Annotated in this window: 892 protein-coding genes, 13 tRNA genes, 1 other RNA gene, 4 pseudogenes and 3 riboswitches (1 of these 913 cut by a window edge); of the genes and pseudogenes, 499 read left to right on the top strand and 411 right to left on the bottom strand. The window is 70.9% G+C overall.

What is annotated here, in order from left to right:
- Positions 1-99 precede the first annotated feature (99 nt).
- From QSK39_RS10175 to QSK39_RS10155, 5 genes are all read right to left on the bottom strand, one after another.
- Positions 100-411 carry a DUF1416 domain-containing protein gene (locus QSK39_RS10175; protein ID WP_285477359.1) on the bottom strand — a complete coding sequence of 104 codons (312 nt, stop codon included), beginning with the start codon at positions 409-411 and terminating at the stop codon, positions 100-102.
- Positions 411-1,247 (bottom strand): sulfurtransferase, encoded by an 837-nt coding sequence (locus QSK39_RS10170; RefSeq protein WP_285477358.1) that lies wholly within the window; start codon positions 1,245-1,247, stop codon positions 411-413. Before QSK39_RS10170 ends, QSK39_RS10175 begins: the two co-directional genes overlap by 1 nt.
- A gap of 86 nt (positions 1,248-1,333) precedes the next feature.
- Positions 1,334-1,768 carry a DUF4395 domain-containing protein gene (locus tag QSK39_RS10165; RefSeq protein WP_285477357.1) on the bottom strand — a complete coding sequence of 145 codons (435 nt, stop codon included), beginning with the start codon at positions 1,766-1,768 and terminating at the stop codon, positions 1,334-1,336.
- A gap of 264 nt (positions 1,769-2,032) precedes the next feature.
- Positions 2,033-2,485 (bottom strand): TlpA family protein disulfide reductase, encoded by a 453-nt coding sequence (locus QSK39_RS10160; protein ID WP_285477356.1) that lies wholly within the window; start codon positions 2,483-2,485, stop codon positions 2,033-2,035.
- 10 nt (positions 2,486-2,495) lie between these two features.
- Positions 2,496-3,395, bottom strand: coding sequence for an LmeA family phospholipid-binding protein (locus QSK39_RS10155; protein ID WP_285477355.1), 900 nt, complete (start codon positions 3,393-3,395; stop codon positions 2,496-2,498).
- A 152-nt stretch (positions 3,396-3,547) separates the two neighbouring features.
- Here QSK39_RS10155 and QSK39_RS10150 point away from each other — a divergent pair, with 152 nt between their 5' ends.
- The 6 genes from QSK39_RS10150 to pstB all read left to right on the top strand — a co-directional run bounded on the left by QSK39_RS10150 (position 3,548) and on the right by pstB (position 9,441).
- Complete coding sequence (locus QSK39_RS10150) at positions 3,548-4,297, top strand: winged helix-turn-helix transcriptional regulator (protein WP_285477354.1); 750 nt, start codon at positions 3,548-3,550, stop codon at positions 4,295-4,297.
- 63 nt (positions 4,298-4,360) lie between these two features.
- On the top strand, positions 4,361-5,266 hold the full coding sequence (gene mshD / locus QSK39_RS10145; protein ID WP_285477353.1) for a mycothiol synthase: 906 nt from the start codon (positions 4,361-4,363) through the stop codon (positions 5,264-5,266).
- Between the two features lie 225 nt (positions 5,267-5,491).
- Positions 5,492-6,622, top strand: a complete 1,131-nt coding sequence (pstS, locus tag QSK39_RS10140) for a phosphate ABC transporter substrate-binding protein PstS (protein ID WP_285477352.1) — start codon at positions 5,492-5,494, stop codon at positions 6,620-6,622.
- A gap of 50 nt (positions 6,623-6,672) precedes the next feature.
- Entirely contained in the window at positions 6,673-7,737 is a 1,065-nt protein-coding gene (gene pstC / locus QSK39_RS10135) for a phosphate ABC transporter permease subunit PstC (RefSeq protein WP_285477351.1), read from the top strand.
- Positions 7,738-7,739: 2 nt separating this feature from the next.
- The gene (pstA, locus tag QSK39_RS10130; protein ID WP_285477350.1) at positions 7,740-8,654 is read left to right on the top strand and encodes a phosphate ABC transporter permease PstA; all 915 of its coding nucleotides are present in this window, start codon (positions 7,740-7,742) and stop codon (positions 8,652-8,654) included.
- Positions 8,655-8,664: 10 nt separating this feature from the next.
- Positions 8,665-9,441 carry a phosphate ABC transporter ATP-binding protein PstB gene (gene pstB / locus QSK39_RS10125; protein WP_103337881.1) on the top strand — a complete coding sequence of 259 codons (777 nt, stop codon included), beginning with the start codon at positions 8,665-8,667 and terminating at the stop codon, positions 9,439-9,441.
- 82 nt (positions 9,442-9,523) lie between these two features.
- Here pstB and QSK39_RS10120 read toward each other — a convergent pair whose 3' ends face one another.
- The 11 genes from QSK39_RS10120 to QSK39_RS10070 form a co-directional block, all read right to left on the bottom strand.
- Positions 9,524-10,084: a dihydrofolate reductase family protein gene (locus QSK39_RS10120; protein ID WP_285477349.1), complete on the bottom strand. Its 561-nt coding sequence runs from the start codon at positions 10,082-10,084 to the stop codon at positions 9,524-9,526.
- A 117-nt stretch (positions 10,085-10,201) separates the two neighbouring features.
- Positions 10,202-10,867 carry a phosphate signaling complex protein PhoU gene (gene phoU / locus QSK39_RS10115; RefSeq protein ID WP_285477348.1) on the bottom strand — a complete coding sequence of 222 codons (666 nt, stop codon included), beginning with the start codon at positions 10,865-10,867 and terminating at the stop codon, positions 10,202-10,204.
- A gap of 83 nt (positions 10,868-10,950) precedes the next feature.
- Complete coding sequence (locus QSK39_RS10110) at positions 10,951-12,396, bottom strand: LCP family protein (protein WP_285477347.1); 1,446 nt, start codon at positions 12,394-12,396, stop codon at positions 10,951-10,953.
- Positions 12,397-13,841: 1,445 nt separating this feature from the next.
- On the bottom strand, positions 13,842-14,531 hold the full coding sequence (locus tag QSK39_RS10105; protein ID WP_285477346.1) for a GGDEF domain-containing protein: 690 nt from the start codon (positions 14,529-14,531) through the stop codon (positions 13,842-13,844).
- Positions 14,532-14,651: 120 nt separating this feature from the next.
- Positions 14,652-15,215, bottom strand: coding sequence for an isopentenyl-diphosphate Delta-isomerase (idi, locus tag QSK39_RS10100; RefSeq protein ID WP_285477345.1), 564 nt, complete (start codon positions 15,213-15,215; stop codon positions 14,652-14,654).
- An 87-nt stretch (positions 15,216-15,302) separates the two neighbouring features.
- Positions 15,303-16,136 (bottom strand): alpha/beta fold hydrolase, encoded by an 834-nt coding sequence (locus QSK39_RS10095; RefSeq protein WP_285477344.1) that lies wholly within the window; start codon positions 16,134-16,136, stop codon positions 15,303-15,305.
- Entirely contained in the window at positions 16,133-19,222 is a 3,090-nt protein-coding gene (locus tag QSK39_RS10090; RefSeq protein ID WP_285477343.1) for an NACHT domain-containing protein, read from the bottom strand. Before QSK39_RS10090 ends, QSK39_RS10095 begins: the two co-directional genes overlap by 4 nt.
- A 10-nt stretch (positions 19,223-19,232) precedes the next feature.
- Positions 19,233-19,760, bottom strand: a complete 528-nt coding sequence (locus QSK39_RS10085) for a cysteine hydrolase family protein (protein WP_285477342.1) — start codon at positions 19,758-19,760, stop codon at positions 19,233-19,235.
- The gene (locus tag QSK39_RS10080; protein WP_285477341.1) at positions 19,757-21,196 is read right to left on the bottom strand and encodes a purine-cytosine permease family protein; all 1,440 of its coding nucleotides are present in this window, start codon (positions 21,194-21,196) and stop codon (positions 19,757-19,759) included. The genes QSK39_RS10085 and QSK39_RS10080 overlap by 4 nt, the downstream gene beginning before the upstream one ends.
- A gap of 14 nt (positions 21,197-21,210) precedes the next feature.
- Positions 21,211-22,230 carry an ADP-ribosylglycohydrolase family protein gene (locus tag QSK39_RS10075; RefSeq protein WP_285477340.1) on the bottom strand — a complete coding sequence of 340 codons (1,020 nt, stop codon included), beginning with the start codon at positions 22,228-22,230 and terminating at the stop codon, positions 21,211-21,213.
- Positions 22,227-22,919 carry a GntR family transcriptional regulator gene (locus QSK39_RS10070; RefSeq protein WP_285477339.1) on the bottom strand — a complete coding sequence of 231 codons (693 nt, stop codon included), beginning with the start codon at positions 22,917-22,919 and terminating at the stop codon, positions 22,227-22,229. Before QSK39_RS10070 ends, QSK39_RS10075 begins: the two co-directional genes overlap by 4 nt.
- 92 nt (positions 22,920-23,011) lie before the next feature.
- On the opposite strand from QSK39_RS10070, the gene QSK39_RS10065 reads away from it, so the two are divergent.
- Positions 23,012-23,509 (top strand): DUF2199 domain-containing protein, encoded by a 498-nt coding sequence (locus QSK39_RS10065; protein ID WP_285477981.1) that lies wholly within the window; start codon positions 23,012-23,014, stop codon positions 23,507-23,509.
- A gap of 2 nt (positions 23,510-23,511) precedes the next feature.
- Here the strand turns inward: QSK39_RS10065 and QSK39_RS10060 are convergent, their stop codons facing one another.
- On the bottom strand, positions 23,512-24,165 hold the full coding sequence (locus QSK39_RS10060; RefSeq protein WP_285477338.1) for a VC0807 family protein: 654 nt from the start codon (positions 24,163-24,165) through the stop codon (positions 23,512-23,514).
- 109 nt (positions 24,166-24,274) lie between these two features.
- Between QSK39_RS10060 and QSK39_RS10055 the strand changes: the two genes are divergently transcribed.
- The gene (locus QSK39_RS10055; RefSeq protein ID WP_285477337.1) at positions 24,275-24,676 is read left to right on the top strand and encodes a hypothetical protein; all 402 of its coding nucleotides are present in this window, start codon (positions 24,275-24,277) and stop codon (positions 24,674-24,676) included.
- Here QSK39_RS10055 and dusB read toward each other — a convergent pair.
- From dusB to QSK39_RS10040, 3 genes are all read right to left on the bottom strand, one after another.
- Positions 24,597-25,736 carry a tRNA dihydrouridine synthase DusB gene (dusB, locus tag QSK39_RS10050; protein WP_285477336.1) on the bottom strand — a complete coding sequence of 380 codons (1,140 nt, stop codon included), beginning with the start codon at positions 25,734-25,736 and terminating at the stop codon, positions 24,597-24,599. The two genes, QSK39_RS10055 and dusB, sit on opposite strands and share 80 nt — an antisense overlap.
- Before the next feature lie 57 nt (positions 25,737-25,793).
- On the bottom strand, positions 25,794-26,357 hold the full coding sequence (locus QSK39_RS10045) for a hypothetical protein (protein ID WP_285477335.1): 564 nt from the start codon (positions 26,355-26,357) through the stop codon (positions 25,794-25,796).
- Between the two features lie 123 nt (positions 26,358-26,480).
- Positions 26,481-26,873 (bottom strand): hypothetical protein, encoded by a 393-nt coding sequence (locus tag QSK39_RS10040; RefSeq protein WP_285477334.1) that lies wholly within the window; start codon positions 26,871-26,873, stop codon positions 26,481-26,483.
- A 100-nt stretch (positions 26,874-26,973) separates the two neighbouring features.
- Between QSK39_RS10040 and QSK39_RS10035 the strand changes: the two genes are divergently transcribed.
- The 3 genes from QSK39_RS10035 to QSK39_RS10025 all read left to right on the top strand — a co-directional run bounded on the left by QSK39_RS10035 (position 26,974) and on the right by QSK39_RS10025 (position 30,307).
- Entirely contained in the window at positions 26,974-27,936 is a 963-nt protein-coding gene (locus QSK39_RS10035; RefSeq protein ID WP_285477333.1) for a Gfo/Idh/MocA family protein, read from the top strand.
- Between the two features lie 45 nt (positions 27,937-27,981).
- Complete coding sequence (locus tag QSK39_RS10030; RefSeq protein WP_285477332.1) at positions 27,982-29,847, top strand: DUF2339 domain-containing protein; 1,866 nt, start codon at positions 27,982-27,984, stop codon at positions 29,845-29,847.
- A gap of 67 nt (positions 29,848-29,914) precedes the next feature.
- Positions 29,915-30,307, top strand: coding sequence for a TIGR03667 family PPOX class F420-dependent oxidoreductase (locus QSK39_RS10025; protein WP_285477331.1), 393 nt, complete (start codon positions 29,915-29,917; stop codon positions 30,305-30,307).
- A 3-nt stretch (positions 30,308-30,310) separates the two neighbouring features.
- Here the strand turns inward: QSK39_RS10025 and QSK39_RS10020 are convergent, their stop codons facing one another.
- Positions 30,311-30,919, bottom strand: a complete 609-nt coding sequence (locus tag QSK39_RS10020; protein ID WP_285477330.1) for a GNAT family N-acetyltransferase — start codon at positions 30,917-30,919, stop codon at positions 30,311-30,313.
- Positions 30,916-31,200, bottom strand: a complete 285-nt coding sequence (locus QSK39_RS10015; RefSeq protein WP_285477329.1) for a mycothiol transferase — start codon at positions 31,198-31,200, stop codon at positions 30,916-30,918. Before QSK39_RS10015 ends, QSK39_RS10020 begins: the two co-directional genes overlap by 4 nt.
- A 56-nt stretch (positions 31,201-31,256) precedes the next feature.
- Here QSK39_RS10015 and QSK39_RS10010 point away from each other — a divergent pair, with 56 nt between their 5' ends.
- Complete coding sequence (locus tag QSK39_RS10010) at positions 31,257-32,216, top strand: helix-turn-helix transcriptional regulator (protein WP_285477328.1); 960 nt, start codon at positions 31,257-31,259, stop codon at positions 32,214-32,216.
- A 29-nt stretch (positions 32,217-32,245) separates the two neighbouring features.
- Positions 32,246-32,734, top strand: a complete 489-nt coding sequence (locus tag QSK39_RS10005) for a DUF6328 family protein (RefSeq protein WP_285477327.1) — start codon at positions 32,246-32,248, stop codon at positions 32,732-32,734.
- Here the strand turns inward: QSK39_RS10005 and QSK39_RS10000 are convergent.
- Positions 32,710-33,102: a VOC family protein gene (locus tag QSK39_RS10000; RefSeq protein ID WP_285477326.1), complete on the bottom strand. Its 393-nt coding sequence runs from the start codon at positions 33,100-33,102 to the stop codon at positions 32,710-32,712. The two genes, QSK39_RS10005 and QSK39_RS10000, sit on opposite strands and share 25 nt — an antisense overlap.
- A 138-nt stretch (positions 33,103-33,240) precedes the next feature.
- Here QSK39_RS10000 and helR point away from each other — a divergent pair, with 138 nt between their 5' ends.
- Positions 33,241-35,445 (top strand): RNA polymerase recycling motor ATPase HelR, encoded by a 2,205-nt coding sequence (helR, locus tag QSK39_RS09995; RefSeq protein ID WP_285477325.1) that lies wholly within the window; start codon positions 33,241-33,243, stop codon positions 35,443-35,445.
- Between the two features lie 40 nt (positions 35,446-35,485).
- Here helR and QSK39_RS09990 read toward each other — a convergent pair whose 3' ends face one another.
- The gene (locus QSK39_RS09990) at positions 35,486-35,962 is read right to left on the bottom strand and encodes an Lrp/AsnC family transcriptional regulator (protein WP_285477324.1); all 477 of its coding nucleotides are present in this window, start codon (positions 35,960-35,962) and stop codon (positions 35,486-35,488) included.
- Between the two features lie 192 nt (positions 35,963-36,154).
- Entirely contained in the window at positions 36,155-37,513 is a 1,359-nt protein-coding gene (locus QSK39_RS09985) for an FAD-dependent monooxygenase (RefSeq protein ID WP_285477323.1), read from the bottom strand.
- A gap of 63 nt (positions 37,514-37,576) precedes the next feature.
- Here QSK39_RS09985 and QSK39_RS09980 point away from each other — a divergent pair, with 63 nt between their 5' ends.
- A complete protein-coding gene (locus tag QSK39_RS09980; RefSeq protein ID WP_285477322.1) occupies positions 37,577-38,191 on the top strand; it encodes a TetR/AcrR family transcriptional regulator C-terminal domain-containing protein in 615 nt (204 codons plus the stop codon).
- Here QSK39_RS09980 and lysA read toward each other — a convergent pair.
- Positions 38,188-39,531 carry a diaminopimelate decarboxylase gene (lysA, locus tag QSK39_RS09975; protein WP_285477321.1) on the bottom strand — a complete coding sequence of 448 codons (1,344 nt, stop codon included), beginning with the start codon at positions 39,529-39,531 and terminating at the stop codon, positions 38,188-38,190. The two genes, QSK39_RS09980 and lysA, sit on opposite strands and share 4 nt — an antisense overlap.
- Positions 39,532-39,728: 197 nt before the next feature.
- Between lysA and QSK39_RS09970 the strand changes: the two genes are divergently transcribed.
- Complete coding sequence (locus tag QSK39_RS09970; RefSeq protein WP_285477320.1) at positions 39,729-40,706, top strand: RNA polymerase subunit sigma-70; 978 nt, start codon at positions 39,729-39,731, stop codon at positions 40,704-40,706.
- Here QSK39_RS09970 and QSK39_RS09965 read toward each other — a convergent pair.
- The 5 genes from QSK39_RS09965 to QSK39_RS09945 form a co-directional block, all read right to left on the bottom strand.
- Positions 40,703-40,861, bottom strand: a complete 159-nt coding sequence (locus tag QSK39_RS09965; protein ID WP_285477319.1) for a DUF6307 family protein — start codon at positions 40,859-40,861, stop codon at positions 40,703-40,705. The two genes, QSK39_RS09970 and QSK39_RS09965, sit on opposite strands and share 4 nt — an antisense overlap.
- Positions 40,858-41,106, bottom strand: coding sequence for an RGCVC family protein (locus tag QSK39_RS09960; RefSeq protein ID WP_285477318.1), 249 nt, complete (start codon positions 41,104-41,106; stop codon positions 40,858-40,860). The genes QSK39_RS09965 and QSK39_RS09960 overlap by 4 nt, the downstream gene beginning before the upstream one ends.
- On the bottom strand, positions 41,103-42,146 hold the full coding sequence (locus QSK39_RS09955) for a fatty acid desaturase family protein (RefSeq protein WP_285477317.1): 1,044 nt from the start codon (positions 42,144-42,146) through the stop codon (positions 41,103-41,105). The genes QSK39_RS09960 and QSK39_RS09955 overlap by 4 nt, the downstream gene beginning before the upstream one ends.
- A 472-nt stretch (positions 42,147-42,618) precedes the next feature.
- A complete protein-coding gene (locus tag QSK39_RS09950) occupies positions 42,619-43,524 on the bottom strand; it encodes a dihydrodipicolinate synthase family protein (RefSeq protein ID WP_285477316.1) in 906 nt (301 codons plus the stop codon).
- Positions 43,521-44,216 (bottom strand): GntR family transcriptional regulator, encoded by a 696-nt coding sequence (locus QSK39_RS09945; protein ID WP_285477980.1) that lies wholly within the window; start codon positions 44,214-44,216, stop codon positions 43,521-43,523. Before QSK39_RS09945 ends, QSK39_RS09950 begins: the two co-directional genes overlap by 4 nt.
- 62 nt (positions 44,217-44,278) lie before the next feature.
- Between QSK39_RS09945 and QSK39_RS09940 the strand changes: the two genes are divergently transcribed.
- The 5 genes from QSK39_RS09940 to QSK39_RS09920 all read left to right on the top strand — a co-directional run bounded on the left by QSK39_RS09940 (position 44,279) and on the right by QSK39_RS09920 (position 49,268).
- Positions 44,279-45,505: an extracellular solute-binding protein gene (locus tag QSK39_RS09940; protein WP_285477315.1), complete on the top strand. Its 1,227-nt coding sequence runs from the start codon at positions 44,279-44,281 to the stop codon at positions 45,503-45,505.
- The gene (locus QSK39_RS09935) at positions 45,502-46,545 is read left to right on the top strand and encodes an ABC transporter ATP-binding protein (RefSeq protein ID WP_285477314.1); all 1,044 of its coding nucleotides are present in this window, start codon (positions 45,502-45,504) and stop codon (positions 46,543-46,545) included. Before QSK39_RS09940 ends, QSK39_RS09935 begins: the two co-directional genes overlap by 4 nt.
- A gap of 49 nt (positions 46,546-46,594) precedes the next feature.
- The gene (locus QSK39_RS09930; protein ID WP_285477313.1) at positions 46,595-47,488 is read left to right on the top strand and encodes an ABC transporter permease; all 894 of its coding nucleotides are present in this window, start codon (positions 46,595-46,597) and stop codon (positions 47,486-47,488) included.
- Positions 47,485-48,312, top strand: a complete 828-nt coding sequence (locus QSK39_RS09925) for an ABC transporter permease (RefSeq protein ID WP_284747359.1) — start codon at positions 47,485-47,487, stop codon at positions 48,310-48,312. Before QSK39_RS09930 ends, QSK39_RS09925 begins: the two co-directional genes overlap by 4 nt.
- Positions 48,313-48,425: 113 nt before the next feature.
- Positions 48,426-49,268, top strand: coding sequence for a MerR family transcriptional regulator (locus QSK39_RS09920; protein ID WP_285477312.1), 843 nt, complete (start codon positions 48,426-48,428; stop codon positions 49,266-49,268).
- On the opposite strand, the gene thrS is transcribed toward QSK39_RS09920, so the two are convergent.
- The 4 genes from thrS to QSK39_RS09900 all read right to left on the bottom strand — a co-directional run bounded on the left by thrS (position 49,198) and on the right by QSK39_RS09900 (position 52,143).
- Complete coding sequence (thrS, locus tag QSK39_RS09915) at positions 49,198-50,463, bottom strand: threonine--tRNA ligase (protein WP_285477311.1); 1,266 nt, start codon at positions 50,461-50,463, stop codon at positions 49,198-49,200. The genes QSK39_RS09920 and thrS overlap by 71 nt on opposite strands.
- A 124-nt stretch (positions 50,464-50,587) precedes the next feature.
- Positions 50,588-51,211: a dihydrofolate reductase family protein gene (locus QSK39_RS09910; protein WP_285477310.1), complete on the bottom strand. Its 624-nt coding sequence runs from the start codon at positions 51,209-51,211 to the stop codon at positions 50,588-50,590.
- 61 nt (positions 51,212-51,272) lie between these two features.
- A complete protein-coding gene (locus QSK39_RS09905) occupies positions 51,273-51,740 on the bottom strand; it encodes a heme-degrading domain-containing protein (protein ID WP_285477309.1) in 468 nt (155 codons plus the stop codon).
- Positions 51,741-51,765: 25 nt separating this feature from the next.
- Positions 51,766-52,143 carry a VOC family protein gene (locus QSK39_RS09900; RefSeq protein WP_285477308.1) on the bottom strand — a complete coding sequence of 126 codons (378 nt, stop codon included), beginning with the start codon at positions 52,141-52,143 and terminating at the stop codon, positions 51,766-51,768.
- Positions 52,144-52,211: 68 nt separating this feature from the next.
- On the opposite strand from QSK39_RS09900, the gene QSK39_RS09895 reads away from it, so the two are divergent.
- Complete coding sequence (locus tag QSK39_RS09895) at positions 52,212-54,158, top strand: phosphocholine-specific phospholipase C (protein WP_285477307.1); 1,947 nt, start codon at positions 52,212-52,214, stop codon at positions 54,156-54,158.
- Here the strand turns inward: QSK39_RS09895 and QSK39_RS09890 are convergent.
- On the bottom strand, positions 54,155-55,384 hold the full coding sequence (locus QSK39_RS09890) for a M20 metallopeptidase family protein (protein ID WP_285477306.1): 1,230 nt from the start codon (positions 55,382-55,384) through the stop codon (positions 54,155-54,157). The genes QSK39_RS09895 and QSK39_RS09890 overlap by 4 nt on opposite strands.
- Before the next feature lie 77 nt (positions 55,385-55,461).
- Here QSK39_RS09890 and QSK39_RS09885 point away from each other — a divergent pair, with 77 nt between their 5' ends.
- The 4 genes from QSK39_RS09885 to QSK39_RS09870 all read left to right on the top strand — a co-directional run bounded on the left by QSK39_RS09885 (position 55,462) and on the right by QSK39_RS09870 (position 56,766).
- Positions 55,462-55,944 carry a tRNA adenosine deaminase-associated protein gene (locus QSK39_RS09885; RefSeq protein WP_284747372.1) on the top strand — a complete coding sequence of 161 codons (483 nt, stop codon included), beginning with the start codon at positions 55,462-55,464 and terminating at the stop codon, positions 55,942-55,944.
- A 23-nt stretch (positions 55,945-55,967) separates the two neighbouring features.
- Positions 55,968-56,396: a nucleoside deaminase gene (locus tag QSK39_RS09880; protein ID WP_285477305.1), complete on the top strand. Its 429-nt coding sequence runs from the start codon at positions 55,968-55,970 to the stop codon at positions 56,394-56,396.
- A gap of 33 nt (positions 56,397-56,429) precedes the next feature.
- Complete coding sequence (locus QSK39_RS09875) at positions 56,430-56,645, top strand: CsbD family protein (protein WP_285477304.1); 216 nt, start codon at positions 56,430-56,432, stop codon at positions 56,643-56,645.
- Positions 56,646-56,678: 33 nt separating this feature from the next.
- Positions 56,679-56,766 (top strand) — tRNA-Ser (locus QSK39_RS09870).
- Positions 56,767-56,791: 25 nt separating this feature from the next.
- Here QSK39_RS09870 and QSK39_RS09865 read toward each other — a convergent pair.
- Positions 56,792-57,313 (bottom strand): GNAT family N-acetyltransferase, encoded by a 522-nt coding sequence (locus QSK39_RS09865; protein ID WP_285477303.1) that lies wholly within the window; start codon positions 57,311-57,313, stop codon positions 56,792-56,794.
- 82 nt (positions 57,314-57,395) lie between these two features.
- On the opposite strand from QSK39_RS09865, the gene QSK39_RS09860 reads away from it, so the two are divergent.
- Complete coding sequence (locus QSK39_RS09860) at positions 57,396-58,163, top strand: SDR family oxidoreductase (protein WP_285477302.1); 768 nt, start codon at positions 57,396-57,398, stop codon at positions 58,161-58,163.
- Here QSK39_RS09860 and QSK39_RS09855 read toward each other — a convergent pair.
- A complete protein-coding gene (locus QSK39_RS09855; protein WP_285477301.1) occupies positions 58,156-58,728 on the bottom strand; it encodes a hypothetical protein in 573 nt (190 codons plus the stop codon). The two genes, QSK39_RS09860 and QSK39_RS09855, sit on opposite strands and share 8 nt — an antisense overlap.
- Positions 58,725-59,150 carry a hypothetical protein gene (locus QSK39_RS09850; protein WP_285477300.1) on the bottom strand — a complete coding sequence of 142 codons (426 nt, stop codon included), beginning with the start codon at positions 59,148-59,150 and terminating at the stop codon, positions 58,725-58,727. Before QSK39_RS09850 ends, QSK39_RS09855 begins: the two co-directional genes overlap by 4 nt.
- Positions 59,151-59,472: 322 nt before the next feature.
- Between QSK39_RS09850 and QSK39_RS09845 the strand changes: the two genes are divergently transcribed.
- The gene (locus QSK39_RS09845) at positions 59,473-60,417 is read left to right on the top strand and encodes a TauD/TfdA dioxygenase family protein (protein ID WP_285477299.1); all 945 of its coding nucleotides are present in this window, start codon (positions 59,473-59,475) and stop codon (positions 60,415-60,417) included.
- On the top strand, positions 60,414-60,860 hold the full coding sequence (locus QSK39_RS09840; RefSeq protein WP_285477298.1) for a limonene-1,2-epoxide hydrolase family protein: 447 nt from the start codon (positions 60,414-60,416) through the stop codon (positions 60,858-60,860). The genes QSK39_RS09845 and QSK39_RS09840 overlap by 4 nt, the downstream gene beginning before the upstream one ends.
- 293 nt (positions 60,861-61,153) lie before the next feature.
- On the opposite strand, the gene QSK39_RS09835 is transcribed toward QSK39_RS09840, so the two are convergent.
- A complete protein-coding gene (locus tag QSK39_RS09835) occupies positions 61,154-62,125 on the bottom strand; it encodes a CapA family protein (protein WP_285477297.1) in 972 nt (323 codons plus the stop codon).
- Between the two features lie 126 nt (positions 62,126-62,251).
- Between QSK39_RS09835 and QSK39_RS09830 the strand changes: the two genes are divergently transcribed.
- From QSK39_RS09830 to QSK39_RS09810, 5 genes are all read left to right on the top strand, one after another.
- Entirely contained in the window at positions 62,252-64,729 is a 2,478-nt protein-coding gene (locus QSK39_RS09830; protein WP_285477296.1) for a DUF8508 domain-containing protein, read from the top strand.
- Positions 64,730-64,862: 133 nt separating this feature from the next.
- A complete protein-coding gene (locus QSK39_RS09825; RefSeq protein ID WP_285477295.1) occupies positions 64,863-65,411 on the top strand; it encodes a hypothetical protein in 549 nt (182 codons plus the stop codon).
- Positions 65,408-66,601, top strand: coding sequence for a putative T7SS-secreted protein (locus QSK39_RS09820; RefSeq protein ID WP_285477294.1), 1,194 nt, complete (start codon positions 65,408-65,410; stop codon positions 66,599-66,601). The genes QSK39_RS09825 and QSK39_RS09820 overlap by 4 nt, the downstream gene beginning before the upstream one ends.
- Positions 66,601-67,170 (top strand): hypothetical protein, encoded by a 570-nt coding sequence (locus QSK39_RS09815; RefSeq protein ID WP_285477293.1) that lies wholly within the window; start codon positions 66,601-66,603, stop codon positions 67,168-67,170. Before QSK39_RS09820 ends, QSK39_RS09815 begins: the two co-directional genes overlap by 1 nt.
- On the top strand, positions 67,167-67,541 hold the full coding sequence (locus QSK39_RS09810) for a YbaB/EbfC family nucleoid-associated protein (protein WP_285477292.1): 375 nt from the start codon (positions 67,167-67,169) through the stop codon (positions 67,539-67,541). The genes QSK39_RS09815 and QSK39_RS09810 overlap by 4 nt, the downstream gene beginning before the upstream one ends.
- On the opposite strand, the gene QSK39_RS09805 is transcribed toward QSK39_RS09810, so the two are convergent.
- From QSK39_RS09805 to QSK39_RS09790, 4 genes are read right to left on the bottom strand one after another with little or no spacing between them, the layout of a single operon-like run.
- Positions 67,538-67,942 carry a hypothetical protein gene (locus tag QSK39_RS09805; RefSeq protein WP_285477291.1) on the bottom strand — a complete coding sequence of 135 codons (405 nt, stop codon included), beginning with the start codon at positions 67,940-67,942 and terminating at the stop codon, positions 67,538-67,540. The genes QSK39_RS09810 and QSK39_RS09805 overlap by 4 nt on opposite strands.
- A complete protein-coding gene (locus QSK39_RS09800) occupies positions 67,939-70,668 on the bottom strand; it encodes an FtsK/SpoIIIE domain-containing protein (protein ID WP_285477290.1) in 2,730 nt (909 codons plus the stop codon). The genes QSK39_RS09805 and QSK39_RS09800 overlap by 4 nt, the downstream gene beginning before the upstream one ends.
- A 33-nt stretch (positions 70,669-70,701) precedes the next feature.
- Positions 70,702-70,947 (bottom strand): hypothetical protein, encoded by a 246-nt coding sequence (locus QSK39_RS09795; protein WP_284747393.1) that lies wholly within the window; start codon positions 70,945-70,947, stop codon positions 70,702-70,704.
- A 4-nt stretch (positions 70,948-70,951) separates the two neighbouring features.
- A complete protein-coding gene (locus QSK39_RS09790; RefSeq protein WP_003056176.1) occupies positions 70,952-71,212 on the bottom strand; it encodes a hypothetical protein in 261 nt (86 codons plus the stop codon).
- 1,377 nt (positions 71,213-72,589) lie between these two features.
- Between QSK39_RS09790 and QSK39_RS09785 the strand changes: the two genes are divergently transcribed.
- Together QSK39_RS09785 and shbA are read left to right on the top strand one after the other, a co-directional pair.
- Positions 72,590-73,465 (top strand): hypothetical protein, encoded by an 876-nt coding sequence (locus tag QSK39_RS09785; RefSeq protein ID WP_285477289.1) that lies wholly within the window; start codon positions 72,590-72,592, stop codon positions 73,463-73,465.
- Complete coding sequence (shbA, locus tag QSK39_RS09780) at positions 73,458-74,246, top strand: RNA polymerase sigma factor ShbA (protein ID WP_285477288.1); 789 nt, start codon at positions 73,458-73,460, stop codon at positions 74,244-74,246. The genes QSK39_RS09785 and shbA overlap by 8 nt, the downstream gene beginning before the upstream one ends.
- Before the next feature lie 89 nt (positions 74,247-74,335).
- On the opposite strand, the gene QSK39_RS09775 is transcribed toward shbA, so the two are convergent.
- The gene (locus QSK39_RS09775; protein ID WP_285477287.1) at positions 74,336-74,605 is read right to left on the bottom strand and encodes a hypothetical protein; all 270 of its coding nucleotides are present in this window, start codon (positions 74,603-74,605) and stop codon (positions 74,336-74,338) included.
- Between the two features lie 505 nt (positions 74,606-75,110).
- Here QSK39_RS09775 and QSK39_RS09770 point away from each other — a divergent pair.
- Entirely contained in the window at positions 75,111-75,482 is a 372-nt protein-coding gene (locus tag QSK39_RS09770) for a hypothetical protein (RefSeq protein ID WP_285477286.1), read from the top strand.
- Positions 75,483-76,985: 1,503 nt separating this feature from the next.
- Here QSK39_RS09770 and QSK39_RS09765 read toward each other — a convergent pair.
- A tRNA-Ser gene (locus tag QSK39_RS09765) sits at positions 76,986-77,070 on the bottom strand.
- A gap of 44 nt (positions 77,071-77,114) precedes the next feature.
- Positions 77,115-77,870, bottom strand: a complete 756-nt coding sequence (locus QSK39_RS09760; protein ID WP_285477285.1) for a PP2C family protein-serine/threonine phosphatase — start codon at positions 77,868-77,870, stop codon at positions 77,115-77,117.
- Between the two features lie 77 nt (positions 77,871-77,947).
- Between QSK39_RS09760 and QSK39_RS09755 the strand changes: the two genes are divergently transcribed.
- Together QSK39_RS09755 and QSK39_RS09750 are read left to right on the top strand one after the other, a co-directional pair.
- The gene (locus QSK39_RS09755; RefSeq protein WP_285477284.1) at positions 77,948-79,639 is read left to right on the top strand and encodes an HsdM family class I SAM-dependent methyltransferase; all 1,692 of its coding nucleotides are present in this window, start codon (positions 77,948-77,950) and stop codon (positions 79,637-79,639) included.
- 8 nt (positions 79,640-79,647) lie between these two features.
- Positions 79,648-80,538, top strand: coding sequence for a serine/threonine-protein kinase (locus QSK39_RS09750; protein WP_285477283.1), 891 nt, complete (start codon positions 79,648-79,650; stop codon positions 80,536-80,538).
- On the opposite strand, the gene QSK39_RS09745 is transcribed toward QSK39_RS09750, so the two are convergent.
- Together QSK39_RS09745 and QSK39_RS09740 are read right to left on the bottom strand one after the other, a co-directional pair.
- Entirely contained in the window at positions 80,528-81,037 is a 510-nt protein-coding gene (locus tag QSK39_RS09745) for a hypothetical protein (RefSeq protein WP_285477282.1), read from the bottom strand. The two genes, QSK39_RS09750 and QSK39_RS09745, sit on opposite strands and share 11 nt — an antisense overlap.
- A gap of 114 nt (positions 81,038-81,151) precedes the next feature.
- Positions 81,152-81,673: a GrpB family protein gene (locus tag QSK39_RS09740; protein ID WP_285477281.1), complete on the bottom strand. Its 522-nt coding sequence runs from the start codon at positions 81,671-81,673 to the stop codon at positions 81,152-81,154.
- A gap of 108 nt (positions 81,674-81,781) precedes the next feature.
- On the opposite strand from QSK39_RS09740, the gene QSK39_RS09735 reads away from it, so the two are divergent.
- From QSK39_RS09735 to QSK39_RS09725, 3 genes are all read left to right on the top strand, one after another.
- Positions 81,782-82,438, top strand: a complete 657-nt coding sequence (locus QSK39_RS09735) for a L,D-transpeptidase (RefSeq protein WP_285477280.1) — start codon at positions 81,782-81,784, stop codon at positions 82,436-82,438.
- A 111-nt stretch (positions 82,439-82,549) separates the two neighbouring features.
- Complete coding sequence (locus tag QSK39_RS09730) at positions 82,550-85,378, top strand: PQQ-dependent sugar dehydrogenase (protein WP_285477279.1); 2,829 nt, start codon at positions 82,550-82,552, stop codon at positions 85,376-85,378.
- A gap of 144 nt (positions 85,379-85,522) precedes the next feature.
- Positions 85,523-86,050, top strand: coding sequence for a L,D-transpeptidase (locus QSK39_RS09725; protein WP_284747401.1), 528 nt, complete (start codon positions 85,523-85,525; stop codon positions 86,048-86,050).
- 4 nt (positions 86,051-86,054) lie between these two features.
- Here the strand turns inward: QSK39_RS09725 and QSK39_RS09720 are convergent, their stop codons facing one another.
- A complete protein-coding gene (locus QSK39_RS09720; protein WP_285477278.1) occupies positions 86,055-87,572 on the bottom strand; it encodes a 3-hydroxyacyl-CoA dehydrogenase in 1,518 nt (505 codons plus the stop codon).
- 51 nt (positions 87,573-87,623) lie between these two features.
- Between QSK39_RS09720 and QSK39_RS09715 the strand changes: the two genes are divergently transcribed.
- Positions 87,624-88,214 carry a TetR/AcrR family transcriptional regulator gene (locus tag QSK39_RS09715; protein WP_285477277.1) on the top strand — a complete coding sequence of 197 codons (591 nt, stop codon included), beginning with the start codon at positions 87,624-87,626 and terminating at the stop codon, positions 88,212-88,214.
- A gap of 13 nt (positions 88,215-88,227) precedes the next feature.
- Here the strand turns inward: QSK39_RS09715 and QSK39_RS09710 are convergent, their stop codons facing one another.
- Complete coding sequence (locus QSK39_RS09710) at positions 88,228-88,899, bottom strand: TetR/AcrR family transcriptional regulator (protein WP_285477276.1); 672 nt, start codon at positions 88,897-88,899, stop codon at positions 88,228-88,230.
- Between the two features lie 126 nt (positions 88,900-89,025).
- On the opposite strand from QSK39_RS09710, the gene QSK39_RS09705 reads away from it, so the two are divergent.
- Positions 89,026-89,472 (top strand): nitroreductase family deazaflavin-dependent oxidoreductase, encoded by a 447-nt coding sequence (locus QSK39_RS09705; RefSeq protein WP_285477275.1) that lies wholly within the window; start codon positions 89,026-89,028, stop codon positions 89,470-89,472.
- On the opposite strand, the gene QSK39_RS09700 is transcribed toward QSK39_RS09705, so the two are convergent.
- The 4 genes from QSK39_RS09700 to QSK39_RS09685 all read right to left on the bottom strand — a co-directional run bounded on the left by QSK39_RS09700 (position 89,462) and on the right by QSK39_RS09685 (position 92,324).
- Positions 89,462-89,662 (bottom strand): hypothetical protein, encoded by a 201-nt coding sequence (locus tag QSK39_RS09700; protein WP_285477274.1) that lies wholly within the window; start codon positions 89,660-89,662, stop codon positions 89,462-89,464. The two genes, QSK39_RS09705 and QSK39_RS09700, sit on opposite strands and share 11 nt — an antisense overlap.
- Before the next feature lie 4 nt (positions 89,663-89,666).
- Positions 89,667-90,338 carry a response regulator gene (locus QSK39_RS09695; RefSeq protein ID WP_284747407.1) on the bottom strand — a complete coding sequence of 224 codons (672 nt, stop codon included), beginning with the start codon at positions 90,336-90,338 and terminating at the stop codon, positions 89,667-89,669.
- Entirely contained in the window at positions 90,335-91,495 is a 1,161-nt protein-coding gene (locus QSK39_RS09690; protein ID WP_285477273.1) for a sensor histidine kinase, read from the bottom strand. Before QSK39_RS09690 ends, QSK39_RS09695 begins: the two co-directional genes overlap by 4 nt.
- Before the next feature lie 175 nt (positions 91,496-91,670).
- The gene (locus tag QSK39_RS09685) at positions 91,671-92,324 is read right to left on the bottom strand and encodes a hypothetical protein (protein ID WP_285477272.1); all 654 of its coding nucleotides are present in this window, start codon (positions 92,322-92,324) and stop codon (positions 91,671-91,673) included.
- A 175-nt stretch (positions 92,325-92,499) separates the two neighbouring features.
- On the opposite strand from QSK39_RS09685, the gene QSK39_RS09680 reads away from it, so the two are divergent.
- The 11 genes from QSK39_RS09680 (at position 92,500) to ffs (ending at position 104,195) form a co-directional block, all read left to right on the top strand.
- Positions 92,500-93,249 (top strand): response regulator transcription factor, encoded by a 750-nt coding sequence (locus QSK39_RS09680; protein WP_276585749.1) that lies wholly within the window; start codon positions 92,500-92,502, stop codon positions 93,247-93,249.
- Positions 93,227-94,738 (top strand): sensor histidine kinase, encoded by a 1,512-nt coding sequence (locus QSK39_RS09675; RefSeq protein WP_285477271.1) that lies wholly within the window; start codon positions 93,227-93,229, stop codon positions 94,736-94,738. The genes QSK39_RS09680 and QSK39_RS09675 overlap by 23 nt, the downstream gene beginning before the upstream one ends.
- Positions 94,739-94,827: 89 nt before the next feature.
- Positions 94,828-96,690 carry an ArnT family glycosyltransferase gene (locus QSK39_RS09670; RefSeq protein ID WP_285477270.1) on the top strand — a complete coding sequence of 621 codons (1,863 nt, stop codon included), beginning with the start codon at positions 94,828-94,830 and terminating at the stop codon, positions 96,688-96,690.
- 555 nt (positions 96,691-97,245) lie between these two features.
- Positions 97,246-98,253 carry an ABC transporter substrate-binding protein gene (locus tag QSK39_RS09665; protein ID WP_285477269.1) on the top strand — a complete coding sequence of 336 codons (1,008 nt, stop codon included), beginning with the start codon at positions 97,246-97,248 and terminating at the stop codon, positions 98,251-98,253.
- 213 nt (positions 98,254-98,466) lie between these two features.
- Positions 98,467-99,186 (top strand): ABC transporter permease, encoded by a 720-nt coding sequence (locus tag QSK39_RS09660; RefSeq protein ID WP_285477268.1) that lies wholly within the window; start codon positions 98,467-98,469, stop codon positions 99,184-99,186.
- Positions 99,183-99,971 (top strand): ABC transporter ATP-binding protein, encoded by a 789-nt coding sequence (locus tag QSK39_RS09655; RefSeq protein WP_285477267.1) that lies wholly within the window; start codon positions 99,183-99,185, stop codon positions 99,969-99,971. The genes QSK39_RS09660 and QSK39_RS09655 overlap by 4 nt, the downstream gene beginning before the upstream one ends.
- Positions 99,972-99,996: 25 nt before the next feature.
- Positions 99,997-102,702 (top strand): sensor histidine kinase, encoded by a 2,706-nt coding sequence (locus QSK39_RS09650; protein WP_285477266.1) that lies wholly within the window; start codon positions 99,997-99,999, stop codon positions 102,700-102,702.
- Positions 102,699-103,133 carry a roadblock/LC7 domain-containing protein gene (locus QSK39_RS09645; RefSeq protein ID WP_284747416.1) on the top strand — a complete coding sequence of 145 codons (435 nt, stop codon included), beginning with the start codon at positions 102,699-102,701 and terminating at the stop codon, positions 103,131-103,133. Before QSK39_RS09650 ends, QSK39_RS09645 begins: the two co-directional genes overlap by 4 nt.
- Positions 103,133-103,480 carry a DUF742 domain-containing protein gene (locus tag QSK39_RS09640; protein WP_285477265.1) on the top strand — a complete coding sequence of 116 codons (348 nt, stop codon included), beginning with the start codon at positions 103,133-103,135 and terminating at the stop codon, positions 103,478-103,480. Before QSK39_RS09645 ends, QSK39_RS09640 begins: the two co-directional genes overlap by 1 nt.
- Positions 103,458-104,057 (top strand): GTP-binding protein, encoded by a 600-nt coding sequence (locus tag QSK39_RS09635; RefSeq protein WP_285477264.1) that lies wholly within the window; start codon positions 103,458-103,460, stop codon positions 104,055-104,057. Before QSK39_RS09640 ends, QSK39_RS09635 begins: the two co-directional genes overlap by 23 nt.
- 43 nt (positions 104,058-104,100) lie before the next feature.
- An RNA gene (ffs, locus tag QSK39_RS09630) (signal recognition particle sRNA small type) lies at positions 104,101-104,195 on the top strand.
- A gap of 126 nt (positions 104,196-104,321) precedes the next feature.
- Here the strand turns inward: ffs and QSK39_RS09625 are convergent.
- Positions 104,322-105,197, bottom strand: coding sequence for a spermidine synthase (locus tag QSK39_RS09625; RefSeq protein WP_285477263.1), 876 nt, complete (start codon positions 105,195-105,197; stop codon positions 104,322-104,324).
- Positions 105,198-105,251: 54 nt separating this feature from the next.
- On the opposite strand from QSK39_RS09625, the gene QSK39_RS09620 reads away from it, so the two are divergent.
- Positions 105,252-106,805 carry an ALF repeat-containing protein gene (locus tag QSK39_RS09620; protein WP_285477262.1) on the top strand — a complete coding sequence of 518 codons (1,554 nt, stop codon included), beginning with the start codon at positions 105,252-105,254 and terminating at the stop codon, positions 106,803-106,805.
- A gap of 97 nt (positions 106,806-106,902) precedes the next feature.
- On the top strand, positions 106,903-109,086 hold the full coding sequence (locus QSK39_RS09615; RefSeq protein WP_285477261.1) for a DNA polymerase III subunit gamma and tau: 2,184 nt from the start codon (positions 106,903-106,905) through the stop codon (positions 109,084-109,086).
- Positions 109,087-109,213: 127 nt separating this feature from the next.
- Here QSK39_RS09615 and QSK39_RS09610 read toward each other — a convergent pair whose 3' ends face one another.
- A complete protein-coding gene (locus tag QSK39_RS09610) occupies positions 109,214-109,645 on the bottom strand; it encodes a TIGR03618 family F420-dependent PPOX class oxidoreductase (protein ID WP_285477260.1) in 432 nt (143 codons plus the stop codon).
- Between the two features lie 49 nt (positions 109,646-109,694).
- Between QSK39_RS09610 and QSK39_RS09605 the strand changes: the two genes are divergently transcribed.
- Positions 109,695-110,048 carry a winged helix-turn-helix transcriptional regulator gene (locus QSK39_RS09605; protein WP_285477259.1) on the top strand — a complete coding sequence of 118 codons (354 nt, stop codon included), beginning with the start codon at positions 109,695-109,697 and terminating at the stop codon, positions 110,046-110,048.
- Here the strand turns inward: QSK39_RS09605 and QSK39_RS09600 are convergent.
- Complete coding sequence (locus QSK39_RS09600; RefSeq protein WP_285477258.1) at positions 110,033-110,884, bottom strand: N-acetylmuramoyl-L-alanine amidase; 852 nt, start codon at positions 110,882-110,884, stop codon at positions 110,033-110,035. The genes QSK39_RS09605 and QSK39_RS09600 overlap by 16 nt on opposite strands.
- A gap of 78 nt (positions 110,885-110,962) precedes the next feature.
- On the opposite strand from QSK39_RS09600, the gene QSK39_RS09595 reads away from it, so the two are divergent.
- Genes QSK39_RS09595 through QSK39_RS09585 form a run of 3 tightly spaced genes read left to right on the top strand, consistent with a single transcriptional unit; the run spans position 110,963 to position 112,411 of the window.
- Complete coding sequence (locus tag QSK39_RS09595; protein WP_155549341.1) at positions 110,963-111,322, top strand: YbaB/EbfC family nucleoid-associated protein; 360 nt, start codon at positions 110,963-110,965, stop codon at positions 111,320-111,322.
- Between the two features lie 5 nt (positions 111,323-111,327).
- On the top strand, positions 111,328-111,924 hold the full coding sequence (gene recR / locus QSK39_RS09590; RefSeq protein WP_285477257.1) for a recombination mediator RecR: 597 nt from the start codon (positions 111,328-111,330) through the stop codon (positions 111,922-111,924).
- On the top strand, positions 111,914-112,411 hold the full coding sequence (locus QSK39_RS09585; RefSeq protein ID WP_285477256.1) for a hypothetical protein: 498 nt from the start codon (positions 111,914-111,916) through the stop codon (positions 112,409-112,411). The genes recR and QSK39_RS09585 overlap by 11 nt, the downstream gene beginning before the upstream one ends.
- Here QSK39_RS09585 and QSK39_RS09580 read toward each other — a convergent pair.
- Together QSK39_RS09580 and QSK39_RS09575 are read right to left on the bottom strand one after the other, a co-directional pair.
- Positions 112,368-112,886 (bottom strand): glucosaminidase domain-containing protein, encoded by a 519-nt coding sequence (locus QSK39_RS09580; RefSeq protein ID WP_285477255.1) that lies wholly within the window; start codon positions 112,884-112,886, stop codon positions 112,368-112,370. The genes QSK39_RS09585 and QSK39_RS09580 overlap by 44 nt on opposite strands.
- A gap of 58 nt (positions 112,887-112,944) precedes the next feature.
- Positions 112,945-114,042 carry a UDP-N-acetylglucosamine 2-epimerase gene (locus tag QSK39_RS09575; RefSeq protein WP_285477254.1) on the bottom strand — a complete coding sequence of 366 codons (1,098 nt, stop codon included), beginning with the start codon at positions 114,040-114,042 and terminating at the stop codon, positions 112,945-112,947.
- A gap of 84 nt (positions 114,043-114,126) precedes the next feature.
- Here QSK39_RS09575 and QSK39_RS09570 point away from each other — a divergent pair, with 84 nt between their 5' ends.
- The 11 genes from QSK39_RS09570 to QSK39_RS09520 all read left to right on the top strand — a co-directional run bounded on the left by QSK39_RS09570 (position 114,127) and on the right by QSK39_RS09520 (position 126,374).
- On the top strand, positions 114,127-115,149 hold the full coding sequence (locus tag QSK39_RS09570) for a glycosyltransferase family 2 protein (protein ID WP_285477253.1): 1,023 nt from the start codon (positions 114,127-114,129) through the stop codon (positions 115,147-115,149).
- Between the two features lie 8 nt (positions 115,150-115,157).
- A complete protein-coding gene (locus tag QSK39_RS09565) occupies positions 115,158-116,462 on the top strand; it encodes a polysaccharide biosynthesis protein (protein WP_285477252.1) in 1,305 nt (434 codons plus the stop codon).
- Positions 116,463-116,526: 64 nt separating this feature from the next.
- Positions 116,527-118,503 (top strand): DUF6541 family protein, encoded by a 1,977-nt coding sequence (locus tag QSK39_RS09560; protein ID WP_285477251.1) that lies wholly within the window; start codon positions 116,527-116,529, stop codon positions 118,501-118,503.
- Between the two features lie 62 nt (positions 118,504-118,565).
- Positions 118,566-119,267 carry a glycosyltransferase family 2 protein gene (locus tag QSK39_RS09555; RefSeq protein WP_465286280.1) on the top strand — a complete coding sequence of 234 codons (702 nt, stop codon included), beginning with the start codon at positions 118,566-118,568 and terminating at the stop codon, positions 119,265-119,267.
- Positions 119,268-119,279: 12 nt separating this feature from the next.
- Complete coding sequence (locus QSK39_RS09550; RefSeq protein WP_285477249.1) at positions 119,280-119,714, top strand: DUF2304 domain-containing protein; 435 nt, start codon at positions 119,280-119,282, stop codon at positions 119,712-119,714.
- Between the two features lie 4 nt (positions 119,715-119,718).
- A complete protein-coding gene (locus QSK39_RS09545; RefSeq protein ID WP_285477248.1) occupies positions 119,719-120,336 on the top strand; it encodes a uridine kinase family protein in 618 nt (205 codons plus the stop codon).
- A 247-nt stretch (positions 120,337-120,583) separates the two neighbouring features.
- Positions 120,584-122,254, top strand: a complete 1,671-nt coding sequence (locus QSK39_RS09540) for an ABC transporter substrate-binding protein (protein WP_285477247.1) — start codon at positions 120,584-120,586, stop codon at positions 122,252-122,254.
- An 87-nt stretch (positions 122,255-122,341) separates the two neighbouring features.
- Positions 122,342-123,343, top strand: a complete 1,002-nt coding sequence (locus tag QSK39_RS09535) for an ABC transporter permease (RefSeq protein WP_285477246.1) — start codon at positions 122,342-122,344, stop codon at positions 123,341-123,343.
- Positions 123,340-124,263: an ABC transporter permease gene (locus tag QSK39_RS09530; protein WP_285477245.1), complete on the top strand. Its 924-nt coding sequence runs from the start codon at positions 123,340-123,342 to the stop codon at positions 124,261-124,263. The genes QSK39_RS09535 and QSK39_RS09530 overlap by 4 nt, the downstream gene beginning before the upstream one ends.
- Positions 124,264-124,269: 6 nt before the next feature.
- Positions 124,270-125,265: an ABC transporter ATP-binding protein gene (locus tag QSK39_RS09525; RefSeq protein ID WP_285477244.1), complete on the top strand. Its 996-nt coding sequence runs from the start codon at positions 124,270-124,272 to the stop codon at positions 125,263-125,265.
- Positions 125,262-126,374, top strand: coding sequence for an ABC transporter ATP-binding protein (locus QSK39_RS09520; protein ID WP_285477243.1), 1,113 nt, complete (start codon positions 125,262-125,264; stop codon positions 126,372-126,374). Before QSK39_RS09525 ends, QSK39_RS09520 begins: the two co-directional genes overlap by 4 nt.
- Before the next feature lie 53 nt (positions 126,375-126,427).
- On the opposite strand, the gene QSK39_RS09515 is transcribed toward QSK39_RS09520, so the two are convergent.
- A complete protein-coding gene (locus QSK39_RS09515) occupies positions 126,428-126,859 on the bottom strand; it encodes a YybH family protein (RefSeq protein ID WP_285477242.1) in 432 nt (143 codons plus the stop codon).
- Between the two features lie 80 nt (positions 126,860-126,939).
- Here QSK39_RS09515 and QSK39_RS09510 point away from each other — a divergent pair, with 80 nt between their 5' ends.
- The 3 genes from QSK39_RS09510 (at position 126,940) to QSK39_RS09500 (ending at position 129,315) form a co-directional block, all read left to right on the top strand.
- On the top strand, positions 126,940-127,311 hold the full coding sequence (locus QSK39_RS09510; protein ID WP_285477241.1) for a YciI family protein: 372 nt from the start codon (positions 126,940-126,942) through the stop codon (positions 127,309-127,311).
- Entirely contained in the window at positions 127,308-128,486 is a 1,179-nt protein-coding gene (locus QSK39_RS09505; RefSeq protein WP_285477240.1) for an RNA polymerase sigma factor, read from the top strand. Before QSK39_RS09510 ends, QSK39_RS09505 begins: the two co-directional genes overlap by 4 nt.
- A gap of 184 nt (positions 128,487-128,670) precedes the next feature.
- A complete protein-coding gene (locus QSK39_RS09500) occupies positions 128,671-129,315 on the top strand; it encodes a DedA family protein (RefSeq protein WP_285477239.1) in 645 nt (214 codons plus the stop codon).
- Here the strand turns inward: QSK39_RS09500 and QSK39_RS09495 are convergent.
- The gene (locus tag QSK39_RS09495) at positions 129,312-130,211 is read right to left on the bottom strand and encodes an EamA family transporter (protein WP_285477238.1); all 900 of its coding nucleotides are present in this window, start codon (positions 130,209-130,211) and stop codon (positions 129,312-129,314) included. The genes QSK39_RS09500 and QSK39_RS09495 overlap by 4 nt on opposite strands.
- A gap of 227 nt (positions 130,212-130,438) precedes the next feature.
- Here QSK39_RS09495 and QSK39_RS09490 point away from each other — a divergent pair, with 227 nt between their 5' ends.
- Complete coding sequence (locus QSK39_RS09490) at positions 130,439-131,344, top strand: LysR family transcriptional regulator (RefSeq protein WP_285477237.1); 906 nt, start codon at positions 130,439-130,441, stop codon at positions 131,342-131,344.
- On the opposite strand, the gene QSK39_RS09485 is transcribed toward QSK39_RS09490, so the two are convergent.
- Positions 131,334-131,939 carry a TetR/AcrR family transcriptional regulator gene (locus QSK39_RS09485; RefSeq protein WP_285477236.1) on the bottom strand — a complete coding sequence of 202 codons (606 nt, stop codon included), beginning with the start codon at positions 131,937-131,939 and terminating at the stop codon, positions 131,334-131,336. The two genes, QSK39_RS09490 and QSK39_RS09485, sit on opposite strands and share 11 nt — an antisense overlap.
- A 59-nt stretch (positions 131,940-131,998) precedes the next feature.
- Here QSK39_RS09485 and QSK39_RS09480 point away from each other — a divergent pair, with 59 nt between their 5' ends.
- Positions 131,999-132,619, top strand: a complete 621-nt coding sequence (locus QSK39_RS09480; RefSeq protein ID WP_285477235.1) for a peroxiredoxin-like family protein — start codon at positions 131,999-132,001, stop codon at positions 132,617-132,619.
- On the opposite strand, the gene QSK39_RS09475 is transcribed toward QSK39_RS09480, so the two are convergent.
- Positions 132,606-133,157 carry a DedA family protein gene (locus tag QSK39_RS09475; protein WP_285477234.1) on the bottom strand — a complete coding sequence of 184 codons (552 nt, stop codon included), beginning with the start codon at positions 133,155-133,157 and terminating at the stop codon, positions 132,606-132,608. The genes QSK39_RS09480 and QSK39_RS09475 overlap by 14 nt on opposite strands.
- Positions 133,158-133,237: 80 nt before the next feature.
- A complete protein-coding gene (gene leuA, locus QSK39_RS09470; RefSeq protein ID WP_285477233.1) occupies positions 133,238-134,998 on the bottom strand; it encodes a 2-isopropylmalate synthase in 1,761 nt (586 codons plus the stop codon).
- Between the two features lie 218 nt (positions 134,999-135,216).
- On the opposite strand from leuA, the gene QSK39_RS09465 reads away from it, so the two are divergent.
- Complete coding sequence (locus QSK39_RS09465; RefSeq protein WP_285477232.1) at positions 135,217-135,606, top strand: hypothetical protein; 390 nt, start codon at positions 135,217-135,219, stop codon at positions 135,604-135,606.
- A 67-nt stretch (positions 135,607-135,673) separates the two neighbouring features.
- On the opposite strand, the gene QSK39_RS09460 is transcribed toward QSK39_RS09465, so the two are convergent.
- Positions 135,674-136,264 (bottom strand): nitroreductase family protein, encoded by a 591-nt coding sequence (locus tag QSK39_RS09460; protein ID WP_285477231.1) that lies wholly within the window; start codon positions 136,262-136,264, stop codon positions 135,674-135,676.
- 230 nt (positions 136,265-136,494) lie between these two features.
- Here QSK39_RS09460 and QSK39_RS09455 point away from each other — a divergent pair, with 230 nt between their 5' ends.
- The 4 genes from QSK39_RS09455 (at position 136,495) to QSK39_RS09440 (ending at position 140,463) form a co-directional block, all read left to right on the top strand.
- The gene (locus QSK39_RS09455) at positions 136,495-137,760 is read left to right on the top strand and encodes an aspartate kinase (RefSeq protein ID WP_285477230.1); all 1,266 of its coding nucleotides are present in this window, start codon (positions 136,495-136,497) and stop codon (positions 137,758-137,760) included.
- Positions 137,760-138,797, top strand: a complete 1,038-nt coding sequence (locus QSK39_RS09450; RefSeq protein WP_285477229.1) for an aspartate-semialdehyde dehydrogenase — start codon at positions 137,760-137,762, stop codon at positions 138,795-138,797. Before QSK39_RS09455 ends, QSK39_RS09450 begins: the two co-directional genes overlap by 1 nt.
- Positions 138,798-138,884: 87 nt before the next feature.
- Complete coding sequence (locus QSK39_RS09445; protein ID WP_285477228.1) at positions 138,885-140,063, top strand: RtcB family protein; 1,179 nt, start codon at positions 138,885-138,887, stop codon at positions 140,061-140,063.
- A gap of 16 nt (positions 140,064-140,079) precedes the next feature.
- The gene (locus tag QSK39_RS09440; protein WP_285477227.1) at positions 140,080-140,463 is read left to right on the top strand and encodes a DUF8711 family protein; all 384 of its coding nucleotides are present in this window, start codon (positions 140,080-140,082) and stop codon (positions 140,461-140,463) included.
- Here QSK39_RS09440 and QSK39_RS09435 read toward each other — a convergent pair.
- Positions 140,460-141,596, bottom strand: coding sequence for an MFS transporter (locus QSK39_RS09435; protein ID WP_285477979.1), 1,137 nt, complete (start codon positions 141,594-141,596; stop codon positions 140,460-140,462). The genes QSK39_RS09440 and QSK39_RS09435 overlap by 4 nt on opposite strands.
- A 182-nt stretch (positions 141,597-141,778) precedes the next feature.
- Here QSK39_RS09435 and QSK39_RS09430 point away from each other — a divergent pair, with 182 nt between their 5' ends.
- The 3 genes from QSK39_RS09430 to QSK39_RS09420 all read left to right on the top strand — a co-directional run bounded on the left by QSK39_RS09430 (position 141,779) and on the right by QSK39_RS09420 (position 144,918).
- Entirely contained in the window at positions 141,779-143,305 is a 1,527-nt protein-coding gene (locus QSK39_RS09430; RefSeq protein ID WP_285477226.1) for a DHA2 family efflux MFS transporter permease subunit, read from the top strand.
- Entirely contained in the window at positions 143,286-143,885 is a 600-nt protein-coding gene (locus QSK39_RS09425) for an acyl-CoA-like ligand-binding transcription factor (protein ID WP_285477225.1), read from the top strand. The genes QSK39_RS09430 and QSK39_RS09425 overlap by 20 nt, the downstream gene beginning before the upstream one ends.
- Positions 143,886-144,378: 493 nt before the next feature.
- Entirely contained in the window at positions 144,379-144,918 is a 540-nt protein-coding gene (locus tag QSK39_RS09420) for a hypothetical protein (RefSeq protein WP_285477224.1), read from the top strand.
- A 71-nt stretch (positions 144,919-144,989) separates the two neighbouring features.
- Here the strand turns inward: QSK39_RS09420 and QSK39_RS09415 are convergent, their stop codons facing one another.
- On the bottom strand, positions 144,990-146,042 hold the full coding sequence (locus QSK39_RS09415; RefSeq protein WP_285477223.1) for an alpha/beta hydrolase: 1,053 nt from the start codon (positions 146,040-146,042) through the stop codon (positions 144,990-144,992).
- 127 nt (positions 146,043-146,169) lie between these two features.
- On the opposite strand from QSK39_RS09415, the gene QSK39_RS09410 reads away from it, so the two are divergent.
- From QSK39_RS09410 to gad, 4 genes are all read left to right on the top strand, one after another.
- Positions 146,170-146,742, top strand: a complete 573-nt coding sequence (locus QSK39_RS09410; protein ID WP_285477222.1) for an NADPH-dependent FMN reductase — start codon at positions 146,170-146,172, stop codon at positions 146,740-146,742.
- A 135-nt stretch (positions 146,743-146,877) separates the two neighbouring features.
- Positions 146,878-147,300 carry an organic hydroperoxide resistance protein gene (locus tag QSK39_RS09405; RefSeq protein WP_155547859.1) on the top strand — a complete coding sequence of 141 codons (423 nt, stop codon included), beginning with the start codon at positions 146,878-146,880 and terminating at the stop codon, positions 147,298-147,300.
- A gap of 41 nt (positions 147,301-147,341) precedes the next feature.
- A complete protein-coding gene (locus QSK39_RS09400) occupies positions 147,342-147,818 on the top strand; it encodes a Dps family protein (protein ID WP_285477221.1) in 477 nt (158 codons plus the stop codon).
- Positions 147,819-147,901: 83 nt separating this feature from the next.
- A complete protein-coding gene (gene gad, locus QSK39_RS09395; RefSeq protein ID WP_285477220.1) occupies positions 147,902-149,290 on the top strand; it encodes a glutamate decarboxylase in 1,389 nt (462 codons plus the stop codon).
- On the opposite strand, the gene QSK39_RS09390 is transcribed toward gad, so the two are convergent.
- Positions 149,287-150,348 carry an NADH:flavin oxidoreductase/NADH oxidase gene (locus tag QSK39_RS09390; protein ID WP_285477219.1) on the bottom strand — a complete coding sequence of 354 codons (1,062 nt, stop codon included), beginning with the start codon at positions 150,346-150,348 and terminating at the stop codon, positions 149,287-149,289. The two genes, gad and QSK39_RS09390, sit on opposite strands and share 4 nt — an antisense overlap.
- Positions 150,349-150,422: 74 nt before the next feature.
- Here QSK39_RS09390 and QSK39_RS09385 point away from each other — a divergent pair, with 74 nt between their 5' ends.
- The gene (locus tag QSK39_RS09385) at positions 150,423-151,049 is read left to right on the top strand and encodes a TIGR03085 family metal-binding protein (RefSeq protein ID WP_285477218.1); all 627 of its coding nucleotides are present in this window, start codon (positions 150,423-150,425) and stop codon (positions 151,047-151,049) included.
- On the opposite strand, the gene QSK39_RS09380 is transcribed toward QSK39_RS09385, so the two are convergent.
- From QSK39_RS09380 to QSK39_RS09360, 5 genes are read right to left on the bottom strand one after another with little or no spacing between them, the layout of a single operon-like run.
- Positions 151,015-151,713, bottom strand: coding sequence for a hypothetical protein (locus tag QSK39_RS09380; protein ID WP_285477217.1), 699 nt, complete (start codon positions 151,711-151,713; stop codon positions 151,015-151,017). The two genes, QSK39_RS09385 and QSK39_RS09380, sit on opposite strands and share 35 nt — an antisense overlap.
- Positions 151,710-153,509: a carbamoyltransferase family protein gene (locus QSK39_RS09375; RefSeq protein ID WP_285477216.1), complete on the bottom strand. Its 1,800-nt coding sequence runs from the start codon at positions 153,507-153,509 to the stop codon at positions 151,710-151,712. The genes QSK39_RS09380 and QSK39_RS09375 overlap by 4 nt, the downstream gene beginning before the upstream one ends.
- 20 nt (positions 153,510-153,529) lie before the next feature.
- Positions 153,530-154,783, bottom strand: a complete 1,254-nt coding sequence (locus QSK39_RS09370) for a hypothetical protein (RefSeq protein WP_285477215.1) — start codon at positions 154,781-154,783, stop codon at positions 153,530-153,532.
- Positions 154,780-156,021: an ATP-grasp domain-containing protein gene (locus QSK39_RS09365; protein ID WP_285477214.1), complete on the bottom strand. Its 1,242-nt coding sequence runs from the start codon at positions 156,019-156,021 to the stop codon at positions 154,780-154,782. The genes QSK39_RS09370 and QSK39_RS09365 overlap by 4 nt, the downstream gene beginning before the upstream one ends.
- Positions 156,018-157,028, bottom strand: coding sequence for a glycosyltransferase family 2 protein (locus tag QSK39_RS09360; protein ID WP_285477213.1), 1,011 nt, complete (start codon positions 157,026-157,028; stop codon positions 156,018-156,020). The genes QSK39_RS09365 and QSK39_RS09360 overlap by 4 nt, the downstream gene beginning before the upstream one ends.
- A gap of 325 nt (positions 157,029-157,353) precedes the next feature.
- Here QSK39_RS09360 and QSK39_RS09355 point away from each other — a divergent pair, with 325 nt between their 5' ends.
- The 6 genes from QSK39_RS09355 to QSK39_RS09330 are packed head-to-tail and all read left to right on the top strand — an operon-like array spanning position 157,354 to position 162,427.
- The gene (locus QSK39_RS09355; RefSeq protein ID WP_285477978.1) at positions 157,354-158,061 is read left to right on the top strand and encodes a hypothetical protein; all 708 of its coding nucleotides are present in this window, start codon (positions 157,354-157,356) and stop codon (positions 158,059-158,061) included.
- Positions 158,058-159,089 carry a GNAT family N-acetyltransferase gene (locus QSK39_RS09350; RefSeq protein ID WP_285477212.1) on the top strand — a complete coding sequence of 344 codons (1,032 nt, stop codon included), beginning with the start codon at positions 158,058-158,060 and terminating at the stop codon, positions 159,087-159,089. The genes QSK39_RS09355 and QSK39_RS09350 overlap by 4 nt, the downstream gene beginning before the upstream one ends.
- A complete protein-coding gene (locus QSK39_RS09345) occupies positions 159,086-160,150 on the top strand; it encodes a hypothetical protein (protein ID WP_285477211.1) in 1,065 nt (354 codons plus the stop codon). Before QSK39_RS09350 ends, QSK39_RS09345 begins: the two co-directional genes overlap by 4 nt.
- Positions 160,147-161,190 (top strand): GNAT family N-acetyltransferase, encoded by a 1,044-nt coding sequence (locus QSK39_RS09340; protein WP_285477210.1) that lies wholly within the window; start codon positions 160,147-160,149, stop codon positions 161,188-161,190. The genes QSK39_RS09345 and QSK39_RS09340 overlap by 4 nt, the downstream gene beginning before the upstream one ends.
- On the top strand, positions 161,184-162,251 hold the full coding sequence (locus tag QSK39_RS09335; RefSeq protein ID WP_285477209.1) for a GNAT family N-acetyltransferase: 1,068 nt from the start codon (positions 161,184-161,186) through the stop codon (positions 162,249-162,251). Before QSK39_RS09340 ends, QSK39_RS09335 begins: the two co-directional genes overlap by 7 nt.
- The gene (locus QSK39_RS09330; protein ID WP_086859558.1) at positions 162,242-162,427 is read left to right on the top strand and encodes a tautomerase family protein; all 186 of its coding nucleotides are present in this window, start codon (positions 162,242-162,244) and stop codon (positions 162,425-162,427) included. Before QSK39_RS09335 ends, QSK39_RS09330 begins: the two co-directional genes overlap by 10 nt.
- Before the next feature lie 38 nt (positions 162,428-162,465).
- On the opposite strand, the gene QSK39_RS09325 is transcribed toward QSK39_RS09330, so the two are convergent.
- On the bottom strand, positions 162,466-164,316 hold the full coding sequence (locus tag QSK39_RS09325; protein WP_285477208.1) for a prolyl oligopeptidase family serine peptidase: 1,851 nt from the start codon (positions 164,314-164,316) through the stop codon (positions 162,466-162,468).
- A 39-nt stretch (positions 164,317-164,355) separates the two neighbouring features.
- On the opposite strand from QSK39_RS09325, the gene QSK39_RS09320 reads away from it, so the two are divergent.
- A complete protein-coding gene (locus QSK39_RS09320; RefSeq protein WP_285477207.1) occupies positions 164,356-165,120 on the top strand; it encodes a methyltransferase domain-containing protein in 765 nt (254 codons plus the stop codon).
- Positions 165,121-165,161: 41 nt separating this feature from the next.
- Here the strand turns inward: QSK39_RS09320 and QSK39_RS09315 are convergent.
- Positions 165,162-165,235, bottom strand: a tRNA-Pro gene (locus QSK39_RS09315).
- Positions 165,236-165,264: 29 nt separating this feature from the next.
- Positions 165,265-166,245 carry a metallophosphoesterase gene (locus QSK39_RS09310; RefSeq protein WP_285477206.1) on the bottom strand — a complete coding sequence of 327 codons (981 nt, stop codon included), beginning with the start codon at positions 166,243-166,245 and terminating at the stop codon, positions 165,265-165,267.
- Positions 166,246-166,362: 117 nt separating this feature from the next.
- Here QSK39_RS09310 and QSK39_RS09305 point away from each other — a divergent pair, with 117 nt between their 5' ends.
- The gene (locus tag QSK39_RS09305; protein WP_285477205.1) at positions 166,363-168,189 is read left to right on the top strand and encodes a serine/threonine-protein kinase; all 1,827 of its coding nucleotides are present in this window, start codon (positions 166,363-166,365) and stop codon (positions 168,187-168,189) included.
- 393 nt (positions 168,190-168,582) lie between these two features.
- Positions 168,583-169,002: a hypothetical protein gene (locus tag QSK39_RS09300; protein ID WP_285477204.1), complete on the top strand. Its 420-nt coding sequence runs from the start codon at positions 168,583-168,585 to the stop codon at positions 169,000-169,002.
- Positions 169,003-169,054: 52 nt separating this feature from the next.
- Here the strand turns inward: QSK39_RS09300 and QSK39_RS09295 are convergent, their stop codons facing one another.
- Positions 169,055-171,226, bottom strand: coding sequence for a transglycosylase domain-containing protein (locus QSK39_RS09295; protein WP_285477203.1), 2,172 nt, complete (start codon positions 171,224-171,226; stop codon positions 169,055-169,057).
- Between the two features lie 342 nt (positions 171,227-171,568).
- Between QSK39_RS09295 and QSK39_RS09290 the strand changes: the two genes are divergently transcribed.
- Positions 171,569-171,865: a WhiB family transcriptional regulator gene (locus QSK39_RS09290; RefSeq protein ID WP_284745155.1), complete on the top strand. Its 297-nt coding sequence runs from the start codon at positions 171,569-171,571 to the stop codon at positions 171,863-171,865.
- A 45-nt stretch (positions 171,866-171,910) separates the two neighbouring features.
- Here QSK39_RS09290 and bagB read toward each other — a convergent pair whose 3' ends face one another.
- From bagB to QSK39_RS09275, 3 genes are read right to left on the bottom strand one after another with little or no spacing between them, the layout of a single operon-like run.
- Positions 171,911-173,020, bottom strand: a complete 1,110-nt coding sequence (gene bagB, locus QSK39_RS09285; RefSeq protein WP_285477202.1) for an ATPase BagB — start codon at positions 173,018-173,020, stop codon at positions 171,911-171,913.
- The gene (gene bagA / locus QSK39_RS09280) at positions 173,017-174,024 is read right to left on the bottom strand and encodes an ATPase BagA (RefSeq protein WP_285477201.1); all 1,008 of its coding nucleotides are present in this window, start codon (positions 174,022-174,024) and stop codon (positions 173,017-173,019) included. The genes bagB and bagA overlap by 4 nt, the downstream gene beginning before the upstream one ends.
- Positions 174,025-174,045: 21 nt before the next feature.
- Positions 174,046-174,294, bottom strand: a complete 249-nt coding sequence (locus QSK39_RS09275; RefSeq protein ID WP_285477200.1) for a hypothetical protein — start codon at positions 174,292-174,294, stop codon at positions 174,046-174,048.
- Between the two features lie 127 nt (positions 174,295-174,421).
- Here QSK39_RS09275 and sp36 point away from each other — a divergent pair, with 127 nt between their 5' ends.
- From sp36 to QSK39_RS09240, 7 genes are all read left to right on the top strand, one after another.
- Positions 174,422-174,583: a Sp36 family protein gene (gene sp36, locus QSK39_RS09270; protein ID WP_020642049.1), complete on the top strand. Its 162-nt coding sequence runs from the start codon at positions 174,422-174,424 to the stop codon at positions 174,581-174,583.
- Positions 174,584-174,588: 5 nt separating this feature from the next.
- A complete protein-coding gene (locus QSK39_RS09265; protein ID WP_284745151.1) occupies positions 174,589-175,044 on the top strand; it encodes a RidA family protein in 456 nt (151 codons plus the stop codon).
- Positions 175,044-175,670 carry a hypothetical protein gene (locus QSK39_RS09260; RefSeq protein ID WP_284745150.1) on the top strand — a complete coding sequence of 209 codons (627 nt, stop codon included), beginning with the start codon at positions 175,044-175,046 and terminating at the stop codon, positions 175,668-175,670. The genes QSK39_RS09265 and QSK39_RS09260 overlap by 1 nt, the downstream gene beginning before the upstream one ends.
- Before the next feature lie 36 nt (positions 175,671-175,706).
- Positions 175,707-176,858: a hypothetical protein gene (locus QSK39_RS09255; protein ID WP_285477199.1), complete on the top strand. Its 1,152-nt coding sequence runs from the start codon at positions 175,707-175,709 to the stop codon at positions 176,856-176,858.
- A 109-nt stretch (positions 176,859-176,967) separates the two neighbouring features.
- Complete coding sequence (locus tag QSK39_RS09250) at positions 176,968-177,786, top strand: NUDIX hydrolase (protein ID WP_285477198.1); 819 nt, start codon at positions 176,968-176,970, stop codon at positions 177,784-177,786.
- A complete protein-coding gene (locus QSK39_RS09245; RefSeq protein ID WP_285477197.1) occupies positions 177,783-178,553 on the top strand; it encodes an MBL fold metallo-hydrolase in 771 nt (256 codons plus the stop codon). Before QSK39_RS09250 ends, QSK39_RS09245 begins: the two co-directional genes overlap by 4 nt.
- Complete coding sequence (locus tag QSK39_RS09240; protein ID WP_284745146.1) at positions 178,550-178,801, top strand: glutaredoxin family protein; 252 nt, start codon at positions 178,550-178,552, stop codon at positions 178,799-178,801. The genes QSK39_RS09245 and QSK39_RS09240 overlap by 4 nt, the downstream gene beginning before the upstream one ends.
- On the opposite strand, the gene QSK39_RS09235 is transcribed toward QSK39_RS09240, so the two are convergent.
- Together QSK39_RS09235 and QSK39_RS09230 are read right to left on the bottom strand one after the other, a co-directional pair.
- Positions 178,782-179,963 carry a carboxylesterase family protein gene (locus QSK39_RS09235; RefSeq protein ID WP_285477196.1) on the bottom strand — a complete coding sequence of 394 codons (1,182 nt, stop codon included), beginning with the start codon at positions 179,961-179,963 and terminating at the stop codon, positions 178,782-178,784. The genes QSK39_RS09240 and QSK39_RS09235 overlap by 20 nt on opposite strands.
- Positions 179,960-180,781, bottom strand: a complete 822-nt coding sequence (locus QSK39_RS09230; RefSeq protein WP_285477195.1) for a VOC family protein — start codon at positions 180,779-180,781, stop codon at positions 179,960-179,962. Before QSK39_RS09230 ends, QSK39_RS09235 begins: the two co-directional genes overlap by 4 nt.
- A gap of 83 nt (positions 180,782-180,864) precedes the next feature.
- On the opposite strand from QSK39_RS09230, the gene QSK39_RS09225 reads away from it, so the two are divergent.
- Positions 180,865-181,830 carry an Lrp/AsnC family transcriptional regulator gene (locus QSK39_RS09225; RefSeq protein ID WP_285477194.1) on the top strand — a complete coding sequence of 322 codons (966 nt, stop codon included), beginning with the start codon at positions 180,865-180,867 and terminating at the stop codon, positions 181,828-181,830.
- A 31-nt stretch (positions 181,831-181,861) separates the two neighbouring features.
- Positions 181,862-182,785 carry a hypothetical protein gene (locus tag QSK39_RS09220; RefSeq protein ID WP_285477193.1) on the top strand — a complete coding sequence of 308 codons (924 nt, stop codon included), beginning with the start codon at positions 181,862-181,864 and terminating at the stop codon, positions 182,783-182,785.
- Here the strand turns inward: QSK39_RS09220 and QSK39_RS09215 are convergent.
- The 4 genes and pseudogenes from QSK39_RS09215 to QSK39_RS09200 form a co-directional block, all read right to left on the bottom strand.
- Positions 182,775-183,837, bottom strand: a pseudogene (locus QSK39_RS09215) (DNA polymerase III subunit beta). The gene QSK39_RS09220 and the pseudogene QSK39_RS09215 overlap by 11 nt on opposite strands.
- A gap of 136 nt (positions 183,838-183,973) precedes the next feature.
- A complete protein-coding gene (locus QSK39_RS09210; protein WP_502873252.1) occupies positions 183,974-185,224 on the bottom strand; it encodes an MFS transporter in 1,251 nt (416 codons plus the stop codon).
- A gap of 414 nt (positions 185,225-185,638) precedes the next feature.
- On the bottom strand, positions 185,639-186,313 hold the full coding sequence (locus QSK39_RS09205; RefSeq protein ID WP_003081747.1) for a Crp/Fnr family transcriptional regulator: 675 nt from the start codon (positions 186,311-186,313) through the stop codon (positions 185,639-185,641).
- Positions 186,314-186,462: 149 nt separating this feature from the next.
- Positions 186,463-186,714 carry a hypothetical protein gene (locus tag QSK39_RS09200; RefSeq protein ID WP_013230551.1) on the bottom strand — a complete coding sequence of 84 codons (252 nt, stop codon included), beginning with the start codon at positions 186,712-186,714 and terminating at the stop codon, positions 186,463-186,465.
- A 226-nt stretch (positions 186,715-186,940) separates the two neighbouring features.
- On the opposite strand from QSK39_RS09200, the gene nth reads away from it, so the two are divergent.
- The 4 genes from nth to QSK39_RS09180 are packed head-to-tail and all read left to right on the top strand — an operon-like array spanning position 186,941 to position 190,113.
- Positions 186,941-187,624 (top strand): endonuclease III, encoded by a 684-nt coding sequence (nth, locus tag QSK39_RS09195; protein ID WP_285477976.1) that lies wholly within the window; start codon positions 186,941-186,943, stop codon positions 187,622-187,624.
- Complete coding sequence (locus QSK39_RS09190; protein ID WP_285477192.1) at positions 187,621-188,229, top strand: TlpA family protein disulfide reductase; 609 nt, start codon at positions 187,621-187,623, stop codon at positions 188,227-188,229. Before nth ends, QSK39_RS09190 begins: the two co-directional genes overlap by 4 nt.
- Positions 188,226-188,924, top strand: coding sequence for an NUDIX hydrolase (locus tag QSK39_RS09185; RefSeq protein ID WP_285477191.1), 699 nt, complete (start codon positions 188,226-188,228; stop codon positions 188,922-188,924). The genes QSK39_RS09190 and QSK39_RS09185 overlap by 4 nt, the downstream gene beginning before the upstream one ends.
- 4 nt (positions 188,925-188,928) lie before the next feature.
- Positions 188,929-190,113, top strand: a complete 1,185-nt coding sequence (locus tag QSK39_RS09180) for a MarP family serine protease (RefSeq protein WP_285477190.1) — start codon at positions 188,929-188,931, stop codon at positions 190,111-190,113.
- Here the strand turns inward: QSK39_RS09180 and QSK39_RS09175 are convergent.
- Positions 190,110-190,991 (bottom strand): GntR family transcriptional regulator, encoded by an 882-nt coding sequence (locus QSK39_RS09175; RefSeq protein WP_285477189.1) that lies wholly within the window; start codon positions 190,989-190,991, stop codon positions 190,110-190,112. The two genes, QSK39_RS09180 and QSK39_RS09175, sit on opposite strands and share 4 nt — an antisense overlap.
- 111 nt (positions 190,992-191,102) lie before the next feature.
- On the opposite strand from QSK39_RS09175, the gene QSK39_RS09170 reads away from it, so the two are divergent.
- Complete coding sequence (locus QSK39_RS09170; protein WP_285477188.1) at positions 191,103-192,191, top strand: FAD-dependent monooxygenase; 1,089 nt, start codon at positions 191,103-191,105, stop codon at positions 192,189-192,191.
- Here QSK39_RS09170 and QSK39_RS09165 read toward each other — a convergent pair.
- From QSK39_RS09165 to nhaA, 3 genes are read right to left on the bottom strand one after another with little or no spacing between them, the layout of a single operon-like run.
- On the bottom strand, positions 192,184-193,104 hold the full coding sequence (locus QSK39_RS09165; protein WP_285477187.1) for an alpha/beta fold hydrolase: 921 nt from the start codon (positions 193,102-193,104) through the stop codon (positions 192,184-192,186). The two genes, QSK39_RS09170 and QSK39_RS09165, sit on opposite strands and share 8 nt — an antisense overlap.
- Positions 193,105-193,108: 4 nt before the next feature.
- Positions 193,109-193,609: a phage holin family protein gene (locus QSK39_RS09160; RefSeq protein ID WP_285477186.1), complete on the bottom strand. Its 501-nt coding sequence runs from the start codon at positions 193,607-193,609 to the stop codon at positions 193,109-193,111.
- A gap of 59 nt (positions 193,610-193,668) precedes the next feature.
- Complete coding sequence (gene nhaA / locus QSK39_RS09155) at positions 193,669-194,847, bottom strand: Na+/H+ antiporter NhaA (protein WP_285477185.1); 1,179 nt, start codon at positions 194,845-194,847, stop codon at positions 193,669-193,671.
- A gap of 187 nt (positions 194,848-195,034) precedes the next feature.
- Here nhaA and QSK39_RS09150 point away from each other — a divergent pair, with 187 nt between their 5' ends.
- Positions 195,035-196,492: a peptide MFS transporter gene (locus QSK39_RS09150; protein ID WP_285477184.1), complete on the top strand. Its 1,458-nt coding sequence runs from the start codon at positions 195,035-195,037 to the stop codon at positions 196,490-196,492.
- Here the strand turns inward: QSK39_RS09150 and QSK39_RS09145 are convergent.
- The gene (locus tag QSK39_RS09145) at positions 196,489-197,220 is read right to left on the bottom strand and encodes a VIT1/CCC1 transporter family protein (RefSeq protein ID WP_285477183.1); all 732 of its coding nucleotides are present in this window, start codon (positions 197,218-197,220) and stop codon (positions 196,489-196,491) included. The genes QSK39_RS09150 and QSK39_RS09145 overlap by 4 nt on opposite strands.
- A 129-nt stretch (positions 197,221-197,349) precedes the next feature.
- Here QSK39_RS09145 and QSK39_RS09140 point away from each other — a divergent pair, with 129 nt between their 5' ends.
- Positions 197,350-197,691 carry a cupin domain-containing protein gene (locus tag QSK39_RS09140; RefSeq protein WP_285477182.1) on the top strand — a complete coding sequence of 114 codons (342 nt, stop codon included), beginning with the start codon at positions 197,350-197,352 and terminating at the stop codon, positions 197,689-197,691.
- 110 nt (positions 197,692-197,801) lie between these two features.
- On the opposite strand, the gene QSK39_RS09135 is transcribed toward QSK39_RS09140, so the two are convergent.
- The 3 genes from QSK39_RS09135 to QSK39_RS09125 form a co-directional block, all read right to left on the bottom strand.
- Positions 197,802-198,296: a DUF6319 family protein gene (locus tag QSK39_RS09135; RefSeq protein WP_285477181.1), complete on the bottom strand. Its 495-nt coding sequence runs from the start codon at positions 198,294-198,296 to the stop codon at positions 197,802-197,804.
- A gap of 143 nt (positions 198,297-198,439) precedes the next feature.
- Positions 198,440-200,422, bottom strand: coding sequence for an acetate--CoA ligase (gene acs, locus QSK39_RS09130; protein WP_285477180.1), 1,983 nt, complete (start codon positions 200,420-200,422; stop codon positions 198,440-198,442).
- Between the two features lie 100 nt (positions 200,423-200,522).
- Positions 200,523-201,125, bottom strand: a complete 603-nt coding sequence (locus QSK39_RS09125; protein ID WP_285477179.1) for a GNAT family N-acetyltransferase — start codon at positions 201,123-201,125, stop codon at positions 200,523-200,525.
- A 113-nt stretch (positions 201,126-201,238) separates the two neighbouring features.
- Between QSK39_RS09125 and QSK39_RS09120 the strand changes: the two genes are divergently transcribed.
- Positions 201,239-201,736, top strand: a complete 498-nt coding sequence (locus tag QSK39_RS09120; RefSeq protein ID WP_285477178.1) for a phosphoribosyltransferase — start codon at positions 201,239-201,241, stop codon at positions 201,734-201,736.
- A complete protein-coding gene (locus QSK39_RS09115) occupies positions 201,729-202,451 on the top strand; it encodes a Fic family protein (protein WP_285477177.1) in 723 nt (240 codons plus the stop codon). Before QSK39_RS09120 ends, QSK39_RS09115 begins: the two co-directional genes overlap by 8 nt.
- On the opposite strand, the gene QSK39_RS09110 is transcribed toward QSK39_RS09115, so the two are convergent.
- Complete coding sequence (locus QSK39_RS09110) at positions 202,448-202,753, bottom strand: ArsR/SmtB family transcription factor (protein WP_285477176.1); 306 nt, start codon at positions 202,751-202,753, stop codon at positions 202,448-202,450. The two genes, QSK39_RS09115 and QSK39_RS09110, sit on opposite strands and share 4 nt — an antisense overlap.
- A 61-nt stretch (positions 202,754-202,814) precedes the next feature.
- On the opposite strand from QSK39_RS09110, the gene QSK39_RS09105 reads away from it, so the two are divergent.
- Complete coding sequence (locus QSK39_RS09105) at positions 202,815-204,011, top strand: MFS transporter (protein ID WP_285477175.1); 1,197 nt, start codon at positions 202,815-202,817, stop codon at positions 204,009-204,011.
- On the opposite strand, the gene nicT is transcribed toward QSK39_RS09105, so the two are convergent.
- From nicT to QSK39_RS09070, 7 genes are all read right to left on the bottom strand, one after another.
- Positions 203,944-205,032 (bottom strand): Nickel transporter NicT, encoded by a 1,089-nt coding sequence (gene nicT / locus QSK39_RS09100; RefSeq protein ID WP_285477174.1) that lies wholly within the window; start codon positions 205,030-205,032, stop codon positions 203,944-203,946. The two genes, QSK39_RS09105 and nicT, sit on opposite strands and share 68 nt — an antisense overlap.
- A 52-nt stretch (positions 205,033-205,084) precedes the next feature.
- Positions 205,085-206,014: an N-acetylmuramic acid 6-phosphate etherase gene (locus QSK39_RS09095; RefSeq protein WP_285477173.1), complete on the bottom strand. Its 930-nt coding sequence runs from the start codon at positions 206,012-206,014 to the stop codon at positions 205,085-205,087.
- Positions 206,015-206,034: 20 nt separating this feature from the next.
- Entirely contained in the window at positions 206,035-207,036 is a 1,002-nt protein-coding gene (locus QSK39_RS09090) for a MurR/RpiR family transcriptional regulator (RefSeq protein WP_285477172.1), read from the bottom strand.
- 211 nt (positions 207,037-207,247) lie between these two features.
- Complete coding sequence (locus QSK39_RS09085) at positions 207,248-208,969, bottom strand: serine hydrolase domain-containing protein (RefSeq protein ID WP_285477974.1); 1,722 nt, start codon at positions 208,967-208,969, stop codon at positions 207,248-207,250.
- Positions 208,970-209,015: 46 nt separating this feature from the next.
- A complete protein-coding gene (locus QSK39_RS09080; RefSeq protein WP_285477171.1) occupies positions 209,016-210,299 on the bottom strand; it encodes an exo-beta-N-acetylmuramidase NamZ family protein in 1,284 nt (427 codons plus the stop codon).
- Positions 210,296-212,035 carry a glycoside hydrolase family 3 protein gene (locus tag QSK39_RS09075; RefSeq protein WP_285477972.1) on the bottom strand — a complete coding sequence of 580 codons (1,740 nt, stop codon included), beginning with the start codon at positions 212,033-212,035 and terminating at the stop codon, positions 210,296-210,298. The genes QSK39_RS09080 and QSK39_RS09075 overlap by 4 nt, the downstream gene beginning before the upstream one ends.
- 670 nt (positions 212,036-212,705) lie before the next feature.
- Positions 212,706-213,536, bottom strand: a complete 831-nt coding sequence (locus QSK39_RS09070) for an HAD family hydrolase (RefSeq protein WP_284745121.1) — start codon at positions 213,534-213,536, stop codon at positions 212,706-212,708.
- A gap of 600 nt (positions 213,537-214,136) precedes the next feature.
- On the opposite strand from QSK39_RS09070, the gene ssd reads away from it, so the two are divergent.
- From ssd to QSK39_RS09015, 11 genes are all read left to right on the top strand, one after another.
- The gene (gene ssd / locus QSK39_RS09065; RefSeq protein ID WP_285477170.1) at positions 214,137-215,210 is read left to right on the top strand and encodes a septum site-determining protein Ssd; all 1,074 of its coding nucleotides are present in this window, start codon (positions 214,137-214,139) and stop codon (positions 215,208-215,210) included.
- Positions 215,211-215,245: 35 nt separating this feature from the next.
- The gene (locus QSK39_RS09060) at positions 215,246-215,380 is read left to right on the top strand and encodes a hypothetical protein (protein WP_285477169.1); all 135 of its coding nucleotides are present in this window, start codon (positions 215,246-215,248) and stop codon (positions 215,378-215,380) included.
- Complete coding sequence (locus tag QSK39_RS09055) at positions 215,377-215,505, top strand: hypothetical protein (RefSeq protein ID WP_285477168.1); 129 nt, start codon at positions 215,377-215,379, stop codon at positions 215,503-215,505. The genes QSK39_RS09060 and QSK39_RS09055 overlap by 4 nt, the downstream gene beginning before the upstream one ends.
- Positions 215,506-215,704: 199 nt before the next feature.
- Positions 215,705-215,833 (top strand): hypothetical protein, encoded by a 129-nt coding sequence (locus QSK39_RS09050; protein WP_285477167.1) that lies wholly within the window; start codon positions 215,705-215,707, stop codon positions 215,831-215,833.
- Positions 215,830-216,981 carry a TadA family conjugal transfer-associated ATPase gene (locus QSK39_RS09045; protein ID WP_285477166.1) on the top strand — a complete coding sequence of 384 codons (1,152 nt, stop codon included), beginning with the start codon at positions 215,830-215,832 and terminating at the stop codon, positions 216,979-216,981. The genes QSK39_RS09050 and QSK39_RS09045 overlap by 4 nt, the downstream gene beginning before the upstream one ends.
- A 64-nt stretch (positions 216,982-217,045) precedes the next feature.
- The gene (locus tag QSK39_RS09040; RefSeq protein WP_285477165.1) at positions 217,046-217,804 is read left to right on the top strand and encodes a type II secretion system F family protein; all 759 of its coding nucleotides are present in this window, start codon (positions 217,046-217,048) and stop codon (positions 217,802-217,804) included.
- An 82-nt stretch (positions 217,805-217,886) separates the two neighbouring features.
- A complete protein-coding gene (locus QSK39_RS09035; protein WP_285477164.1) occupies positions 217,887-218,609 on the top strand; it encodes a type II secretion system F family protein in 723 nt (240 codons plus the stop codon).
- A 28-nt stretch (positions 218,610-218,637) separates the two neighbouring features.
- Positions 218,638-218,814 carry a DUF4244 domain-containing protein gene (locus QSK39_RS09030; RefSeq protein WP_285477163.1) on the top strand — a complete coding sequence of 59 codons (177 nt, stop codon included), beginning with the start codon at positions 218,638-218,640 and terminating at the stop codon, positions 218,812-218,814.
- Between the two features lie 20 nt (positions 218,815-218,834).
- Positions 218,835-219,170 (top strand): TadE family type IV pilus minor pilin, encoded by a 336-nt coding sequence (locus QSK39_RS09025; RefSeq protein WP_285477971.1) that lies wholly within the window; start codon positions 218,835-218,837, stop codon positions 219,168-219,170.
- Positions 219,157-219,621: an Rv3654c family TadE-like protein gene (locus tag QSK39_RS09020; RefSeq protein WP_285477162.1), complete on the top strand. Its 465-nt coding sequence runs from the start codon at positions 219,157-219,159 to the stop codon at positions 219,619-219,621. The genes QSK39_RS09025 and QSK39_RS09020 overlap by 14 nt, the downstream gene beginning before the upstream one ends.
- 672 nt (positions 219,622-220,293) lie before the next feature.
- Entirely contained in the window at positions 220,294-220,911 is a 618-nt protein-coding gene (locus QSK39_RS09015; RefSeq protein ID WP_285477161.1) for a bifunctional DNA primase/polymerase, read from the top strand.
- Between the two features lie 84 nt (positions 220,912-220,995).
- On the opposite strand, the gene QSK39_RS09010 is transcribed toward QSK39_RS09015, so the two are convergent.
- Entirely contained in the window at positions 220,996-223,413 is a 2,418-nt protein-coding gene (locus tag QSK39_RS09010) for a DEAD/DEAH box helicase (RefSeq protein ID WP_285477970.1), read from the bottom strand.
- Positions 223,414-223,770: 357 nt separating this feature from the next.
- Here QSK39_RS09010 and QSK39_RS09005 point away from each other — a divergent pair, with 357 nt between their 5' ends.
- From QSK39_RS09005 to QSK39_RS08995, 3 genes are all read left to right on the top strand, one after another.
- A complete protein-coding gene (locus tag QSK39_RS09005; protein ID WP_285477160.1) occupies positions 223,771-226,071 on the top strand; it encodes a sodium-translocating pyrophosphatase in 2,301 nt (766 codons plus the stop codon).
- A 148-nt stretch (positions 226,072-226,219) separates the two neighbouring features.
- Positions 226,220-226,807 (top strand): hypothetical protein, encoded by a 588-nt coding sequence (locus tag QSK39_RS09000; protein ID WP_285477159.1) that lies wholly within the window; start codon positions 226,220-226,222, stop codon positions 226,805-226,807.
- A 51-nt stretch (positions 226,808-226,858) separates the two neighbouring features.
- Complete coding sequence (locus tag QSK39_RS08995) at positions 226,859-227,512, top strand: hypothetical protein (RefSeq protein WP_284745110.1); 654 nt, start codon at positions 226,859-226,861, stop codon at positions 227,510-227,512.
- Between the two features lie 18 nt (positions 227,513-227,530).
- Here the strand turns inward: QSK39_RS08995 and QSK39_RS08990 are convergent, their stop codons facing one another.
- Entirely contained in the window at positions 227,531-228,337 is an 807-nt protein-coding gene (locus tag QSK39_RS08990; RefSeq protein ID WP_285477158.1) for a S1 family peptidase, read from the bottom strand.
- A 308-nt stretch (positions 228,338-228,645) separates the two neighbouring features.
- Between QSK39_RS08990 and topA the strand changes: the two genes are divergently transcribed.
- The 9 genes from topA to QSK39_RS08945 all read left to right on the top strand — a co-directional run bounded on the left by topA (position 228,646) and on the right by QSK39_RS08945 (position 239,119).
- Positions 228,646-231,525: a type I DNA topoisomerase gene (topA, locus tag QSK39_RS08985; protein WP_285477157.1), complete on the top strand. Its 2,880-nt coding sequence runs from the start codon at positions 228,646-228,648 to the stop codon at positions 231,523-231,525.
- Positions 231,526-231,643: 118 nt separating this feature from the next.
- The gene (locus tag QSK39_RS08980) at positions 231,644-232,252 is read left to right on the top strand and encodes a hypothetical protein (RefSeq protein WP_285477156.1); all 609 of its coding nucleotides are present in this window, start codon (positions 231,644-231,646) and stop codon (positions 232,250-232,252) included.
- 86 nt (positions 232,253-232,338) lie between these two features.
- Entirely contained in the window at positions 232,339-233,130 is a 792-nt protein-coding gene (locus tag QSK39_RS08975) for an ESX secretion-associated protein EspG (protein WP_285477155.1), read from the top strand.
- The gene (locus tag QSK39_RS08970) at positions 233,123-233,281 is read left to right on the top strand and encodes a hypothetical protein (RefSeq protein WP_285477154.1); all 159 of its coding nucleotides are present in this window, start codon (positions 233,123-233,125) and stop codon (positions 233,279-233,281) included. Before QSK39_RS08975 ends, QSK39_RS08970 begins: the two co-directional genes overlap by 8 nt.
- Positions 233,274-233,480, top strand: a complete 207-nt coding sequence (locus QSK39_RS08965) for a hypothetical protein (protein ID WP_285477153.1) — start codon at positions 233,274-233,276, stop codon at positions 233,478-233,480. Before QSK39_RS08970 ends, QSK39_RS08965 begins: the two co-directional genes overlap by 8 nt.
- Complete coding sequence (locus tag QSK39_RS08960; protein ID WP_285477152.1) at positions 233,473-234,264, top strand: hypothetical protein; 792 nt, start codon at positions 233,473-233,475, stop codon at positions 234,262-234,264. Before QSK39_RS08965 ends, QSK39_RS08960 begins: the two co-directional genes overlap by 8 nt.
- Positions 234,265-234,988: 724 nt before the next feature.
- The gene (locus QSK39_RS08955) at positions 234,989-235,597 is read left to right on the top strand and encodes a hypothetical protein (protein ID WP_285477151.1); all 609 of its coding nucleotides are present in this window, start codon (positions 234,989-234,991) and stop codon (positions 235,595-235,597) included.
- Between the two features lie 148 nt (positions 235,598-235,745).
- Positions 235,746-237,917 carry a bifunctional MFS transporter/dTMP kinase gene (locus QSK39_RS08950; protein ID WP_285477150.1) on the top strand — a complete coding sequence of 724 codons (2,172 nt, stop codon included), beginning with the start codon at positions 235,746-235,748 and terminating at the stop codon, positions 237,915-237,917.
- Positions 237,914-239,119 (top strand): DNA polymerase III subunit delta', encoded by a 1,206-nt coding sequence (locus QSK39_RS08945; RefSeq protein ID WP_285477149.1) that lies wholly within the window; start codon positions 237,914-237,916, stop codon positions 239,117-239,119. Before QSK39_RS08950 ends, QSK39_RS08945 begins: the two co-directional genes overlap by 4 nt.
- Before the next feature lie 69 nt (positions 239,120-239,188).
- Here the strand turns inward: QSK39_RS08945 and QSK39_RS08940 are convergent, their stop codons facing one another.
- Entirely contained in the window at positions 239,189-240,847 is a 1,659-nt protein-coding gene (locus QSK39_RS08940) for a hypothetical protein (protein WP_285477148.1), read from the bottom strand.
- Positions 240,848-240,980: 133 nt separating this feature from the next.
- Between QSK39_RS08940 and QSK39_RS08935 the strand changes: the two genes are divergently transcribed.
- Positions 240,981-241,054: transfer RNA gene (locus QSK39_RS08935), tRNA-Thr, on the top strand.
- Between the two features lie 174 nt (positions 241,055-241,228).
- Here the strand turns inward: QSK39_RS08935 and QSK39_RS08930 are convergent.
- From QSK39_RS08930 to QSK39_RS08860, 15 genes are all read right to left on the bottom strand, one after another.
- Complete coding sequence (locus QSK39_RS08930; protein ID WP_285477147.1) at positions 241,229-241,759, bottom strand: hypothetical protein; 531 nt, start codon at positions 241,757-241,759, stop codon at positions 241,229-241,231.
- 111 nt (positions 241,760-241,870) lie between these two features.
- Complete coding sequence (locus QSK39_RS08925) at positions 241,871-243,076, bottom strand: site-specific integrase (RefSeq protein WP_285477146.1); 1,206 nt, start codon at positions 243,074-243,076, stop codon at positions 241,871-241,873.
- Entirely contained in the window at positions 243,060-243,293 is a 234-nt protein-coding gene (locus QSK39_RS08920; RefSeq protein ID WP_285477145.1) for a helix-turn-helix domain-containing protein, read from the bottom strand. Before QSK39_RS08920 ends, QSK39_RS08925 begins: the two co-directional genes overlap by 17 nt.
- Before the next feature lie 208 nt (positions 243,294-243,501).
- On the bottom strand, positions 243,502-244,551 hold the full coding sequence (locus QSK39_RS08915) for an AAA family ATPase (RefSeq protein WP_285477144.1): 1,050 nt from the start codon (positions 244,549-244,551) through the stop codon (positions 243,502-243,504).
- Between the two features lie 469 nt (positions 244,552-245,020).
- On the bottom strand, positions 245,021-245,962 hold the full coding sequence (locus tag QSK39_RS08910; protein WP_285477143.1) for a bifunctional DNA primase/polymerase: 942 nt from the start codon (positions 245,960-245,962) through the stop codon (positions 245,021-245,023).
- Positions 245,959-246,426, bottom strand: a complete 468-nt coding sequence (locus QSK39_RS08905; protein WP_285477142.1) for an NUDIX domain-containing protein — start codon at positions 246,424-246,426, stop codon at positions 245,959-245,961. The genes QSK39_RS08910 and QSK39_RS08905 overlap by 4 nt, the downstream gene beginning before the upstream one ends.
- 236 nt (positions 246,427-246,662) lie before the next feature.
- Entirely contained in the window at positions 246,663-248,849 is a 2,187-nt protein-coding gene (locus tag QSK39_RS08900) for a zonular occludens toxin domain-containing protein (protein WP_285477141.1), read from the bottom strand.
- A gap of 13 nt (positions 248,850-248,862) precedes the next feature.
- Positions 248,863-249,966 carry a hypothetical protein gene (locus QSK39_RS08895; protein WP_285477140.1) on the bottom strand — a complete coding sequence of 368 codons (1,104 nt, stop codon included), beginning with the start codon at positions 249,964-249,966 and terminating at the stop codon, positions 248,863-248,865.
- Positions 249,963-250,253 (bottom strand): hypothetical protein, encoded by a 291-nt coding sequence (locus QSK39_RS08890; RefSeq protein WP_285477139.1) that lies wholly within the window; start codon positions 250,251-250,253, stop codon positions 249,963-249,965. Before QSK39_RS08890 ends, QSK39_RS08895 begins: the two co-directional genes overlap by 4 nt.
- Positions 250,250-250,495: a hypothetical protein gene (locus QSK39_RS08885; protein ID WP_285477138.1), complete on the bottom strand. Its 246-nt coding sequence runs from the start codon at positions 250,493-250,495 to the stop codon at positions 250,250-250,252. The genes QSK39_RS08890 and QSK39_RS08885 overlap by 4 nt, the downstream gene beginning before the upstream one ends.
- Positions 250,496-250,586: 91 nt before the next feature.
- A complete protein-coding gene (locus QSK39_RS08880) occupies positions 250,587-251,015 on the bottom strand; it encodes an RRQRL motif-containing zinc-binding protein (protein ID WP_285477137.1) in 429 nt (142 codons plus the stop codon).
- Complete coding sequence (locus QSK39_RS08875; protein WP_285477136.1) at positions 251,012-251,269, bottom strand: hypothetical protein; 258 nt, start codon at positions 251,267-251,269, stop codon at positions 251,012-251,014. The genes QSK39_RS08880 and QSK39_RS08875 overlap by 4 nt, the downstream gene beginning before the upstream one ends.
- The gene (locus QSK39_RS08870) at positions 251,266-251,529 is read right to left on the bottom strand and encodes a hypothetical protein (RefSeq protein WP_285477135.1); all 264 of its coding nucleotides are present in this window, start codon (positions 251,527-251,529) and stop codon (positions 251,266-251,268) included. The genes QSK39_RS08875 and QSK39_RS08870 overlap by 4 nt, the downstream gene beginning before the upstream one ends.
- Before the next feature lie 110 nt (positions 251,530-251,639).
- On the bottom strand, positions 251,640-251,921 hold the full coding sequence (locus QSK39_RS08865) for a hypothetical protein (RefSeq protein ID WP_285477134.1): 282 nt from the start codon (positions 251,919-251,921) through the stop codon (positions 251,640-251,642).
- A 41-nt stretch (positions 251,922-251,962) separates the two neighbouring features.
- Positions 251,963-252,157 carry a hypothetical protein gene (locus tag QSK39_RS08860; protein ID WP_285477133.1) on the bottom strand — a complete coding sequence of 65 codons (195 nt, stop codon included), beginning with the start codon at positions 252,155-252,157 and terminating at the stop codon, positions 251,963-251,965.
- Positions 252,158-252,373: 216 nt separating this feature from the next.
- On the opposite strand from QSK39_RS08860, the gene QSK39_RS08855 reads away from it, so the two are divergent.
- Together QSK39_RS08855 and QSK39_RS08850 are read left to right on the top strand one after the other, a co-directional pair.
- Positions 252,374-253,231, top strand: a complete 858-nt coding sequence (locus tag QSK39_RS08855) for a P-loop nucleotide/nucleoside kinase family protein (RefSeq protein ID WP_285477132.1) — start codon at positions 252,374-252,376, stop codon at positions 253,229-253,231.
- Positions 253,231-254,169 (top strand): NAD(P)-dependent oxidoreductase, encoded by a 939-nt coding sequence (locus tag QSK39_RS08850; protein WP_285477131.1) that lies wholly within the window; start codon positions 253,231-253,233, stop codon positions 254,167-254,169. The genes QSK39_RS08855 and QSK39_RS08850 overlap by 1 nt, the downstream gene beginning before the upstream one ends.
- 399 nt (positions 254,170-254,568) lie before the next feature.
- On the opposite strand, the gene QSK39_RS08845 is transcribed toward QSK39_RS08850, so the two are convergent.
- The 7 genes from QSK39_RS08845 to QSK39_RS08820 form a co-directional block, all read right to left on the bottom strand.
- Positions 254,569-255,105, bottom strand: coding sequence for a hypothetical protein (locus QSK39_RS08845; RefSeq protein ID WP_285477130.1), 537 nt, complete (start codon positions 255,103-255,105; stop codon positions 254,569-254,571).
- Complete coding sequence (locus tag QSK39_RS08840; RefSeq protein ID WP_285477129.1) at positions 255,102-255,596, bottom strand: helix-turn-helix domain-containing protein; 495 nt, start codon at positions 255,594-255,596, stop codon at positions 255,102-255,104. The genes QSK39_RS08845 and QSK39_RS08840 overlap by 4 nt, the downstream gene beginning before the upstream one ends.
- A 182-nt stretch (positions 255,597-255,778) precedes the next feature.
- Positions 255,779-256,201 carry a type II toxin-antitoxin system RelE/ParE family toxin gene (locus QSK39_RS52965; RefSeq protein ID WP_353051040.1) on the bottom strand — a complete coding sequence of 141 codons (423 nt, stop codon included), beginning with the start codon at positions 256,199-256,201 and terminating at the stop codon, positions 255,779-255,781.
- 86 nt (positions 256,202-256,287) lie between these two features.
- Positions 256,288-256,467: a hypothetical protein gene (locus tag QSK39_RS08835; protein WP_502873251.1), complete on the bottom strand. Its 180-nt coding sequence runs from the start codon at positions 256,465-256,467 to the stop codon at positions 256,288-256,290.
- Positions 256,468-257,467: 1,000 nt separating this feature from the next.
- The gene (locus QSK39_RS08830; protein WP_285477127.1) at positions 257,468-258,178 is read right to left on the bottom strand and encodes a hypothetical protein; all 711 of its coding nucleotides are present in this window, start codon (positions 258,176-258,178) and stop codon (positions 257,468-257,470) included.
- Positions 258,179-258,194: 16 nt separating this feature from the next.
- Positions 258,195-258,677, bottom strand: coding sequence for a hypothetical protein (locus tag QSK39_RS08825; RefSeq protein WP_285477126.1), 483 nt, complete (start codon positions 258,675-258,677; stop codon positions 258,195-258,197).
- 174 nt (positions 258,678-258,851) lie between these two features.
- Positions 258,852-259,307, bottom strand: coding sequence for a GreA/GreB family elongation factor (locus QSK39_RS08820; protein ID WP_284745075.1), 456 nt, complete (start codon positions 259,305-259,307; stop codon positions 258,852-258,854).
- Positions 259,308-259,429: 122 nt separating this feature from the next.
- Here QSK39_RS08820 and QSK39_RS08815 point away from each other — a divergent pair, with 122 nt between their 5' ends.
- The 3 genes from QSK39_RS08815 to QSK39_RS08805 all read left to right on the top strand — a co-directional run bounded on the left by QSK39_RS08815 (position 259,430) and on the right by QSK39_RS08805 (position 261,879).
- The gene (locus tag QSK39_RS08815; RefSeq protein ID WP_013230483.1) at positions 259,430-260,017 is read left to right on the top strand and encodes a TetR/AcrR family transcriptional regulator; all 588 of its coding nucleotides are present in this window, start codon (positions 259,430-259,432) and stop codon (positions 260,015-260,017) included.
- Between the two features lie 106 nt (positions 260,018-260,123).
- Positions 260,124-261,326 carry a M14 family metallopeptidase gene (locus tag QSK39_RS08810; RefSeq protein WP_285477969.1) on the top strand — a complete coding sequence of 401 codons (1,203 nt, stop codon included), beginning with the start codon at positions 260,124-260,126 and terminating at the stop codon, positions 261,324-261,326.
- 28 nt (positions 261,327-261,354) lie between these two features.
- Positions 261,355-261,879, top strand: coding sequence for a gamma carbonic anhydrase family protein (locus QSK39_RS08805; RefSeq protein WP_285477125.1), 525 nt, complete (start codon positions 261,355-261,357; stop codon positions 261,877-261,879).
- 28 nt (positions 261,880-261,907) lie between these two features.
- On the opposite strand, the gene QSK39_RS08800 is transcribed toward QSK39_RS08805, so the two are convergent.
- Positions 261,908-262,360 (bottom strand): hypothetical protein, encoded by a 453-nt coding sequence (locus QSK39_RS08800; RefSeq protein ID WP_285477124.1) that lies wholly within the window; start codon positions 262,358-262,360, stop codon positions 261,908-261,910.
- Between the two features lie 104 nt (positions 262,361-262,464).
- Between QSK39_RS08800 and QSK39_RS08795 the strand changes: the two genes are divergently transcribed.
- From QSK39_RS08795 to QSK39_RS08780, 4 genes are all read left to right on the top strand, one after another.
- Positions 262,465-262,887 carry an uL11 family ribosomal protein gene (locus QSK39_RS08795; RefSeq protein ID WP_285477123.1) on the top strand — a complete coding sequence of 141 codons (423 nt, stop codon included), beginning with the start codon at positions 262,465-262,467 and terminating at the stop codon, positions 262,885-262,887.
- A gap of 1 nt (position 262,888) precedes the next feature.
- Positions 262,889-263,293 carry a hypothetical protein gene (locus tag QSK39_RS08790; RefSeq protein ID WP_285477122.1) on the top strand — a complete coding sequence of 135 codons (405 nt, stop codon included), beginning with the start codon at positions 262,889-262,891 and terminating at the stop codon, positions 263,291-263,293.
- Between the two features lie 112 nt (positions 263,294-263,405).
- On the top strand, positions 263,406-264,674 hold the full coding sequence (gene glyA, locus QSK39_RS08785) for a serine hydroxymethyltransferase (protein ID WP_285477121.1): 1,269 nt from the start codon (positions 263,406-263,408) through the stop codon (positions 264,672-264,674).
- 181 nt (positions 264,675-264,855) lie between these two features.
- Positions 264,856-266,505 (top strand): MDR family MFS transporter, encoded by a 1,650-nt coding sequence (locus QSK39_RS08780; RefSeq protein ID WP_285477120.1) that lies wholly within the window; start codon positions 264,856-264,858, stop codon positions 266,503-266,505.
- A 55-nt stretch (positions 266,506-266,560) separates the two neighbouring features.
- On the opposite strand, the gene QSK39_RS08775 is transcribed toward QSK39_RS08780, so the two are convergent.
- Complete coding sequence (locus QSK39_RS08775; RefSeq protein WP_285477119.1) at positions 266,561-267,079, bottom strand: inorganic diphosphatase; 519 nt, start codon at positions 267,077-267,079, stop codon at positions 266,561-266,563.
- Positions 267,080-267,256: 177 nt separating this feature from the next.
- On the opposite strand from QSK39_RS08775, the gene dacB reads away from it, so the two are divergent.
- From dacB to folK, 13 genes are all read left to right on the top strand, one after another.
- On the top strand, positions 267,257-269,596 hold the full coding sequence (gene dacB, locus QSK39_RS08770) for a D-alanyl-D-alanine carboxypeptidase/D-alanyl-D-alanine endopeptidase (protein WP_285477118.1): 2,340 nt from the start codon (positions 267,257-267,259) through the stop codon (positions 269,594-269,596).
- A 272-nt stretch (positions 269,597-269,868) separates the two neighbouring features.
- Positions 269,869-270,879, top strand: coding sequence for an Rv3626c family coenzyme F420 biosynthesis-associated protein (locus QSK39_RS08765; protein ID WP_285477968.1), 1,011 nt, complete (start codon positions 269,869-269,871; stop codon positions 270,877-270,879).
- Entirely contained in the window at positions 270,876-271,835 is a 960-nt protein-coding gene (gene tilS, locus QSK39_RS08760; RefSeq protein ID WP_285477117.1) for a tRNA lysidine(34) synthetase TilS, read from the top strand. Before QSK39_RS08765 ends, tilS begins: the two co-directional genes overlap by 4 nt.
- 3 nt (positions 271,836-271,838) lie before the next feature.
- Positions 271,839-272,390 (top strand): hypoxanthine phosphoribosyltransferase, encoded by a 552-nt coding sequence (gene hpt / locus QSK39_RS08755; RefSeq protein WP_285477116.1) that lies wholly within the window; start codon positions 271,839-271,841, stop codon positions 272,388-272,390.
- A 144-nt stretch (positions 272,391-272,534) separates the two neighbouring features.
- Positions 272,535-272,900, top strand: coding sequence for a hypothetical protein (locus tag QSK39_RS08750; protein ID WP_285477115.1), 366 nt, complete (start codon positions 272,535-272,537; stop codon positions 272,898-272,900).
- Between the two features lie 22 nt (positions 272,901-272,922).
- Complete coding sequence (locus QSK39_RS08745; RefSeq protein ID WP_285477114.1) at positions 272,923-274,344, top strand: hypothetical protein; 1,422 nt, start codon at positions 272,923-272,925, stop codon at positions 274,342-274,344.
- A gap of 58 nt (positions 274,345-274,402) precedes the next feature.
- Positions 274,403-275,188 carry an ESX secretion-associated protein EspG gene (locus QSK39_RS08740; RefSeq protein WP_285477113.1) on the top strand — a complete coding sequence of 262 codons (786 nt, stop codon included), beginning with the start codon at positions 274,403-274,405 and terminating at the stop codon, positions 275,186-275,188.
- 123 nt (positions 275,189-275,311) lie between these two features.
- The gene (locus QSK39_RS08735; protein WP_285477112.1) at positions 275,312-276,127 is read left to right on the top strand and encodes an ESX secretion-associated protein EspG; all 816 of its coding nucleotides are present in this window, start codon (positions 275,312-275,314) and stop codon (positions 276,125-276,127) included.
- A gap of 202 nt (positions 276,128-276,329) precedes the next feature.
- Positions 276,330-278,744: an ATP-dependent zinc metalloprotease FtsH gene (ftsH, locus tag QSK39_RS08730; RefSeq protein WP_285477111.1), complete on the top strand. Its 2,415-nt coding sequence runs from the start codon at positions 276,330-276,332 to the stop codon at positions 278,742-278,744.
- Entirely contained in the window at positions 278,722-279,327 is a 606-nt protein-coding gene (gene folE / locus QSK39_RS08725; RefSeq protein WP_285477110.1) for a GTP cyclohydrolase I FolE, read from the top strand. Before ftsH ends, folE begins: the two co-directional genes overlap by 23 nt.
- Before the next feature lie 35 nt (positions 279,328-279,362).
- A complete protein-coding gene (gene folP / locus QSK39_RS08720) occupies positions 279,363-280,169 on the top strand; it encodes a dihydropteroate synthase (protein ID WP_285477967.1) in 807 nt (268 codons plus the stop codon).
- Positions 280,162-280,521 carry a dihydroneopterin aldolase gene (gene folB, locus QSK39_RS08715; protein ID WP_285477109.1) on the top strand — a complete coding sequence of 120 codons (360 nt, stop codon included), beginning with the start codon at positions 280,162-280,164 and terminating at the stop codon, positions 280,519-280,521. Before folP ends, folB begins: the two co-directional genes overlap by 8 nt.
- A complete protein-coding gene (gene folK / locus QSK39_RS08710; RefSeq protein ID WP_285477108.1) occupies positions 280,518-281,009 on the top strand; it encodes a 2-amino-4-hydroxy-6-hydroxymethyldihydropteridine diphosphokinase in 492 nt (163 codons plus the stop codon). Before folB ends, folK begins: the two co-directional genes overlap by 4 nt.
- Positions 281,010-281,074: 65 nt before the next feature.
- Here the strand turns inward: folK and QSK39_RS08705 are convergent, their stop codons facing one another.
- Positions 281,075-282,010, bottom strand: a complete 936-nt coding sequence (locus QSK39_RS08705; protein ID WP_285477107.1) for a helix-turn-helix domain-containing protein — start codon at positions 282,008-282,010, stop codon at positions 281,075-281,077.
- A gap of 61 nt (positions 282,011-282,071) precedes the next feature.
- Between QSK39_RS08705 and QSK39_RS08700 the strand changes: the two genes are divergently transcribed.
- The 7 genes from QSK39_RS08700 (at position 282,072) to QSK39_RS08670 (ending at position 289,484) form a co-directional block, all read left to right on the top strand.
- A complete protein-coding gene (locus QSK39_RS08700) occupies positions 282,072-282,533 on the top strand; it encodes a DUF3180 domain-containing protein (RefSeq protein WP_285477106.1) in 462 nt (153 codons plus the stop codon).
- Positions 282,534-282,602: 69 nt separating this feature from the next.
- A complete protein-coding gene (locus QSK39_RS08695; RefSeq protein ID WP_285477105.1) occupies positions 282,603-284,942 on the top strand; it encodes a DUF6779 domain-containing protein in 2,340 nt (779 codons plus the stop codon).
- A gap of 188 nt (positions 284,943-285,130) precedes the next feature.
- A complete protein-coding gene (locus tag QSK39_RS08690) occupies positions 285,131-286,234 on the top strand; it encodes a PrsW family intramembrane metalloprotease (RefSeq protein WP_285477966.1) in 1,104 nt (367 codons plus the stop codon).
- 90 nt (positions 286,235-286,324) lie between these two features.
- Positions 286,325-287,284 carry a Rossmann-like and DUF2520 domain-containing protein gene (locus QSK39_RS08685; RefSeq protein WP_502873270.1) on the top strand — a complete coding sequence of 320 codons (960 nt, stop codon included), beginning with the start codon at positions 286,325-286,327 and terminating at the stop codon, positions 287,282-287,284.
- Positions 287,281-288,195 carry a pantoate--beta-alanine ligase gene (gene panC / locus QSK39_RS08680; RefSeq protein WP_285477103.1) on the top strand — a complete coding sequence of 305 codons (915 nt, stop codon included), beginning with the start codon at positions 287,281-287,283 and terminating at the stop codon, positions 288,193-288,195. Before QSK39_RS08685 ends, panC begins: the two co-directional genes overlap by 4 nt.
- A 9-nt stretch (positions 288,196-288,204) precedes the next feature.
- Complete coding sequence (gene panD / locus QSK39_RS08675; RefSeq protein ID WP_284745053.1) at positions 288,205-288,702, top strand: aspartate 1-decarboxylase; 498 nt, start codon at positions 288,205-288,207, stop codon at positions 288,700-288,702.
- 5 nt (positions 288,703-288,707) lie between these two features.
- Positions 288,708-289,484 carry a type III pantothenate kinase gene (locus QSK39_RS08670; RefSeq protein ID WP_285477102.1) on the top strand — a complete coding sequence of 259 codons (777 nt, stop codon included), beginning with the start codon at positions 288,708-288,710 and terminating at the stop codon, positions 289,482-289,484.
- Positions 289,485-289,511: 27 nt separating this feature from the next.
- On the opposite strand, the gene QSK39_RS08665 is transcribed toward QSK39_RS08670, so the two are convergent.
- A complete protein-coding gene (locus QSK39_RS08665) occupies positions 289,512-289,913 on the bottom strand; it encodes a DUF6640 family protein (RefSeq protein ID WP_284745051.1) in 402 nt (133 codons plus the stop codon).
- Positions 289,914-289,946: 33 nt separating this feature from the next.
- Entirely contained in the window at positions 289,947-290,699 is a 753-nt protein-coding gene (locus tag QSK39_RS08660) for a class I SAM-dependent methyltransferase (protein ID WP_285477101.1), read from the bottom strand.
- Between the two features lie 76 nt (positions 290,700-290,775).
- On the opposite strand from QSK39_RS08660, the gene lysS reads away from it, so the two are divergent.
- Positions 290,776-292,287, top strand: a complete 1,512-nt coding sequence (lysS, locus tag QSK39_RS08655; protein ID WP_285477100.1) for a lysine--tRNA ligase — start codon at positions 290,776-290,778, stop codon at positions 292,285-292,287.
- A gap of 146 nt (positions 292,288-292,433) precedes the next feature.
- Complete coding sequence (locus QSK39_RS08650; protein ID WP_285477099.1) at positions 292,434-292,784, top strand: histone-like nucleoid-structuring protein Lsr2; 351 nt, start codon at positions 292,434-292,436, stop codon at positions 292,782-292,784.
- A gap of 108 nt (positions 292,785-292,892) precedes the next feature.
- Here the strand turns inward: QSK39_RS08650 and QSK39_RS08645 are convergent, their stop codons facing one another.
- On the bottom strand, positions 292,893-293,735 hold the full coding sequence (locus QSK39_RS08645; protein WP_353051039.1) for an AraC family transcriptional regulator: 843 nt from the start codon (positions 293,733-293,735) through the stop codon (positions 292,893-292,895).
- A 56-nt stretch (positions 293,736-293,791) separates the two neighbouring features.
- On the opposite strand from QSK39_RS08645, the gene QSK39_RS08640 reads away from it, so the two are divergent.
- A complete protein-coding gene (locus tag QSK39_RS08640) occupies positions 293,792-294,361 on the top strand; it encodes a TIGR03086 family metal-binding protein (protein ID WP_285477098.1) in 570 nt (189 codons plus the stop codon).
- 4 nt (positions 294,362-294,365) lie between these two features.
- Here the strand turns inward: QSK39_RS08640 and QSK39_RS08635 are convergent, their stop codons facing one another.
- The gene (locus tag QSK39_RS08635; RefSeq protein ID WP_285477097.1) at positions 294,366-295,127 is read right to left on the bottom strand and encodes a (2Fe-2S)-binding protein; all 762 of its coding nucleotides are present in this window, start codon (positions 295,125-295,127) and stop codon (positions 294,366-294,368) included.
- A 345-nt stretch (positions 295,128-295,472) separates the two neighbouring features.
- Here QSK39_RS08635 and QSK39_RS08630 point away from each other — a divergent pair, with 345 nt between their 5' ends.
- Both QSK39_RS08630 and QSK39_RS08625 read left to right on the top strand, forming a co-directional pair.
- On the top strand, positions 295,473-298,028 hold the full coding sequence (locus tag QSK39_RS08630) for an ATP-dependent Clp protease ATP-binding subunit (RefSeq protein ID WP_285477096.1): 2,556 nt from the start codon (positions 295,473-295,475) through the stop codon (positions 298,026-298,028).
- Between the two features lie 326 nt (positions 298,029-298,354).
- Positions 298,355-299,464, top strand: a pseudogene (locus QSK39_RS08625) (Hsp70 family protein); the annotation flags it as partial.
- Positions 299,465-299,476: 12 nt separating this feature from the next.
- On the opposite strand, the gene QSK39_RS08620 reads toward QSK39_RS08625, so the two are convergent.
- Positions 299,477-299,935 (bottom strand): YbaB/EbfC family nucleoid-associated protein, encoded by a 459-nt coding sequence (locus QSK39_RS08620; RefSeq protein WP_285477095.1) that lies wholly within the window; start codon positions 299,933-299,935, stop codon positions 299,477-299,479.
- A 217-nt stretch (positions 299,936-300,152) separates the two neighbouring features.
- On the opposite strand from QSK39_RS08620, the gene QSK39_RS08615 reads away from it, so the two are divergent.
- Positions 300,153-300,824, top strand: a complete 672-nt coding sequence (locus tag QSK39_RS08615) for an Ig-like domain-containing protein (RefSeq protein WP_285477094.1) — start codon at positions 300,153-300,155, stop codon at positions 300,822-300,824.
- On the opposite strand, the gene QSK39_RS08610 is transcribed toward QSK39_RS08615, so the two are convergent.
- From QSK39_RS08610 to QSK39_RS08600, 3 genes are all read right to left on the bottom strand, one after another.
- On the bottom strand, positions 300,821-301,225 hold the full coding sequence (locus QSK39_RS08610; protein ID WP_285477093.1) for a hypothetical protein: 405 nt from the start codon (positions 301,223-301,225) through the stop codon (positions 300,821-300,823). The genes QSK39_RS08615 and QSK39_RS08610 overlap by 4 nt on opposite strands.
- Entirely contained in the window at positions 301,222-301,860 is a 639-nt protein-coding gene (gene pcp / locus QSK39_RS08605; RefSeq protein WP_285477092.1) for a pyroglutamyl-peptidase I, read from the bottom strand. Before pcp ends, QSK39_RS08610 begins: the two co-directional genes overlap by 4 nt.
- A 67-nt stretch (positions 301,861-301,927) precedes the next feature.
- On the bottom strand, positions 301,928-303,361 hold the full coding sequence (locus QSK39_RS08600) for a M1 family metallopeptidase (protein WP_285477091.1): 1,434 nt from the start codon (positions 303,359-303,361) through the stop codon (positions 301,928-301,930).
- Between the two features lie 164 nt (positions 303,362-303,525).
- On the opposite strand from QSK39_RS08600, the gene QSK39_RS08595 reads away from it, so the two are divergent.
- Entirely contained in the window at positions 303,526-306,690 is a 3,165-nt protein-coding gene (locus tag QSK39_RS08595) for an AfsR/SARP family transcriptional regulator (protein ID WP_285477090.1), read from the top strand.
- Positions 306,691-306,759: 69 nt separating this feature from the next.
- Here the strand turns inward: QSK39_RS08595 and QSK39_RS08590 are convergent, their stop codons facing one another.
- A complete protein-coding gene (locus tag QSK39_RS08590; RefSeq protein ID WP_285477089.1) occupies positions 306,760-307,566 on the bottom strand; it encodes an ABC transporter permease in 807 nt (268 codons plus the stop codon).
- A complete protein-coding gene (locus QSK39_RS08585) occupies positions 307,563-308,546 on the bottom strand; it encodes an ATP-binding cassette domain-containing protein (RefSeq protein WP_285477088.1) in 984 nt (327 codons plus the stop codon). Before QSK39_RS08585 ends, QSK39_RS08590 begins: the two co-directional genes overlap by 4 nt.
- 163 nt (positions 308,547-308,709) lie before the next feature.
- Between QSK39_RS08585 and QSK39_RS08580 the strand changes: the two genes are divergently transcribed.
- Entirely contained in the window at positions 308,710-309,669 is a 960-nt protein-coding gene (locus tag QSK39_RS08580; RefSeq protein WP_285477087.1) for an endonuclease/exonuclease/phosphatase family protein, read from the top strand.
- Here QSK39_RS08580 and QSK39_RS08575 read toward each other — a convergent pair.
- Positions 309,666-310,472, bottom strand: a complete 807-nt coding sequence (locus QSK39_RS08575; RefSeq protein ID WP_285477086.1) for an SIR2 family NAD-dependent protein deacylase — start codon at positions 310,470-310,472, stop codon at positions 309,666-309,668. The genes QSK39_RS08580 and QSK39_RS08575 overlap by 4 nt on opposite strands.
- Positions 310,465-310,776, bottom strand: a complete 312-nt coding sequence (locus QSK39_RS08570; RefSeq protein WP_285477085.1) for an antibiotic biosynthesis monooxygenase family protein — start codon at positions 310,774-310,776, stop codon at positions 310,465-310,467. The genes QSK39_RS08575 and QSK39_RS08570 overlap by 8 nt, the downstream gene beginning before the upstream one ends.
- Before the next feature lie 51 nt (positions 310,777-310,827).
- Between QSK39_RS08570 and QSK39_RS08565 the strand changes: the two genes are divergently transcribed.
- Positions 310,828-311,757 carry an ATP-binding protein gene (locus tag QSK39_RS08565; protein ID WP_285477084.1) on the top strand — a complete coding sequence of 310 codons (930 nt, stop codon included), beginning with the start codon at positions 310,828-310,830 and terminating at the stop codon, positions 311,755-311,757.
- A complete protein-coding gene (locus QSK39_RS08560) occupies positions 311,730-312,215 on the top strand; it encodes an AAA family ATPase (RefSeq protein WP_285477083.1) in 486 nt (161 codons plus the stop codon). The genes QSK39_RS08565 and QSK39_RS08560 overlap by 28 nt, the downstream gene beginning before the upstream one ends.
- A gap of 694 nt (positions 312,216-312,909) precedes the next feature.
- Here QSK39_RS08560 and QSK39_RS08555 read toward each other — a convergent pair.
- On the bottom strand, positions 312,910-314,316 hold the full coding sequence (locus QSK39_RS08555; RefSeq protein ID WP_285477082.1) for a M1 family metallopeptidase: 1,407 nt from the start codon (positions 314,314-314,316) through the stop codon (positions 312,910-312,912).
- 75 nt (positions 314,317-314,391) lie between these two features.
- On the opposite strand from QSK39_RS08555, the gene QSK39_RS08550 reads away from it, so the two are divergent.
- A complete protein-coding gene (locus QSK39_RS08550) occupies positions 314,392-315,138 on the top strand; it encodes an alpha/beta fold hydrolase (RefSeq protein ID WP_285477081.1) in 747 nt (248 codons plus the stop codon).
- A 130-nt stretch (positions 315,139-315,268) separates the two neighbouring features.
- Here the strand turns inward: QSK39_RS08550 and QSK39_RS08545 are convergent, their stop codons facing one another.
- The 5 genes from QSK39_RS08545 to QSK39_RS08525 form a co-directional block, all read right to left on the bottom strand.
- A complete protein-coding gene (locus QSK39_RS08545) occupies positions 315,269-316,225 on the bottom strand; it encodes a peptidoglycan recognition protein family protein (protein ID WP_285477080.1) in 957 nt (318 codons plus the stop codon).
- A gap of 62 nt (positions 316,226-316,287) precedes the next feature.
- Entirely contained in the window at positions 316,288-317,163 is an 876-nt protein-coding gene (locus QSK39_RS08540; protein WP_285477079.1) for an iron-sulfur binding domain-containing protein, read from the bottom strand.
- A 9-nt stretch (positions 317,164-317,172) separates the two neighbouring features.
- Positions 317,173-318,114, bottom strand: a complete 942-nt coding sequence (locus tag QSK39_RS08535; RefSeq protein WP_285477078.1) for a glycosyltransferase — start codon at positions 318,112-318,114, stop codon at positions 317,173-317,175.
- Between the two features lie 3 nt (positions 318,115-318,117).
- Entirely contained in the window at positions 318,118-318,609 is a 492-nt protein-coding gene (locus QSK39_RS08530; protein WP_285477077.1) for a beta-class carbonic anhydrase, read from the bottom strand.
- 99 nt (positions 318,610-318,708) lie between these two features.
- Entirely contained in the window at positions 318,709-319,809 is a 1,101-nt protein-coding gene (locus QSK39_RS08525) for a LacI family DNA-binding transcriptional regulator (RefSeq protein WP_285477076.1), read from the bottom strand.
- A 188-nt stretch (positions 319,810-319,997) separates the two neighbouring features.
- Here QSK39_RS08525 and QSK39_RS08520 point away from each other — a divergent pair, with 188 nt between their 5' ends.
- Genes QSK39_RS08520 through QSK39_RS08510 form a run of 3 tightly spaced genes read left to right on the top strand, consistent with a single transcriptional unit; the run spans position 319,998 to position 322,648 of the window.
- Positions 319,998-320,909, top strand: coding sequence for a metal ABC transporter solute-binding protein, Zn/Mn family (locus QSK39_RS08520; RefSeq protein ID WP_285477075.1), 912 nt, complete (start codon positions 319,998-320,000; stop codon positions 320,907-320,909).
- Between the two features lie 2 nt (positions 320,910-320,911).
- Positions 320,912-321,763: a metal ABC transporter ATP-binding protein gene (locus QSK39_RS08515; protein WP_285477074.1), complete on the top strand. Its 852-nt coding sequence runs from the start codon at positions 320,912-320,914 to the stop codon at positions 321,761-321,763.
- Between the two features lie 3 nt (positions 321,764-321,766).
- Entirely contained in the window at positions 321,767-322,648 is an 882-nt protein-coding gene (locus tag QSK39_RS08510) for a metal ABC transporter permease (protein ID WP_285477073.1), read from the top strand.
- Here the strand turns inward: QSK39_RS08510 and QSK39_RS08505 are convergent.
- From QSK39_RS08505 to QSK39_RS08495, 3 genes are read right to left on the bottom strand one after another with little or no spacing between them, the layout of a single operon-like run.
- Positions 322,645-323,853, bottom strand: a complete 1,209-nt coding sequence (locus QSK39_RS08505; RefSeq protein WP_285477072.1) for a DUF445 domain-containing protein — start codon at positions 323,851-323,853, stop codon at positions 322,645-322,647. The genes QSK39_RS08510 and QSK39_RS08505 overlap by 4 nt on opposite strands.
- 36 nt (positions 323,854-323,889) lie before the next feature.
- Positions 323,890-325,065: a DUF445 domain-containing protein gene (locus QSK39_RS08500; RefSeq protein ID WP_285477964.1), complete on the bottom strand. Its 1,176-nt coding sequence runs from the start codon at positions 325,063-325,065 to the stop codon at positions 323,890-323,892.
- A gap of 59 nt (positions 325,066-325,124) precedes the next feature.
- Entirely contained in the window at positions 325,125-326,354 is a 1,230-nt protein-coding gene (locus tag QSK39_RS08495; RefSeq protein ID WP_285477071.1) for a DUF445 family protein, read from the bottom strand.
- A gap of 130 nt (positions 326,355-326,484) precedes the next feature.
- Here QSK39_RS08495 and QSK39_RS08490 point away from each other — a divergent pair, with 130 nt between their 5' ends.
- Both QSK39_RS08490 and QSK39_RS08485 read left to right on the top strand, forming a co-directional pair.
- The gene (locus tag QSK39_RS08490; protein WP_285477070.1) at positions 326,485-327,465 is read left to right on the top strand and encodes a hypothetical protein; all 981 of its coding nucleotides are present in this window, start codon (positions 326,485-326,487) and stop codon (positions 327,463-327,465) included.
- Between the two features lie 158 nt (positions 327,466-327,623).
- Positions 327,624-328,274: a class II aldolase/adducin family protein gene (locus QSK39_RS08485; RefSeq protein WP_285477069.1), complete on the top strand. Its 651-nt coding sequence runs from the start codon at positions 327,624-327,626 to the stop codon at positions 328,272-328,274.
- On the opposite strand, the gene QSK39_RS08480 is transcribed toward QSK39_RS08485, so the two are convergent.
- The 6 genes from QSK39_RS08480 to QSK39_RS08455 form a co-directional block, all read right to left on the bottom strand.
- Positions 328,271-328,942, bottom strand: a complete 672-nt coding sequence (locus tag QSK39_RS08480; RefSeq protein WP_285477068.1) for an HD domain-containing protein — start codon at positions 328,940-328,942, stop codon at positions 328,271-328,273. The two genes, QSK39_RS08485 and QSK39_RS08480, sit on opposite strands and share 4 nt — an antisense overlap.
- Positions 328,943-329,015: 73 nt before the next feature.
- Complete coding sequence (locus QSK39_RS08475) at positions 329,016-329,654, bottom strand: hypothetical protein (RefSeq protein ID WP_285477067.1); 639 nt, start codon at positions 329,652-329,654, stop codon at positions 329,016-329,018.
- 2 nt (positions 329,655-329,656) lie between these two features.
- The gene (locus tag QSK39_RS08470; protein ID WP_285477066.1) at positions 329,657-330,670 is read right to left on the bottom strand and encodes a hypothetical protein; all 1,014 of its coding nucleotides are present in this window, start codon (positions 330,668-330,670) and stop codon (positions 329,657-329,659) included.
- Positions 330,671-330,853: 183 nt separating this feature from the next.
- On the bottom strand, positions 330,854-331,435 hold the full coding sequence (locus tag QSK39_RS08465) for a transglutaminase-like domain-containing protein (RefSeq protein ID WP_285477065.1): 582 nt from the start codon (positions 331,433-331,435) through the stop codon (positions 330,854-330,856).
- Positions 331,436-331,508: 73 nt separating this feature from the next.
- A complete protein-coding gene (locus QSK39_RS08460; RefSeq protein WP_285477064.1) occupies positions 331,509-332,114 on the bottom strand; it encodes a histidine phosphatase family protein in 606 nt (201 codons plus the stop codon).
- Positions 332,114-332,467 (bottom strand): hypothetical protein, encoded by a 354-nt coding sequence (locus QSK39_RS08455; RefSeq protein WP_285477063.1) that lies wholly within the window; start codon positions 332,465-332,467, stop codon positions 332,114-332,116. The genes QSK39_RS08460 and QSK39_RS08455 overlap by 1 nt, the downstream gene beginning before the upstream one ends.
- A gap of 95 nt (positions 332,468-332,562) precedes the next feature.
- Between QSK39_RS08455 and QSK39_RS08450 the strand changes: the two genes are divergently transcribed.
- Positions 332,563-333,240, top strand: coding sequence for a GDSL-type esterase/lipase family protein (locus QSK39_RS08450; RefSeq protein WP_285477062.1), 678 nt, complete (start codon positions 332,563-332,565; stop codon positions 333,238-333,240).
- A 162-nt stretch (positions 333,241-333,402) separates the two neighbouring features.
- Here the strand turns inward: QSK39_RS08450 and QSK39_RS08445 are convergent, their stop codons facing one another.
- The 9 genes from QSK39_RS08445 to QSK39_RS08405 all read right to left on the bottom strand — a co-directional run bounded on the left by QSK39_RS08445 (position 333,403) and on the right by QSK39_RS08405 (position 340,554).
- Entirely contained in the window at positions 333,403-334,836 is a 1,434-nt protein-coding gene (locus QSK39_RS08445; protein WP_285477061.1) for an MBOAT family O-acyltransferase, read from the bottom strand.
- Between the two features lie 52 nt (positions 334,837-334,888).
- Complete coding sequence (rlmB, locus tag QSK39_RS08440; protein WP_284745006.1) at positions 334,889-335,845, bottom strand: 23S rRNA (guanosine(2251)-2'-O)-methyltransferase RlmB; 957 nt, start codon at positions 335,843-335,845, stop codon at positions 334,889-334,891.
- Between the two features lie 29 nt (positions 335,846-335,874).
- A complete protein-coding gene (gene cysS / locus QSK39_RS08435) occupies positions 335,875-337,263 on the bottom strand; it encodes a cysteine--tRNA ligase (protein ID WP_285477060.1) in 1,389 nt (462 codons plus the stop codon).
- Positions 337,264-337,305: 42 nt separating this feature from the next.
- Positions 337,306-337,992: an HAD family hydrolase gene (locus tag QSK39_RS08430; protein WP_285477059.1), complete on the bottom strand. Its 687-nt coding sequence runs from the start codon at positions 337,990-337,992 to the stop codon at positions 337,306-337,308.
- A gap of 22 nt (positions 337,993-338,014) precedes the next feature.
- Positions 338,015-338,404: a PPOX class F420-dependent oxidoreductase gene (locus tag QSK39_RS08425; protein WP_285477058.1), complete on the bottom strand. Its 390-nt coding sequence runs from the start codon at positions 338,402-338,404 to the stop codon at positions 338,015-338,017.
- A 10-nt stretch (positions 338,405-338,414) separates the two neighbouring features.
- Positions 338,415-338,810: a PPOX class F420-dependent oxidoreductase gene (locus QSK39_RS08420; protein ID WP_285477057.1), complete on the bottom strand. Its 396-nt coding sequence runs from the start codon at positions 338,808-338,810 to the stop codon at positions 338,415-338,417.
- Between the two features lie 28 nt (positions 338,811-338,838).
- The gene (gene ispF / locus QSK39_RS08415; protein WP_285477056.1) at positions 338,839-339,306 is read right to left on the bottom strand and encodes a 2-C-methyl-D-erythritol 2,4-cyclodiphosphate synthase; all 468 of its coding nucleotides are present in this window, start codon (positions 339,304-339,306) and stop codon (positions 338,839-338,841) included.
- Positions 339,303-339,917 carry an IspD/TarI family cytidylyltransferase gene (locus QSK39_RS08410; RefSeq protein WP_285477055.1) on the bottom strand — a complete coding sequence of 205 codons (615 nt, stop codon included), beginning with the start codon at positions 339,915-339,917 and terminating at the stop codon, positions 339,303-339,305. The genes ispF and QSK39_RS08410 overlap by 4 nt, the downstream gene beginning before the upstream one ends.
- Positions 339,918-340,062: 145 nt before the next feature.
- Positions 340,063-340,554, bottom strand: coding sequence for a CarD family transcriptional regulator (locus QSK39_RS08405; protein ID WP_004559016.1), 492 nt, complete (start codon positions 340,552-340,554; stop codon positions 340,063-340,065).
- Positions 340,555-340,829: 275 nt separating this feature from the next.
- On the opposite strand from QSK39_RS08405, the gene QSK39_RS08400 reads away from it, so the two are divergent.
- Positions 340,830-341,516 (top strand): copper chaperone PCu(A)C domain-containing protein, encoded by a 687-nt coding sequence (locus QSK39_RS08400; RefSeq protein ID WP_285477054.1) that lies wholly within the window; start codon positions 340,830-340,832, stop codon positions 341,514-341,516.
- A gap of 39 nt (positions 341,517-341,555) precedes the next feature.
- On the top strand, positions 341,556-342,914 hold the full coding sequence (gene radA, locus QSK39_RS08395; RefSeq protein WP_285477053.1) for a DNA repair protein RadA: 1,359 nt from the start codon (positions 341,556-341,558) through the stop codon (positions 342,912-342,914).
- Here the strand turns inward: radA and QSK39_RS08390 are convergent, their stop codons facing one another.
- Positions 342,915-344,027, bottom strand: a complete 1,113-nt coding sequence (locus tag QSK39_RS08390; RefSeq protein ID WP_285477052.1) for a hypothetical protein — start codon at positions 344,025-344,027, stop codon at positions 342,915-342,917.
- On the bottom strand, positions 344,020-344,613 hold the full coding sequence (locus tag QSK39_RS08385; protein WP_285477051.1) for an RNA polymerase sigma factor: 594 nt from the start codon (positions 344,611-344,613) through the stop codon (positions 344,020-344,022). The genes QSK39_RS08390 and QSK39_RS08385 overlap by 8 nt, the downstream gene beginning before the upstream one ends.
- Positions 344,614-344,915: 302 nt before the next feature.
- Between QSK39_RS08385 and QSK39_RS08380 the strand changes: the two genes are divergently transcribed.
- From QSK39_RS08380 to QSK39_RS08360, 5 genes are all read left to right on the top strand, one after another.
- Positions 344,916-345,974 carry a hypothetical protein gene (locus QSK39_RS08380; RefSeq protein ID WP_285477050.1) on the top strand — a complete coding sequence of 353 codons (1,059 nt, stop codon included), beginning with the start codon at positions 344,916-344,918 and terminating at the stop codon, positions 345,972-345,974.
- Between the two features lie 110 nt (positions 345,975-346,084).
- Positions 346,085-348,100 carry an AbfB domain-containing protein gene (locus QSK39_RS08375; protein ID WP_285477049.1) on the top strand — a complete coding sequence of 672 codons (2,016 nt, stop codon included), beginning with the start codon at positions 346,085-346,087 and terminating at the stop codon, positions 348,098-348,100.
- An 80-nt stretch (positions 348,101-348,180) separates the two neighbouring features.
- Positions 348,181-352,353, top strand: a complete 4,173-nt coding sequence (locus tag QSK39_RS08370; protein ID WP_285477048.1) for a polymorphic toxin-type HINT domain-containing protein — start codon at positions 348,181-348,183, stop codon at positions 352,351-352,353.
- Positions 352,354-352,419: 66 nt separating this feature from the next.
- On the top strand, positions 352,420-353,097 hold the full coding sequence (locus QSK39_RS08365) for a contact-dependent growth inhibition system immunity protein (protein ID WP_285477047.1): 678 nt from the start codon (positions 352,420-352,422) through the stop codon (positions 353,095-353,097).
- A 97-nt stretch (positions 353,098-353,194) separates the two neighbouring features.
- On the top strand, positions 353,195-353,788 hold the full coding sequence (locus tag QSK39_RS08360) for a C39 family peptidase (RefSeq protein ID WP_285477046.1): 594 nt from the start codon (positions 353,195-353,197) through the stop codon (positions 353,786-353,788).
- Here QSK39_RS08360 and QSK39_RS08355 read toward each other — a convergent pair.
- The 6 genes from QSK39_RS08355 to QSK39_RS08330 all read right to left on the bottom strand — a co-directional run bounded on the left by QSK39_RS08355 (position 353,785) and on the right by QSK39_RS08330 (position 361,987).
- A complete protein-coding gene (locus tag QSK39_RS08355; protein ID WP_285477045.1) occupies positions 353,785-355,086 on the bottom strand; it encodes an alpha/beta hydrolase family protein in 1,302 nt (433 codons plus the stop codon). The two genes, QSK39_RS08360 and QSK39_RS08355, sit on opposite strands and share 4 nt — an antisense overlap.
- Positions 355,087-355,105: 19 nt before the next feature.
- On the bottom strand, positions 355,106-355,672 hold the full coding sequence (locus QSK39_RS08350) for an ArsR/SmtB family transcription factor (protein WP_285477044.1): 567 nt from the start codon (positions 355,670-355,672) through the stop codon (positions 355,106-355,108).
- A gap of 111 nt (positions 355,673-355,783) precedes the next feature.
- Positions 355,784-356,311, bottom strand: a complete 528-nt coding sequence (locus tag QSK39_RS08345; protein ID WP_285477043.1) for a hypothetical protein — start codon at positions 356,309-356,311, stop codon at positions 355,784-355,786.
- A gap of 85 nt (positions 356,312-356,396) precedes the next feature.
- The gene (gene otsB, locus QSK39_RS08340; RefSeq protein ID WP_502873250.1) at positions 356,397-358,928 is read right to left on the bottom strand and encodes a trehalose-phosphatase; all 2,532 of its coding nucleotides are present in this window, start codon (positions 358,926-358,928) and stop codon (positions 356,397-356,399) included.
- 37 nt (positions 358,929-358,965) lie between these two features.
- A complete protein-coding gene (locus tag QSK39_RS08335; protein ID WP_285477041.1) occupies positions 358,966-360,405 on the bottom strand; it encodes an alpha,alpha-trehalose-phosphate synthase (UDP-forming) in 1,440 nt (479 codons plus the stop codon).
- A gap of 82 nt (positions 360,406-360,487) precedes the next feature.
- Positions 360,488-361,987 (bottom strand): threonine/serine exporter family protein, encoded by a 1,500-nt coding sequence (locus QSK39_RS08330; RefSeq protein WP_285477040.1) that lies wholly within the window; start codon positions 361,985-361,987, stop codon positions 360,488-360,490.
- A 169-nt stretch (positions 361,988-362,156) separates the two neighbouring features.
- On the opposite strand from QSK39_RS08330, the gene QSK39_RS08325 reads away from it, so the two are divergent.
- Positions 362,157-362,229, top strand: a tRNA-Thr gene (locus QSK39_RS08325).
- 413 nt (positions 362,230-362,642) lie between these two features.
- Entirely contained in the window at positions 362,643-363,650 is a 1,008-nt protein-coding gene (locus QSK39_RS08320; protein ID WP_285477039.1) for an ABC transporter substrate-binding protein, read from the top strand.
- An 80-nt stretch (positions 363,651-363,730) separates the two neighbouring features.
- Here QSK39_RS08320 and mdlC (QSK39_RS08315) read toward each other — a convergent pair whose 3' ends face one another.
- Together mdlC (QSK39_RS08315) and QSK39_RS08310 are read right to left on the bottom strand one after the other, a co-directional pair.
- Positions 363,731-365,317 carry a benzoylformate decarboxylase gene (gene mdlC, locus QSK39_RS08315; protein WP_285477038.1) on the bottom strand — a complete coding sequence of 529 codons (1,587 nt, stop codon included), beginning with the start codon at positions 365,315-365,317 and terminating at the stop codon, positions 363,731-363,733.
- 83 nt (positions 365,318-365,400) lie between these two features.
- Positions 365,401-366,141, bottom strand: coding sequence for a helix-turn-helix transcriptional regulator (locus tag QSK39_RS08310; RefSeq protein WP_285477037.1), 741 nt, complete (start codon positions 366,139-366,141; stop codon positions 365,401-365,403).
- A 256-nt stretch (positions 366,142-366,397) separates the two neighbouring features.
- On the opposite strand from QSK39_RS08310, the gene QSK39_RS08305 reads away from it, so the two are divergent.
- From QSK39_RS08305 to QSK39_RS08250, 12 genes are all read left to right on the top strand, one after another.
- On the top strand, positions 366,398-366,640 hold the full coding sequence (locus QSK39_RS08305; RefSeq protein ID WP_285477036.1) for a hypothetical protein: 243 nt from the start codon (positions 366,398-366,400) through the stop codon (positions 366,638-366,640).
- 29 nt (positions 366,641-366,669) lie between these two features.
- Entirely contained in the window at positions 366,670-367,551 is an 882-nt protein-coding gene (locus QSK39_RS08300; protein WP_285477035.1) for a hypothetical protein, read from the top strand.
- A gap of 136 nt (positions 367,552-367,687) precedes the next feature.
- Positions 367,688-368,509, top strand: a complete 822-nt coding sequence (locus QSK39_RS08295; RefSeq protein ID WP_285477034.1) for a CPBP family intramembrane glutamic endopeptidase — start codon at positions 367,688-367,690, stop codon at positions 368,507-368,509.
- Complete coding sequence (locus tag QSK39_RS08290) at positions 368,506-369,672, top strand: sensor histidine kinase (protein ID WP_285477033.1); 1,167 nt, start codon at positions 368,506-368,508, stop codon at positions 369,670-369,672. The genes QSK39_RS08295 and QSK39_RS08290 overlap by 4 nt, the downstream gene beginning before the upstream one ends.
- Positions 369,669-370,313, top strand: coding sequence for a response regulator (locus tag QSK39_RS08285; protein ID WP_285477032.1), 645 nt, complete (start codon positions 369,669-369,671; stop codon positions 370,311-370,313). The genes QSK39_RS08290 and QSK39_RS08285 overlap by 4 nt, the downstream gene beginning before the upstream one ends.
- A gap of 249 nt (positions 370,314-370,562) precedes the next feature.
- Positions 370,563-370,635: transfer RNA gene (locus tag QSK39_RS08280), tRNA-Gly, on the top strand.
- A gap of 4 nt (positions 370,636-370,639) precedes the next feature.
- Positions 370,640-370,713: transfer RNA gene (locus tag QSK39_RS08275), tRNA-Lys, on the top strand.
- A gap of 4 nt (positions 370,714-370,717) precedes the next feature.
- Positions 370,718-370,790: transfer RNA gene (locus tag QSK39_RS08270), tRNA-Asn, on the top strand.
- A 3-nt stretch (positions 370,791-370,793) separates the two neighbouring features.
- A tRNA-Val gene (locus QSK39_RS08265) sits at positions 370,794-370,865 on the top strand.
- 2 nt (positions 370,866-370,867) lie between these two features.
- Positions 370,868-370,944 (top strand) — tRNA-His (locus tag QSK39_RS08260).
- 143 nt (positions 370,945-371,087) lie between these two features.
- The gene (locus tag QSK39_RS08255; RefSeq protein ID WP_285477031.1) at positions 371,088-371,954 is read left to right on the top strand and encodes an alpha/beta fold hydrolase; all 867 of its coding nucleotides are present in this window, start codon (positions 371,088-371,090) and stop codon (positions 371,952-371,954) included.
- A gap of 129 nt (positions 371,955-372,083) precedes the next feature.
- On the top strand, positions 372,084-373,109 hold the full coding sequence (locus QSK39_RS08250) for an SEFIR domain-containing protein (RefSeq protein WP_285477030.1): 1,026 nt from the start codon (positions 372,084-372,086) through the stop codon (positions 373,107-373,109).
- Positions 373,110-373,124: 15 nt separating this feature from the next.
- On the opposite strand, the gene QSK39_RS08245 is transcribed toward QSK39_RS08250, so the two are convergent.
- Positions 373,125-373,289, bottom strand: coding sequence for a hypothetical protein (locus QSK39_RS08245; protein WP_285477029.1), 165 nt, complete (start codon positions 373,287-373,289; stop codon positions 373,125-373,127).
- Positions 373,290-373,530: 241 nt separating this feature from the next.
- On the opposite strand from QSK39_RS08245, the gene QSK39_RS08240 reads away from it, so the two are divergent.
- A complete protein-coding gene (locus QSK39_RS08240; protein WP_285477028.1) occupies positions 373,531-373,797 on the top strand; it encodes a hypothetical protein in 267 nt (88 codons plus the stop codon).
- Between the two features lie 4 nt (positions 373,798-373,801).
- Here QSK39_RS08240 and QSK39_RS08235 read toward each other — a convergent pair whose 3' ends face one another.
- Positions 373,802-376,006, bottom strand: a complete 2,205-nt coding sequence (locus QSK39_RS08235) for a helix-turn-helix domain-containing protein (protein WP_285477027.1) — start codon at positions 376,004-376,006, stop codon at positions 373,802-373,804.
- A gap of 371 nt (positions 376,007-376,377) precedes the next feature.
- Here QSK39_RS08235 and QSK39_RS08230 point away from each other — a divergent pair, with 371 nt between their 5' ends.
- The 12 genes from QSK39_RS08230 to QSK39_RS08175 all read left to right on the top strand — a co-directional run bounded on the left by QSK39_RS08230 (position 376,378) and on the right by QSK39_RS08175 (position 390,579).
- Positions 376,378-377,361 (top strand): hypothetical protein, encoded by a 984-nt coding sequence (locus tag QSK39_RS08230; RefSeq protein WP_285477026.1) that lies wholly within the window; start codon positions 376,378-376,380, stop codon positions 377,359-377,361.
- 362 nt (positions 377,362-377,723) lie between these two features.
- Positions 377,724-378,302, top strand: a complete 579-nt coding sequence (locus tag QSK39_RS08225) for a TerD family protein (RefSeq protein ID WP_285477025.1) — start codon at positions 377,724-377,726, stop codon at positions 378,300-378,302.
- Positions 378,303-378,326: 24 nt separating this feature from the next.
- Entirely contained in the window at positions 378,327-379,415 is a 1,089-nt protein-coding gene (locus QSK39_RS08220; RefSeq protein ID WP_285477024.1) for a DUF475 domain-containing protein, read from the top strand.
- A 28-nt stretch (positions 379,416-379,443) separates the two neighbouring features.
- The gene (locus QSK39_RS08215) at positions 379,444-380,019 is read left to right on the top strand and encodes a TerD family protein (protein ID WP_285477023.1); all 576 of its coding nucleotides are present in this window, start codon (positions 379,444-379,446) and stop codon (positions 380,017-380,019) included.
- A 47-nt stretch (positions 380,020-380,066) separates the two neighbouring features.
- Complete coding sequence (locus QSK39_RS08210; RefSeq protein WP_285477022.1) at positions 380,067-381,281, top strand: toxic anion resistance protein; 1,215 nt, start codon at positions 380,067-380,069, stop codon at positions 381,279-381,281.
- A gap of 4 nt (positions 381,282-381,285) precedes the next feature.
- Positions 381,286-381,720, top strand: a complete 435-nt coding sequence (locus QSK39_RS08205; protein WP_285477021.1) for a hypothetical protein — start codon at positions 381,286-381,288, stop codon at positions 381,718-381,720.
- Positions 381,720-382,271, top strand: a complete 552-nt coding sequence (locus QSK39_RS08200) for a TerD family protein (RefSeq protein WP_285477020.1) — start codon at positions 381,720-381,722, stop codon at positions 382,269-382,271. The genes QSK39_RS08205 and QSK39_RS08200 overlap by 1 nt, the downstream gene beginning before the upstream one ends.
- On the top strand, positions 382,268-383,293 hold the full coding sequence (locus QSK39_RS08195) for a hypothetical protein (RefSeq protein ID WP_285477019.1): 1,026 nt from the start codon (positions 382,268-382,270) through the stop codon (positions 383,291-383,293). Before QSK39_RS08200 ends, QSK39_RS08195 begins: the two co-directional genes overlap by 4 nt.
- A complete protein-coding gene (locus QSK39_RS08190) occupies positions 383,290-385,971 on the top strand; it encodes a tetratricopeptide repeat protein (RefSeq protein ID WP_285477018.1) in 2,682 nt (893 codons plus the stop codon). Before QSK39_RS08195 ends, QSK39_RS08190 begins: the two co-directional genes overlap by 4 nt.
- Positions 385,972-385,992: 21 nt before the next feature.
- Positions 385,993-387,789, top strand: coding sequence for a protein kinase domain-containing protein (locus tag QSK39_RS08185; protein WP_285477017.1), 1,797 nt, complete (start codon positions 385,993-385,995; stop codon positions 387,787-387,789).
- 5 nt (positions 387,790-387,794) lie between these two features.
- Complete coding sequence (locus tag QSK39_RS08180; protein WP_285477016.1) at positions 387,795-389,675, top strand: ATP-binding cassette domain-containing protein; 1,881 nt, start codon at positions 387,795-387,797, stop codon at positions 389,673-389,675.
- A 49-nt stretch (positions 389,676-389,724) separates the two neighbouring features.
- A complete protein-coding gene (locus QSK39_RS08175; RefSeq protein ID WP_285477015.1) occupies positions 389,725-390,579 on the top strand; it encodes an ion transporter in 855 nt (284 codons plus the stop codon).
- Here QSK39_RS08175 and QSK39_RS08170 read toward each other — a convergent pair.
- Entirely contained in the window at positions 390,568-391,254 is a 687-nt protein-coding gene (locus QSK39_RS08170; protein WP_285477014.1) for a TioE family transcriptional regulator, read from the bottom strand. The two genes, QSK39_RS08175 and QSK39_RS08170, sit on opposite strands and share 12 nt — an antisense overlap.
- A gap of 29 nt (positions 391,255-391,283) precedes the next feature.
- Here QSK39_RS08170 and QSK39_RS08165 point away from each other — a divergent pair, with 29 nt between their 5' ends.
- Entirely contained in the window at positions 391,284-392,252 is a 969-nt protein-coding gene (locus tag QSK39_RS08165) for an erythromycin esterase family protein (protein WP_285477013.1), read from the top strand.
- A gap of 58 nt (positions 392,253-392,310) precedes the next feature.
- Here QSK39_RS08165 and QSK39_RS08160 read toward each other — a convergent pair whose 3' ends face one another.
- Positions 392,311-394,635 (bottom strand): chitobiase/beta-hexosaminidase C-terminal domain-containing protein, encoded by a 2,325-nt coding sequence (locus QSK39_RS08160; protein ID WP_285477012.1) that lies wholly within the window; start codon positions 394,633-394,635, stop codon positions 392,311-392,313.
- Between the two features lie 267 nt (positions 394,636-394,902).
- Here QSK39_RS08160 and QSK39_RS08155 point away from each other — a divergent pair, with 267 nt between their 5' ends.
- Positions 394,903-396,135: a S53 family peptidase gene (locus QSK39_RS08155; RefSeq protein ID WP_285477011.1), complete on the top strand. Its 1,233-nt coding sequence runs from the start codon at positions 394,903-394,905 to the stop codon at positions 396,133-396,135.
- On the opposite strand, the gene QSK39_RS08150 is transcribed toward QSK39_RS08155, so the two are convergent.
- Positions 396,124-397,266, bottom strand: coding sequence for a DUF2716 domain-containing protein (locus QSK39_RS08150; protein WP_285477010.1), 1,143 nt, complete (start codon positions 397,264-397,266; stop codon positions 396,124-396,126). The two genes, QSK39_RS08155 and QSK39_RS08150, sit on opposite strands and share 12 nt — an antisense overlap.
- Positions 397,267-397,333: 67 nt before the next feature.
- Here QSK39_RS08150 and QSK39_RS08145 point away from each other — a divergent pair, with 67 nt between their 5' ends.
- Complete coding sequence (locus tag QSK39_RS08145; RefSeq protein WP_285477009.1) at positions 397,334-397,954, top strand: hypothetical protein; 621 nt, start codon at positions 397,334-397,336, stop codon at positions 397,952-397,954.
- Here the strand turns inward: QSK39_RS08145 and QSK39_RS08140 are convergent.
- Entirely contained in the window at positions 397,943-400,750 is a 2,808-nt protein-coding gene (locus QSK39_RS08140; RefSeq protein WP_285477008.1) for an alpha-L-fucosidase, read from the bottom strand. The genes QSK39_RS08145 and QSK39_RS08140 overlap by 12 nt on opposite strands.
- Before the next feature lie 151 nt (positions 400,751-400,901).
- Here QSK39_RS08140 and QSK39_RS08135 point away from each other — a divergent pair, with 151 nt between their 5' ends.
- Positions 400,902-401,783: a sigma-70 family RNA polymerase sigma factor gene (locus tag QSK39_RS08135; RefSeq protein WP_285477007.1), complete on the top strand. Its 882-nt coding sequence runs from the start codon at positions 400,902-400,904 to the stop codon at positions 401,781-401,783.
- An 80-nt stretch (positions 401,784-401,863) separates the two neighbouring features.
- A complete protein-coding gene (locus QSK39_RS08130; protein ID WP_285477006.1) occupies positions 401,864-402,232 on the top strand; it encodes a VOC family protein in 369 nt (122 codons plus the stop codon).
- Here QSK39_RS08130 and QSK39_RS08125 read toward each other — a convergent pair.
- The gene (locus QSK39_RS08125) at positions 402,210-405,356 is read right to left on the bottom strand and encodes a SpvB/TcaC N-terminal domain-containing protein (RefSeq protein ID WP_285477005.1); all 3,147 of its coding nucleotides are present in this window, start codon (positions 405,354-405,356) and stop codon (positions 402,210-402,212) included. The genes QSK39_RS08130 and QSK39_RS08125 overlap by 23 nt on opposite strands.
- A 183-nt stretch (positions 405,357-405,539) precedes the next feature.
- Here QSK39_RS08125 and QSK39_RS08120 point away from each other — a divergent pair, with 183 nt between their 5' ends.
- From QSK39_RS08120 to QSK39_RS08095, 6 genes are all read left to right on the top strand, one after another.
- Complete coding sequence (locus QSK39_RS08120) at positions 405,540-407,174, top strand: S8 family serine peptidase (RefSeq protein ID WP_285477004.1); 1,635 nt, start codon at positions 405,540-405,542, stop codon at positions 407,172-407,174.
- Entirely contained in the window at positions 407,171-407,746 is a 576-nt protein-coding gene (locus QSK39_RS08115; protein ID WP_350310734.1) for an RNA polymerase sigma factor, read from the top strand. Before QSK39_RS08120 ends, QSK39_RS08115 begins: the two co-directional genes overlap by 4 nt.
- Complete coding sequence (locus QSK39_RS08110) at positions 407,743-408,228, top strand: hypothetical protein (RefSeq protein WP_285477003.1); 486 nt, start codon at positions 407,743-407,745, stop codon at positions 408,226-408,228. Before QSK39_RS08115 ends, QSK39_RS08110 begins: the two co-directional genes overlap by 4 nt.
- Before the next feature lie 611 nt (positions 408,229-408,839).
- Positions 408,840-411,356 carry a CHAT domain-containing protein gene (locus QSK39_RS08105; RefSeq protein ID WP_285477002.1) on the top strand — a complete coding sequence of 839 codons (2,517 nt, stop codon included), beginning with the start codon at positions 408,840-408,842 and terminating at the stop codon, positions 411,354-411,356.
- Between the two features lie 131 nt (positions 411,357-411,487).
- Positions 411,488-411,976 carry a DUF4232 domain-containing protein gene (locus tag QSK39_RS08100; RefSeq protein ID WP_285477001.1) on the top strand — a complete coding sequence of 163 codons (489 nt, stop codon included), beginning with the start codon at positions 411,488-411,490 and terminating at the stop codon, positions 411,974-411,976.
- 26 nt (positions 411,977-412,002) lie between these two features.
- Positions 412,003-412,605: a DUF4232 domain-containing protein gene (locus QSK39_RS08095; protein ID WP_285477000.1), complete on the top strand. Its 603-nt coding sequence runs from the start codon at positions 412,003-412,005 to the stop codon at positions 412,603-412,605.
- A gap of 131 nt (positions 412,606-412,736) precedes the next feature.
- Here the strand turns inward: QSK39_RS08095 and QSK39_RS08090 are convergent, their stop codons facing one another.
- Together QSK39_RS08090 and QSK39_RS08085 are read right to left on the bottom strand one after the other, a co-directional pair.
- Positions 412,737-414,053 (bottom strand): DUF2079 domain-containing protein, encoded by a 1,317-nt coding sequence (locus tag QSK39_RS08090; protein WP_285476999.1) that lies wholly within the window; start codon positions 414,051-414,053, stop codon positions 412,737-412,739.
- Between the two features lie 56 nt (positions 414,054-414,109).
- Positions 414,110-415,432: a sensor histidine kinase gene (locus tag QSK39_RS08085; RefSeq protein ID WP_285476998.1), complete on the bottom strand. Its 1,323-nt coding sequence runs from the start codon at positions 415,430-415,432 to the stop codon at positions 414,110-414,112.
- 62 nt (positions 415,433-415,494) lie between these two features.
- Here QSK39_RS08085 and QSK39_RS08080 point away from each other — a divergent pair, with 62 nt between their 5' ends.
- Positions 415,495-416,331, top strand: coding sequence for a maleylpyruvate isomerase N-terminal domain-containing protein (locus tag QSK39_RS08080; protein ID WP_285476997.1), 837 nt, complete (start codon positions 415,495-415,497; stop codon positions 416,329-416,331).
- Positions 416,332-416,335: 4 nt separating this feature from the next.
- Here QSK39_RS08080 and QSK39_RS08075 read toward each other — a convergent pair whose 3' ends face one another.
- A complete protein-coding gene (locus QSK39_RS08075) occupies positions 416,336-417,316 on the bottom strand; it encodes a small ribosomal subunit Rsm22 family protein (protein ID WP_285476996.1) in 981 nt (326 codons plus the stop codon).
- A gap of 332 nt (positions 417,317-417,648) precedes the next feature.
- Between QSK39_RS08075 and QSK39_RS08070 the strand changes: the two genes are divergently transcribed.
- The 4 genes from QSK39_RS08070 to QSK39_RS08055 are packed head-to-tail and all read left to right on the top strand — an operon-like array spanning position 417,649 to position 420,501.
- Positions 417,649-418,074, top strand: a complete 426-nt coding sequence (locus QSK39_RS08070) for a YciI family protein (RefSeq protein WP_284746836.1) — start codon at positions 417,649-417,651, stop codon at positions 418,072-418,074.
- The gene (locus tag QSK39_RS08065) at positions 418,074-418,421 is read left to right on the top strand and encodes a YciI family protein (RefSeq protein WP_285476995.1); all 348 of its coding nucleotides are present in this window, start codon (positions 418,074-418,076) and stop codon (positions 418,419-418,421) included. The genes QSK39_RS08070 and QSK39_RS08065 overlap by 1 nt, the downstream gene beginning before the upstream one ends.
- Positions 418,422-418,460: 39 nt before the next feature.
- Complete coding sequence (locus QSK39_RS08060; RefSeq protein ID WP_285476994.1) at positions 418,461-419,726, top strand: RNA polymerase sigma factor; 1,266 nt, start codon at positions 418,461-418,463, stop codon at positions 419,724-419,726.
- Positions 419,727-419,730: 4 nt separating this feature from the next.
- The gene (locus QSK39_RS08055; protein WP_285476993.1) at positions 419,731-420,501 is read left to right on the top strand and encodes a hypothetical protein; all 771 of its coding nucleotides are present in this window, start codon (positions 419,731-419,733) and stop codon (positions 420,499-420,501) included.
- Here the strand turns inward: QSK39_RS08055 and QSK39_RS08050 are convergent.
- The 3 genes from QSK39_RS08050 to QSK39_RS08040 are packed head-to-tail and all read right to left on the bottom strand — an operon-like array spanning position 420,498 to position 423,524.
- A complete protein-coding gene (locus QSK39_RS08050; RefSeq protein ID WP_285476992.1) occupies positions 420,498-421,049 on the bottom strand; it encodes an HD domain-containing protein in 552 nt (183 codons plus the stop codon). The genes QSK39_RS08055 and QSK39_RS08050 overlap by 4 nt on opposite strands.
- A 10-nt stretch (positions 421,050-421,059) precedes the next feature.
- The gene (locus QSK39_RS08045; protein ID WP_285476991.1) at positions 421,060-422,745 is read right to left on the bottom strand and encodes an L-lactate permease; all 1,686 of its coding nucleotides are present in this window, start codon (positions 422,743-422,745) and stop codon (positions 421,060-421,062) included.
- The gene (locus QSK39_RS08040) at positions 422,742-423,524 is read right to left on the bottom strand and encodes an IclR family transcriptional regulator (RefSeq protein ID WP_285476990.1); all 783 of its coding nucleotides are present in this window, start codon (positions 423,522-423,524) and stop codon (positions 422,742-422,744) included. Before QSK39_RS08040 ends, QSK39_RS08045 begins: the two co-directional genes overlap by 4 nt.
- Before the next feature lie 621 nt (positions 423,525-424,145).
- On the opposite strand from QSK39_RS08040, the gene QSK39_RS08035 reads away from it, so the two are divergent.
- The 12 genes from QSK39_RS08035 to QSK39_RS07980 all read left to right on the top strand — a co-directional run bounded on the left by QSK39_RS08035 (position 424,146) and on the right by QSK39_RS07980 (position 431,537).
- Positions 424,146-425,342 carry a Mur ligase family protein gene (locus QSK39_RS08035; RefSeq protein ID WP_285476989.1) on the top strand — a complete coding sequence of 399 codons (1,197 nt, stop codon included), beginning with the start codon at positions 424,146-424,148 and terminating at the stop codon, positions 425,340-425,342.
- On the top strand, positions 425,335-426,042 hold the full coding sequence (locus tag QSK39_RS08030) for a type 1 glutamine amidotransferase (protein ID WP_285476988.1): 708 nt from the start codon (positions 425,335-425,337) through the stop codon (positions 426,040-426,042). Before QSK39_RS08035 ends, QSK39_RS08030 begins: the two co-directional genes overlap by 8 nt.
- 20 nt (positions 426,043-426,062) lie before the next feature.
- Entirely contained in the window at positions 426,063-427,451 is a 1,389-nt protein-coding gene (locus tag QSK39_RS08025) for a sensor histidine kinase (RefSeq protein WP_285476987.1), read from the top strand.
- A complete protein-coding gene (locus tag QSK39_RS08020) occupies positions 427,451-428,131 on the top strand; it encodes a response regulator transcription factor (RefSeq protein ID WP_284746845.1) in 681 nt (226 codons plus the stop codon). The genes QSK39_RS08025 and QSK39_RS08020 overlap by 1 nt, the downstream gene beginning before the upstream one ends.
- Positions 428,132-428,316: 185 nt before the next feature.
- On the top strand, positions 428,317-428,646 hold the full coding sequence (locus QSK39_RS08015) for a gas vesicle protein GvpO (protein WP_285476986.1): 330 nt from the start codon (positions 428,317-428,319) through the stop codon (positions 428,644-428,646).
- Positions 428,647-428,663: 17 nt separating this feature from the next.
- The gene (locus QSK39_RS08010; RefSeq protein ID WP_285476985.1) at positions 428,664-428,957 is read left to right on the top strand and encodes a gas vesicle protein; all 294 of its coding nucleotides are present in this window, start codon (positions 428,664-428,666) and stop codon (positions 428,955-428,957) included.
- A complete protein-coding gene (locus QSK39_RS08005) occupies positions 428,954-429,685 on the top strand; it encodes a GvpL/GvpF family gas vesicle protein (protein ID WP_285476984.1) in 732 nt (243 codons plus the stop codon). Before QSK39_RS08010 ends, QSK39_RS08005 begins: the two co-directional genes overlap by 4 nt.
- The gene (gene gvpJ / locus QSK39_RS08000; protein ID WP_285476983.1) at positions 429,678-429,836 is read left to right on the top strand and encodes a gas vesicle protein GvpJ; all 159 of its coding nucleotides are present in this window, start codon (positions 429,678-429,680) and stop codon (positions 429,834-429,836) included. Before QSK39_RS08005 ends, gvpJ (QSK39_RS08000) begins: the two co-directional genes overlap by 8 nt.
- Positions 429,833-430,054 carry a gas vesicle protein K gene (locus QSK39_RS07995; RefSeq protein WP_285476982.1) on the top strand — a complete coding sequence of 74 codons (222 nt, stop codon included), beginning with the start codon at positions 429,833-429,835 and terminating at the stop codon, positions 430,052-430,054. The genes gvpJ (QSK39_RS08000) and QSK39_RS07995 overlap by 4 nt, the downstream gene beginning before the upstream one ends.
- Positions 430,055-430,372, top strand: coding sequence for a gas vesicle protein GvpJ (gvpJ, locus tag QSK39_RS07990; protein WP_285476981.1), 318 nt, complete (start codon positions 430,055-430,057; stop codon positions 430,370-430,372).
- On the top strand, positions 430,369-430,929 hold the full coding sequence (locus QSK39_RS07985) for a GvpL/GvpF family gas vesicle protein (protein ID WP_285476980.1): 561 nt from the start codon (positions 430,369-430,371) through the stop codon (positions 430,927-430,929). Before gvpJ (QSK39_RS07990) ends, QSK39_RS07985 begins: the two co-directional genes overlap by 4 nt.
- A 74-nt stretch (positions 430,930-431,003) precedes the next feature.
- Positions 431,004-431,537, top strand: coding sequence for an NHL repeat-containing protein (locus QSK39_RS07980; RefSeq protein ID WP_285476979.1), 534 nt, complete (start codon positions 431,004-431,006; stop codon positions 431,535-431,537).
- Positions 431,538-431,612: 75 nt separating this feature from the next.
- Here QSK39_RS07980 and QSK39_RS07975 read toward each other — a convergent pair whose 3' ends face one another.
- The 3 genes from QSK39_RS07975 to QSK39_RS07965 are packed head-to-tail and all read right to left on the bottom strand — an operon-like array spanning position 431,613 to position 433,170.
- On the bottom strand, positions 431,613-432,014 hold the full coding sequence (locus QSK39_RS07975) for a CoA-binding protein (protein WP_285476978.1): 402 nt from the start codon (positions 432,012-432,014) through the stop codon (positions 431,613-431,615).
- A gap of 23 nt (positions 432,015-432,037) precedes the next feature.
- Complete coding sequence (locus QSK39_RS07970; protein ID WP_285476977.1) at positions 432,038-432,610, bottom strand: hypothetical protein; 573 nt, start codon at positions 432,608-432,610, stop codon at positions 432,038-432,040.
- A 56-nt stretch (positions 432,611-432,666) separates the two neighbouring features.
- Entirely contained in the window at positions 432,667-433,170 is a 504-nt protein-coding gene (locus tag QSK39_RS07965; protein ID WP_285476976.1) for a VOC family protein, read from the bottom strand.
- Positions 433,171-433,309: 139 nt separating this feature from the next.
- Here QSK39_RS07965 and QSK39_RS07960 point away from each other — a divergent pair, with 139 nt between their 5' ends.
- A complete protein-coding gene (locus tag QSK39_RS07960) occupies positions 433,310-434,110 on the top strand; it encodes a 2-keto-4-pentenoate hydratase (RefSeq protein WP_285476975.1) in 801 nt (266 codons plus the stop codon).
- On the top strand, positions 434,107-434,862 hold the full coding sequence (locus tag QSK39_RS07955) for a 2-keto-4-pentenoate hydratase (protein ID WP_285476974.1): 756 nt from the start codon (positions 434,107-434,109) through the stop codon (positions 434,860-434,862). The genes QSK39_RS07960 and QSK39_RS07955 overlap by 4 nt, the downstream gene beginning before the upstream one ends.
- Here the strand turns inward: QSK39_RS07955 and QSK39_RS07950 are convergent.
- The 4 genes from QSK39_RS07950 to QSK39_RS07935 form a co-directional block, all read right to left on the bottom strand.
- The gene (locus QSK39_RS07950; RefSeq protein WP_285476973.1) at positions 434,846-435,730 is read right to left on the bottom strand and encodes an alpha/beta fold hydrolase; all 885 of its coding nucleotides are present in this window, start codon (positions 435,728-435,730) and stop codon (positions 434,846-434,848) included. The genes QSK39_RS07955 and QSK39_RS07950 overlap by 17 nt on opposite strands.
- Entirely contained in the window at positions 435,730-437,205 is a 1,476-nt protein-coding gene (locus QSK39_RS07945; protein WP_285476972.1) for a WS/DGAT/MGAT family O-acyltransferase, read from the bottom strand. Before QSK39_RS07945 ends, QSK39_RS07950 begins: the two co-directional genes overlap by 1 nt.
- 409 nt (positions 437,206-437,614) lie before the next feature.
- The gene (locus QSK39_RS07940) at positions 437,615-439,528 is read right to left on the bottom strand and encodes an ABC transporter ATP-binding protein (RefSeq protein WP_353051053.1); all 1,914 of its coding nucleotides are present in this window, start codon (positions 439,526-439,528) and stop codon (positions 437,615-437,617) included.
- A gap of 374 nt (positions 439,529-439,902) precedes the next feature.
- Complete coding sequence (locus tag QSK39_RS07935) at positions 439,903-440,370, bottom strand: DUF1579 family protein (protein WP_285476970.1); 468 nt, start codon at positions 440,368-440,370, stop codon at positions 439,903-439,905.
- Between the two features lie 49 nt (positions 440,371-440,419).
- Here QSK39_RS07935 and QSK39_RS07930 point away from each other — a divergent pair, with 49 nt between their 5' ends.
- The gene (locus QSK39_RS07930; protein WP_285476969.1) at positions 440,420-440,866 is read left to right on the top strand and encodes a MarR family winged helix-turn-helix transcriptional regulator; all 447 of its coding nucleotides are present in this window, start codon (positions 440,420-440,422) and stop codon (positions 440,864-440,866) included.
- A gap of 3 nt (positions 440,867-440,869) precedes the next feature.
- On the opposite strand, the gene QSK39_RS07925 is transcribed toward QSK39_RS07930, so the two are convergent.
- Entirely contained in the window at positions 440,870-441,325 is a 456-nt protein-coding gene (locus tag QSK39_RS07925; RefSeq protein WP_285476968.1) for a winged helix-turn-helix transcriptional regulator, read from the bottom strand.
- A gap of 90 nt (positions 441,326-441,415) precedes the next feature.
- On the opposite strand from QSK39_RS07925, the gene QSK39_RS07920 reads away from it, so the two are divergent.
- Positions 441,416-442,003: a dihydrofolate reductase family protein gene (locus QSK39_RS07920; protein ID WP_285476967.1), complete on the top strand. Its 588-nt coding sequence runs from the start codon at positions 441,416-441,418 to the stop codon at positions 442,001-442,003.
- Positions 442,004-442,014: 11 nt separating this feature from the next.
- Positions 442,015-442,398: a PPOX class F420-dependent oxidoreductase gene (locus tag QSK39_RS07915; RefSeq protein ID WP_285476966.1), complete on the top strand. Its 384-nt coding sequence runs from the start codon at positions 442,015-442,017 to the stop codon at positions 442,396-442,398.
- Between the two features lie 25 nt (positions 442,399-442,423).
- Here the strand turns inward: QSK39_RS07915 and QSK39_RS07910 are convergent, their stop codons facing one another.
- Positions 442,424-443,005, bottom strand: coding sequence for a TetR/AcrR family transcriptional regulator (locus QSK39_RS07910; protein WP_285476965.1), 582 nt, complete (start codon positions 443,003-443,005; stop codon positions 442,424-442,426).
- A gap of 74 nt (positions 443,006-443,079) precedes the next feature.
- Here QSK39_RS07910 and QSK39_RS07905 point away from each other — a divergent pair, with 74 nt between their 5' ends.
- The 7 genes from QSK39_RS07905 to QSK39_RS07875 all read left to right on the top strand — a co-directional run bounded on the left by QSK39_RS07905 (position 443,080) and on the right by QSK39_RS07875 (position 452,573).
- Positions 443,080-445,506 (top strand): beta-glucosidase H, encoded by a 2,427-nt coding sequence (locus QSK39_RS07905; protein ID WP_285476964.1) that lies wholly within the window; start codon positions 443,080-443,082, stop codon positions 445,504-445,506.
- 153 nt (positions 445,507-445,659) lie between these two features.
- Positions 445,660-446,562, top strand: a complete 903-nt coding sequence (locus QSK39_RS07900; RefSeq protein WP_285476963.1) for a GNAT family N-acetyltransferase — start codon at positions 445,660-445,662, stop codon at positions 446,560-446,562.
- 90 nt (positions 446,563-446,652) lie between these two features.
- Positions 446,653-447,090, top strand: a complete 438-nt coding sequence (locus QSK39_RS07895) for a hypothetical protein (RefSeq protein ID WP_285476962.1) — start codon at positions 446,653-446,655, stop codon at positions 447,088-447,090.
- A gap of 32 nt (positions 447,091-447,122) precedes the next feature.
- Positions 447,123-448,742: a 2,3-epoxybenzoyl-CoA dihydrolase gene (gene boxC / locus QSK39_RS07890; protein WP_285476961.1), complete on the top strand. Its 1,620-nt coding sequence runs from the start codon at positions 447,123-447,125 to the stop codon at positions 448,740-448,742.
- A gap of 5 nt (positions 448,743-448,747) precedes the next feature.
- Positions 448,748-450,169: a benzoyl-CoA 2,3-epoxidase subunit BoxB gene (gene boxB, locus QSK39_RS07885; protein WP_285476960.1), complete on the top strand. Its 1,422-nt coding sequence runs from the start codon at positions 448,748-448,750 to the stop codon at positions 450,167-450,169.
- An 8-nt stretch (positions 450,170-450,177) separates the two neighbouring features.
- Positions 450,178-451,722, top strand: coding sequence for a benzoate-CoA ligase family protein (locus QSK39_RS07880; RefSeq protein ID WP_285476959.1), 1,545 nt, complete (start codon positions 450,178-450,180; stop codon positions 451,720-451,722).
- On the top strand, positions 451,719-452,573 hold the full coding sequence (locus QSK39_RS07875; protein ID WP_285476958.1) for an amidohydrolase family protein: 855 nt from the start codon (positions 451,719-451,721) through the stop codon (positions 452,571-452,573). The genes QSK39_RS07880 and QSK39_RS07875 overlap by 4 nt, the downstream gene beginning before the upstream one ends.
- A 577-nt stretch (positions 452,574-453,150) precedes the next feature.
- Here QSK39_RS07875 and QSK39_RS07870 read toward each other — a convergent pair.
- Together QSK39_RS07870 and QSK39_RS07865 are read right to left on the bottom strand one after the other, a co-directional pair.
- Entirely contained in the window at positions 453,151-453,531 is a 381-nt protein-coding gene (locus tag QSK39_RS07870; RefSeq protein WP_285476957.1) for a VOC family protein, read from the bottom strand.
- A gap of 53 nt (positions 453,532-453,584) precedes the next feature.
- Complete coding sequence (locus tag QSK39_RS07865; RefSeq protein WP_284746874.1) at positions 453,585-454,031, bottom strand: MarR family winged helix-turn-helix transcriptional regulator; 447 nt, start codon at positions 454,029-454,031, stop codon at positions 453,585-453,587.
- A gap of 83 nt (positions 454,032-454,114) precedes the next feature.
- Here QSK39_RS07865 and QSK39_RS07860 point away from each other — a divergent pair, with 83 nt between their 5' ends.
- The 5 genes from QSK39_RS07860 (at position 454,115) to QSK39_RS07840 (ending at position 457,771) form a co-directional block, all read left to right on the top strand.
- Positions 454,115-455,080 (top strand): ring-cleaving dioxygenase, encoded by a 966-nt coding sequence (locus tag QSK39_RS07860; protein WP_285476956.1) that lies wholly within the window; start codon positions 454,115-454,117, stop codon positions 455,078-455,080.
- Entirely contained in the window at positions 455,077-455,679 is a 603-nt protein-coding gene (locus QSK39_RS07855; RefSeq protein ID WP_285476955.1) for an alpha/beta hydrolase, read from the top strand. Before QSK39_RS07860 ends, QSK39_RS07855 begins: the two co-directional genes overlap by 4 nt.
- 42 nt (positions 455,680-455,721) lie before the next feature.
- Positions 455,722-456,861: a dipeptidase gene (locus QSK39_RS07850; RefSeq protein WP_285476954.1), complete on the top strand. Its 1,140-nt coding sequence runs from the start codon at positions 455,722-455,724 to the stop codon at positions 456,859-456,861.
- Positions 456,862-456,907: 46 nt separating this feature from the next.
- Entirely contained in the window at positions 456,908-457,342 is a 435-nt protein-coding gene (locus tag QSK39_RS07845) for a LapA family protein (RefSeq protein ID WP_285476953.1), read from the top strand.
- Positions 457,343-457,444: 102 nt separating this feature from the next.
- Positions 457,445-457,771: a hypothetical protein gene (locus tag QSK39_RS07840; RefSeq protein ID WP_285476952.1), complete on the top strand. Its 327-nt coding sequence runs from the start codon at positions 457,445-457,447 to the stop codon at positions 457,769-457,771.
- A 52-nt stretch (positions 457,772-457,823) separates the two neighbouring features.
- Here the strand turns inward: QSK39_RS07840 and QSK39_RS07835 are convergent, their stop codons facing one another.
- Positions 457,824-458,648, bottom strand: a complete 825-nt coding sequence (locus tag QSK39_RS07835) for a maleylpyruvate isomerase family mycothiol-dependent enzyme (RefSeq protein ID WP_285476951.1) — start codon at positions 458,646-458,648, stop codon at positions 457,824-457,826.
- A gap of 72 nt (positions 458,649-458,720) precedes the next feature.
- Between QSK39_RS07835 and QSK39_RS07830 the strand changes: the two genes are divergently transcribed.
- Positions 458,721-459,512, top strand: a complete 792-nt coding sequence (locus QSK39_RS07830; protein ID WP_285476950.1) for an Abi-alpha family protein — start codon at positions 458,721-458,723, stop codon at positions 459,510-459,512.
- Positions 459,513-459,515: 3 nt separating this feature from the next.
- Complete coding sequence (locus tag QSK39_RS07825; RefSeq protein WP_285476949.1) at positions 459,516-460,751, top strand: DUF445 domain-containing protein; 1,236 nt, start codon at positions 459,516-459,518, stop codon at positions 460,749-460,751.
- On the opposite strand, the gene QSK39_RS07820 is transcribed toward QSK39_RS07825, so the two are convergent.
- A complete protein-coding gene (locus tag QSK39_RS07820) occupies positions 460,748-461,104 on the bottom strand; it encodes a winged helix-turn-helix transcriptional regulator (RefSeq protein WP_285476948.1) in 357 nt (118 codons plus the stop codon). The genes QSK39_RS07825 and QSK39_RS07820 overlap by 4 nt on opposite strands.
- Positions 461,105-461,219: 115 nt before the next feature.
- On the opposite strand from QSK39_RS07820, the gene QSK39_RS07815 reads away from it, so the two are divergent.
- The 7 genes from QSK39_RS07815 to QSK39_RS07785 all read left to right on the top strand — a co-directional run bounded on the left by QSK39_RS07815 (position 461,220) and on the right by QSK39_RS07785 (position 471,836).
- Positions 461,220-462,206: a zinc-dependent alcohol dehydrogenase family protein gene (locus QSK39_RS07815; RefSeq protein ID WP_285476947.1), complete on the top strand. Its 987-nt coding sequence runs from the start codon at positions 461,220-461,222 to the stop codon at positions 462,204-462,206.
- Between the two features lie 103 nt (positions 462,207-462,309).
- Positions 462,310-465,264 carry a patatin-like protein gene (locus tag QSK39_RS07810; RefSeq protein ID WP_285476946.1) on the top strand — a complete coding sequence of 985 codons (2,955 nt, stop codon included), beginning with the start codon at positions 462,310-462,312 and terminating at the stop codon, positions 465,262-465,264.
- Between the two features lie 117 nt (positions 465,265-465,381).
- Positions 465,382-466,074 (top strand): diaminobutyrate acetyltransferase, encoded by a 693-nt coding sequence (gene ectA, locus QSK39_RS07805; protein WP_353051037.1) that lies wholly within the window; start codon positions 465,382-465,384, stop codon positions 466,072-466,074.
- Positions 466,075-466,089: 15 nt separating this feature from the next.
- Positions 466,090-467,343 carry a diaminobutyrate--2-oxoglutarate transaminase gene (gene ectB, locus QSK39_RS07800; protein ID WP_285476945.1) on the top strand — a complete coding sequence of 418 codons (1,254 nt, stop codon included), beginning with the start codon at positions 466,090-466,092 and terminating at the stop codon, positions 467,341-467,343.
- 11 nt (positions 467,344-467,354) lie between these two features.
- Positions 467,355-467,741, top strand: a complete 387-nt coding sequence (locus QSK39_RS07795; RefSeq protein ID WP_285476944.1) for an ectoine synthase — start codon at positions 467,355-467,357, stop codon at positions 467,739-467,741.
- A 39-nt stretch (positions 467,742-467,780) separates the two neighbouring features.
- On the top strand, positions 467,781-468,683 hold the full coding sequence (gene thpD / locus QSK39_RS07790; protein ID WP_285476943.1) for an ectoine hydroxylase: 903 nt from the start codon (positions 467,781-467,783) through the stop codon (positions 468,681-468,683).
- Between the two features lie 405 nt (positions 468,684-469,088).
- A complete protein-coding gene (locus tag QSK39_RS07785; protein ID WP_285476942.1) occupies positions 469,089-471,836 on the top strand; it encodes an AfsR/SARP family transcriptional regulator in 2,748 nt (915 codons plus the stop codon).
- A 494-nt stretch (positions 471,837-472,330) separates the two neighbouring features.
- On the opposite strand, the gene QSK39_RS07780 is transcribed toward QSK39_RS07785, so the two are convergent.
- From QSK39_RS07780 to QSK39_RS07755, 6 genes are all read right to left on the bottom strand, one after another.
- The gene (locus QSK39_RS07780) at positions 472,331-472,999 is read right to left on the bottom strand and encodes a DUF4190 domain-containing protein (RefSeq protein ID WP_285476941.1); all 669 of its coding nucleotides are present in this window, start codon (positions 472,997-472,999) and stop codon (positions 472,331-472,333) included.
- Positions 473,000-473,305: 306 nt separating this feature from the next.
- On the bottom strand, positions 473,306-474,190 hold the full coding sequence (locus QSK39_RS07775) for a hypothetical protein (RefSeq protein WP_285476940.1): 885 nt from the start codon (positions 474,188-474,190) through the stop codon (positions 473,306-473,308).
- Positions 474,187-474,663, bottom strand: a complete 477-nt coding sequence (locus QSK39_RS07770) for a DUF6932 family protein (protein WP_284746893.1) — start codon at positions 474,661-474,663, stop codon at positions 474,187-474,189. The genes QSK39_RS07775 and QSK39_RS07770 overlap by 4 nt, the downstream gene beginning before the upstream one ends.
- A gap of 56 nt (positions 474,664-474,719) precedes the next feature.
- Complete coding sequence (locus QSK39_RS07765) at positions 474,720-475,142, bottom strand: hypothetical protein (protein WP_285476939.1); 423 nt, start codon at positions 475,140-475,142, stop codon at positions 474,720-474,722.
- A 3-nt stretch (positions 475,143-475,145) separates the two neighbouring features.
- Positions 475,146-475,886, bottom strand: coding sequence for an OmpA family protein (locus QSK39_RS07760; RefSeq protein ID WP_285476938.1), 741 nt, complete (start codon positions 475,884-475,886; stop codon positions 475,146-475,148).
- Between the two features lie 170 nt (positions 475,887-476,056).
- Positions 476,057-476,875, bottom strand: a complete 819-nt coding sequence (locus QSK39_RS07755) for an SGNH/GDSL hydrolase family protein (protein WP_285476937.1) — start codon at positions 476,873-476,875, stop codon at positions 476,057-476,059.
- Positions 476,876-477,127: 252 nt separating this feature from the next.
- On the opposite strand from QSK39_RS07755, the gene QSK39_RS07750 reads away from it, so the two are divergent.
- Complete coding sequence (locus QSK39_RS07750) at positions 477,128-477,790, top strand: DUF3159 domain-containing protein (protein ID WP_285476936.1); 663 nt, start codon at positions 477,128-477,130, stop codon at positions 477,788-477,790.
- Between the two features lie 109 nt (positions 477,791-477,899).
- Here QSK39_RS07750 and QSK39_RS07745 read toward each other — a convergent pair whose 3' ends face one another.
- Positions 477,900-478,856, bottom strand: a complete 957-nt coding sequence (locus QSK39_RS07745; RefSeq protein ID WP_285476935.1) for an N-acetylglucosamine kinase — start codon at positions 478,854-478,856, stop codon at positions 477,900-477,902.
- Positions 478,853-479,899: an SIS domain-containing protein gene (locus tag QSK39_RS07740; protein WP_285476934.1), complete on the bottom strand. Its 1,047-nt coding sequence runs from the start codon at positions 479,897-479,899 to the stop codon at positions 478,853-478,855. The genes QSK39_RS07745 and QSK39_RS07740 overlap by 4 nt, the downstream gene beginning before the upstream one ends.
- Before the next feature lie 148 nt (positions 479,900-480,047).
- Between QSK39_RS07740 and QSK39_RS07735 the strand changes: the two genes are divergently transcribed.
- Positions 480,048-480,803, top strand: coding sequence for a GntR family transcriptional regulator (locus tag QSK39_RS07735; RefSeq protein ID WP_285476933.1), 756 nt, complete (start codon positions 480,048-480,050; stop codon positions 480,801-480,803).
- A gap of 42 nt (positions 480,804-480,845) precedes the next feature.
- Positions 480,846-482,372: an MFS transporter gene (locus QSK39_RS07730; protein ID WP_285476932.1), complete on the top strand. Its 1,527-nt coding sequence runs from the start codon at positions 480,846-480,848 to the stop codon at positions 482,370-482,372.
- On the opposite strand, the gene QSK39_RS07725 is transcribed toward QSK39_RS07730, so the two are convergent.
- Positions 482,369-483,319 (bottom strand): threonine ammonia-lyase, encoded by a 951-nt coding sequence (locus QSK39_RS07725; protein ID WP_285476931.1) that lies wholly within the window; start codon positions 483,317-483,319, stop codon positions 482,369-482,371. The two genes, QSK39_RS07730 and QSK39_RS07725, sit on opposite strands and share 4 nt — an antisense overlap.
- Positions 483,320-483,466: 147 nt before the next feature.
- Between QSK39_RS07725 and QSK39_RS07720 the strand changes: the two genes are divergently transcribed.
- Positions 483,467-484,204, top strand: coding sequence for a hypothetical protein (locus QSK39_RS07720; protein ID WP_285476930.1), 738 nt, complete (start codon positions 483,467-483,469; stop codon positions 484,202-484,204).
- A 3-nt stretch (positions 484,205-484,207) separates the two neighbouring features.
- Here the strand turns inward: QSK39_RS07720 and thiE are convergent, their stop codons facing one another.
- Positions 484,208-484,867 (bottom strand): thiamine phosphate synthase, encoded by a 660-nt coding sequence (gene thiE / locus QSK39_RS07715; protein WP_285476929.1) that lies wholly within the window; start codon positions 484,865-484,867, stop codon positions 484,208-484,210.
- A gap of 31 nt (positions 484,868-484,898) precedes the next feature.
- Positions 484,899-485,004: riboswitch (TPP riboswitch) on the top strand.
- On the opposite strand from thiE, the gene thiO reads away from it, so the two are divergent.
- From thiO to QSK39_RS07695, 4 genes are all read left to right on the top strand, one after another.
- On the top strand, positions 484,999-486,075 hold the full coding sequence (thiO, locus tag QSK39_RS07710; protein WP_285476928.1) for a glycine oxidase ThiO: 1,077 nt from the start codon (positions 484,999-485,001) through the stop codon (positions 486,073-486,075). (Overlaps the previous riboswitch by 6 nt.)
- Entirely contained in the window at positions 486,075-486,275 is a 201-nt protein-coding gene (thiS, locus tag QSK39_RS07705) for a sulfur carrier protein ThiS (RefSeq protein WP_285476927.1), read from the top strand. Before thiO ends, thiS begins: the two co-directional genes overlap by 1 nt.
- 1 nt (position 486,276) lies before the next feature.
- Positions 486,277-487,035: a thiazole synthase gene (locus tag QSK39_RS07700; protein WP_285476926.1), complete on the top strand. Its 759-nt coding sequence runs from the start codon at positions 486,277-486,279 to the stop codon at positions 487,033-487,035.
- A 97-nt stretch (positions 487,036-487,132) separates the two neighbouring features.
- Positions 487,133-487,567 carry a MarR family winged helix-turn-helix transcriptional regulator gene (locus QSK39_RS07695; protein WP_285476925.1) on the top strand — a complete coding sequence of 145 codons (435 nt, stop codon included), beginning with the start codon at positions 487,133-487,135 and terminating at the stop codon, positions 487,565-487,567.
- On the opposite strand, the gene QSK39_RS07690 is transcribed toward QSK39_RS07695, so the two are convergent.
- Complete coding sequence (locus QSK39_RS07690; RefSeq protein ID WP_285476924.1) at positions 487,564-487,929, bottom strand: winged helix-turn-helix transcriptional regulator; 366 nt, start codon at positions 487,927-487,929, stop codon at positions 487,564-487,566. The two genes, QSK39_RS07695 and QSK39_RS07690, sit on opposite strands and share 4 nt — an antisense overlap.
- Before the next feature lie 92 nt (positions 487,930-488,021).
- On the opposite strand from QSK39_RS07690, the gene QSK39_RS07685 reads away from it, so the two are divergent.
- Positions 488,022-488,861 (top strand): SDR family oxidoreductase, encoded by an 840-nt coding sequence (locus tag QSK39_RS07685; protein ID WP_285476923.1) that lies wholly within the window; start codon positions 488,022-488,024, stop codon positions 488,859-488,861.
- Here QSK39_RS07685 and QSK39_RS07680 read toward each other — a convergent pair.
- Together QSK39_RS07680 and thiD (QSK39_RS07675) are read right to left on the bottom strand one after the other, a co-directional pair.
- A complete protein-coding gene (locus tag QSK39_RS07680) occupies positions 488,858-489,664 on the bottom strand; it encodes an ion transporter (RefSeq protein ID WP_285476922.1) in 807 nt (268 codons plus the stop codon). The two genes, QSK39_RS07685 and QSK39_RS07680, sit on opposite strands and share 4 nt — an antisense overlap.
- 59 nt (positions 489,665-489,723) lie before the next feature.
- Complete coding sequence (gene thiD, locus QSK39_RS07675) at positions 489,724-490,551, bottom strand: bifunctional hydroxymethylpyrimidine kinase/phosphomethylpyrimidine kinase (protein ID WP_285476921.1); 828 nt, start codon at positions 490,549-490,551, stop codon at positions 489,724-489,726.
- Positions 490,552-490,656: 105 nt separating this feature from the next.
- Here thiD (QSK39_RS07675) and QSK39_RS07670 point away from each other — a divergent pair, with 105 nt between their 5' ends.
- The gene (locus QSK39_RS07670) at positions 490,657-491,667 is read left to right on the top strand and encodes a phosphatidylinositol-specific phospholipase C domain-containing protein (protein ID WP_285476920.1); all 1,011 of its coding nucleotides are present in this window, start codon (positions 490,657-490,659) and stop codon (positions 491,665-491,667) included.
- Here the strand turns inward: QSK39_RS07670 and QSK39_RS07665 are convergent.
- Positions 491,664-492,587: an NADP-dependent oxidoreductase gene (locus QSK39_RS07665; RefSeq protein ID WP_285476919.1), complete on the bottom strand. Its 924-nt coding sequence runs from the start codon at positions 492,585-492,587 to the stop codon at positions 491,664-491,666. The two genes, QSK39_RS07670 and QSK39_RS07665, sit on opposite strands and share 4 nt — an antisense overlap.
- Positions 492,588-492,679: 92 nt before the next feature.
- Here QSK39_RS07665 and QSK39_RS07660 point away from each other — a divergent pair, with 92 nt between their 5' ends.
- Positions 492,680-493,075 (top strand): winged helix-turn-helix transcriptional regulator, encoded by a 396-nt coding sequence (locus tag QSK39_RS07660; protein ID WP_285476918.1) that lies wholly within the window; start codon positions 492,680-492,682, stop codon positions 493,073-493,075.
- On the opposite strand, the gene thiD (QSK39_RS07655) is transcribed toward QSK39_RS07660, so the two are convergent.
- The 3 genes from thiD (QSK39_RS07655) to QSK39_RS07645 form a co-directional block, all read right to left on the bottom strand.
- Positions 493,072-493,866, bottom strand: a complete 795-nt coding sequence (gene thiD / locus QSK39_RS07655; RefSeq protein ID WP_285476917.1) for a bifunctional hydroxymethylpyrimidine kinase/phosphomethylpyrimidine kinase — start codon at positions 493,864-493,866, stop codon at positions 493,072-493,074. The genes QSK39_RS07660 and thiD (QSK39_RS07655) overlap by 4 nt on opposite strands.
- Positions 493,863-495,500 carry a phosphomethylpyrimidine synthase ThiC gene (gene thiC / locus QSK39_RS07650; RefSeq protein ID WP_285476916.1) on the bottom strand — a complete coding sequence of 546 codons (1,638 nt, stop codon included), beginning with the start codon at positions 495,498-495,500 and terminating at the stop codon, positions 493,863-493,865. The genes thiD (QSK39_RS07655) and thiC overlap by 4 nt, the downstream gene beginning before the upstream one ends.
- Positions 495,494-495,615, bottom strand: a riboswitch (TPP riboswitch). It overlaps the preceding gene by 7 nt.
- Before the next feature lie 48 nt (positions 495,616-495,663).
- Positions 495,664-496,575: a S1C family serine protease gene (locus QSK39_RS07645; RefSeq protein ID WP_285476915.1), complete on the bottom strand. Its 912-nt coding sequence runs from the start codon at positions 496,573-496,575 to the stop codon at positions 495,664-495,666.
- A gap of 205 nt (positions 496,576-496,780) precedes the next feature.
- Here QSK39_RS07645 and QSK39_RS07640 point away from each other — a divergent pair, with 205 nt between their 5' ends.
- Positions 496,781-498,946, top strand: coding sequence for a glycoside hydrolase family 15 protein (locus QSK39_RS07640; RefSeq protein ID WP_285476914.1), 2,166 nt, complete (start codon positions 496,781-496,783; stop codon positions 498,944-498,946).
- A 50-nt stretch (positions 498,947-498,996) separates the two neighbouring features.
- On the opposite strand, the gene QSK39_RS07635 is transcribed toward QSK39_RS07640, so the two are convergent.
- On the bottom strand, positions 498,997-499,575 hold the full coding sequence (locus QSK39_RS07635) for a peptide deformylase (RefSeq protein ID WP_285476913.1): 579 nt from the start codon (positions 499,573-499,575) through the stop codon (positions 498,997-498,999).
- 154 nt (positions 499,576-499,729) lie between these two features.
- Between QSK39_RS07635 and QSK39_RS07630 the strand changes: the two genes are divergently transcribed.
- Positions 499,730-500,038, top strand: a complete 309-nt coding sequence (locus QSK39_RS07630) for a DUF3263 domain-containing protein (RefSeq protein WP_284749601.1) — start codon at positions 499,730-499,732, stop codon at positions 500,036-500,038.
- Positions 500,035-500,649, top strand: a complete 615-nt coding sequence (locus tag QSK39_RS07625) for a LytR C-terminal domain-containing protein (protein WP_285476912.1) — start codon at positions 500,035-500,037, stop codon at positions 500,647-500,649. Before QSK39_RS07630 ends, QSK39_RS07625 begins: the two co-directional genes overlap by 4 nt.
- 48 nt (positions 500,650-500,697) lie before the next feature.
- On the opposite strand, the gene QSK39_RS07620 is transcribed toward QSK39_RS07625, so the two are convergent.
- From QSK39_RS07620 to QSK39_RS07610, 3 genes are all read right to left on the bottom strand, one after another.
- Positions 500,698-502,965 (bottom strand): AAA family ATPase, encoded by a 2,268-nt coding sequence (locus QSK39_RS07620; protein WP_285476911.1) that lies wholly within the window; start codon positions 502,963-502,965, stop codon positions 500,698-500,700.
- A gap of 245 nt (positions 502,966-503,210) precedes the next feature.
- A complete protein-coding gene (gene pssA, locus QSK39_RS07615) occupies positions 503,211-504,164 on the bottom strand; it encodes a CDP-diacylglycerol--serine O-phosphatidyltransferase (protein WP_285476910.1) in 954 nt (317 codons plus the stop codon).
- A gap of 3 nt (positions 504,165-504,167) precedes the next feature.
- On the bottom strand, positions 504,168-504,893 hold the full coding sequence (locus tag QSK39_RS07610; RefSeq protein WP_285476909.1) for a phosphatidylserine decarboxylase: 726 nt from the start codon (positions 504,891-504,893) through the stop codon (positions 504,168-504,170).
- A gap of 248 nt (positions 504,894-505,141) precedes the next feature.
- On the opposite strand from QSK39_RS07610, the gene QSK39_RS07605 reads away from it, so the two are divergent.
- Positions 505,142-505,354: a hypothetical protein gene (locus QSK39_RS07605; RefSeq protein WP_285476908.1), complete on the top strand. Its 213-nt coding sequence runs from the start codon at positions 505,142-505,144 to the stop codon at positions 505,352-505,354.
- Positions 505,355-505,393: 39 nt separating this feature from the next.
- Here the strand turns inward: QSK39_RS07605 and QSK39_RS07600 are convergent, their stop codons facing one another.
- Positions 505,394-505,678 carry a GlsB/YeaQ/YmgE family stress response membrane protein gene (locus tag QSK39_RS07600; RefSeq protein ID WP_285476907.1) on the bottom strand — a complete coding sequence of 95 codons (285 nt, stop codon included), beginning with the start codon at positions 505,676-505,678 and terminating at the stop codon, positions 505,394-505,396.
- A gap of 72 nt (positions 505,679-505,750) precedes the next feature.
- On the opposite strand from QSK39_RS07600, the gene QSK39_RS07595 reads away from it, so the two are divergent.
- Positions 505,751-506,311 (top strand): ArsR/SmtB family transcription factor, encoded by a 561-nt coding sequence (locus QSK39_RS07595; RefSeq protein WP_285476906.1) that lies wholly within the window; start codon positions 505,751-505,753, stop codon positions 506,309-506,311.
- Positions 506,308-507,561, top strand: coding sequence for an MFS transporter (locus QSK39_RS07590; protein WP_285476905.1), 1,254 nt, complete (start codon positions 506,308-506,310; stop codon positions 507,559-507,561). The genes QSK39_RS07595 and QSK39_RS07590 overlap by 4 nt, the downstream gene beginning before the upstream one ends.
- Here the strand turns inward: QSK39_RS07590 and moeA are convergent.
- On the bottom strand, positions 507,515-508,708 hold the full coding sequence (gene moeA / locus QSK39_RS07585; protein ID WP_285476904.1) for a molybdopterin molybdotransferase MoeA: 1,194 nt from the start codon (positions 508,706-508,708) through the stop codon (positions 507,515-507,517). The genes QSK39_RS07590 and moeA overlap by 47 nt on opposite strands.
- A 73-nt stretch (positions 508,709-508,781) precedes the next feature.
- On the opposite strand from moeA, the gene QSK39_RS07580 reads away from it, so the two are divergent.
- The 5 genes from QSK39_RS07580 (at position 508,782) to groL (ending at position 513,842) form a co-directional block, all read left to right on the top strand.
- On the top strand, positions 508,782-509,459 hold the full coding sequence (locus tag QSK39_RS07580) for a TIGR00266 family protein (RefSeq protein ID WP_285476903.1): 678 nt from the start codon (positions 508,782-508,784) through the stop codon (positions 509,457-509,459).
- Complete coding sequence (locus tag QSK39_RS07575; protein WP_285476902.1) at positions 509,459-510,082, top strand: AIM24 family protein; 624 nt, start codon at positions 509,459-509,461, stop codon at positions 510,080-510,082. The genes QSK39_RS07580 and QSK39_RS07575 overlap by 1 nt, the downstream gene beginning before the upstream one ends.
- A 112-nt stretch (positions 510,083-510,194) precedes the next feature.
- On the top strand, positions 510,195-510,401 hold the full coding sequence (locus QSK39_RS07570) for a cold-shock protein (RefSeq protein ID WP_284749612.1): 207 nt from the start codon (positions 510,195-510,197) through the stop codon (positions 510,399-510,401).
- 66 nt (positions 510,402-510,467) lie between these two features.
- Complete coding sequence (locus QSK39_RS07565; RefSeq protein ID WP_285476901.1) at positions 510,468-511,949, top strand: serine/threonine-protein kinase; 1,482 nt, start codon at positions 510,468-510,470, stop codon at positions 511,947-511,949.
- A 264-nt stretch (positions 511,950-512,213) separates the two neighbouring features.
- Positions 512,214-513,842, top strand: coding sequence for a chaperonin GroEL (gene groL / locus QSK39_RS07560; RefSeq protein WP_155540626.1), 1,629 nt, complete (start codon positions 512,214-512,216; stop codon positions 513,840-513,842).
- Between the two features lie 57 nt (positions 513,843-513,899).
- On the opposite strand, the gene QSK39_RS07555 is transcribed toward groL, so the two are convergent.
- Positions 513,900-514,223 (bottom strand): hypothetical protein, encoded by a 324-nt coding sequence (locus QSK39_RS07555; protein WP_285476900.1) that lies wholly within the window; start codon positions 514,221-514,223, stop codon positions 513,900-513,902.
- Between the two features lie 220 nt (positions 514,224-514,443).
- On the bottom strand, positions 514,444-514,662 hold the full coding sequence (locus tag QSK39_RS07550; protein WP_284749615.1) for a PspC domain-containing protein: 219 nt from the start codon (positions 514,660-514,662) through the stop codon (positions 514,444-514,446).
- A gap of 122 nt (positions 514,663-514,784) precedes the next feature.
- On the opposite strand from QSK39_RS07550, the gene QSK39_RS07545 reads away from it, so the two are divergent.
- A complete protein-coding gene (locus tag QSK39_RS07545) occupies positions 514,785-515,555 on the top strand; it encodes a nucleotidyltransferase domain-containing protein (protein ID WP_285476899.1) in 771 nt (256 codons plus the stop codon).
- 22 nt (positions 515,556-515,577) lie between these two features.
- On the opposite strand, the gene QSK39_RS07540 is transcribed toward QSK39_RS07545, so the two are convergent.
- On the bottom strand, positions 515,578-516,507 hold the full coding sequence (locus QSK39_RS07540) for an o-succinylbenzoate synthase (protein WP_285476898.1): 930 nt from the start codon (positions 516,505-516,507) through the stop codon (positions 515,578-515,580).
- A 72-nt stretch (positions 516,508-516,579) separates the two neighbouring features.
- Between QSK39_RS07540 and QSK39_RS07535 the strand changes: the two genes are divergently transcribed.
- Positions 516,580-519,366, top strand: coding sequence for an AfsR/SARP family transcriptional regulator (locus QSK39_RS07535; RefSeq protein WP_285476897.1), 2,787 nt, complete (start codon positions 516,580-516,582; stop codon positions 519,364-519,366).
- Between the two features lie 88 nt (positions 519,367-519,454).
- On the opposite strand, the gene QSK39_RS07530 is transcribed toward QSK39_RS07535, so the two are convergent.
- The 4 genes from QSK39_RS07530 to QSK39_RS07515 form a co-directional block, all read right to left on the bottom strand.
- The gene (locus QSK39_RS07530) at positions 519,455-520,312 is read right to left on the bottom strand and encodes a DUF72 domain-containing protein (protein ID WP_285476896.1); all 858 of its coding nucleotides are present in this window, start codon (positions 520,310-520,312) and stop codon (positions 519,455-519,457) included.
- A 540-nt stretch (positions 520,313-520,852) separates the two neighbouring features.
- On the bottom strand, positions 520,853-521,614 hold the full coding sequence (locus QSK39_RS07525) for a DUF4253 domain-containing protein (RefSeq protein ID WP_285476895.1): 762 nt from the start codon (positions 521,612-521,614) through the stop codon (positions 520,853-520,855).
- A gap of 189 nt (positions 521,615-521,803) precedes the next feature.
- Complete coding sequence (locus tag QSK39_RS07520) at positions 521,804-522,445, bottom strand: response regulator (protein ID WP_285476894.1); 642 nt, start codon at positions 522,443-522,445, stop codon at positions 521,804-521,806.
- Positions 522,442-523,614, bottom strand: coding sequence for a sensor histidine kinase (locus QSK39_RS07515; RefSeq protein WP_285476893.1), 1,173 nt, complete (start codon positions 523,612-523,614; stop codon positions 522,442-522,444). Before QSK39_RS07515 ends, QSK39_RS07520 begins: the two co-directional genes overlap by 4 nt.
- 197 nt (positions 523,615-523,811) lie before the next feature.
- Between QSK39_RS07515 and QSK39_RS07510 the strand changes: the two genes are divergently transcribed.
- A complete protein-coding gene (locus tag QSK39_RS07510) occupies positions 523,812-525,389 on the top strand; it encodes a carboxylesterase/lipase family protein (protein WP_285476892.1) in 1,578 nt (525 codons plus the stop codon).
- Between the two features lie 9 nt (positions 525,390-525,398).
- Here the strand turns inward: QSK39_RS07510 and QSK39_RS07505 are convergent, their stop codons facing one another.
- Positions 525,399-527,045, bottom strand: a complete 1,647-nt coding sequence (locus QSK39_RS07505; RefSeq protein WP_285476891.1) for a DNA repair helicase XPB — start codon at positions 527,043-527,045, stop codon at positions 525,399-525,401.
- An 88-nt stretch (positions 527,046-527,133) separates the two neighbouring features.
- Here QSK39_RS07505 and QSK39_RS07500 point away from each other — a divergent pair, with 88 nt between their 5' ends.
- A complete protein-coding gene (locus QSK39_RS07500) occupies positions 527,134-527,757 on the top strand; it encodes an LppU/SCO3897 family protein (RefSeq protein WP_285476890.1) in 624 nt (207 codons plus the stop codon).
- Here QSK39_RS07500 and QSK39_RS07495 read toward each other — a convergent pair.
- Together QSK39_RS07495 and QSK39_RS07490 are read right to left on the bottom strand one after the other, a co-directional pair.
- Positions 527,754-529,136 (bottom strand): FAD-dependent oxidoreductase, encoded by a 1,383-nt coding sequence (locus QSK39_RS07495; RefSeq protein ID WP_285476889.1) that lies wholly within the window; start codon positions 529,134-529,136, stop codon positions 527,754-527,756. The genes QSK39_RS07500 and QSK39_RS07495 overlap by 4 nt on opposite strands.
- A gap of 58 nt (positions 529,137-529,194) precedes the next feature.
- Positions 529,195-530,160 (bottom strand): ABC transporter substrate-binding protein, encoded by a 966-nt coding sequence (locus QSK39_RS07490; protein WP_285476888.1) that lies wholly within the window; start codon positions 530,158-530,160, stop codon positions 529,195-529,197.
- A 186-nt stretch (positions 530,161-530,346) separates the two neighbouring features.
- Between QSK39_RS07490 and QSK39_RS07485 the strand changes: the two genes are divergently transcribed.
- The 5 genes from QSK39_RS07485 (at position 530,347) to mdlC (QSK39_RS07460) (ending at position 538,890) form a co-directional block, all read left to right on the top strand.
- The gene (locus tag QSK39_RS07485; RefSeq protein ID WP_285476887.1) at positions 530,347-533,049 is read left to right on the top strand and encodes a sensor histidine kinase; all 2,703 of its coding nucleotides are present in this window, start codon (positions 530,347-530,349) and stop codon (positions 533,047-533,049) included.
- A 12-nt stretch (positions 533,050-533,061) separates the two neighbouring features.
- Positions 533,062-533,739, top strand: coding sequence for a copper homeostasis protein CutC (locus tag QSK39_RS07480; protein WP_284749628.1), 678 nt, complete (start codon positions 533,062-533,064; stop codon positions 533,737-533,739).
- A 420-nt stretch (positions 533,740-534,159) separates the two neighbouring features.
- Entirely contained in the window at positions 534,160-535,407 is a 1,248-nt protein-coding gene (locus tag QSK39_RS07470; protein WP_502873249.1) for an NsdA family TPR-like regulatory protein, read from the top strand.
- Between the two features lie 166 nt (positions 535,408-535,573).
- The gene (locus tag QSK39_RS07465; protein WP_285476884.1) at positions 535,574-537,220 is read left to right on the top strand and encodes a S53 family peptidase; all 1,647 of its coding nucleotides are present in this window, start codon (positions 535,574-535,576) and stop codon (positions 537,218-537,220) included.
- An 83-nt stretch (positions 537,221-537,303) separates the two neighbouring features.
- Positions 537,304-538,890: a benzoylformate decarboxylase gene (mdlC, locus tag QSK39_RS07460; protein WP_285476883.1), complete on the top strand. Its 1,587-nt coding sequence runs from the start codon at positions 537,304-537,306 to the stop codon at positions 538,888-538,890.
- Between the two features lie 65 nt (positions 538,891-538,955).
- Here the strand turns inward: mdlC (QSK39_RS07460) and QSK39_RS07455 are convergent, their stop codons facing one another.
- Genes QSK39_RS07455 through QSK39_RS07440 form a run of 4 tightly spaced genes read right to left on the bottom strand, consistent with a single transcriptional unit; the run spans position 538,956 to position 542,445 of the window.
- Positions 538,956-539,816 carry an ABC transporter ATP-binding protein gene (locus QSK39_RS07455; protein ID WP_285476882.1) on the bottom strand — a complete coding sequence of 287 codons (861 nt, stop codon included), beginning with the start codon at positions 539,814-539,816 and terminating at the stop codon, positions 538,956-538,958.
- Positions 539,817-539,835: 19 nt separating this feature from the next.
- On the bottom strand, positions 539,836-540,669 hold the full coding sequence (locus QSK39_RS07450) for an ABC transporter permease (RefSeq protein WP_285476881.1): 834 nt from the start codon (positions 540,667-540,669) through the stop codon (positions 539,836-539,838).
- A complete protein-coding gene (locus QSK39_RS07445) occupies positions 540,666-541,436 on the bottom strand; it encodes an ABC transporter permease (protein ID WP_285476880.1) in 771 nt (256 codons plus the stop codon). Before QSK39_RS07445 ends, QSK39_RS07450 begins: the two co-directional genes overlap by 4 nt.
- Position 541,437: 1 nt before the next feature.
- Entirely contained in the window at positions 541,438-542,445 is a 1,008-nt protein-coding gene (locus tag QSK39_RS07440) for an ABC transporter substrate-binding protein (protein ID WP_285477962.1), read from the bottom strand.
- A gap of 714 nt (positions 542,446-543,159) precedes the next feature.
- Here QSK39_RS07440 and QSK39_RS07435 point away from each other — a divergent pair.
- From QSK39_RS07435 to QSK39_RS07410, 6 genes are all read left to right on the top strand, one after another.
- Positions 543,160-546,354, top strand: coding sequence for a sensor histidine kinase (locus QSK39_RS07435; protein ID WP_285476879.1), 3,195 nt, complete (start codon positions 543,160-543,162; stop codon positions 546,352-546,354).
- Between the two features lie 20 nt (positions 546,355-546,374).
- Complete coding sequence (locus tag QSK39_RS07430) at positions 546,375-546,836, top strand: roadblock/LC7 domain-containing protein (RefSeq protein ID WP_013230256.1); 462 nt, start codon at positions 546,375-546,377, stop codon at positions 546,834-546,836.
- A 25-nt stretch (positions 546,837-546,861) separates the two neighbouring features.
- On the top strand, positions 546,862-547,644 hold the full coding sequence (locus QSK39_RS07425; RefSeq protein WP_284749638.1) for a DUF742 domain-containing protein: 783 nt from the start codon (positions 546,862-546,864) through the stop codon (positions 547,642-547,644).
- Entirely contained in the window at positions 547,625-548,233 is a 609-nt protein-coding gene (locus QSK39_RS07420; protein WP_086861435.1) for a GTP-binding protein, read from the top strand. The genes QSK39_RS07425 and QSK39_RS07420 overlap by 20 nt, the downstream gene beginning before the upstream one ends.
- Positions 548,234-548,612: 379 nt before the next feature.
- The gene (locus tag QSK39_RS07415; RefSeq protein WP_091390236.1) at positions 548,613-549,029 is read left to right on the top strand and encodes a roadblock/LC7 domain-containing protein; all 417 of its coding nucleotides are present in this window, start codon (positions 548,613-548,615) and stop codon (positions 549,027-549,029) included.
- Positions 549,030-549,035: 6 nt separating this feature from the next.
- Positions 549,036-549,953, top strand: coding sequence for a DUF742 domain-containing protein (locus QSK39_RS07410; protein WP_285476878.1), 918 nt, complete (start codon positions 549,036-549,038; stop codon positions 549,951-549,953).
- Here QSK39_RS07410 and QSK39_RS07405 read toward each other — a convergent pair.
- The 3 genes and pseudogenes from QSK39_RS07405 to QSK39_RS07395 all read right to left on the bottom strand — a co-directional run bounded on the left by QSK39_RS07405 (position 549,950) and on the right by QSK39_RS07395 (position 553,567).
- Positions 549,950-550,432, bottom strand: a pseudogene (locus tag QSK39_RS07405) (leucine zipper domain-containing protein). The gene QSK39_RS07410 and the pseudogene QSK39_RS07405 sit on opposite strands and share 4 nt — an antisense overlap.
- A gap of 219 nt (positions 550,433-550,651) precedes the next feature.
- On the bottom strand, positions 550,652-551,245 hold the full coding sequence (locus QSK39_RS07400) for a hypothetical protein (protein ID WP_285476877.1): 594 nt from the start codon (positions 551,243-551,245) through the stop codon (positions 550,652-550,654).
- Between the two features lie 84 nt (positions 551,246-551,329).
- Positions 551,330-553,567 (bottom strand): helicase-associated domain-containing protein, encoded by a 2,238-nt coding sequence (locus QSK39_RS07395; RefSeq protein WP_285476876.1) that lies wholly within the window; start codon positions 553,565-553,567, stop codon positions 551,330-551,332.
- A 90-nt stretch (positions 553,568-553,657) separates the two neighbouring features.
- Here QSK39_RS07395 and QSK39_RS07390 point away from each other — a divergent pair, with 90 nt between their 5' ends.
- The 4 genes from QSK39_RS07390 to QSK39_RS07375 all read left to right on the top strand — a co-directional run bounded on the left by QSK39_RS07390 (position 553,658) and on the right by QSK39_RS07375 (position 556,840).
- Positions 553,658-553,837, top strand: a complete 180-nt coding sequence (locus QSK39_RS07390; RefSeq protein WP_284750234.1) for a hypothetical protein — start codon at positions 553,658-553,660, stop codon at positions 553,835-553,837.
- Between the two features lie 105 nt (positions 553,838-553,942).
- A complete protein-coding gene (locus tag QSK39_RS07385) occupies positions 553,943-555,331 on the top strand; it encodes an NAD-dependent malic enzyme (protein WP_285476875.1) in 1,389 nt (462 codons plus the stop codon).
- A 121-nt stretch (positions 555,332-555,452) separates the two neighbouring features.
- Entirely contained in the window at positions 555,453-555,923 is a 471-nt protein-coding gene (gene moaC / locus QSK39_RS07380; RefSeq protein WP_285476874.1) for a cyclic pyranopterin monophosphate synthase MoaC, read from the top strand.
- Positions 555,920-556,840 carry a molybdenum cofactor biosynthesis protein MoaE gene (locus QSK39_RS07375; RefSeq protein ID WP_285476873.1) on the top strand — a complete coding sequence of 307 codons (921 nt, stop codon included), beginning with the start codon at positions 555,920-555,922 and terminating at the stop codon, positions 556,838-556,840. Before moaC ends, QSK39_RS07375 begins: the two co-directional genes overlap by 4 nt.
- On the opposite strand, the gene QSK39_RS07370 is transcribed toward QSK39_RS07375, so the two are convergent.
- Positions 556,827-557,273, bottom strand: a complete 447-nt coding sequence (locus QSK39_RS07370) for a nitroreductase/quinone reductase family protein (RefSeq protein WP_285476872.1) — start codon at positions 557,271-557,273, stop codon at positions 556,827-556,829. The two genes, QSK39_RS07375 and QSK39_RS07370, sit on opposite strands and share 14 nt — an antisense overlap.
- Positions 557,274-557,326: 53 nt before the next feature.
- Here QSK39_RS07370 and QSK39_RS07365 point away from each other — a divergent pair, with 53 nt between their 5' ends.
- Positions 557,327-557,782 (top strand): MarR family winged helix-turn-helix transcriptional regulator, encoded by a 456-nt coding sequence (locus QSK39_RS07365; protein ID WP_285476871.1) that lies wholly within the window; start codon positions 557,327-557,329, stop codon positions 557,780-557,782.
- A 574-nt stretch (positions 557,783-558,356) separates the two neighbouring features.
- Here the strand turns inward: QSK39_RS07365 and QSK39_RS07360 are convergent.
- From QSK39_RS07360 to moaA, 3 genes are all read right to left on the bottom strand, one after another.
- On the bottom strand, positions 558,357-558,989 hold the full coding sequence (locus QSK39_RS07360; protein ID WP_285476870.1) for a LysM peptidoglycan-binding domain-containing protein: 633 nt from the start codon (positions 558,987-558,989) through the stop codon (positions 558,357-558,359).
- 977 nt (positions 558,990-559,966) lie between these two features.
- Positions 559,967-560,227 (bottom strand): MoaD/ThiS family protein, encoded by a 261-nt coding sequence (locus QSK39_RS07355; protein ID WP_285476869.1) that lies wholly within the window; start codon positions 560,225-560,227, stop codon positions 559,967-559,969.
- A gap of 1 nt (position 560,228) precedes the next feature.
- Positions 560,229-561,236: a GTP 3',8-cyclase MoaA gene (moaA, locus tag QSK39_RS07350; RefSeq protein WP_285476868.1), complete on the bottom strand. Its 1,008-nt coding sequence runs from the start codon at positions 561,234-561,236 to the stop codon at positions 560,229-560,231.
- Between the two features lie 150 nt (positions 561,237-561,386).
- Between moaA and QSK39_RS07345 the strand changes: the two genes are divergently transcribed.
- From QSK39_RS07345 to QSK39_RS07325, 5 genes are read left to right on the top strand one after another with little or no spacing between them, the layout of a single operon-like run.
- Positions 561,387-561,866, top strand: coding sequence for a MarR family winged helix-turn-helix transcriptional regulator (locus tag QSK39_RS07345; RefSeq protein WP_285476867.1), 480 nt, complete (start codon positions 561,387-561,389; stop codon positions 561,864-561,866).
- Between the two features lie 33 nt (positions 561,867-561,899).
- Positions 561,900-562,304 carry a TOBE domain-containing protein gene (locus QSK39_RS07340; protein ID WP_285476866.1) on the top strand — a complete coding sequence of 135 codons (405 nt, stop codon included), beginning with the start codon at positions 561,900-561,902 and terminating at the stop codon, positions 562,302-562,304.
- A 59-nt stretch (positions 562,305-562,363) separates the two neighbouring features.
- On the top strand, positions 562,364-563,170 hold the full coding sequence (modA, locus tag QSK39_RS07335) for a molybdate ABC transporter substrate-binding protein (protein ID WP_285476865.1): 807 nt from the start codon (positions 562,364-562,366) through the stop codon (positions 563,168-563,170).
- Positions 563,171-563,228: 58 nt separating this feature from the next.
- A complete protein-coding gene (locus tag QSK39_RS07330; protein ID WP_285476864.1) occupies positions 563,229-563,996 on the top strand; it encodes an ABC transporter permease in 768 nt (255 codons plus the stop codon).
- Positions 563,993-565,060, top strand: coding sequence for a sulfate/molybdate ABC transporter ATP-binding protein (locus tag QSK39_RS07325; protein ID WP_285476863.1), 1,068 nt, complete (start codon positions 563,993-563,995; stop codon positions 565,058-565,060). The genes QSK39_RS07330 and QSK39_RS07325 overlap by 4 nt, the downstream gene beginning before the upstream one ends.
- 16 nt (positions 565,061-565,076) lie before the next feature.
- Here QSK39_RS07325 and QSK39_RS07320 read toward each other — a convergent pair whose 3' ends face one another.
- On the bottom strand, positions 565,077-566,846 hold the full coding sequence (locus tag QSK39_RS07320; protein WP_285476862.1) for a multicopper oxidase domain-containing protein: 1,770 nt from the start codon (positions 566,844-566,846) through the stop codon (positions 565,077-565,079).
- A gap of 193 nt (positions 566,847-567,039) precedes the next feature.
- On the opposite strand from QSK39_RS07320, the gene QSK39_RS07315 reads away from it, so the two are divergent.
- Both QSK39_RS07315 and QSK39_RS07310 read left to right on the top strand, forming a co-directional pair.
- Complete coding sequence (locus tag QSK39_RS07315) at positions 567,040-567,834, top strand: HAD-IIA family hydrolase (RefSeq protein WP_285476861.1); 795 nt, start codon at positions 567,040-567,042, stop codon at positions 567,832-567,834.
- Positions 567,835-567,871: 37 nt separating this feature from the next.
- On the top strand, positions 567,872-568,672 hold the full coding sequence (locus QSK39_RS07310) for a metallophosphoesterase family protein (RefSeq protein WP_285476860.1): 801 nt from the start codon (positions 567,872-567,874) through the stop codon (positions 568,670-568,672).
- Here the strand turns inward: QSK39_RS07310 and QSK39_RS07305 are convergent.
- From QSK39_RS07305 to QSK39_RS07255, 11 genes are all read right to left on the bottom strand, one after another.
- Positions 568,669-569,043 carry a YccF domain-containing protein gene (locus QSK39_RS07305; protein ID WP_285476859.1) on the bottom strand — a complete coding sequence of 125 codons (375 nt, stop codon included), beginning with the start codon at positions 569,041-569,043 and terminating at the stop codon, positions 568,669-568,671. The two genes, QSK39_RS07310 and QSK39_RS07305, sit on opposite strands and share 4 nt — an antisense overlap.
- Positions 569,043-569,792, bottom strand: a complete 750-nt coding sequence (locus tag QSK39_RS07300; protein WP_285476858.1) for a PhzF family phenazine biosynthesis protein — start codon at positions 569,790-569,792, stop codon at positions 569,043-569,045. Before QSK39_RS07300 ends, QSK39_RS07305 begins: the two co-directional genes overlap by 1 nt.
- Positions 569,793-569,857: 65 nt before the next feature.
- The gene (locus QSK39_RS07295; protein WP_285476857.1) at positions 569,858-571,258 is read right to left on the bottom strand and encodes a hypothetical protein; all 1,401 of its coding nucleotides are present in this window, start codon (positions 571,256-571,258) and stop codon (positions 569,858-569,860) included.
- Between the two features lie 14 nt (positions 571,259-571,272).
- Positions 571,273-571,833, bottom strand: a complete 561-nt coding sequence (locus tag QSK39_RS07290) for a DUF3558 family protein (RefSeq protein WP_285476856.1) — start codon at positions 571,831-571,833, stop codon at positions 571,273-571,275.
- Positions 571,830-572,327 (bottom strand): hypothetical protein, encoded by a 498-nt coding sequence (locus tag QSK39_RS07285; RefSeq protein WP_285476855.1) that lies wholly within the window; start codon positions 572,325-572,327, stop codon positions 571,830-571,832. Before QSK39_RS07285 ends, QSK39_RS07290 begins: the two co-directional genes overlap by 4 nt.
- A 70-nt stretch (positions 572,328-572,397) precedes the next feature.
- The gene (locus QSK39_RS07280; RefSeq protein ID WP_285476854.1) at positions 572,398-573,087 is read right to left on the bottom strand and encodes an ESX secretion-associated protein EspG; all 690 of its coding nucleotides are present in this window, start codon (positions 573,085-573,087) and stop codon (positions 572,398-572,400) included.
- Between the two features lie 33 nt (positions 573,088-573,120).
- Positions 573,121-574,326 (bottom strand): hypothetical protein, encoded by a 1,206-nt coding sequence (locus tag QSK39_RS07275; protein WP_285476853.1) that lies wholly within the window; start codon positions 574,324-574,326, stop codon positions 573,121-573,123.
- Positions 574,323-574,760 carry a hypothetical protein gene (locus QSK39_RS07270; RefSeq protein ID WP_285476852.1) on the bottom strand — a complete coding sequence of 146 codons (438 nt, stop codon included), beginning with the start codon at positions 574,758-574,760 and terminating at the stop codon, positions 574,323-574,325. The genes QSK39_RS07275 and QSK39_RS07270 overlap by 4 nt, the downstream gene beginning before the upstream one ends.
- Positions 574,757-575,332 (bottom strand): 4Fe-4S single cluster domain-containing protein, encoded by a 576-nt coding sequence (locus QSK39_RS07265; protein ID WP_285476851.1) that lies wholly within the window; start codon positions 575,330-575,332, stop codon positions 574,757-574,759. The genes QSK39_RS07270 and QSK39_RS07265 overlap by 4 nt, the downstream gene beginning before the upstream one ends.
- On the bottom strand, positions 575,320-575,535 hold the full coding sequence (locus QSK39_RS07260) for a DUF2997 domain-containing protein (RefSeq protein ID WP_285476850.1): 216 nt from the start codon (positions 575,533-575,535) through the stop codon (positions 575,320-575,322). The genes QSK39_RS07265 and QSK39_RS07260 overlap by 13 nt, the downstream gene beginning before the upstream one ends.
- Positions 575,532-577,154 (bottom strand): Ycf46 family AAA ATPase, encoded by a 1,623-nt coding sequence (locus tag QSK39_RS07255; RefSeq protein WP_285476849.1) that lies wholly within the window; start codon positions 577,152-577,154, stop codon positions 575,532-575,534. Before QSK39_RS07255 ends, QSK39_RS07260 begins: the two co-directional genes overlap by 4 nt.
- A gap of 299 nt (positions 577,155-577,453) precedes the next feature.
- Here QSK39_RS07255 and QSK39_RS07250 point away from each other — a divergent pair, with 299 nt between their 5' ends.
- On the top strand, positions 577,454-579,112 hold the full coding sequence (locus QSK39_RS07250; protein ID WP_285476848.1) for an AMP-binding protein: 1,659 nt from the start codon (positions 577,454-577,456) through the stop codon (positions 579,110-579,112).
- Positions 579,113-579,115: 3 nt separating this feature from the next.
- Here QSK39_RS07250 and QSK39_RS07245 read toward each other — a convergent pair whose 3' ends face one another.
- Positions 579,116-580,084, bottom strand: coding sequence for a R2-like ligand-binding oxidase (locus tag QSK39_RS07245; RefSeq protein ID WP_285476847.1), 969 nt, complete (start codon positions 580,082-580,084; stop codon positions 579,116-579,118).
- Positions 580,081-580,680, bottom strand: a complete 600-nt coding sequence (locus QSK39_RS07240) for a TetR/AcrR family transcriptional regulator (RefSeq protein WP_285476846.1) — start codon at positions 580,678-580,680, stop codon at positions 580,081-580,083. The genes QSK39_RS07245 and QSK39_RS07240 overlap by 4 nt, the downstream gene beginning before the upstream one ends.
- 94 nt (positions 580,681-580,774) lie before the next feature.
- Between QSK39_RS07240 and QSK39_RS07235 the strand changes: the two genes are divergently transcribed.
- On the top strand, positions 580,775-581,392 hold the full coding sequence (locus tag QSK39_RS07235; RefSeq protein ID WP_285476845.1) for an HAD family hydrolase: 618 nt from the start codon (positions 580,775-580,777) through the stop codon (positions 581,390-581,392).
- Here QSK39_RS07235 and QSK39_RS07230 read toward each other — a convergent pair.
- The gene (locus tag QSK39_RS07230) at positions 581,389-581,631 is read right to left on the bottom strand and encodes a hypothetical protein (RefSeq protein ID WP_284743010.1); all 243 of its coding nucleotides are present in this window, start codon (positions 581,629-581,631) and stop codon (positions 581,389-581,391) included. The genes QSK39_RS07235 and QSK39_RS07230 overlap by 4 nt on opposite strands.
- A gap of 132 nt (positions 581,632-581,763) precedes the next feature.
- On the opposite strand from QSK39_RS07230, the gene QSK39_RS07225 reads away from it, so the two are divergent.
- Positions 581,764-582,150: a cold-shock protein gene (locus QSK39_RS07225; protein ID WP_086861937.1), complete on the top strand. Its 387-nt coding sequence runs from the start codon at positions 581,764-581,766 to the stop codon at positions 582,148-582,150.
- On the opposite strand, the gene QSK39_RS07220 is transcribed toward QSK39_RS07225, so the two are convergent.
- The 3 genes from QSK39_RS07220 to QSK39_RS07210 are packed head-to-tail and all read right to left on the bottom strand — an operon-like array spanning position 582,147 to position 585,329.
- Positions 582,147-582,623, bottom strand: coding sequence for a DUF2771 family protein (locus tag QSK39_RS07220; protein ID WP_285476844.1), 477 nt, complete (start codon positions 582,621-582,623; stop codon positions 582,147-582,149). The genes QSK39_RS07225 and QSK39_RS07220 overlap by 4 nt on opposite strands.
- Before the next feature lie 11 nt (positions 582,624-582,634).
- Positions 582,635-584,512 (bottom strand): MFS transporter, encoded by a 1,878-nt coding sequence (locus QSK39_RS07215; protein WP_285476843.1) that lies wholly within the window; start codon positions 584,510-584,512, stop codon positions 582,635-582,637.
- A 49-nt stretch (positions 584,513-584,561) separates the two neighbouring features.
- Positions 584,562-585,329, bottom strand: a complete 768-nt coding sequence (locus QSK39_RS07210) for a glutaminyl-peptide cyclotransferase (RefSeq protein ID WP_285476842.1) — start codon at positions 585,327-585,329, stop codon at positions 584,562-584,564.
- Positions 585,330-585,379: 50 nt separating this feature from the next.
- On the opposite strand from QSK39_RS07210, the gene QSK39_RS53250 reads away from it, so the two are divergent.
- Positions 585,380-587,638, top strand: coding sequence for a DUF3027 domain-containing protein (locus tag QSK39_RS53250; protein ID WP_502873248.1), 2,259 nt, complete (start codon positions 585,380-585,382; stop codon positions 587,636-587,638).
- Positions 587,619-590,438, top strand: coding sequence for a sacsin N-terminal ATP-binding-like domain-containing protein (locus QSK39_RS07200; protein WP_285476841.1), 2,820 nt, complete (start codon positions 587,619-587,621; stop codon positions 590,436-590,438). Before QSK39_RS53250 ends, QSK39_RS07200 begins: the two co-directional genes overlap by 20 nt.
- Before the next feature lie 3 nt (positions 590,439-590,441).
- Here the strand turns inward: QSK39_RS07200 and QSK39_RS07195 are convergent, their stop codons facing one another.
- Complete coding sequence (locus tag QSK39_RS07195) at positions 590,442-590,669, bottom strand: DUF2530 domain-containing protein (RefSeq protein ID WP_285477961.1); 228 nt, start codon at positions 590,667-590,669, stop codon at positions 590,442-590,444.
- An 82-nt stretch (positions 590,670-590,751) separates the two neighbouring features.
- Between QSK39_RS07195 and QSK39_RS07190 the strand changes: the two genes are divergently transcribed.
- Positions 590,752-592,221: an NCS2 family permease gene (locus tag QSK39_RS07190; RefSeq protein WP_285477960.1), complete on the top strand. Its 1,470-nt coding sequence runs from the start codon at positions 590,752-590,754 to the stop codon at positions 592,219-592,221.
- On the opposite strand, the gene QSK39_RS07185 is transcribed toward QSK39_RS07190, so the two are convergent.
- The gene (locus QSK39_RS07185) at positions 592,222-592,803 is read right to left on the bottom strand and encodes a hypothetical protein (RefSeq protein WP_285476840.1); all 582 of its coding nucleotides are present in this window, start codon (positions 592,801-592,803) and stop codon (positions 592,222-592,224) included. It abuts the gene before it with no gap.
- A gap of 104 nt (positions 592,804-592,907) precedes the next feature.
- On the opposite strand from QSK39_RS07185, the gene QSK39_RS07180 reads away from it, so the two are divergent.
- On the top strand, positions 592,908-593,339 hold the full coding sequence (locus QSK39_RS07180; protein WP_284743003.1) for a MarR family winged helix-turn-helix transcriptional regulator: 432 nt from the start codon (positions 592,908-592,910) through the stop codon (positions 593,337-593,339).
- A 107-nt stretch (positions 593,340-593,446) separates the two neighbouring features.
- Entirely contained in the window at positions 593,447-594,703 is a 1,257-nt protein-coding gene (locus QSK39_RS07175; protein ID WP_285476839.1) for an MFS transporter, read from the top strand.
- Here QSK39_RS07175 and QSK39_RS07170 read toward each other — a convergent pair.
- From QSK39_RS07170 to QSK39_RS07145, 6 genes are all read right to left on the bottom strand, one after another.
- Complete coding sequence (locus tag QSK39_RS07170) at positions 594,700-595,722, bottom strand: hypothetical protein (protein ID WP_285476838.1); 1,023 nt, start codon at positions 595,720-595,722, stop codon at positions 594,700-594,702. The two genes, QSK39_RS07175 and QSK39_RS07170, sit on opposite strands and share 4 nt — an antisense overlap.
- 232 nt (positions 595,723-595,954) lie before the next feature.
- On the bottom strand, positions 595,955-596,758 hold the full coding sequence (locus tag QSK39_RS07165; protein ID WP_285476837.1) for an arylamine N-acetyltransferase family protein: 804 nt from the start codon (positions 596,756-596,758) through the stop codon (positions 595,955-595,957).
- A gap of 105 nt (positions 596,759-596,863) precedes the next feature.
- The gene (locus tag QSK39_RS07160) at positions 596,864-597,487 is read right to left on the bottom strand and encodes a superoxide dismutase (RefSeq protein ID WP_247017949.1); all 624 of its coding nucleotides are present in this window, start codon (positions 597,485-597,487) and stop codon (positions 596,864-596,866) included.
- A gap of 197 nt (positions 597,488-597,684) precedes the next feature.
- Positions 597,685-598,344: a biliverdin-producing heme oxygenase gene (locus tag QSK39_RS07155; protein ID WP_285476836.1), complete on the bottom strand. Its 660-nt coding sequence runs from the start codon at positions 598,342-598,344 to the stop codon at positions 597,685-597,687.
- 73 nt (positions 598,345-598,417) lie between these two features.
- Positions 598,418-599,014: a TetR/AcrR family transcriptional regulator gene (locus tag QSK39_RS07150; protein ID WP_284742998.1), complete on the bottom strand. Its 597-nt coding sequence runs from the start codon at positions 599,012-599,014 to the stop codon at positions 598,418-598,420.
- Positions 599,015-599,030: 16 nt separating this feature from the next.
- Complete coding sequence (locus QSK39_RS07145) at positions 599,031-600,530, bottom strand: glutamate-cysteine ligase family protein (RefSeq protein WP_285476835.1); 1,500 nt, start codon at positions 600,528-600,530, stop codon at positions 599,031-599,033.
- 212 nt (positions 600,531-600,742) lie between these two features.
- Here QSK39_RS07145 and QSK39_RS07140 point away from each other — a divergent pair, with 212 nt between their 5' ends.
- Positions 600,743-601,549: a TrmH family RNA methyltransferase gene (locus QSK39_RS07140; RefSeq protein WP_285476834.1), complete on the top strand. Its 807-nt coding sequence runs from the start codon at positions 600,743-600,745 to the stop codon at positions 601,547-601,549.
- A gap of 39 nt (positions 601,550-601,588) precedes the next feature.
- The gene (locus tag QSK39_RS07135; protein WP_285476833.1) at positions 601,589-602,200 is read left to right on the top strand and encodes a DUF2537 domain-containing protein; all 612 of its coding nucleotides are present in this window, start codon (positions 601,589-601,591) and stop codon (positions 602,198-602,200) included.
- On the opposite strand, the gene QSK39_RS07130 is transcribed toward QSK39_RS07135, so the two are convergent.
- Complete coding sequence (locus QSK39_RS07130) at positions 602,197-603,645, bottom strand: hypothetical protein (protein WP_285476832.1); 1,449 nt, start codon at positions 603,643-603,645, stop codon at positions 602,197-602,199. The genes QSK39_RS07135 and QSK39_RS07130 overlap by 4 nt on opposite strands.
- Positions 603,646-603,705: 60 nt before the next feature.
- On the opposite strand from QSK39_RS07130, the gene QSK39_RS07125 reads away from it, so the two are divergent.
- The gene (locus tag QSK39_RS07125) at positions 603,706-604,059 is read left to right on the top strand and encodes an MmcQ/YjbR family DNA-binding protein (protein WP_284742993.1); all 354 of its coding nucleotides are present in this window, start codon (positions 603,706-603,708) and stop codon (positions 604,057-604,059) included.
- A 3-nt stretch (positions 604,060-604,062) separates the two neighbouring features.
- Here the strand turns inward: QSK39_RS07125 and sepH are convergent, their stop codons facing one another.
- The 3 genes from sepH to QSK39_RS07110 form a co-directional block, all read right to left on the bottom strand.
- Positions 604,063-604,911 carry a septation protein SepH gene (gene sepH, locus QSK39_RS07120; RefSeq protein ID WP_285476831.1) on the bottom strand — a complete coding sequence of 283 codons (849 nt, stop codon included), beginning with the start codon at positions 604,909-604,911 and terminating at the stop codon, positions 604,063-604,065.
- Positions 604,912-605,100: 189 nt separating this feature from the next.
- A complete protein-coding gene (locus QSK39_RS07115; protein WP_285476830.1) occupies positions 605,101-606,249 on the bottom strand; it encodes a sensor histidine kinase in 1,149 nt (382 codons plus the stop codon).
- Positions 606,250-606,254: 5 nt separating this feature from the next.
- Entirely contained in the window at positions 606,255-606,917 is a 663-nt protein-coding gene (locus QSK39_RS07110; RefSeq protein WP_285476829.1) for a response regulator transcription factor, read from the bottom strand.
- Between the two features lie 113 nt (positions 606,918-607,030).
- Between QSK39_RS07110 and QSK39_RS07105 the strand changes: the two genes are divergently transcribed.
- From QSK39_RS07105 to QSK39_RS07080, 6 genes are all read left to right on the top strand, one after another.
- Positions 607,031-607,570, top strand: a complete 540-nt coding sequence (locus tag QSK39_RS07105) for a hypothetical protein (RefSeq protein ID WP_285476828.1) — start codon at positions 607,031-607,033, stop codon at positions 607,568-607,570.
- Positions 607,567-608,661: a peptidoglycan-binding protein gene (locus tag QSK39_RS07100; protein ID WP_285476827.1), complete on the top strand. Its 1,095-nt coding sequence runs from the start codon at positions 607,567-607,569 to the stop codon at positions 608,659-608,661. Before QSK39_RS07105 ends, QSK39_RS07100 begins: the two co-directional genes overlap by 4 nt.
- Complete coding sequence (locus QSK39_RS07095) at positions 608,658-609,344, top strand: ABC transporter ATP-binding protein (protein WP_285476826.1); 687 nt, start codon at positions 608,658-608,660, stop codon at positions 609,342-609,344. Before QSK39_RS07100 ends, QSK39_RS07095 begins: the two co-directional genes overlap by 4 nt.
- Positions 609,341-610,546 carry an ABC transporter permease gene (locus QSK39_RS07090; RefSeq protein ID WP_285476825.1) on the top strand — a complete coding sequence of 402 codons (1,206 nt, stop codon included), beginning with the start codon at positions 609,341-609,343 and terminating at the stop codon, positions 610,544-610,546. The genes QSK39_RS07095 and QSK39_RS07090 overlap by 4 nt, the downstream gene beginning before the upstream one ends.
- Before the next feature lie 817 nt (positions 610,547-611,363).
- The gene (locus QSK39_RS07085) at positions 611,364-612,884 is read left to right on the top strand and encodes an amidohydrolase family protein (protein ID WP_285476824.1); all 1,521 of its coding nucleotides are present in this window, start codon (positions 611,364-611,366) and stop codon (positions 612,882-612,884) included.
- Between the two features lie 125 nt (positions 612,885-613,009).
- On the top strand, positions 613,010-614,221 hold the full coding sequence (locus tag QSK39_RS07080) for a glycosyltransferase 87 family protein (RefSeq protein WP_285476823.1): 1,212 nt from the start codon (positions 613,010-613,012) through the stop codon (positions 614,219-614,221).
- A 1-nt stretch (position 614,222) separates the two neighbouring features.
- On the opposite strand, the gene serC is transcribed toward QSK39_RS07080, so the two are convergent.
- Entirely contained in the window at positions 614,223-615,347 is a 1,125-nt protein-coding gene (gene serC / locus QSK39_RS07075) for a phosphoserine transaminase (protein ID WP_285476822.1), read from the bottom strand.
- Between the two features lie 148 nt (positions 615,348-615,495).
- Here serC and QSK39_RS07070 point away from each other — a divergent pair, with 148 nt between their 5' ends.
- Complete coding sequence (locus QSK39_RS07070) at positions 615,496-616,371, top strand: hypothetical protein (protein WP_285476821.1); 876 nt, start codon at positions 615,496-615,498, stop codon at positions 616,369-616,371.
- Between the two features lie 70 nt (positions 616,372-616,441).
- Here the strand turns inward: QSK39_RS07070 and QSK39_RS07065 are convergent, their stop codons facing one another.
- The 5 genes from QSK39_RS07065 to QSK39_RS07045 all read right to left on the bottom strand — a co-directional run bounded on the left by QSK39_RS07065 (position 616,442) and on the right by QSK39_RS07045 (position 621,482).
- A complete protein-coding gene (locus tag QSK39_RS07065; RefSeq protein ID WP_285476820.1) occupies positions 616,442-617,782 on the bottom strand; it encodes a serine hydrolase domain-containing protein in 1,341 nt (446 codons plus the stop codon).
- A 220-nt stretch (positions 617,783-618,002) separates the two neighbouring features.
- Positions 618,003-618,623 (bottom strand): response regulator transcription factor, encoded by a 621-nt coding sequence (locus QSK39_RS07060; protein ID WP_284742981.1) that lies wholly within the window; start codon positions 618,621-618,623, stop codon positions 618,003-618,005.
- Positions 618,620-619,777: a sensor histidine kinase gene (locus tag QSK39_RS07055; RefSeq protein ID WP_285477959.1), complete on the bottom strand. Its 1,158-nt coding sequence runs from the start codon at positions 619,775-619,777 to the stop codon at positions 618,620-618,622. Before QSK39_RS07055 ends, QSK39_RS07060 begins: the two co-directional genes overlap by 4 nt.
- Complete coding sequence (locus tag QSK39_RS07050) at positions 619,774-620,646, bottom strand: ABC transporter permease (RefSeq protein WP_502873247.1); 873 nt, start codon at positions 620,644-620,646, stop codon at positions 619,774-619,776. Before QSK39_RS07050 ends, QSK39_RS07055 begins: the two co-directional genes overlap by 4 nt.
- Complete coding sequence (locus QSK39_RS07045) at positions 620,643-621,482, bottom strand: ABC transporter ATP-binding protein (RefSeq protein WP_285476819.1); 840 nt, start codon at positions 621,480-621,482, stop codon at positions 620,643-620,645. Before QSK39_RS07045 ends, QSK39_RS07050 begins: the two co-directional genes overlap by 4 nt.
- A 240-nt stretch (positions 621,483-621,722) precedes the next feature.
- Here QSK39_RS07045 and QSK39_RS07040 point away from each other — a divergent pair, with 240 nt between their 5' ends.
- Complete coding sequence (locus QSK39_RS07040; protein ID WP_285477956.1) at positions 621,723-623,417, top strand: SDR family oxidoreductase; 1,695 nt, start codon at positions 621,723-621,725, stop codon at positions 623,415-623,417.
- A 14-nt stretch (positions 623,418-623,431) separates the two neighbouring features.
- Complete coding sequence (locus QSK39_RS07035; RefSeq protein ID WP_285477955.1) at positions 623,432-624,034, top strand: TetR/AcrR family transcriptional regulator; 603 nt, start codon at positions 623,432-623,434, stop codon at positions 624,032-624,034.
- 6 nt (positions 624,035-624,040) lie between these two features.
- Here the strand turns inward: QSK39_RS07035 and QSK39_RS07030 are convergent, their stop codons facing one another.
- A complete protein-coding gene (locus QSK39_RS07030; protein WP_285476818.1) occupies positions 624,041-625,189 on the bottom strand; it encodes a citrate synthase 2 in 1,149 nt (382 codons plus the stop codon).
- 289 nt (positions 625,190-625,478) lie between these two features.
- Here QSK39_RS07030 and QSK39_RS07025 point away from each other — a divergent pair, with 289 nt between their 5' ends.
- Genes QSK39_RS07025 through QSK39_RS07000 form a run of 6 tightly spaced genes read left to right on the top strand, consistent with a single transcriptional unit; the run spans position 625,479 to position 629,874 of the window.
- Positions 625,479-625,781 carry an urease subunit gamma gene (locus tag QSK39_RS07025; RefSeq protein ID WP_086680249.1) on the top strand — a complete coding sequence of 101 codons (303 nt, stop codon included), beginning with the start codon at positions 625,479-625,481 and terminating at the stop codon, positions 625,779-625,781.
- A gap of 10 nt (positions 625,782-625,791) precedes the next feature.
- Positions 625,792-626,097, top strand: coding sequence for an urease subunit beta (locus QSK39_RS07020; protein WP_285476817.1), 306 nt, complete (start codon positions 625,792-625,794; stop codon positions 626,095-626,097).
- A gap of 1 nt (position 626,098) precedes the next feature.
- Positions 626,099-627,814 carry an urease subunit alpha gene (locus tag QSK39_RS07015; protein WP_285476816.1) on the top strand — a complete coding sequence of 572 codons (1,716 nt, stop codon included), beginning with the start codon at positions 626,099-626,101 and terminating at the stop codon, positions 627,812-627,814.
- Positions 627,814-628,494, top strand: coding sequence for an urease accessory protein UreF (locus tag QSK39_RS07010; RefSeq protein WP_285476815.1), 681 nt, complete (start codon positions 627,814-627,816; stop codon positions 628,492-628,494). The genes QSK39_RS07015 and QSK39_RS07010 overlap by 1 nt, the downstream gene beginning before the upstream one ends.
- Positions 628,484-629,173, top strand: a complete 690-nt coding sequence (gene ureG, locus QSK39_RS07005; RefSeq protein WP_285476814.1) for an urease accessory protein UreG — start codon at positions 628,484-628,486, stop codon at positions 629,171-629,173. The genes QSK39_RS07010 and ureG overlap by 11 nt, the downstream gene beginning before the upstream one ends.
- The gene (locus QSK39_RS07000) at positions 629,170-629,874 is read left to right on the top strand and encodes an urease accessory protein UreD (RefSeq protein WP_285476813.1); all 705 of its coding nucleotides are present in this window, start codon (positions 629,170-629,172) and stop codon (positions 629,872-629,874) included. Before ureG ends, QSK39_RS07000 begins: the two co-directional genes overlap by 4 nt.
- A 23-nt stretch (positions 629,875-629,897) precedes the next feature.
- On the opposite strand, the gene QSK39_RS06995 is transcribed toward QSK39_RS07000, so the two are convergent.
- Entirely contained in the window at positions 629,898-630,239 is a 342-nt protein-coding gene (locus QSK39_RS06995; RefSeq protein ID WP_285476812.1) for a hypothetical protein, read from the bottom strand.
- A 196-nt stretch (positions 630,240-630,435) separates the two neighbouring features.
- On the opposite strand from QSK39_RS06995, the gene QSK39_RS06990 reads away from it, so the two are divergent.
- The gene (locus QSK39_RS06990) at positions 630,436-631,146 is read left to right on the top strand and encodes a TetR/AcrR family transcriptional regulator (protein ID WP_285476811.1); all 711 of its coding nucleotides are present in this window, start codon (positions 630,436-630,438) and stop codon (positions 631,144-631,146) included.
- A gap of 47 nt (positions 631,147-631,193) precedes the next feature.
- On the opposite strand, the gene QSK39_RS06985 is transcribed toward QSK39_RS06990, so the two are convergent.
- Positions 631,194-632,867: a purine-cytosine permease family protein gene (locus QSK39_RS06985; protein WP_285476810.1), complete on the bottom strand. Its 1,674-nt coding sequence runs from the start codon at positions 632,865-632,867 to the stop codon at positions 631,194-631,196.
- Between the two features lie 217 nt (positions 632,868-633,084).
- On the opposite strand from QSK39_RS06985, the gene pdxH reads away from it, so the two are divergent.
- From pdxH to QSK39_RS06970, 3 genes are all read left to right on the top strand, one after another.
- Positions 633,085-633,762: a pyridoxamine 5'-phosphate oxidase gene (gene pdxH / locus QSK39_RS06980; RefSeq protein ID WP_284742971.1), complete on the top strand. Its 678-nt coding sequence runs from the start codon at positions 633,085-633,087 to the stop codon at positions 633,760-633,762.
- A gap of 346 nt (positions 633,763-634,108) precedes the next feature.
- Entirely contained in the window at positions 634,109-635,377 is a 1,269-nt protein-coding gene (locus QSK39_RS06975; RefSeq protein ID WP_285477954.1) for an MFS transporter, read from the top strand.
- 24 nt (positions 635,378-635,401) lie between these two features.
- Positions 635,402-635,956: a DUF3558 family protein gene (locus QSK39_RS06970; protein ID WP_285476809.1), complete on the top strand. Its 555-nt coding sequence runs from the start codon at positions 635,402-635,404 to the stop codon at positions 635,954-635,956.
- On the opposite strand, the gene QSK39_RS06965 is transcribed toward QSK39_RS06970, so the two are convergent.
- The 3 genes from QSK39_RS06965 to QSK39_RS06955 are packed head-to-tail and all read right to left on the bottom strand — an operon-like array spanning position 635,953 to position 638,182.
- Positions 635,953-636,777 (bottom strand): MBL fold metallo-hydrolase, encoded by an 825-nt coding sequence (locus QSK39_RS06965; RefSeq protein WP_285476808.1) that lies wholly within the window; start codon positions 636,775-636,777, stop codon positions 635,953-635,955. The two genes, QSK39_RS06970 and QSK39_RS06965, sit on opposite strands and share 4 nt — an antisense overlap.
- Positions 636,774-637,604: an MBL fold metallo-hydrolase gene (locus QSK39_RS06960; RefSeq protein ID WP_285476807.1), complete on the bottom strand. Its 831-nt coding sequence runs from the start codon at positions 637,602-637,604 to the stop codon at positions 636,774-636,776. The genes QSK39_RS06965 and QSK39_RS06960 overlap by 4 nt, the downstream gene beginning before the upstream one ends.
- Positions 637,604-638,182, bottom strand: a complete 579-nt coding sequence (locus QSK39_RS06955) for a TetR/AcrR family transcriptional regulator (RefSeq protein ID WP_285476806.1) — start codon at positions 638,180-638,182, stop codon at positions 637,604-637,606. The genes QSK39_RS06960 and QSK39_RS06955 overlap by 1 nt, the downstream gene beginning before the upstream one ends.
- Positions 638,183-638,248: 66 nt before the next feature.
- Here QSK39_RS06955 and QSK39_RS06950 point away from each other — a divergent pair, with 66 nt between their 5' ends.
- Genes QSK39_RS06950 through QSK39_RS06940 form a run of 3 tightly spaced genes read left to right on the top strand, consistent with a single transcriptional unit; the run spans position 638,249 to position 640,850 of the window.
- Entirely contained in the window at positions 638,249-639,154 is a 906-nt protein-coding gene (locus QSK39_RS06950; RefSeq protein ID WP_285476805.1) for an aldose 1-epimerase family protein, read from the top strand.
- Positions 639,121-639,612 carry a GNAT family N-acetyltransferase gene (locus QSK39_RS06945; RefSeq protein ID WP_285476804.1) on the top strand — a complete coding sequence of 164 codons (492 nt, stop codon included), beginning with the start codon at positions 639,121-639,123 and terminating at the stop codon, positions 639,610-639,612. The genes QSK39_RS06950 and QSK39_RS06945 overlap by 34 nt, the downstream gene beginning before the upstream one ends.
- A gap of 20 nt (positions 639,613-639,632) precedes the next feature.
- On the top strand, positions 639,633-640,850 hold the full coding sequence (locus QSK39_RS06940) for an amidohydrolase (protein ID WP_285476803.1): 1,218 nt from the start codon (positions 639,633-639,635) through the stop codon (positions 640,848-640,850).
- Positions 640,851-640,898: 48 nt separating this feature from the next.
- Here the strand turns inward: QSK39_RS06940 and QSK39_RS06935 are convergent, their stop codons facing one another.
- From QSK39_RS06935 to QSK39_RS06925, 3 genes are all read right to left on the bottom strand, one after another.
- Positions 640,899-641,429, bottom strand: a complete 531-nt coding sequence (locus QSK39_RS06935; protein ID WP_285476802.1) for a Uma2 family endonuclease — start codon at positions 641,427-641,429, stop codon at positions 640,899-640,901.
- Between the two features lie 54 nt (positions 641,430-641,483).
- Positions 641,484-641,915 (bottom strand): Uma2 family endonuclease, encoded by a 432-nt coding sequence (locus QSK39_RS06930; RefSeq protein WP_285476801.1) that lies wholly within the window; start codon positions 641,913-641,915, stop codon positions 641,484-641,486.
- 132 nt (positions 641,916-642,047) lie between these two features.
- Positions 642,048-643,184 carry an acyl-CoA dehydrogenase family protein gene (locus QSK39_RS06925; RefSeq protein ID WP_285476800.1) on the bottom strand — a complete coding sequence of 379 codons (1,137 nt, stop codon included), beginning with the start codon at positions 643,182-643,184 and terminating at the stop codon, positions 642,048-642,050.
- A 102-nt stretch (positions 643,185-643,286) separates the two neighbouring features.
- Here QSK39_RS06925 and QSK39_RS06920 point away from each other — a divergent pair, with 102 nt between their 5' ends.
- From QSK39_RS06920 to QSK39_RS06905, 4 genes are all read left to right on the top strand, one after another.
- Positions 643,287-643,868, top strand: a complete 582-nt coding sequence (locus tag QSK39_RS06920; RefSeq protein WP_285476799.1) for a TetR/AcrR family transcriptional regulator — start codon at positions 643,287-643,289, stop codon at positions 643,866-643,868.
- 41 nt (positions 643,869-643,909) lie between these two features.
- Positions 643,910-644,851: a carbohydrate kinase family protein gene (locus QSK39_RS06915; RefSeq protein WP_285476798.1), complete on the top strand. Its 942-nt coding sequence runs from the start codon at positions 643,910-643,912 to the stop codon at positions 644,849-644,851.
- A gap of 197 nt (positions 644,852-645,048) precedes the next feature.
- Positions 645,049-646,365, top strand: coding sequence for a citrate synthase (locus tag QSK39_RS06910; protein ID WP_285476797.1), 1,317 nt, complete (start codon positions 645,049-645,051; stop codon positions 646,363-646,365).
- Between the two features lie 63 nt (positions 646,366-646,428).
- Positions 646,429-647,775 carry a cryptochrome/photolyase family protein gene (locus QSK39_RS06905; protein ID WP_285476796.1) on the top strand — a complete coding sequence of 449 codons (1,347 nt, stop codon included), beginning with the start codon at positions 646,429-646,431 and terminating at the stop codon, positions 647,773-647,775.
- On the opposite strand, the gene QSK39_RS06900 is transcribed toward QSK39_RS06905, so the two are convergent.
- The 8 genes from QSK39_RS06900 to QSK39_RS06865 all read right to left on the bottom strand — a co-directional run bounded on the left by QSK39_RS06900 (position 647,765) and on the right by QSK39_RS06865 (position 654,347).
- Positions 647,765-648,955, bottom strand: a complete 1,191-nt coding sequence (locus QSK39_RS06900; protein WP_285476795.1) for a glycosyltransferase — start codon at positions 648,953-648,955, stop codon at positions 647,765-647,767. The genes QSK39_RS06905 and QSK39_RS06900 overlap by 11 nt on opposite strands.
- 17 nt (positions 648,956-648,972) lie before the next feature.
- Positions 648,973-650,163, bottom strand: a complete 1,191-nt coding sequence (locus tag QSK39_RS06895) for an ABC transporter permease (protein WP_285476794.1) — start codon at positions 650,161-650,163, stop codon at positions 648,973-648,975.
- Positions 650,160-651,074 (bottom strand): ABC transporter ATP-binding protein, encoded by a 915-nt coding sequence (locus QSK39_RS06890; RefSeq protein WP_285476793.1) that lies wholly within the window; start codon positions 651,072-651,074, stop codon positions 650,160-650,162. The genes QSK39_RS06895 and QSK39_RS06890 overlap by 4 nt, the downstream gene beginning before the upstream one ends.
- Positions 651,067-651,234 carry a hypothetical protein gene (locus QSK39_RS06885; protein ID WP_285476792.1) on the bottom strand — a complete coding sequence of 56 codons (168 nt, stop codon included), beginning with the start codon at positions 651,232-651,234 and terminating at the stop codon, positions 651,067-651,069. The genes QSK39_RS06890 and QSK39_RS06885 overlap by 8 nt, the downstream gene beginning before the upstream one ends.
- A gap of 11 nt (positions 651,235-651,245) precedes the next feature.
- Positions 651,246-651,614, bottom strand: coding sequence for a hypothetical protein (locus QSK39_RS06880; RefSeq protein WP_285476791.1), 369 nt, complete (start codon positions 651,612-651,614; stop codon positions 651,246-651,248).
- Positions 651,611-651,880, bottom strand: coding sequence for a helix-turn-helix transcriptional regulator (locus QSK39_RS06875; RefSeq protein ID WP_284742952.1), 270 nt, complete (start codon positions 651,878-651,880; stop codon positions 651,611-651,613). Before QSK39_RS06875 ends, QSK39_RS06880 begins: the two co-directional genes overlap by 4 nt.
- A 365-nt stretch (positions 651,881-652,245) precedes the next feature.
- On the bottom strand, positions 652,246-653,787 hold the full coding sequence (locus QSK39_RS06870; protein WP_285476790.1) for a glycerol-3-phosphate dehydrogenase/oxidase: 1,542 nt from the start codon (positions 653,785-653,787) through the stop codon (positions 652,246-652,248).
- Positions 653,784-654,347, bottom strand: coding sequence for a TetR/AcrR family transcriptional regulator (locus tag QSK39_RS06865; protein ID WP_285477953.1), 564 nt, complete (start codon positions 654,345-654,347; stop codon positions 653,784-653,786). Before QSK39_RS06865 ends, QSK39_RS06870 begins: the two co-directional genes overlap by 4 nt.
- Before the next feature lie 97 nt (positions 654,348-654,444).
- Here QSK39_RS06865 and QSK39_RS06860 point away from each other — a divergent pair, with 97 nt between their 5' ends.
- Positions 654,445-656,061: an FAD-binding oxidoreductase gene (locus tag QSK39_RS06860; RefSeq protein ID WP_502873246.1), complete on the top strand. Its 1,617-nt coding sequence runs from the start codon at positions 654,445-654,447 to the stop codon at positions 656,059-656,061.
- On the opposite strand, the gene QSK39_RS06855 is transcribed toward QSK39_RS06860, so the two are convergent.
- The gene (locus tag QSK39_RS06855) at positions 656,058-656,621 is read right to left on the bottom strand and encodes a gamma-glutamylcyclotransferase family protein (protein ID WP_285476789.1); all 564 of its coding nucleotides are present in this window, start codon (positions 656,619-656,621) and stop codon (positions 656,058-656,060) included. The genes QSK39_RS06860 and QSK39_RS06855 overlap by 4 nt on opposite strands.
- Positions 656,622-656,686: 65 nt before the next feature.
- Positions 656,687-657,784 (bottom strand): S-(hydroxymethyl)mycothiol dehydrogenase, encoded by a 1,098-nt coding sequence (locus QSK39_RS06850; protein ID WP_285476788.1) that lies wholly within the window; start codon positions 657,782-657,784, stop codon positions 656,687-656,689.
- A gap of 162 nt (positions 657,785-657,946) precedes the next feature.
- Between QSK39_RS06850 and fdxA the strand changes: the two are divergent.
- Positions 657,947-658,267, top strand: a pseudogene (gene fdxA, locus QSK39_RS06845) (ferredoxin); the annotation flags it as partial.
- A gap of 381 nt (positions 658,268-658,648) precedes the next feature.
- Here the strand turns inward: fdxA and QSK39_RS06840 are convergent.
- On the bottom strand, positions 658,649-659,509 hold the full coding sequence (locus tag QSK39_RS06840; RefSeq protein WP_285476787.1) for a sigma-70 family RNA polymerase sigma factor: 861 nt from the start codon (positions 659,507-659,509) through the stop codon (positions 658,649-658,651).
- Positions 659,510-659,585: 76 nt separating this feature from the next.
- Here QSK39_RS06840 and QSK39_RS06835 point away from each other — a divergent pair, with 76 nt between their 5' ends.
- A complete protein-coding gene (locus tag QSK39_RS06835) occupies positions 659,586-660,035 on the top strand; it encodes a carboxymuconolactone decarboxylase family protein (protein ID WP_285476786.1) in 450 nt (149 codons plus the stop codon).
- 39 nt (positions 660,036-660,074) lie between these two features.
- On the opposite strand, the gene QSK39_RS06830 is transcribed toward QSK39_RS06835, so the two are convergent.
- The 9 genes from QSK39_RS06830 to QSK39_RS06790 form a co-directional block, all read right to left on the bottom strand.
- Complete coding sequence (locus QSK39_RS06830) at positions 660,075-661,337, bottom strand: C39 family peptidase (protein ID WP_285476785.1); 1,263 nt, start codon at positions 661,335-661,337, stop codon at positions 660,075-660,077.
- Between the two features lie 71 nt (positions 661,338-661,408).
- Entirely contained in the window at positions 661,409-661,810 is a 402-nt protein-coding gene (locus tag QSK39_RS06825; RefSeq protein WP_285476784.1) for a PaaI family thioesterase, read from the bottom strand.
- A gap of 56 nt (positions 661,811-661,866) precedes the next feature.
- Positions 661,867-663,594: a TIGR03767 family metallophosphoesterase gene (locus tag QSK39_RS06820; RefSeq protein WP_285476783.1), complete on the bottom strand. Its 1,728-nt coding sequence runs from the start codon at positions 663,592-663,594 to the stop codon at positions 661,867-661,869.
- 166 nt (positions 663,595-663,760) lie between these two features.
- Positions 663,761-664,213 carry a DUF4190 domain-containing protein gene (locus QSK39_RS06815; protein WP_285476782.1) on the bottom strand — a complete coding sequence of 151 codons (453 nt, stop codon included), beginning with the start codon at positions 664,211-664,213 and terminating at the stop codon, positions 663,761-663,763.
- A 58-nt stretch (positions 664,214-664,271) separates the two neighbouring features.
- Positions 664,272-664,703 (bottom strand): DUF4190 domain-containing protein, encoded by a 432-nt coding sequence (locus QSK39_RS06810; protein ID WP_285476781.1) that lies wholly within the window; start codon positions 664,701-664,703, stop codon positions 664,272-664,274.
- A gap of 55 nt (positions 664,704-664,758) precedes the next feature.
- Positions 664,759-665,544: a carbohydrate ABC transporter permease gene (locus QSK39_RS06805; RefSeq protein WP_285477951.1), complete on the bottom strand. Its 786-nt coding sequence runs from the start codon at positions 665,542-665,544 to the stop codon at positions 664,759-664,761.
- 29 nt (positions 665,545-665,573) lie between these two features.
- On the bottom strand, positions 665,574-666,470 hold the full coding sequence (locus QSK39_RS06800) for a carbohydrate ABC transporter permease (RefSeq protein WP_285476780.1): 897 nt from the start codon (positions 666,468-666,470) through the stop codon (positions 665,574-665,576).
- Positions 666,467-667,765, bottom strand: coding sequence for an ABC transporter substrate-binding protein (locus QSK39_RS06795; RefSeq protein ID WP_285476779.1), 1,299 nt, complete (start codon positions 667,763-667,765; stop codon positions 666,467-666,469). The genes QSK39_RS06800 and QSK39_RS06795 overlap by 4 nt, the downstream gene beginning before the upstream one ends.
- A 102-nt stretch (positions 667,766-667,867) precedes the next feature.
- Positions 667,868-669,496, bottom strand: a complete 1,629-nt coding sequence (locus QSK39_RS06790; protein ID WP_285476778.1) for a long-chain fatty acid--CoA ligase — start codon at positions 669,494-669,496, stop codon at positions 667,868-667,870.
- A gap of 445 nt (positions 669,497-669,941) precedes the next feature.
- Between QSK39_RS06790 and mihF the strand changes: the two genes are divergently transcribed.
- Together mihF and QSK39_RS06780 are read left to right on the top strand one after the other, a co-directional pair.
- Positions 669,942-670,253: an integration host factor, actinobacterial type gene (gene mihF, locus QSK39_RS06785; protein WP_026468624.1), complete on the top strand. Its 312-nt coding sequence runs from the start codon at positions 669,942-669,944 to the stop codon at positions 670,251-670,253.
- An 82-nt stretch (positions 670,254-670,335) separates the two neighbouring features.
- Positions 670,336-671,490 (top strand): isochorismate synthase, encoded by a 1,155-nt coding sequence (locus tag QSK39_RS06780; RefSeq protein ID WP_285476777.1) that lies wholly within the window; start codon positions 670,336-670,338, stop codon positions 671,488-671,490.
- Here QSK39_RS06780 and QSK39_RS06775 read toward each other — a convergent pair.
- The 3 genes from QSK39_RS06775 to QSK39_RS06765 are packed head-to-tail and all read right to left on the bottom strand — an operon-like array spanning position 671,487 to position 672,769.
- Positions 671,487-671,726: a hypothetical protein gene (locus QSK39_RS06775; protein ID WP_285476776.1), complete on the bottom strand. Its 240-nt coding sequence runs from the start codon at positions 671,724-671,726 to the stop codon at positions 671,487-671,489. The genes QSK39_RS06780 and QSK39_RS06775 overlap by 4 nt on opposite strands.
- A 21-nt stretch (positions 671,727-671,747) precedes the next feature.
- Positions 671,748-672,068 (bottom strand): DUF6247 family protein, encoded by a 321-nt coding sequence (locus QSK39_RS06770; RefSeq protein ID WP_285476775.1) that lies wholly within the window; start codon positions 672,066-672,068, stop codon positions 671,748-671,750.
- An 8-nt stretch (positions 672,069-672,076) separates the two neighbouring features.
- Positions 672,077-672,769 carry a 4'-phosphopantetheinyl transferase family protein gene (locus tag QSK39_RS06765; RefSeq protein ID WP_285476774.1) on the bottom strand — a complete coding sequence of 231 codons (693 nt, stop codon included), beginning with the start codon at positions 672,767-672,769 and terminating at the stop codon, positions 672,077-672,079.
- Between the two features lie 130 nt (positions 672,770-672,899).
- On the opposite strand from QSK39_RS06765, the gene QSK39_RS06760 reads away from it, so the two are divergent.
- Positions 672,900-674,069: an acyl-CoA dehydrogenase family protein gene (locus QSK39_RS06760; protein ID WP_086680388.1), complete on the top strand. Its 1,170-nt coding sequence runs from the start codon at positions 672,900-672,902 to the stop codon at positions 674,067-674,069.
- Positions 674,070-674,135: 66 nt separating this feature from the next.
- Here the strand turns inward: QSK39_RS06760 and QSK39_RS06755 are convergent, their stop codons facing one another.
- Genes QSK39_RS06755 through QSK39_RS06740 form a run of 4 tightly spaced genes read right to left on the bottom strand, consistent with a single transcriptional unit; the run spans position 674,136 to position 677,404 of the window.
- Positions 674,136-674,456, bottom strand: coding sequence for a hypothetical protein (locus QSK39_RS06755; RefSeq protein ID WP_086680390.1), 321 nt, complete (start codon positions 674,454-674,456; stop codon positions 674,136-674,138).
- 58 nt (positions 674,457-674,514) lie between these two features.
- Complete coding sequence (locus QSK39_RS06750; protein ID WP_284742933.1) at positions 674,515-675,156, bottom strand: TetR/AcrR family transcriptional regulator; 642 nt, start codon at positions 675,154-675,156, stop codon at positions 674,515-674,517.
- Positions 675,147-676,670 carry an ATP-dependent acyl-CoA ligase gene (locus QSK39_RS06745; protein WP_285476773.1) on the bottom strand — a complete coding sequence of 508 codons (1,524 nt, stop codon included), beginning with the start codon at positions 676,668-676,670 and terminating at the stop codon, positions 675,147-675,149. Before QSK39_RS06745 ends, QSK39_RS06750 begins: the two co-directional genes overlap by 10 nt.
- Positions 676,667-677,404: an enoyl-CoA hydratase/isomerase family protein gene (locus QSK39_RS06740; RefSeq protein WP_285476772.1), complete on the bottom strand. Its 738-nt coding sequence runs from the start codon at positions 677,402-677,404 to the stop codon at positions 676,667-676,669. Before QSK39_RS06740 ends, QSK39_RS06745 begins: the two co-directional genes overlap by 4 nt.
- A gap of 47 nt (positions 677,405-677,451) precedes the next feature.
- Here QSK39_RS06740 and QSK39_RS06735 point away from each other — a divergent pair, with 47 nt between their 5' ends.
- The gene (locus QSK39_RS06735) at positions 677,452-679,053 is read left to right on the top strand and encodes an amidohydrolase (protein ID WP_285476771.1); all 1,602 of its coding nucleotides are present in this window, start codon (positions 677,452-677,454) and stop codon (positions 679,051-679,053) included.
- A 4-nt stretch (positions 679,054-679,057) separates the two neighbouring features.
- Here the strand turns inward: QSK39_RS06735 and QSK39_RS06730 are convergent, their stop codons facing one another.
- Positions 679,058-679,378, bottom strand: a complete 321-nt coding sequence (locus tag QSK39_RS06730; protein WP_285476770.1) for a hypothetical protein — start codon at positions 679,376-679,378, stop codon at positions 679,058-679,060.
- A 55-nt stretch (positions 679,379-679,433) separates the two neighbouring features.
- Between QSK39_RS06730 and QSK39_RS06725 the strand changes: the two genes are divergently transcribed.
- A complete protein-coding gene (locus QSK39_RS06725; protein WP_285476769.1) occupies positions 679,434-679,874 on the top strand; it encodes a GNAT family N-acetyltransferase in 441 nt (146 codons plus the stop codon).
- A gap of 40 nt (positions 679,875-679,914) precedes the next feature.
- Positions 679,915-680,598: a metal-dependent transcriptional regulator gene (locus tag QSK39_RS06720; RefSeq protein ID WP_285476768.1), complete on the top strand. Its 684-nt coding sequence runs from the start codon at positions 679,915-679,917 to the stop codon at positions 680,596-680,598.
- 16 nt (positions 680,599-680,614) lie between these two features.
- On the opposite strand, the gene QSK39_RS06715 is transcribed toward QSK39_RS06720, so the two are convergent.
- A complete protein-coding gene (locus tag QSK39_RS06715) occupies positions 680,615-680,827 on the bottom strand; it encodes a hypothetical protein (RefSeq protein ID WP_285476767.1) in 213 nt (70 codons plus the stop codon).
- A gap of 170 nt (positions 680,828-680,997) precedes the next feature.
- Between QSK39_RS06715 and QSK39_RS06710 the strand changes: the two genes are divergently transcribed.
- The 4 genes from QSK39_RS06710 (at position 680,998) to QSK39_RS06695 (ending at position 684,212) form a co-directional block, all read left to right on the top strand.
- Positions 680,998-681,816, top strand: coding sequence for an LLM class flavin-dependent oxidoreductase (locus QSK39_RS06710; RefSeq protein ID WP_285476766.1), 819 nt, complete (start codon positions 680,998-681,000; stop codon positions 681,814-681,816).
- Positions 681,817-681,887: 71 nt separating this feature from the next.
- A complete protein-coding gene (locus QSK39_RS06705; protein ID WP_285476765.1) occupies positions 681,888-682,232 on the top strand; it encodes a transcriptional regulator in 345 nt (114 codons plus the stop codon).
- Between the two features lie 46 nt (positions 682,233-682,278).
- Positions 682,279-683,337: an alcohol dehydrogenase catalytic domain-containing protein gene (locus QSK39_RS06700; RefSeq protein ID WP_285476764.1), complete on the top strand. Its 1,059-nt coding sequence runs from the start codon at positions 682,279-682,281 to the stop codon at positions 683,335-683,337.
- A 248-nt stretch (positions 683,338-683,585) separates the two neighbouring features.
- Positions 683,586-684,212 (top strand): alpha-ketoglutarate-dependent dioxygenase AlkB family protein, encoded by a 627-nt coding sequence (locus tag QSK39_RS06695; RefSeq protein ID WP_285476763.1) that lies wholly within the window; start codon positions 683,586-683,588, stop codon positions 684,210-684,212.
- Here the strand turns inward: QSK39_RS06695 and QSK39_RS06690 are convergent.
- Positions 684,209-684,787, bottom strand: a complete 579-nt coding sequence (locus tag QSK39_RS06690; RefSeq protein WP_285476762.1) for a winged helix-turn-helix domain-containing protein — start codon at positions 684,785-684,787, stop codon at positions 684,209-684,211. The two genes, QSK39_RS06695 and QSK39_RS06690, sit on opposite strands and share 4 nt — an antisense overlap.
- A gap of 75 nt (positions 684,788-684,862) precedes the next feature.
- Here QSK39_RS06690 and QSK39_RS06685 point away from each other — a divergent pair, with 75 nt between their 5' ends.
- The 3 genes from QSK39_RS06685 to QSK39_RS06675 all read left to right on the top strand — a co-directional run bounded on the left by QSK39_RS06685 (position 684,863) and on the right by QSK39_RS06675 (position 686,659).
- Positions 684,863-685,216, top strand: a complete 354-nt coding sequence (locus tag QSK39_RS06685; protein WP_285476761.1) for a hypothetical protein — start codon at positions 684,863-684,865, stop codon at positions 685,214-685,216.
- Complete coding sequence (locus QSK39_RS06680) at positions 685,209-685,379, top strand: hypothetical protein (protein ID WP_285476760.1); 171 nt, start codon at positions 685,209-685,211, stop codon at positions 685,377-685,379. The genes QSK39_RS06685 and QSK39_RS06680 overlap by 8 nt, the downstream gene beginning before the upstream one ends.
- Positions 685,380-685,450: 71 nt before the next feature.
- The gene (locus tag QSK39_RS06675; RefSeq protein ID WP_285476759.1) at positions 685,451-686,659 is read left to right on the top strand and encodes an FAD-dependent monooxygenase; all 1,209 of its coding nucleotides are present in this window, start codon (positions 685,451-685,453) and stop codon (positions 686,657-686,659) included.
- Here QSK39_RS06675 and QSK39_RS06670 read toward each other — a convergent pair.
- From QSK39_RS06670 to QSK39_RS06650, 5 genes are read right to left on the bottom strand one after another with little or no spacing between them, the layout of a single operon-like run.
- Complete coding sequence (locus QSK39_RS06670; protein ID WP_285476758.1) at positions 686,632-687,462, bottom strand: 5-oxoprolinase subunit C family protein; 831 nt, start codon at positions 687,460-687,462, stop codon at positions 686,632-686,634. The genes QSK39_RS06675 and QSK39_RS06670 overlap by 28 nt on opposite strands.
- Entirely contained in the window at positions 687,459-688,070 is a 612-nt protein-coding gene (locus tag QSK39_RS06665; protein WP_285476757.1) for a 5-oxoprolinase subunit B family protein, read from the bottom strand. The genes QSK39_RS06670 and QSK39_RS06665 overlap by 4 nt, the downstream gene beginning before the upstream one ends.
- Positions 688,067-688,816, bottom strand: a complete 750-nt coding sequence (locus QSK39_RS06660) for a LamB/YcsF family protein (protein ID WP_285476756.1) — start codon at positions 688,814-688,816, stop codon at positions 688,067-688,069. The genes QSK39_RS06665 and QSK39_RS06660 overlap by 4 nt, the downstream gene beginning before the upstream one ends.
- Before the next feature lies 1 nt (position 688,817).
- Positions 688,818-689,612: a putative hydro-lyase gene (locus QSK39_RS06655; protein WP_285476755.1), complete on the bottom strand. Its 795-nt coding sequence runs from the start codon at positions 689,610-689,612 to the stop codon at positions 688,818-688,820.
- 10 nt (positions 689,613-689,622) lie between these two features.
- Entirely contained in the window at positions 689,623-690,867 is a 1,245-nt protein-coding gene (locus QSK39_RS06650; RefSeq protein ID WP_285476754.1) for an MFS transporter, read from the bottom strand.
- A 114-nt stretch (positions 690,868-690,981) separates the two neighbouring features.
- Here QSK39_RS06650 and QSK39_RS06645 point away from each other — a divergent pair, with 114 nt between their 5' ends.
- Complete coding sequence (locus tag QSK39_RS06645) at positions 690,982-691,704, top strand: GntR family transcriptional regulator (protein WP_285477950.1); 723 nt, start codon at positions 690,982-690,984, stop codon at positions 691,702-691,704.
- On the opposite strand, the gene QSK39_RS06640 is transcribed toward QSK39_RS06645, so the two are convergent.
- The 6 genes from QSK39_RS06640 to QSK39_RS06615 all read right to left on the bottom strand — a co-directional run bounded on the left by QSK39_RS06640 (position 691,705) and on the right by QSK39_RS06615 (position 699,860).
- On the bottom strand, positions 691,705-692,364 hold the full coding sequence (locus QSK39_RS06640) for a DNA alkylation repair protein (protein ID WP_285476753.1): 660 nt from the start codon (positions 692,362-692,364) through the stop codon (positions 691,705-691,707).
- 223 nt (positions 692,365-692,587) lie between these two features.
- Positions 692,588-693,952, bottom strand: coding sequence for a ricin-type beta-trefoil lectin domain protein (locus QSK39_RS06635; RefSeq protein WP_285476752.1), 1,365 nt, complete (start codon positions 693,950-693,952; stop codon positions 692,588-692,590).
- Positions 693,949-695,811, bottom strand: a complete 1,863-nt coding sequence (locus tag QSK39_RS06630; RefSeq protein WP_285476751.1) for a ricin-type beta-trefoil lectin domain protein — start codon at positions 695,809-695,811, stop codon at positions 693,949-693,951. The genes QSK39_RS06635 and QSK39_RS06630 overlap by 4 nt, the downstream gene beginning before the upstream one ends.
- Positions 695,808-696,875: an RICIN domain-containing protein gene (locus QSK39_RS06625; protein WP_285476750.1), complete on the bottom strand. Its 1,068-nt coding sequence runs from the start codon at positions 696,873-696,875 to the stop codon at positions 695,808-695,810. Before QSK39_RS06625 ends, QSK39_RS06630 begins: the two co-directional genes overlap by 4 nt.
- A gap of 77 nt (positions 696,876-696,952) precedes the next feature.
- The gene (locus QSK39_RS06620) at positions 696,953-698,188 is read right to left on the bottom strand and encodes a family 16 glycosylhydrolase (RefSeq protein WP_285476749.1); all 1,236 of its coding nucleotides are present in this window, start codon (positions 698,186-698,188) and stop codon (positions 696,953-696,955) included.
- Between the two features lie 436 nt (positions 698,189-698,624).
- Positions 698,625-699,860 (bottom strand): ROK family transcriptional regulator, encoded by a 1,236-nt coding sequence (locus QSK39_RS06615; RefSeq protein WP_285476748.1) that lies wholly within the window; start codon positions 699,858-699,860, stop codon positions 698,625-698,627.
- A gap of 132 nt (positions 699,861-699,992) precedes the next feature.
- On the opposite strand from QSK39_RS06615, the gene QSK39_RS06610 reads away from it, so the two are divergent.
- The 9 genes from QSK39_RS06610 (at position 699,993) to QSK39_RS06570 (ending at position 710,172) form a co-directional block, all read left to right on the top strand.
- Positions 699,993-701,180 carry an ROK family transcriptional regulator gene (locus tag QSK39_RS06610; RefSeq protein ID WP_285476747.1) on the top strand — a complete coding sequence of 396 codons (1,188 nt, stop codon included), beginning with the start codon at positions 699,993-699,995 and terminating at the stop codon, positions 701,178-701,180.
- A 206-nt stretch (positions 701,181-701,386) separates the two neighbouring features.
- Positions 701,387-703,057, top strand: a complete 1,671-nt coding sequence (locus QSK39_RS06605) for an ABC transporter substrate-binding protein (RefSeq protein WP_285476746.1) — start codon at positions 701,387-701,389, stop codon at positions 703,055-703,057.
- Positions 703,058-703,200: 143 nt separating this feature from the next.
- Entirely contained in the window at positions 703,201-704,247 is a 1,047-nt protein-coding gene (locus tag QSK39_RS06600; RefSeq protein ID WP_353051052.1) for an ABC transporter ATP-binding protein, read from the top strand.
- The gene (locus QSK39_RS06595) at positions 704,244-705,224 is read left to right on the top strand and encodes an ABC transporter permease (RefSeq protein WP_285476744.1); all 981 of its coding nucleotides are present in this window, start codon (positions 704,244-704,246) and stop codon (positions 705,222-705,224) included. Before QSK39_RS06600 ends, QSK39_RS06595 begins: the two co-directional genes overlap by 4 nt.
- Position 705,225: 1 nt before the next feature.
- Complete coding sequence (locus QSK39_RS06590; RefSeq protein WP_285476743.1) at positions 705,226-706,218, top strand: ABC transporter permease; 993 nt, start codon at positions 705,226-705,228, stop codon at positions 706,216-706,218.
- Positions 706,215-707,210 (top strand): ABC transporter ATP-binding protein, encoded by a 996-nt coding sequence (locus tag QSK39_RS06585; protein WP_285476742.1) that lies wholly within the window; start codon positions 706,215-706,217, stop codon positions 707,208-707,210. The genes QSK39_RS06590 and QSK39_RS06585 overlap by 4 nt, the downstream gene beginning before the upstream one ends.
- 41 nt (positions 707,211-707,251) lie before the next feature.
- Complete coding sequence (locus QSK39_RS06580) at positions 707,252-708,655, top strand: GH1 family beta-glucosidase (protein WP_285476741.1); 1,404 nt, start codon at positions 707,252-707,254, stop codon at positions 708,653-708,655.
- A gap of 123 nt (positions 708,656-708,778) precedes the next feature.
- Complete coding sequence (locus QSK39_RS06575) at positions 708,779-709,498, top strand: DUF2306 domain-containing protein (protein WP_353051036.1); 720 nt, start codon at positions 708,779-708,781, stop codon at positions 709,496-709,498.
- Between the two features lie 53 nt (positions 709,499-709,551).
- The gene (locus QSK39_RS06570) at positions 709,552-710,172 is read left to right on the top strand and encodes a DUF2306 domain-containing protein (protein ID WP_285477948.1); all 621 of its coding nucleotides are present in this window, start codon (positions 709,552-709,554) and stop codon (positions 710,170-710,172) included.
- On the opposite strand, the gene QSK39_RS06565 is transcribed toward QSK39_RS06570, so the two are convergent.
- Positions 710,123-711,283, bottom strand: a complete 1,161-nt coding sequence (locus QSK39_RS06565; protein WP_285476740.1) for an acyl-CoA dehydrogenase family protein — start codon at positions 711,281-711,283, stop codon at positions 710,123-710,125. The genes QSK39_RS06570 and QSK39_RS06565 overlap by 50 nt on opposite strands.
- Positions 711,280-713,622, bottom strand: a complete 2,343-nt coding sequence (locus tag QSK39_RS06560; RefSeq protein WP_285476739.1) for a bifunctional salicylyl-CoA 5-hydroxylase/oxidoreductase — start codon at positions 713,620-713,622, stop codon at positions 711,280-711,282. The genes QSK39_RS06565 and QSK39_RS06560 overlap by 4 nt, the downstream gene beginning before the upstream one ends.
- 67 nt (positions 713,623-713,689) lie before the next feature.
- Between QSK39_RS06560 and QSK39_RS06555 the strand changes: the two genes are divergently transcribed.
- Positions 713,690-714,085, top strand: a complete 396-nt coding sequence (locus QSK39_RS06555; protein ID WP_285476738.1) for a RidA family protein — start codon at positions 713,690-713,692, stop codon at positions 714,083-714,085.
- Here QSK39_RS06555 and QSK39_RS06550 read toward each other — a convergent pair.
- Together QSK39_RS06550 and QSK39_RS06545 are read right to left on the bottom strand one after the other, a co-directional pair.
- Positions 714,072-714,914 (bottom strand): PaaX family transcriptional regulator, encoded by an 843-nt coding sequence (locus QSK39_RS06550; protein WP_285476737.1) that lies wholly within the window; start codon positions 714,912-714,914, stop codon positions 714,072-714,074. The genes QSK39_RS06555 and QSK39_RS06550 overlap by 14 nt on opposite strands.
- A 101-nt stretch (positions 714,915-715,015) precedes the next feature.
- Positions 715,016-715,291 (bottom strand): DUF2510 domain-containing protein, encoded by a 276-nt coding sequence (locus QSK39_RS06545; protein WP_285476736.1) that lies wholly within the window; start codon positions 715,289-715,291, stop codon positions 715,016-715,018.
- Positions 715,292-715,430: 139 nt separating this feature from the next.
- Between QSK39_RS06545 and QSK39_RS06540 the strand changes: the two genes are divergently transcribed.
- The 3 genes from QSK39_RS06540 to QSK39_RS06530 are packed head-to-tail and all read left to right on the top strand — an operon-like array spanning position 715,431 to position 717,217.
- On the top strand, positions 715,431-716,105 hold the full coding sequence (locus tag QSK39_RS06540; RefSeq protein ID WP_284742895.1) for a GNAT family N-acetyltransferase: 675 nt from the start codon (positions 715,431-715,433) through the stop codon (positions 716,103-716,105).
- A 44-nt stretch (positions 716,106-716,149) separates the two neighbouring features.
- A complete protein-coding gene (locus QSK39_RS06535; protein WP_285476735.1) occupies positions 716,150-716,797 on the top strand; it encodes a cytochrome P450 family protein in 648 nt (215 codons plus the stop codon).
- Between the two features lie 60 nt (positions 716,798-716,857).
- Complete coding sequence (locus QSK39_RS06530) at positions 716,858-717,217, top strand: PLDc N-terminal domain-containing protein (protein ID WP_285476734.1); 360 nt, start codon at positions 716,858-716,860, stop codon at positions 717,215-717,217.
- A 4-nt stretch (positions 717,218-717,221) separates the two neighbouring features.
- On the opposite strand, the gene QSK39_RS06525 is transcribed toward QSK39_RS06530, so the two are convergent.
- The gene (locus tag QSK39_RS06525) at positions 717,222-717,686 is read right to left on the bottom strand and encodes a MarR family winged helix-turn-helix transcriptional regulator (protein ID WP_284742892.1); all 465 of its coding nucleotides are present in this window, start codon (positions 717,684-717,686) and stop codon (positions 717,222-717,224) included.
- A 105-nt stretch (positions 717,687-717,791) separates the two neighbouring features.
- Between QSK39_RS06525 and QSK39_RS06520 the strand changes: the two genes are divergently transcribed.
- Positions 717,792-718,214, top strand: coding sequence for a nitroreductase family deazaflavin-dependent oxidoreductase (locus QSK39_RS06520; protein ID WP_285476733.1), 423 nt, complete (start codon positions 717,792-717,794; stop codon positions 718,212-718,214).
- A 4-nt stretch (positions 718,215-718,218) separates the two neighbouring features.
- On the opposite strand, the gene QSK39_RS06515 is transcribed toward QSK39_RS06520, so the two are convergent.
- Entirely contained in the window at positions 718,219-719,484 is a 1,266-nt protein-coding gene (locus tag QSK39_RS06515) for an FAD-binding oxidoreductase (protein ID WP_285476732.1), read from the bottom strand.
- Positions 719,485-719,554: 70 nt separating this feature from the next.
- Here QSK39_RS06515 and QSK39_RS06510 point away from each other — a divergent pair, with 70 nt between their 5' ends.
- From QSK39_RS06510 to QSK39_RS06495, 4 genes are all read left to right on the top strand, one after another.
- Complete coding sequence (locus QSK39_RS06510; protein WP_285476731.1) at positions 719,555-720,433, top strand: LysR family transcriptional regulator; 879 nt, start codon at positions 719,555-719,557, stop codon at positions 720,431-720,433.
- A 270-nt stretch (positions 720,434-720,703) separates the two neighbouring features.
- Positions 720,704-721,495 carry an oxygenase MpaB family protein gene (locus tag QSK39_RS06505; RefSeq protein ID WP_285476730.1) on the top strand — a complete coding sequence of 264 codons (792 nt, stop codon included), beginning with the start codon at positions 720,704-720,706 and terminating at the stop codon, positions 721,493-721,495.
- Between the two features lie 43 nt (positions 721,496-721,538).
- Positions 721,539-723,104: a DUF8728 domain-containing protein gene (locus tag QSK39_RS06500; RefSeq protein ID WP_285476729.1), complete on the top strand. Its 1,566-nt coding sequence runs from the start codon at positions 721,539-721,541 to the stop codon at positions 723,102-723,104.
- Between the two features lie 38 nt (positions 723,105-723,142).
- Positions 723,143-724,105 (top strand): DNA polymerase domain-containing protein, encoded by a 963-nt coding sequence (locus tag QSK39_RS06495; protein ID WP_285476728.1) that lies wholly within the window; start codon positions 723,143-723,145, stop codon positions 724,103-724,105.
- Between the two features lie 234 nt (positions 724,106-724,339).
- Here QSK39_RS06495 and QSK39_RS06490 read toward each other — a convergent pair whose 3' ends face one another.
- Positions 724,340-725,104: a CDP-alcohol phosphatidyltransferase family protein gene (locus tag QSK39_RS06490; RefSeq protein ID WP_285476727.1), complete on the bottom strand. Its 765-nt coding sequence runs from the start codon at positions 725,102-725,104 to the stop codon at positions 724,340-724,342.
- Positions 725,105-725,182: 78 nt separating this feature from the next.
- Between QSK39_RS06490 and QSK39_RS06485 the strand changes: the two genes are divergently transcribed.
- Genes QSK39_RS06485 through ribA form a run of 6 tightly spaced genes read left to right on the top strand, consistent with a single transcriptional unit; the run spans position 725,183 to position 730,126 of the window.
- Positions 725,183-726,145, top strand: coding sequence for a zinc-dependent alcohol dehydrogenase (locus tag QSK39_RS06485; RefSeq protein WP_285476726.1), 963 nt, complete (start codon positions 725,183-725,185; stop codon positions 726,143-726,145).
- 31 nt (positions 726,146-726,176) lie between these two features.
- Positions 726,177-726,575 carry a 6-pyruvoyl trahydropterin synthase family protein gene (locus QSK39_RS06480; protein WP_284742883.1) on the top strand — a complete coding sequence of 133 codons (399 nt, stop codon included), beginning with the start codon at positions 726,177-726,179 and terminating at the stop codon, positions 726,573-726,575.
- Positions 726,572-727,639 carry a glycosyltransferase family 4 protein gene (locus QSK39_RS06475; RefSeq protein ID WP_285476725.1) on the top strand — a complete coding sequence of 356 codons (1,068 nt, stop codon included), beginning with the start codon at positions 726,572-726,574 and terminating at the stop codon, positions 727,637-727,639. The genes QSK39_RS06480 and QSK39_RS06475 overlap by 4 nt, the downstream gene beginning before the upstream one ends.
- On the top strand, positions 727,636-728,463 hold the full coding sequence (locus QSK39_RS06470) for a methyltransferase domain-containing protein (RefSeq protein WP_285476724.1): 828 nt from the start codon (positions 727,636-727,638) through the stop codon (positions 728,461-728,463). The genes QSK39_RS06475 and QSK39_RS06470 overlap by 4 nt, the downstream gene beginning before the upstream one ends.
- A complete protein-coding gene (locus QSK39_RS06465) occupies positions 728,460-729,479 on the top strand; it encodes a lysylphosphatidylglycerol synthase transmembrane domain-containing protein (protein WP_285476723.1) in 1,020 nt (339 codons plus the stop codon). The genes QSK39_RS06470 and QSK39_RS06465 overlap by 4 nt, the downstream gene beginning before the upstream one ends.
- Positions 729,476-730,126, top strand: coding sequence for a GTP cyclohydrolase II (ribA, locus tag QSK39_RS06460; protein ID WP_285476722.1), 651 nt, complete (start codon positions 729,476-729,478; stop codon positions 730,124-730,126). The genes QSK39_RS06465 and ribA overlap by 4 nt, the downstream gene beginning before the upstream one ends.
- Here ribA and QSK39_RS06455 read toward each other — a convergent pair.
- Positions 730,115-730,813 carry a creatininase family protein gene (locus QSK39_RS06455; RefSeq protein WP_285476721.1) on the bottom strand — a complete coding sequence of 233 codons (699 nt, stop codon included), beginning with the start codon at positions 730,811-730,813 and terminating at the stop codon, positions 730,115-730,117. The two genes, ribA and QSK39_RS06455, sit on opposite strands and share 12 nt — an antisense overlap.
- A 28-nt stretch (positions 730,814-730,841) precedes the next feature.
- On the opposite strand from QSK39_RS06455, the gene QSK39_RS06450 reads away from it, so the two are divergent.
- The 5 genes from QSK39_RS06450 (at position 730,842) to QSK39_RS06430 (ending at position 735,978) form a co-directional block, all read left to right on the top strand.
- Positions 730,842-731,642 (top strand): inositol monophosphatase family protein, encoded by an 801-nt coding sequence (locus QSK39_RS06450; protein ID WP_285476720.1) that lies wholly within the window; start codon positions 730,842-730,844, stop codon positions 731,640-731,642.
- Between the two features lie 141 nt (positions 731,643-731,783).
- The gene (locus QSK39_RS06445) at positions 731,784-733,265 is read left to right on the top strand and encodes a serine/threonine-protein kinase (protein ID WP_285476719.1); all 1,482 of its coding nucleotides are present in this window, start codon (positions 731,784-731,786) and stop codon (positions 733,263-733,265) included.
- Between the two features lie 120 nt (positions 733,266-733,385).
- Entirely contained in the window at positions 733,386-734,444 is a 1,059-nt protein-coding gene (locus QSK39_RS06440) for a glycosyltransferase (RefSeq protein WP_285477947.1), read from the top strand.
- Between the two features lie 39 nt (positions 734,445-734,483).
- Positions 734,484-735,029, top strand: coding sequence for an SLATT domain-containing protein (locus QSK39_RS06435; protein WP_285476718.1), 546 nt, complete (start codon positions 734,484-734,486; stop codon positions 735,027-735,029).
- 43 nt (positions 735,030-735,072) lie between these two features.
- Positions 735,073-735,978 carry an RNA polymerase subunit sigma-70 gene (locus tag QSK39_RS06430; protein ID WP_285476717.1) on the top strand — a complete coding sequence of 302 codons (906 nt, stop codon included), beginning with the start codon at positions 735,073-735,075 and terminating at the stop codon, positions 735,976-735,978.
- A gap of 7 nt (positions 735,979-735,985) precedes the next feature.
- Here the strand turns inward: QSK39_RS06430 and QSK39_RS06425 are convergent, their stop codons facing one another.
- The 3 genes from QSK39_RS06425 to pdxR all read right to left on the bottom strand — a co-directional run bounded on the left by QSK39_RS06425 (position 735,986) and on the right by pdxR (position 742,550).
- On the bottom strand, positions 735,986-737,734 hold the full coding sequence (locus tag QSK39_RS06425) for an ATP-binding protein (RefSeq protein WP_285476716.1): 1,749 nt from the start codon (positions 737,732-737,734) through the stop codon (positions 735,986-735,988).
- A gap of 148 nt (positions 737,735-737,882) precedes the next feature.
- On the bottom strand, positions 737,883-741,128 hold the full coding sequence (locus tag QSK39_RS06420) for a GH92 family glycosyl hydrolase (RefSeq protein WP_285476715.1): 3,246 nt from the start codon (positions 741,126-741,128) through the stop codon (positions 737,883-737,885).
- Between the two features lie 102 nt (positions 741,129-741,230).
- Positions 741,231-742,550, bottom strand: a complete 1,320-nt coding sequence (gene pdxR / locus QSK39_RS06415; protein WP_285476714.1) for a MocR-like pyridoxine biosynthesis transcription factor PdxR — start codon at positions 742,548-742,550, stop codon at positions 741,231-741,233.
- A gap of 47 nt (positions 742,551-742,597) precedes the next feature.
- Between pdxR and QSK39_RS06410 the strand changes: the two genes are divergently transcribed.
- Positions 742,598-743,593 carry an aldo/keto reductase gene (locus QSK39_RS06410; RefSeq protein WP_285476713.1) on the top strand — a complete coding sequence of 332 codons (996 nt, stop codon included), beginning with the start codon at positions 742,598-742,600 and terminating at the stop codon, positions 743,591-743,593.
- On the opposite strand, the gene QSK39_RS06405 is transcribed toward QSK39_RS06410, so the two are convergent.
- Both QSK39_RS06405 and QSK39_RS06400 read right to left on the bottom strand, forming a co-directional pair.
- Positions 743,590-744,213 carry a response regulator gene (locus QSK39_RS06405; protein WP_285476712.1) on the bottom strand — a complete coding sequence of 208 codons (624 nt, stop codon included), beginning with the start codon at positions 744,211-744,213 and terminating at the stop codon, positions 743,590-743,592. The two genes, QSK39_RS06410 and QSK39_RS06405, sit on opposite strands and share 4 nt — an antisense overlap.
- Positions 744,210-745,307, bottom strand: coding sequence for a sensor histidine kinase (locus tag QSK39_RS06400; protein WP_285476711.1), 1,098 nt, complete (start codon positions 745,305-745,307; stop codon positions 744,210-744,212). Before QSK39_RS06400 ends, QSK39_RS06405 begins: the two co-directional genes overlap by 4 nt.
- A gap of 157 nt (positions 745,308-745,464) precedes the next feature.
- Here QSK39_RS06400 and QSK39_RS06395 point away from each other — a divergent pair, with 157 nt between their 5' ends.
- Both QSK39_RS06395 and QSK39_RS06390 read left to right on the top strand, forming a co-directional pair.
- Positions 745,465-745,980 carry a GlcG/HbpS family heme-binding protein gene (locus QSK39_RS06395; RefSeq protein WP_285476710.1) on the top strand — a complete coding sequence of 172 codons (516 nt, stop codon included), beginning with the start codon at positions 745,465-745,467 and terminating at the stop codon, positions 745,978-745,980.
- A 14-nt stretch (positions 745,981-745,994) separates the two neighbouring features.
- Positions 745,995-747,200: an amidohydrolase family protein gene (locus QSK39_RS06390; RefSeq protein ID WP_285476709.1), complete on the top strand. Its 1,206-nt coding sequence runs from the start codon at positions 745,995-745,997 to the stop codon at positions 747,198-747,200.
- On the opposite strand, the gene QSK39_RS06385 is transcribed toward QSK39_RS06390, so the two are convergent.
- Complete coding sequence (locus tag QSK39_RS06385; RefSeq protein WP_285476708.1) at positions 747,190-748,032, bottom strand: LysR family transcriptional regulator; 843 nt, start codon at positions 748,030-748,032, stop codon at positions 747,190-747,192. The two genes, QSK39_RS06390 and QSK39_RS06385, sit on opposite strands and share 11 nt — an antisense overlap.
- A gap of 82 nt (positions 748,033-748,114) precedes the next feature.
- Here QSK39_RS06385 and QSK39_RS06380 point away from each other — a divergent pair, with 82 nt between their 5' ends.
- The gene (locus tag QSK39_RS06380; protein ID WP_285476707.1) at positions 748,115-749,368 is read left to right on the top strand and encodes an MFS transporter; all 1,254 of its coding nucleotides are present in this window, start codon (positions 748,115-748,117) and stop codon (positions 749,366-749,368) included.
- An 86-nt stretch (positions 749,369-749,454) separates the two neighbouring features.
- Complete coding sequence (locus QSK39_RS06375; RefSeq protein WP_285476706.1) at positions 749,455-749,637, top strand: hypothetical protein; 183 nt, start codon at positions 749,455-749,457, stop codon at positions 749,635-749,637.
- A 41-nt stretch (positions 749,638-749,678) separates the two neighbouring features.
- Here the strand turns inward: QSK39_RS06375 and QSK39_RS06370 are convergent, their stop codons facing one another.
- Entirely contained in the window at positions 749,679-752,585 is a 2,907-nt protein-coding gene (locus QSK39_RS06370) for an AfsR/SARP family transcriptional regulator (protein WP_285476705.1), read from the bottom strand.
- Between the two features lie 159 nt (positions 752,586-752,744).
- Between QSK39_RS06370 and QSK39_RS06365 the strand changes: the two genes are divergently transcribed.
- The 5 genes from QSK39_RS06365 to QSK39_RS06345 all read left to right on the top strand — a co-directional run bounded on the left by QSK39_RS06365 (position 752,745) and on the right by QSK39_RS06345 (position 759,633).
- The gene (locus QSK39_RS06365; RefSeq protein WP_284742862.1) at positions 752,745-753,344 is read left to right on the top strand and encodes a vWA domain-containing protein; all 600 of its coding nucleotides are present in this window, start codon (positions 752,745-752,747) and stop codon (positions 753,342-753,344) included.
- Between the two features lie 41 nt (positions 753,345-753,385).
- Positions 753,386-754,291 (top strand): hypothetical protein, encoded by a 906-nt coding sequence (locus tag QSK39_RS06360; RefSeq protein WP_285476704.1) that lies wholly within the window; start codon positions 753,386-753,388, stop codon positions 754,289-754,291.
- A gap of 286 nt (positions 754,292-754,577) precedes the next feature.
- A complete protein-coding gene (locus QSK39_RS06355) occupies positions 754,578-757,883 on the top strand; it encodes a type ISP restriction/modification enzyme (protein ID WP_285476703.1) in 3,306 nt (1,101 codons plus the stop codon).
- Positions 757,884-758,806: 923 nt separating this feature from the next.
- Positions 758,807-759,205 (top strand): helix-turn-helix domain-containing protein, encoded by a 399-nt coding sequence (locus tag QSK39_RS06350; protein WP_285476702.1) that lies wholly within the window; start codon positions 758,807-758,809, stop codon positions 759,203-759,205.
- Entirely contained in the window at positions 759,202-759,633 is a 432-nt protein-coding gene (locus QSK39_RS06345; protein ID WP_285476701.1) for a hypothetical protein, read from the top strand. The genes QSK39_RS06350 and QSK39_RS06345 overlap by 4 nt, the downstream gene beginning before the upstream one ends.
- A 378-nt stretch (positions 759,634-760,011) precedes the next feature.
- Here the strand turns inward: QSK39_RS06345 and QSK39_RS06340 are convergent, their stop codons facing one another.
- Genes QSK39_RS06340 through QSK39_RS06330 form a run of 3 tightly spaced genes read right to left on the bottom strand, consistent with a single transcriptional unit; the run spans position 760,012 to position 761,716 of the window.
- Positions 760,012-760,251: a sigma factor-like helix-turn-helix DNA-binding protein gene (locus QSK39_RS06340; RefSeq protein ID WP_285476700.1), complete on the bottom strand. Its 240-nt coding sequence runs from the start codon at positions 760,249-760,251 to the stop codon at positions 760,012-760,014.
- Positions 760,252-760,263: 12 nt separating this feature from the next.
- Entirely contained in the window at positions 760,264-760,929 is a 666-nt protein-coding gene (locus QSK39_RS06335; RefSeq protein WP_285476699.1) for a YdcF family protein, read from the bottom strand.
- Positions 760,930-760,951: 22 nt separating this feature from the next.
- The gene (locus tag QSK39_RS06330) at positions 760,952-761,716 is read right to left on the bottom strand and encodes a GntR family transcriptional regulator (protein WP_285476698.1); all 765 of its coding nucleotides are present in this window, start codon (positions 761,714-761,716) and stop codon (positions 760,952-760,954) included.
- Between the two features lie 142 nt (positions 761,717-761,858).
- On the opposite strand from QSK39_RS06330, the gene QSK39_RS06325 reads away from it, so the two are divergent.
- The 14 genes from QSK39_RS06325 to QSK39_RS06260 all read left to right on the top strand — a co-directional run bounded on the left by QSK39_RS06325 (position 761,859) and on the right by QSK39_RS06260 (position 769,723).
- Positions 761,859-762,236, top strand: coding sequence for a YdcP family protein (locus tag QSK39_RS06325; RefSeq protein WP_247023093.1), 378 nt, complete (start codon positions 761,859-761,861; stop codon positions 762,234-762,236).
- A gap of 557 nt (positions 762,237-762,793) precedes the next feature.
- A complete protein-coding gene (locus tag QSK39_RS06320; RefSeq protein ID WP_285476697.1) occupies positions 762,794-762,958 on the top strand; it encodes a hypothetical protein in 165 nt (54 codons plus the stop codon).
- Position 762,959: 1 nt separating this feature from the next.
- Positions 762,960-763,127 (top strand): hypothetical protein, encoded by a 168-nt coding sequence (locus QSK39_RS06315; protein WP_247023095.1) that lies wholly within the window; start codon positions 762,960-762,962, stop codon positions 763,125-763,127.
- Between the two features lie 5 nt (positions 763,128-763,132).
- Complete coding sequence (locus tag QSK39_RS06310) at positions 763,133-763,396, top strand: hypothetical protein (RefSeq protein ID WP_285476696.1); 264 nt, start codon at positions 763,133-763,135, stop codon at positions 763,394-763,396.
- Between the two features lie 2 nt (positions 763,397-763,398).
- Complete coding sequence (locus tag QSK39_RS06305) at positions 763,399-763,581, top strand: hypothetical protein (protein WP_285476695.1); 183 nt, start codon at positions 763,399-763,401, stop codon at positions 763,579-763,581.
- Positions 763,582-763,679: 98 nt separating this feature from the next.
- Positions 763,680-765,047, top strand: coding sequence for an FtsK/SpoIIIE domain-containing protein (locus tag QSK39_RS06300; protein ID WP_285476694.1), 1,368 nt, complete (start codon positions 763,680-763,682; stop codon positions 765,045-765,047).
- Entirely contained in the window at positions 765,047-765,394 is a 348-nt protein-coding gene (locus QSK39_RS06295) for a hypothetical protein (RefSeq protein ID WP_285476693.1), read from the top strand. The genes QSK39_RS06300 and QSK39_RS06295 overlap by 1 nt, the downstream gene beginning before the upstream one ends.
- A gap of 2 nt (positions 765,395-765,396) precedes the next feature.
- On the top strand, positions 765,397-765,618 hold the full coding sequence (locus tag QSK39_RS06290; protein WP_285476692.1) for a hypothetical protein: 222 nt from the start codon (positions 765,397-765,399) through the stop codon (positions 765,616-765,618).
- On the top strand, positions 765,615-766,034 hold the full coding sequence (locus QSK39_RS06285; RefSeq protein ID WP_285476691.1) for a hypothetical protein: 420 nt from the start codon (positions 765,615-765,617) through the stop codon (positions 766,032-766,034). The genes QSK39_RS06290 and QSK39_RS06285 overlap by 4 nt, the downstream gene beginning before the upstream one ends.
- Before the next feature lie 15 nt (positions 766,035-766,049).
- Entirely contained in the window at positions 766,050-766,256 is a 207-nt protein-coding gene (locus QSK39_RS06280; RefSeq protein WP_285476690.1) for a hypothetical protein, read from the top strand.
- A gap of 18 nt (positions 766,257-766,274) precedes the next feature.
- Positions 766,275-766,943 carry a DUF2637 domain-containing protein gene (locus tag QSK39_RS06275; RefSeq protein ID WP_285476689.1) on the top strand — a complete coding sequence of 223 codons (669 nt, stop codon included), beginning with the start codon at positions 766,275-766,277 and terminating at the stop codon, positions 766,941-766,943.
- Between the two features lie 101 nt (positions 766,944-767,044).
- A complete protein-coding gene (locus QSK39_RS06270) occupies positions 767,045-768,394 on the top strand; it encodes a replication initiator (RefSeq protein WP_285476688.1) in 1,350 nt (449 codons plus the stop codon).
- Positions 768,387-768,563 carry a helix-turn-helix transcriptional regulator gene (locus QSK39_RS06265; protein WP_285476687.1) on the top strand — a complete coding sequence of 59 codons (177 nt, stop codon included), beginning with the start codon at positions 768,387-768,389 and terminating at the stop codon, positions 768,561-768,563. Before QSK39_RS06270 ends, QSK39_RS06265 begins: the two co-directional genes overlap by 8 nt.
- Entirely contained in the window at positions 768,563-769,723 is a 1,161-nt protein-coding gene (locus QSK39_RS06260; RefSeq protein ID WP_285476686.1) for a site-specific integrase, read from the top strand. The genes QSK39_RS06265 and QSK39_RS06260 overlap by 1 nt, the downstream gene beginning before the upstream one ends.
- A gap of 54 nt (positions 769,724-769,777) precedes the next feature.
- Here the strand turns inward: QSK39_RS06260 and QSK39_RS06255 are convergent.
- A tRNA-Arg gene (locus QSK39_RS06255) sits at positions 769,778-769,850 on the bottom strand.
- A gap of 274 nt (positions 769,851-770,124) precedes the next feature.
- On the opposite strand from QSK39_RS06255, the gene QSK39_RS06250 reads away from it, so the two are divergent.
- From QSK39_RS06250 to QSK39_RS06220, 7 genes are all read left to right on the top strand, one after another.
- Positions 770,125-770,778 carry a response regulator gene (locus tag QSK39_RS06250; protein ID WP_003087851.1) on the top strand — a complete coding sequence of 218 codons (654 nt, stop codon included), beginning with the start codon at positions 770,125-770,127 and terminating at the stop codon, positions 770,776-770,778.
- The gene (locus QSK39_RS06245) at positions 770,779-771,387 is read left to right on the top strand and encodes a trimeric intracellular cation channel family protein (protein WP_285476685.1); all 609 of its coding nucleotides are present in this window, start codon (positions 770,779-770,781) and stop codon (positions 771,385-771,387) included.
- 68 nt (positions 771,388-771,455) lie between these two features.
- Positions 771,456-772,148, top strand: coding sequence for a response regulator transcription factor (locus tag QSK39_RS06240; RefSeq protein ID WP_284742850.1), 693 nt, complete (start codon positions 771,456-771,458; stop codon positions 772,146-772,148).
- Positions 772,145-773,554: a sensor histidine kinase gene (locus QSK39_RS06235; protein WP_285476684.1), complete on the top strand. Its 1,410-nt coding sequence runs from the start codon at positions 772,145-772,147 to the stop codon at positions 773,552-773,554. The genes QSK39_RS06240 and QSK39_RS06235 overlap by 4 nt, the downstream gene beginning before the upstream one ends.
- A gap of 145 nt (positions 773,555-773,699) precedes the next feature.
- On the top strand, positions 773,700-774,500 hold the full coding sequence (locus tag QSK39_RS06230; RefSeq protein WP_285476683.1) for a DeoR/GlpR family DNA-binding transcription regulator: 801 nt from the start codon (positions 773,700-773,702) through the stop codon (positions 774,498-774,500).
- Positions 774,497-775,579 carry a galactose-1-phosphate uridylyltransferase gene (galT, locus tag QSK39_RS06225; protein ID WP_285476682.1) on the top strand — a complete coding sequence of 361 codons (1,083 nt, stop codon included), beginning with the start codon at positions 774,497-774,499 and terminating at the stop codon, positions 775,577-775,579. Before QSK39_RS06230 ends, galT begins: the two co-directional genes overlap by 4 nt.
- A gap of 72 nt (positions 775,580-775,651) precedes the next feature.
- Positions 775,652-777,085: a trypsin-like peptidase domain-containing protein gene (locus QSK39_RS06220; RefSeq protein ID WP_285476681.1), complete on the top strand. Its 1,434-nt coding sequence runs from the start codon at positions 775,652-775,654 to the stop codon at positions 777,083-777,085.
- Between the two features lie 139 nt (positions 777,086-777,224).
- Here the strand turns inward: QSK39_RS06220 and QSK39_RS06215 are convergent, their stop codons facing one another.
- From QSK39_RS06215 to QSK39_RS06195, 5 genes are read right to left on the bottom strand one after another with little or no spacing between them, the layout of a single operon-like run.
- On the bottom strand, positions 777,225-777,791 hold the full coding sequence (locus QSK39_RS06215; RefSeq protein ID WP_285476680.1) for a hypothetical protein: 567 nt from the start codon (positions 777,789-777,791) through the stop codon (positions 777,225-777,227).
- On the bottom strand, positions 777,788-778,906 hold the full coding sequence (locus tag QSK39_RS06210) for a molybdopterin-dependent oxidoreductase (protein WP_285476679.1): 1,119 nt from the start codon (positions 778,904-778,906) through the stop codon (positions 777,788-777,790). The genes QSK39_RS06215 and QSK39_RS06210 overlap by 4 nt, the downstream gene beginning before the upstream one ends.
- Entirely contained in the window at positions 778,903-779,532 is a 630-nt protein-coding gene (locus QSK39_RS06205) for a methyltransferase domain-containing protein (protein ID WP_285476678.1), read from the bottom strand. Before QSK39_RS06205 ends, QSK39_RS06210 begins: the two co-directional genes overlap by 4 nt.
- On the bottom strand, positions 779,529-780,212 hold the full coding sequence (locus tag QSK39_RS06200) for a TIGR04282 family arsenosugar biosynthesis glycosyltransferase (RefSeq protein WP_285476677.1): 684 nt from the start codon (positions 780,210-780,212) through the stop codon (positions 779,529-779,531). Before QSK39_RS06200 ends, QSK39_RS06205 begins: the two co-directional genes overlap by 4 nt.
- Positions 780,209-780,853: a glycosyltransferase family 2 protein gene (locus QSK39_RS06195; protein ID WP_285477946.1), complete on the bottom strand. Its 645-nt coding sequence runs from the start codon at positions 780,851-780,853 to the stop codon at positions 780,209-780,211. Before QSK39_RS06195 ends, QSK39_RS06200 begins: the two co-directional genes overlap by 4 nt.
- 159 nt (positions 780,854-781,012) lie before the next feature.
- Between QSK39_RS06195 and QSK39_RS06190 the strand changes: the two genes are divergently transcribed.
- From QSK39_RS06190 to QSK39_RS06180, 3 genes are read left to right on the top strand one after another with little or no spacing between them, the layout of a single operon-like run.
- Complete coding sequence (locus QSK39_RS06190) at positions 781,013-782,425, top strand: hypothetical protein (protein WP_285476676.1); 1,413 nt, start codon at positions 781,013-781,015, stop codon at positions 782,423-782,425.
- 10 nt (positions 782,426-782,435) lie between these two features.
- Entirely contained in the window at positions 782,436-783,137 is a 702-nt protein-coding gene (locus tag QSK39_RS06185) for a response regulator transcription factor (protein ID WP_285476675.1), read from the top strand.
- Positions 783,134-784,183 (top strand): sensor histidine kinase, encoded by a 1,050-nt coding sequence (locus QSK39_RS06180; RefSeq protein ID WP_284742838.1) that lies wholly within the window; start codon positions 783,134-783,136, stop codon positions 784,181-784,183. Before QSK39_RS06185 ends, QSK39_RS06180 begins: the two co-directional genes overlap by 4 nt.
- Before the next feature lie 102 nt (positions 784,184-784,285).
- On the opposite strand, the gene QSK39_RS06175 is transcribed toward QSK39_RS06180, so the two are convergent.
- Complete coding sequence (locus tag QSK39_RS06175) at positions 784,286-785,341, bottom strand: NAD-dependent epimerase/dehydratase family protein (RefSeq protein ID WP_285476674.1); 1,056 nt, start codon at positions 785,339-785,341, stop codon at positions 784,286-784,288.
- A 123-nt stretch (positions 785,342-785,464) separates the two neighbouring features.
- Here QSK39_RS06175 and QSK39_RS06170 point away from each other — a divergent pair, with 123 nt between their 5' ends.
- The 3 genes from QSK39_RS06170 to QSK39_RS06160 all read left to right on the top strand — a co-directional run bounded on the left by QSK39_RS06170 (position 785,465) and on the right by QSK39_RS06160 (position 787,099).
- Positions 785,465-785,965 (top strand): MogA/MoaB family molybdenum cofactor biosynthesis protein, encoded by a 501-nt coding sequence (locus QSK39_RS06170; protein ID WP_013230045.1) that lies wholly within the window; start codon positions 785,465-785,467, stop codon positions 785,963-785,965.
- A 35-nt stretch (positions 785,966-786,000) separates the two neighbouring features.
- The gene (locus QSK39_RS06165) at positions 786,001-786,789 is read left to right on the top strand and encodes an aldo/keto reductase (protein ID WP_353051035.1); all 789 of its coding nucleotides are present in this window, start codon (positions 786,001-786,003) and stop codon (positions 786,787-786,789) included.
- 136 nt (positions 786,790-786,925) lie between these two features.
- On the top strand, positions 786,926-787,099 hold the full coding sequence (locus QSK39_RS06160; protein ID WP_285476673.1) for a hypothetical protein: 174 nt from the start codon (positions 786,926-786,928) through the stop codon (positions 787,097-787,099).
- Between the two features lie 6 nt (positions 787,100-787,105).
- Here the strand turns inward: QSK39_RS06160 and mscL are convergent, their stop codons facing one another.
- The 4 genes from mscL to QSK39_RS06140 all read right to left on the bottom strand — a co-directional run bounded on the left by mscL (position 787,106) and on the right by QSK39_RS06140 (position 789,297).
- Positions 787,106-787,519, bottom strand: a complete 414-nt coding sequence (mscL, locus tag QSK39_RS06155; RefSeq protein ID WP_285476672.1) for a large-conductance mechanosensitive channel protein MscL — start codon at positions 787,517-787,519, stop codon at positions 787,106-787,108.
- A gap of 28 nt (positions 787,520-787,547) precedes the next feature.
- Complete coding sequence (locus tag QSK39_RS06150) at positions 787,548-788,177, bottom strand: SAF domain-containing protein (RefSeq protein WP_285476671.1); 630 nt, start codon at positions 788,175-788,177, stop codon at positions 787,548-787,550.
- A gap of 131 nt (positions 788,178-788,308) precedes the next feature.
- A complete protein-coding gene (locus QSK39_RS06145; protein ID WP_285476670.1) occupies positions 788,309-788,620 on the bottom strand; it encodes an FmdB family zinc ribbon protein in 312 nt (103 codons plus the stop codon).
- Positions 788,621-788,706: 86 nt separating this feature from the next.
- Complete coding sequence (locus QSK39_RS06140; protein WP_285476669.1) at positions 788,707-789,297, bottom strand: 5-formyltetrahydrofolate cyclo-ligase; 591 nt, start codon at positions 789,295-789,297, stop codon at positions 788,707-788,709.
- 24 nt (positions 789,298-789,321) lie between these two features.
- Between QSK39_RS06140 and QSK39_RS06135 the strand changes: the two genes are divergently transcribed.
- The 8 genes from QSK39_RS06135 (at position 789,322) to QSK39_RS06100 (ending at position 795,794) form a co-directional block, all read left to right on the top strand.
- The gene (locus QSK39_RS06135) at positions 789,322-790,227 is read left to right on the top strand and encodes a UTP--glucose-1-phosphate uridylyltransferase (RefSeq protein ID WP_285476668.1); all 906 of its coding nucleotides are present in this window, start codon (positions 789,322-789,324) and stop codon (positions 790,225-790,227) included.
- Positions 790,224-791,501: a molybdotransferase-like divisome protein Glp gene (gene glp, locus QSK39_RS06130; RefSeq protein WP_285476667.1), complete on the top strand. Its 1,278-nt coding sequence runs from the start codon at positions 790,224-790,226 to the stop codon at positions 791,499-791,501. Before QSK39_RS06135 ends, glp begins: the two co-directional genes overlap by 4 nt.
- The gene (locus tag QSK39_RS06125) at positions 791,501-792,169 is read left to right on the top strand and encodes a GNAT family N-acetyltransferase (protein ID WP_285476666.1); all 669 of its coding nucleotides are present in this window, start codon (positions 791,501-791,503) and stop codon (positions 792,167-792,169) included. Before glp ends, QSK39_RS06125 begins: the two co-directional genes overlap by 1 nt.
- Positions 792,170-792,331: 162 nt before the next feature.
- Positions 792,332-793,180 (top strand): divisome protein SepX/GlpR, encoded by an 849-nt coding sequence (gene sepX, locus QSK39_RS06120; RefSeq protein WP_285476665.1) that lies wholly within the window; start codon positions 792,332-792,334, stop codon positions 793,178-793,180.
- A gap of 53 nt (positions 793,181-793,233) precedes the next feature.
- Positions 793,234-793,306 (top strand) — tRNA-Ala (locus tag QSK39_RS06115).
- Between the two features lie 161 nt (positions 793,307-793,467).
- Positions 793,468-793,806: a HEAT repeat domain-containing protein gene (locus QSK39_RS06110; RefSeq protein ID WP_285476664.1), complete on the top strand. Its 339-nt coding sequence runs from the start codon at positions 793,468-793,470 to the stop codon at positions 793,804-793,806.
- A gap of 315 nt (positions 793,807-794,121) precedes the next feature.
- Entirely contained in the window at positions 794,122-795,057 is a 936-nt protein-coding gene (locus QSK39_RS06105) for an ATP-binding cassette domain-containing protein (RefSeq protein WP_285476663.1), read from the top strand.
- Positions 795,054-795,794, top strand: coding sequence for an ABC transporter permease (locus tag QSK39_RS06100; protein ID WP_285476662.1), 741 nt, complete (start codon positions 795,054-795,056; stop codon positions 795,792-795,794). The genes QSK39_RS06105 and QSK39_RS06100 overlap by 4 nt, the downstream gene beginning before the upstream one ends.
- Here QSK39_RS06100 and QSK39_RS06095 read toward each other — a convergent pair.
- A complete protein-coding gene (locus QSK39_RS06095; protein WP_285476661.1) occupies positions 795,778-798,894 on the bottom strand; it encodes an AfsR/SARP family transcriptional regulator in 3,117 nt (1,038 codons plus the stop codon). The two genes, QSK39_RS06100 and QSK39_RS06095, sit on opposite strands and share 17 nt — an antisense overlap.
- Positions 798,895-798,997: 103 nt before the next feature.
- Between QSK39_RS06095 and QSK39_RS06090 the strand changes: the two genes are divergently transcribed.
- Positions 798,998-800,197 carry a cytochrome P450 gene (locus QSK39_RS06090; RefSeq protein WP_285476660.1) on the top strand — a complete coding sequence of 400 codons (1,200 nt, stop codon included), beginning with the start codon at positions 798,998-799,000 and terminating at the stop codon, positions 800,195-800,197.
- Between the two features lie 47 nt (positions 800,198-800,244).
- Here QSK39_RS06090 and QSK39_RS06085 read toward each other — a convergent pair whose 3' ends face one another.
- Complete coding sequence (locus QSK39_RS06085) at positions 800,245-801,198, bottom strand: alpha/beta fold hydrolase (protein ID WP_285476659.1); 954 nt, start codon at positions 801,196-801,198, stop codon at positions 800,245-800,247.
- Positions 801,199-801,241: 43 nt separating this feature from the next.
- On the bottom strand, positions 801,242-802,543 hold the full coding sequence (locus QSK39_RS06080; RefSeq protein ID WP_285476658.1) for a cytochrome P450: 1,302 nt from the start codon (positions 802,541-802,543) through the stop codon (positions 801,242-801,244).
- Positions 802,544-802,723: 180 nt separating this feature from the next.
- Here QSK39_RS06080 and QSK39_RS06075 point away from each other — a divergent pair, with 180 nt between their 5' ends.
- Both QSK39_RS06075 and QSK39_RS06070 read left to right on the top strand, forming a co-directional pair.
- Entirely contained in the window at positions 802,724-803,542 is an 819-nt protein-coding gene (locus tag QSK39_RS06075; protein WP_285476657.1) for an SAM-dependent methyltransferase, read from the top strand.
- A gap of 19 nt (positions 803,543-803,561) precedes the next feature.
- A complete protein-coding gene (locus tag QSK39_RS06070; protein ID WP_285476656.1) occupies positions 803,562-805,673 on the top strand; it encodes a putative bifunctional diguanylate cyclase/phosphodiesterase in 2,112 nt (703 codons plus the stop codon).
- Here the strand turns inward: QSK39_RS06070 and QSK39_RS06065 are convergent.
- The 10 genes from QSK39_RS06065 to QSK39_RS06020 form a co-directional block, all read right to left on the bottom strand.
- Positions 805,622-806,524: a DMT family transporter gene (locus QSK39_RS06065; protein ID WP_285476655.1), complete on the bottom strand. Its 903-nt coding sequence runs from the start codon at positions 806,522-806,524 to the stop codon at positions 805,622-805,624. The genes QSK39_RS06070 and QSK39_RS06065 overlap by 52 nt on opposite strands.
- Positions 806,525-806,551: 27 nt before the next feature.
- A complete protein-coding gene (locus QSK39_RS06060; RefSeq protein WP_285476654.1) occupies positions 806,552-808,666 on the bottom strand; it encodes an MMPL family transporter in 2,115 nt (704 codons plus the stop codon).
- Positions 808,667-808,778: 112 nt separating this feature from the next.
- The gene (locus QSK39_RS06055; RefSeq protein WP_285476653.1) at positions 808,779-809,027 is read right to left on the bottom strand and encodes a hypothetical protein; all 249 of its coding nucleotides are present in this window, start codon (positions 809,025-809,027) and stop codon (positions 808,779-808,781) included.
- Complete coding sequence (locus QSK39_RS06050; RefSeq protein WP_285476652.1) at positions 809,024-809,371, bottom strand: ArsR/SmtB family transcription factor; 348 nt, start codon at positions 809,369-809,371, stop codon at positions 809,024-809,026. Before QSK39_RS06050 ends, QSK39_RS06055 begins: the two co-directional genes overlap by 4 nt.
- A gap of 55 nt (positions 809,372-809,426) precedes the next feature.
- Positions 809,427-810,161 (bottom strand): IolE/MocC family protein, encoded by a 735-nt coding sequence (locus tag QSK39_RS06045; RefSeq protein WP_285476651.1) that lies wholly within the window; start codon positions 810,159-810,161, stop codon positions 809,427-809,429.
- 53 nt (positions 810,162-810,214) lie between these two features.
- Positions 810,215-810,934: a DUF2786 domain-containing protein gene (locus tag QSK39_RS06040; RefSeq protein WP_285476650.1), complete on the bottom strand. Its 720-nt coding sequence runs from the start codon at positions 810,932-810,934 to the stop codon at positions 810,215-810,217.
- 18 nt (positions 810,935-810,952) lie between these two features.
- Positions 810,953-811,633, bottom strand: coding sequence for a response regulator (locus tag QSK39_RS06035; RefSeq protein WP_285476649.1), 681 nt, complete (start codon positions 811,631-811,633; stop codon positions 810,953-810,955).
- Positions 811,630-812,757, bottom strand: a complete 1,128-nt coding sequence (locus QSK39_RS06030) for a sensor histidine kinase (RefSeq protein ID WP_285476648.1) — start codon at positions 812,755-812,757, stop codon at positions 811,630-811,632. The genes QSK39_RS06035 and QSK39_RS06030 overlap by 4 nt, the downstream gene beginning before the upstream one ends.
- 193 nt (positions 812,758-812,950) lie before the next feature.
- On the bottom strand, positions 812,951-813,508 hold the full coding sequence (locus QSK39_RS06025; protein WP_285476647.1) for a TetR/AcrR family transcriptional regulator: 558 nt from the start codon (positions 813,506-813,508) through the stop codon (positions 812,951-812,953).
- Positions 813,487-814,284, bottom strand: coding sequence for an SGNH/GDSL hydrolase family protein (locus QSK39_RS06020; RefSeq protein ID WP_285476646.1), 798 nt, complete (start codon positions 814,282-814,284; stop codon positions 813,487-813,489). The genes QSK39_RS06025 and QSK39_RS06020 overlap by 22 nt, the downstream gene beginning before the upstream one ends.
- A 136-nt stretch (positions 814,285-814,420) precedes the next feature.
- On the opposite strand from QSK39_RS06020, the gene QSK39_RS06015 reads away from it, so the two are divergent.
- A complete protein-coding gene (locus tag QSK39_RS06015; protein WP_285476645.1) occupies positions 814,421-815,323 on the top strand; it encodes an NAD(P)H-dependent oxidoreductase in 903 nt (300 codons plus the stop codon).
- A 4-nt stretch (positions 815,324-815,327) separates the two neighbouring features.
- Here QSK39_RS06015 and QSK39_RS06010 read toward each other — a convergent pair whose 3' ends face one another.
- Positions 815,328-816,803 carry a helix-turn-helix domain-containing protein gene (locus QSK39_RS06010; RefSeq protein WP_502873245.1) on the bottom strand — a complete coding sequence of 492 codons (1,476 nt, stop codon included), beginning with the start codon at positions 816,801-816,803 and terminating at the stop codon, positions 815,328-815,330.
- A gap of 111 nt (positions 816,804-816,914) precedes the next feature.
- Here QSK39_RS06010 and exaC point away from each other — a divergent pair, with 111 nt between their 5' ends.
- Positions 816,915-818,438: an acetaldehyde dehydrogenase ExaC gene (gene exaC, locus QSK39_RS06005; RefSeq protein WP_285476643.1), complete on the top strand. Its 1,524-nt coding sequence runs from the start codon at positions 816,915-816,917 to the stop codon at positions 818,436-818,438.
- Positions 818,438-818,809 (top strand): DUF779 domain-containing protein, encoded by a 372-nt coding sequence (locus QSK39_RS06000; protein ID WP_285476642.1) that lies wholly within the window; start codon positions 818,438-818,440, stop codon positions 818,807-818,809. Before exaC ends, QSK39_RS06000 begins: the two co-directional genes overlap by 1 nt.
- Here the strand turns inward: QSK39_RS06000 and QSK39_RS05995 are convergent.
- Complete coding sequence (locus QSK39_RS05995; protein ID WP_285476641.1) at positions 818,778-820,136, bottom strand: M20 family metallopeptidase; 1,359 nt, start codon at positions 820,134-820,136, stop codon at positions 818,778-818,780. The two genes, QSK39_RS06000 and QSK39_RS05995, sit on opposite strands and share 32 nt — an antisense overlap.
- 54 nt (positions 820,137-820,190) lie before the next feature.
- Here QSK39_RS05995 and QSK39_RS05990 point away from each other — a divergent pair, with 54 nt between their 5' ends.
- Entirely contained in the window at positions 820,191-820,874 is a 684-nt protein-coding gene (locus QSK39_RS05990; RefSeq protein WP_285476640.1) for an MOSC domain-containing protein, read from the top strand.
- On the top strand, positions 820,864-821,457 hold the full coding sequence (locus tag QSK39_RS05985; RefSeq protein ID WP_285476639.1) for a TetR/AcrR family transcriptional regulator: 594 nt from the start codon (positions 820,864-820,866) through the stop codon (positions 821,455-821,457). The genes QSK39_RS05990 and QSK39_RS05985 overlap by 11 nt, the downstream gene beginning before the upstream one ends.
- A 2-nt stretch (positions 821,458-821,459) precedes the next feature.
- On the opposite strand, the gene QSK39_RS05980 is transcribed toward QSK39_RS05985, so the two are convergent.
- Both QSK39_RS05980 and QSK39_RS05975 read right to left on the bottom strand, forming a co-directional pair.
- On the bottom strand, positions 821,460-823,025 hold the full coding sequence (locus QSK39_RS05980; protein WP_285476638.1) for a beta-N-acetylhexosaminidase: 1,566 nt from the start codon (positions 823,023-823,025) through the stop codon (positions 821,460-821,462).
- Positions 823,026-823,091: 66 nt separating this feature from the next.
- Complete coding sequence (locus tag QSK39_RS05975) at positions 823,092-824,969, bottom strand: propionyl-CoA synthetase (RefSeq protein WP_285476637.1); 1,878 nt, start codon at positions 824,967-824,969, stop codon at positions 823,092-823,094.
- 185 nt (positions 824,970-825,154) lie between these two features.
- On the opposite strand from QSK39_RS05975, the gene QSK39_RS05970 reads away from it, so the two are divergent.
- Complete coding sequence (locus QSK39_RS05970) at positions 825,155-826,912, top strand: serine/threonine-protein kinase (RefSeq protein WP_285476636.1); 1,758 nt, start codon at positions 825,155-825,157, stop codon at positions 826,910-826,912.
- Here the strand turns inward: QSK39_RS05970 and QSK39_RS05965 are convergent.
- Positions 826,909-827,478, bottom strand: a complete 570-nt coding sequence (locus QSK39_RS05965; protein ID WP_285476635.1) for a class I SAM-dependent methyltransferase — start codon at positions 827,476-827,478, stop codon at positions 826,909-826,911. The genes QSK39_RS05970 and QSK39_RS05965 overlap by 4 nt on opposite strands.
- A gap of 82 nt (positions 827,479-827,560) precedes the next feature.
- Here QSK39_RS05965 and QSK39_RS05960 point away from each other — a divergent pair, with 82 nt between their 5' ends.
- Entirely contained in the window at positions 827,561-828,274 is a 714-nt protein-coding gene (locus tag QSK39_RS05960) for an AraC family transcriptional regulator (protein WP_285476634.1), read from the top strand.
- Positions 828,275-828,501: 227 nt separating this feature from the next.
- Here QSK39_RS05960 and QSK39_RS05955 read toward each other — a convergent pair whose 3' ends face one another.
- Positions 828,502-830,070: a dolichyl-phosphate-mannose--protein mannosyltransferase gene (locus QSK39_RS05955; protein WP_285476633.1), complete on the bottom strand. Its 1,569-nt coding sequence runs from the start codon at positions 830,068-830,070 to the stop codon at positions 828,502-828,504.
- Positions 830,071-830,138: 68 nt separating this feature from the next.
- Here QSK39_RS05955 and rsmI point away from each other — a divergent pair, with 68 nt between their 5' ends.
- The 4 genes from rsmI (at position 830,139) to QSK39_RS05935 (ending at position 842,680) form a co-directional block, all read left to right on the top strand.
- Positions 830,139-830,990, top strand: coding sequence for a 16S rRNA (cytidine(1402)-2'-O)-methyltransferase (gene rsmI / locus QSK39_RS05950; protein WP_285476632.1), 852 nt, complete (start codon positions 830,139-830,141; stop codon positions 830,988-830,990).
- A 255-nt stretch (positions 830,991-831,245) separates the two neighbouring features.
- On the top strand, positions 831,246-835,346 hold the full coding sequence (locus QSK39_RS05945) for a LamG-like jellyroll fold domain-containing protein (RefSeq protein WP_285476631.1): 4,101 nt from the start codon (positions 831,246-831,248) through the stop codon (positions 835,344-835,346).
- 116 nt (positions 835,347-835,462) lie between these two features.
- A complete protein-coding gene (locus QSK39_RS05940) occupies positions 835,463-842,152 on the top strand; it encodes an RHS repeat-associated core domain-containing protein (protein WP_285476630.1) in 6,690 nt (2,229 codons plus the stop codon).
- An 18-nt stretch (positions 842,153-842,170) separates the two neighbouring features.
- On the top strand, positions 842,171-842,680 hold the full coding sequence (locus tag QSK39_RS05935; RefSeq protein WP_285476629.1) for a DUF2247 family protein: 510 nt from the start codon (positions 842,171-842,173) through the stop codon (positions 842,678-842,680).
- A gap of 6 nt (positions 842,681-842,686) precedes the next feature.
- Here the strand turns inward: QSK39_RS05935 and QSK39_RS05930 are convergent, their stop codons facing one another.
- On the bottom strand, positions 842,687-843,163 hold the full coding sequence (locus QSK39_RS05930; protein ID WP_285476628.1) for a QsdR family transcriptional regulator: 477 nt from the start codon (positions 843,161-843,163) through the stop codon (positions 842,687-842,689).
- A gap of 105 nt (positions 843,164-843,268) precedes the next feature.
- Here QSK39_RS05930 and QSK39_RS05925 point away from each other — a divergent pair, with 105 nt between their 5' ends.
- Positions 843,269-844,228 carry a quinone oxidoreductase family protein gene (locus QSK39_RS05925; RefSeq protein ID WP_285476627.1) on the top strand — a complete coding sequence of 320 codons (960 nt, stop codon included), beginning with the start codon at positions 843,269-843,271 and terminating at the stop codon, positions 844,226-844,228.
- On the opposite strand, the gene QSK39_RS05920 is transcribed toward QSK39_RS05925, so the two are convergent.
- From QSK39_RS05920 to QSK39_RS05900, 5 genes are all read right to left on the bottom strand, one after another.
- A complete protein-coding gene (locus QSK39_RS05920; protein ID WP_285476626.1) occupies positions 844,205-845,452 on the bottom strand; it encodes an aminodeoxychorismate synthase component I in 1,248 nt (415 codons plus the stop codon). The genes QSK39_RS05925 and QSK39_RS05920 overlap by 24 nt on opposite strands.
- 19 nt (positions 845,453-845,471) lie before the next feature.
- Positions 845,472-846,086 carry a glycoside hydrolase family 25 protein gene (locus QSK39_RS05915; RefSeq protein ID WP_285476625.1) on the bottom strand — a complete coding sequence of 205 codons (615 nt, stop codon included), beginning with the start codon at positions 846,084-846,086 and terminating at the stop codon, positions 845,472-845,474.
- Between the two features lie 77 nt (positions 846,087-846,163).
- A complete protein-coding gene (locus QSK39_RS05910) occupies positions 846,164-846,928 on the bottom strand; it encodes an ABC transporter permease (protein ID WP_285476624.1) in 765 nt (254 codons plus the stop codon).
- Entirely contained in the window at positions 846,918-847,895 is a 978-nt protein-coding gene (locus QSK39_RS05905; protein WP_285476623.1) for an ATP-binding cassette domain-containing protein, read from the bottom strand. The genes QSK39_RS05910 and QSK39_RS05905 overlap by 11 nt, the downstream gene beginning before the upstream one ends.
- Positions 847,896-847,971: 76 nt before the next feature.
- On the bottom strand, positions 847,972-848,571 hold the full coding sequence (locus QSK39_RS05900; protein ID WP_285477944.1) for a PadR family transcriptional regulator: 600 nt from the start codon (positions 848,569-848,571) through the stop codon (positions 847,972-847,974).
- A gap of 52 nt (positions 848,572-848,623) precedes the next feature.
- Here QSK39_RS05900 and metG point away from each other — a divergent pair, with 52 nt between their 5' ends.
- The 8 genes from metG to QSK39_RS05860 all read left to right on the top strand — a co-directional run bounded on the left by metG (position 848,624) and on the right by QSK39_RS05860 (position 860,392).
- Positions 848,624-850,420, top strand: coding sequence for a methionine--tRNA ligase (gene metG, locus QSK39_RS05895; RefSeq protein ID WP_285476622.1), 1,797 nt, complete (start codon positions 848,624-848,626; stop codon positions 850,418-850,420).
- A 9-nt stretch (positions 850,421-850,429) separates the two neighbouring features.
- Positions 850,430-851,266 carry a TatD family hydrolase gene (locus tag QSK39_RS05890; RefSeq protein ID WP_285476621.1) on the top strand — a complete coding sequence of 279 codons (837 nt, stop codon included), beginning with the start codon at positions 850,430-850,432 and terminating at the stop codon, positions 851,264-851,266.
- Positions 851,267-851,554: 288 nt separating this feature from the next.
- Positions 851,555-852,979, top strand: a complete 1,425-nt coding sequence (locus QSK39_RS05885; protein ID WP_285476620.1) for a resuscitation-promoting factor — start codon at positions 851,555-851,557, stop codon at positions 852,977-852,979.
- 220 nt (positions 852,980-853,199) lie between these two features.
- Positions 853,200-854,036 (top strand): 16S rRNA (adenine(1518)-N(6)/adenine(1519)-N(6))-dimethyltransferase RsmA, encoded by an 837-nt coding sequence (rsmA, locus tag QSK39_RS05880; protein WP_285476619.1) that lies wholly within the window; start codon positions 853,200-853,202, stop codon positions 854,034-854,036.
- A 201-nt stretch (positions 854,037-854,237) separates the two neighbouring features.
- Positions 854,238-854,328: riboswitch (SAM riboswitch) on the top strand.
- Between the two features lie 209 nt (positions 854,329-854,537).
- On the top strand, positions 854,538-855,551 hold the full coding sequence (locus QSK39_RS05875; protein WP_285476618.1) for a methionine ABC transporter ATP-binding protein: 1,014 nt from the start codon (positions 854,538-854,540) through the stop codon (positions 855,549-855,551).
- A gap of 127 nt (positions 855,552-855,678) precedes the next feature.
- Positions 855,679-856,641 carry a 4-(cytidine 5'-diphospho)-2-C-methyl-D-erythritol kinase gene (locus QSK39_RS05870; protein ID WP_285476617.1) on the top strand — a complete coding sequence of 321 codons (963 nt, stop codon included), beginning with the start codon at positions 855,679-855,681 and terminating at the stop codon, positions 856,639-856,641.
- 58 nt (positions 856,642-856,699) lie between these two features.
- Complete coding sequence (locus tag QSK39_RS05865) at positions 856,700-858,466, top strand: ABC-F family ATP-binding cassette domain-containing protein (protein ID WP_285476616.1); 1,767 nt, start codon at positions 856,700-856,702, stop codon at positions 858,464-858,466.
- Between the two features lie 237 nt (positions 858,467-858,703).
- On the top strand, positions 858,704-860,392 hold the full coding sequence (locus tag QSK39_RS05860; protein ID WP_285476615.1) for a fatty acyl-AMP ligase: 1,689 nt from the start codon (positions 858,704-858,706) through the stop codon (positions 860,390-860,392).
- Positions 860,393-860,434: 42 nt separating this feature from the next.
- On the opposite strand, the gene QSK39_RS05855 is transcribed toward QSK39_RS05860, so the two are convergent.
- From QSK39_RS05855 to QSK39_RS05840, 4 genes are all read right to left on the bottom strand, one after another.
- A complete protein-coding gene (locus QSK39_RS05855) occupies positions 860,435-860,791 on the bottom strand; it encodes a DivIVA domain-containing protein (RefSeq protein ID WP_284748542.1) in 357 nt (118 codons plus the stop codon).
- A gap of 170 nt (positions 860,792-860,961) precedes the next feature.
- On the bottom strand, positions 860,962-861,276 hold the full coding sequence (locus QSK39_RS05850) for a DivIVA domain-containing protein (RefSeq protein WP_285476614.1): 315 nt from the start codon (positions 861,274-861,276) through the stop codon (positions 860,962-860,964).
- Between the two features lie 21 nt (positions 861,277-861,297).
- Complete coding sequence (gene pth, locus QSK39_RS05845) at positions 861,298-861,891, bottom strand: aminoacyl-tRNA hydrolase (protein WP_285476613.1); 594 nt, start codon at positions 861,889-861,891, stop codon at positions 861,298-861,300.
- Between the two features lie 9 nt (positions 861,892-861,900).
- A complete protein-coding gene (locus QSK39_RS05840) occupies positions 861,901-862,506 on the bottom strand; it encodes a 50S ribosomal protein L25/general stress protein Ctc (RefSeq protein WP_285476612.1) in 606 nt (201 codons plus the stop codon).
- A 352-nt stretch (positions 862,507-862,858) separates the two neighbouring features.
- Between QSK39_RS05840 and QSK39_RS05835 the strand changes: the two genes are divergently transcribed.
- A complete protein-coding gene (locus QSK39_RS05835) occupies positions 862,859-863,974 on the top strand; it encodes a hypothetical protein (protein ID WP_285476611.1) in 1,116 nt (371 codons plus the stop codon).
- 98 nt (positions 863,975-864,072) lie between these two features.
- Positions 864,073-864,714 carry an NAD(P)-dependent oxidoreductase gene (locus QSK39_RS05830; protein ID WP_285476610.1) on the top strand — a complete coding sequence of 214 codons (642 nt, stop codon included), beginning with the start codon at positions 864,073-864,075 and terminating at the stop codon, positions 864,712-864,714.
- On the opposite strand, the gene QSK39_RS05825 is transcribed toward QSK39_RS05830, so the two are convergent.
- The 5 genes from QSK39_RS05825 to QSK39_RS05805 form a co-directional block, all read right to left on the bottom strand.
- The gene (locus tag QSK39_RS05825) at positions 864,708-865,568 is read right to left on the bottom strand and encodes a TIGR03621 family F420-dependent LLM class oxidoreductase (protein ID WP_285476609.1); all 861 of its coding nucleotides are present in this window, start codon (positions 865,566-865,568) and stop codon (positions 864,708-864,710) included. The genes QSK39_RS05830 and QSK39_RS05825 overlap by 7 nt on opposite strands.
- 64 nt (positions 865,569-865,632) lie before the next feature.
- Positions 865,633-866,613 carry a ribose-phosphate diphosphokinase gene (locus QSK39_RS05820; RefSeq protein WP_285476608.1) on the bottom strand — a complete coding sequence of 327 codons (981 nt, stop codon included), beginning with the start codon at positions 866,611-866,613 and terminating at the stop codon, positions 865,633-865,635.
- The gene (gene glmU, locus QSK39_RS05815; protein WP_285476607.1) at positions 866,610-868,082 is read right to left on the bottom strand and encodes a bifunctional UDP-N-acetylglucosamine diphosphorylase/glucosamine-1-phosphate N-acetyltransferase GlmU; all 1,473 of its coding nucleotides are present in this window, start codon (positions 868,080-868,082) and stop codon (positions 866,610-866,612) included. Before glmU ends, QSK39_RS05820 begins: the two co-directional genes overlap by 4 nt.
- A 48-nt stretch (positions 868,083-868,130) precedes the next feature.
- Positions 868,131-869,885, bottom strand: a complete 1,755-nt coding sequence (locus tag QSK39_RS05810; RefSeq protein ID WP_285476606.1) for a GGDEF domain-containing protein — start codon at positions 869,883-869,885, stop codon at positions 868,131-868,133.
- 35 nt (positions 869,886-869,920) lie between these two features.
- Positions 869,921-869,992 (bottom strand) — tRNA-Gln (locus QSK39_RS05805).
- Between the two features lie 207 nt (positions 869,993-870,199).
- On the opposite strand from QSK39_RS05805, the gene QSK39_RS05800 reads away from it, so the two are divergent.
- Together QSK39_RS05800 and QSK39_RS05795 are read left to right on the top strand one after the other, a co-directional pair.
- Positions 870,200-871,165 (top strand): acyl-CoA desaturase, encoded by a 966-nt coding sequence (locus tag QSK39_RS05800; RefSeq protein ID WP_285476605.1) that lies wholly within the window; start codon positions 870,200-870,202, stop codon positions 871,163-871,165.
- Between the two features lie 96 nt (positions 871,166-871,261).
- Positions 871,262-871,855, top strand: a complete 594-nt coding sequence (locus QSK39_RS05795) for a TetR/AcrR family transcriptional regulator (RefSeq protein ID WP_284748553.1) — start codon at positions 871,262-871,264, stop codon at positions 871,853-871,855.
- Between the two features lie 236 nt (positions 871,856-872,091).
- On the opposite strand, the gene QSK39_RS05790 is transcribed toward QSK39_RS05795, so the two are convergent.
- Together QSK39_RS05790 and QSK39_RS05785 are read right to left on the bottom strand one after the other, a co-directional pair.
- A complete protein-coding gene (locus QSK39_RS05790) occupies positions 872,092-872,484 on the bottom strand; it encodes an NUDIX hydrolase (RefSeq protein ID WP_285476604.1) in 393 nt (130 codons plus the stop codon).
- On the bottom strand, positions 872,481-872,975 hold the full coding sequence (locus tag QSK39_RS05785) for an isochorismatase family protein (RefSeq protein WP_285476603.1): 495 nt from the start codon (positions 872,973-872,975) through the stop codon (positions 872,481-872,483). Before QSK39_RS05785 ends, QSK39_RS05790 begins: the two co-directional genes overlap by 4 nt.
- Positions 872,976-873,005: 30 nt before the next feature.
- Between QSK39_RS05785 and QSK39_RS05780 the strand changes: the two genes are divergently transcribed.
- Positions 873,006-873,737 carry an SDR family NAD(P)-dependent oxidoreductase gene (locus QSK39_RS05780; RefSeq protein ID WP_285476602.1) on the top strand — a complete coding sequence of 244 codons (732 nt, stop codon included), beginning with the start codon at positions 873,006-873,008 and terminating at the stop codon, positions 873,735-873,737.
- A gap of 209 nt (positions 873,738-873,946) precedes the next feature.
- Here QSK39_RS05780 and QSK39_RS05775 read toward each other — a convergent pair whose 3' ends face one another.
- Genes QSK39_RS05775 through QSK39_RS05760 form a run of 4 tightly spaced genes read right to left on the bottom strand, consistent with a single transcriptional unit; the run spans position 873,947 to position 877,814 of the window.
- On the bottom strand, positions 873,947-875,128 hold the full coding sequence (locus QSK39_RS05775; protein ID WP_285476601.1) for a PQQ-dependent sugar dehydrogenase: 1,182 nt from the start codon (positions 875,126-875,128) through the stop codon (positions 873,947-873,949).
- A gap of 16 nt (positions 875,129-875,144) precedes the next feature.
- Positions 875,145-875,990 (bottom strand): alpha/beta fold hydrolase, encoded by an 846-nt coding sequence (locus QSK39_RS05770; protein WP_285476600.1) that lies wholly within the window; start codon positions 875,988-875,990, stop codon positions 875,145-875,147.
- A gap of 46 nt (positions 875,991-876,036) precedes the next feature.
- Complete coding sequence (locus QSK39_RS05765; protein WP_285476599.1) at positions 876,037-876,693, bottom strand: response regulator; 657 nt, start codon at positions 876,691-876,693, stop codon at positions 876,037-876,039.
- A complete protein-coding gene (locus tag QSK39_RS05760; RefSeq protein WP_285476598.1) occupies positions 876,690-877,814 on the bottom strand; it encodes a sensor histidine kinase in 1,125 nt (374 codons plus the stop codon). Before QSK39_RS05760 ends, QSK39_RS05765 begins: the two co-directional genes overlap by 4 nt.
- Positions 877,815-877,946: 132 nt before the next feature.
- On the opposite strand from QSK39_RS05760, the gene QSK39_RS05755 reads away from it, so the two are divergent.
- A complete protein-coding gene (locus tag QSK39_RS05755; RefSeq protein WP_285476597.1) occupies positions 877,947-878,543 on the top strand; it encodes a class I SAM-dependent methyltransferase in 597 nt (198 codons plus the stop codon).
- On the top strand, positions 878,515-879,006 hold the full coding sequence (locus QSK39_RS05750; protein WP_285476596.1) for a DedA family protein: 492 nt from the start codon (positions 878,515-878,517) through the stop codon (positions 879,004-879,006). Before QSK39_RS05755 ends, QSK39_RS05750 begins: the two co-directional genes overlap by 29 nt.
- Here the strand turns inward: QSK39_RS05750 and QSK39_RS05745 are convergent.
- Positions 878,982-879,755, bottom strand: coding sequence for a helix-turn-helix transcriptional regulator (locus tag QSK39_RS05745; protein WP_285476595.1), 774 nt, complete (start codon positions 879,753-879,755; stop codon positions 878,982-878,984). The two genes, QSK39_RS05750 and QSK39_RS05745, sit on opposite strands and share 25 nt — an antisense overlap.
- Positions 879,756-879,830: 75 nt before the next feature.
- Between QSK39_RS05745 and QSK39_RS05740 the strand changes: the two genes are divergently transcribed.
- Both QSK39_RS05740 and mfd read left to right on the top strand, forming a co-directional pair.
- A complete protein-coding gene (locus QSK39_RS05740; protein WP_285476594.1) occupies positions 879,831-880,754 on the top strand; it encodes an LLM class flavin-dependent oxidoreductase in 924 nt (307 codons plus the stop codon).
- Positions 880,755-880,806: 52 nt separating this feature from the next.
- A complete protein-coding gene (mfd, locus tag QSK39_RS05735) occupies positions 880,807-884,361 on the top strand; it encodes a transcription-repair coupling factor (RefSeq protein ID WP_285477943.1) in 3,555 nt (1,184 codons plus the stop codon).
- Between the two features lie 81 nt (positions 884,362-884,442).
- On the opposite strand, the gene QSK39_RS05730 is transcribed toward mfd, so the two are convergent.
- Positions 884,443-884,850: a hypothetical protein gene (locus QSK39_RS05730; protein WP_285476593.1), complete on the bottom strand. Its 408-nt coding sequence runs from the start codon at positions 884,848-884,850 to the stop codon at positions 884,443-884,445.
- A gap of 77 nt (positions 884,851-884,927) precedes the next feature.
- On the opposite strand from QSK39_RS05730, the gene QSK39_RS05725 reads away from it, so the two are divergent.
- From QSK39_RS05725 to QSK39_RS05690, 8 genes are all read left to right on the top strand, one after another.
- Positions 884,928-885,992, top strand: a complete 1,065-nt coding sequence (locus tag QSK39_RS05725) for a SurA N-terminal domain-containing protein (protein ID WP_285476592.1) — start codon at positions 884,928-884,930, stop codon at positions 885,990-885,992.
- A complete protein-coding gene (locus QSK39_RS05720; protein WP_285476591.1) occupies positions 885,989-886,921 on the top strand; it encodes a nucleoside triphosphate pyrophosphohydrolase in 933 nt (310 codons plus the stop codon). The genes QSK39_RS05725 and QSK39_RS05720 overlap by 4 nt, the downstream gene beginning before the upstream one ends.
- 54 nt (positions 886,922-886,975) lie before the next feature.
- Positions 886,976-887,533, top strand: a complete 558-nt coding sequence (locus QSK39_RS05715) for an RNA polymerase sigma factor (protein ID WP_285476590.1) — start codon at positions 886,976-886,978, stop codon at positions 887,531-887,533.
- Positions 887,530-888,357 (top strand): zf-HC2 domain-containing protein, encoded by an 828-nt coding sequence (locus QSK39_RS05710; protein ID WP_285476589.1) that lies wholly within the window; start codon positions 887,530-887,532, stop codon positions 888,355-888,357. Before QSK39_RS05715 ends, QSK39_RS05710 begins: the two co-directional genes overlap by 4 nt.
- A gap of 10 nt (positions 888,358-888,367) precedes the next feature.
- A complete protein-coding gene (locus QSK39_RS05705) occupies positions 888,368-889,171 on the top strand; it encodes an ABC transporter ATP-binding protein (protein ID WP_285476588.1) in 804 nt (267 codons plus the stop codon).
- 106 nt (positions 889,172-889,277) lie between these two features.
- Positions 889,278-890,633, top strand: a complete 1,356-nt coding sequence (locus tag QSK39_RS05700) for a hypothetical protein (RefSeq protein WP_285476587.1) — start codon at positions 889,278-889,280, stop codon at positions 890,631-890,633.
- The gene (locus QSK39_RS05695) at positions 890,630-891,193 is read left to right on the top strand and encodes a hypothetical protein (RefSeq protein ID WP_285476586.1); all 564 of its coding nucleotides are present in this window, start codon (positions 890,630-890,632) and stop codon (positions 891,191-891,193) included. The genes QSK39_RS05700 and QSK39_RS05695 overlap by 4 nt, the downstream gene beginning before the upstream one ends.
- Before the next feature lie 36 nt (positions 891,194-891,229).
- The gene (locus QSK39_RS05690) at positions 891,230-892,048 is read left to right on the top strand and encodes a DUF4231 domain-containing protein (protein ID WP_285476585.1); all 819 of its coding nucleotides are present in this window, start codon (positions 891,230-891,232) and stop codon (positions 892,046-892,048) included.
- Positions 892,049-892,076: 28 nt separating this feature from the next.
- Here the strand turns inward: QSK39_RS05690 and QSK39_RS05685 are convergent, their stop codons facing one another.
- From QSK39_RS05685 to QSK39_RS05675, 3 genes are read right to left on the bottom strand one after another with little or no spacing between them, the layout of a single operon-like run.
- On the bottom strand, positions 892,077-892,487 hold the full coding sequence (locus QSK39_RS05685; protein ID WP_285476584.1) for a PPOX class F420-dependent oxidoreductase: 411 nt from the start codon (positions 892,485-892,487) through the stop codon (positions 892,077-892,079).
- 33 nt (positions 892,488-892,520) lie between these two features.
- On the bottom strand, positions 892,521-893,588 hold the full coding sequence (locus QSK39_RS05680) for a GDSL-type esterase/lipase family protein (protein WP_285477942.1): 1,068 nt from the start codon (positions 893,586-893,588) through the stop codon (positions 892,521-892,523).
- Positions 893,585-894,154 carry a TetR/AcrR family transcriptional regulator gene (locus tag QSK39_RS05675; protein ID WP_285477941.1) on the bottom strand — a complete coding sequence of 190 codons (570 nt, stop codon included), beginning with the start codon at positions 894,152-894,154 and terminating at the stop codon, positions 893,585-893,587. The genes QSK39_RS05680 and QSK39_RS05675 overlap by 4 nt, the downstream gene beginning before the upstream one ends.
- A gap of 74 nt (positions 894,155-894,228) precedes the next feature.
- On the opposite strand from QSK39_RS05675, the gene QSK39_RS05670 reads away from it, so the two are divergent.
- A complete protein-coding gene (locus tag QSK39_RS05670) occupies positions 894,229-894,441 on the top strand; it encodes a KTSC domain-containing protein (protein WP_285476583.1) in 213 nt (70 codons plus the stop codon).
- 39 nt (positions 894,442-894,480) lie between these two features.
- On the opposite strand, the gene efeB is transcribed toward QSK39_RS05670, so the two are convergent.
- The 3 genes from efeB to efeU are packed head-to-tail and all read right to left on the bottom strand — an operon-like array spanning position 894,481 to position 897,732.
- Positions 894,481-895,737 carry an iron uptake transporter deferrochelatase/peroxidase subunit gene (gene efeB, locus QSK39_RS05665; protein ID WP_285476582.1) on the bottom strand — a complete coding sequence of 419 codons (1,257 nt, stop codon included), beginning with the start codon at positions 895,735-895,737 and terminating at the stop codon, positions 894,481-894,483.
- A complete protein-coding gene (gene efeO / locus QSK39_RS05660) occupies positions 895,734-896,882 on the bottom strand; it encodes an iron uptake system protein EfeO (protein ID WP_285476581.1) in 1,149 nt (382 codons plus the stop codon). Before efeO ends, efeB begins: the two co-directional genes overlap by 4 nt.
- 4 nt (positions 896,883-896,886) lie before the next feature.
- The gene (gene efeU / locus QSK39_RS05655) at positions 896,887-897,732 is read right to left on the bottom strand and encodes an iron uptake transporter permease EfeU (protein ID WP_285476580.1); all 846 of its coding nucleotides are present in this window, start codon (positions 897,730-897,732) and stop codon (positions 896,887-896,889) included.
- Between the two features lie 369 nt (positions 897,733-898,101).
- On the opposite strand from efeU, the gene QSK39_RS05650 reads away from it, so the two are divergent.
- A complete protein-coding gene (locus tag QSK39_RS05650; RefSeq protein WP_285477940.1) occupies positions 898,102-898,848 on the top strand; it encodes a lytic murein transglycosylase in 747 nt (248 codons plus the stop codon).
- A gap of 219 nt (positions 898,849-899,067) precedes the next feature.
- Here the strand turns inward: QSK39_RS05650 and QSK39_RS05645 are convergent, their stop codons facing one another.
- Positions 899,068-899,472: a tetratricopeptide repeat protein gene (locus QSK39_RS05645; RefSeq protein WP_285477939.1), complete on the bottom strand. Its 405-nt coding sequence runs from the start codon at positions 899,470-899,472 to the stop codon at positions 899,068-899,070.
- A gap of 71 nt (positions 899,473-899,543) precedes the next feature.
- On the opposite strand from QSK39_RS05645, the gene QSK39_RS05640 reads away from it, so the two are divergent.
- The 3 genes from QSK39_RS05640 to QSK39_RS05630 form a co-directional block, all read left to right on the top strand.
- Positions 899,544-900,005 carry a VOC family protein gene (locus tag QSK39_RS05640; protein ID WP_285476579.1) on the top strand — a complete coding sequence of 154 codons (462 nt, stop codon included), beginning with the start codon at positions 899,544-899,546 and terminating at the stop codon, positions 900,003-900,005.
- 101 nt (positions 900,006-900,106) lie between these two features.
- The gene (gene eno, locus QSK39_RS05635) at positions 900,107-901,393 is read left to right on the top strand and encodes a phosphopyruvate hydratase (protein WP_155540934.1); all 1,287 of its coding nucleotides are present in this window, start codon (positions 900,107-900,109) and stop codon (positions 901,391-901,393) included.
- A 253-nt stretch (positions 901,394-901,646) separates the two neighbouring features.
- On the top strand, positions 901,647-901,854 hold the 5' portion of the coding sequence (locus QSK39_RS05630) for an FtsB family cell division protein (RefSeq protein ID WP_285477938.1). Its footprint extends 155 nt past the window's final position; only the first 208 of its 363 coding nucleotides appear in the window; the start codon lies at positions 901,647-901,649; its stop codon lies off the right edge, out of view.

Genomic DNA, 901,854 nt, shown 5'->3' with positions numbered 1-901,854 from the left:
GCAGGGTCGCTCGCGGTGAGCACAGTCACCACCAGGGGCCCTCGAACGCCGCGAAGGCCTCCCTGCCGGAGCAGGGAGGCCTTCGCGGGTGAAAGGAACTCAGGCGACCGAGATGGCCAGCTGGTGCAGGCCCGGGCCGTCCGCCGTCACCGACGCTTCGCCGTTGCCGGTGCGGTGCAGCGCGCGCACCGTCCAGTCGCCCGGGGCCGCGTAGAAGCGGAAGTCGCCGTCGGCCGAGGACACGACCTCGCCCGTGAAGTCGCCGCCGCCGTCGAGGAGCCGGACGAACGCGCCGCCGACCGGCCCGTCCGCGCCGGTCACCTTGCCGGCCAGGACGACCTGGCCCTTGGTGTCGTAGTCCGCCGGCGTGGCCTCCTGGACCGGTGCGCCGCAGCTGTCGTCAACCGCCATCACTTGGCTCCCAACTCGACCGGCACGCCGACCAGCGAGCCGTATTCCGTCCACGAACCGTCGTAGTTCTTCACGTCCTCGTGGCCGAGCAGCTCGTGCAGCGCGAACCACGCGATGGACGACCGCTCGCCGATCCGGCAGTAGGCGATGGTGCCCTTGCCGGCGTCGATGCCCTGCTCCTTGTAGAGCTCGTCGATCTCGCTCTCGGTCTTGAACGTGCCGTCCTCGTTGGCGACCTTCGCCCACGGCACGTTCAGCGCGCCCGGGATGTGGCCGGGGACCTGGGACTGCTCCTGCGGCAGGTGCGCGGGGGCGAGCAGCTTGCCGGAGAACTCGTCCGGCGACCGGACGTCGACGAAGTTCTTCGACCCGATGGACTGGACGACCTCGTCGCGGAACGCGCGCAGGGACAGGTCCTGGTCTTGGGCCTTGTAGTCGGTGGTGTCGCGCTTGACCTCGTCGGAGTTCAGCTCACGACCGTCGAGCTCCCACTTCTTGCGCCCGCCGTCGAGCAGCTGGACGTTCTGGTGGCCGTACAGCTTGAAGTACCAGTACGCGTAGGCGGCGAACCAGTTGTTGTTGCCGCCGTAGAGGATCACGCGGTCGTCGTTCGAGATGCCCTTCTCCGACAGGAGCTTCTCGAAGCCCTCCTTGGAGACGAAGTCGCGGCGCACCCCGTCCTGCAGGTCCTTCCGCCAGTCGAACTTCACCGCGCCCCGGATGTGGCCTCCGTCGTAGGCGGTGGTGTCCTCGTCGACCTCGGCGAACACGACGCCGGGGGTGTCCAGGTTCTCCTCGGCCCACTGGGTGGTGACCAGGACGTCTTCACGGCTCATGGAACGGACTCTCTTTCTGGGATCGGAACAACACAGCGGCGCGAAGCGCCTTCCGTTGAGGGCGGTGGCGGGGGCATGGATGGACTTCAGGACGACGCGCGGGCGGGGGTGAAGCGCTTGATCAGCAAGAACATTTCGCAGCCGAGGCAGAAGTCGAAGGCCGCGTTGAGGAAGGCCGCGAAGAGCGCGAACGCCGTCGCGACGATGCCGAGCGGGGTGACGCCGAGGGCAAAGCCGATCGTGCCGACGAGCGCGAACACGAACCCGACGGCCTGGGCGAACCGCAGCGGGGCCGCGTCCTCCCGCTCGTCGGTCGGGCCGAGGCGCGGGGCCACGAGCGTGCGGTACACGATCGAGTAGGGCGCCGGCTTCAGCCCGGCGAACGCGCCGATGGCGAACACGACGGTCTGGATCGCCAGCAACGGCCACCACTGGGTGACCAGGACGACCGCCAGCACGATCGTGGTCAGGATGGCGGCGAACCGCGGGCCTCGCGGGTCGACGGCCGGTCCGGCGGACATGGTTCCTCCAGCAGGAGCTCCAGGGGGTGCGTGCGAACGGCACGCGTCAGCGGCATCGAGGCTGGGGTGGGACCGGACGTGCTTCAGCGCCGGTCGGTGCGAGCGCGACACAGGCTGCTGCGGACGCGGCAGAGGTCGACTGCGCGTCGCTGCGTCAAGAAGGTGGTCAGCCCGGTCACGGGTGCGAGGGTACCCAGAGCTCCCTCAGAGTGGGAACCACGTTCATACCTTGGGACGATTCCCGGCACGTGGGACATGCCCTGGTCAGGGCGTCCGAGTCGTGAGATGCGGCCGCAGCGCGTCCAGCAGTTCGGGGCCCTTGGGGACGCCGCCGACGCGCAGCAGCTCCCGGCCGTCCGGGGTCAGCGCGATCGTGGTCGGCGTCCGCAGCACGGACAGCGACTGCGCGACCTCCGGCTGGTTCGTCACGTCGAGCTCGACGTGGTGCAGGCCGTCGGTGCGCTCGGCCAGGGGCTCGAGCACGGCCTTCGCGTGCCGGCACGGCGCGCAGAAGGTGGTGGAGATCTGGACCAGCGTCACGGCGGACGCCGGGTCGAGGGCGGCGGCGACGGGGCCGGGCAGCGCACGGGCGGGCTCCGCCGGGCGGCCGGGCTGCTCGGGCTTCGCCACGCGAACCCGGCCGTTGCGGGCCTTCAGCAGCAGGCCGGCGGCCACGCCGGCCACCAGCACCGCCACGAGCACCCACAGCCCCGTCACCGGCTGCCTCCTACTTGCTCAGCTCCGCGAACGACACGTTCGTCGCCTCGCCCTTGATCGTCACCGATCCGCTCTGCACCCGCACGCCGGTCGGGGTGACCGACAGCGGGAGGTCCTTCGTGTTGATCGAAGCGCTGAAGTTCGGCATCAGCGCCTTCTGCACAGCAGCCGGAACGACGGTGGTCTCCTGGTCATTCCCGAACTGCAGCCGCTTGGGGACGAAGTTGATCGTCCCGTCCTTCGCGTCGGCCTCGATCATCGCGAAGCAGAAGATTTCCAGATCCTTGCCCGCGAACGGAAGGTGTCCCGAAATGCGGACGCCGGTGCTCGACTCGTCCTGGGCGGCCTGGCCCTCGGTGGTCGTCGTCGGGGTCGGCGTCGGCTCGCTCTGCCCGCTGTCGCCGTTCTCGACGTAGTCGGCGGTCGACGGCTCGATCCGCAGGTCCTTGATCTTGTCCAGCGGGGCGACGCGGGCGAGGTCGGCGGCCTTGATGGTGACCGCGCCGGTCAGCTTGCCGATCGTGATCGCCTTCGTGTTGCCGTTGGTGAGGTCCGACAGCGGCGCCGTGACGTCCTCGAGCTCGGCGTTCAGCGCGACGTCCTGGAGCTTGTCGCCGACCGGAACGCCGGCGGCGGACACGCTGATGTGACTGTAGTCACCGCCCAGCGCCTGCGTGAGGAACGGGAAGCCGTGGATCGTCACCGAGGGGTCGTCGGTCAGCTGCAGCTGCGTCCGGGCCTTCTGCGAGATCATGTGCTCGGCGTACGCGGCGGCCCCGAAATCGGCACCGACCAGCAGCAGCACCAGAACGACGAGCGCGATCACCCAGCGCCGCGCGCGGCGGCCGCGGCGGCGCGCGTCCGGCCTCGGTGCGGGTCGGTCGTCCCGGGTCACGGGCCTGCTCACCATCGCGTCCGTACTCCTGTTCGTCGGGTCCACCGGGGTTTCTCCAGGTGTGATCGATCCAGCAAGGGTTAGGTGCCGGGCCGTCGAGCCGCTATTCTCACTTAGCACCGAACAACGCCACCGTGAGGCGACGATCTGTGAAGGCGGTGCGGCTCATGAGCCTGGACCTTCTGGTGCTGACTGCGGAAGCCGACGCCACTTCGGTGCTGCCCGCGCTGGACCTGCTGCCGCACACCGTACGCGTACGTCCCCCCGAGGTGACCGCCCTGCTCGACGCGGGCCACCGGGACGTCATCCTGCTGGACGCGCGCAGCGACCTGGCCTCGGCGAAGAGCCTCTGCCGCCTGCTCAAGGGCACCGGCGAAGACGAGGCGGCCACCCCGATCATCGCCGTCGTCGGCGAGGGCGGGCTGGTGGCGGTGAGCGCCGAGTGGCGCACCGACGACATCCTGCTGCCCACCGCGGGCCCGGCCGAGGTCGACGCGCGGCTGCGGCTGGTCACGACCCGCGACGGCGGCTCCGCGCAGGTCGACGCCGAGCTGCGGGTCGGCGAGCTCGTCATCGACGAGGCGACTTACACCGCCCGCCTGCGCAAGCGCACCCTCGAACTGACCTACAAGGAGTTCGAGCTGCTCAAGTACCTCGCCCAGCACGCCGGCCGGGTGTTCACCCGCGCCCAGCTGCTGCAGGAGGTTTGGGGCTACGACTTCTTCGGAGGCACCCGCACGGTCGACGTCCACGTGCGGCGGCTGCGCGCCAAGCTCGGCCCGGAGCACGAGCAGATGATCGGCACCGTGCGCAACGTCGGCTACAAGTTCGAGCGGCCCGCCAAGGGCGGCGCGGCGCGGGCGGCCGTGCCCGCGCAGGCCGAGGCGCCGGCCGAGACCCCCGAACTCGCGCGCTGACACCACACTCCCAGGACGCGCCGGCAACCGTCGCGTTGCTTCCGGCGCGGGTACGGTCACGGGGTGAGCGGAGACGGGGAGTGGCGCCAGGAGCTGGACGAGCAGCAGCTCGAGGACGTGCGCGGGCTGTTGCTGGCCGTGCGCGAGGCCGACGGGCGGCCCGAGGCCGAACCCGAGGGGCCGCTGCCCGGTGAGTTCGACGGCGGTGAGCACCTCGTCGCGTGCGTCGAGGGCGACGTCGTCGGCTACGCCCACCTCGACACCACGGGTGACTCCTTCGGGCACCAGGTCGCCGAGCTGTTCGTGCACCCGGCCCACCGCAACCGCGGCTACGGCGCGAAGCTCCTTCAGGCCGTCGACGAGCGCGCCGCGGTCGGGTTCCGCATCTGGGCGCACGGCGACCACCCGGCGGCGCGGCAGCTGGCCGTGCGGACCGGCCTGGAGCGCAAGCGCGAGCTGCTGATCCTGCACGCCGACGTCGAGGGCGCGGACTGGCCGGAGCCACGGCTGCGCGACGGCGTCTCGCTGCGGACGTTCGTGCCGGGGCAGGACGAGGACGCCGTCATCCGGGTCAACGCGCTGGCCTTCGACTGGCACCCCGAGCAGGGCGCTCTCACCGCCGACGACCTCCGCGGGGACGAGAGCCGGTCGTGGTTCGACGCGGACGGCTTCTTCCTCGCCGAGCAGGACGGCGAAGTGATCGGCTTCCACTGGACGAAGGTCCACGAGGCGACGCCGGGTCGCTTCGACGGCGAGCGCGTGGGCGAGGTCTACGTCGTCGGCGTCGCCCCGGCGGCCCAGGGCGGCGGGCTCGGCCGGGCGCTGACGCTCGCCGGGCTGCGGTACCTCGCGAGCCGCGGGCTGCGGCAGATCATCCTGTACGTCGAGGGCGACAACGCCCCGGCGCTCGCCGTCTACACGAAGCTCGGGTTTGCCCGTCACGAAACCGACGTCCAGTACGGTCGGTGACCACGATCGACGCCGCGCTAACGACTCGTCACGGTGTGCGAACGCGCAGGTCACGGCCGGGACACGGCACCCTATCGGAGTAGTAGCACTGCTCACATCCTGGGCCTTGTTCACTTCGCGTTCATTTGTTCACGGCCGACCGTCCACCAGGGCTGCCTAATGTCCGGATCCGGCGCGGCACCACGCCGCGACGACCCGGTCAAGCTCCTGATGGAGGAAACAGCAGTGAAGATCATGCGGCCCCTGAGCGCGGTGGGCATCGTCGCGAGCGCCGCCCTCGTGCTCGCCGCCTGTGGTTCCGACCCCGCGGCGTCCAACAGCAGCAGCTCGAACTCGGCTGCCGCCCCGGCCGCCACCGGCACGGCCGACGTGGCGTGCGGCGGCAAGAGCCCGCTGTCCGCGGAAGGTTCGTCGGCCCAGAAGAACGCCATCGACATCTTCACGCAGCAGTACAGCAAGAAGTGCTCGGGCCAGCAGGTGAACTACAACCCCAGCGGTTCGGGCGCCGGCGTCAAGCAGTTCAACGCCAACCAGATCGACTTCGGCGGCTCGGACTCGCCGATCACCGGCGCGGACCTCGACGCGGCCAAGAAGCGCTGCGCGAGTGACGCCTGGAACATCCCGATGGTCGTCGGCCCGGTCGCCGTCGCCTACAAGCTGTCGGGTGTCGACAAGCTGACGCTGACCCCGTCGGTCATCGCCAAGATCTTCAGCGGTGGCATCACCAAGTGGAACGACCCGGCCATCAAGGCGGTCAAGGGCAACGAGAGCGCGAACCTGCCGGACAAGGCCATCCAGGTCGTCTCCCGCTCCGACGAGTCGGGCACCACCGACAACTTCCAGAAGTACCTGGGTGCGGCGGCGAAGGCCGACTGGACCAAGGGTGCCGGCAAGAAGTTCAACGGTGGCGTCGGCAACGGTGCGCAGGGCTCCAACGGTGTCGCGACCGCGGTGAAGGCCGCCGACGGTGCCATCACCTACGTCGAGGGCGCGTTCGCCAAGGACGGCCTGACCCCGGCCCTCATCGACAGCGGCTCCGGCGGCGTCGAGCTCAGCGCGGCGAACGTGGCCAAGTCCCTCGACTCGGCCAAGTTCCTCAAGGACGGCACGAACGACCTCGCGCTCGACCTCAACGGCATCTACGCCAGCAACACCCCGGGTGCCTACCCGCTGCTGCTGACGACCTACGAGATCGTCTGCTCGAAGTACGCGAACCCGGACGTCTCGAAGGCCGTCAAGGCGTTCCTGACGGTGGCCGCCACCGACGGTCAGCAGCCGCTGTCCGCCAAGGGCTACGTGCCGATCCCGCAGTCGCTGCAGACCAAGGTCCTGGCCGCCGTCAAGGCGATCTCCTGACCCGGCGTTGCGACTGACCCACGAGTGATAGAGGCTGGTCAGAAGTCCTGATGAGCGAGTCATCCTCGACGCGAACGCCCACCGGCGACCCCGGTGGGCGTTCGTCGTCCGCCACGACGCCCCCGGAGGATCCGATTTCGGAGCAACCAGCCTCGACGGCGGCGCCCGAGCCGCCCGCGAGTGACAAACCGAAGAAGCGGCCCGGTGACCGCATCTTCCAGAACCTGACCACCGGGGCCGGGATCTTCGTCGTCGCCCTGATCGGCCTGATCGGGCTCTTCCTGCTGATCCAGGCGATCCCGGCGCTGCAGGCCGACAAGGCCAACTTCCTGACCAACCACGGCTGGTCGACCAACGACCCCGCGAACATGTCGTTCGGCATCCTCGACCTGCTCGAGGTCACGGTGGCGACGTCGCTCGTGGCGCTGATCATCGCGATGCCGGTCTCGCTGGGCATCGCGCTGTTCCTGACGCAGTACGCGCCGAGGAAGCTCGCGCGGCCCTTCGCCTACGTCATCGACCTGCTCGCCGCGGTGCCGTCGATCATCTTCGGCCTCTGGGGCATCCTCGTGTTCGCCCCGGCGATCGAGCCGTTCTCGCAGTGGATCAACGACACGTTCTCGTGGTTCCCGCTGCTGGCGCCCGGCAACGTCGCGCCGAGCGTGCGCGGCACGATCTTCACCGCGGGCATCGTGCTGGCGGTGATGATCCTGCCGATCATCACGTCGCTCTCCCGCGAGGTGTTCGAGCGCACGCCGACGCCGCACATCGAGGGTGCGCTGGCGCTCGGCGCGACCCGCTGGGAAGTCATCCGCACCACGGTGCTCCCGTTCGGCAAGGCCGGTTACGTCGGCGCGTCCATGCTCGGCCTCGGCCGCGCGCTGGGCGAGACGATCGCGCTGGCCGTCATCCTGCTCATCCCGCAGGGCCGGAACTTCGACTGGAGCCTCTTCGACGGCGGTTCGACGTTCGCCTCGAAGATCGCCGCGAACTACAGCGAGTTCAACAACGAGATCTCGGCCGGCGCGTACATCGCGGCCGGCCTGGTGCTGTTCGTGCTCACGTTCCTGGTCAACTTCGCGGCTCGGTCCGTCATCGGCAAGAAGGGAGACTGAGCATGACCACCACGCTCGAAGCCCCGGCCGCGACGCCCGCGTTCCAGCAGGTCAGCCTGGCCCGCAAGGTCAAGAACGGCTTCGCGACCACGCTGGTCTGGCTCTCGTTCCTGATCGCCGTCGTCCCCCTGGTGTGGGTGCTGTACACGGTTGTCGCGAACGGCATCAAGCGCATCCCGTACAGCAACTGGTGGTCGCAGGACCTGGGCAACTACCTGTCCGACGAGGTCGGCGGCGGCGTGCTGCACGCCATCATCGGCAGCCTGCTGCAGGGCCTGGTCTGCGCGATCATCGCGGTGCCGATCGGCATGCTCGTCGCGATCTACCTCGTCGAGTACGGCCGCGGCCGGCTCATGAAGGCCACCACCTTCATGGTCGACATCCTCTCCGGTGTCCCCTCGATCGTCGCCGCGCTGTTCATCTACGCGCTGTGGATCACCACGTTCGGCCTGCCGCGCAGCGGTTTCGCCGTGTCGCTGGCCCTGGTGCTGCTGATGATCCCGGTGGTCGTCCGCTCGTCGGAGGAGATGCTGCGGATCGTCCCGGACGACCTGCGCGAGGCGTCGTACGCGCTGGGCGTGCCGAAGTGGAAGACGATCGTGAAGATCGTGCTGCCGACGGCCCTGTCCGGCATCATCGGCGGCATCATGATGGCGCTGGCCCGCGTGATGGGGGAAACGGCGCCGCTGCTGGTCCTGGTCGGCTATTCCGCGTACACGAACTGGGACATCTTCAGCGGCGAGCAGGCGGCGCTCCCGCTGCTGATGAACAACGAGCGCGTCACCAACTCGATGGATCCCGGCTCGGTCGGCTTCGACCGGATCTGGGGCGCCGCACTGACCCTGGTGCTCATCATCGCGATCATCAACCTCCTCGCCACCGTGTTCGCGCGCCTTGTCGCCCCGAAGAAGAAGTGAGCTGTAAGCCATGGCAAAGCGAATCGACGTCAAGGACGTGGACATCTACTACGGCAAGTTCCATGCCGTCGACGGTGTCACCCTTTCCGTGCCGCCGCGCAACGTCACCGCGTTCATCGGCCCGTCGGGCTGTGGCAAGTCGACGGTGCTGCGCACGCTGAACCGGATGCACGAGGTCATCCCCGGCGCCCGCGTCGAGGGCGACGTCCTGCTGGACGGCGAGAACATCTACGCGTCGGCCGTGGACCCGGTGCAGGTGCGTCGCACGATCGGCATGGTGTTCCAGCGCCCCAACCCGTTCCCGACGATGTCCATCAAGGACAACGTCGTCGCGGGCCTGAAGCTGGGCGGCACCAAGGGCAAGAAGACGCTCGACGACATCGCCGAGCGTGCCCTGCGTGGCGCGAACCTGTGGAACGAGGTCAAGGACCGCCTCAACAAACCCGGTGGCGGGCTGTCCGGCGGCCAGCAGCAGCGCCTCTGCATCGCCCGGGCGATCGCCGTCCAGCCGGACGTCCTGCTGATGGACGAGCCGTGCTCGGCGCTGGACCCGATCTCGACGCTGGCGATCGAGGACCTGATCGGGGAGCTGAAGAAGGACTACACGATCGTCATCGTCACGCACAACATGCAGCAGGCGGCGCGGGTTTCCGACCAGACGGCGTTCTTCAACCTGGCGGGCGTGGGGCAGCCGGGCCGGCTGGTGGAGCTCAACGACACGGAGAAGATCTTCTCCAACCCGGACGAGAAGGCCACGGAAGACTACATTTCCGGGCGTTTCGGCTGAGTTGTCGTTGCGGTCGAAGGCCTTTCTCGCCGGCGCTCGGGGCCGGCGAGAAAGGCCTTCTTCTTTTGTCCTTTGTGGATAATCACGCCGGGAGGTAGCGAAGGGTGAGAATTCCCGATTCCCACGCTTTGCTTTCCGCGAGCCGCAATTCGGTCCGCCGTTCCGTGAACAGTGGCTGTCCCGCCCCGATCGCCGTCGGGTAGAGCTTGATCCAGTATTCGTCCACCAATCCCGCCCGGACGAACTGCTGCACGATCGACACCCCGCCGAAGAGCACCATGTCCTTGCCCGGCAACGCCTTCAGCCCGGCGACCTCGGCCGCGAGGTCCTCGCCCGCGATCCGGTGCGGTGCGGCGACTTCCCGGAGCGAGCGGGAGAACACCACCTGCGGCGTCGAAATCATCCACGTCGCGAAGTCGACCAGCTCGGCCGGGCTCGCCGGGTCGGCGGCCTGGGCGCGGAAGTTCTGCTCGATCCCGTGGTGGAAGTTCCGGCCCGTGATGATCGTGTCGCACCGGGACCGCATCTCGCCGGACAGCGCGATGTTCAGGTCGGGGTCGAACGACATCCAGTCCAGCTCACCCGCCGGGCCGGCCAGGTGGCCGTCGAGGGTGAGGTTGACGTAGGCGATGACGCTGCGCATGGCCGGCTCCTTCGTGAGTGTGCTGTCACCCGTTGAGAGACACCGGCGCCGCGAAACTCATCGGTCTCCACGAAAAAAGGCCCCTGACGCAGGTCAGGGGCCCTTTTCGGAGGTTGCTCAGATGTCGTCGTCGGAGCCGTAGCCCGGCATCTTGCCGGTCACCACGAAGATCATCCGCTTCGCGACCGACACCGCGTGGTCGGCGTAGCGCTCGTAGAAGCGGCCCAGCAGCGTGACGTCGACCGCCGCGGCCACGCCGTGCGGCCACTCGCGGTCCATCAGGACCGTGAACAGGTGGCGGTGGATGTCGTCCACCTGGTCGTCGTCGGACTCGAGCGTCTTCGCCGCTTCGACGTCCTTCGTCTTGATGACCTGCTCGGTGGACCGGGCCAGCTTCACCGCGACCTCGCCCATCTCGGCGAAGTACGGCCTCACCGCCTCGGGCAGCACCGGGTCGGGGTGACGGCGCCGGGCGGCCTTCGCCACGTGCAGCGCCAGATCACCCATCCGTTCCAGGCTTTCCGCGGCGTGGATCGCCGCCAGCACGGTGCGCAGATCGGTGGCCACGGGAGCCTGCAGGGCGAGCAGTGCGTACGCCTGCTCCTCGCAGTTGGCGCGGGCGTCGTCGACCTTGGCGTCGTCGCTGATCACCTGTTCGGCGAGACTGAGGTCGACGTCCAGCAGTGCCCGCGTGGCGCGCTCCATGGCGTCAGCGACCTGGACCGACATGGCGGCCAGGTTGACGGCGAGCTGTTCGAGTTCGACATGGTAAGCCTCACGCATGGCCCAACCCTACGGCCAACCGTGGCCAAACACCGCATCGCCGGGTGAACCGCACGTGAACCCGGACTAACGATCCTCGCGGATCAGCCCGTGGTGCTCGTCTTCTTGCTCGTCGTGGTCTTGGAAGTGGTCTTGGACGACGACTTCGACGTGCTGGTCGGCGCCGGCTGCTCGCTCGCGGGGACGGGCGCGTTCGGGTCCGGCAGCGGGGTGTTGTTGCGCAGCGCGTCGAAGAGCGCCTTCGTCTTGCTGCGGACGAGAACCTCGTTGCCCCGGCTGTTCGCCTCACCGGTCGTCGGCACGGTCAGGAACGAGATCTTCGACTGGTCCATGCCCTTCATCGACTGCGCCAGCGTCATCATCTGCTTGACGCCGAGGTTGTCGCCGAAGGTGGCCTTCGCGAAGGCGGTGATGAAGTCGCTGAGCTTGCCGGGGTCGAGCACGACGTCCGACGACATGACCTTCTTGAGCAGCGCGCCGATGAACTCCTGCTGCCGCTTGATCCGGCCGTAGTCCGACGTCGGGTCGCCCTTGACGTGCCGGGCGCGCACGAAGTTCAGCGCCTGGTCGCCGGAGATCGTGACGTCGCCGGTCTCCAGCAGCACCTTGCCGAGGATGCCGTCGTCGATCGGCTTCTCGTTGTGCACGGTGACGCCGTGGACGGCGTCGACCATCTCCTTGAAGCCGTTGAAGTCGATGCCGACGAAGTGGTTGATCCGCAGGCCGGTGATCTGCTGGATCACCTTGGTCACGCACGCCGGCCCGCCGACCGCGTACGCGGTGTTGAGCTTGGCGATCTTCTGGCCCGGGAAGACCTCGTCGGTGGTCTTGTTCTGCGCCGGGTCCCACTTCTGGCAGTCCGGCCGGTTGATCTCGAGGTCGCGCGGGAACGACGTGACGACGACCCGCTTCCGGTCGGCCGGGATGTGCGCCACCATCACGGTGTCGGAGCGGGCGCCCGGAGTGCTGTCCGCGGTGCCGACGCCTTCCTCGGCGGACGCGCCGTCGCGGGTGTCGGAGCCCACCATGAGGAAGTTCTCGTCGTTGGCCTGCGCGTCGGCGTCCTGGATGTCGGACGAGTTCTCGTCGAGGGCGGAGACCTGGGTGAACTTGGCGTCGAAGTAGGTCTGGGCGCCCCAGGCGCCGCCGATGCCGAGGAACACCAGCCCGGCGACGACGGCCGCGGCGATCCGGCCGAACCGGGCCGAACGCTCGAGGTTCCGCGCCCTCTTCTCCTGCAGCGGGGTCAGCGCGGCGTCGGCCTCTTCTTCGGGAGACGGCGCCGGCGTGACGACGCGCTGAAGCGCCGTCCGCGTGCTCTCGATCAGCGAAGCCGGCGAAAGGCGTTCACGACGTTCGCGTCGCTTCGCCTCTTCGGCGTTCATCTCGTCGTGGGCAGCCGAGAACCGGGCGAGGGTGTGGTCGATCTTGCGGCGGTACTGCGTCGCCTCGTCGATCACCTCCATCTCGTCGGTCATGGTCAGCGGGTCGAGCTCGGCGCGCGACGGCACCGCGCCCGGGCGGCGCATCGGGGCATCGCCCCTGCTCGCGGCTTCGCCGGTCGGCGCGGGGGCCTCGGCGTCCGGGTGCTGGGGTTGGGGCGAGTCCGGGGTGGGCCGCTTGCGCGCGGGAGCTTCGGCCGCCGAGGCAACGGCCGGCCGGCGAGCTGCGGCGCCGTCCGGGGAACGGCGGGAGGCGTCGGCGGCGGGGCCGTCGGTGGGGGCCGTGGGCCGCTGAGCGGCAACACCGTCGACGGGGGTCGCGGGTCGGCGGGGTGCGTCGGCGGCGGAGCGCTGAGGTGCGGGGCCGTCGGTCGCGGGTCGGCGGGGTGCGTCGGCTGCGGGCCGCTGAGGTGCAGAACTGTCGGTTGCGGACCGGCGGGGTGCGTCGGCTGCGGGCCGCTGAGGTGCGGGGCCGTCGGCGGGGGCCGCCGGTCGGCGGTCGGCCGCGGGGCGCTGGCGGGCGGCGGTGTCGGGGCGGCGAGGACCGTCTTCGGCCGTCGGGCGCTGGGGCATTGCCCCCTCGGCGCTGGGGCGCTGGCGGGTGGGACGGGGTGCGGCACCGCCGTCAGCCGGACGCTGGGCAGCGTCGGCCGCAGCGGCGGCGGCGCGCTGTCCGGGGCGGCGGAGTCCGGTGCTGTCCTCGGCCGCGGGGCGCTGGCGAGCGCTCTCCGGGCGGCGGGGCGCGGCGCCATCCTCCACTGCGGGGCGCTGACGTGCGCTTTCCGGCCTCCGGGATGCGACACCGTCGGCCTGGAGCGCGGCATCGTCGGCCGCCGGGCGCTGACGTGCGCCGTCGGGACCGGCCGCGGGACGGCGGGGGCGCCGGGGCGGCTGCGGGGCGGCCGACGTCTGCTGCGGGCCCGGGTTCGCGACCGGCGGGCGGCGCTGGAGCGGGGCCTCGGGCAGCGGGGCGGCCGCCGTCGTGCGGCGCGGCTGGCGCGGCCGCGGCGGGCGCGGTTGACGAGTGGCGTCCGTGGGTACTGGGTTCTCGGCGGGCGCCTGCGGTGCCCGCGAATGCGCACCTCGCGCCGGAGCCGGCGAGGCGGGTGGTCCGTCGACGCGGGCACGGCGTCCGGGCTGCTCGGGGTGGTCCTCGCGGGCCGGGACCGGGCGAACGCCGGTCGACTTGGCCACGACGTCCGAGACGCTGATCCCGCCCTGGTCCTCCATCGACCGGCGTCTGCCGGTGCGGGGCCGCGCGGGACCGTCCGAACGGCGACCGGTCCCCGGGCTGTCGTGCTCGTCCGGCACTCGGTCTCCTTTCGCGCGATCGAAGGCGGGTTCGTTACTTGGCCGTCTTCCCCCGCGAGAGGTGATCGTTCCCCCGGAGGTTTTCGTTATCGTACGGATACCCCCCGTTCGTGACGACACCCTCCCGGAATTTTCTTCACCTTGAGTCGACGAACGGCCGCTGGCCGTCGACTAACGGGTGAAGGGTGCCCGCAGCTTTCCGGGGTAATGCGGCGTTTACGTTACTCAGAGTGGGTTATTAACTGCGTACTTTGCGCGTCCTGATAGGCGACTTTGTTGCGCCCGGCCCGTTTCGCCGCGTAAAGGAGGTCGTCGGCGTCGCGCAGCTGGCGCTCGGGCAGCGTCGGGGCGTCCGGCCCCTCGTGGGCGAGCCCGGCGCTGATGGTCACGTGCAGCCCCGGCTGGAGTTCTGACCAGGGGTGACGGGCGACGCGCAGCCGGGCGGCGTCGACGATGCGGACCGCGTGCCCGGCATCGACGCCGGGCAGCCACAGCACGAACTCCTCGCCGCCGTAGCGGGCGCAGAAGCCCTCCGGCGGCAGCCCCTCCTGGAGCAGCGCGGCCACCCGGCGGAGGACGCGATCGCCGACGAGGTGACCGTACGTGTCGTTCACGCGCTTGAAGCGGTCCAGATCGACGAGTGCGATGCCCAGCGCCGGCCGCGGCCGGGCGGTCGGCCGATCGGTGAACGGTCCGTACAAGCGCTCGTCGAGATAGCGGCGGTTGTAACTCGACGTCAGCGCGTCGCGCAGGCTGCCGTCCCGGGCGATGTCCAGCGCGGAGCGGAGGTGCTGGTAGGCGCGGCGCCAGTCGCCCTGGGTCGCGAAGAGCGTGGCGACGGCCTCGTGGAGACGCAGCAGGTCCGGCGGCTGCGGGCTCCGGCGCAGCACGCCTTCGTCCCCGGCGACCATGCCCACCTCCACCACGCATTGGTTGTCGTCGCAGCGGAGGCCGCTCTTGAGGCACGGGTGCGGACGAAGGTGAATTTCCCTCAAACGGGACTACGACAGTGACGCTCCGGAGTTGCGCCCTCAGAGTCCGGAGAAGGGTTCGAGCCCCTTGAGCTGGGAGAACTGATCCTTGGCCCAGTAACTCACATTAGCCGTCTCGTCGTTCAGCAACTCCTGGTAGTCGGCCCAGCTGACCCACCGCCAGCCGCCGACCTCGGCCGGGTTCGGCTCGGGCTCGGCGTCGGCCCAGGCGGCGAAGACCGGACAGAACTCGTTCTCGACGATCCCCTGGAACGGCGGCGTCCGGTAGCGGTAGCTCGGCAGCACGCAGTGCAGCCCGGACAGCGACGGCAGCCCGATCTCGTAGGCCGCGCGCCGGCGGACGGCGTCCTCGAGGGACTCGCCGGGCGCCGGGTGACCGCAGACGCTGTTGGTCCAGACCCCGGGCCAGACCTTCTTGTGCAGCGCGCGCTGGGTGATCAGCAGGGCGTTGTCGCCGCGTCGCAGGACGTAGCAGGAGAAGGCCAGGTGCAACCGGGTGTGCTCGTGGTGACTGGCCAGCTTCGGGCCGGTCTCGCCGGTGGGTACGCCGTCCTCGGTGACGAAGACGACCTGCTCGGTCTCGGGTTCGATCGCGATGTCCACGCTGCCCAGTGAACACGACGAGCCGGAGTGGCTCGTACCGCGAGCCGGGTGGGTTACCGGCGGTCCGCCCGGCCGGGTGACGGGCGGTTACCGCGCGTCGAGGTGCTCGACGATGAGTGACGTGACGGCTTCCGGTGCCTCTTCCGGCACCCAGTGCGTGACGTCTTCGAGCATTTCGAACCGGAACGGCCCGGTGACCCAGTTCGCCGTGTCGAGCGCGGCGGCCGAGCCGAACGAAACGTCCTCGGTGCTCCAGATGTACAGCGTCGGCACGGAGATCTTGCCGATCTTCCCGCCCGGCCGGCCCGCGCGGTACCAGTTGAGGGCCGCGGTGAGCGCGCCCGGCTCGGACAGCCGCTGCACGTAGTCCTCGATCTTGTGCAGCGGGACCCGCCGCTCGAACATGTCCCGGAGCGCCCGGGCGTCGTTCTCCAGCATCCGCCGCTCGGTGACGCGGGTCTGCCGCCACTCGGTCATGTAGCGCGTCCGCAGGTGCTGGTCTTCGTCGGTCTTCATGGCCTCGGCGAGCGCGGCGGGGTGCGGCGTGGAGACGACGGCGAGGCTGCGCAGGCGATCGGGGTGCGCATCGGCGGTCCACCAGGCGACGGCCCCGCCCCAGTCGTGCCCGACGAGGTCGAACTCTTTCCAGCCCAGCTTGTCGGCGATCGCGACGACGTCCCCGACGAGGTGGTCGATCGAGTAGTCGGTCGCCTGCTCGGGCCGGACACCGGGCGAGTAGCCCCGTTGATCCGGCGCGACGGCCCGGTACCCGAGCACCCCGAGGGTGGCGACCTGGTGCTCCCACTCGACGGCGGCTTCGGGAAAGCCGTGCAGCAGCAGCACGGGCCGCCCGTCTTCGGGCCCGGCGGCGATGGCGTCGAAGGAACCGGCCTCGGTGGGGATGCTGATGTGGTCGATCACGCGCCCGAATCTACTAGTTCGCCGCCGCGCCCGAGCCGCTTGACTCGGCTCCCGGGCCCCAGCAGCTCCTCGCCGACGAGCTGGGCCTCGAAGTTGACGATCACGAGGAGGTCGGTCTGGCCAGCCAGTGGGGTCAGGTCGATCTCGCCGGGTGCCAGCAAAGCCAGTAACCGCAATGCCTTGAGACCCGACAGGAGCCGGAGGTCCGGCAACGATGAGGAGAGGAGTTGCAGGCGAAGCAACGAGGTCAGCGACGGAAGCACGGTGAGGTCGACCTCGGGACAGTTGACGAAACTGAGCTCGGTCAGGCTGCGGGACCAGCCGGCGAGGACCTGCACGTCCCGTAGAAGCGGGCAGTTTTCGAAGCGAAGGCTACGCGGATTGTGCAAAAAGGACAGACGGCTGAGGTCTTCGATGCCGAAGACCTGGTTCAAGGTCAGTTCGGGCACCAGGCGCAAGGGAGCGAGCTCGGCGAGCTGGTCGAGCTCGAGGTAGCTCAGCTTGAGTCTCTTCAGGTTCGGCAGTTCGGCCAGCCGCGACCACCCGTGCGTCTTCAGCACGACCTCGATCGTGCGCAGAGCGGGGATCCCGGCGAGTGGTCCGAGGTCCGTCGAGGTGGTGGACATGCTGCCCGTCAAGGTGATGTGTTCCAACGAGGTGCCGATGAGCGGCCGTAGGTCGAACTCGCCCGGGTCGGTGACGTCGAGGCTTTTCAGCCGAGGGAGATCCCGGACGAAGCTTAGATCGCCGTGAACTTCGTCGAAAAGGCAGTTGAGGTATTCGAGGTGGCTCAGGTGCTCGAGGCCGGCCAGGTCCGCCGGATCGTCGATCCACAGGTGCTCGATCGGCAAGCCGGCCAGCACGCGTTCGGCGAACTCGGCCGGATCGAACCTCTTCCGGGCTTTGACCAGCTCGTCCACCACCGCCTTCTCCTCGGACCGGTGGTAGCGGGTCAGCAGCTCCAGCGCGCCCGGGCCGCCGATCAACGCGATCGCGCGGACGGTCGTGGCCACCGCCGCGGGGGTCTCGGGTGCACTGTCGGCCAGGAGGTCGAGGACGAACTCGCCTGCCGCCGCCAGCGCCTCCGCCTCCTTGAAGGTCGACGGCGGGATCAGGGTGCTCGCCCGGTCCTCGATCTCGTTCCGCAGCCGCTCGCTCAACACCGGCGACGTCTCCAAGCACGCCAACGCCACCAGGTCGAGCTTCAGCCGCTCCTGCTCGTCCGCGTCCCAGCGGAGAATCCCGTCCAGCAGGCGTTCGCGCTGCGCCGGATGCGCGTGCCCCGCCGCCAGGACCACCACTTCGCGCCACTCGTCCAGGTGGGCGTTCGCCGTCAGGATGCCGATGTCGTCCTCTTCGACCGCCGCCTGAGCCGCCAGGTACTCCTGGAACGTCCGGTGCACGAAGTCGATCCGGCCCGGGACCGGTTCGCGCAGCACGCCGCCGCGGTCCACGAGGTGGCGGAACACCGTGTGCGGCGTGACATCGATCTGGCCCATCGAGCGCAGCTTCGCCGCGACGCGGGCTTCGGCGTCCGACACCGGGACGTCCGTGTGGCCGTTGCGGACCAGCCAGTAAGCCAGGCTTCGCAGCAGCACGAGCTTTTCGGTCAGCGAAAGCCGCACGGTGGCTTCGATCCGGCGCTCGACGTCCCGGCTGTCGAGCAGCATGCGCAGCGCGACGTCGTAGAGCTCCATGCGGTTGTCGGGCAGGCGTCCGTTGCCCTCCTGGTGCAGGGCGCAGAGCAACGCGCACATCAGCGGGTTCTCGGCGAGCCGCCGCAACGCGCTCCGGGCGCCGATGGCCGCGATCAACGCGTCCCCGCGGTCTTCGAGCGCCGGCACCGCCGCGTGCCAGCGCTTGACGAACGTGCGGACGTCGCGCGGGGTCATCGGCTGGAGGCGGACCTCGGTGAACCCTTCGCCGCGCAGCCAGCCGGGGGCCACTGCGGCCGGGCGGGTGGTGACGACGAACCGGGCCTTCGGGAACGCGCCGACGAGTTCCCGGAGCCAGCCGCGCACCTCGCGGCGGCGCTCGTCGGGCAGCTCGTCGATTCCGTCGACGAGGACGACAGCCCACCCCTTGCGCAGTCGCTTGTGCACCCAGCCGGCCGGCATCTCGTCGGCGATGTGCCTGCCGACCTCGTCGAGGAAGCGTTCCGGCGTGGGCAGCGGCGACCGGCTGAACCGCCGCAGCCGCACCAGGAACGGCTCCAGGTCGGCCCAGCCGTCGACGTCCTGCAGCTGCCGGCTCGCGCACTGCACGGCCAGCCACTGCAGCATCGTCGTCTTGCCGGAGCCCGCCTCGCCGCGCAGCAGGATCCGCCGGGTGCGGGGCAGCACGTGCTCGATCCGGTCGGCGGGCGGACCGTCGTCGTCGGCGCTGACGCTCAGGCTCAGGTACGCGACCGACAGCGGGTACAGCCGGGTCGCGTCGGTCAAGCCCGCGCCGAACAGCGCCATCCGGTCCAGCGCCGTCACGACCTGGCGGCGGAAGTCCGCCGCGAAGTCGTCCGGGTGGCGGCGTTCCGGGAGCGCCGCCAGGACGTTCCGGACCGTCTCCAGGATCTCCGTCTCCCGGCGGAGCACCTCGACCAGTGCGCCCGGCTGGAAGCGGGGCAATGTGCTCGTCACCTGCACCAGGTACGCGCAGCACTCCCGGAGCACCCGCCGGTACAGCTCCGTCGCGTCGGCCGACAGCAGGGACGTGGCGCCGGGGACCGTCCGGAGGAGGGAGCGGTACAGGAACGCCGCGTCGAGGTCGGTGGCGAACAGGTCGTCGTCGGTCAGGGCCGCCCGGTCGAACGTCTCGCGGGCCGCCTCCACCGCCGCGGTCCGCTCGTTCTCCGGCAGCGCGCGGAACTCGACGTCGAGGAACGGCAGCAGGCGGTCGGCGACGCGGGACTCGAGGTTCGTGAACAGCAGCCGGAGCTTGCGGCGGTCGTTGAGCCCCGTGACCTGCTTCTCCAGCAGGTCGAACACCTTGGCCGAGGCGTCGGCCGCGATCGGGCGGTCGCCGAGCCAGAGCTTCGCGGCGGCCTTGACCACCGCGGTCGTCAACGCGATGGCCGAGGCTTCGAGGCTCACCGAGGCGAGCCTAGCCCAGCACCTCGTCCGTCGTGGCCACCTTCACCAGCGGCCCGTACAGCCGCATGAGGTCCAGTGCCTTCGCGTGGCTCTCGTCGTCCACGCCCGCGCACGCGTCGGACACCACCGTCACCGACACGCCCGCGTCCGCCGCGGCCAGCGCCGTCGACAGCACGCAGCAGTCCGTCGACACCCCCGCCAGCACCAGCCGGGCGCCGCCCACGCGCGTCGCCAGCCGCGGGGTCCACTTGCCGAACGTCGTCGCGTCCACTGTGGACGGCGGGTCGAACTCGGGGATCACCCGGTACAGCTGGTCATCCGGCGGCCGCAGCGCGAACGGCCACTGCTCGTAGTACTGCTTCCACGCCCCTTCCGGGCGCGCCGGCGCGACGAACCGGGTGAAGACGACGTCGTTGCCGAACGCCGTCACCAGGCGGTGGATCGCCGGCAGCACCTCGGCGAAGCGCGGGGTGAACCACTCGCTCGCCGGGGTGGCGAACACGTTCTGCAGGTCGATGACCGCCAGGACCGACCTCACGCCGTCTCCTGCGCGCGGACGCGGTGCCGCGCAAGCAAAGTGACGACGAAGCCGAGGACCAGCGCCACCAGGACGCCGAGGTTCGCATACGCCCAGGAGCCGCCGCGCCCGCCGAGGCCGAACGGTTCGAGGAGGTAGCCCTGCCACTGCAGCCAGCCGGCCGCGGTGTTCGTGACCAGGCCCCAGCCGAGCGCCGTCGCCACCAGCACCAGTGCGATCGGCCCGAACCGGACGTCGCCGTAGCGGCCCGCCGGGTCGAACAGGTCCGGCTCGGCGTAGTCACACCGGCGCAGCAGGACGTCCGCGAGCATCACCCCGCACCACGCCGCCACCGGCACGCCCAGCGTCACCAGGAAACCCTGGAACTGGCCGAGGAACTCGCCGCCGAAGAACACGATGTAGATCGTGCCCGCCACCATGAGCACGCCGTCGACGAACGCCGCCACCGGCCGCCGCACGCGCAGCCCGGCCGACAGCAGCGCCAGCCCCGACGAGTAGATGTCCAGCACCGCGCCGCCGACCAGGCCGAGCACCGCGACCAGCGCGAACGGGACCAGGAACCACAGCGGCAGCAGCGTCGTGAGCGCGCCGATCGGATCCTTGGCGATGGCGCCGTTCAGCTCGGTCGACGAGCCGGCCAGCAGCAGCCCGAACACCAGCAGCACCAGCGGCGCCACCGACGCGCCGAACGTCGTCCAGCCGACCACCCCGCGGCTCGACGACGACCGCGGCAGGTAGCGCGAGTAGTCCGCGGCCGCGTTGACCCAGCCGAGGCCGAAGCCGGTCATCAGGAACACCAGCGCGCCGACCCACTGCTGCGCCGAGCCGGACGGCAGCGCGCTGACGGCGTCCCAGTGCACGTCCCCGGCGACCAGGATCACGTAGACGACCGTGAGCACGCCGGTGATCCAGGTGATCCACGTCTGCAGCTTCATGATCGCGTCGAAGCCGAGGACACCGGCGGCGACGGTCAGCGCGGCGACCACGACCAGCGCGATCACCTTCGTCGGGGTCCCGCCGCCCCAGCCGAGCCGTTCGAAGACGGTCGACGTCGCGAGCGTCGCCAGCGCCGTGAGCACGGTTTCCCAGCCGACCGTGAGCAGCCACGAGATCGCCGACGGCAGCCGGTTGCCCCGGACGCCGAAGGCCGCGCGCGAGAGCAGCATCGTCGGCGCCGACCCGCGCTTGCCCGCGATCGCGATGAACCCGCACAGCAGGAACGAGAACAGGATGCCGACGACGCCGGCGACCAGTGCCTGCCAGAACGAGATGCCGAAGCCGAGGGTGAACGAGCCGTAGCTGAGCCCCAGCACCGACACGTTCGCGCCGAACCACGGCCAGAACAGCTGGCGTGGCCTGCCGCGGCGTTCGGCGTCGTCGATGACGTCGAGGCCGTTGGTCTCCACCTGGAGCTTCCGCGTGCCCGCTTCGGTCATGGCCCGCCCCCTGGTCAGTAGGTGGTGTGACGCTTCCCGGTCCGCCGCCGGAGGGCGAGCAGCTCGTCGACGAGCGGCCCGAATTCGAGACGGTTCACCGAGAGCACAGTCTCGACGACATCGGGCCGGAACGCACCCACACCGTGCGCGGCGCCGAGCATCGCCCCGCAGATCGCCGCGACGGTGTCGGTGTCGCCGCCGAGCCCGGCGGCCAGGCGCAGCGCCGCCGGCGGGTCGTCGCCCATGGCCTCGGCCAGCGCGAACGCCGCCACGACGGACTCCTGCGACGCGACCGACGTGCCGATCACGCGGGCGACCGCGTCGGCGACGGCGGCCGGCGCCATGCCCCGCACCCAGCCGCGGGCCCAGCCGATCCGGGCGGCGATCTCCCCGCCGGCCGCCCAGTGCCCGCGTTCCCCGCCGACGACGGCCGCGCGCTCGCCGGCGTCGAGCGCTTCGGACAGGCTCGCGCCCTCGACCCCGGCGGACACGGTGGCCGCGACCGCGGCGGCGGACGCGATGCCGAGGCTGGTGTTGTGCGTGACGCGCGCGGTCGCGGCGACCGCGTCGACCAGCGCGTGGAGGTCTTCGGAGGGGGTCGCGATGCCGACCGGCGTGACGCGCATGGCGGCGCCGTTGGTCGTCCCGGTGCGGCCGGCCTCTTCGGCGGGAACGCCGTTCTGGAGCTGCGAGAGCGCGCGTTTCGTCGACGGCCCGAGGAGGTCCGCGGAGCCGCGGCGGATCATGTCCGCCTCCCAGATGAGCAGGGCGTCGGCGAAGACGTGCGGCTCGACGGTGCCGCGGCCGTCGATGAGGAGACGAGCGAGCAGGACGGCCTGCTCGGTGTCGTCGGTGACCGACCCGGCGGGCATCGACGGCGCGACCGGCTGCTCGGCGACGGCGCTGAGCAGGCCGGTGACCGGCCCGTAGGCCGCGGCGATGGCGGCGCGGGACATGGACTGCGTCGGCATGCCGAGCGCGTCGCCGACGGCGAGCCCGGTGAACGCGCCGAGCGCCCGGTCCCGCGCGTTCACCGGTGTCCGAAGGTGAGGTGGAACTGGAACCGGTCCGGGTCCAGCAGGCTGACCACCCGCTCGACGAGCCGGCCTTCGGCGTCGACCGAGGTGCGTTCGGCGCGGAGGAAGAGCTCGCCGACGCCGCGGCCGAGGAGCTCGGCGTCGCCGGCGTCGAGGCGCTGGGTGCTGATCCACTGGTCGCCGCCGACGGAGATCCGGCCGGCGGCCTCGAGGGTCTTCGTGAGGGAGCCGTCCCGCAGGCCGGTCTCGGGGAGGTCGGCGAGCACGCCGTCGGCGGAGACGGTGGCGGTCTCCAGCGAGACGCCGCGGTCGTGCTCCAGCCGCAGCCGCCGCACGGCGACGTAGGTCTTCTCGCCGAACTCTTCTTCGAGGGCCCGGTCTTCGACGGTCTCGATGCCGAGGAGCCGCGTGCTGACGGGCGCCCCGGCGTCGGCGAGGGCGCGGGCCCAGCCGAGCCGCTGGTCGAGCTGGACGCCGTCGAAGGTGACGAACGACCCGACCCCGGCCTGGGTGGAGATCAGTTCGAGCTGCTGGAGCTCGGAGAGGGCGCTGCGGACGGTCCCGCGGCTGACCTGGTACTGCTCGGCGAGCTGGTTCTCGCCCGGGAGACGCTCACCGTGGGCGAGGCGCCCCGACCGGATCAGGTCGGAGAGGTCGCCGACGAGCTGCTGCCGTTTGCTGTACATGTACACACCTGTACACGCTGTGTTCGTGCTGGTCAAGCGGCGAAACCCGGCTGTGGTCCGGTTCGCCGCCGGATAAGGTCCGCGGGGTGAGGATGCGTCCCCAGGCTGGCCCGACCTGCTCCTGCTGCGGTCAGCGGCTCGATCCCGGTCACCTGGCGTGGAACTACGTCTGGCCCGACCCGCTCGCCGAGCTCACCAAGCGCGAGCGCAGGAAGGCGCTGCGGTTCCACTCGGACTCGTTCCTCGTCGCCGACGGCTTCGGGGCGGCCATCCGGGTCATCCTGCCGATCCACCTGGACACGGACCAGACGTCGACCATCGGGGTCTGGGTGGGGCTCGACGGTGAGGACGCGAACCGGGTCAACAGCGCCGGTCGCGCCGGCGGTGCCGCCTGGGCCGGGTGCACGTTCAGCGGGACGTTGCTCAACGGCGTCCCGCCGTGGCCGGACACGTACGGCGTGCGGATCACCGCGGCGGTCCCGGACGAGCGGACGATGCCCCGGGTGACCGCCAGCGAGAACGAGGCGTTCAAGCGGATCCTCACCGGAACCTGGCCGCACGCCGAGTTCCTCCGCGCGCGGCCCTGCTGACGTCAGGCGGCGACGAGCTGCTTCGCGCCGGCTTCCCGCGCCACCATCTCGCCGGCTTCCTTCGCGGACGCCCCGGCGACCACCATGATCACCGCGAACGAGGCCACGAAGAGGACCGTGCTCAGCCACACCATGGTCGAGACGGGCAGGGTGAAGGCACCGATCACGCGGGCGGCGCTTTCGAGGATGAACCCGGCACCCCAGATGAAGCTGCCGCGGCGCAGGACGGTGCGGAACCGGTTGTTCGGCTGCAGGCGTTCCCACGCGGCTTCGTGGTCGGCCTTGCCGTGGGTGAGGAAGGGGCGCAGGGCCTTCGTCATGATCGGCTGCGCGGTGAACGCGGAGATCAGGATGACGACCCCGGTGATCCCGCTCCCGATCGAGTCCTTGGCGATCATCATGCGGGCGTCCCCGGAGACGAAGGTCAGCAGCATCCCGACGACGTTGGTCACGAGGACGACGAGCGCGAGCCCGTTGAGGGTGCGGTGCTTGGCGAACTGGAAGAGCGTCCGCGCCAGCGGGAAGACCCCGGAGAGGGCGAGCGCGGTGAAGTCGCTCGCACCGAGCGAGTGGAGTCCGTAGTAGACCCCGAGCGGGACGGCGATTTCGATGCCGAGGGTCCGGAGCAGCGAGGCGGGTGCGCTTTCGTTCGTCATGGGAAGAGCCTGTCGCGGCGAGGGGTCCGGCAAGGATGCGATCCGCCACGATCGGGGGGTTACAGATGTCACGACCTCACGTTCGGCGTGGCCGCGTCGTCGTACGGGTATGGCGACGTTCTTGCGTTTCACGATCGGCCTGCAGACCTTGGCCGTGTTCCTTTCGCCGGTCACCGCCGGCCTGATGCTGACCACGCCGTACGGGCATTCGCTGCACAGCGCGGCGGCGTACGCGGTGTTCGTCGTGGCGATGGTGCACGTGGCCGCGGCGGTCCTGGCGTGGCGCCCAGGCGGCGGCTCACCCGGGCCGATCGTCTCCGCGACCGGGTTCCTCGGGCTGGTGCTGGCGCAGGTGGTGCTGGGCATCGCGCACGTGACCGTCGTGCACGTCCCGCTGGGGGTGCTGCTGTTCGGGTTCAGCCTGCTGCAGCTCAGCCGCCGGAGTGCATGTCTTCCGCCTCCGGGACGCAGTCGTCGTCCGGATCGTCGAGCCAGCCATGCGGGAGTGTGACCTTGCCCGGGGACCCCTGACGGCCGCGCGGGCCGTCGGCGTTGGCGGGGAACGGGGCGTCGTGGTCGAGGCGGCCGATGAGGTCGTCGAGCTCGGTCAGGCTGGACACCATCGCGAAGCCGCGGCGCAGCTCGGAGCCGACCGGGAAGTTCATGAAGTACCAGGCCATGTGCTTGCGCAGGTCACGCAGGGCCTTGGTCTCGCCGTCGTGGGAGATGAGCAGCTCGGCGTGGCGGCGCAGGACGCGCGACACCTCGCCCAGGTTCGGCGGGATCGGCAGCGGGCGGCCCGCGAACGCGGCTTCGAGCTCGCCGAACAGCCACGGCCGGCCGAGGCAGCCGCGTCCGACGACGACGCCGTCGCAGCCGGTTTCGGCGACCATGCGCAGGGCGTCGGCGGCGCTGAAGATGTCGCCGTTGCCGAGCACCGGGATGCTGGTCACGGCTTCCTTGAGAGCAGCGATCTTGGTCCAGTCGGCCTGGCCGGAGTAGCGCTGCGCGGCGGTGCGCGCGTGCAGGCTGACGGCGGCGGCGCCCTCGGCCTCGGCGATGCGGCCCGCGTCGAGGTAGGTGCGGTGGTCGTCGTCGATGCCGATGCGGAACTTGACGGTGAACGGCACGTCACCGGCGGCCTTCGCCGACTCCCGGACGATCGCTTCGAACAGCTTCCGCTTGAACGGCAGCGCCGCCCCGCCACCCTTGCGCGTCACCTTCGCGACCGGGCAGCCGAAGTTGGAGTCGACGTGGTCGGCAAGCCCTTCACCGACGATGATCCGGACGGCTTCGGCCATGGTCTTCGGGTCGACGCCGTAGAGCTGCATGGACCGGGGCTTTTCGTCGGCCCCGAAGGTCATCATGTGCATGGTCCCGGGATGCCGTTCGACGACGGCCCGCGCGGTGATCATTTCGCAGACGTAGATGCCGGCGCCGTACTCGGCGCACAGCTGCCGGAAGGCGACGTTGGTGATGCCGGCCATCGGAGCGAGCACCACTGGGGGATCGACCTGGTAGGGGCCGATCTTCAGGGCGGGCTTGCTCAGGGTGGCGGTCACGTCCTCCATTGTCGCTTGTGGTGTCGATCACGCACAGTCGGCCTGGCTAAAGTCCCTGCCGGAGGCTCATTTGTTCCAGACGGTGACTTGAGTGCGGAGTGTGGTGCCGGCCGAAGTCGCGCTGAGGAGGAAGATCCGCCCTTCCGCGGTCTGCCCGCAGATCAGGTTGTCCTTCGCGACGTACGTCTGGTTCGAGCCGTCGGCGTCGATGGCCGACACGCAGTCGGCCTTGCCGGGCTGTCCGCCCTTCTTCCACGCGGTGACCCTGGCTTTGCCGTTGACGTACAGGAGTTCGCTGCCGAGGTACTGGATGTACTCGCCGTCGGTGTAGTTCGGGGGATTGATGTCGAAGTTGAACTTGCCCCACTCGAGTTCGCCCGACCAGTAGATCGCCGGGTCCGGACTCGCCGGTGTCGAACTCGATGTCGCATTGTCGGCCGGACGAACCCCCGGTGATGCCGTTACGGTCACTGTCGCCGGAGCGGATGGCTTCGCCTCTTGTGCGCTGTTCCGCCCGATGAAGAACCCGGCGCCGGCGAGCGCGGTGACCAGCGCCGCGATCGCCGTTATCCACTTGTGCCCGAGTTCGCCCCAGCCGGACTTCTTCGGCGACTGGATGTCGTCACTCATCGTGTCCCCCTCGACCTGAAGTGATCGGTCCAACACTGTACGGGGTGGGACTCCCCGGGAAGAAGCGCGTCTCGGCGATCACTTTCGCGTGGGCTTCGGCTGAGCTGCGGCGACCAGGGGCGGTCAACCGACGAGGTCGTCCCAGCGGACCAGGATCGCCGTGGCCAGGAGGCCGGCCGCGATGATCTTGAGCAGGATCGCTCCGGTGCTCAGCCCGGTCGACGAGCCGAAGTCCAGCAGCACGCTCGCCACGAACGCCGCCGCCAGCAGCTTTGCGCCCCAGCGGCGGCGGAAGCCCAGTGCGACCACCCCGATCAGCTGGATCGCCGTCGCGAACACCGACAGCACGAACCACGGCGACGGGTCCCCGCCGTGGTCGAGGTCGCTTGCCAGCACCCTGATCGCCGCGACCAGGAGCACCGCCGTGCCCAGGCCGAAGACGACCAGCATCACCGGCAGGAAGATCCGGCCGGCGCCGACGGGCGTGGCGCGCTCGGGAACACGGCGACGGGGCACGGCGAGCCTCCGCTCGGCTGGGGAACCTCCACCCTGCCCGACCGGGTGCGCGGACTTCCACCGTGCTTTTGCCGACAGCCGGAGACGTAGGGTTCGGACCATGACCGACAAGCCCCTGCGCTGGGGAATCATGGGGACCGGTGGCATCGCCACGTCCTTCGCGGAAGACCTGAAGCTGACCGACTCCGGCGTCGTCGCCGCGGTCGGGTCGCGCACGGCCGAGAGTGCCGAAGCCTTCGCCGACCAGCGGGGCATCCCCACCCGGCACAGCAGCTACGAAGCCCTCGCGAACGATCCGGACGTCGACATCGTCTACGTCGCCACGCCGCACCCCCTGCACCACGGCAACGCGCGGCTCGCGCTCGAGGCCGGCAAGCCCGTGCTGGTCGAGAAGCCCTTCACGATGAACGCCGAAGAGGCCCGTGACCTGGTCGCGCTCGCCCGGGAGCGCAACCTCTTCCTGATGGAAGCCATGTGGACGCGCTTCCTGCCGCACATCCGGCACATCCGCGAGCTGCTGCCGAGCCTCGGCGACGTCGTCACCGTCACCGCCGACCACGGGCAGTGGTTCGCCGAAGACCCCGCCTTCCGGCTGTTCGCCCCCGAACTCGGCGGTGGCGCCCTGCTCGACCTGGGGATCTACCCGGTCTCGTTCGCGTCGATGGTGCTCGGCACGCCCGACCGCGTCGCCGCGATGGTGACCCCCGCGTTCACCGGCGTCGACGGGCAGACGTCGATGCTGTTCGGCTACGCGAGCGGGGCGCAGGCCGTGCTGAGCTGCACGTTGAGCGCGGTTTCGCCGACCACGGCGGCGATCGTCGGCACGGACGCGCGCATCGAGATCGACGGGCCGTTCTATGCGCCCGCGTCCTTCACGCTCATCCCGCGCGAAGGCGAGGGAAGCCGCTTCGAGTACCTCGACGAGGGCCGTGGCCTGCGGCACCAGGCCGACGAAGTCGCGCGGCTGCTGGCCGCCGGCGAGACCGAGAGCGCGCTCATGCCGCTCGACGAGACCGTCTCGATCATGACGACCATGGACCGGGTACTCACCGCGGTTGAGTAGTGCTACGGATCCGCCGGAGGCCACTTGTGGGTGACTCTGTCCGGTATGACCACCGAAGATGTGCTCCGCCGGCTCGCCGGCGAGATCGACGACCTGGGGCGTCGTCTCGCCGTGGTGGGCTCCGAACTGCGCACCGTCCAGGCCGGGCAGGCTGGGCAGCCTCGACAGGCTGAGCAACCCGAGCCGCCGAAGCAGGCCCAGCAGCCCAAGCCAGCCGAGCAGCCGAAGCAGGCCGAACAACCGCGGCCGCACCAAGCGCCGCCTCAGCCGCAGCCGCAACCCCAGCCGCAACCTTGGCCCCAGCAGATGCCGTGGCCCCAGAACCCCTGGCAGCCGCCGCAGCAGCGCTACGTCCCGCCGCCCTCGCCCTACCTGCCCGCTCCGCCGCGCCAGACGCTGGGCGAAAAGCTCGGTAAGGAAGGCGCGGGCAGCCGGGTCCTGGCCTGGGTCGGCGGGGCCGTGACGCTGCTCGGTGTCGTCCTGCTGCTGGTGCTGGCCGTCCAGCGGGGCTGGCTCGGGCCGCTGCCGCGGGTGCTCGTCGGTGCCGCCTTCGGGCTCGCCCTGACCGGCACTGGTGTCTGGCTGCACCGCAAGCCCGCCGGCCGCACCGGGGCGTTCGCGCTCGCCTGGACCGGCATCGCGACGCTCTACCTGGACGCCGTCGCCGCGACGTCGCTGTACGACTTCCTGCCGGTGCTCGCCGGGCTCGCCGTGGGTCTCACGGTCGCCGTCGGCGGGCTGCTCGTGGCCCTGCGCTGGGAGTCACCGCTGCTGGCCTCCGTCGTCGTGGCCGGCTGCGCGGTGTGCGCGCCGATGATCACCCGCGGGTTCACCCCCGAGCTCGTCGCCTTCCTGCTGATGGTCCAGCTCGCGACGGCGCCGGTGCAGCTGCGCCGCGACTGGTCGTCGCTGACGCTCGCCGCCGGGGTGCCGCCGCTGCTCGCCTCCGTCATCAGCACCGCCGTGGGCCATGGCGGCTGGCCGAACACCTCCGCGGCGCTCGGCACGGGCGTCATCGGTGTCGCGCTCGCCCTGATCGTGCTGCGCCGCCGCGAAAACGACCCCGCCGCGTTGTCCGTGCTGGCGACGGCGGTCGTCCCGACGCTGATCGCGGCCCTGCTCCTGCCCAAGATCCAGGCCGTGCCCGTCGCGGCCGGGGCCGGCGTCGTCCTCTTGGCCGTCTGGGCGGCGCGCCGCTGGTGGCCGGGGCTCGCCGGGCAGCTGGCCGGGCTCGCCGGGCTGCTGGCGATCCTGCAGGCCACCGTCATGCAGTTCGACGGCCCGGCCCGTGCCGCGGTGCTGCTGAGCGAGGCGCTGCTGCTCGTCGTCGCCGCGGTGGGCGGGCGCACCAAGTTCGCGCTGGGGGCCGCGCTCGGCTTCGCGACGATCGGTGGCCTGGTCGGCGTGTTCTTCGACGTCACGCCCGCTTTGCTGATGGTGCACCGGATCCGGCCGGCCGGTGACGTCGCCGGCGCGCTCGCGGTCGCCTTGCTGATCCTCGCGGTTTCGGTCGCGCTGCCGTGGGCGGCGGTGCGGCTGGCGGTCTTCCGCGGGCCGGCCGACGACCTGCCGATCTGGCTCGTCGCCGGGGTTTCCGCGCTGTACGGCGCCGCCGGGGTCGTGCTGTGCGCGTCGCTGCTGGCCGTTCCCGGCCGCACCGGCTTCCTCCTCGGCCACGCGCTGATCACGGTGTCCTGGACGATCGCGGCGCTCGTCCTGCTGCTGCGCGGGATCGCCGTCGTCGGGCTGCGCGTGAGCGGGCTGGTCCTGGTCGGCGCGGCGGTGCTCAAGCTGGTGCTGTTCGACCTGTCCGCGCTGGACGGCCTGGCGCGGGTCGGCGCGTTCCTCGGCGCGGGGCTGGTCCTGCTCGCGGCCGGGACGCGGTACGCCCGGCTCGTCGCCTCGCGCTGACGCGGGAAGAATTGTCGGTGCCTCGTGGTTAGCTGGATCACAGCCCGACGACCAGGGGGTAGGACCGATGGCAGAACCGAAACTCGCCGACCGCGCCGCGGAGAAGATCGGCTGGCTGACCACCGTCACGCCGAAGGGGCGGCCCGCGCCGCGGCCGGTGTGGTTCGTGCTCGACGGCGACGACATCCTGGTGTTCAGCAAACCGGACACCGCGAAACTGCGGCACCTCGAGGCGAACCCCGAGGTGAGCTTCCACCTCAACGGCAACGAAGGCGGCGGCGCGATCCTCGTCGTCAACGGCAAAGCACAGGTCGACGAGGGCAAGGCGTCGGAAGCGCCCGGCTACGTCGACAAGTACGGCGCGTCCTACGACGCCATCGGGTTCGCGACGCCGGAGGCCTTCGACGCCGAGTACTCCGTCCGCATCCGCGTGGTGCCCGACCGCTCCTGGGGGTGGTGAGGGTCAGTCCACAGTAGACAACTCAATGCGCATGACCACGCGTCGCGGAGTCGGGTGACCGACCTCCTCGAAGCCGGCGTCGGCGAACACCTGGCGGGCGCCGACGTGCAGCTCGCCCCAGGTGATCTCCTTGCCCGGCTGGGTGATCATCGGGTACGCCTCGAGCGCGCGGGCTCCGCGCTCGCGGGCGAAGCCGATGGTCGCCTGGGCGAGCGGGTAGGTGAGGCCGCGGCCGCGGAAGCCCTTGCGGACGGCCAAGCACGTCACCGCCCAGACGCCGTCGTCGTCCTTGTCCTCATTGCGGCCGGTCCACGGGACGCGCGTGCCGCGCAGCTTGGGGTAAGCGGTGCGCGGCTCGACGGCGACCCAGCCGGCCGGTTCGCCGTCGAGGTAGGCGATGAGCCCGCTCGTGGCCGCGTCCGGTTCGCCGCACGCGGTCTGGGCTCGCAGCATCGCGGTGCGCTGCTCCTGCGTGGAGTCGCGCCAGATCCAGCCCGCGACCTTGAACCGCTGGCACTGGCAGCGGCCGGGGTAGTCGGCGGTCCCGAAGACGGCGGCGACGTCGTCCCACGACGCCTCGTTGGCGGGGACGATGGTGACGGCCGCCGTCACGCCGGCGCGTCCTCGCCCACCAGGCCGTCCACGGCTTCGCGGAGCAGGCCGGCGTGACCGGTGTGGCGCGCGTACTCCTCGATCATGTCCGCGATGATGCGCCGCCTGGCCGGCGTCTCCGCGCCCGGCTCGGCGGTGTCCCACGGGTCGCGGCGAGCACGATGACGCTGGGCGGCCTGCTCAAGCACCTCGCCCAGGGGCCGCCGGGTGCGGTCGAGCGTGCTCAGGAGCGTCGAGAGCCCGTCTCCATCCACTACGAGCGTCGTGTCCGTGTCGGTCATGGCCGGGGAGCTTAGGATCCATTCCGGACGATCCACTTCCGGAACCGGGAATTCCCATGGCAGACGACACGAGCCCTACAGCGCGGGCCCTGCGCACCCTCGAACTCCTCCAGGCCGGGCCGGGTATCACCGCGGACCGGCTCGCGAGCAAGCTCGGCGTCTCCGAACGCGCCGCCCGGCGCTACGTCGGCATCCTTCGGGAAGCCGGGATCCCGGTAGTCTCCGTCCGCGGGCCCTACGGCGGCTACCGGGTCGGGCGCGGCCTGCGGCTGCCGCCGCTGACGTTCAGCCCCGCCGAGGCCCTCGGCCTGGTCATGGCGGTGCTCGACGGCCACCACGACGCCGGCGATCCCGCCACCCTGGTCGGCGGCGCGCTCGGCAAGATCGTGCAGGCGCTCCCCGAGCCGGTCGCCGCGCAGGCCGAGGCCGTCCGGCGGACCGCCGCGCCCGCGCCGGACACCGCTGCCGCGCGGCCTGACCCCGACACCACCGCCGCCCTCGTGCACGCGTGCGCCGACCACCGGCGGGTCCGCCTCGGCTACCGCTCCGAGGCCGGCCGGGAATGGACCGGCGACGTCGAGCCGTGGGCCGTCGTCGTCCGCCACGGCCGCTGGTACCTGCTGTGCCGCAAGCACCCGGAGGGCGCGCGGCGGGCGTACCGGATCGACCGGGTCCGCAGCGTCGCCGTCTTGGACGACGCTTTCGAGCCACCCCGGGACCTCGACCCGGTCGCCGTGGTCGAGGACCACCTCGCCGCCGGCTGGGAGTACGACGCCGAAGTCGTCATTGAGGCGCCGCTCGACCTGGTGAGCCGGTGCCTGCCCCGCGTCCTCGGGCGGCTCGAGCGCCTCGACGACGAGACGACCCGCTTGACCGGCAGCACCAGCAATCCCGCCTGGTACGCCGAGCAGCTCGCCCGGAGCCCGGCGCCGTTCCGGATCGTGCGGTGCCCCGAACTCCGGCAGGCCGCGCGCGTCCTCGGGCAGCGCCTGCTGGCGGCCGCCGAAGACCGGTGAACACCGCCGGGTCCGCGTATCGTCTTCCCGTGGCGGAACACACCGGCGAAACCCGCAACGAGCAGCTGACGCGCAACATCGGCGAGCTGCTCCAGGAGCTGCGGGTCGCGCAGGCCGGCGTGCAGATCCTCTTCGGCTTCCTGCTTTCGGTCGTGTTCACCGACCGGTTCCACGACGCCAGCGGGTTCGAGAAGGCGCTGCACCTGTCCGCGGTGGCCCTCGCGGTGGCGGCGACGGCGTTGCTGACCGCGCCCGCGGCGTGGCACCGGCTGCTGTTCCGCACCGGCAGCCGGGAGCGGATCCTGACCGTCGGCAACCGGCTCGTGCTGGTCGGCCTGGTCTGCCTGGCGCTGGCGATCACGTCGACGGTCGCGCTGATCGCGAAGGTGGTCTACGGCGGGATCGCCATGGTCATCATGGCGGTGTTGTGCGTGCTGCTCTTCGGGCTGCTCTGGTTCGTGATGCCGTTCCGGATCCACCGCGCCCACGGCGCTCAGCCGACGGGACCGCCCAGGTAGAGCGTGTCCTCCTGGACGAAGCAGAGCGGGTTGCCGAACGGGTCGTCCGCGTAGAAGGACCGTTCGCCCCAGAACTGGGTCTCGATCGCGTCGTCGATCCAGCGCGGCCCGGCGGCACGCACCCGCCGGAAGGTCTCCTCGACGTCGTCGACCGCGACGTAGACGATCCGCGGGTCCCGCTGCGGCCGCGGTTCGCGGTGTTCGAGCGGCGCTTCGACGCAGGCGATCACGACGCCACCGCAGGTGAAGTAGTGCCGGTTGACCGCGATCCGTTCGCCCGGATCCCCGAAGACGGCGGCGTAGAAGGCGACCGCGATCTCGATGTCGTCGACCGGCTGGATCAGCCGGAACACCCGCGGGCCGCTCATGCGCGAACAGTACCGCTGGTCATTCCGGCTCGGATAGGGGTCTTGACACCGGGTGGACAATAAAAAATCGACGTGCCTTCCGAAATAAACAGGAAGACCCGCCGAATGTAGCGTCAGTCTAACCGCTGTGAGGGGAATTTGTCAAACCAGGGGTACGACGAGGAATTGCGGGCCGAACGCGCGTACGTCACCGGGCTGTACGCGCGCCTCGACCGCGAACGCGAACAGGCCCGGGCGCGCTACCACAACGCGCTCGGGGAACCGGGAACCACGCTGGTGGAGCGCGATGCCGACGTGCGCGTCCGGGCCCGTGAGACCGTCCGGCTGAACGTCGCCGACAACGGTCTCTGCTTCGGCAGGCTGGACGCCCTTTCGGGCGAAACGGAGTACATCGGCCGGATCGGGCTCTTCGACGGCGAAAACGGCTACGAACCCCTTCTGCTGGATTGGCGGGCGCCGGCGGCGCGGCCGTTCTACGTCGCCACCGCGGCGACGCCGGAAAACATGCGCCGCCGCCGTCAGTTCCACACGCTGGGGCGCACCGTCGTCGATTTCACCGACGAGGTCCTGGGCCGTCCCGGCGACGGCGAACGCGGGGACGCGGCGTTGCTCGCGGCCGTCAACGCGCCGCGCGGCGAGGGCATGCGGGACATCGTCGCGACCATCCAGGCCGAGCAGGACGAGATCATCCGCCTCGGGCACTCCGGGGTGCTGGTCGTCGAGGGCGGGCCTGGCACCGGCAAGACCGCCGTCGCGCTGCACCGCGTCGCGTACCTGCTCTACACCCAGCGCGAACGGATGTCGCGCAGCGGCGTGCTGGTGGTCGGGCCGAGCCCGCTGTTCCTCGACCACATCGGCCGGGTGCTGCCCTCGCTCGGCGAGTCCGACGTCGTCTTCCTGACCACCGGCGACCTCGTGCCGGGCCTGCGCGTCACGGCCGAAGACGAGCCGGCGGTGGCGGAACTCAAGGGATCGCTGAAGATCCTCGCCGTGCTGGCCGCGGCGGTCGCCGACCGGCAGAAGGTGCCCGACGAACCGGTGCCGGTCGAACTGGCCGACGTCAGCGTCGACCTCGACGACGGCATCGCCGGCGAGGCCCGGCTCGAAGCGCGCCGGTCCGGGCTGCCGCACAACGAGGCCCGCGCGGTCTTCCGCGAGCACGTCGTGACGACCCTGGCCGAGCGGGCCGTCGCGCGGATCGGCGAGGGCTGGCTGACCCGCGAGGACCGCGGGGCGTGGGCCGACCTGCGCGCCGACGTCCTCGACGAGCTGGCCGAGCACGAAGGCCTCGACGCCACGCTCGCCGCGCTCTGGCCGGAATTGACGCCGGAGACGCTGCTGGCGCCGCTGTACATGTCGCCGCGCCGGCTCGAAGCCGCCGGGGCCGATCCGGCGCTGTTCCGCGTGGACGGCGCGGCCTGGACGGTCTCGGACGTGCCGCTGCTCGACGAGCTGGCCGACCTGCTCGGCCGGGACGACTCCGCCGACCGCGCCGCCGCGCGCCGCCGGGCCGAGGACGACGCGGACTACGCCGAGGGCGTCATGGACCTCATCAAGCTGGACCGGGAGGAACTGGACGAAGACCTCGGCCTGGTCGCCACCGACCTGCTCTACGCCGAGGACCTGGCCGGCCGGTTCGCCGAGCGCGACACCCGCGACCTCGCCGAGCGCGCGGCCGCGGACCGCGACTGGACGTACGGGCACGTCGTCGTCGACGAAGCACAGGAACTGTCCGAAATGGACTGGCGGACGCTGATGCGGCGGTGCCCGAGCCGCTCGTTCACGATCGTCGGCGACCTCGCGCAACGCCGCAGCGCGGCCGGGGCGACGGCGTGGGGGCCGGTGCTGGCGCCCTACGTCGCCGACCGGTGGGCCTACCGGGAGCTGACCGTGAACTACCGGACGCCGGCGGAGATCATGACCGTCGCGGGCGCGCTGCTTGCGGAGTTCGCGCCGGCCGCGCGGCCGCCGGAATCCGTGCGGGCGAGCGGGGTCCGGCCGTGGGCCAGACGCGTCGCGGACGACGAGCTGCGAGCCGCGATCGACGATTTCGAAAGCGATGAAGCCGTGCGCGAAGGAACCAGCGTCGTCATCGGCCCGCCCGGCGTGCCGGGCACGGTCCCGCCGTCGGCGACCAAGGGCCTGGAGTTCGACGCGGTTCTCGTCGTCGAGCCCGCGCGGATCCTGGCCGGCGGCGCGCGCGGCGCGGCCGAGCTGTACGTCGCGCTCACCCGCGCCACGCAGCGCCTCGGGGTGCTGCACCGGGATCCGCTCCCGGCGGCGCTGGCCGGACTCGCCGAAGCGGGCGTGCCCGCGCGGGCCGGCCACCGCCGGTTCCAGTAGCGGCTCGTGAGGGGGAAACCCGGTTTCCCCCTCACCCCGGTCAGGCCGTCAGCCGGCCCCAGGCGTAGTTCTGCTTGGCCAGCTTCAGGTAGACGAACAGCTCGGTCCCGGACACGCCGTCGATCTTGCGGATCTCCTCGCCCAGCACTTCGAGCATGTGGTCGTCGTCCCGGCAGACGAGTTCGGCCAGCAGGTCGTAGCGCCCGGCGCACAACACGACGTAGTGCACGTTCGGCAGTTCGGAGAGCTTGTCGGCGACTGCGCGCGGATCAGCGCCGTCGACGCTGATCCCGACCATCGCCTGCCGCGTCAGATCGACGTTGGCCGGGTCGGTCACCGCGACGATCTGCATGAGGTCGTCGCGCAGGAGCCGTTGCACCCGTTGGCGGACGGCCCCCTCCGAAAGCCCGACCGCCTTCGCGAGCGCGGTGAACGAAGCCCGGCCGTCCTGCTGCAGCAGGGCGATCAGCGATCTGTCCGTGTTGTCCAGCCCGCGCGCACGTGAATCTTCACCCATGCCGTCCCTCCCTGTGTTTCGGCATGTGATTTGTCAAGTGCGCAGCGTATCGAGACCTGACCAGAAAGCGAGACCCCTGCGCCAGCTTCACGTGATCCGGCGCCAGGATCGTGATTTGCCGAGGAATCGGTGGCTGTGGAGGAAACTCACGAGTCATTCCGAGGCGGTTTCGCGGGGCCGCCCACGGCCGTTTCAGAACCAGGTGCCCAGTGCGACGTCGAGGGGGCCTTCGCCGGCCCAGGCGATGACGCCGTCGGGCCGCAGCAGCAGCGGTCCGGTGTTCGTCACCGGCACGACGTCGACGCGCGGATCGGCCGGGTGCTCGGTCAGCAGGAGGCCGCGGCCGGTGCGGGTGTGTTCGTGCAGCCGGGTCGTGCGGCCGGCACCGTCGACGAGCTCGAGGTCCGGGCAGTGCTCGCCGACCGGAGCCGGGGCGGGGTAAGGGAAGTCGTAGCGGTCGCGGACGCCGGACAGGAGGTCCGCGAAGTACCGGTTCGCCTCCGGCAGGTCCAGCACTTCGCCGACGATCTCGCGCAACGCGTCGACGTGCGGGCCGGGCGCCAGCAACGCCGACTGCGCGCGCGTGTTGCGTAGCACCGCTTCGCCGGCCGGGTGCCTTTCGCGCGTGTACGTGTCGAGGAACGCTTCGGGCTTGTCGCCGCGGAGGACGGCGCCGAGCTTCCAGCCGAGGTTGGCCGCGTCGGGAATGCCGAGGTTGAGGCCCTGGCCACCGCTCGGCGAGTGCACGTGCGCGGCGTCGCCGGCGAGGAAGACGCGGCCGCGGCGGTAGTCGGCGGCCTGCCGGGCCTGGTCGCCGAACCGCCGTTCCTCCCGGAACTCCTCGACGACGACGTCGGCACCGGTGATCCGCCGGATGCTCGCGGCGAAATCGGCCGCGGTGACCGGTTCCGGGTTCGCCGCGGGCTCGGTGAGCCCGACCATGCTGCCGCCGTGCAGGAAGGTGCCACCGGCGTGCCGCCCGCTCGGCGGGAGGTCACCGGCGAACCGCGCCTGGCCGGCGATCGTGCGCAGCAGCGCCGGCGTGCCGGGGAACTCGAACCCGGCCAGCTTGCGGACCGTGCTGCGGCCGCCGTCGCAGCCGACGACGTACCGCGCGCGCCAGGTCTTCCCGGCGGTCACCGTGACACCGTCTACATCGGACTCCAGCGCGGTGACCTCGTGGCCGCGCAGGATCCGGATGCCTTCGGCGTGCTTCGCGAGGACGCGTTCAAGCTCCGGCTGCCAGATGTTCGTCCGGGGGCGGTCCTCGCTGGGGACGATCTTGAAGATGTTCGCGAAGTGGCCGCGGGTGCTGCCGTGGTCGCGGGCGAGGTCCTTCGTGCCGGCGACGTCGGCCTCGGCGAGCTGGGGGCCGAGCCCGCGTCGCCGGAGCGCTTCGGTCGCCAGCGCGCCCAGGCCGCGTGACTTCGGTTCTTCGGAAGGTGCTTCGAGGCGTTCCAGGACCAGGGGTTCCGCGCCCGCCAGCTTGAGCTCGGCCGCGAGGAACAGGCCCACCGGTCCGGCGCCCACGACGATCACATCGGCGTCCATGCTTTCTCCTTAACTTGTTAAGGGCTAGGATGGCCTTAACAAGTTAAAGCGTCAAGGAGGAGCATGCCGCTGGAAGTCGGCGACGCGGTGCGCGTCGCGCTGGAACTGCTGGAAGACGAGGGGCTCGACAAGCTGACCGTGCGGCGGCTGGCGACCGAACTGGGCGTCAAGGCCCCCGCGTTGTACTGGCACTTCCGGAGCAAGCGCGCGCTGCTCGACCACATGACGGACGCGATCGTCGCGCCGGTAGTCGCCGGGCTGCCCGACGGCGGCCCGTGGCTGAAGTGGCTCGAAGACGCGGGCTTCGCGCTGCACGAGGCGTTGCTCGCGCACCGCGACGGCGCCCGCGTCGCGCTGGGCGCCGACCTCACCACGGCCCGCGCGCTCGGTGACCTCGCCGAGCGCGCGGTCGGGGTGCTGCACGACGCGGGCTTCCCGCTCGGTGAGGCCACCCGCGCCGCCGGCGTGCTGGTGCACTTCGTGCTCGGGCGGGCCGTCGAGGACCAGACGCGGCCGTCGCCCGCCGAGGAGGCCGAGGTGATCGCTTCGTCGTCGTTCCCGTTCCCGCTGATGGCCCGTGGCCTGCGCGAACGCGCCGGCTCGACGGTCGAGGACGACTTCCGGTACGCGCTCGGCGTGCTGCTCGCGGGGCTGGCGGCGGTCAGTGCCCAGGCCTAGCCCAAATCGCGACGGCTGAGGTCCTCCTCGGTTTCGCGGCGCACCAGCAGTGTCGCGACGCCGTCGCGGACGCCGACCAGCGGCGGCCGCCCGACCTGGTTGTAGTTCGACGCCAGCGAGTGGTGGTACGCGCCGGTGCACGGCACGGCCAGGAGGTCGCCGGCGTGCAGGTCACCGGGCAGGCTGATGCCGTCGGCGAGGACGTCGCCGGATTCGCAGTGCCGGCCGACGACGGTCATCGGAACGCGCTTTTCCGTGGAGCGCCGGCCGACCAGGCGCGTCGTGTAGCGCGCGCCGTAGAGCGACGGCCGCGCGTTGTCGCTCATGCCGCCGTCGACCGCGACGAACGTGCGGCTGCCGCGCTTGACCGCGCACACCCGGTAGACCGTGATCCCGGCCGGCCCGACGAGCGCCCGGCCCGGCTCGATCGTCAAGCGCGGCAACGGGAAGCCGTGCGCCGCGCACTCGTAGGCGAGCGCCACGCGCAGGCGCCGCGAGTACCCGCCGAGGTCGAACGCGGGCTCGCCGCCGACGTACGGCACCGCGTGGCCGCCGCCGAGGTCGAGCTCCCGCAGCGTGACACCGTGGGTGTCGCGGATCCGGACGAGCACCTCGGCCATCCGGCGCGCGGCGGCTTCGTAGCGGTCGACGCGGGAGACCTGCGAGCCGATGTGGCAGTGCAGGCCGACGAGCCGTAGCCCGGGTTGTGCTCCCACGGCCTTCACCGCCGCGTCGACGTTGTCGGGAACGCCGTCGAGCAGCGAGAAACCGAACTTCTGGCCTTCGGCGCCGGTGCTGATGGCCGCGTGCGCCCCGGCCGTGACACCCGGCGTCACGCGGATCATCACCTGCTGCGCGCCGGGGGCGAGCGCGCCGAGCTGCTCGATCTCGTCGAGCGAGTCGACCACGATCCGCCGGACGCCGTACGCGAGAGCGGCCTTCAGGTCTTCGGGCGTCTTCGCGTTGCCGTGCAACAGCATGCGCTCGGCGGGGAAGCCGACTGAGCGTGCGACGGCGATCTCGCCCGCGGAGCAGGTGTCGAGCGACAACCCCTCTTCGGCGACCCAACGCAGGACGGATCGCGTGCACAGCGCCTTGCTCGCGTACGCGACTTCGACGTCCGGCAACGCGCGGCGGTACTCGCGCGCGGCGTCGCGGACCTGCTGCTCGTCGATGAGGTAGGACGGCGTCCCGAAGCGGGCGGCGAGGTGGCTGACCTTCGCACCGGCGAAGAGGAGTTCGCCGTCTTCGCCGAGTCGGGTGCTTCGCGGCCAGACTCCTGGCTCGAGGTGATCGGCGGCTTCGCAACCGAGGCTGGGAAGAAGCTCGCTGAGCGTCACGGTGTGCCTCCGGGCATCACGGCGGATCGGACCCGGTCAGGACACCGCTGTCCCGTTCGCCGTGCTTCCCCCGTGAATGCCGTCCTGACGGGTTTCCGCCGGCCGCTTACTCGTTATTGACGCGCGAGTAACCTCGGCCACACCCCGCGTGACCTGCGCAGAGCTGAATCCGCGCGGCGGACGCCGTCACAAGGGGCATGGGTACCGACACGATGGACGAGACCGAGTTCGCCGAACTGACCGAGCGGCACCGCCGGGAGCTGCGGGTGCACTGCTATCGCTTCCTGGGGTCCCTCGACGAGGCCGAGGACCTGGTGCAGGAGACGTTCCTGCGCGCGTGGCGCGGGCGTGACCAGTACGCCGGGCGGGCGAGCGTGCGCGCCTGGCTGTACAAGATCGCCACGAACGCGTGCCTGGACTTCCTCGACCGGTTCGTGCGGGAGATCCCCGCGGTGGACCTGCCGGTCGCTTCGGGGTCGCACCTGGCACCCCGCCCCGCGGCCTCAGTGCCGTGGCTGCAGCCGGCCCCGGACGACGTCCTCGAGGCGGCTGTTTCGCGGGAGACGGTCGAGCTGGCGTTCCTCGCGGCCGTCCAGTACCTCTCGCCGCGGCAACGTGCCGTACTGATCCTCCGCGACGTCGTCGGCTGGTCGGCGAAGGAGACTGCGACGGCGTTGGAGACAACCCCGGCTTCGGTGAACAGCTCGCTTCAGCGGGCGCGGGCGGAGTTGCGGGAACAGCTGCCTTCGCGGCGTACGGAGTGGCGCGTCGAGTCGAGCGGCGAAGAGCGCGCGGTGGTCTCGCGCTACATCTCGGCGATCACCGAGGCGGACGACGCGGCCATCGCGGCCGTGCTGCGCGACGACGTCCGGTGCAGCCACCAGCCGGGCGCCGGCGGCCACGACGGACCGGCGCCCACCTGGTACAGCGGCCGGGCCACGGTCCTCGCAGGCTGGGCGCCGGTGCTGCACGGGCCGGCGTCGATGGAGCTGCGGATGCTGCCGGTCCGGGCGAACGGCGGCCCGGCCGTGGCGACCTACCTCTGCCACGACGGCCGGTTCCGCGCGTTCGGCCTCAACACCCTGTCGATCGCAGGCGGGCAGGTGGCCGAGGTGACCACCTTCGTCCCCGCGGTGTTCGGGGCGTTCGGCCTGCCGGAGGTGCTGGAGACCTAGCGGACCGGCTCCGGGACGGTGTCGAGCTCGTGCACCATGCGGACGGCCAGTGCGAGCGCCTTCGCGTCGCCGAGCTTGGTGTCCTCCATGACGATCTTCTTCACGCGGTCGACGCGCAGCTGGTAGCGGGTGGGGGAATCGGCGGAGGCGATCATCGTTCGGTCCTCTTCTGCTCTTCGAAGGCGGTGGACGTGTGGCTCTTGTGCCCTCGGGGACCTTCCGGGCTCTGATGGTCCTGCACCGAACCGCAGACGCAGCCGCGGTCGGCTCCGTGGCCGGCCGTGGTCGCGGCGCAGTAGCGGCGCGCTATCGCGTCGTGCGTGCCGAGCGGGTGCGGGCAGCTCGGGCACTCCGTGCCGGAGCGGGGCACCTCGGGCGCGTCCGGCACCGGGGCCGTCACGCGGGCACCTCGGCCGGGCGCCGCCGCAGGGGTTCGCCGGCCTCGTGCAGGTGCTGCAGCACGTACCCGTAGGAACGCGCCCAGCCGCACTGCGCGTAGGAAATGTCGTGCCGGGCACAGAAGTCCCGGACGATCACCTGCGCGTGCTTGAGGTTCGGCCGGGCCATGCTCGGGAACAGGTGGTGCTCGATCTGGTAGTTCAGCCCGCCGAGGGCGAAGTCGACGACCGGACCGCCACGCACGTTGCGCGAGGTCAGCACCTGCTTGCGCAGGAAGTCGAGCTTGTGCCCGGCCGTCAGCATCTCCATGCCCTTGTGGTTGGGCGCGAACGAGCAGCCCATGTACAGCCCCCACAGGAACTGGTGCACCAGGATGAAGATGATCCCGGTGAGCGGCGAGAGCACGATGAACACGGCGGCGAGGTAGGCGACGAGGTGCGCGATGAGGAGCGCGGACTCGAGCTTGCGCCGGCGGATGTCCTTCTGCAGCACTGCTTTCACGCTCGACACGTGCAGGTTGAGGCCTTCGAGCAGCAGCAGCGGGAAGAACAGGAACGCCTGGTACTTCGCCATCCAGCGCAGGAATCCGCGCTTCTGCGCGCTCTGCGCCTTGCTGAACGCGAGGGCGGCGATGTCGACGTCCGGGTCCTCGTCCTCGTGGTTCGGGTTGGCGTGGTGGCGCGAGTGCGTGCCCACCCACCAGCCGTAGCTCAACCCGGTCAGTCCACCGTGGACGAACCCGGTCGCGTCGTTCGCCTTGCGGCTGCTGAAGATCTGCTTGTGCCCGGCGTCGTGCCCGATGAACGAAAGCTGCGCGAACATCATCGCGAAGAACGCCGCGAGGAACAGTTGCCACCACGAGTCGCCGAGGAAGACGAACGCGACCCAGCCCCCGCCGAAGGCGGCGAGGTTGAGCCCGATCCGCACGGCGTAGTGGCGGCGCCGTCGCTGGAGGAGGCCGGCGGCCTTGATCAGCCGCGAGAGTTCGGCGAAGTCACTGCCTGCCGTGGAAGGGGTATCCGGAACTTGGGTGGACGTCATCGATGTCACCGCTCTGGGTAAGTCGTAAAGGCTTGTCCAGCAACGGTTTCCGTCCCCGACGGGGTCCGGGTCCGGTCCGGGAAAAGGGCACTGGGGCCTGGTCGCGGTGGTACCGCGTCCTGGCTCAAGCCTCTCACCCCACCGCCCTGATGGCAATTCCCCGCGGGTTGCCGAAGAGGTGTACAGTCAGCCACATCGGGATGAAGGTGATCTACCCCACACCCGTGACCTTCCGGCCGGATCGCTCCGACCGGGGACAGGAGCCGAATCCGGGCTCGAACCCGCTCGTACGCAGCCGTGTCGGCCGATCGGCCGACGAGCAGCCGCCCGTGGTCGCGCAGAGCGACGCCCGAGGCGCCCAGTTGGGTTGCTACAGCTCGTTCTTTCCGGCGTGGTTCCGGTCATCAGGTGGCTCGTCGGCGAGCCGGACTTCGGCGTCACCGCGCTCCAGCGCGCCGATGAGCCGCCACTTTCACGAAAGCCCCCAGGACGACAGCAGCCCGAAAAGCCGTTCGCGCTCGGCGCTCGTGAGCAGCCGGCTCGGCGGCCGGACGTCGGGGCGGCACAAGCCCAGCTGCCCGAGCGCGTCCTTGACGACGCTGACGTTGTTGGCGTTCCCGTTCGCGGCGCGCAGCTCCTCGAACGGCCGGATCCGCTCCCAGACCGCCATCGCGGCCGGATAGTCTCCTGTGGACAGTGCGTGGAACATCTCCAGCGAGATCGCCGGGTCGACGTTCACCAGTCCCGATGTGAACCCGGTCGCGCCGACGGCGAAGTACCCGGGCGCCGAAAGCTCGGCCAGGCCGGCGATCCACACGAACCGCGCGAAGCCCGCGTCCCGCGCGACCGAGCCGAACCGCACCGGATCCGGCACGGCGTACTTCACGCCGATGACGTTCGGCGCCGCCTCGCCGAGGGCGTGCAGCTGCTCGCCGGCGATGGCCGGGTTGCGGACGTAGAGCACGACGCCGAGTTCGGGCACCGACGCCGCGATCGCGGCGTGGTAGTCGACCCAGCCGTCGCCGGAGATGTACGGGTGCACGGGCTGGTGGATCATGATCATGTCGGCGCCCGCGTCCCGCGCGTGCGCGGCGGCCCGCGTCGCGGACGCGACGTCGTGACCGATCCCGGCGAGCACACTGCCCCGGCCGGCGACGGCCTCGACGGTGACCTCCAGGCACTGCCGCGCTTCGGCGGCGTCCAGCGCGTAGAACTCGCCGGTGTTCCCGTTCGGCGTCACGACCTCGATGCCGCCGGTGATCAGCCGGTCGACGAGCTTCGCGTACGTCTGGCCGTCGACGGCGCCCTTCGCGTCGAACGGCGTGACCGGGATGGCCACCACCCCGGACAGCCGCCGCCTCTGCTCCTCGAACGTCATCGGGCTCCCTTCGTCTCAGTGCTGTGTTCTTCCGGCAGCCCGCCGGCGACCCGGTCGATGAAGTCCGTGATGTGCTTGCGCAGCAAGTGTTCCGCCTGCCGGGCGTTCCCGCTCTCGGCGGCGGTCAGGATGGCCCGGTGCTCGGCCGCCTCGCCCCGCCACGTCGGGCTGATGCCCCAGCCGGTGACGGTGATCAGGGCGGCCTGGTCGCGCAGGCCGTCCAGGATCTCGACCAGCAACGGGTTCCCGCACCCGGAGTAGAGCGCGCGGTGGAACAGCCGGTTGGTCAGGCTGGCTTTGCCGCGGTCGGCGGCGTTCGCACCGGTCTCGACGTCCGCCAGTACTCGCCGCGCTTCGCCGAAGTCGGCACCGCTCTCGACGGCGCGCCGGACGGCTTCGGGCTCGAGGAGCGCACGCAGGTCGTACACCGCGTACGCGCTCTCGGCGTCCATGACCCGGACCGCGGCCCCCTTGTAGGTGCTCATCGTGACCAAACCGGAACCGGCCAGGATCCGCAGCGCTTCGCGCACCGGTGTCTTCGAAACGCCGAGCAGGGCGCCCACCTCGGCTTCGACGAGTGTTTCGCCCGGCCCGAACTCCCCGCTCAAGATCGAATCCTTGATCGCGTCCCGCACGAAATCCGTGCGCGAGACGGGCGGCGGCGGCCTCCGGGCCGAAGAAGTGCTCGCCACTGGCATGTCCGATCTGATATACGATGCGACATACAACATTATCACGGACCCAGGGAGCAGCCATGCAGCGTCGCACCGGCTTCCGATTCCGCCGAGTGCTCCTGGCGGCCGGCCTCGCCGCCGGGTTGGCGGCCTGTGGTGCGCCCGGCGGCGACGGCGGCCAGGCGGCGAACCCGTCGGCCGTGCCCGACAAGCCGAGCAAGCCCGTCGACCTCAACATCCTCGACATCGCGGGCAACCTGCAGCTCACCAAGCAGATGATCGAGAACTTCAAGGCCGCGCACCCGGAAGTGCTCGCGAAGGTCACCTATTCGACGGCGCCCGCACCGAGCATGGCGGGCAAGCTGAAGGCCGAGCAGGACGGCGGCGTCGCCCAGACCCACCTGGTCCTCAGCGGCACGGACGGCCTGTCCGCCGGCATCGCGAACGGCACGCTGGCGAAGGTCCTCCCGGACTTCTCGAGCCGGTTCCCGAACCTGATGCAGAACTACCTCGAACCCGCGGCCAAGATGCAGGAGCTGGCCAACGGCTACGGCGTCGAGGTCGTCTACTACCCGTCCGGCCCGCTGCTGGAGTTCAACCCGGGCGCGGTGCAGGCCGCACCGGCGTCCCCGCAGGAGCTGCTCGACTGGGCCAAGGCCCACCCGGAGAAGTTCCAGTACGCGCAGCCGTCGAACTCCGGCCCGGGCCGGACGTTCCTGATGGGCCTGCCGTACCTGCTCGGCGACAAGGACCCGAAGGACCCGGACAAGGGCTGGGACAAGACCTGGGCGTTCCTGCAGGAGCTGGGCAAGTACGTGAAGTACTACCCGTCGGGCACCACCGAGACGATGAAGAACCTCGCGTCCGGTGCGGTGGACATGGTCATGTCGACGACCGGCTGGGACATCAACCCGCGCAAGCTCGGCACGGTGCCCAACACGGTCAAGACCGCGATCATGCAGCCGATGCACTGGGTCACCGACGCCCAGTACGCCCTGATCCCCAAGGGCCTCTCGCCTGACCAGGAGTCGGCGATCCTGCAGCTGATCGCGTGGATGCTGAAGCCCGACCAGCAGGCGATCGCCTACGACGACGGCTACTTCTACCCCGGCCCGGCGGTCAAGGACGTCACCCTGCAGATGGCGCCGCAGAAGAGCCAGGACACGATCAAGCAGTTCGGGCGCCCGGAGTACGAGCAGTGGATCTCGCAGTACCCCAAGGAGACCTCGCTGCCGGCCGAGCAGCAGGTCAAGGCGTTCGACAAGTGGAACCAGCTGGTCGGCGGCTCGAAGGTCGGCAAGAAGTGACGTTCGAGCAGCTCCGGCTGGACGGGGTCGCCCGGAGCTTCGGCACCGCGAACGCCCTGAGCGGCCTCGACCTCGCCATCGCACGCGGCGAGTTCGTGGCCCTGCTCGGCCCGTCCGGCTGCGGCAAGTCGACGGCGCTGAACTGCCTGGCCGGCCTGCTGCCGCTGACCGGCGGCAGCATCTGGCTCGACGACGTCCGCATCGACGGGCAGCCCCCGGAGCAACGCGGGTTCGGGATGGTCTTCCAGAACTACGCGCTGTTCCCGCACATGTCGGTCCGCGCCAACATCGGCTTCGGCCTCAAGATGCGCAAGGTCGCCCGCGCCGACGCCCGCCGCCGCGTCGACGAGGCGCTGCGCCTGGTGCAGCTCACCGACCACGCGGCGAAGTTCCCCGCGCAGCTTTCCGGCGGGCAGCAGCAACGCGTCGCCATCGCCCGGGCCGTGGTGCTGGAGCCCCCGGTCGTCCTGATGGACGAGCCGCTGTCCAACCTCGACGCCAAGCTCCGCCTCGAGATGCGGATGGAGATCCGCCGCCTCCACCAGACGCTCGGCTTGACCACGGTGTACGTCACCCACGACCAGGAGGAGGCGCTGTCGCTGGCCGACCGCCTGGTCGTCCTGCGCGACGGCACGGTCCAGCAGATCGGCACCCCCGAGGAGGTCTACGCCCAGCCGGTGAACAGTTATGTCGCCTCCTTCATGGGGTATCGCAACCTCCTGGACGTGACGGTCACCGGCGCCACGGGCTCGTCGGTGACGGTCGAGGGTGCCGGAGCCCGGCTGACGGGCCACGGCTTGCTCACGGAGGGCCCGGCGCAGGTCGCGATCCGCCCCGAGGACTTCGTGGTCGGCGACGGCACGGAGAACGCCCTCGACGTGACGGTCGAGATCGTCGAGTACCACGGCCGCGAGCTGTCGGTCTCGGCCCGGCTGGCGAGCGGCGTGCCGGTCTACTTCCGGACCGACAAGCGCCTCGCCCCCGGCGACATCACCCGGATCGGCGTGCCGGCCGAGCGCGTCCTGGTGTTCGAGCCATGATCGCCGCGACGATCGGCGCCCCGGCCGAACCTGTTCCGGTGGTGGCGTCATGACCGCCGTCGCGGGCGCCCGCCCGGCGTTGCGTCACCGCCTGGCCGAACGCGGCATCGACCGCACCCTGCTTCTCCTCGTCCCCGGTCTGCTGGTCACTGCCTGCCTGTTCCTGTACCCCTTCCTCTACGGCCTCCAACTGTCCTTCGCCCCACGCCAGGGCGGGGTCTTCGCCAACTACGCGCGGTTCTTCGGCGACCCCTACCTGCGCGACACGATCTGGACGACGCTCGGCATCGCGCTGCCCGCGACGTTCATCAACGTGCTCGCCAGCATCCCGATCGCGTACGTGATGCGCGGCCGTGTCCGCGGCAAGCGCCTCCTGACGACGATCCTCGTCGTGCCCATCACGCTCGGCACGGTGCTCACCGCGCAGGGCCTGATCATGTACGGCGGGCCGGCGGGCTGGCTGAACAAGGTGCTCACCGTCCTCGGCATCACCGACGAGCCGCTCCCGCTGATCCACAACTACACCGGCGTGCTGCTGTCGCTCGTGATCACCGGCTTCCCGTTCTCCTTCCTGCTGACGTTGTCCTATCTCTCGGGCATCGACCCCTCCTTGGAGAAGGCGGCCGCGACCCTCGGCGCGAACTGGGCCCAGCGCTTCCGGCGCATCACGCTGCCCCTCCTGGCTCCCGGCCTGGCGATCACCTTCTGCCTTTCGTTCGTGATGGCGTTCTCGGTCTTCCCCTCGGCGCAGCTCGTCGGCGACCCCGCGAACGAGACCCGCGTCATCTCGATCGCGGCCTACCACGCCGCGTTCGAGGAGTACGACTACTCGATGGGCTCGGCCGTCGCGATGCTCATGGCGGTGGTCATGCTGATCGTGATCGGCCTGGTCATGGCGTGGCGCGGCACGCTGTACCGCGGAGCGACCGGAGGCAAGGGATGACCGGTTGGGTCGCGCGTCCCGGACGTTGGGTCGTCTGGGCCATCGTCGTGTTCTTCTTCGTCAACCTCGCCGGCGTCGTGCTCTCGGTGGTCGTCGACTCGTTCGGCAGGCAGTGGTTCGGCACCTGGCTCCCGGACGGCTTCACCACCCACTGGTACGCCGACGCCTGGCGCGAGTTCGGCCTGTCCGACGTCCTCCTCACCACGGCGATCGTCGCCCTGGTGGTGATCGCCGTGTCGGTGGCGGTCGGCGTCCCGGCCGCCTACGCCCTGGCCCGCCGCTCGTTCCCCGGCAAGCGCCTGGTGATGCTGCTGTTCGTGCTGCCGATCCTGATCCCTCCCATCACCTACGGCATCCCGCTGGCCACCGTGCTCTACAAGTTCCACCTGGCCGGCACCACCACCGGCGTGATCCTGGCGAACCTGGTGCCGTCGGTGCCGTTCGTCGTGCTGACCATGACGCCGTTCATCGAGCAGATCGACCCGAAGATCGAAGCCGCCGCGCGCATGTCCGGCGCCCGCACGGTCTCCGTGTTCACCCGGATCCTCGGCCCGCTGCTGCTGCCGGGGATCCTGGCCGCCTCGATCCTCGTGCTCGTCCGGACGGTCGGCATGTTCGAGCTGACGTTCCTCACCGCCGGCCCGGACTCGACGACCCTCGTCGTGGCGCTCTACAACTCCGTGTTCGCCGCGGGCATCCGGGCCAACCAGTCGGTCGACGCGATGGCGACCATCTACACCGCCTCCATGCTCGTGCTCCTTCTCGTCGCGTTGCGGTTCGTGAACCCGACCCAGCTGGTCACCCGGATCCGGGAGGAGACCTAGGCCGTTCGCTCATGTGATCGACTTTACCGCGAAACGTCGAACATATGATCGACACGATCGAGCGAACCCGCAGGTCTTGCGCCTCCCCCGAGGGGAGCTGCCACGCTGGCGGCATGCGGTATTCGATCGGCGAACTCGCCCACCGGACCAGGCTGACGGTCAAGGCCGTCCGGTTCTACTCGGATCGCGGCCTCGTGCCGCCGTCCGGGCGCAACACCGCGGGCCAGCGCCGTTACGACGACGCCGCGCTCGCCCGGCTCGACGTCATCCGGGTCCTCCGCGATCTCGGTGTCGACCTCGCCACGATCCGCCGGGTGGTCGACGGCGAGACCACCATCGCGGAGGTGGCGGTGGAGCACGCCGCGGCGGCGGAGGTGCAGATCGGCGTTCTGCGCCGGCGAAGGGAGGTGCTGAACGCAGTGGTGGATCGCGGCTCGTCCCCTGGCGAAACGAGTCTGTCGCACCAGCGGGCCCTGCTGTCCGAAGTGGAGCGGCAGTGCTTGATCGGTGACTTCCTCGCCGATGCCTTGGGCGATCGTCCCGAGCTGGCGGGGATCGCCCGGACCCTGACCCCGGACCTGCCCGAGGACCCCAGCCCCGAGCAGGCCGAGGCGTGGCTCGAGCTGGCTGCGCTGATGCGGGACACGGAGTTCCGCGCGAACCTGCGCCGGCTCGCGGACGGTCACGAAGCCGGGTTGCGTCGTGACCTGGCGGCCGAGGTGCGGGACGCCGTCACCCCGGCCGTCGCGGCCGGGATCGTGCCGAAGTCCCCGGCGGCGAAGGCGATCGTGGACGGGCTGGGGCGCGATCCCGGCGAGCTCCGGGAATGGCTCGGCGTGGTCAGCGATCCGCGCCGTGAGCGGTACCTGCAGCTATTGGGGGTGATCAACGGCTGGGCGGCACCGGAAAGCCTGGCTCCCGCCTTCGACTGGCTGGCCGAGGCCATGGCGGCCTGACTGCCTCCAGGATCGATGCCAGCGCGGCCTCCACCGGCTGCGCGTCGACCCGGCTCCCGTCGCGCAGCCGGAGGGAAAGCTGCCCCGCGGCGACCTCCTGCGGGCCGAGCACGGCCTGGTACGGCACCAGCCGCCCGTCCCGGATCCGGGCGCCGAGGCTGCCTTCCGGTGCGATCTCGGCGCGCAGGTCGTCGCACCGGTCGAGGATCGCCTGCGCGTACGGCAGTTCGGCGGCGGACAGCGGCAGCAGTCGCAGCTGAACCGGCGCCAGCCAGGCCGGGAACGCACCGCCGTGGACCTCGACGAGCTGCGCCACCGCGCGTTCGACGCTGCCGATGATGCTGCGGTGCACCATGACCGGCCGGTGTTTCGCGGCGTCCGCGCCGACGTACTCGAGGCCGAACTGGGCGGGCTGGTGGAAGTCGATCTGGACGGTGGACAGGGTCGATTCACGGCCAGCGCTGTCGACGACCTGGACGTCGATCTTCGGCCCGTAGAAGGCCGCTTCGCCCTCGACGGCGTCGTACGGAAGCCCGCCGAGGACCGAGCGCAGGATGTCCACGGCGCCGTCCCAGTCGCCGTCGACGTACTTCCCGCCGGGGCCGGGAAGCGAAAGCCGGTAGCGCGCCGGGCTGATGCCCAGCGCGTCGTAAGCCTGCCGGATCAGGGCCAGCGCGGCGGCCGCCTCGGCTTCGACCTGCTCGGGGGTGCAGAAGATGTGCGCGTCGTTGAGCTGGATCGCGCGCACGCGGCTCAGCCCGCCGAGCACGCCGGACAGTTCACTGCGGTACATCCCGCCGATTTCCGCGATGCGCAACGGAAGTTCGCGGTAGCTGCGGCCGCGCGAACGGTAGATCAGCGCGTGGTGCGGGCAGAGGCTCGGCCGCAGCACGAGCTGCTCGCCGCCGACGTCCATCGGCGGGTACATGTCGTCGCGGTAGTGCGCCCAGTGCCCGGAGATCTCGTACAGCTCGCGTTTGCCGAGCACCGGCGAATGGACGTGCCGGTACCCCGCGCGCCGTTCCAGGCCGCGGACGTACTCCTCGAGGCTGTGGCGGACGATCGCGCCGTCGGGCAGCCAGTAGGGCAGGCCCGCGCCGATGAGCGGGTCGGTGTCGAACAGGCCGAGCTCACGGCCGAGCTTGCGGTGATCGTGCATTGTGGACTCCTCGTGGACGGCGAGGCGATCGGCCACAAGACGAAGCCCGGGGCGATCGCCCCGGGCTTCGTGAGCATGGTTCAGCGCGCCGGGACACTTTCCGGCGTCGTCGTGTTCGCTGCGCGCTGCATGTTTTCGACGGTAGCAGGACCGTCCAGCGCTATTCCGCCACGAGCCGGAACGTGTCGTGGTCCGGCTTCCCGGCCGGCCGCAGCACGAGCACGGTGACACCCGCGGCGGTGCGCCGGCTTTCGACGTGCTCGAACTTCTTCGGCACCACCCCGGCCGGGAACAGCTGCCGCCCCTTGCCCAGCACGACCGGGAACAGCCACAGCCGGTACTCGTCGACGAGGTCGTGCGCGATCAGCGTCTGCAGCAGCTCGCCACTTCCGTGGACCTGGATCTCGTCGCCCGGCCGGGACTTGAGGTCCCGGACGGCCTCGACGACGTCGCCGTCCACTATCGACGTGCCCGACCAGGGAGAGTCCGTCAGCGTCCGCGAAACCACGTACTTCGGCAGGCCGTTGAGCCGGGAGGCCAGCGGGTCGGCGGGGTCGGTGACCTTCGGCCAGTGCGCGGCGAAGATGTCGTGCGTCCGGCGGCCGAGAAGGAACGCGCCCGCCCGGGCGATCCACTCCTCGGCGAGCTCCGCCATGCCCTCCTCGTAGAACGGCGTCACCCAGCCGCCCAGGTCGAAGCCGCCGGACGGGTCCTCTTCGGTGCCGCCAGGGCCTTGGTAGACGCCGTCCAGGCTCAGGAACGTCGTGGCGATCAGCTTGCTCATCGGTGCCTCCTCGGATGCCGTGTACCAGTACGTCACCCGGGGAGGCGCCGGATCGACAGCGTCAGGAAGCCAGGAACAGCTCCAGCTGCTCGACGACGAACGCGTGGTCGTCGGCCTGCGGAAGTCCCGAGACCCCCACCGTCCCCACCGGACCCACGCCGCGCACCAGCACCGGGAAGACGCCGCCGTGGGCCGCGTATTCGTCCGGGTTCAGGCGGGAGTCCTCCTCGAACGAGCTGCCCTTCGCGCGGAACTGCGTGCCGACCAGGAAGGAGCTGTGGCCGTAGCGGTCCACGACGCGGCTCTTGCGGTCGATCCACGCGTCGTTGTCGGCCGACGTCCCCGGCAGCGCCGCGTGGAAGAGGCGCTGGCCGTTGCGGCGGACCGAGATCGTCACCGGCAGCCCGCGCTCGCGCGCCACGGCCAGCAGCTGGGCGCCCAGCGCCAGCGCCGTCTCGTTGTCGAACTTCGTGAACTGGAGACGTTCTTCCTGGTCAGCGAGCTGGGCGAGGCGATCGGCGTCGGTCATCCGTCCATTAAATCAACACTGTTGTTTAATTGCCAGTGAACTCGGTCAGGGACAGCACGTTGCCGTCCGGGTCGCGGAACCAGGCGATCCGCCCGCCGGGCGTGGTCCAGATTTTGTCGGTGTCCTGTGGCAGCGTGTCGAACGTGAGGAACTCCACGCCCCGGCCGCGCAGCTCGGCCACCGCCACCCGGATGTCGGCGACCGCCCAGCCGAGCACCGTGAACGGCTGCGGCGTGAATTCGGCGACGGCGGTGACGCGCAGCATCGTCGCGCCACTGCGGAACACGCACGCGAAGGGGGTTTGCTCGATGAACTCGAGCCCGGCGACGTCCGTGTAGAAGGCACGTGAGCGCTCCAGGTCGGTCGACGGTGCGAAGGCGACCAGATCCGCTGAATCGAGCATGGGTACCACCTCTCTCGGCGGAGAACGTACCCCTCGCCAGGCCGCTGACGTGGGGATGAGGAGGCAGAATGGGCCGGATCCGCCGGCGCACGGTGCTCGGCGGCGCCGCCGCGGCCACGGTCGCCGGCTCGTTGACGGCCTCGTGCGCCGCACCGGCGCGGAAGGGGACGATCGACGACGTCCGCCACGTCGTGGTGCTGATGCAGGAGAACCGATCGTTCGACCACTACTACGGCACGATGGCCGGCGTGCGCGGCTTCGGCGACCGCGCGGCCCTTCGCGACGTCTTCCGCCAGCGCGGCAAGGGTGCGCCGGTGCTGCCGTTCCGGGTCGACACGTCCGTTGTGGACGGCCAGGACCTCGGCGAGCTGCCGCACGACTGGAACAGCACCCACCGCGCGTGGAACGGCGGCGCGTACGACGCCTGGGTCGCCGCGAAGAGCCCCATGACGATGGGGTACTTCACGCGCGACGACATCCCGTTCCAGCACGCGCTGGCGGGTGCGTTCACGCTGTGCGACCACTACTTCTGCTCGATCCAGGGCCCGACGCAGCCGAACCGGCTGTTCCACTGGACCGGCACGATCGACCCGGACGGCGTCGCCGGCGGCCCGGTCACGCACAACTTCCCCGACTACGAGCCGTCGTTCCGCTGGACGACGTACCCGGAACGGCTCGAGTCCGCCGGGATCACGTGGCGGATCTACGCGAACGACGAAGAGCGCGGCGTCCCTGAGCACTTCGCCGGTGACTACGGCGACAACCCGCTGTGGCTCTTCAAGAACTTCCACGACGCGCTGTACTCGATGGACCCGGTGAAGCAGCGGCTGGCCGAACGCGGGAACCTGCGCAAGAAGCTGCTGCCCGATTCCGGCAAGGGCAAGGACCTCGACCACGTCCTGGCCGAGTTCCTCGCCGACTGCGCGGCCGGGACGCTGCCCGCGGTGTCGTGGGTCGTGGCCCCGTACGGCTACTGCGAGCACCCCGCCGCCCGGCCGGTCGACGGTGCCTCCTACATCCAGCGGATGCTGAAAGCGTTGTGGGACAATCCGGAACTGTGGGAATCGACCGTCGTCTTCCTCAACTACGACGAAAACGACGGCTTCTTCGACCACGTCGTCCCGCCGACGCCACCACCCGGGACCCCGGGCGAGTACCTGCCGGGGAACCGTCCGGAGCGGGGCGGGGCGTCCGGCGCCCCGCTGCCGATCGGGCTGGGGCCGCGCGTGCCGATGACCGTCGTCTCGCCGTGGAGCCGCGGTGGCTGGGTGAACTCGCAGGTCTTCGACCACACGTCGGTGCTGCGCTTCCTCGAGACGTGGACCGGGGTGCGCGAGCCGAACATCTCGGCCTGGCGCCGCGCCATCTGCGGCGATCTGACCAGCTGTTTCGACTTCCGCGCGCACGACACGACGATCCCGCTGCTGCCGGACGCGGACGCGTTGCGCGCCGAAGCCGACCGGACGCAGTCCCGGCTCCCGAAGCCCGGGCTCGGGCCGGGTGCCCTCGTGCAGGACCCCGGCACGGCGAAGGCGCGCCCACTGCCGTACCAGCCGGTCGCCTGGGCCACAGCCGGGCCGGGCGCGCTGAAGCTGCACCTGGCCAACTACGGGACGCAGACCCTGCAGCTGGCCGCGTACGCCTACCACGCGGGCGGAGCGTCACAACGCTTCGACGTCGGCCCGAAGAGCGAGCTGACGGGGGAAGTCCCGTACACCGAGTCGTACGACATCGCGATCCACGGCCCGAACGGGTTCGTCGTCGAGGCCTCCGGAAAGGCGGGCCTCGACGCCGCCGTCACGTTCACGCCGGCGCCCGCGTTGCGCGTCACGGTGACCAACAGCGGCCCGGCGCCGGTCGTGCTGAACGACGTCACGATCGCACCGGAAACCTCGCACGACTTCCCGGTACCGGCGAAGAACGGCTGGTACGACGTCACTTTCGAGGCGCCCGGGTGGCGTCGCCGCTTCGCCGGGCACCTCGAGGACGGCCGCCCGTCGCGGACCGGGCCCTAACGCAGGGCGTCCAGCGCGAACGCGGCGAGCATCGCGACCCCGCTCGGCATCGCGTCCTCGTCGAAGAGCACGCGGTTGGAGTGGTTCGCGGCCGCCTCGGCCGGGTCGACGCCGGGCGGGCACGCGCCCAGGAACGCGTACGCGCCCTGAACGCGTTGCAGGACGTAGGAAAAGTCCTCGGCACCCATCAGCGGGTCCGCCATCAGCTCGACGTTCTCCTGGCCGAGCACGGCCTCCCCGAGCGTCAGGACTTCGGCGGCGACGCGGTCGTCGTTGACCGTCACCGGGTAGCCCGGCTCGACATCGGCGATGACGCGGCAGCCGTACGCCGCGCCGACCTGCTCGCACACCTTCGGCAGCTCGGCGCGGACCAGCGCGCGCGTCTGCTCGGACAGCGTGCGGATCGTGCCCTGCAGCTCGGCGGTCTCCGGGATGATGTTCGTCGTGGTGCCGGCCTGGATCCGCGTCACCGAGAGCACCGCCGGGTCGAACACGCTGACCCGGCGCGTGATCATCGTGTGCAGGGCGCCGACCATCGCCGCGGCCGCCGGCACCGGGTCGATCGTGTGCTGCGGCGCGGAGCCGTGGCCGCCCTTGCCGGTGACGAGCACCGAGAACGAGTCCGCCGACGCCATCTGCGGGCCCGGCCGGACCGACAGCAGCCCGCTGCGCAGGTTGGCGAGGATGTGCACGCCGAACGCGCGCTCGACCCGCGTCCCGGCGGCGTCGAGCACGCCCTCGTGGATCATGAACCGGGCGCCGTGGTGCCCCTCCTCGCCCGGCTGGAACATGAAGACGACCGAGCCGGCCAGCTGGTCCTTGCGCTCGGCGAGCAGCCGGGCGGCCGACGCCAGCATCGCGACGTGCGTGTCGTGCCCGCACGCGTGCATCGACTCCTCGTCCTCGGACGCGAAGTCCAGCCCGGTTTCCTCGGTCAGCGGCAGCGCGTCCATGTCGCCGCGCAGCAGCACCGCCGGGCCGGGCCGCGCGCCGCGCAGGACGGCCGTCAGCGACGTCGTGGCCTTGCCTTCGGTGATCTCCAGCGGCAGGCCGGCGAGGGCTTCGCGGATCGCCGCCTGGGTGCGCGGGAGGTGGAGCCCTTGTTCCGGGTGGCGGTGCACGGCACGCCGGAGGGCGACCGTGCGGTCTTGCAGCGCCCGCGCGTCGTCGAGGAGGCCGGCGAACGGCGTGCCGGGCAGCGTGGGCAGGTCAGTGGGGCCGGTCATGCTCCCGATAGTGCCCCATGCGGCGCTTCGGGTGCACCGTGCGTGCGTTCGGTCGACCGGCGGAATACGGTGTGCGCATGGCGGTGGATGAGCCGGTCACGGGCTTCGCGGTAGCCGTGGTCCGGGAAGACGGTCGGTGGCGGTGCAGCGCGCTCGACCCGGGGGCGTTGACCGAGCTCGACGCGGCGATCACAGAACTGGGCAAACTACGTTCCACCGGTGCATCCTTCGGGCTGCTGGCGGTCGACGACGAGTTCTTCGTCATCGTCCGGCCGAGTCCGCGCGGGCCGTCGTTGCTGCTCTCGGACGCGGCGGCGGCATTGGACTACGACATCGCGGCGGACGTCCTCGACGTCCTGCGCGTCGATCCACCGGACGAAGAGGACGACTCCGTCTGGCCCGAGGGCGACCTGTCGATTCTCGCGGACATCGGGCTGCCGGGGCCGGAGCTGGAGGTCATCGTCGGCGAGGTCGACCTGTACCCGGACGAACAGCTGCAGATGATCGCGCAGCGCGTCGGGTTCGGCAGCGAGTTCGCCAAGCTCCTGGACGAGCTCTGAGACGGCCGTCCGACACCGAAGCCGTGGAGGCGGCGCTGGAAGCGGCGCGCGCCCCCGGCTCGGACGTGCCGATCGGAGCCGTGGTCTTCGACCCCGACGGCAAGCCCCTGGCGGCGGCCCGCAACGCGCGGGTCGAGCTGGGCGACCCGACGGCCCACGCGGAGATCCTGGCGCTGCGCGCGGCGGCGGGCGTGGTCGGCGACGGCTGGCGCCTGGAGGGCTGCACGCTGGCGGTGACGCTGGAGCCGTGCACGATGTGCGCGGGCGCGCTGGTGCTGGCCCGGATCTCGCGGCTGGTGTTCGGGGCGTGGGAGCCCAAGACGGGCGCGGTGGGGTCCCTGTGGGACGTCGTGCGTGACCGCCGTCTCAACCACCGCCCGGAAGTCCACGGCGGCGTGCTGTCGGCGGAGTGTGCGTCCCTGCTCGAGACGTACTTCGCGACCCGTCGCTGATTCGGCTCGTCCGGGGTGGGTACCCCGATGGGCATGACTATGAAGGACAAGGTCCAGCAGACGGTGGGCGGCGCGCGCGAGAAGCTCGGTTCGGTGACGGGCAACCGGCGCCTCGAGGCATCCGGCCGGATGCAGCGCCGCCGCGCCCAGGTGGCCGAAGTGGCCCACGACCTGCGTTCGAAGGCATCGCGCTTGGTGCGAGACGTGCAGGTCAGGCGCCGGCCGGACCGGCCTGCCGACCCCTTGTGAGGCACGCGGGTGCGCTCCGGTATTGTTCTCGGCGGTGGCGTGTCCGAGCGGCCGAAGGAGCACGACTCGAAATCGTGTGACGGCTAATCCCCGTCCGTGGGTTCAAATCCCACCGCCACCGCTCTCGAATCGCCCGGCAGCCCCGATCAGGGTTGCCGGGCGTTTTGCTGTGACCACACGCCGAGCCACTGCTCGGCGCCGTACGCCTCGAACCGCTTCACTTCGGTGAACCCCAGCTTCGTCGCGAGGCGCATCGAGGGGGCGTTGGCGGTCTGGGTGCAGAGCGCCACCTTGTCGCCGGGGTTTGCGCCGGCGAACCAGTCGAGGGCCGCCGTGCACGCTTCGGACGCGTAGCCGTGGCCCCACGCCTCCGGCAGGAACAGGTAGCCGAGTTCGGTCTTGGCGGCATCTGTGTCGTGGGGATCGAGTGTGATCATGCCGATCAGCGCCCCGCCGAGATCGACGACGAACAGTCCGGGACGCCGCCCGGGCACTTCGGCCGTCGTGCGCTCCAGCTCGTCCCGTGGTTTCGGGCCGCCGATGTAGGTGCCCACGTCCGGCGAAGCGAACAGCTCGATGAACGCGGCGCGGTCGCGGGCTTCGGACTCGCGGAGGACGAGCCGGTCGGTCCTGATCGGGGCGGGTGGCCAGACTCCGGGCTCGGGCATGTGAGGCAAGCTATCGCACGCCTTGACTTGAAGGGCTCTTGAAGTGTGACGGTGGCGAGAACCGATCACCAAGGAGCCCACCATGAAGGTCCTCGTCACCGGGGCCACCGGCAACACCGGCCGGCACGTCGTCAGTGGATTGCTCGACCAAAACGTCGACGTCCGGGTCCTGGTCCGCGACCCGGCCAACGCGCCCGGAGGGGAAGTCGTCCGAGGCGACATCATTGATCCCGCCGAAGCCGCCGAGGGAGTCGACGCCGTCTACTTCGTCTGGCCTTTCTACTCCGCCGCAGGAATCGACAAAGCCGTAAAACCCTTCAAGGACAAGAAGATCGTCTACGTCTCATCGGCAGCAGCCGAAGACGGCGGGTTCTGGGCCGAGGTGGAGGAAGCCGTCAGGAACGTCACCGACGACTGGACCTTCCTCCGCATCACCGGCCTCGCCACCAACACCCTCGGCTGGGTACCGCAAGCGAAAACCGGCAAAGTGCGGGCGCCCTATGGTCAAGCCAAGCGTTCCCTCGTCCACGAAAAGGACGTCGCCGAAATGGCGATCAAAGCCTTCACCGGCGATCACCGCAAGCAGATCTACCTCGTGACCGGCCCCGAAGCGCTCACCCAAGCCGAGCAGGTCGAAATCATCGGCAAGGCGCTCGGAACACCCGTGAAATGGGAAGAACAGCCCGAACAGGAAGCCACCGAGCAACTGGGCGAGGAATTCGCGAAGAGTGCCCTGCCCTACTGGGCCTCCCTCGTCGACGATCCGGAGCCCGTCTCGCTGGACGTCGCCACCGTCACCGGGCATCCGGCGCGGAGCTTCGAAGACTGGGCCCGGGAACGCTTCAGCTGAGCTTGACCGCCGGCGCCGTCAACGGCTCCAGTTCCGCCAGCAGCGAAGACAGCGACGCGATCTTCACGGAAACCGTCCGGACCACCGCCGCGCACGTCGTGCTGACCGTGCTCACCACCTCGGGTGACCGGTCGTCCGCCAGCACCGCCGCTACGGCCGCCGCGGCCGCGTCCGCGAGTGCGCCCACCTCGGCCGACGCCGACGTTGCCAACGCGTCCAGCTCGGAAGCGATCCGGGCGCCCAGCTCCGCCGTGGCCGTGGCCGCCTGGGCCGCCGCGGCGTACTGACCGTCCACTGTGTCCGCCCAGATGCCGAACGTCTCGGCGCTGCCGCCGGTTTCGCCCTGCTCGACGCCGTTGCGGAACTCCGCGGAAGCCGACGTCACCAGCGCCGCGCCCGCCTCGACCGCCGAAGCGGACGAGCTGATCGACGACGGCGAACAGTCCAGGTGCCGCAGGGCCGCGACCGGGTCCGGGGCGCCGATGCGGCCCGCCGCCGTGCGCAGGGAGGCCAGCCGTTCCGCCGCCGACGTCAGCGCCGGGTGCTCGAACACCGGAGCGGTCACGGCGCCACCGCGATCCGGCCGCGGAAGCCGGTGCTCCGGGTGCTCTCCGCTGCCATGCGCAGCCGGCCGGCCAGGTCGGACGTCGCGTCGCCGAGGACGCGCGCGTCCGCTTCGCGAGCGGCGAGGGCGGCGGACCAGCGTGCCGCCAGCTCGCGGGCCTGCGCCGAGAGGCCGAACGGCGTCGAGTCGACGCGGGCCTCGGCGAACTGCCCCGCGGCCTTGTCGTCGGCGGCCGCGGCCTGGTCGAGCAGGTCCGCGGCCGTGCGGAGCCGGTCGGGCCGCTTCGGGGGGTTCCGGCTGACGAAGCCCGCGGGGCGGAGCTCCGGGACGTCAGCCAGGGGGTTCCGGGTGGCGAAGCCCCCGGCCTCGGAGCGGAGCTCCGAGATCTCACTGCCGATCCGCGAGCCTCTGCCTTCCGGCATGGGGACCTCCGTCGTCAAGGGCGCTCACCCGATCGTGGAAGATCTTGCCTCATGCTCCCGAGCCGCCCGCATCGCGGTGACCTGCGGCGTTGATCGCGTTCCACCAAGTGGACGTCTTGACCGCAGGGCGGGAGGAAGAACACCATAAGCGCATGCCCGCCACCTCGGAAAGCACGCCTGTCCGGTGGCACGGCCGCGCCTCCAAGCGGTCGGTCGGAGAAGGCACCGTGGAGCTCCTGCTGCGCCGCGGCCGCCTGGGCTCGCCCCCTGCCTGACGCGAGCCCGGCGTCCGAATCCTCCCGAAAACCCTTGGAGCACAACCATGTCCGTAGACCTGCCTGCCCGGATTCCGCTGCGCGAGGCCGTCACACCCGACGACGGCATCTTCGAAGGCCCCCGCGTCCTGCGCCGGAGCGGAAGCGGCGAGCCGTACGAGCGCTTCACCCTCCGCCCGCTGGGCCGGGTGATCGGCGCCGAGATCGACGGCGTCGACCTGGCCGAGCCGCTGACCCCCGAGCTGCGTGAAGACCTCAACCGCGCCCTGCTCGAGTGGAAGGTGATCTTCTTCCGCGACCAGGACATCACGTCGGCGCAGCAGCGCGCGTTCGCCGCGAACTGGGGCGAGCTGGAGACGAACCCGTTCATCCCGAAGGGCGACGACGACGCCGTCACGCGCTTCGAGCGCACTGCCGCCATGCCCGGTTACGAGAACATCTGGCACGTCGACGTCACCTGGCGGCCCAACCCGGCGCTCGGCTCGGTGCTGCGGCTGATCGAGGTGCCGCCCGTCGGTGGCGACACGATGTGGGCCGACATGGCCGCCGCCTACGACAACCTGCCCGAGGACGTCCGCGCCCGCATCGACGGGCTCACCGCGGTGCACGACTACCTCCCCGGCTTCGACCGGTTCGCCGATCCCGCGCTCCTCGCGCGGTGGCAGGACGAGTTCCCGCCGGTCGAGCACCCGGTGGTCCGGACGCACCCGGAGACCGGGCGGCGCACGCTGTTCGTCAACCAGGCGTTCACCACGCACGTCGTCGGCATGGACCGCGACGAGAGCGACCGGCTGCTGCGGTACCTGTTCCTGCAGGCCCACACGCCGGAGTTCCAGGTCCGGTTCGGCTGGCGGCCGAACTCCGTGGCCTTCTGGGACAACCGCGCCACGCAGCACTACGCGGTCAACGACTACCACCCGCACGTCCGGATCGCGGAGCGCGTCGCCATCGCGGGCGACCGGCCGCTGGCGACCCTTAGCCTGGGGACATGACCGATGAACCCCAGGCAGTGGTGACCGGTTTCCTCAAGGCCCTCGAAGACCTCGACATCGACCGCGCGCTGACGTTCGCGGCGAGCGACATCGTGTACCAGAACGTGCCGTTGCCGCCCGCCCGCGGCGTCGCCGCGGTCGAGAAACAACTGCGTTTCATGGCCAAGTACGGCTCCGGGTTCGAGGCGCGCACGCACCACATCGCCGCGGACGGCAACGTCGTGCTCACCGAACGCACCGACGTGCTGCGCCGTGGCGCGTGGGAAGCGGAGTTCTGGGTGTGCGGCACGTTCGAGGTCGAAGCCGGCCGGATCGTGCTGTGGCGCGACCACTTCGACTGGACGACGTTCCTGGCCGCGAGCGCGAAGGGCGCCGGGCGAGTCGCGCTGGCCGGCGCGCGCACGCTTATTGGCCGCTACAAGGCGAAGCAGACGGTGCGCTAGACCCCGGGTGCGCCGCGGTCGTGGTCCCGGAGGTCCACGACCGCGGCTATCCCCAGCACCAGCACGAACACGCAACTGAGAACAATCAGCCCCCACATGATGGTTCTCCCTCCCCCGCGTGTTCGTGCTGGTCGAGAGCTGTCCGAAAGTGGTCTGTGCCACTTTTCCGGCGGCTCACGCAGACCGTACCGCCGCTTCACGCGGGTTGTTCCGGGTCTTAGGGAGCATTTAAGGCAGATGCGCCGGATGGGTGACAGAGGTGCGAGGACCTGTCACAGTCCGCGCGCAATCGGTTACGCGCCAACGCCCAGACCGGCCACGGACGCGATTCCGTCCCGTACGGACAACGTCGTCGAGCGCAGCGCCGACACGTCCGCGAGGTACCGCAGCGCCTTGCCCGCTTCCTCCCCGGCGAGCGGTTCGCACTCGTTGTCCGCGTTGCGCCGTACCGGGATGAGCTCGAGCCGCGGCTCGGTACCGAACAGGCAGCCGGCCAGCAGCCCGTCGGTGTGCCGTCCGCGCATCGCCGGCCAGTCGAAGACGAGGTTGCCGAGGCTGTAGAGGATCGGGCGGCCGCGGTACACCTCGACGGCCTGGATCGTGTGCGGCCCGTGCCCGGCGACCAGGTCGGCGCCGGCGTCGATCGCCGCGCGTCCGTAGGTCACCTGGTACTCCGCGAGGTCCGCGCCGGGCAGGCCCCAGTGCATCGAGACGACGACGTGGTCGTGGGCGGATTTGGCCTGCTTCACGTCGGCGACGAGCCGTTCGAGGTGATCGGGCACGGGCGTCGTGCGGACCAGCGGCGGGCGGCCCGGGATCTCCGCGATGCGCGGATCGGGCTGGTAAGCCGTGGTCGCAAACGCTTGCGCGACGCCCGGGGAGCCCGACTGCGCGGCTTGGCCGTGGGCGCGGCGAAGTGAGGTGTACGCGAGGAATGCGACCTTTTCGCCGGAGCGCTCGAGCACCGCGGGTGCGTGCGCGGCGTCGAGGTTCGCGCCGGCGCCGCAGTGCGCGATCCCGGCTTGGTCGAGGACGGCGAGGCTCGCCATCGCCGCGGCCGGCGGGTGCGTCATGTCGTTGGCGCACGAGACGACGTCGATGCCGGCCGAGGTCAGCGCTTCGGCCGCCTTCGCGTCGAGCGGTCCTTCGAGGTTCACGAACCGGAGGTCGGCGCCCTTGAGCAGGGGATCCAGCTGCTGGAACGCCGTCGACGGCGTCGCGCGGCCCTGAACGTTGACGTCTCCGCCGAGTACCAGCGTGATCACAAAACCTGCTCTGCCGAAAGAGTGACGACGAAAGTAGTTGTTACGAATCGTTGCACCTTTGTCTTCCTCCTCCTCATCTGTTCGGGGGACTATGCCACGACTGTTCAAGCACAAAGGGGACTCAGGGTGATCAAGACCCACAGAGCCAAGACCGCGCTGACGGTGGCCGTCGCGTCGGGCCTGGTGCTCGGCGGAGTGGCCGCACCGGCCGCCTTCGCGGCACCCAGCGCCGACGCGGTCATCGCCGAGGTCTACGGCGGTGGCGGCAACTCCGGCGCCACGTTGACCAACGACTTCGTCGAGCTCGCGAACCACGGTACTGCCGCCACGAGCGTCGACGGCTTCAGCGTCCAGTACCTGCCCGGCTCGCCGAGCGCGTCCAGCACCTGGCAGGTGACGCAGCTGGCCGGCAGCGTCGCGCCGGGCGGGCGCTACCTCGTGGCCGAGGGCAAGGGCAGCGGCGGCACGGTCGCGCTGCCGACGCCGGACGCGACCGGCACGATCGCGATGTCGGCGACCGCGGGCACGATCGCCCTCGTCTCCGGTACCACCGCGCTGACCTGCAAGACCGCCGCGGACTGCGCTGCCGACCCCCGGATCAAGGACCTCGTCGGGTTCGGCGCGGCGACCGTGCGCGAAGGCGCTCCGACGGCCGCGCCGGCCAACGCGACGTCCGTCGCGCGAGGCGCGTCGCTGGCCGACACCGACGACAACGCGGCCGACTTCACCGTCGGCGACCCGACCCCGACGAACACCAAGGGCGAGACGACCGGCGGCGGTGGCCCCGGCGAACCGGGCACCCCGGCGAAGATCCACGAAATCCAGGGCACCACGCGCATTTCGCCGTTCAAGGACAAGAAGGTCAGCGACGTCACCGGCGTCGTCACCGCGACCCGGACGTTCGGCTCGGTGCGCGGCTTCTGGCTCACCGACCCGAACCCGGACAACGACCCGCGCACCAGCGAGGGCCTGTTCGTGTTCACCGGCTCGACGAGCCCGGCCGTCGCGGTCGGCGACGCGGTGACCGCGACCGGCACCGTCCGCGAGTTCTACCCGGACGCGCCGGCGACGTCGAACTACCAGTCGCTCACCGAGCTGAGCAGTGCACAGTGGACGGTCGGCTCGCACGGGAACGCCCTGCCGGCACCGACCGTGCTCAACCCCGACACCGTGCCGGTCTCCTACGCGCCCGCGCCCGGTGGGAACATCGAGGCGCTCCCGTTGGAGCCGGCGAAGTACGCGCTGGACTTCTGGGAGGCGCACGAGAGCGAGATCGTTTCGATCAGCGACGCCCGCGTCGTCGGCCCGTCGAACTCGTTCAACGAGCTGTACGTGACGTCCAAGCCGGACCAGCACAAGTCGGTCCGCGGCGGCAGTGTCTACCTGGGGTACGACCAGCTCAACAGCGGCGTGATGAAGGTGTCGTCGCTGATCCCGTTCGAGCAGCGGCCGTTCCCGAAGCTCAACGTCGGTGACGTGCTGACCGGCACCACGTCCGGCCCGGTCGAGTACAGCAACTTCGGTGGCTACACGCTGTTCGCCAGCGTGCTCGGGGCCGAGAAGGACAACGGGCTGCAGGCCGAGACCACGCGCAAGCAGCGGTCCGGCGAGCTCGCGGTCGCGACGTACAACGTCGAGAACCTGGCGCCGGGCGACCCGCAGGCGAAGTACGACCGGCTCGGCGAGGCGATCGTGACGCACCTGGCGACGCCGGACATCGTGAACCTGGAAGAGATCCAGGACAACACGGGCGCGACCGACGACGGCACCGTCGCGGCGGACCAGACGCTGCAGAAGTTCACCGACGCCATCGTCGCCAAGGGCGGCCCGCGCTACCAGTGGCGCTCGATCGACCCGGTGAACGACCAGGACGGCGGCCAGCCGGGTGGCAACATCCGCGTGGCGTTCCTGTTCAACCCGGCCAGAGTGTCCTTTGTGGACCGTCCGGGTGGGACGTCGACCTCCGCGGTGGGCGTCGTTCGCGACCACGGGAAGACGCACCTGACGGCGTCGCCCGGCCGCGTCGACCCGGCGAACGAGGCCTGGGAGGACAGCCGCAAGCCGCTCGCCGGCGAGTTCGTCTTCAAGGGCCGCACGGTGTTCGTCATCGCCAACCACTTCAACTCCAAGGGCGGCGACCAGCCGACGCACGGCCGCAACCAGCCGCCGGTGCGCAGTTCCGAGGTGCAGCGGGCGAAGCAGGCGACGGTGCTGCGCGGGTTCGTCGATTCGCTGCTGACGGCCGATCGCAACGCGAACATCGTCGTGGCGGGTGACCTGAACGACTACCCGTTCTCGCCCGCGGTCCAGACGCTCACCGCCGGTGGCGCGCTGAAGGACCTGATCGCGTCGGTGCCCGAGGCCGAGCGGTACAGCTACGTGTTCGAGGGGCAGTCGCAGGTGCTGGACCACATCCTGGCGTCGAAGGCGCCGCGCGGGGTGGACTACGACGTCGTCCACATCAACGCGGAGTTCGCCGACCAGGCGAGCGACCACGACCCGCAGGTGATCCGGTTCCGGCCGAGCACCGGCAACGCGATCCAGGACGCGCTCAACGACCTGCTCGACTACCTCGAGCAGCTGCTGGGCAAGTACTTCCCGTAAGCACGCAGTTCGGGGCCGCCACCGGGTTCGCCCGGTGGCGGCCCTTTTGCGTGTTCGCTCCTTTGGGTGACGATGAAACCGCGGAGCGTTGACGGCCGTCTTACGGTGGGAGTGGACCACAGGGGAGGGTGGCGTGGACGGGTATGCGGTGAAGGTCGACGAGCTGGGCAAGCTCATCGACGATCTCGGCACGGCGGCGGGTCGGATGGCCGACGCGAACACGAAGCTGGGCGGCGGTGGGGCTTTCGGGTCGTTGGGCACGGCTGACCTGGGCAAAGCGGGCGTCGAGTTCGAGGACGCGTGGGGCTACGGCATCAGCCGGCTCGGCGACGCGGCTGCGGACATCACGGAGCGGCTGAAGCAGGCGAAGCAGAAGTACGAGCGGATCGAAGCCGAGTTCGGCGGGCAGCTGTCGAAGTTCGGTTCGGCGGTGCTCGGTGACGAACCTGGTGACGGGGCCGGCACCGGAACCCGGGCGAACCTTCCGCGAGTGGGGCAGCCTTCCGGCGAAGCCCCGATGGGCGGCGACGGCGGCCTGGTCGGCGGCGGCGTGACCGGTGGTGTTCCCGGGATCGACGAGCTCGCCGAGCGCAAGGATCCCGGCGGGGTTCCCGACGGCGGAATGGTCGGCGGCGGCGCGACCGGCGGTATCACCGACATCCTGGACGGACTCGGCCGATGAGCACGCAGGACTTCCCGGCCCTGGGCTTCGACCCGGCGCCGGGCGATCTCGACGGTGTCACCGACCTGGCCGGCAAGTACCGCGCGGTGAGCAAGGACCTGACCGAGGCCGACGACGCGCTGCGCCGGATCGTCCGGAAGCAGGGCATTTGGCAGGGCGAGGCGAGCGATGCCTTCGCGCGGCGCATCGGCCCGCTGCCGCAGTACCTCGAGGGTGCGGCTCGTTCGATGGGCGACGCCGGCTCCGCGCTCGAAGCCTGGGCACAGCAGCTGGGGGACCTGCAGAAGCGCGCGGCCGACCTGGAGGCCCGCGCCGAGGCGGCGGCCCAGGCGGCCGAGCAGGCCCGCGCGAACCCGGACTTCGCGCTGGCGAACCGGACGTTCCCGGACCAGCCGTCGCTGCAGATCGCCCAGCGCCTGCTGGACAACGCGGGCCGGCAGCTCCAGACGGCGATCGACGGCTGCCAGAACGTCCAGGACGCGGCGAAGCAGCTCCAGCAGGAGCACACGGAGGCGGCGGCCCGGGTCGCGGAGGCGCTGCGGAAGGCGAAGGAGCTGGCCCCGGACGAGCCAGGCCTGCTCGACGAGCTGGGTGACGCGGTGGGCGGGGCCCTTGTCGACTTGGGCAACACCCTGGCCGACTCGGTGGACCAGGCGTGGGACTTCGTCCAAGACCACGCGGAGGTGATCGCCAAGGTCTCGGACGTGTCGGGTGACATCGGGAACGCCCTTGGCCTCCTTGGCGAGTTCCTTCCCGATCCCGCCAAGGAGATCGTGGGAGCGGTCGCCACCGGCTTCGGTGTGGCAGCGCTCGCCGGCCACGCCACAGCCAAACTGGCGGGTGCCGATGTCGCTGTGGAGACCCTGATCTTCGATGGGCTCGGTGCGGCGACTTCACTGGTCGGCACCTTCGCCTCACCGGGAGTCGAGGCCGCGATGAAGGGCATCGGCTACGGCGCGCTCGATACCCAGCTCAAGCTCGACGCAGGCGCGCGGGCGGCGGGGGTGAGCTTCGAGGGGCCGATAGGCGACCTCGTGAACTACTGGATACCGAAGGACGCGACCCAGGCCGCTGCTTCGTTCGTTTCGCCGGCGGGTGTGGCGTATTGGAATGCGGCTGAAGCCGGAGCACAGGCCGACAACGCGCCACAACGCCGTCGTGAGCGTGCGGAAGACGAGGTGTGGAACTGATGCCTCTCCAAATCGACCTCCCACCGGGGTTCGCCGGCATGCCGGTGGGCGCCGACGACAAGATGAACCGCGGCCACGCCTGGACCATCGCCGAAAACCTGGCGTCCGGGACGTCCGTCGAGGAGTTCGGCAGCTACCTGATGGCGCTGGTGCCGGCCATGCAGGCCAACGGCATCCGCGTCTTCGGCAAGTTCGCCGTGGGCCGGCGCAAGGGTGACATCGCGACCCTGACCCTCGGCGTCGCGCAGTGGCCGGAGACGTCGCCCGCCAACCAGGACGCCCTGGTCGCCGCGATGGCCGAGCTCTATCGAAGCCGGCACAAGCGCGCGGTGGTGAAGCCGGTGCGGCTCCCGATCGGCCCGGCGATCGTCGCAATCAGCGGCGGCGAGTTCCACCTGCCCGAACGCGACGTCCGCACCCAGATCAAGGCGGAGTACCAGATCCCCCTGCCGGACGGCCGGTCCGTGGTGATCCTGTCGGTGGTGGCGGAGTCCGAAGACGCTTGGCCGGCAGTCGCCGAGGCGACGGCGAAGGTCGCGTGGAGTCTTCGCAGCGGGGAGGCGCCGTGAACAACGCGCAGCTCATCGAGGAAATGCGCTGGCAGCTCAAGCAGATCGAGGAGCGCAAGGCCGAGAACCAGCGCCTCCTCGCCGGCATCGCGGGCAGCGAGCACACCACCGTCGTCTCGCCGGATCGAACCGTCACCGTGCTCGCCGGGCCCGGTGGAGTCGTCAGCGAAGTGCGGCTCGCTCCGGACGCCATGCGCTCCGACGCCGTCACGCTGGGCCGGACCATCACCGCCGCGATCCGGGAGGCCGTCGCGGCGACCGGAAAGCTCGCCGCGCCGCCGACCGTGGGAGCACCAAGGCCGGCACCACCACGCCACCGTCGGCAAGCTCCCACCGACGACGAGCCCTACGACACGGTGTTCGATGTCTAGGCCGGCGGCTGCTCGCCGCGTTTCGAAGCTGCTCGCTTGGCGCGCCACCCCAGGGCCAGCACCGCCTGGACCAGCTCCTGGTAACTGGGCTTGACCTCCTCGAGGTACCGCTCCAGGTACGCCGGGCGCGCGGTCAAGACCGGTCGGGGCTCGTCGCCCGGGTCCAGCCAGAGCAGGCCCTGGATGTTGTGCAGCGCCATCTTCCACCAGCGGGTCGCGCGCTCGGCCGCGCGGGCTTCGCGCTCCGACGCCACTTCGATCGCGGTCTGGGCTTCCTCGATCTCCCCGGTCAGCTCTTCTGCTCGGGCCAGCTCCCACGCGCGCAGGTTCTCCGCCGAGCCCCGGGAGAGGGCGATGATTTCCTTGTACCGCATGGCCGCGGTGGCACCGTCGTCGGTCATCGGTCGTTCTCCGGGCGCTGGAACGGGATGATCACTTCAGGGGCGCCGTGGGTCGTGCGGTCGAAGAACAACGCGCGGCCCGGACGCGGGGACCAGTGCACCACCTGGCCCGCCGCGAACGGCGACAGCTCGTTGCCCTGGACGTCGAGCGCCGCCCACGTGCCGATGTCGTCGGTGCCCGCGAAGCCCAGCGTGTCCTTGAGCCGGGCGATGCTGCGCCACCAGCCGATCGTGTGGATGCCGTGGCCCGGCCCGTGCTTGAGCAGCACGCGCAGGTGGTCGAGGCCGCTCTTCAGCTGCCCGACGGCTTTCGCTTCCAAGGCGGGCAACGCCGCGTCGACCCCGTACAGGAGCAGGATCTTCGCGCCGCCGGACATCGAGCCGGTCATCGACTCCAGCACTCCGGTCAGGTCGTCGACCAGCGTGGCCGCGTGGCCGTCGGCGCGCAGCCGCTCGGTCAGCTCAAGCGCCGCCGGGGCGCAGGCCTCGATCGGGCAGCTCAGCACGAACTCGACCTCGCCGGGCTCGTACTGCCGCGACAGCGAACGCGCCGCCGAGTCCATGATGGACAGTGCTTCCGCGGTGGCCGACCCGAGCACCGCGATGTTGCGGCCCGGCGCCCGCGGCAGCTCCACACTGCACGCGGCCTCGGCGACGTCGATCGACTGCCCGAGCAGGGCCCGCGGCCGCGAGTTCGGCTTGAGGTCCAGGTACGCCGAGAACTGTTCCAGCACCGGCGAATGCGCGCCGTCGAACAGGCGCGGCCGCGGGAACCGGCCCTGGTACTCCTCCCACAACCGGTGCTGCAGCCGGACGAACACGTTCTTGCTGCTCGCGTCCGGGATGTGGGCCAGCTGGTTGCCGTGCGCGACGCCGGAGTCGTGGTTGATCACCCCGTGCCACTTCGGGGCCGACACCGCCGCGTTGTTCGTCTCGGCCAGCACGCGCCGCGCCTTCGGCATCGCGATGCGCAGCGTGCACTGCTCGAACACCGCCGGCTTGCCCCAGAACGCCTCGATGCCGGCGACGTCCTGGCTGGCCAGCACCAGGTGGATGCCCTGCGACCGGCCGCGCCGCGCGATGTCCTCCAGCAGCTGCGTGGCTGTGGCCGTCACCTGGTCGCGGCCCGCGAACAGGTACTGGAACTCGTCGATCACCGCGACGATCCGCGGCCAGTGCCCGCCGGGGTCGGCTTCGCGGAGGTCGGCGAGGTTCGTGACCTCGTGCTCCTTCGCGGCCGCCGACCGGCGCCGCAGCTCGTCGGCCAGGAACCGCAGCAGCGCCAGGCCGAACTCGCGGTCGGTGTTGACGTTGACGCCGACGAGCCGCGCGTGCGGCAGCCAGCTCGCGTCCTTGCGCCCCGGCGCCAGCCCGGCGAACGAGACGCCTTCCTTGAAGTCCAGCAGGTACAGCGCCAGCTCGTTCGGGTTGTACCGGGCCGCGAGACTGCCGAGCAGCGCGTACAGGAAGTTCGTCTTGCCCGAACCGGACGGCCCGCCGATCAGGGCGTGCGGGCTCGCGTCGCCGATGACGACCTCGACCGGCTCGCCCTCGAAGAACCCGACCGGCGCGCGCAGCTCGCGCGCCGAGCTCTCGTGCCCGATCTCGGCCGGCAGCAGGTCGTCGAACGACCGCGGCCCGCCCTGCTTGGCGATCAGTGCCGCGGCGATCCGGTCGGCGGCGCGGATGACCTGCCCGGACGGCATCGGCGGATCGAGGTCGACGACCAGGTCGGTGCCGGTCATGCTGCTGATCGCGTGCCGGTCGTCGATCAGGCTCAGCGTCTCGACTGACGCGCTCACAGCGGTCGGCACGTCGATCATGATCAGGCAGATCCCGGCGGCCAGCGCCCCGCTCGCGACGCGCTTGAGGTCCCGCGCGCGTTCCGGCTCGAGCGTTTCGCCGTTGCCGTACAGGACGACGATGCGGAACGGTTCGATCCGCTCCTGCCGGTGGACGCGCAGCTCCCGCAAGGACGTTTTGCCGTCCTGCATCCCGGTCGCGTGGATGCGGCGGATGTGCCCGGCCAGCTCGTCGAGGAGGTCCTCGAGCCGGCCCGGGTCGTACAGCGAAAGCGCGCTCGTGCGGCTCAGCGGGTAGAGGTCGGGCAGGATCGCGGTCAGCTGCCCGATGTCCCAGAGGTGCACGCGCACGGCGCCCGGTTCGAACGTCGAGAGCACGCGGATCAGCAGGTTCTGCACGATGCCGTCGATGGTGGGCCGGGTCTTCGGCGCCGACGTGATCGCCAGGTGCGACTCGTCGAGCAGCGGGACGGCGACGTCGAACGTGCGGGTCGCGTCACCGCCGGCCGCCGTCGCGGAGCCGACGCGCCACAGACCGGGCGAGGTGATGCCGGCGTTGTGGCCGACGCGGCCGAGCCAGTCACCCGGGGGCAGCCCGGCCGGGCCGGGTGCGTTCTGCGAGACGAGCTCGCGCAGCGTAGAAGGCCCTTGACCCCAGTCGGTGTAGTAAGCGCTCCGCACGCTGCCGAGTGCGCCGAACACCTCGTGTGCGGCGGGGTGCCGGGACCACTCGTTCTGCTGCTCGGCGGTGGCGTGGTTCATGCCGACGCGGACGATGTCGCGCTCGAGCTCGAGTTTGGCGAGGTCGGCCTCGGCGGCTTGGCGCGCCCCGGCCGCCGCGCCCAGGACCAGGCCGATCTGGTGGCGGACCCGGTCGAGTGCGGTTTCGACGCGGTTGCGTTGCTCGGCTGACTTGTTGGCCATCGGCGTCCCCAAGAAAAGGTGTCCCCAAAAGGATTACAGGCGCGACCGGTATCCGCTCACCAGATCTTCGGCAGAGGACAGGCGGACGAGGAGCTGGTCCAGCCCCTCGCCTGCCTGCGCGTACTGCGAAGGCAGCCAGGGATCGGCCTTGGCCTGGGCGTCCACGAGAGCTTGCCGGGCTTCCCCGAGCAGGCTTGTGGCCCGCTCGGAGTGGGCGCGCGCGTCGGCGAGCCCGGCCACGACGGCGGTGAGCAGCTGGTGGAGTTCGGCGAGCGTCATCCGGCTAGAGACGCGCCGAGTAGGAGTCGGCGGAGGAAATGCTTGCTTGAACCGTGCTCTGCAAGCCGTTGATGCCTTGCAGTGCCTCCGCCAGCAACCCGTGCGCCTGGCTCACTTCGTGCTGGCTGCTGCCTTGCGTCGCTTGTGCGAGCGACTGCTGGGCTTCTTCGAGAGACTGCGCTGCCTGTTGCAGGGCGGCGATGCTCGCGGACGCCTTTTCATTGGCGAGCGCGATGCCAGCGCGGATCTCTTCGACTCCGGCCATCGGGCCTCTACTCCTCGAAATTTCGTCGGTCTTGCGGGGGCGAATCCATTGAAACAGATCCAACGACTCAGCGTGATCATCTGACTGTGCCGAGTGATCACGGCCCCGGAATCAGCAAGGCCCCGGACGTGGGACGTCCGGGGCCGGGCCGATCACGGTGCGTGCCGGGGTTGACCTGGCACGGCTGCCGCACACTGAAGTCGCTGGCCGGCGCAACCCCAGGTCAGAGCGGTTTTCGTGCCACTGCTGGCCTTTCTGGAAGCGTCGGGCTCGGGTTGGGGTGAGACTAGCGCGACCGGAGCAACGGGCTGCGTTCAGCCCTACTCGTAACTCCCTGTGGACGAACAGATTTGTCCCGCAATCGCTCGAAAGACATTTCACATTTCGGACACGGGACGAACCGGACGAGTGCCGCAACCGCATCCGCACGGGCACGTGCTCGTGCGGATGACCTGCATCTCGGCACGGTGGTAGCCGTGGTGAATGCCTTGCAGTACGGCTTCGGGGCTCTCCACACGGTGCCCTCGCGAAGACGGGCCTCTGCTCGCCCGACGACGATGTTGACCTGATCGTGACCGAGGTGCGGGCCACCATTCGCCACGCGACCGGCCGTCGGCCGAGCCGCGTACCGCAGTGGTCGGCCGGCTGAAGACCGCGCTCGTGCGTGAGCTGTCCGGGCCCCTCGAGGGGCCGGCCGGTAGAGATGCAGCGCGAAGGCCTGCCTCCAAGGCATTGCCGCAGGGCGCGGTCTACCGGCCCGGCGATCGCTCAAGCGATCTAACGCCCTGCCATGTCCGCGAATGGACCGGATTGGCGTCATCAACTGCCGCCGCAATGACGTCGACATCACCGTAGCGCCGTCCTCCGGGACGAAGCCCGCCGCGCCGCCGAAGCCGACGCTGACCACTGTATGCACGGCAGTTGGGCGAAGCGTGGGGAGGCGACATTCCTTTTCCGGCCGCCGGCTTTCGGCAATAGGGGAACAATTTGCGCGTGGAGGGTTCGACTCGTTCAAAGTTCTCCACGGGAGCAGGGTTAACGATCATCGGGTCGGTGTCGCGAAACTGTCTATTTTTTGGCCAAGCTCGTAGCTGGCTGTCCAGTTTGGTCATCACGGGCGTTGTTTGCACTGGGCCGTTGGAGTTACACAGCCATCCGCACGAGGTCGTGCTGCGTCCAAGACCATGTGACAGCGGACGATCGAGCGCGCGAACGACGACATGACGGCAGCGCACCTGGCCCGGTGCAGCCATCGGCGCGAACAATTTTCTGCACTTTTGGTTCAGGCCCACCTATAAGGCTGTGGTCCGGGTCGCCGAGGGTCTTGCCGTCTCCTCGGTGCCACCGCACTTGGCTCTCCGTGAAGGAACCTGTCAAATGACTGATGAGGAACCTGCGGCCTCCGCCACGCAGGGAAAGCCGGCACCGCCGGGCCTGCGGGAGGTCCTTGTCTCCGGCACGGGCGGGACCTCCGGGCGTCGACTCGCACTCCATGACCTGTTCGCATTGGTGCTGCCCGAAGGCGAGGTTCCCAGGGATGATTTGCGGCCGGCCGACGAGCATCCGCACCTGCGGCTGGTCCACGACATCGCGTTGCTGGACGCGCTGAAGCAGGAGGGGTTCGAGGGCATGATCTGGTCGGAGCTGTCCGACCGCCTGGCTCGCTATGGTCTCAGCGTCATGAACGCCTGGCTTGTCAGCGGTGAGATCTACGCGCGGGCTTCCGGGAAGGCGCGGCCAGCCAAGCCGCCGCAGCCGCCGTTCACCCGGGACGAGCGCAATGCCCTGGCGATCGACACCGTCGCCGACGGGGTCGAGCTCTTTCGCGAGAAGGGCGTGAAGGCCAACCACTGGGATCCCCGCCGAGGAGCTCGACTGTCGACCTACTTCATCGGTGCGTGCGTGCTGTGCTTCACCAACCTGTGTCGCAAGCAAATCGCCCTTCGCGGCAGGGCGGACCTTGACCTGTTCGTCTCCGACGACCGAGCCTGGGAAGCCGCCTCGACGTTCTCGGCGGAGCGGGTTGCGCTCGGCCGGATCGGTCTGGCCACGGTGCTCAAGGGCGATGCGGTGCCCCATGACGTCGTGGATCTGGTCATGACGTACTCGGTGCTCGGCTACAAGTCCCGTGAGATCGCCGACTTGATCAGCACTGAGGTCACCACCTATACGGCCAGCGCTGTACGGCTGATGATCAGCCAGTTCCGCAAGCAGATGACCAAGGAAGAGAGCGGAGGAGGACGACATGGCTGAAGCTGCGGCTGTGATCCCATCGATCAGTGCTGAGACGCTGGTGAATCGCTCTTCGGCCGGCACCAGGGGGGTGCGGCAGCTGGCCGGACGAGCGGACCCTGACGACGTGACCCGGGTTCTCGACCGCGCAGGGCGTACCCGGCCGTGCCCCGAGCCGTCCGCAGGCGACGTCCGTGACTATCGCACTCCGAAGTCGCTGACTCGGACATCCGGGCGTCTGACCAAAGAGGACCTGGACCCGCTGGTGAAGGACGCGAGTGAGGGCAACCCAGCCGCTACCCAGCGTCTGCTCCAGCTGATCGAACCGATCGTCGTCCGTTACTGCCGCGCGCGCATGGGTGGTCACGATCTGTCTTATGTGTCGGCGGATGACGTGGCGCAGGACGTCTGTCTCGCGGTGCTGAAGACGCTACCGAGCTACCACGACCGCGGCGGCTCGTTCCTCTACCTCATACACGCCATCGCGGCGAACAAGGTCGCCGAGGCCTACCGCGCCGTCGCGCGCGATCGCTGCGAGCCGGTTCCCGAGCTGCCGGAGCCGGCTGTCGACAACGAGCCGGAAACCCGTGCGCTGCACCTTGACCTTGGTGCTCGCCTCGGCCGGTTGCTCACGTCGTTGCCCAAGGTGCAGCAGGAGATCCTGACGCTGCGCATCGCGGTCGGCCTGTCAGCCAACGAAACCGCCGAAGCGCTCGGCATTTCGCCTGGCAACGTGCGTGTCACACAGCACCGTGCCCTGACCCGGCTACGCGGCATGATTCGGCGAGAGGAGGAGTTCTGATGTCCAGTCGAGGGTGTTTCTCATGCAGAATGCCCCGGCACCTGCCGGGCGCCGGGACATTCCTTGATTCCATCGTACGGTGGCGACAGTCAGAAGACCTTGAGAACCTTCAGTTCAGGGTCGTCAGCGGTCTTCACAAACACCGTCCCGTCAGCCTGCATGACCTCTTCGAGGTAGGCATAGAGCTGAAGGGCCCGGTTGATCGTGTCGGTCTTCGAGTCGCCGGTCAGGCTCACGGCCTGGTGCAGTGCCCGCACGGCTCGAGGTGTGAGGTTGACAGTGACGCGCTCCAGCGCGCCGTTGCCGCTGCCGGTACCGGTCTTCTGGTCGGCCAGGGGTCCAGAACTCTTGGACGCCATCATTACTACCTTCCCCTGATGATTCCCCACCACACCCACTTGGATTCCCGGATTTGCCCTTCCGGTCACCAAGCTCCAGACACAGAAAATCAGGCCTCGCCGCCTTCGCAGCTGACCAGTCGCCTCGTGGCTCGCGCACGCGAGCTACATATTCTGTTTGTCCGTCTGAACGGGTCGTGGGTTTGTTTACCCGCTTCCGAAACGACGACGGTACGCGAGGTGACACGACTTCACCTCGCGAAGCTGCATCTGATACTAGGTGATCACATTCGGCTCACCTGCCTGTCTGGTCTCTTCAGCAGTGCGTCTACTGTGCGCTCAACAGTACCACCTTGTCAATACGGGGTGCCCACTGATGCACATACGTGAGCTTTACATGAAGCGACTTTCAATCAGTCATGTCAGCACATTGCGTACAGCTTTCATTCATACGGGTATAGACTGGCCCGCGAGAGACCTGGCCTGCGCCGGCCAGTCAGCACGGGTGACCGAGAGGGGCTCCTCGATGAAGGAGAAGAAGAAGGCGGCAGCATCGGGGGAGCGGGTCGGCGACCTGACCCAGGAGGAGCCGGACTACCCCAGCGGCAACGCGAACGCGCTCATGGACCTGCAGCAGATGGAGCTGGAGTCGGCTTTCATGGTCGGCCCCAAGGGTGCGACGGTGAGGCTGTCCGCCAAGGGGTCGGACCGCAACGTCGGTCTTCTGATCCTCATCGTCGTGTTCGCCAGTTGTGTCGCAGGCCTCACTGGGGGCTGGTTGTGCCTGATGGCCGATGCGCCCGGATGGATGACGGGCACATTCGGTGGGCTTGCGATGGTGGGCACTGCGGGCCTGTCCTTGAGCTTGCTCCGCCGGCGTGGCGGAAAGCCGGGCTGAGGCTGTCCTGCTGCCACAAGGCCCTGGAGTTCTCCGTCCGGAGAACTCCAGGGCCTTCTTCGTGGCCCGCATGCGGCCGATCGGGTGTCCCACGCATCGGGATCTCGACACCGGATAGGACAAAAACCAGACAAGAATGAACACGTCCGCCCTTCCTCTTCCGGTACGCTCGTACCGGAAGAGGAAGGGCGACTTTCCGTGCGGTCGGCGCGTTCCGCGAGGTTGCGCCCGGATTCGGCCGACGCGGCAGGTCTCGCGGAATCGGTGGGACCTAGGTCCTGACCTGACTTCCGTTGCTTGGTTTCTCGACGACTTTCTGTCTACAGTGACCGCGCTCCTTCTTCACCCGGAGGGAGTAAAGGTGCGTGTAACAACGACGGTTAGGGCTGCGACTCTGCTAGGTCTAAGCCGAACGGCAGGGAGCCCGGTCCCAGGGGCAACTGGGAACCGGGCTCATGCCTGACGGCTGTCAGGGGAGCAACAGCAGTCGGGCATACCGTCCGAGACGCCGGCAGCGCTCGAACAGTCATGCATCGAGAGGTACCAAGGCCGGGCTCCAGCGGAGTCCGGCCTTCTCGATTTCGGGCTATGGCCCAGGGAGAGCCTAGCCCGTCACCGCCGTCGAGTGGCGGTGAACATTGCGGTCGGGGTGGACACCCGAACGAGGCCTCCCTCTCGATGCGAGTAGCGACGGTACGTAATGATCCTCGCTTCACCCTAACTCTAAGACTGTGATGTGCGCCACATTAACGCCAGGTAGTGGGTTTGCGGCTTCAAAAGCCGTGGTCGAGACGAGATAAATTGATCTTTCTCGGTGGGATTTCACTCAGGAGGGGCTAGTGAGCGAGATTTTTCCGTGTCGCCGCAGTCCAGGGCTCATCTGTCGTCTGACCCATTTAGCATATTTCTTGGCGAGAAGGAAGACTTACTCGGCAGTCGCTTCCCTGGTTGCCCTTCGTGGCGAATCCGCCCTCCTCGTCTTCTGTGTTGCGAGTGCATGTGCACATGCATCCTACTATCACTGCTGGTCAAGGACATCCAACGCAACCGTGAAGCTTCGGCATCGAACTGTCACTCGAAGTCATCTGCTTGCTGCTGGACGCCACGATCGGACCACTTGCGAATACGGCTGGTGATGCTTGCCTTACCTGCGAAGTGATCATAAAACCGCTCGCAATGCCCTTTTGTCGAAGGCCCAACACTGCTCGGCTCATACAACGCTTGGTTGCGTTCCAGCGTTCCCGATCTACTGTGCCGACCATCGGTTCCCGGGTGTGACTGCACGCCCCGAAATACTGCAGGCTTGCATGAACAAGGCATCGGCGCAGTTCACGCTGTGTCACATGTGGACACTCGGCCGGGCTATGTGGCGTCAAGCTCGGAGCTGAGTGGTGCTCCGCCGGGATGACGGCCTCATGTGGCAAATGAGACTGGAACTGAGACTAAGACGGAAACGCCGGGTGTCCCGAAGCGGGGCACCCGGCGTTTTGCCTGATCAAACGGCGGAGGATACAGGATTCGAACCTGCGAGGGCGTGAACCCAACACGCTTTCCAAGCGTGCGCCTTAGGCCGCTCGGCCAATCCTCCGCGGGAGACGATACCGGATGGGTGTCCCGGGACTCGAAGGTGGGTCAGCTGCCGGGGGCCGGCACGATGTCGGCCACCACGCACGTGATGTTGTCCGGGCCGCCGCCTTCGTTGGCCAGGCGGATCAGCTCCGGGATCACGTCGGCCGGCTCCTTGATCGCCGCCAGGACGTCGCGCATGGTCGCCTCGGTCACCGGGCCGCTCAGGCCGTCCGAGCAGAGCAGGTAGCGGTCGCCCGGCTTCGCCTTGAACGTCCAGATGTCGGGGTCGCTGGAGCCCGTCGTCTGCAGGGCCTTCATCAGCAGCGAACGCCGCGGGTGCGAGTCCGCGTCCTCGGCCGCGACCCGGCCGTCCTCGACCAGGGCCTGCACGAGCGTGTGGTCGCGGGTCAGCCGCCGCAGGCCGCCTTCGCGCAGCAGGTACCCGCGGGAGTCGCCGACGTGGGCCGCCGCGAACTCGACGCCGTCGAACATCAGTGCCGTCAGCGTCGTGCCCATGCCCACGGTCGCCGGCTCGTTCGAAGCGACCTCCGTCAGTCGCTGGTCGATCGACTTGACCACGCCGGCCAGGGTTGCCGCCAGATCGACGCCCGTGAGGTCCACCCGCCGGAGGTCGACGTCGAGCTCGCGCAGCACGTCGACCGCGGTCGCGCTGGCGACTTCGCCGTGCGGCTGGCCGCCGATGCCGTCGGCGACGGCGAGCAGGCGGGAACTCGCGTACAGCGAGTCCTCGTTGACCTGGCGTCGCTTGCCGACGTCCGACCCCGCGGCGTACCGCAGGACGTACCGATCGTGTGTCATGCCCCCATGAAAGCATTGGTTGACTGAGTTCACAAGCAACTCAGCTGAATGGAGCACTCTCCGATAGAGTGCCCGCCATGGACGACGACGCCACGGTCAGCGCGGCCGACATCGCGCGGCTCGCCGGGGTCGGCCGGGCCGCGGTGAGCAACTGGCGCCGTCGCTACCCGGACTTCCCGCCGCCCGTCGGCGGCACGGCGTCCAGCCCGTTGTTCGGCCTGTCCGCCGTCGCCGGCTGGTTCCGCGCCCGGGGCAAGAAGTTCGAGCTGTCCGCGGGCGAACGCGCGTGGCAGCGCCTGCGCGCCCTGGGCGACGACCTCGACCTCGCCGAGCGCGTGAGCCGCGCGGGTGTCTTCTTCGCCTTCCAGGCCGGGGTCCTCGACACCTTCGACAGCAAGCTCGACGACCCCGAGCTGCTCACCCTGCTCAGCGAGATGACGCACCGCGCCGGGCCGCTGGAGTCGTTCGAACTGTTGTGCCGCCGGTACTTCGAGGCGCATTCGCGGCGGCTGTCGGCCACGCCGGAGCCGGTCGCCGAGCTGATGGCCCGGCTCACCGGCCCGGTTTCGACGATCCTCGACCCCGCGTGCGGCTTCGGCGCGCTCGCGCTGGCGAGCGGCGCGAAAACCGTGCTGGGCCAGGACAGTGACCCGATGACGGCCTCGATCGCGACGTTGCGGCTGCGGCTGCGCGGCATCGAGGCCGAGGTCTACGCGGTCGACGCGCTGCGCGAAGACGCCTTCGCCGGCCGGGCTGCCGAAGCCGTGCTGTGCGACCCGCCGTTCAACGAACGGGCCTGGGGACACGATGAGCTCGTCGGCGACGCGCGCTGGGAGTACGGCCTGCCACCGCGCGGCGAGCCCGAGCTCGCGTGGGTGCAGCACTGCCTCGCCCACGTCGAACCCGGTGGTGCGGTGGCGATCCTGATGCCGGGCGCGGCGGCCGGGCGGCGCAGCGGGAAGCGCATCCGCGGCAACCTGCTGCGCGCGGGCGCGGTCCGCGCGGTCGTCACGCTGACGGCGGCCGGTCCCGACCTCTGGCTGCTGCGGCGGCCGGTGCCGGGGCAGCGGCCGCCGTCCACCGTGCTGCTGGCTGAGGCGGGCGAGGACTTGTCCACAGTGGACGAGATGTGGCAGGACTTCCGCGAGCACCCCGAATCCGGCGTCCGGATCATCGACCTGCTCGACGACGACGTCGACCTCACCCCGGCCCGGCGTCGCGGCCGGGACGAGGACCTCGGCCAGGCGTTCCAGGTCGTGCGGGGCCGGTTCGCCGAACTGGCGCCGCGGCTGCCGCCGCTGGAAGCCGCCGACACCGAAGCGGCGTTCACCACGATCGGCGAGCTGGTCAAGGCCGGGGTCGTCGAGGTCAAGCACGCGGCCCGCACCGACGCCGAGCACCCGAGCGCCGAAACGGGCGACGTCGTCGCGTCCGTCACCGGGATCGCGTACGTCCACAGTGGACCGTCGGAGCCGGTCGGGCCGGGGCTCACCGTGTACCGCGTCGACCCGGACCGGCTGGACGCGGACTTCCTGGCCGGCTGCCTGCGCGCGGCCGACCTGCCCGCCGCGTCCGCGTCGACGCGCATCGACGGACGGCGCGTGCGGATTCCGCGGTGCTCGATCACCGTTCAGCGGGAATACGGCCAGGTCTTCCGGCGGCTCGCCGAGTTCGACGCGGTCCTGCGCGAGACGGCGGAAACGGGCCGTGAGCTGGTCCGGCTAGGCTTCGCGGGACTTGTCGAAGGACGGCTCATCCCGGGCCGATAGGGGAACGGATGCTGATCGCCGACCGCTACGAGCTCGACGAGCTGCCGCTCGGGCGCGGGGGGATGGGCGCGGTGCACGGCGGGCACGACCGCCGGCTCGGCCGGCGCGTGGCGATCAAGCTGCTCAGGCTGCCGGGGCGCGACGAAGAGCTCGAGGCCCGCTTCGCGCGCGAAGCACGGATCCTGGCGACGCTCGACCACCCCGGCGTGCCGACGCTGTACGACTACGGCACCCACGACGACCGGTTGTTCCAGGTCATGCAGTTCGTCGACGGCGTGACGGTCGCCGACCTGCTCGCCGAGCACGGGCCGCTGCCGGTGCCGTGGGCCGCGGCGATCGCGGCGCAGGCGTGCGCGGTGCTGACCGCCGCCCACGCGCTCGCGGTGTGCCACCGCGACCTCAAGCCGTCCAACCTGATGCTCGGCCCGGACGGCGGCGTCAAGGTGATGGACTTCGGGCTCGCGGTGCTGCGCGAGGCCGACGCCGCGCAGTTCACGCGGGCCGGGCAGCTGCTGGGGACGCCGTCGTACATGGCGCCCGAGCAGATCCAGCGCGGCGGCGCCGAACCGCGAAGCGACCTGTACGCGCTGGGGTGCGTGCTGCACGAGATGCTCACCGGGCGGCGGCTCTTCGACGGGCCGACCGCCTACGCGGTGTTCGAGCGGCAGGTCAAGGAGCTGCCGCCGCCGGTCGTGGGGGTCCCGAAGCAGCTCAACGCGCTGCTCGCCGAGACGCTGGCGAAGGACCCCGAAGCGCGGCCGCCCGGAGCGGCCGCGCTGTACGACCGGCTCGGCGCGTTCGTCGGCGAGCTGCCGCCGCTGCCGGGGTTCCTGGTGCCGCCGTCGGTGCCCAGCCCGGGCCGGATGTACGCGCGGATGCTGGGGCGCGTCAGCGGCTGAGCGCGGCCGGCCGCCGGTCGGCGAGCGGCAGGCCGCGCCGCTGGATGCGGGAGTAGGTCGTCGCGTTCTGCACCGCGATGCTGACGCCGAGGGTGAGCGCGATCGACGCCGTGGTCAGCGGACCGGCGACGCCGAGCGCACTGCCCAGCGCGACGAGCCCCACCCGGACGGCGATGGTCAGCAGCCACAGCCCGACGGTGACGACCGAGCCCTTCTGGAAGGTGGTGCCGTCGCGCTCGGTGAGCGTCGTGGTGGTGCTGCGCAGCACGCCCAGGCCGGCGAGCACGACGAGGTCGGCACCGAGCAGCCCGAGCTCGGCGGGCGACGCGCCGGGCAGCGCCTTCGCGACGAGGTAAACGCCGACGGCGACCAGGATCAGCGGCAGCACGACCAGGGTCTTGCGGTCGAGCAGCGTGCCGCGGACCTGCTTGTAGACGACCTTGTAGAGGACGTAGGCGGCGATGACCGCGTAGAGCAGGACGTTCGCTGCGCTGGGCATTTCGGGGCTCCTTGGTTTTCGAGGTGCTCCCAGCTTCGGCGAACGGCGGGGCGGAATCGTCGGCGTGGGGACCGGGCCCGGGTGGAACCGGGGATCAACCCGGGGGTGGAGGCGCTATTCCTCCCAGACCGGCGCCGGCGGCAGGCCGCGTTCCGCGCGGGCCGCGTCGGACAGTTCTTGGATGAGGGCGGTCTTGGCCCGGGTGTAGGCGTCGCCGGTCATCCCGGACGCCGCGAGCCGCTGCTTCAGCTCGCCGTAGCGGCGCGCCTCTTCCGGGTACTTCCGCAGGTGGGCGGCCATGACCCGCTCCTTGTTGTGCGTCCAGTTGCCCGGCGGGAAGATGTGCAGGTGGTGGGTGCGGACGTCGCCGTCGCGCCGGACGAACAGCAGCCGGCCCGGCGCGCCGAAGTCCTCGGCGCGGTAGCCGAGGCCGTCGAACAACTCGGGTGGGACGGCGTCGAGGTCCGGCGCCAGCGCGGCGATGTCGATGATGGGTTTGGCCGCCAGGCCGGGCACGGACGTGCTGCCGATGTGCTCGATCTCGGTCAGCCGCCCGCCGGCGGCGGTGAGGATTTCGGTGCGGGCCGCGGCGAAGAGCGCGGGCCACGCCGGGTTGTACGGGGAAACGATCACCATGGGTTCATGTTCTACCCAAATCGTGACCTTCCCGGACGAACCTCGAACGGGTGACCGCCGTCTTTACGGGTGTCCACAAGCGATGATCGAACATGGGGGTAACGGATCGTGAAGAGGCTTCTGGCGGGAGCGGCCGCGCTGGCCACCGCGTTCGTGCTGGCCGCCTGCTCCGGGGGCGGGACGGCACCCGCGGCGCCGAACGCCGGCGGCGGGGGCGTCGCGGCCGCCGGTACCGGGGGCGGGGCGCCCACGACTTCGAGCACCACCGCGGCGCCGACCACCACGACCAGCGCCACGCCGACGCCGACGCCGACGCCGTCGACCACGAAGCCGGCGCCGACCAGCACCACGGCCAAGCCGAAGCCCAAGCCCAAGCCGGTCGCTCCGGCGGCCAACCCCGGCGTCCCGTGTGCCGCCGCGGCCGCCTCATCGGGCACCGCCGCCTGCGTCGACATCTCCGCGCACAAGGCGTGGATCCTGCAGGGCGGCAAGGTCGTCTACGGGCCGGTGCCGATGCTGCCGGGCCGCAAGGGCTACGCGACGCCGACCGGCACCTTCCACGTGCTGTCGAAGGAAAAGGTGCACCTGTCGAAGGAGTTCGACAACGCGCCGATGCCGAACTCGGTGTTCTTCTACCCGGGTGACGCCTTCCACACCGGCAGCCTCTCGGTGTACTCGCACGGCTGCATCCACCTGTCGGCGAGCGCGTCCCTGAAGTTCTTCAACACCTTGCACATCGGTGACGTCGTGCAGGTTGTCCCGTAACCACCGATAAGCCAACACGGACAGTAGGTTACAAACAGATAAAATCACTCGGCCGAGTGCAACTGGCCCCCCTGCTCAGGCGATAAGTGATCGCTTGGGAAGGGGGGCCAAATGGCCTTGGGAAAGCTCAGAGCACTACGTCACGCCTTCGTGGCGGCAGTGTTGACAGGGGCGCTGCTGCCCGTCGTGACCACGGGGGTGGCGGCAGCGGCGACGACACTCCCACCGGGGTTCGTCCTGCAGGACAGCAGCACCGGACTGGGGAACTACCAGCTCACCGACTTCGCGTACCTGCCGGACCAGTCCGTTCTCGCCACGGGGAAGAACGGCCGCGTCCAGTGGGTCCCGACCAGCGGGGCACCGCGGACCATCGCGACGCTGCCGACCCGCGAAATCAGCGACATCGGGCTGGTCGGGCTGGCCGTCGCACCGGATTACGCGACGTCGCACTCGATTTACCTCACGCGCTCGCTGAACGTCACCGGCGGCTTCGTCTTCCGGCTTTCGAAGTTCACCGTGGGCCTGGACGCGGCCGGCGCGCCCGCGTCGCTGAGCGGTGAGCAGACGCTGTTCGAGGTGCCGGGCATCTCCGAGGTCCACGCCATCAACGGCGTCATCCCCGCCGCCGACGGGACACTGTGGCTGTCCATCGGGGACAACGGCGACTTCACGAAGGTGGACCCGGGCGCGCTGCGCTCGCAGGACATCAACCAGCCGTACGGCAAGATCTTCCACCTGGCCGCCGACGGCAAGGGCGTGCCGGGCAACCCGTACTACGACGCCGCCAACCCGGCGTCGACCGCCAGCAAGGTCTTCGCCCGCGGGTTCCGCAACCCGTTCCGGATGACCATCGACCAGAACTCCGGCCTGCCGGTCGCGGGTGACGTCGGCTGGAACACCTGGGAAGAGGTCGACGTCGTCCAGCGCGGCTCCAACCAGGGCTGGCCCTGCTGGGAGGGCAACCACCCGACGCCGGGCTACAGCGCGCTCGCAGGCTGCGCCGGCGTGGCGAACCAGGCCCCGATCTTCGAGTACCAGCACGGCAGCGGCCCCATGCAGGGCAACAGCGTCACCGGCGGGATCGTCTACAACGGATCCAGCTACCCGGCGGCCTACCGCGGCTCGTACTTCTTCGGCGACTACGTCGGCCAGAAGATCTGGACGCTGCGCTACGACGACCAGGGCAAGCTCACGCAGGCTCCGGAGAACCCGCCGGTCTTCACCGGCATCGGCGGCCCGACGAAGTTCGCGGCGGCGCCGAACGGCGACATCGTCTACGCCGACATCCTGAGCGGCAACCTGCGCCGGCTGAGCTACTCGTCGGGCAACACCGCGCCGGAGGCGAGGGCCACCTCGACCACCGACCCGGACACCCGCACGGTGTCGTTCGACGGCTCCACGTCGGTCGACTACGACGGCGACCTGCTGAAGTACGACTGGGACTTCGGTGACGGGACCACGGCGGCCGACGCCGGTCCCACCACCACCCACCAGTACGCGGCGGGCACCGAGTCGTTCACCGCGAAGCTGACGGTCCGGGACCCGCTGGGGGCCACCGGTTCGGCCACCATCGCGGTCGCGCCCGGCAACCACACCCCGCAGCTGACCGTGACCACGCCCGGGGACACCGCGACGTTCGCGGTGAACCAGCAGGTCAGCCTGAGCGCCACCGCGACGGACGCCGAGGACGGCACGCTGCCGGTCACGTGGACCACCGCGGTCCGGCACTGCCCGAGCGAGGCGACCTGCCACTCGCACCCCGGCGCCGGCGGCACCGGGGCGAGCTTCGCGCAGCCGTTCACCGAGCACCCGGACTCCCGGATGGAGTTCACCGCGACGGTGACCGACAGCGCGGGCGTCACCACGTCCAAGACGTACACGGCGATGCCGCGCCAGCACCGGATCACCCTGCTCAGCACGCAGCCCGCGGCGCTGAGCATCCCGGTCGAGGGCGGCGTCAACACGGCGCTGGTGACCGAGGGCGCCAGCTTCGACGTCGAGGCCGCGCCGCTGGGCACCGACGGCGTCTCGAAGTTCACCGGCTGGCAGGGCGGTCCGACGGACACGACCTGGGTCGTCACGGTCGGCACGAGCGACCTGACGCTGACGGCGAACTACGACACCCCGATCGACCAGCGCTACAACGCCGACGCGGCGTTGCGGGCGAAGCTCGGGGCGCCGACGGGCACCGAGGTCACCGACGGCATCGTCCACTACCGGGCCTACGCCAACGGGCGCCTGTACTGGAGTGTCGTGGGCGGGACGAAGTTCCTCACCGGTCCGGTGCTGGACAAGTACCTCGCCGTCGGCGGTCTCACCAAGCTCGGCCCGCCGACGACCGACACCGCGTCCACAACGGACGGTGCGCAGTTCAACGACTTCGTCAACAACGGCAACGTGGGCTCGATCTACTACACCGCCGCGACGGGTGCGCACACGATCTACGGTGAGATCCGGAAGAAGTGGGCGGCGCTCGGCTACGGCGCGCTGCTGGGCTACCCGACGAACGACGAGGACGGGACGCCGGACGGTGTCGGCCGCTTCAACCACTTCCTCAAGGGCGCCAACGTCGGTTCGATCTACTACACGCCCACGACGGGCGCGCACGCGATCTACGGCGAGATCCGGAAGAAGTGGGCGGCGTACGGGTACGAGCGCGGTCTCGGCTACCCGACGAACGACGAGGACGGGACGCCGGACGGCGTCGGCCGGTTCAACCACTTCAGCCTCGGCCACTCGATCTACTTCACGAACGCGACGGGCGCGCACGTGATCAAGGGCGAGATCCGCAAGCGCTGGGCGGCACTCGGCTGGGAACGGTCGTACCTGAAGTACCCGACGACGGACGAGTACGTGACGAACGGGGTGTACCGCAGCGACTTCCAGGGCGGCTACATCACGTACACGCCGGCGACGGGGGCGGTCGACCGCCCCTGGTGACGGTGAACGTCAGGGAGTGAACTGAAAGGCGCGGGCCGCCTCCGGGATTCCGGAGGCGGCCCGCGTCGCGTTTCGGGGAACCTCGTCGTGGGTCGCGCGTCTTGACTGGCAGAGAAGGGGAACCACGGATTCTTGGGGGAACACATGCGATTCCGGCGCGCGCTGACCGGTCTGTCCACTTTGGTCGTGGCCGCGGTGCTGACGGCCTGTTCGGCGGGGCAGACCGCGGACGTTCGGCTGGCGGCCGGCACGCCTTCGCCGTCCACTTCGGAGACCAGTACGCCTTCCGAGACCAGCACGCCGAAACCCTCGGTGGCGCCCGGTGTTCCGTGCACGATCACCGCGAAGGCCTGTGTTTCCCTTTCGGAGAAGCAGGCCTGGCTGCTCGACGACGGCAAGATCGTCTACGGTCCGGTGAAGATCATGCCCGGCAAGAAGGGCAGCACCACGCCGGTGGGCACGTGGCACGTGCTCTACAAGGAGAAGATGCACCTGAGCCGCGAGTTCGACAACGCGCCGATGCCGAACTCCGTGTTCTTCTACAACGGTGTCGCGTTCCACCAGGGCAGCCTGAGCAAGTACTCGAACGGCTGCGTGCACCTCTCCGCCGGCGCGTCGCTGAAGTTCTTCTCCTCGCTGGACAAGGGGGACGAGGTCCAGGTCGTCCGCTGACCGGTCAGGAACGCAGGTCCGCCGGTGTCGTCCCGGTCGACGCCAGTGGCATGCCGAGCGCCACCCGCTCGGTCAGCCACGGGCTCGGCCGGTAGCGCGGATCCCCGGTGGAGGCCGCCAGGCCGCGCAGGATGCGCAGCACGATGTCGCCGCCCACCAGGTCTCCCCAGGCCAGTGGGCCGCGCGGGTAGCCCAGTCCCAGCCGGACCGCCGTGTCGATGTCGTCCGGGGACGCCAGGTTCTGGCCCGCGATGAAGCACGCCGTGTTGACGATGGACGCCAGGAGGCGCTGGGCGATCGGGGCCGGGCCGTCGCGGACCACCGTCACCGGCCTGCCCGTCGCCGCCAGGGCGCCCCAGGCCGCGCGGCCCGCCGCCGGGTCCAGGCCCGGGTGGACCGACATCGTCAGGCGCCGTTCGTAACCACCCAGGGGATCGACGCCGGCGACGCGGTCCAGCGGCAGGCCCGCGCGCGTGCCCGCGTCCACTGTGGACTCGCCGTAGAGCGGGACGAGCAGGACCGCGTCCGGGTACGCGTCCGACACCACCTGCACGCCGGCCGCCGACAGCACGCGGCCGAGGTGCTCGTCCGCCGCGAACACCGGGCTCGACGGCTTCGGCGGTGCCGCCGGCTCCTCGGGGACCTGCTGCTTCCCCTCGGTGTAGGAGTAGAAGCCTTCGCCGTTCTTGCGCCCGAACAGCCCGGCGGCGACACGCGGCCGCGTCAGCCACGACGGCCGCAGCCGCGGTTCGCCGTGGAAGCCGCTCCAGATGCTCTCCAGCACCGCGTGGGACACATCGAGGCCGGTCAGGTCGAGCAGCTCGAACGGCCCGAGCTTCAGGCCGAGCACGTCCCGCGCGACGCGGTCGACGTCGGCCGGCTCACCCAGCGCCTCGGCGAGGATCTGCAGCGCTTCGGTGTTCAGGCCGCGCCCGGCGTGGTTGACCAGGAAGCCCGGCGCGTCCTTCGCGAGCACCGGCTCGTGGCCCCAGCCCTTGACCAGTTCGAGCGCCTCGGCGGGCAGCCAGTCGTGCGTGCGCGCGCCCGGGACCACCTCGACCAGGCGCATCAGCGGCACCGGGTTGAAGAAGTGCAGGCCGATCAGCCGGCCGGGGTCGGCCAGCTCGGCGGCGATCTCGGTGACCGACAGCGAGCTGGTGTTCGTGGCGAAGATCGTCTCCTGTGGACAGACGCGCTCGAGGCCGGCGAACAGGGCCCGCTTCGTCGCGATGTCCTCGCGCACGGCCTCGACGACCAGGTCGACGCCGTCCGCGGGCGCGTCCGGGGCGTCCACCGCGACCAGCCGGTCCTTGACCGCCTGCGGGTCGTCGAGCTTGCCCTTGGCGGCCAGCTTGTCCGCCATCGCGCCGACGTAGTCGATCGCTTCGGTGACGGCCTCGCGCCGGACGTCGGCGAGCTCGACGGTCACCCCCGCGGTCGCGGCGAGCTGGACGATCCCGCGGCCCATCACCCCGGTCCCGATCACCCGGATCCTGCCGACCTTCCCGGCCCACCCCGTCACGTCGTGCCCGCCTTCCCGCCGATGCCGTTGGCCGACGGTACCGTCTCGGCCGTGACGGGGAAGCGGCTGACGCGGGCGGAAAGCCGCGAACGGACGAAGGACCGGCTGCTCGCGGCGGCCGCGGAGCTGTTCGCCGAGCGCGGGGTCAACGGCACGTCGGTCGAGCAGATCGCCGACCGCGCCGGCTACACGCGCGGGGCGTTCTACGGCAACTTCGAGGACAAGCACGAGCTGGTCGTGGCGCTGCTGGCCCAGCGCCGCTCGCAGGAGGCCGTGGAGGTGGCCGCGCTCGAGGGCGACGTCATGGCGCGGCTCAAGGAGTGGCACGCGGCGCGGGCCGAGCACCTGCCCGAGTGGTTCGCGCTGCGCACCGAGCTGACGTTGTACGCGCTGCGCAACCCCGAGGCCCGGCCGTCAGCCGGCGCGAACGAGCGGGCCGCGCGCGAGCTGATCGAGGCGAGCGTGCGTGCGACGTTCGCCGCCCGCGGTGTCGCGCCGCCGGCCGACCCGGCGTTCCTCGCGCTGATCGTCCACGCGCTGGAGGACGGCCTGCTCCGGCAGCGTTACCTGAGCCCGGAAGGCACGAGCGACACGGTGATCGCCGACGCCGTCGAGCTGCTGCTGCGGACCTGGCTGCGCTAGAGACCTGGCCGCGTCAGAGGCCGACGAACTCCGCCATCCGCTTCGCCGAGTGGGCGAAGAACTCGTCGGCCGGGTCGACGCTGCCGACGTACTGGCCGAACAGGTCGAAGTTGATCGCGCCGAACAGCTGGGTCCACGCCATGAGCAGCCGGGCCACGGTCTCGGGGCCGGCGACGATCCCGAGGACCTTCGTGAGGGTCTCGGCCTGGGCGCGCAGCTGGGGCGGGACGTCGCCGTCGATTTCCCGCAGCTCGGTGTGCGTGAGCACCTTGACCAGGGCCAGCGCGACGCGGGCCGCGGGCGCGACCGTGTCCTGCGGGGCCTGGTAGCCGGGGATCGGCGAGCCGTAGATCAGCGCGTACTCGTGCGGGTGCGCGCGGGCCCATTCGCGGGTCGCCTGCCAGATCGCGAGCCACCGGTCGCGGGGGGCGCCCTTGCCCGGGTCGGCCTGCTCGGCCGCCTCGCCGATCGCGTTGTAGGCGTCGACGATCAGGTCGGTCAGCAGCCGGTCGCGGCTGGGGAAGTACCGGTACAGCGCGGACGACACCATGCCCAGCTCCCGCGCCACCGCACGCAGCGAAAGCCCGTGCGCGCCGACTTCGGCGAGCTGACGGCGGGCCTCGTCCTTGATCTCCTGGGTGAGTTCGGCGCGGGCACGTTCGCGCGCGGTCCGGGTCGCGGTCATGGGGATCAGTGTGCCATGACGAGAGCGGCGCACAAAATAGAGAGCAGTGCTCTTGACAGCGTGCAGCGCTCTAGTGTTCACTGCTCTTAACCGAGAGCACTGCTCTCCCAAACTTCGGAGGACACCATGACCGCCGCCCGCTACATCGAGCCGAAGAAGGCCACCAACGTTTTCAACGAGGCCGTCGCGAAGCTGACCCGGATGGGCTTCAGCGTGTGGGGCAGCCGGGTGCTGACCGTCGTCGGGCGCAAGAGCGGCGAGCCGCGGTCGGTGCCGGTGAACCTGCTGACCGTCGACGGCGTGCGCTACCTCGTCGCCCCGCGCGGCGAGACGCAGTGGGTGCGCAACCTGCGCGCCGCCGGCCAGGGCACGCTGCGCGTCGGGCGCCGCGTCGAGGAGTTCACCTTCCGCGAGCTGGGCGACGACGAGAAGCCGGCCATCCTGCGCCCCTACCTCAAGCGCTGGAAGTTCGAGGTCGGCGTGTTCTTCGACGGCGTCGACGCGAAGGCCTCGGACGAGAAGCTGCGCGAGATCGCGCCCGGCTACCCGGTCTTCGAGATCTTCACGAAGTAGGTTTGCGTCGCTTGGTCACGTTCGCCGCGACCAGGACCACGCCCACCAGGAACGCGACCAGGCCGATCAGGAACCACAGCTTCTGCCCGGTCATGAAGCTGCCGGTGATCACGCCGACGCCTTGCAGCACCCAGACGGCGCCGACCAGCACGAGCACGACCCCGACCGCGAAGGTGATCCAGCGCCTCATCGGGTCAGTCTAGGGCGGGTCGCTCGTCCGGGACGAGTTTGTGCTTGTAGGCGTAGACGACGGCGTGCACGCGGTCGGGCAGCCCGAGCTTCGACAGCACCCGCGACACGTGCGTCTTGACCGTCTCCTCGCCGACGTGCAGCTGCCGCGCGATCTCGGCGTTGCTGCCGGCGTTGGCGATCAGCAGCAGGACCTCCCGCTCGCGGGAGGTGAGCCGGGCCAGCTCGGGTGGTTCGGCGGCCGCGGGTTCGAGCACCGACGTGAACTTCGCGACCAGCCGCCGGGTCACCGACGGGTCGATCAGCGCGTCGCCGCGCGCGGCCACCCGCATCGCCGCGACCAGCTCCTCCGGCGCCAGGCTCTTCAGCAGGAACCCGCTCGCCCCGGCACGCAGCGCGCGGTAGACGTACTCGTCGGCGTCGTAGGTCGTGAGCACGAGGACGCGGGTGTCGTTGCCCGGCGCGGCGAGGATCGCCTCGGTCGCGGCGAGGCCGTCGAGCCGGGGCATCCGGACGTCGAGGACCGCGACGTCCGGGCGCAGGCGGGCGGTCTCGGCGACGGCTTCGCGGCCGTCGGACGCCTCGCCGACGCAGGTGAAGTCGGGCTGGGTGTCGAGGAGCGCGCGCATCCCGGAGCGGAACATCGCGTGGTCGTCGGCCAGCAGGACGCGGATCATGTGCTCTCCACCGGGAAGGTCGTGCGCAGCTGCCAGTGCTCGCCGGTTTCGCCGTAGGAGACCTGGCCGCCGAACAGGGTGACGCGCTGGCGGATGCCGGCCAGGCCGCGGTGCGCGTGCTCCTTCTGCGTGGTGCGGTCGGGGCGCAGGCCGCTCGTCACCGTGAGCACGACCTCGGTGCGGCCGTGGGTCAGCTCCACTTCGACCGGGCCGGTGCCGTGGCGCAGCGCGTTGGTCAGGGCCTCCTGGGCGATGCGGTACAGGGCGACGTCGAGCGAGCCGGGGAGCTCGCGGGGTTCGCCGCGCAGGGTCAGCCGGGTCGGCAGGCCGGCCGCGCGGACGGTCTCGACGAGCTCGTCGAGGTTGTCCAGGCCGGGCTGTTCGGCGTTGGTTTCGGCGTGCAGGAGGTCGAGCAGGCGGCGCAGGTCGGCCATCGCCGAGCGGCTGGCGGACTCGACCGCGCCGAGCGACTTGCGCACCGGCGAGTCGCCGTCGGGCAGGCCGAGCCGGGCCGCGCCGGCGTGCACGCCGATGGCGCTGACGTGGTGGGAGATGACGTCGTGGAGGTCGCGCGCGATGGTCGTGCGCTCTTCGGTGACGGCCCTGCGGACGGCCTCTTCTTCGTGCTGACGGCGTTCGTCCGCCTCGCGCTCGAGATCGGCGATGTAGGCGCGCCGGGCGGTCGTGTACCGGCCGACCAGCCACGGCAGCAGCCCGCTGACGCTGACGCTGATGGCGATCAGCCGCCAGTCGGACGCGGTGCGCCCGCCGCCTTCGATGCACCCGGCGACGACGCCGGCGAGCAGGGCGAGGAGCGCGAGGACGGCGGGTTTCGGGCGCAGCCAGGCCCCGGCCCGGTAGCCGGCGATCAGGATGCCGGCGTTGTTCCCGACGACGTACCCCTGGCAGGTGCAGAGCAGCAGCGGCGAGCCGGCGAAGAGGAGGGCGTGCGCGAGGGCGACCCAGCCGGAGTACCGCGCGGGGCCGGCGAGGGCGGCGTTGACGGCGATCCCGCCGAGGAGGACGGCCCAGGCGCGCCAGCCGGTTTCGCCGAGCTGGGCCTGGGCGCGCAGGCCGAAGAGGGCGGCGTCGCAGACGATGCAGACCAGCGCGACCAGCAGCGACTGGCGCCGCAGGGATCCGCTGATGTCGGGCACACCCGCAACTGTGCCCTAGTCGAAGGGTGCGGTGGGCGGGAACGCCCCGATGCGGCGGGAGGGGGACGCGGCACCGGGACGCTCCCGGTCGGGAGGGTCAGTGGCCGGGTGAGGCCGAACGTCCCGATGCGGCCCTCGGCGCGTCAGCCGCACCGAAGGCCGCCGGGGCGCTCGGTCAGCTGGTCGGGCGGGCCGAGTAGTCGCCGCCGCGGCGCTGGCCCGGCTGGCGCTGGCCGGCGCCCTGCAGCGCCTGGCCCAGCGACGTCGCCGTCGCCGTCTGGCCGTCCACCTTCGCCACCACCGTCACGTTCGTGTCGCCCTGCTTCACGTCGCCCGTCTTCTGGGTCGACCCGTCGAGCGTGTACGTCTGCTTGTAGCCGTCCTTGCTCGTCAGCGTCACCGAGGTCGCGCTCAGCTCCGTCACGTCGCCCGTCTGGAGCCGCTCCGTCGTGTAGCCGCCGCTGCCGTTCGACACCACGAAATCGCCGTGGAGGGCCTCGCGCAGCGCTGCCATCCCGCCGCCGGGACCGCCGCCCGGGAAGCCCTGGCCCTGGCCGCCGCGGGGGAACTGGCCGCCACCCGGGCCGCCGAAGCCTCCCGGGCCCTGCTGGGCGGAGTTGTCCGCACTGCTGGTGCCCGCCCAGATCGCCGCGCCGCCGCCGGCCGCGATGACCACCGCGATGCCGGCCGCGATCGCCGTCTTCTTGCCGGACCAGCCCTTCTTCGGTGCGGCCGGGCCCGGGTCCCCCCAGTTGGCCGGGGCCGGGGTGCTCGCGGCGGGTGCCGGGCCGCCCTCGGGCGGCGTGTTCGGCGTCGGCTCGGTCGTCATCGTGTCCTCCGGTGGTACCCACACTGGTCCAGGCCAGATTCGCCGCCGAGGCTGTGTTTGAGCTGTGCGGGGCGTCAGCACGCGCTGTGGCTCCCTTACCCGAACGAAGGACTCTCACAGGAAACGCACAGCGCGGGCACAGTGACCACTGATGAGCCGCCGAGAAGATGGCACTATGACCGCTATGAACGCCACGTCACCCGGCCCCGGCAAGGCCGACCTGCGCCGCGCCGACGGGAGCCCGGTGCGGGTCCTCGTCGTCGACGACGAGGCGACGCTGGCCGAGCTCGTGTCGATGGCCCTGCGCATGGAGGGCTGGGAGGTGCGCAGCGCGGGTGACGGCACGGAAGCCGTCCGGATCGCGCGCGACTTCCGCCCCGACGCCGTCGTCCTCGACGTCATGCTCCCCGACTTCAGCGGCCTCGAAGTCCTGCGGAGAATGCGGTCCGAGGCACCACACCTGCCCGTGCTCTTCCTGACGGCGAAGGACGCGGTCGAGGACCGCATCGCCGGGCTCACCGCGGGCGGCGACGACTACGTCACCAAGCCGTTCAGCCTCGAAGAGGTCGCGCTGCGCCTGCGCGCGCTGCTGCGCCGGGCCGGCGGGGTGACCGGCGCGAGCGGGTCGCAGCTGGTCGTCGGCGACCTCACCCTCGACGAAGACAGCCGCGAGGTGCACCGCGGCGGCGACCTCGTGCCGCTGACCGCGACCGAGTTCGAGCTGCTGCGCTACCTCATGCGCAACCCGAAGCGGGTGCTGTCGAAGGCCCAGATCCTGGACCGCGTCTGGAGCTACGACTTCGGCGGTCAGGCCAACATCGTCGAGCTCTACATCTCCTACCTGCGCAAGAAGATCGACGCCGACCGCGAGCCGATGATCCACACCATGCGGGGCGCCGGGTATGTCCTCAAGCCAGCGGGCTGAGCGGCGGGGGTTCCGGGCGCAGCGGCCGTGGTCGTTGCGACGGCGGCTGATCGTCCAGCTCGCCGCGCTGCTCGCGCTGGTGTGCCTGGTCGTCGGCGTGGTCACGGAGTTCGCGCTGAGCGAGTTCCTCGTCGGCCAGCAGGACAAGCGGCTGGCCGCGGCGACCGACCGCGCCGCGCACGCGCCGGACCGGTCGACCTGGCCGTACGGCGACGCCCCGCCGCCGGACCCCCTGCGCGCGCTCGGCCAAGGCGACGGGACGCTCGCCGTCGTCCAAAAGGGCCCGCTCGCCCAGGGCAGCGTGCTCGACTCCAGCGTCGGCGCGCCGTCGAAGCGCAAGCCGCCGTTCCGATCCATCCCGGCGGAGCAGGTGCTGGCGCTGCTGGCGGTGCCGTCCGACGGGAAGCAGCGCAGCATCGACCTCGGCGGCAGCCTCGGCGACTACCGCGTCGTCTCGACGATGTCGCCCGGTGGCGAGAAGACCGTCATCGGCCTGCCGCTGAAGGACGTCAACGAGACGCTCTGGCGGCTCGGGTTCATCCTCGGCGGCGTCGCGCTCGCCGGGATCCTGGTGGCCGGCGCGGTCGGCGCGGCGACGATCCGGCGCACGATGAAACCACTCGACCGGCTGGCCGCGACCGCGACGCGCGTCTCCGAACTGCCGCTCGACCGCGGTGAAGTCGCGCTGTCGGAACGGGTCCCGGAGGCCGACACCGACCCGGGCACCGAGGTCGGCAAGGTCGGCTCGGCGCTGAACCGGATGCTCCAGCACGTCGCGAACGCGCTGAGCGCGCGGCACGCGAGTGAGAACCGCGTCCGCCAGTTCGTCGCGGACGCGAGCCACGAGCTGCGCACGCCGCTGGCGGCCATCCGCGGGTACGCCGAGCTGACCCGCCGCGGCGGTGAGCAGGTGCCGCCGGACGTCGCGTTCGCGATGAGCCGCGTCGAGTCCGAGTCGCGCCGGATGACGACGCTGGTGGAGGACCTGCTGCTGCTCGCGCGCCTCGACTCCGGCCGCCCGGTGGTGCACGAGTGGGTGGACCTGTGCCGGCTGGTGGCCGACGCGGTCGCGGACGCGCACGTCGCGGGCCCGGGCCACAAGTGGCTGATGGACGTCCCCGGCGAGCCGATCGGCGTCCTCGGCGACGCGGGCCAGCTGCACCAGGTGGTGATCAACGTGCTGGCCAACGCGCGCACGCACACCCCGGCGGGCACGACGGTGACCACCTCACTGTCCACTTCGGACGGAGTACTCCGCCTCCGCGTGACCGACGACGGCCCGGGCATCCCGCCGGACATCCTCCCGGACATCTTCGAGCGCTTCGCCCGCGGCGACAACTCGCGCTCGCGGGCGGCGGGGAGCACGGGTCTCGGGCTGGCGATCGTGGCCGCGGTGGTCGCGGCGCACGGCGGCCGGGTCGCGGTGCAGAGCCGGCCGGGGCGCACGGAGTTCGAGATCACCTTCCCGGAGGCGCCGGCCCCGGAGTGACGACGGTCGCACCCGATCGGGGCCGATGCACAGCGCACGCACAGCTTCGGCACAAGTTCACCACATGCGGTGCCGACACGGTGAGGATCATGACGACCACGCTGGCGGCGCCCGAACACGCCCAGCCCGCTCCCGAGGCCGCCCGGAAACCGCGGTGGGTCAAGCCTTCCGTCGCCGCGCTGCTGGCCGGCACCGGGCTGCTCTACCTCTGGGGCCTGGCGAAAACGGGCTGGGCCAACGACTTCTACGCGATGGCCGCCCAGGCCGGCACGTGGAGCTGGAAGGCACTGTTCTTCGGTTCACTCGACCCGGGCAACGTCGTCACCGTCGACAAACCGCCGTTCTCGCTGTGGGTCATGGGGCTGTCCGGCCGGCTCTTCGGCTTCTCGAGCTGGAGCCTGCTCGTGCCGAACGCGCTCGCCGGCGTCGCCTCGGTGGGCCTGCTCTACCTCGCCGTGCGACGGCTGTCCGGCCCGGGTGCGGGCCTGCTCGCCGGGGCCGGGCTCGCGCTGACGCCGGTCGCCGCGCTCATGTTCCGCTACGACAACCCCGACGCCTTCCTCGTGCTGCTGCTCGTCGCCGGCGCGTACTGCGTCGTGCGCGCCCTGGAGCACGCGAGCACGAAGTGGCTGCTGCTCGCCGGGGTCGCGGTCGGGTTCGGCTTCCTCGACAAGATGCTGCAGGCCTTCCTCGTCCTGCCGGCGTTCGTGCTGGCGTACGCGGTCGCGGCGCCGACGTCGCTCGGCCGCCGGATCGGCCAGCTGTTCGCCGCGGCCGGTGCGGTGCTCGTCTCGGCCGGCTGGTGGATCGCGGTCGTCGCGCTCTGGCCGGTGGCGGACCGGCCGTACATCAGCGGCTCGACCGACAACACCGTGCTGGAACTGGCGTTCGGCTACAACGGCCTCGGCCGGATCTTCGGCGAAGGCCGGGGCGGCACCGGGGCGCCGCCGGGAGGAGCCGGCGGCCGCGGCTTCGGGGGCTTCGGCGGGGAAACCGGCCTGACTCGGCTGTTCAGCGGCGAGTTCGGCGGCGAAGCCTCGTGGCTGCTGCCGGCCGCGGTGCTCGGCCTGGTGGCCGGGCTGTGGTTCACCCGGCGCGCGCCCCGCACCGACCGGACTCGCGCGGCACTGCTGCTCTGGGGCGGCTGGCTGGTCGTCACGACACTCGTGTTCAGCTACATGAGCGGCATCATCCACCCGTACTACACGGTCGCGCTGGCCCCGGGAATCGCGGCCACGCTGGGGATTTCCGCGCGTGAGCTGTGGCACGGCCGGGCGAACTTCGCGGCCCGCGCGGTGCTGGCCGTCCTGCTCGCGGTCACCGCGGTCTGGGGTTTCGTGCTGCTCGCGCGCACGCCGGACTGGCAGCCGTGGATCCGCTACGCGCTGCTCGTGCTCGGCGCGGCCGGGGTGCTGGCGCTGCTCTTCGGCGCCGACCGGCTCCGGCGCTTCGGCCCGGCGGTGGCCGTCGTCGGCCTCTGCGGCGCGTTGCTCGGGACGGCGTCCTTCACCCTGGCCACGGCGGCGACCGCGCACTCCGGCGGCACGCCGTCGTCCGGCCCGGCCGCCGCGAGCGGGCGCGGGTTCGGCGCGCGAGGCGGGTTCGGCGAGGGGCAGACCGACACGGCGGTGATCGACCTGCTGAAGAACACGACGACGAAGTGGGCCGCGGCGCAGAGCGGCGCGATGCAGTCGGCCGGGCTGGCGCTGTCGAGCGGACGTCCGGTGCTCGCGATCGGTGGCTTCAGCGGCAGTGACCCGGCGCCGACGCTCGCGCGGTTCCAGCAGTACGTCGCGGCCGGCGACATCCACTACTTCGTCGCCGGCGGGCGGGGCGGCTTCGGTGGCGGCCGCGGTACCTCGGGCGAAATCCAGGCGTGGGTCGAGCAGAACTTCGCGCCGGTGACCGTCGGCGGCACGACGACTTACGACCTCACGAAATCTGTCGGCTGATCGAAATTCGGCCGATTGTTTCAGGCGTGTTAACAGTCGAGGAATCATTCGCGGATTCGAGGCCGGTGCGATAACGGCGGAGGGCGCACACCTGTTCGAGTGTGATCTCGATGAGCGACGCATTCCGAACGATTGTTCGGTTCCGGTGAATAGCACTCAGTGATGATCACGCTGTCGGTAACGACGAGGGACTACAGCCCGTGCAGCTGCACGCGCCCGCGGCCGGGATCTTGGCCGGTCGGCCGACAGAAAGCCGGTCGGCGACCCCCGTCGAAAACGTCGATGGCGCTGGTTGGCCCAGGCGCGGATCACTCGTTCGGCGGCATCCTCGGGGCATTGTGGTGATCTTGTGCCTCTCGCTAGGCTCTCCGCCGGGTGAGGGACAAGGGGTAACTGATCCGGTGCGCTGAGGGACCGGATCTCACTGGGTGTGGGTGATCCTTGTCCGCGTTCTCTCATCCGTGACCCGATCAGGTGCGTCTGGAAGAGGGCAGCGATGACTGTGCGCTTTCGGCGCCGCAACACTCCACTTCCCCCGCCTTTTGGAGTTTCGCTGTGACTTCCCGCCCCCGTCGGCTGACGGTGCTCCTGACCCTGCTGACCCTCGCCGCGGTCACCGCCCTTTCGGGCTGCAGTGACAGTTCCGCGAGCGGCAGCGGCGACAAGATCACCCTCGGGTTCAGCGCCTGGCCGGGCTGGTTCCCCTGGCAGGTGGCGCAGGAGCAGGGCCTGTTCGCGAAGAACGGCGTGAACGTCGACCTGAAGTACTTCGACAACTACACCGACAGCATCAACGCGCTCTCCAGCGGGGCCATCGACGCGAACAGCCAGACCCTCAACGACACGCTCTCCTCGGCCTCCGGCGGCGCCAAGCTGTCGATCGTGCTGGTGAACGACAACTCCACCGGCAACGACAAGATCATCGCGCGGGACGGCATCAACGCCATCGCCGACCTCAAGGGCAAGAAGGTCGCGGTCGAGCAGGGCACGGTCGACCACTACCTGCTGCTGCTCGCGCTGCAGGAAGCGAAGCTGACCGAAAAGGACATCGAGCTGGTCAACCTGCCGACCGACGCCGCCGCGGCCGCGTTCGTCGGCGGCCAGGTCGACGCGGTGGGCGCGTTCGCGCCGTTCACCTCGAAGGCCCTCGAGCGCCCGGGCAGCCGCGCGATCTCGACGTCGGCGGAGTTCCCCGGCGCCATCCCGGACCACCTCGTCACGTCGCAGAAGCTGGTCAAGGACCACCCGAAGGACGTCCAGGCGCTGGTGAACACCTGGTTCGAGACGCTCACCTGGATCAAGAACAACAAGGACGCGGCCGTCGGGATCATGGCCAAGCGCGGCGGTGTCTCCGACGCGGACTACAAGTCCTACGACGCCGGCACCACGATCTTCACGCGCCAGCAGAACCTCGACGCGTTCACGCCCGGGGTCACCGCGCAGCACCTCGACTTCCAGGCGAACAAGATCGTCGACTTCATCGTGAACACCGGGCTCGCCCAGCAGCGGCCGTCGCTCGACGGGTTGTTCGACGACCAGTTCGTGAAGGCCACCCCGCAGTGACCGGTCCGACCCAGCGCACCAAGGCCGCGGACTCCCCGGCCGACGAACGGGCGGCCGAGGAGCTGGAGGCCGAGCGGCGGCTCGCCGAACGGCAGGAGTCCGGCCGCCCGGCCTGGGCCCCGCTGCCGCGCCGGACCGCCCCGAAGTCCGTGTCGCCGCTGTTTTCCTTGCGCACGCCGATTTCCGCGGCGGCGCGCTGGAAGCTGGCCGTGCTTGTCGTTCGCGATCCCGTTCCTCGCGTGGATCGTGCTCAGCGTCAGCGGGGTCGTCGACTCGACGTTCCTGCCGTCCCCGGTCGCGGTGGTCAAGGCCGGCGTCGACATGGCGAGCACCGGTGAGCTCTTCGACGACCTCTGGGCGACGACCCAGCGGGTGCTCGAAGGCTTCGGCCTCGCCGTGCTGGTGTCGGTGCCGCTCGGCGTCCTGATGGGCAGCTTCACCGCGGGACAGGCGTTCTTCGAGCCGCTGATCGGGATGCTGCGCTACCTGCCGGCGAGCGCCTTCATCCCGCTGCTGATTATCTGGCTCGGCATCGGCGAGCCGTCGAAGATCACCATGCTCTTCATCGGGACGGTCTTCTTCAACACGCTGATGACCGCCGACGTCGTCCGCGGCGTGCCGGCGTCGCTCATCGACGTCTCGTACACGTTGGGCGCGCGCCGGGGCGAGGTGCTGCGCAAGGTGATCGTGCCGCACTCGCTGCCGGGCATGATCGACGCGATCCGCGTCAACGCCGCCGCGGCGTGGAACTTCGTGGTCGTCGCCGAGCTGATCAACGCCTCGGCGGGCCTCGGCTACCGGATCGTGCGCGCGCAGCGGTTCCTGCGGACGGACCAGATCTTCGCCGTGCTCGTGGTCATCGGGATCGCCGGGCTGGTCATCGACGTCCTGCTGCGCCTGCTGCGCACGAAGGTCGGGAAGTGGGCGGCATGACGCTGGAACTGCGGAACGTCGCGAAGGACTACACCGTGCGGGGCAAGGTGACGCGCGCGCTCGACGGCGTCGACCTCGAGGTGTCGCGCGGCGAGTTCGTCTGCGTCGTCGGTGCGAGCGGCTCGGGCAAGTCGACGCTGCTGTCGCTGGTGGCCGGGCTCAGCCGGCCGACCGAGGGCGAGATCGTGCTCGACGGCGTCCCGGTGACCGGCCCCGGCCCGGACCGTGGGCTCGTCTTCCAGGCCGGCGCGCTGTACCCGTGGCGCACCGTCGAGAAGAACGTCGCGTTCGGGCTCGAGCTGCTGCCGGTCGACGCGGCCGAGCGCGCCAAGCGCGTGGACTGGTACCTCGCCGAGACCGGGCTCCACGGCGTGCGCAAGTCGCTGCCGAAACAGCTTTCGGGCGGCCAGAAGCAGCGCGTCGCGATCGCGCGGGCGCTCGCCTGCGAACCGGATGTCCTGCTGCTGGACGAACCCTTCGGCGCCTTGGACGTCCAGACCAAAGAGGACATGCAGGTGCTCATCCGCCAGGTGTGGGCCGACACCGGCACCACGGTGCTGATGGTCACCCACGACGTCGAGGAAGCGGTGTTCCTGGGCGGCCGGGTGGTGGTGCTCGCCTCCGACCCCGGCCGGATCGCCGCCGACGTCGAGGTGACGCTGCCCGCCGAGCGGGACCTGGCGGTGAAGCGCGAGCCGCGGTTCCTCGCGCTGCGCGCCCGGATCGAGGACCTCGTCCGGGAGCAGCACCGCGGCCACGTCGGCCGGGTGGCCGCGGACGGGTGAGAACGGAAGACGGGAAGGTGTGGGCATGAGGCACGGCGGGTCGACCGCGGACCGGGCCGGCGGCGGGGGATTCCTCGCCCGGCTCGGTATTCGCGGCAAGCTGAACCTGCTGCTCCTGCCCCCGCTGGTCGCGGTGGTCCTGGTGTCGGTGCCGTTCGTGCTGACCCAGGCGAACAGCGCCGTGGCCGCGACGCAGTCGGCGACGGTGGCGCGGCACACCCAGCAGCTCGGCGGCCTGGTCTGGCAGCTGCAGCGCGAGCGGCTGCTCACCGGCGCGTACGTCGCGACGCCGTCGATGCCGGCCGACCAGATGCTGCAGCAGCAGAAGACGGTGAACGCGGCGGTCGAGAACGTCCGGTCGTCGCTGGGTGCCGACGCGCCGGACGAGCTTTCCGCGGCGCTGACCCGGATCGGCTCGCTGAACGAGGTGCGGCAGAACGCCGAGCGGCGCGGGGTCGCGCTCGACAGCGTCGCCCGCACCTACCACGCCGTGATCGGCGCGGTAATCGATTCACTGCGGCTCGTCCCGCAGCTCACCAGTGACGCCGAGGGCACGCGGGAGCTGACCGCACTCGAGGCGCTGCTGCGCGCGAACGAGGAGAACTCGTTGCGCGGCATGGCGTTGATCGTGACGGCGGTGTCGCCCGAAGCCGGCCGGTCGATCCTCGACGACGCGACCCAGCAGGCGCCGATCTTCACCGACCGGTTCGTCCAGCAGGCCGACGACGAGACCGACCGCGACCAGTCCGCCCTGGTCGTCAACGTCGAGCAGAGCGACGCGGGCCGCCGGATCGACGAGCTCGCCGCCCAGATCGGCAACCCGCGGGACCCGGCCGCGACGTCCCGGTACGTCACCGACGTGCTCACCGCGTCGGAAAGCCAAGCGGGACAACGGAAGCTGGTCCAGGAAAAGGTCACCGGCGAGATCGCCGACGCGGCGACCGGCCGGGCCGACGCCGGCACGCGGCTGGCGTGGCTGGTCGGCGTCGGCGCGGGCCTGCTGTTCCTCCTGGTCGCCTTCCTCGCCGTCGCGGTGTCCCGCTCGATCGCCCGGCCGCTGCGGCAGCTGACCACCGCGGCGACGTCGGTCGCCGACCTCGCCGGCACCGAGCTCGTCCGCGTGACCGACACCGAGGAAGCCGAGGAGCAGGTCCCGCGGCTGGCCACCATCGACGTCGTCTCGAGCGACGAGCTGGGCAAGCTCGCCGCCGCGTTCAACCGGGTCCAGACCACCGCGGCCGAGCTGGTCGAACGGCAGGCGCTCACCCGGCGCAACACCAGCTTGATGTTCGCGAACGTCGCCAAGCGCACGCAGAACCTCGTCGGCCGCCAGCTCGCGCTGATCGACGAGGTCGAGCGCAACGAGCAGGACACCCGGCTGCTGGCCAGCCTCTACCGGCTCGACCACCTCTCCACCCGCCTGCGCCGCAACGCCGACAACCTGCTCGTGGTGTCCGGCACCCGCGACGAGACGCGCATCGCCGGCCCGATCGAGCTGTCCACGGCGCTGCGGTCCGCGCTCGCCGAGATCGAGGACTACCAGCGCGTCCAGCTCGGTGTCGTCGCGGAGATCCTGCTGTCCTCGGCACTGGGTGCCGACCTCGTGCTCGTGTTCGCCGAGCTGCTGGAGAACGCGACGTCGTTCTCGCCGCCGGGCTCCACGGTCGAGGTGGACACGATGTTCCTCGCCGACGGCTCCTGCCTGGTGAACATCGTCGACCACGGCATCGGCATGACCGCGCAGAAGTTCGCCGAGGAGAACCAGCGGCTCGTCGAGCGCGAACGGCTCGAGCTGGCGCCGACCAGCGTGCTCGGCCTGTTCGTGGTCGGCCGCCTGGCGCGGCGCCACGACCTGGGCGTCGAACTGCTCGCGACGCCGACCACCGGTGGCGTGACTGCGCGGCTGACGATCCCGTCGGCGCTGTTCAGCCACCGCGCGGGAGTGCGCGTGAAGCCGGCGCCGGTGATCCCGGCGCAGGCCGTGCCCGAGGCGCGTCCCGCGGAAGCGGTCGCCGTCGCCGCCGCGGTGTCCACTTCGGACGAATCGCGGCCCGCCCAGCTGCCCTCGCCGGCGATCCCGGCGCTCCTGGGCTCCCGCAACGGCTTCCGCTGGTTCAACCAGCTGGAACCGGTGTGGCCGGACGCCGAGCCGGACGTCGCGGCCGAGCGGGCCCCCGAAAGCCGGGGCGGGCTCAAGCGGCGCGTCCGCGGTGCCCAGCTGCCGAGCCCGGGCACGACCGCGCCGGCGTCGCCGGAGCCGCGGCACGACCCGGAAGCGACCAAGGCCGCGATGGACGGGTTCCAGGACGCCTTCGCGCGGGCCGCCGAGGTCTCCGCGGGCTCCGCGGGCGACGGCGCGTCGTTGCCGGTCCGCGTGCCCGGGGACTCGGCGATGGCCGCCGAAGCTCCGGTGTCCGCGCCGCGGACCGTCGTCATGGAACCCGTGTCGCCCCCGGCGGGTGTCCCCGCCGCCCCACCGTCCCGGGACGGCCTGGTCCGCCGGGTCCCCGGGGCTCAGCTCGCCCCCGGCCTGCGTCAGCAAGCCGCCGCGGGCAGGCCGGCCGCACGGGCCGCCGTGGACCGCGGCAAGCGGGACCCGGCGGCCGAGCGGGCGGCGTTCGACTCGTTCGCCGCCGGCCTCGCCAAGGCGGACGAGATGACGGCAGACAGCCCGCCGCGAGGCGTGGTCGCCGGTCGTGTGATGGAACGAGGAGAAGAGAGCAGGAAATGAGCATCCCCGCAGCCGGCGTCAGCGTCGAAGCCCAGAACTTCAACTGGCTGGTGAGCCGCTTCGCGCAACACACCGCGGGCGCGATCGCCGCCATCGCGGTCTCGGCCGACGGCTTGCTGATCGCGGTGTCCTCGGAGCTCGAGCGCTCCAACGCCGACCGCCTGGCCGCGATCTCGTCCGCCATGCTCGGCCTCGCCCACGGCGTCTCCGAAAGCCACCCGCTCGGCTCGCCCGACAAGGTGATCATCGAGCTGCAGCACGGGTACCTGCTGGTCTGCACCATCAGCATCGGCTGCTCGCTGGGCGTCCTGGCCAACAAGCAGGCCAGCCTGGGCACGATCGCCTACGAGATGGCCATGTTCGCCAACCGCGCCACCGAAGTCCTGACGCCGGGCCTGATCGAGGAGCTCAAGAACACCGTAGGTTCGTGATGACCGAAGAACCTTCGCTCCTGCGGCCGTACCTGATGACCTCGGGGCGGGCCCAGCCGGTCGACCAGAGCCTCGAGATCGAGGCGCAGGTGATGACGTCCCGGCTCGGGGCGGCGTCGCACCCGAAGCTCACGTTCGAACGGCAGGAGATCGTCTCGCTCTGCCGGAGCACGGTGTCGGTCGCCGAGGTGGCCGCCCTGCTCGGCCTGCACATCGGCGTCGCCCGGGTGCTGGTGGCCGACCTCGCCGAGCAGGGCTACGTCGTCGTCCGGCGGCCGGCGAACCACAACTCGCACGACCTCGGCATGATCGAAAGGGTCATTCGTGGACTCGAAGCCATTCACTGAACCGGCGGCCCGCCCGCCGGCCCCGGTCAAGATCGTCATCGCGGGCGGCTTCGGCGTGGGCAAGACGACGGCGGTGTCGTCCATCTCGGAGATCAAGCCGCTGACCACCGAGGCGGCGATCACGTCGGTGGCGGCCAACGTGGACCGCACGGGCCACGTCCCGGCCAAGACCACGACGACGGTGGCCCTGGACTTCGGCTGCATCACGATCGACGACGAGGTGAAGCTGTACCTGTTCGGCACGCCCGGCCAGGACCGCTTCGGCTTCATGTGGCAGGACCTGGTCCACGGCGCCCTGGGCGCGCTGGTGATCGTGGACACCCGCCGCATGGACGACTGCTACCCGGCGGTCGACTACTTCGAGAACGCGGGCCTGCCGTTCGTGGTGGCGGTGAACATGTTCGACGGGACACTCGGGCACAACCTGGAGGACATCCGCTGGGCGCTGGCGGTGAGCGAGGACGTCCCGTTGATCACGTTCGACGCGCGGCAGAAGCTTTCGGTCCGGGACGCCCTGCTGGCGGTGTTGCACAACACGTTCAAGAAGGCCCGAGCCCAGGCGGGCGCGGGGGCTTGAAGGCCCGCTGGCCCACCGAGACTTCTCGGCGGCTACACTGATCCACGGACCCCGCGCGGCGTCCACCCTGTGAACCTCCCCAGGGCCGGAAGGCAGCAAGGATAAGCAGGCTCTGACGGGTGCGCGGGGTCCCCTTCTTTTCGGCTCCGGCTCTCGGGGCTTCGCCCCTTCGCCGGGCCTTCACTTCGTCCTTTTGCCCGGGGGCCGAGCCCCCGGACCCCCACGGTGCCTCTGGCGCCGGTCGGGTGGTCTGCCGCGACTTTCTCAGAACAGGCCCAGCACGTCTTCCGGCGGCTGTGGCGACGGCGGGTGGTCCTCGTCCGTGATCGGGGTCGCTCGGCCTGCCAGCTTTCGCAGCTCTGCGTCGTGTACGCACCTCGCCGGGAACGCCGCCGAGGCCGTTCGCTGCGCCAGTTTCGCCGTCGGGAGCTCGGCCGCCGAGGCCGCGAACACCAGGTTGCCGAAACGGCGGCCCTTCAGCACCGCCGGGTCCGCCAGCAGCAGGACCTCCGGGAACACCGACCGCAGCGTCGCCAGGAAGCGGCGGGCGAACGGGAGGCCCGCGCCGTCCGTGATGTTGGCCAGGTACGTCCCCGCCGGGCGGAGGATCGCCGCGATCGCCCGCGTCGCCTCCAGCGTGGCCAGGCCGCCGGCCAGGGTCGCCCGCTCGAACGCGTCGACCACCACCAGGTCCGCCGTGTCGTCGCGTCTCGTCGCCAGCCCGGCGCGGCCGTCCGTCACGCGGACGCGCAGGCCCGGCACCCGCAGCCCCAGCTGGGCGCGGACCAGCTCGACCAGCTCGCCGTCGGCGTCGAACACCAGCTGCCGCGACCCCGGGCGCTTCGCCGCGACGTAGCGCGGCAGCGTGCACGCCGCCCCGCCGATGTGCAGCGCGTCCAGCGGGCCCGGCGGCAGCTCGTCCACGACGTCGCCGAACCGGCGGACGTAGTCGAACTCCAGGGCGGCCGGGTCGTCGAGGTCGACGTGCGACTGGGCGACGCCGTCCACCGACACCAGCCAGGCGTTGCCGCGGTCGGCGTCGCGCAGCAGCTCCGCCGTCCCGAACCTGACCGGGTAGCGCCCGGGCACCGGACCGGGCTTTCGCGTGCGGCTCACGAAATCCGAGGTTATCGGAAACATTCCGACCGGCCCGGCGATAAGGGAACGGAACGATCATCGATCGAGGGGGTTTCCTTGCGTGCAAACGCAGTAATCGTCGCCGCGGCACTCGCCGCCGGGGTCTTCGCGACGCCCGCGACAGCGGACGTCCTGCCCGACCGGGCCCAGGCCGTGGGGTACCTGGAGACCGGCGGGCCCGGCGTCGCCAGAGCCGCCGAAGCGGCCTTGCTCGGCACACCGGCCGACCTGCAGGCATTCCTGGCGACCGGCCGCCAGCAGGCCCGGGACGACGACGACGACCGGGTCCTGGTCACCCAGACCCTGACGACCGGCGGCCCGGTCACCAAGCGCGCCGCCCAGCAGGCGCTCGACGGCACCATCGCGGACGTCCGCGCGTTCCTGGCCACCGGCCTGGCCCAGGCCCGGGTCGCCGACGACCGGATCGCCGTCGGGCAGGCCATGAGCACCGGTGGCCCGACCGTGAACGCCCGGGCCCAGAAGGCACTCGACGGCACGCCCGCCGACGTCCGGGCGTTCCTCGAAACCGGCCTGCAGCAAGCGCGCGACACCGACGACCGGATCACCACCGACCAGGCGCTGGCCGCCGGCGGTCCGGAGGTCCAGGCCGCCGCGCAGACCGCGCTCGACGGCACCCCGGCCGACGTCCGGTACTTCCTTTCCCTCTGGCGCCAGGTCGCCGCGAACGGGGACACCGAGCTCGCCGCGGTCCAAGGGCAGCTCGACGGTGCCAAGGCGGGCGCCGCCGCCAACCACCCCCTGATCGTGCGGCTCGCCGAGGAGCGGGCCCGCAAGATCGCGTCGGACGCGCGTCAGGCGAACACCGACCGGCTCGCCGCCCAGCAGGCCAAGGGACGGCAGGACGCCCAGGTGGCCGCCGGTGCCGAGGCCGCCGCGCAGCAGCAGGCCCGGGACGAGGCGGCCCGCGCGGCGCAGGCCAAGGCGGACAACGACAAGCTGCTCACCGACGCGGCCGACCCGGCGCTGACCGTGCCGAACGGCCGTCGCGCGTCGGTCTACCTGCTGCGCACCGGCGGCGCCGCCGTCAAGAACGCCGCCCGCGCCGCGCTGAGCGGCTCGGACGACGACGTCGTCACGTTCGTGCGCAGCGGTCTGGCCGTGGCGCAGGAGTCCGACGACCGCGCGGCCGTCGCGGCGATCGCGGCCGACCCCGCGGCCCGTCCCGGCCTGCGGCAGGCGGCGCGTGACGCGCTCGCCGGGCCGTACGCCGGGGTCGCCGCGCTGCTGCGCACGGGCGACTACCCGGGCCGCGACACCGATGACCGCGTCCAGGTCGCCCAGATCATGGCGGCCGGTGGCCCGGCGACGAAGTCGTGGGCGCAGCAGGCGCTCGACGGCAGCGTCGCGGACATCCGGGAGTTCCTCGCCCACGGTCAGCACGAGGCGCACCTGGTCGACCTGGACATCTACGTGACCCGGACGCTGTCCGACGGCCCCGAGGTCAACGCCGTCGCGCAGGCGGTGCTCGACGGCCCGCGGTCGGGCCTGCAGCCGTACCTGGACGGCGAACTGGGCAAGGCGCGGGCGCGTGACGCCTTCACCGCTGCGCACGTCGCCAAGGTGAACGCGCTCCTCGCGCAGCTGCCCTGACCGCACGGCGAAGGTTGTCGGACGTCCCCGGTACTCCATCCATGCCCCCACCACCGCCCTCAACGGAGACGCTTCGCGTCACGGTAGATTCAGGGGCGTGGCTCTCGCGCTGTACCGCAAGTACCGTCCGGCAACCTTCGCCGAGGTCGTCGGGCAGGAGCATGTGACCGAACCCCTCCGCACGGCGTTGTCCGCCGGGCGGATCAACCACGCCTACCTCTTCTCCGGCCCCCGCGGCTGCGGCAAGACGTCGAGCGCGCGCATCATGGCGCGCTCGCTGAACTGCGCCAAGGGGCCGACGCCGGACCCGTGCGGCGAGTGCAACTCGTGCAAGGCGCTCGCGCCCGAGGGGTCGGGCAGTGTCGACGTCACGGAGCTCGACGCCGCCAGCCACGGTGGCGTCGACGACGCCCGCGAGCTGCGCGACAAGGCGTTCTACGCGCCGGCCGAGTCGCGCTACCGCGTGTTCATCATCGACGAGGCGCACATGGTCACCACGCAGGGCTTCAACGCCCTGCTGAAGATCGTGGAAGAGCCGCCCGAGCACGTCATCTTCATCTTCGCGACGACCGAGCCGGACAAGGTGCTGACCACCATCCGCTCGCGGACGCACCACTACCCGTTCCGGCTGATCCCGCCGGGCGCGATGCGCACGCTCCTGGAGGGCAACGTCGCGGCCGAGGGCGTCGAGGTCGAGCCGGCGGTGTACCCGCTGGTCATCCGGGCCGGCGGTGGTTCCGCGCGGGACACGCAGTCGGTGCTCGACCAGCTGCTCGCCGGCGCGGGCCCGGACGGCGTTTCGTATTCGCGCGCGGTGGCGCTGCTGGGCGTCACGGACGTCGCGCTGATCGACGACATGGTGGACGCGCTCTCGACCGAGGACGCCGCGACGGTGTTCGGCACGGTCGAGAAGGTCACGGAGGCCGGGCACGACCCGCGCCGGTTCGCGACCGACCTGCTCGACCGGCTGCGTGACCTGGTGCTGCTGCGCGCGGTGCCGGACTCCGCGGGCGGGCTGGTGTCCGCGCCGGAGGAAGAGCTGTCGCGGATGGTCGCGCAGGCGGAGCGGATCGGCCTGGCGACGCTTTCGCGGTACGCGGACATCGTCCACAATGGACTCCTGGAGATGCGCGGGGCGACGTCGCCCCGGCTGGTGCTGGAGCTGTTGTGCGCGCGGATGCTGCTGCCGTCGGTGACGGAGGCGGAGAACGCGCTGCTGGCCCGCCTCGAGCGGCTCGAACGCCGCGCGACACTGTCGGGAGGCGGTGGCGCGCCGGCCGAGGGTGGCGTGGAGCCCCCGGTGCGGGCGGCGCCGGAGCGGGAGTTTTCCCGACCCTCGCAGCGGCCGGCCTCGGCCGGCCCGGCGCCGGTCGCGGCTCCGGAGCCCGAAGCGGCGAAAGCCGAGCCCGCCCCACGACCCGCGCCTGCGCCCGAACCCGTTCGGGCGGCGGAACCCGCGCCGGCGGCCAAGCCCGCGGACAGCGGCTGGGGGACGCCGCGAACCCCCGGCGGCGGCACGCCCGCTCCGGCGGCCGCAGCTTCGACCACCAGCGCCCCGCCGGCGGCCCCGGCAGCTCAGTCTTCGGATGGTGGTTGGGGAACCCCGCGCACCCCGGGTGGCGGCACGCCCGCCCCGGCGGCGGCCTCCCCGGCGCCGGCGGCTGCCCCTGCCGAAGCGCCCGCCGCGTCCGGGAGCCTGGATGCCGCCGCGATCCGGAACGTCTGGCCGCAGCTCATGACCGCTCTGCGCAAGTTCACCGGCGGCCGGAGCCTCGAAGCGATGCTCACGCAGGCCACCGTCGCGACCGTCGAGGGGAACGCCCTCACCCTCACCCACAAGTCCGAACCCCTGGCCCGCCGCCTGTCCGACCAGGACAACGCCCAGAAGATCGCCGGCGCGCTGGCGGACGTCGTCGGCGGGGAGTGGCGGGTCCGCTGCATCCACGGCAACGCCCCGGTCGCGCCCGCCGCGCGTGCGCAGCAGGCCGCGCCCGCGCCGGAACGGTCGTTCACCCGGCAGTCGGCGGCCCCGGCCGCCGCGCCCGCCGAAGCACCCGCCCGGCCCGCGCCGGCGCCCGCCGCACCCGCGCGGCCCCGGGTGACCACGGCCGAGCCGGACATCCCGCTGCCCCCGGAACCCGCCGACGAGGACGACGAGGACCTCTACAACGAGGACGCCAGCCCGGCCCCGCCGCCTCCTCCGCCCCCGCCGGACAAGGACCCGGACGAGCTGGCCCGCAAGCTGATCTCCGACCACCTCGGCGCCCGCCCGCTGGACTGAACCCGGACGGTCGGCTCGCGTACCCAGGGAGTCGGTTCGCGTACCCGGACGGTCGGCTCACGAACCGACCCTCCAGGTACGCGAGCCGACCGCTCAGGTACGCGAGCCGACCCTCCGGGTACGGCTTTCAGGAGGCCCAGGGGCCGATGCCCGTCACCCGGTCCGCCGTGATCCGCACGATCACCGCCGTCGGCGAACCCTGGTTGCCCAGCAGGTACTTCGGCACGCCGAGGTACCGCTGAGCCTGCCGGTCCATCAGCGCCGTGAACTCGTCGGCGATGTCCGGGCCCACGATCCGGGCCGTCCCCCGGACCAGCAGGTACTGCGGCAGCCCGCGCGCGTCGTGGCCGTCGTGGTCCTCGATCAGCACCGTTACGCGCGGGTCGGTGCGGATGTTGCGGACCTTGGGGCGCCGCCCCTCCATGCCCATCACGATCTCGTCGCCCTCGCGGCTGGCCCAGACCATCGAGGTCTGCGGCGAGCCGTCCGGGTTGATCGTCGTCAGCACCGCGTTGAACGGCCGCTCGAACAGCCGGTGAGAGCTTTCGGGAAGTTCCATGCTCCCGAGCCTAGGAACCCGACGGGTACCGCTCGGTACCTTGGTTCCCATGGGTGACTTCCCCGGCGACGTCTTCCTGGCCGACTGCCCGGCCCGGCTGGCGATCGAGATCATCGCCGACAAGTGGGCCGTCGTCGTGGTGTTCGCGCTCAGCCGCGGCCCGCGGCGCCACGGCGAGCTCGTCGACCTCATCGGCGGCATCTCCCGCAAGGTCCTCACGCAGACGCTGCGCAAGCTCCAGGGCTACGGCCTCGTCGACCGCCGCGCGTACGCCGAAGCGCCGCCGCGCGTCGAGTACTGCCTGACCACCCTCGGGCAGACGCTCGTCGAGCCCATCGGTGTCCTCACGAAGTGGGCGACGAGCCACGGCGAGGCCGTCCTCGAGGCTCAGGAAGCCAGGTAGGCCTCGATCGCCGCCGCGATGGCGGACGCGTACTGCTGGCGCCCCTCCGCGCTGGTCATCCGGGCCGCCTCCGTCGCGTTGCGCATGTTCCCGCACTCGACGAGCACCGACGGCCGCGTCGAAAGGTTGAGCCCGCCGAGGTCCGCGCGCGCCGAAAGGCCGTTGCCGCCGATGTAGTTCGACGTGCTGAAGCCGCCCGAGCGCATCGTGTCGCGGACGACCTGCGCCAGCCGCGTCGACGGCTCGCCCTGCGCGGCGTTCAGCGGCGGCGACGAGTACGCGACGTGGAAGCCGTTCGCGCCGGCCGCGGTCGAGCCGTCGGCGTGGATGGAGACGACGGCGTCGGCGTTCGCGTCGTTGCCGATCGCGGCCCGCTTGTCGACGCAGGGGCCGACGCCGGTGTCGTCCGGTCGCGTGTAGACGACGCGGATTCCCTTGCCCGCCAGCGCTTTCCCGACGCGCTGGGCGACGTCCCAGGTGAACGCGTGCTCGGGGTAGCCGGCGTTGGTGGCGGTGCCGGTCGTGTTGCACGGCTTCTTCTGGCCGCGCCCGGCCGGGACCTGCCGGTTGATCTCCGCCGGGTGCGAGCCGTTCCCGCCGTTGTGGCCGGGGTCGAGCACGACGACCTTCCCGGACGCGACCGGCGGCGCGGCGGCCGAGGACGGCGGCGTGGACGATGGAGACGGATCCGGCGTCACGGTCGTCGGTGTCGGCGTGACCGTCCGGGTCGTCACGGGAGCCGGTGCCGGTGCTGCCGGGGTGTCTTCTTCACAGCCGGTGAGCAGCAGGGCACCGGCCAGCAGCAGGGGGGCAATCGCGCGTCGCACGGCGACCACGGTGCCACAACCCGGCACCACCCGTGGCGCGACTACCCTGGTGGCGACACAGGCGTGCAGAGAGGACCGAGTGCGATCATGGTGCAACCCGGCGGCGGCTTCGACATTTCCCAGCTGATGCAGCAGGCGCAGCAGATGCAGCAGAAGCTCGTCGAGGCCCAAGAGGAGCTCGCCAACACCGAGGTCACCGGCACGGCCGGTGGCGGGCTGGTCACCGCGACCGTCTCCGGTGACAGCCAGCTCAAGAGCCTGCAGATCGACCCGAAGGTCGTCGACCCGGACGACGTCGAAACGCTGTCCGACCTGATCGTGGCGGCGGTCCGCGACGCGTCGGCGAGCGCGCAGAAGCTCACCGAGCAGAAGCTCGGCCCGCTGGCCGGCGGTCTCGGCGGCGGTGGCGGCATGCCGGACCTCGGCGCCCTCGGCTTCGGCGGCTGACGAACTTGTACGAAGGTGTCGTCCAGGACCTGATCGACGAGCTCGGGCGCCTGCCCGGGGTCGGGCCGAAGAGCGCCCAGCGGATCGCGTTCCACCTGCTGGCCACCGACCCGGCCGACATCGCGCGGCTGCAGGACGTGCTCGGCAAGGTCAAGGAGGGCGTGCAGTTCTGCGAGGTGTGCGGCAACGTCTCCGAGCAGCAGAAGTGCCGCATCTGCCGCGACGAGCGCCGCGACCTCACGGTCATCTGCGTGGTCGAGGAGCCGAAGGACGTCCTGGCGGTCGAGCGCACGCGCGAGTTCAAGGGCCGCTACCACGTCTTGGGCGGCGCGCTGGACCCGTTGTCGGGCATCGGGCCGGAGCAGCTGCGCATGCGCGAGCTGCTCAAGCGCATCGGCGAAGCGGACATCAGCGAGATCATCATCGCGACGGACCCCAACACGGAGGGCGAAGCGACGGCGACGTACCTGGTGCGGATGCTGAGGGACTTCCCGGGGCTGAGCGTGACGAGGCTGGCGTCGGGGCTCCCGATGGGCGGTGACCTGGAGTTCGCGGACGAGCTGACTCTCGGCCGCGCCCTCTCGGGCCGCCGTGTCCTTTGACGGGCTGCCGGTCGCGCCGGTCCGGACGCTGCTGTCCTTCGAGCGAGGGCACGTCGACATCCGGGAGTGCACCGAGCTGCCGCGGGTCCGGCACGGCGACGACCTGACCGGCGTGATCGAGCTGACCATCGGCCAGGTCGCCCTCCTGGGCCCGAGCTGGGAGTCGGAGATCGAGGGGCTGTGGGGTTCCGTTGCCGACCTCGTGGCCGGCTACCGGGCGAGTGGCCGCGCCGAGGTGAGCTTCCCCGACCAGCCCGCGGACATCACGCTCGAACCCGTGCCGCCGGGGCTCATCCGGATCACCGTGGCCGGTGGGCAGTACCGCGAGACCGCGGTCACCGGTGAGGAACGGCTGCTGTCCGCGCTCACGGCGGGCGGCGTCGAGTTCTTCGAGAAGTTCGCCGACCTGACCGGCCGGAACTTCGTCCCGGCCGTCCGGAAGCTCACGCGTCGAAGCGGCGCAGGTCGTACAGGTCCATCAGCCTGATCACCTTGTTCGCGTACTCCGGGTCGGTGGCGTACTTGCGCGCCACCGCCCGGATGAACGCGTCCGGGTCGTTTCGCACCGGCAGTGCCGCCGCGTAGTTCGACGACGTCGCCAACAGCCTTCCGTAATCGCGGAATGAGTCGAAAACCGAGGCGTACGAACGGAAAAACGCATCCACCGGGTGGCACGGCGACGGAATGCATTCCGTGGTCGGATAGCGCGCACACCGCACCGCGATCGGCCCCGGGCTCGTCGGCGTCACGCACTTGAAGCCGAAATAATTGAGCTCCGCCGTCGACAGCTTGCTGCGGCCCCAGTTCGACTCCAGGACCGACTGCGCCACCGTCACCGACGCCGGGATGTCGTACGCCGCGTGGATCTCGCGGGCGATCGGACCCGCCGCGGCGAGGTACGCCGACTGGTAGTCGGCCAGCGGTGAGACGGCCAGCAGCGCGGCCAGTCCGATGTGGATCATGGCCGAACGCTGCCCGATCGCTCACGGAACAGCGACCGGGGTCACTCCAACGAGCGCCTCAGCAGTAGCCGAGCTGCGCCAGCGTGTCGACGACGATCTCGGACGGGTGGTACTTGTCCATCCAGGACTCGCCACGCCGGTTCTGGTACGTGTCGAGGAAGTTCTGCAGCTTGTCGCCGCGCATTTCCGTCAGCACGACCGTCTCGCCGAGGTGCTGCGGCGTCTCCGTGCGCTCGCGGTGCACCGCGCACGGCAGGCCGAGGTAGTAGCACTCGGCCGAAAGACCACCCGAGTCGGTGACGACGTACTCGGCGCGCGCCACCAGCGGGAGGAACTTCAGGTAGCGCATCTTCGGCTGGACGATGAACTGGTCGTCGAAGATGTTCCCGATGCCCAGCGCGCGGATCTTCTCGCGCTCCGGCGCCCCGGCCATGTACAGGATCGGCATCGTGCGGCTCTGCTCGCGCAGGATCTCCAGCACCTCGCGGTACTTGTCCGGGCGCGAGACCAGCTCGAAGCGGTGCAGCGTGGCCAGGCCGAACTTCTCCGGCAGGTTCGGCACGTCCAGCGGCCCGTTGATGGCCAGGCGCATCGCGTCGATCGCCGTGTTCGCCTCGGTGTCGACCACCACACCGCGGGCGTTGCGGAGGTTGTTCACCTCACGCGCGCTCGGCGCGAAGTGGATGTCGACGATCTTCGCCGCGATCTTGCGGTTGAGCTCCTCGGGCAGCGGCGACAGGATGCTGCCCGACCGCGCGCCCGCCTCGACGTGCCCGACGCGGGACTTGAGGATCCGCTTCCCGATCAGCGAGCCGTACGGCGTGGTGAACGTGTCGCCGTGCACCAGCACCAGCGGGGGACGGCCGTCCTCGGTCAGCGCGGCGCGCAGCTCGTGCCGGCGGCTCCACGCGGTGCGCATGACCTGCGCGGCCCAGCCCGGCACCTGCGCCGGCGACTCGAGGTTGTGGGCCTTCTCCTCCGGCACCAGCCAGACGTCGGGCGCCGGCATGTCCAGGTCCGCGAGGACGTCCGCGACCTCGTCGACGTGCTGCGCGGTGAACCAGATCTTCGGCCGCATCCCGCGCTCGCGGATCCCGTGGTAGACGGGCGCGATCTTGATCAGTTCCGCGGTGGTGCCGAGAATGAAGGAAATCACCGTGAAGGCCCATTTCTGGTCGGGTGCGGTGGCGCAAGGATACTGGCCGACCCGCCGCGGGGGCCGCCGGGTAGCCTCGGCCCGGTGAGTGCGAACCCGCTCCTCCCCTCGCTCAGCGTCGTGATCCCGGTCTACAACGAGCAGGACTGGATCGAACGCAGTGTCGGCGCACTGATGGTCTCCGCCGCGGAGGCCAGCTGGCCGATCGAGGTCGTCGTCGTCGACGACGGCAGCACGGACGCCACCCCCACGCGGCTCGACGAGCTGCGCGAACGCCACGGCATCACCGTGCTCAGCCAGGCCAACTCGGGCCGCTTCGAGGCCCGGCGGGCGGGCATCGCCAAGGCCGCCGGGAACCAGATCCTGCTGCTGGACAGCCGGGTGGTGGTGGACACCGGCGCGCTGACGTTCCTGCGCGACCAGCTGGTCGACCACCCCGAACGGACGGTCTGGAACGGCCACGTCAACGTCGCGTCCGAAGACAACCCGTACGCCGGTTTCATGGCCGGGCTGGTGAAGATCCCCTGGCGCCGCTACTGCGCGGATCCGCGCCTGATGTCCTTCGGCATCGAAGAGTTCGACCTGTTCCCGAAGGGCACCGGGTTCTTTTCCGCACCGCGCGCGGTTCTCGAGTCGGCGTCGGACGCTTTCGTTTCCCTGTTCGACGACGTCCGCTTCGCCAGTGACGACACCGGTGTCCTGCGGTGGATCGCCGAACGGCACCGCATCTTCCTGGCCCCGGAGTTCTCCGCGACCTACCACGGGCGCGAGAGCTTCAAGAAGTTCGCCGCCCAGGCGTACTTCCGCGGGACGACGTTCGTGGACTCCTACCTCGGCTCGCCGGGCCCGGCCCGCAACGGCCTGTTCGCCGCGTTCGGCGTCGGCCTGCTGGGCCTCGGCCTCGCGGCCAAACGCCCGAAGACGGCCGTGCTGCTCGCGGCCGCCGGGTCGGCCGCGGCCGGGGCGGCCGTGACGCGCTTCGGCGCGACGAACGCGGAGGCCAAGGCCGTCGCGAAGCTGGCCCCGGTCTTCGGCGCCGGCTTCGGTGCCGGCGCCGTCCGTGGTCTCGTCATGGCGCTGCGTGCCCGCCGGCGGCGGGGACGATGAGCTCACCGGTGACCCACGAGTCCGACGAGACGGACGGGCGCAGCCTGGCGAAGGAAACCGGGCGCTCGGCCGGGAAGATCGGCATCTCGCTGCTCGTCGCGATCGCGCTCGGCTACGTGCTGACGCTGGTCGCCACCCGCTGGCTCGGGCCGGAGAACAGCAAGGTCTACCTCTCGTTCTGGGGCATCCTGATGGGCCTCGGCAGCGCGCTGTCGCCGCTGGAGCAGGAGCTGTCCCGCCAGTCCGCGGTGGCCGCGCTCGACGGCGGCCGGGCGGGCAGGCCCGCGCTGCGCGCGCTGACCGTCGGCGCGGTGACCGTCGCCGTGGTCGCGGCGCTGACGATGGCCGTGCCGGTGCTCTCGGACCGGCTCTACGGCGGCAACACCGCGCTCGGCGTCATCGTGCTGTGCGGCGCGATCTCGTTCGCCTGCCAGTTCGCCGCCCGCGGCCTGCTGGTCGGCCAGCAGCGGATCAAGCCGTACTCGGGCCTGGTCGTCGCCGAAGCCGCGGTCCGCGTGGTCGTGCTGCTCGGGATCGCCGCGGCCGGGCTCACCGGCGTGACGTCGTTCGCGATCGCGGCCGCGACCGGCTCGTTCGCCTGGCTGCTGTTCGTCAAGCCGGTCTCCGGCCTGGTCGACCCGCACGCCGACGGCGAGGGCTGGGGGCCGGTGACCGGCCGGATCCTCGTCCTGCTGACCGGGGCCGCGCTGACCGCGAGCGTCATCACCGGCTACCCGGCGATGGTGAGCCTGCTCGCGCCCGGCGGCTCGGTGGCCGACGTCGGCGTCCTGTTCGCGACGCTCACCGTGTCCCGGGTGCCACTGCTGCTGCTTTCCCCGCTGCAGGCGCTCGCCGTGCCGACGGTCGTCCGGCTTTCGGGCACCGAGGAGGGCACGCACCGGCTCCGGCGGCTGCTCGCGCTCGGCGCGCTCGGCACGGTCGCCCTCGGCGTCGTCGGCGCCCTGGTCGGCTGGCTGATCGGGCCGTGGCTGGTGTCGCTGCTCTACGGCTCGGACTTCGTCGCCCAGGGCTGGTGGGTGGCGTGGATGGTGTGGGGTGCGGTGCTGCTCACGGCGCTGCAGCTGATGACGGCGGTGCTGGTGGCGCGCAAGGAGGCGAGCAAGGTGCTGGTCACCTGGGCCGTGGTCGCCGCCGCCACCGCGGTGACGCTGCTGCTCGTGCCGGGCGACCCGATCCTCAAGGCGGTCGCCGGGCTGGCCGGGGGGCCCACGCTGGGGCTCGTGGTCGTGTTGATGTTCGTCTTGCGACGTCCGGGCAACGTGCGGCCCGCTTCGGACGTCCCAGTAGGGTGACCCCGGCCGGACCGGGGACAGGAATCGGCGGGGTATCGCCGGTGAGGTTGGACAGCGGAAAACCATGAACGTACTTCTGGTCGTGCTCGCCTTCTGGCTGCCGGGCCTCGTCTTCGGGGCCGCGATCCGGCTGCGCGGCTGGCTGCTCGCCGCGGCCGCGCCGATCCTGACGTTCGGCATCGTCAGCCTGGGCGTGCCGGTGCTGGGCGGGCTCGGCATCCGCTGGTCGACGCTCGACGTCGCGCTCTGGACGCTCGTGCTTTCGGCCGTCGGCTTCGGGCTCGCGTTCCTCGTCCAGCGGTTCACCGCCCGGCGCCACCCCGACTGGGCGGAGCAGGACGCCGCCGCGGCGGCCCCCGCCCGGTCCCTGCGCGAACACCTGCTGATCGGGGCCGGTGTCCTGGCCGGCAGCCTCGTCGGCATCGTCACGTTCCTGCGCGGCGCCCGCGGCCTGAACCAGGTCCAGCAGGGCTGGGACGCGCCGTTCCACGCCAACCTGGTCCGCTGGATCGCCGAGCACGGCGACGCCCGGCCGTCGACCGTCGGCACCATCGCGAACCTGCCGGACCAGACGAACTACTTCTACCCGGACACCTACCACGCCCTGCTCGCGCTGGTCTTCGACAAGGCCGGCCTGGCGATGATGCCGACGCTGAACATGGGCGCGCTCACGGTGATCCTGTGCGTGCCGATCGGCGTCGCGGCGATGTGCCACGCGTGGCGGATGCCGGCGCTCGCGGTCGCCGCGGCCGCGGCGGTGTCGGCCTCGTTCACCAACTTCCCGTACGACTCGCTGTGGCGCGGCCCGCTCTGGCCGTACGTCGCCGGCGTCGCGCTGATCCCCGCGATGCTCGCGCTCGCCCGCCGGCTGCTGGAGCCGCGCGGGATCTCGGGCCCGGTCGCGATCGGTGTCGGCGTCGCCGGCCTGATCGGCCTGCACACCAGCGTCGCGTTCGTCGTCGTCGTGTACTTCCTGCTGATCCTGCTCGCCGTGCTGTTCAAGGCCGAGCGGATCGACTGGCGCCGGTCGGCGGCCTCGCTCGGGGCCACGGTCGCGCTCGCCGTCGTCTGCGGGCTGCCGCTGGCGTTGCCGTCGCTGTACAACGCCGGCGGCGTGACCAGCGCGTTCTGGAGCTCCGAAGCCACCGTCACCGGCGGCCTCGGCGAGACGCTCACGTTCTCGCCGATGGCGGCCTTCCCGCAGTGGTGGATCGGGGTGCCCGCCCTGATCGGCATCTTCCTGCTGGTGAAGCACCGGCGGATGCTGTGGATGGTCGCCGCCTACGTCGTGTTCGGCGGGCTGTTCGCCGCCACCGTGTCGCTGGAGACGCCGCTCATCCACACCCTGACCGGCATCTTCTACAACGACCACTGGCGGATCGGCGCGCTGGTCCCGCTGGCCGGGGCGGTCGCGTTCGGCGAGTTCACCGAGACCGCGGCCCGCTGGTTCGCGCGCAAGGCGGGCACCCGGCTGCCGAACGTCTCCCCGGCGACGCTCACCACGGTCGGCGTCGTGCTGCTCGTGGTCGTCGTGGGCGGCCTGAGCCGCGGCGGGTACATCGGCCGCAACGCCGCCCGCCTGCAGCTCAACTACAGCGGCGGCCCGACGGTCAGCAACGACGAGCGCGAGGCGTTCGACTGGCTCGCCGCGCACGTCCAGCCGGGCGAGCGGGTGATGAACGGCAAGGCCGACGGCTCGGTGTGGATGTACGCGCTCGACGGCGTCCAGCCGGTCGAATGGACCTTCTACGGCGCCGAGCTCGACACCCCGGCCGGCTACCTCAGCACCTACCTCGACGACATCGACCGGTTCCCGCGCGTGCGGGAACTGCTCACCGACCTCAAGGTGCGGTACGTCTTCGTCGGCAAGGGCAAGGTCACGTTGTCGACGAACAGCGGGCCCGGCCTGAGCCACCTCGACACCACGTCCGGTTTCAAGGTCGTGTTCCAGAACCCCGGCGCGTCCGTCTACGAGATCGAAGGCCAGCAGGGCGTTGTCGCAGCTGGTGCGGCTCCAGGGTCCGGGGCCGGTAACCGGTAGTGAAAGGCTAGAGTGATCGCGTGTCCAGCACCTCCGTGACCAGCCGCCGCGTGCTCATCGTGATGCCCGCGCTGAACGAGTCCGCGAGCGTCGCTTCGGTCATCGAGCAGGTGAAACGCGCCCTGCCGGGCGGCGACCTGCTGGTCGTCGACGACGGTTCGGTGGACGACACCGCCAAGCTCGCCCGCGCGGCCGGGGCCGAGGTGGCCCGGCTCGCGGTGAACCTGGGCGTCGGCGGCGCGATGCGCACCGGCTTCCGCTACGCCGCCGCCCGCGGGTACGACGTGGTCGTGCAGGTGGACGCGGACGGCCAGCACGACCCCGACGAGCTCGACGCGCTGCTGCGCGGCCTGGACGACGCCGACATCGTGATCGGCTCCCGGTTCGCCGGCAAGGGCTCGTACAAGGCAAGCGGGCCGCGCAAGTACGCGATGGTCGCGCTCTCGCTCGTGTTCTCGCGGCTGGCGAAGACCAAGCTCACCGACGTCACGTCGGGGTTCAAGGCGATGGGACCACGCGCGATCCGGCTGTTCGCCGGCTACTACCCGGCGGAGTACCTCGGTGACACCGTGGAATCGCTGGTGATGGCCATCCGGGCCAAGCTGACCATCAAGGAGATCCCGGTCGTCATGCGGGAGCGCGCGGGCGGCACGCCCAGCCACTCACCCGTCAAGTCGGCCGTCTACCTGAGCCGGGCCGGGCTCGCGCTGCTGCTGGCGCTGGTGCGCCGCCGGCCCGCGGTCGACTCCTCCGACTCGGCGTAAGGGGAAGCAGAAATGCAGGGTTGGCGGATCCTCAGCCTCGTTGTCGCCTGTGTCGTGCTGTTCGTCGTCCTCGAGATGATGCGGCGGCGGAAGCTGCGGGAGAAGTACGCGGGCGTGTGGCTCGTGGTCGCGGTCGGCGTCGTCGTCCTCGCGGTGCTGCCGCAGGCGGCCGATTTCCTCGCCAAGCACACCGGCGTGCAGACGCCGTCGAACTTCGTCTTCCTCCTCGCCGGCGTCGTGCTGGCGCTGGTGTCGCTGCACCTGTCGACCGAGGTCGGGCACCTGGAGGAAGAGGTGCGCACGTCGGTCGAGGAGACCGCGCTGCTGCGCTGCGAGCTCGAGGACGCCAAGCGCGAGCTGGCCGCCCGGATCACCGAGCTGGAGGCGCGCACCACCGCGCCTGACAACGTCAAAGGGCTGCCCGAGGTCGAGCGCGTCAGCAAGTGACCGGGTGATCGACGCCCTGCTCGCCGCGCCCGCGCGGCTCGGCGGGGTGCGCGTCCTGGCCGTCGACGGCCCGTCGGGCGCCGGGAAGTCCACACTGGCCGATCGGGTCGTCGCCGGGCTGCGGGCGCGCGGGTGCCGGACCGAGCTGGTGCGCACCGACGCCTTCGCGACGTGGGACGACCCGGTTTCGTGGTGGCCCCGGCTGGTCGAGGGCGTCCTGAACCCCCTCGCGAACGGCGTCGAAGGCGCTTACCGGCGGATGGACTGGACAAGTGGGGCACCCCGGCCGGGTGAGCTCGTCCGGGTGCCCGTGCCGGAAGTCCTGGTGCTGGAGGGCGTCTCGTGCGGCCGCAGTTCGGCAAGACCCCTGCTTTCGCACCTCTGCTGGCTCTCCGGCGGCTCCGAAGAGGACCGGCTGAGCCGGGCCGTCGCGCGCGACGGCGAGGCCGCCCGGGCCGAACTGGGCCGCTGGCAACGGTTCGAGCGCGGCTGGTTCGCCGTGGACGGCACCGCCGAGGCCGCCGGTACCCGACTTTCGTCGGAAACCGAGCCGTCACCGTGCGTGAGCGGGCCACTCCGGATCGATCAAGGGAAGTCTCTCGGGTCAACACGACCGGGCTAACGTTGGTACCGCCATCTGAGTTAGGGATCCGCCACCGGGTGGAGTGGTCGGCCACAAATGGTCACAGTCTGTCGTGATTTATGGACACATTGCGGTCAAATCGACGCCCACGTAGCGCGATCGTAACCTCACGTACTTAAGCCTGGGGCGAGTTCCCGCTAGTGTCGGCGGGCACACCGACCGTCCGTCGAGTTCCTGACCGACCGGACGGTGACTTTGAACCCGAACATCTCCCAAGGGGTGCCAGATGCAGCAATTGCGGCTGACCCGAACACGCCGCGTGGCCCTGATCGGGCTCGCCGGCGCGCTCGCGGTTTCGCTGTCCGCCTGTGCGGAATCCAAGCGTGAAGAGGGCGCCGGGGGTGGTACCGGAGGCACGATGATCTTCGGTGCGGCCGGTAACCCGAAGATGTTCGACCCCGCGTTCAACGACGAGGGCGAGACCTTCCGGATCACGCGGCAGATCTACGACACGCTGATCCAGAACAAGCCGGGCACCGCCGACCTCGAGCCCTCTCTCGCCGAGAAGTGGGAGTCGAGCAACGAGGGCAAGACCTGGACGTTCACCCTCAAGTCCGGCGTGAAGTTCTCCGACGGCACCCCGATGGACGCCACGGCGGTCTGCTTCAACTTCGACCGCTGGTACAACATGAAGGGCGCCGCCGCCCAGAGCCAGATGATCTACTACGGCGACGTCTTCGAGGGCTTCGCCAAGAACGAGGGCGACGCGAGCGGCGACCCGGTCTACAAGAGCTGCGAGGCGAAGGACCCGACGACCGCGGTCCTCAACCTCAACAAGGCCAAGGGTGCGTTCCCGTCGGCGTTCACGCTGCCGTCGTTCTCCATCGAGAGCCCGACCGCGCTCAAGGCGCACAACGCGGACCAGGTCACCCAGAGCGGCGACTCGTTCACCTACAGCGAGTACGCGAACAAGTTCCCGACCGGTACCGGTCCGTTCAAGTTCGAGAGCTGGGACCAGGCCAAGGGTGAGATCACCCTGGTGCGCAACGACACCAGCCCGTCGCCCGCGAAGCTCGACAAGCTGATCTTCAAGGTGATCCCGGACGAGAACGCCCGTAAGCAGGCGCTCAAGGCCGGCGACATCAACGGCTACGACTACCCGAGCCCGGCGGACTACGGCCTGCTGCGCAACGACGGCGAGCAGGTGCTCATCCGCCCGTCGTTCAACGTGCTGTACCTGGGCATCAACCAGGCCAACAACCCGAAGCTCAAGGACGTGCGCGTCCGCCAGGCGCTGGCCTACGGCATCAACCGCGAGCAGTTCGTGAAGTCGAAGCTGGCCGAGGGTTCCGAGGTCGCGACCGAGTTCGTCCCGAAGGTCATCTCGGGCTACACCGACGACGTCACGAAGTACCCGTACGACGTGAACAAGGCGAAGGACCTGCTGAAGCAGGCCGGTGCCGAGAACCTGACGCTGAAGTTCTACTATCCGACCGAGGTCAGCCGGCCGTACATGCCGAACCCGGCGGACACCTTCACGGCGATCTCCGAGGACCTCAAGAAGATCGGCGTCACGATCGAGGCCCACGCCGAGCCGTGGAACGGTGGCTACAAGGACGACGTGCAGAAGGCCGGCAAGCAGGACCTCCACCTGCTCGGCTGGACCGGTGACTACAACGACGCCGGCAACTTCGTCGGCACGTTCTTCGGCCGCGAGAAGAAGGAGTTCGGGTTCAACAACCCGGAGCTCTTCGCGGCGCTGAGCGCGGCGGACGCTTCGCCCGCCGGTGACGCTCACGCCAAGGCGTACCAGGAAGTCAACAAGAAGATCATGGACTTCCTCCCGGCGGTCCCGATCGCGTACCCGACCCCGGCGATCGTGGTCGGCCCGAAGGTCAAGGGTCTGGTGGCGAGCCCGCTCACCGACGAGCGTTTCAACACCGTGACCGTGAGCTGATTTCGGAATTCAGCCAAAGGCAGGGGGTGGGTGCTACCGCACCCACCCCCTGCGCCTGATTCCCGGGCTGGCAACAAAGGACTGCAAGTGCTCCGTTTCCTCGTGCGTCGGCTGCTACAAGCGATCCCGACGCTCTTCATCCTGTCCATCCTGGTCTTCGCCTGGCTCCGGTCCCTGCCCGGTGGTCCCGCCGCCGCCCTCCTGGGCGACAAGGCGACGCCGGAGAAGATCGCCAACCTCAACCACGTGCTCGGCCTCGACCAGCCGATCTTCGTGCAGTACTTCGGATTCCTCGGCCGGGCGCTCACCGGCGACTTCGGCAACTCCCTGGTGTCGACCCAGCCCGTGATGGGCGAGATCGTCACCTTCCTGCCGGCGACCATCGAGCTCGGTCTCTCCGCGATGATCATCGCGATCATCATCGGCATCCCCGCCGGCTACCTGTCCGCGCGGTACCGCGGTGGCCCGGTCGACAACGTGGTCATCGTGCTCAGCCTGATCGGCGTCGCGGTGCCGGTGTTCTTCCTCGGCTACATGATGCAGGACATCCTGGCCGCGCCCCTCGGTCTTCCGTCGCAGGGCAGGCAGGCCGCCGGCCTCGACGCCACGGCGATCACGAACTTCGCCATCCTCGACGGCATCATGACGAGCGAGTGGGACGCCGTCTGGGACGCGATCAAGCACCTGATCCTGCCCGCGTTCGCCCTCGCCACCATCCCGCTCGCGGTGATCACCCGGATCACCCGCGCGTCGGTGCTGGACGTCCTCAACGAGGACTTCATCCGCACGGCCAACTCCAAGGGCCTGACCCAGCAGGTGGTGCGCACCCGGCACGTCCTGCGCAACGGCCTGCTGCCGGTGGTCACGACCATCGGCCTGCAGACCGGCGCGCTGCTCGGCGGCGCCGTGCTGACCGAGCGGGTGTTCAACTTCCGCGGCCTCGGCTTCCTGCTGGCCGAAGGGATCGAACGGCGTGACTACCCCCGGCTGCAGGCGCTCCTGCTGTTCGGTGCCGTGGTCTACGTCCTGGTGAACATGCTGGTCGACATCTCGTACGGGATCATCGACCCGAGGGTGCGTGTGCGATGAACACTCTGCTCAACAAGAAGAAGGAACCGATCGACAAGCTCGCCGCGGCGAGCGGCCGCAGCCTCGGCGGGGAAGCGATCCGCCGGATGCTGCGCAGTCCGGTCGCGATCACCGGTGGCGTCATCACCGGTGTGTTCCTCATCGTCGCGATCTTCGCGCCGCTGCTGGAGCCGAAGGACCCCGACGTCCAGTACCTCGGCGACCAGATCCGGCCGAACTTCATCCCGGGCGCGCAGTCCGGGTTCCCGCTCGGCGTGGACGACTTCGGCCGCGACTTCCTGTCGCGGCTGATCGCCGGCGCCCAGCAGACGCTGATCGTCGGTGTGCTCGCCACGATCGTCGGCGTGCTCATCGGCGTGATCATCGGTGGCCTGGCGGGTGCCTTCGGCGGCTGGGTCGACACCGTCCTCATGCGGCTGGTCGACGTCATGCTGGCGTTCCCGTCGCTGCTGCTGGCCATCTCGATCGCGGCGCTGTTCGCGAAGCCGAGCCAGTGGACGGTCATCCTGGCCGTGTCGATGATCGGCGTGCCGATCTTCGCCCGGCTGCTGCGCGGTTCCATGCTGTCCCAGCGGGACGCCGACCACGTGCTGGCCGCGAGGTCGCTCGGCGTCAAGCGCTGGGCGATCGTGTTCCGGCACATGCTGCCGAACTCGCTCGGCCCGGTCATCGTGCAGGCGACGCTGACGCTGGCCACGTCGATCCTGGAGGCCGCGGCGCTGTCGTTCCTCGGTCTGGGCGACCCGGACCCGTCGCGGGCGGAGTGGGGACTGATGCTGGGCAAGGCCTCGCACCAGTTCCTCGACGTCCGCCCGGAGCTCGCGTACTACCCGGCGATCGCGATCATCATCGTGGCGCTCGGGTTCACGCTGCTCGGCGAGTCCCTCCGTGAAGCCCTCGACCCGAAGAACAGGCGGTGAACCACCGTGGCACTCCTTGAAGTACGTGACCTCACGGTCGACTTCGTCCGCCGCGGCGAGCGGTCGTTCACCGCGGTCGACGGCGTCAGTTTCGACGTCGAACCGGGCCAGACCGTCGGCCTGGTCGGCGAGTCCGGCTGCGGCAAGTCCGTGACGTCGCTGGCGATCATGCGGCTGCTGGCCCGGCGCGGCAACAAGGTCAGCGGTTCGGTGCGCTTCGAAGGCACCGACCTGCTCAAGCTGTCCGACAAGGACATGCGCGACCGCCGCGGCCGCGACCTCGGCATGGTGTTCCAGGACCCGCTGTCCTCGCTGAACCCGGTCATCCCGATCGGGCTGCAGATCACCGAGGTGCTGGAGCGCCACCGCGGGATGTCGCGCAAGGCGGCGTCCGTGGAAGCGACGGACCTGCTCGACAAGGTCGGCATCCCGGACCCGTCGCGCCGGCTTTCCGAGTACCCGCACCAGCTTTCCGGCGGGATGCGGCAGCGCGCGCTGATCGCGATCGCGCTGGCGTGCCGGCCGCGGCTGCTCATCGCCGACGAGCCGACCACCGCGCTGGACGTCACCATCCAGGCGCAGATCCTGGCGCTGCTGCGGGAACTGGTGCAGGACACCGGGACCGCGCTGATCATGATCACGCACGACCTCGGTGTGGTCGCCGGGCTGTGCGACGAGGTCAACGTGCTCTACGGCGGCAAGATCGTCGAACGCGCGCAGCGGCACCAGCTGTTCGCCGAGCCGCGGCACCCGTACACCCACGGGCTGCTCGCCTCGATCCCGCGCCTGGACGCGGGCCGCGGCGAGAAGCTGGTCCCCATCCGCGGTTCGGTGTCCGACAACATCCCGTGGGAGGGCGGCTGTGCGTTCGCGCCCCGCTGCCCGAACGCGCTGCCGGTCTGCCGTGAGGTTTCGCCGCAGCTGGTGCCCGACCAGGGCGGGCTGCTGCGCTGTCACAACCCCGTGCGGCCGGCGGTCGCGGCGGGAGGAGGAGCCCGATGACCCGTCCTGCTGGCGACGTGCTGCTGGAGGTCACCGACCTCAAGGTGCACTTCCCGATCAAGAGCGGCGTCGTGTTCGATCGGACGGTCGGCCACGTCTTCGCGGTCGACGGTGTCGACCTGTCCATCCGCCGCGGCGAGACCTACGGCCTGGTGGGCGAGTCCGGGTGCGGCAAGTCCACGCTGGGCCGGGCGATCCTGCGGCTCAGCGAGCCGACGGCGGGCTCGGTGGTCTTCGACGGCACCGACGTCGCCAAGCTGAAGGGTGAGGAACTGCGGAAGGCCCGGCGCCGGATGCAGATGATCTTCCAGGACCCGCTGTCCAGTTTGGACCCGCGGCAGTCGGTGGAGTCGATCCTCGTCGAGGGCATGCACGCGCACGGCCTCGACAAGGACAAGGAAGCCACCCAGCGGCGGCTGCGGCAGCTGCTGTCCGCGGTCGGCCTCCCGGAGACGGCGCTGCGGAAGTACCCGCACGAGTTCTCGGGCGGGCAGCGCCAGCGCATCGGCATCGCGCGGGCGCTGGCCGTGGAGCCGGACCTGATCGTCGCCGACGAGCCGGTGTCCGCCTTGGACGTTTCGGTGCAGGCCCAGGTGGTGAACCTGCTGGAGGACCTGCAGGAGCAGCTCGGCCTGACGTACGTGGTGATCGCGCACGACCTCGCGGTGGTGCGGCACATCTCCGACCGCATCGGCGTGATGTACCTGGGCGCGCTGGTCGAGGAGACCGACGCGGACTCGCTGTACCGGGAACCGCTGCACCCGTACACGCGGGCGCTGCTGTCGGCGATCCCGGTGCCGGACCCGCAGGTGGAGGACACCCGCGAGCAGATCCTGCTGGCGGGTGACCTGCCTTCGCCGGCGAACCCGCCGACGGGCTGCCGCTTCCACACGCGCTGCCCGTGGAAGCAGGCGAGCCTGTGTGACACCGACCGCCCGCAGCTGCGTGAGATCGGCGGCGGTCACCGGGTGGCGTGCCACTACGCGGAGGACATCCGCGACGGGCGCATCCAGCCGCACGAGGTGCAGGCGGAGCTGGTCGAGTTCAGCGGGGCGCTGAACCCCGACCTGGGCCCGCCGGACGTCGGGACGTCCGCCGAGATCCTCTGAGGTTCTCCTTCCGGGTGGCCGGCCGGGATTCGTCCCGGCCGGCCATTCGGCTTTCAGGGCTTGAGGTCCAGCGCGGCGCTCATCGTGGCGTCCATGTAGAACGGCGTCGAGTCGTGCACGTGGGTGATCCGCCACTCGCCGTCCTGCTTGCGGAAGCCGAGGGTGGAGCGGAACCACAGCTCGAACGGCTGCGGCATGCCCTTCGGCATCGTCGACAGCCGGTTGAGGGCGTGGCTGAAGGCGACGTCGCCGCCGATCGTGACTTCGAGGTCGCGGACCTCGTACTTGATCGGGCCGTCGAAGCCCGCGAACCAGGCCGTGCGGGCCTCGACGTCTTCGCCGTGGTGAACGAGCGGCGGGGCCAGGGTGAACGCCCGGAGGTCCTTCGCGCACTGCGCGGCGATCGCTTCGGCGTCACGTTCGGTCATCGCCGTCGCGCGGGCGGCCACCAGTGCGCGAATCCGCTTGTCGTCCTGCTCGGTCATGCCATCCTCCTGGGGTGTGGTGCCGGTCGGAAGGGACGTAGGCGCCGCCGCGCGGATTTCGACATCGACCGGAGGCTTTCGTGAAATACGTGGTCCTGATCTACGGCAACCCCGAGTCCCGCGCGGCCTGGGAGGGCATGAGCGCCGAGCAGCAGGCCGCCGGGCTGGCCCATTACCAGCAGCTCAGCGACGACCTCGACGCGTCCGGCGAGCGCATCATCTCCGAGCGGCTCGCCTTCCCCGAGCTCACCACGCGGGTCAGCGTGGGCGAGCACGGCACGACGACGACCGACGGGCCCTTCGCCGAGGCCAAGGAGTTCCTCGCCGGCTTCTACCTGCTCGACTGCGAGAGCCGCGAGCGCGCCGTCGAGATCGCGGCGCGGATCCCCGAAGCCGCGTTCGCGGTGGTCGAAGTGCGGCCGGTGATGGGGCTGCACGGGCCGGACCTGTGATTCCCGATCTGCTGCGCTCGCTCGCGCCCGAGGTCCTGGCGGCGCTGGTCCGGCGGTACGGCGATTTCGAGGCTTGTGAGGACGCCGTCCAGGAGGCCCTGCTGGCGGCGTCGCAGCAGTGGCCGTCGGCGGGGATCCCGGATCACCCGAAGGGGTGGCTGATCACGACGGCGTCCCGCCGGCGCATCGAGCAGTGGCGCAGCGAGACGGCCCGGCAGCGGCGTGAGGAAGCGGTGGCACTGGCTTCGCCGCCGGAGCCGGAGCCGGTCGCGGTGGATGACACGCTGACGTTGCTGCTGCTCTGCTGCCACCCGTCGCTGACCCAGCCGTCCCAGGTGGCGCTGACGCTGCGTGCGGTCGGCGGGCTGACGACGGCGGAGATCGCCCGCGCGTTCCTGGTCCCGGAGGCGACGATCGGCCAGCGGATCAGCCGTGCGAAGCAGAAGCTCCGCGGCTCACCCTTCACGCGAGACGGCGGCCCGGAACGGCTGGCGGCGGTGCTGCAGGTGCTGTACTTGATCTACACGGAGGGTCACACGGCGAGCTCGGGCGACGAGCTGAACCGCGTCGAGCTGACGACGGAGGCGATCCGCCTGGTCCGCAGGCTGAGCGCGGAACTCCCGGCCGACGGCGAGGTGACGGGCCTGCTGGCGTTGATGCTCCTGACCGACGCCCGCCGTCCGGCCCGCGTTTCTTCGTCGGGCGCGCTGGTCCCCTTGGCCGACCAGGACCGCACGCGCTGGAACCGCGCCTTCATCGACGAGGGGATTTCGCTGATCACGGGCGCGCTGTCGACGGCTCCGGTGGGGCCGTACCAGCTCCAGGCGGCGATCGCGGCGGTCCACGCCGAGGCCCCGACGGCCGCCGAGACGGACTGGGCGCAGATCCTCACGCTGTACGACCTGCTGCGGGTGGTGGCGCCGGGGCCGATGGTGACGTTGAACCGGGTGGTGGCGTTCGCGCAGGTCAACGGGCCCGAGGCGGGGTTGGCGGAGCTGGCGGGCACGGAGTTGACGGAGCACCACCGGGTGGACGCGGTCCGGGCGCACTTGCTGGAGCTGTCCGGTGACGTCGCGGGGGCACGGGAGGCGTACCTGGCCGCTGCCCGGCGGACGTTGAGCCTGCCGGAGCAGGCCTACCTGCAGTCGCGGGCCGCGGCTCTGAAGCCCGGCTGAGAGTTGTCCACATGGGGGTGAACCCTGTGGACAACTCCGGCACGGAAACGCGAGATCCGCCGTCGCCGCTCGGCTGACGCGACTTGAGTCGTACCCCCTGCAATACCTGAGTAGGCCGCCCCCGGCGCACTTCCCCCGGTACTCTGCGGAAAGCAGATTCGCCGGACAGCAGGGGGTACGAGCAGTGCACATCGACCAATGGCTGGAGGCGATCCCGCCGCTCTCGGTGTACCTGATCGTCGGCGCGGTGATCATGATCGAAAGCCTCGGCATTCCGCTGCCGGGTGAGATCGTGCTGGTCAGCGCCGCTTTGCTGGCTTCGCAGCACAGCAACCTGAGTCCGCTGTGGATCGGCATCCTGGCCAGCGCCGGTGCCATCATCGGCGACAGCATCGGGTACCTGATCGGAAAGACCGGTGGTCAACGGCTGTTCGCCTGGGCCGGCCGGAAATTCCCGAAGCATTTCGGGCCGACGCACCTCGCCAACGCCGAACGGATCTTCAACAAACGCGGCGTGTGGGCCGTCTTCCTCGGCCGGTTCATCGCGTTCCTGCGCATCCTCGCCGGCCCGCTCGCCGGGTCGCTCAAGATGCACTACCCGAAGTTCCTGCTGGCGAACGCGGCCGGCGGCATCGTCTGGGCGGGCGGCACGACCGCGGCCGTCTACTACCTCGGCGTGGTCGCCGAAGAGTGGCTCGGCCGGTTCTCCAAGTACGGCCTGGTCGCCGCGATCGTGATCGGCGTCATCGTGTTCTTCGTGATGAAGAAGCGGCTCGGCAAGAAGCACGAGGAAGAAGAGAAGCAGGAAGTCGGCGAGCCGACGGCCTAGACCGCGACGAGCTCCGGTTCGCGCTTCCGCACGGGCCGCAGCGACCCGAGCAGCACCCCGGCGATCACGACGGCGGCGGCGCCGACCTCCAGCCAGGTCGGCCGCTCGCCGAGCAGCACGAACGACGCCGTCAGCCCGACCACCGGCACCAGCAGCGAGAACGGCGAGACGACACCGGCCGGGTTGCGCCGCATCAGCGTCGTCCACAGGCCCGACCCCACGACCGTGCCGATCAGCACGACGTAGGCCAGCCCGCCCAGCGCGGTCAGCCCGGTCGGTGTCCCGAGCGTCGCCAGCGAGTGCCACTGGGCGGCCGGGCCCTCCATGACCAGCGAAAGCGCGAACATCGGCAGTGGCGGCACCACCGACATCCACAGCGTGAAGTGCAGCGGGTTGTCGGGCTCGGCCTTGCGCGTGCTGAGGTTGCCGAACGCCCAGCTCAGCGCGGCCAGCAGCGTCAGGATCATCGGCAGCAGGGCGATCGCGTGCCCGGACTGCTGCCACGCGATCGCGACCATCCCGGCGACGGCCAGCGCGATCCCGGCCAGCTGGTGCGGCGTGACGCGTTCGCGCAGGAAGACGGCGCCGAGCAGCACCGTGAACGGCGCCGACGCCTGCAGCACCAGCGACGCGAGCCCGGTCGGCATCCCGGTGTCCATCGCGATGAACAGGAACGCGAACTGCCCGGTGCCGAAGCCCAGGCCGTAGCCGAGCAGGTGCCGCACCTTCACCTTCGGCCACGGCACGAACAGGATCGTCGGCACGGCGATCACGGCGAACCGCAGCGCGCCCGCGAACACCGGCGGGAACTGGCCGAGGGTGGCGTGGATGGCGAGGAAGTTCAGGCCCCAGAGCACGGCGACGAGCACGGCGAGCAGGCGGTCACGGGTGGGCATGCCTCCACTGTGTCAACGGTGACCGTGAAGGACCAGCGATAATATCTGCACGGACCGTTTAGCTGTCCTTCAAGAAAATACCCCGTGACCTGGGCCTCTCCATGGCGATGACGGCCAGGACGCCGCTCGCCGGCGCCGAGACCTGCGCGCGGCTGCGCCACGACCGTGAAGTGGTGGCCGCCGAAAGCGTGGCAACCTTGTAGCCGGACTTCACATATGCTGGCCGCGTGGATCTGGGTCGCCTGCGCACGCTGCGCGAGTTCGCCGACCGCGGGAGCGTGACGGCGGCCGCGCGGGCGTTGCACTGCACGCCGTCCGCGGTTTCGCAGCAGCTGCGGGCCCTGCAAGGCGAGGTCGGCCTGCCGCTCACCGAGCCGGCCGGGCGGGGGCTGCGGCTGACCGATGCCGGCCGCGCGCTGGTCGCCCGGGCCGATGAGGTGCTGGCCGCGCTCGATCGTGCCGAGTCCGAACTGGACACCTACCGCAGCGCGCCGCGGGGGCGCGTGCGGATCGCGATCTTCCAGTCCGCCGGGCTGATGCTGCTGCCCGGCCTGCTGACCCGGGTCGCCGAGTACGAGGGCCTGGAGGTCGACGTCCGCGACGTCGACATGACGCCGCCCGAGGTGCCCGGCCTGGTGGCGGACTACGACATCGTCGTCGCGCACCGGGACGAGCACGCGCCGGAGTTCGACGCCGGCCGCCTCGACGTCGTGCCGCTGCTGCGCGAACCGCTCGACGTCGCGCTCCCCGCCGGGCACCGGCTGGCGAACCGGCGCCGCGTCGAGCTGGCGGAGCTGGCCGACGAACGCTGGATCAGCGTCGACTTCGGCTTCCCGGTGGACGACGTCCTGCGCTCGCTGACCATCCGCACCGGCGTGCGGCCGGTGGTGGTGCAGCGGATCAACGACTTCCGGATCACCGAGCGGCTGGTCGCGGCCGGGCACGGGATCGCGCTGCTGCCGCGGTACACGATGAACACCGGGCGCGGCCGCGGCCTGGTCGCACGGCCGCTGGCCGGCATCCGCGCGGCCCGGCTGGTGGAGGCGGTCTGCCGCACCGGCGCGCTGCAACGCCCGGCCGTGGCCAAGGTGATCGACGAACTGCGCGCGGAGATCGCCCAGCTCACCGCTTGAAGCCGCGCAGGTAGGTCAGCGCGATCCCCAGTGCGTCCTCCAGCGCCGTGAGGTCGTGCCGGATGTGGGCCAGCAGCAGTCCACCTTGGACGGACGTCATCGCCGCCTGGGCCAGGCGCGCCGGGTCGGCGTCGGGAGCGAGCTCTCCCTTGTCCCGCAACGTGGTCAGGCCGCGTTCCAGGTGCGACTCCCACGTCCGGTAGGCCTGGTCGACCAGTGGCGCGAGCTTCGGGTTGTCGCCGACCTCCCCGGCGAGGTTGCCCAGTGGGCAGGCGACCGGCGTGCCCGCGCGGCGGTGGATGTCCAGCAGCTGCTCGGTCCACGTCTCGAGGTCGGCCCAGGAAGCCAGCGTGAAGATCGCGGGCTGGTTGCCGAGGATCTGCTCGAGGTACCGGTCGATCACGGCCGCGACCAGCTGCTCCTTGTTCTTGAAGTAGTGGTACATCTGCGACTTCCCGGCCCCGCTCGCAGCGAGCACCTTGTCGACGCTCGTGCCCGCCACACCGTCGACGTACATCAGCCCCGCCGCCGCGTCGACGATCGCGTCCCGCGTCTTCTTGCCGCGCGGGGTCGAGGCCGCTGCTTGCGTCTCCATGTACTGAATAGTACAGTTCGCTTCACTGTACCGATCAGTACAACCAGTTTGGGGGATCCATGACGCTCGACAACGCTTTGACCGGAGTGAACGACCACCTCCGCGGCGCGCTGCCGCCGGAGATCTTCGACGTCCTCGAAGCGGACCGGCGCCGGGCCGCCGGGACGACGTTCGCCGAGGTGGGAGCCACGATCGAGGACTTCGAGCTGCCGGGGGCCGACGGCGTGCCGTCGAGCCTGGGCGATCTCGTCGCGGACGGGCCGGCGGTGCTCGTGTTCTACCGCGGCCAGTGGTGCCCGTACTGCAACCTGACCCTGCGCACCTACCAGCAGGAAGTCCTGCCTGAGCTGGGGAAGTTCGGCGCCACCCTGGTGGCGATCAGCCCGCAGCGGCCGGACGGCTCGCTGCCGGCGGCCGACCTGGAGTTCCCGGTGCTGTCGGACGCCGGCAGCACCGTCGCGCGGGGACTCGGGCTGAGCTATCCCGTTTCCGCCCCGGTGCGGGAGGCGATGGTGACCCTCGGCACGGACCTCGAGCAGGTCAACGGCACCTGGGAGCTGGTCCACCCGGCCGTCGTCGTGGTCGATCAGCACCGCGTGATCCGCTACCTCGACGTCCACCCGGACTTCGTCACGCGCACCGAGCCGGCGGACATCTTGGAAGCGGTCAAATCGCTTTAGCGCCGCGCTTCACGCCGTAGGTGATCACCGAACCCAGGATCAAGGCGACGCCGAGGGAGAGCAGCATGCTGATCCCGGGTTCGGTGATGATCTGGCCGCCCGCGTAACCCAGGAAGGCCACGTACGACGTCCAGAGCGTGACGCCGACGGCCGACGCGGTGAAGAACTCCGCCATCGGCCACCGGAGCGAGCCGGCGAGCAGGGCACCGATCGTCCCGCCCGACGGCAGCCAGCGGGCCGCCACCAGCACCGGCCGGGGGTGGCGCTGCAGGCGGCCGTCGAACCAGCCGATGCCGGCGGCGATCTTCTTCCGCCGGCTCAGCCGGTCCAGCGCCGCCCGGCCGCCGAACCGGCCGAGGGCGTAGAGCGCCTGGTCCGAGACCAGGCACCCGGCACTCGACACGGCGATCACCAGCGCCAGCGACGTCCCGCCCTGCGCCGCCGCGACACCCATGCCGAGAATCGTCACCTCGGTCGGCAGCAGGGGCACGAGCGAGACGACGAACAGCACCAGCAGTCCTGCCGTAGTCGCGTCCACACCTCCATTAACCGCCTGCCGGGGGCGGATGAATCCCGATCACCGGGGACTCACAGCAACCCGACAGGCGGCCCACAGGTTCAGCGATTGGCGCGGTTGACCGCCGAGACGACCGCGCGCAGCGACGCCGTGACGATCGACGGGTCGATGCCGATGCCCCAGAACACCCGGTCCGAGATCGCGCACTCGATGTACGACGCGGCGCGCGCGTCGTCACCCGGCGAGAGCGTGTGCTCGGAGTAGTCCAGCAGGCGCAGGTCGAAGCCGACGGTCGAGAGCGCGTCGAAGAACGCCGCGATCGGGCCGTTGCCGCGGCCGGTGACCTCGTGCTCGTCACCCTCGACGCGGACGGTCGCGGTGATGTCGTACTCGCCGTCCCCGTTGTCCTGGACGTGCTGGCGGACCAGCTCCAGCGGCGTCTTCAGCTCCAGGTACTCGGCCGCGAAGGCGTTGTACATCGTGGTCGGGTCGACCTCGCCGCCCTCGGTGTCGGTGTAGCGCTGGATGACCTTCGAGAACTCGATCTGCAGGCGCCGCGGCAGGTCGAGCTGGTGCTCGGCCTTCATGATGTAGGCGACGCCGCCCTTGCCGGACTGCGAGTTCACCCGGATCACGGCCTCGTACGTGCGGCCGACGTCCTTCGGGTCGATCGGCAGATACGGGACCTCCCACGGGTACTCGTCGATCGGCACGCCCTGCTTGTCGGCGGCGTCCTTCAGCGCGTCGAGGCCCTTGTTGATCGCGTCCTGGTGGCTGCCGGAGAAGGCGGTGAACACCAGGTCGCCACCCCACGGCGAGCGCTCGCCGACCGGCAGCTGGTTGCAGTACTCGACCGTCCGCTTGATCTCGTCCATGTCGGAGAAGTCGATCTGCGGGTCGATGCCCTGGCTGTAGAGGTTCATGCCCAGCGCGACCAGGTCGACGTTGCCGGTGCGCTCGCCGTTGCCGAACAGGCAGCCTTCGATCCGGTCGGCGCCGGCCTGGTAGCCCAGCTCGGCGGCGGCGATGCCGGTGCCGCGGTCGTTGTGCGGGTGCAGCGAGAGGATCACCGAGTCCCGGCGTTCCAGGTTCCGGGACATCCACTCGATCGAGTCGGCGTAGACGTTCGGCGTCGCCATCTCGACGGTCGCCGGCAGGTTCAGGATCACCGGCTTCTCCGGCGTCGGCTGCCAGATCTCGGTGACGGCGTTGCAGACCTCGAGCGCGTACGACAGCTCGGTGCCGGTGTAGGACTCCGGCGAGTACTGGAAGCGGAAGTCGGTGTCCGGTTGCTTCGCCGCCAGCTCGACGACCATTTCCGCGGCCTGCGTCGCGATCTTCTTGATGCCCTCGCGCTCCTCGCGGAAGACGACGCGGCGCTGCAGGATCGAGGTCGAGTTGTAGATGTGGACGATCGCGCGCGGCGCGCCTTCGAGGGACTTGAAGGTCCGCTCGATCAGCTCGGGACGGCACTGGGTCAGCACCTGGATGCTGACGTCGTCCGGGATGGCGTGCTCTTCGATGATCTCGCGGACGAAGTCGAAGTCGGTCTGGCTCGCGGCCGGGAAGCCGACCTCGATCTCCTTGTAGCCCATGCGTACGAGCAGGTCGAAGAACTTCCGCTTGCGCGCGGGCGACATCGGGTCGATCAGGGCCTGGTTGCCGTCCCGCAGGTCGACGGCGCACCACAGCGGCGCGCGCTCGATGCGCTTCTCGGGCCAGGTGCGGTCGGGCAGGTCGATGTTCTCGACGAGGTCGTACCAGGGGCGGTAGCGGTGCACCGGCATGGAAGTGCCGCGCTGGGTGTTCCAAGCGGGCTGGTCAGCGGGCGCGGGACGCGAAGGCTTGCGGATCTTGCTCATGGTTTCGAGGGTGTCTCCAGCTAGACGGGTGCGACCGGCACCACGAAGCCCCGCGACGGGGAGCCGGTCCGGTCAGGCCCCGTCGCGGCAGCGAAGCAGGAGAGCACGCGCCACGACTCCACCATAACCAGGGAACGCCGGGCGGGGGAAGCCGGGCGTCTCCTCCTGGGGGTTACCTGTGGGTAGCAATTGGCCGGTGCCCGTGCGAAACTTCGGGCATGGGTGAGCACGCGGAGTCAACGTCGTCTTCGTCGCCGTCGGCGCCGGAGGAGACCAAGGTTTCCCGCCGGGCCCCGGTCGACTGGCGCGCGACGGGCGGCCGGGTCGCCTCGATCGTGGCGTCGATCGTCCGCTGGGTGGGCTTGATCTTCGCGGCGCTGCTGGTGATCCACGTGATCTTCACGGTCGGCTCGGCCAACCCGGACAACGGGATCGTGTCGTTCGTGAAGTCCTGGGCGGACTCGCTGGCGCTGGGGTTCAGCGACCTGTTCACCCCGAGTGACGGGAAACTGCGGGTCCTGGTGAACTACGGCATCGCGGCGATCTTCTGGCTCGTGGTGTCGGGGATCCTGGCGAAGATCATCCGCCGGGTGGGCGGAGCTTCCTGAGTCACGACCGCGCCGGCGCTCGCGATGGGCGCGGTTTGCCGGGTCCGGGATCGTTTGCCCTGCCGAACTAGAGGGCCGGCTTGCCCCACCCGTCCGTGAACGCGAACTCCGCCAGCGGCACCCGCACCCGCTCGGCCTTCTCCCGCTCGATCCGCCACTCCTCCTCGAGGACGTCCGGATGTCCCGGCGCCCCCACCGCGATCGCCACCTTCGGTACCGCGTCCTCCGGCAGCGAGAACGCCGCGCTGACCTCGGCAGCCGAGAACCCCGCCATCTGGTGCGCCACCAACCCCAGCTCCACCGCCTGCAGCACGAGGTTCTCCGACGCCAGCCCCAGCCCGTACTCCGCGTACGGCACCGGGCCCTTCTCGTTCGTCGTCACCATCACGCCGATCAGCAGCAGGCCCGCGCGGTGGGCCCAGGCCCGGTTGCCCGAGTTCAGCGTCGCCAGGATCGCGTCGAACGACGGGGTCCCGCGCACGCCCACCAGGTAGCGGGCCGGCTGGGTGTTGCCGAACGACGGGGCCCAGCGGGCCGCCTCCAGGAGCGCCCGCACCTGGTCCGGGCTCACCGACGATGACGCGTCCAGGGCCCGCGGGCTCCACCGCTCGGCCAGCACCGAGGCGATCGGGATGCTCGTCACAGCTGGTTTCCGCATGATCGTCACCGTACCCACCTAGTGCGCTGCATCACTCGGAAGGAAGGGCTCCGCGCATTTCGTTGGTGTTACGGAAGATTTACTTCCGCGCCGCCCGTTCGCGGCACCCGCCCCACGTCAAGAGGGTGGCGGGCCGCTGGAGCCCCGGTAGGCTCCTTCTCAAATATGGGACGCGGGGGCTCCTCGGTGCCCACCAGGGAGCAGACCCGGCCCGTCTAGGAGGTTCGGGCGTGGCCCTCGTGGTCCAGAAGTACGGCGGATCGTCGCTGGAAAGTGCCGACCGGATCAAGCGCGTCGCGGAGCGGATCGTCGCCACCAAGAAGGCCGGCAACGACGTCGTCGTGGTCTGCTCGGCGATGGGTGACACCACCGACGAGCTGCTCGACCTGGCGCAGCAGGTCAACCCGGCGCCGCCGGAGCGGGAGATGGACATGCTGCTCACCGCCGGTGAGCGCATCTCGAACTCGCTCGTCGCCATGGCCATCGCGGCCCAGGGCGCGGAGGCGTGGTCGTTCACCGGGTCGCAGGCCGGCGTCGTGACGACGTCCGTGCACGGCAACGCGCGCATCATCGACGTCACGCCGAGCCGCGTCACCGAGGCCCTCGAGCAGGGCTACGTCGCGCTGGTCGCGGGCTTCCAGGGCGTCGCGCAGGACACCAAGGACATCACCACGCTGGGCCGCGGCGGCTCGGACACGACTGCCGTCGCGCTCGCCGCCGCGCTGAACGCCGACGTCTGCGAGATCTACTCCGATGTGGACGGTGTGTACACGGCCGACCCGCGGGTGGTCCCGGACGCGCGCAAGCTCGACACCGTCACGTACGAAGAGATGCTCGAGCTCGCCGCCAGCGGGTCGAAGATCCTGATGTTGCGTTGCGTGGAATACGCGCGCCGCTACGGCGTGCCGATCCGAGTCCGTTCTTCCTACAGTGACAAGCCGGGCACGACGGTGACCGGTTCTATCGAGGAGATCCCCGTGGAACAAGCCCTGATCACCGGTGTGGCGCACGACCGCTCCGAAGCCAAGATCACGGTCACCGGGGTGCCGGACCACGCCGGTGCCGCGGCCCGGATCTTCCGCGTGATCGCCGACGCCGAGATCGACATCGACATGGTGCTGCAGAACGTGTCCAGCACGGTGTCCGGCCGCACCGACATCACCTTCACGCTGTCGAAGGCCAACGGTGCCAAGGCGGTCAAGGAGCTGGAGAAGGTCAAGGCGGAGATCGGCTTCGAGTCGGTGCTCTACGACGACCACGTCGGCAAGGTCTCGCTGGTCGGCGCCGGGATGCGCTCGCACCCGGGTGTCACGGCGACGTTCTGCGAAGCGCTGGCCAACGCCGGCGTCAACATCGAAATCATCAACACCTCGGAAATCCGGATCTCGGTGCTGATCCGCGACGCGCAGCTGGACGACGCCGTGCGCGCGATCCACGACGCGTTCGAGCTCGGCGGCGACGAGGAAGCCGTGGTCTACGCGGGGAGTGGTCGCTGATGGCGGACGGGTTGCGGGTCGGGGTGGTCGGCGCGACCGGCCAGGTCGGCGCGGTGATGCGCAAGCTGCTGGCGGAGCGGGAGTTCCCGGTCGCCGAGCTCCGGTACTTCGCTTCGGCGCGCTCGGCGGGTTCGACGCTGCCGTGGCGTGACACCGAAATCACGATCGAAGACGCGTCGACGGCGGATCCGTCCGGTTTGGACATCGCGCTGTTCTCCGCGGGCGGGTCGACGTCGAAGGCGCAGGCGCCGCGGTTCGCCGCGGCCGGCGTCACGGTGATCGACAACTCCTCGGCGTTCCGGATGGACCCGGACGTGCCGCTGGTCGTCAGCGAGGTCAACCCCGAGGCCGTCAAGGAAGCGCGCAAGGGGATCGTCGCGAACCCCAACTGCACGACCATGGCCGCGATGCCGGTGCTCAAGCCGCTGCACGACGAGGCCGGGCTGGTCCGGCTGGTGGCGTCGACGTACCAGGCGGTGTCCGGCAGCGGGCTGGCCGGCGTCGACGAGCTGGCCGGTCAGGTGAAGGCGGGCGCGGAGCACGCGGCGCTGCTGACCCACGACGGCGCGGCGATCGAGTTCCCGGCACCGAACAAGTACGTCCGCCCGATCGCGTTCAACGTCCTGCCGATGGCCGGGTCCATTGTGGACGACGGTGAGCTCGAGACGGACGAAGAGAAGAAGTTCCGCAACGAAAGCCGCAAGATCCTGAGCATCCCGGGTCTCGGCGTTTCTTGCACGTGCGTGCGCGTGCCGGTGTTCTCGGGGCACTCGATCTCGGTGAACGCGGAGTTCTCGCAGCCGCTGACCGTCGAGCGCGCGACGGAGCTGCTGGCGCACGCGCCGGGCGTCGAGCTGTCGGAGGTCCCGACCCCGCTGCAGGCGGCGGGCAACGACCCGAGCTACGTCGGCCGCATCCGCGTCGACCAGGGCGTCGAGGGCGGCCGCGGGCTGGCGCTGTTCATCGCGAACGACAACCTGCGCAAGGGCGCGGCGCTCAACGCCGTGCAGATCGCGGAGCTGATCGCGCAGCAGTGACCACAGTGGACAACTAAAACGCCTTGTCGTTTACGCGGTGCCCGGGGATCCTGGGCACCGCGTAACCGTTTCAAGGGGAGGAAAACCATGCACACCGCTGTCGAAGGCGCCCGCGTCCCGATCCGGATGTGGGCGGATCCCGCGTCGGTCGAAGACCAGGCCATGCGGCAGCTGCACAACGTCGCCAACCTGCCGTGGGTGCACGGCGTCGCCGTGATGCCCGACGTGCACTACGGCAAGGGGGCGACCGTCGGCAGCGTCATCGCCATGCGCGACGCCGTTTCGCCCGCCGCCGTCGGCGTCGACATCGGGTGCGGCATGAGCGCCGTCCGGACGTCGCTCACCGCGAGCGACCTGCCGGACGACCTCGGGAAGCTGCGCCGCCGGATCGAAAGCGCCGTTCCGGTCGGGTTCGGGCTGCACAAGACGCCCGTGAACCCCGCGAAGGTGCACGGCGTCGGCGGCTGGGACACCTTCTGGCAGGGCTTCGGCGAGCTGCACACCGGCGTCCAGGAGCTGCACGACCGGGCCGCGCGCCAGATCGGGAGCCTCGGCGGCGGGAACCACTTCATCGAGGTCTGCCTCGACGACGAAGGCCGCGTCTGGCTCATGCTGCACTCGGGTTCGCGCAACATCGGCAAGGAGCTCGCGGAACGTCACATGGCCGTCGCGCGCAAGCTGCCGCACAACGCGGACCTGCCGGACCGGGACCTCGCGGTGTTCGTCGCGGGCACGCCGGAGATGCAGGCGTACCGGCGTGACCTGTTCTGGGCGCAGGACTACGCGGCGCGCAACCGAGCGACGATGGTCGCGCTCGTGAAGCAGGCGCTGAAGGACGTCGTCCCGCAGACGACCTTCGACGACGCGATCTCGTGCCACCACAACTACGTCGCCGAGGAGACGTACGACGGTGTCGAGCTGCTCGTCACCCGCAAGGGCGCGATCCGCGCCGGATCGGGTGACCTCGGGATCATCCCGGGCAGCATGGGGACCGGTTCGTACATCGTCCGCGGGCTCGGGAACGAGTCGTCCTTCCAGTCGGCGTCGCACGGTGCCGGCCGCCGGATGTCGCGGACCAAGGCCAAGAAGATGTTCACGGCCGACGACCTCGCGGCGCAGACGGCCGGCGTCGAGTGCCGCAAGGACTCGGGCGTCGTCGACGAGATCCCGGCGGCGTACAAGGACATCGATTCGGTGATCCGCGCCCAGACGGACCTGGTCGAGGTCGTGGCGCACCTCAAGCAGGTGGTCTGCGTCAAGGGCTGAGCGGTACCTTGGCGCCATGACGAGGGGTGGAACGACGGCCGCGCTGCTGGCCGGGGCCGCACTGCTGCTGAGCGGATGCGACCAGGTCAGCGACGCGGTCGACCAGGGGTCGAAGACCGCCGACAAGGTGGGCGCGTGCACCGAGGCGCTCGGGCTGGCGGACCTGAACCCGCTGGTCGACCCGGACAAGCTCAAGGCCCGCGCCGCGGACAAGGAGAAGCGGCTGCGGGAGCTGGCGGGCAACGTCCAGGACCAGGACGTCAAGAACGCGCTGCTGGGCATGGCCGGCTCGTACGTCGAGGTGCAGAAGGAACGCATCGAAGACGCCGGCGTGGTGGCCCAGTGGGTGCAGCGCAACGTCAAGAAGCTCGACGCCCTCCGCGTGGCCTGCGGCGGCTAGTTCTCGGCGAGCGCCGGGACCGGCTCCGCCGCGGGGTCCGGCGTGCGGCGGTGCAGCAGGCCGGCCGCCGCGATGACCAGGCCGCCCAGGCCCGCCGCGGCGAAGCCCCACGCCGGGCTCGAGTGGTCGATCGCGAAGCCGACCACCGGGCTGCCCAGCGCCAGGCCGAGGCGCGTCGACGCGTCCTGCAGCCCCATCGCCTCGCCGCGGACCCGCGGCGGGGCGATCCGGCTGACCGTCTCGGTGGTCGCCGCGAGCGTCGGCGCGCAGAGCAGGTTCGTCGGGATCAGCACCAGCATCAGCAGCCACCACGGCTGGTCCGCGAGCCCGACCGGCACCACGAGCAGCGCGAGCAGCAGCATCAGCAGGCCCTGCGGCAGCGACTTCTTCACCGCGCCGTGCACGACGCCGCCGATCATCGACGCCGCGCACATCACCGCGATCACCACCCCGGTGACCCCGATGTCGCCGTTCGCGCGCAGGGCCGCGAGGGTCGCCAGCTCGGTGCCGACGAGCACGAACAGCGTGCCGGCGGCGATCAGCAGCGTCGCCACGAGCCGGCCGGTGAGCCAGCTCCGCAGCGGCGGCCGGGTCGTCGCCGCGCCGGGCTCGACCGATTCGCGGATGGGCGGGTCGACCAGCCAGATCAGGAACGCCGTGCCGCCGAACAGCACGCCGAGCGCGGTGAGCGTGAAGGTCGGGGAGAGCGTCGTGATCGCCGCGATGCCCAGCGCGGGGCCGATCATGAACGTCGCTTCGACCGAAATCGTGTCGAGCGAGTACGCCGCGCGGCGCTCCTCGGCCGGGACGAGCGCGGCCAGCACCTGCCGCGCGAGCGAGCCCGCCGGCACCGAGAGCATCCCGGCCGGGACCGCGACGACGGCGAGCGCCGCGTAGGGCAGGTGTGGCGCGGCGACCCAGAACACCGTCGTGCCGATCCCGCAGACGGCGACGATCGGGCGCAGGCCGTAGCGGTCGAAGCAGCGTCCCAGCAGCGGCGCGCCGAGCGCCATGCCGAGGGTGACGCCGGCGCCGACCAGCCCGGCGGCGCCGTAGCCGCGGCCGAGCCCGGTGACGATGTACAGCGTCATCAGCACGCCGTTCATGGTCATCGGCAGCCGGGCCAGGAACATCAGGGCCATCGTCGAGGGGACGCGGGGGACGGAGAGCACCCGGCGGTAGGGCTGCAGAGGCACGTCCCGATGAGAACCCAAGGTGGTACGCGCGTGCAACTTATTTCCCGTCACCCCCGTGCTGGCGCCCGGAGATTTTGAGAGTTACTATCATTTGGTAGTGACTATCAATGGGGGTTACTGTGACACAGCTCTACCCGCGCAGGTGGTGGGCGCTCGGCGCGCTCGCGGTGAGCCTGCTGACCGTCGGCCTCGACCTGACGGTGCTGAACGTCGCCGTGCCGACGCTGGCCGTCGACCTCGGCGCCACGACCACGCAGCTGCAGTGGTTCGGCAACGCCTACACGCTGGCGCTGGCCGCGCTGCTGCTGCCGGCGGGCCTGCTGGGCGACCGGTTCGGCCCGAAGAAGCTGCTGCTCGGCGCGCTCGCGCTGTTCGGGCTGGCCTCGCTGGGGTGCGCCTACGCGGATTCGCCCGGCCAGCTGATCGCGGCCCGCGTCGTGCTCGGTGTCGGCGCCGCGTTCCTCATCCCGCTCTCGCTCTCGCTGCTGAACATCCTGTTCCCGCCGGAAGAGCGGGCGAAGGCGCTGACGACGTGGGTGATGGCGACGTTCGTCGGCATCCCGCTCGGCCCGCTGCTCGGCGGCTGGCTGCTCGACCACTTCGCGTGGGGCTCGGTGTTCCTGATCAACGTCCCGCTGACCGTGGTCGGCCTGGTCGCGGTGCTGTTCCTGGTGCCGCTGACCCCCGGATCGGGCCGGGGCGCGATCGACTTCACGGGCATCGCGCTCTCGGCGGCCGGGCTGGTCGCGCTGACCTACGGCTTCGTCTACGCCGGCGAGCACGGCTGGGCCGACCCGGCGACGTACGGCCTGCTCGCGCTCGGCGCGGCGGTGCTCACGGTGTTCTGCCGGGCGCAGACGCGGACGGCGACGCCGTTGACCGACCTCGGGCTGCTGCGCGAGCCGCGGTTCGTCTGGGGCGCGGTGCTCGCGACGATGGCGTCGTTCGCGCTGATGGGCCTGCTGTTCGTGCTGCCGCAGCTGTTCCAGGCGGTGCAGGGAGCCGACGCGCTGGAGACCGGCGTGCGGCTGCTGCCGCTGATCGGCGGGATGCTGGTGTCGGCGAAGATCGCCGAGAAGCTGGTCGCCGTGGTGGGCGTGCGCGTGGTCGTGACGGCCGGGTTCGCACTGCTCGCGGCCGGGCTGGCCTGGGGTTCGACGACGTCGCCGTCGGACGGCTACGGCGTCACCGTGGCCTGGGAGAGCGTGATCGGCCTGGGCACCGGGTGCACGCTGACGCCGCTGATGACGATGGCGATGGGTGCGCTCACCGAGGGCCGCTCGGGCGCAGGCTCGGCGCTGATCCAGGTGTTGCGCCAGGTCGGCGGCACGATCGGCGTCGCGGTGCTGGGCACGGTGCTCAACGGCGTCTACCGCGCGGGCGTCGCCGTCGACGGCCTGCCCGCGCCGGTCGCGGACGCGGTGCGCGGCAGCGCGTCGGGCGCGGTCGCCGTGGCGGCGAAGCTGCACCTGCCCGCGCTCGCCGACTCCGCCCGGCTCGCGTTCACCGACGGCATGGCCGCGACGCTCTGGGTGTGCGCCGGGCTCGCCGTGGCCGGCGCGCTGCTGGCAGTGCTGTTCCTGCCCGGGCGGGCGGCGGCCGGAGCGCCGCGGCGAGAATCGGAGCATGACGTCGTCGCGATCTGAGTCCATGGGGCTGCGGGAACGGAAGAAGGCCAAGACGCGCGCCGCGATCCAGCGGCACGCGTTGCGGCTGTTCCGGGAGCAGGGCTACGGCGCGACGACGGTCGACCAGATCGCGGCCGCCGCGGAGATCTCGCCCAGCACCTTCTTCCGGTACTTCCCGACGAAGGAAGCGACGGCCCTCTACGACCCCATCGACCCGGTCTTCATCGAAGCCGCGATCGGGCAGCCTGCCGAGCTGAGCCCGATCGGGGCGCTGCGGGGGGCCGTGCGCGTCATCCTCGGGCAGCTGTCCGAGGACGAGATGGACGACGTGCGCCAGCGGCAGCTGCTGGTGTTCCGCGAGCCCGAGCTGCGCGGCGCGATCATGGACCAGTTCGCCGAGGGGATCGACCTGATCGCCGGCGTGGCGGCCCGGCGCACGGGCCGGTCACCGGACGACTTCGAGGTGCGCAACTGGGCCGGGGCGGTGGTGGGCGTGCTGCTGGCTTCGTTCGCCAAGGCGGCGAGCGACCCCGAGTCCGACTACCTGGAGGCGCTCGACAACGCGCTGGTCCACCTGGATGCGGGCCTGCCGCTTTGACGACCGGCCCGGCAGCGGACTTTGCGGGCGGGTTCGGCTTGGCCGGCGATCGCGGTCCCGCCGCGGCACCCCGAAACAGCGTCCCGGCCTCCGCGCCTCGCCCATTTCCGGAATTGATTTCGCATTCGTGCCCCGACCAGGCGAGAACCTTGTGGGTGGCGGTGCGAGCGTGGGGGACACCCCGACTGGAGCAGTTCCGACACGCGGTCCGACGGAGTGATGAGGCTAAAAGATCACCGTTTACGCCCGGGTGAGTGACCAAACCGCTCTACAGTGGACACCAACTACCAGCAGTTACGAAGAGGATCGATCAGGATGATCTTCAGGGGGACGGGCAAGGTTTTGCCGTTAATCAATTGCGGGCGAATCCGCCTCTTCCGCATCCGGCACGTAAGGGTTAGAAAACGTCCCTAACCGGTGATCGGGTGGCTTATCTCCGATACGGCGGGTATCGATTTAACCCGTCAGGTCTCCCGAGGCCAGGAGGTAGGAAATGAAAGGCAAGTTCGGGCGGTCCATCGCCCTGGTAGCCGCGAGCAGTCTGCTGGCGGTCGGAATGGCGGGGATCGCCTCGGCGAGCCCGGTGAGCCCGGACGGGGGCAAGGGTTCCTCCAGCACCCAGGCTCTCGCCGCACAGGTGCTCCAGGTGCGTGACGACCTGACCAAGGTGGCCTACGCGGGCAACGTCGGTGCCACGCGTGCCGACCTGGGCCAGATGAGCCCGGTCCTCGCGGACATCGCCGCCGGGAAGCGCTACACCGTCCAGACCGACACCGAGCAGCTCGCCGGCCTGGCCAAGGGCCGGGCGGACGAGACCAACCGGCTCTTGGCCGACCCGACGGCCAAGGCCCGCCAGCTGCCGCCGCTGCCACTGCCGATCCCGTCGCTGCCGGACCTGCCGGGCCCGCTGAAGATCGTCAGTGACCTGGTGAAGGCCCTGCTCGCGGCCGTCACCGGCATTCTCGGCGGGTTGCTCGGCGGCTTGCCCGTGCCGCCGCTTCCGGTGCCGCCGCTGCCCGCGCCGGCGGGCTGAGCGCACCACGGGAAACAGGGGGGCCCGGAGCCCGGCCGCGGACATTTCTCCGCGCCGGGCTCCGGGTTCGTTCAGTCCCGCTTGGACAGACCCTGCCGCAGCGCGCCCGCCATCTCGGCCAGTGCCTCGCGGAACCGGGTGCCGACGCCGGTGAAGTTGATGAACCCGTGGATCAGGTCGTCGTGCCGGCGCACCGCCACCTCGACGCCCGCCTCGCGCAGCTTCTCCGCGTACGCCTCCCCCTCGTCGCGCAGCGGGTCGAAGCCCGCCGTGACGACCAGCGCCGGCGGCAGGCCGCTCAGGTCGTCCGCGCGCAGCGGGGACAGCCGCGGGTCGGTCAGGTCCGTGCCCTCCGGCACGTAGTGGCCCTCGAACCACTTCATGTGCACGTCGGTCAGGAACAGGTCCTCGGCGAACAGGTCCTGCGAGCGGTAGCGCCGCGCGAAGTCCGTCGCCGGGTAGATCAGCAGCTGGAACGCCGGCACCGGGCCACCGCGGCGCACCGCCTGCTGGGCGGTCACCGCGGCCAGGTTGCCGCCCGCGCTGTCGCCGCCGACGGCGATCCGCGCCGGGTCGGCGCCGAGGTCGCCCGCCTTCGCCACCGCGTACTCGAACGCCGCGAGCGCGTCCTCGGTCGCCGCCGGGAACGGGAACTCGGGTGCCAGCCGGTACTCGATCGACAGCACCCGCACCCCGGCGTGCCTGGCCAGGAAGCGGACGGCGTTGTCGTGGCTCGCGCGCGTGCCGATCACCCAGCCGCCGCCGTGGAAGAACACCAGCAGCGGCGACTTCTCGGGCAGCCCGACCGGTGTGTAGAGCGTCGCCGGCAAGTCGCCATCGGGTGTCGGCACGGCGATCTCCCGCACCGAGACCGGTTCGATCGGCTTGCCGCTGACCAGGTGCCGCCCGACGTCGAGCAAGGCGCGCGACTGCTCCACCGAGCCCTGCACCAGCTCGGCGCCGGCGAGCTTCTGCAGCCGGAGCAGCAGCTGGGCGTCGAGCGCGAGGTCCTGGCCGTCGAGGCGCACCGGGCGGCCCGCGATCGCCCGCCGCAGCGGCGTGGGCAGCCAGAAGACGAGCTGGGAGGCCGCGGCCTGGATGCGGACCGGGAGCGGGATCGCCATCTTTGCCTCCTGAGCGTCGGTGCCACCGGGGATGTTACTCGTCAGTAAGTAACCGGTCCAGCTGTGACGCGGGCCTCGGTCCCAAAGTCTGGATATCCACTTAAGTAGAGGGGTTAGCCTGGAAAGCGTGACTTCAGCCAGGACGGTCAACGTGCTCGGGATCGGCGGCTCTCTGCGTGAGGGCTCGCAGTCCGAACGCGCTCTGCAGATCGCGCTCGCCGGTGCGGCCGAAGTCGGGGTCCGGATCCGGATGCTCACCGGTCCGGAGCTGGTGCTGCCGTTCTACGACGCCGGCGAGCCGGATCGCGACGAACGAGCCGCCACGCTCATCGAAGCCGTGCGGGAGGCGGACGGGCTCATCGTCGTGTCGCCGGGCTACCACGGCGCGCTGTCCGGCCTGGTCAAGAACGCCCTGGACTACGTCGAGGACCTGCGCGACGACCAGCGGCCCTACCTCGACGGCCGCGCGGTCGGCCTGGCCGCCGTCGCCTACGGCTGGCAGGCCGCGGTGACGACGCTGGAGCAGCTGCGCACGATCACGCACGCGCTGCGCGGCTGGGCCACCCCACTGGGTGGTTCCATCAACTCGGCCGAGACCAAGTTCGACGAAGGCGGCGGCGCGTCGGACGAGAAGAGCGTCCGCACCCTTCGCCTGATCGGGCGCCAGGTCGCCGAATTCGCGGTGTCGCGCACCGCGTGACGTTTCGCCCGGAGGCCGCCGGGTAACCGATCCACGTGATGCCTGCCATGTGGGGGCACTGTTCCGCGGGTGCGGGATGTTGTGCCCAGTGAGACGCTCGCTGAGGAGCGTCCGGCGACAGAAGGCAGGCTGAGCATGGGTCAGGCGATCTACACCGCGGTGGCGACGGCACGCGGCGACGGCCGCAACGGCGAGGTGACCTCGTCCGACGGCGTCATCGACGAGTCCCTGGCCATCCCGAAGGAGATGGGCGGCCCCGGCGGGGACAAGACCAACCCCGAGCAGCTCTTCGCCGCCGGCTATTCGGCCTGCTTCCACAGCGCCCTGCAGCTGGTCGCCCGCCAGGCCAAGGTGGCGCTGCACGACTCGACGGTGACCGCCGAGGTGAGCGTGCTCAAGCAGGACGTCGGGTTCGGTCTCGGCGTCGCGCTGAACGTCTCCCTGCCCGGCCTCGAGCAGGCCCAGGCCGACCAGCTGGTCGAGCAGGCCCACCAGGTCTGCCCCTACTCGAACGCGACCCGCGGCAACATCGAGGTCGCTCTTTCCGCCACCGTCTGACCCCGCGCTTCCGAACGAGTCCGAGGAAAGGAACACCAGAGATGAGCAAGTCTCCGATCAAGAGCCCGCTTTCCGAGGCCGACAAGGAGATCACCGGCAACGCCCTGCAGGCGACGCTGGTCGACCTGGTCGACCTGTCCCTCATCGCCAAGCAGGCGCACTGGAACGTCGTCGGCTCGAACTTCCGCAGCGCGCACCTGCAGCTCGACGAGCTCGTCGCCACCGCGCGGCAGTACGTCGACGAGGTGGCCGAGCGGGCCAACGCCATCGGCATCTCGCCGAACGGCAAGGCCAAGACGGTCGTCGAGAGCTCGGGCGTGCCCGAGTACCCCGACAACTGGCAGTCCGTGGAGTCCACGGTCGCCGCGATCGTCGACATCCTCGCGTCGCTCATCGAGCGGCTGCGGGCCCGCATCGACGAGACCGACAAGAGCGACCTCGTGACGCAGGACCTGCTGATCGAGATCACCCGCGCGCTCGAAGAGGCGCACTGGATGTGGCAGGCCCAGCAGGCCTGATTTTCCGCACAAAGGGGCCGTTCCGGGTGGAACGGCCCCTTTCGCGTCTGCCGGCGGCCGTGATTCGCAGTACGTTCGGCGGCATGGTGCTGCATCAGGGGAAAACGGACCGCCCGGACCGCGTGGGCGGCACGAATCCGATGTACGCCGGGGCGAACCCGGCGCTCGCGGCGGGCTTCGTCATGCCGCACGACAAGCTGCTCGACAGCCCGCTGCCACCGGACACGGCGCTGCAGCTCGTGCGCGACGAGCTGATGCTCGACGGCAACGCGCGGCTCAACCTCGCCACGTTCGTCACGACGTGGATGGAGCCGCAGGCGCGGGAGCTGATGGCCGAGTGCGTCGACAAGAACATGATCGACAAGGACGAGTACCCGCAGACGGCCGAGCTGGAGCGCCGCTGCGTGAACATCCTGGCCGACCTGTGGCACGCGCCCGACGTCACCGACGTCATGGGCTGCTCGACGACCGGTTCGTCCGAAGCGTGCATGCTCGCCGGGATGGCGTTGAAGCGCCGGTGGTCCAAGCTGGGCCGCACCGGCAAGCCGAACCTGGTGATGGGCGTCAACGTCCAGGTCTGCTGGGAGAAGTTCTGCGAGTACTGGGAGGTCGAGCCGCGGCTGGTGCCGATGGACGGCGACCGGTACCACCTCAGCGCCGAAGAGGCCGTCGCGCGCTGCGACGAGAACACGATCGGCGTGGTGGCGATCCTGGGCTCGACGTTCGACGGCAGCTACGAGCCGGTCGCGGAGATCGCCGCGGCGCTGGACGCGCTCCAGGAGCGCACCGGCTGGAACATCCCGGTCCACGTCGACGGCGCTTCGGGGGCGATGGTCGCGCCGTTCCTCGACCCGGACCTGGAGTGGGACTTCCGGCTGCCGCGCGTGGCGTCGATCAACACGTCGGGCCACAAGTACGGCCTCGTGTACCCGGGCGTCGGCTGGGTGGTCTGGCGCGACCAGGCCGCGCTGCCGTCCGAGCTGGTCTTCAACGTGAACTACCTGGGCGGCGACATGCCGACGTTCGCGCTGAACTTCTCCCGGCCGGGTGCCGAGGTCGCGGCGCAGTACTACACGTTCGTGCGGCTCGGCCGCGAAGGATTCCGCGCGGTGCAGCAGTCTTCGCGTGACGTCGCCACGCACCTGTCGTCGGGGATTTCGGACCTGGGACCGTTCGAGTTGCTGACGCGCGGCGACCAGCTGCCGGTGTTCGCGTTCACGACCCGCGCGGACGCGGGGTTCGACGTGTTCGACGTGTCACGACGGCTGCGCGAGCGGGGCTGGCTGGTGCCGGCGTACACGTTCCCGGAGAACCGGACGGACCTGGCGGTGCTGCGGATCGTCGTCCGCAACGGCTTCACGCACGACCTCGCCGACCTGCTGCTGGCCGACCTGAAGCGGTTCTTGCCGGAGCTGGAGAAGGAAGGCGGCCGCCCGAAGGACCCGTCGAAGGCGACCGCCTTCCACCACTAGTGCCAGGACTTGGCGCGGGCGTACTGGTCCGGCCAGCGCACGTCCGCGCCGAGGGTGTTCGCCGCCCGGAGCGGCCAGTGCGGGTCGCGGAGCAGGGCCCGGGCCAGGAAGACGGCGTCCGCTTCGCCGTCGGCGATGATGTCCTCCGCCTGCTGCGGGTTGGTGATCATGCCGACCGCGCCGGTCGGGAGGCCGGTTTCGGTGCGGATCCGCTCGGCGAACGGGACCTGGTAGCCCGGGCCGACCGGGATGTCCGGGTTCGGGACGTTGCCGCCGCTCGAGGTGTCGATCAGGTCGATCCCGCGCTCGGCGAGCAGCTTCGCGAGCCGGACGGACTCGTCGAGCGTCCAGCCGTCGTCGGTCCAGTCGGTGGCCGACAGCCGGGCGAACAGCGGGACGTCGGTCGTGGCGCGGACGGCGTCGGCGATCTCCAGCGCCAGGCGGGTGCGGCCGTCGAAGTCACCGCCGTAGCGGTCGGTGCGGGTGTTCGACAGCGGCGAGAGGAACTGGTGCACGAGGTAGCCGTGCGCGAAGTGCAGTTCGAGCAGGTCGAACCCGGCACCGACGGCGCGGCGGGCGGCCTCGGCGAACGCCTCGGGAAGGGCGCTGACCTCGTCGGTGGTCAGCGGCCGGGCGGGGGCGTAGGCGCCGAAGGGCTGCGCGTCGGCCCCGACGCTCTGCCAGCCGCCTTCGGACGCGGGCACGCTGCCGCTGCCTTCCCACGGCCGCTGCGCCGAGCCCTTGCGGCCGGCGTGGCCCAGCTGCATGCCGATGGCGGTGCCCTGGCGGCGCACGAAGGCGGCGATCCGCCGCCACGCCTCGGCCTGGGTGTCGTTCCAGATGCCGGTGTCCTGCGGGCTGATCCGCCCTTCGGGGACGGCGGCGGTCGCTTCGGTCATGACGAGACCCGCGCCGCCGGTGGCGAACTGGCCCAGGTGGACGAGGTGCCAGTCGTCCGGGACGCCGTCGGTCGCGGAGTACTGGCACATCGGCGACACCCACGCGCGGTTGGGCAGGGTCAGGCCGCGGACGGTGATCGGGCTGAAGAGTCGGCTCACCTCCGGATCAACGACACGTGCCCGGCGTCTCTTCCCGTCGCCAGGAGCGGGTACCGGCGAGTAACGTCGACCACATGGGTGTCGCTGCTGACGAACGCCGGGCGTTGAGCTCGCTCTTCCAGGACCTCGGGCCCGACGCGGCCACACTGTGCGACGGCTGGACGACGCGGGACCTCGCCGCGCACCTCGTCGTGCGGGAGCACCGGCCGGACGCCGCGCCCGGGATCATGGTGCCCGCGCTCGCCGGGTACACGAAGAAGGTGCAGGACCGCTACGCCGCCAAGCCGTGGGCCGCCCTGGTCGAGCAGGTCCGGCAGGGCCCGTCGAAGTTCTGGCCCACCGCGATCGGCCCGCTCGACGAGCTGACCAACACCGCCGAGTTCCTCGTCCACCACGAAGACGTCCGGCGCGCGCAGGAGGGCTGGGAGCCGCGGCCCGCCGACGGCACCCGGGACGCCGCCGCCTGGAAGTCGGCGAAACAGGCCGCCAAGCTCAACCTGCGCAAGGCACCGGTCGGGGTGACGTTGCGGACCCGTACCGGGCAGGAAGCCGCCGTCAAGACCGGGCCCGATCCCGTCACCGTCGTCGGTGATCCGATCGACCTGCTGCTCTTCGTGTTCGGCCGCGACGCCGTCCGCCTCGAGTTCGAAGGCGACGCGGCCGCCGTCACGAAGCTCCAGGGTGTGAATCGCGGACTCTGAGCGCGCGGTTCACCCAGCGGCCCACCGGGAGCGCGACCACGATCGCGGCCAGCACCAGGTGCACGGCCATGAACGCCACCGCGGCCGGCACGCTCGGCGGCCCGCCGAGGAACACGATCATGTGCGACGCCCACTTCAGCTCCGTCGGCTTCGTGCCCGCCGCCCAGACGTCGTTGAGCGCCCAGAACGTCAGGTCGTTCACGCCCGAGATGACCACCAGGATCGACGCGATCCCGACCTTCAGCACGTTCGCCGTCCGGCCGCCGCCGAGGCGGTAGGCCAGCAGCGCGAACAGCACGATGAACGTCGTCACGAACAGCTCGAACTGGTACACCGGCTGGAAGTCCTGGTCGGGGGAGCGCGCGAAGCCCTGTACCCGCATCACCAGTTCGGTGTCCAAATAGGACATGTAGACGAACACGGCGAACACGAGCAACGCCGGCCCGAAGCGGCCGCGCGGGAACAGCGAAACCGTCAGCACCGCGAAGACGAACGGGCACAGCTTGAACGCCCAGTCGCCGACGTTGTCCAGCGTCTGGTCCGGCGGCAGCACCACCATGATCAGCAGTGTCGTGACCACGGCCGGCACGGCGGCCACCAGCCACAGCCACTGCCGCCGCCGGTACAGCGCGGCGACCAGGCCCGGCGATTCCAAGAGCGTCACAGTTCCTTCTCCACCCAGAACGGTCCGAGGGCCAGCGCGTCGACGTCGGTCTTCAGGTAGCACGCGATCGCGTCGGCCGGGCTGGCCACGATCGGCTCGTTGTTGTCGTTGAACGAGGTGTTGACGACCATCGGCACCCCGGTCAGCTTCTCGAACTCGGCGATCATCCGGTAGTACAGCGGGTTGTCCGCACGGCTCACAGTCTGCACCCGCGCGGTGCCGTCGACGTGCGTGATCGCCGGGACCTCGGCGCGCTTGTCCGGCAGGACGTCGAACACCAGCAGCATGACCGGTGACGGGTAGTCGCTGACGAAGTACTCGCCCGCCCGCTCCTCGAGGCACGACGGCGCGAACGGCCGGAACGCCTCGCGGTGCTTCACCTTCTCGTTCATCCGCGTCTTCGACTCGGGGTCGCGCGGGTCGGCGACGAGCGACCGGTTGCCGAGCGCCCGCGGCCCGCACTCCATCCGGCCCTGCACCCAGCCGACGATCTTGCCGTCGGCGATCTTGGCCGCGGTGTGGGCGGCGATGTCGTCGACCCGGTGGTACTCGACGCCGGCGTCCTGCAGGGCCAGCTCCATCTCGGCCTCGGTGTAGTCGGGGCCGGTGTAGGTGTAGCCCTCGCGCGGGCGCGGCTTGCCGTACTTGGCGACCGACACGTCCAGAGCTGCGCCGAGCGCACAGCCGTCGTCGGCCGCCGCGGGCTGGGCGAAGAAGTCCTCGAACGGCGTCTCCAGCAGGATCCGCCCGTTCATGACGCTGTTCAGCGCGACCCCGCCGGCGACGCACAGCCGCTTCGAGCCGGTCTCGCGCTGGAGCCATCGCGCCAGGTGCAGACCCGCCTCTTCGAGCGTCACCTGCAGGGCGTACGCGATGTCGCAGTAGTGCTGGGGAACGGGGTTCGAAGCCGTGACGCGGGTCTTCGGGCGTGCCGGGCCGAAGGTGTCGGTGAACTTCTTCGCCAGCACGTGCTTGCCGGTGCGGTGGTGGCCGAACCAGCTCAGGTCCAGCTCGAACCCGCCGTCGTCGTCGAGGTGGATCAGCTGCTTGAACGCGTCGACGTAGGTGTCCTCGCCCAGCGGCGCGAGGCCCATGATCTTGCCTTCGTCGTGGGTCGGGTAGAAGCCGAGGTAGCCGGTGACGCCGGCGTACATCGCGCCGAGCGAGTGCGGGAACTTGATCCGCCGCAGGTCGGCGATCTTGTTCCCGCGGCCGTGCGCGAGGTAGGTCGCCGTGCCGTCGCTGCCGATGCCGTCGAAGGTGAGCACCGCCGACTCGTCCCACGGCGAGATGAAGTAGCCGCTGGCCGCGTGCGCACGGTGGTGGTCGACGAGGTGCGTCTTGAACTTCGTCGGCCCGGTCCAGCCGGCGGCTTCCTTGACGTCCTTCTCGAGGGTGAAGGACCGCTTGATGTGGGCGAGGACCGCGCCGCCGACGTGGTAGTCGTCGCTGCCCTTGCCCCCGCCGGTCCGGAAGGTGTCGACCATGCCCGCCGACTTGCCGCCGTCGTCGCCGTTGGCGTTGCGGAAGACGTCCAGCGTGCCGGGGAAGTACCGCGCGAACACCTTGGCCGCGTGGATGCCCTCCTTCCAGCGCTGCCAGTAGTACGCGACGTGGTCGACGTCGGCGAGGGTGATCCCGGCCCGCTCCAGGCAGAACTTGATGGCCTCGGCGGGGAAGCCGCCGTCGTGCTTGACGCGCGTGAAGCGTTCTTCTTCGGCGAAGGCGATGATCTCGCCGTCGCGCACGAGTGCCGCGGCCGAGTCGTGGACCCTGCTGATGCCCAGTACGTACATGACTTTTCTCCCAGTGGGTTTCAGTGCCGGCGGACCAGGCGCCGCAGCACGGCGGCCTTCACGGCGAGGGCGAGGACGAGCGCGGCGAACCCGCCCACCGGCCCGAGGGCGGGGACCAGCAGCGCCGCGGCGACGGCGGTGGCCACCAGTGAGACGACGGCGGTGCCCGACGTCAGCGTCAGCACCTTGCTGTTGGTGTTTTCGATGAGGAAGCCCGCGTACAGCCCGGTCGCGTACAGCGCCGTCTCGACGGCCACGAGCACCCCGAGGACGACGTAGGCGTCTCCGGCCGTGAGCGCGGCGCGGGTCCCGGGGATGGCGAGACCCGCGCCGAGCAGGACGACCACGGCGATCCCGGCCCGCTCGACCAGCCGCAGCAGCGAAACCGCCCGCGCCCGCCCGGCCGCCGCACCCGTGCCGCGCAGCCGCCGCGACGCCGCCGGCTGGTGGAGCTTGAGCTGGTAGTACAGCAGCGAACAGAACGCACTCGACACCAGCAACGCCAGGTAGAACGGGCCGCTGTCGGTGGTCCGCCCGGACAGCGCGAGCACGGCGAACACCACCGACGTCGAGATGACGTCGAGCAGTTCGGTGAGGCCGAGCAGGACGGTGCTGCGGCCGAACGCGGGCAGCAGCCGGTGCCCCGGCACGCCACTGCCGCTCAGCCACGGCTTCGGCAGCAGCAGCACCGAAGCGCCGAGGAGCACCAGGATCCCGCCGAGCAGCAGCGCGAGGTGCGTCTCCGGCGGCCAGCGCACCGCCCACGTCACGCACGTGACGACGCCGACGACGACCGAGCCCGCGGTGAACGCCAACGCGTCCAAAGTGGACCTCCCGCGCAACCGGTGCAGCCCGGACACCGTCATCAGCAGCCCGCCGGAGATCGACCAGGCCGCCGCCGTCAGGTACAGCGCCGCGTCCGAGCGCGGGGCCACCACCAGCGTGACGGCCGTCGCGGCCAGCACCGCCAGCACCGGCGCCGCGGCGAGCCGGACCGCGAGCGCGGCGACGGCGTCGCGGGTCAGCCGCAGCCGGGGCAGGGCCTTGAGCGCGGACTTCTCCGCCGCGGCCGGCACGAAGTTCAGCCAGGTCATCAAGCCGAGCGCGTTGGCGAAGCGCCCGTAGTCCCGGGCGCCCCACGCGGTGATCAGCACCAGCCCCATCAGCTGGACGGACAGGCGGAACACGCCCCGGCCGGCGAGCAGCCGCACCACCACCGCCGGCCGCGGCGGCGCGGTGTCCGACGGCGCGGCGATGGCCGAGGAGCCCGTCACGGCAGGGGTACCGCCATGTCCTGTTCGCTGAGCAGGAACTTGAGCGTGCCCCGGACGGCGTTCTCCGCGGTGAGCAGTTCGGGCACCGAACCGGCGGTGAGCACGACGTACCCCAGCTTGTGCCCCGCCTGCTCGTACGGCCGGACGAACGACCCTTCCTCGGCGAACAGGTGCAGCCCGACGACCCCGGGCAGGGCGCGGACGTCGTCGGCACCGTCCACCCGGGACAGGTGACCGCCGCGGTCGGACGCCAGGATGTGCACGAGCGTCGGCCGCGGTTCGTGCAGGTCCAGCCGGACCTCGTCGCCGGTGGCGGCGGCGATCCCGGCGGCGATCAGGTCGGCGCCGTGGCAGTGCGCGATCGCTTCCGCGAGCCCGTTGCCGCCCATCCGGGCACCCATCTCGATGAGGTACAGCTGCCCGTCCCGGCCGAGCACGGCGTCGAGGGTGAGCGGGCCGGTGCGGTAGCCGAGCTCGGTGCAGATCAGGTCGAGCGCGCCGATCAGGCTCAGCTCGACGTCGGCGGGCAGCTCGGCGGGCAGCAGGTGCGACGACGTCACGAAGAACGGCGGCGGCGTGAGCACGCGTTCGGTCACGGCGTGGAACACGATCCGGCCGTCGACGACCAGCGCCTCGATGGTGAAGTGCGAGCCGTCGAGGTGCTCTTCGACGACCAGCCGTCCGGAGGGCGAGAACGCGAGCGACTCGGTGAACGCCTTGGCCAGCCGGCCCGGGCCCGCGCAGGAGACGACGCCGCGGCTGCCGGAGGAGTCGACCGGCTTGACCAGCGCGGGGAACCGCAGCTGCTGGGCGGCGTGGATCAGCTCCGGACCGGGACGGCCGCCGACGCTGCGGTAGCTCGGCAGTCCGAGGTGGTCGCAGAGCGCGCGGAAGACCGGCTTGTCGGTCGACGCGCGGACCGCGTACTCGGGCAGCGGGTCCGGCATCCCCCAGTGCCGGGTGAGCCACGCCAGTGCGGGCAGGCCGACGTCGCTGGCCGGGCACAGCACGCCGGCGAGGTCGCGACGGCCGTCGAGCGCCGCCGCGATCTGCTCCGGCGCCCGGACGCTCACCCGCAGGAACTCGTCGGCGACGGCCACCGCCGGCGCGGTGGGCCGGACGTCCACGCAGATCGTCCGGAACCCGAGCTCCCGCGCCCGCTCGTAGGTGCTGACCGAACCGTCCGCGCCCCCCAGGATCACCAGGGTTCTCGCGGGGGCCTTCTTCGAACTCGTCACGCTGAAACGCCTTTCCCCAGGTGCACATCGATGAGCCGGGGACCCTCGGGGTCCGCCGGGGTGAAGAGCCGGTCCTCGGCGTCGACGACGACGTTCGCTTCCCGGACGTAGAACTGCCGCGGCCGCGGTTGCCCCGCGCCGACCACGACGAGGTAGCGCACGGTCAGCGACGCCACCAGCAGCAGCACCGCGAGCAGCGCGAACAGCAGCGTGGTCGTCACCCCGGCGCCGAGCGCGCCGAACGCCGCGGCCCCGCCGGTGAGCACCGCGATCCCCGCGGCCAGCAGGGCCGCCGCGGACGCCGCCGTCGTGAGCCGCCGGGTGAACCCGACGAAGAGCTCGATGGCGTGCGACGCCAGGAACCCGAAGCCCACTTTGGACTCACCGCGTTCCCGGGCCCGGTGGGCCACCTGGACGCAGGCGTACCGGCTGGTCAGCAGGGGCACCGTGGCCAGGAAGTACGGCGTGCCGAGCCGCAGGTCGACGATCTTGCGGGCCAGTTCCGCGCGGACCAGCCGGAACGCCGTGGCCCCCGGCGGGATCTCCATGCGCAGCACGCGACGGCCGAAGAAGTGGAACGCCGCGGTGCCCCAGCGCCGCAGCCTAGGGTCCTGGCGGTTGGTGCGGACGCCGAACACCGCGTCGTTGCCCTGTTCGGCCGCCGCGATGAGCTTCTCCGCCTCGGCGGCCGGGAACTGCTGGTCGGCGTCGACGTGCAGGATCCACGGTTGCGACGCGTAGCGGTAGCCGGCCGAGAAAGCGGCCTCGAAACCGAAGTTCCGGGAAAAGGACAGGTACCGCACGCGCGGGTCGGCGGCCGCGAGCGCGCGGATCTCGTCCAGGGTGCCGTCGGCGCTCCCGTCGTCGACGAAGAACAACTCCAGTGAATAGTGACCCAGTTCGTTGGTTATTTCCCGATAGGACGGTCCGATGTTCTCGACTTCGTTGAAGCACGGGATGACTACGGTGAGTCCACTGTGGGCCGGTCCGGGGAAAGGCCCGGTCATCTGTGGTGCTCGGGGTGAGGTAGTGAATTCGTGTCCGGCCGGTCACTGCCGGTGTGAATTGCGATCATGAATCCCCCAGTCGGATTCGGTGAGGCCGCTTGCCGCGATGCGTGATGTGGCGGAGTTATAAGCAGATGGATCGTTGTTCGGCGACGGCAGAACTACGAATTCCTCCGTTCAGACCCAGACCAAAGTAGTAACCCATCCGGCATTCGGGGTCTCCTGCCGCCGAACTCCTTCCCTGCGGGGCACGGATGACGCAGACTCCCCGGCCATGTGGAGTCTGGGGGCGGGGGTCGTTTGGCGCGCTGCGTACGTCCGGGCGGTGCGCTCGGCGTTCGCGACGGTGCCGTTCTACCGGGAGCGCTGGGCGCTCGACGGCCGGGAAGACCCGGTGCTGGTGCCCGGGCGCACCGGGACCGACGGCGGCGCGGCACCCCTCGCGGAAGCGGTGCACAAGTCGGTCGATCTCGTTCCGCTCGCCGGTGGCGCGCAGCGGACCGAGCCGTCGCGCGGGCTCGGCCGGGTGCTGCGGACGGCTCGCCGCCCGGGGCCCGGCAGCCTCGTCGTCCTCCTGGGGCCGGACGGCGTGCGCCCACCGGCCGACCTGCCCAAGGCCGTGCGGGGGTGCGTCGCCGACCCGGACGCGCCGAGCGTGCCGGTGCTGCGCGAGGTGGCGGCCGTGCTGGCCCGCGGGCACCGCGTGCTGGCGGTCGGGGACGACAAGGCGATCACGGCGTTCACCGAGGACCACCGCGTCGAGGCCGTGCCGCACCGCGAACTCGACTCGCTGGACACCGGTCCGTACGGCGTGCTGCACGATCCGGCGCTCGGGTACCTCGGCGCGCTGGGGAGCTGCGGGCGGTGGCACCTCGACTGGCCGCACGTCTACGCGCGGCCGACCGCGGGCGGGCTCGCGTTCACGTTGCTGCGCCAAGAGTCCCCGCGGTTCGTGGACGTCATCCCGGCCGGCGGGATCCACGGCGAGATCGCGCCCTGCCCGCGGCACGGCACCCCGGTCGTCGTCGCATGAGGTTCGCGTTCCACGATCCCCGCGTCGATCCGGTGCCCGCGGGCTGGGCGGAGTTCGCGCGCGCCGCCCGGCTGCACCCGGTGTGGGACTACGAGGTGATGGGCCTCGAGGCCTGGGGCGCCCGCAACCCGCAGCTCCTGGTCGTCGCGGCCGACGGGGCCGAGCTCGTCGCCGCGGCGTCCGTGCTGGTCTGCCGTCCCCGGCTCTCGCCGAGGTTCGCGCCGCCGCCGGGAAAGCGGTTGCTCCGGCCGTTCTGGGCCGAGGTCTGCCAGCCATGGCTGAGCGGCTACCCGGGCATCGTCTTCGCGCCCGGCTGCCGGGACCGGCGGACCCTGGTCCGGGCGTTCGAACGCGAGCTGGGCCGCCACCTCGGCCCCGGCCTGATCGCGGTGGTGTACCGCGCGATCGGCGACGAGCTCGCCGCCGGGCTCGAAGGGCGGGGCAGGCTCGTCAAGCGCGTGGACCCGGTGGCCGTGCTGGAGAACTGGTTCGAGTCCGAAGAGGACTGGATCGCGTCGCTGGCCAAGTCGCGCCGCGCCGGGCTGCGGCGGCAGCGCCGCCGGCTCGCCGAAGACGAGACGCTCGTGGTGCGCGGCGGCCCGGCCCGTGACGACCTCGACGGCGCCGAGCTGGCCGGGCTGATCCGGCAGCACCGCGAGCGCTACGGGCGGATCGCGCTGGACACCCGCACGATGCCGTCTTCGACGTTCCTGGACCGGTTCGTCCGGCGGCCGGACGTGCACACGCTGACCTACACCGGGACCGACGGGCGGCTGCTCGCGGTGCAGACCCTGCTCGACCACCCGGACACGCCGGTCCTGCAGCACTGGGCCGCCCTCCCACCCGGAGCGGGCGGGCGGCGGTGGCTGTACTTCGACTCCTACGTCCGCGCGGTGCGCTTCACCGCGCGGCGCGGGGCGAAGGAGCTGTCCGCGGGCCGCGGGATGATCGAGCTCAAGCAGGAGCTGGGCTTCCGGGCCCGGCCGGTGTACACGGCCGCGGTGCCGAGGCCGGTGCTGGGCCGATGAGCGCACCGACGACGACCGCTGTGTCGCAAGTGGACGTCCACGACCCCCGGGTGGACCCGCCGCCGGAGGGCTGGGCCGCGTTCCGGGCCCGCTGCCTGCCGCCGGTGTGGGACTACGAACTGCTGCGCCGTGAAGCCTGGCTGGCGAAGAACCCGCCGGTGCTCGCGGTCGTCCGGGAGGGCACGGCGATCGTCGGCGCGCTTTCGGCGATGGTGTGCCGGAGCTGGGGGGCCGCCGACTTCGGGCCGCTCGCCACCGGACGGCTCCGGCCGCGCTGGGCCGAGGTCTACCTCCCGCTGCTCAGCGGCCACCCGGCGTGCGTGTTCGACGACGGGTTCACCGGACGGCGCGCGGCGATCCGGGAGTTCGAACGGACGCTGCGGGCGTACGCCGGTCCCGGCCTGCTCGGCGTGATCTACCGGGCGATGAACCCCGGGCTGGTCCCCGCGCTCGAGGGACGGGCCCGCGTGACGCGGGAGATCGACCCCACCACCGTGCTGGTCAACCGTTATTCCACTGTGGACGAATGGGCGGGGTCGCTCGCCCCGGACGTCCGCCGGTACCTGAACCCGGACGTCGCCACCGAAGCGGCGTTCGGGCGCACCGACCTCGACCCGCACGAGCTGGCCGTGCTGCTGAACGCCCACCGCGCCCGGCAGGACGAGCGCGCGTGGGCGGGCGGGCAGCGGTCCCGGATCGGCGGGCTGCACCTGGACACCCGCAGCCCGGTCGCGTCGGCCTACCTCGACGCGCTCGTCCGCCGGCCGGACGTGCTGACCCGCACCTACCGCGCCGGAGACGGCAGGCTCCTCGGGTTCTCCGTGCTGCTCGACCGGAAGACCGGGTGCGCGCTGCACCACTGGGCGGCGCTCCCGAGCGCCGCCGGGGGCCGGAAGGGGCTCTACGTCGACGGTTACGCCCGGTGCGTGGCCCACCTGATCGCCGAAGGGCGGCCGGAGCTGACTGCCGGTCGCGCGATGCTGCCCGAGAAGACCGCGCTGGGCCTCGGCACGCGCGGGCTGTTCTCGGTGGCCGTGCCGAGGCCGGTGCTGGGCCGATGACCTGGTCGATCTCGGTGCTCGACCCGCGCACCGACCCCGAGCCCGCCGGCTGGACCGCGTTCCTCGAAGCCCAGCAGGCCCCGCTGACCTGGGACTACGGGCTGCTGTGCCTCGAGTCGGCGCACTCCCGCAGCCCGTACCTGCTGACCGTGGTCACCGACGGCGAAGACCTCGTCGCCGCGGTGCTCGCCATGGTCTGCCGCCCGGGCGCGTCGCCGGATCCCGGCCCGGTCGGCGGCCCGGCCCGGTGGGGCCCGCGGTGGCTGGAGGTCCAGCACGCCTGGCTGTCGGCCTACCCGGCCTGGCTGTTCGCCGAAGGGCTCGACGCGGGCGCGCGCCGCGAGATCCTGCGCCGGTTCGAACGCGCGGCCTGCCGCCGGACCGGCCCGGGGTGCCTCGGCGTGGTGTACCGCTCGGTCACGCCGGACGCCGTCGGGCTCGTGTCCGGGCGCGGCAGGCCGGTCCGCGAGATCACCCCGACCCTGGTGCTGGAAAACACCTTCGCCGACCTCGACGGCTGGCTCGCGTCGCTGAGCCGGAACCGGCGCTCCAGCCTGCGCGGCCAGATCCGCAAGATCGCCGCCGACCCCGGGCTGGTCGTCCGCGCCGGGACGGCGCGCGACGACCTCGACCCGCAGGAGCTGGCCGCGATGCTGCGGGCCCACCGCGAAGCCAAGGGCCCGGTGAAGTTCGACCAGCGCGGCCCGGTCACCGCCGCGTACTTCGGCGAGCTCGTCCGCCGCCCCGACGTCGTCACCACGACCTACCACGACGACCGCGGCCGCCTGCTGGCCTTCACCGACCTGCTCGACCACGCGGTGATGCCGCTGCACCAGCATTGGGCCGCATTGCCACCCGGCCTGGGAAGGCCGAAGCACCTCTACTTCGACGTCGTCGTGCGCGGTGTGCGGCACATGATCGAGAACAACCGGAAGTTCCTGTCGCTCGGCCGCGGTGTCACCGACCTCAAGACGTCGCTGGGGTTCACGCCGAGCCCGATGGCCGGCGTGATCGTGCCGAGGCCGGTGACGCGGTGGTGATCGACGTCTTCGACCCCCGCCACGACGCGGAGCCGGCGTATTGGACGGCGTTGCGCGAGCGGGCCGGGCTCCGGGCCGACTGGAGCTGGGCGGTGCTCGCCACCCAGGCCTGGGCCGCGCGGACCCCGCAGCCGGTGACCGTGCTGCGGGAGGGCACCGAACCGCGCGGGGTGGTCAGCGCCGCGTGGGTCACCGGCCGGACCCGGCGGTACCGGTTCGCGGGCCCGGGACGAGGGTGGCTCGGCGGTCTCGACGTCCGCGGGCCCGGCGCCGGCTCGCAGCCCGGCTGGTGGTTCGCCGACGCGGGCGACGACGGCGGCGTGACCCGCCTGCTCGAGACGTACGTCCCCGTGATGCGGGCCGAGCTCGGCCCCGGGTTCCGGGGGATGCTGGTGCGGCAGATCGGCGAGCCGGGCGTGCCCGCGGTCGACGGCCGGTTCCGGCTGGTGCGGCGGACCGAGGACGTCGCCGTGCTCGACGTGGCCGCTTTCGGCTCCCGCGACGACTGGATGAACTCGCTGGCCAGGAAGCGGAAGCAGAACCTGCGCAAGATCTTCCGCACCTTCGATGCCGACCCGTCGGTCGAGGTGCGGTTCGTGCCGGGGAGGGAGTCCGACCCGGTCGCCGTCGCCGAGGTGCTGCGGCACAACGAGCGCAAGCACCACGACGTGCCGATCGTGCCGCTGCCGCACTTCACCGGCTACCTCACGGCGCTGTTCCGGCAGCCGGACGTCTCGGTGATCGAGTACCGCGACACCCGCACCGGGCGGCTGATCGCGGTGGCGACCCTGCTCGACCACCCGGAGCTGCCGATCGCCCGGCACTGGGGGGCGCTGCCGCCGTCGGCCGGCGGGCGGCCGAACCTGTACTTCCACTTCTACGGCGAGGCCGTGCGCTGGGCGATCGCGAACGGGCGGGCGTCGGTGGTGTTCGGCAAGAAGATGACGGAGATGAAGGCGACGCTCGGCGCGCGGCTCGTCCCGCAGTACGCGGCGGCCGTGCCGGTGCTAGCTTCGCGGCGTCTCACCCGCCGCGCTTCAGGAGAGCCGTCATGCCGATGATCAGCGTTGCCATGTTCCCCGGCCGCACCCCCGCTCAGAAGAGCGCCCTGGTCCGGGAGCTGACCGACGCATTCGTCCGCACCTGCGGCGGCAAGCCCGAGGGCGTCCAGGTGACGCTCGTCGAGATCGGCGCCGACCACTGGGCCACCGGCGGCGTCCTGCACTCCGAACGCTGACCCGCCGGGAGACCGGTCCGGCCTCCCGGCGAGGGGCGTCAGCGCAGGCCGAGGACCCGCTGGGCGAAGTTGACCTCGATCGAGGTCTGCTTGATCGTCTCCGCGATCACCAGCGAGCCGTGACCCGCGTCGTAGCGGTAGAACTCGTGGTGCAGCTCGCGGCCGCCGAGCCGGTCGAGGTAGTTCTCGATCTGGCGGATCGGGCAGCGCGGGTCGTTGTCGCCGGCCAGCACGAGCACCGGCGCCGTCACGGCGTCGACGTACGTGAGCGGCGAGCACTCCGAGTACACCGCCGGCACGTCCTCCGGCGAACCGCCGAAGAGCGCGCGGTCGAACGAGCGCAGCTGCTCCATCTCGTCCTCGTACGCGGCGACGTAGTCCGCCACCGGCACCCCGGCGACGGCCGCCGCCCACCGCGTCGGCTGGGTGCCGATCGCCAGCAGCGACAGGTAACCGCCCCACGAAGCGCCGTTGACGACGCACTTCTTCGGATCACTGAGTCCACTTTGGACGGCCCAGTCGTGGACCGACGCGACGTCCTCCAGCTCGGTCAGCCCGGGCCGGCCCTCGATGGCGTCGCGCCAGGCCGAGCCGTAGCCGGTCGAGCCGCGGTAGTTGACCTCGACCACGGCGAACCCGGCGTCGAGCCAGGTCGCGCGGTAGGCGGAGAACCGGTCCTCGTCGGCGGCGTGCGGGCCGCCGTGCAGCGAGAACACCGTCGGCAGCGGTCCCTCCGGCGCGTTCGAGGGCCGTGAGACCAGCGCGTGGATCCGGCCGCCGACGCCTTCGACGAACGCGTCGGTCACCGGCTCCGACCCCGGCGCGCGGTCACCCGGCGGCTCCAGCAGCACCGAATCGGTGCCGTCCGCCGTCCGCGCGCGGACCGCGGCCGGCTCGGCGGCGCTGGACCACGAGTACTCGACCGTCCCGTCCGGACGGACCCCGGCGCCGCCGATCCGGCCGGCCGGAGTGTCCACAGAGGACAGCTCGGCCGTGTCGAGGTCGTAGCGGTACAACGAGCTCCGGCCTTCGTGGAAGTGCACGACGAGCAAGGCACGCGCGTCCGGGTACCAGCCCGCGACGACCTCGCCGGGCAGGTCGAGCTCGATCTCGGTCTCGGCGTCCTCCCGGACGTCCCAGACGAGCAGCTCCTCGCGGCCCCGGCGTTCGTGCAGCACCAGCAGGCGCTGGTCACCCGGCAGCGGGGAGAACTCGAGGGCCGTCAAGCCCTTGCCTTCGCCGTCCCACTTGTCGGCCACCGCGGCGAACCCGTCGGCGGCGAGCACCCGCAGGGCGGGGTGGCGCGAGTCGCCGTGCTCGGAGTGGGAGATCGCGATCAGGCTCTCGTCGCGGGACATCGACGCGATCCCGGCGTCGTCCGCGTGGCTGTAGAAGCGGTGGGTCTCGCCGCCGATCCGGGCGAACAGCTCGCTGCCGTCGTCGGTCGAGACGCCGACCGCGGTGATCCCGGCGCCGATCTCGAGGCCGGCCGGGTAGCCGTCGTGGACGTCCGGCACGGCCTTCTCGGGCTTGCTGCCCTCGGTCGCGGCGAAGGGCTCGCGCACCCAGGAACCGAACTCGTCGCCGTCGGTGTCGTCGAACCACCAGAGCCACTCGCCGTCCGGGGACGGCGTCGCGTGCAGGGTGCCGTTCGGCCGATCGGTGACGCGGCGGTGCTCGCCGGACGCGCGGTTCCAGGCGTAGACCTCCCAGACGCCGCTGGCGTTGGAGACGTAGACGTTGGCGTCGGGGGCGTCGCGGGCCCAATCGGGGCTGGAGATGCGGGGGGCGTGGAAGCGGGCGCGCCAGCGGGCTTCGGCTTCGGCGTCGTCGAACAGCCGGTCCGGGACCACCGCGGGCGGGAATTGCTTGGCTGACTGCGTGCTCACCCCTCGATCCTGCCACCTTCTGGCCGTACTGTGTGCGGGGTGCTGGAGGGTTACGCGCCGGGCTACGGGCGAGACGCGGTTTCGATGATGTCCGCGCGCACGGCGGCGGAGCGCGCGACGTTCGCCCAGCCGCTGTTCGGGCCGGGGATGTGGGTGGTCGACCTCGGCTGCGGCCCGGGCTCGATCACGCTCGGCCTCGCCGCGGAATCCAGGGTGGCCGGCGTCGACGTCGACGCCGGCCAGATCGCGATGGCCCGCGACGTCGCCCGCCGCGCCGGAAGGTCCACAGTGGACTTCGTGGCGGCGTCGGCCTACGCCCTACCGTTCGCTTCCGGGAGCGTGGACGTGGCGTTTTCCCACGCGCTGTTCGAGCACCTTGCCCGACCCTTGGACGCCCTGGCGGAACTGCGCCGGGTCTTGAAGCCGGGCGGCAGGCTGGCGTTGTCCACTTCGGACTGGAGCAAGGCCCGCCTGCGGCCGAAGACGGCGAACGTCGACGCGGCGCTCAGAGGCCACTACCTGCTGCGGCGTCAGGCGGGCGGCAACCCGTTCGCGGGCCGGGTGATCGCCGACCAGTGCGCGACGGCGGGGTTCACGGAAATCGCGTCGAGAGCCCGCTACCGCTCCGATATGAGCTACCGGGACCTGGCGAAGTACGTGGAAGCGCGGCTGGAAGCGGCGATCGCGGAACCGGGCCGCGACCGCGACCAGCTGGCGAGCGCGGCGCGGTCGGCCTGGATGTGGACCCGCGGCGGCGACGGCGATTTCAGCCAGTGCTGGGTCGAGGTGACGGCGACCCGCTGAAACCAGAAGAGCCGGTGTCCGAAGACACCGGCTCTTACTCGTCGGGGTGGCGGGATTCGAACCCACGACCTCCTCGACCCGAACGAGGCACGCTACCAAGCTGCGCCACACCCCGAGGTACTGCTTAACGGGTCGTGGAGAAGTCTAGCGGACGGTGTCGCGGGCTTTTCGGCGGGCCGCCTTACGCGGTTCGGCGGACCCTGACCCGCGCGGGACCAGGGTCAACAGGCTCGCTTCCGGCGGGCACGCGAACCGCGCGGGCGCCCAAGGCGACGTGCCCAAGCCGGCCGAAACGTGCAGCCACATGTGCGCGCCCCAGCGCGAGGCGCCGCGGGCGCGGGTGCGATCCAGCTCACAGTTGGTGACCAAAGCGCCGTACCCCGGGAGCCGGAGCTGGCCGCCGTGGGTGTGGCCGGCCAGGACCAGGTCGTAACCGTCCGTGGCGAACGTGTCGAGCACCCGGGGCTCCGGCGAGTGCGTCACGCCGATGCGGACCGCCGCGCCGCTGTCGGCCGGGCCCGCGATGTCGGCGTAGCGGTCGCGGCGCAGGTGCGGGTCGTCGACGCCGGCCGCGAAGACCGCTTGCCCGCCGACGTCGATCGTGCGGCGGACGTGCGTCAGGTCGGTCCAGCCGTGCTCGACGAACGCCGCGCGCAGGTCGCGCCACGGCAGCTGGACGCCGTGGATGCGCTTCTTCTTGCCCTGCGGCATCAGGTAGCGGGCCGGGTTCTTGGGTTTCGGCGCGTAGTAGTCGTTGCTGCCGAAGACGAACACCCCGGGGCGGTCGAGCAGCGGGCCCAGCGCGCGCAGCACGGACGGGACCGCCTGCCGGTGCGACAGGTTGTCGCCGGTGTTGACGACGAGGTCGGGCTCGAGCTCGTCGAGCGCGGCGACCCAGCGCTGCTTGCTGCGATGGCTCGGCAGCATGTGCAGGTCCGAGACGTGCAGGATGGTGAACGGCCGCGACCCGGGCGCCAGCACCGGGAGCTGGGCGGTGCGCAGGGTCCAGTGGCGCCGTTCGATGCCGACGGCGTAACCGAGCGTCGCGGCGCCGAGCGCCAGCGTCCCCGCGGCGAGGCGTGCCGCTTTCGCCCCCGACGTGGATTTGTTACTGAGCGTGCTCACGGAGTCCAGGATACGTGCTCAACGGTTGGGTGAACTCGCCGCCGTTCCGGGGAACCTGCCGCTTAGCATTTGCGTCGGCCCGATAAAGGGTGTCCAACCGGGGGGTTGGGGAGAACGATGGAGCAGTTCGGGCCGTACCGGATCGAGGGCCTGCTGGGCCGCGGTGGCATGGGCGAGGTCCACCGCGCCTACGACACGGCGCACGACCGCGTCGTCGCGCTCAAGCTGTTGTCCGGGCCGAACGCGGGCGACGAGGCGTTCCGCGCGCGGTTCCGCCGCGAGTCGCAGATCGTCGCGCGGCTGCGTGAGCCGCACGTGATCCCGATCCACGCCTACGGCGAAATCGACGGGCAGCTGTACCTCGACATGCGGCTCGTCGAGGGCAAGGACCTCAAGGAGCTGCTCGAGGACGGGCCGCTGACGCCCGAGCGGACGGTGGGGATCGTCGAGCAGGTCGCGGGCGCGCTCGACGCCGCCCACGAGGACGGCCTGGTGCACCGCGACGTCAAGCCGTCCAACGTGCTCGTGACGAGCAGCGACTTCGTGTACCTCGTGGACTTCGGCATCGCCCGCTCGATGACCGGCGAGGGCACGTCGATCACCGGCACGGGCAACGTGATCGGCACGCTCGACTACATGGCGCCGGAGCGCTTCGGGGACGCGCCGATCACCGGGCTCGTCGACGTCTACGCGCTCGCGTGCGTGTTCTTCGAATGCCTCACCGGGCACCGCCCGTTCCCGGCGGACGGTGCGGCCGCGCAGATGGGCGCGCACCTGAACGCGCGGCCGCCGGTGCTTTCGCAGGAGCGGCCGGGCTTGCCGGCGGCACTGGACGCGGTGCTGGCGCGCGGGATGGCGAAGAACCCCGCCGACCGGTACCCGACGGCGGGAGCGTTCGCCGACGCCGTCCGGGCCGCGGTGTCCGCGCCGGCGCCGCCGATCCCGACGTGGCAGAAGACCCTGCCGGGCGCGGTGCCGCCGCCGACCCGGCCCGGCCCGGTCCCGACCCACTCCGGGCCGATGCCGGTGCAGCACGCCGTGTCCGCGCCGCTGACCCCGCCGCGCGCCGTGCCGATGCCGACCGCGCCCTACGCGGGCCCGCCGACCGGGACCTACGCCGGTCCGCCGACGGGGACGTACACGGGTCCGCCGACCGGGCCGCGGCCCTTCACCGGACCGTCGGGCAAGCTCGCCCCGGCACCGGGCGGACCGGCGAAGTCCCAGCGCAACCGGTGGATCGCGCTGTGCGCCGCGCTCGCCGGGGTCGTCGTGGTCGCGCTGGTGGTCACGTACCTGGTGACCAAGGACGACAAGACGCAGACCGGCGGCCCGGGCCCGCTGACGCCGGTGACGGTCGACGCCCCCTCGACGTCGGCGTCCGCCCCGACGACCTCCGAGAAGACGACCACGCCACCACCGTCCACTTCGGAGCCCCAGACCCCGCACGACACGAAGCTGTACGCCACGCTTCCCGCGGCCTACAAGGGGAATGCCACGTGCGGCGACGCAGCGGTGCCGTCCGGCGCCGTGGCCGCGGTCGAGTGCATGGACTCGAACGTCGGGGACGTGAAGATCGGCAACGTGGTGTTCCAGCAGCCGACCGGGGCGAGGTTCCTGCGTTTCGCCGACGCGGCGGCGATGGACGCCTACTTCCAGGCGATCGTGAAGGTGCAGGGCCTCACCCGCAACGACGCCCAGGGCGCGTGCCGTCCGGAAAAGTACCCGAAGATCTGGGGGACGTACTACCGCGCAGGGGTCCGCAACCCGCTCCCCGGCGAGTACCTGACGTGCTTCCTCGGCGACCCGGCCCAGCTGGCGTGGACGGAAAAGCCGACCCTGATGGTCGGCGTCCTGCTGTCCACGAAGGTGACGAACAACGACGAGCTCGACAAGCTCTACCAGTGGTGGAACACCGAGGTCCTGTCGGAGATGCCGGAGAGCTGACCGCGCCTGATCCTCGAATCCCGGGGACCGGGAAGCCTGGCTCGCGGCATCATCAGGAGCGATGGGCAGGTGATCAACCCGGACTGGGGCCTGGTGCCGCGCTGTCAAAAGGCTGGTCAGACGGTTGGCGGCAACCCGAATTGGCTCGCTGTTGATGTCTATTACCCCGGCAGTAGCGGCCTGTGGACGACCGGGTGGATGGCCAGCTATTACATCGACTACCCAGGAAGCGTTCTGCCTATTCCTTGGTGTTGAATCGCCGCTGAATAAAGTATGGCGCGTCGCGCTCTCTTTGGTCAAAATTTACGGCACAATTCAGGAATTGTTGAATCGAGGCTACTTATGGGAATCATCTCCGCCAGAGTTACTTTTCTTGCTGCTGCGATCGCGGCGATGGCGGCCGTGGTCGTGCCGGCCGGCACGGCGTCGGCGAGTGCTGGTGACTGCGCCGGCGGCGCCAACGGTTTCGTCGACATTTCGGACGACGGGGCTGCTGACTACCGGCCGGTCGGGCCCGAGCTCTTCTGGTCCGACGGGACCCGGGTGAACCTGTTCTTCGGCACCTTCGGCGGGCGGACGCGGGGGTACGCCGAGTTGTGGACCGGCACGTGGGACATACCGGTGACCGGCACGGTGTGGATGGACTGGTCACGCGACGGCGGGCGGACCTGGCTTCAGTGCGGCCCCTTCAGCAACCCGAAGAACAAGGCCAGCATCACCTCCGCGGCGCAGCTGACGAACCCGAGCACGAGCTGGGTGTTCCGGGCGGGCGGCTACCACAACGGCCAGCAGATCCTCACCGGCTGGTACTGACCGTAGGAGGGCCCGCGCGTTTCGCGCGGGCCCTCCTACGACGTCGTGACCGCTACCGGCCCGGACCGCCCATGTACTGGGGATCCGGTTGTGGCAAGGGCAAGACCGGTTGGCTGGCGTCCATGATGTTCTTCATCGCGCCGAACCACGTGCGGGCCGGGGCCTTGCCGCCGAAGATGTTGCCGCCGCTGCCGCAAACTCGGACGTTGCCGGGACCGTAGTCGCAGATACCGCCCTGGCCGCCGCCGAACTTGAACGTCATCGCCGCGCCCGCCAGCTGGGGCGTGCCGCCGACGAACGTCGCCGAGACGTTGCCCTGCGTCGTGCCCGTCTTGCCGATGATCGGGCGGTTCCAGCCGACGGCGCTCGCCGCGCCGGCCGATGTGCCGCCGCCGGGCTGGTCGTCCTTGCTCATGCCGACCGCGAGTGTGTTCGCCAAGCCCTCGGGCACCACCTGCTCGCACGGGGCTTCCTTGACCGGCACCGGCGCGCCGTTGCGGTCGGTCACACCGGCGATCGGCGTCGGCGGGCACCAGACACCGCCGGAGAGAATTGTCGCGGCGACGTTGCCCAGCTCCAGGCCGCTCAACGGGCTGAAGCCCAGGGTGAACGCGCCGAAGCCCGCCCAGCCCGGTCGCGGGCCGTAGTACTCGGCCTGGCTCTGGCTCTTCTCCGGCTTGTCCGCCTTCGGGTCGACCGTGCCGCCGCCGATGTTGCTCGCCATCGTGTCGCGCATGCCGAGCCGCTTGGCCATGTCGATGCCGGGGGCCGTGCTTCCCAGCCGGTCCTCGAGTTCCACGAACGCCGTGTTGGGCGAGGTTGCCAGAGCGGTCTGCAAGGTTGCGCCCTGGGCGATCCGGCTGTAGTCACCTGCGTTTCCGACGCAATACCAGTTCGAGTTGCCGGCCTTCGGGCAGCTCTTCGCACCTCCGAGGAAAACGTGCGAAGTGTAGGAGTCCGGCACCTGCACCGGGGAGTAGATGCCCGCCACGCCCTTTTCGAGCGCCGCGGCCGAGGTGAAGATCTTGTACGTCGACCCCGCGCCGCCGGTGTTGTAGACGCCGGTGGGCAGCGCGTACGTCGTCTGGCCGGCGTCCTGGTCCTGGCCGTAGTCGCGGTTCGCCGCCAGCGCGACCACCTCGTGCCGGTCCTTGCCCGGTTTGATCAGCGACAACGTGTTCGCGACGTACTTCTGGGTCTTGTTGACCTGCGCCTCGGCCGAGACCTTCGCCTCGTGGTTGGCGCGCTCGTCCAGCGTGCTCTTGATCGTGTAGCCGCCGGTGTAGAGCTGGTCCTTCGTCATCCCGGACTTGATCAGGTAGTCCTCGACGTACTGGCAGAAGAACCCGGACTCCGGGCCGGCGCCGATGCAGTTGGCCGCGGGCTTGGCCGGGAAGTCCGGCACGACGCCCAGCGGCTCGCCCTTGAAGCGGTCGGCGTCGGCCTTGGCCAGCTTCTTGTTCTCGACCATCCGGTCGAGGACGAGGTTGCGGCGCGCGGTGGCCTTGTCGGCGTGCTTCCACGGGTCGTTGTTGATCGGGTTGTTCACCAGGCCGGCCAGCAGCGCGGCCTGCGGCACGGTCAGCTTCTCCGGCGTGGTGTTGAAGTACGCGTGCGCTGCGGCGCCGATCCCGTAGATCTGCCGGGAGAACTCGACGATGTTCAGGTACCCGGCCAGGATCTGCTGCTTGCTCAGCTTCGTCTCGAGCTGGATCGCGATCCGCGCTTCCTTCAGCTTGCGGGCGACCGACTGCTCCTGGGCCTTCTTCTGCCCGACCTGGTCGGTCCGGTAGACGACGTTGATCAGGTAGTTCTTGACGTACTGCTGGGTCAGCGTGGAGGCGCCCTGCGTGTCGGCGCCCGTGCTGTTGCTGACGGCCGCGCGCAGCGTGCCCTGCCAGTCGACGCCGTGGTGGTCGTAGAACCGCTTGTCCTCGACCGAGACCAGGGCCCACTTCATGGCCTCGTTGATCTGGTTCTCGTTGACCGGCAGCCGGTACTGGTCGTACAGGGTCGCGATCGGCTTGCCGGTGCTGTCGGTGACCGTGGTGACCAGCGGCGGCGGGATGTCGGCGAGGTCCGAGGACGTCTTCTCCACGGTCTCGCTGGCCTGGTTGGACATGACACCGGCCGCCCCCACGACGGGGAAGAGCATGCCGGCGACGAGTACCCCCGCGAGCAGACAGAGGCCGATGAGCTTGAACAAACCATCCGCTTTTCGCACGAGGGCCAGGCTACCCGGAGTGAGTCAGGCGCCGGTGACGCCGTGTCTCCACAGGTGTGAAATCAGTGACAAAACCGACCCCCTTCGGTGACATCTGGTAACGGAAGGCATTCTAGGTCTCGACGGGGGGAACCGAGGGCCCCTACAGTCCGTCAACGTCTCACGAAGACAAGCCGTCGGATGGATCAACGCGAGTGGGAGCTCGCTTGGTCCGAACGGCGGCACCGGCACCGGGGAGGTGCCCGGAACCGACGTGAGCAGAGGGAGACACGCTCGCGGGGGCAAGGAGCGCAGTGCCTTTCCCCGCTGGTGCGTCGATCACCAGGGTAGGGAGCTGGGGGTATGGAAACCAACCAGTCGAGCTGGCGGATGAACGCGTCCTGCCGGGACGCCGACCCGGACGGCTTGTTCGTCCGGGGCGCGGAGCAGAACCGGGCCAAGGCGGTCTGCATGGGCTGCCCGGTCCGGACGGAATGCCTCGCCGAAGCACTCGACGGCCGGATCAACTTCGGCGTGTGGGGAGGCATGACCGAGCGGGAGCGGCGGGCGTTGCTGCGCCGCCGCCCCGACGTGGTCAGCTGGGCCGACCTGCTGGAAGCGGCCAAGAGGGACGCATTGGAACGGGTGGAGGTCGGCTGAGCGGCCGCGGGCGGCGCGGCCCTGCCGGCGCGCCGCCCGTGCTGGTCAGCCGGCGAGCTTCACGCCGATGTCGCGCAGGCCTTCGAGGTCGTGCACGTCACCGGCGAGCGCGGGCACCCGGGCCAGCGCCACCTCGGGGTGCGCCCGGGTGAACCGCGCCAGCAGCCGCTCCTCGCGCGCTGCCAGGTCGACGCGGTCCGCGTGCAGGCGCAGCACCGCCTCGGCCAACGGCGCGCCCTGCAGGGAATCCGCCGCCGTGCGCGCTTCCGAGCCGGACAGGGACGCCAGCACCGGGTGCGTCCGGTTCGCGATCAGCCCGGCCAGCGGCATCGACTCCGACGACAGCCGCTCCACGAAGTAGGACGCCTCGCGCAGCGCGTCCGGCTCCGGCGCGGCCACCACCAGGAACGACGTCCCCGACGAGCGCAGCAGCTCGGCCGTCTTGCGGGCGCGCTCGCGGAAGCCGCCGAACATGCTGTCGAACGCCTGCATGAACGCCGACGCGTCGGTCAGCAGCTGGCCGCCGATGATCGTCGACACGGCCTTCGCGAACATCGAGAACCCCGCGTTGACCACCTTGCGCAGGCCCCAGCCGCCGGCCTTCGCCGGGCCCGTCAGGAGCCGGATCATCCGGCCGTCCAAAGCGGACGACAGCCGCGTCGGCGCGTCGAGGAAGTCCAGTGCGGACCGGCTCGGCGGGGTGTCGACGATGATCAGGTCCCAGTCGCCGCTGGCCGCGAGCTGGCCCAGCTTCTCCATCGCCATGTACTCCTGCGTGCCGGAGAACGACGTGGAAATGGTCTGGTAGAAGGGGTTCTGCAGCAGCTGCTCGGCGCGTTCCGGGCCGGCGTGCACGCGCACCATGTCGTCGAACGTGCGGCGCATGTCGAGCATCATCGCCCACAGCTCGCCCTTGGGTTCGAACCCTTCGACCTGCACCTGCTTCGGGTGGTTGCCCAGCTCGCGCAGGCCGAGCGCCTGCGCCAGGCGCCGCGCGGGGTCGATCGTCAGCACGACGGTCTGGCGGCCGCGCTCGGCCGCGCGCAGGGCCAGCGCCGCGGCCGTGGTCGTCTTGCCGACGCCGCCGGAGCCGCAGCAGACGATCACGCGGCTCTCCGGCGCGTCGAGCAATGCGTCGATGTCGATGGTGGTCACAACCGCACCCCCTGGTCGGTCAGGGCCTCGGCCAGGTCGTAGAGGGCCGCGACGTCGACGCCGTCGGTGAGGTCCGGCAGCTCGAGCGTCGGCAGGTCCGCCTCGGCGAGCTGCTCGCGCGCCCGCTGCTCGGCGGCGACCCGCACGGCGTGCTCGACGGTTTCCTCGACCAGCGCCTCCAGGGTGGCGTCCGGCAGCTTCAGCCCGGCCGACGCGAGGCCGCTGCGGACGCGCGAGGCGTCGACGCGGCCGTCCGCGGCGGCGGTCACCGAGCGGGCGGGCAGCCGCGGCGGCCGGACCCGGTTGACCAGCACCGCGCCCGGGCGCAGGTCGGCGCCGTCCAGCTCGGCGACGGCCTCGACGGTCTCGCGGACCGGCATCTCCTCCAGCAGCGTGGCCAGGTGGATCACGGTCTCGCCGGAGTGCAGCAGCCGCACGACCCCCTCGGCCTGGCCGCGGATCGGGCCGGTCTTCGCGAGGTCGGTCAGGGCCTTGGTGACGTCGAGGAACTTGACGACCCGGCCGGTCGGCGGCGAGTCGACGACGACGGCGTCGTAGGTGTGCCGCCCGTCGGACTCGGTGCGCCCGACGCACTCCTTGATCTTCCCGGTGAGCAGGACGTCCCGCAGGCCCGGCGCGAGGGTGGTCGCGAACTCGATCGCGCCCATCCGCCGCAGCGTCCGGCCGGCGAAGCCGAGGTTGTAGAACATCTCGAAGTACTCGAGCAGCGCGGCTTCGACGTCGATGTGCAGCGCGCGCAGCTCGCCCCCGCCGGGGACGGACGCGATGCGCTGCTCGGCGTAGGGCAGCGGCTCGGTGTCGAAGAGCTGGGCGATGCCCTGCCGGCCCTCGACTTCGATGAGCAGCACGCGCCGGCCTTCGCGGGCGAGCGCGAGCCCGAGCGCCGCGGCGAGCGTCGTCTTGCCGGTCCCGCCCTTGCCGGTGACGAAGTGCAGCCGGGCGCGGGCAAGCTCGTCGGTCCAGCCGGCATGGGGAGTGGTCACTTCTTCACCCTAAACCGGTGCTCAGCTGGCCAGCAGCATGACGCTGACCGCAGCGGCGACCGCCGCGACGAGCACCCAGGTGACGAGCCCGGGCAGCACGGTGAGGATGAGCACACCGAGGACGACCAGCAGCGTGAACGTGATCACGCCGCCGAGGGCGACCTGGCCGGAGCTCTGCGTCCGGTCGCGCACCTTGGCCATGACGACGAGCACCAGGGGCAGCCCGGCCACCGCGAGCAGGGCCGTCGCGATCACGCGCCACGTTTCCACGGGGCAACGCTAGCGGGGAGCCGGGCGCCGCGGGACGGCGTGAGATGGACCACACCACGGCGCGTCGCGCGCGGATTTCCGGCGGCGGCCCCCGGCCGTCTTGCCCGCTTGGCTACGCTCCCGGTTCATGAGCGCCACCAAGTGGGAGTACTCGACGGTCCCTCTGCTGATCCACGCCACGAAGCAGATCCTCGACCAGTGGGGCGAGGACGGCTGGGAGCTGGTCACCGTCCTGCCGAACCCGACGGGCGAGCAGCACGTCGCGTACCTCAAGCGTCCGAAGGGCTGATCCGCGTGAGCTGGAGCGAACGGCTGAAGGAGCTCGGCATCGAGCTGCCCGGCGTGGCCGCCCCGCTGGCCGCGTACGTGCCGGCCGTGCAGAGCGGCAAGCACGTCTACACCTCCGGCCAGCTGCCCTTCGTCGACGGCGTGCTGGCCGCGACCGGCAAGGTCGGCGCGGAGATCAGCCCCGAAGAGGCGAAGGGCCACGCGCGCACGTCGGCGCTCAACGCGCTCGCGGCGGTGCACGCGCTGGTCGGCATTGACAACGTCGCGCGGATCGTCAAGGTTGTCGGCTTCGTGGCTTCCGCGGAGGGCTTCACCGGCCAGCCCGCGGTCGTCAACGGCGCGTCCGAGCTCCTCGGCGAGGTCTTCGGCGACGCGGGTGTCCACGCCCGCTCGGCCGTCGGCGTCGCGGAGCTGCCGATCGGGTCGCCGGTGGAGGTCGAACTGATCGTGGAGGTGCAGTGATGGATCCGGACATCGAGCAGTCCACTCACGAGCTGCTGCTCCGGCTGGCCGGGCGGCTGCCCGACCAGCTGCTGTGGCGGTTCCGCGACTGGCTCGGCGAGGGTGCCATGGGCACGCTCGCCCGGACCCTGCCGAGGTCTTTGCTTAAGCACAGGATTGACCTCGACCAGACGGAGTACCGGCTGCTCGTGGCCGGGCTCATCCCGCACGGCGCCGACTGGCACCAGGTCAGTTCGACGCTGGGGGTAGACGACGTCACCGAGAACCGGTACACATTCACGTCGAGTGCGCCCGAATGGGTTAACTCGGTCGACTCCGTGTCCGTGTTGATCCACGCAACGTTGCGGGGACGCCCGGACGTGGGGGAAGTGCGGCAGAGCTGGCGACACGTCGGTGTGGTCGGGCAGGGCACCGCGAAGCGCGTCCTGCTGATCACCGCGCTGAACGGTCTGCCGAGGTTGACCGGCGAACTGCAGCGGGTGCTGCGCGTTCTGGGCGACGAAGAGCCCAGCGTCGAAGTCATCCCGCCGCGCTTCGACCTGCCGGGATACCACCGGGCCGCGCTGGCCGACTCAGAGCTGGTCTGCGTGGGCGCGGTGACGGGGAACCGGCTAGTAGCCGCATAACGCTCGCCCGCCAGCGAGCTGGGAGGGAGCAAGGCAATGGTGGAGGTCCACGACGGCCCGCCCATGGACGGGTTCTCGGTGCCCCTGCGCCTGCACAACCTGTTACTGGCCCTGGCGGGCCGGATCGACGACAGCGCGCTCACCGAAGCACGCGAGCTGATCGCCCGGGCGCACATCGACGAGGCGGTCGAGCTGACCACCGGCACGCTCATCGCGGGCCGGATCCCGGTCAGCTCCGCCGAGCAGCGGGAGCTGGCGCTGGTGCTCGAGATGAGCCGGTCGGACGCGACGCTGGCGAACGACCTGCTGGTCGACGAGGCCGAGCAGGTCAGCACGCACCGGTTCAGCGGCGAGAACTCCCCGGAGTTCGGCATCGCCGAGGCGCTCGACCGGACCCTGCAGGTCCTGCCGGACGTCCGCTCGGTGCACGCGGTGTGGCGCAACACGCCGGCCGGCAGCGTGCCGGGCGCGCTGCCGCAGCGCGTGGTGCTCGTCGAGCTGGGGCCGGAGGGCAACCCGCCGGCCGTCGCGTTCCGCGTCGACACGGCACTGCGCCGGGCCGGGATCCACTCCGTCGTCGAGGTCAGCGGCCCCGGCGTCGCGCACTCCGAGTACCACCAGGCCGCTTCGGCGGCCGCGTCGCCGGCCTGGGTGACCGGGAGCACGACGTCGACCACGTCGGTGTACCGGCCGGAGCCGGTCAAGGCGCCGGCCGCGGTGGCGCCGGAACCGGTCGCGGAGTCCTCGGGCAGCAGGCACAGCATGCGGTCGAGCACCGCCACGACGACCCCGCCGGAGCCGGTCGCCCCGGTGGTGCCGATCGTGTCGCCGCCGCCCGCACCGGAACCGCCGCGCCAGTCGCGGTCGGAGCGGTCCTCCGACCGGTCCGAGACCCGGGCGGAGCGCACCGCCGACCTGACGCCGGCCGAGGTCGCGCAGCTGCGGCAGGCGCTGGCCGAGGATCCGGAGAAGGGCCGCGAGATCGCCGCGGGCAAGCCGTCGATGCACGAGGTCGTCGAGCTGCCGGCGCTGGACCTGGACGACCCGAGCCTGAGCGAGCGCGACCGGGCGCTGCTGCGTGAGCTGCACGCGGAGCTGGCCGAGCGCGAGCGCGCCGAGGCGGCGAAGATGCGGCTCAACGGCGCTTCCCGCTCCGGCGGCGACCAGCGCGGCTGGACTGCCCCTTAGTCCTCTTTCGGGAAAAGGCGGTGCTTCCTCCGGGAGGCACCGTCTTTTCACTGTCTGAGACGCCACAACTGCGCGACGGAACGTCGGGGTCCGGAGGTATGTTTCCCGGGTGGAGCAGCCCAAGGAGTTCGTCTTCGACATCCCCGTCGGCGCCGGGGTGGCCACCCGCGCCAACGCCGACGGGCCGCCCGCCGTCCCCAAGGACGCGGCCACCGTGATCCTGGTCCGGGACGGCGCCGACGGCGTCGAGATCTTCCTGCAGCACCGGGTCAAGGGCATGCCGTTCGCGGGCGGGATGACCGTCTTCCCGGGCGGCGGGGTCGACCGGCGCGACGCCGACGCGTCGGTGGCGTGGGCCGGTCCGGAGCCGTCGTGGTGGGCAGCGCGCTTCGGCTGTGACGACGCCCTGGCCCGGGCGCTGACCTGCGCGGCGGTGCGCGAGACGTTCGAAGAGTCCGGCGTGCTGCTCGCGGGCAGCGCGGACGCGGTGCTCGTCGACGTCGCGCCGTACGCGGCCGCCCGCCAGGCCCTGGAGACGCGCGAAGTCTCGCTCGCCGGGTTCCTCGCCGACGCCGGGCTGACGCTGCGAGCCGACCTGCTGCGGCCGTGGGCGCACTGGATCACCCCCGAGCAGGAGCCGCGCCGCTACGACACCCGGTTCTACGTCGCGAAGCTGCCCGAAGGCCAGGAGGCCGACGGCGCGACGTCGGAGGCGTCGAGCTCCGGCTGGCAACGCCCCGAGGACGCCATCGCCGACGCGCGCGAAGGCCGCCGGATGCTGATGCCGCCGACCTGGCTGACGCTGAGCGAGCTGGCGGAGTTCGCCACCACCGACGACGTCCTGAACGCGAACCGCGAGATCGTCCGGATCGCCCCGACGCTGATCCGTGAGAACGACCACGTCCGCGTCGTGCTGGAGAAGCGATGAGCGCCCCCGCGTACGGCGTGCTGCGCCGGGTGTCCGAGACGGCTTCGGTGCTGCTGGAGAACAACCCGTCGTCGATGACGCTGGAAGGCACCAACAGCTGGGTGCTGCGGGCGACGCCGTCGAGCCCGGCGGTCGTCGTCGACCCGGGCTACCGCGACCTCGAGCACCTCGAGCTGCTGGCCGGCGTCGGCGAGGTCGAGCTGATCCTGCTGACGCACTTCCACCCCGACCACGCCGAGGGTGCGCCGTGGTTCGCCGAGCGCGCCGGCGCGCCGGTGCGGGCCTTCGACCCCGCGTTGTGCCTCAATGCTTCGTCCTTTGTGGACGGTGACGTCATCTCGGCCGGGGGGCTCTCGATCCGGGTGCTGCACACGCCGGGGCACACCGACGACTCGGTGTCGCTGGTGCTCGACGGCCAGGTGCTGACCGGCGACACCATCCTCGGGCGCGGCACCACGGTGCTGCACGACCTCGGTGACTACCTGCGCTCGCTGCGGAAGCTGATCGAGCTCCCGGCGGGCACGCTCGGGCTGCCGGGCCACGGTCCAGAGCTCCCCGATCTGCCCGCGACCGCCCGTGAGTACCTTGCCCATCGGGAACAGCGGCTCGACCAGGTGCGTTCGGCTCTGAAGACACTCGGCGCGGACGCTACGCCGCGCCAGGTCGTCGAGGTCGTGTACGCCGACGTCGACCGGGCGCTGTGGGCGCCGGCCGAGCTGAGCGTGCAGGCGCAACTGGACTACTTGCGGTCGGAGGAACAGGGATGAGCAACGTCGAGGTCGAGTTCTACTGGCGGCCGGGGTGCGGGTTCTGCGCCGCACTGCACCGCCCGCTGTCGAAGAGCGGCTTCAACGTCCGCGAAATCAACATCTGGGAGGACCCGTCCGCGGCCGCGCGCGTGCGCGAGGTCGCGAACGGGAACGAAACGGTCCCGACCGTGATCGTCGGGTCGACCGCCATGGTCAACCCCTCCTTCGCCGAGGTCGAAGCCGCGGTCAAGGCCGCATCGGCCTGATCGCCTCCCACGTCGGGCTGGGCCGCTTTCCGTGCAGGAAGGCGGCCCAGACTTCGCGTAGCCCGGTTTCCGCTTCGAGGCCCTTCGGCACGCCCTTGAGCATCGGCGCGTCCCAGACGTCGTGGGTGCCGAAGAGGAACGGGATGTCGATGCAGTGGCAGGCCCGGAACGGGTTTCCCGGTGCTTCCCAGTCGAAGCGGTAGGCGACGGCGTCGAGTTTCTCGGCCAGCCGGTCGCCGACGAAGAAGCTGTTCGCGGCATCGACTGTTTCTTGCGGCGCGTCGGGGACGAACGCGCGTAGCTCCTCTTTCGTCCAGCTGATGAGCGCCGGGCCTTCGGGTGCCGCTTCGATGAGGTCCTGCGCGACGAGGTCGTCGTCGGCGACCAGCTGGAACGGCGGTTCGAGGGAGCCGGGCTTCGCCGTCTTGGCCGCCACTCTGAGCTGGGCTTCGAGGATTCGCTCCACCGGCGCCGTGCGGATGTCGTCGCCGAGTTCTTGTTGTAACAGCAAGGTGTTCTGGTTCGCCTCGTCCCATGTGGACGGTGGCATGCCGACTGGTGCGCTCTGCAAGGCGATGCGCCTGACGAGGCCACGGGCGCGCGGCGCCGACCACAGGGCGAGCGTCGACTGCGCGCCGGCGGACTGCCCGCCGAGGGTGACGTCGGCGGGATTCCCGCCGAACGCGGCGATGTTGTCGCGGACCCATTCCAGGGCCGCGAGCTGGTCGGCGAGGCCGAGGTTGGGCGGGACGCCGTCGAGGGCGGCGAAGCCGAGGGCGCCGAGGCGGTAGTTGAGCGTCACGACGACGGCGTCGGCTTCGCGGGCCAGGCGCGTGCCGGTGTACCAGACCTGGCCGCCGGAACCGCTGGAGAACCCGCCACCGTGGATCCACACCAGCACCGGGCGGCTCCCGGTGGTCGACGGCGTGAAGACGTTGAGGGACAGGCAGTCCTCGCTCTGTGGCAGGGGCATCGGCCCGAGGGCGTGCTCCAGCCGTGACGGCGGTTGCGGCGCCGCGGGACCGGGTCCCAGCGCGTCCCGGACGCCGGTCCACGGCTTCGGCGGCTGGGGTGCTTCGAAGCGTTTCGCTGTGGCGTAAGGGATTCCCCGGAAGGAGCCTTCGTCCCCGCGGACCCGTCCGGTGGTGGTTTCGACGATCATCGTGCCTCCTCGAAGTACAGTGCGGCGCCTTCGGCGTCTTCGGCGCGGACGAAGAAGCCGTTCCCGCGGGTCGTGGCCGGGACGTGCTCCTCGACCAGCTTCCGCGCTTTCCCCAGATCGGCAACCACGACGCCGTGGGCCGCGAAGTACGGCAGTGCTTTCGGGGTCTCGCCCGGCAGGACGGTGTCGAGGTCGCTGACGCCGACGATGTCGACAAGTCGCTGTCCGTTGGTGATCACGGCGTAGCGTTTCCGGTAGGCCTCGATTTCGCCGTCGGGGACGACCAGGACGATCCCGGCGACGCCGCGGGCACCGTTGGGGTGGTCGAGGTAGCGCGGCTGGTGGACGTACTCCGGGGTGAGGTGCTCGGCGGTGTGGAGGATGCCCTCGGGCGTCCGGTCCCGGCGGATGTGGACGCTGCGGAAGCGCGCGGTGCGGGTGCCTTCGGGCAGTTCGACGTCGCGTTGCAGCTTCAGGACGCCCGACGTCGAGAGGCCGGCTTCGCTGAGCCTTTGCGACGCCTCTTCGGAGTCGTCGACGCCGAAGGAGCAGCCGTGGAGGCCGTCGCCGCGGGCGTCCAGGATCGGCAGCACCCGCCAGGGGTCGCCGGCGGCTTCGTCGACGATGCCGATGAGCTCGAGGAAGGAGTCGCCGAAGTAGGCGCAGCGGTTCGCGGTGCAACTCGGGACGGGTTCGCTCTGGTCGCTGGCCGCCGCGAAGTGCCGGGAGGGCGGGCTGAGCGTGAAGCCGAGCTGTTCGTAGCGCTGCCAGGTTTCGTCGTAGTTCCTGGTCACGAAGACGGTGTGGTCGATGTTCATGCCATCAGCGTGGAGTTCGTCTTCCTTTTCTTCCGCCTGCGCGCGGATTGTGCGCGGAATCCGACACTGCTTAGTCTTGGGTGGTGGAATCCGGCCTGCTCGACGACCTCGACCGCAGTTTGGCGCACGCGCTGCAGCTGGACGGGCGGGCATCGTTCAGCACGATCGCGTCGGTGCTGGGCGTCTCGGACCAGACGGTGGCGCGCCGGTACCGGAAGCTGCGGTCGTCCGGGGTGCTGCGGGTGGTGGGCGTGCCGGAGGCGGCGCCCTTGGGGCAGGTCCATTGGCTGGTGAGGCTGCGCTGCGTCCCGGACGCGGCGGCGGCGATCGCGGCGGGCCTGGCCCGGCGGCCGGACACCCAGTGGGTGAGCCTGATGTCGGGTGGGACGGAGATCGCGTGCTTCATCCGGGCACCGCTGCGCGAGGAGACGGACGGGCTGTTGCTGGGGCAGCTGCCGCGGACCCCGCGGGTGGTGTCGATGACGGCGTACCGGCTGTTGCGCCGCTTCGCGGGCGGGCCGGCCGGGTGGTCGGGTCGTTCCAGCGCTTTGTCGGATGCGCAGGTCGCCGCACTGCGCCGTTCTCCTAGCGGCGCTGTTTACCACCCGGAACCCGGCGATCTCGCTCTCTTCACCGCACTGGCCCGGGACGGCCGAGCCGACATGTCGACATTGTCGGCGGCCTCGGGCCGGTCGGAGTCGACGGTCCGCCGTCGCCTGTCGGCGCTGTGCGCGTCGGGAGCGTTGTACTTCGACGTGGAGGTGGACGCGGCCCTGCTGGGCTACCCGTTGACGGCCACGCTCTGGCTGACGGTGGCGCCCTCGGCCTTGGAATCGACGGGCCGAGCGTTGGCAAGGCACCCCCAGGTGGCCTTCGCGGCGGCAACAACGGGCCCGGCAAACCTGGTGGCGAACGTAGGCTGCCGCGACGACGCGGCACTGTATGCGTATTTGGCGGACGACCTGGGCGGGCTGGCAGGAGTCCAGCAGGTGGAGACGGCCCCGATGATCCGAACGCTGAAACGCTTCGGCACCGTGGCGCCGGTGTAGCAGGATCGCGGCGACCGGCGACTCACGTCCTGTGGACGACGAGCGCGCGATCGACTTCATCCTGAACGGCGAGCAGCATCGACTGAGCCGCGCCCAGGTCCTGAGCGCGGCGGCCCTAGGCGGCCCGGAGCCGATCCGCACCCACTGGGTCTCGATCGGTGACCAGCGATGGCCGCCGAGACAGCTCTTCGAGCGAGCGCTCGGGGTGTCGCGCACGGAGTTCATTTCGCACACCGCGATCCGGCACCTCCGCCGGCTCGGCTTCCCGACCAGCCCGCTTCCGCAGGAGTCCGATGTTCAGCATGAGTTCTCGGATGCGGCACCGGGGGCAGCCTTCGCGTCCCTCGTCGATTTTCTGACGGTCGAAGACTTGACCACTCGCATCCGTCGCATGGAACAGCGGCTGGAGGGAGCCCAGCTCAGGAATGTCGATGGCTTGAACGGCGGCATGACCGACGAGCTGCTTCAGGCCGCGCTGCTGGTTCGGCAGCACGCCGGCCGCGTCAACGACCTCATCCACGCGGCGACGATCGTCCGGGCTCTGCCGAAGATCCTCGAACCGGGCGAGTACATCGTCCGGCGCCCATCGCTGGCCTCGGGGAACGACCCGGATCGCCCGTTCGACCTCGAGACCGACCGCCGGGTGGCCGAGTTCAAAACGGCCCGGTGGAAGGGCGCCGACACGATGCGCAAACGCTTGCTAGTCGCCGACCTGGCCGGCCTGGTCCTCAAGCACGGTGACCGTCGCGCCGAGCTGTACGTGTTCGGCCGTCTGCCCCTCGACTTCCTGCGGACCAGCACCTCGACGGTCGAGTGGATGCTCGGTCGCTCGGCACCGAATCTGCGAGAGGCCTACAAGCAGCGTTTCGGGAGCGCGGAAATGACCGTGCGCGAATTCACGGCCGGGCCGGCAGCCGAAGTCGCTCTCCGGGACCTGACCGAGATCATCGGCTGAGCATCGGCATCAGGTAATACGTCAGCTCCACCTCCCCGGGCTCCGCGGCCCGCAGGATGCACGCCCGCATCCCCGGCTGGATCGACAGCACCACGCGCTCGCCGGTGAATGCCTGCAACGCGTCCAGCAGGTACCTCGCCTGGAACGACGGGGATGTCCGGCCGCCGCTGACGTCGGCCTTCAGCGTCTCCTCCGCCTCGCCCGTGTCCTGGCGGGCGCTCGCCAAGCGGACCTGCGCGTCTCCGACCTCCAGCGTCAGGACTCGCCTGTCCTCGGCGTACACCCCGACGCGGCGGACCGCTGCCGCCAATGCGTCCGCATCGAGGGTCACCGTGGTGTCGACCGCGGCCGACGGGATCGAGTCCTCCGAGAGGAACCCCGCGTCGAGGACCGCCGTGCCGACCAGGCCTCCCTGCCAGCTCAGGCCGAAGCGGCCCGGGCCCGCGTGCAGGCCCACCACGCCCTTCGCCTGGCGGGCCGCCTCGGTCAGCAGCGTTGCCGGGACCAGGACGTCCAGCGAGCCCGGTGTGCGCAACGGCAGGCGGGTCACCGCCATCCGGTAGCGGTCGGACGCGGTCAGCGTCAGGCGCTCGGCTGCCTGGACGCGGACGCCGGTGAACAGGGGCAGCGGGTCGTCCTTGGACGCCGTTCCCGCGACGATCCGCAGCGCCGACGCGAACGTCGTACCGTCCACTTCGGACACTCGCGGTGGCTCGGGCGCCGGCGGGCCGGCTTCGGCGGAAAGCAGGGGGAGCGCGAACCGGGCGTTGTCGAGCCGCAGGGCCAGGCGGCTGCCTTCGACGACCAGGCGCACCAGGTCGGTGTCGAGCATCTTCAGCGTCTCGGCGAGCGGCGCCGCGGGGACGGCGACCGCACCGTCGGTGTGGGTGGTCGCCGGGCAGTCGAACCGGACGGCAAGATCCGAATCGCTCCCGGCGACGGTCAAGCCCGCCCGAGTCCGCCCGCAACCGCAGGCCGACGCGGGCGGGCAGCAGCCGCGAAGCAGCGGAGACGGCCGCCGAGAGGCGGTGGGCAGGCGCGGTGACGTCCATGCCTCGCAAGCTAGCGGCGGGCACCGACAGAAATCGCGCCGGAGGCCGCTGATCAGCGTAAATCGGGTTGAGCATCCCGGGCTGCGAGCCGTCTGCCGCTCAACCGGCTGCGGCAGACCTCCCAACCGCGCCGGACCTACCGGCCCGCGCCGACCAGCTCCGAAGCCGTCGCTGCCAGCCGGGGCTCCCGGACCGTCCCCCGCAGCAGCCAAACCGCCACCGCGAGCACCAACCCGGCCACACTCGCCGCCAAAAACGCCATCGACGGCCCCGCATGCTCCACCACGTACCCGCTGATCGACTGCCCGGCAGCCAACCCCAGCGTCACCGCCGTGAGCACCCAGCCGAACGCCTCCGCCGCCGTCCCGGCCGGGGCCACCAGCTCGATCGCCGACGAGTGCGCCGTCGACTGGGGCGTGATCAACGCCCCCGCCAGCAGCATCATCAGTGCCAGGCCCCACAGCGACGACGGCCACGCGAGCAGCGCCACCAGCGCCCCGAACGCGCCGAGCAGGGCCGGCAACCGCAGGCCCATGCGGCGGGGCCACGGGCGCAGGCTGTACGCCACGCCGAACGCCACCGAACTCAACGACCACGCCGAAAGCAGCAACCCGCCGAACGACGGGGAGCCCGCCTCGGTCGCCGACGCCGGGACCGCCACCTCGACGAACCCGATCACCACGCCGAAACCCAGCGCGGCCAGCGCCAGCGTCCGCATGCCCGGGCTCGCCAGCGCGCCCAGCAGCGAACCGCCGGATCCCGGGGAAGCCCGCCACGCCCGCACCGCCGGGCTCAGCGCGAACATCACCGCGCCGGTGAACTGCAGCGCCACGCCCAGCACCAGCCCGGTGCCCGCCCACGGCGCCAGCACCAGCAGCCCGGCCACGCCCGGACCCAGGATGAAGAACACCTCCATGCTGATCGCCTCGTACGAGAACGCCGCGTTGCGCGCGCCACCCGGCGGGAGCAGGCGGGCCCACAGCGCCCGGGACGCCGAGCCGACCATCGGTTCCGACAGGCCGGTCAGGAAACCGAACGCGACCAGCAGGGTCGTGGGCGCGTGGGACTCGATCGCCGTCACCAGCGCGGTCATCGACAGCGCCAAGGTGACCGCGACGACGAGCAGGGGCCGCGTCGGGCCGAACCGGTCGATCAGCCGGCCCTGGATCACCGCGCCCACCGACACCCCGACGAGTGAACCGGCCGAGACGAGCCCGGCCGCGGCGAAAGAACCCGTCTCGCGCTGGACGTAGAGCAGCGCCGAGATGCCGATCATGGCGATGGGCAGGCGGGCGAGCACGGACGCGAAGGCAGGCCGCCGGGCCGCGCGGGTCGTCAGCGCGCTGCGGTAGTCGGCCAGGGACGTACGACCTTCGGAGTGGGACACGAGTACCAGTATGCCGCAGAGTGGTACGTGAGTACCACTTATTTGACGGTCAGGTGCCTCACCGGCAGACTGGAAGTGGATCAGGTGAGGTCTCGATCAGGTAACACTCACGATATTCTCCGTGGACTCGTGCAACAAAACAGCGGGCATGGCGTCCTTGAGAGTGAATGGCCTTGAATTCGTGGGTATGGGCCGTGATGGTTGAACAACAGCAGAGAACCCAGCTCCCTCCGGCATATGGGTCGGGGCCTGGCCCGGAGGGCGGGGAGCGCGGATCGTCGGGGGATGGTCCGCGCGACAAACGAAGAGCCGGTGCGCCACGTCGGGGGTGGCGCCCGGCTCTTTGTTTTTGATCAAAAGACCAACGAAGAAGGCCCCCTCACCCAGGTGAGGGGGCCTTCTTCGTGAGAAGACTCAGCGGGCGCGGCGAGCCAGCCGCTCCGGGTCCAGGATCAGCACGCTCTTGCCCTCGAGCCGCAGCCAGCCGCGGTGGGCGAAGTCGGCGAGCGCCTTGTTGACGGTCTCGCGCGAAGCGCCGACGTACTGGGCGATCTCTTCTTGCGTCAGGTCGTGCGTGACCCGCAGCAGGCCCGCCTCCTGGCTGCCGAACCGCTGGGCGAGCTGCAGCAGCGCCCGCGCCACGCGCCCGGGGACGTCGGTGAAGATCAGTTCCGCGACCATGTTGTTCGTCCGGCGCAGGCGGCGCGCGACCACGCGCAGCAGCTGCTCGGCGATCTCCGGGCGGGTCGAGATCCACTGCCGCAGGGCCGGGCGGTCCATGGTGACCGCGCGGACCTCGGTGACGGTGGTCGCGCTCGACGTCCGGGGGCCGGGGTCGAAGATGGACAGCTCGCCGAACATGTCGGACGGGCCGAAGATGCCCAGCAGGTTCTCGCGGCCGTCCGGGGACTTGCGGCCGATCTTCACCTTGCCGGACTGGATGATGTACAGCTTGTCGCCGGGTTCACCCTCGTTGAAGATGACATGGCCGCGGGGGAACTCCACGGATTCCAAGGTCTGGGCCAGCGCCTCCGCCGCTGCCGGCTCCACACCCTGGAAAATGCCCGCACGGGCCAGGGTTTCATCCACCTCGGGTGCCTCCTCGTCGAGAAACGTTCACGCACCTCCGTGGCTGGAAGTGCGTGACGCCGATCACTTGCGCGTCAGTCTAGGGCGTACTCGCGAGATCGCCTGCCGGACGCGCGCGCCCGCCAGATGATCTCGTTCGAACGTGGAGCCTAACTCCGCACGCGTCGCGCGCGTAGCCTGGCCGCCCGTCCGCCCAGCCTACGCAGCCGGAACAGCTCCAGCGCGCGGCCGATGCCGTGCCCGTAGAGCGCCCTGACCTCGTTGGGCTGCGCCTGCTCGAGGAACTCTTCGACCTCGTTTTCCTGCACCGCGACGTGCTTGAGCCTGCTTTCCACGCGCTCCATGAAGAGCGCGAAGAACATGATCACCAGGGGGACCAGGATGACGAACCAGACGGTCATGACCGGACCCCAAAAGTATCGGTGGGAAGCATCTACTCCAGATCCTCGCTCATGGCGGCCGGAAACTGCGCCGAGGTGGTGCTCTGGCGTGTCGGTCGTCCACCGGTGCACTGACCGGCTCGTCCGACGGCGCCCGTAGGCTATCGGGGTGCCACCTGCCACCACGAACGCCCCCCGTGAGGGCGCTGGTGAAAGCCGGTTAGCTCTGGTGAGACGCGCCAGGCGGATGAAGCGTTGCCTCGACGACGTGTATCCGGACGCCCACTGCGAGCTCGACTTCACCACTCCGCTGGAACTGCTCGTCGCGGTCGTGCTGTCCGCGCAAACCACCGACGTCCGGGTGAACCTGGTCACGCCCGCGCTGTTCAAGCGCTACCCGACCGCCGCCGACTACGCGGGCGCCGACCGCACCGAGCTGGAGGAGTACCTCCGCAGCACCGGCTTCTACCGGGCCAAGGCGAACTCCGTGATGGGCCTCGGCGCGGCGCTGGTCGAGCGCTTCGACGGCGAGGTCCCCGGCAAGCTCGACGACCTCGTCACGCTGCCCGGCGTCGGCCGCAAGACCGCCAACGTCGTGCTCGGGAACGCCTTCGACGTCCCGGGCATCACCGTCGACACCCACTTCGGCCGGCTGGTCCGGCGCTGGGGCTGGACGGCCGAGGAGGACCCGGTCAAGGTCGAGCACGCGGTCGGCGAGCTGATCCCCCGCAAGGAGTGGACGATGCTCTCGCACCGGGTGATCTTCCACGGCCGGCGCGTCTGCCACGCCAAGAAGCCCGCCTGCGGTGCCTGCCCGCTGGCCAAGGACTGCCCGTCGTACGGCACCGGCCCGACCGGGTTCGAAGAAGCCGCGAAGCTGGTCAAAGGCGTTGAAAAGGACCACATCCTGGCGCTGGCGGCGCCCCGGTGACGACCGTCACCAAATGGGCGCTGGCCGCCGCCGTGCTGGCGGTGGCGCTCATCGTCGCGCTGCTGCCCCGCGGGGGTGACGACAGCGCCGCGAAGCCGACCGGAGATTCCGGAGCCCTGGCGCCGGCCCGGTCCGCGGCGGCGCTCCAGCCGTGCCCCGCGGCCGGTCCCGCGCAGCCGGTGAAGCAGCTCGAAGGCGTCGAGGCGGACTGCCTCGGCGACGGCGCGAGCGTCGACGTCGGCAAGGCCCTCGCCGGGGCTCCGGTGCTGGTCAACGTGTGGGCGTCCTGGTGCCAGCCGTGCCGGGCCGAGCTGCCGGTGCTCCAGGAGTACGCGAAGCAGCCGGGTGCCGCGCGCGTGCTCGGCGTCCAGGTCCAGAGCCCGGCGGAGGACGGCTTGAACCTCCTCGCCGAGCTGGGCGTGCACCTACCGTCGGTGTTCGACGGCGACGGGCCGAGCGGGCCCGTCCGGACGGCGCTGAAGGTGCCTTCGTCACTGCCGGCGTCCTACCTGGTCACCGCCGCGGGCGAGGTGCGGTTCATCGCGAATCCACGCACCTTCGGGAACACTGACCAGGTGCGCGCGGCAGTCGAGGGAGCATCGTGATCGGACCACTGGTCGAGCCGGAGTCGGTGCCCGAGTGGCTCCGGCCGCTGGTCAAGGTGAGTGCCGAGGTCGACTCGAAGACGTTCACGCGGTTCAGCCCGCCCGAGGCCGCCTACACGCGCGCCGCGGCCGTGCTCATCCTCTTCGGCGAGCGCGAAGCCGACGGCGAGCCCGACGTCCTGCTGCAACGCCGGGCCGACACGCTGGGCTCGCACGCCGGGCAGGTCGCGTTCCCCGGCGGCGGCGCCGAGGACGGCGACGGCGGCCCGGTCGGCACCGCGCTGCGCGAGGCCGAAGAAGAAACCGGCGTGGTCCCGTCCGGCGTCCGCCCGGTCGCGGTGCTGCCGGAGCTGTTCGTCCCGGTGTCCGGCTTCGCCGTGACGCCGGTGCTGGCGCACTGGGCCGAGCCGTCCCCGGTGCACGCGGTCGACCCGGCCGAGACGGCGTCCGTCGCGCGCGTCGCGATCGCCGACCTGGTCGACCCGGCCAACCGGTTCATGATCCAGAAGGCCGGCATGCCGTGGAAGGGCCCGGCCTTCGAGGTCGGCGGCCTGTTCGTCTGGGGGTTCACCGCCGGGTTGCTGTCCGTCCTGCTCGGCCTGGGAGGCTGGGAGCGCGAATGGGACACCGGCGACGTCCGGGATCTCGACGAGGCGCTGGCGGCCTTCCGGGCACGCCTGACAGGCGGGGAGTGACGACGTGAACTGGGTCGATGTGCTGGTCTTGCTGCTGGCCGTGCTGGCGGCGGTGTCCGGCGCATACCAGGGGGTGATCGTCGCGCTGCCGTCGCTGGTCGGCGTGGTGCTCGGCGCGCTCGCCGGGATCAAGCTCGCGCCGGTCGTCGTCTCGTTCTTCGACGACCCGGTGTGGAAGGTCGCCTTCGCCGTCGCGACTGTCGTGTTCCTGGTCGCCTTCGGCGAGGCGCTCGGCGTGTACGTGGGGCGCCGGCTGCGCCAGAAGATCAACCCGGACAAGCTGTCCGGCGTCGACAAGACGCTCGGCGCGGTCGTGCAGGCCCTCGTCGTCTTCATCGTGGCGTGGCTGATCGCGACGCCGCTGACGACCGTGTCCGGCCTGCCCGGATTGGCCAAGGCGATCAACGGCTCGGTGGTGCTCGGCAAGGTCAACGACGCCATGCCGGAAGCCGCGCAGGGCTTCCCGAGCCAGCTGCGCAAGCTGCTCGACGCGTCCGGCTTCCCGTCGATAGTCGACCCGTTCCAGAAGGCCCCGACGGCCGACACCTCGCCGCCGGACCCGGCGCTGCAGAGCAGCGCGACCGTCCAGCAGCTGCACGGCAGCGTCGTCAAGATCCGCGGCAGCGCCAGCTCGTGCTCGCGGTCCCTGGAGGGCAGCGGGTTCGTGATCTCGCCGCAGCGGGTGATGACGAACGCGCACGTCGTGGCCGGCACCGACACCGTCGGCATCGAGACGACGGAGGGCGACTACCCGGCGCGCGTCGTCTACTTCAACCCCGAGGTCGACATCGCGGTGCTCGCCGTGCCGCGGCTGCGGGCCCCGGCGCTGCGGTTCGCGGCGGAAACCGCCACCGCGGGCGACAGCGCGATCGTGCTCGGCTACCCGCTCGACGGCCCGTACCGGGCGACGCCGGCCCGCGTGCGCGGCCGGATCAACCTGCGCGGCCCGGACATCTACGACGCCAGCACCGTGCAGCGGGACGTCTTCACGGTCCGCGCGGAGATCCGCAGCGGCAACTCCGGCGGCCCGATGGTGACCCCGGACGGCCAGGTCATCGGCGTCGTGTTCGGGGCGGCGGTCGAGGACCCGGAGACGGGCTTCACGCTCACGGCCGAGCAGGTGCGGGCCGAGGTCGACGCGGCGCCGTCGCAGTCGACGAACGTGTCCACCGGCTCCTGCGCGGCCTAACGCCCGTAGCGCAGCGCGAGGCCGTCCAGCAGCGCCCGCAGGCCCGATTCGAAGATGTCGTCCAGGACGAGGTCGTAGCCGGTCTCGGACAGCTCGGCGAGCATCTTGGCGAACGTCGGGTGCCCGGCCGCCATCGCCAGCACGGCCGGCCCCTGGTGGTCCATCCAGTCCTCTTCGGTCAGCCCGGACGCCGCCAGCGCGCTCTGCTCGCGCTCCAGGTGGACCGCCATCCCCTGGATGTGGCCGAAGAACAGGACGTGCAGGTCGCACAGCGTCGCCGCGTCGACGTCCAGTTCGGACAGCGCCGACAGCGCCCATTCGCCGTGCGTGGCGAGGTTGCGCAGCGGAAGTGGCCTGGTGATCGGCCCGAGCTGCGCCAGCCACGGGTGCCGCCGGAAGAGCGACCAGAGCGTGCGGCCGCCGAGCGTCAGCCGGTCACGCCAGTCGCCGGACGGCTTCGCCGGGTAGCCGCGTTCGCCGAACGCGGCGTCGGCCATGAGCAGCACCAGCTCGTCCTTGCCCCGCACGTACCGGTACGGCGCCATCGCCGCGACGCCGAGACGGGCGGCGACCCCGCGCATGGACAGCGCGCCGAGCCCCTCGGTGTCGGCGATGGCGATCGCCGTCCGCACGATCCGCTCGCGGGTCAGCCCCCGCTGGGTGCCACGGCGTTCCCGGCCGCTGACGACCGTGCCGGACCGTGGTTCGGCGTGCACCAGCCCTTCCTGGTTCAGCAGCGTCAACGCCTTCGCCGCGGTCGCCATCGCGACGCCGTGGTCGGTCGCGAGCCGCCGGGTCGAGGGAACCCGCGCGCCCGGTGAGAGCTCGCCGCGCGTGATCCGGCCCCGCAGTTCTTCGGCGATGGCCAGGTACTTCACGGCTGCCTCCTGTACTAGGACAGATACCCATCTGTGCTAGCACAGATTTTGCTGGTGAACTGCTGGAACTCCAGAGTGATGGCAAGAAGTGTACGACTCTGGAGGCACGAAATGCGCAACGTCCTGATCTCGGGGGCCGGCGTCGCCGGCGGGACCCTCGCGTGGTTTTTGGCGCGCGCCGGCTGGGAGGTGACCGTGGTGGAGCGGGCGTCCGGCCCGCGGACCGGCGGCCAGGCGATCGACGTGCGCGGCGTCGCGCTCGACGTCGTCGACCGGATGGGCCTGGGCGAGCGGATGCGTGCGCTGCGCACCCGGATGCGCGGGATGTCGATGGTGGACGGTGCCGGGCAGGAGCTGTTCCGGTCCGAGGAGTTCACCTACAGCAGCGGCCGGCTCGACAGCGACGACTTCGAGATCCTGCGCGACGACGTCGTCGCGATCCTGCACGAAGCGACCGACGTCGAGTACGTCTTCGGCGACTCGGTCACGGCGTTGACCGAAGAGCCGCACGGCGTGCGCGTCGAGTTCGAGCACGGCGGCTTCCGGACGTTCGACCTGGTCGTGGGCGCGGACGGCCTGCACTCGGCGGTGCGGCGGCTGGCCTTCGGGCCGGAGGAGGAGTTCGTCCGCCACCTCGGCCAGTACCTGGCGATCTTCCCGGCGCCGAACTTCCTGGGCCTCGAGGACTGGCAGGTCTGGTTCCGGCACGAGGAGACCGGCGGGGCGATCTACCCGGTCCGGGACAACACCGAGCTGCGCGTGACCTTAGGTTTCGGCTCGGACCCGCTGCCCCGCCAGGACGTCGACGGGCAGAAGCGGCTCGTCGCCGAACGGCTGGGCGGGGTCGGCTGGGAGGTGCCGAAGCTGCTGGAGGCGATGGCCGCCGCGGACGTCTTCTACTTCGACGCGATGGCGCAGATCCACCTGGACCGCTGGTCGGCCGGCCGGGTCGTGCTGCTCGGCGACGCCGCTTACTGCGCGTCGGCGCTCTCCGGCCAGGGGACGAGCCTCGCGCTGGTCGGCGCGTACGTCCTCGCCCAGGAGCTGGGCCGCGCGGAGCACGAAGCCGCGTTCGCCGCTTATGAGAGCCGGATGCGGCCCTTCGTCGAGCTCAACCAGGCGCTGGCCACGGAGAACCCGACGGGCGGTCCGGCAGAGGAGTCGGTCGAGCGGGCGAAGAACGCCATCGACCTCACTTGAGGAAGTCCACCAGGGCCGCCGACGTGCGGTCCGGCGCCTCGAGGTGCGGGAAGTGCCCGACGCCCGGCCAGAGCTCCGGCTCGGCGTGCGGGCCCGCCCAGCGCACGGACGACGTCGCCGTCTCGGGGAGGATGCAGGGGTCGTCGGCGCCGTGCAGCTGCAGCGTCGGCGCGGTGATCCGGCCGCCGACGGCCTCGGTGAACCGGCGGCCTTCGCCGCGGAACTGCGCGCGGAACGCCCAGCGGTAGTACTCGAGCGCGCTGTGCGCGACCCCGGGCACGAGCATCGCGTGCCGGAACTCCTCGACGCTGTCGGCGAAGTCCGAAGTGGACCGCCATCGGCTCCCGGCCCAGCCGCCGAAGAGATCCGCGACGGCCTGGGCGTCGTCCTTCACGAGCCACTTCTCCGGCGCCATCGGCACCTGGAAGCGGAAGAGGTGCCCGGCCGCCCGTCCTTGGCCACGCCACGGGCGGGCGGCCCCGGACCGCAGCGCGAGCGGGTGGGCGGCGCCGATCGCCGTCACCGACGACACGAGCCGGGGGTGCAGGGACGCGACCGTCCACGCGAGCATGCCGCCCCACGCGTGGCCGACGAGGTGCGCCCGGCGGGCGCCGAGTGACTTGATCAGGCCGCCGACGTCCCCGGCGAGCGTCCACGCGTCGTAGCCGCGCGGCGGCTTGTCCGAGTCGCCGTAGCCGCGCAGGTCGACGGCGACCGCGCGGAATCCCGCGTCGGCCAGGGCCCGCAGCTGGTGGTGCCAGGTCCACCAGAACTCGGCGAACCCGTGCAGCAGCACCACGACGGGCCCCTCGCCGAGCTCGGCGACGTGCAGCCGGATGCCGTTCGCGGACACGTCGCGATGAGCCCACGGGCCGTCGAGCCGGACGCTCGACGGGTCGGGGGACGCGGGCACCGCCTCAGTCGCGGGTGGTGGTCAGGTCGGCGTCGGGCGCCTTCTGCGGCTTCAGCGCGGCGGCGGTCTCCTTGACGCTGGCGATCGTCCGCTCCGGTGCCTTGAACTTCTTCACCTTGCGGTAGCCGAGGAACCCGGCCGCGCCCGCGACCAGCAGCATCACGGCGAACACGATGCCGAACGCGCCCCAGCGGTGCAGCGACCGGAACCAGTCCGCGAAGCCTTCGGCGAGGAAGAAAAAGAAGAAGAACGAGCTGTACAGGAGGACGGTCAGCGCGATCAGGAAGTAGACGGCCCCCTTGAGGCCCTTCTTCACCTCGCCGACCAGCTCGGACTTCGCGAGCTCCATCTCGGCCCGGACCAGGGTCGAGATGTGCTGGGTCGCGTCGCCGACGAGCCTGCCGAGCGACTGGTCGCCGGGGACGTCGGAGTCGGAGGACAGCGGGAGGTAAGGCACGGCCCCCACGCCGTCGGGGCCGGTGCGTTCGTGCTTGGGGCTGCTCACCGGGTCATCGTGCCATGTGTCCCGAAACCGGGCGCGGCGGCGTAGCCGAGTGTCGTGGATCAATCCCTCTCGGCGTGCACCCGGCTCCGCTTCAGCAGCATCGCCGCCGCCAGCAGGGAAGCCAGCGCGGACGCGATCAGCACCGCCGCCTTGGCCAGCTCGCTCGCCTCCGTCGGCAGGGCCAGGTCGGCGATCAGCAGGCTGACCGTGAACCCGACCCCGCCGAGCACGGACAACGCGGCCATGTCCCGCCAGCCCATCCCGCGTGGTTTCTCGGCTAGCTCGAGCCGGACCGCCAGGAGGCTCGCCCCGAAGATCCCGACGACCTTGCCGCCGAGCAGCCCGGCGAGAATCGCGAGCGGCAACGCCGTCGTGAACACCGCGCCCAGCGCGTCGCCGCTGACCGAGATGCCCGCCGCGAACAGCGCGAACACCGGCACGGCGACGGCGGCCGACCACGGCTGGAGCCGGTGTTCCAAGCGCAGCGCCGGAGCCTCGGCCTCGCCTTCGTCGGCGCGGACGCGGGTGAGCAGGCCCAGCGCGACGCCGGCGATCGTCGCGTGGATGCCCGCCGAGTGCACCGCGACCCAGGTGACCAGCGCGAGCGGCACGTACAGCCACGGCGTCCGGACGCGGCGGTGCTGCAGGAAGGCGTACAGCGCCAGCGCCACGACGGCGACGGCCACCGCGACCAGGTCGAAGCCGGTCGTGAACAGCACGGCGATGACGACGATCGCGCCGAGGTCGTCCACGACGGCCAGCGACAGCAGGAACACCCGCGCGCTCGAGGGCAGGTTCGAGGCGGTCAGGGCCAGCACGCCGAGGGCGAACGCGATGTCCGTGGCGACCGGGATCGCCCAGGCCCGCTCGATGCCCGGCGTTCCCCAGCCGACGCTCAGCGCGACGAGCGCGGGCACCACCATGCCGCCGAGCGCGGCCACGATCGGCAGCACGGCCTGCTTGAACCGGGACAGCTCGCCGATGACGAGCTCGCGCTTGAGCTCCAGCCCGGCGACGAAGAAGAAGAGCGCGAGCAGGCCGTCCTTCGCCCAGTCACCGATCGTGAGGTTCAGGTGGAGGAGCTCCGGGCCGAGCCGGAAGTCGCGCACCGCGTGGTAGCTGTCCCGCAGTGGCGAATTCGCCCAGATCAGGGCAACGGCGGTGGCCGCCAGCAGGATGAGCCCGCCGGTGGTTTCGGTGCGCAGGTAGCGCGCGAACTCGGTCAACGGGCGGGACACGGGCAGCTCCTGGGGTCGCTGGTCACTGTTGCCGACCAGGCTTCCCGGCGCACCTTGGTGAAATTTTAACGTCTCTTTGTCACGGACCGTTATGGCGACCGCCACACCGGGTGCCGGTGGTGGGTCACACGGTGTGCTCATAGCATGCCAAGCGACAACGAAGTCCGAGACAAAGGAAGACAGAGTTGTGAGCACCTCTACCGAGGTCCAGCAGGACACGAGGTTCTTCGGGCACCCACGAGGGCTGGCGAACCTCTTCGGCGTGGAGATGTGGGAGCGCTTCTCCTACTACGGGATGCTCGGCATCCTGCCGATCTACCTCTACTACAAGGTCGAACAGGGTGGCCTGGGCCTGGCGCAGGAGTCCGCGCTCGGCATCGTCGGCGCGTACGGCGGCCTGGTCTACCTCTCCGCCGTCATCGGCGCCTGGGTCGCCGACCGGCTGCTCGGCTCCGAACGCACGCTGTTCTACAGCGCCGTGCTGATCATGATCGGCCACATCAGCCTGGCGCTGCTGCCGGGCCTGGGCGGCATCGGCGTCGGCCTGGTCTGCGTCGCCGTCGGCAGTGGCGGGCTGAAGTCCAACGCGACGGCGATCGTCGGCACGCTCTACGCCGAAGGCGACGAGCGGCGCGACGCCGGCTTCACGATCTTCTACATGGGCGTCAACCTCGGCGGCTTCGTCGGGCCGCTGCTGACCGGGCTCGCGCAGACGGAGGTCGGCTTCCACCTCGGCTTCGGCCTCGCCGCGATCGGCATGGCGCTCGGCCTGATCCAGTACACGGTCGGCCGCAAGAACCTCGGCGACAAGGCCAAGGAGGTGCCGAACCCGCTGCCGTCGTCGCAGCGCGCGCTCGCGGTCGGCGCCGCCCTCCTGCTGGTCGCCGCGATCGTGGTGCTGGTGCTGACCGGCGTCGTCAACCCGGGCAACCTCGCCGACGTCGTCGTGTGGGTGGTCGGCGTGATCTCGGTGATCTACTTCCTCGTCATCCTGACCAGCAGCAAGATCACCGGCGACGAGCGCAGCCGGGTGTTCTCGTTCATCCCGATGTTCATCGCCAGCGCGGTGTTCTTCTCGCTCTACCAGCAGCAGTTCACGGTCGTCGCGGCCTACACCGACCAGCGGCTGAACCGGAGCCTGTTCGGCTGGGAGCTGCCGGTGTCCTGGGTCAACTCGATCAACCCGGTGTTCATCATCGTGTTCGCCCCGGTGCTGGCGGCCCTGTGGACGAAGCTCGGCGAGCGCCAGCCGTCGACGCCGATGAAGTTCGTCCTCGGGACGGTGCTGATGGGCGCGGCGTTCCTGCTGTTCCTGCCGATGGTGGGCAGCGGCAAGAACGCGAGCCCGATGCTCGCGATGGTCGGCATCCTGTTCGTCTTCACGATCGCCGAGCTGTGCCTCTCCCCGGTCGGGCTGTCGCTCTCGACGAAGCTCGCACCCGAGGCGTTCCGGACGCAGATGGTCGCGCTGAACTTCCTGTCGATCTCGTTCGGCACGGCGATGTCCGGCAAGCTCGCCGAGTACTACTCGGTCGACGACGAAGCGCCGTACTTCAGCACGGTCGGCGGGGTCGCGATCGGCGTCGGCATCCTGCTGTTCCTGGGCATCCCCTTCATCCGCAAGCTGATGAAGGGCGTGCACTAGCCCACGGTGACGCCGAAGATCACCCCGACGAAGTAGGTCACCACCATGGTGAGGGCGCCGACGCCGACGTTGCGGAGGATCGCGCGCCCCACGTTCGCGTCGCCGAGCCTCGCGCTGACCCACCCGGTCAGCGTGAGGCCGACGACGACCGCGGCCGCGCACGCCCACACCCGCAGGGAGACGCCGGCCCAGGCGATGGACAGGATCGGCAGCAGCGCGCCGACCGAGAACGCCAGCAGGGACGCCCAGGCCGCCTGCCACGGGCTCGTCAGGTTGTCCGGGTCGATGCCGAGCTCGGCTTCCGCGTGCGCGTGCAGGGCGTCCTTTTCGGTCAGTTCACGAGCGACCTGGGCGGCCAGGTCGGGCGAAAGGCCCTTTTCCTCGTAAATCCCCGCCAGCTCGCGCTCCTCGGCCTCCGGCATCGTCTTGAGCTCCTGCTTTTCCAGCCGGAGCAAGGCCTGTTCGGTGTCGCGCTGGGTGCTCACGGAGACGTATTCCCCGCCGGCCATGGAAAACGCGCCGGCGACGAGCCCGGCGATTCCCGCGGTGAGGATCGTGGTGCTTTCGGTGGTCGCGCCGGCGACGCCGACGACGATCCCGGCGACGGACACGATCCCGTCGTTCGCCCCGAGAACCCCGGCCCGCAGCCAGTTCAGCTTCCCGCCCACGTCCTGGTGCGGTTCGTGCGCGGCGTGCTCCACGGCGTCACCGTCAATCGTTTCGGTCACCGGACCAGTGAAACACGAACGGAGAATCGTGGCGAGACCTCCGATTTGGGTCAGGTTCGCCTAATTAACGCGTGCCTAACCTAAGCGAGTCCTGTGTGGACTCAGCGGTTCTGGGTCATCATGGGCGGCATGGACGAGCAAGTGTGGCAGCCGCTGAAGACGGTGGAGGGCCTGCCGCTCCGGGGCGGCGAGGGCCGCTTCCGGCTGCTGGAGACGGCCGAGAGCGGCCTGGCGTACCTGATCCACTACCCGGCCGGCGTGGCGTCCCCGACCCATGCGCACGACCACGACTCGATCGTCTACGTCCTGTCGGGCAAGCTGCGCGGCGCGGTGGACGGCGCCGAGGCGGTGCTGGAGCCGGGGGATTCGGTGCTGCACCCGCGCGGGGTGGACCACCACGTGGAGGCCCTGACGGACTCGATGTGGGTCGAGTTCAAGTCACCCCTGCCCGGGCGCCCCCCGATCGCCTGAGTCGACCCTCCAGGTACGCGAGCCGACTGTCCGGGTACGCGAGCCGACCCTGGAAAGCGGAAACGCCCGGCCCCGCTCGAGGCGGAACCGGGCGTCTCCTGGGATGAAGCTCAGGCGTCCAGCTCGGCGAGGGCCTGCTTGGCCTTCTCGAGCTCGGCTTCGAGCGCGGCGACCTTCGCGGCCTGCGCTTCGCGGGCCTGGTTGATCACCTCGTCGATCGGGCCGGACAGGTCGGAGTGCAGCTCCTTCGCCGCGCGCGACACCGCGGCGGCGGGGATCTCCAGGCCCTTCGCGACCCACTTCGAGCCGTTCTTCAGCTCGGCCTGCCACTCGCCATCGGCGGTGCCGGTGACGGTCAGGATCAGCTCGACCGTGCGGGTCTTCTTCGCCGTCGACGCGGTCGCCGCACCCTTCGGGCGGCCACGCTTCGGCTTGGGGGCCTCTTCGGCGGCGGGCTCGGCGGGAGCCGAGTCGTCCGAAGCGGCCGGGGACGCGGACTCGGTGACGGTCGTCGCCTCGGCGGCGGGAACGTCGGTGGCCGGCGCCTCGGTGGTCGCCGGAGCTTCGGCCGTTTCCTCGTCGTGCGTCAGGACATCCACGGTCATCGTCGTGTCGTCTCCTTGCCCGGGAAGGGGGTGTGGTTCGCGGCACAGTGTAGAACATGCGTTCGAAGTGCGCCGCTCGGGGGGTTCATGAAAGAGCCCTCCCGGCGCGAAGCCGGAAGGGCTCTGACAAGAGGAACGCTAGCTCACTCCTCGGACTTGCCCGACTTCAGGCCCGACGAGATCAGGTCCATCACCGACGAGTCGGCCAGCGTGGTGACGTCGCCGACCTGCCGGTTCTCCGCGACGTCACGCAGCAGGCGGCGCATGATCTTGCCCGAGCGCGTCTTCGGCAGCTCCGGCACGACCATGATCTGCCGCGGCTTCGCGATCGGCCCGATCTCCTTCGCGACGTGGTTGCGCAGCGCCTGGATGGCCTCCTCGCCGCCGTCGACGGCGTTGCCGCGCAGGATGACGAACGCGACGATGCCCTGGCCGGTCGTCGGGTCGGTCGCGCCGACGACCGCGGCCTCGGCCACCGTCGGGTGCGAAACCAGCGCCGACTCGACCTCGGTCGTCGAAATGCGGTGGCCGGACACGTTCATCACGTCGTCGACGCGGCCGAGCAGCCAGACGTCACCGTCGTTGTCGTACTTCGCGCCGTCGCCGGCGAAGTAGAAGCCCTGGTCCTTGAACCGCGACCAGTAGGTGTCCCGGAAGCGCTCCTCGTCGCCCCAGACGCCGCGCAGCATCGACGGCCACGGCTTGTCGAGCACCAGGTACCCGCCGCCGCCGTGGGCGACCTCGGTGCCGGTGTCGTCGACGACCTTCGCGGAGATGCCCGGCAGCGCCTTCTGCGCGGAACCCGGCTTGGTCGAGGTGACGCCGGGCAGCGGCGAGATCATGATCGCGCCGGTCTCGGTCTGCCACCACGTGTCGACGATCGGCGCCTTGCCCGCGCCGATGTTCTCGCGGTACCAGATCCACGCCTCGGGGTTGATCGGCTCGCCGACCGAGCCCAGCACCCGCAGCGACGAGAGGTCGTACTTCTCCGGGATTTCCGCGCCCCACTTCATGAACGTGCGGATCAGCGTCGGGGCGGTGTAGTAGAGGGAGACCTTGTACTTCTGGACGATCTCCCAGTGCCGGCCCTCGTGCGGGGTGTTCGGCGTGCCTTCGTAGACGACCTGCGTGACGCGGTTGGCGAGCGGGCCGTAGACGATGTAGCTGTGGCCGGTGATCCAGCCGATGTCGGCGGTGCACCAGTAGACGTCTTCGCCGGCCTTGTGGTCGAAGACGTTGTGGTGCGTGTACGCCGTCTGCGTCAGGTAGCCGCCGGAGGTGTGCAGGATGCCCTTGGGCTTCCCGGTCGTCCCAGACGTGTAGAGGATGAACAGCGGGTGCTCGCTGTCGAAGGCTTCGGGAGTGTGCTCTTCGGACTGTCCGTCGACGAGCTCGTGCCACCAGAGGTCGCGGCCGTCGGTCCACGGGACGTCGCCCTCGAGCTGGTCGCCCGTGCGCTGCACGACGATGACCTTTTCGACGGTCTCGGCGCCTTCGAGCGCTTCGTCGACATTGGCCTTCATCGGCGCGGCCTTGCCGCGGCGGAACTGGCCGTCGGAGGTGATCACGATCTTCGCGGCGGCGTCGTCGACGCGGGCCCGCAGCGCCGTCGGCGAGAAGCCGCCGAAGACGACGTTGTGCAGCGCGCCGATCCGCGCGCACGCGAGCATCGCGAAGATGGCCTCGGGAACCATCTGCAGCTGGATCGCGACGACGTCGCCGGCGGTGACGCCCAGCGACGTGAGTGCGTTGGCGGCCTTGGAAACCTCGGTCTTCAGCTCGGCGTAGGTGATGTCCCGCGTGTCACCCGGCTCGCCGACCCAGTGGATCGCGACCTGGTCGCCGTGCCCGGACTCGACGTGCCGGTCGACGCAGTTGTACGCGACGTTCAGCTTGCCGCCGACGAACCACTTCGCGAAGGGCGCATTGGTCCAGTCCAGTACCGTGGTCCACTTCGTGTCCCACGTCAGCCGCTCCGCCTGCTTGGCCCAGAACGCTTCGCGATCGGCGTCCGCCTCGGCGTAGAGATCGGCCTTCGCATTGGCCTGGCCAGCGAATTCGTCACTGGGCGGGAACGTGCGGCTCTCGGTGAGCAGGTTGTCCAGTGCGGGGGACTGCTCGGTCATGGTTGCAAGGCCTCCTGTAGTGCGCCGACATGACGGCTAGCGGCACGCTAGCGACGTTAGTCCGCCTTGTAAAAGGTTGCACCCACGTTGCCCTGTCGTTTCACCGAGCCAGGCGAGGCCCGGTGACTAAGCGTTCGTTCAGCCGCGCCTTCGCCGCCGGCCACTCCGGTGCCAGCATCGAATAGGTGACGGTGTCGCGCGACGAGCCGTCCGGCCGGATCCGGTGCGCGCGCAGCACGCCCTCGCGAAGCGCGCCAAGCCGTTCGATGGCGCGTTGCGAGCGCAGGTTGCGGATGTCGGTCTCCCAGCAGACCCGTTGCGCGTCAAGGGTTTCGAACGCGTGGGTGAGCAGCAGCAGCTTCGACTCGGTGTTCAGCCCGGTGCGCTGCCAGTCCGCGCCGATCCACGTGTGCCCGATCGAGAGGATCCGGTGCTTCTCGACGACCTGGTAGTACGACGTCGTCCCGGCGACGCGGCCGGATGAGACGTCGATCTGCGCGAAGGGCCGCCGGTCGGGGTCGGCGAGCGCGTCTTCGACCATCCGCTCGGCCGCGGGAAGATCCCCCGGCTGCCGGATGCTCAGCCACGCCCAGATGCCCGGGTCGGCGCCGGCCTCGAACAGGCCCTTGGCGTGCTCGGCCGTCAGCGGCTCCAGGCGGACGTGCTTGCCGGACAGGGTCGGTCGGGTGCTCCAGTCGCTCACGTGACCACCGTAAACTCGATATTGGCTTTCCCTGATAGCCAATTTTCGAGCATTTCCAAAGTCCACTTCGGCGTTGCCTATGCTCGGCTGACCACGACGAAGGGGCGAGATCGATGGCCGAAGAGCGGGAAGAGCTGAGCTGGGAGCTGTTCGGCACGGCGAGCCGTGAACTGGCTCACACCATCGCCGACGACGGCTTCGCGCCGGACCTCATCCTGTCCATCGCGCGCGGCGGGCTGTTCGTCGCCGGCGCGCTCGGCTACGCGCTCGACGTGAAGAACCTGCACGTGATGAACGTCGAGTTCTACACCGGCGTCGACCAGCGCCTCGACCTCCCGGTGATGCTGCCGCCGGTGCCCAACGTCGTCGACCTGACGAGCAAGAAGGTGCTGATCGCCGACGACGTCGCCGACACCGGCGCCACGCTCAAGCTGGTGCGCGACTTCTGCGTCGAGCACGTCGCCGAGGTGCGCTCGGCCGTCGTCTACGAAAAGCCGCACTCCACGGTCAAGTGCGAGTACGTCTGGCGGCACACCGACCGCTGGATCAACTTCCCGTGGTCGGTGCTGCCGCCCGTGGTCTCCCGCGAAGGCCAGGTCCTCGATGCCTGATCCGCTCAAGCCGCTCCTCGACCTCGAAGGCGTCGCGGCGGCCGCGAAGTCCGCGCAGGACGCGGTGTTCGCGGTCCACCGCCTCCCCGCCAACCTCCGCGGCGGCGCGGCGACGGCGGCCGAAGCGTCGGTCCGCGCGGCGCGCGCGTCGGCCGGTATCGAAGGCGCGAACCCGGAACTGCCCGCCGACGGCGCGGTCGACGACCCGATCCTCGCCGGCTCGCTCCGGGTCGCGGAGACGTTGGAGACGCTGCTCCCGACGTGGCGCCGGGCACCGATGCAGGCACTGGCGCGCTTGCACGTCCTGGCCGCGGCGGACCTCGTCGCGGACCCGGATGCGTTGGGGCGCCCGCATTCCGGCGGCGGCCGCCTGGAAATGCTCGCTCAGCTGGTGACGGGCGCGACGTCCGTGCCGGGCCCGGTTTTGACGGCGGTCGTGCACGGGGAACTGTTGGCGCTCAAGCCTTTCGGCAGCGCGGACGGCGTCGTGGCTCGCGCGGCCGCCCGGCTGACGATGGTCGCGACGGGCTTGGATCCAAAGGCCTTGAGCATTCCCGAAGTCGCGTTCTTCCGTCGCGTGCCGCGTTATCTCGAAGCGGCTGAAGGATTTGCGAGCGGGGAGCCCGAGGGCGTACGCGCTTGGCTGCTCTTCTGCTGCGAAGCGTTCGAAGCGGGGGCGCGCGAAGCGAAGAGCATTTCCGACGCGGCTTCTTAAGACAGAACGGCGTTCAGCAGGCCGGGAAACCGCGCCTGCAGGTCGTCACGCCGAAGCACGATCCACCGCCGGCGGCCTTCGACGGTCGTCGTGGTCAAGCCGGCTTCGCGCAGCACGCGCCAGTGGTGCGACAGCGTCGCGGCCGTGATGTCGACGTCGTACTCCTCGAGCGCGCAGCTGCGCGGCTCGGTCTCCTGAGCCAGTTCGCGGACGATCTCGAGGCGCACGGGATCGGCCAAGGCCTGCAGCACCGTCACGATCTCGATTGCTTCGCTCGCCGGCTGGGGCAGCGTCCGGGCCACCGCGGCCTCCCAACAGTTGGATCGTTTGACAACGATCGAAGTATAGCTCCATCATGACCGTATGACGATTCGACGATCATCTAATGATCGACTGGGGGTCCTGCTCGTCCTCGCGGTGGGCACGTTCACCGTCGGCACCGACGGGTTCGTGCTCAACGGCCTGCTGCCCGTCATCGCCGCCGACCTGCACGTGACGGAGTCCGTCGCGGGCCAGCTCGCCACCGTCTTCGCCCTGACCTACGCGGTCGCGTCCCCGCTCATCGCCGCGTTCACCGGTACCTGGGACCGGCGGTGGGTGCTGGCCGGCGGCATGGTGCTGTTCACCGTCGGCATGGCCGGGCAGGCGCTCGGCACCTCGTTCGCCGTGGTCGCCCTCGCGCGGGTGCTCGCCGCGATCGGCGCCGCCGCCTTCCAGTCCAACGCCTACGTCCTCGCCGGCGCGCTCTCGTCCGAACAGCGCCGCGGCCGCGCCCTCTCCACGGTCGCCGCCGGGATGAGCGTGTCGATGGTGCTCGGCGTCCCGATCGGCGTGCTCGCCGGGCAGTGGTTCGGCTGGCGCGCGGTGATGTGGGGGATCGGGGTGGTCGCGGTCGTCGTCGCGGTGCTGATCCCGATCATCCCCGAGGTCCGCGTGCCCGCGGCCGGGCTGCGCGAGCGGCTCGCCGTCGTCGTGCGGCCGGCGGTCGCCCGCGTCCTGGTGGTGACGGTCTTCGGCACGCTCGCCGGGTTCACCGTGTTCGTCTACCTGCCGGTGCTGGTCGCCCCGGTCGCGAGCGGCGCCGTGCTGTCGTGGGTGCTGGTCGGCTTCGGGCTCGGCCAGCTCGCCGGGACGACGGCCACCGGCCACGCCACCGACCGCCTCGGTCCGGCGCGGGTCCGCGCGCTTTCGCTGGCCGGCACCGCGGTGGTGCTCGCCGTCGTCGACCTCGCCGTGCTGTCCCTGCCCGGCGCGCTGCTGTTCGCCGTGTTCGCCGGCGCCTTCGGCGGGATGCTGATGGTGCCGCAGCAGTACCGGCTCTTCACGATCGCGCCGGACGTCCCGACCGTCGCGCTGGGCGTGAACGGCTCGGCGATCTACGTCGGCGGTGCGCTCGGTTCGGCGCTCGGCGGAGTCGTCCTCGCCGCCGCGGGCCCGGCGTGGGTCGGGCCGGCCGGGGCGGTCGCCGCCGTCGCCGCGCTCGCCCTGTGCGTCACCCGCTCAGCTTCGCCGACCACTTCTCTTCGATCCGCCCGAACCGCCACACCGCCAGCGCGATGACCCACGTCAGCACGAACAACCCGACGATCCCGAAGCCGACGTAGTCCAGGTCCACCGACGCGATCGCGGCCAGCGGCCCCGACGTGATGTCCAGCTTCTCGGCGAGGATCGACACCAGCTCGATCGTGCCGATGACGAACGCGACGGCGACCGACAACGTCGTCACCGTGATGTTGTAGAAGATCTTGCGCACCGGCTTCGCGAACGCCCAGCCGTAGGCGAAGTTCATGAAACAGCCGTCCACCGTGTCGAACAGGCTCATCCCGGCGGCGAACAGGATCGGCAGCACGAGGATCGCGTACCAGGGCAGGGCGAACGTGGCGGCGCCGGCGGCGAGCACCAGCAGCCCGATCTCGGTCGCGGTGTCGAAGCCCAGGCCGAACAGCACGCCGACGGGGTAGATGTGCCACGGCTTGCGCACGGACTTCGTCGCGCCGCGCAGCAGGCGGTTCATCACGCCGCGGTTGTTCAGCTGGTTCTCCAGCGCGGCCTCGTCGAACTCGCCGTGGCGCATCCGCCGGAACACCCGCAGGATGCCGATCAGCACGACGAGGTTCAGGATCGCGATCACGTACAGGAACACGCCGGACACCGACGTCCCGATGATGCCGGTCGCGTCGTGCAGCGCCGACGAGTCGTCCTCGACCTGCCCGGCCAGCGCGCGGACGCCGAGGGAAAGCAGCAGGCACAGCGCGAAGACGATCGTCGAGTGCCCGAGGGAGAACCAGAACCCGACCGACAGCGGCCGCTGGCCGTCGGCCATCAGCTTGCGGGTGGTGTTGTCGATCGCGGCGATGTGGTCGGCGTCGAACGCGTGCCGCATGCCGAGGGTGAAGGCCGTGACGCCGAGGCCGATCCCGAAGACACCGGACGCGCCCAGCGCGTAGTGCTGGGGTGCGACGAAGACCGCCAGCACCACCCAGCCCACGACGTTGAGGAGCAGGATGAACCCCGCCATCCCGCCGATCGACACCCACTCGCGGCGCGAAAGCCCGCGCCGCGAGTCCTCTGTGCCCGCCATCGCCACCCGCCTTCCCTCATCTGAGAGGGTAGACAGGTGAACAGATGAAGGTCTAGCTCGCGCGCACCCGCACCAGATCCAGCGCCTTCCGGACGTGCCCGCCGGAGACGTGCAGCGCCTTCGCGGCGCTCTTGACGTCTTCCCCGGAGAGCAAGTGCACCAGCGCCACCTTGAGGTCGCCCCCGGCCTCGGTGAGCGCGTCCGAGCAGTCCGCCATCGTCATGCCGGTGGCTTCCTGCAGGATCCGGATGGTCCGGCCGCGCAGCTTCGCGTTCGTCGCCCGCATGCTGACCATCAGGTTCGAGTAGGTGCGGCCCAGCTTGATCATCGTCGCCGTGGAGAACGACGTGAGGATCATCTTCTGCGCCGTGCCCGCCTTCATCCGGGTCGACCCGGCGATCGCCTCCGGGCCGGTGTCGACGGCGATGAGCACGTCGACGCCCGCCGGCTTGGCGGCCTTCGGGTTGCCCGACACCAGGCCGGTGTGGGCACCCTGGCGCGACGCGGCCAGCAGCGCGCCCAAGACGTACGGCGTCCTGCCCGACGCCGTCAGCCCCAGCACGAAGTCGCCCGGCTGGACCATGGCGGCCATCTCGGCCGCGCCGGCCCCGTCGTCGTCCTCCGCGTTTTCGACGGCCTGGCGCAGCGCGCGCTCGCCGCCGGCGTGGTGCGCGATGAACCAGTCCGCCGGCACGTTGAACGTCGGCACCAGCTCGGCCGCGTCCAGCGTGGCCAGCCGCCCGGACGTCCCCGCGCCGACGTAGTGCACCCGGCCGCCCGCCCGCAGGGCGTCGACCGCGTAGTCCACCGCGCGGGCCACCTGCGGCAGCACCTCGGCCACGGCGCCGGCGACCGTGCGGTCCTCGGCGTTGATCGCGCCCAGGATCCCCGCGGTGGACATCAGGTCGATGTCCGTGGTGCGGGGATTGCGGGTCTCGGTCGGCGAATCGACGTGCACCGCCTGCGTGGGGACGGTCATCATGCGCCTCACTTTTTCCGTCATTACTTGCCGGTTTCCCGCGGACGGCGACGGCCGTCCGGCCTGACCCCCAAGCGGTGCGAGCCGACCGCGTCCCGGGTGGCGTCCAGAGCGTTGACCGACGCGTCCATGTGCCGCTGCGCGACCCCGATGAACAGGCAGTCGATGACGGTGAGCTGGGCGATGCGGCTCGCCGTGGCCCCCGAACGGAACGTGGTTTCCCGCGCCGCCGTGGTCAAAACGTAGTCGGCCACCTCGGTGATCGGGGACCGCGGGAAGTTCGTCACGGCGATGGTGATCGCGCCGTGCTCCCGGGCCACCCGCAGCGCCTCGACGGTGTCGGTGGTCGCCCCGGTGTGCGAAACGCCGATCGCGACGTCTCCCGGGCTCAGCACCGCGGCCGAGGTCAGCATGATGTGCGTGTCCGACCACGCGAAGCACACGCGGCCGATGCGGTGCAGCTTCTGCTGCAGGTCCGCGGCGACGAACGCGCTGGCGCCCACGCCGTAGACGTCCGCGCGGCCGGCGCTCGCGACGACCTCGATCACGCGCTCCAGCGTGGCGACGTCGAGCTGGTCGGCCGTCTCTTCGACGGCACGCGCGTCGGCGAAGCTGACCTTCCCGATGACGGCCGCCAGGTCGTCGTCGGGTCCGATCTCGCCGCCGAGGTTGCGCGTGGTGCGCGCCTCGGTGCGAGCGGTGTCCGCGGCCAGCGCGATGCGCAGCTGCGGGTACCCGCCGACGCCGACCGCCTTGCAGAAGCGTGTCACCGTCGTTTCACTCGTGTTCGCGGCCAAGGCGACTTCGGTGATGCTGCGTCTCGCGACGTGCGCGGGATCCTCCAGCACCACCTTCGCCACGCGCTGCTCGGCGCGGGCCAGGCCGGGGAGCAAGGACCGAATCCGCACCAGCGGGCTGGAGTCCGCGTCCCGCACGGCCGTCTGGACCGCTACGGCTTCGGACGGTGCCGTGCCGACTACGGATTCGGTATCACTCACCGTCGGAAAGTTACTAACCGTTGGCATCTGCGACAAGGCTACCCACACCCTTCGGTCGGATCGCAACCCGTCCGTGTCTGCGGATCTGGATTTGCGATTAATCACTGACCAGAAAGTCGCCAACCAGGTCGGTCTTGTTAACGAGGTCAAGCTAACGACTTGGCAACTTAGTGTCGCGGTGCAAACGGCAAGGAGACGGTTAACTGAGCCGGAAGTTCGACGCCGTGCGACAGGGCTGTCACCGTGCGCTCAACTGCCAACCCTCTGCGACGAAAACGGCGGGGTTCCGTTCACCGTCGAGGAGTGATCGGCCGCTCTCGGTGACTTTCACACCGTCGACCGAAACACCGCGGCCCGTGTAGTTCGGATCGGTGCTGTAACGCCACCTGAGGCTCACCGACGCGCCCTGGGGTACCGCGCCGCTCGCCTTCCACCAGGCACGGTGCCCGTGTCCGGAGAGCGACGTCACATCTCCGGAGGGTGCGCCCGGCCCGGAAACCGATAGCGCGATCGGTTGCCAGTTCACCCCGTCGGTGGACGCTTGCAGCTGTAATGGATCTGTACTTCCCTCGGTGTCCACGAAGGCGTAAAAGGACACCCGTGCTTGATCACTTTGCGTAGTAAACGGGCGGGTACTCAGCGTGGCGGCGCTCGCGTTACCCAGCGTGCTCGTCCACGCGTCCTTCCCGACCTGGGGTTCGACGGCCATCGCCCTGGCCAGCGACGTCGCCCACACCTGGCGCGCGGTGTTGATCGAGCCCCAGTTCCGGCTCGGGTGCACGCGGTTGGTCAGCAGGATCGCGAAGGAACGCGACTCGGGGTCGATGACCAGCGTCGTCCCGGTGAAGCCGGTGTGCCCGGCGGTGACCGGGGAGGCCAGCGCGCCCATGTACCAGGGCTGGTCGAGCTCGAAGCCCAGGCCGTGCGCGTCGTCCGGGAACTGCTGGTTGTAGTTCGTCAGCATCATCTGCCGCACGGTGTCCTCGCGGAGGATCCGGTGCCCGCGGTAGCTGCCGCCGTTGAGCATCGTCTGGGCGAGGGTGGCCATGTCGTTCGCGGTGCTGAACACCCCGGCGTGCCCGGCGACGCCGCCGAGCGACCACGCGTTCTCGTCGTGCACACTGCCGCGCACCATCCCGCGTGGCGGATTGGCCTCGTACTCCGTCGCGGCGATCCGGTTCAGCTTCGACGCCGGTGGGTTGTACCCGGTGTCGACCATGCCCAGTGGCGCGGTGATCCGGTCGTGGACCACCTTGTCCAGCGGCTGCCCGGTCAGCTTCTCGACGATGAAGCCGAGGGTGAGCAGGTTGATGTCGGAGTAGAGGTAGGTCGTGCCCGGCTTGTTCTTCAGCGGGCTGTCGAGCACCGCCTGCCGGCGGGAGGGGATGTCGGGGTAGCCGGCCCACAGCGACGGGATCGGGTCGGCGTCGAACCCGGAGACGTGCGTGAGCAGCATCTTGATCGTGATGGCGGCCTTGTCGCCGGTGGCGAACTCCGGGAAGAACCGGCTCACCGGGGTGTCGATGGTGAGCTGACCGCGTTCGACGAGTTGCAGCACGGCGATCGAGGTGAACAGCTTCGAGATCGACGCCATGTCGAAGATGGTGTCGTTGCGCATCGGGACCTGCTGGTCGGCGGGCAGTTCGGTGCCCGCGGCGTCGGCGTACCGCAGCGCGCCGCCGACGGCGTACCGGTCGACGACCACGCCGTCGTGGGCCAGCAGGCCGACCGCGCCGGAGAAGTGCGGGTGCCCGGTGGCGTCCGGCTTCGTCCAGCTCGCGAGGAAGTCCTCGGCGGCCTTGATCGGCGCCGGGTCGAGGTTGACTTCCTTCGGCTTGCCGTCGTGCAGGGTCGTCCACGACGGGGCGAAGCCCTGCTGCGGCCGGTCGAAGCGGCCGGCGTCGTGGCGTCCGGTGATGGCGCTGGCTCCCGAGGTCAACGTGGTCAGCGCGACCAGCACTCCGGTGGCCGCGGCGAGGACCTTCCTAGCACGCACGAGTTCTCCCTCAGCGGTAGAGCAGGTAGCGACGACGTTTCCGGTCGAACTCGGCCAGCTCGGCCCGCCAGGCGCCGGTGACCTCGTCGACGCCCGCGCCGGCGTCGACCATGGTCCGGAGCCGGTCGGAGCCGGAGAGCTTGTCGATGTAGTTGTCGGGGCGCCAGGCGAAGACGTCCGGGTGCAGCGCCTTCGCCGTGACGAGCATGGCGACCGCGATGCGGATCGCGTCGAAGGCCCGCGGGTCGTCGACGCTGACCTGCACGCCTCCGCAGGTCTGGTTGACGAACTTGCTGAACGTCGGCACGAAGTAGATCTCGCGGAACCGGGCGCCGGGCAGCGCGAGGTCCTCGAGCTTCTCGCGCCAGCGCCAGTCGAGCCCGGGCGCGCCGATGATCTCGAACGGCCGGGTCGTGCCGCGGCCCTCGGAGAACACCGTGCCTTCGAACATGCCGGTGCCCGGGTAGACGAGCGCCGTGTCCGGCGTCGGCATGTTCGGGCTCGGCAGCACCCAGTTCAGCCCGGTCTGCGCGAAGAGCGTGTCGCGCTGCCAGCCGCGTACCTGGACGACTTCGAGGCGGTCGAGCTTCACGCCTTCGGCGGGCAGGAACTCTTCGGCGAAGAAGCGAGCCAGCTCGCCGACGGTCATGCCGTGCTGCTGGACGATCGCCTTCTTCCCGATGCCCGAGGAGAACTTCGGGTCGAGCAGCGGCCCGGCCGCCCGCCCGCCGATCGGGTTCGGCCGGTCGAGCACGACGAAGGCGGCCTTGACCTGCGCCGCGGCCACCATCGCCGTGTAGAGCGACCAGATGTAGGTGTAGAAGCGCGCGCCGACGTCGGCGATGTCGAAGACGACCGTGTCGACGCCCGCCTTGGTGAACAGCGAAGCGAGCTTCGCTGCGTCGGCGCCGTACGCGTCGTACACCGGTACGCCGGTGCGCGGGTCGGTGTAGTCGCCTTCGGAGCCGCCGGCCTGCGCACTGCCGCGGAAGCCGTGCTCGGGCCCGAAGGCCGCGACCGGCTTCACACCGGCCGCGACCATCGAGTCGACGATGTGGTCGCCGTTCAGCAGGACCCCGGTCGGGTTCGACAGGACGCCGAGCTTGCGGCCCGTCAGGGACCGCCAGCCCTGCGCGGCCAGCTGCTCCGCGCCGGTGAAGACGCGGCCGGGGTGGGCCTGGGCCTGCTCCTGTGCCGGCGGCTCGGGCTGGGCCCCGGCGACGGCCGAGCCGCCCGCCAGGGCCGGGACCGCGAGCGCTCCCGCGCCGAGGAAGTGGCGCCGGTTCAGGTTCACCAGGCCAGCCCGTGGCCGAAGGGGTACTTCACGGTGTGCACGTCGGCTCCCGCCGGGATGTCGACCGGCAGCTTCCCGGTCGGCTTCGTCTCGCCGAGGATCACCTTGGCCAGTGCTTCCAGCGTCGGCCCGATGTAGCCGTAGGTCGCCAGCCAGGTCTTGACTGTGGACGCGTAACCGGCGTCGTAGGGGATCTGCGCGGCGACCGCGACGACCGGCTTGCCGGTGGCCTGCAGGGCGTCGAGGAGCTTGGTCTGCAGCGGGAAGCCGCCGATGTTGTTGGTCAAGACGACGACCAGGTCGACGTTCTTGGCGTTCGCGACCGCTTGCGCGATCTGGGCGTCCGTCGGGGCCTGGCCGGTCTGGTACGCCGTCGCGGCCGTGCCGTGGGCGGTCAGCTTCTGCGCGAGCGTCGTCGTGGTGGCGACGCCCCAGCCGGTCACGAGCGCCGTGGCGGGCTTCTGCTTCAGCGGGAGGACACCGGCGTCGTTCGCGACGGCCGTGATGCCGCGGTCGGCGATGTCCTGCGCCGTCTTGAGGTTCGCGGGCGTGCCGACCGTCTTCATCACGCGGTTCGGGTCGACGAACGGCGAGAAGAGGATGCCGCGCTCGAACTTCAGCTTCAGCACGCGCAGCACGCTCTGGTCGATCCGCTGCATCGGGATCTCACCGGACTTCACCGCGGCGAGCACGGAGTTGATGGCGACGTCGAGGTGCACCGGCATGAGCAGCTGGTCGACGCCGGCCTTGAGCGCGAGGACCGGGATCTCGGCGTCGCTGTGCATCTCGCGCACGCCCTGCATTTCGAGGGAGTCGGTGATGACGACACCGTTGTAGCCCAGTTCGACCCGCAGCTTCCCGGTGACGATCGGCTTCGACAGCGTCGCGGGTTCGAGCGACGGGTCGAGGCTGGGGAACTGGATGTGCGCGGTCATGATCGAGGGGACGCCGGCCTTGATGGCGGCCTTGAACGGCGGCACGTCGATGGCCCGCCACTCCTGCTCGGTCCGGTCGATCCGGGGCAGGCCGGTGTGGCTGTCGGTCGCGGCGTCGCCGTGGCCGGGGAAGTGCTTCGAGGTCGCCGCGACGGACTTCTGGAAGCCCTTGAGCTCGGCACCGACGAAGTCGCTCGCCAGCCCGGGCTGCCCGGCGAAGGACCGGACGCCGATCACGGGGTTCGCCGGGTTGGAGTTGACGTCGGTGTCGGGCGCGAAGTCCTGGTTGATCCCGACGGCCCGCAGCTCCTGGCCGAGGATGGTGGCGGCCTTCGTCGCGCGGCCGGTGTCGCGCCCGGCCGAGATGGCCATCGCGTTGGGGAACTCGGTGGCCGGCGCGCCCATCCGGGTCACCGTGCCGCCTTCCTGGTCGGCGCCGATCTGCAGCGGGATGTGCGCCCCGCTGCCGATGGCGGCCTTCTGGAGGCCGTTGGACAGCTTCGCGACCTGCACGGGGTCGTCGAAGTTGTCGCGCGAGTCGTTGTTGAAGTAGATGACGCCGCCGAGGTGGTACTTCCGGATGACCTGCGCTGCGGTGTCGACGCCGAAGTCCGTCTGGTTCTTCGGGTTCACCTCGTCGGCCGACTTGCCGTTCACCCAGGTGACGAACAGCTGCCCGACCTTCTGCTCGAGCGTCAGCCCGCGCAGCGCCTGTGTCGCCGCGGCCTCCGCCTGCGCGTCCGCGCTCAACCGCGGTGCGCTCGCCGCGGTCGCGACACCCACACCGGTGAGGGCGAGCACCCCCGCGACGGGCAGGGCGAGCGCATGGAACCTCCGATTTCGGGTCGTCACGACCAGCCTCCCAGAAAAGTTGCGGGCGCTCGGCGGACGTCAGAAGTCCACTCGGAAGCGCCAGTATCGGGAAGCTACTCACCGAATCCGTCGATGTCCATCGGCCGACCGCACCAACGGACCGTTCGTACCCGGATCGGTAAGAAAGTCGCCGTTCGCAAGGTGCGAGGGGGCCGAACGGGTGGCGGTACTGCGCTGCCCCGGACATGAAACGAGGCGGCGCCCGTGGCCTAGGGCCGACGGGCGCCGCCTGCAAGCGCGAACTTCTCGGGCGACCAAGCGTGCAACTCTGGTCGTACCTACATGGACTCGGCGTGTGGCGTCCCACTACGCAGTCCCTAGACGACGAGCCTCCCGCGGCGCGCTGCGCGTGGGTACCCGGAGTCCGCGCACGGAGATTCGCCGGGGTGGAACAGGCTTCTCTTCTACCTGCTCCCTGGCCGAACGAACGTCCGCACCTACTTTCTACGCCGTGAGCCCGGTCACTTCAAGTGCGCGGATGGGTGCACCGGTACAGAGGCTGGATCGGGTGACACGGGCACCCTCCGCGACGGACAATTCGGGGCTGGCCCAAGCAAAAGCGGACGTCGTACGGCCGTGTGGGTGGCGGCACGGGCGGCTATCGGGACCGACGGCGACGATTGAGGCCGTACCAGGTCGCTCCGGCCGCCACCGCGCCGACGCCGAGGGCCACCATTCCCGCCGATCGTGTCGGGATCCGGCTGCGCAGCGACATGGGCCGGTCGAAGGCCAGGATCGGCCAGCCGCGGTCCAGGGCCTCGCGCCGCAGGAGCTTGTCCGGGTTGACCGCGTGCGGGTGCCCGACGACCTCCAGCAGCGGGATATCGGTGCTCGAGTCGGTGTAGGCGAAGCACTCGGCGAGGTCGTACCCGTGGGTAGCGGCGAGTTGCTTCGCGGCAACGGCTTTGTTGGCGCCGTAGCAGTAGAAGTCGACTTCGCCGGAGTAGCGGCCGTCCACGATCTGCATCCGCGTGGCCACGCTCCGGGTCGCGCCGAGCATTTCCGCCACCGGCGCGACGACCTCCTCGCCGGTCGCCGACAGCACGATGACGTCGTGCCCGTCCTCGCGGTGGCGCGCGATCAGCTCCGCCGCCTCCACGTACACGAGCGGGTCGACGACGTCGTGCAGGGTTTCGCGGACGATCGCCGAAACCTGCGCGACGTCCCAGCCGGCGCACAGCGCGGAAACCTCGGCCCGGAGCCGCTCGGTCTTGTTCTCGTCGGCGCCGGCGAGTGAGAACACCAGCTGCGCGTAGGCACTGCGCAACGCGGCGCGACGGTTGATCAATCCTTCTTTGAGCAATGGTTTGCTGAACGCCAGCGCACTCGACGAGGCGATGATCGTCTTGTCCAGGTCGAAGAACGCGGCCACCGCGTGCTCCGGGCCCGGCTTCCGGATGCGCGGGAGCGCGCTGCTCGGTTCGGCCACGTGCCCAGGATAAGAGCTTGATCGCGGCGCGTCCCGTTGATCCACCACCCGCGTGCCGTGTCGGGCGGAAAATCCATGACAGGAAGGCACTTCCGGGGCGCTGTGCCGTTATCGAACTGTGTGCCTCGCCCGGCGCGCGAACCGGCCACCGGCGGAGTTACAGTGAGGGAGTCCGGTGTCCAACCGGGCCGGTTCAGTCCGACCCCCCGGGGCTGAACCCACGGCGGCCCCCGTCCCTCCCCCCTGGCGGGGGCCGCCCTCTTAACCTTTCGGTTCGCGCCTCTCGGCGCCGGCGGCTTGCCTTCCGCTTACCTTTCTCGATTCCGTTTTCCCCGGACCCGATCATCGTTTCTTCGGCGCGGGAAATCTTCGGACGCGGGTATTCCCCGCGTTTTCCGCCGCACGTGCGTCGCGGGCGGGCGCGATCCTTCCACAGCCCACCGACGGAGCCCGCGCGCGAGCTGTCCGCGGGACGGCAGTTGTCCACAACACCCCGGTTGTCCACAGCCGCCCGTCCGGCCCGTTGCACCCCCGAGCCCCCCACCGCGACGGTGGAACCCGGGCCACCCACGGCCCGCACCGACGACGGGGGAGGAACGCATGACGGGGGAACGACCGATCGTGGTCGCCGCGGACGAAACCGTGCTCGACGAGATCCTGCGCGTGGCCGCGGTCGCGGGCTGCGAGTTCGACCGGGCACCGGACCTGACGGCGGCTCGCGCGCACTGGGCCCGGGCACCACTGGTGGTGCTCGACGAAGAAGCCGCGCGGCTTTCGCCGGTCTTGCCCCGGCGGGGCGGGATCCTCCTGGTCTGCAAGGGCAGCCCGGGAACGACGACGTGGGAGCACGCGTTCCGCGTCGGCGTCGAGCGCGTGATCTCGTTGCCCGACGAGGAGTCCGAGCTCGCGAGCGCCTTCGCCGACATCGTCGAGACCCCGGCGGAGGAGGCGGGTCTGGTGCTCGCCGTGGTCGGCGGCCGGGGCGGCGCGGGCGCGTCCGTCTTCGCCGCGACGCTGGCACTGGCGGCCGACCGCGACCCGGGCGGAGCGCTGCTGGTGGACTGCGACCCGCTGGGCGGCGGCCTGGACCTGTTGCTGGGCCTGGAAAAGACGCCGGGGCCCCGCTGGTCGGAGGTGCGCCTGAGCGGCCGCGTATCCGTACCGGCCCTGGCGGCAGCGCTCCCGCAGCGAAGACACCGGGGCGGCAGCCTGCCGGTGCTGGCATGCGGCCGTGAGGGCGAAGGCCCGGCGGTCGAGTCTCTGTCGGCGGTCCTCTCAGCGGGCCGCCGCGCGGGCCGCACGGTGATCTGCGACCTCCCGCGCACCCTGGGCGACGCGGCGGCGGAAGCGGTCGCGGTGGCCGACCTGGTGGTGCTGGTGGTGCCGGTGGAGTTCCGAGCTTGCATGGCGGCGAAGCAGGTGCTGAGGGCCTTGTCGGAACTGACGGCCCGCCTGGGCGTGGTCGCGTGTGGACGGTCCAGGGTCGGCGCCTCACCCATCCGGACGGCGGGCCTCCTCGGCCCACCCCTGCTGGCATCGATGGCCCCGGAGCGAGGCTTGCCGACGTCGATCGAACGCGGCGAGTTCCCAACCAAGCCATCGGGCCCCCTGGCAACGGCGGCAGCGGACGTATTGGCAGTGGCCCGCCGCGAAGCCCGGGCGGCGGCCCGATGAGCACCCGCCTCCACCAGCCAGGACCCCCGATAAGAGTGGCCGACCTCTTGCTGCCCACAATCCTGACCCTGGCCACCCGCGGCCCGATAAGCGCGGCGAACTTCCTGACGGTGCTGGCGGGCACCCGTGTGACCGCAGCCGGCACCCGGACCAAGGCGGCGAACCGGTGACCGCCGACCTCGTGGACCGCGTCCTGGCCGACTACGGCCCGGTAAGCGCGGCGAACTTCCCGGCGGTGCTGGCGGGCACCCGCGTGACCGCCGCCCGCACCTGGACTGAGGCGGTGAACCGGTGACCATCGACTCCGTGGACCGCGTCCTCGCCGGCCGTGGCCCGGTGTGCGCGGCGAGCTTTTTTGCTGTGCTGGTGGGCACTCGCGTGCCTGCTGCCCGCGTCCTGGCCGGCCGCGGCCCGGTAAGCACGGCGAACTTCCCGGCGGTGCTGGCGGGCACCCGTGTGACCCCTGCCCGCACTCGGACCAAGGCGGCGAACCCATGACCACCGACTTCGTGGACCGCACCCCGGCCAGCCGCGGCCCGGTAAGCACGGCGAACCTCCTAGCCGCGCTGGCGGGCACCCGCGTGACCCCCACCCGCACCCGGACCAAGGCGGCGAACCCATGACCACCGACTTCGTCGACCGTGTCCGCAACCGCCTCGCCGGCGACCGCCGCCAAGCCGACCCAGTCGCCGTCGCAACAGCGGTCCGCGCCGAAGCCGGCGGCGCTCTGGGGCACGACGCAGTGCTCGACGCGGCCCGCCGAGCCCGCGACGAGTTCGTCGGCGCCGGCCCGCTGGCCCCGCTCCTCGAGAACCCGGCGACGACCGACGTGCTCGTCACCGGCCCGGCCGAGGTCTGGACGGACGGTCCGGAAGGCCTGACCCGCACCGGCATCACGTTCGACAGCGAAGAAGCCGTCCGCCGCCTGGCCCAGCGCCTCGCACTCGCGGCAGGCCGCCGGCTCGACGACGCACAGCCCTATGTGGACGGCTGGCTGCCCGGCAACGGCCCCCACGGCCGCATCCGGGTGCACGCCGTCCTTCCCCCGGTCGCGGCCGGCGGCACGTGCTTGTCCCTGCGCGTCCTCCGCCCGGCGACGCACGACCTCGCGACACTGCAGGAGCTCGGCGCGTTCGACGCGAACGGCGCGAAACTGCTGGAGACCGTCGTCAAGCGACGGATGGCATTCCTCGTCACCGGCGGCACCGGCGCGGGCAAGACGACGCTCCTCGCCGCACTGCTCGGCGCGGTCGACCCGGCCGAGCGTATCGTCTGCGTCGAGGACGCGGGCGAGCTGCAGCCCGCGCACCCGCAGTTCGTCAGCCTCGTCGCCCGCCCGGCCAATGTGGAGGGTGCGGGCGCGGTGGGCCTGCCGGAGCTCGTTCGCCAGGCGCTGCGCATGCGTCCCGACCGGCTGGTGGTCGGGGAGGTCCGCGGCGCGGAGGTCGGCGCCCTGCTCGCGGCCTTGAACACGGGCCACGACGGCGGCGCCTGCACGGTCCACGCGAACTCACCGGCCGAGGTACCGGCCCGCATCGAGGCCCTGGCGGCACTCGGCGGTCTCGGTCGCGATGCGGTACACAGCCAGCTGGTCGCGGCGATCCGGGTGGTCCTCCACATGCGACGCGAGCCGGGCGGCCGCCGTCGGCTCGCGGAGGTCGGCGTCCTCCGCGCGGAACGCGGCCGGGCGCGAGTGGTCCCGGTGTGGCGCGCGGGCCGTTGGACGGTCGACCGCCACCTCTTCGTCACGACGGGAGCGATCGCGTGCTGATCCTGCTGCTGGTGCGCATTTCCTTGCTGGTGAACCTCTTCCCGCGCAGGAGAAGGAGACCGCGATGATCACGGCGTGGTTCCCACTGTGCGTGGGCGCGGCCCTGGCGTGCTGGCCCGCGGCACCGACCCGGCTGCAGGCAGCGGTCGAGCAACCCGCGACAGTCCGCGTTCCGGACGTGTGGGCAGTCGTCCGCTGGCTTGTCCCGGCAGCCCTCGCGGGCTTGTTCGCAGGGGTCGGAGGCGCGATAGCCGCGGGAGTCCTGACGCTGGCGTGGCGCCAGGAGCGGCAAGCCCACAGCCGGGCGACCACGGACCTGGAAACGGCAGCCCACACGGCGACGGCATTGCGCACGATGGTGTCCGAGCTACGCTCCGGCGCCCACCCGGTAACGGCGGCGGAAGCGGCGGCAGAGGTCGTCCCGGCGGTAGCGAGCGACCTCCGCGCACTGGCGACGTCGGCCCGCCTCGACGGCGAGCTGCGGGCGTCGGCCCTCCCGGAACTGGCCGCGGCCTGGACACTGGGCAAGCGCTACGGCCTCCCGATGGCCGACGTCCTGAACGCAGCCCGCAGCGACGCCGAAGCAAGCCTGACATTCGCCCGCCGAACGCGAGCAAAGCTGGCCGGCCCCCGAGCGAGCGCGGCGGTGCTCACGGGCCTGCCCGCCTTATGCATCGTGCTCGGCCAAGCGATGGGCGCATCCCCGCTGCCGGTGTTGACGGAGACCGCGCCAGGCCAGCTGTTGCTGGTGATCGGCAGCCTCCTGCTCTGGGCGGGAACGGCCTGGTGCCGCGCCTTGATGGGCCGGGTGCGAATCCGATGAGCCAACTCCCTTCGCTCGCGCATCGGAACAGCATCGCGTCCCAGGTCCTTGCTCGCGCGTGCATCAGGCGAGGGCGAATCCGATGAACGCCACCGCACTCTTCTTCTTTGCCGCGGCTCTCCTCACCTGGCCGAGCGACTCCGCCGCGGCACAGCGCTTCACCTGGCTGGCCGGCGGCACGACCCCCGAGCCCCGCAAGTGGCCCCGGGCAGTCCCACCCATCGCGACCACACTGGGCGGCGTATCGACAGCAGTACTCATCGGCGGACTGCCCGGAGTGGTCGCAGGCGTTCTGGTGACCGCCGCCGGCTGGTGGACGATCCGCCGCACCCGGCGGCCGCGCGCCCCCGCCGTCGACCTGGCGGCCAAGCTCCGGCTCGCCGGAACCCTCGATCTCTTCGCGGCGTGCCTCCGCGCCGGGCTGCCGGTCCCCTCGGCCCTCGACGCGGTGGCCGGCACGGCGCCGCCCGAGGCGGGCGCGGCCCTGCACTCGACGGCCGGCCTCCTCGCTCTCGGCTCCGGCCCGGAGGAGGCATGGGCGCCGGTGCAGGCCATCCCGGGCCTCGGAGAACTGGTGGCCGCGGCGATCCGGACGTCCCGCTCGGGCGCGGCCTTCGCCGCGGCGGCGGCCGACCTCGCCGGACGGTTCCGCGAGGAGCTGGCCACCGAGGCGGAGGAGCGCGCGGAACGAGCCGGAGTGGCGCTGGCGCTGCCGGTCGGACTGTGTTTCCTGCCGGCCTTCTTCTGCCTGGGCGTGCTCCCGGTCGTCCTCGGCCTGGCCGCCCGTCTCGGCCCGCTCTTCTGACCACCGACAAGTACCGAAGGGAAACCCCATGCGCGCATCCCACCGCCGTCCCAGCTCGGACGACGGCTCGACAACGGTCGAGTACGCGATCGTCACGGTCGCCGTCGCGGCCTTCGCGGCTGTCCTCTACACCCTCCTCACCGGCGACTCGGTGGTCTCGTGGCTGACGAGCCTGGTCATGAAGGCCCTGACGGTGCCGTCGTGAGCCGCGAAGACAAAGGAGCGGTGACGGTCGAAGCGGCACTCGGCCTGGCGGGCATGACGGTGGTGACCGTCCTGCTGGTCGCAGGGTTAACAGTGCTGACGAGCCAGCTGCGCTGCACGGACGCGGCCCGCGAGGCCGCCCGTCTCCTGGCAAGAGGCCAGCCCCACGAGGCAGCGGCAGCGGTCCACGAGATAGCCCCGGCAGGCGCAAGCCTCAGCATCGAAAAGGCAGGCGACGCGATAACGGTCAAGGTAAGCGCCCACCCGGCAGGCGGTCTGCTCCCGTCGATCGACCTGAACGCAACGGCGTACGCAGTGGCCGAGCCAGGCACGGAGCCCCCCGATGCAGCGGGCTGACCCACGCCGCGGCGCGAACGACCCGAAGGACAGTAATGAGGCCGGCCGCGCTGGCCGTGGGTGCGGGGCCGAGGAGGTCGGCCGCTCGTGCGCGGCCGGTCGGCAGCAGGACAGCGGTGTGGCCACGATCTGGACAGCGATAGCGGTGGCCGCGCTGGCAGGGGTCGCGGTCCTGGCCTGCTGGCTCGGAGCAGCGGTCCTGGCCCGCCACCGAGCAGAGAGCGCGGCCGACCTGGGCGCACTCGCAGCGGCCTCGCACGCGGCGGAAGGCCCAACCCGAGCTTGCGAGCACGCCAGGTGGGTGGCCGACCGGATGGCAGTAAGCCTCCTGACCTGCCGATGGCAGCGGCTGGACGCCTTCGTCGAGGTCCAGGCGCCCGGCCTCGGCTTCGCCGGACTGCCGGGTCCCGCTGCAAGGGCTCGCGCAGGACCCACCAGCCAACCACCATGAGCCGCGAAGAGCAGCCGTGCCGCCCGCCCAGCCCAGCTGAGTCCAGCCCAGCTGAGTCCAGCCCAGCTGAGTCCAGCCCAGCCAGTCGAGCCCAGCCGAGTCCAGCCAGTCGAGTCGAGCCGAGTCCAGCCCAGCCTTGGCGCGGCCATACTGCACCTCAGCCCCAGCCTTAGCCCCAAGCCCCAGCCGCGACCACTCATCCACAACAGCCCGGCACCACCCCTTCTGCCCGTTCACCGGGACCCCTCCCACCGCCGCCGCCCGGCGGACGCCGACCGGTCGGTATGCCACGGTGACCGGCTGATCCGTCCGGGTGGACGATGAGCGGCCGATGGTCACGGGCAGCGGTCGGTAGTGCACGGCGAGCGGTCGAAACCGGTGCCCACCTGGGCCGATAGGACGCGTCTCGGCGGCCGCACGCCCCGCGTGAAGCCTCTCGATCCTGGGGCTTCGCACGACGAACGGTCCGTGGACGGCTGCCGTTCACCGCCGACAGACGCCGATGGGTTCGGTCGGGCGGTAGAGATCACTGGGCGTTCATCGCCGCGTAACCACCGGTTGTCGCGCGGGGGTTCCGGGCAATGTGCAACTTGCCGTTAAGTGAGATGTGCGACACCACGACAGCGTTTAGCTCCGGGGTCGCGGAGAACCGGAACCTAAGGCAGGAAGACAATGTTGGACGCGAATTGGCCGGACAGCTGGCGGAGTGCCTTCCGCATCGAACTGCGCGCGGAGGCGATCGGACTCGCCTGGCGTGGCTGGCCGGTGCTCCCGGGCGTCAACCCCGCTCCGCTCACCGGCGGCGACGACCTCACCTGGCGTCGTCCGGTCCCGGCCAGTGACAACTGGCGCGAGCAGATCGGCACCCACGCCCACGAGGTCGCCACCTGGTTCTCCGACCGGACCCACAGCCTGCTCGTCGCCACCGGCACCGTGCTCGACGCCGTCGAGGTCGACGACGAACTCGGCAAGCGTGCCTGCCGCCTGCTCCGCACCCTCGGTCACCCGGCGCCGATCATCGCGCTGCCGAACGGCCGCTGGCTCTTCCTCACCACCGTCGCCGACCACGTCCCGGCCGAGCTGGCGACCCACGCTTCGATCCAGTGGCACGGCAAGGACAGCTACATCCCGCTGCCCCCGTCGCCCTTCCAGCACGGTGTCGTGCACTGGCGCGTCAAGCCCGAGGTCTGCGGCTGGCAGCTGCCAGCCGCCGCCGAGGTGCACGACGTCCTCGTGCGCGCCCTGGCCGGCGCCGACGCCGCGCAGCTGGTTCAGACCACCGCGGCCTGACCCACCCGAACCACCGCCGGCGGCCGGTCCCAGCCCGGCCGAGGCGGAGCAGGACACAACTCCATGAACCACCAAAGTGGCCGTCTAGGTGCCGTGTTGACGCAACGCCCCGAGCACGGTGCTCAAGACAGCCACTGCCCCCGCCTTGTCCAGCGGATCGTTGCCGTTCCCGCACTTCGGCGACTGGACGCAGGACGGGCATCCCGTCGGGCACTCGCAGGAGACGATCGCCTCCCGCGTAGCGACCAGCCACGGGACAATCGCGGCATAACCGCGTTCGGCGAATCCCGCACCCCCGGGATGGCCGTCATGCACGAACACCGTCGCCTCCCCGGTGTCTTCGTGCCACGCGGTACTCACCCCGCCGATGTCCCATCGGTCGCACGTAGCGAACAGCGGTAGCAGGCCGATCGCCGCGTGCTCGGCGGCATGCAGGGCACCGGGGACCCGTGCCGGAACCAATCCGGCACCCCCCGGTGCCCTGCCACCCTCGTGAACGGACCCCCGACCGTTCGCCAGGGTCTCCTCCCCGGTCCCCACCGGCCCCGCAGATTCGGTCCCCACCCGATGGCCCCCGGTCCCCGCCACGCCATCGACAGCAGGAGCAGCCTCGAGCAGTTCCGACGAGACCGTGTACCAGACCGCCCGCGTGCGCAGGCTCTGCTCCGGCAGGTCGAGCGGCGTGTGGTCCAGCACCTCCCCCGACGGACGTCGCCGCAGGTAGCCGACGACCTGCGACGTCACGGCCACCTCGCCGAGGCAGACGCTCACCCCGCCGAAGTCCTGCTTTTCGGAAGTGCTCAGCACCGCGATGTCGACGATCTCGCGCGGGGTCGTCGTCCAGTCCGGGTTCTCCGCGTGCACCATCGCCAGCCCTTGCTCCAGGTCCAGCTCGTCGACCACGTACGACGACCCCTGGTGCAGGTACACCGCGCCGGGGTGGACCGCGAAGCACGCCGACCCCGGGTCGACCGTTCCCAGCATCCGCCCGGAGTCCGACTCGACCACCGCGACCTGCTCGCCGCCCGTCCCGCGGATCCCGACCTCGGCGTGCGGCCGGTCCCGGGACGTCCAGTACCAGCCGCTCGACCTGCGCCGGAGCAACTTCTGCTCCGCCAGCTCGGCCAGCACGTCCTGGGCTGCCGCGCCGCCGAACATCTCCAGCTCGGGAACGGTCAGCGGCAGTTCGGCCACGGCGCACGCGAGCTGCGGCGCCAGCACGTACGGGTTCGCCGGGTCGAGCACCGCCGTCTCGACCGGACGCTCGAGCAGCGCCGCCGGGTGGTGCACCAGGTATGTGTCGAGCGGGTCGTCCCGCGCCACGAACACCACCAGCGCCGAGTCGCCGGAGCGGCCCGCCCGCCCGGCCTGCTGCCAGAACGACGCGAGCGTGCCCGGGTAGCCGGCCAGCACCACGGCATCCAGCCCCGCGATGTCGACGCCAAGCTCCAGCGCGTTGGTCGTCGCGACCCCCAGCAGCCGCCCCGACAGCAACGCCGCTTCGAGCGCCCGCCGTTCCTCCGGAAGATAGCCAGACCGGTACGCCGCAACGGTTTCCGATAATCGAGGGTCCACTTCGGACAAGATGCGACGCGCACCCAGCGCGGCCAGCTCCGCGCCCCGCCGCGACCGGATGAACGCCAGTGACCGCGCGCCTTCGACGACCAGGTCGGCCAGGATCCGCGACGTCTCCGCGCCCGCCGACCGTCGGACCGGCGCGCCGTTCTCCCCGGTCAGTTCCTCCAGCAGCGGCGGCTCCCACAACACGACCGTCCGAGCGCCGCGCGGCGAAGCGTCCTCCGTGACCGCCTCGCACGAAACCCCGGTGAGCCGCGAAGCGAACGAAGCAGGCGAAGCCGTCGTCGCCGAAGCAAGCACGAACACCGGCGAAGCACCGTAATGCTCGGCAACGCGCCGAAGCCGCCGAAGCAGCAGCGCGACGTGCGAGCCGAAGACGCCGCGATAGCTGTGGCACTCGTCGACCACCACGCAGCTGAGCCGCCGGAAGAACTGCGCCCACCGCCCGTGCTGGGAAAGGATCCCGCGGTGCAGCATGTCCGGGTTGGTGAACACCCAGTTCGCGTGCGCGCGCACCCAGTCGCGCTCCACCATCGGCGTGTCCCCGTCGAACGACGCCGCCCGGACGCCCGGGACGTCCAAAGAGGACACCGACCGCAGCTGGTCGGCCCCCAGCGCCTTGGTCGGCGACAGGTACAGCGCGTTCGCCTTCTCGCCCGCGGCCAGCCGGGACAGCACCGGCAGCTGGTAGGCCAGCGACTTACCCGACGCCGTGCCGGTCGAAATCACGACATGACGACCCTCGTACGCGTGCGAAGCAGCTTCGGCTTGGTGTGCCCAAGGGGCCGAAACGCCGCAGTCACTCAGCGCAGTCACCACGGCCGGATCGGCCCACGACGGCCACTCTGCGTAACGCGCGTTTCGGCCCGGAAGGTCCGCCACGTGCGTGACCGGATCCTCGCGCGACGGGATGCCGGCGGTCACCCGCCCCAGCAGCCGCCGGCCCCGTGAGTCGTCCACCAGCCGAGCTTCGCACAGGGGTCCGACAGTTTCCGCATCCCGGAGTGATCCTCAAGCGCGCCAACGGATCGGCGAATGAGTGATCGATCAAGTGAGGAGCCTCACAAGGTAACGGAATGTACCGTCACCGGGACGGCGTGAAGACGCTGGTTGCGATACCAATACACTCCCGCAATCCACACCCTCTGTGGTGAGCGTCATGTGAGACGTGCGTTGCTGCCCGGCTAGCGTGTCGCTCCGTACAGGGTCCATGCCAGCGCCGGCCGTGTCGAACCCTCGGCTCGTCGACGCTGGCGATCGGCGACGTCTCCTGGAGGACGAATGTCACGGCAGTTCCTCGCGGAGGGCGCGGGCACCATCGCGCTCACCGGAGGTGGCTACACGATTGTCGGTGTAGTCGCCGTGGTCGCGCTTGCCGCACTCGTCATCGGCTACGTCCTGCTCAAGGAGGTGCTGGCCGCGGGCCAGGGCACCGCCAAGATGCAGGACATCGCCAAGGCGGTGCAGGAAGGCGCGGCTGCTTACCTCAAGCGGCAGCGGAACACCCTCGCCATTTTCGGCGCGATCGTGTTCCTCCTGCTCTTCGCACTTCCCGCCGACGACTGGAACGAGAAGATCGGTCGTTCGATCTTCTTCCTGGTCGGTGCGGCGTTCTCGTTCGCGATCGGTTACCTCGGCATGTGGCTGGCCACGCAGGCGAACCTGCGCGTGGCCGCCGCGTCGCGTGAGGAAGGCGGCCGTGAGGTCGCCATGCGCGTGGCGTTCCGCACCGGTGGTGTCGTCGGCATGATCACCGTCGGCCTCGGCCTGTTCGGTGCCGCGGTCGTCGTGCTGGTCTACACCGGCCAGGCGCCCAAGGTGCTCGAGGGCTTCGGCTTCGGCGCCGCCCTGATCGCGATGTTCATGCGTGTCGGCGGCGGTATCTTCACCAAGGCCGCCGACGTCGGCGCGGACCTGGTCGGCAAGGTCGAGCAGGGCATCCCGGAGGACGACCCGCGCAACGCCGCGACCATCGCGGACAACGTGGGCGACAACGTCGGTGACTGCGCCGGCATGGCCGCGGACCTCTTCGAGTCCTACGCCGTCATGCTGGTCGCCGCGCTGATCCTGGGCAGCACCGCCTTCGGCGTGCACGGCCTGATCTTCCCGCTGATCGTGCCGGCCATCGGTGTCATCACCGCGGTCATCGGTGTCTACATCACCAAGGCGCGCGCCGGCGAAGGCGGCCTGGTCACGATCAACCGCTCCTTCTACATCTCCGCGGTCATTTCCGCGGTCCTGTCGGCCATCGCGGCGTTCGTGTACCTGCCGAGCAGCTTCTCCGACTTCGGCGGGGACTTCGCGAAGACCGCGGGCAACCCGGCGGTCATCGCGACCATCGCGGTGATCATCGGCATCGTGCTCGCCGCGGTCATCCTGAAGCTGACCGGCTACTACACCGGCACCGAGTACAAGCCGGTCAAGGACGTCGCGCAGACGTCGGAGACCGGTGGCGCGACCGTCATCCTCTCGGGCATCTCGGTCGGGTTCGAGTCCGCCGTCTACACCGCGCTGGTGATCGGCGCGGCCGTGTTCGGCGCCTACCTGCTGGGCGGCGGCGTCGCGCTGTTCGCCGTGGCGCTGGCCGGCACCGGCCTGCTGACCACCGTCGGCGTCATCGTCGCGATGGACACCTTCGGCCCGGTTTCGGACAACGCGCAGGGCATCGCCGAGATGTCGGGCGACGTCGACGAGAAGGCCGCGCAGATCCTCACGGAGCTGGACGCGGTGGGCAACACCACCAAGGCCATCACCAAGGGCATCGCGATCGCGACCGCCGTCCTCGCGGCGACCGCGCTCTTCGGCTCCTACTCGGACGCGATCGAGAAGACGCTGTCGGGCATGGGCGCCGGCGTGGCCTCCGGCCTCGACGCGGCGAACTCGTTCGTCAACACGATCGTCAGCCCGAACACGCTGGTCGGCGTCATCATCGGTGCGGCCGTGGTGTTCATGTTCTCCGGTCTCGCCGTCAACGCGGTCTCCCGCGCCGCCGGCGCGGTGGTCTACGAGGTCCGTCGCCAGTTCCGCGACATCCCCGGGATCATGGAGGGCACCACCCGCCCCGAGTACGGCAAGGTCGTCGACATCGTCACGCGCGACTCGCTGCGTGAGCTGACGACGCCGGGTCTGCTGGCGGTCTTCGCCCCGATCGCGGTCGGCTTCGGCCTGGGCACCGGCGCGCTCGCCGGCTACCTGGCCGGTGCGATCGCCTGCGGCACCCTGATGGCGATCTTCCTCGCCAACTCCGGTGGCGCGTGGGACAACGCGAAGAAGCTGGTCGAGGACGGCAACCACGGTGGCAAGGGCTCGTCCGCGCACGAGGCCACCATCATCGGTGACACCGTCGGTGACCCGTTCAAGGACACCGCCGGCCCGGCGATCAACCCGCTGATCAAGGTCATGAACCTGGTCTCCGTGCTGATCGCGCCCGCCGTCGTCCAGTTCTCGATCGGCCCCGACGAGAACGCCGCGGTCCGCATCATCATCTCGCTGGTCGCGCTCGCCGTGATCGTCGCGGCGATCGTGGTGTCGAAGCGCCGGGGAACCGTCCTCACGGACACCCCGACGGAGATCAAGGCCTGACGCACACCGTCCCCGGGCCCGGCACGCAGCGTCGCGTGCCGGGCCCGGGGCGTGTCGGGGCATCCCACACAGGCCCGGCGACTTGCGAAGCGGCACCGAGTCGGTACCGTCGGGCTCTCCGGGACGTCGTCGAGCAGGAGGTGTTCAGGTGCGGCCGCGGTCAACCGTCTTCGCCGCCCTAACCACGACGATCACCATCGGCCTCGCCGGTTGCGGGCAGCAAGCCACGCAGGCGCCGGCGCGGGACCAGGGTCTGTCGGTGACGACCGTGGTGCCGCAGGCCGATCCGGCGGCGAGATGGGCGGACGCCTACTGCGGCGCCGTGACGCACCTGGTCCGCACCCTGGCGGCGCTGCCCACCGTCGACCCGAGCACGCCGCAGCAGGCGTCTCGGACCTCCAGTGACCTGCTCTCCTCGGTGGTCGGCGGGCTCGACCAGAGCCTCGCCGGGCTCACCTCGCTCGGCGCGCCGCCGGTGCCGTCGGCGGACGGCGGCCGCGAGGACGTCATCGGGCAGTTCGCCGACATCCGCGAACAGGCCGAGAACGCGCGTCAGCGCATCGACGCCGTCCGCGGTGACGCGGTGGCGACCAAGGAGGCGCTCGGCGAGGCCAAGGCCACGCTCGACCGCATCGACGCGCTCGACTACCTCAAGGGCCTCAAGGACGTCCCGGCCCTGGTAGCTGCGGAGCAGCGCGCTCCCGCGTGCCGTCAGCTGGATCAACCGCCTCGGTGAAGATCCGCGTGACTATCGCCACGAATCGAACTTGTGTTCTAGTATAGCGCGGTGGATCGGACGATCTCCCTCTTTTCCGCCGAGGCCAGCGGGCCGGGTCTGGGTGACCTGGCCGGGCTGTTGTGCTGCCACGGCCAGATCACCGGCTTCGGGCGCACGGCCGCCCGGCTGTCGGTGGTCGTCGAGGAACCGTGGCGGGCGCACATCCTGGCGCGCGAGTTCCGCTGCCGCGGTGCGGACGCCCAGGTCTCGAAGGCCGACTGCGGCAACCCGCAGGTCCGGACGTCCTTCCGGGTCGACCTGCTCCCGCTGGCGCTGCGGTGGCTGCGTGAGGGCTGCGCAGGGCCGGTCGAGGACGACTCGGGCAAGGCGGTGCCGGACGGTTTCCGGCTGAGCGGGGCGATGCTGCGGATGTGGGCGCTGGCCGGCGGCCGGCCCGGCACGCAGGGCTACCTGCTGGGTGTCGACCCGCTGGCGCCCGGCATGCACGAGCGGCTGGTCGAGGCGCTGACGCCGCTGGGCGTCGCGGCGAAGCTGACCGGCCCGAAGGTCGAAGTCCCGGCCGTCAAGGTCACCGGGAAACGCCGGTTGGAGGCGCTGCTGGAACTCATCGGGGAACCACCGCCGGGCGCCGAAGCGGCGTGGCCGGGGGCGGCGCCGCCGCAGCCGGTCTCGCACCCGGAGGCCGTGACGAGCACGGCCTGACCGGGTGCGAGAGCCGCGTCAGGGCCGGGGCAGGGTGCAGCCGGCCTGGGTGAGGGCGATTTCGTTGGCGGCGGTGAGGCAGGCGGGAATGCCGTACGTTTCCTGGCCGTAGTTCGTCAGGTGGTGGACGGTCACGTTCCCGGCCTGGTCGACCTCGCACGGGTTGTTCTCCGTGCAGCGCTGGCCGTCCTCGTTGCCGGTGTTGTTCACGCCGACGACCTTGCCGCCGGAGACGATCGGCGAGCCCGACGTGCCGCCGATGGTCTGGCAGGCGGACGTGTAGCGGATCGAGTCCTTCCAAGTCCAGCTGCCCTCCTTCAGCCGGTAGACGAAGCCGTCGACGTTGCAGGAGTAGATCCGCTTCCAGTAGCCCGACACGACGTCGATCGCGATGCCGGCGGCCGGGTGCGCGTTCGACAGCTCGAGCGGTGAGATGCCGTAGCTCGACTTGATCTGCGCGTAGGTGGTGGTGAGCTGGTAGAGCGACACGTCGGTGTCGGTCATCGTCCCGTAGACGATCTTCTTGGCCCGGAGCGTGCCCGCGTTGCCGCCGCTCGCGTTGAGCAGCGTGAACGTCCGGCTGGAGGTCCGGTTGGTGATGACCTGGCCGGGGCCGGGGAAGCCGGTCTCGAGGCAGTGCCCGTTGGACATGACGAGCGCGGGGGCGGTGTCGGGTGTCGCGGCGGGCTTGACCACCGAACCCGAGCAGTTGGACAGGGCTACCGTGCCGGCGAAGTTCGCCGCGGCCGCACTCGCCGGAGTGGTCCCCAGTAATACTGTGGCGGTCGCGGCGGTGAGCAGGGCGCCGAGGAGGCGTCGGGTCATGGCGGATCCTTTCGGCTGAGCGGGGAATTCAGTGAAGCGGTCACGTCCCCGCGCCCACCACCGTCGAACGGAGGGTATCCACACGGTCACGCGCTAGGCTGCGCGGGACGTGGCCGAAATCACGTGGCAGGTACGTTGGGGAAACATCGTCGAGGTCAGCGGCGATGCGCTGGGCACAGGACCGGCGGCGTGTTGGGCCACCTCCGCGCCGTCCGGGCCGGAACAGCGTGCACACTGGCAGGTCGAGACACGGGCCCGGACCCCCAAGGGGGACGGGGCGCAGTGCAGTCCCGCGGCGGTGGGACGAGATGAGCGGAGAGCAGGACAGCGTGGCAGGAGCACGGACCAAGAAGAACGGAGCCTCGGCGGACAACGGCGCCGGGCACCGGCGGCTGGTGATCGTCGAGTCCCCGACGAAGGCCCGCAAGATCGCCCCCTACCTCGGCGGCGGTTACGTCGTCGAGTCCTCCGTCGGGCACATCCGCGACCTGCCGCGCGGTGCCGCCGACGTGCCCGCCCAGTACAAGGGTGAGTCCTGGGCACGCCTCGGCGTCGACGTCGACAACGGCTTCAAGGCGCTCTACGTCGTCACCCCGGACAAGAAGTCCAAGGTCACCGAGCTCAAGGGGCTGCTCAAGGACGTCGACGAGCTCTACCTCGCGACGGACCCCGACCGCGAGGGCGAGGCCATCGCGTGGCACCTGCTCGAGACGCTCAAGCCGAAGGTCCCGGTCCGCCGGATGGTCTTCCACGAGGTCACCGAGCAGGCGATCCTCGCGGCCGCCGACTCCACTCGTGAGCTGGACGCCGACCTCGTCGACGCCCAGGAGACCCGCCGCATCCTCGACCGCCTCTACGGCTACGAGGTCTCGCCGGTGCTGTGGAAGAAGGTCATGCCGAAGCTCTCGGCGGGCCGCGTGCAGTCGGTGGCGACCCGGATCGTCGTCGAGCGCGAACGCGAGCGGATGCGCTTCACCTCGGCGTCCTACTGGGACATCTCGGCGACGATGGACGCCGGTGAAGAGGCCTCGCCGCGGAACTTCGCGGCCCGGCTCGTCGCCGTCGACGGCGCGCGCCTGGCCACCGGCCGCGACTTCGGCTCGGACGGGCAGCTCAAGTCGTCGAACAACGAGATCCGCGTGCTGGCCGAGGCCGACGCCCGGCGCTTGGCCGACGCGCTCAAGCAGCGTGACTTCAAGGTCTCGAGCGTCGAGGAAAAGCCGTACACGCGGAAGCCGTACGCGCCGTTCATGACCTCGACGCTGCAGCAGGAGGCGGGCCGCAAGATGCGGTTCACCTCGGAGCGCACCATGCGGATCGCGCAGAAGCTGTACGAGAACGGTTACATCACTTATATGCGTACCGACTCGACGACCCTGTCGGAGTCGGCGATCTCGGCGGCCCGCAGCCAGGCCACGCAGCTGTACGGCAAGGAGTACGTCTCGCCGTCGCCGCGCCAGTACACGCGCAAGGTCAAGAACGCGCAGGAGGCGCACGAGGCGATCCGTCCCTCGGGTGAGGTCTTCCGCACGCCGGGGCAGGTCGCGAGCGAGCTGGACACCGACGAGTACCGCCTCTACGAGATGATCTGGCAGCGCACGATCGCGTCGCAGATGGCGGACGCCAAGGGCACCACGATGTCCGTGCGCATCGTCGGCAACGCGACTTCGGGCGAGGAGTGCACCTTCGCCGCTTCGGGCCGCACGATCACCTTCGCGGGCTTCCTGAAGGCGTACGTCGAGGCGGTCGACACCGAGACCGGTGGCGATGCCGACGACAAGCAGAGCCGTCTGCCGGTGCTGGAGAAGGACCAGGACCTCACCGCGACCGAGCTGAACCCGGACGGCCACACCACGTCGCCGCCGGCCCGGTACTCCGAGCCGAGCCTGGTCAGCAAGCTGGAAGAGCTGGGCATCGGTCGCCCGTCGACGTACGCGTCGATCATCAAGACCATCCAGGACCGCGGGTACGTCTGGAAGAAGGGCTCCGCGCTCGTTCCGTCGTGGGTCGCGTTCGCCGTGATCGGCCTGATGGAACGGCACTTCGAGCGGCTCGTCGACTACGACTTCACCGCCGGCATGGAGGACGAGCTCGACCGCATCGCCAACGGCGACGAGCAGCGCGGGCAGTGGCTGTCGAAGTTCTACTTCGGCGGCGACATGGGCGTCGACGGCTCGATCGGCCGCTTGGGCGGGCTGAAGAAGCTCGTCGAAGGCAGTGTCGAGGACATCGACGCGCGGGAGATCAACTCGATCCCGCTGTTCAGCGACGCCGACGGGCACACCGTCGTGGTCCGCGTCGGCCGCTACGGGCCGTACCTCGAGCGTGAGGTCGACGGCGAGTCGCAGCGCGCGAACCTGCCCGAGGACCTGCCGCCGGACGAGCTCTCGCAGGAGATCGCGGAGAAGCTGTTCGCGACCCCGCAGGAGGGCCGCACGCTGGGCACCGACCCGGTGAGCGGGAACCCGATCGTCGCGAAGGAAGGCCGCTTCGGGCCGTACGTCACCGAGCTGCTGCCGGAGATCGAGATCCCCGAGGACGCCACGGCGGCGCAGAAGAAGGCCGCCAAGGCGAAGGCGCCGAAGCCGCGTACGGGCTCGCTGTTCAAGTCGATGGACACCGAGACCATCACGCTCGAAGAGGCGCTGAAGCTGCTTTCGCTGCCGCGCGTGGTCGGCAAGGACCCGGAGTCCGGTGACGAGATCACGGCGCAGAACGGGCGCTACGGGCCGTACCTGAAGAAGGGCACGGATTCGCGTTCGCTCTCGACCGAGGACCAGCTGTTCTCGATCACGGTCGAAGAGGCGCTGAAGATCTACGCCGAGCCGAAGCAGCGTGGGCGGTCCGCCACGGCGAAGCCGCCGCTCAAGGAGCTCGGCGAGGACCCGGTGTCGAAGAAGCCGATGGTGGTCAAGGACGGGCGGTTCGGCCCGTACGTGACCGACGGCGAGTACAATGCGACGCTGCGGAAGGGCGACGAGATCGAGTCGCTGACGGCCGAGCGGGCGTCCGAGCTGCTCGCGGAGAAGCGGGCGAAGGGTCCGGCGCCGAAGCGGAAGGCGCCGGCGCGCAAGCCGGCTTCGACGACGGCGAAGACGGTCAAGGCGGGCACGAGCAAGACCGCCAAGGCCGCGGCCGCGAAGTCCACCACGGCGAAGCGCAGCTCGACCGCGACGAAGGCCAAGTAAGACCGCTCGGAAGGGCCCCCGGTGCGCCGGGGGCCTTTCTGGCGCTCGGCCACACTTTCGGGTGACACCTCGAACGGATGTTCGGGAAATTGTCGGTGGTCCCGGGTTTCCTGAACGCGTGACCACGACACCACGCACCGTGCACACGGTGACCACCAAGATCCTCAAGCCGGTCCGGGCGGCGGCCGCCGGCAGCTCCACCGCCGCGGACCTGATCGAATCGCTCCCCGGTTTCGCGGGCACCGGCGGCGTCTGCGGCGTGGCCGTCGCGGTGTTCGGCGAGCCGTGGACATCGGCGTTCTTCGACGACCGGACGCGGTTCGGCGTCGCCGGCGAGGGGGTGCGCCTGTCCGGGCCTTCGCCGGATTCGGTCGCGGAGTTGCTCGCCCTGGCGCTGACGCGGCTGCCACCGCATCCGCCGGCGCCGGGCGAGGGGTCGTACCTCGACGCTGACGAGCGCGGAGTGCTCGAGCCCGAGCAGGAGTGCCTGATCTTCGACCTGATGGAGGACCTGCGCCGGCCGCGGCTGGGCACCATCCAGTTCGACATCGTGCGCGACGGCGCGCGGTGGCCGTGGGAGATGCTGGCGTTCGTCGACGACGACCGCGGCCGGCACCTCGCGGCACTGGGCAGACGCCGGGGCGGTCACCGCCGGTTCTGGTGGCTGCCCGGAAGTGTGGAGAGGCTCGCGGAGTTCGTCGAAGGGCGGGTGCCGGAGCATGCCTGAGCCGCTCGCCGACCGCTCACCGAACGATGTCACCCAGTCGAACATATGTGCGAGAAATTGTCGGTGCCAGGGTGTTCAATCTAGGGGTGAACACTTCAGTCGCCGTCTTCGACGTCATCGACGAGGTCATCGCCCCGCTGTCGGCCGAGGTGCCGGAGCGGCCCTCGGTGATGGAGTTCTACGACCCCGAGTTCGAGATCCCGCCGGTGCTGGCGGACACCGAACCGCTGCCGGGCCGTCGCTCCTCGCCTGCGCGCACCCTCGCCGACGAGGTGGAGCAGTACACCCGGTTCGTCGCCGGGATGGCCGCGATCGGCCTCGCCCCGGGCGGCGAGGTCACCCCGGAAGCCGTCGGGCTGTACCGGGCGCTGCGGGGCGGCTTCATCCGCGGCGTGGTCACGGGCGTCTTCCCGGCGCGGCGAGAGCCGTGGGAAGTCCGGTTCTTCGGCGACGAGGACTACACCACGGTGCTGCACAAGCTGGGCAACCGCGCGCGCCTGCGGTCCGGCTTCCTGAGCGAGCTGCCGGGCTGGGTGTTCGACGGCCTGCCCGACCGGCCGCCGGGCCCCGGGCAGCACGTGCGCATCGAGACCGACGAGGGAGGGCTGATCCCGCGCCGGTGCGAGCAGGCGGTCGAGCTGATCCGCGAGTGCGCGGCCCGGCCGCGGCTGGGCACGGTGCTGGTCGACCTCGCGGTGCGCAACGCGATCCTGGCCGAGTACCCGCACGGCGCGTTCGGGCTGGTGGACAACGACCTGGGCCGCTACCAGTTCAGCGCGGCGGTCGGCCGGACGGGGCGCTGGACGGTCACGTGGGGGCCGGCCTCGCGGAGCACGGCCGAGCAGTGGATCGTCGAGGCGGTGCAGAGCCATGCGTGAGCAGGTGTCGCCGGAGGAGCCGGCTCGGCTGGGTCTCACGGTGCGCGCCGCGATTCTCGCGGCAGCCGAGCTGATCAGCGACGTGCCGATCCCGCGGAGTCCGGTGCGGGCTGAGCTACCGGCGGGAGAGGCGGTGCAGGGCCATGCCTGAGCACGCGGCGGTGCGAACGACGGACGGGGAAGGAGTGGACCGCGTGGTCGAGGCGGCCCCGAGGGACCTGACGGTCCGCGAGGCGATCCTCGCGGCGGCCGAGCTGAACGGCGGCGTGCCGGAGCCGCGGGCGGCCGCGGCTCCGGCGGGTGCGGCCGGTTCGGAGGCCGAGGTGGACGAGAGGCGGCGGCATGGTTGAACGCACGGCGGCCCGGGAGCTGCTCGAACTGGCCGCCGGCCCGGTGCTGGCGGCGATGCCGGACCGCGAGCCGGTCGACCGGCTCTACAACCCGGAGGTCAGCGACCACGACATCCTGGTGCACGGACCGGTTTCCGACGACCCCGCCGACCTGGTGGCCGAGGTCGAGCGGCACACGGCGTGGGCCGCCTGGATCGACGGCACCCCGTTCGGCGTGGACGGCGAGCTCAACGAGGTCGGCTTCGAGGTGGTGTCGCTGATGCTGCGCGGTTCGGTCCGGGCGGCGCTGTGCGGCGTGTTCGACGACGGGCCGGAGGTGGCGGACATCCGCTGCTACGCGGACGGCGAACGGGCCTTCATGATGGGCTCGCTGCCCGGCCGCACGGCGATCCACCTGGCCGACTTCGAGGAGCTGCCGGAGATGCTGGTGGCGGAGCTGCCGGAGGCCCCGTTCGGCGCTTCGCCCCGCGCGATCTGGCTGTCGGTGGACGACGACGGCCTGGTCCACGACGGCCAGGACGCCGACGTGGGCGCGATGCGCGAGCTGCTGGGCCGTCCGCGCTCGGGCACGGCGGTGCTGGACATGCTGGCCTTCGGCGGCCTGTGCGCGGAGTTCCCGGACCACGGGTTCGTCCTGGTGGACACGGACCTGGGCCGCTTCGCCCTGGCCGCCCTCGACCGCGGCGACGGCCGCCGCCAGCTGGTCCTGAGCCCCTTCAGCCGCGGCATGCTCCGCGACTGGTGCCGGAAGATGGTCGACCTGGGCCAGGAGGAGGTGCCCTGAGAAGAGGGATCGCGACGATCCCGCGGCCAGCCCACCGCCCGACGCAGGCTCACCGACGCCGCCGAGCGGGGAGGGCTCCGGCTCTGGCGCCGCGCGGTTCGCGGGAGGGTGCGCGGCGGTTGCGGGAGGGGCATCGGCTCGCGCGGTCGCGGGAGAGCGCGCCAACTTCATGCGGTTGCGGGAGGGGTGTCGGCCCGCGTGGTCGCGGGAGGTGCGCCAGCCTCATGCGGCCGCAGGAGGAGTGTCGGCGCTCGCAGTCTCGGAAGGATGGCGCCTCACGTGCTCGTGCGGAGGCGTGCCGCCGCAGCCCGAGCGGCGCCGGCGAGCGCCCCAGCACCCCAAACGCCATCGAAACCCTCAGTCACCACCCTCGCCGGCGCCGATGCTCCAACCAGCCGCCGCCGACCCGCCAACCGGCGCATCCCGCCCGCCCGGCGCCTCCAGGCAAACCCGTCCCCGACCCGATCGCAAACCGGCAAACTGGTCACCGGAGGCCGGCCCCTGGCCAACCCCTCCCGACGACCCCTGTGACCCGACTCACTACGATCCGTCACCATTGGCGGTCGACCGGACCACCGGCGGACTGGACACTGCAGGGGGTTCGGGCACGGGCTTGCGCTGCGTGACCGACCCTCCATTACAGACAGAGCCATTGGGCGGATGCGTTATCCGCCATCGTCGCTACCCTGGAAAGGCGAGGACATTCAGTAGTGAGGTGGTCACCATGAGCGCGAACGGTGAGGCTCCCTTCTTCAATGCCCCCGAGCTCACTCAGCGCGACGGCACATCGTCCGAAGCCCCTGGCGAAATGTTCGCCGACCCGGTCTCGGGACTGGTCACGGCGGCGCCCGAGCCACGCACCGCGGTCGCCAATGGCCACGAGCCCGCCGCCTTCCCGGTGGCCGGGCCCGTGCAGCACGACGAGGAAGCCGTGCGGCGGATGGTCGAGGAGACCCTCCGGGAGGAGAACTCCGGCACTCCGGCGGCGATCCCGCCGGCCGGCACCACGAGCAACGTCGGCGAAGCCCCGGATCCGCCCATGGGGCTCCTTCCGCGGCAGCGGAACCGGCGGCGCACCTGGCCCAGCCGGCCGCCGATGCTGAAGCGGCCCGTGCGGCAGCAGGCACCCGTCGAGGACGACTTCGACGAAGACCTCGAAGTGGTGCCCGTCAAGCGGCGGCGGCTGCCGTCGATGTCGATGCCGTCCCTCAACCGGCCGTCGTCGAGCGCGGCCGGGGTCATGCTCGCCGTGGCGTTGCTGATCGTGTTCGGTTTCGTCGCCATCGAGCTGGTGTCCAGCCTGGTCAGCAGCGTGACCGGACTGTTCGACTAGCTTTCGCTCGCTGTTCCCCACCCCACCGGCACCTCGGGGCCGTCCGCGAGGCAAGGTCCGATCGGGCTACCCTGGCTTCACGGTCGGGCGACCTCACGAGGGCGTCCGGCACCGCGGTGACTAGTGGGGTGGGCGTATCAGCGAGGGCGTGCGATCGGTACCCGGGGCCGGCCCGGGTGGGTCGTCGGGCGCCGAGGCGTCCACGATCAGCCGGGTCCGGCGGGTACTGGCGATCAAACCGTTCCGGCGCCTCTGGGGCGTCACGTACCTGTGCAGCGTGGCCGACTGGCTGAACATCCTCGCCCTCACCGGCCTGGCCACGAAGCTGACGAACAACTACTTCGCCCAGAACTTCGCGTTCGTGGGCGTGGTGCTGACCGGCCTGGCACCGGGGCTGTTGTTCGCCCCGGTCGGCGGGCTGCTCGCGGACCGGTTCGACCGCCGCAAGGTCATGGTGGTCGCCGACCTGCTGCGCTGCGGTTTCCTGCTGTCCATCGCCTTCGTCAGCGCGCCCTGGTGGCTGCTCGTCGGCAACTTCCTGGTCGGCAGCGCGGCGAGCATGTGGATCCCGTCCAAGGAAGCGGCGGTCCCGAACCTGCTCCGCCGGCCCGACCAGGTCGAGACGGCCAACCAGCTCGGCATGGTGATGACCTACGGCCTCGCCGTCATCACCGCGGCCGGCGCGAACGCGATCATCACCGGCGTCAACACGACCTTCCACCTCTTCCCCGGCGAGAGCGCGAGCCTCAGCATCGCGAAGCTGGTCGTCATCATCACCGGCCTGCTCTACCTGGCCAGCGCCATCCTCATCGCCACCCGGATCCCCGAGCTTTCGCTGCGCAACGTCCACGCGCTGCCGGAGCAGAAGGTCAAGGCGGCTGACGAGGAGAAGCTCGGCGTCGGCACGATGATCGCCGACGGCTTCCGGTTCATCCGCAGCACGCCGCTCGTGCGCGGCCTGCTGGTGGGCGCGTTCGGCGCGTTCGCCGCGGGCGGCGCGGTGATCGGCTCCGCCAAGCCGTACTCCTCGAGCCTGCTGGCCGGTGACTCGGCGTTCAGCCTCCTGGTACTGGCCGTCTTCCTGGGCCTGGCCTCCGGGATGGCCTTCGCGCCCAAGCTCTCGCGGCGGCTCCCGCACGACCGGCTGTTCGGCGTCTCCATCATCGCGGCCGGGCTTTCGCTCGCGCTGGTGGCGTTGTCGCCGCACCTGTCGATCTCGCTCATCACCGTGGTCCTGGTCGGATTCTGGGCCGGGACGGCGTTCCTGACCGGTGTCACGATCATCGGCTCCCGCGTCGAAGACGCCATCCGCGGCCGGATCAACGCGATCTACCAGCTGATGATGAAGCTCGTGCTGTTCGGCACGACGGTCACCGTGCCGGTCCTGGTCGGTGTGGTGGCGCCGCACACCATCAACGTCTGGGGCAGCCCGGTCACGATCGACGGCACGCGGCCGATCATGCTCGCCGGCGCCGCGATCGCGCTGGTCGCCGGGCTCTTCGCCTACCGGCAGATGGACGACAAGCGCACCGAGCCGATCCTGTCGGACCTGCGCAACGCGCTGCGCCGCACCCCGAGGCGCGTCAACGGCTTCCTCATCGCCGTCGAGGGCACCACCGCGATCAACACCGCGATCCAGGCCGTCAACCTGGCCGACTGGATGCGCGGCGGCACCCGGCCCGTCGTGGTCGCCGCCGATCCGGCGCTCGACGACAAGCGGCTCACCGCGCTCGTCTCCGGCGCTTCGCTGACCGGCGCGCGGGCCCAGGCGCTGGCCGCCGCCGCGGTGCGGGCGGACATCGTCGAGCGGCACGTGCAGCCGGCGCTCGACGCCGGTTCCGTCGTGGTGATGGAACGGTTCGTCGACTCGCCGTTGGCGCACCTCTCGGCCGTCGCCGGCTTGGACAGCGACGAGCTCGAAGGCCTCGCCGACTGGGCGACCGGGCGGCTGCGGCCGGACCTCACCGTCCTGCTGGACTCCGCCCCGCACGCCGCCCCGCGCGACCGGTCGACCGCGATGAACGACCAGTGGCGCGTCCAGCACCTGCTCACCGAGATGGCAGCGGCCGACCCGGAACGCTACGTCGTGATCGACGCCGACGGCACCGACACCGAGGTCGCCGAGCGCATCCGCACGGCCCTGCGCGCCGTGTTCGTCGGCCGGTTGTCCGCACTGGCCCCGATGGCCGACGCGCCGACGAACGGAAACCCGGCGACCACCGACGGCCCGGCGACCGACCGGCCGTCGACCCTGCCGCTGGACCTCGACGACCCGCTGCCCGTCGAGGCAGCGGAAGAGCCTCGCGTGGAGGCGAAGTGACGACGACCGAACGCATCGGCGTCTGGAACCAGCTCGTCGGCCAGGAGCCCGCGGTCGAAACGCTGAGCGCGGCCGCGGCGGCCGCCGCGAAGATCGTCGCCGGCGAACCCGCGCCGCCCGGCGCGATGACGCACGCGTGGCTGCTCACCGGCCCGCCCGGGTCCGGCCGGTCGGTGGCCGCGCGGACGTTCGCCGCCGCCCTGCAGTGCAGCACCGGAACCGGCTGCGACGCCTGCCCGGGCTGCCACACGGTGATGGCGGGCACCCACGCCGACGTCCGGCTCGTGGTGCCGGAAGGCCTGTCCATCTCGGTCGCCGAGATGCGTGCCCTGGTGCAGGCGGCCGCGCGCCGCCCGACGACCGGCCACTGGCAGGTCGTGGTCATCGAAGACGCCGACCGGCTCACCGAAGGCGCGTCGAACGCGCTGCTGAAGGCCGTCGAAGAGCCGCCGGAGCGCACGGTCTTCCTGCTCTGCGCGCCGTCGGACCACCCTGACGACGTCTCGGTGACGATCCGTTCGCGCTGCCGCCTGGTGACGCTGCGGACGCCGCCGCCGGAAGCCATCGCGGACGTCCTGATGCGCCGAGACCACGTCGATCCGGAGCGAGCGCAGTGGGCGGCTTCGGTGTGCGGCGGCCACGTCGGCCGCGCGCGCCGGCTCGCCACCGACGAGGCCGCGCGCCAGCGCCGCGCCACCGTGCTGCGCATCCCGACGGGCCTGCGCCGGCCCGGTGACGTGTTCACCTGCGCCGACCAGCTGATCAGCGCGGCGGAGGCCGACGCGGGCGAAGCGAGCAAGGGCCGCGACGAGGACGAGCGCAACGAGCTGCGCACGGCGATGGGCGGCGACGGCGTCGGCAAGGGCGTCGCCGGGGCGAAGCGAGCCGCCGAAGCGGCGGTCAAGCAGCTCGAGAAGAAGCAGAAGTCCCGCGCCACGCGCACCCAGCGCGACACGCTCGACCTGTCCCTGATCGACCTGGCCGGCTTCTACCGCGACGTCCTGGTGACGACGACCCGCTCCGGCGCGACGCTCAACCACCCCGACCACGCCGACCAGATCCGCGAGGCCGCGCAGGCGTGGACACCGGAATCGACGCTTCGCCGTCTCGAAGCGGTGCTGGAATGCCGCGAGGCAATCGACCTGAACGTCAAGCCGCGCATCGCCGTCGAGGCGATGGTGACGACGCTCCGCCAGGGCTGAGCACAAAGGAACCCGCCAAGAGCCGAAGCTCCTGGCGGGTTCCTTCACTGCCCCCGGGGCTGCCTCAGGTCACTCGCGCGGACGCGGTGACGGCTTGAACGGCTTCTCCTCGACCGCCACGGCCAGCGGACGACGGCGCGTGCCCGGCATCGCGGCCACCATGACCGCGCCGAGCAGCAGCATCGCGGTGCCCGTCCAGAACAGCGGCACGGTGTCGTACGCGCCGCCGGTGTAGGCGAGGTTCTTCACCGGCCCCTTCGGTGCCTCACCACCCGCGGGCGGTGTCGTCGTGCTCCCGCAGATCACGCCGCCGGTCGGCGCGTAGGCCCGCGCGACCTGCTCGCCGAGCGACAGCTGCGCCAGCGACGACGGCAGGTTCTTCGCCTGGTCGGCGGGCAGCAGGCTCTTGAGCTTGGTCGTGGGCAGCAGCTGCAGGTCGAACAGCCGTGCCGACGCACCCAGCTGGAAGCCCTTGAACGGCGTGGTCATCTGCGCGGACTTCTGGTCCAGCCCGGCGATGCTCAGCCGCAGGACACCGAGGTCCAGCACGGTCCCGGCGGTGTTGCCGACCTGCTGGATGCCCTTGGTGAGCGTCGAAACCAGGCCACCGACCACCGGGATGTCGTTGAGCTGCCCGAACTGGTCGCTCAGCCCGGTCAGCGGCAGCCCGATCGGGATGTCCTTGGTCGGGTGCGCCGCGTCCAGCGTGTACAGCGTCTTGCCGGCCGCCTCGATGGTCAGCACCGGCGCGGTGTAGTCCACTTTGGACGTCTTCGCGTCGCCGGTGGAGGTCACCTTCAGCGTCGGCTGGCTGGCCACCTTGATGCTCAGCGCCAGCGGCGTCCCCTTGAGGATCTCGATGTCCGCGGCCTGCAGCGTCGACGTCGACTGCACGGCCTTGTTCTTCGAGCCCGGGACGTCGACCAGCTTCACCTGCGAACGCGACGAGAGCGTGTTCGGCAGGCTCAGCAGCGAGCCGGTGCCGTTCGCCGCGGTCTGGCCGCCGCCCTGCAGCAACCCGCCGAGGCTCTGCAGGCCCTTGGTCAGGTCGAAGCCCTTCGCGAGCGTGCTCGGGTCCAGAGCCAGCTTGTCGAGGCCCAGGTTCGGCATCGACGGGATGACGTTCAGCAGCGACAGGCTCGCCACCGACGTGCTCGCGTCCGCGATGGTGTCGACGCACGGCCCGAGCGTCGGGCTCCACCGCGCGTGCGCGCTCCCGTTGAGCAGGCCGATGTTCAGCAACGGGTTCGGCGGCGCGTTCAGCCCACCGCTGATCGGCTGCGGATTGTCCGGCAAAGCGGTCTGCACGACACTGCCCGGCGTCTGCGGCGCGTTCCCGCCGACCGACAGCCCGAACGGCGACGCCTGCGCGACGGCCTTCTCGTAGCTCAGGTAGGCGTCGGAGTTCGCCGACGCGCTCGAGAGACCCATCCCGGCCTCGAGCGCGGACTGCTTCGGCAACGTCTCCCCGAACCCGGGCAGGATCGTGCTCGTCGTCACGGCGTTGGGCAGCAGCCGGATGATGCCGAGCGCGGTCCCCGCATCCCCGACGGCCTGCCCCAGCGGCTGCGGCCCGATCGGCGCCGAAATGGGCGCCTGCCCGGAACTGGCCGGCTGCGGGATCGGCGTAGTCGGATAGGTCGGATCGGCGTTCGCCGGCGCCGCGCTGAGCAGGAGCAACGCCGCAGCCGCCGGCAGCGCCGCCGAACGGGGCAGTCTTCGCCGCATGTGCCAGAGCCTCCAGATAGGTCGATCGGGGGATGAGACCGACGTCATAGGGCCCTAACGACAGTCCCCCCGGAAAGTGACGCTGACAGCCTCCGCTACACTTGTCCCCGTCGCCAGCGCGAGCCGGAGACATGCCGCCTTAGCTCAGTCGGCCAGAGCGATTCACTCGTAATGAATAGGTCAGGGGTTCGATTCCCCTAGGCGGCTCCGCAGGTCAGGCCCCATCCGAACATCATCGGATGGGGCCTGACTCGTCTGGTGGGTGACTAAGTGGGTGACTAAGACGCCTGGTTGGTGGGCGAAGAAAGTTCCGCAGGTTCACCCGTCGCGGGGGAAAAGCTGGTCCAGCGCGACCTGACTGGGCACACCCGAGCGCTGGGACTACTCGTCTGAGCTGAAGATGACGTCGTGGACGGCTGCTGTTGGCCTCATCCGCTTCCCGTCGACGGTGGTGTAGGTGTAATAGCTCGGCGGGATGTTGTCGGGGACTGGCCCGTAGCGCACTTCCAGAAGTTTGCCGTCGAACCGGTTGCCTGTGCCGGTCTTGGGTTGCCAGGTGGTCGTCTGGTACTCGGTGGGCGGAAGCGCGTCCGGCTCGCCATGCCAGGTGTCCTCCCCGACGATCTGGACAGCGAAGATCGTGCTGGGTGGTCGACGGTTGACCCCGTGCCGGCCGGTGGCCATCTGGCTGATCCGCTTGTTGCTGACGCCCAGCAGGTCGGCGACCTCAGCGAGCGGCTTAGTCTCTCGGAGCTTCGCGACGGCTGCGTCGGTAATGCGGCGAACCTGCATGCTTGCCCCTTTCATCGTTTCCTGGAGTTGGTGGCCCCTTAGGGCCTGCTCCTGGGGGTCGTCGATCGTCTCCAGGGCGGCGATAGCTTGGAGGACCTGCTCGGCAGGCGTTCGCGTCATGACTAGATTCTAGCGGTGCTGGAATCCGAATTCCAGCACTGCTAGAGCGCAAGGCGAGGCCAGGCCGCCCCCGACAGTCCGGGCGCGGCCTGGCAATCGTCTGGTGAGTGGTCACGATGCCTGATTGGTGGGGGAAGAAACTTCCGCGGCTGCACCCGTCGCGGGAAAAAGTCGGTCCATCGCGACCGCGCCCGACTCGACCACCGGCCTGATCTGCTTCCGGTAGACCAGCTCCGTCACGGCCGTGCTGCTGTGCCCGACCAACCGCGAGATCTCCTCGATCGGCATCCCGCCGTCCGAGAGGATCGAGACGAAGCTGTGTCGCAGCTCCCGGGGCGTCCACTGCGTCGGCTTGAGCCCGGCCGCCTTGATCACCCGGCGGAAGTCCCGCCGGACGTTGTTGACGTCCCGCTCGGTGCCCACGTTGGTCGCGAAGACCAGGCCCTGTTCGCGCCAGTCGTCGCCCGCGACGGCCTTCACCGCCTGCTGGGCCACCCAGTGGTCCTCCAGAGCCCTCACAGCCCGCTCAGGCAGCGCCAGCGTGCGCCGGGACTTCCGCGTCTTCGTCTCGCCCTTAGCGCGGACCGAACGCCACACCTTGACGTTCGGCGGGATCGCCGGCGATGCGTCCGGCTTGCCGACCAGGTCCACGTGATCCCACGTCAGCGGCCGCATCTCCTCGGTTCGTGCGCCGGTCAGCAGCGACACCACGATGTAGGCGCGCATCGGCGACGACTCCGCCGCGGTGAGCACGGCTTCGGCCTGCGCGAGCGTGAGCGCCTTCGACGGCCGGCCGGTCCCTTTGCCGGCGGGCAGCTCCTCGCACAACAGCACCACGTTGTGCCGAACCCGCTTGCGCACCTGGGCGCGGTTGATCGCCCTCCGGAGGATGGAGCGCAGATTGCGCAGGGTCGAGGTGACCAGCACTTCCGCCTTCTCCGCTAGCCACTCCTCTACGTCGTCCACGTCGAGCTTCACCAGCGGTCGAGCGCCGATAGCTGGGATGATGTGGTTGTTCGCCAGCGACCGGACAGCCTTGACCGTGTTCGGGTCCCGCTCGCCCCGCCCGTAGCTGTCCAGCCAGTCGTTCACCGCCTGCGCGACCGTGTAACCCGCCGATGCGTTGACCGCGCCCTCTTCGACGTCGCTGAGCAGTTCCTTGAGCTTCGTCTTGGCTTCCGACTTCGTCTTGCCGCGTGCCTTCCGCACGATGCGCTTACCGTTCGGCCGAAAACCAACGGTGACCTCTGCAGTCCAGCGCTGGCGCGACTCATCCCAGTAGAGCCCGCCGTCCCCACGACTACGCCGCGTGGCCATAGCCGGTCACCTCCGCTTCGCTGATGAGAAGATCCACGTACTGCTGAATGGCTTTCGCCGGAATGAGCCGTGCCCGGCCCTGCTTCACGGACCCGAGGCGTCCGGCGCGCAACTGCTCGTAGATCACCGAACGGCTCATGGACAGTAGGCGCTTGGCTTCGTCGACCGTGTACAGATGCCGCGCGGGTACCGCGGCCGGCGTGATGGTGGCGTCCATCGGGTGTGTCCCCTCGGGTCGTGCTGCAGGTCGGTCGAGGCGATGAACACGTGTGGTCCTTTCGGCAGGTGTCACTCGGGTGTCACTCCGGTTTGGCCTGTTCAGGCGAGGTGGAGTGACGGAGTGACAGGTGTGACAGGGACGGAGTGGTCGCGGGTGTCGCCCCGCGCCGGCGCTGTGACAGCTGGCGAAGCTGTCACTCGGGGTGTCACTCGGAATCGGGCTGGTCAGCGGCCTGGGGTGACACCGGTGACAGATGGGACAGGGGCGGTGTGATGCCGGTGTCACTCGCGCCCGGCACGCTGTAGATGCCGTCCACGGTGCGGGCGAGCTGGCCGGCGTCGCCCATGCGCTTGCAGGTCTGGCGGATGGTGCCCGGGTTGGCGTCGAGTGCTTCGGCGATTGCCTTCGGGGTGAGCGGTCCGTGGTCGCGCAGTAGGCGCAGGATCTGCGCGCGGGTGTCGCCGACCAGGTGGTCGGCGGCCGGGCCGTCGAGCTTGGTCCAGGCGCCGGCGGTGGCGTCGAAGGACATGGCGTAGTCGGCTTCTTCGACGTCGCGGCCGGTCACGTGCAGCACGCCGTCCGCCTGCCCGCGGCCGCGCTCGAGTACGAGCGTCGCGTCCACCGCGCCGGTCAGGCCGTTGGTGCCGGAGACGAGGTTCTGCCAGTCCTCCGCGCCCTGCTTGCGGACGTGGTGGATGAGCAGGAACGGGACGCTGTAGTGGTCGGCCAGCTGCTTGAATCGGCCGGCCGCGGCGTAGTCGCCGGCGTAGGCGGACATGCCCGAGGCGTCGGAGCCGCGCATCTTCTCGTAGGTGTCGATGATGACTAGTCGCGCGTGCGGGTTCTCCTCCAGCCACTCGACCAGCACGGCGTCGCCGCCGTTGGTCATGGTGGGGCAGGCAGTTTCGAGGGTGAGCAGCGGAGCGGCCCGGCCGCCGGCGGCGAGCATCTGCCGCCGCCGGCGCTGCAACCGCCGGCCGGTGTCCTCCAGCGCGCAGTACAGGACCGGGCCGCGCTCCACCTCGATCGAGCCGAGGACGGGGGCACCGTTGGCGATGTCCGCGCCCAGGCCGAGCGACAGCCATGACTTGCCCAGCTTGGGCGCGCCGGCCAGCAGGTTCAGCCCTTCCGCGAGTAGCCCGGGCACGGCCCACTTCGGCGGTGGGAACTCCTCTCGCATCAGCTCGGCATCGGTCCACCGGGTGCGGCGGGCGGGCAGTGTTGGCACGGCGGCCAGCGGCCGGGGCGTGGTCATTATCGGTGCCTCTCGTGTCAGACGGGGCGAATGTGCTGGGGGCTCGTAGACTCAGATCGAGGCTTTAGAGATAAGGAGCGTCGGTGAACAGACGTAGATCCGCCGCGAGGCGTCGACGACGGCGCGCAGATCTGCAGCGTCGTGCGCAGCAGAGGAAGCCGCAGCGCCGTGTTACCGACCGGTCGATATCGATCGCTAGTCTGGCTGCAGGAGCGATCGGCTCAGTCTTTGGCGGAGGTCAATTATTCGTCGCCATAGAGCAAGGCTCATCGCAGGCCACAACCACGACCACAACAACAACAACCACAACCGTGACTGCGGCAAGTGGCAAGCCGCACCAGCGGTGGTGGCGGCACGACGGGACTGTTTGGTTCATCAATTCCTCATATATCAGGGATCCTGTGCGCCTTGGAGATAGCTGGGAGCTCGTCGAGTCTTCGTAAGCACGCAGCCTTCTCCTGGTGCCTTGTCATGCGGTGACTTGCCGGGGACGATTGCGACCGGCGCGCAGCCCGGACGTGATCGCGTTGTGGGCCTCGCGGGCGGTGAAGTGCCGCGTGCCGATGTGCCGTCCGGCCGCGGTCATCAGTGCCGCGCGCACCTCGTCTTCGGTGAGCGCCCCGCCGGCCACCAGCTGTCCGAGCGCCACGGCCGCGGCGTAGAGAGTGGCGTTGCGGTTGTCCTTGGCGTCGGCGACCTTCCCGGCTTCGGCCCGAATCGCGACGTCGAGGTAGCGGGAGCGCCGACTACCGGCTGGACGGATGGGCACCACCGGCGCGGCCGGCAGCGGTGCCGGGGTGAGCCGGTCGACCAGCCACGCCGGCAGCTCCGCCACTGGCCCATCCCAGACGAACTCGTAGCGGCCGGCGTCGGTGACCGTGCCGGGGCCGACGACGTAGCCGCCCCATGCGCGGGTGTCGACCTTCCAGCCGAGCCCGTTCCCGCGCTCCCCGCTGGTGTTGCGCAGCACCACACCGGCCGGCACCCGGTAGTACAGGTGCAGCCCGCCGGACGGCGTGCGGATGGTGAGCGTATCGCCGGGCAGCTCGCGGCCGGCCTCGTTGGCGACGACGGCGAACACGTCTTCCCCGCACCCCGCGCCGGCTTCGGCCCACCGGTAGGGGATCTCCTCGCCGGGCTTGAGCGTGTCGAGGTCGAGCACGCACAGCCCGGACGGGCCGGCCGCCACGCCGATGCCGTACGGGGCGTGCGTCCACGCGGCGCGGATCTTGTCCGGGTCGGTGGTGGCGCGCTGCTCCGGAGTGCGGTGCCCACCGGCGCACCGGCCCATGCCGGGACACCGGTCCTCCGGGTGCCCGGCGGGGCGCTTGGTGCCGGGCCGCAGCGGGAAGACGTGCCAGCCACGGGCAGCGGCGTCGAGCGCGGCGTCCACTGTGGTCGTGTTGCTCATCGGGGCACCTCCGGGGTGAAGCGGGCCAGTACGGCGGTGGCGTCGGCGAGGATGTCGGCGTGGTCGAACGCGATGGCGTCACGGTTGCGGGCCAGCCACGACAACGGCATCCACACGGCGACGGCGGCATCGTCGCCGGCGGTGGGCTTGACCGGTCGGCGGACGACGGTGAAGAACGCGACGGTGATGTAGCGGCCGCGGGGGTCGCGGTCGGGCCGGTCGTAGATGCCGAGCTGGCGTAGGTCGGTGGCGCGGAGCCCGGTCTCTTCGGTCAGCTCGCGCGCGGCGGCGGCGCGGAAGGTCTCGCCGGGGTCGACGTGCCCGCCGGGCAAGGCCCAACGGCCGGCGAAGGGGTCGCAGCGGCGCTGGATCATGAGGACGTTCCAGACGTCGTTGCGGCGGGCGAACGCAAGCACGTCCGCGGTGAGCCGGGCCGTTTCGGGAGCGTCGTGGGTGTGTTCCATCGCGGGCGAACCTTTCGATTAGTGACTTTGTGTGCCTGGTTTTGGGCAGAGTCGGCCGGCGCGGTGTCCCGGGAGGGAGTCGCGTCACGGGGTGTTCAGGTAGCGGTTCGGGCCGTGATCAGGAGGTTTGCGCGGGTGGCTCCCTCGCCTCCCTGGTCAGGGTCGGCGCTGGTCAGGCGAGGGAGGCGAGCCCGGGGAGGCAGTGAGGGAGAACTCCCCGGATCTCGCGGCTTCCCCTACTCGGCTCCCTCGGTCTCGTCGCCGTCGAACTCACCGTCTTCGTCACGCTCCGCGATGGCGTCGCGGACGCGGGCGGCGGAGACCTGCATGTGCCCGCCGGTCTTGTACGGCTTGGCCGACTCCGGCAGCGCGTCCGCGAGGTCGGCGAAGCTCCACTCTTCGTAGGTGCCGCGGTCGCGTTCGGTCAGAGCCTGCAGCACCTTCTGCGTCCGCATCCGCGCTTCGGTGCCGAGCGCGGATGCGATGTTCGCTAGGTGGTCGACCGGCCCGGCCGGGGCCGGCGCTTCCGGGCCGGCGGGCAGCGCGACCTGCTCGCGCAGCACCATGGCGCGCTTGGTGACGGCGTGCGCGTCCTTCGGCGAGACGTAGAACGAGCGGAGCAGGCCCGGCTTGGCGGTGAAGCCTCGCGCCATGCAGGTGCCGACGTCGCCGGGACCCTCGTCCGTCTTCGGCGTGAGGCCAACCGCGGAGATGCCGGCCTTGTAGGACCCGGTGCCGAGCACGGCGTCGTTGGCCATTTGGTCACCGATGGCGAAGCACGCCTTGTTGCTGGCCACCGACGTGATCTTGCGCGGGAGAGCGTCCTTGGACGGCTCTGGCGTGAGGAAGATCAGCGTGATGGCGTACTTGCGCGCGGTGCTCATCAGCTTGGACGCGACCTCGATCGCCTTCTTGCCGTCCTTGCCCATGAACAGGTTCTGGCACTCGTCGATGACCACGACGCGCGGGCGGAGCCGTCCGTCCTTTTCGGCCAGTGCCCGGGTCACCGCGCGGTCGGTGGCGTGCTCCTTGAGCGCCTTGCCGCGCACGGACAGGTCGTCGTACAGCTCGTAGAGCAGGTTCAGGCACGCGTCCACGGTCTCGTCACCGGCGCCGGTCGTGAGTGTCCGAAGCCGCGGCTTCATCGGGTCGTAGTCGGTGTTCTCGGCCATGACCACGACGTCGATGTCCACCACCGGGTCCAGCATCGCGCCCAACACCAGGTTGATCGCCAACGTGGACTTGCCCGAACCCATCATGCCGCCCAGGGCGTAGTTGGACTCGAACAGCCGGCCGCGCACCACATCGCCCTTGAGCGTCACGCCCGCCGGGACGCCGGTGAAGTAGTCGGCGGTGACGTTATCCAGGTCCGTGAGCAGCGGCCACGGGTCGACCGGCTCAGACAGCACGCCGGGCTTGGCGACCCACAGGTCCAAAACGGACGGTTGCGGTTCGGTCGGCCACACCTCGCGCGGGTAGCGGACCAGGTTGTGCGCCAACGTGGTCTTGTGCTTGACGATCTCTTCGACCGGGCACGCCGGCGGCAGAGCCACCTGCGCACGCCATCCCTTGCCGTCCACGTGCGGTGGGGTGATGAACTTGATCCGCCACCCCTCCTTGACCGCGCGGTTGAACCCGGCGATGTTCAGGTTCTTCAGCGCGTTCAGGATCGTGTTCTCGTCCGGGAGCTCGTCCATGGTGTCGCCGTCGACGGGCGGGGTGAGCCACTGCGGCATGTCGCCGTGGGTGCGGCCCTGCTGGTAGAGGTAGCCGGCACCCACGACGGTGCCGGCGACCAGCAGCAGGACGCCGTAGGTGGTCAGGAACCACACCACGAACGCGACCGCGTCGAACACGCCGGTGATGGGCGTGAGGATCTCGCCGATCTCGCCGTCGTTGATCGCCAGGATGATGCCCAGGACCAGCAGAAACCCGGTCACGCCAACGGAACCGATGACCGCGGCCTTGATCCACTGGCCAGGGGCCTTGAGCCAATCCATGGTCCGGTCGTGGCGACGCTGCTTCTCGGCAACGTCGCGGGCTTCCCATTCGAGGATCTTGTCGTGGTCGCCGGCGGCTTCGGCGGCGCGCATCATGCGTTCGTAGCGGTTGGCGCCGTGGGTGTCGCGCCACCGGGTCACCACGACCTTGACGCCGGCGGCGGGGTAGGCGACGCCGTGGCGGAACGCGGTCTTGGTGCGCTCGTGCTTGACCGCGTTGCGGGTGGCGCGGGCGACGGTCACGACGTCGTGGCCGTAGCCGCGGTAGCGGGCGATCGCCCGTGCCTTCTGCGAGGTGAGCCGCTGGTACTCCTCGTCGGTGACGATCTCGCCCTCGATCACCTCGCCCTGCTCCGGGACGGGCAGGCGGTGGACGGTGGCCAGCTCGCCGGCGGCCGGGGTCTGCTCGGTGTGCTCGTTCATCAGGTCCTCCGGCTCACTTGCGGTTCGGGTTGGCGTGTTCGTCGCGCAGCTGGCGGGCGTACTTCGGCGCGCAGTGCAGCGTCTTGCGGATCGACTCGGCCGACTTCGGGTTGATCGCCACGTCGGGGTTGTCGATCGCGGCGGTGAACGCGACGCGTAGGTCCTCGATCGAGCGGGGCTTCGGTGCCCGCGGCGGTCGGGGCTTGCGGGTCGATTTCGGCTGGTCCGCAGGCCGATCGAGGGTCAAGATCGGGACATCGGAGATCGGCCCGTCATCGGCCCTGCCGGCCTGGTCCTGCTGGGCGAAGAACGCGGCGATCTCGTCGTCGAGCACATCCGCGACGTGCCGGTCCGGGTCGACCACCGCGGCCAGCCGGCGGCCGTCGAGGGTGTAGCGGCCCGGGGTGAACACCAGCCGCGCCGTGCCCTGCGCGTCGATTTCGGCGACCGCGGTGCGGACCGCGGCGGCCCGGACCTTCGCGACCTTCCGCAACGCTTGGCGCTCGATCCGGGCCGCGGTTCGCTCCGCCGGCGACCGCGGCGGCGAGGCTACGGCGAGCTGGTGGGCGATGACGCCGGCGACGGACACGATGCCCATCACCACCGCCGCGTCCCATCCGCGGTGCCAGCCGTGCAGCACGTTCAGGCCGAACCCGACGCCGGCGAAGACCCACACCCCGAGCTGCAGCGCCCACACAGGCCGCTCGGGGTGGCGGTGGCGGGTGACCTCCACCGCGAACGCGAAGGCCCACATGCTCAGCTCCGACAGGGCCGGCAGCGGCGCACCGGTGGCGTTGCCGTAGACCCCGATGCCGTAGCCGGCCATCGCGGGCACGGCCATTCCGGCGGAGACCAGGGCGACCAGGTAGATCGGCAGCCGGACCCGGTTCGCCGACAGCCATCCCGCCGCGCGGGCCAAAGCGGCGGCCCGGCGAGCCTGGCGCGCCTTGCGCTGCTGGTCGGCCAGCTTCGCGGCGGCCGCGGTCTCGGTGCGGTGCTGTTCGGCGCGGGCGGCCTGCTCGCGCAGCTTCCGGGTCAGCGCGGCGTCGGCGTTCTGCCGCTGCTGCTCCGCTTCGGCCGCGCGGGTGGCGCGGCGTTCCTCTGCCCAGCTGGTCATCGCGTCACCTCTCGGGTCTCACGGGCGCTCGTGTCGTCGGTGGTGGTGGCCGGCCGCGCCGGCAGCTGCTTCCGCTCGCCGGGCTTCAGTCGGGTCTGCTCGCGGTGGTCGCGCACCTCGTGCACCGCCCACCCGGCGGCAACGACGGCCGTCACCAGGGCGAACCACGGGGTGAACACCATGGCCAGGATCAGCGGGCCGACGACGCCGGCCAGCTCGCCGAAGTGCCACACGGCCCACTCCATGGCCTGTTCCAGGCGGGTCCGCTTCTCGGTGGGGACGTTCATCGGGGCACCTCCTGCCTTGTCGGGAAACCTGCGGGGAAGAACTGGTTGACCGGCCGCCGCGGCGGCCGTGACGCCTGCACTGCGGCGGCCCGGTCGAGCCGGACCAGCACGCCGGCGAGGATCTGTTCGGCGATGACCAGCGGGATGCGCAGCAGGTGCAGGACCACGAACAGGCACACCGTGCCGGCGAATCGCATCAGCGCGAGGGTTCCGTTGCGCTGCAACACTTCGAACGTATTCACCGGGACCTCTCCTTTGCCTCGCGCTGTGCCTTCTCGATTGCTTCCTGCTGGCGCTGCATCTCCGCGTGCCACGCGCCCGAGTCGTTGTTGCTCACGCGGCCACCTCCATGCGGTCGGCCTGCTCGCCCTCGAAGCAGGTCCAGCACTGGCGGGTGCTGGTCGGCACGCAGTAGTCCTGGATCTGGCCGCAGTCCACGCAGGTGCGGCGGGCTTCCATTGCGTGGTCCAGCTGCCCCGGCGAGGCCGGGCGCTTGTCCGCGGCCAGCTCAACCGAGAACAGCTCCGCTACGGTCTCCCGGGCGTAGGGGCGGTGGTGGTGGAACACCAGCAGCGCCAACGGGTCCTGTCCGTTGGGCCGCAACCCGACCTCGCGCAGCTGGGTGCGGGTGAGCAGGGTCGAGGGGGCCTCGCCCCATCCGAATACCGGCAGCCCGTCCCGCTCGCCGCGGCACAGGGCCACGTGGTGCGTGCGGCCGTCGAACACCGTGGTCACGGTCTGCTTGCGGTTGCGGGGGTTCACCGGACCTCACCCGCTTCGACCTTCTTGGACTCCACGATGAATGCGTTGATCGCCGAGTTGAGGTCTGAGTAGAGCCGCAGCGCCACGCTGTAGGCCGCGTCGGGCACCACGTCGGCGGTCTCGTAGCTGTCGACTCGCTTCTCCGCCTCGCGCCGGACCTCGTCGACCCACACGCTGACCAGGTCCAGCCCCGCGAACAGGGCAGGGATTGCCCGCTCGCGCGTCGGCACCTTCCTGCTCTTGCGCGGACTCATCGAGCACCCCCGGCGATGCCGTCCAGCTCAGCCAGGGCCAGCAGGCGCACCTGCGCGGCGACGTCGAGGTAAACACGAGTACGGTCCCGCTTCGCCGCGGCCGGCACCGTGTCGTTGGCCAGCAGGAACGCAGCGTTGGACATCAGCGACATGCCGAGCTCGTGCAGGCGGCCGGCCAGTTCACGCGAGATCAGGGCGTTGAGCTCGGCCGGGGTGTAGGTGTAAGCGACCTCGCGGGGCGGGGTGGTGGTGGCTACCATCTGGGGTTCCTCCGTGCGGTTTAGTGACTGAGCGGTGGAACCCGGCGCGGTCGGCACGTTCTTGCCGGAAGGGGCCGCCGCGTCGGGGCTGAAAATCAGGCGCGCGGCCATCACGCGGCCTCGTTGTCGACCGTCCAGACCGCAGGCAGCGCCCACAGCGCCTTACGGGCCGCACGTCGCTGCGCCCGGCTCACCCGGCGCTGGTCGTTGAAGTCGTGCCGAACGGCCCGCTCCGCGGCGTGCTCGTCGGCGGCCAGCTCGCCGTAGACGTCCTGCAACAGCGCGTCGATCGCGGCTTCGGTCAGCCCGTCCGGGTAGACCGCCTCGCCAGCGAACTCGTCAGTGGCCAGCGCGGCGGCGTCGAAGCGGCGGCGGGAAAGGTTGGTGTCCATTTGGGAAGTCCTCTCGAAGAAACGTGCTGGTCAGTGAGGGTTTAGAGCGAGCTGAAGAACGTGGTCAGGCTGTTCGCGACGTGGCGGACGTGGCCGGCCGCCTCCAGCGGCGAGGACACGACGAACACCAGCGCGACGAACACCACCAGCGCGACGAGCACCACCAGGCCGACGAGCTTCCGGCCGAACCCCGAACCGGTCGTCAGGACCGGGAGTCCCTGCTGCTTCCGTGCCATCGCTGCCTCCTTGTGCGGTGGTGAACCTTGCGGTTCGGCCGGAGTGATCCGGACCACCAAGAAGCTAACAGTTGAATGGTTAACAGGTCAACTGTTAGGCGCAAGATTGGACAAAGATGGGTCATGACCTGCAGGAACATGGCAACCAACTGATAGGTTCTGATATGGTGACCGTTCAGTTGAACCGATGGGCTACCCGCCCGGCGAGGAGTAGGCATGTCGCGCCCGAGGTCGCCTGTGGCCAGGTCTGAGCCACTCGCGCAGCAGATCGCCCGGAACGTCGAGAACGACATCGAAGCGGGCCGGCTCCGGCACGGTCAGCGGCTGCCATCGTCCCGCGAGCTGGCGCAAGAGTGGGACGTGAGCGTCTTCACGATCAACGAAGCGATGGACCTGCTCGCGAAAAAGGGATTGGTGGTGAGCAAGCCGAGGGCTGCCCGAACGGTGAACGCCCCGGACCAGGAGGTTCGCGGGGAGATTCGTCCCGTGGCCCCGCAGATCGTCATGATCGGCGGCTACGCCGGCAGCGGGAAGACAGAATTGGGTCGCATCCTGGCGCGTGAGACCGGCTGGCCGATGCTCGACAAGGACACTCTAACCCGGTTCGTGGTCGAGGCTGCACTTGAAATGCAAGGGCTGTCGCGAAACGATCGAGAGTCGGAAACTTATCTGGCGACGATCCGGCCGGCTGAGTACGACTCGCTACTTGAGGCGATGGCCGAGAACCTGCAATGCGGGAACAACGCGATCGTCACTGCGCCGTTTATCCGCGAGTTCGCCGACGAGAGTTGGATTAAGCAACGTGAATTGCTGTGCCGCAATTTGGGCGCCCAATTGACAATCGTCTGGGTTTACTGTGATGCGGACACAATGCACACATACGTGCGGCATCGCAACGCACCGCGCGACGCCACGAAGCTTGCAGACTGGGATGCGTACATGAGCGGCGTCAATGTCGAGTTTCGCCCTCCGGTTCCGCATGTCGTTATTGACAACTCTGTTTCTGGTGGCGTCATGGCCACGCAGGCGCGGCAACTTATCGACCAGCTCGCGTTGAACGGCAAAGGGAAATAATGACCGCGGCGGTGAAGATTCTTGTTAGCGATGAGGCGGACGACACTGTCGGACACAGCATCCTGGATGGCCTTAAGGGTGTCGAGGTTCTGCCGTATGATCCCAACGTTGCGGAACTGACGTCGCGCCAATCAGACGCCGCTGTTTTGCTGCCGCCGTACCGCAGCAGTCACCGCCCCATTCGCCTACTCGCGCAGCTTGAGTCCCTGCGGATGGTGCAGCTCTTGTCAGCGGGGGCCGACGAGTGGTCGGGTGATGTGCCAGGCGCGGTTACGCTCGCGACCGCGCGAGGCGCGCACTCCGGCCCTGTCGCCGAATGGGTCTTGTCGGCCGTGCTCACGCAGTTTCGTCAATGGCCTGCGCTCGTCCGTTTTCAGGACAAAGGCGTGTGGGCACATCGCCAATTTGATGCGGACACGTTGGCAGGCAAAAAAGCGCTCATTGTCGGTGCCGGCGCAATCGGTCGCGAGGTCGCGCGACGTCTCGACGTATTCGGGGTGGTATCCACGCTCGTCGCTTCACGTAGCCGAGATAGTGTTTTCGGGGCGAACGCCTTACCGGAAATTGTCTCGGGCCACGCCATTGTGGTGCTCACCGCTCCATTGACGGAGACAACTCGGGGTATGGTCGGTCCGCGGTTTCTGAAGCTGATGGATGATAACGCCCTCCTGGTCAATGCCGCCCGCGGCCAGATCGTCGACACGGACGCCCTGCTCGCCGAGCTGGCATCGGGACGCTTGCGCGCGGCGCTCGACGTGACCGACCCGGAACCCCTCCCGGCCGATCATCCTCTGTGGGCGCAGCGGGGCGCTGTGATCAGTCCGCACTCTGCACGGACCGTTCCGGGAACCAACCGGCTGTGCTACGAGGTGGCGGCGCAGCAGATTGGCGCGTTCCTGAGGGGCGAGCAACCCTCTAACGCCGTGCTGCACGGCTGAATCGATGTGCGGCCTTACTTGGGGGTCCGTCTCGGCATTGACAGGCCCCAGTGGGCATCTGGGGCGCTGCAAGCTGCAAGATTACGCGTCCTGAGGACGTCGCAGACGCGCTTTCGTGGATAGCCCGGTGTGTATGCACCTCGAAACTCGCGTAGGGCAGCTCAGCGCCCTGTTTCTCGGAGGGCGTGCCGGTCGGTGACGTCGGCGGGTTTCCAGCCTGCCACCCTGGTCCGTCTGGCCTGCGGGTTTTAGGTGTGACATGTGGATAGCACCCTTAATAGCAAAGTTTCCACTCAACTACTCGGTCTCCCGAGACTCTGAACAGCAAAAGAGGCTGGATCACCGGTTGGCGGAGGTGCCTCCGTCGATTGGTGATCCAGCCTCTTGGGTTCCGCTGAGCTAGTCTTGGCTGCCTGGACGATCCGCGGCGATCCTCAAGACTCCGAGCGTCAGTGGCGGCAAGCCTAACCGCCCAGTCAGGTTGTACACGAACTCCCGTGCGTACGGGTATAAGGCAAACAATCCTGTGCTTTGGCCGTATGCTTCGATCTCCGCTGATGAAGCAGGTTCATCTCCTTCGCGCATCTGAAGCGAGAAAAGTCCAGCGTGTGTGAACTTTATGCTAGCGATCTTCTGCTCGGCTGGCGGCTCTTCTGTCGACTCCGTCTCGTCATCGTCTGTTGCTGCATCGGGAACGAGCTGTTGCGAGAGTTCGGTGATGTTGAGCGTGTACTCGACCTGCACAACGAACGAGTCGTCGCCCTCTTTGAACACTGTCTCAATGCCAGTGTTGAGTTCGTAAGAAAGGCCGCCGGCGAGTTCGGGCTGACGGTTTAGTTCAGCTTCCGTCTTCAGTAGGCGAACATCGCGAATGTCCGAACGTGCTGCCACGCGGGAGGCGATCTGTCGAGCGGCATCGATGTCAATATTTGTCATGCCACAAGTGCCCAGCTATTTTGACTTCCGCGGTATTTAGCTTCGGGCTGCCGGGCATTCATCCAGCCGCGGGACAAGTCGTTTTCGTGCAAGCTGACACGCGAGGCTTTCACGGGAACGCTGACCGGTCGATACGCGCGAGATGCAGGCGACACCCAGTCGCAATCGGCCGGCATTGCCAGCGAAAAGGTCAGGTGTGCTTCAACTGCTCGCGCGTACCGCTGCACGGTCGAGAGCTTCGGGTCGCTGGATTCCTTCTCGAAACCTGCGACGGTGGGCTGCCGAACGCCCATGCGGTCAGCGACCTGCTTCTGGGTCAGCCGGAGGACGCGCCGCAGCTTCACCAGGCTGTCCAGCAGTCGGTTGCGCCCCTGTGCGTCCTCGAAGGCAGCGCGGAACTCGGGGTTCTGCTGAGCTTCCTGCAAGTAGGAATCGAAGTCGTCGTCGAAGATGTCGGCAATGCTCTTCGAGCTAGAGGACTGGGCGGACATGGCGTGGGCTCCCCGGGGACATTGAGGCAGGCTGGTGGTCGGCCAGGCGTGCGCGCGGGCAGGCAGCAGGTGGTCACCTAGACGTGCGTGCGGGCAGGCGACAGGCGGGCGGCGGGCGGCCAGGCGACAGGCGGGCAGGCGTGCGGGCGGGCATTCAGGCTTTGATCGTGCGGTGGCAAACGCTACTGGTCAGGCGGTGGCTGGTCGCCGAACGTTTGACACCACTGTGTCATGCGCTTGTGCGCTCTGTTCTTGTCGGTAGCTGGCGTCTTTTGCTGGTTCTTGTAGAACGCCGTGAGGGCCACCCAATGTGGGCCCCACATGAAGAACAGCACGCGGTAGTGATTATTTCCTTGTCGGTGACGGATCTCATAGATCCCATCGCCCAGATGGTCTACGTCATGGGCCCTCGACTCTCCCTTTCTGTAACGGTCTATCTTCGCAGCCAGGTCGGCTTGCGGTTTAGTTGGCAGTGACTCTAGTTCTTCGCGAGCCTTGGGCCGGGCCCCGGGTTGCGAACGCCACCATATCCAGTGACGGGTTACGGGCAGAGCAGCTTCTTCGGGCTCGGGGTCGCGTTTGCGACGTTGCCGTCGAGCTGCCATTAATCCCCCATATCCGGGTCAGGGAAGGTGACGAGACGCCAGTGAGGGCGCTGGCGTGAGCGCCCTCACCAACTTACGTCCGGGGGCTAGCCGCGGCCGCTCTTGTTCTTCGACGGGTCGACGTTCACCCACTTCTGACCGGGCTTCGGCGGCGGCGGGAGACGGTGACCCTTGGGCACCGTGACTTCGTTTCCACCGCCGGTCGGCCGGTACTGCCCCGAGGTGGGGGCGGGCTTGCCGGGAGAAACCTGCTTGCGCGTCGTCAACTTGAACACCTCCCACCCGAGTCGGCCCGGGAAGGCCCCATACAGAGCATCGCCCTCTGCTGACGGCTCAGGTAGAGTTACTGGGCGCGAGCAACGCACCAGACCCTCCACCCGGACTTAGACCCTCCGGGCGGAGGGTCTTTTTGACTCTGGACCCGAGTGTACACCAGCGGACATAGGTCGCAACCTATATCCTAGGGGTTCCCCTGGACAGACGAAGGCTGGCCCGGGCTGGCGGTGGTGCGCTACCCGCGCCGCGCGGAGGAAGTCGAGGCGGGCAGCGGCGACCACGGTCGGCGATCAGCCCTCAGTGAACCGGGTGGTTCGCATAAGGGCGTTGCGAGTGGTTCGCTAGCCGGAAGGTTTAGCGCTTGGCGTGGTTGTCCTGAAGGGCCGGCGGGACCTCGCGAGACTGTGTTTGTGTGGGTTGGCGTGAAGGGCCCGTGACATCGGCAGGATGCCTAGACTGTCACACCTGTCACTCTGTCACTGCACACCGCCTGACCTGCGGATTTAAGTGCAACAGGTGAGTGACACCGTTGGTATCAGCTGTCTTTCCACTCTACTACTGTGTCTCTCTAGTAGCTGAGCAGCGAAAAGAGGCTGGAACATGGGGCGGGGAGGTGCAGTCTCCGCCCCCATGTTCCAGCCTCTTTCGGTCCGGAGTGGGTGTCTAACTGGGTGACAATCCGGGTGACTAACCCCGGACGTTGATGGACGTTCAAGGACTGCAGATGTGCAGGTCGGGGCCCTGAGGTCAAGGTCAACATGTGACGAATTGCGCTCGTAATGAATAGGTCAGGGGTTCGATTCCCCTAGGCGGCTCAGCAAGTGGTTGGCCCCTGCCCCTCGAGGGCAGGGGCCGTTTTCTTGCTTCGCGTGTCTTGTGGGGCTTCGCCCCACGCCCCGTCCGGGGCTCTGCCCCGGCCCCCGTCGTGGTTGCGTCCTGCTGCTCGTTGCGCGGATTTTGTTCTTCAGAACCACTCGGTTGAGGGAAGTTCTAGCCTGCTCGCTGGCGGGTGCGTTCTTGGAGGTTCTCGTACCAGCGGTTTCCGCGGGGGCCGCAGGTTGTGTGGATGTGGTCTCTCAGCTTGGCTGTTGCCTGGTTGAAACGGGTCAGCTCGTTGTTGCTGCGGGCTATCTCCTGCTGGACCTGGTTCACCCCCGCCGACAGCGTGCGGACCGTTGTGCGGGTTGCCTCCGCGTGGCGGCGTAAGCGGGGTGTGCCGCTGGCCGCCTTGGACAGGTGGTGCTCCAGTTTGCGGACTCCTGCTGCCAGCTCGCGCTTCGAGCCGATTGCCTGGTGCTTGTGGCCGTGCCACTCGTCGGCCAGGAGGCGGGATGCGTGGTGGCGCTGGGTCAGCAGCTGGAAGTTGACCTCGCCGCGCGTTGTCCGTCGCAGGTGGTCCAGTTCGCGCGCCTTGCGCTCGAGTACGACGCGGTCCGCCGCGAGCACCTGGACCGCGCGGTCCGAGCGCTTCCGCAGCCGCTCCACTTCGGCGACCTGCTGGGTGATCGTCGCCATTTCCGCCTGCTCGGCGGCAGCCCGCCGGCGGCGCCGGAACACCACGTCGATCGCGAGCAGGACCGTCACGACCGGGACCAGGTACGGCCATTCGTGAACGAGGAGCCGGACGACGCCCTCGACCAACGACGAGAGCAGGACCAGGGCGAACAACGCCCCCATCAGGCAGCCGAGTGCTTTCTGCACGGGGAAGTCGCTTTCGTCAGCGGCGGGAATCCAGGCCGCGCCAGGCCGCGATGGCCGTCTTCGTTTCGGCCACCGACAGCGAGTCGCTCAGCCGGACCAGCGTGTCGCCGCTGTTCGCGTGGTGGCCGACGATCTGGCCGGAGAGGATCGTCAGCGTGCCCTGGGTCGCGATCCTCTCGGCGGACGAAATGCGCAGGTCGCACGCCATCCGCACCATCTCGCGGTAGCCGTGGTGCAGCTCGCCGAGGGACACCTTGATCTGCTCGCTGTCCCGCATCCGGGTGTCGAAGAGCCCGATGATCGTGCTCTGGCGGGCGCGGATCAGCTTCGTCGCGGTGTCGTGCCGGGCCTGCAGCCGGCCCTTCTCGATCCGGAACCGGCCGATCTCCACCGCGCACGCCCCGACGGTGGCGACGATCTCGGCCGCCGCACCCAGCGGGTTCAGCGCCTTGGCCACGCTGGTGACCGAGTCCGCGAGGACGGCACGTCCGTTCTGCACTCGAATGAGCTCGTTGAGCATGTGAGGTCGATCGTGGCCTGACTCCGCTTCGTTACAAGCCGGCACTCTGCGTGATCAATTGGAGGGCCGGTCACCCGGCGAGTGGGGAGATCACTGCCCGGACGAACGAAGGCCCCCGGCTCGTGGCCGGGGGCCTTCGGAGGGGCTGGGGGCTTACTTGGGGGGCGTGACCTTCAGGACCGTGGCCTTCGCGTCGCCTCGGGGGGTTCGGTAGGTGATCTCGTCGCCCGCCTTGCGGCCCACCAGGGCCAGGCCCAGGGGGCTGTCGGAAGTGATCGCGTCCGCGTCTTCGCCCGGGACCGTCACCACCTGGAACGTCTCTTCGTCGCCGTCCGAGAAGCGGAGGGCCACCGTTGTCCCGTCGGGGAGCTGGGCGTTGCCGTAGCCGCCGTGCTCCATCTTCGCCGCCAGGTCCGCGATCTGGCGGTCGAGCCGGGCGGCCGCCTCCGCGCGGTCGATCACGTCCGCCTGGTCCGCCGCGTCCCCCGTGCGCTCCTGCTCGCCGGGTTGCGGCGCGAGCGCCTCGCGTTGAGCACGCAAGTTCGCGATTTCCTTCTCCAGCTGGCTGCGCGCAGCCGAGCTGAGCCCCTTGTCCCCTGAGATCACCATGCGCGCATTGTCCGCTGCGCGGACCGGGGTGGCCAATCCGGTTTTTCACCCCGGGGCCACCCGCAGGACGTCTGCCCTAGGATTCGGGGCTGCAGTCCAGGAAGAAGGTAATGAGAATCACCGTGAGCGCAGTCCCCGGTCGCAGCGAGCGGCTCTCTCCCAACCAGCTGGCCAAGCAGGAACAGATCGTCGAAGCCGCACGCGTCGTCCTCGCGCGCGACGGGCTCGCCGGGTGCACCGTGCGGGCCATCGCCGACGCCGGCCCGCTCACCAAGAGCGCGATCCACTACTACTTCGCCGACATCGACGTCCTCATCGACCGGGCCATGGCCGCGCACATCACCGCCTTCGCCGCGGGGCTGCGCGAGGTCGCCGCGAAGCACGACGAGCCCCGCGAGCGCCTCTTCGCCGTCCTCGAGGAGTACCTGAGCGTCTTCGCCGCCAACCCCAACGCGGCGTTCCTCTGGTTCGAGTACTGGATCGCGGCCGGGCGCGCGCAGCACCCGCAGGCCATCGACGTCATGCTCACGTCGCTCACCGAGCTGCTGGCCGAGCTGCTCGCCCCGCTCGACGTCGACGACCCGCGGGCGCGGGCCCGCGCGCTGCTGTCGTACCTGCTGGGCACCGTCGTCCAGCAGCGGGTGCGCCCTCGGCCGTTCGCCACGCTGCGTGCCGACATCGAGGCGCTCTGCTTCGCCAACTACGGCTAGAAACGCCCTATAGATCCGTAGACGTACGGATTGCGCACTACGTCCGGCTCCCGCCAAGGTCGAAGCACCCCCGAGAGCAGGAGACGTGATGCGCCCACGAACGTGCATGGCGGCGGCCGCGGCCGTCCTTCTGATGCTCGCCACCGGCGGCCAGGCCGTCGCCCAGCCGGCCGGGCCGCAGGTCTACGAGGTCAGCGGCACCGGCACGGCCCAGCAGCGCACCGAGGTCGCGAGGACCGGTGCCGACATCCTCGACAGCACGAACGGCACGACGACGGTCATCGCCAACCCCGGCGAAGCGGCCCAGCTGCGCGCGCTCGGCTTCGGCGTCAAGGCGCTCGGCGCGGTCGACCGGCCGCAGAGCACCGCGACCGTCGAGGACTTCCCGGCCGGCTACACCGGCTACCACACCTACGCCGAGACCCAGGCCGAGCTGCAGAAGGCCGTCGCGAACTACCCGTCGCTGACGAAGCTCGGCAGCGCCGGCACGTCCTACGAAGGCCGCGCTCTGTCGCTGATCAAGATCTCCGACAACGCGGCGACCGACGAAAACGAGCCCGAGGTGCTGTTCACCTGCAACCAGCACGCGCGCGAGCACCTCACCACCGAGATGTGCCTGCACATCGTGCAGCGGCTGACCAGCGGATACGCCACCGACAGCGCGATCAAGCGGCTCGTCGACAGCACCGAGATCTGGGTCGTCCCGAGCGTCAACCCGGACGGCTCCGAGTACGACATCTCCGGCGGCACGTTCCACAGCTGGCGCAAGAACCGCCAGGGCCCCGGCACCGACACGAACCGCAACTGGGGCTACAAGTGGGGCTGCTGCGGCGGCTCGTCGGGCTCGACGTCCAGCGAGACCTACCGCGGCACGGCGGCGTTCTCCGCCCCCGAGGCCCGGGCCGTCTCGAACTGGGTGAACTCCCGCGTGGTCGGCGGCGTCCAGCAGATCAAGACGCACATCGACTTCCACACCTACTCCGAGCTGGTGCTCTGGCCGTTCGGCTACACCTACGACCGGACCGCGCCCGGGCTCACCGCGGCCGAGGCGACGAAGTTCGAGACGCTCGGCAAGCAGATGGCGGCGACCAACAGCTACACGCCGCAGCAGTCCAGCGACCTCTACATCACCGACGGCAGCGTCAACGACTGGATGTGGGCGACGCACAAGATCTGGAGCTTCACCTTCGAGATGTACCCGAAGGGCAGCAGCCCGGGCTTCTACCCGCGCGACACCCAGATCGTCCCGCAGACCACGCGCAACGACAAAGCCGTCGACATCCTGATCAACACGGCGATCACCGGCTGACGCACCGGGCGCGGTCTAGGGTGCGGGCATGCCTCTGTTCTCGTTCGAAGGGCTCAGCCCGCAGGTCCACCCGGACGCCTGGATCGCGCCCACCGCCACGCTCATCGGCGACGTCGTCGTCGAGAAGGACGCCTCGGTCTGGTACGGCGCCGTGCTGCGCGCCGATTTCGGCAAGATCATCGTCCGCGAAGGCGCCAACATCCAGGACAACTCCGTCGTGCACGTCAACGTCGGCAAGGTGTGCGAGATCGGCAAGAACGCCACCGTCGGCCACCAGTGCCTGGTGCACGACTGCACGGTCGGCGAGCAGGCCCTGATCGGGAACGGCTCGACCATCCTGGACGACGCGAAGATCGGCGAGCGGACGCTGGTCGCGGCCGGGGCCACCGTCACGCCGGGCACCGAGGTGCCGTCCGAGGTGGTCGCGATGGGCAGCCCCGCCAAGAAGTTCGTGCCGCTCACCGACTCCGCGCGGATGTGGGTGGAGCACAACGCGCCCGTCTACCAGGACCTGGCGAAGCGCCACAAGGCCGGCGTCGAAGCTTTGGATTGAGCTGGAACCGCCGAAGCGTCGTGAGTCTTCACGATGCTTCGGCGCGCGTCGGCTTGCGGCTGTGAAGTCGTGGCTTGGCCTGGCGATCGAGCGTCGCCAAGTGGGCCGACATCCGAGTCACCCATGTGCGGTGCAGGGCGAGGACGTCTTCCGGAGCTTGCTCGACGTCTAACCAGGGTCTGAGACTCGTGAGGAAACGGGTGCAGTCGTCGACCATGTCTTCCGCGGTCGACATCGACTGCCACGGCAACGTGCTCATCGCGTTCACGAGCTGATCGCGCAACTCGTAGACGCTCGTGTGGATGCCGTTCACCCACCAGTCGGAGACGTCGGCGACGAAGACTTGCTTGCGCTTCACCAGCATGCGGAAGGCGGAGACCGCGGCTCGGTGGGACTGACGCCGCCACGCGGAGGTCGACCAAAGCGCCGCGAGTGCGGTGAGGGCCGAGATGATGCTGATGACCAGCGCTGACGTCGCCATGAGGATTCCTTCTGGTGTTCGAAGGAAGTCGAGGACACGGCAGCGGTCGTTACTTCGAAGCTCGAGATTGACCCTCCAGTAGCTGGAGACTCTAGCTTCGGGGCATGGCTCCGAAGAAACTCACCCACCAGGTCACCCTGGAACTGTCCGCGGGCAACGCCCCGGTCGTCGACCTCGGCAAGATGCTGGGGCAGACCGGGGTCAACCTCGTCGAGATCAAGAAGGCCTACGACGCGGCGACGGCGGGCCAGCGCGGCGACATCGTGCCGGTGGTCGTTTCGGTGTTCGAGGACCGCTCGTTCGCGCTGCGGCTCAAGACGCCGCCGACGTCGTTCCTCATCAAGAAGGCGTTGGGGGACAAGGGTTCTGCGCGGCCCGGGCACGAGATCGCGGGGAAGATCACAAAGGACCAGCTGCGCGGGATCGCCGAGCGGAAGCTGCCGGACCTCAACACCTCCGACGTCGAGATGGCGATGCGCACGATCGCGGGCACGGCCCGGTCCATGGGTGTCGTGGTCGTCGACTGACGTGCGCAAGCACGCGGTCGTGCCGCCGTTCCACGCGCTCGACCCCGAACTCGGGGTCGCGGAACGGTTGCTGCGCAAAGGAAACCCGGAGCTGTGCGGGATCGCCGCGCAGCTCCCCGACGAACACGCGGCCGCGCGCCGCCTCAACGCCGTGCTGGCGGAGGCCGGGGCGCGGCCGCGGCTCGTCGACACGGGTGCGGCCTGGCGGATCGTCTACGTGACAGCGCTGATGGGCGAGAGTGAGCTGGCTGCGGGCGCCGCAGGACTCGCGGAGCTCGTCACGGTCGGCGGCTGGCGGCGGGTGAAGCGCTGCGCGACCTGCGCCCGACCGTTCTGCGACCGGACGTCGGGCTGCACGCGCAAGTGGTGCGCCGAGCACCGCCGGGCCCCGAGCGCGGTGGACTAGGCTCTTGCCCGCAGCAGCGACTGGCGCCATCGAGGTGGAGCACCACCGGGAAGCGACGACGAGGCCGGCACCGCGCGCCTGGGTGAAGGCCACTCCAGAGCCGGAGTACGCCATGACACACCAGCCGAAACTGACCGCCCTCGCCGCCGCCGACCCCGCGATCGCCGGGCTCGTGGAGGACGAGGCGAAGCGCCAGCACGACAAGATCCGCCTGATCGCGTCGGAGAACTACGTCTCGCAGGCCGTGCTCGAGGCGACCGGCACCGTGCTCACCAACAAGTACTCCGAGGGGTACGCCGGCAAGCGCTACTACGAGGGCCAGCAGTTCATCGACCAGGTCGAGCAGCTGGCGATCGAGCGCGCGAAGGCCGTGTTCGGCGCCGACCACGCGAACGTCCAGCCGTACTCCGGGTCTCCGGCGAACCTGGCCGTGTACCTCGCGTTCGCGCAGCCGGGCGACACCGTGCTCGGCATGGCGCTGCCGGACGGCGGCCACCTCACGCACGGCTGGAGCGTCTCGGCGACCGGCAAGTGGTTCACCCCGGTCCGCTACGGCGTCGCCAAGGAGACCGGCCGCGTCGACCTCGACCAGGTGCGTGACCTCGCGCGCCAGCACCGGCCGAAGCTGATCTTCGCCGGCGGCACGGCCATCCCGCGCACGATCGACTTCCCGGCGTTCGCCGAGATCGCGCGCGAGGTCGACGCGGTCCTCGTCGCCGACATCGCGCACATCGCCGGCCTGGTCGCCGGCGGCGCGCACCCGTCGCCGGTCGGGCACGCGCAGGTGATCACGACGACGACGCACAAGACCCTCCGCGGCCCGCGCGGCGCCATGATCCTTTCGGACGCCGACCACGCGAAGGCCGTCGACAAGGCGGTCTTCCCGGGTCTGCAGGGCGGCCCGCACAACCACACGACGGCCGCGATCGCCGTCGCGCTGGGTGAGGCGCAGCAGCCTTCGTTCTCCGAATACGCGCACGCGATCGTCGCCAATGCGAAAGCGCTGGCCGACGCGCTGCTCGCCCGCGGCTACGACCTCGTGTCCGGCGGCACGGACAACCACCTGCTGCTGATCGACCTGACGAACAAGGCGGTCGCGGGCAAGCCGGCCGCGCAGGCCCTCGACCGCGCGGGCATCGAGCTGAACTACAACACGGTCCCGTTCGACCCGCGCAAGCCGTTCGACCCGTCGGGCATCCGCCTCGGCACGTCCGCGATCACGACGCGCGGCCTGCGGCCGGAGCACCAGGTCCAGGTGGCGGAGTGGATCGACCGCACGGTGACGGCGGCCGCGGCCGCCGACGAGTCGTCGCTGGACTCGATCGCCGCGGAGATCCGCGAGTTCCTGGCGCCGTTCCCGATCCCGGGCTACTCCGCCTGACCGTCGTTCGCCGAAGGCCACTTCCGCAGCTCGGAGGTGGCCTTCGGCGTGTCCGGCGCCGGGGAGACGCGGCTCACAGAAAAGTTGATTGCACCATGCAAGCTTCCGAGGAATACTTGGTCGAGGCAAGTAGTTGAGAGGTACAAGCAACTACGGCGAAGGCTTACCAAGGGAGACCACCATGAGCGACACCACCACGGCGGAAGGAGCAGCCGCTACGAACGGCAAACTGTCCCACCGCCAGATCCTGACCGTCCTGTCCGGGCTGATGCTCGGCATGTTCCTCGCCGCGCTCGACCAGACCATCGTGTCGTCGTCGATGCGCACCATCGCCGACGAACTCCACGGCCTGTCCTTGCAGGCCTGGGCCACCACGGCGTACCTCATCACCGCGACGCTCTCGACGCCGCTGTACGGCAAGCTGTCCGACCTCTACGGCCGCAAGCCCATGTACCTGACGGCGATCTCGCTGTTCCTGGTCGGCTCGCTGGCCAGCGGCATGGCCACGTCGATGTACGAGCTGGCCGCGTTCCGCGCGTTCCAGGGCCTCGGCGCCGGTGGCCTGATGTCGCTCGCGCTGGCGATCATCACCGACATCACCGCGCCGCGTGAGCGCAGCAAGTACCAGGGTTACTTCATGGCCGTGTTCGGCATCTCGAGCGTCGCCGGCCCCGTTGTCGGCGGGTTCTTCGCCGGCATCGACACCTTCGCGGGCATCACCGGCTGGCGCTGGGTCTTCCTGGTCAACGTCCCGATCGCGCTCGCCGCGCTGGTCGTCGTCACCAAGGTGCTGAACCTCCCGCACACCCGCGTGAACCAGAAGGTCGACTACTGGGGTGCCGTCGCGCTGGCCACCGGGCTGGTGCCGCTGCTGATCGTCGCCGAGCAGGGCCGTGAGTGGGGCTGGGGCTCCGCCGCCTCGATCGCCATGTACGTCGTCGGCGGGCTGGGTGTGGCCGCGTTCGTCTGGATCGAACGCCGGATGGGCGACGCCGCCCTGCTGCCGCTGCGCCTGTTCAAGCGCCCCGTGTTCCGGATGGCCACGCTGGTCACCGTCGTGCAGGGCGCCGGGATGTTCGGCGCGATGATGTCGCTGCCGCTGTACCTGCAGATCGTCAAGGGCGCGACGCCGACCCAGGCCGGCCTGCAGATGCTCCCGCTGACGCTGGGCATCATGGTCGCCAGCCTGACCAGTGGCCGGCTGATCTCGAAGACCGGGCGCTACAAGATGTTCGCGGTGGCCGGGATCGGCCTGATGGCGGCGGCGCTGTTCGCGCTGTCGACGATCACCGTCGACACCTCGCTGAGCCTGGTCATGGTGATCGCCTTCGTGATCGGCCTCGGCCTCGGCGCCTCGATGCAGACGCTGGTGCTGGCCGCGACCAACGACGTCCGCCCGCAGGACATCGGCGTCGCCACCTCGGCGGCGACGTTCTTCCGGCAGATCGGCGGCACGGCGGGCACCGCGGTGTTCCTGTCGATCCTGTTCGGCACGGTCGGCGACCGGATCGCGAACGCCATCCGCTCGGCGATGACTACGCCGGCCTACGTGTCGGCGCTGGCCCAGCACCCGGAGTTCGCGCAGCAGATGAAGAGCGGCCTGGACGTCAACGACACGTCGTTCCTGTCCACGCTCGACCCGACGCTGGCCCGGCCGATCCTGCAGGGCTTCGCCGAGTCGATGAGCACGGTGTTCCTGGTCGGCGGGATCGTGCTGACCGTCGGGTTCGCCCTGGTGTGGTTCCTCAAGGAGAAGCCGCTCTCGGACAAGTCGGCGATGGAGCAGCGCGCGGAGGCCGAGGAAGCCCCGGCCCTCGCCCTGGCCCACTGACCCGCTGAACGACGAAGAGGCCCCTCGGGAACGAGGGGCCTCTTTCGGGTGGGCGTCAGTGGGCGGCGCCGCCGTTGGCCGCTTCCTTGGCCAGCCGGTCGGTCTCGCGCTCGTACGACCGGGCGATCTCCGCCTCGGCCTCGGTGCGGCCGACCCAGGTCGAGCCTTCGACGCTCTTGCCCGGCTCGAGGTCCTTGTAGACCTCGAAGAAGTGCTGGATCTCCAGGCGGTGGAACTCGTTCATGTGGTGGATGTCGCGCAGGTGCTCGAGGCGCGGGTCGTTCGACGGAACGGCGATGACCTTGTCGTCCGGGCCCTTCTCGTCGGTCATCCGGAACATGCCGATCGCGCGGCAGCGGATCAGGCAGCCCGGGAAGGTGGGCTCCTGCACGAGCACCATCACGTCCAGGGGGTCGCCGTCCTGGCCGAGGGTGTCGTCGATGAAGCCGTAGTCGGCCGGGTACTGGGTGGCCGTGAACAGGGTCCGGTCCAGCTTGATGCGACCGGTCTTGTGGTCGACCTCGTACTTGTTGCGCTCCCCTTTGGGGATTTCGATCGTGACGTCGAACTCCACGGCGTCCTCACTGCTTCTTTTGACGGATCCGGCGTGCCCACGCGTCGCGGGCGGCAACCTTAATGACTGTCTTGACGTCTCCTAGTGTGGACTACGCCCTGTCTCGCGGTCGCATCGATGTCGGCCTCGCGGCATGTGAGCTTGGCCCCTTCCGGGGCAGGTGAGAAGGAGTGGTGGGTGCCGGAAAACGACCAGCCGATGTGGCCTTCGTCGGACGAAGACCGCTCGTCGTCCGGCGCGCGGAAGACCACGCCGATGGCGCTGCCCGACCCTCCGGCGAGCGCTTCGGAGGAGCCCGGCGTGCCCAAGGTCACAGGCAGTGAGGCGCCGAAGGGGTCGTGGTTCGCGCCGAACGTCGAGCCCGAGCCGATCCCGGGGCTGAACGCGCCCGCCGAGGAGCCGCCGCCCCCGCCGACGCCGGCCAAGCAGGACCTGGCCGACCGGCTCGGCTCGCGCAAGCCGGAACCGAAGCCGGAGCAGCCGCCGGCCGAGCCCGAACCCGAGCCCGCTCCGGTCGCGGAGTCCACCCAGTACATCGAGGTGAAGCAGAAGCTCGAGGAACCGGCGGCGGAAAGCACCCAGTACATCGAGGCGAAGCCGCCCGAGGAGAAGCCCGCCGAGCCGAAGAGCGACGCCCAGAGCACCCAGCAGATGGCGCCGCCGCAGCCCCCGAAGGCGCCGTGGGTGCCCGTGGAGCGCAACGTCTGGCCCGGTGAGCAGCCGGATCGGCACGACGAGCCGCAGTCCGACAAGTCCGAAGCGCAGCCGTGGCGGGAGGAGCTGCAGCTGTGGCGTGAGGAGCAGCAGCGCCGCGAAGAGCAGCTGAAGCGCTCGGAGCCGCCGCAGCAGCCCTGGGCCCAGCGCCTCGACGTGCCGGACGACCGCCGTCCCGCGCTGCCGCCGGAGCCGCCGCGCGGGGTCGTCCCGCCGGCGTCCGCCGGGTCGCTGGCCCGGCCGATGCGGATCGAGCCGGACGGGCAGCGGTTCGACGCCGAGGCGACCGTCGGGATCGAGCGGCCCACCCAGTTCCCCGGGGCCTTCCAGCAGCAGCCGCAACCGCGGAACGAGCCGCCCGTGGAGCCGCCGGCCGAGCCGGCGCCGGCGGCCGCCGAGGAGCCGCCGAAGAAGAAGCGCAAGGGCAAGATCATCGCGCTCGTCGCGGTCGTCCTGCTGCTGCTGGCCGGTGGCGGGATCGCCGCCGCGATGCCGAAGGTGTCGAACCGCCTCGGCCTGCCCTGGGCGCCGAACGCGCCGAAGGGCGACAGCCCGGACCCGGCCGCCGCCACGCGCCAGCTGCAGGGGCCGGACACCGCCGGGCAGGCGCCGACCGCGAACGGCGTCAAGTCCGTGCTGAGCGGGCCCGCCGGCAACAGCGCGCTCGGCCAGCTCAACGGCAGCGTCGTCGACCCGGTCAGCGGCACCACGCTCTGGGACCACAGCGCGGCGACGGCGGTGACCCCCGCGTCGACGACGAAGGTGCTGACCAGCGCGGCCGCGCTGCTCGCGCTGGACCCGAACACGCGGCTGTCGACGAAGATCGTCCAGGGCGCCGACCCGGGCACGGTGATCCTGGTCGGCGGCGGCGACGTCACCCTCACCGCGCTGCCGCTGGGCACCGAGTCACCGCTGTACCCGGGTGCCGCGCACGTCGACGACCTCGTCGCGCAGGTGAAGAAGGCCAACCCGAACGTCAAGAAGGTGCAGGTCGACCTGAGCCTCTTCAAGGGCGCGACGACGGCGCCGGGCTGGGCCGCGGGCGACGCGCCTTCGACGTTCGCCACGCAGATCGGGTCGGTGATGGCCGACGCCGGGCGCCAGGACCCGAAGAACAACAACTCCATGCGCGTGCCCAACGCGGGCAGCGCGCTGGCGTCGACGATCGCGTCGAAGCTCAGCGCCTCGCCCGGCGGCCAGGCGGCCGCGCCGAAGGACGCGAAGGTCCTCGCCGAGGTCAAGTCGGCGCCGCTGACCGAGCTGGTCTCCGACACGATGGAGCTGTCCGACGACGTCCTCGCCGAGGCCCTCGCCCGGCAGGTGGCGCTGGCCACCGGCCAGGAGGCGACCTTCGCGGGCGGCGCCACGGCGACGATCAAGGTGCTCAAGGACCACGGCTTCGACGTCTCGGGCGTCAAGCTGTCCGACGGCAGCGGCATCTCGGGGGAGAACAAGATCCCGGCGAAGCTGCTGACCCAGCTGATGGCGGCCGCGGCGGCGCCGGAGGGCAAGAACCCGAACACGGCGAAGCTGCGCGCGATGCTGGCCGGCCTCCCGGTGGCGGGCGGGTCCGGCACGCTGGCGGACAAGCGCTTCGAGACCCCGCAGTCCCAGGCCGGCCGCGGCTGGGTGCGGGCCAAGACGGGCACGCTCACCGGCGTCAACACGCTCGCCGGCCTGGTCCTCGACCAGGACGGCCGGGTGCTGGTGTTCGCGTTCATGTCCAACGGCTCCGACCAGCAGCCGGGCCGCGACGCGATCGACGCGCTCGCCACGAGCCTGCGCAAGTGCGGGTGCTCGTAGCCGGGGACACCGCGCGACGACGCTGAGGTCCGCGACTCGCGCGGCGCCGTGGTGCGGATCGCGGACGGCGCCTTTGCGGCGAGCCGGCGGAAGCCGGGGCGTGGCCGGGACGCCGGGTTGGGGGCCGAAGCGCGCGGCAGGTCCCCGCCGATCAGTGCGGGTGCTCGAAGCGGTGCACTCCTCGGACACCGAACCGTACGAAGATCGTGGCCGGAAACCCGTCCGGGCCGGGTAGCGTCGGAAGGGTGAGTCAGGAAACCGAGACCCGGCCCATGGTCGACTGGGCGCTCGCCGCGCAGACGGGCGCGCTGCTCGTGCGCGGCGGCCCGCAGGTTCCGCGCGAAGAGGCCGAGGCGGCCGTCACCGACCTGCGTGAGCTGACCATGGAGGCCGAAGGGCACGTCCGGCAGCTGACGAACCTGGGTCTCGACCTGCCGCTGCTGCCCGGCGAGGTCGTCGACCGCCCCGGCTGGGTGCGCTCGGCCGCGGCCGGGCTCGACGCGCTCACCGGGCGGGCGCTGCCGCAGCAGGGCGGGCCGTTCGGGCCGATCCTGGCCGGTGGCGCCGGCGTCCAGACCGGGCTGGTGCTCGCCTTCCTGGCCAGCCGCGTGCTCGGCCAGTACGACCCCTTCGGCGGCCCCGACCGGGAAGGCAGGCTGCTGCTGGTCGCGCCCAACGTCGTCGCCGCCGAACGCGCGATGGACGTGCCGGGCCACGACTTCCGGCTCTGGGTCTGCCTGCACGAATGCACCCACCGGCTCCAGTTCACCGCGGTCACCTGGCTGCGCGACTACTTCGCCGACGAGGTCGAGCGGCTCGTCTCCGGGCTCGCCGGCGGCGGTAGCGACAGCCTCGCCGACCTGGTCGGCCGGCTGCCCGAGGCGATCAAGCAGGGACCGAAGCTGAATCTCGCCGAGCTGCTCCAGTCGCCGAAGGAGCGCGCGGTCTTCGACCGGCTGCTGGCGCTTTCGACGCTCCTGGAAGGCCACGCCGACTTCGTCATGGACGCCGTCGGCCCGCGGGTCGTGCCGAGCGTCGACACGATCCGCGCGCGGTTCACCGCCCGCCGCAAGGGCGGTGGCGTCTTCGACCGGCTGCTGCGCGCGCTGCTCGGCGTCGACGCGAAGATCCGTCAGTACGAAGAAGGCGCGAAGTTCACCAAGCACGTCGTGGACGCCGTCGGCATGGAAGGGTTCAACGCCGTCTGGCGGTCGCCGAACACCCTGCCCTCGCGCGCCGAGATCGCCGACCCGGCCGCGTGGGTCCGGCGCCTGCACGGATGACCGGGCCGGCGGTCGCGGCCGTCCGCCGGGCCGTCCGCGCCTTCCTGGAGACGGTCGAAGCACCGCCCGAGCTGTGCGTCGCGGTCTCCGGCGGCGCCGACTCCCTCGCCCTCGCCGAGGCCACGGCGTACGTCGGGCACCACCGCGGCCACCACGTCCGCGCGCTGGTCGTCGACCACGGCCTGCAGGAAGGCTCGGCGAAGATCGCGCGCGACGCCGCCGCGGCCGCGAAGTCCCTCGGCGCCGACGAGACCGAGGTGCGCCGCGTCGACGTCACCGGCTCCGGCGGCCCGGAAGCCGCGGCGCGCAAGGCCCGCTACGGCGCGCTGGCCGGCCACGCCCTCGTCCTGCTCGGCCACACCCTCGACGACCAGGCCGAAACGGTCCTGCTCGGGCTCGGCCGCGGCTCGGGCCCCCGCAGCGTCGCCGGGATGCGGCCGCACGACCCGCCGTGGGGCCGTCCGCTGCTGGCGGTGTCGCGCGCGACCACCCGGTCCGCCTGCGCCGAGCTCGGCGTCGAGCCCTGGGACGACCCCCACAACGCCGAACCGCGCTTCACCCGGGTCCGGTTGCGGACCGAAGTCCTGCCCCTGCTCGAAGACGTCCTCAACGGCGGGGTCGCCGGCGCACTCGCCCGCACGGCCGCGCAGCTGCGTGAGGACAGTGAGGCGCTGGACACAATGGCGGACATGATCTTCACCCGCGCGGGCGGCTCCGAAGGGCTGGATGTCGGCGTCCTCACGGCCGAACCCGCGGCCATCCGCCGGCGGGTTATCCGCAGGTGGCTGCTGCAATCGGGTGTGCGCGAGCTCACCGACGCGCACCTGCGGGCGGTCGATGCCCTCGTCGCCCGGTGGCGTGGTCAGGGCGGTGTTTGGTTGCCGGGCAACTTGGAAGCCCGGCGGTGCCGTGGCAGGCTCTGCGTCATCTCCCAACCCACCACCCGAGGGGAATGACCCGTGTACGAGGGCGAAATCGCCTCCGTGCTCGTCACCGAGCAGCAGATCAAGGACAAGATCACGGAACTGTCGGCGCAGATCGCCGCCGACTATCCCCCCAACGGGCAGGGTGAACTCCTGCTGGTGGGTGTCCTGAAGGGCGCGGTCATGTTCATGACCGACTTCGCCCGCGCGCTGCCGCTGCCGACGCAGCTGGAATTCATGGCCGTCTCCTCGTACGGCTCCTCGACGTCGTCGTCCGGCGTCGTGCGGATCCTCAAGGACCTCGACCGCGACATCGCGGGCCGGGACGTGCTGATCGTCGAGGACATCGTCGACTCCGGCCTGACGCTTTCGTGGCTGCTGAAGAACCTCGCCAGCCGCAACCCCGCGTCGCTTGAGGTCGTCTCGCTGCTGCGCAAGCCGGAGGCGGTCAAGGTGGACGTCCCGGTGAAGTACATCGGCTTCGACATCCCCAACGAGTTCGTCGTGGGCTACGGCCTGGACTACGCCGAGCGGTACCGGGACCTGCCCTACATCGGGACGCTGGACCCGAAGGTCTACACGTCCTAGTTCACCGACCGTTCACCGCAATGACCGGATCCGCGGAACCCCGGTGGCGCGGATTGCGTCATACGCTCTGATCACGTGCGTTAACCTATGCGAAGACCATTCGTGCCCGCGGTGACCGGGTCGGGGGAACGGGAGAGAGCTCAGATGGCGAACAGCAGCGCTGCCGACGCGAACGCCTTCAAGGCCGCGGCCGCGGCGGGTCAGGTCGGGATCGACCCCGACGCCGCGCAGACCGTGCTGAACAAGATCCGGACCGGCAAGGACGCGGTCGAGGCCCTGCTCAGCGGCGCGGGCACGCTCGCGCAGCCGCCGAAGCTCGGGGACAACCCGGTCGGCAACGCGATGGCCGCCAAGTTCGTCCAGCGCGCCGACGGCGGGAACGACTCCTACGCCTCCGCGCTGCAGAACCTGCTCGACCAGTACACCGCCGCCGAGGAGGGCATCGTCACGGCGATGTCCCGGTACCACGAGATCGACCAGGCCGCGGCCGACCCGTTCCGCAACGCCTGAGCCCAGAGGGGGACTCGAAATCATGGCTCCGAACCACAGCGACCAGCCGTCGACGACCACTGCGGGCGCCACCGACCCGGGCTCGCTCGTCCCGCTCGGCGAGAACTCGTCGTCGCAGAACATCGTCGACAACGCCCGCGGCAGCGCCGGCGGCTTCGACATGGGCAGCGACCGCGCGATCGCGAACCCGCCGAACTGGAACGCGCAGGCCAGCCAGCAGCTGTACGAAGGCGCGGTCAACAACAACGACCCCGGCACGGCCGAGGCGACCGGGCACGCCTGGTCGCACCACGGCACCGAGCTGAAGCAGGCCTCCGACCACCTGTACAACGCGATCTCCGAACTGGGCAACGCCTGGATCGGCCGGGGTGCCGCGGGCGCGCAGGGCGCGCTGGTGGCCATCGCCAACTCGGGCTCGCAGGCGTCCGACGCCGCGCACACGATGTCCGACCGGCTCGCCCGGCAGGCCGCGGCGGCCGCCGAGGTCAAGAAGATGCCGGCCCCCAAGGACTACGACCCCAAGCAGGCCATGGCGGCCGCGCTGGCCGGCGGTCCGGCGGCGCTGATCGCCGACCAGAAGGCGCAGGCCGACGCGGCCAACGACGTCAAGGCGCAGCAGGTCGCGTTCTTCAACGCCTACACCCAGGCGATGAGCGAGGTCGACGGCTCGACCCCGAGCTTCGGCCCGGAGTCGCTCGGCATGAAGCCGACGGGTTCGCACAACTCCATCTCGTTCGGCGGGATCAGCAGCGTCGGCAGCGCCGGCCCGGTCCACGGCCTGTCGGGCGCGGGCGGCGCGGTGTTCGCTTCGAGCGGCTCGGGCTTCGGCGGCCACGGCGGCGCGTTCGACGCGCAGCAGGCGGGGGTCGTCGGCCCGAACGGCGTCCACGGCGCCGGCGGCTTCGGCCACGACGCGGCAGCGTTCGGCAGCGGCGGTGCCGACGGCTCCGTCACGGGCCCGGGTGCGGGAACGGGCACGGGCACGAGCACCGGTGCGGGCCACGTCGGCTCCGGCGCCGGGCAGCCCGGTGGCAGCAACCCGCTGAGCAAGATCGGCATGGGCCTCGGCCTCGGCGGTGCCGCCGGCGGTCTCGGCGCGCTGGCTTCCCGTGCGCTGGGCAAGGGCAACCGCTCCGGCGCGAAGTCGGAGAACGAGACGTCGCTCGCCTCGGCCGAAGGCCAGGGGCAGAGCGCCGCGTCGGCCCAGGCTCCGCAGCAGGGCCTCGTCTCTTCGGCGGGCACCATCGGCGGGCAGACCCCGCCGCCGATGAACCCCGGCGGCATGGGCGGCATGGCCCCGCACGGCGCTCAGGGCGAGCAGGACGAGGAGCACACGCACGCGTCGTTCCTCATCGAGGCGGACCCGGACGCGGCCTTCGGCGCGAACCAGGCGACCCCGCCGCCGGTCATCGGCGCGTGGTCCGAGGACGACGAAGACCGCTGATCCTTTCGGCCGGGCACGCGGACCGCGTGCCCGGCCGGTTTCTCTTGGGGGTGGCTCGATGCCGAACGCTGAGCTGCTCACCCCGGTCGAGGTGGACTTCCTGTGGGAGTCCGCCGGGCTGGGCGAGCTGCCGTACCCGCTGCGCATCCGTTCGCACGGCGAGACCGTGGACGAGCGGTCGCTCCTGCGCCGGCGCACGCTGGAAGGGCTGACCGCACGCGGGCTGGCCGACGGCCGCGGCCGGCCGGAGCCGCACGTCGAGGACTACTTCGGCGTGCTGGCGCAGGCTGAGCTGAGCCTGGACGCGGTCCAGCTGATCGCCCCGGACGCCGAGCCGCTGCTGGCGATCGCCGGCGTGCTGGGCGCGCAGGGGCTGCTGGCGGTGCAGGACACGCGGGGCCTCCACCTGCAGCCGTGCCCGGTGGACGGGCTGGCGAGCGCGATCGTCTCGTTGCTCCCGGGTGCCCCGCGCGGCACGGAGAAGTCGGTCACGGTCCCGCTGGAGCAGCTGGTCGGCGCCCACGGCGTCGACTTCCTGTCCCGCCGCGGCAACGGCGACGAGCGCGCTTCGGCCGACGAAGACCGCAAGGCACTGGCGAAGCTGCACGCCCAGCCGCGGCTGCGCGGCGGCCAGATCGCGGCCAACGCGCGTTCGCGCATGGGCGGCCGCACCCGGACCCCGGTCCTGAGCTGGTTCGACACGGAGACGGGCCGCTACTTCACCCAGGCCTCTCGCGGCCGCGACGGCCGGGACTGGATCACGATCGCCCCGGCCGACGCGGCAACGCTGCGCCACCGCCTCGGCGAGATGCTCGCGGGAGCGGCGACGACCAGCACGGTCTGACACCGCGGCCCCACGCGGTCTCTGCCAAGATCGGGCTCCGGTTTCTCCGAGCGTGCCCGGCCGATGATCACTTCTTGTCGGTGGTGCGGGCTACGCTGAGCAAGAGTCCGATCCGGGAGAGTAGTGATGCAAGAGTTCTTCTCGCCGCTGGCGTTCGACTTCCTCTGGGAGTCGGCGCAGGTCGGCGAGCTGCCGTACCCGTTGCTGGTCAGATCGCACGGCGCGACCGAAGACGAGCGCGTCTCGCTGCGCCACCGCGTCGACGCCGAGCTCAAGGCACGCGGCATCCGCGAACCGCGCGGCAGGCTCGCGCCGCCGATCGAGGACGCGCTGCAGCTGCTGGCCTTCGCTCCGCTGACCATCGACGCCCTGCACATCCCGCAGTTCGAGGCGCCCACGGTCGGCGTCCTCGCGGCGGCCGACGACACCAAGGGCGTCCTCGCGGTGCAGGACGCCGACGGCATCTGGCTGCGGGACGTCCCGCCGGACGGCCTGGTCTCCGCCGTCGTCGGGATGCTGCCGGCCGGGCCGCGCGGCAGCGAGGCGTCGGTCACACTCCCGCTGGACGACGCCCTGCGGACCGCGCCGATCCGGGTGCCCGTGTCCCTGCCGTCGAACCCGGCTGAAGAGCGCGGGAAGGCGCGTCGGACGCCGCTGAGCGAGCGCGTCACGGCCGACCCGCGGGAGGCGTACGGCCGCATCTCCGGGCAGCCGCGGCAGCGCGGCGGTCAGCTGGCAGCGAACAGCCGTTCGCAGGTCGGGGCCAAGCAGCGGTCCCGGGTGCTGGCCTGGTTCGACACCGCCACCGGGCGCTACCTCAGCCTCTCCCGCGCAGGTACGGACGGTCGTGAGTGGGTCACGGTCGCCCCCGCCGACCCGGCCACGTTGCGGACCCGGCTGGGCGAGATGGTGAACAGTGTGTCCGACGGCACGCGATAGCGTGACCACCGTGGACGCCGTGCGGGAACCCGGGCGCGGTATCGCCCGTTGACCTGCGAGAGGCTCACAGGGGATGAACGCGGCAGCGGACGGTACCCTGATGGGACGGGTGTCCAGGCACCACGGGTTGTCAAGATCGTGATGGCGGGTATCACAGGAGCCGCCCAACCAGGGAGGGTCGAGGCCACCAGGGCCGAGTCGTATGAACCGGAAGAGCGTGCTCAGGAACCCACTGCTGTGGATCGTCGCGGGGTTGCTGGCGTTGTTCGCGTACAACACGATCTTCGACAGTGATCGTGGGTACACCCAGGCACCCATCTCGGTGGCGAACTCCCAGATCTCCTCGAACAACGTCAAGGAAGCCAGCATCGAGGACAAGGAACAGCAGCTCAAACTGCTGCTGGCCAAGCCCATCGACGTGGACGGCCAGCAGGTCACCCAGATCATTTCGCAGTATCCGGCGGATGCCACCCGCCCGATCTACGACTCGCTGACCGCGGCCAAGACCGGCGGCCAGCCGATCAAGTTCACCACCAAGGTCACCCAGCAGGGCGTGCTGACGCAGATCCTCATCTTCGCGATCCCGCTCGCCCTCGTGCTGGGCCTGCTGATGTGGATGATGAACAACGCCCAGGGCGGCGGCAACCGCGTCCTCAACTTCGGCAAGTCCAAGGCCAAGCAGCTGAACAAGGACATGCCCAAGACGACCTTCGGGGACGTCGCGGGTGCCGACGAGGCCGTCGAAGAGCTGTACGAGATCAAGGACTTCCTGCAGAACCCGGCGCGCTACCAGGCACTCGGGGCGAAGATCCCGAAGGGCGTCCTGCTCTACGGGCCGCCCGGTACCGGTAAGACGCTGCTCGCGCGAGCCGTCGCCGGCGAGGCGGGCGTGCCGTTCTACACGATCTCCGGCTCGGACTTTGTCGAGATGTTCGTCGGTGTCGGTGCGTCCCGTGTGCGTGACCTGTTCGAACAGGCCAAGCAGAACGCGCCGTGCATCATCTTCGTCGACGAGATCGACGCGGTCGGCCGCCAGCGCGGCGCCGGCCTCGGCGGCGGCCACGACGAGCGCGAGCAGACGCTGAACCAGCTGCTCGTCGAGATGGACGGCTTCGACGCCCGCGGCGGCATCATCCTGATCGCGGCCACCAACCGGCCCGACATCCTGGACCCGGCGCTGCTGCGCCCCGGCCGGTTCGACCGGCAGATCCCGGTGTCCGCGCCCGACCTGCGCGGCCGCAAGGCGATCCTCGAGGTGCACGCCAAGGGCAAGCCGATCGCCCAGGGCACCGACCTCACCAGCCTGGCCAAGCGGACCGTCGGCATGTCCGGCGCCGACCTGGCGAACGTGCTCAACGAGGCCGCGCTGCTCACCGCCCGCAAGAACGGGCACGTGATCGGCGACGTCGAGCTGGAGGAGTCGGTCGACCGCGTCGTCGGCGGCCCCGCCCGCAAGAGCCGGATCATCTCCGAGAAGGAGAAGAAGATCACGGCCTACCACGAGGGCGGGCACGCGCTCGCCGCGTGGGCGATGCCGGACATCGAGCCGGTCTACAAGCTGACGATCCTGCCGCGCGGCCGGACGGGCGGGCACGCGCTGCTCGTCCCGGAGGACGACAAGGATCTGATGACCCGCTCCGAGATGATCGGGCGGCTGGTCTTCGCGATGGGTGGCCGCACGGCGGAGGAGCTCGTCTTCCACGAGCCCACCACCGGCGCGTCCTCGGACATCGAGCAGGCGACGAAGATCGCCCGCGCGATGGTCACCGAGTACGGCATGAGCGCCCGGCTCGGCGCGGTCAAGTACGGCCAGGAGCAGGGCGACCCGTTCCTGGGCCGCTCGGCCGGCCGTCAGGCGGACTACTCGCTCGAGGTGGCGCACGAGATCGACGAGGAGGTGCGCAAGCTCATCGAGACCGCGCACACCGAGGCGTGGCACGTGCTCAACACCTACCGCGACGTGCTCGACGAGCTGGTCATCGAGCTCCTGGAGAAGGAGACGCTGACCCGCAAGGACCTGGAGCGGATCTTCGCGACGGTCGAGAAGCGCCCGCACATCACCGTGTTCAACGAGTTCGGTGAGCGGACGCCGTCGGACAAGCCGCCGATCAAGACCCCGGGCGAGCTGGCGATGGAGCGCGGCGAGCCGTGGCCCCCGCCGGAGAAGGAGAAGCCGGTCCTGAAGCCGGAGCCGACCCCGGTCGGCACCGCCCAGGGCGCGGGCGACCTCCCGGGCGGCCCGCCGTACCCGGCACCGGCAGACCCGAACGCCAACCCGTACGCCCCACCGCAGCCGGGCGCCTACCCGAACGGCGGCCGTCCTTACGGCGGCGCGAACGGTGGCCCCAACGGCACGGCGCACTGGCCGCAGAACCACGGCAACCAGCAGGCCGGCGGGTACCCGGGTGGCCCGGTGGGCCAGAGCGGCCCGCCGAACTACGGTGCCCCTCCGGGCTGGACGCCCGCGACCTCGCCGGGCGGTCAGCCGGGCCAGTCGTGGCGGCCCGGTGGTGAAGAACGCGCTCGCGAGCACGGCTGGTTCGCCGACCAGGCGGGCAACCAGCAGCAGAGCGAGGGGGAGCGTCGTGACGCGGATGGACCAGACAAGTCCCAGTGACGCCGACCGCCCGGTCTTCGACCAGGACCGGGCGGAGAAGGCGATCCGCGAGCTCCTCCTGGCATGCGGCGAAGACCCGGAGCGGGACGGTCTCAAGGAGACCCCCGCCCGGGTGGCCCGCGCGTACCACGAGATGTTCGCCGGCTTGTACACCGAGCCGGACTCGGTGCTGGACCGCACCTTCGACGAGTCCCACGAAGAACTGGTGCTGGTCACGGACATCCCGATGTTCAGCCAGTGTGAACACCACCTGGTCCCGTTCCACGGTGTCGCGCACGTCGGGTACATCCCGAACGCCGCCGGGAAGGTCACCGGGCTCTCCAAGCTCGCCCGGCTCGTCGACCTCTACGCCAAGCGGCCCCAGGTCCAAGAACGCCTGACCTCCCAGGTCGCCGACGCCATCGTGCGGAAGCTCGAACCGCGCGGCGTCATCGTCGTGATCGAGGCCGAACACCTCTGCATGGCCATGCGCGGCATCCGGAAGCCCGGTGCCCGCACGACCACCTCCGCCGTGCGGGGTCAGCTGAAGAACTCCGCCTCCTCCCGGGCGGAGGCTCTCGACCTGATCAGGGCGCGCCGGTGAGCGTGGGGCTACCCACGCCGGGCCGGTGCGTCGTGATGGGCGTGCTGAACGTGACGCCCGATTCCTTTTCGGACGGTGGCCGGTACCTCGGGCTCGACCAGGCGCTGGAGCACGCCCGCGCAATGTGGGCGCGCGGGGCCGACCTGATCGACGTCGGTGGCGAGTCGACCCGGCCTGGTGCGTCCCGGGTGGACGCCGAGACGGAGTTGCAGCGGATCATCCCCGTGATCCGCACCCTCGCCGGCGAAGGCCTTCAGCTCTCGGTCGACACCACGCGTGCCTCCGTCGCCGCCGCGGCGCTCGATGCTGGGGCGAGGGTCATCAACGACGTCTCGGGTGGGCTGGCCGATCCGGACATGGCGCGTGTTGCTGCGGAGTCCGGGGCGCCGTGGGTGCTGATGCACTGGCGGGGGCACAGCAGCACCATGCAAGCCCTCGCCAAGTACGAAGACGTCGTCGCCGATGTTCGTGCCGAGCTGCTGTCCAGAGTGGACGAAGCGCTCGCCGCCGGAGTTGCCGAGAGCGCGATCGTGCTGGACCCCGGGCTGGGCTTCGCGAAGGACGCGGAGCACGACTGGGCCTTGCTGCGCGGGCTGGATTCGCTGCTTTCCCTGGGTTTCCCGGTGCTCGTCGGTGCCTCGCGCAAACGGTTCCTCGGCCGGCTGCTGTCCGAAAAGGACGGCACGCCGCGGCCGCCGGACGGCCGTGAGGACGCCACCGCCGCCATCTCCGCGCTCGCCGCGGCCGCCGGCGCGTGGGGTGTGCGGGTGCACGAGGTCGGGGCTTCGCTCGACGCGGTCGCCGTGGCCGCCGCTTGGTGGAAGGGTTCGCCGGATGTCTGACCGGATCACGCTGACCGGCCTGCGGGTGTTCGGCCACCACGGCGTGTTCGAGCACGAGAAGCGGGACGGGCAGGAGTTCGTCGTCGACATCACCGTGTGGCTGGACCTCGGGCCCGCCGCCGCGTCGGACGACCTGACCAAGACGCTGCACTACGGCGAGCTGGCCGAGCTGGCGGCGGGGATCGTCGCGGGCGAGCCGTACGACCTCATCGAGAGCGTCGCGGGGAAGATCGCCGACGAGGTCCTGCGCGACGAGCGGCTGGGCGCGGTCGAGGTGACGGTGCACAAGCCGTCCGCGCCGATCCCGCTGACCTTCGACGACGTCGCCGTGACGGTGCGGCGGGACCGGTGAGCCGCGCGGTGCTGTCGCTGGGCTCGAACCTCGGCGACCGGCTCGGCTTCCTGAAGCTGGCGCTGGACGCCGTCCGGCCCGCGCTGGTCGCGGTGTCGAGCGTGTACGAGACCAAGGCGTGGGGCGTCGAGGACCAGCCGGACTTCCTGAACGCGGTCTGCGTCGTCGACGACCCGGCGCGCGACCACTGGGCGTGGCTGCGCACGGGCCAGGCGGCCGAGCAGGCGGCGGGCCGGGTGCGCGAGCTGCGCTGGGGCCCGCGGACGCTGGACGTCGACGTGGTCACGGTGGACGGCGTCACGTCCGCCGATCCGGAGCTGCTGCTGCCGCACCCGGGGACGCCTGACCGCGCGAGCGTGCTGGTGCCTTGGGCGGAGATCGAGCCGGCCGCGGTGCTGCCGGGGCACGGTCCGATCGCGGAGCTGCTCGCGGCGCGTCAGGCGGACGAGATCGCTACGGTCCGTCGTACCGACCTTGCCCTGCGCTGAGCAAGTCAAGCCCCTGGCACCCGCCGATCGCCGAGTTGCGCTCGCAGGTCGGCGATCGGACCGGGTCAGCCGCGCAGAGCCGCGATCATGAACCGCACCGCGGGCTGGGCCGTCGGGACCGGGGGCCAGCCGTTGATGGTCGCCAGCAGCTGCCAGTAGCGCTCGGCCCGCGGGTCGCCGCTCGTGGCGAACCGGTCCGCCATCTCCGTGCGGAACTCTGCCGATGCCGGGTCCTGGTCCGGGCGGGCCGTCGCCGCGGCGATCTCGGCCGCAAGCGTTTGCCCGGCCTCCGACGTGGGCGAATCGCCGGCCGTCACGGCCGCTTCGGCGCGCGAGACCCAGCCCGGCCAGTTCTGCTGCCAGGCGTCGGCCGGCTGTTGGAACTCTCCCTCGCGGATCTGCCGCGCCTGGGTTTCGCTCATGCCGCGGATCAGCGCCCGGAACTCCGGGTCCTGCACCAGCTCGGCGAACTCGATCCAGGCCTCGAGCTGCTCGGGCGTCGGATCGTCGGGCAGCTCGGGCTTGCCCGCGCGCATGCGCTCGTAGAACTGCTCGTCGATCTCCAGGCCCGAGACCATCTCGTCCCAGAACTCGTCGACCAGCCGTTTGCGCTCTTCGTCGGACATCGACGCGAGACGGTTCATCAGGTTCACTTCCTCCAGCTCGGAATCACGCTTGGCCACCGCGCGCAGCACCGCCCGGCGCAGCCTCAGGCGCCGGATCTGCTCGTCCAGCGCCTCGACGTGCCGGGTCGCCAGCTCGCCGACCGTCGCCGACTGCGTCAAGGCCGCGGAGACGTCGGCGAGGCCCAGGCCCAGCTCCCGCAGCGTGCGGACCAGCTCGAGCCGGGCCATCGCCGCCGCGTCGTAGAGCCGGTAGCCGGCGTCCGTCCGGTCGGTCGGGGGCAGCAGGCCCTCGTCCGAGTAGAACCGGATGGTCTTGACCGGCAGGCCGGTCCGCCGGGCCAGCTCGCCGATGGTGAAGGTCGCGGTGGTGCCCACAAGACGCATGATGAACTCTCCAGTCAGGGGAGAGTCAAGCCTCGCACGGTACGGTTGAGGCATGCACTTCACCCGGCCCCGTGACCTGGTGGTGGCCGGAGTCCTCGGCCTGGTCCTCGGCTACCTCCTCTTCCTGGTCGCCTACGGCTCGCTGCCCCAGCTGCCGACGCTCGCCGGGGTCACCTTCGCCGTGCTGGCCGCGGTCGAAGTCGGGATTGCGCTCTCCATTCGCTCCCGGATCAAGAACGGCCGGGTCGTTGCCGCTATCGGGATCGCCCGATCGGTGGCCCTCGCCAAGGCTTCGTCACTCGCCGGAGCGTTCATGGGCGGCGCCTGGCTGGCCGCGCTCGCCTACGTTCTGCCGAGACGTGACGAATTCGTCGCGGCCGTGCTGGACACCCGGGCCGGCGTGGTCGGCGTGGCGTCCTCCGCAGCCCTGGTAGCAGCGGCTTTGTGGCTCGAACACTGCTGCCGGACCCCCCGCGACCAAGACCGGGAGCACACTCGCGGGACGACCGGTTAGCGCTCGATTCCCACCGCTCGCGGGACCGAGTAGGTCTCGTTCGGATTACGAGCAGGTACGGTGTCAGGCATGACCGGCGTGGGTGACGACTCGCGCGGCCGCCTACTGGGCAGGCCGTGGCTCGTCGTCGGATTCGTCCTCGCCATCGGAGCCACCCTCGCACTGGTGCTCAGCGACGATCTCCGCTATCTCCGGTTGGGGATCGTCGCCGCCCTCTGGGCTGCCCTGATCGGCGCTTTCCTCGCCGTGAAGTACCGCAAGCACGCGGCACAGAGCGAGGACGCGGTTTCCGAGGCGCAGGCTGTGTACGAGCTGGAGCTGGAACGCGAGATCGCGGCCCGGCGTGAATTCGAGCTGGAGGTGGAGGCGGAGAACCGCAGCGAGTCCGACTCCCGCGGCCGCGAGGAGCTGGAGGCGCTGCGCGCCGAGGTGTCCGCGCTGCGCGACAGCCTCCAGTCGCTGTTCGGCGGCGAGGTGCTGCTCGAACGCGTCGCGCTGACCGCCCAGGCGACCCGCATGCGCAAGCTCTCCGACGACAACCGGATGATCCCGGACGCCGCGCCGAAGAAGAAGCCCGCTCAGCTGATGTCCGGGAAGAAGCCGGCCGAGCCGGGCGAACGGCCGACCGAGCTGATCGACCGGGTCCTCGACGAGCGCCGCCGCAAGGCGTCGAACGGCAAGCCCGCGAACGGCAAGGGTCTCGGCAAGGGCAAGGGCTTCGGCGGCAAGCCGGCCCCGAAGGCCCCGGCGAACGTCAACGCGCAGAGCACCCAGCAGATCGCCCGGCCGAAGCCGCTGAGCGAACGCCGTCCGCCGGTGCCGGCCGTCGACCCGGCCCTGAACGCCGCGCAGCGCGAGCTGAAGGCCGCCGAACTGCGTGCCGAGGCGGCCCGCCGCCAGGCCGAGTCGCAGCCCATGCGGCTGCCGGACGCGGACGAGGTCGCGCAGCAGCCCGCGCGCCGTCCCGAGGCCGCCGCCGAGCCGACGCGCCAGGTGCCGCGGCCCGATCCCCAGACCGAGATCCGCCGCGCCCCGGAGCCGAAGACGGAGATCCGCCGTCCGGAGCCGCCGCCCGCGCGCCGCGCGGAGCTGTCACGGCCCGCGATGCGGCCCGCCGAGGTGTCGCGTTCGGACCTGCCGCGGGTGGATCCGTCGCGCTCGCCGGTGCGTCCGGGTGAGGTGTCGCGTTCGGACATCCCGCGGGTCGAGCGGTCGATGCCCGCCATTCCGCGGGTGGAGATGTCGCGGCCCGACATCCCCCGCGTGGAGATGTCGCGTCCGGACCTGCCGCGGGTGGATCCGTCGCGGCCGCCGGTGCGTCCGGGTGAGGTGTCGCGTTCGGACATCCCGCGGGTCGAGCGGTCGATGCCCGCCATTCCGCGCGTCGAGATGTCGCGCCCGGACATCCCCCGTGTCGAGATGTCGCATCCGGACCTGCCGCGCGTCGAACGGTCCCGGACGGACCTGCCCCGCGTCGGCGGCCAGCCGAACGGTGCGCGCCCCGAGCAGCGCAAGGCGCCCGAGCCGCCGCGGCCCGCGCCGCCCCGGCCGGCCCCGCCGGTGAAGCCGTCGGAGATGTCCCGGTCGGACCTGCGGCCGGTGACCGACCTGAGCGCGGCGTTCCAGAACCGCGACGACTTCGCGGAGCGGCAGCGGCCGAACCGGCCGAAGCCGCCCGAGCCGAAGGCCCCGCCGATGCCGAGGGACGCCACGGCATCGCGTCAAGACCTCCCGGTCGTCCCGCCGACGACGCCCGTGCCGAACAACAGCCCGGCCGCGCGGCAGCCGTCGCGCACGAACCTGCCGCCGGTGGTGCCGCCGACCACACCGGTCCCGGCCGCCGACGGCCGCCGTCCGTCGCGGCTGGAGCAGTTCTCGCGGGCGGACATGTCGCCGATCCTCGACGAGCCGGCCTCCCGGCACGGGGGCTCGCACCGCGCGCCCGCCGACGCCGCGAAGGCCGACGCGCCGATGGTGAACCCGACGCTCCCCGAGTCGGTCCGCAACTTCCAGGGCCGCTCGGGTGGCCGCCGCCGCAAGCCGGACGAGTCGCAGCAGATGCCGCCGGTGCCCGCCCCGGAGCCCACGGGCGGCGGCCGTCGCCGTCGTCCGGACGGCGAGCCCCCGGCGTGGGAGGGCATGGTCGCCGAGCGGGCGTCGATGTCGCGCCGCAACATGGCCCCGGTCGACCCGGCGGACGTGCCGCAGAACGGCAACGGCCACAACGGCGCGAACAACGGCAACGGTCACAACGGCGCGAGCAACGGCCACGCCCGCAACGGCCACCGGTCGCCCGAGGCCCAGCCGGGCAGCGGTTCGCACACGGCGGGCCGTTCGGTGAGCGAGCTCCTGGCGGCCAACGGCGGCACGGGCTCGACGCCCCGCCGCCGTCGTCGCGCGGAGGACTGAGGCCGGATGATCCCCGGCGTCCCCAGGCCGCCTGGGGGCGCCCGGGAAACGGCGGACACGCGGGACGCGCCGTGTGTGCCAGGTGGCGTTCCGGTTCCTGTCCGGTCTGCGTAGGGTGACCGGCTGTGAGCGGAACCCTCTCGCCCGCGACGGGACTCGATCGTGGACGGCGGCCTCGCCGGATCACCGTGCTGCTGCCGGTGCTCGGGCTGATCGTGGTCGCCCTGTGCGGCCTGTTCCTGTTCGGCCTCGCCACCGCGCGGGTCGGCCCCCTCGCCGTCACGATCGGCGTCCTCGCCGCGCTCGTGCCGGTCGCGGGCGTCGTCGCCGGGTTCCTGTGGGTCGACCGCTGGGAGCCCGAGCCGGCGAAGTTCCTGCTGCTCGCCTTCGCCTGGGGCGCCTGCATCGCGACCATCACCGCGCTGCTCATCAACACCACCGCCGAGGCGGTCGGGGACGAGCTGCTCGGCAAGGGCAGCGGCAACACCGTCGCCGCGCTGGTGTCCGCGCCCATCGTCGAGGAGGCCGCGAAGGCGCTCTTCGTCGTGCTCATCCTCTGGCGCCGGTCCAGCGAGTTCGACGGCGTCGTGGACGGGGTCGTCTACGCCGGGTTCAGCGCCGCCGGCTTCGCGTTCACCGAGAACATCTACTACTTCGGCCGCGCCTTCAACGACTACGGCTTCGGTGACGGCCACAGCCAGGGCGTCATCACGGCGTTCTTCCTCCGGGGCGTCCTCGCGCCGTTCACCCACCCGCTGTTCGCCGTGCTCACCGGCATCGGGATCGGCATCGCCGCGCGGACGACCACGAAGGCGCTGAAGGTCCTGGCGCCGATCGCCGGCTACCTGGCCGCCGTCTGCCTGCACGCGCTGTGGAACAGCGCCGCGCTGCTCGGCGGGTCGAAGTTCCTCACCGTCTACTTCCTGATCATGCTGCCGCTGTTCCTCGGCGTGGTCTACCTGGTCGTTCTCCAGAGACGGCGCGAGCAGCGGATCATCGCCACCGCCCTGCCGCACATGGCCGCGGCGCGCTGGATCGCGCCGTCGGAGGTCGACCTGCTGGCCAGCCTGCCCGGCCGCCGGGCCTGGCGGCGGCAGGCGAAACGCCAGTCCGGCAAACAGGCCGCCAAGGCGGTCGCCGTGTACCAGGCGAGCGTCACGGAGCTCGCGTTCCTGGACCGGCGGGAGCTGACCACCGACACCGACCGGCAGCGCCAGCAGGAGCTGCTGCGCACGTTGAAGTCCGCCCGGGCGGAGGCGACCCGCCTCGCCGAAGAGGCCTCCCGAGGGTGACCCGGTCCGGGTGAAGCTGGTCACCCGGGTTCAACGCGGCGCGCTTAATCGAGTTAGTCTCGCGCCGTTCGTCCGGTACCCGGAACGGGACTGGAACGAGAGCAGAGGGAGTCTGCCAACCATGAGCGTCCACAGGCGCACGCCATGAATCGGCCCGCTCGTCTCGCGGTCGGTGTCGTTTCCGCCGGCCGGGTCGGCAGTGTGCTCGGCGCCGCGCTGGCCAGGGCGGGGCACACCGTGGTCGCCGCGTCGGGGCTGTCCGCCGCGTCGCTGGCCCGTGCCGAACGCCTGCTGCCCGACGTGCCGCTGCTGCCACCCGACGAGACCGTCCGCCGGGCGGACCTGGTGCTGCTCGCCCTCCCCGACGACGCGCTGGCCGGCATGGTCCGCGGGCTCGTCGCGACCGGGTCGCTGCGGCCCGGGCAGATCGTCGTGCACACCTCCGGCGCGCAGGGCATCGACGTGCTGGCGCCCGCCGCCGAGGCCGGGGCGCTGCCGCTCGCGCTGCACCCGGTGATGACGTTCACCGGCCGCGAGGAGGACCTCGAGCGGCTGGCGGCGTGCAGCATCGGCGTCACCGCGGCGGCCGACGACGACGCCGCCTGGAGCGTCGGCGAGGCCCTCGCGGTCGAGATGGGTGCCGAGCCGGTGCGCATCCCCGACTCCGCGCGAGCGCTCTACCACGCTGCGTTGACCCACGGCGCGAACCACCTGATGACACTGGTCGCGGACTGCGCGGAAGTCTTGCGGGAAGCGGGAATCGGGCATTCCGAACGCCTGGTGGCGCCACTGCTTTCGGCGGCGTTGGATAATGTGCTCCGACACGGCGACCGCGCGCTCACCGGCCCGGTCGCCCGTGGCGACGTCGGCACCGTCCGCAAGCACCTGGAGGTGCTGGCGGACCGGGCGCCGGACGTGGCGCCGGCCTACCGGGCGATGGCCAAGCGCACGGTGGCGCGTTCTTCGGCTGCCGGGCTGCTGGACACCGCGGCCGCCAAAGACCTCACCGAACTCCTCGACGATCCCGCCGAAGGGCACCAAGACCAGTGACCACACCGAAATTCAGCCGCGGCACGCTGAACACCTTCGCGTCGCCCGAGCAGATGAGCCAGGTCAGCAAGGCCCTGCACGGCGTCGGCCGCAAGCTGGCGCTCGTGCCGACCATGGGCGCGCTGCACGCCGGGCACCGCGAGCTGATCCGCCGCGCGAAGCGGCTGCCGAACAACGTCGTGGCGACCTCGATCTTCGTCAACCCGCTGCAGTTCGGCGCGGGCGAAGACTTCGAGGCGTACCCGCGGCCGTTGGAGAACGACCTGGCCGTGCTGAGCGAGGACGGCGTCGAAATCGCGTTCACGCCCAGCGCCGACGCCCTCTACGGCGAGGGCGCGGTCGTGACCGTGCACCCCGGCCCGCTCGGGGACGAACTGGAGGGCGCTGTCCGGCCCGGCCACTTCGCCGGCGTGCTCACCGTCGTGGCGAAGCTGTTCAACCTGCTTCGCCCGGACTACGCGCTCTTCGGCGAGAAGGACTACCAGCAACTGGTCCTGATCAAGCGGATGGTGCGCGACCTGAACATCGACACGCACGTCATCGGCGTGCCGACGGTGCGGGAACGCGACGGGCTGGCGCTGTCGTCGCGCAACGTCTACCTGACGCCCGAGCAGCGTGAAGACGCCGTCGTCCTGTCGGCCGCCCTCACCGCAGGGGCGTTCGTCGGGCGCGACGGTGCCGAGGCGGTCCTCGAGACCGCGTGGAAGACCCTCGCCGCGCGGCCGGCGGTCGAGGTGGATTACCTGGAGTTGAGGGGAACCGACCTCGGGCCCGCGCCCGTCGATGGTGAAGCACGCTTGTTGATCGCGGCCCGGGTGGGGAGTACCCGGCTGATCGACAACGTTCCGGTTCTGCTCGGCGCGTCGGTGGACCACCCGGCGCATCCGGAGCGGCTGGACGCAGGGGAATAGGAGTCCACTATGTACCGCACCATGCTCAAGTCGAAGATCCACCGCGTCACCGTCACCCAGGCCGACCTGCACTACGTCGGCTCGGTGACCGTCGACGAGGACCTGATGGAGGCCGCGGACCTGCTGCCGGGCGAACAGGTGTCCATTGTGGACGTCACGAACGGCTCCCGGCTGGAGACCTACGTCATCAAGGGGGAACGCGGCACCGGCGTGCTCGGCATCAACGGTGCCGCGGCGCACCTGGTGCACCCGGGCGACCTGGTCATCCTCATTTCGTACGGCCAGATGGACGACGCCGAAGCCGCGACGTACGAGCCGCGCGTGGTGTTCGTCGACGCGGACAACCGGATCGTCCACCGGCACGCCGACCCGGGCTACGCACCCGAGGGGTCGGGGCTGCTGTCCGGCACGGTGACCCTGCCGCCGGAAGAAGAGACCGCGGTGTTCCCGGTCGCGGAGACGGCGGACGCCCGCCGCCTCGACGCGCTGCTGCACGCGGAAAGCTGACCCGCTTGCTGCTCACCGTCGACGTCGGCAACACGAACATCGTGCTGGGGCTGTACTCCGGCACCGACCTGGTCGGCGACTGGCGCATGCGCACGGACGCGCGCATGACGGCCGACGAGCTGGCGTTGACGGTGCGCGGCCTGCTGGGCCCGCACGCGGACGCGGTCACGGGCATCAGCGCGCTGTCGACGGTGCCGGCGGTGCTGCGCGAGCTGCGGGTGATGCTGGCGCGGTACTACGCCCGCGTCCCGAAGATCGTGGTGGAGCCGGGCGTCCGCACGGGCGTGGCGCTGCTGGTGGACAACCCGAAGGAGGTGGGCGCGGACCGGCTGGTGAACACGCTGGCCGCGCACCACCTGCACGACACGGCCTGCGTGGTGGTCGACTTCGGGACCTCCACGAACGTGGACGCCATTTCCGCCCGGGGTGAGTTCCTGGGCGGGGCGTTCGCGCCGGGGATCGAGATTTCGGTCGACGCCTTGGCGTTGCGGGCGGCGGCGTTGCGGAAGGTCGAGCTGGTGCCGCCGCGGTCGGTGATCGGGAAGAACACCGTGGAGTGCCTGCAGTCCGGGATCCTGTACGGCTTCGCCGGGCAGGTGGACGGGCTGGTCCGCCGGATCGTCCGCGAGCTGTCGCCGGGCGGGACGGAACCGGTTGCGGTGCTGGCGACCGGCGGCCTGGCACCGCTGGTGATCGGCGAGTCGGAGACGATCACCGACCACGTGCCGGATCTGACGCTGCTCGGGTTGCGGCTGGTCTTCGAACGGAACATCCGCCCCTGACCGGGTGGCCGGGGGCGGACGACTCCGTCAGCCCTTGGCCAGGCGCCGCCGCTCCAGGACGTACCCCAGCGCGGTCACCGCCAACGCCGGGAAGGCCACCACGGCCTGGGGGAACTTGGCCGTCCCCGGCGGATCCACCGCCTTCGACCCCGGGTAGGCCAGCGCCGAGATCTGCGTCAGCCAGTACAGCGACGCCAGCGCGGCCCCGGCGTCGAGACCTTCCCGGGTCGGCCGCCGCCACAGCTGCCACAGGCTCGTGACGCCCAAGGCCAGTCCCAGGCTCATCGTCTGCCCATTGTGGAACTTCGCGTGCGGTGGCCAAGCGGGGTTCTTGACGTGCGTTTCGTTCCAGTCGGCGCGGTACGGGCCCACCGCCGTGACGAGTGAAGTCAGCGAGATCAGTGCTCGCCCCAACGATTTCCCAGGCATGACCGCAGTATCGAACCTCGACTTCGCTCGAGGTCAAGACCGCCGGGCGCGGAACACCCAGGTGCGCAACGGCAGGTCGAACTCGCCGGACGCCGTGTGCGGGTTCGCGGCGAGGAACCGGCGGATCTCCGCCAGTCCGGCGGCCGCCTCCGCCGGATCCGCGACGATCATGTGCGAATGCGTGGCGATCGTTTCGACGAGGCTTTCCGCGGTGCGCCGTTGCACATGGTGAAACGTGCGGCTTTCGAACGGTTCGAACTCGGGGTGCGTGGCGGGTGCCCGCTCGCCGTCGGTCCAGACGCGGCTCACGCCGGTCCGGCCGAGATTGCCGAACTCCGCGACCCACGGCACCGAATCGTCTTCGTAGTTCCACATCGGCACCAGGACGCCGCCCGGGCGGAGCACGCGCGCGATCTCCGTCATCGCCACGGGCACGTCGAACCAATGGAACGCCTGGCCCACGAAAACCGCGTCGACTTCGCCGTCGGGCAGCGGGATTCGTTCCGCCTGGCCCGCCAGGGACGTCGCCGAGGGCACCACTCGCCCCAGTTCGGCGCGCATTTCCGGGTCGGGTTCGACCGCGGTGACGGCGAGCCCGAGCGCGGCCAGGCCGAGGGTGAGCTTGCCCGTTCCGGCGCCCAGATCGAGGACCCGGCGCGGGGTTCCGCTGGCGCCCGAAAGGCCCCATTCGATCGCTTCCCGCGGGTAGTCGGGCCGGTGCTCGGCGTACGCGGCCGCCCGGCTGCCGAAGGAAGACGCCCGCCGGGCACGTGTGGGATCACTCACGAGCCCAGGTTAATGGACGGAAAGGAAAGGTAATCCGGTTGGCGTAGCGTTCAGCCGGGTTCGTACGCTATGGGCCATGACCGAAAAGCCCCCTCCCACCAGCGAGCCCGCCGAAGACGAACTGCCCGAGCAGATGCGGGTGCGCCGGGAGAAGCGCGACCGGATCCTCGCGGAGGGTATCGATCCCTACCCGGTCGAGGTCCCCCGCACGCACTCGCTCGCCGAGGTGCGCGCGGCGCACGAAGGGCTGCCCGTCGACACCGCCACCGGCGAGACCGTCGGCGTCACCGGCCGGGTGATGTTCCTGCGCAACACGGGCAAGCTGTGCTTCGCCAGCCTCCGCGAGGGCGACGGCACCGAGCTGCAGGCCATGATCAGCCTGGCGAAGGTCGGCGAGGACGCGCTGGCGGCGTGGAAGTCCGACGTCGACCTCGGCGACCACGTGTTCGTGCAGGGTGAGGTCATCACGTCCAAGCGCGGCGAGCTGTCCGTGATGGCCGACGCGTGGCGCATCACGTCGAAGGCGCTGCGGCCGCTGCCCAACGCCTTCAAGGACCTGGCCGAGGAAACGCGGATCCGCCAGCGCTACGTCGACCTCATCATGCGCCCGCGCGCGCGGGACGTCGTGCGCACGCGCGCCGGCGTGGTCCGGTCGCTGCGGGAGTCGTTCCACCGCCGCGGGTTCACCGAGGTCGAGACGCCGATGCTGCAGACGCTGCACGGCGGCGCCGCGGCCCGCCCGTTCGTCACGCACTCGAACGCGTTCGACATGGAACTGTTCCTGCGGATCGCGCCGGAGCTCTACCTCAAGCGCTGCGTCGTCGGCGGTATCGAGAAGGTCTTCGAGATCAACCGCAACTTCCGGAACGAGGGCAGTGACTCCTCGCACTCGCCGGAGTTCGCGATGCTCGAGTACTACGAGGCGTACGCCACTTACGACACGAATGCGGTGATGACGCGCGAGCTGATCCAGGAGGCCGCGCAGGCGGTGCTGGACACCCAGGTCGTCACCCTGCCCGACGGTTCGGAGTACGACCTGTCCGGCGAATGGACCACACTCGGAATGTACGAGTCGTTGTCCGATTCCCTCGGCGAAGAGGTGACCCCGGAGACGCCCGCCGCCAAACTGCACGGATTCGCGCAGGCCAGGGGCCTGGAAGTGGATCCGAAGCTGGGTCACGGGAAGCTGGTCGAGGAACTGTGGGAACACCTCGTCGGGGATCACCTGCACGCCCCCACGTTTGTCCGTGATTTTCCGTTGGAGACGTCCCCATTGACGAGGCAGCACCGCTCGCGGGCCGGGGTGGCCGAGAAGTGGGACCTCTACGTGCGCGGATTCGAACTCGCCACCGGATACTCCGAGCTGGTCGATCCGGTCGTCGAACGGGAACGGCTCACCGAACAGTCACTGCTGGCCGCACAGGGTGATAGCGAAGCCATGCGTCTCGACGAGGATTTCCTGCGGGCGCTGGAGTACGGAATGCCGCCGAGCGGCGGCGTCGGAATGGGAGTCGACCGGCTCCTCATGGCGCTGACCGGTCTCGGTATCCGGGAGACGATCCTCTTCCCGCTCGTGCGACCTGAATAACCCGGCCGTGTGGGATAGCCGTCGGTTATCCATATGAGATTTGCGCTGTCCCCCAGAAGCGGGTACTAATGTTCTAGACAAAGACTTCTGTCCCGGGGCTCGCCCCGTAACCAGATCATTGCGCAAGTCCCCGCAGGAGGAATCGGATGGCACAGAAGGTGCTCGTCTCGCTGGTCGACGACCTCGACGGCAGTGAGGCGGAAGAGACCGTCGAGTTCGGTTTGGACGGCGTCAGCTACCAGATCGATCTCTCTTCGGATAACGCCGAGGAGCTGCGGGACGCCCTCGCCCAGTATGTCGAGCACGCGCGTCGTGCGGGTGGCCGCAAGCGCGCTTCGGTGCGCCCGGTCTCGGGTAAGGGGTCCGCGCGTCCCGCCGCTGTCGACCGCGAGCAGAACCAGGCCATTCGGGCGTGGGCGCGCAAGAACGGTTACGCCGTTTCGGACCGGGGCCGGATCCCGTCCGAGGTCGTCGAGGCCTACCACAAGAAGAACTGAGGATCCTTCAGCTCTCCGGGTGGCCGCAGGTCACCGGGATGACTGGGGAAACTCCTCGAAGCGGGGTTCAGCCGAGGGCCGCCGGGCGAATTCGCCCGGCGGCTTTGTTCATGTCCGATCGTTGTCCGGTGTCCGTTCGGTGTCCGCCCCGGCCGTCCGGGCGTACTCGCCGGGCGGCTGACCCGTCACCGCCCGGAAATCGCGGATGAAGTGCGACTGGTCGCTATAGCCCAGTCGAACCGCCAGACCGGCGTAATCCGGCTCTCCTTCCGCGGCGATCCGCTGCGCGGCGTCGTTGAGGCGGTATATCCGGATCGCCCACTTGGGCGTGCAGCCGACGTGTTCGGCGAACAGTCGCTGCACTGACCGGGTGGTTAGTCCAGTATCCGCGCACAGTTGCGCCACCCGGGTAATTCCCGGATCCCGCGCGATTGATTCCACGGCTTCCGCGGCCCGCCGGGCGGCGATCGACAGCCCGGCGCGATTTGCGATCAGCAAGTTGTCGATCGTGCGGACCATTTGCGCGTCATCGGTCGCGATCTGCACCGATTCCGCGGCTTCGATCACCCTCGGCCCGAAAACGTCCACGAGCGGGACAGTGCGGTCGGCGATGTCACTCACCGGGCCATCGAGGAACGCGCGGAAGCACCCGGGCCGGAAACGCACGCCCAAGCCCTGGACGCGGCCTTCGAGGCGGTGGGAAAAGACGTCGTGCATCGGGCCGTACACCCCGGACGCGCCGGGGAAGAACGTCGCGTGCACCGAGAGGTTCGGCAGCACGCGCTGTTCGTGGGGCGGTTTGCCACGCCGGTCCCAGTGCAGCACCCAGTGGTATTCGACGAACTCGGCCAGTTCGGGTGCGGGCGCGTGCCTGGTCAGCGTGAACATCGTGCGCGCGGTGGCCTCGGCCACGATGCCGCGCGGGATCCGGTGCTCGCCCACGTCGTCCACGGTAGCTGTCGCGTTCCTTCAAGACGGCGTCCCGGCCGGGCGGATTGGATCGCGGGATGACTGCCGAGTTGCTGCGGCCCGCCGCGGCCGAGTTCCTGAGGGTTGCCGACGCCGTGGCCGACCTGTCCGCCCCGACGCCGTGCGCCGGCTACGACGTCCGCGGGCTGCTCAACCACCTTCTCTACTGGGGGCCGTGGCTCGTCGCCGCGGGACGCCGCGAGGACCCGCCGTCGCCGGGTGCGGGCGAGGCGGAGTCGGCGCTGGTGACCGACGACTGGCGCGCGGCGCTGGAGAAGCAGACGGAGACGCTCGTGGACGTCTTCGGGGCGCCGTCGGCGTGGGACGGCATGACGGCGCTGGGGACGGCGCGGATGCCGTCGTCGGTGGTCGGCGACATGGTGCTGGGCGAGTTCGTCCTGCACGGCTGGGACCTGGCCCGGGCGAGCGGCCAGGAGGTCGCCTGCGCGCCGGAAGCGGCGACCGCGGTGCACGAGTCCGCGATGGCGATGGGCGAGCAGGCGCGGTCGATGGGGGTCTACGGGCCTGTGGTGGAGGTGGCCGCGGACGCGCCGGCGTTGGCGCGGGCTCTGGGGGCCTCCGGGCGCGACCCAAGCTGGCCGCGCTGACCGCTCAGCGGGAACAGGTGCGCGGGCAGCCGTCGCACTCCGGCTCCGCCGGGAGCAGGTACGAAAAGCAGCAGCTCTCGCGCCGCCGCGTCCACTCGCGGTCCGCCAGGCGCAACGTCGAGGCCGAGGTCAGCGGCGGGTACCGCTCGTCGAGCACCAGGGCCGCGTCGGCGACGCCGGCGCCCTCCGCCTCCGGCGTGCCGCCCGCCCGGCCCGCTCCCCACAGGGCGTTCTCCAGGGCGTCGGTCGCCGCGGCCCAGAGCGTCCGGCGGCCGAAGCGGCTGTGCGGCCCGTAGGCCTGCACGAACTGGGCCGCGTGTGCCGTGTAGCGGGCCCGGAGGACCGCCGCCAGGGCTCGCTCGTCGCGGACCACCGTCGCTCCCCGGGCGTCCGACGCCGGGTCGGTCGGCAGGCAGCAGAACTCGTCGCCGAGCACCGCCAGCGCGTCCGGGTACGGCTGACCGGCGCCGAGGCGGAAGGCCAGGTCCGCGGGCCGGAGCGAGGGCACCCGCCGTTCGTGGTGCAGCAGGAGCGCGCCGACCTGGGCCGGGACGTGCAGGTACCACGCGATCAGGTACGCGTCGGCGGTCCGGGGCGGTGCCTCGCCGTACTCGCGCCGCAGCCAGCCGGTCAGGCGTGTGTGCCACTCGGCGAAAGGGACCGCCGAGCAGCGGATCCAGCCTGGTGGGACGTCCCGCCGCAGGTCGAGCCGCCGCAGGGACGGCGCGAGGCCGTCCGCTGTCTCGCGGGTGCTCGGCTGCGTCAACGGCGTCCTCCTTAGGTCTGCCTAACCTAACAGGACTCCGCCGATCGGGTGGCCGTCACCCCGGTCACTCCCAGGTTGCGGACCTGTTCGCGGTGAGCGGACACCGCGCGGATGGCGGAATCCGGGTGGCCGCCCGCACGTTGGGGTTGACGTAAAGGTGCAGGGCAACCTGATGATGGAAGCACCCGGAACACCCCACGTCCGGGTGCGGAAAAGACCGCGAACAGCCGTAGTGGTACGCCAGCGCTACCAGTTGGCTACTAGAGTGGTCTCACGGTGCTGAATCCATCGCGGTGAAAGCACGATGGATAACGGGCCGCCGGCGCAGCAGTCGAGGGAGTGCACATGTTTGAGAGGTTCACCGACCGCGCGAGGCGGGTGGTCGTCCTGGCTCAAGAAGAGGCCAGGATGCTCAACCACAACTACATCGGCACCGAGCACATCCTCCTGGGTCTGATCCACGAGGGTGAGGGTGTCGCCGCCAAGGCGCTGGAGTCGCTGGGCATCGCCCTGGAGGGCGTGCGCCAGCAGGTCGAAGAGATCATCGGCCAGGGCCAGCAGGCGCCGAGCGGGCACATCCCGTTCACGCCGCGGGCGAAGAAGGTGCTGGAGCTGTCGCTGCGCGAAGCGCTGCAGCTCGGCCACAACTACATCGGCACCGAGCACATCCTGCTCGGCCTGATCCGCGAGGGCGAGGGCGTCGCCGCGCAGGTCCTGGTCAAGCTGGGAGCGGACCTCAACCGGGTCCGCCAGCAGGTGCTGCAGCTGCTCTCGGGTTACCAGGGCAAGGAGTCCACCGAAACCGGTTCCGGCGGCCGTGGTGAAGGCACCCCGTCGTCGTCGCTGGTGCTGGACCAGTTCGGCCGCAACATGACCGTGCTCGCCCGCGAGGGCAAGCTCGACCCGGTCATCGGGCGCGGCAAGGAGATCGAGCGGGTCATGCAGGTGCTGTCTCGCCGCACCAAGAACAACCCGGTGCTCATCGGCGAGCCCGGCGTCGGCAAGACCGCCGTCGTCGAGGGCCTGGCCCAGAGCATCGTCAAGGGCGAGGTGCCCGAGACGCTCAAGGACAAGCAGCTCTACACGCTGGACCTGGGCTCCCTGGTCGCCGGCTCCCGCTACCGCGGTGACTTCGAAGAGCGCCTGAAGAAGGTGCTCAAGGAGATCAAGACCCGCGGCGACATCATCCTGTTCATCGACGAGCTGCACACGCTGGTCGGGGCGGGTGCCGCCGAGGGTGCGATCGACGCGGCTTCGATCCTGAAGCCGATGCTGGCCCGCGGTGAGCTGCAGACGATCGGCGCGACCACGCTCGAGGAGTACCGCAAGTACATCGAGAAGGACGCCGCCCTCGAGCGCCGGTTCCAGCCGATCCAGGTCGGCGAGCCGTCGCTGGAGCACACGATCGAGATCCTCAAGGGCCTGCGCGACCGGTACGAGGCGCACCACCGCGTCTCGATCACCGACTCGGCGCTGGTCGCCGCCGCGACCCTGGCGGACCGGTACATCAACGACCGGTTCCTCCCGGACAAGGCGATCGACCTGATCGACGAGGCCGGCGCCCGGATGCGCATCCGCCGGATGACCGCGCCGCCGGACCTGCGCGAGTTCGACGAGAAGATCGCGAACGTGCGCCGCGACAAGGAGTCCGCGATCGACGCGCAGGACTTCGAGCGGGCCGCCCGCCTGCGTGACGAGGAGAAGACCCTCCTCGGCCAGAAGGGCGAGCGGGAGAAGCAGTGGAAGGACGGCGACCTCGACGTCGTCGCCGAGGTCGACGACGAGCAGATCGCGGAGGTGCTGGCCAACTGGACCGGCATCCCGGTGTTCAAGCTGACCGAGGAAGAGACCACCCGGCTGCTGCGCATGGAGGACGAGCTCCACAAGCGCATCATCGGCCAGGAGGACGCGGTCAAGGCCGTCTCGCAGGCGATCCGCCGTACGCGTGCCGGCCTGAAGGACCCGAAGCGCCCGTCGGGCTCGTTCATCTTCGCCGGCCCGTCCGGTGTCGGTAAGACCGAGCTGTCGAAGGCGCTGGCGGCGTTCCTGTTCGGCGAGGACGACGCGCTCATCCAGATCGACATGGGCGAGTTCCACGACCGCTACACCGCTTCGCGGCTCTTCGGCGCCCCTCCGGGCTACGTGGGCTACGAAGAGGGCGGCCAGCTGACGGAGAAGGTGCGTCGCAAGCCGTTCTCGGTGGTCCTGTTCGACGAGATCGAGAAGGCGCACCAGGAGATCTACAACACGCTCCTGCAGGTGCTGGAAGACGGCCGCCTGACCGACGGTCAGGGTCGCACGGTCGACTTCAAGAACACGGTCCTCATCTTCACGTCCAACCTGGGCACGTCGGACATCTCGAAGTCCGTCTCGCTCGGGTTCGCCGGGTCCAACGACACCGGCACCCGGTACGAGAAGATGAAGCAGAAGGTCAACGAGGAAATGAAGAAGCATTTCCGCCCGGAGTTCCTGAACCGGATCGATGACATCATCGTGTTCCACCAGCTGACGCAGGACCAGATCATCATGATGGTCGACCTGATGATCGGCCGCGTGGAGAAGCAGCTCAAGGCCAAGGACATGGAGCTGGAGCTGACGGCGAAGGCCAAGGCTCTGCTGGCCAAGCGCGGCTTCGACCCGGTGCTGGGCGCGCGGCCGCTGCGCCGCACGATCCAGCGCGAGATCGAGGACCAGCTGTCGGAGAAGATCCTCTTCGGCGAGGTCGAGCCCGGCCAGATCATCCTGGTCGACGTCGAGGGCTGGAGCGGCAACCCCGAGGACAAGGACGACCAGGCCCGGTTCACCTTCCGCGGTGAGCGCAAGCCGTCGTCGGTCCCGGACGCCCCGCCGGTCAGCATCGGCGCGGGCCACGAGGAGCAGGGCGAAGCCGAGAACGAGTGATCGGCTGAGCAGTAGGTGAGAAGGGCGGTTCCCCGGCCGGGGAACCGCCCTTCTTGCGTCCGGCGGGTTTCGGGCTCGGTGGTGAAGGGCTGCGACCGGCATCCGCGGGAAGCAGGGGGTCTGGGCGAAAGTGAAGGCGGACAAGACGGCCGCGGATCAGTCAGCTCGAGCAGGGTGGTCCCGGGCAGATGGAGCTGGACACGCTCCGCCGGTACATCACGGCGCTCGGCGGGCGAGGCTCGCTCAGGGGGCGACCGCAGACGTCCGCGCCTGATCGCGGGACGCCCCTGGCCTCGTGAGACGATGCCGGTGGGAGGGGAACCTGCGTGGATGTGCTGTCGATCGACTTCGGGACTTCCAGCACCGTTGCCGTGGTCTCCGCCGCCGGGCGGGCGCCGTGGGCGGTTGAGATCGATGGGGCGGTGACCATGCCGTCCGCCGTCTGCGTGAACGATGCCGGGCTGCTCGTCGCCGGCCAGGAGGCCGAACGGCGTGCCCGGCTTGATCCGAGCCGGTTCGAGGCCAACCCGAAGCGGCGCATCGACGAAGGCTCGCTCCAGCTCGGCGAGCACACCTTCGAGGTCGCCGACACCTTCGCCGCGGTGCTGCGGCGGGTCGGCGAGGAAGCCGGGCGTGCGCTCGGCCGGCCGCCCGCCCAGGTGCGGATCTCGCACCCCGCCGGGTGGGACGCGGGCCGCCGCGAAATCCTCCGTACCGCCGCGACCAGGGCCGGTTTCGGTGATGTCCGGCTGGTGCCCGAACCCGTTGCCGCGGCGGCGCACTACGCCGCGCTCGGGGGCCGGGCCGGTGGGCCGATCGGGGTCTACGACCTCGGGGCCGGCACCTTCGACTGCGCGGTCGTCGGCATGACGCCGCACGGGTTCGCCGTGCTCGCCGAAGACGGCCTGACCGACATCGGCAGCCTCGACATCGACCAGGCCCTTCTGGTCCACATCGGACGCTCGGTGTCCTTCGCGGATCCGGCGCAGTGGCAGGGCCTGCTCCGCCCGCGCACGAAGTCCGAACGCCGCCAGCGGCGCGCCCTGCTGCAGGACGTCAAGGGCGCCAAGGAAAGCCTGTCGCGCCACCAGGAGACGGCGGTGCCGATGCCCGAGCCGTTCGGTGACGTCGTGGTCACCCGGGCGGAGCTGGAAGCCCTGGTGCGGCCCAGCTTGCTGCGCAGCGCGGAACTCCTCGAGACGACGATCCACCGCGCCGGCCTGACGCCCGACCGCCTCGCCGGCGTCTACCTCGTCGGCGGGCCGAGCCGGATGCCGCTGCTGGCCGACCTGCTGGCCCGGAAGCTGGGCGTGCGGCCGGCGACGCAGAGCCAGCCGGAGACGGCGGTGGCGTTCGGCCTGCAGCACGTCCAGCCGGTCACCGCGGCCCCGAACCTCACCGTCCGCCCGGTCGGCACTCCGCCGCCTTGGCAGCGGAGCTTCTGAGCGTCACCAGGCCTGGTCCATCCGCGGGCCCTGGCGGTAGAAGTCGTCGTCCGCCGTCGGTCCGGGCGGCGGTGCGGCCGGCGTGACGTCTTCGGAGCGGTCCTTCAGCACCGCGTCGGTCCGCTCTTCGTGCCGCGTGACGGCCGGTGGAGGTGCCGGCTCGAACTGCACCCGCCAGCGCAGCCGGTCCATCAGGTAGCCGCCGCTGCCCAGCGGCGCCAGCAGCTGTCCGGTCCGCTTCGCCGAGTCCCGCTGCGCTTCGACGTAGGTCCGCAGCACGGCGTCGGCGATCTCGTCCGGCGACATCCGCGAGACGGCGTCGGTGAGCCGCAGCCGGGTCAGCACGCCGTCGGTGTTGACCGACAGCGAGACGGCGCCGTCGGCGGACGTCGCCGTCGCCGACAGCGCGGCCAGCTCGCCCAGGAGCGTTTCGCGGTCCGGTTTCGGTGGCTGCTCAGTCATCCGGCCTCCCCACGTGCGTAGCGCCGCCGTCCGACGTCAGGGGGACGGCCTGCCCGCGCAGGTCGGTTTCGAACCCGATCATCTCGCCATGTAAACACCGTTCAGCCGGCCGCCAGGGTGATTCGCGGAGGGTGTGCGTCAGATCACGACAGCAGCACGAGTGCCGCCGAACGGGCGAAACTCGTACCTGCCCGGGCCGGTCGGCGCTCTTACCTGCATGAGCACCGTCACGAAGCCCCGCGCGCCGACCGCGCCGACTGTGCGGAGCCGGCTGCGCGAGGCGAAACGCTTCTCCTGGACCGGGTTCGCCGTCACGGTCGCGGCGTCCCTGCTCGGCACGCTCGTCCCGGCGGCGATCGGCGCCGGCCCGAACGCGACGCTGGTTTCGACGCTGGTGGTCACCGTGCTGGCGGCCGGCGGGTTCACCGCCAAGGACGGCAGCGCCGCCCGCGGGATCAAGGCGATCGCGATCGTGCTGCTGGCCGTCGGTGCGCTGGTCCTGACGGTGACCGGGGTGACGGTGCTCGACGTCGTGCGCGGCCGCCCGGCGACGTTCCCGGTGGTGCCGGACGCGGCTCCGGCGGCGGTGCTGGTCCCGCAGTCGGTGACGTGCGGGACGACCCCGGCGCGCACGACGGTGTACTGCGCCGTGGCGGTCCGCAGCGTCGGCGCCGGGCCGCTGCGGGTCAGCGGGGTCGAGCTGGACAGCAAGGAGTTCACGGTGGACGCGAGCGCGTGCCTCGGCGCCGAGGTGGCGCCGGGCCGGCGGTGCACGCTCGTCGTGAGCTTCACGCCGGAGGGGACCGGTGATCGGGCGGCGGATCTGACGGTGCACCACAACGTCCCGGGTCCGGCGTCGTTCGTGGAGCTCACCGGCCGCGGCGGCTAGCGGACGCCGACCCGGGCCGCCCTCGCCACCCCGGCGTGCAGAAGCGCGGAAACCGCGGCCAGCAAAGCGATCCGGTACCCGCCGAGGGCGTCCGTGACGTTGTAGACGACCGCCGAAGCCAGCGGTGCCAGCGCGGCGGTCAGCACGATCGGCGCTTTCGGCCACAGGCGCGTCATGCTGACGGCGAGCCAGGTGAGCAGCAATGCCCCGGCGACGGTCGCGAAGAAGACGATCAGGGCGAGCAGCCACACGCCGAGGGCGCACATCTGATTGCCGCCGTCGCACAACCGGTCGTAGCGGCCGGACATCGCGAGCCAGAAGAGGCCGGTGGCGGCGCCGGTGACCAGGCCGGCCACCCCCACCGCGACGAGTGCCCGGGGGTCGGCTCTCAGCGTGCTCAATGCTCGGCGCCCGCGCTGACGGCGAGGTCCTCCGTCGTCTTCGATGCCGTGTCCACCAGCGCTTCCAGCGCGTCGGCGATGCGGTCCACCCCCAGCGACGGCGCGGCCTTGCCGGAGGCCGCCACCTGCTCGGGGCTGAACGGGACGTGGACGAACCCGCCGCGCACGTCCGGCAGGGTCGACAGCAGGTGCATCAGCCCGTAGAAGACCTGGTTGCACACGTACGTCCCCGCGGTGTGGGACACCGAAGCCGGCACGCCCGCCGCGCGGATCGCCGCCACGCAGGCTTTCACCGGCAACGTCGTGAAGTACGCCGCCGGGCCGTCCGGGACCACCGGGACGTCCACCGGCTGCTCGCCCGCGTTGTCGGGGATGCGGGCGTCGATCAGGTTGACCGCGACGCGCTCGGGGGTCACGTCGAGGCGGCCGCCCGCCTGGCCCACGCACACCACCAGCGACGGCCGGTGCTCCGCCACGGCGGCCCGCAGCGCGGGCAGTGACGCGGCGAACTCGCACGGCAGTTCCACCGCGGCGATGTCGTCCCGGCGTGCACCGAGCAGGGAAACCGCCTGCCACGACGGGTTCACCGGCTCCCCGCCGAACGGCGCGAACCCCGTCACCAGCACCCTGGCCATGCACCCTCCCGAAAACGCCGTGAAGGCCACCCTACGACCGCAGGGTGGCCTTCACGAAGGACGAAACTCAGGCGGCGGGCTTCAGGCCGCCCGGGAAGAGGTACTGGTCGGCGGGCTTGCCGGCGCCGTACACCCACGCGTCGAAGAACCCCTGGAGGTTCTTGTGCGCGACCTTCTCGGTGTACTGCTGGAACTCCTGCATGCTCGCGTTCCCGTCCCGGTGCAGCGACGGCCAGGTCTTGATGACCCGGTCGAACGCGGCCTGCCCGACGTAGTTGCGCAGCGCGTGCAGCATCATCGGGCCCTTGGAGTACACGGACGTGAACTCCTTGCCGGGGCCCATGTCGTACAGCTTGCCGTTCCAGAAGTTCGCCGACGCCTTCTTGACGTCGTCCGCGTACTGCTTGTTCAGGTCGACGCCCTCCTTCGCCTCGTCCCAGAGCCACGTCGCGTACGACGCGAAGCACTCGTTGAGGCAGACGTCCTTCCAGTGCTCGACCGCCACCGAGTCGCCGTACCACTGGTGGGCGTTCTCGTGGACGATCGTCGGCACCGTGCCGGCCCAGCCCGCGGAGTAGATCGGCCGGCTCATCGTCTCCAGCGAGAAGCCGATCTGCTCGTTGAGGAAGATGCCGCCCGCCGCGTCGATCGGGTACTTGCCGAACTTCGACTCGAGGAAGTCGAGGATCTCCGGCAGTTTCGCCTCGGCCTGCTTCGTCGAGTCCGGGACGCCCGGGGCGAACGCGCTGACGATCGGCGTGCCGTCCTTGCGCTTCTGCCTGTCGAAGGTCCACTTGTCGATCGCGACCGTCGTCATGTACGGCACGATCGGCGTCTCTTCGGCCCAGACGTGCGTGGTGCCGCCCGGCGCCTTGAAGGACGGCTTCTCGCGGCCGTTGGCGATCACACCCCACTCGTCGGGCACGGTGATCGCGAGGTGGAACGTGGCCTTGTCGAGCGGGGTGTCGTTGACCGGGTACCAGGTGGCGGCCGACCTCGGCTCGCCGGCGACGAACGCGCCGCCCGCCTGGGCGTACTGCCAGCCGTTGTTGCCGAGCACCGGGTCGTCGATCGGCTCGGGCACGCCGTGGTAGTCGATCTTGACCTCGAAGTGCTCGCCGCGCCGCAGCGACCGCGCCGGCGTGATGACCAGCTCGTGGTCGCCGGTCCGGCTGAACTTCGCGCCGCGGCCGTCGACCTTGACCGCGTCGACGGTCAGGCCGCGCAGGTCGAGGTTGAACGAGCTGAGCGACTGCGTGGCCCGCGCGGAGATGTCCTGAGCGCCCTTGAGCTGGTGCGACGCGGGGTCGTAGCTCACCTTGAGGTTGTAGTCGGCGATGTCGTAGCCGCCGTTGCCGTCCTGCGGGTAGTAGCTGTCGCCGGCGCCGTCGCTGCCCGGCTTCGCGCCGCCCCAGTCGTTGCCGGCGGCCGCGACCCCACTGCTCAAGCAGAGGCCGGTGAGCAGCGCGGCGGCCAGCACGACCGGTTTCTTGCCCCTCATGAACGCTCCTGTCCGTCTGGGGTGGACCAAGAACCGCAACGTATCGCCACGAACGTGCCGCAGGGCGGTCGTACGTCGCATTTGTCCGGATAATCACCACTTCCGTCGGTGCCGCTCCGGGCATCCGCCCCCGGCCCTCAGGTGAGGTCTGGAAAGCTGGACACATGCGCGTCGCGCTGCTGGGCCCGCTGCGGGCGACCGATGACGAAGGCACGCCGATCGACATCGGCGGAGCCCGCCTCCGCATGCTCCTCGCCAGGCTCGCGCTGGACGCCGGGCGCGCCGTCCCGGCCGACGCGCTCGTGGACGGCCTCTGGGGTGCCGAACCGCCCGCCGACGCCGCCAACGCCCTGCAGTCGCTGGTCTCGCGGCTGCGCAAGGCACTGCCGGTGGCCGTCGAGTCGAGTCCTGGTGGCTACCGGCTCGCCGTGGCCCGCGAAGACGTCGACGCCGAGCGCTTCGAACGGCTCGCCGCCGACGGCCGCCGCGAGCTCGCCGCGGGCCGGGACGCCCACGCGGCCGAACTGCTGGCCGAGGCGCTCGGGCTGTGGCAGGGCGGGGCCCTCGCCGACGTCCTCGACGCGCCGTTCGCGCCCGCACCCGCCCGCCGCCTCGCCGACCTGCGCGCGGAGGCGGCCGAAGACCGCTTCGACGCGCTGATCCGGCTGGGTGAGCACGCCGACGTCCTCCCCGACCTGGCCGCCGCGGCCGACGCCGACCCGTTGCGCGAGCGGCTGGCCGGGCTGCGGATCCGGGCGCTCTGCGCGGCAGGGCGGCAGTCGGAAGCCTTGGCCGTCTACACCGGGATCCGCCGCACGCTGGCCGACCAGCTCGGCGTCGACCCGTCGGCCGAGCTGCAGGAGATCCACCTCGCCGCGCTGCGCGGCGAGTTCGCGCCACCGTCGCCGGTCACCGACCGGCTGCCGACCCGGCTGACCACCTTCATCGGCCGCGACGACGAGCTCAAGCTGCTGGCCGAGCTGCTCGGCGGCGCCCGGCTGGTCACCCTGGCCGGCCCGGGCGGGGCGGGCAAGACGCGGCTGGCCACCGAAGCGGCGTCGCGGCACCCGGCGCACGCGCGCGGCCGGGTGTGGTTCGTGCCGCTGGCCGGCGTCCGCGACTCCGGCGACGTCGTCGGCGCGGTGGTAGGCGCGCTGGAGGTGCGCGACATCCGTGGTGCCGACGCCGAGGTGCGGCGGCGGCCGGACCTGCTCTGGCACGCCGTCGAGGTGCTGGCCGGCGGCGAAGCGCTGCTGGTGCTGGACAACTGCGAGCACGTCATCGACGCGGCCGCGGCGCTGGCCGACGAGCTGCTGAGCCGCGTGCCCGGGCTGCGGATCCTCGCGACCAGCCGGGAGCCGCTGGCCATCACCGGCGAAGCGCTCTGCCCGCTCGGGCCGCTGCCCGTGCCCGCCGAACGCGCGGCGCCCGCCGAAGCCGCCGAGCTGGACTCGACGCGCTTGTTCCTCGACCGGGCGAGCGCGGTCCGGCCGGACTTCGTGCTCGACGAGTCCACTGTGGACGACGTCGGCCAGATCTGCCGCCGGCTCGACGGGATGCCGCTCGCCCTCGAGCTGGCCGCGGCCCGCCTGCGGTCGATGACGACGGCCCAGATCGCCGCCCGGCTCGACGACCGGTTCCGGCTGCTGACCTCGGGCAGCCGCACCGCGCTGCCGCGGCAGCGCACCCTGCGCGCGGTCGTCGAATGGAGCTGGGACCTGCTCACCGAGCCGGAGCTGGTGCTCGCGCGGCGCCTCGCGGTGTTCCCCAGCAGCGTGCCGATGAGTGCCGTCGAGCACGTCTGCGCGGACGGGCTGCTGCCCGCCGCCGACGTCCCGTACGTGCTCGGCACGCTCGTCGAGAAGTCCATAGTGGACACCGTGAACCGCGACGGCGAACCGCGGTACCGGATGCTGGAGACCCTGCGGGCCTACGCCGGCGAACGGCTCGCCGAGTCCGGCGAGCGGGACGCGTTCCAGCAGGTGATGGCCGGCTACTACGTCGACCTGGCCGAACGCTCGGAACCGCTGCTGCGCACCGGCGCGCAGCTGGCCGCGATCGACGCCTACGAGACCGAATCGGCCAACCTGACCGGCGCCCTGCGCGTGGCGATCGAGATGTCCGATGTGGACACGTCGGTGCGGCTGCTCAACGGGATGTTCTGGTACTACACGATCCTCGGGCAGGGGGAGCGGGCCGAGGAGTTCATCGACTCGGTGCTCGCGTTCGGCGACCGGCTGCCGCCGGACGTCCTGGCCGCCTACCGCGCGATTTCGCGGCTGTTCCACCAGGTGCCGTCCCGGTTGCCGCTCGACGGCGTCCGGGAGCTGGTCGACGAGTGCGTCCGCACCGGCGCGGTGGGCAAGTACCCGGGGCTGTCGGTGGCGCTGCCGATGCTGGCGTTCCTCGGCGGCGACCACGAGCTGGCGATGCGCGAAGTGCACCGCGCGCAGGCCGACGACGACGTCTGGACCCGCTCGGGCGGCTACTGGGTCGAGAGCTTCCTGCTCGACGACACGGGGGACATCGAGGGCGCGGACCGGGCCCGGGACCTGGCGCACGCGGGCTTCGTCGAGGTCGGCGACCGCTGGGGCACGGCGATGACGTTGAGCTTCAAGGCGAACGCGCTGTCCCAGGCCGGCGACGGCGAGAGCGCGATCGAGGTCTACCAGCAGGGCCTGGCGCTGTCGATGGAGCTGCGCTCGCACGAGGACATCGTCCAGCACTGGTGGCGCCTGGCCGTCGAACGCGCCCGCCTCGGGGACATGGCGGGGGCCTGGCGCGACCAGGAGGCCGCCGAGCGCTACGGGCAGGGGTTCGAGAACCCGCAGCTGCGGGCGATCCTGCTGTTCGGCCGGATCGAGCTGTGCCTGCGTGACGGGCGGCCGGCCGACGCGCGCGCGGCGCTCGCCGGGCTCCAGTCGCTGACGTGGGAGGTCGCGTTCCCCGAAGGCATGGGCGTGGAGTGGATCAGCGCGTTCGAAGGGCGGCTCGCGCTGGCCGAGCACCGGCCCGAGGAGGCGGAGGCGCACGTGGTCAAGGCCATCCTCGCGACCCGCGACCGCGGGGACATGCCGGATCTCGCCAGCGCCGTGGAACTGCTGGCGATGGTCCGCGGCCAGCAGGGCCGGCCGGAGGAAGCGGCACGCGTACTGGGTACGTCGGCCCGGATCCGCGGCCGGTTCGACCTCGGCAGCCCGGAGGTGCGCGAGCTGATCACCCGGCTGCGCGCGGAGCTTTCCGACGCGCGGTACGAAGAACTGGTCGCGACGGTGCGCGCGATGTCCAAAGAGGACGTCATCGCCGAGGTCTACGCCGCGATAGGCTGAAGGGGACGCCCGTTCGGACGTCCCCTTCAGCTCCCCCTGGCGCGACTCACCCCCGTGCGTCGGCGCCTTTCAGACCCGCCGGCGGTAGGCCCAGGTGGCCAGCGGGAAGAACACGATCACCGCGCCTGCCATCCAGGTGAGCGCCCCGGCCAGCGGACCGGCGACGGCGCCGCCGTTCATCAGGCCGCGCAGCGCGTTCGCCATCAGGCTCACCGGGCTGATGTCCGCCCACGCCTTCAGCCAGCCCGGCATGGTGCTCGTGCTGACGAACACGTTGCTGCCGAAGGTCAGCGGCATGATGAAGACGAACATCAGTGCCGTCGCCGCGCCCGGCGACTTCATGATCATGCCGACGAACACCGAGCCCCAGCAGAAGCAGAGCCCGAACGCCACCGCGAGCAGGATCGCCACGATGAACTCGCCGGGGCTGGTCGCGATCCGGTAGCCCATGATCGTCGCGACGACCATCAGCACGGTCAGGCAGACGAAGTAGCGCACGACGTCGGCGAGCACCGCGCCGATCAGCGGTGCCGACCGGGCGATCGGCATGCTGCGGAACCGGTCGAACACGCCCTTGGTGATGTCGGTGTTGAGGTTCGTGCCGACCGTGAGGCAGGCCTGCAGGATGTTCATCACGATGATGCCGGGCACGACCATCTGCAGGTAGGCGTCGGTCGACCCGGACAGCGCGCCACCGAACAGGTACACGAACATCACCAGGAAGATGATCGGCATCAGCGTGACGTCGGCCAGCTGCTCCGGGTTCTTGCGGATCTTCAGGATGCCGCGCCAGGCCAGCGAAAGCGCGTGCTGGAAACCCTTGGCGGGGCTGATGTGCCGCGGCGGGGCCGGGCGGTCGAGCGCCAGCGTCGTCATGCCAGGCTCCCTTCGAGGTCGCGGGTGGTGTCTTCGGTGGATTCTTCGGCCGGGTGCCCGGTCAGGGCGAGGAACACCTCGTCGAGGCTGGGCAGCCGCAGCGCCAGCTCGTCCGCGGTGATCCCGGCTTCGTCCAGCTTGCGGACCAAAGTGGACAGCAGCACCGGGTCGCTGACCGGCGCGGTGAGCAGCCCGGTCGCGTTGTCGCGGGTCGGGTGCACGCCGGTGAGGTCACCGAGGATCCGGTTGACGGCGTCCATGTCGGACAGCTGGGTCGGCCGGACCTGCAGCGTCTGCCCGCCGACGCGGCGCTTCAGCTCGTCGGCGCGGCCGTCGGCGACGACGCGGCCGTGGTCGAACACGGTGATCTTGTCGGCCAGCTGGTCGGCCTCTTCCAGGTACTGCGTGGTCAGCAGCACCGTCGCGCCGTCGGCGACGAGCGTGCGGACGACGTCCCAGACCTCGTTGCGGGCGTGCGGGTCGAGCCCGGTGGTCGGCTCGTCGAGGTAGAGCACCTCGGGCCCGCCGACGAGGCTGGCGGCCAGGTCGATCCGCCGCCGCATGCCGCCGGAGTACGTCCGGACCGGCCGCTTGGCCGCCTTGGTCAGCTCGAACCGGTCGATCAGCTCGGCGGCGCGGGCCTTCGACCGGGCGCGGGAGTGGCCGTACAGCCGGCCGATGAGGACGAGGTTCTCGATGCCGTTGAGGTCCTCGTCGACCGACGCGTACTGCCCGGTCAGCCCGATCAGGCTGCGGACCCGCACCGGGTCCTTGACGACGTCGAAGCCCCCGACGGTGGCTCTCCCGGCGTCCGGTTTCATCAGCGTCGCCAGGATGCGGACGGCGGTCGTCTTGCCCGCGCCGTTCGGCCCGAGCACCCCCACGACCTGCCCGAACGGGACCTCGAGGTCCACCCCGTCGAGCGCCTTGGTGTCCCCGAAGTGTTTGACCAGGCCCTCGGCCTGGATCGCGTGCGACATGGGCGTTCCTCCTTCACTGTCGCTGTCTGGGAGCAACTGTGGACGGCGGCGCTGGTAAGCCGCGCACAGCGCGCTGGCAGCGGCTGGCAGGCGCTGGTGGAGATCTTGTGGAGGACTTGTCGGTGCCCGGGCCGGGCGGCGGGCTCATCGGCATACTCGGCACATGACCGTTGCGGAAGAGACGCGCGTCCGGCGGAAGTATCCGCTGGTCACGGCCCTGCTAGTGGTGCCGCTGGTGCTGCTGGCGGCCCTGGTCGCGCTGCGCCTGATCGGCTACGACGGCGACTGGTACACCCTCGTCGCGCTGGCGCTGACGCCGTACGTGGCGGCCGCGGGCGTGCTGCTCGGCGGGCTCGCGCTGGCGCTGCGGCGCTGGTGGGTCGGCGGGACCGCGCTGGTGCTGGCGATCGTGCTGGCCGTCCTGGTGCTGCCGCGGCTGGCGGCGAGCGACCAACGCGAGGTGCACGGCAAGACACTGCGCGTGCTCGCGTCGAACCTGCTCTACGGCCAGGCGGACCCGAAGGCCGTCGTCGACCTGGTGCGTTCGCAGCGGATCGACGTGCTGAACCTGGTCGAGATGACCCCGCGCGTGGTCGACGGCCTGACCGCGGCCGGGCTGTTCGAGACGTTGCCGTACCGGGTGCTGCACCCGGCGCCGGGCGCGTTCGGCTCGGGGATCGTGTCGCGCTTCCCGCTGAAGGAGGTCAACCTGACGGGTGATTCGGCGGCCAAGCAGCCGGGCGCGCAGGCCGACCTCGGCGACGGCGTGGTGGCCGAGATCGTCGCCGTCCACCCGATCTCCCCGGACGTCGACACCCCGCAGTGGGAGCGCGAGATCAAGGACCTCTCCCGCGCGGCGGGCGAGCACGGCCTCCGCATCCTGGCGGGCGACTTCAACGCGACGCTCGACCACGCGGCGTTCCGCACGGTGCTGTCCCGCGGCTACAACGACGCGGCGGAGGAGCACGGCTCGGGGCTGACGCCGACGTGGCCGTCATCGTCCCCGGTGGTGACGATCGACCACGTGGTGGTCGACAACCGCGCGGCGGTCCAGGACTACCGCGTGTTCGACGTCGCGGGCAGCGACCACCGGGCGGTGTTCGCCGAAGTCCGCTTGCCTTAGGGCCGCAACGCGGTCAGCGTCTCGAGCGCGCCGGCCGCGATGGAGACGCCGCGGTTGTGGCGGATCTGCGGTTCGCGGGGGTTGATCCGGATCAGCGCACCACTCGCCGCACTCGCCAGTTCCGCGTACCGGCGGACCGTCGGGATCGCCTGGCCCGCACCCAGCTCCACCACCACGAGGTCGCGTGCCGTGCGGCGCCACGCCGTCAGCTCGTGGAGCTGGGCCTGGCCGCGGTCCGGGACCCACGCGTCGTCGCCGAACATCAGGATGTTGGGGCGCGCCAAGCCACCGCAGCGGGGGCACGACGGCAGCGGCGGCACCGCGCGCATCGTTTCCGGGTCGATCGGAACGTCGACGTCGTCGGCACGCCAGATGACCGGCGAACACCCGGCCAGGCACTGCAGGTGGTGGATCGAGCCGTGCACCTCGGAGACGAGCCCGAAGCCCGCCGCCTGGAACTGGCCGTCCACATTGGACGTGAACACGCCGGTGCCGCCGGGCAGGCGGGCGCCCAGCTCGAGCAGGATCCGGAAACCGTCGTGCGGCACGGTCTTCCGGTAGAGCGCGAGCCGGTGCCCGTAGAAACCCCAGGCCAGCTCGGGGTCGTCGGCGAAGTGCCGCGGGTCGGCCAGCTCCTCGAACCGCAGCCCGAGCCGGGCGTACGGCGGGTACGCGCGCCAGAACCCTTCGCCGCCGCGGAAATCCGGCAGCCCGGAGTCGACGCCCATGCCGGCGCCGGCGCAGATCAGGAGCGCGCCGGCGCCGTCGAGGAGCTCCGAGGCTCGGTCGAGAGCGTCACTCACCCGGCTGCGAACCGAGGACGACCTCGAACTCCAGCAGGTTCGCCCCGGTGGACACGGGCTTGGCGCGCTCGCCCGAGTGCGCCGCCGCGGCCGGGCCGCCCTTCGCCCACGCCTGGTAGGCCTCCTCGGTCTCCCACTTCGTGTAGACGAAGTAGCGCGTCTCGCCGGAAACCGGGCGCAGCAGCTCGAACCCGAGGAACCCGGGCTGCTGGTCGACGGAGTGCATCCGCGCGGCGAACCGCTTCTCCAGTTCGGGGCCGGCGCCTTCGGGGACCTCGATCGCGTTGATCTTCACGACACTCATGGCCTCCAGACTAGTTGGCTGCGCGGTGTGATCCGTGCCACTGTGGAAGCCATGGGGAGCATCGAGCGCGACCTCGCCACCGATATCGCCCGGATCGTGCGCGCCACCGCCGACGAGGTCGGCGACGGCAGGCCCAGTGAACTCATCGAGCGCGTGACCGGCCACCTGGGGGCGCAGCTGCCGGAGGTCGTGGTCGTGACCCGCTCCTGGCCGATGTGGGAACACGCGAACATCCAGCGCGGGGTCGACGCCTACCTGGCCGAGCACGGCACGCTCGTGGACTGGTTCGGGATCGCCGGCGGCCAGCGCAGCCACGAGGACCTGATCGGGATGCTCGTGACCGCGCGGATGCGGGGCACGTACGAGCTCGGCGCGGTGGACTTCGCCACGACGGCGATCGGCCCGGACCAGGCGACCGAGGCGGTGCAGCTCGGGCTCGTCGGCACGAGCGCCCCGGGCGGTGAGCCGGTGCTGCTCGCCATCCGCGGTTCGAACGTGCAGTGGGGGCTCGAGCAGTGCCGGCTGGAGGTCCTCGCGACGTCGCGGGTGACCGCCACCGAGGTGCGCGACCGCGTCGAACGGCTGATGGCCGAGCACGACCTCCTGCGCGGGCAGGTGGTGGCCTTCGGCACCAGCGAGCACCGCGGCAACGAGCTGCTCACGTTCCTCCCGCGGCCGGCGCTGACCGGCGAGGAGGTCGTGCTGCCGGACGGCGTGCTCGACGCGATCGAGCGGCACACGGTCGGCATCGCCGAACACGGCGAGCGGCTGCTGGCCGCGGGGCAGCACCTCAAGCGCGGGCTGCTGCTGCACGGCCTGCCCGGCACGGGCAAGACGCACACGGTCCGCTACCTGATGGGCCGCCTGCCGGACACGACGGTGATCATCCTGACCGGCACGGCGATAAGTTCATCGGCAAGGCCGCGGAGCTGGCGCGGCGGCTGCAGCCGAGCGTGGTCGTGCTGGAGGACGTCGACCTGATCGCGCAGGACCGCAGCTACGGGCCGATGGTCCAGCCGCTGCTGTTCACCCTGCTCGACGCGATGGACGGCGTGGGCGGCGACGCCGACGTGACGTTCCTGCTGACCACCAACCGCGCGAGCGAGCTGGAGAAGGCACTGGCCGACCGCCCGGGCCGGGTCGACCTGGCGGTGGAGATCCCGCTACCGGACGCGGCCGGCCGCGAGGCGCTGCTCCGGCTGTACGCGCGGGGGGTGAAGCTGACAGCGGACCTGGGCCCGGTAGTGGCGGCGACGGAAGGGGTGACGGCATCGTTCGCGAAGGAGCTGCTGCGGCGGGCGTCGCTGCTCGCGCTGGCTTCCCGCCCGGACGAGGACGTCGCGGTGGGCGACGAGGAGCTGACGACGGCGCTGCGGGAAATGCAAGACGCGCGCAGCGCCTTGACGCGGTCGTTGCTGGGCAGTTCAGCTGCGCAGTGAGCCCGGGAATCGCCTGGCGTGATCGGAGGTTCCTGGCGACACTGTCGTGATGTCGAGCGTGGACAGCACCTGGTCACCTGCGGACAACCCTTACGCCATTGCGGTTTCGGAAGCCGCAGTGGTGGTACAGGTCTGCCGTGCTGGTCGGCCTCCGAATCCACGGCGAAGACGACTACCGGGTGGGATTCAGTTCGCGCCCGCGAGCAGTTCGACGAAGTGCTTCCTGACCTGCAGTACATGCGAAACGGTCTCGTTCACTTCGACGACTGGACTCGGGGTAAAGGTGCTGGGCCGCAGAAGCTGGAGTTCAACGCGGGAGTGTCCCGGAGGGAGATCGCGAGTAAGTATTCGCGTTTCGCTTACGACCCGACCACGGACGAAGTGGCTTTCGGGCCTTATTCATTCCGCGTTGCCTCTGCGATCGAGGCCGCAGGAATCCTGGCTGACGCCATCGCCCAGGCGGCATTCGCCGTCGATCGGAGTGCAGCCGCTGCGCTGCGGGCTCGCGCCACCGAAGCCCTGGCCGCGTCCGGGTTGTCAGATGTCTTCGCTGAAGGTGCCGTGCGGCTGTCACCCGGTGGTCCTTGTTCTTGCAGAGGCAGGCTTGCAGCTGCTGTCGTCGCGGGAGCCGCAAAGCAGCAACCCGGAGGTGCGCCTACACGACGGGGACGCTCTGTACGTCGAATCGAACAGCTCAGCTGCGCAGTGAGCCCGGGAAGAGGTCCGCGTCCGCCGGGAGCTTCGTCCCCCGGAACCACTCGTCGAAGAAAGCCTTCAAGTTCTGCCCGCTGACCTGCGAAGCCATCTTCTCGAAGTCGGCCCACGAAGCGTTGCCGTGGCGGTAACGGGCCGGCCAGTCGTGCAGCAGCCGGTTGAACGCCGGGTCGCCGATCTGGCGGCGCAACGCGTGCAGCGCCAGGATTCCCTTGTTGTACACGCCCTCGAACTCGTGGCCCTGGCCCATGCCGACCAGCTTCTGCGCCCAGAAGTCCGTGCTGCCGCGGGTGATCTCGATCGCCGCGCGGTAGCGGTCGTCGAGGCTCTGGCCCTCGCGCTCGGCCCACAGCCACTGCGCGTACGACGCGAAGCACTCGTTCAGGCAGATGTCCGACCAGTTCCGCAGCGACACCGAGTCGCCGAACCACTCGTGGGCGTTCTCGTGCACCAGCGTCGGCAGGTCGGCCCACTTCGCGTACGTCGGCCGGGTCTGCGTCTCCAATGAGAAGTGGACGTCCTCGTTCAGGAAGATCCCGCCCGCCGCCGACTGCGGGTACGGCCCGAACTTGCCGCTCAGGAAGCCGAGCACCTCCGGCAGGCGGTCGCCGATCGCGCGGCGGTCCTCGGTGCCGGGCGCGTACGCGTTCACGACCGGGGTGCCGTCGGGCAACGTCGACCTGTCGACACTGAACTTGCCGATCGCGATCGTCGTCAGGTAGCTCGCCACCGGGTTCGGCTCGGTCCACGTCCCCGGCGGGCCCTCCCGGCCGTTCGAGATCACCGTCCAGCCGGCCGGGACGTGCGCGGTGAGCGTGAAGGACGCCTTGTCGCGCGGGGTCTCATTCACGGGGTACCAGAACGCCGCCGAGTGCGGCTCGCCGACCATGTACGCGCCGCCGTCGGCCGAGTGCTGCCAGCCGTTCTCGCTGCCGCCGTCGTGCGGCGTCTTCGCCGGGTCGCCGCCGTAGCGGACGCGGGTGCGGAACGTCGTCCCGGCGCGGATCGGCGCCGCCGGCGTGATGACGAGCTCGAACGCCTTCTCGCGGGTGAAGCGGGCCGGCTGCCCGTCGACCTCGACGCTGTGGACGTCGAGCCCGCGCAGGTCGAGGTCGAACCGGCCGAGGTCCTGGGTGGCCCGCGCCGTGACCGTCGTGTCGCCGTCGAGGTGGCCGCTCGGCGGGTCGTAGGTCGCGTCGACGTGGTAGTCCAGTGCGTCGTAACCGCCGTTGCCGTCGTCCGGGTAATACGGATCACCGGCGCCCGCCGCCCCCGCCACCGGGTGTATCGGAGGAGGCGGGAGGGGCGCCGTGACGGCGTCACCACCGCAGGCCGCGGCGACGATCACCGCGGCGCAGACGGCGAGGGCAGCGAGTCGGCGGCGCATACGGCCCAGCCTAGGTCATCCACAGCGATCGTTCGGTCACGTTCCGCACCAGCGGTTTTGTGGTTAGGTGGCCGCGTGCTCTGTTTCGGCGGCACCGGCGTGCCGATCGTTCTGCTCCACGGACTGATGGGCCGCGCGCGGACGTGGCGGCGCGTCGCGGAGTGGCTTCGGCCCTACGGCGCGGTGTACGGCCTCGACGCCCGCGGCCACGGCACCGCGCCGCGCGTCGGCCCGTGGACGACCGAGCGGTTCGCCGAAGACGTCGCCGACGCGCTGCGGACCCTGGACGCCGGCCCGGCCGTGCTCATCGGGCACTCGATGGGCGGCCTGCACGCGTGGGCGACCGCCGCGACGTACCCGGAGCTGGTGCGCGCGGTCGTGTCCGAGGACTTCGCGCCGGACCAGCGCGGCCGGACCGTCGAGACGTGGCACGGGTACTTCGAGAGCTGGCCGGTGCCGTTCGCGTCCCTGGACCACGTCCGCGAGTTCTTCGGCGACGCGGGCGAGTACTTCGCCGACTGCGTCGAAGAGCGTGCGGACGGGTTTCACCTGGTCGCCGACCTGGCGGACCTGTACGTCATCGCCGCCGAATGGGGCCGCGTCGATTACTGGTCCGTGGTCGAGAAGATCCGCTGCCCGCTGCTGCTGGTCGAGGGCGAGCACACGGCGATGCCGCCCGGCCAGCAGGCACTCGTCGCGTCCCGGGTCGACGGCGCGAAGCACCTGGTGGTCCCGGGCTCGGCCCACCTGCCCCACGACGAAGCCCCGGAGACCTACCGGGGCGCGGTGGAGGCGTTCCTCAGCCAGGTGCTCGCGTGCTGAAAAGGTCGACACGCGTGATTGCGGAGTCGACACGCGTGATCAGAGGGACGACACGCCGAGCGCGCCGTTGAGCCGCCGTGTCGTCGCCCCAATCACGCGTGTCGACCGTTGGATCACGCGTGTCGACCCTTCAGGCCCGAGCCAGCTCCGCTCGCCAGGCCGCCGTGGAGCGGTCGGCCGGGACGATCAGCGGCCAGACGTCCGCGCCGAGGAAGCCGGTCTCGTCCGCCACCTTCGCCGCGGTGCACGTGTCGCGCGGCAGCCCGGCCTGAACGGCCAAAGCGGCCACGGCGTCCTTTGTGGACTTTCCGAAGACGCCGTCGGTCGGCACGCCGAACCCGGACGCGCGCAGGAACCGCTGCGCCTGTTGCACCTGACGGCCCGTGTCGCCCGGCTTCAGCAGCGGCCATTCGGCTTCCGACCGCGCCACCGAGACGCCGAGGACGCGGCCCACCGCCGTCCGCAGCTCCGGCAGCCGGTTGTAGAGCACTGTGCCGGGGCACTCGGTCGTGTTGAAGTCGCGGTGGCCCTTGATGAACTCGGGCGCGATGCCGTACTGGTGCGCGATGTAGGCGACCAGGTTCACCAGCGAGTCCCACAGCGCCTGCGGCACGTCGACCGTGCTGTACAGGCCCTCGTTCTCGATGCCGATGACCTCGCTGTTGTGGTTGCCGACGTTCGCGCCCTGCACGTGCTGCGTGCCGCCGCGCAGGATCTCCAGGCTGCGGTGCCTGCCTTCGGTGACGAACCCGCCGCGGCTGTTCGTGAACTGCTGGCCGCTGTCGATCCAGCCGTTCTTGTCCATGTGCAGGTCTTGGATGAACTTCGCGACGTAGAACGCGCGCGCCAGCGAGAAGTCGTTGTTCATCGGCGGGTCGACCGCGTGGTGCACGACGATGTAGGTCGGTTTGTGGTTCTCCACGACGATCGGGCCGGTGGCGGCCCGTGCGCCCCACTCGGAGGTGGGGTGGATCGTCGGTGTCGGCACGGCCGCCGAGGCCGTACCCGTGGTCGTCATCCCCAGTGTGCCGGCCGCGGTCGCGGTCATCCCCGCCTTGAGCAGGGTCCGGCGGTCTACGTGGACCATGCGGAAAAGGTAGCTCCGCACCGCGCCGATGACAACTATTGACCAACTTTGGTCGTAGCGCGTTAGTGTTCGCCCGGCAGTGCGAAGAGGCCGCCGCTGGTCTGTTCGAGCAGGCCGTCGGCGAGCAGGGAGTCCAGGCAGCGGTCGCGCTGGCCGCCGTCGTGCCAGACCAGATCCAGGCGGGCCTTCTCGACCGGGCCCTCGGACCCGCGCAGGACGTCCAGCAGCAGGCCGCGGACCTGCCGGTCGGTGCCGGCGAACTTCTGCACGGGCTTGGCCGGGCCGGCGTACTCGGGCTTCCCGGCGAGCTGCCACGCGCACTCGTCGTAGACCGGGCAGTCCGCGCAACGCGGGCTGCGTGCGGTGCAGATCAGCGCGCCGAGTTCCATGATCGCGGCGGAGAACTTCGCGGCGGGCGCGTCCTCGGCCGGCAACAGGGCCTCGACGTCGTTCATGTCCCGGGTGTTCGACGCGGGCCCGGCGTCCCCGGCCCCGTGCACGGCCCGCGCGACGACGCGCCGCACGTTGGTGTCGACGACGGGTGCGCGCCGCCCGTAGGCGAACGCGGCGACGGCGCGAGCGGTGTAGGCGCCGATCCCGGGCAGTGCGAGCAGAGTGTCCACATCGGACGGAACGACGTCGCCGTGCTCGCGTGCGATCACCCCGGCGGCTTCGTGGAGCCGCAGCGCGCGCCGCGGGTAGCCGAGCTTGCCCCAGGCCCGCACGACCTCGCCCTGGCTCGACGCGGCCAGCGCCGAGGGAACCGGCCACCGGGCCATCCATTCGTGCCAGATCGGCTGCACCCGCGCGACCGGTGTCTGCTGCAGCATGATCTCGCTGACGAGCACGCCCCAAGCCGAGCAGTCGGGCTCACGCCAGGGCAGGTCCCGGCCGTGCGCGGAGAACCAGTCGAGCAGTACGTCAGCGTCCACAGCCACGCGGGGAGGCTACTTCGCGAACTTCGGCAGCTCGCGGGCGACCTCGTCCGGCGACGGCATCGCGGCGATCTCCGCCGCGATCGCGCGGGCCGCGTCGCGGCAGGACGAGGACTTCCGGGCCTGCTCGGTGACGGCGTCCGCGGTCAGCTCGTCGGGAAGGAGACGCAGGCCGGCACCTGCGCCGACGAGCGCTTCGGCGTTCGCGAACTGGTCCGCACCCTGCGGCAGGACCAGCTGCGGGACGCCGGCGGCGAGCGCGCCGAGGGTGGTTCCGCTGCCGCCGTGGTGCACGACGAGGTCCGCCCGCGCGATCGCCGCCGCCTGGGGTACCCAAGCCCGGGCCGTCACGTGGGCCGGCTGCGGCCCGAGGGCCACCCCGCCGGTGGCGACCACGACGTGCGGGCCGAGCGCGGCCAGTCCCTCGATCGCCGTCTTGAGCACCTCCGGCGTACCGAAAGCGGTGCCGAGCGTCAGGTAGACCAGGGGGCGGCGGAAGTCGCCCGGCTCGGCGAAGGGCACCGGGCGCAGGACGATCCGGTCGGCGGTCGCCAGGAAGCCCGCGTCCTGCAGGGACGGCGGGCAGATGTCCAGGTGCGTCCCGCCGTCCGGGCGCTCGAGCCCGATCCCGGCGGGGAACAACCGGCCGAACCCGTGCCAGAGGGCGGGGATCCCGGCGCGCCGCGCGGCGACGGCCACCTCCGGGACGCCCCAGCCGTGCACGACGAGGTCCGGCCGCAGCCGGGCCAGGTCCGGTTCGAGGTCTTCGGCGTAGATCTCGTAGAACGAGTCCGCCGGCCGGAACGGGTTCAGCCCGAGCCGGCCCAGCGGCGCGTGGACGTGCTCACCGGCCGCGAAGTGCACTTCGTGCCCGGCCTCGCGCGCCGCGATCGCGAGCGGGACCATCGGATGGGTGTGACCCGCCGACGCGAGGGCGGCGAACAGGACGCGCAAGGCCTACTCGACCTCGGTGAGCTTCCCGGTCTTGACGTCGTAGACGAAGCCCCGGACGTTCTCCGTGTGCGGCAGGAAGTCGCTGCGGCGCACGCGCTCCACCGAGGTCCGGACGCTGTTCTCGACGTTGCGGAACGCCTCGACCGCCCACGTCGGCCGCAGGCCGGTGTCGCTCTCGAGCTCGTCCTTGAAGTCGTCTTCGGTGACCATCGAAAGGCCGCACTCCGTGTGCTGGACGATCAGCACCTCGCGCGTGCCCAGCTTGCGCTGCGAAAGGGCCAGCGAGCGGATCATGTCGTCGGTCACCACCCCGCCCGCGTTGCGCAGGACGTGCGACTCGCCCTGCAGCAGGCCGAAGAGCTCGAACACCCGGATGCGGGCGTCCATGCAGGTCAGGATGGCCACCTGCAGTGACGGCTTCGGCGACGAGCGGTCGCCGGGCGTCACTTCGCCGAGCTCCTGGTTGCGCTTGAGCAGAACGTCGATCGAGGTCATCGGTCACCTTCCGGCCAGTGGCCCCGCGGCGCGGGCGTGCCACTCCATTTGACCTGGTGAAGACCCCTTCGGGCAATGCACTACGAGCTATGTCACGGGTCAGCCCCCGAACCAGGGCTCCTCGACCGTTCTAGGGGGTGCCGACGTCCGCCCGACACGCAGCTCGGTCGGCAGGGTGATCACCTTCGGCGCGCTCCGCTCGGCCGAGCCGAGCAGCAGCCGGCCCGCCATCTTGCCCTTCTCCAGCACCGGCTGGTGGACCGTGGTGAGCCCGATCCGCTCGGCCTCGGCGATGCCGTCGAAGCCGGTGACGGTCAGGTCCTGCGGCACCCGCAGCCCGCGCCGCTCGGCCTCGGCCATGGCGCCGAGCGCGAGGATGTCCGAGGTGCAGATCACGGCCGTGATCTGCGGGTACGCGTCCAGGAGCTGGCGGGCGGCGGACGCGCCGTCGTCCACCGTGTGGTCGAAGCGCTCGATCACCGGGACGCCGGCCCAGTCGACGCCGGCCGCGGAGAACGCCACGGCGAGCGCTTCGAGCCGGGTGCGCTGGACGTGGAAGTGCGCGCCGCTCTGGCGGGCCGGGGACACGAAGTCGTCGTTGCGCTCGCGGGCGAGCCGCATGCAGATGACGCCGACCTGCCGGTGGCCCAGCGAAACCAGGTGCTCGGCGATCTTGCCGACCGCCGCCGCGTCGTCCGGGCCGACGCGGTCGATGCCCTCGATGCTCGGCTGGTCGATGATCACGGTCGGCACCGGGCGTTCCAGTACGGCGGCCAGGTGCGGGTCGTCGTCCGGCACGGAGTAGACGACGAAGCCGTCGACGCCCGCGCGGTGCACCGCGGCGACGTCCTCGCGGCCCGGGCTGGCCGGTACCAGGTGCAGGCCGACACCGGCGTCTTCGCAGGCCAGGGCCAGTCCTTCGAGGACACCGACGGCGGCGGGGTCGCGGAAGGCGTAGGAGAGGTTCTCGGTGAGCAACAGCCCGACCGCGCCCGCCTTGCGGGTGCGCAGGGAACGGGCGACCGGGTCGGGCCCGGGGTAGCCGAGGCGCCGGGCGGTCTCGAGGACGCGGCGGCGCAGTTCGGGGGACAGCTGGTCCGGCCGGTTGTAGGCGTTGGACACCGTGGTCCTGGACACACCGAGCTCCGCCGCGAGCGACGCCAGCGTCGCCTGCCTCCGGGTGCGAATAGGACGTCCCATCAGCAAACCGTAACGGTTCAGATCGAATTCATGAAGAGACACCCCGGGTGGTCGATGTCTCGATCCGCATGCGTGAAGACGCATACACCAAAACACGATCGGATGGCCAGGAAGTCATCCGGATGGGGTAAGGTGAATCTGACAACGGTTTCCATTAGCAGTTCAGTGTCCGACCCAGGAGTCCTCAGATGAGTCCCCGCCACACCAGGAGCGTGCTCGCCGCCGCTTCGGCCCTGTCCGTGCTCGCCCTGGCCGCGTGCTCCGGCGGAACCTCCGGCTCCGACGGCGGCGGGCAGTCCGGCGGGTCCGACAAGATCAAGGTCGTGGCTTCGACGGACGTCTGGGGCAGCGTCGTGAACGCCGTCGGCGGCGACAAGGTCGAGGTCAAGTCGATCATCCACGACCCGTCGGCCGACCCGCATTCCTACGAGACGACGGCTGATGACGCGCTGGCGGCGAAGGACGCGAAACTGCTGCTGTCCAACGGCGGTGGCTACGACGAGTTCTTCGACAAGCTCACCGCCCAGGCCGGCGACGCGAAGAAGCTCGTCGCCTACGACATCGCCGCGACCGGCGACGAGAACGAGCACGTCTGGTACGACCTGCCGGGCGTCGACAAGGTCGCCGACCAGGTCGCGGCGCAGCTCGGGGAGCTCCAGCCCGCGTCGAAGCAGGCGTTCACCGACAACGCGACGGCGTTCAAGACGAAGGTCGGCGCGCTGGAGAAGCAGCTCGGCGAGCTGGGCGCCGCGCACCCGGGCACCAAGGTCGTCGTCACCGAGCCGGTCGCGCACTACCTGCTCGAGAGCGCGAAGCTGACGGACGCGACGCCGAAGGCGTTCTCGGACGCGGTCGAGAACGACACGGACGTCCCGGCCGGCGCCGTCAACGAGTACAAGCAGCTCATCGCCACCAAGCAGGTCAAGGCGCTGATCAACAACGCGCAGACGGTCACCCCGCTCACCCAGGACGTCGTGGCGCAGGCGAAGGCCGCCGGGATCGGCGTCGTCGACGTGACCGAGACGCTGCCGCAGGGTGTGACGGACTACATTGGCTGGATGACCGGGGAAGTCGAAGCGCTGGCAGGAGCGTTGAAGTAGGTATGCCTCCAGTCTCCGTTTCCGACGACGTGCGCCCCGCGGTCCGGGTCCGTGGTGCGGGGCTCGCGTTCGGTCCCCGCACGCTCTGGTCGGGGCTGGACCTCGTCGTCGAGCCGGGTGAGTTCCTCGCCGTGCTCGGCCCGAACGGCTCCGGCAAGAGCAGCCTGCTCAAGGCGCTGCTCGGCATGCAGGGCCTGTCGGCGGGCGTGGTCGAGATAGCCGGCGGCCGGCCGGGCGGCGCGAACCGCAAGGTCGGCTACATCCCGCAGCAGCGCGCGATCGACGAGTCGCTGACGCTGCGCGGCGTCGACCTGGTCGGGCTGGGCCTCGACGGCCACCGCTGGGGCCCGGGCCTGTTCGGCATGGCGGCCCGGCGCCGCCGGGTTTCCGAAGCCATCGAAGCGGTGGGGGCGACGCGGTACGCGAAGCAGCCCGTCGGGCGCCTGTCCGGCGGCGAGCAGCAGCGGCTGCGGGTGGCGCAAGCCCTGGTCGGCGACCCCGAGGTGCTGCTCTGCGACGAGCCGCTGCTGTCCCTCGACCTGGCGCACCAGCGCGCGATCAGCGAGCTGATCGACGCCCGGCGGCGCACGGCCGGCACCGCGGTGTTGTTCGTGACGCACGAGATCAACCCGGTCCTGCCGTTCGTCGACCGGGTGCTGTACCTGGTCAACGGCTCGTTCCGGATCGGCAAGCCGGACGAGGTAATGACCACCGAAACGCTGTCGGAGCTGTACGGCACCCGTGTCGAGGTGCTGAAGGTGGGCGGGCAGATCCACATCGCGGGCGCGCAGAGCGCGTTGTGCGAGGAAGAGCCGCACCACCACGAACACGACGTCGAAGAGCAAGTGGGCTGAGTCTTGGATCTGTTCGACTTCGGCAAGACGTGGGAGCTGATCACCGAGCTCGACGGCGTCCAGACGGCGCTGCTCGCGGCGGCGATCCTCGGCCTGGTGGCGGGGGTGCTGGGCCCGCTGATCGTGATGCGGCGCATGTCGTTCGCGGTACACGGGACGTCCGAGCTGGCGTTCACCGGCGGCGCGGCGGCCCTGCTGCTCGGCATCGGCGTCGAGTACGGCGCGCTGATCGGCGCGGTGGTGGCGGCCCTGCTGCTGGGCATCCTGGGCGCGCGTGACGCGGACCGCGACTCGGTGATCGGCGTGATCCTGTCGTTCGGGCTCGGCATGGGCGTGCTGTTCCTGTCGTTCTACAAAGGACGGTCCGGGAACAAGTTCGGGATCCTGACCGGGCAGATCATCACGATCGACTCGACGAACCTGACGTTGTTCGTGGTGTCGTCGGTGGTGGTGCTGGCGGTGCTCGCGCTGGTGTACCGGCCGTTGTTGTTCGCTTCGGTGGACCGGAACGTGGCCGTGGCGCGCGGGGTCCCGGTGAAGACGCTGACGGTGGTGTTCGCGCTGCTGGTGGGCGTCTCGACGGCGTTGAGCGTGAAGGTGGTCGGGTCGCTGCTGGTGGTCGCTTTGATGGTGACGCCGGCTGCGGCTGCGGCTCGCGTGACGGCGTCGCCTTGGAAGGCGACGGTGCTGTCGATCGTGTTCGCGGAGGTGTCGGCGCTGGGCGGGATCGTGCTGTCACTGGCGCCGGGCCTGCCGGTGAGCGCGTTCGTGACGGCGATTTCGTTCTTGATCTACGTGGTCTGCCGGGTAATCGCCTGGCAGCGCGACCGCCGGACGCGGGTGCGCGCGGTGGAGTCACCGGCCGAACTGGCTCCGGTGGCCTAACCCAGCATCAGCAGGACCTGCAGCTCCCCGACCACGAACCCGATCACCCCGCCCACGGCGATCAGCTTCCACTCGTCCTGCCGGAACGCCGGCCGCAGCAGTCCCTCGAACTCCAACGGCGTCAACGCCAGCATCCGCTGCTCGATCATCTTCGCCACGTCCATCGCCTCGGTCAGGTACCCCTCGGCGTACCGGGCCGTGTCCGGCAGCTGCTCCAGCGCCTTCACCGCCGCCGCGTGCTTCATCTCCCGCAGCCGCGTGCCACCCACCGCGAACGACAACGGCAGCTGCGCGTCCACCGCCGACGACACCATCTGCTCCACCATCGCCGCCAGCCGATCCGCCCGGGGACCTCGCAGCACCGCGTCCAGCAGGTTCTGGACCGTCAGGACCTCGTTCGCGATCAGCTCGCCGTACTGCCGGGCCACCTCCGCGCGCCGGCGCTGGAACTTGCCCTGGAAGATCACCCGGCCGAGGCGGACCGGCTCGCGCGGGACGAAGATCAGCTTGATCGCCAGCCAGTCCGTGCACAGCCCGATCACGCCGCCGAACGCCGGGAGCACCCACGGCTCGCGCGTGAACGCCCACACGATCGTCTGGACCAGCCCCAGCCCGAAGCCGAAGTAGATGCCCATCCGCGCGATGAACGCCATCTCCGGGCGGGACGTCTCGCGGATCAGCCGGACCAGGAGCGCCTTGTCCCGCGTCAGCCGCTGGACCGTCATGTGCTGGACGTCCAGCACCTCGTCGAGGTTCTCGCGGACGTCGTCGAGGAACTCCCGGACCAGCCGCGGCGCCGACGCCTGGACCTGCTTGATCAGCATCTCCTGGGCCAGCGTCGGCATGACCTCCCACAGCCGCGGGTGGTGCTCGGCCAGCACTTCGCGCGCGATGTGGTCGACCGCGCGCAGCAGCGGCTGCTCCAGCTCGGCCGTGATGATCACCGGGTCGACGCGGTCGAAGACCTCGCGCAGGTCCAGCAGGTTCGCCGTCAGCAGCTCGGTCGCCACCGCCGCCATCCGCCCGCCGTGCTTCGGGACGACGCCCTGCCAGCCGAGGAACGGCTTGATCCCGAGGAAGTCCAGCGGCCGGAACATCATCTCGATCGCGACGCGCTTGGTGACGTACCCGATCAGCGCCGCGATGAACGGCATCGCCGCGTACAGCGGCCAGTGCAGGGCGAGGTCGTGCAGGACAGCGTCCATCCCGACCTCCTCATCCCGAGAGCGAAACCGTACCGGCTAGCCGAGCAGCGCGAGCACCTGCAACTCGCCGACGAGCCCGCCGATCACCGCGCCGACGGCGATCAGCTTCCACTCGTCCTGCCGGAACGCCGGGCGCAGCAGCTGCTCGAACTCCAGCGCGCTCAGCTTCTTCATCCGGTCGACGATCGTGTTCCGCACGTCGAGCGCGTTGATCGCGTAGTTCTCGGCGTACCGGATCGTCTCCGGGACGCGCTCCGCGGCCTTCGCCGCCGCCGTCTGCTTCAGCTCCTGGAACTTCCTCGTCCCGACGGCGATGGCGACGAACGGCTTGACGACGCTGGCCTGCGCGTCGATCGTCTTCTGCACTTCGCGGGTGATCATCGCGAAGAGCCGGTCGGACTTCGGCCCGCGCAGCACCGCTTCCAGCAGGTTCGGGATGGTGATGATCTCGCGCGCGATCATGTCGCCGTAGTCGGCGGCGACCTGGTCACGGCGCTTCTGGAAGACGCCCTGCCAGGTGTAGACGCCGAAGAACCGGCGCGGCTCGCGTGGCAGGAAGATCATCTTGAGGGCGAGCCAGTCGGTGAACCAGCCGATGAGCAGGCCGAACACCGGCAGCACGATCGGCGACTTCGTCAGTGCCCACACCACCAGCTGCACGCAGCCGAGGATGAACCCGAACCCGATGCCCGAGCGGGCGATGAACCGCATCTCGGGGCGGGAGATGTCGCGGATCAGCCGGTTGAGCAGCGCCTTGTCGCGGACGAGGTTCGTCACGACCATGTGCTGGAGGTCGAGGACGTCCTCGATGTTGTCGGCGATCTCGCGCATGATCTTGGTGATCGCCTTCGGCGCCTCGGCCTGGACGCGCTTGAGCAGCAGCTGCTGCGCGCCGTTCGGCAGCACCTCCCACAGCCGCGGCTGGTAGGTCTCCATCACCTCGCGGGTGACGTCCTCGACGACCCGCAGCAGCGGCTGCTCGATCTCCTTCGCGACCTGCGCCGGGTCGAGCCGGGCGAAGATCTCCTTGGGGTCGACGAGGGTGGTAGTCAGCATCTCGGTGGCCGTCGCCGCCATGCGCTCGGCGTTCGCCGGCAGCACGCCCTGCCAGCCGAGGAACGGCTTGATCCCGGTGAACTCGAGCGGCCGGAACATCATCTCGATGGCGACGCGCTTGGTGACGTAGCCGATCAGCGCCGCGATGAACGGCATGGTGACGTACACCTGCCAGTGCGAGCTGAAGTCCACTCGCGCACGCTATCGGCCCTTGATCAGTGCAGCAGGAGCAGCACCTGGAGTTCACCCACCAGCCCGCCGATGACCGCACCGACCGCGATGAGCTTCCATTCGTCCTGCTTGAAGGCCGGCCGCAGGATGCCTTCGAACTCCAGCGGCGTCAGCTGCTGCATCTTGTCGACGATCGTGTTGCGGACGTCGAGCGCGCCGGTGGCGTAGCTCTCGACGTGTTTCACCGTTTCGGGGAGGTAGGCGATGGCCTTCTCGGCCGCCGCGCGTTTCATCTCCTGGTACTGCTTGCCGCCCATGGTCAGCGCGACGAGCGGCTTGGCGATGCTCGCCTGCGCGTCGATCGTCCGCTGCACCTCGCGGGTGACCAGCGCGAACAGCTTGTCCGCGCGCGGCCCGGTGAGCACGGCCTCCATCACGTTCCGCACGGTGAGGACCTCGTCGGCGATCAGCGCGCCGTAGTCCGCGGCAACCTCTTGGCGGCGCTTCTGGAACATGCCCTGCCAGCGGAAGAAGCCGAACCCGCGGGGCTCGCGCGGGTAGAAGATCATCTTGAGTGCGAGCCAGTCCGTGACGAAGCCCGTGACGAAACCGAAGATCGGCATGATCAGCGGTTCCTTCGTCAGCGCCCAGGCGACGAACTGGACGAGCCCGATCACGAACCCGAACCAGATGCCCGAGCGCGCGATGAACTTGAACTCGGGCGCGGCGACCTCGCGGATGAGCCGGCACGTCAGCGACTTGTCGCGGACCATCGCGTTGATGAGCATGTCGTTGACGTCGAGGACGTCGTCGATGTTGGTCGAGACCTCCCGCAGCAGCCGCTTGACGACCTCGGGTGCCTGCGCGCGGACCTGGTCGACGAGCAGCCGCTGCGCCCGCGCCGGCAGCAGTTCCCACAGGCGCGGCTGGTGGGTCTCCATGACCTCGCGCGTGACGTCTTCGACGGCCTTGAGCAGGGGAGCTTCGAGCTCTTTGACCATTTCCTCCGGGTCGAGCCGGGCGAAGATCTCCTGCGGGTCGACGAGGTTGCGGGTCAGCAGATCGACGGCGGTGGTGGCCATCCGCCGCGAGTTGGCCGGGATCACGCCCTGCCACCCGAGGAACGGCCGGATGCCGGTGAACTCGAGGGGCCGGAACATCATCTCGATGGCGACGCGCTTGGTCAGGTAGCCGATCAACGCGGCGATCAGCGGCATGGTGGCGTAGACGTGCCAGTGCTCGCCGATGTCCGCGAGGACAGCCGGTGCGTCCACAGTGGCCTCCTCGCGTCAACCGCTGGTCAACGGAGGTCAGAATGCCATGTGTTACCGGGGGTTCCCAAATTCGTGATGCATCCGTTTGGCGGTACGTCCTGAAGGTCCCTTGCTCATTAAGGTGGCCCGCATGGTCGCGCCTGAGAAGTCCCAGTCCACCTCGAAGACATTCGCCGTGGGTGTCCGCGGCTACAACCAGCGTCAGGTCGACGAGCGTCTCGCCGAGCTGACCAAGGAGGTCCGCGACGCGGCGCGCAGCCGCGACGAGTCCGCCGCGACGGCGTCGGATCTTTCGAAGGCGCTCGCGTACGCGCAGAAAGAGCTGGCGGAGACGAAGGCCGCCCTCGCGCGGATGAGCGCCAGCCCGTCCGGCGCCGGCGCGATGGCCGAGCGCGTCCGGATGATGATGCAGCTCGCCGAGGAGGAGATCGCCGACCTGCGAGCGGCGGCGGAGGCCGACGCGGCGTCCACGCGCGAACAGGCGGACAAGTACGCGCACGAGACCCGCCGCACGGCCGACAAGCTGGCGAAGGACGCGGAAGAGGAGCGTGCCCGCCTGAAGTCGGAGGCGAAGGGCGAGATCGAGAAGCTGAACGCGGCGGCGGGCGCGAAGCGGGTCGAGCTGGCCGCGGCGGCCGAGCGGGCCCGCAAGGAAGCGGACGCGGCGGCCGAGGCGGCCGCGGCGGAGGCCCGTGCGGAGGCGGACCGGGTCGCGGCGGACGAGCTGGCGGCGCGGAAGAAGTCGTTCGACGAGGAGCACGCGAAGAAGAAGCAGGAGACCGAGGCGGCGTTGGAGTCGGCCCGGGCTTCGCAGGCGACGGCGGATCAGAACCGCAAGCTGGCTTTGGACCTGCGGACGAAGGTCGCCGAGCGGATCGCGGCGACGGACGTGGCGGTCCAGGAAGCCATGCGGCTGCTGGCACCGGTGGAGGAGGCTCCGGCGGCCGGGAACGGGGACCGCAAGCCGGCTCCAGCTCCTGCCGCGAAGGCTCCCGCCGCTCCCGCTGCCGGGAAGGCTCCTGCTCCTGCCACTGCCGGGAAGACTCCGGCGGCTCCCGCCGCGCAGGCGAAGGCCCCGGCTGCTCCGCCCGCTGCACCGGCGAAGGCCTGACCTTCCCCAGACGCCGGCGCCCCTCGGATCTTCGAGGGGCGCCGGGCCATTTTTCGAACCCGGATAAATCCCCCGGCCGGGGAGGTGGCCGAAGCTCGTGGGTGGCTGGCAGTGTTCAGCTCAGCTGCCGATCACCCACGAGACGACGGGACCCGCGCATGATCCTCGAGACCGAGCGGGCCGCCGTGTGCGCCTACGCGCGCCGGATGGTCGGAGACGGCCTCGTCGTCGGGACTTCCGGGAACGTCTCCGTGCGGGCCGGGGACCTCGTCGCCGTCACCCCGACCGGCGTCCCCTACTCCAGCATGACCCCGGGCGATGTCGCCGTCGTCGACCTCGGCGGCCAGGTCGTCGACGGCTCGCTCAAGCCGACCAGTGAACTGCCGATGCACCTGTCGGTCTACTGGGACGTGCGCGATCCCGACCGCGAGCCCGTCACCGCCGTCGTCCACACGCACTCGCCGCACGCCACCGCCGTCTCGACCCTCGTGCGCGAGGTGCCGCCGATCCACTACATCCTCGCCACGATCGGCCCCTCCGTGCGTGTCGCGCGCTACGCCACGTACGGCACCCCCGAGCTCGCCGCGGCCGTCCTCGACGCCCTGGACGGGCGCCGCGGCTGCCTGATGGCCAACCACGGCACCCTCACCTACGGCGACGGCCTCGAGGCCGCCTACCAACGGGCCCAGCAGCTCGAGTGGGCCTGCCGCGTCTGGCTGCTCGCGCAGAGCGCCGGCCGGCCGAGCCTGCTGCCGCCACCCGAGGTGGCCAACGTCGTCGACCGGCTCCGGGGGTACGGCCAGAGCTAGGACGCCAGCGCGTCGACGGCGTGGACCGCGTCCAGCAGCTCGGCCACCGTCGGGTCGTCGACCGCCTCCTTGATGCACTGCCACAGCTGGAGGTTCGCCATCGCCCAGCGCGAGTACGTCGCCGCCGCCTCGGGGTTGTAGAAGTAGTACCCCTCGTCGTGGACGTCGCACTGCTCGCCGACGATCTTGTGCGCCAGCTCGCGCAGGCTCAGCCCGTTCTCGCGCAGGTACCGGTGCGCGAGCACCACCGGCGTCACCGGCAGCGCCTTGAACAGCGTGTCCGCGTCGCTCAACGCCTGTGCCTCCAGCGAAATGTCACGGCCGCGCGTGGCCATTTCGGCCTCGTCGATGATGCCGTCGATCCAGCGCGCCACGTCGCCAGGGACCCCGCACTCCGCGAGGATCTCCAGCCGCAGGCTCCGGCCCGCCGCCGCGGGCGAGTTGCGGAGCACCAGGTAGTTGACGTCGTGCACCAGTGCCGCGACCTCGACGACGGCGCGGTCGGCGCCGTTGTGCTCGGCGAAACCGGCCGCCTTCGCGCGGACGAAGCTCACGTGGTGCCAGCCGTGGAACGGCAGCCGTTCGGCATAGCGGCGGCATAGCCGGTGCACCCGGTTTTCGACGGCGTCGACGATGACATGGTCGATCGTGCTTTCCTGCGTGCGCATACACCTCTCCGATCCCGGCCGTGGTGTTCAGACGGGTGGAGTAATGGTAAGCGCCGCTGACGGCGGTGTGTAGCTAGATGCGGTCGGCCAATTCCCCCAATCGGACCTCCACCGGAACGTGACGGTGGCCGATTCCCGTGGCGGGGTCGAAAGAAAGGCTGAAGCTGCTCACCGGGCGTGATTTCACCAGGAACGTCATCGTGCCGTCGGCCGCTTCGGGGATGCGGTGGAATTCGTCGGCCAGCATGGTGATGCTGGTCCCGGCGCCGCAGACGGTGCTGCGCCGCCGTCTCGCGGAATTGATCAAGCCGGTGCCGGGGTCGATCGTCGTCTCGTACTTCTCGTGGCGGTAGTCACCCCGGAGAATGGTGGTGCAGAAGTGGTACCTGTGGTTGTGCACGGAATCCGCGTAGCCTTCCCGCCAGTCCTCCTGCGCCTTGTATTCGTGCAGCCAGAAGGAAAACGGGTCGGACGGCGAATCGAGCAGGCACCAGGCGAAGTGCGTTGTCGTTTCCCGGGACGAGCGCAGTACTTTCACGGATTCCGCGGTGGAGAGCGTGCGAAGCTGCGAGCGCAGTTCGTCGCGCAGGCCGGACTGGGCGGCCCAGGGGCGGAACCACTCGTCGACCGCGAGCCAGTCGGCGGCGAGCGGGTTCCGGGCCGTGCGCAGGCGCGTGGCCAGTTCGGACAGGGGGGACAGGCGGGTGAGCAAGGTCAGCTCCCTAGCTCGGCGACTTCGGAGAACTCCGTGCGGAAGGCGTGGAACTTGCTTTCCAGCTCACGGAACTGCTCCTCGGACAAGGGGGATCCGGTGATCTTTTCGAACAGCGCCAGGAAATCCGTCCGCGTCGTCGCGGACGTGATGCGGAAGTGGCGGCCGGTCCGGGACTGCGAGACGCGCACGAACTCGGCGCGCTCCATGTTGTAGAGGAAGGAACCTTCGGTGAACCGCAGGGTCCGCGGGTACAGCTTCGTGGCCCCGCGGACGTCGCTGTAGAGCGACACCCACACGCTGTCGTCGAACATCTCCAGCCGGTCCAGCGGCGGGTCGGCGACCACGGTGATGTCGACCTGCGCGCAGCGGCTGCGCGCCAGGAAGAGGCCGACGAGCCCGATCCGGATCTCTTCGTCGAGCCGGGTCTGGATCTGGTCCGAGTCGACGTCGCCGGCTTCGCGGCGCAGCAGGTAGCGGGCGCGCCCGCTGATCGCGCCGGCGTCGCGCGGGTCGGCGATGACGGCCCGGAGTTCGCGCTCGGTGCGGGAAAGCAGCAGGCGGGCGGCCGCGTGCCGCCCGGAGAAGCCGCGGAAGAAGTACTGCCGGGTCGCGTCGAGGTCGGCCATCAGCGCCCGGTTGAACGCGGGGTCGGGGTCGGTGGTCGCCTCGAACACGTCGGTGGGGAAGAACTCCTTGTTCAGCGCGCGGTATTCGGAGCTCAGGTCTTCCAGCGCGCGCCGGCTTTCCTCGATCACCGGGGTCACCAGCGCCTTCTGCGAAGCGCTGGCGGTGATCAGCGTGGTGCCGAACCCCACGATCGCGGAGATCAGGGTGCCGGTGCCCAGCGACGTCACCAGGTTCTTCCCGGTGCCGGGGTCCATCAGGCCGGCGAGCCACAGGCTGAGGCCGGCGACGACGACGAGCACCGTGAGGAGCAAGCTCGTCCTGGTCCAGAAGATCTCCTGCAGTGGGGTACGGCGGCGGGATCCGCCATCCGCGGCCACTTGCTTCACCTCCCTCGGACCACCCGAACGGACGAATGCCCAAAGTGTCTGTTCGAGTGCGGGGAGTCACTTTACGCGCCTGACGGGACCCGCGAAATAAGAAGTTCGGGGGACAGTGCTGACGGACAGACGTCACTCTCGGCAATAATTAACCAGGTTGCCGAGTTTTCCGAAAATCGCGGAAAACCCGGCTCAAAGGGCGGCCGGGAGGCCGTTTTCGTACCAGCCCGGGCCGGGTTCGGCGGTCATCAGGAAATCGACGACGACCGGTGCGGGCGCCGGGTGGATCTCCGGGTGATCACGTTCGCCGCGCGCGAAGTCCACCGGCCAGGCCAGTTTCTCCTCGCCGAGCGAAAACTCCCCACCGGCACCCGTCCGGTTGCCGCGGGCATCGAGGCGCGACCACCTGCCGTGCAGGTACACGGCATTCAGCCCGTGCAGCGCGGAGAGCTCCTGGTAGCAGAACCCGGCCGGGATCCCTTGTGCGCGCAGCAAAGCGGCGAGCAGGTGCGCCTTCGCGTGGCAGATCCCGACGCGCTCGCGCAGGACGTCCGACGCCCGCCAGGTGACGCGCGGATCGCCCGCGTCGATCACGTGCTCGACCTCGTCCCGGACGAAGAGGAACGCGGCTTTCGCGCGCTCGACGGGATCTTCAGCCGATTCGCGGAAGGCGCCGGCCCGGGCGCGGATCGAGGGGTGTTCGTGATCGACGACGTCGTCCGCGGCGAGGTAGTCGCTCAGCCGAACGGACGTGGGCGACGGAACGGGACTCATCCGGCCATCGTGTCAGGCTCGGCCATTCGGGCGAGAGTCATTTTCGGCGGCTGCGACGCTCCGCGTTCGCCGGCTACGGAACGTAGAAGTCGGGCGGAAAGCCGGTCCAGCGCAGCTCGGCGGGCAGGTGGCTCAGGTCGTTGTAGGTCAGCAGCGCCGCCGGCCGGCCCGGCGAGTACCGGATGACGGTGAGCCCGGCGTTGGCGTGGTTGAGCGCGAGCCACCGCCAGCGCGGCGCGTCCTGCGAGGCGCTCACGAGCCAGCCGACGAGGAAGTTGTGCGTGACGACGACGTCGTACCGCGGCTCGGCCGCCGGCACGGGCCCGGTGAACCGGCGCTCGGCCTCGGCGGCGAGCTCTTCGTCGGCCGGCGGGTGCTGGCGGGCGAACGCGAGCAGGAGGTCCCCGGAAGTCTCGGGGAGTTCCTCGCGCATCGGCAGGTACGGGACGAAGTCGCCCGCGGCCCGTTCTTCGTGGACGGCGACCCCGGGCAGCTGGGCGGCCATCAGCTGGGCGGTCTCGCTCGCGCGCGGGAGCGGGCCGTGGTGGATGGCCGTGACCGGCACGTCGCGCAGGCGCCGGCCGAGGAGGATCGCCTGCCGCTGCCCGGCTTCGGTGAGCACGCCGTTGGGCGCCGCCTCGCCGTGGCGGGTGAGGAAGAGGAACCGGGTCGCGAGCATCAGGCGACGGGCACGAGCGCGCCTTCGGGGCTGTGGCTCGGTGCGAACTGGGCCACCAGCCGGACCGGCGCGGGGTGCGGCGGCACGATGGTCGAGGCGAACGGGGTGATCGTGTAGTCGCGGCCGCTGTTCGTGTGCAGGTGGACGCTGACGTGGACGTTGCGATCGGCGGGGATCTCGAAGGAGACCGAACCCCAGGAGACGACGTACTGGCGGCCGTCGATGCTCGCGATGGGGGCGTAGGCGCGGACGGTGTGGCCGAGGTGGGGGATTTCGAGCGCGAGCAGGCGGCGGGGGCCGTCGTGGTGGTCGACGTACGGGATCACGCCCGGTGCCCTGGACAGCTCGGTCATCCCTGGTGCCTTTCTGACTGTTCGCCGATCATGCTGCCAGGTCGCAACCAGCGGCGTGTGCGTTCCCTGCCAGTTGCGGGCGCGACGCTCGGCACATGACGATCAACCTGAAGCCCGGAAGCACCGTGATGTTCACCGGCGATTCGATCACCGACCTTTGGCGACCCCCGGGCGAGGACCGGTGCGGCTACCCGCTGCTGATCGCGGGTGAGTGGTGCTTCCGGCACCCCGGGTGCCCGGTGACCTGGCTGAACAGCGGTCATGCCGGCGACAAGGCGATGGATCTGGAGGCCCGGTGGCAGGCCGACGTGCTCGACGCTGAGCCGGACGTCGTGTCGATCCTCGTCGGGGTCAATGACATGGGGTGGCACACGTTGGACCCGCGTGGCCGGGTGATTCCGGTTGAGGAGTTTGCGGCGTGTTATGACCGGCTGCTCGCTCCGCTCGCGTCCCGGGGGACGGAACTGGTCCTCATCGAGCCTTTCCTGGTGCCGGTCAAGGGTGTGGTCGAGCGGGTTCTTCATGGTGTTGATGGGGAGCGGGTTGTGGTCATCGATGACGCTGTGCGTGAGGAATGGCGTTTTGATTTGGACGCGAAGATCCGGGTGGTTCGGGAGTTGGCCGGGGAGTACGGTGCGCAGCTTCTTGCTGCGGACCGGATGTTTGGTTCGCTGGTGGGGGAGGATCCGGGACGGTGGTCTGACGATGGGATCCATCCGACTCCGGCTGGGCATGGGGCTCTTGCTGACGCTTGGCTGCGTCTTGTTGGTTGAGTAACCCCCTCGACCCGAACGCTCGATTGTTCAGCGGCCGGCGCACCGCGTCAAGGCGGGAAAGATGCCTTGACCCGGCGCGCCGGCCGCTGAGGTCGCTGCTTATCGGTTCGGTGGGGTGGTGTGGTCGGCCGGCTTGCGTTTTGGTGGTCTGCCGTCGCTCTAGAACTGGTAGTACAAGAATGGGCTGAATGTTCCTGTTGCGATCAGGATTGCCGCGTACAGCAGGCCTACCGTCATCACGCCTATGCGCAATGCCGTTGCCGGCTTGCTTCTCGATGACTCCAGGAGCGGTCCTGTTACCGGGTGGGCCGGGAGGAGGAACACCGCCAGGGCCGCCAGGAGCAGCACCAGCCTCTGGTTCGTGAATGCCTGCTCTACTCCTGTGCCCAGGCCTTCGAAGTCGGGGATCAGCATGTGGCCGATCATCGATAGGGCGTGGCCCAGGTCGGCCGATCTGAAGAACACCCAGCCGAACACCACCAGGAGCATGGTCAACGCCCTGCGCGCGTACCTCTTCCAGCGGACCGCCGGGTCCAGGTCCAGGCCGAAGCGGCGCTCGATCACCAGCAACGCCCCGTGGTAGCAGCCCCACACCAGGAACGTCCACTGCGCTCCGTGCCAGAAGCCCGTCAACACGAACACGATGCACAGGTTCCGGTACGTGCGCGCTGCGCCGTGGCGGTTGCCGCCCAGGGGGATGTACACGTAGTCGCGGAACCAGCGGCTCAAGCTCATGTGCCAGCGGCGCCAGAACTCCGTGATCGTCACCGATGAGTACGGCCTCGCGAAGTTCTCCGGCAACCTGAAGCCCAGCATGCGGCCCAGGCCGATCGCCATGTCCGAATAGCCGGAAAAGTCGAAGAACAGCTGGAGCGTGTAGCCGATCGCGCCGAGCCACGCCGTTGCGAACGTCATCTGGTCCGGGGGCACCTTGAAACACGCCTCGACCAGGGGGCTCAGCGAGTCGGCGATGATCGTCTTCTTGCACAGCCCGAGCGCGAACCGGGGGAAGCCGGCCGCCAGGTCGTCGAGGCGGTGGGAGCGCAGCTGGGGCAGCTGGTCGGCGATCTCGCGGTAGCGGACGATCGGGCCGGCCACCAGCTGCGGGAACATCGCGATGTACGCCGCGAACGACACCGGGTTGCGCAGCGCCTGCCGCTCACCTCGGTAGATGTCGACCACGTACGAAATGTGGTGGAACGTGTAGAACGAGATGCCGATCGGCACCACCAGGCTCGCCACCGGCACGCTGCCGCCGAACCAGTGCGCGACGGCCGCGATCTGCTGCGTCGCGAACCCGGCGTACTTCCAGATCAGCAGCACCGTGACGTCGAGCGACACCACCGCGATGAGGATCTTGCGCCGGCGGCCGCCGTCGAGGTCGAACGGGTCCGGGGCCAGCAGCGGGCCGGCCAGGAAGTTCACGACCATGCAGCCGAGCAGCAGGAGCACGAACGGCCCGGCGCCGATCGTGTAGAACAGCAGGCTGCCGACCGCGACGATGCCGTTCCGCCACGTCCGGGGGCACACCAGCACGGCGATGAGCACCGCCGGCATGAAGTACCACAGGAACAGTGGCGAAACGAACGACATCGGGTCCCCTCGAGTTATCCGACGGTGACCTTAACCCGACTGGGTGGTGGTGTCAGACCCGACCGGCGAGACGGCGGCGTCGCGCCACCTCGGCCAGCAGCACCCCCGCCGCCACCGACGCGTTGAGCGACTCCACGCCCGCCGCCATCGGGATCGACACCGTCGCGTCGCACGTCTCGCGGACCAGGCGCGACAGGCCGCGGCCCTCCGAGCCCAGCACGATCACCAGCGGGTCCGCCGCCAGGGCGAGCTCGTCGATGTCCACCGAGCCGTCGGCGTCCAGGCCAACCAGCATCAGGCCGTCGTTCGCCCACGCCTTGAGCTGGCGGGTCAGGTTGGTGGCCACCGCGATCGGCAGCTTCGCCGCCGTGCCGGCGCTCGTCCGCCACGCCACCGCCGTCATGCCCGCGCTGCGCCGCTCCGGCAGCAGCACGCCGTGCGCGCCGAACGCGGCCGCCGAGCGGATCACCGCGCCCAGGTTCCGCGGGTCGGTCACGCCGTCGAGCGCGACGAACAGCGGCACCTCGCCCGAGTTGCGGGCCGCCGCCATCAGGTCGTCCGGGTGCGCGTACTCGAACGGCGGGACCTGCAGGCCCAGGCCCTGGTGCACGGCCCGGTTGGTCTTGCGGTCCAGCTCCTCGCGCGGGATCTCCAGGATCGAGATGCCCTTGTCGCCGGCCAGCCGGACGGCGTCGTTCACGCGGTCGTCGATCTCGATGTTCAGCGCGACGTACAGCGCGGTCGCGGGGACGCCCGCGCGCAGCGCCTCGACCACCGGGTTGCGCCCGGCGATCAGCTCCGGCTTGTCGGCCTTCTTCTGCCGCGCCTGGTCGCGCTTGGCCTGCGCGTTGTTCTGGCGGTAGGCCTTGTGCCCGGGACGGTCCTCCGCCTTCGGGGTCGGGCCCTTGCCTTCGAGGGCCTTGCGGCGCTGACCGCCCGAGCCGACGACGGCACCCTTCTTGGTGCCCGTCTTGCGGATCGCGCCCTGGCGCCGCGAATTGCCTGCCATGGTGAAAGTTTCCTTGCTGTGTAACGGGATCAGTCGGACTTGACTGTCCACTGAGGACCGTTGGGGGTGTCCTCCACCACGATGCCCGCCTGCTGGAGGCGGTCACGGGCGGCGTCCGCGCGGGCGAAGTCCTTCTCGGCGCGGGCCTGCTGACGCTCGGTCAGCAGCCCTTCGACGATCCGGGACAAGGCTTCTTTGGTGGGCGAGTCGGAACCGCCCGCCTCCGACCAGCGCGCGGACAGCGGGTCGAGGCCGAGCACGTCGGTCATCGCGCGGACGGCCGCGGCGAATTCGAGTGCCTTGGAGGTGTCGCCCGCGTCGAGGGCGGCGTTACCGTCCCGGACAGTGGTGTGGACCACGGCGAACGCCTGCGGGGTGGCGAGGTCGTCGTCGAGCGCCGCGGCGAACTCGGCCGGGATCGTGCCCAGCGCCACCTCGCCCGACTGCGCGGCGCGGCGCAGGAACGTCTCGATCCGCCGGTAGCCCTGCGCGGCTTCGGACAGCGCGCCGTCGGAGTACTCGATCGTCGACCGGTAGTGCGGCTGCACCAGGTAGTAGCGCAGCTCCGGCGCCCGGTAGCGCTCCAGCATCGACGGGATCGACACGGTGTTGCCGAGCGACTTCGACATCTTCTCGCCCGACATGGTCACCCAGGCGTTGTGCAGCCAGAACCGCGCGAAGGCGTCGCCGGCCGCGTTCGACTGGGCGCGCTCGTTCTCGTGGTGCGGGAAGACGAGGTCGATGCCGCCGCCGTGGATGTCGAACTCCGCGCCGAGGTACGCCGTCGCCATCGCCGAGCACTCGAGGTGCCAGCCCGGCCGGCCGTGTCCCCACGGCGTCGGCCACGACGGCTCGCCCGGCTTCGCGCTCTTCCACATGGTGAAGTCGCGCGGGTCGCGCTTGCCGCGGGTCGGCGTCTCGCCCTGCTGGACGTCCTCGAGGACCTGGCCGGAGAGCTTGCCGTACTCGTCGAACGACTTGACCGAGAAGTAGACGTCGCCGTCCGCGACGTAGCCGTGGCCCGCCTCGATGAGGCGCTCCATCAGCTCGACCATCTGGGTGACGTGCCCGGTCGCGCGCGGGTTGACCGACGGCGGGAGGCAGCCCAGCTGCTCGTACGCGGTCTCGAAGGCGCGCTCGTGCGTCGCACCCCACTCCCACCAGGGCCGGCCGGCTTCGGCGGCCTTGGTCAGGATCTTGTCGTCGATGTCCGTGACGTTGCGGACCAGCAGCACGTCCAGTCCACTGTGGACGAGCCAGCGGCGCAGGACGTCGTAGTTCAGGACGCCGCGGACGTGCCCGATGTGCGGAACACCCTGCACGGTGGCACCACACACGTAGATCGACGCCGTTCCGCTACGGACGGGGTGGAACTCCCGCACGCTCCGGGTCGCTGTGTCGAAAAGGTGAAGGGCCACCCTGAAAGGGTACGGGGTGGGCGTGAGCGATGTCGCAGCCCCTCAGGCGACGCCGTGCGTGCGCAGTGCCGTGAGCAGGGCGTCCGGCCGTTCGGCGGTGGGCAGCGGGTCGACCAGCGCGAACTCGCAGCCGAGCGCGCGGGCGCCGCCGTCGGCCTCCTCGCTGTCGCCGACCATCAGCGTGCCGGTGGCCGGGACACCGAGGGCCTGCACGGCCTTGCGGAAGATCTCCAGCTCCGGCTTGATGGCGCCGACCTCGAAGGACAGCACGAACTCGTCGACGTAGGCGTCCCACCCGCGTGCGGTGAAGGCCGGCCGGATGTCGAAGGCGATGTTGCTCAGCACGCCGACCTTCAGGCCCCGCTCGGACGCCGCCTTCAGCGCGGCTTCGGTGTCCGGGTACGGCGTCCACTGGCTGGGATCGATCAGCCGGTTGTAGAGGGCCTCGGCCTGGTCGGCGTGCGGGACGCCCGACTTCTTGAGCACCTCGAGGTAGACCTTCCGGTGCAGCCCGGGGTCGCGGTCGCGGTGGTGCCAGGCGTGCACGTGCTCGGCGTCGAGCTCGACGACCTGCCCGACGGGGGCGGTCATCCGGCGCATCAGCTCGGCCTGCGCCTCGATGTCGAGCGGCGTGCCCTCGTGGTCGGTCAGCTCGGCGAGCCAGGACTCGTCCTGCTCGAGCCGGAAGAGCGTGCCGGAGAAGTCGAACAACACCGCCCTGATCGTCATGGTTTCCAGCCTAACGGGATCGTCAGGCCGAATGCCCTGTGATGTGTTCGGGAACAACGCGGACGAGCACGCGCACGACGTCGGCCGGCTCGGGCGGGAACTCCGTGCCGATGTACTTGCGGGCGAGCTCGTCGTTGAGTTCGCGGCCGCCCTCGACGGTGACCTCGGCGCGCCCGCGGATCTCGACGTAGTTCTCCGGATCGGCCAGGTCGAAGACGGAAAGCGACACCCGCGGATCACGGCGGATGTTGCGCTCCTTGCGCCGGCCCTGGACGGTCACGAAGACCACGGTGTCCCCGTCGCGGCGCGCCCAGACGACCGAACTCTGCGGCGAGCCGTCGGCGTTGGTGGTGGCGACGACCGGGTAGTTCTTGCCGTCGAGCAGGGCCTTGGTGGCCTCGTTGAAGGTCATGGTGCAGACCTTATTTGACGTTGCCCGCGACTTTCCCGACGTGGAGGCGGACGACGACGCGCTCGGCCTCGGGGCCTTCGGGCGGCGGGTCCTGGGCGAGGTACTTGTGGCTGAGCGCCTTCGGGAGGGCTTTGCCGGGGTCGGGCTCGATGGTCACGGTGCCGCGGAGCTGGGTGTGGCGGTACGGGTTCCCGGCGTCGATGATCGAGACGCTCACGCGCGGGTCGCGCCGCAGGTTGCGCACCTTCCGGCGGTCCTCGGTCGCGCTGAAGACGAGGTCACCGTCGTCGAGCCCGACCCAGACGACGGAGGTCTGCGGGCTGCCGTCGGCGTCGAGGGTGGCGACGGTGGCGAAGTTCTTCCCGTCGATCAGCGCGCGGACATCGTCCGAGAGGGTGAGGGCCATATCACGCCGAACCAGTGCCGGCGTGAGGCTATTCCGCTGCCAGCAGCAGGGCCGTCGCGAAGGCTGCGATGCCCTCGCCGCGGCCCGTCAACCCCAAGCCGTCCGATGTCGTTCCCGATACGCTCACCGGGCCGCCCACCGCCTCGGACAGCACCTTCTGCGCTTCCTCGCGCCGCTTTCCCACCCGTGGTGCGTTCCCCACGATCTGGACCGTCGCGTTCCCCACCCGCCAGCCGGCCGCCGAGATCAGCTCGCGGACCTCCGTGAGCATGTCCGCTCCGTGCGCGCCGTCCATCCGGGGGTCGCCCGTGCCGAACACCGCGCCGAGGTCGCCCAGGCCCGCCGCCGACAGCAGGGCGTCGCACAGGGCGTGGGCTGCCACGTCGCCGTCCGAATGGCCTGCGCAGCCGTCGACGCCCGGCCACCGCAGCCCTGCCATCCAGCACTCGCGGCCCGCCTCGACCGGGTGGACGTCGACCCCGTTGCCGATCCTCACAGCGTCTCCTCGTTCTTCGGTGCCGCCGCGATCGCCTCGGCCAGGGACAGTTCGAAATCGGTCGTGACGCGCATCGCGTCCGGGTGCCCGGGGACCGTCGCCGCGCCGGTGACGTCCCACGGCTCGGCCGACCGGAACGCCGCGAGCGTGTAGCCGATCGGGGTCTGGACCGTGCGCAGCCGCGAGCGGTCCTCGGTGCCGGTGATGAACGAGGCGTCGGTCACCTTCACCGTGTCCGCCATCGGCAGCACCGGCACCACGACCGGGGAGTCACCGACCGCAGCGATGACACCACGCACGGTTTCCGCAGGAATGAAGGCCCGCAGCGCGTCGTGGAGGAGTACAACTGACTCACGGGGAAGATCGGGCTCGACCGCGGCGAAGGCCTGGTGGGGCGAGCCGGTGACGACCCGGCAGGCGAGGCCGCGAACCGCCTCGGAAAACGACAAAGCACACCGCTGGGGGGCCGCTACGACAACCAGATCGATTTCCGGTACGCCTAGCAGCCCCCGCACGGTGTGCGTGAGTAGCGCCTCACCATGGACCGGCGTGAGAGCGAGCTCTCCGTCGGAGGCATGATGTGCGACGGTCACGATCACGACGACGTTCATCGGTTCGCGATCGTAGAGGCACCCACCTGCCCGTCAGGCGGGATGCCCTGGGCATTGAGAACCTTATTCAGCCGTCGGCCGGCGCGAAGTCGCCGCAGGCAGGCCACCTGCGGTCCGTGGCGCCGTCCTAACCAGAATAAGATTCTCAGACCGTCGCGGTTTCCAGAACTTCGTCGAGGAGGACCTCAGCCTTGTCCTCGTCGGTGCCCTCCGCGAGCGCGAGCTCGCTGACCAGAATTTGCCGAGCCTTCGCCAGCATGCGCTTCTCGCCGGCTGAAAGTCCTCGGTCCTTCTCTCGCCGCCAGAGGTCGCGCACCACTTCGGCCACCTTGTTCACATCGCCGGAGGCGAGCTTCTCGAGGTTGGCCTTGTACCGACGAGACCAGTTCGTTGGTTCCTCGGTGTGCGGAGCACGCAAAACGTCGAAGACCTTGTCCAGTCCTTCTTGCCCGACGACATCGCGTACGCCTACGATCTCGGCGTTGTCAGCGGGCACGCGAACCGTGAGATCCCCTTGCGCGACCTTGAGGACGAGGTACTTCTTTTCCTCGCCCTTGATCACGCGGGTCTCGATGGCTTCGATGAGTGCGGCACCGTGGTGCGGGTAGACGACGGTCTCTCCGACCTTGAAAACCATGTGTCCTCTGCCCCTTTCGCTGACTCCATCCTATCACGGTCCGCCAGTGCCCACCTAGCGGGCCGGACTCGTCCTCGCAGGTCAGCGGCCTGAGCGGGGGTTGACAAACGTCCGACCCCCATGCTCATGCAGGTGACCGCGACGGGTTCCGGCGGGCAAAGGGAAATCCTTTGTGGACGGTTGATCTTGGGCGCAACGCGGACCGGTTCGGTGCGGGAGATCGCCCCCGGCTAGTCTTCGCGGGGACGAGGCCGTGAAAAGGGAAGGACTGCGACGTGAGGCTGCAGAATCGTCGCGTGCTCGGCGCGGGCGTGCTGGCGCTCGGTGCCGCGCTCGTGCTCGCCGGGTGCGGGGCCGGCCAGATCACTCAGACCGACTCGCAGCAGCCCGCGGTCAACGGCACGTATGCCCAGGTCAAGACGATTGTCCTGCGCGACGTCGCGGTGCAGTACCCGACGTCCGGCCCGGGGTACGCGGCCGGCGCGACCCCGGCGCTGACGCTGACGATCGTGAACCAGGGCGCCCAGGACGACACGCTCGTTTCGGTGACGACCGAGGACGGCGCCCAGGCGACCGTCGGCGGCTCGAAGGACGTCGTCGCCGGGCACTCCCTGGTGATCGGCCCGGACGACGCCGTCGAGTCCACCAACGAGGTGCAGACCACACCGCCGTCCTCGCCGTCCTCGTCGTCGGAAGCCCCGACCGCCACCGGGACCGCCACGGGCACCAGCTCCACCGGCACCGGCACCGCGACGTCTTCTTCTTCGTCGGCCGAGACGCCGTCGAGCAGCGCGACGCCGACCGCCGCCCCGGCGACCGTCGGCAAGGGCACCGTGACGCTGGCCGGGCTGAAGCAGCCGCTCTGGCCGGGGCAGACCATCAAGGTCACCTTCGTCTTCAAGAACGCCGGAGCGGTCACCGTCGAGCTGCCCGTCGCGGCGCCGGCGCACGTCAAGGAGTAGGTCCCCGGTTTTGTCGGTGGTCGCCGATAGCCTCGCGGGGTGAAGAAAGGGACCACCTACCGCTGCGCGAGCTGCGGGTACGAAGCGGCCAAGTGGCTGGGCCGGTGTCCGGAGTGCCAGGAGTGGGGCACCCTCGAGGAACGCGGCGCCCCGGCCAAGCCGGCCATCCAGCGCGTCGCCGCCGGCGCGCCGAGCATGCCCGCGCGGCCGATCGGCGAGGTCGACGTCGAAGCGGCGCGCGCTCGCCGCACCGGCGTTTCCGAGCTGGACCGCGTGCTGGGCGGCGGCCTGGTGCCGGGCGCCGTGGTGCTGCTCGCGGGTGAGCCCGGCGTCGGCAAGTCGACTTTGCTGCTCGAGGTCGCCTACCAGTGGGCGAAGACGGTCGACCGGTCCTTGTACGTCACGGGCGAGGAGTCCGCGGGTCAGGTCCGGTTGCGCGCGGAGCGCACGGGCAACGTCCACGACGGCATGTACCTGGCCGCCGAGAGCGACCTGTCCGCCATCCTCGGGCACATCGACGACGTCAAGCCGGGTGTGCTGATCGTCGACTCGGTGCAGACGATGGCGTCCCCGCAGGTCGAGGGCTCACCGGGCGGGGTGACGCAGGTCCGCGCGGTGACGTCCGGGCTGGTCGCGGTGGCCAAGGAGCGCGGGCTGCCGGTGGTGCTGGTGGGGCACGTCACCAAGGACGGTTCGGTGGCCGGCCCGCGCGTGCTGGAGCACCTGGTGGACGTGGTGCTGCAGTTCGAGGGCGACAAGCACTCGACGCTGCGGATGCTGCGCGGCATCAAGAACCGGTTCGGCGCGTCCGACGAGATCGGCTGCTTCGAGCTGCAGGAAGAAGGCATCGTCGGCGTGCCGGACCCGTCCGGGCTGTTCATCAGCCGCACGGCGGAGCCGGTTCCGGGCACGGCGATCACGGTGTCGATGGAAGGCAAACGGCCGTTGCTGGGCGAGGTCCAGGCGCTGGTGTCGTCGACGTCGGCACCGCAGCCGCGGCGCGCGGTGAGCGGCCTGGACTCGGCGCGGGTGGCGATGGTCCTGGCGGTGCTGGAGAAGCGCGGCGGGCTGAAGCTGGGCGACAAGGACGTGTACACGGCCACGGTCGGCGGCATGAAGATCACCGAGCCGGGGATCGACCTCGCGCTGGTGCTGGCGTTGACGTCCTCGTTCGAAGACGTCGCGCTGTCGCCACGGCTGGTGTCGGTGGGCGAAGTGGGGCTGGCGGGCGAGATCCGCCGGGTGCCGAGCGTCGGGCGCCGCCTGGCGGAGGCGGCCCGGCTGGGGTTCACGCACGCGCTCGTGCCACCGGACTCCGGGAAACCGCCGGCCGGGATCCGGGTCCTGGAGGTGGCCAACGTCGCGGACGCGCTGAACGCGGCCAGCCACGCCCGCTGATCACCCCGAAGTCCGGGTGATCGCGAACGAGTACTCCGTCGCCAGGTCCCCGGGCAGCGGCGGCCCGGCCGGGCTCTCGGGCGTGGTGGTCGCCGGACCCGTGATGCCGCTCGACGGAGGCGGGCTCTTGGCGGTGCTCCTGACGACCTCGTTGCTGCGGATGGTCGTCGGCGTGATCGTGGGGTTGGCGTCCCAGGCCAGCAGCTGGGCCGTGTCCGGGTCGAGGTACAGGCGCTGGCCGGAGTCCTTCACGGTCAGGACGGTGGCGGGCCGGCCGTCCGGGGTGTGACCCGGCGCCACGAACGCGCCGCTGATCATGGTGAACGCGTCGCGCAGCGCGAACCGGATGTCCTTTCGGACCAGGCCCGTTTCCAGCGCGGTGCGCACCATGGTGAGCGCTTCCGTGGGGGTGTGCACCTTCGCTCTGCTGTCCTGGTCGATCGTGTCGAAGTTCAGGCGCTTGGCCAGCGTCCCCCGGTCGGGGGTGAGCGAGGCGATGAAGGCCGCGTCCGGGAGCAGCCAGTTCTGGAACGGCGTGTTCCACCTCGGGTCGATCTGCCCGGCCAGGTGCTGTCCGGGGCCGAACCGGCCGGCCGGGCCGGCCTCGTCGAACGGCGCCGAGTTCACCTGGACGCTCTTCGCGCCGCCGAACCCCCGCACGGCGCCGGTCCACTTCGTGCGCCGGTGCCAGACGCCGGTGGGGTCGGCCGGGATCCACAGCTCGACCGACTGCTGCATCTCGGCCGACTGCCCTTCGAGGCTCTCCGGCAGCCATTGGAGCTTTTGCGCGTAGTGGAACTCGCCGGGTTCGAGGGGGCGGTCGAGGTCGCCGAGGGTCGCCGCGGGCCGGGCCGGCTCCGGGGCGGGCGCCCGCAGCGAGGTGATGATCGCGAGCCCGCCCACCAGCGTGACGACGGCCGCGGCCACCGCGATCCACCGCCAGGGCCCGCGGCGCGTGGCGGCCGGTGGTGCCTCCGAAGTGCCGACCGCGGCCATCAGGGACGCGCGGGCGAAGGCCAGCCCGTCGTCCTCGTCGACGTCGTCGTGCAGGTCCGCCAGCGCGGCGTCGAGTTCGGCGTCGGACCAGATCTTCCGGACGTTGTCTTCACGCAAGGTCCTGCACCTCCTCTTGAGCCGGGGCGTTCGTCCTGAGCCAGCGTCTGATCCGGTGCAACCGGGACCGCACGGTACCCGGCGGGATGCCGAGTGCCTCCGCGACCTCGGCCGGTTCGAGCCCCGCCCACGAGACGAGCAGCAGCGTGTCCCGGTCGGCGGGGCTGAGCTTGGCCAGCGCACCGGCGAGCCGGGCGGCCCGCACCTGGGCGTCGACCTGCTCGGCGACCCGGCCGTCGTGGGCCGCGTGGCTGGTGTCACCGGAGCGGGCGAGCCGCGCGGTGGCCTGCAGGCCACGCAGTTCGGACCGGATGTGGTGGCGCAGCAGGTTGGTGGCGATGCCGTAGAGCCACGACCGCGCGGTGCCGAGCTCGGGCCGGTAGCTCTCGCGACGCCGGAGCGCGACGAGGAAGGTCTCGGCGACGAGGTCGTTCGCCGGTTCGGCACCGACCCGCCGGGCGAGGTACCGGCGCAAGGCCGCGGCATGGGCGTCGAAGAGCCGCCCGAACGCCGGCCCGGGCTCGGCTCCGCCCAGGTCAGGGCGGTCGTGCCCCCAGATCTCCGATCCCTCGTGGATCACCTGCATGCCCCCAGTTGCCCGCAGCTCCCGCGAGCGTTCACGGGCGACCCTACTTTCGTCGTGACCCGTTCGTGCCGCTCCGGACGAGCCGCCGGCGGCCCGAAGCGATCTTGCTGCCTGGTCGGCACGGCGAGTCGCGCATTCGGCGGCAAAGGACTGGACCACCTCTTTCGTCCGGTGCACGCACTTCGTTACGGACTACCGGAATGTCGCGACTATGACCCTGATCTCAATTGCTCCCCGTTGGCGGTTTTCCTAGGTTTGAAGAGCGACCGTCCGGGAGGGGCGGGCGCAGGGGAGGGAAATCCATGCGCGTCCGCGCGTTGCTTTGCGGTGCTTGTTTCACGGCGATCGTGTCGGTGCTGACCCCCTCGGTCGCGCTTGCGGCCGACGGGGTTCCCGGTGCCACGGCGGTCGCGGCCACTCCGGCCGCCGACCGGGTGTGGGTGCAGTACCTGGCGCAGCGCGATCCGCGTTCGCTCGTCCGGATCGCGGCCTGGCAGGCGTTGCTGTCGAGTGACCCGGACGCCGCCATCGCGCAGTTCCTGACGTCCGGTTACGACTACGCGGTCCGGCTGTCCGCGGAGCGCAAAGCCCGCAACGCGGACTTCGCCAAGCGAGTGCTCGCCACCTTCACCGCCGACTTCGCGCCCGAGGTGCACGCCGCCGCGCAGTTCGCGGTGAACAGCCGGAACGACGCGGACCGCGAAAGGTTCGCCAATGGCGGGTTCGAGGCCGCGAAGCAGCGTGACGCGGCAGCCCGGCAGGCACGGGGCGACCAGGCCGCGGCGCTGTCGGCGGCGGACCGCGCCTTCGTCACTGATCTCGCGGGGCACGACCCCGGCGCGCAGGTGCGGGTGAGCGCGGCCTACGCGGTGCGCACCGGCGCGAGCGACGACGATCTCGTCGAGTTCTTCACCAGCGGTTGGGCGTTCGGAGCCCGGCTTGACCTCGAAGCCTTCCGGCAGGCGTCCGCGGACGACGACGCGCGCTGGCGGGTGACGGTCACGGGGTTGCTGGCCGATGCCGCCGCCGCGGAGGAAGCGGCCAAGAACGCTTCGGCCGAACTGGCGCGCGCCAACGCCGTCAGCGCCTGGCAGGCCGTCGGCCGGCAGGCGGCGCCCGCGGAGTCCTATTGGGACGGAGCCCGCCGGATCACCGACGACCAGGCGGCCAACTGGGCGGCGGTGCTCGCCGCCGCGAACTCCGCCACCGGGCCGAACTGGGCGGCCATGACCGGTCCGGCCGGCACGGCTCAGGCCGACTGGACGGCGGAGCGTGACTTCGCCGTGCAGCAGGCCGCGTACTGGAACTCCTTGCTGCAGCAGGCACTCGACGGCGAGCAGCGCGTCCGCGCAGGCAGCTGACCGCACCGTTTCGTTCTCCCGGTCCCGCCCACCGCGGGAACCGGCTGGACCGCGCGCCCACACGGTCGCGCACGACACCATCCGAGGGGAACATGAGAAGGCGAACGAACTTGGCGGTCGCAGCGGCCGTCACCCTGGCCTTGGCGACCGGGCTCGCCGGAACGCCGGCCCCGGCCGTCGCGGCCACGCCGAAGCCGGCCGCGAGCGCCGCCACCGCGGCCGCGCCCGAGTCCACGATGGAAGACAAGGTCCGGGCGGCCGCGGTACTCGGCATCCTCGCCGGTGACGACCTGCTGGTGCTCAACGACCGCAACTTCGTCATCGCGCTGTGGCGGCAGGCCGCGGGCAGCGAGGTCCGGGCATCGGCCGAGCTCGCCTTCGCGGGGACCGACCTCGAGTGCACGCAGTGGATCAAAACCGGTGTCCACGAGGCCAAGAAGCGCGACGACGTCAAGGAAATCCGTGACGCGGAGATCGCGCGGCAGGCCCGCGAGCTGAAGCAGCACGCCGCGGCCACGATCGGGATCGCCGCGGAACCGGAGCTGCTCGTGCAGAGCTACCGCGACTTCGTCTACGCGCTCTGGCAGCGAGCCACCGGGCCGAAGGTGAAGGCGGCCGCCCTCACCGCGTTCGGTGGTGACGAAGCGGCGCAGAAGGAGTTCCTGCTCAACGGCATCGTCACCGCGCACGAACAGGACCAGCAGGACGCCATCGACGCCGACCAGGCCGCCAGCGAGGCGGAGAAGGCGCGGATCGCAGCCCGCAACGCGAAGGCGAACGCCGCCGCCGTGTTGGGCATCGTCGCCACCGAGAACGTGCTGGTCCTTTCCGACGAGAACTTCGTCCGGGAGATCTGGAACCGGGCCACCCCGGGGACGGAGGTCGCGATCGCGGCCGAAACGGCGTTGCGCAGCAGCACCGCGGCCGACTGGAAGGCGTTCATCGACACCGGCATCTACGAGGCGAACCGGCGGGACATCGCCATCGCGCTGCAGAAGAAGGCGGACGCCGACCGCAAGCGCCTCAACGAGCTCAAGGTGAAGGCCGACAACAGCAAGGTCCACCCGGCGTTGGTCGCGGCAGCGACGTCCGCGCTGGCCGGGGATGCCGGTGTGGTCGACCGGTTCCTGCGCGTCGGCCAGTACGAGGACCGGGTGCTGCGGCAGTCCCTGCGCGCCGAAACCCCGGGAACGCGCGGCGGCTACGTCCGCGGGGACGCCGGTGCCCAGGCGCACATCGACTTCGGGCCGGCCGCTCCGCAGCCCGGTGACGGTGTCGATGCCACCTGGAAGGTCGTGCCCGGGCTCGCCGACTTCGACTGCCACTCCTTCGAGTCGGTGAGCAGCCCCGGTAGCTACCTCCGGCAGCTCGACTTCAAGGTGCTGATCGCGGCGAGCGACGGCTCGGACCGGTTCCGGTCGGACGCCACCTGGTGCTCGCAGTCCGGCACCGTCGCCGGCACGGTCACCCTCGAATCGAAGAGTGCGCCCGGCCGGTTCCTCCGGCACTACGGCGGGGCGCTCTACGCCGCGGACAAGAGCGGTGCCCACCCGTTCGACGCGCCGAACGCCTACGACCAGGACCGGCTCTGGCACGTCGACGGCGAGAACCCCACCACCTCGGCGATCCAGCGGCGCTGGCTCAACGACGACGCCATCCGCGCCCGTGTCGGCGACCCGGCGGCGGACGAGGTCGTCGACGGTGCCGTGCGGTACCGCGACTTCACGAAGGGCCGGCTCGTCTGGTCCACCGCCACGGGCGTGAAGGAGCTCGAGGGCAACATCCTGGCCAAGTACACCGAACGCGACCTCCTGCACTCGGCCGCCTTCGGCGCGCCGACCACCGACGAAACGGCCACCCCGGCCGGCGGCGGCCGGTACAACCACTTCGCCGGCGGCGGGTCGATCTACTGGACCAGCACGACCGGAGCGCACCCGGTCTCCGGCGGGATCAAGGACCGCTGGCGGGCGTTGGACTGGGAACGCTCCTACCTCGGCTACCCGGCCGCGGACCCCGCGGAGTCGACCGCCGCGACCTGCCAGAACTTCCAGGGCGGCTCGGTTTCGGTCCGGAAGTCCGACGGCGTCGTCACCGACAGCCGCGCGCGCTGCGTCGGGACGCCGTAGCGGCGCTGCACTGATCCGTCAACGAACGGCGGGGCCCGGCACCTCCGGGTGCCGGGCCCCGCGACGTCTTGGGGAGAGTCGTGAACCTGAAGAGATCCGCGGTGTCGGGGGCGCTGGTCGTCACCCTGCTGGCCGGGCTGCTGCAGCCGTCCGCCGCCGCACCGCACCAGCTCGCGGCGCCGGTCGCTGCCGCGCAGGCAGCCGATGATCCGGCGCCTTCGGACCATCCGCCCGAGGAGCTGTACCAGCCGTGGGACGGCCGGACCGGCGTGCCGGACTGGGGTGATCCGCGGTTCCGTCAGCTCGTCGTCGACAACGCCGAGCTGGCCGAAGACGCCGAGGTCCGCGACGCCGCCCGCGCCGCGCTGGCCGCGGGAGGTCCGGCCATCATGGCGTTCCTCGACACCGGGCTCGTCGACGCGCAGCACCGCGCCGGCGAGCGCAAGGCGCGTGAGGCGGCGGCGGACCGGGCCCGGATCGAGCCGATGCGGGGCACCGGCGGCGCGTACTTCAACGCCGAGGTCGAGCGCGTGCTCGCGGGCAGCGACTCCGACCGCATGCTCTTCCTGGCCTACGGCAAGGACGTCGCGAAGCAGCGGGACGACCAGGTCACCCAGGACGCGCAGACCCGGGCGACGCAGAACCGCGCCCGCGTCCAGCTCCTCACCGGCGCCGGCGGACCGGCCGTGAAAGCGGCCGCCGAGCAGGCCCTGCTCGGCGGCGACGCAGCGATCGACGCGTTCCTGGCGACCGGGTACCTGGCCGCGGCCAAGGCCGACGCCGACGCGCGCGAACAGCAGATCGAGGCCGAGCGGGCCCGGATCAAGGCGGCCGAGGACCTCTCCGACCTGGCCAAGCGCGCGGCGCGGGCGTCGCAGGCGCGGCACGACCTGCTGATCGCGCACGGGAACGGCGTGCACGCTCTCGAGCGAGCCGCCAATGCCCTCGTTTCGGCCGGTACCGAGGCCCGGCGCGCCGAGCAGATCCTGGTGGCGAACAAGGCGGGCGGCCAGCACCCGGCGACGGCGTTCGACGACGCGAAGAACGAGGTGGCGCGCCAGCTCGGCTATGCCAGGCAGGCCGCGACCGACGCCCAGCAGGCCGCGGCGGCCGCCCAGGTCCAGGCGGGCATCCTGGTCGACACCGGACTGACCTACGGCACCCAGTGGGCGCAGATGGCGACGGGCATGGCGGACGCGGCCCAGGCCGCGGTGTCCGCCTCCGAGACCGCGCAGCACGCGATCGACGCGACGGCCTACACCGACCAGGCCCGCAACGCGCAGGAAGAAGCCGAACGGCACGCGGCGGAAGCGACGCAGTGGCGGCTGCACGCCGAGGAACACGCTCGCGCGGCGGCCAAGATCGCCGATGCCGCCAAGGTCCAGGCGGACGCGGCGAAGGACGCGGCCGCCCGCACCAAGGCCGCGCGGATCGCCGCCGAGAAGGCGGAAGGCGAAGCGTGGGCCGCGGCCGAACGGACCAAGAACGCCCGGATCACCGCGGAACGCGAAGCGGCGAACGCGGCCGCCGCCCGGGCGACGGCCGAGCGTGAGCGGGGCAACGCGCACTCGGCCCGGCTCCGCGCCGACCAGCAGGCCGCGACCGCCCACTCGGCCCGTCGCGAAGCCGATCGCCAGGCCGGGATCGCAGCCGGCGCCCTCGACGACGCCCGGATCCAGGACGGCGTCACCGCGGACCTCGAGCTGAAGGCTCGCGGTGAAGAAGACAACTCACGCCGGGCCCGGGATCGGGCCTACGCGGCCGAAGCGGCCCAGCTGGCCGCCGATGCCCGTGCGGCCGCTCTCGAAGCCGGGGCGGCCGCGGCCCGGGGCGGGGCCTACGAACAGCCTGCCCGCGACGCGGCGACCCGCGCGCGTCAGGACGCGGGCACGGCCCGGACGGCCGCGACCGCCGCGCGAGGAGCGGCGAACACCGCGACCGGTGCTGCGGCCGGCGCGCGGGCGTCGGCCACCGAAGCCACGCGCGCGGCGGCTCGTGCCCGGGCGGCCGCGCAGGCGGCCCAGGCCGCGGCGGCTCGCGCCGATGCGGCGGCCCGCAAGGCCGAAGCCGAGGCCGCGGCGACGCACGCCGCGGCGTTGAAGGCCGAATCGGCGGCGGCGGACGCCACGGCGAACGAAGCCAAGGCGGCCGAAGCCGCCCGGACGGCCACTTCGCTCGCGGAACAGGCCTCCGGTGAGGCCATGCAGGCGCTCTTCTCGGCGGATCGCACCAAGGCGGAGGCCGACGCGGCCGCGAACGAGGCGGTGTCCGCGGCCACCCAGGCGAACCTCGCGGTCAACGCCGCGATGGCCGCCCGGTCGTCGTCCCAGGCGATCACCGATCCGGCCAACACCGCGATCAGCGTCGCCACGCCGTTCAGCGGGACGGACATCGCGGCGGACTTCACCGTGCTGGTCGCCCAGCAGGCGAAGACCGTCGGGGATCAGCAGGCCCAGGCGGCCAAGACCCGGGCGGACGAGGCACTCGTCGCGGCGCAAGCCGCCGCCGACGCCGCGGCCCGGGCGGCGGGCGAGATCAAACCGGCCTACGACGCGTCCGCGGCAGCTGCCCGGTCCGCGTCAGCGGCCGCGAACTCGGCGGCCGAAGCCCAGCGGGCGGCCGCGGACGCGGCCGTCGACGGTGCCGCGGCCCGGGCCGCGAGTGGCCGGGCCGCCCAGGCGGACGCGCAGGCGAAGGCCGACGCGGTGCGGGCCAGGACCGCGGCCAACGCGGCGAGCAACGACGCGGCGATCGCGGGTAGGGCGGCTTCGGCGGCGGAAGGCGACGCGGCCGCGGCACGGTCGGCGGCAAGCCGGGCCGAAAGCGACGCCTCCGCAGCACGGGACGCGGCCAGCCGGGCGGAGGACGACGCCACCAAGGCGGAAGCCGCGGCCGACAGCGCACAGACACACGCGGACAACGTCGCGCAGGCGGCGAAGAACGCCCTCGACAACTCGATCGAGGCCGGGAAGGCGGCCGACCGGGCGGAGGAAGCGCAGCGCAAGGCCGACCAGGACGCGGCCGACAAGGCCGCGGACGCGGCGGCGCAGGGCCGCGTTCCCGTGCCGCTACCCGGCTCGTACGACACGATCGATTACGGGCACGGCCTGGTCCTGTTCGTCGACCCGGAAACCGGGATCTACTACCTGAACGGCGTCGGGCTGGGCAAGGACTCGCCCGAACTGCAACGGCTCATCCCGATCCTGCTGCGTCTGCTGGCCGGCCGGGAGGACCACTACTTCCCGACCGACCCGCCGTGGGCAGATCCGCGGACGGGCATCTACTACCTGCTGGTCGACGGCTGCCGGGAGGATTCCAGCCTGTGCAACAGCACCTTCGAGGCACAGGTGCTGGGCATGGGCGCCGGTGGGGCGGACCCCGCGGGCAACGAAGACCCGATGGCGTTCCTGCTGCTGGCGTCGTTCGCGGACTTCACGATCGGGGCGGGTGGCAAGTGGAAGGCCAAGCCGCCGCGTGGCGCGCCGACCGGCGTCGCGTGCAACTGCTTCCCGGCGGGCACGACCGTCGCCACCGAGCACGGCCAGGTGCCGATCGAGCGGATCGGGGTCGGCGACCGGGTCTGGGCCCGCGATCTCACGACCGGGCATTCGGAGCTGCGCGGTGTCGTCGGCCTGTTCTCCAAGCACGCCGACGAGATCCTGACCGTCACCACCGCGGCGACGTCGCTGCAGGTCACGCCGCAGCACCCGTTCTGGGTGGTCGGCAAGGGCTGGACGGACGCCGGTGCGCTGCAGGCGGGCGATCGGCTCACGACACTCGGTGGCGAGGAACAGGCGATCACCGGGATCACGAGTGCCCGGGCACCGACCACGGTCTACAACTTCGAGGTCGAAGGTGATCACAACTACTACATCACCGACGCGCAGCTGCTGGTCCACAACTGCGACCTCAACTACCACGAGAAGGCCGGCGGCCACGCCATCGAACGGCACGTGGGCCGCACCGACGCCCAGCTCGCGGCGCGCGGAATCGAACGGTCTTCGACGTTCACCGACCTGCCGACGGCGGAGCGGGTCACGCAGAGCAACCTCACCGCGAATGCCGACAAGATCAAGAATTGGAAGGCCGGACAGGGTGGGTCCCTGGGGATCACGAACCCCGTCAACGGGAGCGAAGGTCGAATCCTCGTGGACGGTACAAAACACGAAACCCCGAAAGAGGTCATCACCGTGCTGATCCGCAACGACGCCCTGCCTGACGGCTACTACATCCTCACCAGCTACCTGAACTGACGAAGTGGATCTGAAAGGGTTGCCGGGGCTTCGCGGCCCCGGCAACCCTTTCCGGACGGAGTATCGATGATCGTGAAGTGCCGTGCCGAGTCCGGCGGGCAGCGGGTGTCGCCCGCCTACGGCTTGACCTACGTCTTTCCGGCGGAGTTCCGGCTGACCAGGGGCCAGGAGTACGAGGTCTACGGGTTCGCGCTGTTCGAGAAGGGCCCCGCGTTCCTCGTCCGCAATGACGGCCGGCGACCCGAGTGGTATGCGACCAGCGTGTTCGAAGCCCTCGACAGCGAGGTGCCGGCTGGCTGGCGCGCCGGCCGGGGTGAGGGGTACGAGCTGGTCCTCACCTATCCCGAACTGGCTGCTTCGGAGACGGAAATGGCCGAGCTGGTCGAACTGCGGCAGGACGCGCTGCGGCCCTTCGCTCGGCAGGTGCAGACCCGGACCAGCTCGCTCCCGGTCGACGCGACCCCTTCCTTCGCCGCGCTCGTCGACCTGGCCGGGCACTTCCACCAGGACTACGACCTGGTCGCCGACACTCCCCTCGGCGTGATCGACTTCTGCCTCGAGGGCCAGGACGACACGAAGCGGGCCATCGTGGCCGAGCTTGATGCGCTCTTCGCCGCAGGCATGGACGAGGTCGTCGCGCACCGGATCTGGCTGGTCGAAGGCTGGGCCAGCTACGACCCCGTCCGGTTCGGGTTGACCTGCCTCGAGTGGCTCCGGCAGGTCCGGGACCACCTTTCGGCGTGATCCATTCGGGGTGGGGTGAGAGACGGATCCCACCCGGCACCGCGATCATCCTCGTGAGGCGTTGACCGACTGACGCCACAACTGGGGAAGGATCGCCATGTGCAGATTCCGGCTGGGATTCGTCACGCTCGTCGCCGCCCTCGGGCTGGTCGGCCTGCCCGCCATTGCCCAAGCCACCACCGAAGCCGTGCTCAACATCCAGTACCAAGTGCAGGAAACCGGCTACTGGTGCGGCCCCGCCGCCACGCGGATCGCCCTGTCCGCGCGGACCGGGAACCTGCCCAGCCAGGGCACGCTCGCCTCTCAACTCGGCACCACCACCAACGGCACCGACTGGGTCGGCCAGGTCACCGGCGTCCTCAACGGCGATCTCGGCACCTCCTGGTACGAGACCAAGGAGATGCCGAACGACCCGCCGACGCAGGCCCAGCGGGACCTGCTCTGGAACGACATCGTGCTGGACATCAACAACGGCTACGCGATCGTCGCCAACATCGTCGCGCCCGCGAACAACCACCCGCCGGGCTACCCGAACTACACCATCTACCACTACTTCACCGTGATCGGGTACGACAGCTCCGACCGGACCGTCAAGATCGCGGATCCGGCGAGCTTCGGCGGGAACCAGCTCTACTGGCTCAGCTTCGACCAGCTCGCGACGCTGATCCCGCCGAAGGGCTACTCCGCCTAGATCCCCAGCAGTCCCCAATAAACCGCCCAGGGGACGAACACCACGCCGCCGGCGAGCAGTACGCCCAGCCGCGGGGTGCGGTGCCGCCACCACGCCACCGCCGTGCCGATGGCGGCGGCCACCGCGCCCAGTGCCAGCAGCTGGACCGCCAGCCACGGCAGCGGACGCCCCAGGACCACCGGGCCCAGCTGCCTGCCCAGGGTGACCTGGATCAGCACGGCCACGACCAGGAAGCCCAGCACGGCCAGGAGTCCGGTCGCGCTCAGCCAGCGTGCCGCCCTCGACGACGGGCCCCGCCGGAACAGCGGGTAGAACGCGAACGCCAGCAGGAGGAACACCAGTACCGCGAGGTGGAGCCAGGTCGACTCGTACCAGCTCAACGGGGTCAGCTCGAAGCTCTGCCGGTCCTGCGCGGGCGGCGCGTCGGCGCTCGACGCGACGGGCGGGTGGTTCACCCACGTGCCCACCAGCTCCAGGTACCCGGGTGCGTACCCGGGCAGCTTGTCGTAGCCGTCCGTCGTGCGACGCAGCTGGTGCTGCGCGTCCGGGAAGACCCGCAACGTGTAGTGCGCCACCGAATCCCGGAAGATCCGGACGGCTTCACCCGGCGGCGTCAGGACATCCTCCGCGCCCCACAACCCGAGTACCGGCTGACGCACGCTCTTCAGCACCGCCACCGAGTCGTGGTGCGCCTCCGGGAACACTTCGCTGTCGACGAGCTGACGCATCAGCGTCGACGACGCCATCTTCACCATCGAGCCGTCCATTCCCAAGCGCCGCAACTGGTTTTCGATCGCCCACGCCTGCTGTCGCGCCGGCTCGACGCCGTTGGCGCCGACGGTCACGACGAAGGCGACGTGGTCGGGTGACTTCGACGCCGCCAGTGGCGCGACCCAGCCGCCCTCGCTCACCCCCCAGACGCCGACCCTCGCCGGATCGACGTCCGGCCGCGCGCGCAGGACCTCGACCGCCGCCAGCGCGTCGTCCGCGAGTGTCGAGTAGGAGCGCTCGAGCAGTGAGTAGTCTTCGGTGCGCTTGTCGTAGATGAGTGTCGCGATGCCTTGCCGGGCAAAGGCTTCCGCTTGTTCGCGGAACTCCTCGCGAGTGTGCGCCCCCGAGCCGTGGATCATCACCAGGCCCGGCAGCTTCGTGCCGCCGGGGGGTGCGACGACGGTGCCGTGCAAGGTCACCCGGCCGTTCGTGAACGTCACGTCCGAGCTGTCCGCCGCCGAAGCCGGTGGCGCCCCCGCCGTGACGGCCAGGATCACCCCGGCCAGTAGTAGAGCCCCTCTTCGCATGTGGATTCCCCTGTCATGGTCATTCCCCTGGTTCCGGGAACGCGAGCAGGCGCACGAGCACGCGCCGCGCTTCCGGTGACCGGTCGTCCTCGGATCGCCAGTACCGGCGGAACAGCTCCATGTAGTCGTTCCAGAACTGGAGCAGTTCCTCGGAGGTGAGCCAGGTGCCGCCGCGCGCGTAGAGCAGTGCGTCCGGCCAGTCGCCGGGCAGCTCCTCACGCTTTTCCGCGAACCGGTTGAGCTTTTCGAGGTCGTCCTCGAACCCCTGCCGCTGCATGTCGTCGAACAGCACCTGGGATTCGGCGCTCTGCTCGCTGCGGCGCGGCCAGCGGATGTCCCGCGGCCGCGTCCGCCACCACCGTTCCTTGCCCCGCGCGAGCTCCGGGACGTCCTCGACGAACCCGAACCGGGCCAGCTCCCGCAGGTGGTAGCTGGTCGCGCCGGTGTTCTCGCCCAGGGCTTGGGCGAGCTTCGTGGCCGTCGCCGGCCCGGCCGACAACACGCCGAGTATCCGGCGGCGCAGCGGGTGCGTGACGGCCTTGAGGGCGTCCGGGTCGAGCTCTTCCGGTGGTGGAGCGCTGGTCATGACCCCAAGATAGCCGTGCAAAGGAAATTATGCAAAGAAATCTGTGCATGTTGGCGCAGCGGGTGCCGAGGACGGAATACTCCACTGTGGACGGTCAGGCCGCCGGGTGGCTCACCAGATGGGGTGGTCGCTGAACTTCCGGAGCGTCTGCATCGACGGCCGCACGTAGAACATCCCCGCCAGGAACCCCACGGTGGCGAAGGCGAGCGTCGAGAACGTCGTGAGCAGGTCCGGCGCCCGGAACTGGGGGCTGTCGTGCCACACCCGGAACACGATGGGCACCGCGAACGACCCGAGGATCAGCACGAGCGTCAGCACGTACGTGAACACGAGCGCGTTGCGGGCCGACGCGGCGATCGCGACCACCAGGTAGTCACCGCGCAGGCAGCGGCGGGACGAGAGCACCAGCACCGCGATCGCCAGCACGCCCAGCGGCGGCAGCACCGTCGCGGCCTTGCCGACCAGCGCGTCCGGGAAGGCGTGGCCGTGGACGATGCCCTGCAGGAACGTCGTGAGCCCGAACAGCAGCACCATCCCGGCGATCATCGAGCAGCCGACGACGACCGAGCCCCAGCGCACCCGCTCGGCGAACCGGGGTGGCAGCGGCACGAACTCGACCTGACCGAACGTCCCCTGCATCCACCACCTCCGAATGCCGTCAAGGCCACCTTACGGGCGTTACCCGCCCACCAGGTGGCCTTGACGGCAGTTCGGACCGAAAGGGCTAGCCGGCCGCCAGCAAGTTGGCGCACCGGATCAGCCCGATGTGCGAATAAGCCTGCGGGTGATTGCCGAGGGACCGCTCCGCGATGGGGTCGTACTGCTCGGGCAGCAGCCCCGTCGGGCCGGCGGCCGCGACGATCTGGTCGAACAGCTCCTGGGCCTCGGTGCGCCGCCCGGTGAGCAGGTACGCCTCGATCAGCCACGCCGCGCAGATGTGGAAACCGCCCTCGCCACCCGGGAGGCCGTCGTCGCGGCGGTAACGGTACACAGTGGACCCACTGCGCAGCTCCGCCTCGATCGCGGTCACCGTCTGCTGGAAGCGCTCGTCGGCCGGGTCGATCAGGCCGGTGAGCCCGACGAACAGGGACGCCGCGTCGAGGTCCGTGCCGTCGTAGGCCGTGGTGAAGGCCTGGACCTCGTCGTTCCAGCCGTGCTCGAGGACGTCGTCCTTGATCTCGTCGCGCAGGGCCGGCCACGCGCCCGGGACGCCCCGGCCGTACTGCTCGCCGAGCTTGATCGCGCGGTCGATGGTCACCCAGCACATGACGCGGGAGTAGACCCGGTGGCGCGGCACGTGCCGCTCCTCCCAGATCCCGTGGTCGGGCTCGTTCCAGCGCCGCGTGACGGCTTCCGCCATGGCGCGGACCATCTGCCAGTCCTCGTCACGCAGGTCGCCGCGCGCGGTGGCGAGGGTGCCGACCAGCTCGACGACCGGGCCGAAGACGTCCAGCTGCACCTGGTGGTTCGCCAGGTTGCCGACCCGGACCGGGCGAGAACCGGCATAACCGGGCAGCGACTCGATCACGGCTTCGGCGCCGATGACACCCCCGGCGAGCGTGTACAGCGGGTGGAGCCGCTCGGGGCCGGCCAGCGTGGCGAGCACGCCGTGCAGCCACTTGAGGTAGCCCTCGGCTTCGTCGAGCGAGCCGAGATGCGCGAGCTCCCGCACGGTCATCGCGGCGTCGCGGATCCAGCAGTAGCGGTAGTCCCAGTTGCGGACGCCGCCGATCTCCTCCGGCAGCGACGACGTCGCCGCGGCGAGCACGCCACCGGTGTCGGTGTTGACCAGGCCGCGCAGGGTCAGCGCCGAGCGCAGCACGAGGTCGGTCTGCACCTTCGGCAGCTGCAGCTTCGACGTCCACTCGCTCCAGTAGCGGCCCGCGCGGTCGCGGCGCTCCACTTCGGACAGTTCGTGGTCACCGAGGTCGGTGGTGCCGCAACGCAGTTCCAGCACGACCGGCTGGGTCGGCGTCGGCTGGACGAGCGCCGTCGCGGTGTCGTGGAGGCCGTCGGAGGTGAGGGTCCACTCGACGCCCGGCGAGTAGAGCACGAACGGCTCCGACGTGCCGAGCACCCGCAGGCCGCCCTCGGTGATCTCCAGCTTCACCGGCACCCCGCCGAACTCGGGGCGCGGTGCGAACTTCACGCTCGCCACCGCCTCGCCCGAGATCACGCGGACCAGGTCCGTCCGGTGCTGCGGGCTCTCCGGCTCGAGGTAGTCGGTGACGAGCAGGCGCGACCAGCGCGTCTCGACCGTCATCGTGTTCGGCAGGTAGCGCTGGCCGAGCGGGAGGCCGTTGCGGTGCGGCTTGATGGAGAAGTGGCCGGCCCCCTCGCCGCCGAGCAGGTCCGCGAACACCGCGGGCGCGTCCGGGCCGGGGTGGCAGAGCCAGGTCAGCTTGGCGTCCGGCGTCAGCAGTGCGACCGAACGCTCGTTGGCCAGCATCGACAGCCGCTCGATGGGCGGGGCCGACTCGCCGTAGAGCCAGTTTCGCCGCTCCTCCAGCAGGAAGCCGAGGACCAGCGCGACGTCGACGGTGTCGGGCACGCGGAACCCGGCGAGCGTTTCGCCGTCGCCGACCTTGATGCCCAGGTCCGGGCCGGACAGGCGGGCGAAGGCCTTCTCGTCGGTGACGTCGTCGCCGAGGAAGATCGCCGCGGTGGCGCCGACCTGGTGGCGCAGGATGTCGAGCGCGCGGCCCTTGTCCGTCTGGACGACCGCGAGCTCGACCACCTCCTTGCCGTCGGTGGTCGACACGCCGTCCCATGTGGACGGTCCGGAGTGGACGGCCGCGAGCACGCGGCGGCCGGCCTCGTGCTCGGCGCGGCGCACGTGCACCGCGATGCTCGCCGGCTTGACCTCCAGGGACACGCCCGGGACGTCCAGCACGAGTTGTTCGAGCTCGGACTCCAGGCGCCGGTGCAGCTCACGCGCCTTCTCGTCGAGCGCGTGGATGAAGCCGATGTCGAACTCCGAGCCGTGGCTGCCGACGAGGTTCACCTCCGAGGGCAGCCGCGAGAGCGTCGCGAGGTCACGCAGGGCGCGGCCGGAGATGACCGCCGTGGTGGTCTCGTGCAGACCGGCGAGCGATCTGAGGGCCCCGACGGACTCGGGCAGCGGGCGCGCCTCGTCCGGGTTGAGCGTGATGGGTGCCAGCGTGCCGTCGTAATCGCAGGCGACCAGCAGACGCGGAGTACGGGCGATCTGGACGATCGCGCGCCGCAACTCGGCGGGCAGGGCCTCGGCAGTCAACACTCCTCCTCAGGAGCTCGTGCGTGGTCGGGACCAATCAGTCGACCGCTTCGGCACCCAGAGCTTGCAGGAACGAGCGCGCCCATCGATCGACGTCATGAGTGAGGACCTGGCGACGCATGGCGCGCATCCGGCGACGGCCCTCAGCCGGGTCGAGCGTAATGGCAGCTACCAACGCGTCCTTCACCCCGTCCAGGTCGTGGGGGTTCACGAGGAATGCGCTAGAGAGCTCGGCGGCGGCACCGGCGAACTCCGACAGCACCAGCGCGCCGCCGAGGTCGTGCCGGGCGGCGACGTACTCCTTGCACACGAGGTTCATGCCGTCACGCAGCGGCGTCACGACCATGACGTCCGCGGCGGAGAAGAAGCCGGCCAGCTCGGTGCGGTCGACCGATTGGTGCAGGTAGTGCACGACCGGGTGGCCGACGCGGGAGAACTCGCCGTTGATCCGCCCGACCATCTGCTCGATCTCGCCGCGCATCCGCTGGTAGTGCTCGACGCGCTCGCGGCTCGGGGTGGCGAGCTGGACGAACGTGACGTCGTCCGGCTGCAGCCTGCCCTCGTGCAGCAGCTCGTGCAGCGCCTGCAGGCGGAGATCGATGCCCTTGGTGTAGTCGAGGCGGTCGACGCCCAGCAGGACCGTCTTGGGGTTGCCGAGGTCGCGCCGCAGCTGCGCGGCCCGTTCCTGGACGCCCTTGGTGCGGGCGAGGGTGTCGAGCCCGGCGGCGTCGATGGAGATGGGGAAGGCGCCGACCCGGACGGTCCGGTCGCCGACCTGCATGGTGCCCGGCCGCGACCGGACACCGACCGCGCCGCGCGTCGACTCGAGGCCGATCAGCTGGCGGCACAGCCAGAGGAAGTTCTGCGCCCCGCCGGGGCGGTGGAAGCCGACGAGGTCCGCGCCGGTGAGACCGCGGATGATCGCGGCGCGCCACGGCATCTGCATGAACAGCTCGACCGGCGGGAAGGGGATGTGCAGGAAGAACCCGATGCGCAGGTCCGGTCTCAGCTCGCGCAGCATCGCCGGCACCAGCTGGAGCTGGTAGTCCTGGATCCAGACGGTCGCGCCCTGGGCGGCGACCTCGGCGCTGGCCTGGGCGAAGCGGCGGTTCACCTTGACGTAGCTGTTCCACCACACGCGGTCGAACACCGGGCGCTCGACGACGTCGTGGTAGAGCGGCCAGAGCGTGGCGTTGGAGAAGCCCTCGTAGTAGTCGCGGACCTCGTCGGCGCTCAGGGAGACGGGGTGCAGCACGAGACCGTCGTCGTCGAACTCGTCCACGTCGACGTCGGGGATGCCGGGCCAGCCGACCCAGGCACCTTTGCGCGACCGCAGGAACGGCTCCAGAGCGGACACGAGCCCGCCCGGGCTGGCCGTCCAGCGGCGCTCGCCGTCACTGCTGCGTTCGAGGTCGACCGGTAGCCGGTTCGCCACCACGACGAAGTCGGCTTGGTTCCCGTTCTCCTGTTCAGTCACGTCTGCTGCTCCTCGCGTCCTGGGTCGCGGCCCCAGAGTGAAACCCTATCGCGTGAGCGATGAACAGCCGGTGACCGTTGGGTTACTCCAAGCGTCGATCAGCTGCTTCGAGCGGACCAGCCATGCGTGGTCCGGCGAACCGCCGCTCGAGCCTGCCCAGACCGGTCCGTACCGGCTGGGCGAGCCATTCGCCGAGTACCACGCCCGCTGCCAGCGCAAGCCCGATCGCGACGGCCGTCATGAGCGTCGAGATGTCGCCACTGGGCTCGACCCCGATCTGATACAGACCACGGTAGGTCGAAAGGCCCGGAAGCAGCGGAGTGATCCCGGACACGGCGACCACCAGTGGAGTAACGCCGAGTCGCCGCGCGAGCACGCCACCGCAGAACCCGACGAGCGTCGCGGCGATCGCGGACGAGCTGACGCCGTCGAGCTGCGCGAGCATGAGGCCGCCGTAGACCGCGGCGCCGATGGCCCCGGCGGCCGCGGCGACCAGCATGGCCCGCATCTTGGAGTAGCTGGCGAGCGCGAAGCAGGCGGAGGCGCCGGCCCCGCCGAGCACGACCAGCGGCAGCTGCTGCGGCGTCGACCCGCTGACTTCGGGCAGCGGCGTCCGCGGCAGGCCGAGCATGACGGCGATCCGCAGGGCCAGCACGACCCCGGCGATCAGGCCGGCCGACATCAGCGCGGTCTCCATGGTGCGGCCGGCGGCGGTGACGTTGTAGCCGGTGATGGCGTCCTGCACCGCGGAGACGGTCGAGAGGCCGGACAGCAGCACGGTGACCGCGGCGGCGACGACGAGCGTCGGTTTGTTCGTGGTCAGGAGGTTGCTGCTGACGATGGCCATCGCCGACAGCGTCGCGACCAGCCCGCCGATGACCTGCTGGAAGAAGAAGGGCAGCCCGTAGCGGTTGACGAGCCTGCCGATCCGGTCGATGACACCACTGATGACGAACGCGACGAGCGCGATGTCGAGGCCACCGCCGAGCAGGATGGTGATGAAGGCGGCGACCCCGCCCCAGGACAGCGTCGCGACCCAGCGGGGGTAGGGGTGCGGCGCCTGCGTGATCCGCTCGAGCTCGGTCTGCGCCTGCTCGGCGCCCACGTTGCCGCGCACGATCTGCCGGATGAGCTTCTCGGTCTCGGTCAGCCGGGTGTAGTCGAGGCTCCGGCTCCGCACGACGCGCAGCGCGGTGACGGGCGAGAGGTCACTGCCCCGGTGGCAGGTGACGGTGATCGAGGTGAAGATGACGTCGACCTCGCAGTGCGGCAACCCGAGGGCGGCGGCGATGGCGATGATCGTCGCGGTGACGTCGGAGGCGCCGGCGCCGCTGGCCATCTGGACCTCGCCGATGCGCAGGGAGAGGTCGAGCACGAAGTTGACGGTGGCCTCGTCGGGCAGCTGCGGCCCCATGGCCTCGTCGGCGTCGATGGCGGGGAACTCACCGGTGGGTGCCTCGAGGACGTGCCAGGGGCGGCGCTTGAGGAGGTTGGGGCGGTGGGTTCTCGGCTTCTGCCGCGGAGGTTCGAGGAGGGGCCATCTGGTCGTGGTGCCCCCGTTGGTGCGCTCGTTGATCTTCAAGATCCACCTCCTCGCTCTTCTCTCTCTCCCGGCACATCGACCGGGGTGTGTCCACTGTTGCAGTGGCGTGCGCCACGTCGCTCCATAGTGGCCTGGAGCTGGGGATCGTGCCTCTCGAGAGGATCTTGACGGGGGCCCGATACACTGGCTTCGGCGCTTCGGGCGCCAGGCCGCTATAGCTCAGCTGGTAGAGCATCTGTCTTGTAAACAGAAGGTCAGGGGTTCGAGCCCCCTTGGCGGCTCCGGATCGAACGGTCACGGGTGCGATCGCGCCCATTTGCGGAGCAATCGCCGGCTGCCGTCGCCTCGCCGGCGAGTCATTTCCCTCGCCGTGGACGAGTGCTGTGTCGTACGTCCAGTAGGTCTCGTCCGGCGGGACTAGTCCAGTCGGGTCAGGTTTTGACATCTCATATTCCAGATCCGGGTCCTACGCTGGGTGAACAGCTACGGCGAGTGGAGCAATGGGGCTAGGCCAGAGGCCGAAAGAGTGACGCGTCTCACTCTCTCAGGTGTTGATCGCACCCGTTGTGAGCAACCGGTCACCTTCTCTACAGTGACCCGCGTGACTCCGGAGATCGAGTCACGCACTTCCATCGGATTCGGTTCACGAACCGCACTTTTGTTGAACTAGGAGCAGGCCTTGCTTGGAAACGCCATGAGCAGTGGCCGGGTTCGCACTCGCCGCGCCGCGCTCGGGCTCGCCCTCACCGTCGCGGCCGCCACTGCCCTCACCGGCTGCAGCGCGCTCGGCTCGGACGACTCGAACGCCTCGTCGAGCGGGGGTGGCCTGGAGAAGACCAAGATCAAGGTCGCGATCTTGCCCACTGTCGACACCGCTCCGCTGTGGCTCGCTCAGGACGGCGGCTACTTCAAGGCCGAAGGTCTCGACGTGGAAACCGTCGTGGCCGCGAGCGGCCAGGCGGCGATGACGAAGACGGTTTCCGGGGAAACCGACATCGCGATCTCGAGCTACATGCCGTTCTTCGTCGCGAAGAGCACGGGTGCGGCCGACCTCCAGCTCGTCGCGGACGCGACCTCGATCGCCCCGAAGTCCATCGCGATCGTCACGACGCCGAACTCGCCCGTGAAGACGATCAACGACCTCGCCGGCAAGCGGATCGCGATGACCGCCAAGAACACGGCGAGCGACCTGCTGGCCAAGTCGCTGATGAAGGACCACGGCGTCCCGATCGACAAGGTGAACTGGGTCCCGATCCCGTTCCCGAACACCGCGGCGGCGCTGGCGCAGGGTCAGGTCGACGCGGCGCTGCTGCCCGAGCCGTTCCTCTCGCAGGCGGCCAAGACCGCGGGCGCGATCCCGGTGATCGACGTCAACTCCGGCGCCACGCAGGAGTTCCCGCTTTCGGGCTACGGCGCGTCCTCGAAGTGGGTCAAGGAGAACCCGAAGACCCTCGCGGCTTTCCAGCGCGCGCTGCAGAAGGCCACCAGCGAAACGAACAAGGACCGGTCCAAGATCGAGCCGCTGCTGGTCAAGTACGCGAAGATCGACGAAGCCACGGCCAAGCTGCTCAGCCTGCCCAGCTTCGGTGCCACGCTGGACGCCCGGCGCCTGCAGCGGGTGCCGGACCTGATGCTGCAGATGGGCGCGATCACGACCAAGGTCGACGCCGCGGCGATGATCGCTCCGCAGGCGACCACCTGATCCGAACCACGCACTGAACTGAACGCCCGCCGGCCGCAGCAGGTTTCGCACCTGCTGTGGTCGGCGGGCGTTTTTGCTTGTCAGTAGGGCGATTCTTCCGACGAGGTGACGCGGATGTGCACCAGCGTCGGGCGCTTGTCGTCCAGTGCGGCGGTCAGCCCCGGGACCAGGCCGGCCGGCTCGGTGATCGTCACGCCCTGGCAGCCCATGCTCGCCGCCAGCGCCGCGAAGTCGATGCCACCCAGTTCCGTGCTCGGCAGCTTCTCGCTGCCGATCGAGTCGCCGAAGATGCGGACGGCCGCGTACTCGCTGTTGTCCATGATCAGGATCGTCACGGGCAGGTCCTGCCGCGCGGCCGTCCACAGTGCCTGGATGCCGTACATGCTGGAGCCGTCGCCGATGACGCCGATCACCTTGCGGTCCGGGGAACCGAGCGCCGCGCCGACGGTGCCCGGGAAGCCGTAGCCGAGCGTGCCGCTGGCGATCGTCAGGAACCCGGTGTCCGTCTGCGTGATCGGCAGGTGGTCGTGCATGACACCGCGGTGGCTCGGGGCTTCCTCGACGACGATCGCGTTGTCCGGCAACAGATCCGCGAGCGTCGAGAAGACGAAATCGGCGGTGAGCTTGTCGCCGCTGGGCTTCGCGGGCCGCTGGAGCGGGGCCGGCGCGGGCCGGGTGCTCTGGCCGACGACGTCGAGCAGGGCGCGGACGCCGAGCTTCGGGGTGGTGCGGATGCCGGTGCCTTCGTAGGCGCGCGCGAGGAGGTGCTCGTCGTCGCTGACGATGAACAGCGGCGGCAGCGGAGCTTCCCCGCGCCCGCGGTCGACGTGGTAGGTGAAGGCGGGCGCGCCGAGCACGACGACGAGGTCGTGCGCCGCGAGCTTGTCGGAGATGGTGCCGCGCTCGGGGTCGAGGAAACCCTGGAACAGCGGGTGGTTTTCCGGGAAGGAACAGCGGAAGGACATCGGCGCGACCCAGACGGCCGCGTTGAGGCGTTCGGCGAGGGCGACGGTTTCGGTGACGGCACCGTCCTGGTCGACGGCGCCGCCGACGACGATGGCGGGCCGTTCGGCGGCTTCGAGCGCGGCGGCGAGTTCGGCGACGGCTTCGGGGTCCGGCGCGAAGCCGCGGATGCGGGGCCGGGAAATGGCGGGGCGTTCGGTGGTGGCGGTCCAGTCGTCGGCCGGGACGGAGACGAAGACCGGCCCGGACGGCGCCTGCGTCGCGACGTGGTAGGCGCGGGAGAGCGCGGCGGGGACGTCTTCGGCGGTGGCGGGTTCGATGGACCACTTGACGTAGGGCTTGGGGAACTCGGGGGCGTCCATGGCGCCGAGGAAGGGATCGTGCGGCAGGAGCGAGCGGCTTTGCTGTCCGGCGAGGACGATCAGCGGGGTTCGGTTGCGGTAGGCGGTGTAGAGGCTGCCGAGCCCGTGCCCGACGCCGCCGGCGGAGTGCAGGTTGACGATGGCGGCTTGCCGGGTGGCTTGGGCGTAGGCGTCGGCCATCGCCACGACGGCGGACTCCTGCAGGCCGAGGATGTAGTGGAAGTCGTCGGGCCAGTCGGTGAGGAACGGGACCTCGGTGGTGCCGGGGTTGCCGAACACCGTGGTGAGGCCGAGTTCGCGGAGGAGTTCGCGGGAGGCATCCAGGACCGTGCGCTTGATCATGCGCCCAGATTAACGCTTAGGGTTGCGAAGGAAATCCCCCAAAGGGCCGCCCCTGACCGGTCGTCCCAACCGGACGGTGCGGGTCAGGAATGCCGCATCAGTGCGGCGGCCGCACCGCGGGTGCGCACGCCGGTGCGGTCGTAGATGTGCTCCAGGTGCTTGCGCACCGTGGCCACCGAGACGACCAGCTCGCGGGCGATCTCGGGGTTGCCCAAGCCCGCGTCGACGAGCCGCAGCACCTCCTGTTCGCGGCGGGTGAGCTTCGGCAGGCCCGGCCGGCGTCCGCGGATCTCCCACAGGTGCGGGCGCAGGAGCTCGAGGACCAGCCGGTCGCGCTCGGAGAAGTCCCGCCCGGGGCCGCGCCACAAGGAGACCCGGCGGACGACGCCGGGCGGAGCGGGGAAGGCCAGGTGGAGCCCGTGTTCGAACCCTTCGGTCCGGCGGTAGTCGGCGTAGTGCGCGGTGTCGCGCAGCTGGGCCCGGGTGTAGAAGTCGGACCAGCGGACCGGGGTGTGCAGGTCACCGGTCCGTTCGGGGTAGGTGCAGGGTTCGAACTGCCGCAGCGATTCCCAGTACTCCGGCGCGTCGACGCCGTCTTCGTCGCCGATCGTGAGTGTCCGGACGCCGCCCTCCCACCACTGGTCGAGCATCGGGCGCCCGCGCGGGAGGTCGAACTCGGGGCACGAGATGGCCTCGACGGGGACGAGCACCGCCAGCCGATCGAGCACCGCCCAAGGCAGCCCGGCGGTCGGCTCGTCCCGCCGGCCCGCTTCGACGACTTCCATGAGCAGCCGCAGTTCCGCTTCGGTGAGTGATTCGCTCATCGGCCAACCCTCCGCGGATCCAGTGCTGTGTCGCTGGCCGAACTGCGGGTCTCCGGTGGTGAAGAATCCCGGGCGGAGATCGTTTCGTGGATCCGCGCCAAGCGCGGAAACCTGGACCGGTATTTGACGCGAACCGTCGCGCGCCGGCGTAGGTGTCTCACGCTCACGGTCGTCACGGGAACCCTTGCCGCCGCACTCACAGCGGCCCGCCCTGGGTGGGAAGCCCGTCGCCGACTGGCTGACGGTGACATTCGGGTTGTCTTCCCCTGCCTGGCGATTGCTGTGCGCGGTGGCGATGATCTGTTCGCTCACGACGACGATCACGACCCAGCTGGTGAAATCCCACAACGTCGACGAGCACGTCAGCCGGGCCCAATCGGCCGGGGCTCGGCTCGAAATCCTCGAGATCGGCTTGTCCTCGCGGGAATTCGACTACGCGGCTGTGGTCGAAGAGTGCAGGCAGTGCGCCAGGGACACGGCGTTCATCGACGGATCTTGATGATCGTATCGCCAGGAAAGGGAGAACTGATGAAGATCAAGATTACCGGATGGCTGATCGCCGTTTCTGTCGCGACCTTCGCCGCTCAGGCGGTGCCGCAGCTGTTCGTCGGCGACTCGGCGTCGGCAGTGCCACCGTCCCTGCAGCGGATCGCGGGTCCGTCAACAGCCACGAACCAAGACTCTCCCAAGAACGCCGTGGCGTACTGCCCGTCAGGGACGCGCCTGGTCGGAGGCGGTGGATGGGCCAGTGATCAAGGATCCGGCAAGGTGATGTTGACCGGCGTGGAGCCGATCCGTCAGGGTCCCAACCCGCCGAAACTCGACTACTACGACGTCTGGGCACGGAAGACTGATCCGGCGTTCTCCGGTGCCTGGTCTCTGCAGGCATACGCGATTTGCGCTGCCGGAAAAGGCCTGCCTGCCAACTCGGGCATGTACCAGCACAGCACCGACGATCAGCCTGCGGCTTTCAAATCCCTGTCGTACCGCTGCGCCGCCGAGCAGCGGATCGTGAGTGCGGGGACCACGACGGTCTACACGGGCGAACACGTGCCGGTCGGTGTGCAGCTGGTCCGGGCCTCCGGTCCGCTCGACATCACCCGCTCGACGGCGCACACCGCCCGCGGTTTCGGCGGTAACTGGAAGCTGACCACCACCGCGATATGCGCTGACCCGATCCCCGGCGTCCAGGTTGTGAGCGAGGTTGTCAACACCGCTACAGCTGCCGTCACGTGCCCGGCCGGGACCAGCGTCTACGGTGCGGGAGTCGGCGGATCCCTGACGGACTCGGGTGAAGCGTTCGTCCGTGGCCTCTACGTCTCTCCGGACCTTCGGACTGTGCTGGGCGCCTTCACGGTCACGCCGGTCGGTGGGATGGTCGTCCAAGCGGTTTGTGCCCCGACTCCATGAGCATGGACAGGGTGCCTGTCCCCCTTGCGAGCTACTCGGAACTGTCCACCCCGCGGGGACGTTTCGGAGCCGCCGAATCCCTAGCGTTCTCCCTGGCCGCGGCGCTCCCGCCGCGGGTTCTCGCTAAGGAGTCGTCGTGCGACTGTTCTTGCAGCTCGTGGCCGTGGCCGCCGTTGCCCTTGCCGGCAGTCTGGCCGTCAACGCCGTGGGGTGGAACGCCCCGCTCACCCTGATCCTCGGGCTCGCCACCGCGACCCTGGCCGTGCTCACCTACCGGTGGATCGTGCGGAAGACCGAACACCGCGTCCCGGACGAGCTCGCCAAGAACAACGCCGCTCTCGGGCGCGGGCTGCTCATCGGCGGCGGGTTGTTCGCCGCGGTCATCGCGAACATCGCCCTGGTCGGTGGCTACGAAGTGCTCGGCTGGGGCTCCCTCGCCGGCGCGATCGCGCTCTTCGGGTTCAGCGCGGCCGCCGCCGTCACCGAAGAACTCCTCATCCGGGGCATCCTCTTCCGGATCGTCGAAGGACGCATCGGTACCTGGCTGGCGCTCACGTCGACCGGACTGCTCTTCGGGCTTTTGCACCTCTTCAACGCCCACGCCACCCTCTGGGGCGCCCTCGCCATCGCCGTCGAAGCCGGGGGCATGCTCGCCGCCGCCTACGCCGCCACCCGGACCCTCTGGGTGCCGATCGGGCTGCACTTCGCGTGGAACTTCGCCGAGGGCGGGCTCTTCGGCACCCAGGTCTCCGGCACCGACGCGCCCCAGGGGCTGCTGCACGGCGTCATCTCCGGCCCGGCCGCGCTCAGCGGTGGCGAGTTCGGACCCGAGGCGAGCCTCTACTCGCTGCTGGCCGGCGTCATCACGACGGTCTTGTTCATGCGGCTGGCCCGCCGCCGCGGCCACATCGTGCCGCGCCGGGGACGCGCCGCCGCGACCGCTACTGTCCTCCCGTGATCGACCACTGGCGGCGGCTCGACGTCACGGTCCGCGACCTCGCGTTCGCGCTGCTGCTCGCCGGCCTGGCGCTGATCCCGGCGCTGGGCGGCTACGGGACCCAGGTCGGCGACCTGCCGACCCGGCCCATGGACGCACTGGCCATCGTGGTGGTCGCCGTCGAGTGCCTGCCGCTGGCCGTGCGCCGGCGGTGGCCTGCCGGGTGCCTCGCGCTCGTGTCGCTCGGCTTCGCCGCCGACCAGCTTTGGGGCTACCACACGGTTTCCGGCTCCGCGCTGCCGATCGCGCTGCTGAGCGCGGCCGCCCACCTCGACCGCTTCCGGTGGACGACCGTGGCCGTCGCGTCCGCGGCGTACGTCCCGCTGGCGATCGCGCTCGCCCGGCACGGGTCGACCGAGGGCGTGACCGGCTTCGTCACGTTCTACCTGGCACTGGCCCTCGCCTGGGGCATCGGCGCCTGGCTGCGGCAGTCCCGCGCCGCGGAAGCCCGGGAACGCCGGTTCGTCGCCGAAAGCACCCGCACCACCGAGCGGACACGCATCGCCCGCGAGCTCCACGACGTCGTCACCCACCACGTGACGGCGATGGTCGTGCAGACCGAGGCGGCGCGCTACCTGACCGCCGCGCCGGAACGGCTCGACCAGGCGCTGACCGCGATCACCGACACCGGCCGGCTGGCCATCGCGGACCTGCGGCAGCTGCTGGACCTGCTCAACCCCGACTACGGCAGCGGTTCGCGGACGCCGACTGCCGGTTCGCTGCTGACGCTCGTCGAGCAGACGCGGCGCGCGGGCCAGCCGGTCGAGTTCACCGAGGACGGCGAGCCGGCGGACGAAGCGGCCGAGGCCGCGGCCTACCGCGTCGTGCAGGAGGCGCTGACGAACGCGCTCAAGTACGCGCACGGCTGCCGCACCGAGGTCCGGGTGCGGCGCGGTGATGGGGACATCTTCGTCGAGGTGGCCACCGACGCCCCGAAACTGTCGGTGCCGTCCGGTAGCGTGGAAAACGGGGGCGCCCCCGCGGGCGTGTCCGTCGGGGGGAGCGGGCGAGGGCTGGCCGGGCTCCGCGCCCGCGTCGACGCTCTCGGCGGTGAGTTCACCTCGGGTGGCCGTGACGGCGGCTTCGTCGTCCGGGCCCGGATCCCTTCAGGAAGGCCGGCGTGATCAAGGTTCTCGTCTGCGACGACCAAGCGCTGATCCGCACCGGGTTCGCGACGATCATCGACGCCCAGCCCGACCTCGAGGTCGTCGCCGAGTGCGGGGACGGGCGCGCCGCGGTCGACCTCGCCGGTTCGCTGCGGCCCGACGTCGTCGTGATGGACGTCCGGATGCCGGTGCTGGACGGCATCGAGGCGACCCGCCTGCTCGCCGGCGCGGGGGTCGAGCGGCCGGTCCGGGTGCTCGTGGTGACGACGTTCAACCTCGACGAATACGTGTACGAGGCGTTGCGCGCGGGAGCCAGCGGGTTCCTGCTCAAGGACGCGCCGCCGGCGCAGCTGCTGCACGGGATCCGGACCGTCGCGACCGGCGCCGCGCTGCTGGACCCGGAGGTCACGCGCCGGCTGGTCGGCAAGTACGCGGCGCGGATCCGCCCGGCCGCGTCCGGCGAGATCGCTTTGGCACCAAGGGAACTCGAGGTGCTGCGGCTGATCGCCGACGGGCTGTCCAACAGCGAGATCGCCGCGGAGCTGGTGCTCAGCCAGGAGACCGTCAAGACGTACGTGTCGCGCATCCTGACGAAGCTGGATCTGCGCGATCGCGTGCAGGCAGTGGTCTACGCCTATCGCACGGGGCTCGTGCGTTAATTCGTTGACTCGTGCCTGCGGGGTGGGCGATGATGTTTTCAACGAACCGAGCCGAGGAGTTGGCGTGAAGCACATGCAGGTACACAATCTTCGAGGGCTCCCTCTGGTGTAGCGCTTTGTCACGCCACGGGAGCCGCCCATCGGGAAACCGATCCGGGCGGCTTTTTCGTGCATTCTTTTTTCCGCGCTCGTCTTCGCCGTAAGAGTACGGCGGACGCGAGTGCCCCCGGTCGGCCCGGCCGGGGTTCCGCGGCCGTGGTGAACTCGGCGGACACACCGGTCTTCCGAACCGGAGCAGTGGGTTCGATGCCCGCCGGCCGCTCGGGGGATCGCTAGCTCCAACGGTCAGAGCAGCCGACTCTTACTCGGCGGGTTCGGGGTTCGAATCCCCGGCGATCCACTTTTCCCCCGAAGCGCAACGGGCTGCGCACCCGACTGTTGATCGGGAGGTACCGGGTTCGAGTCCTGGCGGGGGAGCGACGTCCCGTAGCTCAGCGGAAGAGCTCCCCGCCCACATCGGGGTGGTCCCGGGTTCGAATCCTGGCGGGACGACTGTGGCCGAAGCCGAAGGAGACGAGGCCCCGGGCTGTGACCCCGGGCGAAGCCGGTGCGAGTCCGGCCGGCCACCCCACGCGCGCGGTTCGGCAACCAGCGGGGTCTCATACGCCCCGCCTCCGTGGATCGACACCACGGCGCGCGACCAGCCGGAACGCCGGAATTGTCGGTGCTCCGGGCTACGCTCCCCCGGAGTCCCGAACCCCGGGGGAGGAACCCATGACCACCACCCACGTACTCGAAACACCCGAGGCCGACGTCGTCTACGACGTCCACGGGCCCGCGCCCGCCGACAGCCCGCGGCCGCCGCTCCTCATGGTCGGGCAACCCATGGAGGCCGGTGGGTTCAGCACCCTCGCCGCCTACTTCCCCGACCGGACCGTCGTCACCTACGACCCGCGCGGCCTCGGGCGCAGCGTCCGCAAGGACGGCCGGGAAGACCACGTGCCCGCCACCCAGGCCGGCGACCTCCACGGCGTCATCCAGGCCCTCGGCGCCGGCCCGGTCGAGGTGTTCGGGAGCAGCGGGGGTGCCGTCGCGTCGCTCGCCCTCGTCGCCGCCTATCCCGACGACGTCAGCACCCTCGTCGCCCACGAACCGCCACTCGTCGGGGTGCTGCCCGATGCCGCCGCGGCCGAGCGGGCGGGCAAAGCGTTCCGGGACGCCTACCAGGCCGGGGGCTTCGGCGCCGGCATGGCGGCCTTCATCGCGATGACCTCGTGGAAGGGCGAATTCACCGACGACTACTTCGCGCTGCCCGCGGCGGACCCGGCCCAGTTCGGCATGCCGGCCGAAGACGACGGCCGCCGCGACGACCCGCTGCTGACCGACCGCTCCTTGGCCGTCACGGCCTACGAGCTGGACGTCGACGCGCTGACCGCGGCACCGACGCGAATCGTGATCGCGGTGGGCGAAGAGTCCATCGACGTCATGACCGGGCGCACCGCGCTCGCCACCGCCGAACGCCTCGGCCAGGAGGCGACGGTCTTCCCCAGCCACCACGGCGGCTTCCTCGGCGGCGAGTTCGGCTACGCCGGCCAGCCCGAAGCCTTCGCGCGGAAGCTCCGGGAGGTCCTCGAAGCCTGAACGGCCCGGCGTGGTTTCTGGACAACCCTTGGACAAAACGCGAACAGTGCGTCCGGCCGGACTTCGCGATCCGCGATCCTGAGGTTCAATCGGCGTACCGACCCGTGGCCCCGAGGGAACTTCATGACGATGGAGCAGCAAGAAGAAGTCACGCCGGGCGCGGGAAAGCCGCCGAGGGTCTTCATCACCTATTCGCACGACGACGAACGCCACCGTGACCTCGTTCGCGAATTCGCGACGTTCCTGCGCGCCGGTGCGGGGATCGACGTCCGGCTCGACCAATGGGCCGACGACGGCCGCCGCGACTGGTCGCTCTGGGCGATCGAGCAGCTCACCGAAGCGGACTTCGTCCTGGTGATCGCCTCGCCGGACTACAAGCGGCGCGCCGAAGGCACCGAGGTGCCGCACCTCGGACGAGGTGCGCAGTTCGAAGCCGCGATGATCCGGGACAACATCACCCAGGACCTGCCCCGCGCCACCCGGCGGATCCTGCCCGTCGTGCTCCCGGGCCGCCGGATCGAGGAGATCCCGTCGTTCCTCAACGCGCACTCCACCACGCGGTACGAAATCAAGGAATTCACGCCGGCCGGCGTCGCGGAACTGCTGGTCGCGTTCACCGGGGTGCCGCGCTTCGCCGTTCCCGAGATCGGCACCTTCATCGGCGCCCGGCCCGCGGACGGTACGGCGAAACCCACGGCGAAGCCGGTCCTGCTGACCGCCGCGCTGCGCCCCGCCAGTTGCAGCTCGGACGTCCGCATGACCGGCGCGGAGATCGACGGGATGCACCGGGGGGACAGCATCGTCTACCGGCCTTCCCTGTTCGCGAACGAACCGCGCGCGGTCGTCGAATACAACCTCGGCCGGCGTTACACGGGTTTCGAGGCCGTCGCCGGCGTGCTCGACGACGCGGCCGACGCGGGCCAGCTCGGCTACTTCCAGGTCTTCCTCGACAACGTCCCGCAAGAGCAGGTCGAGGTCCGCATGGGACGGCCGGCGTGGATGCGCTACGACGTCGTCAACGTGCTGCGGCTCAAGCTCGTCGCGTACCGGCCGGGTACCACCGCCAGCCCGCTGCTGGCGGGTGTGCTGGCCGCCGGTGGGCAGTCGAACAAGCTCCCGGAGCTGGCGTGGGGGAACCCGGTGCTGTTCGAGTAGCGAGTCCACGGCCGGTCAGTGCTCGACGGGCTCGCGGGTGGACATGGACACCGCCGGGCCCTGGCCGGGCGTGCTCGGCGGCGTGCTGGGGCCCGCCAGCGAGACGCCGGCCACCAGGGCCACCACGACCAGGAACAGCGCGGTGCGGACGAGAGCGGAAAAAGAACAGACGACCATCATGGCAGGCTCCTCGGAAAACGGGGCTTTCGAATTCCCGCGGCGGCCGCGGAATTCGGGACTGCATCAATGGTGCGCTCCGGAGTGCGGTGGCAACAAGGAGTTTCCGTTGCCGGAAACGGCTTTCCCCGGAAACCTGCAGAACGCGTCAGAAACCCGACAATGCGCGGGCGACCGCAACGCGTTTCGCCGCCGCGGCGACTGGTGGGCAGGAAAGCCGAAACCACCGCGAAGAGGAGCCGTCATGAGTGCGGAAGCGCAGCCACCGATGGGCCCGGTACCGGGCCCCACCACCGAAGTCCGCCCCTACAGCGAAGGTCGCCGCGTCGGCTACGGCCTGCTGTGGACGGCCTGGACCGTCGTCCTGGCGATCGGCGGGTTCACGCTGCTGGGGAACAGCTCGGTCCTCGGCGGCCTCCTCGCCTTGGCTCTGTCCGGCCTGGCCGGCCACTACGCCTGGCGGATCTGGACCTGGCAGGCGAAGCGCCTCATCTTCTTCGTCGTGTTCTGAGTGCTCACTCGGCGACGACGGCGGCGAGGCGGTTCCGGTACGCGGCCTCGCCGAGCACCGTCGGATCGAGCGTGACGCGGTATGCGGCAGCCTCCGCCCACCAGCGAGCCGCCTCCTGGTGGTCGCCGCGGGCGGCCGCCGTGTTGCCCAAGCCCGTCAATGCCCGGGCGCGCTCGTACTCGCTCCCCGCGTCGTCGGCCAGTTCGGCCGCGGTGCGATAGCCGCGCTCCGCGTCGTCCCATTGACCGGCGCGGAACCGGACCCACGCCTCGCCGTTGGCCGACATCGCGCGATCGACCGGCAGCTGGGCCAGCTCAAGCGCCTCGCGCGCCCTGGACAGCGCCTCGGGGAACCGGTCCAGCGCCGTCGATGCGAGTGCGATGCCGCGCAGGGCGATGACCACGTTGCGGGTCCGGCCGGTCCGGCGGTAGACGTCCAGCACCGTCGTCAGGTCGGTCAACGCCGTTTCGGCTTCGCCGCGGTACAGGCGCGCCCACGCCAGGCTGGACAGCGCGTCGATCGCGCCGCGGTCGTCGCGCGCCCGGGCGAAACACTCCTGTGCCTGCTGGTGGAACCGGATGGCGTCGTCGACGCGACCCGACTCGATGCAGGCCATGCCCAGGTTGTTGAGGATCATCCCGGTCGCACTCGGGTCGCCGGTCGCGCGCGCCGCTTCGAGCGCGCGCTCGTGCGTCCGGATCCACGGCTCGAACAGCTTCTCGCGGAAGAAGAACGCGCGGAGCACGAAAGCGAGCTGCCAGCAGCGGTCGTGGAACCCGTGCCGGAACGCCGAGTCGACGATCTCGGCCAGCATCGGCCACTGCGCGGTCAGCCAGGCGAGCGCGCCGTCGGCGTCGGCGAACGGAACCGTGGACGACGCGGGAAGCCCCGTCTCCGGGCGGAACCGGAAGGGCTCCGCGAGTTCGTCGGCCGCGAGCGTCGTCTTCAGCGCGTGGTCGACCAGCCGGCTCACGGCGACCTCGCGGTCGGCCGGCTCGACGTCCGGAAGCGCGTGCGTCGAGGCGAACATCCGCATCAGGTCGTGGAGCTCGACGTACCCGCGTTCGTCGCGGACGACCAGGTGGGCGTCGTGCAGCCGGTCCACCAGCCGATCCGCTTCGCCGGGGCCGAGGCCCGCGAGCGCTTCGACGGCGGCCGTCTCCGCGGCGGTCGCGGGGTGGAGGGCGAGCAGGCCGAGCAGCCGCCGCTGGTCGCCGGGCAGGGAGTCGTAGGAGACGGTGAACGCGGTGGCGACGCTGCGCTCGCCGTCGTCCAGGGTGCCGAGGCGGGTCTGCTCGTCGGCCAGCCGGTCGCGCAGCCTCGTCGCCGTCCAGCCGCCGGCGACGAACCGGGCGGCCACGATGCGGATCGCGAGCGGCAGCCGCCCGCAGTGCCGGACGAGCTCGGTCGCCACGCTTTCGTCGTCCGGTGCGTGCTCGCCGGCGACGGAGCGCAGGAGCCGCACGGCGTCCTCGAGCGGCAGCACGTCGACCGGGAAGTGCCACGCGTCGTCGAGCGCGGGGAGCCGGCCCCGGCTGGTCACCAGGATCCGGGACGACGTCTCGCCCGGGACGATCGCGCGGATCTGTTCGGCGGAGCGCACGTTGTCCAGCACGAGGATCATGCGCCGGCTGCGCAGCTGGTCGCGGACCAGGTTGGCCAGGCCGTCCTCGTCGGCGGGCAGCTGGTCGGCCGAGACGTCGAGCAGCCGCAGCAGCCGGCCGAGGGCTTCACCGGCCGACAGCTCGGTCGCGCCGGGCGTGTGCCCGCGCAGGTCGAAGAAGAGGCAGCCGTCCGGGAAGGCCCGCTCGACGCGGCGGGCGGCGGCGACGGCCAACGCCGTCTTGCCGGCCCCCGCCATTCCGTGCACGACGCCGACCCGGGCGTCGTCCGGGTCCAGCAGCAGTGCGGAAAGCGCGTCGAGCTCGGTTTCCCGGCCGACGAAGTACCGGCCGCCGTCCGGCAGGCCGACAATGCCGCCGGCGTTGCGGCGCGCGGGCATTCCCTGTTCCGCGACGAGGGCGAGCAGTTCCCCCTTGGCGTCGAGCGCCAGGTCGCAGGCCTTCGCCAAGTCCCGGTTCACCCGGGCCTTGCCGTTCTCCACCTTGCTGAGATAGCCCTTGGTGAAATGCACGGCGGCCGCGAGTCCGGTCAGTGACATGCCGACCGACGTCCGTCGACGTTTCAATTCCGCTCCAAAGTCCTGCATCGGTCAATCATCCTGTATTCGGTGGGGTGAGGGAAGGATGGCCGGCGGCCCGGGCCCGCCGGCCTGTTCCTGGTCAGCCCAGCAGGGAGACCAGCTGGCCGAGCACGATGATGAGGTGCGTGTGCATCGCGTTCACCTTTCCGGATCGAATTGCTTGTTTTCGCCGAAGGATTTCGGCGACCCAAGCTTCACCCGGTGAATTCGGTGAAAACAGATGTTTCCCGTTGCCGGTCGGGAGGAAACGGTGGTGGCTGGCTCGACCCGCACTGTTTCCCGGTTCCGGAAACAGCCGGGAAACGGGTGACGGCCCCGCGGTGCGCGGCGGACCATGAGTACACTTCCCCGCAGCGACCAAGACGGAGGTGGCGGGCTTGGCTCAGGAGGCGGCCGACGCGAAGATCAACGCTCTCTCAACGGAGCTGAAACTGCTTCGCAAAGGTCTGGGCGTCCAAGCGAAGAACCTGCCCGGTGTCGTCGGCGAAGAACTGCGCGAGGTGTGCGGGATCCGCGAGGACGACACGCCGGGGACGGTCCGCGCGAGAGTGGTCGCCACGCTTCTGTCCTTGATCGAGAAGCTGCCCGTGCCGCAGCAGAAGACGGCGCGGATCGTGCTGGGGTTCGGCACCGGCGCGAACGAGCGGTACACCGCGCGCCTCGAACTGCTGGGCACCGGCGCCGACCGCAACATCCGCACGATGCAGCGCCGCGCCGACGACGTCATCTACCTCATGGCCGAGGCCGCGTACGGGGCTCCGGCGGCGTACGGGAGCTCGTCGGCGATCAGCCAGGGTCCGTGGCACACGTCGGCGCTGGCGGTCCGGCTGAACCTCACCGGTGCCGCCGCCGAGGTCTTCGAATCCCGGCGGATCGTCAGCCACGTCGCCGGGCTCGCGGAAATCGAGCACGGCATCTCCCTCGCGCGGCCGGTCAGCCCGACCGCCGAGCCCGACCTCGACGGCCTCGGCATCGACGTCGTCTCGGGCGGCGAGGTGCATTCCGTGCGGATGGTCTCCTCCACCCGGGTGGCGTTCCGCTTGCGGCCGCCGCACGTTCTGGACGCCGGTGACCAGCACGAATTCTTCTTCCGCGTCAAGCTGGAAGAGCTGCCGTCGCCGTTCTACTGCTGCACCCCGGAATTCCCCTGCGAGAGTTTCGATCTCAATGTCCGGTTCGATCGGCGCGAGCCGCCGCTGCGGATCTGGCGCATCGACGGCGACCTCTCCAAGGACGCGGGCGACCCGCTGCCGGAGCGCAAACCGCTCTTCCTCGACAACGCGGGCGAGGTGCGCACCGGTTTCCAGGACCTCCAGCCGGCGAGGTCCTACGGCGTGGGCTGGCAGCCGGCCGCCCCCTGACCGGCCGTGCCCCGTGCGCGCCATGCTCCTCCTCGACGTGAGCGTCTTCTTCCAAGATGCCCTATCCGGCCGCGGAAAGCCGCGTCGTAAACATGACAAAAGCGCGACACTTTTCCCCTGCGCGCCCGATGCCGCCGGCACGCTGATTCGGAATTGGTGACGATCCGGTCAAGCACACCGCGGCCGGTAACGAGCCGACCGGATCCGGCGACTGGGGTGGGTATCCACTGTCGATCGGTGGTACCCGGATAAAGCGAAAGCGATCCGCCGGGTGTAACGGAAACCATTCTTCTGCCGACATCGGCGGACGCCGTGAATGCACGCGGTGTCCTGCCGGGTTTTCGGCGACCGAGGAGGACAAAATGGGTGTGAGCCTGAGCAAGGGCGGCAACGTTTCGCTGACGAAGGAGGCGCCCGGCCTGAGCGCGGTCACCGTCGGCCTCGGCTGGGACGAGCGGACCACGAGCGGCCAGGAGTTCGACCTCGACGCGAGCGCGATCGCGCTCGGCGCGGACGGCAACGCCTTGTCCGACAAGCACTTCGTCTACTTCAACAACCTGGCCACCCCGGACGGCGCGGTGCGGCACACCGGCGACAACCTCACCGGCGGCGGGGACGGCGACGACGAGCAGGTCACCGTCGACCTCGCGAACCTGCCGGCCGAGATCGACAAGATCGTGTTCCCCGTTTCCATCTACGAGGCCGATTCCCGCGGCCAGGCCTTCGGTCAGGTGCGCAACGCCTTCATCCGCGTCGTCGACCAGTCCGACGGCGCCGAGCTCGCCCGGTACGACCTCTCCGAAGACGCGTCCACGGAGACCGCGATGGTCTTCGGCGAGCTCTACCGCAACGGCGGCGACTGGAAGTTCCGGGCCGTCGGCCAGGGCTACACCTCGGGCCTGGCCGGAATCGCCAAGGACTACGGGATCAACGCCGCCTGACCGGCACACGGACACGGGAGTGAAATGGTGCTGAAGACATTCGGCGGTTCCTTGGCGATCACGGCGGCCGGCCTGCTGCTGGCGTTCTGGTACGGCGGGACGCTCGGCCTCGCCGTCGTCGCCGTGCTCGCGGTGCTGGAGATCTCCCTGTCCTTCGACAACGCCGTCGTGAACGCCGGCGTGCTCGCGCGGATGAACCGGAAGTGGCAGCGGCTGTTCCTGACCGTCGGGATCCTGGTGGCGGTCGTCGGGATGCGGCTGCTGTTCCCGGTGGTGGTCGTCTGCCTGACCGCGAAGCTGTCGCCGGTCGAGGCCTACCACCTCGCGATGGCCGGTGGCGACATCCACACCCCGGGCACGTACGCCTCCGTCCTGCACGAAGCGCACCCGGCCATCGCGGCCTTCGGCGGCGTGTTCCTGCTGATGCTCTTCCTGAACTACATCTTCGAGGAACGCGAGCTCACCTGGCTGTCCTGGCTGGAGCGCCCGCTCGCCCGGATCGGCCGCCTGAAGCAGATCTCGGTGGTCGTCGCGGCCGGCGCGCTCCTGCTGACCGCGGACTTCCTGGCCCCGGCGGGAAAGCCGGTGAGCGTTCTCGTCTCCGGCGCGCTCGGCCTCATCACCTACCTGCTCGTGAGCGGGCTGAGCGAGCTGTTCGAACCGGACGAGGCCGGCGGGCGCGGCGGACGCCCGGTGGCCGTCGCCGGCAAAGCGGCCTTCCTCCTGTTCCTCTACCTCGAGGTGATGGACGCGAGCTTCAGCTTCGACGGCGTCGTCGGGGCGTTCGCCATCACGTCCGACCCGGTCGTCATCGCGATCGGCCTGGGCATCGGCGCCGCCTACATCCGCGCCCTGACGGTGTTCCTCGTCCGCAACGGGACGCTCAACGAATACGCCTACCTCGAACACGGTGCGCAGTGGGCGATCGGCGCGCTCGCCGTGCTCCTGCTCTGCACCATCCGGTACGACGTGCCGGAGATCGTCACCGGCCTGGTCGGCGTCGGGTTCATCGGCACCGCGCTGCTGTCGTCGGTGGTCCGCAACCGGCGGCTGTCGCGGACCCGGCCGGCGGCCGCCGAGCTCGGCACGCCCCGGCTCACCTCGGCCCACTGAACCGAACTCCGTTCGAAAGGACACGAAAATGACCGTGACACTGACCAAGGGCGAGCGCGTCTCGCTGACCAAGGCCGGCGGCCCCACGCTGACGCAGGTCCGGATGGGCCTCGGCTGGGACGCGATGCGCAAGCGCGGCCTGTTCGGCAGCCGGGCGCAGACCATCGACCTCGACGCGTCCGCGCTGCTCTTCGACGCCGGCGACCGGCTCGTCGACCAGGTCTGGTTCAAGCAGCTGGCCAGCATCGAAGGCTCGGTGCGGCACACCGGCGACAACCTCACCGGCGAGGGCGAGGGCGACGACGAGTCGATCCGCGTCGACCTCGGCCGGGTCCCCGTCCAGGTCACGACGATCGTCTTCACCGTCAACTCGTTCACCGGCCAGGACTTCTCGCAGATCGAGAACGCCTACTGCCGGCTCGTCGACGAGGCGAACGAGGGTGAGATCGCCCGCTACGACCTGTCGGGCTCCGGCCGGCACACCGCTCAGATCATGGCGAAGCTGACCCGCGAACCCGGCGGCTGGGCGATGACCGCCATCGGCGCGGCCGCCACCGGCCGGACGTTCCGCGACCTGCTGCCCGCCGTGTCCCGGCACCTCTGACCGCGACCGGCGACCCAGACCCAAACCCAGACCCAGGAGGTGTTCCGATGTCGGATCTCGAGCTCGGCGGGCCACCGTCGGCCGCGGCGCAGGCGCCCGGGAGCGGGCTGGTCCTCGCGCCGCCGGCCCCGGTCCGGGTCGTCGAACAGCAGGAGGCGGCCGGCGCCGTACCCATGGACCCCGCGAAACGCGAGGAGCTGCGGCAGAAGGCCCGCGCGTTCGTCGCGGAGCTGGCCGAACTGGACTTCCACTCGCCGGTCTACGCCCAGCGGATCCAGGGCATCACGTCGATGGGCGACCGCGACATGCGGGCGGCGGCGGGGATGTCGAACCGGATGCTCGACCGGCCCGCCGCCAAGCTGCCCGGCAAGGGCGTGCCCCGCGACGACGCGCAGACCCGCGTGTCCGCGACGCTCATCGACCTGCGCTCGACGATCACCGAGCTCGACCCGAACCGGGCCGACCTCAAGGGCGTGCGCAGGCTGCTGAAGTTCCTGCCCGGCGGCGACCGCGTCGACCGGTACTTCGCGAAGTACCAGACCGCGCAGTCGCACATCGACGCCATCATCCGGTCGCTCGACTCCGGCCAGGACGAGCTCCGCAAGGACAACGCGAGCATCGACACGGAGAAGGCCAACCTCTGGGCCACGATGGGCAAGCTCACCGAGTACAACGAGCTCGCCGGCGCGCTCGACGCCGAGATCGAGCGGAAGGTCTCGGACCTCCAGGCGCTCGGCCGGACCGAGGAGGCCGACACGCTCAAGTCCGACGCCCTGTTCGGCGTCCGGCAGCGGCGGCAGGACATCCTGACCCAGATGGCCGTCGCCGTGCAGGGGTACATGGCCCTCGATCTGGTGCGCCGCAACAACATCGAGCTCATCAAGGGCGTCGACCGGGCGCAGACGACCACCATTTCGGCGTTGCGCACCGCGGTCATCGTCTCGCAGGCGCTGGCCCGCCAGAAACTCGTGCTGCAGCAGGTCACGGCCCTGAACGCGACGACGTCGGACCTGATCGAGGCGACCTCACGCCAGTTGCAGCAGCAGGGCGCCGAGATCAACCAGCAGGCGGCGTCGTCGACGATCGAGATCGGGAAGCTGCAGGCGGCGTTCGACAACGTCTTCGCGACCATGGACGCGCTCGACACGTTCCGCGCGCAGGCGACGGACTCGATGGCGGACACGGTGGCCGCGCTGCAGGGCCAGCTCGACCGCGCCAAGCCCTACCTCGAGCGCACCCGCCGGCACGAGGGCACGAGGTGACCCGATGGCCTGGCTGCGCAGGGAAACCGGGCTGGTCCCGGTGCCCGCCGAGGCCCCTCCGGACGACACGCCGGAGGCGCTGCGGGCCGAGCTCGCGTCGCTGATCCGGTTCGTCAACGCGCGTTCGAGCCGGCTGCCGCCGTCGGCCGTGGTCACCGCGCGGGAGATCACCGACGTGCTGGCCGAACTGGTCGGCGAGAACGCGACGCCGGACATCCGCACGCGGGTGGCGGTGGCCGGGATCGTGACCGATCACCTGCCGACGACCCTGGAAGCGTTCCTCCGCGCCGGCGACACCGCGAGCGGGTCCCTGCTCGAATCGCTGCTGGACGAGGCGATCTCGCTCCAGGACGCCGAACGCGGCCGGGCCGCGGATGCCCTGCGCACCCAGGAAACGTTCCTCCGCACGAAGTTCTCGAACTCCGACCTGGACCTGTGATGGCTGATCTCAGACGTGGCTCGAACGTCGACCTGACCCGCGAAATCCCGGACCTGCCCGGCATCGTCCTCGGCGTCCGGTGGGAAGCCGGGCCGGAACCGGCGCTGGCCGACAGCCTGGTCATGGCCGCGATCCTCTGCGACAGCGCGCGCCGGGCCCCCTCGGCGGACCACTTCGTCTTCTTCAACCAGCTGACCGAACCGAGCCGCTCGGTGACGCTGACCGGGGACGACGCCGAGCAGGTCGAAGTCGTGTTCGGGGCGGTGCCGGACGAGGTTTCGCGGATCGTCGCGGTGTTGTACGTCAACGAAGGCAACGGACTGCGCCGCGGACTGGGCCGCCTCCGGACGCTGACGGTGCGCGGGCTCGACCCCCGCGACGACCGGGAGCTGGTCCGGTCGGAGAACCTGGCCACCACGCTCGACAGCGAGGCCGCGCTGGCACTGGGTGAGGTCTACCGGCACAACGGCGGCTGGAAGTTCAAGGTGCTCGGCGAGGGGTACCGGGCGGGGATCACGGCGCTGGCCGAGGACTACGGAGTCCTGCGATGACGCTCGACTTCACGGCTCCCGGCCGGGCGGAGTCCCGCACCGATCTGACGTTCCTCCGGCGGCGCCGGCCGGCCGCGCCGCCGGATTCCGGCGGCGGGAGGGAAGTGCCGGGCGCGGGGTCGCTGGATCTCGATGGCGGGATGCCGGGTGGGGCTTTGCCGAGTTCAGCCGGCGTGCGGGCGCCTCATGGCCGGGTTTCGCTGGACCTCGATGGCCGTGAGCCGGTGGAACCCGCGCGCGGGGACGTGTCGCTGGACCTCGATGGCCAGGCGCCGGTTGGGGGAATGCCGAGCACGGCCGGGATGCGGGCGCCTCGCGGCCGGGTTTCGCTGGACCTCGATGGCCGTGAGCCGGTGGAACTGGCGCGCGGTGACCTGTCGCTGGACCTCGGGGGCGAACCGGCGGTGCTCGACCGCGCCCCTCGACCGTCACAGCCGGACACTCGCCTCGCGCTGCCGGTTCGGCGGGTGGGGCGGCCCGGCCGGCCGGTCGTGCGGCTCGGTGCCGGCCGCCGGTTGCAGCTCGGGCCGAAGACGCCCGCCGTGACCCTGGACCGGCTGCAGAGCGCGATCGGCCTGCTGACCGCCGAGGCCGTCAGCGGGACCGTGACCCTCGGCTGTGCCTACGACCTGGCCGACGGCCGGTCCGGCTTTCTCGGCTCGGGAACGACCGCGTCACGCACCCCGGTGCTGGCCGTGCGTCGGCGTTCGGTGTCGGCCGATCTGAGGCAGGTCCGGCAGCTCGCCCGGCTGGTCGTGATCGCGGTGTTCCCGCCGGCCGAAGCGCCACCCGGGCTGCTCGTCGTGTCCACTTGGGACGGCGGCAGGCTCGAACTCTCGCTCGGCAAGCCCGGCCGTGGCCGCGTGACGGTGCCCCTCTCGCTCCACAACGTCGGTGGCGAGCTGGTCCTGCGGGCGGAAGAGGCGGAAGCGCTTTCGTCGCCGCGCGCTGCCGCCGAGGCGTTCGGCTTCGACCGGATCAGCTGGCTGGACGACTCCACTTGCGCCGGCGGTGTGGCGTGACCGCGTCCTACGACATCTTCCTCAGCTTCACCTGGGCCGACAGCGTCGAGGTGAACGCGCTCCAGGAGGCGCTTGAAGCCGCCGGGCTGCGGGTCTTCCGGGACAAGGAAATCCGGCGCTTCGAGGGCATCACGGAAAGGCTGGATGCCGCGCTCGCCGGGTCGAAAGTGCTGCTCGCCTACTATTCGCGCCGGTTTCCGACGCGGTATGCCTGCCAATGGGAGCTGACGTCCGCCTTCCTCGCGGCGCAACGGCTCGGCGATCCGCGGCGGCGTGTGCTCGTCGTCAATCCCGAGCTCGACGGCAACCACATCGCGCCGGTGGAACTGGAAGACGCCGCTTACGCCGGCCGGCCGGCGAACGATCGGGAACGGGCGGTCGTCGTCCGGCGGATCGCCGAACTGGCGCGTGCGGCGGGCACTCCGCTCGGCTCGGTGCGCAGCACGGCGCCGGTGCTGCCCCGGCTGCTGCGGCCCCGGCGGTTCGTCGGGCGGTACCGGGAGCTCTGGGCGATCCACAGCGCCCTGCACGCCCGCGAACTGCCGGCCACCACGCCGCGGACTTCGGCGGCGCTCGCCGTGGTGCGGGGCATCGCCGGGACCGGGAAGACCAGCCTGGCCGAGCAGTACGCCTTCCTCTTCCGGGACGCCTTCGCCGGCGGGGTGCGGTGGCTGGGGCTGTTCGGCCAGGACGATCCCGTCGGTGCGCTCGCCCGGTTCAACGAGCACGTCCGCGCGATCGCGCGGGACCTCGGCGCCGACGTCGGCGACCTGCCGCCGGACGAGGTCCGGGCCGTCGTCGCCCGGCGCATCGACGCGGCCGGGAAACCGCAGCTGTGGATCGTCGACGACGTCCCGTCGGAGCTGCCGGCCGAGGTGCTCGACCAGCTCGTCATGCCGACGTCGTCGGTCCGGACGGTGCTCACCACGAGGTCCGGCAACCCGGACTGGCCCGCGCCCGTCGTCGACCTGACCGGCTTCTCCGAAGACGAAGGTGCCGCGCTGTACACCGAAATCGTCGGGTCGGACGATCCCGGCGAGCTCGCGGCCGCGCGGCGGCTCGTCGAACGGTGCGGCGGCCACCCGATCGTCCTGACGAGCGCGGTGACCGCGTTGCGCGACCGCCGGGGCGCGGTCGACCCGGCCGGGTTCGTGCAGGTCCTCGACGAGGTCAAGGGCACCGGCGTGCTGGCGGACGCGGTGGCCGCCTGCGGGCCGACCGCGCTGCGGATCCTGCGCATCGCCGGGGCGATCTCCCGGGCACCCGTGCCGGCCGAGCTGGTGCGGCGGGTGCTGCCGGGCGAACGGGTCGATCAGGCCGTGGCCGAGCTCGCCCGGTGCGCGCTGCTGATCCACCTCGGGTCCGAATGGGACATCCACGCCCTCGTCCGCGACGCCGCCGGGCTCGACGACGAGCTCACGCGCCGAACCGCGTCGGCCGTGCTCGAACTGTCCGGGGAAGCCGGACGTCTCCACCAGCACGCCGCCGCGCTCGCCGAGCACGACTGCGTGCCCGCCGAGCAGCGAGCCCGGTTGCTGCGGATCGGGCTGGACTGGTTCCGCGGCGAGGGTGACGTCGTGGCCGCGCGGGAAGCGGCCAAGCGGATCCTGACCGCCGATGCCGGGCCGGCCGATCGCGTGGCCGCGGCCGCGGCCCTCGTCGACGCGGGCGACTTCGACGCGGCCGTCGAGGTCTGCCGCCCGCTGGCGGACTCCGGGGACGCCTTCCGCGCCCGGCTCACCTGCGCTCGCGCGCTCGACCAGCTGGGCCGGTTCGCCGACGCGGACCCGATCTGGCCGGAGTCCCTGCCGGACGGCGAAGAGACCGAGGCACGGGTGTTCATGGCCGTCGCGAAGCGGATGCGCGGCCGGTTCCGGGACGCGCTCGCCCTCCTCGACGCCGACGACCCGGACCCGCGGGCCCGGCTCGAACTGGCCCGGCTGCGGATCATCTTCGGCGAGCTCAAGCAGGCGCGGAAGACCGCCGAAGCGATCATCCGCGAGCACGACACGGCGGACCACGAACGGCACCCGCTGCGGCTGGAGGCGATCGGCGTCCACGCCGAGGCCGAGATGTCGCTGGAACTCACCGAACTCAAGGTGCGCGACGAGAACTGGGACGCGCTCGAAGCGCACCTGCGGTCCGCTCGCGACGAGCTGATCGGGCTGCTCGGACCCGAAAGCCCGCTGGCACTGGCCGCCGGCGTCCGGTGCGCCCGCACGTCCGTGACGCGCGGCCGGCCGAAACGCGCGTTGCGGGAGTTCGCGGAGCTCGAACCGAGCGTGGGCAAGGTCTTCGGCCCGCACCACCCGCTGCACCACTGGCTGAGCTACTCCACCGCGCAGGCGTACGCCCAGCTCAAGCAGTACGACAAGGTCGTCGGCATCCTGCGGCCGCTGCTCGACCGGCAGCGGGACTCGATCGGCCCGCACCACCCGGACACCATGCGGACCCAGCTCGACCTCGGCATCGCGCTGATGCTCACCGGCGACAAGGCCACCGCGGTCCCGCTCGTCGGCGAGGCCGAGCGGCGGATCGGGGAAGCCCTCGGCTGGCGGGCCGAGCTCCGGAACCGCGCCTGGGTCACCGGGCTCCTGATGAACCTGCCGGTGCTCGTCTGGCAGCTCTTTCCCCACCTCGACAACCTCTTCGGGAAGAAAAGTCCCGAAGAAGACTGAACCGTTCTGGAGGTCTTCGACATGGAAAAGGCGCTGGGCAGCCGGTACCGGCTGGGCGACCAGCTGGGCACGGGTGCGATGGGGCGGGTCTTCGCCGGCTCCGACGAGCAGGGGAGGGCCTACGCCTTCAAGGTGCTGCGCGACGAGCTCGTCGAGGATCCCGAGCTGGTGGCGCGGTTCCTGCAGGAGCGGTCCATCCTGGTCGGGCTGCGGCACCCGAACCTCGTCGGCGTGCACGACCTCGTCGTCGAGGGCGAAACCGTGGCGATCGTGATGGACCTGGTCGGCGGCGGTGACCTCCGGGCCCGGCTGACCGTGGAGAAGTCGTTGCTGCCGGCCGAAGTCGCCCGCATCGGGGCCGGGGTGGCGGCGGCGCTCGCGGCCGTGCACCAGGCCGGCGTCGTGCACCGCGACGTCAAGCCGGAGAACGTCCTGATGGACGGGACCGTCCCGCGCCTGACGGACTTCGGCATCTCGCGGCTCGCGACGGCCACCGATCTGGGCCGCCGGTCGCTGCTGGTCGGGACGCCGCAGTACCTCGCCCCGGAACTGGGCAAGGGCCTCGAAGCGACCCCGGCGTCGGACCTGTATTCGCTCGGCATCCTGCTGTACGAGCTGTGCTGCGGGGTCACGCCGTTCGCCGGGCAGTCGACGTTCGCGGTGATCCGGATGCACGAAAGCGCGTTGCCGGGCCGGCCCGCCGGGGTGCCCGACCAGCTGTGGGACGTGCTGTCCTGGCTGATGGCCAAGCGGCCGTCGGACCGGCCCGACTCGGCCCAGCAGGTCGCGACCATCCTGGACGGGCTGGTGCTGGAGCTGATGAAGGAGCCGCTCGTCCTCCCGCTCACCACGCCGCCGCCGCCGGTGCCGCTCAACGAGACGGGCCTCGGCACGCAGACCGTCTTCGGCACCGCGCCGCCTCCGCCGAGGCGTCCCGTCGCGCCCACCACTTCGCCGAACACCATGCCCACCGGAGGGACCATGCCGAAACGCCGTCGCCGGGGCCGGATCGTGCTGGCCCTGTTCGTCGTCCTGGCCCTGCTGGCCGGCGGCTGGTTCGCGTTCCGGCCGTCGCAGACCAGCAGCGCGGAGCCGGGAAGGACCGTGGCACCGGCGACTTCCGCCGCGGCGGAAGTCGCGCCCGTCAGCGATTCGCCGTCGGTGACCACGACGGCGAAGCCCAGCGTGATGCCGGACGTGGTGGGCAAGAAGCTCGCCGACGCGCAGGACGCGCTGCCCGGCATCCAGGTGACCACTGTGGACAAGATCGACGCGACCGCGGCCGACGGCACGGTGATCGAGCAGGACCCGGCCGCCGGAGCGGCGATCGGCGGGACCGTGAAGCTGACCGTCGCGCACCAAGCCCAGCTGGTCTACCTCGACTCCGTCCACCCCGCGTCCGGCGAGTGGAACAACAACGTCCAGAACACCACCATCGCCGGCAAGAACTACCTGCACGCGCTCGGCCGGTCGGTGGACTACGGCACGGACACGCAGGGCGTCGAGTACAACGTCGCCAAGGGCTTCCGCCGGTTCACCGCCACCGCGGGCATCGACGACAACGCGGGCGACTCGTCCCTCAAGATGCAGCTGGAGATCTTCGCCGACGGCCGTGAGGTGTTCAACAAGCCGGTCTCGTACGGGACGCCGGTCCCGGTCGACCTCGACATCAGCGGAGTCCTGCGGTTGCGGATCCAGTGGGAAGCCGTGTCCGGCAACCGATCGGCCTCCGGCAACTACAGCTTCCTCGTGCTCGGTACCGCGGAGCTGCTGGGCCTGCCCGGCGAGGTGCCGACGTCGACGACCACGACCGGCTGACCGGCGTGTGGATCGGCAACCGGGTCCGGATCACCATCGGCCGGGCCTCCGACAACGACATCGTGCTGGGCGACCTGCAGGTCTCCCGCCGCCACGCCCGGCTGGAACGCGTCGGCGGGGCGTGGCGGCTGACCGACCTCGGCAGCCGGAATCCGACGCTGGTCAACGGGGTCCCGGTCGCCGGGAAGTCGCCGATCGCGGACGGGGACCGGATCACCGTGGGGGCCACCGATCTGCGGGTCGACGGCGACAACCTCGTCGCGACCGGCGGGGAGCGCACCCGGCTCGTGGCCGACGACGTCGGGTTCGCCGTCGGGGGCCGGTCGCTGCTGTCGGGCGTCTCGCTCGATCTGCGGCCCGGACAGCTGGTCGCCGTCGTCGGGCCGTCGGGCGCGGGGAAGTCGACGCTGCTCAAGGTGCTCTCCGGCGAGGTCGCGCCGACCAGCGGGCGCATCACCTACGACGGCTACGACATGCACCGGCAGCGCTCGGCCGTCGCACGGCGGGTCGGGGTGGTGCCGCAGGACGACGTCGTCCACACGCGGCTGACCGCCCGCAGTGCCCTGTCCTACGCGGCGAAACTGCGGTTGCCCGACGACACCGACCCGGCGGCCCGCCGGCGCCGGGTGGCCGAGACGCTCGCCGAAGTCGAGCTGACCGAGCACGCGCGCACGCCCATCCACCGGCTGTCCGGCGGGCAGCGCAAGCGCGTGTCGATCGCGCTCGAACTGCTGACCGCGCCGTCGCTGCTGATGCTGGACGAGCCGACCTCCGGCCTGGATCCGGCGCTCGACAAGCAGATCATGGGCCGGCTGCGCGAGCTCGCCGACGCCGGCCGGACGGTCGTGGTGGTGACGCACAACGTCACGCACCTCGACGAGTGCGACCTCGTGCTGCTGCTCGCGCCCGGTGGCGTCCCGGTGTTCAGCGGGCGGCCCGCCGAACTGCGGGCGCGGTTCGGCACCGCCGACTGGGCCGACATCTTCCACCGCGTGGTCGCGGGGACCGCGCCGCCGCACCAGCCGGCGCACGTGGGTCCCGCGGCGCCGCCCGAGGCGGCCGCGGAGCCGCCAGCCGTGCACGCCGGGCTGGGGCACCAGGTCGGCACACTCGCCGCCCGGCACCTGCGGCTGATCTTCGCCGATCCCGGGTACGCGCTGTTCCTGCTGCTCGTCCCGGTCGTGCTGGCCGTGCTCGCGCTGGCGGTCCCCGGCCACGAAGGGCTGCGGCGGTCGGTACCCGAGCACCCGATGGAAGCCGGGCAGATGCTCGTGCTGGTCTTCGTCGGCGCGGCGTTCATGGGAGCGGCGGCTTCGGCGCGGGAAGCCATCGCCGAGCGGGCGATCTTCCTGCGGGAACGGGCGGTCGGCCTGCGGCCCGGCGCGTACGCGCTCGCGAAGACCGTGGTCTTCACGCTGGTCGCGGCCGTGCAGTCGGCGGTGCTCGTCGGGGTCGTGACGACGGTCAAGCCGGGGCCGGTGGACGCCGTCCTGCTGTCGCGGCCGGTCGGCGAGCTCGCGGTCGCGGTCTGGCTGACCGCGCTGGCGTCCTGCCTGCTCAGCCTGCTCGGCTCGGCGCTGGTGCGGTCGATCGAGCAGACGACGCCGGTGCTCGTCGTGACGGTGATGGCCCAGCTCGTGCTGTGCGGCGGGATGATCCCGGTCGCCGGGCGGCCGGTGCTCGCCCAGCTGTCCTGGCTCGCGCCCGCGCGGTGGGGTTACGCCGCCGGGGCCGCAACCGTGGACCTTCCGCAAACCGGGCCGGTGGACCGCCTGTGGACCCACGACTGGCCGTGGTGGCTGGGCTCGGCCGGTGCGTTGCTGCTCTCGGCGGCCGCCTGCACGGCGCTGTTCGCGGTCCGGTCGCGGCGGGTGCGGCGGAGCTGAGCCGGGGCGGCGAACCGGCTGATCAGCACCCTGCGTGCCATCATCGGGCATGGCCACCCTGCGCGACGCGCGCGAGCCGGAGCTCAACAGCGGGATCCTGCCCGGGAACGTGCGGGCCGATGACTGGATCATGCTCGTCCTCGCCGCCGGGTCGGTCGGGCTGCTCGGGTTCATGCTGGTCAGCCCGCCCGCGCGCGACGCCGCCCTCGTGATGTTCTACGTCGACTGCGGGATCTGCGGCGTCTTCTTCATCGAATTCCTGTGGCGGTGGCGGAAACGCAAGTGGTCCAAGAAGTTCCTCGTGCGCAACTGGTACGAGCTGTTCGCCATGGTCCCGGTCGCGCACCCGGTGATCACCGGGCACAAGTTCATCGGGGTCGTGCTGCTGCTGGTCCGGATCGGGCGGGCGGCGGACCGGGCCGTCGGGGAGCAGTTCACCTACCGGCTCGTCGACAAGCTGTCCGAGCCGATCGTCAAGGCCATCAAGAAGCCGGTGACCATCGCCGTGCTCGACGAGGTCGTCAAGGTGCTGGAAACCGGCAACTACCCCGAAAACCTCGCCAAGTCGCTCGAGGGGAACAAGGCCGAGCTGCGCACGATCATCGCCGAGAAGATCGCCGCGGACCCGCAGCTCGGAAAGCTCAAGCGGCTGCCGTTCCACGACGAGATCGTGCGGACCGTCGTCGACACGTCGTTCCGCGTGCTGCTCGAAGTGCTCATCGACCCGCGGATCGACGACTTCTTCTCCGCCGTCGTGCGCGACAACCGCGAGCAGATCCGGCAGGCCGTGCAGCTCGGCCTGCACGAAACCGACGACGAGGAGCGGGAGAAGGCCCTGCGCGTGCGCACCCAGCACTCAGCCGCCCTCGAGTACGACCGGCTGCACCGCGAGTCACGGTCGTGAAGTGAGGTACGCGCTGAGCAGGCCCGCCGCGTCGAGCATCGCGACGCCGCGCGCGGTGAGCTTCTCCTGCCACGTCCCCAGCGCGGCAGCCAGTGATTCGGTGCCGCCCGCGGTGCGGACCTGGCCGACCACCGTCGCGATGTGCGCCAGCGGGTAGCCGCCGCGCCTGAGCAGGTGGGTCAGCTCCGCGTCGCGGACGTCGGCCGCTTCGAAGACGCGGTAGCCGGTGGCCGGATCGCGGGCGGGGACGAGGATGCCCGCGCGTTCCCACGCGCGCACGGTCGCCGCGGTGACGCCGAGGCGGTGGGCCAGCTCGCCGATGGACCAGTCGGCCGCAGCCGGCTCGGGGACGGGCTCGGTCAGGTGGCCGATGGCCTGGCGGACCGCGTCGAGGGTTTCCCGGTCGCGCAGCAGCCGCAGGTGGCCGCGGTCGACGAGCGTCAGGGCGCGGCCGACGTCGCCGTCGTGGACGGCGGTCATGATCCCGCCGGCCGTCGCGTGCCCGTACGCCGCCACCAGCGCGAGGAACGCGCGCAGCGCCGCCGCGTGAACCTCCGTGTAAACCCGGTAGCCGCTCGGCGTGCGCTCAGCCGGCGGCAGGAAGCCGTCCTGCTCGTAGTTGCGGACCGCCTGTGTGGAGATGCCGTGCTCACGGGCGAGGTCAGCAGGTCTCAACCGAGTCTTCAAGGATACGATTCAACCACATGGACATCACGGACTTCACGGCCGAACTGCTCGCGTTCGGCGAGCCCACGCACTTCGAACCGGCCTTCGCGCGGCTCCGGAACGACTTCTTCGCGCAGCTCGCGGCCCACGGCTTCCGGTCGATCGCGCTGGAGACCGACCGCGTCGCCGCGCTCGACGGCGGGTTCTCGCACGGCTTCGGCGAGCTGGACGCCAACCGGCAGCTGCTCGCGTGGATCCGCGAGTACAACGAGACCGCCGACGAACCGCTGACCTTCCACGGCTTCGACGCCCCGACCGAGATGTACAGCGCGCCCAGCCCGCGCACCTACCTCGAGCACGTCCGCGACTACCTGGGTCTCGACGTCGACATCGCGGCCCTGGCCGGCGACGACGAACGCTGGAGCCGCTCCGAGGCGATCCTCGACCCGGCCGCGTCGCCCGGCGCGTCACCCGAGGCCCGCGAGCTGCGGGTCATCGCCGACGACCTGCTCGTGGCCCTCGACACCCGAGCCGAGACCGCCGGGTGGGACCGCGCCCGGATCCACGCGAACGCCGGGCTCGATCTGCTGCGCTACCACGCGGCGTCGGCGCGGCCCGGCGATCGGGACACGAGGATCGCCCGCCTCGCGAGCGCCCGCGCGGGCATCATGGCCAAGAACCTCTGGGACATCCACGGTTCGCAGCCCGGCCGGACCCTGGTGTTCGCGCACAACGCCCACCTGGGATCCGGTGCCGGCGCGATCGTCGCGTCGCGGCTCGGCGACCGGTACGCCTTCATCGCCGGCAGCCTCGGCCACAGCGACGCCCTCGGCCTCGGCGAGCCGGCCGCGGACACCTACGAAGGCCACCTGCAGCGCGACACCGGTGCCTGGAAGCTGACCGCGGAAATCCCGGCCGGTCGCACCCGGGACGACGCCGACCACCGGTACGCGCCGCTCACCCGGGAGCTGCTCGAGCACGCCGACGCGATCCTGCACGTCGCGTGAAACACAGCGGCCCCCGCACCGGGGTCGGGTCCGGTGCGGGGGCCGCTGGTTCACCCGGTTACGGGTAGCTCACCACGTTCACCGGCACCGTGCCCGAAGGCGTGACGCCGCCGGTGTCGTTGATGACGTGGGTGATCGTGCCGCGGTAGTTGAGCGATACCGACAGCAGGCTGTGGAACTTGACGCCGCTGGTGTTCGGCACTTCGAACGCGTGGTAGCTGGACACCGCCGGGTTCGTGTCGAAGAAGCAGTAGCTCCCGAGACCCCAGGCCTCATGGGACGTCACGTTCGCCCCGACCTTGTAGGCCGCGTACCCCGCGACTCCCGATGGCGCGTTCCACGACGCCTGGTTCGGCACGTCGTAGGGCATCTCGTTCTGGAAGAAGATCGTCTTCCCGCCCTGGCCGTTCCAGATCACCTGGTACTTCTGGTAGTGCTCGACGAACAAGCCGGTGGCCAGCACGTTCGCGCCGTTCACCACGAGCCCGGTGTCGGCCGTGTTGGTGTTCCAGCCGACCGTGCCGCCGTTGCCGTGGTCGGCCCGCCACGCCCAGATGTGGTCGATGATCGTGTTGGCGCTGTTGACGATCAGGCTGTTCGTCGCCTTGCCGGCGATCGCGCCGCCGATCCGGAAGAACACGTCCTGGACCGTCGTCGGGTTCGAAGCGTGGGACGCCGACGAGCCGGACTGGCCGACCGTGAGCAGCGCCTGCGAGTTCGTCGTGCCGGCGTCGAAGAGCAGGCCCTTGAGCCGCACGCCGTCCACATCGGACACCTGCATCGCGTTGACGCCGTTGTCGGGCACCAGCGTCGGGTAGCCGATGCCGAGGATCGTCGTGTTCGCCTTCGTCACGTTGAGCGTCTGGTTGAGGTGGTAGATGCCCGGCGTGAAGAACAGGTTGCAGCCCGCGGCGAGCGCGTTGTTGATCGACGCGGCCGTGTCACCGGACTTGACGACGTAGAACTGGCTCATCGGCGCCGACGTGCCCGGGGTGCTGCCGCTCGCCCAGCTCGGGCCGGACGCGTTGGTGCGCAGGGACGGCAGGAACACGCGGTACTTGCCGGTGCCGTCGACGTAGAGGTAGGGCACGTCGCGGGAGACCGGGGTGGTCGACAGCGTCGTCTCCGGCGGGTTCGGGAACGTGTTCGCCGGCGCGCCGCTGGTGCCGGAGAAGACCATGTTCCAGACGCCGCCGTCCCAGCTGCCGAGCTGCGAGTCGCGGGTGTACCACTGCTGCTGCGAAATCGACGCCGCCTGGCCGGCGACCTTCGAGTCGGCGATGTAGCCGCCGCTGGCGAAGCCGTAGCTCGCCGGGTACAGCTGCAGGTTGCCGCGGACGTCCATCCGGCGGAACGGCGCGGCCTGCGCCACGGCCCAGCGTTCGCTGCCGCCGGAGGGCACGACGGCCAGGTTCTCCGCCGAGCGCCAGAAGTTCTGCAGCGCGACGCCGTTGTCGGAGGCGTTGAAGGCGTCCACCGTGACGTCACCGTTGATCACGACGTCGCCCGGGTTCTGCCCGAGGCCGGCGACCGAGGTGTAGAAGCCGACGTTGTCGTGCACGTTGTTGTAGGTGCCCGGCTTGAACAGGTGGGCGACGCGCCGGTCCGCGAACTGCGCGGTCAGCGTGTCCTTCTGGTTGTTGAAGTCGGTGTCGAGCTGCGCCTGGATCGTCGCCGCGGACATGCCCGGGTCGAAGATCCGCACGTTCGAGCCGAAGTTCGGGGTGTCGGACTGCGTCGGGCAGCCCGCCTGGGTGCCGATCGTGTAGCTCGCGCTGGACACCGGGGACGTCGTCGAACCGGACTTGAGCGCGATCGCGTTGACCGTGCGGGAGTTCGGGACGCTGATCGGTCCACTGTAGAGCGTCGAAGACGCGGTCGGGGTCGAGCCGTCGACCGTGTACCGGATGGTCGCGCCCGAGGTGGCGCTGCTGATCGTCACCGTCTGGGCGCTGGAGTACGTGCCGCCGGGTGGGCTGAACGTCGGCGCCGACACCGTCGTCGAGCTGCCGCCCACGGTGTAGGTGAAGTGCGGGGTGTCGTACTGCGGGCCGCTCTTCTCGTAGGTGAACCAGTAGTCGAGCGTGTTCCCGGTGCTCAGGCCGTTGACGGTGGTCCGCCAGGTGCCGGAGCCGTTGACCATCCGCACGTTCTGCTGGCCGACGCCCGGGACGCCGGTGTAGTGGACGTCCACGTACACCGCGGGGGTCGTCGGGGTGAAGTTGAGCTGCAGCTGCGTCGAGCTGAGCTGGGTGACGCTCTGCGTGTAGTCGTCCGCGGCCAGCGCGGCGGGGGCGCTCAGCCCGGCCGCCACCAGCAGTGCCGATGCGACGAGCGCGAGCCTCGGGCCGCGTCGTCGAAGCTTGTTCAGGGTCCGGTTCACGCCGTGACACCTCCGCCGTTGGGGATCCACGAGCATTCGTTGCGAGTCACAACAAATTAGCTCCCGCTCAGCGGGCCTTCGGTCACTTTTCGGTAACACTTGTCTGGACCAATACCTTGGTCGGGTGAGGGGTTTGGTGACCGTTCGTCCGATTGGCCGCGCAGTGGGCGAATGACTGAACCGAGAAACATCCATCGGAAGGGTGACCTCGAACGAGTGACATGCGACGATCCCGTGCCACACCTCGTCCCCTACCGAGGAGTAGGTATGGCCTCTTCGCGGTTGCTCCGGTCCCTCATCGCCCTCTCCCTGGTCGCGGCCCCGCTGTCGGTCGCGGTCGCCTCTCCCGCCGAAGCCGCGCCGCTGCAGAGCGGCGGCACAGTCAACTTCGGCTGTGCCACCTCCGGCAAGATGCACTGCCTCGGCAAGGCGATCCGTTCGCCGAAGGGCAACGGCCCGCTGCTCACGTCCACCCCGGTCGGCTACGGGCCGGCGGAAATCCAAGCCGCGTACAACCTCGGCGGCCTGCACGCCAACGGCAAGACCGTCGCCATCGTCGACGCGCAGGACGCCCCCACCGCGGAAGCCGACCTGGCGAAGTTCCGGTCCGCCCGCGGGCTTTCCCCGTGCACCACGGCCAACGGCTGCTTCAAGAAGGTCAACCAGAACGGCGCGGCCAGCCCGCTGCCGGCGCCCGACTACGGCTGGGCGGAGGAGATCAGCCTCGACCTCGACGCGGTGTCGGCGACCTGCCCGGACTGCAAGATCCTGTTGGTGGAGGCCGATTCCCCGGACACCGACCCGCTGATGACGGCGGTCGACACGGCCGCGGCGACACCGGGCGTGGTGGCGATCTCCAACAGCTACGGCGGTACCGAAGACTCGACGATCCTCGCCGCCGACGCGCACCTGAACCACCCGGGCATCGCCGTCACGGCGTCCTCGGGTGACTCGGGCTACGGCGTCAGCTGGCCGGCGTCTTCGCCGTACGTCACCGCGGTCGGCGGCACGACGCTGAAGAAGTCCACGAGCACCGCGCGCGGCTGGACCGAGACGGCGTGGAAGGGCAGCGGCAGCGGATGTTCCGCGCTGGAGGCGAAACCCGCGTGGCAGCACGACACCGCGTGTGCCAAGAGGACGGTCGCGGACGTCTCGGCGGTCGCGGACCCGGCCACCGGCCTCGGCGTCTACGACACGTACAACAGCTGCGGCAGCTCGTCGTTCTGCGACCTGCTGCTGTCGCTGGGGCTCGCCCAGGGCGCGGACGGCTGGGTGCAGGTCGGCGGCACGAGCCTGTCGTCGCCGGTGATCGCGAGCGTGTACGCGCTGTCCGGCACCTCGGTGACGTCCGGGTCCTACCCGTACGCGCACACCGGCGGGCTGTACGACGTGACGTCGGGCTCGAACGGCAGCTGCGGCGGGAGCTACCTCTGCACGGCGGGTGCCGGGTACGACGGGCCGACCGGCCTGGGCACGCCGAACGGCACGTCAGGGTTCTGACCGCCGGACCGGCTTCCCGAGCGCGGCGGTGAGCTCCGGCCCGGTCCGGGTGAGGAGCTCGCCGAACACGCAGACGGTCGCCTCCCACGGGTGCCCGAAGGTGCCCAGGCGCAGGTCGGCCGTCAGGTAGAGGCAGTAGTCGCCGTCCGGGAAGACGGCGCCGGGCCACCGCGGCCCGGTGCCGTCGACCCGGGCGGGGTCGAAGCGGTAACCCGCGTGGTGCCAGTCGAGCCAGTACAGCTCTTCGCCGGGCTCGACGGACTCGCGGAGTCCCTTGTGGACGATGTCGTACAGGGCGTCCAGCTGGGCGTCTTCGAGGTCGCCGACGTGCCATGTCGCCGAACCCGGCGGTTCGGTGATACCGGGGAAGCTCCTCGTGTCGGGCCGGAAGCCGAACTTCTCGGAGAAGCGATCCCAGATTTCGTCGTGCTCCGGCTCGGAGAACAGCCGGCGGACCGGGCGGGTCCGCGCGGGTTCGCCGGACGAGGGCAGGTGGTACCGGGTGACCGTGGTGCGAACCCGCATCCCGGCTGCTTCGAGCGCGTCACGCAGGGCGCCGGACGCTTCCGCGAGCAGGAACCGCGCGCCGGGGCGGCCCCAGTCATGACCGGCGACCGTCGCCGCGAAGCCGGGGTCGGTGATCCCGCCGACGACCATGCAGTCACCGAGTTCTTCGAGCCAGGCGGCGCGGTCGCCGTCGAGCACGACCTCGGACGACCGGTCCAGGTGGGCCGCGTCGGCGAGGAACTCGGCGTAGGGACGGCGGTGCGGACCGGTCTCGGCGGCCAGCTCCGCGACGCGCCGGTGCCCGGCCCAGTCATGGCCGACTCCGGGGAGCGGGGTGGTGTCCGTCCCGATCGGACAGCTGAGCAACGCGCGTTCCGGTTCCGCCGTGAAGCCCGCGGCAAGCAGGGCTTCGGCGAGCCGCGTGTCGCCGTACACCGGCCACACCACCGGCTCGTTCCGGCGCGCGAACGCCTCGACCTGCCGGGCGACGAGCGCGGCGAGATCGCCGTCCGGCAGCGGATCGTGGGTCACCTCGCCGTGGGTGCCGTAGTGGGTCCGGACGATCGGCCCGTCCCGCTCGATCACCGCGCCCATCGGCGGGAGCCGGGGCAAGTCGTTCAGCATGCTGTCCATTTTCCACGGACGGGTGACCTTCGTGTACGGGCTCTCGGTGCGGGGTAAGGATGTCTGCATGCTGGACACCGAAGTGCTGTCGCGGACACCGCCACGGGCGCTCGACGTCGTCACCCCGCTCGGTGACGTGCGGTTCGCCGTCCGCATCGGTGGCTGGGACGTGCCCGCGAAACCCGAACACACCTGGGGCCTCGGCTCCGAGGCGCGGCTGTGCCGGTGGCGGCACCGGTCCGTGCGGCTCGACGTGCTCGCCGGGGCCACCACGCCCGAGCAGCCCGGCGTCACCCGGGAGACGGCGATCTTCCGGGTGCTGGCCAGGGAACCGCTCAGCGAGTTCGTCGTCCAGGCCGAGCTCGCCGATCCGCCGGCGGAGGTCACCGGTGACGACGGCGTCTTCACCGCCGAGACCACCGAGGCCACGGTGAGCGTCGGCGGTCCCGGCGCCGAAGTGCTGCGCCGCTGTGCCGACGAGGGCCGGCACGTGCCGCCGTACTGGTCGGGGCAGCTGGCCGGCGCCGTCGAACTCGACGGCGCGCGGCTCACCTGGCAGCTGCCCGCCGTCGAGCGCGGGGACTACGCCGAGCTGTGGGTGTCCGTCGCGTGGAGCGAGGCGGGCGGGGACCCGAGTCGCGCCGTCGACATCGACGCGGCCCGGGTGCTGCGCGAGCTAGCCCAGTGAAATCCGGTCCAGATCCGGAGCGCCCGAACGGTCGTTGCCGATCCGGATCGTGTTGGCGCCCGCGTTCAGCGTCACCGGCACCGAAGTGGTGTACGGCGTGCTGTTGCCGGCGCCGCTGACCTTCACCTCCACCGGCGTGCCGCCGTTCACCGACACGAAGTACGACCGGTCGCCGTTGACGGTGAAGTCGAGGTAGAGCGGGTACTGCCCGGCCGCGGCCACCGTCACGCCCGGGAACGTGACCGCCGCGCCCGCGCTGCCGCCGATGTTGCGCACCTTCTGCCCGCCCGAGCACGGCGAGCAGCTCGTGACGCCGGCGTCGCCGATGTCGTTGGCCGAGTCTTCCGCTTCACGCATGAACACCCGGTCGGCCGGGCGCGGCTTCACCTGCACCGGCTTGCTCACCGACTTCGCGCGGCCGAGCGTCGTGAACGACGCCGTCACCGGGATGGTGACGTCCTGGGCCGCCGGCGCCGTCACGGTCCACGATCCACTCAGGACCTGACCGAGCCCCAGGTGCGCCGCGGTCACCGGGGCACCCTGGAGGGTCCAGCCCGCCGGGACGACCGGGGCCAGCGACACCTGGTCGACCGGGTCGTCGACGTCGAGCCGCAGGGACGCGGTGACCTTCAGGGACTGCTGGCCCGGCGAAACCCATTGCACACCAGCGGGTTCCACCGTCAACGTCGTCCTCGGCGTGGACGACTCGGGCGGCAGCGGGGCCACCGCGATCCGGTCGAGGCCGACGTTCCCGGACATCTTGATCGTGTTGGCGCCGGCCTTCAGCGGCGCGGCGATCGCCGCCGGGGCGGTGACGGTGATCGGCGCGGCGCCGTTGACGCTCACCGCCAGCGTGCCGGGACCGGTCGTGTCGAGCTGCAGCCGGGAGGGCCCGGCGGCCTGGACGCCGCGGAAGGTGACCGCGCCGCGGTCGAGCCCGGTGACGGCGGCCGTGCCCGAGCACGCCTCGCACCACACCGGCGATGCCTTGCCCTCGAAGCCGTTGCGGGGTGACTCCGCTTCGAGGGGCAGCTCGCCGTGCGGGTCGGGGTAGCCGTAGGCGACGTCGATCTCGTCGAGCGCGAGCTGGTGGAAGAACGGCTTGGCCTGCGGGCCGGACCACGTGTTCAGCACCTCAAGCTTGAGGTACCGCGCGTGCACCTCGCCGACGTCGACGAACTGCACACCGCGGGTGCTCGGCAGGGCGCCGGTGCGCACCGGCGTACCCCAGTTCTTCCCGTCGTCACTGGCGTAGACGCGGTAGTCCTTGATCCGCGCGGAATCTTCGGCGCGGCCGAAGGACTCGCGCGCCGCCGTCGGCGACGACTCGCGCTCGTGCACCGCCAGGTAGGCCGTCGAGCGCTTCTTGCCCAGGTCGAGCGTCACGGACACCGGCTGCTGCCCGCCCGCGTCCCAGTAGTTCAGGTAGCTGCCGTCGACGAGGTTCGACGCGGGGTGCCCGGGTGCCGACGCCGACGCGGTCGCCTTGATCGTGCTCTTGTCGTAGAAGTACTGCTGCCCGGCGGTGTGCACTTCGAACACCGTGTCGTAGGTGTCCCAGTCCTTGATGTCCAGAATGGACAGATAACCGCCGGACTGGGCGAACTCCATCGGTTTCCCGGTGCGCACATCGGACACGCCGGTGACGCGGTAGCCGTTGTCGCGCAGGCGGACCAGGTTCGTCGACGGCCGCGTGACGACGTGCACGTACTGCGTCGCCCCTTTCATGGTGATGACGCCGTGCGCGCCGTCGTTCCAGAAGCCGGGTTGCAGTCCGCCGTACATGTAGCCGCCGCCTACCGTCCCCTCCAGTGTTTTCCTGATCGGCTGCGTCCAGGACGCCATGAAGGTGTTGAACGCCTCCTGCTGCGGCGGGAACTTCCCGTTCAGCATAGCGGTTTCGGCCATCAGCGACTTGATCGACGAACCCGCGTTCGTGATGTAGCGGCCGGTCGAGAGCCGGACGTCGACGGCCTGGTCGCCGCCGCTGTACCACCAGTCGCCGTTGGTCGGCAGCTTGTAGTCGGCCTCGGTGAGCCGCGGCATCGGTGTGTAGATCGCCTGCGGGTAGTCGTAGGACGGCGTCATGCCGGTCTTCTGCTCGTTGCTGACCGTGTCCATGATCGGCGTGTCCTCGTTGTTGTTGCTCAGCAACCAGGACGGCCGCTTCTCGCGGATGTGCTCGTAGAGCCCGTGCTGCTCCCAGTACTCGTTGTCGTTGTCGATCCAGAAGCCGGCAAGGTCCGAGTAGCGGTCCATGACTTCGTCGAAGAGGTCGTAGCTGAACTCGCCGAAGCCCGGGCGCGTCGTCAGGTCGACCGGGTGACCCTTGTACGCCGAATAGGCGGCCGAGTCGAGCGACTCGTGGCCGGTTTCGTTGTGCCACTGGGGATCGTCGGTCATGTAGAGCATCACCCGGACGCCCTTGGCCTGGCCTGCGGCGATCAGCTCGCCGAGGAAGTCGCGCTGGGTCGAGCAGCTGCCCGGGATCTTCGACGGCCACGGCCGCGCGTAGCCCAGCCGGCTGTGGAAGGTGGTGAGGACGACGTAGGACGCGCCGAGCTTCGTCGCTTCGTCGATCCAGTAGTCCGGCGTCCAGCCGCCGGCGCTGACGTCGTGCTCCCAGGCGGCGCAGTCGGTGTGCCGCGGCGCGGTGAACATGCCCCAGTGCAGGAACAGCCCGGCCGTCGAAGCCCGCAGCCAGTCCTGGCGCGGGTTGAAGAGCTCGGCGTTGGCGGGGGTGACCAGGCTCGCCAGCAGCACGATGACCGCGGCGAGGCAGGCTCGGACTCTCATGGCCGCTCCTTCGTCGGAGAGGTCCGATGATTATGCGGTCATATATCGTACGTCAAGGGGAGATGCCGCTGAGCGGGATGCAGTCGTCCGATCTGTCACATCGTGGTTGCGGCGTACGTCAAGGTGGTGACGTACGCGAAAGGACGAGCCCGTGAACGACGATCTGCTGGCCCGCAGCTTCGAGACCCACCGAGACCACCTGCGGTCGGTCGCCTACCGGATGCTCGGTTCGCTGAGCGAGGCCGAGGACGCCGTCCAGGAGTCGTGGCTGCGGCTGAGCCGGAGCGACTCCGCCGCCGTCGAGAACCTGGGCGGCTGGCTGACCACGGTCGTCGGGCGCGTCTGCCTCGACATGCTGCGCTCGCGCAAGGCTCGGCGCGAGGAGCCGTGGGACGTCCTGGTGCCCGACCCGATCGTCAGTCTCGACGACGCCGGGCCCGAGCACGAGGCGCTGATGGCGGACTCGGTCGGCCTCGCGCTGCTGGTCGTGCTCGACACGCTCACCCCGGGCGAGCGGCTGGCGTTCGTGCTGCGGGACATGTTCGCGATGCCGTTCGAGGAGATCGCGCCGATCGTCGGCCGGTCCGAAGCGGCGACCCGGCAGCTGGCGAGCCGGGCCCGGCGGCGGGTCCAGGGTGCCCCGGTCGCCCCGGATCCGGACCTGGCCCGGCAGCGCGAGGTCGTCGACGCCTTCCTGGCGGCGGCCCGCGGCGGCGACTTCGACGCGCTGGTCTCGGTCCTCGATCCGGAGGTCGTGCTGCGCGCCGACCGCGGCGCGGCACTGGGCGGCTCGATCGAGGTGCGCGGCCCGGCGGCGGTGGCGAACCAGGCACTGACGTTCTCCCGGCTCGGCGCGGGCGGCGGCGTGGTCCGCCGGGCCCTGGTCAACGGGGCGGCGGGGGTGGTCGGCACGCGCGACGGGCGGCCGTTCTCGGTGCTGGGCTTCACGGTGGCGGGCGGGCGGATCGTCGAGATCGACATCCTCGCCGACCCCGATCGCCTCAGCCGGCTGGACCTGGCGGTGCTCGACTGACGGACGCCTTGACCGATGTCAGGTTCCTGACATACAGTGGTTGATGTCAGGAACCTGACATGTAGAAAAGGAGTGCCACCATGCCCGCCACCGGCCCCGACTTCATCTCGCTCCAAGCGCGCGACCTCGCCGCTTCGCAGGCGTTCTACGAGCAGTACCTCGGCCTCGTCCGCTCACCGGCCGGACCGCCGCACGCCGTCGTCTTCGAGACGAAGCCGATCGCGTTCGCCCTCCGCGACGTCCTCCCCGGCACCGATCTCGCCTCCGTCGCCCAGCCCGGCATCGGTGTCGCGATCTGGCTCCACGCCACCGACGTCCAGGCCATTCACGACGCCCTCGCCGCCGACGGCCACCCCATCGTCTCGGCGCCGATCGACGGCCCCTTCGGCCGCACGTTCACCTTCGCCGACCCCGACGGCTACCACGTCACTCTCCACGACCGCGGCTGATCGGCTCGTCGACGACCGCGCCGGACTCGTCGGTGATCAGCGCGATGCCGTCGGCCGCGTCGAAGTGGAGGTGGCGGCGGCGGCCGTCCGCGTGACTGCGGACCGTGCCCGCCACCACGACCACCAGTTCGCCGTCCTCCACCGCGTACAGGTCGTCCGGGGTCAGGACCTCGTGGATGTGCGTGCCGCGGGTGACGAGCGTGCGGACGCGGCGGCCCGTGTGGTCGTAGCCGTACAGCGCGTTCACCCCGTCGTCGCCGTGGACTCCGCGCAGCCGGCCGAACGCGTCGTGGATCTCGCTGCCCGGCTGCGGTTCGCCGGCGGCGCCGAGCGCGACCTCGTGCAGCCAGCCACCCGGGCCGGTGATGACGTGCTTCGGCGAGAAGTGCTCGCTGACGCCGTTCGCGTAGTGCACCGCGACGCGGCGGCCGTGCAGGTCGTAGCGGACCTCGTCGACGAACCCGGGCACGCACACCAGCCGCCCGACCTCGTCGTACTGGTGGTGGACGGTCAGCCGCCCGTCGCCCGCGTCGGGGTAGACCACTTCGGACAGTCGCCCGTCCGCGCGGCGCACGACGTCCAGCCGGTACTCGACGGCGACGTGCGCCGGCCGCCAGCGCCGCTCGACCGGGTGGCCGAGCGCGTCGTAGCCGAACAGCGTCACGCCGGATTCGTCGGCGACGCGCACCAGCCGCCCGCAGCTGTGCGGCCCCGCTTCGAGCGGCACCGGGAGCCCGCCGTCGTGGTAGGTGAACGTCGTGACCGGGGCGCCGCCCGGGTCGTCGACCAGCAGGGCGACCACCCGGTCGGCCGCGTCGTGCACGCGGTACACCGTGTGGCCGCCGGTCCGCGTCTCGACCGGGTTGCCCGCCGCGTCCCGGGCGTGCACGACGCCGTCCTCGTCGCGGATCTCCCGGCCCAGCAGGTCGAGGACGTTCGCGGCCACCGGGGTGTCCGATGTGGACGTCCCGAGTGGACGGCCGAGCGCGTCGTAGCGGAACTCCTCCGCCGCGACCGGCGGGTGCCCGTCGCGGAACCCGCGGCTCGTCCGGCACACCAGGCCGCGCGCGCAGTACTCGTGGTGCTCGTCGACGACGTCGCCGAGCAGCTCGGCGTGCCGGCGCTCCAGCAGCCGGCCCGCGCCGTCGCGCAGCTCCGACGTCACGATCACCTCCGCCTCGCCGGACACCGCCCGCTGCTCGGTGGTGACCCGCGTGCCGTCGTAGCGGTACCGGACGGTCGGCAGCTCCGCCGAGTCGCCCGGCCGCACCACGGTTTCGGGACGCCCCAGCGGGTCGAGGGTCACCGTCGTCACCGCGCCCGCGGGATCGGTCACCTCGCACACGCGCGCCGTGCGGACGTCGTGGCGCGCCGACGTCACGTTCCCGAGCGGGTCCGAGACGATCTCGGGGAAGCACCGGTCGGCGGAGTAGCGCACCTCGTGGGTGTGGCCGTGCGGCCCGGTCGTGGTGGTGCGCAACCCGGCGACCGTGTCGAGCCGCCCGTGGAACGTCGTCGTCCACCAGCCGTCCTCGCCGGGCCGGCGGTGGTAGCCGTGGTGGCGGAAGTCCGGCAGGACCGGGCCGTAGACGTCGGCGACGAGCGCGTCGGTGAGCACCAGCTCCTCCCGCGCGGTGAGCAGGCCGTGGGTCCCGGCACTGCCGTCGGGCCGCTCGTCGTAGCGGAACACCTTGTCGGACCGCACTTTCCCGCCGCCGTCCAGCTCGCGCACCCGGGCAGGCAGGGCGACGAACCGGCGCTCGGGGGCGGTCGCGTACGTCGTGCGGGTCTCGCGGACCGCGGGCTCGCGGCCGGGCCGCTTGGTGGTCTCCACCTCCCGGACCGGGTTGCCGGTGGTGTCGAAGGCCGTCTCCGTCGTGGTGACCGACACCGGCCGCTCCCGGCGCTCGAACACCGTCACCACCGAGCGTGTCCACTTGGGACGGCGGGCGTGCTCCACCCGGCGGTAGGGCCGGTCCTCCTCGGCGGAACCGTCGAGGCCGTAGGTCTCTTCCTTGTCGAGCAGGCCGCCGTCGCCGAACCAGCGCACGGTCCGCAGCGTGGGCGCGTACTCGTCGCCGAGCTCGTCCTGGACGACGCGGCCGAACCCGGCGGTCCGCCGGTCGTGGTACTCGAACTCGGTCACGCCCGTCTGCCCGGTCGCCGTTTCGCGCCGCGTGACGCGCCGGACGACCGGGAACGCCTCGACGGTCGCGTACTCGACCGAGGTGTGCAGCCCGATCCCGTTGTCGATCTCGCTCAGCCACCCGGTGCGCGGGAAGTCGGCGGGCTCCAGGGAGAAGTAGGACACGACGTCGTCGAGCAGCAGCACGCCGCCGCCGGTCCGGGTCTTCGCGGCGACCTGGACCCGCTGCGGGGCCGGCGGTTCCGTGCGGGCGTAGGCCAGCCGCAGCGCCGGCGCGGCCGCCTCGGCGCCGTGCGCGTCGAACCCGGTGAGCACGACCGACGTCAGCAGGGACGCGCCGGTGAAGTCGTCTTCGTCGTAGCCGAAGCGCCACCGCCGGACGAGCGGCCGCGCGTCCTCGGGCACCCGCAGGTCGATCCGGGCGCACCGCAGCGCCGTCGTCACGAGGGTGCCGCCGCGGCCCCAGCGCAGGACGTCCGGCCGCGGCTCGTAGGTGAAGTCCACTTCGTACGGTCCGTAGGACACGTTCGCGAGGTACGCCTGGCCGCTGTGGTGGACCCAGTCGAACACCGCGGTGTTGCCGAACGCGTCCTCGGTCCGTTCGAGGTACCAGGCGGACCCGGCGGACCGGCCGCCGTCGGTCGTCCCGAGGACGTGCCGGACGCCCGAGCGGGTGGTCAGCACGAAGCCGTCGCCGCGGCGGGCGAGCCGGCCCTCGGCGCCGGCCCGCGGGTGGCCGCCGGCCAGCCGGACGTGCGGCAGCGGCAACGCGAACCCGCCGCCGAAGGCGCCGTTCGCCGCGGCGGTGGTGTAGCGCAGCGCCAGCGCGGGCGCGACGCCGCCCGGACCCGGCGGCAGGTCGAGCGGCACCGTGAAACTGCCCCCGCCGGTCGCGGGTTCCGGGGTGAACACGCCACCCAGCCCCCGCACCGGCGCGGGCCGGCCTGCCTCCTGCGCGCTCACCCGGAGCGGAACCATGCTGATCTCCCCGACTCGATCCGTGACTTCCGGACGGCCAAGTGGGTGAGGCGGGCCCGCCAGATACGTCGTCACCCGTTTGCCGTGCTCGTTACCCATTCGTGACGTCCGTGTCGTATCCCGGTGGCGGCTCACCGGTCTTTCCCGGGTGCCATCAGTGATCAATGGCGGAGGGTGGACCCGATGGTCGTCAAGTTCGTGCGGGACGAGAACGCGGAAGCGACTGAAGCGTTGTCGGAGGACGCGAGCACGCTCAACGAGCTCCCGACCCCGCCCCGGCAGTTGCTCGACCGGCACGGCGCGCGGGTGCTCGACCCGGCGACGGCGGTCGTCGCCGCCGGGCAGCCGGTCCCGCGCACCACCGTCTACCGGCCGGGCACCTTCCTGCTCCCCAACCGGTACCTGCGCGACCAGGAGTCCCTGGCCGCGATCAACCGCGTGCTCGGCCGCATCGGCATCTACGCCGAACCGGCCGACCGCGGAGGCGACAGCTCGGGGTACGGCCGTGCCCGGCAGCTCGACGACCTGCCCGTCCGCGCCCTGCTGCACGTCCGCGAGGACTCCGACCCCGTCGTCGTCGACTGCTGGAAGGCCCTGCAGCTGCTGCGGTCGGCCGCTTCGGGGGAGAAGCCCGAGATCGACCCGGAGATCGTCCGGCGGATCTCCGTCGAGCACCTGCTGTTCACCTCGCCGGTGTTCGGCGGGGTGCCGTGGGAGACCAGTGGTCTCGGCGGCACGCCCTGGGAGACCAGCGGTTTCGGCGCCGGCAGCTCGTACGGGCGCACCCACGGGGCCAACCGGATCCCGGTGACGCTCGCCGCGGACCCGCCCTACCGCAGCAAGAAGCCCGCGCACCGGCGGCCGGTCGTCGCCGTGCTCGACACCGGCATCGGCCCGCACCGCTGGTTCGGGCTGGCCGACCGCAGCGGCCCGCCGCCCGCCGGCTCCGGCCTCACCGTCGCACCCGGCATCCAGGCCGCGATCCTGCAGGCCGAGCAGGACTCGGGCACCACGCTGCCGACCCAGCTGCTCACCGACTACTGGGACGCGCCGACGACCGGCCAGCCGCTGATCGGCGACGTCGACACCGACACCGGGCACGGCCTGTTCATCGCCGGGATCATCCGGCAGGCCTGCCCCGAAGCCGACACCCTCGCGATCCGCGTCGTGCACAGCGACGGCGTCGCGTACGAGGGCGACGTGCTGCTGGCGCTGCACCTGCTCGCCGACCGCGTCCGGAACGCGCAGGCGAACAACCGGCCGCAGGACATGGTCGACGTCGTCTCGATCTCGATGGGCTACTACGTCGAAGACCCGGCGGACGTCGCCTTCACCGGCCAGTTCGGCACGGCCATCGCGGACCTGCTGAGCCTCGGCGTGCTCGTCGTCGCGGCCGCCGGCAACGACGCGACCACCCGCCGCTTCTACCCGGCGGCGTTCGCCGACCAGCCGCTCGGCGGCGGCTGCGGCCCGCAGGTGATCAGCGTCGGCGCCCTCAACCCGGACGTCGGCACCAGCAAGGCGCTGTTCTCCAACGAAGGCCCGTGGGTGACGTGCTGGGCGACCGGCGCGGGCGTCGTCAGCACGTACCCGACCGACGTCCGCGGCAGCGCGGCCGCCGACCACGAGCTGCCCGGTCGGAACTCCTTCGACCCGGACGACTACAGCGCCGGCTTCGCGGTGTGGGACGGGACGTCGTTCGCCGCGCCGCTCGCCGCCGCCGAGATCGCCAAGGCCCTGTTCCAGTCCGGTGACCTGGCCACGGTCGACCGCGACACCGTCGTCAAGCGCGCTTGGACCGCGCTGGGTTCGCTGTGACCGTGGCCAAGACCGACCACAGCCGGGTAGCGGCACTGTTCGACGCCGCGCGGGAGGGCGACCGCGCGGCGCTGGACGAACTGGTTTCCCTGCTCACGCCGCTGCTCTGGCAGGTCGCGCGTGACCAGGGTCTGGACGCCGATCAGGCCGCCGACGTCGTGCAGACGACGTGGCTGCGCCTGCTCGGTTCGTTCGCGGAGATCCGCTCGCCGGTCGCGCTGACCGGCTGGCTGATCACCGTGACCAAGCGGGAAGCCTGGCGGGCTGGGGAAAAGCGCCAGGTGGAACGGCCGCTGCCGGAGCTTCCGGAGCGGCTGTCCGAAGCGTCACCGGCACCCGAGGAGGGGGTGCTGCGCGACGACCAGCGCGCGCGTTTGTGGCGCGCGGTCGACGCACTGCCCGAACGCTGCCGCAGCTTGCTGCGGATCGTGGCGTTCGTGCACCGGCCGGACTACGCCGAAGTGGGCGCCCGGCTGGGAATGCCGAGGGGGAGTATCGGCCCGACCAGGGGACGTTGCCTCGCGCGCCTGCGCGAGCAGCTACTCGCCAACGGCGAAGGAGATTGGCTGTGACCACCGTCGAACCACCCGGCGCGAACGAGCCGCTGGACGCGCTCGACTTCCGGCTGCTGGCCGGACTGCGCGAACTGTGGGAAGACGCCGACCCGATGCCCGCCACGCTGGTGGAGCAGATCCGCTTCGCGATCCAGCTGGAGGACGTCGACCTGGAAGTGATGCGCATCCGGGAACAGGAGGGACTCGCCGTCACGCGCAGCGCGGCGGAACAGGGCCGGCTCATCACGTTCGACAGCGAGAGCCTGACGATCATGGTGAACGTGAGCCCCGAGCCCGGGGGGACGATCCGCCTGGACGGGTGGCTGACCCCACCGGCGGAGCACCCGATCGAGGTCCGCACCGCGACCGGCCCCTTGACGACCACATCGGACGCCGAGGGGCGGTTCGCGGTGAGCGCCGTGCCGCACGGGATGGTGCAGGTGCTGGTGCGGACGGCCGGCAGGTCGAGGACGGTGAGCACCCCGGCCATCGAACTCTGACGCGGCGGGCAGGGACGTCGGAGCCCGGCGGGGCGCGGGCGCGACGGGCGGCGGCCGGTCGAGCCGCGACTTCGCCGGGCCGTGGCATCCGCTGTGCGCTCGGCCGCGCGGTCGCGGGCAAGGCGCCGCCCGGCGTCCGGGCCGCGGCTTGGCCGCTGAGCATTCCGGCCGTCGAGCTTCGACGTGGTGGGGCCGGGATGTCGGGGGTCCGGCGAGGTCGGTTCTGTCGCGCGGTCGGCGAAGGCCGCGGTCTTGGATGACTCATTCAGGGCGCTCCACTTCGCTGCCCGCCGCGCGGTCGCGGGCAAGGCGCCGTCCGCGTCCGGGCCGCGGCGAACGTCCGGCCGCGGAGCACCCCGGCCATCGAACTCTGACGCGCTGCCACGGGCGAGCCACCGGCCTGCGTCCGCCGGGAACCCCGGCTTCTGCCGGGCGCAGGGCAGCGCCCGCACACCGGATACCGCGCCCTGACGTGAAAATCCGCCCTTCCGGCAAGAGCTCCCGGACCACCCGGGCCCGGAGGTACGATCCGGGACGTCCTTCTCGGCCGAGGGGGACGGCCCCGGCCGGAAGGGCAGCCTGTGGTCGCGTCGCCGAGGGCGGAAGACCGGGTGCGCGACCTGCATCGGCGTGCGGTCGCGGCGACCAACAACGGCCAGCCCGTGGTCGGCGGCCGCCTGATCCGGTCCGCCGCGCGGCTTCTCGGCCTGCCCGCGAAGCAGCCGCCGCCGGAATGGCCGTCCTGGCCGGACCTCGCCACGCGCGTGCTCGGCACGTACGCCGCCGTCGAAACCGCGCTGGGCAACAGCACCCGCGGGCTCGCGCTGCTCGACGAAGCCGACGTCCTCGTGTCCGACGCCGGGCGCGGGATCCTGCGCCAGCAACGGGGTCTCGTCTTCATCCTGATCGGCCGGATGGACGAAGCACTGCAGTGCTTCGACGAGGCGATCCCCCTGCTGCGCCAGGCCGGCGAGTTCGTCGTGCTCGCCCGGACCCTGCTCAACCGCGCCATGCTGCACCAGTACGCCGGGCGCGTCCGGCTCGCGCTCGCCGACCTCGACCAGTGCGAGCAGATCGGCGCCGGCCAGGCCTCGGAAGAAGGCCTGGAGCGGATTTTCGCCAAGGCGGCGCACGGACGCGGCCAGGCGCGCGTGCTCACCGGCGACATCCCGGGGGCCCTGCGGGACTTCGACGCGGCGAGCGGGTTCTACGCCGAACAGAGTGTCGGGATGCTGCCGGTGCTGGCCGTCGACAAGGCCCGCGCGCTGCTCGCGGCCGGGCTGCCGCAGGAAGCCGCCGCCGAGCTAGACGCGGCGCTGGAACAGTTCCCGCGGCTGCGGATGAACCAGGAACACGCCGAAGCCGAGCTGACCCGCGCCCTGGCCGCGCTGGCGAGTGGTCACGCGTCGGCCGCGCGGAGCTGGGCCGGCCGGGCCGAACGCCGCTTTCGCCGTCGCGGCAACGAAACCTGGGCGGCGGTCGCGCAGCTGACCGTGCTGCGCGCGGACTTCGCGGCCGGACGGCGGATCGCCCGCGTCGCGACCGAGGCGACCGCGCTGGCCGACCGGCTCACCGGACTGGGTCTGCGCAACGACGCCGAGATCGCCGCGCTGCTCGCCGCCCGCGCGCGCATCGCCCTGGGCGACCTCGACGGCGCCCGCGCCGGCATCGCCCCGCGTGACCGCCCGGCCGCGCCGCTGGAGAACCGCCTGGTCCGGCGGCTCGCGCTGGCCGAACTCGGCGCCGCCAGCGGCGACCGGCGCAGCACCTTCGCCAACGCGCGCGCCGGGCTGACGCAGCTGGAGCGCCACCGCGGCCGGTTCGGCAGCATCGACCTGCAGACCGCGACGACGTCGCTCGGCAAGGAGCTCGCCGACGCCGGTCTGGCCGCCGCGCTGGCCCAGCGCTCGCCCGGCGTCGTCTTCCGGTGGCTCGACCGTTCGCGCGCACAGGCGTTCCGGTTCCGGCCGGTGCGCCCGCCCGCGCACCCGGAGACCGTCGACGCCGTCGCCGAGCTGCGCTACCTCTCGATGCAGATCCGCGCGGGCGAGCTGTCCGGGAAGCCGGACACCCAGGCCGTGAAGCGGTGTGCCGCACTGGAACGCGAGATCCGCGCCAAGGGCTGGCAGGCCGAGGGCACCGACGTCGACCACCCGGAGGCGCAGCTGCGCGAGGTCGGCGACGAGCTCGCCGAGACCGGCAGCGCGATGGTCTGCTTCCTCGCCGACCACGGCGCGTTGTGCGCGCAGGTGATCTCGGACCACCGGGTCGCGCTGATCGAGCTCGGCCCGGCCTCGGCCGTCGCCGAGCCGGTCGCGCGGCTGCACAGCGACCTCGACGCGTTGTGCGGGCGCCAGCTCCCCGCCCAGCTCGACCAGGTCATCCGCCGGTCGGTGCGGACGCAGGTCACCGCGCTGGACGGGATCCTGCTGGCGCCGCTGGCTTCCCGGCTCGGCGACCTCGACGTCGTCGTCGTGCCGACGGGCGCGCTTTCGGCGATCCCGTGGGGCCTGCTGCCGACGTTGCGCGGCCGCCCGGTGACGGTCACGCCGTCGTCGTCGGCCTGGCTCGACGCGGGTCGCCGCCCGCGCCGCGCGGCCGGGGCGCCGCTGCTGGTCGCGGGCTCGGACCTGACCCACGCGGACGACGAGGTTTCGCTGCTGGCGCCGCTGTACCCGGAGGCCGAGGTGCTGACCGGGCCGGACGCGACGGTCGCGGCGACGCTCAAGGCGTTCGACGGCTGCCGCCTCGCGCACTTCGCCGCGCACGGCCACCACGAGCAGGAGAACGTGCTGTTCTCCCGGCTGAACCTGGCCGACGGGCCGCTGATGGCCTACGACGTCCAGCAGCTTTCGACCGCGCCCGAGCAGGTGGTGCTGTCGTCGTGCGACGTCGGCCAGGCGGTGGTCCGCGACGGCGACGAGGTCCTCGGCTTCACGGCGGCGCTGCTCTACGGCGGCAGCCGGACGGTCGTCTCGAGCGTGGCGCGCGTCGACGACCGGACGGCCGGCGGCGTGATGCTGGCCTACCACCGGGCGCTCTCGGCGGGCACGCCCCCTGCGCGTGCCCTGGCCGACGCGGCCCAGGCGGAACCGCTGATGCCGTTCGTCTGCTTCGGCCGAAGCTGACTCCCTTTTCGACGTCCGGGCGTCCCCGAGGTTGCTTTCGGGTGATCGACCCCATCGCGGCGCATCCCCGGGTGGCCGCTGGGCATCTCTCCCTGTGAGTCCAGTTGATCACGGAACGAGGGAGGATGACCATGAAGCGAACCGGTACCGCGCTGATCGTCGGGGGTCTGGCGGCCGGCGGGCTGTTCCTGGCGGCCGGGGCCGCGAACGCCATGCCGAGCGACACGCCGTGCGGGGCGTCGGACGTCACCGTGACCGTGGCGCCCGACCCGTCTCACGCCGCCGGGCACGAGGCCTACGTCCTCACCTACATCGCGGCGTCGCCGACGACGAACTGCAAGCTCGAGGGCGCGCCGACGGCGCTGACCTTCCTCGCCGGCGGGCAGCGGCTGCCGGTCACGGCGGCGCCGGACGGGAGTGAGTCCGTGCCGGTGAACCTGCGGGAGGGGCACCCGGCGGTGTCGCGGATCGTGCAGCGCTCGGCGGCGGCGGCCGTCTCGCCGACCGTGGTGACGTTCGACCTGCCGACCGGGCCGTACGGCCAGCCGGTGAGCGTCGACTGGCCGGCGGGGGCGCCGCTGAAGGGCGACACCGTGCGGGTCACGCCGGTCGGCAGCTGAGCTTTTCCGACACAGGGAGGAATGTCATGAAGCGCATCTTGATGGGGATCGGCACGGTGGCGGGGGCCTTCGCGCTGGCGGCGTGCGGTGGTTCTCCGGCGGCTCAGGCACCGGCTCCCGCGCCGGCCGCCCCAGCCGCGCCGGCTGCTCAGGGGGCATCCGGTGGTGGGGTGGCACCGGCGTCGTCTCAGACGCCGCGGTGCACGACGGCGGACCTGGAGGTCCTGCTGGGCAAGCCGGCCGAGAAGAACGACGCGCCGGGCCAGTTCGACATCCCGCTGACCTACCGCAACACGACGGACCACACGTGCGGTTTGTACGGCGTGCCGGGCGTCGACCTGGTCGGCCCGGACGACGCGACGTTCGGCCCGGTCTACCACCTGCCGCGCGTCGACAACGGCGTGAAGTACAACGAGGTCCCCGCGGGCACGACGGCCTCGGCGACGATCACGGTCGTGAAGCCGGCCGCCGGCGAGCCGGCGTGGACGCCGACGAAGCTGAACACGATCCCGCCGGGCCAGACTGCGGCGCTGACCGCGAAGTGGCCGGCGGACCTCCCGGTACTGCGCCAGGACGCGGCAACCCACCCGGGCTCGTACGTGAACGGCATCCTGGCCGACCCGGCCTGAAAGCCGCTTCGTCACTCGATCGGGTGAAGCAGGGAGCCACGCGTCATTCCCGGCGTGTGGCTCCCTCTTTCTCGGTGCGGCGGTAACCGGCCGGCACGCCCCCCGACTGGCCGGTTACCGCTGCGGTGTCTCTACCCACGGTGGAGCAGCACGACGGAGTCCGTCTCCGCGACGCGCAGGTACCCCGTGCTCTTCAACTCGTCCAAGGCGAGCCCCTTCGTGGCCAACGTCGTCGGCCACGACTGTTCCGGCTTCGCCACCGCCACCCACTCCGGCCGTTCCTCGGACGCGCCGTCGAAGAACAGCACCGTGCAGCGCGACGTCAGCCGCGGGGCCAGCCGGTTGGACGCCAGCACCGTCGCGTCGTCCGGGATCCGGGCCAGGACCGCGTCGATGCCGGCCCGCTGCGACGGTGTCCAGACCCCGTCCGTCAGGTGCGCCGCCTGCAGGCCCAGCGATGCCAGCCCGGCCAGGAGCGCGCACGCCGGGAAGAGCCACTGCCGGCCGGACCGCCGGACGCCGTCGGCCGCCGCGAGGAACACGATCGGCATCAGGACCGCGCTGTAGTGGTAGCCCATGCCCCAGTAGCGGTCGTTCGCCGAGGCCAGCCGCCACAGCAGCGTCGGCACCGCGAGCAGCAGCACCGGCGATCGCAGCGCCGTGAACGCCGTCGGCACCACCAAGGCCAGCAGCATCGACACCTTGACGATCGCCCCGCCGAAGGGGTTCAACCCGCCGCTGTGCGCGTACACGCCGGCCGGGTTCAGCGCCGGCAGCACGACCGTCACCAGCAGAACCGACGTCGCGACGCCGAAGCCGGCCACCACCCAGCCGAGCCGGCGCTGCCCCTTGAGCACCAGGACCACGCCGACCGCGGCGAGCGTCAGCGGCAGGTCCTCCTTGACCAGCACCAGCGGTACCGCGCACCACACCGCCGCCCGCCACCGCTCGCGCAGCAGGTGCTCCGCGGCGAACGCCACCATCGGGACGGCGAAGCAGACCTCGTGGAAGTCGAAGTTCACCGCGGACAGCAGCCCCCAGGACAGCACGTACCCGGCGGCCACGACCGCGCCCCGGCGGGCGCCCAGCACGCGGGAAGCGCAGCGCGTCACGGGTATCGCGGAGAGCGCGAACAGGAAAGCCTGCGCCACCAGCAGGCACGCCGGCGACGGCCACAGCAGGTAGAACGGCGCGAGCAGCGCCAGGATCGGGTGGAAGTGGTCGCCGAGCGTCGGCGCGCCGGGGCCGAGCAGGTCCGACACGGGCCAGTGGCCGTGCGCGTAGGACCGCACCGCTTGTTCGAAGATCCCCAGGTCGAACCCGCTCGCGTCGAACGTCCGCAGCCGCTGCAGCGACCAGGCGGCATATCCGGCGAAGGCGACCGCGGCGACAACGTGTGGAAGTGCGAGGCGCGGGCGGACCGGAGCCGGCGCGAGGTCGATCAGCATGGCGGGATGCTCTTGGGGCCACGCTGAACCGGAGCTTAAGCGAGCTGAAGACGTCTTCAGGCAAGCGGAAGACGCAGCTCCAGCCGCGCGCCGGACGCGCCGTCGGCGACGCGCAGGGTGCCGCCGTGCGTGCGCGCGATCTCCGCGGCGATCGCGAGGCCGAGCCCGGAACCGCCGTCGTCTTCGCGGGCGCGGTCCTCGTCGAGCCGCACGAACCGGTCGAAGACGCGTTCGCGCTGCCCGGCCGGGATGCCGGGCCCGTCGTCCTCGACCGTCAGCACGCTCTCGCCGCCGGACGCGGTGAGCGTGATCGTCACCCGGCTCTTCGCGTGGCGTTCGGCGTTGTCGACGAGGTTGCGCAGCACGCGTTCCAGCCGTCCCGCGTGGCCTCGCACCACCGGCACCGCGTCGAGCTCCGGTTCGATCTCGACGCCGTCGTGGGCGACCCGCGCGGCGACGTGCGTGGTCACCAGGTCCGCCAGCGCCACCGGTTCGGTCCCGGCGGGCTGGTCCGCGTCCAGCTTGCTGAGCAGCAGCAGGTCCGCGGCCAGCGTCTCCATCCGCGTCACGTCGAGCACGGCGTTTTCGCAGCTGCGTCGCCAGTCGAGCCGGTCGGGGTGGGCGAGCTGCACCTCGAGCTGGGTGCGCAGCGACGCGAGCGGCGTGCGCAGCTCGTGCGACGCGTCCGCGGTGAACTGGCTCTGCCGCCGCACCGAGCTGTCGAGCCGGGCCAGCATCTCGTTCATCGTCACGGCGAGCTCGGTGATCTCGTCGCCGGAGTCCGGCACCGGGACGCGGCGCCCGAGGTCGCCCGCGCGCACGCCGTCGACCTCGGCGCGGATGCCGCCCACCGCCCGCAGCGACCGCCGCACCGCGAACCAGGCGACGCCGCCCACGAGCAGCGCGGCCGCGGGCACCCCGCCCCAGAGGATCCGTTCCGCGGTGGCGACGGTGGCTAGACCGACGGGGTCGATCGGCACCGACGCCCGGACGAAGTGCTTCTGGTCGAGGGTCCCGGATTGCGACACGACGGTGTTCTCGCCGCCGAAGGGCCAGCCCAGCACGCAGTCCGGCCCGTAGACCACGGCCTGGCCGACGTTCGTGCGAGGAGCGTCCGGGCAGCTGTCGGCCTTGTCGGGGCTGATCCAGTACCCGGTGTAGTCGAGCTGCTTGGCGACGTCGACGGGCTTGACCCCGGCGTCGAGCAGGCCGGCGACCGCCCGCGCCTTCTCGCTGGCGAGCTGGTTCGCGGAGCTTTCGAGGCCACTGCGCAGCGCCTGGACGAACCAGTAGGACCCGAGGCCGAGCACGAGCGCCGCGGCGAGCGCGGCGAAGAGGGCGACCCGCCACCGGGTCGACCGGGGCAGGAGCCGGATCATGACCCGAAGATAACCGCACTCGGGAAGACCCGGGACGTCGTCCGGCCTCCTACCGTCGAACCGTGACGCCAGAGAAGTGGGAGGCGGTGCGCGCCGCGCTGCCGGAGACCGGCGCCCGGTTCGCGGACCTGGTGGCCGGCGTGCCGCACGGGGACACGACGTCGCTCGGCGCGTGGTCGATCGCCGAAACGGCGTCGCACGTCGGGATGATCGCGCTGATGTACACGTCGATGATCCGCGGCGACGGCGGTCCGCTGCCGCTGCCGGGCTTGAAGGACCCGATCGGCACGGCCAGCGTCGACACGATCTCGGACATGAACGCGCTCGCGCTGGAGCTCTACCCGGAACGCGACCCGGCCCGGCTGGCCGAGCGGCTGCGCGCGGACATCGCCGAAGTGCTGCTGATCAGCGCGGACCTGGACCCGGAGAAGCCGGTGTGGTGGCTCGGCGGTTCGCGCGTGCCGGTCGCCGGCGTGCTCGCCCACCTGGTGAACGAAATGCTGCTGCACGGCCTCGACATCGCCCGCGCGACCCGTCGCCGGTGGCCCATCCCGGCGGCGCACGAGGCGCTGTTCCTGGAGCTGTTCCTGTTCGGCATGGTCCGCAACGACATGGGCCGCCTCCTCGACGACGCGACCCCGTCCCCGCGCCGCATCGCGGTCGAGTTCCGTTCGGCCCACACGCGCCCGGCGGTGCTGGCTTTGCAGCACGGGCAGTTGCGGTTCGAGGAACCGGACGGCACGGCGGACGTCCGGCTCCGGTTCGACCCGGCGGTGCTGGTACCGATGATGTTCGGCCGGATTTCCCGCGTCCGGGCGGTTTTGAGCGGCGGCGTGCGGATCGGCGGGCCGCGGCCGTGGCTGCTGCCGGCGTTCCTGCGGACCGTGCGGATGCCCTAGCGGGTCAGTTCGCCGACCAGCCGTCGCCCCATTCGGCGTCCCGCGCGGCGCGGTAGCGCGTGCCTTGCTTCTTCGAGACTGCCACGCCCGGCTTCAAACCGTCAGTCGTGCACAGGTCGAGCGCGACCCACCCCTTGTGGTTCTTCGGGTGCCGGATGATCCGCGCGTCCGGCCGCTCCGGCGCGGACCGCGACGCTACGACGTACGCGAACTTCTCGTCCTCGAACCCGAGCGTCCCGGCCTTGAGCCGCCGGTGCAGGCCCGACCGCGGGAGCCGCGCGGCGAAGTGGCACCAGTCCTCGCCGGGCACGATCGGGCAGGCGGCGTCGTGCGGGCAGGGCGCGACGACGTGCAGGCCCAGCTCGATCAGCAGCGCCCGGGCGGCGCGGATCCGTTCGTAGCCCGCGGGGGTGCCCGGTTCGATCAGCGCGACCGCGCCGGCTTTCGCCGCCAGCCAGCGCACGACGTCGGCGCGGGTCGCGTCCGGCAGTTCGCCGAGCACGTAGGACAGCGTGACGAGGTCGGCTTCCGGCGCGGGCGCGGCGGGGTCGACGAACCCGCGCCGCCACTCGGCGTCCCGGACCGCGGCGTTCGTGGCCCCGGCGGCGAGCCGCTTGCCGAGCCCGATGGCCCCGGCGACCTGCTCCAGGACGGTGCACCGAGCCAGCGACGGCCACACGGCGGCGGCCGCCCAGACCGCGGCCCCGGTGCCGCCACCGACGTCGACCTGCGTCCGCGGTTCGAAGCCGGGAGCACGCGAAGCGGCTTCGGCGAGCACAGCGTGCACGGCGGAGTAGGTGGCCGGCATCCGGTAGCCGGCGTACGCGGCGACGTCGGCTTCGGAGCTGAGGATGGGTGAGGTCGCCGCGTCACCCTGGCGGTAGCGCGTGCTGAGCCGCTCGACGGACTGCGCGAGCCGCGGCACGGGGTGCCGGGCCAGCTCGTCGTCGAGCGCGGAGGAGAGGTCGTCGGGGAGTACCGCCACGACGGCAGGTTAGCCGGGGCCTCACCAGGGCCGGGCGTCGCGGCTGCGGGTCCAGTGCCACACCCGCGCTCCGCCGGATCTCGGCACGCGGGTAGCGCCTCCGGACTTCGCGAAGGGACGTTACCCGGACCGGAAAGCGGGCTTGTCCATGTCGCTTCCGGGTCTGCCGTGCCCCGGCAGTCCACCGCCGCGCCGGTTCGCCCCTGTCCGAATTGCCCCGCCGACCCGACCCTGAGCTGCTAGTTTTCCGGCGCGAAAACTTTTCGCCGGAGCTGTCGATTCACGGCGGGGCCGTTCGACGCGTGGGCAGGACCGACCGAGAGGAGACCGCGATGCGGTTCATGGTGATCGTCAAGAGCAACGAAGAGTCCGAGGCCGGCCAGGGCCCGAGCGCCGAACTGCTGGCCGAGATGGCGAGCTTCAACGAAGAGCTGGTCAAGGCCGGTGTCCTGCTCGCCGGTGAAGGCCTGACACCGAGCTCGCAGGGCGCGCGCGTCGTGTTCTCCGGGCGTGAAGAGCCGAAGGTCGTCGACGGGCCGTTCGCCGAGACCAAGGAGCTCGTCGGCGGCTTCTGGATCCTCCAGTGCCGCGACCGCGACGAGTGCGTCGAGTGGGTCAAGCGGATGCCGAACCCCGAGGGGCAGGCCGGCGTCGTCGAGATCCGGCGCGTCGCCGAGGCGTCCGACTTCGAGAACATGACGCCCGAGGTCGAGGAGCTGGAGGGCCGGCTTCGCGCGCAGAGCGCCGGGGACGCGTGATGCGGTTCCTGGTGATGGTGAAGGCCACCCCGGAGTCCGAGGCCGGGGCCGGGCCCAGCACCGAAGAGCTCGAAACGATGTCGAAGTTCAACGAAGAACTCCTGAACGACGGCCGGATCGTGTTCGCCGAGGGCCTCACCCCCAGCTCGGAGGGCGTGCGCGTCCTCTTCGACGGCCACGCCGAACCGAAGGTCATCGACGGGCCCTTCGCCGAGTCGAAGGAGCTCGTCGCCGGGATCTGGGTGCTCAACGGCGAATCCCTCGAAGACGTCGTCGCGCTCATGCGGCGCGCACCGAACCCCGAGGCCAAGGGCGGCGTCATCGAGATCCGCGCCATCGCCGAGTAGTGGGTTGCACCGCGCCCGATCACCCTGTCTGATGACCGGGTGACGGTTGCGGACACCCGGAGCACGGTCGAGACGGTTTGGCGGATCGAGTCGCCGCGGCTCATCGCGGGCCTCGCCCGCATGGCCCGCGGCGACGTCGGTCTCGCCGAGGAGCTGGCGCAGGACGCGCTCGTCGCGGCGCTGGAGCAGTGGCCGGAGTCCGGCGTGCCGCGCAACCCCGGCGCGTGGCTGATGACCATCGCCAAGCGCCGCGCGGTCGACCAGTTCCGCCGCAACGAGCGGTACGCCGAGAAGCTCGAAGAGGTCGGCCGCGACCAGCAGCTCGGCGAGGGCGTGCTGCCCGACTTCGACGCCGCCCTCGACGACCACATCGAGGACGACCTCCTGCGCCTGCTCTTCGTCGCGTGCCACCCGGTGCTGAACACGCAGGCCCGCGTCGCGCTGACGCTGCGAATGCTCGGCGGGCTGACCACCGACGAGATCGCGCGCGCCTTCCTGGTCCGCGAGTCGACGATCGCGCAGCGGATCGTCCGGGCGAAGAAGGCCCTCGCGGCGGCGAAGGTCCCGTTCGAGGTGCCCGAGGGCGACGAGCGCGTCGCCCGGCTGTCGTCCGTGCTCGAGGTCCTCTACCTGGTGTTCAACGAGGGCTATTCGGCGACCCGCGGCGACGACTGGATGCGCCCGGCGCTCTGCGAAGAGGCGATGCGCCTCGGCCGCGTGCTGGCCGGGCTGATGCCGGGCGAGTCCGAGGTGCACGGCCTGGTCGCGCTGATGGAACTGCAGTCGTCACGCTCGAAGGCCCGCACCGGCCCGAACGGCGAGCCGGTGCTCCTGCTGGACCAGGACCGAGGCCGCTGGGACCGCTTCCTGATCCAGCACGGCCTGGCGGCGCTGACGCTGTCGGAGCAGATCGCCGACGGTGCGTACGGCCCGTACTCCGCCCAGGCGGCGATCGCGGCGTGCCACGCCCGCGCCCGGACGGCGGACGAGACGGACTGGGCGCGCATCGCGGCGCTGTACGAGGGGCTCGGCAAGCTCCAGCCGTCCCCGGTGATCGAGCTGAACCGCGGGGTGGCGGTGGCGATGGCGTACGGCCCGGCGGCGGGCCTGGAGGTCGTCGACGCGGTGGCCGACGATCCGGCGCTGAAGGACTACCACCTGCTCCCGAGCGTCCGCGGCGACCTGCTGGAGAAGCTGGGCCGCCCGGCGGAGGCGGAGCAGGAGTACAGACGGGCGGCGGAGATGACGGAGAACGCCCGCGAGCGGGCACTGCTGCTGGACCGCGCGACGGCGGTGGGCAGCTGACACCGTGCTCGCCTCGCTGCTGCCCGGCTTCCGCGACGTCCGCAGTGCGCTGGTGGCGGGGTACATGTGGTTCTGCGCCGGCTGGCTGCTGATCGGTCATTACCGGCCGCCGTCGGCGGGGTTGCTGGCGAAGCCGGCGGTGGAGCTGCTGGAGCTGTTCGGGACGGGTGGACGGCTCGCCGCGATCAGCGTGCTGTGCCTGCTGATCGGCGAGGTGACGGGCACGCTCGTGCAGTCGGCGTTCTTCCGGCTGAGCCTTGCTTACCTGCGGAAGCTAACGTCGGAGAACCTTGCCCACCGGCCGCGCGGTCTGTTGTCGGCGTTCCGGCCGCTGAGCGGCCGGGCGATTGGCCGCGTGCGCGGCCGGATCCGGCACGAACTTCGCCAGCGCCAGGAGAGCACGACATCCGAAGCCACCCCTCGTGGCGTCGATCAGCATGACGTCGACCGGGTCACGATCGGGGCACTGACCGAGGTGCTGTACATGTCACCGCGGCTGATCGTCGCGAAGCCGGAGCTGTACGCCGAATTCAGCCGGATCAAGGGCGAGAGCGAATTTCGCGATGCGATCCTGCTGCCGTTGCCAGTGCTCGCCGTAGCGGTGTGCGTCAACTTGTCTGCGCCGACCTGGCTCGAAGCGGTAGTTCTAGCGGCGACTGGCTTCGCCGACATCTACCTGTTCGTCCAGTCGCGCAAGCATTTTCGTGAGGCACACAGCTTGATCGGTCACAGCATCGCGGACGGGACGATCAGCTCGGCTTCCATGGACGGCTAGCGATCCCGCCAAGCCATCGGTGACAGCGTCAACGCAGCTTCCGCGATCTTCTTCGCCGTCTCCGTCGTGAGGCCCTTCCGCGCCGACTCGATCCACTCGTCGACGCGCTGCACCCCGACGTCCCGGTACTCCAGCGCCTGCAGCAGCATCTCCAGCTTGTCCGCATCCTTGGCACACAACGCCTCGGCCGACGATCGGGTCTCGTACTCGTCCACGGCGTCCCGGACCAGCGCCTGCGACCGCGCAGGCAGCGACGCCGTCTGGTCGGCCGTGATCTCCCGTGGCTCGGGCTTCCGCAAGTAGTCCACCGCCGTCAGCGGCAGATCACCCGTCCGGGTCTCCTGCGTGTCGTGCCACAGGGCCAGGAACGCCGCCCGCTCCGGTGACGCCCCTTCCTCCGCCGCGAGCAGCGCCGCCAGCTGGGCGGCCCGCAGGCTGTGCTCGCCGACCGACTCCGGGTCGCGCACCCCCGCGTGCCACCAGCCCGACCGGCGGACGCGCTTCAGCAGACCCAGCTCGTACCCGAAGGCGGCAAGCGACTCACTCATGCCGCCCAGCCTAGGGCGACGGGATCATCGCCGTCAGGATCGTCGCCTGCAGCAGGGAAATCACGCCGACCACCGCGGTCAGCAGCAGCGACCACAGGAACGTCTGCCGCAGCAGCGACCCCTCCTTGCCGCTCTGCCCGATCGCCGTCGCGCCGATCGAGAGGTTCTGCGGCGAGATCATCTTGCCCATCACGCCGCCCGACGTGTTCGTCGCGCCCGCCAGGATCGGGTTCAGGTTCAGCTGCTGGGCCGAGATCACCTGCATCGGGCCGAACAGGCTGTTCGTCGACGCGTCCGACCCCGTCAGGAACACGCCCAGCCAGCCGATGTAGGCCGAGAACAGCGGGAAGACCGCGCCTGTCGTCGCCAGGGCCAGGCCGAGCGTCTGCGTCGCGCCCGAGTAGTTCATCACGAACGCGATCGCCAGGATCATGAAGATCGTCGCGAGTGCCCAGCGCATCTGGAACAGCGTCTGCCGGTACGTCTTGAGCAGCAGACCGCCGCGCCCGCCCATCGCGAACCCGGCGATCACCGCCGCGATCAGGGCGACCGTGCCGGGCGAGAACAGGAAGTCCACCGTGAACGTCGCCGCGTACGGCGCGTTCTTCGCGGTGATCGGCGGGTGCTGGATCACGTGGTTGTGCAGCCCCGGCCAGGCGAAGATCCAGTCCGCCTTGTGCAGCAGCTTCGTCAGGTCCAGCCAGGTGGGCAGGTTCTTGAAGATCGTGCCGATCCGCGACAGGAAGATCGCCAGGATCAGGATGATGTAGGGCATCCACGCGTAGAGCGCGCCGCGCTCGGACCGCGCCGCACCCAGGCTTTTGACAGCGCTTTCTTCGCCCTCGAAGCGCCAGACGGTCGCGGGCTGCCAGAACCGCGTCAGGATCCACAGCGCGGCCATCGCGGTGAGCGCGGCGAGGACGTCGACCAGGCTGGCGCTGATGTAGTTGGACGCGACGAACTGCATGGCCGCGAACGCGAGCCCGGCGGTCAGCACCGCCGGCCACACCTCGAGCATGCGCTTCCAGCCGGCGAGGACCACGACCAGGAACGCGGGGATGATCAGCGCCAGCACCGGGACCTGGCGGCCGACCGCCGCCGAGAACAGCTCGGTCGCCTGGTCCGGCTTGAGGTGCATGATCGGCGCGGTCAGCCTGCCGAGCACGATCAGCGGGTTGCCGAGCCCGCCGAACGCGACCGGCGCGGTGTTCGCCAGCAGCGCCAGCACGACGGCTTTCACCGGCGGGAACCCGAGCGCGGCCATCATCGCGGCGGTGATCGCGATCGGCGACCCGCCGCCCGCGACGCCTTCGAGCAGCGCGCCGAAGCCGAACGCGATGAGCAGCGCCTGCAGCCGCCGGTCCTCGCTGAACCCGGCGAGCACGCGCTTGATCGCGTCGAACCGGCCGGTGGCGACCGTGACGTTGTGGAAGTACACGGCGTGGAAGGCGATCCAGGCCACCGACCACACGCCGAACACGACGCCCATCGCGGCGGAGTCGAACGCCAGCGCGGCCGGCATCCGGTACAGCAGCAGGGCGACGCCGAGCGCGGTGACCAGCGCGAGCGCCGCGGAAAGGTGCGCGGAGAAGCGGACCACGCCGAGCGCGACCAGCAGCACGATGATGGGGAGCGCGGCGAGCAGCGCGGAGATCCACAGCCCGCCCGCCGGCTGGTAGTCCTGGATCCAGGTCATGCCCGCTGCCCCCGGACGTAGCCGAGCCGCAGCGACAGGGCGGCGGCGGTCCCGGCCACGGAGGCCCCGAGCTCGTCGAGGCGGCGCAGCACGCGCGGCGCCGGCCCGGCGATGCTGATGGCGGCGATCGGCCGCCCCGAGTGGTCGCGCACGGCGGCGGCGACGCACCCGACGTCCGGCTCGTTCTCGACCTCGTCGATCGCCCAGCCGCGGCGGCTGGTCCGGGCGAGGTCGTCGAGCAGGCGGAGCGGGTCGTTGATCGTCTTGAGCGTCAAGGAGTCGAGCTTCATCCGCCGGACGCGCTCGGCCCGGTCGGCTTCGGGAAGGGCGGCGAGCCAGGCTTTCCCGAGCGAGGTCGCGTGCTGCGGCCGGCGCGTGCCGAGGCGGCAGGCGAGGGTGACGGCGCTGGCACTGCGTTCGGTGGCGACGTAGACCATGGTGTCGTTGTCGGGAACGGCGAGGTAGGTGGTCTCCCCGGACCGTTCGGCGAGCGACGCGAGGTACCGCGGCGCACACCGGTGCAGATCGGTGGCGGCCATGGCCCGCGCCCCGAGTTCGACGAGCCGGGTCCCGAGCCGCACCCGGCCGGTGACCTGGTCGGCTTCGAGGTATTCGAGACTCTTCAGGGTGCCGACGATGCGGTAGGCGGCACTGCGGGAAAGCCCCAGTTGCCGCGCGATCGCATTGGTGGAAATCTCCTGGTGCCGACCCACGTGCTCGAGCACCGCGAGTCCGCGTTCGAGAGTTCCGCTGTTCTCCAGTGCGCGCTCCGGTCCCACGATGCCCTCCGTTGGACGTTCCCGGTTTCGCTCAGCGGTACGCATTTCCGCTGGGTGGGGTTGGACGGTAACACCTCCGATGTATGGGCGGAAGATCTTGAAACGTCTCAGAAGAAGACTTGGATAATGCGGTTACTTGCGCGAGCTAATTGGTACAACCTCCGATGGTTAAGTTTCCTACCTATGGCGGTTGCGGAGCTCGTGGCGAGGTTGTTCGACAAGTTCGAAGGGGATTGGTTCATATCCGTGAATGGGTTGTGAAGGGAGTAGAGAGGTTGTCAACAGGCGGCTCGTGATGTGGATAAGCCGGGGCGGGCGAGGGCTTTTGGGGGCTTTTGTCGGAGGGTGGCGCCGCCTCGGGGAGAGGGCAAGCCGGTCGCCAGGGGCCCTCCCGGAGAAGGCGAGCAGGTCGCGAACCCAGCAGCGATGCCGGCCGCGCGCCCGAACGTCCGGATGAGTCCTTCAGGACCTCCGGAGACCCGAATGCCTCATTCAAGACGTCTCGACCGAAGCCGCCCGAACGCGCCGGTGGCCCCGGTCACGGACTCAGCGAAATCACAGCGCCCGCCGAGCACCATCCAACCGGTGTCCGCCCGCAGCCCCCTTCGTACCCGCGCTTCCGTGACCGCCGGGCGTGTCTCCGCCTGGCTCTCGCGCCGGGCCGGGCTCGGCCACGGTGGTGTCATCGGTGGCCGCGTCACCCTTGCTCTCGATCCGCACGCGCTGAAAACCCTCGGCCGGGAGCGCACCGTCGTTCTCGTCACCGGCACCAACGGCAAGACCACCACCGCGCTGATGATCACGCGCGCCCTCGAAGCACTCGCCGAAGTCGCCGCCAACAGCGATGGCGCCAACATGCCCGACGGCATCCTCGCCGCACTCGCCGCGCGCCCCGACGCGCCCTACGCCGTTCTCGAAGTCGACGAGACCTACCTGCCCTGGGTCGCCGAGCAACTGGACCCCGCTGTCCTCGTCCTGCTCAACCTCAGCCGCGACCAGCTCGACCGCGTCGGCGAAGTCCGCTCGACCGAACGCGATCTGCGCGCCGCGATCGCCGCTCATCCCGGAACCACGATTGTCGCCAATTGCGACGACGTTCTCGTCACCTCCGCGGCGACCGCGGCCGCCAAGCCGCCGCTCTGGGTCGGCACCGGCCGCCGCTGGACCGGCGACTCCACCGCCTGCCCGCGCTGCGACGGCCGGATCGCCAGCACCAAAGAACACTGGAGCTGCCCCTGCGGCCTCGCCCGCCCCGAGCCCACCTGGACCCTCGACGGCGACCTCGTCGACACGCCCGGCGGTCGCCAAGTCGACTTGGACCTGCGGCTGCCCGGGGACGCGAACCGCGCGAACGCCGCCTTCGCGCTCGCTGCCGCGCACCGGCTCGGCGTGCCGCCGCACACCGCCGCCGCGCGGCTGCGGACCATCACCGACATCGGCGGCCGCTACCGGACGATCCGCCGCTCGCGGCACTCCGTGCGGCTGATGCTGGCCAAGAACCCGGCCGGCTGGGTCGAGACGCTGCGCGTGCTCGACGAGGACACCCCGGTCGTCGTCGCGGTCAACGCCCAGGAAGCCGACGGCCGCGACCTCTCCTGGCTCTGGGACGTGCACTTCGAGCGGCTGCGCGGCCGCCAGGTCGTCGTCACCGGCGAGCGCGGCGCCGACCTCGCCGTCCGCCTCTGCTACGCCGAGGTCGCGCACTGGGCCGAGCCCGACCCGGTCGCCGCGATCGACGCGTTGCCGCCCGGCGGCGTCGAGCTCGTCGCCAACTACACCGCATTCCGCGACTTGGTCGGCAGGCTGCCCGGTGCGTGACTCGACCGTCCACATCGGACTTCTGCTGCCCGAGGTGCTCGGCACCTACGGCGACACCGGCAACGCGCAGGTCCTCTGCCAGCGGCTGCGCTGGCGCGGGTTCGACGCCGAGGTCGTGCCGGTCGGGCTCGGCGAGCCGGTGCCGTCCACTTTGGACCTCTACCTGCTCGGCGGCGGCGAGGACGGCGCCCAGGCCCTGGCCGCGGCCCACCTGCGCAAGTACCGGCGGGCCCTCACGCCCGAGGCGGTCGTCTTCGGCGTCTGCGCCGGCCTGCAGGTGCTCGGCACCCGCTTCCGCGGCCTCGACGGCGTCGACCACGACGGCCTCGGCCTGCTCGACGTCACCACCGAGCCCGGCGAGCGCCGCGCGGTCTCCGAACTGGTCGCGACGTCGTCCGAAATCCTGGACAACGCCCCGCTCACCGGCTTCGAGAACCACCTCGGTGTCAGCAAGCTCGGCGCCGGCAGCGAGCCGCTCGGCCAGGTCGTGCGCGGCACCGGCAACGGCGACGGCACCGAGGGCGCGGTGACCGACCACATCGTCGGCACCTACCTGCACGGCCCGGCGCTCGCCCGCAACCCCGCGCTCGCGGACCTCCTGCTGACCTGGACGGCCGGGCACCCGCTGCCCGCCCTCGAACTGCCCGAAGTCGACCGCCTGCGCGGTGAACGCCTCGCGCGCCGCCGCCGGACACCGTGATCGCCGGTTACGCTGCGTTGGTGAAACTGGGCAGCGTGATCGCCGCGACCGGCGTCCGGATGCGGACCACCGTGGTGGCCGTCTTCGCGCTCGCGCTGGCCATCGCGGCCGCGCTGGCCGTGGTCGTCGTGCTGCTCGAAGAGTCGCTCGACCGCAGCGTCACCGAGAGTGCCCGCAGCACCGGCCGCCAGGTCGCCATCCAGCTCGTCCGCGAGGGCGCGCGCGACCTCAGCGCGTCCGACGTCGCCAGCACCGGCGACACCGAGGCCGTCACCCAGGTGCTCAACGCGCGCGGCGTGCCGATCGCGAGCGACCCGGCGATCGTCGGGCACCCGCCGCTGACCGCCGCCCGCCCGGCCGTCGGGCAGGAGAGCATCGAGACCCTCCCGCTCGGGCTCAACGGCGACAGCGACGACTACCGCGTCGTGTCGCAGCAGGTCAACGGGCCGGGCGGGCCGTACACGGTGGTGTCCGCGCGCTCGCTGGAGCCGGTGACCGAGGCGTCGACGCGGCTGACGCTGCTGCTCGGGCTGATCTCGATCCCGCTGCTGGCCATCGCCGGGTTCGCGGTCTACCGCGCGGTCGGCTCGGCGCTGCGGCCGGTGGAGCGGATGCGCCGGACCGTCGCCGAGATCTCGACGCGCGACCTCGAGGCCCGCGTCCCGCTGCCGCCGGGGGGCGACGAGGTGCACCGGCTGGCCGTGACGCTCAACGAAATGCTCGGCCGGCTCGCGTCGGCCCAGGCGGCGCAACGCCGGTTCGTCGCCGACGCCAGTCACGAGCTGCGTTCGCCGCTGTCCACGATCAGCACCGCGCTCGACGTCTCCGGGCGGCACCCGGAGAGCACCGGGGACCTGGTGCCGGTGATCGGCCGGGAGACGGCGCGGCTGCGCGAGCTCGTCGACGACCTGCTCATGCTGGCCCGCACCGACGACACGACCGATCGGCCGTCGCGCACCGAGGTCGACCTCGACGACATCGTCCGCGCGGAGGCCGAGCGGGTGCGCGGCGAGTGCGCGCTGGAGGTCGAGGTCCGCGCCGGGCCGGCGAAGGTGCGCGGCAGCGAGGCCCAGCTGCGGCGGGCGGTGCGGAACCTGGTCGACAACGCCCGCGGGCACGCGCGCTCGCGCATCCGCGTCGCCAGCTCGGTGCGCGGCGACCTCGCCGTCGTCGAGGTGAGTGACGACGGGCCGGGCGTCGCGGAAGCCGACCGCGAACGGATCTTCGAGCGGTTCGTCCGCCTCGACGCGTCGCGGCAGCGCGGGCACGGCGGCACCGGGCTGGGCCTGCCGATCGTCGCGGGCATCGCGGCGCGCCACGGCGGCCGGGCGTCGTACCGCACGTCGGACGAGCCGGGCGCGCGGTTCGTGCTCGAGCTGCCGGTGCTCGAACTGCCGGAGGAGGAGTAGTGCGCCTGCTGATCGTGGAAGACGAGCGCGAGTTCGCGGAGACGCTGCGGCGCGGCCTGGTCGCCGAGGGGTTCACCGTCGACGTCGCGCACACCGGCCGCGAGGGGCTCTGGCGGGCCACCGAGCAGGAGTACGACGTCGTCGTGCTCGACATCATGCTGCCCGAGCTGTCCGGCTACGAGGTGCTCAAACGCTTGCGGGCGGCCGAAAACTGGACGCCGGTGCTGATGCTCACCGCGAAGGACGGGGAGTACGACGAAGCCGACGCGTTCGACCTCGGCGCCGACGACTACCTGTCGAAGCCGTTCTCCTTCGTCGTGCTCATCGCCCGGCTGCGGGCGCTGCTGCGCCGCGGGGCCCCGGCGCGCCCCGCCGTGCTGGAGGCGGGCGACCTGCGGCTCGACCCGTCCGCCCGAACCGTCCACAGAGGACAGCAGCGGATCGAGCTGACCGCGCGCGAGTTCGGGTTGCTGGAGTTCCTGCTGCGGCGGCCGGGCACCGCGCTGACGAAGAACGAGATCCTGAGCCACGTCTGGGACGCGCACTACGACGGCGACGAGAACGTCGTCGAGGTCTACATCGGCTACCTCCGGCGCAAGATCGACGTGCCGTTCGGCACCCGCACCATCGAGACGGTCCGGGGTGTGGGCTACCGGCTGGTAGACGTTACTCGATCGTAACCTTCCGGCCGGAATCGGGAAATTGGTTCCGGTGGGGGTCGCGCGGCTGCGCCATTTGCTCCCGCGAGTTGCCGCAGAGAGCCCACTCGTTCCAGCGAACCGGTGAAAAATACCGTCCCACAACGCATCTGCAGACGGTTGTGCACGTTGCTACCGTGGGGCACCCATCCGCGACGAGGAAAGCGATGACGGAATCGCCGCAACCGTTCCTTGCCCCCAGTAACAATGTTCAAGAGACCCCCGAGAAATCCGTTTCCCGGCTCCGTGCCGCCGATGCCATTCGGGAAGCGACCACCCAGTTCGGCGTGGTCACGGGGCTGACCCCGCACGCCGTGACCGGGCTCCGGACCCGCGCCGAGGGCGGCTGGTCCGTGCTCGTCGACGTCGTCGAGCTGGCCCGGATCCCGGATTCCACCAGTGTGATGGCCACCTACCGGGTGGACCTCGACGCCGGCGGCGAGCTCACCGCGTGCGAGCGGCTCCGGCGGTTCACGCGCGGTGCCACCGATTCCTGAAAGGAAGAGTGACACGATTGGCCGCTTCGTCCGATTCATTGGCGGACATTCTGGAACGCGTGCTCGACAAGGGTGTGGTGATAGCCGGTGACATCGGCGTCAGCGTTGTCGACGTCGAATTGCTGACCCTGCGGATCCGGCTGTTCATCGCGTCCGCGCAGACCGCCCGGGAAATGGGGATGGACTGGTGGACGAACGACCCGTTCTTCGCGCCGAACGCGGCCCGTGAAGAGCTGGAAGAAACCGGCTTGGCGGCGCGCGTCGCCGCACTGGAGGCCCGGGTTCCGGGCAGGAGGGACGCACTGCGGTGACCAACCGCGATTGGCTCTGCGCGTACGCGATCACCCGCAACCGGGACGGGCTGGACCTCGGCCCGGCACCCCGGCTCGTCGGTTACCGAGACCTGGGCGTGGTCGTCTCCGAGGTGTCGCCGGCGCGCTTCGACCGGATCGACACGCTCGACCCGGTGGACGGCGCGCTCGCCGAGCTGGCCCGCGAACACGACGCCGTCGTGCGCGCGGTCTTCCGTCACGAGGCCGTGCTGCCGTTGCGGTTCGGCACGGTCCTCGACGGCGAAGCTTCGGTGAAACGGCTCCTGGAGGTCGCCTACGACCAGGCCCGCGACTGCCTCGACGAGGTCGAGGGCCACCGGGAGTGGGGGGTCCGGGTGCGGCACGTCGAGCCCGCCGCGACCAGCCGCCCGGATCCCGCGGGCCTGTCGGGCACGCAGTACCTCGTCCGCCGCCGGGAACGGCTGAAGGCGATCCAGCGCGGCCGCGAGGACGTCGTCGAAGTGGCCGCGCGGCTCGAAGAGGCGCTGAGCCGGCACGCCGCCGACCACGTCGCGCGGGCGCGGCCGCACGGCGTGCTGGTCAACACGGCCTACCTGGTCGCGCGGGACCGGGAGGCGGCGTTCCACGCGGAGTTCGAGTGGTTCGCCCGCGAGCTGCGGACGGCGGGCGCGACGGTGGAGACGTCCGGTCCGTGGCCGCCGTACTCGTTCACCGACGTCGAGCTGGGCGTGGCGGCCGGTGGCTGACGCCGCCGAAGCCGTCGCCGACCTGCTCGACCGGGTGGTGCACCGGGGTGCCGTGGTGACCGGCGACGTGATCATCTCGCTCGCCGGCATCGACCTCGTGCGGCTCGACCTGCGGCTGCTGCTGCTCGGGATCGAGGAGGCACCCGGATGACCGAGCCCGTCCGGATCCCCGCCGACGCGGGCCGCGGGCTCGGCCACCTGGTGGTGACCGTGCTCGACATCCTCCGCGAAGTGCTCGAACGCCAGGCCCTCCGGCGGCTCGACGCCGGAACCCTCACCGAAACCCAGATCGAAGACCTCGGCCAGGCCCTGATCGCGCTGGAGCTCCGGTTCGCCGAGATCCGCGCGGCCCTCGACGAAAGGCTCTAGGTGACCAGACCCGGACAGACCGGCGGCGGCCTCGCCGACACGCTCGACATCCTGCTCGACAAGGGACTCGTGATCGACGCCTCGGTGCGGGTGTCGGTGATCGGGATCGAGCTGCTGGCGATCGAGGCGCGGATCGTGATCGCCAGCGTCGACACCTACATCCGGTACCTCGAAGCGATGCAGCGGCTGCAGAACACCCCCGCGCCCGGGCAGATTTCGCAAGGGCTCGGGCAGACGACCGGGCTGATCCCGCCTCCGCCGCCCACGCCCGCGGTGGCCGTGCCGGTCGAGCCGGCGATCCCGGTCGACCAGCCGTGACGCTGCAGCTCTACGGCGTCGTGCGCGCCGGGCACCCGCGGGCGCCGCGGACCGTGTGCTGGGAGGACCTCGCAATGGTCGTCGGCGAACCCGAACCCGATCCGGCGGTGCACCTGGCGGTGGTGTCCGCGCTCGTCGAGGGCGGGCCGGTGCTGCCGGTCCGGTTCGGCACCGTCGCCGACGACGAGGAAGCCGTCCGGAACGAGGTATTGGCGCCGGCGGCCGACACCTACCGCGCCGACCTCGACCGGCTCGACGGCCTGGCCGAGGTGCACGTCTGCCTGCGGTTCACCGAACCCGGCTCGGCGTGGCGGGCGGCGCGCTCCGACGTGCTGCTGAGCGAGGTCGCCGAACGCGCCCGCGACTCGGTGTCGCTGCCGGCGGGCGAGTCCGCCGACGAGCGCTGGGCGTTCCTGGTCGGGATGGGCGACCTGCTCGTCGTCCGCGACGCGGTCACCGGGCTGGCCCGCGGCGACGGCGTCCAGGCCGACTGGGTCGGGCCGCTGCCCGCGTACAGCTTCCTGGAGCGGCGGACGTGCACGCGGTGGAGCTGGTGAGCGACGGCGGAACAGTCGCTGAACACTCCTTTCGGCACTGGCCGCCGTGGCTCGCGGTCGGCGATCCTGGCGTCGTGGCCACCAGTGAAGTCGCGGCGCTGCCCCGCGCGTTCGGCGGGCCCGGCTCGGGGCCGGGCCAGTTCCGCACGCCGTCCGGGATCGCCGTCGACGGGCGTGGCCGCGTGTGGGTGGCCGACACCGGCAACGACCGCGTGCAGGCGTTCACCCGCGACGGCGCGCTCGTGCGCGTGCTGTCCGGGCGGCTCAAGGCACCGGAAGGGGTCGCGGTCGACGCGGCGGGCAACGTCTACGTCGCCGACACCGGCAACCGCCGCGTGGTGCAGTTCTCGTGGTGGGGCGGGTTCGTGCGCGAGTTCGGCGGCTTCGGCCTGCCCCGCGCGGTGGCGCTGGACCCGGCCGGCCGCCTCCTGGTCGACGACGCCGGCGAGCGGCGCATCGCGCGGTTCGACACGCGCACGGGCGAGGCGCTGCCCGACACGACCGAGCCGATCAGCTCACCCCGCGACGTCGCGGACGACGGCCTGGGCGGGGTCTGGGTGGCCGAGACCGGCAACCACCGCATCGTCCACTTCGGAGCGTCCGCCTAGTTCTCCGTGCCTCAGCCACGGCGGTACGCGTCGCCAGGAGGCCCGATGCAGTAGCCGGTCCACAGACCAGGCCGCCTAGTTCTTCGAGATCGCGGCCGTCGCGCGGACGACGGCGGTGCAGCGGTTCTCGACGTACTCGAGGCCGCCTTCTTCGGCGATGCGGCGCGCTTCGGCGGAGACGATGCCCTGCTGCAGCCACAGCGCCTTCGCGCCGATCTCGACGGCGTCGCGGGCGATGCCGGGTGCCTCGGGGGACGGCCGGAAGACATCCACGACGTCGACCGGCTCCGGGATGTCCTTCAGCGACCGGTAGACCTTCTCGCCGAGCAGCTCGGTCGCGGTCGGGTGCACCGGGATGATGCGGAAGCCGTGCGCCTGCAGCACCGCGGGAACGCCGTGGGCGGCCTTGGCCGGGTCGCGGCTCAGGCCGACGACCGCGATGGTCTTCGCGTCCGCCAGGATCTCTTCTGCCTTCATACCGGTGGAACGCGCGGCGGGCGTCAAAGCTTCCAGAGCCGCAGGCCGCGGACGCGGTACACGGGCCAGATCACGTGCCACGGCTTGCGGCGGGCGAAGGTCGCGGCACACGTCAGGATGTTGCGGGCGGACGTCGTCGTGACCTCGTGGCGGTCCGGCCACACCTCGCCCTTGGCGCCGACGGCGATGCGGAACACCGTCAGCAGGCCGCGGCCCTGGAGGTCGTACTTCGCGCCGGTGTCCCCGGAGTCGGGGGCGAGCTCGGCGATCTCGGCGCCGAACGCGCGGGCGGCCTGCGGCGCGACCTCGGCGGGGACGACGCCGACACTGCGGAGGATCGCCTTGCCGTGCAGCCGCCGCGCGTACCGGAACAGCAGTGAGCGTTCCCACCACGGCAGCAGGCGGTGGTGGGCCAGCAGCGCGGCGCACTCGCCGTGCCCGATCGCGAAGATGCTCGTGAGCTCGTCGTAGGCGCCGTTCGTCGCCGGCTCGTTCAGGTGGAGCCGCACTTCGAACCGGGTGCGCGCGCTGAGCTCGTCGAGCAGCTCGCGGTGCTCGAGCCGCGCCTTCGCGCGGGAGAGGGACCAGTCGGACATCGGACCTCCAGGCGTCGCGCACAGGGTATGCGGCACGCGGCGCCCGGAACACGTTTTCAGCCGATCTTCTCGCCGTACATCTCCCCGAGCGGGTCGGAGATCAGCTCGACGCGGGCACCGTCCGGATCGGACAGGTAGATGGAGGTCTTGCTCTCCAGCAGGTACTGCACGCCGGCTTCGTCGAGCTTGTCCTTGATCGCGCTCCACCGATCGGGCGTGACGGACAGGGCCAGGTGGTGCAGTCCACCGAGGACTTCCGCGTACGGGCCGAGGTCCAGACCGGGCAGGTCGAAGAAGGCGACGGCGTTGCCGTTGCCGACGTCGAAGAAGAAGTGGCTGGAGCCGGGGTAGTCGCGGTTCTCGATCAGCTCGGTGAGCGGGAAGCCCAGGATGTCCTGGTAGAACCCGATGGTCCGCTCGACGTCGCTGGAGATCAGCGCGGTGTGGTGGATGCCGCGCCCGTTCGTCTCCGGGCGTTCCGCGGCCGGGTGCAGGTGGCGCTCGCGCAGCTCGTCGCGGATCTCGGCGAGCTTGGCGACCTCGGCCTGGGTCGGTGCCATGTCCCTCACGTCCCTTCCTGGTGGTGTCCTCGAACGTACGCTCAATTTATCTCGCGAGCAAGAGGTTGACTGGCGAGAGGTCCACTGGACGGAACGTCGAGGGTTGTGTGCGGGGTGCGCTCACGGCAGAGTCCCCGGAGTGGACGCCAGCAAGGTGCAGGAGGCCGCCGCCGTACTGGCGCGGGCCTACGCGACGCGAGAGCCGATCGAGCCGCTGATCAAGACCTACCCGGACGCGGGGATCGAAGACGCGTACCGGATCCAGCAGGAGCAGGTGCGGCACTGGGTCGAGGGCGGTGACGCCGTCCGCGGGCACAAGGTCGGGCTCGCGTCCGCCGCGATGCAGCGGCAGATGGGCGTCGACCAGCCCGACTACGGGCACCTCACCGGCAGCATGTTCCACCTCGAGCACCAGCCGATCCCGACGTCGGCGTTCCTGCAGCCGCGGATCGAGCCGGAGATCGCGTTCGTGCTCGGCTCGGCGCTGCGCGGCCCCGGTGTCACGGTCGCCGACGCGGTGCGGGCGGTCGACTTCGTGCTGCCGTCGCTGGAGATCGTCGACTCGCGGATCCAGGACTGGAAGATCTCGCTGTTCGACACGATCGCGGACAACGCGTCGTCCGGCGGCGTGGTGCTGGGCAGCAGCCCGACGGCGCTGGGCTCGGTGGACCTGCGGCTGGCCGGCTGCGTGCTGCACCAGAACGGTTCGGTGGCGGCGACGGGCGCGGGCGGTGCGGTGCTCGGCTCGCCGCTGAACTCGTTGGTGTGGCTGGCGAACACGGTCGGGCCGCTGGGCGTCACCCTGGAACCCGGGCACGTCGTGCTGCCGGGGTCGATGACCCGGGCGATCCCGGTGTCGCCGGGCGACACGGTCGTCGCGACCATCGCCGGCCTGGGCAGTGTCACCGCGGTCTTCGCTCCCGCTTCGGAGGAATCGTGAACGTGCGAGAGGCGGCCGCTGAGCTGCTGGGGACGGTTTCGGAGCGGGCTCCGCTCTCGGAGGACTGGCCTGGGCTGGACGTCGACACGGCGTACGCGATCCAGGACGAGGCCCTGCGGCTGCGGCGGGCCCGCGGCGAGACGCTGGTCGGGCTCAAGCTGGGGCTCACGTCCCGGGCGAAACAGCAGCGGATGGGCATCGACTCGCCGCTGCTGGCCTGGCTGACGGACGCGATGGTCCTGCCGGCCGGAGTTCCGGTGCCTTCGTTGATCCACCCGCGCGCCGAGCCGGAGCTGGTCTTCGTGCTGGGCTCGCGGCTGGCGGGCCCGGGCGTGACGGCGGCGACGGCGCTGGCCGCGGTCGACCGCGTGTACGGCGGCATCGAGGTCATCGACAGCCGGTACGCGGACTACCGCTTCACGCTCCCGGACGCCGTCGCGGACAACGGCTCGTCGGCGTACTTCAGCGTGGGCCCGGTGGGGCTGCCGCCGTCTTCTCTCGATCTTTCGCTGGAGGCGGCACTGCTGGAGGTCGACGGCCAGATCGTCGACACCGCGACCGGCGCGGCGGTCCAGGGTCACCCGGCGGAAGCGCTGGCCCTGGCGGCGAACGCCCTGGGTGCGCGGGGCCTGGCTTTGGAGCCGGGCTGGCTGGTCCTGACCGGCGGCATGACGGACGCGGTCCCGGTCCGCCCCGGCTCCCGCGTCGCGGCCCACTTCTCCCACCTGGGCTCGATCACGCTCGCCGGTTGACGGCCTCGGCCCGGTCGGCGATGCGCGTGATGCCCTTGACCACCCGCGGCCAGACAGCGCGGGGCAGGTCGTGGCCCATGCCGGGGACGATGTCGAGGTCCGCGCCCGGGATCGCGCGGGCCGTCGCGCGGCCGCCGGACACGTGGACCAGCGGGTCGCGGGCGCCGTGGACCACCAGCGCCGGCACCCGCACCTTGCGCAGCCGGGGCCCGCGGTCGCGTTCGGCCATGATCGCCGCGAGCTGGCGGACCGTGCCGCCCGGGTGGACGCCGCGGTCGAACGTCCGCTCGGCGCGGTCGCGCATCCGCGCCTCGTCGAACGGGTAGCCCGGCGAGCCGATCAGCCGGAACGTCCGCACGAGCAGCTCGACGTAGCCCGCGCGGTCGCGCGGCGGCGCGCTGAGCAGCATCGACATCGCCTTCGGGCTCGGCCGGCCGACCAGCCGCCCGCCGGTGGTGGACATGATCGACGTCAGCGACCGGACCCGCTCGGGGTGCCGGATGGCCAGGGTCTGGGCGATCATCCCGCCCATCGACGCGCCCACGACGTGCGCGGCCGGGATGCCCAGCACGTCGAGCAGGCCCGCGGCGTCGGCGGCCATGTCCGCGAGCGAGTACGGCGCGCGGTGCAGCAGGTACGCCTGCCCGAGGTTGGCCCGGCCGCGCATCCGGCTGGACCGTCCCGCGTCCCGGTTGTCGAACCGGATGACGTGAAACCCTTGTGCGGCCAGGGTTTCGCAGAACTCCTCGTCCCACCAGATCATCGGCGCGCCGAGCCCCATGACGAGCAGCAGCGGTCGGCCGTCCGCGTCGCCGAACGTCTCGTGGCACAGCTCGACGCCGTTGACCTCCGCGAGCCGCTCCGCCATCAAGCCTCCCGGGTGTGCTCGGCGGCCAGCTTGGTGAGCTCGGCCAGCGCGTCGTGCAGGTGGTCGATCAGGTCCCAGACGTCCGGGATCAGCTCGCGGCAGGCGACGAACCCGAAGTCCAGCTTGCCGTCGTAGGACATCACGGTGATGTTCAGCCCGCCACTCGCGTCGGTGATCGCGGACACCGGGTAGTTCGCGAGCAGCCGCGCGCCGGCGAGGTACAGCGGGCTCTGCGACCCGGGCACGTTCGAGACGACGAGGTTCACGACCGGCGCGGTGGCCCCGAGGAACTTCATGGTGGCGCGGGCGGCGAGCCCGCCGAGCGCGGCCGGCAGCATCCCGCTGAAGTCGACCAGCCACGACGCCGGCAGCGGCTGGTACCGCTGCTTCGCGGCGACCATCGCGGTGGTGACCTCGGCCAGCCGCGCGGCGGGGTCGGCGAGGTGCGTCGGCAGCGGCGCGAGCATGACCGACACCTGGTTGCCGGCGTCCTTCGCCTGCTCGGGCGTGCGCACCGACAGCGGGACGAGCGTGACGAGCGGCTGGTCGGGCAGGGCGTCGTGGTCGACCAGCCACCGGCGCATCACGCTCGCGCACAACGCCATGACGACGTCGTTCACCGTGACGCCGAAGGTGTTCTTGACGTGCTTGACCTCGTCGAGGGGCAGCGAGCCGTACGCGAAGCGGCGGTGGGGGCTGATCGGCCCGTTGAACGGCGTGTCGGGCGCGACGAGCCGCGGCCGGTCGGCTTCGTGGCGGCCGGAGCCCTGCCGGGTGACGCGGTTGAGCACGCTGCCGGCCTTCGCGAGCAGCCCGACGCCGGGGTAGCGGGCGAGGCCGGGGACTTCGTCGAGGTGCTGGAGCAGTTTCGGCACCTGCAGCGCGGCTTTGACGGGGTGCAGCGCGAGCCGTTTCACCCCGTTGAAGGCGAGTTCCGCGCCGCTGGGCACGGACTCCTTGTGTGGAGTCTCAGGCGGTTTTGCCGGTGGCGGCTCGGCGGTGGTGTCCATGAGGACGCCGATGAGCTCGGCTCCGGAGACGCCGTCTATGGCGCTGTGGTGGACCTTCGTGTAGACGGCGACGTTGCCGTCCTGCAGACCGTGGACGAGGTAGGCCTCCCAGAGCGGCCGCCGCCGGTCGAGCGGCCGCGCGGTGAGCCGCGAGATCTGCTCGGCGAGCTGCCGTTCGTCGCCCGGCGCGGGCAGGGCGATCTCGCGGACGTGGTACTCGAGGTCGAACTCGGGATCGTCGATCCAGTAGGGGTGGTCGAGCCCGAGCGGCACGGGCAGCAGCCGCCAGCGGAGCGGCTTGGCGAGGTGCAGCCGCTCGCCGATGAGCTCCCGAAGGTCATCGAGGGTGAGCCGGCCGCCCGGAGCGGTCGAGGGATCGAGGATCGAGAGGCCGCCGACATGCCCGGTCGTGGTGGTGGACTCGGCGTTGAGGAACTGGACGTCGAGTGGGGTGAGCTGACGCATCGGGCCTCCTCCGGCTCGGCAGGCCAGTCTGCCCCGCCCGGTCGCCGGGGGTAAATCCGCTGGCCGGGTGCGGGGAGGGCAGCAGGTGGCGCATCCGGTACGCCCGCAGTGGGAGGGACTGGCGCGTGCGGCCAGAAGTGGGGCGTGCTTGGTCCGGGTAGGCCCTGCGCGGGTTGCGGCGGGCGGGGCCGGCGCGTGCGCGGGTTGCGGCGGGTGGGGGGCGTGTGTGGGCGGCAGCCGGGGCGTGCGTGGTCCGGGTTGCCCTGCGCAGGTCCCGGCCGGGCGGGGCTGGCGCCTGTGTGGCCGTGCGCGGGTTGCGGTGGGTGGGGTGGCGCGCGTGTGCGGCGGCTGGAGGCCGGCTTGATCGGGTGGACCGGTCTGGTCTCGGCGGGCGCGCCGGCGCGTGTGGTCAGCGTTCAGGTGTCTCCGGGGCCGTGCTGTGGGCGGCTCGGGGTGCGGGGACCTCTGTGCCGTTGCGGTATGCGCGTGCCTGGATTTCGTACAGCTCGTGGTACAGCCCGCGCGCCGTGATCAGCTCCTCGTGGGTTCCCTGCTCGATCAGTCTTCCCTTCTCCAGCACCAGGATCCGGTCCGCCGAACGGATGTTGGCCAGCCGGTGCGTCACCAGGACCGTCGTGCGGCGGCCGTTGTGGGATGCGGTTGCGTGCTGGAGGCCCGCGAACACCCGGGCCTCCGCTCGGGCGTCCAGGGCCGCCGTGGGTTCGTCGGCCACCAGGACCGAGGCGTCCCGGTAGATTCCGCGGGCGATGCCCATGCGCTGCCACTGGCCGCCGGACAGGTCGTGGCCCTCGTCGAACTTCTTCGACAGCACCGTGTTCTCCTTGGCGGGCAACGACTCGATCACCTCGTCCGCGCCCGAGTAGCCCACCGCTTCGCGCCACGCCCGGCCGTCCGGGTCGGCGCGGCCGAGGCGGCCCACCGTGATGTTGTTCGCCGCCGTCATCGGCCACTCCGCCGGCTCCTGCGCGATCACCGCGATGTTCGCGTGCACCGATGCCGGGTCCGCCCGCGCCAGGTCGACGCCGTCCCAGCGCACCACGCCTTCGTCCGGTGGGTAGAGCCCGGTCAGCAGCTTGCCGAGGGTGGTCTTGCCGGAGCCGTTCTCCCCGACCAGCGCGACCACCTCGCCGCGCCGGATGGTCAGCGAGATGTCGCGCAGCGCCGGGCGTTGCTGGCCCGGGTAGCTGAACGTGACGTTCTCCAGCCGGATCTCCTCCGGGTCGGCGGGCGCGGGCAGCGCGGCCGGCGGTGGTTGCCGCGCCGCCGACTCCGCCAGCAGCTGGTTGTAGAACCCGATGTAGAACGAGTCCTCGTACAGCGAGTTGACCGCGCGCATGGTGTTGGACAGCGCCGTCGACGCCGTGCGCATCGCCAGCACCGCCGTGCCGGCCAGGGCCAGCTCCATCCCGCCGGAGTAGAGCAGCCAGCCGAGCACCAGGTACGCGACGGCGGTGCCGAACCCGGCCGCCGCCCGGCCGGTCGTGCGCACCAGGTTGCTGCGGTGCGCCAGCCGGACCTCCTCCCTCGCCAGGCTGCGCGAGATGCGCCGGTACTCGCCGAGCAACGGCTCCTGCAGCGTCAGCGCGTGCCGCTCGAGGGCCATCGACCGCCAGGTGGCGACCTCCTCGACGACCGACTTGCGGATGTTGCGCCCGACCGTGTCGAGGAAGTGCCGGTAGTTCAGCTTCGCGACGCGGGCGGCGGCCCAGCCGTCGGCCGCCGCGGCGAGCAGCAGCACCGGCGCCAGCCACGGGTTGAGCAGGCCCGCGGTGAGCATCGCCGCCGCGAGCGAGATCGCCGACGACGTCAGGTCGGCCACCCGGCGCAGGCTCGTCTCGATCGCCCGGACGCCGAACCGCGCGCCCTGCCGGGCCAGCTCGCGGAAGTCCGCGTCCTCGAACGCGATCAGCCCGACGCGCACGACCGCCGACGTCACCGCGTCGTCGGCCGCCGCCGTGACGCGGGGCCGCAGCGCCCCCTCGACGGCCGCGACCGCGGCGTCCAGCAGTGCGCGCGCCGCGTACGAACCCATGACGACCGCGATCGCCGGCAGCGACTGCAACACCCGCTCCGGCGTCGGGCCCTGTTCGAGCAGCGCGGTGAAGACGTTCGCGGTGGCGAGCAGCCCGAACGCCGTGACGCAGCCCGAGACGACGTGCACCAAGCCGGCCAGCAGCGTCAGCCGTGGCGACGTCCGCCAAGCCAGCCGCAGCACGACGGCGATCGCGGCCGGCAGCGCGCGCACGGCCTGCCCGAACCCGGCGTCGGCCACGCGTTCGTCGACGCGCGCCCACTCGGGCATCTTCAGGTTCTCGACCCCGATCAGCGGGGGCGATTCCGTGGTGTCCTGGGGTGTTCCGGCGGATCTGCGCACGCCACCATCTCTACTCCGGGGGTCCGACAATTCCGGACGCTCGCGCGGCGGCGACCTCCCGGTGAGCGGCCGTAAGGGTTAGGCCGTTCGGGTGAAAGTAATCGTTTTCTCTGGGCCTCCGGCGACTTCGGGGACACACTCGCTGCAAGGTGCGAAAATGAGCAAGACCGAATAACTAATAACTGTTGTGTAATTGACCCAGCGCTGGACCGCCCGCATCGGCAGGTTCGCGAATGTGGTGGCAGAGACCGGAAACAGGTGACGTCCTCGTGCCAGGGGGGAGGGGCGTCGCCTGTTTCCTCCTACCCGTTTTCGCGGGTGTACCGTGCGCGCAGAAATGGGCTGAATTCGCGGTCTTCGCCCATCTTGAGGTCGATTTCGTGGGTCAGGCTGTCGCCGTCCGGGGTGAGGCGGTGCCGGGCCACCCCGCGGGCGGTCTTCTTGTCCAGGACGAGCGTGGCGCCGTCCCACCCGCCGCGGGCGGGTGACTCGGGTGGGAAGCCGTAGCTGTCGAAGCCGTACCAGAGCGTTTCGCTGGTCTGCGGGTCGACGGTGAAAATGTTGTGCCCCAGGAACTCCGTGCCGTCTTCGCGGCGCTGGCGGTACTCCTGGACCAGCGCGAAACCGTTGAGCGCCAAGCGGTATTCGCAGTCGGCGCGCGCGGTCGAGGCCGGCGCCCACGGTGAGGCGGCGAGCTCTTCGGTGCCGGTCCAGTCGCCGATGAAGGCCTTGAGGGCGTCGTGCGCGGGCCCGAGGTTGGGCATGTCCATGGTCGTCTCCATTTCGACAGGTACCTGTCGATGTGCGAGACTAGCACGCATGCGGTCCCTTCGAGCGGAGACTTTCACCCGGGTGATCGACGCGGTCTTCGCGTGCAACGGCGGCTTCCTGGCCGCCGGAGACGCGCTGACGGAGCCGGTCGGGCTGACGGCGGCGCAGTGGCAGGTCCTCGGCTTCCTCGAGGACGGCCCGGCGACCGCGGCGGAGGTCGCACGTCGCCGCGGGCTGCGCCGGCAGAGCGTGCAGGAGACGGTGAACCGCTTGCTGCGCAACGGAATGCTCGACCGCCTGCCGAACCCGGCCGACGCGCGGGCGCCGCTGTTGTCGGTGACGCGGCGGGCGAAGGAGGCGCTGCGCGAGCTGGGGACGGCGCAGGTCGAGTGGGCGGAGGACGTGGCGCAATCGGTGTCCCAAGAGGATCTGGAGACGACGTTGCGCACCTTGCGGCGGCTGCGGGAGACCGCGGCCCAGCCCAGGCTGCTCTGACGGTCAGTTCGCCGAGCCGGGGCCGGGGAGCGGATCGATGTCGCGCGCGTGCATCGGCTCGCCGCAGTGGGTGCAGCGCAGGTCGACGGTGGTGATCTCGCCGCACGCGTGGTGCTGGTAGAGGACCGGCGGGCCGGCCTCGCCCGCGAGCCACTTGTCGCCCCAGCGGGTCATGACCATGAGCATGTCGACGAGCTCGGTGCCCTTTTCGGTGAGGACGTATTCGTAGCGCGGCCGCCGGTCGTACGGCCGCCGCTCGACGATGCCCTGGTCGGCGAGGTGGTTCAGGCGCTCGGTGAGGACCTTGCGCGAGATGCCGAGGTCGGCCTGGATCTGCTCGAACCGGCTGATCCCGACCCAGACGTCCCGCAGGATCAGCGGCGACCAGGGCTCACCGATGACGTCGAGCGTGCGCGCGATCGAGCACGCGGCCAGTTCGCTGAAGTTCGTCCGCTGCATGAGGTCACTTTAGCACTCAGGGTTCCCTTAAGGAACTTGAGCTGCTACGGTTCTGGAGTCTCCTCAAGGAACTCCGAAAGGATCGCAGCGATGAGCAAGGTCTTCAGCGCCCACGCGGTGTCGGTGGACGGGTACATCACCGGCCGCGGCGCCGGCCCCGGGCACGGCCTCGGCGACGGCGGCACGCTCTTCGACTGGTACACCGACGGCGACACGCAGAGCCGGGTGTTCGACTTCTTCAACCTCAGCGAGCCGAGCGCCCGTGTTTTCGACAGCCTCGCCGGCCGCGTCGGCGCGATCGTGGCCGGCCGCAACACCTACGAGGACTCGGACCACTTCGGCGGCGGCAGCCCGCACCCGAACGCCCCGCTCTTCCTCGTCAGCCATCGGCCGGCACCGGAGCTGACCTCGCGGCAGGCGCTGTTCGGCGACGTCGAAGAGGCCATCGAAGCTGCGCGTGAGGCGGCCGGGGGGAAGGACGTCGGCCTGATGGGCGGCGGTGTCCTGACCGCGGCGCTGGCGGCGGGGCTCGTCGACGAGTTCGTCCTCCACCAGGTGCCCGTGCTGCTCGGCGGCGGACGGTCGTTCTTCCAGGAGCTGCCTGCGCACGTACGGTTGCGGCTGGTCGAAGCCGTTCCCGCACCCGGTGTCACCCACCTCCACTACTCGATCGCCTGAAGGGAACAGTCATGATCAACGACGACGTCCGCCGCATCCTCTCGACGAACGTGGTGGCGCACCTGGCCACGGTCCTGCCCGACGGTGCCCCGCACTCGATCCCGCTCTGGGTCGACCCCGAGGGCGAGTACATCGCGATCATGACGGGCCCGGACTCGCGCAAGGCCCGCAACCTGAAGCGCGACCCGCGGGTGGCGCTCTCCCTGACCCCGGCGGACAACCCGTTCGAGCCGGTCGTCATCCGCGGCCGGGTGGAGAAGTGGGTCGACGGGGACGCCGGGTGGGCGATCGTCGACCGGATCGCGACGAAGTACCTCGGCGGGCCCTACCCGCGGGAGCAGGAGCGGGTCGTTGCCCTGATCGCGGTGGAGCGGCAGAGCGTGGGCATGGGCTGAGGGCCACGGCCGGGCGCGAACCTCGTCAGTCCGGCTTGATGCCCAGCAGCGTCAGGAATGTGCGGAACCCGGCCGGCATGTCGACCTGCTCCGGGTCCAGGAGCCACTGCAGCTGCAAGCCGTCCAGGACCGCGATGGCGATCGGCGCCAGCTGTTCCGGCGTCGCTCCCGGGGGAAGCTCGTCGCGGTGGCGTTCGAGCATCTGGGTCATGCCCGCCCGCACCCGCTCGTAGCGGTCGTGGAAGTACTCGCGTGCCGGGTGGTCCTCCGTGACGCTGTCCGCCGACAGGACCGTGTACGTCTGGACGATCCCCGGCCGGGTCGCGTTGTAGTCGACCAGCTCGGCCAGCTGGTTGACCGTCATCGCCGACTCGTCGCCCTGCGGGGCGTGCCCGAAGTGCAGCAGGTCCCACTCGTCGCGGGTCTCCAGCACCGCCGTCAGCAGGTCCTCCTTCGTGGGGAAGTAGTGCATCAGGCCCTGCTGGGTCAGCCCGACGCGGTCGGCCACCGCCGCCAGCGAAGTGCCGCGATAGCCGCGTTCGGCGATCACTTCGAACGCCGCGCGGACGATGCTCGCTCGGCGGTCGGCGCCCCTGGCCCGGGTCATGATCCCGAGCCTACGGGACAGGCTGTCACGGAAGCGTAACGTTCACTACTCGATGCCAGGTAGAGTAGGTCTCCATGAGCTTCGACGTCGACGCGCTGCTGGCCGAGCTCGACCTGGACACCAAGGCGAGCCTGCTCGCCGGCCAGGACGTCTGGAGCCTGCCCGCGCTCCCGCGGATCGGCCTGGAGTCCTTGGTGCTCTCGGACGGCCCGGTCGGCGTCCGCGGGGTGCGGTGGAGCCCGGACGACCCCTCGGTGACGCTCCCCAGCCCGACGGCCCTCGCCGCGAGCTGGGACCCGCGCCTGGCCGTGCGCGCCGGCCGGCTGCTCGCGCAGGAGGCCCGCCGCAAGGGGGTGCACGTCCTCCTCGCCCCCACGGTCAACCTCCAGCGCTCGCCCCTGGGCGGCCGCCACTTCGAGTGCTACTCGGAAGATCCCCTCCTCACCGGGATGATCGGCGCCGGCTACGTCACCGGCGTGCAGGACGGCGGGGTCGCCGTCACGGTCAAGCACTTCGTCGCCAACGACTTCGAGACCGAACGCTTCACCGCCGACGTCCACGTCGGCGAGCGCGCCCTGCGCGAGCTCTACCTCGCGCCGTTCGAACTCATCGTCCGGCGGGCGAAGCCGTGGGGGATCATGGCCGCCTACAACAGCGTCAACGGCACCACGATGACCCAGCACGCCGAACTGCTCAACGGCGTGCTGCGCGACGAATGGGGCTTCGACGGCTTCGTCGTCTCCGACTGGCTGGCCGGACGCGACACCGTCGCCTCCGCCAACGGCGGCCTCGACGTCGCGATGCCCGGCCCCCGCACGGTTTTCGGGGAACAGCTCGCGGAAGCCGTGCGCGGCGGCGAAGTCGACGAAGACGTCGTCGACGAAATGGTGCGCCGCGTGCTCCTGCTGGCCCACCGGACCGGCGCGCTCGGCGGCAGCGCCGTCACCAATCAGTCCACTATGGACGGCGAAGCGATCGCGCGCGAGGTCGCGCACCGGTCGTTCGTGTTGCTCAGCAACGAAACCGGCGTTCTCCCCCTCAAGCAACCGCAGAGCATCGCCCTGATCGGCGCGCTGGCGGAGGACCCCAAGATCCTCGGCGGCGGCAGCGCCACGGTGTTCCCCGATCACATCGTCTCCCCTCTCGACGGCCTCCGGAAGGCCGTTCCGCCAGGCACCGACCTGGCGTTCGCCATCGGTGCCGATCCGCGAACGACGCTACCGCCGGCCACCGACAATTTCCGGCTCCGCGCGACCGCGAAGGCGGCCGACGGCACCCGATTGGCTGAATTTCCGCTCAGGGAAGCCAAAATAACCTGGATCGGCGAGCTCCCGAAGGGACTCGACCTGGCCACGCTCGCGTCGGTCGAGATCGAAGGCACCTACCTGCCGGAGCGCACCGGCACGCACACCTTCGCCGTCACCGGCCCCGGCGACCTCCGCCTCACCGTCGCCGGCCAGACCCTCTTCGACGGCGTCAACCTGCCCGAAGGCGGCGACGTCTTCACGTCGATCATGCAGGTGATCGAGCAGCGCCGCGAGGTCGAGCTGACGGCGGGCGAACTCGTCGACGTCAGCCTGACGTACTGGATCCCGTCGGAGATGGCGGAGTTCGCCCGCGGCACCTTCGCCTGGGTCACCTTCGCGCTCGGCCACCGCGGCCCGGTCCTCGACCCGGACGCCGCACTCGACGAAGCCGTTGCCCTGGCGGGGAAGTCGGACGTCGCGGTCGTCGTGGTCGGCACCACCGCCGAGGTCGAGAGCGAAGGCTTCGACCGGACTTCCCTGGCCCTGCCGGGAAGGCAGGACGAACTCGTCACCCGGGTCGCGGCGGTCAACCCGAACACCGTGGTCGTCGTCAACGCCGGCTCGCCGGTCGAACTGCCGTGGCGCGCCGACGTCGCCGCGGTGCTGCTCACCTGGTTCCCCGGCCAGGCCGGCGGCGACGCGCTCGCCGACGTCCTCTTCGGTCTCGAAGAGCCCGGCGGCCGGTTGCCGACGACCTGGCCGGCGCGGCTCGAAGACGCGCCGGTCACCGACGTGACCCCGGAAGAAGGCGTCCTCGAGTACGGCGAAGGCGTGTACGTCGGCTACAGCGCCTGGGCGCGCACGGAGACGCAACCCGCGTACTGGTTCGGCCACGGCCTGGGCTACACGACCTGGGTGTACGAAGAGCTCGACGGCTACCCGGACGACGAAGGCGGCGCGCGCGTCCGGGTCCGGGTCCGCAACTCGGGAACGCGAAAGGGCCGCGAAGTCGTCCAGCTCTACCTGGCCCCGACCGAGCGCGGCGACCGGCCGCCCCGCTGGCTCGTCGGCTTCGCGAGCGTCGAAGCGGGACCCGGCGAAGCCGTCGAGACCGACATCGTCGTCACGCCGAGGTCCGCCGAAGTCTGGCGCGACGGCTGGCAGCACATCGCCGGCGAATACGTCCTGGAGGCTTCGCACTCCTACGCGCAGCCCCGGCTGAGCACGCGAATCGTCCTCCAGAAAATCCGTTGACGGGTGGCTCGGGAGCCCCTAATTTCAGCCGCGCACCCCGGAACGAGCGAAAGGGAGGTGGGTCCGATGATCACGCAACCGATCACGCGCTCCCACCTCGCCTCGAGGGTGCCGGGTTTCTGACCGGGAGCGCGTACTCCCGGAAGGACTTCCATGACCGATCTGGTCGTGCGCCCGCTCGAAGCGGGCGAAGAAACCCTGTTCACCTCCCTGCCCGACCGCGGTCTCGTCGGCCGCAAGCTGTTCGGCAACGACTTCACCGAGATGGCGGCCAAGGGCGAGTACCGGCCCGGCTGGGTCTGGGTCGCGCTGCGCGATGACGTCGTCGTGGCGCGGGCCGCGTGGTGGGGCACGCCCAAGGACGAGGAGCCGATCGCGCTCGACTGGTTCGACTTCACGGACTTCGACGCGGGTGTCGAGCTGCTGAAGCGGGTGCCGTTGCGCGCGGAGTACTCCCTGACCACGCCGCCCGGCTGGCAGGACGACCCGGACGTCGCGCACGAGGTCACCATCCGCGTCGAGGCGGCCGAGAAGGCGGGCTACCGCAAGCTCGTCGAGCGCTACCGGTTCTGCTGGACGCCGGAGAACGGCCTGCCGGAGCGAACCGGCAGGCTCGTCTTCCGGCCCGAACCGGACGACGACGTGATCCTGGACGTCTTCAAGCGGGTGCACGTCGGCAGCCTCGACGCGCACGTGCGGAAGACGGTCGAGGAGCACGGCCTCGACGCGGCCGCGCGCGAGGACCTCGACATCATGCTGTGGATGCCGGCGCCGCGGGGCTGGTGGCGCCTCGCGTACACGCCCGGGGGTGAGCTCGTCGGGCTCACGTTGCCGAGCCGCAACGCCTACGACCCGGTGGTCGGCTACGTCGCCGTCGTGCCGGAGCAGCGTGGCCACGGCTACGCCTACGACCTGCTGGTCGAGGCCACGCACGACCTGATCGGGTACGGCGCGGAGAAGATCGTCGCGGGCACCGACGTCGGCAACGTCCCGATGGCCAAGGCGTTCGCCAAGGCGGGCTACCCGGTGACCCAGCACCGCATCGACCTGGTCTGACCGAGAGCGGCGGCCGCGTCTTGCCCGGCGCGGCCGCCGCGCGGTACCGTCGCTAGAGCGATCTATCAAATCGGCTACAGGGGGCCCGAGATGGACGTTCTGCAGGAGAAGGGTCTGACGCCGCTCCGCGTGATCCTCGGCTTTTCGCTGGTCAGCACGACAATCCACTACGCGCACAACACCATCCGCGTCGCGGACTACCCGCAGCTGCCGGGCGTCCCGGCGATGGTCGCGGGGATCGTCGTCGCCTTCGGCTGGGTGCTGTTCACGACGTTCGGCTGGCTCGGCTACTGCGCGTACCGGCAAGGGCAGTACCCACGGGCGCTGGCGTTCCTCTTGGTCTATTCGCTGGCCGGGATGATCACGCTCGGCCACTTCCTGACCGGCGTGCCGCAGATCCCCGGGTTCTTCTTCGCCACGATCTTCACGGATGCCGCAGCGGGGCTCGCGTTGTGGGCCTTCCTGACGTGGGCCTGGGCGACGCTCAACCGGGTGACCTCGCGAGATCAAGTTTCTACACAACATTGACGTTCGTCGGAACTATGTAGACACTCGGATGAGTGACCACCACCACACCGGTGACCTTCGACCGCCGTCCGGACGAGTACCGCCACTGGCGCCTCCAGCTCGACGGGGAGGTGGCGTGGCTGGAGATGGACGTCGACGAGCAGGGCGGGCTCGTCGAGGGTTACGAGCTCAAGCTCAACTCCTACGACCTCGGCGTCGACATCGAGCTGTACGACGCGACCCAGCGGCTGCGGTTCGAGCACCCCGAGGTCCGCGTGGTGGTGGTGACCAGCGCGAAGGACAAGGTCTTCTGTGCCGGCGCGAACATCCGGATGCTCGCCGCGTCCGAGCACCACTGGAAGGTGAACTTCTGCAAGTTCACCAACGAGACGCGCAACGGCATGGAGGACGCGACCGCGCACTCCGGCCAGACCTACGTCGCCGCGGTGAACGGCACCTGCGCCGGCGGTGGCTACGAGATCGCGCTGGCCTGCGAAAAGATCCTGCTGATCGACGACAACTCCTCGACCGTCGCGCTGCCCGAGGTGCCGCTGCTCGGCGTGCTGCCCGGTACCGGTGGCCTGACCCGGGTCGTCGACAAGCGGCGCGTGCGCAAGGACCTCGCCGACGTCTTCGCGACGCGGTCCGACGGCGTCAAGGGCAAGACGGCGGTCGACTGGCGGCTGGTCGACGAACTGGTGCCACGCCAGGGATTCCGCGAGGCCGTGGCGAAGCGGGCCCGGGAGATCGCGAGTGAGTCCGACCGGACCGGTGAGGGCGGCATCGAGCTGACCCCGCTCGAACATCGCTATGTCGACACCGAGGTGACCAAGGACCAGGTCACCATCACCGTCAAGGGACCCGAGAACGACCCCGGCGACCTGCACGAGGAAGGCGCGAACGGCTGGTTCCTCGCCATGACCCGCGAGCTGGACGACGCGATCCTCCGGTTGCGCACCAACGAGGTCGAGGCCGGCACGTGGATCCTGAAGACCCAGGGCGACCCGGAGAAGGTGCTCGCGCACGAGCGGGCCGTGTTCGGTGCGAAGGACTGGCTGGGCAACGAGATCACGCAGTACTTCAAGCGCACGCTCAAGCGCCTCGACGTCACCAGCCGCACGCTGATCGCGCTGATCGAGCCCGGCAGCTGCTTCGCCGGCTCGCTGCTCGAACTCGCGCTCGCCGCCGACCGCCAGTACCTCCTCGACTGCCCGCCGATCGACAATGAGCACAGCCTCGATCGCGCCACGATCAGGCTCAGCGAAGCCAACTTCGGCCCGTTCCCGATGGGCAACGGCCTCACCCGCCTCCAGACGCGCTTCTACGGCGACGACGACCACCTCGCCTGGCTCGCGCGCGAAAAGGACCACGAGCTGAGCGCGGCGGAAGCCGTCGAGCTCGGCCTGGTCACCGACGCCCCGGACGACCTCGACTGGGAAGACGAGATCCGGATCGCGCTGGAGGGCCGGGCGTCGCTGTCCCCGGACGCGTTGACCGGCATGGAGGCCAACCACCGGTTCGTCGGTCCGGAGACCATCGAGACCAAGATCTTCGGCCGGCTGGCGGCTTGGCAGAACTGGATTTTCACCCGGCCGAACGCATCCGGGCCGGAAGGCGCGCTGCGCCGCTACGGTACGGGTCAGAAGGCCGTCTTCGACAGGAAGCGGGTCTAGCGCAGATGCCCGAGAAGATCGACTACGACGCCAAGATCCCCAACAACGTCAACCTCTCCGAAGACCGGCGGCTGCAGCGTGCCCTGGAGGGCTGGCAGCCGAAGTTCATGCACTGGTGGGGCGAGATGGGCCCGACGCTGGAGACCCAGGGCGTCTACCTGCGCACCGCCGTGAGCGTCGGCCGGGAGGGGTGGGCGCACTTCGACCACGTCAACGTCCCGGACTACCGGTGGGGCATCTTCCTCGCCGAGCGCGACCCGGACCGGCGGATCGCCTTCGGCGAGCACAAGGGCGAGGAGGTGTGGCAGCAGGTGCCCGGCGAGTACCGCGCCGACCTGCAGCGGCTGATCGTCATCCAGGGCGACACCGAACCGGCGTCGGTCGAGCAGCAGAAGCTCCTCGGGCTCACCGCGCCGAGCCTCTACGACCTGCGGAACCTGTTCCAGGTCAACGTCGAAGAGGGCAGGCACCTGTGGGCGATGGTGTACCTGCTGCACGCGTACTTCGGCCGCGAAGGCCGTGACGAGGCCGAAGGGCTCCTGCTGCGCAACTCCGGCAGCCCCGACGCCCCGCGCATCCTCGGCGCGTTCAACGAGGAGACCGCCGACTGGCTGGCCTTCTACATGTTCACCTACTTCACCGACCGCGACGGGAAGTACCAGCTCGGCACGCTCAAGGAGAGCTCCTTCGACCCGCTCTCGCGCACCTGCGAGTTCATGCTGAAGGAGGAGGCGCACCACATGATGGTCGGCACCACCGGCGTCGACCGCGTGGTGACCCGCAGCGCCGAGCTGATCCGCGAGCACGACACGCTGGACATCGGCCCGCACGGCGGCATCCCGCTGACCCTCATCCAGAAGTACATCAACTTCCACTACACCGTCTCGCTCGACCTGTTCGGCAGCGAGACGTCGACGAACGCGGCGAACTACTACACCGCCGGCCTCAAGGGCCGCTGGCAGGAGACCCGCCGCAAGGACGACCACAAGCTCACCGACGACGCCCGCACGCTGGAGAAACCGGCCGGCGACGGCACCTGGGCGGCGGAGGAGATGCAGGCGATCCTGCTGCTGAACCTCGACCTGCGCAGCGAGTACGTGGCCGACTGCCAGACCGGCGTGAAGCGCTGGAACAAGATCCTCGCCGACGCCGGGATCGACTTCACGTTCCGCTTGCCGCACCCTGGCTTCAACCGGGAAGTCGGCATAAACTCCGGCCACCACGTCACTCCCGACGGCACCATCGTCGACGAGGCGACCTGGCAGGCCGGCAAGGGCAAGTGGCTGCCCACCACCGAGGACCTGACGTTCGTCCGCTCGCTGATGCACCCGGTGTACGAGCGGGGGAAGATCGCGAGCTGGGTGGCGCCGCCGCGGCAGGGCATCAACGGGAAGCCGTTCGACTACGAGTACGTCCACCTCACGTAGGAGGTCCGGTGCCCACAGGGTTCAACGCCGCGGAGTACCTGCTCACCGCCGGGCACCCGGACGCGACCGCGGTCGCGTCGCCGCGCCGCACGCTCACCTACGCCGAGCTGGCGGCGGAGTCGCGCCGGGTCGCGGGCGGGCTCGTGGAGCTCGGCGTGCGGCCCGAAGAGCGCGTCATGTTCTGCATGGTCGACGACGTCGAGCTGCTCACCGGCATCCTCGGCGCGATGCTGGCCGGCGCGGTCGCCGTGCCCGTGTCGACCATGGTCACCGGGCTCGAACTGGGCAAGATGCTGGCCGACTCGCGGGCACGCCTGCTGTGCGTGTCCGGCGAGTTCGCCGAGCAGGCGGTGACCGCGCTCGGGTTCGCGCCCGAGGTCACCGACGTCCTGCTCGACCGGGCGGACGCGGCCGGCTTCGGGGTTCGGACGCACGAGTGGTCGTCGTTGAGCGGAACGTTCCGAAGCGGACGGACGTGGGAGGACTCGCCCGCGTTGTGGCTGTACACGTCCGGGACGACGGGACAGCCGAAGGGCGCGATGCACCGGCACGCGAGCATCCGCGCGGTGTGCGAGACGTACGCGCGCACCGTGCTGGCGACGACTCCGGCGGACCGGTTCCTGTCGGTCCCGAAGCTGTTCTTCGCCTACGGGCTGGGGAATTCGTGTTTCTTCCCGCTCGGTGCCGGCGGGACGACGCTGCTCGAGCCGTCCCGTCCGACGCCGGCGCTGTTCGCCAGACGGGCTCGGGAAGAGGAGCCTTCGCTGTTCTTCGCCGTCCCGACGTTCTACGCGGCGCTGCTCGCGAGCGACGTCCCGGACGACTCGTTTTCTTCGGTGCGGCACGCGGTTTCGGCCGGGGAGCCGCTGCCGGCGTCGTTGTTCGAGCGGTTCCGCGCCCGCTTCGGCTTGGAGATCCTCGACGGCATCGGGTCCACCGAGGCGTTGCACATCTTCCTGTCGAACCAGCCCGGCGCGGTGCGGCCGGGCACCACCGGCGTCGCGGTGCCGGGGTACTCCGTGCAGATCCGCGACGAGGCGGGCGCGGTGATCGACGCCGCCGGGCAGCCGGGCGAGCTGTTCGTGGCCGGGCCGTCGACGGCGACCGGCTACTGGGCCCGGTACGACGCGACGAAGCTCGTCTTCCAGGGCGAGTGGCTGCGGACCGGCGACAGTTACGTCCGCAACGAGGACGGCACGTATTCCTGCCTGGGCCGGTTCGGGGACATGCTGAAGGCGGGCGGGATCTGGGTGTCACCGTCCGAAGTGGAGGAACGGCTGCGGCAGCACCCGGCGGTGGCGGAGGTCGCGGTGGTCGCCGCGCCGGACGCCGACGGCCTCGACAAGCCCGTGGCGTGCGTGGTGGCCGCGGCCGGGGTTACGGTGGACCCGGACGAGCTGATCGAGTTCTGCCGCGAAGGTCTCGCGGCGTTCAAGCGCCCGCGAGGAGTGGTCGAACTGGCGGAACTGCCGAAGACGGCGACGGGCAAGATCCGCCGGAACGTGATCCGCGAGCAGGTCCGGGACGTCCTGCGGGTGGTGCCCAGCACGTGATCGACGGCTACTTCGTGGTCGACGCGCACGTCCACACGCCACGCCTGCCGACGCTCAAACCCGCCTGGACGCAGTGGGCGCACGACTTCGCGGGTTCGTACCCGTGGCGTTCGGTGTACTCCGCTTCGGGGGAGGTGATCCCGTCGGCGATGGACGAGCTGATGGAGTCCGAGGGCGTCGACCGGGTGCTGCTGTTCTGCGAGTACAGCCCGCGGGCGACCGGGATTCAGCCGATCGAGGACAACCTGCCGCTGGTTTCGCACAACCCGTCTCGGTTCCGGCTGGTGGCGAACGTCAATCCGTACCTGCACCACCCGGCGGTGACGGAGGTCGAGCGGCAGCTGGACCTGGGTGCGGTGGCGCTGAAGATCCACCCGGTGCACGGCGCGTTTTCCCCGGCGGACAAGGAGCTGTACCCGGTCTACCAGCTGTGTTCCGAGCGCGGCGTGCCGGTGATCCTCCACTCGGGAACGTCGAGCTTCCCGGGTTCCCGGACGAGTTTCGGCAATCCCGAGCTGATGTCCGATGTGGTCGAGGACTTCCCTTCGCTGCAGTTCGTCTTCGCCCACGGTGGCCGCGGGTGGTGGTACGACGTCGCGGCGTTCTTGGCTTTGGCGCGCGAGAATGTGTGGCTGGATTTGGCGGGGTTGCCGCCGAAGAAGCTGCCGGAGTACTACCAGCGGTTCGACCTGGCCCGGCTGGCGGGGAAGTTCATTTTCGGGACGGACTGGCCCGGGGTGCCGTCGGTGGCCAAGAACGTGCGGACGCTGGCCGGGCTGGGGTGGCCCGAGGACGTCCTGAACGGCGTCCTCGGGGGCAACGCGGTGAAGTTGATGCCTTCGCTGGCGTAACCGGGGCAGGGAACCGCACCGGACGCCTCGGAGATCGACGTCTCCCACGGTGCAGGCCGAAAAGGCGTCGCGTCCTGGGACTGGTCGTGGCGCTGCGGACCACCCCGCCGGTGTGCGGCATCGATGTTCCCGATGCTGACCGTGCTCGCTCCGCTGCCGGGTGATGGGCCGGCCGGTTCCTTCGTGCTGGCGGATGGCAGCCGCAACGGGAGGTCCACGGTGGACAGTTCTGGCTGGACGGCCGGACGATGTCCACCCGGGTCGACCCGTCGAGCTGCGCCTGCCACCGATCGCGGTACTGAAGTCCGCTCATACCGCCAGTTCGGGGGAGGCGGTGCCGATCGCACTGCGCGGGACGGCGCGGTCGCTCGGCGGTGCCACCGACGGTCCGCCACCGGCAACGACGTCATCGACCTCGGTGGCGGCGTCCGGCCGCTGTTCACGGTCGCTCGCGAGGCCGACCGCGCCGGCCGGACCTACGACAACACAGCCGGCGGCCGAGCCCGAAGCAGCCGCGAAGGAATGGCTGCGCACGCGGGGGTGCCGGTGAGCCCGGCACCCCCGCGCCCCCAGAGGCTCAGCCCAGAACCTCGTGCAGGCACAGCACATTGCCTTCGGAGTCGGTGAACCAAGCCGCCCGCTCGGTGCCCAGCTCGGCGATGTGGTCGACCGTCTTCAGGCCCTCCAGGTCGAAGTCCTGGAACCGCACCCCGCGGCCCTCCAGGGCTCTGACCTCCGACGAAAGGTCCGAGACCTCGAAGCTCAACGCCGTGTTCTCGCTCTGGGCGCCGGCCGGCATCGTGCGGAGGCCGATGGCACCCGCGCCCGCCGTGAAGTACAGCGTTCCGTCTTCGCCCTTCCCCGTCTGCTTCAGGCCCAGGGAGTCCGCGTAGAAGTGGCCGGCGCGTTCGCTGTCGGTCACCGGGAGCATCGTCGTGATCGTCGATTCGGTCAGCATGGCTCCCATGGTGCGCCGCGAACCGCACCGCTGTGACCTCGACTTTTTCACCCTCAGGCGTTGAACGCGCGCAGTGTCCGCATGGCTTCCGCGAGTGCCGGGGCGTCGTCACCCAGCGGGGTCAGCACGATGCGCCGCAGGATTTCCGCCGCCGCCGTGCGGGCCTTGTTCGCCATGTCCAGCCCGTGGTCGGTCAGGGCCGCGAACGTCACGCGGCGGTCGTCCGGGCTCGGGACTCGGCAGATCAGGTCCGCCGCCACCAGCCGGTCCGCCACCTTCGTGAAGCCGCCGCTGGACAGGGCCGCCTCCGTGGCCAGCTTGGTCATCGGCATCCGGTGGTCGGGCGAGCGGACCAGGCGCAGCAGGATGTCGAACGACGCCGGCGCGAGGCCGAGCCGGTCGGCGATCTCGCCCATCAGCTTGTCCTGCGTGGCCAGGTAGCCCTCGATGACCAGGCCCCACCACGTGACGATCTCGTCGTCGTCGGTCTTCGGATCCACCCGATCAGCCTACCGGAAAGTCTGCACGGAATATATCTTGCTCGCGAGAGGTTCTGCGGTTACCGTGAATCCAGGAGGCAACCATGGCGATCAAGACGTCCGGCCTGCACCACGTCACCGCGATCGGCGGCGACCCGCAGCGCAACGCCGACTTCTACCTGCGGACCCTGGGCCTGCGGCTGGTGAAGACCACCGTGAACTTCGACGACCCGGGCACCTACCACCTCTACTACGGCGACAGCGCGGGCAAGCCGGGCTCGCTGATGACCTTCTTCCCCTGGCCCGACGCGCCGAGCGGCCGCCACGGCACCGGCCAGGCGACGACCACGTCGTTCTCCGTCCCGGAAGCCTCCATCGGCTGGTGGAAGCAGCACCTGGCGGCGCAGAAGATCGAAACCGGCGAAGTCCGCAACGCCGACGACGAAGACACGCTCACCTTCCGCGACCCCGACGGCCTGAAGCTCGCCCTCGTCGCGCACCCGCAGGGCGACCCGCGCGACCCGTGGGACACCGAGCTGGTCCCGGCCGAGCACGCGATCCGCGGCCTGCACTCCGTGACGCTGTCGGTGAACAAAGAGGACGCCACCGCCGGCATGCTCACCGACGGCCTCGGCCTCAGCTTCGCCACCCAGGACAGCAACCGCCTGCGCTTCGCCGCCGGGGAAGGCGGCCCGGGCGCGCTGGTCGACGTCCTCGTGACGCCGGACGCGCCGCGCGGGCTCGTCGCCGCGGGCACCGTGCACCACGTCGCCTGGCGCGCGCCCGACGAACCGACCCAGAAGGCCTGGCGCGAAGAGCTCGTCGACCAGGGCGTGCACGTCACGTCCATCCTGGACCGCCAGTACTTCCGCTCGATCTACTTCCGCGAGCCGGGCGGCACGCTCCTGGAGGTCGCGACCGACGAGCCCGGCTTCGCGATCGACGAGCCGCTGCTGGAGCTGGGCCGCGCGCTCAAGCTGCCGCCGTGGCTGGAGCCGCGCCGCGAAGAGATCCAGCACATGCTGCCCAAGCTCAACCTCCCCGCCGAGAACAACCCGGAGCTGTCATGACGCTCGAGCACAAGTACGTCGAGGGCTCGCCGGACGCGCCGTTGCTGCTCCTGCTGCACGGCACCGGCGGCAGCCCCGACGACCTGCTCGGCCTGGCGCGGGAGCTGAGCCCGGACTCCGCCGTGCTCGCCCCGGCCGGCCCGGTGTCCGAGTACGGCGCCGCGCGCTGGTTCCGGCGGCTCGCCGAGGGCGTGTTCGACCACGAAGACGTCGTCGTGCGCGCGAACCAGCTCGCGGACTTCGTCGTCGAGGCCCGGGAGAAGTACGGGCTCGGTGACCGGCGGCTGGTCGCCGTCGGCTTCTCGAACGGCGCCAACATCGCGGCCGCGGTGGCGTTGCTGCGGCCGGAGGTCGTGCGCGAAGCCGCGCTGTTCGCGGCGATGTCCCCGGTCCCGCACCCGCCTGACCTGGACTTGTCGGCGTCCCGCGTCTTCCTGGCCAACGGCGAACGCGACCCGATGGCGCCCCTGGCGTCCACCGAGGAGCTGATCGGGCTGCTGCGCGAGCGCGGTGCCGACGTCGTCACGCAGCGCCACCCCGGCGGTCACCTGATCACGGCGGACGGCGTCCGCGCGGCCGCGCGGTGGATCACGCCCTGACGTTTGTACGGACCGTATATCGGTTCGCCCTACGATCGGGCGATGACTAACGAGGCACTACAGCGTGCTACGAAACTGCTGGACGGCGTCATCCTCGCCGATGGGCACAACGACCTGCCGTGGGAGCTGCGGCAGCACGGTGGCCCGAACCCGGTCGAGGCGGCCGCGTCGCTCGACCTGACCGTCCGGCAGCCGGCACTGCACACCGACTTCCCGAAGCTCGCCGACGGGAAGCTCGGGATGCAGTTCTGGTCGGTGTACGTGCCCTGCGAGTTCGAAGGCCACAGTGCCGTGACGGCGGTGCTGGAGCAGATCGAGGTCGTCCACCAGCTGGCCGAGCGCTACCCCGACCGGCTTCGGCTCGTCGACACCGCCGACGAGGCCGAAGCCGCGTTCGCCGACGGCCGGATCGCGTCGCTGCTCGGCGCCGAGGGCGGGCACAGCATCGCCGAGTCACTGGGCGTGCTGCGGATCCTGCGCCGGCTCGGCGTCCGGTACATGACGCTGACGCACAACTTCAACACCACCTGGGCGGACTCGGGCACCGACGAGCCGGCGCACAACGGGCTCACCGAGTTCGGCCGCGACGTCGTGCGCGAGATGAACAAGATCGGGATGATGGTCGACCTCTCGCACGTCGCGCCGTCGACGATGCGGGCGGCGATCGAGGTCAGCTCGGCGCCGGTGATCTTCAGCCACTCCTCCTGCCTCGCGGTGAACGACCACCCGCGCAACATCCCGGACGACGTCCTGGCGCTGCTGCCCGGCAACGGCGGCGTCGCGATGACCACGTTCGTGCCGGCGTTCATCTCGCCGAAGGTTTCCGCCTGGGACCACGAGCTGAAGGCCGCGATGGAGGCCGCCGGCCAGGAGTACCGGAACCTGGCTCAGCGCGGGGAGTTCGTGAAGGAGTGGGACGGCCCGGTCAAGCCGAAGGCCACCGTCGACGACGTCGTCGCGCACGTCGAGCACGCCCGCGAGGTCGCCGGGATCGACCACATCGGCCTCGGCGGCGACTACGACGGCGTCGGCACGCTGCCGGAGGGCTTGGAGGACACGTCCAAGTACCCGGTGCTGTTCGCGGCGCTGCTCGACCGCGGCTGGAGCGACGAAGACTGCGCGAAGCTGGCCGGGAAGAACACGCTCCGCGTGCTGCGCGAGGTCGACGGCTTCGCCCGTTAGGGGGTTTGACAGAGCGCTCCCCGCGTGCAGGACGGACACTGAGCACATGACGCACGCGCGCGGGGACGCGGCCGGCCACCCCACCGGCCCGACCAACCACGACCTGCCCGGGAACGAGGTGCCCGAGGGCGCCCTCGAGCCCGCCGAACTGCGTGCGGGTGACGTCCGGCCCGGCGCCGAGGAGGTCACGCCGGTGCGCCCGGCGCCGGCCCGGACCGGTGCGGCCACCAGGAAGCGGGCCCGGCCGACGCGGATCAGCGGCACCTGGGTCGCGGTCATCGCGGGCTTGGTGGTGCTGGTGGTGCTGCTGGTCTTCATCCTGCAGAACCTCGACCCGGCGACGGTGCACTTCTTCGGCGCGGAAGGCAGCCTGCCGCTGGCCATCGCGATGTTGTTCTCGGCCATCGGCGGCGCGGTGCTGGTCGCGCTGATCGGCGGGGCCCGGATCCTGCAGTTGCGCAAACAGGCCCGCCGCCGCTGACCACTCCTTTTCGACCTCGTTCTCAGCACCGTGACAGCGAACTCGTCGACGAACGAAAATCGCCGGGACGGACCGAGGGACGAAATTCGAGGAGGAACCAGAATGCGTCGTATTTCGGTGATCGTGACGGCGGCCGCCGCCCTGCTCGCGGCCGGGACCGTGGTCGCCACCGCGGAGGCGTCGGCCGCGCCCGCCATCAAGAGCCTGGCGACCTGCAGCGCGCACTACGCGAACACCGCGGCCTGGGCGGACTGCACGGGTGGCACGCAGAAGAGCTGGGTCCGGCTCGGCTACAACTGCGGGGTCGGGCCGATCAACGCCGACCACCACACCGACTGGGTCGTGCTCAACGCCGGCGCCCAGAGAACGATCAGCGCGGACTGCAACGTGCGCGTGAACAGCGCGTGGTACAACACGCGCGTCTACTGATTCACCGGAAAAGGGGCGTTCTCCGTGGAAATCGCGGGGAACGCCCCTTTTTTCAGGAAACGATGATCGAGGTCATCGTCAGCACCTGCGCGCAAACGTTTTCGTCCCCGGTCGTGCGGACGCGGCCGACGTCGGCGGTGTTGCGGGTGCAGAGCCGCCAGAACGTGTCCAGGTCCGTCGTCACGGTGGCCAATGGTGTGCGGGACGGCGGCGCGCCCCGGTCCAGGACCCAGCCGTCGCGCTCGCGGCGGGCGTACCACTTGCCGGCGCCGGTGACCGTGTACCCCACCTGCTTGCCGACGCGTGCCTCGACGTCGCGCAGGGTGTGCGGCAGCGCGCGGACGAACGTGTCGGCGATCGGCTCGGCGTACTCGGCCTCCAGCGGCGTGTGCTCCAGCGCCTCGCGGATCTGCACGTGGTGGACCCAGAACTCCGAATAGTCGCGGGCCGCGTCGAGCCAGCGCGGCGCGGGCTCGTCGCCGGCCCAGGTCACGGGCTCGCCGTCGGCGTCGAGGTCCAGCTTCGCCCAGTACTCGGTCGTCTGGCCCATGAACTCGTACATCATCGTCAGCAGCACGTCCGTCGAGAGCCGGCGGCAGGCGACGACCCACTCCTCGTTGATCCGGTCGAGGAACCGCGGGAAGGCCTCACCCGGGCGGGGGGCTTCGGCGGCGTGCCCGTCGCGGCTCCGGGACAGCCGCCCGACCTTGTCTCCCAGCAGGTGGGCGGCGACGTCCTTGACCGACCAGCCCGCGCACAGCGTCGGACGCTCCCAGTCCTCGTCGGTCAGCGCGCCGAGCAGCGTCATCAGCGCCTGCTCCTCCTTGGAGAAGTACGGGAGGACGTCGATCGGCGGGCCCCAGCGCGTCGGACTCATGTGGGCATCCAAACACCTCCATTCGGCCTACCCACAGGTAGCATCAGCGCGGAAGCAGAGGGGAGTCGACGCGTGAACGCAGAGCGACCGAACGGCCGGGGCACCGGCGACGAGGTGGCCGACCTGGCCCGGCGCGCCGGGCAGCTGGCGGGGTGGGCGGCGCGCACCAGCTTCGCGCTCGGCCGCAAGCTCCCCGGCGTCGAGACCGCCGAACGCGGGGTGCGGCAGGTCGAGCGCCAGCTGCTGGCCGAGCTGCGCCGCCGCCTCGACGAGGTCGACGACCCCTACCACGCGGCGCTGACGGCGGCGTCCGCGATGAACCGCCCGGCGGTGCCCGGCAAGGTCGAAGCCACGGTCACCATCGTGCCGGCGCGCGACAACCACGCCGAGCCGCTGCGCGCCGCGATGGCCGAGCTGCTCAACCACTCCATCGGCTTCGGCCGCGACCGGGCCCGCGAGTACTTCTACGCGATCATCCTGCGGCAGCTGACGCCCGACGAAGCCCGCATCCTCTCCGCGCTGTCGGACGGCTCGCCGTTCCCCACGATCGACGTCGCCGAGCGCACCGGTCTCGGCGGCGCGGGCCGGCTCGTGCTGCGCAACGCGTCGACGGTCGGCAAGGCGGCCGGGGTGTCGCTGCCCGACCAGGTGCCCGGCTACGTCACCCGGCTGATCGGGCTCGGCCTGGTCGACCTCGACGAAGAGGTGCCGTCGCTGGAGACGCAGTACGAGATCCTGATGACGGACGAGACGGTGCGCGACGCGGAGAAGCACGTCAAACGCGCGAAGTTCGTCAAACGCACGATCCACGTCTCGCGCCTCGGCGCGGAGTTCTGGCAGGCCTGCGACCCGAGCTTCGGTTAGCGGATGGGGTCGTTCCTCGCCGGCATCGCCGCCGACTTCGCGCAGCACTGGCCCCTCTACGTCTCGATCCCGATCGTCGCCGCGCTGATCGGCTACGGCACCAAGCTCGTCGCGATCCGGATGATGTTCCAGCCGGTGGAGTTCCTCGGGATCAAGCCGTTCCTCGGCTGGCAGGGCATCGTGCCCAAGCGCGCCGCGCGGATGGCGAGCATCGCCTGCGACACGATGACCGAGCAGCTGATCAAGCCGGCCGAGGTCGTCGCGCGGCTGGACGCTTCCCGCATTGCCCAGGAGATCGAGAAACCGCTGCTCGCGGGCGTCGAGGACATCGTCCGCGAGGTGGCGGGGCACTACCAGCCGGGGCTGTGGGAGTCGCTGCCGGTGCGGGTCCAGCGGCTGGTGATCGAGCGCGTCCAGCACGAGTCGCCGCGCATGGTCGCGGCCGTGCTCGACCTGATCAAGTCCGATGTGGACAGTGTGTTCGACCTCAAGGGCATGGTGGTCACCAGCCTGGTCAAGGACAAGCGCCTGCTGAACCGCATCTTCCAGGAGGCGGGCGCGAAGGAGTTCAAGTTCATCGCGCGGTCGGGCCTGGTGTTCGGCGGCGCGATCGGCGTGATCCAGATGGTCGCCTGGGTCCTGTTCAAGTTCCCGCTGATCATGCCGCTGTTCGGCCTGTTCACCGGCTGGTTCACCGACTGGCTGGCGCTGCGGATGATCTTCTACCCGATCGAGCCGCGCAAGTACTTCGGCGTGACGTGGCAGGGCTTGTTCCTCAAGCGGCGCGCGGAGGTCGCGGAGGCGTACGGCTCGCTGATCGCCAAGGAGATCATCACCCCGCACAACGTGATCGAGGCGATCCTGCACGGGCCCCTGTCGGACCGGGTCCTGGCGTTGATCCAGCGCCAGCTCGACCGGGAGCTCGGGAGTGTCGCGAAGCCGCTGCTGGTGTTCGCGGTGGGCAGCCGCAAGTACCAGGACATGAAGCTGTCGATCGCGGAGCAGATCATGGGGCGCCTCCCGGAGACGATGCGCTACATCGAGGACTACGCGACCGACGCGATGGACATCCGCAACGTGCTGGTGTCCAAGATGAAGGAGCTGTCCCCGCACGAGTTCGAGCGCTTGCTCCGGCCGGCTTTCGAGCAGGACGAGTGGATTTTGATCGCGACGGGCGCGGTGCTGGGCTTCGCGGTCGGTGAGGGTCAGGTACTGCTGCTGGAGCACCTGGCGGCTTAGGCGTCGTACGCGAGCCTCGCCGCACCGACCTTCTCGCGGTGCCTCGCCGCCCACGCCGAGAGCGCGTGGAGCGGTTCGTCCAGCTCTGCCGCGTGCGGTGTCATCGTGTACTCCACCCGCGGTGGGACCTCCGGGTAGACCTTCCGCGTCACCAGCCCGTTGCGCTCCAGCCCGCGCAGCGTCAACGACAGCATCCGCCGTGACACGCCCGCCAGGGCGCGCTCCAGTTCGCTGAACCGCCGGGGCCCGTTGCCGAGCTGGACCAGGACCCGGATCGCCCACTTGTCGCCCACCAGGTCCAGGACCTCGCGCAGCGAGCACATGTCGGCCGGGGGAGTTTCGGTGTTGTCCATCGCCGTGACCTCGTTCGTAACAGACGTGTGCCGTCGTACCAGAAAAGTGCCGTCTTCCAGCAGAAACGCATCCGGTCCACGATCGATTCCGGTAACCACCGGAAAGGAACCAGGAATGACGAAGGCAGTGCGGTTCGCCGCCGAAGGCGGACCTGAAGTGCTGGAGCTCGTGGACGTCGACCTCGGCGAGCCGGGCCCGGGCGAGCTGCGGCTGCGGGTCGAGGCGATCGGGCTCAACCGCGCCGAGGCGATGTTCCGCTCGGGCACCTACTTCGAGCGTCCGGGCGAGTTCCCGGCCAAGCTCGGCTACTCGGCCTCCGGGATCGTCGAAGCCCTCGGTGAGGGCGTCACGAACTTCGAAGCCGGCGACGCGGTCAGCACCGTCGCGGGCTTCTCGATGCGGGACTACGGCGTCTACGGCGAGGCGGCCATCGTGCCCGCGTCCTCCGTGCTGAGCCGTCCCGAAGGTCTCGACGCCACCGAAACCGTCGCCCTGTGGGGTCCGTTCCTCACCGCGTACGGCGCGCTCGTCGACGAAGGCCACGTGCGTCCCGGTGACTTCGTGCTGATCACCGCCGCTTCGAGCAGCGTCGGGCTCGCCACGATCGACGTCGCCAACCACATCGGTGCCGTCCCCATCGCCGCCACGCGCACCGCGGCGAAGAAGCAGCGGCTCCTGGACGCCGGTGCCGCGCACGTGATCGTCACCGACGACGAAGACATCGCCGTGCGGACCACGGAAATCACCGGCGGCCGCGGCGCGGAGTTCGTCTTCGACGCCGTCGCCGGGGAGGGCGTGCGCAAACTGGCCGAAGCCACGGCGAAAGGCGGGACGCTCGTCGTCTACGGTGCGCTCGACACCAAGGAGACCCCGTTCCCGCTGTGGTTCGTGCCGACCATGCGGCTGTTCAACGCGTTCGACCTGACCCTGGACCCCGCGCGCCTGGCCCGGGCGGAGCACTTCATCCGCGCCGGCGTGCGCGCCGGCACCTTCCGGCCGCGCGTGGACCGGGCGTTCGACCTCGCCGAGATCGCCGAGTCGCACCGCTACCTCGAGGCGAACGCCCAGTTCGGCAAGGTGGTCGTCACCGTGGACGGCTGAGCGGGCGAGCAACTCCACCCGAACGGCCGTACACCCGGACGTATCCCGGCGCTTACCTTGCGCCTCTACTCTGCGGCAGGACGACGACGGGCGGGGGACCCTCATGCCTCAACCAGCCGAACCTTGGCAGCAGGAGATCCGCCTGGCGATGACGATGGTCGGCGGCTCCAGCCTCGCCATCTGGATGGGCGGTGTCGCCACCGAGACGTCGCAGCTGCTGCGCGAGTCGCGGGGCGAGGCCGGCCCCGGGCTCTACCGGAAGCTGCTCGACCTCCTGCGGGCCAAGGTGTCCATCGACGTCCTCACCGGAACCAGTGCCGGCGGGGTCAACGCCGCTTGTCTCGGCCTGGCCGAGGCCTTCGGCTCCACGCCGCAGGTGCTGCGGGACACCTGGATCGAGATCGGCTCGCTGGAGAACCTGGTCCGCGACCCGGCCGAGGCGCAGCCGCGGTCCATCCTCGACGGCGATCGCGTGCTGCTCGGCGACTTCGAACGGGCGCTGCACCGGATCTCCGACGCCGGCTCCGCGCCCGCCGAACCGCCGGACGTCACCGTGCTGCTCACCGGCACCATGATCGACGGCGAGACCACCCGGTTCGACGACGCGCTCGGGAACCTCGTGCGGGACACCGAACACCGCATGCTCTTCCGCTTCGACGGTCCACTGTGGACGCAGGGTGTGCAGGGCCCGCTGGCGCTCGCCGCGCGCTCGACGGCGTCGTTCCCCGGCGCCTTCGAGCTGTCGCGGATGCCGATCGGGGCCGAGGGCACCGACGAGCTGCACCCCGACATGACCGCCTACACCGACCTGACCCGCTCGCACTGGCTCACCGACGGCGGGGTGCTGCTCAACAAGCCGCTGCGGCCGGCGCTGCGGGAGATCTTCGAACGCCCGTCGCACGCGGACGTCCGGCGGCTGCTGCTCTACGTCGTGCCGACCGGCGAACGGGAGGCGGCCGGGATCGCCTGCGACGCCGCGAACCCGCCGTTGCTGTCGAGTGCGATGAGCAAGGTCGTCTCGACGGTGATGAGCCAGTCGATCAGCGCCGAGCTGGAGGACCTGACCCGGCACAACGACGCCGTCGTCCGGGCCCGCGACACCCGCGTCTCACTGGCGGCGCTGGGCCTGCGCGGCGGGCCCGAGTGCCTGGTCGACCAGGGGATCGCCACCGCGTACCTGGAGCGGCGGACGGCCGAGGACGCGGCCGAGCTGGTCCGCGTCGCCACCCGCCGGTACGCACTGTCCGATGTGGACACCGAGGACCGGGAGTGGGCCTCGGGGATGTCGCAGCAGCTGCGCGCGGTCGCCGTGGCCGGGCTGAGCAGCGGCGTCCCGCACGAGCCGCCGTCGGCCGGCGTGACCGTGGCGGACCTCGTCGCGTACCGCACGAGCGCGCTCGACGACGCCGTGGCGACCGGGCTGCAGCTGATCAACGCCGGGTTCCGGCTCGGCCCCGACCCCACGCAGGCGAAAGAGCTCAACGACGCGCGGGCGGGGCTGCACGCGGCGCGGAAGAAGTCCGCCCGGGGCACGCGGCTCGAACAGTGGGTCGCCGCGCACGACGGACCCGGCGCGAGCAGCACCCTCGAAACCTGGCTCCGCGAGCTCGCCGAGGAGTGGGCCGGGCTCGGCCGCTCGGACGACGTCGCGCAGGCCTGGCCGATGGTCGTGACGGCGCTGCGGGCCGCGACGCCCGTGTTGCGGATCCTGAGCGCCGAATCCCCCGGCACGGTCAAGACGCTGCTCGACTGGCTGGCCCTGCCCGGCGGCGGCGACGAGGTCGTCCAAGCGCGGCTGCTCGGCCTGCACGTCGCGACGCGGGGGCTGCTCGCGCAGGCGCCGTCGGTCGACCAGCGGGTCGAGCTCGTGCAGGTCAGCGCCGATTCGCGGACGCTGCTGGACCTGAAGCGCCGCCGGTCGGGAGACAAGCTGACCGGGATGCAGGCCGACTACTTCGGCGCGTTCTACAAGTCGTCGTGGCGGGCCAGCGACTGGATGTGGGGCCGCGTCGACGGCGCCGGCTGGCTGGTGCAGTGCCTGCTCGACCCGCGGCGGCTGGAGACCCTGCGCGACCTCGTCGGGGCCGACGCGTTCCGGGAAGAGCTCAAAGCCGCGCTGGCGCCGATGTGGCGCGTGCCCGACCGCGACGACAACGCCGAGCCCGCCGAGGTGGGGGAGCTGACCGGCCAGCTCGACGCCGAGCTGGCGTTCCTCGGGCTGGACTCGAAGCTCGGCGCCGTGGACTTCGCCGCCGAGCGGCCGGTCAGCATGCCGGTGACGGCGATGGTGCTGGCCCGCACCCGCCAGGCGGAGATCGCTGCGGAGGAGCTGCCGGTCGTCGCGAAGCAGGCGGCCGCCGACGTCAAGGTGAGCGGGTGCAGCGGCGCGGCGTCGGCCGGGTTCCGCGCGCGGGCCGCGCAGCCGATCGCCGACGCGGCCGCCGCCCAGCGCGTGTTCCAGGCGTGCCAGGTGTCGGCGGAGAAGCTCGCGGGTGAGCAGGGCACGGCCCAGCTGACGCGGACGCTGGTCAAGCTCGGCGCCGCGACGGTCAACGCGGGGGTGGTGGCGTTCCGCCTGCCCGGCGGCTGGCCGACGACGGTCGCGGGCATCCTGCGGACGGTCGCGCGCAGCACGGCGAAGGTCACCCAAGGCGCGTCCAGGCTCGGCACCCCGGGCTCGCTCGCGGCGGGCGTGCTGGCGCTGCTGGCCGGCCTGGTGATCGGCGACAGCGGCGGCGCGATCCTGCAGTGGATCGGCCTCCCGGTGCTGGCGGGCGCGGTGATCTACCTCGCGACGGCGCTGCTGACGATGGGCCGCACCGCACGCCGGGTGTTCGCGGCCCTGGGTGTGCTGGTCGTGGCGGCGCTGCTGCTGGCGGCGTTCCTGCCGCCGATCGCGCAGCCGTTCTTCGGCTGGCTGGGCAGCGTCGTGGCCGGCTGGCGGCGCGGCGAAGGCGCGGTGTGGTGGCTCGTGGTGTCCGGCCTGCTGATCCTGCCTGCCGTGGTGATGCCGGTGAGCGGTGCCTGGCGCCGGCTGCGGCACCGGCGTCGCGCCTGACCGGACGATCCGTCGTCGGCCGGCCTCCTGAGCGCGAGGTGTCCGGGAGAGGGCGCCGCTCGTGCGGACTCGTGCGGAATACGGCCCGTCGCCTTGCGATCACGGCCGCGAAGGTTCATGGTGCGGGTAGGTCGCGAGCCACGGGTGCGCGACCAGCCGAGCGTGTGCCCCGGAACGGTCCACTTCAAACAGGTTTGTGGGACTCCTCACCGGGTACTCCGCGTCGCCCCAGGTCATTGCGGGGTCGGTGAGCTGCGTCGCTGGCAGGCTGAAAATTCTCTGTTACGTTTCCTGAGTATGTCCGTAACGCACTTGATCGAATCGCCGACCAAGGCGGACGGCGCGCAGCTGTGGCGAATCGCGCGTGATTCCGCCAAGCTCGATCTCAACTCGCCGTACGCATACATGCTGTGGTGCCGCGATTTCGCCGAGACATCGGTGGTCGCGCGCGAAGACGGCACGGCGGTCGGATTCGTGACCGGCTACCGCCGGCCGGAGGAGCCCGACGTCGGGTTCGTCTGGCAGGTCGCGGTCGACGCGTCCCAGCGGGGAAAGGGCCTGGCCGGCAAGCTGCTGGACGCCCTGTACACGCGGCTCGTCGCCACCGGGGTGCGTTACCTCGAGACCACCATCACCCCGGACAACGAAGCGTCCATCCGGCTGTTCACGTCCTTCGCGAAGCGCTGGGCGGCACCGGTGGAAACCACGGTGCTGTTCGACGGCGGGGATTTCCCCGGTGACGGCGAACATCTGCCGGAAGAGCTTTACCGCATCGGTCCGCTCACAGCACGCAAAGATCCGGGCGAGTAGGAGAAAAGAAACGTCATGAGCATCTTCGAAGAGCTCGAATCCGAGGTCCGCAGCTACAGCCGCGGCTGGCCGGTCGTGTTCGACCGCGCCCAGGGCAGCCACCTCTACGACGAGAGCGGAAAGTCCTACCTGGACTTCTTCGCCGGGGCCGGCGCGCTGAACTACGGGCACAACAACCCGGCGCTGAAGCAGGCGCTGATCGACTACATCCAGCGTGACGGCATCACGCACGCGCTCGACATGTTCACCGTGGCCAAGCGCGACTTCCTGCAGACCTTCCGCGACAAGATCCTCGACCCGCGCGACCTGAACTACAAGGTCGTGTTCCCGGGCCCGGGTGGCGCGAACGCCGTCGAGGCCGCGCTGAAGCTGGCGCGCAAGGTGACCGGCAAGGAGTCGGTCATCAACTTCACCAACGCGTTCCACGGCATGACGCTGGGTGCGCTGTCGGTCACCGGCAACTCGATGAAGCGCGGCGGCGCCGGCGTCCCGCTGGTGCACGCCACCCCGATGCCGTACGACGCGTACTTCGACGGCGCCATGCCGGACTTCCTCTACTTCGAGAAGCTCCTGGAGGACTCGGGCAGCGGGCTCAACGAGCCGGCCGCCGTGATCGTCGAGGGCGTGCAGGGCGAGGGCGGCATCAACGCCGCGCGCCTGGAGTGGCTGCGAGGCCTCGACGACCTCTGCAAGCGCCACAACATCCTGCTGATCCTCGACGACGTCCAGATGGGCTGCGGCCGCACCGGGCCGTTCTTCAGCTTCGAGGACGCCGGGATCAAGCCGGACATCGTCTGCCTGTCGAAGTCCATCGGCGGCTACGGCATCCCGATGGCGCTGACGCTGATCAAGCCGGAGCTCGACGTCTGGGAGCCGGGCGAGCACAACGGCACCTTCCGCGGCATCAGCCCCGCGTTCGTCACCGCCAAGGAAGCGATCGACGTCTACTGGAGCGACGACGAGCTCGAGAAGTCGACCAAGGCGAAGGGCGAGCGCATCGCCGCCGCGTTCTCCGGCATCGTCGAGGCCTACCCGGACGCGAACCTCGTCGCCAAGGGCCGCGGCCTCGCGCGCGGCCTGGAGTTCGAGAACGGCGACCTCGCCGGTCGCGTTTGCGCGGAAGCGTTCGCGCGCGGCCTGCTGATGGAAACCTCCGGCCCCGACGGCGAAGTCATGAAGCTCCTGCCGCCGCTCACCCTGACCGACGACGAGCTGACCCAGGGCTTGTCGATCATCGACGAGTCCATCAAGGCCGTCCTGAAGAAGTAAAGGAGTACGACGTGCTCGTCCGCACCCTCGACGAGGTGACCGACACCGACGCCGACATCAAGACCCCGAACTGGCGCAGCAAGCGCATCATCCTGGCCAAGGAGGGCGTCGGCTTCTCGGTGCACGAGACCACGCTGTACGCGGGGACCGTCAACGACTTCTGGTACGCCAACCACATCGAGGCGGTGTTCATCACCTCCGGCGAGGGCGAGATCGAAGACCTCGCCACCGGTGAGGTGCACCAGCTCAAGCCGGGGACGCTGTACCTGCTCAACGACCACGACAAGCACCAGGTCCGGCCGAAGACCGAGATCAAGTGCGTGTGCGTGTTCAACCCCCCGGTGACCGGCCGCGAGGTCCACGACGAGAACGGCGTGTACCCGCTGATCACCGAGTAACGACAGGGAAAACGGGAGAGGAAACAGGAGGCCAAGCCCGTGACGCTGATGGACACCCGGGTCGACGACGGTTACCCGACCCGGATCACCGGTACGCCGGCCCAGCTGCCGCGCGTGCACCCCACGGTGTGGGGTACCGAGGCCGACGGCCCGATCGACGCCGCCACCCTGGCCAACCACGAGACCAAGGGCTACACCGTGGTCGAGGACACGCTCTCCGTCGGCGAGGTCCAGACGTACTGGCAGGAGCTGGTGCGGCTGTCCTCCGACAAGGAGCTGGCCGCGGACGAGCGCGTCATCACCGAGGCGAAGACCGGTGAAGTCCGGTCGATCTTCGACGTCCACGAGATCTCGGACCTGATCGCCGAGCTGGTGCGCGACCCGCGCGTGCTGGACCGGGCCCGGCAGCTGCTCGGCTCCGAGGTGTACGTGCACCAGAGCCGCGTCAACTACATGCCGGGGTTCAAGGGCACCGGGTTCTACTGGCACTCGGACTTCGAAACCTGGCACGCGGAGGACGGCATGCCGTCGCCGCGCGCGGTCAGCTGCTCCATCGCGCTCACGGACAACTACCCGTTCAACGGCGGCCTGATGATCATGCCGGGCTCGCACCGGACGTTCGTCCAGTGCGCCGGCGAGACGCCGGACGAGAACTACAAGGCGTCGCTCAAGGACCAGCGGGTGGGCGTGCCGAGCGAGGACGACATCACGAAGATGGCGGCCGAGCACGGCATCGACCAGTTCACCGGCCAGGCCGGCTCGGCGCTGTGGTTCGACTCGAACATCATGCACGGCTCCGGCAACAACATCACCCCGTACCCGCGCTCGAACATCTTCCTGGTGTTCAACAGCGTGGAGAACGCGTTGCAGGAGCCGTTCGCGGCCGGCGCCCGGCGGCCCGCGTTCATCGCCGGTCGCGACGCGACCCCGATCTCGCGCTGAGGCCCGCACACCCGGCGGTGACCGACCCGGTGCGCTTTGTTACCGTGTCGCCACCGCGCGGGCGTGTGGCCCGCGCAACAGACGTCTTCACTGACGACCGGCAGGTGCTTCGCTCGGGGTGAGCTCGCCCGCCAGGTCGCCGGTGGTGACGGACGGGCGGACCGCGCCCCCTGGCGGCCCGGCCGAAGTTTCAGCACGACCCCGTACCAGCGGCTCGGGACCGCCGGTACGGGGTCGTGTCACATCCGGGTGACGCTCGGCCCATGGATGTCGCACCCCGTCCCGCTCGGCGCTGCGGAATCCGCAGGGGGGCCAAAACTCCTGGTACCGGCCCCGTTCAACAACCCGTCACCACGGTAGGTTGATTTTCGCGGCGCGGGAGACCCCGGGGAGGTGGGCGCGAGCATGGCCGAATGCCGGTTCCAGCTGCTCGGGCCCGTCCAGCTCTTCGACGGCGAGACCGCCGTCCCGATCGGCGGCCCCGGCGTCCGCGGCCTGCTCGCCCTGCTCGCGCTCAAGCCCGGCAAGGTCGTCGGGCTCGACGAGATCATCGACGCCCTCTGGGGCCACGACCCACCCGCGACCGCCCGGACCATCGTCCACGGCAACGTCTCCCACCTGCGGCGGATCCTCCGGGACATCGACGGGCCCAGCATCCTGACCACCCCGCCGGGCTACCGCCTGGCCGTCGAGCCCGACCGGATCGACGTCCACCGGGCGCACACCCTGCTGGACCGCGCGTCGCTCGCCACCCCGGAGGTCGCCGCCGGGCTGCTGGCCGAGGCGCTCGCGCTCTGGCAGGGCCCGGCGCTGGGCGGCGTGCCCGACTCGCTGCAGGCGCCGGAGCTGGAGGACCTGCGCCTCGCCGTGCACGGCGCCCGCGTCGACGCCGACCTCGACCTCGGCCGGCACGCGGAGCTGATCGTCGAGCTGAGCCCGATCGTCCGCGCCGATCCCCTCGCCGAGCGGACCGCCGGCCAGCTCATGCGGGCGCTGTACCACGCGGGGCGCCGCGGGGACGCGCTCGAGCTGTACCGGACCGTCTCGCGCGCCACCCTCCGCACCCTGGGCGTCGAACCCGGCGCCGAGCTGCGGTGGCTGCACGAGCGCGTGCTCAACGACGACCTCCCGGTGCGCACCTCCGTCGTCCCTGCCGCGGCCGAGGAGCCGGGCAAGCCGATCTCGCAGCTGCCCGCCGCGGTGCCGAGCCTGGCCGGGCGCGCCGGCGAGCTGGCCTGGCTCGACAGCCTGGTCACCCGCGCCGAGGCCGGCGAAACGACGATCGCGATCGTCACCGGGACCGCCGGGGTCGGCAAGAGCTCCCTGGTCGTGTGGTGGGCGCACCGGGTCGCGCGGCGGTTCCCCGACGGCGTCCTGTTCGCGTCGCTGCGCGGCTTCGACCCGCACCACCCGCCGCTGGAGCCCGCCGAGCTGCTGACGCAGTTCCTGCTCGGCCTCGGCGTCGAGACCGCGAAGATCCCGGAGCTGCTGCACGAGCGCGTCGCGCTGTACCGGTCGCTGATCGCCGGGCGCCGGATGCTCGTGCTGCTCGACGACGCCCGCACGGCCGAGCAGGTGCGCCCGCTGCTGCCGCCGAGCGCGCGGACGATGACCGTGGTGACCAGCCGGTCGCGCCTCGACGGGCTGGCCGTGTCGAACGCGGCCAAGCAGCGCGTGCTCGGCACGCTCGCGCCGGACGACGCCGTCCGGCTCATCGAGGAGCTCGCCGGCCCGGCCGAGCTCAACCCCGCGCTCGCGCGGCTCTGCGGCTACCTCCCGCTGGCGCTGCGGATCGCGGGTGCGCGGCTGTCGGCGAGTGCCCAGCGCACCGCCGAAGAGCTGGTCGACGAGCTCGGCAACGAGCGCACCCGGCTGGCCGGGTTGCAGATCGACGGCGCCGAAGAGGGTGTACGCGCCGCCTTCGACGTCTCGTTCCGCGGCCTGCCCGGCGAGATCGCCGAGACGTTCCTGCAGCTCGGCGCGGTGCCCGGGGTGATGGTCGGGCCGCACCTGATGGCCGCGGTGGCGCAGATCCCGGTCGTCGAGGCCCGGCGGCGGCTGCGCGCGCTGGCCGCGCACAACCTGATCGCCGAGACCGCCCGGGACGTCTTCGCCCCGCACGACCTCGTCTGGCTCTACCTGCGGGAGCTCGCGGAGCAGGAGCTCGACGAGAAGGAACGCGACGAGGCGATCGGCTGGACGGTCCGCTACTACCAGGTGGTGGCCGACCGGGCGCGGCGCCGGCTGGCCCACGTCGTCGACCCGCTCGACTTCACCGGCGTGCTCGCCGACGAGGCGATGCCGCCGCTGACCGGCTTCGCCGAGGCGCAGGACTGGTTCGCGACCGAGTGGCCGAACCTGCTCGCGGCGCTGGACGCCGCGTACGCCGCGGGCCGCCACGACGACGTCTGGCGGCTGGCGCTGCTGGGCCACACCTACCGCGTCGCGTGCCCGCTGCTGGACGAGTGGACGCGGATGGCCGACCTCGGCGTCGCCGCCGCCGAAGCCGCGGGCGACGTCGCCGGGCAGTGCTGGCTGCGGCTCGCGCGGTGCGAGATCGCGCTGACGTTCGAGCTGCCGGGCGCCGGCCTGGCCGACGCCGAGCGGGCGCGGGAGCTGTCCGCGCGCGTGCCGGACGCGGCGCTGAGCACGGCGGCCGACCTGAACCTCGGCCGCGCCCTGAGCCGGCGCGGCGAGCACGAGAAGGCCATCGAGCGGCTGACGCGGGCGATCGCGCAGGCCCCGGACGTGACGCTGCGCGGCCAGGCGCTCAGCAGCTGCGCGCAGGCGGAGAAGCGAGCTGGCCGCCTGCCCGACGCGATCGCCCACCAGCTCGCGGGCCTGGCGATCGACCGAGCCCTCGGGGACGACGACCGCGTGGTCGTCTCGCTGGACAAGCTGGCCGAGCTCAGCCTCCGCGCCGGCGACCTGGCGGCGGCGGAGAGGTACGTCTGGGAGGCGATCGACCTGGCGATCAGCCGCGAGTTCGCGGCCCGCGAGGGCGGCCTGCGGCTGACGCTGGGCCGGGTGCTGCGGGCGCGGGGTGACCTCGACAGCGCGCGGGAGCAGTTGGCGTTGTCGGTGCGTATTTACGAGCGGGTGCATCCGAAGCTGGTCGGTGAGGTGCGGGCGGAGCTCGGCGAACTGCAGTGATGGTGGCGCTGGGTAGCTTCGGTGGGTGCGTGGTCGGTGGAGCGACTTGCCGCTGACCGGACTCGGCCGGTGCGCCTGGTGATCTCGGGAGCGCGCGGGAGCAGTTGGCGTTGTCGGTGCGTATTTACGAGCGGGTGCATCCGAAGCTGGTCGGTGAGGTGCGGACCGAGCTCGGCGAACTGCAGTGAGGATTTCGCGCGACAACTTTTCGGCGGTGATCCGCATTCATGGCGAGAATTCCGGTTGCGAATGGATCACGACCCCGGCTCCGGCGGTGAATCCTTAGTGGATTCTTAGTGCCTCCGGGCGGCGTCCGCGTAGGTTCGGCGGTGCCGGCTGAGCCCTAGGGGAGGGGCAGGCTGAGACGCCGGTGCCGGGCCCCGTGCGGGGAAACCCCGCCGGGGCCGGGAGCCGCCAGGAGCGGCTCGTGGCGGCCCGGCCGGCCGACTTGGGGGTCAGGCCGGCCGGTCGCCAGGCTCCGGGAAAACCGCAGCTCAGCCTACGTTCGCCGTGCAGAGCGCGATGGTCGTCCCGCTGTTTTCCGCGACCTTCTTGCCGTCGACCAGAATGGCGCAGCTGATTTCGTTGCTGAGCTGCGCATTGCGGGTGTCCGCGGTGAGCGTCAAAAGGTACGAGCCATTGTTGTAGGACGCCCCGCCCTGCCACGCGTCGGTGCTGGCCGGCGAGTTTTCCGTCCGCTGGTCGGACAGGCTGCCGTAACGCACGGTCGCGCCGCCGCTCGAGGTCACCTGGAACGACACGGAGTGCTTGTCGCCGGCCACCGCGGGCATGTGCAGCCCGGACTCGCCGCCGCTGAGGAAGGTCGAGTACAGCAGCATCCCCGCCGTCGTGAGCAGCGCGGCGACCGAGACCACGGTCGCGGTGATCGCCAGCCCGCGGTCGCCCGCCGTACCCTTCTTGACCTGGACGAGCCCGGTGACCGCCAGTACCAGCCCGATTCCGGCCAGCGGCCATGCGACGAACTCGATGTCCGGGACGAACGTGACGACCAGGGCGGCCAGGCCGAACAGCAGGCCGACTATCGCGAGGATGTTCCGTCCGGGCTTCGCGTTGGCTTGACGACGCTCCGTGGCCGTCACCGGTGGCGCGGGCCTGCCGTGGCGCGCGGTGGTCGGCGGCGGGTACTGCGGGTCGGTCATCATGCGGACCCCTTCGGGTGGGAGTGCGACGACGTTAACCCATAAGAGTGCCCCCGAGCGAAATTGTTACATTCTGGAAAAAGTCATTGTCCCACCGCTTTGCGCCGAGTATCGGTATTTCCTGACAACGCGCGCAGGGTGTGGCCCGGTGATCAATGGGAAGAATATCGGAGTTCCCACTGTTCTACGGCCGGTTTCCCGACCTCACGGCCGGTATCGTAAATACCGGACGAACCCCGGGATACCGCCGTGAAGCCTACGACGAGTGTCGGTACCGTCGCCGACGGCGAAAGTCGGATATCGGACTTATCAGTCGAAAAGGCTCACTTCGGGGGTGATTTCGAGGAGCTCGAAGACCGGCCGGCCGCGGCGGCCGTCGATCGTCGTCGTCCGCACGACGCGCAGCCGGGCGGTCACCGGGCGGTCGAGGTTCTCCTTGATCTCGTCGAGCAGGTCCTCGGCCACCGCGCCCTGGATCGTCCCGCCCGACTCGCGGTCGAGGTAGAAGATCCGGCGGCGGGTGCGGACGCCGTCGAGCCGCCCCCGCACCGTCTCGTAGCCGACGGCCTCGCGCGACTCCCGGAGGCTGCCCTGCAGGATCCGCGCCTGCTCGGTCGTCATGCTGCGGGTGACCTGCTCGCCCGAGGTCGGCGTCAGCGCCATGCCGATGCCGGCGTTCTTCGCGACGGCGTTGACGATGTCGCTCACGGCGTTGCGGACGGTGTCGCGCTGCAGCAGCACGGCGTCGAGCGCGCCGTCGTCCGAGCCGTTCGCCGGCAGGAAGTCGCACAGCTCCTTGACGGCCCGCTCGGACAGCGTCTCGATGCCGTCGACGATCAGCGCGTCGTCGACCGACTCGAGCTCGGGGAAGCCGAAGAAGATCGCGTTGCCCGCCTGGCCGCGCTGGATCAGCGGCGCCTTGTCGCGGTCGGCCTGCTGGACGATCGTGACCTCGCCGGACGGGTTCCGGATGATGTGCCCGATCTTGGCCGTCGCGTCCTGCAGTGCGCGGCTGATGTCGGAGAAGGTGTACGCGTCGATGCTCTGCTCGCCGATCACCGAGACGTGCAGCAGCGGCGACCGGGAGGTCCGCTCGAACTTGGCGTTCGCCGCCATCGCCGAGGCGCGCGCGAGGTCGTCGAGCCACGTGCCGCCGGGGATCTCGTCGGCGATGCGCCGGAACTCGTTCCTCACCAGATCATCTCCGGGTAGCCCCTGCCGCCTTCGGCCCAGACCTCGGCCCAGACGTCTTCGTCGCCGGGACGGCACAGGAAGCCGTCCAGCATGCCGCCGACCGGCTGGACCTGGTCGAGGTACATCGCGGGCTGCCCGACGATCACGCCGCGCAGGGTCAGCAGGCCGTACAGCGCCGACCGGCCTTCGCCGTCGAGCCGCTTCAGCGCGCCCCACTCGTCCGGGATGAGCACGACGTCGAGGCCGCGCGGCGGGTGCGCGGTGCGCGTGACGAGCTCGCCGCCGATCCACGCGCGGCCGGACGGCATGATCCGGCGGGCCACGCCGAGGTAGCTGTTGAGCGCGCTGAAGAGGATCTCGCGCTCGTTCTGGTGCGGGGCGTCGAAGACCAGGCGTTCGTAGACGTCGGCGAGGTCGCAGGCGTGGCGGCCCGGCGGCAGGACCTGCTGCGCCGTCCAATGGGGGAGCGCCACGCCACCCCTCCTCCGGCCTCGCTCACAGTGCGTAGCCGAACTTACCAGGATGGGTGTCAGCCACCGCGCCCAGGCTGGTGCGGCCACTGCGGGGTGACCTCGTCGGCCTCCGGCCAAGCGGGTTCCTCTTCGGTGGGCCAGTCCTCGGCCTGTGCCCCGCGCTGCGGCGGCAACGGGAGATGGCCTTCGCGGTGGCCGGCGGGTTCGGGTTCTTCGTCGTCGTGGACGCTTTCGGGCCGCTCGGTCCCGGGCTGCATCCAGGCCGCGGGGATGAACTGCGTCTGCTCGGCCGCCGAGGGCTCGTAGCGGTCGTCTTCCGCGAACTCGGGCTCGGGTTCGGGCCGGGGCTCGGGGTGGGGCTGGTGCCGGGGGCGCTGCGCGGTGCGCAGGACGAGCCACGAGGTGAGCGCACCGAGGGCGAAGGCGATGACCAGCCACAGCCAGATCTGCCCGAACAGCCACACCATCTGCTCACTCACCCCTCAAACGACTGTGATGTCGACGCGTCGGTCCTCGTCGCCGCCGGTGGTGGGCCGGGTGTCGCCCAGCCCCCGGTAGGTCACGCGCTTGGCGGTCAGCCCGTTGGTGGTGAGGATCCGCGTGACGGCCCTGGCGCGGTCCCGGGAAAGCTTCAGCGCGCCGCTCGCGCTGCCGGACCCGCGGGCGGCGTGGCCGGTGACGCGGTACCGGAAGGTGCCGGGCGACTTGGCGAGGGCCACCGCGACGGCGCGGGCGGCCTGTTCGCCTTCGGGGGTGAGCCGGGCGGTGTCCGGCACGAAGGTGATCGGCGCCTCGGCGAGCATCCGGTCGATCTCGGCTTGTACGCCGGCCTTGTCGGTGGGCGGGGGCGGAGCGGTGGCGCTGGTGGTCGGCGGCGGGCTGCTGGTCGGCGGGGGCGCGCTGGTCGTCGTCGGCGGCGGTGCGCTCGGGGCCACAGGGGTGACGTCGCCGTGCAGCTGGGCCTCCCGGACGCCATCGACGTTCTGGACGATCTCGAGGGCCCTGAGGGCTTGGTCGGGGGCGAAGCCGCTGAGGGTGGCGTCCCGGCCGTCGAAGGTGACGGTGCCTTTGCCGAGCCCGGCCCTGGCGAGCGCGGCTTGGGCGTCGGAGGTGAGGTCACGCTGGATGTTCGCGCCCTGGGCCCAGGTGACGACCCCCGCCAGCAGCGCGGTGACCAGCACCGCGATCGGGACCACGAGGATCCAGCGACGACCACCGGACATAAGGGGACTGTAAGCCGGGTGAGGCGGGTTGGCGAGCCGGGGAAGGGTGCTCGTCCACAAGTTGTCCCCAGGCGAGTCGACATGTGGACAACCGGCCGGGTCGTGATCGGCCGAGCACGGGCGGTCGTGGGTGCGGAACCGGGTTTCTCACCCACGACCGGCGCGCGAACTCAGCTGGCCTGCTGCCGGGCCTGGGCGTTGTCCGGCACCTCGAGCACGTCCATCGGGACGAACGGCGCCAGCTGGGGCCGCTTGGGCGACAACCCGTCCCCCATCGACTCCCCGCGCAGCTGCCGCCGGATCCACGGCAGCAGGTGCACCTTCGTCCACGTCAAATCCGAGCGCCGCGAGTCGATCCAGCGGCTCGGGACCGCCTCCGAAGGCCACGGCTCGCGCCAGTCGCCCTCGACCGGGACCCCCAGGACCTCCGCCGACTTCAACGCGATCCGCCGGTGGGCGTCCGGGGAGAAGTGCAGCCGGTCGTCGCTCCACGCGCGGCGGTCGTGCAGCGGCGCCATCGTCCACAGGTCCACCATGCGGGCGCCGTGGCGCTCCGCGATCGCCCACAGGTGGGTGTTGTAGATCCCCACCTTGCCGCGCAGAACCGACATCACGGACAGCGCCTTCGTGTCCGGGCCGTTGAAGATGAGCACCGGGATCCGGGCCGCTCGCAGCTTCGCGACGCCCTCCTCGAAGCGCTCCGCCACCGCGTCCACGTCCGCCCCCGGGACGATGATGTCGTTGCCGCCCGCGCACAGCGTGACCAGGTCGGGCTTCAGTTCCAGCGCGATCGGGAGCTGCTCGTCCATGATCTCGTCGAGCATCTTGCCCCGCAGCGACAGGTTCGCGTAGCGGAAGTCGGGCCTGCCGCCCGCCAGGATCTCCGCCAGCCGGTCGGCCCAGCCGCGGAACGAGCCGTCCGGCAGTGCGTCGTTGAGCCCCTCGGTGAAGCTGTCCCCGATCGCCACATAGCTGTCGAATCCGTACACGTTGGGTCCCCTTCCCGTCCTGCGACCGACTCCCCGACATGTAGTTGTACACCACAACTAACCATCCGGGCCCCTCCGGTGTTCAGTCTGCGGTAACAGTGTCTTATCTTGTCGGCCTTCTCCGCCTCTCTATTACGTAGTTTTCACCGATCGCATGCCGTGAGACCGCACACTCGAAGGCAATCACCAGAGTCTTGTGGCGAAAATCTCCCTGCTTGCAGCCTCCCGGGCAGGATCCGGCACGCTGGACACGTGTCCGCAGAACCCCGTGAGTCGCTCGCGCAGATCCTCGGTGGGCGCCGGGGCGCGCTCGACGCCAGCATCCCGCCCGCCGGCTTCGTCGTCGGCTGGCTCGCGGCCGGGCAGTCCATCGCCTGGGGCGCCGGCGTCGCCATCGCGGTCGCCGTGGTCCTCGGGGTCTACCGGATGGTCCGCGGCGGGAAGATCCGCGCGCTCGTCGTCAGCCTGGCCGCCGTCGTCGCGGCCGCGCTGATCGCCCTGCACACCGGCCGCGCCCAGGACTTCTTCCTGCTGCAGCTGATGTCCAATGTGGCCAGCGCGCTGCTCTGGGCGGCCAGCATCGTGATCCGCTGGCCGCTGCTCGGCGTCGTCGTCGGCCTGGTGCTCGGCCAGAAGACGCGCTGGCGCCGTGACCCCGTGCTGCTGAAGGCGTACTCGCGCGCCAGCTGGGTGTGGGTGTTCGGCCAGTACGTGCTGCGGGTGGTCGTCTACGGCCTGCTGTGGTGGTCCGGCCAGGTGATCGCGCTCGGCGTGGCCCGCACGGTGCTGTCGTGGCCGCTGGTCGCGCTGACCGTCGCGGTGAGCGGCTGGGTGCTCTACCGGGCGTTGCCCCCGGAACACCCCGGTTTGCGCTTGGCCCCGGAAACCGGCCCGGACGACGTACCCGGGACATAAGGCGGCCCCCGGCGAGGGGGGAGGGTCCGGGGGCCACTGACTACGTTACCCGGCCGACGGGGGTTCAGTCGACGTTTTGACGTCTTCGCGTCGCGTTTTACTCAATTTTTTAGGGAAATACTGGTCTAACCACCCCTTCGCCGAAGGCGTCCACGGCCGCGAGCCAGGCCGCCCCGAGCACCCCATCGGAGCTGGTCAGCACCTCGAGCCCGGCCAGTCCGCGGCGCACGAGAGCGCCGACCGGGCTGGTTCCGGTGAGCACCGAACCCACGAGCACGACCGGGGTCGATTCGCCGGGTTCGCGCGCGGCGAGGGCGTTCGCGACCAGAAGTTCAGCCGCCCGGGTGACGATTTCGCGCGCGCCGGGCTCGCCGGCGTCGTGTGCCGCGCTCACCAGAGGGGCGAACCGGGCGAGCCGGACCGGCGCCTCGGCGTTGGCCGTCGTGATCAACGCGCGCGACGCCGCGAGCCGCTCCGCGTCCGTCCGGACGTCCAAACCGGACGGTCCGAGTGCGGCGGCGAGCACCGCCGAGGGCAAGCCGTCGAGGGGCAGGCCGCGCCCGAGAGCCTCCAAAGTGGATCGGACGGCTTCGCGGCCGAGCCAGAACGCGGACCCTTCGTCGCCGAGCAGCCAGCCGTAGCCGCCCGCGGTGCCGGCCAGCCGGCGCTTGCGGATCCGGCCCGCGATGGAACCGGTGCCGGCCACGAGCACGGTCCCGTCGGGAGCCGACGTCGCGGACGCGTACGCCACTTCGGCGTCGGCCACGACCCGCACGCCGGTGAGCCCTATCCGTGCCCAGGCCGCGTCGAACACCGCCGCCACGCGCACGTCGCTGAGCTTGCTGACCCCGGCCATGCCGACGACGGACGCGCGCACGCCGCCCGGATCGCGCGTGCCCAGTGCCGCGGTGATCGCGTCGGCGATCCGGCCCGCGGCGACCTCGGGTGCGTGCGCGTTGGGGTTGGCGCCTTCGCCGCGCCCGGTGCCCAGCACCGCGCCGGCGGCGTCGACCAGTGCGGCCCTGGTCGACGTTCCGCCGGCGTCGACGCCGATCGCGTAGCTCACCTCGTCTTGGTCACCTTCAGCAGGCCGCGCGGGCTGTCCGGGTCGCCGCCGCGGGCGAGCGACAGGCCGAGCGCGATCCGCTGGATCGGCAGGATCTCCAGGATCGGCGCCAGCTCCTCGGCCGTCGGGGCGACGTCGATGCGCAGTGCCGCCGGCACCTCCGAGGCGGCCGAGCCGACCGCGAGGACGTCCGCGCCGCGCTTGCCGACGGCCTCGAGGACCTCGTGCATCGCCAGCCCGCCCTGCCCCTTGCTGGTGACCGCGAGCACGGCCGTCTCGCCGTCCACCGCCGCGACCGGACCGTGCAGCAGGTCCGCGCCGCTGTACGCGCGGGCGGCCAGGTAGCTGGTCTCCGCGAGCTTGAGCGAGCCCTCCAGCGCGGTGGCGTAGGAGTAGCCGCGGCCGGTGGTGAGGACCCGGTCCACGAAGCGGTACCGGTCGACCGCGCGCTGGACGCCCTCGGCGGCACCGTCCAGGGTCTGCCGCGCCAGGTCGCCGATCTTCTCGGCGTCGGCCGCCTTGCCGCCGCGCACCGCGTCGATCAGGAGGTAGAGCGCCATCAGCGTCGCCGAGTACGTCTTGGTCGCGGCGACCGCCTTCTCGACGCCGGCGCCGATGTCGACGCCGAGTTCGGACGCCGCCCGCAGCGGCGAGTCCGGGGTGTTGGTGACGGACACGGTCAACGCGCCCTGGCGGCGCGCCGTTTCGGTGACCTCGATCAGGTCGGGCGAGCCGCCGCTCTGGCTGACCGTGACGAACAGCACGTCCCGCAGATCGGGCCGCGCGCCGTACAGCGTCGCCGTGGACGGGGAGACAAGACCAGCCGGAAGGCCGAGCAGTACCTCGATCAGGTACTTCGCATACAACGCTGCGTGGTCACTCGATCCACGCGCGGCGAGCAAAGCGAAGCGCGGAGGCCGTTGTGAGATCTTTTCCGCCACCTCGGCGATTTCCGCCTGACGCCCCACCAGTCCGGCCAGGACGTCCGGTTGCTGGTCGATCTCCGCGGCCATGTGCTCGCCGGGCCGTTGTTCGGTCATCATTTTCCTCTCCACCTCCGGCATTATGTACCGGACTCAGGCGGCGTCGGTCAGGTCTAGACCAATGTTAGTGGGGCGGCGCGTTTGGGGAAAAGGGTACGTTTCTTACGGGGACGTGGCGCGCAATGAGGGAAGACATAGGGAGTCGGGCATGTTGGAGACCACCACCACGGGCGAGGCGGGCGCCGTCGCCGGGATGCGCGGGCAGCGCGAGCCCAAGTACTGGGCGCTGAAACAGCACCTCCTCGACCTCCTGGACGTGCTGCCGCCCGGGTCGCCGATCCCGACCGAACGCGCGCTCGCCGGGGAGTTCACGGTCTCCCGCACCACCGTGCGCCAGGCGCTGGCCGACCTCACGGCGGAGGGCCGTCTGCACCGTGTGCAGGGCAAAGGCACCTTCGCGGCCGAACCGAAGCTCGCGCAGCGGCTGCAGTTGTCGTCGTACACGGAGGACATGCGGCGCCAGGGCCTGAAGCCGTCTTCGAAGCTGCTGGAGCTCGAGGAGCTCCCGGCCGAGGGCGACCTCGCGAAACTGCTCGGAATCCGTACTGGTGCGAAAATTCTTCGCCTTCGACGGCTTCGACTGGCGGACTCGCAGCCGATGGCGCTGGAGACTTCGCACCTGCCGGCCGGCCGATTCCGCGGGCTGCGCAAGCACGTCTCGGCGGGCGGTTCGTTGTACGCCGTTCTGCGCGAGTACTACGGAGTGGAACTGGAACGCGCCGAAGAGTCGATCGAGACGTCGCTCGCCGGTCCGGAAGAGGCGGAAATGCTCGGCGCGGACGTCGGCATGCCGGTGCTCCGGCTGACCCGGCACTCGTTCGCCACGGACGGCAAGCCGGTGGAGTACGCCCGCTCGGTCTACCGCGGCGACCGGTACAAGTTCGTCACGACGCTGCTGCCGTGACCCGGTGTTGACGGTGGTTACTCCGCACGGTGAAGTGACGGGGTGACTGCCACCGAAGACACCGGGATCCGATGGGGGACGCACGCCGCCCGCGGCGTGCTCGCCACCACCATCCTCGGATCGGGCATGGCGATGCTCGACGGCACCATCGTCAACGTCGCCCTGCCCCGCATCGGCACCGAGCTGAACGCCTCCGTCGCCGGGCTCCAGTGGATCCTCGACGGCTACCTGCTGGCGCTCGCCGCGCTCATCCTGGTCGCCGGCTCGCTCGGCGACCGGTACGGCCGGCGCCGCGTGTACCTCATCGGCGTCGTCTGGTTCGGCGTCGCCTCCGGGCTGTGCGCCGCCGCCGTGTCCACCGAGATGCTGGTCGCGATGCGGATCCTGCAGGGCATCGGCGGCGCGCTGCTGACGCCGGGGTCGCTCGCGATCCTCCAGTCGTCCTTCGCGCACGACGCCCGCGCCCGCGCGATCGGCGCGTGGTCCGGCCTCGGCGGCATCGCGGCGGCCGCCGGACCGCTGCTCGGCGGCTTCCTCGTCCAGGTCTGGTCGTGGCGGCTCGCGTTCCTGATCAACGTCCCGATCGCGCTCGTCGTCGTGCTGATGGCCCGCAAGTACGTCCCCGAGTCCCGCGACCCGGAGGCGACCGGGCACCCGGACTTCGGTGCCGCCGCGCTCGGCGCCATCGGTCTCGCCGGGGTCACCGGCGCCCTGGTGGAGGCGCCGGCCCGCGGCATCGGCGACCCGATCGTGCTGGTCGCGGGCCTGCTGGGGATCGCGGGGCTGACCGCGTTCGTCGTCGTCCAGCACCGCTCGCGCGAGCCGCTGGTGCCGCCGTCGCTGTTCCGCGACCGGACGTTCACCCTGGCCAACGCGCTGACCTTCGCCATGTACGCGGCGCTCGGCGGCGTGATGATGCTGCTGGTCATGCAGCTGCAGGTCTCACTGCACTACTCGCCGACGGCGTCCGGCCTGGCCGGGCTGCCGCTCACGGTGATCATGCTGCTGCTGTCCGGCCGGTCGGGCGCGCTGGCCCAGCGCATCGGGCCGCGGGCGCAGCTGGTCGTCGGCCCGATCGTCGTCGGCGTCGGGATGCTGCTGATGCTGCGCATCGCGCCCGGCGCGTCCTACCTCGGCGCGGTGCTGCCGGCGGTCGTGGTGTTCGGGCTCGGCCTGGCGACGGTGGTGGCCCCGGTGACCGCGACGGTGCTCGCCGCGGCCCCGGACCGCTTCGCCGGCGTCGCGTCCGGGGTGAACAACGCCATCGCGCGGTCCGGTGGGCTCTTGGCCGTGGCAGTGCTGCCCGCGGCGGCCGGGCTGACCGGCGAGGCGTACGCCGACCCGGTGGCGCTCACCGCGGGCTGGCGGATGGCGCTGGTCATCTGCGCGGTGCTGGCGATCGCGGGCGGGCTGATCGCGCTGGGCATCCACAACGGGGTCCTCGCGCCGCCGACTCCGCCGCCCCCGGCCGCGGACGAGGCCCCGCACCTGGGCGAGTGCTTCCACTGCGGCGTCGAGGGCCCGCCGACGCACATCCGCGGCGGCGGGACCCCGGTCGCCGGTTCCTAGCCCGCGAGGATCTCGGCGAACAGTGCCGGGTCGGCGTTGCCGCCGGAGACGATCGCCACCGTGCGGCCGGCCGGCAGCTCGCCCGCGTGGAACAGGTACGCCGCCGTCGTCACCGCGCCGCTGGGCTCGGCGACCAGCCGGGCCTTGCGGGCGAGCGTGCGCATGGCCTCGCGGATCTCGTCCTCGGTGACCGTCACCATCGCGTCGACGACCTCCTTGAGGTGCGCGAAGGTCAGCTCGGACGGCTGCGCGCGCAGGCCGTCGGCGATCGTGCGGGCGCGGTCGGCCTGGGGCCAGTCGACCTGGCGGCCCAGGCGCAGGCCCTCGGTGGTGTCGCCGGCCAGCGCGGGCTCGACGCCGATCACCTTCGCGTGCGGCGCGCGGGCCTTGATCGCGGTGCCGACGCCGGAGGCCAGCCCGCCGCCGCTGACCGGCACCAGCACGACCTCGACGTCGGGGAGGTCTTCGGCGATCTCGAGGCCGGCCGTGCCCTGCCCGGCGATGATGGCCGCGTCGTCGTAGGGCGGGACGAGGGTCAGCCCGCGTTCGGCGGCCAGTTCGTGCGCTTTCCCCTCGTGCTCGCCGATCGGCACCTCGATCACCTCGGCGCCGTAGCCGCGGGTGGCCTCGACCTTGATCCGCGGCGCGACGTCCGGCACGACGATCACCGCGGGCACGCCGTACTGCTGCGCGGCGTAGGCGACCGCTTGCGCGTGGTTGCCGCTCGAGTAGGCGATGACGCCGCGTTCGCGCGCTTCGTCGTCGAGGGAGCCGATCGCGTTGAACGCGCCGCGCACCTTGAACGCGCCGACCGGTTGCAGGCTTTCGGGTTTGAGCCACAGGGTTCCGCGGGGGTCCCACGTCTGGAGCAGCAGGGGCGTGTGCACGGCGACACCTTGGACGCGCTTCGCCGCGGCCTCGATGTCAGAGATCGTCACCAGTTCCATGTGCCGAGTATGTCAAGAAAATGTTTGATCTGGAGTGTCTATTGTGGACACTCGGAGTGGCGCTCCTCACCCTCCGGCAACGTGGGGAGTGCTTCGCGCGCCTTACACGTTGGGAACGGGGAGAAGACTTTCTAGCGGATCGGGATCATGAGCAAGGAGAACGTAGCGGCTTCCGAAGAGACGGAAGAGAAGTCAGGCCTGCGGATCGCGCAGGTGATGGCAGCGGCACTGGCGGCGGTGACGGCGGCACTGCTGGGATCGACGCTCGGCGTGGCGGGGACCGTCGTCGGCGCGGGCGTGGCGAGCGTGATCACGACGGTCGGCGGCGAGATCTACCTGCGGTCGCTGCAGCGCACGCGCGCGGCGGCGGCGAAGGCCCGGCAGCTGGCGACGTCGGGGATCCGCCGTCGTGGAACCGGTTCCGAGGTGGCGCTGGCCGAACAGCCGACAGTCCGGCTGCCCCGGCCCGAAGAAGGCTTGGAAGGGCCGCCCGAAGAGGAGCCGTCGCGGCTGCGGAAGCTGCGCTGGCCGTTGATCATCGGCACGAGCGTGGCGGCGTTCGCGGTGGCGATCCTGGCGATAGTGGGCTTCGAGTCGGCGACGGGCACCCAGATCGGCGGCGGCACGGGTTCGGGCATCGGCAAGATCTTCGGCGGCGGCGGGCACCCGGACACGACGCCGTCGACCACGCCTTCGACGTCGACGAACGACACGCAGGACTCACCGACTCCGAGCACGTCGTCGACGACGACGGAGACCACCCCGCCGACGACGTCGACGGAGTCCCCGACGACAACGCCGACAACCCCGAGCACGACGTCCCAGCAGCCGACGACGTCAGCCCCGGCAACCAGCCAGGGCGCGGCGACCACCCCGACGCCGTAGAGGTCAGGGGAGGCGGGCGCGCAGTTCGCGAGCCGCGGCTTCGGGGTCCTCGGCCTCGGTGATCGCGCGGACCACCACGATCCGCGACGCTCCCGCCTCCAGCACTTCCGGGAGCCGCGGGCCGTCGATGCCGCCGATCGCGAACCACGGGCGCTCGGGCGCGGCCGCCGCCGTCGCGCGGACCAGGTCCAACCCCGGCGCCGAGCGCCCGGGCTTCGTCGGTGTCGGCCAGCACGGGCCCGTGCAGAAGTAATCCACCCCGGGCTCCGAAGCGGCGGCCGAAGCCTGCGGAACCGAGTGCGTCGAGCGGCCGATCACGACATCGTCGCCGAGGATTCGCCGGGCCAGCGGTACCGGGATGTCGTCCTGACCCAGGTGGAGCACGTCCGCGCCCACCGCCAGGGCGACGTCCGCCCGGTCGTTCACCGACAGCAACGCGCCGTGCCGGGCGCACGCCTCCGCCAGCACCTCCAGCGCCGCGATCTCCCCCGCGGCCTCCAGCGCCCCGGTCTTGTCGCGCAGCTGGATGATGTCGACGCCGCCGGCCAGGGCCGCGTCGGCGAAGGAAGCCAGGTCGCCGCGGGTGGTGCGGGCGTCCGTGCACAGGTACAGGCGCGCGCTGTCGAGGCGGGCGCGGATCTTGTCACCGGAAAGGGCGGGCATAGCGGCGACCGTACCCGGCGAGCTAGGGTGGACGAGTCCGCACGGGAGCCCGAGGCACGGGCTGAGAGGGAGCTGCCGCTCCGACCGTGGAACCTGATCCGGGTCATGCCGGCGCAGGGAGCGTGATTCCCATGACGAACACCCTGGCCGTCGTCGGTGGCGGCGTCATCGGCCTGTCCGCCGCCTGGCGAGCGGCGCGCACCGGCCGTGAAGTCACCCTCTACGACCCCGAACCCGTCCGCGGTGGCGCGTCCTGGCTGGCCGGCGGCATGCTCGCCCCGGTCACCGAGGCCTGGCCCGGCGAAGAGGACGTCCTCACCCTCGGCGAGGAGTCGCTCAGGCGCTGGCCCGGTTTCGCGAGCGACCTCGCGCGGGACGGCGTCGACCCCGGCCTGGCCGAGCACGGGACGCTCGTCGTCGCGTTCGACAGCGCCGACGCCGGTCACCTCGACATCCTCGCCGGGCACCTGCACTCGCTCGGCCGCGCGGCCGAACGGCTGACCGGCCGGGAGACCAAGCGGCTCGAACCCGGCGTCGGTTCCGTCCGAAGTGGACTCCACGTACCCGGCGACCTGGCCGTGGACAACCGGAAACTCCTCCACTCGCTCTATGCGGCATGCCAGAAGCGCGACGTCCGGTTCGTCCGCGAGCGGGTGCAAAGAACTCCGGACGCCGACGCCGTCGTGCTCGCCGCCGGCGCCTGGACCGGCCGGCTGCACCCGCAGCTCGCCGACGCCGTCCGCCCGCTCAAAGGCGAAATCCTGCGCCTGAAACCCCGCCGCGGCTGCCTGCCGCCGCCGACGCGCACCGTCCGGGCCGTCGTCGAGGGCCGGCCGATCTACCTCGTCCCGCGCGGTGACCAGGAGCTCGTCCTCGGCGCGACGCAGTACGAGGCGGGGTTCGACCGGGCCGTCACCGCGCGCGGCGTCCGCGAGCTGATCGAGGGCGCCGAACGCGTTTTCCCCGCGATCACCGAGTACGAGCTCGTCGAGACCGCGGCGGGCCTGCGGGCCGGCAGCCGGGACGTGCTGCCCTACATCGGGGTCCTGGACGACGGCGTCTTCGCCGCCACCGGGCACCACCGCAACGGCCTGCTGATGGCCCCCGTGACCGCGGACGCCGTGGTCGCCTGGCTCGAGGGCGAGAAGCCGCCCGAAGGCGTCGAAGCGGCTTCACCCGCCCGTTTGCACCAGAAGGAGCACGTCTGATGGAGATCAAGCTCAACGGGAAGTGGACGGAGTTCCCGGACGGCGCGACCGTCGCCGACGTCCTCGACGCGTCCGGCGGGCAGCGCCCCGGCATCGCCGTCGCGGTCGACGGCGTCGTCGTCCGCCGGAGCGACTGGACGGCCACCGCCGTGCCGAAGGGCGCGGTGCTCGACGTGCTCACCGCGGTCCAGGGAGGCTGAAATGGACGAAGAACCGCTGGTCATCGGCACCGCCAAGCTGACGTCCCGGCTGATCATCGGCACCGGCGGCGCGGCGAACCTCGCCGTGCTCGAACGCGCGCTGGTCGCGTCGGGTACCGAGCTGACCACCGTCGCCATGCGCCGCGCCGACGCCGAAGGCGGCTCCGGCGTCCTCGAACTCCTGAGAAGGCTCGGGATCGAGCTGCTGCCGAACACCGCGGGCTGCCGCACGGCCGCCGAAGCCGTGCTCACCGCGCAGCTGGCGCGCGAGGCGCTCGGTACCGATCTCATCAAGCTCGAGGTGCACGCCGACGACCGGACGCTGCTCCCGGACCCGTTCGAAACCCTCGACGCGGCCGAACGGCTGGCCGCCGACGGCTTCACCGTGTTCGCCTACACGAACGACGACCCGGTGCTCGCGCTGCGCCTCGAGGAGGCCGGGTGCGCCGCCGTGATGCCGCTGGGCGCGCCGATCGGCACCGGCCTCGGGATCCGGAATCCGCACAACATCGAGCTGATCGTTTCGCGGGCGGGCGTGCCGGTGATCCTGGACGCCGGAATCGGCACGGCGTCCGACGCGACGCTGGCGATGGAGCTGGGCTGCGACGCCGTCCTGCTGTCCACCGCCGTCACCCGGGCGGCGGACCCGGAACGGATGGCCGCGGCGATGCGGGCGGGGGTGGTCGCCGGTCACCTGGCCCGGAGCGCGGGGCGCGTGCCGCAGCGGTTCTGGGCTCAGGCGTCGAGTCCACCCCGGTGAACCCGGGTGCCTTCACGCCGAACGTGCACCGCGAACCCGTAAGGTTGTCGGCACTTTCCGGCGCACCCGCGCGCGCGTGAGGCAGAAGGAGCCAGCCGTGACCAGCACCTCCGTCCAGGACGTCTCGGGCAGGTTGTACCTCGCCGTCGGCAGGCTGTCCCGGTCACTGCGGCAGGCAGGCGTGCCCGGCCCGGGCCACGGCGCCATCTCGGCCCTCGCGACGCTGGTCATCTCCGGTCAGCTGCGCCTCGGCGACCTCGCCGCGAAGGAGGGCGTCGCCGCGGCGACCATGTCGCGGATCATCGCGTCCCTGGTCGAAGCGGGATACGTCAGCCGCGAGTCCGACCCGGTCGATCGCCGCGCGTGGCTGGCGAAGGCGACCGAAGAGGGCGAGCGGCTGGTGTCCGGCGTCCGGTCGACGCGGGTGCAGGAGCTGAACCGGCGGCTGGATCGGCTGTCCCCGGAGCACCGCGAAGCCCTGACGGCGGCGCTCCCGGCGCTCGAAGCCCTGATCGCCGACGAAGACCGCTAAGCAGGGGGCGGCAGCCGCCGGGTGATCCGGTCGAAGAGCTCGCCCAGCGGCTCGCCGACGTCCCGGCCGAAGTCCGTCAGCCCGTAGGTGACCTGAGGCGGCGTGGTCGGCTCGACCCGCCGCCAGATCAGGCCGTCCTCGACCAGGGCCCGCAGGGACTGGGCGAGCATCTTTTCGCTGATGCCTTCGATGCTCTCACGCAGCTCGAAGAACCTGAGGTCGTTGCTCTGCAAGGAGATCAGCACCCAGATTCCCCACCGGCTGGTGACGTGGTCGACCACTTCCCGCGCGGCGCACTCGGTGTGAAACACCTCATACCGCGGCTGGGCTTCGCCCTGGGTGATCTGCGCGCCTCCGGTCACGTAGGGAGCTTACCCGGAGGTATGTCCTTACCAAAAGTTAGCCCGGCTCCTAGCGTCCCGAGCACCGAAGACATCGGACGAAGGAGCAGGACATGATCGTGGTGACCGGGGCTACCGGGAACGTGGGCCGGCCGTTGACGGAGGCGCTGGCCGAGGCCGGGCAGCAGGTGACGGCGGTGTCGCGGCACGCCGCGGAGGTGCCGGACGGCGTCCGCCACGTGGTGGCCGACCTGGCCGAGCCCGCCGGCCTGGAACCGGCGCTGGCCGGGGCGAAGGCGTTGTTCCTGCTGCTGTCCGGCGACCTGCACGCCGTCGGCGCCGATCCGGCCGACGTCGTCGCCCGCGCCACGGCCGCCGGGGTTCGCCGGGTCGTCCTGCTGTCGACGCTGGGCGTGGCGACCAGGCCCTTCGGCACGACGAGGGTCGCGATGCGCGCCCTGGAGGACGTGGTGCGGGCGTCCGGCGCGGACTGGACCATCCTGCGGCCGGGTGGCTTCGCCTCCAACGCCCTGTGGTGGGCCGAATCCGTCCGCACCCGGCGGGTCGTCGCCGCGCCCTTCGGGGACACCGGGGTGCCGGTGATCGACCCGGCGGACATCGCCGAGGTCGCCGCGGCCTGCCTGCTGGACGACCGGCACACCGGCGAGGTCTACGAGCTGACCGGACCGGCGGTGATCACGCCGCGCGGGCAGGCCGAGGCCATCGCCGACGCACTGGGCTCGCCCGTGCGGTTCCACGAGCTCACCCGCGCCGAGGCCAAGGCCGGCATGACCCGGAGCATGCCGGGCGAGCTCGCCGACGACACCCTGGACATCCTCGGCTCGCCGAGCCCGGCCGAGCTGCGCGTCAGCCCGGACGTCGAGCGGGTGCTCGGCCGGGCTCCGCGCTCGTTCGCCGACTGGGCCGCTCGAAACGTCGCCGCGTTCCGCTAAGCGGCCTGTTCCCGCCGCAGCTCGGCGAGCTCCGCGCGCACGGCGCGGAGCTCTTCGAGGATCTCGCGGTTGGCCTCGGCCTGCGTCGCGGCCTGCTTCGCCTCTTCCTCGCGGATGTCCTGGCGCAGCTCGTCCTCCATGCCGCTGACGACCACGGCGATGAAGAGGTTCAGCACCGCGAAGCTCGACACCAGGATGTAGACGACGAAGAAGATCCAGGCCATCGGTGCCTGGACCATGATCTCCTTCGCGATGTCCGGCCACGCTTCGCCGGTCATCACCTGGAACAGCGTGAACAGCGAAGTCCCGAGGTCGCCGAAGTTCTCCGGCGAGATCACGCCGAACAGCTTGGTCGCCATCACGCCGGCGACGAAGATGATCAGCGCGAGCAGCGCGGCGATCGACGCCATGCCGGGGATCGCCGCGAGCAGCCCGGAGACGACCTTGCGCATCGACGGCACGACCGAGATCAGCCGCAGCACCCGGAGCACGCGCAGCGACCGCAGCACGGCGAACGGCCCGGTCGCCGGGATCACCGCGATGCCGACGACCAGCAGGTCGAAGACGTTCCAGTTGTCGCGGAAGAACGCGCCGCGGTAGGCGTAGAACTTCGCGAGCAGCTCGGCGACGAAGATGCCGAGCGCGATGTGGTCGAGGGTGTGCAGGAGCCCGCCGAACCCGTCCATCAGCGACGTCGACGTCTCCATGCCGAGCGTGGTCGCGTTGAAGACGATCACGGCGATGATGAAGTTCTGGAAGCGGCGGTCCTCGAGGACCTTCGCCACGCGCTCGCGTCCGGTCAAGGCCGCCCCCTGCTGAGTTCAAGGAAAAGTAAACGCAGGGATGGTAGCCGGGCGGTCGCTCAGCGCTCCTCGGGTGCCAGCCGCCAGAAGGCCGACACCGGGCCGACCTTGGCGCCCATCGGGTAGGCGTGCTCGACCGCGTGGGAGACGAACCACTTGCCGTACCGCGCCGCCTCGACCACGGACATCCCCTTGGCGAGGCCCGCGGTGAGGGCCGACGCCATCGTGTCGCCCGCGCCGTGCGTGTGCGGCGTCGCGTACCGCTGCCCGGGCAGCTCCACGAACGTCGAGCCGTCGAAGAGGAGGTCCACGCACTCCGGGTCGGCCTGCAGGTGGCCGCTCTTGACCAGGACGTACTTGGGGCCCATCCGCTGGAGCACCACGGCCGCGGTGTGCATGCCTTCGCGGTCTTTGACGGTCATGCCGGTCAGCAGCCGCACCTCGTCCAGGTTCGGGGTGAGCACCGTCGCGCGGGGGAGCAGTTCGTCGCGCAGGGCGTGCAGGCCGGCGTCGTCGAACAGCGGGTGGCCGTGCATCGACGCCGCGACCGGGTCGACGACGAACGGGATCTTTTCGTCACGGCCGATCCCGGCCTGGTCGCACGCGGCGGCGACCGCGTGGATGATCTCGGCCGACGCCAGCATGCCCGTCTTGGCCGCCCCGACGCCCATGTCCGCCGCGACGGCCTCGATCTGCCCGGCCACGATGTGCGGCGGCAGGTCGGCGCGGTCGTGCACACCCAGCGTGTTCTGCACGGTGACGGCGGTGACCGCGACCAGGCCGTGGACGCCGCAGGTCAGGAAGGTGCGCAGGTCCGCCTGCAGCCCGGCGGCACCGCCGGAGTCCGACCCGGCGATGGTCAGCGCCGTGGGAGGGCTCGTCGTCATGGTGGTTTCCCGACTTCTGGTCTAGGCCAATCGGCCGCTTTTCCTTCATGAGCAGTCAACCACGGTGAGACATTGTGAACGTTACTCACGTTCGAAGGAGCCTGGATGAAGCTCTTCTCGGTGGCAGTCCTCACGGCGGCGCTCGTGCTCTCCGGGGCGACCGCGGCCCATGCGGACAGCCCGAAGCTCTCCCACGTCACGACGGTCGGCGTGCACAACACGTACGACCCGGCGGCCTACGACTACCTGGCGCGGGCGCTCGACGCCGGGTCGTCGCTGATCGAGCTCGACGTCTGGCCGGACTTCTTCACCCACGAGTGGAAGGTCAGCCACTCGAACCCGTTGGGGAACAGCAACAACTGCGTCGCGGCCACCTCGGCGGCGCAGCTGTACACCGGCGGGAAGAACAAGAACCTCGAGTACTGCCTCGACGACATCCGGATCTGGCTGGCCGCCCACCCCGGGCACACGCCGATCACGCTCAAGCTGGAGATGAAGACGGGCTTCTCGGACAACACGGGCATGGGCCCGGACGAGCTGGACGCGACGTTCCGCTCGCACCTCGGCAGCGTCGCGTTCCGCCCGGCCGAGCTGCTCGGGAGCTACGCCACGCTCGACGACGCGGCCAAAGCGGACAACTGGCCGTCCGTGGACGCGTTGCGAGGCCGGGTGATCACCGAGATCATCCCGGGCACGGTGGAGGAGCAGAACCCGACCGACACGCTGAAGACCGACGTCGAGTACGCGCGGTACCTGGTCGGGCTCAAGAACGCGGGCAAGCTCGGCGACGCGAACATCCTCCCGACCGTGCACGGCGCGGCCGGCGGTGACCCGCGGGACAAGTACACCGCCGACCTCAAGCCGTGGTTCGTCGTGTTCGACGGCGACGCGAACGCGTGGGTGACGCAGACCGGGCCGTGGTGGTACGACGCCAACCACTACTACGTCGTGATGACCGACGGGCAGAACGTCGCGCCGGCGATCGACGCGCACAACCCGACGGTCGACCAGGCCAACCAGCGCGTGGCCGACCTGGCGAAGCAGCACGCGTCGGTGATCACGTCGGACTGGACCGGGCTCACGACGGTGCTGCCGCAGGTGCTCGCCCGGGGCTAGACGGTCAGCACGAGCTTGCCGGACACCCGGCCCGACTCACCCAGCTCGTGCGCCTTGGCGGCGTCTTCCAGCGGGAAGGTCTGCTCGACGCGGACCTTCAGCTGACCGGCCTCGATCAGTTCGACGAGGCCGGTCAGCCCGCCGCGGTCCGGCTCGACGAGGATCCGCTCGGTGCGGACTTTCCTTGCGGCAGCGGCCTTTTCAACCCGGTCGGCGACGCCGCTGGGCACGCCGATCAGCAGGCCGCCCTCCTTGATCGCGGGGAGCCAGCGCAGGTCGCTCTCCTCGCCGACGAGTCCGAAGTAGACGTCCACATCGGACGTCGTGGCGGTGGCGTCGTGGTAGTCGATCGGCTCGTCGACGCCGAGTTCGCGCAGGAAGCCGTGCTTGCCGGCGCTGGCCGTGCCGATCACGTACGCGCCGCGCGCCTTGGCGATCTGGACGGCGAGGTGGCCGACCCCGCCCGCGGCGGCGTCGACGAAGACACGTTGTCCTCCTTGGACGTTCGCGACGTCGACGAGGCCCTGCCAGGCGGTGAGCCCGGCCAGCGGCAGCGCGGCGGCCTCGGCGAACGACAGCCCGGCCGGCTTGCGCACGAAGTGCCGCGAGGGCGCGGTGACGTACTCCGCGTAGGCGTTGCCCGGACGCGGGAACCACGGCATGCCGAGGACTTCGTCGCCCTCCCGGACGCCGGTGGCGCCGAAGCCGGCCTCCTCGACGACGCCGGCGACGTCCCAGCCGACGGTGAACGGCGGCTCCCCGAGGAACCCGCCGCCGGCACGCACCTTCCAGTCGACGGGGTTGATCCCGGCCGCGTGCACCCGCACCAGGACCTCCGTCGGCCCGGGTTCGGGGCGCGGTGCTTCGGTGACGCGGAGCACCTCCGGCCCGCCGAGGGTCTCCTGGGTCACGATGCGCATCTCTGCTCTCCTTGCTCCTGGGGGTCTCCTCCTATACTCGGAGCGTTCGTCACTTTTCGCTAGAAGGCACTTTCGAGTGAAGTAGGTACCTGATGGAAACCACCTGTGACCAGGACGGACCCTGGGACGTCTACCTCCGCAGCTGCCCCTGCCGGGACGTGCTGGACCTGCTGGCCAACAAGTGGACGGCCCTGATGCTGGGCGCACTGGCCCGCGGCCCGCACCGTTTCGGCGAGCTGCGCCGCGCGGTCGACGGCATCAGCCAGAAGATGCTGACCCAGAACCTCCGCCAGCTGGAACGCGACGGCTTCTTGACGCGCACGGTGTACCCGACGACGCCGCCAACGGTGGAGTACGCGCTGACGGAGATGGGCGCGGAGGTGGGGGCCCACCTGGTGGCGCTGAGCACGTGGTCCCAGGCGAACTTCGCCCGCATCCGCTCATCGCGCGAGGAGTACGACGGCCGGGAGCTGCAGCCGGTCCGCTAGTCCAATACCCAGAACGGCGACACGGGCCCGACACCCGCACCGAGCGGGTAAGCCTCCGCGACGCACCGCTCGATGAACTTCTTCCCCGCCGCCACCGCGTCCGGCACCGATGCGCCCTTCGCCAGGGACGACGTGATCGCCGAGGCCATCGTGTCGCCGCCGCCGTGGGTGTTCTCCGTCTCGTAGCGCGGTCCGCTCAGCGAAATGAACTCGCGGCCGTCCGACAGCAGGTCCACGCACTCAGCTGTGCCCTGCATGTGGCCGCCCTTGACGAGTACCCACTGGGAGCCGAACTCCAGCAGGGCCTCGGCCGCCGATCGCTGGGAAGCGGCGTCGGACACCGAGATGCCCGTCAGCAGGCCCACTTCGTCCAGGTTCGGCGTGATCAGCGTCGCGCGGGGGAACAGCTCCGTGCGGATCGCCTCCAGGGCGTCCTCCCGCAACAACGCGTGCCCCGTCATCGACGCCGCCACCGGGTCGACCACCAGCGGGCCGGCCTCGACCTCGTCCAGGGTCTTGGCCACCGCGCGGATGATCTCGGCCGTGGCCAGCATCCCCGTCTTCGCCGCGTTCACGCCCATGTCGGACGCCACCGCCTTGATCTGCGCGGTCACCACGTCGGCCGGGATCTCCGTGAAACCCTGGACGCCCAGCGAGTTCTGCACGGTCACCGCCGTCAGCGCGACGAGCCCGTGGACGCCGTGCGCGAAGAACGTGCGCAGGTCCGCCTGGATGCCCGCACCACCGCCGGAGTCGGATCCGGCGATGGTGAGGGCAGTGGGCGGAGTCACGGTTGCACCACGGGCAGGTAGACCTTGCCGCCGGCCTCGGCGAACTCCGCCGACTTCGAAGCCATCCCGGCCTCGATGGCCTCCACAGTGGACAGACCGTGTTCCTCGGCGTACTTGCGGACGTCCTGCGTGATCCGCATCGAGCAGAACTTCGGCCCGCACATCGAGCAGAAGTGCGCCGTCTTGGCCGGCTCGGCGGGCAGCGTCTCGTCGTGGAACGACCGCGCCGTGTCCGGGTCGAGCGAGAGGTTGAACTGGTCGTTCCAGCGGAACTCGAAGCGCGCCTTCGACAGCTCGTCGTCCCATTCCTGCGCGTACGGGTGCCCCTTGGCGAGGTCCGCGGCGTGCGCGGCGATCTTGTACGTGATCACGCCGGTCTTGACGTCGTCGCGGTTCGGCAGGCCGAGGTGCTCCTTCGGCGTGACGTAACAGAGCATCGCCGTGCCGTACCAGCCGATCTGCGCCGCGCCGATGGCCGACGTGATGTGGTCGTAGCCGGGTGCGATGTCCGTCGCAAGTGGACCGAGGGTGTAGAACGGCGCTTCGCCGCAGAGCTTTTCCTCCAGCTCCACGTTCTCCTTGATCTTGTGCATCGGCACGTGACCGGGGCCCTCGATCATCACCTGGACGTCGTGCGACCGCGCGATGTGCGTCAGCTCGCCGAGGGTCTCCAGCTCCGCGAACTGCGCGCGGTCGTTGGCGTCGGCGATCGAGCCGGGACGCAGGCCGTCGCCCAGGGAGAACGTGACGTCGTACTGCCGCAGGATCTCGCAGAGTTCCTCGAAGTGCGTGTACAGGAACGACTCCTGGTGGTGCGCGAGGCACCACGCGGCCATGATCGACCCGCCGCGGCTGACGATCCCGGTGACGCGCCGCGCGGTCAGCGGGATGTAGCGCAGCAGCACGCCGGCGTGCACGGTGACGTAGTCGACACCCTGTTCGCACTGCTCGATGATGGTGTCGCGGTAGATCTCCCACGACAGCTTTTCCGGTTCCCCGTCGACCTTTTCCAGCGCCTGGTAGATCGGCACGGTCCCAACGGGGACCGGCGAGTTGCGGATGATCCACTCGCGCGTCTCGTGGATCCGCTTGCCGGTGGAGAGGTCCATGATCGTGTCGGCGCCCCAGCGGGTCGCCCACACCATCTTGTCGACCTCTTCTTCGACCGACGACCAGACGGCCGAGTTGCCCATGTTGGCGTTGATCTTCACCAGGAAGTTCTTGCCGATGACCATCGGCTCGGACTCGGGGTGCCGCCGGTTGACCGGGATCACCGCGCGGCCGCTGGCGACCTCCGCGCGCACGAACTCCGGTTCGACGCGCTCGCGGGCCGCGATGTACTCCATTTCCCTGGTGACAACGCCTTGTTTGGCCCAGCCGAGCTGCGTGTTGTGCTCACGGCCGTCGGCCCAGCCGGCGCGCAGCCGGTGGAGTCCACTGTGGACATCGATGGTGGCTTCGGGATCCGTGTACGGGCCCGAAGTGTCGTAGACGTCGAAGTGTTCGCCGTTCGAGAGGTCGATCCGGCGCGCCGGAACCCGAAGCCCGGATTCGGTCTGGTGGTACACCTTGTGCGAGCCCGTGATCGGCCCCGTGGTCACCCTCACGGCAGCATTGTTTTCGAGCGTGGTCAACGACTTTCACTCCCTACGCCGGCATTACCCGGTCAGGTTCATGCGGTCGGTGACGCCTGCGAAACGCAAGTCACCCTCTCAGCCCGCCATGGCGCGAGCTCCCGCGTTGGTGTTGTGTCACCGACCATGCCACGCCGGGGCGACATACTCAAGCCCGGTCACCTCACCCGACCAGTTCGGCGGGTGTCGCGTAGACGTCGACCATGGCTCCGTTGCGCAGCACGGTGATCGGCAGTGCGGTGCCGATCACTTCCGCGAACAGCTGCCGCTGGATGCCTTGCGCGTCCGAGACGCGGGTGCGCCCGACGGTCAGCACGAGGTCGCCGGCCCGCAGCCCGGCGCGCTCGGCGGGCCCGTCCGCGACCACCTCGCGCACCCGCAGCCCGGCCGCCTGCCCGGTGCGCTCGGCGATGTCATCCGGCAGCGGCGCGGGCACGCCGACGACGCCGAGGTACGCCCGCCGCACCCGGCCTTCGACGACGAGCGTGTCGATGATCCGCCGGGTGGTCGCGTTGATCGGCACGGCGAGCCCGAGCCCGACGCCGGCGACGGCGGTGTTGATCCCGACGACGCGGCCGGTGGAGTCGGCTAGCGCGCCGCCGGAGTTGCCGGGGTTGAGGGCGGCGTCGGTCTGGATGACGTCCTCGATCACCCGGGTGGTCCGTCCCTGCCGCACCGGCAGCGCCCGGCCGAGCGCGCTGACGACACCGGCGGTGACGGTGCCGGAGAAGCCGAGCGGGCTCCCGATGGCCACGACGAGCTGCCCGACGACGAGCTCGTCGGCGTCACCGAGCCGGGCGGCCGACGGCGTCTCGCCCCGCGCCCGCAGCACGGCGAGATCGGACAGCGGATCGGCGCCGACGACGTCGAAGGGCACCTCGCTGCCGTCGGCGAAGGTCGCGACACCCCGCCGGTGGCCGTCGACCACGTGGGCGTTGGTGAGCAGGTGGCCGTCGTCGGCGAAGACGACCGCCGAGCCACTGCCGCGTGCGAGCTGCACCCCGGCGACGTGCGGGGTGACGGTCTTGGCGACCGTGCTGACGGCGCGCGAGTAGGCGTCCATCGCGTCATCCATGAAGGCACCTCGATTACACCGTTGCAGGTACTACAAGTGTGCGCTCGAAGGCCGCGGAAGTCCGTTCGCTGCTGGAGAACCGCCGCGTCACCGGACCAGTGACGGTCAGTGGTTCACCGGATCGGACCATGCGCCGGTGAAGGATCGGCGAGACACTTCCAGGCGCTTCTGTAACGGTGCAGAAGTGACTTTCTGTGGGGTTGATATGCGAAAACTCATGTTCGGCGCCCTCGCCGGGCTGCTGGTCACCGGCCTGATCCCGGGGATCGCGGCGGCCGCGGGAGAGGCTCCCGGCGCTCCGGGCGCCCATCCCAGCTGGCTGCCCGCGAACAAGACCGGCTTCGGCACCGCGCACGACCGGTCGAGCAACGTCTGGTTCACGCTCCAAGGCGGGCAGCTGTCCGAGGTCTACTACCCGGACCTGTCGACGCCGAGCGTCCGGTCGATGAACTTCGTCGTCACCGACGGCCGCGGCTTCGCCGTCGCCGACTACACCGCCAAGTCCCAGCAGGTCCGGCGGACCGACGACGACAGCCTGACCTACGAGCAGACCATCACCGACGACCAGCACCGCTGGCGCCTGCGCAAGACCTACGTCACCGACCCGGCCGCCACGACGGTGCTGGTGGACGTCGACTTCCAGTCGCTCACCGGGCGCCCGTACCAGCTCTACGCGGTCGCCGACCCGGACCTGACCAACGACGGCTCCGACGACTCGGCCGCGCGCAAGGGCGACGCCGTCACCGCGCAGGACGCCACCAACGCCGCCGCCCTGACCGCGAAGCCCGCCTTCACGAAGACCAGCGTCGGCTACGCGGGCTCGTCCGACGGGAACACGCAGCTCATCAAGACCTTCAAGCTGAACACCTACGACTCCGCCGCGAAGGGCAACGTCGTGCTGACCGGGCAGACGAGCGCCGACGGCGTCCGCACCCGGCACGTCACCCTCGCCCTCGGCATGGGTGCGAAGGCCGCCGACGCGCTCGGCAGCGCGCAGGCGTCACAGCGTCGCGGCGTCCGTGACATCACGCGCGCCTACGACCGTGGCTGGGAGCAGTACCTCCGCGGGGTCGGCAAGCCGCCGTCGTCGCTGAAGACCGATGCCGAGCGCGACCTCTACAAGGCGTCGATGCTGACGCTGGCCGCGAGCGAGGACAAGCACCACCCGGGTGCCTTCATCGCGTCGCCGAGCATGCCGTGGCGCTTCGGCAACAACGACCCGGAGTGGTCGCCGTCCGGCACCTACCACCTGGTCTGGCCGCGGGACCTCTACCAGATCGCGACCGGCCTGGCCGCCGGCGGCGACCAGGCCGCCGCGAACCGCGCGGTCAGCTACATGTTCGGCACCCAGCAGCAGGCCGACGGGCACATGCCGCAGAACAGCCGCGTCGACGGCGTGCCGTACTGGACGTCGATCCAGCTCGACGAAACCGCTTTCCCGATCGTGCTGGCCCAGCAGCTCGGGCGGACCGACCTGTGGCCCGGCGTCCGGAAGGCCGCCGACTTCATCATCGGGTACGCGGGCCCGAACGGGCAGCCGGCGCCGTACACCCAGCAGGAACGCTGGGAGGAGCAGGACGGCTGGTCCCCGTCGACCATCGCCTCGGTGATCGCCGGGCTCGTCTGCGCCGCGGACATCGCGTCGCACAACGGCGCGGCCGCCGATGCCCGGAGGTACCTCGCGGCGGCCGACAAGTTCAAGGCCGACCTGCCCAAGCAGACGATCACCACGAACGGGCCGCTGTCGAAGGACCCGTACTTCGTCCGGCTGACGAAGGACGCGAACGCCAACGCCGGGACGACGTACAACCTCGGCAACTCGAGCGTCACGATGGACCAGCGGGCGGTCACCGACGCGGGCTTCCTCGACCTGGTGCGCCTCGGCATCTACCGCGCCGACGACCCGGTGATCAAGAACAGTGTGCGCGTCACCGACAAGGCCATCGCGTTCACGACGCCGAACGGGCAGTTCTGGCACCGGTACACGAAGGACGGCTACGGCGAGCAGGCCGACGGTTCGCCGTGGGACTACACGTTCCCGGCGGAGAGCCGCACGACGTTCGGGCGGCTGTGGCCGCTGCTCGCCGGTGAGCGCGGCGAGTACGAGCTGACGCTCGGCGACCCGTCGTCGGCCGCGCGCCGGCTGCGTGACCTCGGCCGGGTGGGCAGCTCGGCGGAGACCATGCCGGAGCAGGTGTGGGACGAGAACTCGCCGTCGGGCCAGACCGGCTTCCCGGCGGGCACGCCGAACACCTCGGCGACCCCGCTGGCCTGGACGCACGCCCAGTACGTGCGGCTCGCCTGGGACGTCAAGGCGGGCTCGACGCTGGAGACGCCGCAGGTGGTCCGCTGCCACTTCCTCGGCTGCTGATCTCCGAAACGACGAAGGGCCCCTCGGCTTCGAGGGGCCCTTCGTGGTGATCAGATGACGGCGCCGTCGTCCTCGGGGGTCTTCGGCGGCAGCCACGACAGGCCGGGCACGCCCCACTTGTTGGACTTCAGCATCTTCTTCGCCGCGCGCGCGTGGCGGCCGACCAGGCGGTCGAGGTAGATGAAGCCGTCGAGGTGGTCGGTCTCGTGCTGCAGGCAGCGCGCGAAGTAGCCGGTGCCCTCGACCTCGATCGGGTTGCCGTCGAGGTCGAAGCCGGTCACCTTCGCCCACTTCGCGCGGCCCGTCGGGTACGACTCGCCGGGCGCCGACAGGCAGCCCTCCCAGTCGTCGTCCGGGTCCGGCATGGTCTCCGGGATCTCCGACGTCTCGAGCTTCGGGTTCACGACTAGGCCCTTGTGCCGCACGCCTTCGTCGTCCGGGCAGTCGTACACGAACACCCGCAGGTCGAGGCCGATCTGGTTGGCCGCGAGGCCGACGCCCTCGGCGGCGTACATCGTCTCGAACATGTCGTCGGTGAGGGTGCGCAGCTTCTCGTCGAACTCGGTGATCTCCCGAGTCGGCTGGTGCAGCACGGGTTCGCCGGCGATCACGATGGGATGGATGCTCACGACCACGCAGTTTAGTCGGACCCTTCTGGTAGACCTGCATCAGACCGTGACGCGCCGACGCGGATGCCCACGTCGGCGTGCGCTTCCGTGGTTGAATGGCGCCCGCGGAAGAGCTAGGTCTGATTCGCCATACGCCCGATTGAGAGGGACTCGGATGGACGCCGCGGAGTCGATGGCTGAGCCGCAGCCGTCGCCGCCGAAGCCCGTGCCCGGCCTGACCGAACGCGAGGTCGAGATCCTCGCGTTCGAGCGCCAGTGGTGGCGGCACGCCGGGGCGAAGGAGAACGCCATCCGCGAACGCTTCGACTTGTCCGCGACGCGCTACTACCAGCTGCTCAACAAGCTGCTGGAGAAGCCGGAGGCGGTCGAAGCCGACCCGATGCTGGTGCGGCGGCTGCAGAAGACGCGTGCCGCCCGCCAGCGCAAGCGAGGCGCCCGGCGACTGGGGATCGAGCTGAAATGAGCGTGTTTTCGGGAATGTCCCGGCCGATGAAGGCCGCGGGCGTCGTCCTGATCGGGGTGGCCATCATCGCCGCGGTCATCGGCGGCGTGTCCGCGTTGAGCGGCGACGGATCGAACGAAGCCGGGCCGAGCGGTACGCCGAGCTCGCCCGGGACCTCCACCGGGTCGCAGCCGCCCTCGGGCACGACGTCGACGCCGCCGAAGACCACGACTTCGCCGTCGTCGCCCACCCCGCCTTCGACGACGTCACCGGCGCCAGGGCAGCCGACGCCGGGTCAGCCCGGCCAGCCCGGTGACCAGCAGACGTCCAACAAGTGGGTGACCGTCCGGGTCTTCAACAACTCGACGATCAAGGGCCTGGCGGACCGCGCGGCGGAAGACTTCCGCGGCAGCGGCTGGAACGTCAACGAGGTCAGCAACTACTCCCAGGGCGTCATCCCGACGACGACGGCGTTCTACCGCCCGGGCACCGACGAGGAAGCCGCGGCGAAGCAGCTCGCGCAGGAGTTCGGGATCAAGGCCGAGCCCCGTTTCCCGGGGATAGAGAGCGCGACCCCCGGCGTGATAGTGATCGTGACGAAAGAGTACGAGTCAGGCCACAAGGGCAGCTGACGATCTTGCCGTGAAAGGGGCGCCACCCGCCGGGGTGACGCCCCTTTTTCAGTCCCCGGCCTGAGTCTTCGCGTAGGCCTCCAGGGCCGCGAGCTGGGCCGGGTCGAGGCTCGGCCGGACCGTCTTGCGCGCCGCGTCCAGGTGCGCCGCCGTGACTTCGCGGGCTTCCAGGGACTCGCGCATCGCCGTCAGCGCCGCCTCGCGGATGAGCGCCGCGCAGTCGGCGGCCGAGTAACCGTCCAGAGTGGACGCGACCTGCGCGAGGTCCACATCGGAGGCCAGCGGCGTGTTCTTCGAGCTGGCCGCGAGGATCGCCGCGCGGGCCTCGGCGTCCGGCGGCGGCACGTACACGCGGCGCTCCAGCCGGCCCGGCCGCAGCAGCGCCGGGTCGACCAGCTCCGGCCGGTTCGTCGCGCCCAGGACGACGACCTCGCGCATCGGCTCGACGCCGTCGAGCTCGGTCAGCAGCGCCGCGACCACGCGATCGGCGACGCCGGAGTCCGACGACTGGCCGCGGCGCGGGGCCAGCGCGTCGATCTCGTCGAGGAAGATCAGCGACGGCGCGGCCTCGGCGGCCCGGCGGAACAGCTCGCGCACCGCGCGTTCGGACTCGCCGACCCACTTGTCCATCAGCTCGGCGCCCTTGACCGCGAAGACGTTCAGCGCGCCGGTGCCGGCCAGCGCGCGCACCAGGAACGTCTTGCCGCCACCGGGCGGGCCGTACAGCAGCACGCCGCGCGGCGGTTCGACGCCGAGCCGGGCGAACGAGTCCGGGTACCGCAGCGGCCACAGCACCGCCTCGGTGAGCGACTGCTTGACGTCGACCATGTTGCCGACGTCGTCCAGGGTCAGCCCGCCGGTGGCCAGGTTGTCCGAAGTGGACATCGACACCGGGCGGACGGTGGCCAGCGCGTCGAGGAGGTCCTGCTGCGAGATTCGCGGTTCGTCGGCTTCGCGCTGGCGCAGGGCCGCGCGCAGGGCCGCGTCCCGCCGCAGCGCGATCAGGTCCGCGGCGACGAACCCCGGCGTCTTCTCCGCGAGGACACCGCAGTCGATGCCCGTGTCGAGCGGGACGTCGCGGAGGAGGACGTTCAGCAGCTCGCGGCGCGTCTTCGCGTCCGGCAGCGCCAGGCCGAGCTCGCGGTCGAGCAGGTCGGCGGCGCGCAGCCGCGGGTCGGCGGCCTCCGCGCGGGCGGTCGTCGCGACAACGGCGAAGCGCTCGCGCCGCAGCGCCGTTCGGAGCTCTTCCAAAACGACCGTGGCGACCGGCGGCGGCGTGGCCGCGGGCAGCAGCGCGTCGACGTCGGTGAGCAGCAGCACCGTGGGCCCTTCGGCCGCGCGGATCGCCTCGCGCAGGCGCGCGACCGCGACGTTCGGGTCCAGCACCGCGAGGTTCGGCGCGGCCACCGGCACCACGCGGATGTCGGCTTCGTTCGCGACGGAGTTGACGAGCGTCGCCTTGCCGACGCCCTCCGGGCCGGACAGCAGGACGCCGAGGTGGGCGGGCGCACCCAGCCGGGCCAGCAGCTCGGGCCGGTGGAACGCCAGGTCGAACCACTCGGCGAGCTTGCGCGCGGTCGCTTCGGCGCCGATGAGGTCGGCCAGCGGCACAGCCGCCTCGATGACCTCCTCGATCACCACCTCGTCCTCGACGATCTCCGCGTCGATCCACTCCTCGGCCGCGGTGACGGCGGAGGTGCGGACGAGCGCGGTCGCCGTCCGGGGTGCGGCGGGCTCGGGCGCCGGCCGCGCGCCGTCGCGCCAGACGACCACTGTGGACGGTCCGACCGCGACGGTGCCGGCCGGCTCGGTCGCGGTGACGGTGAGCAGCTCGTTCGTCCAGGTCGCGCCGATCGCTCGCGACAGCTGGCCGCGCAGGCCGGCCGGGTCGGACCCCGGCGTCGGCGCGAGGTCCTGCGGCAGCAGGGAAACGGCGTCGCCGACGGTCAGGACCTTGCCGATCAGCGCGAGCCGCAGCATGTGCGGGCTGACCGAGACGCTGGCCAGCCGCGACCCGGCGACGGTGACCGTCTTGGCCGCGGCGACGTCGGCGGGGGCGACCACGATCTCGGCGCCTTCGGTGACGCCGAGGTTCGACATGGTGACGTCGTCGGTGAGGACGACGCCGGGCACGTCGGCCTCGTCGGTGGGCGCGGCGAGGGCGGCGCTGACCCGGGCACCGGTGAGGTGCACGGCGTCCCAGGCCCGCAGGCCGAGCGCGTCGAGGACCTCGGGGTGCAGCCGGACGACGCCGCGGCGGGTGTCCAGCGCGGACGGCGTGTGCCGGACGGTCAGCGTGATCTGCGGGTGGCTCACGCCGTTCACCCTAGCGATCCGGCGCCTTCCCAGGAGCCGAGAACCCGTGTCGTCCCTTCAATCACGCGTGTCGACCCTCTGATCACGCGTGTCGACTCCTCCATCACGGGCGAATCACGTACCGGGACGGTCGTCTCACGTACCTAGAGGGTCGGCTCGCGTGACTGGAGGGTCGGCTCGCGTGACTGGAGGGTCGGCTCGTGTGATTAGGAGGTCGACACGCGTGATTGGAGGGTCGACACGGCTTACTTGCGGCGGAGGCCGATCTGGCGCCACGAGCGGCGGCGCGGGCCTTGGCCGTTTTCGCTGCCTCGGGGGGTGCGCACGGTCTCGCCGGTGCGGGGGAGGCGGACCGCGCGCATCGCCGCGCCCGCGACCCGGCGGCGCAGCGGGGGACGCAGGCCCAGGCGGCGCGGGGAGCGGGCCCGGCGGATCGCGCGGCGCTCGCGCGGCGGGACCGTCCAGGCCTCCGGGTGCGCGGCCAGCCAGCGGTGCCGGTAGACCGAGTACGGGATGTGCGCCAGGTACAGGATCATCGCCGCGATCAGCGCGACCAGCGGGAACTGGATGATCGCCGCGGCCAGCAGGGCGACGCCGAGCAGCAGCGGCGCGATCGCCTTGGCCGGCGCCTTGACCGTCTTCAGCGACAGCGTCGGGATGCGGCTGATCAGCAGCGCCGCGATGGCGACCGTCCACGCCCACACGACGTACTGCGAAGACCACCAGCCGTGGCCCCACTGCAGCTCCGCCACCAGCGGCAGCATCGCCAGCAGCCCACCCGCGGGCGCCGGGACGCCGACGAAGAACTCGCTCGCGTACGGCGGCTGCTCGGTGTCGTCCAGCAGCGTGTTGAACCGGGCCAGCCGCAGGATCATGCAGACGGCGAAGATCAGCGACGCCACCCAGCCGATCCGGTCCGCGCCGGTCTGCCACACGTAGATGACCAGCGCCGGCGCCACGCCGAACGAGATGCCGTCGGACAGCGAGTCCAGCTCCGCGCCCATCTTCGACGTCGCGTCGAGCAGGCGGGCGATCCGGCCGTCCAGGCTGTCGAGCACCGCCGCGATGCCGATCGAGGCGATCGCCATCGCGTAGTTCTTGGTCAGCGCGAACTGCACGGCCGACAGGCCCGCGCACAGCGCGAGGACGGTGATGGCGTTCGGCAGCAGCCGGACGCCGGGGGTGGTCACGCGGACCATCGATCAGCCTTTCGCAGGCGCGGCAGGGAGTTCGGCGATCACGGTCTCGCCGCCGACCGTGCGCTGGCCCTTGGCGACCAGCACGCGCGAGCCCGGCGGGAGGTAGAGGTCGACCCGCGAGCCGAAGCGGATGATGCCGTACGTCGAAGCGGCGCCGACCTTGTCGCCCTCGCGGATCTCGCAGAGGATGCGGCGCGCGACCAGCCCGGCGATCTGCACGACGACGAGCTCGTGGCCGTCTTCGGTGCGCATCAGCACGGAGTTGCGTTCGTTGTCGTCGCTGGCCTTGTCCAGGTCGGCGGAGAGGAACTTGCCGGGGCGGTAGGCGACGCGCTCGATCACGCCGTTCGCCGGCACGCGCTGGACGTGCACGTCGAACACCGAGAGGAACACCGACACGCGCATCCGCGGCTCGGCGGGCCCGCCGAGCTCGGCGGGCGGGACGGCTTCCTCGATCAGCGACACGAGACCGTCGGCTGAGGCGAGCGCGACGCCGTCACGCGGCGGCGGGACCCGCTTCGGCTCGCGGAAGAACGCGGCCATCGCCACGGTCGTCAGCGCGCCCAGGACGCCGAGGCGCTTGGAGAACCGGCGCGCGAGCAGCGTCGCGACGGCGCCACCGGCCACGAACGGGCGACCGGCGGGGTGCATCGGCGGCAGCGTTTCGCGCGCGAGCTGGAGGGCGTGGGCCACGGGGTTGCCGGCGGGCTCCGGCCGGGTGCCGCTCATGGTCGGGTCCCCTGGTTTCGTGTCGGAAGAACGGGTCGGCGCCGGGGTGCCGGCGGCCGCGTACGGGCGGCACCACGCTACCGCTGCCCCAGGTGAGGGTCGGCGTGCGCCCCTGATCGGCTCCCTCGCGAGGGTGTCCCCGCAGCGGGTGGGAGCGGCCACATCCCGGTAACGCAAAGTCGAATTCGGCGACAACACTGAGTAGTCGACGCCGTTCGGGGCGCTGCCGCGAGACTTGTGGGGGGACGATGACCGAGCACCGCGATCCTGCCGAAGCCCGCCTCGACGAGCTTCTGGGCGCGTGGTGCCGGGAGATCGAAGACGTACCGGTGCCGCGCCTGGTGGACCCGGAGTACGCCGTCGACGTGGTCATCGAGGCGAAGAAACGCGGCCGGGTGCCTGCGCCCCCCGACGGCGCAGGCACCCGGCCACCGGGCGATGCGCGTGAGGAAGCATTTTAGCCGCCGGAGCGGCATCGATCACGATTCGTCCGGCAAAAGTTACGAACGGTCACTCGGTCGACGGCCGAGACCGTTCACGAGCCGCAGGATCGCCAGCAGCACGACGGCGCCGAGGACGGCCACGCCGAAGCTCGGGAAGTCGAAGTCGAACGTCTTCGACTGGCCGGTCGCGAGCCGGTAGACCAGCCCGCCGAGCGCCGCGCCGACCACGCCGACGAGCACGCTGACCAGGCAGCCCTGCCGGTGCCGGTCCCGGCCGCCGACGACGAGGTTCGCCGCCCAGCCGACGATCGCGCCGAAGATCACCCAAGCCACGAAACCCATGGCGCGAGCTTACGCGAGCGGTTCCACAAGAGCCATTGCACAAGAGTTCTTGTGCAACTACTCTTGTGTGTCATGAGCGATGACGTCCGGGACATCCGGGATTCGAAGGTGCTGGCGGCGGTGTCGCACCCGCTGCGGCGGCGGCTGATGGAACTGCTCCACCTGGACGGCCCGGCCACGGCGTCGATGCTGGCGGGCAAGACCGATCAGGCGGTCGGCAACATCAGCCACCACATGAAGGTGCTGGCCGCGGCCAAGCTCGTCGAGGAGGCCCCCGAACTGGCCCGTGACCAGCGGGAACGCTGGTGGAAGCGGTCCGCGAAGACCCTCCGGTGGGCGGCCGCGGACTTCCCGGACGACCCGGTCGCCGAAGCGGCCGAGATCCTCACCCTCGACCACCAGATGGCGATCGCCCGCGACTGGATCGCGAACCGCGAGACCTACCCCGAGCCGTGGCGCGGCTCGGCGTTCAGCACCGACACCTGGATGCGGCTCTCGGTCGCCGAGCTCGAAGAGCTGAACGAGCGGATCCTCCTGCTGCTCACCGAGTTCGAGAACCGCACCGAACCGGGTGACGGCGTCGAGCGCCGTCCGGTCTTCTTCGCCGCGCGGGTATCGTTGGGCAAGCCGTGAAGGGGCTCTGGGGGAACAGGGACTTCCGGCTGCTCTGGACCGGCGAGACCACGAGCATGCTCGGCAGCATGGTCGCGAGCACGGCGTTGCCGCTGGTCGCGGTGCTCACCCTGCAGGCGAGCACGTTCCAGGTCGGCGTGCTGACCGCCGTCGCGTGGCTGCCGTGGCTGCTGGTCGGGCTGCCCGCCGGCGCGTGGGTCGACCGGCTGCCGAAGCGGCCGGTGATGCTGGTCTGCAACACGGTCTCGATGGCGGTGTTCGCCAGTGTCCCGGTCGCGGCGGCCTTCGGCGCGTTGACGATGCCGTACCTGCTGGGCGCGGCCCTGCTCGGCGGCACCGCCAAGGTCTTCTTCAGCCTCGCCTACCGCGCGTACCTCCCGGCCCTGGTGGGCCAGGACGAACTCCTGGGCGCCAACGCGAAGATCCAGGGCAGCGAGTCCGCGACGCAGGTCGCGGGGCCGGGCCTGGCCGGGCTGCTGGCGCAGGCGTTCGGCCCGGTCAGCGGGATCCTCGCGGACGCGGTCAGCTTCGGGATCTCCGTGCTGTGCGTCCGGGCGATCCGGGTGCGCGAGACCGTCGTCCCGGCCGAGCGCACGCCGCTGCGCAGCCAGATCGCCGAAGGGCTGCGGTTCGTCGCCGGTGACCGGTACCTGCGGTCGATGATGGCCTTCGCCGCCGCCTCGAACCTCGCGCTGACCGGGTACACGTCCATCCAGATCGTCTTCCTGTCCCGCACGCTCGGCGCCGGGCCCGGCCTCGTCGGCCTGGTCCTGGCGCTGGCCGCGGCGGGCGGGGTGCTGGGGGCGGCGCTGGCCGGACGGCTCGGCGCGCGCTTCGGCGCCGCGCGGGCGTTCCTGCTCTGCGAGGTCTTCGCCGCGCCGATGATGCTGCTCGGCCCGCTCGCCGGTCCGGGCGCCGGCCTGGTGCTGTTCGTGCTCGCGGACTTCGGCGTCTGCGCGGGTGTCGTCGCTTCGAACGTGCTGACCGCGACGTTCCGGCAGCGCTACTGCCCGCCCGAGCTGTTCGGCCGGATCACCTCGAGCGCCTCCCTCGTCGCCTACGGCACGATCCCGCTCGCCGGGGTGCTTTCCGGCGCGCTGGGCGAGGCGATCGGCGTCCGCGCGACGCTCTGGGTCGCCGCGGTGCTGCTGATCGCGGCGCTCCCGCTGCTCGCGCCGTACCGGAAGCTGCGCGACTTCCCGGTCAGAGGAGCAGGACGTCCACTTCCTGGCCTTCCGCTGCCGATGTGACGTCCTCGGGCAGCACGATCAGGCAGTTGGCCTGCGTGAACGCGGCCAGCAGGTGCGAGCCGGGCCCGCCGCGCGGCCCGACGACCCCGGTGACCTCCCGGTCGGACGGCGTGAACACGCCCCGGCGGTACTGACGGCGTCCGCCCGGCGAGGACATCGCCTCGGTCAGCCGGGCCCGCACCCGCCGGCGCGCGACGTCGGTGTGGCCCATCGCCGTCAGCAGCGCCGGGCGCAGGAACGCCTCGAACGACACGAGCACGCTGACGGGGTTGCCGGGCAGGGTCACCACCGGCACGCCTTGCCAGCGCCCGCAGCCCTGCGGCCCGCCCGGCTGCATCGCGATCTTCGCGAACTCGACGCCCTGGCCGGTCAGCGCGTCCTTCACCACTTCGTACGCGCCCGCGCTGACCCCGCCGGAAGTGACCAGCAGGTCGGCGTCGGCCAGCTTCGGCTCGATGACCTTGCGGAACTCCTCGACGTCGTCGACGACGCTGCGGACCACCTCGACCTCGCAGCCGAGCTCGCGGACCGCCGCGGCGAGCATCACGCTGTTGGACTCGTAGATCTGGCCGTGCCGCAGCGGCGCCGGCGCGTCGATCAGCTCGGTGCCGGTCGAGGCGATCAGCACCCGCAGCGGCCGGTGCACCAGCACCTCGGCGAGCCCGACCGCGGCCGCCAGGCCCAGCTGCGAGTGGCCCAGCACCGTCCCGGCGTGCAGGGCGGTGGTGCCTTCGAGGACGTCCTCGCCGGAGTGCCGGATGTGCGCGCCTTCCTTGGCCCCGGCGGAGATCGTCACGGTCTCGGTGCCGCCGTCGGTGTCTTCGACCATCACGACGGCGTCCGCGCCGGGTGGCAGCGGGGCGCCGGTCATGATCCGGTGCGCGGTGCCCGGCTTCAGCGTCCCGACGTCGACGCGGCCCGCCGGGATGTCGTCGGCCACCGGGAGGGTCACCGGGACTTCGGCGACGTCGGCGGCGCGGACCGCGTAGCCGTCCATCGCCGAGTTGTCGAAGGGCGGGAGGGAAACGCCGGCCCGCACGTCCTCGGCCAGGACGAGGCCGGCCGCGGCGGCGAGGGGCAGGGCGGTCGCGGGGGAGGTGCCCAGGAGCGCGGCAACCCGGTCGCGGTAGTCGTCGACGGAGATCACCGGACCATCCTCCACCCCCGTGCAGGGCATGCAAGACTCTCGTCGTTCGAGAGCACGCCACAGGGGAGCACGCATGCAGGTCGGAGTCCGTCAACAGCCCTCGTTCGCCGTCGCCCGGCTGATGCTGGCGCCGGGTGAGCCGTGCCAGGTCGAGTCCGGCGCGATGATGGCCACCAGCTACGGCGTGCAGGTCCAGTCGCAGTCCCAGGGCGGGATCATGAAGGGCCTCGGCCGCGCGTTCCTCTCCGGCGAGTCCTTCTTCATCTCCACCTTCACCGCACCGCAGAACGGCGGCTGGGTCGACGTCGCGGCCAACCTGCCCGGCGACATCCAGGTGATCCAGCTCGACGGCCGGACCGGCTGGGCCGTCACCCGCGGCTGCTGGCTCGCGTCGTCGCACGGCGTGCAGACCGAGACCAAGTGGGGCGGGATGAAGAACCTGATGGGCGGCGAAGGCGGGTTCCTGACGCACGCCACCGGCCAGGGCCAGCTGCTCGTCGCCTGCTACGGCGCGGTCGAGACCATCACGCTGCAGCAGGGGGAGATGGTCACCGTCGACACCGGGCACGTCGTCGCGTACGCCGACACCGTGCAGTACCAGATCCGGAAGGTCGCGACGGGCATCATCCAGTCCATGAAGAGCGGCGAAGGCCTCGTGTTCGACTTCGTCGGTCCCGGCCAGATCATGACGCAGACGCGCAACCCGTCCGCGCTGGTCAGCTGGATCGTCTCGCACGTCCCCTCCCGCTGATGCGCGTCCAGACCCGGCACACCCCCGGGTTCGGCGTCGCCCGCGTCCTGCTCGACCCGGGCGAGTCCGTGCAGGCCACGCCCGAGACGCTGCTCGCCAGCCGCTTCGGCGTCACCGAGGCACCGGCGGGCCGCGGCGGCGTCCGCGCGGGCAAGTCCACGGTGGCCGTCTACACCGCGCCGTCGGACGGCGGCTGGATCGACTTCGCGCCGCTGCGCCCCGGGGACGTCTACCCGCTCGAACTCGGCGGCGGCACCGGCTGGTCGGTGCACCGCGAGGCCGTGCTGGTGCGGCCGTCGTCGGTCCGGCACGACCCGAACTGGGTGCCGCTGCAGCAGCTCTTCGGCGCCGACTCCGGGTTCCTCGAGCACTACAGCGGGGCCGGGCCGCTCGTGCTGGCCGCGCCCGGCCCGGTCGACGCGTTCGAGCTCGGCAAGGGCGAGCTGGTCACCGTGCGGCCGGACTACCTGCTGGCCTACCCCGACACCGTCCAGTGCCGGCTGCGAGCGCTCGATCCCGGCGGGCCCCAGTCACTGCGCACGGGCGAAGGGCTCGCGGTCGACTTCGCGGGGCCCGGGACGGTGCTCGTGCAAGCGCGCAACAGCCGCCTTTCTTCGATGTGATCTTCAGACGAATTGCCCATTGCCGAGGGGAATAATTCCGGTAGCGTGATTGACACTTCCGCCGCTGGCATCCGCTCGGGCCAGCGGATCCTTTGTGCTGAGGGAGGGCGCCGTGGCTGTCGGCACCGTCAAATGGTTCAACTCGGAAAAGGGCTACGGGTTCATCGAATCCACCGAAGGACCGGACGTGTTCGTCCACTATTCGGCCATTCAGGCCGACGGATTCCGCACTTTGGACGAAGGTGACCGCGTCGAGTTCGAAGTCCAGTCCGGGCGTGACGGGCGGAGCCAGGCCGCCGAGGTGCGGAAGGTCTCGTAACGACGCGCATCACCCGATTGGCGAACCCCCGGCAGGCGCCGAACCAGGGACGTTAGGCTGCCGGGCGTGACAGGCGATGTGTCGGGGGACCTCACCGGTCGCCGGCTGGGCAACTACCGCATCGACGGAGTGCTCGGCAAGGGCGGCATGAGCGTGACCTACAAGGCCACCGACGTGCGCCTGGGCCGGAAGGTGGCGCTGAAGGTCATCGGCGACCACCTCGGCACCGACGCCGAGTTCCGCGAGCGGTTCGTCGACGAGGCCCGCAACACGTCCGCGATCGACCACGCCAACGTCGTCCCGCTGTACGACTTCGGCGAGCTCGACGGCATGCTCTACATCGCCATGCGCATGGTCGACGGCGGCGATCTCGCCGGCCTGATCGCGGGCGGCCCGATCGCGCCCGCGCGCACCCTGACGATGCTCGACCAGGTCGCCGACGCCCTCGACACCCTGCACAACCGTGGTCTGGTCCACCTCGACGTCAAGCCGGCCAACGTGCTCGTGACCAAGAAGGAGACTTCGCGCGAGCACGTGTACGTCGCCGACTTCGGGCTGACGCGGCGCGGCGCGACGGGACACCGGACGCGCGGCGGCGACTTCCTCGGCTCGCCGACGTACGCGGCGCCCGAGCACCTGCGCGGCGAGCCGCTGGACGGGCGCACCGACCAGTACGCGCTGACGTGCGTCCTCTACGCCTGCCTGACCGGGAGCCCGCCGTTCAAGGGCGACGTGCCGACGGTGATCAAGGGCCACCTCAACGGCGACCCGCCGGCGATCTCGCGCGCCGTCGCGCTGCCGCCGGCGATCGACGAGGTCATCCGCAAGGGCATGGCCAAGAACCCGGCCGACCGCTACCCCAGCTGCGTCGAGATGATCGCGGCCGCCCGCCGCGCGCTCGGCCCCCAGGCGGCGTCCGACACCCCACCGGGCCCTCCCGGGTCCAATTCGGGTGGAATCCCCGCGCCGCAGCGCCCCGGTCAGGTACAACAGGGGCCGCACCAGAACAGCGCACCGCAGGGAGAGGGGGCCCCCGTGCACCCGTACGGAGGACAGCAGCCGGGCTACGGCCAGCAGCCCGGGCCGCAGGGGCCGCCCCAGGGAATGCCGCCGCAGGGCCCGCCGCCCGGCTACGGCTACCCGCCGCAGGGCCCGCCGCCCGGGATGCCGCCCCAGGGGATGCCGCCCGGGCCGCCGCAGGGCCCGCCGCCGGGGTACGGCTACCCGCAGCAGCAGCCGGGGATGCCCCCGCAGGGCTACGGCCAGGACCCGATGCGGCTGCGCCCCCCGATGCCCGCGGGCGGCGCGGGCGCGTTCCACCAGCCGTCGAGCGGCGGCGGCAAGAAGTGGATCTTCCTCGCCCTGGGCCTCCTGGTGCTGGCCGGCCTGGTCGTCGGCGCGATCTTCCTGTTCAGCGACGGCGGCAGCGGAGGCGGCGGCACGACGACGGCCCCGAACATCCCGGTGGGCCCCGGCGACTCGCAGAGCAACCCGACGTCATCCCTGAACGCCCCGCCGACGTCGATCTCCATCAAGCCGGGCAACTGAGCACCGCTTGATCGTGCCGCGCTGAGCTGGTCTTCTTGCACTCTCCCCCGCAGAGTGCTAAACACGGACTTGGCACTCGACGCCGTTGAGTGCCAAGTGCGCGGCCACCGGTCGCGCGCTTGAGGTCGGGACGGTGAGGCTGGCCCCCACCCGGGTCCAGTCGTCCGTCGCGGGCACCGAGCCTGGCCGAGGAAAGAGTCCTGCTGCCGCCGCTGCAGTCACACAGCGCGGCGGCGGCGCCCAATACCGGAGGACCACACCGCAATGGCCAAACTGATCGCGTTCGACGAGGACGCCCGCCGCGGTCTCGAGCGCGGCTTGAACATCCTCGCCGAAGCCGTCAAGGTGACCCTCGGCCCGCGGGGCCGGAACGTCGTGCTCGAAAAGAAGTGGGGCGCGCCGACCATCACCAACGACGGTGTCTCCATCGCCAAGGAGATCGAGCTCGAGGACCCGTGGGAGAAGATCGGGGCCGAGCTCGTCAAGGAGGTCGCCAAGAAGACCGACGACGTCGCGGGTGACGGCACCACCACCGCCACCGTGCTCGCGCAGGCCCTCGTCAAGGAAGGCCTCCGCAACGTCGCCGCCGGCGCCGACCCCATCAGCCTGAAGCGCGGCATCGAGGCGGCCGTCGAGGCCATCACCGAGCAGCTGCACAAGGCCGCCGTCCAGATCGAGACCAAGGAGCAGATCGCTGCTACCGCCTCGATCTCGGCCGCTGACCGCACCATCGGCGAGCTGATCGCCGAGGCGCTGGACAAGGTCGGCAAGGAAGGCGTCGTCACCGTTGAGGAGAGCAACACCTTCGGTCTCGAGCTCGAGCTCACCGAGGGCATGCGCTTCGACAAGGGCTACATCTCGGGTTACTTCGTCACCGACCCGGAGCGTCAGGAAGCCGAGCTGGAGGACCCCTACATCCTCCTCTTCGGTTCCAAGATCTCCACCGTCAAGGACGTCCTGCCGCTGCTGGAGAAGGTCATCCAGTCCGGCAAGCCGCTGCTGATCATCGCCGAGGACGTCGAGGGCGAGGCCCTGGCCACCCTCATCGTCAACAAGATGCGCGGCACCTTCAAGTCCGTCGCCGTCAAGGCGCCGGGCTTCGGTGACCGCCGCAAGGCGATCCTGCAGGACATCGCGATCCTGACCGGTGGCCAGGTCATCTCCGAGGACGTCGGCCTCAAGCTGGAGAACGCGGACCTGTCCCTGCTGGGCAAGGCCCGCAAGGCCGTCATCACCAAGGACGAGACGACCATCGTCGAGGGTGCGGGCGACGCCGACCAGATCCAGGGTCGCGTCAACCAGATCCGCGCCGAGATCGACAACTCGGACTCGGACTACGACCGCGAGAAGCTGCAGGAGCGGCTCGCGAAGCTGGCCGGCGGCGTGGCCGTCATCAAGGCCGGCGCCGCGACCGAGGTCGAGCTCAAGGAGCGCAAGCACCGCATCGAGGACGCGGTGCGCAACGCCAAGGCCGCCGTCGAAGAGGGCATCGTCGCCGGTGGTGGCGTCGCTCTCATCCAGGCCGCCGAGGCTGCCTTCGCGGGCCTGAAGCTCGAGGGCGACGAGGCCACTGGTGCCAACATCGTCAAGGTGGCCGTCGAGGCCCCGCTCAAGCAGATCGCGATCAACGCCGGCCTCGAAGGCGGCGTCGTGGTGGAGAAGGTCAAGGGCCTGCCGCAGGGTCACGGCCTCAACGCCGCCACGGGTGTCTACGAGGACCTGCTCGCCGCCGGCGTGCCGGACCCGACGAAGGTCACCCGCTCCGCACTGCAGAACGCCGCTTCCATCGCGGCGCTGTTCCTGACCACCGAGGCCGTCGTGGCGGACAAGCCGGAGAAGGCTTCGGCCGCTCCCGCCGACCCGTCCGGTGGCATGGGTGGCATGGACTTCTGAGTTCGGCCGCTTGACCGGAAAAGCCCGGTCCGCTTCGGCGGGCCGGGCTTTTCCGTTTCACGGCTTGGTGAAGAACCAGACGGCATAGGCGCCGACGATCACGACGCCGAGCGCGAGCACGCCGAGGCCCCCGAGCCAGGCGGTACTCGCTTCTTCGACTTCCAGCGCGGCGACGATCGCGCCGATGCCGGTCAGCAGCACCCAGATCGCGAGCGCGGCGGCGGTGTACAGCACGGTCCTGGTGGTCGTCGTGCTGCCGGTGTCGTCGAAGGCGAGCGCCGTGTACGCGGCCAAGGCGGTCAGCCCCAGCCCGGCGATCAGGTAGAGCCCACCCAAGATCCCGACGACGATCTTCGCCGCCGTTCTGCTCCCTTGATCCACGACCGCGAACCCTAACCCCTCGTCCGGGGTTCGCGGTGTCCTTTTGGGCCGCTCGGCCTACCGTACTCGGCCGAACGGCCCGGACTTCCCCTTGGCGTCCGGGCCGTTCACGCGCCGGTTCCCCGTGGACCGGCGCCCGCGGCGTCCCCCGACACCCGCGGCACACCCCCGGTCATCCGGCGGGCGTCGACTCCCCCTGCGAGCCGCCGCCCGCCCGGGGTCAGGAACCCTCTTCCGGAGTCAGGATGGCGGCGGCGACGTAGACCGGAATCGCAATGCCGACGGAGAGGAAGACGGCGGCGACCATGCCGATGCGGAGAACGCTGGCGTCGATGCCGAGGTAGGTGGCCCAGCCACCGCAGACGCCGGTGAGCATCTTGTCGGTGGTGCTGCGGCGGAGCTTCTTGGTGGTTTCCGGGGTGTACACGCTGTTCGTCATGGCTCAATGGTGGCTTCCGGGGACCCCCGGCAACATCGGGAACGGCCCGGAGCCGACCCTGAACTTGCCCTCGGGGAAAACCACGTGCCCGCGGTGGTGTGCGCCCGGTACAACTTCGGACCATGAAGCACGACACGCCCGAATTCGCCGCGATCGCCGAGCGGGGGACGATCCTGCGCTGCCAGGTCGGATCCGGACTGCACGGTACCGCCGTCGACGGTCAGGATGACCGCGACGAAATGGGGCTGTGCGTGGAGCCGGCCGAGTACGTCAGCGGGCTTCGGCGGTTCGAGCAGTACATCTTCCGCACCCAGCCCGAAGGCGTCCGGTCCGGGCCCGGGGATCTGGACCTCATCGTCTACTCGCTGCGCAAGTGGATGGGCCTGGCCCTCACCGGAAACCCGACGATCCTGCTGCCGCTCTTCGTTCCCGGCAACGAGATCGTGCGGATCACCGAGCTGGGCCACGAACTGCGCGCGAACGCCGCGAAGATCGTGTCGCGGCAGGCCGGGCTGCGGTTCGCGGGCTACCTGCGGACCCAGCGGCAGCGGATGCTCGACGGCGCGATCAAGGTCAACCGGCCGGAGCTGATCGAGAAGTACGGCTTCGACACCAAGTACGCCATGCACATGGTGCGCCTGGGCGTGCAGGGCGTCGAGCTGCTCGAGACCGGCCGGATGACGCTGCCGATCGCCGAACCCTGGCTGACCTGGCTGCGCGACCTGCGGCGCGGGAAGCACACCCAGGACGAAGCCATCGCGGCCGCCGCGGAGCTGGAAGATCGGCTCGACCGGCTGGTGCGGGGTGCGTCGCCGCTGCCGGAGCAGCCGGATCGGGCCTGGGCCGACCGGTGGCTCGTGCGGGCCTACGACTCGGCCTGGCAAGCCGCTTGACGTCGTGAGCCCGGGTCCACGCTCAGCACAGGGCGTGGACCCGGGCCAGGCGATCCCGCCATGCCGCCTCTACCTCGGGTGCCGCCAGGTATGCGTCCGTCGGCTCCGGGGCCTCGCGCAGCACCGGCAGGTATCCGTCCACAGGGGACAGTGGTGCCGCGCAGACGTCGCCTTCCAGCAACGAAATCGTCCCCAGTCCGCACGCGAATTCTAGCTCCGGCAGGGCGCCCGCCAATGCCAGTCCGGCCGCCAGGCCGACGCTCGTCTCCACCGCCGACGACACCACGCACGGCAGCCCGCACGCCTCCGCCACCTCCAGCGCCCGGCGCACGCCACCCAGCGGGGCCACCTTCAGCACCGCGATGTCCGCCGCCCCCGCGACCGCCACCTTCAGCGGGTCCTCGGCCCGGCGGATCGACTCGTCCGCCGCGATGCGGACCGGTACCCGGCGGCGGACCGCCGCCAAGTCCTCGATCGTCGGGCACGGCTGCTCCGCGTACTCCAGCCCGCCCGCCGCCTTGTCGAGGTCGGTGATCGCGCGGACCGCCGTGTCGACGTCCCACGCCATGTTCGCGTCGACGCGCACCGCGCCGGACGGGCCGAGCGCGTCGCGGACCGCCGCCACCCGCTCGCAGTCGTCCGCCACCGTCGAGCGCGGGTCGGCCACCTTCACCTTCGCCGTCCGGCAGCCGGACGCGCGGACCAGTTCGTACGCCTTCTCCGGGGTGACGACCGGCACCGTCGTGTTCACCTCGACCCGGTCGCGGACCGGCGCCGGCCAGCCCGTCTCGCTCGCTTCCAGCGCCGCGTGCAGCCAGGGGACGCTCTCGGCGTCGGAGTAGTCGGCGAACGGGCAGAACTCGCCCCAGCCCGCCGGGCCGGGCAGCAGGACGCCTTCCCGGACCGTGATGCCGCGGAACCGGTTGCGCAGGGGGATCGCGTAGACCTTCATCGTCGCCGATCATGCCACTCCCGACTTCGGCGAACGGGTGCCGAACAGCGCGTTTCCGGCCAGAATGACTCCGTGGTCCTCGACTTCCGCGTGCTGGGTCCGGCCGAGGTCACGGCAGACGGCCACCCGGTGCCGCTCGGGGGCAGCCGGCCGTTGATCGTCCTGGCCGGGCTTTTGCTGCGCGCGAACCGGGTCGTGCCGGTCGACGAGCTCGGCCGCTGGCTCTGGGACGACGACCGCCGCCGCTCCAAGGGCGCGCTCCAGACGTACGTGCTGCGCCTGCGCCGCGCGCTCGGCGACCAGGTCGCGATCCGCACCGAGAGCGGCGGCTACCTGATCGAGGTCGCGGACGACCGGCTGGACCTCTCCCGGTTTCGCGCCCTCGCCACCCGGGGCAAGGCCGCGATGGACCGCGGCGAAAGCCGCCGGGCGGCCGCGCACTTCGCCGACGCGCTCGGGCAGTGGCGCGGCCCGGCGCTGCTGAACGTCGAGTCGGACGCCCTGCACCGCGACGAGGCCGGTCAGCTGGCCGAAGAACGGCTGCGCGTGCGAGAGCAGTGGGCGGACGCCCTGCTCGACGTCGGCGAGTACGGCACCATCGTCCCCGAACTGACCCGGCTGACCAGGGAAAACCCGCTGCGGGAGCGTTTGCACGAGCAGCTGATGGTCGCGCTGTACCGGTCAGGGCGCCAAGCCGACGCACTCGACGTCCACCGCCGGATCAGCGACGTGCTGGCCGAGGAGCTCGGGCTCGACCCGGGGCCGTCGCTGCAGCGCACCCGCCAGGCGATCCTCACCGGGAGCGACAGTGGTCACGTGGTGCCGCGCTACCGGCTCGGCGCCGAACCGCAGGTGCCGCACCAGCTGCCGGCCGACCTGCGGGCGTTCTCCGGGCGCGAGTGCGACCTCAAGGCGTTGCACGCGCTGCTGCCGGAGGCGATCGACGCCGGGACGTCGACGCCGATCGCGTCCGTCGAGGGCATGGGCGGCATCGGGAAGACGACGCTGGCCGTGCACTTCGCGCACGAGATCGCCGACCGGTTCCCCGGCGGGCAGGTCTACCTCAACCTGCGCGGCTACGGGCCCGGCGAGCCGGTCGAGCCGTCGGCGGCGCTGGAGGCGATGCTGACCGCGCTCGGCGTGCCGTGCGACGCGATCCCGGACGACCTCGACGGCCGCGCGGCGAGCTGGCGGACGCACAGCGCGGGGCGCCGGCTGCTGGTCGTGCTCGACAACGCCAACCGCACCGAGCAGGTGCGCCCGCTGCTGCCCGGGCCGGGCTGCCTGGTCGTGATCACGAGCCGCTGGCAGTTGCGAGCGCTGGTCGCGACGCACGGCGCGCGACGGATCGCGCTGGAGGAACTCGGCGAGGAGGACGCCGTCGAGCTGCTCGCGTCGGCGATCGGCCTCGACCGGGTGGCGCGCGATCCCGCCGCGACCGAGCGGTTCGTGCGCCACTGCGGCGGGCTGCCGCTGGCGATCCGGATCCTCGCCGTGCGGGCGGCGCAGTTCCCCGACCTGGCGCTCGACGAGTTCGTCGACTCGCTCGAGGCCGACCTGCTCGGCTCGTTCGACCTCGCCGATGGCGAAGGCACGAACATCCGCTCGGTGTTCTCCTACTCCTACCAGGCGCTGGAGCCGGGGACGGCGCGGTTGCTGCGGCTGCTCGGGCTGACCACCGGCGTCGACTTCACCGCGCCGGCGGCCGCTGCGGTCGCCGGGCTGGACGTCACGACGACGCGGCCCATGCTGGAAACCCTGGCCGCCGCGCACCTGCTCGCCCAGCCGCGGCCGGGTCGCTACCAGTTCCACGACCTCATCCGGGCGTACGCGGGCGAAGTCGCTTCGCAGGTCGACTCGGCTTCGCAGCGCGACGCGGCGTTGGATCGGCTGCTGGACTGGTACCTGGCGTCGGCGCTGAGCGCGTCACGGCGGATGCGGCCCGAGCGCTACTACCGGCTGCTGGACCTCGATGACCTCGACGGCGGCCTGACGTTCGCGGCGTACCACGAGGCTTTGGCCTGGTTCGGTGAGGAAGCCGGCAACCTGATCGCCGCGGTCCACCTGGCGCGGCGCCGGCGTGACGACGTCTGCTGGAAGCTGGCTTGGCTGCTGCAGAGCTACTTCGTGACGAGCTCGCGGCTCGACGAGTGGCGCTCGGTGTTCGCGGTGGCGCTCGAAGCCGCGCGGGCGAGCGGTCATCGTCCGGGCGAGGCGGGCATCCTGAGCGGGCTCGGCGTCGTCAACGGCGTCGCGCGGCAGTACGACGAGTCGCGGCGGTTCCTGGAGCAGGTGCTGGCGATCCAGCGCGAGCTCGGTGCGCGGGAGGGCGAGGCGCGGGCGCAGTACAACCTCGCGATGGCGGCGCACAACCTCGACGACTACGCCTGGGCGTACGAGCACGGCATGCAGGCGCTGGAGATCGTCCGCGAGCTGGGGTTGGGGGCGTTCGAGGCGAGTGTGCTGCGGGCGCTGGGCGACATCTGCACGTCGATGGGCGACCACGACCAGGCGTTGCGGCTGGCCGACGCGGCGCTGGCGGTGCTCGGCCCGGACGGCGAGCCGGTGGACACGCGGTTCACGCAGCACACGCGCGGGCTGGCGCTGGTGGGGCTGGGCCGGGTGGACGAGGGGATCGCGTGCGTCCGCGACTCGGTCGCGATGTTCTTCGAGATGGGCGAGCAGTACGAGGCGGCGGACGTATTGGCTCAGCTCGGCACGATCCACCTGCGCCACGGGGATCGGGCGGTGGCCCGCGAGTGCTGGGTCCGGTCGGTGCGGCTGCTGACGGAGCTCGGCCACCCGGACGCGGACGACGTGCGCGCGAAGCTGGCGGCGCTGGTCGCGGCCGGCGGCTGACTGTGCCGGGCGGACCGCCCGCGTGCCGACCCCCAGCGACAGCACGCAAGCCGGTCCGGCCCGCGGGTCCCACTCAAGCCGATGGCGCTCACTGTCCACTCACTGTCTCGTTCGGTGGGGAGATACCGAGCAGTTCGGCGAGGGTCTCGGCGTTGCGCGGTGCCTCGACCTTGACGTCGTTGTCGAAGTAGACGTGGACGTCACGCTGGCCGCCGTCGTGCCAGGCCCGGATCTTTTCGGCCCACTCGCGCAGGGCCCGGTCCGAGTAGCCGCTGACGTACAGCTCCTCGTCACCGTGGAGGCGGACGTAGGCGAAGTCCGCGGTCTGGTCTTCGAGGAACGGCCACTTGCCCGCGGTGTCGGCGACGACCAGGGCGATCCCGTTTCTTCGGAGCAGTTCTTTCGCCGCGGGCTCGGTGAAGCTGGGGTGACGGACTTCGAGCGCGTGCCGGAGTGGCTTGCGCGGTCCGGCTTCGAGGTGGGGCGGTCCTTTCAGCTTGTCGTCGTGCTTCTTTGCGAGCTCGGCCGCGTCGGTCGTGGTGCGGGGCAGGAGGGTGAAGAAGTTCGCGAGGCGGTCGGGGTCGAACGTGAGTCTCGGTGGGAGCTGCCAGAGGAACGGGCCCAGTTTTGCGCCGAGGGCGAGGATGCCGGACGCGTAGAAGTTCGCCAGTGCCGTTTCGACGTCGCGGAGTTGCTTCATGTGCGTGATGAAGCGGCCGCCCTTCACGGCGAAGAGGAAGCCCGACGGGGTCTCGTCGAACCAAGCGCGGTACCGCTCCGGGCGTTGCAGTGAGTAGAAGGAGCCGTTGATCTCGACGGAGTTCATCCGGCGTGAGAGGTATTCGAGCTCTCGGCGCTGGGCCAGTCCGGGCGGGTAGAAGTCCCCGCGCCATGGCGGGTAGCGCCACCCGGATGTTCCGATGCGGATTTCGGCGATCGTTCTCACCGCCTTTCCGCGGTGGGTGGTTCCCGTTCGGCGGGGTGGCCAAACGTGGTTTCCCGGGTGGCGTTCGGACAGGTGGGCTGTGGGGTGGGACAGGTGACCCAGGTTTGTGGACGGTCGTCTGATGGGGCCTTTGAAGTGTTTGCTCATCGGGGGGTCCGTTGGTCCCGTTTTGTGCCGGGCGGCGGCTTGCTCGAGTGTGCTGCCGTGGGTGGAAAGGGTGTCCTCGCCGGACGGGCAGGCTCTGGGATGGCCTCGGGTTCTGCTTTCGTCTTGCCTTTGGGTTGGGGTCGCTGGGTGGTCATCCCGTCGCCTGAGCGAGGCCTATCACTTCGAGCCAGGCCCGCAAGCTTGCGTTTTCGGCTCGCCTTTTGTGGGCGGGTTGCGGGCCTGGCTCGAAGTGATTTGACGGCCTCAGGCGACGGGATGACCACCCAGCTCTTTCTGGGTTGTCGGCCGTTGGCGCCGGGCGGCGGCTGTCGCTCGGAGGTGAACAGCCTTTGCCTCCGACCCCGCGGTTCCGGGCGTCCCGGTGCTCTGCGCTCATGCCCAGGAGAACCGCCACAGCCTTGACTGCACCAACCCTGATGCGTACTCCCGCAAATTGCCCGGCTGGCCCGTGAACGTCGGCAGGCTGAATGCCCGGTGCTCTGCCGCCACCGTCAAGGCCCGGGCCTGGTTTCTCGGGGGTGCCGATACCGATAGCTCCAGCGTGTCGAAGCCCAGCCCCACCAGCGTTGCGCCGAAGCGGTCCTCCCAGCTGCGCAATACCGCCGACAGCTCGGCCACCTGGTCCGTGCACTTGATCATGCCCGTCCAGCCCAGGAGGGCCGGGATGTCCGCCGGGCGCTCGGTCTGGACCAGGCCCAGCCGGTGCGGGGCGCGCGCCGACAGGATCGAGCCCGTGTTGCCCGCCTCGGCCAGTGGGTCGGACCTGCGGGGGCTTCGCTTCGCCAGACCCGGGAACCGCGGGCCGAACGGGCGCAGGCATGCGCCGTCGCAGCAGGAGCTGTCCCACCAGCGGGCCAGCGCCCCCGCCGCGTCCGCCGAGGGGACCCGGTGGCCCGCCGGGGCCAGGCGGCCGCGGTCGTCGATCCAGTCCTCGCCGTTCGCCGCGAAACGCTGGTCGTGGGGGATCAGCACCGGCCACAACCCCGACCGCTCGAACTCGGCCACGCAGCCGAGATAACGCTCGGGCCGGGTCAGCGGCAGGTCGGACACCCACAGCCGGCCGTGCCACGAGCCCGGTGGCAGGGTCTGGACCGGCGGCGCGGGCGTACCGGGGCGGAGCGGTGCGATCGTCATGACGTCCCCTCGAACTTGTGTTCGGCTGGTGCATGTCGAACAGTAGTTCGAGGGTCTGACAATTTCCAGTGATCTGCCCGCTCATCCGTTCGAGTGAATCCGCAAATCCGCAGGTCAGAGCAAGGTGCGAGACGCTTGTGGCGGAAGTTGCTCCTGTGACGATTCGCTAGGCCGAAGGAAGTACGGGACCTAGCCGATGCCACGCGCGGCGAGCAGTGCCAGCTGCGTGCGGTTGGTGCAGTCGAGGTGGGTCATCAGCCGGGACACGACACCCTTGACGGTGCCTTCGCTGAGGTAGAGCCGGCTCGCGATCTCGGCGTTGGTGCGGCCCTCGCCGAGCAGCCCGAGCACGTCGCGCTCGCGGCCGCCGAGCCGGGCCAGCCGCGGGTCGGGCGGGTCGGGCGGCGGCGGGGAGCCGCGGCGCAGGCGGTCGAGGGTCTCGGGGGAGAGCACGGCCGTGCCGGCCGCCGCGGCGAGCACCAGCGGGACCAGCTGGGCCGGCGGTGTGGTCTTGAGGATGAAGCCGCTCGCGCCGGCGTCCAGCGCGCCGAGCACGTGCTCGTCGGTGTCCACAGTGGTCATCGCGATGACCGCGGGCGGGTCGGGCAGCGCGCGGATCTCCCGGGTGGCCCGCACCCCGTCGACGCCGGGCATGCGCAGGTCCATCAGGACGACGTGGGGTTCGTGGCGCACCACCAGTTCGACGCCCTCGGCGCCGTCGTGGCCGACCGCGACGACGGTCAGCCGCCCGGCGCCGTCGAGCAGGGAGCGCAGGAACTCGCCGACCATCGGCTCGTCGTCGACGACCAGCACCCGGACCGGCTCGGTCACGGGCTCGCGGGCACGGAAGCGGCCGGGAAACGCACCCGCAGAGCGTATCCACCGGCTTCGGTCCGCGCATGCTCGCAGGACCCGCCGAGCAGCGCGATCCCGCGGCCGAGCGCGGCCAGGCCACGGCCGCTGCCGGGGGTGACCGCCGCACCGGCCCGCGGCGGGTCGTTCTCCACCGACAGCTCCAGCCGCGCATCGGCCGCCCCGAGCGACACCCGCACGGCGGCGCCCGGCGCGTGCCGGCGGGCGTTGGTCAGCCCCTCCCGCACGGCGCGGACCAGTGCCCCGGACACCGCCGGGTCCACCTCCGGCGCCGGGTCGGGCACGGTCAGGCTGACCTCCTGCCCGGCCGCCCGCGCCTGGTCGACCAGCTCGGCCGTCGGCTCGCGCCACCCCGGCGTGCCGGTCGCGGGCGGGGCGGGCGCGTCGATCAGGTCGAGCGCGTGCCGCAGTTCGGTCAGTCCCCGGGCGCCGAGGTCGCCGATCTGCCCGGCGGCCGCGCGGACCTCCGGATCGGCCGCGTTCGCGCCGAGCGCGTTGGCCCGCAGCACCACCAGGGTCAGCACGTGCCCGAGGCTGTCGTGCAGCCGCGCGGCGACCCGCTGCCGCTCGGCCACCCGGGCCCGGTACGCGGTGGCCGCGCGTTCGGCGGCCAGCGAAGCGGCCCGGTCGGCGCGTGCCCGGCGCAGCCGGACGGCCAGGCTCACGCACGTCCCGCCGAGCAGCGGAACCGCCGCGCCGAGCACCGCGGGGACCACGCCACCGGGCGCGGTCACGGCGGCGAAGGCCGGGTACGCGACGGCCAGCGCGGCGGAAACGCGCAGCTGGCGGGGGCTGCGGGCACCTTCGAACACGCGCACCGTCGCCCAGGCGAGGGCCACCGGCACCCACGGCACCGCCTGCACCGCCAGCAGCGCGGGCCACGGCCGGAGGACGCCGGCGAGCAGCGCCGCGACCACCACCGTGGCGGCCATGGCCAGGTCGGGGCGGGTGGCCGGCCGGGCGAGCACCGCGGTGGCCAGCAGCTGCAGGCCGAACCCGCAGGCCAGCGCCGGCCAGTGCCCGGCGCCGCCGGGGAAGACGGCCGTCGCGAAGAGCAGGCCGAACGCGGCGGCCAGGACGGCCGCGAACGGCGTGACCTGGTGACCGGTGACGCGGAAGCGGGACACAGCCGCGATGGTAGGAGCACCGGCGCCGGGGCACCGGGTTCGTGGCCGGATCTCGGACGTTCGGCCGGGCTCGGTGGACTTTCGTCGCGGACTTGGCCGGACCGTGGACCTTCGGCCGGCCGCGCCGGACCTTCGTCGCGGACCTCAAGCCGAACCGCAGTAGTGCGGTTCCCTGCCCGCTGCCCACAGTGAAAGCCATGCGCTCAGCCATCCTCGTGCTCGCCGCCGCGTCCGTGCTCGCCGCGTGCTCCGCTCCCGCACCGTCCACTCAGGACATCCGGACCGCCGCCGTCGGGCCGCTGGTGCGCACCGCCGACGGTGCCCTGCGCGGCACCTCGGACGGTGACGTGCTGCGCTTCCGCGGTGTCCCCTACGCGCAACCGCCGACCGGGAACCTGCGGTGGGCTCCGCCGGCGGCCGTCCGGCCGTGGGCTGGCGAGCGCGCCGCCGATCGGTCCGGCCCGCAGTGCCCGCAGGGGACCGGCACCGATGAGGACTGCCTGCACCTGGACGTGACCGTGCCCGCGGCGCGCTACGACCCGGCCCGCCCCCGGCCGGTCATGGTGTGGCTGCACGGCGGCGGTTTCAGCGGCGGCACCGGCACCGACGTCGATCCCCGGCGCCTGGCCGCGCGCGGCGACGTCGTCGTCGTGACCGTCGACTTCCGGATCGGCGTGCTGGGCAACCTCGCGGTGCCGGGGATGACCGACGGCGGCACGTTCGGGCTGCAGGACCAGCAGGCCGCGCTCGCCTGGGTGCAGCGGTCGGCGGCCGCGTTCGGCGGCGACCCGGGCAACGTCACGCTGTTCGGGCAGTCCGGCGGCGCCGTCGCGGTGTGCGGGCAGCTGACCTCACCCGCGGCCCGCGGCCTGTTCGCCAAGGCGATCCTGCAGAGCGGCTCGTGCGACACGACGCTCGCCGCCAACGCCGCCGGGCCCGGTACCCCGGCGTTCGGCTCGTTCTGGCGGCCGCTGGCCACGGCCGAACGCTCCGGTCTCCAGGTCGCGGCGGCGCTCGGCTGCCACGACCAGGCGGCTGTGCTGACGTGCCTGCGCGGGCTGCCGGTGGACCGGTTGCTCACGCAGACCGGCGCGGTGACCGCGGCCGCTTTCGGCGGCCGCACCCTGCCCGGCGATCCCCGGACCGCACCGCCGGCGCGGCCGGGCCGGCCGGTGCTGTCCGGCACCACCAGCGACGAGCAACGCCTCGTCTCCGGCACCTACCGGCTGCTCGGCAAGCCGATCACCGAGGCGCAGTACCCCGAACTGCTGAAGGCCGGCTTCGGGGCCGACGCCGACGCGGTGGCCAGGGAGTACCCGGTGGGCGGCTCGGCCGAAGCCGCGTGGGCGGCCGTCTACACCGATTCCGGGTTCGTCTGCCCGCAGGTGCGCACCGACGACCGGCTCGCCGCGCACGGCCCCGTCACCGGGTACGAGTTCGCCGACCGGACCGCGCCACCGCTGATCCCGGCCACACCCGGGTTCGAGCCCGGCGCGTCGCACGCCGCCGACCTCTTCTACCTCTTCGACATCAAGGACCGACCGCTGCACCTGGACGGCTCGGTCTACGGACTGACCGCCGCCCAGCAGGCGCTGGCCGCGGTCGTGGTCGACGCCTGGGGTGCGTTCGCGCACACCGGGACCCCGGGCGCGTGGCCCGCCTGGCACGGGCCGGGCAGCGCCGTCCACCGGTTCACCGCGGACGCCGCGCACCCGGCCACGACCGTCGTGGCCGACGCGCACCACTGCGCGTTCTGGCAGCGCATCACGCGCTGAGCAGGCGGATCAGAGCGGCCGGAGCAGGTCGTCCGCGTCGACGATGTGGTACGCGTACCCCTGCTCCGCCAGGAACCGCTGCCGGTGCGCCGCGTACTCCGTGTCGACCGTGTCGCGCGAGACGATCGAGTAGAAGTGCGCCTGCCGCCCGTCGCCCTTGGGACGCAGGAGCCGTCCGAGCCGCTGGGCCTCCTCCTGCCGCGAGCCGAACGTCCCGGAGATCTGGATCGCCACCGACGCCTCGGGCAGGTCGATCGAGAAGTTCGCGACCTTCGACACCACCAGCGTCTTGAGCTCACCCCGCCGGAACTTGTCGAACAGCTCTTCGCGCTCCTTGTTGCGGGTCGCGCCCTGGATCACCGGCGCGTCGAGCTCGTCGCCGAGCATCTCCAGCTGGTCGAGGTACGCGCCGATCACCAGGGTCGGCTCGCCGGCGTGCTTCTCCACGATGGACTTGATCACCGGGGTCTTCGTCAGCGCCGTCGCCGCCAGCTTGTACCGCTCGTCGGCCTCGGCCGTGGCGTACTCCAGCCGCTCCGCGTCCGTCAGCGTGACGCGGACCTCGGTGCACTCCGCCGGCGCGATCCAGCCCTGCGCCTCGATGTCGCGCCACGGCACGTCGTAGCGCTTCGGCCCGATCAGCGAGAACACGTCGCCCTCGCGGCCGTCCTCGCGCACCAGCGTCGCGGTCAGCCCGAGCCGACGGCGGGACTGCAGGTCCGCCGTCATCCGGAACACCGGCGCCGGCAGCAGGTGCACCTCGTCGTAGACGACCAGGCCCCAGTCGCGCGAGTCGAACAGCTCCAGGTGCCGGTACTCGCCCTTGGTCTTGCGCGTGATCACCTGGTAGGTCGCGATGGTGACCGGCCGGATCTCCTTCTTCTCGCCGGAGTACTCGCCGATCTCCTCCTCGGTCAGCGACGTCCGGGCGATCAGCTCGCGCTTCCACTGCCGCCCGGCGACGGTGTTCGTCACCAGGATCAGCGTCGTGGCCTGCGCCTGCGCCATCGCCGCCGCGCCGACCAGCGTCTTCCCGGCGCCGCACGGCAGCACGACGACGCCGGAGCCGCCCGCCCAGAACGCCTCCGCGGCCATCCGCTGGTAGTCGCGCAGGTGCCAGTCCTGCTCGTCGAGCGCGATCGGGTGCGCTTCGCCGTCGACGTACCCGGCGAGGTCCTCGGCCGGCCAGCCGACCTTCAGCAGCGCCTGCTTCAGCCGCCCGCGCTCGGACGGGTGCACGATGACCGTGTCCTCGTCGATCCGGGCGCCGAGCATCGGGCTGATCTTCTTGTTCCGCGAGACCTCGGTCAGCACCGCGCGGTCGGTGGTCGACATGACGAGGCCGTGCGCCGGGTGGTTGGCGATCTGCAGCCGGCCGAACCGGCCCATCACGTCGACGACGTCGATCAGCAGCGGCTGCGGCACGGGGAAGCGCGAGTACGTCGTCAGCGCGTCGACGACCTGCTCGGCGTCGTGGCCCGCGGCGCGCGCGTTCCACAAGGCCAGTGGGGTGATCCGGTAGGTGTGGACGTGCTCCGGCGCGCGTTCGAGCTCCGCGAACGGGGCGATCGCGACGCGCGCGTCGCCGGCCTGGGGGTGGTCGACCTCCAGGAGCACGGTCTTGTCGGACTGGACGATCAGCGGGCCATCAGTCACAACTACTGTTATACGTGGCTCGCTCCGGCCCGCCCCTGTCGCGGGTCGCCGGTGGGACGATTTGCCGAGGGGATCACTGGAGGGCACGTTGACCACACCACCGTTCGACGACAACCCGTTCCGGTCGCCGGACCACGCGACGTCGTCCGCGCCGATGCCGCCGATGCCCGGTCAGCAGCAGATCCCGCACTGGTTCACGACGAAGGTGAAGATCACCCTCGCCGCCTGCGTCGTCCTGGCGCTGGCCCTGGGTTCGCTGGGCGCGATGAGCATCTACTGGCTCGACCGCAACGGCCCGCCCGGCGACGGCGACTGCCTGTACCTGACGCGCGAGAGCGGCGGCAAGCTCGCCTACCACCGCGTCGGCTGCGGGACGGACAGCGCGACCTACAAGGTCGACGACAGCTACACCGGGTCGTTCCGCTGCGGCTCCGGCGACTACGTGCGGTTCCAGATCACCGGCACCGCCGCGACCGCTCAGCGCACGCTCTGCCTGGCGCTGAACGTCAGCACCGGCGAGTGCCTGCGCGACGTCGACGACCAGGCCACGATCGGCAAGGTGAGCTGCAACGACCCGGCGGCGAAGGAACGCGCCGAGGTCATCACCGGCTACCGCGGCGAGGAGAGCTGCCCGGATGCCGACCAGGTGCTGAGCTACCCGGGGCCGCCGCGCCGGACCGTGTGCCTGGCGCCGCCGGGCGAGAACATCTAGCCGAACCACCTCGCCAGGTCGGCGGGGTCGGCGGCGTAGCCGTCCGGCCGGAGCACCAGGAGCCGGCCGCGGTACCCGGCGTCGGCGGTGGCCGCGTGGACGACGCGGACCTGCCCGCGGAAGCCGGGTGGGGTGGCGTGGTCGCCGAGGTCGAGGAGCAGCCCGCGGCCGTCGTGCAGCAGCGCGGAAAGCCGCGTCGGACCGTCCGCCGTCGTCAGGTCGAGGTCGGGGACGCGGTGTGCGCCGGGATAGTCCGGCGCGAGCCCGGACAGCAGGCCGCTGAAGTAGCGGTTGCCGTCCGGGGTCCGCATGAGGTCGACGACGATCTCGCGCAGCGCCTCGACGTTCTCGTCGCGATCCGGTGTCGTGAAGACGCGCTGCGCCGCCGTGTGCCGCAGGACGCGCGCGGCGGCCGGGTGCCGTTCGTCGTGGTAGGTGTCGAGCAGACCTTCGGGTGCGGTGCCGCGGACCGTCGCGGCCAGCTTCCAGCCGAGGTTCATCGCGTCCTGGACGCCGAGGTTGAGCCCCTGCCCGCCGAGCGGCGGGTGGATGTGCGCGGCGTCGCCGGCGAACAGGACGCGGCCGTGCCGGTAGCGCTCCAGCTGCCGCGTCGCGTCGTTGAAGCGCGAAGCGCCGTACACCTCGCCCAAGCGCGTCTCGGCGCCGTAGAGGGCTGTCAGCGCTTCGGTCACTTCGGTGTCCGACACCGGCGCGTCGCGGCCCGGCTGGGCCGTCGTGGAGCCGAAGACGAACCGGTGGGTGCCGTCGCCGAGCGGGGTGAGCATCGCCCAGTAGCCGTTCGCCTGCCGCGTCACCTGACTGAAGTGCGCGGCGCGGGCCGGGACGAGCGCGGACGCGGCGGCGAGCCGGACGTGCGCGAGCGTGGCGACGTAGGTCTCGGTGCGGCCGGGGAAGGGCACCCCGAGCAGCCGCCGGACGGTGCTGTGCGCGCCGTCGCAGGCCACGAGCCAGCGGGCCCGGCGCCCGTCGACCGTGACGCCGTCTTCGGTCACGTCGACCGTGGTCACGTCGTGGCCGCGCTCGACGACGGCGCCGTGCTTCACGGCGTGCTCGGCCAGCATCGCCTCGACGTCGTCCTGGGTGCGGTTGCGGACGCGGGGGTGGCGGGTGTGCCAGACGCTGTGGTCGAGCGGGACGGGCAGGCCGGCGAAGTGGCCGCTGGGGCCGTCGAGGTCCGGGCCGGTGTCCAGGCCGCGCAGGTCGAGCAGCTCGGCGGTGCGGGGCTGGAGGCCGACGGGCCGCGGCAGGCCCGGGCCGTCGCGGCGGTCGAGGACGGTCACCTCGACGCCGGCGAGGGCGAGTTCGGCGGCGGTCATCAGGCCGGTCGGGCCGGCTCCGGCGATCAGGACGTCGGTCATCACGCACTCCTCAAGTAGACTGAGTGCAAAAGTAGACCAAGTGCAAGTTTAGCGACAGCTAATAACTGTTCTGGTCGGGGAGCAGGGCCTGGACGTCGAGGCGGTCCGCGAGCTGGCCCGAGTTGTGCATCAGGTCCGCCACGCGCTGCAGCCGGATCCCGTTCAGCGACGCCGGGTAGGAGCCGAGCGAGATCAGCGCCGCCGTCGTCGTGTCGATGTCCGAGAACTTCGGCAGCGCGTCGCGGATGATCGCCGGGTCGGTCGCGCTCTGCTGGGCCGTGCCCAGCGCCGTGCGGAAGGCCGCCAGGGTCCGCGGGTTGGCCTGGGCGAACGGCTTGGCCGACGCGTACGCCGACAGCGGGAAGTCGAGCGTCGCGCCGCGGGCGCCGTCCGCGAGGATGTGGGCGCCGAGGTCCTTCTCGGCGCGGGTGATGTACGGCTCGATCATGAGGGCCGCGTCGACGTCGCCCGCCTGCAGGGACTGCGGCATCGCGTCGAACGCCACCTGCTTGAACTTGATCTTCGCCACATCGACGCCCGCGGTGCCGAGCACCGAGCGCGCGGCCAGCGCGCCGATGTCGTCGAGCATGTTCACCGCGATCTCGGGCGACTTCTTCGACGTCGGCACGGTGTAGTCGGAGCCGGGCAGCGTGACCAGCGCCATCGTGTTGGGGCCGGACGTGTAGGCCTCGCCCTGCAGCTGCAGGGCCGTCCCGCCGGCCGCGGCGCGGAACAGCGCGATGTCGGACCCGAAGGTGACGTCGAGGTCGCCGGCGGCCAGCTTGGCCAGCCCGTCTTCGCCGCCGAGCTCCACGAGCTGCACGTTCAGCCCCACGGCGCCGAACTTCCCGGCCGCGACGGCGATCCGCAGCGGGGCCGTGTCGATGGCGTTGCCCACACCGACGCGCAGGGTGCTGCGTTCCAGCGCCGGTGGAGCGGAGGTCGCGCCGGAAGAGAACACGCTGCACCCGGCGGCCGCCAGAAGTGCCGCCACCAGCGGAATCATCCGTCCGCGTCTGATCATGAACCTTCACCTACCGCGAGAATCTGGTTCTCGTGCTGGATCGTATGGTCCGCGCCCCATACGATCGCGGGCAGGGCCGTATCGCGCCAGCGCGGCTTTCGGATCTCCATGGGGCGGGCTACCGTTCAGTAGGTTCGAGTGTCGTCGGATCCGCGGGTTCCCGCCCGCGGCGGAAAAGGAAACCAGGTGACCCGTCGCGATCAGCGTCCCCCCAAGGGCGACGCGGCGGATCCACGTCCGGCCGGGGGCCGGTGGCGGCTCCGGAACTGGCGTCTCGGCACGAAGCTCTTCGCCGTCCTCCTCATCCCCGCGCTCGCGGTGATCGCCCTCGTCGGCCTGCGGATCAGTTCGGACCTGCGCGACGCCCGGCAGCTCGCGGAGTTCGCCACCCGCGGCCGCGTCGACAGCACGGTCGCCGAAGCACTGCACGAGCTGCAGCGCGAGCGCGACCTCACCGTCCGGTTCGTCGCCCAGGACCGCAAGGGCGACACCGCCGACCTCGCCGCTCAGCGCAAACGCGTCGACCAGGCGATCGGCACGTTCGAACGGACCCTCGCCGACAGTAAACCCCGGCTCGACGCCAAGGCGGCGGAAAGCCTGCAACAGACCGATGACCGGCTGCGCGTCCTCGGCGGCCTCCGGTTCTCCGCGGAGCATTCGGCGTTCCCCGCCGACGCCGTGCTGCGCTCCTACAGCGAGCTGATCTCCGGCCTGCTCGACATCAGCGACTCGGCCGCCGCCGACGTCTCGGACCCGGAGCTCGCGCGGCTGCGCCTGGCCGGCAACGCGCTGGCCCGGATCAAGGACCAGATGTCGGTCAAGCGCGCGGTGCTGGCCGAGGCGCTGGCCGCGGGCAGCCTCAACCGCGACCGCACGCGCGCGCTGCTCGGCGCCGAAGCCGAGCTCGCCGCCGCGCGCAACGACTACCGCACCTTCGCGACGCCCGAGCAGCAGCGGATGTTCGACGACACGGTGATCGGCCTGGTCGTCGACATCGGCAACGACATGGTCGAGTCCGCGCTCACCCGCACCGAGAACGGCCAGAACCTCAACGGCCTCGACGCCAACCAGTGGGACGTCTCGGCGACGCACACGGTGAACCTCGCCCACCAGGTGCAGCAAGCACTGCTGGTCCAGTTGCAGGAACGCACGGACACCCTGGCGGCGCATGCGCGCACGGCGGCGATCTGGGACGGCGGCGTCGTGCTCGGCGTCCTGCTCGTCGCGGGTGTGCTGTCGGTGGTCATCGCGCGGTCCCTGTTGCGCCCCTTGCGGATCCTGCGCCGGACCGCCCTCGAGGTCGCCGAGCACCGGCTGCCCGCGGCCGTGCAGAACCTGCTCACCGATCCCGAGCCCGCGCCGGAGAACCTGCGGAAGCGGCTCGCCGTCGCGCCGGTCCCGGTGTTCACGCGCGAAGAGCTCGGCCAGGTGGCGCGCGCGTTCGACGCGGTGCACGGCGAAGCCGTCCGGCTGGCGGGTGAGCAGGCGATGCTGCGCGAGAACGTCAACGCGATGTTCGTCAACCTCTCGCAGCGCAGCCAGGACCTCGTCGAGCGGCAGCTGTCGGTGCTCGACCGGATGGAGGCCGACGAGCAGGACCCGGACACCCTCGCCGGGCTCTTCGAGCTCGACCACCTCGCGACGCGGATGCGGCGCAACAGCGAGAACCTGCTGGTCCTGTCCGGCCAGGATTCGGCGCGCGAGGACGCCGGCGCCGTCTCGGCCGACGAGATCATCGGCGCCGCGCTCTCGGAGGTCGAGCACTACCAGCGCATCGAGCTCGGCCCGGCGCCGCAGGTGGCCGTGCGCGGGGAGGCCGTCAACGACCTCGTGCACGTCGTCTCGGAGCTGCTGGAGAACGCGACGCGCTACTCCGTCAAGACGACGGTCACCGTCGCGAGCGCCGAAACCCACGACGGCGACTGGCAGATCGAGATCATCGACCACGGCGCCGGCATGCCGCAGGCCGAGATCGACCGCACCAACGCGCGGCTCGCGCACCCGCCGGACGTCGACGTCGAGGTGTCCCGCCGGATGGGCCTGTTCGTCGTCGCGACGCTCGCCACGCGCCACCGCATCGACGTCCGGCTGAGCTCGGGCCACGACGGCGGGCTGATCGCGACCGTGCTGGTGCCGACCGCCCTGATCGTCGAGCTGCCGCCGATGCCGGGACCGCCGCCGCCCGCCGAGCCGGCCGCGGCCCCCGAGCCGGAGCTGCTGGCGCCGCTGGCCCCGCTCACGCCGCCGGAACCCGAGCCCGAGCCGGAGCCGGAAGAGCTGACGCCGCCGTCGATCGAGGCGGGCCCGCCGCGCCGGGCCCCGGTGGTGGCCCGCGACCACAGCCCGGAGTGGCCGACCACGGACGACGACTCGCACCTGGACCTCGACGCCCCGACCGAGCGGATGCCGGCCTACCGCGACGTCCTGTCGCGCTGGTTCGACGCGTCGGCGGCCCCCGCGGCGGCGCCCGAGGTGCCGCGCCCGCCCGCCGAACCGCTTCCGGTGGCCCGGGAGTCCCGGCCCGCCGCGCTCCCGGCGCGGCACGCGCTGGCCGCGGCCCCGCCTCCGCCGCCACCGCCGCCGCCGGTGCGCGAACCGAACCCGGACGACGAGGACACCGAACCGCAGTTCGCGCCCGTCGCGCCGCCGGCCGCGATCGAGCCCGCCTACGAGTGGCCGACACCGGCCGAGCTGGAGCAGGAGGACGGTGCCGAAGACACCTGGCCGTTCCTGCAGGCCGCGGATTCGGCGGCGAGCCCGGGAGCGGTGCCGGAGCAGCGGCCGATACTCTCTCTTTCCCCGGAAGCGGTACGCGAGCGGATGACGAGCCTTCAAGGCGGCTTCCGGCGAGGGCGGCACGCGAGGGGAGACGACACCCGGAACCAGTGAAACGGATGAGGCATGAGCTCGAAGACGCCCCTGCTGGAAGTGATCGCGCTGGACGCGGCGGACGCCGAAGGCGCGCAGGCGGGCGGGGCCGACCGCCTCGAACTGGTGACGGACATGGCGCAGGACGGCCTGACGCCGACCCTGGAAACACTGCGTGACGTGCTTTCGGCGACCGACCTCCCGGTGCGGGTCATGCTGCGGGACAACGGATCCTTCGCCGTCGGCGACCTCGAGGGGCTGCGCGCGGACACCGCCCGGCTGATCGACGCGGGCGCGCGCGAGTTCGTCTTCGGGTTCCTGAACATCGACAGCGAGATCGACGTGGACGCCTGCGAAGCGCTGATCAAGGAGGTCGACGGCCTGCCGTGGACGTTCCACCGCGCCATCGACCGCACGCGGGATCCGTTGCGCGCGTACGACCAGCTGGCCGCGCTCGGGTGTGACACCGTCCTCGCGGCCGGGCACCCGAACGGCGTAGCCAGTGGGCTTTCCGTGCTGCAGCGGCTCGCGCAGCGCGACAGCGGGCCGGAGCTGCTCGTCGGCGGCGGCCTGCGCGCGCAGCAGGTGCACCTCTTGCGCGCGGGCGGTGTGCGGGGGTTCCATGTCGGAAGTGCGGTCCGCCCCGGCGGCTGGCAGTCCTCTGTGGACGCCGAATCGGTGCGCACCTGGGTGGACCTCGTCAAATCCTGAAGAACCGCGGAAGTCGTACAGTTCGCGCGGCGCAAGATTGGAAATCCGCAGCCGGTAGGCGCACAATTACGTGATCCGGCTGCCGGTCATACCAGTATTCTGCCGGTGAATCTTCCCGATGAAATTGCACTCGGCGCGTGCACCGGCCGGGGCGGGTCTGCGCGTGCGGCTGCACGTGAACCTCGGGGTTCTTACCTGGTTGGCGGCTGATTTCGGGTCAACCGGCTGGCTACGGTTGTCCCGCATTTCGCGATCCGATCGATCTTCAGGAATCGTTCTGCAGTGCGGGAGGCGGCGCCGTGTGCGCGCGTATTCAGTTCGAGACGGGCTCGATGCGAGGACAACAGGAAACCAAGACCATGGCGATCCGGTGGATTTCTGTCGCGTGGGAGCGACTGATTCCCCGCGGCTATCGCCCGATTGTGTCCGGAACCAGCCGAAAGGCCGAATCGTGACCGGCGCGATACCGCGGCAACGCGGAACCGGACCCTCCGAAGACGAGTTCGCGAAACTGGGGCTCGGCGGCTCGCTCGCCCTCACCGGCCTGCTGGCCGCCGTCAAGATCGCGGAAACCGCCACGGGCGTGGTGCTGACCGCCGCCGGGGTACTGCCCGGCGCCAGTCCCTCGAAGGAGCGGGCTCCGGCCTGGCCCGGAGGGGAATGAACGGGAGCTGCCCGGCAGCTCTCTACGGACGGAGGGCTGCCATGGAGGGCAGTGGAGGGCGGGACGACCAGCGTGGCGCACGCGTGGGTCTCGCCGACGTGCGACGGCTCGAGGACGACGTCGCCGAACTCAGGGGCCTGGACTACCGCTACGGCGGCGGCGCCTGCCGGAGGGCCGTCGAATCGCGGCTGCCCGCGGCCGTCGCGCTGCTGGACGGCGTGACCAAGGCCGTCGTCCAGGCGAGGCTCTGCACCGCCGTCGCCGACCTGTACAACCTGGCCGGCTGGACGAACTTCGACCAGGACCGCCCGGCCGCCGCGCTGGCCGCGTTCCGGCGGGCCCTGGAGCTCGCCATCCAGGCCGGGAACGACGATCTCCAGGCCAACGTCCGGTACCGCATCGGACGGCTGCACCTGCACTACGGCGCCGTCGACGCGGCGCTCGAGGAGTTCGCGCGGGGCCGGGAGGCCGCGTTGCTGGCGCACTCCAAGCTCGCGCAGGCGATCCTGTCGGCCAATCAGGCGTGGGCGCACGCCAAGAAGGCCGACGTCGCCGAGGCGTTGACCTACCTGCGCCGCGCCCGCGAGGAGTTCGCCGAAGCCGAGGGGCGCGAGCCGTCGCCGTGGGACTCGTTCTTCGGGGCCACCGACATGGCGGCGATGGTCGGCACGGTGCACGGCGAGCTGGCCCAGGTGGTCGACATCCGGCACGGCCGCGACGGCATCCCCGCGCTCACCGAAGCGATCGCCGGGTACGGCACGGGCATGACGCGCAGCCGCTCGCTGACCTTGATCTGGCTCGCCACCGTGCACGCGCTGGACGGCGACCTCGACGTCGCCACCGCCGTCGGCGAGGAGGCGATCGAGCTGGCGGGCGCCCTGCGGTCACCGCGGACGCGGCAGCGGCTGCGCTCGCTGTCGGCGGCGGCCCGCCGGTTTTCCGGCAATGCGGACGCAAGGGAGATCGTCGACCGTCTCGACGATCTCGGGCATTCCGGACGATAATCGAATGGCCATGGAAAGGTAAACCGCCCGGAAACTGAAAATGGGAACCGCGAAAGGGCAGCCAAAAGTAGGTTCCTCGGCGCGACAGCGGTTTCTTATGCTTCTCGGCAACCTGCGGCGAGCATTCCGCGCAGGCCCGGTCCCCACCGCCGAGAGGAAATCCCCCATGCGCTTGCGCAAGCTCGTCGCGGCCGCCGTGCCGCTGCCGGCGTTGCTCGGCCTCGCCGTGGTCGTTCCTGCCACCGCCGCGACGGAACCCCTGGTCACGCTGGCCGACAACGCCGCTCCACTCGTCAGCAGCGCCCGCACCGGTGACGTCGCGGACGGGCAGCGGATCACCGCGGCGCTGTCGCTGAAACTGCACAACCAGCAGGCGCTGGAAAGGTTCCTCGCCGACGTGCAGAACCCCGCCTCGCCGCAATACCACCACTTTCTGACCCCGGCTCAGTTCAATGCCGAGTTCGGCCCGACCCAGGCCGAGGTCGGCAAGGCCGTCTCATTCCTCGAGAACGCGGGCGCCACCGGAATCGAGGTTTCCGGCAACCGCCAGGCCGTCACGTTCACCGGCTCGGCGGCCCAGCTCGAGTCGGCGTTCCACACCCGGATCGGCACCTACCACGACCAGACGTCCGGCCGGGACTTCTTCGCCAACGACGCCGCGCCGACCGTGCCGGCCGACGTGTCCGCCGTCGTGGGCAACGTCGTCGGCCTCGACAACCACGCCCTGCGGACGCACACCTCCGCCGTCGCGAAGCCGAACGTCGTCAAGGCGGTGACCCCGCCGGTGCTCAAGACCGCGTACGGCACCAGCGGCCTCTCGGCGACCGGCAGCGGCGTGAAGGTCGGCTTCGTCGAGTTCGACGGCTACAAGAAGGCCGATGTCACCAAGTACGACAGCACGTACGGCCTTTCGGCGGGCTCGGTGACCACGGTCCCGGTCAGCGGCGCGAACTACGACTCGGCGCCGGGCGACGGCCAGATCGAGGTCGAGCTGGACATCGAGGTCGTGCACGCGCTGGCGGCCGCGGCGAACGACTACGTGTACGAGGCGCCGAACACCAGCGCCGGCGAACTGGCGATGTACCAGAAGATCGCGTCGGACCACACGGTCAACGTCGTCTCGATCTCCTGGGGCGCCTGCGAATCCGCCGAGGGGTCGAGCGCGGCGAACAGCGTCAGCAACGCGATCGCGACCGGCACCGCGGAGGGCATCTCGTACTTCGCGGCGGCGGGCGACGACGGCACGACCGACTGCTACCGCCAGACCGGTTCGACGGCGAAGGCCGTGGACTTCCCGGCGTCCAGCCCGAACGTGACGGGCGTCGGCGGCACGCAGCTGACCGTGACGTCCTCGAACGCCTACAGCAGTGAGAAGGCGTGGAACGACGGCGCGTCCAACGGCTCCACGGGCGGCGGCATCTCGACGGTCTTCACCGCGCCGTCGTGGCAGTCCGCGCAGAGCACGACCAAGCGCAAGGTCCCGGACGTCTCGGCCGACGCGGCGAGCGGCTCGGGCTACTACATCTACACGGCGGGTTCGTGGGAGACGGTGTGGGGCACGTCGGGCGCGGCCCCGCTGTGGGCGGCGTTCGCGACGCTGCAGAACCAGGTCCACGGAGGCGGGCTGGGCAACCTGAACCCGAAGCTCTACTCGATCGGCAACGGGTCGTCGTACGGCACGGGCTTCCACGACGTGACGACGGGCAACAACACCCTGCACGGGACGACGGGCTTCACCGCCGGCACCGGGTACGACCAGGTGACGGGCTGGGGTTCGTTCAAGGGCTCGGGCCTGTCGGGCCTGATCGGCTGAGCTGATTCCCCCAAAGGCCGCGGGGCCGAGTCCCGCGGCCTTTTGGGGCTTTCCTTCGCAAGACTAAGCATTAGTCTGTGGGCATGAACAAGCGCACGGTGCTGGATGCCTCCCGCGAACTCCTCCGCGAACTCGGCCTCACCACGGTGTTCGGCAACCCCGGCACCACCGAGGTCCCGTTCCTCACCGACTGGCCGGACGACTTCGACTACGTCCTCGGCCTGCAGGAGTCCGCCGTGGTGGCGATGGCCGACGCCTACGCCCAGGCCACGCGCCGGGCCGTGCTCGTCAACCTGCACTCGGCCGGCGGGGTCGGGCACGGGCTGGGCAGCCTCTACACCGCGTACCGCAACCGGACGCCGCTGATCGTCGTCGCCGGGCAGCAGAACCGGGCTCTCCTGCCGCACGATCCCTTCCTCGGTGCCATGGACGCGACCGAGTTCCCCAAGCCGTACGTCAAGTGGTCCATCGAACCCGCCACCGCCGAGGACGTCCCGGCCGCGCTTTCCCGCGCTTACCACGTCGCGACGCAGGCGCCGTCCGGGCCGGTCTTCGTGTCGGTGCCGGCCGACGACTGGACCGTCACCACCGAACGGCCCGTCATCTCCCGGCCTCGGATCCGCGGCTTCGCGCCGGACCCGGAGGCGATCGACGAGCTCGTCGCCGCCCTGGACAAGAGCGAGCGGCCCGCGATCGTCGTCGGGGGAGCCGTCGACCAGGACGGTGCCGTCGTGGAGACCGTCGCGCTCGCCGAACGCCTCAACGCGGCCGTCTGGGTCGCGCCGATGTCGTTCCGGTGTTCCTTCCCCGAGGATCACCCGCTGTTCCAAGGTTTCCTCGACCCCGAACGCGGCGCGGTCTCGGACCGGCTCGCGCAGCACGACCTCGTCGTGGTGCTCGGCGCGCCCGCCTTCACCTACCACGTCGACCGCGGGCGCGACGACGCGCGGATGCCGCCGTTGTTCATCATCAGCGACGACGAGCAGAACCTCGCGCGCGCCTTCGAAGGCACGGGTATCCGGGCGACGCCGAAGCTCGGTGTCCGCGCCCTGCTGAACGTCGTCGACCAGAGCTCGCGGCCCGCGCCGGCCCCGCTCCAGCGGCCCGCGAAGCCCAGCGGCGACAAGCTCACCGCCGACTTCGTCTACTCGACACTCGCGGATCTGTTGCCGGGCAACGCGATCGTCGTCGAAGAGGCACCCAGCCACCGCGGATTCCTGCACGACCACCTGCCGATCACGCAGACGGACACCGGGTTCCTGACGATCGCCAGCGGTGCCCTCGGGTACGGCGTCCCGGGCACCGTCGGCGCGGCCCTCGCCTGCCCGGACCGCAAGGTCATCGGCGTCATCGGCGACGGCTCGAGCATGTACGGCATCCAGGCACTGTGGACGGCCGCGCGCCAGGACGTCCCGGTGACGATCCTGATCCTGGACAACAGCGAGTACGCGGCCGTCCGCATCCTGGGCGACGCGATCGGCGGCGAGAAGATCCCGGGCACCCAGCTGGGCGGCATCGACTTCGCGGCGCTGGCGGCCAGCATGGGCTGCCAGTCCGTGACGATCACCGAGCCGTCGGGCCTGGCCCCGGGGTTGACGGCGGCACTGGACGAGAAGCGCCCGACGCTGGTGCACATCCGGGTGGCCGCGTCGGACCGGACGATCTACTGAGCTGCTGAACCACCATCGCCGAGAAGTCCACTGTGGACGAGCGTCCACAGTGGACTTCGTCGTCGTCAGCTCCGGGTCGTGGACTTCGTCACGTTCTTGGCCCGCTCGGCCAGCTCCCATTCGGCGGCGTCCGATGCGGCCGCGGCCGCATCCGCCGGGGTGCCGCCGTGCAGCAGCCGGGCCACTTCGCCGCGCAGCGTCACGAACTCCACCGATTCGCGCGTGGTGATCTGGTCGCGCTCGGCCGGCAGGCCCACCTTGAGGTCCGCCACGATCGACGCCGGTGACTTCGACAGCACCAGCACCCGGTCGGACAGGTAGACGCTCTCGTCGATGTCGTGCGTGACGACGAGGATCGTGGCGCCCTGCTCGCGCTGCACCCGCCGGGTCAGGTCTTCGAGCTCGAAGCGGGTCTGCGCGTCGACCGAGGCGAACGGCTCGTCCATCAGCAGCAGCGACGGCCGGCTGGCCAGCGCGCGGGCGATCGACACCCGCTGCTGCATGCCGCCCGACAGCTGCCACGGGAACTTCCCGCCCACCGCGGACAACCCGACCTGCTCCAGCGCCTCGGCCGCCCGCGATCGCCGTTCGGCGCGGGAGATCGGCCGCCAGCGCAGCGGGAACTCGACGTTCTTCTGCACCGAAAGCCACGGGAACAGCGATCGGCTGTAGTCCTGGAACACGACGGCGAGGTCGTCCGGCACGCCCGAGACGCGGTCGCCGTGCAGGCTCACCGTGCCCTCGGTCGGCGGGGTCAGGCCGGCGACGCAGCGCAGCAGCGTCGACTTCCCGCAGCCCGACGGGCCGACGATGCTGGCCAGCTGCCCGGCCTCGACGGTGAACGAAAGGTCGTTCACCGCGGTGTGCGCCTTCGCGCCCGTGCCGTAGCGGTGACTGAGGCCGGACACTTCGAGCATGGTTGACATGGGAGAGGCCTTTCCAGCGTCAGTCGCGGCCGAGACGGGTCGGCTGCCAGGCCAGCACCCGCCGCTCCGCGGCCAGGAAGATCGTGTTGAAGACGTAGCCGAGGATGCCGAGCAGCACCAGCCACGACCACATGGTCGGGAAGTCGAAGTCCTGCTGGGCGTTCATCAGTGACCGCCCGATGCCGTTGTACGCGCCGACCAGCTCGGAGACGACCATGAGCAGCAGCGAGATCGACAGGCTGACCCGCAGCCCGGCGAAGATCTTCGGCGCCGCCGCGGGCAGCACCACCATCGACACCCAGTACCGCTTCGGCGTGCGGAACGCCCGAGAGGTCTCCACCTTCACCGAGTCGACCGAGCGGACCCCGTCGACCGAGTTGAGCAGCACCGGCCAGATCGCGCCGAAGATGATCGCGCCGATCTGCATGCCCGAGCTCAGCCCGAACAGCACCGCGAACACCGGGATCAGCGTGGGCGGCGGGATCGAGCGGAAGAACGCGAACAGCGGGCCGAGGTAGTCCATCCCCTTCTCGGACCGGCCGACCAGCACGCCCAGCCCGATGCCGACGAGCGCGGCCAGCGCCCAGCCGCCGAGCATCCGGCCGAGGCTGGGGAACACGTTGTCGAACACCGCGTCGGTGAGGAACAGGTGCGACGCGGGCCCGGTGAACCACAGCTTCGCGGCGGCGACCGCGATCTCCGTGGGCGGGGGGAAGAACTTGCTGCCGCCGGCGCGGGCGGCGAACTCCCAGACGACCACGAGGATCGCGAAGAGCAGCCAGTTGCGGGCGACGGTGGCCGCGCCGCGCGCGGCCCGGCGGCCCACCCGGCCGGAAAGAGTCGCGGTGCTCATGCGATCGCCTCCCGGTCGATGCTGCTCCAGCGGAACAGCCGCTTGCCGAGCTGTTCGAGTCCCTCGTTGATCAGGTAACCCAGCACCCCGGCGACCACGGTACCGGCCAGGACCAGGTCGAAGCGGACCGAACCGGTGCTGGCGACGAGGATGAAGTTGCCGAGCCCGACTTCGGAGCCGGCCAGGAACTCCACGCTGACGACGGCGATCAGCGCGATGGTCGCCGACAGCCGGATGCCCGTGAAGACGAACGGCGCGGTCTGCGGCAGCGCGACCGACGACAGGATGCGGAACCGGCTGGTCCCGCACGCGCGGGCGGTCTCCATCAGCACCGGGTCGATCTCGCCCATGCCGTAGATGGTGTTGAACATGATCGGCCACAGCGAGGCGTACACCGCGAGGGAGATCTTCGCGTCGGGACCGGAGCCGATCACCAGCAGCACCAGCGGCACCAGCGCGGTGACCGGGATCGGGCGGAGGAACTCGACGATCGCGGCGGTGGCGGTGCGCAGCACCGGGACGCTGCCCAGCAGCAGCCCGGCGAGCACCCCGGCGACGATCGCGATGAGGATGGCGATCAGCCAGGCGAGCATGGTCGCGATGACGTCGCGGATGAAGTCGGCATCGCCCAGCAGGTCCCCGACGGTGACCAGGACGACGCTCGGCGGCGGGATGAACGTTTTGCTGACCAGGCCGACCTGGACGACGACCTCCCAGAGCAGGAGGAAGCCGACCAGGCCGGCCAGGCCGCGGAGCAGTTTCGTCACGTCAGCTGGTCGCCTGCGGAGCGATCATCGTGGCGGCGTCGACCTTGCCGGTGATGACGCCCATCTGCAGCAGCAGGTCGGGCACCCGCTGCAGGCGCCGGGCGTCCAGGACGGAGCCGTAGCCCGGCAGGGTGAGCAGCTTGGCCGTGTCCTGGTCGATCTTCGCGTACTTCACCAGCAGCGGCTCGACCTTCGCGCGGTCGTTGATCGAGTCGGCGGTGGCCTTCTTCATGGCGCGCTGGAAGGCGGCGAGGGTCTTCGGGTTCGCCTGCACCCACTTCGCCGTCGAGCCGTAGCCCGTCAGCGGGAAGTCCTGGCTGGCGCCGGTGTTGATGTCGATGACCGGTGTCGCGCCGGCGACCTTCGCCGCCTGCGAGAGCTGCGGCTCCGGCATGTAGGCCGCGTCGACCTGGCCGTCCTTCAGCGCCGCCGCCATGTTCGGGAGCGGGATCGGGACCCAGTTGACCGTGCTGTAGTCGATGCCGTGGTCCTTCATCACCGACTTGGTGAGGATGTCGGACGCGGTGTTCAGGGCGGTGATCGCGATCCGCTTGCCCTTGAGGTCGTTGACCGTCTTCACCGGGGAGTTCGGCACCGTGACGATCGCGTTGCTCTTCGCGTTCACCGACGTGCCGTCGGCGACGAGCTGGATGTCCGCGGCGCCCTTGCTCTTGGCGACGAAGAACGGCATGTAGGTCGAGAGCGCGATGTCCGCCTCACCCGAGATCGCCTTCGTCATCGACGCCTGGCCGCTCGGGGCGATGATCTGCTCGACCTCGAGCCCCTCGGCCTTGAAGTAACCGCCGTCCTGCGCGAGCCAGAACGGCGCCAGGTCCGTGGTCGGCATGATGGAGACCTTGATCTTCGACTTCTCCAGGCCACCCCCGCTCGACGAGGCGTTCGAGTCGTCCGAGCCGAGCGCGCTGCAGCCGGTGAGGGCTGTCGCGGCCGCGACAGTGAGGGCGAGCCCGAGCGCGGCGCGGCGAGTGTGACCCCGGCGGCTGCTCATGGCGTTTCGAAGCAAGACCTGCTCCTTGGGAGATTTTGACGGTTGGTGGACCGAATCCCGGGGAAGTACGTAACTCATTCTCGGGAGTACGCGGGTCACTGTAGAGAACGTGACAGCTCGCTCACAACGGGTGGGATAAATACACTAGAGAGTGGTGCACGTCACTCTATTGGCCTCTGGTCTAGACCCACTGCTCCACTCGCCGTAGCTGTTCACCCAGCGTAGGGCCCAGTTCCTGATTGAGAGATCACCAGCTGTGCGCCGACTGAGCGAACGCTGTGCAACATCGTGCACGAAGCGTCGGGAGGGTTACATCTTCCCCGGGCGTTCGCTACCCTCTGCACCTGCGGGGAGGTATCAACCTCCGATGTAGTGAGAGAGAGTGCCTGGATGGCCGATCAAGACGATCCTCGGTTTACCAGGACACGCTGTGCTTTTCCTGAGAGAAACTCCCCCGCGGAGACCACTGCCTGGCCGGGCTCAGCCGCCGTGCGGGCGGGCTAGGCCGGAGAAACAGACCAATGCAGGACCAGCGCAGGGACCGGACCGTGATGCTCGAGCTGAACCGATTCCGTCCGATCGGACGGGGTTCAGGAACCCCCGTCGAAGACGATCTTTTCACCCGTACGGGTACCGTCTCGCGCTGGGCTCCTACCGATCGGCCGTTGAGCCGGAGCGCCGGGAGCGTGCAGACGAGTGGCTGAGGAGAACGCGATGCGCCCTGGCGGGCGCTGGACCGACCAGGGTTTCCAGAGCACGAACGATGATGGTGGTGCGGCGGTGCCGAACGAAGACGCCGCGGGGGTAGGAGGGCCCCCCGCGCAGTCGCCCGGAGATGCTCCGGGCCGGAAGGCCGGGCTGTTCTCCGGCATGCGTGACTGGAGGCTGCGGTCCAAGCTGGCCGCGATCCTCCTGATCCCGACGTTGACGGCGCTCACACTGGGCACGTTGCGCGTGGTCGACGACGCTCAGCAGGCGACCGAGTTCCAGCACACCGCCGACCAGGTCGCGTTCGCGGTCAAGGTCACCACGGTCGTGCACGAACTGCAGAACGAGCGCTCGCTGGCCGTCGCGCGGATCTCGTCCGCGAACCAGTTGCTGCAGACGGGTCTCGACGCGCAGATCGCCAAGGTCGACCGCGAGGTGACCGACCTGCGCAACGCGGCGTCGACCCTCAGCTACGACGACCAGGCGACCAAGGACCGCTACACCCGCGGTATCCAGCGCCTCGACGCGCTGCGCCCGCTGCGGGCGGCGTTCAACACCGCGAACGGCCTGCCGGACATCACGGTGATGACCGCTTACTCCGGCATCCTCGACGCGCTGATCGAGCTCGGCCGCGAGGTGACCACCGCGGTCACCGACCGGGACGTGCTGCGGCTCGGCACGAGCACGCAGGCGATCAGCGAGGCGAAGGAGTTCACCACCCGCTCCGACGCCGAGCTGCAGATCGCCGCGTTCCGCGGGAACTTCCCCGGTGACCTCCTGGACCAGACGCGTGCGTCGGCCTCCAGTGCGGACGCCTCGGTGGCGGCCTTCCTCGCGAACGCCGACGACGACCAGCGCCAGCTCTACAACGACACCTACTCCGGCCCGGAGGTCGACGACCGCCGCCGGATCCAGACCGCGGCGTTCTCCTTCGCCCAGCTGGGTGACGCGCCGAGCATCGACACCACGGCGCTCGGCAAGGACAGCACGGTGTCGGCGGACAAGCTGCACGCGGTCGAGTCGAACCTGCTGGCCCAGCTCAAGACCCGCGCCGACGACCTCGCCACGGCGGCGGTCAACTCGGCCTGGGTCGGCGGTGCCATCGTGCTCGCCGCGCTGGCGGCCGCGATCGCGCTGATGCTCATCGTCGCCCGCCTGATGCTGCGCCCGCTGCGGATCCTGCGGAAGAGCGCGCTGGACGTCGCCTACACCCGGCTGCCCGAGACGGTGCAGGCGATCCTCGACGACCCGGACCCGGTCGGCGCCTCGAAGAAGGCCGTCCAGCCGGTGCCCGTCACCTCCCGCGACGAGATCGGCGAGGTCGCGCGGTCGTTCGACATCGTCCACGAACAAGCCGTCAAGATGGCCGCCGAGCAGGCCCTCCTGCGCGAGAACGTCAACGGCATCTTCGTGAACCTCTCGCGGCGGTCGCAGCGGCTGGTGGAACGCCAGCTCGGCGTCATCGACCGCCTCGAGGCCGACGAGCAGGACCCGGACCACTTGGCGAGCCTGTTCGAGCTCGACCACCTGGCCACCCGGCTGCGGCGCAACGGTGAGTCCCTGCTGGTGCTCTCCGGCGCCGGCCTGGCGAAGTCCGTGCCCAAGCCGGTGCCCGCCGCCGACGTCATCGGCGCCGCGGTGTCCGAGATCGAGCAGTACGCCCGGATCGAGGTCGGCATCGTGCCCGACGTCGCGGTCCAGGGCCTCGCGATCCACGACCTCGTGCACGTCCTCGCGGAGCTGCTCGACAACGCGACCTACTTCTCCGAGCCGGAGACGAAGGTCATCGTCCGCGCCGTGGTGACCCGCCGGAAGGCGCTGGCCATCCAGGTCACCGACCACGGTGTCGGCATGAGCGACGAGCGGCTGGCCGAGGTCAACGGACGGCTCGCCGAGCCGCCGGACCTGGACGTGTCGGTGACCCGCCGGATGGGCCTGTACGTGGTCTCGCGGCTGGCCAAGCGCCACGGCATCGAGGTGCGGCTGCGCGAGAACGAGGACATCGAGGGTGGCGTGATCGCCCGCGTCGTCGTCCCGGCCGAGCTGCTCACCCAGCTCCGCCCGGGCATGACGCGGCAGACCCCGCTGCCGCCGAACCGGTCCGAGACGTCGATGTCGATGCCGAGCATCCCGATCCCGGCCGCGCGTTCGGACTACGACCAGACGCAGGCGCACACGCCGATCCCGCCTTCGGCACCGCCGCCCCCGCCTCCGCCGGTGCACGAGCCGGTGGCGAAGCAGGGCGGGCTGGTCCCGCTCGACCAGCCGATCAGCCTGGACGACCTGGTCAGCGGTGGCCGTGCGGCGGGCCCGTTCCTGTCGCCCGAGCTGCCGAAGCCCGAGGTGCCGGCCTGGCCGACCGCCGAGGACCTCGCGCCGCTGACGCCGTCGACGAACGGCGAGGGTGCCAGCTCGAGGGCGAACGACACGCAGTTCGCGCCGCTGGTCCTGCCGAAGCGCGAGCCGAAGTACGTCCCGCCCGAGGAGCCGCCACCACCCCCGCCGCGTGCGGAGGAGGTCGGTCCGTCGGCCCTCGAGGACGATGTACCCACCCGGCGGCTGCCGATCTACCAGTCGGTGCTGTCACGCTGGTTCAGTGAAGGCGACGACTCGGTGGCCGACCCGGTCCCGACGCAGAGCGAGGGTGAAGACCCGAACCTCCCGCCGCTCACCGGCTCCGACGAGCAGGTGGCGGAGCGGACCGTCGTCGCCGAGCCGGTCAGCCGGCGCCCGGAGCGCGAGCGTGCTCCCGAGCGTGAGCGCGTGCCCGAGCCCGAGCCGGCCGACGAGCTGCTGCCGACCGCCGCGACCCGGCACCCGCTCCTCCCGCCCGACGACGGCTGGCACAGTGCTTCCGACGACGGCTGGCAGAAGGCACAGTCGCTGCTGGAGGCCAAGAACGAGGAGATCACCACGGCCGGGCTGCCCAAACGTGTCCCGAACGCCTACCTGGTGCCGGGGTCGATCAACAGTCCTTCGTCCGACGGACCGGCGCAGAACAACTTCGCGGACAACACCGCGGGCATGCCCGGAAAGGGTGCGATCACCCGCTCGGCGTCCGCGGCGCGGAGCAGGATGGCAAGCTTCCAGCGGGGCTACACCTCGGGCCGGCATGCGTTGAAGGAGCTCCCGGCCGAAGAACAGCTGGAAAGCAGCAGGGTTCCGGGGCGTGGCAACACCACAGACAGCAGTGAGGAGTGAAAGTGACACGGGCGGGTGCAATGCAGCCGGGTGGCTCCGCGCAGCCGAACGGCCAGGCGCATGCCAAGGCGAACAATGCCGGCAGCTTCGCTTGGCTGATCACGGATTTCGTGCACCGGGTGCCCGGCGCGGCCCACGCGGTCGTGGTGTCGGCCGACGGCCTGCTCCTCGCGGCCTCGCGTGGCCTGCCGAAGGACCGGGCGGACCAGCTGGCGGCGGTGGCGTCGGGGCTCACGAGCCTCGCACGCGGTGCGGCCAAGGTGTTCGAAGGCGGGACGGTCGCGCAGACCGTCGTCGAGATGGCCAACGGCTTCCTCTTCCTCATGTCGGTTTCCGACGGTTCTTGTCTTGCGGTGCTCGGTTCGCCGGAGAGCGACATCGGCCTGGTCGTCTACGAGATGACCTTGCTGGTGGAGCGGGTCGGTCAACAGCTGACACCGGAGATGCGGGCCCAGCTGCAGGGCTCGGCAGTCCGCCGCTGAGGACCCGGGAACCGAGGAGAGAGCCGTGGACGACGGGCGCTTGAGGGGCGATGGCCGGCTCGGTGACGACTTCTCCGGCGGGTGGTCCGAGCACTCGGACGACGGCCGGGAGGACTGGCAGTCGTTCCGGGAACGGGTCGACCGCGAGTGGCGGTCACGCAGGGTGCAGGCGTCCGACAACGACCCTGTGCGAGAGCCGCCGAACTGGCTGACCGACAGCAATGCCGGTCAGGAACCGATCCGGCCGATCCAGCCCGGGAGCGGCGAGTACCGCGACCGGCTGCTGGGCGGCCCCGGAGCGGAGCTGTTCGGCGGGTCGAGCGGGCCGTTGTACGACGCGCACGACTTCGCCGCGTACAGCAACGATCGCGACTACTCGGCGGGACTGGACTCCGGCGAGCTGGCCGCGGCGCTGCCGCGGCAGGCCCACCAGGAGTACGTCGACGAGCCGGCGCCGACCGAGATGGAGACGTCCGGCCTGGTCCGGCCGTACTTCCGGACCCGGGGCCGGACGAAGGCGACTCTCGATCTGGCGATCGAGGCGCTGATCTCGACCAGTGACCAGGGCCGGATGCTCGACCGGGTCCGGGTGCCCGAGCACCGGTCGATCTGTGACCTGTGCCTCGACACCCGGTCGGTGGCCGAGGTGGCAGCGCTGCTGCGGCTGCCGCTCGGTGTGGTGCGGGTGTTGATTGGTGACGTGGCGGGGCTCGGGCTGGTGCTGGTGCACTCCAGCAACCAGACCGTGGGTGACCGGCCGAGTATCGAGTTCATGGAAAGGGTGCTCAGTGGGCTTCGGAGAATTTGACTCCGACGCGAACGCGCCGCAGGTGACGGGTCCGACCTCGTCGGCCAAGATCGTGGTCGCCGGCGGGTTCGGTTCGGGGAAGACAACGCTGGTCGGGGCGATCTCGGAGATCGACCCGCTGACCACCGAGGCCATGATGACCGAGGCCAGCGTCGGACACGACGACACCTCGGCCACGCCCAACAAGACCACCACCACCGTGGCGATGGACTTCGGGCGCATCTCGCTGGACTCGGACCTGGTGCTGTACGTCTTCGGCACCCCTGGTCAGCACCGGTTCTGGTTCATGTGGGACGACCTCGCGGTCGGTGCCATCGGAGCGGTCGTGCTGGTGGACACGCGGCGGCTCGCCGACGCGTTCCCCTCGATCGACTTCTTCGAGAACCGGAAGCTGCCCTACGTCGTGGCCATCAACTGCTTCGACCGGCTTCTGCACCACCAGATCGAGGACGTGCGGCACGCGCTCACCATCGCGCCGTCGGTCCCGATCATGGCGTGCGACGCGCGTGAGCGCGACTCCGCCAAACAGGTGCTGATCTCCGTCGTCCAGCACGCGATCGCGCACGATTCGGCGTTGCGCGCAGGCTGAGGCGATGGCCCCCCGGACCGGATGCGGCCGTTGGAGTGAACTCCACGGGCTTCACCCACTTCGGGGAGCGCTGCCTCCGTCCGGAGGACGGAACGGTCGCCGCGGTTCGGTACCGTCGAAGGTGGCGTCGCCTCCCCGGCTCGCCGTCCACCGGGCTGACCTGCGCAGACGTCCCGCCACCGCGGGCCGCGGAGTGAGCTCCGACCGCACCGCCCGGACCGGGCCGGTGCGGAGCGCGGTCGTGCGCACACGTAGGGTGCGCACCGGCCGGCCCGCGGTCGACTCGACACCGCGGGCGGGGCGAATACGCTTGAGCGTGGGCCGTGCCGGCCACTCCGGGGTGCGGCGTGCGGCGCCGCAGGAGCAAGGAGGGGCAGTAGTGACGGCATCCGGCCAGGGTTCGTTCGGCTGGCTCATCACGGACTTCGTGCGCCGGGTACCCGGCGCCGCGCACGCCGTTCTGGTGTCCGCCGACGGGCTCCTCCTGGCGCCGTCCGAAGGGCTGCCCCAGGAGCGTGCCGAGCAGCTGTCCGCGGTCGCGTCCGGGCTGATCAGCCTGACGTTCGGGGCCGCTCGCTGCTTCGAAGCGGGTGGTGTCAACCAGACCGTGGTGGAGATGGAGCGCGGCTACCTGTTCCTGATGTCCGTTTCGGACGGTTCGTCGCTGGCGGTGCTGGCCGCGCCGACGTGCGACATCGGCACGGTCGCGTACGAGATGACCCTGCTCGTCGAGCGGGTCGGCCAGCAGATCACCCCCGAGCTGCGTGCGCAGCTGCAGGGCGGCGTGCGTGGGTAGGAAACGATGAGGATTTCGGGATTCGACGATCCGGACTCCAGCGGCTGGGACGCACTGCACCGCGGTACCGAGCGCGAGGGTTTCGATTCGCCCAGCAAGTTCGACATGTCGACGCTGTCGACGATCATGCCCAAGCGCAAGCCGGCGCGGCCCCAGCCGGATCCGCAGGGCTACACCGACGAGGACACCCGCGAGTGGGGTTCGTCGTCCGACTTCGACGAGGGCTACGACGGCAGCTACGACCCCGCCGAGCCGGAGTGGCAGGACGAGGAGACCGCCGAGCCGGAGCCCCCGCCGCTCGAGCCGGCGTGGACGCCTCCGCGTGGTGCTCACGCGCCTCGTCCACCGGCCCCGCCGCGGCAGCCGGCCCCGCCCCGCCCGCCGGCACCCCCGGCGCCCCGGCCCCCGGCGCCGAGACCGCCGGTGTCCAGACCCCAGGCGGCGCCCCCGCCTTCGTGGGCCCCGCCGATCGACCCCCGGACCGGCTGGACGCCCCCGCCGGACCCGGAGACCCGCTGGATCCCGCGGCCGGAGCCGTGGGAGGAGCCGGCGGCCCGCGTCCTGAGCCCGTCCCCGGCCGCTTCGGTCGGGTCCCGGGTGCGCCCGTACACGCGCACCGGCGGCCGGACGCGGTCCGACCACAACCTGGCGCTCGAGGCGCTGGTCTCGACGTCCGACGACGGGCGCCGGTACCGCGGCGTCCGGTCGGTCGAGCACCGCCGGATCTGCGACCTCTGCCTGGACACGCGGTCGGTGGCGGAGATCGCCGCCCACCTGCGGCTGCCGCTGGGCGTGGTAAAGGTGCTGGTCGGCGACATGGCCGACATCGGGCTGGTGCTGATCCACCAGACCGAGCTGATCCTCGGGGACCGCTCGTCCCGCGAGTTCATGGAACGGGTCCTGGCCGGCCTGCGGGCGCTCTAGCTGTATTGCCCTGTGAGGTCGGGGGCGCGGCTGGCGGGTGGCTGGCCTGCGAGTGCGGTGTGTCCGCGGTGGTGGTTGTAGGTGTGCAGCCAGTGTGGCCGGGCATGGCGTCGTTCGGTGTCGGTGCGATAGGGCTGGGCGTAGGCCCACTCCTCGAGGCGCAACCATGGCAGTGGCCCGATCCAGAGGGGTGAGCCGGGCGAGCCGGTAGCGGCTCAGGATCCGTTGGCACCGTCGAGGGGTTCAGCCCGAGCAGGTAGGCGATGCGGGCCGGTCCCCGGCGCCGTAGCACCCGGACCTTGGTCACTCGCCGCTCCACTCGGTTGAGCGTGCGGTTCGGACTGGTGCGAGGCCGGCTGGGCCGATCTGTCATGGCAGCGGTGCCGTAGTCGCGGTAGCGGCCAGGCCATCGGCAGCAGTCGAGACCGACACCTGGAAGCGTTCCGCGGCTCGTCGCAGGGCCACCCGTCCCCGACCACTCAGCGGGCCAGGCGCAGTCTCCCGGCCGGGGTCAGGGGTGCGTTAGCGTTGGTCACGAGGGCATCCAGGTAGCCGGTGCAGATGTCGCAATCCACACCGAACCCGGAGGCCCTCCCGCACGCCGAGATCATCCGATCACGTGTCGCCACGACCACCTCCCCGGACCGAACAGCCGGTCCCGGCGGGCGGGGCCGAGGTGGTCCCCGGCCCCGCGGCCGTCAGGCTGCCGGCCAGGTGAAGTCGAGCGCCAGCGTGTTGCCCGGACCGGGTACGGCCGAGTTGACGAGCGCCGTCGCCGTCCCGCAGTTCGCGAACGCGCCGATCGGGTACGTCGAGGTCAGGCGACCGCCCTTGTCGAGCTGCCAGTCGGCCGACGTGATCTCCGTGGTGACCGGCTCGGCGGTGCCGCACGCCGGGCCGACGTCGTACGGCGCGCCGTTCACGGTCACGTCCGAGACCTTCACCGGCCACTTCGCGGTGGCGGTGAAGCCGCCGAAGGCCTGGCCCGTGACGTCGCCCGGCCCCAGGGTGACCTTGCCGCTGACGGTGCCCACGCCCGGCACGGCCCGGGTGATCGTCGCCGGCGGCAGCTTGACCGTGCCGTAGAACGAGTACGACCCGATGTTGGTGAACAGCTCGGCGACCCCGGGCCCGAGGGTGACGTCGGCCCCCGGCTTGGCCACGTGGGTGGTGCCGTTGACGTCGTACTTGGTGTAGACGGGCGGTCCGACCGCCTCAGCCGCTCCGGCGAACCCCAGCCCGCCGACGACGCTCGCGGCCGCGAGCGCGGTCACGCGTGTTCCCCACTTCATGGTCCCTCCCAGGTTTCCGAAGATCGGGCGAACCAGGCTTACCACGTGAGCAGGCATTTCGTCGGCGATTCACCGAACCCGGTGTTACTCCTCCACCAGCGCGGCCGAGGTGATCCGGTGCAGCGAGTAGCGCTGGTTGTCGTCGCCTTCGAGGATCCCGCCGCCGACGCGCACGGGCCGCACGACCCGCTGGCTGGCGGTCCCGCGCGAGTCGACGAACCCGATCCAGACCTCACGGCGTTCCAGCGTCGCCCGCGACAGCAGCTCCAGCGTCGCCGACGTGTCCGCCCCGCCGCCGACCGGCGCCCGCACCGCGGACCCCCGGCGTCGCGCGGACGCGGCGTCGCCCGCCCGCAGGTTGGAGATGATCCGGGCCGCCTGGTCGGACGTCAGCACCGCCTGCTCGCCCGGGCTGCGCCGTGCGGCCCTGGCCTTCGCCGGCAGCCGGCGCCCGCCCGGCCGGATGTCGACGACCCGGCCGTCCGGGCCCTCCGCCGCCGGCGCGAACCCGGCCGCGCGCAGGCCGGCGAGGACCTCGTGCAGCGGGTCCGGGCTGATCACGACCGTCGGCGCGATCAGCCGGAGGTCGTGCTCCGCCGCGACCGGGTGGGCCAGCACCTCCGCCAGCAGCGCCTCGTCGTCGCACCTCAGGAAGGACGCCGCGACGCCGCCGCGCAGCCGGCCGTGGCGCCGGGCGACGTCGTCGACCAGGTAGCTCAGCGACTGCGGCACCGGGGTCGCCGACTTCTTCTTGAACAGCGCGTGCAGTTCGTCCGCCGTGCGGCCGGTGTCCAGCGCCCGCCGGACGGACGTCTCGGTGATCCGGTAGACCGTCGCGTGACCGGCCGACTCGACGTTCGCGACCGCGTCCATCTCCGCGGCCAGCTCCGGCTCCAGCGGCCCCGGCGCGACGACCGTCAGATCGGCCTGCAGCAGCACGTGGTCCACGGGCGCGGGCAGCGCGTCCATGATCGCCTCGACCGCGCGCGGCCGGTCGTCGGCGAGCAGCGCCCGCGTTGCCGTCGTGAGGCCGCCGAGCCCGGTGATCCCCAGCGCCGACGCCTCGGACATCGTCCAGCGGACGGTCTCGTCCCGCAGCCGCCCGCCGCGCCGCGGGGCCCGCCAGGCCAGCACGGCGACGAGCTCGTCGACGCTCTTCACCCCGGCGCCCTTGGGCAGGTCGGCCAGCGCGGCCAGGACCCGCCGCCGCGCGACCGGCGCCAGCGGCCGGCGCAGCTCCTCCGACAACGGCGCGATCGGCTTGTCCTTGGCGTCGCGCCCGCCGGCCATGCCCGGCAGCCGCGGCAGCTCCAGCCACGCCTGGGCCAGCGTCATCCAGCGCTGCGCGGTCGGCGACGCGAGCCACGAATCGGTGAGCGTCGTCGGCACCCACTCGGGCGCGGTCGTCTCGCTGTCGGCGACGAGCCCGGCGCCCACGGCGAGCTCGGCCAGCAGGATCGCCTGCGGCTCGTCGATCTCGAGGTCCTTGGCCAGCTTCTTCAGCTCGCGCACGCCGAGGCCGCCGGACTTGAGCACCGGCGGCGGTGCCGCGGACCACGAGCGCAGCAGGGATTCGGTGTGGCGCAGGAACTCCATCGCCTCGCCGGCCGCGGCCTCGTCCAAAGTGGACGGCTGGTGCGGGTGCAGCGGCAGCTCGGGTTCGGTGAGCGTGCCCGGGCCGAAGACCCCGCCGCGGACCGCGACGCCGAGCTCGCGCGGGAGTTCGACGGTCTGGTCGTCACGCCGCAGCAGCAGCCCGCGGGCGAGCAGCTTCTGCACCGGCGTCTTGGCCTTCTCGAGCGACGTGTCGTGCCCGGCATCGCGGGTCCGGCCGATCGGCGGGCCGGCGGCGAGGGCGTTCAGCACGCCACGCTCGTCGTCGGACAGCTCCGCGAGCCGGGCGCCGAGGTCCTCGCCGGCGAGCGACGGCGCCGACGCGCCCAGCCCGGCGGGGAACGGCCCGAGCGCGTCCCGGACCGTGGGGGGCACGCGCAGCGCGTCGTCCGGGCCCCAGGCCAGCACCCGCGCGCGTAGCCGGGCCAGTGGCTCGGCGATGTCGGTGCCGGTCAGCTTCGCGACGTCCTCGACCGGCACGGGGTCGCGGTCGGCGCCGGCCAGCAGGCACGCTTCGAGCACGGCCAGGGTGACGGTGTCGAGGTCTTCGCAGGCGCGCGCGACCGAGCCCGGCGTGCCGGCCCGGGTGGCGAGCACGGTGCTGTCGGAGGGCGGGGGCGTCGACAGGTCGCGACGAGTGCGGAGCAGCTCTTCGAGGGCTGCGTCGGACTCTGCACGCAGCCAGTCCGCCAAGGAGGTCGCGGGCATAGAAGGCCAGGATACCGGGCGGTTGCGACAGGCTGCCCCGGCTCGGGCAGACTGTCCTGGCTGGAACCGAACACGGCTGTGGAGGACGTTGTGGCCAAGGGCGAGAAGAAGCACAAGGGAATCGACCCGACCTGGCCGGGCGAGGACGGCGAGCACCCCGTGACCGAACTGTCGTCGGACCGCCAGGGCGCGCTGTCGCCGTTCGGTGACATCACCTTCCCGCTCGACACGGTGCCCTACGTGCACCCCGAGACCGAGATCAACCGCTGACCGCATAGTTACTGGTCAGTACCGGTATCGGGGCCTCGTGAGGGCGGTCACGGGAGTAGGTTCGCTCCCGTCCCAACCGTCTTTTCCCATGCGGGGGTAAGCGCCATGCCGGTTCCCGGTCCCGGATATTCGATCACCGTCCGGGTCGAGGCCCCGGCCTCGTCCAGCGCGGCCGGTGACCTCACCACCGCCGTCGGCCGCGTCGGCGGCGTGCTGACCGCGTTCGACGTCGTCGAGTCCCACTCCGACTCGATCGTGGTCGACATCAGCGCCAACGCGCTGTCGGAGAACCACGCGAACGACATCACCCAGACGCTGGACTCGCTGCCCGGCGTCAAGGTCCGCAAGGTCTCCGACCGGACGTTCCTGATCCACCTCGGCGGCAAGATCGAGGTCACGCCCAAGGTGGCGCTCCGCAACCGTGACGACCTCTCCCGCGCCTACACCCCGGGCGTCGCCCGCGTCTGCCAGGCGATCGCGAACAACCCCGAGGACGCGCGCCGGCTGACCATCAAGCGCAACACCGTCGCGGTGCTCACCGACGGCTCCGCGGTGCTCGGCCTGGGCAACATCGGCCCGGCCGCCGCGCTGCCGGTGATGGAGGGCAAGGCGGCGCTGTTCAAGAAGTTCGCCGACGTCGACGCCTGGCCGGTCTGCCTGGACACCCAGGACACCGAAGAGATCATCCTGATCGCGAAGGCGCTGGCGCCGGTGTACGCGGGGATCAACCTCGAGGACATCGCCGCGCCGCGCTGCTTCGAGATCGAGAAGCGGCTGCGCGAGCAGCTGGACATCCCGGTGTTCCACGACGACCAGCACGGCACCGCGATCGTGGTCGTCGCCGCGCTGCGCAACGCCCTGCGCGTGGTCAAGAAGGACATCGAGGACTGCAAGATCGTGGTCAGCGGCGTCGGCGCGGCCGGCTCGGCGATCATCCGGCTGCTGCTGCACAAGAACCCGGGTGACATCGTCGCCGCGGACATCGACGGCATCGTCCACTCCGCGCGCGGCAACCTCGACGACAACCTCGCCTGGATCGCATCGCACACCAACAAGGAGCAGGTCAGCGGCACCCTGCACGAGGCGCTCGTCGACGCGGACGTCTTCATCGGCGTCTCGGCGCCCAACCTGTTCGGCGCCGAGCAGGTCGCGACCATGAAGTCCGACGCGGTCGTCTTCGCGCTGGCGAACCCGGACCCGGAGATCGACCCCCTCGAAGCGCAGCAGCACGCCGCCGTCGTCGCGACCGGCCGCAGCGACTTCCCGAACCAGATCAACAACGTGCTGGCGTTCCCGGGCGTCTTCCGCGGCCTGCTCGACGCGAACGCGCACAACATCGAAGACACCATGCTGCTCGCCGCGGCCGACGCGATCGCCGACGTCGTCGACAACGGCAAGCTCAACGCGTCGTTCATCGTGCCGAGCGTGTTCGACAGCGCGGTGGCCCCGGCGGTCGCCGAGGCCGTGCGCAAGGCCGTGCGCGCCGAGCGCTGAGTCTTCCCTGCGCGGACCCCGGAATCGTCCCTTCGACGGACGACCGGGGTCCTTCGCGCTGATCCACTCGCCGGGCCCGACCGCCGTCACCCTTCACCCGTCCCGGAAGTAGCCTCGGCTTGTGAGTGAACTCAGCCACGTCGACGAGACCGGCGCCGCCCGGATGGTCGACGTCTCCGGCAAGACCGCCACCGCGCGCACCGCGCTCGCGGCCGGCACCGTGCGGACCACCGCCGAGGTGCTCCGGCTGCTGGCCACCGACGGCCTCCCCAAGGGCGACGCCCTCGCCACCGCCCGCATCGCCGGGATCATGGGCGCCAAGCGGGTGCCCGAGCTGATCCCGCTGTGCCACCAGATCGCGCTGTCCGGGGTCAAGGTCGAGTTCACCCTCGGCGAGGCCGAAGTCGGCATCCGCGCGACCGCGAAGACCACCGACGTCACCGGCGTCGAGATGGAAGCGCTGACCGCCGTGGCCGTGGCCGGGCTCACCCTGCACGACATGATCAAGGCCGTCGACCCGGCCGCGACGCTGGACGACGTCCGCCTGCTCCGCAAGGACGGCGGCAAGACCGGGACCTGGGAGCGGCCGTGAAGCGCACCGCACGCGTGATCGTGGCGTCCAACCGCGCCGCGAAGGGTGTCTACGAAGACAAGACGGGCCCGGTGATCGTCGCCTGGCTGGCCGGGCGCGGGTACGAGGTGCCGGCGCCGGTCGTCGTCGAGGACGGCGACCCGGTGGGCGTCGCCTTGCGGGCAGCGCTGGCCGACGGCGTCGCCGTCGTGCTCACCACCGGCGGCACCGGCATTTCGCCGACCGACCGCACCCCGGACGTCACGCGCGGGGTGCTGGACCACGAGCTGCCGGGCGTCGCGGACGCGATCCGCGCGGCCGGGCTGCCGAAGGTCCCGACGGCGGTGCTCTCGCGTGGGGTCGCGGGCGTGGCCGGGCGGACCCTGGTCGTGAACCTCCCGGGCTCCAGCGGCGGCGTCAAGGACGGCCTGGGCGTGCTCGACGGCATCCTGGACCACGCCGTCGACCAGCTGGCCGGCGGTGACCACCCGCGTCCCGCGGCGCACCAGCCGGAGGTGCGCGTCGCGCGGGCGCTGGTCACCGAGGAGGCGCTGTCGGTCGAAGAGCACGCCGGCCTGGTCGAGGACGACGCGGCGGGCGCGGTGGTGACGTTCGCCGGGGTGGTCCGCGACCACGACGGCGGCAAGGGCGTGCGCGACCTGACGTACGAGGGCCACCCGAGCGCGAGCCAGGTGATCGCGGACGTGGTCGCGGAGCTGGCCACGCGCTGGGTGGGCGTGCGGGCGGTGGCGGTGAGCCACCGCGTCGGTCACCTGACGATCGGCGACGTGGCGCTGGCGTGCGCGGTGGCGGCGGAGCACCGCGGCCAAGCGTTCTCGGCGTGCTCGGACCTGGTGGACGAGGTGAAGGCGCGGCTCCCGGTCTGGAAGCACCAGCACTTCACCGACGGCACGGACGAATGGGTCAACTCGCCGTAATCCGGAAGACGGCGACACGCCCGGCGGCCGCGGCGAACTCGTCTTCGCTCCCGCTGGTGACGAGGCCCAGCCGGACGAACATCGGCACCCCGTGCGGAACCTCGCGCGGGAAGGCGCGCATGACGGTGGCGCGGACGCCGGGATCGGTGACCTCGTCGAGCGTCACGGCTTGCTTCCGGCGCCCGTGGGTGAGTTCGCCCCGGCCGGCGGCGCGGACGTTGCGCGCCCAGTCGCCCTGGGGAACGCCGGCGATGACGTAGCGAAGGCCGTCGACGGTCAGCGGCGAGACCGGAGTGGGCCGCGGCGCACCCGACCGGCGGCCGGGGACGGTCAGGACGTGGATGGTGCCCACGCGCAGTCCCAGCCGGGTCAGCAGGCGGACGAACCGGTTGGCGGGACGGAGCCAGCGAGGCAGGGCTTGACGGGTCACCACGGCGCAATCCTTTCGACTATCGAAGTATTCGCCGTCACGGTAGACTCTTTCGAGTGTCGAAGCAATCTCTGGTCACGGAGGCGACCCAGGCCGCGGCGGCCTCCGGCGCGGCGAACGACGTGGTGGACGAAGCCGCGGCGTCGGCGTTCGGGGTGAACCGGACGGACCTGCGGATCATCGGCCTGATCGCGGCGGCGGGAACGCTGACGGCGGGACAGTTGGCGACGCAGGCCCGGTTGAGCCCCGCGGCGACGACGACGGCGATCCAGCGGTTGACGCACGCGGGCCACCTGACCCGCCGCACATCGACGGACGATCGCCGCCGGGCGGTGGTGGAGCTGACGCCCGAGGCGGCGAAGCTGCTGGAAGAGATCTACGCGCCGATCGAGCGCGCGGGCCGGGCGATCCTCGAGGACTACACGCCGGAGCAGCTGGAGTTGGTGGCCGAGGTGCTGCGCCGGGGCGAGCGGATGCAGCTGAGGGAGGCGGAGAGGATCCGCGCGCTCTGAGAGGCCCGAGGACGGGCGGAGGGGCGAGCAGGCGCCCGGACGGCTGCGCGGGGCTGGAGGCCGCGTACCGCGACTCAGGGCGGTAGCGACGGCGCCTCGTGCGCGGGTGCGGCGAATGCCTCGTAACGGACGATCCACGCGGGCGCGGTGGCGCGAAAGGGGCGTTCGCGTGAGTCGGGTGGTCGCGCGGCCGTCGGCGGTGCGGGAGGCGCGCGGGCGGCGGTTCGTGCGAGCGGGGTGGTCGTGCGGCCGGCGGCGGCGCGGAAGGCGCGCAGGCGGCGGTTCGCGCGAGCGGGGTGGTCGTGCGGCCGTCGGCGGTGCGGAAGGCGCGCAGGCCGTTCGCGCGAGCCGCGTCGCGGCTGGTGGCGGTGCGGAAGGCGCGCGAGCGGGTGGTCGTGCGGCCGTCAGGCAACGCGCCGGTGCGTGCGGTTGACCTGGCCAAGCCGCCCTGCCGGCGAGCGCGACCTCAGCCGCACGCCGGATGCGTGCGAGCCCTCCACCGCCCGGGGGATTGGCGGTGGAGGGCTCGTGCTGTCACGGCTCGAGGCCGGACCTACGCATCACTGCGCGATCGTCACTTGGTGGCGATCTTCTGCCCGACGAGGATCAGGTCCGCGTTCGGGATGTACTTCGCGTTCAGGTCCTGCAGCTTCTTGTAGCCGCCGTCGACGTTGAACTGCTTGGCGATCTTGGACAGGGTGTCGCCCGCCACCACGGTGTAGTCACCGGACGGGTTGGAGCTGGACACGCCGGTCGCCGCCGGGGCCGCCGCCTGCTTCGGGGCGACCGTGGTCTTCTTCGGCGTCGTCGACTTCTTGGTCGTCGTGGTCTTGCCGGTGCTGGCCTTGGGGGCCGACGAGCCGCCGCCCTTCTTGCCGCAGACCGGCCAGGCGCCGATGCCCTGGCCCTGCAGGACGCGCTCGGCGACGGCGATCTGCTGCTCGCGCGAAGCGTTCGCCGCGCTGCCGGTGCCGCCGTAGGCCTTCCATGTGCTCTGCGAGAACTGCAGGCCGCCGTAGTAGCCGTTGCCGGTGTTGGTGTTCCAGTTGCCGCTGCTCTCACACTGCGCGATGGCGTCCCAGTTGGTCGCCGACGCGGGGGTCGCGGCGATAGCGAGGGGCGCGCCGACCGCAATGCCCGCGATGGCGACGCGAGCGACGGTGCGGGTGGCAGCGGACATCTTGCGGTGCTTGCCTCGGTAAGACATCTGAATGCATCTCGGTTCCCAGCGCCTACGACCTCGTGGTGAGGGTCAGGATCGGGGTCCTGGCGCCGGCCGTCTCAGGCCGGCAGGCGAGTCCGACGCACGGCGCGTCTTCGTCGTCCCCTCGTCCCTGTCCGGAAATGCTTTCGCTCGGGGTATGGGTCCGGGGATCCGTCGGACAGGGCTAGGCGCTACGGATTCCCGGTCGTGCTGGTTGGTCGGGGCCAACCGAAAAGCGACGGTACGTAACGAGAGCCGTGATCGGAAATTATTCGGGGCGTGACCTACGTCACAGTAACAGCACGCAACCCCTGTCGATGTGACTGTTTGCGCAGGTCAGCGGGCCGTTATCTGCCCGTTTCCTTGTCGAGATAAAACACGGATCGTGAGGCTTGCATCACGTGTTTTGCGCAGCGAATGGCCCATTCGCGACGCACTGTCCGCGATTGAAGCGCGCATCTTATGACCGGTCGCGGGTGTTCGCCAGACTTGACAAGTCTGCCTCATGTGCCCCTTGAGTCACAGCAGTCCCACCTCTTCGTGGGGTTTCGAGTCACACCTGGAGCGACTCCGGCTACCGCCGACGTCCAGGTGGGTCAACGCACCGCGACGGACCAGGCGAAACGTGTCACCGGATGGCGTTGCGGCGGGACGCGATCAGCTTCTCGCGAACACCCCGGATCCGGTGACGCGCCACGCCGGGAGCCGGCCACGGGCTTCGCCGAGCGGTCGGCTGCCGTACCCGAACGGTCGGCGCATATATAGAGAGGACGAACGCGCGTACCCGGACGGACGGCTCGCGTACCCAGGGAGTCGGCTCGCGTGCCTGGAGGGTCGGCTCGCGTGATCGGAAGGTCGACACGCGTGATCAGAGGGTCGACACGCGTGATCAGGAGGTCGACACGGGCAAAACGGGCGGCGGGTGCCGTGTCGACCCTTCAAACACGCGTGTCGACCCTTCGCGCACAGGCCTGCCGGGGTCAGCCGCCGGCGAAGGGCGGGAGGACGTCCAGTTCCGCGCCGTCCTGGAGGGGGCGGGTGAGGTCTCGCACCGCGAAGCCGTCGAGCAGGTAGCTGGCGGCGTCCAGGACCCGGGGCAGGCCCGAAGGGTGGAGCCGGCGCAGCTCGGCCACGGCGTCCGACACGCGGGCGCCGGCCGGCAGCTGCACCTTCTCCTCTTCTTCTCCCGCCGCGGCCCGCGCCGAGGCGAAGTACCGCACCACGATGGTCAAAGTCGACATCTCAGCCGCCGATCGCGCTCATCGGCCGGATCGGCTGCGCGAACCCGGCGTCGTTGATCTCGTGTCCCGCGAGCTTGCCCCACATCGTCGCGCGCCAGGCGTCGGCAATCTCTTCATCGCGCGCGCCCGCGCGCGCGAGGGAGCGCAAATCCGTTTCGTCGTTGCTGAAGAGGCAGGACCGCACCGCGCCGTCCGCGGTCAGCCGCGTCCGCTCGCACGCCGCGCAGAACGGCCGGGTCACCGACGCGATCACGCCGACGTCGCCGGGCCCGCCGTCGACCAGCCAGCGCTCGGCCGGCGCGCCGCCCCGGGCGGCCGGGAACGGCGTCAGCGTGAACTCCGCCTCCAGCATCTCGAGGATCCCGGCCGCGGTGATCATCTCGCCGCGGTTCCAGCCGTGCTGGGCGTCCAGCGGCATCTGCTCGATGAACCGCAGGTGGTAGCCCTCGGCGAGGCAGAACTTCAGCAGCGGCACGGCTTCGGTCTCGTTGAGCCCGCGGATCAGCACGGCGTTGACCTTCACCGGCGTCATCCCGGCGTCCCGCGCCGCGGCCAGCCCGGCCACGACGTGCGAGAGCCGGTCGCGCCGGGTGATCTTCAGGAACGTCTCGGGGTCGACGGTGTCGAGCGAGACGTTGATCCGGTTCAGCCCGGCCGCCGCGAGCCCGGCCGCGCGCTTGGCGAGCCCGATCCCGTTGGTGGTCATGGACAGCCGCGGCCGCGGCGACAACGCCGTGACCCGCGCGACGATGTCCTCGAGGCCCGGCCGCAGCAGCGGTTCGCCGCCGGTGAGCCGGATGTCGGTGACGCCGAGCTGCTCGACGGCGATCCGCATCAGGCGGACCAGCTCGTCGTCGGACAGCACCTGCTCGCCCGGCATCCAGTCGAGGCCCTCCGCGGGCATGCAGTAGGTGCAGCGCAGGTTGCACCGATCCGTCAGCGAAACCCGGAGATCGGTGGCCACCCGGCCGAAGGTGTCGATGAGTTGCGGGTTCTCGGGCCTGGGCACGCGAGATGACCCTCGTGTACCGGGGACGCGAGGAAACCCGAGATCCACTGCCGTCATTACGCCCAGCCTAGCTCCGGAACGTGCGAACGGACGCGATCGCTAGGATACTTTGCGGAGTGAGTGGTTCAGTTGCCGAACTAACGAGGGCCTGTGACGGAAAAGACTTACCCGGTCACCGATGAGGAGCTGTTCCGCTTCGCGGAATTGGGCCGCCGGGGCAGCACGTTCACCGTCCTCCGGCACGCCCGGATCGCCGAGCGGATGGGCCTGTCCGGAACCGACCACAAGACGTTCGACCTGGTCATCCAATCGGGCGGACCGTTGACCGCCGGCCGGATCGCCGAGCTGACGGGGCTGTCGACCGGTGCCGTGACCGGGGTCGTCGACCGGCTGGAGAAGGTCGGCCTGGTCCGCCGGGTCCGCGATCCGGAGGACCGCCGCAAGGTCCTCGTCGAGGTCGTGCCGGGGGCCGAGGAGCGCTTCGCGCCGCTCTTCGAGTCGGCCTTCGACGCCCTTCGTGAGACGCTGGCGCAGTTCTCCCCGGCCGAGCGAAAAGCCATCGAGCGTTATCAGAATGTCATCCTGGAACAGCTGCGGACTGAAGTTCTGCACAATTCACGCCCCGCGTAGCTTTTCCTCAACTGCGGAGATAATGTCTGCGCCATGCCGCAATTTCGGTTGTCCGAGGCCGCGCGCCTGCTCGGCGTCAGTGACGACACCGTCCGGAGGTGGGTGCGCGCGGGGCAGCTGACCGCGACCGACGACGCCGCCGGCCGCAAGGTCGTCGACGGCGCCCAGCTGGCGGGGTTCGCCCGGGCCCAGGCCTCCGGTCCCGAAGATCCCTCCACCGTCGGCCGCTCCGCCCGCAACAGGTTCGTCGGGCTGGTCACCGAGGTCGTCGCCGACAAGGTGATGGCTCAGGTGGAACTGCAGTGCGGGGCACACCGGGTGGTGTCCCTGATGAGTACGGAAGCCGTCCGCGAGCTGGGCCTGCGCCCGGGGGTGCTCGCGGTCGCGGTGGTCAAGGCGACCACTGTCGTGGTGGAAACACCGGAAGGAAGTCGATGAAGAAGCTCGCTTTTCGGGGGTCCGGGTGGCGGAGCCCCCGGCCCGGGGCGAAGGCCCGGATGTCGCAGCTTGCTCTGGCCGTCGCGGCCGTCGCTCTGTTCGCGGGCGCGTGCAGCAGCTCGGACCAGCCCAGCACGCAGTCCGGCGGGTCGTCGGCCAGTGCTCCCGCGCCGAAGGGCAGCGGCGAGGCCGGCGGCACGCTCACCGTGTTCGCCGCCGCGTCCCTCACCGAGTCGTTCACCGCGCTCGGCAAGCAGTTCGAGGCCTCGCACCCCGGCGTCACCGTGAAGTTCAGCTTCGCGGGTTCGTCCGGCCTGGTCCAGCAGCTGACCAACGGCGCGAAGGCCGACGTCTTCGCCTCGGCCGACCAGGCCAACATGGACAAAGCCGTCCAGGGTGGCGTGATCGACGGCCAGCCGACGGTCTTCGCCACCAACAAGCTCGCGATCGCGGTCGCGCCCGGCAACCCCAAGGGCATCAAGACCTTCGCGGACCTGAACAAGGCGGGCCTCACCGTGGTCACCTGCGCCCCGCAGGTGCCGTGCGGTTCGGCCACCAAGAAGGTCGAGACCGCGACCGGCGTCACGCTCAAGCCGAAGAGCGAAGAGCAGGACGTCAAGCAGGTGCTGAACAAGGTCCAGTCCGGGGACGCCGACGCGGGCCTGGTCTACGTCACCGACGCCACCTCGGCCGCGGGCAAGGTCGACAAGGTCGACTTCCCCGAGGCGAGCGGCGCGATCAACAACTACCCGATCGCCGTGGTCAAGGGCGGCCAGAGCGCGCTGGCCAAGGAGTTCGACGACTTCGTCCTCGGCACCGAGGGCAAGGCCGAGCTGAGCAAGGTCGGGTTCGGCCCTGCGCAGTAGGCGTCTCGCGAGCGGCCGGCCGGGATCCGTCCCGGCCGGCCGTTCGCGCGTCCCGTGGGTGCTCGCGATCCCGGCCACCCTCGCGCTGGCGCTCGTCGTGCTGCCGGTCGTCGGGCTGCTGGTGCGCTCGGACCTGACGCGGCTGCCGTCGCTGATCGTCTCGTCGTCGTCGTGGCACGCGCTGCGGTTGTCGCTGATCACGGCCGCTTTGTCCACTTTGGCCTGTGTCCTGCTCGGTGTGCCGCTGGCCGTCGTCCTCGCGCGGGCCCGGTTCCGCGGCGTCCGGCTGCTGCGCTCGATCGTGCTGCTGCCGCTGGTGCTGCCCCCGGTGGTCGGCGGCCTCGCGCTGCTCTACCTGCTCGGCCGCAAGGGCTTCCTCGGCATGCTGATCACCACGCTGACCGGGGAGTCGGTGCCGTTCACCACCACCGCGGTCGTGATCGCGCAGACGTTCGTCGCGATGCCGTTCCTCGTGGTCAGCCTCGAAGGCGCGCTGCGCGGCGCCGGCGATCGCTACGAGCAGGTCGCCGCGACCCTCGGCGCGCGCCCGTGGACCGTCTTCCGGCGCGTCACGCTGCCGCTGCTGCTGCCCGCGCTCGGCTCCGGCGTCGTCCTCAGCTTCGCCCGCGCGCTCGGCGAGTTCGGCGCGACGATCACCTTCGCCGGCAGCCTCGAAGACGTCACCCGCACGCTGCCGCTCGAGGTCTACACGCAGGCCGAAGTGGACATCGACAGCGCCGTCGCCCTTTCCTTGCTGCTCATCGTCGTGGCGGTCCTCGTCATCGCCGTCGCGCGGCCGCGTTCGTGGGAAGGCGGGCTGCGGTGAGCCTGACCGCCCGGATCGAGGCCGTCCGCGGCTCGTTCTCGCTGGACGTGGACCTCGACGTGCCCACCGGGACGGTGCTCGCGCTGCTCGGCCCGAACGGCTCGGGCAAGTCGACGGTGCTGGGCTGCCTGTCCGGGTTGATCACGCCGACGTCGGCCGAGATCACCGTGGCCGGGCGCGCCCTGGCCGGCGTGGCCCCGCACCGGCGGGGGATCGGCCTGCTCTCCCAGGACGCCCTGCTCTTCCCGCACCTGTCCGCGGCGGACAACGTCGCGTTCTCGCCGCGCTCGACCGGCGCCGGCCGCCGCGCCGCCCGGGAGCGCGCCTTCTACTGGCTGGGTGAAGTGGACGCCGTCGCGCTCGCCGGACGGCGGCCCGGGCAGCTGTCCGGCGGCCAGGCCCAGCGCGTCGCGATCGCCAGGGCGCTCGCCGCCGAGCCGGACCTGCTGCTGCTCGACGAGCCGTTCGCCGCGCTGGACGTCGACGCCGCGCCGGCGATCCGCGGCCTGCTGCGACGGGTGCTCAAGACCGGGCCGACGACCGTGCTCGTCACGCACGACCCGCTGGACGCGCTGGCGCTCGCCGACCACGTCGCGGTGATGAACGGCGGCCGGATCGTCGAACGCGGCCCGACCCGCGACGTGCTTTCGGCACCGCGGACGGCGTTCACCGCGCGGATCGCCGGGCTCAACCTCGTCGCCGGCACCGCGGTCGACGACGGCCTGCGCACGCCGTCGGGCGAGGTGGTGGCCGGCATCCCGGCGGCGGACGTCGTCACGGGGGAGCCCGCGGTGGCGGTGTTCCCGCCGAACGCCGTCGCCGTCTACCCGCACGACGGCGAGCACCGCGGGAGCCCGCGGAACACGGCCGACGCCGTCGTCGCGGCCCTGGAGCCGCACGGGCCGGTGATCCGCGTCCGGGCCGAGAGCGACGGCTGGGCGCACGGCCTGACCGCCGACCTCACCCCGGCCGCGGTGGCCGAGCTCGCGCTGGAGCCCGGCTCGCCGGTGACGCTGTCGGTGAAGGCCGCGACCGTAGCGGTGCACCCGGCCGCGGCCTCCTGAGTCTCCCCCCGGTGGGTCAGGCGCCGTGGTGGTGGCCGCCGCCCGGGTGGACGTGGAACTTCGCCACCTCCGGCGGGTGCACGACGAACGGGCGCATCATGCCTTCGTCCTCGTGGTCGAGGATGTGGCAGTGGTACATGAACTCGCCGGTGCCGCCGCCGAACTGCCCGGCCACGCTCACCCACTGGCCGGGGTTCACGATGATCGTGTCCTTCCAGCCCTCCTCGTACTTCTCCAGCGGGACGTCGGTGAAGCCCTCGATCGGCTGGGTGGTCCGTTCGGCGGCCTGGTCGAACGTCGTGGTGAAGCGCCGCCGGAACAGCGCCTGGAACTCCGTCAGGTGGATGTGGACCGGGTGCGCCGGGCCGCCGTTCGCGACGTGCAGGATGTTCCACACCGCCCACCGGTCGTGGTCGATGAAGATGCCGGTCGTGTCGTCGAAGAGCCGCCCGATCATCCGGAACGTCTTGAGCCCGCCTGCCGGGTCCTGGACCTGGATGATCCCCTCGCCGCCCGGGTCCGCCTCGACCTGTTCGAGGTCCCACATCTCCGGGTGGCCCTCGGCGTTGAGCAGCAGCGCGATCCAGACGTGGTCGTGGTCCTCCGGCAGCGTCGAGCCGTGCGCCAGCCGGACGTAGGACGACGAGACCTTCGCCGGCAGTGAGAAGGAGTCGTGCTTCGCGCGGCCGTCGACGCGGAACTCCATGACGTCCGGCTCGACCCCGCCCAGCCGCGGGTCGGCGTTGCGCAGCCTGAGCTTCTGCCCCTTGAAGCGGCTGAAGTCGATCAGCACGTCGAAGCGTTCGGCCGGGGCGACGGTCAGGCCGCCGGCCGGCAGCGTCGCGGGCGCGGGCAGCAGGCCGCCGTCGGTGCCGATCAGGCGGACGGCGTCGGTCACCGGGTTGTCGTTCTCGTCGACCAGGTTCAGCGTGAAGAACCGCGAGTTGGCCGCGTTGAGCAGCCGGAAGCGGTACCACTTCGCGTCGACGTCCAGGTGTGGCCAGATCACGCCGTTGACCAGGGTGAACGGCCCGGAGAACGGGATCATCGGGCCGTTCGGGACGTACGGGAACTTGAACAGCAGCTGCCCGGTGAGCGCGCCGGTCGCGTCGGTGTCGAGGTTGCGGTCGGTGAGGATCAGCGGGAGCTCGCGGTCGCCGTGCGGCAGGTCGAGCGCGTCCTCTTCGTCGTCGCGGATCAGGTACATCCCGGCCAGGCCCGTGTGGACGTTGAAGCGCGTGATGGCCATGGCGTGGTCGTGGTACCAGAGCGGCATCGCGGGCTGCCGGTTCTGGTACTCGGCCAGCTGCGACGTGCCCTTGAGGCCCGCGTTGTGCGCCCAGCCGTCGTTGCCCGCGTTGGTGCGCGCGCCGTGGAGGTGCACGACGGTCCACGCCGGCAGGTCGGCGACGCCCTCGACGACCGAGTAGCCGGGCCGGTCCAGCTCCGCGCCCGGACGGCTGGTCGGGGCGTCCGTCACCGGGCCCTGAACCGCGACCAACGGGAAAGCGCCGTCTATTTCGTTCGACCACGAAATCCGCAGTTGCTTGCCGCTGCGCACTTCGATCGTCGGACCCGGGAAATGGCCCGCGTACGTCCACAACGTGGTTTCGGGTAATTGCGAGTGCAGCCGCTGCTTGTGGGTCACCATGGGAATGGTGATCGTTTCCCGGCTCCGGGCGCGCAGAGTCGGCGGAACCGGGAGTGGGTCGAGGAACTTGGTGAGTCCCCAGTTGGGCCCGGTGCCGGGTCCGGCCGTGGCCGGACGCTCGATGATTTCGGTCATGCGATTTCCCCCTCCATGTTTCGGGGGCACGACGAATTGCGCCCCGGCGACCCGCGCCGGTGACGTCGAAAAGAATTCCCCCGAACCCCCTCGGTGGCCGGGCACGCGACTCCCCTCGCGATACCGGCAATTCCCACTGTAGCCGTTTTCGCGCCTGCCCGCAGGTGCCTCGCGCGCGTGATAGGTTCCGCGCATGAACGAACGCCGGTGGACGTATCTCTCCGACATGGACGGCGTCCTGGTCAAGGAGGAGCACCTCGTCCCCGGGGCCGACGAGTTCCTGGCCGAGCTGAAGTCGAACGGCATCGACTTCCTGGTGCTGACGAACAACTCGATCTACACCCCGCGCGACCTGCGGGCCCGGCTGGAGCGCACCGGGCTCGACATCCCGGAGGAGTCGATCTGGACCTCGGCGCTGGCGACCGCGAAGTTCCTCTCGTCGCAGCGGCCGAACGGCTCGGCGTACGTCATCGGCGAAGCGGGCCTCACGACGGCGTTGCACGAGGTCGGCTACGTGCTGACCGAGCGCGACCCGGACTACGTCGTGCTGGGCGAGACTCGCACGTACAGCTTCAGCGCGATCACGCGGGCGATCCGGCTCATCGAGGGCGGCGCGAAGTTCATCGCGACCAACCCGGACGCGACCGGCCCGAGCGTCGAGGGCTCGATGCCCGCCACCGGTTCCGTCGCGGCGCTGATCGAGAAGGCCACCGGGCGCTCGCCGTACTACGTCGGCAAGCCGAACCCGCTGATGATGCGCTCGGCGTTGCGCCGATTGGGTGCGCATTCGGAGTCGACGCTGATGATCGGCGACCGGATGGACACCGACGTGCACTCGGGCATCGAGGCCGGTCTGCAGACGATCCTGGTGCTCACCGGCATCTCCACCCGGGAGTCGGCCGAACGCTATCCGTATCGGCCCACCCTGGTGCTCGACTCGATCGCCGACCTGATCGGGCGAACCGCGGACCCGTTCGGCGAAGGCTGACGATGGGCGTGGTGCGTCTAGGGCTTATCGTCACCGGATGAGCAAGTCCACGTACGTAGTGGGCGACGTGCACGGCCACCGTGACGAACTGGCCTCCGCACTGCGCGCCGAAGGCCTGGTCGACGACGAAGACAACTGGTCGGGGGCAGAAGACCAGCTGTGGTTCCTCGGCGACTTCGTCGACCGCGGCCCGGACGGCGTCGGCGCGATCGACCTGGTCATGCGGCTGGAGGAGCAGGCCGCGGAGGCCGGCGGCCAGGTGCAGACGCTGCTGGGCAACCACGAGATCCTGGCACTGGGGATGTACCACTTCGGCGACGAGCCGGTGCCGTCCGACTTCGGCCCGCGCAGCTTCGCCCGCAGCTGGGAGATCAACGGCGGGCTCCTGTCGGACCAGGACCGGCTGACGCCCGAGCACATCGAGTGGCTTTCCCGGCGTCCGCTGGCCGCGGTGGCGGCCGATCACCTGCTGCTGCACTCCGACACGCTCGAGTACCTCGACTGGGGGTCGACGGTCGAAGAGATCAACGAGGCGGCGGGCGAGATCCTGGCGGGCTCGGACATCGAGGCGTGGTGGGACGTGTGGCGCCGCATGACGACGCGCTACGCGTTCCGCGGCCCGGACGGCGAGGAGAACGCCCAGAAGCTGATGGACGCCCTCGGCGGGTCCCGGATCGTGCACGGGCACAGCGTCATCGCCGACCAGCTCGGGATCCACCCGACGCAGATCGAGGGACCGTTCCTGTACGCGGGCGGGAAGGCGCTGGGCGTCGACGGCGGGCTGTTCGTCGGCGGGCCGTGCCTCGTGGTCGAGCTGCCGTACGAGCCGGAGTCCTAGGGGATCTCGACGATCTCCTTGCCGAGCGGCATCAGGGACACCGGGATCATCTTGAAGTTCGCCACGCCCAGCGGGATGCCGATGATCGTGATGCACAGCGCGATGCCGGTGAAGATGTGCCCGATGGACAGCCACAGCCCGGCGAAGAGGAACCAGATGACGTTGCCGACGAAGGACGCCGCGCCCGCGTCACGGCGTTCGACCACGGTGCGGCCGAACGGCCAGAGCGCGTAGTTCGCGATCCGGAACGACGCCAGCCCGAACGGGATGGTGACGATCAGGATGCAGCAGACCACGCCTGCGAGCAGGTAACCCAGGGCCATCCAGAAGCCGCACAGGACGAGCCAGATGATGTTCAGCAGCGTGCGCATCAGACGTGCAGCTCCCCACTCACGATGGTGACGGCCTGGCCGGCGAGGTGGACGCGGTCGCCGTCCTGGCGGGTCCGGACGATCCCGCCGCGGGCGGAGATCTGGTGGCCGGTCAGTTCGGTTTTCCGGAGTTTTTCGGACCAGTACGGCGACAGGATGCAGTGCGCCGAGCCGGTGACCGGGTCTTCGTCGATGCCGACGCCCGGCGCGAAGAAGCGGCTGACGTAGTCGTCGCCCTTCGCGGTGACCAGCAGGCGGCCGGTCCAGGTCGTCTTGAGCTTCGCGAGGTCGGGTTCGAGGTTTTTGACCGTTTCAGCGTCCGAGACGACGGCGAAGAGGTTCTCGACACCGCGTCCGACGTACTCGAGCTCGACACCGGGGAGGATTTCGGACAGGTCGTCATCGGTCGGGGTCGGCGGGTCGGACGGGAAGTCCAGCTCGACCCAGCCGCCGTCGGCCTTGGCGCGCAGCTCACCGCTTTTCGTGGTGTAGGTCTGTTCGCCGCCGAGGACGTGGGTGACCGCGACGGTCGCGTGGCCGCACAGCGCGACCTCGACCGCCGGGGTGAACCAGCGGAGCGACTTCGGGCCGGTTTGCGTGGTGACGACGAAGGCGGTCTCGGCGTGCTTCATCTCGGTGGCGACGGCTTGCATCCAGGTGGGGTCGGCGGGTTCGTCCAGGAGAACGACCCCCGCCGAGTTCCCGGCGAAGGCCCGGTCGGTGAAGGCATCGACGACGAAGAAGCGCATGCTCCCAATGTAGCCCGTGGCCTGGGCGTGTTGATCTTTTCTCAGGGAGATTCAGGGGTTGTCCCTTACGACTCCCCGATGGTGGGCTTGACGATCTTTTCGCCGTCCGGGCCGCGTTCGGGCTTGAGGTCGAAGACGTCCTCGTCGACGGCGTACTTGTTCTTGTGCTCTTTGTCGTCTTCTTTTTTCTTCCCGCCGGCCCCGGCGCCACCCGCTGCGCTCCCGCCTTTGCCCTTCGCGGCCGCGGCGGCGGTGGCCCCGCGTTCGAGGCGTTCACCGGGCGCTTTCCCGCCGGTTTTAGCACTTTCGCTTTCCTTGGGACCCCCGGCGAGGCCGCCCCCGGAGACCCGCGACCCGGCGAACCCGCTCCCGGCACGCCCGGCCCCGGACTTGCCGCGGGTGATGTCACCGCTTCCTCCGGTGCCTGTTCCGCCGGCCGTTCCCGGCATCGCGAGGCCGTCCGGCGTCACCCGAGGGAAGGCGCTCGGGGCGGGGCCGCCGCGGAGGCCGGTGTTGCCGCCGCTGAAGGTCCCGGTGCCACTGGTGACCCCGGGCTGGACGAAGTTCGTGCTCCCGGGCGGCGTCACGCCGGGTGGGGTGGTGCCACCGGGGACGAAGCTCCCGCTCGTGCCGCCGGGTCCGGTGGTGGTGCCGCCGCCGATGGTGGGGGTGCCGGTGAACGAGGTGCCGCTGGTGCCGCTTGTGCCGTGGAAGCCGGAGACGGAGGTGGAGTCACTCCCGAGCTGTGGGGGCGGTGCATAGGTGGGTTGGGAGCTGGCGGTCTCGTGGTAGGTGCCGTCGAGGTTTTGCAGTACTTGGACGGCTTGCTGATGGGCGGCGTCGGCCTGTTGTTGCTTGGCTTGGATACCGGCCATGGTGCCGCTCATGCCGATGAGGTCGCCGTTGTTGTATTGCTGTTTCGCCTTGTCGAGCTCGGCTTGCTGGTTGAAGCCGGTGGGCTCGGGCATGTTGTTCTTGGCATAAGTCGCGGCAGCGGACTGCTGGGAGTAGTGGTTGCTGACCAGCTGCATGGCGTTGCCGGTCTGTTCCGTGTGCCCCGCGGTGTTCTGGAAGAAGCCGTTCGCCTGGTCTGCGGCGGGGCCCTGCCAGGAACCGCCGGATGCCGTTGCGGCGTCCCGGAACTGGTTGGACGCGTCGGCGAGCCAGTTGCCGTAGACATTGGCCACGCGGCTGCGATCGTTGATGCCCTCGATGTCGAGGTCCTTGTGCACCATGTCGTACAGCACTTCGTGCGGGCTGTTCGCGTAGTTCTCACCCGGTGCGGGGGAGTCGCCTCGGAGGTTTTGGCCCTCCTGGAGGACTTTCCCTTGCGCGACGGAGTAGTCCGACGCGGCCTTCTCGGTGAGATGCTGGCCGTCGGCACCGTGACCTTGGAGCTTTTGAGCGGTGCTCGCGTAGTAGTCACCCTCGGACTGGCGATGCTGCGCCCGGTGCGGCTGACTCATGGCAGGACTCCGTCTCAGTTCTTCGGCAGGAGCGGCTCGATCTTCGCGGCGACGTCTTCCACCAGCTGGCAGGCCTTTGCGGTATCCGAGCCCGAAGCCAGCAGCACGAAGGCACGAGAGTTGGGTTTCACTTCCAGCCACACGTCACACTGTCCGGGGGAGTTCATCGGTTCGCGTTCCATGACCGCAGGTCGCCCGTTGACGTTGCCTTCACTCGCTTGGCTGGGATTACCGACGTTTTCCTTGTATCCCCGCCCCGAGTCCAGGGAAAGCCCGATGTCCACGCCCGGTGTATCGCCGGAGGTCGGCTTGGTGGTCCGGCAACCGTGCTCCGGATTCGCGACCAGTGGCTCGGCCTTGGGATAGTCCTGGCCGGCGAGCGCTTGGTCGATGATTGAGCACGGACTCAGACCGGAGAACGGGTCGTCCGGGCCGGTGGTCGCGCTTTTCGTGGTGGGCGTGGTCGATCCGGTCGCTTGTGAGCTAGGCGCAGCCTGACCACCCACCTGGCTCGTGCAAGCGGCCAAAGCGAGTACCGACGCGGCGAGCGCGGCCGCGGCCCGTCGTGCGGTCACTGCTCTTGCAGCCCCTTGTTGAATTGACTGAAAGTCATGCTGTGCGCATCCTCTGTCTCGCGGTAGTTCTTGCGCGCGATCACCATCGCTTCGCGCGCTTGCTGGATCCCGTCGCGCATCCGGAGCAGATTGGGAATCAGCGATTGTTCGTCGCCATCGGCAACCTTCACATTGAAAGCAGCGACGGCCTTGGCGTATTCACTGCCACCCATCTTGGCCTGAGCTGACAGTTCGCGAACGTCGAGGATCATGCGACTGTAACCGTCGAGGAAGAAGTCGCAGGCCTTGATATACGCCTGGAACCCCTCTTCGTTCACCGCGAACTGACCGCTCTCGGCCAAGCCCTTCAGGTGACTTCCGCCCTCGCTGACCCGCCGTGCGGCCTCGGAGTCGGTGGGGCCATCCAGCAGTCCCGAGAGGAAGTTCGACCCCGCGTCCCCCTCACCAGGTGGGGGTGTGAACGATCCCGGTGCGCCGAACTGCGAACCGCTCATGACGCCCTCCCAGTCGTCGACACCACCCTGCGTGGTCTCCTCGCACTGTACTAGTGACGAACCGGCCGCGTCAGTGGTTCCGGCCACGGTCGTGGAGCCAGCTGCGCAGGTGAGAACCATCCGATGGGGTGAACGTCACCCGTGTCTCGCCGCCCGGTAGTGCCTCGCTGAACATCAGGAAGCGGCCGCCCGCGTTGTCCACGAACGTCACCGTTCCCACCGGGCGCAGGGAAGATCCGCGGACCGACAGCTCGAACGTGCCGTAGCGGTGCAGGGGCCACGAGGAGAACTCCGTTGCCGCGTCCGCGTCGCGGCGGGTGCCCGGCTCGATGAACGTCAGCTCCGCCAGGGGCACCGGCCGGTACGCCGGGAGCATGCCCACCACCAGGTCGGCCAGGCGGTCCGGGCGGGTCTGGGCGAACAGGACCTCCTCGCCCGCCAGCTCCGAAAACACCCCTAAGCCGTGGCCGATGGCCGCGCGGTAGAACACCGTGCGGCCCTCCTCCACCGCGCGGACGATCACCAGCACGTCCGGCTGGGTCCACGCCCGGAGCGTCTGCTCCACCTCGATGTCCAGCTTGTCCGGACCCGCGAGACCCCGCGACCGCATGGACTCCCAGGAAAGAGCCGCGATGCGCTCGTTCTCCGCCAGCGTGCGGCCGGGGCTGCGGATCTCGAACGGGTGCCAGTTCGCCGGAAGACCGGTACGCCGGACCGCCGTGTCGACCTCAGCCAGGCCCAGTGAAAATTCCTCCGGCACGTCCCCGAGCGTAGCGGAACGGCCACCCCGCGCTCAGATGTCGAGCTGCCGCACACCCGTCTCGCGCAACGCCACCCGGCCGGCCGTCGCCCGTTTGCGCAAGCGGACGATTTCGTGTGGCTGCAACCCGATCGCGACGCCGAACGCCTCCACGTCCGGGAACCCACCCTGACGCTGCCGCACCTCCAGCGCCTTGGCCACCTGCTCCGGCGAAAGCAGCCGCGCCAGCTCCGGCCCCGAAGCCGCGTTGACGTCCACAAGGGCAACAGGAACAGGAGCCGCAACAGGCGGCGGAGCCAGCGCGGGCGCGTCCACCGGGACGTAGGCCTCGATCGTGTCGTTCTGGTGCAGATCCCGGAACGCCAGCCCGACGGTGAACGTCCGCGCCCCGCCGTTCGTCCGTGCCGCCACCCCGCCCGTGGCCAGCGACAGGATCCGGAGGTCGGAAGCGACGACCGTGCTCCGCTCGTTGAACGTCGTCCCCGCCGGCCGCAGCACCCGCGCCCGCGTGCCCACCGTGAAGACCGTGCTGACCTGCGCTTCCGGGATCTCGACCGCCGCCACCACCGAACCGTTGCCCAGGTCGTTCGACCCGTGCACGACCGCCACGCCTTCCCGCCGCTCCAAATGGTCGTGCGAGGGCTCGTGGAACGCGGTCAGCGCGTCGCCCGCCATCGGCGGCACGTCGCACTGGAAGCCGAGCAGCACCGTGCCCTGCTGCCCGGCCGAGAGTTCCTCCACCGGCCCGGGACCGAACAGCCCGAGCACCCGCATCGGCTGGCCGCCGCGCGACAACGTCGTCAACGCCCCGAAGCGCAGGACACCTTCGCGGACCAGCACCTGCACGTGGAAGCCGGTCAGCTGGTCGTACGCCGGCGCGACCACCTGCGCCACGCCGTCCTGGCGGCTCAGGTCCGGGCCGACCCGGTCGTCGGTGTACAGCTCCAGCGCGTCGCCCTTCCCGAGGTCGCGCCGCCCCACCGCGACGAAGACGTCTTTGAGGAACCCCGCGTCGGTCACCGGCTCGACGTCGCTCGAGAAGAACTTCTTCCGCACCATGATCCCGAGGCGCAGGTTGTCCGCCAGGATCCGGTCGGCGCGCTTCAGTCGCGCGCGGGCACCGCGGACCGCGCGCCCGAGGCTGACCTGGCCGCCGGGCAGCTCCCCGAGGCCGGGGAGGGTGACCGATTCGTTGAGCGCCTTGCCGAACTCGATCAGCCCGACCCTGACCTCGGTCACGACGTGGCGGCCAGGGTGACGCTGATCGACTGGTCGGCGTTGACGCGCTCGGACTCGACGACCATCCCGTTCGAAGCCGCGCGCTGCTTCAGCCGGGCGAGGACGGCGCGCTGCACTTCGGCCGCGTACGCCTCGTCGACCGACAGCACCAGCCGCTGGGCTTCGGCCTCGGCGAGGCCAGGGCCGTCGACGTGCGCCAGCTGGACGCCCTCGGGGCCGTAGACGAACGTGATCCGCCGTCCCTCCCACGCGGCGACGACCGAGTTGCCGTCGTCGGTCACCTGCGCGCGCAGCCCGGTCAGCGCCCGGGAGAGGAGGTCGCGGTGGCGCATCCGGGTCCGCACGGTGACCACGCCAGCCTGCAGGTGCGCGGCGATCGTGGCGGCGTTGAGCTGGGCCAGCGCCTCGCTGCGCAGCTTGAGCGTGACACTCATCGGTGGTCCCCTTCGAGCAGCGCTTCGAGTACTTCGGTGGTGGCGAACCCGTTCAGCTCGATCGCGCCGTCCGGGGCGATCGTGAGTTCCAGGCGGTTCGGGGTGGTGAAGATCGACTCGTCGTAGCGGTCGGTCAGGAAGTGGAAGCGCTGGTTGACCGAGCCCACCCACGGCCGGGACAGCTCCGGCCGGTCGGCCAGGAAAGGACCGTCGACCAGCAGATCCGTCGAGTCCAGCAGCTTCGACGGCGGCAGCTCCTCCAGGACGTTCCCGGTGAACGTCATCACCGAAAGCCCCGCAGCGCGTACGGCCGCGGCGAACTCGCCCAAGGGGGAAGGCTGGTCGAACGGCTCGCCGCCGAGCAGCGTGACGCCTTCGATGCCCTCGATGGCCAGGACGCGCGAAACCAGGTCCTGCCACGGCACGAGCGTCCCGCCGCGGGTCGTCCACGTCTGCGGGTTGAAGCAGCCGGGGCAGCGCACCGAGCAGCCCTGCGTCCACACCGCGCACCGCAGGCCGGGGCCTTCGGCCGCGGTGACGTCGACGATCCGGTGGAGGTTCAGGAGTTCCATTGCGACTGCTGCTGCGACGCGGTGTCTTCGGCGGAAGCCGACGTGCGCCGGTAGTCCTCGGTGAACTCCGACGTCACGGTCTCCGCGCCGAGCAGGTCTTCGAGCAGCGGGATGTAGTCGAGGCACTTCGACCCGGTCACGCCGTGGGTTTCGGCGCTGATCGAGCCGTCCTTGCCGATGGTGACGGTCACGCGGTGCGTCATACGTCGATCGTCCTTCCCCTCGGGGACTCCGGCAGCGGCGGTGCGACCGGTGCCGCCTCGACCTCGGCTTCCGTGTCCGTCGCCGCGACGGCGCGGGTCTCGGCCCAGTTCCGGATGGCCAGGATTTCGTCGGCCTGGGTGACCGACAGCGGCACGGTCGTCTTCACCGCCCGCACGAGGTCGTCGCGGCGCAGCGGCCGTTTCTCGGCGAACGCGTCGACCAGGCCGGCCAGCACGGCCTGTTCGATCTCGGCGCCGCTGTAGCCCGCGCTGACGTCGGCGAGCTCGGCGAACAGCGCGTCGTCCAGCCGCAGCTCACTGGACACGAAGGCGTCGGTGACGCGCCGGCGCAGGTGGATCCGCCAGATCGCGGCGCGCTCGGGGGCCGAGGGCAGGTCGACGAAGAAGATCTCGTCGAAGCGGCCCTTGCGGAGGAACTCCGGCGGCAGCGAGCCGACCTGGTTCGCGGTGGCCATCACGAACACCGGCGCCGTCTTTTCCTGCATCCACGAGAGGAACGTGCCGAAGACGCGGCGCGCGGTGCCGCCGTCGCCTCCGCCGCCCGCGCCGGCGAGGCCCTTCTCGATCTCGTCGACCCACAGCACGCACGGCGCGATGCCCTCGGCGGTGCGGATGACCGTGCGGATGTTCTTCTCGCTGGAGCCGACCAGGCCGGCGAAGACGCGGCCCAGGTCCAGGCGCAGCAGCGGCAGCCGCCACATGTTCGCGACGCACACCGCGGACAGGCTCTTGCCGCAGCCGGGAACGCCGGTGAGCAGCAGGCCCTTCGGCGCGGCGAGGTTGTACGCCGACGCGGCGGGCGTCCAGGTGCCGGTGCGCTTGGTGAGCCAGCGTTTCAGCCGGTCGAGGCCGCCGACGGCGTCGAAGCTGGTCTCCGCGGGGACGATGTCGAGCATCCCGGACCGGCGGACGGCCTGGCGCTTCTCGGCGAGGATCAGTTCGAGGTCGCTGGGGTCGAGGCCGCCGCCTTCGACGAGCGCCCTGGCGAACGCGTTCTCGGCTTCGGGGAGGGTGAGGCCGCGCGCGGCGGCGACGATCATGTCCCGGTCGTCGCGGTCGATGCTGATCCGGACGTTCTGCCGGTGCGCGGCGACCATGCCGTCGAGCAGCTCGCCGATCTGGCGCTGGTCGGGCAGCGGGAAGTCGACGACGGTGGCGTCGTGCTCCAGCTCCGGCGGCACGGGCAGCGACGGCGACACGAGGATCAGGCTGAGCGGCACGGGCCGGGTCTTGAACGCGGCGGCGAGCTCCCGCAGCCGGCGCACGACCTCGGGATCCGGCCGGTGGCCGCCTTCGGAGACCAGCTGCGGGTGCAGGTCGGCGAAGACGAAGACGGCGGGCTCGCCCCAGCCGTAGACGCGTTCAAGCGCGGCGGACGCGGCGCGGGTCTCGGAGATCGGCGGGCCGCCGGCGGGCGCGAGGCCGGTGGTGGAGGACCAGACGTAGACGCGCCGAGGAGTCCGCAGCCGCTGCTGGTCTTCGGCGACGGCGCGGATCTCCCGCAGCACCCGCTGCTCTTCGTGCGTCTCGACGACCAGCAGCGGGTACCGAGCCTGCAGCAACTGGGTCAGCTCATCGCGAAACCCCTGGCCGGCCATCGATCGCCCCCTCGAAGTCCGTCCGGACATTACCAGCGCCCCGATCTCGAAACGGGTCGGCGCGGGAACCGGGGCCGGTGCCGCCGGGGGTGATTCCGGATCGGCGGGCCGGTGTGAGAACCGGTGTCGCTCCGACGTGGGCCGGCCGCTGGTGCGGCTGCGCTCAGGGTGGTGCCGGTTCCGCCTGTTCCCGGCTGGGCGCCCGACGCCCCGATCTCGAAACGGCTCCGAGCAGTCGCGACCGGCGCGTTCCGTTCTTAGACTCACCAGGCCCGACGAAGACGTCTACGGGAGGCACCATGCCTGACGCGCCCGCCCTGCCGAGCTATGCCTCGGGGATCTCCGAGGTTCCGCTGCTCGGGGACACCATCGGTGACAACTTCGATCGGACGGTGGCCGCGTTCGGGGAACGTGACGCCCTCGTCGACCGGACCGCCGGCCGGCGGTGGACCTACCGGGAGCTCGCCGCCGAGGTGAACGCGCTCGCCCTCGGCCTCGTCGCGCAAGGCATCGGGAAGGGCGATCGGGTCGGGATCTGGTCGCCGAACCGGGCGGAATGGACGTTCCTCCAGTACGCGACCGCGAAGATCGGTGCGATCCTCGTCAACATCAACCCCGCCTACCGGTCGCACGAGCTCGAGTACGTGCTCAACCAGGCCGGCGTGAAACTGCTGGTCGCCTCGGACAAGTTCAAGACCTCCGACTACCCCGCGATGGTCGAGGAGGTGCGCGAGAAGTGCGCCGGGCTCGAGCACGTCGTGATCCTCGGCGGTGAGAGCTGGCAGGCGCTGATGGACGCCGGCTGGCAGGGCGATCCCGCCCAGCTCGCGCAGCTGCAGGCCGCCCTCTCCGCCGACGACCCGATCAACATCCAGTACACCTCGGGCACGACCGGCTTCCCCAAGGGCGCCACGCTCAGCCACCACAACATCCTGAACAACGGCTACTTCGTCGGCGAACTGTGCAACTACACCGAACAGGACAAGGTGTGCATCCCGGTGCCCTTCTACCACTGCTTCGGCATGGTGATGGGCAACCTCGCGTGCACCAGCCACGGCTCGTGCATGGTCATCCCGGCGCCCGCGTTCGATCCGAAGGCGACCCTCGACGCCGTCGCCGCCGAGCAGTGCACTTCCCTCTACGGCGTGCCGACGATGTTCATCGCCGAGCTGAACCACCCGGACTTCGGGAGCTTCGACCTGTCGTCGCTGCGGACCGGGATCATGGCGGGCTCGCCGTGCCCGGTCGAGGTGATGAAGCAGGTCATCGACCGGATGGGGATGGCCGAGGTGTCCATCTGCTACGGCATGACCGAGACGTCCCCGGTGTCGACGCAGACCCGCGCGGACGACTCCATCGAGCGTCGCGTGTCGACGGTCGGGCGGGTCGGGCCGCACCTCGAGAGCAAGGTCGTCGACCCGGAAACCGGCCTGACGGTCCCGCGCGGCGAGCCGGGTGAGCTGTGCACGCGCGGCTACTCGGTGATGCTCGGGTACTGGGAGCAGCCGGACAAGACGGCCGAGGCGATCGACGCCGCCCGCTGGATGCACACCGGCGACCTGGCGGTGATGGACGACGACGGGTACGTCAACATCACCGGCCGCATCAAGGACATGGTCATCCGCGGCGGGGAAAACCTGTATCCGCGGGAGATCGAGGAGTTCCTCTACACGCACCCGGACGTCCTGGACGCGCAGGTCATCGGCGTCCCGGACGAGAAGTACGGCGAGGAGCTGATGGCCTGGGTCCGGATGCGCGAGGGCGCGCAGCCGTTGACCGCGGAGAAGGTGCGCGAGTTCTGCGAAGGCAAGCTCGCGCGCTACAAGATCCCGCGGTACGTGCACGTCGTCGAGGAGTTCCCGATGACGGTGACGGGCAAGGTCCGCAAGGTCGAGATGCGCGAGAAGTCGATCACGCTCCTGGGCTTGGAGGCCGCGGCGTCCACGAAGCACGCCTGACGGTCAGGAGACCGCCGCGGCCGCTTCCGCGATCGCCTTCGCGTCTTCCTCGCCGAAGGTGTCCTCGAGGTGCTCGGGCGAGTAGTCCAGGTCGATCTGCTCCACCGGCATCCCGCGCGCCGACTCGATCGCGCCCAAGCGGCGCTGGGCCCGGTCCGCCGCGTACTGGATGATCTCCTCCGGGTCGTTGTCGAACGGCACTTCCTCGAACTGGTCCTGCACCCACTGGATCATGTTGAGCGCGTGCGGCAGCAGCTCGCCCATCCGCTGCTGGACGGCGTCCCAGAGCGAGTCGTCCGCCGCGACGTGGCGGCGGCACGTGAACGTCCCCCAGGCCATGTGACGGCGCTCGTCGTCGCCGATGCGGCGGACCAGTTCCTGCATGCCCGGCAGGATGTCGTGCTGGGTGCAGATCAGCTGCCACGAGTAGTAGCCCGTCAGCGCGAGGCTGCCCTCGATCACGTGGTTGTACGTCACGCTCGCGCGGATCTGGTTGAGCGGGCTCGGATCGTCCTCCAGCGCCCGCAGCGACTGCGGTAGTTCCTCGTAGAACAGCTTGCGGTAGTGCGGGTTCTCGGCGACGTACGGGTGGAGGTCCTCGGTCAGCCCGACCGCGTCCATCCAGCGCCGGAACACTTCCGTGTGCTTGGCTTCCTCGAAGCAGAACTGCGTCAGGTACATCTCGTCGCCGAAGCGGCCGGTCGCCGACATCGCCCGCATGAACGGCTGGATGTCCTCGGTGACGGCCTCTTCGCCGGCGATGAACTGCGCGACGAGGTACGTCGTGCTGCGCTTCTGCTCGTCGTTGAGCGTGTCCCAGCCTTCGCGCTCGCGGCTGAAGTCGATGTCGGCCGGGTTCCAGAACTTCTTGTTCCCCTTGGCGAACAGGCGCAGCGGGAACGAGTCCCAGTTCAGGCCGCCCTTGCGCAGCGAGGAGAAACCGGTCCGCAGCTCGGAGAGGGTGTCGGTCATCGTGTCACTCCATTGTGGACGAATTGGCGGATGGTCGGGGCCAGCACGGCGGTGACGGAGTCGGCGGCTTCGGTCGCCGAATGCGTGGGAAGCACCAGGTGTGACAGGGAAAGCCGCACCACGGTCTCCGCGAGCAACGCGGCCGCCTCGGCCGAAAGCCCCGGTTCGAACTCCCGGTACTGCTCGGCGGCGAGGTCGGCGGCCGCGGTGAGGATCGGCTCGCCCCTGGTCGTGAGCAGTGGCAGCAGGTCTTCGCCGGCTTCGGTGCCGAGCGCCGCCGCGACCAGGCGGTTCTCCCGCGCGTGCTCGATCGTGTAGACGACGGCGTGGTGGATGCCGGCCAGGAGCCCGTCCGCCGTCTCGAACCGCCGCCGGATCCCGTCGAGGAACTCCGACGCGGTGCGCAGCGCCACCGCCTGGGTCAGCGCCGCCTTGTTGCCGAACTCGTTGTAGACCGTCTGCCTGCTCACCCCGGCCTTCGCCGCGACGTCGGCCATCCGCAGCCCCGCGTAACCGCCTTCCGGGAGCAGGTCCGCGGCGGCGTCGAGCAAGGCTTCCCGGAGGGACGCCTTCGTCCGGTCAGTGAAGCTGGTCACACTCTCACCTTGACACAGATGTCTCCGCTGTCAAGGCGCTGTACATGATCGGTTGACATGTAAATCTGTCAGTGGTCCCGGCTACGGTGCTGGTGTGGGCATCACGGTGGGGTTCGACCTCGACATGACACTGATCGACGCGCGGCCGGGCATGGCCGCGGCGATGAACGCGCTCGGCGCCGAATCCGGCCTGCCGCTGGACGGTGACGCGTTCGCGGCCAACCTCGGCCCGCCCCTCGACGACATCCTGCGCGGCTTCGAAGCACCGGAGGAACGCATCCCCGGTCTCGTCGACCGGTTCCGCGCGCTGTACCCGGACATGGTCGTGCCGAGCACCGTGGCCCTGCCGGGCGCGGTCGAGTCGCTGCGCGCGGTCCGCGCGGCGGGTGGGCGCACGCTCGTCGTCACCGGCAAGTACGGGCCCAACGCGCAGCTGCACGTGGACGCGCTCGGCCTGGACGTCGACGAGGTCGTCGGCGAACTGTGGTCGACGCAGAAGGCGGAGGCGCTCTTGGCGCACGACGCGCGCGTGTATGTCGGAGATCACGCCGGCGACATCCGCGGTGCGCTGGCCGCGAACGCGATCGCGGTCGGCGTCACGACGGGCCCGTGCGACCGCGCGCTCTTGCTGAGCGAAGGCGCCGAAGTCGTGTTCGAGTCGCTGACGGAGTTCCCGGACTGGTTCGAGCGGACCTTCGCGGGCGTGCCCTAGTCGGCTTTCTTGGCCCTGGCCTCGAAGACCAGTGCCAGCAGGCCGAGCAGCAGGCCCAGCGGGGTGACGACGCCGGCGCCGACGGACAGCCAGATCGGCAGGTTCTCCAGACCGGCGGCGAACATGATGAACACCGTCAGCACGGCGAGCATGCCGAGGGCGAACAGGCCGATGCCGATCCGCATCAGAAACGGTTTGCCGGGGGCGGCCACGGTGGCCTCCTTCGTCGCGGTCGTCATGACGCAGAGGGTATCCGCCGGTATCGACTTCTCCCCAGGGCATGTGGCGAGATACCCTTTCAGGAGCGCGCCCTGGGTACGCCCCCGGGCGCGTTCGTCGTGAGCAGGACAGCAGAAGGATTGGTGAGGGAAGTGCCGACCGGCAAGGTCAAGTGGTACGACGCGGAGAAGGGCTTCGGCTTCGTCACGCAGGACGGTGGCGCCGACGTCTACATCCGCAAGGCCGCGCTGCCGCAGGGCGTCGAGGGGCTCAAGGCCGGGCAGCGGCTCGAGTTCGGCGTCGCCGACGGCCGCCGCGGTCCGCAGGCGCTCTCCGTCCGGCTGCTCGACCCGCCGCCGTCCGTCGCCGAGGCGCGCCGCCGCCCCGCCGAGGAGCTGCACGGCCTGATCGAGGACATGATCAAGCTCCTCGAGCTGAAGGTGCAGCCGGACCTGCGGCGCAACCGCTACCCGGACCGCAAGCACACCAAGCAGATCGGCGAGATCATGCGCGCGGTGGCCCGGGACCTGGATCCCTAAGCCTCCAGCCGGAGACCCCACACGTCACTGGGCAGCAGGCCCGACTCACCGGTGCTGGAGTTCAGCACGGCGGTGTACTTCTGCACGTCGACCGCCGAGATGCGGTCGGCGGGCGTCGGCGGGGTGACGGTGTAGGCGTAGCGGTCCAGTGACGTGAACGGGATCGGGTCGCTCTGCTTGAACTCGCCCTGCGGGGTGACGTACTCGTAGACGATCTGCCACGGCGCGTCCGCGACCTCGCCGGGTACCGAGATCTGCACGGGCTTGCCCGGGCGGACCTTCAGCGTCTTCGTGTCACCCTTGGCGCTGCACGGCTGCGCGAGCTGCTGGGAGTAGTCGCACGACAGCACCGGCGTCGTGTTGATCGTGTGGCCGTCGGCGTAGAAGGTGACCTCGGCCGGGCCGGGCGCCGAGCAGCCGGCCACCGCGAACCCACCGGCCGCAAGCAGGGCCACCACCCGGGAACGTCGCATGGGCTCAGACCCTACCGGCGGGCCGACGGGTCCCTGGGCAGGCCCTGGGCCGGGAAGCTGCCGGTCGGCTCGGGGCGCAGCGGCCGGTCGCCGCCGAGCCCCGGCACGAGCGAGCCGCCGCGGCGCACGAGGTACGTCTGGGTCGTCCCGACCGCCAGCAGGATCGTGATGACCATGAAGCCGATCCAGTACGTCGGCGGCAGCAGCAGGCCGATCGCGCCGCCGAAGCACCAGGCCAGCTGCAGCACGGTCTCCGAGCGGCCGAACGCCGACGCGCGCGACTCCTCGGGCAGGTCCTCCTGGATCACGGCGTCGAGGCTGATCTTGGCCAGCGCGCTGGCCGTCGCGCCGACCAGGCCGACGATCGCGGCCGTGGCCAAACCGGGCAGGATCGTCGCGACCAGCGCGGCCAGCACGCAGCCGGCGACGCACCCGACGATCACCTGGTCCGGGCTGCCGAAGTGCAGCCGCGAGCCCAGCGCGTTGCCGAGGAACCCGCCGGCGCCCGCGGCGGCGCCGATCACGCCGAGCAGCAGCAGCTGCATGAACGGCGTCTGCCCGCTGCCTTCGGTCTGGGCCTTCACCGCGAACGCGGCGAACATCATCAGGAAGCCGGTGAGCACGCGCACCGAGCCGTTGCCCCACAGCGCGACGACGATGTGGCGCCCCATCGGCTGGCGCCGCTTCTTCTCCGTCGGGTGCGCCAGCAGCGACGTCGGCACCTCGCCTTCGGTCGCCTCGACCCAGGCCGGGATCCGCATCGACTGCACGGCGGCCGCGACGCAGATCAGCGCGGTGAACCAGAGCGCGCCCGCCGAGCCGGAGATCGCGTTGATGCCGCTGGCCAGCGCGCCGAACGCGCCCGCGGCGACGAGGCCGAACGTCGTCAGCCGGGCGTTGGTCTTGGAGAGCGTGATCTCCGACGGCAGCACCCGGGGCGTCACCGCGGCCTTGAGCACGGTGAACGACTTCGACAGCACCATCATCCCGAGCGCGGCCGGGTAGAGCAGCCAGTCGTCGAAGTGCAGCGCCATCACGACGGCCATCAGCCCCTGGCCGACCGAAGACGCGCACATCGCCAGCCGCCGGCCCCGCTGCACCTTGTCGAGCGCTGGGCCGATCACCGGCGCGACCAGCGCGAACGGCGCGATCGTGATCAGCAGGTAGAGCGCGACCTTGCCCTTGCTCTCGCCACTGGTCGCGGCGAAGAACAGGGTGTTGGCCAGCGCGATCGCCATGGCCGCGTCGCTGGCGTAGTTCAGCATCACGGCGTAGGTCAGCGAGGTTAGGCCCGATTTCTCGGCGCCGTCGGCCTTCGTCGCGCGCTGGAAGGCGCCGACGGCCTGGCCGGTCAGCTGCCGGCTGCGCATCGCCGCCACGCGCGTGACGGTGATCTTCTTCGGCAGCTTCGGCGTGCCACCCGGGGTGTGCGGCTCCTCCCGCGGCGGCAGGGGCTCCGCCTCGGGCGGCCGCGGCTCGCCCGCGTAGCCACCGGTGTCGTAGTGCTCGTACTCGCCGCTGCCGGGACGGCGTTCGCCCTGGTAGAAGCCGGGCTGCTCGCGACGGACCGGCTCGGTGCGGTTCGGGTCGTAGGGCCGCGCGCCCCGCTGCGGCCGCGGCGCCATCGGCGGGGGTTCGTTCGGCGTGGGTTCGCCGTAGTAGCCGCCGCGCGCAGGGGGCGGAGGCGGCGGCGGGACGGGCCGTTCGACGCGGGTGGGCGGCGGCGCGCTCCGGTGCTCGACACGGGTGTGCTCCGCCCGGGTGGGGGCGACGGCCTCCCGCCACGGCTTGGCCTGCGCGGCGCCCGGCTCCGGCGTCCAGCGTCGCTTCGACTTGCGGCCGCGCGGCTGCGAGCCGGAGCCGTCGGAGCGGGAGCCGAAGAGTGCCACGTCTCAATCCTGCCTTACCGGGGGTCGGTTCCGCCTGCTCATCCGTGCTTCAGTCGTTCTTGGGGACGAACCTCACCCGGAACGTGACCTGCCACTGCTTCCCGGTGAGGAGGAATTCGTCCGTGCCCGGCACGGCGGCGATGCCGTTGAGCACGTCTTCGGTGCCGGTCGGGTTCAGCCGCGCGCGCAGCTGACCTGCGTCGATCACGCCGGTGACGTGTCCGGTGGCGGCGTCGACGCGCAGGATGGTGTCGGTGTGCCAAACGTTTGCGTAGACGTCGCCGCCCACGCACTCGAGTTCGTTGAGCTGGTCGCGCCCGACGTCGACGCTCCCGGTGACGGCGAAGGTCTTCGGGTCGCGGAAGGTCAGCCGGGACGAGCCGTTGCTCATGACGAGGCGGCCGTCGGCCTGGTGGCAGAGCCCCCAGCCTTCGCCTTCGTACTTGACCCGGCGCAGCTCGGCGAGGGTTTTGGCGTCGCGTTCGATGGCGAAGCCGTCTTGCCAGGTGAGCTGCCACAGCGTCGGCCCGAGGACGGTGACGCCCTCGCCGAAGAGCGGCGAGGGGAGCGTGGCGGTGGTCGTGGGCGGCCCGCCGGCCGGGCCCGCGGTGAGCGTCGACTGCCCGGCGAGGCCGGTGCTCTCGTAGAGGGTGGCGCCGGCGAACTCGAGACCTTCGGTGAAGGCGGCGGGGTCGTGCGGCAGGGTCGAGACCACCTGGACGGTCAGCTGTTCCGGGCTCGTCTCCTGGCCGGGGGCACTGGCGCAGCCGCCCAGCGCGGCGGCCACCAGCAGCGTGGTGATGATCGGCGTGCGCACATGAACAGCCTGGCACGGGCGCCGAGGATGCGTGCGGCACAATTGGCCGCATGACGCTGCTGCTGACCCTCGATGACGGTTCCGTGCAGCGCAAGCTCGCCGATGCGGTGGAGTTCGCGCGCGCGGCAGTGCTCGACGAAACGCCCGAGGAGCAGATCGGCACCCACGTGGGTGTTTCGCGTGAGGACGCGGTCACGGCGAGTCACCTGTTCGAGGCCCAGGTCCCGGGGTATCGCGGCTGGCGCTGGTGCGTGACGGTCGCCTTGGCGGGCGACGACGAGCCGGTGACGGTCAGCGAGGTCGTCCTGGTGCCCGGGCCGTCGGCCTTGATCGCCCCGGCGTGGGTCCCGTGGGAGCGCCGGGTCCGCGCGGGCGACCTCGGCGTCGGCGACATCTTCCCGACGGACGAGAACGACCCCCGCCTGGCCCCGGCGTACCTGCAGTCGGACGACCCGGCGGTGGAGGACGTCGCCCGCGACGCGGGCCTCGGGCGGGTGCACGTGCTGTCCAGGTTCGGCCGCACGGAGGCGGCATCCCGCTGGCACGGCGGCGAGTTCGGGCCGCGTTCGGACATGGCCCGCAGCGCCCCGGACGTGTGCGGGACGTGCGGGTTCTTCGTGCCGTTGGCGGGCTCGTTGCGCGGAGTGTTCGGGGTGTGCAGCAACGACATCGCCCCAGCGGACGGCCACGTGGTGGACGTGGAGTACGGCTGCGGAGCGCACTCGGAGGTAGAGGTCGAGGTGACGTCCTCGGTCCCGGTGGCCGAGCTGGTGTACGACGACTCGCTGTTGGACTTCACCCCGGCGCCGGCGCCGACGCCGACGTCGGCGTCGGCGGAGGTGGTGGAGACGGCGGCGGCCGAGCCGGAGACGGCGATCGCGGAGTCGGACGTGTCGCCGGCAGAGGTGGAGCCGGAAGCGGCTGGGGTGGTTGCGGAGCCGGTGGCGGCCGAGGCCGAGCCGGTGCGAGCCGATGCGGCTGGTGCTGCTGCCGAGCCGGTGGCGGTCGAGGCCGAGCCGGTGCGAGCCGATGCGGCAGGTGCTGCTGCCCAGCCGGTGGTGGCTGAGCAGAGCGCGGCGACTGAGCCGGCCGATGCCGAGCCGGCGCAGGTTGAGGCGGCCAGTGTGGTTGCCGAACCGGTTGCGGCCGAGGGTGAAGCGGCTGAGCGGATTGTTGCGGAGCCGACCCCGGCCGAGCCGGTTGCGGCCGAGGCTGAGCCGCTGCAGGTCGATGTGACGCGTGCTGCTGCCGAGCCGGTGGTGGCTGAGCAGAGTGCGGCGGAGTCGGCTCTGGCAGAACCGGTCGATGTGGTTGCCGAGCCGCAGACTCCCGCGGCGGAGCACGCACAGGCCGATGCGGCCGGTGCGATCGCTGAGCCCGTTGCGGCTGAGCCCGAGGCGGCGCAGGTCGAGGTGGCCGATGCGGCTGCCGAGACGGTCGCGGCCGAGGGTGAAGCGACAGATGCGGCGGCCGAGCGGACTGCAGCGGAGTCGGCCCCGGCCGAGGTAGTTGCCGAGCCGGTGCGAGCCGAGGCGACTGATGTGACTGCCGGTACCGAGCGAGCCGACGTTGCCGAGCCGGTGGAGTCCGGCTCGGCACAGGTTGAGGCCTCCACGACCGAGGGCGAAGCGGCCGATGCGGTGGCGACGGCTCAGGCTGAGCCGACCGATGTGGTTGCCGAGCCGCAGGCTGCCGTCGCCGAATCGATTGTGACCGATGCCGAGCAGGCTCAGCCGGAGCAGAGCGAGGCGGCCGAGGCTGCTGCCGTTGCCGAGCCGGCTCAGGCTGAGGTGACCAACACCGGGCGGCAGGTTGCCGATGCCGAGCAGAGCGAGGTGGCGGCCGACGCTGCGGCTGAGCCGACTCAGGCTGAGGCGAGCAACGCTGCGTCTCAGGTCGCCGATGTCGAGCAGGCGGTTGCGACCGATGTCGAGTCGGCGCTGGCCGAAGCCACTGATGCGGCCGCTGAGCCGCAGGCGGCTGAGGCTGAGCCCACGCAGGCCGAGGTCACCGATGCAATTACCGCACCCGTTGCTGAGGCGCCTCCGGTCGCGGCTGATGGTTCGGAGCCCTCGGAGCCCACGCAGGCTGAGGTCACCGGCGAAGTTGAGCCCGCTCAGGTCGAGGCGGCTGATGCGGTTGAGGCCGCAGCTCCCGTCGCTGCGGATGTTCCTGAGCCTGCCGAGGTATCCGAGCCCGCTCAGGATGACGAGCTGCCTGCAGCCGCTCTGACCGACAATGTGGTCACCTCGGAGCCCCCTGCCGGTGAAACTGAGGCCGGCCAGGCTGATGAGCAGCGGCGTCACTGAGCCGGACGGGGCCGATCCCTTCGGCACCGCGCGGCTTCGGGACTCCACCCTGCGCTCCTGGCAGGACTCGCCCACTCGGCTTCTCGAAGACACCAACGTCGAGCACGATCTGCGCGTTGGGGCCTATCGGGATCGGCTCTTCGTCGAGCTCGCCCAGAATGCCGCTGATGCCGCCATGGCTGCGGGGCGGCCTGGGCGGATTCGGGTGTCCCTTGTGGACCGGGAACTCAGGTTCGCCAACACCGGCGCTCCGCTCGATGCGCGTGGGGTCGCTTCCCTCGCCTCGCTGCGGGCGTCCGGGAAGACCGGGGATACCGTCGGGCGCTTTGGTGTCGGTTTTGCTGCCGTCCGCACCGTTTCCGATGCTCCCGTCGTCGTCTCCACCAGTGGTGGTGTCGTCTTTTCCGCCGAGCGAACGCGCGCTGCCGCGAACATCGAAGGGGACGTTCCCGTCCTGCGGCTGCCTTGGCCGGTGGTGGCCGACGTTCCCGCCGGCTTCGACACCGAAGTCCGGCTGCCGCTGCGGGATGACGTCGACGGGCGGGCTCTTCTCGACCAGCTCGGCGACGACATCGGGGACCTGCTCCTCGCCCTGCCGTGGCTGGCCGAGGCCGATGTGGACGGTTGCGTTTGGACTCGGAAGACCAATCAAGACGTCGTCGAAATCCGGGGCCCGCAAGGGGAAACCCGGTGGCTGACTCACCGCGGTGACGTCGTTTGGGCAGTGCCGGTCGACTCCGATGGGGTTCCGAAGCCGCTCGGCGAAGATGTTCTGCGCGCCCCCACCCCGACCGACGACGGGCTCTCGCTGCCCGCGAGGCTGCTCGCCTCCGTGCCTGTCGAACCTTCACGGCGTCGGGCCCTGCCTGGGGCCGAACTCGACAAGGCGCTCGAGAACGCCGCCAAGGAATACGTCCGGCTGGTGCGGTTGCTGCCGCCGGAACAGCGGTACGCGCTCGTGCCCGCGCCGGGCTTTCCTAAGTCCACTGTGGATGCGAAGCTGCGCGACGAAGTGCTGGCCGACCTCAGCGCCGAGCCGTGGCTGTCCACTCAGGACGGTGGTGAAGTCGCCGGGCGGCAGGCGAAGGTGCTCGACGTCGACGTGCCCGGCCTGCCCGAACTGATCGCCGACGTCGTTCCCGGGCTGCTCAAGGGCATTGCGCCCGCCGGTGTGCTGAAAGCCGTTGCGGTGCAGGTCATCAGCGTCGAAGAGGTGCTGGAAACGCTGACCGGCGTCGCCAGGGAACCGGGCTGGTGGCACGACGTCTACGCCGCTCTCGCCAAGGCGGTCGAGTCCCACGCGCTCGCGAGCGAGCGGCTGGACGGGCTGCCCGTTCCGCTCTCCGACGGCCGGACGCTGCCCGGAGCGCGGGGATGCCTGCTGGTCGAGGGATCCGCCGAACTGCTCGAACTCCTATCCGATGTGGACATTCCGGGGCTGCGGCTGGTGCATCCCGCCGCGTCGCACCCGCTGCTGGAACGCTTGGGCGCCAAGCAAGCCGACGCTCGTGAGCTGCTCAACGCCGACCAGCTGCGCGACGCCGTCGAGCGCAGTGTCGAAGACGTCCGGTCCGGATTGGACGGTACGACGCTCGCGGGCGCCGTCCTCCGGCTGATCGCCGACTGCGGGGACGACGCCCCGCGATGGGTCGGCGCCCTCGCCCTGCCCGCCACCGACACCTGGCGACGCGCCGACGAGCTCGTGCTCCCCACGTCGCCGCTCATCGACATCTTCGACGAAGAGGTCTTCGAAGAGGACGGTGCACTCGACGTCCTCGACGAGGACTTCGCCGAAGACTGGCCGGACGGCACGCTCAAGGCCGCCGGCGTCCTCGACTCGTTCGCGGTGGTCCTCGATGACGAGCCGCACGAGCCCGACCACGACCTGCCGGACGAGGAAGCCTGGTGGGACTCGCTGCCGGAACCGCCGTCGACGCTCGTCGCGATCCGGGACCTCGACCTGGTCGCCGACGACTCCTGGCCCGCCGCGCTCGAACTGCTGGCCGCGCGTCCCGAGACCCTGCCCGCACTGCGCGCGCCGCGGGGGCACGCGGCCTGGTGGATCGCGCAGTACGCCGTGCTCGGCGGGCTCGCCCCGAGTGAGTGGCGCCTGCCCAGTGCCGACCTGACCGGGCTCTACGACGAGGTACCCGACCTTGGCCTGAGCGAGGAACTGCTCGAGACCGCCGGGGTGCGCACCGACCTGGCACTGTCCAGTGTGGACGAAGCCGAAGACGTCCTGAAGCGGCTCGCGGATCCGGAACGGACCATCTCGACCGGACTGACCACGCGCGCTTACGACGCCGTTGTCGAGTCCGGGTTCGAACCCCGCCCGCCGGAAGCGGTCCGGGCCGCCGACGGGTCCGTTGTGGACGGTGCGCTGGTGCTGGACGTCCCCTGGGTGGCCGGGGCACTGGAACCCGACCAGTACGTCGTCGCGCCCGACGAGCCGGAGCGCCTCGCGGACCTGCTCGACCTCCCGCTCGCCAGTACCGAGCAAGCCACCGTGACCAGCGAAGGCGAGTACGCGCCGTGGGCCGAGCTGCCCGCGCTGAAGCTCGTCGCCGACCAGTTCGGCATCCGCCTGCCCGAGGGTGGCGTCCTGGTGCACGACCCGCTGACCGTCTCGATCCAGGGCGCCGAGCACGACGTCCAGTGGTGGTCCGACGGCCGCCTGCACGCGGCCGACTCCTCCGAAGGCCTGGCGCGCGCGTTCGCCTGGGCGGCCGAGCGCTGGCCCGACCGGCACCTGATCACCGCGCTGCTCGACGACCCATCGCCGCGGACGCTGCTGGCATAGGGCTCAGAGCCGCTGCGCCGACTTCGAGCCCCGCCGGGCGGCCGCCCGCTGCCAGCCGATGATCGCCAGGCCGATGAACCCGAGCACGAACCCGGACAGCGCTGTCTGCACCCACAGCCCCGAAGTCGTGAAGAAGAGCACCACCAGCGCGACAGCCCAGATCGAGGTGCCTACGATCACCACCGGCGTCAGGTCGGTCAGCTTCTTGGGCAGCTCCGGCGTGGGCCGCAACGAGCCCGTAACCTCCGGTGGATTGCTCGGATCACTCACGAGGTGCAGGGTACTCCGCAGCAGCGACAGAATGGGCAGGCGAATGGCGGAGCAGGAGACGACCCGCACCGGGACGTCCACACTGGACCGGTTCTTCAAGATCACCGAACGGGGTTCGACCGTGCCGCGCGAGCTGCGCGGCGGTCTGGTCACCTTCGTCACGATGGCCTACATCGTGGTGCTGAACCCGCTGATCATCGGCAGTTTCTCGGCCGACGACGCGGGTGCGCACAAGGACCTCCTCGGCGGCATCCTGCCGGTGCCGCAGGTCGCCGCGGTGACGGCGCTCGTCGCCGGCGTCATGACCATCCTGATGGGGCTCGTCGCGAACTACCCGTTCGCCATCGCGACCGGCCTGGGCATCAACAGCCTGGTCGCGGTCACCATCGCCCCGCAGATGACCTGGCCGGAAGCGATGGGCCTGGTCGTCATTGAGGGCGTCATCATCGTGGCGCTCGTGCTGACCGGGTTCCGGACCGCGGTGTTCCGGGCCGTGCCCGCGTCGCTGAAGTCGGCGATCGCGGTCGGCATCGGCGTCTTCATCTGCCTGATCGGCCTGGTCGACGCCGGGTTCGTCCGCCGGCTGCCGGACGCCGCGCACACCACCGTCCCGGTCGGCTTGGGCATCAACGGCTCGATCGCCTCCTGGCCGACCGCGGTGTTCGTCGTCGGCCTGCTGGTCACCGGCATCCTGGTCGTGCGCAAGGTCAAGGGCGCGATCCTGATCGGCGTGCTGTCCTCGACCGTGCTGGCCATCGTCGTCGAGGCGATCGTCAAGGCCGGGCCGTCGCAGGGCACGAACCCGAAGGGCTGGAACCTCGGCTACCCGGCGCTGCCGGACCAGGTCGTCGGCCTGCCGAACCTCTCGCTGGTCGGGGACGTCTCGTTCGGCGCCTGGACGCGGCTGCCGATCATCACCGTCTGCCTGCTGGTGTTCACGCTGGTCCTGGCCGACTTCTTCGACGCGATGGGCACCATGACCGGCCTCGCGAAGGAGGCCGACCTGCTGCCGAAGGACGGTCAGCTGCCCAACGTCGGCAAGGCGCTGTTCGTCGAGGGTCTCGCGGGCGCGGCCGGCGGGTTCGGCTCGGCCAGCTCGAACACGGTGTTCGTCGAGTCGGCGTCCGGGATCGCCGAAGGCGCGCGGACCGGCCTGGCGAACGTCGTCACCGGCGTGCTGTTCATCGCCGCGATGTTCCTGACGCCGCTCTACCAGGTCGTGCCGGTCGAGGCGGCCGCGCCGGCGCTGGTCGTGGTCGGCGCGATGCTGATGGCGCAGGTCCGCGACATCGACTTCACCGACTACTCGATCGCGCTGCCCGCGTTCCTGACGATCGTCGTCATGCCGTTCACGTACTCGATCGCCAACGGCATCGGCGCCGGCTTCGTCAGCTACGTCGTGATCCGCGCGGCGACCGGCAAGGCCCGCCAGGTGCACCCGCTGATGTGGGTGATCGCGCTGGCGTTCGTGGCGTACTTCGCGGTCGGCCCGCTCCAGGCGGCGTTCAGCTGATCAGCCCGGCGCGCTGACCTTCATCGCGGCGTCCAGCACGCCGCGGTTGGGGTCGAACTCGGCGGGCGGCGCCTCGTAGCGGATCGTGACGAGGCTGTCGCCCGCACCGAGCCCGATGACCGCGACCCGTTCGGGGTAGCGGCCGTCGCGGAGATAGGTGTAGTCCCATTCCGCCGCGTCCCCGATGTCACCGGCCTGTACGGGCTTGACGACCGAGCCGTCTTGGTGCGCCTTCGCGGCGATGGCCTGGAGTCCGCTCAGCGCGTCCTCCTGCGTGATCGGCACCTTGTCGGTCTCCAGGAGGAGATGACCGCTGCGGTAGCTCGCGCGGTCGTTCTGGTGGGTCACGGTCCAGCCGGACGGGACCGGGATCTGGATCGACCAGCCGCGCCCGCCGGCGACGTCGGGGAAGTTGTAGGCCTCGAAGGACGCCTGGTACGGCAGCGTGGTGGTCGTCGGCATCGACGGCGACGGCGGCGGTGGTGCGGCCGCCGGAGCCTCTTCGCCGCGCCAGAACTGCGCCGCCACGATCGCCAGGACCGCCGCGCCGACCACGGCCGAACCCACCAGCTTCTTGTTCATCCGACCCCCAGGTTCTCCTTCGAGGTGGACGCGCGAGCGTCTCGCGGGTTGCGGTTGACGGAGATCACCTGAAGGGACGAAGTTTCGTAAGGTATGCTAACTATATGTCCGGCGACACGCACGAACGCTCCTTGGCGAGCCGTCTGCGTCTCGCGGTGGTCCGGCTCAACCGCCGGCTGCGGGCACAGCGCGTCGGGGACGACCTCACGTTGACGCAGGTCGCCGCGCTGTCCACCCTGCACAAGTGCGGTGCGCTGACCCCGGGTCAGCTCGCCGCGAAGGAAGGCGTCCAGCCGCCCTCGATGACGAGGGTGATCGCCGCGCTCGAGGAGATGCAGTTCGTCGAGCGGCGCCCGCACCCGACCGATGGCCGGCAGGCCATCGTCGAGCTGACCGACAGCGGACTGGCCTACGTGCAGAAGGCCATCTCCGTGCGAGAAGCGTGGCTGGATCGGCAGTTGGCGGAACTCGGCGACGAAGAGCGCGAAGTGCTCTCGAAAGCCGCCGAAATCATAGACAGGATGGCGGGGAACTAACCACGGTGACGGCCACGGGTAGCGAAATCGAACGTTCCATCGAGACCACTGCTACCCGGGACACGGCGCCACCGCCGTCCGCTTCGCCACCATCCAAGCGCGGCAGCATGTTCGCGTCGCTGCGGGTCCGCAACTACCGGCTGTTCTTCACCGGCCAGGTCATCTCGAACATCGGCACCTGGATGCAGCGCATCGCCCAGGACTGGCTGGTGTTCACCCTCAGCGGCAACAACCCGATCGCCCTCGGCATCGCGGTGGCGCTGCAGTTCGCGCCGACCCTGTTCCTTTCGCTGTGGGCCGGCGTCCTCGCCGACCGCGTCGACAAGCGGCGGCTGCTGACCTGGATCCAGGCCGCGGCGTGTTCGCAGGCCGTGGTGCTCGGCGTCCTCGACATCACCGGGCTCGTCGCGCTGTGGCAGGTCTACGTCCTGTGCTTCACGCTCGGCATCACGGCGTCGCTCGAAGTGCCGACGCGGCAGTCGTTCGTCGCCGAAATGGTCGGCCGGGACCAGATCGCGAACGCGGTCGCGCTGAACTCGTCGATCTTCAACATGGCGCGGATTGTCGGCCCGGCGATCGCCGGGTTCGCGATCACCTGGATCGGCACCGGCTGGCTGTTCATCGCGAACGCGGTCAGCACGGTCGCGGTGATCACCGGGCTGGTCCTGATGAACCCGGACAAGCTGTTCCGCGTCGCGGCGGTGCCGCGCGAGAAGGGGCAGCTGGCCGAGGGCCTGCGCTACGTCCGGCGGCGCTCGGACCTGATGACGGTGATGGTGCTGGTGCTGTTCGTCAGCACGTTCGGCATCACGTACTTCTCCTCCCTCCCGATCGTCGCGGCGAACGTGTTCCACACCGCGGCCGACGGCTACGGGCTCTTGTCGACGCTGGTCGCGGTGGGCACGTTCACCGGCGCGATCATGTCGGCCCGCCGCGGCACGAAGGGCCGGCCGCGGGTGCGGCTGATGCTGGTGTCGGCGTTCTTCCTCGGCGTGTTCGAGCTGATCACGGCGTTCATGCCGACGTACCTGACGTTCGGCCTCGGCCTGATCCCGCTCGGCTTCGCCACGATGACGTTCCTCAACACGGCGAACGCGCTGGTGCAGACGTCGGTCAGCCCCGAGATGCGCGGCCGCGTGATGGGGCTGTACGTGCTGGTGCTCATCGGCGGCAACCCGATCGGCGGGCCGATGGTGGGGTGGATGGCGCAGGCGTTCGGCGGGCGGTCTCCGTTCTACATCGGCGGAGCGGTCTCGGCGTTGGCCGCGGTGGTGTGCGCGGTCGTGCTGATCCGGCGGGGCGGGGTTTCGTGGCCGGTTCAGCGGGGGTTCGGGCTCCGGGTGCTCAAGCGGGCGAAGGTCTAGCGGCCGAGTAGCGGGGGCACCACCTTCCCGGCCAGGTCCCGGATCCCCGGCATGGTCCGGTCCAGGTCGTACACCTTGACGACGAGCGTCTGGGCGGAACCGTCGACGAGCTGGACTTCGATGACGCCGCCCGAATCGCTCACGTCCGCCGGGCGGCCCGCGAAGCGGTCGCCGAAGTACTTAGTCGTGCTGTCGGGGTCGTACGAGAGCTTGATCTCGGCTTCCCCGGCCTTGTGCGCGCACGTGCAGGGCCAGTCGGGTTGGACTTCGGCGAGGGGAAGTTCCAGCGCCCGGGCCAGCTGGGTGCAGAGCTGCCGCATGATCAGCGGGTAGGCGGCGTCGGCGATGCCGGTGCCGGCGATCGGGGTCAGCTCGGGTGGGTGCTGCCGCTCCGCTTCGCTCGGCAGCGACGGCCCCGGGGAGGTGATCGCCCCGACCATCGCCGTGCCGAGCTCCTCCGCCATCCCCCGGAAGTCGCGCTCGGTGCGGACGCGGGTCAGGCTCACGATCCGGAGCTGGAGTTCCGGTGCCGCCCACCGTTCGCCGGTGTCGGCGAGCCGGACGGTCAGGACGGCGGGGCCGACCGGGCTTTCGCCCAGCGTGCCCCGGTGCCCGGCGACGGTGATCCCGGCCGGTTGGCCTCCGTCGACCGGGGCGCGGTCGTAGGTGCTCGCGGTGACGTCCAGGTCGGCGGTGACCACGTGACAGATACCGTTCGCGGCTTCGCGCAGGACCGGACCGGCCAGCACGCGCGCCCAGGTTTCCACCGGGACGGCGTTGCAGAGGACCTGCCCCGCGGTCCCGAACGGCAGGGCGGCAGCCATCTCGCCGGTCGGCAGCGGGACCGGGCGGATCGGCTCGGCGCCCGCGGTCGGCCAGGCCGACGGCAACGACCTGGGCGCATCTTCCGGTGAGTCGCGGGTCAGGAACCAGGCCAGCCCGCTCAGCACCGCGAAGACCGCCGTCAGCGAGACGGCGATCAGCACGGTGCGGTCCTTCTGCATCCCCCTCATGTTCACGGCGTAACCGTATCGGCACGCACCGACAGAAATAGGGGGGTTTCCGCAGGCGGGCTCACTCGAACGAGTGAGATGCGGGTCTCCTCAACGAGCCTCTTGCCCGAGAGGTGAGGTTAGGCTAACCTCATACATGTCCGCTTCGTGGTGGGAGCGGCAGTCAGTTCGGGAACGGACGGAGCCCCGGCCCTGGGAACCCCAGGCCGGGGCTTCGTTCATTCCCGGCCGTGTCCGTTCACGGCAGTGTCGGGCTGAGCGCACCGCTCGTCAAGGGACTCTCACCCGGTGGCGTGGGCAGGCGCGTCAGCGGGAGGCCGAAGTAGACGCGGTACGCCATCCGGATCGCGGCCTCCGTCGGCAGCACGACCTCGTGCCGGACGCCGTCGACCGTCTCGATCAGACGGTCGCCCGACAGCGTCACCCGGCCCTGGGACGTCGGGCGGGAGCACGTCAGGGACTTCGTGAAATGGGACTCCGGGGACGTCGCCTGCCACCACGCCATCGGGACGAAGTCCGCGAGGGGCCGCGGGCGGCGCTCCAGGCGGTACTGCGGCTTGCCGTCCAGCAGGACGTCGATGTCGCCGTGGGGCGCGTCCAGCAGCAGGAACTCGCCGTCCGGGTCGGCCTGGGCGTCCACGCCGGACAGTCGCAGCGGGTGCCGGGAAAACCGGCCGAAGCCGACGTCGACCAGCCACGGCTCGTCCAGGGAAACGACGATCGCCGCGTGGTCCAGCGGCGGGCCGGGCGTTCCGTCCGGGCGGAAGACCTGTGCCGCGTGCAGTGCGGCGGTGTACCCGAGTTCGCGCAGCAGGGCCGCGAAAAGCCCGTTGAGCTCGTAGCAGAAACCGCCGCGCCGGCGCCGCACGATCTTGTCGGCCAACGCCGCTTCGGCCAGCTCGACCGGCTCGCCGAGGTGGATGCTCAGGTTCTCGAACGGGACCGTCGCCAGGTGGCGTTCCTGCAGGTGGCGCAGGGTCCCCAGGTCGGCGGCCGCGGGCCGGTCGACACCCAGCCGCGCCAGATACGCGTCAACGTCCATGGCTCAACTCTCACACCTCGACCGCACTCGAGGTCAAGCGATTTCACCCGTCGACGAAAAACGGGGCCCTTCCGTGCGGAAGGACCCCGTTTTGCGACCGGGTGCTCAGCCGAGCAGCAGGCCGTTGCCGCCGGCGACGGCGTTGTCGAAGCGCTTGCTGATTTCGGCCCAGTTGTAGATGTTCCACAGGGCCTCGACGTACTTCGGCTTGACGTTCTTGTAGTCCAGGTAGAACGCGTGCTCCCAGACGTCGACCAGCAGGATCGGCACGGTCGGCAGGACCAGGTTGTTGTGGTGGTCGCGCAGCTGCTGGGTGATCAGCGTCTTGCCGATCGGGTCCCAGGAGAGCGCGGCCCAGCCGTTGCCCTGGATCGTCGTCGCGACGGCGGTGAACTGCGCCTTGAACTTGTCGAAGGAGCCGAACGCCTCGTCGATCGCGGCCGCGAGCTCGCCGGTCGGCTTGTCGCCGCCTTCGGGCGACAGGATCTTCCACCAGACGACGTGGTTCGCGTGGCCGGCGAGGTGGAAGGCCAGCGTGGTCTGCAGGCCGACGATGTCACCGAAGTTGCCGGCGTCGCGGGCTTCGGCGATCTTGTCGAGCGTGTCGTTCGCGCCCTTGACGTAGGTCGCGTGGTGCTTGCTGTGGTGCAGCTCGTTGATCTCGCCCGAGATGTGCGGCGCGAGCGCGCTGTAGTCGTAGTCGAGATCGGGGAGCTCGTAGCGGGCCATTGGCCCTCCTTCTGTCTTCGACACAAGTTTCCTGTACCGAACCTAGTAGCACACGTCCCTTCGCGGCGAGCGGGGGCGCGTGGCCATCACCACGTGGGACGGCGGCTCGTCAAGTGGCGTACCCGGCGGCCTGCCACCCGAAACCGAGCCTGCTACCTGGACTTAACTGGAGGTCAACGAGCTGTGACGACGATCATTCAGGCGCGGTATTCGTCGAGCCGCGAAGCCAGCTCCTCGAACACGGCGACGTTGCACTCGAACGCGACGAGCGTCTCGTCGATCACCCGCGCGCGCTCGGCCTCGTCCCACGGCGCGTTGTCCAGCTTCGCGCGGTACCGGTCGCGGAAGCGGGGCGCGCTGCCGATGCCCTCGAAGTGGTAGAAGAGGGTGCCCGCCTCGGCGACGTCGTACGTCTTCTCCAGCAGCCGCCGGATCGCCTGGCCGCCCGCGATGTCGCCCAGGTAGCGCGTGTAGTGATGCGCCACGTACCCGCCCGCCCACGAAGACGCTTCGCCGACTCGCGCGACGTACGCCCGCGTCGACTCCAGCGGGGTGATCGTCGAACGCCAGTCCGGGCCGACCAGGTGCGCGAGGTCGCGCTCGAGGTGGGGCAGCCGGCGCAGCTCGTCGAACACGAACTCGCCCCCGACCGGGTCGCCGGCCATGCGGTCGCTCGCCGCCTCGATCGCGCCGTAGACGAAGTAGTACTGGATCGCGAGCTGGGTGTAGCCCTCCTGCGTCAGCTCGCCGCCGAGCAGGGCACGCATGTACGTCGAGTAGTTCGCCTTCTCGTGCACCTCGAGCGTCGACGCGCGCAGGGTCGCCGAAAAGGGGCGGGCATCCGTGGTCACCGACATGGGCAGGCCTCCCGGCGATCGATCTGACACGCTGTCAGAAAGATCGTAGGGCATTTCTCCGGGTTAGGCTACCCTAAATCGCAGCTCCGACCGCTCGCAGCACGAAGCGCACCGCCGCTTCGACGACGTCGCCGAGCTGTTCGGGGGGCCCGTCGACCAGCGTCCGGTTGCCCAGCGCGGCGGTGATCATCGGGATCAGGACGTCCGGGTCCTCGGCCGGCCAGCGCCCGAGGTCGACGCCGCCGGCCAGGATCGCGCGCAGCCGGTCGGTGATCGGGTCGGCGTGCGCGCTGATCCGCCGGTACGCCGCGGGTGCCAGCGCCGACGCGAGCGCCGTGCCCGGCGGCATGTGGTACTCGGCCAGCACGCGCAGCTGCAGCCGGACGAACGTGGCGAGCTGGTCCACTGGGTCGGCGTGGGCCTCGACGGCTTCGGTCAGCCGCGTGACGTACCGCGCCGCTTCGTCCTCGACGAAGGCGACGAGCAGGCTTTCCTTGTCGGGGAAGTGGTTGTACAGCGCGGTCCGGCCCACCCCGGCGGCCGAGGCGACCCCGGCGAGCGTGATCGCGTCGAAGCCGCGTTCGTACAGCTGGGCGCGCAGGACTTCGAAGACCCGCGTCCGCACCTCACGCCGGTGCGCTTCGAGCGACTCACCGAGAATCTTCGGCATCGACCCAGGCTAGCGCTCAATCATCGAGCTGCCAGGTGTGCACCGGCTCGCCGGCCTCCGAGAGCTCCAGGTAGCGCCCGAGCATCCGGGTCAGCGCCGCCTCGCGGTCGAGCCCGCGTTCCTGCGCCCGCAGGACGTAGTCGCGCTGCCAGGTCGCCCCGGTCCGCCGGGCGAGGCAGCGGCGCTCGATGATCCCGAGGTAGCGCTCGCGGGCTTCGTCGGAGACGTCGGAACGGCGCAGCCCCTCGTGGGCGAGCGGGAGCAGCACGCGCAGCGCCAGCTCGTCCGGCGGGATCCAGCCGATGCCCGGCCAGTACAGCTGCGCCTCGAAGCCGCGGCGCGCGCCGGCGTAGAGGTTCTCTTCCGCCGCCTGGAAGGACATCTGGCTCCACACCGGGCGTTCCGCCTCGGCGAGCGCGCGCTGGGCGCCGTAGAAGAACGCCGCGTTCGCCACGGTGTCGACGACGGTCGGGCCGGCCGGCAGCACCCGGTTCTCGATCCGCAGGTGCGGCAGGCCGTCGACGACGTCGTACACCGGGCGGTTCCAGCGCCAGATGGTGCCGTTGTGCATGCGCAGCTCGGTGAGCTTGGGCGCCTGGCCCGCGTCGAGCGCCTCGATCGGGTCTTCGACGTCGGTTTCCGGGAGCAGGCCGGGGAAGTAGCGGACGTTCTCCTCGAACAGGTCGAAGATCGACGTGATCCAGCGCTCGCCGAACCAGACACGCGGCCGCACGCCCTGGTTCTTCAGCTCTTCCGGGCGGGTGTCGGTCGCCTGCAGGAACAGCGGGATGCGCGTCTCCTGCCAGAGTGCCTTGCCCAGCAGGAACGGCGAGTTCGTGGCGAGCGCGATCTGCAGCCCGGCCAGGCACTGGGCCGCGTTCCAGTGCGCGGCGAACTCCTCCGGCGCCACCTGCAAGTGCAGCTGCACGCTCGTGCACGCGGCTTCCGGAAGAATGGATTCCGCATAGCTGCGAAGGCGTTCCGGTTGCTGGCCCGGCAGCGGCGCGCCTTCCATCGCCAGCACGGTCCGTTCGCCGCGCGCCGCGAAGATCTGGTCGTTCAGGGTGACGTACCGCGATTTGTTGGTGAGCCACTTCTGGTCGAAGTGCTCGTGCTTCAACGTCGGCAGGATGCCGATCATGGCCAGCGACGACCCGGTGTCGCGGGCCTTCGACGCCGCGGTCGCGAGGTACGCGCGGAGGTCGTCTTCGAGCTGGAGGGCCGAATCGCCGGCCAGCGGCCGCGGCGGCACGTTCAGCTCGATGTTGTGCTGGCCCAGCTCGGTGGTGAACGACGGGTCGTCCAGCGCTTCGAGCACGGCGGTGTTCGTCATCGACGGGCGCAGCTCGCGGTCGACCAGGTTCAGCTCGACCTCGAGGCCGATGTTCTTGCGGGGGAACGAAAAGCTGCCGTCGGTGAGCATGCGGGCCAACGTGTCGAGACAGCGCTGCACCTTGCGGCGGTACCGTCCCCGGTCGAGCGTGTTGAACGGTTGAGCCGCGAGGTCCATCCCCATGACCATCCCTGCTTTTCGTTTGACGCGGAACTAGGACGTGTTTCAGGTCCTGGCGGACAACCGTTACACAGCCGATGCAACCGGGCTAGCGGCCAAACTGGTGCTCTCCGTCACGGCGAGTTAACCGACAGCAAAAAGAACCCGTTTGCCGCACTCCCGGCCGGACGTTCGGACCAGTGAAGCGCCCGGCAAGCGGATGACAGACTGGGCGGATGGGCCTGATCCACATCGACCGCCGGGACGACCCGAGGGTCGACGATTTCCGGGACCTGTCCACAGCGGACCGCCGCCCGGACCGCCCGGGCGGCAAGGGACTCGTCATCGCCGAGGGCACCGTCGTGGTGTCCCGGCTGCTGGCGTCCCGGTACCCGGTACGGGCTCTGCTGGGCGTCGAACGGCGGTTCGCCGAGCTGGCGGACGACCTCGCCGGGACGGACGTGCCGCAGTACGCGGCTTCGGCGGAGACGATGGCCGACGTCGTCGGCTTCCACCTCAACCGCGGGATCCTCGCCGTCGCGGACCGGCCGGCGCCGCTGACGGTTTCCGAGGTCGTCGCGAACGCCGGCACGATCGCCGTCCTCGAAGGCGTGGGGGACCACGAAAACCTCGGCGCGCTCTTCCGCAACGCGGCCGCGCTCGGCGTCGGCGGCGTCCTGCTCGGGCCGGGCTGTTCCGACCCGCTCTACCGGCGCAGCGTGCGCGTGTCGATGGGCCACGTCCTGCGCGTGCCGTTCGGGCACCTCACGGACTGGCCGGACGGGCTCGACGACCTGCGGGCGCGCGGGTTCGCCGTCGCCGCGTTCACGCCCCGGCCGGGCTCGGTCCCGCTGCGCGAACTGCGGGCGCACGCACCCGGCCGGGTGGCGCTGCTGTTCGGCGCGGAAGGTCCCGGGCTGACCGAAACGGCACTGGCGGCGGCTGATCACGCGGTCCGGATACCCATGCCGGCCGGTGTCGACTCCCTCAACATCGCGACGGCCGCCGCCGTGGCCTTCTACGAACTGGCGCGGGCCGACTAAGGTTTCGGTTTCGAGGCGTAACCGGCGCGGAGGGACACCATGGAGCTGCGGATCCGCGGTGAGCGCGCGGTGCTCGCCGGACCCGGCGGGGAGCAGGCGCGCGAGGTCGACCCGCACAAGCTCGCGATCGGTTCGGACCTCGCGCAGGCCCTGCACGAATGGGCGCGCGTCGCGTCCGCCGTCTCGGCCGACTCCGGCGCCGAAGCGGGCGCGGTCGTCTCGCAGCGCGGCCGCCAGCTGGCCGGCCGGCTCGCCTCGGTGATGGGCACGACCGTGCGGTTCGTGGACCCGGTGACCGGCGCCGACACGGTCGTCGAACCGGCTCCGCGGGCCGAGTCGCCCGGCCACCGGTTCGTCCGGTCGGTGCTCGGCCCGGCGGGCCCGGCCGGGGAGCCGACGCCGTGGCTGACCGGGCTGACCGTCTCGGCGTTCATCGCGGCCGTGGTCGTGGTGGCCATGCTGGCGCTGGCTTCGACGCTGGCCCGCGAGACCAGCGGCTGGGTGGCGCTCGGGGCGTCGGTCGTCGTGACGGCCGGGATCACGCCGTCGCTGTGGCTGATCCGCCGGACCCCGATCCTGCGCTGGGCCGCGTACGGCGCGGCGGGCGGCGTCGTGATCGCGTGGGTCGGCGTGCTGGTGATCGCCTTCTAGCGGTACCGGACGTAGGTGACGAGCCTGCCCTGGGCCTGTGTGTGGGTCTCGGAGCGGAACGCGTAACCGTGGTAGCCGGCGATCCGGCGTTCCAGCTCGGGGGAGACGTCGAACTGGCCGCTGAAGAAGGTGACGCCGGCCTTCCCGGTGAACTCCCCGGCCAGCCAGCCGACGCGGGTCGAGCGGGGGAAGACCCGCAGCACCCACAACAGCGGGGGCACGCCGAGCACCGCGAGGAAAGCGCCGACCGCGAAGAGGTGCTCGTCTCCGTCGAGCACGGCCGTCACCGCGCCGCCGCCGAAGCACAGCAGGGCCCACGCCGCGGGGACGAGGAAGCCGGCGAACGACATCCGGAACTTCCTCGGCGCGCGTGGCGGCGCCGACGGGCGGCGCAGCAGCAGGATCAGGTCGGTGGGATCGGCGAAGTGCGCGAGGGCGGACAGGCCCTCGCCACCGGCGATCTCGGCGATCCGGGCCGGCGGCAGCTTCGCGTGCCGGACGCTGATCCACAGCTCGTCACGGCCGTCGAGGTGGTTGCGCAGCCACTGCTCCCGCTCCGGCGACCCGGCCGGGGGCTCGAAGCCGGGCGGGCCGGGGAGGGCCGGGGTCCCGAACACCAGCCCGGGACGGCACTTGACGAAGAGGTGCGACGTCTCGTTGCGCCCGGTGGTGACCGGGCCGCCGTAGAAGTAGCCGTACCGCGAGGCGACCTCGGCCAGCAGCTCCGTGGACAGCGAGACCGGGTAAGGGACGGCGGCGTGCGACCGGCCGTCGAACTGCGCGTCCAGCCAGGGCAGGCGCGGTGAGCGGCCGGCGACGACCCGCATCGCCACTCCGGTGACGAGCAGGCTCGCGGCGGCGCCGAACACGAGCAGCAGCGGGCCGAGCGCCCGGTCCGTGAGCCGCCCCCAGACGAGCGCGGCCACTGCGCAGGCGGCGAACAGGCCGCCGACACCGGCCCAGACCTGCGCCCGGGTGATCCGCTGCCGGGTGCGCGAGCGCAGTTCCTCGTCCGGCAGCCCGGAACGGCGCAGCAGCAGGAGCCGGTCGGTCGGGTCGGCGGCCTCGGCCACGACGGTCATCCCGGCGGCCGCCGCGACCGCGCCGACGTCCGCCCGGCCGAGCCGCAGCCGGCGCGTGCTCGCCCAGAACTGCTCCTGCCCGGCGAGCAGCTTCCCGAGCCGCCGCCGGTCGGCGTCCGTGCCGGGGCCGCGGTCGAAGTGCGGCGGGAAGGAGCCGGGCGCGAACTCGAACCGCAGGAAACCGGCCTGGCCGGGCGGGGTTTCGCGGTACCGGCGACCGGCCGCGGCCTGCCGGACGGCGCGGTCGTCGAGCCCCCACTGCGCCGGCGACACCTCGACGACCGGGGCGCCGGAGAAGACGCGGAACCGCAGTTCGCCCAGCCGCAGGAGCCACGCCTGCTCGGCGGGCGGCGCCGTCGTCATCATCGGATGTCACGCTGCATGACCGATCCCTCCCTCAGCGTGACATCGTAACCTGGCGGGATGCGGCAGCTCGACGCGTTGCGGAAGTTGTGCCTGGCCCTGCCCGAAGCGACCGAGCGGCTCAGCCACGGGTCGCCCGCGTGGTTCGTGCGCGGCAAGAAGACGTTCGTCATGTTCGCCGACGACCACCACGGCGACGGCAGGCTCGCCTTCTGGTGCCCGGCGCCGCCCGGGGCGCAGGAGGAGCTGGTGCGCACCGAGCCCGGGCGCTTCTTCCGGCCGGCCTACGTCGGGCACCGCGGCTGGCTGGGCGTGCGGCTCGACGTCGACGTCGACTGGGGCGAGATCGACCGGATCGTCCGGGAGGCCTACCGCCTGGTGGCCCCGAAGACGCTCGCGGCGCTGGTCGAGTAGGACTCAGCCGCGCTGCGAGCGGACCCCGAGCAGCACGTCCTCCCAGGACGGCACGATCGGGTGGTTCTTCTTGGCCTTCGGCCGCGGCTGGTCGGTGGCGGTGTCGTCCTCGGGATCCGCCGGGACGCGGGGGATCTCGCGGGTGTCGTCGTCCGGGTCCGGCTCGGCGGCCGGCAGCTCGGCGTGGTCCTGGGGCGGCACCGAGTCCAGCGTCGGCTGGAACTCCGCGTCGCGGGCCGGGTCGAGGGCGCGGACCGTGCGGGGCGCGCGGTACGCGTTCGGGTCGAGCAGGACCTCGGCGTTCTCGTCGAGCGCCATGACCGTGCCGCCGTGCGCCCCGGGCGAGAACGCCCAGTGCGCGCGGTTGTCCGAGCGCCCGGCCTTCCACTGCAGCACGACGACCCAGCGGCCGTCGTCGCCCTTCCAGGCGTCCCAGGAAGCCTTCGAGTAGTCGTGCCCGCGGACGCCGAAGCCGTACGCGACGACCTCGCCGAGCGTCTGCACGTCCGGGCCGTCCTCGCGGACCGGGTGGGCGCTCTGCGCGAGCTCGGCGGTCCGGGACCGCTCGAGCAGCACGGGGTAGGCGTAGCGCTCGACGCGCTGCTCCGAAATCCCGGCGCCCGCCGCGACTTGCTGGACCGACTCGCCGGCGCGGATTCGCGCCTGGATCTCGCGTGGCCGCATCTGGCTCTCCAACTCGATTTCGATCTGGCCGAGGCGGGTGAGGTCACCCCGCGCCGCCGCGCGCAGTCTTTCATCGGCCGGGAGGAGGAAGCGCGTACCGCTCGCCGAGTCTTCGCACACGATGGACTTACCGTCCTCGTGCAGCCCGACTACTCGAAGCGTGCGCATTGTTCGCCTTCCCCGATGCTTCACCGTTGTGGGTGCCCACGTTAGAACGGCGCGTCGGCTTGACGTGCGAGGCGCGCCGAGTCCGTGCAGAACTGCCCACTGTTCACTTTGCGACGTCCGCATCATGGATCACCCAGGTCGGCGGCTGCCGGGTGACACGCCGGACACGGTCAGTCACGATCGAGTGGATCAGGAAGGCGGCAGGCGGACCGTCACCGTGAGACCGCCGCGCCGGCCGGGCTGGGCCTCCGCGTAGCCACCGTGGGCCTGGGCGACCGACCGCACGATCGACAACCCCAGTCCGGCGTTGCGCGTGTCGCCGGTCCGCTCCGAACCGACCCGGCGGAACGGCTCGAACAACGTCGGCACGGCTTCGGGCGGCACCACCGGCCCCGAGTTCCGCACCTCCAGCGCCGGGTCGCCGCGCACCTCGACGTACACCCAGCCGCCCGAAGCGTTGTAGGTGATCGCGTTGACGAGCAGGTTCGTCACCAGCCGTTCGAGCAGTACCGGGTCGCCCGCCACCACGCGGGGCCGCAGCCGCGTCTCCACCTTCACCCCCGCCGACGCCGCCTGCGCGGACGTCGACCGGACCACCGCCGCCACCACCTCGTCGAGGCGGACCGGGGCGCGTGCGGTGAGCCCGCGGTCGCTGCGGGCCAGGATCAGCAGGCCCTCGATCATCCGCTCGCTGCGCTCGTTCGTGAGCAGCAGGTGCGAGCCGAGCTTCCGCAGCTCCGGCGTCACTTCGGGGTCGGCCATCGCGACCTCGACCAGCGTCCGCTGCACCGCCAGGGGCGTCCGCAGCTCGTGGGAGGCGTTCGCGACGAACCGCTTCTGGCTGTCGAACGACTCGGCGAGCCGGTCGAGCATGCCGTCGAACGTGTCCGCCAGCTCCTTCAGCTCGTCGGGCGGGCCCTCCAGGTTGATCCGCCGGTCGAGCTTGCCCGCTTCGAGCCGCCGCGCCGCCGACGTGATGTCGTGCAGGGGCCGCAGCGCGCGGCCCGCCATCAGCCAGCCGAACAGCACGGCCAGCGCCGCCGTCGCCACCAGCGCGATCGCCGAGCCGACGACCAGCGTGGACAGCGTCGAGGAGCGGTAGTCCTCCAGCGAGCCGCTCAGCAGCCGCACTGCCACGCCTTCGGACGGCATGGGTGTGCCGGCCGTGATGCCGTAGGTGGCGTCGGCCGAGCCGATCGTCGACGAGGCGACCCGGGCCGGGTCGGGCAGCGTGCTCTGCACCAGCAGGTAGTTGATGACGACGAGCACCAGCCCGGCGAGCAGGAACAGCCCGCCGTACCAGGCCGTCAGCTTCGTCCGGACGGACAGGGCGTTCACGGTGTTCACGGCGTGCCGAACCGGTAGCCGGCGCCGGGCACGGTCCCGATGACCGGCGGGTCGCCGAGCTTCCGGCGCAGCGTCATCACCGCGACGCGCACCGCGTTCGTGAACGGGTCGGCGTGCTCGTCCCACGCCTTGTCCAGCAGGTCCTCGGCGCTGACCACCGCGCCCTCCGCCCGCATGAGCACCTCGAGCACGGCGAACTCCTTCGGCGAGAGCAGCAGGAACCGGCCGTCGCGGGCGGCCTGGTGGCGCGGCAGGTCGAGCACGACGCCGTCGCGTTCCAGCACCGGCGGCAACGCGGGCCGCGCGCGCCGCGACAACGCTTGCACCCGGGCGACCAGCTCGGCGAACGCGAACGGCTTCGTCAGGTAGTCGTCGGCGCCGAGGCCCAGGCCGGCGACGCGGTCGGTGACGTCGGCGGCCGCGGTCAGCATGAGGACCCGCGCCTCACCGCCGGCCTTGACCACGGCCGCGCAGACGGCGTCGCCGTGCACCTTCGGCAGGTCGCGGTCGAGGACCACGACGTCGTAGCCGTGGACGCCGACGCGTTCCAGGGCCTGCTCGCCGTCGTAACAGACGTCGACGGCCATCGAAAACCGCCGCAGGCCCTCCGCCACCGAGTCGGCCAGCAGCCGTTCGTCCTCCACCACCAGCACGCGCACCCGCCCAGTCTGCGCAGGGAGGCCATAAGGACCGCATAAGCGACGTCGCTTAGCGCGCCCGAATGCCCCGATCCGTAGACCTGGCACCCATCAGGACACGAAAGGAGCGAGCCATGCGGACACGGATCGTCGTCGCGGCGCTCGGGGCGGCCCTGCTGCTCGGGGGCTGCGGCGCCCAGGGGGACGACGGCGGCAAGGTCGCCTCGATCTCGACGCCGCCGAAGTCGGGCGGGCCCACCGCGGCCGACACCAGCGGCAAGAGCGACGAAGACAAGATGCGCGACTTCGCCAAGTGCATGCGCGAGCACGGCGTCGACATGCCCGACCCGAAGCCGGCCGGCGACGGCGGCGGCATGGCGGTCACCCTCGGCGGGGACGGCGCCGACGCGTCGAAGATCGAAACCGCGCAGAAGGAGTGCAAGCACCTCATGCCCAACGGCGGCGAGATGAAGCCGCCGAGCGCCGAGGAGCTCGACAAGATGCGCAAGGACGCCAAGTGCATGCGCGAGCACGGCATCGACATGCCGGACCCCGACCCCAGCGGCAAGGGCGCGACGCGGATCGGTGGCCCGGGCGACGACCCGAAGAAGTTCGAAGCCGCCGCGAAGGCGTGCGGGCTCGGCATGAGCGTCAGCTCCGAGGCGGGCAAATGACCGAAGTGACCCACTTGAAGGCGCGCCGCCGCGGCCGGACGCGCTGGTTCGTCGCCGGCGCCGTCCTCGTCGTGGTGCTCGGCACCAGCTCGGTGGTGATCCTGACCCGGGTGTCGAGTGCGACGCCGGTCAAGGAAGCGACGCCGCCGTCGGTCGAAACCGCCGAGGTCGTCAAGACCGACCTCAGTGAGGAAGAAGAGGCCGACGGCACCCTCGGCTACGGCGACGAGGAGACCGTCCAGGGCCGCAAGCCCGGCACGATCACGTCGTTGCCGGCGGCGGGCGCCACGATCACCCGCTGCAAGGCGGTGTACGGCGTGGACGCGAAGCCGGTGCCGCTGTTCTACGGCACGCTGCCGTTCTACCGCGACCTCGCCACCGGCGCGGACGACGGCGCCGATGTCAAGCAGCTGGAGGAGAACCTCAAGGCGTGCGGGTTCGGCGGCTTCGGCACGCCGGACAAGAAGTTCACCTCCGCGACGGCGGCCGCGCTGAAGAAGTGGCAGAAGTCGCTGGGGCTGGAGCAGACCGGCGCGTTCGGCCAGGGTGACGTCGTGCTCGCGGCCGGCGAGGTCCGCGTGTCGGCGGTGTCGGCGAAGCCCGGTTCGCCGGCGCAGGGCGAGGTGCTCAAGACGACCGGGACCGTCCGCTCGGTGCAGGTGAAGCTCGACGCGGCGAAGCAGGGTCTCGCGCAGCAGGGCGCGAAGGCGTCCGTGACGATCAACGGGAAGACGAGCCAGGGCACGGTCACCGACGTCGGGCGGACCGCCGTCGAAGGCAAGGACGCGGCGGGTCAGGACGACGGCAAGCCCAAGATCACGGTGGCCGTCCGGCTCGACGATCCGGCCGCGGGCGGCACGCTCGACTCGGCCCCGGCGACCGTCCGGTTCACCAAGGACGTCCACTCCGGCGTGCTCGCGGTCCCGGTCGGTGCGCTGCTCGCGCTCGCTGAGGGCGGTTATGCCGTCGAGGTCGACGAAAACGGCCGGCGCCGGCTGATCGGTGTCCAAACCGGACTGTTCAGCGGCGGCAAGGTCGAGGTCACCGGCGCCGGCCTGACCGCGGGCATGCGGGTGGTGACGACGTCGTGACGCCCGTGCTGCGCGTCGACGACGTCACGCGCACCTACCCCGGCGGGGTCGCCGCGCTCGACGGCGTCTCGCTGGCGCTGGAGGACGGCGAGATGGTCGCGATCGTCGGGCCGTCGGGGTCCGGCAAGTCGACCCTGCTGCACCTGATGGGGACGCTCGACCGGCCGTCGTCGGGGCGCGTCGAGCTGCACGGCCACGACGTCGCCGCGCTGCCGGACCGCAAGGTCTCCGCGCTGCGCTCGCGCTGGATCGGGTTCGTGTTCCAGCAGTTCTTCCTCGACGAAGGGATGAGTGCGGTGGACAACGTGTGCACCGGCCTGCTCTACGCCGGGGTGCCGCGGCGACGGCGGCGCGAGCGGGCGCTGGCGGCGCTCGACCGCGTCAAGCTGGGGCACCGGGCGTGGCACCGGCCCGGCGAGCTGTCCGGCGGGGAACGCCAGCGCGTCGCGATCGCACGGGCGGTCGTCAACGAGCCGTCGATCCTGCTGGCCGACGAGCCGACCGGCAACCTCGACACCGGTACCGGTGCGTCCGTGCTCGGGCTGCTCGGGGAGCTGTCCACCGGCGGCACCACGATCGTCGTGATCACCCACGACCGCGAGATCGCCGCGGGGATGCCGCGCCGGATCGAACTGCTCGACGGCCGGCTGCGGCTCGACACCGGCCTGGTGGGTGCGCGATGACGCTGGTGACGCTGCCGGAACCGGCCCGGCTCAAGCCGCCGGACGTCGTCGCGCTCGGGGCGCACGGCATGCGCACGCGGCCGGTGCGCGCGGTGCTTTCCGCGCTGGGCATCGCGATCGGCGTCGCGGCGATGGTCGCGGTGCTGGCGATCCCGGCGTCCGGCGCGCAGGCCCTGCACGACCGGCTGGCCGCGCTCGGCACGAACCTGCTCACCGCCGGGCCGGGGCAGACGCTGTTCGGGGACAACGCCGTGTTGCCGGACGACGCGGTCCCGATGGCGAAGCGGATCGGGCCGGTGGAGGCGGCCAGCGGCACCGGGAACACGTCGGCGAGCGTGCGGCGCAGCGACAAGATCGCGCCGGACGACACGTCCGGGCTCGCCGTGTTCGCGGCGCGGCCGGACCTGCTGGGCGTGCTCGGCGGCAAGGTGCGCGTCGGTGCCTTTCTCGCGGCGGGCAACCAGGACTACCCGGTGACGGTGCTGGGTGCGCAGGCCGCGGCCCGGCTCGGCATCGACCACGTCGACCCGGCCCGGCCGCCGCAGGTGCTGATCGGGACGCAGTGGTTCACGGTGGTCGGCATCCTCGCGCCGATGCCGCTGGCACCGGAGATCGAGCGGTCGGCACTGGTCGGCTGGGACGTCGCGAAGCGGCTCCTCGGGTTCGACGGCCATCCGTCCACTGTGTACGTCCGCGCGAAGGAATCCCAAGTGGACAGTGTGCGTTCGGTGCTGGGCGCGACGCTGAACCCCCAGGCGCCGAACGAGGTCGAGGTCCGCCGCCCATCGGACGCACTGGCGGCCCAGAAGCTGACGGACACGACGTACAGCGCCCTGTTCCTGGGCCTCGGCGGCGTGGCGCTGCTGGTCGGCGGGGTCGGGGTGGCCAACACGATGGTGATTTCGGTGCTCGAACGCCGGCGCGAAATCGGCCTGCGTCGGGCACTCGGGGCGACGAAGAGGCAGATCCGCGGGCAGTTCCTGGCCGAGTCGGTGCTGTTGTCGGGACTGGGTGGGCTGGCGGGAGTGCTGGCGGGGGTGCTGGTGACGGCGGGCTACGCGCTCAGCCAGGGGTGGCCGGCGGTACTGCCCTGGGCAACGCTGGCGGGCGGCGTCGCCGTGGCGGCTTTGGTGGGGGCGATCGCGGGGGCTTATCCGGCGGTGCGAGCGGCCCGGCTGGCACCGACGCAGGCACTGGCCTGACGCGGGTTCCGGGGTGGGGCGGCCCGTTGCCCGCGGTGTCGCAGGTCGGCCGCGCGCTTCGCGCGGGGCCGGCCTGCGCGGGGCGCGCGGCTCGGGTCCGCTGGGGAGTCGCCGCTCGGGTTGGGCGTGGGGAGCTGCTGCTCGGGTTTGGCTTGCTGGGAAGCCGCTGCTCGGGCTGGGCTCGGGAGCCGCCGCGACCCGGGCTCGGAGTCGCTTCGGCCTCGGCCTGGGGCGGCGGCTCCGGGGCCGCCGGGCGCGCTCCGTGCACGGCCGACCTGCGGCGCGCAGGGCTGGAGCGGCCTCCCTTGGGTCGCTTCGGAGTGCCGCAGTCGCCTCGGGCTCGGCCGGGGCGCCAGGGCCAGGCCGGCGACGCTGCCGTGGGCGCCGCCGCCGCAGGCGGGCCGGCGTCGGCGTGGCGGCTTTGGTGGGGGCTTATCCGGCGGTGAGAGCGGCCCGGCTGGCACCGACGCAGGCACTGGCCTGACCCGGTTCCGGGGCGGCGCCGAGGTGGGGCGGTTTGGTGGGCACCCGCTGCCCGCGGTGTTGCAGGTCGGCCGCGCTCCACGCGGGGCCGGCCTGCGCGGGGCGCCTGCCTCGGGCTCGCTGGGGAGCCGCCGCTCGGCTGGGCTCGGGGAGCCGCCGCCCCGGGCCCGCCAGAGCCGGCGGCTCCCGAACCGGCCCTTCCGTCCTTCCCAGGCGCCTGCACGCCGGGACATACCTCCGAGCGTGCGCAGCGCGAAGAGCGCACGCTGGAAGATCCGCATCCCCCTTCCGGCGGGTTGAATGGGGCCCCCAACCCGAGCGATAGGGGGCCGCCGTGGAGCGGGTCGAGGCGAACCGGCGTGACTTTCTCCGGTGGCTGGCGGTCGCCGGTGCGGGGCTCGCCGCCGCGGGGGTTGTGCCCGCCGTCTTCGCCCAGGAGGCCGCCGCGGCCGGTTCGGATGTCGTTGTCGTGCTCGGGGCCACCGTGGTCGACGGCACCGATGCCCCGCCCGCCCCGCACTCGGCGGTCGTGGTGGTCGGGGACCGGATCGCCTGGGCCGGTCCCGCCGCGGATCTACCTCCCCTGAACGGCGTCCGGGTCGTCGACGGCCGGGGCCGGTACCTCGTGCCCGGTCTCTGGGACCTGCACACCCACGGCCTCGACTACGAGGCCGTCTTCCCGCCGCTGTACCTGGCCAACGGCGTCACCGGCATCCGCGAGATGTGGGGCTACGCCGAAAACCGCGCGGTGCGCGACAAGATCGTCCGCGGGGAGCTGGCCGGCCCCCGGGTCGTCATGGGCAGCTCGATCATCGACGGCCCGGTGTCCCTGCTCGCACCGCCCGTCACGCAGGTGGCGACGGCGGAGGAGGCACGCGCGGCCGTGCGGACCGCCGAGGCCGAAGGCGCGGACTTCGTCAAGGTGTACTCCTACCTGGGCGCGGAGGCGTTCGCCGCCATCGCCGACGAGTGCCGCCGCGCCGGGCTGCCCTTCGCCGGCCACTGGCCGTACCGGGTTTCGCAGCCGGTGGCGAGCGACGCGGGCCAGCGCAGCTTCGAGCACCTCTTCGGCGTCCCCGTCTACACGTCGGCGCGCCGGGACGAAATCCTCGCGACCCTCGCCGAGACGCCGTTCGACCCGGCGCACCCGCGGACGTTCTTCACTATGGCCCGCGAGCTGGACCGGCAGGCGACCGAGGCCTACAGCCCGTGGCGCGCCCGGGAGTTCTTCGGCAGGCTCGCGCACAACGGAACCCGGCTGACGCCGACGATGGTCGTGAACCGGGTGATGTGCTCGCCCGCCGACGCGTTCGCGCACGACCCGCGGCTGAAGTACGTGCCCCGCGCGGTGCGGGACTTCTGGGCCGAGCAGCTGCGGACCCGCACGCCGGTCACGCCGGCGGAGATCGCGCAGCAGGAGGCCTACTTCCACGCGCAGGTCGAGCTGGCAGGCGCGGCGCACCGGGCGGGCGTCGCCCTCCTCGGCGGCACGGACTGCCTGAACCCGTACGTCTTCCCGGGCTTCAGCCTGCACGACGAGCTGGACCACCTGGTCGAGGCGGGGTTGTCGCCCCACCGGGCGCTGCAGGTGGTGACCCGCGACGCGGCGGCGTTCCTCGGCCGCGCCGCGACGGCGGGCACGATCGCGCCGGGCAAGGTCGCGGACCTGGTGCTCCTCGACGCGAACCCGGTGGCCGACATCCGCGCGGTCCGCCGGATCGACACGGTGGTCGCGGCGGGGCGGGTGTTCGACCGCGCGGAGCTGGACCGGATGCTGGCCGGCGTCGAGGCGGCGGCGGGCACCGCGGTGAACGCCAGGTCGGTGACCGGCTTGCCGATGCACAGCTGCTGCTGACCTTCCGTGAACGCCAGGTCAGTGCGGTTGCCGGTGCGAGGCGGCCGCTGAGCGCCCGGTAATCTCGGCCGGTCGGGCCTGGCTGAGTGGGGGTAGACGTGTCGGGTTGGTCCGGGCGGAAGCTCATGGGGGCGCTGCTCGTGCTCGAGGTCGCCGCCGTCGTGCTCGTCCTCCTGCTCAAGCGGTTCGACGGCCTGGACCTCGAGGTCTACCTCGGCGGGGCCAAGGCGCTGGCCGGGCAGGGCTCGCCGTACGACGCCTGGGTGCCGACCACGCACCAGATCCTGCTGCCGTTCACCTACACGCCGTTCGCCGCGGCCGTGTTCCTGCCCGGCACGCTGCTGCCCTTCGCCGTGACGATGAAGCTGGTCAGCATCGCTTCGATCGTCGCGACCGGCGTCGTCGCCTACCTCTACGTCGCGACGCTCAACGGCTCGCTCACCGACTCGTCGAAGGTCGCCGGCCGGGCGGTGGCCGCCCTCGTCGCCATCGGCGCGCAGCTCGCCGGGGCCCTGCTCGAGCCCGTGCGCTCGACGCTCGGCTTCGGCCAGATCAACGCGCTGCTGATGGTCCTGGTCGTGCTCGACGTCCTGCTCCCCGGCGACCGCAAGCGGACGAAGGGCCTGCTCATCGGCGTGGCCGCGGCGATCAAGCTGACGCCGGCCGTCTTCGTCGTCTACTTCCTGTTCCGCCGCGACTTCAAGTCGGCCGCGCGCGTGGTCCTCGGGTTCGTCGCGGCCGGGGCGCTGCTGTGGCTGGTCCGGCCGTCGGCGTCCTTCACGTACTGGACGAAGCTCGTCTTCGACGCGGGCCGCATCGGCGGCGTCGACTACGTCGGCAACCAGTCGCTGAAAGGCCTGGTCACGCGCCTCGGCCTGCCGGAGACCGCGGGGAACATCGGGTGGCTGCTGGCCGCGCTCGCCGTGATGGCCGTGGTCGCGGTGGTGATCGTGCGGGCGGGCGAGCCGGTGCTCGCGCTGACCGCGTGCGCGCTCGGCGGGCTGCTCGTGTCGCCGATTTCGTGGACTCACCACTGGACGTGGTGCGTGCCGATCCTGGTGCTGGCCGGCTACTACGGTGTCCGCGCCTGGCGGACCGACCGGGCCGTGACGTGGTGGTCGGGCGCGGTCGTGGTGGCCGGGCTGACGCTGTTCATCTGGGGCCCGATGTGGTTCGCGCCGCGGCCGGCGCCGTCCGTGGGCTGGTGGTTGGCCACCGAGTCCTACGAGCTGTTCGGCCTGGCGCTGCTGGTCCTCGCCGCGTTCGCCGCCCGCCGCCTGAACAAAGCGAAGGCCGCGCCGAGGGAGTCCCTCGACGCGGCCTTCACGGACGTCTAGCTCAGCCGAGCCGCTCGACGACGTACTCGATGCTCTGCGTGAGCTTCGTGATGTCGTCCGGGTCGATGGCCGGGAACAGGCCGACGCGCAGCTGGTTGCGGCCCAGCTTGCGGTACGGCTCGGTGTCGACGATCCCGTTGGCGCGCAGCACCTTCGCCACCGCGGCGGCGTCGACCTCGTCGGCGAAGTCCACCGTGCCGACGACCTGCGAGCGCAGCTCCGGGTCCTTCACGAACGGCGTGGTGTAGCTGGTCTTCTCGGCCCACTCGTACAGCCGCGACGACGAGTCCTTCGTGCGCGCGGTCGTCCACTCGAGGCCGCCCTGGCCGTTCATCCACTCGATCTGCTCGGCGAGCAGGAAGAGCGTCGCGACGGCCGGGGTGTTGTAGGTCTGGTCCTTGCGGGAGTTGTCCAGCGCGGTGGTCAGCGACAGGAACTCCGGGATCCAGCGGTCGCCGCCGCCGATCTCGCCGATGCGCTCGACCGCGGCCGGCGAAGCCAGCGCGATCCACAGGCCGCCGTCCGCGGCGAACGACTTCTGCGGCGCGAAGTAGTAGACGTCGAAGTCCTCGGCCTTGACCGGGAGCCCGCCCGCGCCGGAGGTGGCGTCGATCGCGACGAGCGCGCCGTCGCTGCCCTCGGGGCGGCGGACCGGCACGGCCACGCCGGTGGACGTCTCGTTGTGCGCCCAGCCGACCAGGTCCGCGCCGGCTTCGTAGGCGATCTCCGGGGCACTGCCCGCGTCGGCCTTCACGACGATCGGGTCGGCCAGGAACGGCGCGCCCTTGGTGACGGAGGCGAACTTCGAGGAGAACTCGCCGTAGGTGAAGTGCTGCGAGCGCTCGCGCACCAGGCCGAACGCGGCCGCGTCCCAGAACGCCGTGGTGCCGCCGTTGCCCAGGATCACTTCGTAGCCCTCGGGCAGGGAGAACAGTTCGGACAGCCCGGCCCGGACGCGCCCGACGAGGGACTTGACCGGCTTCTGCCGGTGCGACGTGCCGAGGTAGGTGGAGCCGGACTCCGCCAGTGCACTCAGCTGCTCGGCGCGGACCTTCGACGGTCCGCAGCCGAAGCGGCCGTCGGCCGGCTTGAGGTCTGCGGGGATGGTCAACTCAGCGTCGGTCATGGGGCCAGTCTCTCAGGTCGGGATGCGGCTGGTGATAGCGGTTCGCCAGTGTCCGGGATGTGGGAAATGCGCTGGTCCGAGACCGGAAAATCGCTGTCGGCCCGCCCGGGGTGCTCGGTAGCTTCACCGCCGGCAAGAGGAGGCAGTGGTGGAGGCGGAAGAGCCGTGGCGGCCGCGGTGGTGGCTGTTCTGGAACCTGGGCGCGATCGCCGTCGTGCACCTGGTCGCGAGCGGGGGTTGGACGACGACGACCACGGTCGCGCTGCCGATCGCGCTGGCCGTGACGGTCGTGTTCGTGTTCGTCCGGCGGCTGCCGTGGTGGCTCACGGGTGACCTGCCCGCGCGCCGCCGGGGGCTCGTCGTGGCCGGTGTCGCGGGCCTGCTCCTGGTGGACGCCGTGGTCGTGGCCGCGCTGGTGGCGCACCCGCCGCACGGCGCCGACGTCGTCAACGCCGCCGCGTTCGCGGCGATCTTCCTGGGCGGGTCGGTGTTCGGCCTGTCTCGTTTGCTGCCGAAGCGGCCACTGACCCGGCGCGCGCAGCTGCGGCTCCGGCTGTGGTTCGCCACCGCGGCGGCGTGGGCGGCCGGCGCGTTCGTGCTCGCCCTCGAGATCGCCGCCGTCGTCCTGGTCGGCGGCTGGCTGCCGTGGTTCGTCCCGGTGGCGGGTGGCGTGGCCGTGCTCGCGCTCGCGGCCTGGCGGGCGGACCTCGCCGGACCGGCCCGCTGCCTCGCGAGCGACTCCTGGACACCGGTCGCGGCCGCGTCGTCCGACGTGCGCCCGGGTGAACCGGTCGACGGCTGGGCGGTGCTGCCGGGGGACCTGCGGATCCGGTTCCACCTGCCCGTGGCGCCGCCCGAAATCGCCGCCGAGCTGGCGGACCGGCGCCGGCTCTGGCTGGCCGGCTGGCCTTCGGAGTACCTCGTGGCGGGGGTTCCGGACGGCGACGGCTACGCCATCGGGGTCATCGGGCACCGTCGCGGTGGGGGTAAAAACACGGTTCCCGGACGCCCGCGCCGCCGGTAGCTTCCGGCGAACGGGGTTCGTCCGGGTCCCGCTCACCACCGCTCTGGGGGTGTGAGCGGGACCCGGTGGATCAGCGCCAGCCTTCGACGCCGCCCGGCACCGGCGCGGCCGGGTCGTACGGCGTGCGGGTGAAGACGAACGTCGCGAGGTCGAGGTGCGTGGCGACGCCGTCGGAGTCGCGGCCCACTTCGAGCGTCTCGCCCGAGTAGTAGCCGTCGAGGCCGACGTAGGTGTCACGGCCGGTGGCGCGGAAGCGCGAGCTGCGCCCGGCGCCTTCGGCCGGGGCCAGCAGGAGCAGCCCGTCACCCTGGATGCGCAGGTGGTACGGCGTCGGGCCCCAGTGCCAGAGCCCGGTGAGGGCGAGCAGCGCGGGGTCGACGGCCGAGGGCTGCCACTCGGTGGGCAGGCGCGGCTCCCGCTCGTCGGTCGTCGTGATCAGGTCCAGGCAGAGCTGGGTGATGCCGACGCCGGACGTCGAGTTCGTGAGCACGAGCGCGCCGGTCTGCGCGACCGGGTCGACCAGCGTGACGGCGAGGAAGCCGGGCATCGAGCCGGTGTGCCCGGCGAGGCGGCGGCCCTGGTAGCGCACGAGCATCAGGCCGAGGCCGAAGCCGGTCGTCCAGACGTCGGTGTCGTCGACGGTGACCATCATCCGCATCTGCTCGATGGTCTCCGGCGCGAGGACGCCGCCGCCGTGGCCGCCGAGGAACGCCGTCCAGCGGGCGAGGTCGGTGGCGGTGGACCACAGCTGCCCGGCGGGGGCCATCGCGCCGGCGTCGGGGCTGGGTTCCGGCAGGAGGACGTCGGCGAAGGGGTGCACGGCGAAGCCCTGCGCGTGGTCGCCGACCGGGTGCGGGGTGGTGCGGGTCATCCCGAGCGGGCCGAGGACCTCCTCGTCGAGCACGGAGAGCCAGCCCTTGCCGCGGCGGCGTGAGACGAGCTCGCCCAGCACGCCGTAGCCGACGTTCGAGTAGTGGAACTTCGCGCCCGGCCGGTGCTTGGTCGCGCCGTCGGCGAGGCTCCCGGCGAGCGCGTCCCAGTCGGCGCCGGGGGTGCGCTCCCACCACAGGCCGGGGGACTCGGAGGTCAGGCCGGAGGTGTGCGACAGCAGCTGGGCGACGGTGGCGGTGCCGAAGGGCGTGCCCGGGACGTGCTTTTCGAGCGGGTCGTTGAGGTCGAGCAGGCCTTCGTCGCGCAGCCGCATGACGGCGGTGGCGACGAGGGTCTTGGTGATCGAGCCCAGCCGGTACTGGGTGTCGGTGCCGGGCGGCCGGTCGCCGACGCGCCCGCGGCTCCCGGACCAGACGATCTCCCCGTCCCGCACGACGGCGGCGACGAGCGAGGGAGCCCGGCAGACCGCCTGTTCGTGGGCGATCCGGCGGAGGAGGGCGTGTTCGGTCGACTCAAGCATGGGGGCATTCTGCCGCGCCGGGGCGGGCGAGGCAGGACTCTTCGCCAGACCTCACACCCGCGGCGTGCGCGAAGGGTCGACACGCGTGATTGAAGGGTCGACACGCGTGATTTGAAGGTCGACACGGCGCTGGGCCGGTTTGCCGCCGTGTCGACTCCTCAATCACGCGTGTCGGCTTCCTGATCACGCGTGTCGACCCTCCAAGCACGGAGAAACCGGTTCAGCCGAGCAGGTTGCGGGACATCGCCGTGGTCACCGCGGCCGTGCGGTCGGACACGCCGAGCTTGCCGAACACCCGCAGCAGGTGCGTCTTCACCGTTGCCTCGCTGATGTGCAGCGCCCGGCCGATGTCGGCGTTCGTGCCGCCCTTCGCGACCAGGCGCAGGACTTCCACCTCGCGCGCCGACAACGACTGGGGCTCCGGGTTGCGGACCCGGTTGACCAGCTTCCCGGCCACCGACGGCGCGAGCACCGTCTCCCCTCGGGACGCCGCGCGGATCGCGTTCGCCAGCTCCGTGCGGGACGCGTCCTTCAGCAGGTAGCCCGATGCCCCCGCCTCGACCGCGCGGAGGATGTCGGCGTCCGTTTCGTACGTCGTCAGCACCACGATCCGCCGGCCCGGCTGCTCGCGCAGGATCCGCTTCGTCGCTCCGACGCCGTCGAGACCCGGCATCCGCAGGTCCATCAGCACGACGTCCGGCAGTGCGACGCGGTCGAGCGCGACGGCTTCGTCGCCCGAGCCCGCTTCGCCGACCACCGTCAGGTCGGGCTCGGCTTCGAGCATCCCTCGGAGGCCTTCGCGGACGACGGGGTGGTCGTCGACGAGCATGATGCGGATCAAGCCGGCACCTCCAAGGTGAGTTCGGTGCCGCGCGGGCCACTCCGGACGCTCAGTGTGCCACCCACCTGCTCGGCCCGGGACCGCATGCCGCGCAGGCCGAAGCCGCTGACCCCGTCCGGGTCGAAGCCGGTGCCGTCGTCCCGGACGGCCAGCCGCACCGCGTCGTCCACAACAGACAGACGCACCGACACCGACGACGCGGCCGCGTGGCGCCGGACGTTGTTCAGCGCCTCCTGCGCGCCCCGCAGCAGGACGACTTCGCCCGCCATGCCGATCGCCGAGAGCACACCGTCCACTTCGTACTCGACCGACACGCCCGTCTCGTCGGCGAGCCGGTCGGCCTGGCGGCGGACGGCGTCCACCAGGGACCCGGACGCGAGGTCCGCGGGCGCCAGCGCGGCGACCATCGTGCGGGCCTCGGCCAGGTTCTCCCGCGCCGTACGGGCGGCCAGCTCGACGTGCCGCCGCGCCGCCGCCGGGTCGGTGTCCAGTTCGGACTCGATGGCCTCGGCGAGCGTGACGATGCTGGTGAAGCCCTGGGCCAGCGTGTCGTGGATCTCGCGGGCGAGCCGTTCGCGCTCGGCCGCCGTGCCCGCCTCGCGGGAGAGCCGGGCGACCTCGGCCTGGCTCGCTTCGAGCCGGTCGATGAGGTCCGCCCGCGCCCGGCTCTCCTCGATGACGTGCAGGATGAACTTGCCGGACAGGATCCCGAACACGACGAGGATCGCGGTCATCGGCAGCAGGATGTGCAGCGCCGGCCCCTGCAGCCCGTCCGCGGCGATCGACGACAGCGGGCTCAGCAGGATCACCAGCGTGGTGAGCACCGCGGCCGGGCGGAACTCGAGCGTCGAGAACAGCAGCGGGCACACCATGAACAGGATGAAGCTGGCCGTCGTGTTCGCGAACATCGCGACCGCGACCAGCGCCACGACCACCAGGGCGAGCGTCCACCGCTGCTTCAGGTGCCCGTCGTCGCGCACGACCCGACGTCCCCACAGCAGGTAGGTCAGCGCGAGCGCGGTGAGCGCCCCGACCGCGACGACGCTGCGGACCGGATCGGTCTCGTCCAGCAGCACCAGCGTCGTCGTGGCCAGGTAGGCGACCGCGAAGAGGATCTCCCAGAGCCAGTTGAACCGGTCCCAGGCGTCCTTCACTTCGTGTCGGTCCACCGGAAGCTCAGCCGCGCCAGCAGCGCGCCCACCACGCACCAGATCCCCAGCACCAGCGCCACCCGCGGAAGTTCCCATGAGCCAGCCATCTCCATTCCGACCGCGCCGTCCGGCAGGAACACCGACCGGAACCCCTGGCAGATCCATTTGAGCGGGAAGAACGACGCGATGTCCACCATGATCTTCGGCAGGTTCGTGATCGGCGTGACGAACACGCCGGAGATGAACTGCAGCACCAGGTACAGCATCTGCACGACGGCGACCGCGCCGGTGGTCGACTTCGCGAGCGAGCTGAGCGCGATCCCGAGCAGCGTGCACGAGACGATGCCGAGCGCGAAGACCCACAGCAGCGTCAGCCACTTCGAGGGCTCGGACGGCAGCTTCAGCCCGAACAGCAGCACGGCGACGGCGGCCATCAGCACGGTCTGGGCCAGGCTGGACACCGCGACCAGCACCATCTTGCCGATGAAGTAGGCCGACGACGGCATCGGCGTGCCGCGAAGGCGTTTGAGCGCCCCGGTTTCCCGGTCGGCCGAGACGCCGGTCGCGATGCTGTTGAACGACGTCGAGACGATGCCGGAGCCGATCATGCCGGCCGCCAGCAGCTGTCCGGAGGTGACGCCCGCCAGCGCCGTCGGACCGTCCAGGATGGACCCGAGCAGGATCATCAGGACCGCGGGCAGGGAGAAGGTGAAGACCACCTGTTCCTTGTGCCGGAAGAACTGCCGCAGCTCCGTACCGCCGCGGGCTAGCCCCAGTGTCAGGGGGCCGGGGAGGGCGCCAGGTGCTTTTCGGGGGTTCCGGGTGGCGGAGCCCCCGGCCTGGGGCGAAGCCCCGGGTGTTGCAGCGGTCATGCCTTGTCTCCGATCAGGTCCAGGTAGATGTCCTCCAGGCTCGGCCGGGTCACCGTCAGCCCCGCGAGCTCCCTACCCCCAGCAGAGAGCTCGTTCACGAGCTTGGTCGGGTACGAGGTGCGCTCGACGTGCTCGCCGCGTTCGTCCGACCACCGCACGGTCGCCTCGGCGGCGGCGCGGCCACCCAGGTTCTGCGGCGTGTCCTGCGCGACGATCTCGCCGCGCGCGATCACCGCGACGCGGTCGGCGAGCGCTTCGGCCTCGTCGAGGTAGTGGGTGGTCAGCAGGATCGTCGTGCCCTCGGCGGCGAGCTCGCTGATCAGCGTCCAGAAGTGCCGCCGCGCTTCGGGGTCGAAGCCGGTGGTCGGCTCGTCGAGGAAGAGCAGCTCGGGCCGGCCGATGATCCCGAGCGCCACGTCGACGCGGCGCCGCTGCCCGCCGGAGAGCGACTTGACCCGCGCCTTGGCCTTCTCGGCGAGCCCGACCTTCTCGATGACCTCGTCGGGGTCGCGCGGGTCGGGGTAGTACTTCGCGAAGTGCCGCACGGTTTCGGCGACGCTCAGCTCGGCGGCGTCGTTCGCGGTCTGCAGGACGATCCCGATCCGCGACCGCCAGGCGCGGCCGGCCTTGCCGGGGTCCTCGCCGAGGACGGTGACCTCGCCGGCGGTCCGCTGCCGGTGGCCTTCGAGGATCTCGACTGTCGTGGTCTTCCCGGCGCCGTTCGGGCCGAGCAGGGAGAAGACCTCCCCCTGGGCGATGTCCAGGTCGAGCCCGGCCACCGCGAGGTGACCCGGGTACTGCTTGCGCAGGCCGCGCACGCTCACTGCTGTGGTCATGGCTCAAGCTTCGTCGCTCGGAGCCGCCGACGGGAGCGACGCTCAGCTGAATCCGGCTGTCCACCGATCGGTGGACAGAGTCGTCAGCCGCGGCCCCTTGGTTTCCCGTGGAACCACGAAAACGCTGTCATACAAGCAAAAACCCGGCGGATGCATGAACAAGATCCGGCCACCAGCCGCCGCGCGGGTGAATCACGCTGTTGACAAGTTGTCTAACATGACAGAATGTCTCACAAGTGGGTGACCGCCAGCGACGGTGTCCGCCTCTCCGTCACCATCGACGGCCGGGAAGACGGGCCCACGGTCGTGCTCGTGCACGGCTATCCCGACAACAGCTCGATGTGGGGCGGGGTGGCCGCCGAGCTGAGGGCGGACCACCGCGTCGTCACCTACGACGTCCGCGGGGCCGGACAGTCGGACAAGCCGCCGGGACGCGCGTCCTACCGGCTGGACCAGCTGGCCGACGACCTCCGGGCGGTCGTCGACGAGGTGAAGCCGCACGGCAAGGTCCACCTCCTCGCCCACGACTGGGGCTCGATCCAGACCTGGCACGCCGTCACCGGTGACGCCCTGCGCGGGCGGGTCGCCTCCTACACGTCGATCTCAGGCCCGAGCCTCGACTACGTCGGCGCCTGGTTCCGCGCGCAGCTGACCCGCCCGACGCCGAAGCGGCTCAAGAACGCGCTGAGCCAGTTCCTGCACTCCTGGTACATCCTCGCGTTCCAGATCCCGCTCGTCCCGCAGCTGCTCTGGCGCACCGGCCTGCTGGGCGCGCAGATCCAGCGCATGGAGCCCGACGCCGCGAAGCCCGACAAGAGCGACGGCATCCACGGCCTCGAGCTCTACCGCGCCAACATGTTCACCCGCCTGTCCCGGCCCACGCCGCGCGCCGCCGACGTCCCGGTGCAGGTCCTCGCCCCGACCGGCGACGCCTACGTCACCACGCCGCTGCAGACCGAGGTCGCGCGCTGGGTGCCGGACCTGCGGGTCCGCCCGGTCGTCGGGACGCACTGGGTGACCCGGGCGCGGCCGGCGGTGGTCGCCGGCGCCGCCGCCGAGCTGATCGAGTACGTCGAAACCGGCGTCGAGAGCCGGGCCCTGAAGAAGTCGCGAGTGGAGGCGAAGAGGTTCGAGCACAAGCTGGTCGTCGTCACCGGCGCCGGCAGCGGGATCGGCCGGGCCACCGCGCTCGCGTTCGCTGCCGAGGGCGCCGACGTCGTCATCACCGACATCGACCCGGCGGCCGCCGCGGAAACCCTGAAGCTCCTGGAGGACCACGGCGTCGCGGAGTACACAGTGGACTCCAGTGACGGCGCCGCCGTGCACCGCTTCGCCGAGGACGTCCGCGAGCACCACGGCGTCCCGGACATCGTGGTCAACAACGCCGGGATCGGCATGTCCGGCCCGTTCCTCGACACGTCCGCCGAAGACTGGGAACGCGTCATCGACGTCAACCTCTGGGGCGTGATCCACGGCTGCCGCGCGTTCGCGCCGATGCTCGCCGAGCGCGCCGAAGGCGGCCAGATCGTCAACCTCGCGTCGGCGGCCGCCTACCTGCCGTCGAAGATCCTCACCGCCTACGCCACGACGAAGTCCGCCGTGCTGACGTTGAGCGTCTGCCTGCGGGCCGAGCTGGCCGAGCACCACATCGGCGTCACGGCGGTGTGCCCGGGCATCGTGAAGACGAACATCACGAACACGACCACGTTCGTCGGAGTGTCCGAAGAGGAGCAGCGACGGCGTCAGCAGCAGAGCTCGAAGCTCTACGCCCGGCGCGGGTTCGGCCCGGAAGGCGTCGCGAAGGACATCCTGCGGGCCGTGGAGAAGGACACCGCGATCGCCCCGTCCACCCCGGAGGCCAAGGTCGCGCTGGTCCTTTCGCGACTGACGCCCGGGCTGCTGCGCCAGGCGGCCAAGCTGGACCTGACGCCGTGAGCCGGCCGCGGCGGATGTCGCCGCAGGCCCGCCGCGACGACCTGATCCGCGCCGCGCTCGACCTGTTCGGCTCGCGGGCGCCGGAGCTGGTCACCGTGGACGACATCGTCGCGCGCGCCGAGGTGTCGCGGCCGTTGTTCTACCGGTACTTCTCCAGCCTGCGCGAGCTGCAGGTGGAGGCGCTGCGCACGGTCACCGACGGGCTCATCGACGGACTGGCCGGCCTCGAAGAGGGCCCGCCGGAGACGCGGCTGCGCGCGGCCGTCCGCGGCCTGATCGACGTCGCCGACCACTACCGCGCGGGCTACATCGCGTTGCTGCGCAGCGGGTCGGTGATCGCGACGTCCGAAACGGACGCGGCGATCGACGAGGTCCGCAACCGCGCGGTGGCCCTGATCCTGGACGCGCTCGGCGTCGAAGAGCCGTCGCCGCTGCTTTCGCTCACGTTGCGTTGCTGGACGGCGGTCGTCGAAGGCGCCCTGCTGAGCTGGCTGCAGGAACGCACGCTCCCGCGCGACCTGCTGGACACCTGGCTGGTGGACCAGCTCACGGCGATGCTGGGGGCCACCGCGAACCACGAAACGGCCGGCCCCGCGAAGGCGCCGGCCGTTTCGTGAACGGCGTCAGTGCTTGGTGACCAGTTCCCAGCCTTCGACGTCCTCGGGCGTGCGCGGCGCCGGGCCGACGTACTTGGCCGACGGCCGCACCAGGCGTCCGGTCCGCTTCTGCTCCAGGATGTGCGCGGCCCAGCCGGCGGTGCGCGCCGAGCTGAACATCGACGGCATCATGTGCGGCGGGACCTGCGCGAAGTCCAGGATGACCGCGGCCCAGAACTCGACGTTCGTCTCGATCGGGTGGTCCGGACGGCGCTCGCGCAGCTCCTTCAGCGCCGCCTGCTCCAGCGCGACGGCCGCCTCGTAGCGGGCGGCGCCAAGCTCCTGGCAGGTGCGGCGCAGCACGCGCGCCCGCGGGTCCTCGGCCCGGTAGACGCGGTGGCCGAAGCCCATCAGGCGTTCCTTGCGGTCGAGGATGCCCTTGACCAGGCCGGCCGGGTCACCGGTGCGCTCGACCTCTTCGATCATCGGCAGCACCCGCGCCGGGGCGCCGCCGTGCAGCGGGCCCGACATCGCGCCGATGGCGCCGGACATGGCCGCCGCGACGTCGGCGCCGGTCGACGCGATGACGCGGGCGGTGAAGGTCGACGCGTTCAGGCCGTGCTCGGCGGCCGACACCCAGTAGGCGTCCAGCGCCCGGACGTGCGCGGGGTCCGGCTCGCCGCGCCAGCGGACGAGGAACCGCTCGGTGATCGAGTGGGCCTCGTCGACGCGGGTCTGCGGCACGGCGGGCTGGCCGATGCCGCGTGCCGACTGCGCGACGTACGACAGCGCCATCACCGAGGCGCGGGCCAGCTGCTCACGGGCCTCTTCGTCGGTGATGTCGAGCAGCGGGCGGTAGCCCCAGATCGGCGCGAGCATGGCCAGCGCGGCCTGGACGTCGACCCGGACGTCGCCGGTGTGCACCGGCAGCGGGAACGGCTCGGCGGGCGGGAGGCCGTGGCCGAACCGGCCGTCCACGAGGAGGCCCCATACGTCACCGAAGGTCACCTTGCCGGCGAGGTCCTCGATGTCGACGCCGCGGTAGCGCAGCGCACCGCCGTCCCGGTCGGGTTCGGCGATCTCGGTGTGGAAGGCGACGACGCCCTCCAGACCCGGTCGGAAGCCGTCGTCGGGTTCGCCGGACGGCTGTGGCTTGGTGATCGTGGAGGTAGTCACTGTTTCGCGGAACCTTTCGGTGCGCTTTCTTCCCCGTCTTGGTGGTGGTGCTCGCGCGGACGGAATTGCGCACGGAAAGCGCGCACCATCGCACGGATGGATAGACCTTGCTCCCTCGATCGCCGGGGGGCAATCGAAAGATGCGGTGGTTTCGGTCACGATTACGAGAACGATTCAGTCACCGAGGCCGTCCGACCGGAGAATTTTCACCACGCAGTGTGACGAAGCCCAGGTTAAAGGTATGTTTCCGAACCAGGCGCGCCCGTGGTCCGGGTGATAAACCTGAGCGATGCACCTCAGTCCGCAGGAGCGCGACAAGCTGCTCGTCCACGTGGCGGCCGACGTCGCGCGGAAGCGGCTGGACCGCGGCGTCCGGCTGAACTACCCCGAGGCGGTCGCGCTGATCACCGACCACGTCCTCGAAGGGGCCCGCGACGGGCGCACCGTCAGCGAGCTCGTCGCCAGCGGCCGGACCGTGCTGTCGCGGGCGCAGGTGCTCGACGGCGTCCCCGAAATGGTGGACTCCGTGCAGGTCGAGGCCACCTTCCCGGACGGCACGAAGCTCGTCACCGTGCACGACCCGATCGTCTGAGAGGACCTCGATGCGTCCAGGCGAGATCATTCCCGGCGACGAGCCGGTGGAGCTGAACCCCGGCCGCCCGCGGGTGACCCTGCTCGTGCGCAACCTCGGCGACCGGCCGGTCCAGGTCGGCTCGCACTACCACTTCGCCGCGGTGAACCCCGGCCTCGAATTCGATCGCGACGCCGCCCGCGGCCGCCGGCTCGACGTCCCGGCCGGCACGTCGGTGCGGTTCGAACCCGGCGTCGAGCGGGAAGTCGATCTTGTTCCGCTTGCCGGGACTCGTCGTGTTCCGGGCTTGCGGTCCGAATTCTCGGGAGAGTTCTGAAATGCCGCAGATCGACCGCGAGCGCTACGCCGAGCTGTTCGGCCCGACCACCGGCGACCGGATCCGGCTCGCCGACACCGACCTGCTGATCGAGGTCACCGAAGACCGCTCGATGGGGCCCGGCGGCAGCGGTGACGAGGTCCTGTTCGGCGGCGGCAAGGTCATCCGCGAGTCGATGGGCCAGGGCACGGCGACGCGAGCTGAAGGCGCGCCCGACCTGATCATCACCGGCGCCGTCATCCTCGACCACTGGGGCATCGTCAAGGCCGATGTCGGCGTCCGCGACGGCCGGATCGTCGGGATCGGCAAGGCGGGCAACCCGGACACCATGGACGGCGTCGACCCGGCCCTGGTCATCGGGCCGTCGACGGAGGTCCTGGCCGGCAACGGCAAGATCCTCACCGCCGGCGGCATCGACTGCCACGTCCACTTCATCTGCCCGCAGCTCGTCGACACGGCGCTGGCCGCCGGGCTGACCACGTTGGTCGGTGGCGGCACCGGGCCCAGCGAGGGCACGAAGGCCACGACCGTCACGCCCGGCGCGTGGAACCTCGGCCGGATGCTGTCCGCCATGGACGGTTACCCGGTCAACGTCCTGTTGCTGGGCAAGGGGAACACCGTCCGGCACGAGGCCCTGCGAGAGCAGCTGGCGGCCGGCGCGGGTGGCTTCAAGCTGCACGAGGACTGGGGTACGACCCCGGCGGCGATCGACGCCTGCCTGACCGTGGCCGACGAGTCCGGCGTCCAGGTCGCGATCCACACGGACACGCTCAACGAGGCGGGGTTCCTGGAGTCCACTGTGGACGCCATCGGCGGGCGCTCGATCAACGCGTACCACACCGAAGGGGCCGGCGGCGGGCACGCGCCGGACATCATCGAGGTCGTCTCGCTGCCGAACATCCTGCCGTCGTCGACCAACCCGACCCGGCCGCACACGGCCAACACGCTCGACGAGCACCTCGACATGCTGGTGGTCTGCCACCACCTCAACCCGTCGGTGCCCGAGGACCTCGCGTTCGCCGAGAGCCGGATCCGGCCGTCGACGATCGCCGCCGAAGACGTGCTGCACGACCTGGGTGCCATCTCGATGATGAGCTCGGACTCGCAGGCGATGGGCCGGATCGGCGAGGTGATCATCCGGACGTGGCAGACCGCGCACGTGATGAAGCGGCGTCGCGGCGCCCTGCCCGGCGACGGCGCGGCCGACAACCTGCGCGCCCGTCGTTATGTCGCCAAGTACACGATCAACCCGGCCATCGCGCACGGCATGGAGACCGAGATCGGCTCGGTCGAGGTCGGCAAGCTGGCCGACCTCGTCCTGTGGGAGCCGAAGTTCTTCGGCGTCCGGCCGCACGTCGTCCTGAAGGGCGGCTTCCCGGCGTGGGCGGCGATGGGCGACGCGAACGCATCCATCCCGACACCTCAGCCGGTCATGGCGCGCCCGATGTTCGGCGCGAACATCGGGACCGCGCTGAGCCTGCACTTCGTCGCGCCGTCCGCTTTGGACAGTGGACTGCGCGAGACGTTCGGCATCACGCGTCCGCTGGTCGCCGTGGCGAACACGCGCGCGCGGACGAAAGCGGACATGGTGCTCAACGACGCCACGCCGGACGTCCGCGTCGAGCCCGACAGCTTCGCGGTGCACGTCGACGGCGAGCTGATCGAGCCGCAGCCGGTGACGGAACTGCCGATGGCCCAACGCTACTTCCTGTTCTGATGGACCTTTCGGCGCTGATCCTGGCGGACTCCCGCTTCCCCGGCGGCGGGCACGTCCACAGTGGCGGGCTGGAGGAAGTTGTCGCCCGCAAGCTGGTGACTTCCGTGCGCGACCTGCCGGGATTCCTGTCCGGACGGTTGCGGACGACGGGTTTCCTGGCCGCGGTCTTCGCCGCCGCTTCGGCACACGCCGCTGCTCGCTCGGTCGCAAAGGGGCATTGGTCCACTTTGGATGCCGAGCTGGACGCGCGGACGCCGTCGCTCGCGCAACGGGAAGCCTCGCGGGCGCAAGGGCGGGGGACCGCGCGCGCCGGGAAGATCGCTTGGCCGTCTCCGGTGCTGGACGCGTTGCTGGCCGAGACTCCGCGGCCGCACCACCCGGTGGTGCTGGGCGCGCTGGTCGGCGTCGCGGGCGGTTCGCCGTACGACGCCGCGATGGCCGTCGCCTACCTTTCCGTGAGCGGGCCGGCCGGCGCGGTGGTGCGGCTGCTGGGGCTGGACCCCTTCGCCGTCAACGCCGTCGTGGCCCGGCTCGACCTGCGGTCGGTGGCGGAAGCGGCCGCGGCCGTCGCGGGGGACGATCCGGCGTCGCTGCCGTCGCCGGGGTCGCCCGCGTTGGATCTGTTCGCCGAGGCGCACGCCCGGCACCACCAGGAAGAGGTGCGTCTCTTTGCCAGCTGAAGGCCACGGCCACGGGCACGTCCACGAGGTCAACTTCGACCCGACGGCGGCCGACCCTGACCACTACGATGCCGCGCCGACGGCCGGGCGCGCGTACCGGATCGGCATCGGCGGCCCGGTCGGCTCGGGCAAGACGGCGCTGACCGCGGCGCTGTGCCGCGCGCTGGGCGACGAGGTGAACCTCGCGGTCGTCACGAACGACATCTACACGACCGAGGACGCGGACTTCCTGCGCCGCGCGGGCGTTCTGGACCCGGCGCGGATCGAGGCGGTGCAGACGGGGGCGTGCCCGCACACCGCGATCCGCGACGACATCACCGCGAACCTGGACGCCGTCGAGCGGCTGGAGGAGAAGTTCCCCGGCCTCGACCTGGTGATCATCGAAAGCGGCGGCGACAACCTGACGGCGGTGTTCAGCCGCGGGCTGGCCGACAGCCAGATCTTCGTGGTGGACGTCGCGGGCGGCGACAAGGTGCCGCGCAAGGGTGGCCCCGGCGTGACGACGGCGGACCTGCTGGTGATCAACAAGATCGACATCGCGCACCTGGTGAACGCGGACATGGCCGTGATGACGTCAGACGCGCACCGGATGCGGGGGACGCTGCCGGTCATCACGCAGTCCCTTGTGGACACCCCGGACGCACCGGCGGTGGCCGAGTGGGTGCGTTCGCTGCTGTGAAGGCCCACGCCCGGCTGACGGCGTGCTTCGACGGCACGCGCACGGTGCTGCGCGAACTGCGGTCGATGGCACCGTTGACGCTGTTCCCCCGCCGTGGCCGCGGTCCGGCGGCGGTGGTGCACCTGGTCAATTCGGCGACGACGCCGTTGGGCGGGGACGATTTGCTGCTTTCCGTCCACGTTGGTCCTGGCGCGTCCCTGCGTCTATCCGGTGTCGCGGCCACGCTCGCTCTGCCCGGTCTTCACGGCGAGGGTTCGTTGTCGACGGTTTCGGTGGTCGTCGAGGAGGGCGGCTCGCTGGAGTACCTGCCGGAGCCGACGGTGATCACGGCGCGCGCCCGGCACACGGCTGAATTCCGCGCTTCGCTGGCGCCTGACGCCTACCTGCACACGCGGGAGGTGCTGGTGCTGGGACGGGCCGGCGAGCGCCCGGGGTCGCTGACGACGTCGTCGCACGTCACGCGGGGTCCGACGCCGGTCTTGCGGCAGACGCTGGCGATCGGCGATTCCACTTTGGACGCGAGTTTGGCGGTGCTGGCGGGCCGCCGGGTGCTGGCGACGGACCTGGTGGTGGGCGGCCCGGACCGGCCGGCGGAGTCGGGTGAGTGGTGGTCGCGGACGCCGCTGGCCGCGGGCGGAACGCTCACGACGTCACTGGCGCCGGACGCGGTGACCGCGCTGCGCCCGTTCCGGGATTCGTGAAGACCGCGCTCGCCGAGATCGGCTCACCGGAGGTGGCCGCACGCCCACTTCCAGGTGGCATTGCCGTATTCCTTCGCTGCGGTGTCGGGATCCTTGCCCGGCGCGGGCATCGCCGTTTCGCGCGCAAGCGCGGGATCCAGGGCTGTCCGCGCGAGTCCGGCGATCGCGAGGGCCGATCCGGCGACGCAGAAGTTCTTGGCCGACTCGAACATCTCGGCATAGGTGTGCGGTGCGTTCAGGGTGAATCCGGCGGCCTTCATGGCTGACGTCCACTCCGCCTGGGGGTCGGGCGGCGCATCGCTGCCGCAGCCGGCGAAGGCGCAGACCGACAGCACGGCCAGGGCGGGCAGCACGGTGCGAGGCATTCGGGATTCCCCTCGTGGCTGATCGACACCGAGAGGTCGTCCATGCATGCCGGCTCGTTACGGTTCGCCGGTGAAGACCACGCTCGCCGGAGAAGACCCCCTGCGGCTTCTCCGGCGAACCCTTTGGTAATCGTGATTTTCACAAAGTAGTCATACCGGTAGGATCTGGCAATCCCTCAGAAGGAGGAGACAACCGGTGGCTCGCACGTACGGCGGCGTCGCACCCGAGCAGCGTCGCGCCGATCGACGTGCGCGGCTGCTCACGGCCGGTCTCGAGCTCTTCACCTCGACCGGTTTCCGGCACACGAAGATCACCGACATCTGTGCCCGCGCCGGTGTGTCCACGCGGAACTTCTACGAGGAGTTCGTCGGCAAGGAAGACGTGCTCCGCACCCTTCACGACCAGATCAACAGCCTGGCGCTCGCGCACGTCACCGCCGAACTCGACAAGGTCGCCGACGCCGACGCGCTCACCCGCATCTCGACGTTGCTGGACGTCTTCATCGCGACCGTCACCGCGGATCCGCGGATGCCGCGCCTCACCTACGTCGAAGCGGTCGGCGTCAGTGCCGAACTGGAGGCGCAGCACCAGGTGTGGGTCGACCGCTGGGCGAACTTCATCGCCGCCGAGGCGAGCCGGGCCGCCGAGCACGGCGTCGTACCGGTGCGGGACTACCGGCTGACGGCGATCGCGCTGGTCGGCGCCGGCACCGGGTTGCTGCGCGAATGGCAGGCGCACGACCCGCCGCTGCCGGTCGAAGAGGTGGGCGCGGAGTTCCGCGCGATGATGCTGGCGGCCATCATGCGGCCGGAAAAGATCTTGGAACTGCCGGGCAACCCCGGCGACCGCTCGGGCGTGGAAGAGTCAAGCCGGGCGGGGGGACGGGGGGACGCCCGGCGAACGTGAGGGCCCGGTACCCGCCGCGGACGCGGGTACCGGGCCCTTCACGGACGTTACGCCTGGCGCGGTGTGGGCAAGCCCAGCGAAACCGGGCCGGTCGTCTGGCACATGTCGTGACAGCTGTTGTCGAGCGTGCAGCACAGCGAGCAGATCGGGCCGTCCTGCTTCGCGCAGTCGGCGACGTCCGGCAGTTCGTACGGATCGCCGCAAACCGAGCAGGCGTGCGTCGCCCGCAGGTCGACGTCGGAGTCCGGGCCGGCGACCGTGTTCGGCCGGGCCAGGTAGTACTTCCCGCGGGTCGCCACGGCCAGCAGCGGCACCAGCACGACCGCGATGACCAGGGCCAGCAACGGACTGAACGCGGCCAGGAACTGCCCGAAGGCACCGAAGTACGCCACGATCGAAACCGTCGAAGCGACGAGCATCGAGCCGAACCCGACCGGGTTGATCTTGTGCAGGTAGGCCCGCTTGAACTCGATGTACTTCGGCGAGAGGCCCAGCGGCTTCGCGATCACCAGGTCCGCGCACACCGCGCCGATCCAGGCGATCGCGACGTTCGAGTAGAAGCCGAGGATCTTGTTCAGGAAGCCGAACGCGCCGAACTCCATCAGCGCGAGCGCGATCCCGCAGTTCACCAGCACGTACCAGACCCGGCCGGGGTGCTTGTGCAGCACGCGGGAGAAGAAGTTCGCGAACGACAGCGAGCCGGAGTACGCGTTCGTCGTGTTGATCTTGATCTGCGAGACGACGACGAACAGCGCGGCGAACGTCAGCGCCACCGGCCCGAGCGCGGGCTTCACCGCTTCGAGGTACGGCGCGATCGGCTCCAGCGCGTGCGTCTTCCCGACGACGCCGAGCGCGAGGAACGCCAGCAGCGCGCCCCCGATCTGCTTCGCGGCCCCGAGGATCACCCAGCCGGGTCCGGCGGCGAGCACCGCGGCCCACCAGGACCGCTTGTTCTCCGCCGTCTTCTCGGGCATGAACCGCAGGTAGTCGGCCTGCTCGCCGATCTGCCCGATCAGCGACAGCGCGACGCCCATGCCGAAGCCGAACCCGATCGCGGAGAACCCGGCGCCGGCCCCTTCGGTACCCCCGAAGTGGGTGAACTCGGCGAACTTGCCGGGCTCGCGGACCAGCACGACGACGAAGGGCAGCACCAGGCCGGCGATCCAGAGCGGCTGCGTCCAGGTCTGCATCTTCGCGACCGCGCCCATGCCGTAGAGCGCGAAGGGCAGCACGATCAGCGTCGCGAGCAGGTAGCCGATCGGCAGCGGGATGCCGAGGGCCAGCTCGAAGGCCTGGCCCATGATCGAACCTTCGAGCGAGAAGAAGATGACGGTGAAGCTCGCGTACACGAGCGACGTCAGCGTCGACCCGAAGTAGCCGAAGCCGGCTCCGCGGGTCAGCAGGTCCATGTCCACTCCGGACTTCGCGCAGGCCGCCGCGATGGGCACGCCGGTCCCGAAGATGACGACGGCCGCGGCGAGGATCGCGAGGACCCCGGACGTGAAGCCGTAGGAGAGGACGATGCTGGCCCCGATCGCGAAGTCGGCGAGGTAGGCGATGCCGCCCAGCGCCGTCGTCGCGACCACGAACGGTGACCATTTCCGGAACGAATGAGCGGCGAAGCGCAGTGAGTAGTCTTCGCGGTTTTCGTTGGCCGCGAGCGGGGCGTACCGGCGTTTCGGCGGAGCGCTTTCTTCGGCGTTCGACAGGGTCTCGGTCATGCCTGCCTCCGGGGTGGTGGGGAACGGGCCGAAGGTAGGCGGGTCCTGTATCGATCCTGGTCCGGCGGGTAACACCCCGGTTACGGCTTGTTGTACAGCGGTTACGGCCTGAGGTGGCGGGTGTCACCGTTCAGTGGGTTCCGCCGCAGCTCGGAAGGCCCTAACGTGCCTAGGGCCGAAGTCGACTGATGCCCCGACCGGGCGTGGAGGTTTGGCGATGATGCCGGAGATCAAGGATCAGGTGGAAGACGCCGTGGTGCGCCTGCCCGGAATGCGCGTGGCGTACGACGGGGCCGCGTTCGACGAATCCGCGCTGGCGGCCACCTGGACCGATCAGCTGCAGGGCTGGCTGAACCAGGCTGTCGCCGCCGGGATCGCCGAACCGAACGCGATGGTGCTGGCGACGGCCGACAACGAAGGCCGCCCGTCCTCGCGCACGGTGCTGTGCAAGGGCCTCGACGAGCGCGGCGTGGTGTTCTACACGAACTACACGTCGGAGAAGAGCCACGACCTGACCGCGACGCGCTACGCGTCGGTGACGTTCCCCTGGTACGCGCTGCACCGCCAGGTCCACGTCCGCGGCGAGGTCGAGAAGGTCGGCGTCAAGGAGACGGCGGAGTACTGGGCCCAGCGCCCCCGCGGGTCGCAGCTGGGGGCGTGGGCGTCCCCGCAGTCCCGGGTGGTCGACGGCCGCCGGGCGCTGGACAACGCGTTGAGCGGGATCGAGCGCCGGTTCGCGGACGTCGAGCAGATCCCGGCGCCGCCGCACTGGGGTGGCTGGCGGATCCGGCCGGACCTGGTCGAGTTCTGGCAGGGCCGCGAGGACCGCATGCACGACCGGCTCCGGTTCGTCCGCAACGACGACGGGTGGACCATCGAGCGCGTGGCGCCGTAACCGCTTTCGGAAGGTGGCCCCCGCCCGCGGCGGGGGCCACCTTCGTGGGCGAGCTCGATAGCCACGGCACGCTGGCCGGTTCACCCGTTGGCGCGTTGCCTGGCGAATGCCCTTGCTCTACCCGACTGCCCGCGCCTGCGTGCCCTTGGTCCTCGCTGATCCGGCGCAACCGTGCGCGCCGCGCGTGATCCCGGCCGATCAGCTCGAAGACCTGCTCGGCGGCCATCCCAGCAGCTTGGCTGGTGAACCACCGATCGCCGGCGCCGGGCCCGGGCGACGGAAATCACGCGACTCCAGATAGTTAGCCGAGCTAAACTCATCGGTTGTGACCTCCGAGCCCGAGACCTTGCCGCCCCGGTCGAAGGGGATTCGCAAGCTCCTCGGCCGCATCATCGTCGACACCCGGCCACTGAAGATCCCCGCCTTCCGGCGGCTCTGGCTGTCCACTGTGGTCACCGCCGTCGGCACGCAGCTGACCGCCGTCGCCGTGCCGAAGCAGGTCTTCGACCTCACCGGGTCCTCCGCCTACGTCGGCCTCACCGGGCTCGTCGCCCTCGTTCCGCTGCTGGTCTTCGGGCTCTGGGGCGGCGCCGTCGCCGATGCCGTCGACCGGCGGAAGCTGCTCATCGTCACCAACGTCCTCGTCGCCATCACCTTCGCGCTGCTCTGGCTGCAGGCGTTCCTGAACTTCGGCTCCGTCTGGCTGGTCCTCGCCCTGCTGGCCGTCAACCAGGCCCTCTTCGCGATCAACATGCCCACGCGCGGCGCCGTCGTCGCGCGGCTGGTGCCCGGAGAGCTGCTGCCGTCGGCCAACGCGCTGAGCTCGACCATGTCGACCTTCGGCGCCGTCTTCGGGCCGCTGCTCGCCGGTGCGCTCATCCCGGTCCTCGGCCTGTCGACGCTCTACCTGATCGACGTCGTCGCCCTCACGATCACGCTGCTCGCGGTCTGGCGGCTGCCGGCCCTCCCGCCGCTCAACGGCCCGTCGCGGCGCGCGGGCGTCAGCGATGTCATCGACGGCTTCAAGTACCTCGCGACGAAGAAGGTGCTGCTCGCCTCGTTCGTCGCCGACATCATCGCGATGGTCTTCGGCATGCCGCGCGCGCTGATCCCGGAGATGGCCGAACGCACGTTCGGCGATCCACCCGGCGGCGGCCCCGCGCTCGGCTGGCTCTACGCCGCCCTGCCCGCCGGCGCGATGCTGATCGGCCTGTTCTCCGGCTGGCTGACGCGCATCCACCGCCAGGGCGTCGCGGTCGTCATTTCCATCTGCGCGTGGGGCGCGGCGGTGGCGGCGTTCGGGCTCGCGCACTCGTTGTGGCTCGCGGTCCTCTTCATGGCGGCGGCCGGCGCGGCCGACATGGTCAGCGCGGTCTACCGGATGGCGATCCTGCAGGTCGCGACCACCGACGAGATGCGCGGCCGGCTCCAGGGCGTGTTCACGGTGGTGGTCGCCGGCGGCCCGCGGATCGCCGACCTGGTCCACGGCTGGGGCGCGGCCGCGTTCGGTACCGAGGCCGCGGCGACCGTCGGCGGGCTGCTGGTGATCGTGTCGGTCTGCGCGTCGATGTTCCTGCTCCCGGCGTTCTGGCGGTACCGGGCGCCCACTGCTTAGTCTGTTCGGAGTACGGTGCCGGACATGCGTACCCTCGCCGTCGTTTTGGTCGCTTTTGCCGCTTTGACCGCCTGCTCCTCGGGCGACAAACCGTCTTCGACGCCGTCGTCGTCCGCACCCCCGAAGCCGAGTTCGAGCGCCAACCCCGCCGCGGCGGCGTCGCTGGACCCGTGCAAGCTGCTGCCCGCCGCGGCCGTGTCGAAGGCGCTGTTCCTGGACAACCTCCAGGCGGTGGCGGGCCCGGTCCAGGACACCACGGCCAACGGCGGCAAGGCCCGCAGCTGCGAGTACCAGCTGAACGGCAAGGCCGCCGGCGCGCTCGCGGTGACCCGTTACGAAGGCCGCCAAGGCAAGCCGGCCGAGATGGTGGCCTCGATCAAGAAGGCGAAGCCGGGCGCGAAGGACGTCGCCGGCTTCCCGGACGGCGCCGTCTACTACGTCGACGAGCAGAAGACGGCCACCCTCGCCTCGGCCGAGCTGGTGTCGGGCACGCCGGTGCTGGTCAACTACACCGGCCCGGCGAAGATGACGCCGGAGCAGATCGCGCCGCTGGTCAAGCAGGCTCTCGACGCCAGCTAGCGACGCAAGGCCGCCAGCTCGACCGGGCTGTGCGCCGAGAACACCGTGACCTCGTCCGGGTGCTCGCGGGCCAGTTCGTGCAGCCGCGCCAGGTTCGCCAGCCTCGGCTTGCGCAGCGTCTGGACGATGTTCTGGAACGCCGTGAGCCCCGGCGGGCAGTGCGGCGCGACCGGGTCCAGCTGGCCGTGGAAGAAGTACGCGTCGCCCGCGTGCAGCAGCCAGCCGTCGCCCGTGTCGACCGCGACACCCGTGTGGCCGCGCGTGTGGCCGGTCAGCGGGACCAGCAGGATCTCCTCCGGCAGGCCCTTGAGCGACCGGACCGCCTCGAAGCCGAACCACGGCTCGCCCAGCTCGTCGTAGGTGCTCCACAGCGGGCGGTGGGCGAACTGGATCGCGCGGTAGCGGTTCTTCTCGGCCGCGTTCGACGGCGACGTCGCGGCCCGGTGCTCCTCGGACCGGACGTGCACGACGGCGTTCGGGAAGTCCGCCAGCCCGCCCGCGTGGTCGACGTCGAGGTGCGTCGCGACGATGTGCCGGACGTCGGCGGGGTCGAGCCCGAGCGCCTTGATCTGCGCGACCGCCGTCTCGGCGGCCTCGAGCCGGGCGCCGACCATCGCCATGAACGGCTTGCCCAGCCATTCGCCGGGCCGCGTGACGCCCTGGCTGCCGAACCCGGTGTCGACCAGCACCAGGCTGTCGCCGGTTTCGATGAGCAGGCAGTGCGCGACCAGCTCCGCCCGCCGCAGCAGGCCGGGCTCGCCGTCGAGCAGCTTGCCGCCCGCCGGGCGCATCGATCCGCAGTTCAGGTGGTGCACCTTCATACCCTGCTCCTGCTCAGCCGGACGAACTCGGTCTCGTCGTGCGCGGCGAAGACGGTCACCTCGTCGCCGTGCTCCTGAACAAGCTGGCGCAGGCGGCGGTGATTGTCCAGCCGGGCGCCCTTGACCGTCTCCATGTGGCCCTCGAACCACTTCAGCCCCGGCGGGCACCGCGGCGTGGCGTCGACCTGGCCGTGGAAGAAGTACGAGTCGCCGGCGTTGAGCAGCCAGCCGTCGCCGGTGTCGACGGCGACCCCGGCGTGCCCGCGCGTGTGCCCCGAGAGCGGGACGAGCAGGATCTCCGGCGGCAGGCCGTCGAGCTGCCGGACGGCGTCGAAGCCGAACCACGGTTCGCCGGTGTCCGCATAGGACGTCCACTGTGGACCATGAGCGAACTGGATCGTGCGGTAGCGCCCGCGTTCGGCGGCGTCCCGCGGCTCCTGGAACGCCCGCAGCTCTTCGGCGTAGACGTGCACGCGGGCCCACGGGAAGTCGATGAGCCCGCCCGCGTGGTCGAGGTCGAGGTGGGTCAGCACGATGTCGCGGACGTCGGCCGGGTCGAAGCCGAGCGCGCGGATCTGGGCGATCGCGGTCTGCGCGGGATCTTCGACCGGGTTGGACTGGCGGACGAAACCCGCGCCCAGCCAGGCGTTCCGGTCGACGGCGGCGGGGGTGCCCATGCCGGTCTCGACGAGCACGAGCCCCGTGTCCGTCTCGAGGAGCAGGCAGTGGCAGACCATGGTGGCGCGCCGGAACAGGCCCGGCCGGCCGTCGATCAGGCCGCCGCCGAGCGGGCGCATGGTGCCGCAGTTCAGGTGGTGGACGCGCATCAGGAGAACTCCCGGTCGAGGGTGGCGTGCAGGTGGGTGGCGACGGCGCGCAGCGGCGCCAGGTCGCGTCGGGTGCGGGCCAGCAGCAGCCCGCCTTCGATCGCGGCGAGCACGACGGTGGCGAGCTCGTCCGCTCGCTTGGTGGAAAGCTTTTGCCCGGCAAGGTAAGTCGCCAGGATTTCGTGCCACGACGAGTAGCCGTCGGCGCAGGCTTCGCGGATCGGCTCGCTCTCCGCGGCGGCGTCGAGCGCGACTGTCGCGAGTGGACACCCGCGCTGGAAGTCCGATGCGGTCAGGAAACCCGCGAGTGCTTCGACGGCGCGGTCGATCGCGGTCACGGCGTCGGGCGCGTCACGCAGGATCGCTTCGAGGAGCGCGCCGGTGCGTTCACCGGAAAGCCGGACGGCTTCGGCGGCGAGCTGTTCCTTGCCGCCGGGGAAGTGGAAGTAGAGCGACCCCTTCGGTGCGCCCCCGGCCGTGGTCAGCTGGGTGAGGCCGGTGGCGTGGTAGCCCTGCGAGTGGAACAGGTCGGCGGCGGTGTCGAGCATCCGCTGCCGCGTGTCGGTGCGACGGACCATGGCGCCGACTGTAGCTCAAACTATGACGACCGGTCTAGTGAGTATGCGTCTCGGTAAGGTCGTCGCATGGGCAACCCGACCGGTCAGCAGTTCGAGATCACCCGCGGCAACGCGCGCGCCGTCGTCACCGAAATCGGCGCGGGGCTGCGCGCGTTCGAGGTCGGCGGAGTGCCGTACGTCGAGGAGTTCCCCGAAGACGCGAAGCCGCCGAAGGGGGCCGGGCAGGTGCTGCTGCCGTGGCCGAACCGGACCAAGGCCGGCAAGTGGACGTTCCAGGGCGAGGAGCAGCAGCTCGAGATCACCGAGGAGGCGCGCGGCAACGCCATCCACGGCCTGACCCGCCACCTCGAGTGGGAGCTGCTGGAGCACGCGGAGTCGTCGATCACCCTGGCCGTCGACGTCGAGGTGCGGCCGGGCTGGCCGGTGCCGCTGCGGGCGACGGTGACGTACGAGCTCGCGCCGCGCGAACTGACCGTCACCCACGAGATCCGCAACGAGGGCGAGCAGCCGATCGGCGTCGGCGTCGGGACGCACCCGTACTTCCGGATCGGCGACGTCCCGACCGACGAGCTGACCCTGACGCTGCCGGCGAGCCGCGTCCGGCCGTACCGGGGCGACGAGCAGATGCCGTACGCGCCGGAGCAGGACGTCGAGGGAACGGAGTACGACTTCCGCGCCGGCCGGGTGCTGGCGGGCGTCGACCTGGACACGGCGTTCGGCGGGCTCGCGGCGGCTCCGGACGGCTCGCACCACTTCGTCCTGGCCCACGAGGAGCAGCAGCTGCTGGTCTGGACCGGCCCGGACTTCCACTGGGCGCAGGTGTTCACCCCGGACGACCTGGTCGGCCGCGGCCGCGCGGTGGCGATCGAGCCGATGACCTGCCCGGCGGACGCGCTCAACACGGGCACGGATCTGATCGAGCTCGAGCCGGCGGCGTCGTGGTCGGGCAGCTGGGGCATCCGGGTCCGGTGAAGCGGCTCGGCGTCGCCGACGCGGGCGAAGTGCTGACGCTGCAACGCGCGGCGTACGTGACGGAGGCCCGCGCGCACGACGACTGGGACCTGCCGCCGCTGCTGGAGACCCTGGAGGAGACGCGGGCGGCGCTTTCGTCGTGTCTGTCCTGGGGGATCCGGGAGAACGGCCGGTTGGTCGCGTCGGTCCGCCTGTCGGTGACGGGCGAGGTGGGCGTGATCGGCCGGCTGGTGGTGGCACCGGACCGCCAGGGGTGCGGCCTGGGCGGCGGGCTGCTGGCCGCCGCGGAGTCGGCGGCGCCCGCGTCGGTGACGGTGTTCCGGTTGTTCACCGGGTCGAAGAGCGTCGGCCCGCTGCATCTGTACGCCAAGCACGGCTACCGCGAGACGCACCGGACGCCGGAGAACAACCACGAACTGGTGCACTTGGAGAAGGCCCGCGTGCGGCCGCCCGGGTGAGTTCGTTAGCGTGGCGAACTATGGCGAAGGCAATTGTCGGGGGCCATGTCGTCCCCATCGACGGTGATCCCATCGAAGGCGGCACGGTCCTGATCGACGACGGCAAGATCGTCGCGGTCGGTGCCGAGGCCGATGTCGACATCCCGGAGGACGCCGAACTGGTCGACGCGGCCGGCACCTGGGTGCTGCCCGGCTTCATCGACGCCCACGCGCACCTCGGCGTGCACGAGGAAGGCGAGGGCTGGGCCGGCAACGACACCAACGAGATGACCGACCCGAACGGCGCCCGCTTCCGCGCCATCGACGGCATCGACCCCTACGAGTCCGGCTTCGACGACGCACTGGCCGGCGGCGTCACGAGCGTCGTCATCAAGCCCGGGTCGGGCAACCCGATCGGCGGCCAGACGATCGGCGTCAAGACCTGGGGCCGCAGCATCCTCGACATGGTCTTCGCGGAGCACGTCAGCGTGAAGAGCGCGCTCGGCGAGAACCCGAAGCGCGTGTACGGGGAGAAGAAGCAGACGCCGTCGACCCGGCTGGGCGTCGCGGCGATCCTGCGCGAAGCGTTCACGAACGCCCGCAACTACCGGGCGAAGCGCGACCACGCGGCGTCCGAGGGCAAGCCGCACGACGTCGACCTGACGCTGGAGACGCTGGTCAAGGTCCTCGACGGCGAGCTGTACTGGGACCAGCACGTCCACCGCGCGGACGACATCGTGACGGCGCTGCGGCTGGCCGACGAGTTCGGCTACAAGCTGGTGGTCAACCACGGCACCGAGGGCCACCTGATCGCGGACCTGCTCGCCGAGCGCGACGTCCCGGTCATCCTGGGGCCGCTGTTCACCACGAAGTCCAAGGTGGAGGTGCGCAACCGCACGCTGCGGTCCGCGGGCATCCTGGCGCGGGCGGGCGTGAAGATCGCGATCACGACGGACCACCCGGTGATCCCGATCAACTTCCTGGTCTACCAGGCCGCCTTGGCGGTCAAGGACGGCCTCGACCCGGCGACGGCGCTGCGTTCGCTGACCGTCAACCCGGCCTCCATGCTGGGGCTGGACGGGCAGATCGGTTCGCTGAAGCCGGGCCTGGACGCGGACGTGGTGCTGTGGAGCGGCGACCCGCTCGATGTGATGAACCGCGCGCTTCGCGTGTTCGTCCGAGGCGACGAGGTGTACCACTTCGACGAGACGCTGGGCGAGGGCGTGTCGAAGGACCGCCGCTACCGCGAGACCCGCTGAGTTTCGGACGGCACGCCGGTAACCGGGCGGTTCCGGCGTGCCGTCCGATCATTCGAGGAGCGCGTCCAGGTCGATCTCGGCCGGGAACGGGATGTCGGTGGTGAAGGTGCCGGTCACCGCCGGCGCGTCGCGATAGCCCTGGCAGGCGACGAGGGTGACCACCGGCGCGGCGAGGTCGACGATCCAGTAGTGCGGGATGCCCGCGTCGGCGTACTCGTCGTGCTTCACGCGGTAGTCCGTGCGCCGGGAGCCGGCCGTCGCGATCTCGACGACCACCGCCACGTCGTCGGCGCGGATCGGCTCGCCGGCCGCTCGATCGAGGATCAGCAGGTCCGGCCGGCGGGCGAAGCCGGGCTCGCCGGTCGGCGCCAAGCCCAGGTCCAGGTCGGTGCCGAGGACGAACGCGAGGCCGCGCGGCAGTTGCCGTTCCAGCTGCCCGGCCAGCCGGCAGGTGGCCACGGTGTGCGCCCGCCCGGCCCCGGGCGAGGGGACGACACGGCCTTCCACGAGTTCGGTGAAGCCGCGGTCGCTTTCCCCGAGGGCGCGGTACTCCTCGACGGACAACAGCTGGTCGGGCATGCGAAAACGGTATCCGTCCCGCGGGTGGGACAGGGTTCGCTCGACCAGGTCGGGTCAGTCGAGCAGCGCGTCCAGGTCGATCTTGACCGGGAACGGGACGTCCGTGGCGAAGGTGCCGGTAACTGTGGTGGCGCCCCGGTAACCGTCGCAGGCGGTCAACGAGACCGGTCCGGTGATGTCGACGATCCAGTAGTGCGGGATACCGGCGTCGGCGTACTCGTCGCGCTTGACCCGGTAGTCGGTGCGCTTCGATGCCGGCGACACGACCTCGACCACCACGGCCACCTGACCGGCGCGAAGCATCTCCTCGTCACCGCGCGCAAGCGCGGCTTTGGAGGAAACCGACAAGTCGGGTCGACGCGAGAAACCAGGCCGGTCCGGGGGTGCCAGCTGCAAGTCGACGTCGATGCCGGGGATGACCCTCAGCTCGGGTGGCAGCTGAGGATCAAGCTGCCCGGCCAGCTGGAACGCGGCCCGGTTGTGCATCCGAGCGCCGCGTACTCCTCGACGGTCAGCAGGTGAACCGGAACTACGGGCATCTGCTTCCTCGCGCCGCTGGGCATCGAATCGGATGTCAACAACGCTATCTGCGCCAACCGTGTGGCAGAACTCGCTCGATCAGGCCTTCTTCAGCTCCCGCGCGATCACCAGCCGCTGGATCTGGTTCGTCCCCTCGAAGATCTGGGGCACCTTCGCCTCGCGCATGTACCGCTCCACCGGGAAGTCCCGCGTGTACCCCGCCCCACCCAGCACCTGGACCGCGTCCGTCGTCACCTTCATCGCGCCGTCCGTTGCCACCAGCTTCGCGATCGATGCCTGCCGCTGGAACGGCAGCCCGCGGTCACGGCGCCGCGCTGCCTCCAGGTAACAAGCCCGCGAGGACTCCACCGTTGCCGCCATGTCGGCCAGGAGGAACTCGATCCCCTGGAAGTCGATGATCGCGCGGCCGAACTGCGAACGTCCCTTCGCGTACGTCACCGCTTCGTCCAGCGCCGCCTGGGCCAGCCCCACCGCGCACGCCGCGATCCCGAGCCGGCCCGAACTCAATGACGACAACGCGATCCGCAGCCCGTCGCCCGGCGCGCCCAGCAGCCGGGACGACGGCACCCGCGCGCCGTCGAAAACCAGCTGGGCCGTCGGGGACCCCGTGAGGCCCATCTTGCGCTCGCGTGGCGCGGCCGACAGACCCTCAGACGACGAAGGAACCAGCAGGCACGAGATCTCTTCCGCGCCCGTGCGGACCATCGTCGTGTAGAAGTCCGCCACCCCCGCGTGCGTGATCCACGCCTTCGTGCCGTTCACGACGTAGTCCGAGCCGTCGAGACGCGCTCGCGTCGTGAGGGCCGCCGCGTCCGAGCCCGCCTGTGTCTCCGACAGCGCGTACGCACCCAGCAGTGACCCTTCGAGCATCTCCGGGAGCCACTCGCCGCGCTGCTCGTCCGTGCCGTACTCCGCCAGCGCGTAGCAGGACATCGTGTGCACCGACAGCCCGACGCCGACCGTCATCCACGCCGTCGCGATCTCCTCGAGCGCCTGCAGGTACACCTCGTACCGCACGTCGCCGCCGCCCCAGCGCTCCGGATACGGCAGGCCCAGCAGGCCGGACTTGCCCAGCAGGCGGAACTGCTCACGCGGGAACTGCTCGGCCTCTTCGGCCGCCGCCGCGCGCGGGGCGAGCTCGTCGCGGGCGATCTCCCTGGCCAGCGCGACCAGGTCCTCGGCGTCCGAATCCGGCAGCAGGCGTTCGGCGGGCATCGGTGTCCTCCAAAAGCGGTACTGAAAACAGTACTGTGGGCTCGATTAGAGTACAGTACGACGGGCCTGGGGTGGCCGGAAGACGTAGGAGATAGTGAGCCGATGCCCCCCGAACCCCGCCGACGGCCGACCGCGCGCCAGCGCGCCCTGCTCGGTGACCTCGAGGCGCTCTTCCTGGCCGAGGGCTTCGCGGACTTCACCCTCGACGACCTCGCCGGCCGCCTGCGCTGCTCGAAGTCGACGCTCTACGCCCTCGCGCCCAGCAAGGAGCAGCTCGCCGTCAAGGTCGTCACCCACTTCTTCCGGGGTGCCGGCGAGCGGATCGAGGAGCGGATCGGCGGGATCGACGACGCCCGCAAGCTCATCGGGGAGTACCTGGCCGGCGTCGCCGAGCACCTGAACCGGGCGTCGCCGTCGTTCATGCGCGACCTCGCCGAGTTCGGCCCGGCCCGCGAGGCCTACCAGGTCAACAGCCGGTTCGCGGCCCAGCGGCTCCGGCAGTTCATCGACAAGGGCGTCGCCGACGGCGTCTTCCGGGACGTCCACGCCCGGCTCGTGGCCGAGATGACCGGGCTGATCATCGAAGGCATCCAGACCGGGGTGCTCGGCCAGCGGATCGACGTCTCCGACGCCGAAGCGTTCACCGCTCTGGGTGAACTCCTGCTCGGCGGGCTGAACAAATAGCGGACAGGAATTGTCAGCCTGAACTCCACTAAACTCCCGGCGTGATCGTCGTAGGCGGAGAAGCTCTGGTCGACCTGGTTCCCGGCGACCCCCTGGATTCCACTGTGGACGGTGGGCTGCGCGCGCTGCTGCCGCGGCTCGGCGGCGGGCCGTACAACGTCTCGCTGGCGGCCGGCCGCCTCGGCGTGCCGACGGCTTTCCTCTCGCGCGTGTCCACCGACCGCTTCGGCGACGCGATGGTCGACCGCCTGCACGCTTCGGACGTCGACACGTCGCTGCTGCAGCGCGGCGACGAGCCGACGACGCTCGCCGTCGTCGCGCTCGACGCGAAGGGCGCCGCGCGCTACACGTTCTACGTCGAGGGCACGGCGGACCGGCTCGTCGCCGACCCAGGACCGCTGCCGGAGAACGTGACCGCGCTCTCCCTGGGCACCCTCGGGATGGTTCTCGAGCCCGGCGCGTCGGCGTACGAGGCGATGCTGCGGCGCGAGGCCGCGCGCGGCGTGCTGACCGTCCTCGACCCCAACATCCGCGAGGCGCTCATCACCGATCCGGCCGCCTACCGCGCCCGGTTCGCGTCCTGGCTGCCGGACGTCCGGCTGCTCAAGATCTCCGACGACGACGCCGCGTGGCTCACCGAAGGCGCCGACCCGGTCGCCGCCGCGAAGACGTGGATCGAGTCCGGTGTGGACGCCGTGGTGCTCACCCGGGGCGCCGACGGCGTCGCGGTGATCACCGCCGCAGGTGAGCTGGCCCACGTGCCGTCGCGGAAGGTGACCGTGGTCGACACCATCGGCGCCGGCGACACCGTCCAGGGCGCCCTGCTGGCCTGGCTGCACACCCGCGACGTCACCGACCTGGCCTCTCTCGACGCCGGGGCGTGGCGCGAGGCGCTGGAATTCGCGGCGAAAGCGGCATCGATCACGGTTTCCCGGAGCGGGGCCGAGCCGCCCACGTCCGCCGATATGGCGGCCACCGTGTGAACCTGGTCCCAAAGGGGCACCCAGGAGCAACGCCACCGCTGCGCGAACACACGTTCCTCGACTAGCGTAGAGGGGCATTCTTCATACCCCAGCGGGGCGGTGTGCAGCGAGGCGCCAGTGTTTCCTCGCGTTAACACTCGGCTACCTGTGGAACCCGCAGGCGCCGCCGCCCCGTGCCGAACGTGAGAGGGACTTGCATGTCCGACGCGACGACTGCGGGGCAGTCCGGCGGCGAAACCGCGAAGCTGACCCTGCCGAGTGGCGAGCACGAGTTCAAGATCGTCCACCCGGTCGAGGGCGCGCCCGGGATCGAACTGGGGAAGCTGCTGGCGCAGACGGGGTACATCACCTACGACCCCGGTTTCGTCAACACCGGCGCCGCGTCGTCCGCCATCGCCTACATCGACGGTGACGCCGGGATCCTCCGCTACCGCGGTTACCCGATCGAGCAGCTGGCCGAGAAGTCGACCTTCGTCGAGGTCTCGTACCTCCTGATCTACGGCGAGCTGCCGACCGAGGCCCAGCTGGCCGACTTCACCGAGAAGATCCAGCGCCACACGCTGCTGCACGAGGACCTGAAAGCGTTCTTCAGCGGCTTCCCGCGCGACGCGCACCCGATGCCGGTGCTGTCCAGCGCGGTCTCGGCGCTGTCGACCTTCTACCAGGATTCGCTCGACCCGTTCGACGAGCCGAACGTGGAGCTGTCCACCATCCGGCTGCTCGCCAAGGTCCCGACCCTGGCCGCCTACGCGTACAAGAAGTCCGTCGGCCAGCCGCTGCTGTACCCGGACAACTCGCTGGGCCTGGTCGAGAACTTCCTGCGCATGACGTTCGGCTTCCCGGCCGAGCCGTACGAGGTCGACCCGGACATCGCGAAGGCGCTCGACCTGCTGTTCATCCTGCACGCCGACCACGAGCAGAACTGCTCGACCTCGACCGTGCGCCTGGTCGGCTCCTCCGAGGCGAACCTGTTCGCGTCGATCTCGGCCGGCATCAACGCGCTCTTCGGCCCGCTGCACGGCGGCGCGAACGCGGCGGTCCTCGACATGCTCGAGGGCATCCAGCGCGACGGCGGCGACGTCGCCAAGTTCGTGGAGCGGGTGAAGAACAAGGAAAAGGGCGTGAAGCTGATGGGCTTCGGGCACCGGGTCTACAAGAACTACGACCCGCGCGCGAAGATCATCAAGAACACCGCCGACGAGATCCTCGGCAAGCTGAAGGGCGGCGACCAGCTGCTCGACATCGCCAAGAAGCTCGAAGAGACCGCCCTTTCCGACGACTACTTCGTCGAGCGCAAGCTGTACCCGAACGTGGACTTCTACACCGGCCTGATCTACCGGGCGCTGGGCTTCCCGACGAAGTTCTTCACGGTGCTGTTCGCGCTCGGCCGCCTGCCGGGCTGGATCGCGCACTGGCGCGAGATGATCAACGACCCGGCCACCAAGATCGGCCGCCCGCGGCAGATCTACACCGGCCACGCTTCGCGGGACTACACCCCGATGTCGGAGCGCTAACGGCTCACCCTGGTCAGCGCCCCGTCGTGCACCTGCACGGCGGGGCGCTTATCGTTGGGCGTCGTGACCAAAGAAGCACCCGTCGTCCTGTGGTTCCGTCGCGACCTGCGGCTGGGCGACCACGCCGCCTTGCTCGAAGCCTCCAAGCACAGCAAGCACGTCCTCGCGCTGTACGTCCTCGACGAGGCGCTGCTGAAGCCGGGCGGCGCGCCGCGAGAGGCGTTCCTCTACGGGTGCCTGGAGAAGCTGGACGAGCAGCTCGGCGGCCGGCTGATGCTGGTGCGCGGCGAACCGGCGGCCGAGGTCGTGAAGGCCGCGAAGAAGATCGGCGCCGCGGCGGTGCACGTCAGCGCGGACACCGGGCCCTACGGCCGCCGCCGGGACGCCGAAGTCGCGAAAGCGCTGGCGGAGAACAACATCGACTGGGTCGAGACGGGCTCGTCGTACGCCGTCACGCCGGGGCGCGTCACCAAGCCGGACGGCGATCCCTACCGCGTCTTCACGCCGTTCTTCCGGGCCTGGACCGCGCACGGGTGGCGCGGGCCCGCCGACACCGGACCGTCCCTTGTGGACTGGGTGGAACCGCCGCGCTCGCTGAAGATCCCCAAGCCGCCCAAGGTTTCCGCGACGCTGCCCGAGCCGGGTGAGCAGGCCGCGCTCGACGCCTGGCACGCGTTCCTGGACGACGGCATCGAAACCTACGACTCCGATCGCGATCGTCCCGACCGGGAAGGCACCACGCGGCTTTCGCCGTACCTGCGCTGGGGTTGTGTCCACCCGCGGACGCTGCTGGCCGACCTGGAGGGTGACGACCGCGTCGGCGCGAAGTCGTTGCGCAGTGAGTTCTGCTGGCGCGAGTTCCACGCCGACGTCCTGTGGCACCGCCCGGAAACCGCGCGCAAGAACTACGACAAGCGGTTCGACGGGATGAAGCACGACGACGACCGCGAGGCCTTCGAGCGCTGGTGCGAGGGCAAGACCGGCTACCCGATCGTCGACGCCGGGATGCGGCAGCTGCTGGCCGAGGGCTGGATCCACAACCGCGTCCGGATGGTCGTCGCGAGCTTCCTGGTGAAGGACCTGCACCTGCCGTGGTGGCTCGGCGCGCGGCACTTCATGAAGCACCTCGTCGACGGCGACCTCGCGTCCAACCAGCTGAACTGGCAGTGGGTCGCCGGCTCCGGCACGGACGCGGCGCCGTACTTCCGGATCTTCAACCCGACGACGCAGGGGGAGAAGTTCGACCCGAACGGCGACTACGTCCGCAAGTACGTGCCGGAGCTGCGCACGGTCGCGGGCAAAGCTGTCCACAAGCTGAAGGACCGCCCGAAGGAGTATCCGGAGCCCATGGTCGACCACGCCCACGAGCGCCAGGTTTCCTTGGAGCGGTACGGGAAGATCACTTCATAGCGTCGAGGACCAGCTGCGCCGCCACGTCCGCGCCGTCGGTCCGGATCGTGGCAGCGACGGCGGCCGCCCGCTCCCGGGCGGCCAGGGCCGTCTCGAGCGCGGCCGAGAGGGATTCGAAGGTCGGCACCGGGCCGTCGTGCGCCGCGCCGATGCCCAGCTCGGCGACGCGACCGGCCCAGTACGGCTGGTCGCCGTTCTGCGCGACGACCACCTGGGGCGCGCCCGAGCGGGTGGCCGTCGTCGTCGTTCCCGCGCCGCCGTGGTGGACGACGGCGGCGCACCGGCGGAACAGGGCCTGGTGGTTGACCTCGCCGACGACGAAGCAGTCGCCGCGGTCGTCCGTCAGGCCCAGATCGGCCCAGCCCTGGCCGATGACAGCGCGGCGGCCCTGCGCCCGGATCACCTCGACGACGACCTCGGCACCACGGGGTGTCGTGCTGCCGAAGCCCGCGTACACCGGTGGTTCGCCGGCGTTCAGGAACGCTTCCAGCTCGGCCGGGAGCGGGCGCTCGTCCGGCACGATCCACGCGCCCGTCTGCACGACGTCGAGGTCGGCGGTCTCCTGCCACGGGTCGAGGACCGGGTCCGACGCCAGCAGCGGGTGGTCGCCGAGCACGTAACCGAGGACGCTGTCCACCGGCGGCAGGCCGTGCGCCGCGCGCTGGGTGTCGAGGGCCGTCTTGAACAGCCTGTCGATGTTCTCGGCTTCCCGCTTCCACAGCGCCCGATTGTCCGTCTCCGGCGGCAGCGCCAGGCCGGCGTGCGTCAGCCGCGGCGGGTGGTGCGGTGTCGGCAGGGTGAGCTGCTGGAACGTCGCGTACCGGTACGGGATCCCCCGCAGCTCGGCCACCGACCGCGCGGCGGCGACGGCGGGCACCAGGCCGGTCGCCACCACCGCGTCGCACCCGTCGGCACCCGCGGCGAACTGCGCGGCGATCAGCTCGGCCGCGCGTTCGGGGAGACCTTTCGCCGTCGGCGGCTTCGCCCCGGTCACCAGCGGCCGCACGGCCTGCCCGACCGGCACCACCTCGACACCGGCGCCCGCCAGGCGCCGCGCGAACTCGTCGTCGGGCGGGGCGCACACCCGCACCTCGACGCCGTGCTCCCGCACCTTCATCGCGAGCGCCACCAGCGGCTCGACGCCCCCGCGCGAGTCGTACCCGGACAACAGAACACGCACTTCGGTCACTCCCCGGGTCAGCCGCGCAGGGCTTCCGACAGCTTGATGCGGCTGCCGATGCGCAGCACGCTGTTGCCGTAGATCTTCCCGCCCAGCCAGGTGAGCAGCGCGACCAGCAAGGCCGTCAGCCCGAGCGACAGCGCGATCTCCCAGCCCGCCGCCGCGCCGGTCGCGATCCGGGCCGGCATCAGGATCGGGGAGAACAGCGGAACCAGCGAGATGGCCTTCGTCGCGGTGCCGGACGGGTCCTGCAGCAGCAGGTTGAACCCGGTGACGAACCCGACGATCAGCACGATGTTGAGCGGCCCGACCACCGACTGCGTGTCCTCCTGCCGCGACACCAGCGACCCCAGCGCGCCGTAGATGGTGGCGTACAACAGGAAGCCGAGCAGGTACCAGAGCAGGCCCCACAGCATCGCGCCGGTGGCGAAGCCGGACAGCGTGAACACCCCGGTCACCGACGCCGCGACCAGCCCGGCCGCGGCCAGGATCACCAGCTGCGTCAGCCCGACCAGGCCGAGCCCGATCACCTTGCCCAGCAGCAGCTGCCACGGCCGCACGCTGGCGAGCAGGATCTCCACGACCCGGCTCGACTTCTCTTCGACGACGCCCTGGGCGACCATCATCCCGTAGGTGATGATGCTGATGTAGAGCAGGAACGCGACGATCAGCCCGACGACGAGCCGCTGCGTGTGGTCCGCCGGCTCCGGCGAGATCGGGTCGTCCTGCACGTGCGTGCCGTCGACCTGGGCCATCACGTCGGCCGGTTCGAGCTGCGCGGACGACAGCACGCCGTCGAGCACCTGCTGCTGTGCGACCTGGTCGAGCACCTTGCGCAGCTGGTCGTCCAAAGAGGACTTGTAGGTGGCGGTCAGCTTCGCGGCGCTGCCCGAGACGAGCGCGTCGAGGTCGCCGTCCTCGACCTGCTTGCGGCCCTCGGCCGGGTCGGTGACGGTGACCGTGGAGATCTGCCTGCCGGACTGCGCGGCTTCGACCTGCAGCTGCTGCGCGATCCCGGTCGCCTGGCCGGTGAGCCCGACCGTGCTCTTGTCCGCCTTGCCCGCCAGCGACGTCTGGAAGCCGACGTACCCCAGCAGCAGCACCAGCATCACGACGGTGCCGATGACGAACGAACGGGTGCGCAGGCGCGTGTTCAGCTCGCGCTTCATCACGAGCCAGACGGCCCGCCGGCCGCTCAACGTCCTCATCGCCGGACCCCCTCGTCGGAGACTGCGTCGCGGAACAGCTCGGTCAGCGACCGGCGACGGCGGCTGAACTCGGTGACCGGCCCGGTGGCCAGCGCCGCGGCGAGCACGGCCTGGTCGTCCGCGCTCGGTTCGAGGTCGAGCACGGCAGTGGTGCCCTGGGTTTCCAGGACGCGCACGCCGGGCAGGCCCGCGGCCCAGCCTTCCGGCGCGTTCGGCGCGGTGACGACGAGCTTGCTGCTCGCGCCGGCGGTCAGCTCGCCGACGGTGCCGACGGCGACCATCCGGCCGGCGCGGATGATCCCGACCCGGTCGCACAGCCGCTCGACGAGGTCGAGCTGGTGACTGGAGAAGACGACCGGGACGCCGGCCGCGGCCTTCTCGCGCAGGACGCCGCTCATGACGTCGACGGCCAGCGGGTCGAGGCCGGAGAACGGTTCGTCGAGCACCAGCACGGCCGGGTCGTGCACCAGCGCGGCGGCCAGCTGGACGCGCTGCTGGTTGCCGAGGCTGAGTTTCTGCACCTCGTCCTTGCGGCGCTCGGCGAGGCCGAGCCTGCTGATCCAGTTCTCGGCGTTGCGGTGGGCCTCGTTCGCGCTGAGGCCGTGCAGTTCGGCGAGGTAGATCAGCTGCTCGAGGACCTTCATCTTCGGGTAGAGCCCGCGTTCTTCGGGCATGTAGCCGATGTGGGTCCGGGCTTCGTGCGTGATCTTCTCGCCGCGGAACCGGACCTCGCCGGCGTCGGCGGCCAGCACCCCCAGCGCGATCCGCATGGTGGTGGTCTTGCCGGCGCCGTTGCTGCCGACGAAGCCGAACAGCTCGCCGCCGCGGACGTCGAACGTGACGCCGTCGAGCGCGACCTTCGCGCCGTAGCGTTTGGAGATCCCGTCGATCTCCAGTGTCCCCTCAGGCATTCCCCATCCCCTCCGCGAAGTCTTCGGGGTCGTCGTCCGGCAGCGACCAGCCCAGCACGATGGTCGGGATCGTCGTGCCGGTGACCAGGAGCGCGGACAGCATCATGGCGCCGCGGAAGCCGCCGTCGGCGGTGTCGGCGACCACGACGCAGTAGATCATCGCGACGATCATCAAGTAGCTGAGGAGCTGGAAGCCGACGTAGGTGACGCGGTGGCGCCACTCGCGCTTGCGTTCGTCCAGCAGCCGCGAGAACCGCCGCTCATCCGGCCGGTGAGGATCCGCAGCAGCACGAAGGTGGTGCCGCCGAGGACGATTCCGGCGGCCCAGAGCGTGCCGAAGAGGCGGTCATCGGCCGTGGTGAAGACCGCCGCGCCGGTGATCAGCACGAGATCGGCGAGCGCCAGCACAGCGGTGAGGGTCCGGCGGCGCCGGCGCGTGCGCCAGCCCGGCAGCCGCCGCGAGTGCCGCAGCTCGCGTTCGTCCATCTTGTCCAGCTTGCGTTCCCAGTAGGCCGCGAGCCGGCCCGGTTGCTCGGTCATGCTCCCCCCTCGCGGTAGACCTGAGTGGACAGTGGCGTGAACGGCGCGCGGCTGAACACCGCTTCGACGGGAAGGTCGAAGACCGCGCAGATCCGGAAGGCCAGGTCCAGGCTCGGATAGTGATCGCCCCGTTCGAGAGCGCCGATGGTTTGAGGATTGACCTCGACGGCGTTCGCGAGCGCGGCCCTGCTCAGCCCGCGCTCCGCTCGAAGCACGGGAAGCCGGTTGTAGATCGGCAGCTCCTTGCCGCGTCTGACCGGGCTCATGGGGTAACTGTTGCAAAAACCCAACGGGTCGTCAAGTTAAGTCGACATCAAGTCGGGTTGTGCACAGGGTTGCCGGGATGTGGAGAAGCCCGGTCCCGGGTTGCGGGGACGGGGTTGCTGTCGGTGGCCGCCGATAGACTGGAGCTGGGCACGGCCCCCAGGGTCGGGAGGGGCTGTGTCGGGCGGGGCAGGCTGGGGCTGGGGCAGCATGGTCGAGGTCGCGAACGAGTCAGTGGGGCACTGCCCCGTGGTCAAGTCGCTGCTGGTGCGCCGCCAACTGTCCCGATCTCGCCGAGCCCGCGCCGGGGAAGAGTGGGCTGCCGCCGACACTGCGATCCCGCGCGAGGCGTGAGGCGCATCGTGGCTCAGGCGAGGCCGGCGAGCGACTTGTCGACAAGCTCCGCGACCCGCGCCGCCGCGGCCTCCGCGTCCGAGGGGATCAATGCCAGCCTGGTCCGGCGCTCCAGTACGTCCGCGACATCCAGCGCCCCCTCGTTGCGGACCGCCCACACCACCTCGGCCGCCGTGATGTCCGAGCCCGGGGCCACCGGGGCTGCGAACTCCGCGTCCAGCTCGCCCAACGCCGCGACGCGCGGGGCCTCCGTGCCGTATCGGGCCACCAGCCGAGGCGCAGCGTCCACAAGGGACAACTCTGCCCGCGAAGCCGCTCCGAGCAACGGCAATCGCGCGGTCCGGCAGGGCGAAGCCGACAAGCCGGCCAGGCGGACCGCCGAGTCGACCGCGTCCTCCGCCATCCGGCGGTACGTCGTCAGCTTGCCGCCTACCACCGTCAGCAGCCCGTCCGAACCCGCCAGCACCGCGTGCTTGCGGGACAAGTCGGCCGAGCGGCCGCCCGTTCCCTCGATCAGCGGGCGCAAGCCGGCGTACGAGCCGGCCACGTCGGAGCGGGTCAGCGGGCGAGCCAGCACCGTCGATGCCAACGACAGCAGGAAGTCCACGTCGGACTCGGGAACCACTGGCACGTCAGGGATCGCACCCGAAACGGGCTCGTCCGTGAGTCCCAAGTAGACGCGGCCGTCCGGCTGGGGGAGCAGGAACACGAACCGGTTGGTCTCGCCCGGTACCCCGATGTTCACCGACGTCGTGCCCATCGGCACCGTCCCCGGCGCGAGCACCAGGTGTGACCCCAGCGACGGCCGCAACCGCACCGAGCCGGTCAGCGTCCCGGCCCACACGCCCGTCGCGTTGATCACCTGGCGGGCGTGGATCTCCAGCGTGTCGCCCGAAATGCCGTCGACGGCCGTGACCCGGTCCGCGGAAACCGCGGAAGCCGAAAGCCGCGTCAGGATCCGCGCGCCGAACGATGCTGCCGTCCGGGCCAGGGAAACCACCAGGCGCGCGTCGTCGACCAACGCGCCGTCGTAGGCCAGCAAGGCGCCGCGCAGGCCGACCGGGGAAAGGCCGGGCGCCAGCGCCAACACCTCCGCGACCGGGATCGAGCGCGGCCGCGGCAGGACCGATGACGGCGTCCGCGCGGCGCGGCGGAGGGCGTCGCCGGCTCGCAAGCCCGCCGCCACCAGGGCCTGCTGCGCCCGGGATGTGCTGGGGTACAACGGGAACAGCTGCGGCATCGCCCGCGTGAGGTGCGGGGCCGTGCGCGTCATCAGGATGCCGCGCTCGACCGCGCTCTCGTGCGCCAGGCCGAACTCGCCGTGCGCCAGGTAGCGCAAGCCGCCGTGCACGAGCTTCGACGACCAGCGGGACGTCCCGAAGGCCAGGTCGTGCGCCTCGACGAGCGCCACCGACAGCCCGCGCGAAGCCGCGTCCAGGGCGATGCCCGTGCCGGTCACGCCGCCGCCGACCACGACGACGTCGACGCGCTCGCCCGCCGCCAGCTCCGCGAGCTCGCGTTCGCGGCGCCGCGCGTTGAGCGAGCCGGACGTCATGGCTTCAGCGCCGCGTCGAGCACGTGGGTGAACTCCGCCAGCAGCGCCGCTTCGCCGACGTCCGCCGTGGCCGGCCGCAGCGAGAACGCGAACGACTGCACCACCAACAGCACCGACCGGGACTGCGCCGCGACCGGCGCCCGCCGGATCGACCCGTCCTGGTGGCCGGCCTCCAGCAGCTGGTGCAGCGCCGCCTCGGCGAACTTCTGCGTCGCGCCCAGCCGCTCCACGATGTACGGCAGGACCAGCTCGGGGTCGACGTCGAGCAGCGTGCGGAACAGCGGGTCGGCCGCCAGCGCGCGGACGCCGGCCGACGCGATGAGCACCAGCCGTTCGCGGCTGTTCGCGGCGTCGGCACCGCGTTCGCTCGCCGTGCGCAGCAGCCCGCTGAACTCGCGGGTCATCAGCGCCGCGAGCACGCTGCGGACGTCGGGGAAGCGGCGGTAGACCGTCATCCGGCTGACACGGGCGGTGCGGGCGATTTCGGCGAGTGTGGTGCGGCGCACACCGACGGCCAGCACGCACGAGCGCGCGGCGTCGAGCAGCACGTCATCGGCCACTCTCGTCGCCGTCTGGCGGCTGCGGGTGTCCGCGAGCGCGGACGATCCCGCGGTCTCCATAGTGTGACGTTTCACGTCCATGTGTCACACTGTATCGGTGAACGCGCTCATTGACCACCGCCTTCGACGGTCCTGGACCCCGGAAGCCGCCGACGCCGCCCTGCCCGCGCGGGCGGCCAAGTGGCTTGAACAGCGTATAGGCCAGACGACTCCCGGTGCTGCCCCAGCCGGAAATTTGCCGGTGGAAATACCGTCACCGAAACTGGACGAATCTGCTGTCGCGGCCTTGTCCGAAGTGGTCGGCGCGGAGAACGTGCTGGTAGAGGACGAGGCCAGGCTGGCGCGCGCGACCGGGCTGTCCTACCTCGACTTGCTGCGCCGCCGGTCGCCTTCCGCGGACTTCCCGGTGCCCGACGCGGTCGTGCTGCCCGCGGACCCCGACGAGGTCCAGGCCGTGCTCGACGCCTGCGTCAAGCACGACGTCGGGGTGGTGCCCTTCGGCGGCGGCACCTCGGTCGTCGGCGGGGTCGCGGCGCTGCGCGGCGACAAGACGTCGGTGATCGCGCTCGACCTCGTCCGGCTCGACGCGCTGGTGTCGGTCGACGCGGAGTCGCGCCTGGCCGTCCTGCAGGCCGGCGTCCGCGGTCCCGAGGCCGAACGCCTCCTCGCCGAGCACGGACTGACGCTCGGGCACATCCCGCAGTCGTTCGAGCGGGCCACCATCGGCGGCTTCGCGGCGACACGCTCGGCCGGCCAGGCGTCCTCGGGCTACGGGCGCTTCGAAGACATGGTCAAGGGCGTCCGGCTGGCCACCCCGCGCGGCGAGTGGAAGCTCGGCGTCGCACCGGCGTCGGCGGCCGGGCCGGATCTGCGCCAGCTCGCGGTCGGCAGCGAAGGAACGCTCGGCGTGATCACCGAGGTGGCGCTGCGGGTGCGCCCGGCGCCGCCGGTCAAGCGGTACGAGGGCTATGCGCTGCCGAGCTGGGAGGCGGGCCGGGAGGCCGTCCGCGACCTCGCGCAGAACCACGCGCTCGCCGACGTCACCCGGCTGTCCGACGGGGACGAAACCGAAGTCTCCCTGGCGCTGAACGCCGGTCTCAAGACGACGGTGCTGCGCAAGTACCTGGCCGCCCGCGGGGTGCGCCGGCCGTGCTTCCTCATCGTCGGCTGGGAAGGCACCGCGCACGACGTGGCGCTGCGCCGCCGTGAGACGGCGCGCCGGCTGAAGGCCTCGGGTGCCGTGCGCGTCGGCAAGGCGCTCGGCGAGTCCTGGCGGCACGGCCGGTTCGCCGGGCCCCGGCAGCGGGATGTCCTGATGGACCAGGGGGTCTGCGTCGAGACGCTGGAGACGGCGGCCTACTGGTCCACTGTGGATGAACTGCGGGACGACGTCCGCGCGGCGATCACCGCGTCCCTGGGCCGGTCGATCGTGATGTGCCACATTTCGCACGCGTACGAAACGGGCGCGTCGCTGTACTTCACGGTCCTGACGGCGCGCGATGACGCCGACCCGGTCGGCCAGTGGCAGCGCGCGAAGGCGGCGGCGTGCGAGGCGATCACCGGGCTGGGCACGATTTCCCACCACCACGCCGTCGGCGTCGACCACGCGCCGTACCTGAAGGCGGAAATCGGCTCGCTCGGCGTGGAAGTGTTGCGCGCGGCGAAGTCGGCGGTCGACCCGACCGGGATCCTCAACCCGGGGAAGCTGGTCTAGGGGAAGGTGTGCCCGTCCGGCCGTGCGACGACCTCGCAGGCCACGCCCGGACCGCCGGCGGGTTCGCCGTGCAGTTCGACCGCCTGCGCCTGCGGGACGTCGGCCGTGCGGACCGGCTTGCCGTCGACCAGCAGCGGGTAGCGGATGGGCACCGCGCCGATGTAGGCCAGCACGTCGGTCACCGGGCTGCCGTCCTCGAGTGTGATGCGCGGTCCGGTGAGCCGGACCAGGTGGTAGCGGTTGCCGCGGCCTTCGCAGACGTCCAGCACCGCGAGCTGGTCCGGGGTCACGAACCAGAGGGCGTGCTCCTCGACGCCCGGCAGCGCGGTGAGCGTCGCGGGGCGCTGGCCGTCGCGGTAGCGCAGGCCGGCCGCCCACACCGCGGCGAGGCCGTCGCAGCGGGCGTGCGCCACCACGACCGGGCCCGCCAGCCCCAGTTCGGCGCGCATCCAGCTGATCTTCGACGGGTTCGCGTTGGAGCCGTAGGCGAGGACGGCCTGCCTGTCCCGCCAGCCCGCGGGCGCGGTGTCCAGCGGGTGGCCGGCGCCGTTTTCGTGCACGAAGGAGCAACCCGGCCGGGTCCCCGGGTAGGGGTCGGCCGGGTAGTCCGCGTCGGTGAAGAGGGTCAGAACGTCACCACGCTGCGCAGGACGTCACCGTGGTGCATGCGCTCGAAGGCCTGCTCGACGCCGTCGACGCCGATGCGCTCGGTGACGAACTTGTCGAGCGGCAGCCGGCCCTGCAGGTAGAGGTCCACCAGCATCGGGAAGTCGCGGCTCGGCAGGCAGTCGCCGTACCACGACGACTTGAGCGAGCCGCCGCGCGAGAAGAAGTCGATCAGCGGCAGGTCGTTCAGGCGCATCTCCGGCGTCGGGACGCCGACGAGCACGACCGTGCCGGCCAGGTCGCGTCCGTAGAAGGCCTGGCGCCAGGTCTCCGGGCGGCCGACGGCGTCGATCACGACGTCCGGGCCGAAGCTGTTCGTGGCGTCCTGCATGGCCTCGACCACGGCTTCTTCGCTGAGCCCGCGGCTGTTGACCGTGTGCGTCGCGCCGAAGTCCTTGGCCCACTCCAGCTTCCGGTCGTCCATGTCGATCGCGACGATCGTGGTGGCGCCGGCCAGCTTCGCGCCGGCGATGGCGGCGTCGCCGACGCCGCCGCAGCCGATGACCGCGACCGAGTCGCCGCGGGTGACGGCGCCGGTGTTGATGGCCGCGCCGAGCCCGGCCATGACGCCGCAGCCGAGCAGCCCGGCGACGGCGGGTTCGGCCTCGCGGCTGACTTTCGTGCACTGTCCGCTGTGGACGAGCGTCTTCTCGAGGAAGGCGCCGACGCCGAGCGCGGGCGACAGTTTGGTGCCGTCGGCCAGCGTCATCGGCTGGGTGGCGTTGAACGTCGAGAAGCAGTACCAGGGCTTGCCGCGCTTGCAGGCGCGGCAGGTGCCGCAGACGGCGCGCCAGTTGAGGATGACGTAGTCGCCGGGTTCGAGGTCGGTGACGCCCTCCCCGACGGCTTCGACGACCCCGGCGGCTTCGTGGCCGAGCAGGAACGGGAAGTCGTCGTTGATCCCGCCCTCGCGGTAGTGCAGGTCGGTGTGGCAGACCCCGCAGGCCTGCACGTTCACGACGGCCTCGCCCGGCCCGGGATCGGGGACGAGGACGGTCTCCAGCGAGACCGGCTCGCCCTTCGCTCGCGAAACGACCCCCTGGACCTCGTACGGCATGCGAATCCACCTTCCGGCTGCACTGCTGGTTTGCCCGCAGCTTGCCACGGATCACGCAGGGATGGCGACATCCGCATGAGTGAGGTTCGGTGATTCCTGCGCAACCTGTTGCGTTTTACGCAACTCCTATCCGGTCGGGGCGGATGTGACTAGGTTTCCGGCATGGCGTTTGTGATCGGGCTGCCCTGCGTCGACGTCAAGGACCGCGCGTGCCTCGACGAATGTCCGCTGGACTGCATCTACGAGGGTGCCCGGAGCCTCTACATCCATCCGGACGAGTGCTTCGAGTGCGGTGCGTGTGAGGCGGTTTGCCCGGTGGAGGCGGTCTCGTACGTGGAAGACGCCGCGTTGGCGCCGGACAACGGCTTGTTCTTCAGCGAGATCCTCCCCGGGCGCGACGCACCCTTGGGGTCTCCGAACGGTGCGGCCGCGGTCGGCCCGCTGAACGCGGACACGGCGCAGGTCGCGGCACTGCCACCGCAACGCCCGACCGCGCGGCGGCTACCGCGCGTGAAGCCTCGGGCGTGTGGCAACTGCGGCTGTGCCGACGGTGACGGCGGGCGGCGCGATCCGGGCTGATGTGGGGGCGTGCCTCCGGTGCGTCACTGAGTTTGCCGAGCGGTGCGGTCGGGGTTGGCCCGCGGACTGGGCATTGCCGCCGCCGAATGGTGCGGTAGGTCGGCCCGCTGAACGCGGACATGGCACTGGCGCCGCAGCGCCCGACTGCGCGGCGACCACCGCGCGGGAAGCCCCGGGCGTGTGCCGCAGCGCCCGCCGCGCGAGAAGCCCCGGGGCTGCGGCCGCGCCCACGATTCCGGCGGCCGGCGCGACCCGGGCGCGTGCCTCCGGCCCCCGGTTTCCAGCTTATCGGGAGGTACCGACAGTTCCGGGCGGCTCGGGCAGGGCCATCGACGCCAGCCGGGCCGGGTCGGCCACCGCCGCTATTCCCGCGATCCGGCCGTCCACCACCGTGAACGCCACCACCGACAGCGGGGTCCCGTCCGGCCGCCACGCCACCACTCCCGGCAATCCGCCGACCAGGACCTCCCGGCCGTCGTTGGCCGCGCTGAAGCGTGCTCCCGCCGCCACGTTCGTCGCTCCCAAGACCACCACCACGCCGTCCGGGGTGTCGACCGTCAGCTTGACGTCGGGGTCGAGCACGCGCAGCAACCCCTCGAAGTCACCGTCGCGGGCCGCTCTCAGGAACGCGTTCACCACTTCTCGCTGCTCGGGCCCGGCCGACAAAGCGGGCGACGGCGTCCGGACCTTGCGGCGGGCGCGGCTCGCGAGCATCTTGCTGGCGGCGGGGGACTTGCCCAGGATCCGGCCGATCTCCTCGAACGGCACCGCGAACAGGTCGTGCAGCACGAACGCCAGCCGCTCGTTCGGCCCGAGCGACTCGAGGACGACGAGCAGCGCGAGCCCGACCGAGTCCGCGAGCGCCACGTCGTCCGCCGGCTCGGAGCCGGCTGCCACGACGACCTCGTCGTAGGGCGTCTCGGGACGGGACCGGCGCGAGCGCAGGACGTCGAGGCTGATCCGGCCGACCACCGTGGTCAGCCAGCCGTCGAGGTTCCGGATGGTCCCGGCGTCCTGGCGCGACAGCCGCAGCCAAGCTTCCTGGACGACGTCCTCGGCATCGGCGTGCGAGCCGAGCACCCGATGGGCCACCGCGCGCAGCCGGTCGCGCTGCGCTTCGAAGGCCTCGGTCACCGTGTCGGGCATGTCGTTACCTTCCTCCGTTCCGCTCCGTCGTGGTGCTGACGGGCCCGGAGGGGCACAGGTAACAGACGGAGGACCGATGGAAGCGCGGTTGAAGGACTCGGGGAACCCCGAGGTGTTCGGAGCGATCCAGCAGATCATCAAGGCGGTGCACGCCGGCGGCGTCGACCCGCTGGTGCTGGAGCTGGTCCACCTGCGGGCCAGCCAGATCAACGGCTGCAGCCCGTGCGTGTACGGCGGCGTCCAGTCGGCGAAGAAACACGGCGAAACGGAAGAACGGCTGCACAACGTGGTCGCGTGGCGCGAGACGCCGTTCTACACGGAGCCGGAGCGGGCGGCCCTCGCGTTGACGGAGGCGGCGACCCGGCTCCAGGACGGCGAGCCGGGGGTGACGGACGAAATCTGGGAGGCGGCGGCGAAGCACTTCGACGAGAAGCAGCTGTCGGCGATCACCCTGAACATCGCGCTCACCAACTTCTTCAACCGGATCAACCGCACGACCCGGCAGCAGGCGGGCCAGGCCTGGTGAACCCGGCGGGGCGCCGGTCCGGCGCCCCGCCGAGCCCGGTCAGGCCGGGGTGATGATGTACGCGATGCCGCCGGGGCCGCTCGCGACGGTCCCGTCGGCGCGGTACCGCTTGGTGCGCTGCCAGATCTTCTCGAACTGGTCGCGCTTGTAGATGTTGCGGACCCGGTCGTTGCTGCTGGAGGCCGGGTCGTTCGCGATCACGTCGCCGTCCTTCGTGAAGCCGACGACCACCATGATGTGCCCGGCCGTGCCGTAGCCCGCGCCGTCGAGCTCCGAAGCCAGGAACGACTGCGACGTGATCACCGGGATGCCGCGGGCGATGTAGGTCTCCAGCTCGTTCAGCGAGTGCAGCCGCGTGATGTGCCCGCGCAGCCCGCGCGACGCCGCGTACGCCGTGTTGAACGGCCAGTTGCCGGTGCCGTCGTACGCGTGGTCGTAGGTGTAGCGCGCCGCGAATGCGATCGACGGGTCGACGTAGTCCGAGGGGATCCAGGACATCTCCGCCGCCGACGGCTTCTTGCCCCAGTACTCGGCCACCATCTCCGTCGACGTCGGGCTGCACCAGGCCTCGCCGCCCCCGCCGTACTGCGGGAACTGTCCCTTGTGGAGGTTCTGCGCGTACGCCGGCACCTTCAGCTCGATGCCCGTCGCGCGGCCCGGCTTCGTCGTCTGCACGTCGAAGCGGTCCGGCACCGCCGAAGTCATCGCGCCCAGCGACGTCACCGACGGCGACGCGGGGGACCCGGCTTCGCGGTAGAGGGTGATCCGCAGCTTGTACGACTTCAGCGTGACGCCGGCCTTCATGACCAGCGTGTCGACGTCGACCAGCGCGTTCGCGTCGTCCTGGCCGTCGACGCTGGTGCGCAGGATGTCGGCGTCGCCGCTGGCCCAGTGGCCCATCACGTACCACGCGGTTTCGGCGCCCGCCGAGGTCTTGCCCTGCGCCTCGACCTGCAGCCACGTCTTCGCGGGCGTCCGGGCGTTCCACGACGCGACCAGCTGCGTCGCGCCGAAGCCCTGCCGGTACGACGGCGACGTCCACTGGCCGTACTCGTACGTTCTCGTCGTGCCGAGCTCTGGCTCGGTGTGCTCGACCGTGCCGGCCGGGCGCGTGATGCGCAGGCCGTCGCGGGTCAGGGCGAGGCCGTCGAAGCCGCCGTCGTGGAACTGCCCGCCGTTCCACTCGTGGTAGTCGATCGCCTCGTCGTCGTGGGGCCGGGCCGGCGCGGCCTCGGCGACCTGCGCGGTTACTGCAGTCAACACAACCACGGACAATAAGGTGAACAACTTGCGTACGCGCATCCCGGCTCCCTGTCAGTCCCACCCAGTAGCCAGGGATTTTTGCCGGTCGGGCCCGGTATGTAAACAGGTACCTAGAGGACGGCCTGCGTCTGTGTCACTTTCGCGACCAACTTGCCGTCGTCGTCGTGGATCTCCGTCTCCACCACGACGAACTTGCGCCCGGCGTGCAGTGGTCTGGACGACGCAACGGCGTAGCCCGAACGCACGGCACGCAGGAAGTTCGTCTTCGACTCGACGGTCGTCGTGCCCTGCCCGCCTTCGGGGAGGTTGAGGAACGCGCACACGGCACCGGTCGAGTCGGCCAGCGCCATGAGCGCGCCCCCGTGCAGCGCGCCGCCGAGCGTGCAGAGGCTCTCGTCCCACTTCAGCCGGCTGCGGACGAGTGCCTTGCCGTGCTCCAGCACCTCGACGCCGAGGCGCTCGGAGAACGGCATGGAGCGGTGGAAGAGCCGGGTGCCCTCGGGATCGGTCATGCCCCGCAGCCTGCCCGAAGACCGGCCGCGGGGCGATTACCTCAGGGGTAACGCGCTCAGCTCAGCGGGTTGACGAGCAGCAGTTCCGTGTTGTGGTCGACGGCCTCGCCGACGCGGCCGAGGTCGACGTGGATGTCGTTGTAGGACAGCTCGCGGTAGAGGGACGCAAGCGCTTGCGGGGTCCGGGCGTCGTAGTCCACGGCGTACGGCGCTTCCGCCTCGATCAGCGTCGTGAACAGCGACAACGTGCCGTCCGCGTTGTCCGCGACCTCGACGATCCGGGCCTGCTGCGGGAAGTCGACGTGCGACGCCGTGTTGATCTCCCAGAAGCTCTGCTTCGGCGTGTTCCCGGCGTGCGCGGTGATCTTGTTGAGGTGCGTGTGGCCGTTGACCCACGCCAGCACGTTCGGGAACCGCTTGAGCAGCCCGACGAACGCGTTGCCGTCCAGGCGCGGGTCGAGCAGGTGGCGCGAGTCGGGCAGCACGTTGCCCATCGAGCCGCTGGTGTGGTGGCTGAACAGGAGGAACAGCTCGTCGGTGACGGCGTGGGTGACCTTGCGGCCGAAGAAGTCGTAGTACGTCGAGCTGTTGCGCTTGAGCGTCGACTCGACCCAGGTGAACTGGGCCAGGCCGATCGAGCCGTCGGCGAACCCGGCGTCGGTCGTCGTGTCGAGGCTGATCCCGGTGATGCCCGGCGAGATCCGGAAGGTGTAGTAGACGTTCTTGCCGTCGGCGTTGTCACCGGTGAAGCCGTGCCCGACCGGGCCGGGGCCGGTGTTGGCCGCGTCCAGGTGCGCCTGCACGAACTGGCCGGTGGTGAACGGGCGGCGCCGCGCGTCCGGCGTGATCTCGCGGATGGTGCCGCTGCCGCCGAACAGCTCCGCGACCGGGATGCTGGAGCCGGGCTTCTTGATGGCGTCGGCGAGCTTCTTCGCGGTGCTCTCGTCCTTGCCGATCACCTTGTACTTGCTGGTGTACCAGGCGTCGATGCCGGGGATCTGCGCCGGCAGCGAGCCGACGATGCTGTCGTCGTGGTTGCCGAAGGTGCAGTACCACGGGACGTCGAGGCCGGGCGCGGTGAAGGTCTTGATGCCCGCTTCGAGCAGGCCGGGCAGCTGCGGGAAGCCCTTGGCGGAGTAGTCGTCGCCCACGCCCGCGATGGCCGGGTTCCAGAACTCCTTGTTGCCGGAGCTCTGGACACCTTCGTAGGCGTTCGTGGCACCGGAGTTCGGCGTGACGCTGCCGCCGTTGAGGACCTTGAGGAACCAGTCGAGCTCGATCAGCTCGTGGTTGTCGGTGTTGTCGCCGGTGGTGACCATGAGGTCGAACGGCCGGCCGGTGAAGGGGCCCTGGCGGACGCTGTTGACGCGTTCGACGAGCGCGGAGGTGGCGACGGTGCCGAGCGCCTCCTGCGGCCGGTGCGCGGAGCCGATGAAGGGGTGCAGGTACTCGAAGCGCGCGGGGCTCTCGGTGTCGGTGATGTGCAGGTCGGTGAACTGCACGAACGCACTGAGGGCGCGCCGCCGGTCGTCGCGGCCGGCCTGCGGGGCGGCGAGGTCGCCGCGGACGACCAGCGGCCAGCCGGGGCCCGCGGACAGGCGGCTGTAGCTCGCGGTGCCGCCGCCGGTGGCGACCTGTTCGAGGGTCGTGCCGGCAGTGCTGACCGAGCGGGTGCTCGTGAGCCGCAGCGCGCGGTCGAGGGCGTTCGCGGTGGGCGTGCACAGCAGGAGTCCGAGACCGGCGGCGCCCGCGGTGGCGACGGTGCGCCGGGTGAGTTCGGCCATGGTTGTTCGCTCCCCAGTTTCTCGGTTGCCCAGCACCGTGCCGGACCTTGGTGGACGCGGGGTGAACGTGAAAAACATTCACCGTGACACTTCAATCCACCTTGTCACACGTCTCGGCGAGGGGAGTACCGCCGAACGTCGTGGTGATTTCGGGCGACGGGAGCGCTCAGCAGGCGTAGGTGCACGCGGCGGTCCCGGCCGCCGCCATGATGCCGAAGAAGAACAGCATCACGATCACCGCCGGGATCACCGCGATGATGCCGCACACCAGGCCCGCGATGCCCATGCCCTTGCCCGTGTAGCCCGGCCGGTCGGCCTGGACCATGCCGCCCCACGACAGGCCGATCGCCAGGAAGCCGAGGACCAGGTCGACGAACGGGACCCAGAACAGGACGAGGGCGACGATGCCGACGACCATGCCCGCCACCGCCATCCCGCTGGTGGTCAGCGGCTGGTACGCCGCGTACGCGGGGTACGGCTGAGCGACGTAAACCGGTTGGGGCGCATACGGCTGCACCGGGTACGGCTGCGTCCCCCAGGGCTGCTGCGGAACAGGCGCCGAAGGCGGGTACACCGGGCCGGCCTGGTCCTGCTGCCGGTAGGGGTCGAACTCGGTCATCGTGCACCTGTTTCTGTCGTTACCCGGAGTCGTCGGTGCGCCGGCTCCGGGCGTTACGTCAGCAGTAAAGACCGCAGGTCGTCGTCACGGTCGCCGCCGCGGTGAAGAAGATGACCATGAAGATGATAGCCGGGATCATCGCGATGCTCCCGCAGATCAGGCCGGCGATGCCCATGCCGCGGCCGGTGAACCCGGGCCGGGCCGCCTGCGTCATGCCGGCCCACGACAGCCCGATCGCGAGCAGGCCCATCAGCACGTCACCGAACGGGATCCAGAACCCGAGCAGGGCGAGGATGCCGACGACCATGCCCGCGACGCACAGGCCGCTGGTGCGCAGCATCGGGACCGGCACGCCGTACGCCGCCGCGTACGGCTGGACGGGCATCGGCGCCGACACCGGGTTCTGCTGCCAGGTGGGCCCGCTCGGGGTGGGCATGTGCGACGCCGGGTCGTCCGGGTGGACCGACGGGTACGGGTCGGAACTGGTCATGGGAGTACCTGCTTCCTTCGAGACAACCCCGGAGTCGGCGGTGCCCCGCGGCTTGTTACGAGCCGCCCAAACCGGACTCCGTCACCCCGCGCACCAGGTACCGCTGCAGGAACGCGAACAGCAGCACGATCGGGAGGATCGACACCGCCGCCGCCAGGAACAGCAGGTTCAGCTGCGGGTTCTGCGCCGTCAGCAAGCCCGACAGCGCCACCTGGACGGTCCACGAGTCGGGGGACTGGGCGATGATCAACGGCCACAGGAACGCGTTCCAGCTGCCGATCACCGAGATCACCGCGATCGCCGCGAAGAAGCCCCGCGAGTTCGGTACGACGATCCGCCAGAACACGCCCCAGCGCGTGAGCCCGTCCACCCGCCCGGCCTCCTCCAGCTCGCGTGGGAAGTCCAGGAAGTACTGCCGGAACAGGAAAACGCTGAACGCGCTGAACAGCCCGGGGATCACCAGCCCGCGGAAGTCCGACAGCCAGCCGAGCGTCGAGACCACCACGAAGGTCGGCACGAACGTCACCGACGTCGGGATCATCAGCGTGGCCAGCACCGCGTAGAAGACCGCGCGAGAGTGCCGGTAGGGGATCCGCGCCAGGCCGTAGCCCGCCAGCGAGCAGACCACCAGGAGGCCGGTCGTCTGCAGGACCGCCACGATCGCCGAGTTCAGCAGGCTGCGGGCGAAGGGCACGTCGTCGAGGGAGAACAGCTTCGAGAAGTTCTCCCAGTGCGCGGTGGCCGGGAAGAACGTCCACTGTGGAGCGGTGATCTCAGCCCGCGACGCCAGTCCGTTGCGCACCAGCAGGTAGAACGGCAGCAGGAACAGCACCGCCGCCACCGTCAGCGACGTCCACCGGAAGAGGGCCTTCACGACACCCGCCCGAAGCGGAAGACCCGGCCCTGCAGCAACGTCACCAGCGCGATGATCAGCGCCAGGATCACCGCGCCCGCGCTGCCGCGGCCGAGGTCCTGGCCGCCCGAGCCCAGCGACGTGTAGTACAGGTACACCAGGGGCGGCCGGGCGAACGGCGGGTAGCCGCGGGAGTCGCCCATGATGTTGTAGAACTCGTCGAACGCCTGGTAGGCGTTGATCAGGTTCAGCAGCAGCACCGCCACGGCGGTCGCGCGCAGCTGCGGCAGCGTGATGTAGCGGAACACCTGCCACCCCGGCTTCGCGCCGTCGAGCCAGGCCGCTTCGTACAGGTGGTGCGGGATCCGCTGCAGCGCCGCGATGAACAGGATCATGTAGAACCCGAGCTGCAGCCACAGCCGCGCGGTGACCAGCACGATCCAGTACAGCGGCGGGTGGACCGTGCCCGTCCAGGCCACCGGGTCCGCGCCGAACAACCCCAGCACCGTGTTCGCCAGTCCGTAACGCACCCCCGAGAACAGGGACGTCTTCCAGATCAGCGACGCCACCACGTACGAGCACGCGAACGGCAGGAAGAACACCGACCGGAAGAACGCCCGCGCGAACCGCAACTGGTTGACGCCGAGCGCGAGCGCCAGCGAGAGGACGAACGTCAGCGGCACGATGAACACCGCGAACACGCTGAACGTCCCGAGGCTCGACAGGAACGGCTCGTCGGTGAGCATGTGCCCGTAGTTGTCCAGCCCGACGAAGTCCGTCGGGCTCACCGTGTTGCGCGCGTCGAAGAACGACAGGTACGCGCTCCAGCCGATCGGCAGGTACGCGAAGACCGCGAGCCCCAGCAGGAACGGCCCGACGAACAGCCAGAACGCGCGCGCGTCGCGCCCCTTCATCCGAACAGGCGCTTGAGCTCGGACTTCGCCACTTCGACCGCGGTTTTGGTCTGCGCGACCGGGTCCGCCCCCTCCTTCGCGATCTTCGCGACCGCGTCGGACAGCGCCGTGTTCGCCTGCTGGGTCCACACCGGACCGCCGACCAGGTGGCTGTTCTCCTTGACGAACTTCGCGGCGTCGGCGGCGGGGCCCGTCTTGAGGCTGTCCGCGCGGTCGGTGAGGCTTTGGCGCGCCGGGACGTGGAAGCCGAACTTCGTCGCGAACTCCAGCTGGTCGTCGGTCTTGTCGATCCACAGCCACTTCACGAACGCCTTGGCCTCGGCGACGTGCTCGCTCTTGGCGTTCACCATCGCGCCGTACGCGCCGACCGGCACCGACGGCGCGCCGCTGCCGTCCAGCCGCGGGAAGGGCAGCACGCCGAAGTCGTCGTCGAGCGCGTCGCGGATCTTCGGCACGTTCCACAGCCCGGTCCACTGCATCGCCGCGAGCCCGTCGACGAACGCGCCGGGGTCCGACCAGTCGGCGGGCGCGCCGAGCAGCAGCGAGCCGTTGGCGTTGAGGGTGTGCAGCTTGGCCAGCGCGGTCGCCGCGCGCGGGTCGTCGAAACCGACCTCGCGGTTGCCGTTCTTCAGGTAGTCGAGGCCGGCCGACCACAGCAGCGGCCCGGTGAGCACGCCGACGCCGCCGTCGTTGCCCGCGAAGAAGCCCTTGACGCCGTCCTTGGAGAGCTTCGCGGCCGCGTCGACCAGCTCGTCGACCGTCTGCGGCGGCTGCACGCCCGCGGCCTGCAGCAGGCTCTTGCGGTAGAAGAGCACCTGCGTGTCGATGGCCTGCGGGATGCCGTAGACCTTGCCTTCGACGGTCTGCGCGGCGAGCACGGCCGGGCTGAAGTCGCCCTTCATCGGGCCGAGGACGTCGTCGAGCGACACGACCTGGTTCTGCCGCACCCAGTCGATCTTGACCTGTGCCTCGAAGACGTCCGGCACCTTGCTGTTCTGCAGTGCGGTGACGATCTTCGAGTCGTAGTCACCCGGGTTCCACTGGACGTTGACCGTCGCACCCGGGTACGTCGCGGCGTAGCGCTTGACCGCTTCCTGGACGCCGTCTTCGCCGTAGGCGTGGTACCACTGCTGGAGCGTGACCTTGGGCGCGTCCGACGGCGGCGGTCCCGCCGAGTACGCCGTCGACGGCGGCGGGGTGCCCTGCCGCCCGGTGTTCGACCCGCACGCGGCCGCCACCGCGCCGACCGCGCCCGCTCCCGCGAGCGCGAGAAAGCTCCGCCTGTTTCGCTGCATCCCCAGTACTCCTCCGCGTACGTCCGTGAATGCCACATCGAGGGACACAGAGTCCCCCAATGTGGCATTCACGGAACCTTAGGCACGCCGGAGATTTACCCGTTAGAGCTGTGCGATGTCGAGCTTTCCCTCGGAGTAGGACGCGCGGATCCGCTTCTTGTCGAACTTGCCGACGCTCGTCTTGGGCACTTCGTCCACGAACGTCCAGTTCTCCGGCAGCTGCCACTTCGCGACCTTGTCGGACAGGAACTCGCGCAGCTCCTCGGGCGTGGCCGTCTGGCCCTCCTTGAGCACGACGGCGACCAGCGGCCGCTCGTCCCACTTCTCGTCCGGGATGCCGACGACCGCGGCCTCGGCCACCGCCGGGTGGCCCATGACCTGGTTCTCCAGGTCGACCGAGGAGATCCACTCGCCGCCGGACTTGATGACGTCCTTGGCGCGGTCGGTCAGCGTCAGGTAGCCGTCCGCGCTGACCTTGCCGACGTCGCCGGTGCGCAGCCAGCCGTCGTGGAACTTGTCCGGGTCGACCTGCGAGCCGCCGTAGTAGGAGCCGGCGATCCACGGGCCCTGGACCTCGAGCTCGCCGACGGCCTCGTCGTCCCAGGGCAGCACGGCGCCGTCGTCGTCGATCAGCCGGGCCCGCACGGACGCCGGGAAGCGGCCTTGGGTGTAGCGGTAGCGCCAGGCGTCCTCGCCGGTCGCGGTGGCGGGCGGCCGGGCGACGCTGCCCAGCGGCGACGTCTCGGTCATGCCCCAGGCGTGCAGGATCGAGACGTGGTGCTTCTCCTGGAACGCGTGCATCAGCGACGGCGGCACCGCCGACCCGCCGACGACGACCTCGCGCAGGTGGGAGATGTCCTGCGGGTTCGCGTCGAGGTGGGCGAGCAGGCCCTGCCAGACGGTCGGGACCGCGCCGGCGAACGTGGGCTTCACGGCCGCCAGCATCGCCGAGATCGGCGCGGGCTGGAGGAACCGGTCCGGCATCAGCAGCGACGCGCCGACCATCAGGGCCGCGTACGGCAGGCCCCACGCCATCGCGTGGAACATCGGCACGATCGCCAGCGCCGTGTCGCTCTGCGCGAGGTTCATGCTGTCGCTCATGCAGACCTGCATCGAGTGCAGCCAGATCGACCGGTGTGAATAGGCGACGCCCTTGGGGTCACCCGTCGTGCCCGAGGTGTAGCACATCGCGGCGGCGGAGCGCTCGTCGACGTCCGGCCAGTCGAAGGTGTCCGGCTGGGCGGCCAGCAGCGCGTCGTAGGAGTGCACCTCGATGCCGGCCGGAGCTTCGAGGGACGCGGCGTCGCCGTTGGCCACGATGACGTGCCGGACCGTCTTGAACTCCGGCAGCTGCTTCGCCAGCAGCGGGACGAGCGTCCCGTCGACGATGACGACCTGGTCCTCGGCGTGGTTGGCGACGAAGGTCAGCTGCTCGGGGAAGAGCCGGATGTTCAGGGTGTGCAGCACGGCGCCCATCGCCGGGACGGCCAGGTAGGCGGCCATGTGCTCGGCGTTGTTCCACATGAACGTGCCGACGCGCTGGTCGCCCGTCACGCCGAGGCTCCGGAGCGCGTTCGCGAGGCGGGCGGCGTTGCGGCCGAGGTCGCCGTAGGTCTCGCGGCGGGCTTCTGAACCGGTCCAGGTGATGACTTCGCTCGCCGAGTGCACCGACGTGCCGTGGCGGAGCAGGTTCGCCAGCGACAGCTGGCCGTCCTGCATGGTGCTCAACATGGTCGCTCCCGGGGGTCGTTCGCCGGCGGACTGGGGTTGGGCCGACTCTAGTGCGGATCGGGTGAAGCGGGCATGGTCAACAACGGCTCCGTTCGGTCACGGTCGTCCCGCGATCGGGCGACGACCGAACGGTGATCATGATCGACTATTTTTGCGCTTTTCGTTGTGAGCAACGAAATATGCACCGAAACCCGGTGTAGCGGAGGCTTCACTTCCGGGTGAGGATGGCCACTCGGGACGGTTCTTGGGAGCGTTTCCGCAGGCCGGAGCGGGTTGCCCGGCATCACCTCCGAGGGTATTAAGTGCGTGTCGGTTGCACGGCCGAGAACCCGGTGGCGTTTACTGGGGCCGTGGTAAGAGACGGCTGGCCAGCGCTTGCAGGAGCAAGCGCACCGAAAAGCCGTCGGCCGCGAAAGCGGAGACCTGAGAGGAAAGGACTACTACGTTGGCTCTGCCTACGTTGACTCCGGAGCAGCGCGCCGATGCACTCGCCAAGGCGGCCGAGGCTCGCAAGGCGCGTTCGGAGCTGCTCGCGTCGATCAAGTCCGGCAAGGAGAGCATCGAAAAGGTGCTCAAGCAGGCCAAGGAGAACAAGACGATCGGGAAGACGAAGGTCACCCAGCTGCTGAAGGCCGTCCCCGGCCTCGGCGCGGTGAAGGTCGCCGCCCTGCTCGAGCAGGCCGGTATCGACCCGGACCGGCGCGCCGCCGGCCTGGGCGAGCGCCAGCGCGAGGCGCTCATCGACGCGCTGAAGTAGCCGTCACCGGAGCTCCCGCGAGGGGAGTGTCGCTCGTGACACTCCCCTCGCGGATCTCCCGAAGCCTGGGACGCTGGAGTCTGTGAGTGACACAGACCCGGTGATCCCGGCAAGAGACCTCGCCGCCCGCTACCAGCGAGGCGACTTCCTCTTCACGACGGCCGAGCGCGCACTCCTCGCGCAGGGCACGATCCGGACCGTCGCCGAGACGGACCCCCGCCGGCTCGCCTCGGCGATCCCCGGCGTCCTGGCCGCCACGGGTGCCCCGCTGGCCGTCGGTGTCCTCCCGTTCGACACCGGACCCGACACGAAGGTGCCGGGCCACCTCGTCGTGCCCCGGACCGTCCACCGCTCCGAAGGGGCGCCTTCGCTGCCGCGCGAGGTCCTGCCGGCGCCCGTGCGGGTGCGTGCGGTGCCTTCTCCCGCGCAGCACATGGCCGCCGTCTCCGCGGCCGTCGAGGCGCTGGCCGCGCGTGACCTGCGGAAAGCCGTGCTGGCCCGGGCCCTCGACCTCGAGTTCGCCGCGCCCGTGCCGGCGGAGAGCATCGTGCGCAACCTGGCGGTCGGCAACCCCCGGCACTTCACGTACGCGGCCGAGCTGCCGGGCGGCCGCGCGCTCGTCGGCGCCACGCCCGAGCTGCTGCTGCGCCGCACCGGCCGGACGGTCTTCTCGTCGCCGCACGCGGGCTCGATGCCGCGCTCGGCCGACCCGGCGACCGACCGGGCCAACGGCGAGGCCCTGCGGACGTCACGCAAGGACCAGCTGGAGCACGCCGTGGTGATCGACTACCTGGTCGAGGCGCTGCGGCCGTTCTGCCGGACCCTGGAGGTTCCGGCGGAGCCGGAGCTGGTCACGACCCCGGCGATCTGGCACCTGCGCACCCCGATCACGGGCGAGCTGGCCGACCCGGACATCACGGCCCTCGACCTGGCGGCGGCGCTGCACCCGACCCCGGCGATCTGCGGCACCCCGACCGAAGGAGCCCGCGAGCTGGTCCAGGAGCTGGAGCCGTTCGACCGCGACTACTACGCGGGAGCGGTCGGCTGGGTGGACGCCTCGGGCGACGGCGAGTGGGCGGTGGCGATCCGCTGCGCGGAGATCGCATCGACCTCGATGCGGCTGTACGCGGGCGGCGGCATCGTCCCGGCTTCGGACCCGCAGGCGGAACTGGACGAGACGACGGCGAAGTTCCGGACGCTGCTGGGCGCGATGGGCTTGGCGGACTTGCCCGTCTAGGGAGCCCAGAGGATGCGAAGCAGGTCGACCCGGTTCTGGTCTTCCAGGATCAGGTAAGTGATCAGTCCTTCACCATGCGGCCCGAAGGCCAGGTTGCGCATCGCGCCCTCAGGATTCGCCCGGTGATAGGGATCGCCCTTGCCGGGAACCAGTTCGAGCATGCTGATGGCCTCGGCCAAGGCGGGAAGCGCCTGCTTCGGCAACGCTCGAATCTGATCTTGGACGTCGGGGTACACCTCGATGTCGGTACGCCACTGCTACAGGCCGAGCTCCGTCTTGAGCGAGTTCCACGATCGGCTGCCGGCGGGTGGCTCCCCAGAGTGCTGGGCGTGCTCGGCCGCTTGCACCATGCGCCGGTGGGCGGCGGGGTCGGCCTGGGTGCTCCACGCGATCCGGCGCCACGACTCCAGCGTTTCGACGAGGTCGGTAAGGCTCAGTGCCTCTCGGGCGACGTCGAGAGCACGGCGGTAGTCCTGGTCGAACCGGGGCACGTCCTCGGGCAACAGGGCAGCCCGGATGGCCGCCGGCGAAGCGCCCGCGGGATACCTCGGCTCACTCGTGCTCGCCGGTGTGGACATGTCGCCAACTATAGCCGCGGGACCCAGAGCTCCTCGGTCACCGACAGCTCGTCGGTGGTGAGCACCGCGATGGCCGCGCGGTAGCCGTCCGAGGCCTTCAGGTCCACCAGGCGCGTGGTCGCCGGGTCCAGTGCCGGGTCGCCCGACTCCAGGAGGCGGGCCGGTTCGTCGAAGCGGGAGAACGTGATGCTCTTCAGCGGGATGCGCAGGCCCTTGCCCGTGGCCTTCATCACGGCTTCCTTGCGCGTCCAGTAGACAAAGAACGCCGCCGCCTTCTCCTCCGGGCCGAGGCCGGCCAGGTGCGCCGTCTCGGCCGGGCTCAGCGCGTACTCGATCAGGCCGTCGTCCGCCTTGCGGCCGGCCGTCTCGACGTCCAGGCCCACCGGGACCGACGGGGTCGCCGCCACGCCGATCAGGTCGCCCGAGTGGGAGATCGACAGCGTCAGGTCCGCGCCCGGGACGCGGGGCCTGCCGTGCGGTTTGCCGCAGTCTTCGCAGGTCGCGTCGAACTTCACGGCCTCGGCCGGCACCCTCAGCCGCTCCGCCGCCACCGTCTTCGCCAGCACCCGGCCGGTGAGGAAGCGCCGTTTGTCCGCGTCCTGCCGGTAGGCCTCGAAGCGGCCTTGCTCGACGTCGTCCAGCAGGCGCAGGAAACGCTCTTCGGCGGGCAGCGGGGACGACCAGCGGACCACGATCTCCATCACCCCTCCGATCCTTCCGGGCGGCGAAGCGGTTGTCACGAATTCGCGGACAGGTCTGGGGTAATCCCGCTCCCAGGAGGTACCCTCGTACTAAGCAAGCGCTTAGCCAGTGTCGGAGGAGCAGCTCGGTATGGATTTCTCTCTCAGCACCGAAGAACGTGAAGTGCGCGACTGGGTCCGCACGTTCGTCCAGCGGGAGCTGATCCCGCTCGAGCAGGAAGTCCTCCGGCGCGAGCGCGCCCACCAGCCCGGGCTGACCGGCGAGGAGCTGAAGGACCTCCAGCTGAAGGCCAAGGAGTCCGGCTTCTGGGGCGTCTTCACGCCGGAGGAGTACGGCGGCATGGGCCTGTCCGCCGTGATGGCCGCGCTGCTCGAGGCCGAGCTCGGCCGCACCTTCGTACCGTTCCGCTTCGGCGGTGCCGCGGACAACATCCTGTTCCACGCCAACGAAGAGCAGAAGCAGACCTACCTGCTGCCGACCATTTCGGGCGAGCGCAAGTCGTGCTTCGCGATCACCGAGCCGGGCGCCGGGTCGGACGCCAAGGCCATCCGGACCACCGCCCGCAAGGACGGCACCGACTGGATCATCAACGGCGAGAAGACCTTCATCACCGGCGGCAACGAAGCCGACTTCACGATGGTCTTCGCGATCACCGACCCGGAGAAGGGCGCGAACGGCGGTGTCACGTGCTTCCTGGTCGACCGCGAGGCCGGCTGGAAGTCCGAGTACATCGACACCATGGGCGAGTGGGGCCCGGCGTCGCTGATCTTCCAGGACGTCCGCGTCCCCGAGACGCAGATCCTCGGCGAGGAAGGCCGCGGCTTCGAGCTCGCCATGCAGTGGATCGGCCAGGGCCGCTACCTCCTGCCGGCACGCGCGATCGGTTCGTGCGAGCGGCTGATCTCGATGGCCATCGAGCACGCCAACACCCGCGAGACGTTCGGGCAGAAGATCGCCGAGCGTCAGGCCATCCAGTGGATGATCGCCGACTCCGGCGTCGAGCTCGAGGCGCTGCGGTGGCTGGTGCTCAACGCCGCCTGGCAGGTCGACCAGGGCGTCGACTCGCGGCACGCGCAGTCGATGGCGAAGCTCTACGGCGGCCAGAAGGCCAACGAAATCGTCGACCGCGTCCTGCAGATCCACGGCGGCATGGGGTACACGCGGGAGCTGCCGGTCGAGCGCTGGTACCGCGAGCTGCGGCTGCTGCGCATCTACGAAGGCACCGACGAGATCCAGCGCCGCACCATCGCGCGCAACCTGCTCAAGGGCCACGTGAAGGTCGGCGGCGTCCTCGGCTGAGGTCCCCGGAAAGCGAACGAGGCCACCTCCCGGACGTCCGGGAGGTGGCCTCGGCTGCGCTTCGGGTTACTGCTTGTTGCGGATGGCGATCGGGACGCCGGCCAGGTCCTCTTCGTTGCACAGGAGCTTCACGTCGTAGTACGGCGAACCCTGGCGGTCGTCGTAGTCGAGGTGGATGGCGAGGACGTCGAGCGGCTCGCCCAGCCACTCCTGCGCCTGCCGTAGCCACGCGGAGCACCGCTCCAGGGCGGTGGGGAGATCGTCATCGCGGAACTCGACCGGGCGGTAGGGGACATCCTGCACCTGATCGCGGGGGTGTGCCGGCGCCGGGAGGCCCGGCGCGAGACCCGAGTCGTCCAGTTCCAGTTGGATCGTTTCCTCAGTCACCCTTCGAGCGTCCCCCACGCGCGCCGTCTGGGCAAGGCGTACACAGGTAAAAGCGCCGCTAAACGGACATGCCCCACTCTTTCGCGACGATTTCCCGGCAGCGTCGCAAGTCGGCCACGCCCGGCGAAGACGTGCAGCCCAGGGCCCTCGACGCCAGCTCCGCGTAGTGCTCGGCGAGCTGATCGAGAGCCAGTGGGCCGCGCGGTGAATACCACCTCGCGACACCGCTGCACATCTCCAGCAGCGCCAGCCGGGTCACCGCCGGGTGTTCGGTGTGGAACACCCCGGCCGCGACGCCTTCGTCGATCGCCGCCGCCCACAGGTGTTCGTAGGCGTCCCGCAACGCCACCACCGGTTCGCGCGCGGCCGGCGACAGCACGTCGACTTCGTTGTCCACCACGCGGGTTTCCGCCGGGCCGACCGCGTGCGCGAGCACGTGCAGCGCGACCAGCGTGCGCAGCCGGTGCACCGGGTCCGCGCTGCCGGCCGTCGCTTCGCGGGCCGCGTCGAGGAGGCGGTTCAGCGCCGTGTGCATGATCTCCGCGAGCAGATCCTCCTTGGTGCCCATGTAGTGGTACAGGCTCGCCGAGGAGAGTTCCGCCTCCTGCGCCAGATCCCGGATGCCCGTGCCGTGGAAACCCTTGGTGGCGAACAGTTTCACCGCCGCCGCGCGGACGCGCTCCCGGCTGGTCACAGCCATGCTTCCGCCTTCGCGTCCCACGACCCGGAACGCGGGTCGGCCACCTTCCGCAGCTCGCCCTTGGCGACGCGCTCGGACGGCGTCATCGGCAGCCCGTCGGCGAACGCCCAGAAGCGCGGAACCTTGAAGTAGGCCAGCTTCTCCGAGCAGAAGTCGACCAGGGAAGCCGGTTCCGGACGCTCGCCGTCGCACACGACGTACGCCTTGATCTCCTCGCCGCGCAGTTCGTCGGGCACCGCGACGACGGCCGCCAGCCGCACCGCCGGGTGCAACAGCAGCGCGCGCTCGACCTCGTCGGCGGAGACGTTCTCGCCGCTGCGGCGGATCATGTCCTTCGTGCGCCCGATGTAGTACACGCGGCCGGCGTCGTCCATGCGGGCGAGGTCGCCGGTGTGGAACCAGCCGTCCTTGAACGCCTTCGCCGTCGCTTCGGGGTCGTCGTGGTAGCCGTGCATCAGCCCGATCCCGCGGATCAGCAGCTCGCCGGTTTCCCCGCGTGGCAACGGTTTCCCGTCTTCGCCGGCGATCATCGCCTCGCGGTCGCGGCTCGGCCTGCCGATGCAGCCGGTGCCGACGGTCTCGTCGTGGTCGGCCGCGGTCATCCGGATGTCGCCGCCGGTCTCGGTCATCCCGAACGCCTCGTACCACGGCACGCCCCAGCGTGCTTCCAGTTCGGCGTGCAGCTCGTGCGGGATCGCGGACGCGCAGATCGCGCGGACGCGGTGCTCACGGTCGGCGTCCGACGGCTCCTGCCGCAGCAGCAGCGTCGGCATCAGGCCGAGGCAGTAGAACCAGGTGACGCCGTGCTCGCGGACCTTCGCCCAGAACGTGCTGGGGTGGAAGCGGTCCAGCACGACGAGGGTGGCGCCGCCGGCGAGACCCAGCGCGACGTTCCACTGTGGATCGATGTAGTGGAACGGCTGCGCGGTCAGCAGCACGTCGTCCGCGCCGACGGCGGGGAAGTCGGTGGCGAGGCCGACGGCCAGGGTCGTCCAGTACCGGTTCGGCAGGACGCAGCCCTTGGGGGCACCCGTGGTGCCGGAGGTGTACTGGATGTTGACCGGCGTTTCCGGCACCGGCGTGAACTCCGGCGGCTCGGCGTCGGTGCCGAGCTGGTCCGGGGTGACGACCTCGGTCAGCCCGATGCGAGTGAGGAGGTCGGTGAACTCCGGTGCGGCGACGGCCAGTTTCGCGCCGGAGTGGCGGAGGACGTGGGCGCCGTCGAACTCGCGGTAGTTCGTGTTGACCGGCACCAGCTGCGCGCCGATCTTGGCCAGCGCCAGCCAGAGCAGCGGGAACGCGGGCACGTTGCGCAGCATCACGGCCACGCGGTCCCCGGGCCCGATTCCGCGCTCGGCCAGCGCTGCGGCGAGCCGGGCGCTTTCGCGGTCGACTTCGGCAAAGGTGAAGCGCTGGTCTCCCTCGTCGAAGATCCAGGCCGTGCGCTCCGGCCACAGCTCGGCCGCCCGCTTGACGAGCTGGGCGAGCGTGCCGATCTCGGCGAGCGGCGTCACGTCCGGCTCCGGAAGGCCTCCGTGGACGCGGCGACCGCGGCCGAGGTTTCGGTGATAAGAGCGTGGCTGACCTCGAGTTCGAGCGCCGGCTCGATATCGGTGGTCGCGTCGAGGACGCGCTTCGCCATCGCGGCGGCCGCCGGCGGGTGTTCGGCGATCCGCTTCGCCCAGCTGAGCGCTTCGGCCTGGAGCTGCTCGGCCGGGACGGCGGCGTTGACCATGCCGAGCTCCGCGGCCTTCCGGCCGTCGAAGCGCTCGCCGAGCAGCAGGAGTTCTTTCGCCTTGAGCGGGCCGACGAGCAGCGGGAGCAGCCGCGACGCCGCGCCGGTGACGCTCAGGCCCAGCGAGACCTCGGGGAACGCGAAGACGGCGTCTTCGGCGGCCAGGATCAGGTCGCAGCCGAGCGCGAACTCCGCGCCGGCGCCGATCGCGTAGCCGTGCACCGCGGCGATCACCGGCTGCCGCAGCGCGCGCAGCCGTCGCGTGACGTCCTGGAGCCGGTCGAGCCGCGCCCGGGAGTCCCCCGCGGGGGTGGGTTCCTTGAGGTCGTGGCCGGCGCAGAAGGCGCGGCCGGAGCCGGACAGCACGACGACGCGGGCGTCGCTGCGCGCGGCGGCGTCGAGGGCGGTGAGGAAGTCGTCGACCAGGACGGCGGCGACCGCGTTCAGCCGCTCGGGCCGGTTCAGCCGGATCTGCGCGATGCCGTCCTCGACGGCGAACTCCACGGTGGGCATGAGGGCGATGCTAGACGTTCGATCGATCGATCGATAGTGTCGGGTTCATGCGGGTCGATGCGGTCTACGAGAACGCCACGGTGTGGACGGGTGCGGGCGTGACCAGCGCGCTCGCCGTGCTGCACGGCCGGGTCGTCGCACTCGGGGACGACGCCCTCGAGCTGTCCGCGCGTTCGCGGGTCGACCTGGCCGGCGGGTTCGTCGTGCCCGGGTTCCACGACGCGCACAACCACATGGCGTGGTTCGGGATGGGCCTCGACGACGTCGCGCTGGGGGGCTGCCGCAGCGTCGAGGAGGTCTACGACGCCGTCGCCGCCCGGGCCGCGACGCTGCCGGCCGGGAGCTGGGTGGTCGGGAGCGGGTACGACCAGAACAAGCTCGCCGGCGGGCACCCGGACCGGCACGGCCTCGACCGCGCCGCGCCGGGGATGCTCGTGCGGCTCAAGCACACGTCCGGGCACATGACCGTGGTGAACTCGGCCGTCCTCGACCAGCTGGACCTGGCCAACGTGCCGGTCGGCGGCGACGTCGTGCCCGACGCGGACGGCTCGCCGACCGGGCTGCTGCGCGAGCAGGCCCAGCTGCTGCTGCGGCCGCTGACGTACCCGACGCCGGTTTCGCGCGTCGTCCGCGGGCTCGGCCGGGCGTCCGAGCAGTACCTCTCGGAAGGCATCACCAGCGTCCAGGAGGCCGGGATCGGCGGCGGCCTGGTCGGCGAGACACCCGCCGAGCTGGCCGCCTACCAGGAGGCGCGCGACCTCGGTGTCCTGCGCGTGCGCAGCACGGTGATGGTCGCCGCGAGCGTGCTGCACGACCTGCCCGACGACGCCGGCTTCGGCCTCGACCTCGGCCTGCGCACCGGCCTGGGCGACGAGTGGCTGCGCGTCGGCCCGATGAAGTTGTTCGCCGACGGCTCGCTGGTGGGCCGGACGTGCGCGATGCACGAGCCGTTCGACGGCGAGCCGGGCAACCGCGGGTACTTCCAGGTGCCCGAGGACGCCTTGGCCGACACGATCCGCCGCGCGCACGAAGCCGGCTGGCAGATCGCGACGCACGCGATCGGCGACCGCGCGATCACGGTCGTGCTCGACGCGTACGAAGCCGCGTTGGCCGCTTCGCCGCGCACGGACCACCGGCACCGCATCGAGCACTGCGCGGTGCTCCAGCCCGCGGAGCTGTCCCGGCTCGCGTCGCTCGGCTTGCTGGCGTCGCCCCAGGGACGCTTCGTCAACGAGCTCGGCGACGGCATGCGCGCCGCGCTCGGTGAGGCTCGCGTCCCGTGGTGCTACCGGCTGCGAAGCGTCCTCGATGCGGGTTGCGTGCTTCCCGCGTCCTCGGATCGCCCCGTCGTGAACGGCGCACCACTGCTCGCCCTGGCCGACATGGTGCGTCGGCGCACGGCGTCCGGAGCCCCCTTCGCACCCGAAGAGGCGTTGACGCCGGAGCAGGCGTTGCGCGCGTACACGTACGGCTCGGCGTACGCGACCTTCGCCGAGCGCGACCTGGGCACGCTCGAACCCGGGAAGCTCGCCGACTTCGCCGTGCTGTCCGGCTCACCCCTCGACGAGTCCGCTTTGGACGGCCCTGCTTGGGAAGAACTCAGCGTGCAAGGCACGGCCGTCGGCGGCGAACTGCGTTATCAAGCGTGATGACTCACTTCCTTCCCACGAACTCGAGTGCTTCTTTGGCCAGCGCGGACCACGGTTGCGTCGACGCCGTGTCCAGCGCCAGCCACTCCTTCATCGGCGTGCCCTTGTTCGCGTCGAAGCGCACCCCGTGCCCACCCTCGACCAGCGCGTCCACCCGGGCTTCTGGCAGCTTGAGCACCAGCTGCCCGCGGACGAACATCGCGAAGATGCGCCCCTGCGCGCGCAGGGCTGTGTGCCCGAAGCCGCCGGTCGCGCCGGGTGGCGTGATGCCCGGACGTCCGGTGAACTCGTCGACCAGGTCCTCGAACTTGTCTTCTGGTGACATCGACCACCTCCGACCCCGACAGTAACGACCACCACCGACAGAAACGGGAGGCGAGATGCCCGTCCGCGACGCCGTCTTCGAGGACATCGAAGAAATCTGCACGCTCATCGAAGAGCACGCCGTCTACGAGGACAACCACGACCTCAAGCTCGACCGCGCCGAGATGAGCGGGCACCTCTTCGGGCCGGACCCGAAGGCGTGGGTGCTGATCGCGACGCCGCCCGAGGAGCCCGGGACCGTCGCCGGCTTCGCCTTCTGCAGCTGGAACTTCTCCACCTGGGAGGCCCGGCCCGGAATCTGGCTGGACGACCTGTTCGTCCGCCCCGCCCACCGGCGCTTCGGGCTCGGCAGCGAGCTGCTCGACGAGCTCCGCAACCGCACCACCGGGCGCGTCGAGTGGGACATGCAGGCGGGCAACGAGAAAGGCGAGGCGTTCTACGCCCAGCTCGGCGCCGAACCCGTCCCCGGCTGGATCCGCTACCGCTGGCGGCCGTGAACTTTCACGAGAAAGATCCCGGCCCCGTATCGTATGCGGCATGGGAGATGGTTCGGTCCGGAGGTCCTCGTCGGTCGAGGACTACGTCCGGGTGATCTATGGCCTGGTCGAGCGCGGTGAGGCGGTCACGAACACCTCGCTCGCCGGCCGGCTGGAGGTCAGCCCGTCCTCGGCGTCGGGGATGGTCACGAAGCTGTCCCAGCTCGGGCTGGTCACGCACGTGCCCTACCGCGGGATTGAGCTCACCGCGGACGGCAGGCTGCTCGCGCGCTCGGTGCTGCGGCGGCACCGCCTGATCGAGACGTACCTGGTGTCCGAGCTCGGCTACACGTGGGACGAGGTCCACGCGGAGGCGGACGCCCTGGAGCACGCGGTGTCGGACAGGCTGGTCGAGCGCATCGCGGCCAAGCTCGGCAACCCGGTCCGCGACCCCCACGGCGACCCGATCCCGGCCGCGGACGGCAGCGTCGAGGAGCTCTCGGTCCGCATCCTGGACGACCTCGAGCCGGGCGCGGTGGGCGAGATCGTCCGGGTCTGGGACACGGACCCGGAGCTGCTGAGGTACCTGACGGAGCACGCGATCAACCTGGGCGAACGCATCGAGGTCGTCGAGCGCCAGCCGTTCGGGGGACCGATGGTGGTGAAGGTGGGCTCCCCGCCGGAGGTCGCCACGCACGCCATCGGCAAGGAGATCGCGCAGGCCTTGTCGGTCACCCTGCGCTGAGGAGCTTCGCCGTCGTTCAGCCGCCGATGGAGAGCTGGAACCCGACGCGCTCGGCCTCGTCGGCGTCCTTCCACAGCGTGCCGCGGTTGCTGTTGCCGACGTGCACGCCGTAGCGCTCGGCACGTCGGCAAAAGTGAAACGGTGACCTGCGAACCGTCTCCGAGATCGCCGTACCCGTCGTATCCGTCAGCTGTGGACTTGGTGCCGTGCTGCCCGAAGTCGTGAGCACGACCAAGACGGTGGCGATGTAGGCGAGCTGCTTGCGCCGTCATTGCGCGTTCCGCTACTACCGAAAGTAACCAACGCGCAATGGCACCTGGCGTGCGCTGAGGGGCGTACGCGCGAGTGACGTCGTGAAGCGGATGTGGTGACGCACCCGCCACCCCGACCATGGCTTGCATGAAACCCTTCCGCTTCGGCGTCGTCGCCGGCTACTCGCCGGACCTCACCTCGTGGACCGCTCAGGCCGAATACGTCGAGAAGCTCGGCTTCGACACCCTTCTCGCGACGGATCCCGTCGGCGCTGCCGATCCCTTCGTGCTGCTCGGGGCCGCCGCCGCGGTCACCCTGGACCTCACCATCGGCACCTTCGTGCTCGCCGATCCCTTCCGGGACGCGCGTGCCCTCGGCTGGCAGGCGCAGACCCTGCACCAGCAGACCGGTGGCCGGTTCGAGCTCGGGCTCGGGGTCGGGCGGCCCGGGGCGGAGGCGCACGCCGAAAGCCTCGGGCGGGAGTTCGGCGAACCGGGTGAGCGCATCACACGGATGGCGGAGACGATCGCCCACCTCAAGCGATCGATCGACCGGCCGCGGCTGATGCTCGCCGGCGGTGGGCCGAAAATGCTGGCGCTCGCCGCGCAAGAAGCCGACACCGTCACCTTCACCTGGAAGCCGCAGACGACCGAAGCCGACGCCGAGTCCATTGTGGATCGATTCCGTAAGCTGGCTGACGAACGGCTGCCGGACATCGAGCTCGGGCTGAATCTGATGGCCGTCGGGGACGAGCCGTCGCCGGGAATCGCGCGGTGGGCCGGGGTCGACGTCCCGGAGCTCGCCGCCGCCGGTGCCGTCACCGTGCTGCCCGCTGATCCAGGTCAAGCGGCGGAAAGGCTTCTTCGCTGGCGGGAGCGGTGGGGGATTTCCTACGTCACGATCAACTCCGGCTACGCGGAACCGTTCGCTGCCATCGCCGAAGAGGTGCGGCTCGCAGGTGGGTGAGGGCCCTTCCGATCTTGCGAAGCTGGGCCTACGCTCCAATTTTCGTCTCGGGAGTGCTTCGGAGCGTTGTGATGACCGGTCAGCGAACACGCACCATCGACCGGGGGGAACAGGCGGAGCTGAGCCAGCTGCTCTCCGCCGGGCCGTTCGACGTGGCCCTGCGGGCGGCGATCCGGGCCCGCGGGCTCGGCCTCGACCGGATCCGCTATCGCTTGCGCGGCAGGGGAACCACGGTCAGCCTGGCCACCCTCAGCCACTGGCAGTCGGGGCGGTGCCGGCCCGAACGCGCGGAATCGTTGGAGGCCCTGCGGAATCTCGAGGACATCCTGAACGTGCCGGACGGCTCGCTCAGCAAGCTCCTCGGGCCGCCGCGGGGAAGAACGCGCTTCCACGCTCAGCCGCCGCCGCTCAATTGAGCGGTACCAAGGGAAAACCGCTCACCTGAGCACGTAGGCTCGGGCCATGCGTGCTGTGGTCATGGAAGAATTCCGCGTCCCGCCCGTCCTGCGGGACGTGCCGGAGCCCGTGGCGCCGCCGGGCGGCGCCGTGATCGAGGTCGACGCCACCGGCGTCTGCCGCAGCGACTGGCACACGTGGCAGGGTCACGACGCCGCGGTGCGGCTGCCGCACGTCGCCGGGCACGAGCTGGCCGGCCGCGTCGTCGCGCTCGGCGCCGGCGTGCGCGGGTGGGAGCTCGGCGCGCGCGTCACCGTGCCGTTCGTCTGCGCCTGCGGCACCTGCTCCCAGTGCGCCCGCGGCGACCAGCAGATCTGCGACCGCGAGTTCCAGCCCGGCGCCACCCACTGGGGTTCCTTCGCCGAGCGCGTCGCCATCGAGCACGCCGAGACGAACCTCGTCGCGCTGCCGGACTCGCTCGGCGCCGCCGAAGCCGCCGCGCTCGGCTGCCGCTTCGGGACGGCGTTCCGCGCGGTGCTGCGGCAGGGACGCGTCACCGCGGGGCAGTGGGTTTCGGTCTACGGCTGCGGCGGCGTCGGGATCTCCGCGGTGCTGCTGGCCGTCGCGGCGGGGGCGAAGGTCGTCGCGATCGACGTCTCGCCGCTCGCTCTGGCCTTGGCCGCGAAGTCCGGCGCCACCCTCACCGTCGATTCGTTGGCCTTCGACGGCCCGGAAGCCGTCGCCGCGCACGTGCGCGAGCTGACCGGCGGCGGCACGCACGTCTCGCTCGACTGCCTCGGCGCGCCGTCGACCTGCGCGGCGTCGGTGGGCAGCCTCCGCAAGCGCGGCCGGCACGTCCAAGCCGGGCTGATGCCGCCCGCGCAGGGCGTCGCGCCGATCCCGATGCACCGGGTCATCGGCGGCGAGCTGGAGCTCGTCGGCATCCACGGGCTGCAGGCCCACGAGTACCCGGAGCTGCTGCGCGTCGTCGAGACGGCGGGGATCGACCTCGCCGCGCTGATCGGGCGCCGGATCGGCCTCGACGACGTCCCGGCCGCACTGGCCGCGATGAACGACCCGGTGCCGGCCCGGCCCGGCGTCACCGTCGTGACGTTTCGTGACTGATCCACGGCGGCGAGGTCACGTTGCCCGTTCGTAGCTGATCCACGCTGGCCATGTGACATTCAGGTGTGCAACTGTCTATCCATGGTGGCCCAAAGCGAGGGGATCCGGCCGCAGGAGCGTCCCGCTGGTCCGATGGGACGTCTCCTGCGGCTGTTCACCACCTCCGGTGTCACGTTCCGCGGTCACCACGTCGTCCCGTCGGCGAGCACCACCCATGTGCGGCAGGGGTCTCCGGCACAATCGAGGTGATGGACGCCCTCCTCCCGCGCCCGCGCGCCGAACTCGCGCCCGGTGCCGTCCACGTGCCCGACTGGCTCGGCTTCGACGAACAGCGCGAGCTCGTCCAGGCGTGCCGTGGCTGGCCCGGTTACCGCCACACGACCTACCCCAACGGCGGGGTCATGTCGGTCAAGACCGTCTGCCTCGGCTGGCACTGGTACCCGAACGGCTACTCGCGCACGACCGACGAGGGCAAGCCGGTGCTGCCGTTCCCGGACTGGCTCGGCGACCTGGGCCGCCGCGCGCTCGCGGACGCGTACGGCGAACCGGCCGACGGCTACGAGCCCGACACCGCGCTGGTCAACTTCTACGCGGCGAAGACGAAGATGGGCCAGCACCAGGACAAGGACGAGCGGAGCACGGCCCCCGTGGTCTCGCTCAGCCTCGGCGACACGTGCGTGTTCCGCTTCGGCAACACCGAGTCGCGCGGCAAGCCGTACACGGACGTCGAGCTGCATTCGGGCGACCTCTTCGTGTTCGGCGGCCCCTCCCGGTTCGCCTACCACGGCGTGCCCCGGACGCTGGCGGGCACGGCCGACCCGGCGCTGGGCCTGACCGGGCGGCTGAACATCACCCTGCGGGTCTCGGGTCTTTAGTCCTCTGTGGACACCTCGTCCGGCACGACGATGAGCCGGATCGCGAGCGCCCGCGAGCCTTCGGGGTGCTGTCCCGGCTCGGTGACGTACTTCCACACCAGGTTCTGGTACTCCTCGACGAACGACGTGATCTGGTCCTTCGTCAGGGTCAGGCCGGCGCGGAAGATCTGGTTCCAGCCCCGGGCGTCGTCGTAGCCCGCGTACGCGCGCGTGACCAGGTCGAGGTCGTGGCTCATCTTGAGCGCGCCGAGCTTGCGCGCGGCCGCGCGCTCGTCCGGCGTCATCTCCAGGCCGGGCGGGGTGTAGATGTCCTTCATCAGCGACTTCCACCAGCGTTCGCGGCCGGTGGAGCGCTCCTCGATCTCCGCGATCAGCTCGAGGTCGGCGAGCCTGCGGAGGTGGTAGCTGGTCGTCCCGGTGCTCTCGCCGAGGGCCTTCGCGACGCTCGTCGAGTTCGCTTCGCCGTGTTTGCCCAGGTAGGACAGGATGTCGCGGCGCACGGGGTTCGCCAGGGCCTTGTAGAAGGCCTTGAGATCCGCGCCGGTGAGGACGCGCCGTTCGGGACGTTCGACCATGGTCGGAGCGTACTACAGAGAATGTTTGCAAAGAATCTCTGCAATCGCTACCGTGGTCGGCGAACGGGGGTTCACATGAAAAGACTCTTCTGGGCGGCGGGGCTGTGCCTGCTGCCGTGGATCGTGGTTCTGGGGACGACGCTGCCGGACGTTTATCCGGCGCAGCACTGGCGACTGGCGTGGACGGGCTTCGACACGGCGGAGGCGTTCGGCCTGCTGGTCACGGCGTGGCTGCTCGGCCGCGACGACCCGCGGATGCCGTTCGCGGCGATCGGCACGGCGACGCTGCTGCTGGCCGACGCCTGGTTCGACGTCGTGACGGCCGGCGACGACGTGGGGTTTTCGCTGCTCATGGCCGGTCTGGAGGTGCCGCTGGCGCTGGCGTGCCTGTCGGTCGCCGTCCCCCGGCGGGTGCCGGCGCATGGCTGAGCTGAGCCCGCGGCTGCGCGACGAGATCGACGACCAGGTCGCCGAGGCCCTGGACGCCTACCTGGCCGAGCCGGGCCGGCTGCGCGGCCCGCGGCTGTGGCCGTTGTGGCTCGCGATCGTCCTCACGAACGTCGCATGGCTGGTGGCGGTCGTGCGGGGGTGACCGGATCGCGGGGACCGGTCCCGGGGATTTCGTCGTAGGATCCGGATCCCGACGGCGAACAGGATGACATCGTGAGCGGTACCAGGGTGTTGGTGGCGGGGGCGAGCATCGCGGGGCCCGCGCTGGCCCATTGGCTGCACCGGCGGGGAGCCGAGGTGACCGTCGTGGAGCGCGCCCCCGGGCTGCGTCCCGGCGGGCAGGCGGTGGACGCGCGCGGGGTGGCCAGGGAGGTCATCCGGCTGATGGGGCTGGACGCGGCAGTGCGCGCGGCCCGCACCGACACCGCCGGCGCGCACACCGTGGACGTGGACGGCAACGTGCTGGAGACCTTCCGCGCGGACGACCACGGCGGCGACGGCTACATCGCGGAGATCGAGATCCTGCGCGGTGACCTGTCCCGGGTGCTCTACGACGACACCCGCGACGGCGTCGAGTACGTCTTCGGCGACCGGATCGCCGAGCTCACCCAGGACGCCGACGGGGTCGACGTCGTCTTCGCGAGCGGTGACCGGCGGCGCTTCGACCTGGTGGTCGGGGCGGACGGGCTGCACTCGTCGCTGCGGGCGATGGTCTTCGGGCCGCGCGAGCGGTTCGTCCGCCACCTGGGTTCGGTGCTGGCCTTCTACAGTGTCCCCAACGAGTTCGGGCTGGAGCGCTGGATGCTCGACTACCAGGAGGCCGGGCGCTCCGCCGGCCTGCGGCCGCTCCCGGACCCCACCCGGGCGATGGCCATGCTGTCCTTCTCCGCGGCGGACTTCGACGTCGACCACCGCGACGTCGAGGCCCAGAAGAGCCTGCTGCGCGAGCGGATGGCCGGCTTCGGCTGGCTGACCCCGCGCATCCTCGCCCACCTCGACGACACCCCGGACTTCTACCTCGACCAGATCGCCCAGGTGGTGATGGACCGCTGGTCGGACGGCCGGGTGGCGCTGCTCGGGGACGCGGCGTTCAGCTCGTCGCCGCTGTCCGGCGGCGGCACCGGGCTGGCCCTCGTCGGTGCGTACCTGCTGGCCGGCGAGCTGGCCGCCGCCGGCTGGGACCCGGTGGCCGGGTTCGACGGCTACGAGCGGCGGATGCGCTCGTTCGTCGAGGCCAACCAGGAGATCGGCCGGTTGCACGCACTCAGCCGGGACGCCGGACCGGACGCCGGGCCGGCCGAGGAGCCCGACATGGTGGCGCTCACCGACCTGATCGAGCGCGCGGTCAACGGTGCCGAGCTACCCGGCTACGCGGGGGTGCCGGACTCCCGGCCCTACGCGGGACGGAAGCTCACCGTCTGACCCGGACGCAGCTGGGCCGCGACGTCCAGGTCGTCCTCCTCGACGACCGCGAGCACCGGGTAGCCGCCGGTCGTCGGGGAGTCCGCGTGGAACAGGATCGGCCGGCCCGACGGCGGCACCTGCAGCGACCCGGGCACGCACGCCTCGGACGGCAGCTCGTCGTGGCGGACGCGCTCGAGCGCGGGGCCGGTCAGCCGGATGCCGACGCGGTCCGAGTCCGGTGAAACCGTGTACACAGTGGACAGCAGCCGGTCCGGCGAAGCGAACCAGTCGCGCCGCGGTCCCGGCGTGACGCGCAGGACCGGTGCGGCAGGCAAGGCCGCGCGCGGGGCCAGGTCGGCCGCCGGGAACGCGCCGGGGGTGCCCACCGGCAGCAGCATCCCGGCGGCGAGCGGCAGCGGTCCCAGCTTCCCGAGCGTGTCGGTCGACCGCGAGCCGAGCACCGGCGTCAAGTCGATCCCGCCGCGCACCGCGACGTAGCAGCGCAAGCCGGCGGAAGCCGTGCCCAGCACCAGTTCGTCGCCCGGCCACAACGTCATCGGCGCGTTCATGCCGCCCGGCGAGACCGGGCACAGCGCGCCGGTCACCGCCACCGTCGTGACGGCCGAAGCACGCAGCACCAAGCCGCCGAGCGTCACTTCCAAGGCCGCGGCGCCCGGAGGATTCCCGACGAGCCGGTTGGCCAGCCGGTACGACCCGCGGTCCGCGGCGCCGGACCGCCCGACGCCGAGTGCCGCGTGCCCGGGCCGGCCGAGGTCCTGCACCGTCGTCGTGAACCCCGGCCGCACGACTTCGAGCTTCACGCGGTCACCGCCTCGAACCGCACCCGCGTGCCCGGCGGCAGCAGGTTCGGCGGGTCGCGGTCGACGTCCCACACCGGCGTCTCCGTCCGGCCGAGCAGCCGCCAGCCGCCCGGTGACGCGCTCGGGTACACCGCGCTGTACTCCCCGGCGATCGCCACCGAACCCGCGGGGATGCGCGTCCGGGGCGTCGACCGGCGCGAAACGTGCAGCGCCGGGTCCGAACCGGACAGGTACGCGAACCCCGGCGCGAACCCGCAGAACGCCGAGACGTACGTACCCCCGCTGTGCCGGGAGATCACTTCCGAGACGCTCAAGCCCGCCTCGGCCGCGACGTCGGCCAGGTCCTCGCCGTCGTACCGCACCGGGATCACCACCTCGGCCGCGGCGGCCACCGCACTGTCCACAGGGGACACTTCACGCAACAGCGCGCCCAGGCGGTCGGCGTCGGTCACCGCCGGGTCGAAGCGGACCAGCAGCGTCCGCGCCGCCGGGACCAGCTCCTCGACACCGTCCGGGTCCAGCGCCGTCAGGGCAGCCTGGAAGCCGAGCACGTCGTCCAGTTCGACCAGCACCGCGCGCCGGCCGCAGGGCAGCAGCCGGACGGTCATCCGGTGAACGCCCCCAGCTGCACGCCCGCTTCGGCCAGCCCGTCGCGGATCCGGCGGGCCAGCTCCACCGCGCCCGGCGTGTCCCCGTGCACGCACAGGGAGTCCGGCCGCAGCTCGAGCTCGGTGCCGTCCGCGGTGACGACGCCGCCGGCCGCCATGTCGACCGCGCGCTTGGCCACCAGCTCGGCGTCGTGCAGCACCGCGCCCGGTTTCTTGCGCGACACGAGCTTGCCGTCGGCGGTGTAGGCCCGATCGGCGAACGCCTCCGCGTACGTCACCACGCCCGCTTTTTCCGCCTGCCGCTGCATTTCCGAGTCCGGCAGGCAGAGCAGCGCGAGCGCGGGGTCGTACCGGCGCAGGCCGTCGACGATCGCCGCGGCCTGCTCGACGTCCACCGCCGCGGTGTTGTACAGCGCGCCGTGCGGCTTCACGTACGTCACGCGGCTGCCCGCCGCGCGGGCGAACGCGTCCAGCGCGCCGATCTGGTAGAGCACCTCGTCCGCCAGCTCGTCCGGCGCGATGTCGAGCGCACGCCTGCCGAACCCGGCCAGGTCGTGGTACCCGACGTGCGCCCCGATCGCGACGCCGCGTCCGGCCGCCAGCTCGCACACCCGCCGCATCACCGACGGGTCGCCGGCGTGGAAGCCGCACGCGACGTTCGCGCTGGTCACGATGTCGAGCATGGCTTCGTCGTCGCCCATCTTCCAGGCGCCGAAGCCCTCGCCGAGATCGCTGTTCAGATCCATTTCAGCCCACCCGGTATTCGCTGTCGTGCCGGTCCGTGATGAACATGTACCCCGGTGCGTGGGTGATCGCAAAGGGGGGCCGCGACGCCATCAGCGCCGCCTGCGGCGTGACCCCGCAGGCCCAGAACACCGGGACGTCACCCGGCTCCGCGTCGACGGGATCCCCGAAGTCCGGCCGGGAAAGGTCCTCGATGCCCAGCGCCCGCGGGTCGCCGACGTGCACCGGCGCGCCGTGCACGGCCGGCATCGCGCGGGTGATCCGGATGGCGTCGTCGACGCGGTCCTCCGGGATCTGCCGCATCGACACGACCATCGGCCCGAAGAGCCGCCCGGCGGGCTCGCACTTCCGGTCCGTCACGTACATCGCGACGTTGCGGCCCTGGTCGACGTGCCGCAGCGGGACGCCCTCGGCGGCCAGCGCCGTCTCGAACGTGAAGCTGCAGCCGATGGAGAAGGCGACCATGTCGCTGCGCCACAGCCCGGTCGCGTCGGACACCTCGCCGGCCAGCACGCCGTTCTGCCAGATCCGGTAGCGCGGCAGGTCGGTGCGCAGGTCCGCGCCCGCGGCGAGCCGGGTTCCCGGGTCGCCGGGGTCGGTGACGTCGAGCAGCGGGCACGGCTGCGGGTTGCGGGTGCAGAACAGCAGGACGTCGTAGGCCCAGTCTTCGGGTACGGCGATCAGGTTGGTCTGGGTGAAGCCGTGGGCCCAGCCGGTGGTCGGGCGGGCGGTGCCGCGGCGGAACGACTCGCGCGCCTGGGCGGGAGTGAACGTCGCGGGTTCGTCAAAGGTCGTCATGAGTTCCCCCTCAGTCGACGAGTTCGATACCCCGGGTCTCCGGCAGCCCCAGCAGGGCCAGCGCGGCGATGCCGTACCCCAGCGCGCCGAACACGATCGCGCCGCCCGCGCCGAGGAAGCCCACGACGGTCGGGAAGATCGCGCCGACCGCGCGGCCGAAGTTGTACGTGAAGCCCTGTCCCGTGCCGCGCAGCGACGTCGGGTACAGCTCGGCCAGGTAGGCGCCGAAACCGCTGAAGATCGCGGACATCGAGAAGCCGAGCGGGAAGCCCAGCACCAGCACGAGCCCGTTGGCGCCCTTGGGGATCTGCGTGTAGGCGACGATCAGCGCGGCCGACAGCACCGCGAACGTCAGGAAGGTTTTCTTGCGCCCCATCAGGTCCGTGAGATAACCACCGCAGACGTACCCGACGAAGGCGCCGGTGATGAGGAACGCGAGGTACCCGCCGGTGCCGATCACGGTGAGCTCGCGCGTCTTCTTCAGGTAGGACGGCAGCCACGTCGAGATCGTGTAGTACCCGCCCTGGACACCGGTGGCCAGCAGCGCGGCGAAGAACGTCGTGCGCAGCAGGTCGGTCTTGAAGATCTTGACGAGCGTGCCCTTCGGGCGTTCGGCCTTCAGGCGTTCCTCGGCGCGCGGGGCGTCCTTGACGCTCTTGCGGACCCACAGCACCAGCAGCGCCGGGATGACGCCGGTCCAGAACATGATGCGCCAGGCCACGTCGTCGCTCGCGACGCTGAACACGACGGTGTAGACGATCACCGACAGGCCCCAGCCGACCGCCCACGCGCTCTGCACGAACGCCACGGTCCGGCCGCGGTACTTGGCCGACGAGTACTCCGCCACCAGCGCGGCGCCGGCCGCCCACTCGCCGCCGAAGCCCAGGCCCTGCAGGGCGCGGAAGACCAGCAGCGTCTCGAAGTTCGGGGCGAACCCGCAGAGCACGGTGAAGACCGTGTACATCGCGATGGTGATCTGGAGCGTGCGGACGCGGCCGATCCGGTCGGCCAGCATCCCGGCCCCGACCCCGCCGACGGCCGACACGACCAGCGTCGTCGTGCCGAGCAGGCCGGCTTCACCGCTCGAAATGCCGAAGTACGCGGTGATCGCGGCCAGGCCGAGCGGCAGGGTCTGGTAGTCGAACGAGTCCAGGCCGTAGCCGCCGAACGCGCCGACGAAGGCGCGCCGCCCGCGTTTGCCGAGCGTGCGGAACCAGTCGAACGGCCGGGCCTCGGTAGCAGTTGTCGCAGTCATGGGCACCTCCTGGCCAGTGTCTCATCGTGGCGTGCCTCACACAGTAGGGATTGTTGAACAATTCCACAAGGCTGCAATTGGATCGTCCCCAGTGTGACGGGTACCATCGTCGGCGTGGTCATCGAAGACAGTGACGTCCCGGGCCTGGAGGCCGATCGCGGCCTGGTCAGCCGCAAGAGCACGGCCGAGCGGGTGGCCGGCGTCCTGCGCAAGCGCATCGCGGAGGGCTTCTTCCTGCCGGGCGGCCGGCTCTCGGAGCAGGACATCGGCAACGCCCTCGGCGTCTCGCGCAACACGCTGCGCGAAGCGTTCCGGCTGCTCACGCACGAGCGGCTGCTCGCCCACGAGCTCAACCGCGGGGTGTTCGTCCGGATCCCGAGCGTCGAGGACGTCGTCGACATCTACCGCGTCCGCAAGATCATCGAGTGCGCCGCGGTTCGCGGGGTGACGGCCAAGCCGGCCACCTTCGCGCGGATCAAGGAGAAGGTCGACATCGGCGACGAGGCCGCGCGCACCGGCAACTGGAAGGACCTCGGCACCGCGAACGTGTGGTTCCACCAGGAGCTGGCCGGGCTGTCCGGCAGCGAGCGCGTCAACGAACTGGTCGGCAGGCTGACCGCCGAGCTGCGGCTGGTCTTCCACATCATGGCCGAGCCCCGCCGCTTCCACGAGCGCTACCTGCCGCGCAACCACGAGATCCTCGACCGCATCGAGGCCGGCGACGGACCGGGCGCGGAGCAGCTGCTGATGAAGTACCTGGAAGACGCCGAGGAGCAGCTGGTCGAGGCGTACGCCGACCGCGCCGACGCGGCCCGGGCGGCCGTCGCGGCGGAGTGACTACGCCCGGCGGCGCACGACCTCGGTGATCCAGATCGGCGCGAACGGCGACGTGCAGTTCGGCGGCGTCGGGTAGTCCTTGAGGACTTCCAGGCGTTCGCCGATTTCGATGGCGCGGGCGCGGTGTTCGACGTGTTCGATCCCGATCCGGGCCAGGCAGTGGTTCATCGCCCACTGCAAGCGGCCGGGGGCGTCCTTCATCTCCTTCTCGATGACGTCGAGCAGGCCGTCGAGGTCCTCGGGTTGCTTCGCGACGCGCTCGGTGGTCAGCGCCCAGCCGGCGCTCGCGACCACCGGATCGGGATCGGCGAACCACTTCTGCCGGAGTTCGTCCGCGTGCGGGCTCTTCTTCACGACGTAGCCGACGAGCCAGTCGTGCGCCTTCGGAGTGCGCGCGGTCCGCAGCATGGCGTCCAGCTCGTCGCGCTCGAACGCCTTCGGGCGGCAGATCAGCGTCGCGAGGAGCTTCGCCGCCGTGTCGTCGGTGGCCCACAGCTCGCGGGCGAGGTCCTGCTGCGTTTTCAGCTGTTTCGCGACCGCACGCAGCTTGGTCAGGTTCACGCCGTGGTCGTCGCCGTGTTTTTCGTTCACGGCACGGACCTTGGGGTCCTCGAGCCGCGCCAGCTCGGCCACTACGTCGTCCACGGTCGGTTCGGCCACGGCGGCCAGTCTAAGGTGCCCGTTCGGGCATCTCTCCCCGCCGGACGCCCCAAAACCGGCTCCGGGTGGATAACCTCTGAGCGGTTTCGCCGCCGGAGACCCCCAGCGGCCGGCGGAACCACCTCGCTGCCGGGCCGGGGCCTCCCCAGTGTCGCGGTCCGGCAGCCCTTCCACGCGAAACAGGCCCGGCCGGAGTCCCGGCCGGGCCTGCTGCGTCACGCCGTCAGCCGGCGTAGCGGGCGAAGATCCTCGTGAAGTCCCACGCCTGCTGGGAAACACCCGAACACGTGTCGTCGTTCGGGTAGGCGCCCGGGCAGGGCCGGTCGCGGTTCGCCGACCAGAACGTCAGCCGGGCCAGGTGGTGCGTGTTCGCGTAGGCCAGGATGGCGTTGAAGTCGGCTAGCGTGACCGTCTCGCTGTTGTCGGTGATGCCGTTCATCGACGAGATGCCCATGTGCCGGTAGGCCGTGTCGTCGTCGTAGCCGTAAGCCGACTTGACGACGTTCTTGAGGCCCTCCGCCGCGCGCTGCGTGAGCGTGCCCATGTTCTGGCCGGCGCCGCCGAAGTCGAACGGCATGATGACCCAGCCGTCGACCGTGAGCCCGGACTGCGCCGCGCGGTTCACCAGGCTGTTGTCCGGACCGGACTGCCCGGTGCCGAACGTGACGTACAGCTTGATGCCCGCGTTGTTCGCCCGGATCGTCTTCAGCGCGTCGACCGTGCGCTGCTGCACGGTCGGGTTGCTGTAGGCATCGGCCTCGATGTCGATGTCGATCGCCTTGAGGCCGTAGGCGTTGATCACCTTCTGGTAGCCCGCCGCCAGCTCACCCGCGCTGCCGCACGACGACTCCAGCTTGTTGCCGGAGTAGCCGCCGAACGACGGGATGACGTCGCCGCCGCCCGCGCGCACCGCGTTGATCGTGTTCTGGTCGACGCCGCCGGTGAGCGCGCGCCCGCCGTCCCACATCGGGTTGCAGTAGCCGTTGGACAGGATGAACGCCAGCGTGAACCACTTGACGCCGGTGGCGTTCTGGATCGTCTGCGGGCTCGGCGGGTTGCCCCAGCCGTTGTAGAGGTACGGCGCGACGGCCATCACGCCCGGCCCGGTCGGCGGCGGGGTGGTGCCGCCGGACGGGAGCGTCCACTGCTGGTTGGCGCTGGTGGCGCACGTCCAGATCTGCAGCCGCGTGCCGTTCGCACTGGAGTTGCCGGTCGCGTCGAGGCACTTGCCCGACCCGGTGTTGACCAGGTTCTTCGCCGAGTTGGCCGTCCACTTCTGGGCGTTGGAGCCGTTGCAGTCCCAGAGCTGGATAGTCGTGCCGTTGGCCGTCCCGGCGCTGGTCACGTCGAGGCACTTGCCCAGCGCCTGCAGGGAACCGTCGGACCCGACCGTCCACTGTTGAGCGTTGGAGCCGTTGCAGTCGTACAGCTGGATGGCTGTGCCGTTGGCGGTGCTCGCCGCGTTGACGTCGACGCACTTGCCGGCCAGGCCGGTGATCGGCCCGGTGGCCGCCTGCGCGACGCCCGGGGCGAGCACCAGTGCCGACGCCGCTGCTATCAGAGCGCCGAATGCTGCGAGTTTCTTCATGCGGGCACGTTCCACTTCTGGTTGGCGGCCCCGGTGCACGTCCAGATCTGCAGCCGGGTGCCGTTCGCGCTGGAGTTGCCGGTCGCGTCGAGGCACTTGTTCGACGCCGACCCGACGATGTCCTTGGCCGCCGTCGCCGCCCATCTCTGGTTGGCCGTCCCGCCGCAGTCCCACAGTTGCAGCTGGGCACCGTCCGCTGTGGACTGCCCGGTGACGTCGAGGCACTTGCCCAGCACGCGGATCGTGCCGTCGGTCCCGAGCGTCCACGCTTGCGCGCCCGAGCCGTTGCAGTCGTAGAGCTGCACCGCGGTGCCGTTCGCGCTGCTGGCGTTCGCGGCGTCCAGGCACTTGCCGCCGAGGCCGGTGATCGCGCCGGTCTTGCCGCCGCCACCGCCGCCCGTGCCCTGGTTGCCTGCCCAGGTGAACGTCGCCGACGTGTGGCCGGGCAGGGTGTAGGTGAACGAGGAGTTGCCCCAGTTCACGCGCACGCTCTGGTTGCCGGTGCTGGTGTTGTACGCGATGAGCGCCTTCGAGCCGTCCGGGTTCTTCCACGCGACGTTGCGGACGGTCGAGTTGTCGTTCGAGTCGATCCGGTACGCGCCCGGCTTCACGAACTTCGTGAGGTGACCCATCGTGTAGTACTCGACGGTGTAGTCGACCTGGCCGTTGCGGCCGTCTCCGTTGTGGACGGTCACGAGTCCGGTGCACGTGTCACAGCCGCCGTTGTGCGGGTTGTGCGCCTGGTCCATCGCCAGGCTCCACTTCGTGACCGTGCGGCTCCAGTTGCGCGTGTAGTCGACGATGTTCGTCATGTCCTCGGCCTGCTGGTTCGACACCCAGGTGCCGCCCGAGTGCTCGGTCGAGTACGCGTTCACGCTCGGGTACTGGTTGTGCACGGTCGTCTGCTGCGAGACGTTGCCGCCGTAGCCGTGCCACGCCATGCCGCCGAAGTTCGGGTGGCTGCGGATGGCCGCGTCGTCCATCGTGGGTGCCGCGAAAGACTGGTACTGGTCCCAGTTCCAGTCGAGCGCGAGGACCTTGGTGGACAGTCCGGCGTTCTGCAGCGCGGGCAGCAGGTTGTTCTTGGTGAAGTACGCGAGCCCGGCGCCGTTCCAGTTGGTCGAGGGGTAGCTCGCGCAGCAAGTCGGTTCGTTTTGGACGGACAGGTAGTTGATCGGCACGCCGGCGGCCTGGTAGGCCTGGACGTACTTGACGAAGTACTGCGCGTAGGCCGGGTAGAACTGCGACTCCACCCAGCCGAGCAGGTAGCTGTCGTTGTCCTTCATCCACGGCGGCGCGCTCCACGGCGACGCCATGACCTTGATCTGCGGGTTGAGCTGCAGTGCCTGCTTGGTCAGCGGCAGGACGTCGGCCTGGTCGTGCGCGATGGAGAACTTCGTCAGGTTCGGGTCGGTCTGCCCGGCCGGCACGTCGTCGAACGTGTAGCTGTAGCGCGCGATGTCCGACGCGCCGATCGGGTTGCGCAGGAAGCTCACGCCGATGCCCGCGTTGGGGTCGAACAGCTTCTGCATGACCTGGTTGCGGGTGGTGGCGCTGAGCAGGCCGCTCGAGTTGAGCAGCCACGCGGCGGAGTCGGTGAACGACGCGCCGGCGCCCTCGAACTGCTGGTACGTCGTGTTTTCGTTGACGGTGATGGTCTGGCCGCCGGTCCCGGTGCCCGCGGTGAAGCTGATCGGCGTCTGCTGTTGCAGGCCGCGGGTGACGTTGACGCCCTTGGCGTCGTCGGTCGTGGTGAGCCAGACGTTGACGGTCTCGCCCGCGGCCTGCGCGGGTACGGCGAAGGTGGCCGCGGCGAGCGCGGTCACGCCCAGCATGCTGAGCAGAGAGCGTTTTCTCATGGCAGCGTCCACTTCTGGTTGGCACCGGACCCGCAGGTCCAGATCTGGAGCCGGGTCCCGTTCGCACTCGTGTTGCCGGTGGCGTCGAGGCACTTGCCGGAGCCGGCGTTCACGAGGTTCTGCGAGCCGTTGGCCGACCACTTCTGGGCGTTGGAGCCGTTGCAGTCCCAGAGCTGGATCGGCGTGCCGTTGGCCGTGCCCGCGCTGGTGACGTCGAGGCACTTGCCGAGCGCGCGGACCGTGCCGTCGGTGCCGACCGTCCACTTCTGGGCGTTCGAGCCGTTGCAGTCGTAGAGCTGGACGGCGGTGCCGTTGGTGGTGCTCGCCGCGTTGACGTCGACGCACTTGCCGCCGAGGCCGGTGATCTGCCCGCCACCACCGGTGGGCGGCGTGGTGGTGCCGCCGGCGAACTGCGTGGCGACCTGCTCGCCGAGGCTGGTGGCGTTGGCGTGGTTCTCGATCGGGTTGACGTGCGTGTTCGGGAACACGATGTAGGTCACCGGGCCCTCGGTGCCGCCGTTGGACGGGTCCGGGTTGATGCCGAGGTTCACGGCGGTGGCGTAGGACGCCTCACCGATGATGCTCGTCGGGCCGGTGTCGCCGACCACGGCGTAGGTGACCTGGTTGTTGTAGATCACCGCCACGACGGAACCGCCGTCGATGCCGTAGTTGCGGTAGTCCCAAGTGGACGTCGGCTGTGGCAGCACGATGTAGGGCAGCTGGGCCGCGTTCAACGGCTGGTCGGTCGACGTGTGGAACGCCGTGTCCGGGTAGAAGCAGCAGTCGGTCTGCTCGTTGCACTGGGACGTGCGGACGCCGTCGCAGTCGATGTCCATGTCGGCCTTGAAGAAGACCGCGCCGTTGGCCTGGCAGACGGGCACGGTCGCCGCGCCGCCTTCGTCGAAGGAGTACTTGCCGTTCGAGATCTGCTGGCAGGACGTCGTCTTCGCGAGCAGCTGGCTCGCGGACGGTCCTGCCTCGACGGCGGCTTGGGCGGAGCCGGTGGTCAGGAAGGAAAGCGCTAACAGGGCACACCCCATTAGCGCGACGAGGAATCGCCGCACTTGAATTCTCCTTGTGGGGGAAGGAAATAGTGCTGGGTAGGCGGACCGGGCGGGGCCCGCCTACCCGAGGGGGTGGATCAGGGAGTGGTCCACTTCTGGTTGGCGCCGCCGCCGCAGGTCCAGATCTGCAGGCGGGTGCCGTTCGCGGAACTGTTGCCGGTGGCGTCGAGGCACTTGTTCGCGTTGGGGTTCACGATGTCCTTGGCGCCGGTCACGACCCATTGCTGGGCCACGGTTCCGTTGCAGTCGTAGAGCTGCACCGGGGTCCCGTCCGCCGTGGCGGCGGCGTTGACGTCCATGCACTTGCCGAGGGCGCGGATCGTGCCGTCGGTGCCGATGGTCCAGTTCTGCGCCGCGTTGTTGTTGCAGTCGGTGATCTGGATCGGCGTGAGGTTGGCGGTGTTCGCGCCCGCGACGTCGACGCACTTGCCGCCGATGCCGGTGATCCGCCCGGTGCGCCCGCTCGGCGGGGTGCCGCCGCCGGTGTCGTTGGTGACGTGCACGTAGTCGACGACCAGCTGCTGCGGGAACTGCGTGCTGCTGTTGGGGTCGCCGGGCCAGTACCCGCCGACGGCGAGGTTGAGGATGATGAAGAAGTTGTGGTCGTAGACCCAGCGGTTGCCGTTCAGGTCGGACGGCGTGCGCGTCTGGTAGAGGTTGCCGTCGACGTACCACTTGATCTGGTTCGGCGACCAGTCGACGGCGTAGGTGTGGAAGTCGTCGGAGAAGTTCGGGCCGTTGTAGGCCGCGCCGATGCCGCCGGAGCCGGAGTAACCCGGGCCGTGGATGGTGCCGTGCACGGTGTTCGGCTCGAACCCGACGTTCTCCATGACGTCGATCTCGCCGTCGGTCGGCCAGTTGCCACCGCCGAGCATCCAGAACGCCGGCCACATGCCCTGCCCGCGCGGGAGCTTCATGCGCGTCTCGAAGTGGCCGTAGGCCTGGCTGAACTTGCCGGCCGTGTTCATCCGCGCGGAGGTGTACTCGCAGCGGCCGTACCAGCAGTTGTAGTTGCCGGGGTTTTCCTTCTTGGCCGTGATGACGAGGTGGCCCTGGCCGTCGAGCTGGGCGTTGTTGGTGCCCGAGGTGTAGTACTGCCGCTCGTGGTTGTTGACGTTGTCGCCGGTTTCGAGCTGCCACTTCGAGCCGTCGACGGCGGACCCGGCGGGGCCGTTGAAGTCGTCGGTGAAGGTGGCCGCGGCTTCGGCGGCGGGTGCTGTGAGTGCTTGCTGTCCGAGGAACAGCAGGGATGCGGCGGCGAAGAGGGCCGCTGCTCTTCGGAACTTGCGTGACTTGCGGAACGAGGTGGACATCTTTGTCGCCTCTCTCACCAGGGGGCCGGTGTTCCGCGCGCAGCACGGAACGCGGGAGGGGGAGGTGGCCTCGCTTGCCGGGGCGGCGGCAGGTGCGACCGGGCTCGGCGACCCGGGGCGGGGGGTGGGTCGCCAGTTGGTTCAGACCTTTGTTGCGCTTGGCAACAAAGTATGCATGGTCCAGACAAGGCGGGCAACCGTCGGGCGGTCATTTTTTTTCAACCCGAATTAAGGGTGAGTGGGTTCCCGATGAGCGGTGCACGGCGCGCTCGGCTGCGTCCTGCCGGCACCCCGAAGCTTCATTGTGACTACGGCCGGCACCACCGCGTCAAGGCGGGAAAGATGCCTTGACCCGGCGCTGCCGGCCGTGTTCTGGCTTCGGATCGGGGTGCGCGGGGGGTCTGGGTGCTCGTCGGTGCCTGTTCTCGAGTTGGCCTCAGGCCGCGTCTGAGTCCGAGGCTCCTGGCTTCACTGCCCTTGATGTTGCTCCCTGGTCCAGGAGGTCTGCTACTGGGAGTGTTGCTGCTCCTGTCGCCACCGCGTCCAGGCCCAGGGAGCCCAGCTGGATCGATGTCTGGCTGAATGGGTGCCTCAGTGCGTGCTCGCCCGCTGCCTCGCGGATTCTTGGCAGCAGTAGCTCGCCCAATGCCAACCCTGCCCAGCCGCCGATCACTATGCGCTCCGGGTTGAACAGGTTGATCAAGTTTGCGATCCCCGCTCCCAGGTAGCCCGCCGTTTCGTCGAGCACTCGTGCCGCCGTCTTGGACTTGGGTGCGGCCTCCAGGAGGGCCGCGAACTGGGCCTGCTCGTCCTCGCCCGGGACCTCCTTGCCGCGCACCCTCCGGTAGCGGGCCAGAACCCCGCCCGCGCCGATGTACGCCTCCAGGCACCCTCGCGCGCCGCAGCGGCAGTCGTTGCCGCCGTACGCGATCGTTGTGTGGCCCCACTCGCCCGCGCTGCTCGTCGACCCGCGGTACGTCGTTCCGTCCGTCACCACCGCCGCGCCCACGCCTGAGCCGATCAGCGCGATCACCGCGTGGCGTGCTCCGCGGCCGGCGCCGAACCACATCTCCGCCTGGCCCTGCGTCTTCGCTCCGTTGTCGACGAACAACGGCAGCCCGACGCCCGCCTCTCGCAGCAGCGCAACCAGGGGCACCGCCTCCCAGCCGACCGTCGGCGCGTGCACCAGGACCCGTGACCCCTGCTCGACCATGCCCGGCACGCCGATGCCGACGCCCAGCACCGCCGCGTCGTCGATGCCCGCGCTCGCGAACACCTCCCGGAGCCCGGACGTCACCTGCTCGACCGCCGTCGCCGGGTCCGGGGCCTTCGGGAGTGGGTGCTCGACCGTCGCGAGGCGGTTCATCGCCAGGTCGAACAGCTCGACCTTGACGCCCGTCTCGCCGATGTCGACCCCCGCGACGTGCCCGTACGCCGGGTCGACGCGCAGCAGCACGCGCGGCCGGCCGCCGTCCGACTCGACCTGGCCCGCTTCCGTGATGAGCCGTTCTTCGCCCAGTTCGGCGGTCACGTTGCTGACCGTCGCCGCGCTCAATCCGGTGAGCTGGCTGAGTTCGTGCCGCGACAGCGGGCCGTCGAAGTACAGTTTCGACAGCAGCAGGGAACGGTTGTGCCTCCGCAGGTCACGGACGGTGGTGCGCTTGCTCGCCATGGGCAACCCATCTGAACTCTTACCGGCTCACTGACAGAATGCCTGATCACCGTAAGTTGTGGCTATGTATTAAGTGGTGAACTAAGTCCCGAACTGATGGTCGCACGGCCGGTGTCTGGCACAATCCCCCCGGTGACCCAGGTGGTACGCCAGACAACGAGAGACCTCCGACGGCACAACCGCGCGGCGCTCCTTTCCTCCCTCTACCTCCGCGGCCCCGTCAGCAGGCTGGAACTAGTAGCTGAATCGGGACTATCGGCCGCCACCGTTACGAACGTCGTCTCGGAGCTCATCGCCGACGGCGTCGTCGCGGAGGCCGGCTCGGTCGAATCCGACGGCGGGCGGCCCCGGACGCTGCTGGCCGTCCGGCCGGACTTCGGGCACGTCGTGGGGGTCGATGTCAGCGAGACGCACGTCGAAGTCGGCCTGTTCGACTGCGCGCTCGGGACGCTCGGCACCGTGCGCCACCCGCTCGTCGGCACCCGGCTGGATCCGGACGAAGTCGCCGGACTGGTGCGAACCGGCATCGCGGAAGTGCTCGAAGGCGGCGAACCGGACGCGGTGTTCGGCGTCGGCATCGGCGTGCCCGGCGCGGTCCGCGACGGCGGGATCGTCCACGCGCCCACCCTCGGCTGGCGCGGCGTGGCCTTCGCCGAGCTGATCCGCCCGCACATCGAGGCGCCCCTCCACCTGGACAACCGCGCCCGCACGCTCGGCCAGGTCGAAACCTGGCGCGGCGCCGGCCGGGGTGCCGACCGCGCCATCGTCGCCCTGCTCGGCGTCGGGGTCGGGGCCGCCGTCGCGACGGCCGGGCGCTCGCACCCGGACATCACGACCAGCGAGTGGGGCCACACCGTCGTCAAGGCGGCCGGGGCGGCCTGCCGCTGCGGCTCGCACGGCTGCCTGGAGGCCTACGTCGGCATCGAAGCGGTCGTCCGCCGCTACGCCGAGCGCGTCGGCAAGGAACCGGTCATTGGCGACGAAAGCGACGCCGAACTGGCCCGCATCGTCGCCGAGGCGGCCGAGGCCGGCCCGGCCGCCGACGTGCTCGCCGAGGCCGCCGAGTACCTCGGGATCGGCATCGCGAACCTGATCAACCTGCTCAGCCCGGATCGGGTGGTGCTTTCCGGCTCCGCGGGGGCGATCATGGGACCGGCGATCCTGCCCGCCGTGCGCGACGCGGTGGGCCGGCACGCGCTCGACTACCTGGCCGGGCGCACCGAGGTCGTCCTCGGCCGGCTCGGGCCGGAGGCGGTCGCGCTCGGCGCGGCCACCCTGCCCATCGCGCAACTGCTCGCCACGGGTGGCCGGACCGGCTGAAACCCTTGCGTCGCAAGGAGTAGTTCCGCCGACAGGTCCAGACCGCCAGTTCTTTTATTACTTAAACTTAGGTACAAAACGTTACCACCGTGTTATTGACGTGACCCGAGTCACCCGGGTTGACTTCTGGGCGTCGTTCGGTCGCCGGCGGTCGGGGCTCGCTACCAGTCGACACCAGGCACGTCGTCGATGACCAGGAGGAACCGATGCGAGTCAAGCGCTCCATCGTCGCAGCGCTAGTGGCAGTAATGGCCCTGGGTGGCCTGACCGCGTGCGGGAGCAGCAGCTCCGACGCAGGTCAGAGCAACCCGGACGCCGTGCTCAACGTCGGCAAGCCGGACGGCCCGCAGTCGGAGAACAACAACCCGTTCCTCGAGACGTCCGCCCTGTCCAACATGGGCTACCGGTGGATGATCTACGAGCCCCTGGTCATGCACAACCGCGTCAAGCCGCAGGAGCCCGGCAAGCCCTGGCTGGCGACGAAGTGGGATTGGTCGGACAACTACAAGAAGCTGGTTCTGACCGTCCGTGACGGGGTCAAGTTCTCCGACAACCAGCCGATGACCGCCGAGGACGTCGCCTACACGTTCCAGCTGCTGCGCGACAACAAGGCGCTGAACGTCGACGCCGTCCCCTACAAGGACATCGCCGCGGCCGGCAACCAGGTGACGCTGGGCTTCGAGACGTCCCAGTTCGTCAACCAGCTCAAGATCCTGCAGACCCTCGTCGTGCCGAAGCACGTCTGGCAGGGCATCAAGGACCCGGCGCTCGACACCGTCAAGAACCCGATCGGCACCGGGCCGTACACGCTCAAGTCGGCCACGCCGCAGACGATGATCGTCACCCGGCGCGACAGCGGCTACTGGCAGGAAGCGCCGAAGGTCAAGGAGATCCGCTACACCTCCTACACCGACAACAACGCGCAGGTCAACGCGCTGGTCAGCGGGGCGTCGGAGTGGAGCTTCGTCTTCATCCCGAACTACAAGGCCGTCTACACGAACAAGGACCCGCAGCACTACAAGCTGTGGTTCCCCGCGCAGCTGGCCGTCCACGGCCTGTGGTTCAACACCGAGAAGGCCCCCTGGAACGACGCCAAGCTGCGGCAGGCGGTCAGCAAGGTGATCAACCGCGACGACATCTTCAACCAGGGCGAGGCGGGCTACTTCTACCCGAAGAACGACCAGGTCACCGGCATTCCGACGCCGGCGGGCGACTCGTTCATCGCGCCGCAGTACAAGGGCCAGACGGTCAAGGTCGACGTCCCGGGCGCCAAGTCGCTGCTCACCGGCGCGGGCTACAAGTACAACGGCGACAAGCTGGCCGACCCGAGCGGCAAGCCGGTCACCCTCAAGCTCACCGTGCCGTCGGGCTGGTCGGACTACATCACCGACCTGGAGATCATCAAGGACAACCTGGCGCAGATCGGCATCACCGCCACGGTCGAGAAGATGAACCAGGACGCGTGGATCAAGTCGGTCGACACCGGTGACTTCGAAGGCCTGATGCACTGGACCAACGACGGTGCGACGCCGTACGACATGTACCGCGACGTCATGGACGGCACCCGCTACAAGCCGACCGGCCAGGGCGGCATCAACGGCAACTACGGCCGCTTCAAGAACGACGAGGCGACCAACGCGCTCGCGACCTACGCCAACGCCGAGGACGACGCGGCCCGCACCGCCGCGATGGCGACGCTGCAGAAGATCATGATCGACCAGCAGCCGATGGTCCCGACCTCGGCGGCCAACTCCGGCGGCGAGTACAGCACGAAGAACTGGGTCGGCTGGCCGGACGAGGCCAACCCGTACGGCCCGGCGCAGCCCACGCTGCGCAACGCGCTCGACATCGTCCTGCACCTGAAGCCCGCGGCCTGATGGCGGATTCGGTCATGACGGAACACTCCCCCGGTCCCGAGGGGGACCGGGGGAGCGCATCCCCCGGCGGGGGTGCGGGGGTCCGACCCCCGCAGGACACAGACGGCCGCGGCGACGCGGCCGCCCCCGCCCCCTCCGACCCCATCGCCGTCGGGTCGGAGGGGGACCTCCCCGTCGTTCTCGAGGCGGCCGGGCTCACGAAACACTTCCCCGTGCGGCGACGCGGGCGCGCGGCCCTCACCGGCCCGCGCCGCGCGGTCCAGGCCGTCGACGACGTGACCCTCACGCTGCGGCGGGGCCGGGTCACCGCGCTGGTCGGCGAGTCCGGCTCGGGCAAGTCGACGGTCGCCCGCCTGCTCGCGGGCCTCTACCCGCGCACCGGCGGCGACATCAAGCTGCACGGCGAGACCGTGAACATCCACCGCGGCAAGACGTTCCGGGCCTACGCCCGGCGGGTCCAGATGATCTTCCAGGACCCGTTCGCGTCGCTGAACCCGGTGCACACCGTGCGCTACCACCTGACGCGGGCGCTCAAGATCCACGGCCGGGCGGGCGACGACCTCGAGAAGTCGTTGCACGACCTGCTTTCGCGCGTGCAGATGACGCCGCCGGAACGGTACATCGACAAGTTCCCGCACGAGCTGTCCGGCGGGCAGCGCCAGCGCGTCGCGATCGCGCGGGCGCTCGGCGCCGACCCGGAGGCGCTGCTGGCCGACGAGCCGGTGTCCATGTTGGACGTCTCCATCCGGCTCGGGGTGCTGAACCTGCTGCGCGACCTCAAGGAACGCCTGCACCTCGCGATCCTGTACATCACGCACGACATCGCGTCGGCGCGCTACTTCGCCGACGAGACGATGGTGATGTACGCGGGCCGGATGGTGGAGGGCGGCGACAGCGAGACCATCACGCAGCACCCGGCGCACCCGTACACGCGCCTGCTCATCGACTCCGCCCCCGACCCCGACCGGCTGACCGGCGGGAGCGACGAGCTCGACCCCGGCGAGGTGCCCGCCGAGCGCGGGGCCGGCGAGCCGCCGAGCCTGATCGACCCGCCGTCCGGGTGCCGGTTCCACCCGCGCTGCCCGGTCGCGATGGAGCGGTGCAAGACCGACCTGCCGCCGCGGTTCGAGGTCGACGACGCGCCCGGCCACTGGGCCGCGTGCTGGCTGTACGACGGAGCCGCCCGATGAGGTTCCTGCTGCAGCGGCTGGCCTTCTACGTCTTCACCGCGTGGGCCGCCGTCACCATCAACTTCTTCATCCCGCGGCTGATCCCGGGTGACCCGGTGCAGTCGCTGATCGCGAAGAACCAGGGCATGATCAGCGCGGACGCGATCCAGTCGCTGTACGTCCTGTTCGGACTCGACAAGAACGAAAGCCTGATCTCCCAGTACTTCGACTACTGGGGCCAGCTCTTCCGCGGCGACCTCGGGATCTCGTTCACGTTCTTCCCGTCCCCGGTCTCCGAACTGATCGGCGACAGCCTGCCGTGGACGATCATCCTGGTCGGCATCACCACGATCGTCGGCTTCGCGCTCGGCACCGGGCTCGGCGTGGTCGCCGGCTGGAAGCGCGGCTCGTGGGTCGACGGCCTGCTGCCGGTGACGACGTTCCTCTCGTCGATCCCGTACTTCTGGCTCGGCCTGATCGCCCTGACGCTGCTGGCCGGTCCGGGCAGCTTCTTCCCGTCGTCCGGCGGGTACGACCCGGGCGTGGTGCCCGGCTGGGACGGCGGGTTCATCGGCAGCGCGATCCAGCACAGCCTGCTGCCCGCGATCACCATCCTGATCAGCTCGATGGGCAGCTGGATCCTGGGCATGCGCAACATGATGGTCACCGTCGCGTCGGAGGACTACGTCACCGTCGCGCACGCCAAGGGCCTGCCCGAGCGCCGGGTGATGGTCGGGTACGCCGCCCGCAACGCGCTGCTGCCGAGCGTGTCCGGCTTCGCGCTGGCGCTCGGGTTCATCGTCGGCGGCACGCTGCTGGTGGAGATCGTCTTCTCCTACCCGGGCGTCGGCTACCAGCTGTTCCAGGCGGTCGGCTCGCAGGACTACCCGCTGATGCAGGGCATCTTCCTGATCATCACGCTGTCGGTGCTGGTGGCGAACCTGTTCGCCGACGTCGCCTACCTCGCGCTCGACCCGCGCACCCGGAAGGAGAGCTGACATGGCCGTACCCGCGGCGGACGTCAAAGCCGCCCAAGCTCTCCCCGTCGACGCGATCGCCGGCCGGTCGAAGCGGCGCCGGTTCCGGTTCCTGACCGGCGGCAAGACGATCACCGGGCTGAGCGTGCTCGTGTTCTTCGTCGTGATCGCGGTCATCGGGGAGTGGATCGCGCCGTACGACCCGTCGGCGCGCAGCAACGACCTGCTGGAGGGGCCGTCGGGCCGGCACTGGTTCGGCACCACCCACCTCGGCCAGGACATCTTCAGCCAGGTGGTGGTCGGCACCCGCAGCGTCATGCTCGTCGGGCTGGCCGCCGGGATCGTGGCGACGGTCCTCGCCGTCATCGTCGGCGTGACGTCCGGCTACCTCGGCGGCACGCCGGGCGAGGGGCTTTCCGCGCTGTCCAACGTGTTCCTGGTGATCCCGGCGCTGCCGCTGATCATCATCATCGGCAGCGCGGTGCCCACCGGCGGTGACATCCTGGTGGCGGTGATCATCGGGTTCACGTCGTGGGCGTGGGGCGCGCGAGTTCTGCGTGCCCAGACGCTTTCGTTGCGCGGCCGGGAATACGTCGAAGCCGCCCGGGCGACCGGCGAGTCGACGTGGCGGATCATCTTCTTCGAGATCCTCCCCAACCTGACCGCGGTGATCGCGTCCAGCTTCGTCGGCACGGTGATCTTCGCGGTGATGTCGGAGATCACGCTCGCGTTCGTCGGCGTCTCGGGACTGTCCAACTGGAACTGGGGCACGATCCTGTTCTGGGCGCAGAGCCAGCAGGCCCTCGCGCAGGGCGCGTGGTGGTGGTTCGTGCCGGCCGGGCTGGCGATCGCGATCCTCGGCACCGCGCTGTCCCTGCTCAACTTCGGCATCGACGAGTTCGTCAGCCCGCGCCTGCGCGGCAGCGGCAAGGCGCGCGTCAAGGGCGCCGACGGACGGACGCATCGCATGCGCGTGGGCTTCACGCCCGTGCTCGGGCGGGAGGAACAGCCATGATGGACCCGGTCCTGGAGATCAAGGGCCTGGACGTCGACTACGGCGTCGGCGACGAGGCCGTGCGCGCGGTCCGGGACGTGCACTTGACGCTGCACCGCGGCGAAGTGCTCGGCCTGGCCGGGGAAAGCGGCAGCGGCAAGTCCACTTTGGCCTACGGGCTGACGCGGCTGCTCGCGCCGCCGGGCGTGATCCGCGGCGGCCAGGTGCTCTACCACCCCGCCGACGGCGAGCCGTACGACGTGCTGAAGCTGACGGACAAGCAGCTGCGGGACTTCCGGTGGGCGGAGACGTCCATCGTGTTCCAGGGCGCGATGAACTCGCTGAACCCGGTGCACAAGGTCGTCACGCAGCTCGTCGACGTCATCAAGGCGCACGAGCCGCGGTCGACGAAGGCCGGCCGCTACGCGCGGGCGAAAGACCTGCTCAAGCTGGTCGGGATTTCGGCCGACCGGCTGGAGGCGTTCCCGCACCAGCTTTCCGGTGGCATGCGCCAGCGCGTGATGATCGCGATGGCGCTCGCGCTCGAACCGCGGGTCGTCATCATGGACGAGCCGACCACCGCGCTGGACGTCGTGATGCAGCGCCAGATCCTGGGCCAGCTCGTGGAACTGCGCGAGCGGCTGGGCTTCTCGGTCCTGTTCATCACGCACGACCTTTCGCTGCTGGTGGAGTTCTCGGACCGGATCGCGATCATGTACGGCGGCCGGATCGTCGAGCAGGCGCCGGCGGCCGAGCTCTACCGGGACGCGCTGCACCCGTACAGCCACGGCCTGCTGAACTCGTTCCCGGCCCTGCGCGGTCCGCGCCGCGAGCTGGCCGGGATCCCGGGGTCGCCGCCGGACACGCGCGGCATGCCGACCGGCTGCGCGTTCCACCCCCGGTGTCCCAAGGCCTTCGAGCCGTGCGACTCGAAGGTGCCCGAGCTGGGCCTGCCCGGCGGAGATCCGTCGCGCGAGGTGGCGTGCTTCCTGCACCCCGTCGCAGCTCCCTGAACGCCGTCTGTCCTATCCGGTCCACCTGGAGGAGACCCGCCTTGACCGAGACCACAGCCGCGACCGCCGAACAGCAGGCGCTGATCGACACGCTGCCGCCGGACTTCCGCTGGGGCGTGGCGACCGCCGCGTACCAGATCGAAGGCGCGATCGCGGAAGACGGGCGCACTCCGTCCATTTGGGACACTTTCTGCCAGGTCCCGTGGGCGATCGACAACAACGACACCGGTGAAGTGGCGTGCGACCACTACCACCGGATGCCGGCGGACATCGAGCTGGTGAACGAGCTCGGTGCGGACACCTACCGGTTTTCCGTGGCGTGGCCCCGGGTCCAGCCGCGCGGGCGCGGCGGCGTCAACGAGGCGGGCATCGGGTTCTACGACCGGCTGGTCGACGAGACGCTCGGCAAGGGCATCGCGCCGTGGCTGACGCTGTACCACTGGGACCTGCCGCAGGAGCTGGAGGACGCGGGCGGCTGGCCGGCGCGCGACACGGCGTACCGGTTCGCGGACTACGCGATGCTGGTGTTCGACCGGCTCAAGGACCGGGTGCGCCACTGGACCACGCTGAACGAGCCGTGGTGCTCGGCGATGCACGGGTACGTGCACGGCGTGATGGCGCCGGGGCGGCGGGACTACGCGGCCGGGCTGCACGCGGTGCACCACCTGCTGCTGGGCCACGGTCTCGCGACGCAGCGGATGCGCGAGGCGGCCCCGCCGGACACGGAGTTCGGCATCACGCTCAACATGTGCACGGCCGACCCGGCGACGGACTCGGAAGAGGACGTCCGCGCGGCGCGGCAGGCCGACGGCCTCGGCGTCCGGGTCTACCTGGACCCGCTGGTGCGCGGCGAGTACCCGGCCGACGTGGTCGAGGACCTGGCCGCCCGGGGCGTCAAGCTGCCGATCCAGGACGGCGACCTGGCGGTGATCTCGACCCCGCTGGACTTCCTGGGCGTGAACTACTACTTCGGCCAGCAGTTCTCGGGCGTGGACGAGACCGGCCGCGCGGTCGACGACGACGGCGTGCCGACGTCCCGGACGATCCCGTTCGGCGAGCCGACGACGGCGATGGGCTGGGAGATCCTGCCGGACAAGTTCACGGAGCTGCTGACCCGGCTCGGGCGCGACTACCCGGGCCTGCCGATGTACATCACGGAGAACGGCTCGGCGTTCGACGACGACCCGGACTCGTCGGGCTTCGTCCGCGACGAGCAGCGCACGGCGTACCTGGCCTCGCACATCGCCGCGGTGGCGGCGGCGCGCAACGCGGGCGCCGACGTGCGCGGGTACTTCGCATGGTCCCTTTTGGACAACTTCGAGTGGGCCTACGGGTACGCGAAGCGGTTCGGCCTGATCCGCGTGGACTACGAGACGCAGGAGCGCACGATCAAGCAGAGCGGCTACTTCTACCGCGACACGGTGCGGCGGGTCCGCGGCAGCTGAGTCACCCGGTCGGGGGTGGGGTACACCCCACCCCCGCGTCGGTGGTGCGCACCATGGTTGGCCACCCCTGAGCACCCCTAACGTCGGACGGGCAAGATCCCGAAACGACTGACAGGGGGAACCATGGCGGTCCGGACAGCGCCCAAACCCATCCCGCCCACGGCGGCCGAGGCCACGACGGCCTGGTGGCGACGGCCGTGGATCGGCCCGCTGGCCCTCGTCGTGCTCGCCTTCCTCTCCTTCTCGCTGCCGCCCTACCTGGCCCTCGACCCCGCCCAGTCGCGGGTGCCCGCGCCCGAGGGGTTCCCGGCGCACTACTGGTTCCTCGTCGGGCACGTCGTCTTCGGTTCGGTCGCGATGATCGGCGCCGTCCTGCAGATCTGGCCGTGGCTGCGCCGGACGCACCCCGTGGTCCACCGCTACGCCGGCCGCGCATACGTCTTCGCCGGCGTGCTGCCCTCCGGGCTGATGGCCCTCACCATCGGGTCGCAGAGCCCGTTCGGCCCGGTGACGCGCGTCAGCGACGTCCTCGCCGCGGTGCTGTGGATCGGGTGCACCATCGCCGGCTGGCGGGCCGTGCGGGAGCGCCGCTTCGGCGATCACCGCAAGTGGATGATCCGCAGTGTGACGCTGACCTTCTCGATCATCGTCAACCGGGTGATCTCGCCGATCGCGATGATCGTGCTGGAACCGCAGATCCCGACCACCTTCGGCGGCAGCGAGCTCGCCTACAGCCAGAGCGTCGGCGCCCTTTCTTCCTGGGGTGGGCTCTTCTTCGCGCTGGTCGTCAGCCAGCTGATCCTGGAGCGCCGCCCCGCGCGCAAGCCGGCCGGTGTGCGATGACGACCACCCTGCCGGACGCGAGACCGGGCAAGACGTGGTGGCGGCGGCCGTGGATGGCGCCCCTGGCCCTGCTGGTCGCCGTCTTCCTCGCCTACTCGGTGCCGCCGTACCTCACGCTGGACCCCGCGCAGTCCCGCGTCCCCGCGCCGCCGGGGTTCGCCGCGCACTACTGGTTCCTCGTCGGGCACATCCTCTTCGGCACGATCGCCATCGTCGGCGTCATCCTGCAGGTCTGGCCGTGGCTGCGGCGCACGCACCCGGTCGCCCACCGCCGCATCGGCCGCGTCTACGTCTTCGGCGGCGCGATCCCGTCCGCGCTCATGGCGCTGACCATCGCCCTGTTCAGCCCGTTCGGCCCGGCGGCCGGGGTGCTGAACGTCGTCGCGGCGCTGCTGTGGCTCGGGTTCACCATCGCCGGCTTCCGCGCGACCCGGCAGCGCCGGTACGCCGATCACCGGCGGTGGATGATCCGCAGCTTCGCGATGACCATGAACACGTTGCTCAGCCGGGTTTACGCGCCGATCGCGTTCATCGCGCTCGGCCCGCACTACCCCGACCAGGCCGCGCTCTTCCAAGCCGCTTCGACGCTGGCGGGCACGATGAGCGTGCTCACCCTGCTGCTGCTCAGCCAGTGGTGGCTGGACCGGAAGCCGAAGCCAGCCATCGCGCGATGATCGTCCGCTGGATCTCCGACGCGCCTTCGTAGATGCGCGGGGCGCGGACTTCGCGGTAGAGGTGTTCGAGCAGGTGCCCGCGGCGCAAGGCGCGGGCGCCGTGCAGCTGGACCGCGGAGTCGACGACGAACTGCGCGGCTTCCGTGGCGAACAGCTTCGCCATCGCCGCGCGGCCGCCGAGGTTCTGCTCGCCCGCGTCGTAGGCACCCGCGGCCGCGTAGACCAGGAGCCGCGCGGCTTCGGTGCGGGTGGCCATCTCGGCGAGCGCATGGGCGACGGCCTGCTGCTTGATCAGCGGGCCACCAAAGGCTTCCCGCTGCCCGGTGTAGTCCACAGTGGCGTCGAGCGCCGCCTGCGCCATCCCGACGGCGAACGCGCCGACGCTCGGGCGGAACAGGTCGAGCGTCCGCATCGCCACCGCGAAGCCGCGGTTCTCTTCGCCGAGCAGTTCCTCGCGGCGGACCTCGACGCCGTCGAACGTGACCGTGCCGATCGGGTGCGGGCTCACCAGGTCGAGGTGCTCGCCGCCGAGCCCCGGCCGGTCGGCGGGGACGACGAACGCGCTGACGCCACGCGACCCCGCGCCTTGCGTGGTGCGCGCGAAGACCGTGTAGAAATCGGCTTCCGGCGCGTTCGAGATCCACATCTTCTCGCCGGTCAGGCGCCAGCCGTCACCGTCGGGCTCCGCCGCCAGGGACAGCGCGGCCGCGTCCGAACCGGCGTCCGGCTCGGTCAGCGCGAACGCCGCCACCGCGTCGCCGGTGGCCACCGCGGGCAGCCACTTCGCGACCTGATCGTCCTGTCCGGACTGGAGGACCGGGTAACTTCCCAGTCCCTGCAACGCCAAGGCCGTCTCGGCTTCGGTGTTCACCGTGGCGAGGTTCTCGCGCAGGATGCACAGGTCCGTCGCGGCCGCCTGGCGAGACGGCTTTCCCTCGGCGACGCCGGGGAAGAGCCGCGCGAGCATGCCGAGCGCGCCCATCTCCTTGAGCAGCGGCCGGTTCACCGCACCCTCCACACCGGACTCGGCGAGCGGGCGCAGCCGGTCTTCGGCCAGCCGCCGGACTTCCGCGGCGAAGGCCTGCTGGCCGGGGTCGAGGGCGAAGGTCATGCGGGGGCTCCCGGTCGCCAGCGTGCGTGGGCGGTGCCGGTCGGCCCCGACCGGACGAGGTCGAGCCGCGGCTCCGGGCCGTCGGTGCGCCCGGACTGCGGTTTCCGGCTGCCCGCAGCGAACGGTTTCGGCCACGGCATCGCGTACCCCTGTTCGGCTGCCGCGTGCAGTGTCCACTGTGGATCATAGAGGTGCGTGCGGCCCAGGGCGCAGAGATCCGCGCGGCCGGCCAGGATCAGCGAGTTGACGTCGTCGTAGGAGGAGATCGCGCCGACGGCGATCACCGCGATGCCGTACTCCTCGCCGATCTCGTTGCGGATCCGGTCCGCGTACGGCGTCTGGTAGCTGCGGCCGTACTGCGGCTTCTCGTCGCAGACGACCTGGCCGGTCGAGACGTCGATGCCCGCCGCGCCGTGGGCGGCGAAGGCGCGGGCGATTTCGACGGAGTCGTCCGCGTCGATGCCGCCGTCCGCCCAGTCGGTCGCCGAGATCCGGACGGTCATCGGGCGCTCGGCGGGCCAGGCCGCGCGGACCGCGTCGAATACTTCGAGCGGGAACCGCAGCCGGTTCTCCAGTGAGCCGCCGTAGTCGTCAGTGCGCCGGTTGGTCAGCGGAGAGAGGAACGACGACAGCAGATAGCCGTGCGCGCAGTGCAGTTCGAGGACGTCGAAGCCGGCGCGGGCGGCCGCGTGCGCGCACGCGACGAACTCGTCGCGGATCGTCGCCATGTCCGAAGTGGACAGTTCGCGCGGGATCTGGTTGCGGTCGGAGTACGCCAGCGCGGAAGGAGCGCAGACTTCCCAGTTGTCTTCGGGAAGGGGTTCGTCGATGCCGTCCCACATGAGCTTCGTCGAGCCCTTGCGGCCCGAGTGTCCCAGTTGGACACCGATGCGCGCGGGCGACTGCGCGTGCACGAAGTCGACAACCCGCTTCCAGCCCGCTTCCTGCTCGGCCGTGTAGAGACCGCCGCAGCCGGGCGTGATCCGGCCTTCGGGCGAGACGCAGACCATCTCGGTCATCACCAGCCCGGCGCCGCCGAGGGCCTTGCTGCCCAGGTGCACCAGGTGGAAGTCGCCGGGCACGCCGTCGGCCGCCGAGTACATGTCCATCGGCGAAACGACGACCCGGTTGGGCAGCTCCAGTTCGCCGAGCTTGAACGGCTGGAACATCGGCGGCCGTGACGTCGTCCCGAGCGACGTCGCGAACCAGTGGTCCAGCTCGGTCGCGAACTCCCGATCGCGCAGGCGGAGGTTGTCGTAGGTGACGCGGCGGCTGCGCGTGAGGATGTTGAACGCGAACTGCGGTGGCTCCTGGTGGGCGTACTGCGCGATGTTCTCGAACCACTCCAGGCTCGCCTGCGCGGCACGCTGCGTCGACTGGACGACCGGCCGCCGTTCCAGCTCGTACGCCTTGAGCGCCTCGGCGACGCCTTCGTTTTCGTGCAGGCAGGCGGCCAGCGCGAGCGCGTCTTCCATCGCCAGCTTCGTGCCGGAGCCGATCGAGAAGTGCGCGGTGTGCGCGGCGTCGCCGAGGAGGACGACGTTGCCGTGCACCCACGTCTCGCAGCGGACGGTGCCGAACGAGACCCACTTGGAGTTGTTCGCCATGATCTTGTGCCCACCGAGGACGTCGGCACACAGCTCGCGGATCAGCGCGATCGACTTCTCGTCGCTCTCGCCCGGCTTGAGCGCGGTGGCCGCGATCGGCCCGAACGTCCGCTGCCAGACGTCTTCCTGCACCTCGAGGATGAACGTGCTGCCGTCGCGGCCGTAGGGGTAGCCGTGGATCTGCATGATCCCGGCGGGCGTCTCGAGGACGTAGAACTTGAAGGCGTCGAACACGAGGTCCGTGCCCAGCCAGATGTAGCGGCACCGGCGCGTCTCGATGCTCGGCCGGAACGTCTCGGCGTACTTGGCGCGCGTCGGTGAATTGACGCCGTCGGCGGCGATGACCAGGTCGTAGCCGTCGAGGTCCGCCGGGGCCTCTTCGCGGAAGTGGAGGCCGACGCCGAGTTCGGCGCAGCGGCTCTGGAGGATGCCGAGCAAGCGCTTGCGGCTCATCGCGGCGAAGCCGTGGCCGCCCGAGGTGGTGACCGTGCCGCGGTAGTGGACGTCGATGTCGTCCCAGCGCGCGAACTCGGCGCGCATCGCTTCGTGCACCGCCGCGTCGGCGTGCTCGATGCCGCCGAGCGTCTCGTCGGAGAAGACGACGCCGAAGCCGAACGTGTCATCCGGCGCGTTGCGCTCCCAGACGGTGATCTCGTGTCCGGGGCCGAGCTGTTTCGCCAGCGCGGCGAAGTACAGACCCGCCGGGCCGCCACCGATGACCGCGATACGCACGCCGTCCAGGGTATGTCGTCACCACTACGACCGTCAATAACGCGAAAGATGGCGTACGGTGTCCCGCATGGAACGCATCAACCCGCCGGAGCTGGGCAAGCCGTCCGGGTTCTCGCACGCGGTGGTGGCCGAAGGGCGCGTGGTCTTCCTCGCCGGGCAGACGGCGCTGGACGCGTCGAACAAGATCGTCGGCGACGGCGTGGTCGAGCAGTTCGAGCGCGCGCTCGGCAACCTGCTGACGTCCCTGCGTGCGGCGGGCGGTTCCCCGGAGGACCTCTGCAGCGTGACGATCTACATCGTCGACATGGCGGACTACCGGACGCACGCGCGCGAGATCGGCGCGGTCTGGCGCAGGTTGGCGGGCACGGAGTACCCGGCGATGGCCGGCATCGGCGTCGACCGGCTCTGGGACGAAGAGGCCCTCGTCGAGGTGCAGGGCTTCGCCGTCGTCAGCCGAAGGTGATCGACTTCGAGACGTACGCCCGGGCCGGGTCCTCCAGCTGGGCGTGCAGCTCGAAGAACAGCTCCGCCGCGCGGATCCCCGACCAGTCGCGGGGCAGGAACTCCGCGGGCAGGCCCGGGTCGAGGTAGGGCATCCGCCGCCAGCCGGTCAGCACCCGGACGTAGTCGGCGAAGGCCTGCTCGTCGGTCACGGACTTGCGGCGCAGTGCCGGGCCGTGCTCGTCGAGGAACGTCGTGTACAGCTCGTCGAGCCGGTCGAGGTCCCACCAGTCGCGGACCTTCGCGCGGACGTCGCCGAAGGCCAGGTGGTCGGCGCGGAACAGGTCGGCGTACCCGGCCAGGCCGAGCCGGGTCAGGGCCTCGGCGGTCGCCGCGTGCAGGTGCGCCGGGGCGATCCAGACGCCGGATGCGGCGGTGCCGAAGCCCATCCGGGCGAGCTGGGTGCGCAGGAGGTGGCGTTTGTGCCGCTCGGTCTCCGGCACCGAGAACACCGCGAGCAGCCAGCCGTCGGCCGCGGTCGCGCGCCCGCGGCGGAAGATCCGCTCGTCGCCCTCGCGCAGGATCTCGCGAGCGTCGTCGGACAGCTCGTACCCGGCCGTCGCGCCCCGGCGCACCGCTTCGAGGATCCCGCGCCGCTTCAGCCGGGAGATCGACGAGCGCACGGCGGGCTCGTCGACACCGACGGCGGCCAGCAGGTCGATCAGCGAAGCGACCGAGAGCCAGCCGCCCTCGGTGCGCGAATAGAGGCCGTACACCGTCACGATGAGCTGGCGAGGCTGGGCCGCCCGGCCGGAGCCGTCCAGTTCGGTTGCCTCGGGTACGGCCGTCATCGGGCCACAATAACGCCTCCCGAGCCGATCGCTCCGCTACGATTTCGCCGCGATGCTGCCAGCCACCAAGGGGATCTTCGACCGGCTCACCGGCCCGGGGCCTAGCCGGCCGTCTTGAAGTGCTCCGTCCACCGGGATCCGTCCCACCACTGCGTCGCGCTGGGCCGCTGGGGCGACGGGTACCAGCCGGCCGGTGGCCCGGTGGGCGCGGCAGGCTGCGCGGCGGGCGCCTCGCCCTGCTGGGCGAGTGCCTGTCGCTGGAGCCGGGTCTGCGTCTGCAGCTCACGCAGCGATTTCTTGGCGACACGCTGCTTCTTGCTACTGCCCCGCACGAGCCCGGCCGTGCCGATCATGAGGGACTTCCGGATGAGGCCCACGCGGACCGCCTTTCTTCGGAGGTACTCGCGGGAGTCGGCGGTCGTGCGAGCCGCGTTACGCGTCCGAGGGCGCGATTCGGCCGGGCAGCGACCGAGATGACGCCTCCCGAGCCGATCGCTCCGCTACGATTTCGCCGCGATGCTGCCAGCCACCAAGGGGATCTTCGACCGGCTCACCCGCCGCGGCCGTCTGATGACCAAACGGACCTGCGACCGGCAGGGCCACGTGCTGCGTGCGGGGCGTTTCCTCTTCCGGACGCCGACCGCGTGGGAGTACGCCGCCGCGGTTGCCTGCGGTAGTGACCCGGCCGCCCAGCGCTGGCTCGGCTGGCAGCCGGACTCGATCGTCGCCAAGTCCGCGCGGGCCGATGCGCTGCGCGTTGTGCCCGGGACCGGACCGGACTGGGTGTCGCCCGATCCGCAGTCGATCGACCTGGTGATGATCGACGTCGAGGCCAACCGGTGCGTCGGCCTGGTGAGCGTGCACACCGGCGAGGACGGCGGCCCGGAGACCGGCGGCTACCTCGCGCCGGACTACCGCGGCCGCGGCAACGGCAGGGTGCTCTTCGCGGCCGGGCTGACGCTGGCGCACGAGCACCTGGGCCTGCCGGGCGTGCGGGCCGGCGCCGAGGTCGGCAACGTCGCGAGCGCGCGGTCGCTGCTGGCTGCCGGCCTCGCCCGCGTCGCCGGGCCGCCGACGTACCGGCTGCCGGACGGCCGCGTCACCGAGGCGTGGTGGTTCCAGCACGCCGTCCCGCGCACCACCCGCTGCGGCGGGCCGCAGGCGACGTGGTTCCCGGCGTCGCTGCTCTGATCACTTCGGCCGCCGCCGACGTTTCCCGTGGCTACCTTCACGGCATGACTTCGCTCGCCGCTCCGGTTCCGCCGGTGCCCACTGACGTTCCACCGGCAAGCATCGCCTGGCTGCGGGCTTCCGTGGCCCGCTTCAGCAACGGTGCCGACCACGACCGGCGGCGCGCGCTGGCCGTGGACCTCCTCGCCGAGGTCGAGCCGGAAGTGTTGCGGCGCAAAGCTTTCGACGCGGCCGGCGGCGACCCCCGCCTGGTCGTCGTCGGGGTGCTGGCGGGGGAGCTGGGCCTGCCGGTGGCGGCGTCGGACGTCGTGACGGCCGCGGCCGCCTACCACCCGCACGTGCCGCCGTCCGCGGACGCCGAAGCCGCGCTGGGCCGGCTAGTCGCGGCGTGCGGCGGCCCGACCGAGCTCACGGCGGCGCGGATCGGCCTGCTGATCCAGGCCTGCGAGGCCACCGCCGGACTGATCCGCAACGCGGTTCCGTTGGTGCGGGCGGGAAAGCCGCCCGAGGAGGCGGTGGCGGAAGTGCTGCGCGCGGACCCGCCGGTGTCGCACACGCGGCGCCGGGTGCGCGGCGAGGACGTCCTGGTGCCGCTGGCCGGAACGCCGTTCGGGGCGGGCCCGCGCGAGTGCCCGGGGCCGGCGCACGCGATCGCGCTCGCGACCGGCGTGCTCGCGGCGACCCCCGGCTGAGCCCCGGTGATCTTCTGCTAAGACTTACCGCGTTCATCTTCTTGGGGGAAGGCGCGGGAAATGCTGTATTTCGACGGTCTGCTCGGCGTCGTCACGCTCGGGCTGTGGATCTTCTGCCTGGTCGACGTGATCACGACGGACGAGTCGTCCTGCCGCAACCTGCCGAAGGGGCTGTGGCTGCTCGTCGTGCTGGTGCTGCCGCTGGTGGGGTCGATCATCTGGCTGGTCGCGGGGCGGCCGCAGCAGGTGACGCGGGCGCGCGGCCCGTACGAGCGGACCGCGCCGGCGTACCCGGAGTACGACCGCCCGGGCCGGTTCGCGGCCGGCAGCCCGGACGACGACGAGGAGTTCCTCCGCAAGTGCCGCGAGCGCGCGGAAGCGCAGCGGAAACTGGCCCGGGAGAAGAACTCCGAGGACTGAGCCGCTAACAGGCGGGGCCCTCGCAGGTGCCGTGCTCGTAGGCCTCCAGCGTCGAGATCACCAGCTGGCGCTCGGCCGGCGTCAACGGCGCCAGCGCGTTGCTCCACGCCTGCGCACCGCGCGCCAGCCACGCGTCCACCGCCGGGCGCCGCTCCGGGGTGATGCTCACGATCGTGCGGCGGCGGTCCGCCGGGTCCTCGTCGCGGTTCAGCACGCCCTGCCGGCTCAGGTCGCCGACCATCAGGCTCGCCGTCGTCGGGGCGACCTCCAGGCGCCCCGCCAGCTCGGTGACCGTCATCGGGCCGTCGAACAGCAGGATCGACAGCAGCGACAGGTGCCGCGGCGCGAGCGCGCAGCCGTCCAGCTCGTCGGGGACCGGGGTCCGCTTCGCGCGGCCGACCAGCCGTGGCATCAGCAGCAGGAGCCTGCGTACGCCGTCTTCGAGGCTCAACCCGCCCTGCGTTGACACCGGCTGCCTCCCGTCGGTAACTTTGTTTGCAAAGCAAACGCTTCTCGGTCTCCCGAGCGTACCTCGGGGCACGGACGAGCGTACCGGCCAGAAACAGGGGATCCCATGACTACGCCAGCCGACATGAACGACTTCAACACCCAGGTCGTCGAGGAGTTCCGGGCCAACGAGGGCAAGGTCGGCAACTACTTCGAGGGCAAGAACGTGCTGCTCCTCACCACGATCGGCGCGAAGAGCGGGCAGGCGCGCCTGTCGCCGCTCGTCTACACCCGTGACGGCGACAAGTTCGTCGTCGCCGCGTCCATGGGTGGCGCTCCGAAGAACCCGGCCTGGTTCCACAACCTCGTCGCCAACCCGAAGGTCACCCTCGAGGTCGGCACCGAGACCTTCGAGGCCACCGCCACCGTGGTCGAGGACCGCGCCGAGCGCGACCGCCTCTACGCGGGCATGGTCGCGCACGCCGAGGGCTTCGCCGAGTACGAGACGAAGACGACGCGCCTCATCCCGATCGTCGTCTTCGAGCGCTGACGCCTCAGCCGAACCTCCCCGCCGGGTCGTACTTCGCCTTCAGCTGCTTCAGCCGGGCGCGGTCCCCGGCGGGGAAGGCCGTCGCCAGTTCGGCGGCGGAATGCTCGCCGTAGAGGAACGGCAGGAGGCGGCCCGTCGACCACGGCGCGAGCGCGTCGAACAGCTTCGCGTGCGCGTTCTTGATCGCGTCGACGCCGTCCTCGACCACCGACAGCGCCCGTACGACGAACTCCGCCGCCTTGTCCCAGCCGACGCCGCTGGTGCCACGCCGGGCCAGTTCGCCGCCGAGCCGGTCGATGATCAGCACCGTCTCCGGGTCCGCGTGCTCGACGATCGACGCCAGCATCGCGTCGTTCAGCGCCTCCACCGTCGCGTTGGTCCCGTGGTAGGGGTGCGGGTGCGGTGGGTCGCTCGCGATCGACCCGGAATCCGTGTACGGCAACCGCTTCAGCGTGTCCAGCAGGACCGGCGCCGCGGTTCGCAGCGGCTCGGCGAGCTGGTCGCCGTCATCGCCGAGGTAGGCGATCCGGACGTTGGCGACGTGCTTCCCGCGGATCGGCGCGGGCAGGAACGGCAGGTCGGGCAAGGCGACCACCGCGATCGACGTCGTCAGCTCGTCGGGCGCGGCCACCGCCCACGTCCGCCAGGCGCGCAGCACCGCGGGCAGGTCCGCCGCGTCGAAGTACAGCCCGCCGCCGTACAGCTCGGTCACCGGGACCAGGTCGAACTCCAGCGCCGTCACGATGCCGAAGCCGGCGCGGCCACCGAGCAGGGCCCAGAACAGGTCGGACCCGGGTGTCGCCGTGCGAAGTTCGCCGTCGGGGGTGACGACGTCGATCGCGCGCACGTGGTCGGCCGCGCGGCCGAACCGCCGTGCCATCAGGCCGAAGCCGCCGCTGAGCGTGTAGCCGACGACGCCGACGTCCGGTGACGAGCCGCTCAGCGGGGCCAGCCCGTGGTTCGCGGCGGCCTCGATCACCGCACCCCACCGAACTCCGGCTTCGACGCGCGCGGTCCGCTTCCCGGCGTCGATCTCGATGCCGGTCATCCGGCGCGTGCTGATGAACAGGCCGTCGGTGCCGGCGGTCAGGCCGTGTCCGGTGGCCTGAACGGAGACGGTCAGGTCGTGCTCGGCGGCGTACTTCACCGCGGCGACGACGTCGTCGGCGGTCTCGGCGGCGGCGACCACTGCGGGCTGCGTGGCCACGGACGTCTGGAAGCCGGAGATCTCTTCGGCGTAAGCGTCATGGCCGGGTCGGAATGTCTGCATGTCTCCAGCTTCGGGTCGCCCCGGTCAGAAGTCCAAGATCTGGTTTGTCTGACTACTAGAATCAGCGCTTATGGAACTGCACCAGCTCGCGTACTTCGTCGCCGTCGCCGAGGAAGGCAACTTCACGCGCGCGGCGGACCGGCTGCACGTCGCCCAGCCCGGGGTGAGCGCGCAGGTCCGGCGGCTGGAGCGCGAGCTGGGGCAGGAGCTCCTCGACCGCTCGGGCCGCACGGTCCGGCTCACCGACGTCGGCGCCGCGGCGCTGCCCCACGCGCGAGCGGCGCTCGCGGCGGTGAAGGGGGTACGCGAAGCCGTCGACGAGCTGGCCGGGCTGGTCCGCGGCCAGGTCGCGATCGGCGCGGTGACGTCGGCGGGCCCGGTGAAGCTGCCGGACCTGCTCGCCCGCTTCCACGATCGCTACCCGGCGGTCGAGATCACGCTGTCCGAAGCCAATTCGGACACGATGCTGGTGGCTCTGCGCGAAGGCCGGCTCGACCTGGCGGTGGTCGGTTTGTCGACCGACCCGCCGCCGGGCATCGCGACGCAGGTGCTGATCGACGAGCCGTTCGTCGCGGTGACCACGGAACTGCCGGCCGGCCGCGACGAGGTGGTGATCGCAGACCTGGCCGGGCTGCCGCTGATGGCGCTGCCGAAGGGGACGGGCTTGCGCACGGCGCTGGACGCCGCGTTCGTGCGCGAAGGGCTGACGCCGCGGATCGCGTTCGAGGCGGCCGACCCGAACGTCCTGGTGCAGCTCGCGACGCGGGGGCTCGGGGTGGCGATCGTGCCGGAGTCACTGGCCCGCTACCACGAGGGGGAGCTGCGGGTCGTCACGATCGCCGGGCCCGGGCTGCGGGGCGTGCTGGCGCTGGCGTGGCGCACCGACGGCCCGCTGAGCCCGGCAGCGCGGGCGCTGATCGCGTTCGCCCGGGCGAACTACCGCTCTTGACGCTGGGCGGGTGCTCGCCGGGGATCCGCTGGCCGAAGGCCTGTTCGGCTGTTGGCGGATCACGTTGGCTGCCGCTGGTCGCCGCGAGTCCCGGCAGTTCGCTCTCGTCAGGCGCGGCTTCGGTAACCGCGTCGGGGGCTGCGGGGCGTGCTGGCGCTGGCGTGGCGCACCGACGGCCCGCTGAGCCCGGCGGCGCGGGCGCTGATCGCGTTCGCCCGGGCGAACTACCGCTCTTGACACATCGTCAACAGTTGTCGTTCCCTGGATGGCGTGACTGCTCTCCGGGACGCTGTCGTCGGGGCCGGGCTGCTCGCGGGCAGCGCGAACGTGATCATGCAGCTCTCCCGCGCGCCCGTCGGCTACGGCGTGCTCGAAAGCAAAGTCGACAGCGGGAACCTCTTCCGCCACCCCGTGAAACGGACGCGGACCACCCTCACCTACCTCGCCGTCGCCACGATGGGGACCGACGCCGAGCGCGCCGCCTACCGCCGTGGTGTCAACGAGGCCCACGCCCAGGTGCACTCGAGCGCCGAAAGCCCGGTCGCCTACAACGCCTTCGACACCGACCTGCAGCTGTGGGTCGCGGCCTGCCTCTACAAGGGCTTCGAGGACGTCTACCTCGCGTTCGTCGGCGGCGAGCCGGCGCACTTCTACGGCGAGGCCGCCGCGCTCGGCACGACGTTGCAGGTCCGGCCCGAGATGTGGCCGGCGGACCGCGCGGCCTTCGAGGAGTACTGGGCAGCCGGGCTGGCCGAGGTCAGCGTCGACGACACCGTCCGCCGCTACCTCACCGACATCGTCGACCTGCGGTTCCTGCACCCGGTCGTCGCCGCGCCGGGGCGGCGGTTCCACCGCTTCGTCACGACGGGCTTCCTCCCGCAGCGCTTCCGCGACGAGATGCGCCTGCCCTGGACCGCGGCCGACCAGCGCCGGTTCGACGCGCTCCTGGCCGCGGTCGGCCGGGTCACCCGCCTGCTGCCCGCGACCGTGCGGCGGTTCCCCTTCAACCTCTGCCTCTGGGACCTGCGCCGCCGCCTGCGCACCGGACGTCCGCTCGTCTGACTTGCCCCGTTAGAGTGGCGGCTCCGCCACCCGAGGGGATGCCATGACGGCGATCGAGACCGACGTCGCGCCCGAGGAAACCAGGACCTCCCGCCGGACGCCGCTGGTCATGGTCTCCGTGGTCCTCGTGGCCGTCTTCCTCGCCGGCGCCTGGGCCGCCTGGTCCCTCACCATCGACGACGCGTTCATCAGCTTCCGCTACTCGGCGAACCTCGCGGCCGGCAACGGCCCGGTCTGGAACGTCGACGGCCCGCGCGTCGAGGGCTTCACGAACTTCGCCTGGGTCGTCTGGTCGGGACTCGGCGCGTGGCTCGGACTCGCATTGCCGCTGTTCGCCAAGGTGACGTCGCTGCTGCTCGGCCTGGGGACGCTGTACCTGCTGGTCCGGGAAGGCCACCGCCGCGCCGGGCTGACCGGCGTCCTGGTCGGGGCCGGCGCGTACGTCGTGTTCCTGCCGACGTACTTCCACATCACCGCCGGGCTCGAGACCGCCGCGTTCGCCGCGGTGCTGCTGCGCGTCGTCGTGCTCGGGCTGCGCGTGCTCGCGAACGAGCGGGTGTGGACGTGGGAGCCACCGGTGCTGCTGCTCCTGCTCGGCATGCTCCGGCCGGAAGGCGTGCTGGCCGCGCTGCCGGTCGTCGCCCTGTGGTTCCTGCGCGAGCGCGGCGCGGCCCGCTGGTGGTGGACCGGGGGTGCGGCGGTCGTCGGTGCCGCGTACTTCGGGTGGCGGTGGCGCTTCTACGGCCAGCTGCTGCCGAACACCTTCTACGTCAAGTTCGGCAACCTGGACTCCGGCTGGATCTGGACGAAGCACACGACGCTGCTGCTCCTCCCGCTCCTGCTGCTGACGCTCTCGCTCGTCTTCCGCAAGGCGACGCGGGCCGTGGGCGGGCTCCTGGTGGCGACCGTCGCGGTCACGTATGTGACGTATGCGGTGTCCGGGCCGACGATGGACTACCTCGACCGCTTCGCCGACCACGCGATCCCCGTCCTCTGCCTCGGCGCCGGGATCGCGGTGGGGACGCCGGCCCAGCGGGTCGTGGGGGCGGTGCTCGGGCTGGTGGCCGTCGGCTGGTCGGCCGTCGCCGGGACGAGCTCTCCCGAGCTGGGACTGATTTCGAACTACGGGATGGACCTGCAGCGCGCCCACGTGCCGATCGGCAAGGCACTGGCCGAGTCCGACGTCCCGGCGGCGGACCGGACCGTCGCCGTCACCGACGCCGGCGCGATCCCGTACTACAGCGGCTGGACGTCGATCGACTACATCGGCCTGAACGACCCGGAGATCGCCCACGGTGCCGATCCGACCGAGGTCGTCATGCGGAGGCGGCCGACGGTGCTCGTCGTGACGTCCGTGGGCCCGCAGCCGGTGGGCAAGCGCTACGGCTTCGACGCGGCCAGGGCCACTGCCGGCTACGAGCAGGTCGCCTCCGTCGAGATGCGGGCCGGGTACTGGCAGGACGTCTTCGTGCTGCCGCCGTACGCGGCGACGGTCGGCGAGCACGTCCGGCAGCGCGCCGACGCGGCCCGGCAGGTCAACGACCCGGACCGGCCGGAAGCGACCGTCGGCCGCTGGCTCGACCGGCTCCGCTCGCAGCTGCCATTTTGAGAGTTGACCGCTTCGCGCGCGGGCGCGAAGGTGGGCCGATGAGCAGCAGCGACGAGGTCCGGCACGGCGTCAAGCTGAGCAGTCTCGACCAGGAGGTCTTCTCCGGTGCGGGGGTGACCAAGCGGGAGTGGCTCGACTACCTCGAAGCCGTGTCCGACCGGATGCTTCCCGAACTGCGCGACCGGCTGCTGACCGTGCTGCGGGTGCTGCGCGGGCAGGGCCCGTTCATGCAGAAGAACCTGCCGAAGTACACGCCGGACTGGGTCGAGCGGGTCTCGGTGTGGGCCGAGGCGTCCAAACGGGACGTTTCGTACGCGCTGTGCAACGACCTCCGCACGCTGATCTGGTTCGGCAACCAGCGGGCGATCGAGTTCCACACGTCGCTGTACCGCGGCGAGGCGTCCCACGGCCCGACCCACCTGATCCTCGACCTGGACCCGCCCGCCGACGGGCCGTTTTCCCTGGCCATCGGGGCCGCGGGGCTGGTGCGCGAAGCCCTGCGCGCGGACGGGCTCGACGGCGCGGTGAAGACGAGCGGTTCCAAGGGCGTCCACGTCTTCGTGCCGCTGGCACCGGGCCAGTCGACCGAGGACATCGCGGCGGCGACGCGGGCGGTCGCGGCCCGCGCCGAGCGCATCGACCCGTCGCTCGGGACGACCGAGTTCGTCAAGGACCGCCGCGAAGGCAAGGTGTTCCTGGATTCGACCCGCGCGGGCGGCGCGACGGTGGTGTCGGTGTACAGCCCGCGCCACCGGCCGGGCGCGCCGGTGTCGTTCCCGGTCCGGTGGGCCGACCTGGACGGGGTGAAGCCGGGCGACTTCACGGTGCAGACGGCCGCGGCGCAGCTCGGCGACGGCCCCGACGCCTGGACCGAGGAGATGCCCGAGCCGTTCGTGCTGCCGGCGGACCTGGTGGCAGAGGGCCACACGATCCCGATCGCCCGGGTCCTGGCGATGCACGAGGGCAAGCGCCGGGCCCGGGCGGCCCGCGAGTCGAGCTGAACCACCCGGCCCGCGTGCCTGCAGGGTCGACTCGCGTACCTAGGCAGTCGACTCGCGTGCCCAGACGGTCGGTTCGCATGCTTGGAGGGTCGACACGCGTGATTGGGCGGTCGACACGCGTGATCAGAACGCCGACTCGCGTACCTGGAGAGTCGGTTCGCGTACCCAGACGGTCGGTTCACGTGCTTGGAGGGTCGGCTCGCGTGATTGGGCGGTCGACACGGCCCGGTGCGGTCAAGCTGCCTGGTTGTGGCCTCGCCAAGCCGCGGGACCGTGCGGGCGCCGGAGCGTCGCGCGGGTGATCTCCACGATCCGGGCCGGCTCGGACGTCGGCACGCGGTGGCGGGCCAGCCACACCGTGTCGCGGCCGAACGACCACACCAGCGACGCCAGCGCCGCCACCACGAAGGCGAAAGCCAGCGCCGAAGGCAGCAGGCCGGACACCGCGACCACCAGGACCACGCCCTGCACCGCGGCCACCGTCTTGCGGGCCATGCTCGGGTACAGCGGCGCCGTCAGCCACGGCATCGCCCAGGAAGCAGCCACGAACGCGTAGCGCATCAGGCCGATCGCCAGCACCCACAGCCCGAGCGTGCGGGACACCTGGATGCACAGCAGCAGGATCAGGAACGCGTCGACCTCCATGTCGAACCGCGCGCCGAACTCCGACGCCGTGCCCGTGCGGCGGGCGACCTGGCCGTCGAAACCGTCCATCGCCAGTGCCACCGCGACCAGCCCGACCAGCAGCCAGAGCGGGTGCCCGCCGTCGGCGATCAGCTCGGCCGCGCCGCCGACCAGGACCGCGCGGGAAAACGTGATCCAGTCCGCCGGGCCGAACTTCCCGCGGCCGCTCTGCCGCAGGCCCCAGCCCGTCAGCAGTACCAGCGCGAGGCCGTACACGGTCCCGGTCGCCCAGGCGAGCGGGGAGAGGAAACCGGCCCCGGCGGCGAGCGCCCACACCGGGACCGCCGAGCGTAGGAGAAGTCCGTTCTTGATCATCTTTTACTCCGCGAATCGGCACGGGTGCTCATAAGGTGGCGGCGACACCAGCCTCCGGTCGCCTGCAAGGGAGAACACGTGGAACAGGCTTTCTGGGTTCAAAGCCCCGACGAAGGCGCCCTCCGGACCGTGACGCTTCGTGAGCCGGAACACGGCGAAGTCCTCGTCCGCACGCTCTTCTCCGGCGTCTCCCGCGGCACCGAAACCCTGGTCTTCCGCGGCGGTGTCCCGGCGAGCCAGCACGACGTCATGCGCGCGCCGTTCCAGGAGGGCGAGTTCCCCGGGCCGGTCAAGTACGGCTACCTCAACGTCGGCGTCGTCGAGCAGGGCCCGGCCGACCTCAGAGGCAAGACCGTCTTCTGCCTCTACCCGCACCAGACCGCGTACGTCGTCCCCGCGAGCGCCGTGACGCCCGTGCCGGACGACGTCCCGCCCGGCCGCGCGATCCTCGCCGGCACGGTCGAGACCGCGGTCAACGCCGTCTGGGACGCGAAGCCGAAGCTCGGTGACCGGATCGCCGTGATCGGCGCCGGCATGGTCGGCTGCAGTGTCGCGAAGCTGCTTCAGGGCTTCCCGGCCACCCGCGTCCAGCTGATCGACGTCGATCCCGGCAAAGCCGACGTCGCGAAGGCCCTCGGCGTCGACTTCTCGACTCCCGAAGAAGCCAACGGCGACTGCGACCTCGTCGTGCACGCGAGCGCCAGCGAAGCCGGCCTCGCCAAGGCCCTGGAGCTCCTCGCGCCGGAAGGCGAGGTCGTCGAGCTGTCCTGGTACGGCGACCGCCGGGTGAGCGTGCCGCTCGGCGAGAACTTCCACTCGCGGCGGCTGACGATCCGCGCCAGCCAGGTCGGGACGGTCGCCCGGCCCGACCGCGACTACGCCCAGCGGCTCGGGCTCGCCCTCGGGCTGCTGGCCGATCCGGCGTTCGAAGCGCTGGTCAGCGGCGAGTGCATGTTTGAAGATCTTCCGTCGGTGCTACCCCGGCTCGCTGCGAATGAACTTTCCGCCCTCTGCCTCCGTGTCATGTATCAGCCGCAGTGACCACGTCCACCCGAACGCATCGGAGGTCTTGGTGTTCAGCATCACCGTCCGTGACCACGTGATGGTCGCCCACAGCTTCCGCGGGGAAGTCTTCGGACCCGCGCAACGCCTGCACGGCGCGACCTTCGTGGTGGATGCCACCTTCCGCCGGACCGACCTCGACGAGGACAACATCGTCGTCGACATCGGCAAGGCCACGGAAGAGCTCGGGGCGGTGCTGAGCGACCTGAACTACCGCAACCTCGACGACGAGCCGGTGTTCAAGGGCATCAACACCTCCACCGAGTACCTCGCGAAGGTCATCGCCGACCGCCTCGCCGACGCCGTCCACGCCGGACGCCTCGGCGAAGGCGCGCGTGGCCTCGAAGGCATCGCCGTCTCGCTGAAGGAATCGCACGTCGCCTGGGCGAGTTACGAGCGTGCGCTGTGAACAGCTTGTACGTGGTCCTCCCCGGGGACGTCGACGACGCGTCCGTCCCGAGCGGCGGCAACACCTACGACCGCCGGCTGTGCGACCGGCTCACCGAGGCCGGCCTCGACGTCCACGAGATCGCCGTCTCCGGCAGCTGGCCGCGCCCGGACACCGAGGCCCGCGCGGTCCTCGGCCACCTGCTCTCCGCGCTGCCCACCGGGTCCGCGGTGCTCCTCGACGGCCTGGTCGCCTGCGGCGTGCCCGAGGTCGTCGTCCCGCAGGCGCGCCGGCTCTCGCTCTCGGTGCTGGTGCACCTGCCGCTGGCCGACGAGACCGGCCTGCCGCCCGCGCTGGCCGCCGAGCTCGACGCGCTCGAGCGCGAGACGCTGCGGGCCGCGAGCTCGGTCATCGCGACCAGCGAGTGGGCCGCGCGCCGGCTGGTGAGCCACCACGGGCTCGCTCCGCACCGCGTGCACGCCGTGCCCCCCGGCGTCGACCCGGCCCCGCCGGCCATCGGCACCGACGGCATGTCGCGCTTGGTCTGCGTGGCCAACGTGACCCCGCGCAAGGGCCAGGGCGTGCTCGCCCAGGCCCTCGAAACCGTCGCCGACCTGCGCTGGACGTGCGAGTGCGTCGGCGGGATCCGGCGCGAGACGAAGTACGTCGAGCGGCTGCGCGAGCACCGGCTCGGCGCCCGCTTCACCCTCACCGGTCCCCGCACCGGCGCGGCGCTGGCCGCCACCTACCACTCCGCCGACCTGCTCGTGCTGCCCTCGCGCGGCGAGACGTTCGGCATGGTCGTCACCGAGGCCCTCGCCCGCGGCGTGCCGGTGCTGACCACCGACGTCGACGCGCTGCCCGACACCGTCGGCGTCGCGCCGGACGGCTCGGTCCCGGGGATGCTCGTCCCCGGCGACGACGTCGAAGCGCTCGGCGCCGCCCTGCGCCGCTGGCTCACCGAGCCCGAGCTGCGGACGCGGCTGCGCGCCTCGGCGCAGCTGCGCCGCGAGACCCTGACCAGCTGGGACGACACGGCCCGCCGGATCGCCGAAGTCCTGCAGCGGCAGGAGGCGGCGGCATGACCGCGTTCGCGCCGGACTGGCTGTACCTGCGGGAGCCCGCCGACGCCGCGGCCCGCGCCACCGAACTCGTCGACACGCTGCGCGAGCACCTCCCGGAAGACGAGCTCGTCATCCGCGACCTCGGCTGCGGCACCGGCTCGCTCGGCCGCTGGCTGGCCGCCCGGCTGCCCGGCACCCAGCGCTGGATCCTGCACGACGAGGACGCGGAGCTGCTCACCCGCGCCCGCACCTCGCTGCCGTCCACCGCGCTGGACGGCAGCCCGGTCGACGTGGTCGCCGAACAGCGCGACGTCACCGCGCTGCGCGCCGCCGACCTCGCCGGGACATCGCTGGTCACCGCGTCCGCGCTGCTCGACCTGCTCACCGAAGCCGAGGTCACGGCGCTGGCCAGGGCGATCGTCGAAGCGGGCTGCGCGGCGCTGCTGATGCTCTCGGTCACCGGCCGGGTGGAACTGTCGCCTGCCGACCCGCTCGACGCCGCCCTCTCCGCAGCGTTCAACGCCCACCAGCGCCGGCTCACCGGGGGCCGGCGGCTGCTCGGCCCCACCGCGGTGGACGTCGCCGCGACCGCGTTCGGCAGGCTCGGTGCCAGGGTCGTGCGCGCCGAGAGCGCCTGGCGGCTCGGCCCCGACCAGGCCGAACTGCAGCGGCAGTGGCTCGAAGGGTGGGTCGGCGCGGCCGTCGAGCAGCTGTGGGAGCTGCGCCCGGCCGCCGACGTCTACCTGCAACGGCGGCTCGAGATGGCCGACGCCGGCGAGCTGCACGCGGTGATCCACCACGGCGACCTGCTGGTCCTGCCGCCGAGCCTGGAGGTGGCGGCGTGAAGCGCGCGCTGGCCTGGCTGCGGATCCTCGGCGCCTTCGCCATCCTCGGTGTCCTCGTCTGGCAGCTCGGCAGCGACGCCTTCCTCGACGGCCTCGGCCGGATCAGCACGCCCGGCGTGCTCGCCGCCCTGGTCATCGGCTTCGCGACGACGCTGTTCAGCGCGGGGCGCTGGCAGCTCGTCGCCACCCGGCTCGGCCTGCGGCTTTCGCTGCGCACCGCGGTCGGCGACTACTACCGCGCGCTGTTCCTCAACGGCGTGCTGCCCGCGGGCGTCCTCGGCGACGTCCACCGCGCGGTGCAGCACGGCCGCGACTCGGGCGACGTGCCGCGCGGCGTGCGTGCCGTCGTCCTGGAGCGCACCGCCGGCCAGCTCGTGCTGATCGCGTCCGCGGTCACCGTCGTGCTCGTGTCGCCGGACGTCGTGCCCGGCGCGTTCCGCGAGGTCGTGACGATCACCGGGGTGGTCGTCGTGCTGGCCGCCGTCGGCGCGCTCGTCACCGGCCGCCTCTTCGGCGGGCGCTGGATCCACAGCGGGTCGAAGTGGCGTCGCGGCTTCGCCGTCACCCTCGCCGACCTGCGGCTGGGCCTGTTCACCCGCGAGACCTGGCCCGGCGTGGGCTTCCTGTCGGTCGCGACGCTGGCCGGGCACCTGGCGCTGTTCGTCGTCGCCGCCCGCGTCGCCGGGGTCGACGCGCCGGTGGGGCAGCTCGTGCCGCTGATGATCCTCGCGCTGCTCGCGATGGGTCTCCCGCTCAACGTCGGCGGCTTCGGCCCGCGCGAGGGCGTCTGCGCCCTGCTCTTCGGCGCGGCCGGCCTGGGAGCCGCCCAAGGTGTCACCGTCGCTGTGGTCTACGGCGTGCTCACGCTCGTCGCGAGCCTGCCCGGCGCCGGTGTCCTGCTCGTCCGGAGCGTCGCCGGGTTCCGCGTGACCCGCGCTCCGCACACCGGTGTCCTGCCTGCTCCGCGCACCGCGGCGGACACCGGGATCGAATCGGAAGTGGAGTTGAAGTCATGACCGCAAGCGACGTGATCGGGGACCTGCCGCACCGGCCCGTGGTCGAGCGGGTGGTCGACACCCGGCTGCCGACCCGGCACGGGACGTTCCGCGCGGTCGGCTACCTCGACCGCACCGGCATCGAGCAGGTCGCGCTGGTGTTCGGCGAGATCGCCGAGCTCGGCACCCTGACCCGCGTGCACAGCGAATGCCTCACCGGGGACGTCTTCGGCTCGACGCACTGCGAATGCGGTGAGCAGCTGGCGGCGGCGCTGGACCGGATCGTCGAAGAGGGCTCGGGCGTGCTGGTCTACGTCCAGGGCCACGAGGGCCGCGGGATCGGCCTGCTCGCGAAGCTCAAGGCGATGCGGCTGCAGGACGAGGGGCTCGACACGGTCGACGCGAACGTGGCGCTCGGCCTGCCGGTCGACGCCCGCGACTACCACGCGGCGGCCGGCATCCTGCAGGACCTGGGGGTCCGGTCGGTGCGGCTGCTGTCGAACAACCCGCAGAAGGTCGAACAGCTCACCCGCTACGGAATCCGGATCAGCGAGCAGGTTCCGCTGCTGGTTCCGCCGAACCCGGAGAGCCTGCGGTACCTCCGCACGAAGGCCGAGCGGATGGACCACCTGCTGCCGCACCTGGGGCAGGCGTTCTCAGGCGCCTAACACCTCGAGCACACCGGCGAAACGCCGGACGAGCGTGTCCAGCACGACGTGTCCCTTCGCCGCGCTCGCCAGCGACGGACGGCCGACCACCCCCGACTCCGTGTACGCCCGCAGGCCCAGCGTCAGCAGGTGCTCCCGGTCGGTGACGTGGTCGGCCGTCTCGTGGCCGGGCCGCACCAGGTGCGGGTGCGCGTGCAGCAGGATCGACGTCTCCAGCTCCCCGGCGTGCATGTCGTCGTCCAGCGACGTGCGCAGCCCGGCCGCCGTGTGCGCGGCCTGCCAGTCCGCGACGCCGGGGAACAGCGCCATCGCGCCGGCGGATTCCTGGACCACATTGGACAGTACGTAGTTGCCGCCGTGCCCGTTGACCAGCACGAGCTGGCCGACGCCGGACGCGCTCAGCGAGGCGGCGACGTCGGTGACCACGGCGTGCAGCGTGCGGGCGGAGATGCTCACGGTGCCGGCCCACGCCGCGTGCTCGTGGGAGCACGAGATCGTGATCGGCGGCAGGTGGAGCACGGGGTAGGCATCGGCGACGGCTTTCGCGAGCGTCGCCGCGATGACCGTGTCGGTCGCCAGGGGCAGGTGCGCGCCGTGCTGCTCGAAGCTGCCGATCGGCAGCACCGCGACCCCCGCGCCCCGCTGCTGCTCGTCGACGCTGGTGGCGAGCGGGAACAGGTCGGTCATCAGCACGTCCCTTCACTAGGTTGGAGTCATGAGCGAGCATGCCGCACTACTCGACGTCGCGCGCGAAGCCGTGGCGAAGGCGACGGAGATCGTCCGGTCGCGCCCGACTTTTTCCGTTTCCGCAAAAGGTGATCGCGACCTGGTGACCGACGTCGACACGGCGGTCGAGGACGCGCTGCGGGAGTTCCTCACGGCCGAGACGCCGGAGATCGGCGTCCTCGGCGAGGAGCGCGGCCGCAGTGGCGACGGTGGCGGCCGCTGGTGGGCGCTCGACCCGATCGACGGCACCGCGAACTTCGCCCGCGGAATTCCGCTCTGCGGGATTTCCCTGGCGCTGGTGGACGGCGAGCACAGCACGGTCGCCGCGATCGCCCTGCCGTACCTCGGCGTCACCTACACCGCGGCGCGTGGAGAAGGTGCTTTCGCGAACGGGGAGCGCGTCTGCGCGTCCGTCGCGACGGAGCTGTCGGACGCCATGATCGCCGTCGGCGACTTCGCGATAGGCCGGTTGGCGGAAGAGAAGAACGCGGCGCGCCTGCGGCTGCTGTCGGACCTCGGCGCGCGGGCCCAGAAGATCCGGATGCTCGGCACCGCGGCCATCGACCTCGCCTGGGTGGCGGACGGAAAGCTCGACGCCGCACTGATCCTGTCCAACAACCCGTGGGACACCATGGCCGGTGTGCTGCTCGTGCGCGAGGCCGGCGGGGTCGTCGTGGACCGCGACGGCAGTGAGCACACCGTGGGTTCGTCGTCGACGATCGCCGTCGGTGCCGGGCTGCGCAAGGAGATCGTGGACGCACTTGATCGGGCACATGGGGTTGTTCGTTAGGATTTGCGGGTACACGGTGGGCAGCGCCACAACGCTCGATTGCGCTGTCCGTCCGAGGTTTTCGGTTACGTTGGTACCGGCCGGCCGATGATCCTGGCATGCTGGCCGGATCTCGTCGGCACACTTTGTCAAGAATGGTGGATGCTCGTGGAAAGTCGCCGGATCCGCGATCGGTACCGGCTGCTCGAGCCGATCGGCGGCGGCGCGATGGGCACGGTGTGGCGGGCCCAGGACGAAATGCTCGGCCGCACCGTGGCGATCAAGGAACTCCTGCTGCCGCACGACCACGACGAGCACCGCACCGAAGAGGCGAAGAACCGCGCGATGCGCGAGGCGCGGATCGCCGCCCGGTTGCAGCATTCCCACGCGATCACCGTGTTCGCCGTCCTCGAGGAGGAGGACCGGCCGTGGTTGATCATGGAGTACCTGCCGTCGAAGAGTTTCGCCGTCCTGATCCAGGACGAGCCCGTCGCCGTCGACGACGCCATCCGCATCGGCGCGCAGATCAGCTCGGCGCTGGCCGGCGCGCACCGCGCGGGGATCGTGCACCGCGACGTGAAGCCGGCCAACATCCTCGTCTCCGACGACGGCACGGCGAAGATCACCGACTTCGGCATCTCCCGCGCGATCGGTGACGTCAAGCTGACGGCCACCGGCGAGATCGCCGGCACGCCGGCGTACCTCGCGCCCGAGGTGGCCCGCGGCGAGGACGCCGACTTCGCCGCCGACGTCTTCTCCCTCGGCGCCACGCTGTACGCGGCCGTCGAGGGGCAGCCGCCGTACGGCACGGCGGACAACCCGATCGCCTTGCTCTACAAGGCGTCCAGCGGCGAGATCGAGCCGCCGGCCAAGGCGGAGCGGCTGACTCCGCTGCTGGAGCGGATGCTCGCCACCGACCCGGCCGACCGGCCGTCGATGGACGAGGTCGAGCGCGAGCTGCGCGCGCTGCTGACGGACGCGGAGCCGGGCGAGTCGGTGCTCGCGGAGACGCTGCCGGAGACCGAGGCCACCCCGGTGGCAGCCGTGCCGACCGTGCCGGCCACGGTCGCCGTGCCGCCGCCCGGTGAGGTCGCCGCGGTGTCGCCGGGCGCGCGCAAGGGCATGATCGCCGTCGGGGCGGGCGCGGCGCTGCTGTGCGTCGCGGTCGTCGTCGCGATCCTGCTGGTCGTGCGGCAGAATCCGCCGCAGGACAACGCGGCACCGCCGGCCGCGTCGCAGCCGGAGAGTTCAGCGTCCGTGACACCTCCGTCGTCGGCGTCACCTTCGCCGGCGCCCACTTCGGCACCGACGACCACGCCGCCGCCCACGTCGACGCCCGTCTCGCCGGTGTCGTCGACCAAGACCGCTGACCAGGCCCTCAGGGACTACTACGCGCTGCTGCCGGGCAACCCGGCGGAGGCGTGGAAGCTGCTCACCGCCAACTTCAAGGCGACCCGGCACCAGACGTACGAGTCGTACCGGAGCTTCTGGTCGCGGTACAAGTCGGTGCAGGCGACCAGCGTCAAGGAGGTCGGCCCCAGCAAGGTGACCGCGACCGTCCTCTACGACGGTGGCAAGGCCGAGAACGACACCTTCACGATGGTCCAGGTCAACGGCGTTTGGATGATTGACGTCCAGAGCTGAACCGACTCGCTCCCGGCCGCGTGTGACAGATGAGGCGTCATCGTCGTCGACCGCGCTGGAGGTAGCCGTGTCCCTTTCCGCCGCCCTGCTCCGGCGCTCGCGATGAGGCCCGCCGACCCGATGGTGTTCATCCTCCCGGCCGCGCCGCCGGGGAGCGACACGTACGACAAGCGCATGTGCCAGAACCTGCCCGCTGTCGGGCAGCCGGTGCTGGAGCTGCCGCTCGCCGGCGAGTGGCCGGAGCCGGACGCGACGTCGAGACGTCGCCTGGCCAGATCCCTGGCCGCGCTGCCGGACCGGACGGTGGTGCTGCTCGACGGCGTGATCGCCTCGGGCGTGCCCGAGATCGTCGTCCCGCACGCGCGGCGGCTGCGGCTGGCGGTGCTGGTGCACCAGGCCCTGGCCGACGAGCCCGGCCTCGACCCGGCGCACGCGGCGGAGCTGGACGCGTGCGAGCGCGAGACGCTGCGGATGGCCGGGATGGTCGTCGCGACGAGCCCGTGGCTGGCCCGGCTGCTGATCGACCGCCACGACCTGGACCCGGCCCGCGTGTACGTGGCCAAGCCGGGCACGGACGCGGCCCCACTTGCCGCGGGCGCGGACGGCGTGTCGCGGCTGCTGTGCGTCGGCGACGTGACCCGCCGCAACGGCCAGGACGTGCTGGTCCAGGCCCTCGGCGAAGTCGACCACCTGGCACTGTCGTGCGTGATGGTCGGTTCGCTGGAGGCAGACCGCGGGTACGTCGACGAGCTCGGGTGGTCCATCGAGCGCCTCGGCCTCGGTGGCCGGATCACCCTGGCCGGTGACGCGGTCGACCTGGGCGCGGCGTACAACGCGGCGGACTTGCTGGTGATCCCGTCCCGCGCGGCGACGTCCGGCATGTTCGTGGCGCAGGCGCTGGCCCGCGGGATCCCGGTGCTGGCCACCGAGGTGGGCGGGGTGTACGACGCGCTCGGCGTGGACGCCGACGGCGAGATGCCGGGCTTGCTGGTGGAGCCGGACGACCCGTTTTCGCTGGCTGACGCGTTGCACCGGTGGTACGCGGACCCGGAGCTGCGCCGGTCGTTGAGGACGGCGGCGCTGGGCCGGGGAAGTGCGCTGGAGGAGTGGGAGGCCGCCGCCCGGCGGCTGACGCAGGCGCTGTCGAGGCTGGCTTCCGAGCCCCGCATCGTCGCCTGACGCTTGCCGCGGGGGCGGTGGGTCCGAGAACCTGGCCCGATGTCGTTCAAACGCCCGGCTCCCGGCCGTGCCCTCGATTCCGAGCGCGGGTACCTCGAAGTCGCCGGTCGCGAAGCGGACCGGCCATTGCGTGACACCCTGCTCGGCTTCCGCGACCTCGTCTCGGCCGACATGGACTGGTGCAACATCCGGAAGAGCCGGTTCCGCCGCAATGCGTCGGTGGTGCGCATCGCCGTGCTCGTGCTCACCGCGGCGTCGACGGTGGTGCTCGGCATCCAGGAGATCCCGGCGCGGGCGTCGATCGCCCTGCCGATGGTCGCGCTGGTCACGGTGCTCGGCGGCCTCGAGACCTTCTTCAGCTGGCGGTCGCGTTGGGTGCTCATGGAGGAGACGCGTTACCGCTTCAACCGGCTGCGCGACGACATGGACTACTACATCGTCGCGACACCGACCGCCGAGCTGAGCCGCCACCGGCTCCAGGAGTTCTTCGACCAGCACCAGGCGACCTGGTCGGACGCCAGCCGCCAGTGGGTCGAGTTCCGCCGGCTCGACCGGCCACCGCAGTCGCCCGAAGTCCGGGCCTGACCGATTCCTTTTGCCGCCGCCGGTGGTCAGCAAGAGTGTGACCGTGGATTTCGAGACCTACCGGCGTGAGCTGCTGGCCCACTGCTACCGCATGCTCGGCACCCCCGACGAGGCCGAGGACGTCGTCCAGGAGACCTACCTCCGCGCGTGGCGGGCGTACGACCGCTTCGAAGGCCGGGCCTCCGTCCGCTCCTGGCTCTACCGGATCGCGACGAACGCCTGCCTCACCGCGCTGGAGCAGCGGGGACGCCGGCCGATGCCGTCCGGGCTGGGTGGGCCCGCGGCCGATCCGGATGCCCCGCCCGTCCCGGCCGAACCCGCCGACGTCTGGCCCCGGCCGATCCCCGACTCCCTGATCACGTCCGACGAGGACGACCCGGCAGAGATCGCCGTGGCCCGCGACGGAGTACGGCTCGCGTTGATCGCCGGGCTGCAGCTGCTCCCACCGCGGCAGCGCGCGGTGCTGATCCTGCGAGAGGTGCTCGCGTTCCCGGCGGCCGAGGTCGCGGAGATGCTGGGCACGAGCGTCGCGGCGGTGAAGAGCACGCTGCAGCGCGCCCGCGCCACCCTCCACGACGCTCCGGAGGTCAACCCCCTCACCGAGCCCGAGCAGCGCGAACTCCTCGACCGCTACATGAGCGCGTTCATGAACTCCGACCTGGCGGCCCTGGAGAGCGTCCTGCGCGACGAGGCGGTGATCGAGCCGCTGCCGTCGCGATCGTGGTTCGCGGGGAAGCGGACGTGCGTCGCATTCTTGCGCCACGTGATGGGCGAGCCGGGCGAGTGGCACATGACCCCGACCCGAGCGAACGGCCAGCTGGCGGCGGCGACCTGGTACCGCGGCGAGCCGTTCGGGCTGGCGGTCCTGACCCTCGGCAAGGGCGGCATCGCGCGGATCACGGTGTTCGGCTTCCCTGACCTGGTGGAGCGGTTCGCCGGGACGCGGTGATCGCCGACTATTCGCCGAGCGCGATCTGCCCTGTCCGGCGATACCGAGTCGCCGGGTTTCGCACGTTCGCTTCGGTTGTCTCCACCACGCCTTCGCTCCGCAGGATGCGCAACCACCTGGTGACCGTCTGGTCTGTCAGGCCGGTTGCCATCGCCAACTCGAGCCTCGACCTCTCACCATCGCCGAGGGCGGCCAAGATTTCGCCCCGGCGGTCTGCTCGCTTCCGAGCGGAGCCGGCGGTCGTCCCGGAGTCGGGGAGGAGTGCGGGGGCGAGCCGGTATCTCGTCCAGCGACGGTTGCCGTTCTGCACCACCAGTTCGCGCGCGAGGAGGTCACGCAGTTCATGAGTCGCCACGCGGGAGTCGACGCGGGTTTCCGTCCGGTAGGCCTGATTGTCGAGATGCCCGCCTTCGCGCAGGATCGCGAGTCCGACGCACTGGCTCTCGGAGAGTCCGTGTTCCCCCAGGGAATTGATCCACTCGACGGTCTCGTCCCCCAGCAAGGTGTGGTTGGGGAACGTGACGGTGAAGGTGCTCACCCGGCTCTTGAACGCAGGCAGGCTCATCCGCGCGGCCCGGAGAGCGTTGATCATGGTCCGGATACCCGAGCCGCGGTTCTCGCAAATCGCGTGCGTGCCTCCGGGCAGCGGCACGTCTTCGAGGATTCGCAGGAGGCTCGCGTTCCTCGCGGATGAGACGCCCTCTTCGCCGAGCTGTTCCTCGGTCACGGGGCCGAAGAGGCCGCCGGGATTCCGGATGGTCAACCTGTCGGGATACATCTCGACCTGTACCTGGGTACCGCGCGCGTCCGGTGAGAGGTCGCGGTGGACGAGCGCATTCACGATGGCTTCCCGGAGGGCTGCTTCGGGGTACTGCCAGATGTCCGCGCGGCCTGCTCCGTGCACCACCGACCGCCGCGTCATGTTCTTTCGCACCGCGATGAGCGCGTCGCGGACGATCACCGGTATCGGTCCTTCCGCCACCATGTTGTCGACGAACCGCTCTCCGGTCGTGAGGTCGGCGCCGTCCGGGGTCGGGTAGTTGACGAAGGTGAGCATCAACTGCGGGAGGTGCTCCTGCGGATACCGGCCGAGCGCGAGCAGTCCGCCGACGCTCACGACGACAGTGTCGTTCGTGCCGTTGACCAGGACTTTCGCCCTACGCAGGGCGGCGATGTCGTCGAGCTCGTTGAACGCGTAGGGACGGCGGGTGCGGAGGCGGGTCAGGAGGGCTTCGACGAGGGCCGGGTCCAAGTCGGCGAGCCCGGTACCGGGAACGGGAGCCTCGTCTTCGTGTGGCTGGCCTCGGTTCGCCAGCAGGAGCTGCACCTCGTAGCTGGTGAGCTTTCGATCACCGTCGCCGACTCGGACGAAGCTGCCCTGACTCATGCCGGCGCCCCGGCTGAAGCAGGGCTTGCGGTTCGATGCCAGTTCCGGGATTTCGGCCACGAGAATCCGAGTGCCCTCGAACTCGTGGATGCCGATGTGCGGACGTAGCGAAGGCTCGATCTCCGCGGTGCACATGTCCGCCAGATCCGACGACATCTTCGTCGGGTCGGACAAGCCAGTGGGCGCGAAGCCTGCCTGCTCGTCGAGGCCGAGGATCAGCGTGCCTCCCCGCGTGTTGGAGAACGCCACCAGCGACTCACGAGCCGACCGGGGCAGACCGCCCTCCGCTCGCTTGACCTCGACATCAGTGACGTCACTGCCGAGCGCGCGAAGGTTGTCGACGATCTCGGCGAGTTCTTCGTCCTGCATCGTCCGCTCCGTCGCTCCGGGCCACCATGTTAGTTGACATGCTAGTTCGCATGTTAATTAACAAGATGCGCGGGGTGACGAACGACTACTGACAGTCTCCCTGGCCTGGTGGAGCGGTTCGCCGGGTCGGACCCGGCGAACCGGACCATCACGCCAGGGTGAGCGCGTAGATCTCGACCCGCGGGTCGTTCGGCAGGCTCACCGACTGCAGCGTCTTACCGCCGTCGAGCGCCGCCGGGATGCCGAACAGCCGGACCGGCGGTCCGTCGACGCCGCTGCCCGCCTTGATGCGGTGCGGCATGTCCAGCACCACCGACGACCCCGACCCCGCCCAGTCCGCGAACGTCACGGCCAGGTCGGCGCTGGTGCCGTCGGTGTAGTGCGCGGTCAGCGTCGTCGACACCGGCCCGTTGTGCGACGACCCGACGAGCCGCAGCGAACTGTGCGCGCCCGCCGGGAGCAGCAGGGACTGCCCCCGCGCCTCGACGAAGTTCGCCGCCGTGCCCGTGGCGTCCGGAGCTGCGTAAGTGACGCCGTCCCAGGTCACCGGGCCGGCCGCCGGCAGCAGCGATGCGTCGTAGCTCCAGCCGCCTCCGTCGAAGTTGCCCTCCGAAGACGCCGTGACCGTCGCCGTGCCGTCGTGGTTGTAGTCGCGGCCCAGGTCGACCGCGCACTGCGTGCCGGATGAGACGCACGCCGACGGTGTCCGCACCTCGATCGTCGCCGACCGGGAAACGCTGTTCGTGCCCAGCCCGGACACCTTGACCTGCACCGGATACATCCCGGCGGCCGCCCCGGCAGGGACAGTCACCGTGATCGGCACCGTCTTCTGCACCGGCAGCCGTCCCGACCAGATCACGTCGATCGGCTGGACCTTGGCCTTCCATCCCGAAGGTACGGTCGCCGACACGGTCACCGGCTGCAGCAGCGGGTTCTGCGCGAGGACGTCCAGGTCGAGGTGCACCTGCTGCGCCCCGCCGGCCGGGATCACCACGGACGTCTGCCGCAGCGACGCGTCGACGTGCCGTCGCAGGTCACCCACGGCGTTGTTCACCGACGGCGGCTCGGCGTTGGCGGACGTCCCCCACGAGGACGGCTTCGACCCGAGCTTGTGGCTCAACACACCGCCGTGCGAAAGCGCGGACCAATCCAGCGACGTCTGCCGGACGTCCCGGCCGTTGAGCGACACGCTCTGGACGTACCGGTTCGCGTCCGAAGCCCCCGGCGCGTTCACGGTCAGCGTGCCGCCCTGCGAACGCCCGTACTGTCCGATCCGGACGGTCGCCGACTCGAACTGCGGGCTCGACACGGCGAGGAAGTTCGCGCCGCTCATCGTCGGGTACAGCCCGAGCGACGAGAAGACGTACCAGGCGGACATCGTGCCGAGGTCGTCGTTGCCGGTCATGCCGTCCGGGCCGGTGGTGAACAACGTCATCGCCGCGCGGACGACGGTCGCGGTCTTCGACGGCGTCCCCACCCAGTTGTACATGTACGGCGCGAGCAGGTCGGGCTCGTTGTTCGGGTTGTACGTCGGCTTGCCGTAGTAGTCGTAGGGGCTGGAGATCCAGTCGTTGCGCGCGGTGCCGGCCGGGTCGGTGAGCAGCTTGTCGTAGGCGAAGAAGGAGTCGAGCCGCTTCTCGGTCGGCTTCTTGCCGCCCATCAGCGACACGAGCCCGGCCGGGTCCTGCGGCACGAGCCACTGGTACTGGTAGGCGCCGCCCTCGTGGAACTGGTGGTCGGCGTCGACCGGGTTGTACGGCGTGAGGAACGTGCCCTCGGTCGTGCGCGGGCGGAACGCCTGCGTCGAGGAGTCCCACAGATTCTTGTACCACTGGCCGCGGTCGGCGAACATCCGCGCGTCGGCCTGGTGGTTCAGACCGCGGGCCATCAACGCAAGCGCGGCGTCGGCCGCCGAGTACTCCATGGTCGCCGACGCCGGGTGCTCGCAGTCGTTGTCCCCGCCCTTGGCCGCGCAGTCCTTGCCCAGGGTGAGCCCGCTCGGGATGTACCCGCGGTCGTTGTAGTAGTTGACGCCGGAGCGGCCGTTGTACGGCGAATCGGCGGGCGGCGTGCTCGTCGCGTTCTTCTTGAGCAGCGCGTACGCCTCTTCTTCGTGCCCGGCGAGCAGCCCCTTCGACCACGCCTCGACGAGGAACGGCGTCACGGGGTCACCGGTCATGATGTTGGTTTCGCTCTCGGCCAGCGCCCAGCGCGGCAGCCACCCGCCATCACGGCCGATGGCGACGACCGACAGCGCGACATCGCGCGCGACCTGCGGTTCGAGCATTTCGAGGAGCTGGTTCTGCGGGCGGTAGGTGTCCCAGAGCGAGAAGTTCTGGTACGGCGTGTACCCGGCGGCCGTGTGCACCTTGCCGTCGAAGCCGGTGTACGCGCCGTCGGTGTCGCCGGCCAGGTTCGGGTGCAGCTGCGAGTGGTAGAGCGCGGTGTAGAACGCCGTCTGCCGCTCGGTGGTGCCGCCGCCGATCTTGATCGCGCCGAGCTTGTCGGCCCACTGCTGGTGCAGCGCCGCGCGGGTGGCGTCGAAGTCGTAGTCCTTCGTTTCCGCGGCCAGGTTCTTCCGCGCGCCGTCGAGACCGGTGTAGGACAGGCCGACCTTGAGGACGACGTCGTGGTCGGTGGTGGCGTCGAAGCTCGCCCAGGCGCCGTTGCCGCCGGTGCCCGCGGCGTCGCGGCTGCCGTCGGTGCGCGTCGAGCCGCGCCAGGTGCCGTAGGAGCTGAACGGCCGGTCGAAGGTGGCCGTGAAGTAGACGGTGTGCTCGTCGTGCCCGGCGCAGAACCCGCCGGCGCGCACGCGGCCTTCGAGGGTCCGGTCGCCGACGACGTGGATCTCGGAGTCCTTCACCGACTGGTTGGCCTGGCCGGTGTTGAACAGGACGTTCGCCTGCCCGGTCGAGGGGAAGGTGTAGCGCTGCCAGCCGGTGCGCGCGGTCGCCGTCAGCTCGGCGTTCACGCCGTACTTCTTGAGGCCGACGCGGTAGTAGCCGGGCTCGGCGTGTTCGTCGTCGTGGCTGTACTCGGACTTGTAGGCGTCTTTGTCAACGTTGTCGACGGCGCCGGTGGTCGGCATGATCGGCAGTTCGCCCATCACGCCGCAGCCGACGCCGGACAGGTGCGTCTGGCTGAAGCCGTAGATCGCGTTCTGCAGGTAGTCGTAGCCGCCCTGACCGCCGGTGTCCGGGCTGACCTGCACCATTCCGAACGGCGCGCTCGCGCCGGGGAACGTGTTGCCGAAGTTCTGCGTGCCGACGAAGGGGTTGACCAGGCTCACCGGATCCGCCGGGGCGGGCGCGGCCTGCGCCACGGCGGGCGCCAGGCCGACGACCACCACCCCCGCGGCCACCGCGGCGGCCAGCCGTCTGCTCTGCGACCACATGGGCGCACCTCCCAGAGATGACAACGTTGTCAGAAGCGGACCTTTGGTCAGGCCCTCGGTTCGGTCAGCAGCTTTCCACCTCGATGGGCGTTTGAGAAGACCTCAACCGGCCGCTTCGCGCAGTAACCGGACGGCGTCACCGACAGCGTTGTCGGCCAGGTTGCCGTAGCCGAGGACGAGCGCGGGCTCGCCGGGCGCTTCCCGGTAGTTGTCGAGAGCGGCCACTTTGACGCCGCGAGCACGTGCTCTCTTCGTCACTTCGGCCGCGTCCCGGTCGAGGTGCAGGACGAGGTGCAGCCCGGCCGCCACGCCGGAGAGCCGCGCGGGTCCGAGCGCCTCGACGAGCCGGTCGCGCCGGGCGCGGTACCGCAGCCGCGCGGCCCGGAGATGACGGTCGTAGCCGCCGTTTTCGACGAACGCCGCGAGCGCGAGCTGGTCGACGACGGGCGGCGCGTGCCCCGGCAGAGTCCACTGTGGAGGGAGTGCGGCCCAGCCGAGCCCGAGCGCCGGGCTGAGCGTCTTGCTGACGGATCCGAAGAGCGCGACCCGGCCCGGATCGGTGCCCTGGACGGTGCCGACGGGCCGCCGGTCGTACCGGAATTCGGCGTCGTAGTCGTCTTCGAGGATCAGTCCGTCGACGTCCCGCGCCCAGGCAAGAAGTTCGGTGCGCCGCCGGGGCGAGAGGACGACGCCGGTGGGGAACTGGTGCGCCGGCGTGACGAGCACGGCCCGCGTCCCGCGCGGGATCCGGCTGACGTCGATGCCTTCTCCGTCGACCGGCACCGGATCGATCGCCATCCCGGTCGCGGCGGCCGCGCGCCGCAACCGCGTCCAGCCGGGGTCCTCGACGGCCAGTCGCGTGACACCTCTTTCGAGCAGGACGCGGCAAAGGCGGGTCACGCCGTCGGTGACGCTGTCGCAGACCACGACGTCGTCCGTTTCGGCGCCGCGGACCCGCCGCAGGTAGCCGGCGAGGGTCCCGCGCAGCCGCGGGTGACCCGCTCGATCAGGGAGCCCGAAGTCGGCGTGCGACGCGGTGGTGAGCACCCCGCGCACGGCGTCCGCCCACCGCTGCCGGGGGAAGTGCCGCAGGTCGGGCAGCCCGGGGGCGAGGTCGTACCGCGGTGGGGCTTCCGGCCGCGCCGGAGCTTTCGGCTGCGGTTCGCGCGCGACGCGGCGCACGCGCGTGGCCGATCCGGTGCGCCCGGCGAGGTAGCCCTCGGCGACGAGCTGGGCGTAGGCCTGCGTGACGACCCACCGCGAGCACCCGAGGTCGGCGGCGAGCTGCCGGCTCGGTGGCACGGCGACGCCGTCTTCGAGCCCGCGGATCGCCCGGCGCAGGGCCCGCGCGAGCTGGTCGTGCTTCGGCCCCGGCCCGCTCAGCTCCAGCAGGACGCCCCAATTGGTCTGTGATCCGCCCACGTCATTGGACTGTAGTACCGGACCGATCCGGCTTTAAGTTCGTGAGCATGAAGAAGGTGGAACTGGGCCGGACCGGCCGGCGGGTGAGCCAGGTGTCCCTCGGCTGCATGACGATGGGCACGTCGACCGACGAGCCGACGTCGGCCCGCATCCTGGACGCGTACCTCGACGCGGGCGGCGACTTCCTGGACACGGCGAACTGCTATGCGTGGTGGGCGGGCCCGTCGTTCATCGGCGGCGAAAGCGAAACGATGTTGGGACGGTTGTTGCGCGGCCGCCGCAACCGCGTCTTCCTGGCGACGAAGGTGGCCGCGGGCATCACGGACTTCCCCGCGGCCCGCGCCGCTTCCCGCCCGGACGGCACGACGGACTGGGAGGCGAGGGAGCGCACCTACGAAGGCGCGAGTGCCGCGGTGATCCGGCGCGAGGTCGAGGAAAGCCTGCGGCGCCTGGGAACCGACCACATCGACCTGTACTACGTCCACGTCGACCTCCGCCGCGAACCGCTGGAGGAGACACTGTCCGCTTTGGACGGACTGGTCCGGTCGGGCAAGGTCCGGTACACCGGCTGGAGCAACGTCCGCACGTGGCGCCTGGAGCGCATCCGTTCCCTGGCCGCGGCCAACGGCTGGGCGTCCCCGGTGGCGGTCCAGGTCCAGCATTCGTACCTGCGCCCGACCGGCGCCGACGTGCCCTCGATCGCGGGCGGCGAGCTGCTGGACTGGCTGTCCCAGCACCCGGACGTCTCCCTGGCGGCGTATTCCTCGCTGCTGCGCGGGATCTACGACGACGCGGCCTACCGCGAGTCCACGCCGATCTGGCGCGCGTACGCGGGCCCGGACTCCGAGGCACGGCTGGCCGCGGTGGCGAAGGTGGCGTCGTCGCTGGGCGCGTCCGGCAACCAGGTGGCGCTGGCGTGGCTGCTGCACAAGGGTGTGATCCCGCTGATCGGCCCGCGGACCTGGGAACACTACGAGTCGATCGTGCCGGCGTTCACCCTGGAACTTTCGGGCGAACATCTGTCCATTTTGGACAATGCCTAGTCCAGGAGCCGCTGTTCCTTGGCCACCGCGACGGCACCGGATCGCGTGTCCACCTCAAGCTTCGCGTAGATCCGGCTCAGGTGGGTCTTCACCGTCGCCTCGCTGATGAACAGCGTGCGGGCGATCTCCTTGTTGCCCAGACCCTGGGCGAGCTGGCGGAGGATGTCGAGTTCACGGCCGGTGAGCGTGGGCCGCGGGGCGCGCAGCTGGGCCATCATCCGGTCGGCGACCGGCGGGGAGACCGCGGTGCGCCCGGCCGCGGCCGCTTCGATCGCCGCGTACAGCTCGGTGGCCGAGCCGGCTTTCAGCAGGTAGCCGGTGGCACCGGCGGCGATCGCGCGGCTGACGTCCGCGTCGGTGTCGTAAGTCGTGAGGACGAGGATCCGGGGCGCACTGGGGGTGCTCCGGATCCGCCGCGTCGCTTCGATCCCGTCGATGCCGTCGCCGAGCTGGATGTCCATCAGGACGACGTCAGGGTGCACGGCGGCGGCGGTCGCGACGGCTTCCTCGCCGCCGGCCGCCTCGGCGACGACCTCGATGCCGTCCGCCCCGGACAGCAGGGCGCGCAGCCCGGCGCGGACGACGGCGTGGTCGTCGCACACCAGTACGCGAATGCTCACCAGGCCTCCAGCGGGATCGCGGCCGAGATCACGGTGCCTTGGCCGGGGGCGGACTCCACGGTCAGCCTGCCACCAAGCTGCTGAGCCCGGACCCGCATCGCAGGCAGTCCGTGCCCCCGGTCGCCTTCGGGTGCCCGCTCGACGAACCCCCGCCCGTTGTCGGCGACGTCCAGCACGACCTGGTCGTCGAGGTAGGTGAGGGTGACGACGACATCGGCGGCCTCGGCGTGCTCGCGTGCGTTGGCCAGCGCGCCCTGGGCGATCCGGACCACAGTGGACTGGACGCGCTCCGGCAGCGGCCGCTCGTCGCCGTCGATGCGGACGTCGACCGGCAGCCCGGCCCGGCCGGCCACGGCGCGCAACGCCTCTTCGAGCGTGGCACCGGCGAGGTCGGCGGGCGCGAGGTCCTGGACGAGCCGGCGTGCCTCCGCCAGGTTCCCGGCGCCGACGCGCTGCGCGGCGCGCACGTGTTCGCGGGCCAGTCCGGGCTGGTCCCAGGCCTGGTCGGCGGCCTGCAGCAGCATCGCCTGGCTGGACAGGCCCTGCGCGAGAGCGTCGTGGAGCTCCCGGGCCACGCGGTGCCGCTCGGCCAGCACGCCCGCGCGGCGCTCGGACTCGCGCAGCCGTTCGGCCTGCCGCCGCATGAAGGTGATGACGGCGGCGGTGACCGCGGCGATGGCGATCGGCACGATGGTGAGGTTCGGGTCGAAGCCGTCGGCCAGCCGGTTCTGCGAGACGACCACCAGCGCCGTGATCACGGCCACCAGGGCGAGGGCCTGCCCGGTCGGCAGCGTGCGCAGGCCGGTGACCAGCAGGGGGATGGCCGACCAGGCGAAGCTGGGGGCGAGTACCACCAGGACGATCCAGAACGCCAGGACGACGGTCAGCCAGAGCAGCGTGCCCGGCCGGAAGACCAGGCCCGCGCCGTACGCGAGGACGAGCGCCACGGTGAACACGATCACCCAGGGCTGGAGCGGGTTCCCGTCGTGGCGCGTCAGGAACCGGACCGCCGAAGCGAGCACCAGCAGCACGAACGCCGAGTGCATGACCGCGGCGAGCCACCGCGCGTCGGAATCGGCCGTCATGGTCTCCATGCTCGCTCCCTTCCGGTCCGACACCAGCGTCAGCCGGGCCGGACGACCGCGCATCAGCCGATCGGATGACCCGGTTGTCGGCCGGGACGACGACCGGATCATCCCCGTCGCGGGCTGAAGCTGGAGTCATCGCACCACCGAACCCGAGGAGCAGACCATGATCTCGACCCGTACCCGGATCGCCGCCGCCGTCGCCGGCCTCGCCGCTGTCGGCGCCACCACCGTCGGCGCCGTGTCGGCCACCGCGGCCCCGGCCCCGCCCAAGGGAGTCATCCAGACGTCGCACCTGACGATCGCCGCCGCTTCGAAGGCGGCTCAGGCCGCTTTGGACGCCGCCGGCAAGGCCGGCCAGCACGTCTCGGTGGCGGTGGTCGACCGCGACGGCAACACCGTCGTGACCCTGCGCGGCGACGGTGCGGGCCCGCAGTCCTACAGCTCGGCCCAGGAGAAGGCGTTCACGGCGGTGTCGTGGAACGCCAAGACGTCCGAGCTGGTCGGCCGCCTGCAGCAGACCCCGACGCTGAAGGACATCGACGGCACGCTGTTCCTGGCCGGCGCGGTTCCGGTGACGGCGGGGTCCGCGCCGATCGCCGCGGTGGGCGTCGCCGGTGCGCCGTCCGGCGCGCAGGACGAGGCGTTCGCGCAGGCCGGTGTGGACGCGCTCGGCAAGTGACTACCGTGCCTCCTGTGCTGATCCGAGATGTCCGCCCGTGGGGCGGTTCGCGAAGTGACGTCGAGCTGGCCGGTGCCCGGATCGCGGCGGTCCGCCCGCACGATCCGGCTCCGGTCCCGGACGCCGTCGAAGGGCGTGGCCGGCTGCTGTTCCCGGCGTTCAGCGACGTCCACGTGCACCTCGACTCGACGCGCATCGGGCTGCCGTTCCGGCCGCACACCGGCGGCCCGGGCGTGTGGGCGATGATGACGAACGACCGTCTCAACTGGCGATCGGCCGAGGTCCCGCTGCCCGAGCGGGTCGCGGGGACCCTCGAGCGGATGATCGCCCACGGCACGACGCGGGTCCGCAGCTACGCGCAGGTCGACGTCGACTGCAAGCTCGAAAAGCTCGACGCCGTGCTGGCCGCTCGCGAGAAGTTCGCGGACCAGGCCGAGGTGCACGTCATGGCGTTCGCGCAGGCGGGCATCCTGCGGGAACCGGGCACTTTGGACGTCCTCGACGCGGCGATGCGCTCCGGTGCGACGGTGATCGGCGGCATCGACCCGTGCACGCTGGACCGCGATCCCAAGGGACACCTGGACGCCGTGTTCGGCCTGGCGGAGAAGCACCAGGCGGAGATCGACATCCACCTGCACGAGCCCGGGCACCTCGGGCTGTTCTCGACGGACCTGGTGCTCGAGCGCGTCCGCGCGCTGGACATGCGGGGCAAGGTGACGATGTCCCACGCGTACGACCTGGGTTCGATTTCCGAGTCGGTCAGCCGCCGGGTGATCGACGACTTCGCGGAGCTGGACATCGCGATGACGACGGTCGCGCCGTCTTCCGCCGGTCAACTGTCCTTGCTGGACCTGGTGTCGTCCGGTGTCCGGATCGGACTGGGCGAGGACGGCCAGCGCGACTACTGGAGCCCGTACGGCAACTGCGACCTGCTGGACCGGACGTGGCAGCTGGCGTTCACCCGCGGCTTCCGCCAAGACTCCCAGGTGGAGCTGGCGCTGGCGGTCGCGACGATGGGTGGCGCGTCGATCATGAGCCACGACGTCCCGCGGCTGGCCGGCCTCGACGACCGGCCGGGCCTGGCCGTCGGCGACCGCGCGGACCTGGTGCTGGTGGACGGCGAAACGCCGACGAGCGCGGTGATGGACCGGGGTCGCGACCGCACGGTGCTGCACAACGGCGTCGTGGTGGCCGACGGTCTCGAGGTGCTCAAGCCCTGACGTCCGCGGTGGCGAGCAGCGCGGCGACACTCGGTTTGTGCTCGTCGCGCCGCCGCCACGTCAGGGTGACGTCCGTCGCCTGCCCGGCCAGGGGGACGGCGACCGCGCCGGGGTGGTCGACCAGCGCGGGCACGATGCCGCAGCCCAGCCCGGCGGCCACGCACCGCCCGAGGGCGGCGAGGCTGCCGACCTCGGTGTCGACCACGGGCCCGTCGATCCGGTCCAGCATCTCCCGGAAACCGCACCCCTTCTGCGTGGCGAGGAACCCGACGCCGTGAAGGTCGTCGGGCCGGATCTCTTCCTTGTCCGCCAACGGGTGTCCCGGCGGCGCGATGACGACGAGCGGTATCGCGCCGAGCGTCCGGCTGGCGAACGCGGGATCGTCCGGCGGGGTGCCAAAGGTGAAGCAAACGTCCATTTCGGACTCGCGGACGCCTCGGTACAGCTCGCCGCGGCCGCCTTCCTTGACGGACATCCGGACCCGCGGCCACCGCGTCCGGTACGCGCCGAGGATCGGCGGAACCCAGTGCGTGCACAGGGTTTCGAGCGCCCCGATGGTCAGTTCGCCATCGGGCTCGCCACGTTCTTCCTCCACGGCCGCCTTGGCTTCCTCGACGAGTTCGAGCACCTGGTCGGCGTACCCGACCAGCCGTTCCCCGGCGGCTGTGAGCTTCCTGGTGGTGCGGTCGAAGAGCTGCGACCCGAGTTCGGCTTCGAGGGCCTGGATCTGTTCGGTGACACTGGACTGCGCGTAGTGCAGCTCGGCGGCGGCGCGCGTGAAGTTGAGCGTCCGCGCGACGACGCGGAAGGTGCGCAGGTGACGCAGTTCCATACAGGCCCCCATCGGCGTTCCCGATACCCGCCATCGTAACTGCCTGCTTCCGCCGATGTCACGGAGAGTCCAGGCTTTCCTCGTGGCAAGACTCCTTTCCGGCCTTTCGCTGGGCTACTTCCTGGTCATGCTGGACACGACGATCGTGACGGTGGCGCTTCCGGCGTTGTCGCCGTCGTTGTCGGACCAGCAATGGATTTCGAACGGCTACACGCTGACGTTCGCGGCCTTCCTCTTGACGGCCGGCGCGTGGTCGGACCGCTTCGGCGCGCGCCGGGTGTTCTTCACGGGCCTGACGTCGTTCGCTCTTTTTTCGGCCCTGTCGGCGCTTTCTCCGTCGCCGGCGGTCTTGATCGCCCTCCGCGCGCTGCTCGGAGTGGCGGGTGCGCTGCTGGTGCCGTCGTCGCTGTCCCTGATCGCTTCGGCCTACCCGTCCGCCGCCGCGCGGGCGAAGGCGATGGGCGTGTGGGCGGCGGTGAGCGGAACGGGCCTGGTGGCGGGCCCGCTCCTGGGCGGCCTCCTGACACAGGCGTTCGGCTGGCGCGCGATCTTCCTGGTGAACGTCCCGGTGGCGCTGGTCGCCCTGGCGCTGTCCCGCTCGGCCCCCGCGACGCCACCCAAGCCGCGCCGGTTCGACGGGCTCGGCCAAGTCTCGGCTGTAGTCGCTTTGTCGACATTGACGTATGCCCTGGTCGAGGGCGACTTCTGGGTGCTGCCGCTGTCCCTGGCGGCGGCAGGGATGTTCGTGGCGTCCCAACGTCGTCCGGGCGCGATGCTGCCGCTTTCCCTGCTGTCCGGAAAGCTCCTGGCCGGCGCGATCGTGAACTTCGGCTTGTCGGGCGTTTTGTTCGTGCTGTCGTTGTATTTCCAGGAGACGCGGGGATATTCGCCGTCGGCGACGGGGCTGGCATTCTTGCCGCTGACGATCCCGACGGCGTTCAACCCGATCTTCACGGGCCGGTTGGTGGCGCGCATCGGCCCGCGCGTCCCGGCGGTGTCGGGTTTCGTGCTGATGTCCTCGGGGGTGTTCCTCCAGGCGTTCACGTCCTGGTCGGTGCCGGCGCTGGCACTGCTGGGCTTCGGTGTTTCGCTGGCCATTCCCTCGTTGCTGACGGCGGTGGTGGGCTCGGCCCCGCCCGAACTGGCGGGCACGGCGGGCGGAGCGTTGAACGCCTCCCGGCAGACCGGCGCCGTCCTCGGCGTGGCCATCCTGGGTGCGCTCTTGAACATGACTTCGGCGACGACAACGCTCGCCGTCGCCGGTGCCGTGCTCCTCGGCGGCGCTTTTCTGTTTCCTGTTTCCTATTCCCGTAGGCAACAGGAAACGCCTTGTTGACGCAGTCCGCCTGACGAATCCTGGGTGCAGGGCCCGGAAATCCTCCGGAATCCCTGAAAAACACCCATTCCTTTGGAGGATTCGTCATGTCCATGCCCAAGAAGCTGGCCAGAATCGGCGGCCCCGTCCTGGCGCTCTGCATCGTCGCGGCGGTGCCGCTGATCGGGTCCACCGCGGCGTTCGCGGACGGCGACGGCGGCACCCCGCCGCCGCCCACCACCAGCGGCCCGCCGCCCGCGGGCACCAACGGCAACCCCTGGCACGGCTGATGTGCCCCGGGCCGGCCGTGGCCCGGCCGGCCCGGACCGGGTCAGCGCGCGGCGCAGGCGCAGTCCAGCGCCGCGCGTTCGTCCCGCACTTCGGCGGCTTCCGGCAGATCGAGCGCGTCGAACCCGGTTTCGGCGGCCGTCCAGTGCGTGGCGGCGCCCGTGTGCTCACCCAGCGCGTGGAGCGTTTCGGCGACACCGCGATGAGCGCGTGCCTGGTACGCGCGGTTTCCGCTGCCGTCGGCCAGGTCCAAGGCCGCCTTGCAAGCTGTCAAGGCGTCCCGCCGGGCACCCCGGGCGAGCGCGGTGGCACCGCGGTCGAGGTAGAGCTGGGTGCGCAGGTCGGCGTCCGGCACGTTCGCCGCCACCTCACGAGCCTTGTCGTGGTAGCGCACCGCCTGGGGGAACCGGCCCTGCTTGCGGTGCACGTTCCCGATGTTGTTCAGCGCGTAGGCCTCGACGCAGTGGTCCCCGACCTGCGCCGCGTGCCCGTGCGCGTCCGTATAGCTGGCCAGCGCTTCCGGGAGCAGGCCCAGGTTCTCCTGCACGGAACCGAGGTTGTTCAGCGCGTGCGCCACGCCCTGGACGTGGCCGATCTCGCGCAGCATCCGCGCGGCCGCCGCGTGCTGGCCCAGCGCGACGTCGAGGTTGCCGTGCAGCTCGTTGAGGTAGCCGAGCATGCTCAGCGCGTGGGCCTCGCCCCGCCGGTCTTCGGTCTGCTCGTACTTCGCCAGCGCGGCCTCGAGGTGGGCGATCGCCTGCTCGTGCTTCCCCAGCTCCATCGTGGGAATCGCGAGCGCGCACAACGTCGCCGCTTCGCCCCGCGGGTCGCCGAGGCGGCGCCACTTCGGCAGCGCGCGGGCGGCGAGCTCCAGCGCCTCCGCGAGCTGCCCGCGCCGGTCGTGCGCGGTGGCCAGCCGCAGCAGCACGTGTGCCTGGCCGTAGTCGTTGCCCGGGTCGGCCGCGACGGTCTCCCACGCGAGCTCGAGCGTGCCGATCCAGTCCTCGAACTGGTTGGTCGTGTTGAAGTAGCGCCACAGCAGCACGGCGAGGCGCCACGTGTGCTCGGGCAGGTCGTGCCGGGCGGCGTAGCGGATCGCGGCCACGAGGTTGTCGCGCTCGGCGGCGATCCACCGCAGCCCGGCACCGGCGTCGGCGAAGTCGGGCGTCACCGCGCAGGACCGGTCGGACGCGGGCAGCTGCGCCCGGTCGAAGGGGTACGCGGCGCCGACGGCGGCCGCCAGCGTGACGAGGTAGAAGTCGAGCAGCCGCACCAGCGCCGGCCGGGGCGCCGGCTCACCGGCGGCGAACTCCTTGAGCGGGTCCAGCATCTGGTACCGCTCCGGCGCGGCCTCCTCCAGCAGGCTGACCTCGTGCAGGTCGTCGAGCAGCAGCCGGGCTTCGGCGACGTCGCAGCCGGCCAGCGCGGCGCCGCCGACGACGTCGACGTCCGGCCCGGGCAGGCCGCCGAGCAGCCGGAACATGGCGCGCTGCGGCTCGCCGAGCTGCTGGTAGGAGACCCGGACGGCGGCGATGCCGTCGGCGTCGTCGGTGCCCCAGGGGCCGTTCTCTTCGAGCAGCCGGAGCAGGTGCTCGAGCGGCCACCGGTCGTGCCGCCGGAACAGCGCGGCCGCCACCCGGATCGGCATCGGCAGGAACCCGCACCGCTTGACGATCAACGCCACCTCGGCCGCCCGGCCGCGCAGGCGCGACGGGTCGGTCAGCGCGTGGAACAGCTCGGCCGCTTCGTCCGGCGGCAACGGCGAAAGCCGGATGTTCTCCCCGGTGTCCGCGTCGCCCATCCGCCGGCTGGTGACGACGGCGAGACAGCCGTCGGCCTCGGGCAGCAGCGGCCGGATCTGCTCCGGCGACGCGGCGTTGTCCAGTACGACGAGGGTGCGGGTGCCCCAGAGCGTCGTTTGGTAGAGCGTCGCCTTCCGGCCCACGGTGGCCGGGATCTGCTCGGCCGGCACCCCGAGCTCGACCAGCAGCTCGGTGAGCGCGTCGCCGACGGTGGTCTCGGGAACGCCCGGGGTGAACCCGTTCAGCCGGGCCAGGAGCTGGCCGTCGGGGAAGCGAGCACGCAGGCGGTGCGCCGCTTCGATCGCGAGGCCGGTCTTGCCGACACCCGGCGCGCCGCTCACCCAGACGGCGCGACGTCCGGCTTTGGCGGCGGCCTCGAGGGTGGCGAACTCGGCGGCGCGGCCGGTGAACCCACCGGGCCGCGACGGCAGCGAGCTGGGCGGTTCGCCGTGTTCGGCTCGCGCGGCGAGGTTGCGCAGCACCGGACCGGGCTCCATGCGCAGCTCGGCGAGGGCCTCGCGAGTGCCGGCGAAGACGCGCAGCGCGCCGACGCCGTCACCGCCGGCGAGCAGAGCGCGCATGAGGAGCTGGGCGTGCTTCTGGCCGGCCGGGTCGGACCGGACGAGCGGCCGCAGCCGGTCACGTGCCGAGCGGTGGTCGCCGGCGTCCAGCTCCAGTTCGGCGAGGTCGCCGACGGCGTCGGGCAGGCTCTCCTCGGGGAGCACGACCTCGGCCCCGCCGACGCGGTCGATGTCGATGTCCTCGAGGAACCGCCCGCGCCACAGCCCGACGGCCTCCCGCAGGAGCTCGATCTTCCGCCGCGGGTCGTCGGTCCGGCCGGCTTCGGCGCGCAGGCGGTCGAACCGGACGGTGTCGAGCTGGTCGTCGCCGATGCGCAGCAGGTAGCCGGTCGGAGTCGTCTCGATGCCGACGCCGCCGGTGTCCTGGACGATGTCGCGCAGCCGTTTGATGTAGCCGCGCACCAGGGTGGGCTTGGTTTCCCGGCCGGCCCAGACGATCTCGGTGAGCCGGGCGGTCGAGACCGGCTTGTTCGCGTTCAGGAGCAGCACGACGAGGACGAACCGCTGCTGCTGGTCACCCAGCTGCACCGGCACACCGTCGTGCCACGCCTCGAGCGGGCCGAGCATCCGAAACTCCACACAGCCTCCCCGGCCGTCAGCTTGCGTTCCCCGTTGGTGTCGCGCAATCGGCCGTTGGAGTTTCGGTAATCCGCATTTCTTGCACGTTCGATACACACCGGGTTGCCAGACTCCGCCGGTCGTATCAGGGGTGAAGGAGAAACCGGTATGGGGTCCGACGTGTTGCCGTGTTACGTGGCGTGCGACATCTCGCTTTCGATGGCCGACCACATCGACGAGCTGAACAGGGGTCTGCGCGAGTTCCGGGGGGCGGTCCACGGCGACGCGTCGGTCGCCGACCGCGTGCTCTGCAGCGTCATCGGCTTCGGCGAGGAGCCGGCGGCGGTGCACGGGCTGTACCTCGCGGGGGAGGTCGCCGAGCTGCCGCCGCTGGGCCCGTGCGCGGGCACCAACTTCGGCCCGGTGTTCACGTTCCTGCGCTCGGCCATCGACATGGACATCCGGCTGTTGGAGACCCACCGGGTGCGGGTGCACCGGCCGTTGGTGTTCTTCCTGTCCGACGGCCAGCCGACGGACCCGGTGACCTGGCCGTCGGCGTTCTCGTCGTTGTGCGACCCGGCCTGGCCGCGCCGTCCCCGCGTGGTGGCGTTCGGCGTGGGCGACGCGGACGAAGAGGCATTGGGCCGCATCGGCACGTTCCGCACGTACCTGAGCCGCGACGGCGTCCGCCTGGGGACGGCGCTGATCGCCTCGGTGATGCACGTTCTGTCCACTTCCGGTCCACCGCCGGGCCGCACGCTGTCCTGAAGGGGGTGCTGACCATGGAAACGCACTGAAGGAGAAGGACCGTGAAGCCTGCTGAGCTGGTCCAGGAGCTGAAGACGCTGCGCAAGGGCCGAGGCTTGGCGGGCCGGGTCGAGGACCGGGTGGGGCCCCTTTTGAGATCGGCCTGTTCGGTGGCGGACGGCGACGGGATGGTGGCGATCCGGGAGAAGGTGTCAGACCGGTTGTCGGCGCTGGCGGCGGACCTCCCGGAGGACCTGCGGGTGGCGGCACTGGCGGCTTTCGCGATCTGCGCGGAGGCCCGCCAGCCGCTGTACCAGGAGAGGGTCCGCTGGGCTGCCCAGCGGCTGGACCGAGACCCCCGCACGGTCAGACGTCGTGTGGACGAGGCGATCGACCTGCTGGCGGAGCTGGCGTCGTCATCTGCGTCACCGCCGGCTGTTCCTGGCGGCCTCTGGCACACGACGTCGTTGTCGATCGCGTTGGTGCTCGACGAGCTGCTGGTCCTCGAGCGCCGCCGGATCGTGGCCGATCAGGAGGGGGTCCGGTCCCTCGACCTGGCGGTGTCCCTCCCGGAGGGCCGCCCGTCGGCGACGGTTCTGTATGGAGGGACGTTGGTGGACCGAGGGATGGAGACGTCGTCACGTTGGGGGTATGGACTGGAGCTACCCCGCCCGCTGTCCCGCGGCGAGCCCTGGGAGACGGCGATCTTGTTCCGGCCGCCATCGCTGCGGCCGTACATGGTGACGGTGCCTCGGCACCCGTGCGATTCGTTCGACCTGCGCGTGCGGTTCGGTGCATCTCCTCCTTCGGAGATTTGGGCGCTAGAGGGAGCGTTCCAGAGGGACGTATCAGACCCGGGCTACCGCGGTCGGTCATCTCAGGTGGATTCGTCCGGGGAGCTGCACCTGCGGTTCCAGGGCCTCATGCCCGGCCTGGCATACGGAGCGCGGTGGGCGCATCAGCTGTGAGCAGCTCGTTCTCAGGAGTAAACACCTGCCTGTAATTCCCCTCTTGCAATTGGCTCAGGCCTCACATGATCACGTCTCTCTTCGGCTTCGGCAGGTGATCCAGTCTCGCTCGGACGGCGGTATGAGCGCGAGACAACGTTTGCTTCTGGTGTCGGAGTGAAGGAAGGGGAACTTCTGGGAACGCTGCGTGATTGATGACGGTCGCTCTAATACCCGTTTGGTCCGGTGACACCGGATCTTTGAAAGGGTTTGTTGAATAAGGGCTGGACTGATCCGGGGAGGCGGCATGCGTCGAGATCGAGGAGGCGCGGCGACGAACGGTGCGCCTGCACTGGAGGTGGTGATCTCGGACTTCGGCCGTGCGGTTACTCGAAAGCTTCTCACTGGTCAGGGCTCTCGGGAAGATCATTTGCGTGGCCCGTTCGAGAAGATGCTCGGTGCCATCGCTGAAAGCATCGGGTTGCCGGTCACGGTCATCGGCGAGACCCGGTTGCCGGATCTCTCCCTTCGACCCGACTACGCGATCGACGTGGCCGGTGCTCGCGTCGGTTACGTCGAGCTGAAGAAGCCAGGTCACGGTGTGCCTGGCACATGGTCGACGCCCTCGTCGCACGACAAGAAGCAATGGGAAAAGTTCCAGCTCCTTCCGAACGTGCTTTACAGTGACGGCGAGCAGTTTGGGCGCTTCGAGTTCGGCAAGTTGCGAGGGGAAGTCGCTCGCTTGGCGCCCGGTATCGACCGCGCGGGTGGAAAACTGCATGCTCAGAGTGGCGCCTTCGCTCGTGTCATGACCGATTTTCTGCTCTGGGAGCCGGAACGGCCGCGGTCGCTGCACGATCTCGTGCGTCTGACGTCGAACCTCTGTCGGCTCTTGCGCGACGACGTGGTCGTCGAATTGGACCGGGAGCTGACTGGGCGTGCCCGTCACCAGACCTTCACCGCGCTGGCCATGGACTGGCGGCAGGTTCTCTTCCCGAATCTGACCGATCCTCAGTTCGCTGACCAGTACGCGCAGACGATCACGTTCGCTCTGCTGCTGGCAAGGGTCGAGGGGGTGAGCTTCGCGGGACGTTCGATCGGTGAGATCGCGCGGTTGCTGGGAAAGAAGCATTCGCTGATGGGACGTGCTCTCACGGTGCTGACCGATCAGCCCGAGGACGAGCTGAGTATCGCGCTTACGACGATGATCAGAGTGCTCAGCGTCGTCGACTGGACGGAGTTTCCCGATGACTCCTACTCGATGTTGTACGAAAACTTCCTCGACAACTACGATTCGTCGCTCCGTCGCAAGAGCGGGGTCTACTACACGCCGGCGGCGCTGGTGTCATTCACCACCCGGTTCGTGGACGAACTGCTCAGGACGCAACTGGGCCGCCGGCTCGGGTTCGCCGAACGGGACGTCATCGTGGTCGATCCGGCGATGGGAACCGGAAGCTTCCTCGCGGAGGTCGTCAACACGGTCGCCGCGACCATCGATGCCGAGGAGGGACCAGGTGCGGTGGCCCCGCATCTGCGTGAGCTCTCGCACCGGCTGATCGGCTTCGAGAACCAGGCTGCCCCGTACGCGGTCGCCGAGCTGCGGGTGCACAGTCTCCTGAAGAAGCGGCACCGGGCCGAAGTGCCCCACAGCGAGCGCCGGTTTCTGGCCGACACCCTGGACGACCCGGACGCGCAAACGTTGCCGCTGGGAAAGATGTACGAGGCGATCGAGCGATCCCGGCGCGGCGCCAACCAGGTGAAGCGTGAAGAGCCTGTCATGGTGGTGATCGGCAACCCGCCGTTCGCCGACAAGGCCGCCGATAGTGCCCCGTGGATCGAGAAGTCAGCGGCGGGCCGAGAAGCCCCAGGCTTGAAGGCGTTTCGGAAACCGGGGAACGGGCGCCGGGAGTACGTCCTGTCGAACAAGTACGTCTATTTCTGGCGTTGGGCGACGTGGAAAGCGTTCGATGCGCATCCGGGACATCCGTCCGGAGTGGTCGCTTTCGTTTGCTCCGCAGGTTTCCTGGCTGGGCCGGGGTTCGCCGGTATGCGCGAGTACCTTCGCCGAACAGCCGATGAAGGGTGGATTGTCGACCTTACCCCCGAGGGACACCAGCCTCCCGTGAACACCAGGTTCTTCCGTGAGAACCAGCAGCCGATCTGCGTAGCGGTGTTCATTCGGCGGGGCGGTCCGGATCCGGGCACCCGCGCCCGGGTGCATCGCACGTTCGTCGAGGGGACAGTGGAGCGAAAGGCGGAGACACTGGGAGATCTGACGGTTGGCGATGCGCGGTGGCAGCTGTGCGTGGATGGCTGGGATGCGCCGTTCGACCTCGGTGAGTCCGACACATGGTCCGCTATGCCGACGGTGCGAGACCTCATGCCCTGGGTAGTACCGGGTGTGAAGCCGAACAGGACGTGGGTCTACGCGCCGGAGCCCGAGACGTTGGATGCGCGCTGGGCGATGTTGATCGGGGCGTCGCATCCTGAGAAGCCTGAGCTGTTGAAAGAGACAACCGACACCAAAGTGAACTCGGACAAGGCGAATGTTCCGGGTATGGCCGTGCATGCTGGAACTATCGGGGCCGAAGTTGGGCCGTGTCCCTCGGTGTGTCGTGTGGCGCACAGATCCTTTGATCGAAAGTGGGTGATCCCGGACAGCAGACTCCACCATCGGCCGAGCCCATCGCTGTGGTACACCTACTCCGGCAAGCAGATCTTCGTAGTCGAGCAGCACGCACAGCCGCTTGGAGGCGGGCCTGCGCTTTTCTTCTCTTCTCTCATCCCCGATATGGATTGTTTCATGGGGCATCACGGTGGCCGGGTGCTTCCGCTGTACCGAGATACCAGGGCTAGTGCGGCCAATGTGAGTCCTGGCCTGCTCGAGCTTTTGTCGCAGCGGCTGAAGTGCGCGGTTGATGCCGAAGATCTGGTCGCTTACCTGGCTGCTGTCACTGCACACGATGGCTTCACCCGCCGCTTCGCTGAAGAGCTGAAGAAACCCGGGGTAAGGGTTCCCCTTACGGCAAGCCGGTCCCTGTGGCGCGCAGCGGTGAACGTGGGCGAGGAAGTGATTTGGCTGCATACGTATGGCGAGCGAGGTGTGAACCCTGAGGCTGGTCGTCTGGCAGCTGCACCTCGACTGGAGGTGGACCGGCCGACTGTGCGGCTCGGCATACCCGACACGCCCGACCTGATGCCCGAGAAGCTTCGATACGACGAGCCAACTCGTTCGCTTTACGTCGGTGACGGCATCATCGCGCCGGTTTCTCCCGCTGTGATGGCTTTCGAGGTTTCAGGAATGCCTGTTGTAAAGCATTGGTTTGGATATCGCAAGAAGCGGCCGGACGGCACCCGCTCGTCACCGCTCAACGACATCGTCGCCACTTCGTGGACCCCGGCTATGACTACCGAACTCTTGGACCTGTTGAACGTACTGGAGCGCTGCGTGGCTCTCGCTCCTCAGCAGGACACTCTGTTGACGAAGATTGTCAGCGGTCCACTGATCACGGTGGAAGACCTCGTTTCGTCGAGAGTCCTGCCGGTGCCCGGTTCGGCGATGAAGATGCCCAAGCCTGACCTTGAGCGGGATCTGTTCACCAGCGCTGACTAGCTCTCTCGGGTGCTCGTGAGCGGCAGGGGTTGTTCCGCCGACCGCCTCGATCGAGGGTCCTGCCTTGATCAGCAAGGGAAGATGATCTGTGTGTGCCCCCGGCAGGATTCGAACCTGCGACACCCGCTTTTGTGGATCAAGCCTTCTGGTAGTTGCCAAAGGTGGTCGACATATGCGGTCACCTGGTAACTTGTCAGCTGCGATGAACTAGTCTCCATTATTGATTGTGATTATCTTGCGATGATTGACGAGGGTAAAGCGTGGGCTGGGCCGCGTCGGCTGACGAGTACTGAGTGGCGACTTGGATGTGGGTTCAGGTCGCTCAGTGGAGGGTGTTCGGTAGGCTAAATCAAACGCTGGGATCGCCGGTGGCGTCACGACAGCATCTGGACTGTAACAAAAGATCTTGCTCGGCCGACTGCGTTGGAAGCATGGGAGGTGTGAGTGGGGTCGACTGAAGCGGTAGCGGCAGCCAGCGGAGGGGTGTGGGAGTTCTATCGCGATGATCGCGGGATCCCTGTGGTGAAGGTGGAGCTCGACGAGGCTGGTGGCTCAGAGTGGGAGCGAGCGATGATCCTTGCCGAAGTTAAGAGGATCATGCGTGCTGCTCTAGAAGGTCGGCTGAAGCCTTACGTCGATCTTAAGCACCTTCGGCGAAACCCGCTGCTATTTGAGTTGCGCTGGGAGATTGGAGATGCACGTATCCCTGCTCGGCTATGGCGCCTGTACTTCGGCTGGCACTCGAATAAAGGGCCACTGCGCATAGCGTTCAAGTTCGGCGAGAAGCCCAGAGGGCCTGATGGCTACTTGGTCCAAGATCAACACATCGACGAAGCGGGGTCACGCTACGCGACATGGCTGGCGCGGCAGGTCCGAAGCTAGTATAAACTAGAGTTGATACACACTGAGAGGAGGTGGCGACGATGAGTGACGAACTGGACGACTTGTTGGGTATTAACCCTGCTGACGCGACTCAGCAGCTAGCGCTGGAGCTCGTGGAGGCTGATGACAGTCTGCTTCGTCGTTTGGTTGCTCTTCGTAACGAGAAGAACCTCACTCAGGGTGAAGTCGGTCGACGTATGGGGGTTACCCAACCCGCCGTGGCTGCGTTCGAAAGAGCTGATGCTGATCCCAAGCTGTCGACGATTCGTCGCTATGCGCTGGCGCTTGGGGTTCTTGTTCGACATTCGGTTATCGATCATTTTTCGACGAAGTCGACTGCTATTTCGAGTGTCTCAAGGGTGGTCACCGGATCGGTTGTCCGCGGACAATCGCATGTGAGAGTTAGTCCGACTTCTTCGCTTCTAAAGGTTGCTGAGTGAGACTCTTTATTCAGCTTGCTGACTACGCTCAAGGCGGGGCGGGCCAGAAGCTAAATGCGATTGGTCTCGGCTGGACCAGGACTACAACTCCCCTGCAGGCTCACGTTGTCGTCATTACACTTGAGCCGAGTGTCGATGATCTAGGTAATCGTTTAAAATTCGACGTACGACTTCTGGATCACGCTGGCCAGCCGGTGCTCGATAATAGTGGCGATGACATCTCGGCTCATGTGGAATTCGATGTAGACTTGCAGCAGTTCGATCGCCGAATTCCGGGACTTACGCCCATCATTTTAGGTATTGAGCGAGGCCTTCCCTTGGTTCCTGGGATATATCGTTGGGAAGTCACGTCGACAGAGTCTCCTGACGAGATCTGGCATCGTTCATTTGAAGTTCTTGAGCCCGGAGTTGAAGTCGCTCAACCTTGAAGTGGCGGCCTCTCGGCATCTCGTCGACCTGGCGCAAGCCCGATCACGCTGTGTCAAGGGGGCCTTGCTGTACGACGGGAGAGGCCTGCACGGCTGCCCCCTTGACACAGCGTGATAGCCCTCGGGGAGGTCGACGAGATGCCGTTGGCCGCAAACGAACGCAACCGTCGCGCCCGACTCGGCCATCTCGGAGACCTGCCCGTCCGGCGAGGACATTCTTTAATCTTTAACGCGACCCTCGGTGCAGCCGCCGGCCGGTCGCGTGGGTGCCGGAGGCGGGCCCCGCGCGTGCCGGCCGATAGCGGCGCGGCCCCGGAGGGGCCGCCTTGAACAAGAAAAGAAACTCTGAACACACCTACGCTGCGGGTCGGGGACAGGTCATGGCGACGGCGGTGGCTGAGAGCGGATCTGGGTGACACGGCCCTTGGTGATCCCCAGGGCGGCAGCAATCTCGGTGTAGCTCATCCCGGCGTCGTGGGCCTGCTCGATCGCGTCCTTGCGTAGGTGCGACAGCTCAGTCATGCGTCCCATGTAGGCCTCGATCATCGCGGTCGAGCGCTGCGCCCTGCGGATCGGGTCGGGGTCCTGGTGTACGCGCTGGAACTCGTCGTCGTCCATCGCGGCCGTTCCCTAACTGGTTGGGATCAGGCGGCTGTCGTATCCGGCGGTGACCAACCGGTCGTAAGCTGCCTCGACGTCAGCAGGGATCTGCTGGGCAATGGCGTACCCGGCATCGGCGTACACGTTCAGCCGCTGGGTGTCTCCGACGAGCATGTCGATCACGCGCTTGGGGTCACCGATGCTCTCGACGTAGTCGGCCAGAGGCTGCTGAATCGCGGAGCAGAGGAACTCGACTTCGGGCCACAACTTCTTGGCCGTGGCGTAGGCCCTGCGCTGCTGGTATGGCCGACTGAGGATGAGGGCACTGGCGACCTGTGTACCGCGCTCGTGGAGTAGATCGCGCGTGAACTCGAAGTTCTCGGCAGTGTTCGTTGCCTTCGGCTCAACCAGGATCGCGCTGTCCGGAACCCCCGCGTGCATCGCGATCTCGCGGTAGTGCACGGCCTCGCCTCGGGGGAACCGCTCGACGGTCGTCGGCGCGTTGGCTCCCGTGAACGCAACCAGAGGGAACAGGTCTTTGGCGTAGAGCTGGGCTGCATAGACGGCAACGCTCGGGTCGTGGCTCCCGAGTCCGATCGCGACGTCGACAGGCCGGAGTGGGTCATCGATGCGGTGGAAGTTCCACAGTGTCTCGACGTCTTCGCGAAGCTCGTCAGGGATGCTTGGCGTCGGCACGGGGTGTCTCCTCGGCTTGGGACTATTCGGGGATCTTGAACGTGTAAGTCCAGGCGAACCGTGACGCTGCATGAACGCCACGCGCGAACTCGACGGCGGTCCCGCCGGCGGTCCTGGTGGTCCGGTGCAGGATCATCACCGGCTCGCCCGCGGGAAGCTCCAGCTCGTCGATCTCCTCAGGGGTCGGCATCCGAGCCGAGATCGTCTCCGTCATGGTGTCGGGTTCGAGCCCCTTCATGGTCAGTACTGCGAACCCGCCTCCAGGCGAGGCGTTGCCGGGCTTCGGATCGACGATCGGCGTGTTCTCGACGTCTTCCGGCCGGTAGTAACTCGCCAGGTTGTGAGTTGGCCGGCCGTCCTGTTTGACCAGCCGGGCTCGCTCGTAGACCGGGCTCCCCACCTCGACGCCGAGGGCCTCGGCTATCTCCGAATCGGCCTCGATCAGCGCGACACGGTTGGTCTGGTCCGAGCGGTTCCAGGTTGCGCCGGAAGCTTCACGGTCCGCCGCGAAGGCCACGAGTCCGAACTTCCACTTGCTCTTGGCGTACCGCTCCATGCCAAGTCGCTTCAGGGCGGGTCGGCTGCGGACGACGGTGCCCTTGCGTCGTACCGGGGTCACCAGGCCCTCGGCCTCAAGAACGCCGATCGCCTTACGCACCGTGTTGACGTTGACGTCGTACTGCGTCGCGAGTTCGTTCTGCTTCGGCAGGGTGGTCTCCGGCGCGTACTCCCCGCCCTTGATCGCCTCCCGGAGGACGGCGGCGAGGTCTCGGTATCCGATGGTCACACGACCTCCCTTCGCAGGTCGATAACGCTATCTCTACCGCCAGTCTACCGCTACAGCGACCTAATAGAGATAGTTCTATTGACGTCTGGCGTCACCCATGGTTCTATAGAGGTAGTTCTATTGGAGACCTTGGGAGGCAGACATGCAGGACATCCCGTTCGTCAGCTCGGGTTACCGGTTCATGGTCACGGAGGCTCCGATCATGAAGATGCGCGAGGTCAAGGGGGAGATGGTCCCGGCGACGGACCGCGAGGGGAACCCGGCGTTCGTGGTGATGCTGTTCGCGAAGCCGCGTCAGGTGGAGGGGCGCCGGCCGGGGAAGGGTGAAGAGATCAAGGTGACGCTTGCGGCGGACCCGGGGGAGGGGTTCGAGGAGGGCTCTTACGTTGAGTTGATCGACCCGGTCCTCAACACGTGGCAGACCACCGGGGACGACGGCCGGATCAGCGGCTCGGGTCTGTGGTTCAAGGCTCTCGGTTTGAAGCCTGTCGGGGCGGGTGCCGCGCAGCGCGCCGCCTGATCCCGACCTCATGATCGGTGGGTGACCGGTTCGCGCGGCTACCTCCCCGGCTGTCGCGTCATCACCACCCTGGAGCCCTTCCCAAGTCGGTTGGCTGCCCGTTTTCGAGTCGGGCAAGGGCACTTCTCGTTCATTGACAAATACAGAGTGGGCCGATCCATGCCTAAATCCGCGCTGTTTGTGGTGGCGCGCCTCGATTCCCGGCCGGGCTTGTTCGTCCGGGAGTCCTGGGGTTTCACCACGGATGTTCACGAGTGGAGAGGAGAGGCGAATGGGTGGGATGAACGCGATTCGGGGTGGGTTGTCGTCGTATGACCCGCACGGCCCGAAGCGGGGTTAGCGATGGCTGACCACGTTTGCTCGGCAAGTTTCTGGCTTTCGCCGACACGGATTGCCACGTGCACCGTGTGCGGCGCCCAGTGGGAGATGTAGGGAGGAAAGGCAGTGTTCACGTACTTGGTGTGGCTCGTACTGGTCGGGCTGCTGCTGGTCGCGGCCCCGGTGTTCGGGGTGCTCGCGCTGGTCTCGGGGCTGGCGCTGGCGTGGAAGGCCGGACGGTGAGCCGCCCGGTGAAGGTCGGCACGGTGATCCGCATGCTCGCCGCCCGGCTGGAGCGGGAACGGGCCGCCGCGCTCACGGAACCGACCGAGGACATGGGATGGCAGGCCGGTTTCTGCGACGGTCTGAAGCACGCACAGCACGTGATCCGGAACGGAGACTGACATGCCGGAAATCCAGGCGATCATCACGGCCGCGAGCGATGCCTACCGCGCGTTCGTGGCCACTGAGCCGGATCGGGACATCAGGGTCGCGGTCGGGAACGCGGTGCGCTTCCTGGCGGCAGACCTCACCTCGGCGGCTGAGCTGGTCGCCGCGACACGCGAAGGGTAGATCGGATGCAGATCGCTGCACTGAACCGGCGGGCGCAGCAGCGCTACGCCACGTTCGTGAACACCTTGGACATGGTCGCCGAAGTGCTGGCCGAAGTGGACAAGCTGATCGCGAAGTACGACGACCACGCCATGTCCGACTCCTGGACCATCGCCAGCAAAGACGACCTGAAGTCGTTCCGCACCAAGGCGTTCGACGAACTCGACCGGCTCCGGCTGCTGGGCAAGAAGCACGAGGCTGAACTCATCTCCCGGGACTGGAGGTTCTGACCATGGCACACCAGGTCGACCGGGTGGTCGATGACCTCGCCACGTCGCTCGTGCAGCTCAAGGAATCGATGCACGGGATGCCGATCAACCGCAACGGCTTCAAGGCCGCGCACGACCGGATGGGCCGCGCGATGGGAACGCTCATCACCGAGCTGACCGACGCCCGGACCGCCATCAAACCCTGACCAACCCCACATGATCCGTTTCGCACGCGACCGGCCCCGCCACCTCCCACCACGGGACGCGGGGCCGGTCTCGTGCTGCACGAGAGGACCACCAACCCATGACCACCCCCAAGTCGTCCCGCAAGATCGGGACCGAATTCAAGGCACTCAAGTGGCTGCTGCGCCACCCCGGCGCCACCGTGGCCCCGACCGCCGTCCTCGGCTCCGGGCTCGAGCTCGGCTGGAGCGCCACCGGCGGCATCACGGGCGCAACGGCCGGCGCTTTGCTCTGCTGGTACCGGGCGCACCCGGACACCTTCGACCACTACGCCGCCCCGCGGCTTCGGGCCTGGCGCCGCCGCTGGTCGGTCTACCTCGGGCCGCGCTTCGCCCGGGCGCTGCGGGCCTGCGACATGTACGTCACCGACCGCAAGACCGGCGAGGAGCTGTTCCCGAGGGTCACCCGGCTGCGGTCCTACTCCCCGTCGGTCGACGTCGTCACGATGGCGCTGGCGCGCGGGCAGGCTCGCCGCTCAATCGAGGAAAACCTCGAACGTCTCGCCGACACGCTGAGGGTGCAGCGGATCGCGTTCGAGCACCCGGAGCCCGGCTACGTCGCGCTGATCATCGAACGGACGGAGCCCTTCACCGAGACCATCCCGGCCCCGGAGATGCCCGAGGAGACCGACGCGGTCGACATCGACGACATCTACGTCGGCGAAACCGAGTACGGCACCGACTGGCGGCTCGGGCTGCGGTCGCATCTGTTCATCGCGGGAGCGACCGGCGCTGGCAAGAACTCGATCGTGTTCTCCGAGCTGCGGGCCCTGGCTCCGCTGATCCGGGACGGGCTGGTCCGGCTGTGGATCTGCGACCCGAAGCAACTGGAGTTCCGCAAGCTCGGGGACGCCGGCGTCGCCTACCGCTACGCCGACACCGAACAGGACTGCGCGGACTTGGTGGAGGAGTACGTCGCGGACCTGCGCGCCGTACAGCAGTCGTTCGCCGGGACCGGGCGCCGCAAGATCGAGGTGTCGCGGGAAACCCCGCTCAACCTCCTGATCATCGACGAGATCGGGGCGCTGCTGGCCTACGGCGACGGCACCATCGCCCGCAACCTGCGCAAGCTGCTCGCGATCGTCGGCTCCCAGGGCCGCGCCACGGGGCACTTCATGACCGCGCTGGTGCAGGAACCCGCCAAGGACGTCGTCCCGGTCCGGGAGCTGTTCCCGACCCGGGTGTGCCTGCGGGTCACCGCTCAGTCCCACGTGGACATGGTCCTCGGTGAAGGCGCCCGGCTCCGGGGAGCGCTGGCGGACGAGATCCCGAACGTGCCGGACACCGCCGGTATCGGCTACGTGATCCGGCAGCGCACCCGCGTCCCGCAGCGCGTGCGCGCCGCTTACGTCGACGACCGCGAGATCGACGAACTGATCACGTTCATCCGCTCCGGCCGCCCGATCACCGGCCTGTCGGTGGTGGCGTGATGACCGCGATCAACTACCCGGCCGTCGTGCACGCCCCGCACTTCGCGCTGGAGTCGCGGACCAAAAAGGGGATGGTCCCGCTCAGCGACCGCCTGTACTCCTCCAAAGAGGACGCCGAGACCTGGGCGATGGTGCTGCGGGAACCGGGCGAGCGGGTGTTCATCGCGGAGTACAGCGTCGCCTACTACGCCCGCTGCGTCGTGTGCGGCGAGTTCTCCGATCACGAACGCTGGCGCACTGCCGAATGGACAGACCTCGTGGAGTACCTCACTCACGAGCCCGGCTGGCGCTGCACGTCCGAACAGCTCGTGTTCTGCCCGAACCACCGACCCGACGAGGAGGACTGACCATGTGGCGTCTCGGCTTCTACGTGTGGCGAGTGTGGCTCTACGCCAAGTACGGCGTCCCGGCCGCGCTCGTGCTCTACCTGATCCACCTCGGACAGGGCTGGTCGGTGCTGTTCTGGATCGTGGCCGCCGTGTTCGGCTGCGTCGGGCTCGGCCTGGTGCTCGGGGTGACCGAGTTCCGCAACCGCGAGTTCGGCGACATCGGACGGGAGCGCATCCGATGACCCGCCGCGCCGACCCCGGACAGCTCGGCCTGTTCGGCACCCCCGCCCCGACGCCGGCCCCGACCACCGGCCGCGCCTGCCCTCCGGCCCGGGGACGCCGCAAGCCGCTCGGCTCACCCGGGAACCCGCTGGTGGCCAAGGACGTGCTCGCGGAAGTCCGGGACGGTCGGTTCGGGCTGCTGGACGACACCGACCGCGTGATGGTCCTCGACTGCGAAGGCCACTGCCGGGCCGCCCAGGAGGACGACGTCGTGATGCACCTGGTGTCCATCGGCTACGTCGAACGCAGCCCGGCCCGGGAGACGATCTCGTGCCTGCACGGCGTGGTCCGCAAGCCCGTTCTGCCGCTGCGGCTGACCCGACGTGGCCGGGACATGCTTCAACGCTGGTCCAACCTCGCTCCGTTCGGAAACTGACCGGAAAGGACAGTCATGCTGCCGATGCGCTACCTCACGCACATCGATCGCCTGATTTACGAGTACTACACGACCGATCTGAGCATCAGCGCCACGGACCGCGAAAGCCCAACTTTCAGCAGCCCCCGGCTGGCAGAACTCGCGGACGACATCGTCGCGCAGCTCGAACAGGAAGCCGACCACTACCGCGCCTACGCCCGCCGCTGGCGCGGCGAGAACTGACCTGAAAGGAGACTCATCATGTCCACTGCGGACAGTTCGAACAAGACTCGTCGGCTGGTGGACGTCGTTCGGGTCCTGGTCGCCGTCGTCCTCGGGAGCATCGGCGCGGCGGCCGGGTTCACCCACACCCACGACTGGGCCGTCCACCACGGACAGCTCGGCTGGATCGCCTGGGCCGACGCCGTGGTGATCGAGGGCATCGTCATCGTCGCCGGGTTCGAGATCCAGCGCGACCACCGGATCGGCGGAGCCCGCAAGCTCACGTTCCCGATGGTTGTACTCGTGGCCGGGTTCGGGGTGCAGATGGCCGCACAGGTCGCGCTCGCCGAACCCAGCCCGGCCGGATGGCTGGTGGCCGCGATGCCGGCACTCGGGTTCCTCGTGGTCGTCAAGCTCCTCATGCGCCGCACCCCGGCCCCCGAGACCCGGGAGCCCGTTGCGGATCTTGAGCCGGTCACCGCGAGCGCCTCCCGGACCGGCGTCTTCATCGACCCGGCATCGGCCGCCGTTGTCACTCCGGTCCGGCCCCGGCTCAGGCTCCCGGCCGAGCTGACCAGCCGGATCAACACCGTGGCCGAAACGGCTCGCAGTGAAGGGCGCGAGCTGACCATCGAGGAGATCCGCCGAGTCGTGCGTGTCCCGGAACCGATGGCCGTGCAGATCCTGCAGGACCTCGCCACCGGCTGACCCACGTCCCGACGCACCCCGCCACGGCGCGGGAGCCCGGCCACCAACTCCGGCCCGGCTCTCGCGCCGTTTCTCATGCCCGCCAACCGAAAGGCTCCGACATGCTGACGTTGGAAGACCGCCTCGCCGCCCGTGTGAAGGCCCTGGACTACCAGGACTGGCGAGCCAAGGTCCGCGCGGTCAACGGCTGCGCCCGCCCGATCCGGCTCTCCGGGGCGCATCAGCTCCAGGACGCAACTACCGGCGCCGTCCTGCACCATCACGGCGGGGACATCTTCGCCCCGTGCGGCAACCGCCGGTCCGGGGTCTGCCCGGCCTGCTCCGACCGCTACGCCGCCGACGCCTTCCACCTCATCCGCGCCGGGCTGATCGGCGGCGACAAGGGCATCCCCACCACGGTCGGGGACCGGCCGCGCGCGTTCGTCACCCTCACCGCCCCGTCCTTCGGCCCCGTCCACACCGCCCGCACCACCCGCAACGGCAAACGCCGGCCGTGCGGCTGCGGGGAGTACCACCACGATGACGACACCCGCACCGGCGCCCCGCTGGACCCGGAGACCTACGACTACGTCGGGTCGGTGATCTGGCAGGCCCACGCCGGCGTGCTGTGGCAGCGCTTCACGATGCGCCTGCGCCGGGAGATCGCCAAACGGGCCGGGCTCAAGGCCCGCGAGTTCACCGAACAGGCCCGGCTCTCCTACGGGAAGGTCGCCGAATACCAGCGGCGCGGGCTTGTGCACTTCCACGCCGTCGTGCGCCTGGATGGCCCCGAGGGCGCGGTGTCACCGGCTCCCCGGTGGGCGCACCCGGATCTGCTGGAAGACGCCGTGTACGCGGCCGCTGGGGCCGTGCTCGTGCCCGCTGCCTACCCGGACGGGACCGAGCTGTCGCTGACCTGGGGCACGCAGGTCGACGTCCGCCGCATCGAACCCGCCGCCTCGGCCGAGCTGGAAGACGACAACGGGCAGATCTCCGAAGCCCGGCTCGCCGCGTACATCGCGAAGTACGCAACGAAGGGCACCGGCAAGAGCGAAGCCGCCGACCGGCCGATCCGCTCCCAGCTCGACATCGATCACCTGAAGGTGACCGCGCACCACCGCCGCATCATCCAAACCGCCTGGGACCTCGGAGACCTGCCGGCGTTCGAGGACCTAAAGCTCCGCCGGTGGGCGCACATGCTCGCGTTCCGGGGCCACTTCCTCACCAAGTCGCTGGCGTACTCCACCACGTTCAAGGCCATCCGAGGTGACCGCCAGGCGTTCCGGCTCGCCGAAACCCTCGAACGGCTGGGGCTGGACGACCGCGCCGACTCGATCGCCGTGGTCAACGACTGGGCCTTCGACGGCTCCGGGTACCGCGACGACGCGGAACGCGAACTCGCCGCGGGCATCGCCGAACGCATCCGAGACGACCGAAAACTCAAGTACAGCAGGGAAAACGACCATGAATAGCAAGCTGCTCAGCATCGACGACGTCGCCGACTACCTCGGCATTCCGAAGAACACTCTGTACCAGTGGCGTACCAAGGGCTACGGGCCGACCGGCCGCCGCATCGGCAAGTACGTCCGCTACCGCTCCGAGGACGTCGATTCGTGGGTCGACGAGCAAGGGGTGGTCTGATGGGCCGGCCACCGCTCCCGCTGGGAACGTGGGGAAAGATCCGCACGTACGAGCTGCCGCAAGGTGGATCGCGCGCAGTAGCGAATTACAAGGACTACGACGGCGTTACGCGTCCGGTCGAACGGGTCGGAACAACGAAAGCCAAAGCGATCAACAACCTGCTCGAAGCCTTGCGTGACCGTGCGCGAAGGTCGGGTGACGGCGAGATCAAGGCGGAAACCAAAGTCTCCGTGGCGGCGGACATGTGGTTGAGGTCGATTGACGAATCAAGCAAAGCCGCGCGCACCAAGCGGGAGTATCGCGACACGTGGAATCGCTACTTGGCAACGCCCATGGGGCACCTTCGCGTCCGAGACATCCGTGTCTCAACAGTCAATCGCCTGATCACGGAGACGCGGGATCGCAACGGTCGTGGTGCGGCATCACACGTCAAAGTGGTGCTGTCCGGGATCTTCGCTCTGGTCGTCCGACATGACGCGCTCGATAAGAACCCGGTCCGTGAGATCGAGAGTCTGGGCGCCAAGAAGCGCAAGAAAGAACGTACGGTCAATGCGAAGTCCATCAGTCCCATTCTCGGGGTGTTCCACGCCGCCGAGAATGCGAAGCGATGGGACTTGGTCGACATGGTCGATGTGCTCTCCGGGCTCGGCTGCCGTATCGGCGAACTGCTTGCACTCGACTGGGACACCTCGGTCAACTTCGACGCCGGCACGATTCGGTTCCACGGAACTGCGATTCGGGTGACCGGGAGGGGCCTGTTCGTGCAGGACCACACCAAGAGCCGCGCAGGTATGCGTACGATCCGCCCGCCTGGTTGGGTGATGGACATCCTCAAACGTCGTCAGGCGGACGCTGAGACGCAATGGGTGTTCCCGTCGGCGACCGGCACCTTGCGGGACCCGGACAACACCCGGGCGCGGTTCCGGACGGTCGTTGAGAAGACGCCGTACAAGGGTCTGCACCCGCACGACTTCCGGCACTACGTCGCCGGGGTCCTTGATGATGCCGGCCTGACCGCTCGCGAGATTGCCGACTACCTCGGACACGAGCGAATCAGCACGACTCAAGAGGACTATATGGAACGGGGCGTTGTGGGCGAGGACGTCGGTCCGGCGCTGGCTGAGCGCCCGAAGATCGAGCTTCCCAAAGATGAGGGTTAAGCGAGGGTTGGCCTAATACGAAGCCCCTGGTCATCTGCCCGACCAGGGGTTTTGTGCCCCCGGCAGGATTCGAACCTGCGACACCCGCTTTAGGAGAGCGGTGCTCTATCCCCTGAGCTACGAGGGCCTACAACTGCCGACTCAAGCTTAGCTTGCCGAAGCAGGACTCAGCAGCAGGGGCACGGATGGAGTAGCCCGACTCTCGTCGTCACCCAGGTGAGTGGTTCTGCGGCATGTCCAAGCCCCGGGATACACCCCGCCGGAGCGCCCACCCGACCTGACCTGGACGGACCAGCGCCTCACCTGGTCGTGTCTGGTTTCGAACTGCTGAACAACAGTAGGTAACCTTCGTTAACGGGACGCGGGGAGCCGCCTCCTACTGGCTGTTGCGGAGGGCTTCGTTGATCAAGCTCATGTTCGCCGACGACGAGGAACTGGTGCGCTCGGGGTTGCGCGCGATGATGTCCGGGGCTCAGGACATCGAGATCGTGGGCGAGGCCTCCGATGGCAGATCCGCAGTGGAGGTCGCCCGGCGTTATCACCCCGATGTCGCCCTGCTCGACATCAAGATGCGGGCTCCTGATGATGGGATCAGGGCGCTGAGGGCCATCCTCGCCCTCCCCGATCCGCCCACCGTGGCCATGCTGACCACCTTCGACATCGACGAGTACGTCAGCCTCGCGCTGCGGCTCGGTGCCAACGGCTTCCTCCTCAAGGACATCGACCCGGCCGCGCTGCTCAGGGCGGTCAGGGACCTCGCGCGCGGGGGCGCCGTCCTCGATCCGGGGGTCGCCGCGCGGATGGTTCAGTCCCACCGGGACGAACAGCGCGCCGCCCAGCCCGCCCGGAAGCTGCTCGCCTCACTGTCCGAACGCGAACGCGAGGTCGTCGCGCTCATCGGGCAAGGGCTTTCCAACGCCGAGATCGGCGGACGCCTGCACCTGTCCGAAGCCACCGTCAAGGGGTACGTCTCCGCCGTGCTCTCCAAGATCGGGGCGGCGAACCGCGTGCAGGCCGCCCTGCTGGCCTACCGCGGTGGCCTGCTCGACCAGTAGATGCTGCTCACGGCGCTGGAGTTCCTCGGGCTCGTCGCCTTCGCGGCGTCCGGGGCGCTCGCCGCCGTGCGGGCTCGGCTCGACGTCTTCGGCGTGGTCGTCGTCGGGCTCACCACCGCGCTCGGCGGCGGCGTCATCCGGGACGTCCTGCTCGGCATCCACCCGCCCACGACGCTGCGGAACTGGCCCTACCTCGCCGTCTGCGCCGTGACCGCCCTGGTCGTCTTCGCCTTCCATCCGCAGGTCGCGCGGCTGCGGCGGGGTGTGCTGCTCGCCGACGCGCTCGGGCTCGGCGTCTTCGCCACCGCCGGGACGACCATCGCGCTCAACGCCGGCGCGACCATCTACGCCGCGTGCCTGATCGGGATGACCACCGGGATCGGCGGCGGCGCCGTGCGTGACCTCCTGCTCCGGGAAATCCCTCTGGTCCTGCGGAAAGAGATCTACGCCGTGGCCGCGCTGGCCGGCTCGGTGCTCGTCGCGGTCGGTCACGCTGTGCGACTACCGGAGGGGCCGGTCACCGTGGTCTCGGCCGCCGCCGTAGTCACCGTGAGGATGATCGCGCTCTGGCGGCACTGGAACGCGCCGGTCGCGCGAGCGCCGGAGTGAGGGAATCTCTTTGTTAGTTCTGTGTGTGTTCTTAGGCGAGTCTCAGCACGCTGAGTAAAACTGTCGCCATGCGCATCCTTGTGGTGGACGACGACCGCGCCGTCCGTGAGTCGCTCCGGCGGTCCCTGGAGTTCAACGGTTACCAGGTCCAGCTGGCCAGCGACGGTGCGCAAGCCCTGGAGGCGATCATCGCCGACCGTCCGGACGCGATGGTCCTCGACGTCATGATGCCCCGGCTCGACGGCCTCGAGGTGGCCCGCCGCCTGCGCAGCACCGGCGACGACCTGCCGATCCTCGTGCTCACCGCGCGCGACACCGTCTCCGACCGGGTGTCCGGGCTGGACGCCGGCGCCGACGACTACCTGCCGAAGCCGTTCGCGCTGGAAGAGCTGCTCGCCCGGCTGCGGGCGCTGCTGCGCCGCGCCAGCCCGGAGGCCCAGAACGGCCAGGCCTCGGAGATGCTGTCGTTCGCGGACCTGACGCTCGACCCGGGCACGCGCGAGGTCCGCCGCGACGGCCGCGAGATCAGCCTGACCCGGACCGAGTTCGCACTGCTGGAACTGTTCCTTTCCTACCCGAAGCACGTCCTCACGCGGGGCCGGATACTGGAGGAAGTATGGGGTTACGACTTCCCGACGTCGGGCAACGCGCTGGAGGTCTACGTCGGCTACTTGCGCCGCAAGACGGAGGCCGAGGGGGAGCCGAGGCTGATCCATACGGTGCGGGGAGTGGGGTACGTCCTGAGGGAAACCCCGCCGTGACCGAACCCGGCGATCCTCGCGGCACGCGCTGGGGGACGCGCCGGTTCTCGCTGCGCGGCCGGGTGACGCTGCTCGCCGCCGCCTGTGTCGCCGGCGCCGTCGCGCTGGTGTCGCTCGGCGCGTACATGGTCGTGCGCAGCAACCTCTACCAGCAGCTGGACGACGGCCTGATGGCGCGCGCCCAGGCGGCCGTCGCGTCGCCCCAGGTGCAGACCGAGCTGCGGCAGGTGCCCGGCGCGTTCCTGGCCAGCGCCGACCTGCAGATCGGGCAGCTCACCGCCGCGCCCGACGTCCAGCACGCCGTGATGACCTACCCGCTCTCGAGCTCGGCGCCGCCGTTCGGCCAGGACGAGCTGAACGTGGCGAACGGGGATTCACCGGAGTCGATGCGGACGGACTTCCGCACCGACAGCCGGGTCGTCGCGCTGCCCACCGGGCACGGCGAGGCCATCGTGCTCGCCCAGTCGATGCAGCCGACCAAGCGCACGCTGAACGAGCTCGCGCTGGTGCTGTTCCTGATCGGCGGCGCCGGCATCCTGGTCGCCGCCGCGGCGGGGACGGCGGTCGCGCGGACCGGCCTGCGCCCGGTCGACCGGCTGACCTCGGCCGCCGAGCGCGTCGCCAAAACCGGCGACCTGCGGCCGATCCCGGTCAGCGGCGACGACGAGCTGGCGCGCCTCACCACGAGCTTCAACACCATGCTCGGCACGGTCGCGGACTCGCAGGAACGCCAGCGCCAGCTGGTCGCGGACGCGGGACACGAGCTGCGGACGCCGTTGACGTCGCTGCGCACCAACCTCGAGCTGCTGCTCGCCGCGAGCAAGCCGGGCGCGCCGCCGCTGCCGGACGCCGACCGCGTGGACATCGTCGCCGACATCAGCGGCCAGCTCGACGAGCTGACGCAGCTCATCGGCGACCTCGTCGAGCTCGCGCGCCAGGACGAGCCGCGCGAACGCTTCGAGCGCGTCGAGCTGCTGGACGTCGTCGAGCGCGCGCTCGACCGGGCGCGACGGCGTGCGGGCGAGATCAACTTCGACGTCTCGCTGCAGCCGTGGGTGCTCACCGGCGACAACAGCTCGATCGAGCGGGCCGTGCTGAACCTGCTCGACAACGCGGTGAAGTTCTCGCCGCCGGACGCGACGGTCTGGGTGCGGCTGTACCCGCTCGGCGACGGCACCGCCGTGGTCGAGGTCGCCGACGCCGGCCCGGGCATCGCCGAGGAGGACCTGCCCAAGGTGTTCGACCGCTTCTACCGCTCGTCGGAGGCGCGGACGCTGCCCGGTTCGGGCCTCGGCCTGGCGATCGTCAAGCACGCGGCCGAGCGGCACGGCGGCGCGGTGTACGCGGCGCGGGCGCCCGAGGGCGGCGCGCTGATGACGATCCGGCTGCCGGGGGCGCCCGGCTGACCCCGTCGTGGTGTTGTTAGTCCACGCTGTCGCCTGGACTCCGTGACCTGGTCTTTCGAAGTTCACCCACGTCGACCCTGCGGATACCGTGTTGAATCGTGTAGGATTTTGTGTGGTTGGGGTGTGACGGGGACGGAGTTGAGCGGTGCTGGCGCGTCAGCGACAGGCGGTGATCCTGGAAGAGGCACGCCGGACCGGAGCGGTCCGGGTCAGTGACCTCGTGACCAGGCTGGGTGTCTCCGACATGACGGTGCGCCGCGACCTCGACGTCCTCGCCGGGCGCGGGCTCGTCGAGAAGGTCTACGGCGGTGCCACTTCGATCGTCGGCAAGAGCACCGACGAACCCGGCTTCGAGGCCAAGTCCGTGCGCCAGCGCGCGCAAAAGGAAGCCATCGCCGAGCTCGCCGCGACGCTCGTGCGGCCCGGCACCGCGATCGGCATCTCCGCCGGCACCACCACGTGGACGCTCGCCCGCGCGCTCGACGCCATCCCGGGGCTCACCATCGTGACCAACTCGATCCAGGTCGCCGACGTGCTCCGCGGGTCGACGCAGCCGGATCGCACCGTCGTGCTCACCGGCGGGGTGCGGACGCCGTCGGACGCGCTGGTCGGGCCGGTCGCCGTGCACAGCCTGCGGTCGCTGCACCTCGATGTCGTCTTCCTCGGCGTGCACGGGATGGCCGACGGGCCGGGCTTCACGACGCCGAACCTCACCGAGAGCGAGACCGACCGCGCGCTGGTCGAGGCCGGGCGCAAGCTCGTCGTGCTCGCCGACCACACCAAGTGGGGCACCGTCGGGATCTCCACGATCGCCGACCTGGACGAGGCCGACGTCGTCGTCACCGATGACGGGATCTCCGACGAGGCCAAGGAAATACTCGCCGAAAGGGCAACGGAACTCATGATCGCCGAAACGGCGGAGACAGTCGAGGCCGAAGAAGCGTGAAGCGCACCGTACGCCACCTGGCCGACGGCCGGGAGATCATCTACTTCGACCAGCCCGGCGCGCCCGATCGCGTCGCCGAGGACACCCGCGACCTGCCGCCCGTCGCGGCCGCGTCGGAGATCCGGCTGGACCCGCTGACCGGCGAGTGGGTCGCGATGGCCGCCCACCGGCAGACGCGGACCTACAAGCCGCCGGCCGACCTCTGTCCGCTGTGCCCGAGCAAACCCGGCAAACCGAGCGAGATCCCCGAAAGCGACTACGACGTCGTCGTCTTCGAGAATCGCTTCCCTTCCTTCGCCGAGGATGTCATCGGCGAGCCGTCCACTGTGGATGGTGCCGGGCTGGTGCCGACGCGGCCCGGACGCGGGCGCTGCGAGGTCGTCTGCTTCACCAGCGACCACGACGGCGCTTTCTCGCGGCTGAGCGCGAAGCAGGTGCGCGCGGTCGTCGACGCGTGGTCCGACCGCACGGCCGCACTGTCCGAAGTGCCCGGTGTGGAACAGGTCTTCCCGTTCGAGAACCGCGGCGAGGAGATCGGCGTCACGCTGTCGCACCCGCACGGGCAGATCTACGGCTACCCGTTCGTCACGCCGAAGACCGAGCGGATGCTCGACGTCGCCCGCGCTTACCAGGCCGAGCACGGCCGCCCGGTGCTCGGCGACGTGCTGGCCGCCGAGCGGAAGTCCGGTGCGCGCGTGGTGGCGTCCGGCGAGCACTGGACGGCGTACGTGCCGCCGGCGGCACGGTGGCCGATCGAGGTGCACGTGGTGCCCCACCGGCAGGTTCCGGACATCCCCGCCCTGACCGACGCCGAGCGTGACGACTTCGCCGACGTCTACCTCGACGTCCTGCGCCGGTGTGACGCGCTGTACGACCGGCCACTGCCGTACATCGCGGCGTGGCACCAGGCGCCCGTGCGCCGCGACCGCGAGCTCGGCTGGCTTCACCTGGAACTGTTTTCCGTGTTGCGCGCCAAGGACAAGCTGAAGTACCTGGCGGGGTCCGAATCGGGCATGGCGGTGTGGGTCAACGACGCGACGCCGGAGCAGATCGCGGAAAAGCTCCGCGCGGCGGGCTGATCCGGCCATACTCATCTCCGATGCACAGGTTCGGCTCAGGAACCTCTCAGGACCGTCCCGCAAGGTGATGACATGACCGAGAACGACCCCAGCGCGCAGGACCCCGCGGCGCCGCGGCACCCCGAGACCGGCCAGCAGGCCGCTCAGGGCGGCTGGGCGGGGAGCCCGTACGGTGACCAGGCCGCCACACCCGAGTCCGGCGGTACGCCGCAGTACTCGGCGCCGGAGCCGTCCTACCACGCGGTGACCGGGGCCGATCCGTCCTACGGGGCGCCGAACCCCAGCCCCTGGTCCGCACCGGGGACCCCGTCGGGCTCGACCCAGCAGAGCGTCTACCCGCCGCCGAACCCCAACCCGTACGCGCAGTCCGGGACGTCCGTCTACGGCGTGCCGCCGGCGCCGCCCGCTCAGCCGAAGCGGTCCGGCGGGAAGCTGCTCGCCGGCGTCGCGCTGGTGGCGCTGCTCGTCGGCGGCGTCGCGGGCGGGGCGGTCGGGTACCTCACCGGCGGCTCGTCCGGCGGCCCGGCGAGCAACGCGCTCGACGCGCCGAAGCCGGCCCAGCAGACCGGCAACGCCCCCGCGGGCTCGGTCGAGGCGGTCGCGCAGAAGCTGTCGCCGAGCGTCGTCGAGCTGCAGGTCAGCGGGCAGCAGGGGGCCGGCGAGGGCTCGGGGTTCGTCATCAGCACCGACGGCTACATCCTGACCAACAACCACGTCGTCGAGGTCGCCGCGAACGGCGGCCAGATCCAGGCCGTGTTCCAGGACGGCAAGAAGGCCGCCGCCAAGGTCGTCGGCCGCGACCCGACGACCGACATCGCGGTCGTCAAGGTCGACGGCGTCAACAACCTGACTCCGGTCGAGATCGGCCGGTCCGACGACCTGAAGGTCGGCCAGTCGGTCGTCGCCATCGGCTCGCCGTTCGAGCTGGCCGGCACGGTCACCTCGGGCATCGTCAGCTCGCTGCACCGGCCGGTGCGCGCGGGTGGCGGCCAGGCCAGCCAGGAGACGGTGATGGACGCCGTCCAGACCGACGCCGCGATCAACCCGGGCAACTCGGGCGGGCCGCTGTCGAACATGGCCGGCCAGGTCATCGGCATCAACTCGGCGATCTACAGCCCGCAGTCGGCGTCCGGCCAGGGCCAGGGCGGTTCCGAGAGCGGCAACGTCGGCATCGGGTTCGCCATCCCGATCGACCAGGCCCGCCGCACCGCGGACACGATCATCAAGACCGGCCAGGCGGTGCAGACCTACATCGGCGCGCAGGTCACGGACGCCCCGCAGGGCGGCGCGAAGCTCGGCGCCATCACCGCCGGCAGCCCGGCGGAGAAGGCCGGCCTCAAGTCCGGCGACATCGTGACGAAGATCGACGACCGGAACATCGACACGTCCGACACGCTGGTCGCCGCGATTCGCACCCGCGCCCCGGACGAGAAGGCGACGTTCACCCTCTCCGACGGCCGCACGGTCGAGGTGACCCTCGGCGGACAGCCCGTCCCGGCCAACTGATCCCTTCCAGACGCTCGGCCGCCTTGGCGCGGCCGAGACCAGCACTGGCTCGACCCCCGCATCTCGGGGCCGGACCCACAAGGCCACGCGCGATCAGGCATTCGATGCCGGTCGCGCGTGGCCGCATTTGTGGCCGGGTTCAGGCGCCCGGAGGGTCGGCGGGCGTACCTGGAGGGTCGGCCGGCGTACCTGGAGGGTCGGTTCGCGTGTCCTGCGGGGCATCTCGCGTGATTGAGGGGGCATCGCGCGTGATTGGAGGGGCATCACGTGTGTCTGGAGGGGCGACACGCGTGATTGAGGGGACGACACGGCGGGCCAGCGGGGTCAAGGCCACCAGGAGCCAGACCGCGGCCAACGTCAGGGCCAGGCCCAGGGCCGGGTTCCCGTCGTGGAGGCCGGGCATCGGCGGGGTTCCGTACGGGCGCCAGAGCAGCGGGAACGCCAGGATCAGCAGGACTCCGGTGATGACCGTGCCGATGACCACCGGGACCTTCCACGGGCGCGGGAGGACGCGGGCCAGGACGATGCCGAGCACCGCCGTCAGCGGGGCGACGACGCCGTCGTTGACCAGCGGGCCGCCGACGATCCAGCCGACCGCGCCGAACACGTCCGGGCGCAACGGGAACGCGTACTCGACGAACAGCACCACACCCCACGCCAGCGCCGCGAGGCCCGGCAGGGCGAGCAGAGCGCGAGCGGTCTTCACAGCGCCTCCAGCTTCGTGACCCACTTCGTCTGCAGCACCCCGGGCCGGTTCGGGGCGATGATCCGGCACGGGAAGCCGTGGTCGAGGTCGAGCTCCTCGCCGTTCAGCTCCAGCGCGAGCAGCGTCAGCTCGTCGGCCGTGTGCTCGCCGGGCAGGACGCTGACGCCGTACAGCCCGGACCGCTCCGAAGAGGACACCCGCACGGCCGTGCCCGGCGGCACACCGACGGCTTTCAGCAGCACCGGCAACGAGATCCCCCGCCAGGTCGCCGACTGGCTCCAGCCCTCGACGCACGCGATCGGCAGCTCGGCGGTCGTCTGCGGGAGCGCGCGCAGCTCGTCGAGCGAGAACTTCGTCGTGCCGCGCGGGGTCACCACCGAGAGCCGCCAGGACGCCGACCACGTGACGCCCGCGGCCGCCGCCGTCCGGTTCACCGGGAGGTTTTGCGTGCCCTTGCCCGTCTTCCAGGCGAGGCCGGAGATCCCGCGCAGGAACGGGACGGTCGCACCCGCCGTGGCGACGACCGCGACTCCGGTCGCGAGCCCGGTGGTCCGCAGGAACCCGCGCCGGGACAGCCCGGCGGCCGGTGGCTCCTCCTCGGGTGTGCCGCGGCTGAGCGCGCGCCGGATCACCGGCAGCTTCACCGCGACGTGCACCAGGATCGACCCGATCGCCAGCCACGCGACCGCGTAGTGCACCTGCGGGAAGTAGAAGCCCCACGGGTAGTTCTGCGCGACGTTCAGCAGCCCGGTCGTCAGCTCGAAGAACGCCGCACCCGAGAGCACGAGGATCGACAGGCGCTCCAGGGCGTGCGGCAGCGAACGGACGAGCGGCCGGCCGAACAGCTTCGGGTAGACGCTCCACAGCTTCGCCAGCAGCAGCGGGATCGACGCCACGCCGGAGATCACGTGCAGCCCCTGCGTCACGCGGTAGAGCCCGACCGGCCGGCTGGGCCAGAAGAACCACTCCGGCGGGTGCTGGATCAGGTGGCTGATCAGGCCGGTCACGAAGCACGTCGTGAACGTGACCGCCAGCGCCAGGCCGATCTTCGACGTCACGCGCTCGTCGTGCGCCGGTGCCGTGAAGTGTTCTTCCTTCGGGATCGGCAGCTTCACGACCGCTCCAACCGCGCGAACCAGCGGTGGCCGTGCCGGGTGGTCCAGCCGACGCGCAGCCCCGCGCGCATGGCCACCTCGGCGATCGCGTCCACGCCGACCCACGCCCAGGTGAACCAGGCGCCGTCGGCGTGCCCGGGCCGCAGCCGGACACGTTCGTGTCGCAGCCCGTGCCCCGGCGGTTCCAGCTCGACGAGGACGTCACCGTCGCCGGCGATCAGCTGCGCCGCCCGCCGCAGCAGGCCCACGGGATCGCCGCCGATGCCGATGTTGCCGTCGGCGAGCAGGGCGTGCCGCCACCGTCCTTCGCCGGGAACGTGGTGGAAGACGTTGCGGTGCAACGCACTCCCGCCGCGGCGGCGAGTCAGCCGGACGGCCGTGCGAGAGCTGTCCACGCCCAGCGCGACGACCCCGCGGGCGGCGAGGGCCGCGGTGAGCCGGCCCGGACCGCAGCCGATGTCGAGAGTCGGGCCGGCGCAGGCGTCGAGCAGGACCTCGTCGCCCTCCGACGCCGCCGTCCACCGTTCGACCGGCAGGTCGACCCGCTCGCCGGTGGCCAGTTCGAGCCAGCACCGGTGGCCCAGCAGGCCGCGGTCGAACTCGTTGCCGATGAGTGCCGTCTTCATGCGACCGCCCGCCCCGCGACCGCCGCGACGGCGCGCGCGAACCGGCCGTCCGGACACGTCGCCGCCACCGCGCGAGCGTCCGCCATGGTGTCCACATCGGACAGTCGCGCGGCCTGGCGCGGTCGCAGCCCGCACGCGGTGAGCGCGCGCAAGGTGCGTTCGCCGGTGTCGTCACGGGACATCGGGACGCCCGCGAGGGCCTGCGCGTGCCGCGGATCGGCGAGTCCGAGCGCCCACCAGCCGCCGTCTTCGGCCGGGCCGAGGACAGAGTCGTCCCCGCCGTGCACGACCGGCGCGGCCGCCGCGGCGAGGGACTCCGGCGTGACCTGCGGGGTGTCCATGCCGATCTGCAGGATCGGCAGGCCCGCGTGCACCGCGGCGGCGTCCGCGTGGGCGTTCGCCAGCCGGGCGCCGAAGTCCCAGCCCCGCTGCGGGATCATGGTCACCCGTCGCAGCGCCAGGCCGATTTCGGTGGCCAGCGCGGCGGCGCCGAGGTCGCCGGTCATCGCGACGACGGGCGCGGCACCGGGAACAGCGCACACGGCGTCGAGCGTGTCGAGCAACGCGGCCGCGGCGATCTGCGCCGCTTGCGCCGGGGTCGCCGGTGGGCAGAGCCGGGTCTTCGCAAGCCCCGGCACCGGGGCCTTGGCCACGACCAGCAGTACGAACCGATTCGTCATCGCGCCAGCACCCGCCCGAAGTCGCGGACCGCGCGCAGCGTGCCCCGCACCGAGCCGGACACCTTCGACTTCGTCCCCTTGGCGCGCTCGCCGTACCGGACGTCGAACTCGCGCACCCGCCAGCCGGCGCGCTGAGCCTTGATCAGCAGCTCGAGCGGGTAGCCGAAAGCCCGGTCCGTGACGCCGAGGCCGAGCAGCGCCCGCCGGTCCGCGGCCCGCAGCGGCGCGATGTCCCGCACCGGCAACCCGCGGCCCCGCAACAGCTGCGCCAGCACGACGTTGCCGGCCCGCGCGTGCCACGGCCACACCCCGGGACCGGTCGGCACCCGCCGCCCGACGGCCAGGTCGGCACCACCTTCGACCGCGGTCACCAGCCGCGGCAGGTCGCCGAGGTCCAGGGACCCGTCGGCGTCGGCGAAGCACACGATGTCCGCGGTGGCGGCCTCCAGCCCGGTGTGCACGGCCGCGCCGTAGCCGCGGCGCGGTTCGTGGACGACCTTCGCACCCAGCGAGGCCGCCACTTCGGGCGAGCCGTCGGCCGAACCGTTGTCGACGACGATCGCGCGGTAGCCCGGCGGCAGTCCGGCCAGTACTCCGGGCAGGGCGCCCGCTTCATCGAGGCAAGGGAGGACGACGTCCACTCCTGAGTCAGTCACGGCGCCGACCGTAAGTCCGGGACGGATCGCGGAAAACCCTTGCGCTCCTTACTGAATCATGACGAGTGACGAGTTCTTACCGGCTCGTTACAGCTGCCTGCGCGACCCCGCGGGTTCGTGCCCGCGGACCTAGGGTGGACAGCGATGAGCGAGCCGAACCCGGCAGCCCGGCTCGCCGAGCCGCCTGCCCGCGAACCCGAACTCCCGCCACCCGATCGACCCGGGCGCCGCGCCCACCGGGCCGATCTCCTGGCCGTCGTGGCGGCCGCGGTGCTCGTGGCCGCGGCCGCCGCGGTCGGCTCGTACTACAACCGGCCGCACTCCGGCGTCGTCATCTTCGTGTCCTCGCCGCCGTTGTTCGCCGACTGGCTCCCGCACGTCGGCCCCGGCTCGGTGTTCGCCGTGCTGATCGCCGTCGCGGTGGTGCTCCACGGCCCCGCGCTGGCCGTCCGCCTGCCGTGGCGCCGGGCGCTCGCCGCCGGCTACCTGGCTTCCCTGGCCTGGATCTTCTCGCTGTCGATGGTCGACGGCTGGTCCCGCGGGTTCGCCGGCCGGCTGACCATTCCGCAGGAGTACCTCCACGAGGTGCCCGGCATCACCGACATCCCGCGGATGCTGCGCGAGTTCTCCTCCCGCATCCTCGACTTCCAGCCGGACTCGTGGACGACGCACGTGTCCGGCCACCCGCCGGGCGCGACGCTCGTCTTCGTCTGGCTCGACCGGCTCGGCCTGCACGGCGGCGCCTGGGCCGCGACGGCCGTCGTGCTCGTCGGCAGCCTGGTCGCGGTCGCCCTGCCCGCCACCGTTGCCCTGCTCGGCCGGCCCGACGCGGCTCGCGCGGTGCTGCCCTTCGCCGTCCTGACGCCCGGCGCGGTGTGGATCGGCGTCTCGGCGGACGGCCTGTTCGCCGGGACGACCGCGACCGGGCTGGCGCTGCTCGCGTTGTCCGCGAAGGGGTTCAGCGTGGGCCGCCGGTACGCCGTCCCGGCCGGGCTGGCCGCCGGTGTGCTGCTCGGCTTCGGGATCTTCCTCTCGTACGGCCTGGTGCTGCTCGGCCTGCTCGCGCTCGCCGTGGCCGTCCTCGGCCGGCAGTGGCGGGCCGCCGCCCTGGCCGTCGCGGCGGCGCTGGCCGTCGTCGGCATCTTCGCGTGGGCGGGCTTCTGGTGGCTCGACGGCTACCACCTGGTCGTGGAGCGCTACTACCAGGGCGTCGCGCTCGTCCGGCCCTACTCGTACTGGGTCTGGGCGGATCTGGCGGCGGTGGTCGTCGCGCTGGGCCCCGCGGTGGTGGCCGCCGTCCGGCGAGGCTTCGCCGGGGGAGGTCGTGGCCTGCTTTCCGACCCGGTGCTGCTGCTCGGTGCCGCCGCCCTGCTCACCATCGTGTTCGCCGACGTCTCGGGCCTGTCGAAAGCCGAGACCGAACGGATCTGGCTACCGTTCGGGATGTGGTTGCTGCCGATGACGGCCCTGCTGCCGCGGCCCGGGCGCCGATGGTGGCTCGCCGCGCAAGCCGTGACGGCGCTGGCGGTCAACCACCTGCTGCTGACCGGCTGGTGAGGGAGACGTGATGAACGATCAGGCCGGGCGCGTGCTCGTGGTCGACGACGACGAGACGGTCCGCGACGTCGTGCGCCGCTACCTCGAGGTGGCCGGGTTCACCGTCGACCAGGCCGGCGACGGCGCCGAAGGGCTGGCCCAGTTCGCCGCCCACGAGCCGGACCTAGTCGTCCTCGACGTCATGATGCCGGGGATCAACGGCCTCGAGGTGTGCAAGCGGCTGCGCCAGGTCAGCCAGGTGCCGATCGTCATGCTCACCGCCCTCGGCGAGGAGGAGAACCGGATCGCCGGGCTCCAGCTCGGCGCCGACGACTACGTCACGAAACCGTTCAGCCCCAAGGAACTCGCCCTGCGCGTCGCCTCGGTGCTGCGCCGCGCGCGGATGCCGCGGCCGGTGCCGGCCGCCGCCGAACTGTCGGACGGCGACCTGCGCCTGCAGATGACCGCGCGCACCGCGACGCTCGCCGGCCGCGAACTGCCGTTGACTTCGCGCGAATTCGATCTGCTCGCGTTCTTCCTCGCCCACCCCGGCGTCGCCTACTCGCGCGCGGACCTGCTCGAGAAGGTGTGGGGCTGGGACTTCGGCGACCAGTCCACGGTGACCGTCCACGTGCGACGGTTGCGCGAGAAGATCGAGCGCGACCCGGCCAAGCCGGCCCGGGTGGCGACGGTGTGGGGTGTCGGCTACCGCTACGACCGGGAGCAGCCGTGATCGAACCTGGCGAGTCCTTCGCGGAGACGTTGACGCACCTCTGGCACATCCTGCCGCTGGCGCTGCTCTTCTCCTTGCCGATCGCCGCGCTCGGCGGGGTCGTGCTCTACTTCCTCCGCCGCGGCTCGCTGGCCACCACGCTCACGGTGCTGGTGCTGATCCCGGTGCTCTCGACGCTGGTCGGCGTCCTGGGCGTCAGCGGGTTCATGTTCACCCCGGCGCTGACCACGATGCTGCTGGTCTGCCTGCTCGTCGCCGTGGGCACCGTGCCGGCGGCGATCATCCTCGGCCGGGCGATCGCGCGCCGCAGCGTGTGGGAGCGGGAGGCACGCAACCGCGAGCGCGCGGCCGAGGCGTCGCGGCGCGAGCTGGTCGCGTGGATCAGCCACGACCTGCGCAGCCCCCTGGCGGGCATCCAGGCGATGGCCGAGGCGCTGGCCGACGGCGTGGTGTCCGAACGCGACGAGGTCGCCGACTACGCCCAGCGGATCGGCGGCGAGACCAGGCGCCTGTCCGCGATGGTCGGCGACCTGTTCGAGCTCTCGCGCATCACCGCCGGCGCCCTCGAGCTCACCATGTCCGCGGTGCCGCTGCGGGACGTCGTCAGCGACGCGGTCGCCGCCCAGTCGCCGGTCGCCGAGCGCAAGCGCGTGCGGGTGCTCGCCAACGCGTCGACCTGGCCGGTCGTGACCGGGAGCGACCCGGAACTGGCCCGGATCGTGCGGAACCTGGTGTCCAACGCGATCCGGCACACCCCGCCCGACGGGACGGTGGCGGTGCAGATCGGCGTCGACGGCGACGAGGCCCTGCTGGCCGTCGACGACTCCTGCGGCGGCATCCCCGACGACGAGATCAGCCGGGTTTTCGACGTCGCCTTCCGCGGGACCCAGGCCCGGACGCCGGAGCGTGGCGGGACGACCAGTGGCGGTGGGCTCGGGCTGGCGATCACCAAGGGGCTCGTCGAGGCCCACCGCGGGAAGATCGGCGTCCACAACCACGGGCCGGGATGCCGGTTCGAGGTGCGGCTGCCGCTGGCGATGTCCTAGACCGGGTCGCGCAGTTCGTCGCACGACCAGGCCCGATCCGGCCCGGCCGGTTCCACTTCGATTGTCGTCGTTGTTCCCCGGCACCGAGCGGACCTGCACCTGTCAGACCGGGGCACGCAGTTCGGCCGTTGCGAAGTCGGCGATTCCCTCTTCGAAGCCGATCTCCGCGGTGAAGCCCAGCAGTTCGCGGGCGCGAGCCGGGTTGGCGACCACGTGGCGGACGTCGGCCGGGCGCGCGCCGCCGGCCACCTTCGGCTTCGGGCCGGCGCAGGCGCGTGCCAGTTCTTCGGCCAGTTCGCCGACCGTGTGCGGGGTGCCGGAGCAGATGTTGAGCGGTGTCAGGTCGCCCGGCGGGCCGGCTGTCCGGAGAGCCAGGACGTTTGCCCTGGCGACGTCGTGGACGTGCACGAAGTCGCGCTGCTGGCGGCCGTCCTCCAGCACCACCGGTGCTTCGCCGCGCTCCAGGGCCGAACGGAACAGCGACGCCACCCCCGCGTACGGGGTGTTCTGCGGCATCCGCGGGCCGTAGACGTTGTGGTAGCGCATTGCCCACACGCTGCCGCCCGTCTGGCGTGCCCACGCGCCGGCCAGGTGTTCCTGCGCGAGCTTCGCCGCCGCGTACGTGCTGCGGGGGTTCAGCGGCGCGTCCTCGGGCACCAGCCGCCAGCTCAGCTCGGCGTCGCAGGCCGGGCAGCGCGGCTCGAACCGGCCGGCGTCCACATCGGACGCGCGGCGCGGTGACGGCGGGACGACGCCGTGGTCCGGGCACTCGTACCGGCCTTCGCCGTAGACGACCATCGACGACGCCAGCACCAGTTTCCGCACCCCGGCCGCGTGCATCCCGGCGAGCAGGACCGCTGTGCCGTAGTCGTTGTGCAGCGCGTACGACGGCGCGTCCGACGGGTCGACGCCGTGCCCGACCACCGCCGCCTGGTGGCACACCGCGTCGACGCCGTCCAGCAGCTCGGCGACGAGCTCGGTGTCGGTGACGTCGCCGCGCAGGAACCGGTGCCTGCCGGTGTACGCCGGCGGGGTGCGGGAGCCGTGGGCCGTCGGGAGGAGGTTGTCGAGCACCACGACCTCGTCGCCGTCGTCCGCCAGCAGATCGGCGATGTGGGACCCGATGAACCCGGCTCCGCCGGTGACCAGTACGCGCACACCGGTCAGGCTAGGGGGCCGCGGACCGGCGTGCCCGGCCGCGCGCGGGCACGTCACGGAATCGTCAGAACTCACCCGGCACCTCCCGGCGCCGGGTGCCCGAAACCGACTACGGTGGGCGCCATGGAACGGAGTGCACAACGGCTGGGCCGGGCCCTCGTGGTCATCGTGGACGATCGCGTGGCGCACGGCGAGCACGAGGACACCACTGGCCCGCTGGTCACGGAACTGCTCGAAGAAGCGGGTTTCATCGTCGACGGTGTCGTGGTCGTCGAGGCCGAGACCGCGGGTATCCGCAACGCGCTCAACACCGCCGTGATCGGCGGCGCCGACCTGGTGATCACGGTCGGCGGCACCGGTGTGCTGCCGCGTGACCGCACGCCGGACGCCACCGCCGGGGTGCTCGACCGGCCGATCCCCGGCATCAGCGAGGCCATCCGGGCGTCCGGGCTCGCCGCCGGGGCCGTGGACGCGGGGATTTCGCGGGGGCTCGCCGGGGTGTCGGGGAGCACGCTGGTGGTCAACCTCGCCGGATCGCGGTCCGCGGTGCGCGACGGGATGGCGACGCTGACCTCGCTCGTACCGCACGTGATCGACGAGCTGTCGGGCCTCGAAGAGGTCTGATCCCTTCGCACTTCCGGATCGGCGGAGACCTGGAGGTGCGCCGCCTCGGCTTCGGGGCGATGCACCTGCCGGTGGACTCCGCGCGAGACCAGGCGATCGCCGTCGCGCGGCGGGCCGTCGAGCTGGGTGTCACGCTGATCGACACCGCTCACCTCTACGGCGGCGGAGCCAACGAAGAACTGCTCGCGTCGGCGTTGTACCCCTACCCGGACGAGCTGGTGATCACCACGAAGGTGGGGGTCGCGCGCACCGGACCCGGCGGCGAGTGGCGGCTCGACGCCCGGCCCTCGATCTTGCGTGAGCAGGTCGAGCAGGCGCGGCGCCGCCTTCGGGTGGAGCGGATCGACCTGCTCCAGCTGCACCGCATCGACCCGGGGACGCCGCTCGCCGACCAGCTCGGCACGCTGCGGGAGCTCCAGGCCGCCGGGAAGGTCGGGCGGATCGGGCTGTCCGAGGTGACCGTCGACGAGCTGGCCCGCGCCCGGGAGCTCGTCGAGATCGTCAGCGTGCAGAACCGGTACAGCGTGCTCGACCGGGAGCACGAGCCGGTGCTGCGGGCGTGCACCGAGGCGGGCATCGCGTTCCTGCCCTGGCGGCCGGTGGCTCCCGCGACGGCCGACGCGGGTGCGATCGCCGGTGTTGCCGCCGAGCTGGGTGCCACCGCCGCGCAGGTCGCGCTCGCCTGGCTGCTGGCGCGGTCGCCGGTGATCCTGCCGATTCCGGGGACGGGCCGGATCGCGCACCTGGAGGAGAACGTCGCCGCGGCCGGGCTCCAGTTGAGCCAGGAACAGCGGGAGCGGCTCGACGCCCTCGTCGAGGACTGACCGGGCCGGCTGCTCGGAGCCGCGCGCCGGGTTCCTCCACAGCGAGGAGCAGATCCGCGGGCGGCGGGACGAGGCGCCGCCGGGGGTGAACTTCGCTCTGGAGTTGTCAATCAACGCGTCGTGGGAGACTGGGGGCATGTCCGGTCAGCAGCGTGATCCCCAGGCCAGCAGTGAGCGGCGCCGGCGGGTCGATGAGATCTTCGGGGACGTCCTGCCCGAGACGACCTCCGACGAGCGCGATCCCGACCGGCGTACCGGGCTCCCGGACGACTGGTACCGGGAGAACCGGCCGCCGCACCACGATCGCTGATCCCGCTCAGCCGCGGCCGTTGTCGCGCTGGGCCTGGGCTCGCAGCAGGTCGCGGATCTCGATCAGCAGCTCGACGTCGGTCGGCTCGGACGGGCCCGGCTCCTGGCCGCGCTTGCGGCGCTCCTGCACGTGCTTCACCGGCAGCACGATCACGAAGTAGACCACTGCCGCGACCAGCACGAAGTTGATCGCAGCGTTGATCACGCTGCCGATGTCCAAGAACGTGGCTTTGTTGTTGTCGAAGATCTGGTAGCCGAGGCCCTGAGCGGCGTCCGTGCCGCCGATCGTGCTGATCAGCGGCTTGATGAGGCCGGTGGTGAACGCCGTGACGATGGCCGTGAACGCCGAGCCGATGACCACCGCGACGGCGAGGTCCACGACGTTGCCGCGCATCAGGAAGTCCTTGAAACCCTTGAACAACTTGCTCTCCTCACGAACAGGGGGTGGGCTAGCGGAGAGTAACCGTTACCGGACGCTCCAGTGAAATCGCCGCCACCCTCGTCGCGATCGCCGCCGGGAGCCGGAGCAGGACGAGCGGACCTTTCGCCGCGGACGCCTCCCGCTGTCCGACCGCCACCACCGTCGCGCCGCCGGCCAGCACGGACGCGGGTACGCCCGGTTCCGGCGCCGCGACGACGTCCACGCGCCGGCCTGGCTCCAGCAACTCGGCGACGCCGGCGTCGGCCAGGCGCACCGGCACTGTCGCCGACGTCGGATCACCCGAGCCGGGGATGGTCGTCGCCAGCCGGACGTCGGTCAGGGGTTCGCCGGCGCGGACGGCGCCCGCCAGCAGGTGGCCGTCGACGCCGTCCAGCGAGCTCAGCGCCCCCGCCGGACGTGCGGAATCGGGGAGGTCGGCCAGTCGGACGTCGAGAGCGCGCAGAGCCGCGCCGGAAGGGAGGTCGTGCGCCGCGACGACGGTCGGAGTCGTCGGTGCGCCCCGTGCGGAACCGGGGTGCGCGAACAGCAGCGCACCGGCCAGCAGCAGGCCTACGGCGAGCCAGCGGCGGACGAGCCGAGCCCGCCGGCCTCGCAGCCGGGTCAGATCAGGAGTGCGGAACTTCGCCGCCAGGTCCACGGTGCCCCCTCGGTCGGATCGGGTGCGGCGGTGTGCCGCACGAGATCGACGTTAGGGAAGCCGGACCGGCCGCCGGAAGGGCCGGATCCGGCACCTGTGGACAACCGGGGTGTTGTGGACAACCTCGCCGGTCAGGAGGCGGCGGCGGTGGTTTTCGTCGTACCCGAGGAGGAGGATGCCGAGCTCGTGTCGGACTTGGACTCGGACTTCGACTCCGTCTTGGTCTCGGTCTTCGACGGGGTCGACGCGGTGCTCGACTTGCTCGAGTCGCGCGAGTCGGTGCGGTAGAACCCGCTGCCCTTGAAGACCACGCCGACCGAGCTGAACACCTTGCGCAACGTGCCGGAGCACTGCGGGCACACGGTCAGGCTGGGGTCCGAGAACGACTGCACGGCTTCGAACCGGTGGTCGCATTCTTTGCAGGCGTACTGGTACGTAGGCACTGAGGGCTCCTTTGCTGGCACTCATCCGACCAGAGTGCCAACCTGATTGTGCTGGAAAACATTCCCCGAAAGCAATTCCACGTTGCTCACATCGGCAGGTCGAGCACGCCTCGACCCGGCGTCAGAGCCCCGCTCATGCGCACGTCGTGGGGTTCGCCGGGCAGCCGTTCGACCAGCTCTTCGTCGCGGACGACGGCCAGCAGCGCCACCCCGGCCGCGGCGAACACCAGCGAGCGATCGTAGTGGCCGGCACCCCGCCCGAGCCGGACGCCCCGGTGGTCGACGGCCAGTGCGGGCACCAAGATCAGCTCCGCGGCCCCCACGGCCTCGGTACCCAGGCGTTTCCCGCCCGGTTCGCGGATCCCGCGGAACCGGGACGGCACGAGATCGGCCTCGCCGGTGTACTCGGCCCAGTCGAGCGGGTCCGCGCGCGAGACGATGACCGGCAGCAACACCCGCGCGCCCCCGGCCGCGAGCGCGTCGACGAGCGCCGTCGTCCCCGGTTCGGTGCCGAAGGGCAGGTACGCGCACACCGTCCCGGATGTGACCTTCGACACCGCGCTGACCAGTGCCGAAGCTTCTCGGGCGTGCGATTCGGCGGTCTGGTCCGCCCGTGCGCGCGCCAGCCGGTCACGCCACTCCGCCTTGCTCAGGTGCTCATTGCCCAGCGCGTGCATGACCTCACGTTAGGCTCTGCGCCCATGACGGGCGCCGCAACCACCCAGACGTTCAGAACCGCCATCGTGCCGGCCGCCGGCCTCGGGACGCGCTTCCTGCCGGCGACGAAGGCCGTGCCCAAAGAGCTGCTGCCGGTGGTCGATACGCCGGGGATCGAGCTGGTCGCGGCCGAGGCCGCCGCCGCGGGTGCGGAACGGCTGGTCATCGTGACTTCGCCGGGCAAGGACGCCGTCGTCCGCTACTTCGAAGAGCAGCCCGAGCTCGAGAAGAACCTCGAGGCCAAGGGCAAGACCGAGCTGCTCGAGAAGGTGCGTCGCGGGTCCGGCTTGCTCGCCGTCGAGACCGCCATCCAGGAGCAGGCGCTCGGCCTCGGCCACGCCGTCGCGCAGGCCGAGCCGAACCTGACGCCGGACGACGAAGCCGTCGCCGTGCTCCTGCCGGACGACCTCGTGCTCCCCACCGGCGTGCTCGAGCGGATGGGCGCGGTGCGGGCGCAGTACGGCGGCAGCGTGCTCTGCGCGTTCGACATCCCGAAGGCCGACATCTCGCCGTACGGCGTCTTCGACGTCACCGACACCGACGACGCCGACGTCAAGCGCGTGCACGGGATGGTCGAGAAGCCGAAGCCGGAGGACGCGCCGTCGACGTACGCCGCGGCCGGGCGCTATCTGCTCGATCGGGCGATCTTCGACGCGCTGAAGCGGATCACGCCGGGTAGCGGCGGCGAGCTGCAGCTGACCGATGCGGTCGCGCTGCTGATCTCCGAAGGACACCCGGTTCACGTCGTCGTGCACCGCGGCGGACGCCACGACCTGGGGAATCCGGGTGGTTTCCTGCGCGCCGCGGTCGATTTCGCGCTTGAAACGCCCGAGTACGGTCCATCTTTACGGGCGTGGCTGACGGAACGGATCGGGACAGAACGCCCATGACGGAATCCCTCGACGCGGCACCGCCCGAAGTGGCCGGGGACGAGACCGAGCTGCGCTCGGTCGACGCGCAGATCTCGATGACCTTGGACGCCGCCGTCCGGCCTCAGCCGGTGCGCGTGGCGATCTCCGAGGCCCAGGGGCTGCTCTGCGCCGAGGAGGTCGTCGCCGAGCACGCGCTGCCCGGCTTCGACCAGGCCGCGATCGACGGTTACGCCGTGCGCAGCGTCGACGTGCGCACCGCCGGGCAGGAGCCGGTGCAGCTGCCGGTCGTCGGGGAGATCGCGGCGGGCTCGCGCCAGCCGCGGCGCCTGCAGCCCGGCCAGGCCGTGCGGGTCGACACCGGCGCGCCGCTGCCGACGCTGGCCGACGCGGTCGTGCCGCTCGCCTACACCGACGGGCACCAGGCCCGGGTCACCGTGCACCGCTCGGTGCCCTCGGCCGGCTACGTGCGCCGGGCCGGCGAGGACGTCCAGATCGGCGACGTCGCGGTGCGCCGCGGCGACACGATCGGGTCGGCGCAGGTCGGCCTGCTGGCCGCGGTCGGCCGGGCCAAGGTCCTCGTCTTCCCGCGGCCGCGGGTGTCGATCGTGTCGGTCGGCGACGAGCTGGTCGACATCGACCGGACGCCGTCGGTCGGGCAGGTCTACGACGTCAACTCGTACGCGCTCGCCGCGGCCGCCCGGGACGCGGGTGCCGAGGTCAGCCGGGTCGGCATCGTGCCGAGCGAGCCCAAGCGGCTGCGGGAGATCGTCGAAGGCCGGCTGCTGATGTCGGAGATCGTCGTGGTCGCGGGTGGCGCCGGAGGCGCCACCGGTGACGAGGTCCACGCGGCGCTGTCCGACCTCGGCCGGATCGACATGACGCGGGTCGCGATGCACCCGGGCTCGGTGCAGGGGTTCGGCAGGCTCGGCCCCGACTCGGTGCCGACGTTCCTCATCCCCGGCAACCCGATGAGCGCGCTGGTCGTGTTCGAAGTGCTGGTCCGGCCGCTGATCCGGGCGGCACGCGGGACGCGCAACCCGCACCGGCGGATCGTCGGGGCGCGGCTGCTGTCGCCGATCACGTCGACCGAGGGCCGGCGCGGCTTCCTGCGCGGCCAGCTCCTGCGCGACGAGGCCAACGGCGAGTACCTGGTCCAGCCGCTCGGCCAGTCGGGGGCGCACCTGCTCGCGTCGCTGGCCGAGGCGAACTGCCTGATCAACGTGCCGGAGGAGCTGACCGACGTCCCCGCGGGCGAGCAGGTGCAGGTCACCTTCCTGGCGCAACGGGCCTGATGAACTCCGTGTCGGGGTTGTCCTACCCGGTCGAGAGCCGGCACCCGGGCTGGCCCGCCCGGCTCGGCCCACTGCGGGTGCCCGCCGGGGAGGTCGCGATCCGGCCGGTGCGGCTGCGCGACGCCGGCGAGTGGAGCCGGATCCGGCTCCGGGACCGGGCCCACCTCGAGATGTGGGAGCCGACCGGCGTCGGCCCGTGGCCCGAACGCAACGCTTTCTGGTCGTGGCCGTCGCAGTGGGCGGCGTTGCGGTCGCTCGCGCGGCGCGGTCAGTGCCTGCCGTTCACGATCACCCTCGACGGACGGCTCGCGGGGCAGATCACTGTGGGTAACGTCATCCGGGCGTCGCTGCGGTCCGCCTGGATCGGCTACTGGGTGTCGTCCGACGTGGTCCGCGGCGGGGTCGCGACGGCCGCCGTCGCCCTGGTCACCGACCACGCCTTCGGCCCGGCCGGGCTGCACCGCCTGGAGGCGACCGTGCGCCCGGAAAACGCCGCCAGCCTGCGGGTTCTCACCAAGGCGGGCTACCGGCAGGAGGGCCTGTTCGAGCGTTACCTCGACGTCGCGGGCGCCTGGCGGGACCACTACTGCTTCGCCGTGACGCGGGAGGAGACCGGCGCCGGGCTGGTGTCGCGGCTGGTTGCGGCGGGCCGGGCCGAGTACGCCTGACGGTCATTACCCACCCGGGCCCGTGAGCGCGTTACCACATGCTGTGAGATTCACCTAATCCGGTGAGGCATTTCCGTGATCCAACCCGGCGAGCCTCCGTCCGATCTGTTACTCCTGTGACTAGCGTGATTTCAGGTGAAGGATCGGGGGAGGTGACGGGAGATGCCCAGCTCCGTGATCATCGTCGCGCTCGCCGCGGCATGGCTCGTCGTTCTCGTGCCCATGGTCGCGCGTCGGCGGCAGCAGGTGGCCCATACGGCCGACTCCGCGCTGGCGGCCAGGGTCGTACGCAGTGGACGCAACGAAGACCGGGAGGAATTCGCCATGTCCGAGGAGATCGTGAAGTCCCGGCCATCGGTCGAGGACGACCTCGCGGAGCTGGAAGCCGACCTCGAGCTCGAAGACGACTACGAGGAGCCGGAGCCCGAGCCGCTCCCGCAGCCGTCCCGCGCCGAGCGGGCGGAACGGGCCGAGCGCGCCGGTTACCGCCCTGGTCGCGGCGGCTTCGACCCCGAAGCGGCGGAGATCGCCGCGCGGGCGAAGTACAGCTTCCGGCAGCGCATCGTCGTCATCCTGCTCACGATCGCGGTGATCACGGCCGCCGTCGCCGGGTTCGTCATGCCGCTGGTCTGGTGGGGCCACGCGGCGGTCGACGTCGTGCTCGTCGGCTACCTCGTGTACCTGCGCCGCCAGGTGCGGATCGAGGAGGAGATCCGGCAGCGCCGGCTGGCCCGCTTCAACAGCACTCGCGCGCCTCGCCGCCCGGCACCGCGTCCGTCGGTTCCGGAGGACACGATCGAGGACTCCTTCGAGGACGACGACCCGGTCGAGGAGACCGAGCGCGTCGAGGTGGTCGAGCCGGTCCGCCGGGAGGTCGTCGAGCGCCGTCCGTCGCCGACCGCGCGGGTTCGCCGGAGCGCGGTGGTCGTGGATCTGGATGACGAGGACCCGGCTTTCGAGGAGCTCGACGAGCCCGGGACCGGGCCTTATCGGCGGGCTGTCGGAGAGTGACCCCCTCCGAAACGTGCTCGTAGGGCACTGCTAAGCTCTACGAGCACAACCAAGGGGCTGTAGCGCAGTTGGTAGCGCGTCTCGTTCGCATCGAGAAGGTCAGGGGTTCGATTCCCCTCAGCTCCACAGCAGGTCAAGGGCCGTCCACAGTAGAGTGGGCGGCCCTTTTCGTTGCCCTGATAGCAGCAAAGTACAGCAGTGGCGCTACTTATCGAGGCTCTCGGCAAGACGCCTGAGCGCTGAACCAACGCCAAAACCTGTGCGTGACGCACGATAGGCTCTGAGTCATGGTTCAGGGCTTTGACGCGGCGATGCGGCTGATGCGCAACCGCGACCCGCAGTGCCAGGAAGACGGCTTTGCCCAGCTGCGAGCACACGCCGCCGATTACATCGCCGCATTGATCGAGCAGTTCGAGAACGAACAGCAGGACCAGGGACTGCGCCGCTGGCTGCTGCAACTGATCGCAGAGGCCGAATCTCCTGCTGCGCTGTCAGTGCTCGCCGCGCAACTCGACAGCGCGGACGAGTCACTGCGCGGGTGGGCAATCACCGGGCTGACGCAGCTGACCACTCCTGAAGCACGATCCACGCTCTGGCATGCACGAGCCAACGGCACGATCGCCTAGTCAAAATCAGGATCTACGGCTGAGTACTTGCCCGCCGTGCTCGTGAGAGCTCAGTTGCCCGCTGTGCGGCGAACTCGCGTCAGATGGTCGAAGTTGGATGCGCCGCTCATAACGGCGCTGGATGAGCGCGCTCAATCGCTGGGTGACTCGACCTGCGGGCTGCCGGCTGGCCGATCCACCGCGGCAGCTCGCTTTGGCCGGTTTTCCCTGCGTGTCGAAGTTACTGAGGCGGCCGAACATGAGACCGACCCGTGACAGGCGCCGTGTCAGGTTGGGGTCAGGTCTGTGTCAGGGGGGACCTTCAAAGTTCTCCCCATGACCACCTCAGCGATCACCGCGACGGGCCTTCGGAAGGCCTACCAAGACAAAGTCGTGCTCGATGGCGTCGATCTGGATGTTGCCGCCGGGAGCGTTTTCTCGCTTCTCGGGCCCAATGGGGCCGGGAAGACCACCACCGTCAACATCCTCACCACCCTCGCGCAGGCCGATGGTGGCACCGTGCGCGTCGACGGGCATGACGTCGGCTCCGAAGCCAAGGCCGTTCGGAAGGCCATCGGGGTCACCGGGCAGTTCGCCGCCGTCGATGAACTGCTCACCGGGCAGGAAAACCTGCAGCTCATGGTCGATCTCAGCCCCGTCAAGAACGGGAAGCGGGTCGTTGCCGATCTGCTCGAGCGGTTCGAACTGACCGAGTCCGCCGGCAAGCCCACCTCCACCTACTCCGGTGGCATGCGGCGGAAGCTCGACCTCGCCATGACGCTCGTCGGCGATCCGCGGATCATCTTCCTCGACGAGCCGACCACCGGGCTGGACCCGCGTAGCCGGCGCACCATGTGGTCCATCGTCAAGGACCTCGTCGCCGACGGCGTCACCATCTTCCTCACCACCCAGTACCTCGACGAAGCCGACCAGCTCGCCGACAAGATCGCCGTGCTCGACCGTGGGCGCCTCGTTGCCCAGGGCACGCCCGATGAGCTCAAGCGGCAGATCCCCGGCACGCACGTCCGGCTGCGGTTCGCGAGCGTCGCCGAGCTCGACGCGGCCGCGCGGGTCATCGCCGGCTCCACTCGCGACGACGAAGCCCTGACCCTGCGGGTTCCCGGCGACGGGGACACGAAGTCGCTGCGGAACCTGCTCGACCGGCTCGACGAGTACGCGATCGACGCAGAAGAGTTCTCTGTCCACACCCCCGATCTCGACGACGTCTTCCTCGCCCTGACTGGCCGCACCACGGAGGTAGCACCGAAATGAACGCCCAGACCGTCATGCTGCGCCGCAACTTCAAGCACATCGCCCGGAACCCGACCTCGGTGTTCAACGCCGTCCTGATGCCGATCGTGATCATGCTGATGTTCGTGTACATGCTGGGAGACGCCTTCGACGTCGGCGTGAACTACGTCGACTACGCGACGCCCGGCCTGATGCTGCTGGCCATCTGCTACGGCCTCGGCGCCACCGCGACGTCGGTGAACTCCGACATGACCAAGGGCATCATCAACCGCTTCAAGGTCATGGACGTCTCGCGCGGCGCGGTGCTGACCGGGCACGTCGTCGCCAGTGTCCTGACGAACGTCGTCGCCATCGCGGCTCTCGTCGGCGTCGCGTTCGCGCTGGGTTTCCGGCCGCACGCGAGTTTCCTCGACTGGCTCGGCGTCGTCGGCATGGTGCTGCTGCTCGCGTTCGCGGCCGGCTGGCTCACCGTCGCTTTGGGACTGTTCGCCAAGTCGCCGGAGACGGCGGGCCTGGCTTCCGTGCCGCTGGTCATGCTGCCGTTCTTCAGCAGCGCGATCGCCCCGGCCGACAAGATGGGCCCGGGCCTGCGGCAGTTCGCGGAGTACCAGCCCTTCACGCCGATCATCGAAACGGTGCGCGGGCTGCTCAACGGCACGCCGTCGACCGGCTACGCGATCGCCGCGACCGCCTGGTGCGTCGGTATCGCCGCCGTCGGCTACCTGTGGGCCCGGTCGACGTTCAAGAAGCGAGCGTGACTTCGGCCAGCTCGCGCCAGCTCGCTCCCGTCCCCTCCTGAGTCGCCTCGGTGAACTTCGTGTCACCGAGGCGATTCCGCGTCGCCTGTTCGATCCGGGCCGCGTCCGGGTGGGACCGATCGGTCACGCCGCGCACGGCGGCGCTCGCCGCGAGCAGCCGCGCCGCTTGTTCGAACTCTTCGCGGCGCAGGGCCAGGTCCGCGATCCCGACGAGCACCTGCGCGATCATCGGCGCGGTCCCCGTCTCCGACGCCGCCCGGAAGGCCACGGCCCGGTGGTCGCGCGCTTCGCCGAGATCCTCGGCGAGGTAGCCGAGCAGGTCCTCGGTCGTCACCTGGACGTTGGGGCGCTCGGCGGCCGTGCCCAGCGTCGCCGTCGCGACATCGAGCTGACGGCGTGCTTCGACGGCGTCGCCGCTCCAGCGGGCCAGCTCCGCCTTCGCGAGGGCCAGCTCGGTCAGCGCCTCCGGCCAGGCGACCCGTTCCGCGAGCCGCTGCGCCTCGGCCATCGCCGACGCACTGGCGTCCTCGTCGCCCGCCAGCCAGTAGAGCTGGGCCTGCCGCGACCGCATCCGCACGACGTCCTCGATCGCGCCGACCTCGGTGACGACGACGATCGCCTGCTCGTAGTGCGCGCACGCGCCGGCGAACTCGCCGCGCATGGCAATCCGGTCGGCCAGTTCGGTCAGCGCGAACGACGTCCCCCAGCGTTCGCCGAGTGCGCGGAACTCGGTCAGCGCCGTCTCGAGGAAGCCGTCCGCCTCCTGCTCGTCGCCGCCGAGCTGGATCCGCATCTTGCCGAGCTGCAGCCGCGCGAGACCGCGGACCCACGGGTCCTCGTCGGCGAGCAGCGGTTCCCACGCGGGCAGGAACTCCTCCGGTGTCCGCAGCATGCGTTCCAGCGCGGCGACCAGCGACACCGCCGGGTGCGGGTGCCGGATGCGGCCACTGAGTTCGTGGACCTGGTGGATCCAGTCCGCCGCCTGGAACTGGTCGCTTTCCCGGCCGGACGTCAGGAAGCCCGTGACGAACGCGTACACCGTGGCGCGGATTTCGTCGGGCACCTCGCCGGGGACGGCGGTGGCCGCCATGAGCAGCTCGTTGCCCTCGGTCTTGTGCCCGGCGAGCCACCAGTACCAGCCGGCCGCCGCCGCGAGCCGCATCGCCTCGGGCGCTTCGCCGGCCGAGAGGGCCCCGCGCATCGCGGCGGCGATGTTGTCGTGTTCGGCGTCGAGGGTGGCGAGCCACGTCAGCTGGTCGGCCCGGCGAAGGTGCGGCTCCGCGGTTTCGGCGAGCTCGGTGAAGTACGCGAGGTGCGCCTGACGCGCCGAATCCGTGTCCCCGGCTTCGGCGAGCCGCTGCTCGGCGTACTCCTTGATCGTGCCGAGCATCCGGTAGCGCGGCGCCTGATCGCCTTCGGTGACGACCAGCGACTTCTCGGCCAGCGCGGTCAGCAGCTCCTCGGCCGCGTCGCTCGCGCAGACCCGCTCGGCCGCTTCCAGGCTCGCGCCGCCGGCGAACACCGAGAGCCGGCACAGGACGCCGCGTTCGTCGTCGGAGAGCAGTTCCCAGCTCCAGTCGATCACCGCGCGCAGCGTCCGGTGCCGCGGCAACGCGGTGCGGCTGCCGCCGGTCAGCAGGCGGAACCGGTCGTCGAGGCGGTTGGCGAGCTGCTCGAGCGACATCGTGCGCAGCCGGGCCGCCGCGAGTTCGATGGCCAGCGGCATCCCGTCCAGTGCCCGGCAGACGCGGGCCAGCGTCGACAGCGTCGCGGCGTCGGAAGCGAGGTCCGTGCGCACCGCTTGAGCTCGATCCCGCAGCAGCCGGACGGCCGGCGCGGACTCGATCTTGGCCGGGTCGGCGTCGTCGGCCGGCAGGACCAGCGGCGCGACCGGCCACAGCGACTCACCGGTGATGCCCAGCGGCTCGCGGCTCGTCGCGAGGATCCGCAGTCGGCGGCACTCGCCGAGCACGCGGTGGGCGAACGCCGCCGCGGACTCGATGACGTGCTCGCAGTTGTCCAGGACCAGCACCAGGTCCCGGTCGCGGATCGCCGCGATGACCCGGTCCGTGGGCTCGGCTTCCGGCGCGTCACCGAGCAGCGCGTCCCGCAGCTTGAGCGCCGACAGCGTCGCCTGGGCGACGTCGCCGTCCGCGCCGATGGGGGCGAGCTCGACGAGCCAGGCGCCGTCCGGCACGTCGCCGAGCATCGTGCGCGCGGTTTCCGTGGCCAGCCGCGTCTTCCCCGAACCGCCCGGCCCGACCAGCGTCGTGAGGCGGTGCCCGGCGACGAGCTCGCCGACCGCGGCGACGTCGGCGTCCTTGCCGACGTAGCTGGTCAGCTCGGCCCGCAGGTTGGTCTTCCGCGTCTCTTCCCGCCGGCCCAGCTCGCCCCGCAGCAGCGCGACGTGCAGTTCGGACAGCTCCGGCGACGGGTCGACGCCCAGCTCGTCGGCCAGGGTTTCCCGCAGGCGTTCGTAGACGAGCAGCGCTTCGGAGTCGCGGCCGCTCGCGACGAGAGCCCGCATCAGCGCGCCGACCAGCCGTTCCCGGACCGGGTTCGCGGCGACCAGGTCGGCCAGCTCTGTGACCAGCTTCACACCGTGACCACGCTCGATCTCCGCGTCGAACCGGTCTTCCAGGGCCGCCAGGCGCAGGCCCTCGAGCCGGGTGACCGCCGCGTCGAACGCCGCGCTCTCCTGCAGGCCGACGTCCTGCATGGCCGCGCCGCGCCACAACGCCAGGGCTTCGCGCAGGCGGCCCGGATCGTCTTCGTCGCGGGCCTGGGTGACGAGGCGCTCGAACCGCACGGCGTCGACGGCGTCGGGGTCGACGGTCAGCCGGTAGCCGGCGGACGAGCCTTCGACCTCGCCGTCCGGCAGGACCTTCCGCAGCCGGGAAACCAGGCGCTGCAACGCGTTCGCCGCGTCGGCGGGCGGGTGCTCGCCCCAGATCCAGTCGACGAGCGTCGACTTCGGCACCACGCGACCCGGCTCGAGCGCGAGAGCGATCAGCAGTCCGCGCAGCCGGGCGCCCGGCACGTCGGCCACGACGCCGTCGTCCGCGCGCACTTCGAATGACCCCAGTATCCCGATCCGCACGCGGCCGATCATGCCACGGGCCCCCGGGTGTCCGGGCCGTGTCAGCGCCATGTCAGGTCTCCCGGCGATCGTGGTCGGCACACCCACCACGAAAGGACCTCCGATGGACATCCCGCAGGGACTCCCGATGGAGCGCGACGCGGGTCCGTTCGACCCGCCCCGCGAGATCACCCGGCTTCGCGAGGCCCGCCCGGTGAGCCCGCTGGCGTTCCCCGACGGGCACGAGGGCTGGCTCGTCACCGGCTACGAGGCGGTGCGCCAGATGATGGCGGACACGCGGTTCAGCTCGCGGCTGGACCTCGACGTCGTCCACGTGCCGTACGAGACGCCGGGCATGCCCGTGGCGACCGAACCGTCCCCGCAGCTGCCGGGCATGTTCATCGCGATGGACCCGCCGGACCACGGCCGGCTGCGCAAGCGGCTCACCGGCGCCTTCACCGTGAAGCGGATGAAGCAGCTCGAAGAGCACATCGCGGAGATCGTCGAGCGGCAGCTGGACCACCTGGCGCGGCTCGCGCCGCCGGTCGACCTGGTCAAGGAGTTCGCGCTGCCGGTGCCGTCGCTGGTGATCTGCGAACTGCTCGGCGTCCCGTACGAGGACCGGGACAGCTTCCAGGCCAACTCGGCGCAGTTCATGGTCCGGGACCAGACGCTGGAAGAGAAGATGGGCGCGTACATCGCGCTGAACACGTACCTGTCCGAACTGGTGACGCGCAAGCGTTCTTCGCCGGGTGAGGACATTCTGTCCGACCTGGCCGGTCACGAGGACCTCACGATCGAGGAGCTGACCGGGGCCGCGTTCCTGATGCTGATCGCGGGGCACGAGACGACGGCGAACATGCTGTCCCTGGGGACTTTCGCGCTGCTGGAGCACCCTTCGGAACTCGCTTCGCTCGCTGCGGATTCGTCGTTGATGCCGGGGGCGGTGGAGGAGCTGCTGCGGTACCTGTCCGTCGCCGACATCTTCTTCCGTTACGCGACGGAGGACCTTTCGCTCGGAGGCGAAACGATCGCCAAGGGGTCGACCGTCGTGGTTTCGTTGCTCGCGGCCAACCGCGACCCGCAGCGCTTCGACGACCCGGATGTGTTGGACATCCGGCGCAATGCGCGGGGTCTGTTGTCCTTCGGCCACGGCGTGCACCAGTGCTTGGGGCAGCAGCTGGCGCGCATCGAGATGCGCGCGGGGTTCGAGGGGCTGCTGCGCCGCTTCCCGACTCTCCGGCTCGCCATCCCCGCCGGAGAGGTGAAGCTCCGGACCGACATGAACATCTACGGTGTTCACGAGTTGCCGGTCACCTGGTGAGCTTCGGGGCCGTGACACGCGGGAAAGCGTGTCACGGCCCTTCTCCGCTATGACAGCGTCTTCAGCCAGTTTGCCACCACGCCGAAGTACGCCGGGGCGTTCGGGGCGTAGTTGATCGCGTGGCCGTAGCCGTTCAGGATGTACGTCTGCAGCTGGGAAGTGCCGAAGAACGGCGCCTCCGACGCCCGCAACGCCGCCGGGGACGAGCAGTCGCTGACCAGGAGGCCGCAGAAGTTCGGGTCGTCGCCCACCACCAGCAGGACCGGGGCCGTGATCTGCTGGGATGCCGGGGTGATCACCGTTGTCAGCGTCAGGCTGTCCACCGCCTCGGTTGCCGCGAATACGTCCTTTGTGGACTCGTCGTAGGCGATCGCGCCGGTGTCGTAGGGGCCCGGGGTGTGGAAGGCCGCGTAGCGGGTGCCTGGGTCCGTGGTCAGGTAGCCCGCGTCGCGGCCGGGGACGGCCGGGTCCAGCGGGGCCGGGATCATCTGGGCCAGCGTGGGGATCACCGAGACCAGGTTCATCCGGTGCGTCATCCCGGTGACGAGCACGCCGTCGACGTCGTGGTAGCGGCCCGCCTCGATCATCGCCATCGCCGAACCGATCGAGTGGCCGCCGATGACGACCTTCGCGAACCGCGGGCGCACCGCCTGGACCACCGCGTGCGCCGCGGTCGCCTGGACCGATGCGCTCAGCAGCGCGCTCAACGGCTTCGAGCTCTGCCCGGTGCCGAGCCGGTCCATGGCGAGCGTTGCGATCCCCGCGTTGTTCTCCGCCAAGCGGAACGAGCGGGTCTCCGGCGTGTAGCCGATGTCCCAATAGGACGCGTTGTACGTGCCGCCGGGAATCAGGACCACGACGGTCGACGCGCCGGCCGGGGTGCACAGCCTGCCGTGCACGGTCTGCGGCAGGAGCGCCACCGTGACCGGGACGTACAGGTCCTCGCAGGTCACCGCCGCCTGGGCCGGGGCGGGCACGAACAGCGTGGCCGCGAGCAGCACGAAGACAGCACAAAATCGGCGTAGCACGGGGAAAGACCTCCAGCTAGGTACGGGGGACGGCCGTCATCGGCAGGCTGTCCGGATAAGCGGCGGAGGTGAACTTCACGCGCACCGGCCGGCCCGGGACCGGGACCAGCCGCCAGCGCGCGGCCACCGTGGCCACCGTGATGACGATTTCGTTCTGGGCGAAGCGGTTTCCGATGCACTGCCGCCCACCCGCGCCGAACGGCACGAACGCGCCCTTGGGCAGCTGCGCCACCCGCTCCGGTGCCCAGCGGCCGGGGTCGAACCGGTCCGGGTCGGGGAACGACGCGGGATCGTGGTGCAGGGCGTGCGGGCTGACGATCACCTCGGCGCCGGCGGGGATCCGCGTGCCGCCGAGGTCGACCTCCTCGAGCGTCCGGCGCATCAGCATCCAGAGCGGGTAGCAGCGCAGCACCTCGTCGACCACCTGCCGGACGTAGGTCAGCCGGGCGATGTCGTCGATCGTGACGGGACGCCCGGCCAGCACTTCGTCGACCTCGGCGTGCACCCGCGCCTCGACGTCCGGGTGCCGGCCGAGCTCGTGGAACGTCCAGGACAGCGCCAGCGCGGTCGTCTCGATGCCCGCGGTGAGCAGGGTGAGCACCTCGTCGCGGGCCTGCTCGTCGGTCATGCCGGCGAGCAGGAGCGTCGACAGCAGGTCGCCGCGGTCGACGCTTTCGGTGCGCCAGTCGCGGATGACCTCGACGACGATGTCCCGCATCCGCTCGATGGCCTCGTCGAACCGCCGGTTGCCGGGCACCGGCAGGTGTTCCACGAACTTCGGGGACAGCGCGCGAATCATTCCCTGCTGGATGATGAGGTAGATGGACCGCCGGGCTTCGTCGACCGCCGCTTTCCCGATTTCCGTGGAGAACAGGGCCTCGCCGACGATCGTCACCGCGAGCCCCTGCAGGTCTTCGTCGAGCGGCCGCACTTCGCCCGGCTGCCACGAGTCGCTCAGTTCCGCCGCCGCGCGCGTCATGATCCCGGCGTACGCCGCCAGGCGGTCGCGGTGGAACGCCGGCTGCATGAGCCGGCGCTGCCGGAGGTGGAAGTCACCGTTCGAAAGCACCAAGCCATTTCCGACGAACGGCTTGAACTTGTCGAACATGACGCCCTTGCGGAACTTCGGTCCGGCCGTGACCAGCACTTCGTGCGCCAGCCGGGGACTGGTGACGAAGTACGCGGGCATCGGGCCGAGGTGGATTTCGACGATTTCGCCGTGTTCGTGCAAGGAATCGGTGAATGCGGAGCGTCGTCGCAGCAGTGCCGGAGTGTGCCCGAGAAAAGGCCACCGGCCCGGGGCCACCGGCACGGTCATACGGACTCCTCGTTACGCCATTGTGTGGATTTCCCAAGGAGACGGCCTACGGTAGGCGCGTCCGGCCGAACGGGACAGTGCCCGATCGGGTGGTGTGTGCTCACGCGGATGGCGCAGTCACCGAGTCGGCACGAATCGCTAAGCTCTTTCCGATCCGAAACGGCTGAGAAGGTGTTTTCCGTGACTCGATCACCGGAATGGGTTCCGCCGGGTGTCGATATCTCCGTGCCCAGCATGGCGCGCACCTACGACTTCATGCTCGGCGGCGGCCACAACTTCGCCGTCGATCGCGCGGTGGGCGAGCAGATCGAACGCGCGATGCCCGGGCTGCGTGACGCGGCGCGCGTGAACCGCGCGTTTCTCGGGCGTGCGGTGCGGTTCATGACCGGCCACGGGATCCGGCAGTTCCTCGACATCGGCTCCGGCATCCCCACCGTGGCCAACGTGCACGAGGTCGCCCAGGACCAGCATCCGGACTGCCGGGTGGTGTACGTCGATCGCGACCCGGTGGCGGTCGCGCACAGTGAACTGCTGCTCGCCGGCAACGATCGTGCAGCGATTGTGCAGGCCGATATGCGGGACCCCGAAAAGATTTTCGATGCACCGTCGGTGCGCGGTTTGCTCGACTTCGAAAAACCGGTCGGACTCATGATGTTGTTGATGCTGCATTGGGTCCCGGACGAATCCGATCCACTGGACCTCGTCGCGCGCTACAGTTCGGTATTGGCGCCGGGAAGTTTTCTTGCGATCACCCATGTGACCGGCGACCACCAAGGCGAAAATCTCGGAGAAGCGACCGAAGTGATCAAGGAAAGCCGTAGTCCCGATCAAGTGACGCTGCGCACCCACGCCCAGGTGTCCGAGCTGTTCACCGGTTTCGAAATCGTCGAACCGGGGCTGGTCGGCTGCGGGGAATGGCGGCCGTCCGGGCCGGCGGACATCGCCGCCGCGGCCGAGATGAACATGCTCGTTTACGCCGGAATCGGCCGCAAGAGCTGAGCGGACACCGCGGATGCCGATGATCGAAAAACTGCCGGAGCAGCCGACGAGCCCCGACCCCGGACGCGCGCGGACGGTACTCGCCCGGAAATGGGCCTACCTGCTCAGCGGCGTGACCGTCGTTTCACTGAGCCGGGAGCTGCTCGACGAAGAACTGCGCGGATTGCTGGACACGCTGGTCGAGTCGCTGGCGCAGGCGTCCGCGGACACCGCACCCGCCGAGCGGATCGGTGCGCGGCTGGTCGGGCTCGGCTACGTCGGCGAGCCGGGGCTGCGCTGCACGCTCGACGTCCTCGGGAAGGGCCTGCCGGGGCTGCCCGAACTGCAGCCGGCGGACCGCTTCGTCGAGTCGATCGCGTTGACGCTGGGCGCGCTCTCCTGCGGCTTCCTGCTCGCGCACGAGCGCAGCGTCCTGGAGCAGCAGGAGATCATGCACCTCTCGCTGCTCAAGGCGGTGCGGGACGCGCAGTGGAACCTCAAGCAGAGCGAAGCCCGCTTCGACGAGGTCGTGACGTCGTCCGCGAGCGGCGTCGCGGTGGTCGCCCCCGACGGCCGGATCGAGCGGGCGAACGCCGCGCTGGCCGAGATGCTCGGGCACGCGGCCGGCGAGCTGACCGGGACGCGGCTGGCCGACCACGTGCACCCGGAGACCGCCGAGATCCTCCGCGAGGCGCTGGCGGTGCTGGCCGACGGCAGCCAGGAGCGGGTCCGGCTGTCCCAGCGGCTGCTGCGCAAGGACGGCGACGTCGCCCGCATCTCGCTCACCGCTTCGCTGCTGCGCGACGCCGAAGACCGGCCCGGTCACTTCGTCTTCGTGGTGGAGGACGGCACCGAGCTGATGCTGCTGCAGAGCGAGCTGAGCCGCCAGGCCCTGCACGACGTGCTGACCGGCCTGCCGAACCGCCAGTACTTCGGCACCCACCTCGAGGCGGCGCTGCGGCGCGCCGACCCGGAGTACGGCGTCACCCTCTTCCACGTCGACCTCGACGCGTTCGGCATGGTCTGCAACAGCCTCGGCACCCGCGTCGGCGAGCAGCTGCTGGTGCACTTCGCCCAGCGGCTCAAGGCCGTCATGGCCCGCGAACGGGCCATGATCGCGCGGTTCCACGCCGACGAGTTCGGCATCCTCGTCGAGAACACCGCGACGACGCCCGACATCGGCTCCATCGTGCGCGCGATCAACGACGAGCTGGCCGAGCCGTTCTCGGTCGGCGGCCACGGGCTCGCGCTGTCGGCCAGCGCGGGCGTGGTGCACCGGCCGGCCAAGGGCGTCGACCCGGCGGAACTGCTGCGCGCGGCCGACCAGACGCTGCGGCGCGCCAAGGTGCGCCGGCGCGGTCAGTGGAAGATGTTCGACCGGGAGGCCGACGCCCAGGACCGGCGGACGCAGGCGCTGGCCGTCGGCATGGCCGGCGCCTGGGAGACCGGCGAGATCGACGTGCGCTACCGGCCGCTGGCCCGGCTGGCCGGCGGCGAGGTCGCCGGGTTCGAGGCCCGGCTGCACTGGAACCGGCCGGCCGCGGGAGGGCTGTCGCACGAACGCTGCGCGGAGCTCGCCGAGTCGACCGGGCTCGTGCTGCCGCTCGGGGACTGGCTGCTGCGCGCGGCGGGCCGGCAGGGCGAATGGTGGCGGCAGCGCGCGGGTTCCCGGCTGCCGGTGGTCGCCGGGCTCACCGGGCACCAGGTGTCCGACGACGCTCTCGGCACCCGCGTGACACGGCTGCTGGCGGACACCGGCCTGCCGCCGGACCAGCTGATGCTCGGCGTCCCGGTCGGCGCGCTGCCGGTGTCCGGGGTCTTCGAGAACGTCGCCGCGCTCGCCGACCTCGGCGTCCGCGTCATGCTCGACGAGTTCGGGCTCGGGCCGGGCGACCTGCGGGCGGTCCAGGACCTGCCGGTCGACATCGTCCGCGTCGACCGCCGGCTCGCGGAGTGGCAGGCGTGGTCGGACTCGCAGTTCCTGGGCGCGCTGGTGCCTCTCGTCCGGCAGGTCGGGGCCACGCTCGTCGTCGACGGGATCCACACCGAGGACCAGGCGAGCTGGTGGGGCAAGGCCGGTGCGGAGCTGGGCACGGGGGACTACTTCGGGGTCGCGACGCCGCCGGGGGAGCTCACCGGCGCCTTCGCCTGAGCCGGCCACCGCGTCAGGCCGACGGCGGCCAGCACGATCACCATGCCGCCGACGACCCGGGGCGTCAGCGGTTCGCCGAGGACGAGTGCGCCGAGCGCGACCGACACCACCGGGAGCAGGTAGCCGACGGTCGCGGCGGCCGTCGGGCCTTCTTCCGTGAGGATCCGGTAGTTGAGGTAGAAGGTGATGCCGGTCCCGAAGACGCCGAGGACCGTCACGGCCGCCAGCGCGGTCAGGTTCAGGTCCGGGGCCGGGCCGGACACGGGGAGAGCCACCGCGGTCAACGCGGTCGCCGTCATCAGCTGGGCGGCCGAGAGGGCGAGCGGCGCGCCGCCGGGTGGCAGTTTCCGCGCCATGTAAGCGAACGCGATCGCGTAGCTGAGCCCGGCCCCGAGCAGCGCGAGCGCGCCCCCGCTCAGCAGGCCGGACTGCTGCCACGGCGCGAAGATCACCAGCACACCGGCGAAACCCAGGCCCAGCCCGAGCAACCGGACCGGGCCGAGGCGGCGGTCCGTGCCGAGCGCGACGCCGATCAGCAGGGACCACAACGGCGTCGTGGTGTTCATGACGCCCGCGACGCCGGAGTCCACCGTGCGTTCCCCGATCCCGAAGAGCGCGAACGGCAGGGCGTTGCAGAAGAACGCGGCGACGACCAGCCGGCCCCACGTCCGGCGGTCGCGCGGCAGGCGCTGGCCGCTCGCGAAGGCCATGGCCAGCAACGTCACCGCGCCGAGCGCGCAGCGGACCAGCGTGAGGTGGACGGGGCTCAGCCCGGTCAGGGCCAGCTTGATCCACAGGAAACCCGACCCCCACAGCAGGGCCAGGACGGCGATGCGCACCCATCCAGTCACGCTGTCCACCGTGCCGAAAGTGATCTGTCAGGACAAGTGAAGAGTTCTGGAGTGATCTTTAAGGTCTGCTACAGCTTGGGGTCGCCAGAGCCGGTCGCCGAACAGGGCCAGCGCCGCGGGCAGCAGCACGCCGCGCACGAGCGTCGCGTCGAGCAGGATGGCGAACGCCATGCCCAGGCCCAGCATCTTGTACTCGATCGCCGCGAGGCTCAGGAAGATGCTGAACACGCCGGTCATGATCAGCGCGGCACTGGTCACGACGCCGGAGCTGCGCGCGGTGCCTTCGACGATCGCCTCGCGCGCGGCGCCGCCCGCGAGCCGTCGTTCGCGGATCCGGCTGAGGATGAAGACGTGGTAGTCCGTGCTCAGCCCGAACAACAGGACGAACAGGAACATCGGCAGCCAGCCCAGCACGCCGCCGTAGGGCGTGAAACCCAGTAGTGGTGCGAGAAAGCCGCCCTGGAAGACCAGCGTGAGCACGCCGTAGGCCGCGCCGACCGAGAGCAGGTTGAGCAGGATCGACACCGCCGGCACCGCGACCGACCGGAACACGACGAGCAGCAGCACGAACGCGAGCAGCAGGATGAACCCGAAGACGTACGGCGCCCGCGCGAGCACCTGCGCGGTGAAGTCGTGCGCCTCCGCGGTCCGGCCCGCGACGGCGAAGTGGACACCGTCGAGACGGCCGATCGTCCGGGGCAGCAGGGTTTCCCGCAACGTCGTGAGCGTGCGGTCGGCCGCTGCGTCGTTTCCGCTGCCGCCGAGCGGGATCCGCACGACGAGTGCGCCGTCCACCGGAACCACCACCGCCGGCTTCGGCGTCCCGGCGGTGAGTTCGCCGATCGCCCGGCGGACCGCGGGGGTGTCGACCGGGCCCCGGTCGCTCCAGAGGACGACGTGCGCGGGCATCGTCACGCCGGGGAACGCTTCCTGGACGCGTGCGGCCGCGTCGATCACCGGGACGCTGCGCGGCAGGCTTTCGGTCGGAACCGGGTCCTGCAGCCGGATCCCGAAAGCAGGCACGGCGAGCAGGATCAGGAGGGTGGCGGCAATCCCGCTCCACAATGCGGGCCGCCGGGTGACGACACCGGCCACCGCCGCCCAGAACCGCGAGCGAGTACCGCGCCTGCCCGGCAACGGGACCCGGAGGCGGTCGACGCGGGCGCCGAGCAGCGAGAGCGTCGCGGGCAGCACGGTCACCGACGCCAGCACGGCGAGGCCGACGACGAGGGCCGTGCTCACGGTCAGGCCGCGGAGGTTGTCGAGGCCGGTGAACAGCAGGCCGGTCACGCACAGCACCACTGTCAGCCCCGACACGACGATCACGTGCCCGGACGTCCGGGCGGCGATCCGGAGCGACTCGTCGACGCCGTGCGCGCGTTCTTCCCTGGCCCGGCGCAGGAAGAACAGTGAATAGTCGACGCCCACCGCCATGCCGATCAGCAACGTCATCGAGGAAGTGGCGCTGTTGACCGGAATCCAGTTGTCCACTGCGGACAGGAAGCCGAACGTGGCGAGCACCGTGGTACCCGCGAGCAGCACCGGGATCGCCGCCGCGACCAGCGAGCCGAACACGGCCAGCAGGATCAGCAGGGTGAGCGGCAGCGACCGGGTCTCCGAGCGCTTGATGTCCTCCTTGATGCTCTGGTCGACCGCACCGGACACGCTGAGGTCGCCGGCCTGCGCGAGCCGGGCGTCCGGGTGGCGGGCGGCGACCGCGCCGACGGCGGCGGTCGCCGTCGCGAGGTTCGCCCGGATTTCCGTGCCGGTACCGAGGATCCGGAACGTGACCAAGCCGGACCGGCCGTCGGCGGAGACCTGGGCCGGGTCGTCGAGCGGGGAGCGGATGTCCGCGACCGCGCCGGCCGCCGACAACGTCGTCACCAGGTCGGCGACGGCCGGAGAACCCTGGGGTACCAGGACGTTCTCCCAGAACGGTTCGCGGGCGGCCTGGCGGTCGAGGACGGCTTGGCCGGTGCCGGCGTCACCGGCGGGGCTCGAGCGCGCGTCCGTGCCGGGCACCAAGGTGCCGATGGCCCAGGAGAGCGCGACGAGCGCCAGCCAGCCGAGGATCGCGGCGGCGCGGTGGCGCAGCGACCAGTTCGTCACGCGTTCGGCCACGGGCGTGGTTGCGGGCAGCATGAACTAAAGTCCTTCCGTGAAGGAGTGATCCGATGAGAGCTCGCCCTCGGGCGAGTGGGTGCTTCTTCTTCCTGGGCCGCCGAGTTGCCGCTCGGCGGTCCAGGGCCTCAGGTCAGTCGACCTCCTTGAGCACGTGTTCGATGGACCGCAGCCGGTCCTGGACGTCCCGCAGCTGCCGTTCGGTTTCTTCCTGCGTCCGGACGGCCTTGTCCGCCAGCGAGCGGTATTCCGCCTCCCGGGCGAGCGCGGCCTTGGCGCGCCAGGTCGAGGCCAGCTGCACGATCGCGATCGACAGCACGACGGTGATCAGGACGAAGACCCCGGTCACGCCGATGATCTCCTGCCACTGGTGCCAGTTCATGTCCGTCCCTCCTCGCCGTCCCCGTTTCCGTGGGCGGACTCCGGTGTGGTCAGCGTCGGCACGGCGGCCGCGATGGTTTCGGGTGTCAGGACGACGGAAAACGGCGTGAGCTCGTAGAACCGCAGCGTCTTGCCGTCTTCGCCGACCTCGAAACTGGCCTCGACGAGACCCGCGGCTTCGAGCTTGCGCAGGTGGACCTGCAGGAGCGCACGGCTGATCCGCAGCTCGCGCGCGAGCTTGCTGACGTAGGTGCGCTCGGCCCGCAGGGCGGCGACGATCCGCAGCCGGTGCGGGTTGCCGAGGGCACCCAGCTGCCGCAGGAGCTCGTCGCCCGTGGTCCACATGCCAACAAAAGTTAGCAGGTGGTCGGCCGTGGGGGTATCGGGGTGATCCCCGAGTTCACATCGGGTGTTCCATCCAGACGTTCGGCTCGACGTACGTCGCCGTGTCGTGGGCGGTCGACGCGTGCACCGGGGCGATGCCGCCCGGGATGAAGTTCTCGCCTTCCTGGAGCTTCACGCCGGTCCAGTCGCGCCAGTCCGCCAGGGAACCGGCCAGCGTCACCGCGAACGGGCACACCTTGACGACCCGCGCGCCGAGGCGTTCGTGGGTGCGCAGCCAGCGGTCGGCGAGCAGGCCGTCCTCGCGGCGGCGGGCCGCGTACTCCGGCATCGGGACCGCGGGCTCGGCCTCCTTGCCGATCGGGCGGACCGACACGATCAGCTTGCGCAGCCCGGCTTCCGCGGCGCGGGCCTTCAACGCCTCGAGCATCGGCGCGGACAGCCCGCGGCCGCGCAAGTGCGGGGCGATCACGACTTCCAAGGCGCACAACGCGTTCGGCGCGCGGCCGTCCATCACGTCCTGGGCCGCCCACTCGATCGCCTGGTCCCAGCCGTGGTCCGGCAGCTCGGCGCGGTCGGGCGCGGGGAACGCCAGCGGGACCGACAGCGCTCGCGCCATCGGCCCGTCGTCGTCCAACGCGATCAGGAAGTAGCGAGCCCAGTGGCGCAGGAACCGGTCGCCGGTGATCATCCGGCCACTGGCGCCCTGGTAGATGAACTGGCCGCCGACGTCGCCGAGGTCCAGTGCCGCGTCGAGGAGGTCGGGACGGGAGGCAAGATCGACCACGCGCATGCGCTCAGTGAAGCGAAAAGATCATCACCCGGACACCGGCATCCGGGCGATGGTCAGCGCAAGGCCTTCTGGCGGCGGGTCAACGCGGACGGGTCGAGGTTCGCGCGCGTGCCGGCGTCGTGGCCGTCGAGGTAGCCGCTGCCGGACAGCCGGCGGGGCGCTGCCGAGCGCAGGTCGCCGTACTCGGAGTCGAACGCGTGCTGCACCAGCTGGGCGCGATCGCGGACCACCAGCTCCGCCGACCGCTCGCCGGGCGCCGCCGTGCGGACCGCTTCCTGCTCGGCGTGGGACAGCCGCTCGTGCACCGCGCGGGCGAAGCCGTGCAGCCACGTGCGGCGGTAGGCGGCGAGCGACTCGCCGGGGAAGAAGCCGTCCGGGCGGACGCGCGTCAGCTGCGTGCTCGCCTGCAGCAGGAGGCTCGTGAACAGCAGCTCGACCCGGCCGAGGTCGGACCGGTAGCCGAACACCGTGACGCTCTCGACCTTCTGGCCGAACCGGTGCAGCAGCGTCCGGCAGCGCAGCGGGTACGCGACCGACGTCAGCAGGCTCGCCTTGTCGCGGCTGTACGGGTCGTTCATCGGGATCTTCAGCGTGCCGATCTCGTCGGTGCTCGCCCCGGACGCGGCGAGCATCGCCTGGTCGATCCCGTAGCGCGCGACCAGCTCGGCGGCCTTCTTGTTGTAAGCCTCGGCCTCCGCCTCGGTCACCGCCGGGTCCTCGGCCTTGGCCAGCAGCTTGCGGATGCGCTCGAGCTGCGGGTCTGACTCGGTCATGGGAGGCAGGGTATTCGATCAGGTGTTCGGACGCGTGCACCGGGTGCGCGTGTCGCCCGGCCACACGAGACCGGTTTCGTACGCCACGACCACCGCCTGCGCCCGGCTCGAAATGCCCAGCTTCGCCATCAGCCGGTTGAGGTGCGTCTTCACCGTCGCCTCGCTGACGCGCAGCTCCGCCGCGATGTCGCCGTTGGTCGCGCCGGTGCCGACGGCCCGCAGCACCTCCCGTTCGCGGTCGGTCAGCCCCGGCAGCTCCGGCTCGGCAGCGGGCCGCGCCGCGGTGAACGCCTCCACCAGCCGGCGGGTGATCGCCGGGCCGGACAGCATGTCGCCGCGGGCGGCCGCGTGGATGCCCGCGACCAGCGTCTCCGGCGGGCTGTCCTTGAGCAGGAAGCCGGACGCGCCCGCGCGCAACGCCGCGTAGACGTACTCGTCGAGGTCGAACACCGTCAGCATGAGCACGCTGGGCCGCGGCGGCGGCGCCGCGAGGATCCGCTCGGTCGCCCGCACGCCGTCCAGCTCGGGCAGCCGGATGTCCATCAGGACGACGTCGGGCCGCAGCGCCGCCGCCTTCGCGACGGCCTCGAGCCCGTCACGCGCTTCGCCGATGACGTCGATGCCCGGTACCGCGCCGAGCAACGCGGCGAACCCGGCGCGGACGAGGTCCTGGTCGTCGACCACCAGCACGCTGGTCACTCGGGCTCCTGCGGTTCGGGCGACGGGCGGCTCGGGTACGGCAGGGTCAGCACGACGGCGAACCCGGCCGGGTCACGGGGACCGATCTCGATCACGCCACCGTACATCCGGGCGCGTTCGCGCATGCCGACCAGCCCGTGGCCGCCCGGGTTCGGCACGACCGCGCGGCCACCGGCGTCGGTCACGCTGAGCACCAGCTGCGACGCCCCGTATTCGAGGGCCAGCTCGGCGGCCGAACCGGCGTGCTTGAGGACGTTCGTCAGCGCCTCCTGCGCGACGCGGTACACGCACAGCTGCTGGCCCGGGGGCAACGCCCGGGGCTCGCCGGTCACGCGCACGCCGACCGGGATCCCGGCCTCGCGGACGCGCGCGGCGAGCGCGTCCAGGTCGGCGAGCCCGGGCTGCGGCCGGTATTCCGCCGGCACGTGCTGCGGCGGGCGAAGGACGCTGAGGAGGCGTCGCAGCTCGTCGAGCGCTTCGGTCGTCGTGCCGGTGATCGTGTCCAGCGCCGTCCGCGCGGTGTCCGGCGCCGACTCGAAGACGTACCGCGCGAGGTTGGCCTGCACCGAGATCACCGAAAGGTGGTGCGAGACGACGTCGTGCAGCTCGTGCGCGATCCGGACGCGTTCCTCGGCGAGGGTCTCCTCGGCGTCGCGGATGCGGTGGCTGCGCACGTAGGCAGCGCGCCCGATCGCCGCGACCCCGGTGGTGAGCAGCAGGGCCAGGAGCGAGTCGCCGACCGGGGAGACCGGGCTGCCGAGCAGCATCGACGTCTCGTAGGCGGCCAGGCCGGGCACCGTCACGAGCAGCGCGTCCCGGAGCCGGCAGTGCGCCCACACCGTGTACGCGGCCACGACCACGCTGAGCTGGCCGAGCTGCGACCGGAAGCCGAGGCCGTAGAACAGGCCCATCAGGACGACGCACGCGATCAGCGCGGAGACCGGGAACCGGCGGCGCAGGGCCAGCGGCAGCGCGCTCACGACGGCGAGGACCAGGCCGAGCGGCCGCGCGTGGTCGCCGAAGTGCCCGCCGAGGTCGGTGGCGCCGACGAGCTGGTACACCGCGACGACGATCGCGAGCACGGCGTCGGCGAGCCGCGGCCGCGCGCGAAGGAGTCCCGGCACGCCTGCGAAGCTACCCGGTCAACCCGGCGCGGCAGGCGGAGCCCGTGGCGTACCGCGAAGGTTTACCCAGCACTGCGTCGCCGGTTGCTTCCGGTGCGTGGCCGCCCGTCGCTAACCTCACCCGGCTCGGTGGAGAGGGGGTCCCAACCCAAGGCAAGGGGGAGGGCTTTGGTGCGCTCTCTTCGCCGGGCTCCTAGCCCAGGTACGCGTCGAGCGTGACGGCCAGCGCCGACTCCGGCGACGGCGCGAAGCTCGCGCCGGCCAACCCGCCCCACAGCCACAGCTGCGCGAGACCGTGCAGCGCGGCCCACAGCGACGCCGCGACAAGCCGCAGATCGGCGCCCGACCGCGCGACCCGCGTCGGCACCGCCGCCACCAGCACGGCGAAGGTGTCGAACACCGCGCTCGCCGCCGCCGAGAGCGCCGGGTCGTCGGCGTCGACCAGGTCGCGGCGGAACATCAGCTCGAACATCGCCGGGTTGGCCAGCGCGAAGTCGAGGTAGCTGTGGCAGGCCGCGGTCAGCCGCTCTCGCGGTGAGTTCCCCGGCAGCGTCTCCCGGCGGGCGAGCAGGTCGGCGTACCCGCGCGTCGCGACGGCGGACAGCAGTGCGGCGCGCCCGGAGAAGTGCCGCAGCGGGGCGCCGTGCGAAACGCCGGCGGCCTTCGCGATCCCGCGCAGCGTCACCGCGTCGACGCCTTCGCCGGCCAGGAGCTCGGACGCGGTGTCGATCAGGCGTTGCCGGGTGCCCATGCCTCGTCCCGGGTCATGGGGAGCAGGTCCGGGCGCTTCGGGAAGAAGCCATCGCCGGGCTGGCGGCCGATCAGCCGGTTGCGCGTGCGCGTCACGGCGACCGGCAGGACCTCGCGCAGCAGCCAGTGCGCGTCGGCGCGCCAGCCGCCGGGCGCGGCGACGCCGGGCAGGGGGTCGAGCCAGGCGGGGTCGTGGCTGACGCCGAGCCGGCCGAGGACGTACGCGGCGAGCCGGCGGTGGCCGTGGACGGAGAGGTGGAGCCGGTCGGCGCCGAAGTACCGCGAGTCGGTGACGGCCTGGTCGGGCCAGAGGTCGATGAGCAGCGCGCCGTAGCTGACGGCGGCCTCGCGGATGGCCTCGTTGAGCGCGACGATCCGCGGCCGCATCCGGCGTCCGAGCGGCATCCGGTGGGAGATGTCGCTGAGGGTGAAGGTGACGACGACGGGCGAGATCTCGGTGCAGGCCCGGACGGCGGCATCGACCCGCCGGGCGACGGTCCGCGCGTCCCAGCCGCGGCTCATGACGTCGTTGCCACCGCCGAAGAGCGCGACGAGATCGGGTTCGAGCCGCGTGGCGGCGGGGACCTGCTCGGGAACGATCTGGTCGAGCCGCCGCCCGCGGACGGCCAGGTTGGCGTAGCGGAAGCCGGGCTCGTCCTGGGCGAGCCGGGCGGCGACGAAGTCGGCCCAGCCCCGGTAGGCGCGCTGATCCGGGTACGGGTCGTCGAGCCCTTCGGCGCAGCTGTCGCCGAGGACGACGAAACGGTGGTGGCTCATCCGATCTCCGTAACCTGCGGTTCACCTTGTGGACACTGTCTATCAAACTTCTGTAGACGCTGTCTACATCGGGCGCCTGACATCTCACCGGCCTGCTTCGTCGGACTGAGCGGAACCGAACGAACAGGGGAGAACGATGATCAAGATCGGAATCGTGCTGGGTCGCCGGGGTGACCGGGTCGCCCGGTGGGTCCACGAGCGGGCGGTGGACCGGGCCGACGCGGAGTTCGAGCTGATGGACCACCCGCTGCCGGACCCGGCGGCGCCACCGGCGGACCACCACGAAGACGCGAGTGTGCAGGAGTGGGCGGAAGCTGTCGGCGCGTGCGACGGCTTCGTCTTCGTGACCCCCGAGTACGACCACTCGCTCGAGAACGTGATCGGCCACGCCCACGCGGAGTGGGCCGACAAGGCGGCCGGCTTCGTCGCCGGCGCCCGCGCGGTCGAGCAGCTGCGGCTGGTCTGCGGCGCGGTGCGGCTGGCCGACGTGTCCGCACAGGTCACGCTGCCGCCGGCCGCGGAGTTCGAGCCGGACGAGGACCAGCTCGATGCGCTGGACGCGGTGCTGGACCAGGTCGTCGCCTGGAGCACCGCCCTCGCGCCGGTGCGGCAAGGGGACGCCGAAGCCGAAATCAAGGCCAAGCTCGGCCTGATCATCGAAGGCCTGCGCGCCAAGGATCTCGAGGTCCTGAAGGGGGTCTACGCGCCGGACGTCGTTTCGTTCGACGTCGAGCCGCCGCTGCAGCACGTCGGGCTCGACGCCAAGCTCGCGAACTGGGCCAAGGTGTTCACCTTCTTCGAAAAGGTGGACTACGAGCTCCGCGACCTGACCCTCACCGTGAGCGCCGATCTCGCCGTCGGCCACGGCTTCGGCCGGGTCTCCGGCACCCTGCGCGACGGGACCGCCGTCGACGGCATGTGGGTGCGCGCCACCTTCGTCCTGCGGAAGCGGGAGCACGGCTGGCAGATCGTCCACGACCAGGCCTCGGTGCCGTTCGACATGGCGACCGGCCGGGGCGTGACCGACCTGCGGCCCTGACGCCTCAGGCGAGCCGGGCGCGGTGGGCCGAGACGGCGGCCCGCCGCGGGTCGGCCGCCGGGAGCGTCGTCAGCAGCGCGTCCAGCACCGCGAAGTCGTCGACCCCGCACGCCGTCTCCCAGAACGACCACAGCACGCCCGGGTCGTCGCTGTTCAACGCCACCTGGCGGACCTGGGCGGTGAGGGACTCGCGTTCTTCGCGGATCGCGGGCGCTTCCGACTCCGGCAGCAGCGGGCCGCGGAAGACGCGCAGGACCTCAGCCGGGGAACCGCTGCGCAACGCCGTTCGCGCGCGGGCGAAGTCCGCGTCGACGTCGGCCGCCAGGCGGTACGGGCGCGTCTGCACCACCTGGGCGCCCAGCTGGGAGCGCAGGCGGTGGATCTCGGCGCGGACCGTCACCGGGTTGCCCGTCTCGCCGTAGAGCTGCAGGGCCAGGCGTTCCGCGGAGAGGCCGTTCGGGTGCAGGGCCAGCAGCGTCAGGATCTCCGCGTGGCGCAACGTCACCGGCACCTCGCGTCCGTCCACAGTGGTCGACTGCGCGCCGTCGGAGAGGTATTCGAGCCGGAGCTGCGCGCGCCGGCTGCCGACGCCCGGCGTGGACAGCCGGAGCAGGTAGCCCTCGTCCAGGGGCTCCACCGTGGCGAGGCGGCCGTCGGGCAGGGCGACCGTCCCGCCGCCGCGCCGGATGTCCACTGTGGACGGCAGCAGGCACGCCTGGGCCGCGAGCACCCGGCCGCCCGCCGAGAGCAGGGCGCCGGGGCGGCCGCGCAGGGCCTCCAGGTGCGGCATGTTGGCGCGCCGCAGGCGTTCGTCGCGGACCGCGAGGTGGGCACGCAGCTGGCCTTCGGCGAGCTGCGCTGTCGCCGTGACCAGCGAAATCATCGCCGGGTGGACGGTGCGCAGCGGCCCGCTGACGTCGATCGAGCCGAGCAGCACGCCGGTCTCGGGGTCGCGCACGGGCGCCGCCGCGCACGTCCACGTGTGGTAGCGGCGGACCAGGTGCTCGGCCGAGTAGATCTGCACCGGCTCGCCGGTCGCGAGCGCCGTGCCCATGGCGTTCGTGCCGATCGCCGCTTCACTCCAGCGAGTGCCTTCGACGAGGCCGACGCGGTCGCCGCGCAGCAGCTGGGCCGTTTCGCCCTCGCGCCAGAGGATCAAGCCGTCCGCGTCGGTCACGATCATCACGTGCTCGGCGTCGTCGGCGATGCTCACCAGCATCTGGCGCAGCACGGGCAGCACCGGCGCGAGCGGATGGGCCTCACGCAGTGACGCGAGGGCGTCGGTGTCGAACACGAACGGCGCCTCGCCCTCGTCCGGGTCGACGCGGGCCGCGAGCGAGCGGCTCCACGAGTCGGAGACGACCGAGCGTGGCGGCCGGGGCCCGGGAACGCCCTGGAGCACCGCCTCGCGGACGTGCTCCAGTAGCCGCGCGTACGACTCGGGGTCGCGCAGCAGCTCCGGTTCGGGCGCCTCTGCCACGTCCACCAGCGTAGATAGCCCGCTCGCGGCGGTGCAACGCTCGTGCAACGTCGTCCCGCTTACGTTCGCCGCCACCAGCACACCGTCACTCCGAGCAACGAGGCAGGGAAGATGGTCCAGTACGCCGCACCGAACACCGAAGGCAGCGTCGTCAGCTACGAGTCGCGCTACGACCACTACATCGGCGGCGAGTACGTGCCACCGGCCGGCGGCCAGTACTTCGAGAACCCGACCCCCGTCACCGGGAAGACCTTCTGCGAGATCGCCCGCGGCACCGCCGAAGACGTCGAGAAGGCGCTGGACGCCGCCCACGGCGCCGCGCCGGCCTGGGGCCGGACCTCGGTCGAGGAGCGCGCGGGGATCCTGCTCAAGATCGCCGACCGGATGGAGCAGAACCTCGAGAAGATCGCGGTCGCCGAGGCGTGGGAGAACGGCAAGGCGGTCCGCGAGACCCTCGCCGCCGACATCCCGCTGGCCATCGACCACTTCCGCTACTTCGCCGGCGCGCTGCGCGCCCAGGAGGGCGGCATCTCGCAGATCGACGAGAACACCGTCGCCTACCACTTCCACGAGCCGCTCGGCGTGGTCGCGCAGATCATCCCGTGGAACTTCCCGATCCTGATGGCGGTCTGGAAGCTCGCCCCGGCGCTGGCCGCGGGCAACGCGATCGTGCTCAAGCCGGCCGAGCAGACGCCGGCGTCGATCCACCTGCTGTTCTCGATCATCGGCGACCTGATCCCGCCGGGCGTGGTCAACATCGTGAACGGCTTCGGCGTCGAGGCCGGCAAGCCGCTGGCGTCCAGCAACCGCGTCCGCAAGGTCGCCTTCACCGGCGAGACCACCACCGGCCGGCTGATCCTGCAGTACGCCAGCGAGAACATCATCCCGGTGACCGTCGAGCTGGGCGGCAAGAGCCCGAACATCTTCTTCGACGACGTCGCCGCGCAGAACGACGACTTCTACAACAAGGCGCAGGAGGGCTTCGCGCTCTTCGCGCTGAACCAGGGCGAGGTCTGCACCTGCCCGTCGCGGGCGCTGATCCAGTCGGGCATCTACGACCGGTTCCTCGGCGACGGCGTCGAGCGCGTCCGCCGGATCAAGCAGGGCAACCCGCTCGACACGGACACGATGATCGGCGCCCAGGCGTCGAACGACCAGCTCGAGAAGATCCTGTCCTACATCGACATCGGCAAGCAGGAAGGCGCCGAGATCCTCACCGGTGGCGTGCGCAGCGACCTCGGCGGCGACCTGGCGGGCGGCTACTACGTCGAGCCGACGGTGTTCGCCGGCGACAACAAGATGCGCATCTTCCAGGAGGAGATCTTCGGCCCGGTCGTGTCCGTGGCGAAGTTCGACGACTACGCCGACGCGATCAAGATCGCCAACGACACGCTGTACGGCCTCGGCGCCGGCGTCTGGTCGCGGGACGGCAACACCGCCTACCGCGCCGGCCGCGACATCCAGGCGGGCCGCGTCTGGGTGAACAACTACCACGCCTACCCGGCGCACGCGGCCTTCGGCGGCTACAAGGCGTCCGGCATCGGCCGCGAGAACCACAAGATGATGCTGGACCACTACCAGCAGACGAAGAACATGCTCGTCTCCTACTCCGACCAGGCGCTCGGGTTCTTCTGATGGACGCCCGGAGGGTGGACCTGACCGAGGAGTCGGCCGACCTGCTGCGGAAGCTGGTCGCGGTCCACGGTCAGGTGATGTTCCACCAGTCCGGCGGCTGCTGCGACGGGAGTGCGCCGATGTGCTACCCGGTCGGGGAGTTCAAGACCGGCCAGACGGACGTGCACCTCGGCGACCTGGTCGTCGACGGCATCGACGACGTGCCGGTCTGGATGTCGGGACCGCAGTTCGAGTACTGGAAGCACACGCACCTGACAATCGACGTCGTGCCCGGGCGCGGCAGCGGGTTTTCCCTGGAGGCGCCCGAAGGCGTGCGCTTCCTGATCCGCTCCCGGCTGCTCAGCGACGAAGAGTCGGCGGCGCTGAACTGAACGCACCGAACAACGCCGTGGCGAGCACCAGCCCTTCCCGGGCGACCGGGGCGAGCAGGTGCTCGTCCGGCGCGTGCTGCAGGCAGCCCGGGTAGGAGTGCGGCAGCCACAGCGTCGCCAGGCCCAGGGTGTCGGTGAACACGTGGTTGGGCAGGCCGCCGCCGAAGTTGGGCAGCAGGGCGACGGGCTTCGCGCTCACCTCGTTCAGAGCTGTCCGAGCCCAGCCGACCCACGGGTTGTCGACCGCGGTCCGGCTGGCTTTGAAGCTGGCGTCGGCGGTCACTTCGACCATCGGGAACCCTTGTGCGTCAAGGTGTTTCCGGATGGCGGTCGCGATGCCGTCGACGTCGGTGCCGGCCACGTACCGCAGCTGCAGGACCGCCCGCGCCCGGCCGGGGATGGCGTTGACCGGGCGGTCGGTGTTCCCGGCGTCGAGCGCCAGCACCTCCAGGGTGTTCCAGCCGTACAGCCGCTCGGCGGGGCTCAGTCGCGGGTCGCCCCAGCCCTCGTCCGCTGCGTCGATGACCACGTCGGCCAGCGCGGCGCGCGCGGACTCCGGCAGTTCGGGCGGCAGCAGGGCGGGTAGCTGGATGCGGCCGTGGCCGTCGACCAGGCTCGCGATCGCGCCGGCGAGCGTCGTCGCCGGGTTGCGCAGGATGCCGCCCCAGTTGCCGGAGTGGGCGGCGTCCGGGCGCAGGTCGGCGTCCAGGGTGATCCGGACGCCGCCGCGCGCGCCGAGGAACAGCGTCGGGGTGGCCGCGTCGAGGCGCGGGCCGTCGGAGGCGATGAGGACGTCGGCGCTGAGCAGTTCGCGTTGCTGCGACGCGAACTCGTCGAGGCCCGGTGAGCCGATCTCCTCGCCGGTCTCGAAGAGGAACTTGAGGTTGAAGCCGAGCTTCCCGCGTTCGGCCAGCAGCAGGCGCAACGCCGTGAGGTTGACCAGGTGCTGGCCCTTGTTGTCGGCGGTGCCGCGGCCGTACCAGCGGTCGCCGTCGGCGGTCAGCGTCCACGGGTCGAGGCCGTCGCGCCACTGCCCGGCTTCCCCGACGACGTCGGCGTGGCCGTAGCAGAGCAGCGTCGGCAGCTCGGGCGACTCGACGCGGACGCCGACCAGGAACGGGCCGCCCGCCGGGTCGGGGTTGGGGTGCTGGGTGACGTCGCAGCCGAGCGCGGTCAACGCGGGCGTCAGGACCTCGTCGAGGTAGGCCTGGATCGCGGCGCGGCCTTCGGGTGCGTCGCTCACCGTGGGGTAGGCGACCAGCCGGGCCAGTTCGGTGAAGAAGGCGCCGGAGTCGACGTGGGCGCGGGCCTGATCGAGCAGCTCCATGACCGCCAGCCTAGAGGGCGAAAACAATACGAACGGTCGTGCTATCTTCGGAGCATGAACGTCGACAGCGTTTACGTGGGCGAACCGAGCGTCCTGGGGTACCGGCGGGAGCTGCCGGTGCTCAGCGGGATCACGAAGGCGCCGGTCACGGCGCCGGAGCTGAAGCTGACCGAGCTGAACCTCGACGGCGACCGGCAGGCCGACCTCACCGTGCACGGCGGCCCCGACAAGGCGGTCTACGTCTACCCGGCCGAGCACTACGCGGCCTGGCGCGAGGACGGGTTCGAGGTCGAGGTCGCGGACTTCGGCGAGAACATTTCGCTGTCCGGCGTCGCCGAGGACGACGTGCGGATCGGGGACGTCTGGGCCTGGGGTGACGCGCTCGTGCAGGTCTCCCAGCCGCGGTCGCCGTGCTTCAAGCTCGCGATGAAGACCGGCCGCAAGGACATCACGCCGGCGATGATCGACTCCTTGCGCAGCGGGTGGTACCTGCGGGTGCTGCGGCCGGGCACCGTGCCGACGTCGGGCGCGCTCGAGCTGGTCGAGCGCGCGGACGCGCCGACGGTCGCCGAGGTGTACGTCATCACGTTCGCGAACTACGGGCAGCTGCCGCCGGAGCGCGTCGAGCAGGCGCTGGGTTTCGCGGACCGCGTGCTGGCGACCCCGGCGCTGGCCGAGCAGTGGAGTGCCGGCATCCAGTCCACTGTGGACCGCTGGCGGGCGCGGCGTGCCGGCTGACGGCCGGGTCGCCCGCGGCGACGCGACCCGGCGCGTGGTGCTGCGCCGGGCGGTGGACGTCGCGTCGGTCGACGGCCTCGAAGGGCTGTCGCTCGGCCGGCTCGCCACCGAGCTGGAGCTGAGCAAGAGCGGCGTGTTCGCGCTGTTCGGCTCCAAGGAGGAGCTGCAGCTCGCGACGGTCGAGGCCGCGCTGGAGATCTTCCGCTCGTACGTCGTGACGCCGTCCCTCGACGTCGCGCCGGGGCTGCCGCGGCTGCGCGCGATCTGCGAGAACTGGCTGGACTACTCGGAAAAGCGGGTCTTCCCAGGCGGCTGCTTCTTCTTCAACGTCGGCGCGGAGGTCGACGCCCGCCCAGGCCGGGTGCACGACGCGGTGGCCGCGGCGAGTGGCTCGTTCGCCGCGTTCATCCGCGAGACGGCCGTCGAAGCCGTCGCCCTCGGCCATTCGGACGCCGACGCCGAGGTCCTGGCGTTCGAGCTGCACGCGTTGGGCCGCGCGGCCAACGCGGACGCGGTGCTCAACGGCGGCACCCACGCGTACGCCCTGGCCAGGCGGGCGATCGGCGCCCGCCTGGCCGGGTGACGCTACTTCCAGTCGACCTGCGGGCTGCGGTAGAAGTCGATGCCCTGGGTCACCCAGCGCGGGGCCTGCTTGGCCAGGCGCTGCCGGTAGGCGTCCCAGTTGTGCGTCGACTTCGGGGACCAGCCGATCTCCGCGATGCCGGGCAGCCGCGGGAACGCCATGTACTCGATGTCGTCGCTCGTGCGGATCGTCTCCGTCCACAGCGGCGCCTCGACGCCCGCGACCTGCTTCTCGCCGACACCGGTCACCAGCGACGCCGGGTCCCAGCCGTAGCCGTCCTTCACCTCGACCAGCGCGGCCCAGTCCTGGCCCAGCGGGGTCTCGGGGTTGTACTTCATGTCCAGGTACGCGTAGTTCGCCGGCGACATCAGGATCTTGTTGCCCCGGGCCGCGGCCGCCGCGACGGACTCGTTGTCGCCGCCGAAGTCCCAGTACTGCGGGACCGCCGACACCGGCAGCGTGGACTTCGCGATCTCGTGCCAGCCGGTGACCTTCTTGCCGTACTTGGCGACGATCGGCTGCACCTTCTGCTGGAAGGTCAGGTAGTCCGCGGGCGGCGTCGCGTGGGCCTCGTCGCCGCCGATGTGCAGGTACTGGCCCGGCGTGATGGCCGCCAGCTCGCGGACGACGTCGTCGACGAACTTGTACGTGATCGGCGAGGAGATGCACAGCGAGCTGTAGCCGACCTCGGTGTCCGTGCGCACCGGGACGGCCTTGCCGTCGCAGTTCAGCTCCGCGTACGTCGACTGCGCCGCGTTCGTGTGCCCCGGCATGTCGATCTCCGGGATCACGGTGATGTGCCGCGAAGCCGCGTACGCGACGATGTCCTGGTACTGCTTCTGCGTGTAGTAGCCGCCCGGGTCGCCGTCGACCGCCGTCTTGCCGCCGACGGTCGCGAGCTTCGGCCAGCTCTTGATCTCGATGCGCCAGCCCTGGTCGTCGGCCAGGTGCAGGTGCAGGGTGTTGATCTTGTACTGGGCGATCTGGTCGATGTACAGCTTGACCTGGTCCGGCTTGAAGAAGTGCCGGGCGACGTCGAGCATCGCGCCGCGCTCGCCGAAGCGCGGGTAGTCGAGGATCGAGCCGCCGGCGACCGTCCACGTCCGGTGCTGGACGCGCTTCGCGTCGATCGCCGAGGGCAGCAGCTGCCGCAGCGACTGGACGCCTTCGAAGAGCCCGTCCGCGGTGTTGGCCTTCAGGGAAACGCCGTCGCGGCCGACCTTCAGCTCGTAACCCTCGGTGCCGATCCGGGCGTCGTGCCCGAGCTGCAGCGAGATCGCGGGCACGCCCCACGAGCGCGGCACGACCGGCAGCGGGTAGCCGGTGGCCGGGCGGAGCAGGCCGCGCAGGTAGTCCGCGACCTGGCCGGCGCCGCGGTCGGCGCTGATCACCGTGAACGGCGTGAGCTTGAAATCGCCCCGCGGGTCGGCCTTCGCCGACACGGGCGCCGGGACGACGTCGGTCACGCTGCGTTCCGGAGCGGCTGGGGAGGCCGCTGCGGCAGCGGGCAGGCCGACTGCCGTCAGACTCACGATCGCCGCGGTCGAGACGGCTCTGGACAAGCGCATCAGGGCACCTCCGGTCGGGGACTCCTCCCAAAGGTACAGACCAGCCGGTGCATTTGGAACAATACTTTACGAAGTGCGGAGCGCGGCCCGGATCGCGTCCAGCACGGCCGGGTCCTCGATCGTGGACGGCACGGCTTCGTCGCGGCCGTCGGCGATCGCGCGCATGGTCTTGCGCAGGATCTTCCCGGACCGCGTCTTCGGCAGCGCGTCCACAATGGACACATCGCGGAACGCCGCGACCGGCCCGATGTCCCGGCGGACCATGGCCACGAGCTCGTCGCGCAGCTTGTCCTCGGGGATGTCCTCGCCCGCCTTGAGCACGACGAACCCGCGCGGCAGCTGGCCCTTGAGCTGGTCGGCGACCCCGATGACGGCGCACTCGGCGACGGCCGGGTGCGAGGCCAGCACGGCTTCCATCGAACCCGTCGAAAGCCGGTGCCCGGCGACGTTGATGACGTCGTCGGTGCGGCCCATGACGAACAGGTAGCCGTCTTCGTCGAGGTAGCCGGAGTCGCCGGTCAGGTAGAAGCCGTCGTAGCGCGAGAGGTAGGCCTCGCGGTAGCGCTCGTCGTCGCCCCACAGCGTCGGCAGCGATCCCGGTGGCAGCGGCAGCTTGACCGTGATGGCGCCTTCGCGCCCGGCCGGCAGCTCGTCGCCGGCCTGGTCGAGGATCCGGACGTCCCAGCCGGGGACGGGCTTGGTCGCGGACCCGGCCTTGACCGCCATCGGCTCGAGGCCGCGCGGGTTGGCCGCGATCGCCCAGCCGGTCTCGGTCTGCCACCAGTGGTCGATCACCGGCGTGCCGAGCTTCTCGTGCGCCCAGTGGTAGGTCTCCGGGTCGAGCCGCTCACCGGCCATGAACAGCGTCTTGAACGCCTTGAGGTCGTACTTCTCCAGCTCGCGGGCGTCCGGGTCGAGCTTCTTGATCGCCCGCAGCGCGGTCGGCGCGGTGAACAGCGCCTGGACGCCGTGCTCGGCGATGACCCGCCAGAACGCGCCCGCGTCCGGCGTCCCGACCGGCTTGCCCTCGTAGAGCACGGTCGTCGCGCCGGCCAGCAGTGGCGCGTAGACGATGTAGGAGTGCCCGACGACCCAGCCGACGTCGGAGGCCGTCCACCAGATGTCGCCCGCGTGGATGTCGTAGACCGCGTCCATCGAATAGGCGAGCGCGACCGCGTGACCGCCGGTGTCGCGCACGACGCCCTTCGGCTTCCCGGTGGTCCCGGACGTGTAGAGGATGTAGAGCGGGTCGGTGGCCGCGACCGGCACCGGCTCGGCCGGGGTGGCGTTCGCCGCGAGCTCGCGCCAGTCGAGGTCCCGGCCGGACAGCTCGGCCGGTGCCTGCTCGCGCTGCAGCACGACGACGTGGTCGGGCTGGTGCTCGGTCATCGCGAGCGCACCGTCGATGATCGGCTTGTACTCGACGACCCGCGTCGGCTCGATGCCGCAGGACGCCGCCAGGATCACCTTCGGCTTCGCGTCCTCGATCCGCGCCGCGAGCTCCTTGGGCGCGAACCCGCCGAAGACCACGGAGTGCACCGCGCCGATCCGCGAGCAGGCCAGCATCGCGATCGCGGCTTCGGGCACCATCGGCAGGTAGACGATGACGCGGTCACCCTTCGTGACTCCGAGGGAGCTGAGTGCACCCGCGAACTTCGCGACCGTGTCGCGCAGCTCTTCGTAGGTGTAGGTGCGTTGCTGTCCGGTCACGGGAGAGTCCCAGATCAGCGCGGCCTGGCCGCCGCGGCCGGCCTCGACGTGCCGGTCGAGCGCGTTGTACGACGTGTTCAGCTCGGCGTCCGGGAACCAGCGGTAGAAGGGCGGGTTGGTCGCGTCGAGCGCTCGCTCCGGGGGCGTGGACCAGCTGATTTTCCGGGCCGCTTCCAGCCAGAACGCGTCCGGCTCGGTCAGGCTCCGCTGGTAGGCCTCGGAGTACGCGCCCATGCCCGCTCCTTCGCGTCGAACGTCCACACCGACCCCATCATGACGCGCGGGCGGCGGGCTCGCCGGATTCCAGGCACCCTTGAGACCCGGCAACCTCACGGCGGCCGGCTGCGTCCTAAGCTGGACCGCGGGAAAACGCCGCGTGATGGTACGTAGTGAACACGGACAGTGAGGGGAGCCCGGCGGTGAACGGACTCGCGAGCGCGTTGCTCTCGCTAGCCCATTCCTTGTTCGGCCCGGGCTTCTGCCCCGGCGACTGGGTCTGGGCCACGAGTGCGGCCGGCGCGCTCGTCGCACTGCTGCCGCCGATCGGCGCGCTGGCGGTGTCGATCATCCGGAAGGGCACGGGCAACCGCTACGACGCGACGACGCTGGGCGTTTTCGCCGCGATCGGGCTGGTCAGCGCGCTCATCCTGCCGTGGCTGCTGTCCAACGGCGTGTCCGGCGTCTTCCGGGCGGAGTTCGCGGGCACCAAGTCCGGGCTGTCCAAGGCGGAGACGGCCACGTTGACCAGTGGCTTCTGCTGGGTGGACAACCAGAAGCAGTACCTGGGCGGGCGGCAGACCGTCTTCGACGTCTTTTCCGCCGGCAGCACCGGCCCCGACGACCTCCCGGTCTTCGTCTACCTGGCGGCCTTCGTCGTGCTCGGCGCCGGTTCGCTGCTGTTCGTGATGCTGCAGGGCCGCACGGCCTTCCGCCGCGGTCCGAAGTGGCCGTCGCGGTTCTTCTGGATCCCGTTCGCCGCGATGCTCGTGTTCAGCGTCGGCATGGAGGCCAACACCGCGCTGCACTTCTTCCTGGGTTTCCTGCCGTTCAGCGTGCTGGGCCTGATCCCGGTCGCGATGGTCGGGCCGCCGCCGTGGTCGGTCATCAACCGGTCGGACGCGCCGCCGCGCCGCGACGAGCAGCCGCAGGGGCCGCCGCCGTCGCAGGTCCAGCCGCGCCCGACCCCGCCGCCGCCCCCACCTCCCGTCAACCGCCCGTATCCCAAGACGGCCCTGGCGGCCGCGCCCGAGCCGCCGCCGATGGCCGGCGCGCTGGCCGCGGCGCCCGGCCCGATCCCGCCGCCGCCCGGCTCGCGCAACGCCGGCGGCAGCCGCTACCGGCGCGTCAAGCAGCTCGGCGCGGGCGGGTTCGGCACGGTCTGGCAGGCCGTCGACACCCAGCTCAACCGCACGGTCGCGCTGAAGATCGCGCACGCGCCGGACCGCGACACCGCCGAGCGCATGCAGCGCGAGGCCCGGGCGCTGGCCGTGGTCAGCCACCCGAACTGCGTCAAGGTGTACGACCTGGCCGAGGAGCCGGACGGCCTCGCGCTGGTGATGGAGTACCTCGAGGGCCGTCCGCTGGCCGAGCTGGTCGACGGCCAGGGCCCGCTCGACGACGTCGCGGCCGGCCGCCTGTGGGCCACGATGGCCGGCGCGCTGGCGGCGGCGCACGACAAGGGCGTCCTGCACCGCGACATCAAGCCGTCGAACGTCATCCTCGACCCGAGCGGCCTGGCCCACCTGATCGACTTCGGCATCGCCCGCAGCCAGGGCGACTCGAAGATGACGGCGACCGGAATGATGATCGGCACGCCGGACTTCGTGGCCCCGGAGCAGGCGATGGGCGCAACGGCATCCCCGGCATCGGACGCGTGGCAGCTGGCGGCGACGATCAGCTACGCGCTGTCGGGCCAGCCCCCGCGCGGTACCCGCGAGACCCCGATGGCGGCGTTGATGGCCGCAGCCCGGGCGGAACCCGTGACCCGGCTTCCCCAGCGAAGCGCCCACGCGCGGCTGCTGGCGGCTTCCCTGGACCCGGAGCCTCGTCGGCGTCCGACGCTGAACGCCGTGCGGCGCGAGGTCGAGGGGTGGCTGTCGCGGGCGGGCAAGTCGGCCGACGGCCCGGTGACGCGGGTGGTGCCGCGCCAGCCGGGGAACCAGCTGCCGCGCCGCTAAGCGGGCTTCACGGCTTCGAAGATCACCAGCTCCTTCGGCCGCAGGTCGACGCTGACCTGCTCGAACCCCGCCTTCTCGAGCCGTCCCGGGAAGGTCTGCGCGTCGATGACGTTCATCGTGTCGCCGATGTGCAGGAGGCGGAAGCGGAAGTTGAGCTGGCCGTCGCTGCCGCAGTACGTGCCGCCCGGGCGCAGGACTCGTGCGGCCTCGGCGAAGATCGCGTCCTGGAGCTGCCGGGTCGGCACGTGGTGCAGCATCGTGAAGCAGACGACGGCCGAGAACCGGCGGTCTTCGAACGGCATCTCCGCGCCGCTGCCCTCGACGACCTCGGCGCGGTCGCCGAACTTCGCCCGCAGCAGCTCGCTCGACGCGTGGTCGATCTCCAGCACCGTCAGCTTCGGGACGGCGTCGAGCAGCACCTTCGTCGTGGCGCCGAACCCGGGGCCGATCTCGAGCACGTCGTCACCCAGGTTTCGGTCCTTGAGCCACGGCGTCAGGCGTTCCTCGACGGTGGCCGCCCACTTCTCCGAGCTGCAGATCTTGCGGTGGATCAGGTTCATCGGCATGCGTCCGACGTTAGGGTGCCCTCTCCGTGACCGATAGCCGATAGCCTGACAACCGATGTCGCGAAACAGCCAACCTGGCGCCATGCTCCTCGGCGAGGTCGACCTGCCCGCCGGCACCTGGTTCCCCGAGCACGAGCACCCGGTGCACCAGCTGGTCTGGTCGGCCCGCGGGGTCGTCGCGGTGAAGGCGGGCGACGCGGGCTGGGTCCTCCCGCCGACCCGGGCGCTCTGGATCCCGGCGGGCGTCCAGCACCGCACGGGCGCGCTCGGCCGGGCGGCCCTGCGCGGCATCTACGCCGAGCCCGCGCTGTCCCCGGTGTCGTGGCCCGTGCCCCGGATGGTGGTCGTCCGCCCGCTGCTGCGCGAGCTCCTGGAGTACTTGACCGGCGACGGCGTGGCCCCGGAGGCGCGGCTGCGGGCCGAGGCGGTGGCGTTCGACCTGCTGGAGCCCCTCGACGTGGTCCCGATCGTGGTCCCGTCCCCGGCCGACCCGCGCGCCCGCGACGTCGAGAGGGCGGTGCTGGCGAACCCGGCGGACCCGCGCAGCCTGGCGGAGTTCGGCCGCGACGTCGGCGCGGCGGAGCGGACGTTGGCGCGGATCTTCGTCCGCGAGTGCCGGATGCCGTTCGGGACGTGGCGCACGCAGGTGCGGTTGCGGGCGTCCCTGCCGTTGCTGGCGCAGGGGTCGCCGCTGGAGGCGGTGGCCCACCGGGTGGGCTACAGCTCGGCAAGCGCGTTCGTCGCAGCGTTCCGGCGGGCGGTCGGCGTCACGCCGGGGGCGTACTTCGCGGGCTGAGCCGGCACCAGTACCGCAACTTGCCGGCGGAGCCGGTGCCGTTGCGTTCGATCACGCGGCGCGATGCGTGCTTCCCGGGAGCGCAGGTCGGCGAGGCATCCTCGAGCTAGTGCGCGTGCGCCTCCGGGGCGGCAGGCGGCGCTGGCCGCAGTTCGGTGCACAGACCCCGCGGCGGTACTCCCCGCGGGCGGTCGGCGTCACGCCGGGGGCGTACTTCGCGGGCTGAGCTACCGCCAGGACGGCAGCCAGCGCTCGGCTTCCCACTGGCCCGTGGTGATCGCGACGCCGTTCAGGATCGGCCACAGCCAGGCGAAGTTCGCCACCACCAGGCCCACGTACAACGACACCACGAGCAGACCCGTCCCGCGTCTTTCGAACCCGCGGCGGGCGCTGCCCAGGATCTGGCCCAGGCACAACGTCAACCCGAGCGCCAGGAACGCGGCCAACGGCGTCGCGTAGAAGAAGTACATCTGGCGGTCGATGTTGGTGAACCAGAAGACGTACCCGCCGAGGTAGCCCACCAGCACGGCCGCGTAGCGCCAGTCCGCGCGGAAGAACGAGCGCCACACCGACCAGCCCAGCATCGGGATCGCCAGCCACCACATCGCCGGCGTGCCGATCAGCATCGTCGCGCTGACGCAGCGGGACTCGCCGCAGCCGGTGACGTCGCCGTCGTAGCTGTAGAGCATCGGGCGCAGCCCCATCGGCCACGTCCACGGTTTCGACTCCCACGGGTGCGGGTTGTCCTTGGGCGTGACCAGCGTTTCGTGGAAGTGCAGGACGTTCGCCGAGTAGTCGCCGAGCGAGCGCAGCGACGCCGGCACCCACGACCAGAAGCCCGGCGCGATGTCCTTGATCTCGGTGTAGTGCCGGTCGGTCGCCGTTTCGCTCGCGAACCAGGCCCAGTACGCGCTCAGGTACATCAGGAACGGGATGAGCAGGATCGCCCACAGCGCGGGCGCGACGTCGCGGCGGATCGTGCCCAGCCAGGGCCGTTCGACGCCGGCCGCGCGCCGTGCCGCGACGTCGAAGCCGACGCACAGCAGCCCGAACGCGACGATGTAGTACAGCGCCGACCACTTGACGCCGAAGGTGAGCCCGATCATCAGCCCGGTCGCGAACCGCCACCAGCGGAAGCCCAGCTTGGGGCCCCACACGGACTCGTTGACCCAGCCCTCGCGCACGGCCGTCGCGAGCCGGGTGCGCACCTGGTCGCGGTCGACCAGCAGGCAGGAGAACGCGGCGAGCACGAACAGCGCGATGAAGATGTCGAGCATGCCCATGCGCGACTGCAGGTGCAGCACGCCGTCGCTGATCACCAGGATGCCGGCGATGGCGCCGAGCAGCGTCGAGCGCGTCAGGCGGCGGGCGATGCGGATGGTCAGGAAGATGATGAGGGTGCCGGCCAGCGCGGGCATGATCCGCCAGCCCCAGCCGTTGTAGCCGAACAGCCATTCGCCGATCGCGATGAGCTGCTTGGCCAGCGGCGGGTGGACGACCAGCTCGTAGCCGTAGTTGTCCTCGTAACCGCCGTTGCGCAGCACCTGCCATGCCTGCGGCACGTAGTGCTTTTCGTCGAAGACCGGGCTGCCCTTGTCCGTCGGCACGCCGAGGTTCTGCAGCCGGACGATGCCGCCGATCAGGGTCAGCACGAGGGTGACGACCCAGCCGCGCAACCGGTCCGTGGGCATGCCGCGGCCGAGCAGGGTCACTTCGCGGTCGGTCGGCGGCCGGAGCGCCTCGACCGGGTCCGGCCGGACGCTTTCGTCGTCGGGACGGGTCAGCACGGCGGTCACGGGGGCGATCCTACGGGCGGGACAGGGCGTGCGTCGTCCGGATCCGCTGATCAGCCTAGGCTGGCCCGGTGAGCCCCTCGGTACTTCCCGGTCGTCTCGTCCTGGCCGCCACCCCGCTCGGCGACGTCCGCGACGCCTCGCCCCGCCTGGCGGAAGCGCTGGCGGAAGCCGACGTCATCGCGGCCGAGGACACCCGCAGGTTCCGCTCGCTGGCCTCGGCGCTGGAGGTGACCCCGCGCGGCCGGGTGGTGAGCTTCTACGAAGACGTCGAGACGGCCCGCCTGCCCAAGTTGCTCGAATCGTTACGCGCGGGCGAGTCGGTGGTGCTGGTGACGGACGCCGGTATGCCCAGTGTGTCCGATCCGGGGTTCCGCCTGGTGTCGGCGTGCGTCGCCGCGGACATCCCGGTCACCTGCCTGCCCGGCCCGTCCGCGGTGACGACGGCGCTCGCTTTGTCCGGTTTGCCGTGCGACCGGTTTTGTTTCGAGGGTTTCGCGCCGCGGAAGCCCGGCGAGCGGACGCGCTGGCTTTCGTCGTTGCGCGACGAGCCCCGGACGGCGGTGTTCTTCGAGTCCCCGCACCGGCTGGCGTCGTTGCTGGCGGACGCGGTCGCGGTGCTGGGCCCGGATCGGCCGGCCGCGGTGTGCCGTGAACTGACGAAGACCTATGAAGAGGTGAAGCGGGGTTCGCTTTCGGAACTGGCGGAGTGGGCCGCGGAAGGGGTCCGCGGGGAGATCACGGTGGTGCTTTCCGGGGCGGAGCCGCGGGAGGTTTCGGTGGCGGACCTGGTGGGCGAGGTCCAGTCCCGGGTCGCGGCGGGTGAGCGTCTGAAGACCGCCGCGGCGGAGGTCGCCGAGGCCACCGGAGTGTCCAAAAAGGAGCTTTACGACGCGGTGCTGGCTTCGCGCGCCGCGAAGTAACAAGGGCCACAACAGGAAATGTCTGTTTTGTCGTAAGTGATCGATGTGAGATCCGAATTAAGCCGTTCGGCCGCTACCGTCGCAGTCGATCATCGGTGATCGTAACTCCTGGGCGCGGCCCGGGTTGTCCGGCCGCGGAGTGAGGGGAATCTTCGCGTGGCTTTCGACGTGCGTTCTTCGCGGCTGAGATCCAGACGTGGCGTGCTTTTCGTGGTGTTGGCCGTGGCCTTCGGAATCTTTCCGGCCACGGCTTTTTTGCGGCCTCCGGCCGCCGCGGCCGACGTCGTCGCCCAGGCCCCGGACACCGCGCCGGACGAGGCCACCGCGGCCCGGTACGCCGGCCAGGCGCGAAAGCGCATCCAGGTCATGGACCAGACCACCGAGACCGCGGAGACGTTCGCCAACCCGGACGGCACGATGACGACCACCCGCCACCTGCGGCCCGTGCGGGTCAAGCAGGCTGGCGCCTGGTCCACGCCCGATTCGACACTGGCGCCGAAGGACGGCGTGCTCGCCCCCAAGGCCGCGACGACCGGCATCACCCTTTCCGCCGGCGCGGGCCGCACCGCGAAGTCCGTCGGCGCGCAGCCCCTGCTGCGCTTGACCCGCGACGGGACGACGGCCGGGTTCGACTGGCCCGGCGCCCTGCCCGAGCCGGTCGTCACCGGCTCGACCGCGACCTACCCGGAGGTGCTGCCCGGGGTCGACCTGCGGGTCGAGGTCGACGTCGACACCGTCCACGAAGTCGTCGTCGTCAAGACGCCCGAGGCGGCGAAGAACCTGGCGAAGCTCGACTTCGGCGTGCCGGTGCGGGGCGGCACCGTGACCAGGGACGCCGACGGCTCGCTGCACGTCCGCAACGCCGCGGGCGACGAGAAGTTCACCGCGCCGGCCGCCACGATGTGGGACTCCTCGGGCGTCGAGACGAGCGTCCAGGACTTCACGCGCGGTCCGGCCCCGGCCGGGCACCGCGCCGCCGTCGGCGTCGCCCTCGACGGGACGAAGCTGACCCTCACCCCCGACCCGAAGCTGCTGGCCGCCGCCGACACCGTCTACCCCGTCTACGTCGACCCGACCTGGCACGACAACTACTGCGGCGCGTGCGGCCGCAACCACTACCTGGTCCAGTACGCCTGCGGCTCGGGCAAGACGCCGGGGGACGCGGTGTGGGACAGCGACGACAACCTGCGCACCGGCTACACCTACGACGCCAGGTCGAGCTGCAGCGGGCACCTGGTCACCGCGCGGTCCTTCGTCGAGATGAACCTGGGCGGGCTCATCGGCAAGAAGATCTACGGCGCGTCGCTGACCCTCAGCCTGACCAACTCGGGCACCTGCTCGGCGACCAACAACGTGGTCTGGGCCGGCGGGATCAGCGCCGGGCTGAAGTTCAACAGCGGACCGGCCTGGTGGAACACCGTCGGCACGGTCGGCGGCAACTGCTCCGGCGACGTCAACAACGCCGGCTTCGACATCACCTCGACCATCGACAGCGCGGTCAAGGGCAACTCTCCGACGTGGACGTTCGGCCTCGTCTCGCCGAACGAAGGCGACCAGGCGACCTGGAAGCGCTACTCGCCGCAGGTCGGCTTCTCGGTCAACTACAACTCCCCGCCGAACCAGCCGAAGAACCTCGCGCTCTTCAACGGCACGCAGTCCTACCCCTGCGTCCAGGGCGCTTCCCGGCCGGTTCTCGGCCCGACCGCCACCGGCTACGTCACCCGGGCCAACGTCTCCGACCCGGACGGCTACCAGCTGGACGCCCGGTTCCGCATCTACAAGGGGCTCGTCAGCACGGGCAACTACGCGTGGGACGGCCGGGAGTTCGGTTCGAACAACATCCTGAGCGACGCGAACCAGGCGAACCGGAACGCGGTCACGACGCTGCCCAAGGACGAGATGAACGCCGACGGCTTCTACTCGTGGGACGTCCATTCGACCGACGGCAGGGACGAGGCGTGGGCGGTGCCCTGCGAGGCCGAGGTCGAGCTGACCCCGCCCGCGGCGCCCGGCATCGCGTCGCAGACCTACCCGTCCGGCGCGTACGGCGGTGGCCCCGGCCGCCCCGGTGACTTCACGTTCACCGCGGCCGGCACGGCGGCTCCGGTCGACCACTACGTCTGGAAGCTGGACAACACGGCCGCGCCGAGCTGCGACGGCACCGAGGCCGGCACGGTGAAGCCGAAGGCCCTGAACGGGCCCGGCACCACGGCGATCGCGCCCGGCAGCTCGGGCCCGCACGTGCTCAGCGCGTGGTCGTGCAACCGGGCGAAGACCCCGTCGAACCGGATCGACTACGCGTTCACGGTGAAGGACGCCGCGGCTCCGGTGGCGTCCTGGCAGTTCGAGGGCGACGGTCGCTCGCAGGTCGCGGGCATGCGCTACGCCGGTGCCGGCACCGGCACCTTCGCCACCGGCAAGCTCGGCCAGGCCGCGGCGCTCAGCGGCCAGGCGGGCGACTACTTCGCGACGCCGGCCCGGATCGTCGACACCACCAAGTCGTTCTCCGTCTCCGCCTGGGTGAACCCCGCCGACCTGACCGGCCAGCGGGCCGTGCTCTCCCAGGACGGTGACCAGACCAGCGGGTTCGCCCTGCAGTACCTGAGCACCGGCAAGTGGGCGTTCAGCCTGAGCGGCTCGGACGTCGCCAACCCGGCGGTCACCTCGGCCGTTTCGACGGCCGCACCCGCCGCCGGGACGTGGACCCACCTCACCGGGGTGTACGACGCGACCGCGCACACGGCGGCGCTGTACGTCAACGGCGCCCCGCAGCAGACGGTGTCCGCGACGGCGGCGAACGTGACCGGTCCGCTGGTGCTCGGCGGCGGCAAGTGGGGCGGGGTCCGCACCTACCTGACCAAGGGCTCGATCGACGAGGCGGCGGTGTTCGGCCGCGCTCTGTCGGCGAGCGACGTCACCACGCTGTACGGTGCGAACGGCGTCCCGGCGGGCCTCGGCGCGGCTCGCGAGTACACATTGGACGGTGATCCGCGGGACGCCACCGGAACCGAGAACACCCTCGCGTTCACCGGCCTACCGTTCGGCCCGGGGTACTCGGACTCGGCGGGCCAGTCCGCCACCGACGACTCGATCGGCCACGGCACCGGCCAGGGCATGGTGGGCTCGGGCCCGGGGTACGCGGCGACGTCGTCCCCGGTGGTGGACACCGCGCAGAGCTTCTCGGTCTCGGCCTGGGTGAAGCTGGACAAGTCCGACTTCTACACCTTGGTGATGCAGGAAGGCACCGCCGGTGACTCGTTCATGCTCAGCTCTTCGCCCGACAACGTCGCGTTCGGGATGAGCACCACGGACGCCGTCGGGGACGCGGGCAACTGGCGGTGGGCGGGGACGTCGATCACCCCGTACGCCGGGAAGTGGACGCACCTGACCGGTGAGTACGACTCGGTCGCGGGCAAGGAACGGCTGTACGTCAACGGCGCGCTCGCTTCGGAGACGGTGATCCCCGCGGGCAGTGTGTGGCGCTCGACCGGGCCGTTCGGGATCGGGAAGCTGCCCGGCCGGCCGGTCGGCGCCTTCGTGGGCTCGATCGACCAGATCCAGGTCTGGGACCGCGCACTGCCCGCCGCCGAGGTGGCCGGCCTCGCCAACACCGCGGTGCTGCGGGCGAACTACCAGCTCGACGGCACCACGACGGACTCCGTCAGCGGCGCGACCGGCACGCCGTCCGGGAACTTCCAGATGACGACCGACGAGAGCGGTGCGAACGTCGCCCGGTTCCCGTTCGAGTGGGGCTCCCAGGTCGAAGGGCCGCGCCCGGAGAACTTCCGCAGCGACCGCAGTTTCACGGTCGAGGCCTGGGTCAAGCACACCTGGACCGAAGCGGACGCGGCGCGCGAGAAGCAGCGCGACCCGTCCGATCCCGGTGGCGTGGACAAGCCCGGCCGCACGGCGCTCGGGGCCAACGGCGCGAACTTCTCGCCGTACCTCCTGGGCTACCGCGGCGTGCAGGACGCGAACGGCACCTGGCACCCCCGCTGGAGCTGGGCGATGTGGATGAAGGAGTCCACCCCGGCGACGCCGGTGGCCATCCTGGCGACGCCGGACGCGGACGCGGAGTCCGGCGTCTGGACCCACCTCGCCGGGACGTACGACGCCGTGGCGCACCGGGCGTGCCTCTACGCGACGACGGACGCCTACCAGTTCAGCACCAAGTGCGTCGACAACGTGATCGGCTGGAACGGCGCGAACGACCTCGAGGACCTCTTCCTCGGGCGAGGCCGCTTCAAGGGCCAGGACAGCGACTACTGGTACGGCGACCTGCGCGGTATCCGGGTCTACAGCGGTGTGCTCGACCAGCAGCACATCAACGCCGACGCCATCCTCGACCACCCGTAGTCCCCGCGGACTCCTTCCCCCGGCTCACCCGAACTTTTCCCAGAACGGGCAGATCTTCCATGCGTAGTAGTGCCAGATGGACCCGGCCGGTCCGGTCGTCCAGAGTGGTCGCGGCGATGCTCGCGGTCGTCATGCTCGGCTCCGGCGCGACGGCGGTCGCCGCACCGGCCCGCCCCGGCGGCGGCTGGACGGTCCCGCCGGGGCAAAAGGAGAAGAGCGTCCCGGTGAGCCCGGTGGCCACCGGGAAGCTGCCGGACATCAAGATCGGCACGCCGCCCGTCACGCCGCCGGTCTGGCCCGCCGCGAAGGACGCCGACGTCGACCTGGCCCCGGCGGCCACGCAGCAGCTGCGCGCCGCCGACACCCCGGTGCGGCTCGGGCGCGCCGCGGCCGCCGCCAAGCCGGCCAAGGTGCACGTGAAGGTCGCCGACCACAAGGCCGCCGAAGCGCTGGGCCTCGACGGCGTCGTCCTCGCGGTCACCGGCGCCGCCGACGGCCCGGTCCACGTCGGACTGGACTACAGCGGCTTCGCGAACGCGTTCGGCGGCGGCTGGAGCGACCGGCTCCGGCTGTTCACGCTGCCGGCCTGCGCACTGTCCACACCGGACAAGCCGGAGTGCCGCGAGCGCACGCCGATCGCGGGCTCGGCCAACGACGCCAAGGCGAAGCAGGTCACCGCCGACGTCGTGACCGGTGGCCGGACGCAGGTGCTGGCCGCCGCGGCGGCGGCCGCCGGTTCCGCGGGCTCGACCACGGCGATGCCGCTGTCGGCCGCCGGCGACTGGTCCGGCGGCGGTTCGGGTGGCGACTTCTCCTACAGCTACCCGTTCGAGACGCCGAAGGCCCCGAACGGCGCGGCGCCGAACCTCGCGCTGTCCTACTCCTCGGGCAGCATCGACGGCCTGACGTCGGCGACGAACAACCAGGCGTCGTGGATCGGCGACGGCTGGGACTTCACCCCCGGCGGGTTCATCGAGCGCAACTACCAGGGCTGCAGCGAAGACCTGGGTGGCAACAACGGCCAGACGAAGACCGGCGACCAGTGCTGGGGTCCGGACAACGCGTCACTCGTCCTCGGCGGCCGCTCGACCCAGCTGATCAAGGTCAACGACACGTTGTGGCGGCCCAAGAGCGACGACGGGTCCAAGGTCGAGCTCCTGACCGGGGCGGCGAACGGCGTCTCCCACGGCCAGCACTGGCGCGTCACCACCGGCGACGGCACCCAGTACTACTTCGGCCTCAACCACCTGCCCGGCTGGACCAGTGGCAAGCCGGAGACGCAGTCCGCGTGGACGGTTCCCGTGTTCGGCAACAACGCCGGCGAAGACTGCTTCCAGGCGGGCGACTTCGCGCACTCGTGGTGCCAGCAGGGGTGGCGCTGGAACCTCGACTACTCGGTCGACTCGCACGGCAACGTCAGTTCGTACTACTACCAGCCGGAGAAGAACTCCTACGGGCTGAACCTGAACGTCACCTCGGCCGGCACGCCGTACGTGGCGGGCGGCTACCCGCTGCGCATCGAGTACGGCCTGCGGCTCGCGAACGGCAGCGTCTACGGCAGCGGCCCGACGAACCAGGTCGTGTTCGACACGGCCGAGCGGTGCATCCCGGACCAGTCCTTCGACTGCGCCCCGGCGAAGCTCACGGCCGCGAACGCGGCCCACTGGCCGGACGTCCCGTTCGACCAGATCTGCGCCGAGGGCGCGACCTGCGACTACGGCGCTCCCGCCTTCTTCACCCGCAAGCGCCTGACCGCGGTCCGCACGCAGTACTTCGCCGGCACGACCCCGCACGACATCGACCAGTGGGACCTCGTCCAGTCTTACCCGGGATCGGGGGACAACGCCCCGCCCGCGCCGTGGCTGAACTCGGTCACCCACACCGGCAAGGCGGGGACCACGCCGATCACCCTGCCGCCGACGGAGTTCGACCGCTACATCTTCCCGAACCGCGTCGACACGCTCGGCGACAAGTACGCGGCGATCACCCGCAGCCGGCTCAAGGAGATCCGGACCGAGACCGGCGGGCGGATCTCCGTCAACTACTCGGCACAGGACTGCGTGCCGGGCACGAAGATGCCGGCGTCGCCGCAGACGGACAAGTACCGCTGCTACGCGTCCTACTGGAGTCCGCCCGAGTCGAAGGACCCGGTGCTGGACTGGTTCCACAAGTACGTCGTCACCGACGTCACGGAGGACGACGGGCCGGGTGATTCGGTCCCGGTCGAGACCCATTACGCCTACCCGGTCGACAGCGCGGCCTGGCACTACGACGACAGCCAGTTCACGCCCGACGCCCGCCGCACCTGGAACCAGTGGCGCGGGTACAACGTGGTGACGACGTCCATCGGCGCGCCGGGCACGGTGCAGACCGTCACCGAATCCCTGTACCTGCGCGGGATGGACGGCGAGGTGGTCACCGACTCCGACAAGGGGACGATCACCGACAAGGACCCGCTGCAGGGCTTCGTGCGCGAGTCCCGGACGTACCTGGCCGACGGCAAGACCGTCGACTCGGCGTCGATCAACGACCCGTGGTTGCGCGGCCCGACCGCGACCAGCTCGGACGGGCGCCTCAAGGCGTACATGACCGACACCCAGTCCGTCCGCGGCCGCATGCTGCTGTCGGACGGGACGACCTACCGCCGGACGCAGGTGAACAAGGAGTTCGACGACAACGGGATGACCACCCAGGTGGAAGACCTGGGCGACACCGCTACTCCGGCGGACGACACCTGCACGAACACGGCCTACCTCGCGAACACCGGCGGCATGTTCGACCGGTCGAGCACGGTCGCCATGTTCGGCGGGAACTGCGACGCGACGCAGACCGCGGCGAACAGCATCACCGACGTCCGGGTGGCCTACGACCACCAGGCCGTCGGGGAGCCGCCGACCAAGGGCGACATCACCGAGCAGGACACCCTCGACACGTGGGACGCGGCAGGCAAGCACTACGTCGCCACGGCCGGGAACACCTACGACGACCTCGGCCGCGAGACCGAGGCGCGGGATGTGTTCGGCAACCTGACCAAGACCGAGTTCGTGCCGGTCACCGGCGGTCCGGTCACCCAGATCAAGACGACCAACCCGGCCGGCTGGACGTCGACGACGACGCTCGAACCGGCCCGCGGCAACCCGACGACGTCGTCCGACGTCAACAGCGTCACGACGGACATCGACTACGACGCGCTGGGCCGGAAGACCGCGGTCTGGAACCCGGGCCGGACCCGGAGCCAGGCGGCGAGCGCGACCTTCGAGTACGGCCAGAGCAAGACCGGCCCGGTCTACGTGCGCACGAGGACGCTGCAGGACACGAACGCCTACACGGACTCCTACGCGATCTACGACCACCTCGGCCGGACCCGGCAGACCCAGGTCCCGGCGCAGGGCGGCGGCCGGATCATCGCCGACACGCTGTACGACTCGCGCGGCCTCCAGTTCAAGACGAACGCGCCGTTCTACAACGACGCGTCGGGCCCGGGCAGCGCGCTGGTCGGGGCGGCCGACAACGTCGTGCAGGCGCAGACCGTCACGGAGTACGACCGCCGGGCGCGGCCCACGGCGTCGATCCTGCTGTCGAAGGGCGTCGAGCAGTGGCGGACGACGACCCGCTACGACGGCGAGCGCACCACCACGATCCCACCGGCGGGCGGCTCACCGTCCACAGTGGTCACCGACGCGCAGGGGCAGACCGCCCAGCGGCTGCAGTACACCAACGGCTACACGCCGGGCGGGGCGAACCCGGCCGACGTCACCACGTACGCGTACAACGCGGCCGGTGCGCAGACGTCCGTGCAGGACTCGTCGGGCAACGTCTGGTCGACCAAGTACGACCTGCGCGGCCGCAAGATCGAGCAGAACGACCCGGACGCGGGCAAGTCGACGACGACCTACGACCAGGCCGGCCAGGTCAAGACCACGACGGACGCCCGCGGGCAGACGCTGGTCTACACCTACGACACGCTCGGCCGGAAGGTCCGCGAGAACAAGGACTCCGACACCGGTCCGCTGCTGGCGTCGTGGTCCTACGACACGGTCGCGCACGGGCTGGGGCTGCCGGCGTCGTCGACCCGCTGGGACGGCGCGGACGGCTACACGAACCGCGTCGTCGCCTACGACGCGTTCAGCCGGCCGACGAAGACCGCCGTCGACATCCCGGCCAAGGAAGACGCGCTCAAGGGGACTTACGAGTTCTCGACGAAGTACACGGCGACCGGTGCGATCTCGGAGACCGTCAGCCCGGCGGCGGGGAACCTGCACCAGGAGCACGTCGTCCACGGCTACACGGACCTGGGCCTGCCGTCGACGACCTACGCGCTCGACTCGACGACCGGCGCCCGCACGGACCTGGTGTCCGCCACCGGGTACACGTCGCTCAACGAGCGGTCGACGCTGCAGCTGGACGGCGCGACGTCGACGTCGAACGTCGGCGTGACCCAGACCTACGACGAGGTGACCCGGCGGTCGCAGACCACGACGGTCAGCCGCGAGACGCAGGTCGGGGCCGAGCTGACGAAGCGGACCTACAGCTACGACCCGGCGGGCAACGTCCGGAAGATCGCGGACACGCCGTCCGGTGCGGCGGCGGACATCCAGTGCTTCGACTACGACTACCTGCAGCGGATGACGGACGCGTGGACGCCGTCGTCGGGTGACTGCGCGACGGCGAAGTCGGCGTCCACCCTGGGTGGCGCGGCGCCGTACTGGAACACGTACACGTTCGACAAGACGGGCAACCGCAAGACGCAGGTCGAGCACAAGCCCGCCGGCGACGTGACGACGACGTACAACTACCCGTCCTCGGGCGCGACGGCGGTGCGGCCGCACGCCCTGCAGGGCACCAGCGCGGGGGGCCCGAACGGCACGTCGACCACGGGGTACACCTACGACGAGGCGGGTTCGGTCAAGACCCGCAACGTCGGCGGCACCACGCAGACCTACACCTACGACGCCGAAGGCCACCCGGCGACCGAGACGGACCCGACGGGTACCAGCTCGTACGTCTACGACGCCGACGGCAACCGCCTGATCGCCCACGACCCGACCGGCGCGACGCTGTCGATCGGCGACCTGGAGATCATCCAGGCCGCGGGCACGCACGCGTCGACGGCGATCCGCTACTACTCCCACGGCGGCGCGCAGGTGGCCGAGCGCGTGGGTTCGACGGGCCTGAAGTGGATGCTGGGTGACCTGCACGGCACGAACGGGCTGTCGATCACGCAGGGGACGCTGCAGCCGAACCAGCGGTACACGGACCCGTTCGGCAACGTCCGCGCGCAGACGTCGACGTGGCCGGACAAGCACGGCTTCGTCGGGGGTTATCAGGACACGACGGGCCTGACCCACCTCGGTGCCCGCGACTACGACCCGACGACCGGCCGCTTCACGACGGCCGACCCGGTGCTGACGCCGGACCTGCCGCAGACGTTGAACGCCTACGCGTACGCGAACAACTCGCCGGTGACGGAGTCGGACCCGTCGGGGCTGTCGGCGTGCTACAGCATGGGCTCGGACGGCTTGCTGTGCAACGCGGGCACGCCGCAGGCCGAGGGGTGTTCGTGGAACCCGAGCTGCAACGTCCAGGGGCACCACACGCAGCAGGAGATCGACAAGCACAACGGCAAGTACGCCCGTGACGAGGCGATCCGCAACTCCGGCATCAGCCAAGCCGCCTACAAGGACGCGCAGGCGGTGGTGAAGAAGTCCAAGTGGGACGTCTTCGTCGAAGCGGCGGGCGAGCTGGTCAAGGGGCTCATCGGCTGGGACGACATCAAGGACTGCGTGACGCAGGGCGCGTTCGGCGCGTGCGTCCGGACGGTCATCAACTTCATCCCGTGGGGCAAGATCCTCAAGGCCGGCGAGATCATCGCGGACTTCTGGAAGGGCGCGAAGGCCCTGATCACCTTCGGCAAGGAGGTGGAGAAGGCCGAGAAGGTCATCGTCGACACGGAGAAGGTCCTGGCGGACGCGGACAAGGCGGCCAACGCGGCGGCCGACGCCGAGCGGGCAGCTTCGGAGGTGGCCCACGGGGCCGAGGAAGCGAAGGGCGCGGAGAGCGGAGCTTCGTGCGCGCTGCACAGCTTCGTGGCGGGAACGCTGGTGCTGCTGGCGGACGGCACGACAAAGCCGATCGACCAGGTCCACGACGGCGACGTGGTCCGCACGACGAACCCGGCAACGGGCGAGGCCGAGGACCACAAGGTGGTGGGCACGCTCGTCCACGAGGACGAGGACGCGCGCACCGAGGTCACCCTGGACTCGGGCTCGTCGTTGACGGCCACGGACTGGCACCCCGTCTGGGTGGAAGAGGCAGGTGACTGGGTCGCGATCGGGACGCTGGTCCCGGGCGAGCACCTACACTCGGCGGATGGCCGGTCGGTGCTCGTCACGTCGGTCCGGCACTTCGAGCAGCAGGCGCCGGTCTACGACCTCACGGTGGACGAGGTCCACGACTACTTCGTGGGTGCCGCCGCGACTGCCGTCCTGGTCCACAACTGCAACGTGGCGCCGAAGGAACATTTCCAGCCGACGGCTCAGGAGGCTCAGGACCTCGTCCAGAACGCTCCCCGTGGGAGTTCTGCCGCGGTGAAGTCCGACCCTTACCACCGTGCCGCGGCCTGGATGCAGGACAAGATCGCCGAAAGCGGCACAGTATGGCGTCAGCGCCAGCGCGATCCTCGTAATCCGTTCACCGTGCTGCACGTCTCGGTGCCGGGTGAGGTGAATGGTGCCACCGGGGTATTCCACTGGATCATCAACCACACGGGGACCCTTGTTCATGAAGCGTTCGAGCCGCGTAGGTAGTAACCGAGGGACTTGCTGATGCGAGAGGTTTGGGCGAAATTCGACCCGGAGTCCTTTTTCGGGTTCGGCTTTCCGTATGCCGGAGAGCTCTCGTATGGGTGGCGTACTGGCCTGCTGAACACCGATGAGCTCATGCGAGTCGTTGATGGTCTGGCTCGACGAGGCCTGCCCATGACTCGTGAGGAGTTCGAGATCTCGCTTCTGCTGGCTGCGGATGTGGAATCCGCGGAGCGGTTCGCCGGAGAGATGCGAGTGAATGAAACCGGTGATTCGGGAAGCGTTTGGCAGTACTATGTCGTTTTTGCGGTCAAGGAGGCCGTCGCGGACTTACCTGCTCGGTTCGACCTTCTGGACTCCGCGTGGGCAGACCTCGGGTATCCGGAGGAAATGAGAAGGGTGATCTATCCGGAAGTCGGTGTGCCGTCTCATCTGGATGTGCAGGCCGGTAGTGTCGAGCTTGCTCGATTCGTGGATTTGTGGCAGAAACGGCTGAGTGGACGAATTCCGGAACATCGGATTTTGCATTGACTGGGTTCACGTCAACAACGCGGTCACCGCGGCATGCGCCTTCTCCGCATCGGGCGCATCCCCGGTGATCACGTCCGTGTACACGAACGACTCGCCGATCCGCACCAGCAGGTAAGCCAGATCCGGCACCGGCAACGGCGGCTCCAGCCGGCCCGCCGCCACCTCGCCCTCCAAAAGCGACCGCAACTCCGCCGTCGTCCGCTGTTGGCAAACGCTTGCCCGCGTCGTCAGCAGCCGCAGAGCCCTCTCCGGCTCCCGCCGCAAGAAGTTACGGAAAGGCGGTGACTCGTTCGCGAACCGGACGTACCCGCTCACGAAGTCAGCCACCCCGGCTGCCCCGCGGCCGGCGCAGGATGGCCACAGCCGGGCGATCGAGGCCGACGACAGCGACCACAGGATCTCGCCCAGCAGGAGGTCGCGGGATCCCACTCGGCGGTGGAGCGTCGCGCGGCTGATCGACAGCGCCTGGGCCAGCTCGCCCATGTCCACCCGCCGGCCGGCCAGGAACCAGTCGCGGGCAAGGTCGAACTCAGCCGAGTGAGACATATGTCAGAATGTCTCACAAGGACGACCGAGAGGGAAACGCAGATGCGCGCAGTGCAGGTGACCGAGTTCGGCGGACCCGAGGTGCTCACGCCCGTCGAGCTGCCCGATCCCGTGGCCGGCCACGGCGAGGTCCTCATCGACGTCGACCGCATCGGGGTCAACTACGCCGACACCCACCAGGCCGAAAACAGCTACCTCGCGCCGTCCGAGCTGCCGCTCGTTCCCGGTGGTGAGGTGGTCGGGAGGACGCAAAACCAAGAGCGAGTCGTCGCCCTCCTGAACAGCGGTGGCGGCTACGCCGAGAAGGCCGTCGCGCCCGAGGTGACCACCTTCCCCGTTCCCGATGGCATCGACGACCTCACCGCGCTGTCCATGCTGGTCCAGGGCGCCACCGCCTGGGTGCTGCTCAAGAAGAACGCCCACCTCGAAGCCGGCGAGTCCGTCGTCGTGCACGCCGCCGCCGGCGGGGTCGGGACCATCGCCGTGCAGCTCGCCAAGGCCTGGGGCGCCGGCCGTGTCATCGCCACCGCCAGCAGCGACGAGAAGCGCGCCCTGGCCCTCGAACTGGGCGCCGACGTCGCCGTCGACTCGCGCGCCGAGGACATGACCGCCACCCTGCTCGAGGCGAACGAGGGCCGGCGCGTCGACGTCGTGCTCGACATGGTCGGCGGCGCGACCACCGACCAGAGCATCGCTGCGCTCGCGCCGTTCGGCCGGCTCGCGTTCTACGGCATGGCCGGGCGCGAAAGCCCGAAGCCGGTCGAGTTGCGCAACCTCCTCGGCCACAGCACGACGATCAGCGGCATGTGGCTGCCGCACGTCTTCCGCCTGCCGGGCAACGTCTTCGGGACGGCCCTCACCGAGCTGTTCGCGCTCGTCGAAGAGGGCAAGCTCAAGGCGATCCCGGGCGGCGAGTTCGCCCTGTCGGACGCCCGCGGCGCGCACGAGGCCCTGCGTTCCCGCAAGACCGTCGGCAAGCTACTGCTCGACCCCGGCAAGTAGGCGTTCCAGGGGTGCCGCCTTGTGCAGGCACTCCTGCCACTCCGCCTCCGGGTCCGAATCCGCCGTGATCCCGCCGCCGACACCGAGGGAAATGGTGCCGGCGCGGATCTCGAACGTCCGGATCGCGACGTTCAGCTCCAGCCCCGCCGCCGGTGACACCAGCCCGATCGCGCCGGTGTAGACCCCGCGTCCGCACGGCTCCAGCTCCGCGATCAGGTCCAGCGCGCGGATCTTCGGCGCGCCCGTCACCGACCCGGGCGGGAACGTCGCTTCCAGCAGCGAAGCGTCGGACACCGGCGGCCGCAGCACTCCCGTCACCGTCGAGTCCAGGTGCCAGACCCCCGGCGCCGGGCGGACCCGCAGCAGCGACGGCACCGCCACGGTCCCCACCTCGCACACGCGGCCCAGGTCGTTGCGCACCAGGTCCGTGATCATCACGTTCTCCGCGACGTCCTTGGCGGACCGGCGCAGCAGCACGGCGTTCCCGTCGTCGGCGGGGCCACGCCGGGGGAGCGTCCCCTTGATCGGCGTCGACCGCACCGCCCGGCCGTGCCGTGCGAGGAACAGCTCCGGCGAGAACGACACCACCGAGCCCCACGAGCCTGCGACGAACGCCGCCCGGCGCGGATCCAGCGAAGCCACCCCGGCCGCGAACAATGCTTCGGGCGAGCCGGAAAACGAACCGGTGAACCGGCTGCAGATGTTCGCCTGGAACAGTTCCCCGGCTTCGATCGCGTGCACGCACGCCTTCACCGCGTCCCGGTGCTCCGAGGGCAGCGGACGCCGCAGCGGCCCGGCCGCCCAGGAGAGATCGGGCGGCGGAGAAGAAAGCAGCGACTCCATAGTGGACACCGAAGGGCCGCCGCCGTCGAGGGACTCCAGGAAGCAGGTGCCCGAGGACGACCACCGCAGCACGTGGTCCGCCCAGCCCCACGCGGCCGCCGGCAGGGCACCGGAACGCCCGGACGGATCCGCGGAGTCGTAGGACAGGTAGCCGAACCAGCCGCCGCCGACCACGCCCGGCGGTGCGGGCACCGGCGAAACCGGCGGCAGCGCACCGGGGGAAACGGTGAGCGAGGGCGCGATCACCGCCCGGGCACCGAACCACTCGCCCGACAGCATCGCGGGCGGCGGCAGCCCGCGGGCGGCGTTGTGGTGAGCGAGTACCGAGAAAGCGCGCGACGGCGTCACGTTCGTCCGAAGTGCCTGGCTCGTCACGCGCATGGCGCCATATCACCACACGTCAGAGCAGAAGGTCACCCAATGTGAACGGGTACACGACGGCGTTCTGCTCCACGGGACCGTCGACGCCCGGCACGTCCGCCGTGCACGCGTGCTGGTGCACGCCGAGCCGCGAGTGGAACCAGCCGGCCCGGCCCGGGATGCCGTTGTGCCGGATCAGCCACAGCACCACCTCGGAGTCGGCCCAGCGGTCCGGGTGCAGCCGGTGCTGCCAGCAGTCGTAGTCGGCGTAGACCAGCACACGCTCGATGCGCGCCGCCTGCCGGACGTACTTGATCCACGCCTTGATGAACCGGTCGTCGACGCTGGGCGCCGCCACTTCCAGCGCCGGCGCCAGCGACCCGGGCGCGAAGGCGCCGAGCCGGCTGGCCGTCCGCACGAAGTGGTCGGCCTGGTCGTGCACCGCGCCCGGCCGCGCGTAGTGGCGGCCTCCGACGTGCAGCCCGGCCTCCTGCGCCCCGGTCAGGTTGCGCTCCGCGGCGGAGCTGCTCCAGTTGACGTTCTCGCTGACCGTCACCGAGACGAACCGGGTCTGCGCGCCGCGCACGGCCTGCCAGTCGGCGACGTGCTCGCGGTGGGACAGCGAGATGCCGAGTTCGGCTTCCGGCTCCGTCACAGTCCGCCCCCGGCGCGTAGATGAGAGCACACCATACGTCGCCAAGGGCGGACTCGCAGTCAGCAACACCAGGTTGATCAGGCGTTTTCTCGTTGAAAGGTCCGCGTGCCCCACCACACCGACACCACCGCCATCACCAGCACCACGACGCTGCCGGTGAACAACGCGTCCATCGTGAAGTCGCCGCGGAACGAGTTCCGCTCGACGTCCACCACGTGCCGGAACGGGTTGATCTGGGAGATCGTGTACAGCCACTTCGGCGCGACGCCCGCCGTGATCGGCAGCAGGATCCCGGAAAGCAGGAGCAGCGGGACGAGCACGGCGTTGAGCAGGGCGGGGAAGGTCTCCTCGCTCTTCAACGTCAGCGCCAGCGCGTAGGAGCACGACGCCAGCGACACCGCCAGCAGGAACACGATCACCAGACTCAGCAGCACGCCGCCGACCGGTGCGTCGAGGTCGAACGCCAGGTACGCCAGCACGATGATCAACACGGCCTGCACGACGGCCTGCAGCGCGCTGGCCAGCACCTTGCCCAGCAGCAGCGCCCCGCGGCTGACCGGCGTCACCCGGAACCGCTCGACCACGCCGGAGCGGTAGTCGGCCAGCAGCCCGAACCCGACGAACGAGCTGCCGAACAGGGCCAGCTGGGCGATCAGCGCCGGGGTGAGCAGCATCCAGCCGTCCACTTCGGACAGGCCCTGGGCCTGCATCGCCTTGACCATCAGGGGACCGAACAGGAACAGGTACAGCAGCGGCTGCATGATCCCGATCATGATCCACGTCGGGTTGCGCAGTGCCGCCTTCATGTCGCGGCGGAAGATCAGCCAGGTGTCACGCAGCACGGGTGCCCTCCTCGGCTTCGCGCAGTGAGCGCCCGGTCAGCGTCAGGAAGACGTCGTCGAGCGTCGGCCGGTGGACCTGGACCGACCGCATCGGGATGTCCTTCGCGTCGAGCGCGCGCAGCAGCTCCGGCAGGGCGACGTCGCCGCGCGGGACGCGGAACCGGACGAGCCCGTCGGCCGCGGACAGCTCGTGCGCGCCCGGCAGCCGTCCCGCGATCTCGGCGGCGTCCGCGCCCTGCTCCGGGTCGACGCCCACCTCGACGCGGTCGCCGCTGACCCGCGCCTTGAGCGCGTCGGGCGTGCCCTCGGCGACGATCCGGCCGTCGTCGATGACGATCAGCCGGTCGGACAGCGAGTCGGCTTCGTCCAGGTAATGGGTGGTGAGGAAGACCGTGACGCCCTGCTCGGCGCGCAGCCGGCGGATGTGTTCCCACAGGTTGGCGCGGCTCTGCGGGTCGAGCCCGGTCGACGGCTCGTCGAGGAACACCAGCCCCGGCGAGTGGATCAGCCCGAGCGCGATGTCGAGCCGACGGCGCTGGCCGCCCGACAACGTCCTGGTCAGCCGCTGGTCCAGCCCGGTCAGGTCGAGCTGCTCGGCCAGTGCGGCGCCGCGCGCGATCGCGTCGGCCTTGCTCATCCGGTAGAGCCGCCCCTGCAGTTCGAGCTCGTCGGCGACCGTGGTCTCCGGCGAGCTGCCGCCGCCCTGGGCGACGTAGCCGATCCGCTCGCGGACCCCCAGCGGGTCGGCCAGCAGGTCGCGGCCGCCGACGGTCGCGGTGCCCGCGGTCGGCTTCAGCAGCGTGGTCAGCATGCGCAGCGTGGTCGTCTTCCCGGCGCCGTTCGGCCCGAGGAACCCGACGAGCTCGCCGGCTTCGACGTCGAGGTCGACGCCCTTCACCGCGTGTACTTCGCCCCCAGTGCGGCCCTTGCGGCGGAACCGCCGCTCGAGACCGCGTGCCGTGATCATGAGAACCCCCTACTGATCAAGTTTGACTAGCTGAGGTGCACACTGTGCCCCAGCCGAGCGTGCTAGTCAAATTTGATTACCGAGTGGGCGGTTCGCCGAACGCTTCGCCGCCTTCGTCGGCCATCACGTACTCGCCGGCTTCGAGCCGGGCGATCAGGCCTTCGAGCCAGCCGAAGCTCGCCGCCGAGATCGAGCTCCACAGCCGGTACAGCTCACCGACGTGCTCCGGGGTGCCCTGCCCCATGTTCACCTTCAGCTCTTCCAGCATCAGCGTCGCCTGCTGCTGTTCGGCCTGCAGGTGCACCAGCCGGTGCCGCAGGAGGTTGATCACGCGGGCGCGGGGCAGCGTCGTCATCAGCGAAATGGCGGCCGACAGGTCGGGGTGGTTGAGCTCCGGGTCGGACAGGGCCTTCGACAGCAGCACCTGGTACTCCTGCTCGCCCTCGCCGGTGAGCCGGTAGGCGGTCCGGTCCGGACCGCCCTCGCCCGGCTCGACGTCGACCTGTTCCAGCAGGTCTTCGGCGGTCATCTTCTTCAGCGCGTGGTAGATCGACCCGGGCTGGACGTTGGCCCACTTGTCCGCGGACCAGGTCAGCAGCTCCCGCCGCACCTGGTAGCCGTGCGCGCGGCCGTACATGCGCACCACTCCGAGCACGAGCAACCGTGTCGCCGACAACCGGGCCTCCCTCTCGACAAAGCGCATGACGCCCTCCGTAGGCTAATAAGGTATGAGCACCCCTGTGTTGACCGCGGTGGCCTGGCCCTACGCCAACGGCCCCCGCCACATCGGCCACGTGTCCGGATTCGGCGTCCCGTCCGACGTCTTCTCCCGCTACCAGCGAATGGCCGGCAACCGGGTGCTCATGGTCTCCGGCACCGACGAGCACGGCACCCCGATCACGGTCCAGGCGGACAAGGAAGACTCGACCCCGCAGCTGACGGCGGACAAGTACACCCGCCAGATCGGCACCGACCTGCAGGGCCTCGGCCTCTCCTACGACCTGTTCACCCGGACCACGACCGGCAACCACGCCGAGGTGACGCAGCAGATCTTCCTGGCGCTGCACCGCAACGGCTACGTCGTGCCGAAGACCACGCGCGGGGCGATCAGCCCGTCCACCGGCCGCACGCTGCCCGACCGCTACGTCGAGGGCACCTGCCCGATCTGCGGGTACGACGGCGCGCGCGGCGACCAGTGCGACAACTGCGGCAACCAGCTCGACGCCGCGGAGCTGATCAACCCGAAGTCGCGGATCAACGGCGAGACGCCGAAGTTCGTCGAGACCGAGCACTACTTCCTCGACCTGCCGGCGTTCACCAAGACCCTCGGCGACTGGCTGGGCACCAAGACCGACTGGCGCCCGAACGTCCTCAACTTCACCAAGAACCTGATCGACGACATGCGGCCCCGGCCGATCACCCGCGACCTCGACTGGGGCGTCAAGATCCCCCTCGACGGCTGGCGCGACCAGCCGCTGAAGCGGTTCTACGTCTGGTTCGACGCGGTGATCGGGTACTTCTCGGCCAGCGTCGAGTGGGCGCGGCGCTCCGGCAACCCGGACGCGTGGCAGGAGTGGTGGAACAACGCCGACGCCCGGTCGTACTACTTCATGGGCAAGGACAACATCACCTTCCACGCCCAGATCTGGCCGGCCCTGCTCTTCGGGCACAACGGCGAGGGCGACAAGGGCGGCGAGCCCGGCAAGTACGGCAAGCTGCACCTGCCGGACGAGATCGTCTCCAGCGAGTTCCTCACCATGAGCGGCTCGAAGTTCTCGACCTCGCGCGGGCGCGTCATCTACGTCGAGGACTTCCTGCGCGACTTCGGCCCGGACACGCTGCGGTACTTCATCTCGGTCGCCGGCCCGGAGACCCAGGACACCGACTTCACCTGGGACGAGTTCGTCCGCCGGACCAACTTCGAGCTGGCCAACGAGTGGGGCAACCTGGTCAACCGGTCCATCTCGATGGCGCACAAGAACGTCGGCGCCATCCCGCGCCCGGAGGCCCCGACGGCGGCCGACGAGGAGCTGAAGGCCCTGTCCCGCAAGGCCTTCGACACCGCGGGCGCGCACCTGGCCCGGTCCCGGTTCAAGCTGGCGGCGAGCGAGGCGATGAAGGTCGTCACCGCGGCGAACAAGTACATCTCCGACCAGGAGCCGTGGAAGCTCAAGGACGACCCCACGCGGCGCGACACCGTGCTGCACACCGCGCTGCAGGTCGTCTCCGACGCCAACACGCTGCTGACGCCGTTCCTGCCGCACTCGGCCCAGAAGGTGCACGAGGCCCTCGGCGGCACCGGCGTCTGGGCCGCCCAGCCGGAGCTCAAGGAGGTCGACGACCTCGACATCGCCGGCCGGGTCAACCCGATCCTCACCGGCGACTACGCGGGCGAGCAGGCGAAGTGGGAGTCGAAGCCGATCGAGGTCGGCAAGCCGCTCGCCAAGCCGTCGCCGCTGTTCACCAAGCTCGACCCGGCGCTCGGCGAGACCGGTCCGGAGTGGGCGCCGATCACCAAGGAGTAAGAAGTACGCATGGGTGACGAGAAGCGCGAGCTGCCGCCGGTCCCGGACCGGCTCCCGGTGTCGGTGGTGGACGCGCACACCCATCTCGACGCGTGCGGCGCGGTCACCGCGGCCGATGTCACGGCCATGGTCGACCGCGCCGAGCGCGCCGGCGTCGCCCGCGTCGTCACGGTCGCCGACGACCTCGCCTCGGCCCGCTGGGCCACCGAGGCCGCGACCTGGGACAGCCGGGTCTGGGCCGCCGTGGCGATCCACCCGACGCGCACCAAGGGGTTCGGCGAGGCCGAGAAGTCCGAAGTGGAGCGCCTGGCCGGGCACGAGCGCGTGGTCGCCGTCGGCGAGACCGGCCTCGACTACTACTGGGACTACTCGCCGCACGACGCCCAGCAGGAGGCGTTCCGCTGGCACATCGACCTCGCCAAGCGGCTGGACAAGCCGCTGATGATCCACGACCGCGAGGCCCACGACGACGTGCTGCGCATCCTGGCCGAAGAGAATGCGCCGAATGCCGTAATCTTCCATTGTTTTTCCGGGGACGCGGAAATGGCCCGCAAGTGCGTCGACGCGGGATACGTCCTTTCCTTCGCGGGCACGGTCACGTTCAAGAACGCGAAGGGGCTCCACGAGGCCGCGCGGCTCTGCCCGGCGGATCAGTACCTCGTCGAAACCGACGCACCGTTTCTGACCCCCCACCCGTTCCGTGGACGGCCGAACGAGCCGTTCGGCGCCGCCTACACGGTCCGTCACCTCGCGGCGCTCAGGGGCGAAGCTGTCCACGAAGTCGCCGAATCGGTCCGGACCACTGCCGAGCGGGTCTACCGACTCCCCAGTGTCACAACGGGGTGAACGCATTGCGACATCAGGGTTCCTTGATCGTCCACCTGATGGAGTGACGGGGATCACGACACTCCGGGGGGTGTTTGCGCAACCCGGCGGGACCCGTTACTGTCCCGTGATCGTGCCGGTCGGTACTGCAGACTGCAGTTGCCGACTGTTACGCCCACAGTCACGTCAGTGCACGTCGGGGAAGCGGAACCGGGTAGGTACGACCGGGACCGTGACGATGGCGCCGGCTGCGGGCCCAGACGTAAAGACGCTGCCCCGAACGGCGTCTTGGGAAAGGGAACGACAGCGGTGACAGGTAGCAGACAGGCTGGAGCGCGCTCCGCGGCCGTCCTCGAGCGTCATTACGAGGACACCGCCTACGGCCAGCTCGACTTCTCCGACGACCCGAACATCACGCAGCAGGACATCCTCGCCGCGCTCGGCCCCGACGCCGACGCGATGATGGCCGAGATCGACGTCGACGTCGACGAGCTGATCCGCCTCATCAACGCCGAGACGACGTACCTGCCGCCGATCGTCATCCCGGACGAGATCGAGGCGGACCGGACCGCGTCCCCGCAGGCCAAGCGGGCCGCGATGGACGAGAGCATCCGCCAGACCAGCAAGGTCTGGAAGCGCCGCTTCCTCAAGGGTGCCGTCCTCAGCGTCATGATCAGCGTCGCCGGCGGCGGCGCGGCCGCGCTGGCGATGAACAAGAGCATCACCGTCGACGTCGACGGCCAGCAGACCACCGTGCACTCGTTCGGCGACACCGTCGGCGAGGTGCTGGAGGACGCGGGCCTGTCCGTCGGCGCGCACGACTCGCTCTCCCCGTCCCCGCAGGCGGAGGTCGGCGACGGCGGGGTCATCAAGCTCGAGCGCGGCCGTCAGCTGAAGCTGATCGTCGACGGCGCGGAGCACACCTCCTGGGTCCGCGCGACCCACCTCGGCGACGCGCTCGGCCAGCTCGGCATGGCGGGCATGGACAAGCCCGGCACGTGGATGTCGATGCCGAAGGACGGCGAGCTGCCCCTGGAGGGCGCCACCGTCCAGATCAAGACCCTCAAGAACATCACGCTCTACGACGGCGCGAACGAGCCCAAGCAGGTCAAGACCACCGCGGTCACGACGAAGGAGTTCCTGGGCGAGTACAAGCTCACCCTGGGCCCGGAGGACCAGGCCGAGGGCGGCCTGGACGTCAAGCTGACCGACGGCGCCGAGGTGCACATCAGCCGCACCGGCGTCTCGACGGTCGTCCAGAAGGAAGACATCGCCCCGCCCGAGCAGAAGGTCGACGACCCGGACCTCGCCAAGGGCAAGACTTCGGTCGAAGACCCGGGCACGCCCGGCGAGAAGATGGTGACCTACAAGGTCACGCAGAAGAACGGCAAAGAGGTCTCCCGCGAGAGCATCTCCGAGCAGGTCATCACCCAGCCGAAGCCGAAGATCATCCACGTCGGCACGAAGCAGGCCCCGACGCCGGCGATCGGCGACGGCTCCTCGTGGGACCGCATCGCGCAGTGCGAGTCGGGCGGCAACTGGGCCATCAACACGGGCAACGGCTACTACGGCGGCCTCCAGTTCGACAAGCGCACGTGGGACGCCTACGGCGGCGACGCCTACGCGAACCTGCCGAGCCAGGCTTCGCGCGAGCAGCAGATCGCGATCGCGGAGAAGGTCCGCGACGCCCGCGGCGGCTACAGCGCCTGGCCGGTCTGCGGCAAGAAGGCTTGATCTTTCCCGAAACGGCCCCCGTCCTGCCCGGACGGGGGCCGTTTCGCGTGCGTGAAGAGTCGACACGCGTGATTGAAGGGTCGACACGCGTGATTGAAGGGGCGACACGGCGCGGGCGGCCGGCCTAGCCGTGTCGACCGCTCAATCACGCGTGTCGACCTTCTGATCACGCGTGTCGACCGCTCGATCACGGGTGATGCCCCATCGGTAAGCTCCAGCGGTGGTTGAACTGCTGGGACCGGCCGAGATCCGGGGGCTGGCGGCCGAGCTGGACGTGCGGCCGACCAAGAAGCTCGGGCAGAACTTCGTGCACGATCCCAACACCGTCCGCCGGATCGTCGAGCTGGCGGACGTCGGCCCGGACGACGTCGTCCTCGAGGTCGGGCCCGGGCTCGGGTCGCTGACCCTCGGGCTGCTCGCCACCGGCGCACGCGTCGTCGCCGTCGAGATCGACCCCAAGCTCGCCGAACGGCTGCCCAAGACCGTCGCCGACCGGGGGCCCGAGGTCGCCGGCAACCTCCAGGTCGTCGCGGCCGACGCGCTGCGGGTCACGAACGCCGACCTGCCCGAGCCGACCGCGCTCGTCGCCAACCTGCCCTACAACGTCGCCGTCCCGGTCGTGCTGCACCTGCTCGCCGAGCTGCCTTCCCTCAAGAGCGGCCTGGTCATGGTCCAGACCGAGGTCGCCGACCGGATGGCGGCCGGCCCCGGCAGCCGGATCTACGGCGTCCCGAGCGTCAAGCTCGCCTGGTACGGCCCGGCGCGCAAGGTCGCCGCCGTGCCGCGCTCGGTGTTCTGGCCGGTGCCGAACGTCGACTCCGCGCTCGTCGCCTTCGAACGCGGTGACGCTCCGGCGTCGGACGACCGCGATCGGCTCTTCGGGCTCGTGGACGCCGCCTTCTCACAGCGCAGGAAGACCCTCCGGGCCGCGCTGGCCGGCTGGGCGGGCTCGGCCGAACGGGCCGGGGAACTGCTCACGGCGGCCGGGATCGACCCGAAAACCCGCGGCGAGCAGCTGGACGTGCACGCCTTCGCCCGGCTGGCCGCCGCCCAGTAGCACGTCCACAGTGGCGGCTTTCCGGGGGCTCCGGGTGGCGGAGCCCCCGGCCCGGGGCGAAGCCCCGGATGTCACAGAAGTCAACGCCGGCCGGTGAAAATACGCCTCTTGCCGTGCGATCTCGCGATTCGGACACCTCCACTCGTGTGATCTGGGCCAACGGGCTTGCTTTCGCTCCTCGGGATCGGCTTTACTCGGAAGCGTCCATCCCGAGCGACTGAGAGACCTGGCTCGCCGAAGTCGCAGCAACCACCCTCCGCAGGGCAGGTGCTACCGCCAGGACCGATGGAGGCCGTTTCCGATGAAGAGGGTAGCTCGCCCCCTGCTCCTGACCAGGCGTCGCGTAGTCGACGAAGGCCGCCGCTCCGTGACCGCATGTCGACGCTCCCGCTGAGCTAGTCACAGCCGGTCCACCTCTTCTTCATGCACCGTCCTCAAAGGACGGACTCTGCTTGCGGCCGGGCGCCTCCGAGTGAGCGCGCCCCGTTTTCTGGAGCCTTCGTGATCACCGTCGAAAACCTGTCCAAAACCTTTGCCACCAACGGAAACTCGGTTGTCGCCCTGCGGGACGTGAGCGTCGAGGTCCAGGCCGGCTCGCTCTTCGGCGTCGTCGGCCCGGCCGGGTCCGGCAAGTCCGTCCTCGCCCGCTGCATCGCGCTGCAGGAGCGCCCCGACCGCGGCGTCGTCCGCCTCGACGGCCTCAACACCGGCACCCTCGACGGCCGCCGCCTGCGCGAGATCCGCCGTCAGCTCGGCGTCGTCTCGACGAAGCCGGAGCTGATCGCCGAGCGCACGATCGCCGGCAACATCGCCTCCCCGCTCGAGCAGCTCGGCGTCGACGGCCCGCAGCGCCGCAGCCGGGTCGGCTCGCTGCTCGACCTCGTCGGCCTGACCCAGCGCGCGACGCAGCGTCCCGGCGAGCTGACCGAGGGCCAGCTCCGCCGCGTCGCGGTCGCCAAGGCGCTGGCCGCGGCACCCGCGGTGCTGCTCGCCGACGACCCGACCGCCGGCATCGACCCGGAGGAGGCCGGCGCGGTGCTGACCGTGCTCGACCGCGCCCGCGCCGAGCTGGGCACCACCGTCGTGGTCACGACCCCGGACGCGGGTGTGGTCCGCCGGGTCTGCGACGACGTCGCGGTGCTCGAAGACGGCACGGTCGTCGAGCGCGGCACCGTCCTCGACCTGGTCTCGAACCCGGCCAGCCGCACCGCGCAGGCGCTGCTGCCCGCGATCGAGACGACCCGCTCGCAGTCGGCCCGCTACGACCGCTCGGTCGACGTGGTGCTGGTCGGCTTCGCCTCGGTCGGCGCGCTGCTGCCGGAGGCGGCGGGCCGCTTCGACGTCGAGTTCGCCACGATCGGCGGCGGCCTGACCCGGATCGGCGACACCCCGGTCGGCCGCTTCCGCCTCGGCGTCCGCGGCGAGCGTGCCGACGCGGCCCTGGCGTGGGTCGCCGAGCGCGGCGGCCACGTGACGCACACCGCCCGCGGTCCGCAGGGTGTCGCGGCCGCCTGATCCACAACGTTTTCGGGGGTTCCGGGTGGCGGAGCCCCCGGCCCGGGGCGGAGCCCCGGTTGGCGCAGCAAACGCCCCGATGCGCACTTCGCATCGGGGCGTTTTCGCGGGCACGTAGGCTGGTCGGGTGCTCGCCGTAGTTCCGCCTCCAGTCACCGTCCGGGTCCCGGCCAAGGTCAACCTGCACCTGGCGGTCGACGACCTGCGCGAAGACGGTTACCACGACCTCGTGACCGTGTTCCAGGCCCTGTCGCTGACCGACGAGGTGACCGTCGCGGTCACCGAAGAACCGGGGCTGGAGATCTACGGCGAGGGCGAGGGTTCGGTACCCGCCGACCACACCAACCTGGCCTGGCGCGCGGTCGAAGCGCTTTCCGCGCACGTCGGGCGCACCGAAGAGCCGAACGTCCGAGTCGTGCTGCGCAAGGGCATCCCGGCCGCGGGCGGCATGGCCGGTGGCAGTGCCGACGCGGCCGCGACCCTGGTCGGGCTGGCGAGCCTCTGGAACCTCGACGTCACGCGCGACGAGCTGGCCGAGATCGCCGCCGGGCTGGGCAGCGACGTCCCGTTCGCGCTCTACGGCGGCACCGCGCTGGGTACCGGGCGGGGCGAGCAGCTCGTCCCGGTGCTGTCGCGGCACACCTTCCACTGGGTGCTGGCCTTCGACGCCGAAGGGCTGTCGACGCCGAAGGTGTTCAAGGAGCTGGACCGCCTGCGCGCCGACGGCAACCCGCCGCGGATCGGTTCGCACACCCCGGTCGTCGAGGCGCTGGCTTCGGGCGACCCGCGGCAGCTGGCGCTGCTGCTGGGCAACGACCTCCAGGCGGCGGCGGTTTCGCTGCGGCCCGGGCTGCGCCGGACGCTGCGGGCCGGGGTCAACGCGGGCGCGCTCGCCGGCACGGTCTCCGGCTCCGGCCCGACATGCGCATTCCTCTGCGAGGACGCCCAGTCGGCGGTCGAGGTCGCCGCGGAGCTGTCGGGTGCGGGGGTGTGCCGCACCGTCCGGGTGGCGCACGGCCCGGTTCCCGGCGCCCGCGTGGTCGGCGGGGACGACGCGCCGCGCCCGGCCCCGCCGCGGGTGCACGCCTGACCCTCCACTGTGGATGGTCGGATACTTCTTCTTCTCTCGGAAAGGATCGGCTGAGCGCATGGCCAACCTGGTCAACCTGGAAGCGGTGAGCAAGTCCTACGGGGTGAAGCCGCTGCTGGACGGCGTCTCGCTGGGCGTCGCGGCCGGGCAGCGCATCGGCGTCGTCGGCCTCAACGGCGGTGGCAAGACGACCCTCCTGGAAGTCCTTTCCGGACTCGCCGAGCCGGATTCCGGGCGGGTGAGCCACGTCGGCGGCCTGCGGATGGCCGTGGTCACCCAGCGGACCGAGCTCCCGGACGGCAGCACGGTCGGCGACGTCGTCCTCGAACGCTACGGCGCCGAGCACGAATGGGCGGCCGACGCCCGCGTGCGATCCATTGTGGACGGACTCGGGATCACCGCGATCGGGCTGGACACGCCGACGGCGAACCTCTCCGGTGGCGAGCGGCGCCGCGTTTCGCTGGCCGCCGCGCTGACCGGCGAGCTCGACCTCGTCGTGCTCGACGAGCCGACCAACCACCTGGACGTCGAAGGTGTCCAGTGGCTCGCCGACCACCTGCTGACCCGGCGGATCGCGGTCGTGGTCGTCACCCACGACCGGTGGTTCCTCGACACCGTCGCGACCTTGACGTGGGAGGTCGCGAACGGCCGCGTCGAGATGTACGAAGGTGGTTACGCCGACTGGATCTTCGCGCGCGCCGAGCGGGCGCGGCTGGCGGCGACGGCCGAGGAGAAGCGGCAGAACCTGGCGCGCAAGGAGCTGGCGTGGCTGCGCCGCGGCCCGCAGGCGCGGTCGTCGAAGCCGCGCTACCGCATCGACGCGGCCGAGGCGCTGATCGCGGACGTGCCGCCGCCGCGCGACTCCGTCGAGCTGATGGCGTTCGCGAAGCGGCGCCTGGGCAAGACCGTGCTGGAGCTGGAAGACACGACGTACACGGTCGGCGACCGGACGCTGCTCGACCACGTCACCTGGCGGGTCGGGCCGGGCGACCGGATCGGCCTGGTCGGGATCAACGGTTCCGGCAAGACGTCCCTGCTGAAACTGCTGGGTGGTGACGTCGAAGGGTCGACCGGGCGCCGGATCGAGGGCAAGACGGTCGCACTCGCGCACCTGCGCCAGGAGCTCGACGACCTGCCCGGCGACCTGCGCGTGCTGCAGGCGATCGAGCAGGTGGCCGGGCGCGTGGTGTTCGGCAAGCAGGAGATGACGGCGTCGCAGCTGGGCGAGAAGCTGGGCTTCCCGCAGGCCCGCCAGTGGACCCCCGTCGGCGACCTCTCCGGCGGCGAGCGGCGCCGGCTGCAGCTGTGCCGGCTGCTGATGGCCGAGCCGAACGTGCTGCTGCTCGACGAGCCGACGAACGACCTGGACATCGACACGCTGCAGCAGCTGGAAGACCTCCTCGACGGCTGGCCGGGCACGATGGTCGTGGTGTCGCACGATCGCTACCTGGTCGAACGGGTCTGCGACACGATCGTCGCCCTCTTCGGCGACGGCCGCATCACCCACCTGCCGGGCGGCATCGAGGAGTACCTGAACCGCCGCGCCCTCGCCAAGGAACCGGCGGCCGCGACCACCCCGACGGCGGCGAAGGCCGAGGCGAAGAAGTCGGCGGCGGACCTCCGCGCGGCCCAGAAGGACCTGGGCCGGCTGGAGCGCAAGCTCGACCAGCTGCATTCGAAGGAGGAGAAGCTCCACGCGGCGCTGCTGGAGGCGGCGACGGACCCGGCGAAGCTGATGGAGCTCAACGCGGAGCTGAAGGGCGTCAAGGGCGAGATCGAGGACGTCGAGGGCCGCTGGCTGGAGACGTCCGAGCTGCTGGAATGAGGGTGCTGGGGCCGGGTGACTCCCTGGGTGTGCCGCGTGGCAGGCCGACGTGGTGGGGCTCGACCACCCGCGGGCCTTGCCCATGGCCCTCGTCGTCAAGCGCACCCTCCTGCGGCACATCGGGCGTTGACGAGGATCGGTGGGGGCCGGGGGCAGCGGCAGGTCGACAACTGGCTGCGAGGCCCGGTTTCCGCCTTGGTCGGCGGATGTTGACACCCAGACAGTAATCTGACGCGCATGAGCAGGTTCGTGGACACGCTCGTCGCCACCGCGGCGGGGCGAGGTCAGCAGCGTGGCATGGTCACCGGGGAGCCGAAGGAGCCGGTCCGGCGGACCTGGGCCGACGTGCACGAGGAAGCCCGGCGGATCGCCGGTGGGCTCGTCGCGGGCGGGTTCGAGCGGGGGACCGCCGTCGGGGTGCTGGCCGCCGCGCCGGTGCTCATCGCGCCGACCGTGCAGGCCGTCTGGCTGGCCGGGGGCAGCGTCACCATGCTGCACCAGCCCACTCCGCGCACCGACCTCGCCGAATGGGCCGAGGACACCGTGCGCGTGCTCGGGATGATCGGCTCGGACCTCGTGCTGCTCGGCGAGCCCTTCGACCAGCTCGCCCCCGTGCTCGCCGAGAAGGGCATCGGCTTCAAGCTCATCACCGAGCTCGCCGACGCCGAGCCGCTCGCGGACGTCGTCGGCACCGACGAAGGCGAGACGGCGCTCCTGCAGCTGACCAGCGGCTCGACCGCCGATCCCAAGGCCGTGCGGATCACCTACGGGAACCTCTACTCCAACGTCAAGGCCATGGTCGACCGCGCGGAGTTCGACTTCGACACCGACGTGATGGTGTCCTGGCTGCCGACCTTCCACGACATGGGCATGGTCGGCTTCCTGACCGTGCCGATGACCTTCGGCGTCGAGCTCGTCAAGATCACGCCGGTCGAGTTCCTGTCGGGGCCGTTGATCTGGCCCGAGCTGATCACCAAGTACGGCGGCACGACGACGGCGGCGCCGAACTTCGCGTACGCGATCGTCGGGCGCCGGATGGCGCGCGTCGACGAGGACGACGCCTACGACCTCTCCAAGCTGCGGATCGCCCTGAACGGTGCCGAGCCCATCGACGAGACCGCCGTCCAGACCTTCGTGGACGCCGGCGCCCGGTTCAAGATGCCGGCGGAATGCGTTTTCCCGGCCTACGGCATGGCCGAGGCGACGCTCGCGGTGTCGTTCGCGCCGCTGTTCACCGGGCTCACGCTCGACGTCGTCGAGGCCGACGCGCTGGAGGCGGACAACCGCGCGGTGCCGGTCCCCGAGGGCGACCCGCGGCGCGGCACCGACGGCGTTCGGTCGTTCGCGCTGCTCGGCCGTCCGCTGGACGGGCTGGAAGCCGAGATCGTGAACGACGCGGGCACGCGCGTCGGCGATCGGGAAGTCGGCGAGATCCGGCTGCGCGGCGAGGCCGTGACGCCGGGCTACCTGACCATGGACGGCCCGGTTCCCACCCAGGACGCCGAAGGCTGGCTGAACACCGGCGACCTCGGGTACCTGGTGGACGGCCAGATCGTCATCTGCGGCCGCCGCAAGGACGTCATCATCATGGGCGGCCGCAACCTCTACCCGACCGACATCGAGCGTGCGGCGACGTCGGTCGAGGGCGTGCGGGCGGGCAACGCGGTGGCGGTGCGGCTGGACGCGGGCAGCCGCCGCGAGCGGTTCGCGGTGGTCGTCGAGTCGAAGCTGGCGGGCGACGCCGACGCCGAGAAGAACCTGATGAAGCAGGTCTCGGCGCGGGTGCGCGACGCGGTCGACATGCGGCCGTACGCGGTGGTCGTGCTGCCGGCGGGGAGCCTGCCGAAGACGCCGTCGGGCAAGGTCAAGCGCGCGGCGACGGCGCAGCAGTTCGCGGACAAGATCAAGAAGAACGCCGACGCCTGACGCACTCCGGCGGCGGGCCGTGGTGACCCGCCGCCGGAGAGGTCAGCGCTGCTGGAGCCGCTCCGCGCGGATCGTCGGCGGGGCGGCGCGTTCGGCCATCGCTTCCGCGGGTGTGCGGGCGCCCGGGAGGTCCGGGGCGTGGCCGGTGCGGGTGGCGAGCTGGTCTTCCACCGCGTCGAGGAAGTCGTCGACCTCGCGCTCGTCGTAGCCGCGCTTGCCGATCAGCGGCTTCGCGAAGATGACGTGGTGCACTTCGGCGGCGGTCAGGTCGTCCTCCTCGGCGAACGTCTTGGCGATGCGCCGGACGAACTCGTCGACCTCGTGCTTCGCGTAGCCACGGCGGCCGATCGGGGCGTTACCGAAGGTGACCTCGGCGAGGTCTTCGGCGGTGAACGACATGCAACTCTCCGATTCCGGGGTTGAGCGGTGCGAACTGCCGTACACCGTCCTAGCCCGTGAACAGGCTCCCCCGGAAGGGGCGGACCTCGAAGCTCACCCCGACGGGGCGGCCGCCGTCCGCCTGTGAGTGAGCGGGACTACGCAGCGCTGTGTGGCCGGCCTCACACCCGTCAGGACCGGCCGAACCACTTCCGCGGGCCCTGCGGGCGCTGCTCTTCGGCCACCGGCTGCGGGTTCCGCAGCGCGATCAGCGCCGCCTCCGCCTCGTCCAGGAACAGGTCGACCTGCGCCTGGTCGTAGCTGCGCATGCCGACCGGCATGATCGTGAAGTCGACGTAGTGGATGTCGTCGGCGGTCAGGATGTTCCGGCCCGCCAGCGCCTCGGCGATCAGGTCGAGGAAGGCGTCGACCTCGTCCTCGTTGTAGCCGCGCCGGCCGAAGCGGGGTTTGCCGAACGCGATCGCCCGGACTTCGTCAGGGGTCATGGGCTCACCTTGCCACCGATGTCAGCCCGCATGGAAGGCGTTTTGCGCGGCCGCCAGACCCGTGCCGACCAGCGCTTCGGTCGCGTCCGCGCACCGATCCACCTCGAGCGGGAGTTCCTTGCGTTCCACCGTCGAAAAGTCCTTCAGCACGAAGTCCGCGGGGTCCTGGCGGCCGGGCGGGCGGCCGATGCCGAACCGGACCCGGTAGTAGTCGCGGGTGCCGAAGGACTTCGTGATCGAGCGCAGCCCGTTGTGGCCGTTGTCGCCGCCGCCGAACTTGAGCTTCAGCGCGCCGAAGTCGACGTCCAGCTCGTCGTGCACCACGACCACGCCGGTCGGCGGCACCTTGTAGAACCGCGCCGCGCCGACCACCGGGCCGCCGGAGAGGTTCATGTACGAGCGCGGCTTCACGAGCACGACGCGGCGCCCGGCCAGCCGGCCTTCGAGCACCTCGCCGCCGCTCTTGTGCGTCTTGAACTTGCCGCCGATCCGGGCGGCCAGCTCGTCCAGCACCATGAAACCGACGTTGTGCCGGTTTCCGGCGTACTGGGGTCCGGGATTGCCGAGGCCGGCGAGCAGGATCAGCTCGCCGGCCCCGGGCAGGTCTTCGGTCATGCGGAAATGCTATTCGGCGGCTTCGGCCGACTCGTCGCCCGCTTCGGCGGCGTCCTCGTCGTCGGCCTCTTCACGCTGCGGCTCGTTGACGGCGACGACCAGCGACTCGGGGTCGGTGACCAGGGTGGCGCCCTGCGGCAGCTCGACCTGGCCGGCCAGGACCTGGCTGCCGACCTCGAGGCCCTCGATGGAGACCTCGAACTGCTCCGGGATGTGCAGCGCCTCGACCTCGACCTGGAGGGTGTCGACGTCCTGGTTGACCAGGCCGCCGGGGCCGGGGTTGCCGGTGACGACGACGGGGACGTCGACGACGATCTTCTCGCCGCGCTTCACGACCAGCAGGTCGACGTGCTCGATGTAGTTCTTGAGCGGGTGCACGACGATGGTCTTCGTCAGCGCGAGCTCGTCGGAGCCCTCGATGGCGAGCGTGATGACGGCGTTGGAGCCGTTCTCACGCACGACGCGGGCGAACTCGATGGCCGGCAGCGCGAAGTGCCGCGGGTCCGAGCCGTGGCCGTACAGCACGGCGGGGATCTTGCCGGCGCGACGCGTGCGGCGCGCGGCGCCCTTGCCGAACTCGGTGCGCGGCTCGACGGACAGACGTACCTCGGACACGGTGTGGCACTCCTTCAAATCACGAACATGGTGCGGGAGACAGCATGCTGCGGCGGGGGATGCGGGCGTTGTTCTGTTCAGGCGGTTGCGTTCGGCGGCGAGTTTCCGGGCGTGCACGACAGCCGGGGGCTACTCCGAGCCGCCGCGTCGATCACGCCGGGCACCCAGAAGGGCCCCGCCTCGCCGAGACAACCTCAAGAGTGTAAACCAACCTCATCACGGTGGGTTGCGGCGGGGGCCCGGGCCAGGCTAGAACCCTCCTGAACCCCGGTGCGTGACGACACAAATCCGGTGGCGGGACTTCACCGGCCGAGGTGTGCTCGGACGCGGGCGGCAGAGCAGGGGGCGGAAGATGCGGGCTCGACGGGCCACGGCGGCGGCGGTGCTGCTGCTGGGCGGACTGCTGGCCGGGTGCCAGGTCGCGGTCCCCGGCACCGCCGGGGTGTCCGCCGCGGGGCAGCAGACGGCCGACCGGCGCGCCGAACAGCGTGCCGCGGTCGACGCCGCCCTCACGGCGCTGGGCCAGACGCCCGCGCTCTCCCTGAAGTCGACGACCAAGGGGGCCGAGCAGCAGTTCCGGGTCACCCGCGGCGGTACCGCGTTCGGCGGCCTGCCGCTGGAAGGCCGCGTCGTCCAGGTGACTTCGGCCGGGGGCCAGTTCTACCTGCAGGCCGACGCCGACTACTGGAAGGCGCACGCCATCGACGAGGGCACGCAGTTCGGCACGAGCTGGGTGCGTTCGCTCGGCTCCGAGCTGCCCTTCGACCCCGCTGCCAAGTTCGCGCCGCAGGCGCTGGCCGACGGGCTGCGCAAGGCGCTGGCCGGCCTCGACCGGCTGGGCGACCCGGTCAAGGCGAAGCTGCCGGACGGCACCGAGGTCTACCAGCTCGGCGCCGCGCCCAGCGTCCTGCGCGTCACCACGGCCAAGCCGAACCGGGTGGTCAGCTTCGCCCCGGCGCTGCTCGACCCGCAGGCCGGGCCGAAGTTCGGTGCCGAGTTCCGCGTCGACCCGGTCGCCGGCGACGCGCTGAAGACGTTCCACACCGACCTCGACAACGCCGTCGGCGGGCTGGGTCAGCCGTTCGAGGGCCTGGTGCAGGCCAGCGCCGTCGTCACGAACGACAACCTCGACTGCAAGGACTTCGTCGGCTCCTGCACGACGACCGTGGACGTCTCCACCAGCGTGGTCGGCTCGCCGGCCGGCGGCGGGAAGAGCGTCGTGCACATCAACCTCTCGGTCGAGGTCAGCGCCGACTCGCTCGGCGCGCAGACCTGCACGGCGGCGGCCGACGCCGAGCCGTACGCGACGGTGAAGATGTCCTGCACGGTCAAGTTCAAGCTGCCGAACCGCACCGCCAGCTACCAGGTGCTGTCCAAGCCGAACGCGACGGCGGAGGTGCGCGCGGCGCTCGACGCCAACGCCGTGAAGCAGAAGGTCGCCGCGGAGTTCGCGGGCCTGGGCGGCTGAGCTGGACACCTACCCGGGGGTGCGTTGCTCCCGTTGAAGTAGGTGATCTTCCGTTCCTAGCATCGGCTGGAGACAGCCGAATCCGAACGGGAGATGACATGGCCAAGCTGGTGGTTTTCGGGGGGACCGGGTACGCCGGGGGCAGGATCGGCGCCGAGGCGCTGCGGCGCGGGCACGAGGTCGTCGGCGTCGCGCGGAACCCCGGCTCGGCGCCCGAAGGCGTCGACGAGCGGGAGGGCTCGCTGCACGACGAGGAGTTCGTCTCGCAGGTCGTGAAGGACGCGGACGTCATCGTGGTCGCCACCCCGGCCCGCGCGATCGACGGGCAGAAGCTCATCGACGCGGTGCCGGCGCTGGCGCGGATCGCGCGTGAGAACGGCGTCCGGCTCTCGTTCGTGGGCGGGGCGGCGAGCCTGCTGGTCGCCGAGGGCGGCCCGCGGCTGTTCGACACCCCGCAGTTCCCGGCCGAGTACAAGGAAGAGGCCGGCAACCACGCCGAGGTGCTCGGCCTGCTGCGCGAGCAGCCCGAGGGCCTCGACTGGTTCTACGTCAGCCCGGCCGCCGAGTTCGGCGCCTGGATCCCCGGCGAGCGCCGGGGCGGGTTCCGGGTCGGCGGCGACATCCTGCTGACCGACGAGAACGGCAAGTCGCACATCGGCGGCGACGACTTCGCGACCGCGTACGTCGACGAGATCGAGCAGCCGAAGCACCGCCGCGCGCGGTTCACCGTCGCCTACTGAAGTTCCTTCAGCACCGGCGCGAACGTTTCGAGGAACGGCTCGAAGACCGTGATGTAGGAGAAGCCGTAGCGCTCGCGCCGGGTTTCCAGCTGTCCGGCGATCTCCTCGACCGTGCCCAGCAGGAGCTGGGGCGCATCGAGGAGGTCCTCGGCGGTTTCGACGGCGCTTCGCTCGGTTTTCTCGTGCCACGCTTCGGCGGCTTTTCGCCGGTCGTCGGTGACCTCGACGTGCTGGACCAGCATGTTGTACTCGACGTCGCGGGCCGTCTTCGAGCGGAAGTACGCGACGCGCTCGTCCATGTCGACGTCGAGCTTGAAGGTGCCCGGCGGCTTGCCGGGCTGCTGCCGCAGCCCCGCGAAGCCGACGACGTCCGCGTGCTCGGCGGCCAGGTCCAGGACGCCGTCGCTGTTGCCCGCGAGGAGCAGCCGCGGGTGGTCGAGACCTTCGTCTTCGAAGTGTTTCCGCAGGTAGCCGAGGCTCTCTTCGAGGTGGCCGATCCGGGCGGCGGCGTTCTGCCACGGCAGCCCGGCGGCGTCGAACTCGGCTTTCATGTGCCCGGCGCCGAGGCCCAGATCCAGGCGCCCGTCGAGCAGCGCGGCCGTCGAAGAGGCTTCGCGGGCGAAGAGCGCGAGGTTGTAGAAGGGCACGTTCGACACGAGGGTCCCGAGCCGCGGCCGTTCGGTGACGGCGGCGGCCATGGCCAGCACGGGGAACGGCGCGAACCGCCCGGTGCCGAGGTGGTCGGGCACGGTGATGGCGTCGTAGCCGAGTTCTTCGGCCCGCCGGCACTTCGTGATCCAGGCGTCCCGGCTGCCGATCTCACGGAAGCTGACGCCGAACTTGAACTGGCTCATGCCGGCGACGCTAGCGCCGGAAACCCCCGCCGGGCGCGGGATTTCGCGCCCGGCGGACGGTTTGTCAGGCTTGGCCGTCGAAGAGCGACGTGACCGAGCCGTCTTCGAAGACCTGCTGGATGGCTTCCGCCAGCATCGGCGCGATCGACAGGACCGTCAGCCCCTCGAACCGCTTCTCCTCGGGGATCGGCAGCGAGTTCGTGACGATGACCTCGCGCGCCTTGCACTGCGAAAGCCGCTCGGTCGCCGGGTCGGACAGGATGCCGTGGGTCGTCGCGATGACGACGTCCGCCGCGCCCTCGTCGATCAGGGCCTCGGTGGCCTTCACGATCGTGCCGCCGGTGTCGATCATGTCGTCGATCAGGACGCAGAGCTTGCCCTCGACCTTGCCGACCACGCGGTTGGCCACGGCCTGGTTCGGCTTGTCCGGGTCGCGCGTCTTGTGGATGAACGCGATCGGCCGATCGCCCAGCGTCTGCGCCCACTTCTCGGCCAGCCGCACGCGGCCCGAGTCCGGCGAGACGACCGTGATGTCGGCGTCGCCGTAGGTCTTCTTGATGTGGTCGGCCAGCACGGTCTGCGCCATCAGGTGGTCGACCGGGCCGTCGAAGAAGCCCTGGATCTGCGCGGTGTGCAGGTCGACCGTCATGATCCGGTCGGCGCCCGCGGTCTTGAACAGGTCCGCGATCAGCCGGGCCGAGATCGGCTCGCGGCCCTTGTGCTTCTTGTCCTGGCGCGCGTACGGGTAGAACGGCATCACGACGGTGATCCGCTTCGCGCTCGCCCGCTTGAGCGCGTCCACCATGATCAGCTGCTCCATCACGTACTCGTTGATGGGCGTGGTGTGCGCCTGGATGACGAAGGCGTCGGTGCCGCGGACGGACTCCTCGAACCGGACGAACAGCTCGCCGTTGGCGAACGTGTGCGCCGTCTGCGGGGTGATCGTCACGTTGAGGTGCTCGGCGACCTCTTCGGCGAGCTCCCGGTGCGCCCGTCCGGAGAAGAGCATCAAGTTCTTCTTCGGCGTACCTGACTTCGGACTCATGCTGGCGACTCCCCGTCGGTTCCTGCTGCTGACTCGGCGTCGAGGGCGGCCTGGGCCGCCTCCGCCGCGGGCGTACCCGGCCGGCGCCGGATCGCCCAGCCTTCGATGTTGCGCTGCGGCGGCGCCGACACCGCGAGTGTGCCCGGCGGGACATCCTCGCGGATCACGGCACCTGCACCACTGTAAGCGCCGTCACCGATCCGCACCGGGGCGACGAAGGTGTTGTCGGCACCCAACCGGACATGCGACCCGATAACGGTCTTGTGCTTGTTGACGCCGTCGTAGTTCACGAACACGCTCGAGCAGCCGATGTTGCTGTTCTCGCCGATCGTGGCGTCGCCGACGTAGGTCAGGTGCGGCACCTTCGTGCCGGCGCCGATGTCGGCGGCCTTCGTCTCGACGAACGCGCCGAGCTTGCCCTTCTCGCCCAGCTTCGTGCCGGGCCGCAGGTAGGTGAAGGGGCCGACGGTGACGCGGTCGCCCAGCTCGGAGTCGGAGCCGTGCACCCGCACCACCGAGGCACCCGCCCCGACCTTGACGTTCGTCAGCGTGCTGTCCGGGCCGACCGTGCTGCCCTCGCCGACCGACGTGCTGCCCTTGAGCTGGACGCCGGGCTCGATGACGACGTCGCGCGCCAGCGTCACGCCGGCGTCGATCCAGGTCGACGCGGGGTCGACGACCGTGACGCCTTCGCGCTGCCAGCGCCGCACGATCCGGCGGTTGAGCTCGGCGCCGAGCACCGACAGCTGGACGCGGTCGTTGACGCCCTCGGTCAGCCACGGGTCGTCGACGACGAGCGCGCCGACGTGCAGGCCGTCGCCGTTCGCGATGCCCAGGACGTCGGTGAGGTAAAGCTCGCCCTGCGCGTTGTCGGTGGACAGGCGCGAGAGGCCGTCGCGCAGCACGGCGGCGTCGAAGGCGTACACGCCCGAGTTGATCTCGGTGATCTCCGCCTGCTCCGGGGTCGCGTCCTTGTGCTCGACGATCCCGACGACCTTGCCGGCGTCGTCGCGCGTGATGCGGCCGTAGCCGGTCGGGTCGTCGACCACCGCGGTGAGCACGGTGACGGCGTTCTTCGCCTCGGTGTGCTCGTCGAGCAGCGCGCGCAGCGTCGCCGTGTCCAGCAGGGGGACGTCGCCGTAGCTGACGATCACGGTGCCGGTGAGGTCCGCGGGCAGCGTCGCGAGCGCGCAGCCCACGGCGTGCCCGGTGCCCTTCTGCTCGGCCTGCACCGCGGTGCCGACCTCGCGCCCGAGGGCCGCGGCGACTTCGGTGAGCCGGGCACCGACGGCCTCGCGGCCGTGTCCGGTGACCACGACGAGGTGCTCGGGGTCCAGGCCGGCGGCGGCCCGGACGGCGTGCTCGACGAGCGGGCGCCCGGCGATCGGGTGCAACACCTTCGGGGTCGCGGATCGCATGCGGGTGCCCTCACCCGCGGCGAGGATCAACGTGCTCAGCGGGCCGGTCAACGGCGCTCCCAACGGTTACCAATGAATGGCTTCTGTCGGGACACGATCCTAACTGGGCTCTTCGGGCTCCCACGTCGGGTCGGTGGGAAGGCCCTCGCCCGACCACGCGGCGGCCGGGTCGGCGGCCATCGAGTTGGCCGACGCGACCTGGTTGCCGCCTCCGCGTTTTGCCTGGTACATGGCCGCGTCCGCGCGTGCGAGGACCTGCTCGCCACGCTCCTGCGGACGCAGCGAGACGAGCCCGATGGACAGCGTGACGCCGTGCGAGAGGTGGTGCGGCAGGCCCGAGACGGACTTCACCGCGCGGCCGAGCGCCATCTTCGCCGCGGACGCCGGCGTGCCCGGGAGCAGGACGATGAACTCGTCGCCGCCGTAGCGCGCCACGAGGTCGTCGCCGCGCAGCGCGTCACGCAGGGTGCTCGCGACGACACGCAGCACGTTGTCGCCCTCGGCGTGGGACTGCTTGTCGTTGACGCCCTTGAAGCCGTCGAGGTCGACCAGCGCGACGGCCAGCGGCTGCGCGTCGGCCGACGACGCGAGCTGGCGCAGCTTCTCGTCCAGCGCGCGCCGGTTCGGCAGGCCGGTGAGCGGGTCCTGGAGGGCCTGCTGGGTGATCGCGCCGTGCTCGGCGGAGAGCCGTTCGTGCTCGCGGCGGGCGTTCAGCGTGGCGATCTGCGACTCGCGCAGGCTCCACATCTCGTTCTCGAGACGCCGGGCGTAGTCGATCAGCGACTCGCTCGCACCGGACGCGTAGTCCGGCGTGGTGTCGAGCCGGGCCAGCTCGCGGACGATGTTCAGCCGCATCGACGGCTGGGAGGTGTCGTCGGTCAGCGACTCGCGGGCCTGCCGCAGCACGTCGAGGGCCTCTTCGCGGCGGCCGGCCTGGTCGAGGCAGCGGGCCAGCGCGATGGCGACGATCTCGCGTTCGCCCGGGTAGCCGGTGCCTTCGTGCAGCGCCCGGAGCCGGTCGATCTGGTCGGCGCTCGGGCTGTGCAGTGCCTGCGCCGAGGCGAGCACGCCGACCTGGTCGACGGCCGGGACGTTCGCCCGCCGCGGGAACAGCGACTCGGTGAACGGGCCTTCGGCGGCCACGGCCATGGACGCGGCGGTGCGGAACTTCTCGGCGCTCTCGTCGTACTCGTCGATGCGCTCGAGCCGCAGGCCCCAGCCGAGCAGCATCTTGACCCGGTTCATCAGCTGCAGCGTGATCTCGTGCGGGCTCGCGCTCTCGCGGATCGCGGAGGCGGCGCGGCCGATGACCTCTTCGGCGGCTTCGTACACGCCGAGCTGGTTCAGCACGATCCAGCAGTCGTTCAGCGCCGACCACAGCATCCGGTTCCAGGCGCGGATGCCGACCTGGCGGTTCGGGATCGCGGAGTCGTCGAGGATGGCCAGCGCGCGGGCGATCTCGGTGAGCGCGGGGTCCTCCTGCGCGGCGATCACCAGCCGGCGGCCGCGCAGCGCGTGCGCGTCGGCCCGCAGCAGGGCGAGGCCGTGCCGCCGGGTGTGCGCGAGCATCTCGTCGAGCCGCGGTTCGGCCTCCGCGGCCAGCCCCTTGGTGATCAGCCGGGCGATCGCGGACGCGCGCAGCAGCTGCGCGATCATCGTCGGTTCGCCGCGCCGCTGGGTCTCGTCGAGGAGCTCGTCCATCAGCTCGACGATCTGGAGCTGCTGGGTGTACTCCTGCCGCTGGACCGCGGCGATCAGCTCCCGCGCTCGCCCGACGAGCCAGGCATCGGACATTTCGGCCAGGGCAGGACGCCTGGCCGCCACCGGGTCGGTCGCCTCGTCGGTCAGCGCCAACCTCCCGGTGTCGTGGGTTCGGGTCCTCTGAGCTGCTCCGCCGCCAGGATTCGAACCTGAACTGTCAGAACCAAAATCTGAAGTGCTGCCGATTACACTACGGCGGATCGATCCTGGTCAGGATAGCGACGATCGGGTGTCGTCCGCGCGCGGGCCGCGTTATCGCCCCGTCCGCCGGGTACCTCGGTTCCGAAGGACCGGTGTGAGGTTCAGGCACTCCCCAGTCGCCGGAACCTCCTGTACCGTAACTTACGGCATCGTAGGTTAGGTCACCCTTGGTAAAAGGGCACCCGTGCAGGAAAGAAGTGAAGCGTATGACGGCCACGCTCGACCGTTCTCAGCCCGCCGGGGAGCCTTCGGCCCCCAAGGGGCCCAAACCTGTCATCGAAGGCACGCGCGGCATCGGCGTGCAGCTGTCGGTCTACTTCGGTGTGATCGCGCCGCTGGTGGCACTGCTGGTCGCGGTGCCGTTCGCCTGGGGCTGGGGACTGAGCTGGGTCGACGTCGGCATCTTCGTGGTGTTCTACGCGATCAGCGGGCTCGGCATCACGGTGTCCTACCACCGGTACTTCACGCACGGCTCGTTCAAGGCCAAGCAGTGGCTGCGCGTGGTCATGGCCATCGCCGGCAGCATCGCGCTGCAGGGCCCGGTCATCACCTGGGTCGCCGACCACCGTCGCCACCACGCGTTCTCCGACCGCGACGGCGACCCCCACTCCCCGTGGGCGTTCGGCACCTCGCCGTGGGCCATCGCCAAGGGCTTCTGGCACGCGCACATGGGCTGGCTGTTCGAGCGCGACCAGACCAACGCCGAGCGCTTCGCCCCCGACCTCGTCAAGGACCCGGCGATCAAGAAGGTCGACGACCTGTTCTGGCTGTGGTCGCTGGTCAGCCTGCTGCTGCCGGCGCTGCTGGGCGGGCTGATCTCGTGGTCGCTGTGGGGCGCGGTCACCGCGTTCTTCTGGGCCGGGCTGGTGCGCATCTGCGTGCTGCACCACGTGACGTGGTCGGTCAACTCGATCTGCCACATGATCGGCGAGCGCCCGTTCGCCGCGCGCGACAAGTCGGCGAACTTCTGGCCGCTGGCGATCTTCAGCTTCGGCGAGTCGTGGCACAACCTGCACCACGCCGACCCGACGTCCGCCCGCCACGGCGTCAAGCGCGGCCAGATCGACATCTCCGCGCGGCTGATCTGGATCTTCGAAAAGTTCGGCTGGGTGCACGACGTCCGCTGGCCCACCCCGCAGCGATTGGCCCGAATCGCGACGGAAAAGGGCTAGTCGCGTAGGGTTCGGCGAGTGGCGGGGAGACGACGTTCGAAGCGTGAGCAGCAGGTCACCGGGGCACGTCCGGCCGCCCCGGTGACGCGGGTCCGGATGACCGGCAGCGAGCGGCGCCAGCAATTGCTGAACGTGGCGCGGGCGTTGTTCGCCGAAAAGGGTTTCGACGGCACGTCGATCGAAGAGATCGCGCACCGCGCCAACGTGTCGAAACCCGTGGTGTACGAACACTTCGGCGGCAAAGAGGGCATCTACGCGGTGGTCGTGGACCGCGAAACCCAGCTGCTGCTGGAGCGCATGGTGTCCACGCTGCACGGCGGCCACCCCCGCGTGATGCTGGAACAGGCGGCGACGGCGTTGCTGTCGTACGTCGAGGATTCCCACGACGGTTTCCGCATCCTGGTCCGCGATTCCCCGGTGGCGAGCTCGACGGGGACGTTCTCGACGGTGCTGAACGACATCGCGAGCCAGGTGGAACACATCTTGGCGCAGCAGTTCGCGGCCCGCGGCTACGACGAAAAACTGGCGGCGCTGTACGCGCAGGCTTTGGTGGGAATGGTCGCGCTGACGGGCCAGTGGTGGCTGGACGCCCGCAAACCGAAGCGCGACGAGGTCGCGGCGCACCTGGTGAACCTGGCTTGGAACGGGCTGTCGCACCTGGAGGACAAGCCGAAGCTGCGGCTGCGATGAGCTTTTCCGCCGTGGGACCCGGCGGCACGCTGACCCTCACCGACCTCGATGCGTCGGAGGGCGACCTCGTGTGTTTCGCGGCGCGGGCCGAAGGCGCCGGGCCGGCCAGGCGTGGACGTTGCACGGCCTCGAACCCGCCGGGGGCGGGCCGCGTCCCTGGTCCTGCACCGTCCGGACCTGGGTGACGCCGGGCGAAGAGCTGCGGCGCCTCTGCGCGGACCTGGCCGGGTTCCTGACTACTTGAGCTGCCCGGCCTCGCGCAGGTGGTCGAAGATGATCTTGTCCACCGCCGAAACCCTCTCCCGGTCCGCGTAGCCGAGCCACGCGATCTCCTCGATCTCGCTGCTCGCCGCCAACGTCCCCGTGTACTCCGCCGTGAAGCACGTCATCCGCACCAGCACGCCCGACGCCTTGCCGTCCGCCTGGGCTTCGAAGACTCCCGCCGGTGCGATGGTCGGCTCGGTGATCGCCACCGTCAGCTCTTCGCGGATCTCGCGGACCAGCGTCTCGGCGTCCGTCTCGCCCGGGTCGCGCTTGCCGCCCGGCAGGTAGTACACCTCCTTGCCACGCGAGCGCGTGCTCAAGATGCGGCCGTCGACCAGGTGCAGCCAGGCGATCTTGTCGATCACGCCAGGACCTCGTCCGTCGTGACGACCGTGCCGAGCCGCGGGAAGATCTTCGTGATCGCGTTCTCGTGCGAGATGTCGGACAGCGCGGTCATCGCGTCCGACACCGCGACCGTGTCGTAGCCGTGGTCGGCCGCCGCGCGCAGGGTCGACTCGACGCCGAACTCCGTCGCGATGCCGCCGAAGTAGACGGTGCGCACGCCCTTGCCGCGCAGGAACTCGTCGAGGTCGGTGTTCGCGAAACCGCCGATCACGTACTTGGTGACGATCTTGTCGTCCTGCGCGTCGAAGACGAGCTCGTTGCCCGGCGGGTTGTCCGGCCGGGACACCCGGACGATCACCACGGGCGCGCCGGCCTCGCGGAACGCCGTCCGCAGCCGCAGCGCGTTCGCGACGACTTCTTCGCCGCGATACGGCGTGGTCGGCAGGGCCACGATCCGTTCCTGGAGGTCGACGAGCACGAGCGCGGACGTGGCCGGGTCGATCTTGGTCATGCCCCGATCCTAGGCACTAGGCTCGGGCGCATGGGGAACAGCAGGGAAGTAGTGGTGACGGGCGGCGGCACGGGCATCGGGTACGCCGTCGCGGCGGCCTTCGCCGAAGCGGGCGACCGGGTCACGATCACCGGGCGCCGCGAGCAGGTGCTCACCGAGGCCGCGACGCTCCTGGGCGCCCGGCCCGTCGTGTTCGACGCCGCCGATGCCGCGGCGGTCGAAGCCGCACTGGAGGAGTTACCCGGCCGCGTCGACGTGCTCGTCAACAACGCCGGGGGCAACACCGACTTCGTCGACGGCGATGGCGATGGCGCAGGACTGGCCGGTTTCGCGGCCGCGTTCGAGCGCAACCTCCGGTCCAATGTGGTCAGTGCGGCGCTGGTGACGCACGCGCTGGGCGAGCGCCTCGCCGACGACGCGCGGATCGTCACGATCGGCTCGATCGCCGCCCGCACCGGCGCCGGTTCGTACGGGGCCGCGAAGGCCGCCGTCGAGGCGTGGAACATCAGCGTGGCCCAGGAGTTCGGGGCGCGCGGGATCACGGCGAACGTCGTCGCGCCGGGGCTGATCGGGGAGACGGAGTTCTTCCACAGCAAGCTTTCGGACCGCCGTCGCGAATGGCTGATCGGCAACACGATGAACAAGCGGCCGGGCACGCCGGAAGACGTCGCCGCCGTCGTGACGTTCTTGGCGAGCCCCGCCGCCGGGCACGTCACCGGACAGGTGGTGCACGTCAACGGCGGGGCTCACCTGGGCAAATAACCGGCTTGTGGGGTTGGATGCCGGTCCCCGAACGCCAGGTCGGCGATGGCGCTCGGGGACCGGCGCGGTGCTGCCGCGGGAACGCTTTCTTCGGACCGCGTCCAACACTCGTCGGGGGCGGGCGAAAACTCCTGGTGCGAACCATGTTCCGCGATCCGCCACCCCGGCGGAAGTGTCCACGGCACTCGAGTGCCGTGCTTTTCTCATGATCAGGCGGGCGTGACCTTCAGCAGCTTGTCGTCCGTTCCGTCCGAAGTCGTCACGTACAGGGCGCCGTCCGGACCGCTGCGCACCGCGCGCAGGCGGCCGAACTTGTCGTCGAACTCCGGGGGGAGCGTGACGTCGAGGACCTTGCCCGCCGGGTCCAAGTGGTACAGCAGCAGCTTCTGGCCCTTCAGCGCCACCACGACCAGCGCGCCGTCGTTCGGGCCCCACTGCGCGCCCGTCAGGAACGCGTCGCCGCTGATCGCCTCGGTGATCTTGCCGGATGTCCACAGTGGACTCACCGCGTCCGGGAACCGCTTGAGGTCGGTCATCGGCACGCTCTCGTCGTAGCTCGAGTCCGTGCCGCCCTTCGACGGGTCCCAGCCGTAGTTCGCACCCGGCTTCAGCAGGTTGACCTCGTCGTCGAAGGTCGGCCCGTGCTCGGCCGTGATCACCTGGCCGCTGCCCGGCCGGATCGCGACGCCCTGGACGTTGCGGTGGCCGAACGTGTAGATCAGCCGTTCCTTCGGGTTGGCCGACGTGATGAACGGGTTGTCCGGCAACGGGTTCCCGGTCTTCGCGTCCAGCCGCAGCACCTTGCCGCCCAGGGAGTGGCGGTCCTGCGCGATCGTCGAACGCGCGGTGTCGCCGGTGCCGACCAGCAGCGCGCCGTCCGGCGCGAACGTCGGCCGGCAGCCGGAGTGCCGGCCGCTCGGGTTCACCGGCAGCCCGGTCAGCAGGTCCTTGACCTTCGACGCGCTCGCGCCGTCTTCGGCCAGCTTCCACGTGACCAGCCGGATGTCGACGGCCTTGCCGCCCTCCTGGTGGTCCTGGCAGGTGATGAACTCGCGGCTGGTCGTGAAGTCGGGGCTGATCACCAGGCCGAGCAGCCCGCCTTCGCCCTGCACGAGGACGTCGGAGAAGTCGGCTTTGACGTCGGTGGCCTGCCCGCCGCGGACCAGCGCGAGCTTGCCGGGCCGCTGCGGCACGAGCATGCCGCCGTCGGGCAGGAAGCCGATGTCCCAGCCGTGCTGTAGCCCGGCGGTGATCGTCTCGACCTTGAACTTCCCGGTCGACGCCGCCGGCGTGGACGCGGGCGGGACGCTCTGGACGGGCGCGCTCGATGCCCCCGAACAGCCCGCGACCAGCAGGGACACCGCACCGATGAGACCCAGCACACGCCGCATACGGCCCATCCTGCCATCAAGCGGTGAAATCACCGTTCGCCACGGTCTCCTTCAGGAACTCCAGGTCGCCCGAGCCGGGGATGTAGTGCCCGGTGCCGGGCACGAGGTCCACCACGGCGCCGGCCGCTTCGAGCCGCCGCGCGGTCGTCGCGGAGTCGACCATGGCGTCGTCCGCCCCGGCGACGGCGTACACCGGCATGGTCAGCCGCCCCAGCGCGGCGTCGCCGAAGACCGGGAACGGGCCGGTGCGGTACCGGTAGTTCGCGGACACGAGCAGCTGGTGCTCGACGATCGGCGACGTCTCCGGCTCGCCCACCGTGCCGGCCACGGACTTCCGCCGTCCTCGCTCGCCGAGCAGGGACAGGAACACGGCCTTGACGATGAACCCCTTCTTCATCGGGCCGAGGCCGATCGGGCACCGCAGCGCCAGCGCGGCGACGCGCTCGGGCCGACGGGTCGCGTAGTCGAGCGCGAGCCAGCCGCCGAACGACGACGTCAGGAAGGCGGCCCGCGAGACGCGGAAGTGGTCGAGCACGGCATCCAGCCAGCGCGCGTACCGGTCGCTGTCGAGCGGCGGCCGCGTCTCGGCGCTCAACCCGGGCTCGCCGATGATGTCGACGGCGTGGACCCGGAACCGCTCGGCCAGCGCCGGGATCCGGTGCGCCCACTCCGCCGAGTTGCTGCCGGAGCCGTGCAGCAGCACCAGCGGCGGCGCGTCCTCCGGGCCGGAGACCAGGGCGAACGTCTCGCCTTCGGGAGTCGGCACGCGCACTTCGTCGCGCGGGACGGGCCAGCTCTTCAGGGCTTCGAGGTAGCGCTCACGCAGGAGGCGAGCGCCGGCTTCGGACTTGTATATCGTCATGCAAAGTACTCTATACTTCCCTATCAAGCGGATAAATAGGGAGTGATCACGACCCTGGACGGATCAGCCCGGACTCGTAGGCGAACACCACCGCGTGCACCCGGTCGCGCAGCCGCAGCTTGCCGAGGATGCGTCCGACGTGGGTCTTCACCGTCGTCTCGCCGATGTACAGCTTCGCCGCGATCTCGCCGTTGGAGTGCCCGCGGGCGATGAGCCCGAGCACGTCCTTTTCGCGCTCGGTCAGCACGTCGAGCTTGGCGACGTCCACCGGGTCGCGGCCGTCGGCGAGGTAGCGGTCGAGCAGCCGCCGCGTCACCGACGGCGAGACCATCGAGTCGCCGCGCAGGACGCCGCGGATCGCCACGAGCATCTCCTCCGACGGTGCGTCCTTCACCAGGAACCCGCTGGCGCCCGCGCGCAAGGCGGCGTAGGCGTACTCGTCGAGGTCGAACGTGGTGATGATCAGGACGCGCACGTCCGGCAGCTCGGCGCAGATCCGCCCGGTCGCGGTGACGCCGTCGAGCACCGGCATCCGGACGTCCATCAGGACCAGGTCCGGCCGCAGCTCCCGCGCCTTCGCGACGGCCTCTTCGCCGTTCGCGGCCTCGGCGGCGACGACGAGGTCGTCCTGGCTTTCGACGATCATCCGCAGCCCGACGCGGACCAGCTCCTGGTCGTCGCAGAGCAGTACCCGCGTGGTCACGACCCGACCACCAGGCTCGCGCGCACCCGGTAGCCGCCGTCCGGGAGCGGCCCGGTCGTCAGCTCTCCGTGGTACATCTCGACGCGCTGGCGCATCCCGGCCAGACCGCGGCCGGACGAGGGCAACGCCGGCACGGGCGCCGGCGGGGACTGCCCGCCGGTGTTCGTCACCTCGATCCGGACCTCGGCCGGCTCGAACGCGACTTCGACGCGGCCGGTGGCGTCGGCCGGGGCGTGCTTGATCATGTTGGTCAGGGCCTCCTGGACGATCCGGTACGCCTGCAGCGCGGCGCTCGCGGACAGGCCACCGGGATCGCCGGTGACCTCGAGCGCGACCGCTCGACCGCACTGGTCGACGAGCTCGCGCAGCTCGTCGATGCTCGGCTGAGGACTGCGTGCCGCCTGGCCGGCGTGCAGGACTTCGAGGAGCCGCCGCAGCTCGGCGAGCGCGTCCCGGCCGGTGCGGCCGATCGTGTCGAGCGTGCGGTCGACCGCTTCGGGGTCGCGGTGCCGGGCGAGCTTCGCGCCCTCGGCGTTCAGCACGATCACGCTCATGCTGTGCGCGAGGACGTCGTGGAGCTCCCGCGCGATGCGCGTCCGTTCCTCCGCGATGGCCGCGCGTGCTTGGGCGTCGGCACGCTTCTCCTCCTCCGCGGTGAGTTGTTCCCTGGCGTGGAAGAACTCCCCGAGCGCCCACGCCGCCAGGTGGATCGGCAGGATCGCGACGATCGTGAGGGTCGGGTTCTGCGTGCCCGGGCCCCAGCTGAACCCCCACAGCACGTCGACCGCGACGATCGCGGCCGCGGTCAGCGCGCCGAACCGGCGATCGCCGCGCTGCACCAGGTTGAAGAGGACGACCGCCATGCTCAGCTCGGCGCGGCCGCGGTCGAACGCCCAGATCTCGTTGGTGTAGGCGACCAGCGTGCCGGCGAGGATCAGGACCGCCACCGTCCGCGGGAACCGGCGGCGCACCAGCAGGGGGAGCAGGAACAGCATCGGGATCGCGCGGACCGCCCACGAACCCGTGCCGACCCAGTTGGGCCCGAGGAGGGTGAACACGGCGTACAGCGGCAGGTCCACCGTCCACCGGTGCCTCCGCACCCACTTCACGAGCCGTTCCACCCGACCGAACGTAGTGCCGGAACCCGGTCCGAGGCGTCATCCCTTCGGCCCGACCGTGTCCTCCCGGAGGAGGAGAAGACCGGTCGATCCGGCGGATCCGCGGCTACCCATGCCGTCCTTAACGTCGGGATCATGTCGATCACCAGGGAATTCCTCCGCCACCCGATGCTGACCGGCGCCATCGCGCCCAGCTCACCGCGGCTGGCCGAAACGATGACGGCGGGCCTCGGCCTGGAACGCGCGTCGCGCGTCGCCGAGCTCGGTCCGGGCACCGGCGTGTTCACCGAAGCGGTCCTCGCGCTGCTTCGCCCCGAAGCACGGCTGACCGCTTACGAGATCAACCCGCGTTTCGCGGCCTCCCTCGGCGAACGCTTTCCGCAGGTCGACGTGGTCACCGGCTCGGCGGAACACCTCGACGCGGCCCGCCTCGACGTCGTCGTCTCCGGACTGCCGTGGACGGCGATGACCGCGGACCGGCAGCGTCGCATCCTCGACGCGGTCACGGCGGCGCTGACCCCGAACGGCCGGTTCACGACGTTCGCGTACGCCCACACGGCCTGGACGCCGCCCGCGCGTCGCTTCGCCGCTTCGCTGCGAAGCCGTTTCGCCGTCGTGGAACGCACTTCGGTCGTCTGGGGGAACCTGCCGCCCGCGTTCGTCTACCGCGCGGCGCTCCCGGTGACGGTGGGGAGGACGAGCCATGGACAGCCTGCTGCGGCCACTGCTTGACGCGCCCGCGGCGGTCGTCTACCTGGTGTGCGCGCTGCTGATCACGGCGGAAACCGCGCTGCTGCCCGGAATCGTGCTCCCGACGCTGTCGGCGTTGCTGCTCATGGGATTCCTCGCCGAGCGGGGCACGCTCCACCTCGGACTCGCGTTACCGGTGGCCGTGCTCGCGGCCGTCACCGGCGATCAGCTGGCCTACCTGGAAGGACGACGGCTGCGCCGGTCCCGGTTCGCCCGCCGCATCGGCCAGGACCGCTGGGACCGCGCCGAAGCGGCGGTCGCGCGCTACGGCGTCCCGGCGGTGATCGCGGGCCGCTGCCTGGCCGGCGCGCGGACGCTGGTGCCGCGCGTCGCGGGCTCGGCGGCGATGCCGTACCGCCGCTTCGCCGTGGGCAGCGTGTGCGCGGCCGTGCTGTGGGCGAGCGCGGAACTGCTGGTGGGTCACTTGACGGCGCTGGTGCTCTGAAGGCGTTCCGCGGTCTCGGCGTCCGCGGGCAGGAACGTCTCCAGCTTGAGCTCCGACACCGTGACGTCCGCCGCCGTCGCGAACGTCGTGATCGCCGTGATCAGCCGCAGCTCACCGACCGAAGTGGACAGTCGCACGGGCACGGCGAAACCGAGGTGGTCGGCGCTCGGCGGCCGCTCCGGCGGCAGGTACCCCTTCAACTCGGCGAGCTGCGCGGCGAGCCGGTCGTCCGGAGTGCGGACGAGGTCGTTGCGCAGGCGCTCGAGGATGTGCCGGGCCCAGTCGTCGAGGTTGCGCACGCGCGGCGCCATCCCGCGCGGGTGCAGCGCGAGCCGCAGCGTGTCGACCGGTTCTTCGAGGAGCTCCGGCGCGACGTCCTCGACGAGCAGGGAAAACGCGTCGTTCTTCGCGATGAGCAGGCCGTAGCGGTCGACGACGATCGCGGGGTACGGGCGGTGGCCGTCGAGCAGCCGCCGCAGCCCGTCGAGCACCGGCCGGATCGCCGGGTCGTCGAGCTTCGTTTCCGGGTACGACGGCGCGAAACCGGCGGCGTGCAGGAGGCCGTTGCGCTCGCGCAGGGGCAGTTCGAGCGACTCGGCGACGCGCAGCACCATGCCGCGCCCGGGGAGCGAGCGGCCGCTCTCCATGAAGCTCACGTGCCGCTGCGTCGTCCCGGCGCGCAACGCCAGGTCGAGCTGGCTCAAGTGCCGCCGCGTGCGCCAGTCCTTCAGCGCCGTTCCGAAGTTCACGCTCCCATCCTGGTGGGTCGCGCCATTCCCCGTGGGGAATTGAGGGCATTCCCCGCTTCGGCGACGCTTTCCGGCATGACGAACTACGGCCTGGTCGTACCGACCTACCAGCCCATCCTCGACGCCGGGCGGACCGCGCCCGAACTGGTCGACGCCGCCGTCTCCGCCGAAGAGCTCGGCCTCGACTCGGTGTGGGTGGGCGACACCCTCGCCCGGGCTCCGCTGGACGCCTTCACCGTGCTGGGTGCCTTCGCCGCCCGGACGTCGCGGGTGACCCTGGGGACGTCGGCGCTGCTCCCGGCGTTGCGCGACCCGGTTCTCTCGGCGAACCAGCTGCTTTCCCTCGACCTGCTCAGCGGCGGCAGGCTCACGGTCGCGGTCGGCGCGGGGTTCGCCGGGCGGAGTGAGCCGGAGTTCGCGTTCGTGGGGGTGCCCTGGGCCCGCCGGCGGGCGCGGCTGGACGACATCGTGGGCCTGTGGCGGGCGGCGTGGAGCGGCGCGTCGTCGTTCCACGGCGAGGTGCTGCACTACGACTCGCTGCCGTCCTTTCCCGCGCCCACGCGGCCGGGCGGGCCGCCGGTGTGGCTGGCGGCGTACACGCCGGGAGCGCTGGAGCGCGCCGGCCGGCTGTACGACGGCTGGCTCCCGTACCCGCCGGACCCGGCGGACTACGTGTCCGGCCTGGCCCGGATCCGCGCACTGGCGGCGCGTCCGGTGACGCCGGCGTTGTTCGCGACGGTCCTGGTCGAGGACGACGTGGACCGCGGCCGCGCGCTGCTGGAGGAGTACTGCCAGCGCAACTACGGGATGCCCGCGGACTTCGTGCAGGGGATCCAGATGCAGGTGACGGGAAGCGCCGCGGAGGTGGCTTCGCGGCTTCGCGAGTACGAAGGAGCGGAGCACGTCCTGCTGCGGATCGCGAGCACCGAACCGAAGGTGTTCGACGAGCAGCTGCCCAGGCTCGCGGAGGTGGCGGAACTGCTGCGCGACCAGCCGTGATCGGAAACCTGTCGGGGGTGGCACGTAGGCTGGGACCGTGACCGACGCTCCACTGTCCGGACTCCTCACCGCCACCCTTCCCGACCCGGCCCTGCGTGGCGTGGTCGAGCGCGCCGGCGCGCCGCTGCTCGAGCTGCAAGGCCCGATCGCCGCCCGGCAGCTCGTCGCGGCCGCCCTCGCCGCCGACGAGGGCGCGGCCAAGCCCGTCCTCGCCGTGACCGCCACCGGCCGCGAGGCCGACGAGCTGACCTCGTCCCTCGGCGCGCTGCTGGGCAGCGACCGGGTCGCCGACTTCCCCTCCTGGGAGACCCTCCCGCACGAGCGGCTCTCCCCGCGCGCCGACACCGTCGGCCGCCGGCTGGAGGTGCTGCACCGGCTCAAGACCGAGGACGACACCCTGCGCGTCGTCGTCGCGACCGTCCGCAGCCTCATCCAGCCGATGGCCCCCGGCCTCGGCTCGCTCAAGCCGATCGACCTCGTCGTCGGCGAGGAAGAGCCGTTCGAGGAGCTGCTCGAACGGCTCGTCGAGCTGGCCTACGTCCGCGTCGACATGGTCGAGAAGCGCGGCGAGTTCGCCGTCCGCGGCGGCATCCTCGACCTGTTCGGGCCGACCGCGCAGCACCCCGTCCGCGTCGAGTTCTGGGGCGACGAGGTCAGCGAGATCCGCGCGTTCGCCGTCTCCGACCAGCGGTCGCTGCCGGGCGAGATCCCGCGCGTCACCGCGCCGCCGTGCCGCGAGCTGCTGCTCACGCCGCCGGTCAAGGAGAAGGCCGCCGAGCTGGCGACGACGTACGAGGCCGACGCCCACCTGGCCGAGATGCTCACCAAGCTCGCCGACGGCATCCCGGTCGAGGGCATGGAAGCCCTCATCCCGGTGCTCTGCGAGGGCGAGCTGGAGCTGCTCACCGACGCGATGCCGATCGGCACCCACGTCGTGCTCACCGACCCGGAGAAGATCCGCGCCCGGGCCGCCGACCTCGTCCGCACCGGCCAGGAGTTCCTCGAAGCGTCGTGGACGACGGCCGCGGCGGGCGGCCAGGCCCCGATCGACCTCGGCGCGTCCGCCTACCGCGGGCTCGACGAGATCGCGTCCCACGCGCAGGACACCAAGCGCTCGTGGTGGACGCTCACCCAGCTGACCAGCGAAGACCCGGACGTCTACCGCGTCTCGGTCGAAGCCGCCCCCGCCTACCGCGGCGAGCTCGAACGCGCGACGGCGGACCTGCGCGCGCACATCGCCTCGGGCGGCACGGCCGTGCTCGTCGTCGCCGGGCACGGCACCGCGGCGCGCGCGGTCGAGCAGTTCTCGGCCGCCGACGTCCCGGCCGCGCTGGCGGGCGACGGCCTGAAGAGCGCGCCGGCGCCGGGCGTCGTCACGGTCACCTGCGGCGGCCTGACCGACGGCTTCATCTCGCCGGAGCGCGCCCTCGTCGTGCTCACCGAGGCGGACCTGACCGGCCGCGGCTCGGGCGCCGGAACGTCCACAAAGGACCTCAACACCAAGATGCCGTCCCGGCGGCGCAACGCCGTCGACCCGCTGGCGTTGAAGGCCGGCGACTACGTCGTGCACGAGCAGCACGGCATCGGCCGGTTCGTCGAGATGGTCCAGCGGACGGTCGCCGGCGCCACCCGCGAGTACCTGCTGCTGGAGTACGGCTCGTCCAAGCGCGGGCACCCGGGCGACCGGCTGTTCGTGCCGACCGACCAGCTCGACGAGGTGTCCAAGTACGTCGGCGGCGAGCTGCCGACGTTGAACAAGCTCGGCGGCTCCGACTGGAAGAACACCAAGGCCAGGGCCAAGAAGGCGGTCAAGGAGATCGCCGCCGAGCTGGTCCAGCTCTACGCCGCGCGCCAGGCGGCGCCCGGGCACGCGTTCGGCCCGGACACGCCGTGGCAGGGCGAGCTGGAGGACGCCTTCCCGTTCACCGAGACCAACGACCAGCTCGCCGCGATCGACGAGGTCAAGGCCGACATGGAACGCGGCGTCCCGATGGACCGCGTCATCTGCGGCGACGTCGGCTACGGCAAGACGGAGATCGCCGTGCGGGCGGCGTTCAAGGCGGTGCAGGACGGCAAGCAGGTGGCGGTCCTCGTCCCGACGACGCTGCTCGCCCAGCAGCACCTGAACACCTTCCACGAGCGGATGCGCTCGTTCCCGGTGACGATCAAGGGCCTGTCCCGGTTCACGAACAAGACCGAGTCGGACATCATCCTGGAGCAGCTCGCCGGCGGCGAGGTCGACATCGTGATCGGCACGCACCGGTTGCTGCAGACCGGCATCCGCTACAAGGACCTCGGTCTCGTGATCGTCGACGAGGAGCAGCGCTTCGGCGTCGAGCACAAGGAGCACATCAAGGCGCTGCGCACGCACGTCGACGTGCTCACCATGTCGGCGACGCCGATCCCGCGCACGCTGGAGATGTCGCTGGCCGGCATCCGCGAGATGTCCACGATCCTCACCCCGCCCGAGGACCGGCACCCGATTCTGACGTACGTCGGTTCGTACGACGACAAGCAGGTCGGCGCGGCCATCCGGCGCGAGCTGCTGCGCGACGGCCAGGTCTTCTACGTCCACAACCGGGTTTCCTCGATCGAGAAGGCCGCGCGGCACATCCGCGAGCTGGTGCCGGAGGCGCGCGTCGTCACCGCGCACGGCCAGATGAACGAAGACAAGCTCGAGAAGATCATCCAGGGCTTCTGGGAGAACGAGTACGACGTCCTGGTGTGCACGACGATCGTCGAGACCGGGCTGGACATCTCGAACGCGAACACGCTGCTGGTCGAGCGCGGTGATCTGCTCGGGCTGGCCCAGCTGCACCAGTTGCGAGGCCGGGTCGGCCGCGGCCGTGACCGCGGGTACGCGTACTTCCTGTACCCGCCGGAGGCGCCGCTGACCGAGACGGCCCACGACCGCCTGGCGACGATCGCCCAGAACACCGAGCTCGGCGCGGGCATGGCGGTCGCGATGAAGGACCTGGAGATCCGCGGCGCGGGCAACATCCTCGGCGCGGAGCAGTCCGGGCACATCGCGGGTGTCGGGTTCGACCTGTACGTGCGGTTGGTCGGCGAAGCGGTCGACGCGTTCCGCCGGCACGCGGGTGCGGAGCCGGCGGAAGAAGAGGAGATGGCCGACGTCCGCGTCGACCTTCCGATCGACGCCCACCTCCCGCACGACTACGTGCCGGGCGAGCGGTTGCGGCTGGAGGCGTACCGCAAGATCGCGGCGGCGCCGGACACCGAGGGCCTGGACGCGGTCCGCGAAGAGCTGATCGACCGCTACGGCCAGCCACCGGCGCCGGTGAACCGGTTGCTGGCGGTGGCGCGGTTCCGGCACACGTGCCGCGAGGCGGGCGTGACGGAGGTGGCGGTCCAGGGCAACACCATCCGGTTCGCGCCGCTGCCGCTGCAGGATTCGCAGATGGTGCGGTTGAAGCGGCTGTACCCGAAGGCGATGTTCAAGGCCGTGACGAACACGGTGTCGGTCCCGAAGCCCACGGAGGGCCCGGCGGGCGGCCGCATCGGCGCGCCGACGTTGCGGGACGAAGAGCTGCTCGACTGGTGCACGAAGTTGCTGACGCAGCTGACGAAGAAGCCCGCGGCGGTGTGAGGCCCGGCGCCACTTCGGGGGACTCCCGTTGTGGCGCCCGGGGTTTCCGCGGCGAGGGTGCGCCTACCGCACCCTCGCTCCTCAGCCGACTTCGCTGAACATCGGCGGCATGGCCTCCGCCAACCCCATCTTCACCGACTCCACGGGCACCGGAACCGCCCCGGCACCGGCCATCGGCAACGGCCGGGGTGTCCGCGGTATCCGCGAGCCCGCACCGCCGCCGCGTCCCGGGTACACGAGCAACCCCCGCGCCGGATCCGGCACCGCGTCCAACGCCGCCGTCACGACCGGCAGCGCGCGGAACGCGTCGCGGCTTTCCTCCGATTTGAACTCGATCTCCAGGACGACGCCCCAGCGGTGTTCGTGCCACACCCACTGTTCCGCGCCGTTCGTCAGTGCTGCTTCGGTGAGTGCGTCACCGCGGGCGAGCCGCCACAAGGAAGCCGTGGACTCGCCATCGAAGACCTCGATGGTCAGCCAGTGGTCCATGTCGTCGAGGTTACGCCCGACCACACCGCACGGGTGTTGCGTTTCGGGTGCGATGGTGTGAGAGGGTATGGCCTGTGATGCGGATCATCGGGCGCCCTCGCGCGCTGGTCGCGGTTGTTGCCGGTGCTCTTCTGCTCGCCGGGTGCGGCTCCGGCCCCAGCCAGGTCGGCAGCGCCGCCATCGTCGGCGACCGCTCGGTTTCCATCGACCAGGTGCAGAACCTCATCGACAAGGCCGTCCGCGAGCAGCCCTACGCGCGCAAGCTCGCCGCGGAGCACAAGCTCGACGTGCTCGGGCGGGCGGTCGTCAGCTCGCTCGTGTTGCACGAGCTGCTCGCCACGGCCGCGGAAAAGCAGGGCATCACGCCCAACTACGGGCAAATCGAAGCCCAGCTGGCCAAGGACCCCCTCAACGGCACGGTGTCCGCCGACGCGGCCGACGAGAACCAGGCGGTCAGCGAGCTCGTCACCCGCACCCGCGACCACCGCGAGGCGCTGACCGACACCTACCTCGCCCAGGCGCTGGCCGAGAAGACCGTCCCGAACCTGTCGGTCACCTTCGACTACACGTCCATCGGCTCGATGCCGGACTCCACCACCGGTGCCACGCTCAAGGGGCCCGACGCGAAGAACGCGGCCTTCGACCTCGCCCGGCAGTTCGCCGCCGACCCGGCGGCCGCGACCAAGCGCATCGGCGCCGACGCCCAGTACGAGGCGTCGCTGCGGCAGCAGGCGGCCCAGCAGGGGCAGAGCACCGACTCGATCCCGCCGCTCACCGGCGTCGGCGAGGCGGTGCCCGCGTCGCAGGCCGGCGTACTCGCCGCCAGCCCGCTCTTCGGGTCGCCGGCCGGCACCGTCACGGTCTTCCCCTACCCGAACCGCGAGGGCACCTGGTTCGTCGCGGTGGTCCGCCAGCGCGTGGACGACAAGCCCGTGGCCACGGAGCAGGCGCCGGCCCTCGACGACGCCTCCAAGACCGCGATCGGCATGCGGCAGCTGCAGCCGCTGTTCGACCAGTCCGACGTGCGGATCAACAAGCGCTACGGCGTGTGGGACGTGGTGGGCATGACCGTCCTCCAGAACCTGGACGCCGCCCAGGGCCTCGTGCTGCCCCAGGGTGGTTCCGGCCGCACGCAGCAGTGAGCACGGGCGTCGTCGTGGTCGTCCGCGGGGCGACCCTGCCCGCCGCGGCGCTGAAGATCCTTCGTGACGCCACCGCCGTGTACGCGGCCACGGACGTCGACGCGAGCCTGTTCGGCGTTCCGGACATCACCGAGGCGCCGTCGCTGAAGGACGTCGTGCTGCTCGCCGGGTCCCGGGACGAGCCCGCGGCGTCGCTGCTCATCGCGACCGGCGCGGAGGTCATCGAGACGCCGGCGGCGCCGCTGGTCGAGGCCGCCGAGGTGATGGACCGGCTCCGCTCGCCGGGCGGCTGCCCGTGGGACGCGGCCCAGACGCACGATTCGCTCCGGCAGTACCTGGTCGAGGAGACCTACGAGCTGCTCGACGCCATCGAGTCGGGCGACCGCGAGGCGCTGCGCGAGGAGCTCGGCGACGTTCTGCTCCAGGTGCTCTTCCACGCGCGGGTCGCGGCCGAGGACGCCGCCGACCCGTTCGGCATCGACGAGGTCGCCGCCGACCTGGTCGCGAAGCTGGTCGGCCGGCACCCGCACGTCTTCGCCGACGCCGACCGGGTGCACACGGTCGAGCACCAGAACCTCAAGTGGGAAGAGCTGAAGCAGCAGGAGAAGCAGCGCAAGTCTATTGTGGACGGAGTGGCGCTCGGGCAGCCCGCGGTCGCGCTGGCCGGCAAGCTCGGGCAGCGGTCCGGGCGCGCGGGCATCCCGCTCGACCTCTTCCCGGCGGGCACCGGCGCCGCCGCCCAGCTGTTCCGCATCGCGGCGACGGCGCGGCGCGCGGGCGTCGACCCCGAGGGTGAGCTGCGGGCGCTGGCGAAGCAGTTCGCGAACGACGTCCGGGCCGCCGAGCAGGCCGCTCGCGACGTCGGGCTGGAGCCGACGACGCTGGAGGCCGACGGCTGGCGGAAGTTCTGGCCCTCTCACTCGATGTGACGTAGCGCACACCCGGGGGAGAACCGTTCCGGGCGATCCGGCGTCTTGCCTGGTGTGAGGAAACCGCCACTGGAGGACGCCGACGAGGAGCACCTCGTCCGGCGCACGGCCAAGGGCGACCGCGCGGCGTTCGAGGAGCTCTACCGCCGCACGTCGCCCTGGCTCGCCGTGCGCCTGCGCCGCCGGTGCGCCGACGACCAGATCGTCGCCGAGGTCATGCAGGAGACGTACCTGGCCGTGTGGCGCGCGGCGGCGTCGTTCGCGGGGGCCGCGACCGGCGGGACCGCGGTCGGCTGGCTGTGGACGATCGCCGCGCGGCGGCTGGTCGACGCGTTCCGGCGCCGGGCGCACCACGCCGAGGTGCCGGCGGAGGTGGCCTTCGACGTCGCGCCGGTGCCGGCGGCGGAGGACGTGGCGCTGGCGGCGACGATCGGTGACGAGGTCGGTGACGCGCTGCGCGACCTCGCCCCCGAGCTGCGGGCGGTGCTGCAGGCGATGGTGCTCGACGGGCTGACCGTCCGGGAGACCGCCGTCCTGCTGGGGCTGCCGGAAGGAACCGTCAAGACCCGCGCGCGCCGGGCGCGGTTCGCGATGAAGGAGGCCCTGTCATGACCCACGCGTCGGACGAGCTGATCGCCGAGTACGTGGCTGGCCACGGCCTCCCTGCCGATCGGCTGTGGGGCCTCGAAGCGCACCTCGAGACGTGCCGGGTGTGCCGGGGGCGGCTCGCCGAGGTGGCGCCCGTCCAGCCGGTGGTGGACGTCGTCTGGAACCGGCTCGGCGTCGAAATCGAGCTGTCGGGTGTTCCGTTCCACGGGCCGCCCGTGCCGCCCCGGGAGCCTCGGCGGCAGCGGTACCGGCGGCGGTGGCTCGACACGTGGGTCACGCCGGCGATGGTGCCGTGGCTGGCGATGATCGGGCTGGTCACGCTGCTCGCGGTCGTGCTCGACCAGGTCTGGCACTCCGTGCTCGACGTGACGGGGGTCCAGCTCTTCGCGCCGGTGCTGCCGGTGCTGGGGGTGGCCGCGTCGTGGGCCCGGGGGCTCGACCCGGCGTACGAGGTCGTCGCCGCGACGCCGCGGGCCGGGCTCTACCTGGTCGCGCGGCGGACGGTGGCGGTGCTCGCCGTCGTCCTGCCGGTGCTCGGTGTCGCCGGGTGGCTGACGGGTACCGCGCCGGCGCTCTGGCTGCTGCCGAGCCTGGCGTTCACCACCGGGACGCTCGCGCTCGGCGGGCTGGTCGGGGTCAGCCGGGCGGCGTACGCGCTGCTCGGCTTGTGGGCCGGCGTCATCGTGCTGCCGAGCTTCGCCGTCCAGGGGCAAACGTTTGCGCTCAGCACCGGCGCGCTGCCGGTGTGGGCCGGGATCTTCGCGCTGACCACGGTGGTCGTCGTCCTGCGCAGGACGGCGTTCACCCGGCTCGGCGCGCATCACTAGGGAGGAAGACATGCGGGCAGTGGGAGCCGCCGAGGTCGCACCGACGACCTACGCCTGGGAGATCCGGGCGGAGGGCCTGAAGGTGCGGGTGGGGCGGGCGAAGATGGCGGTGGACGGGCTGGACCTGTCCCTGGGCAAGGGGGTGCACGGCCTGCTCGGGCCGAACGGCGCGGGCAAGACGACGCTGATCCGGGCGTTGGCGACGGTCCTCCGGCCGGCGTCGGGCAGCTTGGCGCTGCTCGGCGCACCGGCCGGCGGCCGCACGGGGCAGCGCGAACTGCGCCGCCGGATCGGCTACCTGCCCCAGAACTTCGGCTACTACAAGCGGTTCACGGTCCGCGAGTTCGTCGAATACCTGGCGTGGCTGAAGGAGATGTCCAAAGAGGACATCCCGGGTGCGGTGCAGCGCGCGATCGAGCGGGTGGGCCTTGCCGACCGCGCGGACGACCGCATGAAGACCCTGTCGGGCGGCATGGTCCGCCGGGTGGGGATCGCCCAGGCGATCGTCAACGACCCGGACATCCTCCTGCTCGACGAGCCGACGGCCGGCCTCGACCCGGCCCAGCGGGTGCGGTTCCGCGAACTGGTCCAGGAGCTGGGGCAGGACTCGTGCGTGCTGATCTCGACGCACCTGGTGGAGGACGTCGCGACGGCGTGCACCGACGTGGTGCTCTTCGCCGGGGGAAAGCTCGTGTTCCAGGGCACTCCGGACGCACTGGCGGCAGCGGGCACGGCGGAGCACGTCGGCGACAGCCCGATCGAGCGCGGCTATTCGGCGTTGCTGAACCACGAGCCGGGTCAGGGGGCGTGGTGATGACGACGTGCACCGAACCACGGCACCCTCAGCCGCCGGCGGAGGGCTCGAGTCCCTCCGGTCCGGCACGCGCCGGAACCGCCCCCTCCCGTCCGGAGGTGGCCCGATGATCCTGCGCATCGAGCTCCGGCGGTCCATCGCGCCCTGGGCCGGCCTGGCGATCCTGGCCGTCGCGCTCGGGTTCCTCTTCCTGCTCACCGGGCCGTGGTGGAAGGTCCCCGCGCCGTGGACCGCGCACGCGACCACCACCGCCCTCTGGGTGCGTTTCCTCCTGCAGTTCCTCTGGCCGATCGTCGTCGGGGCCGGCGCGATCCAAGGGATGCGCGACAGCCGCTCCGGCATGGTCGAACTGCTCACGACCACGTCCCGTCCGAGCCGGCACCGGGCCGCGCGGCTCGCGGGTGCGGTCGGCGGGGCGAGCGCGCTGGGGTTCCTGCTCGTGTTCGCCGTCGGCGCGGTCGAAGTCCTGGCGCACGGCGGGTTCTTCTCGGCGGGCTTCGTGCCGGTGCTGCTCGTCGGGCTCCTCGGGGTGGTGGCCGGGAGCTGGCTGGGCCTGGCCGTCGGGCGGCTACTGCCGCACCCGCTGACCGCGCCCGGGCTCGCCGTCGTGACGCTCGTCCTCACCACCCTCTGCTGGATGGCGCTCGAGCCGGGCATCGACTCGGTCCTGCCCGCCCGGGCCGGGCTGCTGGCCCCGGCGCTCGCCGAGCCGCGGGGCATGATGGTGACGACTCCGGTGTCGCTCGACGTCGGGCAGGCTGTCTGGTTCCTCGGCCTCGCCGCGACCGGGTTCCTGGTGCTGGCGGCGGATTCCGTGCGGGCCCGGCTGCTCGGGCTGCTGCCGGTGGTCGCGGGCGTCGCGATCGCGTTGCCGCTCTTCCCGGCCACGCAGGCGGACGTGCTCACCATCGACACCGTCGCGGCCGAGAAGGTCTGCGATGGCCCGATCTGCCTCAGCCGGATGCACGCCGGCAGCCTGGCCGCGCTGGCCGCACCGGGCCGGGAAGCCTTGGCACTGCTGGCGAGGCTGCCCGGCGCACCGGACCGGATCGAGGAGCGCATCGCGGCCGGGCAGCCGGACGTGCCGTCGGCGCGCGCCGCCGACGTCGTCTACCTGGACTTCCAGCGCGACGACCTCGCCAAGGCGGACGCGGCCACCCTGCGCCTCGCGGTCCTGGCCGGCGCCGGCGTGCCCTCGTGCACCGGCTGGAGCAGGGCCATGTTCTCCGACCAGGCCGCGCGGATGATCACTGCCGCGTACTTCACGGGCGAGCTGAAGCTGCTGCCGGAGTACGGCGGGGGCTGGTTCAAGGACAAGTTCGGCGTGGCCGGGCAGCTGTGGGCGACGTTCCGCGCGCTGCCACCGGACGTCCAGCTCACCCGCGTCGCCGAGGCGCGGCAGGTGCTGCTGACCTGCCAGGGCGACCCGCTCGAGAAGCTGGTGCCGGGTGGCCCGCGATGAGGTGGGCGGTGCTGTACGCGCGTTCACGCCAGCTGCCGGCGGCGTTCGCGGCACTGGTGGTGAGCACGGCGGTGGTGTGGCTCCTGTCCCGCGACGACTGGGCGCTGCCCCAGGCGTTGCTGGCCCTGACGGCGTCGATCGCGGTGGCCGCGATCGGCCTGAGCGGCCAGGACCCGGACCTCGATCGCACAGCGGCGCTCCCGTGGTCGCGCAGGCGCTTCGCCCACCTGGCGCTGATCGGCCTGGCCTCGGCGGGCGCGGTGCTGGCGGTGCAGCAGCTGGGCTCGTCGACGGTCGACTTGTCGATCATCCTCCGCGACGCGGCGGGCCTGCTGGGCCTGACCGGCCTGGCCGCCACGACGGCAGGCGGCCAGTTCGGCTGGACCTTGCCGGTGGCCTGGTCGGCGGTGGCGCTCTTCGTGAAGAACGACGGCTCGACGGCCAGTGAGATCGCGGCCTGGATGCTGCAGAGCGCGGAAACACCGGTGGCCACCTGGACAGCGGTGCTGCTGGCGGTCACCGGAACCGTGGCGTACACGGTGTGGGGCGGCCGCCGCTAGGGCAAGTATCTGCGATGGAACGTGACAGTCGAGCCAATGCCGGTTGTCGTGACGGCGGTGAAACAAAGCGGGGTACTTGCCGCGACTACCGATGCGACGAAGTGTTCAGACCGGCACACCGACTGGGAGCGTGGCATGACGGAGACGAGGGCGGATGGCGTGGAGTCGGGCGGGGACGGTCTGGAGCCAGATGAAGACCAAGCCGAACCCGACAGTGGCGAATCGGAACCGGGCCCAGGTAATTCGGAAGCGGATAGAACCGATCGGGAAACGGCTCGTCCGAAGCCGGACAAGGCTGAGCGGGCGCTGGTCAAACGGCGTGGCCGATACCCGTGGGCGTCGTTCGTCACCGAGACATTTCCTAAGTATGCCGACCTGATGTACCACGCCGTGCACCCCCAAATGCGGCGGTACCGTCGGTACGGGCGTGCTCACATGAACTGGTTCCGGGTGACGGGCCTGGTAGAGATTGTCTTGAGCGTCAGCTTCCCTTTCGTTGTCGCCCTGCTGAATGAGATCGAATACCGGTTCGAGAACGTTTTACTCTCCGGTCTCAGTGTGGGTATCGCACTCGTCGGAGGTCTGTCCGCCTTTTACGCCTGGAACGATAACTGGCGATTGTATCGGACTCAGCGGCTGGTGTTCGACCAAATCGTCCGCATGTGGGAATTGAAGCTGTTCGCGCTGGCCATAAGTGATCTGCCGGACGAAACGGCGGCGCTCAGGGCGACAAAGAAGGCGATCGAACTGGTTGGTCAGGCCTTGGAGTACGAGCAGGAAGTCTTCTTTGGTTCGGTGCGAGTACCCGAGGAACTCCTTGCCAAGAAACCGGCGGGCCAGCCAGACAACAGTTGAATGGCTGGCCCGTGGTGGCCTCGGCCGCTCAGACGTCGCGGATGTTCGTCTCGAGTTCCAGGGGCTCCCGGTTCCAGTCCTCCACGCCGAACGCCAGGATCCGCGACGGGTGGATCCGGATCACGGCGTCGTCGAAGTGGTTGTCCGGGAGGTTCACCTCGGTCAGCGCCTCCGCGCGGCCACGGATCTCCAGGCAGCGCACCCGCCACGGGTTCGTCGACGGCAGGTCGTCGACCACGAACGCGACGTGGTCGTCGGCCGCCAGGTTGCGGAACTTCTTGCTGCCGCGCAGGTTGTGGCCGGTGACGTCGATCGTCTTCTCGTCCGGGTTGTACCGGAAGCCGACCGGGTTGACCTGCAGGGTTCCGTTCGGCTGCCGGGTGGCCAGCCGGCCGAGCGGCTGGGCGTCGAGGTAGGCGAGCTCTGCTTCGGTGAACATGCCCCGAGCATTCAACTTCAAGGGAGGTTGAAGTCAAGCGAACGGGCCGCCGAAGGCCAGTTCGGTGAAGCGCGAGGCGATGAGGCGGTGCGACGCGCCATCGGGGTGCAGCTCGTCCGGCAGCGGGAACTCCGCGTAGTCGGCCGGCCCGTACAGCGAAAGCCCGTCCAGGTAGTGCAACGCCGGGTCTTCCCGCTGCGAAACGATGCGCGCCAGCTCCTCCCGGATCACCTCCAGCGTCAGCTTGTCGGGGGCCGGGACTCCGGTCGCCCGGAACCGCACGACTCCCGACGCCAGCGCGTCGTGGTCGAAGTCGCCCGGGCCGGGCGTCCGCTCGTGGATCGGGCAGTACAACGGCGACACGACCAGCAGCGGCGCCGACGGGTGACCCTCGCGGATCGTGTCCAGGAACCCGTGCACCGCCGGGCCGAACGCGCGCAGGCGCATCAGGTCGGCGTTGACGATGTTGATGCCGATCTTGACGCTGACCAGGTCGGCGGGGGTGTCCCGCAGCGCGCGGGCGGTGAACGGGTCCAGCATCGCGTTGCCGCTGAACCCCAGGTTGACCAGCTCGACCCCGGCCGAGACCGCGGTCAGCGCGGCCCACGTCGTCGACGGGCTGACCGCGTTCGAGCCCTGGCTGATCGAACTGCCGTGGTGCAGCCACACCCGGTCCAGCGGCGCCGCGGGCGAGACCGGCGCGTCCGTCCGCAGCGCGACCAGCTCGGTGATTTCGTTGTGCGGCAACCAGATCTCGACGTCCTTGAGGTGCCCGGGCAGGCCGGTGAACCGCACGCCGCCGGGCGCGGTCGCCTGGGCGGTGAGCTTGCCGTCGACGAGCAGGTCGTACACGCCGTCCGGCCGCGGCGGTGCGCCCGGGTACTCGATCTTGGTCGGCAGCGTCTCCAGTTCGATGACGGCGGCCGTCGTGCGGAAGCGCAGGCGGACCCCGGCGGGTTGCGTGTCGGCCATCGCGAGCCGCGGATCGGTGTTCTGCGCCCGCGCGCGGGCGGGCAGCCGGTGCGCCACCAGGCCGCGCGGGGTTTCTTCGAGTTCGAGGGCGCCGCGCACCAGGTCGGCGGTCAGGGGAGTGGTGATCACGGTCGTGGCCAATCGCGGAGAAGGGAATCGAGGACGTCGAGCAGGCGCATCCAGCTGTCGGCGGACGCGGGCGGGCTGTGGTCGAAGCCGCCGTCGGCTTCGAGGGCGACGAACCCGCGGAAGAAGCTGCCGAGCAGCCGGACGGCGTGCGTCTGGTCCGGCCCGGCCAGGTCGTAGCCGCGCAGGATGGCGCGCATGAGCTGCGCGTGCCGCACACCCGCGCTGCCGGCGGCGGTCTCCGCGTCGAGCCGCAAGTTCGCCGCGGCGAACCGGCCGGGGTGCGCACGGGCGTAGTCGCGGTAGACGCCGGCGAAGGCGACGAGCGCTTCCCGCCCGGCCCGCCCGGCGAGCGCGGCGGCGGCCCGGTCGGCAAGTTCGTCCAGTGCCAGCAGCGCGATCCGCGTCCGCAGGTCGTGCGCGTTCTTGACGTGCGAATACAGGCTGGCGACCTTGACATCGAACCGCCGCGCGAGCTCCGACGGCGTCACGCGATCGAACCCGATCTCATCGGCCAGCTCGGCGCCCGCACGCACCACGCGTTCCGTGGTCAACCCGGCGCGAACCATCACTGTCACCTCCTCTTCCTAAACCCAACGTAGAACTACCTAAAGGGTTTAGGCAAGGGGATATGATGACGGTCATGCACCGCCAAGCCGTCAGCTCCTCGACGATCGCGTCGATCGGCTACGACCGGGAGGAGCACCTCCTGGAGATCGAGTTCGTGAACGAGAGCGTCTACCGCTACCGGCTGGTGCCCGAGTCCGTGTACCGGGACTTGCTGGGCGCGCCGAGCCAGGGCCGGTTCTTCAATCAGAAGATCCGTGATGTGTACCCGACCGAGCAGGTGGACTAGGAGCTGTCCTGCAGGTCATCGGCGCCGGAGCGCGATGGCCTAGGCGAACAGCCCGTCGCCCCAGTAGCCGGTCGGGGAGATGCCCGGCGGTACCGCGAAGTGCGCCGATCCCGTGTGCTGGACGTACTCCATCATCGCGTCCTTCGACGACAGCGCCTGCTGCATCGGGACGTACTGCGTGCGCGTGTCCCGGTTGAACGCCAAGAAGAACAGCCCCGCTTCGAGGTGCCCGACGCCGTCCGAGCCGTCGACGAAGTTGTAGCCGCGGCGCAGGATGCGCACGCCGTTCAACGCCTGGTGCGAGGCCAACCGGACGTGTGCGTCCTCCGCGATCACCTTCTCGCCGCCCGCGCCGCCGACGTCGAGGTCCAGCTCGTCGAACTCCGCGGTCTGGCCCAGCGGGGCCCCGGTGCCCTTCGTGCGGCCGACGATCTGCTGCTGGCCGTCGAGGGTTTCGCGGTCCCACGTCTCGATGTGCATGCGGATGCGGCGGGCCACCAGGTAGCTGCCGCCGGCCATCCACGCCTGGCCGTCGGCCGGCGTGGCCCACACCTGGTCGCGCAGGAAGTCGGTGTCCTCGGACTTGATGTTGTTCGTGCCGTCCTTGAACCCGAACAGGTTCCGGGGCGTCTGCTGCGCGCGCGACGTCGACGAGCTGCGGCCGAAACCGAGCTGCGACCAGCGGACCTCGGTGACGCCGAAGCCGAGCCGCACCAGGTTGCGGACCGCGTGCACCGCCACCTGCGGGTCGTCCGCGCAGGCCTGGATGCACAGGTCGCCGCCGCCGCGGGCCGGGTCGAGCTTGTCCTTCGGGAACAGCGGCAGGTCGATCAGCTGCGGCGGCCGCTTCCCAGCGAGGCCGAAGCGGCCGTCGAACAGCGACGGGCCGAAGCCGATGGTCAGCGTCAGGTGCGACGCGGGCAGGTCGAGCGCCTCGCCGGTGTCGCCGGGCGGCGCGTAGTCACCGCTGCCCACCGCGCCGTTCGGCACGACCTCCTGGCCCGCCGTCATCCGGCGGGCCGCGTCGGTCCACGTCTTGAGCAGCTGACGCAGCTTCTCGCGGTCCTTCGTCGTGACATCCAAGGCCGCGAAGTGCAGGTTCGCCTGGGTCGGCGTGACGATCCCGGCCTGGTGCTCGCCGTGGAAGTCGACGGTGCTCACCGCCGCCTCGGCGCTGCCGCTGGTCGCCTTGTCGATCCCGATGCCCGCCGCGGCGCCGGCGCCGGCGAGCGCGACACCCGCCCCCGCCAGGCCGAAGAGCTTCCGGCGGGAGACGCGGGTGCCGTCTTCGCTCACTTGGACACGACCTCCGCGACCTTGCTCAGCGGCTCGCTCAGGGCGTCGACCGCCGAGGCGAACGCCTTGATCTCGTCCTGGGACAGCTGGTTGTAGAACTTGTAGCCGTCACCGGCGCGCGTCTTGTCCAGCAGGCCCTGGACGTTCGCGAACTCCTTGTCCAAAGTGGACACCAGGGCCGCGTCACGCTCCTGCAGCAGCGGCCGCAGCGACGCGATCGCGCCCTTCGACCCGTCCACGTTGGCCTGGAAGTCCCACAGGTCGGTGTGCGAGAAGGTCTCTTCCTCGCCGGTGATCTTGCCGGTGGCGACCTCGTCGAGCAGGCCCTTCGCGCCGTTGGCCAGGTCGAGCGCGGTCAGCTCGAGGGTCTTGGACTTGGCGACCAGGTCCTTGACGTCGGTCAGCAGCTTGTCCGCGATCTGCGGGCTGTCGGCCTGCAGGCCGGTCACGTACAGGTCCTTCTCGAGGCGGTGGAAGCCGGTGAACTTCTGGCCCGGCTCGAGGTCGGCCTCGCGGACGTCGATGGCCGGGTCGAGGTCGCCGAACTTCTCGGCGACCGGCTCGATGCGCTCGTAGTAGATGCGCGTGCGGGCGTACGCGGCCTTCGCCTCGTCGACCTTGCCGGCCTTGACGAGGTCGACGAACTTGCCCGTCTCCTCCTCCAGCGCGGCCGTGTTGTTCGCGACGTAGTCGGCGTAGCTCTTGGTGGCCTGGGCCTTCTGCGCGTTGGCGTCGGCCTGCTTCGGCGCGCCACCGGTGATGGTGAAGTCGCCGCGGATGCCGTTGCCGGCCATGCCCGGCTTGCACGCCGTCTGGTACTTGCCGGCGTCGGAGGCTTCGACGATCAGGCGCCGGTTGAGCCCCGGCGCGATGTTCTCGACCTCGCCGATGATCCGGTCACCCTCGGCGTAGAGGTAGAACTCGGTGACCTTGGTGCCCTTGTTGGTGATCTCGAAGGTCACGTTGCCCGCGGCGGCGGTGTTCGCCGAGACGTTGCACGCGCTGTCGGACGCCTCGACCTTGATCGGGCCGCCGGCCGTGGAGGTCTCGTTCCCGGTAGTGCCCTGGCTGTCGCACGCGGCCAGCGTCACCAACACGGCGGCGCCGGCCACGATGGCCAGCGGGGTTCTGGGGGACTTGCGCACGCGGTCACTCCTTCGAGGCGGCCGCGGCGGCGGGCGCCGGCGCGGTCTTCTTGCTGGGCTTGAGGAAAAGGGGCAGCACGATGACGACGTAGGCGACCCAGGCGATGGCCTGCAGCGCAGTCGTCTGCTGCGAGTAGTTGAAGATGCCCTTGAGCAGGGCGCCGTACCAGGACGTCTCGGGCAGCGCGGTCGAGGCGTCGAAGGCGAGGGTGGTGATGCCCGGCAGGAAGGCGGCCTCCTGCAGGTCGTGCAGGCCGTAGCCGAGCACGCCCGCGGCGACGAACACGAGCAGGACGCCGGTGATCGTGAAGAACTTCGCCAGGTTGAACCGCACCGCGCCCTTGTAGAGCAGCCACGCCAGGAGGACCGCCGCCACGATGCCGATCGCGAAGCCGATCAGCGGCTGCGCGGTGTCCGACTGCGCGGTCTGGACGGCGGAGTAGAAGAACACCGCGGTCTCCAGGCCTTCGCGCCCGACCGCGAGGAACGACAGCAGCAGCACGGCCATCGGGCCGACGTCCAGCGCGTCGTCCATCTTCCCGCGCAGCTCGGCGGCGATGCTCTTGGACGCCTTGCGCATCCAGAAGATCATCGCCGTCACGAACACGACCGCGACGATCGACAGGCTTCCGCCGAGCAGCTCCTGGTGCTCGAACGACAGCTGGGCGGTGGTGTAGGTCAGGACCGCGCCGACGGCGACCGAGAGCAGCACCGCGGCCCCGACGCCCGGCCACACCCAGCGGAGCGCGTGCCGCCGGTCGGTCTTGACCAGGAACGCCACCAGGATGCTGACGACCAGCGCGGCTTCCAGGCCTTCGCGCAGCCCGATCAACGCGCTCGAGAACAACACCGGTCCGCCTCCTGAAATTTTTCTGGGTCCAGGAAGTTTTTAGGTAAGGCTCACCTGTAAGTCCAGTGCGCCTGCGGCCGCTCGAAACGATGCAACCGGACAAATGGGACTCAGGCGCGAAGTTAGGTTAGGGTAACCGCAGGTCAGGGCCTTGCGCGTCGACTCGATAACGAATTTTGTGACGTCGCTGGCAGTGGACCTGTTTTTACCCTCCGCTTGCCTGGTCAGCCGGTCGAGGGACCCACTTGAGTGGCTCCGTAACCTGTTCGGGTGGCCGAAACCGCTCAGCCGACCGTCACGCCTCCGTCGTCGCCTCCGGGCGGCCCGCCCAGGCGGTACGTCGGCCGGGTGGCCCTCTCACTCGGGCTCGTGGTCACCGGCGTGGTCCTGGTGCTCACGATCGGTGTCCGGAACCCGGAGGCCCCGGCCGCGCCTCCGCCGGTGCAACCGGCGCTGTCCATCCCGGAGCAGCGCCCGCAGCCCGGCGCCGAGTCGCCGCGCGCCGGGCTCGCCGCCCCGGTCGACCGGCCCGCCGTGTCCGACCAGGCCGAGCTGGACGCGTGGGCGGCGCGCGTCGCGGGCAAGACGCACCTCCCGGCGCGCGTGCTCGCCGCGTACGGCCGGGCGGAGATGTGGATGCAGCGGCAGAAGCCGACGTGTCACCTGTCGTGGGCGACGCTGGCGGGCATCGGCCGGGTCGAGGCCGGGCGCGGGGACTTCGACCTGTCGGCGATCGGCGCGGACGGCCGCGTCGCGAAGCCGGTGGTCGGCCCGCCGCTGGACGGCTCGGCGGGCATCCCGGCGGTGCACGACACCGACGGCGGCAAGCTCGACGGCGACAAGTCGTGGGACCACGCGATCGGTCCGTTGCAGTTCCTGCCGTCGACGTGGAAGAAGTACCAGGAGCGGGCCGACGGCGACGGCGGTACGCCGGACCCGCAGAACGTGGACGACGCGGCCTTCACGGCGGCGCGCTACCTGTGTTCGGGTGGCGACGACCTGGGCACCCCGGCGGGCTGGTGGCGCGCGATCCTGTTCTACAACTCGGGAGTCGCGTACGGCCAGGACGTCTTCAGCGCAGCGGACGCCTACGCGGAGGCGAGCGTCGCGCCGTGAGTCAGAGCTCCCGGTCGGCGAACAGCGGCGTGACGGCCATGAGCACCAGCAGCAGCAAGCCGGCGTAGGCACCCAGCGTGGCGAAGATCGACATTTCCGGTTCCTCCCTCATTCGGTCTGGAACCAGCTTCGCCGGAAGAGGGGGTGCCGCGGATCGGCCGAGGGGCCCGGAGCGATCGGCCGAAAGTCTGATCTCCGGGGGGCCGATCGGCACTGGTGTCAGGATTCGCGCAGGGCGATGCGCGCCTTGACCTCGCTGATCGCCTCGAGGTACTCCGGCACCGGGTTCATCGCCGACGCCATCCGCATCTGGGCCAGTGCCTCGACGAACCGGCCGAGGCGCTGGAGGGTCCGGCCCAGGATGAACCGGGCGTAGTGGTCCGTCGGGTCCAGTTCGATCACCCGGGTGAACGCCTGCTCGGCGCGGCGCAGCTGGGCCGAGTGGAAGTACGCGCGCCCGGCCAGGAGGTGGACCGACGGCTTGTCCGTTTCGGAATCCAGCAGTGGCTGCAGCGCCTTCAGCGCGTCCAGCGGACGGCGGCGGGCGACCAGATCCTCGGCCTGGCGGAAGGCATGGAACCGCGACTCCTCGGGAGGCTGCGAAGCAGCTGCGGCGTCCGTCATGGTCATCCCACGTTACCTCGGAAGAGGGGCTTGCACACGCCGCCGATCGGGACGTGATGGACTGTCCCGCCATGAGCAGCCCGTACCGGGGCCTGGCGCCCTACCTGTACTACTCCGACGCCACGGCGGCGCTCGCCTGGCTGACCAGGGTCTTCGGGTTCACCGAGGAGGTCCGGTTCTGCGACGGGGCCGGCGAGGTCTTCCAGGCGACGTTGCGCGCGGGCGACGCGCGGATCCAGATCGCCGGCGTCGGGCCCGACTACTTCCCGGCCAAGGGCGTCGAGGGGCCGGTCGGCCAGCTCAACATCCTCTACGTCGACGACGTCGACGACGCCTACGCGCGGATCGAGGCGGTGCTCGGCGAGGAGGGCGAGCTCGACCCGCCGCAGGACCAGCCCTACGGCGCCCGGGTGTTCACCGTCGCCGACCTCGGGGGCAACAGCTGGACGTTCTGGCAGCAGACGTCCGACGACGTCGAGCTGCCGCCGGGCTGGCAAGCCATCCGCGCGGGCGGTGAGTCCTCCAACGGGTGAACTGCCCGGACGGCTAGGCTGGGCCCGAAACCACCCGCCGACGTTCGCTTTCCCGCGGAGGCGGAAATCCAGCACAGGCACGACGCACCGAGGAGCATGGCGTGGCTCTCATCGAGCAGGTAGGCGCGCGCGAGATTCTGGACTCGCGTGGCAACCCGACCGTCGAGGTGGAGGTGGCTCTCGACGACGGAACCCTGGCGCGGGCCGCGGTCCCGTCGGGTGCGTCCACCGGCGAACACGAAGCCGTCGAGCTGCGGGACGGCGACACCGGCCGCTACAACGGCAAGGGCGTCGAGCGCGCGGTCGCCGCGGTGCTCGACGAGATCGGCCCCGAGATGGTCGGCATCGAAGCCGTCGACCAGCGGATCGTCGACCAGAAGCTGGTCGACCTCGACGGCACGCCGGCGAAGTCCCGCCTCGGCGCGAACGCCATCCTCGGCGTCTCGCTGGCCGTCGCGAAGGCCGCCGCCGAGTCGGCCGAGCTGGAGCTGTTCCGCTACCTGGGCGGGCCGAACGCGCACGTGCTGCCCGTGCCGATGCTGAACATCCTCAACGGCGGTTCGCACGCGGACAGCAACGTCGACGTCCAGGAGTTCATGATCGCGCCGATCGGCGCGGAGACCTTCCGCGAGGCCCTGCGCTGGGGCGCCGAGGTCTACCACTCGCTGAAGTCGGTGCTGAAGGGCCGCGGCCTTTCGACCGGTCTGGGCGACGAAGGCGGCTTCGCGCCGAACCTGGCGAACAACCGCGAAGCGCTCGACCTGATCCTGCAGGCCATCGAGAAGGCCGGCTACACCCCGGGCCGCGACGTCGCGCTCGCGCTGGACGTCGCCGCGACGGAGTTCTTCGCCGACGGCGCGTACACCTTCGAGGGCAGCAAGAAGAGCGCCGAGCAGATGTCGGCCTACTACGCCGAACTGATCCGCGACTACCCGATGGTCTCCATCGAGGACCCGCTGAGCGAGGACGACTGGGACGGCTGGGTCACCCTGACCGCCGAGATCGGCGAGAAGGTCCAGATCGTCGGCGACGACCTGTTCGTCACCAACCCGGACCGGCTCGAGGAGGGCATCACCCGCCGCGCGGCCAACGCGCTGCTGGTGAAGGTCAACCAGATCGGCACCCTGTCCGAGACGCTCGACGCGATCTCGCTGGCCACGTCGTTCGGCTACAAGTCGATGATGAGCCACCGCTCCGGCGAGACCGAGGACACCTTCATCGCCGACCTCGCGGTCGCCACCGGCGTCGGCCAGATCAAGACCGGGGCCCCGGCCCGCGGCGAGCGGATCGCGAAGTACAACCAGCTGCTGCGCATCGAGGAGACCCTCGGCGACGCCGCCCGGTACGCCGGCGAGCTGGCCTTCCCGCGGTTCAGCGCCGAGGGCTGAGCCGGGCATGGCCGACCGGGGGAGGACGACGCGCAACCGCCGAGGCGGCGGCGGGGCTTCGCGGGCCAACCGGCCCGCGCCGGCCCGCCGTCCCGAGGCGGCGCGCGCGGGAAACCAGGGCTCCCGGCCGCCCCGGCCCGCGGACGGCACGGCGGCGGCGCGGCGCCGCACCGGCGATGCGGACACCACCCGGGCCCGGCTGCGCCGGAGCCTGGCGGCGAAGCGTGCGTCGGGTGCGGCGAAGGTGCTCGGCATGTCCACCACCCGCCGCGCGGCGGTGGTGGCGATCGTGGTGTGCGCGCTGGCGTTCACCATCGCCGTGCCCCTGCGCACGTACCTCGCCCAGCGGACCGAGATCCGTGAGCAGCAGGCGCAGCAGGCCCAGCTGCAGCAGACGGTCGCCCAGCTCCAGGGCCGCAAGGCGGAGCTGAGCGACCCGGCGCAGATCGAGGCCGAGGCCC

It is taken from the genome of Amycolatopsis sp. NBRC 101858, assembly GCF_030269325.1.
GTDB classification, from domain to species: Bacteria; Actinomycetota; Actinomycetes; order Mycobacteriales; family Pseudonocardiaceae; genus Amycolatopsis; species Amycolatopsis ponsaeliensis.
The sequence above is the reverse complement of the archived record's forward strand: the minus strand, read 5'-3'. Positions and strand labels throughout refer to the sequence as shown.

Coding starts and splice junctions, on each gene's coding strand:
- QSK39_RS10175 (WP_285477359.1), bottom strand. CDS start 411: ATGGCGGTTGACGACAGCTGCGGCGCACCGGTCCAGGAGGCCACGCCG.
- QSK39_RS10170 (WP_285477358.1), bottom strand. CDS start 1,247: ATGAGCCGTGAAGACGTCCTGGTCACCACCCAGTGGGCCGAGGAGAAC.
- QSK39_RS10165 (WP_285477357.1), bottom strand. CDS start 1,768: ATGTCCGCCGGACCGGCCGTCGACCCGCGAGGCCCGCGGTTCGCCGCC.
- QSK39_RS10155 (WP_285477355.1), bottom strand. CDS start 3,395: ATGGTGAGCAGGCCCGTGACCCGGGACGACCGACCCGCACCGAGGCCG.
- QSK39_RS10150 (WP_285477354.1), top strand. CDS start 3,548: ATGAGCCTGGACCTTCTGGTGCTGACTGCGGAAGCCGACGCCACTTCG.
- pstC (WP_285477351.1), top strand. CDS start 6,673: ATGAGCGAGTCATCCTCGACGCGAACGCCCACCGGCGACCCCGGTGGG.
- pstA (WP_285477350.1), top strand. CDS start 7,740: ATGACCACCACGCTCGAAGCCCCGGCCGCGACGCCCGCGTTCCAGCAG.
- pstB (WP_103337881.1), top strand. CDS start 8,665: ATGGCAAAGCGAATCGACGTCAAGGACGTGGACATCTACTACGGCAAG.
- QSK39_RS10120 (WP_285477349.1), bottom strand. CDS start 10,084: ATGCGCAGCGTCATCGCCTACGTCAACCTCACCCTCGACGGCCACCTG.
- phoU (WP_285477348.1), bottom strand. CDS start 10,867: ATGCGTGAGGCTTACCATGTCGAACTCGAACAGCTCGCCGTCAACCTG.
- QSK39_RS10110 (WP_285477347.1), bottom strand. CDS start 12,396: ATGCGCCGCCCGGGCGCGGTGCCGTCGCGCGCCGAGCTCGACCCGCTG.
- QSK39_RS10105 (WP_285477346.1), bottom strand. CDS start 14,531: ATGGTCGCCGGGGACGAAGGCGTGCTGCGCCGGAGCCCGCAGCCGCCG.
- QSK39_RS10080 (WP_285477341.1), bottom strand. CDS start 21,196: ATGACCGAAGCGGGCACGCGGAAGCTCCAGGTGGAGACCAACGGCCTC.
- QSK39_RS10070 (WP_285477339.1), bottom strand. CDS start 22,919: ATGTACAGCAAACGGCAGCAGCTCGTCGGCGACCTCTCCGACCTGATC.
- QSK39_RS10065 (WP_285477981.1), top strand. CDS start 23,012: ATGCGTCCCCAGGCTGGCCCGACCTGCTCCTGCTGCGGTCAGCGGCTC.
- QSK39_RS10060 (WP_285477338.1), bottom strand. CDS start 24,165: ATGACGAACGAAAGCGCACCCGCCTCGCTGCTCCGGACCCTCGGCATC.
- QSK39_RS10055 (WP_285477337.1), top strand. CDS start 24,275: ATGGCGACGTTCTTGCGTTTCACGATCGGCCTGCAGACCTTGGCCGTG.
- dusB (WP_285477336.1), bottom strand. CDS start 25,736: ATGGAGGACGTGACCGCCACCCTGAGCAAGCCCGCCCTGAAGATCGGC.
- QSK39_RS10045 (WP_285477335.1), bottom strand. CDS start 26,357: ATGAGTGACGACATCCAGTCGCCGAAGAAGTCCGGCTGGGGCGAACTC.
- QSK39_RS10035 (WP_285477333.1), top strand. CDS start 26,974: ATGACCGACAAGCCCCTGCGCTGGGGAATCATGGGGACCGGTGGCATC.
- QSK39_RS10030 (WP_285477332.1), top strand. CDS start 27,982: ATGACCACCGAAGATGTGCTCCGCCGGCTCGCCGGCGAGATCGACGAC.
- QSK39_RS10025 (WP_285477331.1), top strand. CDS start 29,915: ATGGCAGAACCGAAACTCGCCGACCGCGCCGCGGAGAAGATCGGCTGG.
- QSK39_RS10015 (WP_285477329.1), bottom strand. CDS start 31,200: ATGACCGACACGGACACGACGCTCGTAGTGGATGGAGACGGGCTCTCG.
- QSK39_RS10010 (WP_285477328.1), top strand. CDS start 31,257: ATGGCAGACGACACGAGCCCTACAGCGCGGGCCCTGCGCACCCTCGAA.
- QSK39_RS10000 (WP_285477326.1), bottom strand. CDS start 33,102: ATGAGCGGCCCGCGGGTGTTCCGGCTGATCCAGCCGGTCGACGACATC.
- QSK39_RS09990 (WP_285477324.1), bottom strand. CDS start 35,962: ATGGGTGAAGATTCACGTGCGCGCGGGCTGGACAACACGGACAGATCG.
- QSK39_RS09985 (WP_285477323.1), bottom strand. CDS start 37,513: ATGGACGCCGATGTGATCGTCGTGGGCGCCGGACCGGTGGGCCTGTTC.
- QSK39_RS09980 (WP_285477322.1), top strand. CDS start 37,577: ATGCCGCTGGAAGTCGGCGACGCGGTGCGCGTCGCGCTGGAACTGCTG.
- QSK39_RS09970 (WP_285477320.1), top strand. CDS start 39,729: ATGGGTACCGACACGATGGACGAGACCGAGTTCGCCGAACTGACCGAG.
- QSK39_RS09965 (WP_285477319.1), bottom strand. CDS start 40,861: ATGATCGCCTCCGCCGATTCCCCCACCCGCTACCAGCTGCGCGTCGAC.
- QSK39_RS09955 (WP_285477317.1), bottom strand. CDS start 42,146: ATGACGTCCACCCAAGTTCCGGATACCCCTTCCACGGCAGGCAGTGAC.
- QSK39_RS09950 (WP_285477316.1), bottom strand. CDS start 43,524: ATGACGTTCGAGGAGCAGAGGCGGCGGCTGTCCGGGGTGGTGGCCATC.
- QSK39_RS09940 (WP_285477315.1), top strand. CDS start 44,279: ATGCAGCGTCGCACCGGCTTCCGATTCCGCCGAGTGCTCCTGGCGGCC.
- QSK39_RS09930 (WP_285477313.1), top strand. CDS start 46,595: ATGACCGCCGTCGCGGGCGCCCGCCCGGCGTTGCGTCACCGCCTGGCC.
- QSK39_RS09925 (WP_284747359.1), top strand. CDS start 47,485: ATGACCGGTTGGGTCGCGCGTCCCGGACGTTGGGTCGTCTGGGCCATC.
- QSK39_RS09920 (WP_285477312.1), top strand. CDS start 48,426: ATGCGGTATTCGATCGGCGAACTCGCCCACCGGACCAGGCTGACGGTC.
- QSK39_RS09910 (WP_285477310.1), bottom strand. CDS start 51,211: ATGAGCAAGCTGATCGCCACGACGTTCCTGAGCCTGGACGGCGTCTAC.
- QSK39_RS09905 (WP_285477309.1), bottom strand. CDS start 51,740: ATGACCGACGCCGATCGCCTCGCCCAGCTCGCTGACCAGGAAGAACGT.
- QSK39_RS09900 (WP_285477308.1), bottom strand. CDS start 52,143: ATGCTCGATTCAGCGGATCTGGTCGCCTTCGCACCGTCGACCGACCTG.
- QSK39_RS09895 (WP_285477307.1), top strand. CDS start 52,212: ATGGGCCGGATCCGCCGGCGCACGGTGCTCGGCGGCGCCGCCGCGGCC.
- QSK39_RS09890 (WP_285477306.1), bottom strand. CDS start 55,384: ATGACCGGCCCCACTGACCTGCCCACGCTGCCCGGCACGCCGTTCGCC.
- QSK39_RS09885 (WP_284747372.1), top strand. CDS start 55,462: ATGGCGGTGGATGAGCCGGTCACGGGCTTCGCGGTAGCCGTGGTCCGG.
- QSK39_RS09875 (WP_285477304.1), top strand. CDS start 56,430: ATGACTATGAAGGACAAGGTCCAGCAGACGGTGGGCGGCGCGCGCGAG.
- QSK39_RS09865 (WP_285477303.1), bottom strand. CDS start 57,313: ATGCCCGAGCCCGGAGTCTGGCCACCCGCCCCGATCAGGACCGACCGG.
- QSK39_RS09860 (WP_285477302.1), top strand. CDS start 57,396: ATGAAGGTCCTCGTCACCGGGGCCACCGGCAACACCGGCCGGCACGTC.
- QSK39_RS09850 (WP_285477300.1), bottom strand. CDS start 59,150: ATGCCGGAAGGCAGAGGCTCGCGGATCGGCAGTGAGATCTCGGAGCTC.
- QSK39_RS09845 (WP_285477299.1), top strand. CDS start 59,473: ATGTCCGTAGACCTGCCTGCCCGGATTCCGCTGCGCGAGGCCGTCACA.
- QSK39_RS09840 (WP_285477298.1), top strand. CDS start 60,414: ATGACCGATGAACCCCAGGCAGTGGTGACCGGTTTCCTCAAGGCCCTC.
- QSK39_RS09820 (WP_285477294.1), top strand. CDS start 65,408: ATGAGCACGCAGGACTTCCCGGCCCTGGGCTTCGACCCGGCGCCGGGC.
- QSK39_RS09815 (WP_285477293.1), top strand. CDS start 66,601: ATGCCTCTCCAAATCGACCTCCCACCGGGGTTCGCCGGCATGCCGGTG.
- QSK39_RS09805 (WP_285477291.1), bottom strand. CDS start 67,942: ATGACCGACGACGGTGCCACCGCGGCCATGCGGTACAAGGAAATCATC.
- QSK39_RS09800 (WP_285477290.1), bottom strand. CDS start 70,668: ATGGCCAACAAGTCAGCCGAGCAACGCAACCGCGTCGAAACCGCACTC.
- QSK39_RS09795 (WP_284747393.1), bottom strand. CDS start 70,947: ATGACGCTCGCCGAACTCCACCAGCTGCTCACCGCCGTCGTGGCCGGG.
- QSK39_RS09790 (WP_003056176.1), bottom strand. CDS start 71,212: ATGGCCGGAGTCGAAGAGATCCGCGCTGGCATCGCGCTCGCCAATGAA.
- QSK39_RS09785 (WP_285477289.1), top strand. CDS start 72,590: ATGACTGATGAGGAACCTGCGGCCTCCGCCACGCAGGGAAAGCCGGCA.
- shbA (WP_285477288.1), top strand. CDS start 73,458: ATGGCTGAAGCTGCGGCTGTGATCCCATCGATCAGTGCTGAGACGCTG.
- QSK39_RS09775 (WP_285477287.1), bottom strand. CDS start 74,605: ATGGCGTCCAAGAGTTCTGGACCCCTGGCCGACCAGAAGACCGGTACC.
- QSK39_RS09770 (WP_285477286.1), top strand. CDS start 75,111: ATGAAGGAGAAGAAGAAGGCGGCAGCATCGGGGGAGCGGGTCGGCGAC.
- QSK39_RS09760 (WP_285477285.1), bottom strand. CDS start 77,870: ATGACACACGATCGGTACGTCCTGCGGTACGCCGCGGGGTCGGACGTC.
- QSK39_RS09755 (WP_285477284.1), top strand. CDS start 77,948: ATGGACGACGACGCCACGGTCAGCGCGGCCGACATCGCGCGGCTCGCC.
- QSK39_RS09750 (WP_285477283.1), top strand. CDS start 79,648: ATGCTGATCGCCGACCGCTACGAGCTCGACGAGCTGCCGCTCGGGCGC.
- QSK39_RS09745 (WP_285477282.1), bottom strand. CDS start 81,037: ATGCCCAGCGCAGCGAACGTCCTGCTCTACGCGGTCATCGCCGCCTAC.
- QSK39_RS09740 (WP_285477281.1), bottom strand. CDS start 81,673: ATGGTGATCGTTTCCCCGTACAACCCGGCGTGGCCCGCGCTCTTCGCC.
- QSK39_RS09730 (WP_285477279.1), top strand. CDS start 82,550: ATGGCCTTGGGAAAGCTCAGAGCACTACGTCACGCCTTCGTGGCGGCA.
- QSK39_RS09725 (WP_284747401.1), top strand. CDS start 85,523: ATGCGATTCCGGCGCGCGCTGACCGGTCTGTCCACTTTGGTCGTGGCC.
- QSK39_RS09710 (WP_285477276.1), bottom strand. CDS start 88,899: ATGACCGCGACCCGGACCGCGCGCGAACGTGCCCGCGCCGAACTCACC.
- QSK39_RS09705 (WP_285477275.1), top strand. CDS start 89,026: ATGACCGCCGCCCGCTACATCGAGCCGAAGAAGGCCACCAACGTTTTC.
- QSK39_RS09700 (WP_285477274.1), bottom strand. CDS start 89,662: ATGAGGCGCTGGATCACCTTCGCGGTCGGGGTCGTGCTCGTGCTGGTC.
- QSK39_RS09695 (WP_284747407.1), bottom strand. CDS start 90,338: ATGATCCGCGTCCTGCTGGCCGACGACCACGCGATGTTCCGCTCCGGG.
- QSK39_RS09685 (WP_285477272.1), bottom strand. CDS start 92,324: ATGACGACCGAGCCGACGCCGAACACGCCGCCCGAGGGCGGCCCGGCA.
- QSK39_RS09680 (WP_276585749.1), top strand. CDS start 92,500: ATGACCGCTATGAACGCCACGTCACCCGGCCCCGGCAAGGCCGACCTG.
- QSK39_RS09675 (WP_285477271.1), top strand. CDS start 93,227: ATGTCCTCAAGCCAGCGGGCTGAGCGGCGGGGGTTCCGGGCGCAGCGG.
- QSK39_RS09670 (WP_285477270.1), top strand. CDS start 94,828: ATGACGACCACGCTGGCGGCGCCCGAACACGCCCAGCCCGCTCCCGAG.
- QSK39_RS09655 (WP_285477267.1), top strand. CDS start 99,183: ATGACGCTGGAACTGCGGAACGTCGCGAAGGACTACACCGTGCGGGGC.
- QSK39_RS09650 (WP_285477266.1), top strand. CDS start 99,997: ATGAGGCACGGCGGGTCGACCGCGGACCGGGCCGGCGGCGGGGGATTC.
- QSK39_RS09645 (WP_284747416.1), top strand. CDS start 102,699: ATGAGCATCCCCGCAGCCGGCGTCAGCGTCGAAGCCCAGAACTTCAAC.
- QSK39_RS09640 (WP_285477265.1), top strand. CDS start 103,133: ATGACCGAAGAACCTTCGCTCCTGCGGCCGTACCTGATGACCTCGGGG.
- QSK39_RS09625 (WP_285477263.1), bottom strand. CDS start 105,197: ATGTTTCCGATAACCTCGGATTTCGTGAGCCGCACGCGAAAGCCCGGT.
- QSK39_RS09610 (WP_285477260.1), bottom strand. CDS start 109,645: ATGGAACTTCCCGAAAGCTCTCACCGGCTGTTCGAGCGGCCGTTCAAC.
- QSK39_RS09605 (WP_285477259.1), top strand. CDS start 109,695: ATGGGTGACTTCCCCGGCGACGTCTTCCTGGCCGACTGCCCGGCCCGG.
- QSK39_RS09595 (WP_155549341.1), top strand. CDS start 110,963: ATGGTGCAACCCGGCGGCGGCTTCGACATTTCCCAGCTGATGCAGCAG.
- QSK39_RS09580 (WP_285477255.1), bottom strand. CDS start 112,886: ATGATCCACATCGGACTGGCCGCGCTGCTGGCCGTCTCACCGCTGGCC.
- QSK39_RS09560 (WP_285477251.1), top strand. CDS start 116,527: ATGAACGTACTTCTGGTCGTGCTCGCCTTCTGGCTGCCGGGCCTCGTC.
- QSK39_RS09555 (WP_465286280.1), top strand. CDS start 118,566: ATGCCCGCGCTGAACGAGTCCGCGAGCGTCGCTTCGGTCATCGAGCAG.
- QSK39_RS09550 (WP_285477249.1), top strand. CDS start 119,280: ATGCAGGGTTGGCGGATCCTCAGCCTCGTTGTCGCCTGTGTCGTGCTG.
- QSK39_RS09540 (WP_285477247.1), top strand. CDS start 120,584: ATGCAGCAATTGCGGCTGACCCGAACACGCCGCGTGGCCCTGATCGGG.
- QSK39_RS09530 (WP_285477245.1), top strand. CDS start 123,340: ATGAACACTCTGCTCAACAAGAAGAAGGAACCGATCGACAAGCTCGCC.
- QSK39_RS09520 (WP_285477243.1), top strand. CDS start 125,262: ATGACCCGTCCTGCTGGCGACGTGCTGCTGGAGGTCACCGACCTCAAG.
- QSK39_RS09515 (WP_285477242.1), bottom strand. CDS start 126,859: ATGACCGAGCAGGACGACAAGCGGATTCGCGCACTGGTGGCCGCCCGC.
- QSK39_RS09495 (WP_285477238.1), bottom strand. CDS start 130,211: ATGCCCACCCGTGACCGCCTGCTCGCCGTGCTCGTCGCCGTGCTCTGG.
- QSK39_RS09485 (WP_285477236.1), bottom strand. CDS start 131,939: ATGGAGACGCAAGCAGCGGCCTCGACCCCGCGCGGCAAGAAGACGCGG.
- QSK39_RS09480 (WP_285477235.1), top strand. CDS start 131,999: ATGACGCTCGACAACGCTTTGACCGGAGTGAACGACCACCTCCGCGGC.
- leuA (WP_285477233.1), bottom strand. CDS start 134,998: ATGAGCAAGATCCGCAAGCCTTCGCGTCCCGCGCCCGCTGACCAGCCC.
- QSK39_RS09465 (WP_285477232.1), top strand. CDS start 135,217: ATGGGTGAGCACGCGGAGTCAACGTCGTCTTCGTCGCCGTCGGCGCCG.
- QSK39_RS09460 (WP_285477231.1), bottom strand. CDS start 136,264: ATGCGGAAACCAGCTGTGACGAGCATCCCGATCGCCTCGGTGCTGGCC.
- QSK39_RS09450 (WP_285477229.1), top strand. CDS start 137,760: ATGGCGGACGGGTTGCGGGTCGGGGTGGTCGGCGCGACCGGCCAGGTC.
- QSK39_RS09445 (WP_285477228.1), top strand. CDS start 138,885: ATGCACACCGCTGTCGAAGGCGCCCGCGTCCCGATCCGGATGTGGGCG.
- QSK39_RS09440 (WP_285477227.1), top strand. CDS start 140,080: ATGACGAGGGGTGGAACGACGGCCGCGCTGCTGGCCGGGGCCGCACTG.
- QSK39_RS09435 (WP_285477979.1), bottom strand. CDS start 141,596: ATGTTCCTGGCCCGGCTGCCGATGACCATGAACGGCGTGCTGATGACG.
- QSK39_RS09425 (WP_285477225.1), top strand. CDS start 143,286: ATGACGTCGTCGCGATCTGAGTCCATGGGGCTGCGGGAACGGAAGAAG.
- QSK39_RS09420 (WP_285477224.1), top strand. CDS start 144,379: ATGAAAGGCAAGTTCGGGCGGTCCATCGCCCTGGTAGCCGCGAGCAGT.
- QSK39_RS09415 (WP_285477223.1), bottom strand. CDS start 146,042: ATGGCGATCCCGCTCCCGGTCCGCATCCAGGCCGCGGCCTCCCAGCTC.
- QSK39_RS09405 (WP_155547859.1), top strand. CDS start 146,878: ATGGGTCAGGCGATCTACACCGCGGTGGCGACGGCACGCGGCGACGGC.
- QSK39_RS09400 (WP_285477221.1), top strand. CDS start 147,342: ATGAGCAAGTCTCCGATCAAGAGCCCGCTTTCCGAGGCCGACAAGGAG.
- gad (WP_285477220.1), top strand. CDS start 147,902: ATGGTGCTGCATCAGGGGAAAACGGACCGCCCGGACCGCGTGGGCGGC.
- QSK39_RS09385 (WP_285477218.1), top strand. CDS start 150,423: ATGGGTGTCGCTGCTGACGAACGCCGGGCGTTGAGCTCGCTCTTCCAG.
- QSK39_RS09375 (WP_285477216.1), bottom strand. CDS start 153,509: ATGTACGTACTGGGCATCAGCAGGGTCCACGACTCGGCCGCGGCACTC.
- QSK39_RS09360 (WP_285477213.1), bottom strand. CDS start 157,028: ATGACCGGGCCTTTCCCCGGACCGGCCCACAGTGGACTCACCGTAGTC.
- QSK39_RS09350 (WP_285477212.1), top strand. CDS start 158,058: ATGAGGTTCGCGTTCCACGATCCCCGCGTCGATCCGGTGCCCGCGGGC.
- QSK39_RS09345 (WP_285477211.1), top strand. CDS start 159,086: ATGAGCGCACCGACGACGACCGCTGTGTCGCAAGTGGACGTCCACGAC.
- QSK39_RS09340 (WP_285477210.1), top strand. CDS start 160,147: ATGACCTGGTCGATCTCGGTGCTCGACCCGCGCACCGACCCCGAGCCC.
- QSK39_RS09330 (WP_086859558.1), top strand. CDS start 162,242: ATGCCGATGATCAGCGTTGCCATGTTCCCCGGCCGCACCCCCGCTCAG.
- QSK39_RS09305 (WP_285477205.1), top strand. CDS start 166,363: ATGGAGCAGTTCGGGCCGTACCGGATCGAGGGCCTGCTGGGCCGCGGT.
- QSK39_RS09300 (WP_285477204.1), top strand. CDS start 168,583: ATGGCGGCCGTGGTCGTGCCGGCCGGCACGGCGTCGGCGAGTGCTGGT.
- QSK39_RS09290 (WP_284745155.1), top strand. CDS start 171,569: ATGGAAACCAACCAGTCGAGCTGGCGGATGAACGCGTCCTGCCGGGAC.
- sp36 (WP_020642049.1), top strand. CDS start 174,422: ATGAGCGCCACCAAGTGGGAGTACTCGACGGTCCCTCTGCTGATCCAC.
- QSK39_RS09260 (WP_284745150.1), top strand. CDS start 175,044: ATGGATCCGGACATCGAGCAGTCCACTCACGAGCTGCTGCTCCGGCTG.
- QSK39_RS09255 (WP_285477199.1), top strand. CDS start 175,707: ATGGTGGAGGTCCACGACGGCCCGCCCATGGACGGGTTCTCGGTGCCC.
- QSK39_RS09245 (WP_285477197.1), top strand. CDS start 177,783: ATGAGCGCCCCCGCGTACGGCGTGCTGCGCCGGGTGTCCGAGACGGCT.
- QSK39_RS09240 (WP_284745146.1), top strand. CDS start 178,550: ATGAGCAACGTCGAGGTCGAGTTCTACTGGCGGCCGGGGTGCGGGTTC.
- QSK39_RS09235 (WP_285477196.1), bottom strand. CDS start 179,963: ATGATCGTCGAAACCACCACCGGACGGGTCCGCGGGGACGAAGGCTCC.
- QSK39_RS09230 (WP_285477195.1), bottom strand. CDS start 180,781: ATGAACATCGACCACACCGTCTTCGTGACCAGGAACTACGACGAAACC.
- QSK39_RS09200 (WP_013230551.1), bottom strand. CDS start 186,714: ATGACCGTCTGGTTCGTCATCCTGGTCCCCCTGGTGATCATGTTCTTC.
- nth (WP_285477976.1), top strand. CDS start 186,941: ATGAAGCGTTGCCTCGACGACGTGTATCCGGACGCCCACTGCGAGCTC.
- QSK39_RS09170 (WP_285477188.1), top strand. CDS start 191,103: ATGCGCAACGTCCTGATCTCGGGGGCCGGCGTCGCCGGCGGGACCCTC.
- QSK39_RS09140 (WP_285477182.1), top strand. CDS start 197,350: ATGGACGAGCAAGTGTGGCAGCCGCTGAAGACGGTGGAGGGCCTGCCG.
- QSK39_RS09135 (WP_285477181.1), bottom strand. CDS start 198,296: ATGACCGTGGATGTCCTGACGCACGACGAGGAAACGGCCGAAGCTCCG.
- acs (WP_285477180.1), bottom strand. CDS start 200,422: ATGACCGAGCAGTCCCCCGCACTGGACAACCTGCTCACCGAGAGCCGC.
- QSK39_RS09120 (WP_285477178.1), top strand. CDS start 201,239: ATGGCCGAAGAGCGGGAAGAGCTGAGCTGGGAGCTGTTCGGCACGGCG.
- QSK39_RS09115 (WP_285477177.1), top strand. CDS start 201,729: ATGCCTGATCCGCTCAAGCCGCTCCTCGACCTCGAAGGCGTCGCGGCG.
- QSK39_RS09105 (WP_285477175.1), top strand. CDS start 202,815: ATGACGATTCGACGATCATCTAATGATCGACTGGGGGTCCTGCTCGTC.
- nicT (WP_285477174.1), bottom strand. CDS start 205,032: ATGGCGGGCACAGAGGACTCGCGGCGCGGGCTTTCGCGCCGCGAGTGG.
- QSK39_RS09095 (WP_285477173.1), bottom strand. CDS start 206,014: ATGATGACCGTCCCCACGCAGGCGGTGCACGTCGATTCGCCGACCGAG.
- QSK39_RS09090 (WP_285477172.1), bottom strand. CDS start 207,036: ATGCCAACGGTTAGTAACTTTCCGACGGTGAGTGATACCGAATCCGTA.
- ssd (WP_285477170.1), top strand. CDS start 214,137: ATGACGGGGGAACGACCGATCGTGGTCGCCGCGGACGAAACCGTGCTC.
- QSK39_RS09050 (WP_285477167.1), top strand. CDS start 215,705: ATGACCACCGACTTCGTGGACCGCACCCCGGCCAGCCGCGGCCCGGTA.
- QSK39_RS09045 (WP_285477166.1), top strand. CDS start 215,830: ATGACCACCGACTTCGTCGACCGTGTCCGCAACCGCCTCGCCGGCGAC.
- QSK39_RS09040 (WP_285477165.1), top strand. CDS start 217,046: ATGATCACGGCGTGGTTCCCACTGTGCGTGGGCGCGGCCCTGGCGTGC.
- QSK39_RS09035 (WP_285477164.1), top strand. CDS start 217,887: ATGAACGCCACCGCACTCTTCTTCTTTGCCGCGGCTCTCCTCACCTGG.
- QSK39_RS09030 (WP_285477163.1), top strand. CDS start 218,638: ATGCGCGCATCCCACCGCCGTCCCAGCTCGGACGACGGCTCGACAACG.
- QSK39_RS09020 (WP_285477162.1), top strand. CDS start 219,157: ATGCAGCGGGCTGACCCACGCCGCGGCGCGAACGACCCGAAGGACAGT.
- QSK39_RS09015 (WP_285477161.1), top strand. CDS start 220,294: ATGTTGGACGCGAATTGGCCGGACAGCTGGCGGAGTGCCTTCCGCATC.
- QSK39_RS09005 (WP_285477160.1), top strand. CDS start 223,771: ATGTCACGGCAGTTCCTCGCGGAGGGCGCGGGCACCATCGCGCTCACC.
- QSK39_RS08990 (WP_285477158.1), bottom strand. CDS start 228,337: ATGACCCGACGCCTCCTCGGCGCCCTGCTCACCGCCGCGACCGCCACA.
- topA (WP_285477157.1), top strand. CDS start 228,646: ATGAGCGGAGAGCAGGACAGCGTGGCAGGAGCACGGACCAAGAAGAAC.
- QSK39_RS08970 (WP_285477154.1), top strand. CDS start 233,123: ATGCGTGAGCAGGTGTCGCCGGAGGAGCCGGCTCGGCTGGGTCTCACG.
- QSK39_RS08965 (WP_285477153.1), top strand. CDS start 233,274: ATGCCTGAGCACGCGGCGGTGCGAACGACGGACGGGGAAGGAGTGGAC.
- QSK39_RS08960 (WP_285477152.1), top strand. CDS start 233,473: ATGGTTGAACGCACGGCGGCCCGGGAGCTGCTCGAACTGGCCGCCGGC.
- QSK39_RS08955 (WP_285477151.1), top strand. CDS start 234,989: ATGAGCGCGAACGGTGAGGCTCCCTTCTTCAATGCCCCCGAGCTCACT.
- QSK39_RS08940 (WP_285477148.1), bottom strand. CDS start 240,847: ATGCGGCGAAGACTGCCCCGTTCGGCGGCGCTGCCGGCGGCTGCGGCG.
- QSK39_RS08930 (WP_285477147.1), bottom strand. CDS start 241,759: ATGACGCGAACGCCTGCCGAGCAGGTCCTCCAAGCTATCGCCGCCCTG.
- QSK39_RS08925 (WP_285477146.1), bottom strand. CDS start 243,076: ATGGCCACGCGGCGTAGTCGTGGGGACGGCGGGCTCTACTGGGATGAG.
- QSK39_RS08920 (WP_285477145.1), bottom strand. CDS start 243,293: ATGGACGCCACCATCACGCCGGCCGCGGTACCCGCGCGGCATCTGTAC.
- QSK39_RS08915 (WP_285477144.1), bottom strand. CDS start 244,551: ATGACCACGCCCCGGCCGCTGGCCGCCGTGCCAACACTGCCCGCCCGC.
- QSK39_RS08910 (WP_285477143.1), bottom strand. CDS start 245,962: ATGAGCAACACGACCACAGTGGACGCCGCGCTCGACGCCGCTGCCCGT.
- QSK39_RS08905 (WP_285477142.1), bottom strand. CDS start 246,426: ATGGAACACACCCACGACGCTCCCGAAACGGCCCGGCTCACCGCGGAC.
- QSK39_RS08900 (WP_285477141.1), bottom strand. CDS start 248,849: ATGAACGAGCACACCGAGCAGACCCCGGCCGCCGGCGAGCTGGCCACC.
- QSK39_RS08895 (WP_285477140.1), bottom strand. CDS start 249,966: ATGACCAGCTGGGCAGAGGAACGCCGCGCCACCCGCGCGGCCGAAGCG.
- QSK39_RS08890 (WP_285477139.1), bottom strand. CDS start 250,253: ATGAACGTCCCCACCGAGAAGCGGACCCGCCTGGAACAGGCCATGGAG.
- QSK39_RS08875 (WP_285477136.1), bottom strand. CDS start 251,269: ATGAGTCCGCGCAAGAGCAGGAAGGTGCCGACGCGCGAGCGGGCAATC.
- QSK39_RS08870 (WP_285477135.1), bottom strand. CDS start 251,529: ATGGTAGCCACCACCACCCCGCCCCGCGAGGTCGCTTACACCTACACC.
- QSK39_RS08865 (WP_285477134.1), bottom strand. CDS start 251,921: ATGGACACCAACCTTTCCCGCCGCCGCTTCGACGCCGCCGCGCTGGCC.
- QSK39_RS08860 (WP_285477133.1), bottom strand. CDS start 252,157: ATGGCACGGAAGCAGCAGGGACTCCCGGTCCTGACGACCGGTTCGGGG.
- QSK39_RS08855 (WP_285477132.1), top strand. CDS start 252,374: ATGTCGCGCCCGAGGTCGCCTGTGGCCAGGTCTGAGCCACTCGCGCAG.
- QSK39_RS08850 (WP_285477131.1), top strand. CDS start 253,231: ATGACCGCGGCGGTGAAGATTCTTGTTAGCGATGAGGCGGACGACACT.
- QSK39_RS08845 (WP_285477130.1), bottom strand. CDS start 255,105: ATGACAAATATTGACATCGATGCCGCTCGACAGATCGCCTCCCGCGTG.
- QSK39_RS08840 (WP_285477129.1), bottom strand. CDS start 255,596: ATGTCCGCCCAGTCCTCTAGCTCGAAGAGCATTGCCGACATCTTCGAC.
- QSK39_RS52965 (WP_353051040.1), bottom strand. CDS start 256,201: ATGGCAGCTCGACGGCAACGTCGCAAACGCGACCCCGAGCCCGAAGAA.
- QSK39_RS08820 (WP_284745075.1), bottom strand. CDS start 259,307: ATGGTGATCTCAGGGGACAAGGGGCTCAGCTCGGCTGCGCGCAGCCAG.
- QSK39_RS08810 (WP_285477969.1), top strand. CDS start 260,124: ATGGCGGCGGCCGCGGCCGTCCTTCTGATGCTCGCCACCGGCGGCCAG.
- QSK39_RS08805 (WP_285477125.1), top strand. CDS start 261,355: ATGCCTCTGTTCTCGTTCGAAGGGCTCAGCCCGCAGGTCCACCCGGAC.
- QSK39_RS08800 (WP_285477124.1), bottom strand. CDS start 262,360: ATGGCGACGTCAGCGCTGGTCATCAGCATCATCTCGGCCCTCACCGCA.
- QSK39_RS08795 (WP_285477123.1), top strand. CDS start 262,465: ATGGCTCCGAAGAAACTCACCCACCAGGTCACCCTGGAACTGTCCGCG.
- glyA (WP_285477121.1), top strand. CDS start 263,406: ATGACACACCAGCCGAAACTGACCGCCCTCGCCGCCGCCGACCCCGCG.
- QSK39_RS08780 (WP_285477120.1), top strand. CDS start 264,856: ATGAGCGACACCACCACGGCGGAAGGAGCAGCCGCTACGAACGGCAAA.
- QSK39_RS08765 (WP_285477968.1), top strand. CDS start 269,869: ATGGTCGACTGGGCGCTCGCCGCGCAGACGGGCGCGCTGCTCGTGCGC.
- tilS (WP_285477117.1), top strand. CDS start 270,876: ATGACCGGGCCGGCGGTCGCGGCCGTCCGCCGGGCCGTCCGCGCCTTC.
- QSK39_RS08750 (WP_285477115.1), top strand. CDS start 272,535: ATGGCGAACAGCAGCGCTGCCGACGCGAACGCCTTCAAGGCCGCGGCC.
- QSK39_RS08745 (WP_285477114.1), top strand. CDS start 272,923: ATGGCTCCGAACCACAGCGACCAGCCGTCGACGACCACTGCGGGCGCC.
- QSK39_RS08740 (WP_285477113.1), top strand. CDS start 274,403: ATGCCGAACGCTGAGCTGCTCACCCCGGTCGAGGTGGACTTCCTGTGG.
- ftsH (WP_285477111.1), top strand. CDS start 276,330: ATGAACCGGAAGAGCGTGCTCAGGAACCCACTGCTGTGGATCGTCGCG.
- folE (WP_285477110.1), top strand. CDS start 278,722: ATGGACCAGACAAGTCCCAGTGACGCCGACCGCCCGGTCTTCGACCAG.
- folP (WP_285477967.1), top strand. CDS start 279,363: ATGGGCGTGCTGAACGTGACGCCCGATTCCTTTTCGGACGGTGGCCGG.
- folB (WP_285477109.1), top strand. CDS start 280,162: ATGTCTGACCGGATCACGCTGACCGGCCTGCGGGTGTTCGGCCACCAC.
- QSK39_RS08700 (WP_285477106.1), top strand. CDS start 282,072: ATGCACTTCACCCGGCCCCGTGACCTGGTGGTGGCCGGAGTCCTCGGC.
- QSK39_RS08695 (WP_285477105.1), top strand. CDS start 282,603: ATGACCGGCGTGGGTGACGACTCGCGCGGCCGCCTACTGGGCAGGCCG.
- panD (WP_284745053.1), top strand. CDS start 288,205: ATGTACCGCACCATGCTCAAGTCGAAGATCCACCGCGTCACCGTCACC.
- QSK39_RS08665 (WP_284745051.1), bottom strand. CDS start 289,913: ATGCCTGGGAAATCGTTGGGGCGAGCACTGATCTCGCTGACTTCACTC.
- lysS (WP_285477100.1), top strand. CDS start 290,776: ATGACCGAAAAGCCCCCTCCCACCAGCGAGCCCGCCGAAGACGAACTG.
- QSK39_RS08650 (WP_285477099.1), top strand. CDS start 292,434: ATGGCACAGAAGGTGCTCGTCTCGCTGGTCGACGACCTCGACGGCAGT.
- QSK39_RS08640 (WP_285477098.1), top strand. CDS start 293,792: ATGACTGCCGAGTTGCTGCGGCCCGCCGCGGCCGAGTTCCTGAGGGTT.
- QSK39_RS08630 (WP_285477096.1), top strand. CDS start 295,473: ATGTTTGAGAGGTTCACCGACCGCGCGAGGCGGGTGGTCGTCCTGGCT.
- QSK39_RS08620 (WP_285477095.1), bottom strand. CDS start 299,935: ATGACTGAGCAGCCACCGAAACCGGACCGCGAAACGCTCCTGGGCGAG.
- QSK39_RS08615 (WP_285477094.1), top strand. CDS start 300,153: ATGAGCACCGTCACGAAGCCCCGCGCGCCGACCGCGCCGACTGTGCGG.
- pcp (WP_285477092.1), bottom strand. CDS start 301,860: ATGGCCAGGGTGCTGGTGACGGGGTTCGCGCCGTTCGGCGGGGAGCCG.
- QSK39_RS08600 (WP_285477091.1), bottom strand. CDS start 303,361: ATGAGGGGCAAGAAACCGGTCGTGCTGGCCGCCGCGCTGCTCACCGGC.
- QSK39_RS08595 (WP_285477090.1), top strand. CDS start 303,526: ATGCGCGTCGCGCTGCTGGGCCCGCTGCGGGCGACCGATGACGAAGGC.
- QSK39_RS08590 (WP_285477089.1), bottom strand. CDS start 307,566: ATGACGACGCTGGCGCTCGACCGCCCGGCCCCGCCGCGGCACATCAGC.
- QSK39_RS08585 (WP_285477088.1), bottom strand. CDS start 308,546: ATGTCGCACGCGATCCAGGCCGAGGGCCTGGTCAAACACTTCGGGGAC.
- QSK39_RS08580 (WP_285477087.1), top strand. CDS start 308,710: ATGACCGTTGCGGAAGAGACGCGCGTCCGGCGGAAGTATCCGCTGGTC.
- QSK39_RS08570 (WP_285477085.1), bottom strand. CDS start 310,776: ATGAGTGTCGTGAAGATCAACGCGATCGAGGTCCCCGAAGGCGCCGGC.
- QSK39_RS08565 (WP_285477084.1), top strand. CDS start 310,828: ATGGGGAGCATCGAGCGCGACCTCGCCACCGATATCGCCCGGATCGTG.
- QSK39_RS08555 (WP_285477082.1), bottom strand. CDS start 314,316: ATGCGCCGCCGACTCGCTGCCCTCGCCGTCTGCGCCGCGGTGATCGTC.
- QSK39_RS08545 (WP_285477080.1), bottom strand. CDS start 316,225: ATGGTCCACGTAGACCGCCGGACCCTGCTCAAGGCGGGGATGACCGCG.
- QSK39_RS08530 (WP_285477077.1), bottom strand. CDS start 318,609: ATGACCTCGATCGACGTTCTGCTCAAGCGCAACCAGGAGCTCGGCGAA.
- QSK39_RS08525 (WP_285477076.1), bottom strand. CDS start 319,809: ATGGGACGTCCTATTCGCACCCGGAGGCAGGCGACGCTGGCGTCGCTC.
- QSK39_RS08520 (WP_285477075.1), top strand. CDS start 319,998: ATGAGTCCCCGCCACACCAGGAGCGTGCTCGCCGCCGCTTCGGCCCTG.
- QSK39_RS08515 (WP_285477074.1), top strand. CDS start 320,912: ATGCCTCCAGTCTCCGTTTCCGACGACGTGCGCCCCGCGGTCCGGGTC.
- QSK39_RS08505 (WP_285477072.1), bottom strand. CDS start 323,853: ATGGACGCTGTCCTGCACGACCTCGCCCTGCACTGGCCGCTGTACGCG.
- QSK39_RS08500 (WP_285477964.1), bottom strand. CDS start 325,065: ATGCCGTTCATCGCGGCGCTGATCGGCTACGTCACCAAGCGCGTCGCC.
- QSK39_RS08490 (WP_285477070.1), top strand. CDS start 326,485: ATGGTCGCGCCTGAGAAGTCCCAGTCCACCTCGAAGACATTCGCCGTG.
- QSK39_RS08485 (WP_285477069.1), top strand. CDS start 327,624: ATGATCCTCGAGACCGAGCGGGCCGCCGTGTGCGCCTACGCGCGCCGG.
- QSK39_RS08480 (WP_285477068.1), bottom strand. CDS start 328,942: ATGCGCACGCAGGAAAGCACGATCGACCATGTCATCGTCGACGCCGTC.
- QSK39_RS08465 (WP_285477065.1), bottom strand. CDS start 331,435: ATGAGTCCCGTTCCGTCGCCCACGTCCGTTCGGCTGAGCGACTACCTC.
- QSK39_RS08460 (WP_285477064.1), bottom strand. CDS start 332,114: ATGCTCGCGACCCGGTTCCTCTTCCTCACCCGCCACGGCGAGGCGGCG.
- QSK39_RS08455 (WP_285477063.1), bottom strand. CDS start 332,467: ATGACCGAGCTGTCCAGGGCACCGGGCGTGATCCCGTACGTCGACCAC.
- QSK39_RS08450 (WP_285477062.1), top strand. CDS start 332,563: ATGACGATCAACCTGAAGCCCGGAAGCACCGTGATGTTCACCGGCGAT.
- QSK39_RS08445 (WP_285477061.1), bottom strand. CDS start 334,836: ATGTCGTTCGTTTCGCCACTGTTCCTGTGGTACTTCATGCCGGCGGTG.
- rlmB (WP_284745006.1), bottom strand. CDS start 335,845: ATGGCAGGCAATTCGCGGCGCCAGGGCGCGATCCGCAAGACGGGCACC.
- QSK39_RS08430 (WP_285477059.1), bottom strand. CDS start 337,992: ATGACGATCAGGGCGGTGTTGTTCGACTTCTCCGGCACGCTCTTCCGG.
- QSK39_RS08425 (WP_285477058.1), bottom strand. CDS start 338,404: ATGACCTTCAACGAGGCCACCAAGGCCCTGCTCGACGGCAAGAACTAC.
- QSK39_RS08420 (WP_285477057.1), bottom strand. CDS start 338,810: ATGGCCCTCACCCTCTCGGACGATGTCCGCGCGCTGATCGACGGGAAG.
- QSK39_RS08410 (WP_285477055.1), bottom strand. CDS start 339,917: ATGAACGTCGTCGTGATCGTGACCGTCGCACATCATGCCTCCGACGGA.
- QSK39_RS08405 (WP_004559016.1), bottom strand. CDS start 340,554: ATGGTTTTCAAGGTCGGAGAGACCGTCGTCTACCCGCACCACGGTGCC.
- QSK39_RS08385 (WP_285477051.1), bottom strand. CDS start 344,613: ATGCAGGTGATCCACGAGGGATCGGAGATCTGGGGGCACGACCGCCCT.
- QSK39_RS08380 (WP_285477050.1), top strand. CDS start 344,916: ATGCGCGTCCGCGCGTTGCTTTGCGGTGCTTGTTTCACGGCGATCGTG.
- QSK39_RS08365 (WP_285477047.1), top strand. CDS start 352,420: ATGATCGTGAAGTGCCGTGCCGAGTCCGGCGGGCAGCGGGTGTCGCCC.
- QSK39_RS08360 (WP_285477046.1), top strand. CDS start 353,195: ATGTGCAGATTCCGGCTGGGATTCGTCACGCTCGTCGCCGCCCTCGGG.
- QSK39_RS08355 (WP_285477045.1), bottom strand. CDS start 355,086: ATGCGAAGAGGGGCTCTACTACTGGCCGGGGTGATCCTGGCCGTCACG.
- QSK39_RS08350 (WP_285477044.1), bottom strand. CDS start 355,672: ATGACCAGCGCTCCACCACCGGAAGAGCTCGACCCGGACGCCCTCAAG.
- QSK39_RS08345 (WP_285477043.1), bottom strand. CDS start 356,311: ATGCAGGGGACGTTCGGTCAGGTCGAGTTCGTGCCGCTGCCACCCCGG.
- QSK39_RS08320 (WP_285477039.1), top strand. CDS start 362,643: ATGAGCAGTGGCCGGGTTCGCACTCGCCGCGCCGCGCTCGGGCTCGCC.
- mdlC (WP_285477038.1), bottom strand. CDS start 365,317: ATGATCAAGCGCACGGTCCTGGATGCCTCCCGCGAACTCCTCCGCGAA.
- QSK39_RS08310 (WP_285477037.1), bottom strand. CDS start 366,141: ATGAGCGAATCACTCACCGAAGCGGAACTGCGGCTGCTCATGGAAGTC.
- QSK39_RS08300 (WP_285477035.1), top strand. CDS start 366,670: ATGAAGATCAAGATTACCGGATGGCTGATCGCCGTTTCTGTCGCGACC.
- QSK39_RS08255 (WP_285477031.1), top strand. CDS start 371,088: ATGACCACCACCCACGTACTCGAAACACCCGAGGCCGACGTCGTCTAC.
- QSK39_RS08250 (WP_285477030.1), top strand. CDS start 372,084: ATGGAGCAGCAAGAAGAAGTCACGCCGGGCGCGGGAAAGCCGCCGAGG.
- QSK39_RS08245 (WP_285477029.1), bottom strand. CDS start 373,289: ATGATGGTCGTCTGTTCTTTTTCCGCTCTCGTCCGCACCGCGCTGTTC.
- QSK39_RS08240 (WP_285477028.1), top strand. CDS start 373,531: ATGAGTGCGGAAGCGCAGCCACCGATGGGCCCGGTACCGGGCCCCACC.
- QSK39_RS08235 (WP_285477027.1), bottom strand. CDS start 376,006: ATGCAGGACTTTGGAGCGGAATTGAAACGTCGACGGACGTCGGTCGGC.
- QSK39_RS08225 (WP_285477025.1), top strand. CDS start 377,724: ATGGGTGTGAGCCTGAGCAAGGGCGGCAACGTTTCGCTGACGAAGGAG.
- QSK39_RS08220 (WP_285477024.1), top strand. CDS start 378,327: ATGGTGCTGAAGACATTCGGCGGTTCCTTGGCGATCACGGCGGCCGGC.
- QSK39_RS08215 (WP_285477023.1), top strand. CDS start 379,444: ATGACCGTGACACTGACCAAGGGCGAGCGCGTCTCGCTGACCAAGGCC.
- QSK39_RS08210 (WP_285477022.1), top strand. CDS start 380,067: ATGTCGGATCTCGAGCTCGGCGGGCCACCGTCGGCCGCGGCGCAGGCG.
- QSK39_RS08205 (WP_285477021.1), top strand. CDS start 381,286: ATGGCCTGGCTGCGCAGGGAAACCGGGCTGGTCCCGGTGCCCGCCGAG.
- QSK39_RS08200 (WP_285477020.1), top strand. CDS start 381,720: ATGGCTGATCTCAGACGTGGCTCGAACGTCGACCTGACCCGCGAAATC.
- QSK39_RS08195 (WP_285477019.1), top strand. CDS start 382,268: ATGACGCTCGACTTCACGGCTCCCGGCCGGGCGGAGTCCCGCACCGAT.
- QSK39_RS08185 (WP_285477017.1), top strand. CDS start 385,993: ATGGAAAAGGCGCTGGGCAGCCGGTACCGGCTGGGCGACCAGCTGGGC.
- QSK39_RS08175 (WP_285477015.1), top strand. CDS start 389,725: ATGGCCACCCTGCGCGACGCGCGCGAGCCGGAGCTCAACAGCGGGATC.
- QSK39_RS08165 (WP_285477013.1), top strand. CDS start 391,284: ATGGACATCACGGACTTCACGGCCGAACTGCTCGCGTTCGGCGAGCCC.
- QSK39_RS08155 (WP_285477011.1), top strand. CDS start 394,903: ATGGCCTCTTCGCGGTTGCTCCGGTCCCTCATCGCCCTCTCCCTGGTC.
- QSK39_RS08150 (WP_285477010.1), bottom strand. CDS start 397,266: ATGCTGAACGACTTGCCCCGGCTCCCGCCGATGGGCGCGGTGATCGAG.
- QSK39_RS08145 (WP_285477009.1), top strand. CDS start 397,334: ATGCTGGACACCGAAGTGCTGTCGCGGACACCGCCACGGGCGCTCGAC.
- QSK39_RS08140 (WP_285477008.1), bottom strand. CDS start 400,750: ATGAGAGTCCGAGCCTGCCTCGCCGCGGTCATCGTGCTGCTGGCGAGC.
- QSK39_RS08130 (WP_285477006.1), top strand. CDS start 401,864: ATGCCCGCCACCGGCCCCGACTTCATCTCGCTCCAAGCGCGCGACCTC.
- QSK39_RS08125 (WP_285477005.1), bottom strand. CDS start 405,356: ATGGTTCCGCTCCGGGTGAGCGCGCAGGAGGCAGGCCGGCCCGCGCCG.
- QSK39_RS08120 (WP_285477004.1), top strand. CDS start 405,540: ATGGTCGTCAAGTTCGTGCGGGACGAGAACGCGGAAGCGACTGAAGCG.
- QSK39_RS08100 (WP_285477001.1), top strand. CDS start 411,488: ATGAAGCGAACCGGTACCGCGCTGATCGTCGGGGGTCTGGCGGCCGGC.
- QSK39_RS08095 (WP_285477000.1), top strand. CDS start 412,003: ATGAAGCGCATCTTGATGGGGATCGGCACGGTGGCGGGGGCCTTCGCG.
- QSK39_RS08090 (WP_285476999.1), bottom strand. CDS start 414,053: ATGCTGATCGACCTCGCGCCGGCTCCGGTCCGCCCGCGCCTCGCACTT.
- QSK39_RS08085 (WP_285476998.1), bottom strand. CDS start 415,432: ATGATCCGGCTCCTGCCCCGGTCGACCCGGTGGCGGGTCGCCCTCTTC.
- QSK39_RS08070 (WP_284746836.1), top strand. CDS start 417,649: ATGCGGTTCATGGTGATCGTCAAGAGCAACGAAGAGTCCGAGGCCGGC.
- QSK39_RS08065 (WP_285476995.1), top strand. CDS start 418,074: ATGCGGTTCCTGGTGATGGTGAAGGCCACCCCGGAGTCCGAGGCCGGG.
- QSK39_RS08050 (WP_285476992.1), bottom strand. CDS start 421,049: ATGAGTGAGTCGCTTGCCGCCTTCGGGTACGAGCTGGGTCTGCTGAAG.
- QSK39_RS08045 (WP_285476991.1), bottom strand. CDS start 422,745: ATGACCTGGATCCAGGACTACCAGCCGGCGGGCGGGCTGTGGATCTCC.
- QSK39_RS08015 (WP_285476986.1), top strand. CDS start 428,317: ATGACGGAATCGCCGCAACCGTTCCTTGCCCCCAGTAACAATGTTCAA.
- QSK39_RS07995 (WP_285476982.1), top strand. CDS start 429,833: ATGACCGAGCCCGTCCGGATCCCCGCCGACGCGGGCCGCGGGCTCGGC.
- QSK39_RS07975 (WP_285476978.1), bottom strand. CDS start 432,014: ATGAAGGCAGAAGAGATCCTGGCGGACGCGAAGACCATCGCGGTCGTC.
- QSK39_RS07970 (WP_285476977.1), bottom strand. CDS start 432,610: ATGTCCGACTGGTCCCTCTCCCGCGCGAAGGCGCGGCTCGAGCACCGC.
- QSK39_RS07965 (WP_285476976.1), bottom strand. CDS start 433,170: ATGGCACCGACCCAGGCCGAGGTCGCCAAGCTCGCCGAGATCCGCGAC.
- QSK39_RS07950 (WP_285476973.1), bottom strand. CDS start 435,730: ATGGCGGAGCGGCTCGCGGAGGTCAACGGCGTCGAGCTGTGCCACGAG.
- QSK39_RS07945 (WP_285476972.1), bottom strand. CDS start 437,205: ATGCGTCAGCTCACCCCACTCGACGTCCAGTTCCTCAACGCCGAGTCC.
- QSK39_RS07940 (WP_353051053.1), bottom strand. CDS start 439,528: ATGCCCGAGTGGGCGCGCGTCGACGAACGCGTGGCCGACGCCGGGTTC.
- QSK39_RS07935 (WP_285476970.1), bottom strand. CDS start 440,370: ATGGACATGCCCAACCTCGGGCCCGCGCACGACGCCCTCAAGGCCTTC.
- QSK39_RS07930 (WP_285476969.1), top strand. CDS start 440,420: ATGCGGTCCCTTCGAGCGGAGACTTTCACCCGGGTGATCGACGCGGTC.
- QSK39_RS07925 (WP_285476968.1), bottom strand. CDS start 441,325: ATGCAGCGGACGAACTTCAGCGAACTGGCCGCGTGCTCGATCGCGCGC.
- QSK39_RS07920 (WP_285476967.1), top strand. CDS start 441,416: ATGAGCAAGGTCTTCAGCGCCCACGCGGTGTCGGTGGACGGGTACATC.
- QSK39_RS07915 (WP_285476966.1), top strand. CDS start 442,015: ATGATCAACGACGACGTCCGCCGCATCCTCTCGACGAACGTGGTGGCG.
- QSK39_RS07910 (WP_285476965.1), bottom strand. CDS start 443,005: ATGACCCGGGCCAGGGGCGCCGACCGCCGAGCGAGCATCGTCCGCGCG.
- QSK39_RS07905 (WP_285476964.1), top strand. CDS start 443,080: ATGAGCTTCGACGTCGACGCGCTGCTGGCCGAGCTCGACCTGGACACC.
- QSK39_RS07900 (WP_285476963.1), top strand. CDS start 445,660: ATGACCGATCTGGTCGTGCGCCCGCTCGAAGCGGGCGAAGAAACCCTG.
- QSK39_RS07895 (WP_285476962.1), top strand. CDS start 446,653: ATGGACGTTCTGCAGGAGAAGGGTCTGACGCCGCTCCGCGTGATCCTC.
- boxB (WP_285476960.1), top strand. CDS start 448,748: ATGCCCGAGAAGATCGACTACGACGCCAAGATCCCCAACAACGTCAAC.
- QSK39_RS07870 (WP_285476957.1), bottom strand. CDS start 453,531: ATGCTGACCGAATCGACGATCACGACGATGCTCCCGGTGACCGACAGC.
- QSK39_RS07860 (WP_285476956.1), top strand. CDS start 454,115: ATGGCGATCAAGACGTCCGGCCTGCACCACGTCACCGCGATCGGCGGC.
- QSK39_RS07855 (WP_285476955.1), top strand. CDS start 455,077: ATGACGCTCGAGCACAAGTACGTCGAGGGCTCGCCGGACGCGCCGTTG.
- QSK39_RS07850 (WP_285476954.1), top strand. CDS start 455,722: ATGACTAACGAGGCACTACAGCGTGCTACGAAACTGCTGGACGGCGTC.
- QSK39_RS07845 (WP_285476953.1), top strand. CDS start 456,908: ATGACGCACGCGCGCGGGGACGCGGCCGGCCACCCCACCGGCCCGACC.
- QSK39_RS07840 (WP_285476952.1), top strand. CDS start 457,445: ATGCGTCGTATTTCGGTGATCGTGACGGCGGCCGCCGCCCTGCTCGCG.
- QSK39_RS07835 (WP_285476951.1), bottom strand. CDS start 458,648: ATGAGTCCGACGCGCTGGGGCCCGCCGATCGACGTCCTCCCGTACTTC.
- QSK39_RS07825 (WP_285476949.1), top strand. CDS start 459,516: ATGGGGTCGTTCCTCGCCGGCATCGCCGCCGACTTCGCGCAGCACTGG.
- QSK39_RS07820 (WP_285476948.1), bottom strand. CDS start 461,104: ATGGACAACACCGAAACTCCCCCGGCCGACATGTGCTCGCTGCGCGAG.
- QSK39_RS07815 (WP_285476947.1), top strand. CDS start 461,220: ATGACGAAGGCAGTGCGGTTCGCCGCCGAAGGCGGACCTGAAGTGCTG.
- QSK39_RS07810 (WP_285476946.1), top strand. CDS start 462,310: ATGCCTCAACCAGCCGAACCTTGGCAGCAGGAGATCCGCCTGGCGATG.
- ectA (WP_353051037.1), top strand. CDS start 465,382: ATGGTGCGGGTAGGTCGCGAGCCACGGGTGCGCGACCAGCCGAGCGTG.
- ectB (WP_285476945.1), top strand. CDS start 466,090: ATGAGCATCTTCGAAGAGCTCGAATCCGAGGTCCGCAGCTACAGCCGC.
- QSK39_RS07785 (WP_285476942.1), top strand. CDS start 469,089: ATGGCCGAATGCCGGTTCCAGCTGCTCGGGCCCGTCCAGCTCTTCGAC.
- QSK39_RS07780 (WP_285476941.1), bottom strand. CDS start 472,999: ATGATGACCGACCCGCAGTACCCGCCGCCGACCACCGCGCGCCACGGC.
- QSK39_RS07760 (WP_285476938.1), bottom strand. CDS start 475,886: ATGTCCGGTGGTCGTCGCTGGATCCTCGTGGTCCCGATCGCGGTGCTG.
- QSK39_RS07740 (WP_285476934.1), bottom strand. CDS start 479,899: ATGATGACCGAACAACGGCCCGGCGAGCACATGGCCGCGGAGATCGAC.
- QSK39_RS07735 (WP_285476933.1), top strand. CDS start 480,048: ATGTTGGAGACCACCACCACGGGCGAGGCGGGCGCCGTCGCCGGGATG.
- QSK39_RS07725 (WP_285476931.1), bottom strand. CDS start 483,319: ATGGAACTGGTGACGATCTCTGACATCGAGGCCGCGGCGAAGCGCGTC.
- QSK39_RS07720 (WP_285476930.1), top strand. CDS start 483,467: ATGAGCAAGGAGAACGTAGCGGCTTCCGAAGAGACGGAAGAGAAGTCA.
- thiE (WP_285476929.1), bottom strand. CDS start 484,867: ATGCCCGCCCTTTCCGGTGACAAGATCCGCGCCCGCCTCGACAGCGCG.
- thiO (WP_285476928.1), top strand. CDS start 484,999: ATGACGAACACCCTGGCCGTCGTCGGTGGCGGCGTCATCGGCCTGTCC.
- thiS (WP_285476927.1), top strand. CDS start 486,075: ATGGAGATCAAGCTCAACGGGAAGTGGACGGAGTTCCCGGACGGCGCG.
- QSK39_RS07700 (WP_285476926.1), top strand. CDS start 486,277: ATGGACGAAGAACCGCTGGTCATCGGCACCGCCAAGCTGACGTCCCGG.
- QSK39_RS07685 (WP_285476923.1), top strand. CDS start 488,022: ATGATCGTGGTGACCGGGGCTACCGGGAACGTGGGCCGGCCGTTGACG.
- thiD (WP_285476921.1), bottom strand. CDS start 490,551: ATGACGACGAGCCCTCCCACGGCGCTGACCATCGCCGGGTCGGACTCC.
- QSK39_RS07670 (WP_285476920.1), top strand. CDS start 490,657: ATGAAGCTCTTCTCGGTGGCAGTCCTCACGGCGGCGCTCGTGCTCTCC.
- QSK39_RS07665 (WP_285476919.1), bottom strand. CDS start 492,587: ATGCGCATCGTGACCCAGGAGACCCTCGGCGGGCCGGAGGTGCTCCGC.
- QSK39_RS07660 (WP_285476918.1), top strand. CDS start 492,680: ATGGAAACCACCTGTGACCAGGACGGACCCTGGGACGTCTACCTCCGC.
- QSK39_RS07645 (WP_285476915.1), bottom strand. CDS start 496,575: ATGGATGACGCGATGGACGCCTACTCGCGCGCCGTCAGCACGGTCGCC.
- QSK39_RS07640 (WP_285476914.1), top strand. CDS start 496,781: ATGCGAAAACTCATGTTCGGCGCCCTCGCCGGGCTGCTGGTCACCGGC.
- QSK39_RS07630 (WP_284749601.1), top strand. CDS start 499,730: ATGGACGCCGCGGAGTCGATGGCTGAGCCGCAGCCGTCGCCGCCGAAG.
- QSK39_RS07625 (WP_285476912.1), top strand. CDS start 500,035: ATGAGCGTGTTTTCGGGAATGTCCCGGCCGATGAAGGCCGCGGGCGTC.
- pssA (WP_285476910.1), bottom strand. CDS start 504,164: ATGGTCCGCGTGACCACCCCCGGCGTCCGGCTGCTGCCGAACGCCATC.
- QSK39_RS07610 (WP_285476909.1), bottom strand. CDS start 504,893: ATGAGCGGCACCCGGCCGGAGCCCGCCGGCAACCCCGTGGCCCACGCC.
- QSK39_RS07605 (WP_285476908.1), top strand. CDS start 505,142: ATGACCGAGCACCGCGATCCTGCCGAAGCCCGCCTCGACGAGCTTCTG.
- QSK39_RS07600 (WP_285476907.1), bottom strand. CDS start 505,678: ATGGGTTTCGTGGCTTGGGTGATCTTCGGCGCGATCGTCGGCTGGGCG.
- QSK39_RS07595 (WP_285476906.1), top strand. CDS start 505,751: ATGAGCGATGACGTCCGGGACATCCGGGATTCGAAGGTGCTGGCGGCG.
- QSK39_RS07580 (WP_285476903.1), top strand. CDS start 508,782: ATGCAGGTCGGAGTCCGTCAACAGCCCTCGTTCGCCGTCGCCCGGCTG.
- QSK39_RS07575 (WP_285476902.1), top strand. CDS start 509,459: ATGCGCGTCCAGACCCGGCACACCCCCGGGTTCGGCGTCGCCCGCGTC.
- groL (WP_155540626.1), top strand. CDS start 512,214: ATGGCCAAACTGATCGCGTTCGACGAGGACGCCCGCCGCGGTCTCGAG.
- QSK39_RS07550 (WP_284749615.1), bottom strand. CDS start 514,662: ATGACGAACAGCGTGTACACCCCGGAAACCACCAAGAAGCTCCGCCGC.
- QSK39_RS07545 (WP_285476899.1), top strand. CDS start 514,785: ATGAAGCACGACACGCCCGAATTCGCCGCGATCGCCGAGCGGGGGACG.
- QSK39_RS07540 (WP_285476898.1), bottom strand. CDS start 516,507: ATGAAGGTCTACGCGATCCCCCTGCGCAACCGGTTCCGCGGCATCACG.
- QSK39_RS07525 (WP_285476895.1), bottom strand. CDS start 521,614: ATGACGATCGCACCGCTCCGCCCCGGTACGCCCGCGCCGCCGGTCCAG.
- QSK39_RS07510 (WP_285476892.1), top strand. CDS start 523,812: ATGCGCTCAGCCATCCTCGTGCTCGCCGCCGCGTCCGTGCTCGCCGCG.
- QSK39_RS07495 (WP_285476889.1), bottom strand. CDS start 529,136: ATGACCGACGTCCTGATCGCCGGAGCCGGCCCGACCGGCCTGATGACC.
- QSK39_RS07490 (WP_285476888.1), bottom strand. CDS start 530,160: ATGATCAGACGCGGACGGATGATTCCGCTGGTGGCGGCACTTCTGGCG.
- QSK39_RS07480 (WP_284749628.1), top strand. CDS start 533,062: ATGAGCTCGAAGACGCCCCTGCTGGAAGTGATCGCGCTGGACGCGGCG.
- QSK39_RS07465 (WP_285476884.1), top strand. CDS start 535,574: ATGCGCTTGCGCAAGCTCGTCGCGGCCGCCGTGCCGCTGCCGGCGTTG.
- mdlC (WP_285476883.1), top strand. CDS start 537,304: ATGAACAAGCGCACGGTGCTGGATGCCTCCCGCGAACTCCTCCGCGAA.
- QSK39_RS07455 (WP_285476882.1), bottom strand. CDS start 539,816: ATGTCAACCATGCTCGAAGTGTCCGGCCTCAGTCACCGCTACGGCACG.
- QSK39_RS07450 (WP_285476881.1), bottom strand. CDS start 540,669: ATGAGCACCGCGACTCTTTCCGGCCGGGTGGGCCGCCGGGCCGCGCGC.
- QSK39_RS07440 (WP_285477962.1), bottom strand. CDS start 542,445: ATGAGCAGCCGCCGGGGTCACACTCGCCGCGCCGCGCTCGGGCTCGCC.
- QSK39_RS07435 (WP_285476879.1), top strand. CDS start 543,160: ATGCGCCCTGGCGGGCGCTGGACCGACCAGGGTTTCCAGAGCACGAAC.
- QSK39_RS07430 (WP_013230256.1), top strand. CDS start 546,375: ATGCAGCCGGGTGGCTCCGCGCAGCCGAACGGCCAGGCGCATGCCAAG.
- QSK39_RS07410 (WP_285476878.1), top strand. CDS start 549,036: ATGAGGATTTCGGGATTCGACGATCCGGACTCCAGCGGCTGGGACGCA.
- QSK39_RS07400 (WP_285476877.1), bottom strand. CDS start 551,245: ATGAAGTGGGGAACACGCGTGACCGCGCTCGCGGCCGCGAGCGTCGTC.
- QSK39_RS07395 (WP_285476876.1), bottom strand. CDS start 553,567: ATGCCCGCGACCTCCTTGGCGGACTGGCTGCGTGCAGAGTCCGACGCA.
- QSK39_RS07385 (WP_285476875.1), top strand. CDS start 553,943: ATGCCGGTTCCCGGTCCCGGATATTCGATCACCGTCCGGGTCGAGGCC.
- QSK39_RS07360 (WP_285476870.1), bottom strand. CDS start 558,989: ATGTCTTACCGAGGCAAGCACCGCAAGATGTCCGCTGCCACCCGCACC.
- QSK39_RS07355 (WP_285476869.1), bottom strand. CDS start 560,227: ATGTCGACTTTGACCATCGTGGTGCGGTACTTCGCCTCGGCGCGGGCC.
- QSK39_RS07340 (WP_285476866.1), top strand. CDS start 561,900: ATGCCGCAATTTCGGTTGTCCGAGGCCGCGCGCCTGCTCGGCGTCAGT.
- modA (WP_285476865.1), top strand. CDS start 562,364: ATGTCGCAGCTTGCTCTGGCCGTCGCGGCCGTCGCTCTGTTCGCGGGC.
- QSK39_RS07320 (WP_285476862.1), bottom strand. CDS start 566,846: ATGACCGAAATCATCGAGCGTCCGGCCACGGCCGGACCCGGCACCGGG.
- QSK39_RS07315 (WP_285476861.1), top strand. CDS start 567,040: ATGAACGAACGCCGGTGGACGTATCTCTCCGACATGGACGGCGTCCTG.
- QSK39_RS07310 (WP_285476860.1), top strand. CDS start 567,872: ATGAGCAAGTCCACGTACGTAGTGGGCGACGTGCACGGCCACCGTGAC.
- QSK39_RS07305 (WP_285476859.1), bottom strand. CDS start 569,043: ATGCGCACGCTGCTGAACATCATCTGGCTCGTCCTGTGCGGCTTCTGG.
- QSK39_RS07300 (WP_285476858.1), bottom strand. CDS start 569,792: ATGCGCTTCTTCGTCGTCGATGCCTTCACCGACCGGGCCTTCGCCGGG.
- QSK39_RS07295 (WP_285476857.1), bottom strand. CDS start 571,258: ATGAGTCAGCCGCACCGGGCGCAGCATCGCCAGTCCGAGGGTGACTAC.
- QSK39_RS07285 (WP_285476855.1), bottom strand. CDS start 572,327: ATGAGCGGTTCGCAGTTCGGCGCACCGGGATCGTTCACACCCCCACCT.
- QSK39_RS07270 (WP_285476852.1), bottom strand. CDS start 574,760: ATGAGTGTCACGCTCAAGCTGCGCAGCGAGGCGCTGGCCCAGCTCAAC.
- QSK39_RS07265 (WP_285476851.1), bottom strand. CDS start 575,332: ATGGAACTCCTGAACCTCCACCGGATCGTCGACGTCACCGCGGCCGAA.
- QSK39_RS07260 (WP_285476850.1), bottom strand. CDS start 575,535: ATGACGCACCGCGTGACCGTCACCATCGGCAAGGACGGCTCGATCAGC.
- QSK39_RS07255 (WP_285476849.1), bottom strand. CDS start 577,154: ATGGCCGGCCAGGGGTTTCGCGATGAGCTGACCCAGTTGCTGCAGGCT.
- QSK39_RS07250 (WP_285476848.1), top strand. CDS start 577,454: ATGCCTGACGCGCCCGCCCTGCCGAGCTATGCCTCGGGGATCTCCGAG.
- QSK39_RS07245 (WP_285476847.1), bottom strand. CDS start 580,084: ATGACCGACACCCTCTCCGAGCTGCGGACCGGTTTCTCCTCGCTGCGC.
- QSK39_RS07230 (WP_284743010.1), bottom strand. CDS start 581,631: ATGACGACCGCGACGAAGGAGGCCACCGTGGCCGCCCCCGGCAAACCG.
- QSK39_RS07220 (WP_285476844.1), bottom strand. CDS start 582,623: ATGCGACGTTCCCGGGTGGTGGCCCTGCTTGCGGCCGGTGGGTTCGCG.
- QSK39_RS53250 (WP_502873248.1), top strand. CDS start 585,380: ATGACGCTGCTGCTGACCCTCGATGACGGTTCCGTGCAGCGCAAGCTC.
- QSK39_RS07200 (WP_285476841.1), top strand. CDS start 587,619: ATGAGCAGCGGCGTCACTGAGCCGGACGGGGCCGATCCCTTCGGCACC.
- QSK39_RS07190 (WP_285477960.1), top strand. CDS start 590,752: ATGGCGGAGCAGGAGACGACCCGCACCGGGACGTCCACACTGGACCGG.
- QSK39_RS07185 (WP_285476840.1), bottom strand. CDS start 592,803: ATGAACAAGAAGCTGGTGGGTTCGGCCGTGGTCGGCGCGGCGGTCCTG.
- QSK39_RS07180 (WP_284743003.1), top strand. CDS start 592,908: ATGTCCGGCGACACGCACGAACGCTCCTTGGCGAGCCGTCTGCGTCTC.
- QSK39_RS07175 (WP_285476839.1), top strand. CDS start 593,447: ATGTTCGCGTCGCTGCGGGTCCGCAACTACCGGCTGTTCTTCACCGGC.
- QSK39_RS07165 (WP_285476837.1), bottom strand. CDS start 596,758: ATGGACGTTGACGCGTATCTGGCGCGGCTGGGTGTCGACCGGCCCGCG.
- QSK39_RS07160 (WP_247017949.1), bottom strand. CDS start 597,487: ATGGCCCGCTACGAGCTCCCCGATCTCGACTACGACTACAGCGCGCTC.
- QSK39_RS07155 (WP_285476836.1), bottom strand. CDS start 598,344: ATGTCGGTGACCACGGATGCCCGCCCCTTTTCGGCGACCCTGCGCGCG.
- QSK39_RS07150 (WP_284742998.1), bottom strand. CDS start 599,014: ATGCCGAAGATTCTCGGTGAGTCGCTCGAAGCGCACCGGCGTGAGGTG.
- QSK39_RS07145 (WP_285476835.1), bottom strand. CDS start 600,530: ATGGGGATGGACCTCGCGGCTCAACCGTTCAACACGCTCGACCGGGGA.
- QSK39_RS07140 (WP_285476834.1), top strand. CDS start 600,743: ATGGGCCTGATCCACATCGACCGCCGGGACGACCCGAGGGTCGACGAT.
- QSK39_RS07135 (WP_285476833.1), top strand. CDS start 601,589: ATGGAGCTGCGGATCCGCGGTGAGCGCGCGGTGCTCGCCGGACCCGGC.
- QSK39_RS07130 (WP_285476832.1), bottom strand. CDS start 603,645: ATGACGACGGCGCCGCCCGCCGAGCAGGCGTGGCTCCTGCGGCTGGGC.
- QSK39_RS07125 (WP_284742993.1), top strand. CDS start 603,706: ATGCGGCAGCTCGACGCGTTGCGGAAGTTGTGCCTGGCCCTGCCCGAA.
- sepH (WP_285476831.1), bottom strand. CDS start 604,911: ATGCGCACGCTTCGAGTAGTCGGGCTGCACGAGGACGGTAAGTCCATC.
- QSK39_RS07105 (WP_285476828.1), top strand. CDS start 607,031: ATGCGGACACGGATCGTCGTCGCGGCGCTCGGGGCGGCCCTGCTGCTC.
- QSK39_RS07100 (WP_285476827.1), top strand. CDS start 607,567: ATGACCGAAGTGACCCACTTGAAGGCGCGCCGCCGCGGCCGGACGCGC.
- QSK39_RS07090 (WP_285476825.1), top strand. CDS start 609,341: ATGACGCTGGTGACGCTGCCGGAACCGGCCCGGCTCAAGCCGCCGGAC.
- QSK39_RS07080 (WP_285476823.1), top strand. CDS start 613,010: ATGGGGGCGCTGCTCGTGCTCGAGGTCGCCGCCGTCGTGCTCGTCCTC.
- serC (WP_285476822.1), bottom strand. CDS start 615,347: ATGACCGACGCTGAGTTGACCATCCCCGCAGACCTCAAGCCGGCCGAC.
- QSK39_RS07065 (WP_285476820.1), bottom strand. CDS start 617,782: ATGCTTGAGTCGACCGAACACGCCCTCCTCCGCCGGATCGCCCACGAA.
- QSK39_RS07050 (WP_502873247.1), bottom strand. CDS start 620,646: ATGACCGCTGCAACACCCGGGGCTTCGCCCCAGGCCGGGGGCTCCGCC.
- QSK39_RS07045 (WP_285476819.1), bottom strand. CDS start 621,482: ATGACCACAGCAGTGAGCGTGCGCGGCCTGCGCAAGCAGTACCCGGGT.
- QSK39_RS07035 (WP_285477955.1), top strand. CDS start 623,432: ATGTCGCCGCAGGCCCGCCGCGACGACCTGATCCGCGCCGCGCTCGAC.
- QSK39_RS07025 (WP_086680249.1), top strand. CDS start 625,479: ATGCACCTCAGTCCGCAGGAGCGCGACAAGCTGCTCGTCCACGTGGCG.
- QSK39_RS07020 (WP_285476817.1), top strand. CDS start 625,792: ATGCGTCCAGGCGAGATCATTCCCGGCGACGAGCCGGTGGAGCTGAAC.
- QSK39_RS07015 (WP_285476816.1), top strand. CDS start 626,099: ATGCCGCAGATCGACCGCGAGCGCTACGCCGAGCTGTTCGGCCCGACC.
- QSK39_RS07010 (WP_285476815.1), top strand. CDS start 627,814: ATGGACCTTTCGGCGCTGATCCTGGCGGACTCCCGCTTCCCCGGCGGC.
- QSK39_RS06995 (WP_285476812.1), bottom strand. CDS start 630,239: ATGCCTCGCACCGTGCTGCCCGCCCTGGCCGTGCTGTCGGTCTGCGCC.
- QSK39_RS06985 (WP_285476810.1), bottom strand. CDS start 632,867: ATGACCGAGACCCTGTCGAACGCCGAAGAAAGCGCTCCGCCGAAACGC.
- pdxH (WP_284742971.1), top strand. CDS start 633,085: ATGATGCCGGAGATCAAGGATCAGGTGGAAGACGCCGTGGTGCGCCTG.
- QSK39_RS06970 (WP_285476809.1), top strand. CDS start 635,402: ATGCGTACCCTCGCCGTCGTTTTGGTCGCTTTTGCCGCTTTGACCGCC.
- QSK39_RS06965 (WP_285476808.1), bottom strand. CDS start 636,777: ATGAAGGTGCACCACCTGAACTGCGGATCGATGCGCCCGGCGGGCGGC.
- QSK39_RS06960 (WP_285476807.1), bottom strand. CDS start 637,604: ATGCGCGTCCACCACCTGAACTGCGGCACCATGCGCCCGCTCGGCGGC.
- QSK39_RS06955 (WP_285476806.1), bottom strand. CDS start 638,182: ATGGTCCGTCGCACCGACACGCGGCAGCGGATGCTCGACACCGCCGCC.
- QSK39_RS06950 (WP_285476805.1), top strand. CDS start 638,249: ATGGGCAACCCGACCGGTCAGCAGTTCGAGATCACCCGCGGCAACGCG.
- QSK39_RS06940 (WP_285476803.1), top strand. CDS start 639,633: ATGGCGAAGGCAATTGTCGGGGGCCATGTCGTCCCCATCGACGGTGAT.
- QSK39_RS06935 (WP_285476802.1), bottom strand. CDS start 641,429: ATGCCCGACCAGCTGTTGTCCGTCGAGGAGTACCGCGCCCTCGGGGAA.
- QSK39_RS06930 (WP_285476801.1), bottom strand. CDS start 641,915: ATGCACAACCGGGCCGCGTTCCAGCTGGCCGGGCAGCTTGATCCTCAG.
- QSK39_RS06925 (WP_285476800.1), bottom strand. CDS start 643,184: ATGCCCGCCGAACGCCTGCTGCCGGATTCGGACGCCGAGGACCTGGTC.
- QSK39_RS06920 (WP_285476799.1), top strand. CDS start 643,287: ATGCCCCCCGAACCCCGCCGACGGCCGACCGCGCGCCAGCGCGCCCTG.
- QSK39_RS06910 (WP_285476797.1), top strand. CDS start 645,049: ATGTCCGACGCGACGACTGCGGGGCAGTCCGGCGGCGAAACCGCGAAG.
- QSK39_RS06895 (WP_285476794.1), bottom strand. CDS start 650,163: ATGAGGACGTTGAGCGGCCGGCGGGCCGTCTGGCTCGTGATGAAGCGC.
- QSK39_RS06890 (WP_285476793.1), bottom strand. CDS start 651,074: ATGCCTGAGGGGACACTGGAGATCGACGGGATCTCCAAACGCTACGGC.
- QSK39_RS06885 (WP_285476792.1), bottom strand. CDS start 651,234: ATGATCTACTGCGTCGTGGTCGCCGACACCGCCGACGGCGGCTTCCGC.
- QSK39_RS06880 (WP_285476791.1), bottom strand. CDS start 651,614: ATGACCGAGCAACCGGGCCGGCTCGCGGCCTACTGGGAACGCAAGCTG.
- QSK39_RS06875 (WP_284742952.1), bottom strand. CDS start 651,880: ATGAGCCCGGTCAGACGCGGCAAGGAGCTGCCGATCTACAACCGGCTT.
- QSK39_RS06870 (WP_285476790.1), bottom strand. CDS start 653,787: ATGACGTCCGGCTCGCTCAACGCGCGGCGCCGCGAACGCGAGCTCGCG.
- QSK39_RS06850 (WP_285476788.1), bottom strand. CDS start 657,784: ATGCCGTACGAGGTCCAGGGGGTCGTTTCGCGAGCGAAGGGCGAGCCG.
- QSK39_RS06840 (WP_285476787.1), bottom strand. CDS start 659,509: ATGCCCGACACGGTGACCGAGGCCTTCGAAGCGCAGCGCGACCGGCTG.
- QSK39_RS06835 (WP_285476786.1), top strand. CDS start 659,586: ATGGAAGCGCGGTTGAAGGACTCGGGGAACCCCGAGGTGTTCGGAGCG.
- QSK39_RS06830 (WP_285476785.1), bottom strand. CDS start 661,337: ATGCGCGTACGCAAGTTGTTCACCTTATTGTCCGTGGTTGTGTTGACT.
- QSK39_RS06825 (WP_285476784.1), bottom strand. CDS start 661,810: ATGACCGATCCCGAGGGCACCCGGCTCTTCCACCGCTCCATGCCGTTC.
- QSK39_RS06820 (WP_285476783.1), bottom strand. CDS start 663,594: ATGGCCGAACTCACCCGGCGCACCGTCGCCACCGCGGGCGCCGCCGGT.
- QSK39_RS06815 (WP_285476782.1), bottom strand. CDS start 664,213: ATGACCGAGTTCGACCCCTACCGGCAGCAGGACCAGGCCGGCCCGGTG.
- QSK39_RS06810 (WP_285476781.1), bottom strand. CDS start 664,703: ATGACCAGTTCCGACCCGTACCCGTCGGTCCACCCGGACGACCCGGCG.
- QSK39_RS06800 (WP_285476780.1), bottom strand. CDS start 666,470: ATGAAGGGGCGCGACGCGCGCGCGTTCTGGCTGTTCGTCGGGCCGTTC.
- QSK39_RS06795 (WP_285476779.1), bottom strand. CDS start 667,765: ATGCAGCGAAACAGGCGGAGCTTTCTCGCGCTCGCGGGAGCGGGCGCG.
- QSK39_RS06790 (WP_285476778.1), bottom strand. CDS start 669,496: ATGTTGAGCACCATGCAGGACGGCCAGCTGTCGCTGGCGAACCTGCTC.
- QSK39_RS06770 (WP_285476775.1), bottom strand. CDS start 672,068: ATGTCCACACCGGCGAGCACGAGTGAGCCGAGGTATCCCGCGGGCGCT.
- QSK39_RS06765 (WP_285476774.1), bottom strand. CDS start 672,769: ATGGAGATCGTGGTCCGCTGGTCGTCCCCGCTGCCCGCCGAAGAGCGT.
- QSK39_RS06760 (WP_086680388.1), top strand. CDS start 672,900: ATGGATTTCTCTCTCAGCACCGAAGAACGTGAAGTGCGCGACTGGGTC.
- QSK39_RS06750 (WP_284742933.1), bottom strand. CDS start 675,156: ATGGCTGTGACCAGCCGGGAGCGCGTCCGCGCGGCGGCGGTGAAACTG.
- QSK39_RS06740 (WP_285476772.1), bottom strand. CDS start 677,404: ATGCCCACCGTGGAGTTCGCCGTCGAGGACGGCATCGCGCAGATCCGG.
- QSK39_RS06735 (WP_285476771.1), top strand. CDS start 677,452: ATGCGGGTCGATGCGGTCTACGAGAACGCCACGGTGTGGACGGGTGCG.
- QSK39_RS06730 (WP_285476770.1), bottom strand. CDS start 679,378: ATGTCACCAGAAGACAAGTTCGAGGACCTGGTCGACGAGTTCACCGGA.
- QSK39_RS06725 (WP_285476769.1), top strand. CDS start 679,434: ATGCCCGTCCGCGACGCCGTCTTCGAGGACATCGAAGAAATCTGCACG.
- QSK39_RS06720 (WP_285476768.1), top strand. CDS start 679,915: ATGGGAGATGGTTCGGTCCGGAGGTCCTCGTCGGTCGAGGACTACGTC.
- QSK39_RS06710 (WP_285476766.1), top strand. CDS start 680,998: ATGAAACCCTTCCGCTTCGGCGTCGTCGCCGGCTACTCGCCGGACCTC.
- QSK39_RS06705 (WP_285476765.1), top strand. CDS start 681,888: ATGACCGGTCAGCGAACACGCACCATCGACCGGGGGGAACAGGCGGAG.
- QSK39_RS06700 (WP_285476764.1), top strand. CDS start 682,279: ATGCGTGCTGTGGTCATGGAAGAATTCCGCGTCCCGCCCGTCCTGCGG.
- QSK39_RS06695 (WP_285476763.1), top strand. CDS start 683,586: ATGGACGCCCTCCTCCCGCGCCCGCGCGCCGAACTCGCGCCCGGTGCC.
- QSK39_RS06690 (WP_285476762.1), bottom strand. CDS start 684,787: ATGGTCGAACGTCCCGAACGGCGCGTCCTCACCGGCGCGGATCTCAAG.
- QSK39_RS06685 (WP_285476761.1), top strand. CDS start 684,863: ATGAAAAGACTCTTCTGGGCGGCGGGGCTGTGCCTGCTGCCGTGGATC.
- QSK39_RS06680 (WP_285476760.1), top strand. CDS start 685,209: ATGGCTGAGCTGAGCCCGCGGCTGCGCGACGAGATCGACGACCAGGTC.
- QSK39_RS06665 (WP_285476757.1), bottom strand. CDS start 688,070: ATGACCGTCCGGCTGCTGCCCTGCGGCCGGCGCGCGGTGCTGGTCGAA.
- QSK39_RS06660 (WP_285476756.1), bottom strand. CDS start 688,816: ATGGATCTGAACAGCGATCTCGGCGAGGGCTTCGGCGCCTGGAAGATG.
- QSK39_RS06655 (WP_285476755.1), bottom strand. CDS start 689,612: ATGACGACCTTTGACGAACCCGCGACGTTCACTCCCGCCCAGGCGCGC.
- QSK39_RS06650 (WP_285476754.1), bottom strand. CDS start 690,867: ATGACTGCGACAACTGCTACCGAGGCCCGGCCGTTCGACTGGTTCCGC.
- QSK39_RS06635 (WP_285476752.1), bottom strand. CDS start 693,952: ATGAAGAAACTCGCAGCATTCGGCGCTCTGATAGCAGCGGCGTCGGCA.
- QSK39_RS06630 (WP_285476751.1), bottom strand. CDS start 695,811: ATGAGAAAACGCTCTCTGCTCAGCATGCTGGGCGTGACCGCGCTCGCC.
- QSK39_RS06620 (WP_285476749.1), bottom strand. CDS start 698,188: ATGTCCACCTCGTTCCGCAAGTCACGCAAGTTCCGAAGAGCAGCGGCC.
- QSK39_RS06615 (WP_285476748.1), bottom strand. CDS start 699,860: ATGGCGAGCAAGCGCACCACCGTCCGTGACCTGCGGAGGCACAACCGT.
- QSK39_RS06605 (WP_285476746.1), top strand. CDS start 701,387: ATGCGAGTCAAGCGCTCCATCGTCGCAGCGCTAGTGGCAGTAATGGCC.
- QSK39_RS06595 (WP_285476744.1), top strand. CDS start 704,244: ATGAGGTTCCTGCTGCAGCGGCTGGCCTTCTACGTCTTCACCGCGTGG.
- QSK39_RS06590 (WP_285476743.1), top strand. CDS start 705,226: ATGGCCGTACCCGCGGCGGACGTCAAAGCCGCCCAAGCTCTCCCCGTC.
- QSK39_RS06585 (WP_285476742.1), top strand. CDS start 706,215: ATGATGGACCCGGTCCTGGAGATCAAGGGCCTGGACGTCGACTACGGC.
- QSK39_RS06575 (WP_353051036.1), top strand. CDS start 708,779: ATGGCGGTCCGGACAGCGCCCAAACCCATCCCGCCCACGGCGGCCGAG.
- QSK39_RS06570 (WP_285477948.1), top strand. CDS start 709,552: ATGGCGCCCCTGGCCCTGCTGGTCGCCGTCTTCCTCGCCTACTCGGTG.
- QSK39_RS06565 (WP_285476740.1), bottom strand. CDS start 711,283: ATGACCTTCGCCCTCGACCCCGGCCAGCAGGCCTTCGCCGCGGAAGTC.
- QSK39_RS06555 (WP_285476738.1), top strand. CDS start 713,690: ATGGAACGCATCAACCCGCCGGAGCTGGGCAAGCCGTCCGGGTTCTCG.
- QSK39_RS06550 (WP_285476737.1), bottom strand. CDS start 714,914: ATGACGGCCGTACCCGAGGCAACCGAACTGGACGGCTCCGGCCGGGCG.
- QSK39_RS06540 (WP_284742895.1), top strand. CDS start 715,431: ATGCTGCCAGCCACCAAGGGGATCTTCGACCGGCTCACCCGCCGCGGC.
- QSK39_RS06535 (WP_285476735.1), top strand. CDS start 716,150: ATGACTTCGCTCGCCGCTCCGGTTCCGCCGGTGCCCACTGACGTTCCA.
- QSK39_RS06530 (WP_285476734.1), top strand. CDS start 716,858: ATGCTGTATTTCGACGGTCTGCTCGGCGTCGTCACGCTCGGGCTGTGG.
- QSK39_RS06520 (WP_285476733.1), top strand. CDS start 717,792: ATGACTACGCCAGCCGACATGAACGACTTCAACACCCAGGTCGTCGAG.
- QSK39_RS06515 (WP_285476732.1), bottom strand. CDS start 719,484: ATGCAGACATTCCGACCCGGCCATGACGCTTACGCCGAAGAGATCTCC.
- QSK39_RS06510 (WP_285476731.1), top strand. CDS start 719,555: ATGGAACTGCACCAGCTCGCGTACTTCGTCGCCGTCGCCGAGGAAGGC.
- QSK39_RS06500 (WP_285476729.1), top strand. CDS start 721,539: ATGACGGCGATCGAGACCGACGTCGCGCCCGAGGAAACCAGGACCTCC.
- QSK39_RS06495 (WP_285476728.1), top strand. CDS start 723,143: ATGAGCAGCAGCGACGAGGTCCGGCACGGCGTCAAGCTGAGCAGTCTC.
- QSK39_RS06490 (WP_285476727.1), bottom strand. CDS start 725,104: ATGATCAAGAACGGACTTCTCCTACGCTCGGCGGTCCCGGTGTGGGCG.
- QSK39_RS06470 (WP_285476724.1), top strand. CDS start 727,636: ATGACCGCGTTCGCGCCGGACTGGCTGTACCTGCGGGAGCCCGCCGAC.
- ribA (WP_285476722.1), top strand. CDS start 729,476: ATGACCGCAAGCGACGTGATCGGGGACCTGCCGCACCGGCCCGTGGTC.
- QSK39_RS06455 (WP_285476721.1), bottom strand. CDS start 730,813: ATGACCGACCTGTTCCCGCTCGCCACCAGCGTCGACGAGCAGCAGCGG.
- QSK39_RS06450 (WP_285476720.1), top strand. CDS start 730,842: ATGAGCGAGCATGCCGCACTACTCGACGTCGCGCGCGAAGCCGTGGCG.
- QSK39_RS06445 (WP_285476719.1), top strand. CDS start 731,784: ATGCTCGTGGAAAGTCGCCGGATCCGCGATCGGTACCGGCTGCTCGAG.
- QSK39_RS06440 (WP_285477947.1), top strand. CDS start 733,386: ATGGTGTTCATCCTCCCGGCCGCGCCGCCGGGGAGCGACACGTACGAC.
- QSK39_RS06435 (WP_285476718.1), top strand. CDS start 734,484: ATGTCGTTCAAACGCCCGGCTCCCGGCCGTGCCCTCGATTCCGAGCGC.
- QSK39_RS06425 (WP_285476716.1), bottom strand. CDS start 737,734: ATGCAGGACGAAGAACTCGCCGAGATCGTCGACAACCTTCGCGCGCTC.
- QSK39_RS06420 (WP_285476715.1), bottom strand. CDS start 741,128: ATGTGGTCGCAGAGCAGACGGCTGGCCGCCGCGGTGGCCGCGGGGGTG.
- QSK39_RS06410 (WP_285476713.1), top strand. CDS start 742,598: ATGAAGAAGGTGGAACTGGGCCGGACCGGCCGGCGGGTGAGCCAGGTG.
- QSK39_RS06400 (WP_285476711.1), bottom strand. CDS start 745,307: ATGGAGACCATGACGGCCGATTCCGACGCGCGGTGGCTCGCCGCGGTC.
- QSK39_RS06395 (WP_285476710.1), top strand. CDS start 745,465: ATGATCTCGACCCGTACCCGGATCGCCGCCGCCGTCGCCGGCCTCGCC.
- QSK39_RS06385 (WP_285476708.1), bottom strand. CDS start 748,032: ATGGAACTGCGTCACCTGCGCACCTTCCGCGTCGTCGCGCGGACGCTC.
- QSK39_RS06375 (WP_285476706.1), top strand. CDS start 749,455: ATGTCCATGCCCAAGAAGCTGGCCAGAATCGGCGGCCCCGTCCTGGCG.
- QSK39_RS06370 (WP_285476705.1), bottom strand. CDS start 752,585: ATGCTCGGCCCGCTCGAGGCGTGGCACGACGGTGTGCCGGTGCAGCTG.
- QSK39_RS06365 (WP_284742862.1), top strand. CDS start 752,745: ATGGGGTCCGACGTGTTGCCGTGTTACGTGGCGTGCGACATCTCGCTT.
- QSK39_RS06355 (WP_285476703.1), top strand. CDS start 754,578: ATGCGTCGAGATCGAGGAGGCGCGGCGACGAACGGTGCGCCTGCACTG.
- QSK39_RS06350 (WP_285476702.1), top strand. CDS start 758,807: ATGAGTGACGAACTGGACGACTTGTTGGGTATTAACCCTGCTGACGCG.
- QSK39_RS06340 (WP_285476700.1), bottom strand. CDS start 760,251: ATGGACGACGACGAGTTCCAGCGCGTACACCAGGACCCCGACCCGATC.
- QSK39_RS06325 (WP_247023093.1), top strand. CDS start 761,859: ATGCAGGACATCCCGTTCGTCAGCTCGGGTTACCGGTTCATGGTCACG.
- QSK39_RS06315 (WP_247023095.1), top strand. CDS start 762,960: ATGCCGGAAATCCAGGCGATCATCACGGCCGCGAGCGATGCCTACCGC.
- QSK39_RS06310 (WP_285476696.1), top strand. CDS start 763,133: ATGCAGATCGCTGCACTGAACCGGCGGGCGCAGCAGCGCTACGCCACG.
- QSK39_RS06305 (WP_285476695.1), top strand. CDS start 763,399: ATGGCACACCAGGTCGACCGGGTGGTCGATGACCTCGCCACGTCGCTC.
- QSK39_RS06300 (WP_285476694.1), top strand. CDS start 763,680: ATGACCACCCCCAAGTCGTCCCGCAAGATCGGGACCGAATTCAAGGCA.
- QSK39_RS06295 (WP_285476693.1), top strand. CDS start 765,047: ATGACCGCGATCAACTACCCGGCCGTCGTGCACGCCCCGCACTTCGCG.
- QSK39_RS06290 (WP_285476692.1), top strand. CDS start 765,397: ATGTGGCGTCTCGGCTTCTACGTGTGGCGAGTGTGGCTCTACGCCAAG.
- QSK39_RS06285 (WP_285476691.1), top strand. CDS start 765,615: ATGACCCGCCGCGCCGACCCCGGACAGCTCGGCCTGTTCGGCACCCCC.
- QSK39_RS06280 (WP_285476690.1), top strand. CDS start 766,050: ATGCTGCCGATGCGCTACCTCACGCACATCGATCGCCTGATTTACGAG.
- QSK39_RS06275 (WP_285476689.1), top strand. CDS start 766,275: ATGTCCACTGCGGACAGTTCGAACAAGACTCGTCGGCTGGTGGACGTC.
- QSK39_RS06270 (WP_285476688.1), top strand. CDS start 767,045: ATGCTGACGTTGGAAGACCGCCTCGCCGCCCGTGTGAAGGCCCTGGAC.
- QSK39_RS06265 (WP_285476687.1), top strand. CDS start 768,387: ATGAATAGCAAGCTGCTCAGCATCGACGACGTCGCCGACTACCTCGGC.
- QSK39_RS06260 (WP_285476686.1), top strand. CDS start 768,563: ATGGGCCGGCCACCGCTCCCGCTGGGAACGTGGGGAAAGATCCGCACG.
- QSK39_RS06245 (WP_285476685.1), top strand. CDS start 770,779: ATGCTGCTCACGGCGCTGGAGTTCCTCGGGCTCGTCGCCTTCGCGGCG.
- QSK39_RS06240 (WP_284742850.1), top strand. CDS start 771,456: ATGCGCATCCTTGTGGTGGACGACGACCGCGCCGTCCGTGAGTCGCTC.
- QSK39_RS06220 (WP_285476681.1), top strand. CDS start 775,652: ATGACCGAGAACGACCCCAGCGCGCAGGACCCCGCGGCGCCGCGGCAC.
- QSK39_RS06205 (WP_285476678.1), bottom strand. CDS start 779,532: ATGAAGACGGCACTCATCGGCAACGAGTTCGACCGCGGCCTGCTGGGC.
- QSK39_RS06200 (WP_285476677.1), bottom strand. CDS start 780,212: ATGACGAATCGGTTCGTACTGCTGGTCGTGGCCAAGGCCCCGGTGCCG.
- QSK39_RS06190 (WP_285476676.1), top strand. CDS start 781,013: ATGAGCGAGCCGAACCCGGCAGCCCGGCTCGCCGAGCCGCCTGCCCGC.
- QSK39_RS06185 (WP_285476675.1), top strand. CDS start 782,436: ATGAACGATCAGGCCGGGCGCGTGCTCGTGGTCGACGACGACGAGACG.
- QSK39_RS06170 (WP_013230045.1), top strand. CDS start 785,465: ATGGAACGGAGTGCACAACGGCTGGGCCGGGCCCTCGTGGTCATCGTG.
- QSK39_RS06160 (WP_285476673.1), top strand. CDS start 786,926: ATGTCCGGTCAGCAGCGTGATCCCCAGGCCAGCAGTGAGCGGCGCCGG.
- QSK39_RS06140 (WP_285476669.1), bottom strand. CDS start 789,297: ATGCACGCGCTGGGCAATGAGCACCTGAGCAAGGCGGAGTGGCGTGAC.
- QSK39_RS06135 (WP_285476668.1), top strand. CDS start 789,322: ATGACGGGCGCCGCAACCACCCAGACGTTCAGAACCGCCATCGTGCCG.
- glp (WP_285476667.1), top strand. CDS start 790,224: ATGACGGAATCCCTCGACGCGGCACCGCCCGAAGTGGCCGGGGACGAG.
- QSK39_RS06125 (WP_285476666.1), top strand. CDS start 791,501: ATGAACTCCGTGTCGGGGTTGTCCTACCCGGTCGAGAGCCGGCACCCG.
- sepX (WP_285476665.1), top strand. CDS start 792,332: ATGCCCAGCTCCGTGATCATCGTCGCGCTCGCCGCGGCATGGCTCGTC.
- QSK39_RS06110 (WP_285476664.1), top strand. CDS start 793,468: ATGGTTCAGGGCTTTGACGCGGCGATGCGGCTGATGCGCAACCGCGAC.
- QSK39_RS06105 (WP_285476663.1), top strand. CDS start 794,122: ATGACCACCTCAGCGATCACCGCGACGGGCCTTCGGAAGGCCTACCAA.
- QSK39_RS06100 (WP_285476662.1), top strand. CDS start 795,054: ATGAACGCCCAGACCGTCATGCTGCGCCGCAACTTCAAGCACATCGCC.
- QSK39_RS06090 (WP_285476660.1), top strand. CDS start 798,998: ATGGACATCCCGCAGGGACTCCCGATGGAGCGCGACGCGGGTCCGTTC.
- QSK39_RS06080 (WP_285476658.1), bottom strand. CDS start 802,543: ATGACCGTGCCGGTGGCCCCGGGCCGGTGGCCTTTTCTCGGGCACACT.
- QSK39_RS06070 (WP_285476656.1), top strand. CDS start 803,562: ATGATCGAAAAACTGCCGGAGCAGCCGACGAGCCCCGACCCCGGACGC.
- QSK39_RS06060 (WP_285476654.1), bottom strand. CDS start 808,666: ATGCTGCCCGCAACCACGCCCGTGGCCGAACGCGTGACGAACTGGTCG.
- QSK39_RS06055 (WP_285476653.1), bottom strand. CDS start 809,027: ATGAACTGGCACCAGTGGCAGGAGATCATCGGCGTGACCGGGGTCTTC.
- QSK39_RS06050 (WP_285476652.1), bottom strand. CDS start 809,371: ATGTGGACCACGGGCGACGAGCTCCTGCGGCAGCTGGGTGCCCTCGGC.
- QSK39_RS06045 (WP_285476651.1), bottom strand. CDS start 810,161: ATGCGCGTGGTCGATCTTGCCTCCCGTCCCGACCTCCTCGACGCGGCA.
- QSK39_RS06040 (WP_285476650.1), bottom strand. CDS start 810,934: ATGACCGAGTCAGACCCGCAGCTCGAGCGCATCCGCAAGCTGCTGGCC.
- QSK39_RS06025 (WP_285476647.1), bottom strand. CDS start 813,508: ATGGGCACCCGGCAACGCCTGATCGACACCGCGTCCGAGCTCCTGGCC.
- QSK39_RS06020 (WP_285476646.1), bottom strand. CDS start 814,284: ATGAGCCACCACCGTTTCGTCGTCCTCGGCGACAGCTGCGCCGAAGGG.
- QSK39_RS06015 (WP_285476645.1), top strand. CDS start 814,421: ATGATCAAGATCGGAATCGTGCTGGGTCGCCGGGGTGACCGGGTCGCC.
- exaC (WP_285476643.1), top strand. CDS start 816,915: ATGGTCCAGTACGCCGCACCGAACACCGAAGGCAGCGTCGTCAGCTAC.
- QSK39_RS06000 (WP_285476642.1), top strand. CDS start 818,438: ATGGACGCCCGGAGGGTGGACCTGACCGAGGAGTCGGCCGACCTGCTG.
- QSK39_RS05995 (WP_285476641.1), bottom strand. CDS start 820,136: ATGGAGCTGCTCGATCAGGCCCGCGCCCACGTCGACTCCGGCGCCTTC.
- QSK39_RS05990 (WP_285476640.1), top strand. CDS start 820,191: ATGAACGTCGACAGCGTTTACGTGGGCGAACCGAGCGTCCTGGGGTAC.
- QSK39_RS05980 (WP_285476638.1), bottom strand. CDS start 823,025: ATGCGCTTGTCCAGAGCCGTCTCGACCGCGGCGATCGTGAGTCTGACG.
- QSK39_RS05975 (WP_285476637.1), bottom strand. CDS start 824,969: ATGGGCGCGTACTCCGAGGCCTACCAGCGGAGCCTGACCGAGCCGGAC.
- QSK39_RS05965 (WP_285476635.1), bottom strand. CDS start 827,478: ATGCCGATGAACCTGATCCACCGCAAGATCTGCAGCTCGGAGAAGTGG.
- QSK39_RS05960 (WP_285476634.1), top strand. CDS start 827,561: ATGCTCCTCGGCGAGGTCGACCTGCCCGCCGGCACCTGGTTCCCCGAG.
- QSK39_RS05940 (WP_285476630.1), top strand. CDS start 835,463: ATGCTCGCGGTCGTCATGCTCGGCTCCGGCGCGACGGCGGTCGCCGCA.
- QSK39_RS05935 (WP_285476629.1), top strand. CDS start 842,171: ATGCGAGAGGTTTGGGCGAAATTCGACCCGGAGTCCTTTTTCGGGTTC.
- QSK39_RS05930 (WP_285476628.1), bottom strand. CDS start 843,163: ATGGGCGAGCTGGCCCAGGCGCTGTCGATCAGCCGCGCGACGCTCCAC.
- QSK39_RS05925 (WP_285476627.1), top strand. CDS start 843,269: ATGCGCGCAGTGCAGGTGACCGAGTTCGGCGGACCCGAGGTGCTCACG.
- QSK39_RS05920 (WP_285476626.1), bottom strand. CDS start 845,452: ATGCGCGTGACGAGCCAGGCACTTCGGACGAACGTGACGCCGTCGCGC.
- QSK39_RS05905 (WP_285476623.1), bottom strand. CDS start 847,895: ATGATCACGGCACGCGGTCTCGAGCGGCGGTTCCGCCGCAAGGGCCGC.
- metG (WP_285476622.1), top strand. CDS start 848,624: ATGAGCACCCCTGTGTTGACCGCGGTGGCCTGGCCCTACGCCAACGGC.
- QSK39_RS05890 (WP_285476621.1), top strand. CDS start 850,430: ATGGGTGACGAGAAGCGCGAGCTGCCGCCGGTCCCGGACCGGCTCCCG.
- QSK39_RS05865 (WP_285476616.1), top strand. CDS start 856,700: ATGGCCAACCTGGTCAACCTGGAAGCGGTGAGCAAGTCCTACGGGGTG.
- QSK39_RS05860 (WP_285476615.1), top strand. CDS start 858,704: ATGAGCAGGTTCGTGGACACGCTCGTCGCCACCGCGGCGGGGCGAGGT.
- QSK39_RS05855 (WP_284748542.1), bottom strand. CDS start 860,791: ATGTCGTTCACCGCCGAAGACCTCGCCGAGGTCACCTTCGGTAACGCC.
- QSK39_RS05850 (WP_285476614.1), bottom strand. CDS start 861,276: ATGACCCCTGACGAAGTCCGGGCGATCGCGTTCGGCAAACCCCGCTTC.
- pth (WP_285476613.1), bottom strand. CDS start 861,891: ATGACCGAAGACCTGCCCGGGGCCGGCGAGCTGATCCTGCTCGCCGGC.
- QSK39_RS05835 (WP_285476611.1), top strand. CDS start 862,859: ATGCGGGCTCGACGGGCCACGGCGGCGGCGGTGCTGCTGCTGGGCGGA.
- QSK39_RS05830 (WP_285476610.1), top strand. CDS start 864,073: ATGGCCAAGCTGGTGGTTTTCGGGGGGACCGGGTACGCCGGGGGCAGG.
- QSK39_RS05825 (WP_285476609.1), bottom strand. CDS start 865,568: ATGAGCCAGTTCAAGTTCGGCGTCAGCTTCCGTGAGATCGGCAGCCGG.
- QSK39_RS05820 (WP_285476608.1), bottom strand. CDS start 866,613: ATGAGTCCGAAGTCAGGTACGCCGAAGAAGAACTTGATGCTCTTCTCC.
- QSK39_RS05800 (WP_285476605.1), top strand. CDS start 870,200: ATGACGGCCACGCTCGACCGTTCTCAGCCCGCCGGGGAGCCTTCGGCC.
- QSK39_RS05795 (WP_284748553.1), top strand. CDS start 871,262: ATGACCGGCAGCGAGCGGCGCCAGCAATTGCTGAACGTGGCGCGGGCG.
- QSK39_RS05785 (WP_285476603.1), bottom strand. CDS start 872,975: ATGACCAAGATCGACCCGGCCACGTCCGCGCTCGTGCTCGTCGACCTC.
- QSK39_RS05780 (WP_285476602.1), top strand. CDS start 873,006: ATGGGGAACAGCAGGGAAGTAGTGGTGACGGGCGGCGGCACGGGCATC.
- QSK39_RS05775 (WP_285476601.1), bottom strand. CDS start 875,128: ATGCGGCGTGTGCTGGGTCTCATCGGTGCGGTGTCCCTGCTGGTCGCG.
- QSK39_RS05770 (WP_285476600.1), bottom strand. CDS start 875,990: ATGACGATATACAAGTCCGAAGCCGGCGCTCGCCTCCTGCGTGAGCGC.
- QSK39_RS05755 (WP_285476597.1), top strand. CDS start 877,947: ATGTCGATCACCAGGGAATTCCTCCGCCACCCGATGCTGACCGGCGCC.
- QSK39_RS05750 (WP_285476596.1), top strand. CDS start 878,515: ATGGACAGCCTGCTGCGGCCACTGCTTGACGCGCCCGCGGCGGTCGTC.
- QSK39_RS05740 (WP_285476594.1), top strand. CDS start 879,831: ATGACGAACTACGGCCTGGTCGTACCGACCTACCAGCCCATCCTCGAC.
- QSK39_RS05730 (WP_285476593.1), bottom strand. CDS start 884,850: ATGGACCACTGGCTGACCATCGAGGTCTTCGATGGCGAGTCCACGGCT.
- QSK39_RS05725 (WP_285476592.1), top strand. CDS start 884,928: ATGCGGATCATCGGGCGCCCTCGCGCGCTGGTCGCGGTTGTTGCCGGT.
- QSK39_RS05710 (WP_285476589.1), top strand. CDS start 887,530: ATGACCCACGCGTCGGACGAGCTGATCGCCGAGTACGTGGCTGGCCAC.
- QSK39_RS05705 (WP_285476588.1), top strand. CDS start 888,368: ATGCGGGCAGTGGGAGCCGCCGAGGTCGCACCGACGACCTACGCCTGG.
- QSK39_RS05700 (WP_285476587.1), top strand. CDS start 889,278: ATGATCCTGCGCATCGAGCTCCGGCGGTCCATCGCGCCCTGGGCCGGC.
- QSK39_RS05695 (WP_285476586.1), top strand. CDS start 890,630: ATGAGGTGGGCGGTGCTGTACGCGCGTTCACGCCAGCTGCCGGCGGCG.
- QSK39_RS05690 (WP_285476585.1), top strand. CDS start 891,230: ATGCCGGTTGTCGTGACGGCGGTGAAACAAAGCGGGGTACTTGCCGCG.
- QSK39_RS05685 (WP_285476584.1), bottom strand. CDS start 892,487: ATGTTCACCGAAGCAGAGCTCGCCTACCTCGACGCCCAGCCGCTCGGC.
- QSK39_RS05675 (WP_285477941.1), bottom strand. CDS start 894,154: ATGGTTCGCGCCGGGTTGACCACGGAACGCGTGGTGCGTGCGGGCGCC.
- QSK39_RS05670 (WP_285476583.1), top strand. CDS start 894,229: ATGCACCGCCAAGCCGTCAGCTCCTCGACGATCGCGTCGATCGGCTAC.
- QSK39_RS05645 (WP_285477939.1), bottom strand. CDS start 899,472: ATGACGGACGCCGCAGCTGCTTCGCAGCCTCCCGAGGAGTCGCGGTTC.
- QSK39_RS05640 (WP_285476579.1), top strand. CDS start 899,544: ATGAGCAGCCCGTACCGGGGCCTGGCGCCCTACCTGTACTACTCCGAC.